We start from the raw sequence: 922746 nt of genomic DNA, 5'->3' as shown, positions 1-922746 counted from the left end.
ACTGGGCGCGGGCCGTCTTCGCCCGCGTCTTCTGGTTGTCTAATTCCCGGGCACTCAAAGCACCGGCGTCGTAAAGCGCCTGGTTTTCATTCAGGATCTGCTCCTCACGGCGCAGGTTTTCTTCATCGCGGGCGAGGTTGGCCTTATGCTGGTCGATGAGGTTGCGGTTCTGCTCGACTGTCGCCTGGAACTGGTCGACAGCGGCGCGCTGACGACGGATCTCCTCGGCGCGGCTTCCATTGACCAGATCGAGGAGCTTCGCCTCAGCCTGGCGGAGGTCGCTTTCGGCGGCGGCGAGACTGATCTGGGCCGATTGATCGTCCAGGAGGGCGATCACCTGTCCCGCTTCGACGATCTGTCCCTCGGTGACGCGCAGTTCGATGATGCGGCCTCCGATCTCCGGCTGGACGGGAACCAGGGTCCCTTCGATCGTCCCAGAATAGACCTCCCTAGCCGGCCCAAAAAACCGTCCGAAAACAACTGCATCCCCCTTCGCCGTTGCGGTGACGCTAAAGGCCAGCAGGCCGACAGCAACAGCGGCGGCAGAGACGCCGGCGATGATCTTCGCCTTTGCCTTCATGGCTGTATCCCCCTTCTCCTTCCTCTTATCCCACGCTCATATCCGGACCGCCTTACACCCCTGTTTCATTGTCGCTAGCTGGTTGCGAGGCGCCATGCAAAAAGAGGTCGATCATCGCTTCCAGTTCCTTGCGCCGGTCCTCCCCCGCGGACCGCTCGGGCATCAAAGAGGGGCTGAGCGTATAGGTAAACAGCATGCCTGCCCAGGAACGAGCCAGCGTCCAAGACCTCAGATCCTTGCGGATCTCCCCCTTCTGTTGCCGCTGTTCGATGAAGCGCAACAGGACGTCCTGGGTCTTGTAGCCCACTTCCCGAAAGAAGATTTCCCGCAGTTCGGGATGATACTGCGATTCCGTCAGGATCAGGCGGATCAGCTTTTCGTTGCTGAGGATGAACTGCTGCCGCTCCTCGCTGATCAGCAACAGCACCTCCCGCAACGGCAGCTTTTCGTTGTTCAATAGCAACTGCCGGACGGAGTTGACGCTGCTGGGAGCCATGGTGTTGCGGATCAGCGGGACAAGCAGGGCCAGGAGGATTTCTTTTTTCGTCCTAAAGTGCCGGAAGATAGTCCCTTCGGAGATACCTGCCTCCCGGGCGATCTCGCTCGTCGTGGCCGCGCTGAAGCCCTTTTCCGTGAAAACCTTGAGAGCGGCTTCCGCGATATTCCATTGCTTGTCTGTCAGCCGAGGCGGGATTTGATAGTCGTCCGATCCCCCGGGCTTCCTTGTCTGATCGTCCATGCTGTCGCCTCCAAGTTCCGAGTATTCACTTATTTTAAGCAAGTGCCTTCATGAAATAAGTGAGTGTTTACTTACATTGTTTCACTGAAGTCTTTTCACGTCAAGAGGGTTTCGCTCATTTTCCTTAACTACGTCAGATAGGGCTGCTCCCGAGCTCCGGTTCGGCTTGGGAGCTTGACTCCGGTCTCCAGTACGCTGCTCCGGTTTCCAGACACCTACCTCGGCATCGTAATGCTGGACAAGTCTCTTTCCGGCGGCTATCTTTAAGCTATCATGAAAAAGAGGTGACGCCCTGTGGACTCGCCAAGCTTGCGCGACGTGCAAGACCGTGTTGACGCCTACATCTCCCAGTTTGAGGAGGGCTATTTCGACCCGCCGACCCTCGTGGTTCGCCTCTGTGAGGAACTGGGGGAACTGGCCCGGGAGGTCTCCCACCGTTTTGGCCCCAAAAAGAAAAAGCCCGGCGAAGCCGACGGCGATATGGAGTTGGAGATCGGCGACCTGCTCTTCATCCTCGTCTGCCTCTCCAATTCACAGGGCTATGACATGGGCGACCTCTTCCGCCGCACCATGGAGAAGTACGAGACCCGCGACAAAGACCGCTGGACTCGGAAGACCCCGCTGCCATGATCCTTCTGCTTTGATGAGGATCTACCCGATCAGCCGACTGCTTTTTGCCGGATGACCTTACCGCTTTACTCTTCTACGACCCCTTGGACAGTATTTGTTTTGAACCCGTGAAGAGATCGACAGAGCGCACGTTGTTGTATTCAGGGTGGATCGACGTTTCCCGGATGATGATCGAACTGGCATCGACAGTGAAGCAGACCTGATTGCCCCGGCGGGTCAGTCCGGCCGAGATGCCATCGACGAGTTTGAGCAAACGCAGCATGGGCAGCAAGCGAAAGGGGAAGCCGGCGGGGAGTTCCTCCTCCCGGTGGTGGTGGTAGCGAATCAACGCCACCACATCGGGCGGCTGGTTGTAGTAGTGCTGGGCGAATTCGGCGCTCCGCTCGGCATGGCGGATGCTGTCCTCGAAAAATGCTTTGGGCGAGACGATATCGCCCACCTGCGCCTTCGGCTGAACCTTGCCCAGGTCATGAAAGAGGATCGCCTGGACCAGGGTGTCCTTTTCGATGCCGATCAATTCGGTAATCCCCTGCTTGTGCAGATCGGCCAGCACCTTGAGGGCGTTGATCACGTGGCGGTAAGAGCCGTCTTCGATGACGGCGGTGATCATGATCTTCCCTGTCGACGGATTGTAGACGTCCACATACTCGGGCGTCGTCTTCAGCTTGTGGGTCACCTTATAATTTGGCAGTGTCAGCGAAAAAGCCTCTTCGAGTTCCTGGTTGGCCCGGATCAGGTCTTCCTTCAGCCGGTTCCGGGAGGTGATATCCTGAATCGTCGCCATGATCCCCTGAGCGATGCCGCCTTTGATAACCGGCACAAAGTTGACGCTGAGGATCAAACCGGACAGGGTGTGCCGCTCCACGTCGAACTGGGGCTCGCCGGTTCGCAATACCGTCATCCAAGGGCTGGTCCGCAGGTATTCGTCAGCGCTGCGTGAGAAAACGGGACCGACCGCCTCCTCGATTCGCCGGTTCACCGTGCTGTCAACACTCTCCAGCTTAAGAATCCCGATGGCGGCCTCATTGATGACAAGGATCACCCGTTGCCGGTTGATCAGGATCAACCCTTCCCGCATGGAACCCATGATGACGTCAAACAAATCATCGAGGCCCAAACCTTCTTCTGAAGGATCGGCGCCTGGGAACAGGCGATCGATTCCCATGAGGCCCCTCCTTCTCACGGCAAAGTCAAGTAGCGAGGTATTCGCTAAGGGGTGTTGGATTCCTCTTTTATTTTTCCATATTGATCATATAATTCCATAGAATGATGCTTATGCCTTCCGGGCTGTCCCTTTCCCGGCACCCTGTCCGGCAAGAGGCCATGGAAGAAACTTCCCCGTTGACTTTACTCCCGATTTTGTGCTAAACTATTTCCTGCTTGGGTAACAAGCGACTGCCGGTGTAGCTCAGTTGGTAGAGCAATTGATTCGTAATCAATAGGTCGCCGGTTCGAGTCCGGCCATCGGCTCCATATGAATTCAATTGTTCCGGGGATGCCCGGGACCTTTCTATTGTTTTCGATGATAGCCCTCGCCTGCTTCGGCGAGGGTTTTTTGTTTTCCCTGCGTTGTCGAAGGATCTCGCTTATCTTTCTCGAAAAGAACAAAGAACATCTTGTACGACTTGCTTCTCATTTTATCTGGGAGATGAGAACTGGAGGTGAACTCGTTGCGTCACCGGATTGCCCTCGTCGCAGGCGCGGCGCTGGCCGCCCTGATGTGGATCAACACCGCCTGGGCCGCAACGGTGCATTGGCCCGACGGCTCCATTTTCGAGGGGGAAGTCAAGGGAGGGAAAATAGAGGGTCCCGGGACGCTGCGCTGGTCGAACGGGACCCTCTATAAGGGCAATTTCTCCAAATCGCTGCCAGACGGCTACGGGGGGCTGCTCTGGCCCAACGGCGTCTTCTATGAAGGCACTTTCAAACAGGGCGTCATTGACGGGGTTGGGAAAATCGTAGAAAGCAAGGAGAACTTCTATTTCGGCGAGTTTAAGGCCAACCAGTTTGAAGGCCTCGGTGTCCGTTTTAAAAACGGAATGGTCGAAGCGGGACTATGGGAAAAAGGTTTGCCGGACCAATCTCTTAACCGGATCGAACCGAGTATAATCCCCCATCCTTCAGAAACCGGTCATGGGATGCTGCGGCTAGGTTCCCGTCTGCTCATCCCGGTAGAACCCTTTCTAACCCAACAGGGGTGGACGGCCAAGACAGCAGACTTCCACTTCCCTGTCACCTTCGAAAAAGCGAAGAGCACTGTCCAAATGCAAGCCCATAACCCTGTCGTCCGACTGAACGGAATCCCCAAACTGCTCAATGCCGCTCCCATCCTGTATCAGGGCGCATGCTACGCTGACATCGACACACTCCTCTCTTGGACAGGCCAGATCGGGTTGGGCAGCGTCTACTACAGCGCGCTAGCAGATGACGCTCCTCCATCAACGGCGCCGCTGCACAGTCCTTCCCGCCAAATGCTCCTGTACGGCCCGAAAAAGCTGCAACCATCTGTCCTCCTTTCCGTCGGCAGTCGCTTTGGCGCACCCACCGTCGGCAAAGACGGGACGATTTATGCAGGGACAGAGGCGGGGACAGTTTACGCAGTCGCTAATGATGGAAAAATACGCTGGCAGTATGAGGCCGGCGGGGCCATCATGGCTGCTCCGGCCCTCTCCCAAGGCTACATTATCGTCGGCACTTCTACGCAAATCATCGCTCTTGACGAAAATGGCCAGTGTAAATGGACGCTCCCATTCAAAATGACGAAGGGGGGCTTGACGGCTGCGCCGGATGGAACCTTGTGGGCATCCTGCGACGAAGGCTACCTATCGCGGATTTTTGTCGCTTCTGGAAAGATTATGACCTCCGTCAAGATAAATAATCTACCTCAATTCTCTCCCCTTGTAGCCGCCGATGGGACCCTCTTTTTCAATGGTTATGAAAAGAGCCTGTACGCGTATAAACTGAAAGGTGACGAAGGGTGGTCCTTTAAATCGGGGGGAATGATATACAGCGCTCCCGGGCTCGGTTTAGAAGACATATATGTTACCGCCTTGGATCCGACAGAATCCGTTCCAAGCGCCCGTAAACTACATATTTTTGCTTTTGATGTTCTAACTGGTAAGCAGAAATGGAAAACACTGATTCTGGGTGGAAGCCATCCTTCGGGAATCGCTGTTGGTTGGGGCGGGATTTACGTGGCTACCGACTCCGAATTGCTTTCCCTGTCTACGAATGGAAAAATTCAATGGCGCACAAATTTATATAGCTATACCGGCAATAGGTTCATCGCCGGCACACCGCTAATCGGTCTTGATGGAGGAGTGTATGTAAACGTGGCTGTTTCCGGCGGCAATTCGACGGTTTTCTACGTCGACTCCAAGGGAAAGGTCCTTGCTTCCTGCCAGGTGAAAGGACCGGTTTCCGGATCGATGACCCTTGACCAAGAAGGAAACCTCATTGCTGGCGCAGCGGATCTGCTCCGAATCCGCTAATAATAACGACTGTTACAAAGGCTGCTCCCTTCGAGCAGCCTTTCTTTTTTATGGAATTTCACTAATCAAACATCTCCGGCAGGTTTCGATTTGTCTATCGCCCTGTCGTCCCCTTGGTCATGGTCCGCACATGGCTTTTGACTTCCTGCAGGTTGGCCGAGGGAACATAGTTGATATCCGGCGCGGCCACATTGTTCAGATCTTCGGCGATGATGGCCGGATCATCCATGATCGTCCCCGAATCTTCACCGAGATTGGGGAGCACGACATTTTTCTCCATGGGATCACCTCCGGGTCTAGTATGACCGGACCTCGGAAAATCATCACAACCCCCTTTCCCGGATCAAATAAAAACGCCGCTCACCAGGTTTCGGGAGCGGCGCTTTTATTCACCCTCAAGTCCTAAAATTCCTCGCTGTCATCCCACTGGGCCTGAGGATTGCTGACTGTCTTCAGGAACAAGATCCAGAGGCAGAGCAACAGGTTAATCAGCCAAATGGATTCCATTTCGGTCCCTCTTTTCCTTACTCGCGATGCATCCAAACGCCGAAAAAAAGGACTGTTTGCCCCGCCTTGGGAACGCGATTCTCCGGCTGGATTCAGTTTTCAATTTGTACAATAGCAGAAGTGTATAACCTTTGCAAGCATTCTGTATAGTATTCGTATAATTAAAAATTACGCAAAAAAAGGCGCGGATCGTCGCGCTGCAATGCAAGCGCTGTTCCGCGTCGGTATTCGATCACTTTCCCACGTTTCTCACAGGCATTATCGTCAGAAAACCATTTCCTAGGCCTCCTGGGGCGTGGGCTCCTCAGGCGCCGGAGCCTCCGGCTGCCCTTCGGCGATTTGCTTCAGCTCGCTCAAGGAGACGACGAGCCCTGCCTTTTTCGCTTCTTCGTAAGCAAATTCAATGGTCGCCTCCAACTCGTCGGCGGAAACCTGAATGCCCTTGTTTGCCAGGGCATTGCTCACCAGCAAAAGCGCCTTGGCAAACTGTTCCTTGCCCGACAGATCGCCATAACGGGACCGGGCGAAGACGACAGCCGACTGGGCCAACTTCGTCACGGTCTGCCGTTCCTGCTCCGTCGTCGATGATTTCAAAAACTCGACGAGCGCGGGACCATAGGACCGGATGGCAAAGGTGACCAAGACGACAACCCCGAAGACGAAGACGAAGAGCCCCATCATCAACAGATTAACATCCACCACGCCTCAACTCCTTTTCCTTTACTTGCCATGTGGTTCGCCGTAAAAGGGGGTTCATTATCATTAATAGAAAAAATGCCGAAAATGGTGACGGGATGGTAAAAAAACAAGACCTGCGGCATGGGCCTCAGGTCTCACAGGATCTATATTCTATTTCCATTTGTTGCTATGCGCAAGTTCTATTGCTGTTTCGGTCCGGTTTTATCAGGCGAAGCAGCAATCGCCAAAGGGCCTGCATCAGGAAATAGATCGGAGAAATTAGTAATATTTTGCTTCCCAAGGCTTCCTTTATTCTGGCCATCTCTGTTTATTGAGAAAAACGGCTGTACTATAATAAAGTGGCGACCTTTGCCGCGTTGCAAAGAAGTGAGTAAAGGGGTAACCGACATGGATACGCTCTTTTTGATCAAATTTATTTACAGCTTTATGCTTCCTCCCGGCCTGTTCATTCCCATCTTCCTGCTCGCGGCGCTGCACTTCCGGCGAAGCCAACGACATAGACCTGCCACATTCTCCGCAGTGATGGCGCTTTTGCTCTATCTATTCTCCGCGCCTGTTGTCGGCGACGCCATGATCCGCTCGCTGGAGAGCCGTTACACGCCGCCCGATGCGCCGTATGGAGATGTCATCGTCATGCTGGGCGGCGGGGCAACCTTGGACACGCCTGACCTGGACGGATTGGGCCAGATGACCGGCAGCAGCGCCAACCGGCTTTTGACGGCAGCCCGCCTGCACCGGCTCACCGGGGCGCCCGTTATCATCTCGGCGGGACAGGTATATGAAAACAGCGGCAATGAATCTCGCATCGCCCTTCGCCAGTTGGCCGGTCTCGGTGTTCCCGAGTCGAAGATCTTTGTCGAAGAGGCCAGCCGGAACACGGAGGAAAACGCTCGCTATACGAAAGAGATTCTGGAGGAACGAGGATTTCAAAAGCCCATCCTGGTGACTTCGGCTTTTCATATGGAGCGCTCTGTCCGTCACTTTTCCAAGGCCGGCCTCGCTGTCCTACCCTTTCCCACCGATTACCGGGCCAACCGGCTCGCCACGTTCAATCTCAACGACTGGACCCCCTCCGCCGGCGCCATGGGTAAAGCCAGCCTGGCGATGAAGGAATACCTCGGCCTGCTCCCGCTGTTGTTCCAATAGCTCACAAAAGAAAAAGCCTTCGACTGCGTGATGCGCCGAAGGCGGTGTTTCCCGATGAGGAATCGTTGTTAGGCAAAGAGCGAGTAGCCCGTCGTTCACCGGGTAAGCGGAGATCTCCGGGTTACCGGCGATCTTCGCCTAAGTGACGAAACCATGTTACCAGCGGTCATAATGGATGCGAGAGGGTTCAAAACGGTCGGCCGGCCCCGGCTTTTCGGCGGGATACCCGACAGGAATCAAGGCCAGGGGGATGACATGATCCGGGATCGCCAGGAGCTTGCGAAAATGCTCGACCCGTTCGACTTCCGGGTACACGCCCACCCAGACCGCGCCGAGACCGAGCGATTCGACGGCGATCAACAGGTTCTCCACCGCCGCTGAACAGTCCTGCACCCAGAATCCCTTGTACTTCTCCAGCGTCTCGTCGCCGCAGACAAGGATCGCCACAGGCGCCTGCTTGACCATGCCGGCGTAAGGATGAAAGGCAGGGATCTGATCGAGCAGGGCGCGATCACGGATGACGACGAAGTGCCAGGGTTGTTGGTTGCCTGCCGACGGCGCGCTCATGGCCGCCGCCAACAGTTCTTTCACCGTCTCTTCCGAGACGGGCTGGTCGGTGTATTTGCGCACGCTCCTCCGGGAAAGAATGGCTTGCATGAGAAATCTCCCCTCTTTTTTCGAGATTGGAAGGAGGACCCATCGATGCGTCATTACCGCAAAGAACTCTGGTTTGAGACAAAACAGCGCCGCCGGGGGATCCTTTTTCGTCTACAGTCGCATTTGCGGCGCAGTCACCCTTTGCTTACAGCAGTTTTCCTCTAGGCGAAGATATTGGCTGCCGGCGGTCGGCGACAGTGGATGGTCAGTGAAGAATCAGATGCGGATCTCCGCGCCCAGCAGGCTGACGAAGGCGCGCAGAAATTCGGGATGGGCAGGCCAGGCCGGCGCGGTGACGATATGGCCGCTCGTGCAGGCGTTGCTGGCCGTGGCGTTGACCTCCGCCCAGGTTCCTCCGGCGCAGACGATATCCGGCATACAGGCGGGATAGGCGGTGAAGGTTCCTCCGGACAGCACCCCGGCGGCGACCAGGACCTGCGGGCCATGACAGATGGCGCCGATCGGTTTTTTGGCGGCGTCGAAATTTCGGACGATTTGGATCACCCGGGGGTTCAAGCGGATGTATTCGGGCGCCCGTCCGCCCGGAATGACCAGGCCGACATAATCATCCTCCTGGACGGCGTCGAAGTCAGCCGTCAGGATGAACTGGTGGCCCGGTTTTTCCGAATAGGTCTGATCGCCTTCAAAGTCATGAACGGCCGTCTTGACCTTCTCGCCAGCCTGCTTGCCGGGGCAGACGGCGTCGACCTGATACCCGAGCATCACCAGGGCTTGAAAGGGAACCATCACTTCATAGTCTTCCACAAAGTCGCCCACAAGCATGAGGATTTTTTTCGTCTCCACAGGGTCTCCTCCTTTGTGCTGTTCCTTAGTTCTGACTTGGGGTTGTTCCTTCGCATTCCAACCTGTGATCGCCTGGTCTCTTGATTGGATACTTTGGAACTTATTTCACGATCTCTTTTCGACGAAGCAAACCAATCTCCCTCCCCACATGCAATTGCATAGACAAGAATTTTCAAACTTTTTATCGCCCTGTTTTCCTTTTAAAAAAGCAAAAACCCGGTCCAAAGGCCGGGTCTCTCTATGAATGCCCCTCTTTATCCGTTGAAAACCGTGGCCGTCGGTGACGGCCGCTGGGCCTCCGCCTCCTGTTGCCGGCTTGCCGCCAGTTCCATCGCCCGGGCAGCAGCGTTTTCCGCTTCTTTCAAGGCGACGGCCATCTGTTCGAGCAGCTCGGCCAGTTCCGTCTCCTGCCGGTTCTCTTTCAGGTAGACCGATACATCCCGGGCGTCGTGAAAGAGCCGGTGGGTGCGGCCCTTCATCTGCCGGATAAGCAACTGCAATTCATTGGAAAAGGTTCCCGGCGTGCACATAGGACCAACCTCCTTTGATGATTCCTAGGGGATCAGCAGATCCGGGGCAGCGGGTCGCCGGCCAGCATATCGAGGATGCGGTGGCCACCTAAAGGGGTTCGCAGGAAGACGCGTCCCTGCGCCAGCCCAACTCCTGTTCCTGGCCTAAAGCCATGAGCCGCTCCAGGCGCCCTTCCCGGCCCCGCATCTCGGTCAGACTCATGTCTCAACTCTGGCGCTGAAACGGTTTCCGCCTCCACGCGGCCGATGGCGGCAGCATGCTGTCCAAGAGGATGCTCCCGCAAAGCCGCCAGGACTGCCTCGGCCGCTTCGGGAGCGGCGACGATGAGCACCTTCCCCTCGTTTGCCAGGTAAAGGGGATCGAGACCGAGCAGTTCGGCGGCCCCTTGCACCTCTTCGCGGATGGGGAGCGCCGCCTCGTCGAGGATGATGTCCCGTCCTGTCGACTGGGCCACCTCATTCAACGTCGTGGCTACGCCGCCCCGGGTCGGGTCGCGCATGAACCGGACCGCCTCGGGAAAGCGCTCCAACAGCATCTCCGTCAATCCGTTCAACGCTGCGCAGTCGCTTACCACCGGTGTGTCGAACTCGATGCCTGCCCGCTTGGAAAGAATGGCCAGCCCGTGGTCGCCTACCGTCCCGTTGACGAGGACCACATCGCTGGGCGCGATACGGTGGTAGCCCAGATCCCTCCCGTTGGGAACTGCGCCGACGCCGGCTGTGTTGATGTAAATCCCGTCGCCGCAGCCCCGCTCCACCACCTTCGTGTCACCGGCGACGACAGCCACACCAGCCTCCCGGGCCGTCCGGGCCAACGAGGCGATGACCTGCTCCAGGTCAGCAAGGGGAAAGCCCTCTTCCAGGATAAAGGCGGCCGTCAGATAGAGGGGACGCGCCCCAGACACAGCTAGGTCGTTGACCGTTCCGGCGACAGCCAGTTTGCCGATGTCGCCGCCGGAAAAGAAGAGCGGGTTGACGACGAAGGTGTCGGTGGTCATCGCCAACCGTCCCTCCGGCAGGTGAAGCAGAGCGGCATCAGTCAACTCCCGCAAGGCCGGGTGGTCGAAGTGGCGCAGGAAGACCTCTTTCACCAGGCGGTGGGTCAAGGCGCCGCCATCGCCATGGGCCAACAGGATGCGTTCATCCGGCACAGCCGTCCCTCCTTTGCATAATGGCGATGATTCATCGGGTGAAACGCTCATACCGGTAATAGGTGGCGCAGGTCCCTTCATGAGAAACCATGCAAGGGCCTACAGGCCGAGCCGGTTCGCAACCTCGGGCAAAAAGGGGACATTCAAAGGGCGTCTTTTTGCCTTTCAATATCTCCCCGCAAAGACAACCTTTGGTGGAATCAGCAGGCACCGTCGTCAGCGGAAAGCGGACTTCGGCGTCCCAGGGGGCCAACTCGGGCTTCAGTTTCAAAGCACTCGCCGGAACAGCGCCCAGTCCGCGCCAGCGACCTTCGCGCAGGTCAAAACAGCGGGCCATGGCGCCAAGGGCCGACGGGTTGCCTTCTTCTTGGACCGCCCGGCCATAGGCGTTGACGACAGCGTAGCGTTCCTCCAGGAGCAGCAAAGCCAGGGCATCGACGGCACTCAGCAGTTCCATCGGTTCGAAGCCGGCAACCACTCCAGGCAGGCCCAATTCCCGGGAGAGAAAGTCCCAGTAGCCCCTGCCGGTGATCAGACTCACATGGCCGGGAAGGAGGATGCCATCGATCTTCAATTCCGGATCGGGCAACAGGGCCGCCATGGCCGGCGGGGTGAGCTTGTGGAGCGAGTAGAGAAAAAAGTTCTCGATGCCCTCGCGGACCGCCTGTTCAATAGTGACGGCCGCTGTCGGCGCTGTCGTCTCAAAGCCGACGCCGATAAAGATGACAGCCTTAGTGGGATTTTCCCGGGCTAGCGCCAGGGCGTCCAGTGAGGAGTAGACGACCCGCACATCAGCCCCGCGCGCCTTTTCCTCCTGCAAGGTCGTCCGGCTGCCGGGCACCTTGATCATGTCGCCAAAGGTGGCGATGATGGTTCCCGGCGCTCCGGCGAGGGCGATGATCCGGTCGATATCGCTGTAATCGCTGACACAGACAGGACAGCCGGGTCCGCTCATCAGGTTCACATGGGGCTTCAGCAATTCCCGCACACCGGACCGCGAGATGGCCGCCGTATGGGTGCCGCAGAACTCCATCACATTGGCTCGCCGCCCCAACCGGTGGGTCAGCCGGTCCAATCGTTCGCGCACCCGCTCCGCCATCTGCCGTCCCAGCTCGGGATCGCGAAACCGCTTCAGGATCTCCTTATGCAAAAGAAGTCGCCTCCCGGTCGTACTTACGTCCCTGCGCCCCTCCCCTAGGCCACTGGCGCTCCCTGGTCGCAGAGCGCCCTCTTGGCGGCGGCTCCTGGGCTAATGGCGCCCCTAGGCCCCGCTTTTGGTGGCCGCCAGGATCTCCTCCCAGGCTTTCAGGCTCTCGATGGCAGCTTCTACATCAAGGATCTGGACGGCAAATCCGGCGTGAACGAGCACATAATCGCCCACCTTTGCTTCGGGGACAAGGGCAAGCCCAACGGTTCTTTTGTTGCCAAAAGATTCCACTTCAGCCAAGAAGCCGCCCTCCTGGATGGTGGTAATGCGAGACGGCGCAGCCAGGCACATGGGTCATTCCTCCCTCCACAGACTGATGACGCCCTGTCCCAGGGCCAGGCCGCCGTCGTTGGCCGGAACGTCGCGGGGGATGAGCACGCGAAATCCCCTTCGGGCCAACAGACGACGAGCCAGTGTAAACAGGTAGGGATTCTGAAAAACGCCGCCGCCGAGGGCGACGCGATCGATTCTGGTTTCCTCTCGCACGGTCAAGAGGGTTGCTTCCACTATGCGGACGATGGTGTTGTGAAAGCGGCTGGCGATGATTTCGGCGGGGAGACCTAACTCCCGGTCTGTCAAGAGGGCCGCTAGGAGCGGCGCAAAGTCGATCTGGCCTGGAGTTGCATCGCATCGCTTCGGAAGGCGATCAGGGGCGCCAAACATGGGGCCTCCCCCTTTCGTCAATGCAAAAGGGTACTCCCCGTCTGCCAGAGCAGCCTCTACAAGCCTATCTATCGGATTCCCGTCGTCAGCGAAGGGCTCTTCCCGCTCCGCGACTAACTCCCCAGCGCCCCTTCCCGCTGCCTGAACAGGTCGCTCACCACAGCCGGTCAAGCCCAGCCGAAGGCGAACCCGCTCGCCCAGTTCGATAGCCGCTTGGCCGTCATAGCTGTTTTCCAGGCAAAGGTCGAGCAGCGCAGCCACTGCGTCGAACAACCGGCCAGCGCTGGAGACGATCGGCGTGTTCAGCCGTTTTTCGGCCATGCGGCGAGCGTTGTCGATCATGGCAGCCCGTTCCGAAAAAAGGGCTTTGGCTCGTGACCAGCCGGCGTCGCCGAAGGCTTCTCCCAGGAAGGCGGCGGCTGTCAGCCAGGGCCGGCGGATGGCCGCTTCCCCGCCGGGAAGAGGAACGGGACGCAGCCAGAAGTGGCGGCGATACTGGCGCAGGTCGCCCGACAGGATCTCAAAGCCGCGGATCGCGCCGTCCTCCCCGAAGCCAGTCCCATCGAGAATGACACCGATGGCCGGACCCGTCTCGCCGTTATCCGCCAGCACAGCGGCCAGGTGGGCGTGGTGGTGCTGGACTTCATCGATAGGGAGGCCATTTTTTTCTGGAACTGCGCCTTCTTCCGCCGGTAAGCCTTCTCCCTGCGTTGGGCCTTCTTCCTGCGCTCGGCTGTCCCCAGGCATTGCGTTTTTTCCAGACGATAGACCTTCGCCAGGGGCTAGACCTTTTCTCAGCGCAGGGTCGTCTCCCTGGGCGATCTCCTCGGACAGGGCGGTGATGCGGTAGTGGGGATGCCGATCCCTGACCACCCGCTGAGGAGACAGATCGAGCAGCCGCTGCAGGTTCCGGCAACTCTCCAGGTAGTTGTCACGTCCCTCACGGGTATCCACATCGCCGATATGCTGGCTGAGGTAGGCTGCGCCGCGCCCTAATAGGGCGAAGGCGTTTTTCATTTCCGCCCCGGCGGCCAGGAGAATCCGGTCGGATGCGCCTTCGGGCCAGGGAACAGGGATCCCTCTCGGCACATAACCGCGGGAGCGGCGGTAAAACTGAAGGGTATCGTCGATAAGGCGAACGACGGAGTCATCGGCACGGCTAACGATCTCCCGGTCATGGAAGAGGAAGGCGTCGGCGATGCCGCCCAACTGGCTGAGCGCCGCTTCGTTGTCCCGGACGAGGGGCAGCCCGACGGGATTTCCCGAGGTCATCACCAGCAGATCGACGGAAGCGTCGAAGAGCAGGTAATGCAGCGGCGTGTAGGGCAGCATGGCGCCCAGTGTACGCGTTCCCGGCGCCAGGTTGTTCGGCAGCGAGGCCTCCTCCCGCCGTTCCAGGATGACGATAGGCGCTTCCGCTCCGGAGAGGGCGGCTGCCTCCTTATCGCTGATCCAGCAGAACCGGCGCAAGGTCGCCAGATCCCGGCCCATCACCGCCAGCGCCTTCGCCGGTCGCCGCTTGCGCTCGCGCAGTTCGGCGATGGCGGCGCGGTTCCGGCCGTCGCAGACGAGGTGAAATCCGCCTAACCCTTTGATGGCAATGATCTTCCCCTGCCGGATCGACTCGCGGAAGGTCTCGGCCCAGTCGCCTGGAAGCTCCCTCCCATCGCGCCCGGCGAACCAGACACGGGGTCCGCAGGCGGGGCAAGCTGTCGGCTGGGCGTGGAAGCGACGGTCAAGGGGATCGTCATAGTCGCGCCGACATTCGGGGCACATGGGAAAAGAAGCCATGCTCGTCTGGGCGCGGTCGTAAGGGACCTGGCGGATGATGGTGAAACGGGGACCGCAGTGAGTGCAGTTGGTAAAGGGGTAGCGGTAATGCCGATCAAGAGGATCCTCTAGTTCCCGCCGGCATTCGGGACAGAGGGCCGCGTCAGGAGGAACGCGGGCTTGGGCCGCATCATCAAGCGACGCATCAACGGCTCCGCTCTTCCAGATGGTAAAATCGCCGAATGACTCGACAGCCGCTTCCCTGATTTGTATGCCGGCGATGCGGCTTAAGGGGGGCGCCTCTGTGCCGAGGGCCTGCAAAAATGCTTCTATCGCCCCCGGAGCGCCTTCCAGGTGGATCTCCACGCCCTTTGCCCCGTTCGACACCCAGCCGGCCAGGGCAAGACGGGTCGCCAACCGGTAGACGAAGGGCCGGAAACCGACGCCCTGGACAGTGCCAGTGACGAGGATCGTCCGGGCAATGGGGGAATGCAGCAGATCACTGCCTTGGCTTTGGCTCCTGCCTTGGCTTCGACTATCGCGATGGCCGCCGCTCCCGCCCGTCATCGCCCCCGGCGCTCCTCCACTTGAGCCAGCAGCCACTCGATCCACGGGTTCATACCTTCCCCCGTGCGAGCCGACAGGTCGAAACGAGGCAAGCCGGGATGGATCTGCCCCAAATCGGCGGCCAGTTCATCGAGGTGAAAGTCGGTGAAGGGCAGCAGATCGATCTTGTTGAGGAGCAAGGCGCCAGCCTCGCGGAACATGAGGGGATACTTAGGCACCTTATCGTTGCCTTCCGTCGTGGACAAGACAACGACTTTCATCGCCTCACCCAGATCGAACTCAGCCGGACAGACGAGGTTGCCTACGTTCTCGACGATCAACAGGTCCAGCTTATTCAGGTCAAAGGCGGGCAGCACATCGCGCACCATGGCGGCATCGAGGTGGCAGGCCCCATGGGTGTTGATCTGAACGACCGGGATGCCAAGGCGGGCAATCCGTTCGGCATCCTTCGTCGTCGCCACATCGCCCTCGATGACGGCGACGCGCAGGCGGTCCTTTACCGCAGCCAGCGTCTTTTCCAGCAGCGTCGTCTTACCAGCGCCTGGGGAACTCATCAGGTTGAGCAGAAAAATCCCCTTTTGCTCCATCTGCCGACGAATCTCGCCAGCGATGGTCCGGTTGGCGCCGAGCAGGTCTTGTCCCAGCTTGATCTGCATATCAGTCACCCTCTCAGTCACCCTCAAAGTAGTCGATTTGCAACTCCCGGCCCTGGATGATCTCGACGGTGAATCCGCCGCAACTCGGACAGAGAAAGCCAAAGTTCCCTTCCACGGCAAAGTCGGCGCCGCAGTCGCGGCAGCAGCCCCGCGTCTCCAACTCCTCAATCTCCAGCTCTGCGCCTGGGGCAAAGAGGGGTTGTTCCCGAAGGACGGCAAAGGCGAACTGAAGGGCGTCGGGCAGCGCATGGGTCAGGGCGCCGACGGTGAGTTTCACCTTCTTGATCTGGGCGATGTTGTGCCGGGGCGCTTCCCGGGCGAGCACGCCGACGAGGCTTTCCATGAGCGCCATTTCATGCACGCAGGCTTTCCCTCCTTCCGCCTTCGCCGATTAAACCGATTATTGGATGTAGCCGTTTAATCTGTTTTACCCTTTTGTCCCGATCGTGCCGATGCCACCCGCTTCGCTTTACCCCTTCGGTGTCGCCAAAACGCCCCAGCGTCCCAGAACTTCCAAGACCGCCTCGGTCACAGCAGGCAGAGTGGCCGCCACCGTCGGCGACAGCTCAGTACCCCACTCAAGGCTTTCCGGCTGCACACCGACGAGGGCCATCTCGCTGGGCAGGGTTCCTCGCAGGCTGGCGAGGGCCAGCACCTCCTGAAAGCCCATCTGGTGCTGGGACATCTTCACCCCCAAGTAGCGGGGCAGTTCTTCCCCTTCGAGGCGAATGAGGCTCCCCGGCGCCTGACCGGCGTTCACGGCGTCGATGCAGAGGAAATAACTCGCCTCTTCCAGGTGTTCGAGCAGGATCAGGCCCAGCGTCCCGCCGTCGATCAACTCGATCTCGGGCGAAAAGGCATACCCTGCCTCAATCCGGCGAATCGCATGGACGCCGAGTCCCTCGTCAGTGAAGAGCAGGTTGCCGAGGCCCATGACGATGATCTTTTTTTCCTTGTTTTGCTTATTTTCCATCGGTAACCCTTTCTGTCCAGAAGAACGGCGGGGCAACCTGAACGCCCCCTTAGCGCAGGTCACCCCAACCGTTCCAGATCACGTTATTAAAGCTATTGTAGCATTACAGGACATGGCTTGCCTACGCAAAACCGATCTGCCACGTAGACTCAGACGTGACTCAGACGCAGCCTTCGGCGGCTGCGCAAGCTTTGGCGCAAGCTTAGTTTCAGCCTTCTTGCAGCTTTTCAAAGCATGCTGCGCCAGCCGCTGCTAAGCCTTGCTGTTTTCCTGGCAGTCGAACTTGTAGCCGCTGACCATGGAAGAAAGGGTGCCGTTGCGGGCGAACATGTCGTGGCGGATGGACAGGTAGAGGTGGACGATAACAAAAGCCACGATCCCCCAGGCCATCAGCCGGTGCAGCATGTGCACGGTGAAGCTCTGCCCCAAGAGGGTGAAGACCCAGCCGAAGGCGGTGCCGATCATGCCGTCGGGATGAAGCTCGCCGTACATGGCCATTCCGGTCACCGACATGAAGATGGAGCCGACCATGATGAACCCGAAGTAAGCCAGGTTGGCCACCGGGTTGTGGCCCAGATGTTCATCGTGGTGGTGTTTCAGAAAGAGGTAACTAAGGAGCACATCAAAGAACTCTTGCCAGAACTCCTTCTGCCAGGGCCAGTGGTGGCTGCGGGCGTACTCGTTGCCGACAAAGGCCCAGTAGAGGCGGAAGTGGTAGATGGCGATAAAGACGTAGCCGGCGGCGATGTGCCACATGAAGGACTTGCCCATCCAGAAGACGGTCGTCGCCTCTCCGTTGACGACCGTCGGCTTGAGGGCCGGGTTGCCGATGTAGAGACCCGTCGCCATAAGGATGACGATGCAGAGGGCATTCACCCAGTGGTAGAACCGGACCGGCAGTTCCCAGACATAGACCGTCTGCAGGCAGCGCAGGCCGGTTTTCATATCTTGCATGGCCCTACCTCCTTACCGCAAGACGTCGATTTTGGTAATCTCCCGGTTTTCCGTATCTGTAAGGTGGGCGGCGCAGGCCAGACAGGGGTCGAAGGAGTGGATCGTCCGCAGCAGTTCCACCGGTTCCTCCGGTTTGGCCAAGGGCGTGCCAATGAGGGCGGCCTCGATGGCGCCAGGTTGGTTCTTGTGGTCTTTCGGGGAGCCGTTCCATGTCGTCGGGACGACGCACTGGTAGTTGGCGAGTTTGCCATTTTGAATATGGCACCAGTGACCGAGGGCGCCGCGGGGCGCTTCGGCGATGCCGACACCCTTGCAGTCCTTGTCCCAGGTCGAGGGCTCCCAGCGCTCCTTGTTGAAAGTCGTCTGGTCGCCGCTCTTGATGTTGGCGAGCAGCTCGTTGTAGAACTGCTTCAGCCAGGTGGCGCAGAGCTTCGTCTCGATGCCGCGGGCCGCCGTCCGGCCGAGAGTCGAGAAGAGGGCTTCGGGGCCGACGCCGAGGCCGCCGAGGACCTTGTCGACTTCGCTCTTGACGAGGTCGTGGGCCTTGCAGTCCTTCTTGGCATAGGCGACAAGCATGCGGGCCAGTGGGCCCACCTCGACGGACTTTTCGCGCCAGCGGGGCGATTTGAGCCAGGAATAGGCCTGGTTGAAGGCGCCCGACTCGTCGAGAGTCTTATAGGGTGGCTTGGGACCGGTGTAGTTGATGTTCGTCTCGCCGTCCCAAGGATGGAGGCCGCTCTTGGAGTTTTTATACCAGGAGTGATCCGTATATTCCAGGATCTGCTCGGGATCGCGGGGATCCACGTCGAGAACCTCGCCCAGGTTTTTGTTGAGGATCACGCCGCGCGGGAAGAGGAAGCCCGCCGGGTCATTGATATGGGTGGTGGGCAGGTCGCCGTAGCAGAGGAAGTTGCCCACGCCGCCGCCATAGGCCGCCGCGTCCTTGTAGAAAGAGGCGATGGCCAACAGGTCGGGGATGTATACCTGTTCGACAAACTCCATGGCCTCGTCGATCAGTCGGCCGATCATATTGAAGCGCTCGATGTTGAGGGCGTTGTCGCTGTTGATGTCGATGGCCGAGGCCATGCCGCCGACGACGTAGTTCGGATGAGGGTTCTTACCGCCGAAGATGGTGTGGATCTTGACGATCTCCTTCTGCCAGGAGAGCGCCTCCAGGTAGTGGGCCACGGCCATCAGGTTGGCTTCCGGCGGCAGCTTGTAGGCCGGATGGCCCCAGTAGGCGTTGGCGAAGATGCCGAGTTGACCGCTGTCGACAAAGGTCTTCAGCTTCGTCTGGACGTCCTTGAAGTAGCCGGCCGTCGACTTGGGCCAGCGGGAGATGCTCTGAGCCAGTTGGGCCGTGGCGGCCGGATCGGCCTTCAGTGCGTTCGGGATGTCGACCCAGTCGGGCGCATGGAGGTGGTAGAAATGGACCACATGATCATGGACATAAAGGGCGGTGAACATGATGTTGCGGATCAGTTCGGCGTTTTTGGGGATGCGGATCTTGAGGGCATCTTCCACAGACCGCACCGAGGCCAAGGCGTGGATGGTGGTGCAGACACCGCAGATGCGCTGGACCAAGGCCCAGGCGTCGCGAGGATCGCGATCACGCAGGATAATCTCGAGGCCGCGGATCATGGTGCCGGCGCTGACGGCATCGACGATCTTTCCGCCCTCCACCTTGGCTTCGACGCGGAGGTGGCCTTCAATCCGTGTGACAGGGTCGACGACGATGCGTTCTGCCATTTATGTTCAACCTCCCAGAGAATCTTTGTTGCAGCCGCCTTTGCTTTCCTTCTTCTCTTCGGCCTTTTTCGTGACGGCGGAGAAGCCGGCGTGAACGGCGGCGCCAACAGCGGCGGCCCCGACGGCGGCGATGCCGAACTGGTCGACGTTCATGCCGATATTCATGCCGGGCACCTCGGCCAGGTGGGTATAGAAGGACTGGCCGCCCGTGTTGTCCCAGAAGCCTTTTTCCGAACAGCCGATGCAGGGGTGGCCGGACTTGATGTCATAACTGACGCCGCCGTTCCACTCCATGTTGGCGCAAGAATTGTAGGTGTTAGGCCCTTTGCAGCCGACTTTGTAGAGGCACCAGCCCTGCTTGGCCCCTTCGTCGTCAAAGGATTCCACAAACATCCCCGCATCGAAATAGGCGCGGCGGTTACACTTGTCATGAATGCGGTGACCGTAGAAGGCTTTGGGCCGGCCTTCGCGGTCCAGTTCCGGCAGGCGATCGAAGGTGAGCAGGTGGGTGATCACGCCGGCCATCACCTCAGCGATGGGCGGGCAGCCGGGCACGTTGATGATGGGCTTGTCTTTGATGATCTCCTGGACCGGCACGGAACCGGAGGGGTTAGGGTTGGCGGCGGCGATGCAGCCGTTGACGGCGCAGGAGCCCCAGGCGATGATCGCCTTGGCGTTTTTGGCTTCCTCTTTGAGGATCTCGACGGAACTCCGGCCGGCTAGTACGCAGTAGATGCCGCCGTCTTTTGTGGACACAGCCCCTTCGACGGCCAGAATGTAGTTGCCCTTGTTCTCCTCCATGCTCTTACGGGCGGCCTCTTCGGCCCGCTCGCCAGCGGCGACCATCAAGGTTTCATCGTAGTCGAGGGAGATCATGTTGAGCAGGATGTCCGCAGCGATGGGATGGTGAGAGCGGATGAAGGATTCGGTGCAGCAGGTGCATTCGACCAGGTGACGCCAGATGACGGGAATCCGTTTCTTCGTCTCTAGAGCTTCGGCAATCTTCGGGACCGATCCGGCGCTCAGTCCGAGGGATGCGGCCATGACGGTGCAAAACTTGAGGAAGTCCCGCCGGCTGACGCCACGGCGCTCTAGGTGCTGGTAGTAGGTTTCCTCTTTTGCCATTAACTTTCACCCCAGATTTTCCAATTTTTCAGAAAAAACCGAAAGCGAACAGAAAACCTGGTTTTCTGTTCGCCGATGAGAAAGAGACACAAGGACTGGGAATCTACATCACTTTTTCATATCATAACCGAAGCTTAAACAGAGTGACAAGTGGCATACCCCTATTAAGAAAATGAATATATTCACTCTGTAATTATGGGAAATGGGTTAAATCGCATCCTCCATCATCTGGATCGGCATATTTCGGCGCTGTGAAGAATATATACCCTTGAGATGGAAAAAGGAGGAAATTCATGTGTGGCCTCTCCGACTGTCACCGCTCTTATTCCTCGTTCTTCTCCTCTCCCTGTCGCCTGTCGCCGAGAGCGATCTATCGGCTGCGATGCACCCCGATGTGGCGCATTCGAATGGTTTCGCCTTCGCTTCCGAAAACAAAGCAGGACTGCCTTCCCTCGTCGAGGCAGACCTTCCTCCTGGAGAGACGACGAGTGATTGGACTGATGAGCAGTTGGTCACCTTTGCCCTGCGAGCAGACAGGCAGATGGCGATCGCCCTCTTTGTGCAAAACCCCGACTGGCTGCGCAACCAGGGTCTGACACCTGTTCCCGTCTCGACAAAAGAGGACCTGTCACGCTTGTTATCTTCCTACTGGACGGCTGAGGCGATCCAACTTCTCTGGGCGGAAGGCGCTCAGGCGGCGCCTGATCTCCCCTGGGGGTTTTACACGGAAGGGCCTTATTTTCTTTTCCTGGCCAAAGACTTTCGCGTCTCCCACCCTACGGCAGACACTGCCGTCGTCTCCGGAGAAGCAGAAGCCATTGATTCTATCGATGACGCCGGTATCGGCCCCGTTGCCGGTCACGAGGTGGACGTCGAACTCTTTTTACGGCGAACGCCGGAAGGCTGGCGCGCTGATCTGCATAGATGAGGGCGCACCGAAAAAAGCGCCGCGGCTTTTTGCCGACGGCGCTTTTCGTTCCAAATGAAATTGCGTATTTCGTCAATCAGTCGAGGCCTCTGAGCCAGGTGTCCCAGGACTCGATGGAGCCGGCGATATAGGAGTCTTTCAGGTGGTCTTGGGCTTCCATGTCGTAATCGAGGCCGCGGCCGCCGATGCAGACACGCATGGGGAAGCCGCCCCGCTTGGTCATGTCGAGAAGCTGTTCATGGATCAGGAGCACTTCGGGCACCAGCAGACGGGAGCCGACGGAGAGGGCGACGACGCGCGGGCGCAGTTCGCCGACCACTTCGTAGAGGTCTTCCGTGGGCAGATCCTGACCGAGGTAGATGACGCGGAAACCGCGACGGCGCAGGTAGATGGAGAAGATCAGCAGGCCCAGGTCATGGTGCTCACCAGAGACGCAAGCCGCCAGGACGAGGGGCAGGTCGCGGTTGGCCGGCAGGGCGCAGAGCATGGCGGCCAGACGGGCCCGGAAGAAGTTGGAGGCGAAGTGTTCATGGGCGACGGACAGTTCCCGGCGCGCCCAGCGTTCGCCCAGTTCCTGCAGAATGGGCAGGATGAGTTCCACGGCGACGCGCTCCATGTTGAATAGGCTCAAGGCCTCCTCCATGGCAGCGCTCGCTTTTTGCTCATCATAGTCGTCCAGGGCAAGGACGATGCGACGATGCAGTTCACCAAGGGCATCCTTGCCGGTGTCGACAAGGGGGCTGATGGGCCGCAAGACATCCTTCTGGTGCAGCATCTTGACGGCCTGTCCGATGGTTACGCCGTTTTTTACCTGCTGAGCCAGCCACTGGATGGTCTGCACGTCCTCTTGGGAGTACACCCGGTATCCCGCCTTGTTGCGATCCGGCTGGATGACCTGATACCGGTGCTCCCACACGCGAAGGGTCCCGGCGGCAACGCCGGTCATCTTCTCAACCGCTTTGATGTTGTAAAAGCCGTGATCCTTTGTACTCATGGCGGGCACTCCTTTACACGACCTCGTTGTCTCTGTAGTCTACTTGTGAAGGTTATTGCAAGTTATTTATATTAATAAAGCTTGGCATCTACCATGATCATACTATGATTTTCTCTTTGTATCAAGCGATAATAGAGTATGGAAATAGTTTGACACAAGCGTCACTTTTTTCAAGCTCGTCCATTGACCCGCATATCCCCGAAAGGGTCTGCGAAAAATGTATCTGTCGCCTTTCGGCGAATAGATACGTCTCTTATAATTAAAATGGTACTAATGGAAGCGACGGAAGCCCTTTTTCGATATCATTGGGGTCAGCCTATTACGGATGAGGTGATGCTGTGTTCGAGGACGCTCAGAAGGTCAGTTCTGTCTTCGCCGACAGAACTCGTTTCTCTATCTATCAATATATCGTCAACCACCCTAACGCCACCTGCACGGTCAAGGAGATCGCCCAGGAGTTTTCTATCCATCCGAACGTCGCCCGCCTCCATCTCTCGAAACTGGAGGAGATCGAGCTGCTCGAATCCGGTTGGGATCACCAGTCCATGCCTGGACGGCCGGGGCGGCTTTATTCGTTGCGTAAAAAAGCGATTACACTGCATTTTCCGCCGCGCGAATACCAGTTGCTCGGCGACTTGACCCTAGACGCCCTTGATGCGGTCGGGGCAAGCGGCATTGCGGCATTGGACAAGGTGGGCTATGCCCATGGCGTCCGTTTAGCCCAAGGAGTGCGATCCGACAAGGGAGCGGCGGGGAACGGACAACTGACCGTTGGCGGGTGTTTCAAAGAGGTGATCGCTATCGAACCGCTGGCCATTTCCGCCGTCACTTGCGATGAAGGCCGCACGATCATTCGACTGCGCAACTGTCCTTTCCGGGAATCGGCGGAAGGGCGCCACCATCTCACCTGTCCCCTGCACCGCGCCATCTTGCGCGGCGTCTGGGAGACACTCTACGAACCGGCTGCCATGGAGTCCTTATCCTGCCAGGCCTTGGGGGACGACTGTTGTGAGATCGGCGTGATCCCGAACGACCGAGAGGAGGAAGTCGGCGCATAAGGCCGCCCAAGTCACTGGAAACGTTTCCACATTTACCAATGGGAGTTCTGAAAAAAGCTAAAAATGGACCAGTTCCTTACCCGGAACTGGTCCATTTTCTGTCATGAAGTGTACGTCAATCCATTCCGGAGCTATTTAGTTTTTGAGACACGCTCCGGAGCAGCGCCGCCGAGGTGCGCGCGAGGCTGCGCCCACGTTTGCGCCTGAAGGTTACATGCCGGTAACCTTGATCAGGCTCTTCACGGAATCGACAGACTTGGCGAGGAGCAGTTTTTCCTCGTCGGTCAGTTCGATCTCGTAGACCTTTTCCACACCGTTGGCGCCGAGCATGACGGGCACGCTGGTGTAGATGCCTTCATAGCCGTATTCGCCGTTCAGGTAGGCGGCGACAGGCAGGACGCGCTTCTGGTCTTTCAGGATGGCTTCGACCATCTGGATGACCGAGGCGGATGGGGCATAGTAGGCGGAACCGGTCTTCAGGTAGGCGACGATCTCGGCGCCGCCTTTGCGGGCGCGGTCGACCATTGCCTGGATCTTGTCTTCAGGCAGCAGTTGACGGATGGGGATGCCGCCGATGAAGGTGTAGCTGGGCAGGGGAACCATGTCGTCGCCGTGGCCGCCGAGGAGAATGGTGGAGACGTCCTTGACGGAGCAACCCATCTCCATGGCGATGAAGGTCTTGAAACGGGCGGCGTCCAGGATGCCAGACATGCCAAAGACGCGGTTGGTCGGGAAGCCGGAGGCTTTTTGAGCCACATAGGTCATGGCGTCGAGGGGGTTGGAGACGATGATGATGATCGAGTTGGGCGATTGTTCGGCCGCTTTCTTGGCGCAATCGGCAACGATTTTCGTGTTGGTGGCGATCAGATCGTCGCGGCTCATGCCCGGTTTGCGGGCGATGCCGGCGGTGATGACGACCACATCGGAGTTGGCCGTGTCAGCGTAGCTGTTGGTGCCGATGATGTTGCAGTCGAAACCTTCGACGGGGGAGGCTTCCATCAGGTCGAGACCTTTGCCTTGGGGGATCCCTTCCATGATGTCAAGGAGCACGATGTCCCCCAGTTCTTTGGAAGCTGCCCAGTGGGCGGCGGTGGCGCCGACGTTGCCTGCACCGATGATGGTAATCTTCTTGCGTGCCATACCTAAATGATTCCCCTTCCTGGCTGACCCAGCCATGTATGTTTTCTCGCCCTTACATCCGTTCGATGACGGCCTGGGCGAATTCTGACGTTTTGACTTCCCTGGCGCCAGTGATCTGGCGGGCCAGGTCATAGGTGACCACTTTGTCTTCGATGGCTTTTTGGAAACCTTTGATGATCAGGTCGGCCGCTTCTTGCCAGCCGAGGTGTTCGAGCATCATTACACCGGATAGGATGACCGATCCGGGGTTGACTTTATCCAGTCCGGCATACTTGGGCGCTGTGCCGTGGGTGGCTTCAAAGACGGCATAGGCGTCGGAGATGTTGCCGCCCGGCGCGATCCCCAGCCCGCCGACTTGGGCGGCCAAGGCGTCAGAGAGGTAGTCGCCGTTGAGGTTGGTCGTGGCGAGCACGTCGTACTCGTCGGGGCGGAGCAAGACCTGCTGGAACATGCTGTCGGCGATGCGGTCCTTGATGACAATCTTGCCTTCGGGGACCTTGCCATTGTATTCATCCCAGAGCGCCGCCTCGGAGATCGTCTGCTCGGCAAACTCTTCCGCCGCCAGCTCGTATCCCCAGTCCTTGAAGGCGCCTTCGGTGAACTTCATGATGTTGCCTTTGTGGACGAGGGTGACGCTCTTGCGGTTGTTGTCGATGGCGTACTGGATGGCTTTACGGATCAGGCGCTTGCTGCCGAACTCGGAGATGGGCTTTAAGCCGAGGGCGGTGCCGTCTTTGAGGATCTTGACGCCCATTTCGTTGCGGAAAAACTCGACGGCCTTCTGGGCTTCAGCCGTGCCGGCTTTCCATTCCAGACCGGCGTAGACATCTTCCGTGTTCTCCCGGAAGATGACCATGTCGACCTTTTCCGGCGTTTTGACGGGGCTCGGCACGCCGTCAAAGTAGCGCACCGGGCGCACACAGGCGTAGAGGTCCATGACCTGGCGCAGGGTGACGTTCAGCGATCGGAAGCCGCCGCCAACAGGCGTCGTCAGGGGTCCTTTGATGCCGACGCGGAACTCTTTGAAGGCCTCGACGGTCTCTTCCGGCAGCCAGGTGTCAAAGTTGTTCTTGGCTTTCTCGCCGGCGTAGACCTCCATCCAAGCGATGCGCTTTTGGCCGTTATAGGCTTTTTCCACCGCCGCGTCAAAGACGGCCTGCGAGGCGCGCCAGATATCGGGACCGGTGCCGTCGCCTTCGATGAAGGGGATAACGGGTTGATCCGGCACTTGCAGTTTTCCCTCAGCAAAGCCGATGGTCTCCCCTGTCGCCGGAACTTTTGCGTATTTGTACTCTGCCATATCGATCCGACCCTCCCTAATGGTGTTTGTCCAACAGACAAACATTCTTTCTGCTCTCTACGCATTCCTTTTTTGCTAGAAAAGATCCTGAGCCATCTCCTCGCCGGCCTGCCGGAGCGGGCGCGAGGGGAATACCTGGTGGTAGTACTCAAAGGAACGCAGTTGATCCAACTCCGGATCATGGTTGATGGGTGAAGGCTCACTGAGATAGCCGATGCGCCGGATCGATCCGATCTGTGTCTGGTGGCAGAAGATAGCGTCGCGTTTTTGTCGCAGATATTCACTAATCGGCACGGCCACGTGGATCTGTTCGCTGGGCCGGGCAAATCCCCGCCCCATCCGGGCGACAACGCCAGGGTGCAGGCAAAGGAAGTAGAGGCGGGCCGCACTGCCGCAGAGCAGGAAAGCCATGGTGGCGTAGTGGCCGACGGTGGTGTGGTCCATGTGACCGGACATGCCGTCAGGGCCGAAGGTGACGATGGCATCGGGCTGGCAGCGTTGAATCAGGCGGACCATCTTGTCGACAATCTCCCCCGGCGGGGCGATATTCGTCTCCTGGTCGCGGTAGTCGAGAAAATGCAGTTCGTCCACTTGCAGGACAGCGCAGGCCCGACGGGTCTCCCCCTCGCGCACCTCGCCGAGGCCGGCTGGCTCGCAGAGCGGCGGATCACCGCACTTGCCTGCTTCGCCGCGGGTGGCGCAGACGACGACTGTGCGGGCGCCAAGGGCATTGTATCGCGCCAGGGTTCCGCCCATGCCGAAGGATTCGTCATCGGGGTGAGCCAGGATTGCCATCAGTGTCTTCCCCGAAAAGCGTTGCCCCATGTCCAAAACAGACCCTCACTTCTGTGCGATCGCGCTGTCAGGGCCACAGCCATCACGGCTTGTGGCGCATCGAATCCAGCGTGCTGCTTCTCCATCGTAACCTATACTATTCCACATCTGGCAAAAAGTCAAAGTATACATCACCAATGGTGTCTGGTTGTCAGACCAATATTGTTCCAAAAATTACTTACGCTATTCGACAAAATTCGGCTGACTCCTGCTGATTTTATTGCCGATATAATCTTTTTATAAAACTTTTCACAAAGAAGGCGAAGGGGTCTGGGGTAACAAGGTTAATCGCCCATTTCATAGACGAGCACCCGCTGTCCTTTTCCTTTCATGATCTCCAAAGTGCCATGCATGGAACGATCATTGACGTCGTCGCTCTGGGAAGCGAGGGCGATGTCCTTGCCGACCTTGGCGACGAGGATCAGGGTGTGGTAGGGAGCGCCGTTGGCGTAGGCCAACTGGATAAAATCGCCGAGGCGCAGACGTTCAAACCAGCGGTTCCAGTCGTTGAGCATCTCTGCCGCACTCAGGGTCGTGAAACGGGCGACCCGTCCGGACCAGTGGTTACGAAAGGCGGTGGTCACTTTCCAACTGAGGGTGATCCGGCGATCGCCGTCTCTGTCGGTAGCGCCCGGCTTGCACCACCAGTACCGGGGCCAGGTAAACCGCTCGGGCGGACCGAGCACCCAGGGCATCCCGCCGGCGTAAAGGCACTGCGAGATGAAGTGGGCGCAGTTGCCGCCGCGGCCGGGACGGCTGTTGAAATCGGGGTAGTTGGGGTTGTGGTTTTTATAGTAGCGGTTGGCGTAGGCCACGGCCGCCGCGCGGTTGTAGCCGGCGACGAGGGTTTTGACTTCCGACGCGCTGGCGGGAGCGCAGCCGAGGTGCTCTTCCAAAGCGGATTTCAGCTTCGCATCCGAAAATGAGCCATTCAGCAAGGCCCGGTGCAGGTACTCGGCAAGAAGTTCCTCGATATGGGGCGGCTGCTCCCACTGGCTGGCCTGCTCCAGGATAAAGGCGATCGTCTCCGGATGACCGTCACGGAAGACCATTCCCTCCCGCTCCATGGCCATGGCGACGACCCGTTCCACCGCCTGCATGCGCAGCGATGTGTAGAGCCGTTCCCAAGCAGCAACCTTGTCAAGGCGGTATTCGATGTCGAAACGGTCATGGTTTATCCTTTCTCCCATCGCGGTCCATCCCCTTTCGATGAGTCAGGCGACGATGTTCACGCAAGATTCCCTTCCGATCGCACTCCAATGTATGCGATCGGAAGCGAAAGGCTGCTTCTGTCATCAGATTTCTTCCTGTAAGATTTCCCTTAAAACAGGTCGCGCTTCGATGAACACAGGAAAAGGCCGGCGGTCATCCATTCCCGCCGGCCTACAGTTCCATCCTATGAACAGGTTTTTCTCGTACAGGTTTTTCCCGAACGTTTTACCGTTCTTACGCCCGCTTCTCTTCCCGGTACTCAAATCCAGCGGCGAAGGCGCGCTGGTTCAGTTCCAGGAAACGGGCAGGAACGCGCGCTTCCAGCGCCGCATCCCAAGTCTCGCGGGCAATGTCCATGACCGATGCGAGCACGCCCATGAGGACCACGTTGGCGGCCTTGGGGTTGCCGATCTTCGTCGCCAGGTCGAGAGCGGGGACGATGGACAGGCGGCCGACGCGCTCGCCGATGGCCTCGATGATCCCCTCGGGGTAGGCGGCCGCGCCGATCAAAACCGGCAGGGGCTCGATCTTCTGGTCGTTGACGATCATAGCGCCGCCGGGGCGCAGCATGTGGGTCCAGCGGTAGGCCTCCAGCTTTTCAAAGCCGACGATGATATCGGCCTCGCCCGGTTCGATGATCGGCGAATAGACTCTTTCGCCGAGGCGAACTTGGGTGACGACGGAACCGCCCCGCTGGGCCATGCCGTGAATCTCGGACATCTTGACGTCCCAGCCCTGGGCCAGGGCCACATGGCTGAGGATCTTGGAGGCGAGGATGGTTCCCTGCCCGCCGACGCCGACGAGAAGGATGTTCATTCCTGTCTTCATCCCTATTCACCCGCCTTTCGCAGGGCGTTAAAGAGGCAGAGTTGGGCGCAGAGGCCGCAGCCGGTGCAGAGGGCGCTGTTGACGACGACCTGGCGGGTGGCCTTATCAAAGGAAAGGGCCGGGCAGCCGATGCGCAGGCAAGCTTTGCAGCCCTTGCAACCGACACATTCAAGCGCTTTTTCCGTGTTTTTGACGATGAGGGCGCAGGGACGGCGGGTGATGATCACCGACGGTTCGGGCGCGGCCATCTCTTCCTTGATCACCGCTTTGACACGGTCTAAGTCGAGGGGATCGACCTCGATGACACGCTTGACGCCAAGGGCCTTGGCAAGGGCGACGAAATCGACGACAGGCGCCTCTTTGCCCATCAGTGTTTGGCCCGTCGAGGGGTTGTGCTGGTGGCCGGTCATGGCGGTAGTCGAGTTGTCGAGGATGATCACCGTCGAGGTGCCGCCGTTGTAGACGATGTCCATCAGACCGGTGACGCCGGAGTGGAGGAAGGTGGAGTCGCCGATGACGGAGACGAGGCGGCGAGCCAGATCGGGATTGGCCTTTTCCATGCCCAGCGCCCCGGAGATGGAGGCGCCCATGCAGATGCAGGTGTCCATCGCCTCCAGGGGCGCCATGGTGCCCAGGGTATAACAGCCGATGTCGCCGGAGACGACGAGCCGGAGCTCACGCAGCACGTAGAAGACGCCCCGGTGTGGGCAGCCGGGACACATGACGGGGGGACGGACAGGGGCATTGAAGGGTTCATCGGCCGTTACGGCGGCTTCGTCGCAGGCACGAGCGCCGTTGTTGTCCGCGTTGTCGCTATCCGATGCAACGGCCGCATCGCCCGAGCCATCCGCGCCGGCCTCGGCGATCACACCGAGCACCGCCAGGATCTGCTTCTTGACAAGGTTGACGGACAGTTCGCCGTAGGCCGGCAGGATCGACTTGCCGATGACGTCGATGCCCATGGCCCGGATGCGATCTTCCAGGTAGGGATCGAGTTCCTCGACCACAAAGAGCACGTCGACGGCTTCGGCGAAATCGGCGATCTTTTCCTTCGGCAGCGGGTGGGTCATGCCGAGGCGGAGGACCGACGCGTCGGGGAAGGCTTCCCGGACGTACTGGTAGCTGACGCCGGAGGTGATGATGCCGAAAGAGGGATCTCTCATCTCGACGCGGTTGACTTCCACCGTCTCGGAGAAGTCGGCCAACTGCTTGTCACGCTCTTCGATGAAGAGCCGCCGCGTTCTGGCGTAGGCCGGGATCATGACGTATTTTTTCGCGTCCTTTTTATAGGGCTGGACGACGCGCTCCATTGGTTCGCCCAGTTCGACGAGGCTCTGGGAGTGGGCGATGCGGGTGGTGATGCGCAGCAGCACGGGCGTATCAAAGCGTTCCGACATGTCCAAGGCCAGTTTGACCATGTCCTTGGCTTCCTGGGAGTCAGACGGTTCGAGCATGGGGATTTTGGCGAAGGGCGCGTAGTTGCGGTTGTCCTGTTCGTTCTGGGAGGAGTGCATGCCCGGGTCGTCGGCGGAAACGAGGACGAGGCCGCCGCGCACGCCGGTGTAAGCCGCTGTAAAAAGAGGATCGGCGGCCACGTTGACGCCAACATGCTTCATAGTCACGATGGTGCGGGCGCCGGCGATGGCGGCGCCGACGCCGACCTCCATGGCCACCTTTTCATTGGGGGACCACTGGCAATAGATCTCAGGATACTTGGCGATGTTTTCGAGGATCTCCGTACTGGGCGTTCCGGGGTAGGCCGCCGCCACGGTCACGCCGTACTCGTAGGCGCCGCGGGCAATGGCTTCATTGCCGGTCAAAAGCGTCTTCAACGATAATCCCCCTTTGTCTCTAATCAGTCACTCTTTTGTCATTGCCCGGAGCTTCACCGGATTTTTTGCTAGTCCTTCGGTCGCCGGTCGAGGATGCGCTTGGCCTTGCCGGGGCTCCGTTCGAGGGAACGGGGCTCGACGAGGCGCACCTTGGCGCTGACGGAAAGGACACTCTTTAACCGCTCCCGGATGGCGGTGGTCAGCGCCTCCAGTTCGCGGTAGTTGTCGACAAACCGCTCCTCGGCCAGTTCCACCTGGACCTCCAAGGTATCTAAAAAGCCCTGGCGGTCGACGACCAGCAGGTAGTGAGGCGTCACGCCTTTGATCTCCATGAGTACGCTCTCAATCTGAGACGGAAAGACGTTGACGCCCCGGATGATCAGCATGTCGTCGGTGCGGCCGGTAACGCGGCGCATGCGCGCCAGCGTCCGTCCACAGGCGCAGGGGCTCCGGTCGATACAGCTGATGTCCTTGGTCCGGTAGCGGATGATGGGGAATCCTTCCTTGGTCAAGGTGGTGAAGACCAGTTCCCCCTCGCAGCCTTCCTCGACGGGCTCACCAGTCTCCGGATCGATGACCTCGGCCAAGTAGTGGTCCTCGAGAATATGCAATCCCGCTGTATGTAGACACTCGCCGGCAACGCCCGGCCCGCCCAGTTCGGTGAGGCCGTAGTTGTCGGTGGCGCGGATGCCCCAGGCGTTTTGTATCTCCCGGCGCATCCCCTCGGACCATGGCTCTGATCCGAAGAGACCGACGCGCAGCGGCAGGCTGGCCGGGTCGATGCCCATGGACCGGGCCTCTTCGGCCAGGTGAAGGGCGTAACTCGGTGTGCAGACGAGCACCGTCGTCTCGAAATCCTGCATGAGCATGATCTGGCGCTGCGTGTTGCCGCCTGAGGCGGGCACGATGGCGCAGCCGACTTTTTCTAATCCGTAATGAAGGCCAAAGCCCCCGGTGAAGAGCCCGTAAGTGAAGGCGATCTGAGCGGTGTCCTCGCTCGTCACGCCGGCCATGACGGCGATGCGCGCCACCTGTTCGGTCCATCGTTCTAAGTCGCCCCGGGTGTAGCCGCCGACGATCGGCTTGCCCGTCGTGCCAGAGGAGGCGTGCAGGCGGATCAGTTCTTTTTTTGGGACGGCAAAAAGCCCGAAGGGGTACTGATCGCGCAGGTCCGTTTTCGTCGTGAAGGGAAACTTGCCGATGTCCTCCAGCGTCTTCACGTCTTCCGGGCGCACCCCGGCCTCATCGAAACGCTGGCGGTAAAAGGGGACCTTCTCGTAGACGCGCTGGAGCGTCTCCTGGAGGCGTGTGAGCTGCAAACGCCGGAGCGACTGCCGGTCGATGCACTCCATCTCGCGGTTCCAGATCATGGGCTCACCTCCTGATAGGAAGCCCCATATTGAATCAAAGGGACAGCCAAAGCGCCCTCTGCCCTACGGTCAGAGAGATCCGCGCCTTGACTGTCCGCCAAAAAGTCAAACAAAAGCCCTGCTGTCCGCCCCGTTTCGCCTTCCGGCAAAAAGGCGACAGAATTCCCAAGCATGCATCCTTGCCGCATTGCCTTCCATCCTCCCGTTCTGCTGTGATCCATTTTGTTGCGATCCGATCTGCCGTGGTCCATCCGGCGGCCTGCCTGCCTTCCATACCGTCGTACAACGATAGCCGCCCTCTTCACCCGCTTTGACGTCGGGAAACTTGAATGGTATATATTCGAGAAAAATTCGAGAAATCCTCTCTCTTCGTCAGATCTGAAATGGCCGGCCTGTGGAATGAAAAAAGCGCCCCCTGACGGCAAGTCAAGGGACGCTTTGCGGGTTATGTTCGATTAGCCAGCAACGATAGCTTCTACGGGGCACTTATCGGCGCAAACGCCGCAGTCCACGCAATCACTGGTGATGGAGTACTTCTTGCCTTCGACGATGGCGCCAACGCAGCAGCCGTCCATGCAAGCGCCGCAAGCGGTGCAAGCATCGGTGATTTTGTAAGCCATTATTCTTTCACCTGCCTTCCTAAATCCCTATGGTCATCATCTAGAAACACACCACACCCAGCGAGAATAATTCTGTCTTAACCCTCGCTGATAGCGCCGGCTGGGCAAGTGTCAGCACAAGTACCGCAATCAATGCAGGAATCGGCGATCGTATAGATATCGCCCTCCATGATTGCTTCTACGGGGCACGCATCTTTGCAAGCGCCACAAGCGACGCAGGCATCGGAGATTTTGTAGGCCACCTAAGTTCACCCCCTAAAGTGTTTCGGGTTCACTTCCAACACTTTTACCATATCACGGATATAATCCGGCTTCAATCACTATTTTTTCGAATTCTTTCAGGTTTGTCCGCTATTGCTCGTCCAACCGCCGCCGCGCTTGCGCTATGGCTTCCTTTACCGCTTCCGGCGCGGGACCACCAGGGACCTTGCGGTCGGCCACACAGCGCTCCACCGAAATGGCTTCGTAGATGTCCTCGCCAAAGGCGTCGGAGCAGGCGCGGAAGTCATCAAAGCAGAGGTCGTCGAGGGCGACGCCCTTTTGGACGCAGAGGAGCACCATCTTGCCGACGATCTCATGGGCTTCACGGAAAGAGACGCCCTTTTTGGCCAGGTAGTCGGCCACGTCGGTGGCGTTGGTGAAGCCGCCCCGGGCGCCAGCTTTCATCACTTCACGGCGCACACGCATGGTAGCGATCATGGGGGTGAAGACGGTCAGGCAGCCTTTGACGGTGTCGACGGCGTCGAAGAGGCTCTCTTTGTCCTCCTGCATGTCCTTGTTGTACGCCAGCGGCAGGGACTTCATCACTGTGAGGAGGGCCATCAGATCGCCGTAGACGCGGCCCGTCTTGCCGCGGATGAGTTCGGCCACGTCGGGGTTTTTCTTCTGAGGCATCATGGAACTGCCGGTGGAGTAGGCGTCATCGAGTTCGATGAAGGCAAACTCCTGGCTGCTCCAGAGGATGATCTCCTCGCAAAAACGGGAGAGGTGCATCATGGTCAAAGAGGCGGCGGCGCAGAACTCGATGGCGAAATCGCGGTCAGACACGCCGTCGAGGCTGTTTTCGGTGATCCCGTCAAAGCCAAGTTCTCGGGCGACGGCCAAGCGATCCAAAGGGAAGGTCGTTCCGGCCAGGGCGCCGGAGCCCAAGGGGGAACGGTTGAGGCGGCGGGCACAGTCGGCCAGGCGGTCCCGATCGCGGTCAAACATCTGCACATAGGCCAACAGGTGGTGGGCCAGGGTGATCGGCTGGGCCTTTTGCAGGTGCGTGTAGCCCGGCATGATCGTGTCCACATTCGCCTCGGCCGTATCGAGCAGGGTAGCGATCAGGTTGGCCAGGAGCGACCGCGTCTCGGCGATCTCGTCGCGGAGGTAGAGGCGGATGTCGAGGGCCACCTGGTCGTTGCGACTGCGAGCGGTGTGCAACTTCTTGCCGATATCACCGACGCGCTCGGTCAGGATCTTCTCGATGTTCATGTGGATGTCTTCGGCGGCCACGTCAAATTCAATGCGGCCAGCTTCGATGTCGGTCAGGATGCCTTCCAGGCCGGCGATGATGGCCCGGGCGTCCGTCTCGTCGATGATGCCCTGCTGCCCGAGCATGCGGGCATGGGCCATCGATCCCCGGATGTCTTGCTTGTACAAACGCTGGTCAAAAGAGATGGATGAATGGAAATCTTCGACGACCTTGTCGGTTCCTTTTTGGAAACGGCCGCCCCACAGTTTTTTGGACACTTGCGCTGCCTCCTCGTCGATGGCGAGCCGAGTCTTCCCCGGCAGGATATGCCAAAAAAATAATCCCGTGAAAAGGGCTCTATAGAGCTTTGTGCTGGAACTTTTTTGCCCGCGTCGCTGTCTAATTAGTATACTTCAGAAACGAAGCGAGGTGAAGCCGATGAAATCTTGTGCGAACGAATCGAGAATGACTTCTCACGAATGGGACTTGATTTCCATGTTGATCGTGGTTCTCGTGGCAGCGGGATTAGCGGCCTTCACCCATGCATAACGGCTGACCTGCGACGATTCACAGCCTGCAAAAGGTGTAACAGTCCGCGCTACGCAGCAGACAAAGGGATCGTCTGCGAAGAATCATGGGGCATTATTTTTTCATCACAGAGATCCATCAACCCGGGTGTGTACAGCATCCGGGTTTTTTAATGTTTTTTGTATTGATTTTCGTTCAACGGGGGGTAAAATCAAGATGGAGGTGGTTCCCGTGATCACGGTGACCGAAAAGGGACGTCAGAAACTGCTCGAACTTCTAGAAGAAAGCAAAGCGAAATACATCCGGATTTTTGCCCTCAGCCGGGAACACTCGGCCTACGACCTGGGCCTTGAATTCGAAACCAAACGGGGCGATTTTGTCTTCGAGGCGGCGGGGATCTCCTTTGTGGCCGACGATGTGAGCAAAGACTATCTCCGGGGACTGCGCATCGATTATGATGACAGCGATGACGAGCCGGGGTTTCTCGCCACGTCAAGCTGCAACTCGACCTGCAGTTCCTGCACCAGCCAGTGTGATCTGTGATTTGCTCGAATGGCCGCTACGCAACAAAAGGCCCTTGACCGCTCTTGGCAAGGGCCTACTGCTATTTCGAAACTAAACTTCGTCCGGGGAATAGTTTTCCGTAAACCACTCGACCGAATCCATCAGTTGGTTCACCTGCTGAGGATGCTTCTCCACCAACTCTCGCAGCTTGCTGTGCATGGTATGGCCGATTTCGGCCAGCAACTGTTCTCCTTTCGGTGAAAGGGCGATCACCCATTCACGCTGGTCAACAGGGCTCTGAGTCCGCATGATCAACTCCCGCTTCTCCAGGTCTTTCAGCGCCGTCGAGAGCGCCCCCTGGGTCAGGTGAAACTGCTTGCGCATCTCCTTCTGAAGGGCCAAACCGCGAAAATTGATGTGGTTCATGATCTGCAACTGGGTAAAGGTCAAATCGGTCCGCTGATTGATCCGTGAGACGGTGGTCATGGCGCATTCGTAAAAGGATTGCAACGTCCGGAAGAGGTCGCGCCCCCCATGAGACGCTTCTCTCATCCCAATGGCGTCAGCTTTGCGAGGAGTCGATTGAGCATCGCTCTGCTGATGATCTGCTTGTTTACCATTACCCTTTTCCGTGCTCACCGTTTCTGCATCCATTTCTTTTCCACCCTGCTTCTTCTAATAATCCTTCCCTGACAGTTGGCGCTTATTCAGCGATCAGTTTTTGATACTCTGGCAGATGTTTGACATGGCTGAAATCCTCGTCTGTCTTTTCCCTTGCCGTCACTTTGCAGTAGGGCATGATCGCAATGGCTTTCGCCAGGTTGTCCAGACAGGCTTGTGTATTGCCCTGCGCATCGTAGATGGCTGCCTTCCCGAAGTAGGTCCAGGCGTTGTCCGCATCGTAGGCCAGGGATCGATCAAACCAGACGAGGGCATCGTCAAAACGGCCGTGATATTTGAGAGCCAAGCCCCGGTTGTAGTAGGCAAAACCGTAATCCGGCCGGATGGCGATGGCGCGATCGAGCAACCGCAGCGCTTCATCCAGATTTCCCATAAAGGCGACGGCGATGCCCTTACCCGTATAGGCCTGATAGCAGTCGGGGTCCAGGGCCAACGCTTGCTCATAAAGGGAAATGGCTTTTTTCAGCCGGTTCGGCCCAAGCTCCACATCGAAGGCATAATAGCCCTGCTCATACAACGCAACGGCCCGCTTCCGGTTTTCCTCGGAGACGGGAGAACCGGATGGGGGGCTGTTCGCAGGGGATGTTGCGGGTGTTGCAGATGCTGCAGGTGCTGCGGGTGCCGCGGGTGCTGCAGGTGCTGCAGGTGCTGCAGGTGCTCCCGATGTTCCCGCCGAAGGGGCGCTGCAACCGCTCGTTACGAGCAGGGCGATCACGCCGGCGCAAATGATTCGACGCCAAACCGACATTGGAATCGGCGCTAACGCCAACTCTGGCGAAACAAAAAATTGTCGTGCAATGGCCGTTCGCGATAATGAGCGCTTCCCTTTCAAGTTGGTCACTCCAGACGATGATTTTTACAACAGTTCCTGGTTCATTCTATTTTCATCGCCCTTTTTCCTCCGTTGTGGGCTAGCGAAGGGCGCGTATTCTGCTATCGTCATGGGTTCTGTTTTATGGTATCCTGTAAACTATTGAACAATCGAGCAATAGCAATGCCATCTGCGCTCCATGATGCCAGGCCTATGGCGCCACAACAAAGTTACATACAGGAGAGTTGACGATGCAGGAATTGAAGGACCGCATTTTGGCCGAGGGCGAAGTAATCGGCACCCATATCCTCAAGGTGGATACCTTTTTAAATCACCAGATTGACCCCGCCTTTATCCTCCGGATGGGCAAAGAACTGGCAGACCGTTTTGCCGGCGCGGGCATTACCCGAGTGCTTACGGTAGAAGCCTCCGGTATCGCCGTCGCCTCGGCGGTGGCCCTTGCCCTCAACGTGCCGGTAGTCTTCGCCAAGAAAAAGAAGGCCAGCACACAGAGTGATGTGTACGCATCGCAGATCTACTCCTTCACCCGGCAGGAGTCGGTGACCATCACCGTGTCGAAAAAGTTTCTCTTACCCGACGATGTTGTCCTGGTCGTCGATGACTTTCTCGCCCATGGCGAGGCGCTGAAAGGTCTCGTCGATATTATCGAACAGTCCGGCGCTCAGCTCGCCGGCGCCGGCATCGTCATTGAAAAACTCTTTCAGCAAGGCGGCGCCGGATTGCGGGCGAAAGGCATGCGCATAGAAACCCTGGCCGCCATTGAACGCATGGAGCCGGGATATATCGATTTTGCGTAGGTTGTCTTTCAACGTCGCCACTTATCTCACTGCGCTTTAGCGAAGCTAAACAAGCTTCGCTTTTTCATTTCTCTCTTGACCGCACAAAAAACATCCTTAGCGTCCGTTTTGAAAGCCAGACTTCAATTAGCTTAACGTACCATTTTACATTATACTACATCGGTTTGTAGAAATTCGTCGAATTTTATTCATTAGTGCTTGATAATGCCCTTTTCGATTCAAGAGCATCTCTTTTTTGGAGAAAAGGACGACGGGCTATTTTTCCCTTGCTCAAGAAAAGGACGACGGGCTATTTTTCCCTTGCTCATTGAATAAAAAGTAGGTTAAACTGAGATAACAATTGGTTTTTATTTGGAGGTTCTGCCCATGACACGCATTACCGTCGAACTTGTCCCCCGCTCCGAGCAGGAGCTTATTTCGGAATTGCAGATGCTTTCGCAAGAATTCCAACCTGTCATGGGGATCAACGTTCCTGATTTACTGCGCTTTCCTCTTCGCAGTTGGGATGCCTGCACCATCGTCAAGGATTACTATATGACGGCCATTCCTCACATCCGCGCCATCGATCTCAATCCCGATGTCCCCCTACCGATGGGCCAGCAGTTGCGAGAGGATGGGGTCACAGAGGTTTTGATCGTCACGGGCGATCCGCCCCATGACATGTCCCGCAAGGTGTATCCCACGACGTGTATCGACGTGATCCGTCGTTTCAAAGACGAAGTGCCTGGCATGAAGGTCTATGCCGCCATCGATCCCTACCGGAGCAGCCTGAAGCAAGAATTAGAGTACGCCAAACGCAAGGTTGACGCCGGCGCTGACGGATTCTTTACGCAACCCTTCTTTGATCTCCGCCTCATGGAGATCTACGGAGAAATGTTAAAAGGATTAAAAGGGAAAGAGATCTTTTGGGGCATTTCTCCGGTGACCACGGAAAAATCCGCGGACTACTGGAGAACCAAAAACAATGTAATTTTCCCGGCTGATTTTCGACCCACATTGGAATGGAACATCCACTTCGCCCGCAAAGCGATGGATTATATTGAAGCCACCAATACGAACGTTTATTTCATGCCGATCCGCACGGACATCCGCGCCTACTTGCAAGGGGTCTTCGCTAATAAAAGGAGTGCGCGCTGTGGACATCCCCTTTGAGAACCTGTCGGGCATTGTCAAAGCCATCCGCCGAATTCTACCCTGGGATGTCTCCATCGCCATTTCCGAAGATGACCGGTTTGTCTATTACTTGCCCAGTTCAACGGTTGATCTGAAGATCAAGCCCGGCGATTTGATCAAAGAGGGCAGCGTGACCATGCAGGCGCTCCACTCCGGCGGCCCCATCTCCATGTACATGGAGGAGGACCTCTACGGTGTTCCCTACTTCGCCATCAGCACCCCACTGCATGAGCTGGGGTTGGAAAAATCCTGCCTGACGGCAGTGATCCCGCCGTTTTTGGCGAACGAGATCGTCAAACTGCCCCGCCACAAGTTTCTCATCGGCAAGAACGAGGAAAAGTGGATCCCCATCCCCCTAGAGGAAATCACCTACATCGATTCCGAAAACGGACGGACCCGCATCTTCACAGAAGACGAGCAATACATCAACAAGCACACCCTCTTTGAACTGGAATGGCTGCTGCCGCGCAACCAGTACATCCGTTGCCACCGAGCCTATATCGTCAATGTGGACAAGATTGCCGAGATCCTCCCTGATTTCCATTCCACCTTCCTCCTTTCCCTCAAAATGAAACGCAAAACCCAGATCCCGGTCAGCCAGCGCTACGCCAGCCACTTCCGCCGGCTCATGGGCTTTTAAGGCCTTTTGTCCCCCTTTGGCGGTCGTTTATGCTCGTTCACCCGTCGGCGTTCTCGTCTGTCCTCTCCTATTCTCGCTTACCCTTGCTTATTCTCGCTTGACTTAAAAAGGCTGAAAAGCGCAAACTTTTTGTGATATTCTCCTTTTAGGTTATGTCTTTTTTTATAGTACATATATAGGAGGATTTTGAATGCTTTCCCAGCGCTTGCGCAATGCCGCCCTGAAAGAACGCATCGTAACTGCGGAAGAAGCGGCGTCCTGGATCGAGGACGGGATGACCCTCGGCTTTAGCGGGTTCACCGCCGCCGGCGACGTAAAAGTGATCCCCCTGGCTTTGGTCGAGCGTGTAAAAAATGAAGGAAAGCCGTTCAAAGTCAACGTCTATACCGGCGCCTCCATTAGCTCTCATATCGACGGCATCCTGGCAGAATCGGGCATCGTCCACCGTCGCCTGCCCTACCAGTCAGAAAAGCGGATGCGTGCCGCTCTCAACAACGGCGAGGTCTGCTACATAGACCAGCACCTCTCCCATACGGCGGAACTGCTCCGTTCCGGCGCCATCCCGCCCGTCGACGTGGCGCTGATCGAAGCGGTCGCCATCACAGAGGAGGGGCATATCGTCCCGAGCACCTCTGTCGGCAACTCGCATATCTTCGTCGCTCAGGCCAAAGAGGTCATCGTAGAATTGAACCTAGCCCAGCCGCTGGGCCTCGAAGGGGTCCATGACATCTACGACCCGGGCTACCAGGGGCACCGCCAGCCGATCCCCCTCACCCAAGCGGGCCAGCGCGTCGGCGCGACGGCCATTCCCGTCGACCCGGCCAAGATCCGCGGCATCATCATCACCAACCAGGCCGATGTCAACTCGGCCATCGTCCCGCCTGACGAAGAGACGGAAGTGATGGCCCAGCACCTCTTGAACTTCCTCAAGGATGAAGTGGCCGCCGGCCGCCTCGGTCCGAACCTGGCGCCGCTGCAATCGGGCGTCGGCTCCATCGCCAACGCTGTCTTCGCCGGCTTCCTCAACTCCGATTTTTCCGACCTCGAGGTCTACTCAGAGGTCCTGCAAGACTCGGTCTTTCAACTGCTGGACGCCAACAAAATCAAGATGGCCTCGGGCTGCTCCTTCACCCTCTCGCCGCAGACTCACGAGTATGTCATGGAAAACCTGGACAAGTACCGCGACAAGCTGGTCCTGCGCCCGCAGGAGATGTCTAACAACCCCGGCCTGATCCGGCGCCTCGGCCTCATTGCCATCAACACCGCCTTGGAAGTGGACATCTACGGCCATGTCAACTCGACCCATGTCATGGGCACCCAGATGATGAACGGCATCGGCGGTTCCGGCGACTTTGCCCGCAACGCCCGCCTCACCTTCTTCTGTACCAAGTCCTACGCCAAAAACGGCAAGATCTCCAGCATCGTGCCCATGTGCTCCCATGTGGACCACACGGAACACGACGTGGACATCATCGTCACCGAACAGGGCCTGGCCGACCTGCGCGGCCTCTCCCCCCGGGAGCGGGCCAAGCGGATCATCGAAAACTGCGCCCACCCCTCCTACCGCCCCCTATTGCAGGCCTACTACGAAGAGGCCGTCGCTCGCGGTGGCCACACGCCTCATGTCATCGAAAAGGCGCTCTCCTTCCATGCCCGGTACGTGCAGACGGGGTCGATGCTGGAATCGGATAACTGAATGAGAAACGAAAGGGAGTTGGACAGTCGATCCAACTCCCTTTTTTCTTCACCTGCAAAGGCGAGCCCGAACAGTTTTTTTGCGAAGGCGGTCACGCTAAACCCACAGCGCACACATCATCCACTTGTTCACATTACCCACGTTCCACACATTATCCACATTGTTCACATTACCCACGTTCCACACATTATCCACATTATCCACAAAGCCGTTGTTATCCACTTCATCCACATTGTTCACATGATTTCCTTGCTCCGGTTCAACCCGTATCTCTCGATCAACACCTTTGCCTCTTCATAGTAGCGGTCACAGTAAGCGGTGAACTCCTCGCCTGACATGTACTCCGTCGGCTGGCCGATCTTCTCCATATCTTTGAGATACTCCGGATCCGTGCAGATGATGCGGAAACTGTCACGGAGCTTTTTGACGACCGCCGGATCAGTGCCGGCCGGCACAGAGAAGCCCCGTCGGATATCGGACACAAAATCAAAGCCCCGTTCTTTGAAGGTAGGCACCGCTTTGACCATGTCGTGCCGCTTTTCTGCGGCGATGCCCAGCGGGCGCATCTTGTCGAGGCTGCGCATCATATCGTTCAGATTGCCAATGATGGCATCGACGTGACCGCCCAGGAGGGCCACATTCTGGTCGGCCGACCCCTGGAAAGGAACGGGCGTCACCGTGACGCCAAGGGCGTCCTGCATCTTGAGCAAGGCCATGTGATGGCCCGTAAAGGTGCCCACGATGCCGACAGTCATCTTCCCTTCCCGCTTCTTGGCCTCGGCGATGAAGCCGTTCACATCCTGGATGGGGCTTTCCTTGTTGACGATCAGCATCTGGGGATCATTGACCACCTGGGCAATGTGGATAAAATCATCCTTCTTAAAGGTAGCTTGCGGGCTCAGCGACTGGAGGATGATATGGGGAACATTGACGCCGCCGATGGTGTACCCGTCAGGACGCGCCTGGGAAATCTCGGTGAAGCCGACCTGCCCGCCGGCGCCGACCTTATATTCAAAGGCGAGCGGCTGGTTAAAGACCTTCTTCCAGTACTTTTCGACGATGCGCGCCTGCACGTCGCTGGAGCCGCCCGCCGTAAAAGCAATGATCAGAGACACCGGTTTGGTCGGGTATTCACCGGGAGATCCGGTGCTTGTCGGGGCGCTCCCTTTGGCACAGCCGCCCAACACCAGGAGCAAAGTCAGCAGGACGGCGACGCCAGCCGCCTTGCACGGCGTTGAAAAAAACATGGACTTCCCCTCCCCTCTGCGGTCGTTTTGGACTGTTGAGCGAAATGACAGCGATTCCGTCACCGTTGACCCCTCAACTTTCTTCAGAAATTGCCGGAGGCCCGCCGCCCATCTTCCTGTAGCGGCTATAGAGGGACAAGACGGTCAGCCCCAGGGCCAGCAACAGCAAGGCGACACTGATGGGCCTGTGCAGGAGGATGCCCAAGCCCCCCTCCCCCATGCTGAGGGTCTGTTTCAGCGACGTTTCCAACATGCCAGCGAGAACAGTCGTCAATATGAGGGGGGCGGCAGGCATTTCGAGCTTGCGCATCCACCAGCCGATGAGGCCGAACAACAAGGCGATCCAGACATCCATGAGTTTGTTGCGGACGCTGTAGGCGCCGATAAAAGAACAGACCAACACGACCGGGGCCAACAACGGGTAGGGAACGCGCACGAGCCGCGCCCAGATCCCGACCAGGGGCAGGTTGAGCACGACCAAGATGACGTTGCCGATGTACATGGAGGCGATGATCGCCCAAATCAGTTCAGCGTTCTTTTCAAAAAGGGTCGGCCCCGGCTGCAATCCGTACATCATGAACCCGCCGAGCAGCACCGCCAGGGCCGGCCCGGAGGGGATGCCGAAAGAAAACAGCGGGACAAAGCCGCCGCTGGTCGTGGCGTTGTTGGCTCCTTCCGGAGCGGCGACACCGGCTAGACTGCCCTGACCGAACTCCTCCGGCCTCTTCGCCAGGCGCTTTTCTGCATCATAGGCCACAAAAGCGGTCACGGCGGGGCTGCATCCCGGCAGGAGGCCGAGAAAAAAGCCGATGCCGGTGGAACGGAGCATGGTCGGCAAAGTTTGCCGGATATCGGCCCAGGTAGGCATCAGGCCGCTCAGCTTGGCCTTGTAGACCTGAAGGGCTGAACTTTCCACGTTGGAGAGGATTTCAGCGACAGCGAAGAGGCCGATAACGACGCTGACGAAGTCGATACCGGACATGAGATCCACCTGACCGAAGGTAAAGCGCGACACACCGGTAATGGGATCCATCCCCACCATGGCCACCAGAAAGCCGAGAAGCGCCGAGATCAGCCCCTTCACGATCGACCGTCCCGTCAGATTGACGACGACACTGAGGGCAAGGCACATGAGAGCCACATACTCCGGCGGTCCGAAGCGGAGCGCCCACGTGGCGAGGGTGGGAGCGAAAAAGGAGAGACCGAGCAAACTCAGTGTTCCGGCGAAAAATGATGAGATGGCCGCAATCACCAAGGCGGGTCCGGCCCGGCCTTGGCGCGCAAGCGCGTAGCCGTCCATGGCCGTCGGCACCGAAGAGACCTCCCCCGGGATGTTGACAAGGATGGCCGTAGTGGATCCGCCGTACATGGCGCCGTAGTAAATACCGCAGAGCATGATGATCGCCGGCGCCGGTTCGAGGATGAGCGTCAAGGGCAGCAGCATGGCGATGCCTGATGTGGGACCCAAACCTGGCAGCACCCCGACGAGCGTCCCCAACAGGCAGCCGACAAAAGCGAAGAACAGGTTGACAGGGGTCAGGGCGTCGGCAAAGCCGTGGAGCAGGGGTGTCATATATTCCAACGGCTCCGCCTCCTTAGAATCGGAAAAGACCTTTAGCGACTCCTTCGATCCAGTTACCTTGGTAATCCAATACATGGGTACAATCGATAGGATCAAAAGCCGATCCACCCGCCCGGCAGCGGCAAAGAGAGCAATTCGCGAAAGAGCACGACGGCGATCGCGCCGACGATCGCACCGTAGGATAGGCAGCACCACAGGGCATACCGACCAAACCGCCGAGTCAACAACGCCACCAGGCCTACCGTCGCGCTTCCAAAGCCCAAAAAGTCCATGGCCAGCATATAGAGCGCTACCGCCAGAAAGAGTTCCGCCACGGCAAGGAGTTCCCCTTTGGCAAAGAGAGGATCCAAAACGCTTGTTGCTGAACCAGACGAGGACGTATTCACGCTTGCCTTAGGATCGGGCAATGACTGTTGCCCCTTTGTCTTCAACCCACCATCTTGGCTAATTTGAGTCTGCCACTCGGGCGCCTCACCACGGACCGCCTCCACCACGGGACGGCTCTGCACCTGCCCCCTGCCGTGCCACCGCTCCCGCTCAGCCATAACCCATCTCAGCGAACGTACTATCTGTAAGACGGATAAGAAAGCGAGAGCCAGGCTGACCCACAGGGGCAAAACCCCCGGCCCCATGCCGGAGCCGACCACCCCCTGTGGCATTGTCATGGCCGAGATGGTGGCAACCATGGCCAACAGGAATATCGCCAGGCCTGATGCCAACTCAGCCTGCGCCATTTCTATCACCTACCAGTCCTTTCCACCTCAGGAGGTCTTGTTTGAGCCATATTTTTCAATCAATCCTTATGAGAACTCTAGCGAATTATTACGGAGAATTAGGGCAAAAAAGCTGGTTCCTTCATTAACGAAAGCCCTTCGCCGGCGCAATCGGCGAAGGGCTTTCCTCTAATTTCCACAGAAGCCAGAATTGGGACCCCGGTTCTATTCCTCTTTCTCCTTGCAGGGACTACAGTTATCTTAAATAAACATTTTGCAGGTGATGGCATGCGGATCGTATCGGTGAGCAATCTCAAGTCAGGAGATGTCCTGGCCAAAAACATATATGCCAGTGATGGACGAGTTCTGCTCAGCCAAGGGGTTGCCCTGACGAGCGGGTATATCGCCCGCATGGTGAACTTAGGGGTTTCCAAAGTCTATATTCAAGACAAACGCCTGGAAGACGTGACCATCGACGAGCCATTGACAGAGAAAACGCGAAACGCCGCCATCCAGATCATCGAAGACATCACTGACACGATCCCCGTCAAAAAGGACGGCCTGCTGACACTCAACGACGATGAACTGAACCGAATCAGCAACAAATTCAATTCAGGACGCTTTATCGGGGTGGTCAAAGATATCATCAGCGAGTTGATCGGCAAAATGGACATCATGGTCCACCTGGCCGATATGCGGGAACGATCTGACTTCCTCTTCACCCATTCCATCACCACGACCGTCCTATCGACGCTGTGCGGTCTCGGCATGGGGTTAAACCGCAAGCAATTGGACGAATTGGCGACAGGCTGCATGCTCCATGACATCGGCTTCACCGTCATCGATCCGGAACTGCTGCGCAAACCGATCAACGCCATCACCGCCGATGAAGCGGCCCTTTTTCGCAAACATAGCGCCGTCGGCCTGGCGATCATGAAAAAGCTGCCCGGCATTTCCATCCCGGCAGCCTATGTAGCAGGCCAGCACCATGAGTTGATGGACGGAACGGGTTTTCCGAACCGGCTGCGGGGCGAGCAGATTCACCTCTACTCGCGCATCCTGGCCGTATCTGATTTCTTCGACAACCTGATCACCGGCAAAGCCGGAAAAAGACTGCTCCCCCACCAAGCCTACGAGGTGGTCCTAGCCCAATCGGGCACGAAGTTCGACCACAATGTGGTCGCCTCCTTTGTCCGCCACATCGCCCTCTACCCGAACGGCAGCACCGTTTTGCTAACGACGAACGAAACGGGCATCGTCGTGGCCCAGACCGCCTCTCCCGCCCGACCGATCGTCCGCGTTTTCCGCAAACACACGGACGACAAGGTAGACTTCAAAGAGTATGACATGACAAAGGACTTGACTGTCTTTATCAAGGAGGTCATCGACTGAAGCCATGAGCAAGACAACAGCCCCATCGCCTCCTACAGGAGGGGATGGGGCTTGCTTTTTGCCGCAGATGGCTCACGGAAAATGGCGCAGCCTGTTCAATCAGCTCTGTAGCGTCGATGAGAGGGGTAACGGTTAGGGGCAGTTGCAGAAGGGGTTAGCGGCATTCACCGTCAGCACCTCTTCACGACCGACAACGATGCAGGCCTTGACGATCGCTTGCAGTTCCAAACCAACAACCAGCGCTTCCCCTACCACCGGCAACAGTTGGACCGGTTGAGAGACCACCGCTTCTAAGGCAATGTCATGCTTCTGAACAATGTCGCCCGGTTGGGCGCCAGGGCACTCGACAATTCCTTCAAAGGGGATCTCGATAAGGGGAATCGTGATCGGCAATACCACCCCGAGGATCGTGATCGTCACCGATACGGGAACGACACCCATGTTGACGACTTTTCCCGGCAGTACCGTGGTCGTCCGGATTTCCGGATTGCCCGTCGGGACGACTGTCACGTTCACGATATCGGCAAGGGCCGGCACTGTCGGCAGGGGAATTATTACGTCACCTGTTTCTTGCACACATTGCTGACAAAGCACCCGGAGCGACTTCAGGTTTTGCGGAAAAAAGGTCGCTTGTTGAATCTGGTTCACAAATGCCATTTGCGCATCCTCCTCTTGATTGTCTCTTTTCAGGATGTAGGTGAGATGTATCATCTCACCTATTTAAACGATATGGAAAAAAGCGCCAGTTCGATATTGTTTCCTCTGCTTTTTTATCTTTTTCCCAACAAAAAAAGGCCCGGCAACAGCCAAGCCCTTTTTCCTCGACACAAGGTGGTCATATTAACAAAAGGTTTCCGCCGCGTTGACCTTCAATATCCGCTCCGAAGCAACAACGAGGCAAAGATGCAACGCCACCTTCAGGATGAGGTGCAGCGTTAAGACGCCAATCCGTAAGTATCTGTACCGGATTGATGCTGAACCCTTCAATTTGCACGTCATGTTTCTGCACGATATCCCCAGGGCTGGCGCCTGGGCAATCAATCACGCCTTGAAAGGGGATCTCCAGCAGTTGAATGGCGACGATGTTGTCGACGAGCAGGCGGACCGGCACGACACCTTGGTTGATCACCTTGTTCGGCAATACAGTGACCGCCCGCAACTGCGGCGGGCCGACCCGTTCCAACCGCACCATTTGGTTGAGCTTTCCCGTCTGCACATCGAGGGTGACACCCGCCGGTGCCGGTACCATCAGATCGCCGATCTCTTGCACGAACTTTTGGCAGATCACCTTGGGCACCTTGATCCGCTGGTCAAAAAACCGGTCATCAATAAAGTCAAAGGAATGGGACACTGTGATCGGACTCCTCTCCACAGGCAATCTTCATTCTGCTTCAATATATGGGAGAGGCATCCCTGAGGTTCCTCTGCATCTGCTCTTAATCATGCCATTGGCCACAGTCCGGATCGCTTTCCTGATGAACAGGGATGGTGATGACTTCTTCTCTGGCGATGACCATCTTCACATCCAATATGGCTTTGAGGATCAAGTTCACCACATTGCCCGCTGTCCCTGTCGTCGAATTGGCCGGTACGGCAAAGACGCTCAGGGCGCTGATACAAACCTTTTCCTGAATGTCATCGTCCGGCTGGATGCCTTTGCATTCTAGAACCGTCTGAACAGGAATGCATATTTTCTTCTCAAAGCCTTTTCTCACATCAGGACATGGTGCCGGATCATTGTCCTTCACAATCAGTTTGACACAGATAATCCCTTCGTTGATGACCATATCGTTGATGATCTTCGGTTGCAGTTGAGGCTCTCCAAAGGGCTCAAGCTCGACAGATGCGGTCAATTGGCCTGTATGGGGATCCAGCCCCACACCCACTGGCGCCGGGATGGTCAGGTCGGCCACCTTTTTGACTTCTTTTTCCGCAACGACAACCATCGCCTTGATTCGCTTGCTTTTCGGCCTCGGTTGTGGTGGGCAAGGGTGGGGCGGGCAGTATTGGGACGGGTAGGACTCGGGATAATATGGATTCCCATGATGCGGGTAGGCAAGCCGGGGATGAGCCTGCTCCATCGATGGTGGCTGTCGAAGGGCATGCGAAGGGGCACAGACGCCCTTGTCCGCCGGCGACCCATCGCTGCTGACGGCGGTGCAGATTTTTTTGGGCGACTTGGCATAGTAGACGTTCTTATGCACCCATCATTCCTCCTTTCGCTTTGGACGATGATGGAAACTCCTCACTCGAGGGCTTATCTCATCGTTTTTCCACTTACAACCACTATATCGTTCCTTATCTGCGGCGGTGACTCGGTCAACAGCCCCGATTCCAGCGCATCGAGGGAGATCATGAGAAACTTCCGCTGTAATCCTCCTGTCACGGTAATGACCAATGCGGCGATGAATATTCCGCTCGAAAAAAGCATTTGCACAATGCCATTGTGCCAAGCGGTACCACGAAAATACACCTTTACCATGAGGGGCAACAGCGTTCCCATCGGCACAAGACAATCGCCATCATCGGCTCGGCCATGGAAGCAAGGCGGAGCCTGTTTGCACCGTGATCCACCAAAGGATCGAAAACTGCACCGCCTGGGAACTTAAAATCGAAATCGCCTGACCGGCGTACATGGTGAAAAAGAGGCTTTTTCCACGCTCTCGCCTTATCCACTTAGGCCTTCCTTTCCAGACAATCGACGATCACTTTGGCGCAATCGCGCGCCCCGTTTTCAGAGGCCATATGGGTTGCCAGCGCCTTTGCGCTAGCAACGACGTGATCGTTGTGGACAGAACGAATGGCCTCGGCCAGGTTGTCGGCAGTCAGCTTTTTGACGGGAATCGGCTTGGCGCCTACACCCAGATCATGGGCGCGATGGGCCCAGGCAAACTGATCGTTGGCAAAGGGAATAATGATGCTCGGCACACCGGCTTTGAATCCGGCTGCCGTTGTTCCGGCGCCGCCGTGATGACAGACGGCCGACACCCGTTCAAACAACCAGGAGTGGGGGATGCTGTCGACCGCGAATACATGGTCCGGCAGATCTGGCCATTCGCCCATGCCGCAGAGGATGCCGCGCCTGCCGCTTTTCGCGAGCGCTTCGATCACCAGCGTGGACATGGCGTCTTTCTCATCCCTATCAAAGACACTGCCGAAGCCGATATAGACCGGCTTTTCTCCGGCTTGCAAAAAACGCGTCAATGCCTCGGAAGGCTGATAGTCGGTAGGCTCCTCGACGAACCAATAGCCGCTTTGGTGAATGTGTGAATTCCAGTCGCTCGGTCGGGGGAAGACATAGTTGCTGCAGGAAATCACCGCAGGATGCCCCTTGTCGCTGTGACGCTCAAAAGGACAGCCAAATTGACGGGGCACTGCGCCAAACTGTTCTTTCCAAAAGCCTTTGACTGCGTCCTTCGAGGCCAACCACAGCATTCCTTGCAGCATCGAATAGCTGAAGGCGTTGATGATCCGGTTCGACTTCATCCGTCCATACATAACGACAGAGGTCTGCTCCCCTGTTTTGTGCATCGGGAAAGGCGAAGCGAGGACGGCAGGGATGCCTAGCTTTTCGGCGGCAAAGTACCCCATCGTCACCCCGGGGTGATAGACGATGCATTCGCTTCCCTCACAGGCGGAATAGAATTCCTGGGCCATGTAGATCCCATACTTTTTCATCTTGTTAAAGGCGAGCAGCATCTTCAGTGGATTGTCCGCCCCTTGGGCTTGCTTCAGCATCGCCTTGTCGACGTTGAGCGATTCAAAATCCGCCTGGATGGGATAAAAATCGATGCCGTAACTGCCTATGAAGCTTTCAAAACTCCGAATCCCTGTGATGCGCACGTCTTTTCCCAGTTTTTTCAGTTCCAAGGCCAGCGCAATATAGGGTTGAAAATCACCGCGAGAGCCGGAACAAAGAATTGTAATCATGTTTCCACGCTCCTCTTGTATTGACCAACAACGTGTTGTACATTGATAGTCTAGCGGCGTTGCACTGAAGCATCAACCAACAATGCCATGGCAAGTGTCGGATGTTCTGAAGACAAGAGATGAATCGACAACAAGAAGGGCTTCAAGCCATGTTCAGGAGTTGAAAAAATGAACAAACAACCGGAAGCGACGGCGCAGACCCGGCAAAACCTCATCGATGCCTTTTGGTCCCTCTACGGCGAAAAGAGAATCGAGAAGATCACCGTCAAAGAAATCACCGCGAGAGCCGGCTATAACCGGGGAACCTTTTACGAGTATTTCCAAGACGTCTATGATGTGCTGGAGCAAATTGAACAGTCGCTGATCCCGTCGATGGATGAATTGCCGCCCATCACCATGCAGCATCAACAAATGGGCATGCCCCTCGACCTGTTCCTGCATCTCTTTGAACAAAACAGCAAATACTACGCTGTTCTGCTGGGCGACAAGGGCGACCCGGCTTTTGCCAGCAAGCTGAAAAATGCGACAAAGCCTGCTATCAAGCAGGCTTTGGCTGAAACACATGATATTGACCCCATCGAACTCGACTTCATTCTGGAGTATGTACTTTCCGCCATGATCGGCATCATGAGTTACTGGTACCGGCGGGACAAAGTGCTGCCGGCAGAGGACTTGATTGCGCTCATGCATGATCTGATGGAGAACGGCGTGACGAGGCGGTTGTCAAGGTCACAATAGCATTGCCCCCTATGGTAGCGTGAAATGCTACCGTAGGGGGCGCTTTTTTTTGCTGTCGGCAAGTTGGGCAACGGGAGGACATGGAGTTCATAGGCGCTGACGGCCACGGCTTGTGGAAATTAGTGGTTACCCGTTCACTCATGAAACAGTCTTAAGAAATCTTAAGACTTTTTTAAGCGGTAGCTTAAGATTTGTATTTTATACTTTTGTACCATGATAGAAAACAGGAGGAAGTGTAAAATGGAAATTGCTAATTTTGTAAAACAATACGTTAAAAATCCGAGTACTGTAGGTGCTATAGCTCCCAGTTCTGAAAAATTAGCAAATAGTATGGTGGAGGATGTTAATTTTTTAAATGCAACCTGCATTATTGAATATGGACCAGGTACTAGGGTTTTTACAGAAAAAATATTGAACAAGAAGAAAGACAGTACTCTATTTATAGCTATAGAGTATAACAAAGATTTTTACGAAATATTAAAAGAGAAGTTTAAAAAAGAGAAAAACTTTATACTTATAAATGGTTCGGCAGAATATTTAAAAGAATATCTCAAGGAATACAGTATAAGTAAGGTTGACTATATAGTATCAGGACTTCCCTTTGCAAGCTTGCCTGATTATATGGGAAACAGTATACTAAAGGTTACAAAGGAAATTCTAATCGATGAGGGAGAATTTATTGCTTTTCAATATACACTATTTAAGACGAAGTTATTTAAATCCTATTTTAACGACATTAAGATAAGAAAAGTATTATTAAATTTACCACCAGCCTATGTTTTCAGATGCAAAAATAAGTAAAATAGGGTGATTGGTTTGAACGAGAAGATACTTATAGTAGACGACGATACTGAAATTAGAAAAGTTGTATCGATTTATTTGAAAAATGAAGGTTACGAAGTTGTAGAAGCAGAAGATGGATATATAGCTTTAGATATTATAAAAAAGGATTCTGTGGATTTAGTGCTTTTAGATATAATGATGCCTCAAATTAACGGAATAGAGCTTTGTAATGAAATAAGAAAAAGTTACATTATGCCAATTATTTTTCTATCAGCAAAAGAGGGGGAAATAGACAAAATATTAGGTCTGTCCTCAGGAGCAGAAGATTATATAACAAAGCCTTTCAGTCCAGTAGAATTAATCGCAAGGATAAAATCACAGCTTAGAAGATATAAAAGATATAATCAAACAACCTCCGATAAAAAAATCATGGAAATTGGAAACCTAAGAATAGATACGGAAAGAAGACAAGTTTTTATAGGAAAACAGGAAGTTGCACTTACTGCAAAAGAATTTGATATTTTAGAGCTTCTAATAAAAAACAAGGGTATTGTCATGAGCATACCTAAAATATATGAAACTGTATGGGGAGAGGAATTTTTTAAATCTGACAATACAGTTATGGTTCACATCACTAATATAAGACAAAAGATAGAAGATGATCCTAAAAACCCTATATATATAAAAACCGTTTGGGGAGTGGGTTATAAGATATGAGAAATTTTATTGGAGGCAAATTAAGTGTTAAGTTATTTATTACAATAGTAATTAGCTTTTTCTTAGCACTTTTTTTCGCTATAGTATTTGGAAGATACACAGTTTATAGGTATGTATTAAGTCATCAAGATAATTTAGATGTAGCCATTTATAATATTTTAGTTGGATCAATGTTTATTGTGGGAATTGTGACTTTTGTAATATCTTTTTATTTAATGATACACAAAGAGATACAATATATAAAATATATATCAAAAAAGGTTGAAGAGATATCAAAAGGAAACATAGGATATACTATAGAGGTTAAAGGTAAAGACGAAGTTGCTGAACTTTGTAAAAGTATTAATAGTATGTCTTTAGAATTAAAAGAGAAATTTGATAGAGAAAGAGAAAATGAAAAAATAAAAAATGATTTGATAACTAATATTTCTCATGATTTAAGAACTCCCCTTACATCACTTATAGGCTATATAGAAATCATAAAAAATAAACAATATAAGGATGAAAAGATCATGGAGGAATATATAAAATCATCTTACAATACATCAGTAAAAATGAAAAAATTAATTAATGAGCTTTTTGAATACACAAAGCTTTGTGATTTGGATTTTAAATTAAATAAAGAAAAAATAAATTTATCTCCAATTATTTCTCAAATAACAGGAGAATATATACCCTTATTTGAACAAAATGATTTAATATTAGAACTAAAAAACGAATATGAAGAACTTAATGTAAACATTGATGTAGATAGATTTATAAGAGTCTTGGATAATCTTTTATTTAATGCTTTGAAATATGCATATAGTCAGTCCGTTGTTTTAGTTCAAACCAAAAAGGTGGAAGGAAAAATTAAAATAACAGTCCAAAACAAGGGGGATAATATACCTAAAGAGGAGTTAGATAAAATATTTGATAAGTTCTATAAAATTGATAAATCAAGAAAAAATAGTTTAAATGGAAGTGGTATAGGACTGTCTATAGCAAAAAAGATAGTGGAACTACACGGAGGGAAGATCTGGGTTGAGTGCGAAAAAAATAATATAAGTTTTAATGTTTTAATTTGAAATATTAAACAAATTTAAAGACTTACTCAATTGTAGGTCTTATTTTTATCCCCAAAATGAAATTAAGAAAGGACCTTGCAGAGTCACATCCATCCGCGGGCTTTTGCCTGAAGTGCCACCGTGAGATACGGAGAGTCATTCGCCAATGCACGAACTGCATATTACCCTCGGAACAAGGGGATGGAAGGCCCTTTATGGACCTGATGCCTCATCGCGCAAACGTGGCTTACTATCCCCATTACATACACTTGGTGAACGTAGGCGACAATTTGATAAGCATCCTGTCAGGGTATAGGGATCATGAGCGCGACAGAATCCTAACGGCGGACTATCTTGGAGTGGGAAGACCGTCTACCGACGAAGGTCATGACCCGGTAGCAGAAGAGTATGCCGCCGAATTATTCCCAGCAACGCTCGAAGGTCTCGCAAAGGCTGGCGGTGGTAAAAGGCGTCGCTCGCCATTCCAGGTATCTGTAGCGAGAATGGGACAGGGTTGCGTCAAAGCCGTAGACGCGGACTTTCCGACTACTCTCTGTGGTGGCCCAGGCGAAACCGAGATCGACTTGAACTTGTTGGCCCATGGGCGGGTCCACGACGGCCTGGTATTGGCGCTCATGATGGCGCGGTTTCGGCAGACCGTGCTTTTGCGGCAGTTTGCTCAGAAACCGACGCAATGTCCGTTCGCTTTCCCGGTACTCGGCGTAATGTTGTTTTAGCCGGTCGTGAATCTGGGCTGCGCTGAGATCGGGGTGTTCCGTTAACCAATGAACGAGGATGTCGGTGTAGGGATCGTGCTTGTTTTTCCGCGTCGTGGCTGCTGACCGGCAGCTTGTGAAATCATCCGGGGTCATTCGCCAATACTTCCGCACGGTCTTGATATTCACGTCGAGAAAACGGGCCACCTGGGAAGGCTTCAGTCCGTGATCTTTTTGGTTGCAACCAACTGCGCACCCCTCCACCGCGCGGTAGTAAAAGTTTCGCGACAAAACAATACTTCCGCCACGGCGGAAACGGAGAGGTATTCACGCGTTTCGGTATCCAATAGAAATGGCCTCTTTCATTGATACTCAATACTCAGGGAAATATGTAGACGTAAAAATCCCTGCCCTGTTATCAGATTGCCATTTCCCATGGTTTTGAATACACCGACTTGCCGGGGTTAACTCACCTGGAGCAAAGCCCTTGGAAGATTCTTTTTTAACGACCGATGAATGTTGACATCAAGGGCTTCGGTTACAGGCTACCCATTCCCAAGGGGAATTGAATCATCGTTATCCGCGTGAATTACAGGCTTTACCGGAAGGCACTCACCGGCCGATCGGCCCGCTTTGCACATTCTTGATTGGTCACAACAATGCGCGTCTCCCCCATGCCCATGGTGCTCTTATAGCCCACGCCGCTGTATTCAGCAAAGCGCGCCAGCGCATTGAAGAGGATGGGACTGACGGGATTCATCGTGGCGAATTCAAAGACCACATCGCCAGCAAAACCGATGATCTTGTAACGATCAAACTGGTAGAGATCAGTGCGGATATTGTGCTTGCGGATTCGGATCGCCGCAAATTCATCCGCCAGGGTTTCTGGAAAGGGCAATGGACTGTATTGGTTCCAGCGGCGAAGGAGGCTGCCGAAAACCAATTCCGGAATGGGTAGTACCACCTGGGTACCCCGCTGTCGAAAACTGGTCGGCGTGAGAAAGCGAAAATGAATCGGGTTCCGACACTCCGATTCCGTGTACAACTCCTCATAGGTTTTTTTCATAATCCGGATATTGCGGATAACAAGGGGCGCGTTTCCAATCCGGACCGCCCTCCCCTCCCATTCAACCGCCGCCCGGTCGATCACCTCGCTCAGTCGTTGATCCAGTGAGCGGATGGTGAACCGCCATCGGCGGCCTTCGTTTTGTCCAGTCCCCTCTTTTGGGGAGGTCGACGGATCATCGGGAGGAGTGTTCAAGACTGGACGCTGTGCGACGCTTCGCAGCGTCGAGATGGAAAACGGTTTTCCTTCTTGAGCGTGGATCGCCGTCGCCAAGTCAGGGTTGGCGCTTTTGAGCAGTTCGAAAAACATGCCGTGAAGTTTTTCTCCGCCTTCTTCCCAGATTGTTGTTGTTGCGGCGCTTCCAGTTCGAAAATCGCGTTGAGAAGCAATTTGTCATCTCCTTTCTTTATCAGACTGTTCGGTGGTTGTGCTGCACGTTTTCGGTCAATCGTTTATGACGGTTCGGAGATTAGATCTTACACCCTACAAACAGAAACGATGCCTGCTTTCCATTCTCGACATCGTTTGTGGAATCATAACCATTTGTTTTTTCTTATTCTATCGGATGGTGGAGGACTGCCACCCTCTTCACACTTCACACACGGCGTCGGGAAAGGGAGCGTAATTTTACTTCATGTTCTCCAATAATGGCTGTAATAGACCGTTGGTCTTCCAGCACATCGTCTATCTTTTGATTAATCGTTTTGAGCGTCCCCTTTATATCATCTTCCTGGCTCCGTTCCAGGCGATCAAATCGACGACTCATTTCTTGCTTGAGTAAATTTATTTCACCGCGTATTTCGCTTTCAAGACGCTGCTGCCCATCTTTTAACTCCCGTAGTTCCTGAAGCACGAGGTTTTGGAACGCGTTATCGTTCACAGAGAGCCCCCCTAAGGCATTTAAACTGTTCGGCTGTTTCATGTATATCATGTTTAGTTAATCGAACTTACCCTTACACTGAGCCTGTTAAAAATAACATGTAACCAAATGAATAATTGTTTCCTGTCTCCGTTATGCACACCTGACGGACCCCGTCCATCCTTATTCATCTCGATTCCCTGCGGGAATTATCGTCTTCTGATACGGGCGCATCCTGGGCATTGACAAATGGGGCAGGACGTATTTATTTCAATTCCCTACGGGAATTATCGTCTTCTGATACTTCCAAGAGACAGGCTGCTCCGTGATCTTGGCGGGTAATTTCAATTCCCTACGGGAATTATCGTCTTCTGATACGTTGGCATCTACCAGCATCAGCGCCTCATCATGAAATTTCAATTCCCTACGGGAATTATCGTCTTCTGATACCGAGTGCGATACAACGGAGTGATGGGCACGGTGCGGTTCGTATTTCAATTCCCTACGGGAATTATCGTCTTCTGATACGCGAAGAAAGAGTCGCGGAAAAGCGACCTTATCGGGATTTCAATTCCCTACGGGAATTATCGTCTTCTGATACTCGACACGGCAATTGCCAACCTCCGCGCTGAGATATTTCAATTCCCTACGGGAATTATCGTCTTCTGATACGCCGGCGAACAGTGGCAAAAACGGAATCTGTGACTTTTCATTTCAATTCCCTACGGGAATTATCGTCTTCTGATACTCCGAATCCGCTTGCGCTCACTCGCACCGCCAGGATTTCAATTCCCTACGGGAATTATCGTCTTCTGATACTTGGAGGGCGCCTACGCGCCTTTTGCTGCCAACAATTTCAATTCCCTACGGGAATTATCGTCTTCTGATACCCCCGGCCATAGGGCGGGTTCATCCAGCAGGCGCCAACCCATTTCAATTCCCTACGGGAATTATCGTCTTCTGATACGGCGCGCCTTTCTAGCCCTTATCCCATAAGCCTTCCCGACCTCGTTTGCGAGCGAGTCCAATTTAAGCCCACAACTCATTGACCTTTCACCGCCTTAATCCCCGCAAACCCTTGATTTCATTGGATCGAGCGACACCAGGGTTTTCTACCGACCTGCGTCGCTCGCGAGAAGATCTCCGATCAGCCCCTATCAGGAAGACCTATCGTCGTAGCATTCCCGCTAAACATGCTCCCCTATCGATGTGACCAATTCACTCAAATTTACAGCAGTCATCCACCTGGGCCATCGCAGTGATACGCAAACCGACGAAAGAGGGAACCCCGACCGGCTTTTTATCTCTTCTACAGAATCTTCCACGATTCCTGCTTCCGCCTACGCAAAGCCGTATTGCCTGAGCCATCGAAAGAAAAACAGGCTAGAGAGCATTTGTCCCATAGCCTGTTTTTCTTGAAAAACGTTCGGATTTAGGAGCGCAAGCTCTCCAGCCTACCCCCGCAGCCCCGCCTTCTGCTCCATGATCGCACGCACCTTCAGCGGCAGTCCGAAGAGGTTGATGAAGCCTTCGGCGTCTTTCTGGTTGTAGACTTCATCGCGGCCGAAGGTGGAGAATTCCTCGTTGTAGAGGGAGTAGGGCGACTTGGCGCCGGCGGGGGTGGCGCTGCCCTTGTAGAGCTTCATGCGCACGGTGCCGGTGACGGTTTCCTGGGTCACGTTGACGAAGGCGTCGAGGGCTTCTCTGAGGGGGTGGTACCAGACGCCGTCATAGACGAGTTCGACGTAGCGGAGGGCGACCTGCTCCTTGTAGTGCATGGTGGCCCGGTCGAGGCAGAGGTACTCCAGTTCGCGGTGGGCGGCGTAGAGGACGGTGCCGACCGGGGTTTCGAAGACACCGCGGGACTTCATGCCGACGAGGCGGTTTTCCACCATGTCGCAGATGCCCACGCCATGGGCGGCGGCGATGGCGTTCAGTTTTTCGATCACCTCGACGGGGCCGAGGGCCTCGCCGTTCAGTTTGTCAGGAATGCCCTTTTCAAACTCCAGTTCGACGTACTCCGGCTTGTCCGGCGCTTGTTCGGGCGCGGTGCAGATCATGAAGAGATCGTTCTGGGGCTCGTTCCAGGGATCTTCCAGGTCGGCCCCTTCGTGGCTCAGGTGCCAGAGGTTGCGGTCCATCGAGTAGGGACGGTCTTTTTTGACGGGCACGGGGATGTTGCGGGCGTTGGAGTCGATGGCATCTTCGCGGGAGCGGATTTCGGTGAACAGGCTGTAGAGATTGGCGCGCAAATCGCCCGGCTTGACCGAACTTGGATGCGGTAAGGTTCCAGAAGGTGTTTAGGGGGCAAAGTAAAAAGGCCAGGCAACGGAAAGCCGTCCCTGGTCTTCGTACATTTCTGCCATACCTCGGGCATTCCCTTGCCGGATGTGAAGTCGGTGAGGGGGTAGGTTTTGGGGTTGGGCGATGGTTGGAAATGCAAGTTGAGTACCTCCGAGATTGCATTTTTTGTCATCGGAAATGGCTGCTATAAAGAGCCTTACCTTTTAACTTCGTGGACAGTACTCGTGCAATATCCAGATTCCATAGTTTTACCTGTAAATACAGCGACTGGAATCAACATTCTCAGCCTATAACAAATTATTCTTGATAGTTATTTGAAGACCTTCTGGATATTTGATTGCACTTCTCGATCAAAGGTTACGAGTAGCCAAATCCTATAACCGGAATGATTGCAAACGTAGTTCTTTCTAGCAATAATATACATAATTGGGTCAGTGACCAAACCGAAATACCGGACTTCAATTCATACAGCCTCATGATCAAATATTGTCATTTCGCCCGTCTGCGGACATTTGTAAATCAAACGTTTTGAAAGCCCGTGTAAAGCATGAGCGATTTTGAGGTACATCCAAATCGGGGCTTTGCCCGTAAGGATTACCTCGTTCCCTTCTCCAACCATATGCTTAGCCTTATCTATATAATCGGAAAGTTCATCCACACGGGCAATTTCGGAATAAAATAGACTTAAATCTATTGTTATACGGTCGCCATAAAATACGCGCTCGCCTATTTCTCGTAGTAAAACCTCAATTTTTGCTACTAGGTTAACTGTATCTTTGTTAACCGAACTAGCGTCTCTTGCATCAATATTCATTCCACAATGAGCAACATCATTACGAAGAGTTTGCACTTCATTCCACAATTTTGCGATTTCTTTATCAAAATTTATAAACGGTAATGGGTTTCTTTGCTCTGTTAATTCACAATGTCTTGTTTCGGCACTTTTCTTTTCGTTCTTCTGTTTATTCGCCATCCAACCCAAACATTGTTCGTAAGGGTCTCGTTCTCTTTTGTCGAACCACTTCCATTCATTTGTACTTTTTTGGGGATTACTTAACATAAGCCAACTTACTAACCACTCACGACTTTGTGTGATTGCTTGGACAATCAGTCCTTTATCGACACAAAACTTAATAATATTTAGTTGGGCGCTTAGATTGTCTTGATTCACTCAAAAATTGCAGCGGTTATCTATAAGTCAGGCCATTCCTATAATATCTAAACGACGAAAAGGAGTCCCGACTAGGTTTTTTATCCTTTCTACAGATTCTTTCACAATTCCTGCTTACGCCTAAGCAAAACCGTAATGCCAGAGCTAACGATAGAAAAACAGGCTAAGGAGCGATTTGTTCCCTAGCCTGTTTTTATTAAAAACATACGGATTTACAAAACTATCCGTTCTTTCCGTTGCTAATAACACTATTAAACGTAAGCTTTCTAGGTTACCCCCGCAACCCCGCCTTCTGCTCCATGATCGCCCGCACCTTCAGCGGCAGGCCGAAGAGGTTGATGAAGCCTTCAGCATCCTTCTGGTTGTAGACTTCGTCGCGGCCGAAGGTGGAGAATTCCTCGTTGTAGAGGGAGTAGGGCGACTTGGCGCCGGCGGGGGTGGCACTGCCCTTGTAGAGCTTCATGCGCACCGTGCCGGTGACGGTTTCCTGGGTCACGTTGACGAAGGCGTCGAGGGCTTCTCTGAGGGGATGGTACCAGACGCCGTCATAGACGAGTTCGGCGTAGCGGAGGGCGACCTGCTCCTTGTAGTGCATGGTGGCCCGGTCAAGGCAGAGGTACTCCAGTTCGCGGTGGGCGGCGTAGAGGACAGTGCCGGCCGGGGTTTCGTAGACGCCGCGGGACTTCATGCCGACGAGGCGGTTTTCCACCATGTCGCAGATGCCCACGCCATGGGCGGCGGCGATGGCGTTCAGCTTTTCGATCATCTCGACGGGGCCGAGAGCCTCGCCGTTCAGCTTGACGGGGATGCCCTTTTCAAACTCGATTTCCACGTACTCCGGCTTGTCCGGCGCTTGTTCGGGGGCGGTGCAGATCATAAAGAGGTCGTTCTGGGGCTCGTTCCAGGGATCTTCCAGGTCGGCCCCTTCGTGGCTCAGGTGCCAGAGGTTGCGGTCCATCGAATAGGGGCGGTCTTTTTTGACGGGCACGGGGATGTTGCGGGCGTTGGCGTAGTCGATGGCGTCTTCGCGGGAGCGGATGTCCCATTCGCGCCAGGGGGCGACGATCTTGAGGTCAGGGGCCAGGGCTTTGACGGTCAGCTCAAAGCGGACCTGGTCGTTGCCCTTGCCGGTGGCGCCGTGGGCGATGGCTTCGGCCCCTTCGGCGCGGGCGATCTCGACGAGGCGCTTGGCGATCAGGGGACGGGCGAAGGAGGTGCCGAGGAGGTATTTGCCTTCATAGACGGCGCCTGCTTTCAGAGTCGGCCAGATGAAGCCGGTGACGAACTCTTCTTTCACGTCTTCGATGTAGAGCTTGGTGGCGCCCGTTTTGATCGCTTTTTCGTTCAGGGGGGCCAGTTCTTCCCCTTGGCCCAGGTCGGCGGCCATGGCGATGACTTCGTAGCCGTAGTTTTCTTTCAGCCAGGGGATGATGATCGATGTATCAAGGCCGCCCGAGTAGGCCAGGACGATTTTCTTGGACATTGAAACGATCTCCTCTCATGTATCCGCGTCAGTTTCATCTTGTAGTTTCGTCATGATGGGTTGGATTTTCAAGCGTTTGGACTTTATGCGTTTGGCTCTTTAAGAGTCAGCATCGTAACGGGATGCGTCTTAAGGGCTACGTCTTTAAGGGGTTGTAATCTAAAGGGACTCTGTCGATTATTGTTTTGTCTCCAAAGGATGCCAGCGCAGCCCCTTCTCCCCTACATCACCGACGCCATGATCGCCTTCTGGGCGTGGAGGCGGTTTTCGGCCTCGTCGAAGACGGCTGACTGGGGTCCTTCGATGACCTCGTCGGTGATCTCTTCGCCCCGGTGGGCCGGCAGGCAGTGCAGGACGATGGCTTTGGGGTGGGCTACTTTCATGATTGTACCATTAATCATAAAACCTTGGAAGGCTTGGGCGCGCTTCTGGGCTTCGCCCTCCTGGCCCATGGAGGCCCAGACGTCGGTGTAGAGCACGTCGGCGTCTTTGGAGGCCGCCACGGGGTCGCTCATCAATGTGATCGAGCCGCCGTGGGCTTTGGCGTCTTCCGTGGCCAGGCGGACGATTTCCGGGTCGGGGCGGTAGGCTTCGGGGGTGCAGATGACCACGTCCATGCCGGCTTTCGCGCCGCCGAACATCAGTTCATGGGCCATGTTGTTGCCGTCGCCGATGAAAGTCATCTTCAATCCGTCGGTCTTGCCCTTGTATTCGACGACGGTCATCAGGTCGGCCAGAACCTGGCAGGGGTGCAAGAGGTCGGTGAGGCCGTTGATGACGGGGATGTCGGCGTATTGGGCCAGTTCGGTCACATCAGAGTGGGCGAAGGTGCGGATCATGATGCCGTCGACGTAGCGGGAGAGGACGCGGGCCGTGTCTTTGATCGGCTCGCCCCGGCCCAGTTGGATGTCGGCGGAGCTTAAGAACAGGGCGTTGCCGCCGAGCTGGTACATACCCACCTCAAAGGAGACGCGGGTGCGGGTGGAGCTTTTGGTGAAGATCATGCCCAGCGTCTTGCCGGCCAGGTAGTGATGGGGGACGCCGGCCTTTTGCAGGGCCTTCAGTTCCCGGGCCAGGTTGATGAAGTAGAAGATCTCGTCGCGGCTGAAGTCGTGGAGGGAGAGAAAGTCCCTGCCCTTCATGGCCGGGTCGAGTTTAGGAAGTTGTGCCGTCGTCATGGTGATTTCCTTCTTTCTTACGAGGTTCCGGTTCGATGCCGGGTCTTATTGGGGATAGGGCTTTTCGGGGATGGGGGCTTTTTTGGGGGACGGGCTTTACAAGGATTGCGTCATGTCATATGCGATGGGCCTTAGGGGGATTGCTCATGTCACACGCGATGGCCCTAGGCGAATCGCGTCATGTCACACGCATCGCTGTTTGCTTTTTGGCAGTAGCGTTTTTTTCCTATACCACCCGCAGGGCCTCCACCCGGGCGCTCCACTCGGCCGAGTTGGCCTCCTGGAAGGTGCCCATGGAGTGGAAGTTCGGCGGGTCGCCTTCGCGGATCATGCGGATCGTCTCCAGGAGCGCCCAGGCGGTGTCCAGCGAGGTGAGGCAGGGGACGCGGTATTCTGAGGCGGCGCGGCGGATCCGGAAACCGGTCCGGCCGGCCACTTTGCCTTTGGTGGGGGTGTTGATGATCAACTGGACGGCGCCGTCTTTGATCTGGTCGAGGACGGTCTGGACCGCGTAGGCGCTGGCATCGATGGAGGTGACGGCCAGACCGCTCTCGCGCAGGGCTTCGGCCGTCCCTTTCGTGGCGGCGACGCGAAAGCCCAGGTCGGCGAATTCGCGGATCAGGCCGGCGATCTCCTCTTTGTCCCGCTCAGCCACGGAGACGATCAGGTTGCCGCCGGTGGGGATTTTCATGCCTGCCGCCGTCATGGCCTTGTAGAGGGCCGAAGGCAGTTCAAAGTCGACGCCCATGACTTCGCCTGTCGATTTCATCTCCGGTCCCAAGGAGATGTCCACGTCTGTCAGCTTTTCAAAGGAGAAGACGGGCGCTTTGACGATCGTGTAGGCCGTTTCGGGCCAAAGGCCGCCGCCGTAGCCCATCTGGGCCAGGGTCTTGCCGAGCATGACCTCGACGGCCACCTTGATCATGGGGACGCCGGTCACTTTGGAAAGGATCGGCACGGTCCGGGAGGCCCGGGGGTTGACCTCCAGGACGTAGACCTTGCCCTGGCCGTCGACGACGTACTGGATGTTCAAGAGGCCGATGACGCCGAGGGCTTTGGCGATGCGCAATGTGTAGTCGACGATGGTGTCCCGCTCTTCCCTTTTCAAGGACTGGGGCGGGTAGACGGCCATGGAGTCGCCCGAGTGGACGCCGGCCCGCTCGATGTGTTCAAAGATGCCGGGGATCAGGGTGTCATTGCCGTCGCTGATGGCGTCGACCTCCACCTCGCGGCCCCGGATGTATTTGTCGACCAGGATAGGGTGTTTCGGGCTGATGCGGACTGCCGTTTCCATGTAGGATACCAGGTCTTTGACGTTTTCCACCACTTCCATGGCCCGGCCGCCGATGACGTAGCTGGGGCGGACGAGGACCGGGAAGCCCAGTTCTTCGGCGATGGCCTTCGCTTCGTCGGCGCTGGTGGCGGAGCGGCCTTCCGACTGGGGGATGGCGAGGCGCTTTAAAAGGGCCTCGAATTTTTTGCGGTCTTCGGCGGCGTCGATGCCCTCCAAGGAGGTGCCCAGGATGGGGACGCCGTGTTCGGCGAGGCCCGCCGCCAGGTTGATGGCCGTCTGGCCGCCGAACTGGACGACGACGCCGCGCGGTTTTTCCTTGTCGACGATGTTGAGGACATCCTCTAAGGCCAGGGGCTCGAAGAAGAGCTTGTCGGCTGTGTCAAAGTCGGTGGAGACCGTCTCGGGGTTGTTGTTGATGATGATCGATTCAACGCCGGCGCTGTGGAGCGCCCAGGCGGCGTGGACGGAGCAGTAGTCAAACTCGATGCCCTGGCCGATGCGGATGGGGCCGGAACCGAGGACGATCACCTTCTCCCCTGTCGTCTCACGGACCTCGTCCTCTTCCTCGTAGGTGGAGTAGTAGTAGGGCGTCAATGCCTCAAACTCGGCGGCGCAGGTATCGACCATCTTGTAAGTGGGCAGGATGCCGGCCACTTTACGGGCCTCCCGGACGGTCTGGGTGGAGATATTGGCGATTTTGGCGATCTGGTAGTCGGAAAAGCCGAGGGTCTTCGCCTCGCGCAAGGTCTCGTCGGCGACAGGCCACTGAGTGAGACGGGCTTCGAAGTCGACGAGGCTTTTGATCTTCACCAGGAACCAGGGGTCGATCTTGGAGACCTGGTGGATCTCCCTTACAGACCAGTCGCGGCGAAAGGCCTGGGCGACGGCGAAGAGGCGCTCGTCGTCGGCGCGGGCCAGTTTGTTTTCGAGGTCGATATCGGTCCACTCGCCGGCGCCGGGGTAGCGCAGGCCATAGACGCCCGTTTCGAGGGAGCGGACGGCTTTTTGCAATGCGCCTTCAAAGGTGCGGTCGATGGCCATGACCTCGCCGGTGGCTTTCATCTGCGTCGTCAGGCTGCGGTCGGCGGTGACGAACTTGTCAAAGGGCCAGCGGGGGATTTTGACGACACAGTAGTCGAGGGTCGGTTCGAAACAGGCTGTCGTCTTGCCGGTGACGGGGTTTTTGATCTCGTCGAGGGTGAGGCCGATAGCGATCTTAGCGGCCATCTTGGCAATGGGGTAGCCGGTGGCCTTGGAGGCCAGGGCCGACGAGCGGCTCACCCGGGGGTTGACTTCGATGACGATATAGTTGTCGCTCTCGGGATGGAGGGCGTACTGGACGTTGCAGCCCCCCTCCACCTTGAGGGCGCGGATGATCTTCAAGGATGCCGAGCGCAGCATCTGGTATTCCTTGTCGGTGAGGGTCTGCGAGGGGGCGACGACGATGGAGTCGCCCGTGTGGATGCCGACGGGGTCGATGTTTTCCATGTTGCAGATGGTGATGCAGTTGTCGTTGCTGTCGCGCATCACCTCGTACTCGATCTCTTTCCAGCCGGCGACGCTCTGTTCGAGGAGCACCTGGCCGATCATGGATTTTTTTAGGCCCATGTCGCAGATGGTGAGCAGTTCCGCCTCGGTGTGGGCGATGCCGCCGCCGGTGCCGCCAAGGGTGTAGGCGGGCCGGATGATCAGGGGGAAGCCGGCCTGGCGGGCGAAGGCGACGGCCTGATCGAGGTTGGAGACGATCTCGGAAAGGGGGATCGGCTCGCCGATCTCCTGCATCGTCTTTTTGAAGAGCTCCCGGTCCTCGGCTTTTTTGATGGCCTGTAAAGACGTGCCGAGGAGGCGGACGTTGTACTTGTCCAGGACGCCGGCCTGGGCCAGGGCGACGGCCAGGTTGAGGCCGGTCTGGCCGCCCAAGGTGGGCAGCAGGCCGTCGGGCTGTTCCTGGGCAATGATCTTGGTCAGCGAGGGCACGTCAAGGGGTTCGATATAGACATGATCGGCGATGTTGGCGTCGGTCATGATCGTGGCCGGGTTGGAGTTGACCAGGACGACTTCGAGGCCCTCTTCTTTCAGGGCTTTGCAGGCCTGGGTGCCCGCGTAGTCGAATTCCGCCGCCTGGCCGATGATGATGGGCCCCGAACCGATGACGAGGACTTTTTTCAACTTCTGGTCTTTCGGCAAAGGGGTGTTCCTCCTTAGGTTGGGGGCTAGGGTTGGGCCGGCGGTTGGGTGGCGCCGGCGGGTGTTGCCTGAAGGTGTTACCCGTGGGATGGGTGGGGCGCCCTCGGTGAGCCTCTTTCGTCAGGCTGTGGCCTTTTCGACGCGCTGTTGCATGTTGGCAATAAACTCGTCAAAGAGGAAGGCCGAGTCGTGCGGGCCGGGGGCGGCCTCCGGGTGGTACTGCACCGAGTAAATGGGCAGGTGCTGGTGGCGCAATCCTTCGACGGTGTCGTCGTTGCCGTTGCGGTGGCTGACGGCGAAGCCGGCCGGGAGGGCTTTTTCATCGATGGCGTAGCCGTGGTTCTGGGAGGTGATGAAGACGCGGCCGGTGCGCAGGTCTTTGACGGGGTGGTTGGCGCCCCGGTGGCCGAATTTGAGCTTGTACGTGTCGGCGCCGGCGGCCAGGGCCAGGAGCTGGTGGCCGAGGCAGATGCCGAAGAGGGGCAGCGGTTGGGTAGTCGTACCTGGACGCAGGAAGTGGCCGATCGTCTCGATGGCCGGGGCGACGTCTTTCGGGTCGCCGGGGCCATTGCTAAGGAAGAGGCCGTCGGGGTTGGTGGCGCCGATCTCTTCGGCCGTTGTGTTCGCCGGGAAGACCATCAGGTGGCAGTCGAGGGCTTTGAGCATGCGCAGGATGTTTTCTTTGATGCCGAAGTCGAGGACGGCCACGCGGAAGCCGTCGCCGGGGATGACGTAGGCTTGGGGCGTCGTGACGGAGCTCACCAGATGGGGGCCGGCCACGGGCAGGTTGCGGACGGCGGTGAGGTATTCGATCCAGCAGGTGTAGCTCTCTTCGTCCATCTGGGCGAAGATGGACTCTAAGGAGGTGCGGGCGCCGACGCGCAGGGCGGCGAGGGCGCCCCCTTCCCAGGGTGCGGCGTCGGCGCTGCTTGTGCCATAGAGGCCCTTCGCGTTGCTGAAGCCTTTGACGCTGTCGAAACCGTTCGCGCCGTTGCGGGCTTGCCCGTTGCTAACGCCGTTCGCTCCGTTGATGATGGCCCCCCGCAGGGTGCCGTGCTCGCGGATGCGCCGAGTCAGCGAGCGCGTATCGATGCCGGCCAGGCCGGGGATGCGGTGCTGGGCCAGGTAGTGGTCGAGCGTTTTTTCGGAGCGGTAGTTGGAGGGGCGGGCGCAGGTTTCGCGGACGATGTAGCCGCGCACTTGGGGCTTTGCCGATTCGGCGTCGCCTGCGTTGACGCCGTAGTTGCCGATGAGGGGGTAGGTCATGGTGACGATCTGGCCGGTGTAGGAGGGGTCGGTGAGGACCTCCTGGTAGCCGGTCATGCCGGTGTTGAAGACGACCTCGCCGGTGCTGCTCCCCCGGTAGCCGAAGGGGATCCCTTTGAACAGGGTCCCGTCTTCCAGCAGGAGGTAGGCGGCGGCCGGTTTTACTGCTGTCATTGTGGTTGACCTCCTGTGGGGACCGGGTTGGCGGTGGCCGCGGTGAAGGTGTTCGCCTTGCTGGCAGCGTCGGCGGTGCTGGGAGCGTCGGCAACGCTGCCAGCGTTGGCGGCGTCAGCAGCGGCAACACTCGCGAGGACTTCCTCAAGGACGGTGACGGCCTCGTCGACATCGGTCTTGGTGATGGTCAGTGGCGGCAGGAAGCGCAGCACGTTGCCGGCGGTGCAGTTGATGATCAAGCCCTTTTCCAGGCAGGCGGCGACGATGTCGGCGCCGGGGCGGTCCAGTTCGCAGGCAGCCATCAGGCCGAGGCCGCGCACCTCCGTGATGAAGGGGTACTTTTCCTGGAGGCGGCGCAGGTGGCCCATGAAGTAGGCGCTCACCTCGCGGCAGTTGTCCATCAGGCCGTCGTTGAGGAGGACGTCCATGACGGCGACGGCGACGGCAGCGACGAGGGGGTTGCCGCCGAAGGTGGAGGCGTGATCGCCCGGTTGGAAGGCGCTGGCCACGTCATCGGTGGCGAGAAGCGCGCCCATGGGGGCGCCGCCGGCGAGGGCTTTGGCCAGGGTCATGATGTGGGGCGTGACGCCGTAGTGTTCGTGGGCGAAGAGCTTGCCGGTCCGGCCAAGGCCGCACTGGACTTCGTCGAAGATCAGGAGCAGGTTGTTCGCTTCGGCCAGTTTGGCGAGGCCCTGCCAGAAGGACGGTTCGGCCAGGTTGACGCCGCCTTCGCCCTGGACAGGCTCGACGAGGATGGCGCAGGTGTTGGGGCTGATCGCTTTTTCCAGGGCCTTCAGGTCGCCGAAGGGGACGTAGCGGAAGCCCTGGGGCAGCGGCTCATAGTCTTTTTGGTATTTCGGCTGGGCCGTGGCGGTGACGGTGGCCAGGGTGCGGCCGTGGAAGGATTTTTCCATGGTGATGATCTCGTATTTGTCGGGGCCCCAGGTCTTTTTGGCGTATTTTCGGGCCAGCTTGATGGCCCCTTCGTTCGCTTCGGCGCCGGAGTTGCAGAAAAAGACCTTGTCAGCGAAGGAGTTTTCGACGAGCACCTGGGCAAGCTTCACCTGCGGCTCGATCCAGTAGAGGTTGGACACGTGCAGCAGCGTCGCCGCCTGTTGTTGGAGGGCGTCGACGACCTTCGGGTGGCAGTGGCCGAGCGAGTTGACGGCCAGGCCGGACAGGAAGTCGAGGTACTCCCGGCCATCAGCGTCCCACACGCGGGCGCCCTGCCCTTTTACGAGCGAGATGGGCAGCCTGCCGTAGGTGTTCATCACATATTTTTTTCCCAGTTCGACGATCTGGGCGTTGTTCATCGTCCCGGTCACCGCCGTTCCCCCCGTTCTGTTCATATTTAAAAAGACGCTAGCAAAGTGATTCTGCGGCGCAGACGTTTCGGTTTTTCGCCGCCTTTTCTGTCCTATTTAAGCACCATCGTACCGATCCCCTTGTCGGTGAAGACCTCCAAGAGGAGTGAGTGGGGCAGGCGGCCGTCGATGATGTGGGTCTGGTCGACGCCGCCCTGGAGCGCCTCGACGCAGCAGGTGACTTTGGGGATCATGCCGCCGCTGACGACGCCTGCTTCCACCAGGTCTGGCACCTCGTCGATGTGCAGTGACGAGATGAGGCTGTCCGTGTTCTTACGATCGCGCAGGATGCCCTCCACGTCGGTGAGCAGGACCAGCTTGTGGGCTTCCAAGGCCTGGGCCAGTTCGCCGGCAGCCGTGTCGGCGTTGATGTTGTAGGCCTCGCCCTTTTCACCGACGCCGATGGGGGCGATGACGGGGATGTAGCCCCGGTCGCTCAGTTCCCGCACGAGGCCCGGTTCGATTTTAACAACGTCGCCCACAAAACCGATGTCCGTAGGCACCCGCGCGCCCGCTTCGTTTTTGACGAGTTCGAAGCGTTTTTTCGCCTGGATCAGGCCGCCGTCTTTGCCGCAGAGGCCGACGGCCTTGCCGCCAAAGCGCTGGATCAGGGCGACGATCTCTTTGTTGACTTTGCCGGCCAAGATCATCTCGACGATTTCCATGGTGGCCTCGTCGGTGACGCGCAGGCCCTGGATGAAGTGGCTCTTCAGGCCGAGGCGGTCAAGCATGCCGTTGATCTCCGGGCCGCCGCCGTGGACGACGACGGGATGGATGCCGACAAGCTTCATCAAGATGACATCCATGATGACGGCTTCTTTGAGTTGGTCATTGACCATGGCGGCGCCGCCGTATTTGATGACGACGGTCTTGCCGGAGAATTTTTTGATGTAGGGCAGGGCTTCGACGAGGATGCCCGCTTTCTCTAACGCTTTCAGCAATGGTGTCTCTCCCTTTTTTGCTATCGAAATCGACTTGTCTCTCTCCAATGGGTTTTCCGCATTGTATCGGGCGACAGGCTTTACCGCTTATGGCGGGCTGCCGGCATTGCATCCTTGTATTGCGCGTGAGCGGCTTATCCCTCTATCCCTAACTCCGGTAGTCGGCGTTGATCTTCACGTAGTCATAGGTCAGGTCGCAGCCCCAGGCGGTGGCGCTGGCGTCGCCGTCGTTCAGCCGGACGGTGACGGTGACCTCCGTGGCGGCGAGGGCTTTCGAGGCCTCCTCTTCGGAAAAAGGGAGGGCCATGCCCTGGCGGGCCGTCTGGACGGGACCGAGGAAGACATCCACTTTGGCGGGGTCGAAGTTGGCGCCCGAGTAGCCGATGGCGCACATGACGCGACCCCAGTTGGCGTCGTTGCCGTAGACGGCGCACTTGAAGAGGTTCGATTTGATGATCGCCAGGGCCGCCTTGCGGGCATCTTCGACGGTGGCCGCCCCTTCGACGCGGGCCTCGATCAGTTTGGTGGCCCCTTCCCCGTCGCGGGCGATCATCTTGGCCAGGTGGATGGAAAGGGCCGTCAGGGCGGCGGTGAAGGCTTCGTAGTCAGAGCCTTCGGTCTCGATGGCCGGGGCGCCGCTCTGGCCGTTGGCGAGGATGAGGGCCATGTCGTTTGTCGAGGTGTCGCCGTCGACAGAGATCATGTTATAGGAAGCCTGTGTGGCAGCGGTGAGGGCTTTTTGCAGGAGCGCCGGCGCAATGGCCGCGTCGGTCGTGTAAAAGGCGAGCATGGTGGCCATGTTCGGGTGGATCATGCCGGAGCCTTTGGCCATGGCGCCGATGCTGACGGTCTGGCCGCCGAGGGTGATCTCCACCTTGCCGGCTTTGGGGACGAGGTCGGTCGTCATGATCGCACGGGCGGCTGCTTCCCCGCCCTCTGGCGAGAGGGCGGCGGCGAGGGTGTCGACGCCGGCGAGGAGCTTCGCCATGGGTAGGGGTTGGCCGATGACGCCGGTGGAGGCGACGGCGACTTCTTCAGCGGTGACGCCGAGCGCCTTGGCCACATGGGCGGTCGTGGCGCGGGCGTCGGCAAGGCCCTGTTCGCCCGTGCAGGCGTTGGCGTTGCCGGCGTTGACGACGACGGCCTTGAGGGGGCCGGCGGCGATATGTTCCTTCGTCACCTGCAAGGGCGCCGCCTGGACCTTGTTGGTCGTGTAGACGGCGGCGGCGGCGGCGGCGGTGTCGCTGACGATGAGGGTCATGTCGAGGACGCCCGGTTTTTTGATGCCAGCCGGTATGCCGGCGGCCTGGAAGCCCTTCGGCGAGGTCACATCGCCGGGGAGTATGGCAAACTGCTCTTGCATGGTCGTCGCTCCTGTCTGTATCGCTGGTTTTGTTTTTTTAGGGATAAATCCCCGCCGCCTCCAGGCCCGTCGTCTCGGGCAGGCCGAAGAGGATGTTCATGTTCTGGATGGCCTGGCCGGAAGCGCCTTTGACCAGGTTGTCGATGGCGGTCGTGATGATGATCCGGCCGGTCCGCGCCTCGACGGTGACGCCGATGAAGGCGTGGTTGGAGCCGTAGGACCACTTCGTTTGCGGCCAGACGCCTTCGTCCATGACGTGGATGAAGGGCTCGCCGGCGTAGAACTCCCGGTAGAGGGTGCGCACCTCTTCCGAGGTGGGCTGGACGCCTTCTTTTAAGTCGGCGTAGACGGTGGCGAGGATGCCCCGCGTCATCGGCATCAGGTGGGGCGTAAAGGTGATGGCCATGGCGTCCGGGTCGAGGCCCGCCCGCTCGGCCACCTCCTGTTCGATCTCGGGGTTGTGGCGGTGTTTGGCCACGTTGTAGGCTTTCACGTTTTCGTTGACTTCGCCGTAGATGACGGCCAGGTTGGCGTTGCGGCCGGCGCCGGAGACGCCCGACTTGGCGTCGATGATCAGCCGGTCTTCCTGGATCAGGCCCTGGCCGCAGAGGGGGGCGATGCTCAACAGGGAGGCGGTCGGGTAGCAGCCGGGGTTGGCGATGATGCGGGCCTTCTGGATCTGCTCCCGCTTCAGTTCCGGCAGGCCGTAGATGGCCTCGGCCAGCAGTTCCGGCGCCTCGTGGGTCACATGGTACCACTGTTCGTAGACAGCAGCCCGGCGCAGGCGGAAATCGGCGCCCAGGTCGACGACCTTTTTTCCTTTGCGGACGCATTCGGCCACCCAGGGGACGGACAGGCCGTGGGGCAGGGCCAGGAAGACCACGTCGGCGGCGTCGGTGACGGCGTCGATGTCCTGGGCCTGACAGGCCAGGTCCAGTTGGCCGCTCAGGTGAGGATAGACGTTGGTGTAGGGCTGGTCCGCATATTGGCGGGAGGTCAGTCCGACAAGCTCCACTTCCCGGTGACGGGTCAAGAGGCGCACCAGTTCTGCGCCTGTATACCCGGTGGCTCCCACAATCGCTGCTCGAATCATTGATCGGCCGACCTCCTTATCGTCATGCATAATACAAGAATAATTATACGGTTTCATGTATAATCATTCAATCCCGTTTTTGATGTTGCGGGCGGCTCTTTTTAGGCCGCCTTGCCGTCAGCCCCGCCGCATTCGCCAGTCTCGCCGGCTTCGTCCGGCTCCCCCGCGCCGATCGTCTCGGCCACGACGATCCCGGCCAGGACGAGGACGCCGCCGAAAGCGCCCCGCATGGTGAGCGTCTCGCCGGCGAGGGCGATGGCGAAGATGAGGGCGAAGACCGGTTCTGTGGCGAAGATGAGGGCCGTCCGGGTGGCTGTCGTGAATTTTTGAAAATACATCTGGGCCAGGAAGGCCAGCGAGGTGGCCGGGATGGCCGTCAGGGCCAGGGCTGTCCACACCTCGCTCCGGAACTGGTCGTAGGCCAGCGGCGGGTCGGAGTAATAGGAAAAAACGGTGCAGGCGATGCTGACGGCGAAGATCTGCATGATGGAAAGCAGCATCGGGTCATGGCGATTTGTCACCTGGCCGGCCAGGAAGATATGTAAGCCGAAGCAGAAGGCGCAGCCGAGGACGAGCAGGTCGCCCGGGTTGACGGTCAGGTCATCGGTCAGGGTGAGCAGGGCCAGGCCGATGACGGCCATGACGACGCCGGCAAGGACGCCGCTGCGGGGGACCTGTTTGAGGACGAGCCAGCCCACGAGGGGCACCAATACGACGGACAGGCCGGTGATAAAGCCGGCGTGGGACGATGTAGTGTATTGGAGGCCAATGGTCTGCAGTGCGTAGCCGCCGAAGAGGCAGGCGCCGAGTAGCAAGCCGTGGCGGACGGTGACACTGGTCAGTCTCTGCCAGCGCCGCCCGGCGACAAGGGCAAGGAAGAGTCCGGCGATGAAGAAGCGGATGGCCAAAAAGGTGTAGGGGGGCATGAAGGCGATGGCGTTTTTGACGGCCACAAAAGTGCCCCCCCAGACGGCCGCCACGGAGAGGAGGATCAGGTCGGCCGTCAAGGGGGAGACGCGAGAGGCGCTCTGGTGATGCATTCTTTCTGTCCTTTCTGTGTTACATGTAATGTTTTTTCATCGTATTGCTTTATCGTCTGCGCTGTTTTCAAGGTCGTTGGCGCATTGTCGCTGGCACATGGACATTTCTGAAGTCGCTGATTGACTGTTGGAGCGACTAGCGCTGTTCCTTTCTCAGATGTTACCGAGAAAGACCCTGTCGAGCCGCTGGCGGGCCAGTTCGGCCGCCCGCTCCATCGTCTCTAGCGGGGTGGGGCGCTCGGTGAAGCGGTACATGGGGTAGTAGCGGCTCAGGTGCAGGGGCGTGTCCCGGCCCAGTTCGCCAGCCACCCAGTCGAAGAGGGCCATCAGTTCCTCATCGCTGTCGTTTTTGCCCGGCACAACGAGGGTGGTGATCTCCAGGTGGCAGGCGGCTTTGTACAGCCGCGCCGAACGCAGGACCGGTTCCAGGCGTCCCTTGCAGACGCCGCTGTAGTAGTCTTCCGTGAAGCCCTTGATGTCCAGGTTGACGGCGTCGATGTAAGGCAGCAAGGCTTTGAGGGGCGCCTCCTCGATGTAGCCGTTGGTGACGAGGACGTTTTTCAGCCCCGCCGCATGGACCTTGGGGGCGGTGTCGCAGATGTATTCAAACCAGACGCTCGGTTCTGAGTAGGTGTAGGCGATGCCGATGTTGCCGTGGACCTTTGTCTCTTCGGCCAGGGCGACGGCCTCGTCAGGGGTGATCTCGCGGGATTCGGCGTCCCGCTGGGCGATATGGTAGTTTTGGCAGAAGCCGCAGTCAAAGTTGCATCCCAATGTGCCCAGGGAGAGGATCATGCTCCCGGGGTGAAAGCGACGGAGGGGTTTTTTTTCGATGGGATCGAGGCTGATGCCGGTCACTTTGCCGTAGTTGAGGCTGTACAAGGTCCCCTTTTCGTTCATCCGCACGCGGCAGACGCCCACCTTCCCCTCGGGAATGTGGCAGTGCCAGGGGCAGAGGACACAGTGGACCTTGGGCGGGTCGGCTTCATAGTACATGGCTTCCCGCAGCACAACAGGTTCCCTCCTTTTTGCATGACCGTCGAAGGGACACTCTCTCCTTATACATACCCTTTTCAACGAAAAGATGCAACTTTTTCGACAAAAAAATGACCGGCCACAGGAATAGAGCCGGTCCCGCCTCTTTATTACGCTGTCAACGGCCAACAAGTATGCGGTCGGCCGTCGATCGTCAAGCAGCGACGCGATCCGCAGGAATGCGATCAGCGGTGCCGCACCACTTCGAAGCGGGATAATTCAACGGCTTTCCCCTCAGGGATGCCGGCTTTCTGCCGGGCGATGCTCACCTGTTCCTCCACCGTGTCGACGCCGTCGAGCATGGGCAGCAGCAGCCCCTGCTGGCGGCCGGCGCGGACGATGACGCCGTAGCGCTGGGGATCGAGGTCCTCCATCGACGCCACGGGCTCCTCCGGCATGAGGATGTCGACGGAGTAGACCAGTTCGTCCAACTCGTCCTCCTCGACAGGGAAAAAGCGCGGGTCGTTCGTGCCGGCGCTGATGGCGTTCTGGCGGATCTCCTCGCCCAGGCTCTCCCGGGTCGGCGAGATGGTGCCGATGCATCCGCGCAACTGGCCCTGCATCTTTATGGAGACAAAGACGCCGGCGGGATCGGCGTCCTTCAGTTCTGCCGGGATCGGCGGCAGCGGATCCTTGCAGACATGGGCCTCCAGGGTCTGGCGGGCGAAGCGCACGTAGACCGATTCGCCGGCGCGGGACTTTTCAATCTTGGCGCGCCGCCCCTGGATGTAGCGGAAGAGGCGCGCTTCCCCCGTCACAGGGGCGCTGCCTGCCGGATCGCCAACCGCTGCTGCGCCAACCGCTGCTGTAGCGCCCGCCGCTGTACCGCCCGCTGTGGCGCCGCCTGCTGTGGCGCTCCTTGCCGGAGGGCCGCTCGCCGGAGGGCTGCCTGCCGGCGCGTCACTTACGGAAGTACCAGTAAAGGCGGGCGCAGAAACTTCTCCCCGCTCCTCCCCCGCTTCCGCCCCATCGGTGACCGAACCGACCAGGTAGCCGACGCCGAAGGGGCCTTCATAGCTGTAGACACGGCTCTTCGTCCCCGGCCGGTCAAAGGCGCCGGCCAGCATGAGCAGCGACCGGTAGCCGCACTCGCCCGCTTTTTCGCAGAGACTTTCCTCGATATTCAGCAGGTCGTCCAATTCCCAGACCCCAAAAGCCCGCTCGATGGCTTTGTCAAACTCGTGGGCCTCCGGATGGTAGCCTGCCGGCGCATCCTCCGTCAGCCGATGAGACAGGTCGCTCGACGCGATCAGGGCGACCCGACGGGTCGACTCGTTCATCGCCTCACGCAAGGCGATGCCGAAGCGGAAGAGTTCTTCCCGGGGAAGTAGGGCCATGGCGATGGGGACAACCTTGCCGCCAAAGCCGGCCTCCAGGAGGAAATAGAGCGGCACCATCGTGCCGTGATCAAGTTCTTTTTCAATAGAAAACCGTTTTGCCAGGCTCTCGTCCATCTCGGCGACGCTCACGCCAAGGCGCTTGGCCTCGGCGATGATGGCCGACACGAGAGGCAGGTCGTTTTCCACGTCAGCCTGCACCTCGGGGGCGTTGAACCGTGCCAGATCGCCCCTGAGCCGCGGGAAGGCGGTGACAGCGATGGCGTCTTGAAAAACGGGGCCATGGGGGCTGATGATGATCACCGTTTCGGGATCCTGCTCCAGGCATTCCTTGGCCCAGGCCCGCATGGCGTCGACAGTCTTCTGGACGCGGGGCAGGTTGCGGCCGCCCACGGCCGGCACGATGATCGGCGGATGGGGGGCCACCCCGCCAAAGACGACAGTCATGGGGATACCTCCTTAGAGGTTGCCCAAAAAGGGCAGCACTTTCCATGTTTATTGTACCGTTTCTATTGTACCGCAAGTCCAATCCTATGGTTCCTATGGTAGTGTTTTCTCCTGCCGCGCCTTTATTCAAAATCCGAAAAAGGGTATAAAAAACCTGCCCTCCCGATATCGGAATGGCAGGCGATTGCCTGACTGACTGGCTACTTGTTCAGATGCATAATGATGACGCCACCCTTTTCGTCCTTGATGGGCGTCACGATCATCCGAAAGCGCTCACAACTCCCGGGCCGTTGACAGTTGTACTCATGGGAAAAATGCTCCGCTTTGCCGTCAAGGACGGATAGAATCCCCTCGTAAGCAGGGCGCACATCGTCACAGCCCTGATCGATGGCGGAACGGCAGATTTTCAGGTAGTTGATGCCGACGCCGGCCAGCGACGGGTCGGCAATGTCGTTTTCAATGGAATGGCGCTCCCACTCCTGGTTGACAAATGTGATGTAGCCACTCTTATCTAAAACGACAATCAGAATCGGCAGGGAATTGAGGATCGTGATAAAGCGGTTCTCATTTTCTTGAAGCACCTGGATGAACCGTTTCAGTTGGGCTTCCCGCTGTTCGTACATCTCTACGGCGGCTTGCTGGTCCTCTACTCCCACGAAAAAGCCCCCCGTTCAATCAATAGCGATAATTATTCTCTTTTATTTTATCAAAAAACCGAACTAACTGTGAAGATTATTTTAATCAATGGTTGGTTGCTATTATTTTAACAAACCTTCTCGTACAAGGCTATACAGCATCCTTTTAGACGCAAATAGCCCTGCGCGCCGACAGGGATCGGCCGCAGGGCCTCTATGTTTCGATAAGCATGTGGCCCTTGCGTCTTCACGAATCCAACGTACCCGGTGATACAGGACGGTCCACTTCCGGAATAAACCCGCCGGGCGCATCATCAGTCGCGGCGTCCTTCGGTTCCTCAGCCGGTTCGCCGGCCAGGTAGCGGGCGATGCCGGTGGCAATGCCCTGGGCCAGCTTATTCTGGTAATCATCCTTCAGGAGAAGCGCCTCTTCCGCCGCGTTGGACAAAAAGCCCGTCTCCACCATCACGGCCGGGCACTTGGTCATGCGCAGGACGAAGTAGTCCTCCGCTTTGGCCTGCCGTTTGTCCTTGTTGCCGACCCGCTTCGTCATCTCCTTTTGAATATGCAGGGCCAGGCGCTTCCCTTCGGCTGATCCAGGCTGATAGAAGGTCTGCGGTCCTGAACAGGACGGGGACATGGGAAAGCTGTTGGCATGGACGGACACATAGATCAATGCGTTGGCTGCCTGGGCTTTTTCCACGCGTTTGGTCAATTCGCTCCGCTGGCTCCAAGGTCCGACGCTGATGTTGTCTTCAGTCTCGCGGGTGAGAATGGCTTTGCCCCCCGCCTGATTCAACTGGTCGACCACTTTCTTGGCGATCTGCAGGTTGACGACCTTCTCCTGGGTGCCTCTCGTTCCCTTGGCGCCGCCATCTTCCCCGCCATGGCCAGGATCGATGGCGACCACCTTGTCCTGAATCTCCCCGGAGAGTGACTGGACAGTCCGATCCTCCAGCAGCCGGTCGATGCCCGCGTAGATCAGGACAGCGGTCAGGGCCAGGACGGCGGTCACCCACAGCCGGGGATGCTTGCCCACGATCATATACACCGAACGCACGGTACAACCCCCTTCCTGCCAGATCTTATGCAGGCAGCGTCGGAGGCAGACCGTGGGACTGGTTTTCGGCAGACAGTTAATCTAAAAGCGCGCCAAAAAGGCTGCCGACTTTCGCCGGCAGCCTTTTTGTTACGCCTTTTCAAGCTGTCAATCTTGCGTCTATCCTCATGTCTGTCACGGTGGACACGGTGGAAGGGAAGCCCAGCCTTGCGGCGGGTCTTACATCCCCATGTCCATGCCGCCCATGCCGCCCATGCCGGGGGGCATCGCGGGGCCGTCTTTCTTCTCAGGCTTGTCGGCCACGATGGCTTCCGTCGTCAGCAGCATGGCGGCGATGGAAGCGGCGTTTTGCAGGGCCGAACGGGTCACTTTGGCGGGGTCGACGATGCCGGCGGCGATCATGTCTTCATACACTTCGGTGGCGGCGTTGAAGCCTTGGCCGACGGGCAGGGACTTGACCTTCTCGACAACGACGGAGCCTTCGTAACCGGCGTTGTTGGCGATTTGACGGAGGGGTTCTTCCAGAGCGCGGCGGATGATGGCCACACCGGTCGCTTGGTCGCCAGCAGGAACTTCCACGCTGTCGAGGGCTTTCTGAATGCTGACCAGAGCGGTGCCGCCGCCAGGGACGATGCCCTCTTCAACGGCCGCGCGGGTAGCGTTCAGGGCGTCTTCGATGCGCAGCTTCTTGTCTTTCAGTTCGGTTTCGGTCGCAGCGCCGACTTGGATAACGGCAACGCCGCCAGCCAGTTTGGCCAGACGCTCTTGCAGTTTTTCCTTGTCGAACTCGGAGGTGGACTCTTCATGTTGACGGCGGATCTGGGCGATGCGGGCTTTGATGTCGTCAGCGCTGCCGGCGCCGTCGACGATGATGGTCTCTTCTTTGTTGATGCGGACCTGACGGGCGCGGCCCAGCATGTCGATGGTGGCGCTGTCAAGCTTGATGCCCACTTCTTCGGAGATGACACGGCCGCCGGTGAGTATGGCAATGTCTTCCAGCATGGCTTTGCGGCGGTCGCCGAAGCCGGGGGCTTTGACGGCGACGCAGGTGAAGGTGCCGCGCAGTTTGTTGACGACCAGGGTGGCCAGGGCTTCGCCTTCCACGTCTTCGGCAATGATCATCAGTTGTTTGCCGCTCTGGACGACACGTTCGAGAACGGGCAGGATGTCTTTGATGGAGGAGATCTTCTTATCGGTGATCAGGATGAAGGGGTCGTTGAGGACGGCCTCCATCTTGTCGGGGTCGGTGATCATGTAGGGGGAGATGTAGCCACGGTCGAAGTTCATGCCTTCGACGACTTCCAGGTCGGTGGTGAAGCCTTTCGACTCTTCGACGGTGATGACGCCGTCTTTGCCGACTTTCTCCATGGCTTCGGCGATCAGGTTGCCGATGGTGGCGTCGCCGGCAGAGATGGCCGCGACCTGGGCGATGGCTTCTTTGCTCTCGACAGGCTTGGAGATGGCCTTGATCTCGGCGACAGCCTTTTCAACGGCGCTCTCGATGCCCCGCTTCAGCACCATGGGGTTGGCGCCGGCGGCGACGTTCTTCATGCCTTCGCGGATGATGGCTTGGGCCAGGATGGTGGCGGTGGTGGTGCCGTCACCAGCCACGTCGTTGGTCTTGGTGGCCACTTCTTTAACAAGCTGAGCGCCCATGTTTTCAATGGGGTTTTCCAGTTCGATCTCTTTGGCGATGGTGACGCCGTCGTTGGTGATCAGGGGAGAACCGAATTTCTTCTCCAGAACGACGTTGCGGCCTTTGGGGCCGAGGGTGACACGAACGGCTTCCGCCAGGGTGTTGACGCCTTTTTCCAGGGCGCGGCGGGCCTCTTCGTTGAAGACGATCATTTTGGCCATGGGTTGTCTACCTCCTTAACAGCTTCCCGCCGTTACGGCTGGATTCGCTCCAGTACGGCGGGGACAGGTGTTCCTAGCGTTGGTTGGGTTCCGATGGGTCGAATGGTTCCTATAAGTAAAGGGAACGCCTTGAAGTGTCCTTGCGATTACAGCTTGGCGAGGATGTCGCGCTCGTTGAGGATCAGGTACTCGGCGCCTTCGATCTTGATTTCCGTGCCCGAGTATTTGCTGTAGATGACCCGGTCGCCGACGGCCACTTCCAGAGCGGCCCGCTCGCCGTTGTCGAGCAGACGGCCGATGCCCACAGCCACCACTTCACCTTGCTGGGGTTTTTCTTTGGCAGTGTCCGGCACGATGATGCCAAAGGCTGTTTTTTCCTCCGCTTCGATGGGCTTCAATACGACCCGATCAGCCAAAGGTTTGATGTTCATACGAAACGGTACCCTCCTTCAGATTGCTTGCATTGTCTCAGTTTGTTAGCACTCACCAGGAGCGAGTGCTAACACTCAAGTACTATAATAGGGAGCCTCCCAAAGTGATGCAAACACCACGATCGGCCATTTGGCTGATTTAGCTCCCGAAATTAAATATTTCCCACTCCTTTTGCCAATATACACCTTCATCCTTCTTTTTTAGGTGATTTTCCATCGGGCCCTTTCGTTCTGTCGCCCTCGATTCGTGGTCGGGATTTTTTCGGACTCAGGTCCTATCATTAGCAGGGATGGGACGGGAGAAAGGAGAAGATCAACCCGATTTATCGAACCGATCCACTCTATGGAACATAAATACAATGCCAGGCATAAATCGGAGGGCTTCCTGTGAGCGATCGCCTTTTTCCTCAATATCAACAACTCCGAGACAGCGTGGCCCTCTGCAGTGTCTTTTTTGATCTTGTCGATTCCACACGGTTGAAACAGCAGTTGGGTCCGCTGGAAGGGGTCGCCCTCTCGCTTCGCCACAACGAACTCTGCGCCCATAGGGTTGATGTCTACCAGGGCCATGTGGTCAAGCACATCGGCGATGCCATTTACGCCGTCTTTCCCACCCCCTTGCCCGCCCTTCTGGCAGCCCTTGATGTCAAGTACACCATCATCAAAGAGCAGATTCCCTTTCAGACGAAGATCGGCCTCTCCTTCGGCCTCGTCACACCTGTACAAACCCCTGCTCCCGATTACCTGGGCGCCTCCATCGATATGGCCGCCCGCCTGGCTTCCCAGAGCACGCCCAACCAGGTGCTTCTCGATGAGTCCACCTTTCAGATTCTGAAGCCATTGCTTAAGAGCCTCGATACGGTCATCTTCCGTTTTCTCGGTATCCAGGAACTCAAAGGCCTTTCCTATACGCCGCTTTATGAACTGTCCCACAGCGATCTCGGTTTCGTCCAGGAAAAGGGCTCCCCTTCGCCCCAGTCGACCCGTTTCTTTTCCCGTCCGCCGACAACCGTTCCGCCGGAGACAAGCCATTCCATCTCCACCGCTTCAACCAGTTCCGGCAGTTCTGCCGTATCGAACAGTTCTGGCAGATTAAACGGTTCCGCAGCAACGGCGGCAGCGACAGCCACGGCGGTCGCCGGCCTTTCACCGCTGGTGCAGACCTATCGAGAGCCGATTCCTGTGGCTGACGAGGGCTTCCGGCTGTTTCTGCGCCGGATCAGCCTGAGCCGCGAGGATGTCGATCAGGTCTTTACGATGCTGCAGAATATGCACTATGCCCTGAAGGATCGGGCCGACTTTCCCGTGCGCCGGATCCGGCCGGGCGGCTCTTTCATGCGCGGCACCATGATCCGCCCGAAAAAGGGCCTCGATCTGCTTGTCGAGATCACCCCTGTTGACGGCAAAACGCCGAATGTGACGGAGGTCCTCGGCCACATCCGCGCGATTCTGTCCAAGGTCGGTTGGAACCGTGACGTGGAAGAGCATGACACCTGCCTCGTCCTGGGCCAGGAGGACAGCTTCCGCATCTCCCCGGTGTTGTCGCTGGTGGAGGAGGAAAAAGAGGTCTTCTACCTCCCCAACGGTCCTGATACGTGGATTCCCCGCGATCCCCAGGCGCCGGAGCGGTGGATGACAGAGGCCTTCCGGCGGAACGGACCGGGCTTTCTCGCCCTGATCCGCATCCTGCGCGCCTGGCAGCGGACGAATTGCCGGATCCTGCGGACCTTGCACATGGAGATGCTCACCGATCTGCTCCTGCGGAAGGTGCGCCTCGAACCGGGACCGGAAGGGGTATACAACTGGTTTCGCTACATCCACCAGATCTTCAGCCAGCAGAAAAAGCCCTTCTTGGCCGATCCCTCCGACCCCACCTATTTCGTCGACGGCTACCTGATGACTAACCCGGCCACCTTCAACCAGTTCGGGCGTCTGCTCTCTCATTCGCTCCAACTGGCGACAGAGGCCGTCAACCTGGCCCAGCAGAAGCAGCACCTGCTGGTTCAGAACAAGTGGCGGGCGCTGCTGGGACCTGGTTTTGGCACGTAACGCTCTGGCGGAACAAATAGAAAGGTCCGCGAAGGTTGCCAACCGATCGGTTTGGCGCTTTCGCGGACTTTTTTTGATTCGAAAAAACCTATTTTTTCATGGGTCTGTCGCCATTCGGCGATAAAATGAGGTTTCGAATTCACTTCGCAAAAAACTACACCTTATACCTCGCTGCCGCCGCTTGCAGATCCGTGGCCAGGTTGGACATGGCCTCAATGGCGCTGGCCGTCTCCTGGGCGCCGGCCGATGATTCCTCGGCGATGGCGGCTACGTTCTGCACGGCCCGGGAGGCCTGTTCCGTCGTGGCGGCCTGTTCTTCCGCCGCTGCGGCAATCTCGCCCACCTCGGTGGCCGTCTGCTTGACCTGCTCCTTGATGTGCTGGAAGGACGCGCCCGCCTGCTGGGTCAATTCGCGGCCGCTCTTGGCCGCTTCCACGGCCCGGCCGGTCACCGACTGGATCTGTTTGATCAGGCTGGCGATCTCCTTGGTGGCTGAACCGGACCGTTCGGCCAGCTTCCGCACCTCGTCGGCCACAACGGCGAACCCTTTGCCGGCGTCGCCAGCCCGGGCCGCCTCGATGGCGGCGTTGAGAGCCAATAGGTTGGTCTGGGCGGCGATGTCATCGATCATCTCGACGATTTCGCCGATCTTTTCCGAGTTCTGGCCGAGGACCATCACGTTTTCCGAGATGGCGTCCATGCCCCGGACCGTTTCGTCGATGATCTTGCCGCCCTCCATAGTGGCGTTGGTCGTCGTCTCCGAGGACATGGCCGCTTTCTGGGCTGATGTGGCCACCTGGATGGCTGCGCCGGACATGTCGTTCATCATGGAGGAGAGGTTCTGCGCCTCCTGGGCTTGGGACTGGGCGCCGCTGGCCAACTGCTCCGACGAGGCCGAGATCTGCTGGCTCGATGCAGCGACCGACTGGGCGCCTTCCTGCACCTGCTTGACGAAGCGGCGCAGGTTTTCCACCATCTGATGGATCGACCGGGACAAGGAAGAGATCTCGTCGCCGCCTTGCTTGTTTGCCACATTTTTCGTCAGATCGCCCTGGGCGATATCCTTGGCCAGTTGCTCCAACTCGCTGAGCGGTTTGGACAGGCTGCGGGAGAGCACGATGCCTGCGCCCAGGGAAAGGAGAAAGGCGACGGCGATGATGGCCACCGTCATCGTTCGCGCAGAGGCGTACATCTCGTCAGATTTCTGTTTCGCTTTTTCGGAGAGCTCTATCTCATACTGGACGACTTTCTCCAACTTTGCATCTAAATCGAGCGCCTTTGTTCGCCCTTCCGAACGTGCGATTTCCAGGGCTTTGGCTTTTTCTTCCGTCGTCGCCAAGGCGCTCGACTGGAGTATCCGCTGCGTCACTTCGTGATAGTTGCTCCAGGATGATTCAAGATCAGACAGCATCCGTTTTTCATCGGCTGTCAACCCGGTCGCGTCGTATTTTTTTAACTCCTGCTCGTACCCGTGGGCATACTCTTTCGCCTTGGCTTCCCATTCGCCCAGATCGCGTCTGTCGTCGGAAATGATGTGGTTATAGATGGCCACGCGGTATTGCTGCAGCTTGGCTTTGGCCTCTCCCAGGTATCGGACCGGCAGCAAGGAACCGTTGTACATCTCGTCAAGGCTTGCCTTCTCATCGCCGAGACTGTCTAAACCGTAGAAACCGACGGCGGCTGTGATCAGGCACGAGAACAGCATCACCAAGAGTATCCGGGCGCCCACCTTCATCTGCGAAAGCATTTTCCATTCACTTCCCTTCCGCTCGCCTTGCAATCGAGCTTCCACTTACTCCCCTATCTGCGCCACCCCAAGCGCCCGCAAAGAACCGTATAAAGTCTTATCGTCATGCTTGGGAGAGTTTCGCCACAGCCTCTTCTTCTGTCTCCACGCTCGGGAGCAGTTTATCGAGGCGAGTGATCTCCAGCACCTGACGCACCGATGGGGTGATGTTGCAGAGGATTACCTGACCTCCCTTTTCCCGGTAACGCTTGTAGAGGAAGATCAGATTGCCAATGGCTTCACTGGTGACAAAACTGACGCCCAGGTTGATGACCAGGCGCTTGTTTTCAGGCGGCAACTGGGAAAGGGAATCTTTTATCCGGTGGGCGTCGCCGACACCGATGCTGCCGTAAAACCGAATGACCGATATGTCGCCCCGTTTCTTGATCTCATACTCCAACACAGCAGTTCACCTCGTCCCTCAGTTCATCCGTTCTCCCGCTCCCCGGCGGAAGATGGCGCCGATATTCAGGATCAGGCTGACGCGCCCGTCCCCCAGGATGGTGGCGCCGGCAAAATGGTCCAGGTCCAGCCAGGGGGCCTTGATCGACTTGATCACGATCTCCTTCTTGCCGATCAGGGAATCCACCTCCAGGCCCATCCGCCGCTCGGCCAAACCCACCATGACGACAGAGCGGTACTTGCGGCGGCTTTTCTCCGGATCCAACGGGATCTGCAACAGCTCCTGCAACCGGTAGAGGGGCACGATCCGCCCCCGGACGGAAAAAACCTCTCGCCCGCCGACCGACTGCACCTCATGGTGCTGGAGTTGAAAGCTTTCCAGCACATTGTCGAGGGGAATGATCATACTCTCCCGCTCCACCCGGACTGTCAAACCCTGAATGATGGCCAGGGTGATCGGCAGTTGCAGTTGGAAGGTCGTCCCCTGCCCCGGCTCGGATTGGGTGTCGATGATGCCATGGAGGCTGCTGATCGCGCGTTTGACCACATCCATCCCGACGCCACGGCCCGAGATATCGGTCACTTTATCGGCCGTGCTGAAGCCGGGAGCGAAGATCAGGTCCAGGATCTCCTGTCGCGAAGGGGTCTGTCCCTCCGGGACAAGGCCGAGAGCGCGCCCCTTGACCAGGACCTTGTTTTCATCGATGCCGCGCCCGTCGTCGCAGATCTCGACGACGATGCGGCTGCCTTCATGGCTCGCCTTCAACCGGATGGTCCCTTCCTCCGGTTTGCCGTACTGACGGCGCAACTCCGGCGGTTCAATGCCATGATCGACGCTGTTGCGGATCAGGTGCATGATCGGATCGCCGATCAGGTCGACAACCGTTTTGTCCAACTCGGTGTCCTGACCTTCCATGATCAGGTTGACCTTCTTCCCTTGCTTACGCGCCAGATCACGGACGATGCGCGGGAAGCGGCTGAAGACGCCGCCGATGGGGACGAGGCGGGCCTTCATCAGTCCATCCTGCAGTTGTGTCGTGATCCGTGCCAGTTGGTGCGTCTCTTCGGCCATCTCGACAGCCAGAGGCGTCTGTCCGTGCCGGTCCAGGTAGTTCTCCTGGATCCGGGCAAAGCGGGCCTGGGAGATGAGCATCTCGCCGATCAGGTTCATCAGATGGTCGAGCCGTTTGGCTTCGATCTTGATGTACTCCATCCCCCGTTCCACCCCTGACGCCGCCGCACCGGCGGCTGGATGCGATGAGGCGTTATTTTCAGAAGTTGCATCGGTACGGCTGGGCGCAGCACCGTTGCAGCGATGGCTGTCACCGCTGTGGATCGTGATGCGCTGTACATCGGCGATGTTTAAGGCCCGTTCCAGTTCGGCACGGCTTCCCTGGCGCCAATCGAGCAAAAAAACAGCCTCTCGGTGGGCGTTTTCGTCGGCTTCCATCTCCGGCCAGGTCGGCACAGAGCCGATCACTTCGCCGAATTCTTTCAGGTTGTTCTGGATGAGAAAAAAACGGACAGAACGCATGAAACAGTCCGGTGTGAAGGTGATATGGATCTCCGTCACCCTGGTCGCCTGGGCCGCCTGTTGGCGCAGTTCAACCAGCCGACCGGCGCCATCTTCCGGCTCTTTCGCAGCAACCGGTTGTTCCCGGTTCTCGGCCAGTTTTTGAGTCAATTCGTCCGCCTTCGCTGGATCGACGGCTTCGGGATGAAAGAGGCAGTTTTGTATGTAATCAAGCGCCTGAAAGACGGTGTCGATATCCCTGGGGCTTAAGGCATGTTTGCCCTCTCTCACCTTTCCCAGCAGGTCTTCCACCTTATGGGTCATCTCAGTGACCGCCGGAAAGCCGGCCATGGCGCTGGAACCTTTCAAGGTATGGGCGGCACGGAACATTTCGTGGATCATTTCGTGATTGGAGCTTCCTGATTCGATCGCCAAAAGGTCCCGCGTCAGGATGTCCAGTTGTTCCTTCGCCTCCGAGTAAAAGAGATCCAAGAACTGGTCCATGAAGTTTTCGTTGCTCAAATCTGTCACCCCCTCCACACAAGCGGGTGCTTACATCGCAAAAACAGGGCTGGTGCTTTAATGCTGGATCAAGACAGGGATGTTCAATAGGGCGATCAGCCGCTCCTCCGTCTTGACCACTTTGTCGATAAATTGTTCCCCCACGCTCAATCCTTCGGGGTTGTCGGCCAGCATCTCCTCCTGGACAGAGGTGACCGCTGAGACAGCGTCGACCCACAAGCCCACAACGAGCTCGTCGAGATGTACGACGATGATGCGGTTGTATTTGTCATCGCCCCGCGGTTCTAGCATCAGGCGGCGTCGGAGATCGATCACGGGGATCACGTTCCCTCTCAGATTGATCAGGCCGAGCACATAGGGCGGTGCGTAGGGGATGAAGGTCACCGGCGAGGGCCGGATGATCTCCTGCACCTGTCCGATGGGGATGCCGTAGGCTTCATGGCCTAAGGAGAAAGTGACGATTTGAAAGGGCTCCATGGGTGTCTCCCCTTTCTTGAGACATGCTGATCATTGCGCAAATAGAGCAGTCAAACGGGCCGTTTGCGCTTGTTTGTAATTAAAACATACGCTAAATTCCAAAGACGAGCAAGTACTAATCGACATTTTTCATATTATTAACTTATGTTTTTCGAGAGCAAATCGCTTTTTCCATCTTCCATGTCTTCAAGATCCAACCGGGCTTCCATCATGCCTAAGGGAGTCTCCAGTTCTGTCAATCATATGTTGTCCTGACCGGCCAGGGCCAAGGCCGTTTCGGGAGTCATGGAGATGACGACGTGCTCAGGTGGATGAAGATGTCGCCGCCGCTCCAGGCGACGCGGACCGTCTGCAGGTCGGCCTGGGCGTCAAAAACCTGCATCCCCTCGCCGACGAGGATGTTGGGCGGCGTCAGTCTTAAGCCGGGACGTTCCGGTCCGTTGTTGATCTTCGTCACCGCAGCGCCGCAGAAGATGTAGCTTAGTTCGGAAAGGGCGTAAAAGATCATTTTGTCAAAGGCAGCCAGTTCCTCCTGGTTGAGGGCTTGTCCCAGGCGCTGGGCCGTGTCAATGGTCATCTCCATCACGACCCGGCCCTTGCGGGCGCCGACAAAACCCAGAAAGGAGACGACGGTGACCCCGGCAGTGACCGAGGGCAGCACCGGCGCCGCCTCCCGCCAGACGCTGTCGATGCCGGTCATCTTTTTCAATACGGAAGTCATGCTTTCAGCCAAACAGGTCAGATATTCCCTGCCCATGGGGGATTCCTCCTTCCGCGGATCAAGGTGAGTTGGCAGGGAACTGGTCAAGATGCGCTTAGGTGTTTCTCCACCGCCTCCAGCAGTTCAGGAGTAGAAAAGGGTTTGGTCATAAAGCCGCTCGCTCCAGCGGCGCGCGCCTCTTCCAGGATCTCGTCATCGCCCATGGCGCTCAGCATCATGATCTTGGCGCCGGGGTGGCAGGCGCTGATCTCCCGCGCCGCCTCCACGCCGTCCATGACCGGCATGGTGATGTCCATGATCAGCAGGTCCGGCTGCAGGCTGCCGTAGTTCTCGACGGCTTGCATGCCGTTGCGAAAGGCGCCGCAGATCTCGTACCCAGCCGGCTCCAGCGCCCTGCTTAAGGCTTTATGGATGAAAGGGGAGTCGTCGACAAGCATGATCCGGTGTTTTTTCTGTTCGGTCATGGTTCATCCTCCTTATATGTCGCAGATTGATGCATCCAGGTGTCTATTCGACAAACCGTTGTATAGAGCGCCATTACAGGGCATTCCGAAAGCAGGCGCTGATCAGCCGATCTGCCGCGCGCTGCCGGTGGCCATGTGGACGACTTCGACGGCGTTCATCACTAGGGCCACCCGTCCGTCGCCCATGATGGTGGCGCCGCCCATGCCTGGCAGGGAGGCCAGGTAGTCCGGCAATGCCTTGACGAGCACATCCTGCTCATCGATGAGACGGTCGACGACGACGCCCACCTTGACGTTGCCGTCGCTGAGGACGACAACGGGCGTCTGCCCTTCCGCCGGTTGTTCCGGCATGCCCAGGATGCCCGCCAGGGAGAGGACACCGAGCACGCCGCCCCGGTGCTGGAGCATCCGTCGGCCACGGCGAAAGACGAACCGATCAGCAGGCACCTTGATGATTTCGATCACATTTTCCAGAGGGAGGATCAGCAGTTGTCCCGCCGCCTCGACGAGCAGGCCTCGCGAGACGACCAGCGTCAGGGGCAATTGCATCGTCATCTTTGTCCCCTGGCCCAGGCGGCTTTGGACACCGACGGTTCCGCGCAAGGCGGCGATGTTGTTGCGGACCACGTCCATGCCGACGCCCCGGCCGGAGATCTCCGATACGGCGCGGGCGGTGCTGAAACCAGGGAGGAAGATCAGTTGGAAGGCCTGAGCGTCGCTCATCTCCTCGGCCTGGGCGGCCGTGATGAAGCCTTTCTCCACCGCTTTGGCCCTCAGTTTCTGCGGATCCATGCCGCGTCCGTCGTCTTCGATCTCAATGAAGACGTCCTTGCCGCGGCTATAGGCGCGCAGCCAGACACGCCCCTGGGGCGCCTTGCCGGCAGCTCGACGCTCCTCTTCCGGTTCGATGCCATGATCGGCGGCGTTGCGGATGAGGTGCATGAGCGGGTCGCCGATCTGTTCGATGATCGTCCGGTCGAGTTCCGTCTCTTCGCCCTCCATGATCAGTTGGATCCGTTTGCCCGTCTGCAAGGCGATGTCGCGGATGACGCGGGGGAACTTCTGAAAGACCATGCGGACCTCGGTCATGCGCATGGCCATGATGGCGTCTTCCAGTTCCGCCGAGATACGCTCCACCCACTGGCCGGCCTCTTTGACTTCCCGGGAGATGACCGGCAGGTTGTAATCCATCATCAGCTTGCGGGCGATCTGGCTGAAGGCGTTTTTCGTGACGGCCAGTTCGCCGATGGCGTTCATCAGGCGGTTCAGCTTTTCTTCGCTGACCCGGACGGAGTGCCCGTTGCCGTTTTCTTGTCCGTTCCGCTTGCCGCCGTTGCCGCCGTTTGAGTTGTTGCTCCCGTTGGCGCGGTTGCTGCTATTCGGATCATCGCCGCCGTTTCCAGCCTTTACATCTCCCGTTGAACTCTTTCCGTCGCTGGCGCCTGTGCCGGGATCGGCTTTGGGGCCGTCGTTAACCGCTTGGGGCGCTGCCAGCATCGCCGCAGGCGGAGTGGCCGCTTGCGGTTGGCGCTCCTCGCCGGACTGCGAGGCAGCAGCAGTCTGAGAGTCTGGCGCCTCTTCTCTTATCCCACTTGCCTCTGAGTCGAGGCGGAGCGCCCGATCCTCTGCGATGACAGCCGGAGCATTTGGGCCGGGTTCTTCCAGGCGGAGGCGGGCGTCATCCAACTGGGCCATTAGTGGCGGGTTGGCCGGGTCGGAATGTCCTTCACCGGAACGGACCATCTGCACGAGGCGGCGCAGCGCGTCCATGCAGGCGAAACAGAGGTCGATCACCCAAACGGTCAAGGGCAGCCGGAGGTTGCGCGCCTTTTCCAGCATATCTTCCATTTTTTGGAACACTTCCATCGTTTCTTTTATCGGTGACCAGAGCGAGTCTTCGGGAGCGTTAAAACTGAGCAGCAGACCGAGGTTGCCTTTGAGGGTGTGGACGCGCCGGAAGAGGTCGGCTAAGGCCGATGGATTGGCCGGGTCGCTGTCAAGGGTGATCAGGAGCCGGTCACAGACGATCTCGCTGTGTTCTTCCGCTTCCAGCAGGAAATTTTCCAAGGCCGCTTTGCCGGCTTTTCCTTTGATCACGACGAGGAGTTCGTCTTCTACAGGGGGAGTGGCGTCACTCGCCGTCGCCACAGGGCTTCCAACCGCGCCGGCGTTCCCGGCAACAGCGGCGCCATCAGGGGCGTCGGTCCCCTTATCCGGGCCATCTCCCTCGCCTGCCGCAACTTGAGTCGCCGCCTCAATAGCCGCCCCCTTCGGCGGCAGCGCCGCTTCCAGGCTGCTGATCAAGCCGTCCAGGTCGCGGTCCGTCTCGAAATGGACCTCCACATCACCGCCAGGCGACGCTGTCTCACAGACGGCGCGCAGTTGGCCGAGCAACTCCCCCAGGGCGTCGACACTGGTAAGCAGCAGGCCGATGCGACTGCTGTCCAGGTTGGCGCGACCACTGCGCACACTGTCGAGGAGAAATTCCGCCTCATGGCTGAGCCGGGTGATCTCAGCAAAGCCGAAAAAGGAGGCCAATCCTTTGATCGTGTGGATATGGCGAAAGATATCGTTGATCGAGCCGGGCGTTCCTTCCGCCGCTTCGAGTTGCAAGAGCTCTTCCTCGACCCGCTGCAGGTACTCGCCCGCCTCATCGGTGAAGGCCTGCAGCATCTCCAGGTCATCAGGACCAAAACGATATTGCATGGGGTTTAGGCCTCCTCTCCGCCGCTCCCTGGAAGCAGGCGACGGACCCATTGAACGAGTTTTTCCGGCTCCGTCGGCTTGACCACGTATACATTGGCGCCCAGTTCCAGTCCCCTCGCCGCGTCGACGGCATGGTCCTGGGTGGTGACGATGATGATCGGAGTCTCCCGGTGGGCCGCCATGTCGCGCACTTCGGCGATGAACCGAAAGCCGTCCATGCGCGGCATGTTGATATCGGTGATGATCAGATCGTGATCGCCTTGCAACAGTGTTTCCAGGGCCAGTATGCCATCTTCCGACTCCTCCACGGCATAGCCGAGGGAAGCCAGGATATAGGCGTGGTATTTTCTCACCATGGCAGAATCGTCAACAACTAAGATGCGTGCCACATCGTCACCTCCTATGGCTTGTAGTACACGATGTTTCCGCCGACCCGCTTCATCTTGAAGGCTTCCGTGATCCGGCTGACTGATTCGGAATGCCCGAGATAGATAAAACCGCCGCTGCGGATCGACCGATAGAAGTTCTCCAGCACCTTGAGGCGCGATTCGGGATTGAAGTAGATCAGCACATTGCGGCAAAATATGAAATCAAACCCGGACTGTTCCTGCATCCCTGGTTGGTCCATCAGGTTCAGGTGCCTGAACTGGACCATTTTTTTACATTCAGGTTGATCAGGTGTCTATCCAGCCGGCGGGTGAAATATCGTTCCAGGTACTCGGGAGGAACATCCTTGATCGAACGGGTGTTGTAGTACCCCTTGCGCGCCTCTTCGAGGACGCGTGTGTTGATGTCGGTGGCCAGAATCTCGATCTCCCAGGACTTCGGATCCGGCAGCATCTCCAGGAGAATGATGGCGAGGGTGTACGGTTCCTCTCCGGTAGCGCAGCCGGCGCTCCAGACCTTCAACCGCCGATCGCCGCTGGCCTTCTTATCTTGGACAACCTCCGGCAGGACGGCTTCGGCAAAGCCGGCCAGTTGGGGAAAATCTCGAAAAAAGTAGGTCTCGTTCACCGTGAGCCGGTTGATCAACAGCTCGATCTCGCTGTTGTCATTGGAAAACTTGATCAGGTGGTAGTACTCGCGGTAATCGATGATATCCAGTTCTTCCATCCGCTCGCTGATCCGTTTTTCCACATAGTAAAGTTTGTGTGGCTCAAACCAGATCCCGGTCCGTTTATAGATCAAGTCTACATAGCGCTGATAGAGGTCAGTCGTCAAGGCCATCCCACCGACCCCCTATCCGTTTCAGTTCCTGGCCTACCGCCTGGGCCAGTTCGTCATCTTCTAGAGCCGCCGAGCCGGAGAGTGACTCCAGCAAGGCCTCCAAATATCCCCTTCCCTGGGCGCCCATGCGGGCCATGCCGCGCACAGCAGCAAGGCGCAGGAGCGGGTCGGCCTGCTCGATGTTGTCGGTAAGCCACTCGAAGGTTTCCCGATGCCGGAAGATCTCGGGACAGGTAAGGATGTGATAGCGGTGGTTGCGGCAAGGGTCGTTCTCATAAAGATAGCGGAGCAGGCGGTAGACGCCGTCGCCGCTGCGCGCGGCCAGGCTGGCGATAGCCACGCGGCGAACCTCCTGGTCAGGGTCGTTGGCCAGCGATTCCATGACCGATAAAAAGATTTCCTCCGAGCGGATTAACCGGCTGGCGCGGGCAACACGGGAACGGACATCGCGGTCTGCCGCTGCCGCTGCGCGCAGGTAAGCGCTGTGCAGGTTGGCGCCCCCCAGGGCGGTCATCACTTCGAGCACCTCCGGCCGCGCCGTTTCGGGACAGCGGTCGAAGAGTCGTTCCAATTCAGGCTGCAGGCCTTGCGGCGACAGGATCGTCAGGGTGTCCACCGCTTGACGGCGCACACGTCCGCTGGGATGTTCCAATGCCTTGAGGAGCGCCGGCAGGGCGCCCTCGCCGCAGATCAGGCCGAGACCGGAAAGGGCCACCGCCGCCACGTCCGGTTCGGGGTGACGGGTCATCGCGTTCAAGAAAGGCTCGGCCCCGATCCCGCAACGCCAGGCGAGGGACACGGACTGCCGCACTATGGCGCTGTCTGCGCGTCCTGCCAATTCCCGCAGGATCTCCAGGGGGAGGATGACCATCGCCTGTTCCGCCCCGCTGAGGAGCAGACGGACCAACCGCTCTTCGGCGTTTTCCAGGAGCCGGGCGATGCGTTCGGGAGAAGGACCGGCTTGCAGCAAGGCCTGGAGCAGTTCCTCAATGACACTCTCGCTCTGACCGAAACGCCTGACCAGTTCTGGGAGGTGTATGTACAGCAGGGACGGGCAGCAACGGGCCGCGAGATGGGCTGCGGCGACCGCCTCCTGGGAACCGCCGTCTTCCAGATGCCGGGCGATCAGGTCATCCATTTCAGCGCCGGCCGGTCCCGGCTCAATCCCCCGGCCTTGCAGGCTGCGCAGCAACAGCAGCTGTTCCCTCGGTGTGATCAAACCCTGGCGGCACAACTCCCATGCTATAGGAAGGTAGTTTCGATCGCCCAGCCGTCCGGCGGCAAAGGCCCAGATGCCTGCCAGGGCCATCCGCTCTCGCCTTCCGCCTTGGAACGCTGTCAGGTAGGCGTCGATGGCCTGCATGGAGGCGGGGTCTCCGAGGCGGGCCAGGGCTTCCATGATGCTGAAGGCGACCCAGACGTTTTCCGTCTCCGCCAGTTTCGCCAGCAGCGGAGCGATGGCGCCCGGTTCCTTCCTGCTGCCTAAGGCCTCGGCGCAGGCAGCGGCCACATTCGGGTCGGGATCATCCAGTCCCTTTTGCAGCAATCCGTTGGCCCGCTCGCCCGGAATGGCAGCCAGGGCGTCGGCGGCCAGCTTGCGCAAGTCCCGAGAGGGGTCTCGCATCTTTTCCGCCAGCGTCGGCACGGCCACGGGACCGAGTGCGCGCATCACCTCTAGGGCGGCGTTGCGAACAGCCGCTTCTGAGGAGGTGAGCAGATCGGCGGTGATGGTGGCGGTGCGGTGGTTGCGCATCTCCCCCAAAGCCCGGATGATCTGGCGGCGCACATAGGCGGACGGTTCCCGTTCCAACTGCCTCGCCAGCAGTTCTACGCCGCTCAGCGAGGCTGTCCGGGCGAGGAGCGCCACCGCCTCACTGCGGTCTGATTCACGCTCGCTGTCAAGCAGCCCTTTCGCCTTGTTCATTCCCTGGGCCTCCTCAGGCAAAATTTCCCCGCATGCTCTCCCACCAGCGGCGCAGCTTGGCCTCCGATAGCCGGACCGCCTCGATCACCTTGTCCAGGTCGGAAAACGGTTTGAGTAGGTAGTCGTTGGCGCCCTTTTCCAGGCAGCGCACCGTCTTGTCCATCGTCGAATAGCCCGTCATCATGATCACCTGGGCGAGGGGATCGTACGCCTTGATCGCCGTCAGGAGTTCGATCCCGTCCATCTCTGGCATGACGATGTCGGCCAAGATGATGTGGTACTTGCGGGCCTTGACCATATCTAGGGCCTTCAGGGGCGATGTGGCGTACTCCGCCGCATAGCCCTCCAGTTGCAGGATCCGCTGCAAGCTGATGCAGAGTTCCTCTTCATCGTCAATGAGCAGCACTTTCGTGTCCGGATACATCTCCTGTCCTCCCTTCCGGCCGGTCCTTCCGTTCCGGCCTGCCATAGCAGAATTCTACATGGCTCCTGTAGATCGGCAGTTCTCCCGTCATGGGAGCGGCCGCCTCCAGGATGTTTAGGTGGCGTCGCCTATAGGGGCCGTCCGATAGCAATCCCAGTTGCGTTCCCTCTCTCGCCAGAGCGGAACGGGCTGCGCTGAGGCGCCGGAGATCATCCGGTTCGAGGATTTCCCTCTCGCTGATGTCAATCAGTGCCACTCCGATCGGTCCAAAACCGGCTTCCGCCACCACCGCATCAGCGCCAGTGAACAGGCGGTCGTTCACCGGCATCAACGCCACCCTTTCGACATCGCCCACATCGCAACGCTGCCGGAGCGCTTCGTCGGATTGATCCGTTGTGACGACCAGGATCAGCGGATGGTCAGGCCCTTCGCCGTGTCGGCAATCGAGGATCCGGCAGGTCTCTTTGAGACGCTCCTGCACCAAGAAGTGACGAACCTCCGGCATGGGCGCGTCGGCGGCCAGGCTGATCCGGAGGCAGAGCAGGCGGCTGCCCGACGGGCACGTAGACGCCTCCGCCGTTGCTGGTGCTGGTGTATGTTCGGCCTTCGCTTTTGCTATCGTCTTGGCGGCGCTATCTTCTATGGCTGACATTCCCGCAGCCAAGGGCTGCATCGCTTGCCCCTCTCGGAGGGATGGGTGGCTATCGCCAGATGCCTCGATAACCTGCACGTACCGCTGCTGTTCCTCCGCCCAGTCGCTGTCCAGTTCGCCAGAACGCAATCCCAGCAACCCCGCTTCCATCCGGTCCATCGCTTCAAGCAGGATGTTCACCATCGCCGTTCCCGCCGGTTTCCCCCGGCGGAAGGGATCGAGCCAGTCCTCCATGCGGTGGGCGAAGCGGGCTAGGTCGTGGAAGTCGAGGCTCTGGGCGCCGCCTTTGATGCTGTGAAAGGCCCGGAAGACCTCTGAAACGGCCTGGCCCGGTCGTCCCTTCTCTTCAGCGGCCAGCAACGCCGAGCCGGCCGCCGCCAGCATCTCCAGGGACTCATCGAAAAAAACGGCGCAAAAATCGTATTGGTTGTGCTGAGTCATGGTTATTCCTCCTCCGGCGGCATGGCAGGCAGCCGGATGGTAAAAACAGCGCCTGCTCCCGGCTCACTGGCCACGGTGACCGTACCGCCGTGTTCCGTCACGATACCCTGGACGATGGACAGACCCAAACCGGTCCCCTTGCCATCGTTGGTGTAAAAAGGTTCAAAGACATTGGGAAGTTCAGCCGGATCGATGCCACAGCCATTGTCAGAGATGCGGATGATGACCTGTCCCGTTTGCTCGCTGGCGAAGTCGGCTTCCACCCGGAGTTGGCCCTGTTTGCGCCCAGAACGCTGAATCGCTTTCAGGGCGTTATGGATCAGATTGATCAGCACCTGCTCCATCTGTTGGGCGTTGCCACGCACGAACAGATCGGCAGGGACTTGCCAGGAGTATTGGACGCGCCGGGAAAGCTCGCTGTCGCTGGAAACGAGCAGCCAGGCGTCTTCCAGGCATTTGCGCAGTTGAACGGGGCACTTCTCTCCCCGTTCCTGACGGGAGAAGTACTTGAGACCGCTCACGATGTTGGCGATGCGTTCGACGCCCCGGAAGATGGCCTGGTTGGCCCGCTTCACTTCTGTGTCAATGGACGCCATTCCCAGCGTAGAGTCGACGGGGGAAGCGGCGTTGGCAACGCCCATCGCGGCGCCATTCGCGTCAGATGAAGCAGCGGCATCCCGCTCGGCAGACGGGGCGTCACGGAACAAGTTGCCCCGCTCCATATACCGAGCCATCAACTCGGCATTCACCTTGATAAAGGTGAGGGGGTTGTTGATTTCATGGGCCACCCCTGCGACAAGACGGCCGATCGTCGCCAGGCGGTCTGCTTGTTGGAGCGCCTTTTCTTTTTCCTGGAGGCGCTGCACCAACGCCCGGTTCGCCCGCACCCGCTCCTCCAGCAAACCGGAAGGCGCTTTTTCTCCGCCTTTTTCCATCCAGATCTGCATCTCTTCCACAAGCGCTACCACGCCCTGGCTGGTCAGCATCAGTTCTTCTGTCAGGTTGCGCACCTCGCCCTGAAGCTGGTCGAACTGCTTAAGCAGCGCACCCAGGCTCTCGGCCACCTGGCGCCACCCGCTGCCAGCCCCATCCCTGTCCTGAGCCGGGGCGGGAAAGGGGCCGTTGGCGCGGATCTGCAGTTCCCACCACTGCCCGTCTGAGGAAGCGGTGATCGCATTGGGAAAACAGGCGTCAAAGACGGGATCAGATTGAGGCGGCACCGTCCCCGCCGGTAAGGCGAGACGACTGGCAATGAGAAAGCCCTCCTTGTCGCGCGTCAGGCGTCCCTGCCACTCGCCGGCCTCTTCTCCGGCGGCAGCCAACTGCCAAAGGATCAGCACGATGCCTCGCAAAAACGTCTCCGGCCTCGCGCCGGCTTCTCCCAAGAGGCGGGCAAAGGCCGGCAGCACCGCTTCCGCCCGCCCTCGGCAACGAGCCCCCAACGCCTCCTTCATGATCGGACCCGGGCCAACAGCACCGTCGCGTCGTCATCCTTTCTTCCCCATGCCTGCACCCATTGACGACACATCTCGCCCAGATTCCCTCCCTTCAGGTCAGCCGCTGCGATGGAATCCCAGTGGACAGTCACGCTCTTCGTGGCCACAACGAGCAGGGCGCCCGCCGTCATGGGCAAGCGGCGCATGATCAAGGAAGGCAGCGCCCCTCCCACCCGGCCCGGCTGGCACTCGATCTCCTTCCGTCCCCCAGACCAGAGCAAAGCCCCTTGCATCTCCCCGACAGCTACGTATTCAAGATAATTGGTTAGGTGGTCATATCTCCCCAGTAACAGGGAAGCCCCTTTTCCGCCCAAGGTCTGGCGGTGCGCCATCGTCACCATCTCCGCCAGCGGCAGTCCTTGCAGGCTGCGCAGGACACTTTCCAAGGACTTGCCGCGCGAAAGGACGCCCTGGCATGGGTGAGGGCGGGCATTATCGAAAAGGGCCAGCCACGTCGTCAGCCGATCCTGCTGGATCCAAAAACCGTCGCCACAGAGGCGATGCTCCGGGTGGGGACGGCTGTAGACGCCGAAGAGCATTTCGTTCCCGCGCCCCTGGCCGGCCCATTTGATCACCTTCACCTCCGTCCCGCCAAGGCCGGAGTGAATTGTAAACTCGTCGGACAGGCGGCGGACGGCGCCCAGACCGCCGCCGAGACTCCCTTTGGAGGAGGCCCCGTCAACCATGGCGGCGGAAACATCGCCGATCCCCGGTCCTTCGTCAAGGGCTTCGATGGTGACGCCCTTGCCGCCGGGCAGCGCCTCCACCGTCAATCTTCCGGCATTGGCATGCCGCGCCAGATTCGTGGCCAGTTCGGTGATGATGATGGCCAATTCCGCCTTCTCCCTGGAGTTGAAAGCGATCTGGCCGCAAAAGGAGAGCGCCTGCCGGCGAACATGGCCCACCTCATCATCGCGGCTTACGCTATATGCAGGCATGGCGCCGGCTCCTCCCGTAATGGGGTCAACCCTGTCAGGTCAACCACTTGATGATCCGAACGGACGTTCCTTGACCGATGCGGGAATTGATAGAAAACTCATCCATCAGGCGGCGAGCGCCGCTCAAGCCCAGACCGAGTCCGCCACCGCTTGTGTAGCCGACGGTCATGGCCAGTTCCACATCGGCAATGCCGGGTCCCTGATCGTCGAAGATGAATTCCAAGCCTTTTTCTCGGCCTTTCCCCTCGCCGGCCACCTCTCGGCATTCCATCGTTCCGCCTCCGGCATAGAGGAAGGCGTTGCGGGCCAGTTCACTGACGGCAGTGGTGATGCGGGTCTGGTCGATCAGGGAAAACCCAAGTCGGATCGCTGCCTGGCGGGCAACTTGGCGGGCAAGGACGATATCCGGTTCGGTGGTGATCTCCACCCGGCCCATCATTGGCCGTTCCCCCTTCGGGTTTTCCCGTCCCCTTTGCATTTATCCAAGGCGCCTTCCAGATTGAGGGCAGTTTGGATCTCTTCGATGACCAGACCCATCTCGACCATGGTGATCGCCACCGTCGGTCGCAAGCCGACGAGCACGGTAACTGCCCCCATAAGGCGGATCATCCGGGCCGTGTCGGAGAAGAGACGAGCCATGTAGGAATCGATCATGTCCAGTCGGGACACCTCGATGATGACACCGCGCACGCCGGGGCGCGCCACCGCTTCGAGAACACTGTGCTGCATCCGCATGGCCGACTGGTCGTTCATATCGCTGGGGAGGGTGACGAGCAGGAGGTCCTGCAGCTTGACGATCGTGGCTTTTTCCATGGCTCAACGAGCCATTTCTTCGGAACCAATCCGGCGCTGCAGCATCTCCAAGCCTAGGGCGATCCCGTCGGCCATGACGGAGCGGGTTGTGACGGAACCGAGATCGACACCCATATGGACCATCGTCTGAGCGATGACCGGGCTGATGCCGGTGATGATCAGGGTGGCGCCAAGGAGGCGAACGGCAGCCGCCGTCTTCAAGATATGGTTGGCCACCAGCGTGTCGACGGTGGGGACGCCGGTGATATCCAGTATGGTCACCCGGGAATTCGTCTCGACGATCATATTCAACAGCTTTTCCATCACCTGTTGGGCACGCTTGCTGTCCATGGTCCCGATCAGCGGCACGGCGAGAATGCCCTCCCAGATGCGGATGACGGGTGTGGACAGTTCAAGCAGATCCTGGCTCTGGTTGATGATCACCTGTTCCCGGGCTTTCAGGTAGACCTCAAAGACAAAGAGCCCCATCTTGTCCAGGACGGTCATCACCTTTTCCCGTTCGATGTGGGGCAGCAGTCCATCCAGGAAGGGGCGCAGGGAGAAGACAAAAAGCGCCGTTTCGGAGGGATTTAAGCCATGGACGATTGCCATTTCCGTGATCTCCCGCAGCGTCTTCTGTAAAAACTCGGGCAATTCTCCCGTCGTCGCGGTGACGGAAATCCCGTCGATCAACTGCTGTCCGAGCCGTTCCGTTTCCTGAAGGCTAACGGCCCCGCAGGCGACCCAGGCGCTCTTCCGGACAGTCGAAAGCCAGTCGGCATAGGCTTTTGGATTATCCTTTTCCGTCAGATGCTTTTCATTCATCGCTGTTCTTTTTCTCCCTTCATGGTTGACAACCCCTACCAGCGGTTGACGGCCTTGACGATCTCCCGGGCGATCTGGTGCGATGGCGCCACGATCTCGGCGCCGCCCCGCTCGATCGCCTCGCGGGGCATGCCGAAGACGACAGCCGTCGAGGCGTCCTCCGCGATGGTCACACCGCCGGCCTGGCGGATGGCCACCATGCCGTCGGCCCCGTCAGCGCCCATCCCGGTCAATAATACGCCGACCGTCTTTTTCCCGAACAACTCGACGACCGAGCGCATGGTCACATCTACCGATGGGATGAAGAGGGCGTCAGCCGGTTGCGAGGTCAGGCGGACGAGGACATCATCGCGGAGGGCGTTTTTTTTCAGAACCAGGTGGTATCCGCCGGGGGCGACCATGCCTTCGCCCCGTGCCAGCTTGTCGCCCGCCTTGGCTTCAGAAAAGCGCAGTTGGCAGTAGTCGTCGAGGCGCTTGGCGAAGCTGGTCGTAAAGGTGGGCGGCATGTGTTGGACGACGATGACGGCGGCGTCGAGATCAGCTGGCAGGTGAGGCAGGATCTCCATCAGCGTGCTCGGCCCGCCTGTCGATACGCCGATGACGACGACCTTGCGGAAGGCACGGTCCGGAACGAACAGCGAGCGATCGCGGTGCTCACGCAGGTTGAATCCCGTTGAGGTCTGTCCAGCGGAGATTCTCCCGCCGGCGCGCTGGGAGAGGCGGGCACCTGGGCGGCGGCGCTTTCGTTTCGCCGCCGCTTTGACTTTGGCGATCAGTTCCCGACCGACGATGTGTAGGTTGGCCGAGACGGTTCCCGATGGCTTGGCCACATAGTCGAAAGCGCCCAGTTCTATTGCTTCAAAGGTAGTGACGGCACCTTCCTGAGTCAAGGAACTGACCATCACCACCTGAATCTCCGGGAGCAGGTCGAGGAGGAGCGATAGGCAGGTGAGCCCGTCCATCACCGGCATGTTGATGTCCAGGGTGATCACGTCAGGTGTGAACTCTTGGGCCTTTTTCAAGGCGTCTTCACCGTCGCGGGCGGCAGCGACGACTTCGATCTCCAGGTCGGTTTCGAGGATCTGGCGTAGCGCCTTGCGCATCATGGCCGAATCATCAACCACCATTACTCGAATGCTCATCGGTTATCCCTCGATTTTGAGAATCCGTTCTGAGTCGAGAATCATGACCATGCGCTTGCCGCCGCTCAGCTTGGCCACACCGCTGATGTACTCCCGATCAATCGTTTCGGAGAGCAGGCGAGGTGTTTCTTCCACCAGACCGCGCTCAAAACGGAGGACCTCGGTGACGGCATCGACGATAATCCCGGTTTTGCGCTGTCCCACATCGACGATGATGATGCGGGTGGCGTCATCATGGGCCCGTTCCGCCATGCCGAAGCGGCGGCGGAGGTTGAGGGCCGGAATGATATTGCCCCGCAGGTTGACGAGCCCCTCCACGTACAGGGGCGCTCCCGGCATCTGGGTCACCTGGGTCATGCGGTTGATCTCTTGCACATCAGTGATCTGGATGGCAAACTCTTCGTTGCCGAGGCGAAAGGCGACCAGTTGCTCCTCTTCGATCGCGCCGGCGTTGCTCCGAGTTTCCCCGACAACGCGGTTCTCGCCCCCCTCGATCAGGTCGCTCACCAGGTCGGCGTCAAGCAGGTTGGCGGCGTTTAGGCACATGAAGAGCCGTTTGCCTTCATTCAGCTTGGCGACGCCGCGGATCTGCTCCAGTTCCCCATTGGTGAAGATGGGTGGCGGCGGCTCGATGACACTCTTGGGAACGCGAATGACCTCCAAGACACGGTCGACACGAAAGCCCGCCGTCATATGGCCCAGGTCGACAATGATGATCCGTGACTGGTCGGTGGCAGGCACATTTTCCATATTAAAGTAGAGGCGCATGTTGACGATGGGGAGCAACTGGTTGCGGATCGAGACGACCCCTTCCAGGTAGTGGAGCACATTGGGCACTGCGGTGATCTCAGGGACCCGGATGATCTCCTTGACATGCATGATGTCAAAAGCGTATTCCTCCTGGCCGAGCAGGAAGGTTACCAACTGGTCCTCTTCCAGCTCGGCCCGCTGGACCGTCGCTTCGCGGACCGCCGCCGCTGCGGCGCTTTGCAGGTCAAATTCTCTGCTTTCCGTCTCGACGGTGAGCGCCTGTTCCAGGTTCAAGGCCATGATCAGGCGCTTGCCCCCGTTCAGTTTTACGACGCCGTCCAGGTAGCGGACCGCTTCACTGCGGATCACCGCCGGCGGCGCTTCAATATCGGCGCCAGCCACACGGAGGACCTCGGATACGCGGTCGACGACAATCCCTGTCACCTGGCCGTTCACATCGACGACGAGGACCCGCGTGTTTTCATCGCGCTGTCCTCGGGCCATCCCAAAGCGGATGCGCCCATCGATGATCGGGAGAATGCTCCCGCGCAGGTTGCAGACACCTTCCACATAGTCTGGCGCTTGGGGGATCTTCGTCACTTCGGCGAAGCGGATGATCTCCCGCACATTCATGATGTCGGCGCCAAACTCTTCGTTGCCAAGGTGGAAGGTGACCAGTTGCCGCTCCGTCAGGCCGATGGCCTTTACAGTTTCGGCTGCTGTCATTCCTTTTGCTCCTTCCCCTCCGCTTACATCGTCTGCAGTTCGTCAGCCAATCCGGAGATCTCCTCAATGGCTTCGGCCAGTTCCTGCATCCCTTTGGCTTGTTCTTGGGCGGCGATGTTGGCTTCTGTCGCGGCTTTTTCCGCTTCCTGGGCGGCGGCGGCGATCTGGTCGACGCCTTTGCGCGCCTGTTCGAGAGCGATCAACGACTCTTCAGCGCCTTTGAGCACCTCTTTGACACCGTTTAGGATGACCAGCATAGCCTCTTCAATGTCATTCAGGTTGTGGGTGGATTTCTTCGCTTTGTCCACTTCCTGCACGGCCTTTTTCGCAGACAACTCGATGTCTTCCGTGACTTTTTGGATCTGCTTCTGGATGTTGCGGACCAGATCTTTGATCTTGTCCGCGTTCTCAGCAGACTCATTGGCCAGGGTGCGGATGTCGCCGGCGACGACGGAGAAACCTCGGCCGTATTCACCGGCGCGGGCGGCTTCGATGGAGCCGTTGACGGCGAGCATGTTCGTCTGGATGGTCACGTTCGTGATCGCATCGACGATCTTGTCGATCTTGCGCGTCGTCTCTTCAAGGATCTTGATATTGCGGGCCGAGACCATGCTGGCGTCAGAGGCGTTGGCGATGCCGATGATCAGACCGTCAACGCCTTTTTTGTTGGTGTCGAGGAGGAAGCGCAGTTCTGAGACTTTTTCTTCCGAGAGTTGAGAGAGGTTGCGCATCTGGTTGGCAGCGGCGACAAGGCGTTCTGAAAGGGCGGCGCCTTTCTGGGTCAGTCCCGCTTGGGCCTTGGCGCCTTGTGCCAATTGACCCATGGCCGTCATGATCTGGCGGGAGGCGCTGTTCGCTTCTTCCACGTTGGCCGACAGTTCTTCGGCAGCGGAGGCCAGTTCCTCCGAGGATTTTTGGGCGTCTGTGGACACCTTCAGCGTTTCGGCCAACTGGGCCAGTTCGTTGGCGGCGGTGTCCATCTCGGCAAAGGCCTTGTTCTGCTCCGCCACGGCCTGGTTGACCTCTTCCGCAGCGTTGCTCTGCTCCTCGGCGGCTGCAGCAACCTGTTCGGCAACACCAAGAAATTCAGCGGCGCCTTTGGTGGAGTCGACAGCGCACTGGGCGACTTCGGTTACGGCGTTAAGGACAGCCGTCATCTCTTTGCCGATTTTGCTCAGATCCTCGGTGATCTTCTTCGCTTTATCCACCTCGGCGTTGGCGGCGACGCCAGCCTCTTCCACATCTTTGACGACGATTTTCACGTTCTCCTGAATGTTGGTGACAAGGTTGCGGATATCGCGGGCCGACTTTTCCGATATTTCGGCCAGGTTGCGCACTTCGTCGGCGACGACAGCGAAACCGCGGCCGTGCTCGCCGGCGCGCGCGGCTTCGATGGCGGCGTTCAGGGCCAGCAGGTTGGTCTGGTCGGCGATGCGGACGACGGCCTCGACGATGTTGCCGATCTCGGCCGATTGCTTTTCCAGATCATTGACCAGTTTCGTCGATTCTATGTTCGTATCGGCCGATTCCTTGATGCCGTCGATCAGTTGCTCGATGTCCGCAGAGGTGGACAGGACCAACGGCTGGGCCATATTGACTTTCTCCAATGATTCTTTGGAGCGGTTGTTGGCCGCAAGGGAAGCCTTGTCGATCTGGGTGATCGCCGCCCGCTGTTGTTCCGCAGCGGAGGCGGCTTCATCAGCGCCGGTGGCGATCTGGGCCATCGTCGATCCCAGTTCGATCGCCGCATTGCTGGCTTGTTCGATGCCGGAGGCCAGTTGTTCCGTGGCGGTGGCGATGCGCTCAGCCAACTGCTGTTGCTTGGCCAGGGTACGGGCGCGGACCTTTTCCATGGCCTTCCGTTTGGCCAGGTCCCGCTTCTGGGCGATTTCCTCGGCAGCGCTACTCTGATCATAGCGTGAAATCCGGTGGTTTGCCTGGATCGGGCTTGCGACCGATCCAGCAACTGGTCTGGCTAATTTCTTTTCCACGCGGAAATCCTCCTTCGCATTTCAATATCCCCTAAGACTTAGGTCCTAACATTGGTTAATGCAAATTCCGTGCCAACGTGGAAGGTCCGGCGTTTTTTCTTCGGAAGTCTCGCTTTTCTATCAATCATTGACTTTCAGGCTCGCCGAAGCGAGTGTCGATCCATCCTACGTCTCCCGAGCGAGGTTTGGTGTGCATATCGGTACACCAAACGGTGCACATGGACGTTTTCACACACCTCCGTGACGATACAAAAAAAGAACCGCCACAGCAGCCCCCTTGCTACCCCTTGGCGATTCCGAATCTTATGGCGTTTATGTTCTCCGCTACCCTTCCCCTACTCCCATCCCTCGTCGGGAATACCTTTTAAACGATTCTGCATCCGTTCCAGCCGGCAGTAAAGGGAACGGCGAGAAATGCCGAGATAGCGGGCGGTTTCCGTCTTATTTCCCCGGTGCATCTGCAAGGCCTCGCTGACGATGCGATCGACATAGTCTTCCAGTTCGAAGCCTTTTTCCGGCAGGCTGAATTGATAGGGGTCAAGGCTGGTGTTTTTCGGCGCCCCCCTGTGCAGGGACTGGGGTCGCGAGGCTTGCAACAGCGTCAGGTGGGCCGGTTGCAGTTCCTCCTCATCAAACATAAAGACGACCCATTCCATGGTGTTGCGCAGTTCACGCACATTGCCTGGCCAAGGGTATTCGAGGAGGATCATCGCCGCTTCTGTGCTGATCCGCTTGAACCGTTTTTGTTTCTGTTTGGCCGCCGCGCGCAAGAACATGCCCGCCAGGGGAACGATGTCATCGGGACGCCTCCGCAACGGCGGCAGGTACAGGTGCCCGACACGGAGGCGATAGAAGAGATCCTTGCGAAAGCGGCCTTCGGCCACGTTCTTTTCCAAGTCCTGATTGGTGGCGCAGATGATCCGCACATTGGTGGCGACTTTCTTCAGACCACCGACGCGGTAGTACTCCTTTTCCTGGATAACCCGCAGGAGCTTGCCTTGCAACTCCAGGGCGAGTTCGCCCACCTCGTCGAGGAAAAGCGTCCCTCCTTGGGCCAGGTCGAGTTTGCCCCGCTGCCCTTTCGTCAGGCCGCCCGTAAAAGCGCCGGCCTCATAGCCAAAGAATTCACTCTCGAACAAGGTCGGCGTCAGAGCGGCGCAGTTGATGTCGATAAAGGGCGCTGATTCCTCGATGCTGCCGAAGTGGATCAGTTTGGCGATGACCTCTTTGCCGGTTCCTGTCTCTCCTTCGATCAGCACAGGGATGGCGCGGTCGGTGTGAAACTTGAGGGCTGACTGGACGATAGAGCGCATCGTCTCCGAAAAGATGCCGATGCCGCTCAGGGTGGCCGAGTGTATGACGACCCGAGAATGGCTGGGATCGGTGACGATGGCTTCTTGGACTTCCACCGGCGCGACGCTGCCGAGCCGGCGGGGTTTGGGTTGCCAAACCTGGCGACTGGCGATGCGCTCCGTGATAGCAGCCAGTTGATCCACGTTGATCGGTTTGAGCAGGTAGTCGCTGGCGCCTGCCCGCAAGGCCGAGACGGCAGACTCCACATCACCGTAGCCGGTAAAGAGAACGACGGCTGTATCCTGCCCGGATGGTTGTGCCATAATGGTTTGCAACAGGTCAAGGCCCGACAGGAGGGGCATGCGAATATCCGACAGCACCATCCCATAGACACCCTGGTAATAGCGATTTAAGGCTTCTCTTCCATTGTCGCATTCATCAACGCTATGCCCCAGATCGCGCAGAAAGTCGCCGATACAGGCGCGACTGTCTAAGTCGTCATCGACCAAGAGGATGTTCATCCCGGCCCCCTTTTCTGCCGGTTCGGCATAAGCAGGTAAGGTCACGCGAAAAGTGACGCCGCCATCAGGATTGGCGATGGTCTCAATCTGCCCCTGAAAAGCAGTGATGACGGAATGAACGATGGAGAGGCCGGCCGAGGCCCATCCCCTCGATCGGTTTCGTTGTAAAAAAGGGCTCAAAGATCCGTCCACGCAGTTCTTCTCCAATGCCGCAGCCGTTATCCTCCACTTCCAGGATAACCTGGTCTTCCGCCTGCCGGGTGGTGATGCGGATCCGCTTTTCCTCATGTTCCACGCCGTCAAGGGCATGCATAGCATTGACGACAAGGTTGATAAGCACCTCTTCGAGTCGGTTGCTCACCGCCAAAACTTGCGCCAGCGCCGGGTCCAGGCGGGTGATGACGACGATCCCGTGCGAAGAAAGTTGGCTGCCCAGGAGCGCCAGGGCGCCTTCAACGGCCCGGTTGATCTGGCAGGGCTGAGGAGCGACCAGTGTCTCGTTGCGCACAAAGGTGCGGATATGTTGAATGATGTCATTGATCCGGTCGGCCTGGACCGAGATGCGGCGTACATTTTCCATGATCTTGTCGATGTCGGCAGCTTTGCCTTTTTTGTGCCAGTAGAGCATGCTGTCGGCGATCACCTTCAGCGAATTCAATGGCTGGTTGATCTCATGAGCGATTCCGGCGGCAATTCTGCCTAAGGAGGCCATCCGCTCTGCCTGCTCGTCCCATTCCCAAGTCTCGCCATGTCGTTTTGCGAGCGGTTGCCCCTCTGCTGGGCCATTGGAACTATCGCGCCTGTTGACCATCGAGCTGTCCCTCTCCTCACGCTTGTTCCCATCTAGTTACACTCGCGGAATTAAACACTTTTCCCCTAGCGCTTCATCCCGAAGATCATCACAAAGAACATCAGAAAACCCCACGACTTATTTATGCTATTTCTCCGTCAGCGACGACAAACCCTCTTCATCTCTGGCGCAAAAGAGAGGTGCTATAGACGGAAGAAAAAAGCGAACCCGAACGGGTTCGCTTTTTCTGTGACAGAAATATAGAAAGGAATTAGCGTTTGGAGAACTGGGGAGCGCGGCGGGCCGCTTTGAGGCCGTACTTTTTCCGTTCCTTCGCGCGGGGGTCGCGGGTAAGGAATCCGGCGCGCTTCAGCACGGGACGCAGGCCGATGTCGGCTTTCAACAGCGCCCGGGCGATGCCGAGGCGGATGGCGCCGGCTTGTCCGGTGGTGCCGCCGCCGTGGACGTTGCACAGGACGTCGAAACGGCCTTCGCTCTTGGTCAGGTCAAGGGGCTGACGGACGATCATCTCCAGGGTTTTCTTCCCGAAGTACTCCATCAGAGAACGGTTATTGACGAGGAACTTGCCTTCGCCGGGAACGAGACGCACGCGGGCGACCGATTTCTTCCGGCGGCCGGTTCCTAAAAATTGCACTTGAGCCACAGGTCACTACCTCCTTCCCTAATCCCGAATGGTCCAGGCTTCCGGTTTTTGGGCCTGATGGGGATGCGCTTCGCCTTGGTAGACATTCAGTTTGCGATACATCTGCTCGCCCAGGCGGTTCTTGGGCAGCATGCCCTTGATCGCTTTTTCCACGGCGCGCTCCGGCTTCGTCTTCAGCAGGGTGCCGTAGTTGATCAGGGTCATCCCACCAGGGTAGCGGGAATGGTGGTAGTACATCTTCTGGGTCAGTTTCTTGCCGGTCAACGCCACTTTCTCGGCGTTGATGATGATGACATGGTCGCCGGTGTCCACATGGGGCGTGAAAATGGGTTTATGCTTTCCGCGCAGCAAGCGGGCAGCCTCGGAAGCAACCCGGCCCAGAGGCTTGTCGGCGGCGTCGATGACATACCACTTGCGTTCGATGTCTTCGGCCTTGGCCATGAAGGTGCTCATCGCGTTCCCTCCTCAAAAGTTTCGTCCTGTTTTATCCTATCGGGGCGGCCCTGCGATCCGTTTGGCCGGTCGTCGCCGCCCGCAACGCCGGGTGCCCACTCCGCCTGGCGTGTCACTGTTCAAGGAACGCCTACGGTGGTTTTTCAGTGAAGGGCCTTCTCCTGACTTCTGGGGCTAGTAGAAGTTTTGGAGAAAAACTCACTATAACATTTTATTTTACGTTGAACGGAAAGTCAAGGGGATCATGCCAGACCTCCATCAGACAAAGTCCCTGAGGAGGCGCTGTCGTCCCGGCTCGGGTGCGGTCTCGGGAGGCGATGATCGCCGGGATCTCCCTCGGGTCGATCTTGCCCTTGCCCACATCGATCAAGGTGCCCGTAATGATGCGGATCATGTTGTACAAAAAGCCGTTGCCCATCACATCCAAGACCAGCCGGTGCTCCTCCTGCTTCGTCAAGTCGCAGCGGTAAACGGTGCGGACGTAGTTCTTCACCGGGGTGCCGGTGGCGCAAAAACCACGAAAGTCATGAGTTCCGACAAAGTATTGCGCCGCCGCCGCCATGGCGTCGAACCGGAGGGGCGGAAAAACCTGATGGGAATAGCGCCGATGAAAGGGAGACGGGATGCGGTGGTTGTAGATGGTGTAGCGGTAGTGCTTGCCGAGGGCGCCGAAGCGGGAGTGAAACTCTGGGGACACCGTCTTCGCCGCTACGACGGCGACGTCGGGCGGCAAAAGGGAGTTCATCGCCAGGGGAAAGCGGTCATCAGGGATCCGGGAGGCCGTGACAAAATCGACAACCTGCCCGCGGGCATGGACGCCAGCGTCGGTCCGTCCAGCGCAGTTGATTTTGGCCTCCTCACCGGTCAGGATGTTGATGGCCCGAACCAGTTCGTCCTGAATGGTGGGAAGGGCGGGGTCTTCCTGGGTCTGAAAGCCGTGATAACAGGTCCCGTCATAGGCGACCGTCAGTTTTAGGCGTCGTTCGTTCATGGGGCGTATCTCCAAAGACACATCAAGATAAATATGCCTGCAATAGCGCCAGTGACGACATAATCCTGTCTGGTCATTACAAGTGGCCGCATGCGGGTCCGTCCTTCCCCGCCCCGGTAGCATCGGGCTTCCATGGCCATGGCAAGCTCGTCAGCACGGCGGAAGGCGGAGAGCAGCAACGGCACCATGAGGGGAACCAGGCTTTTCACCCGCGCCGCTAGGCTGCCGCTGTCAAAGTCGGCGCCCCGCGAGGACTGGGCCTTCATGATCTTTTCCGTCTCCTCGATCAGGGTCGGGATGAACCGCAAGGCGATCGACGTCATCATGGCAAACTCGTGAGCCGGCAGGCCGATTTTCTTTCCCGGGGAAAGGAGCAGTTCTAAGCCGTCGGTAAGGGCGATGGGCGATGTGGTCAGCGTCAGCAGTGATGTAGCGGCATAGAGCCAGATCAGGCGCAAACTAACCGTCGAGCCCTGAGTAAGCCCTTCCCATGTGATATCGAGCGGTCCGAGACGAAATGCTGACTCTCCAGGGGTACCCAAGAGATGGACAAGCATGGTGAAGACGATGAAAATCCAAAGCGGCTTGATCCCCCGCAGAATGTAGTGAAAGGGCAACCGGGAAGCCGTGACAGCAAGGAGGACGGGAAGACCGGCCAGGGTTACTGATAAGAGATTGGGCAGCAAAAAGAGGGCGATGCTAAACAGCAACGTTGCGACCAGCTTAGTGCGCGGGTCGAGGCGGTGGACCGGTGAAGCAAGGGGCACGTACTGACCAAGGGTGATGTCTCTCAGCATGGCTGATCCACCCCCAGCGCGCGCAAGATCTCCGCAACGGCGCCTTCCGTGTCGACAACCCGCGTGGAGACAGGCACTCCCTCCCGGCGTAAGCGGTGCAAGAGCCGCGCGGCGAAGGGGAGCTCAAGGCCGAGATCGGCGATCTTGTTCGCTTCCGCGAAGACCTCTGTCGGCGCACCTTGTAGCACCAGACGCCCCTGGTCCATGATCACCAGGCGGTCAGCCAATTGGGCAACCTCTTCCATGTGGTGGCTGACCATGAATATGGTCATACCGCGGTTGCGGTGAAGATCATCGATCAACGCCAACAGCCTGCGCCGCCCTTGCGGGTCGAGACCGGCTGTCGGTTCGTCAAGGATCAGCTTCTGGGGACCCATCGCTAATACGCCGGCCAAGGCCACCCGCCGCTTTTGCCCGCCGCTCAGTTGCAAGGGTGACCGCTTCGCCACCGCCTCTATATCCAAGCCCACCAACGCCATCGCCTCATGCACCCGGCGATCCACTTCCTCTTTATCGAGGCCGAGGTTGCGCGGTCCGAAGGCGATATCGTCGTAGACGGTTTCATCGAAAAGCTGATGCTCCGGGTACTGAAAGACGATACCGACCCGCTGGCGGAGTTGGCGAAAAGAGCCATTCCCCTCCGAACCAATGCCTCCAGCGCCGCTGACGGTGATCTCATCGACAATGACCGCGCCGGAAGTGGGCAGCAAGAGCCCATTAAGATGCTGGATCAGCGTCGACTTCCCCGAGCCGGTGCGCCCTACGATGCCCACCAGTTCGCCGTCGCGGACAGCCAGATCGACATCAAAGAGCGCCCTGACCGCCAGCGGTGTTCCCGCTTGGTAGATATGACTTAGTTGTCGGATTGCAATCGGCACAGGGCAATCACCAGCTTTTCCATCGTAATAGCTTCCAGGGGAACAGACAATCCCCTTTTTCGCAAACGACGAGCAATGTCAACGGATGGCGGCGGTTCCAAGCCGGCCTGTTCGAGCAGACCTTCCTCCAGGAAGAGCGACTCAGGGACGCCGTCAAAAATAACCCTTCCCCGTGACATGATGACCACTCGCTCCGCCTCAGCCGCCTCATCCATGTCATGGGTGATCGTGATCACCGTCATCCCCAATTCCTTATGTAAACGGTGAACCGTCTGCAACACCTCGCGGCGGCTCTGGGGGTCAAGCATCGACGTGGCCTCATCGAAGACGAGATACTCCGGTTGAAGGGCCAAAGCACCAGCGATAGCGACCCGCTGCTTCTGTCCGCCTGACAGGTCATGGGGCGGCCGCTCCCGCAGCGACTGCAAACCGACCACCGTCAAGGCGTCATCAACGCGCCGAAGGATCTCCTCGGAAGGCAGCCCCAGATTCTCCGGCCCGAAAGCCACATCCTCCTCCACCGTCGTCGCCACCAACTGGTTATCGGGATTTTGAAACACCATCCCGACCCGCCGCCGGATATCATAGCGCTGCCGGGCCTCTTTCGTATCCATCCCGTCCACCAGCACCCGCCCCTCGACAGGCGTCAGCAGCGCATTCAAATGCTTCGCCAGGGTCGACTTCCCCGACCCATTGGCTCCGAGTACAGCAACCCACTCACCAGGGTGGATCGTGAGCGACACATTCGAGAGCGCCTGGATGGCGTCACCATCAGGGTTGCGGTACTGAAAGCTAATGTTTTCTATGCTGATCAAAGACAAGTCCCCCACTCATCGAGGTCTATTGACATCAGGGATCTATGGGTCAAACTACATCGATCAATGGGTCATATACACTGGTCTATGAGTATTGAAAGGGATTCACGCGCAGGTGGTGGCGTCGGGGAGAAATAGCGGAGCTACTCGCGAGGCAACAGTCGCACAGGGGTGGAATAGCGCAGCGAGCGATTTGGGCGAAGCAGACAAGCGAGGCATCCGCAGAGCCCTTAGCGAGCGGAGCTATTCCACCCCGAGCGCCAACGCCGCGCAAACGCGCTTCCAGCGTCACTCATCCAAACGCAACTACGCTGTAACAGTCGCACAGGGGTGGAATGACGGAGCGAGCGTTTTGGGCGGAGCGGCGTAAGCGAGCGTAGGCTGCGAAGCGTCCAGGGCGCCATCGACATGCAGAAAAACCCTATAGTTTTGGCGCCCTAGCGTAGCAGACAAGTGAGTAGCCGCGTAGCCCTTAGCGAGCGGAGTCATTCCACCCCGAGCGCCAATGCTCCGCGAAAGTAGTGTTACACTGTACGGTTGGGTGGGATGGAGCAGTAAATGGCTTAGGGCAAAGTGAAGGAAGCAGAGCGCCGCCTAAAAGGAAAGCCAGGAACCCCTGATCCGCTGGATCAACGGCCCTGACCTCGTAACAGCAACTAGAAACACACACGCCAATAGCCCGCCAAAGCGGGCTACCGGATTAGACGAGTTCGACGATGCACATGGGGGCGGCGTCGCCGCGGCGGAACCCGGCCTTGAGGACACGGGTGTAACCGCCTTGCCGTGTGGCATATTTGGGGGCGATTTCCTTGAACAGTTGGGTGACGACCGACTCTTCCTGAATGAAAGCCAGCGCTTGGCGACGCGAATGGATATCGCCCTGTTTGCCCAGGGTGATCATCTTGTCGGCGATCCGGCGCAGTTCCTTGGCCTTCGGCTCGGTGGTCACAATCTTCCCGTGCTTGAGCAGGGAGGTGGTGATGTTGCGCAGCAACGCCCGGCGATGATTGGTCGGACGGCTGAATTTACGGTAGGGCACTCGATTCCCTCCTTTGCGACGGGGCTAGATTTAGTCTTCCGATTTACGCAACGACAGACCAAGGGCAGCCAGCTTGGCGTCCACTTCTTCAAGGGACTTGCGGCCAAGGTTGCGCACCTTGATCATGTCTTCTTCCGTCTTATTGGTCAGGTCTTTCACGGTGTTGATACCCGCCCGCTTGAGGCAGTTGTAGGAGCGAACAGACAGGTCCAGTTCCTCAATGGTCATTTCGAGGATCTTGTCCTGGGGCCGTTCTTCCTTCTCAACCATGATCTCCACGTTCTCCGTGTTTTCCGTCAGTCCGACGAAGAGCTTGAGATAGTCGTTCATGATCTTGGCCGACCAACTGATGGCTTCTTCGGGCGTCAGGCTGCCATTCGTCCAAACCTCGAGGATCAGACGATCATAGTTGGTGATCTGACCGACGCGGGTATCCTCGACACGGTAGTTGACCTTGCGGACTGGCGAGAAGTTAGCGTCGATGGGGATCACACCGATGATGTGCTCCGATTTGCGGTGCTTGGTGGCCGTGATGTAGCCGCGGCTCTTCTCCACGGTGATTTCCATGAAGAGACGTCCGCCCTTATCGACGGTGGCGATGACCTGTTCAGGGTTGAGGATCTCTACATCGGCATCGGTGAGGATGTCCTCTGCGGTGACGACCCCTTCCCCCTCGAACTCAACCCGGACAACCCGCGGTTCCTCGGTATGCATCTTGATGGCAAGCTGCTTGAGATTCAGGATGATATCCGTCGTGTCTTCGACAACGCCGGGTATCGTAGAGAACTCGTGAAGAACACCTTCGATCTTCACCGAAGTAACGGCGGCCCCGAACAGGGAGGTAAGGAGAATGCGACGAAGGGAGTTGCCCAGGGTCACCCCGTAACCTCGCTCCAGAGGATCGACCACAAACTTGCCGTAGGTGGCGTCGTCACTCCGGGCGACACACTCGATCTTCGGTTTTTCGATTTCCAGCATGTACTGCTGAACCCTCCCTTGGCTTGAATCGGAAAACCCCTAATACTACCGGGAGTACAATTCGACGATCAGGTGTTCTTGCAGGTTGGTGTCAATATCTTCCCGCTTGGGCAGGGCGATAACCCGGCCGGAGAGGGTGTTCACATCGAGTTCCAGCCATGCCGGCGGTGTCTTCTGACCAAGGCCGTCGACGATCTCCTTGAAGAGTGGCGTATCCTTGCTCTTCTCTTTCAGTTGGATCACATCGCCCACCCGCAGTTGAATAGAGGGGATGTTTACTTTCTTCCCGTTCAGGGTAAAGTGGTTGTGCAGTACAAATTGACGGGCTTCATTCCGGGAACGAGCAAAGCCAAGCCGGAAGACGACATTGTCCATACGGGTTTCCAGAAGGCGGAGCAGGTTTTCGCCGGTGACGCCTTGCTGGCGGTCAGCCTCAGCGAAATAGGTGCGGAATTGGCCTTCCAGAATGCCGTACACCCGGCGGGCTTTTTGTTTTTCCCGCAACTGCAGGCCGTATTCGGAGATCTTCTTGCGGCCTTGGCCGTGCTGACCAGGCGCATAGGTGCGGCGATCAACGGCGCACTTGCCTGTGTAGCAGCGATCCCCTTTGAGGTATAATTTGGCCCCCTCCCGCCGGCATAGGCGGCAGACCGGACCGGTATAACGTGCCATTCTGCGGATGCACCTCCTAGGTGTTCAGATTAGACGCGGCGACGCTTCGGCGGCCGGCATCCGTTGTGAGGAATGGGGGTAACGTCTTTGATCATGTTGACTTCCAGGCCAGCGGCTTGCAGAGAGCGTATAGCCGCTTCCCGACCGGAACCAGGGCCTTTGACCAGGCATTCGACTTCCCGCAGGCCATGCTCCATGGCTTCCTTTGCGGCCGATTCGGCGGCCATCTGGGCGGCGAAGGGCGTCGATTTTCTCGAACCCTTGAAGCCAAGGACACCGGCGGAAGCCCAGGAGAGGGTGTTGCCGTTGGGGTCGGTGATGGTGACGATGGTGTTGTTGAAAGTGGACTTGATGTGGGCCACACCACGGTCCACATGCTTGCGTTCTTTCCGCTTGGTGCGGGTTACGCGACGTGCTGCTGCCATATCCGGTGATGACCCCCTTTACTTCTTCTTCTTGCCAGCGACGGTCCGAGCGGGACCTTTGCGCGTGCGGGCGTTCGTCTTGGTGCGCTGACCACGGACGGGGAGCCCGCGGCGATGGCGAAGGCCACGGTAGCAGCCGATCTCCATGAGGCGCTTGATGTTCAGGGAGACTTCCCGGCGGAGATCCCCTTCGACTTCTACGTTCTTATCGATGTATTCCCGCAGGCGGGCCACTTCTTCATCGGTCAGATCGCGGGTCCGCGTGTCGGGGTTGATGCCGGTTTCAGCCAGGATCTTGTCGGCGGTGGGACGACCGATCCCAAAAATGTAGGTCAGCGCGATGGCAATCCGCTTGTCCCTGGGCAGGTCGATGCCGGCAATACGTGCCATAGTGGCGTATGCACCTCCCGTTAATTAACCTTGTTTTTGCTTGTGTTTCGGGTTCTCGCAAATGACCATGACTTTGCCTTTGCGTTTGATGATCTTGCATTTGTCGCAGATCGACTTCACTGAAGGCCGCACTTTCATCTTCGTTCCTCCTCGGGGGATCGACGGCTTGTATGATTCCCGTTCAAGTATACTACGACCTTACTTGAACCGGTAGGTGATCCGTCCGCGGGTGAGATCATAAGGCGACAATTCGACCGTCACCCGGTCGCCGGGCAGGATCCGGATAAAGTTCATCCGGATTTTCCCCGACACATGGGCAAGGACCTTGTGGCCGTTCTCCAACTCCACGGTGAACATAGCGTTCGGCAAGGGCTCGACTACACGGCCCTCGACTTCAATCACGTCCGTTTTGGACATAAGGAATTCCAGCCTCCTCGATATTACGAACCGGTCTCCAAGGTCTCCAGCAGTCGGCGGAGCGCACTGGCGACCTGGGCGTTGGCAGGAGTTTTGCCCTGTTGAAGCATCTCGCCGATTTCCGTTGCCACCAAGCCGGTGCACCGGAGATGTTTGATCTTCTTCTTCTTGGGGTTTTCCACTTTGCGATAGTGTCCATCCGCAATCAGAAGGTAATCAGGGTCAAGGATGGTGAGCACGATAAAGTGCTTATCCCCATCCCTCCCGGCTTGGGAACGCACCAGCTCGCCTGGTCTGACGCACCGTGCCGCCATGGTCATTTACCATGAAGGCGGGTAAGGATCTCCGGTCCATCATCAGTCACGGCGATGGTATGCTCAAAATGGGCGGACGGCTTGCGGTCTTTTGTGACCACCGTCCACTGGTCTTCCTTGGTTTCGACTTCCCAGGTTCCTGCGTTGACCATCGGTTCGATGGCCAGCGTCATGCCCGCTTGAAGCCGCGGTCCCCGTCCAGCCGGCCCAAAGTTGGGCACCTGCGGCTCCTCATGCATCTTTTTACCGATGCCATGGCCCACAAATTGGCGGACAACAGAAAACCCGTTTCCTTCAACATAGTTCTGAATGGCGTGGGATATATCAAAGAGACGGTTGCCTACTTTCGCTTGTTCGATGCCGATCTCCAAGGAACGGCGCGTCACGTCCAGCAGGCGTTGAAGCTCATCGTCAATCTCCCCGACAGGCAACGTAATCGCTGCATCGCCATGGTAATCATTGACAGATGCTCCGACGTCAATACTGATAATATCCCCCGTTTGCAAATGCTGTAAACCTGGAATGCCATGAACGACTTGTTCGTTGATGGAGGCGCAGATGGTGGCGGGGAAGCCTTGGTAGCCTTTGAAGGCGGGCTTGGCGCCCTTAGCGCGGATGTAATCCTCCGCCTTCCGGTCTAAGTCGGCTGTTGTCACCCCCGGCGCCACCGCTTTTTCCATCTCCCGCAGGGTCTCGGCCACAATCCGTCCGGCATCTCGCATGTAATCGAGTTCCCGGGCGGCTTTCAAGACGATCATCAGGCGTCTCTCCCCAGGGCTGCGCAGATGTCCGTAAACACTGCCGCCATGTCCTGTTCCCCGTTGATTCGCTTGTAGCGTCCTTTGGCCTCATAGTATTCGATGAGCGGTTGGGTCTGCTGGGTGTATACGTCAAGTCGGTTTTCCGCTGTTTCGCGGGAGTCGTCGCTGCGCTGGTACAGTTCGCCGCCGCACTTGCCGCAAGCGCCTTCTGTCGGGGGCGGGTTGAAGACGACATGGAAGGTGGCGCCGCACTGGCGGCAGATGCGACGACCGGTCAACCGCTCGATCAGCTTTTCCCGGGGCACATGGATGTCGATGACGGCATCCAGTTCCAGGCCCAATTCCTTCAGCGTTTCTTCCAGCGCATCCGCCTGGGGCACGGTCCGGGGGAAGCCGTCCAGGAGAAAGCCTTGGCGGCAATCGTCCTGGGCCAGGCGTTCCCGCACGATCCCGATGGTCACTTCATCGGGTACGAGTTGACCAGCATCCATGAAGGCTTTCGCCTTCCGACCCAGTTCCGTCCCATTTTTGATGGCGGCGCGAAACATGTCGCCGGTGGAAATGTGGGGAATGGCAAACCGGCTCACCAGCATTTCGGCTTGAGTCCCTTTGCCGGCGCCCGGCGGACCCATCAGCAATACGTTCACGGTATATCCCTCCGTAAATTCCCCGCCCAATCGGCAGGGATGGTTGCTGTGGGCAGGTCCGGAATGTGTCCTTGCCGCTCCGTAGACAGGTTTCTTCTGTCCTGGGACATGCCCACTCTCTGTATCTCTATTTCATGAATCCTTGGTAATGCCGCATCAGCATGTTGGATTCCAGTTGCTTCATCGTATCCAAAGCTACGCCGACGCAGATGAGGAGCGCCGTGCCGCCAAAGTAGATGTTGGTGATGCCCGTCAACATGATGACGAAGGTCGGCAGCAGGGAAATGACCGCCAGGAACAACGCGCCAACCAGCGTGATGCGTGACATCACCCTGGTGATGTAGTCGGCTGTCGGTTTGCCGGGACGAAGCCCCGGGATGAAGCCGCCATGCTTCTTCATGTTGTCAGCCACATCGACAGGGTTGAAGGTGATGGCGGTGTAGAAGTAGGTGAAGAAGAGGATCAGCAGCGCATAGAAGGCGCTATGCAGGAAAGAGCCGAAGTTGAAATACTGCTGAAACCACTGTCCCACCGGAGAACCGGGGAAGAAGGCTGCGATGGTCGTCGGCAGGGCCAGGATGGAGGAGGCAAAGATGACGGGGATGACTCCAGCCTGGTTGACCTTCAGAGGGATGTGGGTGCTGTGCCCGCCGTAGACGCGCCGTCCAACGACCCGTTTGGCGTAGTTGACCGGGATCCGGCGCTGCCCTTCATTGATGTAGATGATCCCCGCAATGGTGGCCGCGGCGATGATCACGAAGAGCAACACGTTCAACACGTTCGTCGTACCGACACGGACATACTCATAAAGTTGAGCGATGCCGGAAGGCAGACGGGACACGATGCCAGCGAAGATGATCAGCGAGATGCCGTTGCCGATGCCTTTCTCGGTGATCCGTTCGCCGATCCACATGAGGAAGACCGTGCCGGTCGTCAAAGTGGTGGCGACGAGCAGGTAGTTGGCTAAGCTCGGGTTGGCGACAGCGCCTTTCAGGCCATAGGAGAGACCGATGGCCTGAATAAAGGCCAAGACGATGGTGAAGTAGCGGGTGTATTCGGTGATTTTTCTCCGACCCTCTTCCCCCTCTTTGGCCAGTTGTTCCAGAGAGGGGATGACGACGGTGAGGAGCTGCATGATGATCGAGGCGTTGATGTAAGGGGTAATGCTCATGGCAAAGACGGAGAAATTTCGGAAGGAACCGCCCGAGATCACGTCAAAAAAGCCGAAGAGGGCCCCTGAGTTCAACAGTTGTTCGATCACTTCGCGGTTAATGCCTGGCACAGGGATGTGGGCGCCGATGCGGAAGACAAGGAACATCATCAGGGTGAAGACGATCTTGCTCCGCAGGTCAGGCAGCTTCCAGGCATTTTGCAGAGTGCCCACAAGAGTGGACATGTCTTACATCACCTCTACTTGGCCGCCAGCAGCTTTGATCTTCTCCGCCGCAGCCTCACTCACCCCATGGAGTTTTACCGTCAAGGCTTTTTCGATGTTGCCGTCAGCCAGCAGTTTCACGCCGTCTTTCAGCTTTTTGATCAGTTTCCGTTCCAGAAGCAGTTCCGGCGTCACCACGGTGCCAGCCTCGAAGACGTCGAGGTCGCCCACGTTGATGATGGCGAATTCCTTTTTAAAGCGGGCATTGGTGAAGCCACGCTTGGGGAGTCGGCGCTGCAGCGGCTGTTGGCCGCCTTCAAAGCCGGGACGGACGCCACCGCCGGAACGAGCTTTTTGACCTTTATGACCCCGGCCGGCCGTTTTGCCGAGTCCGGAACCTGTGCCTTGCCCTTTCCGGGTTGGTTTTTGACGCGACCCCGGAGCCGGTTTCAGTTCATGGAGTTGCAATGGGTACACCTCCTCGCGTTAGGCTTCCACTTCTTCCACGGTCACCAGGTGGTTGACCGTGCGAATCATGCCGCGGATGGCAGGGGTATCGTCGTGGAGGACCGATTGATGGAGCTTTTTCAGACCCAGGGTGGCCACGGTGAGTTTCTGGTTCTTGGCGTAACCGATGGCGCTTTTCACCCAGGTGATCTTAAGTTTGGTAGCCACGGTTGACCCTCCTAACCAGTAATCTCTTCGACCGTTTTGCCGCGCAGTTTGGCGACCTCTTCGGCACGCTTCAGGCTGCGCAGGCCTTCCATGGTGGCCCGCACCATGTTGTTGGCGTTGTTGGACCCCAGGGACTTGGTGAGAATATCGTGAATCCCAGCCAACTCAAGGACGGCGCGGACAGGGCCGCCGGCGATGACGCCGGTACCTTTGGAGGCCGGCTTGAGTAACACCCGGCCGGCGCCGAATACGCCGAGGGTGGGATGGGGGATGGTCGTGCCGACCATGGGGACGACGATCAGGTTCTTTTTCGCGTCTTCAACGCCTTTGCGGATCGCTTCAGGCACTTCGCCGGCCTTGCCGAGGCCGAAGCCTACGTGGCCTTTGCCATCGCCGACGACAACCAGGGCGCTGAAGGAGAAACGGCGACCGCCCTTGACGACTTTCGCCACGCGGTTGATGTAGACGACTTTTTCCTGAAGTTCCAGACCACTCGCGTCTATTCTTGCCATTCTTTTCCCTCCTTTATGCGGGACACTTAGAATTGAAGCCCCGCTTCCCGGGCTGCTTCGGCCAGAGCTGCGATCCGGCCATGGTAGATATAACCGCCGCGGTCAAAGACCACTTTGTCGATGCCTTTTTCCAGAGCTTTCTTGGCGACGAGTTCGCCGACCTTTTTGGCCCCTTCGATGTTCCCGCCGGATACGTTGGCTGCCTTGAAATCGCCATCGAGGCTGGAGGCGGCCACCAGGGTCCGGCCGGTGACGTCATTGACCACTTGGGCGTAGATATGATTCAGACTGCGGAAGACACACAGGCGGGGACGCTCTTCGGTGCCCTTCACCCGTTTGCGAATCCGCATGTGTTTCTTCTGACGTGCGGCATCGCGGTCAAGCTTTTTGATCACTCGGGCTCACTCCCTTCGACCTCGGGTTAGGGCTTATTTTTTGCCTTTTTTACCGCCGGTCTTACCGACTTTGCGGCGGATGACTTCGGTATCATACTTGATGCCCTTGCCCTTGTAGGGTTCGGGCTCCCGTACGGCGCGGATGTTGGCCGCCAGCGCGCCCACTTTTTCCTTGTCGATCCCTTTGACGATGACCTTCGTCGGAACAGGGACTTCCACTTCAAGGCCTTCACCAGGGTCGATTTCAACCGGGTGGCTGTAACCGACGGTGAGGACGAGCTTCTTGCCCTGCTTGGCCGCCCGGTAGCCGACGCCGACCAGTTCCAGGTTTTTGCTGAAGCCAACAGACACGCCGTCCACCATGTTGGCGACGAGGGTGCGGCTCAGGCCATGAAGGGAGCGATGGAATTTATCGTCGCTGGGGCGCGTAACCTGGACGGTGTTGCCTTCCACCGTGACGATGATGTCTTTATGGAGCTCCCGGCTGAGTTGGCCCTTCGGGCCTTTCACCGTAACGACGTTGCCTTCAATCGTCACGTTGACGCCGGCCGGGATCGCCACGGGTTTCTTGCCGATCCGTGACATGGTCACACCTCCTGCTGTGTGCGATTCGGTTCAAACGTTGGTCTGTTTACCAGATGTAGCAGAGAACTTCTCCGCCCAGGCCGGCTTTGCGAGCAGCTTTGTCGCTCATGATGCCTTGCGAGGTCGAGAGAACGGCGACTCCCAGTCCGCCGAGGACCTTGGGGATCTCTTCTTTGCGGGCGTAGACGCGCAGGCCCGGCTTGGAGATCCGCTTGACGCCGGTGATGACTTTCTCACGGTTGGGGCCGAACTTCAGATAGATGCGGAGCATGCCTTGCTTGTTGTCTTCAACGTACTCGACGTCTTTGACATAGCCTTCGCTTTTGAAGATTTCAGCGATGGCCCGCTTGACTTTGGAAGCCGGAACTTCCACTTTGTCATGGTAAACCATATTGGCATTGCGGATCCGTGTCAGGAAATCCGCGATTGGATCGGTCATGACCATTGGGCTGGTACCCCCCTCCGTGTATCTTTACCAACTGGCCTTGGTCACGCCGGGGATTTCCCCTTTGTAGGCCAGGTTGCGGAAGCAAATCCGGCACATCCCAAATTTCCGCATATAGGCGTGGGGGCGTCCGCAGATCTTGCAGCGGTTATGGGCGCGGACGCGAAATTTGGGGGAACGGCTTTGTTTCACGATCATGGATGTTTTTGCCACGAGATTCCCTCCTGTAATGCCTTATTCGGCGCGGAACGGCATTCCGATCAGCCGAAGGAGTTCACGGGCTTCTTCGTCGGTCTTGGCCGTCGTCACAAATGTGACGTCCATCCCGCGCAGACGGTCGATCTTATCGTACTCAATTTCCGGGAAAATCAGTTGTTCCTTCAGGCCGAGTGTGTAGTTGCCACGACCGTCGAAGGACTTGGGGCTGACGCCGCGGAAGTCGCGGACACGCGGCAGGGACACGCTGACAAGCTTGTCGACAAAGTCGTACATCTTGTCGCCGCGCAGGGTCACCTTACAGCCGATCTTCATGCCTTCCCGCAGTTTGAATCCGGCGATGGATTTCTTCGCCGTCGTGATGACCGGTTTCTGGCCGGTGATGCGGGTCAGGTCGCCTACCGCCGCGTCAAGACCTTTGGGGTTTTGAATCGCTTCCCCGAGGCCCATGTTGACGACGACTTTTTCCAGGCGGGGGATCTGCATGACATTCTTATATCCGAACCGCTGCATCATGGCAGCGTTGACATCGGTTTGGATCTTTTCTTTCAGACGGGCCAATCTGCTGACCTCCTCTCGGACGAGGCTTTACTTGTCTTTATCAAGCACGTCGCCGCATTTGCGGCAGATGCGAGCCTTGTCGCCGTTTTCCAGGAACTTGTGACCGCTGCGCACCGGCCGGTCGCATTTGGGGCAGAAGATCATCACGTTGGAAGCGTCGATGGGCGCCTCTTTCTCGATGATGCCGCCTTGGGGATTGGCTTTGCTAGGCTTCGAGTGCCGTTTGACGATGTTAACCTTCTCAACGACAACCCGGTTTTTGGCGGGAATCACTTCAATGATTTTGCCTTTTTTGCCAGCGTCCTTGCCGGTGATGACCTGTACCAGATCGCCTTTTCTTACATGGACTTTCGGGTTGGCCATGGTGCTTTCACCTCCACCCTACAGTACTTCGGGGGCCAACGAAATGATCTTCATGAAATCGCGGTCGCGGAGTTCGCGGGCCACGGGCCCGAAGATACGGGTCCCCTTCGGGTTTTTTTGTTCATTGATGATGACAGCGGCGTTCTCGCTGAAGCGGATGTAGGATCCGTCAGGCCGTTTGATCGGTTTCCGGGTCCGGACAACCACGGCTTTGACGACGTCTCCTTTTTTAACCACGCCGCCGGGCGTTGCCTCTTTAACAGAAGCGACGATGATGTCGCCGACAGAGGCATACCTCCGGTAGGAGCCGCCCAATACACGGATGCACAACAACTCTTTGGCTCCGGTGTTGTCACCGACCCGGAGTCGAGTTTCTTGCTGGATCACGACGGTAACCTCCTATGCCGTGGTTTATACGATGACGGCTTTCTCGACGATGCGGACTACCCGCCAGCGCTTTTCTTTGGAAAGGGGACGGGTTTCCATGATTTCAACGATATCGCCGATTTGGCAGGCGTTTTCTTCATCATGGGCCTTGAATTTTTTCGTCTGCTTGACGGTACGGCCGTACAGGGGGTGCTGGATGCGGCTTTCAACGGCGACAACAATGGTCTTTTCCATCTTGTTGCTCGTGACTTTACCGATGCGAGTCTTGCGTTCGGCACGTTCGGACACTGCTTCTTACCTCCTTACCCGCTGCACTAAGCCTTTTGGGCTTCCAGTTCTCGTTGACGGAGGACTGTTTGCGTCCGGGCGATGTTTTTACGCACGTCCCGGATCCGCATGGGGTTCTCCAACTGTTGGGTAGCAAGTTGAAAGCGGAGGCGGAAGAGCTCGTCTTTGAAGTTGGTGAGTTGTTTCTGCAGTTCTTCCGTGCTCAGGTCATGCAGTTCTTTAGCTTTCATTCGCTTCACCACCCACTTCTTCCCGTTTTACAAACTTGCACTTGATGGGCAGCTTGTGCATGGCCAGGCGCATGGCTTCCTTGGCAATATCTTCAGGAACGCCGGCCAGTTCAAACATGATCCGGCCCGGTTTGACAACGGCAACCCAGTATTCGGGGGAGCCTTTACCGGAACCCATCCGGGTTTCAGCCGGCTTGGCTGTCACAGGCTTGTCGGGGAAAATCTTGATCCAGACTTTACCGCCCCGTTTGATGTAGCGGGTCATGGCGATACGAGCGGCTTCGATCTGGCGGCTGGTGATCCAGGCGGCTTCCAGGGCTTGCAGGCCGTATTCACCAAATGCGACACTGTTGCCGCCTTTGGACTTGCCTTTCAGACGGCCCCGTTGCACCCGACGCCATTTGACGCGTTTCGGCAGCAACATGGGTTATTTCCCTCCTTCCGCGGCGGCAGGCGGCCGGCGGTCACCACGAGGGCGGCGATCGCGACGGTCGGAGCGTTCGGGACGCTCAGCGCGCTCGGCAGGTTCACGGGTTTCACCGGTGCGGTTCTTGGCGCCCGGCAGGATTTCGCCTTTGTAGATCCAGACCTTGACACCGATGATGCCATAGGTGGTGCGAGCTTCGGCGAAACCGTAGTCGATATCGGCGCGAAGGGTGTGGAGGGGAACCTTGCCTTCGTTATACCACTCGGTCCGGGCGATCTCAGCGCCGCCGAGGCGTCCGGAGACCATGATCTTGATGCCTTCGGCGCCAAGGCGCATGGTGCGACCAACAGACTGTTTCATGGCGCGACGGAAGGAGGTCCGCTTCTCCAACTGGGCAGCCACGTTCTCGGCGACGAGTTGGGCGTCCAGTTCAGGCTTCTTGACTTCGGCGATATTGATGTTGACGGCGCGACCCGTCATTTTTTCGAGCTCTTTGCGCAGGTTTTCCACTTCGGCGCCGCCGCGGCCGATGACGATGCCCGGCTTGGCGGTGTGGATGGTCACCTTAACGCGGTTGGCAGCCCGTTCGATCTCGATGCGGGGGATGCCGGCGGCGTAGAGCTTCTTCTTGACAAACTTGCGGATTTTCAGGTCTTCATGCAGCAGTTCGGCGTAGTTTTTGCCAGCGAACCACCGGGCGTCCCAGTCCTTGATGACACCAATCCGGAACCCTTTCGGATTGACTTTTTGACCCACGGCTTATCCCTCCTTCGTCCCGGCGTTGGCGTCGGCCTTCGCAGCAGCGGCTTTGGGGTCCTTCTTGGCGGCTGCGGGCTTGGCGGGCTTTTCGGCGACAATGACGGTGATGTGGCTCATGCGCTTCTTGATGACATCGGCGCGGCCTTGAGCGCGGGGGCTGATCCGTTTCATGCTGGGACCCTGGTCGACGAAGCAGGTCTTCACATAAAGATCGGCCGTGTTCATCTCATAGTTGTGCTCGGCGTTGGCGACAGCCGATTTGAGGACTTTCGCCACGTCGGCAGCGCTTTTCACGGGGGTGAACTTCAAAATGGCAAAGGCGTCGGCTACCGATTTGCCCCGAATGAGGTCAATGACTTGACGTACCTTCCGGGGAGAGGTGCGGACGTACTTGGCCACCGCTTGGGCGGTTTTGGCTTCCATTGGCCTTCCTCCTCTTCTCCCTTGGCCTAGCGCAGACGGCTGGATTTCTCCGAACCGGCATGGCCTTTGAAGGTCCGGGTCGGGGCGAATTCACCCAGTTTATGACCGACCATATCTTCGGTCACGTAGACGGGGATGTGTTTCCGTCCGTCATGGACAGCAAAGGTGTGACCGACGAATTGCGGAAAAATGGTCGAGCGCCGGGACCAGGTCTTGATGACCCGTTTCTCGTTCTTTTGATTCAGATCCTCAACCTTTTTGAAGAGGCTGGTTTCAACATAAGGTCCTTTTTTCAGAGAACGGCCCATGCACGATCCTCCCTTCTGGTGTCGGGATGCGAGTCCCGCTCAGTTCCGCCGGCAAGATTACTTGGTGCGGCGTTTGATGATCAGCTTATCCGAAGCCTTCTTGCGACGGGTCTTGCCGCCGATGGCCACTTTGCCCCAGGGGGTGACGGGCGCTTTGCGTCCGATGGGGGAACGGCCTTCACCACCGCCATGGGGGTGATCGACGGGGTTCATGACAACACCGCGTACAGTGGGACGGATACCCATCCAACGCTTCCGGCCGGCTTTGCCGATGGTCACGTTTTCATGTTCGAGGTTGCCCATCTGACCGATGGTGGCGCGGCACTCGGCCAGCACCTTGCGCATTTCGCCGGAGGGCAGGCGCAGGGTGGCATGGTCGCCTTCCTTGGCCATGAGTTGGGCCGCGGCGCCGGCGGAGCGGACAAGTTGGCCGCCTTTGCCAGGGCGCATCTCGATGCAGTGGATCAGGGTGCCGACGGGGATGTTCTTCAGGGGCAGGCAGTTGCCAGTCTTGATGTCGGCGTCAGGACCGGAGATGACGGTGTCGCCTACGTTCAGCCCGTTGGGGGCGATGATGTAGCGCTTTTCGCCGTCAGCGTAGTTGAGCAGGGCGATGCGCGAGGTCCGGTTCGGATCGTACTCGATGGAAGCGACCTTGGCGGGAATGCCGTCCTTGATCCGCTTGAAGTCGATGACCCGGTACATGCGCTTATGGCCGCCGCCCTGGTGACGAACGGTCAGTTTGCCTTGGTTGTTGCGCCCGGCCTTCTTTTTCAGGGGCTCGAGCAGCGATTTTTCCGGTTGGGACTTGGTGATTTCATCAAAGCTAGCCACCGTCATCTGGCGGATACCAGGCGAGGTCGGCTTAAACTTTTTCACAGCCACGCGGTTTCCCTCCTTTGGTCCGGCCAGACTTAGACGCCTTCGAAGATTTCGATCTTGTCGCCATCTTTTAGGGTGACGATGGCTTTCTTCTTATCCGCGGTCCGTCCGGCGTACTTGCCCATCCGCTTGGGCTTGCCTTTGACGTTCATGGTGTGAACGTCGAGGACCTTGACGTTGAAGAGCTGTTCGACAGCATGCTTGATTTCGATTTTGTTGGCTTTCGGTTCCACCACGAAGGTGTATTTGTTCTCCTGAGCCAAGTCCATCGACCGTTCAGTGATGACCGGTTTTTTCAGAACGTCATAGGGGCTGCGCATCAGGCGAACACCTCCTCAACCTTGGCCACGGCATTTTTGGTGATGACCAGTTTGTCGTGGTTCAGGATGTCATAGACGTTGATACCGACAGCTTCAACAGGGGAGACGCCGGGGATGTTGCGGGCCGACTTGAAGACGGTTTCGTCGATGTCGGCGGTTACCAACAGGGCCTTGCGTTCCACGTTGAGCTTGTTCATGATTCCGGCGATGACTTTCGTCTTCGGGGCGTCCATTTCCAGGGCGTCGACGACGATCAGGTTGCCGGAGCGAACTTTGGCCGACAGGGCCGATTTGAGGGCCAGACGGCGGGCCTTCTTCGGCATGGCGATTTTATAGCTGCGGGGCTGGGGCCCGAAGATGATTGCGCCGCCGCGCCAGAGGGGCGAACGGCTGGTGCCGGCGCGTGCGCGACCGGTGCCTTTTTGTCTCCAGGGCTTTTTGCCGCCCCCGGAGACTTCGCCACGGGACTTGACCTTGTGGGTGCCGCGCCGCCAGGCGGCCAGTTGGGTAACTACGGCCTGGTGCATCACGGCTTCGTTGGGCTCGATACCAAAGATCGCGTCGTTCAGTTCGATTTCACCGACCTGAGCGCCTTCGACGTTGTAAACGGCTACTTTCGGCATGTCGTGTCCTCCTTTCTCCGGGGGTTGATTACTTGGCCTTGACAGAGTTCTTGATCAGCAGCAGGCCGCGCTTGGGACCGGGCACTGCGCCTTTGATCAGGAGCAGGTTGCGCTCGGCGTCGACACGGACGACTTGCAGCTTCTGGACGGTGACGCGCTCGTTGCCCAGGCGACCGGGCATCTTGCGGCCTTTGAAGATACGGGCCGGACCTTTGGCGCCGGCGGAACCGGGGCGACGGTGGTACTTGGAACCGTGTTTCATCGGTCCGCGCTTGAAGTTGTGGCGCTTGATGCCGCCGGCAAAGCCTTTGCCTTTGGACGTGCCGACCACATCGACATACTCACCGGCGGAGAAGACGTCGGCTTTCAGTTCTTGGCCCACCTTGTACTCGTCCATGCTGTCCACCTTGATCTCGCGCAGCACGCGAACCAGGCGAACGCCGGCATTTTTCAGGTGACCTTTTTTCGGCTTGTTCAGCAGTTTTTCACGGACATCACCGAAACCGATTTGTACGGCTTCGTATCCGTCCTTCTCCATGGTTTTCTTTTGAACGACAACACAGGGGCCGGCCTGGACAACCGTCACGGGCACGGCGACTCCGTTATCGGCAAATACCTGCGTCATACCGATTTTTCGTCCGAGAAGACCTTTCTTAGCCACCAATGACACCTCCCATCTCTAGCAAAAGGATTACAGCTTGATTTCGATATCCACGCCCGCCGGCAGATCCAGACGCATGAGCGCATCGACAGTCTTCGGATTGGGTTCGAGGATGTCGATGAGGCGCTTGTGGGTGCGCATCTCAAACTGCTCACGGGAGTCTTTGTTGACGTGGGGAGAGCGCAAGATGGTATAGATGCTCTTCTCCGTCGGCAGCGGAATCGGTCCGGATACCGCCGCGCCGGTCCGCTTGGCCGTTTCCACGATCTTTTCGGAAGACTGATCGAGAATCCGATGATCGAAAGCCTTGAGGCGGATCCGAATTTTTTGTTTACCCATGTAGGTAAGTCCCTCCTTTTGTTCGCCCGATTGATTACGGACCTTCTCCGCGAAAATTACCCCAACAACGCTCTCGGGCGTGTCGTAAGTAAAAAAGACACAAAGAGAGCATCGCCCACCAATCCCAAGCCATTGTTGGGCAACCTTTCGCTTCATCGCAAAGCCAACCCACAATATGAAATTTTAGCACCAAGTGTTCGGAAATGCAAGCGGTTTTTGCTTTGTATTTGAAAATTTCGCGGAAAATCTGCGGAAAGCGGGCTGTTGGCGTGCGGATTCTGACCAAGTGCCTACGGTTACCGCGCGGGTCCTCTTGTGATGCCGATGAAGATTCGCGATTTAATTCTCGCTTTGATCGCGGGGGCTGGCGGCGCCCTTCGCTAAGAGCTCCGCGGCGGCTCGCTTGTCGGCTGCGCTAGGGGCGCCAAAAAATTTTGGGTAGTATGCATGTCGATGGCGCCCTTTAACGCTTCGCCTCCGCGCTCTCTCTTCGCCGCTCCGCTCAAATCGCTCAGACCGCCGCCAGCCCCCTGCTTTGCGGTGATTCGAAGGAAGTAACTGGCTGGCGATTCCGATTTATCGCCTGATTAAACCGAGTGGTGAAAAATCGAAACCAGAAGCCCTGAACCACCACTAGCGAATACTGGCCTGACGTCAATGATTATGCTGTGAAATCTCCTCATAGTGAAATCTCCTCATAACAGGTCGCACACACCAATCTGCCGAATACCCCTGGGGTAACCAACATAACGAATTAGGGCTACCGGCATTGTAGCAGATGCTTAGAACGAAACCACAAATCAAGAGGGGTGGCATTGAGAGCAATTGGATGCTGCGACAGTTTAGCCATAAAGGTGGCAAACACCTGGGAATCCACTAAGGTGTTTGTGGATAGATAGATAAGGGGTGCCGTCTAAGCGCCGTGCAACAATTTGTTTTTATGGAAATATCAAGAAATTAGACTGCGTCATCTCATATCTGTGCTATAATTATCGCGGGGGGTGACGGAATGACAGACAGGGAACTACTGTTGCAGATCTTGGATCGTCAGAATGAAATGTACCAGATTCTTCGTGCGATAGAGGCCAACCAAGCGACAGGCAGAGCAGAACTGGTGGCAGTAGCAGATCGAGTGGTACAATTAGAGCGTGGCCAGAGCCGAGCAAGACAAGTTGTAGCGGACGTAGCCGCCATATTGACCGCCGAAGCTAAGCCGGGTGCATGACACTCGGTTTTATTCATTTTAAATATGTACCGTAACCCCACCTAACTACATTCACCAAAAACCACGTTTACCTCAGCCTGCGTGCCAGTAGATCCGCCCGGCTGCACCGCTGCCGTTACAGCACTGCCAATACTATCGCCGGACAGCAGCACTTTGTAAATTAGAAACAGCCCACTCCACCGCAAACCGCCCACGTGGCACCGGGTGCGCCAGCGGGGTGAGCGGTTTGAGCGGAGCGGCGAAAAAGAAAGTGAGATGGCGGAGCGGAAAGGACGCCATTGACATGCAGAAAAAACCCGAGAGACTTTGGCGTCCGAGCGGAGCCGACGAACGAGCCGCCGCGGAGCTCTTAGCGAACCCCGCTGGCGCACCCGCGCCACCCTTCGGCATTTCAATGGACTCGGGAAACCGATTTTTGCAAGGACGACGATAGGACAACTATAGGACGGGCTATAAAAAGAAGCGACCGGATCGCCTGAATGATTCAGGGACCCGGTCGCTTTATAGCCGTGTGGCGATCGATTACTCGATGATACCGGTGACAACACCGGCGCCGACGGTCCGGCCGCCTTCGCGGATAGCGAAGCGGAGGCCTTCTTCGATGGCGATGGTTTTGCCGAGCTCGATGGTCATCTTGATGTTGTCGCCAGGCATGCACATTTCAACGCCTTCAGGCAGTTCGATGAAGCCGGTGACGTCGGTAGTCCGGAAGTAGAACTGGGGCCGATAGCCGTTGAAGAACGGGGTGTGGCGGCCGCCTTCTTCTTTGGACAGGACGTAGACTTCGGAGGTGAACTTGGTGTGGGGCTTGATGGAACCGGGCTTAGCCAGAACCTGGCCGCGCTCGATGTCTTTCCGTTCAACACCGCGCAGCAGGGCGCCGATGTTGTCGCCGGCTTGGGCGAAGTCGAGGAGCTTGCGGAACATTTCAACGCCGGTGACGACGGTCTTGCGGGTGGCTTCAGCCAGACCGACAAGCTCGATTTCTTCGCCGACTTTGATTTGACCGCGCTCGACGCGACCGGTGGCAACGGTGCCGCGACCGGTGATGGTGAAGACGTCTTCAACGGGCATCAGGAAGGGCTTGTCGGTGGCGCGCTCGGGGGTGGGGATGTACTTGTCAACTTCGTCCATGAGCGCCCAGACCTTGCCGCACCATTCGCACTCGCGCTTGCCGCAGCCGCACTCGAGGGCTTTCAGGCCGGAACCGGCAACGATGGGAATGTCGTCGCCAGGGAACTCGTAGGAGGAGAGAAGTTCGCGAACTTCCATCTCGACCAGTTCCATCAGTTCGGCGTCGTCCACCATGTCGGCTTTGTTCAGCCAGACTACGATGTAGGGAACGCCGACCTGGCGGGCCAGCAGGATGTGCTCACGGGTCTGGGGCATGGGGCCGTCAGCAGCAGAGACAACCAGGATCGCGCCGTCCATCTGGGCAGCGCCGGTGATCATGTTTTTGATGTAGTCGGCGTGACCAGGGCAGTCCACGTGGGCGTAGTGACGGTTGTCGGTTTCGTACTCGACGTGAGCGGTGTTGATGGTGATGCCACGCTCACGCTCTTCGGGAGCAGCGTCGATTTCGTCGTACTTTTTGAAGGCAGCTCCACCGACTTTGGAGAGAACCAGGGTGATGGCAGCGGTGGTGGTGGTTTTACCGTGGTCAACGTGACCGATGGTGCCGATGTTCACGTGCGGCTTGGTGCGCTCGAATTTGGCTTTTGCCATTTCGTACTCATCCTTCCTTTTCAGGCTTAAGGATTATTCGTGAGGGCAGCTTGACCACCCTCTATCCGGCGAAAATCGCCTGTGGCGATTTAGCCTTTACGTTTCGCGATGATGCCTTCAGCGATGTTGCGGGGCACTTCCTCGTTGTGGCTGTACATCATGACGTACTGGCCACGACCTTGGGTGCGTGAACGCAGGTCGGTAGCATAGCCGAACATCTCGGACAAGGGAACGAAGCCGCGCACCACTTGGGTGTTGCCGCGCGCTTCCATGCCTTCGATGCGGCCCCGGCGGGAGTTGATGTCGCCGATGACGTCGCCCATGTATTCCTCAGGAACAGTGACTTCGACTTTCATCACCGGTTCGAGGATGACAGGCTTGGCTTTTGCGGCACCTTCCTTGAACGCCATGGAGCCAGCGATCTTAAAGGCCATTTCCGAGGAGTCCACATCGTGGTAGGAACCGAAGACCAGGGTGACGCGGAAGTCAACTGTCGGATAACCGGCTAAGACGCCTGTTTCAGCGGCTTCACGGATCCCGTTATCGATAGCGGGGATGTATTCACGAGGAATGACGCCACCAACGATCTTGTTGACAAATTCGTAGCCTTCACCAGGCTCGCGCGGTTCGATCTCGATGACGGCGTGGCCGTATTGACCGCGACCGCCAGACTGACGAACGAACTTGCCTTCCGCTTTGGCTTTGCTGCGAATCGTTTCCTTGTAAGCGACCTGGGGACGTCCGACGTTGGCTTCGACCTTGAATTCGCGCATCATCCGGTCGACGATGATCTCCAGGTGGAGTTCGCCCATGCCGGAGATGATCGTCTGACCCGTTTCATGGTCAGTGGACATGCGGAAGGTCGGGTCTTCTTCGGACAGACGCTGAAGGGCGATGCCCATCTTGTCCTGGTCAGCCTTTGTCTTCGGTTCAATGGCAACGTGGATGACCGGGTCAGGAAACTGCATCGACTCGAGGATGATAGGCTGTTTCTCATCGCAGAGGGTGTCGCCCGTCGTGGTGTCCTTCAGGCCGACAGCGGCGGCGATGTCGCCGGTGTAGACCTCGGCGATCTCTTCCCGGTGGTTGGCGTGCATCTGGAGGATGCGGCCGATCCGTTCCTTTTTGCCCTTGGTCGAGTTGTACACGTAGGAACCGGAACTCAGCTTGCCCGAGTAGACACGGAAGAAGGCCAATTTGCCCACATAGGGGTCGGCCATGATCTTGAAGGCCAGTGCGGAGAAGGGCTCTTCGTCGGAAACCTCACGAACATCTTCTTCACCGGAGTCAGGATTGACGCCCTTGACGGCAGGGATGTCGATCGGCGCCGGCAGGAATTCAACGACGGCATCGAGCAGGGGCTGTACGCCTTTGTTCTTGAAGGAGGAACCGCAAAGAACAGGGATCATCTTGACGGCCAGGGTGCTCTTACGAACGCCGTTGCGGACTTCCTCTTCGGTCAGCTCTTCCCCTTCAAGGTACTTCATCATCAGTTCCTCGTCAGACTCGGCGACCGCTTCCAGCAGTTTTTCCCGGTATTCGGCGGCGATATCGACGAGGTCCTCGGGGATCTCGGTGACATCGCTCGTCTTGCCCAGGTCATCGACGTAGATCATGGCTTTCATCGTGATCAGGTCGACGATGCCTTTGAATTGGTCTTCCGAGCCGATGGGAATCTGGATGGGCACAGGGTTGGCGCCCAAACGTTCCCGGATCATGCTGACGCCGCGGAAGAAATCGGCGCCAATGCGGTCCATCTTGTTGATGTAGGCGATCCGGGGAACACCGTACTTGTCAGCTTGGCGCCATACTGTTTCCGACTGCGGTTCAACACCGCCGACGGAACAGAAGACGGCGACGGCCCCGTCCAATACCCGCAGGGAACGTTCGACTTCAACGGTAAAGTCCACGTGGCCGGGCGTATCGATGATGTTGATACGGTGGCCTCGCCATTGGCAGGTCGTAGCGGCAGAGGTGATGGTGATGCCACGCTCTTGTTCTTGAACCATCCAGTCCATGGTGGCAGCGCCATCATGGACCTCACCGATCTTGTGCACCCGGCCTGTGTAGAACAGGATGCGCTCGGTGGTGGTCGTCTTGCCGGCATCGATGTGGGCCATAATGCCGATGTTCCGTGTTTTATCTAACGGAAACTGTCTAGGCACGCTCGTTCCCCCTTTCTGTCGGATCTCAGGTCCTGGCGGGACTCTGTTTGTTTACCAGCGATAATGGGCGAAGGCCTTGTTGGCTTCGGCCATCTTATGAGTATCTTCTTTTTTCTTCACGGCGCCGCCAGTGCTGTTGGCGGCATCCATGATCTCTCCAGCCAGTTTGTCAATCATGGTCTTGCCGGAACGCTCGCGAGAGTACTTGATGAGCCAACGCAGGCCCAGCGTCTGGCGGCGTTCGGGACGAACCTCGATCGGCACCTGGTAGTTGGCGCCGCCAACGCGGCGAGCCTTGACTTCCAGGAGAGGCATCACGTTTTTCAACGCGGCTTCCAGGACTTCCATGGGGTTCTTGTTGGTCTTTTCCTTGATCACATCAAGGGCGCCATACAGAATGGCCTCGGCAGTGCTCTTTTTCCCATCCAACATAATTTGGTTTGCCAGTTTCGTGACAACCTTGGAGTTGTAAATCGGATCGGGGAGCACTTCACGCCGGGCGACAGATCCTCTTCTCGGCATCGGATTCTCCTCCCCTCATTACCTCTTGCCTTTGGCAGCGCCCTTAGCAGCCGTAGCGGCGCCTTTTTTCGGGCGTTTGGTGCCATATTTCGAACGGCCCTGGTTACGGTTCTGGGTACCGGCGGTATCCAGAGCGCCACGAACGATGTGGTAGCGCACACCGGGGAGGTCTTTCACCCGGCCTCCGCGAACCAGAACGACGGAGTGCTCTTGAAGGTTGTGCCCGATGCCGGGAATGTAGGCGGTCACTTCCACCCCATTGGTCAAACGCACCCGGGCCACTTTGCGCAGAGCCGAGTTCGGCTTCTTAGGAGTCGTCGTATAGACGCGAGTGCAAACCCCACGCTTTTGCGGACACTCTTTCAATGCCGGAGCGGTCGATTTCTCCGTGAGAACTTCGCGGCCTTTGCGGATCAACTGGCTAATCGTTGGCATGAACATCCACCTCCTTCCCGGAATTCTTCTTACAACTCACCCATGCGTATCGTCAGTGAAGAAATTATCTACTCAGCCACAATGGCCGCCGACGCCGAGCCAACCTTGATGTTGCAAGCCAGGCCAAGCGCCTCCATCGAATCCACGTTGATAACGGGAATCGCTTTTTCTTCACACAGCTTCATTAAAGGATTCACCAGATGGGGGTCGGCGTCTCCGGCAACATAGACCAGCTTGACCTGTCCCTTCTCCACCGCCTTCAGGGTCTGCTTGGTGCCAACCGTCTTCTGGCGGGCCTGTTTCAAGCGCTCCAAAGGCATAGTAAGCCTCCTTTAACGAATCACACACTTGATTATAGTACCACTTCCAAAGATGCGTGTCAACAAAAATGCTGTTAATCCCGCTGTCTCTGACGATTTTAGGAATAAGGGCCGATTTGGCAGCGCCTGAACCGGCCCTCACCCATTCTTTCGTTTTCTTCTCTTAGGCCATGTCCTCTTCGATGAACTCGTCAGGCATCTCATCGCCATCCATGAGTTGGATGTTGCGGTAGCGCGACATGCCGGTCCCCGCCGGGATCAGTTTGCCAATAATGACGTTTTCTTTGAGCCCGAGGAAGGGATCCACCTTGCCCTTGATGGCGGCTTCGGTGAGCACCCGCGTCGTCTCCTGGAAAGAAGCGGCCGAGAGGAAGGAGTCGGTGGCTAGGGAGGCTTTGGTGATGCCCAGGAGGATGGGGCGGGCCGTGGCCGGTTCGAGACCGGCTTCGATGGCCTTCAGGTTCTCGGCCTCGAAGTCGGCGATGTCGATAAGACCGCCGGGGAGCAGGTCTGTATCGCCCGGTTCTTCCACCTTCACCTTGCGCATCATCTGGCGGACCATGACCTCGATGTGCTTGTCGTTGATATCGACGCCCTGGAGACGGTAGACGCGCTGGACCTCCCGCAACAGGTAGGTTTGGACGCCCTGGATCCCCTTAACGCGCAGCATGTCGTGGGGGTTGACGGAGCCTTCCGTCAGCTCGACGCCGGCTTCCACCCGCTGGCCATCTTCCACCTTCAGTCGGGAGTTGTAGGGGATGGCGTAGTGGTGCTGTTCGCCGTCATCGGTGACGATCTCGATGTCCTTGCGCCCCTTGTTCTCGACGATCCGGATGATGCCGTCTTGCTCGGCGATGATCGCAAGGCCTTTCGGCTTGCGAGCCTCGAAAAGTTCCTCAACCCGCGGCAGACCTTGGGTGATGTCGTCGCCGGCGACGCCGCCTGTGTGGAAGGTCCGCATCGTCAACTGGGTCCCCGGTTCGCCGATGGACTGGGCGGCGATGATGCCGACCGCCTCGCCGATCTCGACGGAGCGTCCGGTGGCTAGGTTGCGGCCGTAGCAGCGGCGGCAAACGCCATAGCGGGTGCGGCAGGTCAATACGTTGCGGATATAGACGGAATTCTGTTCGAGCTTGCCCTGTTTGATCAACTGATCGATCCGTTCGGCTGCGTCGGCCTGGATCTCTTCGTTGTACTCGGCGAGCTTTTCACCTGTTTCCGGATCGATGATCTCTTCCAGGGCGTAGCGGCCGGTGAGGCGATCGGTCAGTTTTTCAATGACCTGCTTGCCGTCAACGATGGCTTCGACGGGGATGCCTTCGTGGGTGCCGCAGTCGATTTCCCGGACGATGACATCCTGGGAGACGTCTACGAGACGACGGGTCAGATAGCCCGAGTCGGCTGTCCGCAGCGCTGTATCGGCGAGGCCTTTTCGGGCGCCGTGGGTGGAGATGAAGTATTCCAATACGGTGAGGCCTTCGCGGAAGTTGGCCTTGATCGGCAGGTCGATGATGCGGCCCGACGGGTCGGCCATCAAACCGCGCATCCCGGCGAGCTGGCGGATCTGCTGGATGTTGCCGCGGGCGCCGGAGTTGGCCATCATGTAGACGGGGTTGAACTTGTTCAGCGTGGCCATCAAGGCCTGGGTGACGCCGTCTGTCGTCTTGTTCCAGATGTCGATGACCTTCTGGTAGCGTTCTTCCTCGGTGATCAGACCCCGGCGATACTGCTGCTCTACCTTTTCAACGCCGCTGTCAGCCTCGCCGATCAGGCGTCTTTTCTCTTCAGGAACCTCCACGTCGGTGATCCCGACGGTGATGCCAGCGCGGGTGGAGAAGGTGTAGCCGAGCTTCTTGATGCCGTCAAGCATGGCTGCCGTTTCACTGATCCCCAACTTGTCATAGCAACGGGCGACGATGTTACCCAGTTGCTTCTTGCCGACCACCTCGTTGACGTAGCCAACCTTTGGCGGGATGACGCTGTTGAAGATCAGACGCCCCACGGTTGTCTCGAAACGGCCTTGCTGGTAAGCAGCGCGTGTTTCCGGTTTGGCATACTCGATCGCTTCTAGCACGCGGGCCGTAGGCCGGACGCGGATGCGAGCTTGTAGGTTGACGCTCTTGGCATCATAGGCGGCGATGGCTTCATCGGGGCTGGCGAAAATCATGCCTTCACCCTTGGCGCCTTCTCGTTCGATGGTCAGGTAGTAAGCGCCGATAACCATGTCCTGGGTCGGTGTGGCGACAGGTCGGCCATCCTTCGGGTTGAGGATGTTGTGGGCCGACAGCATCAGGTTGCGCGCCTCGGCTTGGGCTTCAGCAGAGAGGGGCACGTGGACGGCCATCTGGTCGCCGTCGAAGTCAGCGTTGTAAGCCGTACAGACGAGCGGGTGAATCTGCAGCGCCCGGCCTTCAACGAGAACCGGTTCAAAAGCCTGGATGCCGAGACGGTGCAGGGTCGGCGCCCGGTTAAGCAGGACGGGGTGCTCAGCGATGACGTCCTCTAAGACATCCCAAACCTCGTTTTTGACGCGCTCCACCATCCGCTTGGCGCTCTTGATGTTGTGGGCGTGGCCGTCTTCGACGAGCTTTTTCATGACAAAGGGCTTGAACAGTTCCAGCGCCATCTCTTTGGGGAGGCCGCACTGGTGCAGTTTCAGTTCGGGACCGACGACGATGACGGAACGACCGGAGTAGTCGACCCGTTTCCCGAGCAGGTTCTGACGGAAGCGGCCCTGTTTGCCTTTGAGCATGTCAGAGAGGGATTTGAGGGGGCGGTTACCCGGTCCCGTCACGGGACGGCCGCGGCGGCCGTTGTCAATCAGTGCGTCAACAGCCTCTTGTAGCATCCGCTTTTCGTTGCGGACGATGATGTCAGGCGCGCCGAGATCGAGGAGTCGCTTGAGGCGGTTGTTCCGGTTGATCACTCGCCGGTAGAGATCGTTCAAGTCAGAGGTGGCGAAGCGTCCGCCGTCGAGTTGCACCATGGGGCGAAGTTCCGGCGGGATGACAGGGACGACGTCCATGATCATCCAATCGGGACGGTTGCCGGAATTTTTGAAGGCCTCCACAACCTCCAGGCGGCGGATGGCGCGCACCTTCCGCTGACCTGTCACCTCTTTCAATTCCTGGCGCAGTTCGCGGCAGAGTTGATCCAGATCCATCTCGACGAGCAGTTCTTTGATCGCTTCGGCGCCCATGCCGGCGCGGAAGCGGTTACCGTATTTTTCCCGGTGTTCCCGGTATTCCGTCTCCGTAAGGAGCTGCTTTTTCATCAGCGGCGTGTCGCCCTGTTCGATGACGATGTAGGCGACAAAGTACAGGACTTTCTCCAGCGAACGGGGCGACATGTCGAGCAAAAGGCCCATCCGACTTGGGATGCCCTTAAAGTACCAGATATGGGAGACAGGCGCTGCCAGTTCGATATGGCCGAGGCGTTCCCGGCGGACCTTGGAGCGGGTGACCTCGACGCCGCAGCGGTCACAGACGATGCCCTTATAGCGGACCCGTTTGTATTTGCCGCAGTGACACTCCCAGTCGCGGGTTGGGCCAAAGATCCGTTCACAGAACAAGCCATCCCGTTCCGGTTTGAGGGTCCGGTAGTTGATGGTTTCCGGCTTCTTCACTTCCCCGCTCGACCATTGCCGGATCAGATCCGGTGAAGCCAGGCCGATGCGCATGCGGTCGAAATTATTGACATCGAGCAACGGATTCTCTCCCTTCCGGGTTGTCACCTTTGGGCGGATCAGTCTTCTTCCAGTTCTTCCAAGGCATCCTGCAGGAAGCCGGCGGCGAAATCGATCTCCTCTTCATCATCCATCTCATCGGGCGATACGGGCTCGCCAGCCGTTTCCGGCTTATCTTCGCCTTGGATGTCGATGCCGAGTTCTTTGGCCGTCTCGGCCACATCTTCCTCAACTTCCTTGATCTCGATTTCCCGTTCGTCTTCTGAGAGGATTTTGACATCCAAGCCTAAGCTCTGCAGTTCTTTGATCAATACCTTGAAGGATTCGGGCACGCCCGGTTCGGGGATGTTCTCGCCCTTGACGATCGCTTCGTATGTTTTCACACGACCGACCACGTCGTCCGACTTGACGGTGAGGATCTCCTGCAGGGTGTAGGCGGCCCCATAGGCTTCGAGCGCCCAGACCTCCATCTCGCCGAAACGCTGGCCGCCAAACTGAGCCTTTCCGCCCAGGGGCTGCTGCGTGACGAGCGAGTAGGGACCAGTCGAACGAGCATGGATCTTGTCGTCAACGAGGTGGGCCAGTTTTAACATGTACATGTAGCCGACGGTGATCGGGTTATCGAAAGGCTCGCCGGTCCGTCCGTCATAGAGGATCGATTTGCCCAGGGGCACAGCCGCCATCGTCTCGCGCAGACCCTCGGTCCGGGTGTCCGTCAAGGCCACCTCGTTCGCCTTGGGCAGACCCGCCTTGGTGAGGAATTCGAAGATATCATCTTCCGTGGCGCCGTCGAAGACCGGCGTGGCCACGCGAATTCCTTTATCTCCGCTAGGTGTGCCATCAGCGAGAAAACCGCGATCCATGTGCTTGGAAGCCCAACCGAGGTGGGTCTCCAGGATCTGGCCGATGTTCATCCGCGAGGGAACGCCCAAGGGGTTGAGGACGATCTCGACAGGCGTGCCGTCAGCCAAGTAGGGCATGTCAGCTTCCGGCATGATCCGGGAGATAACGCCCTTGTTCCCGTGGCGGCCGGCCATCTTGTCGCCCTCGGAGATTTTCCGCTTCTGGGCGATATAGACGCGCACCAGTTGGTTGACGCCCGGCGCCAGTTCGTCACCGTTTTCCCGGGAAAAGACTTTGACATCGACGATCTTACCGGCTTCCCCGTGAGGAACGCGCAGGGAGGTGTCGCGCACTTCCCGCGCCTTTTCACCGAAGATGGCTCGCAGGAGCCGTTCTTCCGCCGTCAGTTCCGTCTCGCCTTTGGGGGTTACCTTGCCGACGAGAATGTCGCCGGGGCGGACCTCGGCGCCGACGCGAATGATGCCCCGATCGTCCAGGTCTTTCAAGACCTCGTCGCCCACGTTGGGGATGTCGCGGGTGATCTCTTCCGGTCCCAGCTTGGTATCTCGGGAATCGCATTCATATTCTTCAATATGAATGGAGGTGAAGTAGTCCTCTTTGACGAGCTTTTCGTTGACCAGGATGGCGTCTTCGTAGTTGTAGCCTTCCCAGGTCATGAAGGCGACGAGGACGTTGCGGCCGAGAGCCAGTTCGCCCTGATCGGTCGAGGGACCGTCGGCGATCGTCTGACCGGCCTCCACCCTTTGGCCTTTATGGCAAATCGGTTTTTGGTTGATGCAGGTTCCCTGGTTCGAACGGAGGAACTTGAGCAGTTTGTGATGTTCTGTCGTGCCGTCGTCACAACGGATGAAGATCTCGTCACCGGTGACCCGTTCCACGTAGCCAGCTTTGCGGGCGATGGCGCAGACACCTGAGTCGTAGGCAGCTTTGAACTCCATCCCTGTGCCCACATAGGGGGCGTCAGTGCGCAAGAGGGGCACAGCCTGGCGTTGCATGTTGGCGCCCATCAAGGCGCGGTTGGCGTCGTCATGCTCCAGGAAGGGGATCAAGGCAGTGGCGATGGAGACGACTTGTTTGGGCGAGACGTCCATATAATCGACCTTTTCGACGGGGACGACGAGGATGTCGTGGCCGTGGCGGGCGTTGACCCGCTTTTCTTTGAAACGCCCTTCTTCATCGAGGGGGGCGTTGGCCTGGGCCACGATATACTTGTCTTCCTCATCGGCGGTCAGGTAGTCGATCTGTTCGGTGACGACGCCGCGCTCCTTGTCGACCTTGCGGTAGGGCGTCTCAATGAAGCCAAATTCGTTGATCCGCGCGAAGGTGGACAGAGAGCCGATCAGGCCGATGTTGGGACCTTCCGGCGTCTCGATGGGACACATCCGTCCGTAGTGGGAGTGGTGAACGTCGCGGACCTCGAAACCGGCTCGTTCCCGCGAGAGACCGCCAGGACCGAGGGCGGAGAGGCGGCGCTTGTGGGTCAGCTCGGCCAGGGGGTTCGTCTGGTCCATGAACTGCGAGAGCTGGGAGGAGCCGAAGAACTCCTTGATGGCGGCCACGACAGGGCGGATGTTGATCAGCACCTGCGGCGTGATGACCTCCACGTCCTGGATCGTCATGCGCTCGCGGACAACCCGCTCCATCCGTGAGAGGCCGATGCGGAACTGGTTTTGCAACAGTTCGCCGACAGAGCGGAGGCGGCGGTTGCCCAGGTGGTCGATATCATCGGCCCGTCCCTCGCCCTGCATCAGCTTGAGCAGTTCCCGGACGGCGGCGATGATGTCCTCTTTGGTCAGGTGGCGGATCTCCCGTTCCACGCTGACGCCGAGGCGTTTATTGATTTTATAGCGCCCTACCTTGGCCAGGTCGTAGCGCTTGGGATCGAAAAAGAGGGTCTCCAGCAGGCTCCGGGCGCTGTCCACCGTCGGAGGCTCGCCGGGACGGAGGCGTTTATAAATCTCAACGAGCGCTTCTTCCGTGTTTTCCGTGTTGTCCCGTTCCAGGGTGATCCGGATCCGCTCGTCGCCGTCAAAGAGTTCATGGACCTGGGCGTTGTTGGAGTAGCCCAAGGCCCGGATGAGCACCGTAGCCGGCAGCTTGCGGGTGCGGTCGATGCGCACGAAGACGTTGTCATTGATATCGGTTTCGAATTCCAGCCAGGCGCCGCGGTTGGGGATGATGGTGGCGCCGAAGAGCTTCTTGCCGCTGGGCGGGTCGATGGCTTCATTGTAATAGACGCCAGGCGAGCGGACGAGTTGGCTGACGATGACCCGTTCAGCGCCGTTGATGATGAAGGTGCCTTTGTCCGTCATCAACGGGAAGTCTCCCATAAAGACTTCCTGTTCTTTGACCTCGCCCGTCTCTTTGTTGATCAGGCGAACTTTGACGCGCAAAGGGGCCGCAAAGGTGACATCGCGTTCCTTGCATTCTTCCACGCTGTATTTGGGGTCACCCAGGGCATAGTCAATGAACTCCAGGATCAGGTTCCCGGTGAAGTCCTGGATGGGCGAGATATCGCGGAACATCTCGCGCAAGCCCTCTTCGAGAAACCAGCGATAGGAGTTCTGCTGGATTTCTATCAGATTGGGCATGTCCATGACTTCCTGGATGCGGGCAAATGTCCATCGCTCGCGAGGCCCACATTGCACAGGATATACCATCCGATTCACCTCTTGTATCGTGATAGCAAAACAAAAGAAACACCAGTTCGAGGGTCTGTCTTCACCTACCCTCTACGACCGGGTTTCTTTTTTACGATTGCGGCAATAGACTCCCTCCCCGGCGAGTCCACCCAGGTTCCCCCTCATATCCGGGTATTCTACCCTGTCGAAACCGAAAATATTCCCGGTAGATGCGCCCACACCGGAGCTTAGGCTCCAAATACGAGCACGATCGCAAGATATAATATTAGCATAAGAGGCGCGATCTGTCAATTACAGTGGACCGTTGCCAGAAAAAAAATTGGAGTGAAAAAAAGCAGGACGGAGGGGATCCGCCCTGCTTTTTTTCGAGATGTCACTGAAGCGAAATTACTTAACTTCGACGGAAGCGCCAGCTTCTTCAAGCTTCTTCTTGATGGATTCGGCTTCTTCTTTGGCGATTTTCTCTTTGACGGCTTTAGGAGCGCCATCAACGAGGTCTTTCGCTTCTTTCAGGCCCAGACCGGTGATTTCACGGACAACTTTGATGACGTTGACTTTCTTGTCGCCAGCGGCTTTCAGGATGACATCGAATTCAGTTTGCTCTTCAGCGGGAGCAGCAGCGGCGGCGGCCACAGGCATGGCGGCCATGGCGACGGGAGCAGCAGCGCTGACGCCAAATTCTTCTTCGAAGGCTTTGACCAGTTCGGCCAGTTCGAGAACGGTCAGGCCTTTGACCGCTTCGATGATTTCATTGATCTTGCTCATGGTATTGAATTCCTCCATTTAATAATTTAATATTAGGCGCTTTCCTTCTGTTTGCGCAGGTCTTCCAGGGCGTAGCCCAGTTTGCGGATGGGACCTTGCAGAACATTGACCAGGCCGACGAGGGGCCCTTGGATGCCGGCGAGGACCTGAGCCAGCAGGACTTCGCGCGACGGCAGGTCAGCCAGAGCCTTGACGCCATCAGCGGTGATGACCTTGCCTTCGACAACGCCGGCTTTAATGGCGAAGTTCTTGTTCTTGGTCGTCTTGACGAATTCCGTCAGTACCTTGGCGGGAGCGACGGGATCCTCAATACCGAAGGCGATCGCGGTGGGACCTTCGAGGTAAGGATCCAGGCCTTGGATGCCGAGTTCATTGGCGACGATGCGGGTCAGGGTGTTTTTGCAGACCTTGAACTCCACGCCGGCCTTGCGGAACTCGTTCCGCAGGTTGGTGGCTTCCTTGACGGTCATCCCCCGGAAGTCAGCCAGTACACAGGACTTGGCTTTGCCCATGGTTTCTCTGATCTCGGAGAGTTGTACAGCTTTTTGTTCTTTATTGGCCATGCGGGTTGTTTCACCCCCTTTGCGGTGAGAAAGCGGAAAAGCCTCCGCTGCAGACAGCGGAGGCTTGGTAACAAAATGGACCCCGATGAAGGCGACACAAGGCCGCTTCACTGGTTATCTTGACCAATCACCTCGGCAGGTGTTTTCACATTAAGCCGCGTCACCGCGGCGCCTGCTGTCTACAGCGAGTCTTTTCAATTTTCATGTGTCAGGTGACTGTATCTATCCTAATCATCAGCCTTCCGGTTGTCAAGCCGGAATTTACTGTTGGACCTGAACGGCATGAGGCTTCAGCGGGTTGATGCGAACGCCAGGGCTCATCGTCGACGACAAGGTGATGCTCTTGATGTACTGGCCTTTTGCCGCCGCCGGTTTCGCCTTGATCAAGGTGTCCAGCAGGGTCTGATAGTTCTCCAGCAGCTTCTGGGCATCGAAAGAAGCCTTGCCGATGGGGGCATGAATGATCCCCGTCTTGTCAACGCGGTATTCGATCTTACCAGCTTTGATCTCTTGGATCGCCCGGGCCACGTCAAAAGTGACGGTGCCGGTCTTCGGGTTGGGCATCAAGCCCTTGGGACCGAGCAAACGGCCCAGTTTGCCGACGAGACCCATCACGTCGGGCGTGGCGACAGCCACGTCAAAGTCCAGCCAGCCGCCCTGAATCTTTTCGACAAGATCCTCGGCACCAACAGCATCAGCGCCGGCAGCTTCGGCTTCTTTGGCCTTATCGCCTTTGGCGAAGACAGCCACTTTCCGGGATTTGCCGGTGCCATGGGGCAGAACGACAGCGCCCCGGATCATCTGGTCAGCATGGCGCGGGTCGACGCCGAGCCGGAAGGCGGCTTCCACCGTCTCATCAAACTTGGCGGTAGCCATCTTCTTGACCATTTCCATCGCCTCTGGCGCGTCCAGGACTTGATCCCGGTCGACCAGTTTGGCATGTTCCAGATACTTTTTCCCGTGTTTCGGCATGTTTTATCCTCCTCGTGGTGTTGGCGGGCCTTTGCCCTCCCACTGGGTCAACGCGATTAGGCTTCGACGATCTCGATGCCCATGCTGCGGGCGGTGCCCTCGATCATGCGCATGGCCGACTCGACACTTGCCGCGTTGAGGTCTTTCATTTTCAATTCGGCGATCTCACGCACTTTCGTGCGGTTGACCTTGCCGACTTTTTTCTTGTTGGGCGTGCCAGAAGCGGTTTCAATGCCAGCTGCTTTTTTCAGCAGTACGGCGGCCGGGGGCGTCTTGGTCACGAAGGTGAAGGAACGGTCTTCATACACCGTGATTTCCACCGGGATGATCAGGCCGGCTTGGGCCGCGGTAGCTTCGTTGTACTGCTTGCAAAAGGCCATAATGTTAACCCCATGCTGGCCCAGGGCAGGACCGACCGGGGGGGCGGGGTTCGCTTTACCGGCGGGACATTGCAGTTTGACGACTGCGACGACTTTCTTAGCCATTAGATAGTGCCACCTCCTTCTCTTGGTCTAGTGGTCATGCTTATACCTTTTCTACTTGTGAAAAATCAAGCTCGACGGGCGTCTCCCTACCAAACATGGAGACGAGCACCTTCAGCTTGCCTTTTTCCGGCTGAATGTCTTCGATGGTGCCGATAAAATCCTGAAAAGGCCCGGAGATCACCCGCACGTTCTGCTTGAGCTCATAATCGTGGCGGGTCCGCGCCTCATCAAGGCCCATCGATTTCAGGATGTGAGCCGCTTCGCCAGGCTGCAAGGGAATCGGTTTTGTTCCCGGTCCCACAAAGCCAGTCACCCCAGGCGTATTGCGCACCACATACCAGGAGTCGTCGGTCATGATCATCTCAACGATGACATAACCGGGGAAGACCTTGCGCTTCGTCACCTTGCGCTTGCCGTTCTTGATCTCGACCTCGTCTTCCATGGGGACCAGGATGCGAAAGATCTTGTCCTCCATGTTCATCGATTCGACACGGCGCTCCAGGTTGGCCTTCACCTTATTCTCATAGCCGGAGTAAGTATGGATCACGTACCACTGTTTTTCCATGGTCACTTGATCAACGCTTTCAGGCCGAAGCCCAGCGCTTCGTCGACGATGAAAATCAACGTCCCTACGAAGACGACGGCCGTAAGGACGACACCGGTGTAGGTGATGACTTCCTGCCGAGTCGGCCAATGGACCTTCTTCATCTCGCTGGCTACGCCGCGGGCGAAGTTCTGGGAGCGCTCCATTGTTGAAGAACGTGTAACAGCGGGTTTTTTTGCCGGCTCCCCTTTTTTGGTTGCATCCTTCTCCAGGGTTGCTTTGGTCGTTTTTTCTGTTTTCTCGACCTTTTCAGGCTTATCCGTTTGTTTTATCTCGCCCACCGGAACTCCCTTCCTCAAACACCGATTCGCCGCAAGCCATGGCAATACCCACGTCCAGCGGATTTGGGATGTCGACAGAACTGTTCGTGAGCGAAGACTTACTTGGTCTCTTTATGGACCGTCTGTGTCTTGCACCACTTGCAGTACTTCTTCAATTCGACACGATCCGGATCGTTCTTTTTGTTCTTGTTCGTCATGTAATTCCGGCGCTTGCACTCCGTGCAGGCCAGGGTAACACCGACACGCATTGCGACACCTCCCCCGTTGCATTGACAAAACCACCCGTACCGGGTGGTCCGAATTTGCCCATTACTCACATTACTTTAGCACAAGCAAAAACGGAAGTCAACAACATTCCCGGGTGGTTCCTGCCAGCGCTGGGGCATAAAAAAGAGGGCATTCACTACAAAGTATGCCCTCGGGTTGGTGTCTTTATCCGGCTAAAATCCACCCTCCCTGGGCGGATCACTTGGGATCATCCACAATGATCTCTTTGGTCAATAAGCGGACTTCACGAGCCGGGCAACGGTCGCGCATCGCTCCGGCCAGCCGTTCTTCGTCGCGGTTTTCTAGATATTTTTCCAGCTTACGCTTGACGCGCTGCAGGGCGTTGTCGATGGACTTGACATGTCGCTTGAGGTCGACGGCGATCTCCTGGTAGGACTTGCCCTCTAGATAGGACATGAGCACCTTCCATTCGAGGGAGCTCAGGATCTCACCCATCTTTTCTTCGATATCGTCGAACTCCTCGCGGCTGATGATCAGCTCTTCTGGATCGGTAATTTTCGTGCCCGAGATCACGTCCAGCAACGTCCGATCGGAGTCCTCGTCATAGATCGGCTTGTTCAAGGAGACGTAGGAGTTCAAGGGGATATGCTTCTGACGGGTCGCCGTCTTAATGGCTGTGATGATCTGTCGGGTGATGCAGAGTTCGGCAAAGGCGCGAAAGGACGATAGCTTATCACAGCGGAAGTCGCGGATGGCTTTGTAGAGGCCGATCATCCCTTCCTGAATGATGTCCTCCCGATCCGCCCCGATCAAAAAGTAGGACCGCGCTTTGGCGCGAACGAAGTTCTTGTATTTATTGATCAGGTATTCAAGGGCTTCTTCATCGCCCTCTTTAGCCAATTCTACGACTTCTTCGTCCACGAGTTGCTCAAAGTCGTCCAACAGTTCTCTCTGGGCATTCACACTCACGCCTATCGCCCCCACTATTGAGTTTCCCTTCGAATCGCCCGATTCGTGTGAAGCCCTGTTCCGCTTGAAGGCGGGTTGTCCTTTGGGAACAACCTCATTATACCCGAAGGTCTTTTTGACCGTCAAGGACTCGCCCCCAATCATCGGCAGTTTTAGGAGGTCAGGCCGCGGCGCATCTGCTCCAGTCTCCGGCGGATCTCTTCGTCAAGGCGGCTGTCTAGGCGGTCATCCCCCACGCCTCCTTGGAGGCGTTGTTTTTTTTCCTGTGTCGACGCCTTGACCTGGGCGTGGAGTTCCCGCACGGGGAGCCGGCAGGCGCCTCGGCCAAGGGCGATGGCTTGTTCGACGGCATCGCCCGTAGCCACCCAGACGTTGCCGCGAACCTGCCGTCCCAGCAGGCGCTCGATGTAACGGTCAGCCGTCTCCTCTTCGCGGGTGTAGACGACGCGGGCGCCGGCCCGCTCCTCGACTCGCTCTTTGCCCCCCTTCACATGGTGGGCGTCGAAGACGATGATCAGACGAAGCCCCTGCATGGCGGCGTATTCGATGAGGATGTCGATCAGTTTGTCTCGGGCGTGATCGAAGCTGCGGGCGCGCAGGTCATGCAGGTCGGGCCAGGCGTTTAAGGCGTTGTACCCGTCGACAATCAGGGTGTCTTTCATTGTCCAATGCGTTATTGCGGCGCGGGCGCGACGGCCTGGACCTGGATTTGGCGGACGCGCTCATACATGAGCAGCGCGCCGGCAACAGAGGCGTTGAGGGATTCCACCTTGCCTCCCATGGGGATCGAGACGAGGTGATCACAGTGTTCCCGCAGAAGGGGGCTGATGCCTTTGCCCTCACTGCCGACGATGAGTCCCACGGGGCCGGTAAAGTCTTGGCGATAATAGGGCTGGGGCGCATCCATGGCGCTTCCGATGATCCACAGGCCCGCCTTTTTCAGTTGTTCCACCGTCTGGACGAGGTTGGTCACCCGGGCGATGGGGACGTGCTCAACGGCGCCGGCAGAGGCCTTGGCAACGGTGCTGGTGATGGCGCCGCCGCGCCGCTTGGGGATGACGACGCCATGGGCGCCGGCGCCGTCAGCGGTGCGCAGGAGGGCGCCGATGTTATGGGGATCTTCCAAGCCGTCCAGGAGCAGGACGAAGGGCGGTTCCCCTTTGGCTTTTGCTTTCTCTAAGATCTCCTCGACCTCCACATAGGCGACGGGCGCCACATGGGCGATGATGCCCTGGTGGTGGCGCGCCTCTTGGTCAAGGACGACCCGCTCCAGTTCGTTGATGGGGATGCCTTTGTCGCGGGCTATGCCGAGGATCTCCCGGATGGAGCCCTCGCGGGCGCCCTTGGCGACGATGATCTTGTTGATGGCGCGGCCGGCTTTCAGCGCCTCCATGACGGGATGGCGTCCGGCCAGTAGGTCTTCGCGCTCCTCCGGCTCGGGTCTTTCCACGGGCGCAGGACGCAGGCGCGGTTTTGCCGATTGGCGACCTTGACGGTCATCGCTTTTTGCGAAGGGTTTGCCAAATTCCCGGCGTTCTCTAAATTCTCCGGTCGTGGGACCTTTGCGGAAGTCGCGGCGGTCGCCCGGCTCTCCAGCGGCGGGACCCTTGCGGAAGTCGCGGCGGTCGCCAGGAGCGCCGACGCCCGGACCTTTGCGAAAATCACGGCGGTCGCCGGGTTCGCCGGTTCCCGGACCCTTGCGAGCCCCCCGGTTTTCCTTGGGTCCTTTCCCAAAGGGCTTTTCACGGGAAGGAAGTTGTCTGTCCCTCTTCATACTACTTCGGCTCCATTTCCTTCATGCCGGGAAGTGTGTCACTTCCGCAGCCTCTTTCATTTCCCCGCTTGTCCAGCCACAGGGCGAGTTGCTCCCGCAGGAAGGGCAAGCGCTCCGGCCGGACAAGCGACCAGTATCCCACAAGGCATTCAAAACCTGTCGACAACCGGTAGGTCGTCACATCGGTTGATTTGGGAGAACGACCTGAGTCGGCGTTGCGGCCGCGTCGCACCCATTCCCGTTCCTCCTCGTCGAGGAGTGGCTCCAGGCGGCGCAACAAGGCAACCTGCGAGGAAGCGCGGACGAGTTCGACTGCCTGCTTGTGCAACTGGGCCACCTTGACGACGCCGGCCTCGATGAGGGACCGGCGTACCCACAGTTCATAGACGGCATCGCCCAGATGAGCCAGGGCCAGGGGCGACGGCAGTTCGGCCGGGACGCTGCCGCGCCAGTCTTTCCAGCCGCCGCCCAACGGTTCTTTTTCCACGGTCAGCTCTTCTTCCAGCGGGCGCCCTGGGGTGTATCCTCGATGACGATGCCCAGTTCCTTCAGGCCGTCACGGATCCGGTCGGCGGTCGCCCAGTCTTTTTTCTTCCGGGCCTCGGCGCGGATGGTGATCAGCAGGTTCATGAGGCCGTCGACGGTGCTGTCGTCAGCTGCTGCTGCTTCTGCCGCCAGGTCGATGCCGAGGACGCCGGTCAGTTCATCGAAGGTTTCGCCCACCTGGTGCAAGAGTTGCCGATCTTCCGGCACCAGGCGGGAGCCGCCGTGCAGGAAGGTGTTCGCCTCCCGGGCAAGGTCAAAGAGCATGGACAGGGCAAGGGCGGTGTTGAAGTCGTCATCCATGGCCTCACGGAAACCGTTTTTCGCCGTCACCCGTTGTTCTTCTAGCTTTTCCCGCTGGCCGGCCGGTCGTTCCTGTCCCTCTTTGTCGCTAGCAGCGAGCGTCTCTTCGATAAGGCGGCGGCTGGTGCGCAGGCGTTGCAAGCCTTTTTGGGCCGCTTCCAGCTTGCTGTCGTCAAAGTCAAGGGGGCTGCGGTAGTGGGTGGAGAGGAGGTAGAAGCGGATGACATCGCCGGGGAATTTTTTCAGGATCTCCCGGAGGGTGAAGAAGTTGCCCAGTGACTTGGACATCTTCTCCTGGTTGACGGTGATAAAGCCGTTGTGCAGCCAGTAGCGGGCCATGGGGGCCATGCCGGTGCAGGCTTCCGACTGGGCGACTTCGTTTTCATGGTGGGGGAAGATCAGATCCTGTCCGCCGCCGTGAATGTCGAAGGAGTCGCCGAGGTATTTGCGGGACATGGCGGAGCACTCGATATGCCAGCCCGGCCGCCCCTGACCCCAGGGGCTTTCCCAGGAGGGCTCTCCGGGCTTCGCCCCTTTCCAGAGGGCGAAGTCCATGGGGTGACGCTTGCGCTCGTTCACATCGACGCGGGCGCCCGCTTGCAAATCCTCCAGGGAACGGCCCGAGAGCTTGCCGTAGTCCTTGAAGCTGGGGATGGAGAAGTAGACATCACCGTCCAGTTCGTAGGCGTGGCCCTTTTCCACCAGCCCTTCGATCATGGTGATGATCTCGGTCATGTGGGTGCTCACCTTGGGGTGGACGGTGGCCGGACGCACGTTGAGCGCTTTGGCGTCGCGGTAGTATTCTTCCACAAAGCGGGCGGCCATGGCGATGGGATCTTCGCCAATCTCATTGGCGCGGTTGATGATCTTGTCATCGATGTCGGTGAAGTTCTGGACGTAGTCAACCTCATAGCCCACATGCTCCAGGTAGCGGCGGACCGTATCGAAGACGACGAGCGGCCGGGCATTGCCTAGATGGATATAGTCATATGTTGTGGGGCCGCAGACATACATGCCGACGCGGCCAGCCTTATGCGGAACAAACGTCTCCTTTTCCCGGCTGAGGGTGTTGTAGACTCTCAGGCTCACTGTGGTTCTCCTCCAGTTGCGCGATCCGTTCTTCGAGATGGCTGATCTTGCGCTGCAGGCAGAAGATCATCTCGGCCACCGGATCGGGCAGTTTGTTGTGTTCCAGGTCGACGAGTTGGCGTTCCCGCACATTGACGCCGTCGCGGACGACGATGCGCCCAGGAACGCCGACGACGGTGCAGTTGGGCGGCACCGGTTTCAAGACGACTGAGCCGGCACCGATCTTGACATTGTCACCGATGGTGATCGAACCGAGCACCCGCGCGCCCGATGAGACGACGACGTTGTTGCCGATGGTCGGGTGGCGCTTGCCTTTTTCCTTGCCCGTCCCGCCGAGGGTGACGCCCTGGTAGATGGTCACGTTGTCGCCCACTTCGGCCGTCTCGCCGATGACGACGCCCATGCCATGGTCGATGAAGAGGCCCTCGCCGATCTTGGCGCCCGGGTGGATCTCGATGCCCGTGATGAAGCGCACCACCTGGGAGAGGAAGCGGGCCAGGACGACCCATCCTTTTTTGTAGAGCCAGTGGTTCAACCGGTGCAGCAAGATGGCGTGAAAGCCCGGGTAACAGAGGACGACCTCCCAAACCGACTTTGCAGCGGGATCCCGTTCGAAGATGACTTGGATGTCTTTGCGGATGCGAGCCAGCATTGTCAGTTTTCCCCCTCTGTCATAAAAAGTGAAGAAAATAGAAAAACCCTTCCCTCTGTCAAAGGACAGAGGCGAAGGGCGGTTCGCGGTTCCACTCTGTTTGGTCCAATGGACCATCTCAAGCCGACGCCATGGGGCGACGCGGCAGGCCGGTAACGGGGCCAAGCCGTCCAGACCTACTCCATTTCGGTCCGGCGATTCCCGGGCGCACGGCCACCGCAAAACAACCCCGGTCGCTTCCAGCCAAGGCGACCTTCTCTGGTGGGGATTTGAGGTGGAACCTCCCGTTCCTCATCGTTGTAGCCGATTCGTTTTTGCCGAATTTGCGGAGCGGCTTGATAGGTATACTCCTTCTTTATTATAGGCGGCGGCGGGACCGGGTGTCAACGCGGCGGGAGACGTCTGCGCCTGAGCGACGACGGATCAAGACGGAACGCCCCGCCGTTTACAGCGTTACCCCCGCCAGTTCCGCAGCGCGGCGCATGCGGGTGATGGCGCTTTCCCGACCAAGGGCGGCGATGAGGGCGTTGAGGTCAGGCCCGTGCTGTTGCCCCGTCAAGGCGACCCGGATGGGCATGAAGACATTGCGGCCCTTTTCTTTCGTCTCCTTGGTCACCTCTTTGAGCATAGCCTTGCTGTTGTCCGGCGTCAGGTCGCGGCCTTCTGAGAGCTTGCGCAAGAAGGCGTTGAAGACCTTGGGGACCTGTTCCTCCGTCATGATGGCTCTGGCCTCGTCGCTCTCAAAGGTGATGTCGTCGCCGTAGAAGAGGGGGATGAAATCGGCGATTTGGGCCATATAGCTGATCTTCTCCTGGATCGCCTGCACCATGTAGCGGACCTTGCGCGCCGCCGCCTCGTCAAGGGGTTCCTGGACAAGGCCGGCCTCGATCAGGTGCGGCACGGCGAGGGTGACGAGGCGATCCTGGTCGGCCTTGCGCAGGTAGACGCCGTTGATCCAGTTCAGCTTTTCAAAATCAAAAACGGCAGGGCTTTTGGCGACGCGGTCGAGGGAGAACTGGGCGATCAGGTCGTCGAGGCTGAAGATCTCTTCTTCTCCCCCTGGCGACCAGCCGAGCAGGACGAGGAAGTTGACGATCGCCTCCGGCAGATAACCTTGCCGTTGGTAGGCGACGACCGAGGTGGAGCCATGGCGCTTGCTCATCTTGGAACGGTCTTTGCCGAGGATGAGCGACACATGGGCGAACTTGGGCGGCGTCAGGCCGAGCGCCTGGTAGATGAGCAACTGGCGCGGTGTGTTGGACAGGTGCTCCTCGCCGCGGATGACGTGGGTGATCGCCATCAGGGCGTCGTCGAGGACGACGGCGAAGTTGTAGGTGGGGATGCCGTCCGATTTGACGATGATAAAATCGCCAATGCCGGCGCATTCAAAGCTGACATGGCCGCGAACGAGGTCGTCGATGGCAACGGCGCCCTCATCAGGGACACGGAAGCGGATAACCGGCTTCCGGCCTTCGGCGCGAAAGCGCGCCTCTTCCTCGGCGCTGAGGCAGCGACAGCGGCCGCCGTAACGGGGGAGCTCCCCTTTTTCGGCGAAGGCTTGACGCTCGGCCTCCAGTTCTTCTTCCGAGCAGTAGCAGCGGTAGGCCTTGCCTTCGGCCAGCAGCTTGTCGGCCGCCTCCTGGTAGGTGTGAAGGCGCTCCGTCTGCCGGTAGGGGGCGTGGGGTCCGCCGACGCGGATGCCCTCGTCCCAGGTGATGCCCAGCCACTCAAGGGCGTCGAGGATGTTGTCCTCGCTCTCTCGGCTGGAACGTTCGAGATCGGTGTCTTCGACACGGACGATGAATTGGCCGCCGAAACGGCGGGCCAGTAGGAAGTTGAAGAGGGCCGAACGGGCACCGCCGATATGCAGGGGGCCTGTCGGGCTGGGGGCGAAGCGAACGCGTATGTTTTCCATGGCGGTGGTCGGCTCCTTTGCGACGGGCGAGGCCTCGCCCGGTAAATTTATGGATAAAAAACGACACGCTATCGGCAAATCGGGGTGATAAGGCAGCGTTCGCTAAGAGCTACGCGGCGGCTCGCTCGTCGGCTGCGCTCGGGCGCCAAAATCTCTCGGGCTTTTCTGCATGTCAGATGGCGCCCTAACCGCTTCGCCTCCTCGCTCACTTTTCGCCGCTCCGCTCAAACCGCTCACGCTGCCTTATCACCCGGTTTGTTTTTGGGGATGCTTTAGCGTTTTTGTATTTTACGTATTTATGTATCCATCATTTGCGTTTTTGACGAGCTCCTCGTAGGAAAGACCGCCCCTTACCGCCGGATCGTCGCCACAGCGTACGATGCTATCCCCTCACCGGTCCCGGCGAAGCCGAGGCCTTCGGTGGTGGTGGCTTTGACGTTGATCCGATCAGGGGTGATGCCGAGGGTGTAGGCGATGTTCTCTTGCATCTTGGGGATATGGGGCGCCAGTTTGGGGCGCTGGGCCACGATGGTGGCGTCGATGTGGCCGACAGACCAGCCCTGGGCAGCGAGCTTTTCGCCGACGAGCTTTAACAGGAGCAGGCTGGAGACGCCTTTATAAGCTTGATCCGTGTCAGGAAAGTGGCGGCCGATGTCGCCCATTCCGGCGGCGCCTAGCAAGGCGTCTTTGATGGCGTGGAGCAGCACGTCAGCGTCAGAGTGGCCGAGGAGGCCTTTTTCGTAGGGGATGTCGACGCCTCCGAGGATCAAGGCTCGCCCTTCGACAAGGCGGTGGACGTCATAGCCCATGCCGGTGCGAACATCTGTCCCACTCGGGGACGCCGGGGACGCGCCGGGGGGTAACGCTTTGAGACCGCGCCGGGCCAGGACCGCCTCGGCCAGCACCAGGTCGTCGGGCGTCGTCAGCTTCAGGTTTTCATAGTCGCCTTCCACCAGGTAGACGGGGTGGCCCGCCTGTTCTATGACCATGGCGTCGTCTGTCGGCAAGGGGCCGGCCTTGCGCGCCCCGGAATCATACCAGGCGGCATAAGCTCGGGTGAGGTCGTCGTAGGCGAAGACCTGCGGGGTCTGTACGGCGTAGAGGCCGGAACGTTCGGGCGTGGCGAGCACCTTGCCGTCGGCGGCGGCCTGTTTGATCGTGTCTTTCACCGGTACGGCGGCGACGGCTGACCGGTATTGGCGGACTTTCTGGATGCATCTGGAAAGCAACGCAGGCGTGAAAAGGGGCCGTGCTCCATCGTGCACGGCCACCCATTGACAGTCTTCCGAGGCCAACGCCTGCAATCCATTCCATACGGAATCGATGCGCTCGTCGCCGCCTTCCACCAGGCGAACCCGGTCCGTCCACCGATACCGCTCCAGCAGTTCTCCCATCTCTCTGGCATCATCCCGGTGGATGACTAGGACGCAGGGGCCGAAATCCGGATGGGCGAGCAGCCCTTGCAAGGTCCAGGCGAGGACCGGCTGGCCCGCCAGGGGAAGGAGCACTTTGTTCGCTCCGGCGCCCATGCGTTTGCCCCGGCCGGCGGCGACGATAACAACGGCGCAGGTGTCCTTAGACAATGGCGTTCACCTCATTGAGTGCCGGTGTCGGCGATACTTTTTTTCCTTCGCCGGGTTTCGGTTTGGCGAAGATCATCCGCCCGGCTGATGTTTGCAGCACCGATGTGACGAGAACGGTAAGGGTCTGTCCAATAAAGCGCTTGCCACCGTCGACGACGATCATGGTGCCATCATCGAGGTAGGCGACGCCTTGCCCCAGTTCTTTGCCGTCCTTGATCACCTGAACGGTCATCTCTTCCCCGGGCAGCACGACCGGTTTGACGGCGTTGGCCAGTTCATTGATGTTGAGCACCTTGACGCCTTGCAACTCGGCCACCTTATTGAGGTTGTAGTCGTTGGTGACGATGCTGCCGCCGATCTCACGGCAGAGCCGGACGAGCTTCGAGTCGACCTCGGCCAGGTCCTCATAGTCGCGCTGATCGATCTGAACCGCCACATCGAGCTCCTTGCGGATTTTGTTCAATACGTCAAGGCCACGGCGGCCGCGGTTGCGCTTGAGCAAGTCCGAGGAATCGGCGATATGCTGCAACTCTTCCAGTACGAAGGCGGGAATGACCAGTGTGCCGTCGATAAAGCCGCTTTTGCAGATATCGGCGATGCGACCGTCGATGATGACGCTCGTGTCCAGCACCTTCAGGCAAGCGTTTTTTGCCTCAACTTTTTCTTCCGCTTTGTCTTTGGCGTGTTTTTCCTTCCAGCGGGGATAAATAAAGGTGAGGATCTCTTCCCGTTTTTTGACGCCGACACGCATGCCGACGTAGCCCATGATGGCCGAAAGCCCTACCGAAAGATACCTTCCCAACCCCGGGAGTTCCGAAATGGAGACATCTAACAAGTTGGCAATGATTAAGCCAACAATAAGACCGATCGCCCCGCCGACAAGGTCTTGAATGGGTGTTCGCTGCAACCTGTTTTCCAGCCAGCCGGTCATCACGACAACCCATCGTATCAACTGTGGGGCGATGAGAAAGCCCAACGCGCCGGGAATCAATGTGATAACAGCTAAAAATGAATGCTTAGCCGGATAGGAAGAAAGGTCAAAGACTCGGTTTGCGCCAGAGAGCAAGGACATACCGACGGAAAATCCGACAGCAGCAAAGGCGACTGCAATGGCGCTGCGCATGAAATTGCGAATCATTCAATCACCTCCTTTACTTTTATTTTAACAAAGTAACATTAACATTATACGGGAAAAACACATTTCCGGCAAGGATATGGACATTTTTTGAATGGAATTGATAATTTTCCCTAAAAAAGCAAATGGCCCCGCCGGCCGTTAAGCCAAACACCGGGCCAACATCGCTTCAATTTGTTCCGGCGGGGTGTCGTAGGCGAGCGTCAGTTCGCTGACCAGGATCTGTTTCGCATTTTCCAGCATCCGCCGCTCCCCCGTAGAAAGCCCCTTATCTTGATTGCGGTGGATCAGATTGCGGACCACCTCCGCCACAGCGTAGATATCGCCGCTCTTCATCTTGTCCAGGTTGGCTCGGTAGCGGCGGTGCCAGTTGTTGGACATGGTCGATTTTCTCGACTGCAACAAGGTCATCACTTGATCGGCCTCGATGGGTTCGATGACCTGTCGCAACCCCATATCGTCGATCTGCCCGCTGGGAACCAGGATGCGCATATCACCTAAGGACAGCCGGAGCACATAGTACTGCCGCTTTTCCCCCAGCACCTCCCGCTCCTCGACGGCTTCGATCACGCCCGCCCCGTGCATGGGATAGACCACCTTGTCACCGATGGCGAACACATCCTCCCTCCTCTCGCTGGGACCTGCCGCCTCCGCCCTTCGTTGACAATCCCTGACTGTCGCCGCTATAATAAGTGCAAACATCCGGTTGGGAAAGGACGGGAGCATTGGAGCATGAAAGACTTGGCGTGCCAGCAGTTTCAGGATACGGTCGCGGAATTTTTAATTCGCCACCAGAGCATCCTGGACATCATCTCCAAGTCTCAGGAATCCAATGCCCGGGTAAACCGGGCGGTGGTGAAGGCAGTGACCAACTGCGGCTGTGTCAAAATCAAGGCCGAGAAGTCTGCCATCCCGCCAGAAGCGACCCTCGCGGATCTGAAAAACCTGCTTGACAGCCATCTTGACGGCGAGTTGTGCCCCAACTGCCGGGAAATCATTGAGAGCGAGATGGGAAAGTCCATCTTTTATCTGACAGCGCTTTGTCACAGCCTGGGTCTCAATCTGGCCGACGTGCTCCAACGGGAGCACGAAAAAGTCTCCACGCTAAGAATATTCAACTTCACCTGATTCCATGACCTGAGGGGACCTTCGGTTCCTGTCAACGCTTTTTGGGCGGTCGCGATGCGACCGCTTTTTTATTTCTCCCATCGCATAAGTTGCGCCCGCTGGCGCACACTTTTCATTGGATACGAGGCCGTTTAGAAAGGGGAGCGACCGTGCAGGCCGATCAAAACAACAGCCATCCGCAAACCGGCATCCCCGTTCCGGCATCGGTAGTCATCTATCCTCCGACCCATTGGTCGGGACAAAGCAGCCCGCCGACGGGATTCCGCAGTGTGGCAGGACAAGGGGAACGGAATCAACAAGAACAACAAAGCGCCAGTCAACAGGGGAACGGCAACTCGCAGCCGGGACAGGGGCGAGGACAGAATCAAGGTCAGGAAAAAAAGCAAGTCCACGGTCAAAATCAGGGACAAAGGCAAGGACACAGTCAGGGACAAACCCAGAAAAAGGCCGAAGGCCAAACGGGGATTTCCGGACAGATGGAGTGCCAAAACCAGGGATCTCCGGGGGGAGGAGGGCAACAGGAACAGACGGGCCAAGGTTATCCCTTCAATATGGGGGCCTCCCCCTTTGCCGGCGGCTTCACCCCGCTAGGCGGCGGCTCGCCGATGATGGTCGGCGTTCCTTCCGGCTTTGGCGCCCAACCGGCGGCAGGATTCGCTTCTTTTGCAACACCTGCTTACAGCTACAGGGCCCCCTCGGCGCAAACCATGTTCCCCCCCCCTACGCCCATGATGTCAGCGGGGATGAACGCCCTGACCGATAAAGACCTGCTGTTGCTTGTGGAACTGATGGCCCAGGAGTTGAACGCAGCGCGCAAATGCAGGCACTTTGCCCAGACAGCCGGCGATGAGGCGGTGACGACGGCCTTGCAACGGGCAGGCCAGATGCACCAGCGTCATCTGAAGGTGATGCTGCAGCACTGCCAAGTCGGCGGTATAAGCGTATGGTCGTAAGGGAGGACAGGAAATGACCGGGGCGCTGAAGATGCGAAAAACTTCCCGCCAGTCGCCTAAGGGTCAGGACAACGGCCAGGGAAGCGGTCAAGGCAATGATCAGGGGAAGGGCCAGGTGAGCGAGGCGGGGAACCAAGCTTCGGACGGCCTGACCGCTCAAGACATGTTTTGGGACGTGGTGAGCACCGAGAAACAACTGGCTCAGTTGTGCAACCAGGCTGCCCTGGAGGCGGGCCAGCTAGGGCTCTATCAGGATCTGATGGCCATCCTGAACGAAACACAGGCCTGCCACCGGGAACTCTTTCACCTGATGTTGCAGCGCGGTTGGTACCACCTGCATCCTGCCGACCTGATGCAAACACAGCAGGTCTTCCAGGAATTTCAATCGATGGCCCAGTCCTTGCACAGCCAGAACCAGAGCGCCCCAGGCGGCCAGGGCAGCAGAGCGCAGGGCGAAGATAGCGGCAACGCCGGCGCGATAGGGGGCAATTCCTCCCAAGGCTCTGGCGGATCTACCAGCGGCGGAAAATGAATCAGCCGTCTCCGAGCATCGCCTGTTCGCGGAGGCGGCGCAAGCCTTCTTTGATCGCCCGGGCTCGGACTTCGCCGATGCCCTCGACCTCGTCCAGTTCCTCCGTGGATGCCCGGCAGATGTTCTGGAGCCCTCCAAAGGCGCCGACTAGATTTTCAACCACCGAATAGGGGAGCCGCGGGATTTTGGCGAGGACCCGGTATCCCCGGGGGGAAACGGACATGTCGAGGACGCCCAGGCCCGATCCATACCCCAAAGCGCGGGCGATGGGGAGCAGGTCGGGGATGTCGTTGGAGTGGTAGTGAATCTCCTCGCGGATCTGCGTGACGGAGCGGTTCTCCGTCGTCCGGTAGTCCTCAATGATCGACTGGCCCTGTTCCTCCACGTTGTCGACCAGTTCTGCCAACTGCATGCGCACGAGACGCCCCTCGTTGCCCAACTCGCAGATGTACTGCTGCATCTCCTGGAACATGCGCGAAAACATCTCGATACGCTGCAGGATCCGGGCCACATCGAAGACGGTGACAAGGTCCTGAAACTCCAGGTTCGTCAAGTTATTGAGCGTTTTGGTAATTACTGATTTGTACTTTTCCAGGGTTTGCAACCCTTGATTGGCCTTGGTCAGGATGGTGGGGATGTCGCGAAGGGTATAGCGGAGCGTGCCCTGGTAAAGGGTGATGATCCCCCGGCGCTGAGAGATGGAGACGACCATTTCCCCTGTCTGGCGGGCCACCCGTTCGGCTGTGCGGTGGCGAATGCCTGTCTCCCCTGAGGGAATCCCGGGATCAGGGACGAGCTGCGTATTGGCGTAGAGGATGCGGCTGGCGTCACCGTTGAGGACGATGGCCCCATCCATCTTGGCCAACTCGTACAGGGCTGCCGGCGAGTAGGGGCCGTTGATCAGAAAACCGCCTTCCACCGCATCCAGTACCTGCCGGCTGTCGCCGATGACGATAAGACCGCCCGTCTTGGCCCGCAGGATGTTCTCCAAACCCTCCCGCAAGGGTGTTCCGGGGGCGAGGACGCGCAGTGCCCGCAAAAATTTTTCATCGGGTTCTCTCATGGCCTTATCCTCCCAACAGTGCAGCGAGCGCTTCTTCCACCGTTTCCACAGCAATCAGTTCCATCCCTGTATCTTCCTTCAAGTATTTCCGGTTTTGTTTCGGGCAAACACAACGGGTGAATCCCAGCTTGAGCGCCTCATGGAGGCGTTTCTCCAAGTGACCGACGGCGCGCACCTCGCCGGTGAGTCCCACCTCGCCGATGACGACGGCCGCCGGATCAGCCTGCTGGTTTCGCCAACTAGAAGCGATGGCCGTCACAACGGCCAGGTCGGCTGCCGGTTCAGCGATTTTCAACCCGCCGGCCACATTGACATAGATGTCCTGTTGGCCCAATTGGAGCCCGATCCGTTTGTCCAAGACGGCTGCCAGCAGGACCGTCCGGTTGTAGTCGAGGCCGGTCGCCATGCGGCGGGGCTGGCCGAAGGTGGTCGCTGCCACCAGCGCCTGCACTTCCACCAGGACCGGGCGGGTTCCCTCCATACAGGGGACGACGACAGAGCCCGCCACCCCTTGGGTCCGCTCGGCCAGGAAAAAGGCCGATGGGTTAGGGACCTCGACGAGGCCTTGGCCGATCATCTCGAAGATACCTAGTTCATTGGTGGAGCCAAAACGGTTCTTGACGCCCCGCAGGACCCGGTAGGGGTAATGGCGCTCCCCTTCCAGGTAGAGCACGGCGTCCACCATATGTTCCAGCACGCGAGGGCCGGCGATGGCCCCCTCTTTCGTCACGTGGCCGACGAGGGTGATGGCCACTGACAGGTCCTTGGCTATCCGCAGCAGTTGGGCGGCGCACTCGCGCACCTGAGCCACATTGCCTGGCGCCGAGCCCAATTCATCCCAGTACATGGTCTGGATCGAGTCGATAACCACCCAGCCAGGCTTGCGCTGGCGGATCGTCTCAATGACGGCAGCGATGTCTGTCTCCGCCAGCAGGTAGAGGTCGACGCCCTCGACGCCGAGCCGGCGCGCCCGCATCTTGATCTGTTGGACCGACTCCTCTCCGGAGACGTATAAGACCGGTCCCGACGATGCCGCCATATGCTTGGCTGCCTGGATGAGCAGGGTCGATTTACCGATCCCCGGATCACCGGCCAGCAGAGTCAGGGAGCCGACGACGAGACCGCCGCCGAGCACGCGGTCCAGCTCCGCGATGCCGGTGGAGAGGCGGCTGTTGGCCTGCACCTCCGCTTCATCGATATGGATAGGGCCGCTGGCGGCTGCCGCCCCGAAACGGTTGGAGAGGGACTTCTCTGTTCCTCCCTTGGCAACCTGTTCCTCGACGAGGCTGTTCCAGGCGCCGCAACCAGGGCAGCGCCCCAGCCACTTGAGGGACTCCTGGCCGCATTCGGAACAGAAAAAGCGGCTCTTCGACTTTGCCATTTATGCCTCCCTGGTCAATCGGGTTCCCTTCTCCCCCTATTGGAGGCGTCCCCCGAGGCTTTTCTCTGTTACTCTTTCGGGAAATGAGGAGAAACCCCTGCTTGGGCAGAAAGAGAAAAAGGCCCCTCCGCGAGAAAAACGGAGGGGTCTTGTGTGCATTCCATCTGATACCAACGAGTAGTCCCGTTAGATGAGTTCGCAGTTTCGCTTTCGGGGCCGGTAGCTTGTATGGACCGGTCCGGACTTACCTATCCGGCCGCCTTTTTTTCAAAGCGGAGTTTTCCATCGGCCACATCGACGGTGATCCGATCGCCGGCTTTGAATGCTCCTTTCAACAGGGCCTCGGAGATCTCGTCTTCGACGAGACGCAGGATGGCCCGGCGCAGGGGTCGAGCGCCAAAGGTTTCGTCAAAGCCGACCTTGGCCAGGTGCTCCTGGGCCGCTTCGGTCACTTCCATCGACAGGCCTGTGTCCGCCAACCGGCGGTTCACCTCGTCGAGCATCAGGTTGACGATCCGGCGGATATCCTCGGCGGCCAGGGTATGGAAGACGATTGTCTCGTCGATGCGGTTGAGAAACTCGGGCCGGAAGCTGCGTTTCAGTTCCTCCATGACCCGTTTTTTCATCGCCTCATACTGGACCTCCCGCTCCTTGGCGCCCTGTTCGGTCGGCTTAAAGCCCATGACGCCGGAGCGCTTGATCGTCTGAGCGCCCACGTTGGAAGTCATGATGATCACCGTGTTGCGGAAATCGACGGTCCGTCCCTTGCTGTCGGTGAGCCGCCCGTCTTCAAGCACCTGGAGGAGGATGTTGAAGACTTCCGGGTTGGCTTTTTCGATCTCGTCGAGAAGGATGACACTGTAGGGGCGGCGTCGGACCGCCTCGGTCAACTGGCCGCCCTCGTCATGGCCGATGTAGCCGGGCGGCGCCCCGACAAGGCGCGAGACGGAGTGCTTCTCCATGTACTCAGACATGTCGATGCGGACCATGGCGTCTTCCTGCCCGAAAAGGGCTTCGGCCAGCGCGCGGGCCAGTTCGGTCTTGCCGACGCCCGTCGGTCCCAGGAAGATGAAGGAGCCGATGGGGCGCTTGGGATCCTTGAGGCCGGCCCGGGCGCGGCGGACGGCCCGGGAGACGGCGGCGACGGCTTCACCCTGGCCGATGACGCGGCGGTGAAGTTCTTCCTCCAGCTTCAGCAGGCGGGCGCTCTCTGTTTCGGCCAAACGGGTGACGGGGACGCCGGTCCAACTGGAGACGATATGGGCGATGTCCTCTTCACGGACGACCGTGTTGGCGCTGCCCCGAGCATGTTCCCAGTCGGATTTCTGCTTCTCCAGTTGTCCGCGCAATTGCATCTCCTGGTCACGCAACTGGGCGGCTTTTTCAAACTCCTGGGCGAGGACGGCCGCCTCCTTCTCCTTGCGCAACCCTTCGAGGCGGGCCTCCAGTTCCTTCATATCGGGCGGCGCCGTGAAGGTCTGCAAGCGCACACGCGACGCGGCCTCATCGATCAGGTCGATGGCCTTGTCGGGGAGGTAGCGGTCAGAGATGTAGCGGTCGGAGAGGCGGACGGCGGCATCGATGGCTTCGTCGGTGATCTTCACCCGGTGGTGGGCTTCATAGCGGTCACGCAAACCTTTGAGGATGGCGACAGCTTCTTCCCGCTTCGGCTCGCCGACGGTGATCGGCTGGAAACGGCGCTCCAGGGCGGGGTCGCGTTCGATGTGTTTGCGGTACTCGTCGAGGGTGGTGGCGCCGATGCACTGCAGTTCTCCCCGGGCCAGGGCCGGTTTGAGGATGTTGGCGGCGTCGATGGCGCCCTCGGCGGCGCCGGCGCCAATCAGGGTGTGCAACTCGTCGATAAAAAGGATTACGTTGCCCGCCTGGCGGATCTCGTCCATCACTTTTTTCAGCCGTTCCTCAAATTCGCCGCGATACTTGGAACCGGCGACAACAGAGGAGAGATCGAGGGTGACGACCCGCTTGCCCGTCAGGGTCTCGGGCACCTTGCCATCGACGATGCGCTGGGCCAATCCTTCGGCGACAGCTGTCTTGCCGACACCAGGCTCGCCGATGAGGACGGGGTTGTTCTTCGTGCGACGTGAGAGGATCTGGACGACCCGCTCGATCTCCGTCTCCCGTCCGATGACCGGGTCGAGTTTGCCCTCACGGGCCGACTGGGTCAGGTCGCGGCCGAACTCGTTCAAGGTTGGCGTCTTGCGGTCCCGTTCTGTCGCCGCCGCGCCAACACCGTTTCCGCCCGGGGGCGCCTGGTGCCCCCCCAGCAGGGTCATCACCTGGTGGCGCACTTTTTCGAGAGTCAGGCCCAACTCGGCCAGAACGCGGGCAGCGACACCCTCACCTTCGCGGATAAGGCCGAGCAGGATGTGCTCGGTGCCGACGTAGTTGACGCCCTGTCGACGCCCCTCTTCGTTGGCCAACTCCAGCGCCCGCTTTGCCCGCGGCGTCAGACCGATCTCAGCCGGCTCGGCCGCACCCTCACCGACGAGCTTGATCACCTGTTGGCGAACTTGTTCCAGTTCCAGGTTCATGCTGAGCAATGCCTTGGCGCCGATGCCTTCGCCTTCCCGGATCAGCCCCAGCAGCAGATGTTCCGAGCCGACGGCCGGGTGCTTGAGGGCGACTGCTTCCTCTTTTGCCAGGAGGAGCACCTTCTGTGCTCGCTCCGTAAAACGTCCCATCATGGGGAACCATTCCTCCTTTCCTTATTTACCCGTCGAGACTGAACCGCTCGCGGATCAGAGATGCCCGCTGCACATCGCGTTCAAAAGGGCTCAATTCCCTGCCGGCCAGCTTTTGCAAAAAGGCGGGACGGGTCAGGACGAGCATCTCATTGAGGACCTGCGGTGATACGCCCTTGATAATGCCCAGGTCGATGCCGAGGCGCACGTTCGATAAAAGGGTCATGGCCTCTTGCGAGTCGATGATGCGGGCGCTCGTCAATGTGCCATAGGCACGGCAGACGCGGTCCTCCAACTGGGGTTTCGTCTCTTTGAGCAAGACCTGACGGGCCATCCGCTCATGGTCAATGAGTTGAGTGGCCACGACGACCAGGTTGGAGATGATTTCCTCCTCCGACCGGCCCAAGGTGACCTGGTTGGAGATCTGAAAGAGGTTGCCTGTGGCGTCGGTACCCTCGCCGTAGAGGCCGCGAACAGTCATCCCGATCTGAGACAGAGAGGCCAGCACGCGGGAGGCCTGGTTGGTCAACACCAGCGCTGGCAGGTGCATCATCACCGAGGCCCGCAAGCCTGTTCCCACGTTGGTGGGGCAGGCGGTCAGGTAACCGAGCTTTTCGTCAAAAGCAAAATCGAGCTTCGATTCGAGCAGATCATCGATCCGGCTGGCCAGTTCCCAGGCTTCCTCGAGTTGCAAACCAGGGAAGAGGCACTGGATCCGCAGGTGGTCCTCCTCGTTGATCAGCACGGAAACGGCTTCATCGGCCCGGAGAATCAGCCCCTTCCCCGCCGCTTCTTCGGCGTGCTGGGGGCTGATCAGGTGCTTGTCAACGAGCACCAGCCGGTCAAGGGGCTCCAGTTCCTCGAGCTTGACGAAAATCAGATCACCAGAGGTTTGTTCGACTTCCGCATCTTTGATCGTCCCTTCCACCTGGCTGACAACAGCCTTGGCCTGTTCGGCAGCGGCCACATTGGGGAAGGGGATGTTGCAGAGGTTGCGGGCGAGACGCACCCGGGAACTGATGACGATCTCTGATTCTTTTCCTGTACCTTCCATCCATTTCGTTAAGGCCTGATTGACAAAACGATCACGCATCGCCATCCCCCTCTACTCTGCCATTCCTTTTTCCAACTCGCGGATCTGGTCGCGGAGCCGCGCCGCCTGTTCAAACTCCTCGTTGGAGACATGCTGTTGCAGCCTGGTCCGCAGATTCTGGATCTCCCGCTGCAAGCGGATGCTCCCGCCGCTGCGTTTTGGCACCTTGCCGGTATGGCGGTTAGAACCCTGTACACGGCGCAGCAAGGGCTCTACCTTGTCCTGGAAGCGGCCGTAGCACCGGTGGCAACCCAAGCGCCCGGTCTGACTGATCTGGTTGTAGTTGGCACCGCAGTGTTCGCATTTTCCCGGCGCATGGAGATTCAGATTAACGGAACTCGTCGCTTTTCCCGTATCAAAACCGAGCAAGCCGGCCAGGAATTTGTTGATGGGAAAGTTATCGTCGTAGGCCATGCTCCATTCCTTGTGGTGGGATCGGGCGCACTCCTCGCAGAGATTGACCTCCGATTTCTGCCCGTTGACGATCTTGGTCACATGGACGGTGGCCGGACGCTTTTTGCATTCATCACAAAACATGGCGGAACCCCCCTCTATCATTTCAGCCTTCTATTATCCGTTTAGCCCTTTTCCTTCCCCTGTGGCTCATCCTCGTCCGGCGCCTGGTAGCGCTTCAGATTGGAGAGCATCGCCTTCAGCAGTCGGGCGCGCAGCAGGTCCCGCTGGGGAAAGCCGATCTGCAATACATCGCGTTGGACGGCGGCCTGCATGATCAGCGCCTCGCGGATAGTCAGGATCTGCTCTTCCATCAGCCGTTCGATGATCCGGCGCGCCTGGTCTTCCGACAGCATGTCGCCCAACTGGTTCGCCAGGATCTCCCACAAGTCTTCCTCCAGGTCGAGCTTGACGATACGGACGAAACCGCCGCCGCCGCGCCGGCTCTCCACCACATAGCCCTGCTCGGCGGCGAAACGCGTCGTCAGGACGTAGTTGATCTGGGAAGGCACACAGCCGAAAAGGGCGGCCAACTGCTGCCGCTGGATCTCGATCATCCGTTCCCGGCTTTTCTCCAACTGTTCCTTAATGTAGCGCTCGATCTGATCGGCCAGATTGGCCATGTTCCATCACCACCATTACTTGCTGAAAAGGAGCGCCGCTTTGCGTCAGTCCGCTGGGTCAGCCCATCGCTCGCTCTCCACATACAGCTTTCCATCACGCTCTTCGACGACCAGTCGCCCCCCCTCGCCGACAGAACCGGCGATCAACGCCCGAGCGACCGGCGTCTCCACGTGCCGCTGGAGATAGCGCTTTAGGGGGCGAGCGCCGTAGACGGGGTCAAAGCCTTCCCGGGCCATGTGGGACTTGGCCGCCTCTGTCAAGGTCAGGCTGATCCGGCGCTGGGCGAGACGGGCTTGTAGGTCCCGGATCAGGATGTCGATGATCGCCGTGATCTCCTGCAAGGTGAGCGGTTTAAAGAGGACCACATCATCGACGCGGTTGAGGAATTCGGGCCGGAAGTGAGCCCGCAGGCTGCCCATCACCTGTTCGCGGGCATGGGGCCGGATCTCACCGTCCGCAGTCGCCCCCTCCAGCAGGTGCGGGGAGCCGATGTTGGAGGTCATGATGATCACCGTGTTTTTGAAATCAACGGTGCGCCCCTGGCTGTCCGTGACCCGTCCGTCATCAAGGATCTGGAGCAGGACGTTGAAGACGTCGGGGTGCGCTTTTTCGATTTCGTCAAAGAGAATGACCGAATAGGGCTTGCGCCGAACCGCCTCGGTCAACTGGCCGCCCTCCTCATAGCCCACATAGCCTGGAGGCGCGCCGATCAGACGGGAGACGGCGTGTTTTTCCATGTACTCGGTCATGTCGATGCGGATCAGGTTCTCTTCACTGTCAAAAAGCGATTGGGCCAAGGTCTTCGCCAGTTCCGTCTTGCCGACACCCGTCGGTCCCAGGAAGATGAAGGCGCCGATGGGGCGGCGAGGGTCCTTGATGCCGGAACGGGCTCTCAATACGGCGTCCGTCACCAGTTGGACAGCCTCCTCCTGGCCGATGACCCGCTCATGGAGGATCTCGTTCAACCGGAGCAGCTTTTCCCTTTCCCCCTCCACCAGGCGGGTCACTGGGATGCCGGTCCAGCGGGAGACGATGTCGGCGATCTCCTCTTCCGTCACCTCTTCGCGGAGCAGCCGGTTTTCGCCGGACTTGCGGGCCAGTTCGGCCTCTTCCTGGGCGAGCCGCTGTTCCAACTGGGGCAGGCGGCCGTATTTGAGTTCGGCCAGCCGGTTCAGGTCGTAGTTGTAGCCCCGCTCAGCGTCGTCCACCTCGCGGCGGACCTTCTCGATCTCTTCGCGCAAGGACTGGACCTTGCGGATCGCTTCTTTCTCAATGTCCCAACGCGCCCGCATCTGGTCTTCCTTTTCCCTCAGGTCAGCCAGTTCCCGGCGGAGCGCCACCAGCCGGTCCTGGCTGGCCCGGTCTTTTTCGCGGGCCAGCGCGGCCTCTTCCACTTCCAACTGCACGCGCCGTCGGCTCACTTCATCTAATTCCGTCGGCAGCGAATCGATCTCCGTGCGGATGAGGGCGCACGCCTCGTCGACAAGGTCGATGGCCTTGTCCGGCAGGAAGCGGTCGCTGATGTAGCGATTGGACAAGGTGGCCGCCGCCACCAAGGCGTTGTCATGGATCTTGACGCCGTGATGGACCTCGAACCGTTCTTTCAGGCCACGCAGGATGGAGATGGTGTCTTCCACATCAGGGGCGTCGACGATGACCGGCTGAAAGCGCCGTTCCAAAGCGGCGTCCTTTTCGATGTACTTGCGGTATTCTTCCAACGTAGTCGCGCCGATGCAGTGGAGTTCGCCCCGGGCGAGCATAGGCTTCAGCATGTTGCCGGCGTCCATGGCGCCCTCGGCCTTGCCGGCGCCGACGATGGTGTGCAGTTCGTCGATGAAGAGAAGGATGCGCCCCTCGCTCTTCTTGATCTCCTGCAACACCGCCTTCAACCGTTCTTCAAACTCGCCGCGGTACTTGGCGCCAGCCACCAAAGCGCCCAGATCGAGGGCAAAGATGGCTTTATCCTTCAACCCCTCGGGCACATCGCCGCGGACGATGCGCAAGGCCAGGCCCTCGACGATAGCCGTCTTCCCCACGCCGGGCTCGCCGATGAGGACAGGGTTGTTCTTCGTCTTGCGGGAAAGGATGCGGATCACCCGCCGGATCTCGCCGTCGCGGCCGATGACCGGATCGAGGCGACCCCGCCGGGCTTCCTGGACCAGCTCGCGGCCGTACTTCTCCAGCACCTCATAGGTGACCTCCGGGTTAGCGCTGGTCACGCGCTGGTGGCCGCGGATCGCCGTCATCGCCTTCAGGAACCCTTCCCGGGTCAGCTTGAACTCGGCCAAGATCCCTTTCAGCGGCCCTTCGAGGGGCGGATTCAAAAAGGCCAGCAACAGGTGCTCCACAGAGACGTATTCATCTTTCAGGTTGCGCGCCTCTTCCTCGGCTTTCACCAGCAGGCGCTGCAACCGAGGGGTGATGTACACCCGCCCCGGTTCGACGCCAGGGCCAGATAGGCGCGGCTTGCGCTCCATCTCCCGCCGAACCTGTTTGGCAAAGCGTTCACTGTCTATCCCCATCTTGTCCAGGAGCCGGAGAGTTAACCCTTCTTCCTGCTCCACCAGCGCCGTCAAGAGGTGCTCCAGGTCTACTTCCTGATTCCCCTGCTGGACGGCCAGCGACTGGGCTGCCGTGATCGCCTCCTGGCTTTTTTGGGTCAGCTTGTTGAAGTCCATCTTCCCCACCTCCGAAAAAACGAGAGATTTCACTCAAAACTCAATGGACAGGATTTTCCTCTGTCATTGACTAACTTTGACCTTTGTAGCTTTATTTTATCACTACCTTACTCCCTTTATTCAAGAGGCGCAGGCGGAAATTATCCCTGGCCAAGTCGATTTCACAGAGATTAGCTAGGGATATCTCCAGAAAACTCCCGTTTTTATGTTCTTTGCGCACCTGCTGTTTTTCATTGACAAAATCATCATCTGGTGTAAGATTACACTAAGAGGTGTAATTTTACACTAACACAGGAGGGAGGGATACCTATCGGCATTGAAGATACAGGCATTCTCACGCAGGATGCCTTTGACCAATTGGTTTCTGAAAAACTCCGCGAGATCCGCATGGAAGCGGATCTGACTCAGGACAAGATGGCCGAGAGCATCGGCATATCGAAAAAAACGCTTGTCGAAGTGGAAAAGGGCCGCAAAACCTTGGGCTTTACGGCGGCCGCGCTGGTGGCGCTCTTGTACCGCCGGAGTGAACCAGTGCTATCCCTCTTCGGCGACATGACAATCGATGTGATCGAGTTTGTCTCCAAGCGATCCAAATCGCGCGCCTGGTACAAAACCTTGGGCGGTCGCGTCTGGTGGAACGAAGAATGCCGTCAGGGACGATTCATCGTCCAAAAACACCTCTTTACCCCCTACTACCGGATCATTGACAGCGACCATTACCTCCATTATTACAGCTTGAACCGGGAAGAAACCTTGAAGCGCTTGACCGAACTGGAGTTCGGCGAGTTCGAAGAAGCTAGGAAAGGACGGTGAGAGGCAGTGACATCTCGACACCAGTGGCTGCGCGGCGAGATCGCCCAGTGGCATGCGGAGGGACTGATCTCTGATGATCAAAAAGAACGCCTCCTCGGGCGGTACATGCCTTCTGAATGGCGTTCATCGCAGATCATCCTCTGGCTGGCCGGCTTGCTCGTCGGGCTCGGGATCATCCTGTTGGTCGCCCACAACTGGGACGATATCCCGCGCGCTGTCCGGTTAGGTATGATTTGCGGCGTCATCATCGCCGCTTACGCTTCGGGCTATGGGCTCGCCTTTGGCAAAGGCGCTACCCCTTCCCTCGGCCGTTACCCGCGCATCGGTTCAGCCTTGTTGTTGCTCGGCTTGCTGTGCTACGGCGCCGGCATCTGGCTCGTGGGCCAGATGTACCATATTTCCTCCTATGACGCCACTGGTCTGGGCTTATGGTTTCTGGGCGCCATCGCCGTCGCTTACCTGACAGGCCATCCCCTCTTCTTCCTGTCGGCCATGGTTCTGCTCACCGCCGCCAATATCAGCGATGCCACCGACAACACCGTTTCACTCGTCACCGGCCCCTGGTTTTACGCTGTTTTTGCCGGGCTTGTCTTCCCCTTTCTGTGGCGGCGCAACCAGCCCTTCCACCGCTATGGCGCCACCGTCGCCTTCTTCTTCTGCGTCCTCTTTCAACTGTTGGAAGCGGAGCGAAGTCTGATCTGGTTCGCCCTTTTTCCGCTCCTCCACCTGATATACGAATATGCGGCGGAAAAGACGCCCCGCCTCCGGCGTCCGCTGCTCTCCACACCGCTGCTGTTGTGGGGCGCCTTCTTTGTCGAAATAGCGAACCTCATGGTCCGCCCGGCCCTTCCAAGCGAATGGACCTGGTTGATCGGCCTCTGGCTTTTGCTCGCCGGCGTCATCCTCTGGATGGGCTTGCGAAACAAAAGCCTTCTCCAATCACTGGCCATGGTCGCCCTAACATCGCCGCTTCCCTTCATCGCCAAACTGTTCGAACCGGAGCCCGGCAACTTCAATCCCATCGATTTCAGCACCCCCCTGACCAACTCGGCAGAAGTGGTCGCCCTGATCATCCTCTTTATCGGCGGGATCCTGCTGATTCAAAGCGGAAGCCGCCTGCGCGAAGAATGGCAGATCAACAGCGGGACCTTCTTCTTCCTCGTCTGTGTCCTCTACGCCTATGGCCGCTACGCCTGGGGGCTCTTCGACAAGTCCCTCTTTTTCATTGGCGGCGGACTCATCCTCTTTGCCCTCGGCTATATGCTGGAACGCAAACGGCGGCAACTGCTCGACTTTACAGACAGGGAGGGATAGGTTGATGCGTCGCAACGCCTTTATCGCCGTGGTGGCCCTGCAGGTGCTCGTCCTTCTTCTCATGGCAGGCAGCCGGGCCGTCATCGTTTCCGCCGGACAGGAAATCGTCTTGAAAGCAGCGCCAATCGATCCCCGGCACCCCTTCATGGGCGATTATGTGCGCCTGCGTTACAACATCTCCGAGATCGATACGCGCAGCGTCCCGAACGACATTTCCGAAGAGAAGGTCACATACGGCAGCAAGGTCTTCGTCATCTTGGAAGAACAACAAGGCCTCCATCAACCGGTCGGCCTCTATCGTGACGAGCCTGTCGCCGGACCAGGGCAGGTCGTGTTAAAGGGGCGCTTTGGAGGAATGCGATTCTCGGAGCCCCCAGCGGAGATCCTCGCGACGCCGGCGGAAAAAGACTTCTACCGCGACATGAAACCGGCCTTTGCATGGATCGAGTACGGCCTGGAAGAGTATTATGTGCCGGAGGGTACCGGCCTGGAACTGGAGCAAGCGCTTCGAGAACAAAAGGATGTGTACGCCCGCGTGAAGGTATGGCGCGGCGACAGTGTCCTAACTGAGGTCTCTTAAAAATATCGCTTGCGCCAGTCTTGAAACAACAAAAAAGCCTCAGACTTATCATCTGAGGCTTTTTCAGCGTAATGGCTCCTCGAGTAGGATTCGAACCTACAACCTACCGGTTAACAGCCGGTTGCTCTACCGTTGAGCTATCGAGGAACAACAGCAAGGAGTCACCACAATCCTATATGAGATGCATATAAGAATCGTTTGCCCCTTGAAAACCGCACAGACGCCGATTTGTCTGTCTCCGCTACGGATTGGTCCCAGGTTGTTAGCGGCGGTAGAGCCGCCGATGCCTGAGGTCGTAAATCCTCGCTGCGCCAGCCAATCCACCTGTTGTCCATCACCTACGCCTTTCGGCCTCGGCTTAGGTCCCGACTTACCCTGGGCGGACGAGCCTTCCCCAGGAAACCTTAGGCTTGCGGCGGGCAGGATTCTCACCTGCCTTTTCGCGTACTCATACCGGCATTCTCACTTCCTTGCGCTCCACCCAGCCTTCCAGCTGAACTTCTACGCCCAAGGAACGCTCCCCTACCCAAGACTTGCGTCTTGCCGAAGCTTCGGTGGCCTGTTTAGCCCCGTGTCATTTTCCGCGCAGAGTCACTCGACCAGTGAGCTATTACGCACTCTTTCAATGGTGGCTGCTTCTAAGCCAACATCCTGGTTGTCTGGGCAACTCCACATCGTTTTCCACTTAACAGGCACTTGGGGACCTTAGCTGTCGGTCTGGGCTGTTTCCCTCTTGACGACGGATCTTAGCACTCGCCGTCTGACTCCCGGGCATAAATGCGGGCATTCTGAGTTTGACAGGGTTCGGTAACCGGTGAAGGCCCCTAGCCCTATCAGCGCTTTACCTCCCGCATTCTATATCCCGAGGCTAGCCCTAAAGCTATTTCGGGGAGAACCAGCTATCTCCGGGTTCGATTGGAATTTCTCCCCTACCCACACCTCATCCGCCGACTTTTCAACGTCGGTCGGTTCGGGCCTCCACGAAGTTTTACCTCCGCTTCACCCTGGACATGGGTAGATCACCCGGTTTCGGGTCTGCAGCCACGAACTTGACGCCCTATTCAGACTCGCTTTCGCTTCGGCTACGGCTTTCCGCCTTAACCTTGCTCGTGACCGCAACTCGCCGGTTCATTCTACAAAAGGCACGCCATCACCCTTGCGGGCTTTGACTGCTTGTAAGCATACGGTTTCAGGTTCTATTTCACTCCCCTTCCGGGGTGCTTTTCACCTTTCCCTCACGGTACTTGTGCACTATCGGTCGCTGAGGAGTATTTAGCCTTGGAGGGTGGTCCCCCCGGATTCCCACGGGATTTCACGTGCCCCGCGGTACTTGGGATCCCTTCTTTCGTCCTGAGCCAGGATCAAACTCTCCACAAAAATATTGTGAAAAAGCTTGAGTCAAGCTCTTCCATTTATCAATCAACCGGAATTGATTGGTTTCGCACGCTTTTGATTCGCAACTGTTTGATTTTCAAGGACCAGAGGCGTCACGATTTAGGATTTTAACACAGGCGCTACACCCTGTCAAGCAAAGTTTTGCATCTTGTATTAAATTTCGCTGTTCCCGTGAAGCGATATTTAATATACCACGCCGGTGATGGTTCTTCAACCGGAAATATGGGGAATATCTGCGCATTTGTTCCCGGATAGGCCACAATTGTCCAACTAACCTTTGTTTTTCTCTGAATCGTACTCGTTCTCTCTGTTTTATGTGTAATTTGTCCACTTTCTCAGCTTTTTTCTGCTTTCAGCGCTCCGTTTTTATTGCTTCTTTATATTCGAACGCTTCTTTTTCGTTGAAAGCGTCTTTAAGTCGAAGGCGTCTTTAAAGAGAAAAGACGAAGCCCGCTGCATGCAGACTCCGTCTCGAAAATCGGTTCACCTATTTCCCGACAAGCCAAAAAGATGGGGCTTACAGATCACGCCGACAGAACCGCACCGGCAGAATCGCCCCTACAGATCGTCCCGGTGCCGCATTGTCGGGAAGAGGATAACGTCACGGATAGAAGGCGAGTCGGTGAGCAGCATCACCAGCCGGTCGATGCCGATGCCGAGACCGCCAGTCGGAGGCATGCCATATTCGAGGGCGTTGAGAAAGTCCTCATCCATCATATGGGCCTCTTCATCGCCGGCCTCGCGCAGGGCGAGTTGGCGGACGAAACGCTCGCGCTGGTCGATGGGATCGTTCAACTCTGAGAAGGCGTTGCCCAGTTCGCGACGGGTGATGAAGACCTCGAAGCGGTCCGTAAACTGCGGCTTTTCGGCATTGCGTTTGGCCAGCGGCGACACCTCGACAGGGTGGCCGACGATGAAGTGGGGCTGGACTAAGTGCTCTTCCACCTTTTCCTCGAAGACGGTGTTGATCACATCGCCGCGACTGTCTGTGGCGTTGACGGGGACGCCGATGCTCTTCGCCGCCTCCCGGGCCGCCGCGTCGTCGGTGATGTTGTGGAAGTCCACACCAGCGTACTGCCGAATGGCGTCGAGCATGTTCAAGCGCGGCCAGGGCGGTGTCAGGTCGATCTCTTCGCCCTGGTAGGTGATCTTGGTCGTGCCCAGCACCTTCTTCGCCACCGATGCGACCAGATTTTCCGTCAGGTCCATCATATCATTGAAATCGGCGTAGGCCTGGTAGATCTCGATCATGGTGAACTCGGGGTTGTGGCGCGTCGAGATCCCTTCGTTGCGGAAGATGCGGCCCAATTCATAGACGCGCTCAAAGCCGCCCACGATTAGCCGCTTCAGGTGCAGTTCCAGGGCGATGCGCATGTACAGCTTCATGTCCAAGGCGTTGTGGTGGGTGATGAAGGGACGGGCCGTGGCGCCACCGGCGATGGGATGGAGCACCGGCGTCTCCACTTCAAGGTATTCCCGCTCGTCGAGGAATTCCCGGACGGCGCGGATGATCTTGCTGCGCAGGACGAAGGTCCGCTTCACCTCAGGGTTCATGATCAGGTCCACATAGCGCTGGCGATAGCGCAACTCCACATCCTTCAAGCCGTGAAACTTCTCGGGCAGGGGACGGAGCGACTTGGTCAGCAGGACAAACTGCTTGACCCAGATGGAGATCTCGCCCTTTTGGGTCTTGAAGACATGGCCCTCGACACCGTAGATGTCGCCGATGTCCGATTTGGCGAAGAGTTCAAAAACCTCAGGTCCCACATCGTCGCGACGCACATAGATCTGGATCTGCCCGGTGATGTCCTGCAGATTGCCGAAACCAGCCTTGCCCTGGTGGCGACGGGCCATCATCCGGCCGGCGAGGCGCACCGTCTGGTTTTGCAGGGCATCGAAGCCTTCCTTGATGGCTTCGGCGTGATGGGTCATTTCAAAACGGTCGCCGAAAGGATTGATGCCTTTCTCTCTCAGGTCGTCCAGCTTTTCCAGGCGGACCTTGATCAGTTCGTTTTTTTCCATTTCCAGCATGTTTTTTTCCATAATGCTTGTCTCCTCCCGGCGCATTCAAAAGAGCCAGGTCATCCTGGCCCTTCGATTCATTCTACACCTTTTGCCGCCGCCGAATAAAGGATAAATGAGTCCGGTGAAGGTCTACCCCTTCTTGTTGATGTCCACAATCTCGTACTTGATCTTCCCCATGGGCACCTGCACCTCGACGACAGAGCCCTTGGCTTGGCCGAGCAGCGCTTTGCCGACGGGGGAAACGTTGGAGATCTTCGACTGACTGGGATCGGCTTCGGCCGAGCCGACGATGGTGTATTCGAATTCGGAGTCGTCCTCCAGGTCCTTGAGGAGGACCCGAGAGCCGATGGTCACCACATTGGTCTCGCCTTCGCCGCCTTCGATCAGCTTGGCGTTGCGGAGCATCTTTTCGAGGGTGATGATCCGGCCCTCGACAAAGGCCTGTTCGTTCTTGGCGTCTTCATATTCGGAGTTCTCGCTGATGTCGCCGTAGTCGATGGCCTGTTTGATCCGTTCGGCCACCTGCCCCCGTTTTTGCGATTTGAGAAACTCCAGTTCCTCTTCCAGTTTTTTTAGCCCTTCTGCCGTCAACATCACTTGTTTTTCGTCCATACGTTCGCTCCCCTATTCTTCAATTCAAAAATATCTCGATCACGCTGTTTCGCTGCGGAATCCATTTCGTCAAGCGGTGTCATGTACATGTAGGGTTACAGAGAGGCTACACTGAATAAGCACTGCCATACAGCCGCGAAAGCCTGCGGCCGGGCAGTGCTTGCTTACTCCACCATCTTTAGTTTCGTATTATATCCGGGTTGCAAAATATTGTCAACATTAAGTTCTTGACTTCCAGTCGCCGTTCGCGGCGGCCGGAAAAGACTTTTGCGGACCCGTTCCACGTCCAATTCGCTCAAGGGGCAGTCGAAGCTGCGCAAGCCGGCCAGGGAAAAGCCGTGTTTGCGGGCCAACCGGGTGATCTCCTCCACCTTGTCGATAAAGAGTTCCCGACCAAGGGAAAAACATTCGCGCCGCCCCTCGAGGGCCAGGATCATCGTCTCGGCCATGCAGGCGTAGGCCAACCCCGGCGGAAAGCCGAAGTTGAACCCGAAATCCACATCGCCGGGCACCTTGACGACGCCCCCTTCGATGAGCAGTACGTCAGGCCGTTCCTTGGCGACCCGGCGGGAGACGTCACGGGGCCGAGCCACATCGCAGACGAGGGCACCCGCTTTCAGGTGTTCCGGCTCGATGATCGCCTCGGCCGCGCTCGACACAGCGACGACGATGTCGGCCCGGCGCAAGGCGCTGGCGATGTCGGTCGTCACCTTGACCGAGAGGCCGGTCTCGTGGAGGATGCGGTAGGCGAGCCGATCGAGCCGGTCGTTCCGGCGCGCCACTAACGTCAGGTCGCCGGCCTCCCGGGCAAGCAGCCGGGAGCAGACGGCGCCGATAGAGCCGGTGGCTCCGACGACGACGATGGCCGCGCTGTCCAAGCTGTGTCCGAGCCGTTCGGCGGCGATGCGCGTCGCCTCCAAGGCGGTCGCCACCGTATAGGAGTTACCTGTCGTCACCGGGACGGGCAGACGACGGGCCAAAGTCAATCCCGCATCGCCGATGATGGAGGTATAGGCGCCGAGACCGATGATCTGCGCCCCCTGATCGATGGCCTTGTGGCAAGCCGCCTCGACCTTGCGCAGCACGATCTCCTCCGGCAGGGACAGCATCTGCCGCGTCGTCAGCGGGCAGGCGACAAAGAGGCCGTCCACCTGGCCGTGCCCAGACCGAATGCCGCCAAAGCGGGCCGTTTGGACCGGCGGCGCCCAGCGGAAGACTCCCTCGACGAGCCCCTCGGGCAGCCAGCGGATCCAGGGAAACTTACGGGCTATGTCCGCAACGGTAAGGGGATGAATGATGAAGGCAAAGCGTTTCATGCCGACCTCCTGCGGTCGTCTGCCGGGAAGACACCTGTTCCACGCGAGGTTGAAAACCGATCTGTGCCAACCAGTGGCTGTACTCCTCCGGGGTGAACTCCTCAGGCCTTCGCTCCGCGAGGGCGACCAGCAAACCCTCCAAGACGTTTGTTCCAAAGGATCGCCCGCTCAGTTCCGGCGTCGTCGTCACCAGCGTGTCGACACCGCGCTCCCTGAGCAACCGAACATCCTCCTCGGTGACGGTGTTGGTCAGAACGATTTTGCCCCGCATGTCCGCCGGCATATACCGGCGAATGAAATGAAAATCCCCGGCGACAACCTCCGCCTCCCGGAACACGTGAGGAAACCGGGGTTTCATCTGCTCCTGCCGATTGCCCGTCGGATAGACCCACTGAAAGGGCAATTGGCTGATCACTGGAATGATTACGCGGGAAAAATATTTTAATGCCTGCAAGCTGCGCAGCGGCAGAGGAAGTCCGCAGCCAAACATCAGATCGCCGAAGGTGACCTGACAACCTAGCCGGACAAAAGCCTCGGCAAGGCCGTAGCGATCGACGGCACAGACGAGGAGCGCCCGCTGACCAGGGCGGATCAGGCCATCGGCAGCCAATCGCTCCACCACCTGCTGCTCCCAGTGGTCCTTCAAGTTGCTCCCATCGACGACAGGGGTTTGCCGGGCCGCCTCCGCCAATCGCCGGCCGTCTCGCAAGGTGTACCGCCGGCTACCGGCGCGCAGGTAGAGATCGATGCCGCCTAAGCCAATGGCGTCGACGTGACCGTCGAGGGCGCCAATCGCTGCGATGGCCCGGCTGTAGTCGCCGTCCATGCCGCGGCGTTCGAGCAGGACTTTGTTTCCGAGGATCTCCACCTCGACCTGGTGGTCCCGCTTGGATGATCCCAAGGAGATACTGACGACACGTTTCAACAGGGACGCCTCCACCCTTTTGGAGCGGCTCAACCGCTTGACAAAGAGCATAACCAACTTGGCCCATCCCTATGTGCCATCCGCCCCCCGGACTTGCTTCCCCCATGGTTTAAATGGTATTTTATACCCGGTAAGGGCAATTTCCCGGCTGCCTATTATGGATCGGCTATCGAATCGATCGTTGTAGGGCGGATGCGGCAAGCCCATGGGTCCGCCGGAGCAATCCCCTGCCGGGGAACCGAGATTGATAATGGGAGTGATCACGTGAGCACGGTAATCTGTTACCTGAGCAAACGGGGCACCACGGAATACTGCGCGAAACGCCTGGCCGACCTGATCGACGATTCGGTCGAACTCGTCGATATCCGGAAAAACCCGATCGGCCCGGACTGGAGCGCCTGCGATACGGTCATCCTCGGGGTGCCCATCTACGGCGGCGACATCGAGCGCGAGTTCAAGCAGTTCGTCCGGGAGAACTGGCGCTATATCATGGCCAAACGGCTGGCCCTCTTCATCTGCGGCATGCAGGAAGAGAAAAGCGAAGCCGAGATCAAGACCGCATATCCCGACCAGTTGTTAAGAAGGGCGATCCTGGCGGAGAACTTCGGCGGACGCGTCTTTCAGGACAAACTAGGCTTCATCGAACGGACGGCCTTCCGCATGGTCACCAAGATCAAAGAGGACTACAGCAACCTGTCGGAGGAAAAGATCGCCGCCTTCGCTGAAAAAGTGAACGCCGCCCGGTCGGCGGCGGAGATGGAGGCGAGTGAAGCCAGCAGCGCCAGCCCGGTGGCCGATGCCAGTTCCGAAGACGAGGCTGGAACCAAGGCAGGAGCGCCGGAGCGGGAAGCGTTGTAAGCAAAGGTCGCGCAGCCGGCTCCTGAATCACATCGACGGGGAAGCCTGTCGCTATTGTAAAAAAACGCAAAAAGCCAGCGCAAAGCATCTTGCGCTGGCTTTCTTTTGTCATTGTTTCGACCCAACCCCTCACGCCTGGGCTTCCGCCCTCTTGCGCGCCCCCGCTCGAAAGAACTGGTTGACGAGGGTGGCCATGGGCTGCTGGAGCAAAGTCATAAAGACGATGGGGATGGACACGCGAAGGTCGAAGTACCCCGTGGAAAAGACGACACCCAGGGCGATATTGCGCATCCCGCAGGAATAGGTGAGTGCGATGACATCCTCCTGGGGCCGTCCCAGAAAACGCCCGGCGCCGTAGCCGAGCAGGTAGGCGATGGTATTGAGCAAAAAGAGGCTAGCCAGGATGGGAGCGGCGCTCGACCAACCGAGGATCAGGTAGTCGTGCATAAACGCCACATTGATGGCGACGACCAAAAAGAGCCCGATTTTGGAGAGGGCGCTCAAACCGGCCTGCAGGGGCCCCTGGGGGTCCCAGAAGCGGTACGGGTGCAACAGCAGGCCGAGCAAGGAGGGCAGCACCACCATCAGCAGCATGTCCTCCACCAGCCGCTCCACCGGCAGGTGACCGGAGACATGCATGATCACCTGGGCGAAGAGGGGCAGGATGAGCGGGCTGAGCAGGGTGTCCAGCACGACCAGGGCCAAGGCGAAGGAGTTATTGCCCTTGGAGATGTTTGTCCAGACAGAGGCTGTGATCGCCACAGGGATGGTGGAACCGATGACGAGCCCCGTCACCGTCTGGGCGTCACCGGGAAAAAAGAGCAGACCCAGGCCGAAGGCTGCCGCCGGGATCAGGCCATGGGCCAACAGCAAGGACGTCAAAAATAGCACCGGCTGGCGAAAAAGGACGCGAAACTGACCCCAAGAGCAGTTGAGCGCCCCCAAAAAGGTCATATAGCCGAAGAGCCAATAGACCCATGCCTTCTCATCGCGGAGGTTTGTCCAAAACATATAGCCAAAGAGCAAGGCCCCCGGGATCAAAATAAACATGGCCCGCTCCAGAAAACGATTAAAGGAGATCACCCACCGAACCGGCATCTTAGCTACCTCCATGCTGTCAGGGCATCTTCGTTGGACCCCTGCGGGACCATGGCATCTGCGCAGTCAAAGGCTCGGCGCAGTCATCAGCCTCCTGCGCAGTTCACTGTCTCCAGGCGGTCAACCGCCTCGCTGCCTCAAAGAGCGGACGCTCAACCCTTACGATGACCGGCGGGAGGTTTTTCAGCATTCTTCTCATGAACTCTCGCTTCTTCCCACTTCTCGTTCATATGGTCGACCACCTTCTGAACCAGGCGGACAGCGAAGCGTTCCGAGTGGCATTTCAGGCTCGACACGATGGCATATAACAAAACAGCGTTCATCTCGTCCTTGTTGCCGTCATCCATCAGGGCGATGGCCGCTTCAATCTCTTCCAGATAGCGTTCCCCAATTTCGTTCAGGATGTCCTGAGCCAATTTCTCCACATCGACTGATTTGCGCATTCGCCCACCTCCTGCCTCTATGTTCGACGGAGGAGGGGCAAATCCCTTGAAAAAAAATTAGACTCTTCGCAGCAAAGCCGACAAGACCTCGTCAAAGGACTGATCGCCGATCTTATCCAGCATCTTGTCAAGCGGCGTTTTTCGGAGCAACGAACCAGACAATACGATCTGGACCTGCTGGGCGCGGTCAACGAGGAGCGAATTGACAATTAAGGCATCGCTCAGGAGGCCCACAATCACGGCCGCCTTCAAGGGATTGATCGCCAGGGGCGCCTCTCTATTCTTCTTCCCCTGACGACCGTTCCCATCCCCATTGCAGTTTCCGTTGCCATTACCCTTGCCGGCGCCGCTCCCCCTTCCCTTACCTGGGCTGTATTTTTGCCGCTCCCTGAATTCCCCTCCTTTCTTCATCGTCCTCCCCCTTATTACGCGATAACCGTCGGCGTCTGCTGTGTCGGGTCGGCAAACGCCGGCAGCGCCAATAGGACAAACAAGACCGTCGCGATAATCAAAAGAATATCGTGTTTCGCTTCGTCAGACACCATCGCTCTCCCCCCATTTCTTCCCTATTAGGCTATGACGCGGGAGCGCGAACGGTACAAGTCCACCTGGATTTTAATTGGAAAAAAAGAAGGGCGATCGTGCGAGGGATTCCCTTTCGAATCAATTGTGGCTTCGCCTCGCTTCCCGGCGGGGGCGAAAGCGGACGATATTGCTCAACCTGCCTCCAAGGGTTGCCTTCGTTGCCTCTTGGAAAAAACCCTCTCTCTCCATCCCCTCGCCTGTCCCTTCCACCTGCTGTAGAAAGCGAGTCAGGGTCCGGTCAAAGTCGTCCCGCCCCGTCAGGGAGGTGGGATCAAAAGCATGGGTCACCCGCTCCAGGGAAGCCCCCGGAATGGCGTCGACGACTCGTCGCATCAACCGGATCGCGAGTTCCGATTCACCGCCGACGATGCCGAGGCAGGGGCATTGGATCTGCCGAAGTTCGCCTGTCAGATTGACGCCCCGGATCATCCAGCGTGTCTTAACAGCGTCGAGACCGCGGATCTTGGGGATTTCGCCGCGCAGTTGCCGCTGGGCAAAGGGCCAGCGGGCGTACATGTTCAAGACCATGGGCGTCAGCCACGATTTGGGCAGTAAAAAGAGAGGCGAAGCCAGCCAGGTCATCCGGATCAAGGCGGCCTCCTCGCTGTCGCGGCGGTCGAGTTCACTGAAGGTATCGACGAGGACCAGGGCGCGGCACAGGTAGGGGTGATCAATTGCGAAGCGCTGGGCGATAACGCCGCCGAAAGAGACGCCGCAGACGACAGCGCGGTCAATGCGCAAAAACCGGAGCAGCGTCACCAGATCGCGGGCATGATCGCTCAGGCGGGTGGACCAGGTCATGGGGCCGGAGCGGCCCGTCCCCCGTACATCGTAGAGGATCACCCGGTTTGTCCGAGAAAAGGTCTCCACCTGGGGCGCCCACATGCCATGGCTGACGGCGATGCCAGGGATGAAGACGATCGGATCGCCCTGCCCATGGACTTCATAATAGATCCTTGTGCCGTTTAATTGCTGGACGGGCATAACATCCCTCACTGGACCGTATTTGTCCGCGCTGATCGGACTATTATATTCTCCCTCGCCCCTCCCGGCAAATTGCCAGGAAAAAAACACCGGGCAGGTTTGCTAAAAGGTTGCCCAAGCAAAGCTACCAAAGCAGCAAAGCTCCCCAAAGGTTTGGGCAAAAGAAAAGCAGCGCCACTCCTGTAAAGAGGGACGCTGCTTTTTTGGGGACCTGTGTTTCGTAGGCTCCCTTTACTTCCCCGGTTTTGCTAATCCAACCGCTGCGTTATTTCGGATCGTTTGTAAACTGGGGCGGCAGGAAAGGTTGATCCTGGTTCTTATGGTGGTTGTTCTTGTCAGCCGGCTCGGTCAAGTGGCAGACGGTGCAATTACCGTTAGCGCCAATAGGACCGGCGAAACCCTGGTAGGTCTTCGGCTGGTAGTTGATCTCGCTGTAACCGAGGGCCTCCGAAGCCGGGTAAACGGCGTGTGGCGAGCCATGGCAGGCGGCGCACATCATATCGCCGTTATCCGCTTTTTCAAAGCGATATAGGTGCGGCTTTTCGGTGATCCACTGGTTGTAGGAGGTCGCCTTCGTGCTGGCTTTGGTATGGTCCTTCGTGTGGCAGGAGAGGCAGTCTGGCTGATTGATCCAGTTCTCCCGGGGTTTGGCCTCGGTGAAGCCTTCCGGCAGGTAGGGCTTCAACCGTTCCAGTGACTTCTGGGCCGCCGGCAACTCCTTCTGCTTCATCAATACCGAGGCAGCGTGCTCCGGCAGAGTGCCGTGGCAGTTCATGCAGTCCATGCCGAAGCCGCGGTGAACGTCGCGCTGGCAGTAGACCTGGCCTTTCGCCGACGACGGATGGCAGAGGCCGCAAGTCTCGATGGAGCCGCTCTGCATGTACTGGGCGTGCTTGCCGTGGAGGGCCGCCGACATGGACAACACGTCGGGCTTGCCCGGCGCGCCCACGTTGTTGGCGGCGTGACAGTCGAGGCAGTACTGGGGCCGGCCGGCTTCCGCCTCAGCCAGCAAATTGGTACCGACGTTCTTGTCATGGTCCGCCAGGATGTCGCGGGCGGTGGCGTCAGAGAGACCGACGCCATCTTTGTTCGGCGTGCCGCCATGGCAGATGTAACAGCCCAACTCGCCGCTGACAGGAGCGGACATCTTCGTCTCGGCCAGAAGCTTGCCGCTGGCGGCATCGGTAGCGCGCACAGTAAACATGGGGTAGGCGTCGACTTTTCCATCGTCATTATAAGGAGAAACAGGAACATCCATGGCGGTCCAAGCTTTTTTCGCCTTGTCCAGGGTAAAGTCGCCCTTGTCGGCAGGCAAACCGGATTTGCCGATATTCGGCTGAAGATCTTTTTTCAGGGTGATCTTCACGTAGTCCCAGAAGTTGATCGTCTTGGAGGGTTCATTGTGGTTCTCTGGGGCCTCGTAGGTTACCTTGATGCCATCGGTCACGATGACGGGCGGGTCGCCCCGCTTGATCACCTGGGCGAAGAAGTCATTGCCCGGGGTGTGAAAGCTGAAATACTTGTCGTTATCGCTGGTGCACTTCATCCCAATGGACTGCCAGGCCATGATCACATAGTCGCCGAGCGGCTTCACCGTCGATGCGGTCGTTGTGCCGGACGGGCCGCTAGGACTGGTTGCGCTCCCCGGAGCGCTAGCATTTTTGGCGCAACCGGTGACGACGCCGGACAACAGGGCGACGCCGGAGACGACAAGAACAGCGGCTTTCATCGTCTGGGAAAACCGCTTCCTCCAGTGAGCGGGCGGTATCTGCCGCTGCCTTTGCTGCGGTTCGAGTCCAAGCTGCGGCGCATCGTCCGACTGGGACGTCACCTGTCGCCACGCTGATGACTCGGCCTGGGGTTGCTTATCTTCCGCCAATCATGCCATCCCCCTTTTCTTCGACATGGTTACTTGTGCTGTGTTGGTTCTCGTTGACCGGAAAAGCCCCTTTCGAAACCCATACCCCCCATATGTACAGAACGAATTATATTACAGGAGGAAAGAATTTTCAATTTTTTGTGAAAATGAATTGTTTCACAGCGACACGGGACACCTTCGGCCTGTCTGAGACTCGCCTAACCCCGTTCGGACGTGACTTTTATCCTTGCAATTTGACCGAGTTCGTTTATAGTAGTCGTTAGGACCTTATACATATTTGGCGAAGAAATGCCACACCTTTGTTCCATTTTGCATCATTATTTTAAATAAAGGGGATGGGCCCATGGAACCGATCAAGTCCATCAAGCTGGCGACCCAAAGCCCGTGTCCCGCCTTCGGCGCGCTGCGCATCTTGACGAGGCTGGAAGGTTTTCTCCCCATTCTGCTGGGAAACCACGGGTGCTACTACGGACTCAATTTCCTCGCCCACTTCTATGCGGCGCGCAAATCCATCTACGCCCCGTTGCTCTATTCGCTCGACTTCACCGACAAAAACCTGAATCACAAACTGCTCGACGCGATCAAAGCGATTATTAAGGAAGAAAAACCGGAGTTCATCCCGGTGATCAACCTCTGTGTGGCCACCACCGTTGGCATCGACATCGACGAGATGGCCCGGCAGATCCCCGAGATCATCCCCTTGCGCGTGACCGGTTTCGGCACCCGCAGCCACGCCGAGGCGAAAGACGTGGCCATGGAGGGCATCTTCAAAAAGCTCCGCCAGTTGGGCGATCACAAACTGCGCGAGCCGAAGGCGGTCGCCTCCATCGGCGAGGTCTTCCCGGCCGACACGATCGCCTTGGAAAACCTCCTGGAGAAGATGGGCCTCCAATTGCGCGCCCATGTCCCCTCCAAAGACATCAATGACTTCCGCAAGGCCTTGAATGTCTCGACGATGGCTTGCCTGCACCCCTTCTACACGCGGACGATGCGGCAGTTCGGCGAGGTAGGCATCCCCCACATCACCGGCGGCCCCGTCGGCGCCGAGATGACCTACAAGTGGATCAAAGCCATCGCCGAGTCGACCGGCGCTGACATGGGCCTGGCTGAACGTATCGCCCAGGAGGAGCGCGACGCCGTCCTGAAAGTCCTCGACGGCCCGCTGAACTTAAAAGGCGTCCGCATCGCCGTCGCCGGCTATGAGGGTATCGAATTCCTCGTGGCCCGCATCCTTGCCGAAGCTGGCGCCGACATCCCCTATGTGTCCACGTCGATCGGCAAGTCGCCCCTCTGTGAAGCTGATGTGGCCTACTTCCAGGCCCGCGGCACAGAAGTGAAGTTCCGCAAGTCGGCCGCCGACGACCTGGTGGCCGTGAAAAAATACAAACCCGACATCGCCCTGGCCGCCACCGACGTGGCCGGCATGGGCAAGGAACTGGGCAGCGCCTCCGTCTACTTCACGAACCTGATCGCCGCCCGGCCCCTCTTCTTGGCCCACGGCGCTGAAAACATCCTCGGCCTGATGCACCACCTCCTGAAGGCCCGCCCCTCTATCAACCGGGTGCGCTCCTTCTTCCAGGATGTCGAGATGGAGCGTTCCATCGCTATCCCCGAGGTGAAGGAGCACCTGGGCGACGCCTTCGCCTGCGGCTGGGGCGCCCCTGTCTGGGGCAACTGCGCGTCAGCGGAAGCGGCGGTGGCGAGCGACTGCGGCGACGCCGTGGACGGCGCTATATGCCTTGGCGGCGTCACCGACGCCGGTGCGAGCAGCATGAACTGCACCCCGGGATGCGCCATCGCCGGCTGCCCTGCGACGGGCGGCCAAAGCGACATAAGGGAGGCAAAGTAACCGATGCAGATGATGCGCGACGTAGACTTGACGAACGGCTACTGGGGCGCCCTCTATGTGTTGGCGCCGATGCGTGGCAATTTCTGTGTGATCGTTGACGGCCCCATCGGCTGCCACTATGTGCCCATCGACTCGGCCCTCAACTACACTGACGCCATCCCCTACCTGCAAAACGTCTATGCCACCCACATCCTCGAAGGCGACGTGGCCCTTGACGGCACCTTGCATAAACTCCGGAAACTCTGCGGCGAACTGATCGACCGCTATGAAAATATCTTCATCCTCTCCTGCGCTGAGAGCGAGATCATCTCCAGCGAAGGCTCCATGCTGGAGGCCGAGATCGACGGCCGCCGCATCTGGTACATTCACACGCGCTCGCTGGACATCGATGACCTGACGGCCCGCGATGACATCATGCTCTACCTCTACGAGCATGTGGCCCCCAAACTGCCCCGCCTGCCGAAAAAAGCGTCGGCGAAGCCCCTCGTCAACATCCTCGGACCCACCTACGGCAACTTCAACCACTACGCCGACTTCGCCGAGGTCAAGCGCCTCATCGAAGGCATCGGCGCCGAGGTGAACGTGGCCTTCCCCTTCGACTGCGAACTGGGCGACATGACCCGCCTCGACGACGCCGACGCCAATGTCCTCCTCTACCAGGAGTACGGCCAGAAGCTCGGCAACGCCCTGGGCAAGCCCCTCTTCTTCGGCCCCATTGGCCTCCAGGCGACGACAGAGTTTCTGCTCGGCCTCGCCGACGCCCTCGGTCTGCGCGCCGAGGCGGAAGCCTTCATCGCCAAGGAAAAGCGCACGACCTTGCAAGGCTTCTGGGACGTATGGCGCTCGCCCCACCAGGACATCTTCCGGACGAACACCTTCGGCGTCTACGCCCATAAGACTTACGCCGAGGGCCTCATTAACTTTTTGCGTGACGAACTGGGCTTCGAGGCCTACGCCTGCGGCGTCAAGACAGACCGCTGGCGCTCGAAAAACGCCATGGACATCGAAGCGGCCCTCTTGGAGAACCCGCCTACGTTGTTCTTCGGCAGCATCAACGAGAAGATCTACATCACCGAACATATCCTGCCGACGCGCTTCATCGCGGCGGCGACGCCCATGCCGATCGTCTGCCGCTCCACCGGCACCCCTTTTATGGGCTACAATGGCGTCGTCTACCTGACCCAGATCGTCAGCAACGAGCTCTTCGACATCCTCTACAGCCACATCCACATCGAGTACGCGCCGGAAAAAGACAAGCGCCGCCGCGAACGGGACGCCGCCCGCAAGGAGTGGGAAGAGCAACTGAAAGGTTCCATCGTCATCCGCGAGGTCCGCTGGCCCGAAGAGACGGTGGCCCATATGGAAAAGGTCCTCAAAAAGGTGCCCTTCTTCGTCCGCGTCAGCGCCTCGAAGATGCTGCGGGTGGAGAGCGAGAAACTGGCTAAGGAGCAGTTCCGCGACTACGTGACCACCGATGACGTGGATCAGGTCTATAACCGGTTCAAACGATAGGAGGAACGCCCTTGTTCGGATTCGGCTTTCTCTCCGTCCCCACCTGGTTCGTCCACGTCGCCAGCCTCGTCGAATGGGTGATCGCCGTCGTCCTTGTCTATCAACTGGGGTGTCGACTGAACCAGGTCTGGCTGCAACGACTGCCCTGGGCGATGATCCCCTACTTACTGAGCGGCGTCTGCGCCCTCTGGTACCACCTGACCTATGACACGGCACAGTGGCTGAGCGACGCCCAGAGCTACCTGACCTTCCTCGGCAGCACCGCCTTCGGCGTCTGGGCCTTCTTCTTCCTACGATCACTGCAGACCTTTCGCATCTCGTCGCTGTCGGCGCGGGCAGCGCATACAGTTCGATCCGCCGGAACGGTTGGGCCGGTTGGGTCGTTCGAGTTGGGCGGATCGGCTGGACCAAAGGACGCGACAACCCGGGAAGGCGGGGTGAGCGACCATGTCTAGCACCGCTGAAATGCTGATGACCCTCTCCATCTTCCCCTACCTCTACTTCCTCTACGTCTTACACCGGGTGCGCAAGGAGCGCCCCGAACTGGTCCACCCCCTCACCTATAACGGCTTCGTGTCCATGCTCGGTTTCGTCTTTTTCACCGCCTGCACGGGCCTCTACGCCGTCAAAGTCCTCGGCGCCCCCACCTTGGGCCATGTGGACTACCTGCACGGCATCTCCGAAGCGGGACTGACCATCACCAACGGCTTTATCCTCTCCGGCTTGCGCCGTCACCTGAAACAGCTTGACGCCAAGGCTGCCGGCGGAGGAAAATAAAAAGGGCCGCCCCTGGCCGGGCGGCTTTTCCCGCTTGTGCGGGGATGGTTCGGTTGGTTGCAGAATAGAGCCATTCGAACCGATAAGCATGATGCGGTACACCATGATGAGAGCTTCATCGATGGGGCGGCATCATCAGCAACAGCAACGGATAAAAGCGGAGCGAATCCGTACAGTACGTTCGCACAGAACATATAGGAGCTGGTGAAATGTCGGAAAAGAATTTCTACGCGGTCTACGGAAAAGGCGGCAGCGGCAAGAGCTTCGTCATTTCCAACCTGTCCAACGCGACGGCCCGTCTGGGCAAACGGGTCCTCCAGATCGGCTGCGACCCCAAGCACGACTCGACGGTCATCCTCTTCAACGGTGTCAACCCGCCGACCCTGCTGGAATACTGGGCCGAACTGAACGAGCACTCCGATGAGGTGGAACCGACGCCCCGTGTGGAAGACATCATCTTCAAGGGCAAAGGCGTCTACGCCCTGGAGATCGGCGGCCCAGAAGTGGCCATCGGCTGCGGCGGCCGCGGCATCTCCCTCGGCTTTGAAGTCCTGGAGAAGATGGGCCTCTACAAATGGGACTTTGACTATGTCTTCCTGGACTTCCTGGGCGACGTCGTCTGCGGCGGCTTCGGCGTCCCGATCAGCAAGTCCATCGCCAAGTCGATCATCCTCGTCGCCGGCAACGACCACCAGTCCCTCTATGTGGCGAACAACATCTGCTCGGCTGTAGCTTCCTTCGCCAAACTGGGCGGCAAGTCCCGCATCCTGGGCATGATCATCAACAAAGATGACGGCAGCGGCTACGCCGAACAGTTCTGCGACACCGTCGGCATCAAGGTGCTGGCCAAGATCCCGAACAACCCGGAAGTGGCGAAGCTGAACGTGGCCTTTGAGCTGGTCAGCGACATCCCGCCCTACGACAAGCTCTTCCAAGACCTCGTGATGCGGTTGCCGGAAGAAACGGGCGTGCTGCCGAAGCCGATGGATTTTGAAGCCTTCTCGAAAATCTACCGGGATATCCCGCAGGTGCAGTTGGAGCGGGTGACGGTAGAGGAAATGTTCAAGCGGTAGTACGGGCATAATCCGCATTCGCCCCCGTTTGTTGTTTACAAAACGGGGGCGAATCTTCATTACGCTTAGTATCCACGATCATAAGCAGATTATGGCGCAGATCTTGCAAAACGCCGATAAAATCATTTCGCATCGCCCGTGTATTGCTTCCCCACGCCCCTGTTCCCGTGCTGTTGTTTAAGCTCGATACACCTACTCATCGAATAATAGAGCATCACAAGTGCCGAACTGAGTAAAGCTCCGCCAAGAATATCCGTTACCCAATGCACACCTGATAACAAGCGTCCGATTATGACAAGCCCTGCGAAAATTGCAAGTATCGTATTTATTGTAATACTTAATGTTTTTCGTTTGATCAAGCGGTGAAATTGCATTATCGCTGTCGGCATAACACACATCATCATCATGGTGGTGGAGGATGGATACGATGCTTCCAAATTGTTTTGTATAAGAACAGGTCTGTAATTTATAACATTAAGCTCAAAAAAGATATAAGCAGCAATTACAAGTAAATAGAATCCTCCAAGTACATACTGCGGATTATACCGTTTGTGATGATAAAACCATCCGTCTATTTGACTGCATCGAGCGCAGGGGCGAAATCACTCGACGATTGGTACAAAAGGACATTTTAGTAACAAAGGTAAATGTAACGGTTGAAAAACTGGAGGACTATTTTTCAACACTGATCGGCGGTGGTAGCATTGGTTAATCTGATCTTCTGTGAGCTTTTGAAATTAAAACGCTCCAAAATGATATTCATCAGTCTTTTAGGTATTTTAGCAGCACCGGCTTTAATGTTGGTGGAAGCTGTACAAAAGCATTTTGAGCATCCGGAACAAACAATAACATTGGCTCGGTTTTTTGATAACAGTTTGACCTATACGATGCTGCTCATGAACTTTATGGTGTTTGTGATTATCACGGCTTATCTGTTCAGTCGGGAATATACGGAAAGGACATTGAAAACGATTCTGCCTGTACCGATTTCGAAAGTGAACTTTGTGACGTCAAAATATTGCGTACTCTTTCTCTGGATGATGGTACTGACGGTTGCCACATGGCTGGTTGCTCTCCTTTTGGCGGCGCTTTATCATGGTGTATTCCGCATGGGGGGCTTTACTTTTACAGTGGCCGCAGGAGGACTTGGCAAGCTGCTCATGAGCGGGATATTTCTCTTTTTGACAATATCGCCCTTTGCCTTTTTTGCCGAAAAAACAAAAGGATTATTTGCACCCATGGTTGTCGCTGCTGGGGTAGTGATGGTAAACGTCGCCCTTGCCAATCAGGATGTCGGCGCTTTGTTCCCCTGGACGGCAAGCTATTTTCTGGTGAAAGGAAAACTTGTCACCACAGGCTACCCGATATGGTTGTCTATTGCCATCATCGCACTGGTGTCGCTCATTGGATTTACAGCTACTTTTGTTTATTTTCAAAAGGAGGAAATAAAATAATGGGATCCGATTTCATTGAAGATCCTGACTTTGTGCAAATGAAAAAAAGAAATTCAGTCCATTTTATTGTTGCAGGAGTTTTATTTCTTGTATTTACAATATATACCATGATGCTAATGTATGTGGATGTTAGACCAGTAGGCCCCGAAGGTTCTTTTGTTGGGCTTGCTACTGTAAACAAATGGATGCATGAAACACTTGGGGTTAATATGGTTCTGTACAATATTACCGACTGGCTTGGTGTTGTAGCAATTTTAGTCGCTTTCGGCTTTGCCGTTTTGGGGATTGTTCAGCTCATCGAAAGAAGAAGCCTGAAACAAGTGGATAACAGTATTCTTGTACTTGCTGTTAATCAAAGATTAACTATTCCATTTATATCGTAATAATCAGCATCAATCTGCTAAGAAATGATTCTTATTATTATCAAGTCTTGTCTGACTTTTTTACGGTGCACGGAGGATATGAAAAGACCCGGATCTTCACTGGCGAAGTCCGGGTATGGCAGGGATTTATTGAACCATGCGATATGCTTCATGCGTGGCACTGATGTCACTGTTTATCACTATGTAGGCGGATGTCGCCCCCTAATTGCTTGGCGATGGCTCTCGCGATGGCTAGCCCCAGACCCAGGCCATATCAACCCGAACCGCTAGCTCGCCTATTCGCCATCTTTTTTCACCCACTTCTCCAGGATCTGTAGAAGCTTTTCTCGGGAAAAGGGCTTGCCAAGAAAATCGTCCATGCCAGCCTGGAGGCACTTTTTCTGAACCCCGGTGATGACGTGGGCGGTCAGGGCGATGATGGGTGTCCGGTGCCCACTGTTTCCTTCCTGTTGACGAATGTGGGTTGTCGCTTCATAGCCGTCCATCACCGGCATTTCACAGTCCATAAAGATCAGGGAATACTTTTTCTTTAAGCAGGCTTCTACTGCGGCTTGTCCATTTTCCGCAAGATCCACCTCGAAGCCCAGTTTTTTCAGATGCAGGGTAGCAACCTTCTGATTGGTGGCATTGTCTTCGGCAACCAGTACGGAACCGTGAAACCGCACTGTTGTCCGGGCTGATTTTATCTCTCTCGGCTCGTGCAGGTGCGCTTGACCCGCGTTCGTAGAAATCATCGGGATGGAAAAGGAAAAGGTCGATCCTTGGCCCACGGTGCTGGCAACGGTGATCGTTCCACCCATAAGTTCTACCAGCCGGCGGGAGATGACAAGTCCCAAGCCGGTTCCGCCAAATCTTCTTGTTGTTGAGCGGTCTGCCTGGTGAAAGGATTGGAAGAGGGCCTGCTTGTCCCGTTCAGACAAGCCGATGCCTGTATCGGTGATGTGAAATGTGATCCACTGGGTTTCCACGGTCACCGTCAGGGTTACGCTCCCCCGCTCGGTGAACTTGATGGCATTGCTGAGCAGATTCAAGATGACCTGATTCAACCGCAAAGGGTCGCCCCACAAGTACTCCGGGATGTCGGGCGCAAAGTGATAGGATAGCTGAAGCCCTTTTTCATGGGCTGGCATCTCCATGATGGCAAGCAGCTTCAACAACAGGGATGGAAGCTGGAAGGTGATGTTTTCGACGGTTAACTTGCCTGCTTCGATCTTGGAGAAATCCAGGATGTCATTGATGACCTTCAGCAGTGTCTCAGAAGAACTTCGGGCGATCAATACGTGTTGACGTTGCTCCACCGTCAGCGCTGTCTCTGTCAGCAGTTCGAGCATGCCAACGATGCCGTTGATGGGGGTGCGAATCTCATGGCTCATCATCGCCAAAAACTCACTCTTAAACTGATTCGACGCCTCGGCCTGTTCCTTGGCCTGGTACAGCGATGCTTGCGTCGCCAGCAACTGCTGGTACGTTCGCGCGTTGGCGATGGCCAATCCGCAGACGCCGCTGATGGTTTTGGCCAGGTCGATGTACTTCGGCAGGTGCTGGGGAAAGAGAACTTCCTCAATAATAAAGAGGCCCAGCGTCTCTTGCTGGTATTGGACTTTCATCCAGAAACCCTGGCCTGATTCGGTCAGTTTGAAGAGCCATGGCGCCTCCCCTTCTATCAGCGCCGCAGGTATGTTTTCAACAGGCAGATAGTCCATCCTGTTCGGGGCAACGAGGATGCGAAAGAGCTCTTTGATCTTCTGGATGACATCACTTTCACGCATCATGGCGGTAAGGCCCTTGATCATGTCAACGGTCACGGCATAGTCGGCTAGGCGCTGATTGATCTGTCTAAAGAGCATCGTGAAATGGCGGCTTTGCTGCTCCAATTGGTGTTCACGGAGGCGCTTCGAGATTAGAAGCGAGAAATAATCGAGCCCGACGGGCAACACTTCATAGGGCAGGCCGAGATAAGCCGCCATTTCTTTCACCCGGCCCTGACTTGCGCCATCGATCCCAGTATCCAATAAAACCAAGCCGGTGGTGACTTCTTGAAAAAAGAGACGGGCCGTCTGCTGATCAAAGCCCCACTGTTCCAGGTATTCCTGCCAACGAGCCAGCCAGCCTGGCGTCAGTAGGTACTTGCCCTGCGCCAGATAGGCTTGTAGGAGTGATTCATTCAAAAAGTAGTGGAAGCAAAGGGTTCCTTGTGTCTTCTGCTGGATTTCCGGAGACAGGCTGTCTGCTATGGGCAGTAGGTCCGCCTTCCGCTGCGGGGAACAAACACCGCCAATTCGCATGGTCGGTTCTTCCTCGTTGCCTACAGAGAAGGGGTCCAGCACATCATCCCCCTGATGAACATGGTGAACACAGTTGGCACGAACGGTTTGCACCTGTACATCAGAAAAAGCGCCAGCAGCGAGAACAGCCTGTACCTCTGCTTTCAGATTTTCACATACGTGAAGAAATAAGCGAACCTTCTCTTGTCCATTCAAGCGGATAGCGCCCCCACTTTTCTGCTGCATCAACAATGGCTCCCAATGTATCTTCTGTAACTTGAAAGGGAATTTCGCCATGGCTGTCAGCGAGTATGAATCCTCCGCCCGCTCCTGCTTTTTCAATAGTGCTTTTGACGCGCTCTTCCGCCTCTCGGGCCGTCCAACGCGTCATCTCCAAGCCGTTTAAGTTTCCCAATAGCGCCACTTTGCCTTCACTGTTTGCCTTTACAACAGCCAGGTCATCGATACTGCCCACACCGATGGCATATGCGCCGAGTCCGCACAAGTCATCGATTGCCGCCAGGCACCGGCCGGAAGCCAAGTGGATGGCTACCGGGCCATTGATGCTTGCGATCACCTTCCGGGCAATGGGATAACTGAAGCGCCGATAGATGTCCCGGGGGATCATCGTCGGCGAGGCCAGGGGATCATTATAACCAATCGCTGTTGCCCCAGCGGCCAACTGGGCATTGGCCCATTCGATGCAAAAAGCGGTATTGACGTCAAGCAATCGTTCCAGAAGGGGTGACGGTTCATAGAGCATCTCTACATATCGCTCAAAGCCGACCTGAATGATCGGAGCTGAAAAGGGCGACATAACAACGCCGATAATCGGCACTTGCCCACAGGTTTGTTCGTGCATGAGCTCAATGGCGCGCAATACCCGTTGCAGACAAGGCTGTTCGCGCACCGAAGCCGGTTCCAGGTGGGCGATCTGGCGAACCGATCGGATAAAGGGTTCCCCGGCATTGGGCGGTCCGTCATCAAAAAAGAGGACTTCGCCGCCATAGGCTTCAATCTCTACAGCAGCGTAGAACAGGCTGTACATACAGTCATTGCGGTATTTCTTTTGCAGACGCAGTTGTCCTTCTGCCACGTACTCCGGACGGGAGAAATACTCCTTGAGGGTTAAGCCACATTCTTTGGCCCCATGCATGGTGAGCAACAAAAACCGGGGCACCCGATCAGGTTCTCGATGCCGCAGTGTCATCATCACCCGTTCCATAGAGGTCATCGACATGACGTCCGCGCCCCCTCTCGCCATCGGTCGATGGCTTTTCGCACCACTGTGAGCGCCTCTCCCGCATTGGCGCCCATAGCATCGGCCCCAACATGCCGCCATAGCTCCCGGTCCAAGGTGAAGGGCGCGCCACCGACGATAATCGTTGCGGGAGAACCGCTTTGCCGGTTGGCTTCCACCAGTTCTCTGACCTTGAGGGCAGAGTTCAACATCAGTGTAGAGACAAGCAAGATATCGATGCGATGCTTCTGTACTTCCTGGAGGATGTCACAGGTAGACAAGCCATTCCCCAAGTCGAACAGCGAATATCCGCTGGATCGCAAAAAGGCGGATACAATGCGTTTCCCCATCGAGTGATGATCGAGATAGGTGACGATGGCCATCGTCGGTGCATCCTTCACCGTTGCCACGGCTTCCGCTGGCAGACGCGCTTCCAAGAGGTTTTCGCAGATTCGCGATGCCATGTACACCTGGGCCAGGGATAGCGCGCCGGCTTCCCAGCTACTGCCGATCTCTTGTAGAGTGGGAACAAGCACTTGTTCAAAAAAAATCCAACCAGGACAACTGATGCAGGTGCGCTTCAAAGACCCTTTCTGTCATGGTCAGGTCAGCCAGCAACAACGCTTCCAGGAGTTGTCGCTGTGATTCACTCTTCTCCAAAAGCAACCCCTCTTTTTTACGCTTTACTCACCAGTCAATGACAAGCATCTCTGCACATCATCCCATGTACCGTCAACCCGAATAATTCCGCCACTGACCGATGTTTCCAGTTTCATTATCGCTCTGACGAACAAGGTGGACGACAGCACTACGACAAAGTCATGCAGGGCAAAGGCGACATCATTCACTGTGTGCCGAGCGATTTCCACGCAGACGGATGTCGGAATGGCAAAAAGGAAGCGTTATCGGAGCGAAAGAGTCTTCACTTGTAGGACTGCCAATCCCATATGAATTATGGCAGCTACTTCGAAAACAAGGTATCCAAAAAGATGCACAAACGTTTTAATAGGGATCATTTCATTTCTTATAATAATTATATAATAGTTGGACAAATAAATTAAGTTGTTTTCCTCGCCGTATCACACCGATGTCCCTCCGATTATCGTTATTTGCGTCGTCCCCGGGAAGACATTACGCGCCGAATGGGACAAAAAGCGCTTTTTAGGCAAATTGGCGTCCGTTTGCTGCTTTTTAGACATGTTATCGCTGACGCCATTTCCATCAGTTGGTGCGAACTAGGTGAAATACGCAACGTCGAGAACAGCTTTCTTTACGACTCCAGATTCACGGATCACTTGATCAGCGGCGACAATTCCCGGAACAAGGGGGTTGCCGCCTGTTGCAGGAGATCAAAGAAGATCGTCTCCACGTTCGTGATCGTGGCGCCCATTTCCCGCATCAGGTCAATTCCATTGACATAGTTGGCGGGGGAGCGGGAGCAGACCGCATCGGCGGCGACAAAGACGAGATGATCCGCTTGCAATAGATCCCGGACGGATTGGAAGACACAGACGTGGGTCTCCATTCCGGCGACGATGACTTTCCGCCTCCCCAGACCGGCCAGGCATTGGCGCACTTCTTCCGTCAGGGCGGAAAAGGTGACTTTCTCGAAGCGATGGGCATGACGGAGCTTATCGGCCAGGGAAGGCACGGTTTTTCCCAGGCCTTTTGGGTACATCTCGACGCCGATGATCGGGATTCCCAGGCGCTGCGCGACGGCGATCAGGATTCCCGTTTTGCCGATCACCCGCTCCCCCTCGGTCATCGCCGGAACAAGACGCTCCTGAATGTCGACCACCATCAGCACCACCTCTGCGGCATGGAGGCGGTATTTATCCATTCCGTGGCTCACTTTCTCCGCTCCTTTCCAATGGATACCAATAAAATCGATATTTTGCGCCTTGATCTTTATCCTAATTTTGCCGGCCAATGTCGGACAAGTCTCACGGTCGTTCTAACGGGTTGCCAGTTTTTATAGTAAGAAGGGATCCTCATGGGTGAACATCCAGCGACACTGGCGTTAAAAGGCACCATGCGCCGGTCAGAGGCAGTCTCGTCCATCGCGCCCGGCGACGAGGAGATACGAAAAAGCAAGGCCAGCCTTTCCGGTGGTCTTGCTTTTTTTGTAACCTACTGTTTTGATTCGTAATTGTTCTGACTCGTAACCGTTGTGTTTTTTCGTCCCTTGCGATCACTGACTGTACGCCTGCTCGCGGTGGTCAGTCAGCAAGCGGACCACGCTCTCCCTGTCCGGCGCCTGGTTGATCTCCGCCCGAAGACGCGAGGCGCCGCGGATTCCTTTTAAGTACCAACTCAGATGGCCACGCATTTCCCGGACGCCGCGGTCCTCCCCTTTGAGGGTGACGATGTGCTCCAGATGGATGAGGGCCTGGTTGATCCGCGCCTCCGGCGAGGGCGGCGCCGGCATCTCACCGGTCTCAGCCCAGTGGACCAGGCGGGAAAAGATCCAGGGGTTGCCCATACAGCCGCGGCCGATCATGACGGCGGCGCAGCCGGTTTCGTCCAGCATGCGCAAGGCGTCGTCGGGCGTCCAGACATCGCCGTTGCCGATGACCGGGATGGACACCTGACGGACTGTTTCGGCGATAATCGACCAGTCGGCCTGGCCCGAGTAAAACATCTCCCGCGTCCGCCCGTGCACCGTCAATGCCTGGACGCCCACGGCCTCCAGGCGTCGGGCCAGTTCGGGGGCGACGATGCGCCCTGTCGACCAGCCGGTCCGCATCTTCACGGTGACAGGGACCTGGACGGCCTTGACGACCGCCTCGGCGATCTCAACGGCCAGGTCCGGCGTCTTTAACAAGCAGGAGCCTTCGCCGTTGCGGACGACCTTGGGCGCCGGGCAGCCCATGTTGATGTCGATGATCGGTGCCCCGGCGTTCTCAACAATGCGGGCCGCCTCAGCCATCACGGCCGGCTCAGCGCCGAAGATCTGGACGGCGATGGGCCGGGGCTCACCGGTGATGTCCAGGAGTTCCATCGTGTTGCGGTTGGCGTAGGTAAGCGCCTTGTCAGAGATCATCTCCGTGTAGACGAGGGGGCAGCGATGATCCTTTAACACCGCTCGAAAGGGCTTGTCGGTGACGCCAGCCATCGGCGCCGCCACAAAAGGCGGGAAAACCGACCAGGGGCCGATGCGCATCGGCGCAAGGCCCTTCGTTTTTACCGCTTCCCGCACGCTCGCTGTCTGCTCGGGATGAACGGACTCAGGAGATGTCTCAATCACTGGATGGTTTGGCAAAGGCAGTTCCTCCGGTTTCGCCTGCGCGCGGCTTCAATTCCGCCCCGTTATGTTTATTTCTTCCGAGAACGTTGGTAGATGATGCGCAACCCCTCCAACGTGAGTAAGGGGTCGATCATGTCCACAGCGACCGTCTCCGGGGCGATCAGGTCCGCCATCTCGCCCGTGGCAATAACGCGGGTTTTATCGCCCAGTTCCGCCTTCATTCGACCGACGATGCCGTCCACCTGGCCGGCGAAGCCGTAGATGATGCCGGACTGCATGCCGGAGATGGTGTTCTTGGCGATCACACGGTGCGGCTTGACCAGTTCGATGCGGGGGAGTTTGGCCGCCCGGGCAAAGAGGGCCTCCGTCGAAACGGCCACCCCAGGGGCGATGGCCCCGCCCAGGTACTCCCCTTTTTCCGAGATGACGTCAAAGGTGGTCGCCGTGCCGAAGTCGACGACGATCACCGGACCGCCGTAGCGCTCAAAGGCGGCGATGGCGTTGACGACCCGGTCGGCGCCCAGTTCCTTCGGATTTTCCATGACGATGGGCAGGCCGGTGCGGATGCCTGGTCCCACGATGAGCGGCTGAAGACCGAAGTAACTGCGGCTCATCCGCTCCAGCGTCGGCATCAGGGGAGGAACAACCGAGGCGATGACGATGGCCTCGATGGCCCTAGGATCAATGCTATCGAAGCGGAAGAGGTTGCGGATCAGGATGGCGTATTCGTCGGCGGTGCGATTGCGGTCTGTCGACAACTTCCAGTGGATGCGCAGTTCCGGCTGGGGTTCCAGCGCGTAGGCGCCGAGGATGATATGGGTGTTGCCCACATCAACGGCCAAAATCATAGCCCTGTCCTCCTTCCGGTCGCAAGCTTACTTCGCCGCTGATCAGCCGCCGCAGTTCGCCGCCGCCGTCGCGCACAAGCAATGCGCCGTCGCTGTCGATGCCTTCAGCTTTGCCGACCCATTCCTGCTGGCCGGCGATGACGCGAACCGTCGTTCCCATGCCGGCCGCCCGTTCCAGCCATTCCGACCGCAAGCGTTCAAAACCGGACTGGAGCCAGTGGTCATAGTCGGCTTCAAAAAAACGGAGCAGCGCCGCCAACAGGCGCGCCCGGTCCACTTTTTCACCTGTTGTCGCATGAACGGAGGTGGCCACGGCAGCCACCTCGTCGGGGAAATCGCTGGCGCTCTGGTTCACATTGATGCCGGTGCCGACGACGAGGTAGTTGACGGCCTCCATCTCGGCGTTCAGTTCCGTCAGGGTGCCGCAAAACTTTTTCCCATTCAACAGGACATCGTTGGGCCACTTGATACGCGGTTGCACGCCGACCAGCGTTTCCAAGGCCTTGCAGACGGCTACCGAGGTCAGCAGGGTCACTTGAGGCGCCAAGCCCAGCGGGACAGCCGGCCGCAGGATCATCGTAAAATAGATGCCGAGCCCGGGTGGAGAATACCATCCGCGGCCCAGGCGTCCCCGACCCTCGGTCTGTTCCTCTGCCAGGACGACAGTCCCTTCGGGCGCGCCCTGGCGGGCCAGTTCCTTGGCAGTGCGGTTGGTCGACGGGAGGCTGGCGTAAAAGTGATAGTCACGGCCAAAGCGCTTCGTCTCCAGGAGCGGCTCCACCTCTTCCGGCAGCAGGTAGGCGCTGCGGCTGCGCAGCTTGTAGCCGAGGCGGGTATGGGCGTCGATGGCGTATCCCTCCTGCCGGAGGGCGACAATATGTTTCCAGATGGCCGAGCGGCTGATGCCGAGGCGCCGGCTCAACTCTTCGCCGGAGAGAAAGCCTTCGGACGCAGACAGGGCCTCCAGGATCGCTTTACGGGACATCGTCTCTCCCCCGCTTGATCGCTTCCACATCGAGGCTGATATCGAGCGCTTTTACACTGTGGGTCAATGCGCCCATGGAGATGAGGTGAACGCCCGTCTTGGCGATCTCCAGAAGACTCTCTTCAGAGACGCCGCCGGAGGCTTCAACGAGGGCGCGGCCGCCGATCATGCGCACCGCCTCTTTCATCATCTCCGGCGCCATGTTGTCGAGCATGATGATATCGGCGTTGGCTTCCAGCGCTTCGGCGACGCCGGCCAGGTCCTCCACCTCGACCTCGATCTTTACGGTGTGAGGAACAGCCTGGCGCGCCTGGCTGACCGCCTGGTGGATGCCGCCGGCAACACGGATGTGGTTGTCCTTGATGAGGACGCCGTCAAAGAGCCCAAAGCGGTGGTTTTTGCCGCCGCCCATGCGGACGGCGTATTTTTCTAGCATTCGGAGGCCTGGCGTCGTCTTGCGGGTATCGACGATGCGAGCCTGGTAGTAGGTCACCTGTTCGACGCAGCGGGCCGTCTTGGTGGCGATTCCTGAGAGGCGCTGCAGGAAGTTGAGGGCCAGGCGCTCACCGATCAGGATGGAGCGCGCGCTACCCCAGACTTCCGCCAGCACTGTCCCCCTGTCGACCCGCTCGCCCTCTCTCACCTTGGCCTCAAAGGTCAGGCTGGGATCGACTGTGGCGAAGACGATCCGGGCCACCGGTATGCCGGCGATGACACCCGCCTCTTTCGCATGGATGATCCCCTTGGTCTGGGCATCGGCGGGCACCAGGCTCATCGTCGTCAAGTCGCCCTGGCCGATGTCCTCCCGCAAGGCCCGGAGGACTACTTCCCGGACTTCCGGTTCAAAGAGTTCCACCGTCGCACCTCCTCAACGCTTTTAAAAATCCTCACCCTGCGCTTCTGTTTTACTAGGGATTTCTCGATTCCTTCATTTTTTCTTCGTTTTTTGTGAATGCGTAGAACACGAAAAGGAGAACATGCTGTTCTCGGGGATTCGAAAAGTGATTTATCTACACTCTCTCCATTCATGGGTAGAACCAAACCTATGGACATAGGGTACTTCGCTGCTCTGCTCCTTAACAGGACAAGAGGATGTGGCGCAGCCAGGTGTCGCACCGTTCGGGATAATCGACGCGGTAGTGGCCGCCCCGACTCTCATTGCGCAGCAAAGCCGCACGGGCGGTCAATCGGCCGAGCAGGTGCATGTTGGCCGCTTCCATGGCCCGCGTCACCGTCCCTTGAACCGCCTCCCGCTCATCGATGGTGACCAGATCAGCCAGGGCCTCCGTCAAGCTGTCGGCCGAGCGCCAGAGGCCGACCTTCTCCCACATGATCTGCTGGACCGAGTTGGCGACCCGGTCGGCGGCGCGAGGATTCTCGCCGTCCGGCAGTCGCTCAAAGAGCGCCCGATTCCCCCAGGGGCCGTGAGCGAGTTCCCGCTGGGGCCACGATTCGAGCCAGCGCAAGCCGCCCTCGATGATGCGGGCGCCGAAGACGAGCCCCTCAAGCAGCGAGTTGGAGGCGAGGCGGTTGGCGCCGTGGACGCCGTTGCAGGCGGCCTCGCCGCAGACATAGAGGCGCGGGATATCGGTCTGCCCCCAGAGGTCGGTGCGCACTCCGCCCATCAAGTAGTGGGCCGCCGGCGCGACCGGGATCGGCGCTTCGGGAACAGCGATGCCGTAACTGCGGCAGGTCCGGAAGATCCAGGGGAAGCGGCCCGAAAACTCCTCCTCGCTCATATGGGACACGTCGAGAAAGACCGAGGGGGCGCCCGTTTCGGCCATCTCTTTCCAGATGGCGAGGGCGACCACATCGCGCGGGGCCAGTTCGGCCAGTTCGTGGTAACGGGGCATGAACCGCTCGCCCCGGCTGTTGCGCAACTTTCCCCCTTCTCCGCGGACCGCTTCGGAGATCAAAAAGGGCGGCTGGCCTTCCTGGGTGAGGGCGGTGGGATGGAACTGAACGAATTCCAGGTCCATGACCGATGCGCCGGCCCGGTAGGCGGCGGCGATGCCGTCACCGGTCGTCACCTCGGGGTTCGTCGAGAGCTTGTACAACTGTCCATTGCCGCCGGTCGCCAGGACGGTGAGCTTGGCCCGGTGGATATGTAAGCCCAATTCGGCGTTCCACACCAACAATCCCGCACAGTGGCCCGCCTTGTCGCGCAGCACGTCGATCAGTTGGGTGTTTTCAAAGAGCTCGATCTGCTCATGTTGCCGACACTGTTCCCAGAGGCTGCGGCGGATTTCCTCGCCGGTGGCGTCGCCGCTGGCATGGAGGATGCGTCGGCGCGAGTGGGCCCCCTCCCGGGTCAAAGCCAGTTCCCCTTCGATCGTGTCGAACTGGGTGCCCATCCGGATCAGTTCTTCCACCCGGGTCGGTCCCTCGCTGACAAGCACCTCGACAGCCATCACGTCATTGAGGCCGGCGCCAGCCTTGAGGGTATCCTGCAGGTGCAGCGAGGGCGAATCGCCACGATCCAAGGCGGCGGCGATCCCACCCTGGGCTTGTCCCGTGTTGGAGTCCTCCACCTTGCGTTTGGTCAGCAGGGACACCCGACCATAGGCGACGGCTTGCAATGCCGTGTACAGGCCGGCGATGCCGCTGCCGACGATTAAAAAGTCCGTTTCCCGTTCTGGCAATTGGTCTGGCTCGAAAGGCACAAGGTAACGCCGGAACACTCCACAGGCCCCCTTACGATGGAAAAACAGCCGCCGGCATCGCGCCGACAGCTGCCTTTTCGCTGTCTCTTCCCTATTGCGTCAGACGATGGCCAGCATGCGCTCCAGGCTTTGCAACGCCTTTTCCCGGATGACGGGATCGACGGTGATGCGCGGCCGCATCTCTTGGAGCGACCAGACCACTTTTTCGAGGCTGGTCGATTTCATGTTGGGGCAAATCAGGGTCCGCGCCGCCAGGTGAAACTCCTTCTCGGGCGCTTGTTTGCGGAGCGGGTGCAGGACACCCTCTTCGGTGGCGATGATGAAGGATTTTCGCGGCGATTCGAGCGCATAGCGAATCAAGCCGGTCGTGGAGGCCACAAAATCAGCCTTGGCCACCACTTCGGGCTGGCATTCGGGATGGACGAGCACTTCGGCGTCCGGGTGGGCCGCCTTGGCCCGCTCGATATCGTCGACGCTAAGGCGGTCATGGGTGTTGCAATAGCCTTCCCAGAGGCTCATCGGACGACCGGTCTGCTTCGTGATCCAATTGCCGAGGTTGCGATCCGGCACGAAGAGGATCGGCCGGTCTTCAGGCAGGGCCGACACCACCTTGAGGGCGTTGGCCGAGGTGCAGCAGATATCGCATTCCGCCTTCACGGCGGCCGATGTGTTCACATAGGCGACCACCTGAACGCCGGGGATCTCCGCTTTGCGTTTGCGCAAGGCGTCGGCAGTGACCATATCGGCCATAGGGCAGCCGGCGTTCTCTTCCGGGAGCAGGACGATCTTCTCCGGCGAGAGGATGGCGGCGCTTTCGGCCATGAAGTGAACGCCGCAAAAAACGATCACGTCAGCGTCGGTCTTAGCAGCCTGTTGGGCCAGTTGCAGGGAGTCGCCGACAAAATCGGCCACGTCCTGCACCTCCGGACGCTGGTAGACGTGGGCTAGAATGACAGCATTGCGCTCTTTTTTCAGTTTCGCGACGGTGTCGGACAGCGCCGCGACCGTCTCCGGATCCATCGCGCGAGGACTCAAGGGCCTACCCCTTTCGGTTTCCGGTCTGTCAACCAGACAGGCAAAGGTATGCTTTATTCTAGCCCAGCAGACTTTTGATTGTCAACCAAGTGACATGTATACAATCGCCAACGGGCCGACAAGTCCAGTTCCTTTGGCGAGCTTTCCCCGCTTGCGACAGGCGCTTCCGGCACAGGCGAATGCATGGGAACGGTTCGATTAGGCTTCGCCTGTTGGAGCCGTCTCCCCCGCTTTTTCACGGCAAGTGTCGGCGATGATGCGGTTTTGATCGTCTAAAAAGATGACCGTCGGTCGGTGCTGGCGTGCTTCCGCGTCGTCATAGATGCCATAGGTGATCAAGATAACTTTGTCTCCTGGCTGGACGAGGCGAGCGGCGGCGCCGTTGAGGCAGATTACGCCGGAACCGCGCGGACCGGGGATCACGTAGGTCTCGAAACGGGCGCCGTTGTTATTATTCACGACCTGGATCTTTTCATTCTCCAGCACGTCGACGGCGTCCATCAGGTCCTCGTCGATGGTGATGGAGCCCACATAGTTCAGGTTGGCCTCGGTGACGGTGGCCCGGTGAATTTTTGATTTATGCATGATCCGGTTCATGGGTTACACCTCCACGACGATGTTGTCGATGAGCCGCGTCTTGCCGATGCGCACCGCCAGGGCGATGAGGCACTCGCCAGTCAATGTGTCCACCGGCTGGATAAAGCGGTTGTCCACAATGGCGACATAATCGATGGCCGCCAGCGGTTCCGCCGCGATCGTCTCCGTGATCGCCTGGCGCAGTTTCCCGGCGTCCCGCTCGCCGCTCTCGACAAGGTCCCGAACGCGCGCCAGCGAACGCGAGAGAACCAGGGCCGCTTGCCGCTCCTGTGGCGACAGGTAGACGTTGCGCGAGGACATGGCCAGGCCGTCGCTCTCGCGGACGATGGGAACGCCGACGATGGAGACGGGAAGGTTCAGGTCTTCCGTCATCCGGCGAATGATGGCCAACTGCTGGGCATCCTTCTGACCGAAACAGGCCACATCAGGCCGGACGATGTTGAAGAGCTTGCAGACGACGGTGGTGACGCCCCGGAAGTGTCCCGGCCGGGAGGCGCCGCAAAGGCCTTCCGTCAGGCGCTCCACATCGACAAAGGTATGGTAGCCCTTTGGATACATCTCCCGGGCAGAGGGAGCGAAGATCACATCGACACCGACTGATTCGGCCAAACGGCTGTCCCGGGTCAGGTCTCGCGGGTACTCTTCATAGTCTTCCCCAGCGCCGAACTGGAGGGGGTTGACGAAGATGCTGACGACGACGCGGTCACAGGCCTCTCGAGCGCGGCGCATCAGGGTGAGGTGCCCTTCATGCAGATAGCCCATGGTCGGCACGAAGGCGATCGTATGGCCTTGCCGCGCCTGCTCTTTGGACCAGGCGGTCATCTCTCGGATGCTTTCGATCAGTCGCATAAAAAAATAAGTACCTCCTCCCCGCCACGAATGCCCGTCCGGACACGGTGCGGGAAGAAGGTCCTTGTTGATCAAAACAATCTAGACCTGCTTCATTTTACCCGCCGTCTCGGTCCCCGGGGGCTCCAAGCGGTTTCAAGCGGTTTCAAGCGGTTGCCTAGCATATCGGTTAAACCATTCAACCGACGCCAGCGGCGCCGGTTTCCGGGTGGCGAAACGCCAGTCAGAGGGGTACCGCTTCCCGCAGGGGGGAATACAGTCCCTTCCGTACGACCCGGAGATGGACATATTATATTGTAACGGAGCTCTTGGGGACATGCAAGACCACATCTGCCTTGTCGGGCAAACGTTCCAAGAGTTGCCTCGTCGTCTGGCCGCCGGGATGGCGGATTTCAGGGGCGATCTCCGCCAGCGGGACGAGGACGAAGCCCCGTTCCGCCATCAACGGGTGGGGAACGGTGAGATTTTCCTCTTCGATGACCGCGTCGCCGTAGAGAAGCAGATCGAGGTCGATCAGGCGCGGCCCCCACTTGATGACCCGAACGCGCCCCATAGCCTGCTCCGTCTCCAACAGCAACGCCAGCAGTTCCTGCGGCGACAGCCAGGAGAGCAAAGCGGCGGCGCCGTTGAGGAAATCATCCTGGTCGACGACGCCGACCGGTTTCGTGGCATACCAGGAGGAGTGGTCGATGACGGCCACGCCGGGCGTCCGCTGGAGCCGGCGCAAGGCCTCGGAGAGGTTTGCCGTCCTGTCGCCCATGTTGCTCCCCAAAGCGATGTAACAGCGGATCGGCGCCGGCCGGTTGATCTCGACGGCCATGGACTGGAAAAGACCGGGCACGGGCGCCTTCGGTTTCTCAACGCAGACCTTCAAGCCCCGGACCGTGGGAAAGTCGCGGTAGACGGCAATGACGATGGCCTCGGCGACGGCCTCGATCGTCGCCCGGGGCGGTCCTTCCATGATGGCCCTCACCCGGTTGTAGACCTCGCCGTAGTGGACGGAATCCTCTACGGCGTCGCTCTTGCCAGCCTGGCGCAGGTCAACCTCCAGTTCCATGTCCACCCGAAACGTTTGCCCCAACACCTGTTCTTCCGGCAAGGCGCCATGGTAGCCGTAAAAAGACATGCCCTTTAAGAGGATGCGATCCATCGCGTTTTCACCCGCCCTTTCGATCGTTACCGGCGGACCATGGCGTCGGCCATGCGAGCCGCCCGCACATTGGGCCGAACATCATGGACCCGGATGATATCGACCCCCCTGGCGATGCCAAGGACGGTTGTGGCCAAGGTCCCCTCGACCCGGTCATGGGGGGGCAGGTCGAGGGTGCGGGCGATGAGGGACTTGCGCGATGCGCCGAGGAGGATCGGTTTGCCGAGCACCCGCAGTTCTCCGAGCCGGTTCATCACGTCGAGGTTCTGTTCGTAGGTCTTGCCGAAGCCGATGCCCGGATCGACGATGATCGCCTCCGGCGGGATCCCCGCCGCTTCCGCGATCTGGAGGCTCTCTTCCAGGAAGGCGACCATCTCGCCCATCAGGTCGCTATACTCCGTGTCGCGGCGGTTATGCATCACCACGACAGGCGCGCCGTACTCGGCAGCGACCTTGGCCATCTCCGGGTCGAATTGCAAGCCCCAGATATCGTTGATGATATGCGCCCCTGCGTCGAGCGCCTGCCTTGCAGTCGCTGCCTTGTAGGTGTCGACGGAGACGGGGACGGGGCAGTTGGCGACGATCTCCCGCAAAAAGGGCATGAGCCGCTCCATTTCCTCTTCCGCCGTCAGGGCTCGATGGCCGGGCCGTGTCGATTCGGCGCCCACATCGATGATATCGGCCCCTTCGGCCACCATCTCCTCCATCCGCCGCAAGGCATCACGGACAAAGGGGTAGGAACCGCCATCGGAAAAGCTGTCGGGCGTGAGGTTCAAAATGCCCATCACCAGAGTCCGCTCACCTAGGGCCAGTTCTCTGCCGCGGCAGTCGAGGCGATAGGACCGCCGCCCGTCGTAACGCCGAAGCGCCCCCTCGATCCGGTCGGCCAACCCCTTGAGTCCAAAGGGTTGCATGCGCAGCTTGCGGCTAAGGTCACGGTACTGCCGTTCGGTGCCCATGAGGATGCAGTCCGTCTCCTCCACAGTCAGGGTACAGGTCTGCCGTCGGACCGCGCAGTCGCCGCCCCGGGCCAGCATCTCCTGTTTCAGCAGGTTGGCTGCCTTGGCAGGCACGCCGTTGACCCGGAGGATGCGGTGTATCCCCTTGTCGGCCATGATGGCCGTACCGGCGGGATCACAGCCGATGCCATCGATCAACCGCGTAAGTTCCTCGCTGTGTTGGACTTCGATGATCTGTACCGTTTTGATCGCAATCCCTCCCCCCAGGAAGATGAAATCTCTTTTAATAAACTAGCTAATATACCAGCCGTTCCTGCTTCAGCCGCCAGCGGCACTCCGCCTTTCCACCGCAACGGCAACAGAGTCGCGAGTGGACATCCGCCAAGGCGAGGATCCGCCCCAGGAAGCTGTCGCTGCGGTTTTTCCCTTTTTTCCGGTGGTTGACGATGGCCTCGGCGATGACGGCCTTCTCGATCTCGCTGTAGCCGCATTCCTCGAGCACACCCAGGCAGAGGCGCGCCCCCACCTCGGCGTGGTCTTCGCCGTCTTCGTATTGTTTCCACTTGCCCATGTCGTGCAGGAGGGCCGCTGCATAGATGACCTCTTTGGCCGCCTGACTCCGGCCAGGGTGGCCGAGAAAACAGGCAAAGGCGTCATAGTCCTCCGGTTCTTCGAGGGCGAGGATATAAGCGATACGAGCCACATCGAGCAGATGGGTCATGTCATGACGACAGAAGCGGCGGCTCGCTTCCATCTCCTCATTGCGGGAAAGGCAATCAATGAAGCGCGGATGATCCAGGATTTTTTGCGCCCGTTCCAGCAGAGTCCCCTCCCGAACGTTTTTCCGATCGAAATGATGGGTGAGTTCGCATGAGTAAATGGTCAATGGGTGATTGATAAATAGGTGACTGGTGATTGAGTGACTGATACGTGGGTGACTGGTGGTTGGGTGACTGGTACGTAGGTGGGTACATCGATCGGTGGAAAACAAGCATCCCCGGTTCTTATCCCGGGGATGGCTGTTTGCGGTGGCTGCCTCGCTGACTTCGGCGATCAGAAGAGCCCCACGATCTTCCCGTTCTCGTCGATGTCGATAGAACAGGCGGCTGGCCCTTTCGGCAAGCCCGGCATGGTCATGATCGCGCCGGTGATGACGACGAGGAAGCCGGCCCCTGCCGAGAGGCGCACCTCCCGGACCGTGACGGTAAAGCCCTCGGGACGACCGATTTTGGTCATGTCATCCGAGAGGGAGTACTGTGTCTTGGCCATACAGACCGGCAAGGCGCCGTAACCCAGATCGGTGAAGGTCTTGATATGCTTCTCCGCTTCTGCGGTATAAGCGACGGCTTCCCCGCCGTAGACCTCGCGGACGATAGCAGCGATCTTTTCCTTGATCGGCAGATTGCTGTCATAGAGGACGCCGAAATTGGAGGGTTTCGTCTCGATGGCGGCGACGACTTTTTCGGCCAGTTCGCGACCGCCCTCGCCGCCCTTGGCCCACACCTCGGACAGGGCCACATCGATGCCCATCTGCCGACACCGTTCATAGACGTAATCGAGTTCCGCCTTGGTGTCCGTCGGGAAGGCGTTGATGGCCACGACAGCCGGCACACCAAACTTGGCTACGTTTTCAATATGTTTTTCCAGGTTGCCGAAGCCCTTTGCCAGGGCCTCCAGGTTCTCCCGGTTCAGGTCAGCTTTGGCGACACCGCCGTGGGACTTGAGCGCCCGGACGGTGGCGACGATGACGGTGCAATCCGGTTTCAGCCCGGCGAAGCGGCACTTGAGGTTGAAAAACTTTTCTGCCCCCAAGTCGGCGCCGAAACCGGCCTCAGTGACACAGTAGTCGCCCAACTTCAGGGCCAGTTGGGTCGCCGTGACAGAGTTGCAGCCATGGGCGATGTTGGCGAAAGGACCGCCGTGAACGAAGGCCGGCGTGTGCTCCAAGGTCTGGACGAGGTTCGGCTTGATGGCGTCTTTGAGCAGGACAGCCATGGAGCCCTGGGCCTCCAGGTCAGCGGCGGTGACCGGCCTGCCGTCATAGGTGTAGGCGACGACGATCTTGGCGCAGCGCGCTTTCAGGTCCATCAGATCCTTGGATAGGCAGAGGATGGCCATGATCTCCGAGGCGACAGTGATGTCAAAGCCGGACTCACGGGGAACGCCGTCGGTGCGACCGCCCAGACCGACAATCACCTTGCGCAGCGCCCGGTCGTTCAAGTCGAGCACCCGGCGGAAGACAACCTGCCGGGGGTCGATGTTCAAGGGGTTGCCCTGCTGCAAACTGTTGTCGAGCATGGCGGCCAGCAGGTTGTGGGCCGATGTGATGGCATGGAAATCACCGGTGAAGTGGAGGTTGATATCTTCCATGGGGACGATCTGGGCATAGCCGCCGCCGGCGGCGCCGCCCTTGACGCCGAAGCTGGGTCCCAGAGAGGGCTCCCGCAGGGCGATGACCACCTTTTTCCCTAGACGGTGCAAGGCGTCACCGAGGCCGACCGTCGTCGTCGTTTTCCCTTCGCCGGCCGGCGTCGGGTTGATGGCGGTAACGAGGATCAACTTCCCCTCCCGGCGCTCTTTCAGCCGGTCGAACGCTTTCAAGGAGATTTTGGCCTTGTAATTGCCGTACAGTTCCACTTCGTTCTCAGGGATGCCGAGACTGCGCGCCACATCCATAATCGGTTGCAGCGTCGCCTCCTGGGCGATTTCGATGTCTGTCTTCAAGGGAGGCCCCTCCTACACTGTTGATCGTCCCTCTTATTTCGGCGATTGGGCTGTTTTTCCTTCCAATCATCAAGGATTGGTTCTGAAACGTCGAAACGATCAGCCTTTTAATTTGGCCGCTTGCTTGGCCAGGAAACGCTCCGTCTGAATGACAAAACGGTGGTGCACGCCTTCACCGATCTTTTCGGCTTCGTCATAGGCGACGACCTTGAAGACCAGCTTCTTGCCGTCCACCTCGGTCAGTTCCGCCTCGCAGCGCGCCGTCATCCCCACAGGGGTCGCCGCCAGATGGCTCGCCGCGATGTAGGTCCCCACCGTCGCCATCCCTTCCGGAAGCAGCGGGTCGACAGCCGCCAGGGCGGCCCCTTCCATCAGTCCGATCATCGCCGGCGTAGCATAGACCGCGACGCCGCCCGACCCATACTTGATGGCCGTATTGTCGGCAGTGACCTTCTCCTCTTTAAAACCTTTGAGTCCAATTTTAATGTTTTCCATTCGTGATGCCTCCTTACTGTAGTGACTTGAGTTACCTGCCGTGACGATAATTTGCCAAGATCGCTCTTTCTACGCGCATAGCGGAGTGAACGATAAAAGCAATGTGACACTTAGGGTAACCCCGGGTGTATTAGCGGAGTGAGCGGTTTGGGCGGAGCGGCGTCGAGAGCGCAGGTTGCGGAGCGGAAAAGCGCGCCATGACAATCGCAAATACCCCAGAGGTTTGGCGCGCCCGCGCAACAACCAAGCGAACAGCCGCCCAGCCCTTAGCGAACGGAGCTAATACACCCAGGTTTACCGCAAAAGGATCGGCGAAAACTCCTCGCAAGCCTGACGCACTGAATGGGTTGCTAAGCGGCAATGCTACCGGTAAATCGCCGCCAACGCCTCTTCGACCGTCGGATAACGAAACGGATAGCCTCCCGCAATGAGCCGCTCCGGCAGGACGCGCTGGCCGTTGAGCAGCATCTCGTCGGCCATCTCGCCAAAGGCCAGCCGGAGGGCAAAAGCCGGAACGGTTGCCCACGCCCGCCCCCCCAATCGCGCCGCTAAGGCATGGGAAAATTCCGCCATTGTTACTGGGTTGGGGGTGCAGAGGTTATAGGCGCCAGACATCGATGCTACCTCCATGACCTTGTCGATGACGGCGAGCACATCGTCACGGTGAACCCAGGAGAGCCACTGGCGTCCTGATCCGACGACGCCGCCCAAGCCGAGGCGAAAGAGCTTGTCCATTCTTGCCAGCATCCCCCCGCCAGGCGCCAAAACGACGCCCAGGCGCAACCGGATCAGGCGTATCCCGAAGAGCGTCGCCGCTTCGGCCTCTGCCTCCCACTGGCGACAGACTTCCGCCAAAAAGCCGTTGCCGGGCCCATCGTCCTCTGTGAAGGTGGCCTGCTCGTCTGTTCCATAATAGCCCACAGCCGATGCGTTGATCAACAGTCTAGGGCCGCTGTCGCCCCGTTCCCGCTGTTTCTGGCAGGCAGAGACGATCTGGCTTGTCAGTTTGACTCTGCTGTCGATGATACGGGCTTTTGTCGCATCCGTCCATCGGCTGCCACCAATATTTTCCCCAGCCAGGTTGATGACTATTTCCACATCGTCCAAAGATTCCGCCGGAAAGCAACCATTCTTCATCGACCACCAGCGGACTCGCCGGTCTTTTCCTTCGCTCCGCGACAACAGCGACAGGTGATGACCCTTCTTGATCAAGTGATCGACAAGGGCGCCACCGACAAAGCCTGTCCCCCCTGTGATCAGGATATTCACTCAACCATCCTCCTTTGCCGCATCGCCGCAGCCATTACCGCCCCTACGCACATTTATGAAGGAAATGAAATAAGGAGCATCGCTTAAAGCGCGGCTCCTTATCGGTATGATAGCAAAAAATGATGTTTATCTGCCGAGTCTATTCCCGGTCAAGATGGCTGAAAAAATGAAAAAGGGGATGATGAAAACCGGCTTTCTTAGCTTTGCGTTGAAACTCTTTGAAGGCTTCGATGGCCTCCCGTTTTGCCCGCAGTCGTTCTTTGTCGCCCTTGATGTTGATCGTAAATCCGTCTTCTGTCTCTTTGATGGAGAATTCCCAGGCGCCCAGGGTTTTTTTCTGTTCACACCCGTTCAGGTTTTGCGCCTCCACCATTGTAGCGCTCACCTCCTTCACTTCTGTCGGGGATTGCATTGAGAAACTTGGGTTTACTGCCGCTGCGGTGATCGCGCGGATATATAAAATGGAATTGAACGCTTAGAAGGGACCGTAACGGTTCAGGGGCTGGCTTGAATCGCGCGGCTTCTGGCGGGAGGACCAGAGCAGGAGCGAACCGAACAAGGCGCCGATCAGTGCGGCGGCCTCCGCCTCGACAAAGAAGAGTTGTGTATAGAAGAGGGTGGCGCAGATGAGGGATGTGGAGGTTAAGATGGCGAGGACGATCCGGTTGGCCAGGCGGCTTTGGAACATGACCCCCCGCTGGATATCGCCCAGGTTGCTGACTTTCACATGCAGGTCACCAAGGTCGGCTTTTTTCAATGTACGGTGCATCAGCGTCGGCAAGCCGACCAAGGTGGCACCGTAGTTCTTCGCTCGGTTCAGCAGCAATCCAGTCAGGCCACCATCGGTGTCATCCATGAGCTTTTTGATATAGGGCGCAGCGACTTCCGCGTCCATCTCCCGGTCAAGGCCGAAGGCCACGCCGGTGACGGTAAGGACAGCCCGGCCTAAGAAGATCATATGGGCCGGGATCTGCATGGGCTGATCGTAGATGAATTCGCGGATTTCAGAGCCGAGAGGACCGAGGTTCTTGGTCCTCTCCATCTCCTTCATCTGTTCCGGTGAGTGGTGCTCCAGGAAGAACTCCATCGCCCGCCGCACCAGGTTGCGGTTTGCCGTTGGGCGTAAGAAGCCCAGGTTGCCCATGGCTTCCACCATCTTTTCGCTGTCTCGCTCGACAACGGAAAAGAGCAGGTTCTTCAGATTCTCTTTGGCCAGTGGGGTGATCTCGCCGACCATGCCGAAGTCGAGGACGACCAGGGTGCCGTCTGCCTTCACATAGAGGTTGCCCTGATGCGGGTCGGCGTGAAAAAAGCCGTCATTGACGATCATGTGCAAGAAGAGGCGGATCAGGCGCTGACCCATCTCCTTGCGTTCGATTCCGTTTGCTTCAAGAAACTCGTAATCATCCGCCTTGCGCCCGTCGATGAATTCCATGGTGAGGATGCGGCGGGTGGAGTATTTGCTGTAGATCTTCGGTATGTACACATTCTCAAAGACGGCAAGGTTTTTACGGAATCGTTCGGCATGAGACGCTTCCAGCCGGTAATCGAGTTCGTCGGAGAAGGTCTGCTGCATCTCCCGGTAAATCGCGTCCATGTCCATCTGGCTGGAGATATCCGTGAAGATTTTGGCCAGAAGCATCGTCAACTGGATGGCTTCGAAGTCAGCCTGGATGATCTCATGGATCTGGGGCCGCAACACTTTCACGGCCACCTGTTCGCCGGTGGGAAGCAGGGCCCGGTGAACCTGTCCTAGCGACGCAGCCGCCAATGGCGTCGGATCAAACTCGGTAAAGAGCGCCTCCACCGCCTGCCCCAGGTCCTCGCGGATGGTCTTTTCAATGTGCTCATAGGGCGCAGGCGGGACGGCATCCTGCAGTTGGGAGAGCTCACTGGTCACTTCGACGGGAAGTACGTCCACCCGGGTGGCGAAGAACTGGCCTGCCTTGATCAGGAGACCTCCCAGTTCAGTCGCGGTTTTGCAGAAGCGGATACCCATTCGGTGGTAGAGGCTTGACCAGCGTTGTGCCCGCTCTTCCCGGTCTAAGCGACCCTCCCGGCGCCTGAGCCACCAAAACTGGATGAAGAAGAGAACAAACATGCTGGTAATGCGCCAGATGCGATAGTATCGATTCATGAAGTCGCTCCTTGAATTATGCTTCGTTGAAACCTTTTGCGCGCGCGAAGGATGCTGTGAACGGAGCGGATTCGCGACATCGTCTGTCGTTGTGTGATAAATATCATGGTTATTTTTAAAGTATAAGGAACGAGACGGATTTGTAAAGGTTTTTCTGATACCTTAACATTCCAGATTCCGTAATCATTCGGAAATGGCGATCTGACAAGGGAGTTTTTACGAAATGTTCTTTAGCGCTACCTCAAAGCTCTCGCCCAATACAGAAACCGAGATATCTATAGTGTATTCGTCTCCAGCCAAGCCGATTCCTGCTTGTTTCATTCCCGCAAATCGAAGGGAAAGGAAATCAAAAAGAGCCGACGCGTCACGCGCCAGCTCTTTGGATAACGAAAGGATGTTTACTCCACGATCCAGCCTTGCAGGCTCCGGTCCCACTCGACCAGTTCGGCCGGGTCGAAGTAGATGGAGAGTTCCCGCTCGGCAGAAGCCGGAGAATCGGATCCATGGATAATGTTGCGGCCGATATCGACGGCATAGGCGCCGCGGATGGTTCCCGGGGCTGCCTTGGCAGGGTTGGTGGCGCCCATCATGTCCCGGGAGACGGAGACGACGTCTTTCCCCTCCCAACACATGGCCACAACAGGGCCGGAAGTGATGTACTCGACAAGACCGGTGAAGAAGGGCTTGCCCACATGCTCGGCATAGTGCTTCTCCGCCATCTCCTTGGTCAGGCGGAGGAATTTCATGCCCACCAGTTTGAAGCCTTTTTTCTCGAAGCGGCTGATGATTTCCCCGACGAGTCCGCGTTGTACGCCGTCAGGTTTGATCATGAGATAAGTGCGTTCCATTTCAGCTTGTTCCCCTTTTTCACAAGATTCTTGATCTTCCCGTCATAAATAAAACCGGGAGCTGAGGCATCGCCCCGGCCCCCGGTATACGGGCCAGGAAACCCTTTGATTAAGAGACTTTTTGCAGCAGTTCGGTGAACTCGGAGGCCTCAATGGTCTCCTTGTCCATGAGCGTCTGGGCGATCAGGTGAAGCTTGCTCATGTTCTCTTCGAGGAGCTTCTTCGCCTTTTCGTAGGATTCCTCGATGATCCGCCGCGCTTCCTTGTCGATGGAGAAGGCCACCGCTTCCGAGTAGTTGCGGTCGCGGGCGAGGTCACGGCCCAGGAAGACCGCCTCCTGCTTGTGGCCGAAGGTAAGGGGACCCAATTCATCGGACATGCCAAACTCGGTGATCATCTTGCGCACCAGGTCAGTCGCTCGCTCCAGGTCGTTCGAGGCGCCTGTGGAGATCTCTTTGAGGACCAGCGCTTCGGCGACGCGGCCAGCGAGCAGCATGGTCACCTGATCGAGCAGGTGGGACTTGGTCATGTAATGACGGTCTTCCTCCGGCAGCAGCAAGGTGTAGCCGCCTGCCCGCCCCCGCGGGATGATGGAGATCTTGTGGACGGGGTCGGTATGTTCCAACAGTCCGCCGACGAGGGCATGGCCTGCCTCATGGTAGCTGACCAGTTTTTTCTCAAAATCACTGATCACACGGGCTTTCTTCTCGGGACCGGCGATGACCCGTTCAATGGCGTCTTCCAGTTCGTGCATGCTGATCTTTTTAACGCTGCGCCGGGCAGCCAAGAGAGCCGCTTCATTGATCATGTTGGCCAAGTCGGCGCCGGTGAAGCCGGGGGTCCGGCGAGCCAGCACGTCAAGGTCGATCGTCTCGTCCAGGGGTTTGCCCTTGGCATGGACGCCAAGGATCTCTTTGCGGCCTCGGATGTCGGGCCGGTCCACCACGATCTGGCGGTCGAAACGGCCAGGGCGGAGGAGCGCCGGGTCGAGGATGTCAGGACGGTTCGTGGCGGCGATGATGATGATGCCTTCGTTGGCGGCGAAGCCGTCCATCTCAACGAGCAACTGGTTCAAGGTCTGTTCGCGTTCATCATGACCGCCGCCCAGGCCGGCGCCGCGTTGGCGACCGACTGCGTCGATCTCGTCGATGAAGACGATGCAGGGAGAGTTCTTTTTCGCTTGCTCGAAGAGATCGCGGACGCGCGATGCGCCGACACCGACGAACATCTCAACGAAATCAGAGCCCGAGATGCTGAAGAAGGGAACGCCAGCCTCGCCGGCGACAGCCCGGGCCAGCAAGGTTTTGCCTGTTCCGGGGGGGCCGAAGAGCAAGACGCCTTTGGGGATTTTGGCGCCTAACTCAACAAACTTCTTGGGGTGCTTCAGGAACTCGACGACTTCCTGGAGTTCTTCCTTGACCTCGTCGGCGCCTGCCACATCTTCGAAGGTGACCTTCTTCTTATCATCGGTGTGCAGCTTCGCCCGGCTCTTGCCGAACTGCATCACCCGCGAGCCGCCGCCCTGGGTCTGCTGCATCATGAAGAAAAAGAGGCCGACCAGCACCAGGATGGGCAACAGCGTCGAGAAGAGCCCCGTCCACCAGGGAGGTTCGGGGGCCGGTTGCTGGTTGAAGGGGATCTGTTTATCAAGGGCGATGTCGGTGACGCGTTTGATATCCACCGGTCCAACGGTGATAAACTTGTTACCGTCCGCCTTCACGCCGCTGATCTCCGTGCGGTCCCGCTCGGAAACGGCCGTCAGTTCCTTGATCTGATCCCTGACGAGCAACTGGTAAAACTGCGTATAACTGATCTGTTCCTTTGCCGGTTCCGGCGTCTTGGTCACCCGTAACACGGATATGGCCAAGAGAACGATGAGGATGTAGATTGCCAGGTTTTTGACGATCCGGCTCACGTGTAACCTCCTCCCACTGTCCCAATCCTGCTCAGGAGGCGAGGGCCTTCCGGTCTGGATCAGCCAGCGAGTTTTTGGAAAAATTCGGCCATTCCCCGCTATTGTAGCACAGGAGGAACCGCCTTATCAAATACTTTTGCCTTGCCAGCGAAGGGCGATGACAGGAGCCTTCTCTCCTGTCGCCAAGAACCGTTTGTCAGGTCGATATCCGATGATCCAGAGTACCTCCTCTCCTGCTGTCAATAAGGGGATCTTTTGTCGGATACTCCGGGGAGCCTTCTGGTCGATGAGATAGTCTTTCACTTTTTTTCGCCCCGCCCCTCCAGCGGGGTAAAACCAATCGCCCGGTCTCCGACTGCGAATGACCAAAGGACCGAGGGCCGACACGGACGGTTCGAGACAGACTTCCCTCTCTTCCGGGGTAGGGGGATCCATGTCGTCAATCCGCTCCCATTTGGCGATGCGCAGCCTGCCGCCAGCCTCCGGCACTGGCACCGACAGCCATCGTCCCGTCTCAGCCGGCCAAGGCACCTGATGGCAAAAACTGAAGTCTGCCTGCCAGGGGAGGTCCTTGTACAGGCGAAGCCATCCGGCTTCGTTAACAAGGGTGTGCCCGGCCACCTGGTCGATAGCCCCGCTTTTCCCTCGCCGCTCGGCCAAATGTCGCAGGATCGCCTCCGTCTTTTCAAAGCCGGCGGAGAGTTCGGACACGCCCGCCGGCTGTTCCTCTGCGCTTGCCTCGATGAAGCCGCGCAGGACGCGACGGCCGATGGCCTTCGGCAGCGCTTCCAAACCCTTGACGTCAAGACCCTGCCCATTTGTCAGCCTGTTGAGTTCCTGGCGGCTCATTTCGTCCAGGTAGTCAGCGTCATCAGCGCAGAGGCGGCTCATTCGTCCGATCGTCTCGGCCAGACGGGGATTGTATGCTTGCAACAACGGGATCAGTTCATGGCGGATCCGGTTGCGCGTATAGAGGGTGGAGTCATTGCTGGCGTCATGGCGCCAGTTTTGCCGCTCGGACACTAGGAAATCTTCCAACTCGCAGCGGCGAAAGGAAAGGAGCGGTCGGATGTAAGGACCGCGCCGGATTGGAATGCCCGCCATGCCTCTAAGACCGCTGCCTCGGAGGAGATGGAACAAGACGGTCTCCACCTGATCATCAGCATGATGTCCCAGGGCAATCCGATCAGCGCCAGCGGTTTTGGCGACACGCCGCAAATAATCATAGCGCAGACGCCGCGCCGCCTCCATCTTCGTCCCCGGCTCCCGGTCCCACCACCCTTGCGGTGCCCGTTCTGAGTAAAAGGGCAAGCCGAAGCGGCGAGCCAGGTCAGCCGCGAAAGCCTCGTCCCTGTCGGCATCGTCACCGCGCAAGCCGTGGTTGTAATGAGCCACCGACAGTTCCAGTCCGAGTTGCGGCGCCGTTCGATGGAACAGCAATAAGAGACTGACTGAGTCGATGCCGCCGGAAAGGGCGATGAGAACGCGTTGGGCTGGTTCGATCAGATGGTTCCGGCGGAGGGTTTCGAGAAATCGATCAAGCAATCAGGTCACCTTGCAGGCGAAGGTTTTTACCGGCTTTGTTCACCGGTTATCGCATGTGTATCTTATGTGGTTACTTTCTACATGGATTCACGTTTCCCTGCCCGCTCCGGCGAAATTCGCCTAGTCCTTAGCTTCTCCGAAAAATCGGGCAGACAAACCCCTCAGCCCTGATCCTCTCTTCCGGACAGGGCGGCGACGACGACAGTGCAGTCGTCTCTGGCCTTTCCCCCGCCCAGGCGGATCGCTTCGATGAGAATCAGGTCGGCCAACGCCTGTGGATCGACAGTAGCGTCCTGCTCCAGCCAGGTCGCCAGCCAATCTTCGCTATCACCGATCTGGCTGTCGCCGTTGATCTTACTGCCTCGACGGGCTTTCCCATTATTGTGTGTAGACCGGGCAGCTTCGACGATGCCGTCACTGACGAGGATCAACCGGTCGCCCGGCAACATGGCCAAACTGAGTGATTCCACTTCCACGTTCTTGAGTATCCCCAAGGGCAGCGACGATTGCCGGAGCACCTGCACCCGCCGTCCGCGCTTCAAGTAGCTGGCGGCGGCGCCAAGCTTGAAGACCTCTGCCTCGGCCGATGCCCGATCGACGACAGCAAGGTCGACGGTTGCAAAAGACTCCTCTTCCGTCGCCAAGGCAACGAGCGAGTTCACCGCTCGCAAGGCCTCTCCAGGATGGACGCCCATGCGGCAGAGGTGTTCAAGAAGGGATAAGGTGGCGCTGCTTTCTCGGGCCGCTCGCGCACCCACACCGGATCCGTCGCTGAGGGCGACGACCATCCTTGACGCCGGCGCTTCCCAGCGACCGACCGTGTCGCCGCTGACAGCGCTGCCGTGGCGGGCCATCTGAGCGACGCCGACCTGCATCCCATAGGGCCGGACAGGGATCAGGCTGAAGGCGCAGCGACCGGGTTTGCCGCTGCGGCAGTCCGACTTGCCGACGATAAAGGTCTGTCCGAGCACCTCGGTGGCGGCGTTGGCGGCCTGCTCCGCGCAGGGCCATGTGCCCGAGCAGCCGTTGCCCTCCACATAGATCCGCCAGTTACCGCTCTCGCCGTGCTCCTTGAGCGCTTTGAGGCGAAAGCCGCGCTCCTCCAGCGCCCTGGCCAAGCGGTCTCCTCTTTTTTCCAACGGCGATATCTGTTCCAGGTCATGGGCCAGCGAGTTCATCCACCCCGCCAAGCCCCGGAAATGGGCGCTGACCAGATGCCGCCCTTCGCTGAGCCTGCGCCGCCAGTAGCGGTCCACCTCTACCGTCTCCAGGAGGCAGCCGATGGTCGCTGACAGTTCGGCCAAACGGGCGCAACGGCGGGCCAGTTGGGGCGTCAATGATTTAGCCGTCACCTGTCCTTTTTCCTCCACCTGCTGCAGGATCTCGTTCAGGTACTGCCGCGTCCGCTCGGCGTCCCGTTCCCAACAGAGCCCGTAGCTGGGGCAGAGCTTGCAGACCCGCTCCGCGATGGTCAGCAGGATCGGCTCCCAGGGCTTGTCTCCCCTTGCAGGCGGCGGCTCGGCGATCTCATCGAAAGTGACGGCCATCTGATTGATCATGCGACCCATTTCATTGATCTTCGCGCTGACCGGAACGGCCGGTTCAGGCAAGAGAAACTCTTTTTTGCGGGCCGACAAGCGTTGCCGAAGGCGTTGCACCCAGCCGGTGGGCCAGAGGATGAGCAGCAAGCCGGCCACAGCTGCTTCCAGGAGCAGTGACTGCACATCCTGGGAATGGGCCATATATATGGAAAGCAAGAGATGGCCTGATAAAAAGCCGCCGATGACGCCCGGTTTCGCCCAGGGACGGAACAAACCGGCCAAAAGGCCTGATAAGGCAAGGTGGGCCAGCGACGAAGGAGCGCCGAAGACAGCCAGAGGCGGAAGAAGTCCGACGGCGACGCCACAGGCCGCGCCGGCGCCGGGGCCAAGGGCGTAGGCGCCGAGGAGAACGCAAAACTTGGCGAACGTCCCTGACAGGGAGAGTCCTAAGAGCGGTTCCTGCGGTACGCCCAGCAGAAGCAACAGGCCAAGGACGACAAGGCAAGCCTGCTCGTCCCGGTTCCAGGTCCGCCCTTCCGGGGCTTCCAGGGTGTTCTCGGCCGTCGCTATGATGACGACGGCAATGGCGGCAAAAAGACCTTCAAAAGCGACCAGGATGCCGCTGTAGAGGGAAGGCGTCAGCCAGACTGCCACCGCGCCTTCAACGATCCAAATCGTTGCCGCCGTCATTACAGCCAGGACGGCAGCCGAAGGAAGACGCCTCCGGGCGACAAGGGACGTAAGGGCTGCGACGGCCAGCCACGCCGTCAACTGCGCTGCTGGATGCAGGCCGAGAGGATCCTGGGGGACGAAGGCCGTCTCTGGAGAGAACCGTCCCGTGTACCATCCGGCGATTGCCGCCGTGAGACTCCACAGCAACATCCCTGGCCGGCGCGCGGCCGTCACCGCCAGCGCCGCTGGCGCCGCTGCCGCCAGGCCACCCAGCAAGGTCCCTCTCGCCATTAGAAAAACGCCGATCCACCAGAGCCAAACGCGGCTGTCTTTGCAGAAAGTCAACCCTTGACGCCATCCTTTTTCGAGGGCTGTCGACAGCGAGCCAGCGCTGTGCAATGCCCGGCCGGCCGATTGGGTCACCTTGCCGGTGACGTCCTTGACGGATGAAGAAAGGTTGGCGATCATCTTTGCGCCGGTGAAATTCCTTGGGCTGTCCGCAGCCCTCCCTTTTTCGTTCTGTGCGTCAGATGCCTTCGCAGCGACGGACGCCATACCCCAGGACGCTTGACTCGTCCCGCTTGGCCTCGCTGACGGGCCGGGCGTCCGAGGCGCCATCAGCTTGCCGAACCAGGAGAACCATCCGTTCTTTTTACCTTCGTCTCGATCACGTGATGGGACCCGTTCGCGACGAAAAGGATAAACTTTCGGCTCATCCCACAATCTTGATCCCCCGTTTCGCCTTCGCCATTTGGTATCTTTTTCCATTATACCTGCCAGCGCAAGCGAATTTTGTCGGGGGGGACAGGGGTATCGCGTAAAAGTTTCGTCTTTATCTTACAGAGAAGTCAGCGATGGTGCGAAATGGATGGTCATTGCGCCTTCGACAGGAGTTGTCACTTGAATTGCATGGGAAGAAAAAAGGCCGCGATAATTGTATCGCAGCCGCTCTGATTATTTTATACCGTATGTGCTATGCGCCGATACTCGATTGCGAAAGGGGATAAGCGGCGCCCATCAGCAGTCCCGATAAGCTGTTCCTTAGATGGTTGCCGCAACTCCAGCAGCCACATTGCGACTGTTTTTCACGAACAAGCCGCTGTCCTTCATCACCTGATCGGAGACCAGCTTCCCGCAGACGAGGACGACGGGGACGCCGCCGCCAGGGTGAACGCTGGCGCCGGAGAAGTAGAGGTTGCTCACCTTCTCTGACTTGATGCTCGGGCGGAAGAAGCCGGACTGGAAGAGGGTCGGCGCCAGGCCGAAGGAAGCCCCCCGGTAGACGTTGAAGCGCTTCTGGAAGGTCTCCGGCGTGTAGAGGCGCTCAAACTCGATATGCTGGCGCAGGTCGGTTAGTCCCCACCGTTCGAGCTTCTTGATGACCAGTTCGCGGTAGCGTCCGGTCTCTTTTTTCCAGTCGATGCCGCTGTCCAGGTTGGGCACTGGGACGAGGACATAGATGACCTCTTTCCCCGGCGGCGCCACCGTTGCATCGTATTTTGTCGGCGAATAGACGTACATGGCCGGATCCTCCGGCAGGATGCGGGCGGAGAACAACTCGTCCATGCTCTTTTTATAGTCGGGCGTAAAGTAGATGTTGTGGATGTGCAGGTCTTCGTAGCGCTTGTTGACACCCAGATAGAGCATGAAGGTGCCGACCGTGTTTTCCATGCGGGAGAGCTTTTTCGGCGTGTACTTGCCTTGGTAGGCCGGCTCGACGAGTTTCTCCATCGTGTAGGGGAAATCGGCGTTGGAGATGACCACATCGGCGGCGATTTCCTCGCCGTTGGCGAGGCGGACGCCGCGAGCCCGGCCGTTTTCGATACGGATCTGGGTCACCTCGGCATTGCAGCGGATGACGCCGCCGAATTCGCCGAGGAGACGGCCCATCGCCTTGGCGATGGCGTTCATGCCGCCCTTCGGATACCAGACACCGCTCAGGCCATGCTCCACATAGGCGATGAGCGTGTAGATCGAGGGGGCGTCAAAGGGCGAGACGCCCAGGTAGATGGCCTGGAAAGTCAGGGCGATGCGCAGCCGCTCGTCCTTGATGAACCGGGCGATGTCGTCATACATGCTGTTGAGGGTCTTCAACTGCAGCATGGCCGACAGGGTTTCTGGGTTGAAGAAGTCAGAGGGCTTGACGAATGCTTTTTCGATGAAGTGTTCGCGGGCATACATGTAGCGCCGGTGGATCTGGGCGAGAAAGCGCAGGTAGCCATCGACATCATCAGGGTTCAAGGAACGGATCTCGTCGAGAAGTTCTTTCATATCGATGGAGGGGGTCAGGCGGGTCCCGTCGGTAAAATGCAGGTGGTAGCAAGGATCGACGCGGACAAGTTCCAGGTAATCGCGAATATCACGCCCATGATCCTGGAAGAACTGTTCAAAGACATCGTTCATCATCAGGATGGTCGGCCCGATGTCGATGGTGTATCCATCCGCCTCAACGGCGCTCAAACGTCCACCGAGCGCCGGTTCTTTTTCCAACACCGTCACATCCCAGCCTTGGGCGGCCAGGCGGACAGCAGCGCTCAGGCCGCCGGCGCCGGCGCCGACTACGACGACTTTACCGTGGTTCCTTGTCTTTTGTGTCACGCCAAATTCTCCCCTATCCTGTAACAAACATTTTTTGTCGCGATTACGAAGGAGAGCTTTAAGCCGGAACGCTGACTCATTCGATCTCATCCTCGATGTCTTGGTAGATCTCCATCAATTTATCCAGCTTCTCATCGTCGGCTTCCCAGAAGCCGCGGCGGTTGGCCTCCAAAAGCCGGCGGACGATTCCGCGCAGGGCGTGGGCGTTCAGTTCCTTCAGGCGGTTGCGCATCGTCTCATCCGTGATGTAGACGTCGGTGATCTCGTCATAGACCCAGTTGTCGACGGCGTCAGTCGTAGCGCTCCAGCCGAAGGTGTTGTCGACGCGGGACTGAATCTCGCGGACGCCTTCGTAGCCGTGCTTGAGCATGCCTTCATACCACTTGGGGTTGAGGGTCTTCGTCCGCGTCTCGAAACGAACCATCTCTTCTAGGTAGCGGATCTGCACTTTCGGCGTCGTCGTATCGGCGACGAGCACGTTCGGTTTCTCTCCGCGGATGCTCTTGACGGCCGCCGAGACGCCGCCCAGGTACTCGTAGTAGTGGTCGATGTCGACGATGCCCACCTCGGAGGAGTCCACGTTCTGGAAGCTCGTGTCCACGTTGGAGAGAGCGGAGCGGTAAATCTCGTCGGCCACCTCGCCGCGGACCTGTTTTCCGTAGGCGAAGCCCTTGCGCTTGATGAAGGTGTCGGCCAGTTCGCCGGCTTCCTCCCAGGCGCTGTTTTCGACCATCTGGTTGACGTTGCCGCCGTAGCTTCCCGGTGCGTTGGAGAAGACGCGCGTCGCGGCCTGTTCGATGGGGATGTTCATTTCCTCGGCTTGGGCCAAGGCGTGCTTGCGGATATAGTTCATCTCAAGGGGCTCGTCAGCGGTGGCAGCCATCTTGACGGCCTCGTCGAGGAGTTCCATCTGGTTCTGGAAGAGGTCCCTGAAGATGCCCGAGACGGTGACGACCACGTCGATGCGGGGTCGGCCCAGTTCCTCAAGGGGAATGAGGCGCAGGCGGGTCATGCGGCCCAGATCGTCCGGCACCGGTTTGACGCCCATCAGGGCCATGGCTTGGGCGATGCCTTCACCATAGGTCTTGATGTTGTCAGTTCCCCAGAGGACGACGGCGATCGACTCGGGGTAGACGCCATTGGCGTCATAGAGTTTTTGCAGCATCATCTCGGCGACCCGCTGGCCGGCGCGGACAGCGACGGAGGTGGGGATCGCCTGGGGATCAAGGGCATGGATGTTGTGGCCCGTCGGCAGTGTCTTCGGGTTGCGCACAGGGTCGCCGCCTGGTCCTGGCTTGATGTATTCGCCGTCGAGTGCCTTCAGCAGGCCGTTGACCTCTTCAGCCAGGACGATGTCCTTGAGCACATCTTGCAGGTAGACGAAGGTGCGGGCAGCCGCTGTGATGTCCACCTCTAATCCGGTCTGCAACCGGTCGAGGAGGAATTCCTGGATGGCCTTGGCTGCGATCGTCTCCGATTTGCCGCGCAGGAAGCGGAAACGACCACGTTCGTCTTTCTGGAGAAACTCGGCGATCATCTTTTGGACGCCGTGCTGCACCGCCTGGCGCACCACTTCCAGTTTTTCAATGGCCGCCTGTTCGCCCAGTTCGGCGCGCCGTTCCAGGTCGCTGAAGGGGATGCCCATGGCCTCCGAGGCGAGACCGGCCAGGGAACGGATGCCCTTTTCCGGACGGTCGAAGTAGCTGATGGCCGAGAGGTAGTCGCCGAGCGTCTGGGCATGGGGCGCCTCGCCAAGGATGTGCAGGCCCGTCGGGATGAGGCGGTTTTCCAGGTCAGTCAGGTAGACATAAAGCTTGCCGATGAACTCCTGGCCCGGTTCCTTCGTCAGCGGCACGTCCTTGTCGAGGTGCAGGGCCAGGACTTTTTCGATGATCGTCTCTAAAATCGATTCACCGCGGGCGTTGTGGCGGTTTTCCCCCCACATGCTGATCAGGTCTTTCAAGTCCCGCAGGTCCTTGTAGAGGCCGGCGTTCTCGGCCGGCGGCGTCAAGTAGGAGACGAGGGTGGCGGCGCTCCGCCGCTTGGCGATGGTCGCCTCAGAGGGGTTGTTGACGCTGTAGAGGTAGAAGTTAGGCACCGGCCCCAACAAGCGGTCAGGCCAGCAGGACTCGGTCATGCCCACCTGGTGGCCGGGCATGAACTCCAGGGCGCCGTGGGTGCCGAAGTGGAGTAGCGCGTCAGCCTGGTAGACCTTGTCGAGCCAGCGGTAGAAGGTGGCAAAGCCGTGGTGGGGACAGGCGTTGCGGGTGAAGAGCAGCTTGATGGGGTCGCTCTCATAGCCGAAGGAGGGTTGGACGCCGATGAAGACGTTGCCGAGGCGGCGTCCGAAGACGAGCAGGTCCTGGCCGTCGGTGTTCAGTTCGCCCGGCGCCGGTCCCCAGGTCTCAGCGATCTGTTTCCAGTAGGGGTTGATCTTCTCGTATTCTTCGACGGTGACGCGGCCGCCCACATGCAGGTTGGCCGAGGGAAGCATGGACGTCTCATCGTCGACGATCATCTTGATCAGCGCTTCCGGGCTCTCGGGAAGCTCGACCGTGTACCCCTCTTCGTCAAGGCGCCGGAGCAGGTTGTAGAGGGATTTGAAGACATCGAGATAGGCCGCCGTCCCCACGTTCCCCTTATCTGGCGGGAAGCTGAAGATGACGATGCCCAGCTTTTTATCGGCCTTCGCCGTGGTGCGGAGACGGATCATGCGCCGCATCCGCTCGGTGAGCAGCTCGATCCGTTCCGGAATGGGGATGGCCTTGGAGGCGCCGTGGACGGCGTAGCCGCTGTAGACGGTGGGGGCCACGAGGCCGTCCAGTTCGGGGATGGCCACGTTCAAGGCGACCTGGACCGGGTTGAGACCCGACAGGTCAGACTTCCACTCGTCGATGGTCTGGAACTCGAGGGGGATCGCTGACAGGTAGGGCACGCTGAGCTCCGAGAGTACCTTGACGGCGCTTTCGGCGTCGTTGGAGGCAGGTCCGCCGACGAGGCTGAAGGAGGTGAGCGAGATCACCCCGTCGACCTTGCGCAGGTCGCCCTTGCCACCCATGAACATGTGCTCCACCACATGGCGGTAGTCGAGGCCCTTGGCGATGCCGGGAACGACGCCGAGCCCCTTCGCTTCGAGGGCGCGGATGACGGCGTCATAGTGGTCATGGTTGTCAGCGAGGAGGCTCGTGCGCAGGACGATCAGGCCGACGCGCAGCTCCGACGGCGCGTGGCGGCGGTACCACTCCTCATACTCGGCGCGGCTGGTGAACCAGCGGTCCGAATCGGGATGGTAGATCCCCTCTTCGGCGTACTCGACGGGCGCGTCAAAAGAAATGTCTGCTTCCGGCGCAAAGTACTGCTTGGCCAGCATGAGCACCATGTTGCCCAGGTTCTTGGGCGAACCGTTGAGCCAGTAGAGGTAACAGAGCATGTAGGAGCGCAGGTCCTGCATCTTGCCCGGTATGTACTTCAACAGTTTGGGCACGGTGCGGACGAGGGTCATCATTACGTCGGTATTGATGGGCGGACCGGATTTTTTCGTCTGCGCCTCTTCCGTGTCGGTGGTCTTCTTGAAGCGCTTGATGATGTTCATGTATTCGTTGGACTGTTCACTGCCCATCTTGAAGCCGCCCATGCGGGTCAGTTTCATCAGTTCCGGCATGGTGTTGACACACACGACCGTCGGGACTTGCTGGCCTTCCTTGCGGATCACGTCGGCGATGGTGCGGGCGATGTCGTCGACAAAGACGTGGCCGACGAAGAGCAGGTCGGCGTTCAGCACGGCCTGGCGGAACTCTTCGATCTTGGTCTTCTCTTTCAACTCGTGCACGCAGAAGGAGGTGACGCTGATCTCGATGGGTTGGGTGCGATTGCTCGCCTCGATGGCCCGGCTGAAGGCGCTGCAGATCTGCCGCTCCAGATAGACATGGACAAACCGCATGACCTTTTTCGACATTGGCTATCCCCCCTTATTTCCGCAGCGCGTGCACGCCGCTCTTGACCGTCTCGGCAAGTGTCGTCGCCGACATCTTCGGCAGGTAATAGTACTGGCCGAAGGCTGCTCCAGCGATCTTTTCGGCAAATCCGGTGGAGGTAAACTTGTTGGCCGTATCGATGACGAGCATGGAAAAACCTTGCTCCGGAATCTTGCGGCTGAGCGCTAAGATCTCTTCGTTCAGTTGCTCCCGGTTTTTGGCGCCCTCCTCAGGGTTGAGGGGGATGTTGCCGCGACCGTCGGTGATCAGGGTGATGATCACCTGACCGACATCGCTGCCGATGCTCTTGACGCCCAGTTCGAGGGCTTGGGCGATGGCGTCGGCCAGGGGAGATCCGCCGCCGACAGGGACCTGGTCAAAGCGCTTTTTCGCCAGTTCGACGCTGCGGGTGGGCGGCACGATGACCTCAGCCTTCTGGCCGCGGAAGATGATCATGCCCACCTTGTCGCGGTTGACATAGGCTTCGTTCAACAGCACCGAGACGGCGCCTTTGGCGCTGCTCATCCGGTTGAAGGCCATGCTGCCGCTGGCGTCAACGACGAAGATGATCAGGGCGCCCGACTTGCGGACGAATTGTTTGGCACGCAGGTCCGAATCGGTGACGATGACCTCGCGGTTGCCGAATTTGCCGGAGCGTCGCCGTTCCTGCTGGTAGGGCGCCGCCGCCCTCAGCGTGGCGTCGACGGCGATCCGCGAGGGCTTGCCTGGCGGCGGCAATAGGGCGCGGGCGTAGCGTCCCCGTTCCATGCTCTTCTGTTTGCCGTGGGCGCCGCCGCGAGCCTGCCGCTGGGCCTTGTTCTGCAAGGAGAGCAGTTCGTCTTCGACGGGGACTTCCTCAGCGTCGAAGAAAAACTCCTCGGGCAGGGTCATCGTCTGCTCGTCTTTCGGCGCGTCCGGCGGCGGGTCGTCCTTGTCGTCTTTGTCCGGCTCTGGCGGCGGTGGTGGCGGAGGCGGAGGGGGTGGTGGCGGTTGTTGCTCTTCCTCTTCAGGAAGGTCGACGGTCTGCCGCGGTTTGATCACAAACTCTACAGCGAGGGCGAGGTCGATGGGCTCTACGGCCGAACGGCCCTCCAGAGCCGCATGGGCTTTGGCGAGACGGACGGCGAAGAGATCGCCCCGGTGACCGGGAACGCCCCGTTTCAGGGACTGGCCGATCAGGTAGAGGATTTGGCTCTCCGATATGGTGACGGCAGGCATGCGTTTGCGCGCGCCGTCGATCTTGCGCAGCAGATCGTCCTGCTCGTCGGCGTACAGTTTTTCAAAGGCATCCGGCTCATCGACGAACAGTTCCTGGCGGCGCATGATCTCGATGCGCTGTTCCAGGTCGTTGATGACGCCGCTGCTCACATGAATGGCGATGCGGTCAGCCAGGTGGCCCCGCAAGGCGCCCTCATCCGGGTCATAGGTCCCGACGAGGACAAAGTCGGAGGGGTATTGGACGGAGATGCCCTCCCGTTCGAGACGGCAGGTCCCCGACATGGCGTCAAAAAGGGAGTTGACGAGTCCGTCGTCAAGCAGGTTCAACTGGTCCACATAGAGCACGCCGCGGTTGGCTTCGCCGATGAGGCCCGGTTGCCAGGCCCGCGCGCCGCCGACGAGGGATTGCTCCACATCGATGGCGCCGAGCAGCCGGTCTTCCGTGGCGCCGAGGGGGACCTCTATGAAGGGGGCTTCTCGGCAAACAACGGGTAAGTCGTCGCCATTGCCATACCGATCGTCTCCATTGCTGCTTACACTGTCGCCATACTGTTCGCGGCAGCGGTTGCACCAACTGGCCGGTTTGTCCGGGCGACAGTGGCAGGGACAACCCTGGATCTGTTCAATGTTCGGCAGCAGTTGCCGGAGCCCGCGGGCCAGGATGGTTTTACCCGTCCCGCGCGGCCCGGCGATGGCCACCCCTTTTAAGCCTGGATCGACGGCAACGAGGAGCAACGCCCGTTTGATGCCTTCCTGTCCGGTGATGGCCGCCAAGGGCAGGCTGTTTGTCTTCATGCTCCCGCCTTCTCAACTCCGAAAATCTGGGCCACTTTTTCCTGGACGCGACGGCCGTTGTCCATCGTCGCCAGCGGATCCTTGCGCAGGCGGTGACGCAGGCCGAGGACGGCTATGCGGGCCACATCGTCGTCACAGACCTCGGTCCGGCCTTCAAAAGCGGCGAGGGCTTTGGCTGTCCGGGCCAAGACCAGTTCGCCCCGGTGCCCGTCGATCTCCAGGTCGATGCAGAGTTGGGCGATCTTCAAGAGCACTTCGTCGCCGACGGTCACATCGCCAAGGATCTCCTTGGCCCGGCTGATCTTGGCTTGCAATTCCGCCTGGTGGGCATCGAATTTTTCGATGAAGGTCTCTGGGTCGTTATCGAAATCGCTGCGGCTGCGGATGATGGCGACGCGCTTCTGGGCGTCGCGCAAGGTGCGGATCTGGGCGTGAAGGCCGAAACGGTCGAGCAACTGGGGACGCAGTTCCCCTTCTTCCGGGTTGCCAGAGCCGACGAGGACGAAGCGGGCCGGGTGGCGGATGCTGATCCCTTCCCGTTCGACCACGTTGACGCCGGAAGCGGCGCTGTCGAGGAGGACGTCAACGAGGTGGTCGTCGAGAAGGTTGACCTCGTCCACATAGAGGAAGCCTCGGTTGGCCTGGGCTAAGAGGCCCGGTTCAAAGGCTTTGACCCCTTCGGCCAAGGCCTTTTGGATATCGATGGTGCCGCAGACACGGTCTTCCGTGGCACCCAGCGGAAGGTCAACGACGCGGGTCTTGCGGTGCGTCATGGGCAGCGATTCCCCTTCTGCCGTCCGTTCGCGGCAACTGGGGCACATCTCGCTCGTTTTTTCCGGGTGGCACCCGAAGGGACAATCGGCCACCGAAGGCACTTCCGGCAGCAGTTCAGCCAGGGCGCGGACCGTCGTCGACTTGCCCGTCCCCCGGTCGCCCATGATCATGACGCCGCCGATGCGCGGGTCGATCACGTTGAGAATGAGGGCCAGTTTCATCTCTTCCTGGCCGATGATCGCCGTAAAGGGATAGGTCGGCACTTTGATCTGCGCCGGCTGCCGTCGTTCGCTATGGTTCGATGGTTGCGCTTGTGTCATCGGTTATTTCCTCCCGTCGGCAATTACCGGTTGCCCTGATTGCCCTTGCTCTCGAAGTAGGCCTTGGCGGCGTAGATCACATCCAGCGTGACCTCGCTGTAACCGCGCTCACGGGCATAGTTCTCGGTATTGCGCTGCACTTTTCCTCGTACAAAAAAGGGCACCTGTTTCAAGGCCTTCAAGGCCTCGGCGTCCCATTGCAATTCATCGACGGTTGCAACGGCGCCCGCAGTTCCTGTCGGGGCTGTCGCGGCGCCTGTTGCCGCGGCGGCCGCCGCTTCCATCTGGCTTTCTGAAGCGGTGTCTTCTCCGAACATGTTGACCAGGTGTTCTTCCAGGCCGAGCTTGATCGTCTGGTTGATCGTGTCGAGCAGACGGGTCATCCCCCGGTAGCCGAGGACCGGCGCCGGGAAGAGGGGGAAGTTGAGAATATGGGCTGGGCTGCTGATGACGATGCAGGGCAGGTCATAACGGGCGGCGCTGTGCCGCTCCATCTGGGTACCGAAGACGATGTCCGGCTGGGTGTCCCGGATCTTCCGGCTCACGGCCTGAAAGTCGTCACAAACAAAAGCCTCATCGGTCAAAGCAGCGACGGCCTCGGTGAATTCGTCCTTCCAAGCGGTCATATAGGTGCCGGCCCAGACCACCTGTACGCCGATCTCGCGCAGCAGGTGGGTCGCCCCGACGGCATGGCTAAAATCGCCAAAGACGACAGCCCTCTTGCCAAAGAGGGACGACAGGGCGTCGACCGATTTGGTGAAGCGAGCCAGAGCGCCCGACGGCGCCAGGTGCTGGCGGATATAGGCGGTCACATCGATGCTGGCCCGTTCGCCAAGGGCGCGCAGGAAGCGGCCGGTTTGGCGGATCCCCATGGGGGTGACGGTCAGGTAATCGATGCCGAAGTGTTTGTGCAGGTATTCACAGGCTCCACGGCCGTATTCGCGGTAGAGACAGATGTTCAAGTGGGCGCCGGTCAGGCTGCGCAATGTCTCCACGGTCGCCCCGTAGGGGATGACGGCGTTGACGCCAATGCCGATCTCTTCGAGCATCGACCGGATCTCGTTCAGGTCATGGATCTGGTGAAACCCGAGGTAAGAAGGGCCGATCAGGTTGACGGTAAAGCGCTCCGTCTTCGGCTGCTCAACAGCGAATTCGGCAACCATCTGGGCCAGGAAGTCATCCATGGCGAAATGCTCCAGGTCCCGGAAGGCGTTCACTCGCGGCACGATGAGCTTCGCCTTCGTCTGACGGCCGAGGCTCCGTGCGACGGCCAGCAGGTCTTCCTGCAGCAGCGTCGACGAGCAGGTCGGGGTGATGACGATCACATCGGGCCGATGCAATGCGTCGACGCGTCGGACCGTCTCCACGAGGCGGGCTCTCGAACCTTGGGCCATCTCCCGCCGACCGATGGGCGACAGGGTGAAGGGCGGGAGCTTGTCAAAGCGCTCCAGCATGGAGAACATGACATTGATATAACCATCGCCCTGGGGGCCATGGATCACCGTATGTACTTTCGGCATGCTGCCGGCGACACGGGCGATCCCGGAGAGGGCCGTTCCTTCATACATCCAATAGGCGAGTTTCATCCGATCCACCCCGCTTCCGCCCAGCCCTGATCGAGCATAGCCTGCCGCTTCAGAAGCGGCTTGACGAAGAGTTTGATCAGATCGATGGCATTGACGAAGCCGTGGATCTGGGCAAAGGTGAATTCAATCGACCAGGCTGTCGTGTAGCCGGACGCCTCCAAGGGGTTGCAGATGCCGAGTCCGGCGACGATCAAATCGGGTCGGAAGCGGTCGATGCGCTCAACCTGGGCGGCGAAGTTCGGGCTTTCCATGACAGGCACGCCTTTTTCCCGGAGTCTGGCGATTTCCATGGCCAAATCCTTGGTATGGATATAGGGGGTGCCGGCTTCCACCACTTCCACGCCACAGGCGGTGAGGAAGCGAGCCAAGGGGATCTCCAGCAGGTTATCGCCAAGGAACATGATCCGCTTCCCGCGCAGGAGGGCCAGTTGGCTCTCCAAGCCACGCCAGGTTTGGGCCTCCCTTTCGGCGACAGGGGAGGCGTCCAGGCCGAACTCAGCGCAAATGGCTTCCAGAAAACGAGCCGTTCCATCAGGACCGATGGGCAGGAGGGTCGTGAGCACCTTGGCGCCCCGCTCGCGGCGCAGGGTGGCTAGGGTGTCGCTCAGGTAGGGTTGCAAGGGGGCGACGACGGTGTTCTCATTGATCACCGGCATGTTCTTGATGTCTCCACTCGGGAAGACGTCGACCTTTTCCAGGCCGAGTTGTTTTAGTTCCCATTGCAACTGCTGGGTCGTCGAATCGGTGACGGCGCCGACAAGGACCAGGTTGCGCTGGGGCGCCGACGGGGCGCTCGCCTTGTTCCCCTCATCCTTGCCGAAAGAAAACCAGCTACGTTTCTTCTCTTCTACAACTTCCGCCTTTGGCGCCGTCGGCGCTTCCTTGGGGACAAAGGGAAGCAGCGCGTGCAACACGGCGTCTTCCCCTTGGGTGAAGGTCCGGTCCAGGCCAGAGGTGTGCACCGGTACGACGGGGAAGCCGAAGCGGCTGCTCAACTCTTTGCTGGAGTTCTCCAAATCGAGTTTTAGGATATCGCAACTGCAGGTGCTCAGCAGGAAGAGCACTTTCGGCTCCCATTCCGCCTTGACGTCTTCGACCACCTTGGCCAGCGCTTCTGTCGGCGAAGCGGCTACCAGGTCCGATTCCTCCAGGACGGCAAAGCCGAAGCGGGAGTGAGCGTAAACCATGACATCGAGGGCCGTCTGGATGAAGTGGGCGCAGGTGTGGGTGCCTACAATCAGAAAAAAGGAGTCTTTGATCTTACGGTGCAGCCAGGCGACGCTGGCTATCGGACAGAAGGTATGGAAGCAGCCGTTTTCCCGTTGGATCCCTTCCACGGCAGGTCCTCCCCTCGAAAGAGTTCAAACATCTCCCGTGTGCCGACAGCGTTGGGCACAACGCCTTCAGGGTCACTGAGAAGATAGGCCGCCATCTTACGAAACTCACTGGTCATTTCGCCGACAGGCTCCCCCATCTCTTCCAGTTCAAAGAGGGTGTACCCCTTGACACGGGACTGGCGCACCTCTTCGTTACGGGGAACGACGCCCATCAGAGGCGCTTCGATCCGGCGGGTGAAGGTTTCGAGCAGGTCCACCTGGTCACAGCGGTTGCCAATGACGCCAGCCAGTTTCACGTCATAACCGGAGGCGTTCTTCTCCGCAATGCTCTCACAGATGCGGTTGGCCGCGAAGAGAGCGTCAAAATCGTTGGAGGAGACAATGCAAGCCAGGTCGGCGTATTGCAGGGGTGTGGCAAAGCCGCCGCAGACGACGTCGCCGAGGACATCGAAAAGGATCACGTCATACTTGCTCATGATGTCAAGCTTTTCGAGGAGCTTGACCGTCTCGCCAACGACATAGCCGCCACAACCGCTGCCGGCGGGCGGACCGCCTGTCTCGACGACACAGACGCCGCCGTACCCCTTGACGACCAGATCGTCGGGCTCGATCGATTCATAGTGATAGTTGAACTTATCGAGGATCTCCACCACCGTCGGGATCATCCGCCCGGCGATGGTGAAGGTGGAATCGCTCTTGGGGTCACAGCCGATTTGCAGCACACGTCGGCCCGTCTTGGCGATGGCCACGGCCAGGTTGGACGTGGTTGTCGACTTGCCGACGCCGCCTTTTCCGTATACGGCAATAATCATATTTTCATGCCCCTCACGGCAGTGTTGCCATCCGGCGTTGTCTCAATGGAGGGCAGATCGCGAGGCGCGCCGCAAGCCGAGATCTCCAGGTCCTTCGGCGCCCCGCAAGCGGTGACGGTGCCAAAATCCTCGTCCACCTGGACTTGCTTGGCCGCTTTGATCCGGGCCAGTTCTTCCTTGCTGACGATCTTGGACTGGTCAAAGCCGAGGTCGACTTCGGTGTGGAAGCCTTTCCGCTTGACGCGGCCAATGTCATAGAAACGCTGGGTGGCCGTCATCTTCAAGAAAGCCTTCAAACAGCCCATCATGTACTTGCGCTTGAAGGGGTCCTTGATGAAGGGGTAGTGGAGGAAGCTCTTGCGCATGTAGAAGCGGGCGTAGCTGCGCAACACGCCTTTGAGGACATCCTCGCGGTCCATCTCGTCAGGCTGCATGATCGGCGTGACGAAGTTGTACTTGGAGTAGTCGCGAACCTCGACCTTGTCGCCCAGTTCCTCAAAGAGTTCCGAGAAGGGCCAGGGGGTGTACATGTTCCAGTTGACCATGTCGGCGTCCCAGTAGAGGGCCAGTTGGAAGGTCTCTTCGATGGTTTTCGGCGATTCGTTCTCCAGGCCCATGATGAACTGCGCCTCGGCAACCATGCCATTGGCCTTGATCATGTCAATAGCCCGCTTGTTTTCTTCCATCGTCGTTTCTTTGCGGAAACGGTCGAGGTTCATCTGAGTGGCTGCCTCAGTGCCGAGGGAGATGTGAACAAGGCCGGCCTTGCGGTAAAAAGGCAGCAGGTGGGCGTCGCGCAGGATATCGGTGACGCGGGTGTTGATGCCCCAGTGCACATCGAGTTTGCGGTCGATCAGTTCCTGGCACATGGCCACAAATTTGTCACGGTTGATCGTCGGTTCCTCGTCGGCGAGGATAAAGAAGCCCACCTTATGGTCTTTGACGAGCGTTTCGATCTCGTCGACAAACTTCTTCGGATGGCGCACTCGGTAAGTCCGCCAGAACTTCCACTGGGAGCAGAAACGACAGGTGAAGGGGCAGCCACGGGCAAAGTTTGGCACGGCCACGCGGCAGTTGAGGGGGATGTAGATGTACTTGTCCCAGTCCAGGATGCTCCAATCAGGAGTAAGTCCGTCCAGGTTCTGAATCGGCGGATGGGCCGGCGTGGCGACAACCTTGCCGTCCTCCATATAGGCGATGCCCAGGATATCCTTACGATCCTTCAGATCGGAGCCGGCGGCGATGGCGTTCATCAGGTTGACGATAATCTCTTCGCCCTCGCCGCGGACGATGTAGTCGATCTCGGGGGTCTCGTTCAGGATCTGGTTGTACATAAAGGTGGGATGGATCCCACCCAGGATGGTCTTGCAGGTGGGGTTGCTCTGTTTGGCAACACGCAGAGTGTCCTGCGCTTTATAGATCATCGGCGTAATCGCACTCGCCAGGACCACATCCGGCTGGTTCTTCCGGATGATTTCAGCTAGCACGTCATCTGGTAGATCCTCGGTCATTGCATCGACGAATTTGATGTTGGTGTAACCAGCTGCCTTTAACGATCCGCCGATATACGCAGCCCAGCTCGGCGGCCAGTTTCCGGCGATTTCGGCGCCACCGCAATGGTAGTTAGGTTGGATCATCAGTATGCGCATGTCAAGCCTCCTAGTCATCGTTTCGGCTTGATCTCTAACAACATCGCATTATAGATGATGTTAGAGACCAGCTCTTGGCGAGTGGATTGGTAGCCTAGTGTATTCAAAATGGAATGGATCTCCGAAATCGGATGCAGGTAGGCGCTGGTTGTACGGGAGCTTCCCGACATCCGCTCCCCTACAGCTTTGAGGAAGCGAAACCATGCAGTTGATGGCGCAAAGGTGATGTACGCCCGTTCCCGGCTGCGGCCCAGTGTGTGTTCTAACAGCGCCGGCAAGTCGGAGAGGGGATAATGAATCAACACATCCATCGAGATAAGGATGTCGTAATTTCCTTTTTCCGAGACCAAATCGCTGACTTCAAAGGTGAGGTTGTCCCGCCCGCGGTTTCGCGCAGCGGCCATTTCAATCATTTTCGTGGAGATATCAATACCCTTGACGCTAGCGCCTTGATCGGCGAGGATCTCGGCGAGAAAACCTGCGCCGCAACCGGCATCGATGATTCGCTTACCAGCTACCGGCCCGATCCAGTCCAAAAGGCAGCGGTGGATGGCTTGACGACCTTCAATGAGCTTTCGCTGGGCAAAGTTATTGCTTTCTCCTTTGCTGATGGACGCCCATCGCTGAAAGGCATCGCCGTCAAAATAATTCCTCACCTGTTCCTGTTGCGTCCAATAGGAATTCAGTTCGTTTGCCATGGCCTCCACCCCCTAAAGCGTTATGATGGAACTGTGTTGTTGGCCCGGATCCGGCCGATTTTCCCCGTAAGCGAGATAAAACCCCTGCGCCCCTCTCAGGGCGCAGGGGGTGTGAGGAACAGATGTTTTCGGTGTGAATTACACCATGGCCAGAGCCCACATGCAGACGATGGTCATCTTGAAGAACAAGAAGGTACCGATCGCTTTGCCTTCTTTGAGGCTGAGGGCCCGGTTGTACATTTTGCCAGCGAAGCCAACGCCGACTTGCTCGTGAGCCCACTTCAGGACCATGGCGCCCTCGTCGCGGGAACCGCGATACTGGAACAGCATGGAGAAGGTGAAGGCCCAGATGAAGTGAGCGCCCAGCTGAGCCTGGATCATGTGACCGTCGTAGCGGGAGAACATGGCCGTGGTCTGCTGAATGATGTAGGAGAAGTAGCCCATGTTGGTGAGCGGGGACAGTTGATGGAGCGGGTTGAAGGAGTTGTAGGCGGCCACAGCAGCCTGATAGATTTCATTGTTGGGCTGGGCAACGGCTACAAAGGAGCCCATCCAGCAGCCATCAATGTAGAACCAGGCGGGAGCGATGACCTGGAGGGAGAAGAAGATGGCCAGGTAGAACTGGTCAACGAGGGAGATGGAGCAGGTGCCGCCGTAAGCAGGGCCAAGGCAGGGGAACTCGCCGTCGCGCTTGGCTTTCATGCCAACCTTGGTGGTCCAGGGCGAAACCTTGCTGAAGAAGACCATCCGCCACATGGGAACCATGGTGAAGTGCAGACCGCCAGCGATCGCATGGGCGGCGACGAATTCACTGATGGAGCCCTTGGAGCCGAAGATGGCGTCATGAAGCGGGGTGCCGATGTTGATGTAGGTCATGTTGGCAAAGATGCCGGTCTTGGAAGCGGCATGGATGTCAGCGATGGTGTTGTGGGTGGCAATGCCGTAGGAAACGAAGATCGGCAGGAAGGCGCCGAACATAATCAGGGCCAGGAACTTCTTCTGGAACTCGTGGTCATAGCAGCGCTTGATGAACTTGAAGTCCTTCATTTCTTCAGCCAGCTTGGGATCGTTCAGAACCCGCAGCATGAAGTGCGCACCATGGAAGACGCCGCCGATCCAGAACATGATGCCCATGACCAGGTGACCCAGGATGGCTTGCTTGACCAGCAGGCCGGGGTTGCCTTGAGCGATCATCTTCAGTTCAGGGCCAGCATACTGGGAGACGGCATATTCGCGCATGAAGCCGAAGCCGAGTTGGGGATGTTGCCAGATGATCATGGCGAAGACGACAGTGGCGAAGTGGAAAGCGAGGATCTGGCAGCTAACGGACAGAACAGCTTCCCAATCTTTTTCAAAGAAGGCGAACTTCTTGGTGTTGAAGCCAGCAAAGTGGTGGAAAATGCCGCCAAGGAAGAACACAGCACCGAAAGCGATGTGGTTACCAGCCATGGTGGCGGGGGTGATGGGGCCGAACATGTCAAAGCTCAGGCCGGTGGGCTCCAGTTTGCCGGAGGGGCCGAGGATGCCGTAGAAGGCCATGTGCAGACCCCAGAGGGTGGCGATCAGAGCGAAGAAGTGGAACTGGGCGACCAGGGACTTGCCCATGGTGACCTTTTCCAAAAACTTCTCTTCGGCAGGGGATTTGATGTGACCTACACCCCAGAGGATGATAGCGGCAAGAAGGTGCATACGGGCGACAAACAGCGCATCGGGGCTCAGCGCAGTCGCATCCATACCCAGTTGATAAAGACGAGCATAAAACATGGTAGCGGGGGCCCACAGAACACCTTGGGTCGCGGGATCCCAGCTCAGGTGATGAACGAGAACAAAAGAGACCATAGCGGCAATGTTGCCCAGGTGGTTGATGTGGGCTTTCAGAACGGCGCCCCGAGTGGCAGGCACTTTGTCTTTGAAGTATTCAAAGACCTGGGCCCGGGGGTTAAATGCCATTTCGGCTGTGGCCATCAAACAGGACCTCCTTTTCAGATTTTTTAGAATGTTGGGTGCAGGTCAGCAGACGGTTCCCCGGGCTGGCGAAGTAAAAGATTGTATTATGGCCGTATCCCCATTTGGAAACCTCCGCGGCACCCGTCCGATGGATCTCTGTCCCCTTCCCACCTCCTCATTTCCGCCAGCCACGTTCGGCAGGCTTTGTCCCCCACGACGATGATGTCAGCCGATGATGTCCCTTTATTTAAGGGTAAACGCCGCAGCCATCATGGATAGGATAAAAAAACTGTTCGCTGTGGCGTTGTACCAGGGGGCCAACCGCTTGGGGTCTGTTTTGAGTTTCGGTTGAAACGGCAACTGGGCCAGCAGCAACGCGGCGAGAACGGCGCCACCGATGTAATGTCCCAGGGCGACGATATAGAGCGCCACCATCAGTTGAGAGACCATGAGCATATTCAGGGCGATCTTAACGCCGCCTTCCACGCCATACATGACGACCATCGAGCGCAATCCGCAGGCCTTATCGCCTTCGACACTCTTAAAGTCGTTCATGGTCATGAAACCGTGGGAGCCAATGGCGTAGAGAAAGGCAACGATCGTCTGTTCTGTCGTCACGCTGTCAAAGAGGTAGTTGCCGGCGATCCAAGGCAAGGTTACGTACGTGAGCGCGCAAGCCGTATTTCCGTACCAGCCGTTTTGCTTCAACCGCAACGGCGGCGCGCTGTATATGTAGGCGATCAGCAGACCGACGAGGACGAGCAGAAAAATCTCAATCCGGAAGGCGATATAGGATACCGCCAGCGCCGCAACGGAGAGAACGGCCACGTTGGTCAAGGCGAGACGTTTGAACAACTCAGGAAAGCGAGCACAGGGGCGGTTGGGCTCGTTGATGGCGTCCACGTCAGCGTCATAGTAGTCGTTGATCGATTGGCCCATGCCCAAGACGAGAGGGCCGATGACAAACATCAACAAGAGGCTTCGCAGGAAGGTATCTACGGTCAGGTCTGCGCCGGCCGCGCCGACAACACCACATCCGACAGACCACACCGGACCGATCCATGTCAGAGGTTTCGTCAGTTGGAGGCGTACGCGCCAGATGGAGAGCGGCTCCTGCGAAGGGTTGATTGTGGACGGACTCTGGCTTTGGCGATTGATGTCGACACTCATCTCGGCACACCCACTCTTTTCTTTTTCGGGAGCCTAACGGGTCTTATCATCTGTATATGTATCGGAAATCTGATTCCAATATGTCACTGTATCAATGACAAATTCTCATTACGCACCGAATCGAATCTCATAGACGCAGGCCGAACCCCCGTTGGCGATGCACTCCGTTTCTCTAACGGTCGCTTTCGCATCGACAAGGGTTTGTATCAGTTTTTGAAATGTACCCTCGTAGAAGGCGCAAATCGGTCCGACCGCAGACATGCCTCGACAGGAGATGCAATCTGAAATCATGATCTTTGGATTTTTTTCTAAAGAAAAACGATATTCACCCGTACCGACAAAGGTCCAAGCGTTTTTCTCGATCGCAGATAAGAGCATCTTGAGACCTGACCGGGCAGGAAGAACTTTCAGGATCCACTGCACCGGAACGGGAATGCGATGTTTCAGAAGGTAGGCTGCCGTCAATTCCCCCGAACGCCTCAACAGTGGTATAAGCTCTTTATCGCCGAAGCTTGTTTGGATGGAACGGACCAGGTCGTTAAACTCCTGCTCCTCCACCATCTCTGAAGGGAGCCTTTGGGTCAAGTCACTTCGTCCGACTTTGACTAAAAACTCCCTTGTCTTGCTGTCACCGTAGCGCTCTTTTAAGGCTGCCACCGTCTGGATGATCGAATTGGGGCCGATTTTACCGTATGTATTGGATGTGATGTCGTCCACCCCTCAATAAAAGAGGAGTCGCCGAACACAGGCGTTTGTGGTTGAATTATACAGCATAATCCAACATCGATCAACCTTTTGCATTCGCAAACTCCTCAAAAATCTTATACTTAGATTCTTCAAGCATCCTTGATCAGCCTTTAGGGATTCATTATCCAGATAAAATAATTCAGCACCGCCTCGTATCCGACACGAAGAAAATAAGGAATCATGAGGATTCCTGCCCACCGGGAAAGGCGATAAAAGTAAAAGGTGGTCGCCAGAACGGCGCCTTCCAGGAGGATGATTTCGATCAAGGCGACTGCGGGGGCCTGAAGTTCAAAAAAGACCCACGACCACATGATATTCAAGACCAATTGAGCGAAAAAAAAGGCAAGGGCGTATCGCCTATTCTTCGAATCCGGTTGACGCCAGACGAGGAAGAGGGAGATGCCCATCAGGGTGTAGAGGAGTGTCCAGACAGGATAAAAGGCGTCATTGGCAGGATTGAATTCCGGCTTGGCCAAACCGGCATACCAGATAATCGATTGGATGGTGAACTTCGCCCCGATCAGGCTGGCGACCTGGCAGACAGCAATGCTTGCGACAAGCTTGAGCGCGTCCATCGCTATATTCATGGCAGTCCCCCACCGCTCCGGCCTCGTCTCCGTCCCTACCGCGCCGTTTAAATCAGGCGAGATCAGCGCTTTTTCATAGCTGCGGTTGTGTATGGAAAACCCTCCCTCGCCGATTACTCAAGCCACTTAATCTCTTTTTTGACTCGGCCCGTTTTTTTGTCATGGCGGTAAACGAACCGAAGGAAGCCGTAGCCGCCGACTGCCAGACCGAAGAAGGCGAAAAGGACCGTCCACAGGCTAGCCGGAGCGCCGACGATGCTCCGCCGGATGATCGTCAATGCCAGATCTAGAAAAAAAGTGGCGACGACAGCAAAAAACAAGAGGAAGACCAGATGTCGCCATTGCCATAGCAGCATTACTGTCTTCCTCATCGACATTACCTCCAGTTGGCATCATTTCTGCCTGTCTATCGCTGTCGTGATTGCTACGTCGTCATTGATCAATTCTTGCTTTTTTCGCCTTCGGCAGCTTTGTCTTTCGACTCGGCTTTTCCTACTTCTTCTTTCTTCTCCGCCGGATCGTAGGGGACCTGCTTGCTGCGCAAAAAAGCGACAACATTTCGGATATCGGGTGAGTCGGGATAAGGAGGCATGTTCGTACCGGGGCGTCCCGCTGTGATCGAGTGGAGGATGAATTCGTCGGAAGCGGAGTTCAGATAACCGGGGTCGAGCAAGGCGGCGCCGATGCCACCTTCACCTTTTTGACCATGGCAGGCAGCGCAAGCCGCTTTGTAGAAGACTTCACCCTTGACGGGATCGCCCGACACCTTCTCACCCGTTTCGACGGGCACCGGGATCTCAGGATGCCAAGAACGCATATTTTTGATGATCAGGTCGACCTTCTCATCAGGCAGTTTTTGGGCGTCGAAATGGGGCATGGCGTTGGTGGCCAGGCTGGGACGGCCCAAGCGGATCGACTTCAGCAGGTAGTCATCAGAGGCTACTTTCAGAAAACCTTCGTTGTTCAAGGTAGCTGCTTTGACACCCTGAACGCCTTTCCCGTCTTCACCGTGACAGGAGGCGCAATGGGTTTTATACAGTTCATGGCCCCGCACCAGTTCCCCTTGGGCTTGCCAAGATGGCGCCAGCAGAATGCCCGCCAGGAGAAGGCCCGTAGAGCCGAACATGACGAATTTACGGGTTCCCAATTTGTCTCCCCCTTGTCCTTATCGAAATGCCTGTTCCATCCGCGCTAGCCGCCGATTTGCAGGGTAGCCCCCATATAGGTCAGGATGGCGACGACGATCATCATGAATGTGAAGACAGCCACGCCGATGGGGCGCTTTGCCGGGTGGCGCTCCTTGCCCCGTTCCAGCCAAGGTACAAGGAAGAGCGCCAGGATCATCAGGCCAGGGATAACGATGCCCATCAGTTTATTGGGGACCAGTTCTAAGATGACGTAGGCCCAGAGGTAGTACCACTCCGGCTTTAAGCCGATCGGGGTGACAAGCTTGTCAGCTGGTTCAGCCATCTCTTTCGGGAGCACGCCCGAGAGGATGAACAGGACACCCACAAAAGCCATCGCCAGGGCTGCTTCTGTGGTAATGTGAACCGGCATAAAAGGAACGGTAAACCGTTTCTTCTGGTTATCCATAAGGGGCGACCTCCTTTTACATCGGATCCGAGATGCCCTGGACCCGGATCATGATAAAGTGCGCAACTAAGAAGCCGATGGTGATGGCGGGCAGAATCATGACATGAAGCACGTAGAAGCGGCTGAGCATCTCGGCCGTAACCTTGATGCCGCCTTGCATCATGATCTTCAAGGTCGGACCGATGACAGGCAGGGTATTCGCCGTTTCAGCGCCGATGACAGAAGCCCAGTAGGACAGTTGCTCATAGGGCAGCAGGTAGCCCGTGAAGGCCAAGCCAAGGCTGAGCACCAGCAGGAAGCAACCGGCGACCCAGTTGAGTTCCCGCGGCTTTTTGAAAGCGCCAGTGTAGTAGACGCGCAACATGTGCAAGAAGACGAGCAGGATCATCAACTGGCAAGACCAGTGATGCATAGAGCGGATGATAGAACCGAAGCGGACCTCGTTGGTGATCATCTGAACGCTGGCAAAGGCTGCTTCCGGTGTGGGCTTATAATAAAATGCAAGGAAAATTCCGGTGAGGCACTGGACGATAAAACAAAGCAGCGTCAGGCCGCCGAGGCAGTAAAATATGTTCAATGTATGGGAGGGGACGGGGTGTTCAGCGATGTCCTTGGCGATACGGCCGATGCCAGGCAAGCGTTCTTCCAACCAGTTCATTCGTTACGCAGCCCCCTCTTTGACAATGATATCGCCGTTTTCCTTGACTTCCACAGCGAGGCGGACAAGCGGCTTCGGCGGCGGTCCGCCTACGTTGGTGCCTTCGATGTCGAATTCCCCGCCGTGGCAGGGGCAAATCAGCTTCTTGCCTTCCAGGCTGCCTTTGGGCACGTCCACCGTACAACCGAGGTGGGTGCACTTCAGGGTGTAGGCGATGACCTGATCGTTGACCTTGATAGCCATGCAAGGGATATCGTTGTAATCGAAGCGCAGTGCCTCCATCGGCTTCAGTTCGGCCAGGGTGCCGATCTTCTTCGGCGCCGGCGGCTGCAACAGGGAGTCAGGAGGATAGACATACTGCCCGACAGCGGCCAAGGGCGCGCCGAGAGCGGCCAGCGTGGGGATGGCGATGATCCCGCCGAGGAATTTCCTCCTGGAAACGTTCGAATCCATCAGTCTTTTACCTCCTTATATCCGGTGCCGTCAAAGACGGCCACACGGAACGTGTAGAGGGCCGCCCCGAAATCGACGAACAACAGGCCTATGTAAACGGCAGCACCATTGTAATCGCCGACGGACCATTTCTTCACCATGAGAAAAAGCAGCGCAACCGCGACCAGGGCCAACACGATCAGGTTAAGCGACCCCGCTTTGTAATCCGGCGCTTTCAAAAATACCCCCCCCTTAACATTACCGGCAATTGCCGGCGGATCCTTGTGTAACCTTTTTTCGACCTTGTCCCCATAGACCGACAAAAATGACGGCTCACATCGCTCCCTCCCCTCTGAACCAGCGTTCTGCTTGTACATTACGTCGTCTCAACTGGGATCATTCCGGCGGAATGAGAGAAGTGGGACAGGGTCGACGGTTCTGGAAACGGTCGTTCCCATCAACCGGTGCTACAATTCCCGCTAAAGTATAATAACACGTTCCTCTTTCCCTGTATAGAGCATGAACAAAAGTACTACGTTTACGTGATAGACCGCACAAAAAAGAGCCCCTTGCGGAGCTCTTTACCACTATGTACTCTGTCCGGCACAAATGAAAAATAAATTATTTCCGTTCGGCCAGGAACTTGGCAACAGCCTTCTTCTCGTCGTCGGAGAGAGTCGTAGCAGCAGGCATGGTCGCTTGCAGACCTTCGCCAGCGGGGTTTACGAGGATCTTGTAGAGCTTCTCTTCGTTGTACTTGGCGCCGACCTTGTCGAGGTTGGGGCCGACTTCCAGAGCGCCTTCGGTACCCAGCTTGTGGCAGGTGATGCAGGCGCCTTTGCCGGTGTAGAGGGCTTTAGCGTCAGCAGAAGCGGGAGCCGCAGCGCTTTTAGTTGCTTCAGGAGCCTTGGCGGTTTCCGTGGCAACGGGAGCTTTCGTGGCTTCGGGAGCCTTGGCGGTGGTGCCGCCGCCGCAAGCCGTCAGGGTGAACATGCTGACACCCAGGATAGCCGCGAGGCCGATAAGCTTCAGGTTTTTCATTGTGTTTTCACCTCCTTGCTGAATGAGACCAATTTCATTGTAAAGAACCTGTTAATTATCCTCAACGCCCGAATTTAGGCGTTTTCGGCCAAAGTTCCCCGTTTTTTCAGCCTTTTTTCAGACATGCTTTGTATATCTTTTAATGAGCATTTGTTAAGAAATAATAGCCGATATTATTCCCTAGGACCGGCCTATTCCTTCCGCTAGCCGGCGGTGTTTTGCCGGACCGTCTCCACGACATGCAGGCGAGCGACGGCGTGTTTCTGGCGTTGTCCAGGCACATCGAGGCAGAAGAGGTTTTGCAGGATCTCCGAGTAGAGGTGACCCTCCGGCGTGGCGGCATAATGACGCAATTGGGTGATCGGATCATGGAGCAGTTGGTTGACGATGGAACTGGCCAGGGAGCCGACCAGTTTCTTTTCCTTGTCTGACAGGTGCTTGAGCTTGCTCAGCGCCCGGTCCAGCTCTTTTTCACGGATCTGATTGCCCTTGTGTTTCAGGGAAACGATGGTGGGGATGACGAAGAGGGAGTTGAGCCAGCGCAAGAACTGGGTGATCTCGCTCTCAATGATCTCCTCCGCCTCGACGGCCGCCTTGCGGCGCTCCTCCAGGTTTTTGTCGATGACATGCTGTAGGTCATCGATGTCATAGAGGTGTACGCCGGGCACTTGGGCGACTTCCGGATCGATGTCGCGCGGCACGGCGATGTCGATGAGGAAGACAGGCTTGCCGCCCCGCTTTTCCATGACCTCTTCCATCATGGGCCGGCGGATGACGTAATGAGTCGCCGCCGTGCAGGAGATGACGATATCCGCTTCGGCCATCCGCTCATGGACCTGGTGGAAGGGGATGGCTTCGCCGCCGCAGCTTTGCGCCAGCTCTTCCGCCTTCTCCACGGAACGGTTGGCGATGATGATCTTCTCAACACCCTGGGCGACGAGATGCTTCAAGGTGAGCACACTCATCTTGCCGGCGCCCAGCACCATGGCGGACCGGCCGGTCAGGCCGCCGAAGACCTGCTCCGCCAGTTCCACGGCAGTATAGGAGATGGACACAGGATGCTGGTCGATCCCTGTCTCCGAGCGCACCCGCTTGCCGACGGTGATGGCCTGCTGGAAGAGGGTGTTGATGATGCCGTTGCTGGCCCGCTCGTTGCAAGCCCGCTGGTAGGCTGTCCGCACCTGTCCCAGGATCTGCGTCTCGCCGAGCACCATCGAGTCGAGACCCGAAGCGACGCGGAAGAGATGCCGGATGGCGTCATACAGCGTATGTACATAAAAATAATTGGCGAATTCAGAGGGCTGCAAGTGGCCCCGCTCGATGACAAACCGTTTGACCGCAGCCAACCCTGCTTCCATGTCGGTGCATGCCCCATAGATCTCCGTCCGGTTGCAGGTAGCGAGGATGCAGCAGCCTTCGATGCCATTCATGCCTTGCAATTGGGTCAGTGCTTCAGAGATTTGTGCTTCAGTAAAGGAGAGTTTTTCACGGACTTCCACAGGCGCCGACTTGTGGTTGAGCCCGACTGCAAAAATGAACATGGCACCACCCTCTCAATCTACGGAAATGCGAGCCTTGTCCAGTGATGAAAGGAGCGCACGCCGTGACAAGCACAACGGGCGCATTATTAAATCCGTACGAATCATCCGTCCTTCCTCATTTTACTCGATCCGATCGATTTGTAAAAGCCCCGAATAAAAATTGCTTATATTTTTTCTTGGGTTTGTAATACCGTTGGGATTCTCTGTTCATGCTTAGTTATCGGTAAATCGGGGGTGGATTGGCTCCGCTCGCTAAGGGCTGCGCGGCTGTTCGCTGGCTTGCTCCGCGGGCGCGCCAAACCCTCTAGGGCTTTTCTGCATGTCATGGCGCGCTTTTCCGCTACGCAATCTGCGCTCACAACGCCGCTCCGCCCAAATCGCTCGCTCTGCCAATCCACCCCCAGATTTCACCTAAGCGATTCAGTGCACACTAAACAAACCATCTATCATCACATCTATCATACAACCGAAAAACAAAAATCTTTCTCATGTTCGAAAATTCACACCGAAAGATCAAGCAACCGGAGCTTATCAACGCGCCTGGAAAAGGCTGCGCGCAAAACAAAAACGCCTCTCCGCAAGCCGGAAAGGCGTTTCAAAAATACAGATGGTGACCCGTAGGGGATTCGAACCCCTGTAACCGCCGTGAAAGGGCGGTGTCTTAGACCGCTTGACCAACGGGCCGCTATTTTGGTAGCGGTGGTAGGATTTGAACCTACGACACTACGGGTATGAACCGTATGCTCTAGACCAACTGAGCTACACCGCCAAATTTGGTTGCGGGGGAAGGACTTGAACCTCCGACCTTCGGGTTATGAGCCCGACGAGCTACCAACTGCTCCACCCCGCGTCAATCCTGTTGACAGCTTACCGCCGCCGACCATTGCATTATGCCACAGGTGAGAGCCTTTTGTCAAGGCCCTGCATGAAATAAAAAAAACAACGTACTGTTAGGTCATGTTAATATAAAATAGTACTGTCGATAACGCTGCGAACTGACGGAGGTGCCCCCTTGTTATACTCACCGCGCATGTTGGCCGGCCTGTGGGCCGGGAAGACAGCGATCTGGCTGAACCGCCGCATCGGGCACGGCGGCACATCCTTTCCGGGTGGATTGGGCCGGCGCATCGCCCCCGGGCTGCTCTCCGCCCTGGCTGCCCAGTTGAAGCAGGGGGCCATGGTCATCACGGGAACGAACGGCAAGACGACGACGTCGAAGATGCTCGCCGAGATGATCGCCGCATCCAAACTGACGCTGACCCACAACCGCGCCGGCGCCAACCTGGTCGGCGGGATCACGGCCGCCTTCATCGAGTCGGCCAGCATCGGCGGCTCCATCGCCAGTGATCTCGGTGTCATTGAGGTCGATGAGGCCACCATCCCCCAGTTGGTCCGGGAGGTGCGCCCACGCGGCGTTGTGGTGACAAACTTTTTTCGCGACCAGCTCGACCGTTTCGGGGAACTGGACAAAACAGTCACCCTCGTCGAGGAGGCTTTGTCACTGCTCCCGCCCCAGTCGGTGGCCATCCTCAACGCCGATGACCCCCTCGTGGCCTCCATCGGAAAGCGCTTTCCCGGACGGACCCTCTACTTCGGCGTCGATGACCGGTCCTATGGCAGCCGGGAGATGACCCAGTCGGCGGAGACGCGCTTCTGCCGCCTCTGCGGCCACCCGCTCGTCTATGACTGGTTTTTCTTCGGCCAACTGGGCCACTACCGCTGTAACAACTGCGGTTTTGCGCGGCCTCAGCCGAAGATCCGCGTCTCCGGCGTCGAATTGAAGGGAGAAGAGGGCTCCGCCTTCACCGTCAACGCCCCCCGGGGAAGCTGGCGCGTGGAACTGTCGACGCCCGGCTTCTACAACATATACAACGCCCTGGCCGCCACCGCAGCGGCGCTCCGCCTGGACCTGCCTGAACCGTCGATCCGCGCCGGCTTGCAGGGCTACCGGACAAACTTCGGCCGCATGGAACGGCTGGAACTGAACGATGGCCGCCGCGCCTTTCTGGCCCTGATCAAAAATCCCACCGGCTGTGACGAGGTGCTGCGCACCCTCACCCAAAACAGGGGACCCAAGCGTCTCCTCGTGATCATCAACGACAACGCCGCCGACGGCCGGGACATCTCCTGGCTCTGGGATGCCGACTTTGAGGCCCTCGCACCGGTCCTGCCGGAATTGTCCGGCGTCTCCACCTCAGGCCTTCGCGGCGAGGACATGGCCCTGCGCCTCACCTACGCCGGCGTGCCGGCGGAAGCGATCTCCTATGAGCCGGATATCAGCCAGGCCATCGCCGCCGCCCTGGAGATGACCGCTCCCGAAGAGACCCTCTACATCCTGCCGACCTATACGGCCCTGCTGGAAGCGAAAACGGCCCTCGCCAACCTGGGCCATTCGCCCCGTTACTGGGAGGAATAGCCGATGGCACAAACAGAAACACGCGCTTTGCGCCTCGTCCATCTCTACCCGGACCTGCTCAACCTCTACGGCGACCGGGGCAACATCATCACCCTGCTCCGCCGTTGCCAGTGGCGAGGCATCCCCCTCGCCGTCGAGCGGGTTTCCCTCAATGACCGCTTTGCCTTCTCCGACGCAGACCTGGTCTTCATGGGCGGCGGTTCCGACCGGGAGCAGACGCTCCTGTTCCGCGATTTTCAACAACACAAAGGCCCCGCCCTCGTCGAAGCCGCCGAAGGCGGTCTGCCGCTTCTCTCCGTCTGCGGCGGCTACCAGCTCCTCGGACGCTACTACCGCACCCACACAGGGGAAGAGATGCCGGGTTTAGGTCTTTTCGACGCCTGGACAGAGGCAGGCTCGACGCGCCTGATCGGCAACGTCGTGGCCGAAGCGCCCTTCCTCGGCCACGGCAAAGGCCTCGTCGGTTTTGAAAACCACTCGGGCCGCACCTTCCTCGGCGATCGTGGCAGCATCCAGCCCCTGGCCCGGGTGATCGCCGGCCACGGCAACAACGGGAAAGACAAAGGAGAAGGCGCCCTCTATAAAAACGCTATCGGCACCTATCTGCATGGACCGGTGCTGCCCAAAAACCCCGCCCTGGCCGATTGGCTGCTCGCCCGCGCCCTGGAACGGCGCTACGGTGACGGCAGCCTGACGCCGCTTGCCGATCACTGGGAGCGAACCGCCCACGATTCTGTGGCCCGCCGCTTCGCCTCCCGCTGAGCATGACCGGCGGTTATTGTCTGCGCTACGAAGCTAAATGCGGCTCGGCAGGGGTCGCCAACAGTGCTACAGATTGCTGCCGGCAGCCCTGAGAGTGATTGCTGCCGGCAGCAATCTTTCACAGCCGGTTATGCGGCTCTAGTCGGCAGGCGGCCACTGACCGGCAGCGCGGCGCTGGAGGGCGCAGTGGAGCAGATCGGTCTCGCTGGCGATAAAGCCGTCACATCCCGCCGCCTCCAGCAGTGTCTCTAACGCTAACAGCCCCGCCGGGATGATGTCGGCCCGTTCCGGCTGAAGTCCCGGCGTCTGCCGGCGCGCCTCCAGATCGAGTGATCGCAACCTTGCGCCGATGGCGCGAAGCCGCTCCAACGGCAGGTAATAGCCGTGGACCTTTTCCGGCGCATAGACGGACAGTTCAAGCGCGATGGCCGCCGCCGTTGTGGCCGTGCCGCCTACGCCGACGAGAAGCGGCGCCTCGCCCATCTCGCGCAAACGCCGGATCGCCTCCGCCGCAGGCGCCCAGAGCCGGGCGACTTCCGCCTTTCCCCAACGGTTCTCCGTCAAACGGACGGCGCCTAAGGGAAAACTACGCCGCCACCAGTCGCCATGGCGAAAAACCACCTCGGCGCTGCCACCGCCGATGTCGACGACGACAGGGACTCTTCCTTCAACAAGGCGCTCCGGCAGACCGCCGACGGCGCCCTCATAACTGAGGCGCCCCTCTTGTTCTCCTGAAATCACGGCCACGACAAGACCGAGCTCTTCGAAGATACGGCGGCAGAAGGCGGCGCCGTTGCCCGCCTCCCGGACTGCGCTCGTGGCAAAAGCCGCCACCTTGTCCCTTTCGATGCCCAGTGAGGCCATCGCCGCCAGCGCCGATGCGAGCACATCGAGGGTGCGTTCCATCGCTTCCGGATGCAGATCACCGGTGTGGGCCACCGCTCGCCCCAGGCGGGTCGTATCGAGGCGTCGCCACAAGGCCTGCATATCCCCTCCGGCCACCTCGGCGGCGAGAAAACGCACCGAGTTGGAGCCGATGTCGATAGCGCCCCAGCGGTTGTTTTTCTCCATCATTCTTATACCTCCCCTATAGGAAAAAGCATTTCCGCCGCTTGAGGACGGAAATGCTTTTTTAATCGCGAATCTCTTGGGCGTGCTGAGTTTCCTTCTTGAGAGCGTTGCCGGGGCGGGTCCGCACCACCATCATCTCGCCTGGTTTCACCAAGCCCAACTGCTGCCGGGCCACCTGCTCCACATAGGCGTCTGAAGCAAGCCACTCTTTATCCTTCTCCAACTGTTGACGCTCGGCCCGCACCTGTTCCAGTTCAGCGGACAGCCTGTCCGACTCCCGGGCCAACTGGCGGTGCTGCAAAAAGGGCGAAAGGGCTGCCAAGGCAAAAGCGCCGATGACGAAGGCGACAAGGGCCCACTTTTTGCCTCTGCTGATGCCTTTGCTCCTGCGCCCCCGCGACCGTTGCTGCGGCTCCAGTTCTTGTTGTTGCGGTAGCTGTTGCCGCTGTGTTTGTTGCTGTTGTCGCTGTGTCCGCGCCGGCTGCGCCAACCGCCTCACCCCTATCGGGATACATTCTGGAATAGTGGGGCTTTCGGCGCGTCGCCTCAAAAATCCTTCCTCCCAAAGGGTAAAGAAGGAAAGTTTTCCCCCATTACGCCGCTGGCGGCGGCTTCGGCGGTCGGCGCAACAAAGCGCGCAGGCGTCCGGCCAATCGCTGCCGAAAACCGGGCTTGCTTCTCTCTGCCCTTTTTCCCAACCGGCGCCGGACGCCTGCCGTCGCGTCTCCGAAAAACTTCCGCGAACGAGCCGTCAGACGCCCCATCCAGGCGCGGAAACGGCCCATCGTTTTGCGAAAGGGCGTCCAGAGACACCGGTTCGCCCACCGTTTACCCCGCCCCCCCGTCAGGTAGAGCCAGCGAAGCGCCCGACGGACAGAGCGGTACAGGAAGACAAAGGGGAACGTCACCAGGTACCCCAAGGTCTGCAACAGGTGCAGGATCAGTTCGAGCATGCCCTCCCAAAAGGCGCGAACCTCCTCCGTCATATACCGGTAATAGAGTCCCATGCCGGCGGCCAGGCCGAGAAAAACGTACAGGCGGACCTCCCCCCAGTGACCCCAGAGCAGAAGAAGAAAGAAAAGTCCCGCGCCAACGATCCACATGAGTACATCGGCGACAGCGACCCACCACCTTCGCCGACCCACCCGCACCAGCGTCCGGTACAGGTCGAAGGCTGTTCCCAGAACGAGACCACCCACAGCGGATAAGACAAAGCCATAGACCTGCTGGGCCAGCGGCGTCACGGCCATCCCCCCTCGCAACCCTGTCGGTTACCGCAGCAGGCGCTCCAGCAGGTTCTTGCCTTTTTGCTTCAGGTTCTGGGGAGAATGTTCCTCCACGTATTGGACTGAATCGATCCGGCCATCGACGGAGAGGATCTTGTCGTCCAGGTTCAACTGGGTGATCTGCAGCCCCTCGCCGCGCAGCAACAAGGGACCGCGCACGGTCACCATGTAGATCTCCACCTCATCGAAAGCGCCGACCTGGGTGACGCCGCGGATGGTGATGCTCTTCCGGTCTATCACCGCAAAATCGTGGGTTTTATCGCCATGAACATCCATAGGAAGTTCCTCCCTTTTCAAAAAATAAATACGCCTCCCCAACATGGTTATGTGGGCAGGCGTATGTTCTAGAACGAACCTCAATATAAACATTGGTTTTGGTAATCTGAGGTTGTCAGGATAAATCGGAGCCTCAGTCGCGGGCAAGGACTTCCTCCTGGAGCACCCGGTAGAGGTCTCTCGCCTCGTCGACGCGGGCGTTCTCTTTCACGTCGACGATTTCCACCTCAATCCGTTTCTGCGGAAACTGCAGGACCAGGCGGTCGCCGGGCTGAACCTCTGTCCCGGCCTTGGCCGGACGGCCGTTGACAGTGACGCGACCGCCGTCACAGACCTCCTTGGCCAGGGTGCGCCGTTTGATGATGCGAGACACCTTCAAAAACTTGTCGATGCGCAATAGAATCCCCCCGAATGAAAATCAGGTTCCCTGCGGAAACCTGACTCCAACATCTATGATGTATCCTAGAAGAATCTTACGCTTCCACCGCGTCGCGCAACGCCTTACCCGCTTTGAAGGCTGGCGACTTCGACGCCTCTATGGTAATGGTTTCACCCGTTTGGGGGTTGCGGCCTGTCCGCGCTTTCCGTTCGCGGATCTCGAACGTCCCGAAACCAACCAATTGTACCTTGTCTCCCGCTTTCAATGCCTCTTCGACGACAGTGAAGAAGGCATTGACGGCTTTTTCGGCATCCTTCTTGGTTAGTTGGGCCTTCTCAGCGACCGCACTCACCAATTCGGTCTTGTTCACCGTTACCCCTCCTAGTATTGATTGCTGTAAGGTTATTCGCTACGTACCCATCTTTTCCTTCCGGGTTGTTAATATTTTCGACTTTTTAAGCCAAAATATTCCTCAGTGACCAATCCCGCCCGTCAACCTTGTTGATTTTCCCGCTCCCGGGCTTTCGCCTCATCCCAATAGAGGTCCAATTCCTCGATGGCAGCGCGCGCCATCTCCCGGCCGTCGCGGCGGCAGCAGTCCTCCACATAGCGGAAGCGGCGGATGAACTTGTCGACAGTCCGCTGCAAGGCCTCCTCAGGATTTATCTGGAAAAAACGGCTCACATTGACGACGGCAAAGAGCAGATCGCCCAATTCGTCTCGAAGGCGCGCCGTGTCTCGGGCGGTGTCTCGGGTTTCCGCCAGCAGTTCTTCCCACTCTTCCCGCACCTTGTCCAGCGGCCCCTGTTCATCGGGCCAGTCGAAGCCGAACTGGGCCGCCTTTTTTTGCACCTTTTCGGCACGCAGCAATGACGGCATGGCCGTCGAGATCCGGTCGATCCCCGAAGGGCTCCGTGAAGGCTTGTCCCCTTTCTCTTTGGCCTTGATCGCCTCCCAGTTCACCAGCACCTCTTCGGAATTAGCGACCTTCGTGTCGGCGAAGACATGGGGGTGGCGGCGGACCATCTTCTCGGTGATCGTCTCGACGATCTCGTTGATCCGAAAGCGGCCTTCCCCTTCGGCGATCAGGCCGTGAAAAACGACCTGCAGGAGCACATCGCCCAGCTCTTCTTTCAGTTTGCTGTCGTCATTGAGATCGATGGCCTCCAGCACCTCATAGGCCTCCTCCAGGAGATAGGGCTTGAGGCTCCGATGGGTCTGCTCGCGGTCCCAGGGACAGCCGTCGGGAGCGAGCAGGCGACCCATCACCTGGACCAGCGGATCGAGCGGGTAGTCGCCTGTCTCAACCTGCTGCTGCGTTGTCGCTGCTGATTGTTCTTGCGCCTCAGCCGGCTTCCCCGACATCTCCAGCAGGGGTGGCACATAGACGCTGGTGAGGTGGTCAACCCAGTCGATCCGATCCAGTTCGTAGAGGGGGATCTCAGCGATCCGCTCCTCGCCGGCGACGCCGGCAGCGCGGATGACGGTGATCGGATATTCGTCGCCGTAAATCTCCATCAGGGTGAGCTTCACATCGGAGGCGACCCGTTGCGAGTAGACCTGGGTGATCACCGTTCCTCGCCGACCATCCAGGTCGTCCTCGGCCAGATCCAGGCCGTCAAGCACCGTCAACCCCCTGGCTGGATCGAAACCGAGCGCCGTATAGAGAACCTCCAGGAAGCTGACGCCGGGGATCACCTCAACAGGCCAGTTGCGTTGACGGGCCTCGTCGAGCAACAGCGCCACCGCTTTTTCTCCGACCCGGGGATGACCCGGAACGGCGAAGGTGATCGGTCCGGCCTCGGCTGCCTGGATCAATCGACAAGCGATCTCCCGGTAGAGGTCATCGAAGGAATCGGCCGACTCGTAGAAGGAATCGAAGCTCTCAAAGATAAAACCGGCTTCCTTCAGGAAAGGAACGGTAGGGTGAATGGCGGTGCGCAAAAAAAGCCGATCAGCCTGGCGCAGGGCTTCCCATCCTGCCCGCGTCAGGTGGCCCGGATCGCCGGCGCCCAGGCCAACAACGGTGATCGCCGGTGGATTCAAGCCCGCCCTTTTGTCTTGCCTCACGCCTTTGTCTTGTATTACGCTGTTGTCTTGTATGCCCTTTGCATCTTGTCCCATGGTTTTTTCCTGCATCATGATTTCTTCCCGCATCTCTTTTATTTTCTTCTAAGGTCAGCGCCTTATGCCGGGAGCCCTAAGCCCCCCAAAAACGGCGGTGCCAGGCGGCCAAACGGGGACCGACGCGCGGCAGCAAAGCCAAGTCCCGCGCTTGGATGCCACCGATGGCCAGCATCGTCAGGCCGTAGATCACCCCGGCCGTCGCCACTGACAGGCCCAAGCCGGCCCAGTCGCCGGCGAGAGACATCAGAAAAGGCGCGCCAGAAATGGCATATCCCGCCATCATTGTAGCAGCGAGGGCCGGTTTCAGCAAGGCAGCGCCCCAGGGAAAGGCAAAACCGCCGCGCCAGCCGATATAGGCGAGCACGAGCAACGCCGAGAGCAAGTAAGCGCCGTTCGAGCCAACGGCCGCTCCGATGAGGCCCCAACGAGGCAGCAGAAAGAGGTTGCCGGCCACCTTCAAGGCGGCACCCAGTGCGAGGGCCAGCATGGGAAAGGCCGTCCGGCCCATCCCTTGCAATCCCGCCGACGCCACCTGGTAAAAGGCCGTCGGAATGATTGTCGGCGCCAGCCAGAGCAGCGGCTCCGTCGCGCCAGGCGCATGAAAGAGCAGGTCGCAGATCGGCCTGGCTAATGCGGCCATCCCGAAGGCCGCCGGCCAAGCGAGCATGCTGGAAAGGCGCAAGGCCGACTGATACCGCTCGTTCGCGACCTGGCCGCGGCCGTCCTTCCAGGCGCTGGCGACGGCCGGAACCAGGCTGGCGCTCACGGCGCTGGTGACGATGACGGGAAAACCGACAAGGGCCGCCGCCATGCCGGAAAACTCTCCGAAGAGCGCCGCCGCCTGGGAAGGGGAAAAGCCGGCCGACTGCAACCCTCTGGGGATCAGCGCCGCATCGACCGTTTGCATCAGGGGAATCACGAGTCCGCCGAGGGAGATGGGCAGCGACAGGACGAGAAGAGACTTCCACATGGTCAGCAGGTCCGCGCCGCCCCCGAAAGCGCGCCGAAAAGCGCCACCACGAGGGCCTGCAACACCGCCAACGGTCGCGCCGCCTCCGAAACTGCCCCTGAACCCGTCCAGGACAGCCGCCGCTTCCGCCCGCCCCGCCCCATAGGCCCCTTTATGTACCTTCCGCCGCCAGGAATAAAAAAAAAGCCACAGCACGGCTAACCCGCCCATCCCGCCGGCAACTGCGCCGGAAGTCGCTCCGGCGGCGCCCATGTCGACGCCATAGCGGACCCACAGGCCGCTCACGGCGAGAATGGCGCCCACCCGCACGATCTGTTCAACCACCTGGGAGAGGGCCGTCGGCGCCATCTGCCGGTAACCCTGAAAAAAACCGCGAAAAGCGGCCATCGAGGCAGTCAGCAATACGGCCGGCGCGATCGCCCAGAGAGAATACAGGGCCCGGCTGTCTTTCAGCACCAGTTCGGCAATCTTCTCGGCGCTAAAAAACAACAGCAGGGTGGCGCCAAAACCCAGCACGAGCAGCAGCCAGAAGGAAGCGAGGAAAAACCGGTAAGCGCCCCGGTGGTCGCCCCGGCTGGCCCGTTCCGCCACCAGCACGGAGATAGCGACAGGCAGGCCGGCCGTCGCCAGGCTCAGGGCTACCGTATAGACAGGGTAGACCATCTGGTACAGCCCGACGCCTTCGGAACCGAGGATCCGGGCCAAGGGGATGCGATAAAAGGCCCCGAGAAACTTGCTGACGATCCCGGCGCCGGTCAGCCAGAGCGCGCCGGTCAGCAAACGTTGACCGCCGGAAGTCCACCACGTCGTCATGGCGCCACCCTCCAAGCGCGACAAAGCATAACCGAACGGTTATGCTTTGGTAGTATCATTGTTCCATCTGTTTGGCGAGGAAACCGGCCGCCGTTTCCGCCAGTTTGATCTCCATGTCACCCATTTTGACATTGGGATCCTTGGAAGCCAGAATAACGGCGCCGATGGGGTCTCCCTCGGCAATGATCGGCGCTATAACTTCAGCAGAAAACTTACAATCGACATCCTCTTCCGTCGACGGGCAACCTTTGCAGTGGCTGTGCTCGCCCGGTTTCTGAATCAAAATGGCCTTCCGCTCTTCCATCACCCGTTCGACAGCGGGGCCGATGGGTTTGCCCAAAAACTCTTTCTTCGGGGCTCCTGCTACGGCGATGATGTTGTCCCGGTCAGCGATGCAGGCGATATGACCTGTGGCCTCGCTCAAGGAGTCCGCATATTCCTTTGCAAAGTCCCCTAATTCGCCGATGGGCGAATATTTTTTCAGGATGACCTCCCCTTCGCGATCCACAAAGATCTCGAGGGGATCTCCTTCCCGAATGCGCAGCGTTCTCCGGATCTCCTTGGGGATCACCACGCGTCCGAGATCATCGATTCGCCGTACGATGCCCGTTGCTTTCATCCCTTCACCATCCCTCCTTTGTGGGCCGTGACTTCGGGGTTCCGGTTCAGTGATAGTATATATCCGACGAGAAGGGGTTATTCATTTTTTTCCATCCATTGAAAAATGCAATCCCCGTACCAGCGGCGGTCCGGGGATTGCATTCCATCAACTTGAGGATTGGATCGAGGGACTATTTGCCGGGCTGGGCGGCGCCCTCCGGCGCAGCCGAGGACCCTTGCGGGGCTTGTTGCGGCGTCTGTTGCGTCGCCGGCGGTTCGGGCAGCTTCCGCTCGATTTTGGCCTGGGCCTTCACATCGGCGTACCAGGACTCAAAGCGCTCCTGTTTCCGCTCAGCGCCCAAGTCGACGCGGATCTGGTCCTTCACCTCGTCAAAGGTCTGCTGGTGGGCTTCCTTGATGTCCTCGACGCGAATCACATGATAGCCGAAGTTGCTCTTGACCGGCGTCCGCGAGTACTCGCCTTTTTTCAAGGCGAAGGCAGCGTCAGAAAACTCCTTGACCATATCTTCCGCCTGAAAATAGCCCAGGTCGCCTTTGTTCTGGGCGGAACCTTGATCAATCGACTTCTGGGCGGCCAACTGGCCGAAATCAGCGCCCTTGCCCAGTTCGGAAATAATCGTTTTCGCCTCATCCTCCGTCTTCACGAGGATATGAGAAGCTTTTACCTGCCGATTCTGTTTGAATTTATCGGGGTTGTCCCGGTAGTGTTTTTCCACGTCGGCGTCGGCGATCTGAATATCGGCGGTAACGGCGTCATAGAGACCGTTGAAGACGAGCCGGGTGCGGATGATGTCGCGCAGTTCGGCCTCGGTCAGTTGATACTGTTTGAGTGCCTCTTGAAATTCGGTGTCAGAGGGGAATTGCTTCTTCTCATTCGCCAGTTCCGTCTCGACCTGCCCGTCGGACACGTCGATGTTCCGCTTCTTCGCTTCCTGCATGAAGAGCTTTTCATCGATCATCCGCTCCAGTTCCTGCCGTTCCATACCGGCGATGATCTCATTCGCATTGGCGCCGGCGGAGCGGGTGATCTCCTCTTTGTACCGGTTGACACGCTTGTCCAGGTCCGTACGGGAGATGGTCTCGCCGTTCACTGATCCCACCACGTTGCCGCCTCCGCATCCAGCCAGCGGCAGCAACAGCGCCCCCAGGAGCGCGATGACGATCGTTTTCATGATTTTATTCAAAATGTCACGGCCTCCTATTTTCGTATACGCCGATTATACCACCGGCTCTCCTCCCCCGGCAAGCAAAGAGGGACACCGATGATTTCCAGGTCCCCATTGCCTATTTGCGCCCCATGGGAGGCAAGTTGGGGGTCGTGACGTTTGCGCCGCCGGCGATGATCGCCAGAGCGTTGTCGAGCAGGCGAAGTAGCTCCCTCGACTTGAGGCGGACCGGCTTGATCCGGATCTCAAAACCGCCGGCAGCGGAGAAGTTGACCTTGCGACCGAGGTGCTGGACGAGAGCCGATATGGCTTTGGCCTCCACCTTGGCATGGGGAAAGAAGCGGATGCGCAGTTCCTCTTTTTCCTGCTGCACCGCCGAGACGCCGGCCTGCTGGCCATAGGCCTTGATTCGGCTGAGCCGGACCAGGTTCTCCACCGGTTCGGGGAGGTCGCCGAAGCGGTCTTCCATCTCCTCTTCCAGCGCTGCCACCTGTTCGACCGTCTTCGCCGCCAACAACCGCTTATAGAACTGGACCTTGGACGACGAATCGGCCATGTAACTGTCGGGGATAAAGGCGTCGACCTGGATCTCGACAAAGGTCTCCGGCGCCTCTTCCGGCTTGGCGCCCTTCAACTCCTGGATGGCTTCCTCCAAGAGGCGGCAGTAGAGATCAAAGCCGACGGAGGCCATCTGGCCGTGCTGCTCCGGACCGAGCAGGTTGCCAACGCCGCGGATCTCCAAATCGCGCATGGCGATCTTAAAACCGGAGCCGAGTTCCGTAAACTCCCGGATGGCGTGAAGCCGCTTCTCGGCCACCTCGGTGAGCACCTTGTCCTTGCGGTAGGTGAAAAAGGCATAAGCCAGCCGGTTCGATCGGCCGACGCGGCCGCGAAGCTGGTACAACTGGGAAAGACCCATCAGATCGGCGCCGTCGACAATGAGCGTGTTGACGTTGGGGATGTCGAGGCCCGTCTCGATGATGGTCGTGCAGACGAGGATGTCGTACTCGCCTTCGAGGAAGTCGAGCATCACCTGTTCCAACTGGTCCTCGCGCATCTTGCCGTGGCCGACGACGATGCGGGCGTCAGGGACAAGCACAGCCAGATCGCGGGCGATACGATCAAGATCCTCGATCCGGTTGCGGACATAATAGACCTGGCCGCCCCGGTTCAGTTCGCGGCGAACGGCCTCGCGGATCAGTTCCGCGTTGTATTCGACCACATAGGTCTGGACAGGATAGCGGTCCTCAGGCGGCGTCTCGATGATCGACATGTCCCGCAGTCCCACGAGGGACATATGCAGGGTCCGCGGGATCGGCGTCGCCGACAGGGTGAGCACGTCCACATTTTCTTTGAGGTGCTTGATCTTCTCCTTGTGGGCGACGCCGAAGCGCTGCTCCTCGTCGATGATCAGCAAGCCCAGGTCCTTGAAGGCCACGTCATTAGAGACAAGCCGGTGGGTGCCGATGACGATGTCCATCTCGCCCGATTTGAGCCCCTCCAGGGAGGCCTTCTGTTCCTTGGGCGAGCGGAAGCGCGAGAGCACGTCGACCCGGACAGGGTAGCCGCTGAAGCGCTCCCGGAAGGTGTTGTAGTGCTGCTGGGCCAGGATGGTCGTCGGCACCAGAATGGCCACCTGTTTGCCGTCCTGGACAGCCTTGAAGGCGGCCCGGATGGCCACCTCCGTCTTGCCGTAGCCCACATCGCCGCAGAGCAGCCGGTCCATGGCTTTCGCCTTTTCCATATCCGTCTTGACCTCGGCGATGGAACGGACCTGATCGGGCGTCTCCTCGTAAGGGAAGGCTTCCTCGAACTCCTTCTGCCAGAGCGTGTCCGGCGTATAGGCGAAGCCGGGCTTGCTCTCGCGCGCGGCGTAGAGTTTGAGCAAGTCGCCAGCCAACTCGCGGACCGAGTCCTTGACCCGCTGCTTGACCTTCTGCCACTCATTGCCGCCGAGCCGGTAGAGCTTGGGCGCCACACCTTCGGCGCCGACGTACTTCTGGATCAGGTGCACCTGATCAGTCGGCACATAGAGGCGGTCCTCGCCAGCGTAGCGGATGACGAGGTAGTCCTTTTGGACGCCGCCCACGTCCAATTTTTCTACGCCCATGTAGCGGCCGATGCCGTGGTTGACATGGACCACATAATCGCCCAAAGACAGGTCGACGAAGGTGTCGATTTTCTGGCCTTCCCGGGCCGACTTGCGCGGCTTGCGGGGCCGTTTATCGCGGCCAAAGATCTCAAAATCGGTGATCACGGCCAGCCGAGCCTGCACCAGTTCGAAGCCGGCTTCCAACTGCCCCACGCCGACCGTGACTGTGCCGGGTTGCAGTTCGGCGTCGATGCCGGGAACAGCTTGCGCTTCAACGCCGTAATCGCGCAAGGCGTCGCGGATGCGATCGCGGCGAACCGCCGAGGCCGCCAGGATCAGAACGGCCGTCTTGCGCTTTTTATAGGCCTTCAACTCCTCAGCCAGCATGTCGAGCTTGCCCAGGAAGGGATGCATCTGCTTGGCGCTGAACTGGATCGTGTCCTCGACAGTCACCCGTTCGATTTTTTTGGCCAGCAAGGCCAGGTGAATGACCGTGTTGCCGGCCAATTCCCCCATCAGGTCGCTGTAGTGGACATAGACGCTGCGCTGGGCCGGCAATACGCTGCCTGCTTCGAGCAGGTGGACAAAGGTCTCCGAGATCTCCTGCTCCTTAGCCTCGGCCGACTCTTTCAGGCGCATCGGCTCATCCCAAAAAACGATCGTCTCCGGGTGCAGGTAACCGAGCAAGGTGACCTGTTCGGGATAAAAAAAGTTCTGGAACTGCTCCAGTCCTTCCACCCAGATGCCTTCGTCGAGTTGTTCCAGATAGCTGCCGATCTTCGCTTGCAAGCGGGCCGCCGCTTCCTGGCAATCGGACTTGAGCAATCGTTCCCGCGCCGTCGCCGCTTCCTTCTCCAATAACCGCCGGCCCTGTTCCAGTGTCTCCGGAGCTAACAGCATTTCCCGGGCCGGACCGGCGGCGTAGCGGTGTTGCTTTTCCTTAGAACGCTGCGTCTCCAGGTCAAAGAGGCGGATGGAGTCGATCTCGTCGTCGAAAAACTCGATCCGCGCCGGTTCGCTCTGGGTGAGGGGATAGATGTCCAGGATCCCCCCACGGAGGGAGTACTGGCCCGGCGCTTCCACCATCGGCGTCCGCTGATAGCCGAGAAAGTGGAGCCGCTCCTGGATCTGGCTCAGTTCCAACCGGCTGCCGACGGTGAACTCCAAGTCCCCCTGGGCCATCACAGCAGGGGGAACGAGCTTTTTCATCAGGGCATCGATGGTGGTCACCACCGTCACCGGCTCCTTGCGGGCCAAACGGGAGAGCACAACGAGGCGATGAGCCAGCAACTCGTGGCTGGAGGTGAGCACTTCATAGGGCATCACCTCCGTTGCCGGGAACGAGAGAACCTCCTCCTCCGGCAGCAGCGACTGCACGTCCTCGGCGATCCGGCGGGCTTGCTGGATCGAATGGGTGACGATGCACAAGGGCTGGCCCGAACGGCGGGCCAAGGTGGCCATCAGCGCCGTGCGCTGGCTGGCGGCAAGGCCAAAGACCGCCTGCTGGCGTCTTCCTCGCTTCCAGTTGGACCACAGGTGCTGAAACTCCGTTGTCTGCGCGATATATTCAAAAAGGTTGCCAACAGGCGCCTTTTCGGCCATGGTCTCTACTCCTCTCGTCTCCTCCAGGCCGCTTTTTGGGCAGAAAAAAGGCTCCACCCGCCTCCCAAGCCCGGAGGAAACGGCTGAATTCGTACTCATTATATTGTTGCCCTACTTTCCAGGTCAAGAAAAGGATGTTTCAACGAAAATGGAAATCGGTTACAATGAGATGCAGAACATGACAAGGACAGAAAAGCGACGAGGAGGTGCCCCCCATGCCCCTCGAACCGGAAACATACAAAAGTCTTCTGGCGGAGACCCACAAGCTGCTGGAAAAGCTTGACGCCCACGACCGTCCCAGCCTCCAGCACACCCAGGACGTGGCCAAGGTTGTCCGTGGTTTTTTGGCCCATCTCAACCTCACCAGGGATCAGACGCAACCGATTATCCTGGCGGCGCTGCTGCACGACATCGGCAAGCTGCGCGTCGCCTCTGACATCCTGCAAAAGCCGCACGGCATTGACCCCATCGAACAGATCCTGATCCAGGTCCACAGCGCCCACGGCGAGTCGATCGTCCGGGAGACAGGCCTCTTCCCGCCCGAGGTGGCCAAAATGATCGGCCAGCACCATGAGCACTTTGACGGCTCCGGCTACCCAGTCGGCCTCAAGGGGGAGACGATCCTCTATGGCGCCCGCATCATCGGGATCTGTGACACCTTCGCCATGGCCCAGGAGGACCGGGTCACCCAGAAGGGGCGCACCTTCGCTGAGGCGACCGATTATGTGAAAAGCCGGGAGCGGTGGTTCGACCCTGCGATTCTCAACGCTTTTATGGCCTATACTGCAGGTCTCGCAGCTACAGGTTCCGGGCCAGCAGCAGCGCGCTGAAGACCATGAACAACGCTGACAGGCGGTTGATGGCTCGCTGCAAGGCGATCCCCTTCGGCGATGCGCCGACACGGCGACCGGCCAGCATAAGAAAGAAGAACCAGATCCAGGAGATGACGATGCAGGAAAGGGTAAAAGCCATTTTTTCGGCTTGATCAACATAAGCGACCGATCCCGTTCCAATGACACCGATCGTGTCCATGATGGCATGGGGGTTGAGCAGCGACACGGACATGGCGAAGAGGACTTGGCGGCCTGGCGTCCACTGGCCGGCGTCACTCGTCCGATTGGCGTCGTTGCCTTGGTCGGCGCCGTCCCCATCGCCAGCGCTCCTGCCCGCATGGTCGGCAGTTCCAGAAGGCTCGCTCCGCCAGGTCTGCCAGGCCATGTAAATCAAAAACAGGATCCCACCCAGGATCAACACCCGTTTCAACTCCTCCGCCTCAAACAGAAGCAGCGACACGCCCCCTACGGCGAGCAGGATCATCAGCGTGTCGCAAAGGGCGGCCGTGATTACTGCGGGAAGGGCGCCAGTCAAGGTTCGGTGGTAGATCCCCTGATTAAATATGAAGACATTCTGAACGCCCAGGGGAAGGATCAAGCCCAGGGCAAGAACGAAGCCGTGAAAAAAGGCCTGTAACAAAAAAGCCCCTCCCAGAACACGCGACTTTGCCTAGGGGAGAACCGTCAAAAATGGAGATTGCCCGCCTCGCCGGACGGGATGTCATCCTCTCCGCCCGTGTCGGCGCCCACAACTACAACCTTGATGACGCTGGCTCTGACGAGGATTGGAAGCACCTCGTCCTGCCGAACTTCGACGACCTCTACAGCAAAAGCGCCTTCGCGGCGGCCGAAACATCGCCCGCCTGCGACTACACCGCGCACGACCTGCGCCGTTTTGCCGAGCTGGTCCGAAAAGGCAACCCTTATTTCTTGGAAATCCTCTTCAGCCGGCAATGGCGGTGCCATGACCGCCATGCCGCCTTCGGCCAGGCGCTCGCCGCCCGCCGCGACCGCCTGGCGGCGATGAACCGGACAGGGCTTTATCGGCATTGCCTTGGAACGGCGAAAGAAAAGATGCGCACCCTCCGCAAAGGCACCGAAACGACCTTGCCGCTGGTGCAACAGTTCGGCTATGACACGAAAGAAGCGCTGCACGCCTTCCGGCTCCTCGACCTGCTGAAGCGCTACGCCGGCTCCGGTTGGGATTTCGCCGCCGCCCTATGGTATGACGGCGAATCGCGCCAACAGATGCTGGCGATCAAAGGAGGCGGCGTCGATAACCACCGGATCGAAGCGGTGCTGGCGGAAAAATTCCGAGAAACCGAAGCGCTCGCTTCCTGCTACCATGAGGCCCCTTTAGACACCGAGGCAGCCGACTGGTTGGAACAGGCTGTCCGACGGGAAGTTCGCCTGGCCTTAGCGGAAGAACTGCGCAGCTAACAGGGAGATGGAACACCGTCCGGCCTTTGAACCGGCTGTCAATGCCGCTCTCCCCCTGAGCTGGCGATGGTGCTACCCCACCGGCGACTCGCCCTGTTTTCTGCCAGCGCCTTTCTGCCCTTTCTCACCAGCGTTGAAGCGGTTCATCACCTCGATGATGCCCTTGTTCACCCAGAGGGCGGCCGCCTCCCGTCCCTGGTCGAGCATCGCGAGGACGGTCTCGCGCTCCTCCTCGGTAAAGCTCTCCAGCACATGGGCGGCAGCGGGACGAGGGCCGGACGGACGGCCGATGCCCATCTTCAGCCGTGGAAAGTCCTCCGTTCCCAGCAGGCCGATGATCGATTTCATCCCGTTGTGGCCGCCGCTGCTGCCCTTCGCGCGGGCGCGCAGCTTGCCGAAATTCAGGTCCATGTCGTCATAGATCACCAGGATGTCCTCAGGCTGCAGTTTATAGAAGACGGCCATGGCCGCAACGGACTGGCCGCTCAAATTCATGTAGGTCTGCGGTTTGAGCAGGAGCACCTTCTCTCCGTTGACGCGAGCCTCGCTGCACAGCCCCTGAAACTTGTCCCGGAATCCGTCGGCGCCCCACGCTTCGGCCAGCCGGTCTACGACCATAAAGCCGATGTTGTGGCGCGTTCGTGCGTATTGCAGGCCGGGGTTGCCCAAACCGACAATCGCTTTCACCTGTCAATCTCCCCTTTCCCTCCTATTCTTCGCGGTTGCGGGGGAGTATCCCTTTTTCGGAAGCGATTTGCGGCCTTGCTAACCTTGATTCATACCCCTTCGCATAGAGAAGCCACCTGCTGTTGTCAGGTGGCTTCTCTTCTTTGGCCATCGCGTTTGACCGGGAAAAGACTATGCCTCGGCTTTTTCCCCATTGCCATTGCCGTTCGTCTTCCCATGTCCATTGCCATTGGCCTTGCCGTTGGCGCCCTTGTCGCCGTTCTCCTCCTGCACAGGCGCCGACTCAGCCGGTTCCAGCACAGCCCGGGGAACGATGATGGAAAGGATGACCTGATCCCCTTCGGAGATGATCTCGATCCCGTCAGGCGCGACGATGTCGGCGACGGTCATCTTGTCATGCAGTTCCAGATGGGAAATATCGAGGTCGAAGCGGGGCGGCAGCTTCGACGGCAACCCCTCCACCGCTACGGTGCGCAAGCCGTGCTGGATGATGCCGCCGGCCTTGACGCCCGCCGGGGTCCCCATGAGATGGATGGGGATCTCGGCGTGGACCGGCTTGTTCATGTCCACAAGCTGGAAGTCGACATGGTTGGGCGTCTGGGCCACCGGATCGCGCTGCATCTCCTTCAGCATCACCTTGTGCCGGTCGTCGGTCCCCTCGACCTGCAGATCGAGGATGGCGCTGGCACTTCCCATCGCCTTCAAGAGGCCGGACAGTTCCTTGGCGTTGACCGAAATGAGCATGTCTGCCTTGTCTTTTCCGTAGACGACGGCTGGCAACAATCCGCGCTTGCGCAGTTCATTGATATACCCCCGCGAACCTTTCTCCCGCCGGATCGCTCGCAATTCTCCCAATGGCATGTTTGGCCCTCCTGGTTTCTATTTCAAAATGCTTCCATCTAAAGTATGACCAGGAGACAGGCATAAAATCCACGCCAGTCATGCCCCTACCGAGACAAGCATACATTGATGCAGAGAATACTATGAAAAGGGGGCTCCCACCGCATGCTTGCCAGCAAGAGCTTATTGACCCGGCCCATCGTCAGCCTTGACGAGGGTCAAAAACTGGGAACCGTTCGCGGATTGGTCGTCGACCCCGAGGCCTTGGAAGTGGTCGCATTGCAGGTGGACCAGAAGGGCCTCTTCCGCGAACAGAAGATCATCCCCTATACGAAGGTGCATTCCATCGGCGACGACGCCATCGTCATCGACCGCTCCAGCCAAGTCCAGCGGGCCACCAACCTGCCTCACCTGTTCGAACTGATCAAATCAAAAACGGTGATCATCGGCAGCAAGGTCCTCACCACCTTCGGCCAAAAGATCGGCGCCGTCGAGGAGTACTACTTCGATCGCCGCACAGGGAAACTCTTGACCATCGAGATCCGCGGCCATTTCGGCGAAGGCTGGTTCAACAACCGGGCGCTCCTGCCGGCCACGGCCATCCGCACCATCAGCCCCGTCATGGTCCTCGTCTACGAAGACGCCCTCGACCAGTTGACCCCTGTGGAAAGCGCCTTTGAGGGGACCGTCAAAAAGGTGGGCGAGCAGACGGAACGGCTCTGGACTTCCACCGTCAGCCTGAGCAAGGAGTGGGGAAACGCCATCGGGCGGGCCATCGGCCTCGATGACCGGAAAAAGGGGCAAGTCGACGATGAACCTGAACTGAGTCCCTGGAAAGCGCCAGACTATGCCGGCCCGGCGCAGCCCGCTTCCCCGGCTTCATCCGCCCCGGTCGCTGATGCAACCGTTACGACTGATGCTCCGGCTGTTGCCTCTGCACCCGAAACTGCCGCCGCCGCAAGCTCCCCCACATCGCCAATATCCCCCGCCATGCTCGCTGCTCCAGCCGCGCTGGTCGCTACGGCGCAAGCGGAGCAAGCCTCCAAAATGGTCTCCCTTCCATCACCAGATGAGCCGGCGCCGTCCGCCTCGGCGACAGAGACTACTCATGCCGTCTTTCCGATTCATAGGGATACGCCGATTGACCTAGACCTGACTCCAACTTCCGTAGAGACCACTCCCCTTAGCCAGGCGGCTGATCGGACCGCGGCTTCCAGCATCAACCCCTCGGAGGCTCCACCGGAGCTCGCTGCTCCGGCCCATGAGCAGCCATACGATTCGCCGGCAGCCCGGGAAGCGGCCGCAGCCTCCGACTTCACCGCTCCCCCGTCACCCGCCTCGGATGCGGATCTGGCAATGTCGATTCGATCGAACGACGAGATCAAAAAGAACGGTTAACCCGTGAAAAAAGCGAGCGAGCCGGGAAGTGGCTTCGCTCGCTTTTTCTCTATGTTTCGCTTCGCTAATACCCCCAGTCATGAATCAGCCAGGGGCTATCCTTTGTCTCTTTGGCCAGAATATAGTCCCAAGCGTTTTCCTGGTTCCCTTCTTGGAAGCGCACATAGAGGCACATCGTCTGATAGGGATCTTTTCCGTAAACGTCCCGGTAGCTGCCGGGAGGCAAGTCGTTGAAGGTAAATCTGCCCGGATACTTGATAGACAGGAGTTCTGGCGTCCATTTGTCTATGTTGCCTGCATTAAACAGCCCTTTTTTGTATTTGCCAAGCGTTTCGTTGGCAGCAGTGATGTCGCCGTCCTGCCGCGCGTGAAAGAGCCGCTCAATCACCCTTTTTCCTTCCTCGATATCCTGTTGGGTGACCTTTCTCCCTGCTTCTGCCCACTTTATCCCCTCTAGCGCCTGCAGGCCTTCCGTTCCAACACAGTACAGTTTCTGCTCAACGCCGCCCTGGGGAAGGCTACTGTTCTCCACAACAATGACCTTATCACCGGAGGGGGATAGGGCAAAGGAATCAATCATGCGGAATACAGGGCTGATCGGCTTCGTTGCGCCTGTTTTCAGGTCCATCAGGGCCAGTTGGGGCAAGTAGTTTCCAGGCTCGCCCGGCTGTAAAATCCCTGAATAGATGAGTTGCTCGTCATTTTTGCCCAACCGGGGCTCCCGCTTATCGCCCTTGTCATCGACCGTTTTGAGCTGCTGCTTCACCGTGTCGACCAAATAGGCGACCGGCTCGCCGACCACATGCCTTCCACAAAGGATTCCTACACTGTCCTTCAGCCAATAGGCGTAGGAGAGGTCGTTTACCTCAAAAAACTGCGCCCCGGATCCGTCAGGCTTGATGATTCCGACACCGCCATTGCCTTCGTATTCAGCCATCCAGTAGAGGATTTTTTGATCGTCGTAAGACCACCTGGGATATACGGGCGCTTCCAGCCGCATCCCCGGCCCCCGGTTTGGCACACGCCGCCATTGGCCCCGTTCGTCTTCTGCCCATTCCTTGCGTTCCAACAGCAATCGCGGCTGCTGAAACTTCACATCCGAAACGTAGAGGCCCTCTTTTCCGATATAACAGACCTGGTCTTCGTTGTATGAGATGTCTGGTTGAGTGACCCCCTTGGGAAGGGGGATCTCCTGATGAATCGAGGGGTCCTCTGTATTGATCAGGAGTATTTTTTCTGCGGTGAATAGAGCCGTCCGTTTTTCATTGAGCCTCTTAACGCGAAGGTCATCCCTCGACGTCTTTCCTTCGAACAGGAGCCATCGTTTATTGCTGCTTAGGTCAAAGGCAAAGACCTTGACGATATCGCTGTCCGCTTCCTGGATACCAAGGGCCAGTCTCTCCTCGCTCATCCATTCGGCAAGGAAGATATAATCGGTCGACTCTCTGGCAAAATCAATCTCGACGACAGGGTGCTTTCCTTGCTCCCCCATGACCGTCGCCGGCTGCCCTTGTCGATTCCCATCAACACCCGCGCCGGAATGATCCCCCTGCGCCCCTTTGGCCGTCGAGAGTCCGCATCCGGCCAACAACAGCGAAATTCCCATCATCAGCGATAGAACAGAAAAGGCGCCCCTTCTTCTCATAAAAAACCTCCGTCGATGCACTATTTGGATGTTGCAAATTATACCATATTGTCCACCAAATCCAAGAAAAAAGGACACTGCTTGCCCAAGCGAAGCAGTGTCCTTCATCGATCTTATCTTTATCGCGAATGATTAATCTTCCGTCCCGCCTCAGTCGAAGAGCTTGCTGACCGACAGGTCCTCGTGGATGCGGATGATCGCCTCACCGAGCAGCGGCGCGACAGACAGCACCTGGATCTTGTCGATCTGCTTTTCGGGGGGAAGTGGGATCGTGTTCGTCAGGATCATCTCTTTGATGGGCGAGTTCTGGATGCGCTCGATGGCCGGTCCCGACAGGACGCCATGGGTGGCGCAGGTGTAGACCTCGCGGGCGCCCCGCTCCAAGAGGGCCTTGGCGCCGTTGACGATGGTGCCGGCGGTGTCGATGATATCGTCGGTGATGACGACAGTCTTGCCTTCGATATCGCCGATGACGTTCATGACCTCCGACACGTTCGGCTCAGGGCGGCGCTTGTCGATGATCGCCAGGGAGGCGCCGATGCGCTCGGCCAGATCGCGCGCCCGGGTGACGCCGCCCAGGTCCGGCGAAACGACGACGATGTCCTGCAACCCTTTGTTGAGGAAGTACTCGGCCAGGATCGGCACACCGGGCAGGTGGTCGACAGGGATATCGAAGAAACCCTGGATCTGACCGGCATGGAGGTCCATCGTGACGACGCGGCGGGCGCCGGCCGCCGTCAGGATATTGGCCACCAGTTTCGCTGAAATCGGCGCCCGGGCACGCACCTTCCGGTCCTGCCGGGCGTACCCATAATAAGGTAGGACGGCGGTGATCCGCCGGGCAGAGGCGCGGCGCAGCGCGTCAACCATGATCAGCAGTTCCATGATGTTTTCGTTGACGGGATAGCAGGTCGGCTGGACGACGAAGACATCAGCGCCGCGGACGCTTTCATCAATTTCCATCTGGATCTCGCCGTCACTGAAGCTCTTGACCTTGGCCGCCCCCACCTGGACGCCCAGATACTCGGCGATCTCTTCGGCCAGTGCTGGGTTAGCGTTTCCCGTGAAGATTTTTAACTTTTTATTGAAAAATGACATGTCGCACCTCCTGATGAGTTTGCCGTTCTCCGTGCAGTAAGCGTCACTGCGATGACGTATGCTTGCGGCCGTGAAAGTTCTCTTTGATCTTCATGGGGGAACGTTCCACCGCCAGCGCGCCGGCGGGCACATCCTTGGTGATGGTCGAGCCCGCCCCGATCAGCGCCTGGGCGCCGACGGTAACCGGCGCCACCAGGTTGGTGTTGGAACCGATAAAAGCCCCATCCTCAATGGTGGTGGCATGCTTATGTTTTCCGTCATAGTTGCAGGTGATCGTGCCGGCGCCGATGTTGACGCCTTCGCCGACAGTGGCGTCGCCGACGTAGCTGAGATGGGGCACCTTGGAACCCTTGCCGATAATCGACTTCTTGATCTCCACGAAGTCACCCACCTTGACCTCGTCGGCCAGGCATGTTCCCGGGCGCAAGTAGGCGAAGGGTCCAACAGCGCAGTCATCGCCGACCCGGCATTCGAGCACCACCGAGTTTTGGATCACTACATTGTTCCCGATCTGGCTGTCACATATCCGAGTCGCCGGTCCCAACCGGCAACCTTCGCCGATGACCGTCCCCCCTTCAATCATCACCTGGGGATGGATGATGGTGTCAGCTCCAATGACCGCCTTGGCGTTGAAAAAGACGGACGGGGGATCGATCAAAGTCACGCCGGCGTCCATCCACTTGCGGCGCAACCGGTCCTGTAAGACCGCCTCCGCTTCGGCAAGCTGCACCCGCGAGTTGATCCCAAGGATCTCCCTTTCATCCTGAAGGGTGTAGGCGGCCACAACACCACCCCGTTGGCGGAAGATGGCCAGCACATCGGTCAGGTAGTATTCACCCTGGGCATTGGCCGGGGTGATCGCATCAAGGGCGGCGAAGAGGGCCGCCCGGTCAAAGCAATAGGTTCCTGCGTTGATCTCCCGGATCGCTTTTTGTGTCTCGTCGGCGTCTTTTTCCTCGACGATGGCCGTCACATGTCCAGCGTCATCCCGCAGTATCCGTCCATACCCCTTGGGGTCGCTGATCCAGGCCGTGAGCACTGTACCCATGGCGCCCGCCTGTTCGTGGGCTTCCCAGAGGGCCGACAGCGTGGCGCCAGTCAGCAGCGGCGTGTCGCCGCAGAGAACCATCACCGTCTCCACCTCATCGGAAACCTCGGGCCGGGCCATCATGACGGCGTGACCGGTCCCCAACTGCTCCTGTTGCCAGGCGTAGCGCACCTGGTCCCCCAGGCGCTGCTGCACCGCCTCTCCGCCATGACCGATGACGACGACTGGCTGCGAAACACCGCAGTCAGCGAGGGCATCGAGGACATGACAAATCATCGGCTGGCCGGCAACCTCATGAAGCACTTTCGGCTGGCGGGATTTCATGCGGGTCCCTTTCCCCGCAGCCAGGACGACAGCCGTCCGCTTATGCATTGATTGCGCCTCCTGTTATGGCTTGCGTCTCTACCATTCCATGCTCTCACAAGAATATGCAAAAGCCGAAAGTCCCCGTCTACTATTCCACATCGAGGGGCCGTTTCCTCTCATGTCACTTAAAAATCTTGTCGACGAGGTGAACAACGTGGACCTGCTCGTCCTCCACCCCAACCGGTTGTCGGCACGGCGGCTGGCCGACGCGCTGGGCTGCCGGCATTCCGTCGACTGCCCTGCTCCGCCGCCAGAAGGCTTGATCCGCTTTGGCGCCGCCAAGGGGGTGGAGGGGCGCCGGTTCACCGTCAACCCGCGCGCCGCCATCATCGCGTTGCGCGAACCGGCAGCGCTCTTTCGGCTCCATCGCCTCCCCTACGGGAGCAAGAAAGGGATCGGGCGATCGCTGACCCTGCACGTCGTCGACGGCCAGGTGATCGCCCTTCAGTCCCGGGACACCTTTTCGAAGCTGGAGCGGCAAAAATGCCTAGGCATGGCGTTGCGGGCGCTCTACCTGTCGGGCGCCGACTTCGGCGCCGTCGATCTGGCCGTGCCGGTGCGCGGCCAACCGCGGGTGACCAAGGTGACGACGGCGCCGCTGCTCACGTCGGAGTTGGCCGCCACCTACGCCCGGGCGATCATGCCGTTGATCGAGCGGAAGCGAGCCAGGCCATCGTCAGAGTCGGCAGCGTCGGGGGAATGGGCGGCCCGGGTGATGGCACCCGCAACAGGCTTTTCCGGTGGAGATGATGGCAACCAGGCAAGGGGGGCTGGCCATTCCATAGAAGCGCCCGCCCCCGTCATGCTTGGCGCCGATCCCGAATTCATGTTCAAACACACCCAGTCCGGCAAGCTCGTTCCAGCCAACCGGTTTTTCCAAACCGAGGGACCGATCGGCTGTGACCGGCGCAAAGCCATCGCCGAGATCCGGCCCGATCCGAAGACCCATGCCCGCGACCTGACCCAGGCCATCGGCGCCCTCCTCGCCGGAGTGGCCAATAAGGTGCGCAAAAAGCCGGTGCGCATGCTGGCGGGGGCGATGCCCTTTTCCCAGTTCCCCATCGGCGGTCACATCCATTTCGGCGGGATTTCGCTCACCTTTCCCATCCTGCGCGCCCTGGACAATTACCTGCTGATCCCGCTCTTTCTCGTCGAACGGGGTGATGCGGCGATCCGGCGGCGCAAGTATTACGGTTATATCGGCGACGTGCGTCTCAAGGGGCCGGGCCGTTTCGAGTACCGCTCCCCTTCCAGTTGGCTCGTCTCGCCGGCGATCACCCTGGCCACACTGAGCCTCGCAAAGCTGATCGTCGAACAATCCCTACACTTGCGGCGAGACCTCTTCTCTGACCGCGCTGCCATCCGAGCCTTCTATGACGGCGACAAGGACTACTTCCGCCACCGCGTCGCCTGGCTGCGTCAGGACCTGGAATCCCTCCCGGCTTACGCTGCCGTAGCCGCCGACATCCAGCCGCTGTGGCGAATGATCGACGAAGGCCGGGAATGGGACGACGAGACGGACCTGCGTCAGGTCTGGCAGATCGAATTGTAAAGGCACAGTTTCCCATTCGATGCATCAAAAACAGAAAGGCAAGCTGCATGACCCCCATCGGCGCGGGGAATCCAGGCATGAAAAAAGAGATGCACTTGGCATCTCTTTTGCTTATGTGGCCATGCGTCTATATTCAAGCAAAAAAATTATGCAATCGCACTGGCAACGGCGTCCTGATAGGCGTTTAGCACGGCAACGGAAATCTGCTCGCGCGCTTTCGCCGAGATCGGGTGGGCAATGTCGCGGTATTCCCCTTCCGGCGTCCGCCGGCTCGGCATGGCGACGAAGAGCCCCTTTTGTCCTTCAACCACTTTTACGTCATGGACGACAAAGGCGTTGTCGAAGGTGACGGAGACAATCGCTTTCATTTTACCTTCCAAGTTCACTTTTCTGACGCGGACATCGGTGATAGTCATGCTCTCACCACCTTCCCTAGCATAACCATGGCTATTCTCATTCTATATTCGACCTCTGACAGTTAATACCTTCTGCTCATGGAAAACTTTTTTTAATATTTTGTTTCTCTTTTGTTCAATCCTTTAACAAGCGTACGTCTATCCGGTTAGACATCGCGGATGCCGAACCCCCGCTCCTCCAGTTGCGCCTTCAACTGGCCGATATGGTCCTGATCCCTCGTCTCCAGGGCGACGACCACCTCCGCTTGGCTGAGAGACAAGCCGGGACGCAAGCGGTCATGAACGACGGTGATAATGTTGGCGCCGCCGCGGGCCACCTCGGCCAGGAGGCTTTGCAACGCGCCGGGCCGGTCGGGCAGGGTGGTTCGAAACTCCCAGCGGCGACCGCTCTCCACAAGGCCGTGTTCGATGATGCGGGCGATGGCCGAGATGTCGATGTTGCCGCCGGAGAGCAGCGCCGCCCAGCGCTCCCCACGCCGGCCGACGCGCCCCTCCAGGAGGGCGGCCAGACCGACAACGCCGGAACCCTCGACGACCAGTTTCGATCGTTCCAGCATGAGGGTCACGGCCTTAGCGATGGATTCATCGTTGACGGTGACGATCTCGTCGACCAACCGTTCAATCAGGTCGAAGGTCAGGTTGCCTGGGCAGGAGACGGCGATGCCGTCGGCGATGGTGGCCTTGCAGGCGACGACGGTGTGGGAATGGCGTTCCTTCGATAAGGCCATGGCCGGCGCCGACTCGGCCTGAACGCCGACGATGCGAACCTGAGGCGCCAGGCTCTTGACGGCCAGGGCCAGGCCACCGGCGAGGCCGCCGCCACCGATGGGGAGCACGATGCCGTCAAAGCGGCCGGCCAGTTGCATCTGTTCGAGCATCTCGATCCCCAATGTCCCCTGACCGGCGATGACCTGGGGATCATCGAAGGCGTGGACGAAGACGGCGCCGGTCTGTTCCTTCAACTCTTGGGCGTGGTTATAGGCTTCATCGTAAAAATCGCCGTGGAGGATGACCTGGGCGCCGTAGTCGCGAGTGGCCTCCACCTTGGCGAGGGGCGCCCCCTTGGGCATGACAATCGTCGCCGGAACGCCGATCAGCGAGGCCCCAAGAGCTACCCCCTGCGCATGGTTACCGGCTGACGCGGCGATGACCCCGCGCACCCGTTCCGTTTCCGTCAAGCTGAGGATCTTGTTCATCGCGCCTCGGATCTTAAAAGAGCCCGTCCGCTGCAGGTTCTCACACTTCAGCCAGATATCGCGCCCGCTGAGGCGGCTGAAGGTGGCCGACCGCTCAAAGGGGGTGCGGTGCAGCTTGCCTTCCAGACGCTTGGCGGCGGTGCGGATGTCTTCCAGCGACAGTTGGCTCCACAGTCGGCCCTCTTTCGGCGAGGTCATCGTCCGTCCCCCTTTTTCTGTTCTTCACAGCGCCTATGTGACGGTGCTCTATCCTACGCTATACTTTCCAGTATTGTCCACAAGATATGCATCTCCTGCCGGCAAGGCCGACAAAAAAACAAGGCCCCCACCGCCGCTTTCCCGGCGATCGAGGCCTCGCTTTATTCTTCCGGCGGACCGGAAGGGGCTGTTGGTTTGGACAGGACGGCAAACTTGCGTTTTCCCCGCGTCAAGTCCTTGGGCACCAGATTTTTCAACTGGCCCAACAGTCGATTCTTGTGGTCCATCTCCTGCCCGGCCAGGTCATGAAACAACTCGGCCGCGTCGTCCAAGCCGTCCTTCTTCGCTTCGTCGGCAAATTTGCGGTAGTTGTAGTAGGCCGCCTGTTCGTAGACGAGGGCTTTCAGGATGTTTTCCTTCGTGCGCACCGCGACGATCGCCTCCTTGTCAGGGGAATGAGGCCACCTCCCGTTTCGAATCTGAGCCCCCTAAACGAAAAAGCAGGGTATGTTCCCTGCCCTCAGCGCCGGTCGGGGCCGGACAAAATCGGCACTGCCGTCCTTTAGCATTCTTTTTCCAGGAGATCGAGTTCCCCGACCACAATGACATCGGTGAAGCGGGTCAACTTGACGATTAGGTCGGCAAAGACGAGCACATCGGCGGGGGTGCCTTTGCGTCCGTTGATGATGCACTCGTCATTGCGGTGCAGGATGACATCGAAGCGGACGTTGCGGACGAGCACCTCAGCGTCTTCCACCTCTTCCGCCAGTTCAGCCGGCGTCAAGGACGGGCAGAACTCATGAAGCTGGATGATCTTCGTAAAGGTGCCGGGAACGACGCGGACGGCCCGGTTGCCGGAAGCGTCCTTGACCAGGAAGACCAGGTCGAATTTGAGGGTGATCGTCACGTTGCCCGTCAGGTTGACCGTCACATCTTCTTTGCGATTGAAGTCGAAGATGATGTTTTCGATGGCCACGATGGGGTCGCAGTCGATGTTTTCAAGACAGATGCGAAAGGGAATAATCCGGCTGGGATTGGCGGGATCGGTCGCGAAAAAGATCGGCTCATCGCGCTGAACATTTTTCGCCACCACGACTTGCGCAAACAGTTCGATGGTGCCGTTTTTGGAGTCCATTAAGCATCCTCCTTTTTCTTGTTCGCCTCCTGGGAGTCCTTTCCCGGCCCAAGCCGGCTCGCCACATAGTATGTTGGAGCCAGGAAATGGGTGAACCGCTGCCGCTCTTTTTTGCCGGGCATGGTGTTTTTTTCTACCCCATTGTATGAAGCAGGCGCCCTTTTGGTGAGGATGGCGGCGCCATCACCATAGAAGCGCCCAGGCCGACATCGCGCCACTCATACAGTTTGAGGCTCAAGGATCCCACGGCGAAGAGGCGGATTTCCACGTTCCCCTCCCGGCGCTGCCAGTCCTGAAGGTGGCAACGGATCTCCCCGACATGGGCCTGCCCATTCCACAAGGCCGGATCGGCCACCGCCTCCCGGTCGGCCAGCAGCTCACGCCAGGGGCGTTCCCAGCGGCAGCGGTGATGGACCGGGATAAGGGAGTAGCGGCCCCGCTTTGGCCGCAGGACGATGGAAAGAAGAATGTTCAGATCGACCCGGACCTGTTCCCGTTCGAAGGTCCAGGCGGCCCCGCGATACTCGGCTGTCACGGTTGGGATGTAGGGTTGAGATGCGTCGGTCGGCTCTTCTGGGGTTGTTTCCTCCGCCAGCGGAAGCCGGATGAGTGCCGGTTCTCTCTTTTCACCGAAAACAGAAAAAACCAGCGGCTCTTCCGGGGCGTCATACCGTCCTGACAGGACCTGCAAACGCGCCGGGATCACCCTGGTTCCCCCTTTTGCTTCCATATTCTATTCACCTGCCCTGTCCGGTTCTACCGTAATATATGAACCGGCAGGGGCGAAGGTCCCTGAGACAAATCTCCGATACGGTGAAAAATTTCTTGAAGTTAACTTGTCGCCATCTCATTGGTCGACTCGGCGAGGCGCCGCCGGACCAACTCAAGGTCGGACGGTTTGTCCACATCGATGCCGAGTTCCGGGCTGCCGGACAAGATGGCGACGCCCCGCAGGCGAAACAGTTCGGACACCCTGGCTTCCACCTGGGAAATGGTCAGGCGTCGAAGGAGAAAACGGATGACAAAAGTCCAGCCCAAAAGGCGGCTCAAGGCGAGGGGGCTCTTGCGCAGGCGGACAAAGCGGCGGGCTTGCGACAAAGCGCCGGGGATGACGGCCGGGCGGACGAGAAACAAATTCCCCCCCGTGACCCAACCCTCCTGAAGGCGCACATAGGTGCGGCGGACATCGGGGTAGCGCCGTTCACAGTCCTCACGCCGGACGACGGGATAAAAGAAATCGCCTTCGCGCATCCGGCAAGCGTCGAGAAAAGCCTCCACGACCTGGGTTGTGAGCAGCGGCAGGTCGCCGGTGACGATCAGGAGCCGGTCGGCTTCCGGTCCCCTCGCCGGAACGTCAGCGCAGGGGTATCGACAGTCAGGTTTCGGCGCTGGAGCAGTCGCCTGACCGGCTGAAACAGCAAGAGCCGTCAGCCCGCATTGCAGGCTGTCCAAGGGGTCTTTCCCGCCTGCGACGACCGTCACCCGGCAGTCCTCCTGATAGTAGCTGCGCAGTTTTGGCGGTCCGACGACAACGATGCGGTCGATCTCCCGGCAGTGGCGGAGCGCCTGGACGACATAATCGACCATGGGGCGCCGCCCGATGGGGATGAGGGCCTCCATGGACGCTGTATGGCAAGAACGGAGCCGCCCATTGTTCGGACCCGCCGCTAGGACCAAGGCATCCATGCCGCTCCCACCTCCCGGCGGTAACGATTGAAATGTAGATTACCGTTGCCCTTTCCGTTAGGGTTGCAGTTTCTGTTTGACCACGCCCATCGCTTCGAGCATGCTGTTCTCGGCGTTTTCGATGTGCTCCCAGGCCAGCGACTGGGCCAGGGTGACGTTGCGGTCGGCGATGGCCTCGACGAGCTTGCGGTGCTCCTCCCAGGCCTCGCGCATGCGACCGGGATGGCTGAGGGACGTGGTGCGGAACCGGCGCAACTGTTCGCGCAGGTTGTTGATGATCTGGACAAGCCGCTGGTTCCGGCTGGCCCGGTAGATCATGTCGTGAAAATCGATGTCCGTCTCGATGAGATCATTCAAGTTGTCCTCTTCAAAATAGGCCATCGTCTTGACGAGGAGCCGTTCCATCTGCTCCGTCTCGTCTTCGGTGATCCGCTGGGCAGCCATGCCAGCCGCTAGGGATTCCAGGGCCGCCCGCAGTTCAAAGACATCTGTTATATCTTTGACCGAAATGTTGGAAACATAAGCACCCTTGCGCGGAACCATGACGACAAAGCCTTCCAGTTCCAGTTTGCGGATGGCTTCGCGGACCGGCGTGCGGCTGACGCCCATCTCCTCGGCCAGTTGAATCTCCATCAGCCGTTCCCCCGGACGCAACACCCCCGTGATAATGGCCTCGCGCAGGTTTTCGAAGACGATATCGCGCAGGGGGCGGTAGTTGTCCAGTTTTATCGGCAGCAGTCGACGCTCCATTCGTCGGCCTCCTCTCGTTCCAGCGTCCGGGCGGTGAGCACCCGGTATTGTTGCGGTCCCCACTGTTCTTCCATCGCTGCGGCCACCGAACAGGCCGTCGCTTCCGATGCGGTAAATCCGAGGATGGTCGGTCCGCTCCCCGACATGAGCGATCGGTCACAGCCGAGACGCACCAGTTGCTCTTTGATCGCTTTCAGGACCGGATGCCACTCCAGGGTCACCTGTTCCAGGTCGTTGCCGAGGGCCTCCAACAAGTTGCCATAACTGCCGGTTTGTAAGGCCTCCATCATGCGGTAGGAGGCCGTGCCGGTTGGCGTCGTCTCCGGCGTCATCGCCTCCGGCCAGGGCAGCGGATCAGGCAGGGCCGGCGCCCCCAGGGCTTTGTACACCTGAGGTGTCGAAGCGCCGAAGGGAGGCTTGACCAGGACGACCCAAAAGGCCGGCGCCGAGGGCAACCTATGTACGACTTCACCGCGCCCTGTCGCCAGGGCGGTCCCCCCGCGCACCAGAAAGGGGATGTCCGAACCCAGGCGCGCCAAGAGGGTTTCCAACTCTCTATCACTCCACCCGAGGCGAAAGAGGCGGTTTAAGGCCTTGACCGTCGCTGCGGCGTCAGAACTGCCGCCCGCCAGGCCGGCCGCCACGGGGATCACTTTTTCCAGGTCGATGTCGACGCCGCAGGAAAGGCCCGCTGTCTCTCGGACGAGGCGGGCGGCCCGGTGCACAAGGTTGTCCACATCGGGCGGCGCCTCTTCCGTCCCGCCGGCCAGGCGGATCGCAGCGTGGCCTTCGTTGACGGCGACTGTCACCGTGTCGGCGAGGGCGATCGTCTGCATGACCATGACCACTTGATGATAGCCATCGGCACGACGGCCGAGCACATCGAGAGCTAAGTTGATTTTGGCTGGAGCCAGCAAGCGCAAGATCGGGAACCTCCCCTTTCCCAGGTCTGATTTCCCTCTTTATTCCGCAAAGGACCACGATTTCCCTTTATTTCGACAACTTCCTCGGTCGTAGACTCGACAGCATTTTCAGCGTGACCTCTCGGTTACGCCCTTATACAGCGCAACGGCAATAAGCCTCACCGCCCAGTCTCCCGTCCGGGGCGGTGAAGCTCGTGTGAACTGTGCGGCTCGCGATGGGTGATGGGGCAAGGTTGATGGAGCAAAGGGAAGTCTGCGTTTCCGCAGGGCGGTTTTCGCGCCGCATCCGCTTGGCCTTCGCAGATGAGTGAACCCGCCCCGCCCTACAAAGTTATGCAGCCTGATCATAAAGTATGAAAACATGAAAACGACGCCGCTCGGAACGGCGTCAACCTCGATCTATAAATAGAAATTGGCGATGGATGGGGGCATTGATGGGTTGCTTCCATTTATATTGTAACATGAATCACAAGCGGTGGCTATGCCCTTAGGGATGATCGCTGTCACTTTTTTGTCATTCGATTGCGCGTATAATGAGTCAAGCAACAACGGGATGACAAACGGAGGTGCGCGCCATGTCAAATCGTCCTCGTCACTCGCCAGGAGCTCTTCGCCCCCCTTATGATGTCGTTCCCTGTCGTGGCGGCGCGCCTCGCCGCAGCAACGCTTCCAACCGGGGCTGCGCTGCGAACCAAAGCGAGTGCTGCTGCCCCAACCTGATTTTGGATCCCGGCGGTCTGGCCGAGCGGGTCACAGCCATGCTTTGCCAGTCTTTCGGTTCCCGCCAGGCGCAGTCGGCCCACGACATCCTGCGCGTGGCCCTGGCCGGCTGCCCCAATAGTTGTTCCCAGCCCCAGATCCGGGACTTCGGCCTCCAGGCCCGATCACCCGTAGCGATTACGGAAAGCCCCTGCCTCTTCTGCGCCGCTTGTGTCGACGCCTGCCCGGAACGGTTTATCCAATTGACCGCCACCGGTCCGCATCTCTCTGCCGACTGCCTGGGCTGCGGCCGCTGTGTCAAGGCCTGCCCCTCCGGTACGCTGCGCTCGGGCACACCCGGCTGGACCCTGCTGGCCGGCGGCAAACTGGGACGCATCCCTCGGTTGGCCGCACCGGTCGGCCACCGGCTGGACGATAACGCTGTTGTAGAACGGATCGGCGCCATCGTCACGGCGTACCTAAGCGGGAAAGAGCAAGGAGAGCGACTTCGGAACTGGCTAGATCGGGCAAAATGGGCACCTGCCCCCCCGGTGGAAACTCCGGCGGCAGTTCTGGCGGCTGCCCCCGTGAAAGAAGGATCGGCAGTTACGACCCATGGGCAACCGGAAGGATAAAAAACAGGCGCGCCCCGTTCCCTATGCACCAAATTTTTCATATATTTCTAGCACCTAGGCAATTCATAGCTTGAAGGGGTGCGGTTTTCGATGACCTATCAGGAACCTTACGGGTACAGGTATCCCTATTCCGGCGGATACGCCTATACTCCGTCGCCCGGCTGTATGCCGGGGCACGGGACCGGCTGCGCGATGCCCGGCTACCCTGCCCCCGGACCGGGCTACACAGGCGCTCAGTTGCGGGACCAAACGCTGGCTGCCATTGAACCGGTCGTCCAGTATGGCTTGCGGGAGGCCCGGTATACATCGGTCCCTCACGCCATGCGGGAAGTGGCCGCCATCACCCATCTGATGGGCCGGGGCTATGATGCCCGAACCGCCCGCCAGATCGTGGAGTCCTGGGAGGTCGACGAGCGGTTTCCCCGGTGAGAAGCGAGGGGTAGCCATAAAAAAGAGAATGAAAACAAAAAACCCGCTGGATCGCATTGGCGACAGCGGGTTTTCTGTTTCACTTATTGATTACACTTTTGTATCGATGAGCGATCCCACGTAATCTCGTATCTTAGCCAGCGTATCCAAGAACTCTTTGGGCGGAAATGTTTTCAGCACCTTTTCGTTCCGGTCCTCCACCATCAACTGCTCGGCCTTTTCATGCCAGCGGAACCGGATATCTGTGTTGATCGACTGTAAAAAGGCATTCGTCTCTTCCATCTTCTCCGTCAAAGCATCCTTTGACATCGGGGCTGCTTGGGCCTGAGTGATGAGACCTGCTTTTTCGGCGTCGTCCTCCATAACCGGCGTCGTTGGGGACTCCGCACCGTTTTGAACAACAGGGGCCGCATATGGTGTTGTGGACGAAAAAGGCGCAGGCGCATTCGAGGTATGGATATTCATATCTCGACCCCCATCAGCAGAAAAATGGTCCCCACTACTATTTGGGGGTTTTATTCTACGTGTCCCTAAGAAATCCTGCACTAACAAAGAGCCATCCTTTTCGACCGATGACAAATGGCCGAATCGCATTCTCGGCTCGGTTATTTGAGCGCGTTGACGCTTTCCAGCCATGACCAGTAGGCCTCAAGTACGGGTTTGGACCGTTCCTGACGCTGAATCTTCCGTTCCTCCGGAGAGAGCGATTCCAACTCTCTCAAGGGAAAAGATCTGTTTGCAGTATTCAAATCCCACTGCGGCGGTGGAGCCTTCCAGGGACTCGTTCCGCGTCTTGATCCTGCCGCTCCCTTCAGGCCCGCTGATGGTGTGGTCGAGACATCCTGGTTTTTCACATACTCATGGACCGGCATATAGGCCGGCTTTTCGGCGATCAGCACCACAGGCATCTGGTAGGATAGCTTCCGCTACTTCAAAGAATACTCAAGTATTACCACCAATTTGTTCAATTCTACAACTACGGCTCTCCCAACCAATCTCCGTAACTTTTAATAACACCGCTGTATCTTACTGGATAATTTTTTTAAAATGTATCGGTATATATAAGAATACAAAACTAAGAATTAGGCTGACCAGGACATCTAAAACCATGGAAACATTTGTCATTAACCGAAGTATAGAAAACACAATTTCAACCGCACCGTTTAACACAATAGCTGTAAGCCTACTTTTCCGGGTATACCATACTTTTTCGTTGATGATTCCCAAGGAAAAAAAGAAGTTTCGGGATTACAAAAAGAAAATAATTTGACTAATTTAGTTAAAGAATACGTCAAAGATTAACCGGAATAGCCACAAGTGATAGACACAAAAAACCTACTGTTCTGTGGTAGAACTTAAACACTACCATAGGAGGGCCTTCCTTATGGCTAGTACGAAAAGCATCAAACATTTTCGTAACACAAAGACATAGCCCAGCGCCTCAATTCGACGCTTGCTCTTCAAGTGCACCGCCCCCAGCATGACTGGGTTTTTCAAGAAGCGAAACTTCATCTCAATCGTGTTCTGGTGCTTGTATTCCGTCAAGATCTCGGCGGGGCTCATCGGATTGCGGATATCGTAACTCTGGATAAAGGTAGACTCTCGCGGAATGCGGGTATTTATCGCCCTCTGCAACTCAAATGAAAAACCTGCTGTTGGACGGCAGCAGGCATGATACGAATAGATAATATGAACGATTTAATAAATCCGTCTCGCGTTCCCCCAGCGGAAACAGCCCCGCGTCTTGATCCCGCCGATCCCTTCGGGACCGCTGATGGTGTTGGCCAAGACATCCTGGAGTTCCACATACTCATGGACCGGCGTGTAGGCCAGCTTTTCGGCGATCAACACCGGATCGAGGGCATGGATCATGACGCGGTCGGGCGATGAGGCGTAGTTGGCGCCCGCTTTCAGGAGGGCTTCAAAGTTGGACTGGCAACCGCCGGCGAAGATGATCAATTCGTCTGGGTCTTCTACGATCCTGCGCGCCGCCTGGACGGCCTCGACAAAAAAAGGCGAGTTGCGGTACGCTTCCGACTCCCCCGAGTCGCTCGACCCCTTTAGCAGACTGTCGTGACCGGTGATGATCAGGATATCAGGTTTGTATCGCTCCAGGTGACGGACAACGACTTCGGGAAAGTTCCCTTCCGGGTAACAAAAGCCGCGCGCGCGGATGTTCAACTGTTTGTACGTATCCAGGCAGAGTTCCAGGTACTCCTCGTTTCCATCGATGTGCAGCACCGACCCTGGCATCTGATAGGAAAGCTTCCGCTGCTGATCCCGCGCCGGATCATCGTTAAGCGGGAGCGTAGACACCTGTCGCCGGTCCACCAGCCGGGCGACCCGCTTGTAGTTTTGCAGTAGCACCCGCTGTTTGTATCTGAATATCTCCAACAGCGGCGGTGTGTCGAGATCGCTCGCAGGCGCGTCCGCCTCAAGCCGCATATCCAATCCTAGTAACCGGGCCTCCGGCTCCTCCTCCCCCGGCCAGATCTCGGCGATGCGAAAAAAGATGTCGTTCCCATATGAATGACGGGTCACGATGGTCCCGACGCGCAAATCCTCCATTCGCTGCATCTCCCCCATTTGCGAACGCTCATACTCTACGTCAGTAATATGAGTATGAGGGTTATCGGGGAAGGTGCAGAACAATCGAATAGAGGGACTAATTGCTAGGGGCGAAATGTACTTGCCATTCCTGTCCTACTGTGGTTCCACTGATTCCAGTGTGTAACAACACCCTGCCTCCGAACTTACCCCTGGTGACATGATGGCCCCACTCTACTCCCTTGATTAACGATCTGCCGAATTCTCTGTCTAGATGTTTTTCGCCGTCATCTGACCTGTTGTATACGCCTATTCCTTGCAACATAATAAAAAATCCCGAGCCCGAGCCCAGTGACTCTTTTGTCGAATACCGATCGAGCAAGGTCACTTTCGGTATCTCTTCTAAGGGAATTCCACTCCCCTGATCACCGACCCAAAATCGCATCACTCCAGCTTCCTGCACCCATCGCAATGCAAACCGCCCGTGACCGGCATGCTTCACTGCATTCGTAAGGGCCTCCGTGCAACACAAGAGGAACATGTTGACTTTCCTATCCGACCATAGCATGGGCCTCCCTGCAACACCGGCAGAACGGTAGGAATCGGCAATGACGCCAGTCTCATCTTCGGACTCTAACTGGGCAAACATTCCTGCAAAGGTCTCACAGAGTGATCTCTTGATCATTTTCCTGGCATCTCTAACATCGGCAGGATTGCAAACCTCCCCTTCGGCCAACACGTCTCCTTCCGCCTTCAACTGGCATATCTCCGGCTCTTCCAACAACACCAGCCGTCCCTGTGTGGCAGCCAGGATCACGTCGCGATATACCTTCCGCTCATAATCATGACCGAAACGCTCTTTGCGCACCACCTCGGTAATATCCAGCGCCACCACGCCGCCCCGCCGGGGCGACAGCGGCAAAAAGTGCAAGTCATAGTAGCGCTCCTCCTGGGCGAGGAAATCCCGTTTGGCCGTTCCATCGGCAAGGGCCGCTTGCATTCCACATACCAAAAAATCTTGAGGCAGTTGTAACCGCCCTCTCCCTAGCGGCCGGAGTCCGCTCTCACCATAGGCCCAAATCTGACCCACCGACAGTTCGTCGATCAGTTGCAGTTTCTCCAACCGTTCCAGCAAGCGGCCGCGCACGACCCCCTGCACATGTTCCGGCATGTGCTGACAGATCATATCGATGAACTGCTCCGGCGCTCCGACAAGGAGCAGGTATTCTTCGTTCGACAACCGTTGTCCGGCGATGCCGTCTCGCAATACCTCTACGATATCATAACCGTGGACGCCGTCCAGTTCCCGGCCATAAATCCCCCGGACGATCACATCGAGATTGGCCGACAGCCGCACACGGTAACCCTGTTTCCAGGGCGCATCTGTACGGATGCCAAGTCCCGTCGGGCTGATGACGACCACCTCGCCGGTAAAGCGCTGATCGGCCCGGATGTCAATCAGCTCAATCGTCAGCGGCTTTTCCAGCAATCGCCGCAGGTTTCCTCCGTCGATCAAATCGAGCCAGGCATTCATCCTTATCCCTCTTTCCATAGCCCGATAGCCGTCATATCATCCCACTGAGACGCATTTTCCGGAAAGGCCCTGGCTGTTTCGAAAACCCGGTCCAGCAAAAACTTCGCCCGACCCGGGTGGGAGCGGGACAATATCTTCCCTCTCGATACCTGGTCAGGCGCTATCAGGTCGAAGCCGATCTCGCCGCAAACCGCCTCGACCACATGGAGCAACCCATCCTTCCCGAGCCTTCGTCCTTCTGCCATTCTTGTATCCACGAGACCGTCTGTAAACAACAACAGCCCCTCGCCAGGCAGAAGCGACTCCATCCACACGGGATAGCGAGGATGCTCATGAAGCCCCAGGGCAGGTCCTTTCCCGGATAAAAACTCCCCTTTGCCGCCGCGGAGCCGCAATGGCGGGTGGTGACCTGCATTCACATAGGTAAAGCGCCCGCTGGCCACATCGAGAACCAGGTAAAGGAGGGTCACAAAGGTATTGGTCTGCGCCAAATCCCGGTATAGACCGCGGTGAATCGCCTCTACCGCACCACCGGTATCCTTGTACCTTGCTGTCGCCTGCCGGACCACCTGTCGAACCATCACCATCTGCAAAGCGGCCCGGGCGCCTTTGCCCATCACATCGGCCATGACCAGCACAACCTTGCTATCGCCATGGATGGGAATGATGTCATAGTAATCGCCGCCCAGCGCCCGGGCGGCTACACTCCTTCCGGCGATCTGCCACTTTCCCGGGAGGCTCCAGTCGGCAGGACGCATAAGATGCAACAGATTTGCAGCGAGGCGGTCGTCCTTTTCACGGTTCACTGACTCCTGAGCGGCGACTTCCCGCAGTGAGGCGATGACGCCTTCATAGCCGTGCTCTCCCCGTAAGGGGGCTAATGTCACCTCAACCCAAGTCGTATTGACGGGGAGTTCCTTCAACAGGACCGTCGCGCTTGTCTTGTCGCTATGGCTTTCTACATCAAGCTCAAGCCAGGTGGCGACGGTAACCAGTCTAGATTTCCGGGTATCCCCCTCAAAATAAGCCAAAAAGCGCTCGGCCGCCTCGTTTAGCCAGGGCAAACGGGCGTCAGAAAAAAAGAGGATGATCGGATAGGGATAGCACCGGGACATGGCGTAGACGAGCGAACGCTTTTTCGGATCGTACCGGCGACGAAGAGCCATGACCGTTACTCCTCCACCACCCCGAAAACGCCGATCAGTTCCAGGGCATCCCGTATTTCCAGACTGTATCCCACCAGCCGACATGTTACGCCCTGTTGCCTTGCCAACCGGATCACCTGCATGAGCGCCCCCACACCGGTGGAATCCATAAACTCGACGTGGGTAAGGTCAAAAATAAGATCTTTGAGGCCTTGGTTTTCCAACAGAAACTGCTTATTGTCCCGGACAAAGTCTTCCGCGGATTGCATATCCAGGTCCTCATCAAGCCTGCACGTACCCGTCTCGTCTTGCCGGTAAAACGTCATTTCCATCTGTCGCCACTCTCCCCTTTTCACTCACCCGTTTTAGTTACCCTCTTTCCGGTTCTGAGTCATCAACTCGTTTACTTGCCCTTTTCATTTCCTTTTCCCTTGGCCTTTTCAACCACAACCGCCTCACGTTCGCTGTCTGCCCGGCAAAAGGCTTGCAATTCCACCCGCATGTTTTTCATGCCGTACCGGCCGACCCGCACCGACACATTCGGGTAAAGCACCCTGGCCGCAAGAAAGCCGCTATCCTTGCCATCGCCGTCCCCAACTTCCGCCCGTGTCTCCACATTGCCGGTCGAACCTAATTCTCCGCAAACCACTCTCCGTCCAGCGCTGACAAGACCGCCTCGAAAGGCGCCGTTGACCGTTACGTCCACACCGGCGCGCACCTGCGCATTCACGGCGCCTTGTCCTGTGATCTGCACGCTTCCCGCAGCCGTGATCTGACCGTTCTGTACGTTTGCGACGGTCACGTCTGCTTCCGCCGCAACAGACTTCATAATGTCCGCTTCGACTCGTTCCACTTCGTCGAGAAGAAGCGCCAACTCCTCCACCTTTTCCATCTTCAATGGCCCCAACCCGGTCAAGGCAGCCTTGAGCTTACCGGTAAGTTCCGCCATAGGCTTTATCTCAAAGGCGACCAGGGCTTCCACATACTCCGGGATATCTTTATACCGGTTATCGAGCATCAGCTTGATCAGCGGCCCATCGCCTGACAACCGCAGGTCCTTCAGCGAAAATTTGCTGTTTTGCTTCAACTCTGCAATCGCCTGGACGCATTCTTTCAATCTTCCCGCCAGCGGCGTCAAATGAACTAACAGCGCTCGTAGCGGCCCTTTGTCCTTGCCGGCCACCACCACGCCCCCGATCAGGTTCCCACGGATGATGACATGTCCTCCTGCTTCGATCCGCGCGCTATAGACAAAACCCTCCACAGACACCATGCCTGACGCCTCGACCACAAATCCGTCAAGCACGTCACCGGCAACATGGACATCACCAGGAAAGTGGACGTTCCCGCTCCGGTAATCGACTGTCCCCACATCGCAGAGGGGAAGGATCTCCAATACTTTCGTCACTGGGTCCCAATAGGGACGTCCGGGCGCAGTCGCTACATAGCGCTTCCCCATCTCCTGAATGCCTGGCCCCGAGCGTACCACTAGAGGAACGCCTACCCTCGCCGGGATCTCTTCCCGGCGAACGGTCCATCCCGGTCGCCCTTCTGTCCCCCCCGTCTTTACGGCGATCAAACTGCCCACATCAACGCCGGTTACCGCATTTCGTTCACGGAAATCAACCCGGTCGGTTTCCTTCATCTCTCGCTTCGTCGGCAGCGCCAATAAGCGCAGCATCTCATCTTCCCCGTGCACCGGCGCTTGCCCTCGGGCCACAACGAAGGTCCCATTCCGCTTTTCTTTCAGCGCCAGAGCAACCTCATTTAAATCGAGCGGCACCGTGATTCCAGCTTTTCGGACCTCCTGAACCAGTTTCCACTCCTCCACATCGGGCGGAGGGATGACTTTTTTCACTTCTGCCTTCAGTTCTAACTTTTCCTGGGGCGGCTGATCGACGAGATGGAACAGAAAGCCCGGGGAAAAGTCGAGGGTAACGGAAGCCTCCAACCCATCGTGCGATAGGTGTATCGCCATATCCGCCTTTGGTTGCGTTGAGAACAGTTTGATTCGGATTCGCGATTCCTGAAAGATTACTATTGATTCCTTAATTTCTTGTTCATCCACCCAAACTTGCATATAGTCGCCAGGAACGAGCACGGCGTAATTGCAGGCTCCAACCGGGTTTTGCACATGAACAACACCGTCAGAGACTGACGCCTTTCCATTTATGCAGATATCGTTGACAGAGACCGGTGGATCGCCTGCTAGGGCTTTACTAGCAATACTCATCCGTTCGTCACCACCGAAATACAAATATTACGACAATTATTTCGTGAAAGATGCGACTTTCCCTTTTGTTTTTCGAAAAAACCTATTCTTTCTGAAGCGCAAGAAGAACACAGCCGCTGTTGCCACAGGGCTGTGTTCTTCTTGCGAATATCGAGTTTTTCAACCAACCTTAGTGGCTGTGCACCACACTGGAGCTGGTGCTGCTGGAGTAGCTGACGCTGGAGAGGCCGCCTGCTTGGACTGCGAAGTCGGGGTAGCCTTCTTCGCCGTGTTGGGTGATATCGAGGCCGGTTTCTTCGTCTTCGACAGTGACGCGAGCCTTGAAGATGGCGTTGACGATCATGTAGATGATGAAGGTGCCGATGGCGGCGAAGGCGTAGCTGGCGCCGACGGCGATGAGCTGTTTCACCAGCAGTTCGGAGTTGCCGTAGAGGAGGCCGTCTGCGCCGGCCGAGTTGACGGTGGTGGTGGCGAAGATACCAGTGGCGATAGCGCCGAAGGTGCCGCCGACACCATGGATGCCGAAGGCATCAAGGGCGTCGTCATAGCCGAGACGGGGTTTGAGGATGACGGCAAAGTAGCAGATGACGCCGGACAGGAGACCGATGATGATGGAGGAACCGGCGGTGACGAAACCGGCGGCCGGGGTGATGGCGACCAGGCCGGCGACTGCGCCGGAGGCGGCGCCCAGGACGGTCGGCTTGCCTTGGCGGATCCATTCCGCGAAAATCCAGCTCAGGGCGGCAGCGGCAGCGGCGGTGTTGGTGGTGACGAAGGCGCTGCCAGCGAGACCGTTAGCGCCGAGGGCGCTGCCGGCGTTGAAACCGAACCATCCGAACCAGAGCAGGCCGGCGCCGAGGACGGTCAGGGGCAGTTGGTGGGGAGGCATCGGGGTGGTGCCCAGACCTCGGCGCTTGCCAAGCAGGATAGCCAGAACGAGACCGGAGACGCCAGAACTGATGTGGACAACGGTGCCGCCGGCAAAGTCAAGAGCGCCCAGGTCGCGCAGCCAGCCGCCGAGACCCCAGACCCAGTGGGCCAGCGGGAAGTAGATGACGGAGATCCAGATGGCAGTGAAGAGCAGGAAGGCGGAGAACTTCATCCGTTCGGCGAAGGCGCCGCTGATCAGGGCGGCGGTGATGATGGCGAACATCAGTTGGAACATGGAGAAGATGGAGTGGGGGATGGTGGCCGAGTAATCGGGGTTCGGGTCGGGACCGACGTTGTTGAACATGACGAAGTCGAGAGAACCGATCATGCCGTTGATGTCGGGGCCGAAGGCCAACGAGTAGCCGTAGAGGACCCAGATGACGGAGACGAGGCAGATGATGATGAAGCTGTGCATCATGGTGCTGAGCACGTTCTTCTTGCGGACCATGCCGCCGTAAAAGAGGGCAAGACCGGGGGTCATCAGCATGACCAGGGCGGCGGAGATGATGATAAAGGCGGTGTCGCCGGTGTCAGCAGTCGGGGCTTCTGTGGCAGCCGCAGCATCAGCAGCGGGGGCTTCGGCCGTCGTCGCGGCGGCCTCGGTGGAGGCAGCGGGAGCGGCGGCGGTAGGGGCCTCATCGGCGAAGGCAGGAGCTAGGCCCAGGCAGGTGACCGCAAGCAACATTAAGATGGCAAATAAGGCAATGCGCTTCATGAAAAGTCCTCCTCTTCTATACCACTCGTTTTCTTTTGGCTTGTTATTTTGTCTGGAGAAACACATAGGGCTCCCGAAGGAAGTTTCGCCTCTTCCCTCGGGAGCCCCTATGCTCCCCTAGGCAACCGTTCGGCCCCTCGGGACCGATGTGGGCGTCTCGCCCGGATATCCTTAGAGCGCCACATCTCCCGTTTCACCGGTGCGAATGCGGACGACGTTTTCAATCGGCGATACGAAAATTTTGCCGTCGCCAATCTCTCCGGAGCGGACCGAGTCGGCAATCACTTTGAGGATTTCGTCGACGAGTCCATCGGCGACGACGATTTCAATTTTCACCTTGGGGAGCAGGTCGATGGTGTACTCAGAACCGCGGTAGAAGCCTTTTTTCCCTTTCTGCAGCCCGCAACCGGCTACCTGGGTGACCGTCATGCCGCGCACCCCGATCCGGTTCAGGGCCTCTTTCACTTCATCCAGTTTGGTTGGGCGGATGATCGCTTCGATCTTTTTCATTGAACCTTCACTCTCCTTACTCTCTCTGTTTGTCGGCGCACTTTGGTGGTTTGCCGGAGGCTGCACCTCGGGACCGCTCTGCTGCTTCCGGAACCAGTGGTGCACGGTGAGGGCGGCGAAACCAAGCTTTCCGTAAACACCACTCCTTCCCGCTTAGCGATAACAAAAGGGAGGAAAACAAAAAGACAGAGACCATCCGCAAGGATACGGGACGTCTCTGTCTTGGTTATTATTGTAGCGACTCTGTGCGGAGTTGGCAATCCCCCAAATAAACTTTTTTTGCCTCCTCCGGCGCAACTTCCACATAATTGTCGTTAAAGGAGGAGCCGCCCGCCAGCAAGGTTCCCTTCCCGGCGGTAAGGTGGTTGACGTTCTTGCCGCCAGGCACGCGCGAATGCCAGCGCACCCCTTCGACGACGACGACGCCGGCTGGCACATCGTCGCTGACATCGGCCTCGAAAAAAGCCTCGCCGAGTGCGTTGAAGGCGCGCACCCTCTGGCCGTTGACGATGTTGCGGGCGGTCGCGTCCACAGCAGCAATCCGGATCCGCTGCGGTCCTTCACGGCGCTCCGTCTCGGCCGCACCGCCGAAGGTGCTGTTGAGCAGGTGATGGCCGGGATTGGCGAGCAGGCGCAAGGGATAGGGCTGCTCTGCTGCCTCTTTGACCCGGGGGCGGTATTCGGGGAGGGTCGGATAGCCCTGCGCGGCCAGGGCGGGATTCTCGAATATGAGCCGGCCGGAAGGGGTCTGGAAGCGGCCAAAGCGCAAGGGCGGGTTGTCGCCCACATTGAGCCGGACCGCTCGTCCAGCCGCCAAAGCCGCCCGGTCGATCCCTTCCAGCAGCGGCGTCGGTTGCGCCAGCAGCTCGTCGATCAGGTCGTCGGCCCTCTTTTGAAAATGGGGCTCTGTGAAGCCGAAGGCTTTGGCCAGCAGGGAGAAGACCTCCAGGTTGCTTTTGGCATCGCCGGGCGGTGGAACGACCGGACGAGCGCGCTGGATGTAGAAGTGACCGTAGGAGCGGTAGATATCGGCGTGCTCCGGGGCGGCTGTCGCCGGCAGGACGATGTCGGCGTAGCGGGCCGTGTCGGTGAGCACCTGTTCATGAACGACGGTGAACAGGTCTTCTCGGAGCAACCCACGCAGCACTTTTTCCGATTCGGGAGCCACCGCCGCCGGGTTGGCGTGATAGACATAGAGCGCCCGGATGGGCGGGTCTTGCTGTTCCAGCAGCGCCTGGCCCAGTTCGATCATGTTGATCTCCCGCGCAGGAGAGGGCTGCAAATCCTCTCTCGTGACAAGGCCCGACGGAAGCGCCTGACCGGTGTTGGAGGAGGCGTGGATGCCGCCGCCCTTTTTGGTGAAGGCGCCGACGAGGCCGGGGAGGCAGGCCAGGGTGCGATAGATCATCGCCCCGTCCCGCTGGCGGTTGGGGCCGTTGCCGATGCGGATGAAGGGCGCTTTGGCAGCGCCGTAGGCCCGGGCCAACTCGATAATCATCGAAGCGTCGATGCCAGTCATGGCCTCCACCTGTTCCGGGGCGTACTGGCGGAGCACCTTTTCTTTGAGTGATTCAAAGCCCTCTGTGTGTTCGGCGATGAAAGCGTGGTCAAGGCTGTCTTCTTGGATCAGGACATGCATCATGCCGAGGGCCAGCGCCGTGTCCGTTCCCGGCGGGATGAGGACGACGCGGTCGACGAGGGCGGAGGTGCGATTTTTGTAGCAGTCCACCTGAATCACCTGGGCGCCTTTTTTCCGAGCCTCCTTTAAAAAGGGCAGCAGGTGGATGTGGGTGGAGGCGATGTTCATGCCCCAGATGAGGATCAGGTCGGCGTCGACCATCCCTTCGATGTCGCTGCCCATCGTGTTCCCCAGAGCCATCGTCCAGCCCACATCGGCCGTGGTGGCGCAGATGGTCCGCTTGAGCCGGCTCGCCCCGAGGCGGTGGAAGAAGGCGTGACCGCTGTTGCGTTGGACGAGGCCCATCGTGCCGGCATAGGAGTAAGGCAGGATCGCCTCGGCGCCGCTTTCGTCGATGATGGCCCGGAAGCGGTCCACGATGGTCTCGACGGCCTCCTCCCAGGAGATGGGTTCGAAGGCCGCCGTCCCTTTCGGCCCGATACGGCGCAGCGGCTGGGTCAACCGTTCTGGAGAGTTGAGATGAGCCGGATAGCGGCCCATCTTGCCGCAGAGGAACCCTTGCGTAAAAGGGTGATCCGGGTCGCCCTGACAGGAGACGACCCTGTTCCCTTTGACGCCCAGCAGGAGGCCGCAGGCGTCAGGACAGTCGAGGGGGCAGACAGACGGCAGGACGAGCATAATCGTTACATCCCCTTTGTGTTTCAGCGCGTAGGATCGGTGTTATCGGCGTTTCACTATGGTTTTCTCTATCGGCGTCAATGTTCTCGGCATCCATCTTTTCTGTGGTTTTTCTCCTCGGTCTCTCCCCTGTTCTCATCGGCGCAAATTCAATTATCTTATTTACACCTCGATGGTCCTTCCTCCTGCTTGCGGCTTTATTTCATGGGCATTGCCCATCCTTCTGAAAACAAAAACCGGCGAACGCCTCTCACTGACGTCCTGCCGGTTCCAACGTGCTTCCTTCGTCCTACCCTTCCCTATACAGCACATCTGCCACCTTGGCAAACTCCTCCAGGTTCAAGGTCTCCCCTCTCCGGCCTGGATCAACACCGGCGGCGCTCAGCCTGCGCGCCATCTCTTCCTTATTATAGGCCAGTCCAAGGACGCCGAGAGCGTTTAAAAGGGTCTTGCGCCGTTGGTTGAAAGCGGCCCGGACGACGCGGAAAAAGGCGGCCTCATCGGCGACCGCCACTGGCGGCGAAGTGCGGCGGTCGAGGCGCAGGACAGCGGAACTCACCTTCGGCGGCGGGATGAAGGCGCCCGGCGGAACCTTCGTCACCAGCGTTGGCTGGCAGTGATACTGGATGGCGACAGAGAGGGCGCCATAATCGCTATGACCGGCTGGCGCGAGCATCCGGTCGGCGACCTCTTTCTGCACCATGACCACCAGCCGGGAGACGGCAAAGCGACCTTCGAGGAGGTGCATCAGGATGGGGGTGGTGATGTAATAAGGAAGGTTTGCAACGAGGACAAAGGGTTTGTCCCCTCGCCAAGGTTGGGTGACGGTGTCGTAGTCCACCTTCAAGGCGTCCTGCCAAAGGATGTCCACCTGCGAGTATTCGCAGCATAAATCGTTCAGCAGCGGGCGCAGGCTCTCATCGACTTCCACGGCGACCACCTTGCCGTCGGGGCCGACGGCCTGGGCCAGGTCACGGGTCAATGTGGCAGGACCTGGGCCGATCTCGACGACCACATCGCCGGGGGACAGTGCGGCGGCGTCGATGATGCGCCCCACATAAACGGGGTCGGACAAGAAATTCTGGCCCAGTCTCTTTTTGGCGCGAATGCCGTATCGGCTGAGGTTTTGTCGGAGTTCTCCGCCCATTATATGTCTCCTATCTCTGCGTCGCCTTTTCTGCCTTTGGTCAATTTCTGTGTCTAGTCGCTATTTCTGGTCTTTGGTCACTATTCCTTTAGTCGTCGCTATTTCTGTCTTAGATCGATCCCTGCGAGGGCTCTTTCAATCTCGTTCCGGCTGAGGCCGAAATGGTTGAGGCGCTGCAAAAACTGCTTGGCATTGGTCCGACCGATGCCGAGGCGCTCACCGAGGGCCTCTCTTCTCTGCCCCGCTCCTGGCACGCCATCGACACCCCACAGGCGCAGGTCGTCACGGTTATAGAGTTCCTGCTGTGTCCCTGGCGAGCGCACCTGGCTGAGGGCGTCGCGGATGGCTTGCGGCGAGGCGTGCTCGATACCGACCTTGCCGTCCTTCTTGGCCAGCGCAGCCGGCAAAAAGGCGTGCTTAGCGCCAGGCACAGCCTCGGTCACCCAGCGGCGGATCCGTTCGCCCGGTCCGTCGGGATCGGTGAAGACGATGACGCCGCAGCGCTCCTGGGCCCTACGGATGACCGCCATCGTTTCTGGGCTGATGCCCAGCCCCTGCGTGACGATCACCTGGGCGTCGACGGCCCGCCGCACCGCCAGCAGGTCGTCGCGGCCCTCGACGACGATGACTTCCTGAATCTTCTCCCTGAACAGCGTTTTCACCTCATTGTCGGTTTTCCCCGTTTGCAAACAAACCAAACCCGCCCCGGTTCGGGGCGGGCCAAAAAGACAGACCGTTAGCGCCTCTGGGGGCAGCGATCTCCGAGACTGAGCGGGATGGATAACCGAGCTTATCTTTATTCGAGGACGTAAACCTTTGTCGTCCGTTTCCCCCAGCGCCTCGCCTCTTCTGACGACTCCATGAAGAGGTCGATGCGATCGCCGACGATGGCAGAACCGCGGTCAGCCGCCCGAGCGAAGCCATAGCCCTCCACATAAAGGCGAGAGCCCATCGGAATGACGGTCGTGTCGACGGCCACCATCCCCACTTCGGGATAGGCGCCGGAAGCGGTGTTCCTGCCTGTGTGAGAATAGGCGGTCGCCGTCATGTATTTCGCCTCCCGGATGCGAAAGTTGAGTCCGCCCCGCGAGACATGATCAATGGTGCCCATCGCCACCACCTGGTTGACAGGGGAGCGGACGATCTGCTGGGCGATCAGGTCTTTTTTCACCGGCTGGCCGTCTTCATAGGTGACGAGCATTTTGTTTCGCTCCAGGCCGTTGCGGCCACGGGAGACGATCTTGCGCAACCCCTTTTCCAAGGTGTTGTCCGATTTCTGCTCCGTCCGGTAAGGAACAGACTGCTCCTCAATGACCTCATCCTGAGTGACGCGCACGACACGGACGGTGGAGGGCTTGTCCACCGTTGCGTCAAGGGCCGGCTCGACGCGGTCAAGGGCACCCAGTTGGATGGCCGTCTGCGCCAAAATCTCCCGGACAGAGGCCGGCGGGGTGACGAGTTCCTGATTCTTGCCATCGGCAAAGACGGTTACGGGAAAAGCACGGATGATATGTACGGTCAGATCGTCTTTCAGCAAGGTTGGGGCAGGCGGTTCCACCTTGTCCTTTTCTGCGAGGATTACGCCGGCTTCCGCCAGGGCTTCCCCGACAGTCGTTTTGAAAGTCCCGATGGCTTTTTGTTCACCGTCCACGTCGAGCACGATATCTTTTTGAAGAAAGCTGTAGATACCGAAGAGGATGAGCGCGATGCCGGCGAAGAGGCCCAGCGCTGTTCCCCACCGCCGCCAGTCGCCCGAAGGCGGTGGATCCGATAGCCGTTTGGCCCGCTTGAGCGGACCCGGGTGAAGTCGCTCGGTCAGATCAGTGGTGTCATCCAGCATGACAGATTCCCCTTTCGACCAAGTGCTTACCTGTAGTGTGTTCTCATTTTACTGAACGAAAGAGGGCTTGTCAAAGCCAAGAATGTAGAATTATAGTAACTTACCCATATTTTATTCGACGTTTTTAATCATTTTTTTACTTGCGCTTGTGAACGCACGTTGGTTATTTAAGCCTTGCCGAGGTTACTCAAGTATATGTACGGTAACTTGCCGCCTTCCCCATTGAAAACACTCCTCATTGCTGTCAAAAAAAACATCGATGAGGGAGCCACGGATGGCGCCACCCGTATCTGCCGCCTTGGCCACACCGTATCCTTCTATGTACAGCGTCGTGCCCAGGGGGATCACGCGGGGATCGACGGCGACGATGCCCACACGGGGCCAGATGCCTGTGGCCGTGCGGTTGCCTGTATGGGTATAGGCGGTCGCCACCATGCGCATGGCTCCTCTGATGCTGCCCTCATCGGCGGAAGCGCCCTCGGTCGCAGCTGTCTCCTCTCTAGCATTTCGAGAAATTGACGCGGCGCTGGGCCTGCCACCCCGCGACGCAATCAGCAAGCGGCCCGATGATCCGGCACTCCCCCGGACAACCACCTCGGGACGAGGTCTTGTCGTCACCTGCCGTTCCACTGCTTCGGCAGACACCTCGCGACCATCTTCAAAGGTGACGAGTTCACGGACGACGGCGACCCCGTCGGCGCCAGTCATGGCGACCCGCTCCACCCCCTCCGGGAGGGTGCTGTCATAGATCACCTGCTGGGTAAACGGGACAGGTTCGCTCCGCTCGCGGGTGTTCCGAGTCAAGCGGACGAGGTGCCAGCGGTCAGTTGCATCACCGCCGGCGCCGTTGCTCCGGTCGAGACGGTCTTCTTCTCCCACGGGTATGCCCAGATCGGCGATACGCTCTTTCGATAGATCGCCAATCTGGCGGAAGGTGATGATTCGGTTGTCGACGAGCAGTTCCACCCAGTGGGACTTGCGAAACTGCACCGTCATCCCCCGTTGAAGCGGCGCGTTGACATCGGGATCAACCCAGTCGCCTGGCTCATAGGCGATCCCTACACTTTTCAGCATTTCGCCAACGGTTCGGCTGTAGGCGAGAATGGATCGGGACTCGCCGTCCACTTCCAATGTGACCGGTTTCCCCCGGACGATGTCAAGCAACGAGGTAAAAAAAAGCGCGGCAGCCAGCAAAAGGGAAATCCCTACAGCGATGGCCGGACGCGCAGCGCGGCTTTTCAGCCCTTTTTCTTTTGTCTTCATGCCTCCTATTGACATCTTCCAGCCCCTCCCTCGCCGCGCAGGATTGTCTTTCGGACAAGGCGGCGATGGTCAAGAATATGAAGAGGCGGAAAAAAAAAGAACCCCCCGGGGGGGGCCAGCCAGCGGCAACGATGATGCACGATAGATTCTACTTATCCCGGAACCGGCATTCGAAAAAGGGCGCAACCGTTTCGCAGCATCTGTTCCGCCAGTTCTTCCGGGTCCTCGCCGCGCAGTTCGGCGACTTTTTGCGCCACCAGGGCCACATTGCCCGAGTGGTTGCGCGTCCCCCGCAGTGGATGGGGCGACAGATAGGGCGCATCGGTCTCGACGAGCAACCGGTCGCGCGGAACCTTTTTGGCGATGTCGAGGAGGCCCCGGGCGTTCGTATAGGTCACCGGGCCGGCCAAGGAGATGTAGAAGCCGAGATCGAGGCAGAACTGGGCCATCTCCCAACTGCCGGAAAAGCAGTGCAGGACACCGGAAAGGCCCCTGCCCTCCTGGCCCAGGATCGCCATGATGTCGCCATGGGCGTCCCGGTCATGGATGATCACCGGTTTATCAAGCCGCCGGGCCAGGGCCAGTTGGTCCACAAAGACCTCCCGCTGGCGGTCCCGGGGCGACAAGTCGCGGTAGTAGTCGAGGCCGATCTCGCCGATGGCGACCACCTTGGGGTGAGCGGCCAACTGTTCCAGCCTCAGACAGGTGTTCTCGTCGACCCCGTCCGCATCGTGGGGGTGGATGCCGACGGCGGCGTAGATGAAGGGGTAGTCATCGGCCAGCCGGACGGATCGCTCTGAGGAAGGGATGTCATAGCCCACGTTGACGATCCGCTCCACGCCCGCCGCCTGGGCCTGCTTCAGCATGGCGTCGCGGTCATCGCGGAAGGACTTGTCATCCATGTGGGCATGGGTGTCAAAGAGCCGCATCTACTTCACCCGGCTGCCGGCGGGGATGTCGGCGGTGACGGTGAGCGCTTCGAGCACGCCGTCCTTGGAGGCTGCCAGGATCATGCCCTGCGAGAGGATGCCCCGCAGTTTGGCCGGTTTCAGGTTGGCCACCAGGACGAGCTTTTTGCCGACCAGTTCCTCCGGCGCGTAGTATTGGGCGATGCCGGAGACGACGGTGCGCGTCTCGTCGCCCAGCTTGACCTCCAGTTTGAGCAGTTTGTCCGTCTTGGGCACTTTTTCCGCCGCCAATACCTCGATCACCCGCAGGTCGATCTTGGCGAAGTCTTCGATGGAGATCTCCGGCAGGAGGGGTTCCATGGCGGGGGCTTCTAGGGCGACTTCGGTCACGTTTTCCGCTGGGGTATCAGCCGTTTCGTTCAGGACAGGATTCTCAATAGTCGTCACAGAAGTCGCCTCTTTCACAGATTTTGATGTCTTTTCGGGAAGGGCTGTTCCCGCTTTTGCTGGGGCCGGCTCGGCGCTCTCCGCCAGGATCGCCGCCAAGTCGATGCGTGGGAAGATGGGGTCACCTTTTGCGACTTTTACACCGTCGGGGAAGAGGCCCCAGCGGGCGGCGTCCCAGGTCATCAGGCCGCTGTAATCGGGCAGACCAAGTTCCAATGAGTCCGGTCCTGACAGGCCCAGTTGGGCGAAGATCTTGCCAGGGACCGTGGGCATAGCGGCCTGCAAGAGGATCGCGGCGATGCGCAGGCTCTCGACCATCGTATAAAGGACGGCCTCCAGTTCGGGCCTCGCCTCCGCTTTTTTCGCCAGTGCCCAAGGCGCCCGCTCGTCGATGTATTTGTTCATGCGGCCGATCAGCTTCCAGAGGGCGCTGTGGGCGTTGGCCAGTTCAAAGCGGTCCATCAGGGCGCCGAAGTCGGCGACGGTTTTGGCGGCCAGTTCCTGGATCTCCTTCTCCAGGGGGCCCTCGGCGCCGGCCTCCGGCGCTTTCACGACACCGCCGGTGAAGCGCTCGACCATAGACAAAGAGCGGTGCAGCAGGTTGCCCAGGTCGTTGGCCAGGTCTGTGTTGATCCGGCCGATCAGGGTCTCCTCGGAGTAGACGGCGTCCTGACCGCCGATCATCTCGCGGATGAGAAAGTAGCGAAAGGCGTCGACGCCGTAGCGGTCGGCGAGCATGAAGGGGTCGACGACGTTGCCTTTCGATTTCGACATCTTCCCCGATTCGAGCAGGAACCAGCCGTGGCTGAAGACCTGCTTTGGCAGCGGTTCGCCGAGGGCCATCAGGATGATGGGCCAGATGATGGTGTGGAAGCGGACGATGTCCTTGCCGACGAGGTGGATGTCGGCCGGCCAGTAGCGGCGGTACTTTTCGTCATTGTCGCTGCCGTAGCCGAGGGCGGTGATGTAGTTGGACAGGGCGTCAAACCAGACATAGATGACATGGTTGGCGTTGATCGGCACAGGGATGCCCCACTTGAAGGTCGTCCGGGAGACGCAGAGATCCTCCAAGCCCTGTTTGATGAAACTGACCATCTCGTTGCGCCGGCTGACAGGCTGGATGAATTCGGGGTTCTCCTCGATATGTTGGAGCAGCCGGTCGGCATACTTGGACATGCGGAAGAAGTAGCTCTCTTCCTTCGTCTTTTCGACGGCACGCTCACAGTCGGGGCAGATCTTTTCGCCGTTTTCGCCGGTCTTAAGCTGCCGCTCCGGCCAGAAGGCCTCACAGGGCGTGCAGTACCAGCCCTCATACTCGGACTTGTAGATGTCGCCCTTGTCCCAGATCTTCTGAAAGATGCCCTGCACAGCTTTTTTATGGCGGTCCTCGGTGGTGCGGATGAAGTCGTCATAGGTGATCTCCAGCCGCTTCCAGAGGCTTTTGAAGGTGTCGGCCACGGGATCGAGGTAGTCGATGGGGGCCATGCCTTTGGCTTGGGCCGCCCGCTCGATCTTCTGTCCATGCTCATCCAAGCCTGTCAAAAACCAGACGTCTTCGCCGCGCATGCGCTTGTAGCGGGCCATCGTATCGGTGGCCACCGTCGTGTAGGCGTGACCGATGTGGGGGTTGCCGCTGGGGTAGTAGATAGGTGTAGTGATGTAGAACGTTGGCCGGGGCTGATTCACCATGGGGACCTCCTCGCGCAAAAAACTTTGGTTGGACTCCTTTTTTGGGCAAAAAAATCTGACTTTGAGCGAATTCTTTTTATATCCAGGAAAAAAGAAAAAATATACGATATTTGTTGATTTTTAAAAAAATTAGGGGTTGACTGTTCCTGGAATCACTGGTACCATTAGGGTGAAGATTGTTGTCGAATTTTGTTATTTAATCAGAAGGGAGGACATTTTCGATGAAATCTACGGGCATTGTACGGAAGGTTGACGAACTGGGCCGCGTCGTTATCCCCATCGAACTGCGCAGAACCCTGGGCATCGATGAGAAGGACGCGCTGGAAATCTACGTTGACTCGGAGAAGATCATTCTCAAAAAGTATGAGCCTGCCTGTGTCTTCTGTGGCAGCGCCGTTGAGGTTCAGAACTTCCGCGGCAAGATTGTCTGCCGGGAGTGCGCCGTTTCAATGGCTCAAAACGCGGCTGGCTGATTGGCTACATAATACCATTATTTCCAGCCAATCAAAAGGTCATGTTTCTCCGTTGCAGCAGGACGGGATGGGTTTACGCCCATCCCGTTTATTCGTTTTCTGGAGCGGCTTCTTCGTCTAGGCCGAGCAACCGCAGGCGGTAGGCCTCGCGCCGGGGTATGCCCAGTTCCTGCGCCGCTGTCTTGAGCGCCGCCTTGCCGTCCATGCCCTGATCTTCCAGCCAGTCGAGCCGTTGGCGGAGCAACGCTGCCCGCTCGCTCTCGCTGTCCGGCAGTGCCGGAAAACCGAATCGGCCGTCACTGCCGACCTCGTTCCAAGCGTCGGCGTGGGCGCCTATCGCTAGGGTCCTCGCGCCCCCTGCATTCAAAGCGGTTGCGCGACCGGCGATGACGACGGTGCATTCTCCGCGGACGCCTTCCCGGACCGACTCGGCCAGCTCCGCCAGGGCGCCGCGACGGACCTCTTCGAACTTTTTCGTCAGTTCCCGCACAAGGGCGGCGGGCCGGTCCGCACCGAGGTAGTCGCAGAGGCTCTCCATCGTCTCCCGCAGGCGGTGAGGCGACTCGTAGAGGATCATCGTCCGGTCTTCGACAGCAAGGCGGCGGAGACGCTCACGGAGCTCTTTTTTCGGTCGGGGCAAAAACCCCTCAAAGACGAAGCGGCCTGTGGGCAACCCGGAGAGCACCAGCGCCGTCAACGAAGCCGATGGTCCCGGCAGCACCTCCAAGGGGAGGCGGCGCTCGACGCACTCCCGGACAATGTCTTCGCCCGGGTCGGAGATGCCGGGCAAGCCGGCGTCCGAGACGAGGACCACTGTGGCGCCCTCGGCCACCCGGTCGAGGATGGTCGTGCCTTTGTGGTGGCGGTTATGCTCGTGGTAGGACGTGAGGGGGACGTGGATGTCAAAGGCGCTCAGCAGCTTGCGCGTATGGCGGGTGTCCTCGGCGGCGATCAGGTCGGCTTCCCGCAAGGCTTTGAGCGCCCGCAAGGTGATGTCGTCCAGATTGCCGATCGGGGTGGCGCAGATGAGGAGTTTTCCCGAACCTGGCGACTTTTCTGGCAGGTTTTCCCGCTTGTCCCGGGCGTCATCGTTATGGTCATTCATCAGAGCGGGCCTCATTCCTTATGGAGAAAGTTCACACAGAAGAGACAGTCATCACCCCTGCGGGGCTGGCCGAAGTTGACGTGGCAGATATGAAAGCCCTCCTGGTAGAGGCGGCTCAGGTTTTCATAGCCCTCGCCCTGCAGTTGGCGCACGTTGTCATTGATCCGGCCGACCGCTTCGGGCGTCATATTGGCCCGTTCCGCCCGCAGGCGGTCGTTCTCTTCTTCGAGGGTATAGATCTCCATCTTCAGGGCTTCGATCTCGGCCAGCATCTCCCGCAGTTGTTCTTCCAAGGCAATCACCCTGGCCGTCAGTCGTTTGTTCATCTGATCCACCTCCGCTTCAAGAGGGGCCGGCGCCTCGATGATTTACTGGGCTTCCGGCCCCGGCGCTTCCGGCGGTTTTTCCCTGCGTCTTCCCATCTCTTTGCGCTCGTAGCAGTCGTTTTCGAATTTGAGGCAGCACATCAGCCGCCCGCAGATGCCCGAGATCTTCGTCGGATTCAAGGACAGGTTCTGGTCCTTGGCCATCCGGATCGATACGGGCTCAAAGTCGCCCAGGAAGGAGGCGCAGCAGAGGACGCGGCCGCAGCAACCGATGCCGCCGATCATCTTCGCCTCGTCACGGACACCGATCTGACGCAATTCGATGCGAGTGCGGAAGACGGAGGCCAGGTCCTTGACGAGTTCCCGGAAATCGACACGTCCGTCGGCAGTGAAGTAGAAGATGATCTTCGAAGAATCGAAGGTGTATTCCACATCGACAAGCTTCATCGGCAGTTGGTGGACAGCGATCTTTTTCTGGCAGATCTCGTAGGCCGAGGTCTCTTTGGCGCGGTTTTCCTCGACCTGCTTCACATCTTCCGAGGTCGCAACGCGCAAGACCCGTTTCAAGGGGTTGACGAGGCTCTCTTCGGGAACCTCCCGAGGGGAGATGACGATCTCGCCGAACTCGATGCCACGGGCTGTCTCGACGATCACCTTTTCCTGCAGCGGGAGATTCAGGTCGCCCGGGTCAAAGTAGTATACTTTCCCGGTCTTTTTAAATCGGACTCCGACAATTTTGACCAAGGACCCTTCCTCCTCAAGGTTTTGGGCCGGCGCCTGCCGGCTTTTTGACTTCTATTCTCTATCTTCTGGCTGCAGTCGAGGGCGTCAGGGACTCGCCCCGGGCCAGATCGCGCAGCTTCAGCAGTGTATCCTCCACCAGCAGGCGCGCGCTGGCGTTCGTATCCAAGAGGCGGCGCGCCGCCATGACCATATCTAGAGCGCCCAGCAGAGTCGGCAAGGGCCATCCGCTGGCATCGCCGGCGATGTCGCCGTTGATGACAGGAACCTCTTCCCCGCCGCTGCCGGCGATCATCAGCCGGTCGCGCAGCAGGAGTGCCAGATAATCGAAAAACTCGGCGATGGCTTCCTTATCCTTGTCCCATTCCTCGGCAAGCTGAAAAATTCGGCTGTCGCCGGTTTGAATGAGCCCGTCCAGGATTTGGCGGGCCTTTTCCCGTCCCGCCGGCAATCCCTCGGCAGCCAGCCGGGCCGCCCGGTCCCAGCGACCGTCGGCCAGCAGCGTCAACAGCGGCACGTAGCCGGATGCGACGCCCTTTTCTTGCAGAAAGCGAGCGATCTCTCCGCTGGGAACCGGTTGAAAGGTGACGGGCAGGCAACGTGAGCGGATCGTCGGCAGGAGGCCGTGGCCGCGGTCAGTGATCAGAATAAAGACTGTCGGCCCCGGCGGCTCCTCAAGGATCTTCAGCAAGGCGTTGGCCGATGGCCCTTGCATCGTCTCGGCCTGCTCGATCAGAACGACCTGATGGGACGCCAGGTAGGGCCGGTAGCGGATGCGTTTTTGCAGGTTCCGGATCTGTTCGATCTTCAGGGTTGTCCCCTCCGGTGACAGGACGAAGCGATCGGGGTGGCTGCCACCTTGGACCTGCAGGCACGAGGAGCATCGCTCACAGGCATCTCCTTCTATCCGCTCCAGGCAGAGGATGGACTGGGCGAAGGCGCGAGCAGTCGTCTTCTTGCCGACGCCCTGGGGTCCGGAAAACAGGTAGGCGTGGGCCACCCGGTTTCCCGCAAGCCCGCGCGACAACTGCCGGACGGCCCGTTCCTGGCCCGCGATTTGCGATAGTCGCACTGCCATCTCCCCTAGGTAATGATATCCAACAAGAGACCACGTATTTCACCGATCTTCGTCAGGATGTCGATCGGTTCGGCCTGCTGGGATAAGAACTGGGTGGCGATCTCCTCGAGGTGGCGGTCCACCTTTTCGACGGTGATCAGCGATTTGTGGCGACTGCGGCGGTCCCAGCCGGTCTCCTCACGCAATTGGTACATGCCTCCGACGACCTGGGCCAGGAACTTTTTCACCAACTCCCGGTACTTTTTGAAGTTGCCCACGGTCTGGTTCCGGGCCAGCGCATTGGACGATTCATCGATGCGGGCCAGCATCTCCTGTAGGTCTGATCGTTCCCGTCCGGCCCGGGCCTTGTGCAGTTCGGACAAAAAGGCTTCCTTTTTGCCCTCAGCACCAGCCGTCCCTTCCCCTTCATGGACCAAGCGCGGGTCGCCAACCCCGGTGAAAAAGCCTTGAATTCTGAGCCCATCGGCCATGAATTATTCCTCCTGACAGTAGGGCAGGTTGGCGACTAGCGCGCGGGCGGCGTCGATGATCCGGCAGTGAACCTCGGCAATGGCGCCAAGGGCTGGGATGCGGCAGATGCGCCCCCCGTCGTCCTCGGCCAGTTGGAGAAAGCCCCGGCGGACACGTTCGTGAAAAGTCGCCTCTTCCAGTTCCATTCGATCGGCGCCCTGCCACTCTGTCCGTTCCGGTCGCCTTTGCCGGGCCCGGCAAAGGCCTTCTCCCGTGTCGATATCGAGCAGGATCGTCAAATCGGGCGTCAACCCCTCGGTGGCCATCCGGTTGATCGCCTCCAGGCGCTCCAGGCTCAGACCGCGACCGAAGCCCTGATAGGCCAGGGTGGAGTCGGTGAAGCGGTCACAGATCACCACAGTCCCCGAGGCGAGGGCCGGCCGGATGACCTCGCTGACCAGTTGCGCCCGGGCGGCGGCGTAGAGGAACACCTCGGCCATTGGCGCCATGCCTTTTAAGGAGGGATCAAGCAAGACCCGGCGGGCCGCCTCGCTGACAAGGGTACCGCCAGGCTCCCGCGTCTCCACAACAGGATGACCGAGCTTGCGAAACGCTTGGGCAAGCAGGGCGCTTTGCGTCGTTTTTCCGGCCCCGTCGGCCCCTTCCAGCGTGATAAAGAGTCCCGGCATAGCGCACCTGCTTCACATCGTATTGCATCAATGACATCATCATGAGAACGAAAAAACGTTGTTGTGAAAGTCCGGTTCCCGGAGACCTATTCGTCAATGATCAACAACTCGTCCAATCCCGGATCATGAGCGCCCTGCCAGTGGGCGCCAGCGCGCCGCAAGGCTTCGACCGTCTCGACAGTCTCGGCGGTAATGCGCTCCCCAGGCGCGACGAGGGGGATGCCGGGAGGGTATGGACAGATAAATTCGGCCGCCAGGCGACCTCTCGCTTCAGGCCACCTCACCCGGCGACGGGGGGCATGGAAGGCCTCCCGCGGCGACAAGACCATCTCCGGCTGCAAACGGTAGGCTTGCCGGAGCAGCGGTCCCGCCGGATCGCCGCTTGTATCGCTTCGCCCTTGACCGGCCCGTTGTTCGGCCCATTGACCTCTCCCTCGTCCAGCCGTTCGGCCCGTTTCCTGGGAGAGGTCTCGCAAGGCCCGCCGCAAGCGGTCGTCGGCGTCGGGGCGATCAAAAGGAGAGAGCAAAAAGAGTAGGTAATTCGGTCCAGCCAGTTCGGCTTCGATCCCCTTTTCCCGCCGCAGCCACTGGCGAGCCGCGTAGCCTGTCGGCATCGCATCGCGCAGGACCACGAGCAGGCGCGTCGGATCCCAGCTCTCGATGGCGGGATGCTTCATTATTTCTTCGCCCCAACAAAAAATTCCTTTGAAACGGTTGATGTCTTTGCGCAGTCTTTGCGCCCGCTCGACCGTGGCGTCCCAGAGCGCCGCTCCCTCCTCCTCCATCCGTCGGCGGGCCTCATCGAGGGAGGCCATCAGCAGGTAAGAAGGGCTGGTCGTCTGGAGCAGCGAGAGGGCGCGGGCGACGGCCTGAACGCCGGAGAGCGCCGGAGCATGGCCCAGGTGCAGCATGGCCGCCTGGGTGAGGGCCGGCAGCGTCTTGTGGCTGCCGTGAACAACCGCCTGCGCGCCGAGGCACAGGGCCGAGTCAGGCAACTTCGACGAAAAGGCGTATGCGGCGCCATGAGCCTCATCGACCCAGAGAGGCGCCCCGTGCCACTCGGCTGCCTGGCGCCAAGGCGTCAGGTCCTCTGCCGTTCCCCAGTAGCTCGGCCGCAGGGCCAGCAAGGCCGCCGCCCCCTCGGCCGCTCCATTGAGGCCGGAGGTGTCGGCAGCCAAGGGAAGTCCTGTTTCTTCTTCACAGAGCGGCGGCAGGTAACGGGGAACGGCGCCACTCAGCACCAACCCGCCAAAAACAGAGCGATGGCTGTGCCGAGGCAGCACCAGGCGCTCCCCAGGCCGCAACCCGGCCAGGCAGAGGGCATGGATGCCGACGGTCGCCCCCTGAACCAAAAAAAAAGTGGCCCCGGCCCCGAAGGCTTGGGCCGCCAGGCGCTGGGCTTCGGCGATGGCGCCTTCCGGCGCGTGGAGGTCATCGAGACCAGGTATTTCCGTCGTGTCGAGATGAATCCCCAAACCTGCCAGCGCCCGCCCCTGACCGTGGCCGGGGGTGTGAAAGCCGGCGGCGTTTTCCCCAAAAAGGGTGTGCAGCGCCTGCCACAACGGTCGCTCCCTCATCATGAACCTCCGCGCAAACATTTCCTTCTATTGTATCACGGGCGACCTCCCGAGGCCAAATGGCGCCGCCAATCGGACCGCCGCCAGAGCCGGTCCATGTTGCTTTTCAATGTCCGGTAGGCCTCGTCTTCCGTCGTCCAGGAGGACAAGTCGGCCAGACAACAGTCACAGAGAAAAACGCCGCAGATCCAGAGTCCGCCGGCGATTCCTTCCGGCGGGACCTGCTGGCAGGTGGAACAGCGAGGCAACAAGGTGGTTTCCCTCATCCCGCTCACCTCAAAAAAGTGTTTCTTTTCCTAGTATGGACAAGATTGTTCCTCCGAGAAACAGCCGGGCTTTATCGTATGTGCCGGTCGAATCCGATGTGCCGGAAGAGTTTTTCCGCAACCGTTCCATATTCTGACACGATTGCGGATGTTCCACCCTTTACAGGTTGGCTGACTCTCAGGTATATTGAAACGGGGAGGTGTAGGGCATGACAACCATCGCCGGGATTGATTCCATCCGCCAGCAGATCCAGGCACAGTGTCCCAAGGGGGAAACCTTCGCCGACTTTGCCGAAACCCTGGAGGCCACCATCAAGGCGCAAGCCCTCGGTGAAAAGATCAGCCTGCCTCCGCTGCCGGCGCTCCCGCCTTCTGCTGTCGCCAACGCGGGCATGTCGGCGGTCACATCGGCGCTGCTCAACCCGTTCGGGATGATCGGCGGCCAGCCGAACAGCCAGGCGACTCAGGCGCGCCCCCAGGCGGGACAGGCTTACTCGGCTCAGACCAGCATCACCGCCGGCAAATACGCCGACCTGATCAACCAGGCGGCCCAGAAATACAACGTCCCCGCCTCTCTGATCTGGGGCGTCATCAAAGCGGAATCGAATTTCAACCCCCGCGTCATCTCCCCAGCCGGCGCGATGGGTTTGATGCAGTTGATGCCAGGCACCGCCCGTTCCCTCGGCGTCCAAGACGCCTTTGACCCGGCCCAGAACATCGACGGCGGCGTCCGTTACCTCCGGCAGATGCTGGACCGTTTCGGCGGTCGCGTCGACCTGGCTGTCGCCGCCTACAACGCCGGTCCCGGCAGCGTGGAAAAGCACAATGGCATCCCACCCTATGCGGAAACACAAGCCTATGTGCCCCGAGTGCTCCGCTACCAGCAGGAAAGCCTGGCCTCTCTTGGCCAAGCAGCCGGTTGATCCGCCGTCGCCGCGCAATGCGACGGCTTTTTCCTTGCCCGGCCCGCGAGACATATCGACAATTCGACGCAACGGGCGTACAATGTTCTGTAAAGCATGGACAAACCATATTCATCAGCCGATATGGAAAGGGCGGGAATCGTCGATGTCCACGTCAACATTGGACAATCCGCCACACCTCTCACCAGATGGGGTTCGAGAGGAAGAGGCGGCACAAGCGACCCCCGGCGCAGCGATGCGAGAGCTTTTCCAACTCCTCTTGACGCAGGAAGAGCGGTCCAAGCGGTTAGAAGAGGAACAAGAGGCGCTCAACCGGCGGTTGCAGGAAATGGAGTCGCGAACGGAGGACCTGCAAAAACGGATGCAGGACCTGGTTCTGCGCCTTGATGAAGCGATTTCGTTGAACAATCTGTTCTTAGCCTACATTGAATCCCATGGTTTGACACAGGACTTCAAATACTTCTCCGAGCGGATGACTCCGGCCAACGGGAAGGTCAACTGATTTTATGCGGCAGCGACGATGGCGGCAGCGATAGCTGCGCCCATCTCGGAGCCGTTTTTTATTAGCCGGACGGAGACCTGTCCCGCTTTTTCTCCCAGCAATTCGGCCAGGGCACTGTCCAGGTCGCCGGCGTAACCGGGCATCTTCTCATAGAGAGAGCCGTCGACGGCGATGGTGTGCCGGGACGTCATGCCGGGATCCTCATGGCGCAACGCCCCCAGATAGGTCGCGGCCACCAGACGGGCCGAACGGCGAGCCGCCGCTGCCGCCATCTGCTGGATCAGCCGACGCTCCTCCAGGCCGGTCCTCTCGATGCCGGCCCGCGCCCGGAGCCATTCACCAACTCCGCGCCGATCGGCGGTATGATCCGATAAAAGCGCCGACAGGTCTGCGGCAGACAGCAAGTAGGGCTGTTCGATCCTGGTCGCCGCTTGTCCCCCGAAAAGACCCTTGCTTTGCATCAGGTCCAGCATCATCAAGCGCATCAGCTCGCCGAGGTAGAGGCCGGAGACCATCTTCTCGAGGCGCTGCGCCCCCGGCTGAACGCTCTGCCGGTCGAGTTGCAGATCATAGGCGGTGGCGGGCGCGCCGTCGAAGTTGCCTGATTCCATGTTGATCACCATGGGTGACGCAACAGAAGGTACGAAACGGTCCAGGTAGCAACTGTTGTGGCCGGTACCGAGGATGGAGCCGATGCGGGTGTGGGGATCACTGTAGGTGGCGGTCAGCAGCGTTCCCACCGTATCGTTGATGATGGCCGCCTGCTTCACCCGGTCCTTGAGGCCCCGGCGGGCCAAGGCGTCGTTCAGAAGTTGCCCTACGTCGTTCCCCTCGACGCCAGCGGTGTGAAACTCCTTCACCCATTGGATCAGTTCGGCATGACCGATGTTCCGTTGTCGGGCGGGAAAGGAAAAGGTGTGGCCGAGGTGAAAATGCCCCCGGTGGTTGCTGATCGTTTCCCCGATCAGGGCGGCCAGAAAATCGAAGAGTTCCTCCGCTGTCGCCGAATTGCGAGTATAGTCATAGCTTCCGTCGATAGCCCTGACCGGCCGGCTCAGGCGTTCCAGGACGCGGCACTGTCCGCCGGCAAGTTCTATCAGGGCCACGCGCACATTCGTCCCGCCGAAGTCGAGCGCCAGGAAGGTTCCACACTCCTTCCCCGTCGGACCGGCCAGATAAGAGGGCAACATTTTTAAGGAGCCGCCTTTTTTCGCCAGCCCCTGTTCCATGGCTTGCTGAAACTGGTCGGCCATGGCCTCCAACGCCGCCGCCGGCAGATGGAGACGGGATTCCAGTTCTACCGCCGCCAGCGCCCATGTATTCATCCTTCGCTTCCCCCTATTCCGATGCCCAAATCGTTCCTATTCTTTGCCATTTTCAGTGTAATACTGGGGCATGCCTCTGCACAAGCAAAAACCGGCCGTAAGGACCGGTTTTATCTTTTGCGGTTTAGGTCAACGGGATGTCGTGGTTCTCCTCATACCGTTTCAGCAAGGGATAGGCGGCGATGCTCCAGGACAGGGCCAGGATTGCCGAGATGAAGCCGAACTGCAAAAAGGCGATCCAGGACTCAACAGGGTGGTTGAGCAGGTAGATGAACAATCCGCACCAGAAACCCTGGCAGAAGGGGCAGCCAAGGAGCTTGCGAAAGAAGTAATGGACTTTTTTGAGCCGCTCTCGCACCGGCTTGAAGAGAATAAAGTCGAAGAGAAAAAAGCGTATGCTCAGAGCGGCCAGCAACTCGGCGGCCATCACTTCATCGCCTCGATATCGTCATAGCGATCGACGAGCATCTTCAACTGCTCTTTCGTCAGTGTCACCCGGCCCCCGTCATCGTCGGTGATGACGACCATCCCCTGGGAGACATGGACAGTGGGACAGCAACTGGACGAGCACAAGCGCAGTGTGATCATCGGATATCAACCCCTCCTTTTAACAACGTTAAAGCGTCTCATTTTCAGGATATGGGGAAACCGCAAAAAAGTTCAACATTCCTTAACTTGCCTGTTCTGTTCAGAACAAGGTACACTGAAAACGCCAATGTTCTTGCTTTTTGTAGGCATTTTTACATTTTTGAGGGGGAGCGTCCGATGGCAACCATGACGCCACCGTCGATGTCCCATCGCCGGGACTGGCTGGCGGACCAACTCGCCGCCTTTCACGCCGTGATCACTGATCATGCCCATTCGGTCGCTGCCGTCTTTCCGATCGATGAGCCCGAAGGCCGCGTCAGCCGCGACAACCTGCTGGCCTATCTTGCCATGCGCCGGCACGATATCGTCGACTTGCAGATCGCCCTTGCGGAATACGGTCTTTCCTCCCTGGGCCGCCTGGAGGGTTCGGTGCTCCTGGGGATCGAGCGTGTCCTGAGCCACCTCGGCGTCGAGGCGGCGCCGACGGCGCTGCAACGACCCGACTCGGAACTGGCCCGTTTTTTGACGGAGATGCGCTCCCGTCGCCTGCTCGGTCGCCCGCGAGACAAGCGCGGCACTCGGATCATGGTCACCCTCGACGCTGCCAGCATCCACCGGCAGGAACTCCTAGAAGAACTCCTAATGAACGGGATGGACCTGGCCCGCATCAATTGCGCCCATGACGGTCCCCAGGAATGGAAACAGTTGATCGCCGCCATCCGCAAGGCGGAAGACAGCCTGGAACAGCGCGGCGAAGGCGCTGGACGGCGCTGCCGCATCCTGATGGATTTGGGCGGACCCAAGATCCGGACCGGCCCGCTGGCCAAGGAGACAAGGCCCCTCAAACTGGCAGCGCCGCGCGATCCCTTCGGTTCCCCTTACCGACTTCTGGAGGGGTGCTTGGACGCTGAGGCCCCCTTCACCCGGCGCATCAGCGACCCAGAGGGACGGACGCGCTTCGTCATCGCCGTCCCTCATCAGAGCGGCCTCGACCGCCTGCGTGTCGGCAGCGAACTGCAGTTTCAGGACACGCGAGAGCGTCTGCGGACACTGCATGTGCTGGAACGGGTCAGCCCGACGCGGGTGCGCGTCGGGCTAGATCGCACCGCCTACCTGCAAGAAGGGATCATCTTGCTCGGAGAGAAGAACGCCACCTTCACCGTGGGCCCCATCCTCCCTCAACCGGTGAAGATGGAGGTGCAGCCGGGGGACACCTTGCTCCTGTACCGGGATCCGCTCCGGATGGGCCATCCCGCCTCCGCCGGCGGACCAGCCGGGATCAGTTGCACCCTTCCGGAAGCGCTTGATTTCGTCAAGCCGGACCATCGGGTTTATATCGATGACGGCAAGATCGGCACGATCGCGCGCAGGATCACCGATGAATACCTGGAACTGGAGGTCCTGTCCACGGCAGGACCGGCGGCGCGAATTAAACCGGAAAAAGGGCTCAACTTCCCCGATTCTCTCCTTGAACTGCCCGCCTTGACCGACCAAGACCGGAAAGACCTGACTTTTGTGGCCGCCCATGCCGACGCTGTCGGCCTCTCCTTCGTCCACAGCCCGAAAGACCTGCTCGATCTCCAGACATCCTTAATGGAGCTGGGGCGTTCCGATATCGGCGTCATCGCCAAGATCGAAACGAGCGAGGCCATTCACCGGTTGGCACAACTGCTGATCACCGGTCTCACCTTCCCGAGCTTCGGCGTCATGATCGCCCGGGGCGACCTGGCCGTCGAAGTCGGTTTCGAGAACCTGGCTCTCGTCCAGGAGGACATCCTCTGCATGTGCGAAGCGGCCCACACGCCGGTCATCTGGGCCACCCAGGTGTTGGAGACGCTGGCCAAGACAGGCCTGCCGGCGAGAGCGGAGATCACCGACGCCGCCATGGGCCACCGTGCCGACTGTGTCATGCTGAACAAGGGCGCCCACATCCTGGAGGCAGTGAAGACGCTGTCGAAACTGCTCTGCTCTGAGGAGCGCTGCCACCTGAAAAAGCGCCAGATCTTCCGGGAGTTCACGGTGCAGCACGGCATTTTTGATGATCCCTGAGCGCAAGGACATGCCGACCTTCCAGGCCGCCCTACGTGTTATAGGTGTTATCGAACCTCGCCCGGAGACCCGCCTTTTTCCGGCAGTTGACGCAGTCGCCATTCCCATTTACGATTAGATCCTCAGGGATTTACACACCATGGAACATAAATGCGAACAGAGGGAAGGAATCGGGATGATCCCAGTTGTTTTTGTCACCCCCCAGGGCGATGTGACCGTCGAGGCGGCGGAAGGGGCCACCCTGCTGGAGGTCGGCCACGCGAACGGCGTCGACATCGAATACAGTTGCAAGGACGGCCGTTGCGGCGTCTGCCAGGTCACCGTCCTGGAGGGAGAAGCGAATCTGAGCGAGCCGGACATCGACGAGGTGGACGAGTTGTTCGACCGCATCGATGAGGGCGTACGCCTCGCCTGCAAGGCCCGCATCCTCGGTCCCGTCAAAGTGAAAGTCCGCTAACCATCAACTTCTGGTTTCGGAAGTCCTCAAACATCCCCATTCGATCTCCCTGGAGATCACGCAAGCAAAAAGCCTTTCGACAGACCCCGAGGGATACGTCGAAAGGCTTTTTCACATTCTTGTGTAGAGAATTGCCGAATAACAGAACTCACGATCGATAGGAGGCGGTGCCGATGAGCGACCAAGGCTACTCCTTTCAGGAGAACACCCTATACTCTCCTTGGCTGCTGCTCATCGGCGCAGGTCACTCCACGCTGAGCGCTTTTTTCAGGTTCGCCAGGTTTTCCCGTTGGATGGCGATGTAATCTTTGCCTGCTTTTATGTCCTCCTCGGTAAGGCCGCCGACCGGGTTCAGGACAAGCGTCTGGGCGCCCGCCTCCTGAGCGATGGCTTCGGCCAGTTTGGGGCTGATCAGCGCTTCAAAGAAAATGTATTTGACCTTGTGCCCTTTGGCGAAGTCGCTGATGGCGGCCATCGTCTTCGGCGTCGGCTCCGCCTCTGGGTTGACGCCCATGATGCCGATCTGTTTGAGACCATAGTCGCGGGCCAGGTAGCCAAAGGCGCGGTGGGTGACGATGATCTCTTTGCCTTGCGCATTAGCCAGGGCTTCGCGAAACTCCTGATCCAAGGCATCGAGCTTCGCCAGGTAGGCCTTGGCATTGTTTTCGTAAACATCACTGTTGGCCGGATCGGCGGCGATGAGGCCCTTTTTGATATTCTCTACCTCGGCCTTGGCCTGCTTGGGTGACACCCAGAAATGGGGGTCGTACTCATGGTCGTGGTCATGGCCTGCCTGTTTTGCCTCATTACCGGTCGCCTCGTGGCCTGCCGCCTGATGGGGATCTTCCTTATGGGGATCAGACTGATGAGATTCTCCCTCGTGGGCATCTCCCTGCCCGGCAGCGCCCTCATGGGCGACAGCCGGCAGCCGTTCCAACCCTTTGCCGGCTTCCACGACCGTCACCTTTTGCAGGCTGCCGGCGCTCATCACCTTGTCAACCCAGCCTTCCATACCGCCGTTGACCACAAGCAGGTTGGCTTTGGCCATCATCTCCATATCCTTCGGCGTCGGCTCCCAGGCGTGCGGCTCTGACCCCGGCGGCACGAGGTTCACCACGTCCACCTTGTCGCCGCCGACCTGGCGGGTAAATTCGTACATCGGGTAGAAACTGGCGACAACCTTGAGCTTGTTCGAATTGGGAACGGTGTCGTTCGGCGATGTGACTGGGCCTTTCGCGGCGCAGCCTGCCAGCAGGGCTAGCGTCAACAGGCCCATCCCGAACATATGTACTTTTTTCATCCCCACGGCTCCCCTCTCTTCGTTTTCACCTTTTCACATGCAAGAATAACCCTAAATAAGATTATTCTTATTTTATCCTAGCACTTGTTTTTCCAAGATGCAACACTTCCATAATCAGTAAAAAATTTCCCCCTGAGCTGCGCAAGAAAAGTCCCTCGCGCTGCGACGAGCAACGCCGTCAGCAGAATCGCCGCCATGGTGAAAGACACAAAGCGGGGATTGATATAGACGAGCAGTTTCCCGTCCAGTACAGCTTTAACAGGTATCCGGACAATGCGAGCATCAGCAAACCGCCCACCTGCCTGCGTTGAATCACGAACAGAAGGGCCTGTTGCATGCGCTCCATGCGCTCGGAAAAAAACATCTGCACCCTTCCTCCATTTCCTCTTGCCAGGTATCGATATTCGAAAAGCTTTGGTAAATGAAAAACCGGGCAAAAAGCCCGGCTCGTCAAGTCGAGAATCAGACCATATGTTTATCCCAAACCGCCCAGGTCGAAGCCCTTGCGCGCCGCCACCAAGCGGAGCGTGTACTCTCCGGCGGGGCTCATGGGCTGCTGGACCAACGGGGCCGCGCCATCACGGGTGAAGGGGACAGCCTTGCCGGCGAGGGCCGGCGGCAGGGCATCCTTCAAGGCCACCGACGCGGTCAGGCAGACGCTGTAGTCGGCCTTGTCCACAAAGAGTTCATAGCCGCGGATGGAGCTTTCCAGTCCCGAGAAAGCGCCCGGATCCGTTCCCGCCATCTCGGCAAGGCTGCGGGCAAGCCATTTGGCGAGGCTGAACTTGGGTGTGCCTGCTTGCAGGTCATCTTCCAACATCTCGCTGTACAAGGTGGCGCCCACCGGTTCCTGACCGCCGGGGACGAGCATCTCACTGCCGCCGTCGGCCACAGTCACCCAGGCATGGACCTTCAGTTCTGTCAAGAAGGCGTTGTAGCGGTTGACCTCGGTGGCCGTTCGGACGTTGAGCATCTCATGATTGGCGGCTAGCATTTCCTTGTAGACGGACCGGAAGACACGGTGGGTGAACTCGTCGGTGCGGAAAATCTGCAGTTCCAACGCGTTTTCACCGGCCCTGCCCGTCTTGCCGTAAGGGTTGATATGTAGGACGCCCAGCTTGAGCCGGTTGACAGGGATCTCGCCGGATGCCAGCCATTCCTTCGCTGCGATCAGGCGGTGATGGTTGATCCGCTCCACCAGGTCATAGATGCCGGAGCGCATGGGGATATCGGAGTAATAATGAAAACCGTCGAAGGACTTGTCTCGATGAAAGACGATGTCAGGGTTTTTGGCGCGGAAGTCTGCCTTTAGATCCTCCGGCACGTCGACGAAGAAGTCACGGTTTGCGTCGACGATATTGATATCGCCCAACTGATAATAAGGAACAGGCTGGGTCAGACTGAACAGGTTCCATTGCGCTTCCTTCGCCCGGACAGCGTCGACAAGGGAACCGGCCGGGGCGGCCTTTGCGGCTGCTGCCTGCGGCGCTTCTGAAGCGGCGGGTTTATCGGATCCGCCAAAGAGTTTGCTAAAAAATCCTGCCATACTTATCGCCTCACCTCTGCATTCATTATACTAAAGCCAAACCAAATTTCCACTCCTGTTGATTTTCCTTTGCATCAAAAACGAAAATACTGCTGCGATGGCACACCTTGGGATGAGCATCGTATTTTGCTGGATATGAAATAAAAGTGGTTGAGCGAAGCGCCTCAACCACTTTTTGCTGCCGAAAAGCTCTATATGACTTTTGAATACGACTGTACGCCCTTGACGGTTCGATAAGAGACGACTTCTGGAAAAACCGGCCGAATTACGAGAAGAGTTCTTTGTTGACCAAGTTGGTCGGGCGTCGTCCCTCCAGAACTGCCAGGATGTTCTCCACCGCCATCAAGCCCATCCGTGTCCGTGTTTCCACGGTGGCGCTGCCGATATGGGGGGCCACGACGACGTTGGGCAATTCCAGCAACGCTTCTTCCGGAGAGACGGGCTCTTCGGAGAAGACATCCAAACCGGCGCCGCCGATCACGCCTTGCTGCAAGGCATCTGTCAACGCCTCTTGGTCGACGACGTCGCCGCGAGCCGTGTTGATCAGGATCGCCGTCGGTTTCATCATGGCCAGCTCCTTGGCGCCGATCAGGTGGCGCGTCTCCATCGTCAGTGGCGTGTGAAGGGACACAAAGTCTGACTGGCGCAGCAGTTCTTCCAGGGAACAGTACTCGATGCCCAGTTCCGCCTCGGCTCTCTCGTTGCGGCGGCGGGCGGTGTAGAGAAGGCGCATGTTGAAGCCGCGCGCCCGGCGGGCCATCGCCTCGCCGATCCGGCCAAGGCCGACGATGCCCAATGTCGAACCGTACACATCGCGGCCCAGCAAGAGTTGCGGATGCCAGGCGATCCAGAAGCCGTCGCGGGTGAAGCGGTCAGCGGCGATCAGGTTGCGGGCCGTCGCCATCAGCAAGGCAAACGCCAGGTCAGCAGTAGCTTCTGTCAACACGTCGGGCGTATTGGTGACGGGGATCCGGCGCCGGGTCGCAGCGGCGATGTCGATGTTGTCGAAACCGACGGCGTAGTTGGCGATGACGCGCAGTTTTTTGCCGGCTTCGAGCACATCCTCGTCGATGCGGTCGGTGAGCATGCAGAGCAAGGCGTCGGCGTCGGCGACCATCCGCAGGAGTTCGCTTTTTTCCGGCGGCGGAAAGGCCGGCCAGAGGTCGAGGCGGGCAAACTCTTTGATCCGGTCGAGGGCCGGCTGAGGGATCTCCCGTGTGACGAGCACTTTCGGGCGCAGTGATGGGTTCATCGGGAGGCGCTCCTTTCTGCGTTCAAAGAAGAACGAACACTATGATCATACCGCCCCGGGAGAGACTTGTCGAGCCGGATCGACCAGACATGAAAAAGCCCGCTGAACGGACGCCAAAAGGGCGCAAAGGGGTCACGGGCCGCCCTGTGATGGGCAGCCTTGGGCGTCATGATCAGATCTCGATCCGGGGCGATTTCTCCGGGTTGATGCCGAAGGTCTCCGTGGCCACGCCGGCAGCGTCATGGCTGTCTTTTATCCGCCGTGGCTGACCGGCGAGGGGGACTTCCTTATCGGCTGGCGCCTTTTTTTCAGGCAAGACTTCTCACCTCCGGCCCTAGGTTGCCCCTCCCCGCCGGTCCGCTTTCGTCACGCCGCGCCAGGCGTCGGAAGGGACTTGTTTTTTCGCCAGGATGGTCGACAGGTAGGTCAGCTTCTGGCCGCGCAGCTTCTCCAGATCGGGCTCGATCAGTTCCCCGGACATGCCGCAACGGCTGATCAAGACGGCCTGGTTCTTAAAGCCGTACTGGCCCAGGAGGTCAATGATCCGGTTCAGGTTTTTATGCACCTTCAAAAGCACCACCGATTCGGACTTGCGGAGCGCCGCTTCAATGTTGGAGGCCTCATCATCGACGGGAATGATCGTGATCGACTCCTCTTCGTCGGCCAGGGGAAAACCGGCCCGGGCGGCAGCGGCCGTAAAGGAGACGACGCCGGGCACCGTCTCGACAGGGTAGTCCCGCTCTTCCAGCCGGCGGGCGATATGGACGTATTTGCTGTAGAGCATCGGATCGCCCCGGGAGATAAAGACGGTGATCTTGCCTGAATCCAGCAGTTCAATGATGGCCTGGCAGGCGGCGTCTACCTTTTCCTCATCATAGGCGCGAGGGATGGGGAGTTCAAAGACCTCGGCGCCAGGGGACAAGCGGTCGCGAACGATAGCGAGAGCGGCGCAGCCGGTCCCTTTTTTCTTCGAATAGGGGGCGATGATCGCATCAGCGGCGCCGAGCAAGCGAACCGCCTTCAAGGTCAGCAGTTCCGGATCACCCGGCCCGACGCCGACACCGTAGAACTTCCCTTTCATCTGCCTCGTCTCCTTTCAATCAAGCCAACAATGAAATGCTGCCGAATGATCCGCCTTGTTTCGCCCATGAGTCGAATCGAGTCTTGTCGTGATGGGTTGTTTTGCTTTCTATTATACTGATTATGCTGCCAGTACGGGACTTTTCGAGAGAAACTGGTATTTTTTTCACCAGGTCGGGGGATGGGGCTGCCTGCTTCCTAGAGGGCATAATAACCCAGGAGGTGATCGCGATGACGAAAGACAAGTCGCCGAAAGATGACCAACAACCCAAACCCACGGAGCAAACCAAGTTTCAAGCGCCGGGGGAGCCGCAGGTGCGCAACCTGCCGCAGAATAAGTAACCTGCCATCCACTCCGCAAGGGGTGGATGCTTTTTTAGTCGGCCACCAAGGGGCGCAGCCGGGCGTAATTCCGGTAAACACCGTCATCGAGAACGATGGCGCTTCCTTTTTTTCCGAATTCAGTGAGCAACTTTTCATAGGCGAGCAGTTCTTCTCCTGCGGGCGGCGCCTTCACATCGGCCCCGGTCGCCTTTACGGTCTTGGCTTCCTCCACAGTCTCCGCTTCCTCCACAGTCTCCGCCTCAACCGCTGTCTCAGCGTCGGCTGACGCCACGACAGGCAGCCATCCTGCCAGATGATCGCACCGGAGCCGCTCTAACGTATCCGCCCCAAAGCGTTGCAGGTAGACCAACGCCTGAAAGACCTTTCGGGGCGAAGAGGCGAAGAGCCAGTAGATGGGCCGCTTGCGATACGCCTTGGTGTGATCGGCATAGAATTCGCTGCGGAAATAGCGCCGCAAGCGCGCCTCCGCCGTCTCGCCGTTTTTGCGGCGTAGCGCGTCGGCCAGCCAGGTCAGGTTTTCTTCAGCCTGCCCTTCTCCGAAGACATGGGCGAGAAAAGACCTCAGCCAGCCAAAGGCATCGTTGCCGCCTCCCGAGGGGTCGTCGATCGGCAGGATGCCATCCGGCACAGGTCGGAAGGTTCCATAGACCCTCTCATCATAAACGCCGCCGGCGTAAACCAGACCGGGCCGGTCAGGGGAGTAGCGCCCGAGGATACAGCCGACCGCGTAGGACAGAAAAGACCGTGCGTCCCGCTCACGGTCTGCCCTGGCGAGGGTGATATCGACCGCATCGATGTGAGGGGACAGTTCCCCCTCCAGACCGTACAGTTGGAGGAACAGAGCGTTGATGTTTTCCTCGTTGGCGAGCATCCGGCGAAATCGCCCTTCCGAAACCTCCCGCCACCGGGTATAGGCGGCGTCGAGGGTCGCAGCACCCCGCCGGTGACGCAAAAAAGGATGGCTGGCAAAGCGCCAGGAGTGCTCTCGCTCGTCCCAGTCCTCCCGGGCCAGCCGGACATTTTCCCCGGCCAATCGCTCGATCGCCTGCCGCCGTGGCTCCTTCGGCGAGCAGGCCGGGACGGGGAGCGAGGCGATGTTGCCGACCTGGAAGTTGAGGGTCGGGTTCAAGACCTTCATCAGGTAGAAGGACAGTTTGCTGCACAAGAAGGCGAGCAGGAAGAGGCGGTCGGCATCTTCTGGGAAGAGGGACGATCCGCCCACATCGAAGATGAATCCCTGCGGTGTGTAGCGGACGCCGAATTTGGAAGAACTGACGAAGGACCAGGTGATCCCTTCCCGAAAGTAATCGTCGCGGTTGCGAACCACCGACGGCCCATGCGCTCGCACCGCCTGGCCGTCGTCAGCCCAGTCGATGACATACTCCTGGTTCCCGTACCACTTACGGTAACGGCCACCCTTGTTGTAAGGGATCCAGCGACACCCTGAGGCTAGCGCCTCGGCCGCTCCCGCCAGGTCAAAGCCGATGTCAGCAAAGGAGACCTCGTGCCAGAGCCGGAGGAAGCGGTCATTGTCGGCGGTGGCCAGCCCTTGCCGCGGCTCGGCGAGGCTGCGCAAGGGCGGGTTATCGATAAACACCTGGCGCACGCTCTCCGGGATCCAATAGGCGATAGGCGCGCCGGCGATGGCGAGAAAGGCGTCGCCGCCCCGGTGGAGATAGCGCTTACCGGCAGGCGGAAACGGCCTGGGCCTGTCTCCTTCCAGGTCGGCAGGCGCCACATGGACAAAGGTCCCTGCCGACCTGTGATCTCCCTTGCGCAGCACCGTCGCTGCAGCGCCGAAGGCGATGCCCATGACCATGTTGGCCATGTGGACCATGGCCACTACGCCGTACTCCCGGAGCAGATGTCGCCGGTATTCCTCATAGGTGGTCAGGAACATCCAGGACTGCATAGTGACGGTCACATGATAGCCCCCCTCGGCGACGAGGGACTCCATCCGTTCCATGAAGGCGGCGAAGAGGTCGCCCTTTGTCCGGGGATAATGGCGGCGGACAAAATCGCGCAGTTCGGGGTTCATGTTGCGGATGCCCATATAGGGCGGGTTGGTGATCACCACATCATAGGTCTCCGTGAGCAGACGGGCCTGGCGCAACACCTTCCGCACCCGGAGCAGGTCTGCGGCAGTCAATGCGGTGGTTCCAATCGCATTCAGCCGTTCTTCCCAATCGTCAAAATCGATCTTGGCTGGACGCAACAGCGAGCCGAAGTGGCTGGCCTCTGCAAAGAGCGAAAGGAGCGAAGCCAGCCGCTCCCTGTCTGCTTCTGTTCTGGCGATGGAGCGGGCGACAGCCGGGATATCCATCCTCCTCGTTTCCTGTAGCGCATAGATCCCCATATTGGGCGGTTTGCGGAAAACCTGTTCCGTTCGCTCTCTCGCTTTCATGAGCAAGGCGAAAGCGGCCAACCGGGCGGCCCGTTCATCTACGTCAAGGCCCACCAGATTTTTCTCCAAAATGAGCGGCCCATAGATTTCCGGGGAGATGCCCCGGCTCTCATAGACGTCAGCCAGCAGATCAAAGGCGTAGACGAGGATGTGACCGGAACCGCAGGCCGGATCGAGCAGCCGGATGGCCGCAAGATCGGTGAACCCCGGCGTTCCCGCCCTCGCAGTTCCCTCTGCGGCTCCCTCCGCAGCCCCCTTTGCCGTCGTCATCGCCGATGACGGCAAAGACGCCCCTTCGTCCTCCCCAGGCAGATAATAGCGCCAACGACTTGCCGCCTCCCCGCGGGGCCAACCTTGCGCCACGATCCGCCCCAGCGAATTCTCGACCATGAACCGCACGATCCAGTGGGGCGTAAACAACTGCGTCGCTGCTGGGATATCGGCTTCAGCGATCTTCCGGACCGCCGGCTGGGTGAAGACTTGGTCTTTTTTTTCTGCCCAGTAGTACTGGTGCAGCCACCCCAGGATCTCCACATGACGAACATCTTCTTCCTGAATCTCGTCAGCGAGGCGGCGGGCAAAACCGTCCGCTTCGAAGATTTCCACCGGCAGCCACTGTTCCGTCCAGGGCGGGCATGGATCTGCAAAGAGGTCGGTAAGCGATTGCAGTTCCCGGCAGTGCTCGATCAGGCGCTGCCGGTGAATGCCTTGTCCGATCGGCGCCCCTTCCAGATACCCCTTCGCCTCCATAAAACGCAAGGCGATGAGGCGAATAAACCAGGTGTAAGCGACGGTTTCGACGACATCCCCATCGACTTCGGTTGCGCCGGAACGTAAAGCTGATTGCGCCACCAGGCGGACGAGCTCCGCCCGGGCGCGGACAGCGAAATTTTTGATGGCCCCTCTGTTCATCGTCGCCCCCACCCTATTCCCCTGCATTTTTTATCGAAAACAAGCTTGCCCCCGTGAAAAACCGAATGGTCTTTCCGGGGGCCTTTGTGCCGTTACCGTCTCTTCCTGTCCAAGGCCACCACTTTTTTCTGGGCTTCCTCGTCGCCCTGGGCAGCCGCTTTCCGATACCACGCTAACGCTTCGGCCCGGTCCTGTCGGACGCCTTGTCCTTCCTCATACATAAAAGCCAGGTTAAACTGGGCGTCCAGATGGCCCTGTTCGGCTGCCTGGCGATACCAGCGCACCGCCTCGGCGTCGTCCTTTTCCACGCCCTGGCCGAGGGCGTAGATGAGGCCCAACTCGAACTGGGCGTCGGCCTCCTCCTGGTCGGCGGCTTTGCGATACCACGCCAACGCCTGGCTGTCATCGCGTTCGACACCGCGTCCCTCAGCAAACATCCGCGCCAGGTACAGTTGAGCCTCCGCGATCCCCTGGGTCGCTGCCTTTTCATACCAGCGGGCCGCTTCCGCCTCATCGGGAGAGACGCCGGTTCCCTCCTCATAGAGGGCGCCCAGGCTGAGTTGGGCCGCTCCGTGCCCCTGCGCGGCGGCACGGGCGAACCAGGCTACGGCCTCCTTGGCGCTCTGGGGGACTCCCCGGCCTTCCTCACAGCGGAGCGCCCACTGGTACTGGGCTTCCGCGTCGCCGCCTTCGGCCAATTGGCGGAGCGCCACGAGATCGGGATCATGGAAGGAGGGTTTTTCCTTCTCCATCTTCAAGGGCGATCACCTCGGTTTCATCATGTGCTGCTTCATCTACTTCTATTTCATGCAAAAGCCGTCATTTTCCTTCAACCGACCAATCCTATCGTTCAATTAACCGCCTGATCGGAGGGGATATTTTCCTCAAAGAGAACCCTTCATTCCATTTGACTTCGGCAGTTCGGGCAACACCGCCCAGAGCGCCTCCCGGTACTCGTCAAACTCCATTCTTAGCTGCTCGATCTTCCGGTCCCCATCGTCAAAACGGCCCTCATGGCCCATTTTTTCCAGTTCAAGGCTGAGTAGCGAGAACCGCTTGGCGCCGAAGTTGGCGCCGACCGACTTTAAGCTGTGGGCGGCGATGACGAACTTCTCCTTATCCCTCCTCTGCCAGCCTTCTTCTAGATTCCGAAACAACTCGTCGATATTGTGGAAGAACATTTCAAAAAGCTGGCTCAATGCGCCAGGATCCCTCGGATCTACCCAATCGGTGCGGATCTCGTCGAGCATGACCATGTCAAGGGTCTGGGCGTCTCCTGTGCTCCTGGCGAAAGCGGCATCCCCCTGGTGGGCAGTGTCGTTCGCTGAGGCGTCCATGCGATTCCCCTCGGAAGGGATGGTCGTTCCCGCCTCTTCCGCATCTGCCCTTGCCTCTGTGACCGTCGTGGTTGGCCTTTCATCGGTGGTGGCATCTGCCGCTGCTGCAGTTTCCGCCGCCGCAACAGTTAGCGGTTCCGTCTCAAGGGGCAACCACTGGCGGAGGATCCGCCACAGGTCATCTCTTTTAAAGGGCTTGCTGATGTAGTCATCCATTCCGGCGGCAAGGCACTCCTCGCGGTCACCCAGCATGGCCCGGGCTGTCAAGGCAACGATGGGCCGATGGGCGCCGGTCTTCCGCTCCTCTTCCCGGATCGCCCGGGTGGCCTGATAACCGTCCATCACCGGCATATGGCAGTCCATCAGGATCAGCCGGTAGTCTCTTGCAGCGGCGGCTTCCACCGCTTCCAACCCGTTTTCAGCCACATCGGTCGTCACCCCAAACTTTTTCAGCAGATTGATGGCGAGTTTCTGGTTGATCGGGTTGTCCTCCACCAGGAGGACCGGTCCCTCGAATTGGACCGGGAAAACCATCTGGGCCTTATCGCCTGTGATGGCGGCATCGCTGCGACCTGCTGCCTCCCCGTTCCAATCGTCCACCACCAACGCCTCGGCGCGTTCAAGAGGAACAGCGAACCAGAAGGTGGAGCCTTTCCCCGGTTCGCTGATAAGGCCGATCTTACCGTTCATCAGTTCGACAAGGCGTTTCGAAATGGCCAAACCCAACCCCGTGCCCTCATAGCTGCGGGTGCTCGAACCGTCGGCCTGGCTGAAGGGCTGAAACAGTTTTCCTTGGTCAGCTCGTTCGATGCCGATGCCTGTATCTTTCACCTCAAAACGCAGCGTCCAGCGCTTCTCCTCTTTTCGCTCGGGAAAGACACGAAGGTGAATCTCCCCTTTGTCGGTAAACTTGATGGCATTCCCCAGCAGGTTGAAGAGGACCTGCTGGATCCGCACCGGATCGCCCCAGAAAGCGACAGGGATTTCCGGCGCCAGGGACCCCCAGAGGAGTAGGCCTTTTTCGCTGGCCCGAGGAGAAAGGGTCTTCTCCACTTGCCGGACGGCAAGGGGCAGATCAAAGGGACGGCGCTCCAACTCCAGCTTGCCGGCCTCCGCCTTGGAAAAGTCGAGGATGTCATTGATGACGTTCAAGAGCAGTTGGGCCGAGAACTGGACCGTCGCCACATAGTCGCGTTGGGTTTCGTCAAGTCGCGTGTCAAGAAGCAGTTCGGTCATGCCGATGACGCCGTTCATGGGCGTCCGGATCTCGTGGCTCATGGAAGCGAGGAATTCGCTCTTGGCCCGGTTAGCCGCCTCTGCCGCCTCCTTGGCCTGGATCAGTTCGGTCCGGGCCTGTTCCCGCTCTTTGATCTCCTCGGCAAGCTGATGATTCGTCCGGGACAGGTCATGGGCCATCCGCTTCAATTTTTCATTCGATTGGTTCAACCGAAAAAAAAGCAGATTATAGGGTTCTTTCAGGCTCGTCTCGACGATGGCTTTGTAGAGGTTGTAATAGGCGGCCAGTTTGAACAGGTGGCCGAGAAAGTTTGCGAAGGCGTACATCTCCGTATAGGAGGTGAAACAGAGTTCGGTGCCGACGGAGAGGGAGAAAAAGGCGGTGAGGTAGCGATACACCTTGGGATGAAAATCGTCGCGTTGCGTCCGCAGCAGATAGATGGAGACGACCATGATCCCTGAGATCACATATTCGCTGATCTTCTTAAAGGGCGTCAGACCCTGACCGTCGATGAAGCAGACCGGGAAGTTATTCCAGACAAAGACGGAGAGCAGGAAGAAAACAGAAAGGCCGGCATAGATCACAAAGATGCTCGCCGGTTTCGGTTTGCGGTGAAGGAAGAAGATGGAGAGCAGCATGGCTGTGCTCTCCAGGTAACGGGCGATCAGCCACATCTGGGGCGCCAGGTTGGTGCCATAGGACGGAAAGATCCCCATTCCCTGATAGGCCAGGGTATGCAGCATGTCGAAAAGTGCCGCCGAAGAACAGGCGATCCCCAGGTAGAGAAAGAAGCTGTTGGACGCGAGAGCAAAGGTGTTGATGACCAGGATCAGCACGACGGCGCTGATGCAAATCGTGACGAATTCCGCAAAGGTGTGAAAGAGCGGGTAACTGATTTTACTGAGACCATAGGCGCCGAGAAACAGGGCCATCCCGAAAAAGACGGCCAAGCCATCGCTCCATGGGCGGTTCTCGGTCATCGGCTGCATCCACTGCACAGAAGTCCCTCCCCTTTCCACGTCCCCCTGCTTCAAATGCTTGTTAATATCGATGCCTTTTTCTAGGGACTGTTTGATGCCTTTTTCGGATGAAATACCATGGTTTGTTCTTTCGGGGTGCCTTGTACTTATTGTAACGAAACCAAGGTCGCCTTCATAGAGAAAAGAGGTGAACAAGCTGAACCGGGCAGATTGAAAGGGTGATCCGGCAACAGGTTCTGTTCGAAAGATACGGAAAACAACCATGGAAAAAGCGCCCGGAAACAGCAAAGTCGCCCCTCCCTTGCAGACATGGGTGGGCGACTTATTGCATGAGTCGATTTCATTGAATCTTCCTGGGGTACCTTCTCTCACACGCCTGTTCTGTTACTTTAGCTGCAGGAGCGCCACAGCGACGATCGCCAGCAGGAGTGACCCCATCACAGCCATATCGACGGCGCCCGGCTTTTCAGAACGGTAGTAAGTCCGGCCCGGCAGGCCGAAACCGCGCGTTTCCATGGCCATGGCCATCCGTTCGGCTCGCTGAAGCGACAGGTTGACCAAGGGCAGGGCCAGCGGGAACATCGCCTTCAGCCGGGCCAGCGAACCGACGCCAAAGTGGTGGGCCCGCGCCTCCTGAGCCTCACGGATCAGGCGCACCTCTTCCAAGAAGGTGGGGATAAAGCGCAGCGAGGTGATGAACAAAAAGGCGTAGTCATAAGGGACCCTCAGGTATTCCACCAGTGCGAGCACGGTGCTGCGCATGGGTGTTGTCAAGAGGAACAGCAGAAAGCTGGTGACGATGGTGACCATGCGCAGGGCCATCGATATTCCAAAGAGCAACCCCGCGTCGGTGATCGTCAGCCAGGAGACGCCGGCGATGGGGCCGATGAGCACTTCGCCTTCGGTGAAGAAAAAGATCTGCAAGAGGATCAGGATGAGGGCCACCTTGAAGAGCCCTTTGACGGCGGCGAGCGTTTCGCGGCCAACGCCGGCGACGGCGGAGAAGCCTAGCAGGGAGAGAAAGAGCAGCGACAGGGACAAGGGATCGCGAAGCAGCAGGCTGATCGTGAGCACCGCCAGGGCGGCGGAGAGCTTGGTTAAGGCATGGAGTCGGTGCACTGGCGATGAGCTCGGGACATACTCGATCGTCACTGACATGCGGCCACCCTCCCCATCATCGTTTCCGGATCGTTCCGGCGTTCTTTCGCCAGGGCGGCCACGGCGGCGGCAAGGGCATCCACCGAGTCGACCCCGGCAGGGATGCCGAAGGGCGCCAACCGGCGAGCCAACTCCGCTGCCAGCGGCAACCGCAATCCTGCCGATTGCAAGGCCGCCTCATGGCGAAACAACTCCGCCGGCGGGGCATCCAGGGCGATCTGTCCATTGTCCAGCACGAGCACCCGGTGGGCGTACTCGTGGACCAGGTCCATGTCATGGGTGATGAAGAGCACGGCGTGGCCGCGCCGGTTCAAGTCGCGCAAGATCGCCATGATCTGGCGGGCCTCCCGGTAATCCTGCCCTCCAGTCGGTTCATCGACGATGATCACCGGCGTCTCCATGGCCAGCACAGCGGCAAGAGCTGCGCGCTTGCGCTGGCCCCGACTCAAGGAGGCCGGGTCACTGTCCCGCATCCCCTCCAAGTCGACGGCGTACAAGGCCGTCTCCACCCGGGCGTTGACATCAGCGCCGGTCAGGCCGAGGTTACGGGGGCCGAAGGCCACTTCGTCGAAGAGGGTCTCATGAAAGATCATATGATCGGGGTTTTGAAAAACATAGCCCACCGTCCGAGCCAGGTGAGCGACGGAGACCTTGCGGGTGTCCTGGCCGTCGACGAGGACCGTCCCGGTTGTCGGCTTCAGGAGGCCGTTGAAATGCTTTGTCAGCGTCGTCTTCCCGGCGCCGTTGCGCCCGATGAGGGCGAGCATCTCACCGGCGCCGATGGTCACGTCGACGCCCTGCAATGCCTCCCGACCGGAGCGATAGGCGTGGCGAAGCGACCGCGCCTCGATGAGAACCTTACCGTGGTCCTTTCCGAGGTCCTTCCCCACTGCCCCTTGATTGTGATGGGCCTTCTCGCCGCTTCCTTTGCCGCCGCGTATGAGATCCATCGGCTTTTCCTCCCCAGTCATCGCTTTCATCGTCTACACATCAGGCATCCGGTTGCTAAAACTCCGCTCAACACCATTCCTTAATAACGGCAAAAAAGACAGGCTTTTTCTTACGACTCCGATAACTCCTGGTCAAACAATTGTCGGCTCAGTTGAAAAGCCTCCTCTATCGTCAAAGGAAGAGGCGGCGCGCCGGGCGAATTGAACGGCGGAATCAGCCCCTCCCGGACGAGCGCCTGGCCTAGGCGAACGGGCGCCGGGCTCTCGATGCCCAGTTTCTCGAAGACGCTACCATGGAGCAGCGCCTCCCGGGGTGATCCTTGCAGGACGACACGCCCCCGGTCGAGGAGGATGAGCCGGTCGCAGACCTGCGCTAGCTGGCTCACCTTCTGTTCAGCAATGATCACCGTGATCCCTTGTCGACGGTTCAATTCGGCAAGGACCTTCAAGACCGCTTCCGTCCCGTCGGGGTCCAATTCTGACGTGGGCTCATCCAGGACGAGGATGGACGGGGCCAGCGCCAGGGCGGCGGCGATGGCTACCCGTTGTTTCTGCCCACCGGACAGACCGTTCGTGGGCCGATGGCGCAGTTCGGTGATGCCGCAAGCGGACAGGGCGTTGACGATGCGCCCTTCCATTTCCGCAGGAGCGACGCCGGTGTTCTCAAGGGCGAAGGCGATCTCTTCCTCAACAATAGGCGATACGATCTGCCCTTCCGGGTCGTCAAAGACGCTGCCGATCAGGCGGGCCAGGTGGGCCGGCACGATACGGGCCACTTGCAGGCGACCCTTCCCTTCCGGTTCGATGCAGACCTGCCCCTGCTGGCTGCCCGGCTGAAAGTGGGGGATGACGCCGTTGATGCAACGGAGCAGGGTGCTTTTCCCCGCCCCTGTCGCACCGGTGACGACGACAAACTCGCCCGGTTGGATCGACAGGTTCACTTCAAACAGCGACGGAGAGGCGGCCTCAGGGTATTGAAAGGATAAGTTTTCAATTTTAATGGCCGGCACTAGCGACGCCTCCCCGATGATTTACTGCTTTGCTAAACCTGGAGTCGGTAATGCTTCCGTTTCTCAGGCATGGAATGATTACAGCCGCAGGAACTTCTTCGCCGGCAGGTAGACGGCTTGGGCAATCACCGCATTGAAAGCGGTCACCGGGAGAACGACGCCGATCAGCGCCCCCTTGGCAACCTCTGCCGGAAGACCCAGGGCCATTTTATTGATCAGCACGTAGAGGGAACCGCTGACCAGGGTGCCGATGACAGTGGCGACAAGGGGCTTGATGGAAAAACGGCCGATGGTCAGGTCGGAGAGCGTAGCGACGATCATGGCGCAGGCCAGAGCGCCAGCCGGTTCCGTGATCAGGTTGATGTAAGGAATAGGTGACTTGGAAGTGACCATGCTGAGGGCGCCGCCGACGATGCCAATGGCCAGGGCTTCACCGAGTTTGGGTCGGACCAGGACAATGGACAGGCAGTACATGGCGATGACAAAGTTGGGCGTGATGCCGAAGATGGGCGGCGCAACCATGCGCAGGACGGCGCCGATGGCGATGAGCATGGCCACGACAGCCAGTTGTTTCGTCCGTCCGGCGTTGCGGCCTGTCTGGACGTATTCGGCTTCACTAGTTACGGATACGGGAAGATTGTCTCCGTTCATTTGCGTACCCCTCCTGGTTTTTGATTCATTTGATTGATGTCGTTACGGGATGACTGTTCCCTGTCGCTTTGACCGGCTTCATTGGCAGAAGGCCCGATACTACCGAGAAAACCAAGAAAGCCAGACCGAGTTCGGCCTGGCTTGAGTGGGTAATATGAATGCTCCCGATTTGATCCGCGAAATACTCCTCTTCCGAAGCGCTTCTCGGCTCAACTCAACTCGGCTCAACTCCTCTCGTATGAAATTGTGCTCTTCTCTCATCTCAACTCCGGCTCCAGGGCTCCCCTGGATCCGTATCAGCCTTCGGAAAGGTTGATTGGTTTTACTATAGCATAGGGAAGGAAAAAGTGCCATAGGGAAGTCTGAAAAAAAACAGCCTATCCTTATGAAGATTGTCGGATACAATCCTCATCAGCAGTCCCAAAGAAAGAGGCGAGCACCCTTGTCGTGACTAAGCGATGGCTCATTGTCTTTTTCATCGCACCGCTTCTCATCATTCACAATAACATAACAAAAACTTTTGATGCGAATGCTATGATATTTGCTTTTTTTGACATATAATAGCATCAGCATGCGCTCACCTAAAAGGCCCGCCGAATCAGAAAAGGAGTGATCCGTCCATGGCGGAAACTGTGGGAAAAAGACTGTCCCTCCTTGATCGCTACCTCACCCCCCTGATCTTTTTGGCGATGCTTGTTGGGGTAGCCCTGGGCAATTATGTCCCAGGCGTTGTTGACGCGATTCATCGCTATCAGGTCGGTACCACATCCATTCCCATCGCCATCGGTTTGATTCTCATGATGTACCCGCCCCTGGCAAAAGTGCGCTATGAGAAGATGGGGGAAGTCTTTCGCAATTACAAGGTGCTGGCTCTCTCCTTAGTCCAAAACTGGCTGATCGGACCGATTCTCATGTTTGCTCTGGCGCTGATCTTTCTCAAGGACTATCCGGAGTACCTGATCGGCCTCATCCTGATCGGGTTGGCCCGATGCATCGCCATGGTGATCGTCTGGAACGACCTCGCCAAGGGAGACGCCGAATATGCGGCCGGCTTAGTGGCCTTCAACTCCCTGTTCCAGGTGTTGTTTTACTCTTTCTACGCCTACGCCTTCATCACCGTCATGCCGGGCTGGTTTGGCCTGCAAGGCCTGGAGGTGACCATTACGATCGGCCAAATCGCGGAAAGTGTTTTCATTTACCTGGGAATTCCTTTCATCGCCGGCATGGCTACGCGTGCCCTATTCTTGAAAATCAAGGGACGTCAATGGTATGAAAGCCATTTCATCCCCCGAATCAGTCCGCTCACGTTGGTTTCGCTGTTGTTCACCATTATCGTCATGTTCTCCATCAAGGGAAAAGTCATCCTGCAACTGCCGCTGGACGTCCTTCACATCGCCGTTCCGCTCCTGCTCTACTTCATCATCATGTTCCTCATATCTTTTGCGATGGGGAAAAAAGCGGGCGCCGATTACCCCAAAACGACGACCCTGGCCTTTACGGCTGCCAGCAACAACTTCGAACTTGCCATCGCCGTTGCTGTCGGCGTCTTCGGCATTGAATCAGGCGCCGCCTTTGCTGCGGTGATCGGTCCGTTGATTGAAGTGCCTGTCATGATCGCCCTCGTCAACCTGGCATTGCGATTTAAAGAGAAATACTTTGAAAAAGCGAGATTGAGCGAGCCTTAACCTGCATTTGGACTATTTTAACGAAAGATCCCCCCATACGCAGCGTTATAGCATCAACTTTTTTTGATATAGTAGAGGCAGGAGTTGATCACATGGACGTTGTCAAAATCGCTAAAGCCTTCTCGGACCCGTTGCGTTGGCAGATCTTCTTGCGCATCGCCAACCGGGAAGCGACGTTCCACGAGACAAACAAACCGGGCGTCTGCGTCTGCGACTTGGTCGAAGGCATGGGGTTGCTTCAATCCAAGGTTTCTTACCACATCAAAGAACTGAGAGAGGCTGGTTTAATTTCCGAAGTCGCCCAAGGGAAGTGGAACTACTATAACGTAAACCGGGACACCTTGCAGGCCTACCTCCACACAATGAGCCAATTGTTTGATTTGTGACCTTTTTTTGCTCTATTGCATCAAAAATTCTTGATGAATCGACACGGTTAGGAGATGGAAAACCATGTTTGAATGGATTGCCGACCTCGTTGTATACCAGTGGATCGGCCTCACCAAAGGAGAGCACCTCACAAAAGCGCTGCACTTTTTCATTTATGATGTCATGAAAATCCTCTTCCTGTTGACGGTGATCATCTACGCCGTCTCGATTATCCGCAGCTTCTTCCCTCCCGAGCGGACGAAAAAGATCCTGTCCCATAAACGCGAGTTTGTGGGCAACATCGTAGCCGCCCTGCTGGGCGTGGTCACCCCTTTCTGCTCCTGCTCCGCCGTTCCCATGTTTATCGGTCTCGTCGAGTCCGGCGTGCCGCTGGGCGTCACCTTCTCCTTTCTGATCTCTTCCCCGATGGTGAACGAAGTTGCCCTGGTGATGTTGTTCGGGTTGTTCGGCTGGAAAATCGCCGCCATCTACATGGTCACCGGCTTGACCGTCGCTGTCGTCGGCGGGATGATGATCGGCCGGGCCAAGATGGAGAATCAGGTTGCCGAGTATGTCTATCAGATTAAACTGCCGGAGACAGAGATTGAATCGCTCACATGGCAACAGCGTCATGACTATGCCCTGCAATACACGAAGGACATACTCAAAAAGGTCTGGATCTATGTCATCGTCGCCATCGCCATCGGCGGCTTGATTCACGGGTACGCGCCGGAGGACTTCCTGGTTCGGTACGCCGGTCCGGACAACTTCTTCGCCGTGCCGCTGGCGGTGCTCATCGGCATTCCTTTATACTCCAACGCGGCAGGAACGATTCCGATTGTCCATGTGTTGATGGAAAAGGGCATGGCCATGGGCACGGTGCTTGCCTTCATGATGGCCGTCACCGCCCTTTCCTTACCGGAGATGATCATTTTGAAGCAGGTGCTAAAACCGAAGCTGATCGGTGTGTTCGTGGGGATCATGGCGGTAACGATTACCTTTGTGGGGTATCTCTTTAACGCCATCCTATAAAAATTAACGGGAGGAACATCTGATGGAAATCAAGGTCTTGGGCGCCGGCTGCGCCAAATGCAACCAGTTGGAAGGGCTCGTCAAGCAAACGCTCCAGGAACTGGGCAAGGAAGCGAAAGTGGAAAAGGTGACGGACTTCCCGACGATCATGTCCTTCGGCGTCATGGCGACGCCGGCCCTGGTTGTGGACGGGAAGGTGAAGGTTTCGGGGCGGATTCCTTCCGCCGCCGTAGTAAAAAGTTTTTTGGGCTGATCCCGCTGCTGCCGATACCCTGCGACTGACTTGTCCGTGCAACCGGCCGACCTTGTTCATCAATGGTCGGCCAGTTGTCGGTACAGCAGGTGCAAAAGGCACCTTGTTTTGTCTCGCTTTCCGAATCATCGTTTTAGGGGAGGATGCCATGAGCAAGACCGTCCGTTGGGCCATTCTTGGACTCGTGTTTTTTGCTGTTGCGAGTATCCTCGCCTACAAGGAGTATCAAACCGCTGACAGTGATCGTCTGCTTTCTTCGACACCTTTTTAGTCAGAAAAAACAGAGTTCGTCAATGCCAGCATCGTTATTGAAAACGCAAAAAAGGCCAAAAAGCCGGTATGGATCCTCTTCCATTCACAAACATGCCAATCTTGTGTGGAAATGGAGTAGCTCTTTCGCAAAATCGAGCCTGAACTGAATCAAAAAATCGCCTTTGTTGACGTCGATGTGAACGACCCGGCCAACAAGTACCTGCTTCGCAATTTTGAGGTTCGCATGATCCCGACAACAGTGCTGCTGGACAGACATGGTGAAAAGCATTGGGTCCGCGTCGGCGCCATCGCAGAAGCGGAACTGCGGAACCAACTGGAACGCTTGGCCGGTGCGTCATGATCGAGGGCCTGACAGCATTCATTGAGACCGTTGTAACGCAAGGACACTGGCTGGCCATGCTGTTCGTCTTTTTAGGCGGCCTATTGACAAGTATCCCCCACATCGCCCCATGGGGACCTCGGCTGGAACGCGGCGCCGGAGGACTGCTGATCTTGCTAGCTTTATTTATGCTCTGGAATGCCTTTTTCCTGTCGGTTGTGTTCACGGTTGCCGTGGCTGTCAGAAACGCTGTTCCTCTGGGGCGATTTCTTATGCAGGTGATGACGGACGTCATCACGGCAGTGGCTGCTGTTGTTCTTCGCCATGCTGATCGATTGCTCATATGGTAAGGAGTGGTCCCGTTGTTAGCGTTAATCGGTAAAACGCAAAGCTGATGAAAGTCTTGGCGGTGTTTTTTTACTGGCAGGACTCAGCGTCGGCGTGACAGCCTCGGGCGCCAGCTTCTCCCCCTGCTGAGGGTCGGGAAGGACCTTCTGGACCGCCAAAGACTGGCTCATGTTATTGACTCGCTCATGTTCTAGGCGACACGCATCAAAATCGGCGACATGCTGACCAGAGGAACCTGGGAGACGAAAGGCGCGAAAAGCAGAACGAGCAGGAAGACGGTCAACGAATGGACGAGGGCGACCACCGGCGTGGCGCCGCCGCTGCGGATGTTCGTCGCCGTACGGGCGATAGCGCCCGTGGCGGGGATACCGCCGAAGAAGGACACGACCAGGTTGGCGATCCCTTGGCTGATCAGCTCGCGGTTGCTGTCGTAGCGCTTGCCCGTCATACCATCGGCGACGACGCAGGAGAGGAGCGACTCGATGCTGCCCAAGGTTGCGATGGTCAGCGCTAGCCCCAGCATCTGCTGGGCTCTCTCCAGGTTGAGGGCATCGTTTTCACGTCTCTGTCTTCCGGAGAGACGCTCTGCTGCAGGTACTGGTGGCAAAGGCTGACGGCACGCATCACCGTCGGCTCATCCGATGCTATGTAGACGGATGTCGACCTTTGCCGGCGGCCAGGCGTCAGGATCACCTGGTCGCCTTCTTTTAAAATGTAGCCGTAATCCTTCATTTTTAACGCCGCGTTTTCCCGGCATACCAGCGAAACTTCCAATAATGGATTCGTCTCCAGCAAGCCGCTGATGTAGATCAGATGCTCAACGAAATCGGCTGAAGAGACGATTATGTTTTCCGATTCAAAGAACTCCCAGCCGCCGTATGTGACACCGCCTCGATGGGCGATTTCCTCCAGCCTGTCTATATGGTAGACTCCTAGTATAACAAGAACAGGCTCATTCGAGGAGAAAATGTCCTTGAGACCGCCGTTCCAATTTTTATTCGGGACTTGCACCGTGATGGCAAGGCCCATGCCGGGTGCACTAAAAATATCCCCCAAAAGGGGGTCCAAAACAACAGCCGGCAGAGAAACAGCCCAGCCGCATCATGGCCATCGCCAAACCAAGATGGTCCCCTCCCAAGTTCCGGAGAAATCGGGCGCCAGTTCCACCTTCCAGCAGGAGTTTGAGTCCATCCGTTTGATGTGAACAGTTCCTGTCGTCTTGGCCAGCGTTACATCCCACTTCAGCGTCCCGTCATTGTCCAGATGCTTCTTGCTGTTGCCGCCAACAGCGCCCTCTCCTTGCAGTTCAAAGTCGACATCTGTCCCGTCCGTGCCGACAGCAGGGATCGTTGCGCTGACCTTCCACTCTTTCGGCCCACCTTCTGCAATCAGATCGATCCTCGTCGTCATCAGTGCCGCATCCATACTTAACGGGGCTAGCCCCTTTTCCCTACGCAGGTCATTGAGCACATAGAGCACCGCCCGATCGATCGACAAGAGCCCGCCCCCCTAACTCCGGTGGCGCCAGGTTAGATCGATCACCGACGGTCACGTCCTCCAAGGCAGTTTTCTTCAAGATGGCTTCGATATCACCGGCGCTGAGTTTTGGATGGATCGAACGAAGCAACGCCGCCGCGGCAGCCACATGCGGTGTAGCCATACTTGTTCCTCCATGGTCGTTGACAATGACGCCATCCTTGCTCACCCCATGGACAGCCTGTTGTCCAGGCGCCGCGATCGTCACCTCATAGTTCGGGCCCGCCATATTGCTGGATTTGGCGCGGGTGCCGTCATTTCTCACATTACCCACGGTGATCATGTTCGGCAGATTCAAGCCACTCGGATAGCGCCGGCTTCCGTCAAACACTTTGCCATTGTCGCCGGCAGAGCAGACAAAGAGAACGGTAATGTTTCGCATTTACAGTTTTTTCTCATCTTCTCTTGACGATATCCAGGAGGAGCAATAGACTGTATGTAGAGTGACTCTCCAAAGGGAATACGCGATGGAGTTCGCGGTAAAGCCGTTTTGCGGATGATGACTCCTACTCGATTTTTCGGGTGGGAGTCTGTCTTTTTATGAAAGTGGCCATTCTTTTGTATGTAGGTAGCCATTCTCTATAGGAGGTTGTTCCTGTTTGACCATCCTTTTATTCGCTCTCGGTGGTTTTATTGCCGCAGCCGTATCGGGGGCGGTCGGATTCGGGGGAGCATTATTATTGCTACCCGTATTGACCCATTCAGTTGGAGCTACCGTCGCAGTCCCTGTCTTAACGATTGCTCAATTAATCGGGAATCTTTCAAGAGTATATTTCGGATACAAAGAAATTTCTTGGAAGCCTATTGGCTTTTTCATAACGGGCGCAATTCCTATGAGTTGTCTCGGAGCGTTTTCTTTTGTCACGGTTCCCAAAGAGCTTATTACAAAAGCGATTGGCTTGGCGGTTATCGGCTTTGTGATCTTACAACATTTCAAAATGATCGATATTCCAAATAATGCCCGGGTAATGGTGATCGGAGGCGGCATTGTCGGTTTGTTATCGGGCTTGGTCGGAAGCGCAGGGCCGTTGGGGGCAATGTTGTTTTTTTCACTTAATCTGCCTCCCCTATCTTATATTGCCAGTGAAGCAGTCACTGCTGTTGCGATGCATGTTACGAAGATCATCATATACCAACGATATCTTGATATTGGGCCTGCGGCTATCGCGATCGGGTTTGGCATAGGTATCTCGATGATCGCGGGAACATGGGCAGGAAGAAAGGTGATCGAGCAATTACCCAAAAGTGTATTCAAAAAGGTTGTATCGTTGCTCTTGGTTCTCGCGGGGCTACAACTTCTGTTCGCCGGTTAGTTTTTTATAAAAAGAAACGGAGGAATTAAGGATGTTACACAGTGTGATCCGGGGGTGTCCCCAACGAGGTCCAGCCCTTATTCCCCAAGAGGGCCAATGGGTTTCGCTAAAAAGGATTGAAGACATCAACGGCTTAACGCATGGTGTGGGCGCATGTGCTCCGCAACAAGGGACTTGCAAACTAACGCTTAATGTAAAAAATGGGATTATCGAGGATGCCTTGGTAGAAACAATCGGTTGCTCCGGAATGACACAGTCAGCAGCAATGGCTGCTGAGATTTTACCTGGTAAAACGGTGCTGGAAGCCCTAAATACCGACCTCGTATGTGACGCTATTAACGTGGCCATGCGGGAGTTGTTTTTGCAAATTTCCTATGGTCGCACGCAAACCGCTTTTTCAGAAGGTGGACTTCCGGAGGGTTCTGCTGCGGAAGAACTGGGAAAATTTATCCGTTCTCAAGTCGGTACCCATATCGGCTCTAAAAGCAAAGGGCCACGTTATCTGGAGATGACAGAGGGCTATGTGACTCGACTTGCCTTAGATGAAAACGACGAAATCATCGGATACGAATACGTCAATCTTGGCGCCATGATGCATTTCATCCGGAAGGGCACCGAGGCTACGGAAGCCCTGAAAAAGGCTACCGGTACATACGGACGCTATTCGGAAGGCAAGACCTTTATTGATCCTCGCGAGGAATAGGGGGAGGAAGATATATGAGGTTGTTTGAGGGATATGAACGGCGGGAATCTCGCATTCAAGCTGCATTAGCGGCCGCTTCTCTTGCCGATTTACAAGAGGCGAAAAGGGTCTGTGATGAGGCGGGTATTCATGTGGAGGCAACCGTTCGAAACATCCAACCTATTGCCTTTGATAATGCCTTGTGGGCATATACATTAGGCGTGGCGCTAGCCCTAAAAGGGTCTGTGAGGAATGCAATCGATGCCGCCATAAAAATCGGCGAGGGGTTGCAGGCCTTTACGATTCCAGGTTCCGTAGCAGATCAACGACAAGTTGGGATCGGGCATGGTCGCCTCGCCGCGATGCTGCTCAAAGAAGAAACCCGAACCTTTGCGTTTGTGGCGGGTCACGAATCCTTTGCGGCAGCGGAAGGGGCTTTGGGGGTAGTTAAATATGCAAACCGTGCAAGAAAAGCACCCCTGAAGGTCATTTTGGTTGGCTTGGGGAAAGACGCGGCCCACATCATCGCCCGAATGACGGGCTTCACCTTTGTCGAGACAGCATACGACTTCAAAACGGCTACGCTTGAAATACTCGGCGAAAAAAGATATTCAAAGCAGGAACGTGCTGCAGTTAAGGTTTATGGAACTTTTTCGGTTGATGAAGGCGTCGCAATCCTCCAACATGAATCGGTCGATGTCTCCATTACCGGCAACTCGACAAACCCGGTTCGATTCCAGCATCCCTGTGTCGGCATATACAAAAAATGGTGTTTCGAAAAGGGCAAACCGTTCTTTTCCGTGGCTTCTGGCGGCGGTACTGGGAGGACCCTTCACCCGGATAATGTGGCGGCAGGCCCAGCATCCTATGGGCTGACGGATACGATGGGCCGGATGCATTCCGATGCGCAATTTGCAGGATCGTCTTCGGTCCCGGCTCATGTTGACATGATGGGTTTTATCGGTATGGGGAATAATCCGATTGTCGGTGCAACAGTCGCGCTGGCTGTCATGGTCGATGCCGCACTGCATGGAAAGGATATAACCAGATAAGATGAGTTACCTGGCAGTCGCTTTAGGCGGTTTTGTGGGAGCCCTATTACGGTTTGAAATCGGACATTTTTTTTCGTCTTTCGTACAACAGAGTGGATTCCCCTGGGGTACGTTGATCATCAATCTTACTGGATGTTTTATGTTGTCTTTATTTTTAACACTCACATTGGATTTTGTTTCGATAAACCCGAATCTTCGATTGGGCGTATCTACGGGGTTTTTAGGTGCATATACCACTTTTTCCACCTTTGCATTGGAGAGCATTCAGCTGCTTCAACAAGGACAATACTGGAATTTTGGAATCTACATCTTCTCCAGTGTGTTGCTTGGAATCGCCATGTCTGCTTTTGGACTGTTCACCGCAAGAGCCATTGCCGAATATCGAAGGAATAAATTTGGCGAAGAGGAAGAACTCTCGGAAAACACCATAGGTCGTTAGGAGTTCATAAATGGAGATACTGATTATTGGAATTGGCGGGATTACCGGGGCGTTGAGCCGATATGCCATTGGTAAGTACCTGTCCAGGATCGCTTTCCTTTCATTTCCCACGGCAACGTTCTTGATCAATGTTACCGGATCATTTTTTCTCGGATTGTTGGCAATGAATATGGTTCAGCATCCTACAGGTGGCCTTATTGAAAAGTATGGGTTTCAAGTCGGCTTTTTAGGCGCCTATACAACCTTTTCGACATTTACCTATGAGTCGATCCGACTGATCGAAGAAGGGGAATGGATGATTTTTTTTCTATACACAGCAGGGAGTACAATCGCTGGATTGGTTGCTTGTTTGATGGGAATCAGCCTGAAATTCATTTGACGAGGAAGTGACGAAATGACGTTACCATCGGGAAAAGCGAAGATGCTGAAAATATATGTAGGCGAAACTGAGAAGTTTGGGAATAAATCTTTATATCATGCGATCCTTTTGAAACTCAAAGAAAATGGATTGGCTGGGGTGACGGTTTCTCGTGGTGTGGAAAGCTATGGAGCCGCGAACCGTATCCGAACGACTCGAATTCTAGATTTATCGGCAGATTTGCCGATGATTATTGAGGCGGTTGATACCAGCGAAACCATTGACAGGGTTTTGCCTTTCATTTCGGAAATGGTGAAGAAGGGCTTAATCATTACCTTTGATGTCGATGTCATTAAACAAGGATAGTCCAAAGCACCAGAACCTGTGCCGTGTTGAGGACCACGAACCGGTCAGGGTGATCACCGGATGATCATCCGTGAGGTCTGTATCGATGTACGTAGGGGCATGAAAAAAGGCGCGCCGTTTGCTTCTCGCCAAAGACCGCAAACCCGCACCCTGACTGGATTTTAAGTTGGTGGAGATGAGCGGGATCGAACCGCTGGCCTCCTGCATGCGAAGCAGGCGCTCTCCCAGCTGAGCTACACCCCCACGTGACAAAAGGTATTATAGCGCAAAAGGAGGCCCAATGCAAGTGGTATTGGGCCTCCTTTTTTATCCACCAACCCTACGCCTTCGGCTTTTTCTGCTCCTCCGGCTTCAGCTTCTCGACGACAATCGCACAGTCGGGGCAGACGTGCTGGCAGATGCCGCAGGCGATGCAGGCGGGGTCCTGCTGCACCTCGACGGCAGGGGTGCCGTAGACGCCCAGTTTCTTCGACCAGGTGATCGTATCGGTCGGGCACTTCTCGATGCAGAGCCCGCAGCCTTTGCAGAGGCCGGGGAACACGCTGTGGCGCCCTTTGCCGCTCTCAATCGTATAAACTTTCCATTCAGCCACGGAAGACGTACCTCCTTCTCGGTGGAGTCAAATCACACTACCCTGACGGGTAATCCCATGGGCTCACCCTGTCGGATTCACCTGCAGTGACGGTTCACGATACAACGTTCGTCGCTTCCGTCCCCTTTATGGCGGTGCAATCTTACAGTTGCCCCTCCACCAGTTGCATGCCCCGCTCCAAGGCGCGGTAGTTCAACTCGCGCAGTTTGGGGTCCTGCTCGAATTTGTAGCCCAGTTTGTCTTCCAGGGCCTGTTTGGCACGCTCTTCACTGACGACGTGGGTGGCGCGGACAACGGCGCCCATGATGATGATGTTGAATACCCGGGGGTGCAGTTCGTTCTTGGCCGTGTCGATGGCGGGGATGCCGATGACCTTCTTGGCGCCTTTCGGCAGGTCGTCTTCGACGCCTTCGATGAAGGTGTCATAGACGAAGACGGTGTTCCCGTCGACGTACTGGGCGCAGCGGCGGATGGCGCGGTCGGAGAGGGCAATGACGATGTCGGCCTTCTCAAACTTGGGCGAGCCCACCTTCTCCTTGTCCGAGATCTGGACGAAGGCGATGGAGACGCCGCCGCGCTGTTCGACGCCGAAGTTGGGGATGTAGAGGGCTTCCTTCCCTTCCTCGTTGGCCGCCTCGGTGAGGATCTCGGCGACGGACTGCACGCCCTGGCCGCCTTCGCCGGCGAGGGCGATTTTGACGACTTTGGCCATGGTTATCCCTCCTGCTTGGCGGCGGGGACTTTCAGCTCGCCGACTTTGAAGTATTTGGTCATTTCCTTCTCGACGAACTCCCAGGTCTTGGCCGCGTTCATCCGCCAGTTGGTCGGGCAGGCGGAGAGGGCCTCGACAAAGGAGAATCCGTTGCCGTCGATCTGGTTTTGCAGGGCCTTTTTCATCATCCGTGTGAGTTGCGGGATGTTGGCCATCGTCCCCCGGGCCACGTAGGCCGAGGCGGGCGTGATGGCGGCGACCATCTCGGGGCCGAGGGTCGGGTTGCCTGTGGCGTCCACATCGCGGCCGTAGGGCGACGTCTCCGTCTTCATCCCCGGCAAGGTCGTCGGCGCCATCTGGCCGCCGGTCATGCCGTACTGGGCGTTGTTGGCCAGGATGACGGTGAGTTTTTCGTTGCGGCTGGCGGCGTTGACCAGGTGCTGGGCGCCGATGGCGTAGCCGCCGCCGTCGCCCATGTAGGCGATGCAGATCAGTTCGGGACGGGCGCGCTTGATGCCGGTCATGACGGGCGTCGTGCGGCCATGGTGGGTCTGGATGGCGTCACAGTTGAAGAAGTCCCAGGACAAAAGGGAACAGCCGATGTCACAGCCGAAGACGACGCGGTCCTGGATGCCGAGCTCGTCGATGGCGGTCCCCAGGGCTTTTAAGATATCGCCGTGGCCGCAGCCGGGACAAAACTTGTGCGGTTTTGTCTCCTGCCGCCAGCACTTGGGCATTTTCGGTTCTAATACAGTCGCCGTTGTCATCGCGTCACCCTCCCCTTAGGCCATGGCCTTGATTTTCTTGACGATTTCGTCGGATGTGATGCCCTGGCCCGGCTTGAAGATGGTCTCCATCGGTGTGGTGAGGCCGTAGAGAGACGGCAGCGCCAGGCGGGCGAATTGCCCTTCCGCCGATTCGACGATGAGCAGCTTTTTCGCCTTCTGGACGACGTTGCGCAAGGGCTCCGCCGGAAAGGGGCGCAAGGTGATGGGACGGAACATGCCGGCCTTCACGCCTTCGGCCCGCAGTTCGCGGATGGCCTCGACAGCGGCCCGGGAGACGATGCCGTGGCAGAGGATGACCACATCGGCGTCATCGCATTCCATCGTCGTGTGCTCGACGATCTCGGGGGCAAATTTTTCATACGTCGCCACCAGGTCCTTGACGACTTCGTAGAGTTCTTCTTCCGTGTTGTAGGTGTTGCGCAGGTGGGCCGGGTCGCGGTCTGCGCCGGCTTTGCCAGGCAGGCCGACAAGGGGGTAGGTGTCAACCATCTTGATGCCCCGCAGTTCCGGGTCATACATGGTCAGCGACTCGCGCATCTTAGCCTGGTAGCCGTCGCCGAGGACGAAGGTGGGGAAACGGTATTTCCAGGCCGTGTTGAAGGCCTTGATCGTGTAATCGTAGAGCTCCTGGTGGTTGGCCGTCGAGTAGACGACGCGCAGGCCCTCGCCGTTGGCGCCGTAGCAGGTCATGGTCACTTCCTGCTGGGAGTAGATGACGGTCGCCGTCGACGGGCCGCCCCGCTGCTGGATGATGAAGACGGCGGGGATGCGCATCATCTCGGCCATGGACATGGGCTCTTGCATGAGCGTGTTGCCGGGGCCGGCTGTGGCCGTAAAGGCCCGCTTGCCCGAGAGGACGCCGCCGCAGGTGGTAAAGCCGGCTGAGATCTCGTCCTCGGTCTGCAAAAAACTCCGGTTGTGCTTGGGCGCCAGGCGCGTCCAGTAGTGCATGATCTCGTTTTGCGGCGTAATGGGGTAGCCGTACATGATATCCACGCCGGCCGCCAGCGCCGCGTAGGCGCAGACCTCGTTGCCGGTCATGAACATCCGCTTTTCACCTTGAATCGGCTTGTCTGCCATGGGTCAGGCACACCTCCTGAAACGTGTATGTTGGTCGTTGAACGAATGTTTCGGGCGTCGATTGGCCCGTTTGGCCCATCCTCTGAAACTGATGTTACCAGAAAGACCGGGGCATAAAGCGCTGTAAAAAACGCACTGGCTGGCCCAGCACGTCCTCCGGCTTCAGCTTCCCCCGAAACCGCTTGTCGGCGGCGGTGGCCACCACCGGGAGGCCCAGTTCCCGGGCGGCGGCGTCGACAAGGCTCGCCCCTTCCCGGATGATCGCCAGATCCGTCTCCTCCGCCAGATGGGTGTTGTTAAGCAGGCCGTGGACAGGTCCGAGGCCGCGCACATGATCGACGATCTCCTCGACAGAGGAGGTCATGGGCCGGGAGGCGTTGATGACGGCGATGATGCGCAGGTCCTGGTCTTCATGGGCGCCGTGGAGCAGGTTGAGTGTCTTAGAGCCCTCGACGCCGTAGCCGATATCCAGCACCAGATCGCCTTCGCGGCGCAGGGACCAGAGCATGTCCCCCCGGATCAGGGTCCCCGCCTCGCCGAGACCCATGGTGGCCCGCGTCTCCCAGGCGACCACCTGCAACCCCTTTTCCTCCAGTTCCTTTTTGATCGGCCGGAGGGTGTAAAAGGGTTCGACGATGTCCAGGTCGACGATCGTCACCGGCTGCCGGCCCTGCGCCAGCAGTTCCAGGGCGCGGTTGACGGCGTTTTCACTCTTTCCGCTGGCATACTCGCCCACGTAGGCCTCAACGACCCGCTGGCGTTCTGTGCCGGAAATGGTCACCACCTCCGCTAGCGTGTATTTTTCCCGACCATTGACAATTCATGCCCGTTAATCTGATGACTTTCTCTTTTCTATAGCCTTTTCGGACACGAAACAACAGGGACAAATGCCCCTTCGTTAAAAACATCGTAGGATCATGCTGGCTTTATCATCCAATTGTAGTGAAACATTGGATTCCAGTCAACGATAGATTATCAGTTTGATCTGGCCGTTGCAAGCTTAAGGATTGAATTCATAATTAACGGACGATAGCTGGGAAAAGAAAGGCCTATTCTTTTCCCACAAAGGCGACAGAAAGGGGAGAATGACCATAAACGCGCCTGTCAACGGCATCTCTAGAATCTAAGAAAAGGTCATAAGAGAAACCGCCCCTTGCCGATCCACCGTTTGGATCGTGCAAGGGGCGGTTCTTTTCACTCAGGCTGCTTCCCGGAGCACGCTCAGGGAAACCTTTTAGTACGACGCCAGTCGCTTGTACATCTCGTACCGTTCCTTAGCGTCCTGCTCCATCTTGCCGAAGAGCAGTTCCGCCTGTTCGGGATAGGAACGGCAGAGGGCGTTGAAGCGGACTTCGCTCATGATGAAGTCGCGGAAGGGCTCGGAGGGCTCCTTCGATTCGAGGAGGAAGGGGTTCTTGCCTTCTTCCTTGAGCTCGGGGTTGAAGCGGTAGAGGTGCCAGTAGCCGGACTTGACGGCGCGGGCCATCTCGATCTGGCTGTTGGCCATGCCGGACTTGAGACCGTGATTGATGCAAGAGGCATAAGCGATGATCAGGGAGGGCCCTTTATAGGCTTCCGCTTCCTTGATGGCCTTGATGGTCTGGTTCATGTCGGCGCCCATGGCGATCTGGGCAACATAGACGTAGCCGTAGGACATGGCCATCATACCGAGGTCTTTTTTCTTCGTCCGCTTGCCGGCGGCAGCGAACTTGGCGATGGCGGAGAGCGGCGTCGCTTTCGAGGACTGCCCGCCGGTATTGGAGTAGACTTCCGTATCCATGACGAGGATGTTCACGTCTTCGCCGGAGGCGAGCACATGGTCGAGGCCGCCGAAGCCGATGTCATAAGCCCAGCCGTCACCGCCGAAGATCCACTGGGACTTCTTGATCAGGTAGTCCTTGCGGTCAGCGATTTCAGCGAGCAGCGGGTTCGTCTGGCCTTCCAGCAGGGGCAGGATTTTGGCCGTCGCCTGCTTGGAGGCTTCGGCGTCGTCCATGCCGACGAGCCACTCGTTGAAGGCGGCCTTGAGAGCGGCGTCGATGTCCTGGGTCAGGGCTTCGCGGACCAGGTCGGCCAGTTTGGCGCGGATCTTGCTGACGCCCAGGTGCATGCCGTAGCCGAACTCGGCGTTGTCCTCAAAGAGGGAGTTGGCCCAGGCCGGCCCTTTGCCTTCTTTGTTGGTGCAGTAGGGCATCGAGGGCGCGCTACCACCCCAGATGGAGGAACAGCCGGTGGCGTTGGCGATGATCATGCGGTCGCCGAAGAGCTGGGTGATCAGCTTGACATAGGGCGTTTCGCCGCAACCGGCGCAGGCGCCAGAGAATTCGAGCAGGGGCTGGGCGAACTGGCTGCCCTTGATGGAGTCGAGCTTGAAGAGGTTGTCCTTGATGGTGAGGGTAGTGGCGAAGTCCCAGTTAGGCTGCTGGACGGCGACCTGGCTGTCCAGTTCCTTCATGGTCAGCGCCTTCTGCTTGGCCGGGCAGGTGTTGACGCAGACGCCGCAGCCTTGGCAGTCGAGAGGAGTGACCTGCAAGCGGTAGGTCAGGCCTTCGAACTGCTTGCCGCCGATGGCCTTGATGGTTTCGAAGGCAGCCGGCGCTTTGGCCTGTTCTTCGGCGTCGAGCAGGAAGGGACGGATGGCGGCGTGGGGGCAGACGAAGGAACACTGGTTGCACTGGATGCAGTTTTCCTTGATCCACTCAGGGACGAAAGCGGCGACGCCGCGCTTTTCGTAGCGGGACGTTTCCACGGGGAAGGTGCCGTCAGCCGCGTCGGCAAAGGCGCTGACCGGCAGCTTGTCGCCCTGGAGGGCGTTCATGGGCTGGAGGATTTTTTCGATGAAGGCCGGCACTTCTTTGGCGGCGGCGGCTTCATCGGCGGCTTCCGCCCAGGAAGCAGGCACGTCGATCTTGACGAGCGCTTCGATGCCCTGGTCGACAGCGGCGGCGTTCATGGCGACGATGGACTCGCCTTTTTTGCCGTAGGCCTTTTTGATCCCGTCTTTCAGGTACTGGACCGCTTCTTCAATGGGGATGACGTTGGCCAGCTTGAAGAAGGCCGACTGCATAACCATGTTGGTCCGGTTGCCGAGACCCAGCTTTTTGGCGATGTGGACGGCGTCGATGATGTAGAAGCGGATCTGCTTCTCCGCGATGGTCCGCTTGATGCGGGCCGGCAGCTTCTCTTCCAATTCTTCCGGCGACCAGACGGTGTTGAGCAGGAAGGCGCCGCCTTCTTTGAGGCCTGCCAGCAGGTCGTAGTTGTAGACGTAGGACTGGTTGGAGCAGGAGATGAAGTCGGCGTTATGGATCAGATAGGGCGACTTGATCGGCTTGTGGCCGAAGCGCAGGTGGGAGACGGTGACGCCGCCGGACTTCTTCGAGTCATAGGCGAAGTAGGCCTGGGCGTACATGTCGGTGTGGTCGCCGATGATCTCGACAGCCTGCTTATTCGCGCCGACGGTGCCGTCAGAGCCGAGACCCCAGAATTTGCACTGGATGGTGCCTTCGGGGGAGGCGTCGATGAAGCCGCCCGTGGGCAGGGACAGGAAGGTGACGTCGTCGACGATGCCGATGGTGAAGCCGTTTTTCGGCTCATCGGCCTTGAGGTTGTCGAAGACGGCCTTGATGTCGGCGGGGAGCACCTCTTTGGAGCCGAGGCCGTAGCGGCCGCCGACGATGACGGGCTTGCAAGCGGCGTCGTAGAAGAGGGTGCGCACGTCTTCGTAGAGGGGTTCGCCGAGGGAGCCCGGCTCCTTGCAGCGGTCGAGGACGGCGATCTTCTTGACCGTCTCAGGCAGGACGTCGAAGAAGTACTTGGCCGAGAAGGGCTTATAAAGACGGACCTTGATCAGGCCGACCTTTTCGCCCCGGGCCAGGAGATAGTCGATGGTCTCTTCAATGGTCTCGCAAGCGGAGCCCATGGCGACGATGACGCGCTCGGCATCAGGTGCGCCGTAGTAGTTGAAGGGCAGGTACTCACGACCGGTAAGTTTGCTGATCTCCTTCATATATGCGGCCACGATGTCCGCGACGCCCTCATAGTAGGGGTTGCAGGCTTCTTTCGCCTGGAAGAAGATGTCGGGGTTCTGGGCGGTGCCGCGGACGCTCGGGTGTTCCGGGTTGAGGCCGCGCTTGCGGAAGGCCCGGATGGCTTCGTAGTCGACAAGCTTGGCGAAATCGGCGTAATCGATGGTCTCGATCTTCTGCATCTCATGGGAGGTGCGGAAGCCATCGAAGAAGTGCAGGAAGGGCACGCGGGACTTAATAGCCGCCAGGTGGGCGATGCCGCCGAGGTCCATGACCTCTTGGACGCCGCCGGAGGCCAGCATAGCCCAGCCGGTCTGCCGGCAGGCCATCACATCGGAGTGGTCGCCGAAAATGCTCAGGGCGTGTCCGGCAAGGGCGCGAGCCGACACGTGCATGACGCCCGGCAGGAGCTCGCCGGAGATTTTATACATGTTGGGGATCATGAGCAGCAGACCTTGGGAGGCGGTGTATGTAGTCGTCAGCGAACCCGCCGTCAGCGCGCCGTGGACAGCACCAGCAGCGCCACCTTCGGATTGCAGTTCGGCAACCGTCACCGTCTGACCGAAGATGTTCTTTTTGCCTTGGGCGCTCCACTCGTCGACATACTCCGCCATGGTGGACGAGGGTGTGATGGGGTAGATGGCGGCGCACTCCGTGAACGCGTAGGAGACATAGGCGGCAGCCTTGTTCCCGTCCATCGTTTGCATGACCTTGGACAAGCGTAACGCTCCCCTTTCAGATTGAATATTCGAATATATCGAATATTGGAGCAATTCTAAATTGCCCGCTATTCGACTCAGGAGAGATATTTATTCGACACCCGACTTTTTCCTCCTTCTTTTTTGCGCAAAAAAAGAGAGGTTTGTTCAAATAAAATCCGGATCTATCCGACGCCCGCCGGGATTCCCAAAAAAATTATAACGAAAGGGTAGCATTATGGCAAGCGTTCACAAGATCATGAAATATTTCAACATTATCAGGAGCACCATGCCGGGAATGCCCAAGAAACCAGCGATGAGCGCACTGACCGGATTCAAAGGCAAGGCCAGGCCAAAAGACGCCCCCAGCAGGTTCGTGCCTCCCAGCATGAGCACCCCCAGCAGGGAGTTGAAGGCCAACGTAAACAGCCAGCGCATGGGCCGCCAAAAGAAGTGACCGGCTACCATGAGCAGCAGCACGCTGACGCCGATGAGGACCATCTGTTCTGTCGTCAGGTTCACCGTTTTTCATCCCCTTTCTCCCGATGTAGCGTAAACCCGCGCCGGTGTATCTACGCAGGGTTCTCCCACTACCCAATCTACGCTTGTCCCGCCATTTCAGAACAAACAGGAGAGAAAAGGAAAAACAGAAACCGGCCCCAGGCGCTCGTTCCGCCTTAGACCGGTTTCTAGGAAACTATAGCTCGCGACGGCCTTCCATCGCCCGGAGTAATGTCACCTGATCGGCGTACTCCAGGTCGCCGCCTACCGGCAGGCCGTGAGCGATGCGCGTCACCTTGACGCCCATGGGCTTGATCAAACGGGCCAGGTAAGCGGCTGTCGCTTCCCCTTCGACGGTGGGGTTGGTGGCGACAATCACTTCCTTTAATACGGGATCGGCGAGGCGCGCCATCAGTTGGCTGATCCGGAGTTGCTCCGGCCCGATGCCCTCGATGGGCGACAATGCGCCGTGGAGCACATGGTAATGACCGCGGTATTCCCGCGTCTTTTCGACGGCCACCACGTCGCGAGGCTCTTCAACGACACAGATGACGCTGCGGTCCCGGTTCGCGTCGCCGCAGACGCGACAGGGATCCCGATCGGTCAGGTTCGTGCAGACGGAGCAGTAGAGGGTCTTGTCATGGGCCTCCACGATCGCCTTGGCAAGGGCGACAGCCTCGCTCCGCGGAACATGGAGCAGGTGAAAAGCGAGCCGCTGGGCCGTTTTGGGCCCGACGCCCGGCAGTTTGGACAGTTCCTCGATCAGCCGTCCGACCGGTTCCGCGTAGTAGAGCATCGGTTAGAACATTCCAGGAATCTTCAGACCGCCTGTGACCTTGGACATTTCCTGGCTGACCATCTCTTGGGCCTTGCGCAGCGCCTCGTTGACAACCGTCAGGATCAGATCCTGGAGCATTTCCACGTCATCGGGATCGATAGCTTCCGGCGCAATGGTGATGGACAGGATCTCGTTTTTCCCGTTGGCGACCACCTTGATCGCCCCGCCGCCCCCGGTGGCATCGACGGTGCGTTCGGCCAGTTCCTCCTGGAGTTTGGCCATATCCTGTTGCATCTTTTGCACTTGTTTCATCATCTTTTGCATGTCGCCCATTTTTCCGAACATCGGCAAATCCCCCTCCCAGCGTTTGGCGTCAGTAGTTTACCACAATTCAACAGCAATATAAAGCGCCGGACCGCAAAAAATAACACTGCCGCGCAAACCGGTCCCGGTCTCGCGGCAGTGTTACCGACTGGGTACTAAAATAAATACCCCTCCCCTTGTTATCTCGGCGCAGGTTGCATCAACGCGAACAGCAGCCCCGTGATGGCAACGGCCAGGAGGACAAGGTCCGTGTTAATCCACGAGGTCATGGTACTCCCTCCCTTCCTGTGGTATTCCGGTGCTTTCGGTGGCGCGTCTCCTGGTGTCATCCGGTACTACAGGATATGCTCGCGTTAATTTTTTGTTAAGCATTTTAAGATTATGTGAAGTATAGTGGATTCATACCCCCCTGTCAATGTTTTCCCCCGAGGTTTTTTCCTCCTTTTCTTGCGTATTTTCGCCCCTTTTCGCGCACATTAGAGGGACCTGGGAAAGATGATACGAGAAGACGCTCAAATCAAGCCACTACAACCAACAACAAAGAAGATGATGGAGGTAATGATCGGATGAGCGGTCGTGAAAACGGAAAAATCACCCCGGACGATAAGAAGTTGGCGTTGGAACTGAAGGAGGGCCTCAATCCCGACGATTTCGAGGAAACGCCCGATGTGGCGCGGGGACCGGTCGTTTCCGGCTCTCCCGAGATGATCGTCGGCGAAAAAGGCGAAGAAAGAACCCCCTCCTGATGGGGCATGCTAAGCCGGGGGTGGTGTGATGCAGCGACGCCTGTTGGCTCGCTTGATTCCCATGGGGTTCCGGGGGTATATCATGTACAACTTGGCCCGCCTGGGAATCCGCTGGACCATGCGCAACCGCCGCTGGTTGCAGTTCCGGTAACTCCACTCCGTCGGGCTCCACAGAAAAAGGCCGGGGGCGATTTCGCCTCCCGGCCTTTTTCTATGAACACTAGCGTTATTCGAGCCCATCGAGGGTGTCGTCATCGACCACTTCCACGGTCAGTTCAGGGTTTTGGAAAAAATCTTTAATAAAGGTTGGATTCGCATATTCGGGGGTCGTTCCTGCTGCCTTGACCGGCGATTCCGGCAAAGGTGCCCCTTGCCGTTGCCGCGGTTCCGCTTTGGCCGTCCACTGGCCTTCCAGACAAAGCTGGATCAGCACCGTCCTGTGCAAGACCTTGGAGAACTCCTCCTTGAGGGCGTTGATCACATCGGATAGCTTGGGATCGTTCGGTTGATTGTAGAGCTTATTGTTATGAACGAGAATGATCCGGTTCTGTTCGACGCCGGCCAGACGCGTCTGTCCCCGCAAGATAGATCGCTTCAAGGGGGAGATGCGCTCCAGCGATGCCGCAAGCACATCGGGCCAGCAGGCGTTGACCTGGTCAAAATCCAGGGGCGGGCCAACTGGCCTCGCCGCTTCTCCCTTCGGTTCTTCGGCAATGCCAGGCGGGGTTCTTCTCTCCCTCGCCATTCCGAACCGTTCAGGCGGTTGAGGCTCCCCCGGCCGTCCATCGTGCCCATCCCCAGCGCCGCTTCCCCGGCTCTCGATAAACTCCCGCAGCTTCGCTTCTAGGCTCTCCACCCGCCGCCGGAGGGCGCGCATCTCCATTTCGGTCGAACCGCCAGCAGCCGGCGGCGCCGAAGAAGGCGCAGCCGCCGCACCGGCAGCCCCATTCCCCCACTCCCGGCGGGCGATGCGGACAAAGGCGACTTCCAGGAGGATGCGCGGATGGGTCGTCCACTTCATGTCATTTTCAGCTTGGCTCAATAGACCGATGCAAGCCTGCAATTCCTCGGCGCTGTAGACATGGCCCGTCTCCTTGACCCGGGCGGCGATATCCTCCGGCATGGCCGCCAGATCGGCCGCGCCGGGCACCGTCCGCAGGATCAACCGGTCCCGGTAATGCTCGATCAGATCGCGCGTCAGCGGTCGCACCTCTTTGCCCCGGTTGATCAGATCATTGAGTTGCATCAGCACATCGGAGAGCCTGTTTTCCGCCAACCCCTGAGTCATCTCATAGAGCAGTTCATCGGCGACAGCGCCCAGGATGGCCGTTACATCGCCGCTGTTGATCCCGTTGCCGGCATAGGAGACGCACTGATCAAGGATGCCCAAGGCGTCCCGCATGCCACCCTCCGCCTTGCGGGCGATAAAAGACAGCGTCTCGCGGGACGCCTCGATCCCGTGATGACGGCAGATCCGCTCCAGTCGGTCGACGATCTCATGGATGCCAAGGCGGCGAAAGTCGAAGCGCTGGCACCGGGAGAGGATGGTGGCCGGGATCTTGTGCACCTCGGTCGTGGCCAGCACAAAGATCACATTCGTCGGCGGCTCCTCCAGCGTCTTCAACAAAGCGTTGAAGGCCTCCGTCGTCAGCATGTGCACCTCGTCGATGATGTAGACCTTGTAGATCCCCTCCTGGGGCGCATACTTGACCTGTTCCCGCAGTTCCCGGATCTCGTCGACGCCCCGGTTCGACGCTGCGTCGATCTCCAGCACGTCATGGGAAGCGCCCGTGTTGATGGCACGGCAGTTGGGACATTCGTTGCAAGGTCTTACCGGCCCATCGCTGCTGCAGTTTAACGCCTTGGCCAGGATCTTGGCCGTTGTCGTCTTCCCCGTTCCCCGGGGGCCGCAGAAGAGATAGGCATGGGCGATCCGCTGGTAGGCGATGGCGTTCTGCAAGGTCCGGCTCACATGTTCCTGGCCGACCAGTTCCTGAAAACTCTGGGGTCGCCACTCCCGGTACAGCGCCAGATAGGCCATGACACCCTCCACATCTCCGCCGAAGCACCGAAGCGCACGGCTGGCATTACGCTCAAATACAGAAAAAAGATGGCTTACACCATCTTTTTTTACCGATAGGACTGTAAAATATAATTATGGCCGTGCACCCGACTTCGAACGCTGGCTTCCGGGCGTTACCCCTGTAGTTAACTCAGACCAGGCTACCCTGCGGCACCCGAAAGGGCCTACTTACCGTTGCTTCCTCCCGGACCTGGCGGGGTTCGTAGGTTTCCGTTGCGCAGGACCCAATCTTCAACGTCACTTGCAGAAGCCAGACCCCACAAGTCAGGCCCTCAAGTCGGGCATCCACCCCGCTATAGCGGATTGCGGGTGACAAGGCACCGCTAACGCCCCGTGTAGCACGACCAATCTTGACATAGAAAAGGCAACCGTGGTCACATCAGGAACCGGTCACCGGATGGTTGCTGGCGGAGAGAGAGGGATTCGAACCCTCGAGACAGGTTTTGCCCGCCTACACGATTTCCAATCGTGCGCCTTCGACCAACTCGGCCATCTCTCCGTAGGTCTACATAAAAATAGTATATCGATGGGGTAGACAAAAGTAAAGCGGAATCCGGTGGGAAGCCACCCATCTGACACCAGGTTTCAGGGACTGTCTCAACAGCCATCTTCCCCAATGCCTGCCAGAGGCCCGGGCCATGTTCACTTTAATAAGCTTTAATATAATACCCCAAAGTGCCCGCAATGTCAATCTGAAAAGTTTTCCTGCCAAGTGTCCTCTACGCCTCCTTGAGTCTAACCACCTGCCAGACACCGACGGGAACATGCACGTAACCGGAATCGAGACCCTGTTCCCCGAAAGCGGAGCACCCCCAACAGCCAGCGCCGGGATCTGCAACAGGGACTGACGGGGCATCAATCCCCCGTCCAGCTTGCCATCGCCGATGAACTGATCCTGGATATACAACGCTCCCGTAAAGAGGCAATTGAACAGCGCGAAGGCCCCCATGAAGTATTCCACGATGCCGATGACTTCCTCCCGGTTGCGGCAGTATTCTCAATTTTTTGTTACACTCTGGTCAAAATTTAGCAAAATTCAACGCTTCCCCTTTTCCTCTCCCCTTGTTCACTGCTATCATCAGTATTAATACACAATTGTGACAACAAAGGGCTGCTTCTCTTATCCTCCATGTTGGAAAGCCCCTGTCACCTGTTGTCCGGGATATCTGCCGGGAGGATAAATGCCATGGTCAAACTGGACAAGCCGGAAGAATTGAAAAAACTCATCATCGGACATGCCGCCTTCGGGATACTGATCATTGGCATCCTGATCGCCCTGGTCAGTATCCTTCCTTTTTACTTTCACTTGCAGAGCGACTCGGAGCAGCGATTGGCTGCGGCTGTCCATTCTCGAACCATGGTGGTGGAACAGTTTTTATCGCGCGGCCGCGAGATCGCTCTCCAGGTGACCAGCCGCAGTCAGATCAAAAAAAGTCTCGCCGCGTACAACCGCGGTGAGATCAGCCGCCAGGAATTGGCGACGTATACGGGAGATCGGCTGAAAGAAGCCTTAAACCCAGAGGCCGGCGTCATTGGCATCACCCGTTTCGATAAGAACGGTGAACCGGTCGTCAAGGTGGGCGTCCCATTGCCGGATGGTTACCCCTGTGTCGCGGAAAGCGACAGCAGCACTCCCGCCATCCATGGCCCTGAGCTCATCCAAGGCGCCCCTGCCTTGCTCGTCAGCGCGCCCATCATCGACACGACGGGCGAAAGGCTGGGACGCGATACAGTCATCTTCCGGTTGGGGGAGTTGAACCGGCTGATCGAAGACAGATCTGGACTCGGCGAGACAGGAGAAGTGCTGATCGCTTGCGTTCAAGAGGGACAGGGAAAGTGGATTTTTTCCTCTCACCGAGATGCGGCTCATCAGGCAGGTCTTTTCCACGGCAGCGCTGACTTGGCCGCCCCACCCTTCCCGCTCGACGTAAAGAATCCCATCGGAACATCGCTTGCGAAAGCCGCCCAAGGGCAGAGCGGCGTCTTCAATCCCCATTGGATTGGGGCGCCCCGTGAGATCATCGCCTACAGCCCTATCCCCGACACCTGTTGGACCATGCTGGTCTGCATGAGTTCCAATGAGTTTTATGGGCCGATCCGGGTGCAGATCACCCTGTTCGCAGGTATCATTTTCAGTTTGATCATCCTCGGCGTCCTGGGCGTGTCCTTCCTCCTGCGCCCCTTGGCCGGCAAGATCATCGTTCAGACGAGTGAAATGGAAACCGAGATCCGGCGCAAAACAATGGCGTTGGAAAGAGAACTAGAGGAGCGCCGGCAGATGCAGGCGGCTTTGGTCCAGGCCAAAGAGGAGGCAGACGTGGCCAACCGCGCCAAGAGCGCTTTTCTGGCCAACATGAGCCATGAGATCCGCACCCCGATGAATGCGATCATCGGCATGGCCGACCTGCTCTGGGAGACGCCGCTCAACGAGGAGCAAAAAAAGTTCGTCCACATCTTTCGCGACGCCGGCAACAACCTCTTGTCGCTGATCAACGACATCCTTGACCTTTCCAAAATCGAATCCGGCACACAGGTCCTGCAATCGGTCGAATTCTACCTCGATACACTGATCGACGATACGCTCACCCTGTTCACTGCCCCTGCCCAGGAAAAGGATCTCGCCTTGACGGTGTGTCTGGCCGATGGTGTCCCCCGCTTCCTGCTAGGCGATCCAGGCGTTCTCCGGCAGGTGCTCTTCAACCTCCTCGGCAACGCCATCAAGTTCACCGAGACAGGCGCTGTCTCCCTCTCCGTCGACGTCGATAACCCCGGCGAGAGTCAGCGAATCGGAGCAGAAGCACCTGATGTAACCCTGCGCTTTTCCGTCATCGATACCGGCATCGGCATCCCCCTGGAATTGCAGGGCGATATCTTCGAAAGCTTTACCCAAGGTGACGCTTCATTGACGCGCCGCTTCGGCGGAACCGGTCTCGGCCTCGCCATCTGCAAACGGCTCGTCGAACTGCTGGGCGGGCAGATCCGGGTCGAGAGCGAACCGGGGAAAGGCAGCGCCTTCCTCTTCACCGCTCGCTTCATCGCTCTCCCTCTCCCCCCTAAGCTGCTCCCTCAACCACACCGTGACCAGTTCCCCGCTGGTACCGGGCAAGGGGCTTATAACCAGCCGGCAGGAGGAAGTAAACCCGCCACAGTCTCGGAAGTAGCGGTAAGCATGGAAGCGGCAGTAACTCTTGCCCACGGGGATCCATGGGGCGTTCCTCACCAACTCATGACCGAGACCATCGATATCCTGCTCGTCGAGGACTCGCCGGTCAACGTCCTGCTTGTGCAACTCTATCTCAAAGGATCCCCCTACCGGCTCGATGTGGCCGAAAACGGGGAAAGGGCCGTCGCCATGTTTATCGAAAAGCCCTACCTCCTTGTGCTGATGGATATCTCCATGCCTGTGATGGACGGCTATCAAGCCACCCGGGAAATCCGCCGCGTCGAAGCGAAACGGGGAAGCCCCCCGGTCCCCATCATCGCCTTGACGGCCAGCGTGTTTCCAGAGGACCACGAACGCTGCCGCGAAGCCGGGTGCGACCTCCTGCTCGAAAAGCCGGTCAAAAAACAGCGGTTGGTAGAACTGTTGGAACAACACTGCAGCGCCTCCTGAGGGAAAATCACATCTTCTCCGATTGGATACAGGCGTACAAAGCAAAAGCAGCGGGCTGTTGGCAGGCAGCCCGCTGCTTTTGTCTGTTATGCCGTGTCGGCCGTTCGGAAGACCAGAGCGATCAGCTCATCAAAATGTTCGAGGGTGATGGCCACCAGCCGAGGATCAAACTGGGTGCCGGCGTGCCTGCGCAGTTCCTCCTGGATGAGCCCAGGCAACAACCCCTTTCGGTAGGGGCGATCGCTGGCCATGGCCTCGATAGCGTCGGCAATGGCGATCACCCGGCTGGCCAGGGGAATCTCTTCGCCCTGAAGCCCCAGGGGATAGCCCTTGCCATCGTAGCGTTCATGATGGTAATGGACGATATCGGCCACCTTCCGGAACATCCCGATCGGACGCAGCAACTCCGCCCCCAGCGCCGAGTGGCTCTTCATCTCTTCGAATTCGGCGGCGTTCAACGGGCCGGGTTTTTGCAGGATGCTTTCTCGGATGCCGATCTTGCCCACGTCATGGAGCAACCCAGCGATGCCGATCGTCTCGATGTCCCCCTCAGGAAGCCCCGCCTGTCGCGCAATCGCCCGCGCCAGCAGCATCACCTGCTCGGAATGGCCGCCCGTATAGGCATCGCGCATATCGATGGCGCGGGAAAGGGTGCGGATCATCTGCCAGAAGGCGCTGTCGAGCGACGCATAAGCATTGGCGCTGTTCAGGGATACGGAGACGGCCTGGGCCATCTCCATCAGCCGCCCCAACGTCTTGTCCGTATAAAACCCGGCTTCCCGGCTGCTGACGATAATCGCCCCTACGGCCTTCTCGCCGGCCATCAGGGGAACATACACGACAGAATGATACCCTAAGACGAGCAGTTCCTCTTCCTGCGGCGTCAAGTCCTGCCGGCTTAAATCAGCGCAGATCCGCGGCCGGCCCTCGGCCGCCACCTCGAGCAAGCGCGTCTGTTCGTGGGGAACTGAATCAGACAGGACGTCCGCTCCCTGCGACTCCCAGATATATAAATCGGCCGACTTCTTGCCCTCTTCCCAGACAGCGATCGAAACGGCATCGGCCGGCACACGGACCTGGATGTGAGAGATGATCGTCTTGATCACCTCGTCGCGGCGCGCATTTTGCGCCATCACGCTCCGAAAGATCTGGTCCAGCGCCTCCAGCGTCTCCACCTTTTCGGCCAGACTGGCCGTGGCTTTGCGGATCTCCTCCTGAAGTGACGCCTGGTGATCGGCCACCGCCGCCGCCATCTGGTTAAAGGCGACCGCCAGGGCAGCCGTTTCCTCCGTCCCTGCCTCAGGGACGCGGACCGCCCGGTCTCCGTCCGCCATGCGGCGAGCCGCCTCGCGCAGCCGCACCAGCGGGAGCGTCAGCCGCCGGCTCAGCCAGGCGGCGAAGGCCACAGCGGCAGTCGAAACCAGGCAGGCGACAGCGACTGAATAACCGAACCGTTGTTTCTGCTGTTTCCGCAGATCAGTCATCCGCACGGCAATCTCGACGGCACCCAGGTTTTTATCGAGTTCCAACACAGGAACCTGTTCGATCAACACATCGGACACATAGAAAATCTTTTCCCGCTGTGTCACGATCTGGCCGTTGGCGTCAAGGACGCGCACATACTGGATATTCGGCTGGTTCAACAACGCCCAGGCCAGGGAATTGATCCGCTCCACATCGCCCTTGACAATATCCGGACCGACGGCGCTCGCCAACAGGTTGGCGCCGGCCAGCGCCTCATTGCGCAACGCCTCTTCCAACTGCGCCTCTTCCGTCCGTGTAAAGTGCCCAGCCATCACCAGAATCCCGGCGAGGCTCAAGGTCGTCAAGGCGAGCCAGAAGCGAAAGGCCGTCCCTTTGATGCCTGCCACGGACATCTCACCTCTCCCAAGCAAATCCCCCACCAGACAGGAACCGTATGCCAACCCACGGACAACTCCTTAAAGGCTTTTTTCCTCACTCCAATGGATCAACTGCTTGGCCCGTTGGTCCCAAGCCATCCCTTTCACTTGTTCTACTTCCTCGGCAGATTTCTCCTGGCTCCAATCACTGGGGAGCCGCTTCAGGAGTTGAAGGATGTCCTCATGGGTCTCTCCTACGAAAATGATATCCTTAAAGCGCAAGGCGCTCGGCAATGCCGTCGAAAGAACCGGTTTCCCCGTAGCCATATACTCGTAAAGCTTCAAGGGATCGGACGCCAGGGAGTGCGGTTCATAATTCCTCGGCAACAACAAAATATCAAATTGATATAAAAAGTGCGGCACCCTCTCATAAGGGATAGAATCGATGAACCGGATCCGGGGATGCTGCTGCAACCGGGCCAAGGTGTCTGCTGACAGCGCCTCCTGAAAAACAGGTCCGACGAGCGCTACAGCGCCGGAACTCAGGCTGTCGGCGATCTTCAAGATGAGTTTAAAATCAATCCAACTGGTCAAAGCGCCGACGAAGCCGATGATGGGCCTTTCCAACCCCTGCAACGCTGCGATTGGCGTTGCATACTCGCTCCGATAGGCAAATCGGTCGACATCAAGGCCGTTGGGAAGCAGCCTGATCTCCTTTCGAGCATTCGTCGAATACTTCTCCACCAGATAAGGTGAGACGGCAGTGACCACAGTCGCTTTCTCCAAGAGCGCTCGAAAACAGCTTTCCAGCATCGCCTTTTCATCGGCAGCAATGCCGGGAAAACCGAGGTTGTCATCCAATATGTCAAAGGCCATCCACTTCGGCGCCAGGGCGACCATTGTTTCATAAGATTGCCGGATGCCGCCCGATGACAGGTATAAGAGGGTCTCTTGTCGCCATCCCTCTCCCAAGAGTCTCGTAATCAAGGCGGTCAACCGTTTAAGGATCCATGAACGCTTCATCTTGCCGAGACCGAAAGAGGATGGAACCTTCTCCAGCGGCGGGGTGCAGACGGTTATCCCGCCATCGTCACAACAGGACCAATCCAGATGAAGGGGCTGATTTTCACGAACAGCCCGCTGAAAGCCGACACTGGGATTGATAAAAATCACTCTTTTACCGCTGAAGGCCCTCGTCATGGACCGCATGGTGTCACTGATCGTTTTCTCATGCCACGGATAAGGATACATAGCCAATACAATGACGTTCGTAATCTCCATAACTTCTCCCTTCAGAGTTTGGCTGCGCCATTAACTCTTTACTTTTATACCTATCCGCCTCCCTTTCCTCCTTTGAATAGGAATATACCCAAAAAACAAATCAGGGAGTCGCCCCCCTGATTTGTCGATACTTATGTCATTTCTTGCCTTGATTATGGCTTTGCCGAACGGCCAAAGAGGATTAGTGCATTGGAAAACTAGTCTTTCAACACAAAGTAGAAAGGAATGTGGAGGAACAGGAAGAAAAAGGCCAGGATGTGGGCGACGTTAAAAGTCGGGCTGTACATTTCCATTAAAAGTACACCTCCTTTTTTTCCACATTTTTCCTAAACCCCGGTCAAGAGTTTCCCCCTGATCAGAGCTCGGCTATATATAGTTTAACGTATTCGACGCATTTTTGGTTATTCCTTTTTTGAAAAAAAATTAAACAAACATGGCGCTTCGCTGCAGTGAAGCGCCTTTTCTCGCATCGGCGATAGTGTTCCTGGCTCGGGCTCGGTCTTCACGGTCCATCTGCCGACAGAGGAAGAGCCCCTTTTCCAGGGCCTGTGAAGCGAATGGTCAGTTCCACCACCTCGGCGCGGCTACCCACACGCAGGGGCGGTCCCCAGGTACCGAAGCCGGATGATACGACGGCGCTCATCGCCCCCCTCGTCGAAAGGCCCCCGTCGTTCTCATAGAGTCGGCCAGTGATCAGGCTGCCGGGGAACAATTGGCCACGGTGGGTGTGGCCCGAGACCTGCACATCGACACCTTGGGCCTCGGCCTCTTCTAAACGAAAAGGCTGGTGGTCCATGAGCAACACCGGTTGGGCGCGGTTGACGCCGTCCATCAGATCGCCCAGGTCCTTGCGCGGTTCACCCACAAACCGCGCTCGCGAGAGGTCGTCGCGGCCGACGAGGGTGATGGCGTCGGCGATCCGGACCGTCTCGTCGCGGAGCACATGCACCCCTGCCTCTTCGAGACGCGCGAAAATCTCGTCCCACTGGCCGCCGATGTACTCATGGTTGCCGGGCACGGCGTAGATCCCCAGCGGCGGCTTCAACCGGCTGAAGGTCTTTTGCATCTCCTGTTCGGCAAAAGCGCCGGGATCCTCATCGATCACATCGCCTGGCATGAGCACCAGGTCCGGTTCCATCGCCTGCACCAGTTCCACCATCCGAGCAAGCCGCCCGTTGTTGACGAGCAGGCCCAGGTGCAGGTCGGAGACGACGGCCACCTTCATCTCCTTGATGTCGCCGGCGTCCTTGGCGATGGTCACCTCGTAGCGCGCCACCTGCGGATCGCGGGCGTTCCAGACGCCGTAAGCGACGATCGCCGTGATCAAGCCGACAGCGACAACGCCGACCCGAGCTGCCATCTGGGGATCGGTCAGCCAACCCTGAGGCAAAAAGGGCAGGAGGCGGTTCAAGCCGAGCACCAGTTCGATCGCTGCAAGCAAGAGGACGATATAGATCAGCGCTCCCAGCCAGTACGCCCCAAGTCGGATCATCGCTTCGGTGAGCAGCGCAGGCAGTCTCCCCTCTGTCATCCGTCCCAGTGGATAGGCGACTGCCAGAAAGAGGAAGACCCCCCAGTAGTACCATGCCTGTCCCGCAGGCACCCAATGACCGAAGGCCTGCCATCCCCGAAGACCGATCCAGTAGTGGATCAATCCATACAACAATAAGATGAAGACTAATGCTGCAAGGAACCTCATCAATGTCCCCCCATCGCGCTGCGGCGGTTATGTTCACATAACACCCTACCACGGCGCCGCCTGACGCGCAAGCTTTGCCCCAGAGCGGCAGCCACGAGAAGGCGCCAGGGAGAGTGATTGGAAGACGGGACAGGACCGGATCGCAGCTTAGCCCACTTGAACAGGAATATCCGTTGGTCCCCTTCCGGTCGACAAATCGCCTACACGACTATATCTGAAAAGGGCGTAAGCAAGATTTGGGTTCAGCCCCTGGACGGAACGGGCATCATACAGAACGCTCCAAAAATCTAGCGAGGTGAATCGATTGATAAGCCAACAGCCGCCTACGCAGAGACGGTTGCACTAGCCCTTGAAACTGCATGATATGCGATCGTCAGGGAAAGCTATCGCCAATATTGTAGATGAAGGACTGTTGCGTATGGTCACAGATGCGATGCTTCTCGAAGCTAGGCTGACTTTTAACAAACTCTCGCTGCAACACTACCTGCAAGCCGAAATCTTTTCCGCTGGCTGGTTCTTTATCATCGGTTTGCTCACCGTCTTCTACTTCACCTGGTGGAAACTGCTGGACAAACAACGGATCATGGAGATCCTGCTCTTTGGCTCCTTTATGGCCGTTACCAACGCATTGATGGACAATGTGGGCACCAGTCTGGGCTTATGGATATACTATACACGCCTTTTGCCACTCAGCCCTGGCCCCTTCCCCATCGACTACACCGTCGTCCCCATTCTCTATATGCTGGCCTATCAGTACACAAAGACGTGGAAATCCTTCCTATTCGGATCCAGCCTGGCTGGGTTGCTCTTGAACGGAGTGATCTTTCCGTTCATGGTGTTTATTAATATCAAACGCCACTACAATTTTCCGCTCTACATCTACTTTTTAATGGGCCTTGTGGCGAGCGTTTTATCCCGCTATCTCATCCAGTTGATCATCCAATACCAGTTCAAAGCAGAGGGTATTAAAAACTCCTCGCCCCTGCTCAGCCCGGCTTTGGTTCCGTCGAGAAGGCTGGTGGATGGAGATTATGATCACAACGAAGGCCGGGATAAAGCATGAGCCATCACGGCTTCTCAAAATGACCTGCTGAGAGAAGCAATGCCGCATTGCCACCGCAAGGACGAAGGGGCTTGAAGGAGCCCTTTCTGTCCTTTTTTAACTTTTGTAACCATGTCCACATCCATTGACGGATGTGCTCGCAAGGCATAAAATCAAGTTATCACAATATACAAATATTCGGATATGTAGACGTATGAAAATCTCGCCGTTTCCAAGCATCAGCTTTTAGATTCTTTGATTTTTTCACCCATGGGAGGTCCCCATGCAAAACGATTTCCGGCAGTATGCCAAACGAGCTGAACTGCTCAAAGCGCTGGCCCACCCAGTCCGCCTCTGCCTCCTGCGCGGTTTGATGCAGAAAGGCGATTGCAACGTGTCCCATATGCAACACTGCTTGGACTTACCCCAGTCGACCATCTCCATGCACCTGCAAAAGCTGCGCGCCGCTGGTGTCGTAGAGGCAGACCGAAAGGGCCAGGAAGTGAACTACCGCATCGCCAGTGACCCGATCCGCGCGTTGCTGTCCTGTCTCTTTGTCACAGAGACTGAATAAAGCAAACAAAAATCATGACGAAGGAGCGGTATGCATGAGCAGAAAAGTCGTCATCGTTGGCGGTGTCGCCGGCGGGGCGTCCACAGCGGCCCGTTTGCGCCGGCTTGACGAGCAGGCGGAGATCATCCTCTTGGAACGAGACGGCTACATTTCCTTTGCCAACTGCGGCCTGCCCTATTATATCGGCGAGACCATCGTCGAACGTTCCCAGTTGATCCTGCAAACGCCGCAGATGATGCTCGACCGGTTCAATATTGACGCACGGTTGCACAACGAGGTCGTGTCCATCGACAGTGAGCAGAAAAAAGTGACCGTCAAGAGCGCCGACCGGGGCGTCTATGAAGAGACCTATGATACGCTCGTCCTCTCGCCGGGGGCGAAGCCCTTCGTACCGCCCATCGCCGGCGTGCAGAGCGACAAGATCTTCACGGTGCGGAACATCCCCGACGCCGACCGGATCAAAGCTGTCGTCGATCAACAAGCGGTGAAGGCGGCCGTTGTCATCGGCGGCGGCTTTATCGGCGTCGAGATGGCGGAAAACCTGGTGGATCGGGGGATCGCTGTCACGCTGGTCGAGGCGGCGCCCCATATCCTGCCGCCCTTTGACATCGACATGGTCACCCTCGCCGAGAAGGAATTGGCCGATCACGGCGTGCGGGTGATCGTCGGTGACGGGGTCGAGCGCTTTGCCGAGTTCCCAGACCGAAGCGGCATCGAAGTCACCCTGAAAAGCGGCGCCCGCCTATGCGCCGGTATGGTCATCCTCGCCATCGGCGTCAAGCCCGATGTCGATTTTCTGAAAGACTCGGGACTGCGCTTCGGCCCCCGCGGCCATATCATTGTCAATGAGCGCATGCAGACCCATCTGGAAAACGTCTATGCCGTCGGCGACGCCATCCAAGTCGTCGATTTCGTCAACGGCAGCGAGACGGCCATCCCCCTGGCCGGTCCCGCCAACAAACAAGGCCGCATCGCTGCCGACAACATCTGCGGCATCGACAGCCGCTTCCGCGGCTCCCAGGGCACGTCGATCATCAAGATCTTCGGCTTGACCGGCGCGGTGACGGGAAACAACGAGGGCACCCTCCGCCGGCTCGGCGTCGATTACCGCGTCGTCCACGTCCATCCCAACTCCCACGCCTCTTACTACCCTGGCGCGTCGCCGATCGCCCTGAAGGTGATCTTCAATGAACAGGGAAAGGTGCTCGGCGCCCAGGCCTTCGGCTATGACGGCGTCGACAAGCGCATCGATGTCATCGCCACGGTCATCCGCATGGGCGGGACCATCGACGACCTGAAGGAACTGGAACTCGCCTATGCGCCGCCCTACTCGTCGGCCAAAGACCCTGTCAACATGGCGGGCTACCTCGCCGAGAACGTGCTGGCCGGCCGGGCAGACCTCTTCGCCAGCAGCGATATTGATGGTATGGACCGGGAGAAGGCCGTGCTGCTCGACGTGCGCACCGACCTGGAGTTCGAAACCGGCCACATCGACGGCGCGATTCATATCCCTCTCGACGAACTGCGGCCTCGCCTGGGCGAACTGGACCCCAGCAAGGAATACTGGATTTACTGCAAAGTGGGCTTCCGGGGATACCTGGCGGAGCGGATATTGAAGCAACGGGGTTATCGGGCGAGGAACCTGTCTGGGGGCTATCTGTCCTATGCGTTGGCTCGTTATCAGGCGGGAGGTGAACTGCCGAATTCGTTACAAGGCGGTGGCAGGTGCTGCAGCGCTGTCGCAAAATCCACCACTCAAGGTAAATAGGATCAAGGATAAGAAGCCCGGAAGGACTTTCCGCAAAGAGAAAGCACCTTCCGGGCTTTTCAACAAAGGAGTCAACGACCATGCTGCGGCCGATGACTTTTCCCACTCCGTCGGAGGAAGTACCCTTCATCACCGGAGTTGCTCTTGTTTTCAATTTTCGTCTTTCACGAAGATTTCGTGCTTTCGCAGTTTTAGTTGTGCAGCGCGTAGACACAGGCATTATGGAGCACCTTCAAGCCGGCTTTTTCCGCCGCCTCAACGGCCTCCGGGCTATCGGCCCCCGGTTGAAACCAGACATAGGCGATGCCAAGGGCTTTGCTCTCATCGACCAGCTTCCGGCTCACCTCCGGAGGCGTCACCAGGTTGATCACCTGCGGCGTCTCGGGCAGGTCTTTCAGTTCCGGGTAGGTCGGATCGCCGTCCACCTCTTTGACCGCTTTGTTGAGGGCGTAAACGGTGTATCCCTTCTGCTTCAGCTTGCGGTAAATCTTGTAGGCCCATTTTTCTTCGTTCCGGAATGAGCCGGCCACCACCCAGACTTTCTGCTCCAGCATGGACGTTATCAGGTCTTCCATCGGGCACGCCTCCTTTTCGCTGGGTACTGCTTCTTAATCATAACAGAAATAATATCTTCATTTAAAAATCTTTTACTCCCTTCACCCCCTTTTTTGCTTGCCAGATTTCACAACGGTGACGACAAATCGGCAACAAGGCGATCGCGCGCATACGCATACCGCCATTTTCAGGTTGTAGGCAGCCACCCCCTTGACGACGAACCCCCCCGGGTCTATATTAACAATGTGAATATTAACATTGAGAATATCCGAATTCTCGGGAGCATCTCTGCCAGGAAGGGAGTATTGGACCTTGAAAGGTCAAGACGTGATCCTTGGTGTTCTCCACGAATCGCCTATGTCCGGCTATGACATCAAACAATATTTTGAAAAATACCTGCCCGACATGTTTGTCGCCTCCTTCGGCACCATTTATCCCACATTAACCCGGATGGAGAAGGAAGGGTATATCGAGAAGGAGATCATCGTCCAGGATGGAAAGCCGAACAAGAATGTCTACCACCTCACCGAAAAAGGAAAAGAAGCCTTCCATGCCTACATACAGAGCCCGCTCGAACCGAAAACCATCAAATACGACTTCATGATGCGCCTGATCTTCGGCAAACAGGCGTCAAAAGAACAAGTCACTCTGTGGCTCACCCAAGAGTTGGCACAATTTAGAGAAGATCTGACAAAACTGAAAAACCTAGAACAAGAACCTTGTGTTTGCACAGGTGAATCTTATGCACTGCGAATCGGATTGGCTCTGCAACAAGCCGGTGTCGCCGAACTGGAGAACATCCTTTCTGAACTGCAAGCCACAGACGACAATAAAGCACACTCTGATGCAGAAAGGGAGACATCATGGTAAATCGTCCTATGCTCCGAACAGCCGCTCTGTTGGCATCCGTCGCGCTCATGCTCACCGGATGCGGGAAAAGCGACACGCCGGAAAGCACGATCCGCAGCGTCGAGGTCATCACAGCCGCCACGAGCAGCCAGCAACTGAACAGCGAATTTTCAGGAACCTTGCAAGGCCTCGAGGAAGCCACTTTATCTTTTGAGGTGGGCGGCCGCATCGCAGCGACGCTCGTCAAAGAAGGCGACAACATCCTCGCTGGCAGCGTCCTGGCCCAGATTGATCCCTCCGACTACGCCCTGGAACTGGACGCAGCCGCAGCGGCGGCGGCCCAGTCGGGCGCCAGCTTGCGCCAGGTCGAAAACGGCGCCACCTCCTATGAGATCAAACAGGCCCAGGCCACCATGGAAAAAGCTAAGGCGAACCTGGACCGGTCGAAGGCCGACTATGAACGCTACAAGGTGCTCTATGAGAGCGGCGCCCTGTCGAAGAAGGATTTTGAGAGCGCCCAGACCCAGTTGACCGTCGCCGAGAACGATTTTACATACGCCGAACAGGTCTACCAGAACGTCCTCCACGGCGCGCGCGAAGAGGTGCGCGACCAGACTCAGGCGGTCTATGAACAGTCCCTGTCGCGGCAGAAAAAAGCGGCCCTGACCCTGGACAAGACGCGGCTGAAAGCGCCCTTCTCCGGGACGGTCATCGCCAAACTGACCAACGCCGGTCAACTCGTCGGCGCCGGAACGGCCATCTACAAGATCGCCGCCATCGATACATTGAAAGTCGTCATCCCCGTGCCTGACCGGGAGATCCGCGACTGGCAGAAGGATGGGACCGTCACCGTCGAGCTTTACGGCCAAAAGCGAGAAGGCAAAGTCAAGTACATCTACCCCGCCGCCAGCCAGAACACGGGGACCGTCGGCGTGGAGATCTGGATCGACAACCCGAACCATGACTGGCTGGCCGGCCAGGTCGTCCGCGTCCACCATGTCAGCAAGGTGAAAGAAGGCCTCTGGGCGCCGGTCCAATCGGTCGTCCGCCGCGGCCAGGACAAACCCTATGTTTTCGTGATGCAAGAGGGCCGCGCCGTCAAGCGGTTCGTTGACATCGGCGATCTGATCAACAACTACCTGGAGATCAAGTCGGGCATCCAGCCGGGCGATCCGATCATCACCAGCAGCGTCGAGCGACTCTTCGACGGCGACGCCGTCGCCCCGCTCGCTGCCCCGGCGCCAGGTCCTGCTACCGCCTCCGCAACTCAACATGGCGCCTCTCCAGCAGCGCAAAGCGACGCCTCCATAAGCCCAGGCTCCTCCTCCACAAGCGGAGGCCAGTGACCATGATCGAATACATCGTCAAAAAACGCAAAATCACCCTGCTCTTTTTCGTCATGATCACCCTGCTCGGGCTTTTCAGCTTTTTCGGCCTGCCCAAGCAGGAACAGCCGGACATCGTCGTCCGCACCGCTTCCGTCACGACGGTCTACCCCGGCGCGATGCCCTCCAAGGTGGAGCAGGCAGTCACCCGCAAGATCGAGGAGAAGATCAAGGAGATCCATGGACTGAAATCGATCACCTCCACCTCCAGCCTGGGTGTCTCTTCGATCATCGTCGAATGCAACGATGACATCGAGCCCGAGGGCCGCTGGGAGGAGTTGCGGAAAAAGGTCAAAGACGCCGAAAAAGACCTCCCCGACGACTGCAAACAGCCGATCATCAACGATGACCTCAACCGCACCTTCATCATGACCTTCAACATCTCCGCCGACCGGCACGAAGACCTCTATTCCCTGCGCGACATGATTCAAAACTGGAAAGACCAGTTGCGGACGATCCCCCACGTCTCTAACGTGACCGTCACCGGATTGCCCGACGAGGAAGTGCGGGTGACCGTGGACAGCCAAAAACTGCGCAACTTCGGCCTCGCCTGGGGACAGGTGCTAAACGCCGTCAAGCAGTTGAACGAAAAGGCCCCCCTCGGCGATATCCAGGGTGACCAGCGCACCTACGAACTCGCCTTGCGCGAGGTCAAGGACGTGGGCGAATTCAGCCGCTCCCTGATCGCCCGGACCGCCGACGGAACGCCTATTTACCTGAAAGACATCGGTACGGTGGAACTGACGACGAAGCCCGTCGAGGTCTACGCCTACCACAACGGCCGCCCGGCCATCAGCATCAGCGTCAGCCCCGAGACGGGCAGCGACATCCCCTCGGTGCAAAAAAACATCGACAAGACCCTCGACTACCTGAAGACGAGCCTGCCCAACTGGGCGAAGCTGGACCTCGTCTATGAACAAAACGAGCGGATCGACGAGCTCTTTTCTGACCTCACCCGGGAAACGCTGATCGCCGTCGCCGCCGTCGTGCTCGTCTGCACCCTCGGCCTCAACCTGACCACGTCCTTTGTGGTGATGATGGCCCTGCCCATCTCCCTGGCCGTCGGCCTCATCCCCCTGAGCAGCTTCGGCGTCACCCTCAACCAGATCTCCGTCATCGCCTTGATCATCGTCCTCGGCATCCTCGTCGACGACGCCGTCGTCGTCAACGACAATATCGAGCGCCGCCTCACCGTCCTCGGCGAAAGCCCGACAGAAGCGGCCGTCCGGGGAAGCAAAGAGGTGTCTATCTCCATCCTGACGGCCACGCTGGCCACCATCTGCGCCTTCGCGCCGCTGGCCCTGCTCGACGGCAACGTCGGTTCCTTCATCCGACCGATCCCCATCATCATCACCCTCGCCATGGTGGCTTCCATGATCATGTCCCTCTCGGTCATCCCCATCTTCCGGGAATGGCGGGAGACGCGCCGGCAGGGCAAGGGGGTGGGTAATGGGCAAAACAGCGGCGCTGCCGAGAGCGCGTCAGCCGAAGACTTCTATCGCAAACCGGCCGGCCTGCTCGGCCCCCAGATCCAGCGGCTGACGGCCTATTACGCCGGGACGCTGATGCCAAAGATGCTGCGCAACCCGCTGCGCACCGGTCTGATCGGCGTCGGCATCGCCCTCATCGGCTACGCCCTCATCCCTTTCACACCGATCCAACTGTTCCCCACGGCCGATCGCGCCGAAATGCTCGTCAACGTGCGCACCCCCGTCGGCACCGGCATCAAGGAAACGGCGCGCACCATCAATGAGATCTGCCGCTGGATCGACGAACAGCCGGGGGTGACGATGACAGCCGGCTATGCAGGGACCTTCGCCCCCAAGATGTTCGGCGGCGACACCGGCTTAGGCACGGCCGACAACATCGGCCAGATCGTCGTGAAGGTCGATAAGGAGCAACTGCCCACGGAAAAAGCCGTCGCGCTGTGGGAAAAGGCGCTGGCCGAACGTTTCCCTCAGGCGACGATCATCCCGAAAGAACTGCAAGGCGGCCCGCCGGTGGGCAGCCCGATCGTCGTCCGTCTCTACGGCAGCGACGTGGAGAAACTGCGCGGACTCTCTCAGCAGGTGCAGGACCTCATCAAGGATATGCCGGGGACTTTTGATATCCAAGATTCCTTCGGTGTCGACAAGTACTCCCTCAACATTCAGGTGCGCAAAGACATGCTCGACGCCCTCCAGGTGAACGAAGCCGACCTCTCCCGCACCATCCGCCTCGTCAGCGAAGGCCTGTCGGTCAGCAAGTATGACACGGGACGCGACCTGATCGACATCACCTTATACAGCGAGGCCCAGGGCGTCGATCCCCTGACGGCCATCCACCGCCTGACCGTCCCCAACGCAAGGGGCGAACAGATCCCCCTCTATCAATTGGCTGATGTGCAGCCCGGCTTCTCCATCTCCTCGATCTCCCACCGCAACCTCTCCCGTGTCGTGACCGTCTCTTCGGACCTGAAAGACCGGACGGCAACGGAAGCGATCAAGGAGCTGAAGCCGAAGCTCGACGCCATGAAACTGACCGACGGCTACCGCTACGAGATCGGCGGCGAGACGTCCGACCAGACGGAGGTCTTCGTCGATATGGGCAAGCTGTCCATCGTCGTCGTCTTCCTCATCGTCATCCTGATCGCCATGCAGTTCTATTCCCTCTCGATCCCCTTCCTCGTCCTGAGCACCATCTTCCTCGCCTTCGCCGGCAGCTTGATCGGCCTGTTCATCACACGGACGCCTCTCGGCTTCATGACCATGATGGGCGTCATCTGCCTGGCCGGCATCGTTGTGCGAAACGGCATCATCCTCGTCGAGTTCATCGAAGAAGCCCGCCACGGCGGCCAGGAACTGATCGACGCCGTCATCTCCGCCGGCGAAGCGCGGTTGCGGCCCATCCTGCTCACCTCCGGCACCGCCATCGCCGGCCTGCTGCCCCTGGCCATCTCGGGCGACGTACTCTTCCAGCCTATGGCGGTGACGATCATCTCGGGGTTGTTCTTCTCGACGATGCTGACCTTGGTGATCGTGCCCTGTTTTTACACGGTGTTGGCGAGGGTGAAGGGGCGGATGGGCAAAATCACTTTGTAAAATCTTTTACCTAAAAGATGAGACCCTACTTCACATTTTACGGCGAAGTAGGGTCTCGTCTTAACTTCATGGTCTTTAACTTGGTTACCACTATGGTCTGACAGCAGACTTTTCATTACAAAGGATGTTTTTTAATCACCCAAGAGAAAAAACCCTCAGGGCTCCCGAGCGGAATGTTATTTAAAAGACCCAATGACAACATATGCCTACGGTCACAGCTGATGATGAATTCTGCCTTTCCCTCTAATCAATTATGACCGATACGACGACTTGCTTTGATTTCCTCAAAACGTACTAGTCGCAAACTCTCAGTCTCCGGATTTTAAAACGAAAAAAATCAACGTCTGAATGCGTTCAAACGTTGATTTAACAGGTTTATGTATGGCGGAGAGGGTGGGATTCGAACCCACGAGACGCTGTTAACGCCTACCCGATTTCGAGTCGGGCGCCTTCGACCAACTCAGCCACCTCTCCGTGTTTATGCGGTTTTCGTAATATCAGCAGCTTCCATCTTTGCTGTAAGTTTACGTTACTACTTCCTGCGCAGCCGCTGAAAAAAGGACTGCATCAGTGCTCTGGCCTCTTCCTCGCGCACTCCCGAGTGAACCGAAACGCGGTGGTTCGTCCAGGGGCTTTCGAGGATGTTGAAGCAGGTTCCAGCCGCTCCGCCTTTCGGGTCCATGACGGCGAAGACAACGCGGGGGATCCGGGCCAGCACGATGGCGCCAGCGCACATGGGACAAGGTTCGACGGTCACATACAAGGTTGTTCCCGCCAGCCGCCAGCCGCCGGTGCGGTTGGCCGCATCCTGGATGGCCAGGACTTCGGCATGGGCAACGGGGTTCTTGTCCGTCTCGCGGAGGTTGTGTCCCCGCCCGATGACCTCGCCATCTTTGACAATGACACAGCCGATCGGCACCTCGCCCTTGGCAAAGGCCTGCCGGCCTTCATCCAGGGCCAACCCCATGAACTTGTCGTCATCAACTGTCACTTGCGGTTCCCTGCTCTTCGGTCGATTGCATCGCTCGCTTGGATGAGCGATCGCTTCATCGCTCACGAATAAAACGCCTTTTCCACACCGTTCGGGGAAAAGGACGGTGCATTCCTGGTGCCCCCGGAGAGAATCGAACTCCCGACGACAGGGCTTAGGACGCCCTCGCTCTATCCACTGAGCTACGGAGGCATTTTCCGCCGAAAAATAAAAAAGGAATGGCGCGCCCGGGAGGATTCGAACCTCCGACCTCTTGATTCGTAGTCAATTACTCTATCCAGCTGAGCTACGGGCGCATATTTACCGGCGCTGTCTCACGCCGCAAGAGATAGTATAACAAAAGGCAGGTGATGCGTCAAGGCACAAGGGATGGTAATTTCTGTTTCTAAAAAATCAAAAACCCTGCCTATTCGCAGGGTTGATGTACAAAATGGCGCGCCCGGGAGGATTCGAACCTCCGACCTCTTGATTCGTAGTCAATTACTCTATCCAGCTGAGCTACGGGCGCATCTCTGAGGGACAAACGCTATTATAGACCTCTTTGCCCACTTTGGCAATAGGGAAACGAAACCAGTCTCCCCTTTTTTCTTGCTTTGTTCCCGCCCCTGCTTGCCACTTGGTTATTCTTGCCCCTGCCCACCTCCTTAAATGGCCCAGCTATTAAATGAGGTCCCTTCTCATTCTTGCCAACTACGCTAAAAAAGAAACAGCAACCGTCTCCCTGTGCAGTTCACTTTTCACAGGGAAACGGCTGCCCTATTCGTTACGGACGGTGTATGACCGTCCCCGTTTTGGCGTCGACGACGCCCGCATGGTGATACTCCTGGACATAGATGAGGGACGGTCGCGGCGCCCGCTGGTCAAAGTATTGCGGCCAGGTGTACCGGAGCTTCATGTTCACGGACTGGATGAAGGCAGCCTTTGCCCTTTCGGGAGAGACGACACCCTGTTTCGCCGGCAGCTTGTCAAAGTCTATCGGCCGGAGGTTCAAAGAAGATACCTTGCCGGTCGCTTTTTCGATGGATACGTTCCAGTTGAATCCCTCGACGGGGACTCCCTGATGCAACGGTACAAAGGCAAATGTGTAATGGGGGCTTTCTTGAACGTAATCGGGGAGCCTGGAGAGGTCGACCCAGTCAGGGTACTCGGGCTTCACTCGTTGATGCTCAATTACTTTCATCTCTACCGTTCGCTTTGGCAGAAACTTTTTCAACAAGGCAACGGCCTTTTGTTTTGCTTCCTCAACGGAAACCCCCTGGCTATTCCCGCTATCGGTTCCGTTCATGCTATCGGTGGTGTTCCCACCATCCGGCTTTCCCGGACTTCTGGGAACGATGACGTCTGCGCGGGCGAAGGAAAAGCCGCACACACGCCCTGTGTCTGATTCGGTTTCCAAGACAGCGGTACGGGGACGAACGGCTTCAGGATGGAGGAAGGAGAGGGGGCTGCCCATGCGCTCATGGTCGTCCCATGTCCAAAATTGGATATGGGGCGTCGTTTTCGCTTCCTGCTCCGATGGCGCTGAGAAGTTCATGCCGGTCATATCGACGCCCAGTTCTCTCTCGATCAGCTTCCGCCCTTCTTCGGCATTTTTGACGTAAAGCGCTTTGCCTTCTCCGGTAACGCGCAAGATCGTCTCAGCCGCGTTACGGGATCTGGCCGCGGCAAACTCCTTGGGCAGTTTTCCGGTGATGGCGTCCATGTGGTCCGGGTACCCTTCCGGGCTGTACACCAATCGCAGCGGCAACCGCCCGGGAAAAGGCATGACGCCGTCCGGCGAAGGGTTCAGGTATTCCTGCGGCATGTAGATGAGCTTCATTTGCAACTGCGCTTCCAGGGCTTTTTTTGCCTGTTCTAGGGGTAGCGCCTGGGACGGATCGGGAAATAGCGCCGGGTCGGGCCGGTCCTCGTCCGCCCAGCGGTTGAGTCCGGTAATCCGGCCGCCGCCGTCCACCCTTACGGTCCACATATCGGCGCCGCTCAGCAGGGGGATGCCGTTGAACTGCCGGTCAAACTGGACGCTGCGGTCTTCCCAGGTGATGGTCTTTCCGTCTTTGATTGTGCTGCCGCGCCCTTCGCCGTTGACGATGCCCGGCGCGTATTGGGCAACGTCTGCGCCGAGGAGTTCTTGCATGAACGCGGTCGCCTTGGTCAATGCGGTTTGCTCATCGGGAGCCTTCTCTCCTGCCCAGTCCATGTTCAGCCAAGTGTAGTTTTCCAAGAACCCCTGCTCATCGAACTGCATGTGCACCCGGTTAGATACCTGATCATCAGGCGTTGCGTCGCCAGGCTTTCGCTCGTCGAAGGTCAGGTTCCAGGTGACCCGCACGGATCGCTGACCGTTTCGCATGTTGATGCTCTTTCCGGCGGTTTTCATCTGCAGGTGCAGCGAGCGAAACTCGGGGGACTCGGCGCGAAGCAGGTCGACGACCCGTTGAATGCGGGCTTCCACTTCGGGCGACGGTCTTTCCGGCAATGGGCTTTCCGGCGTTACCGTTTCTGCCGGCGGCGCCGCTTCGGAAGGCGCTCCGTTCACGGGTATCCCCATACCGATATCAACGGAGACCGTCGCCGTCGCCGCCTCTACATCTGCGGGGCTTCCCGTTTCGGCTTGGGCGTACGCAGGAAAGGTCCCCGCCAGCATGCCAGTCAGGGCGATACCCGTCACCACCGCCTGCCAGGGGCGGAACATCGGCCAGGCCTGGAACATCAGCCGGGCCCGGAGCGCCTGTAAGGGTCGGCAGGATGACTTGCTTGCATCCGTCTCACATCGAAAGCGCATCGGAAAAGGGCTCTCCTCCTTAACCTTTTTAGTCTTTGATGAAGGGGATGATTTCTCCGGTTTTGGCGTCGATGACACCCTCTTTTCTCATTTCGAGGATGTAGACAAGCTCAGGCTTGGGCGCCCGTTGATCGAAATACTCAGGCCAGAAGTAAACCTGCTTGATATTCATGTTTTTCAGGAAAATCTCTTTGGCCCGTTCCGGAGAGATCAGGCCGCTCTTTGCCGGCAGTTTGTCAAAATCAATCGGATGATAGGAGAAAGACCACACCTTGCCCGTCGCTTTGTCGATGGAAACTTGACATTGGTTCCCATCCAGAGGAACGCCGTTCTGTAACGGAATAAAAATATAGTCGTAGGTGGGGCTTTCTTGGTAGTCTTTAGGGAGCTTGGAGAGATCGACCCAGTCCGGGTACTGGGGCTTGAGGTTGCCCGGTTCAATGAGGCTCATCTCAACGGTTCGCGCCGGCAGGAACTGCTGAAGGAAGCTGACGGCCTTCTTCTGCGCCTCGTCGGCGGAGATGTTGCTGTTCTCCTTCACCACCTTCGAGCGCTGGTCCTCATCGAAAAAGTAGCTGCCGACCGTAAAGCCGCACACCCGCCCCGTATCGGATTCTGTTTCCAAGGCGGCGTGACGGATGTGGACCTTGTCTGGCCGGATTTTTGCCATCAGGCTGTTCATGCGCTCCTGGTCATCCCACATGTATCGTTTGACTGAAGGAATCGGCGCGTCCTTCTCATCGGGGCGCTCGAAAAAGGACATGCCGGTCATATCGACACCGAGTTCCTTTTCGATGACCTTCCGGCCCTCCTCGGGACTCTTCGCATAGAGCGCCTTCCCCCGACCGGTGATGCGCAGGACTTTCTCCGCAGGCTGGAACATGTGCATGGCCGCTTCATACTCCGGCGGCCGTTTCCCCGTCAGCGCGTCAATATAGCCTGCGTATCCCTCTGGACGGTAGGTCAGGACCATCGGCTTTCGTCCAGGCAGCACCCTGGAGGGCGCCTCCTCTGGGCTCTGGTTCAGGTATTCTTGTGGATGGTAGGAGAGGACCATTTGCAGGCGTTCAGAAATGGCTTTTTTCGCCGCTTCCGGGGTGATGGCCTTGGCTGGATCCGGGAACAAGGCGGCATCAGGCGCTTCGTTGTTCCAGTGGTGCAACCCGATGATCCGGCCATCTCCGTCGACGTCCACGGTCCAATTGTCGCCGCCCATCAGCGGAACGCCGTTGATCAACCGGTCAAACTGGACGGTGCGATTCACCCAAACGACTTGTTTTCCGTCCTGACTGGTCGTCTCCCGTGTCCCGGTGCTGTTGGCGTTCGCCGATCTGTACTGGGCGAATTCGTCACCGAGCAGTTTTTCCATGAATTCCGTCGCCTTTTTCTCGGCCATCCCTTTGTCCGGCATGGGGGTCCCCGCCCAGTTCGGGTTTTGCCAACTGTACGATTGCAGGGCGCCAGTTTCGTCAAAATTCAGATGGATCTGATTGTATACCCGCTCTTCCGTCTCGGTCTTCTTCTCCTGCGGTTTCCGTTCGTCAAAGAAAAGGGTCCACTCGTCTCGCTCAATCCGCTTCCCGTCCTTCATCTGGACGTGTTTCCCTGGCGACTTCGTATGTAGATTCAAGGACTGGAACTCGGGGTACAAGGACCGGAACAGGTCGATCGTTTGCTGGATGCGGGCTTCCACTTGCGGCGAGGCGGTTTCGATCGGTTGCGCTTCAGGGACCGGTTCGAGAACCAGACCTTGATGGAGCGCTTCCGAAGAGGCCTTGATTGCCGCTTCTGTCGCGACGGTGGTCACCTCTTTTGTTTGCGCTGTATCGGTTCCCGCCGCCAGGGCGGCTGAAGGAAATGCGCCGGCCAGCAGGCCTGTCAACAGGACACTGGCCACGGCCGCCTGGGCGGGCCGGAACGTCCCCTTTTTGGCATCGCCGTTTTCTCGGTGTTTCAAGAGAGAACCCCCTTCTCGGTTTTTGCTCCTTCGGCGTCATGCATTGAATCACTCGACAGATCGCTGTCGTCTCTACATCAGACGCACAGGGCCTGCCATGGGTTTCCTCTTCATGTAAATATTTTCGGATACTTGGGTGCAGAAAGCAACGCTCAATTTTCTCATAGAAAAACCCCGCAGCTTTCCAAAAAAGCTTGCGGGGTTCACCTGGAATCTTTCGCCGGACCATAGGGTGACGCCGTTATTCTCGTGTTTAGACAGCCATCCTAGTGATGCTGGCAGACCTGCCGGTCGTCGATGGGCGGGATTTTCCCGGCGCAAAAGGCGTCGACGACTTTCTGCACCGTCGGTTCATTGGCCTGGTAGACCTCGATGCCGGCGTGGCGGAAGCCGGAGAGCGGTCGCGCGCCGATGCCCTGCACGACCAGGGCGTTCACCTGGTGGTCGGACAGCAGGTTCACCGGCCGCAGGCAGCCGCCTTCGTAATGGGGCGGGTTGTCGATGATGGTGTCTTTGACCAGCTTGCCGTCGTTGATTTCAACGATGGTAAAGCAGTCGCAGCGGCCGAAGTGGCCGGAACAGTCGGCGGTGAGCCCGCCGGGGCGGACGGAGGGAATGGCCAGACGCACGTTAGACATATGCAGCATCCCTTTCTGATGATTTAATTCCCGTTTTGCGGTCTCCGATTGTCGCGATTTCCTTTTGCGGTGGTATTTCGGTTCATGGGCATTCGCATGCAAGGGCGCTCGTTTTTTCGTCCTTTTCTACCAGTGGCTTTCGGCATTCGGCGCGTTGGCCGCTGCGAATTCGCCGCGCAGGAAGGCTTCCACCACCTGACGGACGGTGCCCTTGACGCCTTGGCCGATGTGGATGTCCATAGCTTGCAGGGCGGTAAAGGCTTTCGGGCCCACATACCCGGACAGCACCCATTCAGCCCCTTTTTCACCGGCAATCTCGGCCACTTTTATCCCAGACCCCTGCATGGCGTTCACCTGTGCGTGATTGTCCAGGGCTTCCAGCACCATTTTCGTGGCCGTATCGACCAGCAGCAGCCAGCGCGCGCGGCCGAAGCGTTCGTCTGCGGCGTCGTCCAGGGAAGGACCGGTGCTCGTGATCAGCACTTTCAGCGCAATCACCCCCTTAGATATGGTTTTTAGGTATTTGCTTACGACCCATCTGGAGCGTTTTCTTCGGGGCGAGACTCCGGGCGCTCACTTGGGCAACTTTGCTGTTCTTAGGCAGAGTCGCCTTTCTCCTGCACGATGATGTCGCCGCCGTCGGCCAGGGTGACTGCCAGCCGCTTTAAGCTCCAATGGTCGATTCCTCCTTAGAAACCGGCGTTTTTTCCGTTACCACGGCGTCCGTTGCCTTGGGGTCCACCGCCCTGGGAACCGCTGCCCTGAAATAGGCCGCCCCGGCGCCCCTGACCCTGGCCTTGGCCTCCGTTTCCCCGGCCTCTTCCCAGACCGCCGAAGCGGCAAACGGCGTCCGCGCAGTTGCGCAGCATCCGGCGAAGCCCGCCGCCTTGGCCCCTGCCTTGATCCGTGCCTTGGCCACTGCCTTGGCCGCCGCCTCGCCCCGCAAATGAACCTACGCCTTGGCCGCCGCCCCGACCAACACCGGCGTTATTCAAGGCGGGCGCTTCATCGAGAGGCAGAATGCAACGACCGCGTCCCTGTCCGGACATGGCACCCTTTCCGAAAGGACCTCTTCCATCCATACCAGGCATGTTGAATGACCTCCTTATTGTATTTGCGGGGATGCTCACGCTCCGTTTATCTATATGCCCTCAGTCTGTAGCTGTATCGAATCACTACGAGGGCAAGCGTTCCCCTGTTCACGCAGATGCTTGGGTATCCCGCAGGGATTGTCCTGGCAGTTCGCTTTGTCGACGACGAGTGATACCGCTGGGCTGTCCGCGTCATGCGAAACCTGCTAACTGCTACAAGTCTTCGCCACCGCTTGGGCGACGGTCTCCCAGATCCCTCGGATGGCGTCTCCGGCCGGCGAAGGCGCCTGCTCGACGATGGCGCGTCCGTCCAACTGGGCGGCCACCACCTGAGCGTCAAAGGGAATCTCGCCGAAAAAGGGGAGCGCCTCATCCTGGCAAAAGGCTTTGATGCGGGCGGTCATGGCCTGGTTTAAGTCCGCCTTGTTGATCACGACGCCGCAGGGACGGCGGAAGTGGCGGACCACCTCGACGACGCGACGCAGGTCATGGAGGCCCGATACGGTCGGTTCGGTCACCAGGACGACGAGGTCGGTTCCGGTGATCGAGGCGATGACCGGGCAGCCCGTGCCGGGACAGCCATCGATGAGGACAAAGGCCATCCCCTGCTCTTCGGCGATCGCTTGGGCGCGTTTGCGGACCTTGGTGACCAGTTGGCCGCTGGCCTCCTCGGCGACACCCAGTTGGGCGTGGACGAAGGGACCGAAGCGGGTGGCGGACACATAGAGTTCGCCCGCCTGTTTCGGCGTCAAGGTGAAGGATTCGCCGGGGCAGATATCGACACAACAGCCGCAGCCTTCACAGGCAAAGGGCGAGATGGCGATCGTCGGCCCGGACCGGTCGAAGCGGAGGGCGTCAAAGCGGCAGACACGGAGGCAACGGCCGCAGAAGATGCAGGCGTCCTTGTTCCAGGTGAGCGTCCTTCCGCTTTCAAAGGGCTCTTTCGCCTCGATCTCCGGCTGGAGGAGCAGGTGCAGGTCGGCGGCGTCGACGTCACAGTCGGCGAAGACAGACTTTCCCGCCAAAGCGGCGAAGGCGGCGACGAGAGACGTTTTGCCGGTGCCACCTTTGCCGGACAGTACGGCGATCTGCTTCATCGGCTCACCTCCTCCCGCAGCCGTTGCCAGAGACGCTGAAAGGTCTCGCCCATCGCCGGCAGTTCCCGCGCGGGCAGTTTCCCGTCGGCGTAGACCTGGGCCACTTGCCGGTCAAAAGGCAGCTCAGCCAGCACCGGAATCGCTTCTCCCTGGCAGTAGTCGCGAACACGGCTGTCGCCGAGGTCGGCGCGGTTGATGATCACGCCAAAGGGCAGGCCCATGGTGCGGGCCATTTGCACGGCCAGTTGCAGGTCATGGAGCCCGAAGGGCGTCGCCTCTGTGACGAGGACGAGGTAGTCGACGCCGTCGATGGCGCTGACGACGGGGCAGGACGTGCCGGGCGGCGCGTCGATGAGCACCGTGCGCTCAGCGGCCTTCGTCTCTTCGGCCAAGCGGCGGCGCACCTGGCGGATGAGGGGCGGGCTCTTGGCCTCGCCGATATCCAGGAGGCCGTAGACGAGACGAATCCTACCCTCGTCGCCCTGATGGATCGTCCCAGCGGGCCGCTCCACCTCGGTGATGGCCCGGGCCGGGCAATGGCGCCGGCAACCGCCGCAGGCGTGGCAGTTTTCCGCAAAGAGCATCGGTTTGCCTTTGACCATGATCAACGCCTGAAAGCGGCAGACATCGCGGCAGCGGCCGCAGCCGACGCATTTTTCCAGATTGAACTCCGGCATGAGCACGCCAAAGGGATGGACCTCTTTGTTTTCGGGATGAATGAAGAGATGACAGTTGGGCTCTTCAACGTCACAGTCGGCCAATAGGATCGGTTCTTCCGAGACAGCGGCCAGGTTCAAGGCGACGGTCGTTTTCCCGGTCCCGCCTTTTCCCGAAGCGATAGCAATGGTTGGTTTCATGGGCTCTCACCGGCCGATTCGCCACGGCAAGACCCCTGGGCCGCATCGTCGCCGGCGGCGCTATCGGCCGACTGAAGAAACGCCTCCAGATCCTTTTTTTGCTTGCGAATGCGGATCACCCAGGCTTGAAGGAAGCTTTCGCCTTCCGCCGTCAGGGAGTAGACCTTGCGCGCCGGTCCCCCTTGGCCAGGTTCCAAACGGGATTCGACCATGCCTTCCTCTTCCAAACGCCGCAGGTAGCGGTAGATGACGGCCGGGTCGGGCAAGGCCGCGACAAAGGGTAACTGCTCCAGTTTTTCCATCAGTTCATAGCCGTGTGACGGGCTCTGCCGCAGGCTGAGCAGCACGCTGGGGAAAGCGAGCGAATCGGAGCGCCCGCCGCCAAAGCCGCCTGCCCCTCCGCCCCCGCCCATCCCGCCGCAGCCGCAGCGACCGCGTCCACGACCGGGACCTGGGCCAAAACCCTGGCCTTGACCACCTTCAACCATCATGGGATACCCCCTTTTCTTCTACGAATACACTGTCAATCCACTGTGCTTTTATGCCGACTCCCCGCAGGCTTCTCGGATCCGGCGGGCGATCTCCCTTAGACCCGGCTCGACGGGCTATGGTCGTTTGTTGCAATGGGCCTCAACGTTCAGACACCTGAATCGCCTCCGACACTCGTTTCCCTACACAAGTAGTGTTTCCCTGTATCTAGTGACATAATATCACTACTGATTTAAAAAGTCAATTCCACCGATGGATGATTTTGTATCCTGCGCGTTCATCTCCTTTTCGCCTAGCTCTCCCTACGTCGCAGCCCTGACCCTTTACGCGCCCTCTTATATGAAGGAAGTCACGGATCGTAGCAAAAAAACAAGGACCGTCAGCCTCCGGTGTTTCTCCAGAAGGTAACGGTCCTTGTTTTTCGTCGTTCCGTCTAGGGACTAATGGCGTCTACGGGTTGCGTCCGCTGAGCGGCATCGTCTAGCGCAGCTTATTTTCCAGATACGCCCGGACAGCCGCCGCGTCATCCAAGGCCAGCGCCGCGTCCCGCATCGCTCGGGCCTCCCCGGCCGAAAGGCTGCGGATGACTGCCTTGACCCGGGGGATCGACGGGGCGCTCATGCTCAACTCGTCGATGCCCATGCCGACGAGCAGGGGCGCCGCTACGGGATCGCCAGCCATCTCGCCGCACATGCCCACCCAGATCCCCTTCTGGTGCGCCGCCTGGATGGTGGCGTCGATGAGCCGGAGGACGGCGGGATGAAAGTGGCTGTAAAGGGGCGCCACCTTGGGATTGCCCCGGTCCACCGCCAGGGTGTACTGGACGAGGTCGTTCGTGCCGATGCTGAAAAAGTCGCACTCCGGCGCCAACAGAGGCGCGGTGGCCGCTGCCGCCGGCGTCTCCACCATGATGCCGACGGGGACATCGGCGGCGAAGGGCCGCCCCTCCCGCGCCAGTTCCTCCGCCGCCTCGGCCAAAATGGCGCGGGCCTGGCGGATCTCGCTGGCGCTGATCACCATGGGGAGCATGATGGCCACCTTGCCGTAGCAGCCGGCCCGGAGGATGGCTTTTAGCTGGGTGCGGAACAGATCGGTCCGTTCCAGGCTGATGCGGATGGCCCGCCACCCCAGGAAGGGGTTGTCCTCCTTGGCGATGGCCAGGTGGGGCAAGGGCTTGTCGCCGCCGATGTCAAGGGTGCGGATGACGCAGATGTGGCCGCCGCAGCCTTCCGCCGCCTGGCGATAGGCGGCAAACTGCTCCTCTTCGCTCGGAAAGGTGTCCCGTCCCATAAACAAAAACTCGCTGCGGAAGAGACCGACCCCTTCGGCCCCCAGGGCGCGGGCATTCTCGACTTCGCCCGGTGCGCCGATATTGGCCGCCAACTGCACCGTCACCCCGTCTCGGGTGATGGCGGGCAGAGACGCCTCGGCCAGATCCTGCCGCCGCTGCGCCGCCTGCGCTTCGATCCGCATCAGGGCGGCCTGGCGCTCATCCTTATCGGGCGACAGGCGCACCTCGCCGGAGGCGCCGTCGACGATCGCCTCGACGCCGTCTGCGATCTGCTCCAGGGCATCGCCGAGACCGACGACGGTGACGATCCCCCGGGCTTTGGCGATGATGACGGCATGGGACGTGGTGCTCCCTTGGCCCAGGAGCAGGGCTTGGAGTCGGCCCGGCGGGTAGGCGGCCACAACGGAGGGCTCGATGTCAGGGGCGCAGAGGATGACGCCTAAAGCGCCAGCCGCATCATTCTGCGCGTCAGCAACCGCCTGCGCGTCGACAATCGCCTGCGCGTCGGCAGCATCCTGTTCGCGAGCAGCACCAACACCGCCCTGCGCCTCCGCTCCCTCGCCATCGACCCCCAGCAATAATCCGGCTACCCGCCGTCCGATGTCCCGGATGTCCGCCGCCCGCTCCCGCAGGTAGGGGTCGTCAAGGGCCGCAAACATGGCGGCGTAAACTTCACAGGCTTCCAAAACAGCGCGGGGGGCGCTGAGACCCTCCCGAATTTTTTCGTTCATGCTATCAATGAGGCCCGGGTCGTCGAGCATCATCAAATGGGCTTCCATGATGGCGGCCAGGGTGTTGTCGACGGCCGCGCCGGACCGGATCGCCTCCAACTGGCTCTTCGCGCCGGAGAGCGCCCGTTGTAGCCGGGTCGCTTCTTCATCCATGGAACCGGGAACGTAGCGGTCCAGCCAAGCCGTCAGGTCCTGGGTTGGACGCTTGATCCGCCCCAGGGCGACACCGGCCACCACACCTCTGCCAATCAAGGTCGTCACCGCCGCTCCCTACCCTTCGCCGAATTGGCTCTCAACCAGCGCTTTGAGCGCGGCCAGGCATTCGGCTTCGTCTTCTCCGTCGGCGGACACCGTAAAGGCGGCGCCGTTTTTCAGTCCCAGGGTCATGACATTCAAAATGCTCTTTGCATCGGCTGTCTTGCTGCCGGCGATGATCCGGACTTTGCTTTTGAAACGGGCGGCCGTCTGGACAAACTGGGAAGCCGGACGCGCATGCAGGCCCGTAGGATTCGTCAGGACCAGTTGAATCTCTGTCAACGGAAACACCCCCTCGGGCTTACGTAGATCGTGCTGATTCTCGACAATGCAGCTTCCAAAAGCGAGTCTAGAGAATTTTGCGCATCTCCCGGGCGCCTTCGGCTGTGGCCATCACCTGCTCCAAAGGGCTGCCGACAGACGCCTCGACGACGGCGCCGATGGCGCCTTCCAAGACCGGCGCGTCAGCGACGCGGACCCGCGCCCGGAAGGAATCGTCGAGAAGTTCTAAGGCCATGTCGGCGCTGAGAACGGCGCTGCCTAAGTCGACGAGGACGAGCACGCCGTCGTCGCTCCAGGCGGCCTGAATGGCTTCACTCACTTTGACGGCGTCGGTGCCGATGGAGCCGTCGGCCATGCCGCCGGCGGCGATGATTTTTTGATCGGCTGCGGCCATTTGCCGTGCCAGATCGCAGATGCCCTCGGCCACTTTGGCGCTATGGGAGACAATGACGATGCCGACCATGGCTTGCCTCCTTTATTGCGCCTTGCGGCAAAAATCGGTGATGGCCGCCAGCATGATCGTCGAGGACGTGGCCCCCGGATCCTGGTGGCCCAGGCTGCGCTCGCCGAGGTAGCTGGCGCGCCCTTTGGTGGCGATGATCGTCTTCGTGTACTCGACGCCCTGCCGGGCCGCCTCGGTGGCTGCTTCCAGGCATTCGACCAGCGGCTTTTGCGCCTCAAGGCCCTGGACAAAGGCCTCAAAGGCCGGCTCCAGCGCGTCGAGCATGGTCTTTTCGCCCCGGGTGGCTTTGCCCCGGTCCTTGATCCCCTGAATGGCGGCGGCCAGCATCTGCTTGATTGTCTCGCCGTCCAGTTCCGCCTTCCCCTGGGCGGGCGCGGCCGCCCGCATGAAAGCGGTGCCGTAGAGGGGGCCGGAGGCGCCGCCGACGGTGGAAATGAGGGTCATGCCGATCATCTTGAGCAGCGCGCCAATATCGGCGCCGGGCGTGGTCGCCACCTTCGCCCGCACCGCTTCAAGGCCGCGAGCCATGTTGATGCCATGGTCGGCGTCGCCGATGGCGGCGTCGAGGGAGGTCAGAAACTCTTTATTTTCGACGATGGCGGCGGCCACCGCCTCGATGGCCGCAATCGCTGGGTTGCTCAATGAGGGTCACCTCCGTGTATCGCCGGCGTTATCGCCGGCTGAGTAGGAAGGGAAAAGAGGGGCTGGCGCAAGCGGGCATACATGCAGCTTGCGCCAACTGCCGGGAAAGGTTCATGCCGGTTGCGTGAACGCGAAACGGTTAGAACTGAACGAAGGCCGGGGTATCGGCGGGGGCCAGCAGCAGTTCCTTCAGTTCAGCGTCGAGTTTCAGCAGGGTGATGGAGAAGCCGGCCATTTCGAGAGAAGTCATGTAGTTGCCCACATAGGTCTTGGCCGTCTTGATGCCCTTGGCGCTCAGGATTTCGGCCACCTTGCGGTTGACCACGTAAAGCTCCATCAAGGGAGTGGCGCCGAGGCCGTTGACCAGGACAGCCACTTCGTCACCGGCAGCGAAGGCGATGTCGGCAAGGATCTTGTCAAGCAGGTGGGCCGTCGTTTCGTCGGCGCTGCGGATGGCTTCGCGGTGGGTGCCCGGTTCGCCATGGATGCCCATGCCGATCTCCACTTCGTTTTCCGCCAGGGTGAAGCTCGGCTTGCCCGCAGCCGGCACGGTGCAGGGAGACAGGGCCATGCCCATGGAGCGCACGTTGGCGATGACCTTTTCGGCGACGGCTTTCACTTCTTCGAGGCTGGCGCCCGTTTCGGCCTTGGCGCCGGCGATCTTATGGACAAAGACGGTGCCGGCGATGCCGCGGCGGCCCGTGGTCCAGGTGCTGTTTTCCACGGCCACGTCGTCGTCGACGACGACCTTGGCGACCTGGATGTTGTCAGCCTCGGCCATCTCGGCGGCCATATCGAAGTTCATGACGTCGCCGGTGTAGTTTTTGATCACCAGCAGGACGCCTTTGCCGCTGTCGACGGCTTTGACGGCTTCATAGACCTGGTCCGGCGTGGGCGAGGTGAAAACGGCGCCGGCCACAGCCCCGTCAAGCATGCCCCGACCGACGAAGCCGCCATGGGATGGTTCATGACCGCTGCCGCCACCGCTGACCAGGGCGACCTTACCGGCCACCGGCGCGTTGGCGCGAACGATGACGTCGAAGCCTTCCACCCGCTTGACATACTGGGGATGGGCGAGGACGACGCCTTGCAGCATTTCTTCCACGACTTGTTCCGCCTTGTTGATGACCTTCTTCACTGTCATCCGCCTCCGTAAATTTTTTTGTCGCAGGGCGTGGGGGGATCGCTTGTCCCTTTGAGCAACATAGCCGCCCGATACAACTTGCTATTTGTTATTGCAAGAACGATGCCAATGACGAGGGGACCTTTGAGCAAGATTGAAAAATTGGTTGAAAAAAACGCGCGCTGGCAGCGTTGTCGAGAAAAAACAGCCTGTTGCGGGGGGGGCTCGGGGCTCTCGGGGGCCTCAGGGAGCCTCAGGGAGCCTTGGGGAGCCTTGGGCAGACGGTGGCAGGCTCCGCCTAACGCACAAGGGAATCCGAAAAGACGCCGAAAAAACTTCGAGAAGATTTCGGGAAGATTTGCCTGAATCGGCCTGCTTGGGGATTTACGCTCAATCTAACCGCTTCCATTGGGAAGAAGTATCAACCCTGCGATCAGATGTCGATACTTTTTCCCACCCCCTCTTCTTTTTCCCCAGGGCTCCTATCTCCAATCGCTTTTTCGATGCCATACTTGCGGGCTTTTGCCGCCACAGTTTTGTGGGTCAGGCCCAAGGCCTTGGCGGCGGCGTTGAAGCTGCCGTGGCGCTTCAGGGCGAGGGCGATGATCTGCATTTCGTACTCTTCCCAGGTCAACAATGGCGCGTCCTTTGGCGCCCCAACGGTATTCTCCATGACGGTATCGCCGATGATGTCCCGAACTTGCCCGCTTCCCGGTTCGTTGCGTCCTGACTCGGCCAGTCCCGTTTTGATCGGTCCCCCGCTGACGCGCTCCCGCAGATACGTCGGCAGGTCCAGGCGGGTGATCCAGGGGCCATCGCTCAGTGTGACCACCCGCTCGATCAGGTTGGCCAATTCCCGCACGTTGCCCGGCCAGCCGTAGCCCATCAACGCCTCCAGGGCGTCGCTGCGGATGCCCCGGATCGCTTTTCCCTGTTCCCGGCCGGCCTGCTGGAGAAAATGTTCTACCAACGGAGGGATGTCTTCCCGGCGTTCGCGCAGCGGCGGCAGAAGGATGGGGATGACGTTCAGCCGGTAGTAGAGGTCTTCGCGGAAACGACCTTCAGCCACCAGCTTTTCAAGATCCTGGTTGGTGGCGGCGATGATCTTCACATCGACCTTGAAGGTCTCCTCGCCGCCGACGCGGCTGACTTCTTTTTGCTGGAGCACGCGGAGCAGTTTCGCCTGCATGCCTTTGTCCATCTCGCCGATCTCATCGAGAAAGAGGGTGCCCTTGTGGGCCAGTTCGAACTTGCCCAGCTTGCGTTTGATGGCGCCGGTGAAGGCGCCCTTTTCGTGGCCGAAGAGTTCGCTCTCCAAAAGCGTTTCCGGGATGGCGGCGCAGTTGACGCGGATGTAGGATCCTTTCGCCCGCGGCCCTGACTCGTGGATGCCTTCGGCGACCAGTTCCTTTCCGGTGCCGCTCTCGCCGCGAATCAGCACCGTCGACGGCCCCTCAGCCGCTTTCTCCGCCATGGCTAGGGCGTCGCGCACCTTCCCGCTCTGGCCGATGAAGCGCGCAAAAGCCCCGCCCGGTTTTTTCGTCCGCCGCAGTTCCTGTTCCAGGTACTCGGCGCGGGCGGCCATGCGGTTCAGTTTTTCCGCCATCGTCTGCACATCGGACAGGGTCTTGACGATCGAGACGACGCCGGTCACCTCGCCGTCGACGATGATGGGATAGGCGTCGGCAACGACGGTCAGTTCGCCCTTTTTATGAGCCACATGTCCAAGAACCGGCTGGCCCGTATCCAGCGCCCGTCGCCGCGCGCCCTCCGGCGAGATCAGCCGCACTTCCTGACCGATGAGATCGTCCCGGCGGCCGTTGACGATGCGGGCGTAGGCGGGGTTGACATAGGTGACGCGGCCCTCGCGGTCGACGACACAGATGCCGTCCTGGACCGATTCGAGGACCAATTGCAACCGTTCTTTCAGCTCTTTTACCTCATGCAACTCGTGGGTCACTTTCTCCAGGATCGAGATGTCTTCGAAGACGGCGACGGCGCCTTTGACTTGGCCCTCGACGAGGATGGGCGTCCGGTTGGTGAGGATGACGGCGCCGCCGATCATCTGACGCCGCCCCAGTTCCGGCTGACCGGTGCCGGTCACAATGTGCATGCGCGAGCCGGGGATGGCGTCAGCCGCCTTCCTTCCGATCACGTCGCCGGCCCGCAAGCCCATGATCCGCTCAGCCGCCGGATTGAAGACGGTGACGATATCCTGGGCGTCAGTGACGATCAGGCCGTCGGCCATACTGGCGAAGACCTGGCCAGCTGTCAAGGCGCTGTCTTGCAGCAGGTTGTCGACCTGGCGCTGGATCTGATCATCGGAGAGGTCGAAGTCGCTTTCAAGGAAGCGGACCAGTTCGAGCACGGCGAGATCGACCGGGGCCGTATCGCTGGGGGACGCGCTCTTGCCGGTTGCGCCAGCCGAAGGCTCATTCCGCTCCGGGTCTAACGCGGGCGCCGGTTCTGACGCTGGCTCTGGCTTTGCCGCCCCCTGCGCTTTCGCCGATACATAGACCGCCTCACCGGGCTGAACGGCGAGGGCGATCAGTTGCAGCAGCGTGGTGGCCGGGATCGGCGGGCGGTCCCGGTGGCGCAAGAAAAGCGTCACCGGGTACCGCGCTTGCAGTTCGCTGGCTTTTTGCACGATCATGGCGGCCACGCGGGCGTGCAGTCCTTTTTCGTGGCGGATGATCGCTTTTGTCTCGTTGAACGCTTTTTTCTCGTGGGATGACGTGCGCCAGGATGTTGCCAAGGATGTTCATCCTCCCTTGGGCGACAGGAATTGCGTATATTATTGCTTTCTTTTTCGCCTTTTTTCTGACAAATCCTTTCTGCAATACCCTCCCACTCACCGGAACGGAAACCGTCCATGGCGCGATCGGAGGCCTTCGACCGCCGCTACGCCCCATCCAGCAAAAAAGTTACATGGACAATATTCACAATATTATAAATAAAGCCACTAGCCGTTATTTTCAAAATGGCGCAAAGGACTTCCCGCCCCCGGCGAAGAAATGGTAAAGTTAAGAAATCCTTTTACATAAACGCACAGCCGGCGCAAGCAGCCGGCAAAATGGCAGTTTTAGGAGGCAGGCACAAGTGAGACAGATCAAATACAAGATCATGGCGGCCATTATGCTCACCACCTTCTTGCTCACGGCCATCCTCGGCGGCACGATCCTGATGGGGATCTACAAGGGCGCCCAGGTGGCAGTGACCGAGAAGCGCGCTTATCTGTACGCGCAGTATGACAGCATGATCAAAAGTCAGGTCGACCAGGCCATCGGTGTGCTGAACTACGCCTATAACAAGCAACAAACGGGGGAGTTGACGGAGGCCCAGGCGAAAAAGCTCGCCACTGACCTGATCAAGGCCTTCCGCTATGGCGACAAACAGGAGGGCTACTTCTGGATCGACGCCCTCGACTTCACCCTGATCGCCCACCCCATGCTGACCAATCAGGAAGGGACCAACCGGAAATACAGCCAGGATCCCAAAGGCGTCTACATCATCCAAGAAGTCGTCGCCGCCGCCCAAGGCAAGAACAAGGGCTACTCGGAATACCTCTGGGAAAAGCCGCAGGATGTAGGCTCGGGCAAGCTGACGCCCAAGCGGGCCTATTCCAAGCTGTTCAAAGAATGGGGCTGGGTGATCAGCACCGGCAACTATGTCGACGAGATCGAAGCCGCCGTCGACATGGTCCGTCAGGAACAATGGGAAAAAACCAAGAAAGAGATCATCTTTGAAGTCTTTTTCTTGGTCCTCTCCCTGCTCATCTCCGGCGCCGTCGCCATCTTCCTCAGCCGAAAGATCACCAACCCCTTGAAGGCGATGATGGCCGGCATCGAAAAAGACGCCGAAGGCAAAATCACCATCCGCGACATCGCCGTCGAGGGCCAGGACGAGATCGGCGATCTCGGCAGGGCGCTCAACGAACTGACCGGCCAGGTCCGGCAGTTTGTGCGGCAGGTGATCGAATCGTCGGGCCGGATCACCGAAAACGCCCGCGATGTGGACCAGTCTTGCGAACAACTCGGCCGCCGGTCCATGGAGACATCGGCCATCACCCAGGAAATCAGCGCCGCCATGGAAGAGTCGGCGGCCACGATCGAAGAGATCAACGCCACCATCGAAGACGTGCGCGAGCAGACCCGCTCGATGAACGAAAACGCCGGCGAAGGCCTTACCCTCTCCCGCGACATTGACCGGCGCGCCAACAGCCTCAAAGAAGAAGCGATCATCTCCACCCAGCAGGCCCAAGCCGTGTTCACTGAGATGAAGCGCCAACTGACGGCGGCCATCGAAGGGTCGCGGGAAGTGGAAAAGATCGACGAACTGGCCAACGCCATTTTGCGCATCACCGAACAGACGAACCTGCTCGCCTTAAACGCCGCCATCGAAGCCGCCCGGGCGGGAGAAGTGGGACGGGGCTTCGCCGTCGTCGCCGGCGAGATCCGTAAACTGGCCGAGGAATCGGCTCGAACCGTCGAAGATATCCAAAGCATCGTCACAACGGCCCGCGCCTCGGTGACCCTGCTGGCCGAGACCTCCGGCAAAGCCGTCGACTTTATGGACGAGGGCGTCGCCACCAGCGCCACCAAGCTCCAAGGCGCCGCCGAACAGTACAGCGGTGACGCCAAGCGCTTTGAAACCTTCATGGAAGGGTTCAAGACCACCTGCGAACGCATGGACGAGACGATGGATTCCATCGCCAAGGCCATCCAGCAGATGACCGCTGCCGTCAATGAAAGCGCCGATAGCATCTCCCAGGTGGCCATCCAGACCTCTGACATGCAACAGCAGGTCGGGTCGATCAAGGAGAAGTCGGACGAGACGAACGAGAACGTGGAGAAGCTGAATGAACTGGTGAAAGGGTTTAATATCTAAGGTTCGTTTCCGATGGAGGATGGTTATCGCAAGGCGCGAAACCCCCGTGAACCAGCGCAGAGCCGGTTCACGGGGGTTTTTCGCTGCGGTTTTTTCGCCGCTGTTTATAGGGTTTTATTCGGATAGCCCACTCGTTGCAGGGCCATAGTAAACAACGGGTGAAGAAATGAGAGTAGCCATCATGGGGGCCGGCCTCTCCGGATTGGCCTGCGCCATTGTGCTGGAGCGTTACGGGATCGAACCGGCCATCTTCGAGGATCGCAGCCAAGTGGGCGACCGCTTTATCACCGGTGAGATCGACATGGAGATCCTCCACCGTCCTGTCATGGACACGTTACACTTCTTTTCAAAGGAACAGGGCATCTTCTTGCAGCCGGTGGCCAACTTGGCCAAGCTGGTCGTCTTTTCGGAGAACCGGCGTTGCGATTTCACAGGCCATATCGGCTTTTCCAACACCCGTGGCCGTCACCCCCATAGCTGGGACGCCCAACTGGCCCGCCAGATCCGCGCGCCCATTCAGTGTAACTCGAAGCGCACCTACCAGGATCTGCTGCAGGAGTTCACTCATGTCGTCCTGGCCACCGGCGACAGCGCCTACGCCGCAAAGCTGAAAAACTTTCGCACCGACTTTCGGGTCTCCATGAAAGGCGCCACCATCCGGGGCCGCTTCGACCCGAACATCGTCTGCGCCTGGCTCGATAACCGGATCGCCCCCAGAGGCTACGCCTACCTCATCCCCTATTCCGAGGAGGAAGCCTGCTGCGCCATCGCCTACCCCGAGCCGCCCGTGAACCCGCTGGCGGATCTGCCAATGAACCTGCCTGCTAACCGGTCAGTTGACCTGCCCGCTGACCTATCGAAAAGCCCGCCGGCAAACATAGCAACGGATCTTCCCGGAAATCTCACGACCGATTCCCCCGCAGACACAACTGCAAGCACATCCGCCCCTCGAAGCGGAGGTCCATCCCCATGGACAGACGCTTTGTGGAACCATTTCCTGGCGCGCTACGAGCGAGACATTGGACAGCCCCGTCACATCCACCGCGTCTGGGAGATCTCCGGCTACCCCATCGGCCGCTGCTACTATCCCCGCATCGGCAACACCTATTTCGTAGGCAACTGCTTCGGCTCTGTCATGCCCTTTCTCGGTTTCGGCCAGTACTACGCCCTGTTGACAGGTGTTCATGCGGCCTATGACCTGTTGGGGATGGGCGACTATGCACAAAAAACGGCCAAGTATCTGAAATGTTACGAAGAGTCGCTCGTCATCCGCCGGGCCATGGAGCGTGTCTCCAACCGTGGCTTCGATCGGTTGCTCTGGCTTCTTGACGGGTCTGTGGGGGATTGGCTGTTTGCAACCCGCTGGAATGTGTTGGGTGCGGTTGCGCGGGTGATGGGGCCGTTTATCTCGGTTCCTTAACTCTCTTATTATTTTTGACAGAAGAATTCAAGGTGAGACGAAAGAAAAGTGCTTAAATGGATCCTGTATCCGTGATCCCTCGCAAAGTAACCGGTCGAAAATGGACGAAAAACCCCGTATAATAGAGCTACGTGGAGATAATCATCATCCACTAAATTCACCTACGGGGTGATCAAAATGAAGTTTATTCTTGAGCAAAAGTCCAAAATTAATGGCCGATTTTTGACCAAAACACTTGACCGATCACAACGCTAGGAGGCGAGCCGAAGCGTTGTGATCTTCCGGTTGAAGTAGTTATTACTCCGGCTGTCTTTCAGGTATTCGATAACTCCCCGCTCAACCGCTTCCCTGTCACCCCATACGTCAGGGTATCGGTTAAAAAAGCGGGTAATATGTTCGCGATAATCAGAGATTGTCCTCGGTCTAACCTGCTCAGCTTCCTTACGAAACAGGAAGGCTTCCATCGCTTCTTGCCACGAGTCATAGATTTTTTTCTTCGCTTTCGGCTTCATCTTCACCATCGTTATCGTCGCCCCTTCTTTTGACGACGGTTTAAGGATAAATAAAAAACCGTCGCCTTCAATTTGATAGCAACGGTTTAACGCCTTAACTATTGCATTTTTAACGTGGTTTCTGCGCCCTTTTCCCGTCCTCGCGACCGTTAAAAACCGCGGACTGACGGGCTTTGAAAGCGATGGCGGAGGGAGTGGGATTCGAACCCACGGTAGAGTCACCCCTACAACGGTTTTCAAGACCGCCGCCTTCAACCGCTCGGCCATCCCTCCGCATTCAACCGGAGCGTCAAAGCTCCGGTTGAAAGACGTGAGTTATAGTACCACAGTCACCGGGAAAAAGCAATGGGGAAACCCTTTCCAGTTAAGGGGGGTAACGCCTCCGCGCAGTTTCCTCAAGCCCACGTGGCTTGACCTACAGCAAGGCTTTAACCAAGGCTTCCGCGAAGGCCCGCTTACGCCTCCACCTCAACAATGATCTCCACCTCAACCGGCGCGTTCATCGGCAGTTCCGCCACGCCGACAGCCGAACGGGCGTGTTCGCCCGCAGTGCCGAAGATCTGCTTGAAGAATTCCGAGGCGCCGTTGAGGACGGCGGGCTGGCTAGTGAAGCCGGGAGCGCCGTTGACGAAACCGGTGACTTTGACGATGCGGACGATCCGGTCGAGGCTGCCGGTGACCGATTTGACGGCGGCCAGGCAGTTTAAGGCGCAGAGGCGGGCGGCTTGGGCGGCTTCTTCCGCAGTCAGGTCGGCGCCGACCTTGCCGGTGTAGAGCAGCGCGCCTTTGGCAAAGGGCAGTTGGCCGGCCGTAAAGACGAGGTTGCCCGTCCAGACAGCTGGAACATAGGCCGCCACTGGGGGGATGACCTCCGGGAGTTCGAGGCCCATTTCCTGAAGCCTCTCTTCCACTGACGGGATAAGGGTGTCTTCTTCCTTCGGAATGACCGTCAGCATAACCGCATCACCCTTCTCTCTTTTTTGTCACTACGCCTTCCGCAGCGCAGGAGAATCGTTAGCCTGCGACGCGCTTCCCCAAACAAATTCGCTGGTGTTGCGCTTTTCCCTCGTAATCACGGCGTAATTCTCGCCGTTCTTATCCGCGAATTGTGGTTTTTTCCTCACTGCGCCTTCTCAAAGGCCGCCACCCGGTTCTTTCCGCGCCGCTTCGCCTCGTAAAGGGCCACGTCGGCGCACTGGATCAGCTTCTCCAGCGTCTTGCCGTCTTCGGGGAAAGCGGAGACGCCCATGCTGAGGGTGACGTATTGGAGTTCGTCGTCACCGATCTCGATGGGGGTCTGTTCGATCCGCTTGCGGATCCGGTCGGCAATCGTAACGCCCATCTCCTTGGTGACGCCCATGAGGATGATGGTGATCTCTTCGCCGCCGAAGCGAATGGCGATGTCTTCTTCGCGCAGGCAGTTGCGCACGTTGGCGGCCACCATCCGCAAGGCCTTGTCGCCAGCGTCGTGGCCGAAGGTATCGTTGAATTTTTTGAACTGGTCGATATCAGCCATGAGCAGGCAGAAACGCCGGTCAAGTTCGCGCGCCTGCACGACCATGTTTTCCAGGGTCTGCTCCAGGTAGCGCCGGTTGTGGAGACCTGTCAAGGGGTCGATGAAGGAGAGGCGGCGGTTGTGGTCGATGAGGCGCATGTTGCTGATCGTCGGTGCCGCCAGGGCCAGGAGGCTGCGCACGACCCGCGCCGTCTGGTCATCGAAAAAGCCGGCGGTGCTGCTGTAGAGGTGCAGCACGCCCACGACCTGGCCACCGACGCTGAGGTTGGTGCAGAAGTAGCTGCCATAGTCCACGTTGACCTCATGGCAGGGGCAGCCGTACTCGATCCGGGCGTCTTTGACGATAAGATCCACGCCAGAAGCGTAGGCCTTGCAGCGCTCGGGTTGAAATTCGCCCGTCAAGGAGAAGCGTGTGTCCGACCACTGGATCAGAGCCAGACCCTGAGCCGGCGAGGCCAGGGTGGCCAAAGTGGCTGGCGTAGCTGAGTTGACGAGTGTGACCGGGGCGGTCGAACTGGTCACGCCCCGCAGCAAGATGGCGTCGATCTTGCCGTTGGTGCGGTCGAGGCGACGCAGGTAGTGGGCCAGGATGGTGTAGACCTCTTCCTCCGTCGTCGCCCGGGCGAAGTCGATGGAGCAGGTCAGGAGCAGTTCCTCCTGGCGTTTGCTTTCCATATACTCCGTCAGGTCGTTGAAGGTGACGATCACCGATTCGACGGCGCCGTCGTCGCCGAAGGTGGGCGTCTGGGTGAGGACGCCCCAGTAGGTCTGATCGCCGCCGGTGATGATGCCGATCTCGCGGTCCTTAAAAGGCGCCTTGCGCCGCGTGCCCTCCCAGCGGGCGATCTCCTCCGTCGCGATGGACCGCCCATCCCGGTCGACAAAGGTGCAGTAGAATTCGGCCAGGGGATGGGGCAAGGGCTGGTCTTCGGTCACCTGCAAGATCTCTCGCGCCGCCGGGTTCAAGTCGATCACATCGCCGGCAGGCGACAGGAGGAGGACCGCTTCGGTCAGGTTGTGAATCAGGGTCCGGTACTTCTTTTCAGAGCGCTGGATCTCCAGTTCTTTTTGCTTGCTGGCCGTCACGTCGTAGAGGGTGACGACGATGCAGCGGCGATTGGGGATCGGCGACGCCGAGACCATCAGCCAAAGGCCCTTGCCGTCGCTGTGACCGTGCGCGTCACCGCCGTGAAAATGCAGGCGCAGGAGATGATCATGGAGCGCTTGTCCCGTCTCCACAAAGCCCCGGAGCAGGTCTTCGCTGACATTGACGGGACGTCCCGCTTCATCGGCGATCCGGACCGCCTTGCTCCACTCCTGGACGGTGAGCGCCCTGTCCGTCCGTTCGGGCAGGCGCAACAGTTCGCGGGCGCGCCGGTTCATCTCGATCAGGCGTCCCTCTTCGGTGAGCAGGAGGATCCCCTCCCGGGACGCCTGGAAGCTCATCTGCAACCTCGTCTTTTCCTCCTGCAAGGTCTCCTGGGCGACGGCCAGGTAGGTGACGTCCCGGAAGACGGCGCGGATGCAGGGCTCGCCGCGAAAATCGCGGGTCATCTCATAGGAGAGCCAGAGGTGGCGCTCGCCCGGCTTCGGCAGCGCCGTCGTGCAGATTAAGGCGTCCCTGGCGGTCCGCTGAATGAAATCCCGCTGGATCAGGTCAGCGATTTTGGCGTCCAAAAAGCCGGTAAACTCCCAGCCGAGGGCTTCCGCGCAGTTTTTCAGCCCCAGCATCTCGGCGCCGGCCGGGTTGATCCAGGTCACACGGAAGCTTTTTCCGTCCAGTTCGGCCACGCCTTCGCCGATCAGACTGAGGGCTTTGCGGCTGCGGGCGGACTCACCCTGCAAGACGTTGCGATAGTTTTTGCGCACGGCCTTGACGATGTCGGAGTGGCTGAGCATGCCGCAGATGCGCCCGTCCACGTCGCGCACCAGCAGCCGGCGGATGCGGTGCTGTTCCATGATGCGGGCCGCCTCGAAGAGGGACACGTCCTGGGAGACGGTCATCGGCGAGGGGCTCATGATCTCGGTGACGCTGCTGTCGAGGCTGCGACCGCTGCGCACAAGGCGCACCACATCCCGCTCGGTCAAGATGCCGACGGTCTTGCCCTGCCGGTCGATGAGCAGGGAGCTGAGGCATTGGGCGTTCATCATGGCGAAGGCCGCCTTCATGTCCGTCTTTGCGTCGACGCGGTGCAGCACCGTAGACATGCAGTCGGCCACGGTCAGCGGTTTTTTGAAAAACTCTTCTTCGAGCTTGCGAACCACATCGGTGTAGGTGATGATGCCTTTGGCCGAGAGGATCCCGTCGTCGTCGGCGCGGAGCTGGTGCTTACGGTATAGTTCGACGCCCGGTTCATCGGCGGCGCAGATGGCGTCGACGCTGGTGACGACCAGGTGGCGGACCTTTTCCTTTTCCATGACATAGAGAGCTTCGTCGATCAGCACGGTTTCGGGCAAATGGACAAGCTGACCGGTCATGACCGCCTCGACCGCTGTTTTCAGCGGGTCGACGCCAGTCGCAACCAGCCGGACAAGGTCTCGTTCGGTGATGATGCCGACGACGGCGGAACCACGCGTCACCAGCACGCTGCTGATGTTTTTGTCGCTCATCAGCGTGACGGCGTCGATCAGCAGCGCTTCCCTCTGCAACGTAGCCAGTTCCCTGCTCGCGAGGGACGCCAACGTATGCAATAAAGCCCCCTCCGTTTCCGTGACAACCAGAGTCCCTTTTCGCGTACTGTGTTAGGTTCTATTTCTATAAAATGATGCGCAATAAAGTACAATACGTTAAGTGGATAACTACTATTTTTTCGGCAAGAAGCGTTTAAATCCTGCTATTAAAAAAAGAAAGAGTCTCCCAGTTGAGGAGACTCTTTGAAATGGCGAGTCTGTGTATCGATGATAGTGGCAACGCATTTGCCTGTGCTGAAGGCTCGTTGGCAGAAATCTCTAGGGTAACCTCTCTCAGGCGCCGATCACATCAACGCCCATGTAGGGGCGGAGCGCCTCGGGAATGACGATGCTGCCGTCGGCCTGCTGGTAGTTCTCTAAGATGGCGGCGACGGTGCGTCCGACGGCGAGGCCGGATCCGTTCAAGGTGTGGACGAACTCGGGCTTCGCTTTCGGGCTCGGCCGGAAGCGGATGTTGGCCCGCCGCGCCTGGAAGTCCTCGAAGTTTGAGCAGGAGGAGATCTCCCGGTACGTTTCGAAGCTGGGCAGCCAGACCTCGATGTCATAGGTTTTGGCCGACGAGAAGCCCATGTCGCCGGTGCAGAGGGTGATCACCCGGTAGGGCAGGCCGAGCAATTGCAGGATGTGCTCGGCGTCGTTCGTCAGCTTCTCCAGCTCTTCGTAGGAATCTTCCGGCCGGGCGAACTTGACGAGCTCGACCTTGTTGAACTGGTGCTGGCGAATCAGGCCGCGCGTGTCCCGTCCGGCGGCGCCGGCTTCGGCCCGGAAGCAGGCCGAGTAGGCGCAGTGGTGGATGGGCAGTTTGTCGGCCTCCATGATCTCGTTCGTGTAGAGGTTGGTGACAGGCACCTCGGCCGTGGGGATGAGGTAGTACTCCGTCCCGTTGACGGCGAACATGTCTTCGGCAAACTTGGGCAGTTGACCCGTGCCGATCATGGACTGCCGGTTGACCAGGTAGGGCGGCAGCACTTCCGTGTAGCCGCGCTGGGCATGGGTATCCATCATCAGGTTGATGACGGCCCGCTCCAGGCGGGCGCCAAGGCCCTTGTAGACGGTGAAGCGGGCGCCGGAGATCTTGGCGCCGCGCTGGAAGTCGAGGATGTTTAGGTCTTCGCCGAGCTCCCAGTGGGCTTTGACGGGGAAGTCAAAGGTACGCGGTGTTCCCCAGCGGCGCATCTCCACGTTGTCCTCTTCGGACTTGCCGACCGGCACGGAGGCGTGGGGGATGTTGGGGATGTAGAGCATCCGGTTGTCCATGTCCAGTTCGATCTGGGCCAGTTCCTCGTCGAGGGCTTTGATCTGGTCACCCACCTGGCGCATCTCCACGATCATGTCGGCGGCGTCTTCTTTGGCCTTTTTCTTGCGGGCGATCTCGGCGGAAACGGCGTTGCGCTTGGCTTTTAAGTTTTCCACCTCCACCACCAGGGCACGGCGGCGGCGGTCCAGTTCGAGAAAATCGTCTAAGGAGATGTTGGCGCCCCGTTTTTGCAGGGCTTCCTGCACCACCTCAGGGTTGGCGCGTACGAATTTAGTGTCCAGCAAAGGGTATCCCCCCTATTTAACCCAGGTTGACGTACTTTACGTCGGCGACGCCGTCGATCTTGGCCAGGTCGGTCAGGACGACGTCGGGCACAGGGCCGTCGATGGTGAGAATGGCGATGGCGATACCGCCGAAGTCTTTGCGGCCCAGGTGCATGCCGGCGATGTTGACGTTATGTTCGCCGATGATGGTGCCGAGTTGGCCGATGATCCGCGGTTTGTCCGTATGGGGGACGACGAGCATGTGGCCTTCGGGGGCCATGTCCATGTCATAGCCGTCGATGCTGACGAAGCGGGGCTTGTTGCGAAGCAGCGTGCCGCTCACCTGGCGCTTGCCCTGGTCGGTCTCGACGACGACGCAGATCTGAACGGTGTAGTCCTGCACATCGGGCGTCTTCGCTTCGATGACTTGGATGCCGCGCGACTTGGCCACATGGCGGGCGTTGACATAGTTGACGGACTCTTCGAGGGCGTGCTTGAGCAGGCCTTTGAGCAGCGTCGTCGTCAGGGGCGTCACATCGTATTTGGCGACGTCGCCCTTGAAGGTGATGGCCACCTTCTCAATGCGGTTGCCGATGTTTTGGCCGAGGTAGCCGCCCATCTTCTCCACCAGGTTGAGGTAGGGCTGGAAGATGGCCATCATCTCTTGCTTGACGGCAGGGATGTTGACGGCGGCGCTGACGGCTTCGCCGCGCAGCACCCGCAGGATGTCGTAGGCCACGTCGATGGCGACGTTGACTTGGGCTTCTTTGGTGGAGGCGCCCAGGTGGGGCGTGACGGTGACCTGGTCGAGGGCGAAGAGGGGGCTGTCGGTGCAGGGCTCTTTTTCAAAGACGTCGATGCCGGCGGCGGCCACTTTGCCCGACTGGATGGCTTCGCAGAGGGCCGCTTCATCGATGATGCCGCCGCGAGCGCAGTTGACGATACGGACGCCCTCTTTCATGATGGCGAACTGGTCGGTGCTGATCATGCGGTAGGTGTCTTTCGTCTTGGGCATGTGGACGGTGATGAAGTCGGACTGACGGAAGACCGTTTCCAGGTCAGTCACGGTGACGCCGAGGCTCTTCGCCTTTTCGACGGAGGCGTAGGGGTCGTAGGCGATGACGGTCATGTCGAAGGCGCGGGCGCGCTTGGCCACTTCCGATCCAATTTTGCCCAATCCCAGGATGCCCAGTGTCTTGCCTTTTAATTCAATGCCCGTATACTTGCTGCGGTCCCACTTGCCTCCCTTTAAGGACAGGTTGGCCGAGCCCACGTTGCGGGCGATGGCGAGGATGTGGGCGACTGTCAGTTCGGCGGCGGCGATGGTGTTGCCTTCGGGGGCGTTGACGACGACGACGCCTTTCGAGGTGGCGGCTTCCACATCGATGTTGTCGACGCCGACGCCGGCCCGGCCGATGGCCTTCAGCCGGTCAGCGGCTTCGATGATCCGCTTGGTGATCTTCGTTTCGGAACGGACGACGACGGCGTCGTAGTTGGCGATGATCTCGACGATCTGGTCTTCCGTCAGTTTCAGTTTGACGTCGACGGCGACATCGCCGGCCGAGGTGAGGACGTCAATCCCTTTTTGCGAAATCGGGTCGCATACAAGCACACGCATGGTTTAGAGTAACCCCTTTCTTGACATGATCACTTTTTGTGCGGCTTTAACGCCGGTACCCAGTTCAATCGGCAGGCCCAGTTCGTGGAGGGTCATCTCCAGGGCGCCGATAGTGGCCAAGAGATCGAGGTGCTGTACATACCCGAGGTGGCCGATGCGGAAGATCTTGTTCTCCAGCTTCTTCTGGCCGCCAGCGAGGACGACATTGTACTCTTCGCGCATCTTCCGGTTGATCGCCCGGGCCTCGATGCCTTCCGGCGCCCAGACGGCGGTGACGGCGGCCGAGGCGATGGCGTCATCGGCCAGCGGTTTCAGCCCGAGAGCTTTCACGCCAGCGCGGGTAATGTCCCGCAGGTAGAGCTGCTTGGCGAAGATGGTGTCCCTGCCTTTTTCGCGGAAGTGCAGGAGCGCTTCTCTAAGGCCGGCCAGTTGAGGGATGGCGGGAGTGACAGGGGTCTGGCCTTTTTCGAGAAACCGCTTGGCGGAACCGAGGTCCCAGTAGAACTTGGGCGCCGTCGACGTTTCGTAGGCGGCCCAGGCCCGGGGGCTGACGATGACGAAGCAGACGCCCGGCGGGATCATGAAGCCTTTCTGGGCGGCCGTGACGATGACGTCAAGGCCCCATTCGTCGGTCTTCACTTCCATGACGCCGAGGGCGGAGACGGAGTCGACGAGGATCAGGGCGGGATGGTCGCCGCGGATCGCGCCGAGGCCCTTGAGGTCGTTGCAGACGCCGGTCGCCGTTTCGTTGTGGGTGATGAGGATCGCCTTGTATTCCTTATGCACATCGGCCGCTAGTTTCTCCCGGACGACGGTGAGGTCGACGGCGGTGCCCCATTCGAAGTCTACCTTGTCGACGATGCAGCCGTAGGTCTGGGCGATGGTGGCGAAGCGATCGCCGAAGGCGCCGATGGATAGGGCGAGGACTTTGTCGCCAGGGGACAGGAAGTTGACGATGGCCGCTTCCATACCGCCCGTTCCGGAGGAGGGCAGGATGAGGACGTCGTTCTTCGTCTGGTAGGCATACTTGACGCCGTCGGTTACATCGTCGATGAGGCTTTTGAAGCTCGGCCCCCGGAGGTTGTTCAGCGGCTCGGTGAGCGCTTTGACGACCCGGGGCGGAACCGGTGTCGGTCCGTGATGGGGCAGGTATTCCTTTTCATGCACGAAGAAGCCATCCCCCCTTTGGGCCGATCGGTGGTGTTCGCGTCAGACCCCTGGGTTGCCATCGGGGTGAAAATAGAAAAACCTCTCGCGCCTGACTGTCATGGTCAGGGACGAGAGGTTATACCCCGTGTTGCCACCCTGCTTGACCTTTCCCGTGAATTCCAATGGAATTCCCTACAGAAAGGCCCGCTCAACATGTGTAACGGACATGACCGGGCCGGCTCATCGCCGCCAGCTCAGGGGTGGAAATTCACCGGACGCTCGGGTTGGCTCGCATCGACCGCCAACTTTCTGGACCGCTCTTCCGATTACTGTTCCCCGTCGTCGCTTTTATCAAGGTTTGACGTTATCATGGAGTGTAGCACAGGCGTCGAGGATTGACAAGACATTTCATGTTAAAAAAGTGAATGCTCAGTTGCTCATGGCCGCCGAAAGGCTGTCGCCGTCAGCAACTGAACCTGCCGAAGCAGGCAGCGCCTGTGGCAGCACCTGCTTCAAAAAAGTCTCGATGCAGGCGTTGACCTCGTCGGGGTTGTCCAGGTTGGTGGCATGACCGGCGCCGGAGATCAGCCGGTGGCAGGCCTGGGGGATGGCCTCACAGATGAAGCGGTGCTGACGCCGCATCATCCACTCGGCGTCGCCTTCGAGGACCATCGTCGGGCAGGCGACCTTGGGGAGTTCGGCCAGCGTCTCCATGCGGCAGGCGATCTCCCAGATCTGGTTCCAGCGCTCCTTGGGATGCTGCACCGTCACACGGTAGAAGTACTCCTCCAGTTCCGGGTGAAAGAGGCTAAGCCCCTTGGCGTGCATGCTCGCGATCTTTTCCATGGTGGCAAAGCGCAGGGTGAGTCCGTAAAAGAAGAAGGAGAAGCCCTGCAGGGAGATGTCAATCAACTCGCTGAAAAACTTCTTCAGGGAGCCCTCCTGCAAGGTCATGGCCAGGCGATTTCGCCAGTTGTAGGCGCTCGTCACCGGCGTGCCCATGAGGATAAGGGCGGCCACCCGCTCGGGGTGCAAGATGGCCGTCCGCAAGGAGATGTGCCCCCCCATGGAACAGCCGACGAGGACGGCCCGCTCGACGCCAAGGTGGTCCAGCAGCGCCACCTGGTCGCGGCTGAAGTCGTCCAGGTCGGTGAGATCGCAGCAGCCGGATCGGCCGTGAAAGCGGACATCCCAGAGGATGACGCGGTACTTCTGGCGGAAGGGCTCCACTTGGGGCAGCCATTGCCGGTGATCCCAACCGGCGCCATGGGTGAAGAGCAGGGCCGGCGCTCCTTCCGGGCCGTAGACCTCATAGTTCAGGCGAACACCGTTGGCGATTGCGGTAGCCATTGCTTCTCCTTTCGATCACGGAAACCTGGGGAACCGACGCCTGTGAGGTGTTGCCTTCTCACAAAATCATGACGGCTGCGAGGGCGATCGCTCAATGGCCGGCCGCTCGCGTAGGGGTTACGCCCGCTCCGCCACCATCTTCAAGAAATAACGGTGCATCCGGCTGTCCTTCGTCAACTCCGGATGGAAGGCTGCCGCCAGGAGGTGTCCCTGGCGGGCCAGCACCGTTTTGCCCTCATGCTGGGCCAGGATCTCTACCTTCGGACCCGCTTCGGCGATGTAGGGGGCGCGGATGAAGACGGCCGGGAAAGCCGCCCCGCAGTTTCCATCGATGGCATCGAAGCCTTTGAGGTCGCTGAGGGCCGGGATGTCGAGGTTGATCTCGAAGGAGTCGACTTGGCGGCCGAAGGCGTTGCGCACGGCCGTGATGTCCATCAAGCCAAGGCGCTTCTGCTCCGACCGCTCGATCCGCTGGGCAAGCAGGATCAGGCCGGCGCAGGTGCCCCAAAGGGGCATCCCTTGGGCCGCCCGCTCCCGGATGGCCGCGTCGAGGCCGAAATCGGCCATCAGCTTGCCGATGGTGGTGCTCTCGCCGCCGGGCAGGATCAATCCGTCCAGTTCAGCGAGCTGCGCGGGCTTTCGCACCTGCACCACCGTGCAGCCCAGCGATTGCAGCATCTGTTCGTGCTCACGAAAGGCGCCCTGCATCGCCAGGACGCCGATCGCAAACGCTTTGTTTTCTGCCATGACTGTTTTTCCGTTCGTGACGTTCTCTCCGGTCATGAAAAACCGCCCCCCGGCTACCAGCCGCGCTCTTGCATGCGCTGTTGCGCCGGGATGGTCGGGATTTCGATGCCCACCATCGGTTCGCCCAGGTCTTTAGACACCTCGGCAATGACCTTCGGGTCGTTGTAGTGGGTCGTGGCGGCCACGATAGCCTTGGCCCGGCGGACGGGGTCGCCCGATTTGAAGATGCCCGACCCGACGAAGACGCCGTCGACGCCGAGTTGCATCATCAAGGCGGCGTCGGCGGGGGTGGCGATGCCGCCGGCGGCGAAGTTGACCACAGGCAGGCGGCCCGTTTCGGCGACCAGGCAGACGAGTTCGTAGGGGGCGCCGATCTCCTTGGCGAAGGACATGCGCTCTTCCTTGGGCAGGGTCGTCAGTTTGCGGATCTCACTCATGACCTGACGGGCATGGCGCACGGCTTCGACCACGTTGCCGGTGCCGGGCTCGCCTTTGGTCCGGATCATGGCTGCCCCTTCGCCGATGCGCCGCAGGGCCTCTCCCAGGTTGCGGGCGCCGCAGACGAAGGGCACCTTGAAGTCGTTTTTGTTGATATGAAACAGGTCATCGGCCGGTGTCAGTACCTCTGACTCGTCGATGTAGTCGACGCCCAGCGACTCCAGCACTTGGGCCTCGACAAAGTGGCCGATGCGGGCTTTTGCCATGACAGGGATGGTGACCGCGTCCATGATCCGCAGGACCACCGTCGGATCGGCCATGCGGGCCACCCCGCCGGCGGCGCGGATGTCAGCCGGCACGCGCTCTAGGGCCATGACGGCGCAAGCGCCAGCTTCTTCAGCAATCTTGGCCTGCTCCGGCGTGGTGACATCCATGATCACGCCGCCCTTGAGCATCTCGGCCAGGCCTTTTTTCACTGTCCAGGTTCCTTTTTCTGTCGTCATTCGTACATAACCTCCTGCGCGTATTTGGGCACCCTTTTAGCCTCCCGCGCCGGGGGTCGCCCCGAATGATTGCTTCCCAAAACGATGCAAAAAAGGTAGTCGCTCCGTGACTACCCCTTTATTTTACATGATCCATCGGGTGCGAACAAGGACTGTCGCTGGCAAATCCCCAGAACCCGATAGAATTTCTATGTTTTATTGTCTGGACGGAAAGGCTTGCAAGATCACGACGCCGAGCAGGATCAACAGGCCGCCGCCCATCTGGGAGAGGTTGAAGCGCTCGCCGAAGATCAGGTAGGACAAAAAGACGGTCCAAACCGGTTCGACGGTGCTGATGATGGAGGCTTGCGCCGGACCGACCCGCTCGATGCCGGCCATCAAGGCCAGGATAGCGACGGCCGTGCAGATGACGGCGATGCCGAGGATGGCCCCATAGGCCCCCAAGGGAAGGGCAAGATTGAGGTCACCCGAAAGCAAGCCGCGCAGGGCGAAGAGAATGGCGGCGAAGGTACAGATGTAGGCCGTCGTCACCAGAGGGGACACGCCCTGGACGATGCGGGCGCCGAGCAGCAGGTAGACGGAGTACATGACGGCGGCGCCCAGACCGAAGGCCGCGCCGACGCTGTCAAAAGCGACCGTATCCAAGGAGGCGCCGAGGACGAGGACTGTCCCCGCAGCAGCGGCGGCGAGGGCCGTCATGTTGGCCCAGTTGGCCCGTTCCCGCCCCATTATCAGCGAGAGCCCATAGACAATAACCGGGTAGGTGTAAAGCAACAGCGCCGCCAGGCCCGGCGTCAGCCGCTGCACCGCCGTAAAAAAGCAAAAGGACATGGTGCCGTAACCGACTGCGCCCAGCAGGGCCAAGCTGCCCAAGGTCGTTCGGTCGACGCGATATTTTTCCTTTCGCACAAACACGGCTGCCCAGAGCAGCGCCGCCGCTATGCAAAATCGGATCGCCAGCACGGTGGGCACCGAAACGCCGTAGTCATAGGCGATAGCGGCAAAGATGGCCATGGAGCCGAAGCCCAGTGCGGAGATGATCACGAGAAAAAGACCCATTTGGAATCCCTCCGGTTGCGAACACAATCGAACTATAGAAAAAGTTACACATGATTTCAAGTGCTGTTTCGTTGATTTAACTGAAGGCTTTTTTGTCCTCACTCCTCTTTGCGCTGCCACTTCCCTAACGGGCTGCCCTTTCCTTTCGTGCTGTTGCTCTAACGGGCTGCCCCTCCCTGCTTTGCCGCTTCTTGCAACGCCGCCGTCTCCCGACGCGCCGCTGCTTCCGCCCGCCCCGCTCCCCTGCTCGCGCCCAGCGTCCCTGTCAGTACGCCGGTGATGACCAGAACACCGCCAGCGATTTGGGGCCAGGTCACTTCTTCATGGAGAAAGAGGACGCCGAAGATGCACCCGAAGAGAGGCACGAGATTGATGAAGAGGGCGGAGGGGCCGGGACCGATGGCCTTGACGCCCTCATACCACCAGACAAAGCCGAGCACCGTCCCCAGCAGGGCCAACTGTAAAATGGCCAGCCAGCCGATCCAGGAAAAGCCGGCGGTCCTCTGGGTCAGGGCCGCCTCGATGACGGCAGCCGGCAACAGCAGCAATGTGCCGAAGAGGGTCGCATAGGCTGTCGCCACCAGCGGCGAAAACTGGCCAAGCATTTTTTTCCCAAGATCGAGTATAGGGCCCAGGAAAGGGGCGCGCCCAGCAGAATCACGTCGCCGGGGTTGAAAGAAAGGCCGCTTAGTACCTCCAGGGAACCGCGCGAGATGACCGTGATGACGCCGATGAAGGAGACGAGAAAACCAACGGCCTGAATCGGTCGGATGCGTTCTCTCAGCAAAAACGCCGAGAACAGCGCCGTGACCAGGGGGTTGATGGCGATAACGAGGGAGCCGTTGGCGGCTGTCGTCCACTTTAGGCCGGTAAAGAAAAAGGCGTTGTAAAAGAAAATCCCTGTCAGCCCCAGGCTGAACAGGCCGAGGATCTGGCGCCATCCACGGGGGCGCGGGATGGCGCCAGATCCTCCCGGCTTGTAGGCTTCCCAGGCGACGAGGGCAAAAAGGACCAGCGTCGCCACCGTAAATCGGCTGGCCGCCGAATAAAAAGGCGGCGCCTCCTGGACCGCCAGCTTGGCGGCGACGAAGGTGCCCCCCCAAAAACAGGTCGTCAAGATCAATTTCAGATAGGTCACTGTCCCATCCCCTTAGTGCGGATAATCGGACTTCACCGACCTGGCTTCGTCTAAAGTTAGATTATACACCCTTTTCCTCGGGGTGTCGCGCAGCTTCCTATTGCGAGTTGCGAGCAAAAAATAACGCCCTGGAACTATCTGTTCCGGGCGTGGCCTGTGAACAAGCCCTATGGGTTTGGGTGAGGGTAAATCAGTAAGGCTCGCCGGTGTTAGCGAACCATCACTGACGTTCGCGGAAGCTGGTTGGCTTCGCAGGGGACAAAAGGCAATAAACTTAGCTTTGGGAAGACGTCTCACCGGCTACGAGGTCCAAGATGTCGTGGCGGCGCAAGGGACGTTTCAAGACCTGGCTGAGTTGGCGAACGTTTTGCAGCAGTTGGGTCATACCCTCGCCGTCGAGGTCGAGGCCGTGATCCCGGAGGAGTTCGTCGAGGGGTTTTCGCCCGCTGTACTTGCCAAGGGCGATGCGGTGGCGGCGCCCCACGTACTCGGGCGGGTAGGCTTCGTAGTTGGAACGGTCTTTATTCAGTCCGTCCACATGGATGGACGAGGCGTGCGTGAAGGCGTCGCGGCCGACGACGGGCTTGGAAAAGGGGATGGGCCGGCGCGTCGACCAACTGACGAGCCGGCAGAGCGAGGGCAGCAGTTCCAAGTGGATGCGCGTATCGGCGGCGCAGCACTGGCGCAATGCCAAGGCCACCTCTTCCAGCGGGGCGTTGCCGGCCCGCTCGCCGAGGCCGCAGACAGTGACGCTGGCCGCCTTGGCGCCGGCCTGGATGGCGGCCACCGTGTTAGCGGTCGCCATGCCCAGGTCATTGTGGGCATGGATCTCCAGCGGAATCGAGAGGGAGGACGCGAGGCGGTCAAAGAGGGTGAAGGTGCGGATCGGGTCAAGGATGCCCAGCGTATCGGAGATGCGCAAGCGGTTCACTTTCAGGCGTTCCGCTTCCAAGCCCAGTTGAATTAAAAACTGCGGGTCCGCGCGGCTGGCGTCTTCCAGGCCGATCACCACGTAGAGCCCTTCCGCCTTGGCCCGGCGAACACACTCGCCCATCTGGTCGATAACCCATTGGCGGTTCTGGCGGAGCTTTTGGGTGATCTGCTGGTCCGACGAGGGCAGGCAGATGGAGACGCTATGGACGCCGCACTTGAGGCTCGCTTCCAGATCGGAAATGACAGCTCGGTTCCAGGTCGTCACTCGCGCCGGCAGGTTCAACTTGACGATGCGAGCGATGGCCTCTTGCTCGTCTTCTCCCATGGCGGGCACGCCCGTTTCAAGTTCATGAACGCCCACTTCGGCGAGACGCCGGGCGAGCAGTTCTTTTTCCTGTGGGGTAAACGCCACGCCCGGCGTTTGCTCGCCGTCGCGCAACGTCGTATCCATCAACCAAACCCGTTGGCGCATGATAACGCCCCCTTACCCTTATATCATTCCGATGGCGTCAGCGCGGCACTGGCGGCAGTGGGCCAGTTGGGGCAGGATGGCAGCTGCCTTTTGTTGGAGCTTTTGTATCAAGGCCGGTGTCGGCGGCGCCCAATCGGCAAAGTCGCCCTGGTTGATCAGGGGCATGAGATTGAGCAGCGCGGCACCGCGGCGCTTCACTTCCCGGGCGAGCGTTTCGACCTTGTCGTCGTTCAGGCCCGGGATGACGACCGTGTTGACTTTGACGGTTCGTCCGGCGGCGACAGCCCTTTCGATGCCGAGCAGTTGCCGCTCGATCAGCAGGGCAGCGCCCGCTTCCCCAGTCAGCCGTTGTCCCTGATAGCGCACGTGGCGGTAGATGCGCGCGCCGATGGCCGGATCGAGTGTGTTCATGGTCACCGTGATGTGGGAGACATTCAGCTTCACCAGATCGTCGAGGCGATCGGCGAGCAACAGACCGTTGGAACTGACACAGTTGATCAAGTGCCGATGATGCTCTTGAAGCAACGAGAAGGTCTTGAAGGTGTTTTCGTTGGCCAGCGGCTCGCCGGGGCCGGCGATGCCGACCACGTTGAGGTAGGGGCCGATATCGGAAGCCAGAGCCTGTTCGACGCGCCAGAGGGCCTGTTCCGGCGTGATCACCCGGCTGGTGACGCCGGGGCGGGATTCGTTGGCACAGTCAAACTTGCGCACACAGTATCCACAGCCGATGTTGCAACTCGGCGCGACCGGCAGGTGAATGCGTCCGGCTTTGCCGTGACCCTGAGGTGAAAAACAGGGGTGGCGAAGGGTCGACTCTGTTTGGTTTCCATCGCAAGATCCGAGACAGCCCATGTTTTCACACCTCCTTCTGATTCATTCTTCTATGTGGCGATTGCTAGATATTTTCATCTCTCTAGCATCGCGATCGGTTTGGCGTTCCCTTGTTTTTAGACCTCTTTCGGCGCGAAGGTGAAGCAGCGCTTGGCGCAGGTCCGGCCGCAAGCCTGGCAGCCGATGCAGCGGTCCTTGTCGGCGATGATGGCGATCATGCGCTGCATGTCGTCTTCATCCATGAAGGTGTCAAGGCCGAGAGCGCCCTGGGAGCAAACCTTGATGCAGCGGCCACAGCCCATGCATTTCATGGGGTCGATCGCTTCGACGAATTTGGGGATCCATTCTTGACCGCCGTAGGTCAATCCGGTGAAGGTAGCCATATGGTTAGTCCTCCTTCGTCATTTTTTCTTGTTGGAGCCGTTTGCGCAGCCACGGCGGCGGGGAACCGGCCAGCAGGGTTTGCAGGCGCCTCAGTTCCTCCTCAATGGCCGTGCCTTCGGGCACTTTCAGCGGGTGGATTCCGCTCTGGACCAGGCGGGCTGCTGCCGGGCCGCCGATGCTGGTGCAGTAGGCGACGGCGCAGCCGTGCAGGATCTGCATGCGGTTTTCGACTTTATCCTCTTTGTCGGCGTCTGGGGCGAACTCCTGGGGGCAGTAGACGATCCCCTTTGATGTGATCGCTTCAGGGGTGACGTCATAGAGGGCAAAGGCGGGAGCGAGCCCGAAGTGGGCGTCGATGCGGGTCTGGCTCTCGGTGGCAAAAGCGACGAGCATGATAGGCGCCTCCTTACACAGCCATGGCGTTTAGGCAGTCGATGAGGAATCGCTGGGTTCCCCGGTAGCCGATCCAGACCGTCTGGGGCGTGCCGGCCCGGTCAAAGACGGGAAGGCCGGCGCGCAGGTGGGGGATGTTTAGGGGCAGGGCCGCTTGGCGGGCGTTGGAGTTGGCGATGATCAGGTGGCTGCCGGCGGCCGTCTCTTCCAGGTGTTCTAAGTCGCCGACGGTGACGGGGATACCGGAGGGGACCGCGCTTGGGTCAGGGGCGGTGGCGGCCAGGGCGGTCTGGATGATGGCGCCGAATTCGGCGAGACAGCCCGAGAGGCTCAACAGGAGGTCTGATTCGAGGGCTAGGGCGATTTTTTTCTGGCCGATCTGGTCGTGGTAGTCGGCCAGTGTATCCAACAGGCGGCTCCGCTGCCGGAGCAGTCGCTCCGGGATGGGCCGTCCCGAGATTTGGCACAGTTTGAGGACGAAGATGTCGACGGCTTCCAACCCCGTCAAGGAGTGGACGGCCATATGGGGCACGCCGTGCATCCGCTGGAGCGCCTCGCCGACGACGGCCATGCTGTGGCCGAAGGAGAAGGCGGCGACAGCGCCGGGGATGCGGCGGATTTCCTCTAAGGTGATGCCGCCCTGTACGACTGGCGCCGGGTCGAGCTCGGAGTGGCCGTCCAGGGATGTGGAGATGTCCGGCAGAACAAGCGGTGTCAGTCCGAAGAGGCGCACCATGTCTTTCAATTCTTCTACGTCGGCCGGGGTGAGATGGACGCCGGGAAAAAGGGCGACGGTCTTTGCTTCCTGCGGCGCGGGGTCCTTGGCCAGCGTCTGTACGAGGGCCAGGGCGGTGCGTTGGTAGCCTTCTTGCAATGAACCGACGTAGTCGGGCGTCTTGGCCAGGACGACGGGCAGATCGCTCAAGTCGGGCCGCTCCTGGCGCAGGGTGGACCAAGCGCTTTCCATGTCATCGCCGAAGGTTTCCGTCAGGCCCGAACTCATGACGCCGATGATGCGTGGCTTGAACTTGTCGGCCGCTTTGGCGATGCCCTTTTTCAGGTGTTCCCAGCCGCCGAAGATGGCCGTGTCCTCCAAGAGGGCTGTTGAGTTGAGGGGCACCGGTTCTTTGAAGTGGCGCGACAACTGGAGCCGGATGAAGGTGGAGCATCCCTGGGAGCCGTGCAGGAGGGCTAAAAGCCCGTCGACGCCCATGTAGGCCAGGGTGGCGCCCAAAGCGGGGCTATTTTTCTGGGGGTTGCCGGTATAGCTTCGAGGGGCGAAGGCTGTGGCGGTCATTGCGCGTCACCTCCTGCCGGAAAGGGTTGCCGCATTTTTTCCCAGACGGGGCTGAAGACGGTGCGGGCGACGGCCTTGGCGAAGGTGATCATGCCGTCATAGCCGGCGTAGGGCAGGCTGCGTCCGTGGTTGATGTCGAGAAAGGGGGTTCGCGTCTTGTGGGCTAGGTACTTCGTTTTGCCGCCCGCCACGATCAGGTCGGGCGCTTTTTCTTTGATCAGGGTCAGGAATCCGGCGGCGCTGGTGTCTTCGATGATGTGGGCTTCCGGATCCATGAGGGCTTTCATGCGCAGGAAGTCTTCCGGTGTCGAGTTCTGGGTGCCGCCGGCGAGGACCTCGATGCCCAGTTCCTTCAAGGTGGTGACCATGGACCAGGTCTTGACGCCGCCGGTGAAGAGGACGGCCCGTTTGCCTTCGAGCCCTTGCTTATAGGGCGCGATGAGGGCCCGCGTTTCGGCCTCTTTTAGCTGGATGTGGGCTTCTGTCCGGGCGATCAGTTCGGCGTCGCCGAAGGCTTCGGCGATGGCCCGCAGGGTGTTGCTCGTGTCGTCGATGCCGTAGAAGGAGCCTTCGATGTAGGGGATGCCGTATTTTTTCTCCATCTGCTTGACCAGGTTGGTCAGGCTCTTCGAGCAGACGAGGATGTTCAGCTTGGCCCGGTGGGCGGTGCGCAGGTCGTCGAAGCGGGCGTCGCCGCTGATGCAGGATTGCAGTTTGACGCCGATGGCTTCAAGCGAAGGCTGGACGCCCCAGAGGTCGCCGGCGATGTTGTACTCGCCGATGAAGTTGATGGCGAAGGGGTGGGTCGCTTCCGGCTCGGCCGTGCCGATGACATGCTGGAAGAGGACTTCGCCGGAGACCCGGTTGCCGATGTTTTTGTCACCGAGGAAACCGGGGGCGTTGACGGGGATGACAGGAACGGGGACCTGCGCCTGGGCTTGCCGACAGGCGGCTTCCAGGTCGTCGCCGATCAGGGCGGACACGCAGGTGGCATAGACAAAGACGGCCTTCGGCCGGTGCTTCGCGGCGATTTCGATGATGGCCTGGACGAGCTTTTTCTCTCCTCCGTAGACGACATCCATCTCCATCAGGTCGGTCGTCAACCCCCGGCGGTAGAGCTGCGCCCCCGAGGAGCGAGCGCCCCGGTTATCCCAGGAGTTGCCGGCGCAGGCAATGGGCCCGTGGACGACATGGGCGGCGTCGGTGATCGGCATGAGCACGACCCGGGCGCCGTCAAAAGCGCAGGATCGCTCGGCGCCTTCCCCCGGCAGCGCTTTCATGCAGAGTTTGGGCGCGCCTTTGTCGGTCAAAGGGCATTCCTCGCGCAGGTTTAACTTGGACAGATTGACAAACACCGGCGGCACCCCCTATTCCACTTTTTCTCAGTCAAAGCAATTGCTTTTTGCCGGTTCTTATCCGTCGAAGGCTCTTTTGCGTAGGCTTCAGGTGGTAAGGCAGTATACTTTTCGCTGAATTTTCGTTGCCTTTTTCTTGGCCCCACTGCCACAGTTTTTCAGTTGTGACGTCAAGGGGAGCGCCTCCGGCGGCGGCTTCCCACCACCGGAGTTTTTCTAGCACCCATCCACTTGCGGCGTAACGTCGGATTAGCGCATCAGTTCGAAGAGACGGTCTGGGCAGGTCCGGTCGACTTGGTCCATGAAGGTGTTGGCGATCATGGTGACCAGGTTGATGGCGCCCTGGTAGCCGACGATGGGGCTGCGGTGCAGGTTGACGCGGTCCATGATCGGGAAGCCGATGCGGACCAAGGGGATGTTGGCGTCCTTGGCGTCGAACTTGCCGTGGGAGTCGCCGAGCAGCATGTCGACGGGCTCCGTCATCAGCAACGAGCGCAGGTGCCAGAGGTCGCGGCCGACGTGGACGCCGCAGTCCTTGCCGAAGGGGCTGGCATCGAGCACCGCTTGGATGTCCTTGCGGAACTGCTCGCTGCCGTTGGTACAGACGATGTGGGCCGGGATGCCGCCCATTTCGAGGAGGAAGCCGGTGAGGCCCAGGAGCAGGTCGGGGTCGCCGAACATGGCGAAACGCTTGCCATGGATGTACTGGTGGGCGTCGGTGGCCGAGTCGACGGCGCGGCCGCGCTCTTTTTCCAGTTCCGCCGGGATCGGCTTGCCGGTCATCTCCTGAAGGGCCATGAGGAACTTGTCGGTATTGTTGATACCGATGGGCATGGTGACCACTTCGGTGTTGATCTTCTGGACGTTTTTGACAAACTTGTAACTGCCGATGGTGGAGTAGCGCTGCATAAAGATGAAGCCGGAGGCGTTCAGCGCGTCCGCCAGTTCCGCCATAGGCGTGCCGCCGGGATAGATCTGATACTCGCCGGTATGGGGCGAATCCATGGCTTCCGTGGCGTCAGGCAGCATCGTCATGGGGATGCCCATGGCCGACACGAGGCGCTTGTATTCGCGCAGGTTGCCAGGGTAGGCGTCAAAGCCGGGGACGACATAGAGGCGGCCGTTGGTCCATCTGCCATGGCGCGGGTCGGCCAGGGACTGGAGCAGGGCTTTGAACATGTTGTCCCAGCCGGTGATGTGGGAGCCCACGAAGGAAGGCGTCTGGGCAAAAGCGATGGGAAAATCCTGGGGCACCGAGCCGGCGTTGCGGGCGTTGGCGATGAAGGCGTTCAGGTCGTCGCCGATAACCTCGGCCATGCAGGAGGTGAAGACGCCGATCATCTGGGGCTTATAGACCTGGTAGGCGTTTTTCAGGCCTTCGATCAGGTTGGCTTGACCGCCAAAGACGGCCGAGTCTTCTGTCATCGAGTCAGAGACGGCGGGAACAGGCTCGCGCAGGTGACGGTTCAGGGTGTTGCGGAAGTATGCGGCGCAGCCTTGCGAACCGTGGACGAAGGGAAGGCAGCCGTCGATGCCGAGGGCGCAAAGGAGGGCGCCCAGGGGCTGGCAGGCTTTGGAGGGGTTGATGGACAGGGCTTTGCGGTTGAAGTTCATCTCCCGGTATTCGGGCGAATTCAGCCATTCTGCCACTTCTTCTTTGGACTTCGTACAGGCGCAGGTGTTCTCACTCATTTGCGCACCTCCTTCGCGTCTTTTTTCCAGGGCGCCTTGGCCAGTCCCCAGGTGGGGCTGCTCAGGGCGATGTCCATGTCACGGGCGAAGATGGGGAAACCGTCATAGGCGTGGTAGGGACCGGAGTAATCCCAAGAGTGCATCTGGCGGAAGGGGTAGCCCATCTTTTCAAAGACGTACTTTTCCTTGATACCGGAGCCGATCAGGTCGGGACGCATGCGGTTGACGAACTCTTCGAATTCGTAGGCGGTCACGTCGTCATAGATGATGGTGTTGTCACCCATTATGGGGAAGGTGCGATCATAGTCGTCTTTGTGGGCGAACTCGTAACCGGTGCCGACGACTTCCATGCCAAGGTCTTCGTAGGCGCCGATGACGTGGCGGGGACGGAGGCCGCCGACGTAGAGCATGACCTTCTTGCCTTCCAGGCGCGGGCGGTACTTGTCGATGACGGCTTGCATGAGGGGGTCGTATTTGGCGATGACCGCTTCCGCTTTTTCCTGGATGGTCTCGTCGAAGAAAGCGGCGATTTTGCGGATCGATTCTTTGATCTTGGTGGGGCCGAAGAAGTTGAACTCCATCCAGGGAATCCCGTATTCCTCTTCCATGTGCTTGCAGATGTAGTTCATGCTGCGGTAGCAGTGGATGAGGTTCAGCTTCACCTGGTGGGCTGTTTGCAGCATCTCGATGGTGGAGTCGCCGGTCCAGGTGTTGCGTACTTTGAGGCCCATCTCTTCGAGGATCTTGATGGAGGCCCAGGCGTCGCCGCCGATGTTGTAGTCGCCGATAAGGGAGACGTCATAGGGTCCGGGATCGGGACGTTCTTTTTTCGCCAGCAGGTGGTCGCGCACAGCGTCGTTGGCGATGTGGTGGCCGAGGGACTGGCTGATGCCGCGGAAACCTTCGCAGCGGACCGGGACGATGGGAATGCCCAGTTCCTTGCTCATCCGCTTGGAGACGCTCTCAATGTCGTCGCCGATGAGGCCGACGGGGCACTCGGACATAACAGAGATGCCTTTGACGGTCGGGAAGAGTTCTTTGACTTCCCGGCAAAGTTGCTCCAGCTTCTTGTCGCCGCCGTAGACGATGTCGCCTTCGGTGAAGTCGGAGGTGAACTGGAAGGGGACGAAGTTATCGACGCCCAGGTTGCCTTCCGCCAGGTTCCGGCGGTTGCCCCAGGAGTAATAGCCGCAGCCAACAGGTCCGTGGGAGATGTGCACCATATCTTTCACCGGTCCGAAGACAACACCTTTGGCGCCGGCGTAGGCGCAACCGCGGGCAGTCATCAGGCCGGGGACTGTCTTGGAGTTGGAGCGAATCGAGCAGGAGGCGCAGCCCTCTTCCTTGACGGTGATGTGCTTGGCACGCATCTTCTGAGCTTTTTCGGGATAGACAGAGAGGACCTCGTCGACCATCTCTCTGCTGGCATAACCCTTCGAATCTTGCTGTTCAGCCATGAAGCTACACCTCTTTCCTTTCTAAAATTGGGTGTTATCGCTTAGCCAAGCTTGGCGGCTGCCGTTTCTTCGTCTTCCAGGATGCCGTACTGGATGAGCAGGTCTTCCAGTTCGTCCATGGTGAGTGGCGTGGGGATGACGAGTTTTTTGTTTTCGTCGATCTTCTTGGCCAGGGCGCGGTATTCGTCGGCTTGGGGATGATCGGGGGAGTACTCGATGACGGTCATCCGGCGCAGCTCGGCCCGTTGGACTTGGTTGTCACGGGGCAGGAAGTGGATCATCTGGGTGTTGAGGCGTCTGGCCAGCTCGTCGATCAGTTCGTATTCCTTGTCAACCTTCCGGCTGTTGCAGATCAGGCCGCCGAGACGGACTTTGCCGGAGGAGGCGTACTTGAGGATGCCGCGGGCGATGTTGTTGGCGGCGTACATGGCCATCATTTCGCCGGAGGTGACGATGTAGATCTCCTGGGCTTTGTTTTCGCGAATCGGCATAGCGAAGCCGCCGCAGACGACGTCGCCGAGAACGTCATAGAAGACATAGTCGAGGTCAGGGGTGTAGGCGCCGTTTTCTTCGAGGAAGTTGATGGCGGTGATGACGCCCCGGCCGGCGCAGCCGACGCCAGGTTCCGGACCGCCCGACTCGGCGCAGCGGATGTCGGCAAAGCCGGTGAGGAGCACGTCTTCCAGTTCGAGGTCTTCGACGGTGCCTTTTTCACGGGCCAGGTCCATGACGGTGGCCTGGGCTTTGGAGTGCAGGATCAGACGGGTCGAGTCCGCTTTGGGGTCGCAGCCGACGATCATGACCTTTTTGCCCATCTCCGCCAAAGCGGAAACGGTGTTTTGCGTGGTGGTGGACTTACCGATGCCACCTTTTCCGTAAATGGCGATCTGCCGCATGGGGAATTCCTCCTTCAGTCTCCATAGATGTTTTTAGATGACGGCTTCGGAACCCCGCTCTTGGGTCCGCACACGAACGACTTCTTCCAGGGGACAGACGAAGATTTTGCCGTCGCCGATGTGACCGGTCTTGTTGGCCGTGATGATGGCGTCGACTGCTGCCGACACCTGATCGTCTTGGACGATGATGGTGAGCATGCGTTTGGGGATCCACTTGATCTCCGGCTCCATACTCTGCAGGGCCGCAGAGGTGAATTTGTTCAGTTCCGGGTCGACCTCGGCGGCCCAACCGCCGATGCCTTTTTGTTTGCCCCGGCCTTCAACGCTCTGGATAGTCAGCGCCGGGAAACCGGCTTCTTCCAGGGCCGTTTTCGTTGCCGGCAGTTGGTGGCGTCGGATGAAGGCGACGATTTCCTTCATAAAATTACAACCCCCTTGCCCCCGTACGTACGGTGTAGGCTTCTTCCACTGGAGTCACAAAGATCTTGCCATCACCCATGGAACCGGTTTTGCCGGCTTCGATGATGATTTCGACGGCTTTTTCGACGCTTTCGTCTTCGACGACCATCAGGATCATCGTTTTGGGGAACTCATCATAGACGACGTCGCCGATGCGCATCCCTTTGGTTTTGCCGCGACCGAAGACGTGCATTTTCGTGAGGGAGGTCAAACCCTCCGTGGCCAGGGCTTCCGCGATGACTTCGGCTTTTTCCGGCCGAATGATGGCACGGATCATTTTCATGGAATCAACGCCTCCTCTTTCTTATTGGGGATAGTGAATGGCTTGGGGAACCCTCAGGGAAGGAAACCGAGGGCATCACCTCCTTACGTGGTCGGGAAAAAACTCTCCCGCCGGAGAAACAGAAAGAGCCCTTGGTTTTTATTGACCAAAGGCTCTCTCATCCGCTGTAAACACTCCAGCCCCGCAGAAGGGGTGGCGCCCGTTTTCCTTATGAAGTTGTGCCACCGCTGCTCTGACTCTTCTCTGGCTTTTCTCTCGCTCTGCTTTAACCGCTACGTCCGCTGGAATCGACTCGCTCGGATCATTCTCACTGTTTTCTCGAAAAAGTTGAAAAGTTCTCTTACAAGTGCATGTATCCCAATCCAACCCGGCTGTGCTCCGTCAGGGGATGGACGGAAGACTTTCCGAAGATGCCGACAGCCACCCACCGGCTATCGGAGATGACGCTGATTTTGAGGGCGAGGCTGGCGTTGTTGGCCGTTTCGAGGAAGATTCCCTTCATGGCGTCGACGGTGGCGTGCAGCACGGCGTGGACCGATTCCGGTTTCCCTTCGATAACTTTCGCGTTGATGGCAGCGGCGATGACGGAATTCGTCAGTTTGCCGGTGCTCTGCAAGGCGCTTACGGTGCCTCCCACTTCGGTGACGACGCAAGCCAGTCCCATCTCTTCCCCATAGTACTGGCGAAGACGGTATTCTTTCTCTCTCGTCTCACTCATGGCAAGCATCATGGCGGCGCGCTCTAAAGAGGGTTTGCCCTCCTGGGCAGTTGCCTTCATCTCTTAAGTCCCCCTTTTCGCGTTCTTACAAAGACAAGGATAAAATGAAAAACGCCATTTTGAAGTTCTCACTTCAAAATGGCGTCGATGCCACTGTGCTGGGGAGTCCGTTGAGTGATGATATAAACATAAACTGGTTTTCACTTTCTGTCACCCGGTGAAAACCGGGGAAAACCGTTAAATAACCTTATGTACCATTTATATCTTCCGGTATCTCCATTTTTTGAACGATTACATATAACTGTTTGATTTTGGCTGTCCCCTATCGGCAGGAGATGAAGGGGTGACCTTGTGCGCCTCAATGTATTCAGACCTGAAACCGTGAAAGCATCTGATTGAGTCCCTTGACCTGTTCTTGGGCAGAAACCGCTTCTTTATCTACCTCGACGACGTTCATCACGATATGAGAGGTCTTCTCAGCAATCAACTGCACACCTATGGCGCCTTCAGAAACAGCCTTCGTCACTTCATTGATCGCTTTGATCAATGAAGCCAACGCTTGATGAGCCTCATTGGCCATTTTTTGAAAATCATGGGCAAGCCCATCAATCGCTTCGCCATCCTGGGCGTATTGGCCAGTCATCTTCAACATGGACTGGTAATCCCGGATGATCCGGTCTTCTACGAAGTCCATCAACTCCTGTGCGCTTTCACCAAGCCGTGCAACGGCGGTAAGAACGGAGGCTGTCGTCGTTTGGATCGAAGTAACTGCACTGGTGGCGTTATCGGCCAGTTGACGAATCTCATCGGCCACAACAGCAAAACCACGCCCGGCTTCTCCTGCACGAGCCGCTTCAATCGCCGCGTTTAAGGCCAATAGGTTCGTCTGCGCCGCAATTTCCAAGATGGCGTCGGCAAAGTGCGCGATCGCTTTCGCTTCTTGAGCTTCTGCCAAGGCTTTTTGCAACGTTTCTTTTGACTGCAAGATCAATCCTTTTGTTTCTGCCTGAGCCAACAGAAAACTCTCTTGCCCGGTCGCTGCTCGCTGACGAATGGCTTCCGCCTGAAGGACGCCTGTTTGAGATTTTGATGACACCGTAATCATCATAGATTCAATCTGATGAGAGGTGGCGCTCATCTCTTGGGCAGCAGCGGCTGATTGTTGTATTGTCGCCGATATCTGCTGCACTACCGCTGATGCCTCGCTTGTCTGTGCATTCAACTGGCTCACATAGTCTTTGATTTCAGCATTGCTTTCCGCTACATGTGTCGCAGTCGTCAATGTTTGTCCAATCAATTGTCGTAGCGATGACTGCATCTGCATCAAGGACCGGGCGATCCGGCCAATTTCATCCTTTTGCTGCATCATTTTTTCGGGCAGTGACGATGTAAAATCACCGTCGGCAATTTTCTGCAGTTGGACGTCAATATCACTGATTCCCTTCGTCATCCGGCGAACAGTCGCCAAAACACCCGCCATCAACACCACAAGGGCCAACAAGGACGCGGCGATACATATGTTGCGCATCAGATGATAGGGGGCAAGGATCATCGATTCGGGGATTACGACGGAAAACGTCCAGTGTTCTTGTGCGCCGTCCAGGTGTATGGGCGCGTGAAACTCGAGCTGCCTCATCCCTGGTTGTTCAGAATCGGTCCATCCAAACCATTCCTGTCTTTCTTTGATCTTTTCCAGCGTCTCTGTTCCATTCCGTTCAGTGTCTGTGATATTTTTCATAATCCAATCAGGACGTTTCCCATGAGCGACCACGTGACCATCGTATGAGGTGATCTTCCCATATCCCCCCATCGGAGTAACCTTTTCTACGACGTCCTGAAACGCCTTTACGTCTACATCTACCGCGACAACACCGATAAAATTCCCTGAAACATCGGTAAGGGGAGAGGAGACGGTTACCATGGCGATGCGCTTGCCGTTCACTTCATAGACATAGGGATCGGTCAAGGATACTTTGCCGCTGTTTTTGGGTTTTTTATACCAATGTGCATTCGCTTGGTCATAGCCGACAATGGGCGTAATCGAGATTTTTCCATCCAGTTGCGCCACGTAGGGTATAAAACGCCCCGTCTGATCATGAAAGGTTTTGTTCACATATTGTTCATCTTTTCCATCGAATCCATTCGGCTCAAAGGCGACGGCAATTCCTATCAGCTTATTCTTCGCCTCTCAGCGCCTAGGCATCCGCCGTATGCCCTTACTAACTTGACCTTATTTTCGATTATTGTCGTCGCGTTGCCGTTTGGGTGGTTACCTGTTGCGTTGCCGCTTGGGCGACACCTGTCGCGTCTTCGCTTCGACCGTAATCGCTTGCGCTTTACTTTTCCTCTGTGCAGTTTTCAAGGAGCAAATGTATCATAGCAAACTCGCCTTTCGGCAAGATTACTGCAAATATGGTGGAGCTAAGCGGGATCGAACCGCTGACCTCTTGAATGCCATTCAAGCGCTCTCCCAGCTGAGCTATAGCCCCATTATGACCCGCTTCAGTTTCACACATCGTTTCGTCCTGAGCCAGGATCAAACTCTCCACAAAAATTTGTAGATAAGCTTGAGTCAAGCTCTTACATTTATCAATCAACCGGAATTGATTGGTTTCGCACGCTTTTGATTCGCAACTGTTCGATTTTCAAGGACCAGCGCGTCACTGTTTTGCCAGCGATAGTTATTAATATTATCACCGATTCGCCACAATTGCAAGAGGTTTTTTTTCTGCATTTTTTATCATACAATTTTCAAAACCCTGTCTTGCGGCATGGGATATATCTTATCATTCCACGGTAACAATGTCAATCGGTAAATCCAAACTTTTTTCGTCTTGCCGAACATCTCCTATGTTCGACGCATCAGCTGCAATGGAGACGAACCGGTATCGCTCTTTCGTTCCATCAGTCAAGTGTGACCAGCCTTCCCGCCTCCCGCTGGCGCTGCCAGAGGACCACGCTGCCGGCGATGCCGGCGATGCCGACAGTAAAAAGGATGAGTAGTTCCAACCCCACAGCCGACAGAGGCGCCCCCTTCATGCCGACAATGCGAAAGGCGGCGAGGTAGTGGGTCAGGGGTAGACAGTTGGCGAAAGCGACGATGGGACCAGGCATCTTACTCAGGGGCCAGGTGAAACCGGAGACGAGGAAGGAGGGGGTGGCAATCAGGAGAATAATCTGGCTGGCGCGCAGCTCATCAGGCACAAGGATGGAGATGGGCAAAGCAATCCCGATCAAGGATAAGGTAAAGGCGAGAGAGACGATGAAGAGGTCGAATCCAGAACCAAGGATGCTGATGTCGGTCAGTTGGTTGGACAAGAGGAGCATGAGAAAGGTGTTGAACAGGCAAATCGCAAAGTAGGGCACGGCCTTGCCCAGGACGACCGCTGTGACCGGCATCCGGGCGGCGACGAGGATCATGTTCGTTCCCCGCGCTTTTTCCCGGCAGAAAGCGCCCGACATGGTCATCAGCATCACCTGTTGCAAAACGGTCGCCACCAGACCGAAGATCAGAAAGACGCGGTAGTTGTAGGCAGGGTTGTAGCCGACGCGGATGGTGGCATTGATCGGCTGGAGCATCGCCTTTGCCTTCGCAGGAACGATCCCATTTGCTTCCATCATACGCAACGTCACGCCGGCTGACACAGTCTGGAGAACCGTCGTGGTCCCTTTGGTGGCCGCGTTGGAGATGAGCATGTTGGTGCCGTCGATCAGGGTGAGCACCTGGGTGGACCGCCCGTCCTTGACATCACGGTTCAGGTTTTCCGGGATGATGACGGCTACATCGCTCTCCCCATCCTGAATGCGCTGCTCCGCCTCTTCGACCGTGTCGACGAGTCCCTGGTAGCGAAAGAGTTCCGATTGGCCGTACATGTTGATGATTTCCCGGCTTAAGGGGCTGTGGTCCTCGTCGACGATGACAAGGTTCATCTCGGTGACCCGCTGGCCGTCGTAAAGATAGGCGAAAAGACTGAAGGTGACCAAGGGCGCCAGCAGGATCAGAAAGAGGGTCCGCCGGTCCCGGACGATATGGGTGAATTCCTTTGCCGCCATCAGCAGGAGCGATTGTGCCCATTGCCTCAACTGCATCGGTTGCATTCGAAGTCCTCCTTCGCTTTCCCAAGGTCGATCTGTCGGTGACAGCGGCCCACCTCGTCCCGGTTATGACTGAGAAAGGCGATGGACCGCACCGGATGGACCTGGGAGGCGCAACTCTCGGCGAGGACCTGCCAAAAGCGCGCCCGGTCATAAGAGGGCATCTCCCTCGTCGCCTCATCGAGGATGATCAGTTCCGGATCGACAGACAAAAAGGCGGCGAGCTGCAAAAACATCTTTTCCGTAAAAGAGAGAGCGGCTGCGCGCGTTCGGCGGGTTGCTTCGAGATGACAAAAAGTCAACAGATCGCCGATGCGCCCCTCGATCTCCTGATCGGAGATGGAAAATGCGCCCGCGACAAAGCGGATATTCTCCTCTACCGTCAGATCGCCGTAAAGGAAAAAACGTTCCGGCACAAAGCCGACTCGCCGGCAATGGAGGCGCACCTCACCGGAGAGCGGTCGGGTAAGTCCCGTCATAACCTGAAAGAGAGACCAGCGGACATCGCCGTCCGGAAGGTAGATGCCGGTCAAGCCGTCACCTTCAATGGTGATGGAGATGTCCTGCAACAGGAGGCGGTCAGGACGCCCGATCGCCACGTTTTTCAGTTCGAGCAATGTCGTTGCCATCGGCTGTTCCACCGCCTTCACCGGATCGAACCGGTCGTTCCCGCCGGGAGATAGACCTTGGCCGTCATCCCCTGCTTGAGCGCGCCATCGGGATTAGGCAGTTCCACCTTGATGCCGAAGGTCTTGCGTTCGAAATCGCCCATGTCATGGCTGGCTTTTTTCGTGGCAAAGTCAGCACTGGCGCTGACCCAGGTGAGCTTGCCGATCAGACGGTTTTCGATGCCCCCTACAGAGACCTCAATCTCCTGACCCAATTGTAATTGGGCTACCTGGTCTTCCGGCACGTTGGCCTTCACCCAGACCGTATCGATATCCACTACGGTGACGATGGGCAAGCCAGCGGCGACCATCTCGCCGGCCTGGACTAGCTTCGCTGTAACAGCACCCTTTTGCGGCGCCCGGATCACCGTATTGTCCACCATCGCCTGGGCGGCCTCTACGGCGGCCTGGGCCTGGTCTGTCGCCGCCGCCTTCAAGGATACCTGGCTGCGGGAAGCGATAGCCAGTTGCAGCGCCGCCGCCGCCTGATCGACCTGGGCCTTCGCGCCATCGATCTCCTCCGGCCGGGCGCCTGCCTCAATGAGGGACAGTTTTTCTTTGGCCATCTTCAACGTGGCCAAGGCGGCGTCAGCGGCCGACTGGGCGTCGTCGCGCAGTTTCGCCGATGCGGCGCCGCTGGCAAAAAGCTTCTCTGTCCGTTCGGCATTCAGCTTGGCATTGTCATAGGCGACCTGGGCTTGGTCGACGGCAGCCCGCGCCTGTTCGATCTCCTGGGGGCGGGCGCCGTTTTTCAGCGCATCCAATTTGGCCTGGGCAGCGTCCATGGTGGCCTTGGCCTGGGCCACCTGGCCGTCGACGGTGTCGGCGGTAAGGGTATGGCCGATCTGGGCCTGGGCGAGGGCCGCCTTGGCCTGATTCAACTGTTCCACCAGTTCGCGGCTCTCCAGGCGGGCGATGATCTGACCGGCCTCGACGCGATCGCCCTCCTTGACAAGGACCTCTTGTACCCGTCCGGCGACCTTAGAGGCGACGCTAAACTCGACGCCTTCCACATAGCCGGTCAAGGGTTGTCCCGCTCTAACCTTTGACCGAGACGCCCAGGGAAAGGCGGTAAAACCGATGGCCGTGAGCAGCACTGCGCCGATGGCAATGGCAGCTGTCAGCTTCTTATTCATCGACTCTCACCCCATTATGTACTGACCAGTCAGTTTAATCTTCTGATTTGATTATAGAACTTTCCTCTTCAGGGCGTCAACAGAAAAAGGACGTTCCTAGGTTGAACGAATAGGAAACAAAGAGACCGGCTGGCTTTATGTCCAGACGGTCTCTTCACTGACTAACCTATTGAGCAGATTAAAGGCTCGTTTCTTTTTCTCCACAGATCTTTGCGCCATTCAGGTACTGTTGATAGAGAAAATCCCCAAGTTGTTCACAGTCCATGGCGTCGCCGTCGAGAATGACGCGCAGGGAGATGACAGAGATGAGCCCAAAGAGCCCAGTGGCAGAGAGTTCCGCCGGCATGGGGCGCAATTGGCCTTTTTTTATCCCGGCCTGGATGATGGCGGCCAGCTGACTGTAGAACTTGTGGAGGAATTGGCGGAACTGGGCTTGCCGTTCCCGGTTGAACCAGACGCCCATCAGCAGCATTTGGCAAAAATCGCGATTCTGGTCGAAAAAGCTAACCAGTCCATGGATCGCCCGGCGCAATTGTTCTTCCGGGTCGTCACAGCCGGCGACCGCCTCATGGACGTACTTTGAGAGGCGTTCTAGCCCTTCCTCCATCAAAAAGGCGATCAGATCCTCCTTGCCGTCGAAATGATAGTACAAGGTGCCTTTGGCCACGCCGGACCGCTCGGCCACCTCATCCATCGTGGCGCGATCAAATCCTTTTTCGGCAAAGATATCCACAGCCCCCTGAAAAATCTGCTCCACCTTGCCCATGGCCTTTTCCTCCCCGGTCTGCCAGACTCTGACGCCAATCGACTTCGACGCCTAACCTGCTCATTGCATGCTAACGACCGCTTTACTCGTCATCCTCTTCCCGCATGGCCACCCGGGCGAGAGCGACCACCTTGTCGTTGGCGCTCATCCGCATAATGTTCACGCCCTGGGTGACGCGGCTGAGGACGCTGATCTCATCGACGTTTAAGCGGATGATGACGCCCTCGGCAGAGATGACCATGAGTTCGTCGCCGGGACGGACCACCTTGATGCCGGCCATCAAGCCCGTCTTGTTGGTGAGACGCATGGCCAGGATGCCCTTGCCGCCCCGGTTTTGCTTGCGGTATTCCGAGAGGGGGGTGCGTTTGCCCATGCCGAGTTCGGTGATCATCAGCAACTCATCGTCATCTTTAACCGCGTCAAGAGCGACGACAAAGTCGCCTTGAGCCAGTTCGATCCCTTTGACGCCGCGGGCCGTCCGGCCCATCTCGCGCACGTCGGTCTCATTGAAGCGAACGGCCATGCCGCTGCGGGTGGCGAGGAGGATGTCGCTCTTGCCATCGGTGAGCTTGACGCCGATCAATTCGTCGCCTTCATCGAGGGTGAGGGCGATCAACCCTTCTTTGCGCGACGTGTCGTAGTGCTGGAGGGAGGTCTTTTTGACGATGCCGCTGCGGGTCGCCGTGAAGAGGTACTGGTCGGCGGCAAACTCCTTGACAGGGATGACGGCGTTGACCTTTTCGTCGCCGGTGATCGCCAGCAGGTTGACGATGGCCGTCCCCTTGGCCGTCCGCGACGCCTCGGGGATCTCGTGGGTCTTCAATCGGTAGACCTTGCCCCGGTCGGTGAAGAAGAGCAGGGTGTGGTGGGTCGTAGTGACAAAGAGGTGTTCCACAAAGTCGTCCTCTTTGGTCCCCATCCCGGTGACCCCCCGGCCGCCCCGGCGCTGGGCCTTGTATGTATTGACCGGCAAGCGCTTGATGTAGCCGTTGTGGGTGATGGTGATGACGGCGTCTTCTTCGGCAATCAGGTCTTCCACGTCGATGTCAGCGCCACCGCCGGTGATCTCGGTGCGGCGAGGATCGGCGAATTTTTCTTTGATGTCGGTGATCTCTTTTTTGATGATGTCCAGGACCATCTTCTCCGAATTGAGGACAGCGCGATAATAGGCGATGCTCGATAGCAACTCCTGGTACTCTTTCTCGATTTTTTCCCGCTCCAAGCCGGCCAGGCGCTTGAGGCGCATGTCCAGGATGGCCTGGGCCTGCTTTTCGCTGAGTCTGAATTCCTCCATCAGGGTGGGACGGGCTTCATCCTCGTCCTGGGAGGTGCGGATGATCTCAATGATGCGGTCGATGTTGTCGATGGCGATGCGCAAGCCTTCGAGGATGTGGGCGCGGGCCTCGGTCTTCTCCAGTTCGTAGCGGGTCCGGCGGACGATGACGTCTTTCTGGTGCTCCAGGTAGTAGTGGAGCATGTCCCTTAGGTTGAGCACTTTGGGCACGCCGTCGACGAGGGCCAGCATGATGACGCCGAAGGTGTCCTGCATCTGGGTATACTTGAAGAGCTGGTTGAGGATGATCTGGGGGTTGACGTCGCGACGCAGTTCAATCACGATCTGCATGCCCCGCCGGTCCGATTCGTCGCGTAAGTCGGTGATGCCATCGACCCGCTTGTCCCGGACCAGTTCGGCGATGCGCTCCAGGAGTTTCGATTTATTCACCTGGTAGGGGATCTCATGGACGAGGATGCGCATCTTGTTGCCGTTCATCTTTTCGATGCGAGCCTTGGCGCGCATGATGATGGAGCCGCGGCCCGTCGTGTAGGCCTGGCGGATGCCGTCGCGTCCCATAATCAGGGCGCCGGTGGGGAAGTCGGGCCCTTTGACGACCTGCATCAGATCTTCCACGGTCGTCATCGGGTTTTCAATCATCATGATGACGGCATCGATGATTTCCGTCAGGTTGTGGGGCGGGATGTTGGTAGCCATGCCGACGGCGATGCCAGAAGAGCCGTTTAAGAGCAGGTTCGGCACCCGCGACGGCAGGACGATCGGCTCCTCCCGCTTGTCATCATAGCTGGGTTTGAAATCGACAGTGTTCTTGTCGATGTCGGCCAGGATGTGGCTCGTGATCTTGGCCATGCGCAATTCCGTGTACCGCATGGCCGCCGCCGGGTCGCCGTCGATGGAGCCAAAGTTGCCATGACCATCGACCAGCATGTAGCGTGTGGAAAAATCCTGGGCCAAACGGACGGTGGCGTCGTAGATGGCCGAGTCGCCGTGGGGGTGGTAACGGCCCATGACATCGCCGACGAGACCGGCCGACTTGCTGTAGGGCTTGTCCGGCGTTCGGCCCGTTTCGTAGAGGGTATAGAGAATCCGGCGGTGAACGGGCTTCAGCCCGTCCCGCACATCGGGCAGCGCCCGGGAAACGATGACGCTCATCGAGTAATCGAGGAAGGATTTTTTCATCTCATCTTCGAGTTTGATGGGGACGACTTTTCCGACCATATCCGACATCGGAGTGTTCACCTCATGTCATATTCCGTACCAAGTCCGCTTATACGGTGTTTATCTTTACTATTATAACCAATCTTGCCGCCTCTTTCAAAGGTTGCCTGCAACACCGGACTTTTGATGGAGGTCAGTCCTTTTAAATTTTTTTACGTTGCCGGAAGGAATTATTGGGACGGGGGCGAATATAGTTTTTCTGAATTTACTGATAATTCATAAAATTATGAAAAGGGGGTTGGCCATTTTCTCTATACACACAGCTTGACCCGCAAAAACAAAAAAACAGTCTGGAAAGGAAGGTCGCGTCAATGATTTCGTTGAGCAATCGCCCTGTCGCCCGCATGATCGGCGGAATGTCCATCCTGTCCCTTTTGACGGCAACGATGCTTGCTGGTTGCGGTGGGGGGAGTAGCCCAACGGCGAAAACCGGTGGCGGTTCGGCCGGCAGTAGTTCCGGCAATGTGATCAAGATCGGCGCCCTCGTCGACAAGTCGGGGAAAGGCGCCGACTGGGGAAAGAAGAATGAGATCGCCGCCAAAATCGCTGTCGACGAGATCAACGCGGCCGGTGGCATCAACGGCGCCAAGATCGAACTGGTCGTCAAAGACACTGGCGGGAAAAACGAGGAAGCGGTCAACCTGACGCGCACCCTCGCCGATGAAGGCGTGGCCGCCATCGTGGGACCCTTTTTCAGCGGCGAATGCGAGGTGGCCTTTCCCCAGGCCAATAAACTGAGTGTCCCCATCATCTCCCCCTCCTCGGCAAAAGCCGGCGTCTCCGAGAAGAACCGCCCCTGGGCTTTCCGCAACAGCATGACCGACGACAAATTGCTCCATGACGCCACGCCCCGCTTTGTCAAAGCCTATAACGTCAAGACGGTGGCCGTGATCCATGACGAGAAGGACGCCTGGTCCAAGGCAGTCGGCACGACCGATCTCCCCCGGGAGTTCAAGGCTGCTGGCGTGAACATCGTCAACGAGGGCAACTACCTGACCTACAAGACCGGTGAGACCAATTTCGCCGCCATCGTCACCCAGATCAAGACGATGAATCCCGACGCCATCGCCTTCGGCGGTCTCTACAATGAAGCAGCCAGCTTCGCCAAGGAGATGGAGCGCCAGGGCCTTAAAAAACCGCTCCTTGGCGGCGTGGGCATGTATTCGGCGGCGCTGATCCAGCAAGGCGGCAAGGCTGTCGAGGACTTTGTCGCCACCTCCTGTTTTAACGTCTATACCGATAATCCTCGGGTGAAGTCTTTCGTCGATAAGTTCAAGCCGGAGGCCGCCAAAATCACCCCTGCCGATGACCTGCCCGGCAGCTTTGAAGCCCAGTTCTATGAGACTTTCACCATGATCAGCGATGTCCTCAAAAAAGCGAACAAAAACGGCAGCACCCCTGTAGCCGATCTGCGCAACGCCATCAAAGATGGCCTGGCCAGCCTGAAAGACTTTGACGGCCTTACCGGCAAAACCAGCATCGACGACAAAGGCGACGGGATCAAGGCCAGCTACCCCATGGTCGTCAAAAACGGCAAATATGAAGTGTTGAAGTAACCGGAGGTTGACTGTTAGCTGCAAAAGGGGAACGTCGCCACCCGGCAGGGTTCGGCGTTCCCCTTTCCATTTCATGATTTGAAACGGGGGAATAGCGCGTGCTTCTGCTCCAACAGATCGTTAATGGCGTTATGCAGGGCAGCATCTATGCCCTCGTCGCTATCGGTTACTCCCTGGTCTTCGGCCTGTTGAACCTGCTCAACCTGGCCCATGGGGAGTTGTTCATGCTGTCCGGTTTTATCGGGCTCTTCCTGATGACCTACTTTGACCTTCCCTTATGGCTCTCGCTCCCCCTGACGATGCTGTCTGCCGGTGCTATCGGCATCGGTGTTGAGGCGCTTTGTTTTCGCCCCATCAAAAAAGAGTACCACCTGGCGCCCATCGTCAGCACCATCGCTTTCGGCTCGGTGATGGTCAACAGCATGGTCAACCTGGTCGGTTCAGAACCGCAGGTCTTCCCTTCCCACATTGACATCCCTGACATCGCTATCGGCGACCTGCTGATCAGCGGATCTCAAATGCTCAGTTTCGTCATCGCTGCCGCCTTGATGGTCTTCCTTTCCTACATCGTAGAAAAAACGAAACTCGGCCGGGGAATCCGGGCGATGGCAGAAAATGAAAAAGCTGCCCAGATCCTCGGTGTCGATGTGCGCAAGACGGTCATGATCACCTTCTTCATCTCCGCCGCGCTAGCCGGCATTGCCGGCATCTTGGTGGGGCTGCGCTTCGGCAAGCTGAGCCCCTTCATCGGCGCCACCATCGGCCTGAAGGCGCTGGCCGTCATGGTCATCGGCGGTCTTGGCAACATTTACGGCGCCATGCTGGCCGGCATCCTCCTGGGTGTCTTGGAAGCGGCCACTGTTGTCATCCCTGGTCTTTCTCCCTATGTGGATGCCGTCATCTGGGGATTCCTCGTCTTTATCCTGCTCTTTAAGCCGACGGGACTCTTGGGCACACGGGTCCAGACAGAAAGGGTGTGATCGGATGGAAGAATCTGTACTTATCTTTGCCGGCGTCAATGTCATTCTGGCCGTCAGCCTTTATATCACCCTTTCCACCGGTCAGATCTCCCTCGGCCATGGCGCCTTCATGGCCATCGGCGCTTACCTCGCCTCTGTCATGACCGTCAATTTTGGAGTGCACCTCTATATCGCCATGATGGGCGCCGCCATAGCCAGCGGCCTCGTTGGTATTGCCGTCGGTTTCCCTGCTCTGCGGGTGAAAGGCATCTATCTGGCCATCGGCACATTAGGCCTTTGTGAAGTCGTAGAAGTCTTTTTTCACAAGTTTGAATACACCGGCGCGGCTTCCGGTTTCAGCGGCATGAGCGGCACCACCATTCCCCTCGTCTGGGCCGTCGCGGCGCTCTGTATCCTCTTTTGCTGGCAACTCAGCCGTTCCCGCATGGGCTGGGCCTTCAAAGCTATCAAGGAAGACGAAGTGGCTGCCCAGACGATGGGTCTCAACATCACCTACCTGAAGGTGTCCGCTTTCGGCATGAGCGCCGCCATGGCTGGCCTCGGCGGCGCCCTCTATGCCCACTATATCTTTTTCATCGATCCCGCCGCCTTCGGCTACCACACCTCTCTGTTGATCCTCTTCTACGTCATCTTCGGCGGCGCTGAGACCTTTTTGGGCGCTGCGCTGGGCGCTTTAATCCTGACGGTACTCCCCACGTTCATCCGGGAACTGGAAGAATGGCGCTTTACCGTCTACGGCCTGCTGATCATGGCCATGATGGCGATCCGTCCCCAGGGCCTGATCTCTCCGGAGACAATCAATTGGTTAAAAAACGGCTTTTCCCGTTCCGACAACACCAATGGCGCTTCACTGGTCCTGTCCCAAACCGCCTCTGCCTCAGCATCCCATCCTGTGTCTTCCGAAACGTCAAAAACGGTGCCCAACAAACCCGAGGGAGGATGCGGCCATGCTGGTCATTGATGAAGTGCATAAGAGCTTTGGCGGATTGAACGTCATTCACGAAGTTACCTTTCAGGTGCCGGACGGGGTGATCTTCAGCCTCATCGGTCCCAATGGCGCTGGAAAAACAACCATGTTTAACATGATCACCGGCATCTACCCCATCGATCGCGGCCACATCGCCTACCAGGGAACGATGATCAATGAACTGAGCCCCCATGCCATCACCCGCCTGGGCATCGCCCGCACCTTTCAAAACATCCGTCTCTTTCCGCATATGACCGTTTTGGAAAATGTGCGCATCGGCCAAAGCCCCTTGATCGGGACAGGGATACGCAGCCTGCTCCCCGGCTATCAACGTGAACAAGAAAGAGCCTTGCTGACAGAAGCAGAACGGCTGCTCGAACTGCTCCATCTGGAAGACAAAAAGCACCGCTATGCCGCCGAACTCTCCTACGGCGACCAGAGGCGCTTGGAGATCGCCCGGGCGATGGCGACAGGCGCCAAATTGCTGTTACTCGATGAACCAGCAGCAGGTCTAAACCCTGAAGAAAGCCAGGAACTGAACCGGATCATCCTGAAAATCCGCGACGAGGGGCATACCATCCTGCTCATCGAACATGACATGTCTGTCGTCATGGAGATCTCCGACCTGGTCGCCGTGATCAACTTCGGCGAAAAGATCGCTGAAGGGACACCGGCAGAGGTGCAGCAAAACCCCCTTGTCCTCGAAGCCTACCTGGGAAAGGATGACGAATGATGGAGACGATCATCAAGGTGTCAAACCTGTCTGTGTCTTACGGTCCTATCCAGGCGCTGCGAGGAATCGACATAGAAGTCCGCCAGGGGGAAACGGTGACCCTGATCGGCGCCAACGGAGCGGGAAAGACGACGCTGTTGCGGTCCATATCAGGCCTTTTGAAGCCCAAGGAAGGGACGATCACCCTTTTTGGCGAGGATATTGGACGAAAAGCCCCCCATGAGCGGGTGAAGAGGGGGCTGATCCACGTCCCCGAGGGCAGGGCCATCCTGGGGCGCATGTCCATCGAAGACAACCTGCTCATGGGCGCCTACTGTCGGGAAGATGAAAAGGAAATTCATTCCGATCTGGAGAATATCTACAACCTCTTCCCGATTCTCCGAGAGCATGCCCGCTTGCCAGCCCGGACCCTTTCCGGCGGTCAGCAGCAGATGCTGGCCATCGGACGCGGCCTGATGGCCCGGCCGAAGGTGATGATGCTGGACGAACCCTCTCTAGGACTGGCGCCCATCGTCATCGGCGAGATTTTCTCGATCATCCGCTCCCTTCGTGAGCGGGGGATCACCGTACTGCTGGTGGAGCAAAATGCCAAACAGGCCCTTAAGGTTGCCGATCGCGGCTATGTGCTGGAGAATGGTCGGATCACCCACGCCGATACAGGCGCCAATCTGCTCCACAGCGAGGAAGTCCTCAAGGCTTACTTGGGTGAACGGAAACACCTGGCTTAAACGGTTCAGGGAAATCCCTTTGCAGCCGGTAAGGGAGGATGAAGGCGCTCCATCAAGGAGGGAGCAGGAACCAGAGAAGGCAAGGGAAAGAGAAAGAAAAAGGCAGAAGGGAGTCTACCGATGGAACTGTGGTCAGCCATTGAAGAAAGAAGAAGCATCCGTAAATATAAGCCGGAAGAGCCTTCTTTAGCGGTGCTGCAAAAGGTCATCGAGGCAGGGCTTTGGGCGCCGTCGAACATGAACGTTCAGCCTTGGCATTTCGTCGTCGTCCGTGGAGAAAAGCGGGCGGAACTGCTGGAGGTGATCCGCCGCTCCGGTCAGGCGATCCTGCCCAAGTTAGAACGGATCTTTGCCGATAAACCCAAGGTGATCAAGTTTACGCTGGACTTTTTTCAAGATCTGGGCAAAGCGCCGATTCTCATCTTCTGCTACGGTCCAGAAGCCTGTGCGCCGCCGTCAGGCGATCTGACCCTGTCAGAACGGCGTGTGGCCAACTTTGAGTACGCCACCAACCTGCAGAGCGTATCGGCGGCGATTCAGAACATGCTGCTTGTTGCCCATGCAGAAGGCCTGGGCACCTGCTGGATGACCGGTCCCCTCCATGTGGCCCAGGAGGTGAATGAACGCCTCGGCATATTTGGCAAGGAACTGGTCGCCGTGATCACCCTCGGTTATCCTGATCAGTCGCCGCCGAAGCCGCCACGCAAACCGGGACGGGTAGAATGGCTCGGTTTTGACGTCCGTGAACCCGAGAAAGCATAAGCTTAAGATCACAGATCAAAGCGGAAGGCTATGCGATGGTTTGCATAGCCTTCCGCTTTCTTTTTGAATTCTTCATCCCGGTAGGATAACCCCTAGAGGCTTCGTTCCAGCAGCTCCACCAGGTCGAGCGTCTGCACCCGTTCTTCCGCCTCCCGGGCTTTGCAGCCGTCTGTCAGCATGGTCAGGCAGTAGGGGCAAGCCGAGCAGATCGCATCCGCCCCTGTTTGCAGGGCTTCGTCAGTGCGGTTTTCATTGATGCGGCTACCCAGGTGTTCTTCCATCCACATGCGTCCGCCACCAGCGCCGCAGCAGAAGGACTTTTCCAGGCTGCGCGGCATCTCCGCCACCTTGATCCCGCCGATGGCGGCAAGGACGTTGCGAGGCGGCGCATAGATCTCATTGTAACGGCCCAAGTAACAGGAGTCATGGAAGGTGACTGTCATATCGACGGGCTTGGCCGGTTTCAGTTTTCCATCCCGAACCAGTTGCTCCAGCAACACCGTATGATGGATCACGTCAAAGTTTCCGCCAAATTGGGGGTATTCATTTTTGATGGTGTTGTAGCAGTGCGGGCAGGCGGTGATGATCTTGCTGACCTTCAACTCTTTCCAGGTCTCCACATTGGTCATGGCCATCTCCTGGTAGAGATACTCGTTGCCCATCCGGCGAGCCGTTTCGCCACAGCACCACTCATCGCCGCCTAAAATGGCGAAGGAAAGGCCAGCCCGTTGCAGCAGTCGGGCGAGGGACAAGGTCACTTTGCGGGCGCGATCGTCAAAAGAGCCGGCACAACCCACATAGAGGAGGTATTCCGCCTCCGGCGCTTCATCCAAGGTGGGCACTTCCAGATCCTCTGCCCATTCGCCACGTCGTCCCTTGGGTAGGCCCCAAGGGTTGCCTTGTTTTTCCATGTTGTTAAAGGTACGTTGCACATCCTCAGGAAAATCGCTCTCCGTCAGGACCATGTAGCGGCGCATCTCCACCAGTTTGGGGATATGCTCATTGCTGACCGGGCAAGCCTCCATACAGCCTCGGCAGGTGGTGCAGCTCCAAAAGAAATCTTCGCTGAAGATCTCACCGGTCACTTTTTTTTCCATAATCGCCTGTTCGTCCTCAGTGAGGACGCCCTCGGCTGCCGCTGCAACCTCTTCAGCGCCTGCCGTTCCTTGCGCAATGCCCTTGGCGGCCGACCTTTGCTTGTGAATCTTGTCCAACAAGGGGCCTTTTTCGTCGATATGATTGCGCAACGTCACATGGAGCCCCTTCGGGTTGAGCGGTTTCCCTGTCTGATAGGCAGGACACTGATCGGTGCATCGGCCGCACTGGACACAGGTGTAGGCGTCAAAAAGCTCTTTCCAAGTAAAGTCCTCCATTTTGACCGCGCCATAGGATTCAACCGACTCGTCTTCAAAGTCGACCTTGCGCAAAGCCCCTTTGGGCTCCAAGGACTTCCAGTAGGCATTCAAGGGCGCAAAAACGAGATGCAGGTGTTTGGATCGGGGAATCAGGACGGCAAAGGCGAACATGGTGATAAAGTGCAGCCACCAGAAGAACCAAAGGGCCTTTTCCGCCTGCTCCGGCCCATAGCCGGCAAAGAGTTTTGACGCCAAAGCGGCCACCGGCGCATAGGCCATCCATTCGACGCCTTCACCTGCCACAAACTGAGCGCCATGCGATAGGGCTTCACTGGTGACGATGATCAGGATAAAGGCCAGGATCAAAAATGCCTCGCCGCTGTTTTCCAATCGTTCCGGCTTAAAGACGGTTCGGCGCAGAAGGCTGCCGATGACACCGACAGCGACGAGCACAAGAAAGAGATCTTTGATCCACAGATAGGCGGGATTGTCTCCCACCCCGGGAAGGGGGTGGGAGAAAAACCCTTCGACTACCATATTGACCACGCCGAGGCCGAGGATGAGAAATCCCCACATGATCAACAGGTGCAGACCACCGGAAATCGGATCGTGCAGCACCTTTTTTTGCCCCAATACATGGGTGAACACCGCATGTAACCGCTCATTGGAACGATCCAAGCGGTCTTCCGCCTTGCCAAACTGGGTGTAGCGATAGCGGCGGCTGATCTCATAGTAGGTGTAACCGCCGACGACTGCGAGGAGGCCGCAAAAAGCCGCTGCGTTGATTCCGTTCATCCTGCCTGCTCCACGTCTCGAAGACGCTTGAACTCCGCTGTCAGCAAGGGAATCACCTCAAAGAGGTCGCCTACGATGCCATAGTCGGCCACTTTGAAGATGTTAGCCTCTGGGTCTTTGTTGATGGCGACGATCACTTTGGATCCGCTCATCCCAGCTAGGTGTTGGATCGCTCCTGAGATGCCGGCAGCGATGTAGAGCGTCGGAGAGACGGTCTTCCCTGTCTGCCCCACCTGGTCTTGATGGGGGCGCCAACCGGCGTCGACGGCGGCACGAGATGCGCCGACGGCAGCGCCCAACACATCGGCCAGTTCTTCAAGAATGCGGAAGTTTTCTCCACTCTTCATCGCCCGCCCGCCCGAGACGATAATGTCGGCTTCTGTCAGTTCAGGACGGCTGGAAACCTGACGGACCACTTCGCGAACAAGGACCCGCAAGTCATCCGAGGTGAGTGATACTTCCGCCTTCTCCACAACAGCCGTGCCCCCTGTCACTTCAGCGACCGGGAAGACATTGGGCCGCACCGTCACCATCAGCGGGTAGGCGACAGGGCTGACTTTTTGAAAAGCCTTGCCGGCATAGATGGGGCGGATGAAGTTCCCTTCTACATAGTCGATGACGTCGCTGATCTGGCCAGCGCCGACGCGCTGGGCCACGCGAGGCGCCAGATCCAAACCAGTGGCTGTGTTGCCGATCAGGACGATTTCCGGTTGTTCCCGCTGGATCCCTTCGGCCAGCACACGGGCGTACTTGGCGGCTGTATAGGTCTTCAAATCGGCCTGTTCGGCCACAATCACCTTGCTTACGCCATAGTTGCCCAGTTCCGCTGCCAAGGCTGAGACGCCATCTCCGATTAAGAAGGCTTCTACATCGCCTAACCGGCGGGCCAGGTTGATCATTTCAAGACTGATTTTTTTCAATTTTTGGTCTTGTATTTCCGGTACGACCCAGACCTTTGCCATGCCCAAGGTTCCTCCCTTATTTTTGATCTTTTTTTCTGCCTTTTGCCCTGCGGAGCGTCGTCAAATCACCTTAGCTTCTTCCCGCAAGGCGCCCACCAGAGCTTGCACAGCCGAAGCGGGATCGTCTTTGTAGATCTTGCCGGCCGCCTTGGCTTGGGGAAGGAAGGTCTCCAGAACCTTCACCTTTGCCGTCGCGCCCGCCGGCAGCAGGCTGCTGGCCGAAACCGTTTTCAGTTCTTTTTTCTTCGCTTGCATGATCCCTTTCATGTTGGGGTAACGAGGATCATTGAGTCCACGCTGGGCGGTAACCAGCGCCGGCAGGGGCGCTTCGATGACCTCGCTGCCGCCGTCGATCTCCCGCCATGCGACCGCTTTGCCGCCTTCGATTTGGAGCTTCGTCACCACATTGAGTTGCGGCAGGTTCAACTGTTCGGCTACGCGGACAGCGACCTGGGCTGAACCGTCATCGATCGCCCGCCAGCCGCCGATCACCAGATCAAAGCCCCCTTCTTGGATGACTTCCGCCAAGGCGATGGCCACGATGCCTTCATCGACAGCAAGGCCTTCCGTATCGACGCGCACTGCCCGATCGGCCCCCATGGCCAGCGCCTTGCGCAGCGCTTCCTGTACCTTTCCATCGCCAGCGGAAATGACGACCACTTCGCCCTGGCCAGCCTTTTCCTTGATCTGCAGGGCTTCTTCCACAGCCAACTCATCATAGGGGTTGATGATGTAGGTGACCCCTTCTGGAACGACAGCTCCATCTTTGACAATAATCCGGTCTTCCGTATCAAAGGTCTGTTTGAGCAAAACGGCAATTTTCACCTTTTTGACCTCCTCTATTTGCCTTGAAAATCAGCTTTGCGTTTTTGCAAGAAGGCGGCCATGCCTTCTTTTTGGTCTGCCGTGGCGAATCCTGCGGCAAACATTTCCGCCTCATAGGCGAGGGCCCGCTTCAGATCCATGTTGCTGCCTTCCCGCAAGGCCGCTTTGGAGGCGATGACGGAGAGGGGGCCAGCGGCGGCGATGCGCCTGGCGATGGCTTTCGCCTCGTCCATCAGCGCTTCGGCGGCGACCACCTTGTTGACCAAGCCAATGCGCAACGCTTCATCGCTGCCGATCATGTCGCCGCTGTACAGCAACTGAGCGGCCATACCGCGGCCGACAAGGCGAGGCAGACGCTGGGTGCCGCCAAAGCCGGCGATGACGCCAAGGGAAACCTCTGGCTGGCCGAAGCGGGCATTGGCAGCGGCGATGCGAAAATCACAGGCCATGGCCAATTCACAGCCGCCTCCCAGTGCATAGCCATTGACCGCTGCGATGACCGGCTGGGGCAGTTCCTCGATCCGGTTGAAGACCTGCTGGCCCAATCGGGAGAAGGCCCTCGCCTCAGCGACGCCATAGGCGCTCATCTCAGCGATATCGGCGCCAGCGACAAAACTTTTCTCTCCAGCGCCTGTGACGATGACGACGGCGATCTCCCGCTTTTCGGCCAGGGCGGCAAAGGCTTGGTCCAATTCCTGCAACACTGCCTTGTTCAGCGCGTTGAGCACTTTGGGTCGGTTGATCGTCACGATGGCGATAGCGCCAGAAGATTCGTAAATCAGGTTCTGAAATTCCATCAGCACCCTCCTTTTTCCGCGTATTTTATCTGCTGATCTTCTTTCAGTAGGCCTTTTGAGTGCCAAAGCATCAGCGAAGCAGGTGCCGGGCGATGACCATCTGTTGGACCTGATTGGTTCCCTCGTATATCTGGGTCACCTTGGCATCGCGCATATACCGTTCCACCGGGTATTCCCGGGTGTAGCCATATCCGCCCAGCAATTGAACACAATCAGAGGTCACCCGCATGGCCGTGTCGGTGGCAAATTTTTTGGCCATCGCTGCTTCTTTGCCATGGGGCTTGCCCATGGTCTTCAGCCAGGCCGCCCGGTAGACGAGCAGGCGGGCAGCATCGACCTCTGTTGCCAAATCGGCGACCATCCATTGGATGCCCTGGTTTGCTGCAATGGGGCGCCCAAACTGTTCACGCTGCTGAATGTAGCGAAGGGCATACTCGAGGGCCCCCTCGGCGATGCCCAGACCTTGGGCGGCAATGGCGATCCGGCCACCGTCAAGGAGTTGCATCGCCACTTTAAAGCCTTGTCCCACATCGCCGAGGACGTTCTCTTTTGGCACCAGAGCGTTATCGAAGTGGAGTTCACAGGTGACCGATCCGTTGAGCCCCATCTTCTCGACAGGTCGTGACACCGTCATGCCCGGCGTATCTCTCTCGACGATCAGGCAGGTGATTCCTTCTGCGCCGCGGCTGGCCGGATCGGTGCGCACGAAGGTGACGAAAAGGCCTGCTTCGCTGGCGTTGGTGATGAAGACTTTGCTGCCGTTCAACCGCCAATATTCGCCTTCATCAGAGGCCATCAAGGTGAGGCTGGCTGCGTCAGAGCCGGCATTCGGCTCTGTCAGCGCATAGGCGCCGATTCTCTCGCCAGCCGCCAGGGGGGCCAGGTACTTTTCCCGCTGGGCTTCGGTGCCGAAGCGGGCGATGCTGGTGCAGGCGAGGCCTGTATGGACGGCCACGACCACCGCTGTCGAGGCGCAGACTTTGGCCAGTTCTTCGATCATTAGCACATAGGACAGGTAATCGCCGCCAGAGCCGCCGTATTCTTCGGGAATGGCCAGGCCCAGCAGCCCCAGTTCACCCATCTTGTCGATCGTTTGTCGAGGAAAGCGGTGTTCCCGATCGACCCCCTCTGCGGCGACAGCCACCTCGTTGCGGGCAAACTTACGTACCATCTCCAAAAACAGTTCTTGTTCCTCATTCAGCGTAAAATCCATAAGGTCGCTCCGTCACCCTTTCTTTCTGACGTGCCGATGTTGCTACAATCGGCAACCGGATCGGCCTCGCGCCGCCTTTTCTGTGATCAGGCGTAACGGTAGAAACCGCGTCCCGATTTGCGTCCGAGCCAACCGGCTTTGACATACTGGCGTAGCAGCGGGCAAGGGCGGTACTTGGGATCGCCATAGCCCTCTTGGAGGACTTCCAAAATGGCCAGCACCGTATCAAGTCCGATCAGGTCGGCCAGCGCCAGGGGGCCCATGGGATGATTCATGCCCAGCTTCATGATCGTGTCAATGTCTTCAGTCGTGGCTACCCCTTCGTAGAGGCACCAGATGGCCTCATTGATCATCACCTGCAGCACCCGGTTGGAGATGAAGCCTGGCACATCACGGCAGGTGGCGGGCGTCTTGCCAAGATGGCGACTCAGCGCCTCGATGGTCTCGTAGGTTTCGTCCGATGTGGCTAAGCCGCGAATGATCTCCACCAGTTTCATCAGCGGCACCGGATTCATGAAGTGCATGCCGATCACCTGTTCTGGACGGCTGGTGACGGCAGCGATCTCGGTGATCGGCAGTGAAGACGTGTTGGAAGCGAGGATGGCATTGGCAGGAGCAAGGCGGTCCAGTTCCCGGAAGATGTTGGCCTTCACGTTCATGTTCTCTACGACCGCTTCGATAACGATTTGACAACCGGCCGCAACAGCCATATCGTCGCAAGGCTGCAAGCGTCCCAGCGTGGCCTCCATCTCTTCGGCAGAAAGCTTACCTTTTTCGACAAACTTGGCTAGGCTTTTTTGGATCCCTTGCAGCCCTCTTTGGACCGCTTCTTTGTTGACGTCATGGAGCATGGTGGTGAAGCCGGATTGGGCAGCCACTTGGGCAATGCCGCTGCCCATCTGTCCGGCGCCAATGACCATAATGGTTTTTATTTCCATTTACTTCATCCTTTCTGAAGTCAGAATCAGTCGACACGCACCATGAGCGCATCCCCTTGAGCAGCGCCGCTGCAGATCGCCGCAATGCCGATGCCGCCGCCTTTCCGGCGCAAGCCGTGAATGAGGGTGGCGATGATGCGGGCGCCGCTGGCGCCGATGGGGTGGCCGAAGGCGACAGCGCCGCCGTTGATATTGACTTTTTCAAGGTCAAAGCCGGCCACTTTCTGGCTGACGAGAACAACGGCGGCAAAGGCCTCATTGACCTCAAAGAGGTCCATCTGGTCCAGGCTTTTTCCCGTCTTGGCCAGCAGACGGTTGATGGCGTGACCCGGCGCGGCGGCAAGCGCTCTCGCTTCGAGGGCCACTTCTGTATGGCCGAGTAAAGAGGCCAGGGGACGAATTCCTAGTGACTCCGCTTTTTCCCGGCTCATCAAGATGAGCGCGCCGGCGCCGTCGTTGACGCTAGGCGCGTTGCCGGCTGTGACCGTCCCCTGGGGATCGAAGATGGGCGCCAATTTCGCCAATCCTTCCCGTGTGGTGGGACGAGGCTGCTCATCCTGGCTGACCACCGTCGGCGCACCTTTTTTCTGGGGTACCGTCACCGGCACGATCTCCTCTGCCATGTAGCCGCTGGCGATCGCGGCCGCCGCCCGTTCTTGGCTGCGCAAGGCCCATTCATCCTGCTCTTCGCGGCTGACGCCATACTCACGGGCCATATCAGCGCCGTGCAGGGCCATATGACGGTTGTAAAAGGGACACCAGAGCCCATCATGGACCATCAAGTCGACAGCCTCGAAGTTGAACATACGCTGTCCCCAACGTACCGCCGGGAGGAAATAGGGCGCTTGGCTCATGCTCTCCATACCGCCGGCGACTGCTGCGTCGATCTCGCCTGCGGCAATCATCCGCGCAGCCAGGGCGACAGAGATCATGCCGCTGGCGCAGACCTTATTGACTGTCAAAGAAGGCGTCTCCCAAGGAATGCCTGCCAAGCGGGCCGCCTGGCGGGATGGGATCTGACCAGCGCCACCTTGGAGCACCTGTCCCATAGTGACATACTCCACTATCTCCGATTCGACACCGCCTTGCCGCAAGGCACCCTGAATGGCAGCAGCACCCAGATCGACGGCTTTCAAGGAAGCCAGGGCGCCGCCGAACTTGCCAAAAGGCGTCCGGACTGCGCTAACAAAGACCACTTCACGCAACAAATCCACCCCTCATTCTCTACGGTCACCGACGAAGGCACCGCGCAGTTACGTAATAGCTACGCAAAAAAAAGCAAAAATCCTGCTTGATTATTCTAAAAAATCTTTTTATTTAGAAAAATTAAATTATTGTAATAATAGTAAATTGATTTTTCGATTGTACTTTGCGTTCTTTTTCTCAATATCGGTTAATTTTCTTTTTATAATTTAAGAATTTTTCTATTATTCGGATTATTCTTGCAGGAAGATGGTTCTTTGTGGAGAAAGGATATTCCTGCCCGAGTTGTAAATCTCCAATCGTCAGACAAAACAGGGGGCTTAGAGCACTCGGGCAACCATTTCGCGCAGGAGGAGGAATCTGCATTGCCCGACTCGTTCAACATGACCAACTACGAACAGACCTTTGCCGAGTTTCAGTGGGAAGTCCCCGAATCGTACAACTTTGCCCGTGATGTCATTGACCGTTGGGCCGTAGACCCGGACCGGCTCGCCCTGTGGTGGGTCGACGACCACGGGAATGAAGACAAGAAAACCTTCCGTGAATTGAGCGATGCTTCGCAACGCCTTTGCAACGTTCTCCGTGATCAAGGAATCGGCAAAGGCGATGTGGTCGTCGTTATCCTTCCACGCCTTGTCGAATGGTGGGTCATCAACATCGCTTGCCTGCGCATGGGCGCTGTGATCAGTCCGGGAACAATGCAATTGACAGCCAAAGATATCCGATTCCGCCTGCAGACGGCAGACGCTCGTTGTATCATCACCACCGACGCCATTGCCGAGCGGGTCGATGAGATTTATGGCGAGTGCCCGACCTTGAAAAGCCGCATTCTCATCGGCGGTGAACGAGCGGGCTGGCTTCGTTATCATGAAGCCACGCAAACGGCATCGGACAGCTTTCCGACAGTTGACACAGCTGCCGATGACAGCGCCATCCTCTACTTCACCTCTGGCACGACAGGCTATCCTAAGATGACCCTCCACACCCATACAAGCTACCCCATCGGCCACACGGTGACGGGCCGCTACTGGCTTGACCTGCGTTCAGAAGACTTGCACTGGAATCTGAGCGATACGGGCTGGGCAAAAGCCGCCTGGAGCAGCTTTTTTGGGCCCTGGATTTGCGGTTCTGCCATTTTTGTCCATCACAGCGACCGTTTCGATCCGAAAAAAACGCTGGAAATTCTCGATCAGTACCCTATCACCACCTTCTGCGGCGCGCCCACTATCTACCGCATGCTGGTGTTGGAAGATCTGAAACAGTATCGCTTCTCCCGCCTACGCCACTGTGTCGGCGCCGGAGAACCGCTCAATCCCGAGGTTATCGACATCTGGAAGGAGGCCACCGGCCTCACCATTCGTGACGGCTACGGCCAGACCGAATCGGTTCTCCTCGTCGGCAGCTTCCCCTGCCTGGAGCCGCGCATCGGTTCCATGGGCAAGCCAACGCCTGGCTTTGACGTGCAGGTCATCGACGATGAGGGCAACATCCTGCCGCCGAACAAAGAAGGCGACATTGCCGTCCGTGTCAAGCCCAAACGTCCCGTAGGGCTTTTCAAAGAATACTGGCGCGATCCGGAAAAGACCGCTTCCGTTTTTCGCGGCGACTGGTACCTCACAGGCGACCGGGCGTACCGCGACGATGATGGCTATTTCTGGTTTGTCGGCCGGGCTGACGACGTGATCCTCTCGGCTGGCTACCGGATCGGTCCTTTTGAGGTGGAGAGCGCCCTCTTAGAGCATGAGGCGGTCGCCGAGTCGGCAGTCGTCTCCAGCCCGGATGAGGTCCGAGGCGAGGTGGTCAAGGCCTTTGTCGTGCTCCGCCCCGGATTCATGCCTTCCGATGAGTTGGCCGATGAGTTGAAGGAGCATGTCAAAAAAGTGACGGCTCCCTACAAGTATCCTCGCCTGATTGAATTCACACCTTCCCTGCCCAAGACCGTCTCCGGCAAGATCCGCCGTGTCGAACTGCGCAACCGCGAATGGCAGGATCACCGCAAGGCCTGATCAAAAACCCCAAAAAGGACATCCCGATAAGAAGACCCCTGAGCAGTGCCACCTCATCTCAAGTGGCGTCTGCCAGGGGTCTTTCGCTTGTTCACATATTCCGCCGGTACTTGCCGCCCACCTCATAGAGGGCTGCCGTGATCTGTCCCAGGCTGGCCACCCGGACTGTTTCCATCATTTCCGCAAAGATATTGCCGCCACTGCGAACGACCTCTTTCAGGCGCGCCAGCGCCTGCGTCGCCGCTGCTTGATGTTTGCTGTGGAATTGGCGCAGGTGATCGATCTGCTGTCTTTTTTCCGCCTCTGTGGCGCGACTCAATTCAATCTCATTGGCCATCTCTGTACTTTGGGGATTGAGGAAGGTATTGACGCCAATGATCGGCAGTTCTCCCGTATGCTTGCGCATCTCGTAAAGCAGCGACTCCTCTTGGATCTTGTTCCGCTGGTACTGCGTTTCCATCGCGCCAAGAACACCACCGCGCTCATTGAGGCGAAGGAACTCGGAGAGGACTGCCTCTTCCACCAGATCGGTCAATTCCTCGATGATAAAGGCGCCTTGTAAAGGATTCTCATTTTTGGCCAGCCCAAACTCTTTGCCGATGATCAACTGGATGGCCATGGCTCGCCGTACAGACGCCTCTGTCGGCGTCGTTACCGCTTCATCATAGGCGTTGGTGTGCAAAGAGTTGCAATTATCATAAATGGCCGACAAGGCCTGCAGTGTTGTCCGTATGTCGTTGAAGTCCATCTCCTGGGCATGGAGAGACCGCCCCGATGTCTGGATGTGATACTTGAGCTTCTGGCTGCGCTCATTGCCATGATACTTTTGTCTCATCACCACCGCCCAGATGCGCCGGGCCACCCGGCCCAGCACCGAATATTCCGGATCAAGGCCATTGCTGAAGAAGAACGACAGGTTGGGGGCGAAATCATCGATCTTCATCCCCCGGCTCAGGTAGTATTCCACATAGGTGAAGCCATTGGCCAGGGTGAAGGCCAACTGGGTGATCGGGTTGGCGCCCGCTTCGGCGATGTGGTAGCCAGAGATGCTGACCGAGTAGTAGTTGCGCACCTTCTCTTGGATGAAATACTCCTGAATGTCGCCCATCATCTTGAGGGCAAAATCGGTGGAGTAGATGCAGGTGTTCTGCCCCTGATCCTCCTTAAGGATATCTGCCTGCACAGTGCCGCGCACCCGCTGCAGCGTCTCTGCCCGGATGCAAGCCCATTCCTCCGGATTCGGCTGGCGTCCCATTCGCTCGGTAAAGGCGTCGATCTGCTGATCGATGGCTGTGTTCAAAAACATGGCCAGCAGGATCGGCGCCGGGCCGTTGATCGTCATGGAAACGGATGTATTGGGCGCACATAGGTCGAAACCAGCGTAGAGGCGCTTCATGTCGTCCAGTGTGCACACATTGACGCCGCTGTTGCCGATCTTGCCGTAGATATCCGGTCGTTCCGCCGGATCCTCGCCATAGAGGGTGACACTGTCAAAAGCCGTGCTCAAGCGCACTGCCGGATCATCTTTGCAGAGATAGTGAAAACGCCGGTTCGTTCGCTCTGGTGTGCCTTCTCCAGCAAACTGGCGCCGCGGATCCTCCCCTTCCCGCTTAAAGGGAAAAACGCCTGCCGTAAAGGGGAACTGGCCCGGCACATTTTCTCTTAGCGCCCAACGCAGGATCTCCCCCCAATCTTCAAAGCGGGGTAGGGCCACCTTCGGGATGGCTGTCCCCGACAGGGTGGTCGTAAAGAGGGAGGTGACGATTTCCCGATCACGCACCTGGGTGACCCATTTTTCCTGGCGGTAGGCGTCACAGAAGCACTCCCAGTTGTCAAGGATCTGCCGGCACTCGGGATGAAGCCTTGCCTGCCAAGTCTGAATCTTTTCATCCAGCGCAGCCAGGGCAGACTCGCAGACGGCGCCATCCCCTTCGGCCGAATCATCCTGTTGTTCTGCCAGCAACTGCCGTGTGCCCTGCAACTGATAGAGCCGTCGGGCCACCTGAACCTGTTCATCCACAAAGGCGCGGTAATCGCGGGCAACATGAACGATCTCGGCCAGGTAATTGACCCGTTCAGCAGGGATGACGCTAGCGGAAGTCCGAACCCTTTTCGCCGAAGCCATCGTTGACGGCGATGCCATCGAAGGGGAAGGGCCTGGCAAAGCGCCTTGCGCCGCCACAGGCAAGGGCCAGCGCCCTGCTGTCTTCTCCTTCACCATCGCCATCAGGCGGTGAAAAAAAACTTGGATGCCCGGGTCGTCAAACTGGCTGGCCACGGTGCCGAAGACAGGCGTCTCGTCATCGGCGATCTCGAAGTTGTTGCGGCTTCGCCGCCATTGTTTGCGAACGGCCCGCAGCGCATCTTCGGCGCCTCGCCGATCATACTTGTTGATGACAACGGCGTCGGCAAAATCGATCATGTCGATCTTCTCCAACTGGGTGGCGGCGCCGAATTCGCTGGTCATCACATAGACGGAAACATCGCAAACATCGATGATCTGATGGTCCCCTTGGCCGATGCCGGAAGTTTCCACGATGACAAGGTCATAGCCAGCCGCCTTGACGACGGCGATGGCATCGTCAATGGCGCGACTCAGTTCGCTCCGCGAATTGCGCGTCGCCAATGAACGCATGAAAACACGGGGATGGTGGATCCCATTCATGCGGATGCGATCGCCCAATAAGGCGCCGCCTGTCTTCCATTTGGACGGGTCGACTGAGAGCAAGGCCAGCCGCTTGTCCTCATAGGCCTCTAAAAAGCAACGCACCATCTCATCGATCAGCGAGCTTTTACCGGCGCCGCCTGTCCCTGTCACCCCGATGATAGGCGTCTTTACGCCCCTTTGGCGCATGCCTTCAAAAAGCGATGACAAGGCAGGTCGGTTCGCCTGCACATTTCTTTCAGCCAAGGTGATCCAACGGGCTACTTGAGGCCAATCGCGTTGCTCCGTCGATAGCCGCTCCATGTCCTCGGGTTCTTCCTCAGCCGGATCAAAATCCGCCTGACGGACCAGGTAGTCGATCATGCCCTGCAAGCCCATCTGCCGCCCATCTTCAGGAGAAAAGATCTTGCAGACGCCATAAGCTTCCAGTTCTCTAATCTCTGCAGGCACAATCACCCCGCCACCGCCGCCGAAGACGCGAATATGGTCGACTCCCCGCTCGCGGAGCATGTCAATGATGTACTTGAAGAACTCCAAATGGCCGCCTTGGTAAGAGGTGACGGCGATGGCCTGGGCATCCTCTTGAATCGCCGCATCGACGATCTCCGCCACAGAACGGTTGTGACCGAGGTGGATCACCTCGACGCCGCTGGCCTGCATCAAACGCCGCATGATATTGATCGACGCGTCATGGCCGTCAAAGAGGCTCGTCGCCGTCACGATGCGCACGGCATGACGCGGCCGGTACGGTTCTGTCATGCTCTTCTCTCCGTCCCCTTCCCTTATTTCAGCAGCGCTGCAGCGATGACGGTGCGCTGAATCTCACTGGTGCCTTCGTAGATCTCGGTGATCTTGGCGTCCCGCATCATCCGCTCGACAGGATACTCCCGTGTATAACCGTATCCGCCATGGATCTGCACCGCTTTGGTCGTCACCGACATGGCCACCTCTGAGGCATAGAGCTTTGCCATCGCAGACTGCTTGCTGTAAGGCAGTCCGGCGTCTTTTAAGTAAGCCGCCTGGTAGACGAGCAGCCGAGCCGCTTCAATGGCGGTAGCCATATCGGCCAGCATCCACTGGAGTCCCTGGTTGGCGCTGATCGGTTTGCCGAACTGTTCCCGTGTCTTGCTGTAGGCAAGGGCCTGATCGAAAGCGCCCTGGGCAATCCCCAGCGCCTGGGCGGCGATGCCGATGCGGCCGCCATCCAAGGTCATCATAGCGATCTTGAACCCCTGTCCTTCTTCGCCCAACCGGTTTTCAGCAGGGATGCGGCAGTTTTCAAAGATCAATTCATAGGTGTAAGAGGCGCGGATCCCCAACTTATGTTCCTTCTTGCCGAAGCTGAAACCTGGCGTTCCTTTTTCCACGATAAAGGCCGTCGTGCCGCGGTGTTTTTTCGCCGGATCTGTAGCGGCAATCACCACATAGATATCGGCCCACTCGCCATTGGTGATGAAGATCTTGGCGCCATCGAGGATGTAGTCGTCCCCATCGCGCCGGGCTGTCGTCTTAAGCGATCCGGCATCCGAACCGGCGCCCGGTTCTGTAAGGCCAAAAGCGCCCACCGACTGGCCCTCCGCCAGAGGGGTCAGGTATTTTTGTTTCTGCTCTTCTGTGCCAAAAGCATTGATCGGCCAGGCACAGAGGGATGTGTGGGCCGAAAGGAGCACGCCGGAAGAAGCGCAGACACGGCTCAATTCCTCAACAGCAATAGCATAACTCAGGTTGTCCATCCCTGCGCCGCCATAGCTGTCCGAAAAGGGGATCCCCGTCAACCCCAATTCGGCCATGCGATCCCATAAAGAGCGGTCATAATCCTCTTTCTCATCCATTTCGGCCGCCTTCGGGGCGATCTCCGACTCGGCAAAATCACGCACCGTCTGGCGCAGCATCTCTTGTTCCTCGGAAAGACGAAAAATCATGTCGAAGCCTCCTCATTCATTTTATGGTCGAAAAGCACCTTTTTTTAGCCTGTTTCTTCAGCTTCACTGTTTTTCATACTGCTGAACGACGCCCTTGCGGCGAAGTTCGGCAATCTCTCTTTCCCCATACCCCAATTCCTGCAGCACCTCTTCGGTATGTTCCCCCAGTGAAGGCGAACCACGGCGGTGTCGGCAAGGCGTATCGGAGAACTTGAAGGGGATTCCCGTCTCGGTGAGGAGCCCTTCTGTAGGATGGGCCGAATGAAAGATCATGCCTCGGCTCCTCACCTGGGGATCGGCGATCAACTGCTCCACGTCCTGAACAGGCGTGCAACAGACATCGAGGCCTTGAAAAAAGGCCGTCCACTCGGCCTGTGTCTTTGTCTGAAAGAGCGCAGTCAATGCCACGATGCCCCTCTGGCAGTCTTCCTCGCTATCGCTCAGCTCGGCCAAATCCTTGCGATCGATGGCGGCACAAAAGCGCTGCCAAAAATGTTCCTCCAAAGCGGCCAATGCCATATAACGGCCATCGGCCGTCTCATAGACGTGATAACGTGGCAACCTTCCGGCGATCGGTTCCTTTCCCCGCTTCGGGAGTTCTCCCGTCGCCCCGAAACGGGTCACATAATGGCCCATCATGGCCACCACTGCATCCAGCATGGCCATGTCCACATACTGTCCCGTGCCGGTCCGGTTACGGTTTTCCAAGGCAGCCAGGATGGAGATGGCTGCCAACATGCCGCTGATCAGATCGGACAGGGGGACAGCCGGTATCGCCGGCGGACCTTCTTTCAGGCCGATCAGGTCCAGCATCCCGCCCAAGGCGAGGTAATTCAGATCATGACCGGCCCGGTTACGATAGGGCCCATCTTGGCCATAGCCGGAGATGGCGCAGTAGATGAGTCTCCCATTCTCCTCTTTCAGCGAAGCATAATCCAGGCCTAAGCGCTCCATGACGCCTGGGCGAAAACCTTCCAGTAGCACATCACTGCCAGCGACCAGCTTTTTCATGATCGCCCGGCCTTCTTCTGTCTTCACATTGACGACCATGCTCCGTTTGTTCCGGTTCAAACTCAGAAAAAAATCGCTCTGTTCCCGGACGGGCGGAAAGAGGGTCCGTAAATAATCGCCTGTATCTGGCGCCTCGATTTTCAGCACCTCAGCCCCAAGGTCTGCCAGTAAGAGTGAGCAAAAAGGACCTGGCGCCAACCGGGACAGATCGAGGATCTTCACCCCATGCAGCGGACCGGCGGGCATCGCCCTTTGGTTGCATTCCGAAATAGAAAACACCCCTCCTTCACAAATCACGTTGTTTTCGATCTGTTTGTTACAAGTTTTTTCCTTACGGGAAGGTTAGGTTTTTTTTCGAGGGGGAAAGGCAAAAATCCTGCTAATGTTTTTAAAAATTCTGAATATTAATAATAGATAAAAATCGGTCGACTTATCCATCGACCGATGCAGTTTCTTTTTTTCTTTTCTCGCTATGGCGATTCTTACGGTGTCCTCTTTGCGTGCGTTTAGATATCCAGATTTCGCACATCTTTCGCATGGGTCTGGATAAACTCCCGCCTCGGCTCGACCCGGTCGCCCATGAGGGTGGTAAAGATCAACTCTGCCTCAGCAGCGTCCTCCAGGGAGACTTGCAGAATAGTCCGGTTCTCTGGATCCATCGTCGTCTCCCAGAGCTGTTCCGGGTTCATCTCGCCGAGACCTTTGTAGCGCTGGATGGTGATGCCGTCGCGGCCTGTCTTCTCCAGGTGGCGGTTGAGCTCATTGTCATGGTAGAAGTAACGCACATCGCGGTTCTTTTTCACCTGGTAGAGGGGCGGTTGGGCGATGTAGACATAGCCGTTTTCGATGAGCGGCTTCATGTGGCGGTAGAAAAAGGTGAGCAGCAGTGTCCGGATGTGACTGCCGTCCACGTCGGCATCGGTCATCAGGCAGATGCGGTGGTAACGCGCCTTGCCCAGATCGAAGTCCTCGCCGATGCCCGTGCCCATGGCGGTGATCAGCGCCCGGATCTCCTCGTTGGAGAGCACCTTGTCGAGTCGGGCCTTCTCCACGTTCAGGATCTTGCCACGCAAAGGCAGGATGGCCTGAAAGCGCCGGTCCCGTCCCTGTTTGGCGCTGCCGCCGGCGGAATCGCCCTCGACAATATAGATTTCGCAAAGGGCAGGGTCCTTGAAGGAGCAGTCGGCCAGTTTGCCCGGAAGAGAGGTCGATTCGAGGGCGGTCTTGCGGCGGGTCATTTCCCGGGCCTTGCGCGCCGCTTCGCGGGCCCGCATGGCGACGATGGACTTCTCGATGATCTTCTTGGCGACGGAGGGGTGTTCCTCCAGGTAGGTGCCGACGCCTTCACTGACACAGGAATCGGTGATGCCCCGCACCTCTGAGTTGCCCAGCTTCGTCTTTGTCTGGCCTTCAAACTGGGGTTCCCGGACCTTGACGGAGATGACAGCGGTGATCCCTTCGCGGATGTCCTCGCCGGAGAGGTTGTTTTCGTTGTCTTTGAGTTGGTTCAGGCGACGGGCGTACTCGTTCATCACCCGGGTGAGGGCTGTCTTGAAGCCGGTCTCATGGGTGCCGCCCTCTTGGGTGTTGATATTGTTGGCGTAGGAAAAAACGTTCTCCGCATAGCCGTCGTTGTACTGCAAGGCCACTTCCACATGAACGCCATCTTTTTCCGTCTGGAAGTAGATGACCTCGTTGTGGACGGCGTCCTTGTTGCGGTTGAGGAATTTGACGAAATCGATGATGCCGCCGCTGTGGGCGAAGACGCTCTCCTGGCCGGAACGCTTATCGGCCAGGGTGATTTTCACGCCCCGGTTGAGGAAAGAGAGCTCCCGCAGGCGGTGGGAGAGGGTGTCGTAGCTGTATTCCAGTTCCTCAAAAATCTGCGGATCGGGCTTGAAATAGATGGTGGTGCCCGTCTCCTTCGACTGGCCGACGACGCGAAGATCAGACGTTGCAACGCCTCGTTCATAGTGTTGCTCATGGATCTTGCCGTTTCGGCGAACCGTCACCCGCAGCTTTTCTGACAAAGCGTTGACGACGGAGAGACCAACGCCGTGCAGGCCGCCGGAGACCTTATAGCCTTCGCCGCCAAATTTGCCGCCGGCGTGAAGCACCGTCAAGGCCACCTCGACGGCCGGTTTACCCATTTTGGGGTGAATGTCGACGGGGATGCCGCGGCCGTTGTCGCTGACCTCGACGCTGTTGTCCTCATGGATGATCACGTCGATGGTGTCGCAGTAGCCGGCCAGGGCCTCGTCGATCGAGTTGTCGACGATCTCATAGACCAGGTGATGCAGGCCTCGGGCACTGGTCGAACCGATGTACATCCCCGGTCGACGGCGAACGGCCTCCAGACCTTCGAGCACTTGTATCTGACTGGCGTCATAATTCGACGCACCACTGACCGTCCAGGTATCCTGTTCAGCCACCCGAAAAACCTCCATTCAGGAAATCCACCATTTCCGGGGGCTTATTTCCCCGTATTAGTGCTTCCATAAAGAACATTTTACCATATTCTATCGAATCGCACAAACCGGTTATCGCTGGTTCTCTTCCCAGGCTTTGAGCATCGCCTTAATATTGTTGCCCCGTTTCATCAAGGTCGTCGATGAGATGGGCGACAGGTAGATGTACTTGGTCGTGACGATGAAGGACTTTTCCTTCCCCTCTTCGGCGATGCGCTTGACGAAGCCCTCGTCGTGGACGGTGCTCAAAAACTCCTTCGTCGTCGCCGCCTGGCTGGACGACTCCAGATCGATGATGGCTACGATCTCCTCTTTGGGGACGATGACCTCCCCGCCAAGATGCAGGAACATGGACGCCCTCCTATTCATCGCTTCGTGAAAGCTGTCCCGCCTGAATGCGGTAGATGCCGGCCCGGCCCAACTGCTCCGGCGAAAAGGCGTGCAGATGGGTGGTGGTGATAAATACCTGGATATGTTTGCTCTCCAATTCGGTCAGCAACTGTTGCCGCCGGTCAGGATCGAGCTCGCTCATCACATCGTCAAGCAGAACCAGGGGATAGTCGCCCTTGATCTGGTGAATAAAGGCAATCTCCGCCAGTTTCAAGGACAGGGCGATCGATCGCTGCTGTCCCTGGGAGCCGTAGGTCCGGGCGTCGCGCCCGTTGAGGAAGAGTTGCAGATCGTCCCGGTGCGGCCCTGTCAGTGTCGCCTGCCGGGCGATTTCCTCGGCACGCCGTTCCCGCAAGGCGGCGCGGTAGGTCTCCAGCCACCGGGAACGGTCTTCTGACAAGGGAAAAGAGGAACGGTAGGTCAGCTCCAGTTGTTCCTTGTCGCGGCTGAGGCCGCGGTAGATCTGCCGGGCATAAGGGGCGATGCGGGCCAAGCCGTCGAGACGGCGGGCCAAAGTCTCCACGGCCAGGGGCGCCAACTGGTCATCCCACAATTCCAACTCGGCGGCTGTTGCCGTCCCCTCTCGGAGGCGCCGCAACAGGTTGTTGCGCTGCGTGACCACCCGGGCATAGCGGGACAGGAAGTCGCCATAGGCGGGCGATGCCTGGGATAATTCGCGATCCAGAAAACGCCGACGCTGGGCAGGGGAGCCCTTGACCAACGACAGGTCTTCCGGCGAAAAGACGACCGTATTCAGTGTTTCCGACAGATCGGCGATTCGGCGCAGCTTCCGGCCGTTGACTTTGGCCAGTTTTCGCCGTTCACCGCCAAAGGCGAGTTCCAGGACGACCGGCTGGTCATCAATCCGGCCGACCGCCTTGATCCGGTAGTATTCTTCCTGCCATTGGACCATCTCTGCGTCGCGGGCGTCACGATGGGACCCGCCGCCGCTCAAGAGGGCGATCGACTCAAGGAGGTTGGTTTTACCCTGACCATTGGCACCGACGAAGATGTTCACGCCAGGCGTAAAGTCAATTTGCAGCCCCCGGTAATTACGAAAATGGGCCAACTCGATCGCTTGGATTTCCATGCGTCACGCCCTGATTCATATCAAACTTCAAAGATTCAGTTCAGTCCTCACGATATCCACCCAAGACAGCGATGAAATAACTGAATACATTGCATATATCTTACAGGGAGATTATATGGTCCGGACAGGCACGATCAGGTAGAGGTAACGATCATCGCCGACCGGCCGCAAGAGGCCAGGCGCCAGCGTCCCCAAAAGGTCGAGCCGAACCTGGTCCGTGTCGATCACCTTGAGCACATCCTGAAGGTAGCGGAAGTTGAAGGCGATGGGAATCGGATCGCCGTTACTATCCACAAAGACCTCTTCATAGATATGACCCACCTCGGGCGAGTTGGACCGGATCGTCAACAGGGATCCCTCAGCTGACAATTTGATGATGTTCGAACCCTCTTTGCCGATGGAGGCCAGGGAGGCCCGGTCCACCGCTTCAGCGAGGGCTTTGACGGGGATCGTCAGACGGGTTTTATGCTCCCGCGGGATCACCTGCTGATATTTGGGGTACTGACCCTCGATGATGCGCAAAATGACGCGCAGGCGTTCTGTCTCCAAGAGCGCCTGGGAGCGGGTGAGGGTGATCTGCAAGGGCCCTTCCTCATCGGGCAGCAGGCGGGCTACATCGGAGAGGGTCTTGCCGTGGAGGATCACCTGGCGCGGCTGACTGATGCTCATATCCACAGCTTGTCCAGAGAGCATGGCCAGGCGGTGGGTGTCGGTGGCCACCCAGCGGATCTCCTCCGGCTGGATGTCCCAGAGCACGCCCGTAAACCAGGGTCGCGATTCGTCGCTAGAGGCGGCGAAGGCGACAAGGCGGGTCATCTCTTTGAACTGACCCTGATTGACGGTCACTCGATCGCCGTCGAGGATCGCCGGCAGCAGCGGAAACTCTTGGGGATTCATCGTATTTAAGGTCAATTCCGAGCCATGATAGCGGACTTTCAGGGCTGGATTATCATGATTCACAAAAAAGGTGATCGGGCCTTCCGGCAACCGGCGGGCCATTTCGTTAAAGATGCGCGCGTTGACGACAGTGCTGCCGGTCCGGATCGTGCGAACGGGGATGGTGTATTCGATGCCCAATTCCGAATCAGTCGCGACAAGACGCAACGCCTCATCATGGGCCTCCAAGTAAATGCCGCTCAAGACTGGCGTCGTCGCTTTGGAAGAAACAGCGCGCGAGACCGCGTTGACCGCTTCCAGCAGTTCCGCTCGGGAACAGGAAAACTCCATGGCTGTGGAAACCTCCTTAGGTTGGCGCCTTTTTACCCTTTTTATATACCGTAGTCTTAGTAATCAGGCGGGATATGTGGAAAAGTGGCTGATCACCACGGTTTTGCTCAAAACAGGGTGTGGATAACTCTGGGGATAAGTGGGTAAGTCAGGGGATAACTTTTAAGCTCGCTGGATTTTTTCTTTTAAAAGTTGAATCGTCATTTCCAGTTGAGGATCTTTTTCAATATCTTTGGAAATTTTTTCATGGGCATGAATGACGGTGGTGTGGTCCCGGCCGCCAAACTCCTCGCCAATCTTCGGGAGGGACACGTCGATCATCTCCCGGGAGAGGTACATGGCGATCTGCCGCGGGAAGGCCACATCGCGGGTGCGCTTTTTGGCTTTGAAATCTTCCACCTTCATGTTGTAGTGCTCAGCCACGATCTCCTGGATGAGGGCGATGGTGATCACCTTTGTCCGGTGGGAGGGGATGATGCTTTTTAAGGCTTCTTCGGCCACATCAGTCGTGAGGGATTTGCCGCTTAAGCTGGCGAAGGCGATGACCCGGTTTAGCGCGCCCTCCAACTCGCGAATGTTGGACTGAATGATGTTGGCGATGAAGACCATCACCTCGTTGGGCACATCCAGGTTCTCCAGGATCGCCTTTTTGCGCAGGATGGCGATCCGCGTCTCCAGGTCGGGCGGGTTGATGTCGGTGATCAGACCCCATTCGAAACGGCTGCGCAGGCGGTCTTCCAGGGTGGGGATTTCCTTCGGCGGCCGGTCGGAGGAGATGATGATCTGCTTGCTCGACTCATGGAGGGCGTTGAAGGTGTGGAAAAACTCTTCTTGTGTCCGTTCTTTGCCGGCCAGAAACTGAATATCATCGATCAACAGCACGTCGATGTTGCGGTAGCGGTTGCGAAAGTCCACCGTCTTGTCGTCGCGGATGGCGTTGATCAGCTCATTGGTGAATTTTTCGGATGAGACGTAGACAACCCGCGACTGGGGCCGCTGGTCAATGACGAAGTGGCCGATGGCCTGCATCAGGTGGGTTTTCCCCAAGCCGACGCCGCCATAGACGAAAAGCGGGTTGTAGGCTTTGGCCGGCGCCTCGGCGACGGCTAAAGCGGCCGCATGGGCGAAGCGGTTCGAGTTGCCCACCACAAAGGTGTCAAAGGTGTATTTCGGATTTAGAAGGGGCGGGCTGCTCTCTTCGACCGCCGTCGGGCGGCGGGACGGCTCCGAACGGCGCGAATCGGCGCCAGGTGTAAAAAAGCGGACTTCCACCGATTCGCCGAGGACGACGGAGAGGGCGTTTTTCACGAGGGTGGCATACCGGTTTTCCAGCCAGTCGCGGGCCAGATCGTTGGGAACGCCGATATGGGCCTCGCCGTTCTGCATCGTCACCAGTTGGGTATTTTTTAACCAAGTGTCAAAACTGGCCGGTTTCAGTTCTTGCTTTAATATCTCCAATGATTGTTGCCATAGACCGGCAAACTGTGAAGTCATCACAGGCTACCCCCAGTTTGAACATTTTCACAATCGAGGATACGGTTATCCCCGACTTTCGACCGGATATTCACGCATTGTGGATGAACCACTATATATGTAGAAACGCGAGCACCGCCCGCGATTGTCCACAGGTTCGCCAGATGTGGACGAGTTTTTCTGGGGAAAAAGCGGCGCAGAGCGAAAAAAAGCCTTCGCCGCCGTCGAAGGTGTTGATGAAAAGCCGCTTGTTGCACAAATTATCCACAATCTGTGGATCACTCTTGGGATAAAAGTCAAACTTTCCGAGTTATCCACCTGTGGATAATATTCATCCACAATTGTAACCTGCGTCGAAGTTATCCACAAGGGGATAACCGGAAAAAATGACCCCAGTCCCGAGTAAGTTCTTTTTCTTGACTTTCCTTGCGATGGTCCCTATAATTGTAGTTGTTTGTTCTCGCGAGCCGCCAGGATACGTGGCTTTTGACTTCGCGGATAGATTCAGCAAATCTTGGCAACTATAAGGAGGTGTAGTACATGAAGCGCACCTATCAGCCGAAAAATCGGAAACATAAACGCGTTCACGGTTTCTTGAGCCGGATGAGCACGCCGAACGGACGCAATGTCCTGAAGCGGCGTCGTGCAAAAGGAAGGAAAAAACTCAGTGCTTAAGGCCGCTTCGGGGGCCTTCTTTTGTTTTCCGGGGGGTGAACGCTGATGCTGGCGCGACACTACCGCTTGCGTCGCAATGAGGATTTTCAAAAGGTTTATAAGCGAGGAAAATCCTACGGCGGCCAGTATGTGGTGTTGTACCGGTTTCAGCCTCGCCTCCCGGAAGCTCCTTCCCGTCGGCGCTTTGGTTTTTCCGTATCGAGCAAGGTGGGCAAGGCAAATGTGCGCAACCGGGTGAAACGAATGCTGCGGGAGATCTGCCGCCGTCATGGCCTGCGGTCCGATGACGGCAGTGACATAATTTTGATTGCCCGGTCAAAAATAAAAGGAATTCCTTTTCGTCTAGTCGAACAAGATGTAATCAAACTCTTCAAACGGGCCAAACTGAGGCCGGGGGGATGATATGCGGATTGTGGATGTCTTCATCGTCCCGATTCGGTGGTATCGCCTCTACCTTTCACCGCTTAGGGGACCCACCTGCCGGTTTGCGCCCACCTGCTCCGAGTACGCCATTCTGGCACTGGAGAAGTATGGGGCGATCCGAGGGCTATGGAAAGCCGTCGGACGGTTGTTGCGCTGTCATCCTTTTCACCCCGGGGGATATGATCCCCCCTGATCGCCATTAGTCGGTACATAAGTAAGGAGGAGTGCTTGCCTTGTGGCAAATGCTAGTTGACGCATTTTCCTCGATGATCAACTTTTTCTACACCATCACTCAACAGATCGGTCTACCGAGTTACGGCCTGGCGATCATCCTGATTACGATCGTGATTAAAATGCTCCTGTATCCGCTGTCTGCCAAACAGATGAAGTCGATGAAGGCCATGGCGGAATTGGCGCCGAAACAGAAGGCGCTCCAGGAGAAATATAAAAAAGATCCCCAAAAAGCCCAGGAAGCGATGATGCAGCTCTATAAGGATCATGGTGTCAATCCGTTGAGTGGTTGCCTTCCCTTGTTGATTCAGTTTCCGATCCTGATCGCTTTTTACAACGGCTTGATGGCTTTTCCTTATCTGAACGAGGCGCATGCCACGTTTCTTTGGGTATCCAACCTGTCGATGCCGGATCCCTATGTTCTCCCCTTGTTGGCCGCCGCCACGACCTTTCTTCAGATGAAGGTGACGCCTTCCTCTTCCGGCGGCAACCCGCAAGCCGAACAGACACAGAAAATCATGATGTACTCCATGCCGTTGTTGATCGGTTGGATGGCCCATAGCTTTGCTGCCGGCTTGTCTCTCTACTGGGTGACCTTCAACACGGTCGGTATCCTTCAGCAGCTCTATATGAACCGCAGTCTGAATGTTCGGAAGGAAGGTACCGCGTAATGTCCGAACCGATAGTATTGGAAAAGACCGCGAAAACGGTGGAGGAGGCCCTCCGCGCCGCCCTTACGGAATTGAAACTGGAAGAGAAGGATGTGGAGGTCCTCGTCCTTGAGGAACCATCGAAGGGTTTCTTAGGTCTGATCGGTACCCGTCCCGCCCGCGTCCGGATCACGGTGAAGCCGGATCCGATGCGCGATGCCATCCGTTTTATTCAGGACATCTTTCGTGTCATGGGGATTCAAGCGGAAATCATGCCAGAATGGCGTGATTCCACCCTGTTTATCGGTTTTTCCGGCGACGATCTGGGCATCCTGATCGGTCGCCGCGGCGATACCCTCGATTCGCTGCAGTACTTGGTCAACTTAGCCGTCAACCGCCAGGGCCCGGAACGGGTCCGGATCCTGTTGGATGTGGAGAATTACCGGCAACGGCGGGAAGAGACGCTCGTTCGCCTGGCTAAACGACTTTCGGAAAAAGTGAAACGAACCGGCGTCAAGGTCGTCCTTGAGCCGATGAGCCCGCAGGAGCGACGGATCATCCACACGACTCTGCAAGGCGATCCCCGTGTGGTCACCTATTCCGAAGGGGAAGAGCCCTTCCGAAAAGTGGTGATCGGTCCCAAGATCGACGCCAAGCGGACCCGAACAGAGGGGGTAGGCGCTTCACGCTGGGGGGACAACCGTCGCCCCCGCGCTGTCCGGTCGGATAACCGCGACGGTCGTGAGACACGGGAAAGCGGCGCATTGAACCGAACGGAACATCGTTCCGAGCCTCGCGACCTCCGTGATGTGGCGGAACAACGGGGAGGCAAGCCACGTCCGCGCCTCTACTCGGTCGGTGACGATACCCTGAAGGATTAATTGTCCCGAAGGCATCATTATGATAGTTGTTCCGCAGATGGAATAGCTCTTGCGGGGTATGATTAGGAAAATCACAGGAGAGAATAAAAAAGCGCTTAGGCGCTTTTTTTCCTGTATTGGGAGAGGATGTTTCGATGGTCGGCGACACGATTGCGGCAGTGGCTACCCCGCCGGGTGAAGGCGGGATCGGGATAGTGCGGGTCAGCGGTTCCGGCGCCCGGGATGTGATCAAGGCGGTCTTCCGCCCTCGCTACGGTCGTGGTGTCGACGATTGGGCTACCCATACGCTGCACCTGGGCACGATTGTCCACCCCGATGATCAGCGGAAAATTGATGAAGCCCTGGTCGCTTGGATGGCGGGGCCGCGCACGTTTACAACGGAGGATGTGGCCGAGTTTCACTGTCATGGCGGATCTGTGCCGGTCAGAGAGACTTTGGGTGCTGTCCTCCGGGCGGGCGCTCGTTTAGCTGAACCAGGCGAGTTTTCGCGGCGCGCTTTTCTGGGCGGTCGGCTTGACCTGGCCCAGGCGGAGGCGATCATTGAGGTGATCCGCGCCAAGACCAGCGATGGCCTCGGTGCGGCGCTATCCCAACTGGAAGGGCAGTTGTCTCGACGGATCAGTAAGGTCCGCGATGATATACTGGCCCTTTTGGCGCATCTGGAGGCCATGATCGATTTTCCGGAAGAAGACCTGCCGGAGCTTGGCAACGAGCGGATTCGGAGTGATCTGGCACAGATTCAGAATCAGATCGGCGGCCTGTTGGAACGCTCCCGGACCGGGCGTGTTCTTCGGGAGGGCTGGCGAACGGTCATCGTTGGTCGTCCCAATGTGGGCAAATCAAGTTTGATGAACGCACTGCTCGATGAGCAACGGGCGATCGTCACTGAGATCCCGGGGACAACCCGAGATGCCATTGAGGAGTATATCGATCTGGGGGGGATTCCCCTGCGGATTGTCGATACTGCGGGCATCCGGGAGACAGAAGATGTGGTCGAGCGTATCGGCGTGGAGAAGACGCGCGAGTATCTGGAAAAGTCCGATCTAGCCCTGGTTGTCCTTGACGGATCTGATGCGCTGACCGATGAGGATGAGACATTGTTGTGCTCGCTCGCTGGTCGGCCAGCGGTGGTGCTCGTCAATAAGAACGATTTGCCTCTGCGCCGACTTGATGAGGATCGTTTACGCTCCATTGTGGGGGAGATGCCCGTCCTGTCGGTGTCGGCCAAAGAGGGATGGGGATTGAAGGAACTGTCCGATCTGATCCGTCGCATGGTTTTTGGGGAAGCAGGCGCAAATGACAGCTCCTTTTCTCCTGACGGGGGCCGATTGGCCTTGGTCACGCAGGCGCGACACCGCGAGGCCTTGGAACGATCAGACGCTCATGTGCGACAAGCCTTGGATGCAGTCGATGACGGCGCTAGTCCTGATTTTTTGACGATCGATCTGAAGGCGGCTTGGGAGGCGTTGGGAGAAATCACTGGCGATACGGTGGGCGAAGATATTCTCGATAAAATCTTTTCATCCTTTTGCATTGGCAAGTAAGTTCATTTGTGGTTTTGGTTGACGAATGGTTAGGTTTTCGATGAGTGAGGGTGGAGAGACGATGGAATATTTGGCTGGAAAATATGATGTGATTGTTATCGGCGCGGGTCATGCCGGCTGTGAGGCGGCTCTGGCGTCCGCTCGCATGGGGGTCAAAACCTTGATCCTGACAATCAGTTGGGACAATGTGGCCCTGATGCCCTGCAATCCGGCGATCGGCGGTCCGGCGAAAGGTCATCTCGTGAGGGAGATCGATGCCCTGGGTGGACAGATGGGATTGTCTATCGACGAGACCTGCATTCAGATTCGCTTGTTGAACACAGGTAAGGGGCCGGCTGTCCACGCCTTGCGGGCTCAGGCTGATAAAAAACGTTATCAGCGCGAGATGATCCGTGTTCTTGAACACCAGGAGAACCTCGATGTGCGGCAGGCGATGGTTGAGGCTGTCGTCGTGGAGGAGGGGCGCGTTCGCGGGATTCGTACCGATACGGGCGCTTTCTTTGCCGCGCCGACTGTGGTTATCACGACGGGTACATACCTGCGGGGACGGATCATCATCGGCGACCTCCACTATCCCGGCGGTCCGAATGGCTATTTTCCTTCTGTCGGTTTAGCTGCATCACTTCGTGAACTGGGTGTCCGCCTTGGTCGCTTCAAAACGGGCACGCCGGCTCGGGTTGATGGTCGCACCGTAGACTATCGTCAGATGGTGGAACAGCCAGGCGACCGGGAACCACTGAATTTTTCCTTCCTATCCCCACGGATGGAGCGAAAGCAGATCTCCTGTTGGTTGACCTATACGACGGAAGAAACCCATCAGATCATCCGCGATAATTTGCACCGTTCTCCTCTCTATGCCGGGGTGATTGAAGGCACCGGTCCGCGCTATTGTCCCTCTATTGAGGATAAGGTCGTTCGGTTCGCCGATAAGAAAGGTCATCAAGTTTTTATCGAGCCGGAAGGGGACGGCACCCATGAGATGTATGTCCAAGGGATGTCGACTAGCCTCCCCGAGGATGTCCAGGTGAAGATGCTGCGCTCTCTCGTCGGCATGAAGGATGTAAAGATCATCCGCCCTGGCTATGCCATTGAGTATGATTACGTCGATCCGACACAGTTGAAGCTTTCCTTAGAACACCAGGAGATCGGTGGATTGTTCACCGCCGGGCAGATTAACGGCACCTCCGGTTACGAGGAGGCGGCAGCCCAAGGGTTGATGGCCGGGATCAACGCCGCATGTTTGGTGAAAGGGAAAGATCCCGTCGTCTTGAAGCGGTCGGATGCCTATATCGGGGTGCTCATTGATGATCTGGTGACGAAGGGAACGAATGAGCCCTACCGGATGCTCACATCGCGCGCCGAATACCGCCTGTTGCTGCGCCAGGACAACGCAGATCAGCGGTTAACGGAGATTGGGCGCTCTATCGGCCTTGTCGACGACCGGCGTTATCGCCGTTTTTGCAATAAAATGAAGGGTCTCGAAAATGAAGTATCTCGATGGAAATCTGCCTTTGTGACGCCGGGCAATGAGCAACTGCAGGTGATCCTGGATGAGAAAGAGAGTGCTCCCCTGTCAAAAGGCGTTTCCCTCTATGACCTCTTACGCCGTCCGGAACTGTCGTATGATGATCTGATGCCGTTACTGAACGACGGCGACGAAATTTCGTCGGTCGATCCCGAAATAGCTGAACAGGTAGAGATATCAGCCAAGTTTGAAGGGTATTTGCTCAAACAGCAGGCACAGGTGGAGCGGTTTAATAAGTTGGAGAATAAGCGCCTGCCTGTAGATTTGGATTATCAGCTTGTTCATGGTCTTTCTAATGAGGGGCGGCAAAAGCTGATTGCGAGAAAACCTGTTTCCATTGGGCAGGCGTCTCGGATCTCTGGGGTGAGCCCTGCCGATATTTCCATTTTGTTGGTCTATCTGGAGCAACGGCGCCGTCTCGTGCCGGTTGATGGAGGTGCGAGCGATTGAGTGATGCCAAAGAAACGGTGAAGTATACCCAGTGGGATGCCGAACAAGTTTTTCAGTTTCGCCAACAGGTTCAAAGGGGACTGGAACTGTGGGGGATCAAAACGAGGCCCACTTTGATTGATCGCTATACGGTCTATGCGGAATTGATGTTGGCGACGAACGCCCATTTGAACCTGACAGCCATCACTGATCCTGATGGTGTGGCGGAAAAACATTTCATTGATTCGTTAAGTCCCCTGCTGCTGGATATGCCTGATGGAGATATTTCGGTGATCGATGTGGGCACCGGGGCGGGATTTCCCGGTTTGCCTCTTGCTATGGTTTGTCCGCAATGGCGCGTTGTGCTCCTAGATTCGCTGCAAAAGCGTTGCCGTTTTTTGACGGAGACGTCGCAAAAGCTAGGATTGACGAATGTGCATGTCATCCACGGCCGGGCTGAGGATAGCGCTCGACAATCTCAGTTGAGGGAAAAGCATTCGCTCGTGTTCAGTCGGGCCGTCGCTCGACTACCGGTGCTTTTGGAATTATGTTTGCCTTTTCTCGCAGTGGGGGGAAGGTTTATCGCTCTGAAAGGCCCCGACGGACCGACTGAGGTGGAAGAGGCCAAAACGGCGCTGCGAATGCTAGGTGGGGAATTTGCTGAGGTTACGTCGATCACCCTGCCGATTTCAGGTGACCGGCGCACGCTGATTGTTATTCAAAAGCAGAAGCCCACGCCGAGGGCGTATCCCCGGAAGGCTGGCATACCTAATCGAAAGCCTCTGGTTTAGTATTGTTCCACGTGAAACAAAACCATGGTTACAAGAATTGTTTCACGTGGAACAAACCATGCTTTCGAAAAGTGTTTCACGTGGAACAAAATGATGCCGTTCAGCATGCTGTGCGGGGTCATGCTCTCATCAATATGAGATGTTCCACGTGAAACACGAATAAATGTTCCCTATCTATTTTCCTTTGTAAGGCGTTGAAACGACGCAAATAAGGTGATTCCCTTTGGAGAGGGGGTGAGTGGCTTGTCACCCTCTTTTTTCTTTTCTCACAGGGTTCGATATTTTCGTGTCTGGAACCAGCTTTTATCCTCCTCGTTGTGAAGGACTTGCCGTTTCTGATGTTGAAATGAATAGAGTTGATAAGGCGAATGATAAAGGTGGTGGAACAGTTGGCTCACATTATCGCCATAGCCAATCAGAAGGGTGGCGTTGCCAAAACGACAACAGCGGTCAACCTGAGCGCTTGTTTGGCTGAGTTGGGTAAACAGGTGTTGCTCGTCGATATGGATCCGCAAGGCAATGCCACAAGCGGCGCCGGGATCGATAAATTGCGTGTCCGCCATTGTATCTATGATGTGCTGATTAACGGCGCACCTTCTGAGTCCATATTGACGAAAACCGATTGGGAACGATTTTTTGTTTTGCCGGCAACCATCCAATTGGCTGGAGCAGAAATAGAACTGGTTTCTGCGATCTCTCGTGAAGTGAAATTAAAGCGCGCCCTTGACCCGCTCCGGGATCAATTTGACTATATCATCATCGATTGTCCTCCTTCACTCGGCTTGCTCACACTTAACTCACTTACGGCTGCCGATCAACTGTTGATCCCTATTCAGTGTGAGTACTATGCATTAGAGGGACTTGGGCAACTGATGAGCACGATCAAGCTTGTGCAGAAACACCTTAACAGCGCTCTCTCCATTCTGGGAGTTTTGCTGACTATGTTTGATGCGCGTACAAACTTGGCCATTCAAGTCGTTGATGAAGTCAAAAATCATTTTCACGATAAGGTGTTCAAAACAATCATCCCGAGAAACGTTCGCCTGAGTGAGGCTCCCAGCCATGGTCAGCCGATCATCGTATATGATGCGCGTTCTCGCGGCGCCGAGGTCTATCGGGAGTTAGCGAAGGAAGTGGTAGAGCGTGGTTAAAAAAGGGATGGGAAGAGGCCTCGGTAAAGGGCTGGAAGCGTTAATCCCGGGAATTACTGCTGCAGAGACGGAAAAAGACGTACAGGGCGCGACTGAGATTGAATTAAGCCACATAGTACCGAACCAGGATCAACCGAGAAAGCACTTCGATCTTGCGTCCTTGGATGAACTGGCTCGCTCGATTGCTGAACATGGTGTCATCCAACCCCTTGTCGTTCGGCCATTGGGGAATGATCAATATCAGTTGATCGTGGGAGAACGACGCTGGCGCGCCTGCCGTCAATTGGGGTTAGCCAAGGTCCCAGTCATAATCCGCGACTGGGATGAAAAGACGGTAGCAGAAGTCGCCTTGATCGAAAACATCCAACGGGAGAATCTTAATCCCATCGAGGAAGCCCTCGCCTTCCGGACGTTAATGAATGATCATCAAATGACACAGGAACAGATGGCCAAGCGGGTTGGAAAAAGCCGTTCCTATATTGCCAATTCGCTTCGCCTGCTTGCCCTGCCTACTCCTGTACAAGAAATGGTCTCCTCGGGTCGCCTTTCAGCGGGACATGCTAAGGTGATCGCTGGCATCACAGATGAAAGAGCTCAAGAACAACTGGCTCAGAAAGTGACTGAAGAGAACTGGTCAGTGCGCAGGATGGAGGAAGAGGTTCGCTTGCGTACTCAAACCCCTGATCAGGGTTTGAATGCGATTCCTCCTCGTGAGGAGAATAATATTCTCGACAAGCCGGGCATGCGGAACACCTCGTCACCCGATGTTGAAAAGCCAAAAGTGAAAACAGTGCCTCTAACTCCGAATCCCGAAATATCCACGATGGAGGAACGTTTGCGTTCCATCCTGCAGACACAGGTTCGCATCCGTTCCAATGGTTCAACCGGTTGTATTGAACTCAGTTTCTTCAGCCCTGACGAACTGCAGCGACTTTGCGATTACTTGTTGGGTAGCGAAGAATCATAAGGTCATTTGTTTGTTTCACGTGAAACAATATGGCTGAGCCAATACGAATGTTCCACGTGAAACATAGCGATCATTTTAGCCGAATGTTCCACGTGAAACATTTTAGGGAATCATTCGAGAGAGGATGAAACTTTCTTGATCTATATGGACAATGCAGCCACCTCCTGGCCAAAGCCAGATTCGGTCTGGGAGGCGGTGTTGCGTGTCGGAAAAGCCATCGGCGCCAATCCAGGACGGGCCGGTCACCAGATGGCCATCGATGCGGGCAGAGCCATCTACAATGCGCGTGTGGCCATTGCCCGTCTGTTTCAATTGACTGACCCGTTGCGGGTCGTTTTTACCTTAAATGCAACGGACGCCCTCAACCTGGCGATCTTCGGTCTGATTCAGCCGGGGGACCATGTGCTGACAACCAAGTTAGAACATAATGCCGTCGTGCGTCCCTTATGGATCCTCCAGGGGCGCGGAGTCGAAGTGACCTACCTCGAAGGGGATGAATTCGGCCGGATCGATCCGGACACGTTGAAACAACACCGGAAGGCCAATACGAAAGCCTTGATCGTGAACCATGCCTCCAATGTGACAGGGGCGCTGCAGGATCTGGAGGCCGTCGCGAAGGCGGCGAAGGCGCTCGATCTGCTCGTCATCGTCGATGCGGCCCAGACAGCCGGCGTATTTCCGATTCACATGGAATCCTGGGGCATTGACCTGCTGGCCTTCCCTGGACACAAGGGTCTATTTGGTCCCCAAGGAACAGGCGGTCTCTGCATCACCCCCGGCGTTGACCTGATGCCACTGCGGTATGGTGGAACGGGAAGCCAAAGCGAGTCAGAGGAACAGCCTCTCCGTCTCCCTGATCGTTTTGAAAGCGGCACGCCGAATACACCAGGGATCGCCGGATTGGCTGCCGGGGTGGAGTACATCCACCAGCTCGGGCGAGAGAAGATTGAAGCCCACGAGACCCGGCTCATCAACCAGTTGATGGAGGGCTTATCTGAATTAAAAGGCGTACAGTTAATCGGTCCGCCTGCCACAGAGAAGCGGGCTGCTGTCCTGTCCTTCACCATCGATGGCATGGAAGCGACAGAAGTTGGATTTTTGCTGGATAAGGCCTTCAATATCGCTGTTCGGACAGGTCTGCACTGCGCACCTGTTGCCCACCGGAAAAGCGGCACCTTTACGACAGGCACAGTGCGCTTGAGTCCAGGGATATTTACAACAGAAGCAGAAATTAAGGAGGTATTGGCTGCAGTCACCCAACTGGTGAATGAAGCAAAAACGATATGATAGGAACAATTGTCAATACGGTAGCTGTCATCGGTGGAGCGATCATCGGCGCTGTATTTCAAAAAGCGATTTCGGAACGATTCAAAGTGACTGTCATGCAAGGAATCAGCCTGTCCGTCTGTCTGATCGGACTTCAAATGGCCTTGCAAACGAAAAATCCACTGATTGTAGTCGCTTCGCTTGTTCTCGGCGGAATCCTCGGCGAAGCGGTGGCTATCGAAGCCAAGCTGGAACGGTTTGGCCAGTGGTTGGAGACGAAGGTGGGTTCCAACCACGGCGATGTGGCAAAGGCGTTCGTCACCGCCAGCCTGATCTACTGTGTCGGCGCGATGGCCATCATGGGATCCCTGCAAGATGGCTTGACCGGCGATTCGTCGGTCCTCTTCGTCAAATCGATGTTAGACGGGATCACCTCCATCATCCTTGCTTCCACCTTGGGCATCGGCGTCGCCCTGTCGTCGTTGCCACTTTTCATCTATCAAGGCGCCATTACCTTGGCTGCGTCCTTCATCCAACCCTTTCTCCAACAAGGGATGATCGCCGAGATGACCGCCGTTGGCGGCCTTTTGATCACGGGAATCGGCACGAACATACTCGGTGTGACCCAACTGAGAGTGGGCAACCTATTGCCAGGGATTCTCTTTGCCATCATCGGAGCAGGACTGTTTCCGTCCGGTTGATGGCCTGGGAGGAACGACATGGACCGAATCACTGATGGCTGGACCCCTCAGGTAATGATCCGGCGAGAAGCATTAATCGCCAATATCGAAGGAATGGCTAAAAAATGCCAGGAAAAGGGTGTAAAACTGCGACCCCACTTCAAAGCGCACAAGTTGCTTCCTATCGCCCGACTGCAACAGGAAAAGGGTGCCGACGGGTTCACCGTAGCGAAACTCTCAGAAGCGCAGGTGCTGGTCGATGGGGGATTAAAGGATATCGTCGTCGCCTTTCCCCTTTGGGGGGAAGACAAGTGGGACGCATTTTTCAAGTTGGCGGAACGGACACCGATGGCGACCATTGTTGATACGGAAGATCTGCTGGACGCTTGGCGCAGCCAGGCGCTTCGCCGGGGACAAGAGGTTGATCTCTATGTGAAAGTGGACAGCGGCTTGCGCCGTGTCGGCTATCCGCCGGGAGATCGGTTAAAGCGATTGATCCGAACGGTCGCGGCCTGCTCTCAGGTACGCTTTCGCGGGCTCTTGACCCATGCCGGTCATGTTTACGGTGCCACATCACCGTCCCAAAGGGAAGCGATCGGCAGGGAAGAGGGCGCTTCGCTGCTGAAGGTGGCGCAAGAGATGCAACGGGAAGGGATTGACATTCCCGAGATCTCCCTCGGTTCTACGCCTTCAGTCGAATTCAACCTGGAAACGCCTGGCGTGACCGAAGTGCGACCCGGCAATTATGTATTTTATGACGCCACCCAAATCCGGCTGGGCGTTGTCACAGCGGAAGCCTGCGCCCTCCATGTGGAGGCGACAGTCGTCTCTCACCCGGAAGCCAACCGGCGGATCATCGACACCGGTGCCAAGGTGCTGGCCCTAGACCAGGGTGCCCACGGAAACACGGCCGATGTCGGCTATGGGATGCTGTCAGTTCCCGGTTGGAAGCTTACCCGCCTCTCCGAGGAGCATGGCGTGCTGGAACGTATAGACGATGACGGGCCTGAACTAACGCTAGGGACAAGGATATCGATCATTCCTAACCACGCCTGCCCGGTCGTCAACCTCGCCGACGAGGTGGCGGTTGTCGACAAAGAGGGCAACATCGAGGAGTATTGGACCGTGAACGCTCGCGGCTGCAGCCGTTAGCACCATTTGTAAGTAGTCGCTGACCGTCGTAACCGAGCGCAGGCGAGTAGAAAGAAGACCCTCCCGGAAAGCAGGGGAGGGTATGATTTTTTACGATTAAGGATGAAATCATCTCTTAGCGTAAGATTTATCGATCTTGGGAATACTTGTGCAAGCATCTCGGCAATCCAAACCTCCCATCCGTCCCATAAATGAACGCCCACACTCGTGAAATGCGGAAAAATGTCGTTCAGGTAGAGGAAATGGGGCGGAAACGTGGAAATTAACAGGACGGACAAAGGAGGGTAATTTGGAAATGCCGGGATTAATCACATGGGCGAATGACAATCTGGCCGGTTTGGTGCTTCTCTGTTTGGGACTGACGATTTCGATGCTTGTAATCGGACTGATCGCTGTGGTAAAAGCACAAAAGATCAGCCGTATGTATCAGACCTTGATGAGAGGCCAAGAGGGACAAAACCTGGAGATGCTGCTTCACGAAAACATGGCTCTATCGAGAGAACTGGTGCAGCGGATCGAAAAGATGGAGCGCTCCATCGCCCAACTGGATGCGATCAGCAAAGAGACCGTGCGCCACATGGGCATCGTCCGCTTCAACGCCTTTGAAAATGTTGGGTCTGATCAAAGTTTTGCCGTTGCCATGCTCAATGACCAGCGAAACGGCGTGGTGATCAGCAGCCTCTATGGGCGGGAACTGTCCCAAGTCTATGCCAAACCGATCCAAGATGGAAAATCGACGTACTTATTGTCCGATGAGGAAGAAGAGGCCATTGCAAAAGCCTTATCAGGAATCGAGAAATAATAATTTCCGACATTTTCCTATACTGTAGCAGGAAAAATTTGCACATCAGCCGAATTATTATAAGAGCAATCATGATGTCAAAAAGCGGGTGAATACCATCCCCAAAGAGGAATCACCGCGTCGTGCCCGTCGACAACCCTATACGATCATCTTGGCTCCTGGTTCCGGTCAAAAAACGTGGAGCATCGATCTATCACCGGAACGGGTCCGGCAGATGCTGATCGGCGGCGCTATCGCCAGTGGTTTTTTGTTCTTCATCCTTCTTCTTTCAGTGTACGCCCTGTTTCAGTTGAGCGAACTGCAGAGGTTAAAGACGATCAACCAGGAGCAGGCGCGTCAAATCGAGGAATTGAAGGACTTTTCACTTACCGTGCAAGATAAGTTGGTCAGAGTTAAAGCGTTGGACAAGCAGATCCGGCAGATGGTTGGCATCGACGGCGGCGATGGCATTGACAGTGTTGAAGGCAGCGAAGGTGACGAGGGCGGCGACGATGAACAAGCGGTTACTCCTTCCAAACTCCCGAACCAAAGTTCCGCCGCCACGGAACTGGGAAAAAGAGACCTGCAAGCGTTTCAGAACGTGCCTTCCCGTTCGGGCAACGCCGCGCCGGAACGAACTGGCATGACCGCCACGGTACGGCAAATCTTTCAAAGCGAAGGGGAGCCCCTGAGCCGCCTGTCCTTCTCCATGCGTCAACTCGATTCGGAACTGGACGATCAAGAAAAACAACTGCAGCAACTCAATAAAGAGGTAAAAGACCGGCTCGACTACCTGGCAGCTGTCCCTTCGACCTATCCGGTCAGAGGAAGCGTCACTTCCCCCTTCGGGAACCGCCGCTCCCCCTTCGGAACCAAGACAGAGTTTCACTCCGGTCTCGATCTAGCTGCCTCCTACGGAACGGCGGTGCGCGCCGCCGCCAAAGGGAAGGTTGTCTTCGCCGGGTGGAAGCCGGGTTTGGGCCGCGTTGTGGAGATCAGCCATGGTCATGGATTTCAGACCGCCTATTGCCACCTCTCTGCCATCAAGGTGAAAGTCAATCAAGAACTGGAGCGGGGTGATGTGCTGGGCAACGTGGGCAACAGCGGGCGCAGCACGGGACCGCATCTGCACTTTATGGTCTACCAGCAGGGTAAATTGCAGGATCCGGAACGCTACCTTTTGCACTGATCAAGCAAAAGGCCAGCTTAGGTTATGTAAAGTCATCAATCCTGTGCGAGGCAGGGCGAAGGAGGCGAATAGCCCATGTTCGGGCGGAAAAAGGAATCAAACCAAACCACCGTTGATCGCATAGATACGGTCATCGGCAAGGAATCCCTGATCAACGGCACATTAAAAGCCACCGGCACGGTCCGCATCGACGGACAGTTCAGTGGCGAAATCGTCGGCAAAGGCGATATTATCATCGGAGAAACCGGTCGTGTCGAAGCCACTGTGGAAGGACGCAATGTGATCATCGCCGGAACGGTGCATGGGAACATTGACGCCGCCGGACGCCTGGAAATCGCCTCCACAGGCAGGCTGTATGGAGACTTGATGGCCACCAGCCTGATCATCGATGAAGGCGCCGTCTTCCATGGCAGTTCCCGGACAGAAACGCGCACGAATCACGCCGCTGATGTCGCTGAGGAGGAAGCCCTGGAGAGCGCGCTGTAATCCAGGGCTTGTGCTTTGAGAGCCGAACGCTGGATCAAGGCCAAAGGGGCTCCACCTGCTGCGCCTCTAGCGCCGGAGCAGAGGAATTGAAAGTCAGCGAAGCCACCGGCTTGCGGCGGGCGGCCCGGTAGTAACCGTACAGCAAGCCGCGGCTGATCTGGTTGGAGAGCTTCATGACCTCCGACAGGCGCGTGTTTTGCAACACCATAAACTCCATAAAGCCGCCGACATTGACAATGCCGGTGATATGCAGATCTCCGATTTCCGGGAGATCTTTTTTTACGCCTGCGCCCGGTCGCAAACCGCCGAGAGAAAGGGTCACCTGACCCACCTGATCGACCCGTCCGAGGGAGGCGTCAATGGCGATGATCAGGGCGCCAGGATGGATGCCTTCAATCGCTTTTTTCTTCTCCACAAGGTTGGTGGCGTGAATGGGATCATCGAGGGTGCCGTAAATATGATAGTAATTCGAAGCCAAGGGCGCCAACTGAGTTCCCACCAACGGACCTAGGCAATCGCCAGTCGAACGGTCGGTGCCGATGCAGAAGACGACGCGCGGGCGACTCAAGGTGGGATCAAGGTAGAGGATGAGTTCAGCCAGGGCATCACCGAGCGTATGGGCGCATTGCCGGCTGTTCGACGAAAAATATTCTTTTTCTCCGGCCAGCAGGCGCTGCCAGTCACGTTGTTCTGCCATGTCCAAACTCCTTTGCGCACTGTTTAGTAACAGCATTCCCTTGATGAGGGAAAATAAACCATTCTACCTATGGAATGGGGGATGACTATGGGCGCTCTATGGCAGGTGCAGGTGGCATCGGTCTATATCGGCGCTGTCCTGGGCGCCGGATTTGCCTCGGGCCAGGAGATCTTTCAGTTCTTCGTCCGCTACGGCCCGGCGGGGCTGCAAGCGGTAGCGTTATCCGGCGTGCTCTTCGGCTTGTTGGGTCCGGCGATCTTTTTCGTCTGCCGGAGCCGCGGGTTCAACTCTTATCATGAACTCCTTGACGGGCTCTTCGGATCCACCATCGGCAGAGTGATGGATGGCGTCATCACCTTTTCCCTCTTCGTCGGGGTGATGGTCATGTTGTCCGGCGCCGGCGCGCTCATGTCTCAGCAGTGGGGATGGCCCTACTGGACCGGCGTGGTCGGCACGACGGCGCTGATCCTGTATTCCCTCTGGTGGGGGATCGACTCGTTGATCTGGGTGAACACCTTTCTGGTTCCCGTAAAATCGATCATCTGCCTCGCCGTCGCCTCGGCCATTGTCATTTGGTCACCGTCCATACAGGAGGCGACACCGGTAGAAACCTTGGCCGTGACGTGCCTGGCCGGGTGGTCCAACCTGCAAGCGACGGGCGCCGAGCCTAACGCCATGCTGCCCGATTCACCGGGCCTAAGCGCCTTTTTGTATGTCTCCTTCAATCTCACCATGTCCCTGGTGGTCCTTGTCGCCCTGGCGCCGCAGGTGCGACAGCGGGGCGGCTATACCGGGGCGGCAGCGGGCGGACTGTTGCTTGGCTTATTTGCCTTTTTGCTGACGACGGCCATGCTGCGCTACGTGCCAGAGATCGCCGCGTACCCTGTGCCCATGCTCTTCTTGGCGGGCGCATTGCACCCCTGGACCGGACAGATTTATGCCTTCCTGCTCTGGCTGGCCATGTTCACCGCCGCCTTGGGGAGCGCCTTCGGCGCCGCCCTTCGTCTGGCAAAAACCGATCAGGGACCGGCTTTTCGCAAGATGCTGATCAAATCGGTGCTCGTCGTCTCTCCCTTTGCCATGCTCCCTTTCGCCGATCTGGTGGCCACCTTGTATCCCTTTTTCGGTTATGTCGGTCTGCCACTCGTGCTGGCTGTGGCTTGGGTGACGCTCAGGGAGTTGCGCCGACGGTTGACCTTGTCGTAGCCATTTTTTACCATGAACCGATGATTTATCCTATGCACGTGCATGAGCGATCGTTTTGTTGATAGAAGGGCGCGCAGAAAATAGAATAATAGTCATGGGAATACGACGGCCTTCTGGCGAAGCGATGGAGGAATAGAAATGGCAACGCCCGGGCAAGTCCATGCCATCATCGGCACGGCTGGCCACATTGATCACGGAAAAACACGTCTGGTGGAAGCCCTGACTGGCGTCGACACGGACCGTCTAAAAGAAGAAAAAATGCGGGGCATCTCGATCGAATTGGGATTTGCTCCTTTACAGCTGCCAGATGGCCGTCAGGTCGGCATCGTCGACGTGCCCGGCCATGAGCGGTTTATTCGGCATATGGTGGCCGGTGTGACCGGGATGGATGTGGCCATCCTCGTCATCGCCGCCGACGAAGGGGTGATGCCGCAGACTAGGGAACACCTGGATGTGATTGAACTGCTCCAGGTTCCCCGGGGCATCACCGTGTTGACGAAGACGGACCTTGTCGATACGGAATGGCTAGAGATGATCTGCGACGATGTCGGCCAGTTTCTGGCCGGAACAAGGCTGGCCCAAGCGCCGCTCCTGCCCGTTTCGGCCGTTACGGGGACGGGGATCACCGAATTAAAAAAAGCGCTCGCTTCCCTGGTGGAGGCGGCGCCCCGCCGGCCTTTCGCCGGTCCAGCCCGTTTGCCCATCGATCGGGTCTTTACGGTGAAGGGATTTGGCGTTGTTGTCACCGGCACGCTGGCATCAGGGATGCTCCGGACCGGCGACAGCCTGCAGCTCTACCCCTCTGAACGTCCGGTCCGGATTCGAGGCATGCAGGTCCATGGCGAGAAGGTGGACACCGCCTGGGCCGGCCAAAGGGTGGCTGTCAATCTGGTTGGCCTTGAGGTCAGCCAGGCGGGGCGCGGCGAGGTCCTTGCCAGCCCAGGCGCACTCCAGTCCAGCTACCGGATCAGCGTCCGCATGCAGGCGCTCTCGCGAGAGGACAAGCCTCTCGTCGATCGGGAACGCATCCGCTTCCACGCCGGCACGAAGGAAACGCTGGGACGGCTATCCCTGCTTGAGGGGGACCGGATCGAACCAGGCGAATCCGCTCTCGCCCAGATCGTCCTGGAAGAGCCGGTCGTCGTCGCCAAAGGCGATCCCTTCGTCATCCGCACCTATTCGCCCGCCCGGACGGTGGGCGGCGGTCAGGTGATCGAAGGGTTGGCGGGAAAGCTGAAAAAAAACCGGCCTGATGTAATCGCCAACCTCGCCGTGCTAGAGCAAGGGAGCCCCGCGGAACGCCTGGCCCAGCGCCTGGCCCAAACCGGCCAGCCGGTGACGGTGGAGGAAGCGGGCAGTCTGCCGGGGTTTGACCGTAACGATATTGCAGCCATCTTGTCGTCTGCGAATGGTGCTCTTCCTGAGGCTGCGCCTGAATCCAAGGCTGCGACTGCTTCTATGGATCCTGCTGTTGCGCCCAGCCTCGTTCGTTTAATCGGCGACGGCGTCGAATACTTTGCCAACGCGAACCAGGTCGCCACCCTCGAAAAGAACCTGCGCCGCGAATTGGATGCCTATCACCGCCGCTACCCGCTGCGCCGGGGGATGCCGAAGGAGGAAGTGAAGAGCCGCCTCGTTCCCGCCTGGGCCGCGAAAGCTTACGGCGCCTTACTCCAGACTTGGGAGAGGTGGGGCGTCCTCATCGTCGACGCCAGGACGGTTGCCCTCGCTGAGCGAAAGGACAAGCCGCCGGCCGAGACGCTCCGCCTGCTGACGGCCGTGGAAGATCGTTTTCTTCAGGCTCGGTTGCAGCCGCCGCTCCCGGCGGAGGCGAGAGATTGGCTGGTCCGCCAGGGAATGAGCGCGGACAACGCGGAAGAGTGCCTAAACTACCTCCTGGACCGGGGACGACTGCAAAAGATCGGCGAAGACCTCCTCTTTCACGTACAAGCCCTCGACGATTTCCGCCGTCTGATCATGGACGCCCTGCAAGGCGGCAAGGAGCTGACCGTCGCCGAGGCACGCGATCTGGCTCAGAGTTCCCGGCGCTATATGGTGCCGCTGCTGGAGTGGCTGGATCGGGAAGGGGTCACGAAGCGCAAGGGCGATAAACGCTCCCTATGCTAAATAAATGGAAAATCCTGTAATATCACAAGGAAATGGGACATACCCTCATTGATAGAAGGAGGGTTGTCCCGTGCTTTTTTTATCGCGCCGGTCGCTCATCACCATCTTTGGACTCCTCTTCCTCATCCCCGGCCTTGTCTATGTCGGTTGGCTCAAAACGATGACCGCCCTGGCCACGGCGAAAACAGGGTCATCGCCGATTGTCCTGGCGGTGGCGGTTGAACTGTCTGGTCCCGTCGGCCCTTGGGGACAGGCAGCCTTCAAAGGGATTCAGATGGCCGTCGATGAGGCGAACCGCCAGGGGGGCATCGAAGGGCATCCTGTCCAGACCATTTCCGCGGATGCCAGCGACGCAACCGGCTTGACGGGCCTTTCTGAGCAGGCGCAAAAAAACGGTGTCGCCGCGGTCATCGGACCGGTGACGCCCTCCAAGGTGGAGGCGCTCGTCAAAGCGGGCTTGCCAGTGCCCCTGATCAGCCTGGCTACAGCCCCTTCAGTGCCCAGCCTGGGTGACAAGGTGCTCCAGGGGAGCTATGACGACCGCCAGCAAGGAGCAGCAGCGGCCCAGTACGCATCGCGCGTCTGGAGCAAACAGGCGGCCCTTGTGGTGGAGGAAAAGAGCGCCTACGCCCAGTACCTTGGCAAGGCCTTCCGGGAGACCTATGAAGCCAAAGGGGGCAAGATCGTCAAAAGCTTGACCTATCAGCGGGGACAGCAGGATTTCAGCGCCCTCTTGAACCAGTTGTCCCAGGCCGCCCCCGAGGTGATCTACCTGCCGGGCTATGCGAAGGAAGGGAAGGCCTTTTTGCAGCAGGCCCGTCAAAAAGGCCTGAAGACGCCGATCATCGGCGGCGACGGCATGGAGTCGGTGGCCAAGGAGATCGCCGGCAAAGAGAATGCTGGCAGAGAAAATGCCGACAAAGAAAAAGAAGCCCGGCAATGGCGTCTCTACTATACAACGCCCAACTTCATTCCGACCGGTGAAGCGGCGGACTTTGTCCAGGCCTACCAGAGCCGCTACGGCGAACTGCCCCAGCCGATGGCGCTCTGGGCCTATGAGGCCACGCAGGGGATCCTGAACTGCTTGCGCGCCCCCGAGGTCCGCGCCAACCCGGATGCGCTGGTCCAGCAGATGGCCGGCGCCGGATGGCCGGTCGCCGGCGGCCGGATGCAGATCAACAAAGACCGCCACGCCTTGCGGCCCATGGCGATCATGGAGACAGAACCGGAATTGCGGCTCGTCGAAGTGATCCCGGCGGGGCAGTGAAGAGACAAGGTCAATGAAGAAAAGGGCTAGAAGGAATTCGTCGAAGAAGACTCTGCGATTGAAAAAGTAAATGTTGATGTTTACCGGAGGGCGCGAACCGGCAAGACTACCTCCTGGATGGAACCATTCCATGAAGGAGGAGAACCGCTTGGCTCGAAGGCCCTTTTCTCCTGCCTTCCGGCTCCTGACCCTTTTCACCCTTCTGTTGGCATGTTGTGGCGGAGTGGCCTTCTATCTACCGCACTTGGAGGCCCGTGAAGCTTCGCCGCTGCCGCTGTTGCGCCTGCACGTGGTCGCCCCTTCAGACGACCCGGCAGACCAGGCGCTCAAACTGAAAGTCCGTGACGAGATCTTGGCCTATGTGGACCCCCTGTTAGCAGATTGCCACTCTATTGAAGAATCGCGAGAACGGGTCGAGGAACACCTGGACGAGATCCGCAGCCGCGCCGAATCGGTCATCGGGCAAGCCGGCTATGACTACTCCGTCCAACCCGCAGTAGGCCGCTTCCATTTCCCGGCGAAGGTGTACGGTCATCTGAAAGCCCCCGCCGGGGAGTATGAGGCCCTCCGGGTGGTCATCGGCAAAGGGGAAGGCGCCAACTGGTGGTGTGTCCTCTATCCGCCCCTTTGCCTGAGCGACCGCACCGGCGCTGTCGCCACAGAGAACACAGCTTCGACTGCACCGGCCTTCACTTCGCTGGAATCGCTCAACACCCAGGTTCAGACAGAAGGAGGAGAACCTGCCGTCGAAGTCCGCTCCAAACTCTGGGATATGGTCACAGGCATAGAAAAACCCTGAAGCGAACAAAATCGCTTCAGGGTTTTCTTTTGACCGTTAATCACACTTTTAATGTGATTCCGTTGGTCATCATGTGAACATTCGATTAATATGTAGACCCACCAAAGCCGTCACCGACACGTTTTCCAACCTTGCACTCGCAAGTGGGCGCCTCGCCGCCAGCGTTTGCCTTCCCGTCTCAGCGGGCTTGACAGCGACTGACATGACCAGCTCCCGTAATGTAAAACTTATCGATTGAAAACATTAATCGGCAACGCACCCAGCAGGTGTCGCCGGAACCGTTCCGGCAAATTGTATTCTACCCAAAAGGGCGACGATTGTCACTAGGATGTCGATGGAAATCTCAATATAATAAAGAATCACCGTGGAGGCGATAGGTTCGATGAATTCCTTTAATGTTGATGGTTGTTTCATTGCTTGCCTTGTTTCCGTCTTTATGATTGAGGTTATCCTCTAGGTTGAAAGGATTGTATTTCTTTTGATTTTGGGTTATGGTTAGGATGGTAAAACTCACTGGACTAGGCATTTTCCAAGGCAAAGAGGGGATATTAGTCAAGGTTGGGTAAACAAGTACAACAAGCAGTTACCCCTTTATTTTCGGGGGTGAATGGGGACTGGTGTCCTCCCTGGGCTTCAAACCCACGTGGCGCGCGGCCAACCCGGGCGCGGTAGGTTCGATTCCTACCCACTCCCGCCAATAAATTGACCTCGTTGTCATGAATGGACGCATGTGACGGAAAGCATAGTTTTGCTCGAAAGGCAAGACCATGCTTTCTTTTTTTGACGCTGCCCTGTGGATTGGAGGTCTTCTTATAGAATCGACAGTGCCGGTTCTATCGTGCTTAGGTGCGCGGTAGTAAAGTCACTCCTAGGGGGCACACTAGCGGGGGAAAGGGGGGCGTCTGGTGGGCAACAGGGGAAAGGTGAGACTAAGACGGTCTTTGGGCAAACATCCCGATGGTCAAACCACCGGTCGAGCGCCTGTACCGGACGCATTCAGCCGCTCCTATGATGACAACCTCCAGACGGTAAAACAAATTCTCGCCAACGATGACTTGATCATCTACCGCCAACTGACCTTTGGCGCGCAAGATGATCATCGCGGCTGTGTCGTCTATGTGGACGGGATGGTGGACAGCGACCTGCTCCATGAGAATGTGCTGGCGCGCTTGCAGGATTTTCGATGGCCCCAGGCGCCGGAGGATGAACTGCTGTCCCTGTTCGTGAAAAGAATCGTCAGCGCCGGCAATGTGACCACCGAGACGAAGGTGAACCCAGCCGTCCAGGCGCTGTTGTATGGCAATGTGCTTCTAATCGTCGACGGCGCAGACGCCGTCATCCTGATCGAGGCCAAGGGGTGGGAGAAGCGCGCCATCAGCGAACCCGAAACCGAACGGGTCGTTAGGGGGCCCCGGGAAGGGTTCATCGAAAACATCGTGACCAATCTGACCATGATTCGCCGCAAAGTGACCAACCCAGACTTGAAGATGGTCTACCGCGAGATCGGAAGGCGCACGAAGACGAAGATCTGCATCGTCTATCTGGAGGGTGTGAGCCGAAAGGAATTCTTGGAAGAACTCCTACGCCGCCTCGATCAGGTGCAACTGGACGGCATCTTGGAGCCGGAGTACATCATCGAGTTGATCCGTGATTCCCCGCTCTCCCCTTTTGAGACAATCGGTACCACCGAACGCCCTGACACGGCGGTGGGAAAACTGCTGGAAGGCAGAATTCTCATCGTCGTCGACGGTTCCCCCTTCGTCATCACCCTTCCCTACCTCTTTTTGGAATACTTTCAGGCGAACAAAGATTACTACGACAATTATTTTTACAGCACCGTCAACCGGTTGCTGCGCTACCTGAGCTTTTTCTTGACGACGAGCACGCCGGCCATATTTGTGGCCTTGGTCAACTTTCACCAGGAGATGATCCCGACCCGGTTGTTGTTCAGCATCTCCGCCGCCAAGGAAGGTGTGCCCTTTCCGACGGTGGTCGAGGCGCTGTTGATGATCACCGCCTTTCAGATCTTGCGGGAGGCGGGGGTCCGGTTGCCCTCGCCGATCGGACAGGCTGTCAGCATCGTCGGGGCCTTAATCCTGGGTGAGGCGGCCGTCACTGCCAAGATCATCAGCGCCCCCATGGTCATTGTCGCGGCGCTGACGGGGATCACGAGCTTTATGGTCCCCGAGATGCCTGGCGTCGCCTTTTTGCTCAGCCTGTTTTTCTTGATCGCTTCATCCATCCTGGGCTTCTTCGGTTACATCTTCGCCGTCATCGCCGTGACCATTCACCTCGCCGGCATGCGCAGTTTCGGCGTCAACTACTTGGCCAGCATCACCTCCATCCGCTTGCAAGATCTGAAAGACACGGCCATTCGCGCGCCCTGGTGGTGGATGACTTACCGCCCGCGGCTTTTGACCGGCAATGACCGGCGTCTGGCCGAGCCGGGGAGACCGAAGCCATGAGATCGTGTCTACGCATCTTTTTTCTCGGCGCTTGTTTTTTATCCATCCTGCCGCTGCCCGGGTGCTGGAACTACCGGGAGATCCGCGATCTGGCCGTCGTTGTCGGCGCCGCTTTCGATAAACAAGATGACCGCGTTCAGTTGACGGTGGAACTGATGAGCACAAAAAGCGGGGAAAAAGACGAAAGCGGCGGCAGTCTGGGGATCCGTCCGCAACGCTATGAAAGCTCGGGAAGGACCCTTTTTGAAGCGGTCAGAAATATGATCGCCATGACAGGGAAAAGACTGTATTGGAGTCATGCCAAGGCATTCATCGTCAGCGAGGAGATGGCGAGAGAGGGCATGGTCCAGATCGTCGACTGGATCAACCGCGACGCCGAGGTTCGTTCGCAGACATGGATGCTTGTCACTCAGGGTGAAAAAGCAAGCGACATATTGAAGACCAAATCAAAACTCTTTGACACGGTGTCCATGCAACTTGACGAGACCTTCCGGAGATATGGCGACTCAGGAAAGCTGTTATCCACCACCGTTGGTGATTTTGTGGAAGACATGGAATCGCCGGGAATCGGGGCGACCGTCCCTTACGTGCAAACAGAGGAGAATGCTGGTGAAAGGATTCCCGAGATCCGGGGAACGGCCTTGTTTCAGGGAGAGCGTCTGGTCGGGTACCTAGACGGTGAAGCGACGCGAAGCCTGCTCTTTATTCGAGACCGGATGCATAAGGGAAGTTTGATTGCCGTCAGTACGGAAAAACCGAAAACACAGGTCAGCCTAGAAATCTACCGGAGTCACACGAAGCGAACATTGTATAGGGAAGGCAGTCGCCCCGTGATTGAACTCGTCGTGGAACCCTTGGCTGATATCGCCGAGATTTCGACGGAAAAAGATGTGATCGACTTAGAAAAAAAAGAAGAGTTGACGGAAAGAGCGAACCAACAACTGGCTGCCCAGCTTCGAAAGACGATCCGTGAGGTTCAGGAAAAATATCAAACCGATGTTTTCGGCTTTGGACAGATGATCTATCATCAACGACCGGATCTTTGGGAAGCGATCGAGCAGATAGGGTGGGAGCATGTCTTCCCGGACCTGGAAGTCCGGACGGTCGTCAACTTCAAGATCAAAGGCAGCGCGCTCTCGTCAGAACCTACAAAAGTCGGTGAGTAAATTGCGTTTGTTTGTCCTGGCCGTCTTCCTCCTCTTGGGGGTGATGGACGGCGTGTACCTCTACCGGTCAAAACGGGGGAAGGAACTGGCTGTCTACCTGGCTTTCCTATTCCCTGGCCTTATGGTGATGGCGCTGATGGGCCTTCAGGAGTCATCGCCCAGCATCGCTGATTATCTGGAATACTGGTTTGGGCTGACACCGCTGGTGGGGTATCAATGACGGGCCGGGGTAATGGCCAGGGGAATGGACAGAGCAGGGGGAAGGGCAAGGAGCGAGTTTCGTACAAGCAAGGCATCTACCTGATCGCCCTATTCATCATCGGCAGCAGCTTGATTTTGCCGATTGGGGCGAAAGCCAAGCAGGATGTGTGGATGGCCGCCTTGCTGGCCCTCTTATTCGCCGCCCCCATGGTCGCCGTCTATGGGCGTATCTTATCGCTCAACCCTGGGATGGACCTCATCGAAATCACTACGCGCCTGTTTGGAAATATCGTCGGCAAGGCGCTCATCCTTGTTTATGCCTTCTACGCCTTTACCCTGTCCGGTCTGGTGCTCATTAATTTTGGAGAATTCATCAATGTGGTGGCGATCCCGGAGACACCAAAGCTAGCCATCATGCTCTTTATCGCCTTGCTTGCCATCTGGGCCGTCAAAGAAGGCATTGAGGTCATTGCGCGCGCCGGGGAAATCTACCTGCCTTGGATTATCATGGCTGCAATGTTTACCTTCTTTTTTCTGTCGCCGCAGTTCGAAGTTCTACGCATGTATCCCATCCTGTATAAAAATTTCGAAAAAATCCTCCAAGCGGCGATTGATCTGTTCAGCTTTCCCTTTGCGGAAATCGTGCTGTTTCTGTTGCTGATGCCGTCTACTAAGCAGTCGCCCGCCATGAGGCAGTATATGGTGGGGCTGCTGTTGGGTTTCTTCGCAGTCATTACCAGCATCACCGCCGTGATGGCCGTCATCGGGCCGGAACGGTACGCATCCTACTACTTTCCCGGTTATCTGGCGGTGCAAGAAATCAGCATCGGCGATTTCTTGCAACGGTTGGAAGTCGTGATCTTTGTGATCAATATTTTTGCCGGCTTTGTTAAAATCTCCCTATGTCTGCTGGCGGCCTGCCGAGGCCTTAGTCATGTCTTTGGGTTCACGGAATACCGGTTTTTGGTGACGCCCATCGGCTTTTTGTCGCTCCTGTTCGCGTCGAACATATACAGCAGCACGAAGCAGATGGCCCGCTGGGCCGACGAGATCTATCCTTACTACGCCTTTCCCTTCCAGGTAATTCTTCCACTCTTGATTTGGATTGTCGCCGAAATCAAGGCGCGCTCAGAGGTTAAGGGAGACGAAGCAAAAACGGGATGAGTGGAACGACTGGCGCGATCCCTTTCCTTTCGTTACAATGAGGATAGTCGGGCAAAATACGTTTTTGGATTAGTGATAGAGGAAATACAGGAAGGGAAATCGGCGGCATGAACAAGCGTTGGGCCAATGGGATCATCGCTGGGGCGATGATTGGCGTCGCAATCGTACTCGTTCCCCTGGTCCTGTCTTTGCAGGGAGAAGCAGTGCTCGGCCTGGATCAGTACGGGTGGAGTTTAATCGAGGGTACCCTTGTCTTCGGCTTGTCGGCACGGGTGGCCTATCTGGAATGGACCAACCGTCGGCAGCGTCAAGCCATCCAGGCGTTGACGCCCTTTCGGGAAGGGCCCATCGACAAACCGGCCGTCAAGTTGTTGCTGGAGGATTTGCAGCAACGCAACGACGACCTTCACGGCCTCAACCTCGATGTGGTCATGGCCAAGCGGGAATTGGCCCACTCGGCCCAAGGGATCAGCGCGGGCTTGGCCGAGCGATTGAACCGCATTTACTGTGCAGGGTAACGTCGGTATCCCGCGGGGTAAATCGGGCTTTTCGCAGGGGAAATGGGAAGTTTCGAGATACGTACCTGGTGGAAAGCCTGTCAACGCCATAGGCAGGGAATTGGGATTTCTGTGAATGTTTTGTCAATGGTTTTTACATGTTGCGCTTTGTTGGGTGAGCCGATAGACTTTGAGTAGGGATTGCCTGTTGAAAAACGTGAGGGACAGTCTGATTGAACCAGGAGTGTGGATATGAGCGAACATCAGGCGGAAGCAACAAACACCATCACCGTCTTTGTCAAACTGTTCGCCACCTTCCGGGTGAACCGCTTTCCTACACGCCATGTGGCGTTTCCCGCCGGATCGGCGGTCCGCGACGCTCTGCGCGCGCTGGCCATTCCGGAGAAAGAAGTGGCCATCTGCATGGTCAATGGTCATTCCAAAGAGATCGATCATGTCCTTTCTGACGGAGATACCCTGTCCCTCTTTCCTCCTGTCGGTGGGGGTTGACATCCGAATCACCGCCTTGCGAATAAAACGCCACAGTATCATGTAACCATGTGCTGTGGCGTTTTGCATCTTGATGCCAACAACAGAAAGGGGAGACGGATCGTGGGAGAAATGCCGGATCAGTTGCGGTTGCGGCAGGTACTCGAAGCCATCAAGGCCCTGTCTGAAGAGGATCAGCAGGTGCTTCGCGACGCCTTAGGGAACATCCGGTCCGAAACACCGGGGATCATCGTTCAGGTGGAGGAACTGGATGAGGAAGACGATCCAGAACTGTGCATGGGCGAGTTGATTCATGCCTTCATCGATCTGAACTTGTCCTTGACGGCGGGAAAGACCAAGTTCGTTACCTCGGTCTTTCACGAGGGCTACAGGCAGGATTCGACCATTCGCCTCCTTTACAACCCGAGGTTCAAGGCGTTCTTGTTTCCGCTCCACTGAAAGGACAAATGAGGCTTCATCTAAAAGACACCATACGAGGAGAGCCTGGCCGAACACGAAGTTTTTCAGGAACAGGCCTTTGATGGATTGAGCAAGAGCGCCTTCGCCGTCCAGTTTTTGTGACCAATGACGGTGATGATATCGTAAACATGCTTTTGTAAAAAAGGGTGATTAGTGACCTTTTCGAAGCTGGCGCGTCGGCTTCGTTTTTTTTACGCAAATCTGAAGTTCGGCACAAACCTTCCTGGGAGATGATCATACGCTATGGTGAGATAGAACTCATGGAAGGTGAGCATATGACCAACAAGCGGCTCTGGTTTCCGCCTGTATCATGGCCGTCCGGCTTCCGGAATGAAAAGCCACGCACCCAGGGCATGACCATGGTCTTTGACAAGGGGATCGGGCTGGTTTCCTTTCATGACCTGCTCGAAATGGCCGCCGATCATATCGATTTTATCAAGCTCGGTTTCGGGTCAGCCGCCCTCTACCGCCCGGAGATTTTAGAACAGAAGGTGAACCTGGCCCGGCGTTACGGCGTGGAGGTCTATGTGGGAGGGACGCTCGGCGAAATCGCCTACTGGCAGGGGGGCTATGACGAGTTGCTGGCCGGACTGAAGGACATCGATATCCGCTGGGTTGAGATTTCCGACGGGACCATCAACATAACCCCCCAGGAACGGCGCGCCCTGATCCGGAAATCGATGGCCATGGGCTTCCGTGTGTTGACGGAGGTCGGCAAAAAAGATCCCTGCAAAAGGCTCCCCTTGCCGGCGATCATCCGCCAAATCGGGGAGGATCTGGCCGAAGGGGCCTCTTATGTCATCGTGGAGGGGCGCGAATCGGGCAAAGGAGTCAACTTCTACGACAACAAGGGCGAGATCAAGGATGACGATCTGGAGACGATGGTGGACGCTGTGGTCAATGTGGATGCGCTGATGTGGGAAGCGCCGCTGAAGGACCAGCAGCAGGCCTTGATTGGGCGCTTCGGCGTCAATGTGAACCTGGGCAATATCCCTGTCAACGAGGTGATCGCCCTCGAGTCGCTGCGGCGCGGCCTGCGCTCTGACACGCTCTCGATCGCCATCGAGGAGCGAGTGCGGCAGGAAGTGAGTGCGGACAGCACGAGCAGTTGATATGCGGAGTGTACGGTGAGCGCCGGGCAAGGGAAGCAAAAGCGGATTGACCAGCACCTTTGGAACGGGACGGGGGAACCGGAGGGGAAGCTGCTTGTATGTCGAGGTGATCGCCACCCATCAGAACGTCACCCGTGACGACTTGGAAGGACGGTATGTTGTGGTCATTGACACCTTGCGGGCCACCTCCACCATCGTCACCGCCCTGGCCAACGGCTGCAAGCAGGTCTTCCCGGTGGCCAACGTCAATGAAGCGAGGGTGCTGTCGTCCAGTTGGGACCCCGACAAGGTGTTGCTGGGGGGAGAAGGGCAGGGGCGACCGCTCCCCGGGGTCTTCCTGGGCAACTCGCCCCGGGAATATACGACGGAGGTGGTGGCCGGAAAGTCGCTCTTTCTGGTCACTACGAACGGCACGGTGGCCCTGCAAAAAGCGCAAAAGGCCGCCCAGGTCCTTGTGGGTTCCCTGCTGAACGGCGAGACGGTGGCCAACCGGATCATCCAGGACGAACCGGATGACTTGGTCATTCTCTGTGCGGGGACGCAAGGCCACTTTGCGCTGGAAGATATCATCACGGCCGGAAAGATCGTCGGCCACATCTGGGAGAGCTGTCCGGCAGTCGTCAATGAACTGGCCATCGCCGCCTTTCAGTTGTTCCAAACGAATCAGCACCAGTTGAGGCCGCTCATGGCCCAGACCGCCCATGGCCGTCGGCTGGCCGAGATGGGTGACGAAGAGGATCTTTTCTACTGCTTACAGGAAGATCGGTTTCCTGTTCTGGCTCATCAGGCGGCAGCCCGCGTCTGCTTGCTACCGCCGCCGGAACGGGCGCAGGCTCAGGAGAACAACGGCAGTCGTGGCAGTTCATGGCATGGAACCCAAGGGAGAGCATAAGATCAGTAGCAGATTACCCGCAGGAGGAGTTGCCCTTGCGTGGCGGGACTGTGCTGCTGATCATCATATTGGCTTTGGGTGTTATCGCCCGTTCCCCCATGACCGTCATGGCCGCCGCTACCATCCTGGTGCTGAGCTATCTGGGCTGGGGCGGTCTGCTGGAATGGATTGAGCAGAACGGCGTGGACATGGGCCTCATCATGCTCACTCTGGCCATGCTGGCGCCTTTCGCCACAGGCAAAGTGGGGATGCGGGAGGTCTTCTTTTCCTTCGCCTCCTTGCCGGGGATCATCGCCCTGGTCGGCGGCGTTCTGGCCACTCACCTGAACAAACAGGGGATTCACCTCTTGTCCGGGGAGCCCCAGATTATTGTGGGCATGATCGTGGGGTCGCTGGTGGGGATTGTGCTCTTCGGCGGCGTCCCTGTGGGGCCCTTGATGGCCGGCGGATTGACGGCGCTCTTTTTGCAGATCTACTGGTGGTTGAGCAAATGACCGGGGGCGGCAACCTGGCCATGCGGGGCGACCAGGCCATGTAGCAGCCAGGCAGCACGGCGGCCGGGCAATGCGAGGGCCAGAAGTGCGGCAGCCGCTTGCGGGGTTATCCACAAGCGGCTGTCAGCGATTACTCGTCTCTTTGGTTGATCCTGTCGTCGGGCCGGAGGGCCGGGTGGGGACTAGGGGACACCGGAGAAGCGGGAGGCGACGGCGGGGCGTGGTATACGTTTAAAGGCTGGTGATGGCGGTACTTGTTCAGGTTGACAAGCTCGCGCAGGTCCTGGCGGATGGAGGTCAGGGTGAAGACAAACCAGACAAGCAAGGCGATGTGAATGAGTCCGGCGATCATCATCATGTTCATCCCAGGTCCCATCATGTATGGCAAGGCTGTTCCTCCCCTCTAGCGACGGCGGAGCCGCAAGGCGTCGCGGATATCGGTGACAGCTTCCGTCATCTGGTTGACTTGATTGATGTACCAGATGACGAGACCCAGCCATCCGGCGATCATGTAGGGCATGACTTTCATCCAGCGGCGTTGGCTGGCGGGAGTGCGGCGATAGCGGTAGTGCATGGGTGTACCTCCTCTGTTGGCGTCAAACTTGATTTGAAGGAAGGCTCTTCGCAAGCCATGGAGGCGAAGTCCTGCCGGTTAACTCGCCGTGCCTGTTGCCGCGCTTTTCGGCGTTTTCAGGAAAAACCAGGCGAGCAGCAACGTGGCTGCCCCGGCAACGGCCCAGGGGCCGTAGAGCGCCCAGGGGCCGCCTTTTTCCAGCAGGCTGAAGACTGGTGGGCCGAGGGCGACGCCGATGAAGCGGACGCCGCCGTAAAAGGCGGTGATGGCGCCCCGCTTTTCTTCGGAGGCGGATGAGGTGACGATGGTGTTCAAGCTGGGGAGCGTCAAGCCGGTGCCCAGGCCGAGCACGGCCAGGAGAGCGAGGACGGCGGGGATCGTCTTGAACAAGGCCGATAAGATCAGCGATACCGAGAAGAGCCCGAGTCCGGTCAAGAGGGTCGTCTTCAGGTACTGGGGCCGTTTTTGCAGGAAGAAGCCGGTGCCGAGGGCGGTGCTCGCCGAGGCCAGGACAGGGATGGCGAGGACAAGCCCTTTGCGGACGCCCGTCAAGCCGTAGGTGGCTTCCAGGGCGTCGGAGAGATAGGAGAGGACGCCGAAGAGGGTGAAGAGAGCGAGCATGCCGCCGAAAAAGGCGATCAGCAAGGTGGCGGCCTTTTTCTGGAACAGTTCGGAGACGCCGGAGAAGTAGGCGGAAAAGCTCTTGCCAGCCTGGTTGGCCGATACCGGTTTCTCTTTGACCAGGAAGGCGATGGCCAGGGCGACAGGAACGGCGAGGGCGGCGTAGACGAAAAAGAGGGACCACCAGATGAGCAGGACAAGCAGGGAGCCCAGAATCGGGCTGATCACCTTGCCGAGACCGTTCGTCGACTCGAGCACCCCCAGGGCCTTGTTGCGCGACTGGCTCTGGTAGAGGTCGCCGATCAGGGCCATGGCGATCGGCGCTGTTCCAGCGGCGGCAAGGCCCTGGACGATCCGTCCCGTCAGCATCACGGCGTAGGAGTTCTGAAACAGGACGGGGGAAAGGCCGGAGATGAGGCCGCCGAGGCCGTAGAGGAGCAGGGCGGGGACCATGATCTTTTTTCGCCCGATGCGGTCGGACAAGAAACCGAGGAAGGGGATGGCCAGACCGGCCGGTATGGAGAAGAAGGTGATCAAGAGGCCGACTTGAAACTGGCTGATGCCCATGGCGTCGCGGATCTGGGGAAAGGCGGGGATGAGCATGGAGTTGCCGAGCACCATGATCAGGGGGACGCCGGCGAGGGCAGCGAGGACCCAGTTGTTCGCTTTGGCCGCGCCGGTGGCAATCGTCTTCCCGTCTTTTCGCAGCACCGGAATGGCGGGATTGAGGGCGCCGGCCCACTCGCTGGCGAACTCGGTTCCGGCAAATTCGGCGATGTTCGTCTCCGAAGGCGCTGGTTGATCGATGACGCCGGCCCATTCACCGCTCTGTTTAGCCTTTTTCGTCGACACAGGTTCGAAGTGGGTCTGATGACGGTGGTTATCCATGATCAGATGGTCCTCCTGTCGCGGGACGTTCCCGTTCTTGTCTCATTGTTTCCCGACGGAGGGAGGCCGTTGAACGGGGATTGCTGGCAAAAAAAAAAATGCGCCCGCACCGGCGCGAATAGCCGAGGGACGCAAAGGGGAATGGAGCAAGGATGAGGTAATATCGGGGGGGAATCAGTCTTCCATGGTGGAAAGATCGCCCGTCGGCAGGCCCAGTTCCCAGGCCTTGAGGACGCGGCGCATGATTTTACCGGAGCGGGTCTTGGGCAGTTTGTCGCGGACCTCGATCTCGCGGGGCGCCGCGTGGGCGGCCAAGCCTTTTTTGACGAAATCGATGATCTCGGTTTTGAGTTCCTCCGTCCATTGGTAGCCTTCTCGCAGGGCGATGAAGGCCTTGATGATCTCGCCGCGCACTGGATCGGGCTTGCCGATGACGCCGGCCTCGGCGACCGCCGGGTGCTCAACCAGCTTGGACTCGACTTCGAAGGGACCGACCCGTTCGCCAGAGGTGTTGATCACGTCGTCGATGCGGCCCTGGAACCAGAAGTAGCCATCTTCGTCCATGTAGGCTGAGTCGCCCGAGAGGTACCAGCCTTCGATCTTGAAGTACTCGTTGTACTTGGCCGGGTTTTTCCAAATCTTGCGCATCATCGAAGGCCAAGGCGCCTTCACGGCCAGGTTGCCCATCTGCAAGGGCGGCAGTTCGTTGCCCTTGTCGTCGATGATAGCAGCGTGAATGCCGGGGAATGGCTTGCCCATGGAGCCGGGCTTGATCTCCATGCAGGGGTAGTTGGAGATGATCTGGCCGCCTGTTTCCGTCATCCACCAGTTGTCGTGGATGCGGCGCTCGAAGACCTTGAGGCCCCAGCGGACGACTTCGGGGTTGAGCGGTTCGCCCACGGAGAGGACGTGTCGGAGGCAGGATAGGTCGAATTGCTTGACGATGTCGTCACCGGCGCCCATAAGCATCCGGAAAGCCGTGGGAGCGCTGTACCAGACATTGACCTTGTAGTCCTGGATGGTTTTATACCAGTCGTCAGGGCGGAAGCGTCCGCCGCGGACGACGCAACTGACACCGTTCAAATAGGGCGCCCAAACGCCGTAGGAGATGCCAGTGACCCAGCCGGGGTCGGCCGTGCACCAGTAGATGTCGTCGGGACGGAGGTCCAGGATCCATTTGCCTGTCTGGTAGTGCTGGATCATGCCGTTGTGGACATGGAGCACTCCTTTGGGCTTGCCTGTCGAGCCCGACGTGTAGAGCAGCAGCATGGGGTCTTCCCGGTCGCCCCATTCGATGTCCCCTTCCGGCGACGCTTCGGCCATCTCAGCGTGCCAGTCGAGTTCGCCTTCGCCAAGCCCGCCTTCGGGGATGTCGACCATGAAGATGTACTTCAGGTGGGGCAGTTCCTCCTTAGGGATGCGCTTGCGCAAGGCTGGCGTGGTGACGATGGCGACGGCCTCGGCATCGGCCAGGCGGTCACGGACGGCGCCTTCCATGAAGGCTTCAAAGAGGGGGCCGGCGATGCCGCCCACCTTGATGATGCCCAGGAAAGACCAGTACAGTTCCGGGCTGCGGGGCATGAAGATAAAGACCCGTTCCCCTTTGCCGATGCCGTGCTTGCGCAACACGTTGGCGAAGCGGTTCGATTGCTCCATCATTTGCCGGTAGGTGACGGCTTCTTGGCGGACGGTGTCGGAGTAGTACAGCGCTACTTTTTCGCCGAGGCCTTTCTCCAGCACGTTCCGGTCGATCGCCTCATAGGCGATGTTGACTTTCCCGGTGCTGTGCCAGGAAAACTCACGCTCCACGTCTTCCCATCGAAAGGTCGCGCGGGCCTCCTCATAGGATTTCAGGTTCGGGTCGCCGGGGAAGACAGGGATACGCTCGGTGTGCATGCCATACCCTCCTATTGACTGTTAATTAGGAATTTTCAGAATTTAGATTTTTCATGGGACTTATTTTAGCAAAAGAAATCGGTGGCGTACAGTCTTTTTTTATGTAAGCCACCGATTTTTCCCGGCGTTTGTCCGGGTGCTGTTGTTGTTGTCCGGTCTGTACTCCTGTCAACAATGGGGATAGATTGGGGAGTCGGTGGATAACTCTGTGGATAAGTGGCAAAAATCCACAATAATTGTGGATAACCCCTTCGTTTGCTGTGGAAGAAGTCCTTATAAGTTGGGGATTTTTAATTGCGGGATCTTCGTTAGGAATTGCTTGCGCTGGTCGTGGCGCTCTTCTGCATCGATGACGAAGGCCCGGTAGCGGTCGATGGCGTCGGCGATGTTGCCGATGACCTGCTCTAGAGGATACTTGGAGACGAAGACCCATGTGGGCAGCAGGTTGATGTCCGACGGGGTGATGAAGTCACGCTCCATGATCTCGCCGTTTTTGGTCAGGGTGTAGAAGACCTTCTTCTTTTCGTCATAGATGAGGACGATCTCCGGATACATGTGGCCCGTTTCGGCGATGGGGAACTTGATGCCGCTCCGGTAGATTTTTTCCAGTGCCGGCAGGACGTTTTCGATGACCCGCTGCAACAGGGAGGTTTCTTGGGTTTCGAGGGTGGATTCCTCCCAGTGGATTTTGGACAATTTTTGGTCGAGGGTATCAATCTCAGCGACGATTTGCTCGTGGTTTTCGAGCAACAGTGCTTCCGGTGTGGTCACGGCGGCCCCTCCTCTGAAGGTTTTTTTGCTGAATTGACCATGCATGGATGTAGCTAGTGTATTCGATTCACAACGGGAAAACCCTGCCAGCGCAAGGGGCGGCGGCAGGAATTGGACCGCCGGATCAAGAAGGTTTGGACAATCTCTGAAAAACCGAAAAACCGGAAGCGGGGAAGCAGATCGGGTGGGACGAAATGGAGTGTACGAGAAATGACAGTGGATGAGCGAGTCGCCGCAGCGGTTGATCGCTGTGATGAGTATTGTGTCCATGCCGATCGGGTCGAGGGGCGGCGGGAGCGGTTGCTGGCGATGGACACCTATCAGGATCTGGCGCAACTGTTCAAAGCCCTCGGCGACCCGAGCCGCAGCCGCATGCTGCACGCGCTTTCCTTTGGCGAGCTCTGTGTCTGCGATCTGGCCAGCCTGCTCGATATCAGCCAGTCGGCGGTTTCTCACCAATTACGGTTGCTGCGGGGCTTGCGCCTCGTTAAGTATCGCAAAGAGGGCAAGATGGTCTACTACTCCCTCGATGACGAGCATGTAAAGGGCTTGCTCGCCCAGGGGCTGGAGCATGTGAGTCACCGGTAAGGCAGCTACATTCGTTTCTTTGGCCCGGCGGCAGACCTTTGGTCTAGCTGCCGGGCTTTTTGTGTATCCATGTAAGGACAAACTATAGGAAAGCGGGGGATGGGCATGACGGTTCTCGTCATGCGGGTGAGGCATCTGGCGGTCGGAAAGGCTTGGCTGGGGGCGGTATTGGCGGCGCTGGCGCTGATCGTGGCGGTCTCATGGCTGGCCTTCCGTTCCGAAGGCGGCGCGGTCCCTGTCCTCTTCCTGGGGATCCTGCTGGAGGCGTTGCCTTTTCTGCTGTTGGGGGTGATCGTTTCTTCCCTGGTGGAAGTCTTTGTCCCGCCCGAGGGACTGCGGCGCCTGCTGCCGTCGAAGCCCTGGGCAGCCATATTGGCGGCTTCTTTTATGGGCGTCATCTTCCCCTTTTGCGAGTGCGGCATCATCCCCGTTGTGCGGCGGCTGGTGCGCAAGGGGATGCCCCTCTATGCCGGAATGGCCTTCCTGCTCGCGGCGCCTGTCGTCAACCCGATCGTCATCGCCTCGACGGCCATGGCCTTTCGCGGCCATGAGGAGATGCTCTTCGGCCGGGTGATCGGAGTGCTGTTGGTCTCCTGGCTGACGGGGATGGCCTTGCTCTTCTGGCGCGGCGAGGGGATACGGGAAGAGGATTCCGGTAGCGGGTGTGGGTGTCACAGCCATGGGGCAGTGGGGGCCAGTTGCGGCCACAGCCATAGCCATAACCACAGCCACAGCCATGGTCATGCCCTTGGCAACTTGTTCAGCGCTGCCCGTCGACCCGGTGGCGTCTTCGGGTGGAGCCGGTGGCGGGAAGCGGCTGACCATGCGGTGGACGAGTTTTTCGATCTGGGTCCCTTCTTTTTGACAGGCGCGCTGATCGCCGCCGTCATGCAAGGGATGTTGCAGCCCGATTGGCTGACCGAGGTGGCGAGAGACAGCGGCCAGTCGACGCTGATCATGATGGCCCTCGCCTTCGGACTCTCCGTCTGTTCCAATGCGGACGCTTTTTTGGCTAGCGCCATGGCCCCGGGATTTACCGGCGGTTCGGTCCTCGCCTTCATGGTCCTCGGGCCGATGCTGGACATGAAAAACACCTGGGTGCTCTTCCGCACCTTCAAGCCTGCCCTCGTCCTCTTTCTGCTCATCTGGCTGCCGGCGCTGGTCTTTCTCTTTGCCTGGGGGGCGAATCAGGGATTTTTACCGATGTAGAGGGGGATGGACGTGGGCGTCAATGCCGTAAAGCTGATATACCTCGTCGCGCTGGCCCTTTGGACGGGCTGGATCGTCTTCTCGGGACGGGCGGAACTGTATATTCACCCGCGCTTTGTCCCCGCCCTTGCCGCGTCCGGCTGGGCGCTGGCGGCGCTGGCCCTGTTTCAGGTTAGCCGCATCGTCCGCGAACGTCAGGCCCTCTTTTCCGCGCGGGACCTCCCTTCGCGTCGCCGGCTCACCCAGCCGCTGTTCGCGGGGGTGCGCTACGGGCTGCTGACGTTGCCCTTGCTCTTCGCCCTGTTGCCGGGCGCCCAGGTGCTGGGCGGCGATTACGCCGCTCATAAGAGCTTGCGCCATGCTCCGGCGGAGGAAGCGACGGCAGCGGACAGCTTTTTCTCCAAGCTGCTGGCCTCTTTTGACAGTTCCGAGCGAAGTTGGTTTGGCGGGGCGCGGCAACGGCAGGTCGCGGAGGAGGAAATGCCGGAGAAGCTGAATGAAGCGCCGGCGTCCCGGGAGGGGAGCGCGCCGACCACGCCGGAGCCCGTCGTTTTTGATGAAAAAAATTTTCTGCCGCTCCTGTTGGAGATCAACCAGGATCCCGGCAAGTTTGTCGGTCGTCCCGTCGAGATCAGCGGCTATCTCGTCGACTCCCCCGCCGGCGGGGAGGGGTTGTATATCGGGCGCTATGTCGTCAACTGCTGTGTCGCTGACACGGTGATCATGGGACTGGCTGTGGAGAACACGGAAAGATGGATGAAGGGAGAGGGCAAAATAAAGGTGGGAGACTGGGTCAAAGGGACTGGCGCGTTGCAGAAAGCCCGCCGTCCCGGCACGCCGGGGGGTCTGACCGTCTCGCTGAAAGGGATGACCGTCGAGTCACCGCCGCGCAACCCCTATATTTATGCCGAATAAGGGGAAAAAGGAGGAAGAAAGAGGATAGACAGGCCGCCGGGGCGAAAGATTCCGGCAGAAAGGCATGGCGAAAGGAGACATAGATTTGCGAAGGTTTCATCCTTCCAATCGATCGCAGCAATCGCAGCGACGCAACCGCCCCCCGGCTCCGGCTTCGTCGGAGCGAGTCCGCGAGAAAAGGGCGGAAGATCCAGGCATGACCGTTCCTACGGGAGAACTGTTGCCTGTGGATGCCCTACCAGCGGATCTGCGCGTCTTTCGACGCACCCTGCGTCCGAAGAAACTGCCCAAGCCGCCGGCGTCTCATCCAGAGAATCCGATCTGGCGCGGCTTGAAGCTGGATGATTTTCAGGTTGAGGCGATCCGCGCCCTCGACGACGGTTTTGACTGCCTGGTGGCCGCCCATACGGGCAATGGCAAGACGCTGATCGCCGACTACCTCGTCGACAAGGCGATGCAGGAAGGGCGGCGCGTCTTTTACACGGCGCCGATCAAGGCGCTATCCAATCAGAAGTTTCGCGACTACTGCCGGCTCTATGGCGAGGGGAATGTGGGCCTCCTGACGGGCGATCACCAGATCAACCGCCATGCGCCCATCATGGTCATGACGACAGAGATCTTCCGCAACATGCTTATCGAGAAGGACATCCCCGGCGAACTGTCCCACGTCGTCTTCGACGAGATCCATTACCTGAACGATCCCGAGCGGGGCGCCGTCTGGGAGGAGTGCCTGATCCTGTTGCCGCCCCATGTGCGTCTGCTGGGGCTCTCGGCGACGGTGCCCAATATCCATGAGATCGCCGATTGGCTCAGCCATGTCCACGACCGGTCGGTCCCCATCGTGCGCTACCTGCACCGCCATGTGCCGCTGGAGCACAACTACTACCAGCGCGACACGGGCCTTTTGGAGGCCAATGAGGTCATTCGGCTCTGGGAGGCGTTTTCCGAGCCGGCGGCGGATCTGGCGGAACAGAAGGCGCGCGAAGGGCGTTCGCCTTTTAAAAATTTTTATCGGGGGTTGCCGGCGACGAGCCACCGCAGCCTCGTGGGCTGTCTCACGTCGATGGAACTGCTGCCGGCGCTCTATTTTCTCTTCAGTCGCAACGGCTGCGAGCAAGCGGCCCGGGATTGGCATGGCCACACCTTCCTCGATGAAGAAGGGCGGGAGGCTGCCGAAAATTCCCTGCGCGAGGTGGAGGAACGCCTGCCGGGGCTGACGGCGACGACGATCTGGGAAGCGATGCGGGACATGCTCAGCCGGGGCATCGCCTTTCACCATGCGGGCCTGCCGCCGGTGGTGAAACAGGCCGTTGAGGAGATGTTTGGGCGCGGCCACATCCGCCTGCTCTACGCGACGGAGACCTTTGCCGTTGGCATCAACTACCCCGTGCGCACTGTCTGCATCGACTCGACGACCAAGTTTGACGGGAAGAGCTTTCGCGTCATGACGGGGACGGAGTATCATCAGATGGCCGGGCGGGCCGGCCGCCGGGGCATGGACGAGCAGGGTCTTGTCATCGTCCGCGTCGATTACAACAACTACTCGCGGGAGCGATTCCCTCACTGGCCGGAGCGCCAGCCCGAGCCGATCCGGTCGCGCTTCACCCTCTCCTTCAATTCGGTCGTCAACCTGGCCGCCCACCACTCGAAGGAACAGGTGGACAAGATCCTGACGAACAACTTCAAGGCTTACCAGGAGTCGGCCGAGATCCGCCAGGCCCAGAAGCGGTTAGAGCGGTTGCGGACGAGCCTGGGGTCGGTCCGCTGCTACCTCGTCGGCAAGGACGCTTGCCCCGCCCAGCGGTACACCATCGACAAGGAGATGCGGGCGCTGGAGCGACGGATCAAGACCTGGAAACAGCAGAAGGTGAAGAGCGATCGGTTGAAGGCGCGCCTGGAACAGGCGACCCAGCGTCATGGCGAGTTGCGCCAGCGGCTGACGGGATTGCCCCATATGCGCTGCCACCGTCAGGACCAGGCGAGCTGCCAGAAGCGAAACAGGGAAACATCCGGTTTTTATCAGTCCTGGGAGAGCGCTGAGGCGCAGTTGGTCCGCGCTCAGGATCAGATCGACAAGATCCGCCGTGAGTATGAACGCATGGTCCGTTTCCTCAAGGACAAGCAGTACCTGACGGAAGAAGGGTCTTTGCTGCCCCGCGGCGCCGTGCTGGGCAAGCTCCATGTGGAGGAACTGCTGGTGACGGAGTGGCTCTTTGAGGGCCTCTTCCATGATATAACGGAAACGCAACTGGCGGCGCTGATCGGCGGCGTCGTCCAGGAGGAGAGCCGCTTTGAGCCCCATGTGACAGGCGCCTCCCGCAACATGGGCGGCTGGCTGGAAAAAGCGCGGGACGTTTTTTTCCGCGTTCGCGACTTGGTGCCGGCGGGACTGCCCCAGCCCCACTTCCGTTCCGAGGGCTGCTACCTGATTAAGTCGCTCATCGAGACGGCCAACTGGACGGAGTACCTGACGCTCGTCAATATGGCCGAAGGGGATGCCATCGCCTTGGCGCGCCGCACCATGGATGTGCTGCGCCAGTTGTCGCGGGCCGTCGAGGAAGACGAGGCGTTGCGCAAAAAAGTCGGACGAGCTCAGGATCTGGTGGCCCGTCCGGAGGTGGTCGCCGGGTTGTAATGGCGGCGGCAATGATCGGTAGTGCCAACAGTCCTGTCAAAGGTGTCACCGTTTAACAGTTGGATCACAGCCGTTCCCTCCTTGCTTGGATATCTTTTGCTTTCCTTATTGTAGCGCGTTGACGCCCGCCAGGTGGTATTGTTCATTCCTCGGCGGTTGACAGGGTAGACGGCCGGGGAGTACTATAACATTAGTATAACGCTAATGTTTTAGGGGGCTCCCGTGGAAATCACGCGCAAAGCCGAATATGCCATCGCCGCGCTGCTCGATCTGGCCCTGTTGCCGCCCGGCGAGTTCACCCTATCCAGGGATATTGCCAAACGGCAAGGGATTCCGACGAATTTCCTGCCTCAGATCATGGCCGCCCTCAGCCGGCACGGCTGGGTCGAATCGACGCGCGGCGCCGGCGGCGGTGTCCGCCTGGCTGTAGCGGCGGAAACGATCACCTTGCAGGCGGTGATCGAGGTCGTCGAGGGTCCCATCGCCATCAATCGCTGTCTGGTAGGGGTCGGCTCCTGCCCCAACCAGGCGGGATGCCCTCTCCATCATGTCTGGGCGAAGGCGCAGGGCGCTATGCTCGATGTGCTCGCCGGCACGACGATTGCGGACCTGGTCAGGGCGAAAGGGGCCATCGGCGAAAAGAACGGCATCGATGGGGCAGGGCCTGGCGCCGGCGGCCACGCGCCGCGCCTGGAATAAATGTTAAAATATGCATAGTAAACAGGAAAAACGAGAGGAGCGATGCTCAAATCCGAGAGCATGGCTCCTCTTTTTTCATGCGCTATGGAGCGACCATTCGGGTGCATTGTCGGCAGGCGGCGCCTCCGGATGGGGGGAGGCGATGTTCGATCCGGCTTCATAACCAACCCCGTCAGGCCAAGAAAACCCTTTGCTAGCCAGCAGCATGCGGTTTACAATGATATCGCCGGATACCATAAGGAGGAATGCGCCGGTGACCTTAGCCCGATGGATGCACCAGCTCTGGGAGAACAATGCGCTGCATTTACATAACCTGATCTACCATTCGCGCGAGGACCTGCAACTGAGCAACGACTTGGTCCAGGAACTGCTCGTTATCGAGGAGCGGGCCATGTCGGCCGGCACAGAGGGAATCCTCCCTTCCGGCCTGACGCGCCCTGTGGCCGACTCGATCGCACGGCTGAAGAAGATGGGACTGCTGGAGGTTCAATGCAAGGAGGACCGCGTCTTCCTGTCTTTTGAACCCCTTTTTGATAAGCTGTTGAAAGGCCGGCTGGGGGACATCGATGTGAGCCGGCAGTACATGTTGATCATGGAAGAGGTCCAGGAGGAGATCCGCCGCCTGGAGGATCTGCGCAACCGCCAGGTGCTGGAACGGCGGCAGATCGACGAGGAGCGCAAGGCCCTCATGGAGCGGGAGGAGCGCCTGGCCGCCCGTGACGACGACCTTCGCCGGATGCAGTTGTCGCTGATGGAGAAGGACCAGTCGCTCCATCTGTTGCAGATGCGCTTGGCCGAGGAAGAGCGGCAGCTTCAGGAGGGACGGCGCCAGTTGGATCAGGAGCGGTCCGATCTGGAGAGCATGCGCCGGGAATTGGATGACGCGATCAAACTGCATACGGAACGGCAGACCGTCTATCCGCCTAGGGCCGCCGTTGGAGCGACACAGCAAGCCCGAAGCAGCCATCTTCCCCCCTCCGCCGTTGAGGATGACGGCCCGCTCATGCATTTTCTGCAGCAACTCCGGGGAGGGGCGGCGAACCCGGAAGAGGCCCGCGACCTCCGCAAGATCCAGATGCGCCACCGCTGGTCTGATCAGTTTCTGATCGAATTCCTGGAAGCGGCGGCCCGTGGCGGCATCCGCGCCATCCAGGAATTTCGCCGCCAGGCCGAGATGGTCGCCGCCTGGGGGATCGCCGGCCGGGACAAGCTGGCCGAGTTTTTCGGCAAAAAGACCTACCTCGATGAAAAAGTTTATGAGGTGTGGCTGACACTGGGCAGCCCCAATAAAATCAATGATATCTTCCGGGATACCTATGTGAAGTGGTCCCAAAGCTGGGGCTTTTCCCACGAGGTGATCATCCGCGCCTGTCAGGAGGCCTACAAGGGAGCGTCCAACCCGAGCATCAACTACGTGGACAAGGTCCTTTCCCGCTGGCATGAGGCCGGCGTGCGTACGGTGGAAGACGGCGAGCGGGAGATCGAGCGCTTCCGGCAGCAGCGTTCGCGCGGCGCCGGGGGACGTCCAGCGGGGTTGGCGCCCCATGCCTCACCGGGATCCCAGCGGGGCCCCCAGGCCGGCGTCAATGTGGTGCCCAAAAGTGAGGAAGAAGCGAAGGCCTATGAACAGTTCCGAGACCTCTAGGAGGGGCGAAGATGATCAATCGAGACAACAAACGGCTACAAAAGCAGGCCGAGCGCGACCGGCGTATCGAAAAAGTGCATCAGGCTTATCCGGAACTGGCCTCCCTGGATCGCCGGTTGCGCCTGATGGGCATCCGCCTCGTCCAGGGGGCGATCGGGCGGCTAACGCCGGAGGCGTTGGAGAACCTCAACCGCGAGCGGCAGGAGCTATTGGAGGCCCGCAAGGATCTGCTGAAAAGATTGCCCATCGACGATTCCCTCTTTGAGATCCAATGGGATTGTCCCCGTTGTGAGGACCGGGGCTGGACCGATTTCGGCGTCAAATGTCCCTGTCTCATTCAGGAAGAGATCAATGAGGCCTTCACTCAGTCGGGGTTGTCGGGGGATATGAAAAAGCAGACCTTTGAGACCTTCTCCCTCGCCTGGTATGAGCGGCAGGAACACCAGTACCCGGGCTTAGCGAGCCGGATGCGGATCGCCCTAGAGCGCTGCCGTGATTTTTCCGACGCCATCATCGCCGGCAACGGCAAAGGCAACCTGCTGTTTTACGGCACCGTCGGAACGGGGAAGACCCACCTGTCCAGCGCCATCGCCAACCGTTTGCTGGGGGCCGGGAAGACGGTGATCTACCGCACCATCAGCCAGATCATGGGCAGCATCATGGAAGCCAAATTCGATTTTCAAAACAGCGGTCGGCAGCCAGAGGTGCTCACGGCGTTGCGCTCTGTTGATCTGGTCATCATCGACGACTTGGGGACGGAGAAACCGACCGACTTTGTCGTCACCGAGCTCTTTGAACTGGTCAACGACCGGTTGCGGATGGGCAAGCCGATGGTGGTCTCCACAAACATCGAATTGCGTGAGTTGGCCTCCTTTTACAACCATCGCCTGGCGGATCGCCTGATCATGCAATCCTACTGCATCCTCTTCGAGGGGAAGAGCATCCGTCAGTTGATGAAGGTGGCCGGTCAGTCTGCCCAGGGATAACTTACTCTTTTCTGGCTCTTCTCGCTCGGGGGATTTTCCGTAGGCGAATTGGCTTTTTTCGCGGGATGGTGGTTGCAGAGGCATTTTTGGCGTATTTCATACATAAAGGATTCTTTGCAATGCCCAATTGATGGCGAATCCCAGAGTCATAAAAACTGTGAAGTGAAACCGATCCTGCGGCGAAACAAAGGGGGAGCCCCGCCTTGAACGCCCTCGACATCCTCATCGTGAGCCTGATAGCCTTCACCTTTTTCCGGGGGTACCGCCGGGGACTGCTGGCCTCCCTTTTGGGTGTGGGCGCCTTTTTTTTCGCCTTTCTGCTGGCCTCGTCCCTCTTCAAGCCGGTGGCGCAACTGCTGGACCAGCAGTTTAGGGCCGTGGCGACCTTGCAGGACGTTTTCCTGCAGCGGTTCATGCCGGTGCTTCCGGCGGCTCAGGTGAAGCCCGATGTGGTGCCCAGCTTGAACCTGGAGCGGGTGCTCAAGGACCTGCCACTGCCCGAGTTTTACAAACAGGAGATGGCCCGCCAACTGTCCGACCTGAACATGGTCGTCCCGGACGGCGTGCGGAACCTCGCCGAGATGGTGGCCAACTATGTGGCCCACTCCGTCTGGAACAGCCTCGTTTTCGTGCTCATTTTTTTCGCGATCGCCTTCGCCGTCAAGATGGCGGCCGCCGGCTGGATCCGCTTGCGCGGCGACGGCTGGCTCGGCACGGCCGATAAGCTGCTGGGCGGGGTACTCGTCTCCCTGGCCGCCTGGATCGTGACAGCGGCTGTCCTGTCCTGGTTTTTCGGCGGTCCCGTCGCCGGCGCTTCGCCGTTGCGGGTGGAGACCCAGCCGTTGTTGGAATCGTCGCGGCTGATGCCCTACGCCTTTGATTCGAATCAGTGGATTGGCGAGCGCTTTACCGGCTACACTTTCCGGTGAATGACCATTTCTTTATCCGCCTCATGGGAAAAGAGAGGAGCGCTTACGTGATGGATCATCTTGCAGGCAACAACGGAAAGAGTTCTTTGACGCGGCAGACAGAACCGGTCTGGGACTGCTTACGTCCCGAAGAGCGTCAAACCATGATGGCCTTTGCGGAGGGCTATCGGCGCTACCTGTCGACGGCCAAGACGGAGCGGGAGTCCGTCGATTTTGTGGAACAACGGGCCCGCGCCCAGGGCTACGTGCCTTTTGCGGAAAAGGCGGCCCAAGGGATCAAGCCGGGCGATAAAATTTACTTTGTCAATCGCAACAAGGCCATCCTGCTCGTGCATGTGGGCGCTCGCCCCTTGGCCGAGGGCATCTCCCTCGTCGGCGCCCACCTTGACGCGCCACGGATCGACTTAAAGCCGAATCCCCTCTACCAGGACGAGAAGATGGCGCTCTTTAAGACCCACTACTACGGGGGCATCAAGAAATACCAGTGGCTGGCTCTCCCGCTGGCGCTGCACGGTGTCACTATCTTCCCGGACGGCAGCATCCGCCGGATCATCTTGGGCGAAGCGCCGGAAGATCCGGTCTTCACCATCACCGACCTGCTGCCTCACCTGGCCAAGGATCAGATGGAGAAAAAGCTCTCCGAGGCGATCGAGGGTGAAGGCTTGAACATCCTCGTCGGCGGACTGCCCGCCGGCAGCGACAGCAGCGCCGATGGGGCGGCCAAGAACGGTGTGACCAAGGACAAAGACGCCAACCGCTTTAAGCAGGCGGTGCTGGAGATCCTGCACAAAGAGCTCGGTATGACCGAGGAGGACTTCCTGTCCTCTGAATGGCAGGCCGTGCCGGCCGGACCGGCCCGGGACATCGGCTTTGACCGCGCCTTTATCGGCGGTTACGGCCAAGATGACCGCGTCTGCTGCTACACGGCGGCGGAGGCGCTCTTTGACCGGGCCGGCGGCGAGCGCACAGCGGCCGTCCTCCTGGTCGATAAGGAAGAGACGGGCTCTGACAGCAACACGGGGATGCGTTCGCGCTTTTTTGAATACGCCATCACGGAGTTGGTCTACGCCGCCCAGACGGCGGGGGAACAGATATCGCCGGAGGTGATCGCCCGGCGCTGCCTCTTTAACACGAAAGCCCTCTCTGCCGATGTGCTGGCGGCCATCGATCCCAACTACGGCGGCGTTCTCGACGAGCGCAACGCCGTGCGGATGGGCTTCGGCGTCGGTATTGCCCGGTACACTGGCACCAGAGGCAAGTATGGCACATCGGAGGCGAACGCCGAATTTATGGCCGAGGTGCGCCGGATCTTCCAGCAGGCAGGGATCCCGTGGCAGAGCGGCGAATTGGGCAAAGTGGACCAGGGCGGCGGCGGGACGATCGCTCAGTTTCTTGCCGTCTACGGGATGGATGTCCTCGATTGCGGCGTGCCCCTGTTGAGCATGCACGCGCCCTTTGAAGTGGCCCACAAGGCGGATATCTATATGGCCTACCGGGCTTATAAGGCCTTTCTTGAGGTTTGATCAGCATTCGAATGGTCAGACCGGAAATCGAATCGTTCCGGAGGGAAAGATCATGAGCAAAGAAACAGGCGCAGCAGCCGGGCCGGAAGTGCCGGTGATGGAAAAGGATTTAACGGGCCTGTCGACCAGCTTCGCCATGCAGGAGAGCACGGTCCTGGTGATGACGGCCGACCGTCTGGGCCGGGGGGACAACGATCTGGGAAGGGTGCTGGTCAAGTCTTTTCTGTACACCCTTTCCCAGGCGGACGTGATCCCCAAGACCATCATTTTTCTCAATAGCGGCGTCAAGCTGCCCTGTGAGGATTCGGAAACGCTGCATAGCCTGCTAGCCCTGGAGGAGCGGGGCGCCGAGATCCTCAGTTGCGGCACCTGTCTTGACTTTTTTCAACGGAAAGAGAAGCTTGTGGCCGGCAAGGTGAGCAACATGTACGCTATTGTCGACATGTTGACCCGCTCGACTCATGTCGTCACCCTGTAAGCGGCGATGAGCAAGGAGAAGGAACCTTTCTGGCGGCGCTGGCAACCCTGGCGGCGAGGGAAGACACAGGCCGCCAAAGAACCCTCCGAACAGGTGCGAGAAATGCTTGGCCAGCTCCGCCAGGGTATTGTCCCGCAGCAGGAATGGCTAAGCCAGTTGCTGCTCGCGCCCCCGGAGGAGCGCAGCCGCTGGTGGCAGGAAGCCATCCAAGCAGAGAGCGTGGCGGCTCAGGCGACCCCTGTTACGTCGAGAGGTTCGCGCCACCTCGAAAAACCTGTTGCGCGAGTTGGGGTGGCAATCGGCTCAAGCGCAAAGGCAGCCGCGCCGTCGAGCCCCCCCTGGCGGTTGGCGCGCGTCCTTCAATTGGAGGAACACTGGCGAGCCGTTATGGCAGCGCCCCAGTCGGGACCGAAGGAGCAGGTCATCGAGGCAGTAGGGCCGCTTCTCCTGCCTGAGGCGCTTCCCCTGCTGCAAGCGGCCGTCCTGGACCGGTCGCCGGCGGTCGGCCTGGCGGCGACGGCCTACCTCGCGCGAATGGCGGAGGAGCAGGTGACCGATTTTTTCTTCGACTTGCTCACCCGCCCCGAAGGCGGTCCCTGGATCGACCGGGCCGCCCGAGGACTGGCGGCGCGCCGGGCGATGGATGGACCGGCTATCTGGCGTCGCCTCCTGGCGATGACCGGCCATGATCAAGAATCGTTGCGTGTGCGCGCTTGGGAGGTGCTTGCCTCTTTCGGCCCCCCGGCAGAGGCGGAAGTGGTGGAGAGCCTGGAACCGTGCCTGCGCGCCGGGTTGCGCGACGCCGAAGCGGCGGTGCGGGCCCGTGCTGCCGAGACGGCGGGATTGCTGGCTCGAGGGAGTCTGGTGCCCGAACTGGTCGAGGCGGCCCGCGACGTCGACGCCCGGGTGCGGGCGGAAGCGGCCCGCGCCTTAGGCCGCTTAGCGGCCCTGGACCTGGTGGACCGGCCGGATGAACCGAGCCAAAGGGACGCCCGGGAAGCGGTCCGCCAGGCCCTCACCGACTGCCTGGCCGACGAGGATTACCGGGTCAGCGGCTGCGCGCGGCAGGCGCTCCATTACATAGCTGAAGCGTGAGGTGGGACATGCTGACCTGGCTGACGGAGTTTGTCAAGGAACGAGTGATCGCGATGGGGTTGGGGGAATGGGCGCAGCCCATCGCCGCCTTTGTCGCCGGAGCGGCCCATCTGCTCTTTGCGGTGGTGTTGGCCTGGCTGGCTTTTCGCTTCGGGAACAAGGCGATCGATCAGGTCTTTCGCCGGCGCCTCGGCGTCAGCATCATCGATGAAAAGCGGGGCGCCACCCTGGCGACTTTGTTGAAGAGCCTGCTCTTTTACAGCGTCTTTTTTATCGTCGCCATCGAGGTGCTCAACACCGTCTTTGGCGTCCAGACCCAGGCGCTGCTCGCTGGGGCCGGCGTCGTCGGCCTGGCCGTCGGTTTCGGCGCCCAGAGCCTCGTCCGGGATGTGTTCACGGGCTTTTTTATCATTTTTGAAAACCAGTATGCCGTAGGTGAGTTTGTCACCATCGGCAAGTACTCGGGCATCGTGGAGGAGATCGGCCTGCGGGTGACCAAGATCCGCGACCTGACGGGGGAACTGCACATCATTCCCAACGGCCAGGTCAAAGAGGTGAGCAACCGGAGCCGTGGTCCCATCCAGGCGCTCGTCGATATCGGCGTCGCTTATGAAGAGGACATCGACCGGGCGCTGGTGGTGCTGGAGGCTGCGGCGAAGGAACTGGCCGAGGAATGGGCGGACCTGATCATAGAAGGGCCGTCGGTGCTCGGCGTCACCAACCTGGGCCCCTCGGAGGTGGTCATCCGGGTCATCGCCAAAACGGTGCCCATGGAACAGTGGCGGGTTGAACGGGAGATGCGGCGGCGTTTTAAGGTGGCCTTGGACTACGCCGGCGTCGAGATCCCCTACCCGCGGCAGGTGCTCGTTCCTTATGGGCGGAGTTCTGTTGCCGAGGCGGCCTCGGCTGGCGACGTCCCACGCAAATGAGGTGAGCGATATGGCCCACTACTCCATCGGCGACAAGGTTCGCCTGCGCAAGACCCATCCCTGCGGGTCGACGGACTGGGAGATTACGCGGACCGGCATGGATTTTCGCATCCGCTGCCTCGGTTGCGACCACCAGGTGCTGATCCCTCGGGTGAAGTTTGAAAAGGCGGTCAAAGCGGTCATCGCCCGTGTGGGCGAACCGGAGCCGCCGAAAAAATAAAGGCGCATCCCCGCCGGCATGGCGCGGGATGCGCTTTTTTCCATTCTCCAGGGAATACTATCGGGTGGAGGTGATCCGCCCATGGGGATTGACCGAGGCATACGAGGGGTTGGTCGCAAAGAACTGGCTTTGCTGTTACTGGAGACGGCTGCGGAGATCCGCTGGGAGCGGGCCGAAGAGGCGGCTCGTTGCGCCGGCCGGCGCGGCGTCGGCGATGCGGTTGGCGGCGCCGCTGCGGGACCCGCCCGGCAGGAGGGCGCCATCCAAAGGAGCCGCATCGCTGTTCCTGGCGGAAGGGGTGACGGCAGCGGTGTGGCTCCCGTTATCACCGCTGGCATGGCTGGAGTCCGTCGCCCCTTCCCCGACGTTCCGGTAGTCGTCGAGCCGCCAGTGGCCATCCACGTAGATCAGGCGCACCCATAGCTCATAATCGACGCTTTTCTCCAAGCGCCGATTGTTGATCTGGTAGGAACTGAAGGTGCTCACATCGGCGACAGCTTCCACCCTGTTCTGTTCAGGCTCGATCTCCACGTCACGCACAAGAAAGACGCGAATGTCAAACTTCGGTTTTTCAAACTGTTCGTAACGGGAGAAGAAACCGTGCCAGTCGCTGATCGCCTGTTCGGCGTCATGGCGGCGGGGAGACGATTCGGTGAGGGCCTCCTCAATGAGGCGATCGTCGTTTTGGGTGATGGCTTGTCCAAGACGCTCAAAGCCGCCTTGCATATGTAGGCGCACCACCTTGTCGGCCTGCGTGTATTCGGCCAGCCGTTCCGGCGGGTAGGCTTCCGGCGGGGTCATGTAGTGGTCCCAGGCGAGGTTGATCCCCCAGACGAGGCCGACCGCCAGGGGGATCAGCAGCAGGAAGGCGAGGCCATAGGTGAACCAGCGGTTTTTGAGCATTTTCGCTGGCAGTTGGCGGACGGCGCCGGCAAAGCCAGTTGAAAGGCCTGAAAGTTTGGCGGAAAAGCTGGGCTTTTTTGCGGGAGGTTCGAGGGCGCGACTGGCCAGACCCTTCGGTGGCTCATCGGTATCGGCGCTTTTCCCATCGCCGGAACGTGCGCTTTCCGCGATGTCAGAAGTTGGCGCTGGCGTGGCGACAAGGTCACCGACGCTGCCAACGCCAGTAAGGGCCTCCAAACCATCGGAAGGCCCATCCAAGGGACTCGACATGTTCAGATGGTTGAAGCGTTCGTCGGGACTGGCAGAAAAGCTGCCGAGATCGCCGAAGGCGTCGCCTTCGCCAGCATAGTCAAGCGACCCTACTGACGGCGCTGATTCGACCGGCGCTTCTTGAAGGCGCTGCAGATCCGCTTCAAGATCCGCCAGAGAAAGGCTGTCGATATTCAAAGCGTCATCAAAAGGAGATTGCTGTTCGTCTGCCATGTATATATCTCCTTATTGAACAGAAATAGGGTCGATTTTATTTTACTATAATCGATGGGACAGAGGGTCTAAATTCTCACAAAAAAATGTTAAATACATGCCTTGTCTTCGCCCCATTGTCAGAAATCTCTCTGATCATCCTTGAAGATGGAACCGAAGATAACAGAGAGCACGACGATCCCTAGGATTAGGAAGACCTGACCCTTGTCATCTTCCAGGTACTCTTTCCAACGATCCAGCTTGCTGAACCAGTCAGAACTGTCACGCTTGGCCATGATTGCACCTCCCCGCGAAGGGTTCTCAGCACAACCTATGCCATGAGGGGGGAAGTGGCAACAGGCGCCGCCTGCCCCCATTCACTGACAGCTTGGCGCGATCGGGTTGTTCCGGCACCTTGCATTCGCCCGGGCCTTGGTCTAAACTAAACGGTGGCAAAGTGTAAATTACATCGGGAGTTGATCGTTGTGCCGGTCCAGGCGGGTATCGTCGGGTTGCCCAACGTGGGCAAATCCACCCTGTTCAATGCCATCACCAAGGCGGGCGCGGAAGCCGCCAATTATCCCTTCTGCACCATCGAACCGAACGTGGGTGTGGTGGAGGTTCCCGATCCCCGGTTGGATAAGCTGACCGAGATGGTCAAACCGAACCGGGTGGTTCCCGCCGTCGTGCGGTTTGTCGATATTGCTGGCCTTGTCCGGGGCGCTTCTAAAGGCGAAGGGCTCGGCAACAAGTTCCTGGCCCACATCCGCGAGGTGGACGCGGTGATCCATGTGGTCCGCTGCTTTGAAGACCCTGACGTGACCCATGTCGACGGTAAGGTGTCGCCCCTGCGCGACATCGACACGATTGAGCTTGAACTGATCCTCTCCGACCTGGAGACGGTCGAACGTCGCATGGATCGGGTGCAAAAGATGCTCAAATCGGGCGAGAAAAAGGCCCAGGAAGAGATGGCCGTCCTGCAGAAGCTGCGGACTGCCTTCGAGGAGGAAAAGCCGGCTCGTTCCATCGACTGGACGCCGGAAGAGGCCGAGATCGTCCGCAACCAGTTTTTGTTGACGAGCAAGCCGCTCCTCTATGTGGCGAACGTCTCGGAAGAGGACATCGGCAAGGCCGACAACCCCCTCGTCCAAGAGGTCCGCGCCCGGGCGGAGCGGGAAGGCGCCGGCGTTGTCGTCATCTGCGCCAAGATCGAAGCGGAGATCGCCGAACTGACCGATCCGGAGGAACGGGCTGTCTTTTTGGAGGATCTGGGGCTGGAGGAATCAGGCCTCGACCGGCTGATCCGGGAGACCTATACCCTGCTCGGCCTGATCACCTACTTCACCGCCGGTGTGCAGGAGGTCCGGGCCTGGACGATCACGCGCGGGACGAAGGCGCCCCAGGCGGCCGGCGTCATCCACACCGATTTTGAGCGGGGCTTCATCCGGGCCGAGGTGACGGCTTATGATGACTTGGTGGCCTGCGGCAGCCAGACGGCGGCCCGTGAAAAGGGTGTGCAGCGCCTGGAAGGCAAGGAGTATGTCATGAAGGATGGCGATGTCGTCCATTTCCGCTTTAACGTATGATCGGACTTACGTATAATCGATGATAAGAGTGGAATTTGCGGAAGCTGGTTGATCCGGCTCGAATTCCATGGTAAACTTCAAATAAATGGATGGAAAAGGAGAAATTAGCATGTTGAACCGGGTGATCCTCATCGGCCGTCTTGGCCGGGATCCGGAGCTGCGTCATACGAACAGCGGCATTCCCGTCTGCTCTTTCAGCATCGCCGTCGATCGGCCCCAGTCGTCGAACCAGCGCCAGGCCGGCGCTGAAAAGGTGACCGATTGGTTTACGATCAACGTCTGGAACCAGCAAGCGGTCACCTGTTCCCAGTACTTACATAAGGGTCGACTCGTGGCGATCGACGGCCGCCTGCAAACCCGTTCCTGGACGGATCAGCAGTCCGGGCAGAAGCGCTCTGTTGTGGAAGTCGTCGCTGAATCCGTCCGCTTCCTCGAACGCGGTGAAGGGCAGCCTGGCGCAGGCGCCAGCGCTGGAGCCGGCATGGGTGCAGGCGCCGGTTATGGCGGCGCGGCGGCTGGCGTCGGTTCGGGCTTCGGCGGTTCGTCCGGCAGCAGCTATGGCGGCGGCGCATCGGGCTTTGGCGCGCCTGCCAGCGGAGGCGGATCCTTTGGCAGCGAGATTTCCTTCCCCGATCCGCCTGGGGATGACGATCTCCCCTTCTAATCAATGGTATCGATCAAAAACCTCGCGCAGAACCTTTTTGGAAAGGCGCGGGGTTTTTTATATTTGTTCGTTTTTCAATGACACCGTTACCCAGGCGATGATAGTTAGCGCAAAGCCTTCGCTTCTTCCGAGGGCGCTCGACACGCTCCTTGACGTGCTACGTCTCAATCGGTAATTTTTTGGGTAAACCGGGGCTTCCTGTGGCAAAATACCTGTAAAATAAGCAATCAAACCAAGGGGGAGCGAGGGCTCCCCTTTTTGCGCAGGATGGGGAAGGAAATCGCGATGCCATCCCCGAATTGTCCATAGTGAGGTGAGAGAATGCCAATTCGAGGAATGATGGAAGGGGCCATGCTGGCCGCCTTGACGGCCGTTTTGGCCCTCTTGGGCGTATTCATCTTCCCCTTAGGCCTGTTGACCAACCTGATCTGGACCATCCCCATCGTCGTCGCCATCGCCCGCAACGGCTGGACCGTCGGGGTGCTGAGCCTGGCGGCGGCGAGCATCGTCATCGGCCTGGCGGCCGGGTTTCCGAAGGCGCTGATCCTGCTGATTCAGTTCGGCGGACTCGGACTCGTCTACGGCATCGCCTTTCGCTACCGTTGGTCGACAATCCGGGCCTTTCTGGCCGGTTCGCTCACGGTGGCCCTGTCCTTCGCCACTTTTGTAGCCCTGTTCTTCCTCTTGACCGGTCTGACGGTGGAGACACTGCGCCAGCAGATGGATGGGACGGTCAACGCCGTCATCGAGATGTACCGGAGCGCCGGGCTTTTTGAAAAGTATGCCGATCAGGGCATCACCGAAGAGAGCATGCGCGCCCAGTTTGCTTCGTACATCCAACTCTTTTCCATGATGTTTCCGAGCATCTTCGTCATGTACGCCATGATGACCGCCGCGTCGAACCTGCTCCTCTCCCGCTGGATGCTCCGGCGCATCGGGCAGCCCGTCACCGGCCAGCGCCCCTTTCGGGACTGGCGCCTTCCTTGGGAGGCGGTCTGGGTGGTCATCGTCGGCCTCGCCGCCACCTTGGCCGGCGATTACTGGCAGGTCCCCCTGTTAGGGAGCGCCGGGATCAATATTCTCTACATCTGCTACCCGGTGCTGCTCGTTCTCGGTTTTTCTGTCTTAGCCTACCTGCTCAACAAATACGTCATGTCGCCCTTCGTCCTCTCTATCGTGGCCGTGTTGATCTTCCTGTATCCCACGTTGGCGCTCACCTTTGTCGCTACGGTGGGTCTTTTCGATCTGGTCTTTGACTACCGAGCCAAGATGGACAAAATCCAGGGCGCCTAGGCGCCGGATGGGGGAAGAGGCGATGCTTCCCGGTATGAAAACACGGCTTTCCTTCTGGCTGCTGGCCTTGCCGACCGTTGCCGGCACCGGACTGCTTGTCGCTATCCTCGCTCCGGTGCACCGCGCGATCGCAGGGTTGGTGGCGGCGCTCCTGATCGGTGTGCTGTTTTTCGCGATCGAGGCCGCCTATCGCTGGCGCTGGCAGGCGGAAGAACGCCTGAACCGCCTGCAGGAACAACTGGAATCTTCGGGCGCCAACTTGCTGGCCCATTTGCCCCTGGGCCTCGTCTACATCGACAGCAACGGCGCCCTTTTGTGGCATAACCCCGAGTTTGCCCGCATGCTTGGACGTGAGGGGTATCGCTTCAAGGGGAAGCTGCGCAACCACCTGCCGGAATTGCACTTTAAGAAAAACTCCAGCTTTTCCGAACTGGTCGCCAGCCGTCTTGTCATCCGGGACCGGCAGATCAAGGTCTCCTTGCGTGTCGGACCGGAGGAGGGTCGTCGACTGCTCGCCTTTGACGATGTGACCGACTATGAACAGCGGGCGGCCCGCGAGGACGGCCCGGTCATCGGCCTCTGCATCATCGATAACTTTGATGAGGCGGTGGCCCCGCTGGAGGACGAGAACAAGTTCGCCCTCACCGCCGAGATCGACAAGTTGCTCAACGAGTGGGCCTTGGGCTTTGAGGGCTTTCTCCGCAAGGTCGCCGAGGATCGCTATGTGTTGCTCATGACTGGCTCGGGTTTGCGTCTCTGCCAGGCCCACAACTTCGAAGTCCTCGACCGCATCCGCTCGGTCCGGCTGGAAAACCGCCTCGCCGTCACCCTCAGCATCGGCCTGGGCGTCGGCGAGGACTCCATGGCCGACCTGGGCCGCCTAGCCCGCACCGGCGTCGACCTGGCCATGGAGCGCGGCGGCGATCAGGTGGTCGTCAAGTCGGCTGATCGGGTCTACTTCTATGGCGGCAACACGGAAGCGGTGGAAAAACGCACCCGTGTGCGCGCGCGCGTCGTCGCCAAATCGCTGCGCGCCCTGATCGTCGGTGCCGACAATGTGGTCATCCTGGGCCATGAGCACGCTGACCTGGACGCTGCCGGCGCCGCCCTCGGCCTTTCCCGCGCCGTCTCCGCCCTCGGCAAGCCCGTCTCCGTCGTCCTCGACACCCGCGGGGGCGCCCTTGACCGGCTGATGCCCTATGTGCAGGCCAATGCCGAGCTGGCGAAGACCCTTGTGCCTGTCGAAGAGTCGCCGGCTTATGTCAACGACGGGACGCTGTTGATCGTCGTGGACACCCACAAGCCGTCCTTGCTCCCGGATCGCACCCTTCTCGACCGGGCCGGAGACATCGTCATCATCGACCATCACCGGCGCGGCGAGGAGTTCATCGACAAAAACAGCCTCGTCTATCTGGAGGCGTACGCGTCATCCACCTGTGAACTGGTGGCTGAAATCCTGCAATACCTCAAAGAAGACCTGGAACTAGGCAAAATCGCCGCATCGGCCCTCCTGGCCGGCATCACCGTCGACACGAAGCACTTCGTCTTCATGACGGGGGCGCGGACCTATGAGGCCGCCTCCTACCTGCGACGATCCGGGGCCGACCCGCAGCTTGTCCAGTCGATCCTGCGGGACCCTATGGAGACGGTCGTCCGCCGGGCGGCCATCATCGGCGGCGCCGAAGTCCACTTCGACCACATCGCCATCGGCATCCAGGCGGAAGCGGCGCCGCGGGCCACGGTCATCTCGGCCCAGGCGGCCGATGAACTCCTGGAGGTGGAGGGGATCCAGGCCTCCTTTGTCCTGCGCCCCTATCCGAAGGGGACCGCCGTTTCCGCTCGCTCCCAAGGGGATGTCAACGTCCACGCCATCTTAGAACGTCTTGGCGGCGGCGGCCACCTGACCATTGCCGGCGCACAACTGGCCGGGCTCAGCCTGCCCGAGGCGAAGGAAAAGCTCCTGACCGCCATCGGCGAACACCTGGAGCAGCAAAAAGAGAAAAAAGCGCTGGCGGAGCGCGAGCGCCCTGCAGAAAGCGGCGAGGCTGGCGGCGTCGTCAGCGGGAAGCGGGAGATCAGGCGCTAAAAGTCAACGATCTATAGCCATGTTTGTGTAAATGCGATACATTTTAGGTAGGACTTTTTTTGAGGAGGAAAAAACGATGAAAGTCATCTTGCAACAAGATGTGAAAAACCTGGGCAAAAAGGGCGATATCGTTGATGTCGCCGAGGGATATGGCCGCAACTACGTGTTGCCGCGAGGGCTCGCCATTGAAGCGACGCCGACCAACCTGAAAAACCTGGAGCGGCTCAAAGCCAACGAAGCAAAGAAAAAAGAGCAGGAACTGCTCGATGCTAAGGAAGTGGGCGCCAAACTGTCCGGGATCACCGTCAAGGTCCGCACGAAAGCCGGTGACGGCGGACGCCTCTTCGGCGCCGTGACGAACAAGGAGATCGCCGAGACGGTGGAAAAACAGTTCGGCCTCAAGGTGGACAAGCGCAAGTACGAGTTGAAGCAGCCCATCAAGACGCTGGGGGTTTATCCTATCACCGTTAAAATTCACCCGGCCGTCTCGGTGGAACTCAAAGTTGAGGTCGTCAGCGAATAACTATCCTGTGGTCTCAACCCCTTTTCCCTGCGCCGTCGTCACCCTGCCTTTTGCAGCACTGGCGAACAGGGAGGTTTTTTCCGCAGGAAGGAGCAACGACATCATTCATGAAAAAAATGTTGGAGACATTGAACCGGACGCGGCTGAGCCAACTGATCAGCCGCCGTTCTGATGAGGATTTGCTGGCTCGCCAGGTGGACGCGCTCTTTGGCACCCTCTCCGACATCTACGGCGCCGACAAACTGGTCTTGCGGGCAAGCAAGCTCGAGATCCTGCCGCTGATGCGCTCAAACCAACTGGAGGAGCGCGTCTGGGCCTTGCAGCGACTCGTCCTGCACGGTCCGGCGCCGCAGAAGCCGCCGTCGTCGAAGGAGATCCCTGAAATCCTCAACGAGATCGAAGACGAGATCGCTGGCATCATCGCCCGCCGTTCCGTCGAGGACAAACTGGAAAAGCTCGTGGCTGACAAGATGCAGGAGCGCCACGAGGAGTACATGCGCGAGATCAAGATGCAGGTGCTGAAGGAGACCGGCGGGCCCGAGAACGCCCAGACGCTCAAGCGCCTGGCCCAGTTGGAGAAGATGAACAACGTCAACCTGGCCCGTTCGGCCATGGAGATGCTGCGGCCCCAGCAGTTGAACGAGGTGGTGGGCCAGGAGCGAGCCGTCCAAGCCATCCTCTCCAAGCTGGCCTCCCCCTATCCCCAGCACATCCTCTGCTATGGACCGCCCGGCGTCGGCAAGACAACGGCAGCCCGACTGGCCTTCCAGGCCGCCAAGCACCGGAGCGTCACCCCTTTCCCGGACGAGGCGCCCTTCGTCGAGGTGGACGGCACCACCCTGCGCTGGGACCCCCGCGAGGTGACCAACCCGCTCTTGGGCTCCGTCCACGACCCCATCTACCAGGGCGCCCGCCGCGACTTGGCCGACACGGGCATCCCCGAGCCGAAACTGGGCCTCGTCAGCGAAGCCCACAGCGGCGTCCTTTTCATCGACGAGATCGGCGAGATGGACCCCATGCTGCTCAACAAGTTGCTCAAGGTCCTTGAAGACAAACGTGTCAGCTTTGACTCGGCCTACTACGACCCCCTTGACCCGAACGTGCCCCAATGGATCAAAAAGATCTTTGACGAGGGCGCACCGGCCGACTTCATCCTCGTCGGTGCCACCACCCGCGGCCCCGGCGAGATCAACCCGGCCCTGCGTTCTCGTTGCGCCGAGATCTTTTTTGAACCGCTCACTCCAGCAGACATCAAAGACATCATCGAAAACGCCGGCCAGCGCCTAGACGTCGTCCTTGAAGCGGGCGTGGCCGACCTGATCGCCGAATACACCATCGAAGGCCGCAAGGCCGTCAACCTCCTGGCCGACGCCTACGGCTTGGCCCTCTTTCGCCGCGAGGAGGCGGGGAGGCCGGAAAAAAGGGGTGGCGCCAAGGCAGGCGCTGCGGAAAAATCCACGGCCGGCGCTGTGACCGGCGACGGGAAGGCTTCCATGATCGGCGTCACCTGCGACGATGTCCTCGAAGTCCTGCGCACGGCCCGCCTCAGCCCTTATGTGACCCGCAAGGGCGAGCACAAGGCAGAGATCGGCCGCGTCTTCGGCCTCGGCGTGGCCGGCTTCGTCGGCTCCGTGCTGGAGATCGAAGCCGTCGCCTTCCCTGCCAGCGGCGAGGGCAAAGGCCACATCCGCTTCAACGACACGGCCGGCAGCATGGCCAAGGACTCGGTCTTCAACGCCGCCTCCGTCTTCCGTCGCCTGGCCGGCAGGGAACTGGCCGACTTTGACCTGCATGTCAACGTCGTCGGCGGCGGCAACATCGACGGCCCCTCAGCCGGTTTGGCCATCTTTCTCTCCGTCTACTCGGCCATCCAGGAGATCCCCCTCTGGCAGGATGTCGCCGTTACCGGCGAGATCTCCCTGCGCGGCGGCGTGAAGGCCGTCGGCGGGATTTTTGAAAAGATCTACGGCGCCCGCCAGGCTGGCATCCGCCGCGTCCTCATCCCGAAGGAAAATGAAAAGGATGTCCCCTCAGGCCTGACGGGCATCGAAGTCATTCCCGTCGAGACCGTCGATGAAGCCTTGGCCCTGATCCAAGCCGGTCCTTCGGTCCTAACCGCCGGAGAAGCGTCGTAACGATAGAAAAGGCTGCAATCATAGGCAAAATGGGACGATCCGGTTCTTTGCAGAAGCTGCATGTTGACTGTTCCGGACAGCCATTGCACAATAGAAATAGTTTTTAGCCATTGCAAAACCCGGGCGGAAACGACCCGGGTTTTGCCTGCTATTTTTTTTGTCGCCTGTGCAACGTCATTTTGCCTCGCCTGCGACCATTGTTTCGTTGTCTTCACCGATCCATTCGCCCATTGTCCGCGTCTACGGAGGGAGTACATAGAAACGCCATGAGCAGCCTTTTTGACCGCCTGCCCCCTCAAAACATCGAAGCCGAACAATCAGTGCTGGGCGCCATGCTCCTCGACGCCGACGCCGTGTACAAGGCGACAGAACTGCTGAAACCGGAGGACTTCTACAAAGAAGCCCACCAGACCGTCTTCCGGACGCTGCAGACCCTCTCCCAGCGGGGGGAGGCCGTCGACCTGGTCACCTTGACGGAGGAACTCCGCCAGACCGGCAACCTGGAGCGGGTCGGCAGCATCCCCTACCTGATCGAACTGGGGAACGTGGTGCCGACGGCGGCCAACGTGGAGCATTACGCCAAAATCGTCGCCGAAAAATCGCTGCTCCGCCAGATCATCGGCGCCGCTACCAAGATCACCCAGAAGGGCTATGAAGCCGCCGAAGAAGTGGACCAACTGCTCGACGAAGCGGAGCAAGCCTTTCTCGATATCGCCCAGCGCCAGGCTCGCGACGGCATGGTCCCCTTGCGGGACGTGCTGGTGGCTACCCTCGACCACATCGAGCACCTTTACAACCGCAAGGGCGATGTGACAGGCGTGGCGACCCACTTCCGGGAACTGGACCGGATGACCTCAGGCTTGCAGCCCTCGGACCTGATCATCGTCGCCGCCCGCCCCGCCATGGGGAAAACCGCCTTCTGCCTGAACATCGCCCAGAACGCCGCCGTTCGGGACAAGGTGCCCGTGGCCGTCTTCAGCCTGGAGATGTCGCGGGAACAACTCGTCCAACGGATGCTCGCCTCGGAGGCGCTCATCGACCAGCAGCGGCTGCGCACCGGCGGGCTGACCGAACAGGACTGGGACACGCTGACCAACGCCATCACCCCCCTGTCGGACGCACCCATCTACATCGATGACACGGCCGGCATCACCGTCATGGAGATGCGGGCCAAGTGCCGGCGGCTGAAGACGGAAAAAAACCTGGGCCTCATCGTCATCGACTACCTGCAGCTGATGCAGGGCGGCGGCAGCCGGCGCTCAGAGAACCGCCAGCAGGAGATCTCCGAGATCTCCCGCTCCCTAAAAGCCCTGGCCCGCGAGTTGAACGTGCCCGTCGTGGCCCTTTCCCAGCTCTCCCGTTCGGTGGAGCAGACGACAGACAAGAAGCCGAACCTGAGCCACCTGCGCGAATCAGGCGCCCTCGAACAAGACGCCGACATGGTCATGTTCATCTACCGCGAGGAGTATTACATACCGGATACGGAGAAAAAGGGCATCGCCGAGATCATCATCGCCAAGCACCGGAACGGCCCCGTCGGTTCGGTGGAGTTGGGCTTCTTGAAGGAATTTACCAAGTTCGTCAACCGGGACTACCGGTAAGAAAAAAGGGGCCGACCTTGGCGGTTAGCCCCTTTCACTTTTGTTTTGGTATGCAATCAAAGCCAGTCAGCCGGGCAGTAGCACCACGTTTTTTCTTTATCCGGTGCCCTGTCCGGCATTCAATTATTTTTCGATCGCCTCGTAACCGTTGACGAGGATCTCGATCTCCCCCGTATGGGGGTCAAACATGAGGCCGTGAATGGGGACATCATTGGGAATCAAGGGATTGGTGCGGATGCGGGCGACCACCTCACGCACATTTTCGCAGGGATGGTGGAAACGGTCCACCCAAGACTTCAGCTCATGCTCGACCATGTAGAGCGCATCCGGTGAGATACCCCGGGCAAGCATCTTTTCTTTCAACCCGTCAGCCGTGGTGTTGGCAAGGCCGCAGTCCTTGTGGCCGATGACCATCACCTCTTCGACGCCCAGTTCGAAGATAGCCACGACAAGGCTGCGGATTGTCGCCTCAAAGGGCCCTGTCACAGAATTGCCGGCGTTCTTGATCACCTTGGCATCACCGCGACGGATGCCCATGGCAGGTTCAAGAAAATCGACAAGCCGCGTGTCCATGCAGGTGAAAATGGCCAATCCTCGGCTGGGTGTCTTCGCGACAGGAGCACAGTTAGAATGGACAAACTCTTCCGGCAGGCGGCGCATGAATTCGCTGTTGGCGGCGAGAATCTGATCGAGTAGGCTCATAGCGAAACTCCTTTCCTGTTCCGTTACCCTGGGATCGCTGTTCCGATTTAGAATATCATCCAACTTACAGCCTGTAAAAATCTTATCATTCGCCTTTTGGAGAGATAATCCTGCTCCTGTCTTGCGGAAATCGCTCGCTCCCCCCTTTCCAACGAGCGATGCCGCACGGGTGCGCCTTGACTTGCAGCGGTGAATTTTGGTAACATAGATAGGGCTAACCCCTTGCGCGCGCAAGGGGATTTTGATAAAAAACTGTGGCCTGGCCACAGTTTTTTATTGCTTGGGAATACTAGCGTCAAGGCTGCGCTGTTTGTTGCCTCATTAGGTTCCATCGAGGATTTGCTCAATCATAACAGACAAGCCATGGTTTGTTTAGTCGAAACGTACACAGGGTTTACTCGAATCGCGCTTTATAGTATGGTGTAGTGGTGTAGTCTTCCTGCGTCCAGCGCATCAGGGAGGTTCACAAAGTCCCCTATCGGGCAACCGCTCGGAGGACTTTTGATAAATCGATAAGAGATGGGGGTACCGGGTATGTCATCGGTCGTAGTCGTCGGCGCCCAGTGGGGCGACGAAGGGAAAGGCAAGATCACCGACTTTCTGGCCCAAAAAGCGGACCTTGTCGCGCGCTACCAAGGGGGTAACAACGCGGGACATACGGTGGTGGTCAAGGGGAAGGAGTTCAAGCTCCACCTGATCCCTTCGGGTATCCTCTACCCCGATAAAACCTGCATCATCGGCAACGGCGTCGTCATCGACCCCGGCGTGCTGATTGAGGAACTGAAGTACCTGGAAGGCGAGGGCATCTCCGCCGACAACCTGCGCATCTCCGGACGCGCCCATGTGATCATGCCCTACCACCGCCGCCTCGACGAGGTGGAGGAAGAGCGCCGCGGCGCCAATAAGATCGGCACGACCAAGCGGGGCATCGGTCCTTGCTACGTCGACAAAATCGCCCGAGTGGGCATCCGCATGGCCGACCTGCTCGATCCGGAGGAGTTCCGGACCAAGCTGGAACTGAATGTAGCCACCAAAAATGAGCTCTTCGAGAAGATCTATGGCGTCGAAGGTTTTGACGTCCAGGCGATCTTTGACGAATACCGGGCCTATGCCGAACGGCTGCAAGCCTACATCACCGATACATCGGTCCTGCTGGACGACGCCCGCAAAGAGGGCAAGAACATCCTCTTTGAAGGCGCCCAAGGGACCTTGCTCGACATCGACCATGGCACCTATCCCTTTGTCACGTCGTCCCATCCCATTGGTGGCGGCGCCACCGTCGGCTCCGGCGTCGGACCGACGACGATCAACAAGGTGCTCGGCGTGGTCAAAGCATATACGACCCGTGTCGGCGAAGGCCCCTTCCCGACGGAACTGAACGATGAGACGGGCGATCAGATCCGCAAGGCCGGTCACGAGTTCGGCACCACCACCGGCCGTCCCCGTCGCTGCGGTTGGTTTGACGCCGTCATCATGCGCTACTCCGTCCGTGTCAGCGGCTTGACCTGTATGGCCGTAACGAAGTTGGACGTGCTCGATCAGCTGCCGGTGATCAAAATCTGTGTCGGCTACCGCTATCAAGGCGAGGTGATCCAGCACTTCCCCGAAAGCCTGAAAAAGCTGGCCCAGTGTGAACCGGTCTATGAAGAGATGGCCGGCTGGATGAGCGATACGACCGGTTGCCGCACCTTGGAGGAGCTACCGGAGAAGGCGCGTCTCTATGTGAAGCGTTTGGAAGAGCTCTGCGGCTGCCCGGCTTCGATCCTGGCTGTCGGTCCTGATCGGGAGCAGACGATCGAACTGGAAGACGCATTTTAGGTTTTAGCGAGTCCCTTACCCCCGTTCACCAAGGAGAGGGTGAGCGGGATTTTTGAGTGAATGAGCAAGTACTCTGATTGAAAAAGAGGGCTCTCCCCACGGATGAAGGGGGGGCCTTCTTTTCTGTTGTCATCGGGCTTATTATTGTGATTGCTAGAGCGAAGCAGGTAATTCAAATCTAAAGCGCCTTTTGACGTAAAAAATCACGGTTATTTGCTGCTCTCCCTCTGTCGGAATAATCACACAAAAGAACTATTCATAACTTGCTCGCAAGGTATTGACAGGCTATATCGTCATCAGTATACTTCATACTTGGTAAGCGTCCTTTACGCAATGTCTGGTCGCCACCAAGCAGCGATTAGCGGGACGCGCCAAGGAATGGCCCGTTGGTCAAGCGGTCTAAGACACCGCCCTTTCACGGCGGTAACAGGGGTTCGAATCCCCTACGGGTCACCATTTTTTTCTTTGCAGGTGGGATCGCTTCAGGTTTGGCATGAGGCGCTTCCAGGCAGAATTGGGAGCAGTGGTGTAGAGGCCTAACATGCCAGCCTGTCACGCTGGAGATCGCGGGTTCGAATCCCGTCTGCTCCGCCATTCTCATATGCTTTCAAAGGGCTCGTTTTCAGTTTTTTACTGGGGGCGGGTTCTTTTTCTTATGTATCCTCTTCCTTGACTTTTGCCGCGAACGGGGTATCCTATAGAAGAAGATGGAAGAAAAATCTCCGTCCGATCCTTTCATCGACGGCATCACTCGTTAAGGAGGCTGTCCACTTGCCCGATCCGATCGCTTTTTATATCGGCGACCACCCGATTCGCTGGTACGGGATCCTGATCAGCAGCGCCCTCCTCATCGGTACGCTGCTGGCCCAGCGGGAAACGGTGAGGCACGGGATCGACCCCGATTTTCTCTATAACCTGATCCTGTGGGCCACGCCGCTGGCGCTGATCGGCGCCCGCGCCTATTACGTCATCTTCAACTGGAAGTTCTACGCCAACGATCCCAGCGAGGTGTTCGCCATCTGGCACGGCGGCCTCGGGATCTTTGGCGCCCTGATCGTGGCCTTCCTCTTTGCCTGGTATTACACGGGCAAACATGGCCTATCTTTTTGGCAGATGGCCGACATCGCCGCGCCGTCGCTCATCCTCGGCCAAGCCATCGGCCGTTGGGGCAACTTTTTCAACCAGGAGGCCTACGGCTACCCGACGGACGTTCCCTGGGCGATGATGATCGCTGGGGAGATGCGCCACCCCACTTTCCTCTACGAGTCGATCTGGGACATCATCGGCTTCTTTTTGTTGCTCATCCTGCGCCGCCGTCCCTCGGTGCGCCGGGGGGAGGTCTTTCTCTTCTACCTCGCCTATTACTCCTTCGGTCGCTTCTGGATCGAGGGGTTGCGCATGGATTCGGAGATGCTAGGCGACTTCCGCCTGCCCCAACTCTTGGCTCTGGCCTGGATGGCTTTTGCCGTGGGCGCCTTCTACTACCGGCGCAAAAAAGGCTATGCCGACGAGCCGGCGACGCCGGAGCGGGCGGCCCTCGATGCTCATCGGGGCTGACCAAGGGGCGAAAAAGGAAAAAAGCATCCTCCTTGGCTTGCCGGTCCTGCCGGAGGCTTTACCCTGGCGGAGGAAAGTGCTATAATACCAACGGATTTTTGGCAATGGAAGGACAAGGGGGGAATAATCGGTGAGCAAGCACATCATCACTGTGCAGAAAGGCGCGCTGCAAGCGACGGTCCAAACGGGCGGCTGCGGTGAATGCCAGACCTCCTGCCAATCGGCCTGCAAGACCTCCTGTACCGTAGGGAACCAGGTTTGCCAGAAAGGCTAAGGTCGAATCGCCATAAAAGACCGAAAAACCCTCTATTCGCGACCTGAACCGGATAGAGGGTTTTTTCTTCTTTTATGTTTTTCAAAATGGTAGATGCCGAAATGAACGACGATAATAGTAAAGGTTGATGATGAAATCATGGCAAACCAAGCCGCTTCCCCCTGGTGGTCCGACCTTGTTGGTTACAACTTCAAAGCCCACCTGTTTACCTTTGCCCACGGCGACGTGGCCTTTTGTTATGATGTAAACTCCAATTCACTGCACCGCCTCGATGGGACGGCGCTGCAGGTGATCGAAGCCCTTGTGGCGGCGCAAGGAGACGGCGCGGCAGCCCGGGAGGCGCTCGTTCGTGAAGAACATATGGACGCCTCCGCCGTCGATGAGGTGCTGGCGGAACTGGGCGAACTGAAGGCGGCAGGGATGCTCTTCACGGGCGATCCGCTAGCGGAAGGTTTTATGGGTGAGCGGGAGACGGCTGCTGCTGAAACCGTCGCTATCGCTGCGGATGCTGCGGAAGGCTCCGCTGCCGGTGCTGCAACCGCCGCCATAACGGCAATTCCCGCCGACCCCATCGTCAAAGCCCTCTGCCTGCATGTAGCCCATGACTGCAACCTGCGCTGCGGCTACTGCTTTGCCGGCACGGGCCCCTTCGGCGGCGACCGCAGCCTCATGTCCCTTGAAACGGGTAAGCAAGCCATCGACTTCCTGCTCGCTCACTCGCAGGGACGCCAGCATGTGGAGATCGACTTTTTCGGCGGCGAGCCGCTGCTCAATTTTGACGTCGTCAAGGATCTGGTGGCTTACGCCAAAGAACGGGCTGCCGAAGAGCACAAAATCCTGAAGCTCACCTTGACGACAAACGGCCTGCTCCTCGACGAAGAAACAGGCCGCTATCTGAACGAAGAGGGACTGTCGGTCGTCCTCTCCCTCGATGGCCGCCGTGACATCCATGACCGCATGCGGCCCTATGTGGACGGCTCTGGTTCCTACGACGAGGTGGCCGCCAACCTGCTGGCCTTTGTCCAATCGCGAGGCGGTGAGGACTACTATGTGCGGGGGACCTTCACTGGTTATAACCCTGACTTCGCCGCAGACGCCCTCCACATCCACGATCTCGGCTTTCGCCACATCTCGGTGGAGCCCGTCGTCGCGGCGCCGGACAGGGAGTACGCCCTGCAGGAAGCGCATATTGAGCGCCTGGACGAGCAGTACCGCATCCTGGCCGAAGAGATCGTCCGACGCGGGCAAGCGGGCCAGCCGATTAACTTTTTCCACTTCCAACTCGATCTTGCCCATGGCCCCTGCCTGGCCAAACGGCTCTCCGGCTGCGGCGCCGGCTTCGAGTACATGGCTGTCGCCCCCAACGGCGACCTCTATCCTTGCCACCAGTTTGTGGGGCGGGAAAATTACCGCCTCGGCAATGTGGCGACCGGCTTGACCGGCCAAGACATCGCCCGCTCCTTTGCCGACGCCCATGTCTATCACAAGGAAGGCTGCCCCGACTGCTGGGCGCGCTTCCTTTGCTCCGGCGGCTGCCATGCCAACAACGAGGCGGCCACAGGCAGCCTGCATATCCCGGCGGCGATGAGTTGCCACCTGGCCAAGATGCGCCTCAAGTGGGCTCTTTACGCTCAGGCGCTGACGGCTGAGACGGGAGCGTAAAGAGAGGAAGAACGGACCATGAGACGCACCGCCCTGTCTGCCTGTCCCTTAAACTGTTACGACCTTTGCGCTTTTCGCGTCCATCTGGAAGGGGACCGGATCACCCATATCACCGGAAATGCGGAACATCCCGTGACAAAGGGCTTTGTCTGCTCCCGGGCGCAAGGGCTGGTCGAACGCCATCACAGCCCCGACCGGATCCTCTCGCCCATGATGCGCCAGGGCAAGCAGTGGCGGCGGATCACCTGGGAAGAGGCGCTCGATGTGATCGCCCGGCGGCTGGCCGACGCGCTTGAAAGAGGCGGTCCTGCATCGGTCCTGCATATGGACGGCGCCGGTTCCATCGGCGCCCTCAAGGGACTGGGCCGCCGCTTTTTCAACGCCCTCGGCGGCATCACCCGGCCACAGGGGTTTACTGTTCGCGACCGGGGCCGCGCCGCCATGCGGGCCGACTTTGGCGAGGCGGCGTCGCCGGCCTGGAGCGATCTCACCCGCGCCAAGACCATCCTCCTCTGGGGGCGCAACCCGGCGGCGACGAACCTGCACCTGATTCCCTACCTGCAGGAGGCTCGGGAAAAGGGAGCCACCGTCGTAGCCATCAACCCTGTGCGCCTGGCGGTAGGGAACTTCGTAGATGAGCAAGCGACCATTCGGCCGGGCACAGATGTCTTGCTCGCCTTGAGCATGGCCCATGTCATCCTGGAAGAGCGGCGCTGGCAAGGCGACTTCGTGTCAGCCCATGTGAACGGTTTTGCCTCCTACGCGGAGGCGGTCTCTTGCTTTGCGCCGGAAAAGACGGCAGAGGAAATCGGGATCGATGCCGACACCATCCGCCACCTTGCCGGCCTCTATGCGAAGGCGAGGCCGGCGGCAATCGTCCTCGGCGCCGGGGTGTTGCGTTACCAAGAGGGATACCACGCCGTGCGCGCCATCGACGCCCTGGCCGCCATCACCGGCCAACTGGGCATCGCCGGCGGGGGCATCCACCTGGCCAGCGATCGCCATGAAATCGGCCGTTCCATCGCTGGCGAGGACCGCGCCGTTTCTATCGCCGCCGACAGCCTGGCCGAGGAGATCCTCCGGCGAAGATCGGCAAGCGGTTCTACAGAGCCACCCATCGAGGTGTCCCTCATCCACGGCGCCAACCCGATCAGCCAGGGGCCGAACACACAGCGGATGATGGAGGCCTTTCACACCATCCCCTTCAAGGTGGCCATCGATTTTCAACTGACCGACACGAGCCGGCTCGCCGACATCCTGCTCCCGGCGGCCAGCAGTTTTGAAGAGAGCGATCTCTTCGTATCGCCATTTAACGATTACATCCACTACCAACCGGCTCTTGTCGCCCCGCGCTGGCAGGTCTGGCCGGAACACCGCATCTGGAGCGAACTGGCCCGGCGGATGTGCGCCATAGCGGCGAACACATCGAAGGCGCAACAGGAAGGCCCTCTCGATGCCCCACCTCAGTATGTTCTAGCGGAGAAGCACCAGACCGCCCCCTCACCGGACTGGCGCGCCAGGCTTTGTGAAGACGCCGCTTTTTGGGTGAAGGGGCCCGAAGCATGGCTCGAAGACCTCCTGCAGCCCTTCGGCGTCACCCTCGCCGATTGGGCTGGCGGCGGGCCGCGTCCCAACCCGCGATTGCAAGTCATCCCCTTCCGGGAAGGCGCTTTTGCGACCTCTTCCGGCAAAGTGGAATTGGCGGGCGAGGTCGACTTCAAAGGGCTCCTCGACCGTTGCAAGGTGATCCCTGTTCGTCACAGCCATGAGACAGGGGAGGACGACCGCTTCCGGCTCATCTTTGTCCACCGCCCGGGTCGCCACAATTCTCAACTCTGGGAGATGGACGATAGCGACGAAGGGGCGGCCGACCTCTCGCTTCACCCGGAAGACCTAAAAGAGTTGAACCTGCGCCCGGGTGACGACGTCGTCGCCGAAACAGAGTGGGGGAGCGTGACCCTGTCCGTGCGCGCCGATGAGGCCGCGCCTCGCCGGTGCGCCCTCCTTTCAGGCGGCAAGCCCGTTGTCGACGGCGGTGGCGTCAACTTGCTGACCAACGTCTCTGGCGCAACATGTGCGCTCATGCACGCCGACATCCGAAGTGCTGTGGTCAATGAGACCTTTTGCCGCCTGCGCAAGATCGCCCTGGCCGAACGGATCCGTTAACCTGGATGAGTGAAATCCCTGATAGAATGATCGATAGGCAAATTTCAGGGTTTCCTCGACAACCTTTTCCATGTTATAATGTTGGCGGGTTTGTAAGACGGAAGATAATAGCAGCGACTGCCATACAAACCCGAGCGCCAAATCGGGATTCATCGGTTCGCCCTCCCGGCGAACCCATTAACATTTAGCCTCGGCAGCTTGTCAGGGGTGGGAAAGGGGGCGCAAATGTCCAAGAAGGATTTCTTAGTGGACAAACTCGCCTGGTTCCAAGAAAAATGGACCGAATTCCGCACCAAGTCAGTCGGCGAAGGAAAGACTCAAGGAATTGACAACAGGCTGAACGCGCTTCGTGTGAAATTAGACGAGGTGAAGCTGGAGATCCGCTCCATCGATCTCCAAAACTGGCGGCAAAGCAAAGGACTTGTCTACATCGCCCAGGGAACCGGGGTGCTCCTGCTGGTCGGCGCCATCACAGTGGCCGCTTTCAGCGGAACCTCCGCGCCGGCAACAAACCAACTCACGACTGCATCGGCCATGGTGGTCAAGGCCAACGGCATGGTCGACGCCTGCCGGATCGTGATCGATGGCAAGCCGGAAATGGTGGTCGCCAGCCGCGAACAAGCGGAACAACTGATCAAGGACACGATCAACTTCTTCTCTTACGGGCAGATCGGTGAAGGCGTCGAGTTGCTCGATGTAAAAGTGAAGCAACAGATCACATACGAAGACATAGAAGTAGCGCCCGATCAGATCATCCCGAGCGATCAAGCGAAAAAGATGCTCGCCGAAGGCAAGGGCGAGAAGATTCGATATGTCGTCCAAAAAGGCGATACCCTCTGGAGCGTCGCCACGAAGAACGGCATGAGTTGGAATGAACTGCGCAAGGCGAATGCCCAACTGGTCAACGAGAACAAGCTGAAAATCGGCCAAGAGATCAACCTCACCCGGCCGGTCCACTACCTGAACGTGGTCAGTACATACAAGGTTGTCAAAGAAGAGAATGTGCCCTACCCGACGAAAGTCGAAAAAGACGCCAACATGAAGCCGGGCGCCGTCAAGGTCAAACAGGAAGGCGAAAACGGCAAAAAAATCGCTACCTACATCGTCAGCAAAGAGAACAACTACCAGTTTGAAGAAGAACTGAAAGAAGAAAAGACGCTGAAAAACCCCGTCCAACGGGTTGAGGTCCGCGGTGACCGGATTATGGTGGCTTCTCGTGGTCGCGGCGCCGGCGGCAGCTACAGCGGCGGCGGCAGCGGCACCCTGTCCTGGCCCGTTGGCAGTCGGCGGATCACCTCTCCTTTTGGCTACCGGGGCCGCGAGTTCCACACCGGAATGGATATTGACGGCAATACGGGCGATCCCGTCTACGCTGCGGCGGACGGCGTCGTCACCTTTGCTGGCTGGGCCGGCGGCTATGGCAAGTGTCTCCTCGTCGACCACGGCGGCGTCACCACCCGCTACGCCCACCTTTCCCAACTGTACGTCGGCGAAGGCCAGACAATCAGCCGGGGCGCCAACATCGGCGCGGTTGGTTCGACGGGACGCTCCTATGGCAGCCACCTGCACTTCGAGGTTATCGATGGAGGCGTGAAAAACCCCATGGCTTACCTGAAGTAACAAAGAAGATGTACTGGAAGACCTCGCAGCGGGTCTTCTTCTTTTTTACTTTATTCTTTAGACGATGGAAACGGCGAAAAGGTTCCCTTTTTCTCAACGTTGCTGAGAGATAGCGCTGGGGGTGTGAAGGTCTGTTGCCGCTTGCGGAGTCAAGACCAGGGGGTTGCCATGACCGCCTTGCCGATCACAGGATACGAAAAAAAGCGGTGGATATTACGCTCGCTTGACACCTTCTTCACGATCGGCCTATAATAGAGTCCAAGAATATACCCCTAATGGGTATTATACGTTCGGGAGTGAGCGCAATGATCGACTTTCCGTCGGTGCAAACCATCGCCATCGTGGGCTTGTCAGACAAACCGGGCCGGGCGAGTCGCCATGTGGCCGAATACCTGAAGGAACAAGGTTACCGGATCATTCCCGTCAACCCGACGGCGACGGAGATCCTCGGGGAGAAAAGCTATCCGGATCTCGCCTCCATCCCGGCGGAGATCGAGATCGACGTGGTGGACGTCTTCCGTCGTTCCGAGGAGGTCCTGCCCATCGCCCAGGAAGCCATCGCCCGGGGGGCCAAAATCCTATGGTTGCAAGAAGGCGTCATCCATGAAGAAGCGGCGAAACTGGCGGAAAGCGCCGGCCTCACCGTCGTCATGGACCACTGCATGCTCAAAGAAGACCAGGCCTGGCGGAAAAAAGATCCGAAAGACATCTACGATGTGCTGATCATCGGCGCCGGCCCGGCCGGGCTGACGGCGGGCCTCTACGCCTCCCGGGCGGGACTGCGCACGGGCGTCTTTGAATCGGTCATGCCGGGCGGCCAGGCGGCGACGACAGAGCTGATCGAAAACTACCCCGGCTTTGACGAGCCCATCTCCGGCCCGGAACTGATGATGCGTTTCATGGCCCAGGCCCAGCGCTTCGGCGCAGAGCTCATCTCGGAGGAAGTCACCCGGACCGGCTTAAAGGGCCACCTGAAGCGCGTCGAGACAGCCAGCGGCATCCGTTACGCCCGCGCTGTCATCATCGCCACCGGCGCCCAGCCACGCCGCCTCGGCGTCAAGGGGGAAGCCGAGTTTCACGGGCGGGGCGTCTCCTACTGCGCCACCTGTGACGGCGCTTTCTTCCGGGACCGCAAGGTGATCGTCGCCGGCGGCGGCAACTCGGCCGTCGAGGAGGCCCTGTTCTTGACCAAATTCGCCACTGAGGTGATCATTGTCCACCGCCGCGACCAGTTGCGGGCGACGAAAGTCCTCCAAGACCGCGCCTTCCAGAACCCCAAGATCCGCTTCGTCTGGGATACGGTCATCGAGGAGATCGCCGGCGGCGCCGCTGTGGAAAAGGTGCTTACCCGCAACCGTAAGACAGGGGAGACGGGCGAAATCGCCTGTGACGGCGTGTTCGTCTTCGTCGGTCACTCACCGGCGGCCGAGTTCCTCCTTGAGCCGCTGGACCGGACGGAAGAGGGCTACATCGCCGTCGACGCCCACCTGGCGACGAGCATCCCCGGCGTCTTCGCCTGCGGCGATGTGCGCAACACGGTCCTTCGCCAGGTGGCCACCGCTGTCGGCGACGGCGCCGTGGCGGCCATTTCGGCGGAGCGGTACCTGTCCGGAAACCATTGAGACAAGAGAGCCCGCGAAGTCCCTTCAGGACCGGTCTCCAGTAAAACCCGGTGGCTTTTGTAAGGCTAGGGGTCCCGGTGGACCCAGTGAGGCCCCATGCCCCCCAGTCGCCGCCAGTGCCCCTGGTAAAGCCTCGGTATTTGCCCACGAGGGTTGCAGTGTCTGACAAAAAGGGGTACACGAATAGGAACATGCGAGTAGCCCCCTGGTACAAGAGGATATAGGCCCGAGAAGATATTTCGAAACAAATATCTTCTCGGGCTCTGCTTTTTGCTTGCGACATGAAAATTGGAATATTTGCCGCACTGAAAGGAGAACGAAACAAGTTGGCCTGGATCTATCTGTGCATTGCTGGTGTTTTTGAGATCGTCTGGGCGATCGGAATGAAATACTCCGATGGCTTTAGCCGGCTCTATCCATCACTGATCACTGTCGCAGCGATGATTGTCAGCTTTTATTTTCTAAATGTAGCCTCAAAAACGTTGCCTATCGGCACTGCTTATGCGGTATGGACGGGAATTGGCGCCGCCGGCGCTGTTATCCTGGGTATGGTGCTCTTTCAGGAGCCGAAGGATACGCTCCGTCTGTTTTTCCTAGCCCTGATCCTGATCGGAATTATCGGGCTAAAGGCGACCGGCTCCAACGGGTAACACTTTTTTAGTCAAAAGAAAAGAGATGAGGCAGCAATGACACAGTCACATGACAAAACAGCGCAACGAAACACGCTGACGGGCGTCTACTACGCCCTGGCGGCGTACCTGGCCTGGGGATTGCTTCCCCTCTACTGGAAGTCCCTCGAGGGGATCTCGGGAATGGAGATCCTGGCCCACCGGATCGTCTGGTCTTTTCTGTTTGTGATGATAATTATTTTTGCGACCGATCAGTGGCAGAGCATGAAAAGCGCCATCGGGAAGAAGGAAAACTGGCTGACCCTGATCACGGGATCGCTCTTGATCAGTGCCAACTGGTTCATCTACATATGGGCCGTGAACAACGGACACATGGTGGAAACCAGCCTCGGCTACTACATCAACCCCCTGTTGAATGTGGCCGTCGGCGTGTTGGTTTTGCAGGAGCGGCTCAATAAGGGGCAGATCGCAGCCATCGCTCTCGCCGCATCAGGGGTGCTTTTTCTGACCGTCCAGTTTGGGCAGGTGCCCTGGATCGCCCTGTCACTGGCGGTCAGTTTCACCCTGTACGGGCTGGCGAAGAAGAAGGTCAGCTTCGAACCGGTGATCGGGCTGGCTGTTGAAACAGCCATGGTGACGCCGTTGGCGTTCCTCTACCTGCTCTTTCTCCATGCAGGAGGCAACGACGCTTTTACCGGCGGAACGCCCCTGGCGATGGCGCTACTGATGGGGGCCGGTGTGGCCACCGCCATGCCCTTGCTCTGGTTTGCCCAGGGCGCGCGCCGGATCCCCTTGTCCACGATCGGATTCATCCAGTACCTGTCGCCGACGATGAGCCTGCTGCTGGGGATCTTCCTCTATCACGAGCCCTTCACGGCGGTCCATGCCATCAGCTTCACCCTGATCTGGTCGGCACTGATCGTCTATTCCCTGTCTCACCTGAAGGGCATGCGCGAAGCGAAACGAGAGGCGGCGGGGTAGAGAAAAAGAATCGCTTCCGAAGCAGGAATCGATTTACAAAAACTTTACTCTGCGTCACATCCCTTTTATAATACGGCTAAGCGCACCGAAACAGGATGGACATATTTTACTCCGAGTTCGCCCGAAAGAAAGGATGAGACCACTTTGGCCGCTGAATCTTCCCTGTACAACAAGCAGCGCCGGGTCTACGCCATCGTGGCCCTGCTCGTCATCGCCGGCCTGATGGGCAGCACGATCGTCTATTCCCTGACTGCGTTACGCGATTCGCCGACCCCAGCGCCTGGGCAGGATGACAGCGCCTATACGGAAAACCTGAAACAGACCTGGCAGGCCGACATTCAAGCCCTCGAAGAGAAGGCGGCGGCCGATCCGAAAAATGCCGCCCTCTGGCTTGAACTGGCCAACACCCGCTACAACCTGGCCTCCCTCTACCGGTCGACCAAAGACATGGAAGCGTCCCAAAACACCTTTCGCCGGGCTTATGAGGATTATCAAAAGTCCCTGGCCCTTCAGCCCGAAGATGTGAATGCCCGCGTCGACGCCGCCACTGCGGCCTTTTACAGCGACCAGCTCGATGAGGCGGAAAAGAACTTCAAACTGGCCGTTCAAAAAGACCCTCGCCACCTGAACGCCAACTTCAACTACGGCATCTTCCTCATCCAGGCGAGAAAAGACCCGGCCACGGCCAAGGTCTACTGGCAGAAGGCGTTGGACACCAACCCGCCGGCCCAGGAAGCCGAAACGCTCAAACAGATGATTCAGATGGCCGACGCGATGCTCCAACCAGCGCCGGCTCAAAATGGACAGACTCCCGCGCCATCCGGCAACGCGCCGGGGAACTCGGCCGCCCCCGGCGGCCTGGAAGCGCCCGATTTGAGCGGGGTTGGGAAGCAGCAACCCTAGAACTGAAGGATAACGCCACCGACGTCGCCATCCGGGCGGCGTCTTTTTCATCTCTATCCGAAAAAAAGTGGAAAGGAATATACGCTCCCCCAGCAACCTCCTACCCAAAAAACCAACTAAGGTTGGTATAATGGACGGGCTTTCCGATCTTGCAAGAACTATTGCATATATAATGGAAAGGACCGGGGGAGAAACATGGGGGAATGGAGAATCGACCCGCGCCTGTGGTGGGCTGCCGGGTTGTGCTTGTTTTTTGTGCTCGCTCTGGCCGGTCGGGCCTTCGCCGCCACCTGGCCGGTGATGAAAGCGGAGGGCTTTGGCTGGTATCGGGAGTTCAACCGGCGGGAAGCCGAAGGGGACACGCGGCAATGGCGCACCCTGGAGGGGAAAGGGGTCACCCTCCGCTACTGTGACGAAGACGCCCCGATCGCCCCGGCGGTGCTCCGGGACACAGAGCGGATCTACCCGCAGGTGACGGCGATGATCGGCTACCAGCCGTCGACAAAGCCGCTCGTCCTGCTCTATCCGGACCGGGACTCCTTCAACGGCGTCTTCGGCTGGAAGGACCAGTCGGCCATGGGCGTCTACTACGCCGGCGTCGTCCGGGTGCTGTCGCCGCGGGTGTGGAGCCATGACGGCGCCGACATGGCCGGCCCCATGGCCCATGAGTTGGCCCATATGGTCCTCGACTATCAGACGGGAGGCAACATCCCGCGCTGGTTTACGGAGGGCGTGGCCCAGGAGGCGGAACGCCGCTTGAGCGGCTTTACCCTGTCCCAGCCGAAAGGCGACTGGGCGGAGCGGCTCTATCCCTTTGGCTCGATGGACGCCGACTTCGACAACCTGGAGGACCAGCGCCTGGCCTACCGGCAGTCCCTGCTGGCGGTCGACGTGATCCAGGATGCCGGGCCGGAGGCGCTAACCAGGACGATCGACGGTTTGGCCGCCGGAAAAGCCATCGAGGCGTCGATCACCGCAGCGACGGGGTGGACATGGGAGGCCTTTGTTGAAAAGGTTCACGCCGCAGCCGAGAAGGAAAGCCGGCCGCTCTGAACAAGAGAGCCCAGTCGCAAAAAGCCATGAAAGGAAGACCCCGCCGCTCCGAGATGGGAGGGCGGGGTCTTCCTGCAGCATCAGGTGTCGCGGTAGAAGGAGAGGACCGTCTCCTCGAAATGGGGATAGCAGTCGGCGCAGACATGCCAGCAAGCCAGTTCTTTCGACGCAGAACCCCATACCTGGAAAACCATTGTGCAAATTAATTCGACCACATTGGTCCGTCGGCAGATTTGACAAAGGTCATCCTGGGAAGACACACCGATCCCCTCCTTCACGGCAAAACTATTTTACTGAATATTCAGATAATACATGATATGGTCTCTTGCGTCAATGGTTTCATGGGGGAAAGAAAAAGCCTGCCTGCGAAAGCAGCAAGCAGGAATCCGGCCTGGCTAAGAGAATAAAAAGAAGAAGCATTGGCTAATCGACCCCACACGCCGACGCCTTTGCCACAGTAGAAAGGGGAACGATGCTCGTTGGGCAAACTGTTGATTCAGGGGGGATTTCCCCTGGAAGGGCGCGTACCCATCAGCGGCGCCAAGAACGCGACACTCCCCGTCATGGCCGCCTGCTTCCTGGCCCATGGCGAGACGATTTTAGAGAATATCCCGGAGATCACCGACGTGGACGTGTTGATGGAGATCTGCCGTGAAATGGGCGGCGAAGGAGAATGGCTGGAGCGGGGCGTCATCCGCTTGAACGTTCCCGATACGATCTCCTGCAAGACATCCTATACACTGGCCAAAAAACTACGGGCATCGAACCTCCTGCTGGGGTCCCTGTTGGGGCGCTTCGGCTGGGCCGAGGTGGCCCTGCCGGGCGGCGACAACATCGGCACCCGGCCCATGGATTTACATATCAAAGGCCTCTCCGTCCTCGGCGCGGAACTGAAGATCGAACACGGCTACATTCGTGGCGGCGTGGCCGATGGTGGCAAGCGATTAAAAGGCGGCAAGATTTACCTCGACTTCCCCTCGGTGGGCGCGACGGAAAATATCATGATGGCTGCCGCTACCGCCCAGGGGCAGACGATCATCGAAAACTGCGCCAAGGAGCCGGAGATCGTCGACCTGGCCAACTTCCTCAACGCCATGGGCGCCCGCATCCGCGGCGCCGGCACCGACCTGATCCGCATCGACGGCGTGAGCGAGCTGCGGGGCACCCGCTACACCGTCATCCCCGACCGCATTGAGGCGGGCACCTACATGATCGCCGCTGCAGCCACCCGAGGCCGGGTGCTCGTGGAAAACGTGATCCCCACCCACCTGCACGCCATCACATCGAAGCTGCGCGAGGTCGGCGTTCGCGTCGAAGAGGGCGACGACCAGATCTTTATTGACGGCACCGGGCCGTTCCGGCCGGTCGATGTAAAGACACTGCCCTATCCCGGCTTTCCCACTGACATGCAATCCCAGTTAATGGCGCTCTTGTCGACGGTCAACGGCATCAGCATGATCGTCGAAAACGTATATGAAAACCGTTTGCGCGTCGTCGACGAGTTACAGCGCATGGGCGCCCAGATCAAGATCGAGGGCCGGACCGCCGTCATTGACGGTGTGGAGCGGCTGTCGAGCGCCCAGGTCAAAGCCTCAGACCTGCGGGCCGGCGCGGCGTTGATCATTGCCGGTCTTGTGGCCGACGGCGAGACGGAGGTCTCCTGCCTGCACCATGTCCTGCGCGGCTATGAGCACCTTGATGAGAAGCTGCTGGCGCTTGGGGCGCGGGTGCGGCGGATTTCGTAACGCTTCACTATCTGCTTGCCCACTAATGCTGCATATCCACTTATGCCGCTTAACCCTCTCATGCCGCGTATCCCTCGTATTCGGCTTACTTCGCTATTCCTTCTGATGCTCCTTTTCCTATTAACCCCTTTTTCACTGTCAACGACGAACAACTGTTTCGTACTGTGAATAGGACCCATAACGCGCTCCCATCGAACCACTTTTACACGCCTCCTTCAATTACACTGCCATTTCTGTACCGAATGAACCGATATTACCGATTTCGCTACACCTGCATCGCTACCTTGTTTGAACCACTGCCTGCACCCGATTCACACCACCGATCACAGAAAGAAGGAAACAGCCGTTGCAGCGGGTCACTGAACCGATCGCCGTACCGGGCGGCCCTGTGCTGAATTTTACCCGGATCGGCAACGTAGACGATCTGATCTCCGCCGCCCAGGAGGAAGATGAACTGCCCTTCTGGGCGGAACTCTGGCCATCGTCGCTCGGCCTGGCCTCCTACCTCTGGCGCCAGGTGGACATGCAGGACCGCCCGGTGCTGGAACTGGGCTGCGGCCTCGGCCTCTCGGGCATCGTGGCCGCCTTAAAAGGCGCTGAAGTGGTCCAGACGGACTTCATCCCGGCGGCCCTGGAACTGGCCGGAGAAAACGCCGCCCAGAATGGCGTGGACACGGAGCGGGTCTGGGCCGACTGGCGGCGCTTCCCCACTATGGGCGATTTTTCGCTGATCATCGGCTCCGACATCCTCTACGAGCGGACGCTGCACGGCGACCTAGAGCGCATCCTGACGAGCCACCTGGCGCTGGGCGGCGAGTTCATTGTCGCCGATCCGGGGCGCGAGTGGGCGGCCCAGTTCTTTGACCGCCTCGACGCCGACGCCTGGCGGCGCGATCTGACGACCATCCCGGTCCAACTGGACCAGAAAGAATACGCCATCCGGATCCACCGGTGGCAACGGAGGCAGCATGCGGTATACGACGATTGCTAGCGGCTCCAGCGGCAACTGCGCCTTCGTGGAAGGCAAGCAGACACGGCTGCTGGTGGACGCCGGTCTGGCGGGCAAGACGGTGGAAAAGGGATTGACAGCCGTCGGCGTCGATCCCCGGACGATCGACGCCATCGTGGTCACCCACGAGCATATCGATCACATCCGCGGCGTCGGCGTCCTGGCGCGCCGCTTCAAGCTGCCCGTCTATGCCAGCGAAGGCTGCTGGAAGGGCATGGAGAACAGCATCGGCGATGTGCCGGAGTCTCAGGTCTGCGTCATCGACCCGAACAAAAAAGTGACCCTGAAAGACTTGGAGATCGAAGCCTTCTCCACCCCTCATGACGCCCGTGAGCCCATCGGCATGACCATCGACGACGGCGACAGCCGCCTCGGCATCGCCACCGACATCGGCTACGTGACGCGGGGCATGGGCCGCCGCCTCATGGACTGCCAGGGGCTGATCTTTGAAGCCAACCATGACCCGAAGATGCTGCAAACAGGTCCCTACCCGGCCCACTTAAAGCGGCGCATCGCCTCGGACAAGGGCCACCTCTCCAACCCTGATGCCGGCGAGGCCTTGGTCAAACTCTGCGACGGCGGCGTCCGTCAGGTGTTGTTGTCCCATTTGAGCAATGAAAACAACCGCCCGGACCTGGCTGTTCACACGGTCAAGTCCATCCTGGCGGAGCATGATCATAGCGTCATCGTGGCTGGCGATTACGCCCCTCCCGCCGCCGTGGTGGGCCTGGATAGTGTCCTGGCCGTCGCGGAACAGCGCACCCTCTGTTGGCCGGGCTACGGCCCCGAAGGGGGCTCTGGCCGGGACGGGCGTAGCGACAGCAACGGCGCCGTCCTAGGCAGCGAGGCCTGCCAAGGCAGCGACGCCCGCAGTCGGGTCAGCGCCGGCGGTAGCCGGTCCGAAACGGTCCGCCTCTCGGTGGCGCCCCGGTATGAGCCCCATCCCCTGGAGGAAATCTAGCAAGAAGGCATCTCTACCAAGAAGGCATCTTTCGCCTGTTCCGCCTGCTTTTTCTTCGGGCGACGTGAGCCGATCATGTAGCGGCGCAGGAAACGGCGAGAGAAGCGAACGATAGCAGCTGCGGAGAACACCGCTTGTTAAGGTAAAAGGTTCGAAAAGGAACGGACTTTCGAAACGGAGGAACGACTGGATGAGTTACTTCGACGAAAAGGGTCCTTACCGGGAGAACCCCTCGAATCAAAGCAACAACCCCGGCAGTGCCAACCCCTACGGTCAAGGCTACTACGGCGGAGGCGGCGGCTACCCCTCCGGCCCTTATGGCAAACCGCCCAAACGCCGGCCCGGACTGCTCTCTTACTTTGTGGTGGCCTTGGCCGCCGCCGTCCTGGGCGGCTACCTGTCCCAGTATTTTGCCCCTCATCGGCAGGCGCCCGCGCCGAGCACCCCGCCCCCCTCGGGCTACGCCTTGCCGCCGCAGGTGGCCGATCCGGCCCAGGTGAGCATGGACGGCAGCCGCATCGTCCAGGTCGCCCGCGCCGTCGGTCCGGCTGTCGTCGGCATCTCCAACCGGGTGCGGGTCACCCAATTCTTCCGGGGCAATCGCGTCGAGGAGCAGGGCAGCGGCTCCGGCGTCATCTTTGACAACGCCGGCTACATCGTCACCAACCACCATGTCGTCGCCGGCGCCGCCGAACTGGTCGTCACCCTCACCGACGGCCGGACCGCGCCCGCCACGCTGGTTGGTTCAGACCCGAAGACCGACATGGCCGTCATCAAAATCAACCTGGAAAACCTGCCCGTCGCCAAGTTCGGCGACTCGTCGAAAGTGCAGGTCGGCGAAATGGCCATCGCCATCGGCAACCCCGGCGGCAAGGAGTTTGCCGGTTCGGTGACCCAGGGCGTCGTCTCGGGCCTCAACCGCCAGCTCAACACGCCGGAAGGCTACGCCTTCAACCTGATCCAGACGGACGCCGCCATCAACCCCGGCAACTCGGGCGGCGCTCTCTTGAACGCCAACGGCGAGGTCATCGGCATCAACTCGATCAAGATCGCCGTCACCGGCTTTGAAGGCATGGGCTTTGCCATCCCCTCGAACCAGGTCATGCAGATCGTCAACGAACTGCGCTCCAAAGGCAAGGTCTCCCGGGCCGCCCTCGGTGTGACCCTGATCATGGATGTCGACAAAGAGCTGGCCCAGAAGTACAATTTGATCGTGGACTACGGCGTCGTGGTGAAACCGTCCGCCGGCGGCCCGGCCGCCAAGGCGGGCATGCAGAACAACGACATCATCATCGCCATCAACGACAAGCCGGTCCGCAACCGCATGGAACTGCAGAAGGAACTGTACGGCTACAAGGTGGGCGACACGGTCAATGTGACTGTCGTCCGGGAAGACCAGAAGCCGACCCTCTCCATCACCCTGGGCGAACTGCCGCCGCAGTAAGAAGTGTAGAAGCGAAAAAGGAACTCCGGCCGGATCCCGCCCTTGCGGAAGTCCGGTCCGGAGTTCTTCTTGGAAACACAACGATGATGAAAGGTGGATGCAAGATATGGCACAGGAAAACGGCAACCGGAACACGCATGGCAATGAACAAGACCACGAACAGGGACATGGACAAGCTCCCCAGGACAATCACGGTCATGGCGCCGCTTGTCACGCTCAAGGTTACGATGCAAACGGTCATGGGGCCCATGGTCACGGCCACGCCGATAGCCATGGACAGGACGCCCACGGCCATGATGGGCATGGTCACGATGCGCATGGCCATGATTCCCACGGCCATGACGCCCATGGTCATGGTGCTGCGGCGGAAAAATCGAAACCGTCCTCCTGGGGCTGGGTGCCTTTTTCGCTGATCATCTCAGGCCTGCTCACCTTCGTCCTGACGCCGGTGGTGGCCTATCAGGGCGTTCCCGTGTCGGCCAAGCAGCAACTGCAGCCGGTCCAAGCCCAGACCGTTGCGGAACAGGAAGTCATGACCGCCGTCAAGGATGCCCTGACCAACCGGTTCAAGGCCTTCATGACCGGCGACGCCAAGTTGCTGGAAAAGTCCTTCGGCAAAGAAGGCGTGGCGGACGCCCTCCAGGACGAAAAGATGGTCTTCAATGAGGCTGTCAAGCAGTTCAAAGACGCCAAGCTCACAGGCGACATCAGTGTGGAAGTGGCCCCCTACAAGATCGATGTGGACGGCAGCAAAGCCCACGTCCTCTTCCGCTACATGGTGACGATCGGCAAGGAGCAGCCGATCATGTCCGCCCGCATCTGGGACCTGGCGAAAACGAAAGAAGGCTGGAAAGTCGTCGGCAACAGCGCCTTCATCGACAGCCCGGCCACCGGCAAAGTCGTCAAAGAGGCCAAGGCCTTCCTCACCGATCTGAAATTCAACCACACCCAAGCCCTGCGCGGCCCCTGGGATGAGGCCACCGATCCCTTGAACAAGGTCACCGCCAAGAACATTAAGGCCCTGGCCGGCAAAGGCGGCAGTTGGGAAGTCACCAACGTCACTCTCGGCGACCTGATGACCATGCAGTCTGTCGCCTTCTCGGAAGAAGCCAACTGGGCCCGCGTCATGATCCAGAACAACGAAACGCAGCAGAAGTACGTCCTGATCATGGCCAAAATCCCTGAAGGCAAGGGCGTCATGGCGTCGGATAAGTGGAAAGTGTATGGAATGGTGACGGAGAAGGAATACTTTGCGCAGTAAAGCAAGGTAAGATAGCAGTAAGGCAGATAAGCAGAAAAGAGCTAACTGGCTGACTTAACCGGATAGTCGATAAAAAACTGAAACGATAGTCGGAGCGATACATGCTGAAGCGATATACGTTGAAGCGATATACGTTGAAGCAAATGGAAGAGGGTTAGACGATGCTTCATATCCGCATTGTCGCCGTCGGGAAACTAAAAGAGAAGTACTTGAAAGAAGGCCTCCAGGAGTATACAAAACGCCTGGGGGCCTATTCCCGTTTGGAGATCATCGAAGTACCCGACGAGAAAGTGCCGGACAAGCCTTCCGATACGGAAGCAGAATTGATCAAGAGAAAAGAAGGTGACCGCCTGCTGGCGGCCGCCGGAGATAAGGACTTTATTGGTATTGCCCTCGATCCCCGCGGGGAGATGTGGTCGACAGAGGACCTGGCTGAACAGATGCGGGGATGGGAGTTGTATGGGCCGAACCTGGTGGTGTTCTTTATTGGGGGGACGTTGGGGCTTTCCAAGGAAGTACATGCCGCTTGTAAGGCGAAGTGGTCCTTGTCACGGTTGACCTTTCCCCATCAGTTGGTGCGGTTGATTTTGTTGGAGCAGGTTTATCGGGGGTTTAAGGTGAATCGGGGGGAAACGTATCATCGCTAACGGCGAAAAAATTAGTTTTTATGATGATCAACAACAATAAGAATGGAGAAAGTAAAATTATGAGTGCTTTGCCTAACTGCCCAAAATGTAAGTCCCAATACACTTACGAAGACGGAGATCTCTTGATCTGCCCGGAATGCTCCCATGAGTGGATGATAGAATCGGAAACTGAACTAATCCAAGAAAAAGTTGTCAAAGATGCGAATGGGAATGTACTGCAGGATGGTGATTCGGTTAGTGTAGTTAAAGATCTTAAAGTAAAGGGAAGTTCTTCTGCTCTGAAGATGGGCACGAAGGTTAAGAACATACGGTTAGTTGAGGGTGATCACAATATTGATTGCAACATTGATGGTTTTGGAGCTATGAAGTTAAAATCTGAATTTGTTAAGAAGATATAAAGGAGCTTTGCTGCACTTTGTCTCAAGCGAAGGGTTAACCTACCACCGCTAAGCTGCCATAGGGCCTCAACCTTAGCGTAATGCAGGGTTGAGGCTTCTTCTTTTTGCATAGTGTAGTCACATTAAACCAGGGGGATAAATCACAAAAAGTCATAATTCCAATAATGTGGTATCCGGTTGATGAGCCATTCTCGTGACTAAAACTATTCCCGCATGATAAACTGAAAATCAGGTATGCTATTCATGAAGAATAAACTAAGTACAGAATGAGGTTCATGTCATGGACAATAGAAGCGTTGCATCCTACGGTCTTGGCGAAGAAATCGTAAAAGCCTTGAAAAGCATTGGATTTGAGACCCTGACAGAAGTACAGCAACAGGCGATTCCTTTGATTCTTAACGATAAGGATATTATCGTGAAATCCCAGACAGGCAGTGGAAAGACAGCAGCGTTTGCAATTCCTCTTTGCGAAAAGATGGAGATAGAGCAAAAAAACCCCCAGGTGTTGGTTTTGACGCCCACCAGAGAATTGGCCGTTCAGATCAAGCAGGATATCGCCAATATAGGGAGATTCAAAAAGATCCGGTGCGCAGCCGTATATGGCAAGCATCCCATAGAATTTCAAAAAAGAGAGTTAAAACAGCGGGTCCACGCCATCGTAGGTACACCCGGCAGAACCTATGATCATATCGAAAGAAAAAATTTTATTCTGGATGAGATCCGGTATCTGGTGATTGATGAAGCGGATAAGATGCTGGATATGGGATTTATCGAACAAATTGAAGCCATTATAAAAATGTTGCCCCCAAATCGGGTGACTCTGTTATTCTCCGCTACAATGCCGGAAAAAATCGTTGCCATATGTGATCAATACATGCGCAACCCTGAAAAAATCGAGGTAAAATCGGACAATCCCACTACCGATAAAATCGCGCAGTATTATTATGAAGTAGACGAAGAAAACAAGGGTAGTCTTTTGAATAAGATTATCTACACCCAAAGACCGGAAAGTTGTATTGTTTTTTGTAATACCCGGGAGCAGGTAGATGCAGTACTTAGAAAAATGAAGCATGAAGGCTATCTCTGCAGTAGCCTGCATGGAGGGATGGAACAGAGAGAGCGATTGATGACCATTCAAAAGTTCAAAAGAGGCGAATTCAGATTCCTTATTGCTACCGACGTGGTGGCACGAGGTATTCACATTGACGATATTGCCCTCATCATCAATTATGATGTTCCGATGGAATGTGAAAGCTATATTCATCGTATAGGTAGGACAGGCCGGGCAGGGAATGAAGGCACCGCCCTCACTTTCGTAACGCCCCGCGAGCATAGGTTATTATCGGAGATAGAAGAATATGTACAGTATAAGATACCGAAGCGGGAACTGCCGACCATGGAAGAAGTGGAAAGCGGGAAGCGGATTTTTGAGAAAAGCAGGAATGTAAAACCAAAACGGAAACAGGATGTAAGTGAATATCTCAATAAAGAGATCACAAGAGTCCGGATCAATGCCGGAAAAAAGACGAAAATGAGACCGGGAGATATCATGGGTGCACTAACCAGTATTAGCGGTGTAGGTGCAGGGGATGTGGGGATTATCGATGTCCAGGACACTTGTTCATATGTTGAGATTCTCGGGGGGAAGGGGAAACTGGTTTTGGAAGCACTACCAACCACAAAGATGAAAGGGAAGCTGCAAAGTATCAGGGAAGTAGGTCATCCCAGTCTATAGCTCCCACCGTACAGGCGGTTCTTGTCTCTTTAGGTTATGGATTCTAGATTTTCAAATCATATTAACCCGCGAAAGACGGAGTTTGTACACTTGAATACAGTGTCTTTGACTTTGCTTCAACCTATTCAAGCTGGTTGAACTCGGTTTCAACACCCCTCCCCGGGGTGTTTTAACTTTTTTAGTGAAAATAGGATCCATTTAAAGGAGTAGATGATTTTTTGTCGAATCATCTTCCTCAAAAGGAATGTAGGGGGATGTCCGATGGATCACGTCACCACTTCGGATACCGTGGATGTGCTTTAGGTAGGAGGAATGCCGATCTTCGCGGAGTACTGTCGAGAACTCGGGATCCGCGAAATCGTTAACGATATGCTCCGGTGGGACAAAGAGCAGTGGTCCGCCACGCCAGGGGACTTGATGGTGGCCATGCTGGTCAATCTGATGGCGTCCCGGACGCCCCTGTACTTGATTCGCAAGTTTTACGAAAACACGGATTTGGATTTGATCTTCGGGCCGGGCGCGCTTTCGCTGGACGCCTTGCATGATCGGCACTTTGGTCTCTTGCTGGATCGGATGTACGAGGCGAATCCGCAGCATGTTTTTGATATGGTGTCCTCTGTCTCCGTGGTCCGCCACGGCATTGATCTGCGCCATCTCCACTCTGATACAACGTCCCAAAGCGTGTACGGGGCCTATGAGGGCGAAGGGGAATTGTCGATTACCTATGGCTACAGCAAAGATGGGCGACCCGATCTCAAGCAGTTCCTCTATGGGCTGGTCGTCGCAGAAGGAGTACCCGTGGCGGGGAAATGATGAACGGGAACCAATCCGACAAGACCTGGAACCGTGATGTGATTGACGAATTGGCCGGCCTCGTCGCGCACCATGTGAGCCAAAAGGTCATGTATATCGCCGATTCTGCGCTGGTGACCTTGGAGAACCTGAAGCGTCTGCATGATGTTCAGATGCTCTTTGTCACGCGCCTTCCGGGAACGTATCAACTGACCAAAGCCTTGAAGCATGCGGCAGAGCAGGCAAACGATTGGACGAATGTCGGCGCCATCTCCGACAAGCCCGATGCCGCCACGTATCGTTTATGGGAAACGACCGACGAACTGGATGGCCGGACCTATCGCTTCTTTGTCATCCATTCCAGTTCTCTCGCTGGCCAAAAGGCGGGCATGCTGGAGCGTCAGGCGAAGCGAGAAAAAGAAGCGCTGGCAAAAGCGGCGGCAAAGCTGCAAAAACACTTCTACGCCTGTGAAGCGGACGCGCAGGCCGCGCGGGCTGAGTTCCTGTCTGCCTATGCCGCGGCATTGCATTCGCTCTCGGCGGAGGTGGTGGCGATTCAGCAAGAAAAAACAACCCGTGGACGTGGCCGCCGTCCGGCCGGATTCGTGCCGGAATATGAGACCAAGTGGCAGGTCTGTGTCAGTGTAGGTGACATTGACAAGGCGCGACTGGACGCCGCGCAGCGAAGAGAAGAGACCTTTATCCTTATGACCAATGACACAACGGAAGATGCCGTGGAGATCCTTCGCCGGTATAAAGGGCAAATCACTGTCGAAAACCGATTCCGCTGGCTCAAAGATCCCGCCGTGGTGGATCAGATCTGGCTGAAAACACCGAATCGCATCATGGCCCTCGGCTATGTGTTTCTCATTGGCTTGTTGATCTACAGCTTACTAGAACGCAGGCTTCGCCAAAACATGGCCCGGGAGACGAAGCCGATTCGCCTACCCGGAAACCGCTTATCCAAATCACCCACAGCGGCATCGTTTATGCAGTTGTTCTCCGATGTAGTTATCCTGATCAACCAGCAAACGGATGGCACCGTTCGTCGTGTCATGCCTCGACGATTTGACACTCCGGAACTGCGACGCGCAGCCGCTCTAGCCGGGATTGAATTTGCCCGTTTTACGCTTCCGCCGGAAGCTCAACATTGCATTTCTAAACTATAGCAGCGATTGAACTTAAATTAAATTCGTTAGCGGAGCACTTTGGGGGCGTCGAAAATGGGTTACAAGTAAATTTAAACGGCCTTAGTCCAGTAGAATTTAAGAACAAGGCCGTTCAGCTATTTTTACTAATGTCTACTTGACGGGGTGCGGTACGACTAAGTGAAAGCTTGCATGACTGGTCTTTTTTTGCGTCATCTTAAACTTTTGAGAGGAATTTGACCAAAACGCTTAATTTTTAGAATAAAGTATGTTAGTATGTATACAAACATACTTTATGGGGGTGGGAGCAAGTGAAAAAGAGGCAAAAAACCGCATTTGGTGAATACTTGGTAAGCGAGATTAAGCTGGCACAAATGTCGCAGGCAGAATTCTATAATTCGGTTGGAATCAAGAAGCCTTACTTTTATGACATTCTCACTGCTGCTCCGCCTCCGCTTGATCTCCAAAACCGGATGCTTGCGGTGCTAGAGGAAAAGACAGATATTGATCCTTCCCGGCGAAGCAAACTTTATGATTTAGCAGCGCAAGGAAGAAGTGAGATTCCTGTGGACATTGGCGAATTAATTAAATCCAATCCGGACAAGTGGGACTATGTTCGTACGGTGCTAAACCAACTGCTCGCAGCGCAAAGCTAAGGAGATGTTACTATGGCCGCGATTCACGATTTGATTATGCAGATTCAGGACCCTACTCTCCGCGCCAAAATCGAGCAGGAGGTTGAGAAGCTAAGCAAGCAGAAGAAATTCGGACTAGTATTTGAGGAGCATCTGCCGGAATGTACGCCCCTTTACGATGTGCCCGTTCAAAAAGGCGGCACGGTTGCCATTAAAACCGGCAAAGTGAGCGAAACCTATATAGTGCTGAAAATCAATGGCGAAACTGCGACCTGCTTGCCGAAGGGTGACGGTGACGCAGTGGAACTCCCTGTTGCCGAGTTAGTCACAGTGGCAGAATTCGGCGAGCCGATTTATCCCTATCTTAAACCTCTAGACACGGTCTGCAATGCCCCTGACAGCGACCTGTGGCATACGCTGATTGAGGCAGACAACTACCATGCCTTGCAGTTATTGGAATATCTTTATGTCGGGAGAGTAGATTGCATTTATATAGATCCGCCTTATAACACTGGCGCGAAAGATTGGAAATACAATAACGATTATGTGGACAGCACGGATGCATACCGACATAGCAAATGGCTATCTATGATGCAAAAGCGACTAAAGATTGCGAAAAAACTACTGAATCCGCTGAATCCGAAAGAATCGGTGCTGATTGTTACGATTGACGAAAAGGAATACTTACACCTTGGATGCTTGCTTGAAGAATTATTTCCATATGCCAAAATACAAATGGTAAGTATCACCGTTAATCCTTCGGGTGCGAAGAGGGATAACCTTTTTTCTAGAGCAGATGAATATGCCTACTTCGTTTTGATTGGCGATGCGCATGTGATTCATCCGAAGGGCGTAGGTGATGAGCAAGAGGTTCGTTGGTGGTATCTAAGAAGAACGGACTTTTCTTCCAGGAGAGGAACCGTCAAAGGTGGATCTGCGCAATTTTACCCGATATACGTTGATGACACCACAAAGAAAATCGTAAAAATCGGATCGCCATTAACGCCGGAACAATCCATTAAAAGCGCTCCTTCGATAAAAGGGACGACTGCAGTTTTTCCAATTCGTGAAGATGGCGTTGAGATGAACTGGGGTTTGACTGGTGATTCACTTAAAACTTTAATTGATGATGGTGTGGTAAGAGTAACTGAGGGGAGCGAAAACCAACCATACGTCTTTCGTTATTTGAGCGCGAATTATAAAGACAAAATCCATGAGGGTCGTTGGGCTTTACGTGGATTGCGTCCAGATGGGACTAAAATTGTGGTTGAGGTGGAGGGGAAAGTTACCCGTGCCACAACTGTTTGGCAAAATAAACTTCATGATGCTGGTCAATATGGAACTGCTCTCCTTGGATCTTTCATAGGGACTGGAAAGTTTAGTTTCCCCAAATCCTTGTATGCGGTTCGGGATACACTTAGATATTTTGTCGCCAATAAAAAGGAGGCACTCATTGTTGACTTTTTTGCAGGGTCTGGGACAACACTTCATGCGGTTAATTTGCTTAACGCAGAAGATGGAGGACGAAGACGTTGTATCATGGTCACAAACAATGAGGTCTCTGCGGATGAAGCAACTACTCTTTCTGAACAAGGCTTTAAGCCCGGAGATCCGGAGTGGGACAACCTTGGAATAGCTCGCTATGTTACATGGCCACGTACAGTTTGTAGTATCAAGGGGCGTGACATAACCGGTGCACCTCTTGAGGGCGACTATGGAGTACTTATCGAAGATTATGTCTTGAACGAGGAAGACACTGTTGTATCAAAATCAACTGGAAAGCCTACTTCCAAAAAAATCTACGTTAAGAAGAAAGTGCAAAAAGTTCCGAAACTGGCTGAAATCCAAAAGGCCAGTGGTTTTAAAACAAACGCCGTTTTCTTCAAACTTGGTTTCCTGGACAAAACCTCTGTTGCCCTCGGTAGACAATTCAAGGAGATGCTACCTGCGCTATGGATGAAGGCCGGCGCACATGGCCCCTGCCCCAGCGCAGACGACGAAATCGTTCCCATCATGCTGGTGATGCCGGAAAACAAATTTGCCATCCTGACAGAGGAAGCCGCTTTCCCGGAGTTTGAAGCAGCCGTCAATGCCCGACCAGAGATCGAGACCGTTTATATCGTCACCGACTATGAGGCAGGCTACTGTGCCATGGCAAAGAATCTGCGGGCATCAAATATATACCAGCTTTATCGGGACTATCTAGATAACTTCAGAATCAACACGGGGAGGAATTGACCATGAAAGTCGAATTATTTTCGTTTCAGAAAAAGGCAGTTGCCGACCTGCGTAAGAAAGTGGCGGAGGCGCTGGGCAGTTATCATCGCACCCATACGTCACAGGTGGTCTCGCTTCAGGCACCCACCGGCGCCGGTAAGACCATCATTATGGCTGCGCTGGTGGAGGATATCTATTACGGCACGGACCAGTATGCGGAGCAGCCAGAGGCCATCTTTGTCTGGTTGTCGGACTCCCCTGCCCTGAATGACCAGTCAAAGCAGAAGTTTGATCTGAAGTCCGACAAGATTCGTTTCAACCAGTGCGTCACCATTGAGGACGAGTCCTTTGATATGGAGATGCTGGAGGATGGGCATATCTTTTTCCTAAACACACAGAAGCTCAGCGCCACAGGAAATCTTGGTAAACATTCCGATTCTCGGCAGTACACCATATGGGAAACCCTTGAGAATACAGTCCGGGAGAAATCCGACAGGCTTTATTTCATCATCGACGAAGCCCACCGTGGTATGCAGGGACGAGAAGCTGGCAAAGCGACGTCCATCATGCAGCGGTTTCTAAAGGGCAGCAAACCTCACGGCCTGTCCCCCATGCCTGTGGTCATCGGCATCAGCGCCACGGCAGCTCGGTTCAATACGCTGGTGGGGAACACAACATCGACCCTACAGAAATGCATTGTAACATCCAATGAAGTCCGCGCATCCGGTCTGTTGAAGGACAGAATCGTCATCACATACCCAGACGACCCGGAAAAGAACAGCGAAATGGCCGTACTACAGGCCGCCACAGACGAATGGAAAAAGAAATGTGATCATTGGTATCAGTATTCCTATGAGCAGCATTACGCACAGGTAAATCCGATCTTTGTGATCCAGGTTCGCGCAGGTAGTGGCAAAAAAATTTCCGATACAAACCTGGATGACGTGCTGGCAAAAATCGAAGAACGGCTCGGCACACGGCTCAAAGAGCACGAGGTGGTACATACCTTCGGCTCTACCTCTACAATTTCGGTCAACGGCCTGCTGGTGCATCATGTGGACCCATCAGAGATTACAGATGACAAGCGCATTCGAATCGTACTATTTAAGGAGAATCTTTCTACTGGCTGGGATTGTCCCCGTGCGGAGGCTATGATATCTTTCCGCCCTGCAAATGACGAGACTTATATCGCACAGCTTCTCGGCAGAATGGTGCGAACTCCGCTGCAGTGTCATATCCTTGTGGATGATTATTTGAATGATGTGCGGCTGTTTCTGCCGTACTTCAACAAGGATACCGTTGAAAAGGTCATTAAGGATTTCCGTGATGCCGAAGGCGGCGACATTCCCATCGATGTCGAGGGCGAATCCCTGGAGCAGCCAATTTATGTACCGTGGACGGTGCGTACTATCAGGAGAAGGGAGGAAACGCCAATACCTGGGCAGATGGAGATTGCCATATCGCACGAGGCAGCATCGACGGAACAACCGGCCCAGAATACAGCCGAAACAACTGCAGGACCGCAGGCTGTCTCATGGCCGATGCAGCTACAGGCAGAGCCAACGCTCTCGGTGCCAGAAAGTCCAACGGCAACGGAGCCTGTCCCGAACCCCGTTGTTCAGATTACGATTCCCGGCTTCTATTTGGACAGGGAGGCAATCACTAAATTCATCAATGAACAGGGATTGCTGACCTATCAGGTGCGCTCTGTTAAAATCAACAGCTATCTGAAATCCCTGTTAAGTCTGACCGCGCTGCTTACGCAGACCAACATCCATGCCGGAGCCAATGACGAAATCAAAAACGACGTGTCGGATATGATTCGCAACTATGTTGAACAGCTGCGCAACACGGGAAAATATGACGAGCTTGCCGAACAGGTACTTTCATTCAAATTGTCTGTCCGCATCTTCGATGTGTTCGGAGAGGCGCTGGACAACGGGATTGTACACGACTTGTTTAACGCATCTGAAGGTGACCTTGACCGGCAGCTACGGGTAGCAGATGCGAAGCTAGGCAATTATGGTTTCCCGAATATTTATGGACGGAAGTATTTTGACCCTAACGACCCTGCCGCTTTTAAGGTGGATTGCATATTGTTTGCAGCGGACGATGACTGTATCGCAACCTTGAACCGATATGCTGAAAAGAAGTTCCACAGCCTGAACGACCAGTATCGCAAATATGTAGTCAACAAGTCCGAAAAGTGCAAAAAGCAGTACAGCGATATTATTGCGGATGGCGATGTGGTCAGTAAGCACAATTTTGCCCTCCCAGAGACCATCAGTGTCCGAATGGAAAGCGGAGGCAAAGAATATGAAAACCATTTGTTTGCAGATAAAGACGGCATTGCCACAATCAAGCTGAACGGCTGGGAAGAAGGCGTCCTGGCTGAGGAAACGCAGCAAGCGGATTTTGTGTGTTGGCTACGTAACCCACCCAGAGAAAAATGGTCGTTGTGTATTCCCTACGAGATTGGTGGCGAAATCAAAGCGACCTATCCCGACTTTCTGATTGTCAGAGCAGATCCGGCATTGAATTATGTGATCGACATTCTTGAGCCCCATAATCCTGATTTCAAAGATAATCTAGGTAAGGCTAAGGGATTTGCAAAGTATGCAGAAGCGGAGCCAAGAATCGGCAGAATTCAGTTGATTCGTACCGGCAAGGATCTCACAGGCAAAACCAGATTCAAGAGACTGGATCTTTCCAAAGGGCTTGTCCGTGAAAAAGTGCTGCATGCTATCTCCAACGATGAACTGGATCAGATTTTCGATGCTTACGAATTCTTCATGTAACAAGGTCCCGACAGGTGGTATAGATCCGTCTGTCGGGACTTTGTTACTTAATTGCTAAAACTTCGCCTCTAGCTGGATATCCGCGACGTATTCTGGTGCTGTGCCCCAGTGTCAGATATGTTAAGTACAGTCGAGGAGCTATACTACGGCAACATCAATCCCAGTGATCGCAGCATTAGGAGAGGCAGTGAATACGTACAACTACTGAAGCTACTCAATCAGAACAGGGACAACCTGATTACAACACTGACAGAAGCGCAGAAAGAGACCTTCGAAAAGTTTAGAGACTGCGCATCGGAGTCGATGGCATTAATGAAATCATGGCGTTCGCACTACTTAGCCGTGTTAAAGCATTTAAGTCCCATCCCATAATAAGTTAAACTAATAACTGCGGTGGGTATAGGAAATAACAAGGAAGCGGTATTCAGAAGAGTTCAAAGAACAGGCTGTGCGAGAAGCGTAGGAATGCGGAAATATTGTTCATGGTGCCCGTCGCCATGAAATTCATGTGAACATGCTCTATCGTTGGATGCAGCAGTCAAAACATAAATCATGGCAAGAAGCCCCAAAAGATGCTAAAAGAATATCCGCCTATGTTCCTTCCCAAGAAGAATTTATTCAACTTGAGTCTGAAAACGGCCGATTAAAAAAATACTGGGCGAAAAAGTCCCGATCTTCGAGGAGTAGGCGTTTTGGCAGTGGTTTACTTTTCGCGGTTATGCTCAAGCAAAAAGCTCAAATTTGCATTGCTTAGCCATAGGTACGTATAAATTCATTGGTGAAACTTTAGGGGACTTTGAAAACGGGTATAAGGCATGCCTGCCAAATTCGTCCGAGTGCTTTTTCTCCGGGCGTACGCCCATATTCTTTCAGTCTCCTTAATAGTGAATAAAACCAATATTTAGAACTGCATCTCTGAGCGTGAATATGTTATTTTTTGCAACAAGTAATACAGTCCACATTATGTTTTCAGATAAACTATATTTATGGCTTTACCCGGCCCAATCCAAGCTAATGTCAGCAGCATCAACACGAATACCGCTCCGCAATAAGCCGCATAAGCTTGTACAAATGTATTAAGCAGATAACCGAGAAACGGCCCGGTTGCTGCGCCGAAATCAATGGCAATCGAATAAGCGGTCAGCACGAGGAGTTTCGAGGAAGTTGAGGCTGCGTCTGAAGCGATCGCATCCGTAATCGTGGTTAGTGCGGTCGCTGCCAGTTGGATACCGATGACAATCAGCAGCCACGGTATGATCGGGACATCAAGAGGGAGTAGGGCAAATATACAACTCGTTAGCAACAGTGATACGATGAGCACCATTCTTCGGCCATAACGCCCATCCGATATTTTCCCAACCCACGGAGCTAACCAGGGCTCCCAGCCCCACCGTATGGCTTGTAGAATTCCTGTGAGGGATGCAGCCCAAGGGTAAAACCAGCAATATTGATGATGGCGGAATTACGCACTTGCACCAGATAACTCAGGGTTGCCGTGAACATGCCTTGAAAGATCATGGCCACCAGCATTCCAGTGAGTAAGGCCCGAAGGATGATTCGATTTTTCCACAGCACCGATTTGTTCGTAGTCTTTTCCTCTCTGCTTGTTTGCTTTTCCGTGGAAGTGGGAACCCAGAGCAGAGCGGCCGGAATGGACAATAACGTGATCGCGCCAAAGAGTAAGGCTGTCAAGGATAAACCGAAACAGTCGGCAACAAACCCGCCAGCGAGCATGCCGACGAGACTGCCCAAGCGATATAATCCGTTGAACATCCCCATGCAATGGCCTTGGTTCGAATCCGTGGAACAATCGACAATGACTACATAGGGGCCCAATCGTAGGAAGGTCCATGCGAAGCCCCAGACGCACCGGATCAGAAGCAAAGGGAGAAAGCCTTTTACAAGCCCATAGGATAATTTCGTAGCAAACGCCAACGCAGCGGCGAGAAGCACCCCTTGTCGGGTGCTGATTTTTTTGTATAGCCAACCGACAAATGGATTCAAGGGCAATCGGCTCAAGCGATTGACGGATAAGAGAACGCCGACTTCCCATAAGGAGCTAAGCCCAGCCTCTTGCCAATGGGTCGGGAGGACAATGTATAACATGAGTTGCCGATCAGGCAAACGGCGGTCAGCAGGGCGATGACGATGATCGGTTTCATTTCGGAATCAACGAGGTGGATAGGCCATCCGCTCCTTTCCCGCCAAGCGTAATCTATCGAATCGCGCCATGTAAAACGCATAACTTCGTGATACAATATCGAAAAGTTCTATATTTGAAGGGGCAACACATGGACGCATTGGGCATCGAGGCATTCCTGGCGATTATCCGAACGCGAAGCCTGACCAAGGCAGCGGAACTGCTTCATCTGTCACAATCGACGGTAAGTTATCTTTTGTAGGGTTTAGAGCGAGAATTGAGCGCAACGCTGATCGAACGTAGGAAAGGCGTACCGACGATCAGCTTGACCCCTTTTGGAGAAAGCTTTGTTTCCTTAGCCGAACGGTGGAATCTGCTAAAAAGAGAAATTACCCTGTTACAGTCCACAGGCCCGCAGATTCGCCTTACGATCGGCGCAGCAGACAGTTTGAATGTGTATGTATTGCCACCGCTTTATCAGATCTTCAGCCAACAATGCCCCTCCATTCGTTGATTTGTACGCAACATACGATGGAATCCTACGAAAGTATGGAGCGCAAAGAAATTGATGTGGCCTTTGTAAAGATTGAGAGGGTGGCACCCGGCATCGTCGTTGAGCCCTTATATTTGGACGAGATGGTGGTCGTTCGGCTCCGAGGAGAAGAAAGAACATCGGCGGATATTGTTTCACCGCTCGAATTAAACGGCCAACAGCAGATTTATTTCGACTGGGGGCCATCCTACCAAATGTGGCACGACCGGTGGTGGGATGCCAGCAGCCCGTCTTGCATACAAGTCGATGCAGCCGCGCTGATCTTTTCGCTGATGTGGGATGCGCGCCAATGGGCGATTGTTCCCAGAACGATCGCAAACGCATGTGCTCAGAAGGATGTATTTGTCGTTCAGAGGCTTTCCGATCCGCCGCCGCCGAGGGTGTGTTATCAACTAACGCCGAAAAACCCTGATCCTGTCAAAAGCATCGGCCATAGATAGGCTAAATCGGTTTGTTCATATGATTTTCGAGGAAGCAAAATCTTGTGAATAAAAAGTTCGTCGTCCGAGTAGTGCCGTTCTTTGAGGGTTTCCTCACCAACAACACGCGGCATAGGCGTTGACGAATGGGGAGGGCGGATGGCACACTAATAAGTGTATATACACAAATATGCCAAGCCGGAAGGGCGATACTCATCATGACGCCGATTCGAAACATCTATCCTCACCCCCCGAGCCTGTGTAACTGCATGAACGTCCGCCGGGCTGCTCGGGCAGTCACCCAGTTCTATGATGAGGTTTTAAAGCCGAGCGATCTCACGGTGGCTCAGATGGCGCTTCTGCGAAATCTGGATCAACAAAAACCGGTGACCATGAGCGAACTGGCCAAAACGATGCGGATTGACCGCACCACTTTAAACCGCAATATGAAACCGTTGGCGGATGCCGGACTCATCTCCGTCAACCCCGGCAAAGACTCGCGCACCCGAGTGGTCACGCTCACCGCAACAGGGAAGGAGGCGCTCGGGAAGGCGTGGGCGCTATGGGAGGAGGCGCAAGCGTCGATCAAAGAATACATGGGGGAAGAGGAGCTTGCTACGCTGACAGAACTGCTGTCAAAGTTAGAGGCCCTTGCTCCGTGAAGAAAAAAGGAGAGGATCACCATGAAATCATTGTTTGATCCAACGACACTGGCGGGCATGCAACTGAAAAATCGCTTCATCCGGTCGGCCACGTACGATGGCGTCGCCGGCGAAAGCGGGCACATGACCGACGCGCTCCTTCAGATTTATGAAAATCTGGCGAAAGGCGGGGTCGGCGCCATGATCACGGGGCTTGCCTATGTCAGCGACCTGGAACAGCCGATGTCGGGACAAATGGGCATCTATGACGATTCATTTATCGATGACTATCAACCGCTTACGGAAACGGTCCACCGGTACGATGCGAAGATCATCCTGCAAATCGCTTGCATGGGGTCTCAGACTTTGCCTGCCCAAGGCAAGGTCATGTGGGGGCCGAGCGCTGTGGAAGATCTGTTCTATAAGACGACTCCACAGGAGATGAGCATCGAAGACATTCGACTCGCCCAAACAGCCTTTGCCGATGCGGCGCTCCGGGCAAAACAGGCGGGTTTTGACGGCGTCCAACTCCATGGCGCCCACGGCTATCTGCTCAGTAAATTCCTGACGCCCTATTACAACCGCAGGACCGACGGCTACGGCGGCGACATCGAGAACAGGGCCAGGATGCTCATTGAGACGTATCAGGCCATTCGAAAGAAGGTTGGCCCCGAGTACCCGATTCTCATCAAAATCAACTGTGACGATTTTATGGACCAAGGGATGACCTTTTCGGAATGCCGGTATGTCTGCAACAGGCTGGCCGAATTGGGGATCGACGCCATCGAAATCAGCGGAGGTCTGGGTTCATCGCGGCCGAATGAGGGGGCCGTGAGGACGATCACGGCAGAACAAGAATCATACTTTCGGCACTACGCGGCGCAAGTCGCCCAAGAAGTCGATGTTCCGGTGATTCTGGTGGGAGGCAACCGAAATGCTGCCGCGCTGACGGATCTGATCAATCAAACCGCCATCGAATACATATCCCTTTGCCGGCCGCTGATCCGGGAAAACAACCTGGTGAACCGTTGGCAGAGCGGTGATGTGACAAGCCCACAATGCATTTCTTGCAACAAATGCTTCCGTCGCGGGGGAACGGTCTGCGTGTTTCATCGGAAGAAGAAAGGCCTATCGTGACGATCTCGATAAAGCGCGAAAGCGCTTCACGCAGGGGGGATTCCCGATGGTGTTGATCACGGTCCAACCAGAAAGATGTACGAACTGTGGCATTTGCGCCAAAGAGTGTCCCACATTTGTTCTCTCTATGGGACAAACAGGCCCGGAAGCCGTGGCGCCGCAAGCGTGCATTCGTTGTGGCCACTGTGTGGCCGTCTGTCCGAACGAAGCCCTGGACCATGCGAAGACACCCCTCGCCGGCCAGATAGACGCCACCCCTTTTTCGAAGATCAGCGCAGCGGAAGCGGAGCGTTTTCTCCGGTCACGCCGTTCGATCCGCAATTATCTCCAAAAGCCGGTGCCGCGTGAAGATCTCATCAAGCTGGTCGACATCGCTCGCTTTGCGCCCACCGCCATGAACCGGCAAGGCCTATCCTATGTGATTGTCGACGATAGGGAGATCCTGCAAGAGGCGGTGGAATGCGTCGTCAAATGGTTGGAAGCCGATGCGTCGCTGCGCCAAAGAGCCGCCGGATATATCAAATCCTATCGCGAAGCAGGCATCGATGCGATCCTGCGCGGCGCGCCGGTTTTGATTCTGACGACCGCGAACAGCGATCATCCGAGGGGCCGGGAGAATTCGCTTTTTTCCCTGGCCTATCTCGAACTCTACGCGCCCACGCTCGGCTTAGGGACCTGTTGGGCCGGTGTCTTCGAGTCCTGCGCGCTCAGCGATGATTCTCCGCTGTTGGAGTTGTTCCGTATTCCGAAAGGCAAGAAGATCACCGGCGCGGTGATGGCAGGGTATCCGAAATACCGCTATCACAGGCTCGTAGACCGAGACCCCTTGGATGTTACCTTCTATACGCATGAAGGATAAGCGATCATCTGGGGTAATTCGGTAAACTTTCCTGATTGGCAGAAGCGGCGTTCAGCTTCTTATCCGCGACATCATTCATACTGTTTCGAGGTGATTGCATCATGGAGGAAAAGGTCGTCTCCCTGGAAGAGGCGCAAACCCAGGTGCGAAAAATGGCCGACATGATGGCGGCGCTCTACCTGCATATAGGCAAGGAGATTATCGCGGCGGTCGGAGAAGAGCAGGGCGAGGAGATCCTTCGCCGGGCCGTATGAATTACGGACAGGAGCGGGGCAGGCAGCACCGGGAAACAGTGTTGGCCCTCGGCGTTGCCGATGAACCGGCTAGTTACACCAAAGCGCCTGATCTGCCCGCTTTCGGCTGGGCAGTAGAAAAGTTATCGCAAACCGATCCGTCCCACATCCGGGTGAACTACTGTCCCTTCGCCGCCCATTGGAAGCGCAAGGGCGCCGAGAAGCTCGGCCGGATCTATTGTTCGGTCGATCAGGCCAAATACAGCGCCTTTCACGAGAACAGCGATTACGTCCATCTGAAAAATACGCTCGATGGCGATGACTGCTGCGAGATGATTTGCAGGACGAAAGTAAAGCCGTAAATTTCGAAGCTCCAGATACAGAAGCAGGCACAGTACCTTCCCGAAGGCCATCACCCCGGGCAAAACAATCACACCGTGATACAACTAGCACACGTGAAGCAAATGACATGTTTGTTAATTGTTCAAATTACTGCAAATTGAAGTCAAACAAGAACCCGATAAACAGGGTTTTGCGACCGCAAAAGAGAAATAGTGATGCCATAAGGCTGGTGCAGCCGGTTCATGCGCAACACGATGTAGACAGCAAGCACAGGCGCTCTGTGCGGGAGCAAGCATGAGAAAAGCAGCGGAAGCATCCGGAGTTTGGCAGCAACAACGGTCGCAATTTGGCGTATATATGATCGCACTGCTGGCGATCGTAATCGCATGCGTCCTTAGTTTGCTCATGCCTGCTTGTGCCCCGGCGGCAGCATCCCCCCCAACATTGCATCCAGAATCGCCCCATCGCTGGCAGGTCATCGCAGCCGTCATCATCGTTGCCCTGCAAACCCTGCTCTCCAACCAGATGCAGCGAAGACAGGCGGAAGCCGACATGCTCCGGATGAACGCCGAGTTGGAAGCCAGAGTGGCTGAACGGACTCGCGATCTGGAACGGGCCAATCGGGAGTTGCGCTTTGCCAAAGACGCCCAGGAGATGCTCAACGGCATTCTCCGCAAGATGAACGAAGAACTGGACCGCAATGCGCGAACCGATATGCTCACCGGCCTGGTCAACCGGCGCGATATGACCGAAAAGATGCATGTGGAACTGGACAAGTACCGCCGGACAGGCCGAGGTTTCTCCCTGATCATCGGCGACATCGACCATTTTAAGCAGATCAACGACGGATACGGCCACAACGCCGGCGACATGTTGTTGCGCGCCGTGGCCGAACAACTCCGCCACGTGGTGCGGCCCGATGACACTGTCGCCCGGTGGGGCGGCGAAGAGTTTTTGTGCCTGTTGCCCGAGACGGATCTCGCGGGTGCGATGGCGGTGGCCGAACGCATGCGCGCCGCCGTGGCGGACCATGAATTTCGCTGGAGCGGCTGTCCCGTCTCCATGAGCATTACCTTTGGCGTCTCCTTCGCTGGTCACGCTGACAGCATCGATGATGTCCTGCACAGGGCCGATCAGGCGCTGTACAGGGGGAAACAGAGCGGGCGCAACCGGGTGTTCGTTGCCGGATAAACGAAACATTCTCGGTAGTCTCTTTTTTATAGTGCTTATAAGGGCCTCAACCTTGTATTTAGGTTGAGGCTTTAGAATTATATTAAGCAATATCTTTGAAGATCATACCAATTTTGACGGAATAAAACAGAAAAAGTATTGGAGATTTGGGAGATTTGGATTGTTGTCATTAGAAAACAGATTTGCTAAAATATAAACGTAAAATATCCTATTTTAAGATGTTAGCTATTACGCTATTCTCATAAGAAACTTCTTAAGGGCGTTAAAATTACGGGAGGCATTATGTTGCATAGGCATGTCGAAGAAGAACTAGTAGACATTATTAGAGTAGTTGTTGAGGGACTTCAAGAAAAGGGTTACGACACAATATCGAATAGTATGAACCGCTGCATTAGGCAATACAAAGATAGCATAGCGGAAATGGAAAATGTAAATTCACGTGATATTAAATTGCGCTTTAATATGAAAGGTATTGGTGAGGACTTTAGTAATCCGATAAAACGGTTGGTTACTGATACGTTAGTTATATTATATTATGGTTTTGTGGAGCCATTTAAAATGGCTATTGAAGTCAGCAACTTTTTTAACCGCAATATGGGGATTTCAGAACAAAGAATAGTTTTCTCAGGACAAGAGACCTATATTGATGTGGAAGAGATGAGTTTACAGGACTTTCGAAACGCCTATTCATTCAGTGAACAGGTCAGGAAAGTACTTGAAAAAATTTATTTTATAGCTAAAGAAAATGGTTTGTTAGTAGAAGAAAGCTTGTTAAGGGGTGTAGTCAGTGATAAATGATTTGAGGAGGGAAGTTGTTAACTTACTTAATTGCATTCCGAACTCTCCGAATAGATGGTTTGCGAATGAAAGTGAGGATAATTTATACGAAGCATATATTTTTACACTTGTTGCGGATGCGCTGATCACAGATGGCTGGACAGTTACTCATAAGAATATAAGGGGGCAGGTAAACCCACCTCGGTTTGTATTTAGATGTTCTCCCGGCAAAATATGGTCAACGCATCGAGATTACAGTTATTTACTGTTTGCTTATGAAGAAAGAAAATATGAGCTTCATGTTGGAATTGAAGTCGTCGGAGTATCCGGTGTAAATCATGAAGCAGATGTAACGCTGGTTGAACAAGAAGAAGCGGAAAGAGTAAGAAGAAAGCCGCAGGGCAGTAATGTTAATTCGGCTAAAGCTCCACTCATCATAGAGTGTAAATGTTATAACAGTTTACTCGGAAAAAATATCGGCAGGCAGTTTTTGGGTCTTGTTAAGGATTTACGAAATCCCATAAAGTCAATGAGACTTATGGCTACAAACCTAGCGGATAGAGGTTCGGTTCCAACGATGATTAGGCAACATGGATTTATATTTTGCGGAAATTTATCACCCGCAGCTCGTCAAGCACGACTTCAAAATTTTAGAGGCTTTATCACTGAGTTTTCTAGTAATGTCATATAGCGTATCGGTTATCAATGGATTTTCTTTTGTATCAACGAAAGGGGGCGCCTTGTTCAGGCGGTCTCCTTTTTTATGTAGAACATGTTTTGTTGTTTTATCAAAAACGAAGTATAATAAATATACAATAAACTGGTTGTTGCGCAAGTGGCTTCGGAGGTGAGCGACGGGATTGATTTTAGAGACTTTAGATTTAGAAGCCTTCCTGGCTCCTTCTGAAATAATCGATTATAATAATGCAACTGTCCAAGAGACGGCTAAACACGTTATATCTGGGAGTCCCTTTGAAATTGAACGCATTCGTGCGCTTTATCACTTCGTCCGAGACGAGCTCGCCCACTCGGCCGACATCAGCGGACAGGTCGTTACCTGCAAGGCCTCGGAAGTGCTTGAATAACCGGCATCAAACATCTAACGGAGGCTGTGAACGTGAGTCAGATATTGACGCGAGAGATCGCCTACAAGGCGTTACATGACTTTTTTCAACAAAAAAAGCCCTTGGTGCTGTTCGGAACGGGAACGTCTTGCGCGATTCATCTTGATTTCGGTATGGGGGCGTTAAATAAGCATCTTTCCCTTGAGATCCCCAAACTGCCATTAAATGATGAACAGAAGGCGCAATGGGATGCCGTGCAGGCGCAATTAAAGGCAAATTCTGACCTGGAATCTGCGATGAACAAGATACAGGACAAACAATTACGTCGCTGGATAACCGACAGCACCGCCTGTTTTGTCGGGCGTTTGGACCGGGAGTTCGGCCCCAAGATACTCTCCGGAGAAAAAGAGTGGCCGGCTGCCCGGTTGATAAAACGCATGGTGAACGGTCTGCCGGGTGCGGATCCAGTTTTGCATGTGGCGACTACGAATTATGACTTGCTCGCGGAATGCGCCTTGACAAAAGAAGCCATCCCTTATACCGCCGGTTTTTGCGGGGGGCTCTGCCCGCAATTGGACTGGAAGCAGGCGGAGCAGTGCATGAAGTATCCGGAACGTAGAAAAATCGGTCGAAGCTACAGAACGACGTGGATGGATAAAAAGCATATCCGGCTGTACAAGGTGCATGGCTCCTTAAACACCTTCAACATCGATGATGCAATCGTCCAAAATAACGCCTGGACCTATGAGACTTCTCCGCCCTTCGATCGGGTCATGATCACGCCAGGCTCAGAAAAATACGAGGAATTGCACCAACTGCGCAATACGCTGCTCGGCGAATATGACAGGGCCGTTGAAAATCACAATGCCTTTCTCTTTATTGGGTTTGGATTTAATGACAACCAACTGACGAACGCGGAGCTCCAACGGAAGTTAAAAGCGCAACAAAGCGCCGGTGTCATCATCACGCGTGGCAGTAATGACCGGATAGAAGACCTTTTGAATGAGTGCGAAAACCTCTGGCTGGTATGCAAGCATCCTGACGAGACGAACCAAGGCGCACGCATCTCCAACCGGCGTTACGAACGGGACCTGTTGATTGATGATACACCGCTGTGGGATGCAAGCTGTTTTACGAAAGAAATTTTAGGAGGGTGATGGGACGTGTTCACCTTTGATCTGTCCCACCTGCTTGGCAGGGTTCGTGAAGTGGATACCCGCAAGGTGATCGTCCATGTCAACAATGAAGAGGACCTGCGAAAAGCCCATGTAGGCCAGTTGGCTGCCTTGCGTCTGGCAGGCGCGGCCGAGACGTGGTTGATCGGAATGATTGACAGGGTCGTAAAGTCGATTGCCCGACTGGAACCCTCCAAGGATAAGGCGACGGAGGGCGCTGGCGATTATGCTGACGAACGGGAAGAGATGGTGGAAAATACCGTCCGCGTTGTCTTGGTTGGCACTGTGAGATGGGCGCCCGAACAGGGCCGGCATACCTTCTCTCGCTCATTGACAAAAGTCCCGGAGATCGACGCCGAGTGTAATGTGCTAGCGGACAGGCAGTTAGAGAACTTTATGCGATTGCTTTCCGCAGCAGGGGAGCAGGAGCATTCATTGGCTTTTGGCAAGTATACGCTCGATGAAAGGGCAACCGCCTATGTGGATGGCAATAAGCTGTTTCAACGGCATGCTGCGCTGCTGGGAAGCACCGGTTCGGGAAAGTCCTGGAGCGCGGCCGCGCTGATGGAACAGGCGGCAAGACTACCGTCGGCTAATCTGATTGTCTTTGATCTGCACGGTGAGTATCGTGAGTTGAGTTATGCGAGTCATCTGCGGATACCTGGACCGGAGGATCTTGGCCAAGTCTCCGATGAATTGCTCTATTTGCCGTACTGGCTGCTCAATGCGGAAGAGATGCAAGCCATGTTTGTGGATCGATCGGAATTTAGCGCCCACAATCAAGTGATGGCGTTCCAAGATGCGGTGATAGACCAGAAAAAGGCTACGTTGGCTGCCCTCGATAAGCAGGAAGTGTTAGCAGCGTTTACTTTGGATAGTCCGATCCCTTTTTCCCTCGATCAGGTTGTCGCTCAACTGAGAGATGAGAATGAGAAAATGGAACAAGGCGCCCGTGGCCTGAAACAAGGAACGTTTTTTGGGCAGTTTAGCCGGTTGTTGACAAGGATTCGGAGTAAGCGAAGCGATAAGCGGTACGGCTTCTTGTTCCAGGCACCTGAATCAGAGAACGAGTACGAGGCAATGGCACGGACGATGGAAAAGTTGATGTCCCATAAACCACCGGGCTCCCCGGTGAAGGTGATCGACTTTTCCGATGTGCCTTCCGACATTTTACCGGTGATCATCGGTCTTGTCGCCCGGATCATCTATCAGGTTCAGTTCTGGACAGACTATGCGCATAGGCGTCCGTTGGCTTTGGTCTGTGATGAAGCCCATCTCTATCTCCCGAGAAAAGATGGGCAAAACCCAGTGGAACGACGGGCCATCGAGACATTCGAAAGAATCGCCAAGGAAGGCCGGAAGTACGGCGTCGCCTTGCTCATCGTCAGCCAGCGGCCTTCTGACGTGAGTCCTACCGTGTTGAGCCAGTGCAATAATGTCATTTCCTTGCGTCTTACCAATGCCGAGGACCAGATGACGGTGAAAAAACTGATGCCGGAAAGCCTGGAAAGTTTACTTGATGTCCTCCCCATTTTGGACACCGGTGAGGCTCTTGTCGTCGGAGACGCTGTGTTGTTGCCGAGCCGGATCAGAATTAACATACCGGAAGAAAAACCACGAAGCGCAACGATCGACTTCTGGACGGAGTGGCAGCAAGAGACCGATAACCTTGACTTCCTGAGAATTGTGGAGAATATCCGCCGTCAAAGGAGGCGCTAACAGGAAAGAAACATGATGGCATAAACCCAGCCCATCAAGTGTCACTTTCGCGACATTTGATGGGTTTTTGGTTTTCAGGTGATTTTGAGTTGTATAACCGAAATGGTCGTGCTAATATTTGAACGACGAATAAAAATAGACGATGTTCGAATATGTGCGAAAGGCAAATTGTTCAATTGCGAGTTCAAGGATGTGATGAACTTGACCCCCAACGAGTCAGTCACCCCAGGGCGGATGGAACGAAAAAAGGAAGAGACGAAAAAGAAGATCATCGCCGTAACCCTGCGGCTGATCAAGCAGCAGGGCTATGACGGGACGACAATGGAGCAGATCGCCCGAGAGGTCGATATCGCCAAAGGCACCCTCTATAATTACTTCCCGGTAAAGGAAGCGATCATCGACGAACACATCAAGCGGACTTTTCGCGATAAAAACGACGAGCGGGTGCAGCGCTTGCGGGAACTGCCCGACACGCGAACCCGCATGACCGTGATCTTTCATGAACTGATCGAAGGCGTGTCGGCGAACAAAGAGTTTTTCGAAAAGTACATCGTCTACCGGATGCGGAACATGGTCTCCTTCAAGCAGAACGACAGTGAGAAAAGCGGCTTTTTCCTGGTGGCTATGGAGATCATTCAATTGGGACAGCGGGAGGGCGAGATCCGGGACGACCTGCCTCTATACGTGCTCGGCGATCTCCTGGAGTTTGCCTTTGTCGAAGTCGTGAAACAGTGCTACCTGGAGCCGGAGAACTTTTCCGCCGATAAGGGCATCGCGCGGTGCGTCGATCTGTTCATCAAGGGAGTAAGAGCCTAGAAAAACGTCATCAGCCATACCGTAGTGTAACGACAACGGTGGCTGTTGGGGTAAGAAAACCTCTCACACCAACGCGTCAAAGAAGAACGAGTCCAAACAAAAGTGGAGGATCATCAGATGCCAAGCGTCCAGGCCCGCCTGTTTCGTTTTGTATTGCAGCACCGTCATCTCTTGCGGTTTCAACGCAAGCGGAGAGCTGCCTTTGACTTCAACACCTCGATCGCCCAGTTTCGCGAAGACTGCGAAAAGGGCGCCCGGTTGCTCGGAAAGCTTCCTGACGGGGTCGAGGTAACGCCTTTTGACATCAAGGGCATACCGGCAGAATGGATTCGGCCAGCCACCGGCTTGGCCACTGAATCGGCCTTCGGACTGACCAAGGGATCGGCCAAGGAAGCGGCCAAAGGCTCTGTCAACGGATCGGCTTTCGGACAGGTAATCGGACAGTGGAGTAAACCGGAAAATGTAAATGGAAATGCCACGACAAACATGGCAGATGAGAAGCTCATCCTCTACGTCCACGGCGGCGGTTACGTGTCCGGCTCTTGCAGCGATCACCGAGCCATTGTCGCCAAGGTTGCCCAGAGCAGCGGGGTGACGGCATTGCTCTATGAGTACCGGTTAGCGCCTGAACATCCCTATCCCGCTGCCATTGACGACTCGGTGGAGGTCTATCGTTGGCTGTTGGCCCAGGGATTCTCACCCTCCAACATCGTCGTCTCCGGCGAATCAGCCGGCGGCGGTTTAACCTTGGCTCTGTTGCTCGCCCTCCGCGACCTGAGGGTGCCCCTTCCCGCAGCAGCCGTGGCCATCTCTCCTTGGGCCGATTTGGCCTGCACCGGCGATTCCTACCGGACGAAAAACGAGGTTTCCTTGGCCCCGTTGAACTCGTGGACGGTCTTCAGCAAATATTATGTCGGCGACAAGGACCCGCGCCTGCCCTGGATATCGCCGCTCTATGGGGACCTGCGGGGGCTCCCGCCCCTGTTCCTCAACGCCGGGGAAGACGATGAACTGTTCGACGATGCTGTCGCCTTCGCGAAAAAGGCGGAAACGGCCGGCGTCGATGTTTCCTTGCGGGTGGGGGAGGGAATGGTCCATTGCTATCCCTTCTTGCCTTCCTTTATCCCGGAAGCGCGGCAAGCCATGGATGAGATTATTGGCTTTATCAAAAAGCATCTGCATCATTGAGGCCAGAGAATCGTCTCATGGCTAAGGCGCATAATAACGAAGGAGATGGCAAGTCAACCCGAGGCAGGGTTGAAAAATAAGATCTGGCAACGATATAATAAACAGAAAACGTACGTATAAGAAAGGATTGAACATAACCATGGCGTTGGTGAATGAGAATTATCTTAAGCTTCCCGGAAGCTATCTGTTTTCCGAAATCGGCCGGAGGGTCAATCAGTTCAAAAAGGACAACCCCGAGGCCGACATCATCCGTCTGGGCATCGGCGATGTGACGCGTCCCCTTGTGCCGGCTGTCGTCGAGGCCATGAAAAAAGCGGTTGACGAGATGGGCCGCGCCGAAACCTTCCGGGGCTACGGCCCGGAGCAGGGCTATGATTTCCTGATTCAACAGATCATCGAGAACGACTACAAACCCCGCGGCGTTAACATCGGCATGGACGAGGTTTTTGTCAGCGACGGTTCCAAGTGTGACACAGCCAACTTCCAGGAGATCCTGGGCCTCGGCAACATCATCGCCGTCACCGACCCCGTCTATCCTGTCTATGTGGACAGCAATGTCATGGCCGGCCGCTCCGGCGTCTACAACGAAAAGGGCCAGTTCGACGACATCGTCTACCTGCCCTGCACGGAAGCGAACGGCATGAAGCCCGAGCTGCCGAAGACGCGGGTGGACATGATCTACCTCTGCTTCCCCAACAACCCTACCGGCATGACCATGACGAAAGAGGAACTGAAGCAGTGGGTCGACTACGCCCGGGAAAACAAGTCGATCATCCTCTATGACGCCGCCTATGAGGCCTTCATCCAGGAAGAGAACGTCCCCCGCAGCATCTATGAGATCGAAGGCGCCCGCGAGGTGGCCGTCGAGTTCCGCAGCTTCTCCAAAACGGCCGGCTTCACCGGCAACCGCTGCGCCTTCACCGTCGTGCCCAAAGAGGTCATGGCCTATGACAGCACAGGGAAAGCGTACAGCCTCAACGGCCTCTGGCTGCGCCGGCAGTCGACCAAGTTCAATGGCGTCTCCTATCCCGTCCAGGCGGCGGCGGCGGCCGTCTATACGGAAGCCGGCAAACAGCAGGTCAAGGAGAGCATCCAGTACTACATGGAAAACGCCCGGCTCATCCGCGAAGGCCTGATCGAGGCCGGCTACAAGGTCTTCGGCGGCGTCAACGCCCCCTACATCTGGCTGAAGACCCCCGACAACATGAGTTCCTGGGACTTCTTCGACAAGCTGATCAGCGTGGCCAACGTGGTCGGCACGCCCGGCGCCGGCTTCGGCGCCAGCGGCGAAGGCTACTTCCGATTGACCGCCTTCGGCACCCGGGAAAACACCATCAAGGCGCTGGAGCGGATCCGGACGAGGATGTAAGTCAACGCCCGGATATAAACCCACGCCCGGATATAAGCCGCGCGTTTAAATGTAAACTGGTTCGGACGTTAGGGATATTCATCTGCGACAGCATGAGTCAAACAATCAACCATAGAAAAGACAGAAAGCGACAGGGGGACGCTGAGGCATCCTCTTGTCGCTTTTTCCGTTTTGAATCAATGAAGCCCACGTTGCGTCGCCACAAACCAGTCGATCAACCGCTTGGCGATGCTAAAACTCGCTGGCAGCGGCGGCAGGTCGTCGACGGAGAACCAGCCGGCCTCCATGATCTCATCCGGGTCGATGGTGATCTCACCGGAGACGTACCGCGCTGTAAAGCCGATCATGAGCGAATCGGGAAAGGGCCAGGGCTGGCTGCCGAAGTATCGGATATGGTCGACATCGACGCCGACCTCTTCTTTGACCTCCCGCCGGACACAGTCCTCCAGCGTCTCCCCCGGCTCGACGAACCCGGCGATCACCGTGTGCCAACTGACGGCGGGAATCCGCTTGGGGCGCGCCAGCAGGAGTTGATCGCCCCGGGTGACAGCGACGATGATGGCCGGCGAGATCCGGGGATAGACGAGATGACCGCAGTTCTCGCACTGCAAGGCCAGTTCATGGGCGGCCATCTGCAGGCGACGTCCGCAACAGCTGCAAAACTGATTTTTCTTCAACCACGTCGAGATATGGAGCGCCCGTATGGCCAGCCAGAAAAGCTTGTCCACAACACGCCCATAGAGCCGCCGCAGGTCGATCAAGGAAAAGCCAGCCGGCGGCTCGGCAGCGCCGAGTGTGGCTACGTAACAATCATCCCGGTTGACCAAACCGATCGGAGTGACACCAGTCAGTTTCCCCTGCATGGCGTGAATATCCGCCTGTGTAGGGAATTTGACGTTATCTTCCGCCTCTTTGATGAGAAGCGTATTGTTGCAAAAGACAAACCAGCAAGGGCGTTTCATCTTATCGCCGCCTTCGTCGAATTGATGCTATCATATGTCATAGTAACATAATCCGTAGCAAAACAGTGCATCTCCCTAGCTCGACCTGTTGGTCGATGCCCTGACAACGTCGGCCACGGTCATCTCCGACAAGGCCGCCTCTAAGGTCAAAAAGATCGTTTTCGTTACGCATGATTCGGAGAGTCTCCTGTTGTGTTGATGGGACACCCTCTTTTGTGGCTAGGGGTCCGGATCCCGAACAAGTCAGTGGTGACGTGGAAGCTGAACAATGGCGATTTTGAGTGGTTTCAGAACGAGATCACTGAACTGGAATACAACACGACTGAGATGTATCCATAAAATTGTCCTTATTCGGCAGTCAAGGATCTTGGCTACAGCAACGGTGCGCGCCCAGCAACTGCGCCCCTGTCGTCCATGAGCCGCCCGGACGCCCGGATGCTACGCCAATGGCACAGCGACGGTTCTTCCCCCGCCAGGGGATAATCGAGTTGCCGAAGGGAAGATTATCACCAGCAGCGGGCTGCCGGAAAAATTGACAGCCCCTTTCGCCGGTTTTATACTAAAAATAGCATTCACAATTTCATCAGGGAGGTTACTATGAAAAAGACCGTCATCCTCAACCTGGCGAAACTGAACTATGACCACAAGATCGACCTGTCCCCCATCGCTGCGCTGACCACCGTCACCACCTATGATAGCAGCACGCCGGCCGAGATCATCGAGCGGCTGCAAGGCCAGGACATCGCCATCACCAAAGAACTGCCCGTGGGAAGGGATCTCATTGAACAGTTCCCCCCGTCGGTCAAACTGATCTGTGAAGCTGGCACCGGTTTTAACAACATCGACCTCGCCGCCGCTCGGGAAAAGGGTATCACCGTCTGCAACGTTCCTGGCTACAGCACGGAAGGCGTCGCCCACTTGGCGATCACCTTTATCCTCAACCACAGTTCCTCCCTGTCACGCCAGCAGATCATGCTCAGCCAGAAAAATTACGTCAACTTTACGGACTACTTGACGGTCCCCCACTTCGAGGTCAATGGCAAGACCCTCGGTGTCATCGGCGGTGGCGCCATCGGCCGGGAAGCGATGAAGGTCGCCGTCGCGCTGGGGATGCATGTCCTCGTCTATGACCCCATGCCGAGGGACTGGGGGAACGCCAGCATCCAATCGGCCAGCCTGGAGGATCTGCTCCGGCAGAGCGATTTCGTTACCCTCCATTGCCCCCTGACGCCGGAAACGCGGCACTTGATCAACAAAGAGCGCCTGAACCTGATGAAGCCCACGGCCTATCTCGTCAACACCTCCCGCGGTCCCCTTGTCAAGGAGATCGACTTGGTCGAGGCCTTGCAGCAGGGCAAAATCGCCGGCGCCGCCCTGGATGTGCACGAAGTGGAACCCCTGTCCCCGGACAGCCCCTTGTTTACACTGGACAATGTGGTCCTTACACCCCACATCGGCTGGCAGCGCCTGGAGTCACGGCAACGGCTGTTCAAGCTGATGGCCGGCAATATTGAGGCGTATCTAAAAGGGGCGCCTGTGAACGTAGTAAGTTAGAAAAAGGAGCAGAAGAATGTAGGGAGCCGCCTTTGCAGTAAAAATGCAAAGGCGGCTCTCACTATTGAAGGCTCGCTCTGATGTCGTTTATACTTTAAATTCTCCAACCACATGGGCCATTTTTTCGAAACTGTCTTTCGTAGAGGAAACGATATCGACGACGGCATTGGCCTTTTCCAATACATCGGTTGCCTTTTCAGCGATATGCTGGGTTCCGCTGGCAGACTCGTTGTTGGCGCAGGAAATCTCCTCAATCGCTTTCATCATGTTTTGGATGGATTCTGCTAGGACTTCGGCGGTTGTGCTGAAATCAGAGACAAGGGCATTGACGTATTCAGCATCCTTGTAGTATTGCTCACCCGTTTCCACTAAGGATACTAAGGATGTGTAATCTTTAATCACCTGAGTCTGGATGAAGTCTAGGACCTGTTGGGAACTTAAACAGAGGTTGTTGACCGATGCGATGAGTTGATGTGCCACATCTTGAATCTGCGTTACCGAGTTTTTGGAATCATCGGCTAGCTTCCGGATCTCTTCGGCGACAACCGAAAAACCTCGACCGGCTTCACCAGCTCGGGCGGCTTCAATAGCGGCATTCAAGGCCAGCAGGTGGGTCTGCGCGGTGATCTGCAAGATGGCGTCAGACAAGACACCGATTTGCTCAATGGCCTTCGATTGGGCGATGGCCTCACGCAATCGCGACTCCACTTCGGCGTGAGTGGAATGGGCAACCTGCTGGGACTGGATCGCCGTTGCCTTTAATTGTTCGGCCCGCCTGCTGATGGCGAGTACCGTCTCCGCGCCGGTTTGCGCTTTCTGGGCAATTGATAAAGCCGCCTTTTCAATCTCGGTCGAAGTGGCGTTCAGTTCTTCTGTTGATGCAGCCGTCTCCTCCATGCTGGCAGACAATTCTTCCGTCGCTGCGGAGATATCGGCAATATCTCCGTTTAGGGAAGTCATGTGTAGCTTTGCCGAATTCACCATGGTCGTCGATGTATTCGATTCTCCCATGATACTGTTGATGATTCTTTTGACGGAGCGTTGCATCCCATCGATGGACTGCGCCAACTGTCCGAGCTCGTCGGTTCGCTTCAGAAAATCAGCAGGAACAGGCTGTGTAAAGTCGCCTTTGGCGACAATTCCTAAATGATTCACGGCTAGGTGAATCGGTTTTACCACGGTAGATATGGCAAAGAATACGAGCGCCATCCCGACGAGGAGCAGAATAGCGGAAACGAAAAAAACGATGACTTTCAGCTTATTCAATCCGTCGAAAACTTCGGCCTCCGGCGCTGTTATGGCCAGTGACCAACCTGTTGAGTTCACAGGGGCGTAGCCCATGAATTTCGACAGGCCTTGGTATTCGTATCTGCCTGTGCCTGTTTTTCCCGCGATCATTTCCTCTTCAAGGGCGACCAGGGAGGCCAGATGGGGATCCGCTTTGAAGTTCTCCAGGTCATTATCCATGGTGAGGACGAGGTCTTTATTTGGATGGGCAATCGTGACGCCTTTTCCATTGATCATAAAAGCCTGGGTTGTATCGCTGGAATGAATCGAATTTGTGATCTCGGAGAGCTTATTGCCGTCGTAAAGGGCGATGAGGACGCCGACGACACGGTTGTTGTCCTTCACCGGTACGGCAATGGGAACGACCAGGGAACGGTCTTCCTGGCTGATCAGCGGATCCGAAACGGCATTGGACCCAGCGAGGGCTTTCTTAAAGTATTCTCTTTCTCCGATATTGCTCTCTTTCCCATTGGTGGAAAGCGACTTTCCATTCGGGTCGCTGAAAGCCATCATCTTATAACCGCGCCGTCTCGTTTCTGCCTCCAGGATAGCCATTTTGCTCTCAAGAGGCGCCTGTTCATTTTTCATGGTGTCCAACGCCGCAATCGTTTCGAGAGAGATGAAATTACTCTGTATTTCCTTTTCTACAATACTGGCCGATAGGGTGGCCATATCCATCAGTGAATCAGAAGTTTCAGATGTAAGTGTTGAAGCAAAGTTATAAAATAAGATCACTGAGATGCTTAAACAAAGGACCAGCAGGATCGCCCCAACAAGACTAATGATTTTTAATTTTACACTGTGAAACAAACGCATTTTATTGACCACCCTCATTCGCGTTCACCTGGATGAAAAACATACCATATTAGTGATATATTCGACCTTGTTGTCTTCTTTTTGGTACTGATTTATTGTTTAACAGTGCCTTCTCTAATGTCCATTGACAAGCGCGGAGTTACAAATTATTCAGTTGTAAAGTTATAATTATTATTTATAGACAAATAACTGTTCTGGTCGTAACTGATTTTATGCTGGGCAGAATGTAATAGCTCGATAAAAGTAGAAACGATCGTTGGATCAAATTGTGTTTCCCTATTTTTTTGTAACTCTTGGGCAGCCGCCTCGATCGTCAAGGGTTTCCGATACAGTCTTCGGCTCGTCATCGCGGAGAAAGCGTCTGTTACTTGGATGATCCGCCCCTCGATGGGTGTCTCTTCTCCTTTGAGGCCGAAGGGATAACCACGTCCGTCCCATCGTTCATGATGGTGCTTGATCGCGTCGATCACTTCTTGATGCAGCGCTTCGCCGTCGATAATATGCACACCGTCGATCACATGACGTTTTACAATGGCATACTCGCTAATGCTCAAAGGCCCCCTCTTTCGCAAAATGTGTGAACTGATCAGGACTTTCCCAATATCATGAAGCCAACCGGCGATTCGTAATCGTTCCGGTCTTGGATACCCGACATGCATCGCCAAAAGCACCGCATAATGGCCTACGCTTCTGCTGTGAATAAAGGTATAGATGTCTCTTTCAAAGAGAACGCGCAGCAGACTTTCGTACCGTGGTGTCAGAGCATTGGCCGTATGAATTTCTTCCGGTATCTCTTGGGGCTTGCACATTTTATGCAGGTACATTTGTTTGTCGGCGCGCTGCAGTAACTCTTCCATTGTAATGCCGTCAGCTGCTGAAGATCGGAACTCTCCTATAGAGAAGTCTAATCGAATCGGTTCAAGATAAGAGTCCGCAAACAGCCGAAGCTGATACAGCCGTTTCAGGAGATCTTGTTTAAATGTTACATTGAGATCCGCTCTTTCATGGAGGATAACGACAAATTCATCACCGCCTAATCGTCCAATAAGACCGTCCCATTTTTTCACCTCATGCCGTAAAAACGTGGCTACCTGGGTGAGGAGCTTATCTCCTGTTTTATGGCCGTAAATATTGTTTACTCGCTTAAAATCATCGATATCGATGACAAAAGCAGCCAAAGCAATGTGATCTGATAATAGCGCTTGACCCAACTGTAAGATGTAGGACAACGTATAGACATCGGTAAGAGGATCGCTCATTGGAACGATTGTATCTGAAGCAGAATGAGTGTGTTGTGCCATTGAAGTCCTGAATCCGTGAAGCGATAACCAGAATAAGCTCGAAATTCGACGCAAATCCCCGTATAATAGACAAAATTGAGTTTAATCGAGATAAGATAAACTCACCAACGGGGTGAATGGCATGAAGAAGTTTATTATCGAGCAATCGAACGAAGAATTAACGCCTGTATCTGGATTAGCCCTCGTGGGCGCGTTATTGAAAAAGTCTTCCTTGAAGTTACGGTTAGATAAAACCACGGTGCCCACCTGTTTGAATCCGGAAATCAGCCATAGTACGGTCGCCCTGTCCTATCTCGGCCTCCTCTGTCAGGGAAAAAACGATTTCGACGCCATTGAACTCGTCCGCGGAGATGACTTTTTCGAATATGCAAGTGAAAGTGGGATCAGGGTGCTTCACTGGCATCTCTCCTTGTGTTCAGCCGTTAGTGATTGTGTCAAAAAAGTGTTTTAGGCATCATCCCTTATATAAACCTATTTTGTAACGGGAATACATGGAAATTACTGATCTCATTATAGGATTAAAACATTGTTTTTGCAAGATCTTTATTAACAAAAACTGCTTGTGAGAAAAATTATTACTAGTAAAAATCCAAAATATTCATTTATTACAATAATGAGACATTGCAGAGAGCTTAACGATTTTAGATTGTGCTATAAAAAATAAGGGGTAAGCGTACATATGAGACCATGTGGTCTAGGAAGCGGCTTGGATAAGCCACAGGTGTTACCGCCCGCCCAGATTGGTGGACAGGGACAGGGAATCTGCACCGCGCTCCTTACAAAAAACACCCTTTTCGGGGTGTCAACTAACGTAAAGTCTGTTACAATAATTATGCTTTTTTGTGTGGACGCCCTTGGTGCTACTTGCCGGTAGTGCCTTACAGGGGCGTCTTTTTCCTTTCGTTTATCACAAGGGCTTCGGCGATTATAATCAGCAACTCTCGCTTAGGAAATCCCAGCAGTTTTGGACATTTTAGGATGGCGGAAACAGGATTTGCGTTGCTAATACGCAAAATCTGCAACTTTACAACAATTTAAAGCTTCTTATACACCGCTTGATGATATGATTGTTTTTGCAAAATGATAGCGTGACATGTCGGGTGAGAGGATACATATGGCGCCTTTTTTTCGGCTTTTTCACAAGGGCCGAGGCTTGTCGGTCCCCCTCATTCTATCCTTCCTTCTTCTGCTCGCCGCTTGCTTGACGGGATGCTCGTCCAAACTGTCGACAGCGCCGGAACCGGCAATTTCCCCGACGGCAAGCGCCCCGCTTCTCCGTGTAGGCGCTATCCCCAAAGAAGGGCCGGAGAAAACTCGCGATCAATTCCAGCCGCTCATGAACTATCTGGAAAAGAAAGTGGACGGCAAGATTGATTTTTATGTCGCCCATAGCTATCAGGGGATCATCGACAAGATGGCCGCCGGGGAATTGGACATTGCGCTCTTTGGCCCATTCTCCTACATCCTGGCTGCGGAGAAAGCGGGCGCGCGCGCGTTGCTTGCAGAGAATAAGATTGGGACGGGGAGCGTTTACCACAGCTTGATTGTGGTCCATCCCCAGAGCAACATTACAAATCTGGACCAGTTGGTCGGCAAAAAGATGGCCTTCGTCGATCATGCGTCTACTTCCGGCTGTTTGATACCAAAGGCCGCGTTGAAGCAAAAAGGCATTGACGCCGATAAAGATTTTTCTGAGGTTGTTTTTGCGGGCTCCCACGATGCGGCCCTGTTGGCGGTCAAAAGACAGGTGGTCGACGCGGCAGCAGTGTCCAGCAGCGTTGTCCGCAGCCTCCGCGAAAAGGGGATTGTTGGTGACAAGGATATACGAATTGTGTATACGTCAGATCCCATTCCCAGTTCGCTCTGGGCCTACCGGGAGGGTGTCGCCAAACCATTGGTGGATAAGTTCAGGCAAGCAATGAGCGCAGTGGATCAAGAAGCGCCGGAGGCCCTCGGTAGTTACGGCAGAGACGAAGTGCGCAGTTTTACACCTGTGGAAGACCGTGACTATGATATCATCCGGCAGACGGCGAAGTTGCTCCGCTTGGACCTGCAGGCGTATCAGTAGATGAGATGGGCTGACCTGAGACATCAGGTCAGCCTATTGATTTTCCCGTATGAAAAGGATCAATGAATTAGGCCCCTTTTTTCTGGGAGATCGCCGAAGCCGTTTGTAAGGAAAGGAGAAGGGCATCCTCTTCCAGAGGGCGGCTGAAATAATACCCCTGGATCCGATCGCATTTGCAGGCGGTCAGGAAGTCGGCCTGTTCCATATGTTCGACTCCTTCAGCAACTGCCTGAATCCCAAGCGCATGGGCGAGCTTGACGATTGTTTTGACGATAGCGGCGTTGTTCCCGTTCAGGTCATCGATGAAGCCCTTGTCCATCTTCAGCACATTGATGGGCAGTTGCCGGAGGTAATTCAATGAGGAGTAGCCGGTGCCGAAGTCGTCCAATGCCAGGCTGACGCCAACGTCCCGCAGTTGATTCAGCTTTTGCAGGGCCTGGTCAAAGGAATGGATGAAATGGGATTCGGTGATCTCCAGTTCCAGATGGGCCGGCGAGAGTTCCCTTTCCGCGAGGATCGTCGTCACATCCTCCACGAAGCCGGGGTCCTCCAGTTGGATGGCTGACACGTTGACACTGACGCGGCAGTCGGTCCAACCGGCGTCATGGAGCCGCCGGCAGAATTGGCAGGCCTGATCGAGGACCCAGCGGCCAATGGGAACGATGAGACCGCTTTCCTCGGCGACGGGGATGAACTCAGCAGGTGGAATGAATCCCTCTTCCGGACGCTTCCAGCGCAGCAAGGCCTCGAAACACTGGGGGCGGTTGTCTGTGGTCCTGATCTGTGGTTGATAGTGAACCATCAACTCTCCCCGCTGCAACGCCTTGTTCAGCAGGCCTTCCAGCAGGATCTGCTTCACTTGCGACTCATGCATCGCTGGCTCGAAGACGGCATAGCCGGGGAATGCCGCCCTTTTGGCATAGAACATGGCCGTGTCCGCCCGGTTGATCAGCACGTCAAGGTCGTCGCCGTGGTCGGGATAGCAGACGATGCCGATGCTCACAGTCACCGGAAAGGATTCATCACGGTACGTCACGGCGTAGGCGCTGTCCCGGATCAACTGCTCGGCCAGTTCTGTCGCCGCCGTACCGCAGATCCCTGGCGCATGGATGACAAACTCATCGCCGCCCAGGCGGTACGTCGACCCTTTGGCGCCCAGGATCTCGCCGAGGCGGTTGGCGATGGCCGCCAGCACCTGATCACCTGAGGCGTGGCCATGGAGGTCGTTCACCCGTTTGAAGTTGTTCAAATCGAGGAACATGAGCGCTCCCCTGGTGCCGGGTTGCGCCAGCGAAGGCGTTACCTGTTTGTACAAAAAAGCCCGGTTGGGGATGTTCGTCAAGGCGTCGAAGTAGGCCAACTGGTGTTTCTGTTCGTCATGCAGCTTCTGTTCTGTAATGTCTGTCAGCGAGCCGACCATGCGCAGGGGCTCTCTTGTTTCGGTAAAAACGGCTTGTCCCTTCGCGGAAACCCAGCGGCAACTTCCGGAGGGGCGGCAGATCCGGTATTCGCAGGCATAGGTGGGACTCATTCCCGAGAGGTGAGCGTCGAGGGCTTGCTTCCGTTGCCCGGCGTCATCGGGATGGATCCAATCGGGAAGCACTTCATGGTCAGCGGCGGACGGTGATTGAGGATGGCCGATGAGGTCGCTGATCCGGCTGGACCAGACGCAGACGCCCGTTTCAGCGTTCCAGTCCCAGATCACATCGTTGGACGCTTGCGCAGCCAGGCGGAAGCGCGCCTCGCTGTCCTGAAGTGCCTTGCGGTGGCTTAGGATCTGAGAGACCATCTCCTGAAACTTATCGAACAACCCCTGCACCTCCCGGCTGTGGAGGCATCGTGCCGGCCACAGCGATGGAAGGGCATCGGGATTTTCACCAAATTCCTCGAAGGCCCTGGACAGGGCGCTGAAGCCGAAGACGAGCGGGCGCAGGAGGAAGTACTGGGCGGTGAGGCTGCTTCCCAAGACAGCCAAGCCTAACAGCAGTAGCTTGTCGAGCAGTTCCTGGGTGCCCTGCTTCACATCGGCCAGGTAGATGCCGGTGCCGAGGTAGCATTCGATATCCGGCAGGCCGATGATGTAGGACAGTTTTTCCTGGTCTCGTTCCGAGGGTCCCCGCGACTGGTGATAAGACAGGAAGCCGCCGCCCGATTGGGCGATACGCACCAATTCCTTGGTCACAGAGACGCCGGCGCTGTCGCGCTGCTGCATTTGGTAAGTGCCGACGGTCTCGGGGTGGGAGAGTTCGACGAGGGGATACCCTTCATAGGTGCCGAAAAAGACACAGTTGGGGCCGGCCTGATCGTAGTAGACGAAGCGTTCTAGTATTTCCGTCGCTTGCCACCGCGCCTCGCCCAGGCTGATCTCGCCGCTGCGTTTCTTCGCCAGGATGGGCTCGATCGTCTGTTGGGCGAGGGTGACGATGTTCCTCACCTCTTCCTGACGGACTTGAGTGATGTCTTTTTCAAAGGAAGTGAAGAGGAGAAAAAGGGTGAGGAGAAAACCGGCAAAAATGGCGATGATCGAAGAGCCGAAACGGATGTAACTGTTGCGTATCCACATTTTCGTCAGCTTTTGAAACATGGGGCGATACCACCTTAGGTCTCTGCGGTCACGAGTATGAACAGTATAGACGATCTATTTTGCGGCAAGCGGCGTCGTATATAAAGGAATTGTTAATTGTTCGTAAAGATGTGGCAGCTTCAAGGCCGGTACGGCTGCTATCACACCCTCAATATTGACGTTGAGCGCAAACGGTTGAAGGAATTGGAACAGTTGATTCACCAGTGGGACGTCAACGCTTTCATCACCGTCTTGGATACGCGGACCATTCGGGGCGATCATTTTCGAGCGACGCGGAAGTAACATAGACGTGAGTTCAATAGCAATCGAGATTTTTTTTCCAACATGAAATGCGATCTTGCCTTTCTTTTGAAGATATTTCTGCAAATCAAAATATGCATTTATAAGCATATTTCCAAAATATTTTAATTTTTTTCACATCGCAGGCAGGGATTTGCGTGAACTTGTCAAATTATTTGAATCAAGTGATAGGGATGTCAAGTTTATTTTCGCGCGAACGAGTGACAAGAGCCAAGTAACAAACAAGGGTAACCGACGATGAAGGCCAAGCGCCATGATTGCGGTACGGATTGCACTTACGATATAAAAGGAGGGCTTTTCATGAATGCCTACGTGGGCACGGTGCTCCGCATCAATTTGTCGGAACAGACGGTCAAGTGCGAACCTCTCAACGTCGATGTAGCCAAGAAGTTTATCGGAGGTCGTGGACTGGGAAGCTATCTGCTGTCACAAGAGATTGACCCCACGATCGACGCGCTGAGCCCCGAGAACAAGGTCTTCATCACCACGGGCCCCTTGACCGGCACGAACGCGCCGACTGGCGGGCGGTATATGGTCATCACCAAGTCGCCCCTGACCGGCACGATCGCCTGCTCCAACTCGGGCGGCTTCTGGGGACCGGAACTGAAGAATGCCGGCTATGATATCGTCGTCCTGGAAGGCAAGGCGGAAAAGCCGGTCTATATCAGCATCAACGATGACAAGGTGGAGATTCGCGACGCTGGTCACCTCTGGGGGATGAAGGTCAACGAGGCGACAGATACGCTGCTGGAAGAGGCGGGCGATCCGAAAGCCCGCGTCCTCTGCATCGGTCCGGCCGGGGAAAACCTCTCACCCATGGCGGCGGTGATGAATGATCGTTTCCGTGCCGCCGGCCGCTCCGGCGTTGGTGCTGTCGTCGGTTCCAAAAACGTGAAGGCCATCGTCGTCCGCGGCTCCGGCAAGGTGCAGTTGGCCGATGCGGAGCGGATGAAAGGCATCCTGAAGGGTGTTATGGCGAAGATCCGTGAGAACGGTGTCACTGGACAGGGCCTGCCTACCTACGGCACAGCCGTTCTCGTCAACATCATCAATGAAAGCGGTGTCTTCCCGACGCGCAACTTCCAGACGGGCGTTTTTGATGATGCGGAAGCGATCTCCGGTGAGACGCTGGCCGAAAAGTACCTGCTTAAAAAGGATCCTTGCTACCGCTGCCCCATCGCCTGTGGCCGTTACACCAAGGCCGATGAGATGGAAGGCGGCGGACCGGAGTATGAGACCATCTGGTGCTACGGCTCCGACTGCGGCATCAATGACATGAAGGCGATCATCAAGGCCAACCACCTCTGCAATGAATACGGCCTGGACACGATCTCGGCCGGCGCCACCATCGCTTGCGCCATGGAGCTCTATGAAAAGGGCTACATCAAGGCGGAGGAAGTGGATGGACCGGAACTGGCCTGGGGCAATGCAGAGGCGATCGTCGAATGGACGAAGAAGATGGGCGCTGCGGAAGGTTTCGGGGCCAAGCTGGCTATGGGCTCTTACCGCCTGGCTGACTCCTACGGCGTCCCCGAGTACTCGATGACCGTCAAGAAGCAAGAACTGCCGGCCTATGATCCGCGCGGCATTCAAGGCCATGGCGTCCAGTACGCCACATCGAACCGGGGCGGCTGCCACGTCCGCGGTTACCTGATCTCGCCGGAGATCTTGGGCTTGCCGGAGAAACTGGACCGCTTCTCTCTGGAAGGCAAGCCTCTTTGGGCGAAGATCTTCCAGGATCTGACTGCATCCATCGACGCCTCCGGTATGTGCCTCTTCACCTCCTTTGCCCTGGGCGCTGGCGACTATGCCGATCTGCTCAGCGCGGCCATGGGCGTCGAGTGGACGGCTGACGAGGTCCTGACCGCCGGCGATCGCATCTACAACCTGGAGCGTCTTTTCAACCTGCAGGCCGGCTTGACCAAGGCCGACGACACGTTGCCGAAACGACTGTTGGAAGAGCCGCTGCCGGAAGGCCCATCGAAGGGCTGGGTGCATAAGCTGGATGAACTGCTGCCCCTCTATTATGAAGTCCGTGGTTGGGACGCCGAGGGTGTGCCGACGAAGGAGAAGCTGCAAGAACTGGGGCTGGAGTAGGCGGGTTGGAAAACCGGTAAAAGAGCTGGCTGGAGGCACTTGCACCAGCGAATGCGCCAAGCCGCTGAAAACTTATTGAAATAAGGAACATGATAAAAAAACAGTAACAAACAACCCCTGTGCATGTCGAAGCGCGCAGGGGTTGTTTGCTCCTATTGCGGCTTGTGTCCCGCCTTGAGTCGGTCACATGCCGCATTCTTCGATCAGCTTCTTCGCCTCCACATACATGGCGATGCCGGCGGCTACTTTTTTCGCTTCCTTCATGGCCAGGACGACGGTGGCCGGTTCATGGACCACGTCGCCGCCGGCGAAGACGCCTCGCCGGGTCGTCATGCCGTAGGGGCGCTCCCGGGTGATCACGTAGCCGTTGGGATCGACCTCGATGCCGCCGGCGGAAGAGATGATCCGCGCCGCCGGACGCTGGCCGATGGCCAGGATGATCTTGTCTGCCGCCAGCGTTTCCTTCTCGCCGGTCGAGACGAGGTGGTTCGCATCGTCGACGGTCATCGTCTCCAGTTCGATGGCGGTCACCTTTTCCTCTCCGATAAAACGGGCCGGCGAGGACATCCAGCGGAAGGTGACGCCTTCGGCTCGGGCGTGCTCGAACTCGCTGCGCAACGCTGTAATCTCCGACTCACCGCGGCGGTGGACGACGGTCACAGCGGAAGCACCGAGCCGCAGGGCCGTTCGCGCGGCGTCCATGGCCACGTTGCCAGCGCCGACGATAAAGACTTTGTCGCCGATGGAGACAGGGATCTCGCGGGGGCTGATCTTGCCGCTGTGGGCCAGGGCGACGATGCGCAGGAAGTAGGAGGCTTGCACGACGCCAGCCAGGTCGTTGCCGGGGATCTCGAGCCGTTTGGGCATGGCGGTGCCTGTTCCGATGAAGACAGCGTCATAGCCTTCTTCAATCAGTTGGTCGACGGTGATGTCCTGGCCGACAAGCACCTGGTTGCGGAAGGTGACGCCCAGCCGTTCCATCTTGCCGATTTCCCGGCGAACAACCTCTTTGTTCAGGCGGAAGTCGGGGATGCCGTAGATGAGAACGCCGCCCGGCTCTTCTTGGGCGTCGAAGACGGTCACATCGAAGCACTGCTTGGCTAGATCGCCAGCGACCGTCAGGCCGGCGGGGCCAGCGCCGATGACAGCCACGCGGCCCTTGGGCGGGTTCTTGGCTGGGCAGGCTTCTGGCTGGCTGATCTCCATTTCCGCATCAAAGTCGGCGATGAACCGCTCCAGCTTGCCGATCTTGATGCCCTCGCCCTTTTTGGTGAGGATGCAGCGGCTCTCGCACTGCTGCTCATGAGGGCAGACACGGCCGCAGACGGCAGGGAGGTTGCTGCGGCGGGCGATGATGGCGCTGGCTTCGCCGATATTGCCGTTGGATAAGGCTTTGATGAATTGAGGAATCTCGTTTCCGACGGGACAGCCGGAACGGCACGGGGGTTTGGCGCAGTCGAGGCAACGCTTGGCCTCGGCGATCGCTTGGCGCGGCGTGAAGCCCTTGTCGATCTCCTCGAAGGAGAGTTCGATGGCGTCGAAGTCGCTCTTTTTATCGATGATCATGAAGCATCACCTGTTTGATTAGAATGGGGCGGGTTGGCTCTGCGGGGGAGAGTAATGGGATGAGAAATGGAGGTAACGGTGGGCTGATCGGTTGGAAAAACTTATTCCATGTCCATCCGCCGAATCCTGCTGTTCAGCCTTTGTAGGAGAGAAGTTTTTGCGCCGCAGCCGGGATTCATGATGGACGGCTTGCCTTTTCGTTAAAAATAGCGAAGCGCGCCTTGTCGACTCACTCGCTGGGCGCGCGTTTCCATTGCAGCAAAAGGGTTGGTTGTTATGTTTTTTTCAACTGTGTTAAGACTTTGCTTTTTCCTACGCAAAGCCTGCGGCAGAAGGTTAGCGTAGGCTATACTTGATGATAAGCAAGCATCATAGGATGGATCATAAGGGGGGATTGCGATGAGTACCACCGACTTTTCTGCCTCTCCGGCGAAGGACTGGGGAGAACTCGCGGAACGGATGCGTTTGCTGAGCGAACGCAGTCAACGATTCAGTCAACAACTCCCTCAGGTCCAGACCCATATCCGGCAAGCTCAGCAGAGCATGGCTGTCGTTCAAGGTGGTTGGGCGGAGATCTGCCGGGAGGTTAGCCAACAAGCGGGTCTTCTCTCATCGGTGCTGGTGACGCTCCATGAGGTCGGCCTCGTTGGTCCCCAGGCCCATCAGGTCCTTCCGGGCCTTGCGCCGATGGTGCAGGGGCGCGTGGTCAACGGATAAGGGCCGCCCGAATGAAAGGGACGTTACTGTAGAAAGAGACCCGATCGAGTTGTTTTTATGCGATAGCGCTTTTAGATGGATCCAGCGGCTGCCGGCGATGTCGGCGGCTTTTTTTATGAAAAGTTATTTTCAGCATGGCCTGTGACCCGACGGGTTATGGAAGTTTTATTAGGAGTTAGAAGTAAGGAGTAGTTCGTCTCGTTACTGTTTTTTGCAACGGGCTGCTTTCTTTACTCCTGACGCTGCAATTGCGTAGCTTCCTGCGCAGGTATCGCGGGCACGAGCGACTTGAGGACGTTCCAGTTGACGAGCAGCACGCCGGACAGCACCGAGAGAAGGCCGATGAAGGTGTAGGCTGTCAGGCTCTCGCCGGCCCACCAGAACCCGACGAACTGGGCGATGATCGGCGAGATGTAGGTCCAGGTGGAGGGAAAGAGGGGGTTCGTCGCCCGGACGAGCCAGTAGTAGGTGCCATGGCCGACGATGGAGCCGAAGACGGTGAGGTAGGCCCAAGCTGCCAGGATCTCGCTGTTCCAAGGCTTCCCCTGTCCGCTCTCGAAAAACGCCGAAAGCAGGAGCAACAGCAGGCCGCCAGCCATCATCTGGGCGGCGTTGAACAGGTAGGGATTGACGCCGCCGGAATGGAGGGCGCCTTTGGAACGGACGGCGCCGAAGGCGTAGGTCATCTGGGCCAGCAGGATGGCGGCGACGGAGAGCGAGGCCATGACGCCAGCGCTGCCCCCCTGGAGCGTCGGGAAGACGGCGATGCCGACACCGGCGAGGCCCAGGCAGAGGCCGGCGAACTTCAATGGGGTGAAGAGGTTGCCGATTCTGCGGGGGATGGCGATGCCGCCAGGGCTGCCAGAGCTGCCTGTGTTGGCAGTGCCAACAGCAGGATGAGCGCTGCTGGGCAAACCTCCGGGCAAACCTCCGGGTGAACCGCTGGGTGGACCGTCGGGGGAATCGCTGGGAAGGAGGGAAGCCCCGATAGGGCGGCTGCGGGAGCGGTCTTTCCGTTGAAAGTGCTCAACCAGGCTGACCTTCAAGGGGGCGGTGGCAGCCAGCAAGGCGGCCAGGCCGGAAGTGATGTGCTGTTCTCCCCAGTACAGGGAGGCGAAGAGCAATCCCGTCATGGTGACGCCCACAACGATGGCGTCCTGCCACTGCTGGCGGGTGAGCGCTCCGCCCGTCCCTCGCCAGCGGAAAAAGCCGTAGACCAGGACGCCGGCCAGGAAAAAGCGCGTCCCGGCGAAGAAAAAGGGTTGAACGCCGGCCTCCAAACCGATTTTGATGGCCAGAAAAGTGGTCCCGAAGATGGCGCACATCAACGCGTAGGCCCCGATCATGACCTCCACATCCCTTGCTGTTTTGATAACACTTCGGTAAGATAGCCCTATAAAACCACTGTTATCGTATAACAGTCAACGGATGAGTAGAACAGTTGGGGGCGTGTCTATGAAAATCGATCTGGACCGCAGCCAGGCGACGCCATTGCGAGAACAAATCTGCGCCGGCCTGGGAGAGCGCATCCGTTCGGGGCTGTTGCGCCCAGGGGAGAAGCTGCCTTCCGTCCGCCAGTTGGCCCGGGACCTGGGCGTGAGCCTGATGACGACGGTGCAGGCTTATGAACTGCTGGAAAAGCGGGGGCTGACCGATTCGATCCAGGGGAAGGGGACCTTCGTCCGGGAGCGGGCGGCGTCGGTGGATGCGCCTGGAGACCCCTTCAGTTGGCAGATGGCGATCGAGGATTACCTGCCCCGGGCGAGCTTTTGGAGTCAGAGCGCCGTGCGCCTGCCGCCGGAGATTCTTGACCTGGCGACGGCCTCCATTCACCACACCTTGCTGCCGCTGCCGTTGCTGGAGGCTTCGATACAAAGCGCGCTGAAAAAAGCGCCTCAATCGCTGGGGCGGTATGCGCCCTTTCAGGGTGATCCGGAGTTTTTGGAAGGGGTGGCCGCCTACCTGCGCAACCAGGGGCTCACCCTCTCGCCTCACCAGTTGATCATCACCAACGGCACGCAGCAGGGGATCGACCTCTTCGCGCGGACCTTCCTGGGGCCAGAGGATGTGCTCGCCATGGAGGTCCCCGCTTTTTCCGGCGCCATCGACGCCTTCCGGTTGAGCCACCCCCATATCGTCCCCGTTCCCGTCGATCACGAAGGGATCCGGGTGGAGATCCTGGAAGATCTGTCAACGCGGATGCGAATCAAAGCCATCTATGTGGTCCCGACCTATCAAAACCCCACAGGCAGCGTCATGTCCCTCAAGCGGCGCCGGGCGTTGATTGACTTCGCTGTCGAAGCGGGTGTGCTGATTCTCGAAGATGAGCCCCACCGGGAACTGACCCTGGCGGACAATGGAACGGGCAAGCTGCCGCCGCCCTTGAAAGCCCTCGATCCTGACGGTCGGGTGGTCTACCTGAAGGGATTCAGCAAGTTTCTCTTTCCCGGCCTTCGCCTCGGCGTGCTGGCCGCCGACGGCACCTTGTACCGGCGGCTCTTAGCGGCTAAGTCGATCGTCGACCTGGGATCTCCCTTATGGCTGCAAAAGGCGCTGGTGCCTTTTTTCCGGGATCCGAAACTCCCCCGGTACATCGACCAACTGAACGGCGTCCTGCTGCGGCGGAGCCGGCAGGTGGCCGATAGGCTGTCACAGCGCTTGAATCCGGCGATTCGCTGGCGGCAGCCCCAAGGGGGCATGCACTTGTGGCTGACCTTGCCCCCTTTTTTGGATGCCGACACCCTGCTTCCGGAGGCGCACCGGCGCGGGATTCACTTTTTGCCGGGGTCGATTTTTTATCCGGGAGAGCCCGAGTCGAACCACCTCCGGGTCTGCTGGACAAACCTGGCTGATGGAGAATTGCCGAGGGCGCTGGAGAGTCTTTGTGGGGTGCTCAATGAGGCGGTGCGCTAGGATGGTTTGTGACACGCTGGATGAAGGCGAGCGGGCTCGAAGTTTTCTGTCATGGATGGCCTGGAGAAGATGGTCCGAAATCGTTAACGGGTTGGATTAATGGGTAGGAGGGCTCGGCGGGGTGAAGCTCGGTTTCCCGAAAGCTTTCGGTCCGCGACTGCGGTTGCTGCCACCTGCGAAGCGACCGCCGCCCCCTCCGCCGAAGCGTTGTCTCTGGCGAGGAAAGCCGTTGCCTTGTTTATGCTTGAAAGGCTGTTTGAAGCCTTTGCGGACGCGAAGGGGCGCTTCCGGGGTGAGCCGGATCTCCACGTCCTTCGTCGTCTTCGTCAACAATTTCAGAGCGGCGGCGAGCAGTGTCACCGAATCCTCACCGGCGAGCAACTCCTCGGCGCGGCTTCTATAGGCGTCGATCTTGCCCTCCTCAACGACCCGCAGCAGTTTGTCCACGGCAATGCTCTGCAAGCCGGCGGTGGCTTCGGTGACGGTGGGGATGGCCATGCGGATCATCTTGCGTTTGGTCACCGACTCGATCGTCCGCAGGTGGTCCATCTCGCGCGGGGTGACGAAGGTGATGGCCAGGCCGGCGTTCCCGGCCCGTCCGGTGCGGTCGATGCGGTGGACATAGCCCTCCGGATCCTGGGGGATATCGAAGTTATAGACATGGGTGACGCCGCTGATATCGAGCCCGCGGGCGGCGACGCCGGTGGCGACGAGAATGTCGACGACGCCGGAGCGGAACTGGCGCAGGACGCTTTCCCGCTTGCCCTGGGTCAGGTCTCCATGGATCCCTTCGGCGGGGTAGCCGCGTTTTTTCAGGGCCTCGGTCAGTTCGTCGACGCGCCGTTTCGTGCGCCCGAAGATGATGGCCAGTTCAGGCGACTGGATGTCCAGCAGGCGGCTTAAGACATCGAACTTCTGCCTCTCATGTAGTTCGATGTAGGACTGTTCGATGAGCGGGACGGTGACTTCTTTGGCCTGGGTGCGGATGACTTGCGGGTTTTTCAGATACCGTTCGGCCAGAGATTGGATCGGCTTGGGCATGGTGGCGGAGAAGAGCAGGGTCTGCCGCGTCTCCGGCGTGTCCTTCAGGATGGTTTCGATGTCCTCCATGAATCCCATGTCGAGCATCTCATCAGCTTCGTCGAGAACGACCATGGCGATGTCGCCGAGGCGGACCGTCTTGCGGCGCATGTGATCCATCAGGCGACCCGGCGTGGCGACGATGATGGGCGGCCCTTTTTTCAAAGCCCGGATCTGGCGGACCATGTCCTGGCCGCCGTAGATGGGCAGGGCGGTGACGCCGGCTTGGTTGCCGAGCCGGTTCAGTTCCTCGGCGACCTGGATGCAGAGTTCGCGCGTCGGCGTCAAGACGACCGCCTGCAACCGTTCTGGTTCGGCTTTGACTTTTTCGATGAGGGGGATGCCGAAGGCGGCTGTCTTTCCCGTCCCCGTCTGGGCCTGTCCGATCAGGTCGGCGCCGGCCAGGGCGGGCGGGATGGTCTGTTCCTGGATCGGGGTGGGCTCCTCGAAGCCCATTTTGTCTAAGGCGGCGATGATCCCGTCGCTGATCCGCAGGCTGATGAATTTATCCAATGGTTCACCCTCCAATGATACATGCTGGGTATAGGGTGACTCCGTTGGCGATCCGCTATGACAGGGACGGAAGTTTATTAAGAATGGACGAAGGTTTTTGTGAATGGACGAAGGTTTTTGTGAATGGATGAAGGTTTCGTGATGGATGAAGGTTGTAAGGAGGGTGTCACCGTTGTTTCCGATTGTTACCGCCATGGGCAGTTTGCCTGTCGACAGTTATGAAGCGGCCAAGGCGTTGGTGGCGGCTGGGTGTCCCCAGGCGCCCCACTGCCCCCAACTTCCCCGTGTTTGTAAAGAAGACCTGCTGTTGGAACAGGGGATCGCGCCGTGGGAACGGGCCGGGTTGATCCGGCGTCTTCCCGATGGAAGGCCGATCGTCGACCGCTCCGCCGACGGGTTCGCCGAGGCGTTGGCCCGGTTTTCCCGGACTTGTGGCGTCGGGGAGTGCGGCGTCGATGAGCCCATCGAATGGTACAGCAATGATGAGTCGCTCTTCGCCCAGCGAAGCCCCAACTACCTCCGCTTTCGCCAGGAGTTGCTGGACCGGGCCTGGCCGGTGACGCCGAACTGGGTGAAGGCGCAGTTGGCCGGTCCGCTGACAACGGCGCGCTATGTGACCGATGAGCAGGGGCGTTCCCTGCTGGAGGATCCGGAACTGCGGGAACTGGTCCTCGCCTCGGCGGCGCTGCAGGCGGCATGGATGGCCAGCGACCTGCGTCGGCTTCCCTGGCCGGTGATGATCTTTGTTGACGAGCCGGGGTTGACCGGGCTGGGAAGCGCCTCTGGAATTGACCGGGGTGATGCGTCGGGCCCCAACGGGCATACCGTTGCCGCCGGGAGCGCCGATAAAGCCGGTAATACCGCTAATGCCGCTAATGCCGCTAATGCCGCTAATGCCGGTAATGCCCTCGACGAGGATCTGATCCGCCGGTTTGTCCAGACGATGGCCCAGGCCATCGGCCAGACGGGGGCGCTGGCAGGGCTGCACTGCTGTGGTGATGCGGACTGGGCACTGATCTTTGACAGCGGCGTCCATATCGTCAGCTTTGACGCTTGTAAGCATTTCGAAGCGATGGTCCGCCATGCCGGAGCGGTGGATCGCTTTTTGTCGCGCGGCGGCCTGCTGGCCTGGGGGATCGTGCCGACCGACCCGGAAGAATTGGCGGCGGCCACGGCAGAAGGACTTTTGCAAAAGCTGGCCGGGCAAATGGCCGTGATGGAAGGCTGCGGCGTCTCCGGCGAGGCAATGCGGCGGCAGTTGGTCCTCACGCCGGCCTGCGGCTATGGGTTGCGGACGGTGGCCGAAGCGGAGCAGGCCTATCACCTGCTCGGGCAACTGGCTTCCCGGGTAAAAAAAGCCGGTGGAAGGGGGATTCGCCTGTGAATGGCAGGGAGCGCAAAAACATCCGGCCAGGATGCCGGGTGAAGATCGTGCAGAAGCAGCACCAGCGGACAGGGGAACGGACAGAGGGCGTCGTCAAGGACATCCTGACCAAGAGCCCCACTCACCCCCATGGGATCAAGGTGCGATTGGAAAATGGGATCGTTGGACGGGTGCAGGAAGTGATTGAGTGATTGTTGTCTGCTGACGAGGCGGATATATAAAGAAGTTGATCGAGAAAAGAGGAAGGGATCACCGATGACTTCGCTGCCAATCGAGGCAAGCTTGCCGGCATTGAAAGAGGCGCTTCACACGCAAACGAAGGCGGTGCTGGTGGCCCCGCCCGGCGCGGGCAAGACGACAAGAGCACCGTTGGCGATGCTTGATGAACCCTGGCTGGCGGGGCGGCGGATCGTCATGCTGGAGCCCCGCCGGCTGGCCGCCCGCTCTGCGGCGCGGCATATGGCGGCCAGCCTCGGCGAAGCGGTCGGGCAGACGGTGGGCTTCCGCGTCCGGCAGGAGACACGGGTGGGCCCCCAAACGCGCATCGAGGTGATCACCGAAGGGGTGCTCACGCGGTTCTTGCAGGCGGATCCGGCTCTGGAGGATGTGGGACTGGTCATCTTTGACGAGTTTCATGAGCGGAGCCTGACAGCCGATTTGGGACTGGCGCTGTGCCTTCAGTCGCAGGCGCTCTTGCGGGAGGACCTGCGCATCCTGGTCATGTCGGCCACGCTGGACGCCGAACCGGTGGCGGCCCTTCTAGGCGATGCGCCCGTGATTGTCAGCGAAGGCCGTCCACACCCGGTGGAAACGCGCTACTTGGAGCGGCGAGCCGAAGGAGCCATCGAGGCGCTGGTGGCGCGGATGGTCCGGGAGGCGTTGGCGAGCGATGAGGGCGATATTCTAGTCTTTTTGCCGGGGGCCAAGGAAATCCGGCGGGTTGAGGCGCGGCTGGCCGAAATGGGCCTGGGATCAGAAAGGCTGCTGATCTGCCCGTTGCACGGCAGCCTGCCTCTTGAAGCCCAGGACCGGGCCATTGCGCCGAGTCCACCCGGGGTCCGCAAGGTTGTCCTGGCGACGTCAATCGCTGAGACGAGCCTTACTGTGGAAGGGGTCCGGATCGTCATCGACAGCGGTCTCATGCGTGTTTCTCGCTTTTCTCCGCGCACAGGGATGACGCGGCTGGAGACGATTCCCGTCTCACGGGCGTCGGCTGATCAACGACGGGGACGGGCAGGCCGTTTGGGGCCGGGGGTCTGCTACCGCTTATGGACCCAATCGGAGGATCTGAGACTTGTTCCACGTGGTAGGCCGGAGATTTTGGAGGCAGACCTGGCGCCCCTCGCGCTGGAACTGGCCGCCTGGGGAGTTGCGGATCCGGCGGAACTGCATTGGCTTGACGCGCCGCCGGAAGCCGCCTTTGGGCAAGCGCGGGAGCTACTGGTTCAACTCGGGGCGCTCGCGCCAGACGGCGCGCGCGGCGCCATCACCGCGCAAGGGCGGCGCATGGCCGAGGCGGGGTTGCATCCCCGGTTGGCGCACATGATCCTTCAGGCGATCCCGCTGGGATTCGGAGGAATCGCCTGTGAACTGGCGGCGATACTGAGCGAGCGGGATTTTTTGCACGCCGAGCGGACGGCGCCGGACGCCGACCTGCGCTTGCGACTGGAGGCGCTTGCCTCGCCGGGCACTGGAGATGCCGGGAGTTCTGCTTTCGGATTTACCGTCGATCGGGCGGCCCGGCGGCGCATTCTCGCTGAGGCGAGCGCCTTGAAAAGGGAGTTCGGACAGTCTGCGGCGCAGGAGAGCCGCTCTCGCGCCTATGCCCCCGACAATGTTGACGCTTGCGGGCTCCTGCTCGCCTTCGCCTATCCCGACAGGATCGGTCAACGGCGGCCTGACGGCCGCTTTCTCTTACGCAACGGACGGGGGGCCGCTTTTGCCGAGGCCCAGCCCCTAGGCAAGTCGCCTTACCTGGTGGCGGCGGAACTGGATGATCAGGGGGCCGAGAGCCGTATCTTTCTGGCGGCCCCGGTTGAATTAGGGGAGTTGGACCGTCATTTTGAAAGCCAGATCGAGAGGGAGGATCTGGTCGTCTGGGATCGTGTGGCCCAGGCTGTGCGGGTGCGCCGGCGAGATCGGTTGGGCGCGCTGGTCTTGCGCGAGTGGCCCTTTGCTGACGCCGATCCCACGGCGATCAGGTCGGCCTTGCTCTCCGGAATCCGTGAGGAAGGGCTGTCCATCCTGCCCTGGACGAAGGCCTCCCTGCAGTTGCGGGAACGGCTTCTCTTTATGGCGCGCTGGGAACCGGATTGGCCGGATGTCTCCGACACGGCGCTCTTGGCGAAGCTGGAGGAATGGCTTGGACCACACCTGTATGGCGAAAAAAGCCGGGACGATCTGCAGCGGCTCAACTTGACAGCAATACTTCAAGCGATGCTTCCTTGGGAAAAAGTTCGAGAATTAGACGAGTGCGCGCCGACACACATCCGTGTCCCTAGCGGACGATCTCTCCCCATCGATTACCGTTCGCCGGAATCACCTGTAGTTTCCGTAAAAATTCAAGAGATGTTCGGTCAGGCGACTACGCCGAGCGTCTGCCGCGGCCGGGCGCCTTTGACGATACACCTGCTCTCGCCGGCGCAGCGACCGGTGCAGGTCACCCAGGATCTGGCCAGTTTCTGGCGCGACGCTTACTTTGAGGTGAGAAAAGATTTAAAGGGACGCTATCCAAAGCATTACTGGCCGGAAGATCCGGCATCGGCGATTCCGACGAGTCGTGTGCGCCCCGATACGTAAGGCCGGCGCATTTTACCGCAGGCGATACATGAACACGCGAATGGATAAAGGGGTCTGAAGTTGACGAAACTCGAGTTTTCAGACCCCTTTCTTTTATTTATGTAGCAAAGTCACATCCACCGTCGCGCCTATACAAGCGCCTTGACGATGATTGCAGTGAAAGAGCTGGCAATAACGGAGAACAGTAAAATTTAATATTTTTTAAACAAGACCTAATGATTAATGAATTGACAAAGAGTTGGCAGGCAGGGTATATTTGCCCCAAGGTAATTTTTCCATTGTTAGTGCTATTAGGATTGGAAGCGTGCCCAAGAGGGCTAATATCTTCCATGGATCAGGAGAAGGGAAACTGTGAATATATCCCTGCGCCCTGTTCAAAAAAGCGATGAACCCTTTCTGTGCCGGTTGTTTGCCAGCAGTCGCCCTGATCTGGATTGGATAGCCGTCGCGGATGATGAGGTCAAGCGTCAAATCCTCATCCAGCAGTTTTTTGCGGAAGAGCAAGGGAATGCCGGTGCGGACCGCCGTATCGTTCTGAACGACGACAAGCCGATCGGCAGACTGTATCTCCGCGAGAAAGAGACTTTAATACATATTCTTGCGATTGCCTTGCTGCCGGAATACCGTAGTAGGGGAATTGGGAGTCAGTTGCTGGGGGCGGTGCAAAAAAGCGCCGCTGAATCGGGGAAAACGGTCCGTCTGCGCGTGATGTGGTTTAACGGCCCAGCCCGCTCACTCTATGAGCGATTCGCCTTTCGGGTGATCAACGACAGCGGGGTTTGCGTTGAAATGGAATGGGATTCCCGGTCCCCCCATAGCCGAGACGAGGAGTAGGGTGGATGAAGTTTCGAGTTGAAAGGGGGGAGAGTGTATTCCCAATCGGCAACGCCGAATGGGGACGGTCGCCTCAGTAAGCTCGCAGCGAAAAAACAGTAGAAAGGGAGAGGGTAGAAATGGATTGTTTCATCGGAACAATTCTTCCTTGAGCGGGCGTATGGGTCCCGCGGGGTTGGGCGCTTTGTGACGGGAGGCAACTTCCTATCGCGCAAAACCAAGCCTTGTTTGCGGTGCTCGGCGTTACATACGGCGGAGACGGGAAGAACTACTTCAATCTGCCGAACCTGTGCGGGCGGTTGGCCATCGGCGATGGCCAGTTGTCAACCGAACCCATCCGCTACACGCAGGGGGCCTATTCCGGGACGACAACCACCACGCTTCAGATGGGCAACCTGCCTGCCCATATACACAGCATGACCTCGACGCCGCAAAGTCCGACGATCACGGTTCAAGGTTCTGCCAGTGTGCAGATTCAGGCCTCGACAGACACGACGACTGTAGGCGCTACGACACCTCCCAGCAACGGTTTTCTTGGCCCCCTTACCGCAGGGAAAGGCTCGGGTTTGTACGCAAGCAACCTCGATACGACGAAGTCTGCCAGTTTACAAGGCGGCACAGTCAACTTTACCGCCAATCAAGTAACCGGCAGCACCGGCTCCAACACTGCGACTGCCCCCGCATCTTTTAGCAACATGCCGCCGTACCAGGTTGTCAAATACATCATCTGCCTCCAAGGCCTCTGGCCCGATCGAGATTGATGTCTTGCTGAAAGAGCGCGGCGAATTGCCCGTTTTTGTAATCGACCTAAAAAGGATCTGAACGCGGTTCAGATCCTTTTTAGGTATCGGTATTCTTCGGGACATCGCGTTTTTCATTGCGTCTTCGCGCACATCGACTGTACGCGCTTCTGAGAATTTTGCTTTTTGTTATTTCAAAACCGAAATCTCGCGTGTCGTTCATTGAAAATCGAGTGAAATAAAGTACAGATAATTGCGTTTGCCAACGGAATTCTTCTGTCTTAATATAGAGATTCAGCTTAAGGGGCTCCTGCATCAGTTGAATAAAGCGGGGGAAAGAGGGATGAAAAGTTGAACAGAGCCAGTTTGAAGAAGAAGGAGCACTTCGGGTTCACGGTGTTGCTCTCGCTACTGTTGGTATTCACACCGATGCTTTTTGTAAATTCTATTGGTTATGTGGCTCAAGCGGCCACCACAAGTTTTGGTGGGATTTTGACAAGCGCCAATACGTTTCATCGACCTGCGCTAGGTAGCGACATATGGATGTCCGATTATAACACCATTTGGAAGCCCGGCGATACAATAGACTATAATGGGTATAATTATCTTTGGACAGATCCGGTTGGTGCAGACTGGTTGATGACAGATGATTATAGTTACTTTACACGCAATTTGGTGCCCAGTGTTGACGGTGCGTACACGATCGCAGTGGATGCCGCCAACTCACATTTACCGCCATCAACTCCTACTCCGGCAAATGACACAGTCATGCTTTTATACGACACATCATTTAATCCCAATCAGCCACTTGAGAACTTGATGTGTGGCAACGATGATACGGATGGAAATCCGTGGTCGACCATTAGTGGCGTGTCTTTAACCGCAGACCGTACCTATGTCATGGTAGTTAGCAGTTTTGCAAAAACGATCACGGGAGAAGTAGCTTTTACAGTAACGGGCAACGGGTCCGTTGCTGTAAGCCCGAATGCAAACTCAGCGGACGTGTTAATAGCCAGCACGGCTGCCAAAACGCCAGAAGCCCAAGCGAACAAGGTGATGCTGACCATCAGCACGCCTGCACAGGTGAGCCACACGTTCTATTACAGGACGGTGAACTCTGCTCCGACGCCGCTGGTCGCAGGCACCGCTTTTGTCTCGTCTGGCTGGACGGCGAACACCAACGGGACGTCTGCCTTCGAGATCACCGCCACCGACGGGCAGTATGTTGAAGTGGTGGAAGTAAACGGCTCGAATAAGGTCACCCGGTGGGGCAAGACGGGTCCTGTCGATGACGGTTATACGGCGGCGCCGACCTACACCATTGACGCCATCGCAAACCAGACGCTGACGGCGCTGACGGCAGGCTACACAGGCGGGAGTCAGCAAACGAAGAGCGTGACGATCACGAGAAGCGGCACAGGCGACCTGGCGAACCTGGCGGTGGCCCTGAGCGGCTGTGACGATCACGCGAAGCGGCACAGGCGACCTGGCGAGCCTGGCGGTGGCCCTGAGCGGGGCGCAGGCTGGCAATTTTACGATCACCCAGCCGGCGGCAACGACGCTGAGCGGCGGAACCCCCTCGACAACCTTCACGGTGAAGGCGAATGACGGGCTGACGGCAGGGACCTACAGCGCGACGGTGACCGTGACGGCGACGAACATGACGCCGGTGACTTTCACCGTGACGCAGGTGGTTGACGCGGCGCCGACCTACACCATTGACGCCATCGCAAACCAGACGCTGACGGTGCTGACGGCAGGCTACACAGGCGGGAGCCAGGAAACGAAGAGCGTGACGATCACGCGAAGCGGCACAGGCGACCTGGCGAGCCTGGCGGTGGCCCTGAGCGGGGCGCAGGCTGGCAATTTTACGATCACCCAGCCGGCGGCAACGACGCTGAGCGGCGGAACCCCCACGACAACCTTCACGGTGAAGGCGAATGACGGGCTGGCGGCAGGGACCTACAGCGCGACGGTGACCGTGACGGCGACGAACATGACGCCGGTGACCTTCACCGTGACCCAGGTGGTCGGGGCCGCGCAGCCGACATTGAGTGGCTTGCTGTTAGATTCCTACTCCTACGGCCTTGGGATCGGAGAAACCCATCAGACGGTGGTAACCGCGGTGTACTCGCCCGGAAACACCCAGTATAATGTCACAAGCCTTGCCCAGTTTGCCACAACGAACACGCAGGTGGCGATGGTGAGTCCAAGTGGTCTGGTGACGGCAACAGGATCCGGTACAGCCACAATCACCGCCTCGTATGGTGGTCGACAGGCCCAGGCTACAGTAGAGGTCACTGCTGCGCCGCCAGTATTTAGTAGCTTGCTGCTGGATTCTACCTCTTATAGCCTTGCGATGGGAGAAACCCATCAGACGGTGGTAACGGCCGTGTACTCCCCCGGAAACACGCAGTACAATGTTACAAGTCTTGCTCAGTTTGCCACGTCGGACGCGCTGGCGGCGACGGTGAGCCCAGGCGGTCTGGTGACGGCAGTCGGAACTGGACCGGCAACGGCGACAATTACAGCGTCTTACGGAGGGAGGTCGGCCCAGGCGACGGTCACTGTCACACCGACCCTGAGCGGCAATGCTGACTTAAGCGGATTAATTCTGAGCAGCGGCGCTTTGTCGCCTGTTTTTAGCAACAGTGTAACCGGCTATGAGGCGACAGTAGCGAATGCTGTGTATGCAATCACGGTCACCCCGACTGCCGCTCAACAGAGCGCCACGATAAAAGTAAACGGCGTAAGTGTGGCAAGCGGTCAGCCCAGCGCATCCATCCCGCTGACCGTTGGAAACAACACCATCAGGGTCGTCGTCACGGCCCCAAACAACACCACGAAAACCTATACAGTGACGGTTGTGCGAACGGAAGACGACCCCTTGGAAGCAGTCAGAAGAGGCCTTGCAATCGGCTTTTGGCTAGGCGATGCAACCCAGGCGGCTGATGCGTGGAACAATGTTACTCGAGACATCACGTTGCCGGGAGGGACGAACGGCGTCGTGGTTACCTGGTCGTCAAGCAAGCCCGCGACTATATCTCCCAACGGAACTGTACTGCGTCCGGCCCAGGGTAGCAGCGATGTTTCCGTTACAATGACGGCTACGCTCACGCTGGGCGGGAGAACAGTCCAGAAAACATTTTTCCTCGTCGTGAAACCATTGGACCAAACGATTAGCGGGACGCCTCAGGTGCGCACGGTCGATGTCAAGGCTGGAGAGAATGGCGTCACAGCGGCAGAAGTTGCTGTTTCCCGCACGGTGGAAGGAACAAACAAGGTCGACACCGTTTTGCTCAGCGAGGAAAAAGCCGCTGAAAGTGTTCAAGAGGCGGTTCAGCAAAATCAAAGGACAGTGCACATCGATCTTGCTTCTGATGTCCAGGCACGGGAAGCCGATGTCTTCAATGTGCAGGTTGCCAGGGACGCCATCACCAGATTGGGCGCTAACCAGATGAACCTGCAAATCGCCAGTCCCGATGTCAAAGTCACGATCCCGCAGGATAGCGTTCAATCCTTGACCAATGATGGCATTGATCTGTACTTCCGTGTTGTTCCCATCAAGCGCGAGCCTGAAGTGGTCCGGCAGACAGAGGCTGCCAGGAGCAGCGCAGCTGTCATCCAGGTGATAGGTGGTTCGGGCTCACAGATTCAAGTGGTTGGCAGGCCTATGACTATTGAGACGAACCTGAACAGCCGGCGAACACTTGTCACATTCCCCCTGCACAATGCGAATCTGCCGGCGTCACCGAGTGAACGCAATGCGTATCTGGCTGCGCTGAGGGTCTGGGTGCAACACTCCGATGGAACGGAAGAAGTAAAATCGGGAACCATCCAGTATGACAACCAGAACAACCCGGTCGGCATCACCATTGAAATCGACCAGTTCAGCGTATTTACCATAGTCCGGGCTGATAGGCGTGGTCAAAGCGGAGGCGGAGGAGGTGGGGGTCCCACGCCGCCTAAACCGGCTCCGGACACCCATGTGGTTATTAAGCCCTACGTGTTCGGCTACCCCGACCGTACCTTCAAACCGGCACAACCGATCACCAGGGGAGAACTGGCAGTCATCTTTGCCCGGCAGATAAGCGGTCAAGAAGATATCAGCGCAGGGAATTTTACAGATGTTCCTCCCGACTACTGGGCCATTGAGTCAATCAGAAAGCTCAATGGGATGAAGTTGATCCAGGGATATCCCGACGGCTCGTTCCGACCCGACCAGCATGTAACGCGGGGGGAATTGGCCACACTGGTGACCAAGTGGAAAAACTTGACCGATAAAGGGCAAAAGACCTTTAGCGATGTAAAGGGGCACTGGTCGGAACATGCCGTTGCCGCTATGGTTGGAGCAAACATGATCAACGGTTATCCCGACGGGCTCTTCCGACCCGACCAAGCAGTGACACGTGCCGAGATCGTGGTGATCATGAACGAAGTGATTGGTCGGAAGCCGTTGACGGGATTAAAGAAAACCACTTGGACCGACGTGCTACCGGAATATTGGGCTGCGGGTCATATCGAAGCCGCATCGACCACATACACCGTAGAGGCGCCGGTTGTTAAGAAAGAAAAGTAATGGGCTGCAAAGGACTTTTTAAAAATCTGGTTCCTCACATGCGCTTGGGCCGGCATCGTCCGGCCTTTTTCTTTTATCCTGGATTGGCGCTGTCCCCAACTGGGCCGGCAATAACGCCTGTTTCCATTTGACTTTTGCCGATAAGCATGATAAGATGCAATCCTGTTCTGTTACGCCTGTTAAAGCAGACCATGACGCGCCCGTAGCTCAGTGGATAGAGCACTGGTCTCCGGAACCAGGTGCGCAAGTTCGATTCTTGCCGGGCGCACCATACATAGGGGAGTAGCTCAATCGGTAGAGCGGCGGTCTCCAAAACCGTAGGCTGCGGGTTCAAGTCCTGTCTCCCCTGCCAAACCTATCTTAACGATGGGCAAACCAACGTGGGAAACGGATCTTCCGGAATTTCCCCGTTGCAATATCGCCAAGTTGGTGATAAGATACTCCTTGTGTCGCGGACAGCAAGACAACGGTGTCCGCGAAAAAAAGCGATTACAATGGATTGATTAAAAAAACCGTTGACAATCGCGAAACGACATGATATTATTAAGCTCCGCTTGGGGGGACGCAGGAGGATAAGTGAACCATGCCGCTGGTCGAGCATGGCCAAGGACGGTAGCGGTGTCTTAGGCAAATCCGGGACACAATACGCGAAGGTCTGATGGGGAGCGAACTTCAGTAGCGAAGTCACTGATTCCAAACTGCCAAGAAAAGCCTCTAGGGAGATGTAACGTGCCCGTACCGCAAACCGACACAGGTAGGCGAGGAGAGAATCCTCAGGCGCGCGAGCAAACCCTCGTTAAGGAACTCGGCAAAATGACCCCGTAACTTCGGGAGAAGGGGTACTCCAGCGAGCTATTTAATCAATGGCATCGAGGGAGTCGCAGTGAAGAGGCCCAGGCGACTGTTTAGCAAAAACACAGGTCCCTGCCAGTCGACGGGTACGAATCGGTCGAGGACTTGACCTTCACTTGCTGCTTTGCAAAATTAACTCTGTGTAGTTTTGATGGAGTAAAAAGAGGTCTATCGCTTTAATTGCGATAGACCTCTTTTTGATTTTAACGTCTTTAAACCAAGGCGTTCAAGGCGAAATGCCGCTACTGCTAAGCTTCATCGGTTGCCTGTCGCGTGATTAGCGATTTTTAGGGGGACTTCATTGACGGACGAGACGAAAAATAATAGAATACTCATTGTAAGCGAATGGAAATGTGGAACGGTGGATAGAGCGTTCAGCAGATAGCATTTGAAGACATCAGAGGGATAGAACTTTTGATGTCTTTTTATTTTTTTAGCGGGGTGTTTGATGATGTCATCGAAAAAACCAAGAATAATAATTCTGGGAGCAGGCTATGGCGGGCTGATGACAGCCGTTCGGCTGCAAAAGTTACTCCGCCGGGGAGAAGCAGAGATTACACTTGTTAACAAACATCACTATCACTACCAGACAACATTGCTCCATGAAATCGCTGCCGGTAGCAGTGATGACGGTCAGATTTGCCTTCCTATTCAAGATGTCATCGATACCCGGCAAATCCGGTTGATCAAAGACACGGTGCTGGAGATCCGGGATAAAGAGCAGCAGGTGATCCTCTGCCACGGCAAACCGCTACATTACGATTTTCTCGTGGTCGCCCTCGGTTTTGAACCGGCCACCTTCGGGATTCCGGGAATCGCCGAGCACGCCTTGGCCATTCGAAGTCTCAACTCGGCGAAACAGATCCGCAAGCAGATCGAGGCACGAATTGCCGAGCACGCCACATTGGGAGTGTCGGGAGCAACACTTACGATCGTTGTCGGCGGCGCTGGCTTTACTGGCATCGAACTCATGGGTGAATTGGCGGAACAACTCCCTCGCTGGTGCGCCAAATACGGCGTTCTCCGCCAGCGCATCCGGTTGATCAGTGTAGAAGCCGGCCCCGGGTTGCTGCCAGGATTTGCTCCCGCTTTATCGACCTATGCCCGGCAGTCTCTTGAAGCGCGAGGGGTGGAGTTCCATTTCAACACACGCATCCGGTCGGTCGACGCGGAAGGTGTCTGGATTGAAGGCCCAGAGGGCGAGCAGCGGATCGAACCGGCGACGGTCCTTTGGACCGGCGGAGTCCAGGGAAACCGCCTGGTCTGTGGAACGGTCTTCGAAGCGCCGAGGGGACGGATTCCCGTGACACCGGATCTGCGTGTGGCTGGTCACGACCGGATCTTCGTCATCGGCGACTGCTCGGCCTTCACCGCTCCCGGGTCAGACCGCCCCTTTCCACCGACGGCGCAACTCGCTGTGCTGCAGGCAGTGACCTGTGCTCAGAATCTGAAAATCCTGGTGAGGGGCGGAAAAGAATTGGAAACCTTTGCGCCAAATCTGAAAGGTGCAATCGCTTCTCTCGGTTCCCACGACGGCGTCGGCCTGATCATGGGGATCCCGCTGCGCGGCAGGATGGCGGCGATGGTCAAAGCGATGGTGGATAGCCGATATCTGTTCATGCTGGGCGGATTGCGGCTGGTTTTGCGAAAAAGCAAACTGGGCGCCGGTGTCGCAGGGACGGAGTCGTGTTCAATAGCGGCGGCAAAATGGGGGAAGTAAAGCAAAAATGGATAGACTCCCTGGAACCAGCAAAATTACCCGGCCGATCATCGGCGTTCATAAATGGTTTGAGCGGCGTCCCGGAACGTTGTTTCGGGGTCTGTTGCTGTCCGAATTCGGAAAAGGCGAACTGAAGGATAACTTTCATCAGGCTAACAATCTGTCAGGCATCACCATCGCCGATCCTTTAATGGGCAGTGGGACACCTGTTTTAGAAGCGAACCGCGTGGGGTGCATAGTGAGCGGTTCTGATAATTAATCCGATGACCAGCGAAGAGAAGATATGAAAAAGTTGTTGTTGGCCACGCAGGGAAAGGTGTTTACGACGCAAACGCTGAGAAAAAAGGTAAAGCAGAAAATCACGACGGAAAACATTGTTGCAGACGGTGCGTGAATTAGTCGTTATATCGAGAGGGCCGGACTCGCCGCTGGAAGAGTCCGGCCTTTTTTCGCTATATTTATGTAAAAAAGTAATTTTTTGAATGTTAGTCTCGAAAGAACACGAAATAGTCTATAATGTTATGGGTACTGCTATCGCTTCCTATGGTATGAATCGATTAGACAAAATTAAGCAACCCCCAGCAACCCCTAACTGACCCGATTAGCCTTACCAACACGGAGGTCCTCCATGAAACTCTTTGACATCCTGCCAGACAAGTTCTTTCAATTGTTCTCCGGCAAGAACCGGCAGATCTTTGCCGAAGCGGTGTTCCTCATTTATCAACAATATCAACTCACCCGCTTCGGCATCGCCTTGGATGTGCTCCGCGACTTGATGCAGGAGTTGGTGGAGAGTCAGGAGGAGGAAGGGGTTGTCTTCGATGTGGAGGAGGAGCAGGAAGCGCCGAGCGGGCAAGCCTCCTTGGATGACGATATGTTCCGGATGAAGGCCAACGCCATCCTCCGGCGATTGGATCGGCTGGGATGGATCCAGATCGAGACGCGGGAGAATTTCCGCCAGTACGTGGTCTTGCCCTTCTATACAAGCCGTGTCCTGGCTGTGCTGAAAGACCTCTGTGAGGAGCGGGTTGTCGAGTACCAGCGCTTCACATTTCTCACCTATCAACTGCTGACCGGAGAGGAGATCAAGCTCCGACCGGGCCTGGCCGTCTTGGAAGCGGAGAAAATCACCCAGCAGTTTCAGGACGAGTTGAACATCCTCGTTAACAATATGAAACATCACATGGAGCAGGTGGCCCAGAAGTCCTCCATCAGCGATGTGTTGAATCACCACTTCGATGAGTACAAGGCCAAGATTGTGGACCGTAGTTATCACCGGTTGAAGACGTCCGATCACGTCTCCCGTTACCGGCAACGGATTTTGGAGACAGTGCAGCAATCCCTTTGGAACAAGGATTGGTTTGAGCGGGCCATCGAAGAGGGTCTGCGCAACGAGTTTTTCACGGAACGGGAAGAGGGGGAACAGCGCCTGCGGGGGGCGTTGCTCTTTATCGAGGAAGCCTATCGGGGTTTGGACGATGTCTTCTACCAGATCGATCTGCGCCACAACCAGTACCTGCGCGCCTCTTATGATCGGGCGCGGTATCTGAGCCAGCACAACCATGGGATGGATCAGCAGTTGGCCGGTCTCTTGGAGTGGCTCGGCAAAGAGGCCGATGATGCGGCGGCGGAGCCCCTTGCAGCACCACCCCTGGGAGTGGGTGCGGCGATGGTGGCTGGAGACGGACGACGCCTTGGCCGCTCGGAAGACAGCGCGGCTGGATATCGACGACCAGCCTGGATATCAGGAACTTGTGAAGGTGCTCCAAGCGCTCCCCGCAGTGGAGGATAGCATCCCCAAGCGATTGTTCAGCCAGTCCGTGCTGGGTGATTCGAAGGCTTTTGAACAGCGGATCGAAAAGCGGTTGGCGCCGCTGTTGAGGCGGTATTTGGAAGCAGAGTATAATTCCGACGAGGAATACCTGCAGGCGGTCGGGCTGCTCAAGCATCCACAGATGGTGCTGCTGGCGGGGCCGATTGTGTTGCAGTTGGCCCAGGGTCGTCAGGTGTCGGCTGACGTACCTGGGGGACTCGGGGTGAGCGGGCAGACGGTGAAGGATATCCGCGGCCTGGTCATCGATGCGCCGCGCCTCATCACTGTGGAGAACCTGACGAGCTACCATCAGTTGGTGCAGCAAGCGGAAAAGGCAGGGAAGAGGGCCGTCATCATCTATACGGGCGGTTTTCCCAATCGCGAGATTCAGCGGTTGCTGCGTTGCATCGGCGAGAAGGTCAGTGAGGGGAATTGTCGTGCTCAAGTGGAGCCAGGAAGAAACCACATAAATGAAGTGAACCGGCTCGACTGCTATCATTGGGGCGACATGGACGCCGGCGGGATCGCGATTTTCGAGTTCCTCAAGGCTCACTTCTTTCCGGCGCTCCAGCCGATGCTGATGGATGTGGAGGCGTATGCGCGGCATGTCGATAAAGGCATCCCCTTTTCAGGGGAGTACGGAGAGCGACTGCGGCGGTTGCAGCAAGAAGGGCAATACGCGCGATGGCATCCATTAACTAAAAACATGCTTGCTCATGGGAAATGGCTGGAGCAAGAAGCGATACCGGTTGTTGAAGCAGAGGGATACATCTAGGTGATTGGCTAGCCGAATTTGACGTTAGATTTCGATACTATAAATGATAAGAAGAACTGGATGCAGCGGAGGTGTTTTTCTCCCGATGAGCGATCAAGATAAACCAGTCAAATCCCTTTTCGAATCCTTCCTCGCCCAGTACCCTGCGGAAACGCTCCGCCTGTCCGAGCGACGTCATCAAGACTTCCTCCACGAATTTCCCCGATCATCCCTTGCTGACATGTCCCTGGGGCGGTACGCCTTGGGTAAGTCCAAAAAAGAATCCTTCTGCTGGTGGTTGGAGTACAATACGCTCCCCCTCGGCAGCATCCGGGGCGGAACCGCCGTCAAACTGATCATCTATTACAGCGCCAAGGAAGCGGCCTGGAAATACCCTGAGACCTTTCGCTCACCTGAAGAAGCGTGGCTCCGCCTGCGCGCCGACTTGGTCCGCCTGCTCGAAGGATATGATGGCGATGCCGCCGGGGAAATGGCAGAAGACTCCCTGCTCAACGGCCGGGACATGTTGAAGGGGAAAGTCCTTTACCTGTACCATCCCGATAAGTTCCTCCCCATTTACAAACTGGAACACCTTCACCAGTTCCTGAAGGAGATGGATGTACCTCGTGCAGAATGGCAAGGCAGGGATAGCACTTTCTGCAACCTCCGTCTGAAACAGGCTTTCGATGCATGGGCCCGAGAGGGATGGGGCGATCCCGGGGTCCGCCAGACCTGGCAGTCCGCAAGCGCCACGGCCATCTCTGTGGCGATCAAAGATTTTTTATATACCCACTTCACGTGCGAAGAGAAATACTTCAAAATCGCTCCCGGTGAAGGCGCTGCATTGTGGCCAGAGTGTCTTGCCGGCGGGTACATCTCGATCGGCTGGAACGAGATGGGCGATCTTCGTCATTACCCAGACTATGACGAATTCAAGAGCGCCTTCTTGAAACACAACTTTCACGATAATCTCTCCGCCAACACCCGCAAGGCGAATGAACTCTGGAACTTCTACAACCTGAAGCCCGGCGATTGGGTCATTGCCAACAAAGGCATGAGTCAAATCGTCGGTGTTGGAAAGGTTAACGAAAAAGGCTACGAATATCGCAGCGATCTTCCCACCTTCCGGCATGTTGTCTATGTGGACTGGGAGAAGTCCTTTGAGCCGCCGCTAAACATCCCGAAGCAGACCTACTGGGCCATGACGACGATAAAGGAAGTCAGCCGGAAAAACTATGTGGAATGGATATCCGGTGAAATCGGGCAGGCTGAGCAGAGCCCATCCTCAGAAACGTCTTGGGCGCAGCGATCGCCCCAAGAAGCGCAGCCGCAAGCGCCCATGTTCGTGGAAACCTTCACCGCTGAGGAAGAACGCTTTTTCACTCGCCTGGAATCATCGCTGGAACGAAAAGGCCAGTGCATCCTCTATGGGCCGCCGGGCACTGGTAAGACCTTCCTGGCGCGCAAGTTCATCCGCTGGAAGTACATCAAAGATAAGTTGCTCACCCGAACTGAAGAGGCTGCTACAAACGTGTGGATCATAGTGACGTCGCCGCGCTTTGATTTTCGTTGGAAGGATATCCTGACAAATGGCGCAGTGCAGGAATTTAAAGTCCGCTCCGTACAGCGCAATTACAGACGGGCTCGGCCTGGAGACAAGGTGCTCTGTTATCAAAGCGGCAAGGGAACCGGCGACACAAGTGGATTTGTGGGTATTGCCGAGGTCGCTGATTTTCTCGATGAGGCGAGAGAGATGTTGTCCATCAAAGGAGTTCGGCCTTTTGCCACTCCGATCCCTTACGACGTTGTCAAGAACACGCCAGAGTACCAGAATACGCAAGCCGGGAAAATGGGCAATCGAGGGACAATGTTCGAGTCGACGCCCGACTTTGCCGCATGGGTAAAAGACTACCTCGTTGAAAATGATGATACCGAATCGGCGCGACTGCTCGACGCGGTCACATCGAGGTGCACCCAATCCGTCCTCTGCACCTTCCATCCGTCCTTCAACTACGAGGACTTCATCGAGGGCTATAAGCCAGCGCCGGCGGAAAACGGTCAGGTGGCCTTTCGCTTGGAGAAAGGGATCTTTGTCAACTTTTGCGCTCAGGCGGAAGAAAACCAGAAGATGCCCCACTACCTGATCATCGATGAGATTAACCGGGGCAATGTGCCGAAGATCTTCGGCGAACTGATCACGCTGATCGAGAAAGACAAGCGCGGCGTTGAAGTCACCTTGCCCCAGAGCAAGGAGCGCTTTTCCATACCGGGCAACCTCTATATCATCGGCACAATGAACACCTCGGACCGGAGCATCAAGATGATGGATGCGGCCCTCAAACGTCGCTTCGCCTTTATCGAATGCATGCCCGATCTCACCTTGCTTGACTACGAGATCGACGGCCTAGGGATCCGCCTGAAGACCATTTTGGACAAGATCAACTGCCGCCTCGTCGAGTTCGGCGGCAGGGACAAACAGATCGGCCATGCCTATTTGATGCAAAAGGGAGAACCGATTCGGACCATCGAAGAACTGAAAGGGATCTATGAGTTGGAGATCATCCCGCTGGTACAGGAGTACTGTTTCGACGATTACGATCAACTGGCCGATATCGTCGGCGCTGATTTTGTCGATGCCGATGCCATGAATATCAATAGCGAAATCTTCCAGGAGAGCGATGATATCTTCATCTCGGCGCTTGTCAAGCACTTCCGGGACCGGTAGGGCCTTCGCATGATGAAAGAAGTTCATGCCACGCCGGAGTATGGCTCACTGCATATCGACGGCTACCGGTTGAGCGATGCAGAGCGAGAGTACCTGCAAGGGCTGTCCGTTGTCGAAGGAAGAAAAGGGCGGGAACGGCGCTTCGTTGTCCGGGAACTGCGGACCGGCCTGCACCTGGAGGCGACCAGTTGGGTCGGTGTGATCGAACTGGAGCGGGTCCGCATCGTCATTGAACCGAAGTTCCACCGGGGCTTCGCCTCTCTGCTGGAGATGGTCGCCTTTATTGAAGGCATTCCCTTTCATCGGAAATGGGAGACCGAAAGCGCCCACGGAAAAAGCGACCTGATGGAACTTTTCGTGCGGCTCTATCTGGACGAACTGGATGATCTGTGGAAGCGGGGCATCGTCAAGGAGTATGTGACAGAAGAGGACAGCCTCCGCCTGTTGCGAGGGCGCCCCGATTATCTCATCAACCTGCAAAAGAACCCTGCTTCGCCGGAACGGATTTATTGCCGCTATGACGAACTGGTGACCGACATCCCAGAAAACCAGGTTCTACTGACGGCCTTGGCGGTAGCAAGCCGTTACCGCCTGGTCCCGGAGACGCGGCGGCGGCTCAACCGCTATCGCTCCGAATGGGAAGTCCACTGTCAGCCCTACCAGGTGGAGCAATGGCCTGATTTTCGCTACCACCGGTTGAACAGCCATTACCAGAAGGCCCATCGCTTAGCTTGGTATCTGTTCCGGCAGTTGGCTGCCGAGAACCTCTTTCGATTCCACGAACAATCCTTTTACTCCATGTTGGTGAACATGAACGAACTCTTCGAGGCCTTCGTCCGGGAATTGCTGCGGCGCTATCTGCCGAAGGAATACCGGGTCAGCGCTCAACAGACGGTGCGCGACGCCATTGTGGCCGGCGGCCAAACGTACCGGCAGGTGATCCCCGATCTGCTGGTGACAGAACGGGAGTCGGGGACAGTGATCGTTCTGGACACGAAATATAAAAACTACGGCAAAAAACATGTAGAGACGGCCGATATATTTCAGTTGGCCTTCTATGCCCAGCGCTTTCAGAGGGGCCCCGGAAAAGGTCATCGCTCCGTCATCCTATACCCTCGTTACGCCGACCTGCCGGCCCACCCCGATAGGGAAGTCGACCTGCTCCCGGGAACCGAATATGTTGGCCGGCTGTGGGTGAGAGATGTATGCATCGAAGAACTGCTCCGGCTGGTGCGGGAAGGCGAGCAGGACGAACTGATCAGACAGGCGTTGAGGCTGATCCAAGTCGCTTGAATCCATCGGGAGGGGAGAGTAACCTTTTTTGAAAGGACCGGTTCGATCCCGGTTTTCTTTTTTTCCCAACAAGTCAAGCGATTTTCTACCAAGGGGGAGTGTTTACGCTGGCCTAAAATGCCCAAAAGTCAGCTCTTGTTGGAGAAAACCCTGTTAAGGAAACCTGTTGAGGGACCGTCTGAAGGAATTCGATCGTCCTTTCGGGGCCAAGAAGGATTTTCCCTCAGGATTGTCTAAAAGAAGACTAATACATAATCGATGTGAGTTGAATGCGGTGTTGAACGGCATCTTTTTCCTGGGCTAAGCAGGATGTGTCGGCGGCCAAAGGATCGGTGGATACATGCAAAGTGGCTTGAAGGAAGCAAATCGGCAAACGCACTGCATTCATTCAATGGAGAAGTTTCATCACAAGTTGAAACGATGTATATATCGTGGAAGGATGATCGCCCATGGCGTCCTGGTTTGCCAAGTTGCGCCTGCGGAGTAAGCTGGTCCTCGCATTTGCCCTCATCGGGATCATGCCGCTCCTCACGGTCACGGCTATCACGACAACGATGAGCCAACAGGAACTAAAGAAAAATGCCTATGACAGCAATAAGGCTCTCGCTGGCAACCTGGCCGTCAACATTGAAAATGTGCTCTCGGCTCGCATCAGTGTCTTGAACACCCTGAGCCAGACACCCGAAGTGGCGTCGATGGATCCGGCCCGCCAGTTGCCAGTTATGAAAGCGGCGGGCAGCCAGTTTGACGACATGAGCGGCCTCATCATCGTCCGGCCCGACGGTCAGCAGACGGTGCGGACAGAGGGACAACTGCAGAACATATCGGATCGCAAGTACTTTCAGGATCTCCAAAAAGGGGCGTCCCTGGTGATCAGTGATGTTTTGATCGCGAAAGGGACCGGAAAACCGTCTGTCATCGTCGGCGTTCCCTTGAAAGACGGCCAGGGCCATTTTGCTGGCGGCCTCTTGGGGGTTGTCAATCTTGAGAAACTGGCGGCCATCGTCAACGCAGTCAAGGTCGGCCACAGCGGATACGCCTTTGTCACCGACAACGGCGGCAAGCTGCTGGCCCATCCCAATCCGGATTTGATTCGTCAGCAGACCGACGTGAGCGCCCTGCCGCCAGTGCAAAAGGCGCTCCGCGGAGAGTCGGGCTCGGAAAGCTATGACTGGGAAGGCGTTCGCAAACTTGCGGGCTACGGCGTCGTCTCCCAGACAAAGTGGGCCGTCGTCACCCAGGTGCCGGAAGCAGAGGCTTTGGCGGCGGCCAAACAACAGTTGACCATTGGCGTCATCGTCGCCGCTGCCGCCATCGCCGTCGCGTTGGGCTTCGCCTTTTTCCTGGCAGCCACATTGGTCCGCCCGATCAGGTCGGTCATGGAAAGCGCCGGGGCGGTTGCTGCCGGTGACTTGACAGCCGTGATCGACGTCGACGGGGAAGACGAATTGGGCGAGTTGGCCCAGGCCTTTACCCGGATGACGGCGCAGTTGCGGGAATTGATCGGACAGGTAAAGGGAACGGCGGAGCGCCTGGCCCGATCATCGGAAGAGATGGCGGCGTCCAGCGAAGAGGTGACGGCGACGGCGAGCGATGTGGCCCAGAACGTGGACAAACTGGCCACGGACGCGGAAAAGGGCAATCAGGCCGTCGAAGAGGTCTCCCAGGTGCTGGTGGAACTTTCGTCGCTGATTCAGATCGCCAAGTGCAACGGGGAAGAGGCGACCCAATCGTCGCATGTGACTCAGAAGGCTGCCCAGGAAGGCAAAGAGACGGTCAGCCAGGCGGTGCAGCGCATGAACAATATTCGCCAACGCACCGTGGAGGCGGAACAGTCGATGGAAACACTGAGCCGTTATTCGAAGCAGATCGAGATGATCACGGACACCATCACCGCCATTGCCAGCCAGACGAACCTGCTTGCCTTAAACGCCGCCATCGAGGCGGCCCGGGCGGGCGAAGCGGGCCGTGGTTTTGCCGTCGTGGCCGATGAGGTGCGGAAGCTGGCTGAGGAATCGAACCGGGGCGCTGAAGAGGTAGCCGTGCTGGTGAAAAAGGTGGCCGAGAGCACGCAAGAGGCGATGGTCGCCACCAGCCAGAGCCGCGATGAGGTGGACAAAGGCGTTCAGGTGGCCGATCAGGCGCGCCGCGCCCTGGAAAACATCCTGATGAATGTCGATGAGACGGTGCGAAAGGTATCGGAAATCGCCAACGTCACCAATGAGGAAGTGGCCAGTTCCGAGAAAATCGTCGCCTTGATCCACGGGCTGGCGACGGTCGTGGAAAACACGGCCCGCAACGCCCAGCAGATCGCCGCGTCGACACAAGAGACGACGGCGGCCATGGAGACGATCGCCGCCGTCGCCGCCGAAAACAGCACGACGTCGGAGGAACTGAAGGAGTCGATCGCGCATTTTCGGATTTAGATGGAAAAAGACGCGACGAGGCGATAGGTAATGCCGAAGAGGGGTCAAAGGGCTCCTCTTTCCGTTTTTTACGCGGCAGCATCCTACCCAGGGCGCATTACCCGAGCAGGAGTATCAGGTCGCATGAGGAAAAAAACGTTTGGCTGAACGAGCAAAAAAGAATTTCCGTTTTTTTCTGTCTTATTCTCGCGCAGTGCGTTATTATGAATAGATACGATAGCAAGAGGAAGGAAGTATTGTAGCATGTTCTCGGTCAATCTCTGGGCCAACCTGGCGATGCTCGTCACCGTCCTTTTCTGGGGGATTTCCTTTATCAGCATCAAGATCGCCGTCGCTGAGGTGCCGCCGGTGACGATGGCGCTGATCCGTTTTGTCATCGCCTCGGCGCTCCTTTGGGGGGCGCTGCGGCTGACAGAGCCGACGGCGACGCTGAAAAAAACCGACCGCTGGCGGATGCTCCTGGCCGGGGCGCTCGGCGTCACCTTTTACTTTTATTTTGAAAACAGCGGTGTCAAGCTGACGACAGCGGCCAACGCCTCATTGATTACGTCGGTCGTTCCGGTCCTCTCGATCATACTCGACATCGCCATCTATAAGACGAAGGTGTCGCCCATTCAATGGGTGGCCATCGGCGCCTCCCTGGTCGGCACGTACCTCTCGGTCACCGCCAATGGCCAGATGGACCTGACCTCCGACACCTTCCTGGGAAACCTGCTGGTCTTAGGGGCGATGCTGTGCTGGGCCGTCTACACCCTCATGAGCAAGTCTCTCGCCCGCTATTCCGGTCTCGCCCTCACCACCTACCAGACCTTGCTGGGAACGCTGCTCCTGGCGCCGCTCTCTTTGATCGAACGGGAGCAGTGGAGCCTCTTTTCCCCGACCGCTTTTGCCCATATCCTCTTTCTTGCTGTCTGTTGCTCGGCCCTCTGTTATTTCCTGTACATGTACGCCCTCCAGCGACTTGACGTGACGGTCACCACGCTTTACCTGAACGTGGTGCCCATCGTGGGCGTCCTTTGCGGGTATCTGTTCCTGAACGAAAGCGTCCTGCCCGTCCAGATCGCTGGCGGCGCTATGGTGATTTTGGCGATCTTCTTGGTGAACTGGGAAAAGGCGAGGGGAACGGTTCGACCTGAACAAGCGGTCGAAATCAAGGAAGGCGCGTAAAAGTCGTCAGTCGCAACACCGCGATTGACCTTTGGAAAAAGGATTAGTTGAACTGGGCCACGCTCTTTGCGTTCATGTACAGGTCGACGATGTCGGGTCCCTTGATGATGATGGCCTCCGGCATCAGGTTTTCGACGTGGTTATGGTAGAGGCAGGCGGCGCAGATGTACAGTTTACCGCCCAGGGAGAGAAACTCCTCCAGCAGTTCTTTGACGGGACGGAAGGGAGCGCCGATATCGATGGAGTCAACATGACCCTGTTCGGCGACGCGAACGCCCTCGATCAGCAGCACGAGACCGGCCGTATGCCCTTTTTTCAGCGCCTCCACGGCGAAGGTAAAGGCGACGGTGACACGGTTCTCATCAGATTTGTCAAAGGACAGGGTGGCCAAAAAGGCAGGGGAATCACTCATAAACAGACGCCTCCAATCATTTTCGACAAAAATCTACCTATACCCGGAAGGGGTATATAACCCAGGATTATTATACTGCGGGATCTTCCCGTAAACAAGGGGCGTGGAGCAAGGAAAAGAAAAAATCCAGGTGTTTTATAGGGGAATTAACGCCGATGAGTTACTGATGATAGATGTCCAGTCGACGCTGGGTCTGAACGCGACCGTGAAGTAAATATAAAGACCGGCAGTCCGGACGGCTATAGGCCATCAAACTGCCGGTCTTTTGCTTTCCTAGGAGATTCGCTGCTAGCTACTGGTACGCCTTCTGATACAGTTTCAGGATTTCGGCCTCGCTGGTTTCCCTCGGGTTGCCAACTTGCGGGGAGGCGAAAAGTCTCACGATGGGATATTGGCTCGTCACTTCTCCATCCTTTTCCGTGTATTTATTATTGTTTTTTTGCAATGCTATTTTTGATAGCGTAGCAAGGAGTGGTCGCATGCAAGCGAAACGAGCCGAAGAGATACTCAACTCGCCGTCGACGATCGAGGTGCTCTACCAGCACAGCCCCGTCTGGATCGAGAAGGTCGATCCACAGAATGGCATCGCCCAGGTGAAGTTGCTGGGTCCCGGAAACCAGATCGAGGTGCCCATCGCCGATTTGCAGGAGCGCCATTAGGAACAGGAAACAGCATCGCCCTCCCATCGTCCAAAATGCAGCGGACGAGGAAGGGCGATTTTTTACGCTGACTAGCCGTACAGTATCAACGTCTGTAAGGCGATACTAAGGGCATAAACAAATACAGGCTATTGGCGGGCATGTTTTGAGTCGGCTTCCGAATTGGTTTCCGAGACGCGCCCTCCCTCCTGCGCCAGCGACGTAAAGACCGGCGCTGCCGGCGTTGAGACTTCCTCCCGCGACTTGTGCCGCAAGAGGAGGGCCAGGCCGCCGATGCCGAAAATTCCCCCGAAGACGATGCTTTTCAGGTAGGAGTAGTACTCGGCATAGTAACGGAAAATTCCGTTGTGGGGCAAAGGCGTGTCTAGGATGATCAGTGCGGAGAGGGCCAGCAGGATGACGCCCATCCGGCCGGGGCGGCGCTGCCATGTGTCCATCAGCCAGGTAAAGACTTCGATGCTGTCGTCGGCGAGGGGGATGCGGGCCTCGCGCTTTCGCCTGAGGTGGTAAGCGTCAAAAAAGCCATAACCGACGATGACCGGCAGGAGGAGTCCGAAGGAGTCAGGAAAGATATTCCATTCTGACAGCGCCATAGCGCCCCAGAAGAGGGCGAGCAGTTGCACCCCTCGGCGCATCAGGCCGAGGTACATCTGACCGACACCGGGCATCAGAGAGATGACCATGAAGCCGAAACGCTGTAAGGCAGTGCGTTTTTGCGGATGCGAGGGGTAGCTGTATCCGCCGGAATGATGGTGATGACCGGCATATCCGCCGGGGGGGAAGGCGCTGCCGGGAGGCCTTGCGCCGCCCGGCGGCATGGGGCCGCTGGAGGGTATGGCGCTGCCGGAGGGCATCGCGCCGCTAGGGGGAGGAGAGTCGCCGGGCGGCGCCGAACCGCCGGGGGGCGTCGAGCCGGTGAGGGGTGTCACGCTGCCGGAAGGCATGGCGCTGCCGGAGGGCGGCGGTGTCTTCGGTTGGCTGGCCTCGGCGGCGCATTGGGGGCAGATCCAGCCCTGCTGCACCGGCAGCAGTGGCCCGTTGTGGAAGCCGCAGAGGGCGCAGGCCGGGCGCTTAGCCTGGTCGCTGTTGTCGTTGTCGGGGGAAAACATGGCGGTCACCTCAACTCGGATTTTTGCCTGGGTAGTTCATTCGAAGTATCTGGGTTCATTTGCGATCAAGGGGAGAGAGCTAGGGCATGTGCGGCGCGGCGAGAGGCAATCGGATCAGGAAGGCGGCGCCCCCTTCCGGCGGCGACGGTTCCAGGAGAATGCTGCCGCCGTGGGCGGCGATGATCTCGCGGCTGATGGCGAGGCCGAGGCCGGTGCTGCCTTTTTTGCTGTTGCGGGCTGTGTCGGCGCGGGCGAAACGTTCGAAGAGACGCTCCCTCAGGTGGACGGGCACACCCATGCCGGTGTCGGCGATGCGCAGGAGCGCGGTGTCCCCCTGGGCGGCTAGGGTGACATGGACGCGGATGCCGGGGCTGTTATGTTCAATGGCGTTTTTTAGGACGTTTTTGACGGCCCGTTCCAGATGGGAGGTGTCGACGCTGGCATAGAGGGCGGCTTCGGGGATGTCGACGTCCAGGTGCTGCCCGGCCAGTTCGATGTCAGGGAGGATGTCGGCGGTCCAGCGGCGGATGAGTTCGGCCAGGTCGGCGGGACGGGTTTGCAGGCTAAAGTCGGGGTGGACCAGTTTGGCCGTCAAGAAGAGGTCGTCGACGATGCGGCCCATGACCAGGGCCTTGGCGTGGATGATGCGGCCGTATTTGCGAGACTGTTCCGGTTCCCGGTAGGCGATGTCGCTGAGGGCTTCGGCGTAGCCCTCGATGGAGGCCAGCGGGGTGCGCAGGTCATGGGACAAGCCGGCGAAAAGGTCGCGCTGTCTGCCGGCGATCTCTTGTTCTCGCTGTTTCAGGGCGCCGAGGGCGGTGTTCAACTGATTGAAGACGGCGAAAAGGTCGCCGAATTCGTCTTTGCGCCAGGAGTTGATGCGGAAGCTCGTATCGCCGCGGCGCATGTTTTCCAGTCCGCCGGCCAGTTTTTTCAGGGGCGCTCTCAGGAGCCAGGAGAAGGCCAGGGCGGCCACCAGGTTGACGGCGACGATCCCGGCGACGACGGTGAGGGGAACGCCGGCGAGCAGCACGGTGCGCTCCTGGAGGTCATGGTATTGGGGAGTCACAGGGGAAGGTGTTTCGTAGCGAAGGAGCAGGTAATAGGTTTCCCCGTCGACTATTATTGAGGCGGCTTCATAGCCGGTCTTTTCGACGCGCGCCGGCGGCAGCGGCGGTGTCTGTTCCGGTTCAAACAAGGATTCCAGCCCTTCGGCCCGATCCAGCGGGGGCACCCGGGCGGCTTCAATCAGTTGGGCCGGTGTGTACTGGTCCGGGTAGTGATCGTTGGCGGCGATGTCGGGGTCGTTGCGGGGGTTCCAGGTTGTCTTCGTCACGAGCACCTGCCCGGTGTCGTCGATCAGTTGCACCGAAGCTGGCGAGAGGTGCAGGTCTTGGTCAAAGGAAAGCTCGTCGATGATGCGCTGGCGGTTTGCGCTTTGATGGGCCTTGTCGCTCTGTCGGGCGCTATCGCTCAAATGGGCGCTGTTGCTCTGTTGGGCGTTTGTGCTCAGACGGATGCTGTCGTTCTGATGCAGATGATCGCCTTGACCCGCGCGCTCGCTCCGCTGGCGCAGTTCCCTGGTTTCAGAAGCGGCGAGTGACAGGGTTGTGGGACTTTTCCTTTCGGCAAGCTCCGGGTCGACGGGGGCCACCGGTTCTGTTTGGAAGCGTTCCTGCCAGCGCTCGATCTGGGCGACGGCTTGACGGCGCTCCAGGGCGCGGTACTCGGGGCGCAGCAGTTCATGGTAGAGGATCAGCGTGCCGAGCAGAGTGGAAGCGGCGGCGACCCCGGAGATTAAGAGGAAGAAAAAGAAGGCTTGTGTGCGGATTTTCATGGCAGTTCCCCTTGAGACCCGGGGAGCGTTGCCGGCACAGGTGCTGGCGACGATGTCGCCGCTGGTGACGCCGTCAAGGTTGCCGATGCTGCTGGGACTGGGGCTGTCGCCGGAGCTGGCGTCGCTGACGGCGCTTTCAGGCGGTAGCCGAGGCCGCGGATGTTTTCCAGCCAGTCGCCGGCGCCGGGGAGGGTGTCGTCGAGCTTGCGGCGCAAGCTGCGGATATGCACCATGATCGTGTTGTCGTTGCCATAGTAGGTTTCATGCCAAACCTGTTCATAGACCTGCTGCTTCGTGTAAACGCGGCCCGGTGTGGCGGCGAACAGGCGCAGCAGTTCCCACTCCTTGGCGCGCAGGTCGAGGGGGACGCCGTTTAGTCGCGCCTCGGCCTGAACGGGATCCAGGCTTAGCGGACCGATGACGATGGGCGCTTCGACCGGGGCCTGACGGTTGCGGCGGCGCAGGTGCGCGTTGACGCGAGCGACCAGTTCGCGAGGGCTGAAGGGCTTGGCCACATAGTCGATGGCGCCCAGGTTGAGGCCCAGGATGCGATCCGGCTCATCGCCCCGAGCGGAGAGGATGAAGAGGGGGCATTCCAGTTCATCGCGCAGCATCCGGCAGACGTCGAGGCCGTTCAGTTTGGGCATCATCACGTCGAGGATAACCAGGTCAGGCCGTTCCAAACGGGCCAAACGGAGCGCTTCCTCGCCATCGGCGGCGAGCAAAACGGCGTAGCCGTCATGCTCCAGGTACCCGGCGACGAGTTCGCGCAGTTCGGGGTCATCGTCGGCCAGGAGGATGCGCAGGGGCGGGCCGTTGGCGTCGCGGATGGCAGATTGTGTAGGGTCCAATCGACGATAGCTCCTTTCAGCGAGTCTAAGAAGGGAATCAGCGGCGTCGCTAAGAACAGTATAAGAGAAGTGCCTGTATTAAAAATAATACGAATCTTAATTCAGGCTTAAATGAGCAGACAAGTTTTCTGTGATGGCGGCTGAAGGGCGCCGGTCAGCGCTAAAAGCGAGATGATCGACTTTCGTTAGCGGATGGCGGACCGGACGGTGCAACAGTCGGTCTTCCCCGACGGCGTTACGGAGACGATCAACTTCGGCAGCGCGGCATATTCCCTTGACGAGAAGACCCAACAGCAGCCGATGGGCGATCAGATGATCGACGTTGCGGAAATGAAAAAAATGCCGGCAACGAGGAACCGGCGGTGACGATGAGCGAGGTGGTTGACAACATGACGACGACGGAGATGACGCTGACAATGATACCCTGCGCATTTGACGAACGGATCGACCGACGCAACACCAACTGCCTGAAATGGGACAACCTCCAGGAGGTTTTCGGTAAGGACGACCTGCTCCCCTTCTGGGTGGCCGACATGGACTTCCCCTCGCCTCCGGCGGTGATCGAGGTCCTGAAGGAAAAGGCCGCCCACCGGGTCTATGGCTACCATGTCCGCAGCGAGGCCTTCTTCCAATCGGTTGTCGAATGGTTTGGCCGTCGCCACGGCTGGCCCATTGAGCGCGACTGGGTCGCCCTGGCGCCTGGCGTGGTGCCGTCGATCAGTCTGGCGATTCAGGCATTCACGGCACCTGGCGACGGCGTGGTCATCCAGTCGCCCGTCTACCCGCCCTTTTTCCGCTGTGTCCAGGAAAACGGCCGCCGGCTGGTGGAAAACCCGCTCCGCCAGGTGGACGTCCGCTACGAGATGGACTTCGACGACCTGGAGGCAAAGTTGGACAGTGGCGTCAAGATGCTCGTCCTGTGCAGTCCCCACAACCCGGTGGGGCGCGTCTGGACCGAGGCGGAACTGTGCCGTCTTCACGAGATCTGCCGGGAGCGGGACATCATCGTCCTCTCTGACGAGATCCATTGCGACCTTATCTTCCAGGGACACTGCCACATCCCCTTTGCAGCCCTGGGGCCGGATGCGGCAGCCCGCACAGTCACCTGTGTGGCGCCCAGCAAGACTTTCAATATCGCCGGACTGAACACTTCCTTCGTGATTATCTCCGATGACCGGTTGCGAAAGCGGTTTCGGCAGCACCTGCTCGCCCTCAGCCTCGGCGAAGGGAACCTCTTCGGCGTGGCGGCGGCCGAGGCAGCCTACCGGCATGGCGACACATGGCTGGATGAACTGCTGCCCTACCTGGAGGCCAATGCGGACTTTTTGATGCGCTTTGTGGAAGAGCGGCTGCCTGAACTCAAGGTCTTTAAACCCGAGGGGACTTATCTGGGCTGGCTTGACTGCCGCGGGCTGGGGTTGCCGCCGGCCGAACTGAGACGCTTTTTCGTGGAGAAAGCGAAGGTGGGAATGAACGACGGCCTCACCTTCGGCCGGCCCGGCGCCGGGTTCGCCCGCATCAACTTCGGCTGCCCCCGAGCGCTTTTGGCGGAGGGACTCGAACGGATCGAGGCCGCCTTGCGAGACAGGGAATGACATTGCAAAAAGCGTGAAGCGCAATAAGGCTAGGCCGAACAAAGGACGACGGTAAGAGGCTAAGCAATATCCGAAAAAAGAACTGCCAAAGAGGGGCGGGCGATCCCGGTCTCTTTGGCAGTCGTCATTCTATGTGCGGACATCAATCTTGCCCGTTTCACAAACGAGCCCTGGTCGCGCTTAGCAGCAGCAGCCGCTCCGCCGGTACGCGCCATGGTGGGTGGGACCGACGTAACCGTTAAGGGGGAAGCCGAGACGGATCGCCTCGGTGATGAACTTCTTCGCCGTCTGAATGGCTTCGCGGACCGATTCGCCTTTGGCCAGGCCGGCGGCGATGGCGGCCGAGTAGGTGCAGCCGGCGCCATGGGTGTAGGTGGTGGTGAACCGCTCCGACTCAAGGATCTCGAAGGACTGACCATCATAGAGCAAGTCGATGGCCGTCTCACCGGCCAGCTTGCCGCCGCCTTTGACCAGGACATAGGCGACGCCGAGCTTGTGGATGGCTTCCGCGGCTTCCTTCATGTCATCGAGCGTCTTGATCGGGGCATGGCCGCTTAGCTGGGCCGCCTCGAAGAGGTTCGGCGTGACGACGGTGGCCCGGGGGACGAGGACATCGCGCAGGCTGACCAGGTTGTCTGGCTGCATCACCTCGTCGGTGCCTTTGCAGACCATGACCGGGTCGACGACGACGTTTTTCAGGTTATTCCGGTCGATGGCGCGGGCGGCTACTTCGACAATCTCGGGGGTGCCGAGCATCCCCGTCTTCATCGCTTCGACGCCGATGGAGAGGATTGTATCTAACTGGGCTTCCAAGGTCTCAATGGCGATGGGGAAGACCTTGTGGGACCAGTCTTTCGGATCCATGGAGACGATGGTGGTGATGGCCGTCATGCCGTAGACGCCCAACTCTTGGAAGGTCTTCAGATCGGCCTGGATGCCGGCGCCGCCGCTGCTGTCCGAACCGGCAATGGTTAGCGCCTTGGGAATCGTCATGGGTTGCTCCTCCTCGTTGTCAGCCGTTGATCGACTGTATCGTTGCTATGGTTTGTATCCCGAGTGTCGCGGAAGAAGATGCGCTTGCCGGCAGACGGAGGGTTTCTAGCGGCTGCTTCTCGCAACCCCTTGAGCCCCCTGGCTGGTTTCAGCGGTGTCGCTGGGAAGATACCCTCTTTCTGCGACAGGCGGAAAGTCTTCCTCAATTATAGCAACCCTTCCAGCGATCGCAAGCCTTCCCCATTCGTCCGCCCAAGATACGATCTGACAGGGCCGCTTTTTATTGAAAGGAAAACGGTGCTCCCTGCGTTTTCACTCTTTGGGCGCGTCTCCGGTTATGATAAACTACATTTTGTAGAAGAATAACAATTAACAAGAAAATCCATTTGACGGATTTCTTTTGAGAAAGGTGAGCGCTGTGGAAGGCAAAACACTCCCGCCGAATTTTATCAAAAGCATCATCCTTGAGGATATAGATTCGGGTCGCGTCAACGAGGTCGTCACCCGCTTCCCACCGGAACCGAATGGCTACCTGCACATCGGCCACGCCAAATCGATCTGCCTCAACTTCGAGTTGGCTGACGAGTTCAAGGGCCGCACCCACCTGCGCTTTGACGACACGAACCCGCTGAAGGAAGATACGGAGTATGTCGAGTCGATCAAAGAAGACGTGCGTTGGCTCGGCTTCGACTGGGAGAAGCTCTTTTTCGCCTCTGATTATTTTGACGAGATGTACAACCGGGCCGTTATCTTGATCAAAAAGGGCAAGGCCTATGTGGACGACCTGTCAGCCGAGGAGATTCGCCAGATGCGGGGCACCCTGACCGAGCCGGGCAAGGAGAGCCCCCATCGCGATCGGAGCGTCGAGGAGAACCTGGACCTCTTCGAGCGGATGCGCAAGGGCGAGTTCAAAGACGGCGAGAAGGTGTTGCGGGCCAAGATCGACATGGCCTCGCCCAACATCAACATGCGCGATCCCGTCCTCTACCGCATCGCCCACGCCAGCCACCACAACACGGGCGACAAATGGTGCATCTACCCCATGTACGACTTCGCCCATCCCCTCGAGGACGCCGTCGAGGGCGTGACCCACTCCATCTGCACCCTCGAGTTTGAGGACCACCGCCCCCTCTATGACTGGGTCATCGAGGAATGCGAGATGGAATGCCGCCCCCGCCAGTACGAGTTCGCCCGCCTGAACCTGACGAACACGGTCATGAGCAAGCGTTGGCTGAAAAAACTCGTCGATGAGGCCATCGTCGACGGTTGGGACGACCCGCGCATGCCCACCATCTCGGGCCTGCGCCGGCGCGGCTACACCCCCGAGGCGATCCGTGCCTTCGCCCGCGAGATCGGTGTCGCCAAGGCCAACAGCACTGTCGACTCGAAGATGCTCGAACACTTCATCCGTGAGGATTTAAAGCTCAAAGCCCCCCGGACGATGGCCGTCCTGCGCCCTCTGAAGGTGGTCATCACCAACTACCCCGAAGGCCAGGTCGAGATGCTGGAGGCGGAAAACAACGCCGAAAACCCGGAGATGGGCCTCCGCCAGATCCCCTTCTCCCGGGAGATCTACATCGAGCAGGACGACTTCATGGAGAACCCGCCGAGCAAGTACTTCCGCCTCTTCCCTGGCAACGAGGTACGGCTGAAACATGCCTACTTCATCAAGTGCCACGATATGGTCAAAGACGCCGAGGGCAGGATCGTGGAACTGCATTGCACCTACGACCCGGCCACGAAGAGCGGCTCCGGCTTCGAGGGCCGCAAGGTGAAAGGAACGATCCATTGGGTGGAGGCCACTCAGGCGCTGCCGGCCGAGTTCCGCCTCTACGAACCGCTGATTATGGACGAGACGGCGGGCGAAGACAAGCCCTTCCTGGAGCGGATCAACCCCAACTCTATCGAGGTCTTGCAAGGATGCGTGGAGCCCAACATGGCTGAGGCCAAGGGGCAAGACAAGTTCCAGTTCTTCCGCCACGGTTACTTCAACGTCGATCCGAAGCAGACGACAGGCGACAAAAAGGTCTTCAACCACATCGTCTCGCTGAAGAGTTCCTTCCAGCTTCCGAAGTAGTTGCATAAAGTGTACGCCACCACCTGAGGGATATTTTCTACAAAGGGTGGTGGTTTTTTTCTAGGTGAAGACCTGGCGCACATCAATGTATCGGGGTGGAGAGCCGTGGGAAAATATCTTTATCGAATGGCGGACAACTCTGACGTCGCCGGCCTGGTTGAACTGGAAGCATTGCTGTTAGAGGAGATCATTCAGAGAACCCATATCGCCCACTTTCAAATCGATCAGGCGGAAATCCAACGAAACATTGAACAGTTCATTGAGACGCAGAAGATGTGGTTTATTATCGCCGTTGATGACGGCGGCGATAATGGCGCCGACGACGCCCGCAACGACAGGCTGTGCGTCGGCTTCATCGGGTTGACCGAGGCCCATGCCCTCTATACCCATGGGAAATACGGGATCATCACCGAGTTTTATGTACGGAACGCTTACAGGGACAAAGGCGTCGGCAACCACCTGCTTCGGCAGGCTCTGGAGTTTGCACAAATACGGGAGTGGAAGCGGTTTGAGGTGACTACGCCACCCTTGCCGGAATTTGAAAACAGCCTGCGCTTTTATACGAAGAACGGTTTCAGTATCACTGGGGGGAGAAAGCTGAAGGTCGACATCGGCTGAATGTATGGGCGATATGGCAGATACAGGCTATGTTGCTTCCCACTTGTCAGGCTCTTGCCCTCATGTCTCGAAGGTCATGGAAAAAAGATAAACCCGATAATATCAACCGAGGTGATTCCTATGGAAAAAGCGGCTACAAAGGGAAGATACGAACTTGCCACTTTCGCTGGCGGCTGTTTCTGGTGCATGGTAACGCCCTTCGAGGAGATGGACGGGATCATCCGCGTCGTCTCCGGCTACACCGGCGGGAAGACGGAAAACCCCACCTATGAGGAGGTCTGTTCCGACCGGACCGGCCACTATGAAGCGGTTCAGATCACCTTTGACCCGGCCGTCTTTCCCTACGAAAAACTGCTGGACATCTACTGGCAGCAGGTCGACCCGACCGACCCCGGCGGGCAGTTTCACGACCGGGGGTCCTCCTACCGGACGGCCATTTTCGTCCATAGCGAGGAACAGCGAGAAAAAGCAGAGGCCTCCAAGCGAGTGCTCGAAGCGAAGGGCGTCTTCGACAAGCCCGTCGTGACGCCTATCCTCCCGGCAGGCCCCTTTTATCCGGCAGAGGAGTACCACCAGAACTATCATAAGAAAAACCCCGTTCGCTATGGCCTGTACCGGCTCGGGTCGGGACGGGACGCCTTTATCGCCCGCCATTGGAAGAAGAAAGAACAGGAAAAGACCCAATCGGCAAAAGTCCAAACTGCAAAAGGCCAACCGGCAAAAGACAAGCTGGCCAAGGACCGCTCAGACCTGCACGGACGGCTCACCCCCATGCAGTATGAGGTGACCCAGAACAACGGCACCGAGCCGCCCTTTCGCAACGAGTTCTGGGACAACAAGCGCGAGGGCATTTACGTCGATGTCGTATCCGGCGAACCCTTGTTCAGTTCCTTGGACAAGTTTGACTCTGGCTGCGGCTGGCCCAGTTTCACCCGGCCGCTCCAAGAAGAGAACATTGAGGAGAAAACAGACACCAGCCACGGCATGGTCCGCACAGAGGTGCGCAGCCGCAACGCCGACTCCCATCTCGGCCATGTCTTTGATGACGGGCCGGGGCCTGCTGGGCTTCGCTACTGCATCAACTCAGCCGCGCTGCGCTTCATCCCGAAGGAGGACTTGGAGAAAGAGGGTTACGGCGAGTACCGGCGGTTGTTTGCGGAAGGGAAATAACATAGGAAGATGAAGGCGATCCGTTATGGCTTTTCAGCCTTGCTCGCCGCTGCCGCGCTCTTTCTCATCGCCTGCCAGCCTGTCCAAGAGACCATCCCGGCCGTCTACGCCAAACGAAACGCCAACCGCGGCTTTGAAGGCGTCAGCATCACCCCCGACGGCAAGTGGATCTTCGCCGTCATCCAGAACCCGCCCATGAACCCGGACAAGGAGACCCGCAAGTCCCGCGTCTACCGGATCCTTAAGCTGGATGCGGCCACCGGCAAAGCGGTCGGCGAGTTCGCCTACCTGGCCGATCTGCGCCGGGCGACGAATGTCTTGGGGCGCTTGCTTCGGTTTTGTTGACCGTAGCCTGCCGAACAGAGTCTTGCCGAAGGTTATTCCGGCATAGTACCATGAATCTGGACAGTTGCCCTGTTCTGTGAACCCATGCACAGCAGGGACAGGCAAGTTAAGTGGGATAATCGAAGAGAACGAGGGTTGTTATGATCATCGCCAATTTTGAAGTCACCGGCATGGACCGGATAGCAAAATGGATAGAGAGAAACCGGATCAAAGCCATCGATGAACTCGCCTTGAAACAGGTGCTGAACACGCTCAATATCGCCTTCACCTTAGAGGGGATCGATCGGGTGCAGAGCACCCTGATTTGCGAATTGAAGGACTCCTATGTGCAGCAAAGCCAGCGGTACGTCGCCATGGATGCCGATGCCTACCGGCTGCCCCAACTGGACGGGGAGGACCGACGCAAGACCGAGGCGATCACCCAAAAGGCCTTCCAGCTATACGCGAAAATGTCCCAACTTAAGGATCCGAACGCCAAGGGAAGGCCGAAAGCGGAAAACTACCTCTACGGCATACCGATCGAAGACGCCCGCTACATCCTGCCCCTTTCGACGAAGACCAACGTCAGCGTCGCCATGTCGGGCGATAAGTTGATCGACCTCTTCCGGCTGCTCAGCGACAAGAAGTACGGCGCCATGTTCGATGAGATCCGCAGCGAGCTGTCGGCGCTCCTGCCGGACGGGCTGACGGACCTGCTCCCGGTTGAGTATGACAGTGACGCCGGACGAGAAGCCATTCAAGATTTTCACTTGGAAGATCTCGAAAAGATCGACACCGTAAACAACCTGGTTTTGCTGAGCCGTTTCACCGACCTGGACATGAAGGTCGGCTTCGGCGCCTTGACGAGCACCTCGAAGAACACGCCCTCCCGGGAGATCGCCCGCTTCGGCCCGGAGGCGGCAAAAAAGGCCAAGGATGTGACGGAGCGCGTTCTCGGCTACGGCCATGAGAGCATCGCCGAACAGGCCAGAACGACCTTTGGCATGATGTGCAGTCTCGTCACCTATCATCAACAACTGCGGCACCGGCTCAGTCAGAATTACCGGGAGGATCTGGCCGAGTTGATCCGCGATGCCGCCAGACCCGTCAAAGTCCCGGACACGATCCGGCATTCACCTTTTTATACGGAATTTATGGAACTCGTCGAGGAGTGCAAGCAGTGGCGCCAGGTCATCGCCCAAAAATACGGCGTAGAGAAGGCCTTTTCCTTGCTGCTCAACTGCGACCAAATCAAGCTGATCATCGCCACCAACGCCAGGATCGACATCGGGATGCTCTCAGACCGCACCTGCATGAACGCCCAGTGGGAGATCCGCGAACTAGCGATCAAAAAGCTGAAGGTGCTGCGCTCTTTATCGCCGGTGCTTTACGAACGGGCGCTCCCCTCCTGTGTACTCGGCAAGTGCAGGGAGGGGAAGCTGAGCTGCGGACGGCAGGCGGAAGTGCGGGAACGGTTTCTCGCCAACTAAAGTTGTGACCCTGAAAAGAGAGGTCTCCCGACGAAGGGGACACCTCTCTTTTTGCTTATCGACATAAGAATCAAACGACCATTCTTGTGATTGCGTATGTTTTCATCTATCATGAAAACATAGGCTAATCGGAAAAAAACAAAGGGAGATAAGCAAGAGGAAACAAACAGGCGAAACAAACAAGGAGGAAGACAAGACATGGGTCTACGCAACGAACGGCTATACTTCATCGACAACCTACGCGTGTTCATCATCTATCTGGTCATCGCCCTACATACCGCCATGGGCTATATGACGAACGCCCCGGAATGGTGGTATGTAGTCGATGTCCAGCGCAGCCTCGCCTTCAACATCTTCGTGCTGATCGTCGATGTCTTCATCATGCCGGCCATGTTTTTCTTTGCCGGCTACTTTGCCATGCCGTCACTGGTCCGGAGCGGGATCGTCGGCTTTATTGGGGACAAGCTGCGCCGGATCGTGCTGCCCTGGATCATAGGGGCGTTGTTCCTGGCGCCGCCGATCAGCTACATGATCTTATTCAGCCGGAGTCCCCAGGCCCCTGACTACATCGACTTCTGGTTCAATAAGTTCTTCGGCCCCTACTACCAGCAGGCCCACTATTGGTTCTTGGGTGTGCTGGCGCTTTTTTTCTTGCTCCTCACACTGGCGTACCGGTGGAAGCCGGAAGCTTTCGAGCCGGAGATCATGGCGAGAAAACCGGCCATCGGGCTCTTCGCCATCTTCGCCATGGCGACCACGGCGGCCTTTATCCTAGGGAACCTCTTCTATCCGGCCGACGCCTGGGTGAACGCCGGATATATCTTCATGATCCAACCGGTGCGTGTGGTGATGTACGCCCTCTATTTTCTTTTCGGCGTCTACGGCTGGAAGCAGGCTTGGTTCACGGCAGGAGGATATCAGCCAAGTCTCGTCGGTTGGGGCCTCTTCGGCGTCGCTTCCTGCCTCCTCTTCATTATCTACCGGATCAACTTCCTCGCGCCGGCGGACCTGGCTCAGAAGGCAGGTCACGGCGCTGTCCACGCCCTCTTCAGCATGGCGGCGCTCTTCGCCCTGATCGCCTTGTTCCAACGCTTCGTCGACAGCGGCGCCTGGCTCTGGCGCCGTCTTGCCAATCACTCCTACGGCATCTACTATTTGCACCAACTCGTGCTGCTGCCCCTGGCCTACCTGCTGAAGGGCGTTGTTATCTCGCCGTGGCTGAAGTTCAGCATCGTCTCCGTAAGCACGATGACGATCTGCTTTTTCGTTCTTGAAATCGCGAAAAAGGTTGGAGGCCGGAGGAACCGGCGGGGCGCTGTGCAGTGGCGCGAAGAGACGGAACGGGCGTTGATCCGGTAAAATGTTCAGCGTGACGTTCCGGTGATGGGAAGCCCATAGAAGCCACAATAAACCGCACTACCCATAGGCGCTCCTTTCGATGTAAAGCACAAAGTCACAGGAGGTGGTCATCTTATGTTCAACAAGATCGTCCTCGGCGGCCAGGCGATCGTCACCGGCCGGGGCTCCATCGGCTATCTCGGGACCTTGCTGGCGAAGAAGGCCTTCATCGTCACCGGGGGCCGGTCCATGTTTGCCAACGGAACCATCGAGAAGATCGAAACGATGCTCCGTGAAAAAGGATGCGAGACCCTTGTCCACGGCGGCGTCGGCGCGAACCCGGACACGGCGGCGGTGGAAGCGGGGGTGCGGCAGATGCGGGACTTCGGCCCTGACCTGCTCGTCGCGGTCGGCGGCGGCTCTCCCCTCGACGCGGCCAAGGCGATGGCCCTTTTCTACGAATACCCGGAACTCAACTTTGCCAACGTCCTAAGCAGGGAACTGCCGGAGCGGCGGCAGAAGATCACCTTCGTGGCCGCGCCGTCCACGTCGGGGACGGGCAGCGAGGTGACCAAGGCGGCCGTCATCACCTTCCGGGAGCAGAACCTGAAGATCGGCCTCAAGACGACGGCCATGATCCCCGATGTGGCTATCCTCGATGCTGACCTGACGATGACCATGCCGCCGAACATCGTCGCCGAAACAGGCATGGACGCGTTGACCCATGCTGTCGAGTGCTACATCAACCAGCGTATGGACGCCTTCATGGAACCCTTGGCGCGCGGCGCCGTCGAAGGGATTTTCGCCAACCTGCCGGCGTCTTACCTCGAAAGCTCGCCCGAGAGCCGCGAGAAGATGCACATCTACCAGTGCATGGCCGGCCTGGCATTCAGCCATGTGGGGCTCGGCATGGCCCACGGCATCGCCCATGCCGTCGGCGGGCAGTTCGGCCTCGGCCACGGGTTGATCAACGCCATTGTACTTCCCCAGGCGCTCCGCTTCAACCGCCGCGACGGCGAGGTCAACCACCGGTTGCAGCGGCTGGCCCGCAGCATCGGCGAGACGGACTTTGTCGACGCCGTAGAACGGCTGAACCGTTTGCTCCACATCCCTGCCTCTTTTCAGGAAGCCGGGATGGCAGAGAAGGATTTTGAGACGGGATTTGACGAACTTGTCGACAACGCGATGAAAGGATCGACGCGGGTCAACCCTGTGGCGGTCACCAAAGCGGAGATGGCAGCATTGTTGCGCCGACTCTTCGCCGGTAAAGAATAGCAACAGACCGGCACAGCCCATAGAGGAAATCGCTCGAACGAAGACATATAGTAGGGAAAGGGCTGGGACGAACCGCAACAAAGAACCCAACAAGGAACGGCAACAAGGGACGAGCAACGAGGGACGACGGAGCGTAGAGGGGAGTAATCAGCGGATCGCGGAAGGGTGGAGGGCGGGTATGCGAAAGAGGATAGGCGCTGCCGTCGAAAAGATCACGAGCGCGCCGGCATGGGAGTACCTGATGGGCCTGCTGGCCCTGGTCGCGTCAGCCGCCCTCATCCTCCAGCACTCCGAATTGGGGAGGGATCACGCGGCGGCGCTGCAATGGGTGGATGACACCGTCCTTGTCATCTTTACCGTTGACTATTTTTCCCGCTTCTATGTGGCCGAGAACAAGTGGTCTTTTTTCAAGTCGAACATCATCGAATTGATCGCCATCATCCCTTTTTCATCCTTCTTTCAGTCATTGCGGATCCTTCGCTTGGTCCGGCTGTTTGTGCTCTTTCAGTATGTGGCCCGCCGCTTTGATCGGCACCGGGTGGAAAACGGCGTCACCTACGGCCTGCTCATCTTCATCGCGCTGGTCTGCTCCGGCGCCGGCGGCGTGCTGATGTTTGAAAAAGGGCATAACCCCAACATCAACGACTTCGGGGACGCGCTCTGGTGGTCCCTCGTGACGATCACCACGGTGGGATACGGTGACATCTCACCGGTGACGACGGAAGGGCGCATGCTGGCAGGCTTGCTGATGATCACCGGCATCGGCGTCATTGGCACGGTCACGGCGTCATTATCGGCGCTATTCATCCGGCGGCCGAAAGAACGGGAGGAATCCTTCAGCGATGAAACGCTTCAACTGATCAGCGATCAGTTGAAGCAGTTAGAATCGCTCGATGAGCAGGACTTCGAGAACCTGCAATCGATGCTGCGCAGGGCCTGGAGGAAAAAGCGTGACAAGGCGTTGGGCGCTTGCTATCAAGCGGAGGTCGGCGCATCATCAGCCCTTTCGCAGGAACGGGAACGGGTTGACGAAGGGATGAATGATAAGCGGGGCAAGAACCTGGCAGAATAGAGCAAGCGGGCTTTGAGATAACCAGGCCTAAATAGGTCCAAAAAAGGAAACCCCCAAAATGGAGCCCCCCAAAAAAAAACCCTCACGTTAAACCCCGCAAGCAGCGCACCCGCAGCAGGCGTTGGGGAAAACGCTTCAGCGGGTTGGAAGGAAGGTGCTGAACCCATGGATAACGAGAGCCGGAGGCAGAAAGGTGCTGGAAAGCCTGGAGATTGAGGCGGTGGAACGTCAAAATATGCGGGCCGTCAACGAGTTGTTGCAAGTTTTGGAGGATCACTGGAAGGAAAAGCTGCAGCCCTACGGTGAAAAGGGATATAACGACTAACTTGATCAGCAATAGAACAACGAGACCGCCGTCTTTCCAACCCGTTGGGAAGCGGCGGTTTGCTTTTCTGCTCATCGAGCAGCCCATTTTCACAGAAAGGCAATGAAATAATCTTGTGAAAAGTGATATAATTCACGTGTGCAGAATATTCTATACCCTTTTGTGTTCAAACCGGAACGGAAAGGAGCGCGAGCCGATGATCCGATCACCGATGGATCAAGGGGATGACCGATTCCGCGAAAAGATGCGATTATTGGATGAGGTCGTCGACCGGTACAAAGACAGCCCCGGCCAATTGATCCGCCTTTTGCAGCAAGCGCAGGAGATCTTCGGGTACCTTCCGGAAGCGGTGCAGTGTCATGTGGCCGAACGAATGCAGCTGCCTGTCAGCGAAGTGGCTGGCGTTGTCAGCTTTTACAGCCTCTTTAACCGGCAACAGAAAGGAAAGCACACGGTCAGCGTCTGCATGGGCACGGCTTGTTACGTCAAGGGCGCGCCGGAGGTGCTGGCTGCCATCAAAAAAGAACTGGGCATTGACCTGAAACAGACGACGGCAGACGGGATGTTTACCCTGACCGATACGCGCTGTGTCGGCGCCTGCGGCCTGGCGCCGGCCATCGTCATCGACGGTGAGGTCCATGGCCGCATGAAGGCCGCCGATGTGCCGGCCCTCCTCGCCAGCTACCGGAACCGCGGAGACAAGCAAGATATACATAGTACGGTCGATAGGGAAGGGACGGGAAAGGGCTGCCTATGCGGGAATCATGGAACTTCCTCGGAACCGTCTTCAACACCGGCAAAACCTCCCGTCGTCGCTTCCCCCATTCGCTCCATCGACGACCTAACAGCGGCCCGCCGACGCCATGCCGCCCCTTTCCTCCAACGGCTCTCCAAAGAGCAACTTGTCGAGCTCCCCGAATCCGCTTCTACCGCTGCGCCGTCGACTGCCCCATCGACGACCCCATCGCCAACCCGCCAGTTCCTCGTCTGCGCCGGTACGGGCTGCACCTCCTCACGCAGCGCCGAACTCCGCCAGGCCTTAACAAGCGAACTCTCCCGCTGCGGCCTCGATGGGGAGGCCACTGTCGTCCCCACCGGCTGTTTCGGCTTTTGCGAACTCGGTCCCGTCGTCGTCATCCACCCGGAGCGGGTCTTTTACTGCCAGGTGGCCCCTGATGACGCCCGGGAGATCGTTGAGCGCCACATCGCCAAGGGCGAGATCATCGAGCGCCTGCTCTACAAGCACCCGCCGGAAGGCGCCACCCGCAACACCATCGATGAGAACGAGTTTTTCCATCCCCAGCACCGCGTCGCCTTGCGCAACTGCGGCGTCATCAACCCCGAGGATATCGACGACTACCTGGCCAGCGGCGGCTATGCCGGATTGGCCAAGGCCTTGACGGCGATGACGCCGGCCCGGGTCGTCGACGAGGTGACGAAGTCCGGCTTGCGCGGCCGCGGCGGCGCGGGCTTTTTGACGGGCCGCAAATGGGCCTTCACGGCGGCTGCACCGGAGACGCCCAAGTATGTCGTCTGCAACGCCGACGAGGGTGACCCGGGCGCCTTCATGGACCGCTCCATCCTGGAAGGCGATCCCCACGCCGTCCTGGAAGCAATGGCCATCGCCGGTTACGCCATCGGCGCCCGCCAAGGCTATGTCTACGTCCGCGCCGAGTACCCCATCGCCGTTCACCGCCTCGAGGTGGCTATCGAACAGGCCCGGCAGGCGGGGCTGCTCGGCGATGACATCCTGGGCACGGGTTTTTCCTTTGACATCGACCTGCGCCTCGGCGCCGGCGCTTTCGTCTGCGGTGAGGAGACGGCCCTTTTAAACTCGGTCAGCGGCAAACGGGGCGAACCGCGCTCCCGGCCCCCCTACCCAGCCCTGAGCGGCCTCTGGGGCAAGCCGACGTTGCTCAACAACGTGGAGACTTACGCCAACATCCCCCAGATCATTGTCAACGGCGCCGTTTGGTACGCGGCCATGGGCACTGAGCGCAGCAAGGGGACGAAGATCTTCTCCCTGGCCGGCAAGATCAACAACACGGGCCTCATCGAGGTGCCCATGGGCACGACGTTGCGGACGATCATCTATGACATCGGCGGCGGCATCCCCGGCGGCAAGGCCTTCAAGGCCGTCCAGACCGGCGGCCCCTCTGGGGGCTGCCTGCCGGCCCAGTACCTGGACACCCCCATCGACTATGACAGCCTCATCGCTGTCGGCTCCATGATGGGCTCCGGCGGCCTCATCGTCATGGATGAGTCGGACTGCATGGTCGACATCGCCCGTTTTTACCTGGAGTTCACCCAGGACGAGTCCTGCGGCAAGTGCACCCCCTGCCGCATCGGCACGCGCCGCCTCCTGGAGATCATCACCCGCATCACCGAGGGCAAGGGCGAGCCGGAGGACCTGGAGCGGCTCGAAGAACTGGGCCGCGACATCCGCGAGGCATCCCTCTGCGGCCTCGGTCAGACAGCCCCCAATCCCGTCCTCAGCACCCTGCGCTACTTCCGCCACGAATTTGAGGCCCACATCAACGAAAAACGCTGTCACGCCGGCGTCTGCGCCGCTCTGAAGCCCAAGGGCAAGTACCGCGTCGACGGTGAAAAATGCCGCCGCTGCGGCCTCTGTGTCCGCGCCTGTCCTGTCGAGGCGATCACCGGCGAGGTCCGCAAGACGCCCTTTGTGATTGACGCCGAAATCTGCATCGCCTGCGGCGCCTGCGCCCAGAAGTGCCCGGCCAAATGCATCGCGCGGGAGGGAGAATGATGAAACGCCATCTCGAAGAAGCCCTGCTCCCCCACATGCTGGGCTGGGACCCTGCGGAGGAGCACCCGGAGGAGCATACGAAACCGTCAGCCTTTTTCGGCCCCAAAAAGGTTCGCCTGGAGATTGACGGCCAGACCGTCGAGGCCGAGGTGGGCACGACCGTCCTCGACGCCGCCCGCGAGGCCGGTATCCACATCCCCAGCCTCTGCTACCTGCGGGAGATCAACGAGATCGGCGCCTGCCGCGTCTGCCTCGTCGAGGTGGAGGGCCAGCGGGCGCTGCAAGCCTCCTGCGTCTACCCCGTCGCCGAAGGACTGAAGGTGCGCACCCACAGCCCCCGTGTGCGCAAAGCCCGCCGCCGGGTGGTGGAATTGATCCTCTCGGATCACCAGCGCGAGTGCACCACCTGCATCCGCAACTTGAACTGTGAACTGCAGAACATCGCCGAGGATCTGGGTATCCGCCGCATCGAGACCCAAGGGGAAGCCCGCCAGCAGTCAGTGCAGGACAACAACCCCTCCATCCGGCACGATCCGAACAAGTGTGTCCACTGCCGCCGCTGCGAGAGCATCTGCGCCAAGGTGCAGGAGAACCATGTCATCGCCGCCCAGGAGCGTGGCTTTGACACGATCATCGCCCCGGCCTTCAACGCCGATATGGGCGATGTGGCCTGCATCATGTGCGGCCAGTGCGTCCTCTCCTGCCCCGTCGGCGCTTTGACGGAAAAAGAGGCCATCGACGACGTCTGGAAAGCCCTGGCCGACCCGACCGTCCATGTGGTCGTCCAGGCGGCGCCGTCGATCCAGGTCACCCTCGGCGAGGCCTTCGGCCTGCCCGTCGGGACGAAGGTGACGGGCAAGCTGGTGGCCGCCCTGCGCCGCCTCGGCTTCAACCAGGTCCTGGCGACGGACTTCGCCGCCGACTTGACCATCGTCGAGGAGGCCTATGAGTTCCTGGGCCGATACGAAGAAGGGCGGACGCCCTTTTTCACCTCCTGCTGCCCCGCCTGGATCAAGCTTGTCGAACACTACTTCCCCAAGTACATCCCCAACCTCTCCACCTGCAAGTCGCCCATGGCCATGTTCGGCGCGCTGACGCGGGCTCACTACCATAAGGAACGCAACCTGCCGCCGGAAAAGGTCATCTCGGTCGCCGTCATGCCCTGCACGGCCAAGAAGTACGAAGCCGCCCGGCCCGAGCACGGCGACGGCCAGCGGCCTGATGTGGACTACGTGCTGACGACGCGCGAACTGGTGCGCATGATCCGTGAGGCAGGCATCGACTTTACGCGCCTGCCCGACGAGTCCTTCGATTCTGCCTTCGGCGAGGCCACCGGCGCCGGCGCCATCTTCGGCGCCACCGGCGGGGTGATGGAGGCGACCTTGCGGACGACCAGTTGGGTCCTTTCCCGCGCCGCCGACCCGCGCGGCTTCGACGCAGCGCCGCCGCCCGTCGAGTTCCGGGAGATCCGCGGCGAGACGGGATTGAAGCTGCACCAGGTGAAGCTCGGCGACCACGACATCCATGTGGCCGTCGCCCACGGCACCGGCAACGCCCGCCGCGTCATCGAGGCCTTGGAGGCGGGCGAGAAGATCGACTTCATCGAGGTCATGGCCTGCCCCGGCGGTTGTGTCGGCGGCGGCGGCCAGCCGATCTTAGGCGGCCGGGACCACAAAAAGATCTCCCTCGACTACCGCCATGACCGGGCCGACGCCCTCTATGACATCGACAGCCACAAGAGCCTGCGCTACAGCCACGAGAACCCGACGGTGCGCCGCCTCTACCGGGAGATCCTCGGCCAGCCGGGGAGCGAACTGGCGAAGAAGCTCTTGCACACCCACGGGTACCAGGTGCGCAGAAAGTAGGTAATGCAACAGAAATACTAATCGGCTATACTCAACCAAAACTGGTTTTTAAGAAGGTTTACGGCATACACGTATCGAAAAAGTGTATGCCGTTTTTTATTGATTAAATTATCAACCCATACACGGGAGTGTAGAAGTAGATGAGGACTAGTTTTGCACAATCAGCCGGAAGACATTTGGTTGACTCGCGAATCCTATTCCAAGCGCATCGCTGGGACAACGCAGTATACCATGCTGGTTATGTTGCGGAATGTGCCTTGAAGGTTCTTGTGCAATATTATTTCCGAAGCGAAGATGCAGCAAGAAGATATAGTCATCGTCTTTCTGATTTGCAAGCTCTCGGTTTCGAGCAACTACGAATTATGTTTCCTGAAGTTGAGTTGCTGTTGCCGAATTCTCGCACGCAAGGCACAGTGTTGGAACAAAATCATCCCGAACGGCGTTACGCCTGCTCCGAGCTTTGGAATCAGGACGAAGCGAAGGATGCCGTGGAACGTGCCGCTATGATTTATGAAGAGATAGTGCCAGGCTTAATATTGGATGGCAGGATACCGATTGAGGAGTTGTGACAATGAACATTACATTTGGCCAGACTCTTAATTTGGCGAAAAATTGCATTGCTACTCAGCAAACGCTAGTTACGCTGTTAGAATCGGCGACATTAATTCGTGACGTACATGGAAAAATTAGCGTTTTTTTAGAACCTAAAAATAATGGATTTGTAAATCAGGATGAGTATAATCCTCGAAAAGGTCAGATTCCACAGGAGGAAATAGACACCTTAAATAAAGAACTTAAAGCACTAGTAGGTGGTTATTTCTCAGGTAATATTTGGCTGCCGACAGGAAAGGCAGAGGGTCATGCCGCTCTTGTCAAATTGATTCGGAGAGAACGGGTACAGCTTCTATCGACGGAAGAGGTTGAAGCGGATACCGGTAATGATGAAGATTTAACTGGGGCTATTTTAGACACGCAGAGGGGGGAAGCTACTCCTTTCTGGTACTTGCTTGAGCGACATATAGCAAAAAAGATGTGGATGAGCGGGGGAGAAGGCAATCTTCCATGGAATATAGATTACTCTGAAGGAAGTAATTCTAAGCCGCCTGTTATCGCTTTTTATTCCTTTAAAGGTGGTGTAGGTCGGACGACTGCGTTGGCAGCAGTTGCGTTGACGCTTGCTCGTAATGGTCATAAGGTAGCTATGGTGGATATGGACATTGAGGCCCCCGGACTTACTACCCTGTTTTTTCCTGATGAAGCAGGGCGTATGGGCGTACTGGATGATTTAATTGAAAGAGCAATAAGACCTAATTGGAAGATTCGCGAACATATCCTACGAATTAACGACCCCGATCTCCTTGGAGAGAGTGGAGGAAGTTTACAGCTAATTCCTGCTGGAACTGTTGATGAAAACTATTTGGAAAAATTAGCCCGAATTGACTCTCAACATTTGATCGAAACAGAGTTGGATAAACGGATTAATAAAATGCTTGTGGAACTATATGGCGATGCTCGCCCTGACTTTATTCTCCTTGACGCTAGGGCCGGGTTTCATGATATTGGCGGGTTGACTGTAGCTAGTCTGTCGCATGGGGCAGTATTATTTGGAACCCATTCGAGGCAGACTTGGGCTGGGTTGACCCAAGTTATCCGAAGATTAGCAAGACCATTGTTGAAACAGGAGGATGCCCAACTTCCTGTGGTATTGGTTCATGCGATGGCGCCGAAGGGCATAACAGATAAGGAACAAGAAGAAATCCAGGAATTTAGGGAAGTAGCCTACGATGTTTTTACAAAAAATTATTATTCGAGCACACAAACAGTGCCGAATCCATCGCAGAGAGAACCGGATACGGAATTACCCTCTGATCCTGCCAGGATCCCGTGGAACCAAGATTTGCTAGGAGATATAGTCCTTTACCCCAGGAAGGATACGCAGGCTGAGAAGGAACGTATTAAAGTTTTGGTTAAGCTAATGACAGCAGAACCGTATCATGAATTAGCTGAGCGCATATGTCGCCTGTTTGGAAAAAAGCTTAAGCGGGATCGGGGGTGATGGGTTGGAAAGCACTGAAAAAAGGCGCCTATTAGAATCAATGATACAAATAGGTGGTATTGGAGAACTAGAAAACGGCGACGAGGTTCACATGATGAAAGGCTTTTTACCGTTGCCGAATCATCGAAAAGTTTTGGATCCAGACATATTGCTAGTTTTGGGTGGACGGGGGACAGGCAAAACCGAATTGTCTAAAATATTAGCCCTTGAATACGGTCCCGTCGCATTGGCAGAATCAACGGATAGTAGGGTGCTCACGGATATTCGAAATTCGATCTGGGTTACTGGTTTTCGTAGCCCGCAAACAGGAGACAAACAGTCTCCGCTTCCAGACAGTCTTTCAATTAATGCAGAGCCTAGTGATTGGCGTGCCTTTTGGTTGGGGTTGATGCTAAGCGCTATTCTACGCCGCCAGAAAGAACAACCCTCTAGTGCCAAAATGCTCGGTTCATGGGATGATAAAGTTCCGGAGCAGATTAGAGAACTATTAACATATAGAATTTCACGTGTCTCCGTCTGGTTACCGATCGTTAGGGAGGAATTTGAGTTCCTTCATGAGATGTTGGATCAACTAGATGAGTATTTAAACAATGCAGAAAAGTGGTTGTTCATCACCTATGATGAATTAGATCGCATTGCATCAAGTTATGCGGGGCTTGCTGCGCCGATTCGGGTCTTATTGTCCTTTTGGTTGGATCGTTGGCGACGGTGGCTGCGGATTCGTCCTAAAATTTTTTTGCGAACAGATCTATTTCGCGAAGATTTTCTGAACTTTCCTGATGCCTCAAAACTAAAATCTTATCAGACACAGTTAGAGTGGACAACGCTGTCGCTATACCGCCTTTTTGTTAAACGTTTGGTTAACTGGTCGACAGATACTAACCAAGCAAAAATAATATTAAAAAAGTATCTGGAAAACATACCGGAACTGTTTGAAAAGGAGCATGTTCGATACTTCGGAAAGTTTCCTGTAACAGATGAACAACCATACCAAGAACTGATGAAAAAAATGATCGGTGAGTACATGGGCAATGATCCGAGGAGAGGATACACTTTTCGCTGGGTTCCCAATCACTTGCAAGACGCGGACGGACGCATTTCCCCGAGATCTTTTCTAAATCTTTTCTCCTTTGCAGCGGAACGTAGGCATGAAATTTTGGAAAACGCGGACGTTGAATGTCTGCCGGATTCTAGATTGTTGCATCCTTCTGATTTGCAAGGTGCAATCATGAAGGTATCTGAACGACGAATCGATGAGTTGTACGAGGGTTACCCATGGTTGAGCCATTTAAGAAGAAGTTTGAGAGGTTTACGGGTTCCTATTGATAAAGAGGGTTTTATCTCTAGATTAGAAAAAACAAAATGGGGAAATAAGAACATTAAGCCACCGGTAAATGAACCTGAACAAATCTTGGAGTATCTCATGCGGATTGGGATCATAGAAAAACGGACAGACGGAAGAATTAATGTTCCAGAAATATATCTGCATGGCTTTGGTCTCAAGCGTCACGGAGGTATTAAGAGACCAAAATAATATAAGTTACCGAAAAATACTAAAAAGGGATAACCCCAATAGTATTTGAATACGACCCCCAATAGTACCCAGGCTGGGTGCGCCAATACGAAATAAAAAGTGATATGCCTTGGTGGCTTTTTCTGCTATACTAATCTTACCCATTTCGTGACAATGAAGTCCTTTGCGGCTCCTTTCGGGGCCGCGAGGGGCTTTTTTTGTAACGACATCCACCTGACGGCCAACGAGGTCATCGCCGTCCACGTTCAAGAAGATTGAAGAGGGCACAGCTTCTATGCTATCCTCGTGGTAATATGGGCTTGAAAGCGGTGTAATCCGATGGGTGATTCATTCGGCAACAAAAAACGGCTGCGGACGCTGCTCTTTTTCATCGGGCTGGTGCTCCTCACGGTCTATATCGCCGGTTGCAGCGGTCCGGCCGGCCAGCGGGGCGCGGCTGTGAACGGTTCCAACCCAAGCGGCGTCGGCGCTGCGCAAAGCGCGCCAACGGGCGCCACACAGGACGTAGCTTCTAGCGCTGTCCCCGGTTCTTCGACGGGCGCGCCAACGTCGTCAGGCGGGAACCACACTGGCGGCCAAGGGGCTGCGGCGGGAGCGTCAGACCGGCTTCATCAGGCCGGCGAGCCGATCGTCATCCTCATGTATCACCACTTCACCGAACGGGGCCTCTGGCGAAACAATGACGCCGTCGTCTACATCGATGATTTTGAGGCCCAGATGGAGCATCTGCACCGGGAAGGCTACCATGTCGTTCCCTTGCAGCGCATCTGGGATTACATCCAGAAGGGAACGCCGCTGCCCAACCGGCCGGTGGCGATCACCTTTGACGACGGCTATGAATCGAACTACACCCTCGCCTACCCCATCTTGAAAAAATACGGCTACCCCTTCACCCTCTTTCCGGTGGCCGGGTGGCTGCTGGAGGAAAATCCGCCGCACAGTTTTGACCCGGCCAAGGGAGACCTGCTCGACTGGCGCCAGATCGACGAGATGGTCGCCAGCGGGCTCTGTGACGTGCAATCGCACACCTTCGACCTCCATGACAAGGTGGACGGCCGCTCTTTGCTGGTAGCGCCGCGGGTGAAGGCGGATACAGGACAGATGGAGACGCCGGAAGAGACGCGCAACCGCATCAAGGAAGACCTGCAGATGGCCAAGGCGACGATCGAAAACCGCTACGGCCGCCCTGTTTACGCGCTGGCCTACCCCTACGGCGAGTACGATGGACAGGTGATGGAGATCATGGACGAACTGGGCCACGGCTTGGGCCTCTGTATGGGGCGTGCGCAGCACAAGGACAACCTGAAAGCCGTCATCCGCCTGGGCGTCATTCAGCGAGACGGTTTGGAAGGCTTTGCTCGGAACCTGAACCGGTGGTCCTGGACGCCGCCGAAGGGGAACCGATAGTAGCAGATTGAATAGAAGCAGATTGTTGAATAGCGGCGATAAGGAGGGTGAGAAAAGTCGCCTGCCGGGCAATCGCCTCTGCCGCGCGAAAGAAAGAAAATGGGGCTAACCGCAGCAGCGGTCAGCCCCATTGGCTATAGTCGAGGGTGTCCTTTTGGAACCAGGCGACAGACAGGCTCGGCCGTCCCGTGTGGTCGGCCGGGTTTCGGGTGAGCAGGTGATCGGGAAATGGCCGTTCGCCGAGGAAGAGCTTCGTCTTGAGCGGGTCGGCGCAGTAGAAGGTGATGCCCCGCAGATCGTCGAGAACCGGCTTGAAGACGCCGAGATGGGGGTCTTCGACGCCATCGATCACGATCGAGGCGCCTTCACTGTCTTTGTGGACGCTGAAGCGGAGGAAGTTGTTGACCTGGTTGTAGCGCAGCAGCCGGGACGTGCGCGCCACCAGGACGACACCGTCGTGGTGAAGCTGGGCGATGCGGCGGAGCGGCGCCAGCGATTCATCGGGGAAGGCGTTGTAGAGGTCGGCAGGGCCGCCTAGGTGTTGGGCGACGGAACAGAAGCCCCCTTCGTCGACAAGGGCGCGCAGATGCTCTTCCGTCAACTGCCGATTTAGATTGTAGGGACTCCAAAGATACTCCGGGGTGGCCCGGAAGAGGCGGCGAGCACAGGAAAAGCGGTGAAAACCCCAGACGCGCTGCCCGTCACCCAGGGTGATCGGGTAGAGCAGGTCAGGGCGGCTGAAGACATATTCCCGGGACGACGAGGCGGAATGCCAGACAAAGCGGATCCCATAGGGGATCAGTACGTCCGTATGGTAATAGGGGGATGCAGGGTCGTCGCCCCCCTCATAGGTTCGCTTGATGCCATCAGACAGGTTTTGCACGTTGGCGCTGTTGCCGTGGTTGATCCAGACGGTAAACTTGAAGCCTTGATCATTCCATTTGCGGACGCTGGCTAAGGCGACCTGGCGCGTAAAAGTGGTCACGTTCGTGTTCTGACGGTTAAAATCACCGTAGGTGTGCACACTGTCGATCCAACCGCAGCGAACATACTTGGCGATCCAATCGGCAGCGTATTCCTGCTGCACGTTCATCTGGCGCCAATAACTCATCTGATCAGGGATCTTGTTGCCGAAGCGGTCGATAACGCCCTCCCAGTCAGAGTCGACAACCATCCAGCAGGAGTCGGCAATATCGAGGGCGAGGGCTTGTCCCGTCTCCGTCTCCAGATCCGAGTTCAGAAACTGGTGGATCCGGTTGAATTCCTTCGGCGACGTGCCGTCAATGTCCGAGGTGATGGAGAGGCTGGCCCGGTAGGGATAGGGATGGCGGCGGAGGATGATATCGGTCGCGACTTCGACGGAACGCGGCGTCCAGGGCAAAGCAGGCCGCTGGGAGGAAAAGAGGCCCTCATCTCCCCGGCTTTTCCAGAGGGCCAGGCCGGCCAATCCCGCCGCCCCGGCGGCGCCAGCGGCCAGGAAGGCCCGTCGATTCATGTTTTTGTGCCAATTCAACATCCTTGTCCCCTTGATGAAGTCGTCCGATCCGTTTCATACTGTACCGGGATCCCGCACTAAAGCACGCGAAATCCGTCTTTCTTATGTAAGGGTAACGAAGGACGAACCGACTGTCAAGGGATGGAGATGCCGGCCGGAAACGATGGCGGGAACGATACCGAAAACGAAGCCAGAACGAGCCAGGAACAAAGTCCAATCATGAAGGCAGAGGACCCAGTGAAGGTCAATAACGAAGTCCAGGGTTTTTTCAGGAGGAGGAAAATCAGTGCTTCCGTTACCCCCACCTTTTATTAACCGCATGACAGATCTTCTCCCGGCGTCGGAAGGGAACGCCTTTTTTGAAAGCTATGAGCGTGGACCGGCCCAGGGCCTTCGACTCAATCCGCTCAAGCTCAGCCGGGAGGAATTTTTGGCGATCATGCCTTTTCGTCTCGACCCTGTCGCCTGGTGTCCCACCGGGTTTTATGTGGACGGGGAAGAGCGGCCCGGCAAACATCCCTTTCACGCCGCCGGGCTTTACTACATCCAGGAGCCGAGCGCCATGGCGGTCGTCGAAGCCCTCGACCCGCAGCCGGGAGAGCGGGTGCTTGATCTCTGCGCCGCGCCGGGCGGCAAGGCGACCCAGATCGCCGGGCGCCTGGCCGGGCGTGGGCTGCTCGTGGCCAACGAGATCCATCCCAAGCGGGTGAAAGCGCTGTCCGAGAACCTGGAACGCTGGGGCGCCCGCAACATCCTCGTCACCCAGGAGAGCCCCGAAGGGCTGGCAGGGCGGTTCATCGCCGATTTTGACCGGATCGTCGTGGACGCCCCCTGCTCCGGCGAGGGGATGTTTCGCAAGCTGCCCGAGGCGATGGACGACTGGTCCGAGGATAAGGTGCTCCGGTGCGCTGCCATGCAACGGGAGATCCTCCCGCTGGCCGCCCGGATGCTCCGGCCGGGCGGGGTACTCGTCTATTCCACCTGCACCTTTGCGCCAGAGGAGAATGAGCGGCAGATCGAGGCTTTTTTGCGCGACCACCGGGATTTCGAACGGGAGTCGTTCCCGGCGATGGAGCATTTTACGACAGGGTATCTGGAAAAAACGGCTCGCCTCTGGCCCCACCGCTTGCGCGGCGAGGGTCATTTCATCGCCCGCTTGCGCAAAAGGGGCGGAAGCGTCGGCGAGAGGGTGAAGGTCGGAGCGGAGGTTAGCACGGATGAAAGGGCTGTCGAGGGGGTTACGGAATATCGACGACAACATGCGGCATCAAGGACGCAAGGAAACCGCAATGAAGGGCGCCACAGTGAAGGATACCGCAAAGAAGCTCGCCGGGGCGAAAGGCAGCGCGGCAGGGGAACGCACATCGACAAGACGGCCGTTCCCGATGCGGCCCGCGCTCTCTTTGAACGTTTTTGCGCCGAGTCGCTTCGATTCGTCCCCGAGGGGCGTCTGGCCCTTTTCGGCGACGCCTTATACGTCCAGGCGGAGGGCCTTCCTTCGCTCGACGGCATCAAAGTAGCCCGGGCGGGCTGGCATTTGGGCACGGTCAAAGCGGGGCGCTTCGAGCCGTCCCATGCCCTCGCGCTGGCCCTTCGCCAAGACGAGTGGCGCCGCAGCATCGAACTCGATCCCGATGGCGGCGATGTCCTCCGCTACCTGCGCGGTGAAAGCCTGAGCGCCGGCGGCGGCGAGGCAGGCTGGACTGTGGTGACTGCCGGCGGTTTTCCCCTTGGCTGGGCAAAGACCTCCGGCGGCCAGTGCAAAAACCACTACCCGAAAGGGTTGCGCTGGCTCGGCTGACGAAGATCATATTCACAAGAAAAAAATATCACTTATCACTGCGCCGGAGGTACAATAAGGGGAGAAACAGCCAGGGAAACGACGCATCAGACACTGGAGGTAGCTATGATTTTTGACACCCACGTGCACACCCGGTTTTCAACAGACTCGCTCATGGACCTTGACCAAGCGATAGAGCAGGCGCGCCAGATGGATATCGGCCTGATCATCACCGATCATATGGATCTGGAATACCCGAAGCCGGACAGCTTCACCTTCGATGTGGACGCCTTTTTCCGCGCCTACGAACCGCGCCGGAGCGAGCGGTTGCGGCTGGGGGTGGAGATGGGCATGCGCAGCGAACTGGTGGAACACAACCGGACGCTGGCCTCGGCCTACCCCTTCGATTACATCATCGGCTCGGTCCATGTGGTCGACGGCGTGGAGGTCGTCGGGGAGCGCTTTTTCGGCGGCCGCTCCAAACAGGCGGCCTATGACCGCTACTTTGACACGATGCTGGCCTGCGTAAAGGCCTATGACTTCATCGACAGCCTGGGGCATATCGACTATATCGCCCGTTACGCCCTGGTGGAGGATCCCGAGATCCACTACAGCGAATTCCGGGAGCGGATCGACCCGGTTCTGGCTGTGCTGGCGGAGCGTCAGCAGGCCATCGAGATCAACGCCCGGCGGCTCGACAGCCCGGCTGTGGTGGAGGCGCTGCTCCCCATTTACCGGCGCTTCGCCGAACTGGGCGGGCGGCAGATCACCGTCGGCTCTGACGCCCATACCCCCCGTGACATTGGGCGGAACCTGAAGGGGGCCTTGGAACTGGCAGAACGTTGCCGGTTGCAGCCGGTCTGGCACAAACAGCGGATGGCCCAGCCAGTCACATCATGAGGAGGAGCCCAGGATGGCGGACATGGTTCATGCCTATTACCCGTCGGCGCTCGGCCTGATCGAAATTCAAGGGACCGACGAGGGAATTGCGGCCGTTTCCTTCGTCGAGGAAGCGCAGAACGGCCCCAACGGCGGCGAAACCACTCCCTTGCCGACTTGCCTGCAAGACTGCGTCCGGCAGTTGGACGAGTACTTTCAAGGCGCCCGCCAGACCTTTTCCCTGACACTGGTGCCCCGGGGAACCGATTTTCAGCGGCGCGTCTGGGAGGCCCTGGCCGCCATCCCTTATGGGCAGACCTGTTCCTACCGGGAGATCGCCGAAGCCGTCGGCAACCCGAAGGCTGTCCGGGCTGTCGGCGGCGCCAACCACAACAACCCCATCGGCATCATCATCCCCTGCCACCGCGTCATCGGCAGCAACGGGAGCCTGACCGGCTATGGCGGCGGCCTGTGGCGAAAAGAGTGGCTGCTCAACCACGAGAAGAGGTTGGACAAAGAAGCATTGCTGATTCCATAAACGGCGTAAGGAACTCCTGGCGCGAGGTCCCGAGTGATTCGATGGGTAAGGCGGAGTCCCGCCCCTTGACGGCTGACGTCTCGCCACTTAGCCCCCAGTTGACGGCTTTGTCACCCATTCCATTCCCGCAGCAATGTTTCCAGCGCCCCTGCGAACCGCCGATCCTCCTCGGCGGTTCTTTTTTTCGGCCCCTTCGTCCGGCCGCCGCCGCGGCGGAAGCGGGCCTTCAACTCCCGCTCCTCCAGCAGCAGGTCGATCCGTTCCGGGTCGTAGAGGCGGCCCGAGGGGCCGAGACAGCGGACCCCCTTGCCGATCAGCATGGCTGCCAGGCCGAAGTCCTGGGTGACGGCCACATCGCCCGGCTCGGCGAGGTTCATCACCTTGATGTCCGTCTCCTGAGCGGCGCCGCCGACGACGACATGGTGATCCGACTCAATCACATGGTTGAAGCTGGCCACCGTCCAGACGGGAACCTGGAAGCGGCGCCCTAGTTCGAGGCTGGTCCGGAGGACCTCGCGGGGACAGGCGTCAGCGTCGATGAGCAGTTTCATGAGAAAACCCCATTCCTTTTTTACATTTTTCTAGCATTAGACCTAGACAAGACGACAGCGATCATGGCGCCGGAGACCCAGGCCGAAGAATAAACAAATTTTTAAAATAAACCCAGCACCCTGTCCGGTTTCCTGATGCTGCATCAAAAACGAGGAAAAGCTTGCTTTTTACCGAAAAGTATACAATATTCTTTTAGGGTTTTCGCCGAATATGGGGCTAATTTACAGCATCGGATCTCCAAAAGCGCGACATTTGTTGCTATAATATTATGACAGAAAAATACCGCCCTCTGGCGGACAAACAGGCAGTAGGCAAGCCTTTCCGGTATCGTGAAGCGTGTCCTGCTGGGAGTCCCGGTTTCAGAGGGGCCTTTTTATGCCCCTTCGCCGGGTGAATTTGTTGTCAGCAATCGAGTGAGTGCAAAAGGAGAGAAAGAGATTGCAAGAAAAGAAATGGATCGGCTTGCCTCCCAAGCAGGGTCTCTATGACCCGCAGTTTGAGCATGATGCCTGTGGCATCGGATTCATCGCCAACATCAAAGGGAACAAATCCAATGCGATGGTCCGCCAGGCCCTGTCCATCCTGATCAACCTCGATCACCGGGGCGCCAAGGGCGCAGAAGTGAACAGCGGCGACGGCGCCGGCATCCTCATGCAAATCCCCCACACCTTCTTGACCAAAGAATGCGCCGCCCTCAACATCGCCCTACCGCCCTCCGGCGAGTACGGCGTGGGCATGCTGTTCCTCTGCCCGGACGCCGATCAGCGCGCCGCCTGCGAGGCTGACTTCGAGCGCATCGTCAAGGAAGAAGGCCAAGCCCTCATCGGCTGGCGCACCGTTCCCACCGACAACAGCAGCCTGGGTGACGAAGCCAAGTCCACGGAACCCTTCGTGCGGCAGGTCTTCATCGGCGCCTCTGACGCCGTCAAGGCCCAACTGGCCGGCGATCCCCAGGCCTTTGAGCGCAAGCTCTATATCATCCGCAAACGGGCGGAAAAAGAGATCCGCCACGGCGGCAAACCCGGCTGCCAGTACTTCTACTTCGCCAGCCTGTCGTCGCGCACCATCGTCTACAAAGGCATGCTGACGCCCGACCAGGTGGACAAGTACTACGTCGAACTGAAAGACCCCGCCCTGGACACCGCCCTGGCGCTGGTCCACTCCCGCTTCAGCACGAACACCTTCCCGAGCTGGGAGCGGGCCCACCCGAACCGCTACCTGATCCACAACGGCGAGATCAACACGGTCCGCGGCAACGTCAACTGGATGCACGCCCGCCAGGCCATGTGCCAGTCCGACCTCTTCGGCGACGACCTCGCCAAGGTGATGCCCGTCATCGACACCAATGGCAGCGACTCGGCCATGTTTGACAACTGCCTCGAATTCCTGCACATGAGCGGCCGCTCCCTGCCCCACGCCGCCATGATGATGATTCCCGAACCCTGGGCCAACCATGAGTCCATGAGCGACGCCAAAAAGGCCTTCTATGAGTACCATAGCTGCATGATGGAGCCCTGGGACGGCCCGGCCGCCATCGTCTTCTCCGACGGCCGCATGATCGGCGCCGTCCTCGACCGCAACGGCCTGCGCCCGGCCCGCTACTACGTCACCAAGGACGACATGATCATCATGGCCTCCGAAGTGGGCGTCCTGGAAGTGGCCCCCGAAAACGTCCTCGTCAAGGAGCGCCTGCACCCGGGCCGCATGCTCCTCGTCGATACGGAGCAGGGCCGCATCATCACCGACGAAGAACTGAAAGAGGGCATGGCCGCCGCCCAACCCTACCGCCAGTGGCTTGACGAGCACCTGACCAATTTAGAAGATCTCCCCGAAGCCCCCGAAACGCCGGAAGCCGACCATGAGACAGTCGTCCAGCGCCAGCAGGCCTTCGGCTACACTTATGAAGACCTCACCAAGACCCTTGAACCGATGGGCAAAAACGGCGTCGATCCTGTTGGCGCCATGGGCCATGACATGCCCCTGGCCGTCCTCTCGGAAAAGCCGCAGCTCCTCTATCACTACTTCAAGCAGCTCTTCGCCCAGGTCACCAACCCGCCTATCGACGCCATCCGGGAAGAACTGATCACCGGCACCGGCACCACCTTGGGACCGGAGAAGAACCTCCTACAGCCCGAGCCCGATTCCTGCCGCCAGATCCGCCTGAAGGCGCCCGTCCTCAGCAACGAGGAATTGGCCAAGCTGCGCTGCATCGACCGGGAAGGCTTCAAGACGATCACCCTGCCCATCCTCTTCAACGTCAAAGAAAACGGCGCCGGCCTCGAAAAGGCCCTGGTCGAACTCTGCCAAGCGGCCGATAAGGCCATCGCCGACGGCTATACACTGCTCATCCTCTCCGACCGCGGCGTCGACGCCGAGAAGGCCCCCATCCCGGCCCTGCTCGCCGTCGCCTGCCTGCACCACCACCTGATCCGTGAAGGCACCCGCCTCAAAGTCGGCATGCTCCTCGAATCGGGCGAGCCCCGGGAAGTCCATCACTTCGCCTTGCTCCTCGGCTACGGCGTCGGGGCCATCAACCCCTACATGGCCTTTGAAAGCCTCGACGATATGATCCGCCAGGGCATGCTGCCTGGCCTGACCCATAAAGACGCCGTCAAAAACTACATCAAGAGCGCCACGAAAGGCGTCGTCAAGGTCCTCTCCAAGATGGGCATCTCGACAATCCAGAGCTATCGCGGCGCCCAGATCTTCGAGTGCGTCGGCATCGCCACCGACGTGATCGACAAGTACTTCACCGGCACGCCCTCCCGCATCGGCGGCATCGGCCTCGCCGAGATCGCCAAGGAAGCCGAGATGCGCCACTGGCGGGCCTTCAACGACCAGCCCGGCCGCGACACCACCCTGGACACGGGCTCCTCTCACCAGTGGCGCACCGACGGGGAAGAGCATATGTTCAACCCCGAGACGATCACCACCCTCCAGGAAGCCTGCCGCAAGGGCGACTACCAGCTCTTCAAGCGCTACTCGGCTGCCCTCAACGTAGAGACCCAGAAGGCGCGCACCCTGCGGGGCCTGCTCAAGTTCAAGAAGAAAAACCCCATTCCCCTCGATGAGGTGGAATCGGTCGACTCCATCTGCCGCCGCTTCAAGACGGGCGCCATGTCCTTCGGCTCCATCAGCCAGGAGGCCCATGAAGCGATGGCCATCGCCATGAACCGCATCGGCGGCAAGAGCAACACCGGCGAAGGCGGCGAAGATCCAGCCCGCTTCGTCAAGATGCCCAACGGCGACTCCAAGCGCAGCGCCATCAAGCAGGTCGCTTCCGGACGCTTCGGCGTCTCCAGCCACTACCTGGTCAACGCCGACGAGATCCAGATCAAGATGGCCCAAGGCGCCAAGCCGGGCGAAGGCGGCCAGCTCCCCGGCGGCAAGGTCTATCCCTGGGTCGCCAAGTGCCGCGGCACCACCGCCGGCGTCGGCCTCATCTCGCCGCCGCCCCACCATGACATCTACTCCATCGAAGACCTGGCCGAACTGATCCATGACCTGAAAAACGCCAACCCCCGGGCGCGCATCAACGTCAAGCTCGTCTCCGAAGTGGGCGTCGGCACCATCGCCGCCGGCGTCGCCAAGGGCCGCGCCGACGTGGTGCTCATCTCCGGCTATGACGGCGGCACCGGTGCTTCGCCTCGGACCTCCATCCGTCACGCCGGCCTGCCCTGGGAGCTGGGCCTTGCCGAAACCCACCAGACGCTGGTCTTGAATAAGCTGCGTGACCGCATCGTCGTCGAGACGGACGGCAAGCTGATGACCGGCCGCGACGTGGTTATGGCCGCCCTGCTCGGCGCCGAAGAATACGGCTTCGCCACAGCCCCCCTCGTCGTCCTCGGCTGCGTCATGATGCGCGTCTGCAACCTGGACACCTGCCCCGTCGGCGTCGCCACCCAGAACCCCGAACTGCGGAAAAAGTTTACCGGCGACCCGGCCCATCTGGTCAACTTCATGCGCTTCATCGCCGAGGAAATGCGCGAAGTCATGGCCGAACTCGGCTTCCGCACCATCGACGAGATGGTCGGACGCACTGATGTCCTCGAAGCGGGCGACGCCGTCGACCACTGGAAAGCCAGCGGCCTCGACCTCTCCGCCCTGCTCTACCAGCCTGACATGCCCGAAGAAGTGGGCCGCTACTGCCGCATGGCCCAGGATCACGGCCTGGACCGCTCCCTCGACATGCGCGAACTCGTTCCCCTGTGCCGCCGCGCCGTCGAACGGGCGGAAGCCGTGGAGGCCTCCTTCAAGATCCAGAACACGGACCGTGTCGTCGGCACCATCCTTGGCAGCGAGGTCACCCGCCGCTACGGCGCCGAAGGGCTGCCGGAAGACACGATCACCTTGCGCTTCACCGGCTCCGCCGGCCAGAGCTTCGGCGCCTTTGTGCCGAAGGGCATGACGATGATCCTCGAAGGCGACGCCAACGACTACTTCGGCAAAGGCCTCTCGGGCGGCAAACTCGTCGTCTTCCCGCCGGCCGTCTCCTCCTTCGTCCCCGAAGAAAACATCATCACCGGCAACGTCAACCTCTACGGCGCCACCGGCGGTGAGGCCTACATCCGCGGCGTCGCCGGCGAACGCTTCTGTGTCCGTAACTCCGGCGCCACCGCCGTTGTGGAAGGCGTGGGCGATCATGGCTGCGAATACATGACCGGCGGGCGCGTCGTCGTCCTCGGCAAGACGGGCCGCAACTTCGGCGCCGGCATGTCGGGCGGCATCGCCTACATCCTCGACGAAGAGGGGATCTTCCCGGCCCAGTGCAACATGGAAATGGTGCTGCTGGAAAAACTGGAGAACCCCGCCGAGATCGAAGAGGTCAAGGGCATGATCGAGCGTCACGTCCAGTACACGAACAGCGCCCTCGGCCAAAAGGTCCTCGCCAACTGGGAAGCCACCCTGCCCAAGTTCGTCCGGGTCATCCCGAAAGACTACAAGCGGATGCTGGCCGCCATCGAGCGGGCCTCCCAGGCGGGACTCAGCGGGGAAGAAGCCATCATGGCCGCCTTTGAAGAGAACAAGCAAGACAAGTCTCGCGTCGGCGGGAACTAAGGGAGTCGCGGCGTAAGCGTCGGGGGCATGGGTTGGTTTTCGTTTCGGATTAACATCCGAAGTGATATCCGGTATACGACAACCGGTGCGACATCCGGTATGACATCCGGATTCAACTCGGTCCGGAGCAACAACCGTACCAACCTCCGCCCGACGCTGAGCCGGCGTCGACAACGAGAACAGGACAAAGAAAGAGAAGTAGGAGGAAAGGCCATGGGCAAACCGACAGGCTTTTTAGAATATCAGCGCCAGCTTCCCGCCGACCGGGAACCCCTCGAGCGCGTCAAAGACTGGGGCGAGTTCCACTATCACATGAGCGAGGAGGACCTGCGCACCCAGGCCGCCCGCTGCATGGACTGCGGCGTCCCCTTCTGCCACACCGGCATGATGATCGCCGGCATGGTGTCCGGATGTCCCCTGCACAACCTGACCCCTGAATGGAACGACCTTGTCTACCGGGGCCTCTGGAAGGAAGCCTGGCTGCGCCTGAAAAAGACGAGCAACTTCCCCGAGTTCACCGGCCGCGTCTGCCCCTCCCCTTGTGAGGGCGCCTGCACCGCCGGCCTCGCCACATCCCCGGTGACGATCAAAAACATCGAGTGCCACATCATCGACAAGGCCTTCGAAGAAGGCTGGGAAGTTCCGACGGAACCGGCCAAGCGGACCGGCAAAAAAGTGGCCGTCATCGGCGGCGGCCCATCGGGCCTCGCCGCTGCCGACCAACTGAACAAAGCCGGCCACAGCGTCACCGTCTTCGAACGGGCGGACCGCATCGGCGGCTTGCTCATGTACGGCATCCCCAACATGAAGCTCGACAAGTCCGTCGTCCAGCGCCGCGTCGACCTGATGGCCGCTTCGGGCATCACCTTCGTCACCAACTGCGAAGTCGGCAAGGACTACCCCGCCGACAAGCTGAAAGAAGAGTTTGACGCCGTCGTCCTCTGCGGCGGTTCCACCAAGCCCCGCGACCTGCCCGTCGAAGGCCGCAACTTAAAGGGCGTCCACTTCGCCATGGAGTTCCTGGCGGCCAACACGAAGAGCCTCCTCGACTCCAACCTGACCGACGGCAACTTCATCTCCGCCGAAGGCAAGGACGTCATTGTCATCGGCGGCGGCGACACCGGCACCGACTGCGTCGGAACCTCCCTCCGCCACAAGTGCAACTCCGTCTACCAGATGGAGATCATGCCTCAGCCCCCCGTCGAGCGGGCCGCCAACAACCCCTGGCCCCAGTTCCCCCGGGTGCTGAAGATCGACTACGGCCAGGAAGAGGCCGCCGCCATCGCCGGCGCCGATCCCCGCCACTACCTCATCTCGACGAAGAAAATCGTCGGCGATGAAAACGGCCACGTCAAAGAAGTCCACACCGTCCAGATCGAATGGGTCAAAGACGAACAGGGCCGCATGATCCCGAAAGAGATCGCCGGCACCGAAAAAGTATGGCCGGCCCAACTGGTCCTGCTGGCCATGGGCTTCCTCGGTCCCGAGGATCAACTGCTCACCCAACTGGGCGTCGAGCGCGACCCCCGCTCCAACGTCAAAGCCGACTACGGCAAGTTCGCCACCAACGTTCCCGGCATCTTCTCCGCTGGCGACATGCGCCGCGGCCAGTCCCTCGTCGTCTGGGCCATCAGCGAAGGCCGCCAAGCAGCGCGGGAAGTGGATAAGTACCTGATGGGGACGACGAATTTGCCGTAACAATTGGGCCATGATATGGGCGTGAAGACCGAAGATGTGAAAAAGCGCATCTTCGGTTTTTCTATGGCAAATATTTAGTTGGTATGAAAAATGAGGAATGCACATAGCAGCCTTTTGTTATGCTTGAGACATAGGCATGCGTCACTTGGTAAAAGCACAGGCCAGATCTGTTGGCAGTCGCCAAGCGGAGGAATGCAATAATTCTACAGTATGCGAAAAGAGGCAGGGGTAGATGATGGGGATGAACCGGAGACAATTCCTCACTATCGCTGGCGTTGCGCTGACCAGCGGGATGGTCAGCGGCTGTACATCCCAGGCACTGCGCCCGGAAGTTGCGCCGAGAGAGGCGTTAGGCGAGGGCAACAATGGCGCAGTTGCTCATGGGAGCGACAAAGACGCTGTGGCGAAGGGGCAGCCGGTGGCCTGGGAAACACTGATCTTCAACGGGATAGTCGTAGACGGGACCGGGGCCGCCGCTTATACCGGCGCGGTGGCTTTGCAGAAAGACCGGATCGCGGCGGTGTTGCCGGCCGGCAGCGGGCAGCACTGGGAACAGGGCCGTTTTTTCTGCGCCGGGAAAAGCTACCTGCCTCCGGCCAACTGCCAGATCATCGACGCCCAGGGCGCTTGCGTCACCCCTGGCTTTGTCGACGTCCACACCCATAACGAGGTCTACCTGGGCACCAATCCCCAGGCGGAGGTGCGCCTCTTGCAGGGTGTCACCTCCCAGGTGGGCGGCAACTGCGGCGATTCCGTCAACGGCATCGGCGAGTTCCGCCGTCGCCTCGGTTCCCTGGGCGTCAACTACGCCCAACTGGTCGGCTACCGGAATCTCCGCCGCCAGGCTTTGGGCGGCGACGCCACCCGGCGGGCGACAGCGGCTGAAATCGAACGGATGATCGCGCTGCTGGAAAAGGGCCTCGACGAGGGGGCGCCGGGCTTGTCCATTGCCTTGGAGTATGAGCCCCAGTCGGCGGTCACCCCCGACGAACTGGACCAGTACGCGCAGGTTTTGGCCCGGCACGGCAAGCTGCTGACGGTCCACCTGCGCAGCGAAGGGGACCGGGTGTTGGAAGCGCTCGATGAGGTGCTGGGTGTCGCCCGCCGCACGGGGGTCGCTCTCCAGTACGGCCATGTGAAAGCCCTTTTCCAGCCCAACTGGTCCAAGTACCCCCGCATTCTGGCCGCTCTGGACGCCGCTGTCGCCGAGGGGATCGATATCTGGGGCGACATGTATGTCTATGACTTTTCCTCCTGGGACTTCGGCACCAACCGGGTGTCCATCTCTGAGGAGAACATCATCCGGGGACTTGCCCACCCACGGCTGTTCATCACCAGCGACAGCGGCCTCTACGAAAACGGACGCGCCAACCACCCCCGTGCCTATGGCAACGCTTCGCGGGTGCTGGCGCGCTATGTGCGGGAGAAGCAGTCGCTCTCCTTAGAGACGGCGGTGGCCAAGATGAGCGACCTGCCGGCGCGGCGCTTTGGTTATACGGACCGGGGACGTTTGGCCGCCGGGAAGAAGGCCGACCTGCTCGTCTTTTCCCTGGAAAAGGTGCAAGACCGCGCCACACGCCAGCAACCGGCGATCAAGGCCGAGGGGATGCGCTACGTCTTTGTCAACGGCGTCAAGGCCGTCGATGAGGGAACGCCGACGGGCGCCAGGGCGGGGGAGTGGCTCTGAAGGAAAAGGTGCTCCTCCACCATGGCCGCCAGGTTGTGGAGCGATCGGATCTGCACCTCCGGCGAGTAGCGCGGCTGTTCATCCATACAGGCTTCGGTGGTGATGGAGGAAGGCCGTTGCGCCAGAATGTGCCGGAGGATCGTCCGGGCGTAGCGGTTGCGCTCGATCTCCCGGTGGGCGGCATTGCGGCCGTTGACAAGGGTGCGGTAGCTGCCGGTGAAATGGTAGCGGTCGGTCGCCAGCAGGGCCAGTTGCCGGCGGAAGCGGTGATCGGCGGAAGGCGCGAAGACCAGGCGTCCATCGCGAATGAAAGCGCCGTAGCGTTCCAGGCAGGTTTTTTCGGCGGCATCAGCCGGGGTCAGACAAGCGGTCGTCTGAGCGGGACACTGCCGGAGCCCCCACAGGGACTGGTAGAGGTGCTCCACGTCGATGAGCACACGGCAACCAAAGGCATCGGCCAGGGCGGAAAGATCCCGGTGAAAGACGCCGACACAGGTGATCGGGAAAATCCGGCCCGTGGGGATGCCTTTTTTCTTTTCGAGGCGCACCCAGGGCAGGGTCTCCAGGTAGAGGTTGCAGGCCCCTTTATGACTGCCGTTATCGCTGGTGTTATGGTCGTGGGCAGGGGAGAGGAGCGTAAGTTTCCGCTGGCAGTCATCAATGATGCGAAGGTAATCGCTGGCGCCGAGGGACGGGTTGCCGTCAAAGGCGTAATCACCGGCGTGGAGGACGCAGTAGAGCGGGCTTTTTCCAGCCAGCCAGTCGTTCAACAGGACCACCTGCTCATCGTTCAGGTTATGCAAACTGGGCAGGTGTAAGGAAAAGGGAAGGCCCATCTCCGCAGTGATGGCAATCAGACGGTCGGCGCCAGCCAATACCCCTTCTACGTCGGAGAGCGGGTTGTAGTTGATGTTGATTTCGATGCCAAAGGGAAGACGAGGAAAGGTGTCACGAACTGTCTGGAAGGAAGCAAGGAGGCGGTCTACCTCTTCGGCGAAAGAGTACCGCATCGACAGCAGCAAGTGGGGTCGTTCCGGCCTCTGGTTATTGGTCATGGGCAAACCTCGTTTCTGTAGCGGAATTATCTCTGTGTATGTTATGGAATTTCCTGTGCAAATTCGATGATGAAGGCTTTCTCAATAAAGGGGTAGAAGGTGTAGAGCCCTCCTATAGGTTGGAGCGACGTTTACTCCGCATTTTTATTATAGCAATATAAGATAGTAAGGCAGTGAGACGGATGACTATATTTTGCCATAACAGGCTAAAATATTAGCCAGGAGGTAAAATATATGTCTTCAGAAACGAAAAAGCGAATCGAAGTAGCTCTTGCTGAGATGGGCAAGTCGAAAGGTTGGTTGGCTGAACAGGCAGGAATAAGACAGGGGAGTTTGTCAAAAATTCTTGCCGGAAGAGTAAAGCCTAAGTTGGAGACTGCAAAGCGAATTGCCAAGGCGTTAAATAAAAGAGTAGAAGATTTATTTCCGGACAGCTAAAGAAGCTGTCTGTTTTTCCATGAATTAGAATTTACCCTATGGGAAATATTTTTATCCTACAGGAATAAACAATAACAAAGGCTCCAAGGTTGCCGTCACTCAGGAAGGAGGTTAACGCTCGATTGTGAAAATTGCGGTTCACATCTGTACACTCATCTTAATCGAAATTTTGTTCCATTAACATCACCCATATAATATCGGGAAAACCCTTATTGCGCGCTGGGACTGGAAATCTCAGTGCGCATTTTCACATGTAGTTTCCAGTTGGTCCGATGAGCTTGAAATCAAGAGAAATCATTTAATCCACCGTACAGGGGATGATTCTGGAGCGGATTTCCAAGCGTTTGGTTACTGGAAATGCAGGAATTCCGGAAGAGGGCGTCGAAATGTGGTGGGCACTGCATTTGTGATTGTAATAACTAACGATATGATCTGTAATGACTGAATTTTTTATCTACGAAGGGGTGGAACTGGATGTGTCGGTGTCAGCATATTCATCCGGCACAGCCGTTCCAGCGGGGGCCGCGTGTAACCCGCATTGGGACGGTTACCCTGCTCACCCTTTTCCTTATGGCAGCGCAGTTGTTTGCGGCCCTGATCCAGCCGGCTCAAGCCAATCATACCGTATCATCGCCCCGCAAGCACGTCTTGATCCTCAATTCCTACCACAAAGGATTCGTCTGGACGGAAGATGTGGTCCGGGGGATCGAGTCGGTGCTCAAACCGCTGGAACTGAAGCTAAACCTCGAATTATATACGGAATACATGGACACGAAGCGGTACAACGCCAACGATTACGAGGAGCGCATGTACCGTTATTTGCAGGAAAAGTATCGGCAGGATCATTTCGACCTGATCATCGCCTCGGATGATGACGCCATGAATTTTTTGCAGAAGTACCAGCACCGCCTCTTCTCCAACGTGCCCGTCGTCTTTTGCGGCGTCAACTACTACCGGGGAGAGAAGTTCAACCGCCAACGGGTCACTGGCGTGGTGGAGGTCAATGACATCGGGCGCAACGTGGAGATCGCTCGCAAGCTCCAGCCGGGTTTGAAAAAGATCCTCTTTCTCAATGATCAGACCTTTACCGGCCGGTCGCAGGTGAAGGTGCTCCAGGAAGCGCTGGCGCCTTTCGGCGATTCGATCCAGTACGAGGTCTTCGATGACTGGGACCTGGCCGAACTGCGCGCCAAGCTGGAGAGCCTCGATCAAGACACGATGGTCTTTCTGCTGATCGCCTATTACCGGGACAAGTCCGGAGCGACCTATACGAACGACCAGTACATCCGCGTCGTCAAGGAGTATTGCAAACAGCCGGTCTACGGGATCTGGGATTTTTATCTCGGCAACGGCATTGTCGGCGGCATGCTGACGAGCGCCTTCACCCAAGGGGAGGCGGCAGCCCAGTTGGCCTTGCGGGTCCTGCAAGGGGAAAAGCCTGCCGATATTCCCGTCGTCATGGAAGGCCCCAACCGGCTCGTCTTCGATGACCAGCAACTGCGGGAACTGCATCTGAATGAAACCGACCTCCCCGAGGGGAGCGCTGTCGTCAACAAGCCCCAGAGCTTTTATGAGACCAACAAGGACATCGTTTGGAAGACGCTGCTGCTTTTCGCTGGATTGCTGCTGGTGATCGCCGCCCTCGCCGTCAACATCGTGCGCCGCACGTCGAAGCGGAACTCATGGAGATGTATGAACAACTGGAACGGCGGGTCGAGGAGCGCACCCGCCAGTTGGAAGTGGCCAACGTGGACTTAAAGGGCGCGATGGAAGAGTTGGAGCAGGCCCAGGAGCAGTTGATCGAGTCGGCCAAGATGGCGGCCCTCGGCAAGTTGGTAGCCGGTGTGGCCCACGAGATCAACACGCCTGTCGGCATCGGTGTGACGGCCGCTTCGCACCTGCACAAAAAGACAGCAGAACTGGCCGCGCAATTTCGTGAAAACCAGTTGAAAAAATCAGAGCTCGACAAGTATCTCGCCCTCAGTGACGAAGCCTCCGAGATTATCCTCAAGAACCTGGAGCGGGCATCGTCACTCATTCAGGGGTTCAAACAGGTGGCCGTCGACCAGTCGAGAGAGAACCGGCGCCTGTTCAACCTGAAAGAGTATATCGGGGAAATCTTGATGAGCTTGCAGCCGAAGCTGAAGAACAAGGCCTATCGGATCGAACTGGACTGCCCGGACGATCTGGAGGTAGACAGCTACCCTGGCGATTTCTCTCAGGTGTTGACCAACCTGATCATGAATTCGTTGATCCACGGCTTTGGCGAATGCGGCCATGGGACGATCCGCATCGATGTCCGTCCGGAGGGAAACCGGGTGCGCCTCGTCTATGCCGATGACGGCCGGGGAATCCCGGTAGAGCATCGGGAGCGCATCTTTGAACCCTTTTTTACGACCAACCGCGCTCAGGGCGGGACGGGACTTGGCTTGAATATCGTGTACAATCTGGTGACGCAGCGCCTACGGGGGAAAATCCGCTGCGAGAGCGCCACCGGAAGAGGCTTAGACGCTGGAGCGGGAGCTGGCTCAAAGTGGAACCCAGACGCATCAAACTCAAACTCAAGCTCACGCTCAAACCAAAGCTCACGTTGGAACGCTGGCTCAGGAACACGCTTCATTATTGACTTTCCCCAGAAATGAGGTGACAGAACATGCGCGATTCGATCCATCCGAATGACGACGATTTGTTATTCTTCGCCACAGAGGAGGATGATGGCCAGGGTCGGGGAGAGAGCGGCGCTTGGAAGGTGCTGGTCGTCGACGACGACCCCGAGGTCCACAAAGTGACCCGCGTTGTCCTGGCGGGGATGCGCTTTGACGAAAGGCTGCTGGAGTTTTTCAACGCTTACTCGGCGGCGGAAGCCAAGCGGATGCTGCGCGACCATCCGGATGTGGCCGTCATCCTGCTCGATGTGGTCATGGAATCCGATGACGCCGGATTGCATCTCGTTCGGCACATCCGGGAAGAAGTAAGAAACAGCATCGTCCGCATCGTGCTGCGCACAGGCCAGCCGGGCTACGCCCCGGAAGAACGGGTGATCGTTGATTATGATATCAACTGCTATGTGTCAAAGACGGAATTGACGGCCCAGAAGCTCTTTTCGACGGTCTATGTGGCCCTGCGGGCCTACCGGGACATCCGGACCATCGACCTTAACCGACGGGGCCTCGAACAGATCATTCAATCGTCGGCCAACATCTTTCGGATGCAGTCGATGCGCATGTTCGCCACCGGCGTGCTCACCCAGTTGACGTCGCTCCTGCGGCTGAACCGGAACGCCATCTACTGCCAGATGTCCGGCTTTGCCGCCACCAAAAACGAGCGGGACTTTTACATCCTGGCAGCCACCGGCGACTACTCGCCCCTCGTCGACCATTCCATCCGCACCGCCGTCAGCCCCGCCGTCCGGGAGGACCTGGAGCGGGCGATGCGGGCCGGCCAGAGCCTGTCGCTGGGCAACCGGTATGTAGGTTATTTTCGCAGCCAGAACGGTTCGGAGAACCTGGTCTACCTGGAAGGCTTCAACGGCTGGAGCGACTGGGACCGCAACTGGGTGGAGCTCTTCTGCTCCAACGTGGGCATCGCCTTCGACAACATCAGCCTCAACGACGAAATCGAATCGACCCAGCGGGAGATCATCTTCACCCTCGGCGGCGTCGTCGAGGCGCGCTCAAAGGAGACGGGCTATCATGTGAAGCGCGTGTCAGAGTACTCGCGGCTCCTGGGCAAGCTCTACGGCCTCAGCCGGGAGGAGACGGAACTGCTGCGCCTGGCCTCGCCCATGCATGATGTGGGCAAGATCGCCATTGAGGACGCCATCTTGAACAAACCGGGCCGGCTGACGCCGGGCGAGTATGAGCAGATGAAAAAGCACACCCTCGCCGGCCACGAGATGCTGCAGCACTCCAACCGGCGCATCCTGCGCACAGCCGCCCAAATCGCCCTCGAACACCATGAGAAGTTTAATGGGAGCGGCTACCCCTTCGGCCTGCGTGGCGAGAAGATCCACATCTACTCGCGGATCACGGCGGTGGCCGATGTCTTTGACGCCCTCAACAACAACCGCATCTACCGCGCCGCCTGGCCGATCGAGGATATCCTGGACCTCTTTAAGCAGGAGCGGGGGCAGCACTTCGACCCCCATCTGGTCGACCTGATGGTGGAAAATCTCGATGAGTTTTTGAAGATTCATCAGGCGTTTCCGGACGACTGACCGTTAACCCCAGTTGTAAAGACACAAGCCGCAATGATAGATTAAATTGAGCACGAAAAAAACCGAACCGCCCTCTATTTCGGAGGAGCGGTTCGGTCAATTCATTCCAGTTTTCGCCAGCAAAGGATCAGCCGGCAGCGTTTTGGGCCATGGAAACGGCGCATTCTTTGCAGACGATCTTGTTGCGGAAATTCTGCACATCGATGGCGCTTCCGCAGAAGATGCAGGCCGGTTCATACTTTTTCAGGATGATTTTTTCGGCATCCACGTAGATTTCCAGGGGATCCTTCTCGTCGATGCCCATCGTCCGGCGCAGTTCGATCGGAATCACAACACGGCCCAGTTCGTCTACTTTGCGTACAATCCCAGTTGACTTCATGTCACTTGACTCCTCTGTTCGACTTTATTCGACAACGTTCTACACCCTGATTGTACCAACCGTGCCAAGTAACGTCAAGATACATTTTTAAACGAAATGAGGAAAGATGTCATGGGAAACAAGGTCTCCCAATTTTACCGTATCGAAAAAAATTGGGTCGAAAGCGCGGCCACGCTTGTGGGGATGTAACTTTTGGCAGTTCTCAAGGCGGCACATATTTTTTTGCCAGCAATCCTATTCTACCTGTGGAAAGGCAATGACTTTTTCTCAGGAGGAATAGAGCATGACCGTATCACAGCAACTCAAACAGACTGTCGCCGGCCTGAAAAGCGCCGTCGGCAGCCTCGAACAGTTCGCCATTCAAACGCAGGACCAGAATGCCAAGAACCTCTATACGAATGCCGCCCAGCAGGCGCAGCAGATCGTCAGTTCCCTCGAACCGAGGGTGCAGGAAATTGAAAAGGAAGAACCTCAGTACAAGGGTTTTTAGCCCGAGCGGTTCTTCTGTTCTTGAAGAACTGAAAATGAGCGTTCGGGCCGGATCGTTGATCCGGTCTTCCTTATATGGAGGTGGATTCCGTGACGGTAAGCGGGCAGGTCAAGACGACGCTGGCCAGCTTAAAAGGGGCTCGTTCCACCCTGGAAAGCTTCGCCGCCGTCGAGGAGAACCTGGAGGCCAAAGAGGCCTACAGGCAGAACCTGCAGCGTCTGGACCGAGTGATCGACGGGATGGAAAAGCGGTTGCAGGTGCTGGAGTTTGAGGAGCCCCAGTATAAGGGGTTTTGAATAAGGAGTTTAGCCCATGCCTGAATGGTTGATCGCCTTTATCCGCGCCGCTGCCGTCTTCCTGCTGATTTTAGCAGGCGCAAGGCTGCTCGGCAAGCGGCAGCTATCCCAGTTAACGCTCTTCGACCTGGTGACGATCGTCGCCATCGGCGTTGTCGCCGGGGCGGTATCGCTGAACCTGGCCGGTGATTTGACGAGCGTGCTCATGTCGCTCGTCGTCTGGATCGGCTTTCCCCTCGCCCTCTTCTACCTGTCCATCAAGTTCAAGACGGTGCGCGACCTGGTACAGGGTAAAGAGACGATCCTGATCAACCACGGAAAGGTCCTCGACGCCAAGTTGATGGAGGTGCGCATGAGCGCCGAAGACCTCCTGAGCCAGCTCCGGCGGAAAAACGTCTTTAACTTCGCCGATGTGGAGTTTGCCATGCTTGAACCGGACGGGGAATTGAGCGTCTTTCTCAAGAAGGACAAGCGACCTGTCACGGCGTCGACGTTGGAGATGAAGGTGGGCCATGAGAGCGTCCCCCAGACGGTGATCATGGACGGGATCATGATGGACGAGCCGCTCACCGCCATGGGGCTCAACCGGCGCTGGCTCCATGAGGAGTTGGAAAAGATCGGCCTGGCGCCGGAGAATGTCTTCCTGGCCCAGGTCGATTCGGTGGGCCAACTGTATGTGGACCTCTTCGATGACGCCATCCATCTGCCCCAGCCGAAGACGAAGGAACTGCTCTTCGTGAACCTGAAAAAGGCCCAGGCCGACTGTGAACTCTACGCGTTAGCCACGAGGGATCGGGCGGCCAAGCAGATGTATGCGGAAGCGGCCGGCCTGATGGCGGAGATGGTCGACGATTTGGAGCCGCTGCTGAAGCGCTGAAATTGATGCCTAAAGTGGAAGCGCTGAAGTTAAAGCGCTGAAGCGGAACGCTGAAGCTGAACGCTGAGGGGAACACCTTTGCGGAGGGGGAACGACCCTTGTCGAACAAAAAGAAGAAGAACTTGACGCCGGTCCAGCAGGAGTACCATGACTTTTCCAAGCTCCGGGAGCCGAAACGGCCGGTGGTGAAGAACTGCCTCTGGGCTTTTTTCGTCGGCGGCGCCATCTGCCTGCTCGGTCAGGTCATTCAGAACTTCTTTCTCTGGCACTTCAATTTCAATGAAAAGACGGCCGGCAACCCGACGGTGGCGGTCATGATCCTGCTTGCCGTCCTGCTCACATCCTTCGGCGTCTACGACCACATCGCCCAGCGCGCCGGCGCGGGGACCGCGGTGCCGGTGACCGGTTTTGCCAACTCCATGGCCTCGGCCGCCATTGAACACCGGACAGAGGGCTATGTCCTCGGCGTCGGGGGCAAGATGTTCAAGCTGGCCGGGCCGGTCATCGTCTTCGGTGTCGTGGCGGCCTTCGTGGTGGCCTTGATCAAGACGCTTCTCGGCATGGCGGGGGTTGGCTAGTATGCAGCAAGGACATCAGAGCTGGCGCTTTGCCAATCAGCCGGTCATTCTGGCCACCGCTGCGGTCGGGGGACCCTTTGAAGCCCAGGGGCCGCTGTCCAAGGACTTTGACCTGCTCCATGGCGACCTCTGGCTGGGACAGGCCAGTTTCGAAAAGGCCGAACGCAAACTCCTGGAAGAGGCGTGCGAGGTGGCCATCCGCAAGGCGGGGCTGCAGAAAAAAGACATCGAGTTTTTCCTCTGCGGCGACCTGATGAACCAGATCACGGCCAGCAGTTTCGCCGCCCGGACGATGGCGGTGCCCTATTTGGGGCTCTTCGGCGCCTGTTCCACCTCCATGGAGGGGTTGGCCCTGGCTTCGCTGCTCGTTGACAGTCGCGCCGGGCGGTATGTTCTCTGTGGCACGTCGAGCCACAACGCGACGGCGGAGAAGCAGTTTCGCTACCCCACCGAATACGGCGGCCAGAAGCCGCCGACAGCTCAGTGGACCGTCACCGGCGCCGGTGTGGCGGTCATCGCGCCGGAAGGGGAGGGGCCTCGCGTGACGGGGGCGACCATCGGCCGCATTGTCGACATGGGCATCACGGACCCCTTCAACATGGGCGCGGCCATGGCGCCGGCGGCGGTGGACACGATCACCGCCCACTTCCGGGACTTCGGCATCTTCCATGGGGAGTACGACCTGATCGCCACAGGTGACCTGGGCAAGGTGGGCCACCACATCGCCAAAGACCTCTTTGCCAAACACGGCATGGCCATTCCCGAGGAGAAGTTTGTCGACTGCGGCCTTCTCATCTATGGCCCGGACCAGCAGTCGGAGGTGATCGCCGGCGGGAGCGGCTGCGGCTGTTCGGCCACCGTCACCTACGGGCACATCCTCAACCGGATGAAGCAAGGTGAACTTCGCAAAATCCTGATCGTCGCCACCGGGGCCTTGCTGTCGCCGATCACCTACCAGCAGAACGATTCCATCCCCTGTATCGCCCATGCCGTGGCGATTGAGCGGGGATAGTCGCTGCGAGGGGGCGCGGGGCAGGGCAGTCGAGACAGAATGATTGGAAAAGGGAAAGGTGATTCGGTTTATACGGGAGGGAAGCATGATTTATGGAGACCTACTTTTGGGCTTTTGTCGTGGGCGGGCTGATTTGCGTCATCGGGCAACTACTGTTCGATGTGGCGAAACTCACCCCGGCCCATACGATGACCCTCCTCGTCGTCTCCGGCGCCGTCCTGGATGGGCTGGGACTCTATGAACCGCTGATCGATCTGGCCGGCGCCGGGGCGACCGTCCCCATCACCAGTTTCGGCAACGCCCTGGTGCACGGAGCGATGGCGGAAGCCAAGTCGACAGGACTTGTCGGCATCCTGACAGGGATCTTCAAAGTGACCAGCGCCGGCATCTCGGCAGCGATCATCTTCAGTTTTATCGCCTCCTTGGTCGCCAAGTCGAAGGGGTAGAGGGCAACAGTCGCGATGATGGGGTGATGGCTATTCAGTGTGACCATGATATCCACTGCGCTTGTGCGGTCGCCGAGAGCGCGAAGAAGGGTTGAAGTTGATGCAGTTTGATCACAAAGGGCGGTCGCCTGTCCGTCGAGTGTTATCGTTTATGCACCGGCGGCTGTATCTCCCACAAAGGCAATCCGGCGTAAGCGCTCCTGCTTTGGCGGTCCTCTTTTTGGCCTTTGCCGTCTTCTTTAGCGGCTGCGCCGCCGGCAAGTCTACGGCGAAAAATAGTGACCTCAAAGAGCCGCCTTCCCGGATGGATCCGATGCTTGCCCAGGACATCAAAGGCGTGGCCAAGTCGGTGCAAGGCGTCGACGATGCGACGGCCTTCGTCATTGGCAGTGACATCGCTGTCGGGGCCAAGGTGAGCGGCTTTGACCGCCTGCGCCTGAAGAGCATCCGCGGGGCGATCGACAAGAAGATCCGCGAGTCCTATAAGAACTACCGGATCCATGTCACCACCGATAAAAAACTGTTCAAGCAGATCCAGCAGATAGAGGATCAAGAAAAATCTCCGGGGGACGCGCCGCCGGAGATTGAGAAGAACTTCCGCAAGATTTTGTTGGATAACGATGCGCCGTAAATTAAGAAAAAACACCTCAGGCCAAGCCTGAGGTGTTCGTATGTTTTAACTGAATTACCAGCTATTGCGGCGGCTGTTGAAGCACTCGCGGCAGTAGACGGGCTTGTCGCCGCGGGGCTGGAAGGGAACCATGGTCTCGACGCCGCAGGAGGCGCAGACGGCGGGGAACATTTGACGATCTTGACGGGGTTCGGGGGAACCGCCGCCACGTTGGGCTTTGCGGGCAGCCCGGCAGCTAGCGCAACGGCCAGGCTCGTTGGTGAAGCCTTTTTCGGCGTAGAATTCCTGCTCAGAAGCGGAGAACAGGAACTCGCTGCCGCACTCTTTACAAGTGAGGTACTTGTCTTGGTACATGAGAAATCCTCCTCGATATTCTTTGCCCGTGCTAAGGAGGTACCGCATCCCATCACTTCCCTTAGCCGGTGGCAATCGAGAAGGGTGTCGTCCATCCGTAAGCAATGCGAGCTTATGCTCAGTATAACCGATGGATTGCTGGTTGGTAAAGAAAAAAACGGCGAGTAACATAAGATCTTCCACCGATCGGCCTTCGGAATCATTGTCCGTGGACGGCGAGAGGACGGTCAAATTGAAGCTGAAATATCAGCGGAATATTAGCCGGAATAACGGCGGACAACGATGATAGAGCAGAAGGATGTGGATAGGGTAAAAGGGTATTGGGAGATCGGAAAGCCTATCGAGGTCTGAAAAAATCAAAGGGCTTCCCGGCGAACAGGCGTGTCATCCAGGATGCGTTTTTGCCGTTCGGGTTGGCAGGGGCCGGGACGGACCGGTCGAGGATATCATAAATCTCGCCCATTCGTTCCTTGGCATGTTCATACCCGCGCTCAATACAGAGTTCCGCCTTGTCGAAATCGAACATGCCGATGCCGCCCACCTGGGGGCGCAGCACGAGGTCGGCGCTTTGGGCGGTCCGCTTGGATTGGCTGGCCACGTTGATGGTGGTCACCCGGTGGACGATCGACATGAAGGTGTCAAAAGGCTCGTCGACGGGATCGGCAAAAACCAGGTCGACAGCGATGACGATGTCGGCGCCGAGGGCGCGGGCGGCGGAAGCGGGGCAGTTTTCCAGGATGCCGCCGTCGACGAAGAGGTGATTTTGGTACTCGACAGGTTGAAAGAGCAAGGGGATGGCGCAGCTCGCCTGGACGGCCCGGGCGACAGAGATGTCGGTAAAGACATCGGCGTCAGGAACGGGATGGGCCAGCGGTTGGGAGGTGAAGAGCGCTTGCCTCCCTTGTCTCAGGTCGGCCGATAAGATGGCCACGGGGCTTTTCAGATCGGCCATCCGGGCGTCTCCTGTTTTCTCGGCGATCAGTTCGAAAAGCTTTTTGCCTCGCACAAGGCCACGCGTCTGAACGTCGTTTCGGAACAGTTTGCGCAGAAACTGGCCGTAGTCGTAATCGAGGTAACGCCGGTCGATGGAAGGGACGAAATCGATCAGTTCCTGGGCGCTGTAGCCGAAGCCGTAGAGGGCGGCCACGATGGAGCCGGAGCTGGTTCCTGTCAGGCAGTGGATGGGGATGCGCGCTTCTTCGAGGGCTTGCAGGATTCCCAGGTGGGCGCAGCCGACGATGCCGCCGCCGCCCTGGGCAATGCCGATTTTGTTCAATGTTGCCGGCCTCACTCTATCCAGTCTGGTTTTGCCGTTGCGGGGACCTTTTCAGTTTTCGCCGGAATATCCGGGTTATGCGAGCAAGCCACTGGCTTGCTCTTTATTGTTACCATTTTTTAACCGAATCGCAACGCAACGATAAGACGGGGCTGGTACAGTTTTTTTAATTTGTAGGGGTCGTAGCATCTATCGGAAAAAAGAGTGCTGTCCGGGCAACTGTTTTGAGAGGAACGGCTTATCCGATCAATCGCTTTCAGAGAAATCTCTTCTGGCGGAATCGGTGGAATGGGATGGTATCGAAAGGGGTGTAAGCCATGAATCTGACGGCGGTTCCCGCCTCTCTGCCGGTAACGCTTCAGGTGAAGCTGGCGGAAAAGGCCGACGAGATCGAACAGGCCTTGCGCTTGCGCTACCAGGTCTTCGCTAAAGAGATGGGCAATGCCAATCTCTTTAATGCATCGGGCATGGAGCGCGATGCCTACGATGCCGATTGTGATCACTTGATCGTGGCGGATAGGGACACCGGTTCTGTTGTGGGGACCTACCGTTTGCTCCCAGGGGAGCGGGCGATGGGGCAGTGCGGCTTTTATTCGGAAACGGAGTTTGACTTGTCCGCCATCGAGGACTTAAAGCCGCTGACGCTGGAACTGGGCCGCAGTTGTGTCGCTGCCGAGCACCGGAACGGCAAAGTGATTCAACTGCTCTGGGAGGGCATCGCCGGTTATCTGCAGCAACACCGCTATCGATACCTGGTCGGCTGTGTCAGCCTGCCCATGCAACCCCTGGAGGCTGTAAATGAGTTGTACACGATGTTGTGGAAAAAGGGCGTTCTCACTGAGCGTTTTGGGATCCGTCCGCTGGCGTCGCACCGGATCGACGGTCTGCAACTGGTGGACATCACCTTCAATGAAAGAGAGATGAACCGGCGGTTGCCGCCCTTGATGAAAGGCTATCAGTGGCTCGGGGCGGAGATCGCCGGTGAGCCGGCCTTTGATCCGGTCTTTCAGACGATTGACTTTTTCGTTGTCCTGGAGACCAGGAATGTAGCGAGGCGGTATCAGCGGCATTTTCTGCGCTAATCGAGTGTTGCGATAGCGAGTGTTTGAGGGGATTGAACGTATGTACGAATGGATCGCGAAAATCACGGCCGACGAAAGGCGCTTCGACGCCATCGGCCGCTGGGCCGCTCGCCTGCCGCGCCCTGTAGCGCTGGCCGCCTGCCGGTTGCTGGGAAGGGTGCTCCACGACCGCGCCGGCGGCGTGCGGGAGCAGGTGAAGGCCAATATGGCCGAACTGCTGGGAGAAAGGCAGGAGGATCGCTTAGATGCCTACTGCCAGGCCTACTTTCTCCATGGGGCGCTCACGCTCTATGAGGTGCTGGTGGCGAGCGATGGTCCGAAAAAGCGCCAAGAACGGTGTTGCACCATCGAGGGGGAAGAGCACCTGGAGACGGCGCTGGCGTCGGGACGGGGGGCCATTCTGTTTACACCCCACCTGGGGAATTTCTTTTACTACTACTGGGTGCTCTCCCAACGCTATAACTGCCTGACGGTGGGGACTGCCGGCAGTCCGGAGATCCGCCCTTTCTACGAGCGCTTTAACCAGATGGGTTGTCCGGGACTCGATTATGACGCAGCATCGCCCTTGGAGTTGGTTCGGACATTGCGCCGGCACCTGCAAAAAAGGGGCTTGCTCTTTTTGCTCTGCGATTTCTGGCGTCCCAACTTTCCGCCCGCCCAGTTTTTTGGGCGTCCGACGCGCAGTCCCGGCGGAACGGCCCTGCTGGCGCTGGACTTGGAGGTCCCCGTTGTGCCTTTTTATGGGCACCGGATCCGGGGGTTTGAGCACCGTCTCGTTTTTTGCCCGCCCATTTACCTGCACAAAGAGTTTCAACGCCATGAACGGACAGAGGCGACAAACCGGTTGAACCGGCTGCTGGCGGAGATGGTGGCCTGGGTGCCGGAGCAGTGGTTTTACTGGTTTAATGTGCATGAGCGATGGGAGAAAGGGACCGGGTCGGTTGCCGGGGCGTGAAAAGGGAAAAGGAACGACGCCTCACCGGTAGGGGCGTCGTTGTCTTTTTGTCGTGCTGTCCTGTGTTGCCGCCGCATAAGAATAGTTCGATATGCGAATCAAGGCGAAGCGAAGGTTAGGACTGGCCGGGGAGGGGGCGCCCATGCGCAGGGAGGACTTCGAGCGGTTGTGCCGGAACTGGCCCTTTGCCAAGGGCCATGCCTTAGCGGGGGCGCTCTTGCCCCTGGTCCGGAGCCACCTGGCAGGGCGCGACGGCGGCAAGCTGCCCGTCATCTGGATCGAGACTTGTGACAGCGGCGACAACAACATCTCCTTCATGAACACCGCCTCCCCCTATGTGGACCAGGTGTTTTCCGGGATGATCGACCTGATCTACAGCAATACCTTCATGGCGGCGCAGGGGCCGGACGCTCTTGCGCTGTTGCAGGACGCCCTTGGACGGGGCGGGCGTCGCTACACCCTGGTGGTCGAGGGCGCCATCCCTCTCGGCGGGCGGGGGCGTTATGCGGTGATCGCCTGGACGCCTTCCGGTCCCTTGACGGCCTATGAAGCGGTGCGCCGGTTGGGGAGGGAGGCCGAATACGTGGTGGCCTTGGGGACCTGCGCCGCCTTCGGCGGACCGTCGGCGGCCCGGCCCAACCCGACAGGGAGTGTCGGCGTCGGCGATGTGCTCGACCGGACTGTCATCAATGTGAGCGGCTGCCCCGTCAATGCGGACTGGTTCGTGGGGACGCTGGCCCACCTGCTTCTTTACGGGATGCCGGAGCTGGATGAGCGGGGGCGGCCGGTGTTGTTTTACGGCAGCACCGTCCACCGCCATTGCCAGCGGCGGTCCTACTTCGATCAGAAGGTTTTTGCCCAGCGTCTCGGCGATCAAGAGTGCATGTTTTCCCTGGGCTGCGCAGGGCCGAAAACCTACGCTGACTGTCCCTACCGTCTCTGGGTCGATCATGTGAGTTGGCCGGTGAAGGCGAACACGCCCTGCATCGGCTGCACCAACCCGGACTTTCCTGACGGGTCGACACCCTTTTTTGCGCCCTTGCCGGAAAAAGGGGGAAGTATGGAGAGGTCGTGAAGGGGGGGGATCGCCATGGGTCCCCAGCGGGTGCTCTTTAGTCCGGTCACGCGTCTCAGCGGCCTCTTATCGGCCCAGGTCGTCCTTGACGGGGGGCGTGTCGCCGACGCCTATGTGTCCAGCCCCCTCTTCCGGGGATTCGAGTCGATCATGAGGGGGCATGCGGTGACGGACGCTGTCTACTTGACCCAGCGGGTTTGCGGGATCTGTTCGCTGGCTCACGGCGCGATGGCCAGCTATCTGCTTGATGAGCTCTACGATAACGAGATCGCGGAAAACGCTCAGTTCTTACGCAATATCATGTACGGCGCCGACTTTTTACAAAATCATATCCGGCACTTTTACCTCTTCAGCCTGCCTGATTTTGTTCAGATGCCGGAGCGACCGCCCTTTCTCCGGCAGAACCTCACAGACGCCCGCTTCGACGCGCCTACGAGTGAGCGCCTGGTCTCTCATTATGTCGAAGCGATCCGGGCCGCCCAGAAGAGCCACCAGATCCTGGCCCTCTTCGGCGGCAAGGCGCCCCACCAGCACAGCTTTGTCCACGGCGGCGTCAGCGTGGCCCCGACGGCGGATAAGGTGGTCCAGGCGAGCGCCTTGCTGCAAGAGATCGAGGCTTTTATCCAGAGGTGCCTGCTGCCGGATACGGAACTGATCGCCCGGACTTATGGCGATTACTTTTTTATCGGTCAGACGCCCCTGCGGCTGCTCTCCTTCGGGCTCTTCCGGTTCGGCCTGAAGAACGAGCGCTTCTTGTGGAAGGGCGGGGTGGTGACTGAACAAGGGACGACGGAACCGCGCGTCGATCGGATCCGGGAGGAGACAGCTCATAGCTGGTTTCAGACGGTCGATGGGGAACTGGTGCCGGATCCCGATAAACCCGGCGGCTACAGTTTTGTCAAGACGGTCCGCTACGACGGCGCGCCCTTCGAGGTGGGACCGCTGGCGCGGATGCGGATCAACGGCTTTTACAACGGGGGGACGTCGACGATGGACCGGATTTACGCGAGATCGCTGGAGACGGCGCTGATCGCCGGCCTGATGCGGGAGTGGCTGGGACGACTGGTCCCCGGCGAACCGCCGATCGCGCAAAAAACGACACCGGTCAAAGGGCAGGTGACAGCCGTCACCGACGCCATGCGGGGGGCGCTCCTGCACAGCGCCACAGTGGAACAGGATCAGGTGGTCCGCTATGACATCATCACGCCGACGGTGTGGAACTTCTCGCCCAAAGACGCGCAAGGCCGGCGGGGACCCGTCGAATCGGCCCTTGCCGGGACGGAGATCGCCCGTCCCGAGCGGTTGTTCACCATCCTGGGGCGGATCATCCGCGCCTATGACCCCTGCCTGTCCTGCGCGACCCATATTGTTGACCTGAAAAGAGACGCTGCCGCTTTTCGTTCTTTTGAATTGACGATACAATAGAGTCAGGAGCTTTGCGAGGAGGTGAATCCCCGGGTTTTCGGGGAGATACAATGCGACTGCTGACTCGATCGGATTTTGATGGTTTGGCTTGCGCAGCGCTGCTGATTGAACTCGGTCTTGTCGATTCCTTTAAATTTGTTCATCCCAAGGACATGCAGGACGGGCTGATCGAGGTCAATGAGAACGACATTATCGCCAACGTCCCCTATGTGCCCGGCTGCGGCCTCTGGTTTGACCACCACTCTTCCGAGGAGGAGCGGGGCAGCTTGAAGGCGCAGTACCAGGGGATGTCCCGGCCAGCGCCCTCCTGCGCCCGCGTCATCTATGACTACTACGGCGGACGGGAGAAGTTCGGCTCCGACTTCGACGCCCTCATGGCGGGCGTGGACAAGGCCGATTCGGCCCAGTTCACCATCGATGAGGTGCTCCATCCCACGGGCTGGGTGCTGCTCTCCTTCGTGATGGATCCCCGCACCGGCCTCGGCCGGTTCCGCAACTTCACCATCAGCAACTACCAGTTGATGGAGAAGCTGGCCATTGATATCCGCCACAAGCCCATCGAGGCGATCATGGAAGATACCGATGTGAAGGAGCGGGTGGAACTCTACTTTGAACAGGCTGAACGGTTCAAAGAGATGGTGAAGGCCCACTCGAAGGTCGACCAGAATGTGCTGATCACGGACCTGCGCGGCGTCGAGCCCATCTACTCGGGCAACCGCTTCATCCCCTACGCCCTCTTCCCGGAGGTCAACATCAGCATCTGGACCGTCCAGGGCAAGCTGAACAACTGCGTCTTCACCTGCGGTAAGTCGATCTTCGACAAGTCCTCGGCGGTGAACATCGGCTCGATCATGCTCAAGTATGGCGGCGGCGGCCATTTCAATGTGGGCACCTGCCAGGTGGTTCATGACGAGGCGGAAAGGACCTTGCAGGCGCTGGTGGCGGCCTTCCGGAGCCGGTAACTTGTTGGAGCTTTCGTTTACGCTGTCATGTAAGCCGCAATAAAAACTGTATATGACGAAAATCAAACACCCGACCCAAGCGAAGGTCGGGTGTTTTGCATGTGCCGGTTGTTTTGCGCTTTTTATGCTCCGCGTTTCGTAGGGGGGAGCGCCTGTCGCAATTGTGATTGCCGAAGATAAGGCCGGGAGACGGAGCTTTCCAGCCTACGACCGGCTTTGCCAGCGCCAGGCCGTCTCGATGATGACCGACAGGTCGGCATAACGGGGGTGCCAGCCGAGTTCGGCGATGGCTCGCCCGTTGGAGGCGACGAGGACAGCCGGGTCGCCGGGACGGCGCGCTTCCATGCGCACCGGGATGGGATGTCCGGTCACTCGGCGAGCCCATTCAACGACCTGCAAGACGGAAAAGCCCTGGCCGTTGCCGAGGTTGCAGACGCCGGAAGGGTGTCCATTGGCGAGCGCCTTCAGGGCGAGCACATGGGCGTCGGCCAGATCGCTCACATGGATGTAGTCGCGGATGCAGGTGCCGTCCGGAGTCGGGTAGTCGTCACCGAAAAGGGAGAGGAATTCCCGCTTCCCTTGGGCCACCTTAAGCACGTTGGGGATGAGGTGGGTCTCCGGGTCGTGCTGCTCGCCGCTGCGGCCTTCCGGGTCGGCGCCGGCCACGTTAAAGTAGCGGAGGGCCATCCACTGGAGTCCGTGGACGCGCTCAAACCAGGGGAGCATCGCCTCAATCAGGTGTTTCGACAACCCGTAGGGGTTTGTCGGGCGGACAGAGTGGTCTTCCGGGATGGGAACCTGTTCCGGCTCGCCATAGACGGCAGCCGTCGAGGAGAGGACGAAGCGTTTGACGCCGGCTTCCGCCATCGCTTGGAGCAGCGCCATCGTCTGGCCCGTGTTGGCGAGAAAATAGCCTCCGGGATCTTGCATCGATTCGCCGACGAGGCTTTTGGCGGCGAAATGGAGGACGCCGTCGATGCGGTGGGCGGCGAAGATCTCCTTGACCCGTCGAGCGTCGCCCACATCGCCCCGGTAGAAGGGGACGCCCTTCGGGGCCAGGGCTTGATGGCCGGTGGTGAGGTTGTCGAGGATCACCACCTCCGCCCCTGTAGCCAACAAGGCCAGGGCGGCATGGCTGCCGATATAACCGGCGCCGCCGGTGACGAGGTATCTCATAAAGTCCGACCTCCTCCGTTGCATCGTTTTTTCTGATGTCAAACATCTTCAACAGTAATTTTACAATCGCCTTGTCGAGGCAGTACGATATTGCCTGATAAGGAGGGTTAACCATGCCATATCGATGGACTGCCGGCGGGATATTGTTGACGGCGCTGCTGGCCCTGGCGGCCCAACAGTTGGTCCGCTTTTCTCCCTTCACTATCCTTGGCGCGATGGTTTCCGCCATCCTGCTGGGGATGGCCCTGCGCGCGGCGGCCGGTGAACGGTTGGTTCCACTGAAACCGGGCTTCGCCTTCGCGGCGAGGTTGTTGCTCCGCCTTGGCATCATCCTCATGGGGGTGCGGCTCAACTTCGCCGACATCGCCGCCGCCGGCTGGCGGATACTTGCGCTCGATGTGGCTGTGATCGTCTTTGCCGTGACCGTCATTCATGTTATCGGGAAAAGACTTCACGTGGAAGACCGGCTGACATCGCTGATCGCCATCGGGACAGGCGTATGCGGCGCGGCCGCGATCGGCGCCGCCGCCCAGGCGGTGAAGGCAAAAGATGAAGAGGTGGCTCTTTCGGTCACGCTGATCTCCCTGCTCGGTACCCTGTTCACGGTGATGTACACCGTCTCCCTGCCGCTGCTCGCCCTTTCGGCGCAGCAATACGGCACCTTTGTCGGCGCGACGCTCCATGAGATCGCCCATGTCGTGGCGGCGGCAGCGCCGGCCGGCGCCATCGGGAGCGATCAGGCGATTTTGGTCAAATTGGGCCGGGTGATCCTCCTGGTTCCCGTCGTCATGGCGATGGAATGGATGTACCAAGGCAAGGCGCGGAGTACGCGCCAGTTGCCGATCCCTTGGTTCGTCCTGGGCTTCCTGGCCATGGCTCTGCTCAACACGAACCATTATTTCTCTCCGCTAATCACGGCAGCTCTGGTCAATACCAGCCTCTTTCTGATGGCCATGGCGATGGCGGCCATGGGGCTGAACGTGTATATCGGCGATTTCAAAAAAGTGGGCCTGACGCCGGTGTTGATGGGCCTGACCGGTTCAATCCTGCTCAGCCTGTTCGGGTACTTTGCTATGACCCTCCTCGGCCTGTAAACCTGATTCAGGCAACTCCGGCGAGCCGAGTTGGTTGCAGATAAAGTCCAGAAAGTGATTGACCGCCAGGGTCGTGAACTTTTCACGGTGGTAAAAGAGGGTAAAAGATCGGTCGATGGCCCCCTCCGCCAGGGGGATGATGGTCAGAGCCGCTTTGGCGACGTCGTCTAACAGAGCCAACCGGGACAAGACGGAAAAGCCGAGTCCCCCTTTTACAGCTTCCTTGATCGCCTGGGTGCTGCCCAGTTCCATCACCACGTGCAGATCGGCGGGCCGGCCGCCATGGGATTCAAGAAACTGCTCAAAAACCGGCGCGTGCCGGACATCGGTTCACGCAGCACCCAACGCTGCCGAAAGAGTTCTGCCAGGGAAAGGGGAGCCTTGTCTCTCCAGTCTGGCGGGGCGATGACGACGAGTTGATCGCCGCCGCAGGGCAGGCGGATGAGCACACCGGGGAGTTCGTCAGGGCTTTCGATGAAGCCCAAGTCCAGTTGTCCCTTCGTGACCATGGCCGTGATCTGTTCTGAGTTGTACACATCCATGGCGATGCATACCTTGGGATGGGTCTGCCGGAAGAGGACGAGGAGCTTCGGGAGCAGGTACTCGCCGATGGTGAGGCTGGCGCCGATGCGCAGGTGGCCGCTCACATCCTGTGTCAATCCCTGCATCGCCTGCTGCGCCCGTCCATAGAGTTGCTCCAGTTCGACGGCATAGGGATAAAGCGTCTTGCCGGCGGTGGTGATCAAGAGACGCCGGTGCAGGCGGTCAAAGAGCTTGACGGCGAAGTGAGCCTCCAGGTTCTGGATCTGCTGGCTGACGGCCGACTGGGTCAGATGCAGTTCCTGCGCCGCCAGGGAGATGCTGCCTTTGTCGACGACAGTCTTGAAAATGGACAGTTGGGTGTCAAGCATGGGAACGTCTTCTCCTTGCAGAGATGTCGGAATCAGCGCGAACGCTGGAATCAACATCGAAATCGGCATCTGTTCATTTCCGATTTTTTCACCGGATTTCAGATTATTGGGAAGGAAATCGCTTTTTTTTCTCGAAAAGACGATAAAAATGGGAGATAAAGGACCGCTGTACGATGAACGTCAGGCTGAACCATTTTTGGTGAAGGCCTGTTTTCCTTATTTAGGCCTGAAGGGGGGCCCCTTCCATGCAGCAGTTCCAATGGAAGCCACGGATGTCTCTGTAGAAACCGGAGGGGTTGCTCGTTGACGATTCGAGACCGGTGCCGCGCGCGGTTTCTCTTCTGGCGGCAAAAACTGCTCCCGCAGCAGATCACCAAACGCTTTTACCTGGCCATGGTGCTGCTCGTCCTGATCCATACGTTCCTGTTGAGCGGGATCGTCCATTTGGGGTTTTTGAAGAAAGAGCGGTTTGAGCGGGCGAGCGATATCGTAGCGGCCACTGTGGAAATGAAAAAGCGAGCTTCAGCGGCAGGGCTGGAAGAGGTCGCCGAAGGGGTTTCACGGAGGTATCCCGGCCTGACGATTGGGTACTACTCGGCTGAGGAAAAGCGATTCCTCGCCTTGAATCGTTACGAAGATTATCGCATCCGCATCCTCGATTATATCTTTCCCTTGCAAGGTCTATCCTTCCCGACGTTTCCTGAACCGGATCGGGAGCGGGCATTTCTAGAAGCCTATGTTCCCTCGCCGCCACCGGCACTGGGTGAGCCAGGCGAACTAGTGTTCATGGGATGGTGGAACAGCCCCGTGCTGGTTCAAATTCAACCGCTCCCCGACAAGGAATCGGTCTATTCCATGGTTTTTGTCCGGTTCAGGGACTTTCATCTTCCTGTGTTGTTGCGGACGGTAGAAGTCATCTCGATCGAAACGGTCCTGGCGGGACTGCTGATCGCGTGCGCCGGGAGTATTTTCAGCCGTTTTCGCGCGGAGATCGAGGGCTTTGGCTTGGCCGCCATGGTCGACGGTGACGTTGATATGTCGCCCAATGTGCTCCCTGAACTGAATCCGCTCGTCGATAAGGTTCGCGCCAACTCCCGCCATATCCGGCGGGTAAAGCGCAACCTGGCCCGGGAAGTGACCAAGCGGATGCTGGCCGTCAATGCCTTGACCACATCAGAAGCGAGATTTGTCAAAGCCTTTCACGCCAATCCCCACCCCATGTGCATCACCTCGGTGGAGGACGGGCGCTTTATCGAAGTCAATGCCAGCTTTTTAAAGGCCACTGGCTATGAACGGGCTGAGGTGATCGGGCGTCAGTTGCCGGAACTGGGCCTCACCGGGGAAGAGGAAGCAGACAAAGCGACAACATCAACGGCAGCAACAGGATCAGTGGCAACAACAGAATCAGCGGAAGCGACAGGCTCAGCGGAAGCAGTCCGGGCAAGAGGCGCTTTTCGCAACATGGAGCGTGAAATCACCCCCAAACAGGGGGAACGGCGGATCTGGCTTGTCTCAGCAGAGGGGATCGAACTGGAAGGGCGCGCCTGCTACCTCTACTCGGTGAACGACATCACAGAGATCCGCAAGCTAGAGGGAGAATTCGCCCGTCTGGACCGGTTGAACCTGGTGGCTCAGATGGCCGCCGGCATCGGCCACGAGATCCGCAACCCCATGACGACGGTGCGCGGCTTCCTTCAGATTTTAGGGGCAAAAAAGGAACTGGCGCCTCACAAGGAGCATTTTGACTTGATGCTCGAAGAACTCGACCGAGCCAACTCGATCATCGCGGAGTTTTTATCGCTGGCCAAACACAAGGTAGAAGATCTCAAGCTGCAGGATTTGAATGGGATCATCCGCACACTCTATCCCCTTCTGGAGGCAGACGCCTCTCTCGGCAAAAAAGCCATCCGTCTGGAACTGGGCGAGATTCCGGAGACCTACCTCGGGGAAAAAGAGATCCGCCAACTCGTGCTCAACCTGGTTCGCAATGGTCTGGAGGCGATGGGCGATGGCGGCGAATTGACGATCCGCAGCTATGGTGAAGACGATGCGGTGGTGCTGGCCGTGCGCGATCAGGGGAGCGGGATTAGCCCTGAGGTGCTGAAAAAACTGGGAACGCCTTTTTTTACGACGAAGGAACAGGGAACGGGGCTCGGGATGGCCGTCTGTCAAAACATTGTCGTCCGCCATCACGCCCATTTGTCAGTGGAAACAAGTCCCCAGGGAACTACTTTTTTTGTACGCTTTCCCTGTAACGTTGATTTTTCTCAATCATCTCTTTGCGGCGAGAACATCTTCCATTATACTGGGTTGTGAGGGAAAAACGAATGTCTGAGTGAGCCGCCACAAGCTGTAGAAGAAGCAGCAGATATACTGGCACAACCTACGATAATGATGAATACGGAGCGTGGTTGCCATGGCGCGCATATTGATCGGTGAAGACAATATCGCCAACTGCGAGTTGTTGAAAAAGATCCTAAGCCCCCAGGGTCATCGGGTCTTTATCGCTCATAACGGTCGGGATGTGGTCGAGATGGCCAAGCGGCTCCAGCCCCCTCCGCAACTGCTGCTGCTTGACATCATGATGCCCATCATGGACGGCTTTCAGGCCATCGCCGAACTGCAGCGGGATTGGCGGACAAAGCCGATCCCGATCATGATGATCACCGCCAGCGCCAATACGGTCGATGTGTTGCGTTCCAGGTCGGTCGGTGTGGTCGGATATATCCTGAAGCCGTTTCAGCCGAAGGTGCTCCTGGAGCGGATCGACCAGATCGTGGGCAAGGAGACGCCGGAAAAGGCGCAACCGCTCAGCAAAACCTTTTCGGCCAGCGACCTCCTGGAATCTGAGGAGTAAGGCAAAACCGCCCTTTCCGGCGTACACTGCGGAAGGGCGGTTTTTGTTTGGTTGGTGGCTCATTGCTTGGTTGGCAGCTCAGATGAAGCGACGCACTTGCAAGGAAAGGCGGATCTGCCTACAGGGCTTCGCTGACGATGACAGACCAGTCTTTGCCCTTGTAGGCGTTATAGCCGCGCGTCCGGGCGTAGCCGAAGATCTGCAGCTTGCCGTTGCCGTCCTGTTCGATGGTGAAACCGTAGGTGTCTCCGGCCATCGCTTTTTGCGCGGCTTGCAGGTGGCTCAGGTTTTTTTGCAGGATTCCGGAGCGGTTGCGCGTGCCAATGACGACGCCGTCTTTGTTGATCACGTAGATGTCCCCGGTGCTGCCAGTGCGCGCCGAATCGATGATATCGTAGATGAAGTTCCAGTTGAAACGGGTAGAAAAGACGCCGAGCACATTGCCCTCTTCATCGCGGACAGGGCAGGAATAGGCGACGGTGTGGCCTTTGACCGCCTCTGAGTAGTACATGTCGGTCACGTATACGTCGTTGCGGCGCATTGTTTCGGCGAACCAATCCCGGCTGGACATGTCGAGGCCGATGACAGACTTGTCCACGCCGGAGGCGACGACGCGTCCCGCCCGGTTGACGAGATAGAGGTCATAATAGACCTCGTAGATGTCGACGATTTTTTTCATTAGCGCCGTTGCTGCTTCGACACGATCTGGCGTCTCTTCACGGAGACAGGCTTTGATCTTGTCGAAGGTGGCCCAGGCCTGGACATCGCAGTTGCGCTCAAAAAGGTTGCGGTCGATCTTGTCGATCGTATCGTAGGCCACATCAGCCGTGCGTACGGCAATGACGTCATTGGCCTTGTTCTGGATGTTGCCGATCAGGTCGGTGCTTTCCTTCGTGGCGGCAAAGCTGCGATCTGCCAGTTTCTTGATCTCCGCTGCGACGACGCTGAATCCCCGGCCCGCTTCTCCGGCGCGGGCGGCCTCGATGGCCGAGTTTAAGGCCAGGAGGTTCGTTTGTTTGGTGATGTGGTCAATGGTCTTGACCACTTTGCCCATCTCGTTGTTCGCTTCTTTGAGTTGATGAAGCAGTTGCGACACATCCATGATGTTCGCTGTCTCGTTCGCCATCGCGGCTTTCCCTCTCTTCCACTTGAAGAAGTTAAACAAACAGTCTACTTCGATTATGCCATATCCGTCTGCTTCGGAATAGGTCGATTAAAGGTTTTCACAAAAAAGGTTTACTTGTCGAAGAAATTACATATGCGTTGATTCTTGACACTATCCCGGCATCAAGCGGATAATCAACGTACTGAGAGAAACAACAGAAACGACGAACCGAAAAAAATAAATGCGTGGGGAGAAGAGCATGGAGATTAAATCGATTAAAAAGCTGAAGCTCTACGGTTTTAACAACCTGACGAAGACGCTGAGCTTCAACATGTATGATATCTGCTACGCCAAAACACCGGAACACCGCAAGGCCTACATCGAGTATATCGATGAGGAGTACAACTCAGAGCGCCTGACCAATATCCTGATCGAAGTGGCCAATATCATCGGCGCCAACATCCTCAATATCGCCAAGCAGGATTACGACCCCCAGGGCGCCAGTGTGACCATGCTGATCTCGGAGGGCAAGATTGAGCCGGACGCAGAGCATGGGAACGGGACCGGTGGAGACTGTGACGATGACGATTGTCCGACGCCCATTCCCAATGCCGTCGCGGCTCACCTGGACAAGAGCCATATCACCGTGCACACCTACCCGGAAAGCCATCCCGACAAGGGGATCAGCACCTTTCGCGCCGATATCGACGTGTCCACCTGCGGCATGATCTCGCCCTTGAAAGCGCTGAACTACCTGATCAACAGCTTCAGTTCCGACATTGTCATCGCCGACTACCGGGTGCGCGGCTTCACGCGCGATGTGAGCGGGAAGAAATACTTCATCGATCACAAGATCAACTCGATCCAGAACTACATTGCCAAAGAAACGCGCGAACTTTACCAGATGATCGATGTGAATGTCTACCAGGACAATATCTTTCACACCAAGATGCTGCTGAAAGAATTTGATCTGGACAACTATTTATTCGGAACAGCGAAGAAAGAATTACTGCCTGGCGAGAAGAAAAAGATCAAACAACGGGTGAAAAAAGAGATGTATGAGATCTTCTCCGGCCGGAACATCCCTAAAGTCTAAGGAGGTTTTAGTGACAGCGGCTCATGGGGTAAAGCGGGGTGTATTGGCTCCGCTCGCTAAGGGCTGCGCGGCTGTTCGCTGCGCGGGCGCGCCAAACGTCCAGGGCTTTTCTGCATGTCGTGGCGCGCTTTTTCCGCTACGCGACCGGCGCTCACGACGCCGCTCCGCCCAAACCGCTCGCTGCGCCAATACACCCAGGCTTTACTTGTGATGATGCTGTCTGTACAAAAACCTCTAAACGAAATCGGTTAGAAATAGGTAACCGCCACTGAGACGCAAACGTAAAGGGGGCGATGAGAATCATAGACTGGGAAGCCCTCAAGGCCATCGACGCGCTGGCCTCCTTGCCGGAAGAGGTATTGCGGGAGTTGGCCGGTCGGGTGGGGGAGCGGGTGTTGAAAAAACGCCAGCCTCTTTTGCAGGAGGGGGAGCCGGCTGACGCGGTGTACTTCCTCCATGAGGGGAAGGTGCGTCTGGCCAAGATGAACCCGGACGGGCAGGAGAAGGTCGTGTCGATCGTCGACCCAGGCGACATCTTCGGCGAGATTGCCGCCTTTGATCCGGGACCAAGCCCTTACACGGCGGAGACGATGGAACCGGTCCGGGTGAGCCGGTTGCCCCTGGAGGAGTTCCGGCAACTCGTCTCGGACTACCCGCCGCTGGCGGCGGCTTGTCTGCAGGTGGAGGCGCGGCGGCTTCGGCAAGCCTATCGCCATATGAAGAACCTCGCCCTCCTCGACACCTACGGCCGGGTGGCGGCGCGCCTCTTCAAGCTGGCCCATGATTACGGCGTCCCCGACAGCCGGGGGACGCGCATTGACTTCAATATGACCCGGCAGGAACTGGCCCAGATCGTGGGCACCTCTCGGGAGACGGTTTCTCGCATCCTGGCCGAGTATGAGCGCCTGAAGATCCTGGAAGTGGAGCGCCAGCAAATCGTTATCTGTGACATGGAGGAGTTGAAGCTGCGGGCTACGGGCGGACGCTGAATAAAAAAGGGACAAGCGCGCCCCTGTACGATCCTAAGATCACAAATTCTCGGGAAAAATGGTGGCAGGCGGGAGGAAACCGCCGTCTGTCACCGAATTGTTAAGGCAATTTTATAGGAAAGAGGGCGTTCACGATGAAGAAGGACGTGCTGGTATCGGTCCTGGGAACCCAAAAGAACGACATTGGGGAAACAGACACCATCCATCTCGTCACGGAAGGCAAGATGTTCATCAAGCCCAACTCCTATTACATCGTCTATAACGAATCTGAAATTTCTGGAATGGAAGGCACCACGACCTCCCTGAAGATCGAAACGAACCGGGTGACTCTAAACCGCATGGGCCGGTCGGAACTGAAACAAACCTTCGAAGAAGGCGTCCTCAACGAGTCGGTCTACGTCACCCCCTATGGCAGCATGCACATGGGTGTCATCCCCTCCAAGGTGCAGGTGGACATAGGCGACAAAGGCGGCTCGATCAATCTGGAATATGAATTGCAGTTCGATCAGCGCAAGCTGAGCGACAACTCCCTCTTGATTACTGTGAAGGAGGAACATAGATTCAGTGAACTTCGTTGAAGATATTCGCCGCCGCATCTCCGCCGCCGTCGCCCAGGCGCTGGAAGGCGCCCGTAACGCCGGAGAAGTGAACTTTACGCAGATTCCGGCGTTTGTGCTGGAAGTGCCCCGGGAAAAACAGCATGGTGATTTTGCCACCAACGTGGCCATGCTGATGGCCCGGGAGGCCCGCATGAACCCCCGCCAACTGGCGGAAAAGATCGTCGCCCGCATCGACCGCGGCGATTGGCTGAAGGACATCCAGGTGGCCGGTCCGGGCTTCATTAATTTCACCTTGAACCATGCCTGGCTCTACCCTGTCCTCCCGGCAGTCCAGCAGGCGGACGCCGCCTACGGCGCCTCCGACGCCGGCGCCGGACGGCGGGTGCAGGTGGAATTTGTCAGCGCCAACCCGACAGGCCTCTTGCACATGGGCAACGCCCGCGGCGCCGCCCTCGGCGACACCCTGGCCAACCTGCTCTCCCTGGCCGGTTTTGAAGTGCAAAAAGAGTTTTACATCAACGACGCCGGCAACCAGATCGAAAACTTCGCCAAGTCCTTGGAAGCCCGCTACCTGCAGCTACTCGGCCAAGAAGTGCCCTTCCCCGAGGAAGGCTACCATGGCGAGGACATCGTCGAGACGATGCGCGGCCTCATCGCCAAAGAGGGCGATAAATACGTCAACATGGAGTCCTCCCTGCGCCGGGAGATGCTCGTCAAGTACGCCCTGCGGGAAAAGCTCGACGCCATCCGCCAGACCCTGGAGCGCTTCGGCGTCGTCTATGATGTCTGGTTCTCCGAGCAGTCCCTCCATGACTCCGGCGCCATCCAGCAGACCCTGGAAAGATTGCGCGCCAACGGCTACATCTATGAAAACGAAGGCGCCCTCTGGTTCAAGGCGACGGCCCTCGGCGAGGAGAAGGACGAGGTGCTCGTCCGCTCCAACGGCATCCCCACCTATTTCGCCGCCGACATCGCCTACCACAAAAATAAGTTTGACCGCGGCTTCGACTGGGTGATCAACATCTGGGGCGCCGACCACCATGGTCACGTCTCGCGGATGAAAAACGCCGTCAAGGCCGTCGGCTACGACCCGCAGAAGCTCGACGTCATCCTGATGCAACTGGTGCGCCTCTACAAGGGCGGCGAGATCGTCCGCATGTCCAAGCGGACCGGCCAGTACATCACCCTCGACGAACTGGTCGAGGAAGTCGGCAAGGACGCCGCCCGCTTCTTCTTCGTCATGCGCGGCGCCGACTCCCACCTCGACTTCGACCTGGACCTGGCCAAGAGCCAGTCCTCGGAAAACCCCGTCTTCTACGTCCAGTACGCCCACGCCCGCATCTGCTCCATCCTGCGCACCGCCCAGGAAGCCGGCTACGCCGTGCCCCAGGGCCAGCAGAAGGAGGCCGGCCTCGACCTGGCCGTCCTCGACCACCCCGCCGAGATCGCCCTGATCCGCAAGATCGCCGACCTGCCCGACGAGGTGGCCCGGGCGGCGACCCAGATGGAGCCCCACCGCATGGCCCGCTACGCCCAGGACCTGGCCGCCCTCTTCCACAGCTTCTACACCCACTGCCGCGTCCTCACCGACGAGAAGCCCCTTCGCGACGCCCGCCTCCTCCTCGTCGACGACTCGCGCATCGTCCTCCGCAACGTCCTCCACTGCATGGGTTTGACAGCACCGGAGCGTATGTAGTATAGTCAGGTGTAAAATACTAGAAAGACCCGTAAAAAGGTCTCGCTCGTCCAGGAGCCCGATGATGAGTTGCGGCCTTGGGCGGGTAAAGGTTTCCTTCGTCCAGGGGCACGATATTGAATTGTGGCCAGGGGCGGGTAAAGGATCCTTCGCCCAGAAGCCCGATGATGAATCGTGGCCTGGGGCGGCTTGGGTCGTGAGCGGTTTGCGCGGAGCGGCGAGTGCGAGCGAAGGCGAAGAAGCGGAAAAGGGCGCCATGACTTGCAGAAAAGCCCGTGAGTTTTGGCGCCCCCGCTTCGCAGCCAAGCGAGCCGCCGCGGAGCGCTTAGCGAACGACCCAAGCCGCCCCAGCCGCTAACCCACCGCGCAAAGAGCGTCGACGATATCGAGGGAGTGCTGCACAGTGTCCGAACCCATCACCACCGTGAACACCGGCCGCCGGGTCTCCGAAATGGATGTCCTCTTTCAACTGCTGAAAGAGAAAGGGGAAAACACCCACTTCCGCGACCTGATCGTGCAGGCCCTGGCCCGCATCGGCTATGAAGACCCCGAGGATCCCAAATCGATTGCCGCCATCTACACCCAGATGAACCTGGATATGCGCTTCATCAGCTTCGGCAATGGCCTCTGGGGCTTGCGCAACTGGGCGCCGGCCAAAACGGGGCGGCGCATCCCCACCATCTCCCTGCTCAACAAGACCGTTGAATACGAAGATGGCGAGGGCGGCGACGAAGAAGATTATGATGACCGCGACCACGACTACGGTCGGGGACGAGACGACGACTGGGAGCGAGCTGAATAAGCTCGCTTTTTGTTGATCCTTTGACACTCTTTGGGTAGAATAGATGGAGTGTAAAACCCGAACCGGAGTGAACGGTCGAAGAGAAAGCAGGCATGGAAATGCAAACGAAGTTCATTTTTGTCACCGGCGGCGTCGTGTCTTCCCTGGGCAAAGGGATCACCGCCGCTTCCCTCGGCCGCCTGCTCAAAAGCCGCGGCCTCAAAGTGGCCATCCAGAAGTTTGACCCCTACATCAACATCGACCCGGGCACCATGAGCCCCTACCAGCATGGCGAGGTCTTTGTCACCGACGACGGGGCGGAAACAGACCTGGATCTGGGCCATTATGAGCGCTTTGTCGATATCAGCCTGACCAAGGCCTCCAACGTGACGACCGGCAAGATCTACTGGTCGGTCATCACGAAAGAACGGAAAGGCGAGTTTCTCGGCGGGACGGTCCAGGTCATTCCCCACATCACCAACGAGATCAAAGGGCGGGTCCTGCGCGTCGCTCGCGAGAGCAACCCCGACGTGGTGATCACCGAGATCGGCGGCACCGTCGGCGACATCGAGTCGCTGCCCTTCCTGGAAGCGATCCGCCAGATGAAGTCAGACATCGGCAAAGAGCGTGTGGCCTACATCCACGTGACGCTGATGCCCTTCATCGCCAGCGCCGGCGAACTGAAGACGAAACCGACGCAGCACTCCGTCAAGGAGCTGCGCAGCATCGGCATCCAGCCCGATGTGATCGTCTGCCGCACAGAAAAAGCCTTCCCGAAGGAACTGGAAGAAAAGATCGCCCTCTTCTGTGACATCGAGCCGCAAGCGGTCATCCAGAACGTCGACTGCGAGACCATCTACGAAGTGCCCCTTTTGCTGAAAAAAGAGGGCCTCGACGACATCATCATCGAAAAGCTGAACCTGCAGTGCGGTGAGCCCGATCTGAAGGACTGGGAGGCGCTGGTGCAGAAGATCAAGAATCCTCAGCGCCAAGTCACCATCGGCCTCGTCGGCAAGTATGTCGCCCTGCCAGACGCCTACATGAGCGTCGCCGAGTCGCTTCGCCACGCCGGGCTCTTCCATGACGCCGCCGTCAAGATCAAGTGGATCTACTCGGCTGACCTGGAAGGGGCCGATCCGGAAGAATTCTTGGGTGATGTGGACGGCATCCTCGTGCCCGGCGGCTTCGGCGACCGGGGCATCGAAGGCAAGATCACAGCCCTGCGCTACGCCCGGGAGAAGGGCATCCCCATGCTCGGCATCTGCTTAGGGATGCAACTGGCCGTCGTCGAGTTCAGCCGCCATGTGCTGGGCTGGCAAGACGCCCACTCCAGCGAGTTTGCCGAAACCACGGAACACCCGGTCATCGACCTCTTGCCGGAGCAGAAGGATGTAGAGGAGAAGGGCGGCACCATGCGCCTGGGCATTTGGGCCTGCCGTCTGAACCGCAACACCAAGGCCTGGGACGCCTATCAAGAAGAGGTCATCTACGAGCGGCACCGCCACCGCTACGAATTCAACAACAACTTCCGAGCCGCCCTGGAGAAAGCCGGCATGACCATCTCCGGCACCTCGCCGGACGGCCGGCTCGTAGAAGTCGTCGAACTGAAAGACCACCCCTGGTTCGTGGCCTCCCAGTTCCACCCCGAATTCAAATCCCGGCCCAACCGTCCCCACCCCCTGTTCCGGGATTTTGTCAACGCCGCATTGGACAAGCACGAGCAGCACCAGTAATCGAACAGCATCAGCAAAAGACGGAGGCCTTTTCGCAGTCCTTTTACGGGTTCGGAAAGGTCTCCTCGGTTATGAGCGGGAAAATAGGCCAGGCGGTGATGGGTAAGCGCGGGCGAGTCCATTTTTGGGGAACATCGTTCTTTGGAAGACAGAAAGGGGAATATCCAACTTGAACGTTCGCGAACTGGATATCCAGGACAAGGAGCGTTTCAACCGGTTTATGGCAGAGCACCCGAAAGGCCATGTGCTCCAGTCCTGGGAGTGGGGCGATGTGAAGTCCCGCACCGGCTGGCAGCCGCACCGGCTGATGGTGGAGGAAGCGGGGACGCCGCTGGCGGCCGTCTCCATCCTGAAGCGGCGCATCCCGGCCGTGGGCAAGCACATCTTTTACGCGCCCCGGGGACCGGTCATCGACCCGGCCCGCCCCGATGTGGCCGACACGCTGTTGGCGGGGATCGAGGAGCTCGCCCGGCGGGAGAACGCCGTTTTTCTCAAAATTGATCCCGATGTCATCGACCCGGCGCCGGCCTGGACCGACTACCTCCGTTCGCGCGGCTTTCGCCTCGTCGACAAGGGCGAGGGCTTTGAGGGCGTCCAGCCGCGCTTTGTCTTCCGCCTCGACATATCCGACGACTTAGACCAGGTCTTCGCCCGTTTTCACCAGAAAACGCGCTATAACATACGGTTGGCTGAAAAAAAGGGCGTCGTGATTGACGAGAACTGCGGCAAGGAGGAACTCCCCGTTTTTTATCAGGTCCTCAAGGAGACCTGCGCCCGGGACAACTTCCTCGTGCGGGCCTACTCCTACTTTGAAGACATGTGGGACAACCTGGTCCCTTCGGGGATGGCGAAGCTCTTCATCGCCCGCTATCAGGGGGAAGTGATCGCTGGGACACTGGCCTTCATTCTCGGCGACAAGGCCTGGTACATCTACGGCGCCTCGTCGAACCGTCACCGCAACGTCATGCCCAACTACCTGATCCAGTGGAAGATGATCTGCTGGGCCAAGGCCAACGGCTGCACCCTCTATGACTTCCGCGGCGTGCCCGGCCATGTCGGAGAGGATCATCCCCTCTACGGACTGGTCCGCTTCAAGCGCGGTTTCAGCGGCGACTATGTGGGCTTTATCGGCGAATATGATCGGGTATACCAGCCCTTTTTCTATCACTTCTGGAACGTAGCCGAGCCCATGTACCAGAATCTTGTCCGCAAGCTCCTCGCCCGTCGCAAGGGATCCTAAGCCAAGGAGGCGGAAGACCGATGAGCGTGATTCGACCACAGGGCATCGAAGGGATCGGCGCCGAGGAACGGCAACGGGATTCAGCCGCCCAGGGGCTGGGCTGCTGGGTCGAGGTTGACATGGATGCCCTGGCCCATAACGCGCGATCGATCCGGCAGGTTCTCGGCGATGAAAAGATCTTTTACGGTGTCGTCAAAGCCAACGCCTACGGCTGCGGCATCGTCGAGTGCGCTCGCTGCCTCGTCGAAAACGGCGTCGACCGGCTGGCTGTCACCCATGTGAGCGAAGGCGTCCAACTGCGCCGGAGCGGCATTGACGCGCCCATCCTGGTCATGGCCCCCTTTGTGGCGGAAGAAGCGGCCGATCTGGTCCGCTTCGGCCTGACGGCCAGTGTGAGCGCCGTTGACACGGCGCTGCTGATCGCCCGGGAAGCCCGGCGCCAGGGCCGGCGGGGTTTGCCTGTCCAGATCAAAGTGGAAACCGGCCTGGGCCGCACCGGGGTGGACGCCGCTGAGGCGCCCCTGTTGGTGGCGGCCATTTTGGGTCAAGATGAGTTGTACCTGGAAGGCGCCTTTACCCACCTGGCCACGGCGGCCACGGGCGATGTGCGCCATGTCCACCGCCAGGTGGCCCGATTCCGGGAGACGGTGGCCGCCATGGAGGCGTATGCCGGCTTTCCCATCCCCGTCAAGCACGTGGCCAACTCGGCGGCGGCCATGGCCTTTCCCCAGTACCACTTTGACGGGGTGCGCATCGGCACCCTCCTCTACGGCCAGCCGGCCGGACCTGTCGCCGCCGGCTTGGCCCTGCGCGACGTCTGGCGCCTGAAGGCGCGCGTGGCCCATGTGGCCACCCTGCCGCCGGGGCACGGCGTCGGCTACGGGCGCGCCTTTGTCACCCGGCGCGAGACCCAGGTGGCCGTTCTGCCTGTCGGCTATGTGGACGGCTACCAACTGGAACCGGTCAGTATGCCGGTGAGCCTCTGGGACCTGGCGAAGGTGCTGCTGAAAACATCCGCCGCCTACTTCGGTATTGGCCCCATGGCCCGGACAGTGCGCATCGGCGATCGCCGCGCGCCGGTGCTGGGGAAAGTCGCCATGCAGATGACGATGATCGATGTGACCGGCATCCCCGATGTGCAAGCCGGGACGGTCGTCGTGATCCCGGCGCGGCGGACGGTGGTGGGATTGAGCGTGCCGCGCGTCCATGTGAGCGCCGAGTCGGCGGTCTTGCGAAGGCTCGGAAGCGCAGGGGCGGAAGAACGGGCCGTTGGGCTGGAATAAAGTTGCCGTCTTGAGTTGGGGCGAACGGTTAGAATAAGGACGAGTCAAGCTAGAGGAGGCGGGTCATTTTGGCAAAAAGGAAACAGTGGGTGGTGGGCGCGGTCCTGGCGGTGGTGGCCCTTTCGGTGCTGCTCATCCTCTTCCGGCCGGGCGCGCACCGCGCTGACGGACCTTCGGCGGGCAACACCGTCGCCGTCGTGCGGCTCGAAGGGATGATCGCCGACGCAGGCGCCGGTGGCGGGCTGCTGGGCGGCGAGTCCGGTTCCGGTTCGGTGATCGAGACGCTGCGCCAGTTACAGAAGGACAAGCAGATCAAAGCGGTAGTGCTGCGGATCAACTCGCCTGGCGGCACGTCGGCGGCGTCCCAGGAGATCGGCCGCGAGGTGGACCGCCTTCGCGAGAGCGGCAAGATCGTCGTGGCCTCCATGGGCGATGTGGCGGCCTCCGGCGGCTACTGGGTGGCGGCGCGGGCCGACAAGATCGTCGCCAATCCGGCCACCACGACGGGCTCGATCGGCGTGATCCTTGATCTGGCCAACCTGACGGAACTCTACCAGAAGATCGGCTACCGGGCCAACGTGATCAAGAGCGGGCCTTACAAGGACATCGCCTCTTCGGCGCGGGACATGACGCCGGAAGAGCGGGAGATCCTGCAGACCATGGTCAACGACATCTACCAGCAGTTCATCGATGTGGTGGCGGAAGGCCGCAAAATGCCCCAAGACAAGGTGCGCGCCCTCGCTGACGGGCGAGTGTACACGGGACGACAGGCGAAAGATCTGGGCTTGGTCGATGAACTGGGCAACTTCTATGACGCAGTCGCCCTGGCCGCGTCGATGGCTGGGATGGAAGGCGAACCGGAGATCCGGGAGTATGGCAGAGAATCGGCGCTTGACCGGCTTCTCTCCGGCGTCAGCAGCCGCTGGAGCGGCGCAGGCCTTTCCCCGCAACGCCTGTCGCCTGAGCAAATGGCGCAACTCTTGGACTTGTTGAAGCAAAAAAGCTCCCTGCCTTGATCGCCGGGATGGGAAAGATAGTGCGGAGGGTTGGTTATGGAACAGGAGAGACGGGAAAACGAGGAAGGGAAACGGCTCCTCCCGCCGGAATCAGGCGGGAATCCCCAACCTGGAGGAGATGCCCAACCTGGAGGAGATCAGGAACGTATCGAATCTCCTGGAACAAAAGCGGCTGGACCCCTGTGCGCCATAGCGACAGAACACCAGGGAGAGGCGCCTTCCCTTCGCAACGACGCTGCTCCTCAAAATAGCGGATGGCAGTTGCCCCCCGGATGGGAGCCACAGCGACAGGAGCGACGGGATGACGCCTCTGCGGAGTGGAGCCTTTGGGACTACCTGTACCAGGTGATCGTCAACCCCGGTTTAGCCTTTTCCGTCGCCGCGCGGGAGAAACCGCTCGCTTTGGCCGTGGCTGTCGTCTTGACGACTTCGATCATCAACCTGATCGTCGATTTCAGCCTCGGTGACGGAGGAACCATGGACGCCCCCTTGCCGCCGGAACTATCTGGCCCTGTCTTTGAACGACTGATCGCCGGCGCCAGCATCTTCGGTGTACTCTTCGGCATCTTTATCTGGTTTTTCATGGCCGGTTTTTACAACCTCGTCGGCGAACTGCTTGGCGGCCAGGGCAATGGCAAGGGGTTGTTGACCGCCCTCGGTTTGGCCTACTCCCCCCTGATTCTCGTCGCCCCCTTGAGCGTGATCGGCGCTTACGCGCCGGGGGGAGAGGCGATCCAAGGGCTGGGCATCGTTGCGGTGACCATCTGGGGCATTGTCCTGCAAGCGCTAGCGATCAAAAGGTCGCTCCGACTTTCGACGGCACGGGCGGTCTTCGTCCTCCTGCTGCCCCTGTTGCTGCTCCTGCTTTGCGCGATCCTGTTGGTGCTGGTCATCCTATCGATGCTCCCCTCCTTGGGAACGCTGCCGCTGTCAGTTCGTTGAGGCGTAGCCGCGAGAATGGGAACAAGTCCCGATTGCATTGAAAACTGGTGATAAAAAATCCTGCCTGCTTCGCTAACAGGCAGGATTTTCATTTCCTGTCACGAAAGATCCACGTGATAGGAGATCTGGCGCTGAAGGGCAGAGGTCTTTCGGGAGGGCCTCGAACAGGATGCACTTGCGATTCTCCTTGAAAATCGCAACGGTTGCTTTTGCTTCAAATATAGGGATGGGGATTGGCGGGAGAGGTGGAACGACAGAATGGGAGACTCCCAATGCGTGTTGGTTGTTGATGATCAAAAAGGCGTCCGCCGCCTCTTGCAAGAAGCTCTTCGCATGGCCGGCATCGTCGTCGAAGCGGCGTCCAGCGGGCTCGAGGCGCTGGGAAAGCTGGAGACCCGTGATTACACCTTGATGCTCCTCGACGTGAAGATGCCAGGCATGACCGGGATTGAGACGCTGGCAGAAGCGCGCCGGCGAGGCCACCGGTTGCCGGTCGTATTGATGTCGGCCTATGAGGAACTTTCCTTGATCAGGGAAGCCAGGGATCTTGACATTGCAGATCACCTCATCAAACCCTTTGATGTGATGGAACTGACAGAGCAGATTTCCCGCTGGCGATCATCTCCTTCGGAATATCAGGGTTGACAAAAAAGGATTTTGACCTGTTGCGTTGAATACTGGGGGTAGAAAGGAGGGTACTCCACATGATCTTGTCCACCTTAACAGTCGTGGCTCTTCGTTGTCCCGCCTGTGGCCGCATGGACTTTCACGCCTTGTCCTTGTTTGCCTTTGCGGGGCGAAAAGTGCATAAGCTGCATTGTTCCTGCGGAGCCGGTCTGATGACGGTGGGGAGCAAAGACCGCAAGCGTTTTTGGCTGCAGTCGCAGTGCATCATGTGTGAAACCCAACACCTCCACTGGTTCCCGAGGGAACAACTGTGGTCTCAGCAACTGACCGAACTTCGTTGCGCCGAGACGATGGTCGAAGTCGGCTTTATCGGTCCCCGGGAGAAGGTCAAGACGGCCATCCTGAACCAGGACAAATCCCTGCAGGAGATGGCCGAGAACCTGGGGCTCACCGATTATTTTGAAAACCCCGAAGTCATGTACGCTGTCCTCGAACGGTTGCATAAGCTTGCCGAAGAGGGCGCCCTTTCTTGCTCCTGCGGCAGTTTCCAGATCAATGTGGAGGTCTATCCGGAACGGGTGGAACTTCGCTGCGAGGCATGTGACAACACCTATGTATGCTACGCCGAGTCGGACAACGACCTGCAGGTGATGAAGCGTTGCGCTGAACTGCAGATCCAAGGCGCAGCCCCAGGAAGTCGGGAGAGCGGGCGAGGCCGGCGCCGGCGGAAAAAGTCTCCCTGAACCTACCATAATGAAGATAATGAAGATAATGAAGATAATGAAGATAGTGACAGACACCGCGGACTCAACTTCATGATGTTCCGCGGTCTTTTCCTGTTTACCCGCTCGATGGGCATACTAGCGTGAAGGGAATATCGCCTAGTTTGGCGAAAGGATTCCAAGGATAACAATGTAGGAGGAGATGTCTCGATGCCATTGGTTCCAGTCTCCCAACTTCTCGCCGCAGCGGAAGAAGGCAAGTACGCCGTCGGCGCCTTTAACTGCAACAACATGGAAATTGTCCAGGCCATCGTTGCCGCGGCAGAAGCGGAGCGAGCCCCTGTCATCATCCAGGCTTCCCAGGGGGCGATCAAGTACGCCGGACTCGACTATATCGTCGCCCTGGCCCGTTTGGCCGGCGAAAACGCTTCTGTTCCTGTGGCGCTGCATCTGGACCACGGCACGAGCTTTGCCCAGTGCATCCAGTGCATCCGCAGCGGCTTTACCTCCGTCATGATTGACGGTTCCAAGTACCCCTTGGAGGAGAACATCGCCCTGACCAACCGTGTCCTCGAAGTGGCCCGCGCTGTCGGCGTCTCCGTCGAGGCGGAATTGGGCAAGATCGGCGGAACCGAGGACGACATCCATGTCGACGAGCGCGACGCCTTTTTCACCGATCCGGCCGAAGCGAAGCAGTTTGTGGACGCTACGAAGGTCGACGCCCTGGCGGTGGCCATCGGAACGGCTCACGGGCAGTACAAGGGTCGCCCGGAACTCGACTTTGACCGTCTCGCCAAGATCCGCCAACTGGTCAACATCCCCATCGTCCTCCACGGCTCCTCGGGCGTTCCGGAAGAAGACATTCAAAAGGCGATCACCCTCGGCGTCCGCAAGGTGAACATCGACACCAACCTGCGGGAAGCCTTTGTCGACGGCGTCAAAGAGGCCATCGAGAAAAACCCGCGGGAGATCGACCCCCGCAAGATCCTCGGTCCGGCCAAGGTCAAGATGAGTGAGATCATTCGGGAAAAGATCCGTATCTTTGGATCCAACGGCAAAGCCTAGGAGGGGGATACGATGCGCTTTTTTCTGGACAGCGCCAACATCGACGAGATCCGGGAAGCCAATCGTCTCGGGGTGATCAACGGCGTCACGACGAACCCGTCGCTGATCGCCAAAGAGGGGCGCAACTTTCGTGAAGTGGTGCAGGAGATTGCCGCCATCGTCGATGGACCGATTTCCGCCGAGGTGATCAGCACTGATGCTGAGGGGATGGTCGTTGAAGCGAGAGAACTGGCCCAGATCCACCCCAACATCGTCATCAAGATCCCTATGTGCGCCGCCGGTTTGTCGGCGACGGCGCGGCTGGCCCAGGAAGGCATCCGCACCAATGTGACGCTCATCTTTTCGGCCAACCAGGGCTTGTTAGCGGCCAATGCCGGCGCCACCTATGTAAGCCCCTTCGTCGGTCGCCTCGACGATATCGGCCATGATGGCATGGACGTGCTCCGGGAAATGGTGGAGATCTTTGACATCCATGGCATCGCCACGGAGATCATCGCCGCCAGCATCCGTCATCCCGTCCATGTGAGCGCTGCGGCCCGCGCCGGCGCCCCTATCGCCACGGTGCCCTTCAAAGTCCTCACGCAGATGATCAAGCACCCCTTGACAGATCTGGGGATCGAGCGCTTCTTGAAAGACTGGGAATCGGTGAAAGATAAATAACCTCCGCTGGCATCGCGGCGGCGGACCAGCGTTGCGGCGCGGGCCGGCGGAAGTGGCCGGCCCGCTTTTTCCCATTGATTCGCTTCTTGATGAACAAAAAATCATTGCTCCGCAGCGCGGAGCGGCATCCTGCTGACGATTCCGGTCGGATCGATCAGCGGGCGGCGCGCGCATCGCCCCTTCATCGTCGGCTTCTGGGGAAGTTGAGTCATGCTGACGCTGAGAACAGGGCGGCGCTGCGCCAGAAGGGGAGGAGAAACAGGATGTACAGGGAACTGGCTCTTGAGTTTGCCCGCGTCACTGAGGCAGCCGCCTTGGCTTCGGCTCGCTGGATGGGACGGGGGGACAAGCATGCCGCTGATGACGCGGCCACCGAAGCGATGCGCGCCATGTTCGACACGGTCAGCATCAACGGGTTTGTCGTGATCGGCGAAGGGGAGATGGACGAAGCGCCGATGCTGTACATCGGCGAGAAGGTCGGCGCCGGCGGTGAGGCCGATTTGGATATCGCTGTCGATCCCCTCGAAGGCACCAACATCGTCGCCAAAGGCTTGAACGGCGCCATCTCCGTTCTGGCGGCGGCTCACCGAGGATGCCTGCTCCATGCCCCTGACATGTACATGAACAAGATCGCTGTCGGGCCGGCGGCGGTAGGCCGCATCCATCTCGATGCGCCTGTTGAGGATAACTTAAAGAATGTCGCCGACGCCCTCGGCAAAAAGATCGATGAACTGAGCGTGGTCATCCTTGACCGTCCTCGCCATGCCGAAATGATTGCCCGTTGCCGGAAAGCGGGCGCCCGGATTCATCTGATCCTGGATGGGGATGTGGCGCCTGCTGTTGCGACGGCCTTCCCCGATTCTGGCGTGGATATCATGATGGGCATCGGAGGCGCTCCCGAAGGGGTGATCGCCGCCGCCGCCATCCGCTGCCTCGGCGGCGAGATGCAAGGACGCCTTTGCCCGGAAACACCGGAGGAAGAAGCGCGCTGCGTTTCCATGGGTCTCGAGGATCCCCGCAAAATCCTCCTCCTCGATGACATGGTCCGCGGTGATGGCGTGATCTTCGCCGCCACCGGGATCACCGACGGCAGCCTGCTCAAGGGCGTCAAGTACACCGCCCAGGGCGCGCTCACCCATACGGTCGTCATCCGCGGGCGCACAGGCACGGTTCGATTCATCAATGCGCTCCATAGGCTGGATCGGAAGCCCCATTTCGGCTGGGGCCGCAACGAAGCGCAAGGATAGGGAGCGGCTCCTGAAACCGGGAAAGGCAGAGGGGCCTGTTCACTGGGAGGTCTTTTGGGAGATTCCCCGGTCGCATCGTCTTCATGAAAGTGGGAGGTATTCCGTTGACAACAGGGATGCAGGTTAAGCGATTTTTCCGCTTTCATTATCTGCGGCTGCGGCGGCTCAAAGACCAGCCAGAACCGCTGGCCCGGGGCGTCGCCCTCGGATTCGCTTCCGGTTTTGGCCCCTTCTTCGGACTGGGACTGGTTGCCGCCTGGGCCTTCGCCGCGCTTTTTCGCGGCAACCGGGCGGCAGCGGTAATCACGGCGGTCCTGTTCAAATGGGCGATCCCCTTGTTCATCACGGCTAACTTGGCTGTCGGATCACTCGTTTGGGGACAGCCGATGCACCATGCTGGCGGCGGCAGCCTCTGGCATGGACACTTTTGGCGCGAAATGGGCCTCTTATTTATCACCGGCAGCGCCATCAACATGGTCCTCTCCTATGTGGTCGCCTACTTCCCTGTCCTGCACTGGGCAAACCAGCGCCGGCTCGCCAAGCGGGCGCTCCAGACGAACCTCGAATAGTGGAGGCGGTTTCCGGTTAGAATACCAGATGGACCGCTGACCATTCTGAGGTGATTCAATTTCATGACCCCGATACAAAGAGACGGCGGGCGCCCTGGGGGGGTCTTCCGTCTCTTCCTTTTCTCGCTCAGCCTGTCTTTCCTTCTCCTGCCCGGTCCCGGTTTTGCTGCGGAAATGGACCTGTGGCGGTTCCTGAAAGGGGACCTGACACTGGAAGGGACCACGCAGACGGGCGGACGTCTTTATGGGCAGGATCCGCTTGCATCAGACAGCCGCGTTCACCATCTTACCGACAGCCTTTCGGAGGGAAGTAACGAAAGGTGGCCCTTGCACCGCGTCGCCTCCGGCGAGACGCTCTACGGCATCGCCCGCATCTATGACATCACCGTCAGCCAGTTGAAGGAACTGAATGGATTGAAAACGGGTCTGCTGCAACCGGGTCAACCGTTGCGCCTTCCGGCCGGCACTCTCGCCGTCCGGGACAGCCGTGCTACCGATTCCGGCGCGCGGCCGTCCCTGCCATCGAGAGGCGCCCTTCTCTCGTCGATGGTGACGCCCCTTGACGGCGCCGTCACGTCTCCTTTCGGCCCGCGCAGGGGTTCTTTCCATCACGGGATCGACATCGCCGGCGACCGGGGGGAGACGATCCGGGCCGCCCAGCGGGGCCGGGTCGTCTTCAGTGGCTGGAAGCCCATCTACGGGCGGACGGTCATCATCGAACATCCCTATGGGGTGGTCACCTTGTACGCCCATGGCAGTAAGCTCCTCGTCCAGGAAGGCGATGAGGTCGAGCGGGGAGAGCCGGTCGCCCAAGTCGGCGCCACCGGCGTGGCCACTGGCCCTCACCTGCACTTCGAGGTTCGCCTCGACCGCCGGGCCGTCAACCCGGCAGCCTATCTGCGCGGCAGCGCCGCGAGCGTCTAATGGATCATTCTTCTTGCGCCCTGGTACGGGCTATGGTATAATCTCCTTTGTTACTGAGAGCCATAGTCTGACCGGGCCCGCGTTCCGGTCTTGGAGAAAGAGGTGAGCCCTGTGAAGGAAGGCATCCATCCGCAAGTGCACCGGGCCAAAGTGCATTGCGCCTGCGGCGAGTCCTTTGAGACGACTTCGACCCGCAAAGAAATTAAAGTGGACGTTTGCTCCAAATGCCATCCTTTTTTCACCGGTAAAAGCCGTACAGTGGAAGTCGGCGGCCGGGTGGATCGGTTCAAGAAAAAGTACGGTCTATAAACTGCGTAGCAGAGCCTGCACAAGCTCTGCTCTTTTTCTATCGGGGGAGAAGTGAATGGGGAAATTTCAGTATGGCGGCCAGGCCGTCATTGAAGGTGTCATGATGCGTGGGCCCGATGACATGGCCATCGCCGTCCGGTGCCCCAATGACGAGATCGTCATCGAGAAGCAGCCGGTGGCATCGTGGATGAACGGCGCCCTCATGAAAACCCCGGTCCTCCGTGGCACGGGGGCGCTTTTGGACGCGCTGATCCTGGGAGTGAAGGCGCTCTCCTTCTCCGCCAGCAAGGCGACCGAGGAGGAGGAAGAGGAACTCACCCCCTGGGAGATCGCCGTCACCATCGGCGTGGCCATGATCATGGGCGCCGGTCTATTCATCTTTTTGCCGACGGCGGCGGCCCACCTGACCCGTCAGGTAGTGCCGAGCCTCTTTCTGCAAAACGTGATCGAAGGGTTTGTCCGGATCGCTCTCTTTTTCGGTTATATCGCCGCTATTTCCCGGATGCCCGACATCCAGCGGGTCTTTCAATACCATGGCGCCGAACACAAGGTGATCCACGCCCATGAGGCGGGCGAAGAGCTGACGGTGGCCAACGCCCAGCGCCAGACGACGCTGCACCCGCGCTGCGGCACCAGTTTCTTGTTGTTCGTCATGGTCATCAAGATTTTCGCCTTTTCGCTGCTTCCCGACGCGACGCTCTTTTGGAAGGTGACCTACCGGTTGGGGCTCGTGCCCTTTGTCGCTGGGATCAGCTATGAGATCATCAAGCTCTCCGGGCGCTATCCCCGCTTCTGGTTGATGCGCCTCTTCATCCAGCCCGGCCTCTGGCTGCAGCGGATGACGACGCGGGAGCCCGACGACAAGCAGGTCGAGGTGGCCATCCGGGCGCTTCAGGCAGTGCTTCCTCAGACAGCGGCGTCCCAGTCCCGAGAGGCTGTCGTCAGAGACGGGTTGGCCCAGGGTCAGCAAGGGCCGCGGAAAGAGGAACCGGCAGCCGTTTGCAGTCTGCCAGGCGGCGCCGGCTAAGACAAAAGAAATGTGACAGGTGAACACCGATGATCGATAAATTGGAAATTATCGAACAAAAATACGAAGAGTTGACCCAGTTGCTCAGCGACCCTGAGATCATCAACGACCAGACGCGCTGGCAGCGCCATGCCAAGCAGCAGGCTGGGATGACGGAGATCGTCGAGGCCTTCCGGGAGTATAAGGGTGTCCTGCAGGGCATCGACGACGCTCGGGCGATGCTCGATGAGTCCGATCCGGAGTTGCAGGAGATGGCCTCCCTGGAACTGGACGAACTCTCGGCCCGCAAAGAGGAACTGGAACAGCGGTTGAAGATCCTGCTGCTGCCGAAGGATCCCAATGATGAGAAAAACGTCATCATCGAGATTCGCGCCGGCACCGGCGGCGAGGAAGCGGCCCTCTTTGCCGGCGACCTCTATCGCATGTACAGCCGGTTCGCCGACCGGCAGGGCTGGCGGACAGAACTGCTCTCGGCGAACTACACCGACATTGGCGGTTTCAAAGAAGTCATCGTCCTCGTCGAAGGCCAGGGCGCCTTCTCGAAGATGAAGTTTGAATCGGGCGTCCACCGCGTGCAGCGTGTGCCGGCGACAGAGTCGAGCGGACGGATCCACACCTCGGCGGCGACGGTGGCCGTGCTGCCTGAGGCGGAAGAGGTGGAGATCGAGGTCAACCCGAACGAACTGCGCATCGATGTCTTCTGTTCCTCCGGCGCCGGCGGCCAGCACGTCAACAAGACCGAGTCTGCCGTGCGGATCACCCACCTGCCCACGGGCATCGTCGTCTCCTGCCAGGATGAGAAGTCGCAGCTCAAAAACCGCGAGAAGGCGATGCGGGTCCTGCGGGCGCGCTTGCTCGAAAAGGCTCAGGAGGAGCAGCACGGGGAACTGGCCAGCGTACGCAAGTCCATGGTCGGCTCCGGCGACCGCTCCGAGCGGATCCGCACCTATAACTTCCCGCAAGGCCGGGTGACCGACCACCGCATCGGCCTGACGCTGCACCGCCTCGAGACGATCCTGGACGGCGATCTGGACGAAGTGCTCGACGCCTTGATCACGACCGATCAGGCGGAAAAGATGAAGACGATGGAGTAAAGAGAGAGATGAATCGATTCGAATGGAAGCCGGCGACTGTTGGGGAAGCTCTGCAGGCGACGGTTTCTTTTTTTACGCATGAGGGTATTGGATCACCTCGCCTGGAGGCGGAGGTGCTGCTCGCCTACGGACTCGGCATCGGCCGGGCGGGCCTGCTGGCCGCGCTGCGTGATCGCCTTTCCGAGGAACAGGCGGAAGCGTTGCGGGAACTGGTGGAGAGACGTCTGACCGGCTGTCCTTTGCAATACATCACGGGACGGCAGGAGTTTTGGGGTTTCGATTTTACGGTCACACCGGCGGTGCTCATCCCCCGTCCGGAAACAGAGCTGCTCGTTGAGGCGGCGCTGTCGCTGCTGGGTCGGCCCGACAGGACGGTGACGACATGGGTGGCTGATGTGGGCGTCGGCTCGGGGGCGATCGCCGTGGCGATGGCCCGGGAGAATCCCCAGTTGCAGGTGGTGGCGACAGACCTCTCGGAGGCGGCCCTGGCCGTCGCCCGTCAAAATGCGGAACGGCACGGCGTGGCCGAGCGGATTCGTTTTGCCCAGGGGGACCTGCTGGGACCGGTCATCGGCGCCGGCATCCGCCTGAAGGCGGTCCTCTCCAATCCCCCGTACATTCCGTCGGGGGACATCCCGTCGCTGCAGCGAGAGGTGGCCGCTTTTGAGCCGTCACTGGCCCTCGACGGCGGGGAAGACGGCCTCGACCTCTATCGGCGGCTTGCGTCCCAGGCCGGACTTGTCCTGGAGCCGGGTGGGTTTATCGCTTTGGAGATCGGCTACAACCAAGGACAGGATGTCGCTGGATTGCTGGAAGCGCACGGCTTTGATGAGGTGCGGGTCATTCATGACGGGCAGGGCCATGATCGAGTGGTGACCGGGGTATACCGGGCAGCGAGCAAGCCTTGAATCCCCCTTCGCAAACGTCAAGGTATAGGGGCGAAATTGTGACGGGCAGGATATCCTAATACGAAACCGTTTTTTATCTGTAACGAAGGGATCGCAGTAACATGGCAGCAGAATCGAAGGATACGAAAATCTGGCGCGTTGATCCCGCAACGGTGTCGCCGGGAGCGCTTCGCGAGGCGGCCGCCTGCTTGCGAGAGGGCGGCTTGGTTGCCTTTCCGACGGAGACGGTGTACGGCCTGGGCGCTGACGCGCTCAACGGGGCGGCTGTGGCGGGGATCTTTGCCGCCAAGGGGCGGCCTTCCGACAATCCCCTGATCGTACATATCGCCGGCATGGACGAGGTTGCGGCGCTGACCGTCGATTTCCCCGACCTGGCGCGACATCTGGCCGAACACTTCTGGCCGGGACCGCTCACCTTAGTGCTGCCGGCCTCACCGCAGGTTCCTCCTGTGGTGACGGCCGGTTTGGCGACGGTGGCTGTCCGGATGCCCTCCCATCCGGTCGCCCGGGCGCTGATCCGGGAGGCAGGGACGCCGGTGGCTGCCCCGTCGGCCAACCGTTCCGGCCGGCCGAGCCCGACGATGGCGGAGCATGTTTGCGAGGACCTCTCGGGGCGCATCGACGGCATCGTCGATGGGGGGGCCTGTGACTTTGGGTTGGAGTCGACGGTCGTCGACGCCACGGGCAATGCGGCGGTGATCCTGCGCCCAGGCGGCGTCACACGGGAGATGATCGAGGCGCTCGGCATCCCTGTGCAAACCGCCCTTTCGCTGGAGCCCCTCGCTCCGAACGCCGCTGCTGTGGACGGCCTTGTCCCTCCCTCCCCGGGCATGAAGTATGTTCACTATGCGCCGAGAGCCCCCCTCTACCTGCTGCAAGGGAGTTGGGAAGAACAGGTTGATTCGCTTTGCCGGCGGCTCTCCGAGCCGATCAAGGGCGATGGCAGTGACGATGTGCCTGCCCCTGCGCTCAAAGATGGCGACGGTCCGATGGGACTGCTGATCTCGGAAGAGACCTTCCGCAGGATCAAGCCGCTCCTTTCGGAGACCCGCCACGGAGAAGCAGGGGAGAAATGGGTGGTTCGTCTGACCGGATCTCGGGAAGACTTGACTACGGTGAGCCGGCAACTCTTTGGGGCGATCCGCTCGTTTGATCAGACAACTGTCGTCTCGATTATCGCCGAGACCTATCCGAGCGCAGGCATCGGCTGGGCGCTGATGAACCGGTTGGAAAAAGCGGCCGGCGGGCGCTGCTGGCCGGCATAAAAAAGCGATAGAAAAAGCGGTTCTTCTCGTCCCCTTTTCCAAGGCATATAACTAAACATGGCTTGGCTTCCCATGGCCCCGGGCAATTTCCGGCGAAGTGGAGGTTGGGGAATGGAGTACTGGACCTTGGGTGTGCTCGCTGTGGGATTGGGGGCCGACGCCTTTTCCATGGCCCTCGGCATCGGCATGGAAGGGGTGCGTCGCCGTGACGCCTTCATCCTCGGACTCGTTGTGGCGCTCTTTCACATCTTTATGCCCTGGTTCGGCATCTTGGCCGGGAACGCCCTCGGCCTGATCGTGGGGCGTCTGGCCAGTTTTATCGGCGCAGCGGTACTCTTTTTTCTGGGCGGACGGATGATCTACCACGCCTGGAAGGAGAGGCAGGGGGGGCCTGCCTCTCTGCCGAGCGGGGCGCCGCGCCACGGCGGCGCCCTGGGCGTGAGAGGGGGCGGAGCGACCATCGGCGCCGGTGCCATCGCCGGGGGACGGTCCTTTGCGCCGACCCTCTGGGGATTGGTCGTCATTGGCGCTGCCGTCAGCATGGACGCCTTGAGTGTCGGCTTTTCCCTGGGCACGGTGGGGACCCAGTTGATTCCGACGGTCATGACCTTTGGCGTCGTCGCCGGGATGATGACCGTGGCCGGGTGCCTGATCGGACAGCAGGTAAGCCGGTTGCTCGGCGCGACGGCCCAACTGGCGGGAGGCTTGATTTTGTTGGGCATTGGGATTAAGCTTTTGCTTGGGGGTGCGACTCCCGGCTGAAGTACCGGAGGGATACCATGTTCAATCTGTTGTTCCTGTGCACCGGCAACACCTGCCGCAGTCCCATGGCCCAGGTGATGGCCGAAGCGTTGCTTGCCGAGATGGGCCAAGGAGGGCGGGTCCGCGTATCTTCTGCCGGCACATCGGCATGGCCCGGCGCGCCTGCGTCCAACCAGGCCCGCAAAGTGATGGCCGAGCGCGGTTTGAACCTGGAAACCCATGGTTCTACACCCTTGAATGAAAAGTTGATCCAAGAAGCGGATCTGGTGCTGACCATGACAGGCAGTCACCGCGACCGCGTCCTTCAGATGGCGCCGGAAGCGGCGGCCAAGGTATTCACCTTGAAGGAGTATGCCGGCGGGAGCGGGGATGTTGCCGATCCCTTTGGCTTGGATGAGCATGCCTATGCGCGGAATGCCCGAGAGATTGAAAGCGCCTTGCGCAAGGCCCTGGAACGGATCGTGGACACCCTCGATAAAAAGGGGGAGCGGGACATCGTTTGACAGCGGTCAGCGATGTTTTTTTATCGTGTTTTGACGTAATGAAAAGGGATAAGCGATTCCATGTCGAAATATGACTGCTTTAGGAGTTACCCTCATCGATTCGAAGGATTTACCACAGAGAGAAAAAGACGCGGTTGGAGTGAGTAGGATGAAAATCGCCATCGGCTGCGACCACGGCGGGTTCCGGCTGAAAGAGGAGATCCGGACCTTTCTGGCGGAGGAGTTGGAACTGCCCGGCGCCAAGCCGGAGGTCATCGATATGGGAACCTTTTCCGAGGAGTCTGTCGACTATCCCGACTACGGCCTGAAGGTGGCCAAGAAGGTCATCCTCGGCGAAGCCGACTTCGGCATCGTCATCTGCGGCACCGGGATCGGCATCTCCATCGCCGCCAACAAGGTGCCCGGCGTCCGCGCCGCCTTGTGCGGAGACACATTTTCGGCCCGCATGGCCCGGGAGCACAATGACGCCAATGTGCTCGCCTTAGGGGCCAGAGTGGTCGGCCCCGGCCTGGCTCGGGACATCGTGGCGGCCTTTTTTTCGGCGAGCTTTGCCGGCGGCAGGCACGCCCGGCGGGTGGACAAGCTGCGGGCCATCGAGGGGCAGGGGACGGTGGAATGACCGCCATCGGGGCCCAGGTGACCGCCGCCGCCACTGAACTGGCGCAGGTGGCGAACCTGCAACCGGAGCAGATCCTGGTCGTCGGTTGCAGCACCTCCGAGGTGATCGGCGCTGCCATCGGCACAAAGGGGTCGGAAGCGGTCGCTGAGGCGATCGTGACCGCCCTCCATTCAGTGACCGCCTCCAGGGGCGTCCACCTGGCCATCCAGTGCTGTGAGCATCTGAACCGCGCCCTCGTCGTTGAAGAGGAGATCCTGAGGTTGTACCGGGAACTGGAGCAAGTTTCCGTCCGGCCTGTGGCCAAAGCCGGCGGATCCCTGGCGGCCCAGGCGATGGAACACTTTCACCGGCCTGTTGTTGTCGAGGCGATCCGCGCCCACGCCGGCATGGACATCGGCGAGACGCTGATCGGCATGCACCTGAGAGCCGTCGCTGTGCCTGTCCGCCTGTCGATCCGCCAGATCGGCCAAGCGCGACTGACAGCAGCCCGGACCCGGCCGAAACTGATCGGCGGGGAACGGGCCTGTTACCTGTGAACGCGGCTCGAAGGCGTCTCCCACGGGTTTCATGAGAATCGGCGCAACCACCGGAAAAAGCATAGCCTGAAGAAAAAATAATGTATGGGAGGCACCATGATCGTGAGTGAATGGAAACATCTGCACCAGGTCGACCCGGAAGTGGCGGCTGCGATGGACCGGGAAAAGAACCGCCAGCGGAACAACATCGAGCTGATCGCCTCGGAGAACTTCGTCAGCGAAGCCGTCATGGAGGCGGCCGGCAGCGTGCTGACGAACAAGTATGCCGAAGGGTATCCGGGAAAACGCTACTACGGCGGCTGTGAATTCGTCGACCAGGTGGAAACGCTGGCCATCGAACGGGCCAAGGCGCTCTTCGGCGCCGAGCACGCCAATGTGCAGCCCCACTCGGGGGCCAACGCCAACATGGGCGTCTATTTCGCCTGCCTGGAACCGGGCGACACCGTCCTGGGCATGAACCTCGCCCATGGCGGACACCTCACCCATGGCTCTCCCGTCAACATATCGGGAAAATACTTCCGTTTCGTCGCCTACGGTGTCGATGAACATACGGGCCGGATCGACTATGACGAGGTGGCGCGCATCGCCCGGGAAACAAAGCCGAAGCTGATTGTCGCCGGCGCCAGCGCCTATCCCCGCGAGCTCGATTTTGTCCGTTTCCGGGCCATCGCCGATGAGGTGGGCGCCATGCTGATGGTCGACATGGCCCACATCGCCGGTCTCGTGGCGGCAGGACTGCACCCCTCGCCCGTTCCCTATGCCGAGTTTGTCACCACGACGACCCACAAGACGCTGCGGGGCCCTCGCGGCGGTCTGATCCTCTGCAAAAAGGAGTGGGCCGCTAAGATCGACAAGGCCATCTTCCCCGGTTTGCAGGGCGGTCCGCTCATGCACATCATCGCCGCCAAAGCAGTCGCCTTCAAAGAAGCCATGGCGCCGGAGTTTATGGCGTACCAGAAGCAGATCGTCGCCAACGCCGCCGCTCTTGCCAAAGGGCTGACCGAGCGCGGATTCCAACTCGTCTCGGGCGGCACCGACAACCATCTGATGCTCATCGACCTGCGCAACAAGCAGTTGACCGGCAAGGAAGCGGAAAAACGGCTTGACGAGGCCCGCATCACCGTCAACAAGAACGCCATCCCCTTCGATCCCCAGAGCCCCTTCGTCACCAGCGGCATCCGCGTCGGCACACCGGCCGCCACGAGCCGGGGCATGGACGAAGCAGCGATGGAGCAGGTAGCGGAAGCGATCCATCAATGCCTCTCTGACGGCAGCGAAGCGGCCATGCAAAAAGCCGTTGCCATCGTGGAGTCGCTCTGCGCCCGTTTCCCGCTGTACGCCTGATCCCCGCCGCCACCGCACCATGAAACGCTCGATCAAATGAACACCGGGGGGAACTGACATGGCCAGGGTAGTGATCATGGATCATCCGTTGATCCAGCATAAGTTGAGTTTCATCCGTTCGAAAAACACAGGGTCCAAAGAGTTCCGGGAACTGGTCGAAGAGGTAGCCATGCTGATGGCCTACGAAGTCACCCGCGACCTGCCCCTGGCAGAGGCCGAGGTGGAGACCCCCGTCGCCGTGACGAAAACGAAGGTCCTCGCCGGCAAAAAACTGGGCGTCGTGGCCATCCTGCGGGCCGGCCTGGGCATGATCAACGGCTTTGTGAAGCTGATCCCGGCGGCCAAGGTGGGCCATGTGGGCCTCTACCGCGACCCGGAGACGCTGGAGCCGGTCGAGTACTACTGCAAACTCCCTCCCGATGTGGCCGAGCGGGACATGATCGTCATCGACCCGATGCTCGCCACAGGCGGCTCGGCGTCGGCGGCGCTCACCCTGCTCAAACAGAAGGGCGCCCGCCACATCAAACTCGTCGTCCTCATCGCCGCCCCCGAAGGGGTGTCGCGCGTCGAACAGGACCACCCTGATGTAGACATCTTCGCCGCCGCCCTCGACCCCTGCCTGAACGACCACGCCTACATCGTCCCCGGCCTCGGCGACGCTGGCGACCGCCTCTTCGGAACGAAATAACCCAAGTAATCAAAAGAACCTTTGCCTGGAATGATTTTTCCAGGCAAAGGTCTTTTTTGGAAAGCACCGTTGCGATGCATGAAAAAGCCCGCTATCATTAAGAGTGGGCTTATTTGCAGAAGATTTTTAGTCGTTTTTGGGCGATTCTTGATGCATATCATGTAGGACCTATAGCAAACACATGGTAAAGCTGGGCCTATTGGCGCAGCGAGCGGTTTGGGCGGAGCGGCGTCGCGAGCGCAGGCTGCGCAGCGGAAAAGCGCGCCATGGTTCACATGCAGAAAAGCCCAGAGGTTTGGCGCGCCCGCGGAGCAACCGAGCGAGCAGCCGCGCAGCCCTTAGCGAGCGGAGCCAATAGGACCCGATTTACGCAAATGTTTCGCAGGTCTTTTTCGAGAAAGCCGCAAAAGATAGGGGATTTCCATGCGCAAAGACTGGGACAGCTATTTCATCGACATCGCCTTCGCCGTCTCCACCCGCAGCACCTGTCCTCGGCGGAGCGTCGGCGCTGTCATCGTGAAAGACAAGCGGATCAAAGGGACAGGCTATAACGGCAGCCCTGCCCATCTGCCCCACTGCGCCGATGAGGGATGTCTGATGCGGAACAACCACTGCGTTCGGACGATCCATGCCGAGGTGAACGCGATCATGGAGTGTTCGCCAGAGGAACGGAAAGACGCGACGATTTACGTGACTGACCGGCCCTGCGCCGAGTGTTCGAAGGTGATCATCTCTTCAGGTATAACCAGGGTCGTCTTTGCCCGAGACTATCCTACGGATCACGATTGGTTTCACAGGGCGCCCTGGATCGAGGTCGTCCATATCCCACGGCAACCTGAGGCAGAGGAAGCGCCAACGACATAACAGGCCATCGATGAGGGGGAGGCGCCATGACCGATCTGGTCAAAGAGTTGGAGAAGGTTTTTCCCCGGCTGGAGCTCTCGCCGACCATTGAGAGCACCATGATCAAGCTGGTGGAAGAAGCCGGGGAATTGGCCGAGATCTGCGGGAAGGTACGTCGCCTGAACGGCGAGGAGCAGCAGAAGGTGATGAATAAGCTGCGCGCCCGGGAAGTGGCCCGCCAAGTGGAGGGCTTGCTGCAACGGGGACAGGGATTCGACGGTGAAGGTCCGGCGGCGAAGGAAGTGGCGGCGCTGCTTGCCTCCTTCCGGACGGAAGGCGTCGAGGCGCAACTGGCCCCGAAGGAGATCGACAAGTTGATCGCCCGGGAATTGCTCGATGTGATGCAAACCTGCGCCACCTTCATGTACCAGCTTGAGGTCGATCTCGACAGCCTCATCGCCGAACACCAAGAAAAATTGATCCAACGGGGATACATAAGCGGCGAAAGTAAAAATCTCGAAAGGCAGTGAAGCCGTTGCCTGCACCGATCAAGGTTTTGTCCATCTTTGGAACCCGTCCGGAAGCGATCAAAATGGCCCCGGTCGTCAAAGCGCTGGAAAAGCAACCGGATCAGATCGTCTCCAAAGTGGCCGTGACGGCCCAGCACCGGGAGATGCTCGATCAGGTGCTGGAACTCTTTCAGATCACGCCCGACCATGACCTGAACATCATGGCGCCCGAACAGACCCTCTATGACGTGACCTCCCGGGCGCTGCTCGGCCTCAAGCCGGTACTGGAGCAGGAGAAGCCCGATCTGGTCCTCGTCCACGGTGATACGACGACCACCTTCGTGGCCTCCCTGGCCGCTTTTTATCAGCAGATCCCGGTGGGTCATGTGGAGGCGGGTTTGCGGACCCACAACAAATACTCGCCTTTTCCGGAGGAACTCAACCGTCGACTGACCGGCGCCATCGCCGACCTGCACTTCTCCCCGACAGCCACCTCTCGGCAGAACCTACTGCAGGAAGGCATCAAGGAAGAGACCATCTATGTGACGGGCAACACCGTCATCGACGCCCTGCTGGCGACGGTAAAGCCCGATTACCGGTTCCACGATCCCGCCCTCGAAGGGATCGACTTCGCAGGCCGCGAGATCCTGCTGGTGACGACACACCGCCGGGAGAACCTGGGCGAGCCGATGCGCCAGGTCTACCGGGCGCTTTTCGAGGTGCTGGAGGCCCGCCCCCAGGCGGCGGTCGTCTTCCCGGTCCACAAAAACCCGGCTGTCCGGCGGGTCGTCGCCGAGGTGCTCGGCGATCATCGCCGAGTGCATCTGGTCGAGCCGATGGACTATGAGCCCTTCGTCAACCTGATGGCCCGTTCGACGCTCGTGCTCACCGACTCGGGCGGCATGCAGGAAGAGGCGCCCTCACTGGGCAAGCCCGTCCTGGTGCTGCGCGACACGACGGAACGGCCAGAGGCGGTCACAGCCGGCACGGTCAAACTGGTAGGGACCGACCCAGCCGCCATCACGAAAGAGGCCCTCACCCTGCTCGGCGACCGGCAGTCCTACGAGGCCATGGCCAACGCCGTCAACCCTTACGGGGACGGCAAAGCGTCGCAGCGAACGGTCCAGGCCATCTTGCATCACTTCCAACGGTCACCGGAGCGGCCGGAACCTTTTTCGCCGCAAATGGATTGAAGCAAGGATATCAATTGAATTAAAGATATTGAATCAGGAGTATCGGATCAGGAAATATCGGGTCAGGAATACGGATGGTATAGCGAATATTGTATTCTTTTGCGTTAATGCTGTTCTTTTTGGCACATGAGAGGATTTTGGCCTGTCGTCGCGAATACTAAATGTCGGCTAAAATGTGTATGAGCTTTGCTGAAACACTGTTGAAGAAGCGACAGAGGGAAGTAGGGAATGAGGTCGAACCATCCAGGGCATCCTAGTTTTGCCTGTATGCAGCAGGAGGGAGAGGATTGGCCGATCTGAATCTGCCTTCTCGTCGGGTTCTGAAAGCGTTTGCGTTGGCTTCTACCATCGGCGCCGAGTTCGCGGCCTCGGTTTTCATCGGGTTTACGGCAGGCCGCTACGCGGATAAGGCTTGGGGGACGGACCCGTGGTTGATGCTCGCTGGTGTATTGCTGGGCGTCGCCGGCGGGTTTTTCGGTGTCTATTACCTGGTAACTACCTTTTTCAAGGAAGAGAAAGACAAACCAGAAAAAAAGCCAGCCCCCTGACACTCCGCGATACGCCCGGCAAGGTGGTAACGAGAGAGGACAAGCTCGATGGAATTGCAGCGCCTTTTGTCCAAGGTATGGCGGGCAGGCCTCCTAGGGGTGGGAATCAGCCTGTCGTTCATACCCTTTGTTGATAGACCGGAGGTTCCTGCCGGGTTCGCCCTCGGCTGGTTTTCCGGGATCCTCGCTTCCTGGCTACTTTCGATGCGGCTTCGCCGCCTGGAGAATCAATCCCCCGAGAAGGCTGCCCGCAGCATCCAAATCAGCGCACTGGCGCGATTCAGCCTGGGACTGCTGGCTTTGCTGCTCGCGTTCAAAACCCCCGGGGCCTTTGATCTCCTCTCGACCGGTCTCGGCCTGCTGATGACGCCTGTCACCTCGACGGCGTTCGGCTGGCTGGAGAGCCGGAAACCCTACTACTGGGAAAACACGAAGTGAAAGGGGTGAATCAGAAAACACATGGAAGAACACGTGCGTCCGGAGTGGCACTTCATGGGAATGACCTTTTGGGCCGACACACTGCTTTTCACCTGGCTGGTCATGGTCATTCTTATCATTTTTGGCTACATAGCGGGCAGACGGGCGACCAGCGGCATCCCTGACCGGATCGTCGCCGTTTGGGAGTACGTCATCGACTTTGTCGCCAAGATTGTCGCCGACAACACCGATTACAAGAAAATGGCCGGGCTGTTGGCCTACCTGGTGACGCTCATCATGTTCATCTTCGTCTCCAACATGATCGGCCTGTTCCCGAACTTCACCTTCGGCCTCGGTCACCTGCACACCGCCGGCAACCTGATGTCGCCGACGGCTGACTTGAACCTGACGCTGGCGCTGGCCACGATGACCATCATCCTGGCCCAGTACTACGGGATCAAGTACAACGGCACCCACTATTTCGGGCACTTTTTCGCACCGCACTGGCTCTTCTTCCCGATCCACGCCATCGAACTGCTGACCAAGCCCGTCACCTTGGCCTTCCGTCTTTACGGGAACATCTTCGCCGGTGAAGTGCTGATCAAGGTGCTCCTCACGTTTATCCCCTTCGGACTGGTCTATGTCTTGGGCGGGTTCATACCCCACGTGATCTGGCTGGCTTTCTCCGTCTTTGTCGGCGCCATCCAGTCTTTCGTCTTCACGGTCTTGACGATCGTGTACATCTCGCAAGCCATCGGCGCTGCCGATAGCCATTAAAAAACAAAAAAATCAAGGGACCAAGAGTCCCGCCCAGCCACAACGGCTGAACATTTGAAAGGAGCGATCTCTTGTGGATGTCAAAGCTTTTGCTCTCTTAGGTGCCGGTCTCGCCGTCGGTCTCGCCGCTTTCGGCGCCTCCATCGGTAACGGTATGGTCACCTCCAAAACGGTGGAAGGCATCGCCCGCCAGCCCCAAGCCCGCGGCGCCCTGCAAACGACCATGTTCATCTCCGTCGGTCTGATCGAAGCTCTCCCCATCATCACCGTCGTTATCGCCTTCCTGCTCTACGGCGTCGGCAGCAAGTAAGACTTGCCTCGCCTTCGCGAATCGGTTCCACCAAAAAGAAATACAGCGTAGCGTTTGCTCCGTTTAAGGAGGTTAAGCGGTGCTAGAATCGGTCCTTCACGCGCTCAATCTGAACGAGACCTTTCTGGCCATGCTGATCAGCTTCCTGATCCTTGTCTTCATCCTCCAGCAAGTGGCTTTCAAGCCCATCTTGAAGGCCCTCGACGAACGGCGTCAAAAAGTCGAAGAATCGATCAACCGCGCCGAAAACGACCTGGAAGAAGCCAACCGGATGCGGGCCGAGAATGCCGCCGAACTGGCCAAGGCCCGCCAGGAAGCCCATGACCTGATCGCACGCGCCACCAAGGTCAGCGAAGAAAAAGCGCAGGAAATCGTCGCCGCCGCTCAGGCAGAGGCCAACCGCCTCAAAGAAAAGGCTGTCGCCGACATCACCCGGGAAAAAGAAAAAGCCCTGGAAGAACTGCGCAGCCATGTCGTCAGCCTGTCCATTCTGGCCGCGGAAAAGGTGATCCGCAAAAACCTCGATGACGCGACCCAGCGCCAACTGGTGAACGAGGTCATTGACGAAGTGGGGAAACTGCCATGCTAACAGGCGCAGTCGCTCGCCGGTACGCGCAGGCTCTCCTGGAGATCGGAACCCAAGCCAAGACCCTGGATGCGCTGGAAGCGGAATTGGGCCGCTTCGTTGAAATGGTCGACCATCATCCGGAACTGCAGCAAGTCCTCTTTCATCCTTCCGTCGTTGTCGCCGAGAAAAAAGACCTGGTGGGCAAACTGCTGGCCACGGGCGCTTTCTCTGAAACGGCGCGGGCCTTCATCCTCCTTGTCATCGATCGCCGGCGGGAGAACTACTTCGCCGACATTTTCCGGGAGTTTGTCCGCCTGGCCAACAAGGTGCGCAACATTGAGGAAGCACGGGTGACGAGCGCTGTCGAGCTGGCGCCGGAGCAGGTGGAACGCCTGCGGTCACAACTGGCCGCCACCACCGGCAAAGAGATCGTCCTGCGCATGCAGGTCGATCCCAGCTTGATCGGCGGTCTGGTCGTCGCCTTCGGCGACCGGATCATCGACGGTTCAGTAGCCGGAAAGATCCGGGACCTGAGAGAGAGCCTCCTGCGGGCTCCCCTGCCGTCCCTCTCGTAACTCGACACGCTCACAAGAGAATAGGGGTGAAGAACCGTCCATGAGTTTACGTCCTGAAGAGATTAGCGCCATCATCAAGCAACAGATCGAGCGGTATGAAAAGCCCCTGGAGGCTGCCGATTCCGGCACCGTCATCCAGGTCGGCGACGGCATCGCCCGCATCTACGGCTTGGAAAAAGCCATGGCCGGCGAACTGTTGGAGTTCCCCGGTCAGGTCTATGGCATGGTGCTCAACCTCGAAGAAGACAATATCGGTTGCGTTATTCTCGGCCCCTACACGGGGATCAAAGAAGGCGACACAGTCAAGCGGACGGGCCGCATCGTGGAAGTTCCCGTCGGTCCCGAACTGATCGGCCGCGTCGTCAACCCCCTCGGCCAGCCCCTGGACGGCAAGGGTCCCATCAACGCCAAGCAGTTCCGTCCCATCGAGTCGGCTGCTCCTGGCGTCATCAAGCGGAAATCGGTTCACGAGCCCCTGCAAACGGGTCTCAAGGCCATCGACGCCATGGTGCCCATCGGCCGCGGCCAGCGGGAACTGATCATCGGCGACCGTCAGACCGGTAAAACGGCTGTCGCCGTCGACACGATCATCAACCAAAAAGGCCAGAACGTCATCTGTATCTACGTGGCCATCGGCCAGAAGGCTTCCACCGTCGCCGGCGTCGTCAAGACGCTGGAAGAGCACGGCGCCATGGATTACACCATCGTCGTCTCAGCGACCGCCTCTGAGCCGGCGCCGCTACTCTACATCGCCCCCTACGCCGGCTGCGCCATGGGCGAGTACTTCCTCTACAACGGCCAGCACGCTCTCTGCATCTATGACGACCTGTCCAAACAGGCCGTCGCCTACCGGGAGCTCTCCCTGTTGCTCCGCCGCCCGCCGGGCCGCGAAGCCTACCCTGGCGACGTCTTCTATCTCCACTCCCGTCTGCTGGAACGGGCCGCCAAACTCTCGGACGAGCATGGCGCCGGCTCGCTGACGGCCCTGCCGATCATCGAAACCCAGGCTGGCGACGTGTCGGCCTACATCCCGACAAACGTCATCTCCATCACCGACGGCCAGATCTTCCTGGAGTCGGACCTGTTCTTCTCCGGCATCCGCCCGGCCATCAACGCCGGCATCTCTGTTTCCCGCGTCGGCGGCGCCGCTCAGATCAAGGCGATGAAACAGGTCGCCGGCCGCCTCCGCTTGGAACTGGCCCAGTACCGGGAACTGGCCGCCTTCGCCCAGTTCGGCTCCGACCTGGACAAGGCCACCCAGGCCCGACTGAACCGCGGTCAGCGCCTCGTGGAAATCCTCAAGCAAGACCAGTACAAGCCGATGGTCGTCGAAGAGCAGGTGGCCGTCATCTTCGCCGCCGTCAACGGCTATCTCGATGACATCCCGGTGGCTGACGTGCTCAAGTTTGAGGAAGGCTTCCTCAAGTACCTGCGTACGGAAAAGGCCGATATCCTCACCGATATCCGGGAAAAGAAAGCCCTCAGCGACGATCTCACCGCGCGGCTCAAAGAGGCCATCGGAGCTTTCAAGAAGGGCTTCGTGGCCTAAGACTGGGAGTCTGCCGGACTAGACTCTCGGCAATAGCGAGGTGAAAATAGAATGCCCGGAATGCGCGATATCAAACGCCGCATCCGTTCCATCAAAAGCACCCAGCAGATCACCAAGGCGATGAAGATGGTAGCGGCGGCGAAGCTGCGCAAGGCCCAAGAGAGGGTCATTCAGGCCCGCCCTTACGCCAAGCGCATCCAGGGGGTTCTCTCGCGCTTGGTGGCTGCCGCCACCGACGTGAACCATCCCCTCCTGGAAACGCGGGAGGTCAAAAGGGTCGCTTACGTGGTCGTCACGGCGGACCGTGGCCTCTGCGGCGGGTACAACGCCAACATCATCCGTAAGGTGAACAACGAGATCAAGGGACGCGACGATGTCTCCCTGGTCTGCGTCGGCCGCAAAAGCCGCGATTTCTTCAAACGGATGGGGAACAGGATCGAAGCGGAGTACGTCGGTCTGGGCGAGGACATCTCCTTCGGCATGGCCAAGGAGATCGCCGCCAAGGTCATGGAACTCTACGAACAGGGGACCGTCGACCAGGTGCAACTCGTCTTCACCGAGTTCTACTCCGCCTTGACCCAAAAGCCTGTGCAGATGCAACTGCTGCCCGTCCCGGCCCAGTCTGGCGAAGGCGCAGGCGCTGACGACAGCAAGGATCCCCAGCCGCTCTATGAGTTCGAACCGAGCCCTGAGGCCGTCTTGGACGAGCTGCTTCCCAGGTACGTGGAGAACCAGATCTACCGGGCTCTCTTGGAGTCGAAAGCCTCCGAACAGGGCGCCCGCATGACAGCCATGGGATCGGCGACGGACAACGCCAAGGAAATGATCAACAAGCTTACCCTGTCCTTCAACCGGGCCCGCCAGGCGGCCATCACCAAGGAGATCTCCGAGGTGGTCGGCGGCGCGGCAGCTCTCGGCTAATCGAAGGCAGGCAGTCACTCCGACCGGAGGAGGTTTACGCATTCGATGAACTTTGGAAATGTAATCCAGGTCATCGGGCCGGTTGTGGACATCCAGTTCCCGCCCGGCCAACTGCCTGAGATTTATAACGCCATCAAGATCCGTTCTGCCGACCAAGAGAACTACCAGGGCAGCTTCGAGATCGACATCACCCTGGAAGCCGCTCAGCACCTGGGCAATAACGCTGTCCGCTGCGTCGCCATGTCCTCCACGGACGGTTTGATGCGTGGCATGAAAGCCCAAGACACGGGCGCTCCCATCTCGGTGCCTGTCGGCGCCGAGATCCTGGGCCGCATGTTCAACGTCCTCGGCGACCCCATCGACGAGGCTGGCGAAGTCGTCGCCAAGGAAGCCTGGCCGATCCACCGCAACGCGCCGACCTTTGAAAACCTGGAGCCCTCCACGGAGGTTCTCGAAACAGGCATCAAGGTCATCGACCTGCTGGCTCCTTACGCCAAGGGCGGCAAGGTCGGTCTCTTCGGCGGCGCCGGCGTCGGCAAGACCGTTCTGATCCAGGAACTGATCAACAACATCGCCATGGAATACTCCGGTTACTCCGTCTTCGCCGGCGTCGGCGAGCGGACCCGTGAGGGCAACGACCTGTACCACGAATTCAAAGATTCGGGCATCCTGAAGAACGTCGCCATGGTCTTCGGCCAGATGAACGAGCCCCCCGGGGCCCGGATGCGCGTGGCCCTCTCGGGCCTCGTCATGGCCGAGTACTTCCGCGACGTCCAGAACCAGGACGTGCTGCTCTTCATCGACAACATCTTCCGCTTCACCCAGGCCGGTTCGGAAGTGTCGGCTCTCCTCGGCCGGATGCCCTCTGCCGTCGGTTACCAGCCCACGCTGTCCACCGAAATGGGCCAGCTCCAGGAGCGGATCACCTCGACGAAGAACGGTTCCATCACCTCCGTCCAGGCGATTTACGTCCCTGCTGACGACTTGACGGACCCGGCGCCGGCGACAGCCTTCGCCCACCTGGACGCCACCACCGTTCTGTCGCGGGCCATCTCCGAACTGGGGATCTACCCCGCCGTCGACCCCCTCGACTCCACCTCCCGGATCCTGGACCCCCACGTCGTCGGCGACGAGCACTACAGCGTCGCCCGGGGTGTGCAGAAGATCCTGCAGCGCTACAAAGAACTGCAGGACATCATCGCCATCCTCGGCATGGACGAGCTCTCGGAAGACGACAAGATCGTCGTCGCCCGGGCGCGGAAGATCCAGCGATTCCTCTCGCAGCCTTTCCACGTGGCCGAAGCCTTCACCGGCACCCCCGGCAAGTTCGTCCCCCTCAAGGAGTCCATCCGGGGCTTCAAAGAGATCCTCGAAGGCAAACACGACGACCTTCCCGAAAACGCCTTCTACATGGTCGGCACCATCGAAGAAGCGGTGGCCAAAGCCAAAGATATGGCGTAAAGAGGGGAGTGACCTGTCATGGCCGAAAAGACCTACCTACTCGAGGTGGTTACTCCCGAGCGGGTGGTCGTCAATGAGGAAGTGGAGTTCACCTCCGCTCCCGGTATCGAGGGCAGCCTCGGTATCCTGGCCGACCACGCTCCCATGCTGACCGCTTTGACCATTGGCTTGCTGGAGTACACCAAAGGGAGCCAAACCCGGAAACTGACCCTCACCGGCGGTTTCCTGGAAGTGGCCGATAATAAAGTGACCGTCCTGGCGAACGCGGCGGAACAGCTTGTGGAGATCGACCTCTCCCGGGCCGAAGCCGCCCGCCGGCGGGCGCAAGAGCGGATCGAAAAAGCCCAAGGCGGCAACGCCGATGTGGACCTGATGCGGGCCGAGATGGCCCTCAAGCGGGCGCTCCTGCGCCTGGAAGCCGCAAAAAAAGAATAATCGATGCGGATTGTGTCGGCGCCGTCCCCTTATGTATAATGAGGGGAGGCGCCCTTTTCTTTTTTTGGGAAATTGAAAAGTGCGCGGTGACTTCCTGCAAAAGCTTGGAATGCATAAAGGATGTTTTTCCGGGCATTTTGGAAAGATGGCAAATACGTTCGCACGAGGTTGTATGGATGAAAGACTTTCCCATTGTGCTCATCGGTCTCTACAACTCCAAGGCGCTGGGGGTGCGCGCCCTGTCGTCGGTTTTAAAGGCGAAGGGCTACCCTGTCAGCCTGCTCTTCTTCAAAGACTTTAACAGCTTGAACGCGCGCAGCCCCTCCGAGGAGGAGTACCGGCTGCTCATTGACAAGCTGATGGAACTGAACCCCCGCATGATCGGTCTCAGCGTCATGTCCACCTTCTACCTCTCGGCCGCCCATGAGATGTCGCGCCGCATCAAAGCGGCCTTCCCATCGACGACCCTCGTCTGGGGCGGCGTCTACCCCACCATGTTTCCCGAGGAGGCCCTGGAACACTGCGACTATGTCATGCGCGGCGAATGCGACGAAGCGGTCATCGATCTCGTTGAAGCGCTTTCCGGCAAGAAAGACATCACCCAGGCGCCCAACCTCACTTACCGGCGTGGCGACGAGGTGGTCCACAACCCCCTCAACCACCTGCGGGCGCAGTTGGACGAGTTGCCCTTCCCCGACATGGGCGGCGGCGACAAGTACCACATCAGCGACGGCAAGATCGCCTGCTGCGATCCCCAGGTGGCCAGCGTCTCCTATGAGATGAGCGCCTCCCGCGGCTGTCCCTATGTCTGCTCCTACTGCAGCAGCCTAAACCTGAAACGGATCTACAAAGGCAAAGGCCCTTTTGTGCGCCTGCGTTCTGTCGACAGCACCTTATCGGAGCTGCGCTGGGCGCAGGATCTCGTCAAGAATATGCGCATGGTCTGGTTCTGGGATGAGATCTTCGCCGATGACGAAGCCTGGGTCCGCGAGTTTGTCAGCCGCTACAAAAAAGAGATCGGCCTGCCCTTCAACATCTGGGGCCACCCGCACAAGATCAAGCCGGAGACGATGGCCATGCTTGTCGACGCCGGTTTGCATCAGGTCGTCGTCGGCATCCAGCATGGATCGCCGCGCATCCGCAAGGAGATCTACTTCCGCCCCGAGACAGACGAAGAGTTGATCGAGATGAGCCGCATCCTGGCCGAAGCCAAGGTGCCCGAGGTCATCTATGACCTGATCCTGGACAGCCCCTTCGAGACGGTGGAAGACCTGGAGAAGACCTACCACCTCTGCATGAAGCTGCACAAGCCCTTCACCTTGAACCTGCACGGCCTCAGCTTCCTGCCGGGCACCGATATCGAGAAGCTGGCTGTCGACAAAGGCCTGCTGACTTGGGAAGAGCTGAAGCAGCAGCAGTCGCGCCCCATCGAAGAGATGTATCATTCCTTCAGTTGGTGGACCCACACCGGATCGAAAGAGGACCGGGAACGGGCCTACTGGAAAAACATGATCCACCTGACTCAGTTTGGCTGGGCGTCCCTGCTCCTTCCCCTCTTCGAGGCGAACTTCTTCCGTCAAAAACCGGAGATGATGAACCCCCTGCGGACCACCGCGAACGGCTGGAACCTGATGCGGCGGGCCACCCGCAAGCTCCGTTTAAAGCTCGGTCTGACCTGAAGTTTAACGGTCACCCTCTTGGGCAAGACTGGAAACAGACCATTGCCTTTGAGGGTGTTTTTTGTGCTCAAGTTCTTTTTTTCGCTGTTCATCCAAGTTGGCCTGTTCCTGCTCCTCAGCTTTTTCCTGCTCTTTCGCAACGGCGGCGAAGGTGCCCAGTGGGTGATCCAGCAGATGCCTGCCTTCGAAGCGACGGTCACAAGCTATGTACAGACGTACACGCCATCCCTGATGGAGATGTGGACAACCCTGGTGCCGCCTTTTACGGACAGGCTTGACAAAAAGGGCTTCCCAGAACCGTCCGAGACGCCGGCGTTGCGCCGCGGACTCGGTCCGGAGACGTCCTCTGACGAAAAAGGCGCAGCAGAGCGAACAGGGGACAGGGCCGGCGGCGCCGAACAAGCGGTCGGTGAATCGGCGGGCAAGCCGGTCGACTGGGCGGTCATCGAAAACCTGGCCTCCGCGATGGAGGCGTCGGGGATTTCCCCCCAAGAGGCCGCCATCACCCTTTCCATGCCCATCGATCCTTCCGTCACGAAGGACGTGGCGGAGAGGGAGCGACAGTCCACTGCCGAGACGCTGTTGCAAAAGCATTTTCGAGAGATCACCGGCCAGGAGGCCGCCGAAAAAGCCGTCATCCGCAGCGATGGGCAACGGCTATTTGGGCTTCTGCGCGGCGAGGACGGAAAAGGCGGCCGCCTGGACCTGATGCTGCAGATCGAGGCGGAGCGGGCGCATCTGACCGCCATTCTCCGCTCGTCCCTGCCGTTGTTGAAAGAGAGTGACCGCCTGACGCGGTTGTACGCTCTGGCCGACGGGCAGCAGCATTGCGAATTCAGCTTCACCGTGCAAGGGACGCGGCCCGGTTTATTAGCGCCGGAAGAACAGGAACAGGCGATCCGCCACTGTCTGGAGCGCCTGCAGGCGCAGACGTTGCGCGTTTCCACGAAAGACGCCCTTATCGTCAGCGCCTACTGCCCCGCGTTGCCGGGAGGGATCCCCATGGGCAACGAACAGCTGAACCTCCAGGCGATGGCCCGCTACTACGGCGTCGACCAGAACACCCATTTTGCCTTCGGGTACCCGATTCTGCTCCAGGAGATGTAGGGGCGATGGCCTGTACCGACGTTTCTCCAGCTGACCCATCCAGGAGATGGCTGATTATGCGAAAAAGGTTCCGGAGATAGTATTTTAGGCAGGAAAGCGTTGTGACCTGTCGAAACTAAACTGGGTTGTTAAATGGCTTTGGACTTCCTACATACCCAGCGCTTTGCGGAATACCCAAAAAAAGGGGGGCGGCCGGTTCCCGGAGAACGGTGAAAACGGCAGACGGAATTGATGGACACAAAAATCGTTGTGCGCGGGGGCAATCCCCTGATTGGACATATCCGAGTCAGCAACGCCAAGAATGCGGTGCTGCCGATCCTGATTGCGTCACTCCTGGCAGAGGGCGAATCGACCATCGCCGATGTTCCCCAGTTGGCCGATGTGGACACCACCTGCGCCTTGCTACAGCACATGGGCTGCGAGGTCGCCCGGCAAAAGGGGAACATCATCGTCCGCACCGGTTCCCTTTCCGGTGAAGAGGCGCCTTATGAGTTCGTGCGCATGATGCGGGCCTCCTTCCTTGTGCTGGGGCCCCTGTTGGCGCGGCTCGGCCGGGCCGTCATCTCGCTGCCGGGCGGCTGCGCCATCGGCTCCCGGCCGATCAACCTGCACCTGAAAGGCCTGGAGGCCATGGGCGCCAAGGTTCGCCTCGATCACGGCCATGTGGAGGCCCACTGCCGCCAGTTGCAAGGCGCCCAGATCTACCTCGACTTCCCCTCTGTCGGCGCCACAGAGAACCTGATGATGGCCGCATCCCTTGCCAAGGGGCAGACAGTGATCGAAAACGCCGCCGAGGAGCCGGAGATCGTCGACCTGGCCAACTACCTGAACCGGATGGGGGCGCGGATCAAGGGCGCCGGCACGCCGGTCATCAAGATCGAAGGCGTCGAGCGGCTGCAAGGCGGCGCCTACACGCCGATCCCCGACCGGATCGAAGCCGGTTCCTACATGGTGGCAGCCGCCGCCACCGGCGGCGACCTGACGGTGGACAATATCATCATCGATCATGTCAAACCAGTCATCGCCAAACTGAAGGAGATGGGCGCCACCATCCAGGAGATGGAGACGAGCCTGCGCGTCACTATCGATCAGCCCTTGCGCGCCGTCGACATCAAGACCTTGCCCTATCCCGGTTTCCCGACAGACATGCAGGCCCAGATGATGGCCCTGCTGACCGTCTCCGCAGGCACCGGCGTGGTGACGGAAACGGTCTTTGAGAACCGCTTCATGCACGTCGATGAGTTGAAGCGGATGGGCGCCCAGATCAAGGTGGAAAGCCGGACGGCAGTCGTCCAGGGCATCCCCAAGCTCTACGGCGCGCCTGTCAAAGCGACAGACCTGCGGGCTGGCGCGGCGCTGATCGTGGCGGCTTTAGCCGCCGACGACAAGACGGAGATCGGCTGTGTCCACCACATCGATCGCGGCTATGACGATATCGTCGGTAAACTGCGTCAGGTGGGCGCCCACATCGAGCGCGCTTACGCCGACGGCTAGAAGCGGTTGCCGCAGCGGTTAAAAGAGCGGTCCCATCAGCTGTTAAATCAGCAACGTTTCATCAGCGGCAGTTTCATTAGCCGCAGGACCACCATCGACAAGCTATTCAGCGTATCGGCCATCATGTTTCCCCCTCGCCGCGCATATACATAGATGCGCAAAAGCGGTGACGAAGGGGGAGGCTCCGGTGACGAGACGGTGGCGGTGGAAGTTTTGGTCGGCCATGACCTTGACGGTCGCTCTGCTGATCGTCCTGGCGATCCCCTGGCTGTCCGTCTATGGCCCTTACCTGCGCTTGCGCCTTTCGCCGGCTGCCGGGCCGGAAGTGACGGTGCGGACAGAGCAGGAGCAATTGCTCCGTATGCCCATGGAGGAATACCTGGTCGGCGTGTTAGCTGGGGAGATGATGCCCCAAGATCCACCGGAGGCCTTGAAGGCCATGGCCGTCGCCGCTCGGAGCTTCGCCTGGCTGCGCGTCGAACGGGGCGAGACGCTCTGCGCCACCGTGCACTGCCAGGTCTGGCTGTCGCCGGAGGAACGGGTGCAGCGCTGGGGGGCGCTCCAGACGCCGCGCTTTACAGAGCGATTGCTGAGCGCCGTCGAGGCGACGCGCGGGCAGATGCTCCTCTACGGGAACAAGGTGATCGACGCCACCTATCACGCCTCCTGTGGAGGGAGGACCGAGTCAGCCGCCGCCGTCTGGGGCCGGGAGATCCCCTACCTGCAGAGTGTCTCCTGCCCGGAAAAGCCTGACCTCCGGGAAGCGCGGTTTACACTGGGGGAACTGGACGCCCGGTTGGGAACGACGTTGGCCACGATGGGCGCCAAACAGCGCCGCAACGCGGTCGAGGTCGTCGACAAGACCGAAACAGGGCGGGTGAAACGAGTCCGCGTGGCCGGTGAAGAGATCGAGGGGACCCGTTTTCGCAGCGCCCTGGGCCTGGCTTCGACAGACCTGCGCCTGAACTGGGACGGCAGCGGCCTGCGCGTTGAGACGCGGGGCCACGGACATGCCGTCGGACTTTGCCAGGCTGGCGCTGTCGCCATGGCGGAAAAAGGTGACGGTTATGAGGGGATCCTCAGCCATTACTATCCCGGGGCCAAGCTGGAGAAGCTGTATTAACAGCGCCATACAGGCCGGAGAGGCTTTATTAAGATGCGATACAAAGGAAAACTCAATGTTACAATAAAGTGAGCACTTGAATGACTGGCAGAGCCTGGTCGTTCTTTTTTTTGCCCTCCTTCATATAATCTACTGACTTTTCGGGAGAGGGAGGGCCGGGCATGCAGGAGTATATCCGCAAAAGAGTGATGGAGGTATCCCAGTACATCTTGGATACGTCCGCCACAGTGCGACAAACGGCCACCGTTTTTGGTGTCAGCAAGAGCACCATCCACAAAGACGTGACCGAGCGCCTTCCCTCAGTCAATGCCGAATTGGCCGAAGAGGTGAAAAACATCCTGGACCACAACAAGTCGGAACGCCATATCCGCGGCGGTGAGGCGACCCGGCGTAAATACCAGGAAGCGCTGTAGTACACAAATTTCGTGCCCTTTCCCCTTGGCTGCATGGATTCGACAGGGTATACTGTATTTGACATAGTATCGAATCAGGAAAAGCAGGCTAGGAGGACAGGGCATTGTTAGGTTTAAACGTCGATATCGGAATTGATCTGGGAACAGCCAGCGTGCTGGTTTTTGTTAAAGGCAAAGGCATCGTCTTGATGGAGCCCTCTGTCGTCGCGATCAACAAGGACACCGGCTCGATCATCGCCGTCGGCGAAGAGGCGCGGCGCATGCTCGGACGGACGCCGGGCAATATCGTGGCGATCCGGCCCTTGCGCGACGGTGTCATCGCCGACTATGACGTGACGGAACGGATGCTCCGCTACTTCATCACCAAAGCCTGCGGCAAGTCCTTCTTCTTCAAACCGCGGGTCATGGTCTGCATCCCCTCCGGCGTCACCGGCGTGGAAGAACGGGCGGTGCGCCAGGCGGCGCTCCAAGCTGGCGCGCGGCAGGCCTATCTCATCGAAGAACCCTTGGCGGCCGCCCTCGGGGCCGGACTGGAGATCTCCGAGGCTTCCGGCTCCATGGTCGTCGACATCGGCGGCGGCACGACAGACATCGCCGTCCTCTCCCTCGGCGGCATCGTCTGTTCCAAGTCGCTCCGCGTCGGCGGCGACAAGTTCGACGAGTCCATCGTCCGCTACATCCGCAAAGAACACTCCCTCATGATCGGCGAGCGGACGGCGGAGGAGTTGAAGATCCGCATCGGCACCGCCTACCCGACGGGGCGCAAAGGGGAGGAGTTCGCCGAGATCCGCGGCCGCGACCTGGTCACCGGGTTGCCGAAGACGATCCGCGTCTCGGCCATGGAGACCTTCCGGGCCATGCAGGAAAACATCGAAGCCGTCGTCAGCGGCGTCAAGGAAGTGCTGGAGCGGACGCCGCCCGAATTGGCCGCCGATATCATGAACAAAGGCATCGTCATGACCGGCGGCGGCTCGCTGCTCAGCGGCCTCGATACGCTGATCGCCAAAGAGACGAAGCTCCCCGTCCATGTGGCGGAAGAGGCCATCTCCTGTGTCGCCCTGGGGACAGGACTGGCCCTGGGGATGCTCAATTACCTGCAAAAAAATACGCTCCTGTCTAAGAAAGTGATGTAAAGGGGAAAAAACCGACACATACTGAGGGCAAAGGTCCTGTAGCTAGAGCCTTTGCGCCCCTCGATAAACCTCCTTTCATTATCGCAGGAAAGTGGGAACGACGACGTGCACAAGAAGGTTCGCAAAGCGATCATCCCTGCCGCCGGCTTGGGGACGCGCTTCCTGCCGGCCACGAAAGCCCAACCGAAAGAGATGCTGCCCATCATCGACAAGCCGACGATCCAGTTCATCATCGAAGAAGCCATCGCCGCCGGCATTGAGGATATCCTGATCGTCACCGGCCGGAACAAACGGGCCATCGAAGACCATTTCGACCGCTCGGTGGAACTGGAAGTCTTTTTGGAAGAGCGGGAAAAATGGGAACTGCTTGACACGGTGAGACAGATCGGCAGCCTGGCCGACATCCACTATGTCCGCCAGAAGGAACCGCTCGGGCTCGGCCATGCCATCTACTGCGCCCGTTCCTTCATCGGCAATGAGCCTTTTGCCGTCCTCTTGGGCGATGACGTGATCCATGCCAATCAGCCTTGCATCGGGCAACTGATCGAGGCCTATCACCAGGTTCGGGGCACCGTTGTGGGCGTGCAGCCCATCCCCCGGGAGCACAGTCGCCGTTACGGCATCGTTTCCCTTGCCGCTGAGTCGGGCATGAACCTATGGAAACTGAACGCCATCGTGGAAAAGCCGGAACCGGAGAAGGCGCCTTCTGACCTGGCCGTCATGGGACGGTATGTGATCGAACCGGAAGTCTTCTCCATCCTGGAAAACCAGGCGCCAGGCAAGGGCGGAGAGATCCAGTTGACCGACGCCCTGCACGCCCTCCACGCCGAATGCGGCAAAGGGCTCTACGCCTATGTCTTTGAAGGAACCCGCTATGACGTGGGCGACCGGATCGGCTACTTAAAGGCGACCGTCGATTACGCCTTGCGGCGGGACGACCTTTCGGAGGAGTTCACCGCCTATCTGCAGGAAGTCTTGCAGCGCCGGGGATAGCAACCCCCGGCGTTTTCTGCTGACAGGATCGTCGCTTTCTGATGCCAGGAACGTTGTTATTTTGGTGCTTAGCATATTGCTTATTGGTTCCGGGAACGCAGCTTTTTGCTACCAGAGGCGTTGTGATCCGGCTTTCCCAATAACAGAAAAAAGGCGCTAAAGTTGTGAGTCCCTGGGTTCGATAAAGAAAGGGATGACCTTTGTTTTCGTCCCGATATTCATATACATTACACAATCGCGAGGTGAAAGTCCCCATGATTCGTGGCCTCTACACAGCAGCCTCCGGAATGCTGGTGCAACAGACAAACCAAGATGTGACAGCGAACAACCTGTCCAACGTCAATACGGTGTCCTTCAAAAAAGACCGCGCTGTCTTGCGGGCCTTTCCCGAGATGCTCATCCGCCGCATGCACGATTTCAGCCCTGCCGAACCGGGACAGGGAGAAAAAAATCCAGTCATCGGCAGGGTGGGCACCGGTGCGGTCATCGATACCATCTGGACCGATCACACGAACGCCGGCGTGCGGGTAACCCAGAACCCGACCGATCTGGCCATCATGGGCCAGGGCTTTTTCGTCGTCAACACGCCCGAAGGGGAGCGCTACACCCGCAACGGCCAGTTCACCTTGCGGCCTGACGGCACGCTGGTCACGGCAGAAGGGTTTGCCGTGCAAGGACAAGGCGGAGATATCGTCATCCCTGGCGGTGGCGCTATCCGAGTGGATAGCGACGGACGCCTCTTCAGCGGTGACATGGAAGTGGCCCAACTGCGCATCGTCGGCTACAACGAGACGGCAGACCAGGAACCGCCGGTCATCAAGATGGGGGACAGCCTCTATCGCCTGAACGAAGAGGGCGCCGGTGGCGGGGTGCGAGACCTTGCGCAAGGGGAGTACCGGATCCAATCAGGTGCAGTGGAACTGGCGAATGTGAACGTGGTTCAAGAAATGGTGCAGATGATCAGCGCCTCCCGGGCCTATGAGGCCAACCAGAAAGCGATTCAAGGACAGGATGGAACCTTGGAAAAAGCTTGCGGAGAACTGGGGAGAGTGTAACCGCAGCACGGACAACGAACAGCACCGTATGAAGGATAGCAAGAAGAGGTGAACCGCCATGATGCGCGGCCTATACTCGGCAGCGACGGGCATGATCGCCCAACAACTGAATATGGACACCATCGCCAACAACATGGCCAACGTCAACACCTATGGATACAAAAAGAACCGGGCTGAGTTTCAGGACCTGCTGTACAGCACGATTCGCACCGCCACCGCCCAGGTTCCCACAGGGATCCAAGTCGGCTCTGGCGTCCGGCCCAGTTCCATCACGTCCATCATGACAGTCGGCAACCTCTTGCAGACGGACAACCCTTACGATATGGCCATCGCGGGCGAGGGCTACTTCCGCCTGACCAACCCGAACAACGACGCCGTCCCCTACTATACCCGTGACGGCAGCTTCAAAATCGACAGCGAAGGTTATCTGGTCAACGCCGACGGCCTCCGCCTGGACGAGATCGATCCCCTGCCGGAAGGCGCCACGGACTTTGACGTCAACGCTGAGGGGATGATTTCCTATCGGGACATCAATGGCGAGCGGGTCGACACAGGCCAGCGGATCCAACTGTACACCTTCCCCAACCCGGCAGGCCTGAAGCGGGAGGGGCGTAACCTGCTCACCCAGTCGGATGCCTCCGGTGAGGCTGTCGGCGGCGACGCCGGCGTCGACGGGCGGGGGACCATCGCCCAGCGCTACCTGGAATCGTCGAACGTGCAGGTCGTCGATGAGATGGTCGCCATGATCACGGCCCAGCGGGCCTATGAGGTGAACACCAAGGCGATTCAGACGGCCGATGAGATGTTGGGGCAGGCGAATAATCTGAAGCGATAACTTCGATAAGGACAAACACATTTGATCCCCACACCGGTTTTGCAACGGAATTACAGCCAGACACCCTCTAGATATCACCTAGAGGGTGTTTGGCTATAGTTTGGCTATAAAGGGGGAAGCAGGGTTGAGCGCGTTAAGAACACAACAAAAGCGAATCGCTTCACTATTGACGATCTTCCTGTTTTTCATACAACTATTCAGCGTGCCCGGACAATGGCTGCAAAAAGCAGAGGCAGCCTCTTTCGCGATACAAAGCATCGACTATAGCTACGGCGACGGATTGACCCGGCAATTGATCATCCGAACGAATCAGTCCTTGGAAGGCGCCACCATCGACATTGGTGGCGGACAGTTTACATTCCCCAAGATCACCAGTGCGAGCAGCACAGTCACCTTAGATCTGCCAACCGGATTACTCTCGGGACAGAAATACGACTTGACGGTCAGCAAAGGCACAACAGACTTCGTGACGGTGAAGAATGCGATCGATATGGATCCGCCGTTTAGCATCACAAACCTGATTGGCTCCTATAACATCGATGTCAGCAACCCCGGCCAGCGAGAGATTGTGGGGAACAACTTCAAAAGTGATGCAGGAACAACATATATCATCAACGCCGGAGACTCGCCGCCAAAGAATGCGACAGTGGTCGATAATACGAAGATCAAATTTGAATCACCGGTTACCACGACCTTTGGCACCTTCAATGCCTACCTACGTGAAGAAAATAAGATCAGCAAGGGAAGCGCCGAACTGACGGGCCAAACGGATGCAGTGGAAATCAACCGGTCCTACCAGAAAGTATTTGGCCCCTTTAACTTTTGGCCGGGCGGGACGCCCAATCTGCCAACCATCCACTCTGTAGAGAACCTTTTTCCCTATGCGCCAACAGATGGTTCAGCACCGCAGAAACAGTGGGGTTCAGCCGATCCGGATGACTTGTATGACCAGAAGGGGCAAAAAGGCTACCTCATCAAGATTAGCGGCCTCAACTTCAAGACGTCGAGCGGGACACAGAACATGGAAGCTTACATCAATGGAATCAAGTACCCTATTGAAAGCGCAGATACGACCAATTCTCCGCAATCGATTCAGGTTCGCCTCACCGGCTTGAATCTGGTCGGCCAAGACGGATTTACGCCTGTGTCCGTTGGCCTGCGCAATACAGATGGATTCCTCACGGTCGAGCAACAAGCCTTTTGGCTGGTTAAGAATCCGTACCGCCTACGGATCGAAGGCACTGACCGGCAAGCCTTTATGGACGGCAAAGATAGTAATGGGAATGTCAAGGAAATCACCATCTACGATGACGGACAGAAATTTGACCAAGACAAATTCGACGGCTCCACGCGCAACGTCCCAGACTTGCCCAGCTACCCGCAAGTTCGCTTTGGGCCTTCGAGCACATCAAACAGTTCCGACGACGTCACAATTGATGGCAACGGCAAGCTGAAGGTCAAAGTCCCCCCTGGTCCGGTGGGGTCATGGGAAATAAAAGTGATCACTCGATATGGCACCAGTACATATAAATCCTTCACCTATCTGCCGTACCAGAGCCAGCCTACCCTTCTCGGTTTTGTCACCGATCCGAACAGCACAGACCCCCCAGCTACGACAGCCAAGACGAAGCGGGACAGTCCCTATAAAACCTACATAAAGGGAACCGAGTTTTACAGCAATGCGAACGGAGCGCCGCCTCAGGTTTTTGTCGGTGATCGGGCATTGCCGGCAAACAGCGTAAAGTATATCAACCCTCAGACATTGGAGGTCACCTTTCCCACATGGTCGGAGCCTGGAACCTATCGAATCAAGGTGCTTAACCCCGATGGCGGTGAGACAACAGAAACGAATGTCCAATTCACCTACCTGAGCCTTCCGAAAATCACCAAGCCGGAACCGTCAAAAGTTGGGACAAAAGGCGGCAACATCGTACGACTCTACGGTCAAGACTTCATGAAAGGGCTCCATATCCTGATCAACGATAAGGCCGGCGTCAACAACTACGCTGTCCCCGATACCGTTGTGGACAACGTCTACAGCATCCAGTGGAACTCCTCGACAGAACTATTTTTCCGTCTGCCTGACAGCCTTCCGATGGGAACGCTGACCCCGACAGAAGATGGCTTTATCACGATCACCAACCCGGATGGCGAGAGCTACACCTACAAAGACGGATTCTTCATCCGCGATCCCCAACGCTCCCCCCAGATCGATTCCGTCGTTCCATCGAAATCACCCAGAGGCGGCAACATTGAAGTGATCATCACCGGCAACGATTTTGACGAGGACGCCGTCGTCTATTTTGCCAATACCCCTGTATCCGGACCGGGGAAGGTCACACGAGTCAGCGACAAAGAACTGCATGTCATTGTTCCGCCTGTCAAAGAGATTTACCCCTTTCTCGACGATAACACCAACATCGGCATCCCCATCCCTATCCGTGTCATGAACATATGGGACGCCAGTGCTTCCCCGCCCTACATGGGCTTCCAGTACAAAAACACATCGAGCACCCCCAAAGCAGACTCGCTCCAACCTGCTGTCGGCAGCGTCACCGGAGGGACCTATGTCGTCATCTTAGGGAGCGGTTTCATCCCGGGCACCGGCAACGATGGACGCGTTGGCAGCGACGGGAACACAGTCGATAACACGATCGTCTATTTCGGATCGCAAGAAGTGAAAGCGCACCGGGTGACCGCCAACCTCATTGAAGTATTCGCCCCGCCGTCACCGAATGGACAGCCGGGCACCGTCGATGTCCGCGTCATGAACCCCGACGGCGCGACGGCACTGCTGAAAAGCGCCTATACCTATAAGATGGTCGACAGCTACCCCCGGATCGACAGCGTCACCCCCCGTTACGGACCGACGACGGGCGGCACGGAGATCACCGTCAAAGTGAGCGATTACCGCGATGGGGGCAAGATCTTCATCGGTGGAAAAGAGGCGCCCCTGATTCAGGTGTTGCCGACTTCCGACGATCCCGACCCCAGCAACGGCGCCGCCTACAAGAACGTCTATGTGCGCACGCCGGCCCATACGGCGGGATGGAAACGGGTTGTCGTCTCCAACCCCGATGGCGGTTCCGGATTCACCGAAGCGGATGGGTACCTCTATGTCGCGCCGGGAAGCACACCGTCGATTACATCAGTGAGCCCGAACAATGGCACTACGACGGGCGGCATCACCGTTGTGATCAAAGGCAGCGATTTTCGTGACACAATTCGCAACAACACCGCTGCGCCGATCACCTTCCAGACCATCGAAGGCGCCAAAACACTGTCTCCAGGCTCGACAATCACCGTCTTGCCGCAAGTGACCTTCGGCGGCGTCCCGGCCACGTCAGTCAAAAAGCTGAATGATCAAACCATTGAAGCCGTCGTCCCTGTCAACAGCAGCGGCGCCAAAGATGTGACCGTCACCAACTGGGACTTTGGCACGGACACATTGAAAAACGGCTTTATCTACACAGGGACGAACCCCGCCATCACCTCCATTTCCCCGTGCGGTGCAGATGTGGATGATCCAACCCGCCCTGTCATCTATATTGACGCCAAGGACCTCGTGTATGACGGAACAGGCTTCATCGTCCGCTTCGGCGAAAGCAACCGGACTCCCGGAGCCGGCCCCCATGACGTGACCAAGACGCGCATCGGCGAAGACGCCGGCGGCAACGCGGTCAGCGGGACAGGGATTGAAGTGGTCACGTACGACGCAACGACCCGACGCGGTGTCTACCGTGTTACAGTTCCCCTGTTGAGTAAACTCTTCAACTATTACAATGAGAATGACCCGAACCACTGGATTCCCATTCACATCTATAACCCGGATGGGCAGCGGGCAACCTGGAGCGGGAAATTCCGCCTGTTCAATGATGAACAGGGACCGGTCATCAACTCAATTGAACCGACAAGCGGTTCGGCCATCGGCGGCATGCCTGTGCGCATCAAGATGACGAACCTGCTCATCGATTGGAACAAGAAAGAGCAGTGGCCCTACTTCGTCTTTGGCGGCATCCGGGTCATGCCCAACAATGCCAACACAGCGATCAACTACCCGGCTGACCCGACCAAGGATCTGAGCAATGAACCGGTGCGCCTCATCACCCCGGGAGAAAACGCTACCGATGAATGGGAGTGGGAGGTTGTCCTGCCTGCCTATCCATGGCCAACCGACCCGGAATGGTGGGATAAGGAAGAACTGCCTGTTCAAGTCATGGCCGTCAACCGCCTCGACTGCACGAGCGGCGTCGCCACAGATCCCTTTATCTACACCAAGCCAAAAGGCGGACTGGATCTCGTCAGCATCACGCCCGACCGCGCCCCCACCGACGGCAACCTGCCGGCGGTGATCACTGCAGCGATTAACGCCAACTCAAAAGGATTTACCGATGAAGGCGGGTTGCCGCGGGTACTCTTTGGCAATGTGGAAGCCACAGTCACCAACGTCACCCCGAAAGAGCTATCCATCCTGATCCCGCCCCATGATGTGGGCAAGGTGGACATCACCGTCATCAATCCGGACGGCTCGGAAGGGCATCTCTACCAGAAGTTCACCTACACCAAGATGCCGTTGATCGAATCAATCAAGCCGAATGCCGGTCCTGTCTCAGGCAGCACCGAAGTGGTCATCAATGGGAGAGGCTTTGTCACTGGCGCAAAAGTGACCTTCGGTTCGACCGCAGCAACGGTCCTCTCCACAGAAGACAGCGTTATTCGTGTCAAGACGCCGCAAGGCCCGGCTATCTCGGGAGACAACACCAAAGCCGTTGTTGAAGTAACCGTCACCAACCCAGACGGCAGTTCCCACACCTTGACGGACGGATTCACCTACTATAAAGATGAGGGGCTTCCTGAAGAAGCGCCGGTCATCATCGCCAAAGCCGTCAGCAAAGACACCATCCGCGTCTCCTGGCCGACCGTCAACATGGCCAAGGCCTATGAAGTGGAAGTGTCGGAAGGGGAGCGGGGGAACTACCGCCTCTACGAAAATATCTCTAGCGATCACAAGCAAGGCGATCAACTGTACTCGCTCGTGAAGGGGCTGCTCCCGGAAACCAAGTACTGGTTCCGCGTGCGCGCCATCTCTTCGGTCGGCGTTGGACCCTATTCGGAAGAGGTGTCCGCCACCACGACCGACGAAGGCGGCTTTGACGGTTTCGGGCAACCGGATAGCGAGATCGTCACCACGCCGCAAGGCGCCAAACTAATCCTGCGCAAGAAGGTTGAAAAATACTACGACCTGCGGACCGGCGCCATGGGGGCAGCCAAGACAAAAGCCGTCTCCTTTACGCCCGACGCACAGGGGTATGCCAACCCAGTGCTCCTCGACAGCGGCGAGTGGAAGGTGCTGATACCGCCCCTGGCCATCCGCTACAACGCCGGCAACTTAACCGATAGCCAAGGTACCCTCCAAGTCGGGCCGGCCCCTGCCGAGCAGGCAGAACGCGCCTTATTGAGCAACCACTTCCGCAGGCCCATCTCCAAAGTCTTCGAAGTCCAACTGATCTATGAAAAAGACAAAGAAGCCTTTGCGCCAGCCGTCTTTACACAAGCGCTCACATTGACACTGAACTACCAGACGCCGCCGCCAGGCAAGAGAGCGAACCTGTACTACTACGATGGAATGAGCCGCACATGGATCCGCGTAGAAGCCTTTGCCGATCCCGTCGCGCTGTCGGCTGCCGTAAACCGAGCTGGATATTACGCCGTCTTTGCCGATTAACGGGTGCGATAAAGAACAAACAAGGCGCGATGAATAAGAGGTGTCATATTCGATGACGAGAGAATCCCATAAAATTCATGCCCTGTATCTGAGCGCCGCCTTGATACTGACGCCGTTGACGGCAACGCTGCTGTTGGCAGCGCCGTCAGCGGCGGCGGCGCAGGCTGTGCTGCCTAATCAAATCGCCGGAGTTTCCTACGCCCCAAACCTGATCCAGGGGGCAACGTTCACCGATACGGCAGGACATTGGGCGGAGGAGTCCCTCTTCATGGCCGGGCTGCATGGACTCATTGTGGCTGACAGCCAGGGCAAAGCCAATCCCGACGCCCCGCTCTCCAAACGGGACGCCTTGCTGGGCATCGCCCAACTAGCAGGGTGGATGCCCGAATTGCAGACACCGGGAAAGCGAACCTTCTCGGGTGACACATGGTCTGTCTGGGGACGGCGGATCATCGACATCGCCCAAGCGAAAGGGCTCTTGGGCAACCCGGCAAGGCCGCTGACGGGGACCTGGGATGACCCGGTGACCCGGGAAGAACTGGCTTTGTGGACCGTTAAAGGCTTGCAACTTCCGCCCGTCAAAGAGGGACCCGTCAATACCTACACCTACACAGACTGGAACCTTTTGAACGCCGACTCCGTCCCGTACATAGAGACTTCCTTGCGGGAAGGTCTAATCAATGGACGCATGCAAAAGGGCCAGATGGTATTCCTGCCGAAGCAATCCGTCACCAGGGCGGAAGGCGCTTTTGTCCTGGTCAACGGTTTGAAAAAAGCCTTGCCGGCACAGAATCGCCTTATCATCCCCGTCAGTGTCAATGATATCGACGACACCGACCCGGCGCCGGGCGGCGTTAGCACCCGCCGGATCCATCTCGTCGGCCCGGGAGGGGAGAAGACCGCCCTGGCGATCAACGGTTCCACGGCAGCCAGCCCTTGGGGCGAAGGCATCGCTGTCTGGAAAGAGGGCGCGAAAGACGGATACGCCCTGGCGCCTGGCGACCAAGGCGAATTGTATACGTTGCCAGCCATCAACGGACAGATCAGCGGCGCCTACCTGTTAAAAGTCCTGCCTGGCAGCCGAACCTTTGAAGGCAACCTCATGAACTATGACCCCCAGACTGGCCAGATCGTCATCCTCGATCCCTGGGGCAGGCTCCAGCGAGGGCAACTCAGTCCGGGAGCGCACATCTGGATCAGCGGTGAGGAACGGAAGATAGCGGATATCCCCGGCGGCACCTACTTGCGTGTCGAGGCTGCCGGCGATCGGATCACCGCGATCACGGCCGACCTGCCTGTGGCCGATCCTGGCGCAATTCCTAACGAAAGCAAGATTCGTCAGGGCCGGCTGTCCTCCGTCGAGGCCAATGGGGTGCGGATTATCGATGAGCAAGGACGAGACGCCTACTATCCCTATGCGCCCGGCGTGGTCGTTCGTCAAGGACAGGAATACGCCACCCTCGACGACCTCACCATCGGCGATCCGGTCACCTTGCGCTTATCCGACTATCGTGGCAGCGAGATCGCTGTCATCGAGATCCCGGTGCGCAATCGAAAAGTCGAGGCCGTATACCAAGGAACGATCACCCACATCAACCCCGTCACCCATCTGATCACTTTGCGCGACGTGAGCAAGTTTGTCGGCGGAACCTGGACGAGTGAAGCCGGCCAGATCCAAAGCCGCATCGGCCAAGCGGGCGCCGTCAGCATCAACGGACAGCCGGTTGCCAAAGAAGCCTTCCTGCGCTACGGCAAAGGACAGAAAGTCATCTTCAGCGCCAGCGACGGCTTTGATGGAAAGGCGATCACCCGTCTGGCCGTTTTGAACGGAACGATGGAGACCTTCAATGATCGCGTGAGCAAACTTGACGTACCGGGAGGCAATCTGCGCCTCAATATCGACGGCAACTACCTGTCCGTCGACAATTCGACCATCATCCTGCGCAATGGCCGTCTCGTCGATCCGAAGCAACTGCAAAATGGCGATCCCATCTTAGCTTTTGCCGATGCGACGCGCAGCGGCTATCGAGCCGCCTTGATCACCGTCGACAAGGATCAGATTCAAACAACCAAGGTCGAGGATGGGCTGGTGCAGGGGTCCATCCGCTCCATGGACAAAGACGGGAAAATTGTGTTGCACCTCTACAGCCGCTATCGGGACAACAGTTGGCCCCGCTTCTCCGGAACCGATGGGGTCAACTCGATCAAACCCACCTACAACACCGTCGTCTATGACTTCCGCGGCGCGACACCGTCGCGAATCCCAATCAGCGACTTCCTGGACCAAGGGCCATCGGGTCAGTTTGATGATACCTATTTGTACGCCTTCGTCCAAAACGGAAGTGTCCTGGCCATCGCGCTACAAGCCGATGGGCCGAGCACAGAACAGCCGCCGCAGGATCGGACGACCTTGGCGCGTATCAAGAGCATTAACAGCACCGACCAGAGCGTCGTCCTGGAGCAAGTCCGCGATTGGTCGGACGCCAGCGGTCGTTGGCTGCCCAACAACACGACCCCCACGGTCAGCCTAAAGGGCGCTGTCGTCATCGACAAGCGGGATCTGATCAACAGTAGCGATCTTCGCGTCAAAGACACCTGCCTCTTTATCCGTGATCCCCAAAGCGGGCGAGCTCGCTTCATATTCCGACAATAAGGAGGCGACTTCCGCCAATGGGCAAACTATCCCGCTGCATTGGAAGCGCAATGATCCTCCTGGGATTCACCGCCTCGATCCTCGTTAGCCCATCGACAGCGAGAGCGGAGTCGAGCAACCTGACGATCGAGGGTGGTGTCTCCAACGAGTATGACTACTCGGAATACGTCTTCGTCACCGGTGAACCCATCCTGATGAAGGGAACCTTCAAAGTCACCGTCAGCCCAGGAAGGGGTGACACGACGACGACGAAAATCACCTACACCCTGGCTGACGATACCGGAAAAAACAAGCTGACCCGTTCCACCACCTTTGTCGAGATGAGCGCCAATCGGGAAGACCAAAGCCAGGTGGTGCGCACATCCCAGGTGGATAAGTTCAGCGAAAACATCCAGATCGAAGGCGTCAAGTACAAGCTGGAAGACTACCGGCTGAACAAATCGACGATCATGGACAAACACCCTGTTGTCGACTACTACAGCGGCAATTGGGAAGGCCGGAAGATCTACAGCGTAAACAAGACCGCCGGACGCATTACGGTGGACATCTCGGGGAACACCGTCGGCTATGACCATAACTGGGGCCGTTCTGAGACGCAGCGCATGACGCAAATCTTTCAATACTCCCCTGGGAGCAGCAGTACCTCTGCTGCTGCTTCCGGACCGGATTTGACCCAATCGTGGGATGGGCAAGTCGACTATACCATCAACTTGTCCACAGACCGGGAGCTCTCTTACCAATACAACGATCCTGTCAACATCAGCTTCAACGGCGGCTATCTCATCCACGAACAGGGGAGTTCGGCCATCATCGCCAAGTATGACCTTCCCTACCAGTGGAACAACAGCGACCGTGACCATGGGGAGAAGGAGTGGTTCTGGCAGACAACCCCCAAAGTGCACCGCATGTTTGTGCCCAACTACGAAGACATCCGCAACCACTGGGCAGAGGGGGACATTCAACGCCTGTCGGGTGTTAAGGCATGGGGCACGCAGCAGGGGTACTTTGGGCCGTCCCAGCCGATCACACGGCTCGACTTCGCAAGAGCTTTCGTCCAGACCCTGGGCGTACTCTCTCCCGATGGACCACAAGGCATGATCGCCTACACAGCCGGTTATCCAAACTTGCCACCGCCGGGTGAAAAAGCCACTGCGAAAAAACCAACGGCAAGTACGAACACCGGCGCCTATAACGGCGCCACAGGGACGCCGCGCAGCCGAACCAAGACAGCGCCGCAACCATCCCCCTTTGCCGACATTACGCCGGCCGTCTCCGGCTATGATGAGGTAAAGCTGGCTGAGGAAAAGGGCATCCTGACGGGTGTCAGTTCTACCCGTTTTGAGCCCCATGGCTTGTTAACGCGGGAACAGGCAGCCACAGCCATCGTCCGCGGCCTGGGCTTAGCAACGATGGCCCCCTCCGGCGTTTCGCCCCTGCCCTTTTATGATGATACAGAGATCAGCCCCTGGGCGAGAGATTCCATTTATGTGGCGCAAGAGTTAGGTATCGTCAGCGGCGACGCCTACGGCTATTTTCGCCCCGGCGAAACGATCACCCGCGCCGAAGCGGCGGCGATGCTGGTCCGCGCCGTTGACTTTCTCCAGCACGCGATGAAGCAGGACTATCGTGACCGCCTGTTAAACATGAACTGAGAAAGCAGGTGAATTCGTGGTCTACCGTAAATCTATTTCCATCCTGTTCATCACGCTGTTCTGCTTTGTCCTATCGGCGCTGTTGCCACCGTCTCTGCCGCAGAAGCAAGACAGCGCTCTGGCGCGGATCGATATGCTGACCGTCGCCGAAGCCGCCTACGACGCGCCGCCGCAACCGACGTTGTCGATCGTGGGCACCAATCGTGTCCAGGTGGCATGGACCTACACGGCTACCGCCCCGTCAAACAGCAAGTTTAAGATCATCGACCTGCAATATGATTCCAATGGCACTGAACTGGATACAATGACCTACTACTCGACGCAGAAACAGTATTCGAAGAGTGTCAGACTCGATGACGGTCTGCACAAGCTTGCCGTTGTACTCATTACGCCGGCGGGCGAGCGCTCCGTTTCGACATATCAAACCATTGATGTACAAGAACTGGCCGCGCCGAGCAATCTGACCGGCGCGAAACAGGGAAGCCGGGAGATCCTCTGGTCCTGGACGGACAACTCTTACGGCGAGACCGGCTTCAAAATCTACGACGAGAACGATGATCTCGTTGGAAGAGTGGATGCGAACAAGACATCTTTCAGGGAATCAGGCTTGACGCCGGACACACGGTATACGCGGTATGTGAAAGCTTATAAAGCATCCTCTGGCACAGATTCAGCCCGGGAAAGCAACGCATCGAACGAGGCGAGCGAACGGACTGATGAATGGGACAGCAGCACCGGCAGTTCGGGCCGGTCAAAAGACCGCAGCCATATCGCTGATGCCTTGGAAGGCGCACTGGACTTTACCGTTTCTCCATCTGACATCGTTCTGATTAACCCCGGGGACATCGAGGATAGCGATGAATCGGTGAAGACGGAAAAAAACCGCTTCGTGGCCTTTGCGGGAGGCGCCTTCAAAGGGTATTCAGACGGCAGCGTACGCATCAGCACCCCTGACGTGGAGTTAAAGATCCCATCAAAATACCTTGACCGCGCGGAGGACTCTGGCGGTTCGGCCGTAGGTCTGCAAGAATACGTCGACAACGCCGCATCGGCGCCGCTGGGAAGGGTGCGTGTCGGCTCAGCCTACGAATTCTCCCTGATCAAATACTCCAACTACAGCGACAACGGCTATTCCGACGATGATTTCAATGACGATCCCGTTTACCTCTCCTTCTTCTATGATTACTGGCGGGTCAGCAATCCGGCTTCCCTGAAAATCTATCGGCTGAACGGCAGTACATGGACCGAAGTGGCCAGTTCGGTCAATACGGCGGACCGTTCGGTGAACGGGCGGATCGAAGAGTTTGGCCGGTACGCCTTGTTTGAGACACCGACGGCCACAAGCGGGATCTACCCTGGCACAAGCCAGACCTACGGACCGGGCAGTTACGGATATCCGGGTTTCAACCCGAACCAGCAGACACCGGCCGGTTACCCGCCGGGTTTTGGACCGGGATACGGCCCAGGCTACAGCATGAACACGCCTGGTTATGATCCGAGCCAGTATGGCGCTGCAAACAACTATGGCGCCTATCCCGGCGGTTACGGAACCTATTATGGAGCGCAGGGCTATGGAAGCACAGGAGCAAACCCCTACGGCAGCGCGGCGCAAGCCCCCTTTATCGACCTGGTGGGCCATTGGGCGCGCCCTCAGGTGGAAGCGCTGGCCGGGCGCGGCCTGATCAACGGCACGGCAGCAAGAGTCTTTGATCCGGATAAGCCGATGACCCGGGCTGAGTTTCTCACCCTGCTGATGCGTGTCATTGGAAAGAGCACTCCCATGGCAGGGCCTGTGCCCTTTGATGATGTTCGAGCTGACGCCTGGTTCGCCGGCGCACTGCGTCAGGCGACCCAACAAGGGATCATCACGGAAGGCGGCATCTTCTCACCGAACAACCCGATCACCCGTCAAGACATGGCGGCCTGGCTCGGGAGAGCGCTCAACGGCAAGATGATCTTGAGCAATGGGGGCACGCCGGAGAACCTCTCCGACTGGTATGAAACATCGGAGAACCTGCGCGACAGCATTGCCCGGACGGTGCGCGCCGGCTTGATCAGCGGACGTCCTGACGGAACCTTCGACCCCTGGGGGGCGACCACGCGCGCAGAAGCAGCGACCGTGATCACTACCTTTCTGAACCAGGTCCGCTGAGGATGGGAGCGGAAGGGATCAGGTTGTGCAGGTTGGCAACTGGAGACCAGTCGTGTTAAAATACGGCTAGATCGGGACTCTAGTGCCGGGAGAAGGGAAATACGTGGCGAACATTGTACTTTCCGGTTATTTTGGATATGACAATGCAGGCGATGAGGCGCTGCTCAAAGCCATGATTGAGACACTGAAACGGTTGCGTCCTGACGTGCGCATTGTCGTCTTATCCGGAAAGCCGGCTTTCACCCGACGACTGCACCAAGTGGAAGCGATTCATCGCTATAACCCTTTTTCCGTTATTTTGGCTTTGTCGCGAGCAGACCTGGTGATCAGCGGAGGCGGCAGTCTCCTGCAAGATGTGACCGGAATCCTTACGATTCCCTACTATCTGCTTGTCATTATTCTGGCTCGCCTGCTTGGAAAAAAAGTCATGTTCTATGCCCAGGGAATTGGTCCAGTGCGCAGAACCTTCGGGAAAACCTTGATCCGCATGGTGGCGAACAAAGTCCATCTGATCACCCTGCGTGATTTTCCGTCGCACCAGCGGTTGCGTCAGTGGGGGGTGGAAGCGCCCCCCATCGTCGTAACCGCCGATCCTGTTTTTTCGTTATACAGACAGCAAGAGCATCCCATCTCCCGAACAACAGGACCGAAACTGGCTATTTTCTGCTTACGCCGTTGGCCGGACTTTACCGAACTGGAATCGTCCGTCTTGACGGTTGCGGAATACCTCCTGTTGCAGGGGTGGCGTGTCTCCTTTCTACCGATGCATCGCACAGAAGATACCCAGTACAGCATCGAATTGGCTTCTCACTTGAAGCACCCTGCCGTTCAAGTGCTCCAACACCACGCCGATTTTCACGGAGCGATAACCTCGATCGGGGAAGCAGACCTAGTGATCGCCGTTCGATTGCATGCCTTGATCTTTGCGACCATGCAAGGCGTTCCTGTTGTGGGCATCGCTTATGATCCGAAGGTAAGAGACATGATGAATGAAATGGGCCGACCTGCCTTTGGAGATGGAGCGCCTCTCCATCCAGAAGCACTTATGGTGGAAGTGCGGCGAATTTTAGATGACTACGATGCGGAGCGGGAAAAAGCCCGGCGCTGGGCAGAACAGATGCGCGAGCGTTCCGAAAAAACGGCCAGCATGGCCTTAGGACTGCTTGACGATAGAGACGTAATCCATCACGTGGAGGCCGCTGAGCCATGGGGCAAGTAAATGCGACAGAACGGTTCCAAATCATCGACACGGTGAATATTCTCGGAACACCCGTGCACAGGTTGAGCATGGCAGACGCTGTCATTGAAATCGAGAGGCGGATTGAAGCGGGCGGTCGCCATCAGATCGTTACGGCGAACCCCGAGATCCTCTACCACGCATACAAAGATTTGTCTATACAACAACTTCTTACAGAGGCGTCGCTGGTTACCGCCGACGGGATCGGTGTCGTCTGGGCAGCGTCGATATTGGGCAAACCGGTGCCAGAGAGAGTCACTGGCATCGACCTGATGGCGGCCCTCTTAAACAGAGCGGCCGAAAAGAAATGGACCTGCTTTTTTTACGGAGGTCGGCCCGGTCGCAATGAAGAATCGAAAGAGGAAGATCTCACCGTTGCAGAGGAAGCCGCTCGGCGTCTATGCGAGCGATGTCCCGGTTTGCCGATCGCCGGGACAGCCCATGGCTATCTATCAGCTTCAGAACAGGCGGCGCTACACCTGCAGATCGAAGCAGCGAAGCCCCGCCTGCTTTTTGTCGGTTTGGGCGCACCAAGACAAGAACAGTGGATCCGAGACTATCTTCGAAGGACCTCATTGGCGGATATCATCGCCATCGGCATCGGCGGCAGCCTCGATGTCTTCTCCGGTCGGGTTCAACGGGCGCCGCAGTGGTGCCAAAAATGGCACGTAGAATGGCTCTACCGGCTGGTCAAAGAACCGGCGCGATGGAAGCGGCAATTGAACCTGCCGCGTTTTGCTTGGGCAGTGCTGCGACAAGAGAAGGAATAAGCCCATTTGGGGAGATGAGACCGATGGAACGAGTTGGCTCCCTGCGAAGGTCAATTGCGATGGGCCTGGTCCTTGCGCTTCCTTGGGGCGGGCTGCCCTTTGGGAAAACAGCCGTTGCGGCGGAAACGCCCATAGGGACGCTGACGACAACACAGGCCAAGCCCGAGCTCTTAAACGACCGGACCCGAGATATCATCGGCGCATCGCTTGTCGCTGTGCCGGAGCTCATCCACAAAAAGGGTTTTCAAGGGCAAGGGGAAGTCATCGCCATCGCCGATAGCGGGCTGGACAGCGGCGATATGAATAACCTGCATCCAGACTTCAAGAACCCATCGGGAAGCCTGCCCAAGGTGTTGAACATCAAGTCCTGGGCGGGAGGACCGACAGCCGATACCAGCGGCCATGGCACCCACATGGCGGGAATCGCCGCCGGCACCGGGGCGGCTTCCCAAGGAAAATACCGAGGCATGGCCCCCCAGGCGAGCCTCTATATCCAGGGAATCATCGACAAAGCCGGCCAGGTGACGCCGCCGGAAGATATAAGCAAACTGTATGAGCCCGCTTATAAAGCGAACGCCCACATCCATGTGGACGGATGGGGAACGCCGGGAAATACATATAATAAAACAGCCTTAGAGACAGACCGGTTCGCCTTTCTGCATAGAGACTTTCTCGCCATATTCGGCGCGGGAAACAAGGGACCTGCTCCCAACAGCCTCACCTGTGAGGGTACCAGCAAAAATGCCCTGGTCGTCGGTGCGTCAGCCAGCGCCCGGCCAAACGGTTCCTCGGGCAGCGGCGATGTTCAAAGGATGGCCGAACTCACTAGTCGCGGCCCGACGCCCGATGGACGAATCAAGCCGGACCTGCTTGCGCCGGGCATGGCGATCATTTCGACTGTTCCTCGACTTGTGGGAGTTCCCGAAGACGAAGCTCACTTATACCGGCGGATGCAAGGGACAAGCATGGCTGCCGCGGCGACAGGCGGCGCCGCGGCGCTGTTGCGCCAGTACTACCGTGAGGTCGAGGATAGGGAACCCTCAGCGGCATTATTGAAAGCCGCCTTGATCAACGGCGCCCGGAGCCACGTGGAAAATAAGTCCAGTTCCGAGAACACCTTCGGACTTCTCGATGTAGGCCGTTCCATTCTATCCCTCTATGAACAGAGTTTTGCCTCCATCGATGATGAAGAGGGCGTAGCCGCTGAGGGAAAGAAAAGCTATGAAGTAAAAACCTGGACAGAGAAAGCGCCGTTGAAAGTCACCCTCGCTTGGACCGATCCGATCGACCGAGAGGGACGTCTCGTCAATGACCTGGATGTCACGGTCACCGCTCCTGATGGAACGACCTATACGGGCAATGCGCACATGGGTGTGGTCGGACGCGACCAGAAGAATAACGTCGAACAGATCATTATCGCAAAGCCACAGCCTGGAACATACCGCATCACCGTTTCCGGTGTGACGATCGCCCATGACCGGCAGCCCTTTGCGGTGGTGATGGGGCAGCCGTTGGCGGAAGCTGAATCGTCCAGCGGTGTATCCCTGCAGGATGTCGCCCGGAACCAGACGATGACGTTGCGCTGGGTCTTCAACGACCAGGTAAGAAAAGAGCCCGAAGCGACCTTCCCCAAGGGAACGCAATGCTATCTAAGCCCCCGGCGAATTTATGCCGTTGCGCGCGCAGTACGCTTGCGTGGTGTGGATGTGGCAGTCATCGGCGGGAAAAACTACATCCTTCCCATTGAACCGGAACTGGCGGATCAAGCGTATGTTCTGGATACGCAAGCGGCGCTTACGATCAATGGCCAGGCAACGCCGCTTTGGCCGTCGGAGGCGAAAGGGGCCGCAGCCCTCGTCTGGGTGCACCCAGGCAATCAAAAGGCCGTACAAGTCGATGCCGTTTATCGAAAAGTGGAGGGCAGGCTGGAGCAGTGGTCAGTCGATAAAAAAGAACTGAAGCTGTTTCAAGACAGTAAATTCTATCGCGCGCCACCGGACATATCGATTCAAACCGTCACAAAGCCGGAAGGGGAGGCGTTCGTACCGGGACCGATCATCGCCAATCGTCCAGCCGATTCGGTTTTGCCGGGGAGTCAGGTGCGACTTACCATCGATCCCCAGCGTCAGGAAGTCACCCAGATCGAAGTAGTGCGCTCTGTCGTGCAAGGCCTGCTGACAAAATCTCCGGACAAAGAAGAAGTAGAGCTGGAAGGGTATGGCTCGCTTCCTGTTTTGGGTGGCGCAACGATTTTGCGCAACGGTGAGAAGGTCGACCTAGGGGAACTGCGCAGCGGCGACTATGTCCAGGCTAATCTCATCGGCCTGGAAAAGAAAGCCTATGGTGTGGCGGCCACAAGCCAATCCCTCTGGGGGAAGATCGTCTTCGCCTCTGCCAAAGACAGGATGATCTACTTTACCGATCAGTTTCAACGGCTGCACCGCTGTGAGTTAAAAGCCGATGTCTTGCTGCAACGCTGGGATATGCCCGTCGATCTCACGACGATTCCCATTGGCGCTTGGGGATGGGTCACGCTGGGCAGTGACGACAAAATTCAAGCGCTTCGCATTGTCGAAAGCGAAGCGCCCCGTATGGCGTTGGTGCAGCAGTTTGATAAACGGAAAAAAGAGATCCTAACCACTAAAAATGAGCGGATCCCGCTATTCTCCCTGGCAGCCGTAACCAAGCAAGGCCTTCCTGTACCGCCAGAACTGATCACCGCCGGGGCTACGATTCAATGGTCGCCAATCGCCGAATTATCAACCGCAGGCGGAAAATACGCCGGGGCTGTGACCATAGCGGGAACAGGGAAGCCTGCCAACGAACCAACGCTCACCATGAACGTATCGCTCATACCCGTCGATCGGCAGTTGTTCGTTCTTGGCAAGACCAACGGAACCGATATTTGGATCTATCCCAGTGTAGGGAACGAGAAAATCCATGTGCCTGTGCTCGCGAATGGAGAGTACGCATGGTGGACAGAACCAACCCCAGGAGAAAGCGGCTACCAGATTGTAGCCACCTCTGCCGGTGGACAAGTGGTCGGACGGTACATGACCATACCCCGGTGGAACGGGGGAGAACTGAAAGACTTATCGGGGCACTGGGCGGAGAAAGCGTTGGTCCACCTCTGGAAACGGGGGATCATCCGCGGCTATCCGGACCGGACATTCCGCCCCGATGAGGCCATCGATCGGCAGGATTTGCGGTTGCTTTATGGACGCCTCTTCGGCGGAGACGACAGCCCTACAAGCAGCGGTTTCTGGGCTCAACGGGGTGTCGTCACAGAAAAGCAACTGTTGCAGTTTGTCCAGGAGAAGCGAGCTCGCATGGGAATCCCGATAGAAGGTCTGTCGGACTGGCCCCAAATCGCAAAAAGTGAATCGGTTAAACTGGAGAAACCGGCGACGCGAGCACGGGCCGCTGTCCTACTGGATGAGTTGATTCAATCGATTGAGAAGTACAAAAAAACAGAAAGTGGACAGTGAGATCACTGTCCACTTTCTGTTTCCATCATCAGAACCACCGTTTGCGTCGCCGATTCTTGCTCTAAGGAGGCGATTTGCCGTTCCAACGATTGAATCTTATTCGACAAGGCAGGTTGTTGCGCAGCAGGCGTAGTGGCTAGCTGACCTCTTAAAAAATCAACCTGTGTCACCATATCTTGATAGGTATTGGTAACATCCTGGTTATCACTCTTGTTTTCCACGAGCACGCCCAAGGGAAGCAATTGGATGAACGATTGCAGCCGATCCGGCGGCAACTTTACAACCAGATTCTGAATCGTACGTCCTTCCGATTGCTGCAAGCTGACATGTCCAAGCTGACCACTCACCTGAGTGACGGCTTTTTTCACTGCTTCGATGCTGGCGTCAAGCGAGACGACACGATAGCGAAGGAGTGTCCGTTGAATGACCATGGGTTTGCTCAACAGATAGGTCTTCTCGGCTGCCGCAGGATTTTTTGCAGGCTCAGGAGTAGGGGGAACTGGAGTAACGGAAGGGTGTCTTTGTTCAGGTGAGGTTGGGGGCGCTTGAACGGAAGCATCCGGACCGGTAGACGTGGGGGGCTCGATGGGGCGGATGCCTTGACTTGGAGAATGCCCGTCTGTAACTGTTGATTTGCTGATATCGCTATCGACTTGCCTTGGCGAAGGAACGGAATGCTGCACAACTTGCACAGGAACTGACCCGGATGGCGCAGATCCTTGCATTGCTACATAGACTCCGCTTCCTGTTCCTAAGGCTAAAAGAAACACAGCTGCGGAAGCCATCCAGCGGCGAAGTTCAACTGAACGACCAGAAGAAGACGGTGCAGGAAGCGGGGTTATCTGCTCCCGATCGATGCGTTCCATCACTTGTGCGGCAAAATGTTCAGGAGGCTGCATCTCCAATGGAAGCTGCCGTAACGCCAGTTCAGCCTGCCACCACAGTTCAAACTCATGCATTTGTGAGGTGCCGTTACGAATGGGCTTCATGATGCTCACCTCCTTTGTGTCGTTTCCCCAGGCAGAAGGAATCCGAACTGCCCGGCTATCGAAGTCAAGACGCTGCGCATCTGCGACTTAGCCCGGTTGATCCGAGACTTCACCGTGCCGAGAGAAGTCTCGGTTGCGGTCGCGATCTCTTCGTAGGAATAGTCATAAATCTCACGCAGAACCAAGACAGTCCGGTGTTCTTCCGACAGATGTCGAAGCGCCTGTTGGACCATCGCCTTGAATTCCGCCGATTCAAAAGCCTCGAGGGGGTCACCTGTTGTGGCAGCCACCTCTCGATTGGCCTTAGAGCTGTCATTCCAGTCTTCATCTAAAGACTCAATGACCACATTCCGGCCCTTACGCTTCATATTGATCCATGTGTTCACCGTAATCCGGTGCAGCCAAGTGCCAAAATCAGACTCTAACCGGAAGCTCCCAATATACCGATAGGCGCGGATCAATGCTTCTTGCGCCAAATCGTAAGCATCCTCCTGGTTGCCGGTCAAATGAACGGCCAAACCGTAGACACGCTTCTGGTATACCTCCACGAGTTGTGAAAAAGCATGGCTGTCGCCGGATTGGGCGGCGAGGATGAGATCTTTATGATCGGACAGATTTCCTCTCCCCCATCAAACACCGTAAGGAATCGGTATCATTACATTAGACAAGAGGAATGAGTGGAAAGTTCCACTCATTCCTTGCTTTTTGCGTTTTTTGCATAAACGATAGTTGCCGCACGGTCAAAATCGTTCCAGGCGACATTGGCGCCAAAAGCCTCTGCGACCCAGCGTATGGGGAGGTAGATGCGATCATTTGTCACTTCTGGATAGACATCAATTAACGTGGCCTGACCATTTACAAGCATGACGCGTTTGTCTGTATATAACTTGACCGTTATATCACCACGGCTCAGGACCACTTCGTGGTCATCCTCGTTCCATTGAATGTCTTTATCTGCGATCCCAAATGCTTTGGCCAGATAGCGAATCGGCACATAGAGACGGCCGTTCTTATAATAGGGGTATGTATCCATTTGCCATTCGTCTCCGTTGAGCAGGTAGGTGTCTTTGCCTAAGGTGAAAGTAAGCGTAATCGTGTCATTAATCGGTTTCGTTGTTTTTTGCGGAGCAGTGTCGTTATCCTTTAAGAGAACGAGGCCTAAATCGGTTCCGGCAATGACTTGTTGGCTTGGTAAAACAACAAGGCTGTTCAAGGTCTGACCGTCAGGGAGTCGCACATTGACTGTGCTCCAGGAAGCGGCTTGATCTTTAGACTTAAAGAGTCGGCCTTCCTTGTCAGCTACATATATAGTCTGGTCTTGTGCGTAATTGGGAGAAAAGGCCATTGCGCTGAAAAAGGTATGCTCGTCAATGCCATCCATTGAGTCGACCCAAGTGTCGCCACGACTGGTCGATTTATAGATTCGTCCATGACTGCTTAACGCGAAAACGGTCTGATCTAACTGGTAGTTTGGTGATACATAAACCTGTTCAAACGTGTCGATACCCTGAATCGTTCGCCATGTAGCGCCATAATCTTTGCTGCGCTTATTGCTCGTCTCCAGCGCTTCCCGTGTAAAAACGATACCATCCGGCGTTGTCGCGAAACGGTAGCCGCCATTTTCTGATTTTGGAACCCAGTTGGGTTGGTCCGGCGGGGTATAGGCGAGTTTCCAGACGGTTGTGCCGTAATTGGTGATTCCGTAAATAATTGCGCCATTGGAAGCGACGGCAAAACGTTCTGTATTGGGTGGGGCGTTACAGACCTTTGACCACTGCTGAAAGGCATTGTCCCATTTTTCAATGCGCAGTGATTGTTTATCCGTTCCTACTAAAGTAAAAAGTGTGCCATCGTCTTTTACATAGACCTGCCAAACTTTATCCGTGCTGATCAAGGTCAAAGATTGATCGCTGCCGACACGGTAGAGCTTGCCGTCCATCAACTGCCAGTACTGCCCGGGCGAAAGGTCCTTCGCAGCGTTGATCACCTCCACAGGCGTTCGCTGCCCCGCAGGTTGCCACGCTGGTGATGCGAAAGCAGCAGGGACGATGGACAGAAAGAAGATAGCCGTTGCGAATAACTGAATCAGAGAACGTGAAGCCATGAAACCCCCTCCTTTTGATTTGCAGTACCTTTATTATATCGGTTCTGCGAAAGAGAACACAACTACCTGCCTGCGCAAACAGAAACAACCACGGAATAAAATGGATGAATTACAACGGACAAAAAGGCATCGGAAGGCTCGAATTTTTATATCAGACAGCAGAACAAAGCGCCAATAAAACCTGATGCTGATTCCTTGAGGGGGGATGCTGCCGCGATAAGGCCGACAGCAAGAGGCAAGATTCCGCATGAAAAAAGAATGCAATCACTAAGACATGGGAGGAACTTTTGTGAACAAGTTGAAGAAAACAGTCGCCTCGATATCGACAGCGCTGCTCATGACAACGATGCTTACTCCGGCAGCACTGGCGATGACCAACAATTCCATTGACATTGTCAAGAGCATTGCCGATGATTCGACCAGTGTCAAACTGGGTAAGTTGACCCTAAAGGAAGACAGCGATACCCCGAATGATGTGCAAGGGGGCTCCTCTTTCACCTACACGTTGCCTTCGGGAATCAAGTTTGCTTCTAGCGCAGTCTACGATATGGTGTATTACAACGATCCCGTCGATGGCGTCAAACCCCTCTCCAACAGCGGCACCCACTATGGATTCACCGTCACCAAGAGCGGTGACTACACCCTGACGATTCAAACGCCTTCCGGCCTTCAGGACAATGATATTCAAGACATGATCGCCATTCAGCCCCTCGTTAAGGTGGACGGCTTTGAAGGTGGCGACATCGAAGTGACCGTCAACCCCCTTGACTCCGGTGTAACCGGCGGCAAGTATGTTATCGGCCGTGTGGCTACGGGTCAGAAAACCGCCGCTTCCGTCATCAAAGTGGAGACTATCGGTGAGCAAGACGCCCGCGGCGGCATCATTCGCATCGAAGAAAACTATGCCGGTTCGCTGAACAAAGTGAACGCCAATAACCCGGCGCTAGACCCACTGTTTACCGTCAAACTGCCCAACAACTACAAATGGATCGACAGCGCTCTGGATGCCAATGACACCCTGGTCAACGGCCTGGCAGGCTTCAGCGGCGTCACCTTTACGACCGTAGTTGATAGCGACCGGACCCTGAAGGTATACGGCGATCTCAGCGCCACCGGCTTAGACCGTGGCATCATCGAAATCACCCCTGGCATCAATGTCGGTTCTGACGCCGCTTATGGCGATATTGTCGCCTCGGTCGAGGGTAAGGTAGCTGACGTATCCGATGCCGACGTCACTGTCGCCACCTATGCTGACTACGGTACGGCCGTCGCCGCCAAAGGCGAACTGAAAACCGCTCTGGCTGGCAAGTATGACAACGAACTGACCAAACTCAGCATTAAAGAAAACATCGCCGGTTCCATGTTCAAAGGACGTAAAATCCGCGTGGATCTTCCGTCCTGGGTCAAAGTGACCAACATCAAGAAGTGGGATGTCAAAACCGGCGCCAGCGACGCCTTCGTTGAGCCGACGGTTGACGGCAAAGACAGCTACATCGAGTTCACTTACACCGGCAACGGCTTGGGCTCCAGCAAAGCCGAACTGGAAGTGACGCTTGAAGTCTCCGTCAAAGGCAACGCCCAAGGGGATATCAAAGCTGTCGTATCGGGCCGGGCTGGCGCTGAAGGCGAAGCCATTCTGGGTAAAGCCGTGCAAGCGGTCACTGCCACTGCCGACGCTCGTGAGCTTCGCGTCGGCGTAAAAGGTCAAGCGCTGAGCGACATCGTTATTGCCGAGACCGACAAAGACCGGATCATGAGCGACAAAATCGACGGCGCCTACCGGAACATCGTCGTAGAACTGTCTGACGGCGTCGAGTGGTCCTCCGCCCCGACCGTCCAAGTCGTCGAAGGCAACCTGGAATTGGATACCGACAACATCTCCAAGAGTGGTTCCTTCCTGACGATTCCTGTAAAGTCCGGCAGCACTCAAGTCAGCAAGATCAAAATCTCTGATATCAAAGCCGACCTGAACCGGACCATTCCCGAAGGCAACGTAACCGCAAAGATCAAAGGCAGCGCTGTGGTGGAAAACAACAAAGACGCCGCCAAGTACTATGACAACACCGGTTCCGAACAATCCGGCAATGCCGGCGTCATCGACCCCGGTGAATTCGACCAAAGCACCGCTGTGGAAGTGACCGTAGCCAAAGTCATCACCCCGGCCCCCGGTGAACAAAAACGGACCGCTATCTTCCAAATCGGCAGCAGCAAACTGAACATCGGCGGTGTGGAATCGACCATGGATGTCGCCCCCTACATCAAGAATGACCGCACCCACCTGCCCGTCCGCTTCGTAGCCCAAGCCGTCGGCGTCTCCGACAGCAACATGATCTACAATGGAAACGACCAGAGTGTCGTCCTCATCAAAGGCGACCGCGTCGTGAAAATGACCATCGGCAGCAACATCATGATGGTCAACGGTGTCTCGATTCAGATGGATACGGCTCCCGAGATCGTCGCCCCCGGCCGCGTGATGCTGCCTGTGGGCTGGGTCGCCCAAGCCCTGGGCATTTCCGCTCAGTGGGATGGCGCCACGCAGACCGTGACGATTAACTAAGTCCGATTCCGACGAATCAGAAGCCGGATGTCTCCGGCTTCTGATTCCCCTATGTATTCACGTAAGCACATACTTACCCAGAACCAGCGTCGCGACATACGAAGCGAAAAATAACAATAGAACAAGGGACGAAAAAGTTTTTCGATTTTTTTTCGACGTTAAGGGAACCTTTCTCTCCTCCAGGTTGTCTAAGAAGTCGTAAGGATTTCAGTGAAAAGGAAGATTTTCTTCCTAACTGAAGTTCATACGAAACAACTTTAAGAGGAGGAACATTAGGTGAGCTACACGAAAAAGTTCGTTGCCACTCTGGCAGCGGCAGGCTTGCTGACCGGTGTAGTTGTTCCCAGCGCGTTTGCTGCGACGAACAACTCGGTGAGCAAAGTCAAGTCCATTTCCGATTCCACCCCCACTGATCCTGGTTATGAAACTCTGGGCGCCATTACCCTGAAAGAAGACGACGATGCTTCTGAAGATCTGCAAGACTCCGCTTCCTTTATTTACACCCTGCCCAGCGGTATCAAGTTTGTAGCGTCCACTGTGTCCGATGTGTACAAAATGGTTCAGTTCTACAACGGCACCGAATGGTATACACTGGACAACGTTCAAGGCACTGGTTCTGGCAAAGATAACGGCATCGCGGTGACCAAGAGCGGTGACTACACCCTCACCATTAAGCTTCCTAACCTGAGTGATAAGACCGAAGGTATCCGTATCACCCCGAAAGTCAAAGTCGACGGCTTTGACGGCGGCGACATCGAAGCCAACGTAACCGCTCTCGATTCCGGCGTAACCGGCGGCAAGTATGTCATCGGTCGCGTTGCCACCGGCGACAAGACTTCCGCTACCTGCGTCAAAGTTGAGACCATCGGCGACAACGCTTCTTCGCCTGCTGGCATCATCCGCATCGAAGAGAACTACGCCGGCGCGCTGGGCGATTTTGATGCTGACGACCGGATCTTCACGGTGAAACTGCCCTCGAACTTCGAGTGGAAAACCGGTTATCAAGTGGTTGGTCTGGCTGGCTATGCCGGCATCACCTTCAAGGCCAACGTAGCCAGCGGTGACGCTCGCACCCTGGAAGTTAAAGTTCCCGCTGGCGGTTTAACCAAAACCACTCGCGATCGTGGTATCATCGAGATCACACCTGTGATCAGCGCTGATTCCGATGCCAAATTCGGCGAAGTGACTGCTTCGATCGAAGGCGACGTTGCTGATGTCGATGATGCTGATGTCGTCATCGCCAACTACCAAGACTTCGGCACCGGCGTCAAAATCGTTGGCGATGTGGAAACCGTTGTCGCTGGTAAGTATGACAACAAGATTGCCAAGATCAACATCAAAGAAAATATCGCCGGTTCTTTGACGGGTTCCCGCAAAGTCCGCATCGACTTCCCCTCCTGGGTCAAGGTGACCAACATCAAGGACTGGAGCGTCAAATCCGGTAACTGGCCTGCGAAATCTGCTGTAGACGTCAGTGGCGAAGACAGCTACGTCGAAATCGATTACGGCCCTGCCAGCACCACCAGCAAAGCCGAACTGGAAGCTCAGTTTGAACTGTCTGTCAAAGGTAACGCTGAAGGCGACATCAAAGCTGTTGTTTCTGGACGCGCTGGTGCTGAAGGTGAAGTCGTGCTCGGCAAAGCCGTGCTGCCTGTAACCGCCACCTCCGATGTCAAAGAAGTTCGCGTCGGTATCAAGGATCAGGCTGTAGGCGACATCATCATCGCTGAAACCGAAAAAGGCCGCATCATGGACGACAAAATTGATAGCAAGAACCGTTCGATCATCGTCGAACTGACTGACGGCGCTGAATGGAGCGGTACGCCGGATGTGGAAGTTGTCGAAGGCGACCTCGACCTGGATGAAGACGAAGTCTCCACCAGTGACGAGTTCCTGACCATTCCCATCAAGTCGGGTAGCACCAAAACCAGCAAGATCAAGATTTCCAACATCAAGCTGGACCTCGACCGGACCGTTCCTGAAGGCACGATTGAAGCCAAGATCAAAGGCGAAGCTGTTGTGGAAAACCACAAAACTGCTAGCCAGTACTACCTGAACGGCGTTGAAACCGAAACGGACGACGACTCTATCAACCCCGGCGAGTTCGACCAAAGCTGGGCGGTTAAGGTTGATGTAGCCAAAGTCATCACCCCTGCCGACGAAAAACAAAAGCGTACCGCTACCTTCAAAATCGGTGAAAGCAAAATGAGCATCGGCGGCGTCGAAACCGCTATGGACGTTGCGCCGTACATCAAAAACGACCGCACCTACGTTCCCCTTCGCTTTGTTGCGAAAGCCGTCGGTGTAGACGACAACAACATCTCCTACAACGCCGCTGACCAATCGGTCATCCTGATCAAAGGCGACCGTGTTGTCAAGCTGCAACTGGGTAGCACTGAGCTGACAATCAATGGCGTTGCCATGACCATGGATGTCGCTCCCGAAATCGCTGATCCCGGCCGCATCATGCTCCCCGTTAAGTGGGTTGCTCAAGCGCTGGGCATCACCGCGAGCTGGGATGCCGCTACTGAAACCGTCACCGTTAACTAAGGATTGTAAACATACAATCAAAGAAGAGCCGGGTTCATCTCGAACCCGGCTCTTTCTGCTCAGTTAGAAAAATTAGGCGTAAAATATTGAGGTGACTTTCTATGCGTAAATTTACTGTCTGCGTCTCAGCCTTCCTACTCTCCCTCGGCATGACACTGCCGGCAATGGCCGAGACGACTGCGACCGTCGTAACGGCAACGCAAAGTCATCCGCAGTTCACCTTTCAGCAGGCCGTCGAACAGGCGAAGAAAAGCAGCAAGTCGATTCAGACGGCAAAATTAGATGTAGATCGCAGTTTTGAAGTGCGGAATTACCTAGGTGATTCGGTCAAGGACACCTACCAGACCACCGCGCCTATTGAGTATACGTTGGATCAGCAGTGGTATGGGGCTTTTATGGGATTAAATCAAGCTGATGTAAACTGGCGAATGACGAAAAGAAGCTTGGAAGCCCAAGAGGATGCCGTTGTGATGCAGACGTATCAACTCTACAATGGCTTGCTTCAAGCGCAAGACAAAGTAAAGAACTGCAAAACTCGATTGACGAATGCGCAGATCCAATACAATAACGCGTTCACCGCTATTCAAGTGGGAACGATTGATAATCCTACCTTTGTTCAAGCGAAAGCGGCACGAACCGGAGCGGAAGCGGCCCTCGCAACAGCAGAAAGCGCGTTGGAAGACGCCTATCAAAAGTTCAATAATTTGATGGGTCTACAGGCAGAGGAGCGCCCCGTATTAGTCGACAATCCAAGCTTTGAAAAATTGAATGTTGATGATGTTGATTATATGATCAATAAAGCAGTCAATGACAGCCCTACCGTGTGGTTGGCTGAGAAAAAGGTAGATCTTGCCGAGGCTGCTTACACTGCCCATTCCTATTCCTTATCCGGGCGTTCGGAACCGAGTAAAGCCAAATCGATTGATATCAACAAAGCCGCCCTATCTGCGATGGGCACAAAAGAGCAAATGGATAAATTAGTTCGCACCATCTACCATACGGTGCAACAATTAGAAGAGCAATACGAAAGCGCTAAAGAACAAGTAGCAGTGGCAGAGGAAAACCTTCGTGTCATCAAAGTTAAATTTGATGTCGGAATGGCGACGAAGGCAGATGTAGCGTCCGCTGAGTCAAAGCTGGTCGACGTGAAAGAAAGTCTGCTCGATATTGTTATCAAACACCAAAATATGGTATACGCTTTTTCGAAACCTTGGGCTTACGCCTCCTCCTCTTCTTGAGTCATCTAAAGTAGCCTTCGATATGAAGAGACGTATTGAGCCGCATCGGAATGTATCTGGTGCGGCTTTTGTTTTAAAATAATTTTTAAATCCAGGAAGCTTCCAATGTTCAACTGATCATTTTTATCCAGAAGGAATCTTAATCGAGCATGTCGAAAAGTAAAACGAAGGAGATGTCCCTATAAACTCCAATATCTTAAAAATGAGGGTTGATAATGAAGATAGAAGAGAAGTCAGTTAAAATTAGCGCTAATTTTTTTGCTGTCGCTGTGACCTTGCTCATCGGATTTGCTCCCTTTTTTCGGGGACTTTTTTTTGAAACGGAAATGGGGATCCACATCTATGGAACCGCCCTATTTGCCTTATGCGCGGCACTGTTGCTTTTCTTCTTGAGTTCCTCCTTGCCTGATGCCAGCAAGCGATTGTTGAATCGACTCTGGCGGTCTCCCTACTTTATCGCAATAGGGCTATTGACGCTGTGTTACGGACTCTCATTTTTTACGTCAATCAACCCTCGGTCGGCTTTGTACGCTTGGCTCCGACAGGTAGATTATCTCATCGTTTTTATTTTTGCCTTTACCGCTACGATGTTCGCTTACGAAGAGGAGAAACGCTCGGAAGGAAACTTTTTGCTTTGGATCCTTCTCTCGATCACCGTTACGGGAACAGTTGTTGCTGCTATCGCCATTGCTGCGGCACAGGGTTTTGTGACGATGAACGGCGCCTTGCTTGAAAATCGTCTATGCTCGACCCTTCAATATCCGAACACATTGGCGGCCTATTTGACTGTCCCTTTTTTGACAGGGATACATATTGCTTCACATCATCGAAACCGATATCTGACAGCGGTTTCGGCAAGCATGGCTTTTCTACTGCTCTTGGCGATATTGGGTACACAGAGCCGTGGCGCCTGGATGTTGATTCCATTGTTTCTCTTCCTCTATTGGATTGGCCAAAAAGAGAAAAAAATCGATCTGGCGCTTTTGACACTGTTATTTGCCGTCGCTGTCGCTATCAGTTCGATTACCGTTGGACCGGATGCGCAACTTTACAGGCCAAACGGGATGGCGTTGTTGGTGACATTGTCGACGATGGCCGGAGTCGGTGGGCTTTGGTTCATCGGACATCCCATGCTGTTAAAATGGGAAAAATGGAATACGTCGAAAGGTGACAACGATAAACAGAAGCAAAGCAGACAATGGTTTTCGCAATGGACCGTCATGAGTATTGGGGTATCGTTAGCGCTTGTTATTTGGGTTATATATATGCTGTCCGGAAGCGACAACCCTGTCATCCAGCGAATTACCTCAATCAGTATGGCTGATGCAAACTTCCGGGAACGCATTCTCTTTTATACCGATGCCTTTCGAATGGGTTTAGAGCGCCCTGTTCTTGGATGGGGTGGCGGCGGTTGGAAAGCAGGTTACCGTGCCTTTCAGTCGCTTTTATACAATACGACGGAAGTTCATAATCACTTTCTCCAGGTTTGGGTAGAGACAGGCGTGCTTGGTTTTATCTCCTTTCTAACGGTATTTCTTATGATACCTTTCGGTCTATATTCGTTCTACAGAAAAAAAATCGAGGCGTCTTATCAAGTGCCTGTATCGTCCGTATGGACAATTGGCATCAGCGCGATGGCCTTGGCCATGCATTCCGTCTTCGATTTCAACCTATCGCTTAGTGCGGTAGCCCTGCTATTGTGGACACTACTCGGTGTATATGGGGCTTGCGAGGCTATCGTGGGCAAGGGCGCATCGGCTTTAAGCGTTCCGGAAGGAGGTAATGCCGCTTTTCTGCCCGGCAAGGGGAAGAAAAGTAATCCTCCGTCCCTTTCGCTTTTGATTAGCTTGCTCATTTTGATGATGCTGCCCCTATTCTTTTTCACCTTTACTATACGTAGCGCAGAATCGCAGATGGAGGCTTATACAGAGGAGTTAAACCAAAAAAATTTCCAAGGCGCTGTGAATGCGCTCCAACAAGCGATGGAAATGGATCGTTGGAAATCAGACTATCCGCTCGCAGGCGCGCAGTTGCTTTTGGCAAATATTGAACGGGCCGCTGACTTGAAAATGAAAGAACGGATGCTGGAAGAGAGCGAGCGGTTGGCCCGAAAGGCCGTAGAACTTGACCCGTATAACGCCAGCCCCCACATGTTGCTGGCGCAGGTATTAATAGCTCGAGGCAACTACGGTGAGGCGCTTTCAGAAGCTGAACTTGGCAAAACTCTTTCGCCGTGGTTAGTTACCGCGTATATGGATACTGCAAAAGTGAACAGCGATGTAGCAATCCGACAGCGGCTTGCGCTCATACAGGGGCAAGGACAGCCATCTTGGAAATCACAGTCTGAAGAAGCGTTGCACCGAGTCATCGATGTAGCGATGGAAGCGAATGAAAAAAAGCAAAGCTTGCCGCCAACATTGCTTAGTCTCTGGAGACATCAACCTGATTTGACGCTTACGCCTGAACTGGCTTTTATGGCGGGTAAAGCGGCCCTTCTGCTCGGAGATGCTGAGAAGGCTGAAAGTCTGTTAGCAAGCGTTACAGCGCGTGATGATGTGACTAAATCGTTGGTGGAACTTTGGAGAGGGGCAGCTCTAAAAAAACGAGGCAATGACAAAGGAAATGAGATGATGGAAGCTGCGCGCTCAACATCTGTGATCGCGTCCAAAGAATACGCTATTCTGAAACAACTCGGCCTGTAATGACCGGATACCCAATCTAGTCAGCGCTTCCGTACGGGGGGGAGCCCCCTTGTAGGGCTTACACAGCGCATTGTCTGTATGTTGCGTGAGTTTATCTCATCTTTTCGAAAAGAGTGGGCTATAGTTGTTCTCATTGTGATAAGATATTCACCAAGAGTCATTCTTTTTTGGAGGTATTGGAAAGTTGTTTAAGAAAGCCATTGCTTTCGGCCTGGCCATTTCACTGTCCCTTGCATTGACAGGATGTGGTTTTTTCAAAACTGACACGGTTGATCAGCCATCCGGGCAATCGCCAACCGCCGCCGGAGGGCAGGCAAACCCCGCTGGTCAAGAAACGGCAGAAAAGGCGCCGGTGAACGTGGAAGAATTGCGAAATGAAGCGCAAAAAGGCGACACCGCAGCGCAATACAAGTTGGGTACGGTCTTGATAAGCGGAGACGGCGCGGCCAAAAATACCGATGAGGGGTTGAAATGGCTCCTACAAGCAGCGGAACAAGGCGATGCAAAAGCGCAAAATAACCTGGGTGTCCTCTACTTTACCGGGAATGGCCTGCCGCCGAACGGTCAAGAAGCAGTCAAGTGGTTTCGGAAAGCGGCGGAACAAGGCTATGATAAGGGGCAATACCATCTCGGGTATGCCTATCTTAATGGTGTCGGTGTTCCCCAAGACGCCAAAGAAGCGTTTAAGTGGATGCAACTGGCTGCCGAGAAGGGAAATAAAGACGGGCAGATCGCGCTGGCGCTGATGTATGAAAATGGCGTTGGCACGGAGAAAAAACTTGATCAGGCGCGGGCATGGTACGAGAAAGCAGCAGCTCAAGGGGATAAAGGTGCTCAGCAGAAGGTAGAGCAACTGAATTAAGTAGGTAAACCATTGGACGAACGGTTGGGCGATTGTGGACTTTTTTTCGGAAGCAGTTTTTGAAAGCAGGTTTTTTTCTGTTGAAGATTAAATATGATTATTGATAATAACGGGATTGGAGGGCTTGATTTGAAGGGCATTCAGGGGAAAAGCAGGGTTATGTTGCTGGGGCTCACAGCAGCGATCGTCATGTCTTCGTGGTTAGCGCCTGTCACCGCCGATGCAGCCGTACATACGATCGGGAAAAATGGGGCGGTTTGCAAAGAAGAGGCGCTTGACCTGCGTTTTGAGCTGTCAGCGAATACTTTCAAAGCCAGTGGAAAGGTCGACCTTGAGCCTGTCGATGTGAGCAAACTCGTGCCAGATGAACGCTATTATGTGACACGGGTGGTGAAAGCCAGCTTCAGCAGTTCTGGTGGAAATTATGTGCCCTCCTTGGATAAGCCGATGCGTGTCATTTTTCACATCAGCGACGTCGATCACAAGCGAGCGAGTCAGATGCAGACGCAATTGCCTGTGAACCGCTTTAGTGTCGGTTTTTGGAACGAAGCGGATAAAGCGTGGGAACTGCTCCCGTCTCGCGTTTTTTGGGATGGTCGCTATGGGGCGATTGAAGCCGAGACAGGCCATGCCTCCGGCGTATATGCACTGCTGTGGTTACAGCGTGGGGATGCCCTGAGCACGTTGGCAGGTGACTCCATTCGCATTGCTGTCGATTATGAACTGCTGAATGCCAATCCGGCGCCGTACGTCAAAGAGGGGCGTACCATGGTGCCGTTGCGGCTTGTGGCAGAGCGGTTGAAGGCCGATTTGAACTGGACCGGCAGTGAACAGCGCATCGATCTGGTCCGGGGCTTGGATACTGTCCAACTCTGGGTTGGAAAAACGGACGTGATGAAAAATAAGAAGCCGCTCATTGTCTCGGATCAAAGCGCTATCGTCGCGCCAGAGATCGTCAATGGCACGACCTATGTTCCGTTGCGTTTAATCTCGGAAGCATTTGGCGTGAAGGTGGCATGGGATGGCGTGACTAAGACGGTGTATATACAGAATTACTGATAGCGAAGAAGAACTTTGAGAACCCCTTGGTGTTGCTGTTGGAGGACGGGCCTTCTCGACGCAAAGCTAAGGGGTTTTCTATTATTGGGCGTGGAATCAATCGAGCAGGTTGAAAAGGTAAAGACCTGACGGATTTGTGAGTCGCCGGTAATTCTCCCAGCAAAACTTGAACGAGAAAGCAGGAAAAGCAGCCCGTCCTACAGAATTTTTCCTTGTTAGATATAAACCGACAGGTGGATTAAAAGATGTGGTCGATCCTTCAGCCTCGGAAAAGCGCATTCCTGCTTATCCTCGTTGACCTGGTTACCACGTGCTTGCTGCTTTGGATGGCGGCGGAATTGATGTTTCCCGAATCGCTGAGGCCGGAAAACTTTGAAGCGATCATGGGAACCTTTCCATGGATTTGTATCGCCGTTGTTTCTTCCGCCTTGTTGATGGATCTCTATCATACGGAGGGTAGTTTCTCACGATATAATATCTTCCTTTCCGCCGTGATCGCGGCAGGGCTGACGGTTGTCATCAGCGGTGGCGCCAGCTTTTTTCTTCGCTTCTTTGCCTTTCCCCGCAGCGTCATGCTGTTGTTTGGATTCCTGCTCATCATCTACTTCTACCTCTCCCGGTGGGCCTATCACCGTCTGGACCGGGGAAAACCGGGCGTTTGCTTTGTATCCCAGGATGAGTATGCAGAGGGAAAATTGGATGAGATGAATGTCGGCATCGACACGATCGTTATTCAGGATTTCATGGACATGAACTTGCGCAAGCAGGCGATCATCGAGTCTGTCAAGCACTGCAGAACCCTGCGGGTTGAAGTGACGCCTACGGACATCCTGTTGCATGGCGGGAATCTGATTTCCCGAGATGGCCGCATCTACAGTGAAGTGACCCCAGGCGTCGGCCAGACGCAGTTTACCGATGTGGTCAAACGGCTCTTCGACCTAGTGATTGCCCTTGTGGCGTTGCCGATTTGTCTTCCCTTGATGGCGCTGATCGCGGCGGCCGTATGGCTCGATTCCGGTGCCCCTGTCTTCTATACACAGGAAAGGGTGACGATGCGGGGGCGCCTCTTTCGCATCTATAAGTTCCGCACGATGATCCCCGATGCGGAGCGGCACACCGGGCCGGCATTGGCCACGGAAAACGATCCTCGACTCACTCGGGTGGGGGCTTATCTGCGGTACTGGCGACTGGATGAACTCCCACAGATCTTCAATGTGATTTTGGGGGATATGAGCCTTGTTGGGCCACGGCCGGAGCGCCCCCATTTTGTGCAAGAATTTGGGAGGGAAATACCCGAATACCATCTTCGGCACCTGATTCCCCCCGGTATCACGGGGATGGCCCAGATTTATGGAAGATACTCATCTAATGCAGAGGAAAAGCTGATTTATGATTTGTTTTATTCCAAAAGAAGAGGGCCGGTCAGCGATATCATCCTGCTGATTAAAACGATTAAAGTAGTTATGCAACGGGATAAGGCCATGTAACCGATTCACTAGACTACGCAGTAAGGCAGTGAATTTTTGTGATAAATGGCAACGTCTTCGGCATTTCAAATCAGCAAAAACAAGATAAACGAAGAATCCTTCAATTGATAACACTTTCCGAAACCGGTGGCGCCCAGAAGGTTGTCTTCGAGTTGGTTCGAGGTTTGTCCACAAATTGTCAGACCAACGGTGCCACCGAAAGAGAATATGAAGTGATTCTCGCGTGTGGAGCCGGGGGAGCTTTGATCGATTGGGTTAGAAAAAGCTGCCCTAAAGTGAAGATTATCCCCATGAAGCATATGCAGCGAGAGATTCATCCCGTAAAAGACGTATTGGCCTTATGGGAACTGTGGCAATTGATTCGAAATGTTCGCCCTCATATCATTCACTGCCATAGTTCAAAGGCAGGCTTTCTAGGACGAGTCGTCGCCTTCATTGCCGGTGTGCCTCTGAAGGTTTTTACCGTCCACGGTTGGAGTTATTATGGTGTTACAGGGATAAAGAAGCGCTGTTTCATCGCGATCGAGAAGTGGTTGGCGCGGATTACGGACGCCATTGTCTGTGTTTCGAAACGGGACTTCCAACAGGGGATTGCCGACAATATTTTCTCGGCGTCGAAGTCTGTCAAAACGCTTCAGGAACCTAAAGTTGAAGTTATTTACAATGGGCTCCCTTTGGTAGATGAAGGCAAAAATGAAGTCTCAAACAGCATTATGCGATTATTGGAAGAAAAGGAATTTTGCGTTGTTACGGTCGGTCGCGTAGCGGAACAAAAAGATCCGTGGTTGTTTTTAGATGTCGTGGAAAGATGCGCAATTGAAAGCGCCCATGTAGAGTATCGTTCGGTTCGTTTTTTTTGGGTGGGCGCGGGCCCTTTGTATGAAGAAATGGAAAAGGAAATCAGGGTAAGAAACTTAACGGAGTGGGTCACTCTGCTGGGGGAACAAAAAGACATTATACCCATTCTTAGACAAGCAACAGTATTCTTATTGACCTCGCGCTGGGAGGGTTTACCTATCGTAGTCCTAGAAGCGATGAAAGCAGGATTGCCGGTTCTCTCCGTGGACGTCGGCGGAATCGGTGAACAGATCCTCCCGTGGGAGACTGGCGTTGTCTCTGAGACTAGGGATCCAGACGCGCTGTGGCTTGTATTGCGGGAATTGCTCTACAATCCCGAAAGAAGGCGCAGGTACAGTGTCGCTTCTCGCGCGCGCTTTGAAGAGCTTTTTTCTGTTGAAAAGATGATCAGTGATCACGTGAATTTTTATTGCAGTCTCTTCGACGCACCCCAGGTTCCAAAGTTTGCCGGAAGAATTGTGAACCAATAGCTTTTGCTTAAAATAGGCATATGGGACATTATTGACGGATAGGCTGAACGAAGGTATACTTTTTAATGAGTAAAAAAATTACACGTCCATATGGAGTGTTATCATGCTAGATAGCCTCATCACCTCAAAAACAAGACTCCAACTGTTATTGCGCTTTTTTACCAATCCAAGCCATGTTGCCCACTTACGTCAACTCGCCAGTGACTTTGGCGAGTCTACCAACGCGGTTAGAGTGGAATTGAAACGAATGATGGATGCGCGTTTGCTCACCCAGGAAAAGCAAGGGCGTAAGATTCTGTATCGAGCGAATACGAATCATCCCCTCTTTCCCGATATTTCGAATATCGTTCGCAAATCGCTCGGCATTGACAAACTGGTGGAAACGGTGTTGGATCGCCTGGGCAATGTTCAATTGGCGCTGCTCATTGGCGATTACGCCAAGGGACAGGATACAGGTATCATTGATATCATCATTGTGGGAGACGTGGACCAAGTGTTTTTACGTCAACTCATTGTATTGACGGAAAGGACGGAAAGCCGAATTCATCGCCGGATTCGACCGCTAGTCTTGTCGGTAGGTGAATACCAGCAGTTAAGCAAGACGTGGGAGCAAGAGGATCGGCTTGTGCTCTGGGAAGCAGAGTAGGGAGATTGGACATCCATTTCATTTTTCTTGCTTTTATCGCCGATAAAAAAAGAGGGATGTGAAAACATAGGATGGATAAAACGACGGTACTGGTCACAGGAGGAGCCGGCTATATCGGCTCCCATGTCTGCAAGCGTCTTTCGGCGTCTGGAATTTTGCCTGTTACGGTGGATAATCTTGTTTACGGGCATAAATGGGCTGTAAAATGGGGGCCCCTCGAAGAGACGGATATCTGCGATAGTGAAGCGATGTCGGTGATCTTCGAGAAGTATCGGCCGCAAGCGGTATTGCATTTTGCCGCCTTCGCTTATGTTGGCGAATCTGTACAGGCGCCGGCAAAGTACTATCAAAATAATGTGGTGAAGACGGCTGCCCTTCTCGATGTATTGTTGCGCCATGACGTAAAAAGGTTGATCTTCTCGTCTACCTGCGCCACTTACGGAACGCCGAAGGTAGTGCCTATCGCGGAGAGCCATCAACAGGAACCGGTGAACCCCTACGGTTGGAGTAAACGAATGGTCGAACAGATGCTGCAGGATTATGGACGGGCCTATGGCCTACGCTCTGTCGCGTTACGGTATTTCAATGCGGCCGGCGCTGACCCGGATGGAGAACTGGGGGAGATGCATGATCCGGAAACCCATCTCATCCCCTTGGTGCTCGACGCAGCCATGGGGAAACGACCCCACATCACCGTATTCGGCACAGACTACGATACGTCCGATGGGACGTGTATTCGCGACTATATCCATGTGTCGGATTTGGCCGACGCTCATGTATTGGCGTTAGAACAGATGGATAATTTGTCTTTAGGTTTTAATGCCTTTAACCTCGGCAATGGACAGGGCTATTCCGTAAAAGAAGTAATTCAAGCGGCAGAGCGTGTGACAGGGCTCGAGATCCCTGTTCGAGAAGGAGAACGGCGCGCCGGCGATCCTGCCCAGTTGGTTGGCGATGCGTCATTGGCTCAATCGGTGTTGGGCTGGTCTCCGAAGCATCCGGAAATAGAGGTGATTGTTCGGGATGCATGGAACTTTCTCCGGAGTGTTCACCGTTGATGCATATGGCAAGTCATTCTGCGGCAGTCACCGTCTCGGTGATCACCGCGCATAAGAACCATAGTCTTTTTATTCAAGACACCTATCAATCATTAGTAGACCAGAGTTATCGCCAGTGGGAATGGATCATCATCGATGACGGTTCGGACCCAGAACACCTGGAAGTGATTGAAAAACTATGCAAAGTGGATTCCAGGGTTCAATGCGTTCGTTTCCCTGTTTCTAAAGGACCGGCCGCTGCCCGCAACGGCGGGATTCATGAGGCGCGAGGCGACTTCATTGTCACCTTGGACGCCGATGATTTGATTGAACCTACTTTTTTAGAAAAAGCGCTTTTGGTCTTGCGTGTTCATCCGGAAATATCATTTGTCAATTCATGGGTGATCCATTTTGGACAAAAGAATTATTTCTCTCAAGGCGCATTCCATAGAGAATGGATGTTCGTTTTTCACAATCCCATCGTGTGCACAGCCATGTTTCGGAAGGAGGCGCTCTTACAGTGTGGGGGGTACCCCGAAGCAGGCACGGTCATTCATGAGGATTGGGAACTGTGGTTGACGCTGTTGCGGGAGGGGTACAAGGGATATACCATTCCTGAATATCTCATCCGGTATCGCAGGCGCGACAAGAGCCGCGTTAACCGTATTACCCTATGGCAGCGCATCAGATATCATTGTAAAGTTTTATTAAAATACCCCGTAAAGTGGCGCCAGATTCGCGACTGGCTGCAAAAGGAATTTGGTTGGCATTTGATACGACAAGACGCTTATGTATCAATAAAGGAAATAAATCCAAGCAAAGAAATGGAGTATCGCAAAGCGCACGACGGTGAAAAGAGAAACCTTCTTTATCTGCTTCCGTGGTGCAGTATGGGCGGAGCAGACAAGTTCAATCTTGACCTGCTGTCAGGGCTAACTCGTCGGTATGGATACCGAGTCACGTTAGTGACAACGCTTCCGTCAAATCACGGCTGGCTGTCCGAGTTTACGCGAATTTCTTCCGATATCTTTCACCTCCCTCATTTGACGGAGCATGTACACAATTATCCCCAGTTCATCCAGTATATTATCGAATCCCGAAACATCGAAAAAGTGATCATTTCAAATAGTTATCTGGGTTATCAAATGGCGCCATGGATTAAGTTGCGCTACCCTGAGATTGATATTTATTCTTATACGCACATGGAAGAGGAATATTGGCGCAGCGGCGGTCATCCGCGCATGGCAGCGGCTATCGATGAATGCCTGGAAAGAAATGTTGTATCAAGTGAACACTTGAAACAGTGGATGATCGACAGAGAGGCGGAGCCTGAACGGATCGAAGTCGTTTACACCAATATCGATCCAGCGCAGTGGAATGAAGACGGAGAGCAACGGAGAAAGATTCGCGATGCCATGGGAGTCACTGACGAGCAAGTCATGATTTTTATGGCAGGAAGAATCGTGGAACAGAAACGGCCTGACCTGGCGATCCGGATCATTCACGAATTAAAAAAGAGAACAACCCGGCCCTTTCTATTTGTGTTAGCCGGTGACGGACCGTTATTGCCCTCTGTTAAGAGATATGCCAAAAAGAACGAATTGGAAAGCTGCTGTCGCTTTCTCGGGGAAGTGTCCGTCGCTGCCATACGGGACTACTATATGGCGGCTGATGTTTTCCTATTGCCATCTCATATGGAAGGCATCTCGTTGGCGCTTTTTGAGGCAATGGCGACACGCACCGTTCCAGTCGCCGCCGCAGTAGGTGGACAAGCGGAGTTGGTTACACCCGAATGTGGGTTTTTGTTTGCCCATGCGGAAAATGAAATTGAACAGTATGCGGCGGCACTGGTCTCATTAATTGAGAATCGGGATGAATTAGACAGGCGAAAGGATGCCTGCCGTTCCCGAATTGAGAGATATTTTCGACTCGAAGAGATGATCGAGCGTATGCACGCGATACTTCAAGTAACCGGTCGCGGAAAAACCTCCCGGTTGGCGCCCGAGTTTTTGCGAATTGCGCTGCAAACAGAAGATGTTGGGGGCAGATTCGCGTTCCTATTAACAAAAATATACAATAGGCTCAGTTAGGCGATTCATTTGTTGAGCCAATTTACGGACAGAAGGGAAGAGCTATCGTTGAATCGTGATTTGACGCTCATTGCAGGCCCCTGTGTAATTGGCGACACTGAACTCGATGAGGTAGTTAAGAAAACATTTGAATTAGCCAAGGGATTTGGCTTTTCGTTCATTTTCAAAGCATCTTATGATAAAGCCAATCGTTCCAGCATCGCTAGTTTCCGGGGTCCGGGTCTGCAGGAGGGCTTGAGGGAACTTTTGCGTCTCAAAAAAACCTATGGGGTCTCGATTACGACAGACGTTCATGAGGTCGATCAGGTGGAGCCTGTCGCAGAAGTGGCCGATGTGATTCAAATCCCTGCGCTACTGTGTCGCCAGACAGACCTGCTTGTTGAGGCGGGTAGGACAAAGCGAATTGTCAATATCAAAAAAGGACAGTATTTGGCGCCTTGGGATATGGAACATGCTCTACAAAAGGCAAGACAAGCCGGAGCAAGAGAAGTATGGGCAACGGAACGAGGCAGCACCTTTGGTTATAACAATCTGGTCGTTGACTTCCGTTCTCTCTCGATAATGAAGGAATGGGCAGATCGCGTGATTTTTGACGCCACCCACAGCGTCCAATTGCCCGGGGGACGGGGCAACGCGTCGGCGGGGCAGAAGGAGTTTGTGTTACCTCTGATACGGGCTGCCGTCGCTTGGGGGATAGACGGCTTGTTTATGGAGGTGCACCCCTGCCCGGAAAAGGCGCTTTGTGACGGAGACAATATGTTGCCGCTGGATCAACTGGAAAGTGTCCTGCACAGGGTGGTAAAAATAAGAGGAGCTATCAATGACCATTAAATCTAGCTGGCCATCGCAAGATAGTCGCGAACTGATCCGTTTGTTTTTCATAGAAGAAGGTAGACACCTGCTCGACTGCGCTGAACGATTCAGCGGTCCCATTGAGGATGTCATATCTACGATGCTTCATTGCCGGGGCCGCGTCATCTTGATGGGTATCGGCAAAACGGGGCTTATCGCTAGGAAAATCGCCGCAACGATGGCCAGCACGGGAACGCCTAGTTTTTTCGTTCATCCCAGTGAGGCTGGGCATGGCGATTTAGGCATGATCACCGCCGATGATGTGGTTCTGATTATTTCGGAAAGCGGCGAATCGGATGAAATCGTGTCTGTGATGCCGGCTCTTCGACGTTTAAACGTTCCGACGATACTCTTCACCTGTAGAGAGCGGTCTCGGACAAGCGAGTGGGTGGATCATCCGATTGTATTGCCCGTCCCGAATGCTATCATTGAAAATCTTGCCATGGTTCCTACCTCGTCCGTATCAGCGTTGATGGTCATGGGTGATGCCGTCGCTCTGGCTTGCGCCAGGGCGAGGAACTTCAAATCGGCTGACTTTGCGAGACTTCATCCTTCAGGCGCCATCGGCAGGCGATTGCTCTGCACCGTAAGCGACCTGATGAGAAAGGGAGACGATATCCCGATTATCGGGGTGAATGACACAGTCGGGCAGGCGTTGCTTGTCATGTCGGCTAAAGGACAGGGCGCCGTTGTTGTTGTAAAGGCTGGCGAGCAAAGAAAGCCAACCGTAACTGGGGTTATGACCGATGGAGATGTTCGCCGCTTGACCGTTCGGTTTCGAGATATTTGGGACTTGCGCGTGGGGGATGTTATGAACAGCAATCCTCATCAGATCGCCCCGAACGAACTGGCCATTGAGGCGATTAAGATTATGGAGGAAAAGAAGATCACCTTTTTGCCGGTTACTGAGGATGGGGTCTTATTCGGATGCATTCATATGCATCGGCTGGTTGAAGCGGGGATTACGACATGAGTAAACAGGTGATGGCGATCATACCTGTTCGATTGCAATCGAACAGGTTAGCGCGAAAGGCGCTTGCCGATATCGGCGGGAAGAGTATGATCCAGCGTGTCTGGGAGCGGGTTCAACAGTCTCGGATTCCTGAGGTCCTGATCGCAACAGATTCCGAGGAGATCAAGGAACACTGTCTCGCCTTCGGCGCGCAGGTGGAAACGACATCCTCCCATCACCCTTCTGGTACAGACCGTTGCGCCGAAGTAGCCGACAAATACCCCGTTGACTACTACATTAACATCCAGGGGGACGAACCTTTTATCTCGATTAAACTGCTTGATCAGGTGCTAGAGTGGATTCATGGTGTAAGATACGACTATCCTGTCGGTACTGTCGCATCGCGAAAATGTGATAAAAGAACTTGGCTTGACCCGGACGTTGTCAAAGTTGTCCTATCACAATCAGGTCGCGCATTGTACTTTTCCCGAAGCCCGATTCCTTTTTCGCGAGACGGGTATAAAGAGAATACGATCCAAAAGCATCTTGGTCTTTATATCTATAGCCGGACTGCGCTCAATCGTTTTTCGTCGCTTCAGCGGGGAAGCGTGGAACGACTCGAATCTTTGGAACAACTGCGCTGGTTGGAAAATGATATTCCGATTCAAGTGTTGACGACAGAAGAAGACAGTTTCGGCGTCGATACGCCAGCCGATTTGGCGGAGGCCAGGAAACGGGCGATTACACAAAAAGTGATTTCAGAAGGAAGTGTAAAATGACTCAGGATGGGATTGTTAATAAATGTCCTTTTGTAAAATTGCTTGCTATCGATGTAGACGGCACATTGACGGATGGAAAAATACTTATCTCTGAAAAGGAAACGGAATATAAACGGTTTGATATCAAAGACGGCATGGGGATTCGGTTAGCGAGTATTGCGGGGATTGAGGTCCTATGGATGTCGGGACGCGAATCGAAAGCCAGTCAGGCACGAGCAGATGAACTATTGGTAAAACTCTACCAACCGGTTGCGGATAAATGGTCGTTTCTCAGACAATTTGCGGCAGACCGAGGGTATACTCATGAAGAAATCGCCTTTATCGGCGATGATGTGAATGACATCGGTGTATGCCGCCATGTGGGGTTATCCTTTGCCGTAGCTGACGCCCACGACGATTTAAAATCAGTTGTCTCCTATGTTTTATCACGTAACGGTGGTTGTGGCGCTGTGCGGGAAGCGATAGATTTGATACTGGAAGTGAAGAAAAGGTGAGTCGAGGAAGGGATAGCCAGTGGAGCATGGTCATGCTATTTCAAGGAATTCTTAAGCACCGGGAATTGCTGAGCCAATTTATCCGAAGAGAGGTTCTAGATAAGTATAAGGGTTCTTATCTAGGTGTCGTCTGGTTTGCCGTAACGCCATTGATCATGCTATCCATCTATACGTTTGTCTTTGGCAGTGTATTTAAAGCGAAATGGGACTATGCAATTACTGCGAGCACTCAGGAATTCGCGATTACCTTGTTTTGTGGGATGTTGGTTTTCGGAGTATTTAGCGAAAGTGTGACAAGGGCGCCATCCATCATTGTAAATAATCCCAACTACGTAAAAAAGGTCGTTTTCCCGTTAGAGATTTTACCCGTCAGTTTGCTTGGCGGTTCATTGATTTCCTTTTTCATCGGAATAATGATACTTTTGGGTGGGGAACTCCTGCTGCTCAATCAGTTGCCTATTACGGTGCTATTGTTGCCGATCATTATACTTCCACTCCTGTTTGTTTCCTTAGGTCTCTCGTATTTTCTAGCTTCTCTCGGTGTGTACTTGCGAGACATTGGACACTCCATTGCATTGGTCGTTCAAGCATTGTATTTTTTGACCCCTATTTTTTATCCGATATCTGCTGTACCGGAAAATATTCGTTTTATGCTCTACGCCAATCCACTGACTGCCCTGGTAGAAAATGCTCGGAGGGTTGTGGTGTGGGGGCTTGAGCCGGATTGGGGAATATGGGGAATTCATTTAGGGATTTCTTTGATTCTTTTGCAGTTCGGCTACTGGTGGTTCATGAAAACGAGAAAGGGTTTTAACGATGTCATCTGAAGCCGTTATCAGTGTGAAGAATGTGAGCAAATGCTATCAAATATACGAACAACCGCAAGACCGTTTAAAACAGATGCTCTGGAGAGGCAAAAAAGCGTTCTACCAGGAGTTTTGGGCATTGCGGGATGTATCCTTCCGGGTAAATAAGGGGGAATCTTTGGGCATCATCGGGCGCAACGGTTCTGGAAAAAGCACTCTCCTGCAGATCATTGCCGGTACCTTAGCCCCGACGAGGGGGGAGGTTTATGTAAATGGGCGAGTGGCAGCCTTATTGGAACTGGGCAGCGGGTTTAATCCAGAGTATACCGGGCGGGAAAACATTTTTCTCAATGGCAGTATTCTTGGTATCTCCCGAAAAGAGATGGAAAACCGCTTTGATGAGATTGCTTCCTTTGCCGACATCGGTCAATTCATCAATCAACCGGTCAAAACATACTCGAGCGGGATGGTCGTGCGACTAGCTTTTGCGGTACAAGCCTGTATCGACCCGGACGTTTTGATCATTGATGAGGCCCTTGCCGTTGGGGACTTGTTGTTTCAAAAACGCTGTTTTTCTCGCATGAAAACACTGGTAGAACGAGGCACAACGCTTCTTTTTGTGACTCACGATATTGAGTTGGTGCGTACTTTGACGTCTAGAGCAATCCTGATCGACGGCGGGGAAATGGCGATGGAGGGGGGGTCGGCGGCGGTTACATTGGAGTACCGTCGCCGTATGCATCGGGAAGAATCGGCGTACTTTCAGCGGTTATTGGGTGCCCCAGCGACAGCGGAAAGCCATAGGGAAACGACTTTGCCTTCGGATACAGGTGCAGCAGAGAACTCGAAGGAAGGTGCAGGAGTTTCGAAGAAAAACCAGGACTTTGGAGATCAAGACGCCTATATTACGGATGTCTGGGTACTGGACAGCAGCGGGAAACCCTGCAAACTTTTTTTTCCTGGCGATGAAGTCCGTATTCAGGTTGCCTGCAGGACCCGAATTCCCATGAAAAACTTGAACATCGGTCTTCGAATACGCAATAAACAAGGTCTCAAAATCTATTCGTGGGGAACCTTAAATCAGGATATTTCTATCTGGAGTGGTCGGACGGGTGGAAAGACATTCTGGGAAGAGGAGATACCAGGAAGCGCGTATCTGCTGACAGAGTTTAGATTTGATTGTAAACTTGGTGTAGATCTTTATGAGATCCAAGCGTGCGTTACCCAAGAGAATGATCGTTTTTACCGGGAACAGCGGATGTTGCATTGGATCGATGAAGCCGCCTTTTTTCAGGTTAGTCAACATCAGCAGGAATACTTTTTTGGCGGAGTATGTGACATTTCCATGAAAGCAACAGTACTCGATCAGACGAATGATAAGACCTTGAAAAAAGCGTTTGTGTTATAAGGAGGGCTCAGTTTGAAAGAGGTACAGCGGTATGATTATGGGCCCCTTTATGATGAACACTGGAGAACAATAAACATGAAAGTGGAATTAGAATCGAAAGCTGCGGAAAACCAGGCAACGACGATTATAAAATTGTGTGGAACGGGCAACGTCCTTGATGTTGGTTGTGGGAAGGGGTTACTGGTACGGGAGTTGTTGCATCGTGGCATTGACGCGCTGGGAATTGACGTATCCAGCCAGGTGATAGAGTTCAATCGCACGATGATTCCCGAGCGGTTTCAGGTTGGTTCGCTTTTAAAAATCCCTTTTGCTGCTGAAAGCATTTCGACGATTTCGGTCATCAATGTGCTGGAACACCTGCATGCTGAAGATATGGCAGAGGCGCTGGCGGAACTCTACCGGGTTTGCCAGCGGTACGTCTTCTGCATCGTTTCCATTACCAAGGACGATAATATTTTTGGACAGTTGACACTGGCAAATCGGGGATGGTGGGAACGGCAGTTCTTCTGCGCTGGATTTCGAAAACACCCCATGTTGTTAAAGCAAATTGGCTATGAACCGTTGGAGTCGGAGAGCCAAGACATACTGTTGGTATTTGAAAAGATTCCACTGATAACAAAACGGGAATTTCCTTTGGATTGGTTGGTGCGCGAGCGGGATTTGCACATGGATATGCTCCGGGAAACGGGTCGCCGTTCAGATGCGCATATCCAAAGGTATGTCATGGCATCCCGGTATGTCCGGGCGCACGACACTGTTTTAGACGTCGCCTGTGGTATGGGATACGGCGCAGCGATCCTATGGGATGCCTCGCAAGCGAAAGCAGTCATCGGCATAGATAACTCGAAATCAGCGATTGATTACGCCGTCGCCAATTATGCTTCCTCACGCCCAGGGGTATCTTTTCAATTGGGTGATGCGCAGGCGCTGGATCTGATCGAATCATCGACGTTGGATGTTGTTGTATCGATGGAAACGGTCGAGCATCTCCAAAATCCGGAGAAGTTCCTCCAACGGGCTCAGAGTCTTCTGCGCCCCGGTGGGCGTATCATCCTATCGGTCCCGAATCAGTGGATGGATGAAAATGGCGATGATCCGAACCCACACCACCTTCATGTCTTTGATTATCCGAAAATAAGAAACCTGGTCGAGAAATTTTTTTTCATAGAACAAGTTTTTGGACAAATCGCTGGTGGAGGAATGAAGCTCACAACTGAGCCGAGAAGATGGTTTGAGGTCGTGGGGGATAAGCCCACGGAAGAAGCCGAATGGTGGATTATAGTCGCCATGAAGAACCCTGTTGTCAAAACACCACATTATCGAGAGTCTGTACTTTGGAATAAAGACGAATATTCGGGGAACCATCCCCATCATTACGGAACAGCCTATGAATACCCGTGGATCCAACACGCTTTCGTTACCCCGGGCCTGCGGGCTAATTCGATACAATTGATTGAGAATTTGGCCAGAAAAATAGAGGCTAAGGTCAGTCCGGGAAGTGCAGATGAAGGGGCGTTGCTGTGTGTCGTAGGTTACCGTTTTTTGGATAAAAAATACTTCGACCGAAATGAAATCATCCATTGGCTCGAACGACTTGAGGCATATGTAGCAAAGATTCCCGATAGTCCGATGAAAGCTCGCTGGAACATTTCTTGCGCTTATCTGCTGGGGTTGCTCTACCTTAAACTAGGAAAGCAGAATAAAGCTATTGAAACCTTTCAGCTATGTTTAGAGAAGGACTTTTTACGTTTTTCCCCTCCTCTCGCTACGAAATCGGCTGGAGCTGCATTGTATATCGGCAATCTACTGCTCGTTTCTGGAAAGAAGATAGAGGCGAGAGATTGGTGGAAACGATCTATCCAGGAGGCCACGCGAGCATTTAGTGTTCCATGGGAGAATTGGTGGGGCGACATTGATGAACCACTCACCTTCGGACTCAAAGAAGCGAGTCAGGTATTGGACATTGCCAGTCAGGCAGCGTATGCTCTCTCGCTCACGGCGAATAACAAGCTTGTTCGGGATAGCGCATTGGAGAATATATACTCGTTTTCGGAACAGTATCAAAAAAAGTGGCTTAAAAGTCAGTTGGTTGAACTCAACAAATATTGTTCTAACCTAAATAAGGGAAACAAGTGGTTGGAACAGCGTGCCGAAATGTGGGAAAAAAAGACAGGAGAAATGGAAAATCAAGTAAACGAACTAAAAAAATGGATTGACAGTTTGGAGTCGGGGAAAAAGTGGCTTGAGAAAAAGTATGACGAACTTGTTGGGCTGTTACAAGAAAAAGAAAAGGTTATTGAAGAGATAAACCTTTGGAACCAACAGCTACATTCAGGAAAGGAATGGCTCGAAAAAAAATTACAAGAGTCAAATCGAGAAATTGCCAAGCGGGAAGAAGTCATATCTGAATTGAGAGAATGGAACGAGCAGCTTTTAACGGGGAAAAAGTGGCTTGAGCAAAAACTTGTTGAAAACGGAATACGGTATACTGAAGAATAACGTTGATATGAATCTTGTTATGTTGGGGGTTCCAAAATGGATTTTGATTTTTTGTCTCCACCCAATAAGCGTTGTGTAAAAATATTTAGGATGAAACAGAAGGTAAAACCAAGGGTTACGGTGATTACTCCTTTCTACAATGCCCACGAATTCATAGATCAAACCGCCCAAACGTTGTTTGCGCAAACATTGCGGGACTTTGAATGGCTAATCATTGATGACGGTTCGACCTTAACGGAGTCTAAGGAATGCTTGCAACAGTTGGCTCTACAAGACGAGAGAATTCGCGTCATCCGCAAGGAGAACGGCGGTCTTTCCAGTGCGAGAAACAGAGGCTTTTTAGAAGCTAATACGAATTATGTTGTTCCTCTCGATGCAGATGACCTTATTGAACCTACGTATTTAGAAGAATGTTGGCGGGCCTTACAAGTTTACCCTGAAGCCGCTTGGGCCTATACGGACTCTGTAGGATTTGGTGACCATGAATACATCTGGCGCAAGCCATTCCTGCTACAGAATCTCAAAGAGGAGAACTTTCTCGTGGCTACGGCTATGATAAAAAGGGATGTATGGTCTGAAGTGGGTGGTTATGACGAGTCTCTAAAGCATGGCTATGAGGACTGGCATTTTTGGCTAACTTTAGCAAAGCACAGAAAATACCCTGTCCATATTAGGAGTTACGGTTTTTGGTATCGTCGCCGTCAGAGTTCTATGCTAAGATCGCTTGAAAAAGACAGAGAAAGAAAGAAAGTGGCGTTTGATAAGGTGCAGGAGTTGGCTGCGGATATTCGAGACAGCGGCTTTCAAGCTATCGAAATGGAATCATATAAATTCTTGGGATCTAAAACACCGTTAAAACTCGAGTATGATATAAGACCATACAATTTTGATAAAAGAATTACCATATTGTTTGTATTTCCTTGGTTAAGCATGGGTGGTGCAGATAAGTTTAATCTTGACTTGCTAGAACGTATCGATAAGAACAGATATCGCTGTTTGATATGCACCACCATCCCCTCAGAAAATCTATGGCATTCCAGGTTCCAAAGCCATGCGGAAGGGATTTTTCATTTACCGAATTTCTTGCCTGTTGAGCATTGGCCGGATTTCATCTCCACTAAACTTGTCGAGGAAAAGGTCGATGTACTTTTTATCTCGAATAGTGAATTTGGCTACTACTGTTTACCTTGGTTAAAAGAAAACACGCCACGAACTTTTGTTGCTATTGATTTTATTCACATGGAAGAAAAGTATTGGAAGAACGGAGGCTATCCCAGGCTATCGTCTAACGTGAAAAACTTTCTTGATAAAACCTATGTATCGAGCCAGAGCCTAAAAAGCACAATGATTAATGAATACGGCCGTCAGCCAGAACAGGTAGATGTTGTATATACGAACATTGATGCGATGAATTTTTTAACCCTGACGTATTTGAATATGGCGAAATCCGGAATAAACTTGGCGTTGGAATGGAGACACCAGTAATTTTGTTCCCTTGTCGCCTACATCAGCAAAAACGGCCGTTTTTAATGATCGATATTGCAAAACAGTTACAAGAAAGGAATAAAGGTTTTTCCTTATGGGTAATCGGTGACGGCCCAGAGGAAGAGCGGATGCGTGTTAAGGTAAAAGATTTAGGATTAGATAAGCACCTGGTTTTCTGTGGAGCAGTCACCGACGTCCGTCCTTATTATCGAGATGCTGACTTGACTTTAATCTGCTCGATTAAGGAAGGGTTGGCGTTGACAACGTATGAATCCATGGCGATGAAAACACCGGTGATTACTGCTGACGTTGGTGGACAAAAGGAACTTGTTGTTACCGAAACAGGTTACGTGATTCCACTGATGGCTGATGAAAAGAATGACTTTGGGCAAGATGTGTTTTCAAAAAAAGAGATTGCTGCCTATACTGACCTCCTTGTTTCAATGATTGAAGATAGAGGGCGAATTGAGGAGATGGGGAACCGGGCAAGGGAAAGAATTTTGGACAACTTTCAAATCGAAAAAATGGTAGGGTACTTCGAAGAGCAATTCGTCACGTTGAAAGACAAGTCGAATTCAAGAGTCGAAACTGCGGGATTAGGAGAACCATTGGTCTCGTTATACATGCAGCTTTTATATACGGAGAAAGTATCCGATCAAATCTGGCATGCAAGATGTTACTTTGAAAATCTGGTAAAACAAAAAGGAACGTCTTCGAAGAAACGGGATATAAGTGAGTCTATTCTAACAATAGCAAGGAAACTAAAACGAATCCTTACAACAGTATAGGTCGAATATAGTATAAAGAATAGTTGGCAGTATATAAAAGGAGGATTCAACTCTTGAATATCTGTGTTGTTGGAACAGGTTATGTAGGTTTAGTAACAGGGACATGTTTTGCAGAAATGGGTCATTGTGTCGCATGCATTGATATTGATGAAAAAAAGGTTGGGATGTTAAAAGGAGGAACCGTTCCTATCTATGAACCTGGTTTAGAGGAAATGGTTAAGCGGAATCAAGATGAAGGGCGATTATCTTTTTCAACGGATTTGTCTGCCGCAGTACAGTCCAGCCTGATTATATTTATTGCAGTAGGGACTCCGCCAGGAGAAGACGGCTCTGCAGATGTTACGCAAGTTCTTAATGTAGCGAAAAACATTGCGGCACACATGAATGGATATAAAATCATCGTGAATAAATCAACGGTGCCGGTGGGAACGGCCTACAAGGTAAAAGATACCATTCAAACAGTGCTTTTCAATAGAGGTAATACCGAGAAAGATGTCGAATTTGATGTAGTATCAAACCCTGAATTCTTAAAAGAAGGTTCTGCTATCAATGACTTCATGAAACCGGACCGAATTGTTGTGGGAACCGACAATGTTCGAACTGCTGAATTAATGAAGGAACTCTATAGTCCTTTTCTAAGAAACGGACACCCTGTACTTTTCATGGATATTCCATCTGCGGAATTGACCAAATATGCGGCGAATAGTATGTTAGCCAACCGAATTAGTTTTATGAATGAGATTGCGAAGGTTTGTGAGGCAACTGGTGCCGATATCGAACAGGTCCGGTTAGGAATTGGCAGTGATTCGAGGATTGGAATGTCCTTTCTATACGCCGGAATCGGGTACGGCGGTTCCTGCTTTCCGAAAGATGTCCAAGCGTTGATCCGAACCGCCAATGAACACGGGATTACACCCTACATTTTGGAGGCAGTAGAAACCGTCAATCGTAGACAAAAGAGACGATTAGTGGATATGGTTGTCACTAAATATGGAGAAGATCTCACCAAGTATACCTTTGGTATCTGGGGATTATCTTTCAAGCCTCAAACGGATGATATGCGTGAAGCTCCCTCACTCGACATAATTTCCGAACTCAGAAGACGAGGCGCTAAGATTTTCGCCCATGATCCGGTGGCGGTACCCGACGCGAAAAAAATTTTGGGTGAAGAAGGCATTACGTATGTCCAAAATTACTATGATGCAGTAATTGATGTCGATGCGTTGTTGCTGGTTACTGAATGGAATAGTTATCGAAGACCGGATTTTGAACGTATGGCCAGGCTGATGAAGACCCCAGTAATATACGATGGACGTAACCAGTATGATTCAAAGATACTCCGAAAAATCGGATTTGAGTACTACGGTATTGGAAGGAATTAATAAAAATGCATACTAAAAAACGTATTTTGGTCACCGGTGGCGCAGGTTTTTTGGGATCCCATCTTTGCGAAAGACTGCTTCTAGAAGGCCATGAAGTATTATGTTTGGACAACTTTTACACAGGCTCAAAAGACAACATTTCCCATTTACTAAAGAACACTCGGCTTGAACTTATACGACATGACATAATAAACCCTATTAATGTTGAGGTTGATGAAATTTATAATTTGGCATGTCCTGCTTCGCCTGTTCATTATCAAAATAACCCAATAAAAACGTTAAAGACCAGTGTGCTTGGCGCTTATAATATGTTGGGTTTAGCAAAACGCATAAATGCTAAAATACTACAAGCTTCGACGAGTGAGGTATACGGCGACCCAGTGGTTCATCCGCAAACAGAAAGCTATCGGGGGAATGTCAACCCCGTTGGCCCGAGGGCCTGTTATGACGAAGGAAAGCGAGCCGCCGAAACCTTGTTCTTTGATTATCATCGCCAACACAATGTGGCGATTAAAGTGGTTCGTATATTTAATACTTATGGTCCACGAATGCATCCCAATGATGGCAGGGTAGTCAGCAACTTTATCGTGCAGGCGTTGCAGAATAAAAACCTGACCGTTTATGGGGATGGTATGCAAACCAGATCATTTTGTTATGTCGATGATCTCATAGAAGGTATGATCCGAATGATGAATTCCGCTGATGATTTTACGGGACCTGTTAATATTGGAAATCCAGAAGAGTTCACTATTAAAGATCTTGCTCAGAAAATTATTAGTATGGTTAATAAAGAACTTCATATACAGTACAAACCACTTCCCATAGACGATCCGCTGCAGCGGAAACCGGATATTCAGATAGCTGTGAATGCGCTTGATTGGTACCCTAAGACTTCTTTAAATGAGGGTTTGAAAAGGACTATAGAATACTTTCGCGATGCTCTTGAACTTTATTAAGTAAATAATTATTAGTTTGCAGAATAGGGGTGTAATAAAAAAATGAACAACAAAAGCAATACAGACATGTTTACATTGGAAATAAAAACACCTAAATTGAATTATCGCCTTCAGGTGTTTACACTCGGCTAGGTTCTGGGGAAGAAAAAACCCGGTAGCCTGAGCCACCGGGGTGCATAGAAACCCGCGATTCTTCCAACACTTGGTTTGTCCAAAAAACAACCGAAGGAAGAAGGGTTTTGTATGCAACCACAGTCTGCCCAGATTAAGCTGGTTTTAAGCGCCTGCCAAAAGGTAATCCACAAGCAATGGACTGTCACGGAAGCAGCTCGGTATTTGGGATGTTCTCGACCGACCTTTTATAAAAAGTTGAATGGCTACCGCAAGCATGGAATTCAGGGACTTTTCGATAAAGCCCAGTCACGCCCACCGCGAATCGAAAAGTCGATAGAGGCGATGATCATGGTCTATGCATTTAATCACCCGTCCTGGGGTTGCCAACGGCTCGCTCATGAATTGAGGCTCCAAGGCATATCGGTGAGCCATAGCGCTGTGCAAGATTGCTTTCATCGAAATGGAATTCCCAAAATAAGAAAACGGCAGGCGTGGGTTGAAAAGAGCCATGCCATTGGTCAATATACCCAAGAACCTACGGATAAGGAACTGAGCAAAACACGCCATGTCCAGGCCGACCATCCCGGCTCTGTCATCGGAACGGATACGAAAACCATCGGCCGGATTCAGGGAGTTGGCCGCGTGATATCTACCGTGTTCATCGATATTGCATCCTCCTATGGATGGTGCCGGTTGAGCCTGGAGAAGGACTCCTGCGCAACCACAGAGGCGTTGGAACAGGTACTGGCTTCTCCCATCATGCAACGGCTTCGGATAGAGCGAGTGTTGAGCGATAACGGGACGGAGTTCCAGGGGTTGTTCCGTGACGCATTGCGAACCCATGGGATCAAGCCGGCGTACACGAAGGTGAAGCATCCTTGGACCAACGGATCGGCGGAACGGTTCAACCGGACATTGATGGAGGATTTCTTTCAACCGTTGCTCTCGAAAAAAGAAGCCATGGAAGTGGGAAATGCAACACAAGTGGCCCGCCGACATGGGATCGATCCGAAACGACTGTATTACTGGATTCGAGAATCGCAACATAAGGGCTTCCAAGAAGCACCGGCGGATGCAAAGCAAATTGCTCCGTATGTGCCATCCGCACAAGAATTTAAGCAATTGGAATCGGAAAACATCGCGCTCAAAAAGTTACTTGGGGAAAAGGCTTTAGAAATTCAAATATTGCAGGACTTGATAAAAAAGAAGAACCCGGGCTATCGGAAAAACTAGAAGTTGCCGATGAATGGATAGTCCGGGAAGAAGCCAGCACCGCCTTTGTTTTGCGTGTCATCGGCATTCACGAAGCCACCTACTACGCTCGGCGCCAACGTCTACAGAGAGAACCGAAAGAGCGCACATACAATGGCGGACGGCCGCAACCAGGGTATTCATGGACACAAGACGGAAAGCGAATCAGCGATGAACAAATTAAGGAATACCTAATGGAACTCATCGCTGGCGAAGAAAGCGTCTACGGATATCGAAAGCTGGGAATCTGCCTCCAGAAACAGCATCAGTTGGTCATCAATCACAAAAAAACCTATCGGCTATGCAAAGAGTTGGATATCCTATCGCCACAACGGCGGGCCAAGGCCAAACATCCGCGCCGGCTGGCGCGCAACCGAACCATTACCGCCTCCAACGAACTCTGGGAGATGGACATCAAATACGGCTACATCGCCGGTGAAGATCGCTTCTTCTATCTCATGTCGCTCATCGATGTCTATGATCGCTCGATTGTAGATTACCACATTGGGTTAAATTGCGAAGGTGCTGACGCAGCCAATACGCTGAAACGGGCGTTGTGGAAACGAAACTGCTTTGAAAAAGAAACGAAGCCAATTGTGCGAACCGACAATGGACCGCAGTTTATCAGCCGTGTGTTTGAGGAAACGTGCGAACAATACCAGGTGGAACACGAACGGATTCCCCCTAAGACGCCGAACAAAAACGCCCATATCGAATCGTTTCATGCAAACCTGGAACGTGAGTGCTACATCAAGCATGCCTTTGAATCCTACCAAGACGCCTACCAGGTGGTCGGAGAATACATTGACTTTTACAACCAGAGGCGAATCCATGGCAGCCTCTACGATATGTCTCCTGCGGAGTTTTGTCGACAGCTGGCGGATGGGAACGTACCCGCCTTTGTCGTCACACTGTAGTATGGGTACCGCACCGTGGACCAGGCAGGCCAAAGCGCAAAGCCCGACGTCGACCGCCTAATTGACGTTCCCTATACAGGCCGACGTCTGTCAAGGGACGCCGAAGGCGTGGCGAAGCCCTTGCCCTTGATAGACGTTGGTCTGTATAGGACCCTGCAAGAGGTGGTGACGGCGGTCCCGAAAACAGCGCAATCTCTAATTTTGTGAGACTCTACGAAAAACAGCGAATAAGGGGTCTACGCTCTAGAATTAGGGGTTTGAACCGCGAATTGGGTTGGATTCCGAGAGAATCTTTTGAGACGGGGTTAAGGAAGACAGTACGCTGGTACATGAAAAACAATGAATGGACCCAGAAAGTACTTTCTGGGGAATACATGCATTGGGTACAGTCAAATTATTTAATGCGTGATATCCACTGCTCGTAGGAGGAATGAGATGATTCGCAAAGGTATTATTCTCGCAGGGGGGACTGGGACCCGTTTGTACCCGCTAACCCAAGTCGTCAGTAAACAACTCATGCCTGTTTATGACAAGCCTATGATCTATTATCCTCTGACAACACTAATGCTCTCCGGAATCACCGATATTTTAGTAATCACAACCCCCAGGGATAGTCATTCTGGTCGCGCTATTAATAGTATAGGTCAGTACCCAGTCCATGTTAGCTATCATTGGATTGATGCAAAAAGCGGTTCCATAGCCGTATTTGATGGGGAAAGAACTCCCTTGGTTGAGGAGTTACAAAATAATACAGTAAAAAGTGTACCCGTCTCTGTGATTAGTCCTAATCAATCAGGAAACAGCAGAAAATATTCTAAAAGTAGTAGTGTGAAGTTTGTGAAAAAGCATGAGCATAAATAAACGCATACTTATATATACAAGAATACAATTATATGTTGCGGGAAAATGAGGGGACTATGACTTACTCAAGCTTATCTCTGCTCGAATCGGAAAGTATCGAGATCATCCGTGAAGCCATTTCTGGCGCCCGCAAACCCGTTATGCTTTACTCGATTGGTAAAGACTCTTCGGTCATGCTTCACTTGGCCCGAAAAGCGTTTTACCCTACTCGCCCCCCGTTCCCCCTCCTGCACGTAGATACCACTTGGAAATTCAAGGATATGTATACGCATCGGACACGGATGATTGAAGAATCAGGGATGAAATTGATTGTTCACGTAAACCAGGAGGGTCTGAATGAGGGAGTCAACCCGTTTGTTCATGGTTCCAGTTACTATACGGATATTATGAAGACTCGAGCCTTACGCCAGGTCCTGGATGCGCACGACTACGATGTGGTCTTCGGCGGCGCGCGTCGTGACGAGGAAAAATCGCGTGCGAAAGAGCGGATCTTTTCCTTCCGGTCCGCTGGTCATCGTTGGAATCCAAAGGCGCAGCGTCCAGAGCTTTGGAATCTCTACAATACACACACGCGACCCGGTGAAACAATTCGCGTCTTTCCTCTTTCTAATTGGACTGAAATTGACATCTGGCAGTACATTTACCAGGAAAACATCCCGATAGTGCCGCTGTACTTCTCGAAGGAACGTCCTGTTGTTCGCCGAGAAGGGGCCTGGTTTATGGTCGATGATGATCGTTTTCCTCTGGAACCGGGAGAGAGACCGGAGATGCGCAGTGTTCGCTTTCGTACACTCGGGTGTTATCCGCTCACTGCAGCGATTGAAAGCACAGCGGAGACGTTAGAAGAGATTATTGCAGAAATATTGAACGCGCGCTCTTCTGAACGCCAGGGACGTTTGATTGACAACGATCAGCCGGGTTCCATGGAGAAGAAGAAGCAGGAGGGTTATTTTTAATGGGCGCCCGTCAAGCAGAAGATATAACCACCTTTTTGGAGGAGCAGCGGCGAAAGGATACGTTGCGCTTTATTACATGTGGCAGTGTCGATGACGGAAAATCAACATTGATTGGTCGGCTTTTGTATGAATCCAAAGGCATCTTCGATGATCAACTCAGGGCTTTAGAAAGCGAGTCGAAGGTATATGGCACCCAAGGGGCGCAGATGGACTTTGCCTTGCTCGTTGACGGCTTGCAGGCCGAGCGTGAGCAAGGCATCACGATCGATGTAGCCTATCGTTTTTTTGCCACGGATCGGCGGCGTTACATTGTTGCCGATACACCGGGTCACGAACAATATACCCGCAATATGGCCACCGGGGCGTCAACGGCTCAACTCGCAATTATTTTGATAGATGCGCGTAAAGGAGTACTTACGCAAACTCGCCGTCATAGCCGTATTACTGCGATGATGGGCATTCATCATGTTGTTGTCGCAGTCAACAAAATGGATCTGGTGGGATTCGATGAACAAATCTTTCGGTCCATCGAGAAAGATTACGGAAACTTTGCCGTTCCGTTGGCCTTTGCAACGATTCAGGCGATTCCGGTGTCTGCTTTGGAAGGTGACAACATTGTTCATAACAGCAGCCGTACGCGCTGGTATGATGGCCCGTCCTTATTGAGTTATCTTGATACAGGCTCTTTTTCGTCAGATTTCGTCAGGCAGGAATTTCGCATGCCTGTGCAATGGGTCAACCGGCCAAATTTGGATTTTCGCGGCTATTGTGGTCGCATTGCAGAAGGGGTTGTAAAACCGTGCGATAAGGTTCGAATTCTGCCTTCCGGCGTGATGAGCCAAGTAAAGGAGATCCACTTCTGGGAACGGCCTCTTGAACAGGCACAGAAGGGAGAATCGGTAACACTGACTCTTACCGATGAGGTTGATATCAGCCGGGGTGATGTGATTGTTGGAGCAGACGACCCCTTAGAAGTGGCCGACCAGTTCGAGGCGAAGCTTTTGTGGATGGCCGAGTCTCCTTTGATTCCCGGCCGCCCCTATCAATTAAAGATCCATTCCAAAGAAGTGACCGCCACTATCACCCGGATCAAGCATCGAGAAGATATCAACACAGGAGCGCAGCTAGCAGCCAAGCTCTTAAAAATGAACGAGATTGGCCTGGTTCATCTTTCCACTCATCAGCCAGTAGCCTTTGAACCCTATCGGCTCAACCGGAACTTAGGAGGTTTTATTTTAATAGATAAACTCAGCTTCGAGACCGTCGCCGCCGGTATGATCCAATTTCCCCTGCGCCGCGCTGCGAATATTCATTGGCAGGCGTTGGAAATAAACAAACAGGCGCGGGCTGACTTGAAACACCAGAAGCCCTGCTGCTTCTGGTTTACAGGGCTTTCGGGAACAGGCAAATCAACAATTGCCAATTTGTTTGAGAAGCGCCTTCATGGAGAAGGCAAACATACCTATATCCTTGATGGTGATAATGTGCGCCACGGTCTGAACAGGGATTTAGGCTTTTCAGAAGAGGATCGGGTAGAGAACATCCGCCGTGTCGCTGAGGTCGCAAAACTGATGGTGGATGCGGGATTGATCGTGTTGGTTTCTATTTAGCCCCGTTAAAGTATTTGAGTCTTATCCCCTAATAAGTTAAACTAATAACTATGGAGGGGATAGGAAATGGAAAGGAAACAGTATCCAAAAGAGTTCAAAGAACAGGTTGTTCGAGAAGCGCGGGAATGCGGAAATATTGCTCAAGTTGCCCGTCGCCATGAAATTCACGTGAACATGCTCTATCGTTGGATGCAGCAGTCAAAGCATAAATCATGGCAAGAGGCGCCGGAAGATGCCAAAAGAGTATCCGCCTATGTTCCTTCCCCACAAGAATTTGTTCAACTTGAGTCTGAAAACGGCCGATTAAAACAAATACTGGGCGAAAAAGACCTTGAGATCTCCATTTTGAGGGATTTGCTAAAAAAGAAAAACCCGGGCTGTCTGACAAAATTGAAGTAGCTGACGAATGGATTGCCCGGGGTTATCCGGCAGCGCTAGTGCTGCGAATTGTCGGCGTCAAGGAAGCCACATACTACTACCGAAAGCAACGCAGCGCAAACCCCATTGAGCGGAAACAAAACGGAGGCCGTCCGATTCGGGGATACTCGCGAACGGAAGACGGTAAACGTGTGAGTGACGAACAAATCAAGGAACATTTACTCGAGTTCATCTCAGGTGAAGAAAACGCCTACGGGTACCGAAAACTGACCCTCTGCTTACAACGTCAGCACCATCTTGTGATTAACAAGAAAAAGGTCTACCGATTGTGTAGAGAACTGGATATCCTTTCAGCGCAACGTAAGATTCGATTCAAGTATCCAAGGCGACTGGCCAATAACCGGCGAATTACAGAATCCAATCAGCTTTGGGAAATCGATGTAAAGTATGGGTATATCGCAGGAGAAGATCGGTTTTTCTATATGATGTGCCTCTTTGATGTGTACGATCGAATGGTGATCGATTACCACATTGGCCTTAGCTGTGAAGCTCGCCACGCCGTTGAACTGATCCAACGTGGACTTTGGAAGCGTCATCAGTTTGAGAAATCAGCAAAACCCGTGGTTCGCACCGATAATGGGCCACAGTTTATTAGCCATGCCTTTGAAAAGGCCTGCATGGAAATTGGAATTGAACATGAACGAATTCCGCCAAAAACGCCTAATAAAAACGCGCATATTGAATCTTTTCATGCCATTTTAGAACGAGAATGCCTAAATCGCCAAGAGTTCACAAAATATCAAGAAGCCTACCAGGCTGTCGTTGATTACATTTTGTTTTATAACCACCGACGCATTCACGGCAGCCTTTATGACCTGTCTCCCGTGGAATTCCGTAAGCGATTATCGCTGGGGGCAATTAAGCCGATCGAGGTCTGTGTGTAGCGAAGGGGACGTAGTTCCCCAAACGCAGGTCCCCCCTGTAACCGGATGCCGGAGCCTGAGCTCGTCCCTTTTCCCAGCCTGGTCATGTAACGCCATGTCAGACATAGACGGCAACCGCCAGCGGCGCGAAGCGGCCTTGACCGCTGTGGTAGGCTGGGTAATCCACGGGCGATGACAAGCCATAACCGTCTACCGTCACCCTCGCCCGTCCCGATACAAAAAACCACAGCGAGTCAAGGCTTGACGGCTAGGTCGGGAATCAAACGCGAATTACAAAATTGCCCATCTAATTGCCAAAAAATGAAATCGTGCGTATTCGTTAGGATTAGGGTGATTGACTCAAAAATAATGGGGTTAAACCGGTTTCTTTTATCTCACCCTACCGAGCGGAACGCCGTATGGCGAGGGAACTCTTTGCTGAAGGCGAATTTATTGAGGTCTTTGTGGATACGCCTCTCGCGGAGTGTGAAAAACGAGATCCGAAAAAGCTGTATAATAAGGCGCGGCGTGGGGAGATCAAGAACTTTACGGGTATCGATAGTGTCTACGAAAGACCGGAGTTGCCGGAAGTGCATTTGAAAACAATCGACTCCGAGCCGGAATCGCTTGTCGATGTGCTGATGCGATGGATACAATAAGGTTGGTTGACTTTACCTGCGGCGCATGTCTACGGGTAACGTGAATGACAACTTAATTACTACCTAGAAAGTCGTGATTGTTTCATATTCTAAAATCGCGCCTTGTGCGTTGTTACTACCATGTCTTATTTTCCATGTGAATTATGATGATCAAGAGCTGGCGCGTATATCGGAGATGGATGCATGAAGTCGAGGGCGAAAAAAGTGGCAGCAACGTTTGTGGGCTTGACGATGCTGTTGCTGGGTTGCAGTCAACCGGCGGGCAAAGACAAGGCCAGCGCCGAAATCACGCTCGCAGCGTATACGGTTCCCAAAGAAGTCTATCGTAAGGAGATCATCCCGGCCTTTCAAAAACGATGGAAGGAGAAAACGGGGCAGACAGTGACCTTTAGAGAGTCTTATGTCGGTTCAGGCGCTCAAGCCCGGGCGATTGTCAATGGCTTGGACGCCGATGTAGCGGCGCTGTCGCTGGAAGGAGACATGGAGCGGATTTGTAAGGCCGGATTGATCACCCACAACTGGAAAGAGCGGCGTTATGGAGGCATGGTCACTCGCTCGGTAGTCGCCCTAGGGGTCAGACGGGGCAATCCTTTAGGCATTCGCGATTGGCAGGATTTGGCCCGCCCGGGGAACGCTGTGCTTTATCCGAGCCCGCGAACATCCGGCGGCGCCATGTGGGATATCAATGCCATCTACGGCGCGGGGGTGAAAATGGCGGAGAAAGGTAAGGGAATAAAGGATCCTGAGGCTGGAAAAGACCTGTTGATCTCAATTCAAAAGAATGTGAAAGTCATGGACAACAGCGGGCGTGAATCGATGACCACCTTTGAAAAAGGGATCGGTGATGCGATCGTTACCTATGAAAACGAACTCTTACTCCGGAATGCGGATGAACCACTCTATGAACTTGTTTATCCCAAAGCAACGATCCTGATCGAAAATCCTGTGGCTGTGATTGACAAAAACGTGGACAAGCATGGCAACCGCGCCGTAGTGGAGGCTTTTGTCGACTATCTGCAATCAGAAGAGGGGCAACGCAGCTTTGTAAAATACGGCTTTCGGCCAGTCGATCCCGCTGTGGCCGTTGAGACACAGGAGAAATTCCCATCGCCGGAATTGCTTTTTGACATCTCTTACCTCGGGGGCTGGAGCCAGGTGTATGAACAACTCTACGGTCCGCAAGGCCTCTGGACGGAGTTGGTAGAAGGAAATAAGAAACCATGATTTCGACAGTAAAAACAGTGAAAGAGACAAGCGGTGAGAGGACGGAGCGAGATGTGACGTCACTGGCGCTGCGGGGTGCGGTAATCGGTTATATCTTGCTGATCGTGGCGCTCCCGTTCGGTGACTTAGTCGCGCAAGCCTTTGCCGGCGGTATGGTGGGCTTTTTTGACACGATCCGGAAGCCTGCTGCGGGGTATGCCTTGAAATTGACTATGTCTCTGGCGTTTTTAACGGCAATCATCAATTGTGCCTCCGGAATCGTCATTGCCTTTGGATTGGCGCGTTTCAATGTGCCGGGAAAGAAATTTTTGAATACCCTTATCGACCTGCCATTGGCCATTCCAACGACGGTTACCGGAATGATGCTGTTAGGGTTATATGGTCCGAAAGGGCTCTTCGGCAGTTGGTTGGCGGAGCAGGGTATTTTTATTGTCTATTCGTATCCCTTGATGATGATAGCGATGCTGATCGTTACCTTACCCTTTTCCATTCGAACGGTGCAACCGCTCTTGGAGGCAGGGTCCCGGTCGATGGAAGAAGCGGCCGCGACGCTGGGCGCCAACCGCTGGCAAATCTTTTGGCACGTGCTTTTACCGAATGTTCTTCCCGGGTTGATATCCGGCTTTACGCTCACCTTTGCCCGAGCCACCGCTGAGTTCGGCGTAATGGTGTTGGTTTCCGGGAACATACCGCTAAAAACGCAGGTCGCTTCTGTTTATCTCTACGGTCTGGTCGAAAGCGCCGATACGGCAGGGGCAGCGTCAATATCCCTGTGCCTGCTTGCGGTTTCATTGGCCTTGTTCTTCGCGCAGAACCGGTGGGGCCGGAAGAAGGGAGGAGCTGCCGGATGATACGGGCCGCTGTTATCGGATTTATTTATTGCTGGGTTGGCTTTCTTTTGCTCGCTCCGCTGGGGGCTTTGCTGGGGGAGGCCTTCGGCATTGGATTTACGGCCTTTGCGAAGGAAATTCTTCGTCCGGAAGCGCTGTACGCCCTGAAAGTCAGTGTGGCTGTCACCGGAACAGTTGTTCTGCTCAATGGTGTCTTCGGTGTCGCGATTGCCCTGGTGTTGACACGTCAAAACTTTGCCGGGCGGGCTTTGTTAAGCAGTGTTGTTGATCTGCCCTTTGCGTTGTCACCCGTTATCGCCGGATTGATGCTGGTGTTGCTGTATGGTCCCAAGGGATTGCTTGGCCTTTTTTTTGATTTATGGGGTGTACAAGTGATCTTTGCTTTCCCTGGCATGGTATTGGCGACAATGTTTGTTACTTTGCCATTTATGACCCGAGAATTGGTCCCGTTGTTGGAATCGCTTGGGACAGTTCAAGAGGAAGCCGCCTATACCCTGGGGGCCAGTCGTTGGCAGACTTTTTGGCATGTCACTCTGCCGGCGATTCGTTGGAGTCTCGCTTATGGCGCTACGATGACGGCGGCTCGCGCCTTGGGTGAGTTTGGCGCTGCGATTGTTGTTTCAGGGAATTTGCTCAACGAAACGCAGTCGGCTACGCTGTATGTCTATCAGGCTGCCGCCGATTTTAACCTGCGCGGGGCCTATGCGGTATCGCTTGTATTGGCTGCGCTGGCTATCACCGCTGTGGTATTGCTCGAGTGGTTCAAAGGGCGCCGGGAGGAGACGCCCTCGTTGTAGAGATAGGAGAGATTGTTTTTTTCAATTGGAAAGAAACGGGGGTAGCCGCGATGAAGGTATCAAAAAAAACAGATTATGCTTTGCGGGCTTTGTGCTCCCTGGCTGAGTCCTACGGCGCTGAGCCGATCCCGTTACGGGTATTGGCGGAAAAAAGAGGTATTCCCAAACGCTTTTTGGAACAGATCATGCTTGACTTAAAGGCCAAGAAATGGGTGCTCAGCGTGCCCGGTAAATACGGGGGGTACACATTGGCCTGTCCGCCCGAACAGATCACTTTAGGTCAAGTTGTGCGTCATTTTGATGGAATTCTCGCTCCGATCGGCTGTGTTTCGGTGACGCAGTACCAGCCTTGCACAGAGGAAAACAGTTGCAAGTTTCGTGGACTGATGGCGGAAATTCGTGATTTCGTGGCGCGTCAGATGGATTCGACGACGCTTCGAGCCGTGATTGAGGGAAGGCCCATCCTGACGGGTCGGGCGGTTGATTTTCTTAAGGAAGTGCAACATGAATAGGTTGTTGCGCTGAGGGGGGAACTTTGTGACGGTGGAAGTGAGGCGCTTGAGAAAGTGTTTTGCTGGCGGGGAGCAGGCTGCGGTTAACGATGTCAGCTTCCGACTATCTGACGGTGGTGTTACAGCACTGCTTGGGCCGAGCGGCGGCGGAAAAACGACGCTGCTGCGCTTAATCGCCGGCTTAGAGACTCCGACGGCGGGAGAAGTCTATCTGGAAGGACAGCGTGTCGATACGTTGCCTCCGCAAAAGCGGGAAATCGGTTTTGTTTTTCAGAACTACGCGCTGTTTACTCATCTGACGGTCTTTGAAAACATTGCTTTTGGTCTAAAGATGAAAAAATGGAAAAAGAGCGCTGTTCGGGACCGGGTTGAGGAGTTGATGTAAGTCACAGGCATTACCGGTTTGGAATCGCGCTATCCGAGCCAATTATCGGGAGGGCAGCAGCAGCGTGTCGCTTTTGCGCGCGCGCTAGCGCCGAAACCTCGATTGTTGCTATTGGATGAACCGTTCGCGGCTGTAGATGCGCAAATCCGAAAAGAACTGAGAGCGTGGCTTCGTAAATTGCACAATGATATCCCCGTGACGAGTATTTTGGTCACCCATGACCAGCAGGAAGCAATTGAATTGGCAGATCAGGTGGCCATCATTCGGCAGGGCAAATTGGAACAGTTAGGGAAGCCTCGAGAAGTTTATGAACAGCCAACGACGCCCTTTGTCGCCCGGTTCATGGGGGATGCAAATTGGATTGCGACCAAAGTGTGCCAAGGCACAGTGACCCTGGAAAAATGGAGTTTTCCGGCGGCCAACTGGAATGATGGTGAAGCAGTAGATGTAATGATTCGTCCAGAGGATATTGTTGTAGTACAAAATAATAGAGGGAACGTTGGACGCTGGGATGCTATGAATAAAAGTCTACCTTTTTGTCTTGGAGAACTGCAATCGCTACTGTTTACAGGTGAGAGCTTCCGTGTTGCTGTTCGTTTGAACGATGACCTTATCCTAACGGCGGTGCTTGCAAAGGATAATGGGGCGGCGCTTCATGTGGGGCAGAGGGTTTTGGTAGGGGTACAAAAATGTCTGATTTTCTCTCGAATATAAGAATAAGTACTCAAGCGCCTGGTGAATGTGATTAACGTTGGCAAAAACGATATAACTGGTGATAAAATGAAGGCGCAACGAGCCCCTACTGTCTTGGTAAGCGGGACAGGTGAAAGAAGTCGTTTAGAAGAGGTGCATTTATGAGCGTGATCACAGAAACCGTCTCTCGGAATGCCTTTAAGGCTTATGACATTCGTGGAAAAGTGCCGCTCGAACTGAACAGCACAATTGCCTATCGCCTCGGCCGTGCCTATACAGAGCTTTTTCAAGCAAAAAAAGTAGCCGTGGGCCGGGATGTTCGCCATTCCAGTCCAGAGTTGGCGCGAGCGCTGACAGAAGGTTTGGTGGATGGCGGATGTGATGTCATTGACATTGGATTGTGCGGAACAGAGCAGATTTATTTTGCCACCTTTCACTGGCAACTGGACGGCGGCATCATGATTACCGCCAGTCATAATCCGCAAGGCTATAATGGAATGAAATTGGTTCGCGCCGGCGCTCGCCCGATCAGTGGGGACACGGGGTTACGGGAGCTCGAAGAGAAGGTGGTTACCGGCGCCTTTGCGGAGCCTGTCGGAGATGAGCGGGGTAATGTGCAGGCGCGGGACGTGATGGCGGACTATGTCCACCATCTGCTTTCTTACGTCGATGTCGCTGCTTTGCGACCCTTGAAGGTCGTTGTCAATGCGGGAAACGGCTGCGCAGGACCGGTGATCGATGCCCTGGAACGTCACTTGCCCTTCCAGTTCATCAAAATCCATCATCAACCCGATGGGGATTTTCCCAATGGCATTCCGAATCCCCTATTGCCGGAGAACCGGGACGCCACGATCGAAGCGGTGCGTAAACACCGCGCGGATGTCGGCATCGCCTGGGATGGCGATTTTGATCGCTGTTTCTTGTTTGACGAGAAAGGTGATTTTATTGAGGGGTATTATCTGGTCGGTTTTCTGGCGCAAGCCTTTCTCAGTCGATTTCCTGGGGACAAGATCGTCCATGACCCTCGGCTAACCTTAAACACGATCGAAATCACCGAAAAATTCGGCGGTGTGCCGGTGCAAAGCAAGACAGGCCATGCCTTTATTAAAGAAAGAATGCGTCTGGAAGACGCCATTTACGGGGGCGAGATGTCCGCCCATCATTACTTCCGCGATTTTGCCTATTGCGATAGCGGGATGATCCCCTGGCTGTTGGTGCTCGGCATCATGAGTCGGGAAGGGAAATCGCTCTCTGAACTGGTGCAAGAGCGGATTGACCGCTATCCTTGCAGCGGGGAAATCAACCGTCGCGTCGATCATCCTCAGGCCGTCTTGGAAGCGGTGGAAAAGCGGTACGCCCCGGGGGGACAAATCGACCGAACGGACGGAATAAGTGTGGACTATGAAAACTGGCGGTTCAATCTTCGCTTGTCCAATACAGAACCTTTGATTCGCTTGAACGTGGAAACCCGCGGTGACCGCGAACTGTTGGCAAGCAAGACAGAGGAGCTCTTGACCTTTATTGACGCCTGCAGTAAGTAATACGGCAGCGAACGCTTGAAAAATGCCCTTCTTCCTTGAACGCTCCCTCGACACACTGATCTCGGAAGCCTTTGGCGTGAAATCGATTGGGATGGCGTGACGAAGACGGTCTATATCAACAACTTTTAAGTCGCGCCGGTTTTTCGGGTATTCTTGTAAAAAGACTGCAGGAAGGCAGCGGGTCTTCTTGCAGTCTTTTTCGTGGTGAGAGCCAACGATGTATGAGTGGGTAGTATCGAATGATGATACAATAAAAATATCGAAAGAACCTAGAGCAAAGCGATGGGGGATACACGCTTGAGTGACTGGTTGCCTGGAAAGTACTTGGTCATTATCCCTGCCTACAACGAAGCGGAAAATATCGAGGGTGTTCTAGATGAACTGAAGAGAGTCATCCCCTGGGCCGATGTGGTGGTGATTGACGACGGCTCCCGCGATAGGACGTTCGAGCTTGCCGCCCTGCATGGAGCCGCTGTTCTTCGCCACCCCTTCAACCTGCGCTACGGGGCGGCGCTGCAAACGGGATTTAAATACGCCGTAAGGTATGATTACGACTACGTCATCCAGTTTGACGGCGATGGCCAGCATGATCCGGCCAATATCGTGGATATGGCGCGAGCGATGAAAGATACCGGCGCCGATATTGTGATTGGATCGCGTTTTGTTGACAATAAGAAACACACTAACTGGATACGCGGCCTCGGCATCAAGATTTTTTCACTCTTAATCAAGCTCCTGACGCGGCAGGTTGTGGCCGATCCGACGTCAGGCCTGCAACTGTTAAACCGGCGTGTTTTCCACTTCTATTCTCGGCCGAATCAGTTCCCTGTCGATTTTCCCGATGCAAATGTGCTTGTCTTGATGATCCTGGCTGGGTTTCGCGTGACAGAGCGTCCGGCCTCGATTCGCGAGCGATTGCATGGGGAGAGTATGCATAAGGGCTTCCAAGTGGTTAAGTACCTTGCTACGATGATGTACAGTATCTTCATTGCCATCATCAAGGGACGAGCCTACCGGAAGGTCCTGGCTGTCGACGCGGAAGGAGGCCGTTCCCGTTGAGTGTGAAGCTGATCTGGTTTGTTCGATTGGTTGCTTTTGCCTTCGCCGTCTATGTCATTCGGAAAGTCAAGCAGAACCGCCTTAGTGAGAAGGAATCCATGTATTGGATGGCAGGGACGCTAGCGATCCTCTTTTTGGCGCTTTGGCCGGAACTGGTGGACTTTGCGGCCGCCTATCTGGGGGTGGCCTATCAACCGGCGTTGATCTTTTTCTTAGGCATCCTGTTCATTTTGGTCATACTCTACCGGCAGGCCAGCCATATCTCGCAATTAAAGGAGTCGAATAAGGAATTGGCCCAGATGGTGGCTATGCTTGATGCGGAAGTGCACATTCTAAGGAATGGGATGGCGGAGCCAATGATTCATCGTGATGTCCCTTCGAAGGAATGAGACCCAGACTGGGCCTTGTATGCTTGTTTTACCTTTCTAACCTCGTTATAATGGGTAGTGACTTCTGGCAATGGGGGAGAGTCCATGTCCGGGCCAATCCGGGTTTTACACATCATAGGCGGTGGAGAAATCGGCGGCGCCGAGATCCATATCTTGGACTTAGCCAGACATTTTTCTCCGCAAGAAGTGGATCTGCGCCTCTGTTGCCTCTTTCCAGCGCCGCTTGTGCAGCGCGCCCAAAAACAAGGAATTTTTGCCACGGCAGTGCCGATGCGTAGCAAAATAGATATTGGCGGCTTTTGGAAAGTTCTAAGGGTGATTCGTCAGATGCAACCGTCGATTGTCCATACCCACGGTGTGAGAGCCAACTTGATCGGACGCCTGGCGGCAAAAATTGCCGGTGTCCGTTGCACCGTGACAACGGTGCATAGTGTCTTGGAGAATGATTATCCCGACCGGGTGGCCCGTTGGATTAATTATTGGTCGGAGAAGCTGACGGCCGCTTTGACGGAGCGCTATATCGTTGTGGCCGACTTTCTGAAGAAAAAACTTTGTGAGCAGGGGATTTTGTCAGCTAAAATCACCGTCATCCATAACGGTGTTGATGTTGAAAAATATACCGTTGTTCAGCGAAAACTGGATCTGCGCACCGAGTTTGCGATCGCGAACGATGCGCCTTTGGTGGGGATGGTGGGACGCTTCCACCCTGTAAAAGGTCATAAGTACCTTATTGAAGCGGCGAAGGAAATCATTAAAATCAATAGCAGCGTCCGGTTCTTGCTCGTTGGCGACGGCTTTTATCGGGAAGTGATTGAGAACGTCATTCGTGAAGAAGGACTGGAGTCATATTTCTTATTTACCGGGTTTCGCGAAGACATTGCTGATATTTATCGCACCCTGGATGTGTTAGCGTTGCCTTCGCTTTCGGAAGGACTTAGCCTAACATTGATGGAAAGCATGCTATGTGAATGCCCGGCCGTTGTAACGGCTGTGGGAGGCAATCCTGAGATCGTGGTGAATGAGAAAAATGGTCTCGTTGTCCCACCGGGAGACGCCTTGGCTTTGGCTGCCGCCTTGGTTCGGTTGATCGAGAATCGAGAAGAAGCCCGTAAGTTTGGCGAGGCCGCCCGCAAGACGATTGAGGAGCGTTTTTCAGCCAAGCGCATGGCGGAAAGGACGCAGAATCTCTACCGAGAATTGTTGGAAAACCATCATTGAGTTTTTTGCATAAAATTGATGTTTGCGCCAAAAGACCGGAGGATGAACCCCCCGGTCTTTTGCATGATTTCATTTGATTAGCGCTGTTGCTTGATGAAGTAGGATGGATGTAGTACAATGCGAATGAATAGGGATTATATGGAAAACCATGGACCGTCTGATACGGACCTACTCGTGGTAAAGGTAGATAAAGTTTGCACAAGAACGGGAGGGATGAGATGATGGAAAATAAGGATGTCCGTTGGGTGCAACGGTTTAATAACTACAAAAAAGCGTTAATGCAGCTTAAGGTAGCTGTGGACTTGATGAGAACGAGAGAGCTTAGCAATCTTGAAAAACTGGGAATGATTCAGGCTTTTGAATTTACCTATGAATTGTCCTGGATATTGCTGAAGGATTTTCTTAAAGACAGAGGAAATGCCCAGATATACGGCGCCAGAGACGCAATTAAAGAAGCATTTTATCTTGGGCTTGTCGAAGACGGCGAACTCTGGATGAAAATGATTCAGAGCAGGAATCTGACAAGCCATGTTTATGATGAGAGAACGGCTGAGTCCATGATCCAGTTGATCAACGATTTCTATTTTCAAGCTTTTAAAAGATTACAGGAAAAAATGGATAATATCTACAGTAAAGAGGTTCAAGATCAATGCAATATGGATTAGCTCAGCACACGTTCAAACAAATAATTGGTATCTTTGCCAAAATGCCGAAGGTTGAGGAAGTTATCCTTTTCGGATCGCGAGCGATAGGCAATTATCGGGAAGGGTCGGACATCGATTTGGCCATCAAAGGTTCAGGACTGGAAGTCATGGACTTGCTTTCAATCAAGGCGGACCTGGATGAACTGGATTTCCCTTATTATTTTGATTTGTTGGTGTTTGAAAAAGTTCAAAACCGCGACCTGCTTGATCATATCCGCGGGGTCGGAAAAAGCATTTACAGGCGAAGCCAGAAATGCCCTTTTTAACGCTTCTGTCGGTAGTTACTGCCTCACCGGCAGTGCTACCAGATAGACGCCGAAGACGATGACGGCAACGCCAACCCAGCGGGTCCAGGGGATGGTTTCTTGAAAAACCAGCCACCCGAGGAAGACGCCGAAGACAAAGGCGAGGCTCTGCAGCGGATAGGCCAGGCTGAAATCCATACGGGAGAGAATGAGGAACCAGACGCCGGTGGCGATGACATAAAGCGCTAATCCTGCTAGGATCCAGGGGGAGAAGGCCGCAGACGAAAGATTGGTGAGATTAAATCCGCCGATCTTTTGCAGTCCGATTTTCCATAGGGTCTGTCCGGTCAAGAGGAGTGTTATGTTGGTCAAGATCAGGAGCAGCGAGTCCAAGGCGAGTATTGGCTTTGGCATGCGGGGTACCTCCCAGGTTGATAAAAATCACCGAGGGTGCTTTTTGTTAGGATATTGATAAAGAGGGAAGCCACTCCGTCAGAGGAGTGGCTTTTTTATGTCTCGCAATCCCCACAACAGGGCGGCGCACAACCAAAAGGAGGCTACCATCAGCGGCACTTCAAAGACGTTTTCCACGGCGTTGTGCAGCACGACGCCGAAGAGCCCGCAGGCGACGCCGATGGCTAAGGCGCGACGGGACGGCGGGGAGTGAATCGCTGTTCCAAGGGATGTGCGAAGGACGGACACCATGAGGGCGATGAAGGCAAAGAGGCCTAACAGTCCTGTTTCGGCGGCTGTTTTCATGTAGTAGTTGTCCGTATAGAGTGTCCGGTGGGAGAGATACTCCTTATTGTTCTCGGCGGCGGCGCCGCCGTAGCGTCCCAGTCCGATGCCGGTGAGGGGGCTCTGCTCCACCTTCTCCAAGGCGAGATCCCAACGCTCCAGACGGCCGTCTTGGGCGGACTTTTTGAAGTATTCCGGACTTAGCAGGTAACTGACGCGGTCGGCCACAGCGGGGGAGGCGATGGGAAGGAGGATGGCGCCGATGATCAAAAGGGCGATCAGCCGGCGGTCCTGCAAGAGGCCGAACAGGATGATGGCCGCTGCGATGGCCAGCCAGGCGCCACGCGAAAAGCTGAACAGCATGGAGGCGCCCATCAACCCGGCGCAGGTGAGATAGAAAAGGCGTTGAACCGTATTGCCGCGATAGGCCAGGCCGAGCGCGATCGGTGTCATGAGGACGAGGAGGCTGCCCAGGATGTTGGGGCTGCCGACGATGGAGAAGGCGCGGGTGGCGATGCTGCCCAACTCGGCTTGGTCGACCCAGTTCTCCGGCATGGGCGCTTTGACGATAAACTGGTAGACGCCGAAGGCGGCGATGGCTGTTCCGACCAACGTAAACAGGATCAGCAGCAAGGCGGCTTGTCTGGGGGTTCTGATCAGTTGGACGGCCATATAGAACCAGAGCATGTGCTGGATGATGACGCGCAGGCCATCGAGGGGCACCGAGAGCCGCGGGTAGGTGGAATCGATGAGGAAGAGGAAAAGCATGAGCGCGATGAAGGCGGTAAGGGCGAAGAAGGTGGGGTGGATGCGCCAGCGGAAGTCCCGCTTCGTCCCCCACTGGCCGATCAGGGCGGCAGCCAGCCCAGCCAGCAGGAGGTCGTCCCAGACGCTTGTCAGCGGATTCGGCTTCATTCGCATCAACCAATCGACGACCGAATAGCCGATCAGCCCCAACAGCCCCAATTCTGGCCGCAGGAAGAGCAAGGCTGGCGCCAGCAGGACGGCCGGCAGCGCCAGGACCAGCAGGTTTTGCATTTTTATCGAAAGGACGGCCAGGACAGCGCCGACGACGAAGAGCAACAGGTACATCACGGCAGCGCTGGCGCCTTCTAAGGGCGGCGCCACTGGGTAGCGGTCATCTCTCGGAACCAGTTCTTCCGGCAAAAGGGAGCGAAACAGGCGCCCCGGGAGGGAGTCGGCCCAGACCTCGGCGATGGTGACGGGGGAGCGGGACAGGAAGAAGAGGAGCACAATCGACAGGGTCAACAGGAGACCAACCGTCAGGGAGAGGGCGCCGAGGGACGCGAAGACGAGAAAGATCCCTGACAAAAAAGCCAGGCCGGCCCGGCTGAGTCCTTCCAGTTGCCATCCTTCGGGGCAGGCGAAGTGGCGCAGGATATCGGCAGCGATGCTGCCAGTGGCGATCGTTTGGGTGCGGTCAATGAAGGAGAGGCGCGCCTGTTCGATTTTTCTGCCCGGAGCTGTCAGCAATGCCAGGATGCCTGATGAAGCTAGGCGCGAATCCAGCCTCGCCTCGGGATCGCCGCCAAAAAAGCGGGCCACAACGCCTGTTGCCGCTGTGCGGATGAAGCCTTCCAGCAGGTCGTGAAAGCGGCTTGTCAGCCAGAGGGGTTCCCATTTTCGCAGTGTTTCGAACAGAAACAAGGCCAATCGACCGGCCAGACTGTTGACAATTATCTGTTGAACCGTTTGAATGGTATTCAGGGGATTCACCTCACCCATTATCATTGGAGCAAAGGATGACCTGCGTGGACATTGTCTGTATCGGCGCCGCCGAATGGCGCGGGATCTGGGCGCGGGCCCAGCAGTTGATGGTCCGGTTGGCCCAACGGGGGCACCGGATCCTCTATGTCGATCCCCCCATCACTTATCTGGCGCCGTTGAAGAACCGGGACTTGTTGCAGACGCGCTGGCAAAGCGCCGGACGTCTGGAGGAGGTCGAAGCGGGCCGGATCTGGCGGCTGGAACCGCCGATTTTTCTGCCTTTTCATGGGATGCGGCGGTCGCTCAATGGCATGAACCAGCGCCGGCTCGGCCGAGCGTTGTGCCGCCTCTTGGGACGACTCGGTTGGGAACGACCGGTCCTGTGGACCTATCTCCCCGGTTCCTGCGATCTCCTGTCGGCCGGCATCGACTGGAACTATGTCGTCTATGATTGTGTCGACGATCATGCCGCCTTTACCGGGCTGATCGATCCGGCGGTCATGGCCGGTATGGAAACCGACCTGGCTCGTCGCGCTGACGCCGTATTCGCCTCGGCGCGGGCTTTACAAGAAAAGATGCAGCGTCTTCGTCCGGATGTGTTGCTGGCGCCCAATGCCGCCGATGTGGAGCATTTCGCTCGGGCGGCCAGGACGGTTGAGGACGCAGCAGAAGCTGCAGCAGACCGAGAAGCCGCTAAAGACCAGAAAGAGTCTGAAGCCTCTGGCGACACTAGCTACGATGGAGACACCGGAAACGCCGGGAACACCGGAAATACAGTGGACACCGAGTGTCAAAGAGCTAGCGATAAAAAACCAGCCGATCTCCCGTCCGGCTACCGCCACATCATCGGTTTCATCGGCGGCATCGGCGACTGGATTGACACGGATCTCATCGCTGCTGCGGCGCGCGCTCACAAGGACTGGGCGCTGGCGCTCATCGGTCCGGTGGAAACCGATGTGACGGCGTTGCAGGCGCTGCCGAACGTCTTTTTCCTGGGACGCAAGCCCTATGCCGCTTTGCCTGATTATGTGCGCCGCTTCGATGTCTGCCTGTCACCTTTCCGGTTGAATGAATTGACGATGAGCGTCAATCCGGTCAAGGTCTATGAGTATCTGGCCGCCGGGAAGCCGGTCATCTCGACGGCGCTGCCGGAGGTGCTGCCCTTTTCCCCGATCGTCACGGTCTGTGAGGGGGTTGAGGCTTTCGTCGGTTCCATCGAGACCGCCCTCGCGAAAGACAGTCCGGAAAAACAGGCGGAGCGGATGGCTTTAGCCCGGCAGCACTCCTGGGATGCCCGTCTGACGGCTATGCTCGACAAGATCGGGGAAGGATCGGGATGTGTCTGAGCGCTCGGTTCCCGCGATACGAACGCGTAAGATGGAGCAGTTGCTGAGCATCGGAATAATCGGGCGAACGGAATCAAAGGGAATTTTCCTTTATTTCAGCACGGTGACCTTCGTGACGGTGCCGATCAGTTGCGTCTTCTGGGTCTTGTAGTAGTATTCCTTGCCCGCTTTGATCTCCTGACTGCCGACGCGCAGGTCAGCCGTGGCCGAGCGGGATACGCCGCGGATGACGAGGTGGACGTCTTTTAGATAGGGATCATCGGTGAGGATCAGTTGCCCCTGGTCATTTGTCTGGGACTGGCGGCAGGGGACCACCTGGAGGGATTCGACCCGGACATCCTGTGGATCGAATATGGCCCCGCTGCCCACGAGCGCTTCCTTCGGGTCCAAGTTGGCGGCCACTTCGGGCAGCACCCGCTTCAGGACAACCTCGAATTGGACCGGTGTCTCGGTCGTCTGCACGATGGTTTTTGTCTTCGTCGCCAGACCCGCAATAAGGGCGATGACCGCCAGCAGGATCAGCAGGTCCAGGGGATTGATCAGACCAAAGAGCCGACCTTTTTCGTTGACCAGTTTCATCAGGGTAGGATGCCTCCTCCATCGTTTTGCTTTTTGGCTTCGCTAGAACATCCATTCTTTCGACACGTAGCGTGTTGATCCTCTTTCGTGAAGGGATAAATGCCCTTTACCGGTGGACAGGGGAACGACTTCCCAGGAGTTCTTCTGCACGGGACGAACCTGGAATAGGATGATGAAAGGAAGATTTGTGACAATGAGGGAAAAAGTGAATTTATCAGTCCAGGACATTCAGGGGATTCTACCCCATAGGCCGCCTTTTCTGCTGGTCGACCGGATCATCGAGCTTGAGGTGGGCAAAGCGGCCGTCGGTTTGAAAAATGTGACGATGAATGAGCCTTTTTTCCAAGGCCATTTTCCTGGACACCCGGTCATGCCCGGCGTGCTGATCGTCGAGGCGCTGGCCCAGACGGGCGCCGTCGCCCTGTTGAAGATGCCTGAGTATGCCGGGAAGATCGCCTTGTTCGCCAAGATCGACTGCGTCCGGTTCCGCCGGCCCGTCGTTCCTGGCGACACGCTGCGGTTGGAGGCGGAGATGACGGCGCTGCGCAAGTCGATCGGCAAAGCGATGGGCCGGGCCTATGTGGAGGACCAACTTGTCTGTGAAGCGGAAATGACCTTCGCCATTGAGCAGTAGGTTGCCCTGCATTAAGTCATTGTAAAAGAAGGGGGCGGTATAGGACGTCCCATTGTATTCCCCTTCCCCTTGGAGTAAAATAGCCATGGAAGTGTCTTGCAGATAGCAATGTCTGCTAGAACGCGGAAAAAATACATAGCTTGGTATGAATCTGAGTAAGGAGGCGACCCGGGTGTCGATGGCACTGGCAGCCTGCGCTGCCTTCCTGTTTGCCCTCATGTTGACGCCTATCGTGCGCCGGTTGGCTTTCCTCATCGGCGCTGTGGATGCTCCCGGCGGCCGCAAGGTGCACCAGCAGGTCATGCCTCGTCTCGGCGGATTGGCGATTTTCGCCAGTTTTTTGCTGACTGTCTTGGCGATGGGGATCTTTGACAGCGACTATCAGCGATCCGAAATCATCGGCATGCTCGTCGGCGGCGCCATCATCGTCGTCGTCGGCATCCTCGACGACACGCGCGACCTGCCGGCCAAGGTCAAACTGCTCGGGCAGGTGTTGGCGGCCTTGGCTGTGTTGCCCTTCGGGTTGTCTGTGGACTTCCTGACCAACCCCTTTTTCCCTCCTTTCTTCGGTCCTGATGTGGTGGAACTCGGTTGGCTGCGCGGCCCGATCACGGTGATCTGGATCATCGGCGTGACGAATGCGGTGAACCTGATCGACGGTCTCGACGGATTGGCCTCCGGCATCGCCGCGATCGCCTCGGTGACCATGGCGGTCGTCGCCTGGACTCAGGGGCAAATCCTGGTGGCCTCGTTGGCGCTCGTATTGGCCGCTTCGTCAGTGGGCTTTCTCAAGCATAACTTTCATCCGGCCCGCATCTTTATGGGCGATACGGGGGCCATGTTTCTCGGCTTCACCCTGGCTTGCCTGTCGATCATGGGCTTGGCCAAGGTGGCTACGGTCATTTCCGTATTTATTCCCATTCTCATCGTTGGCATTCCCATCCTGGACACAGGATTTGCCATTTTTCGCCGCGTGCAAAAGGGACAACCTATTTTTCAGGCGGACAAGGACCACCTCCATCACCGGTTGCTCGCGTTAGGCTTTAGCCATCCCCAGACGGTGATGATCATTTACGCCATCAACACGGTGCTCGGCGTGACGGCTGTCGTTTTGACGTCGGTGTCGACGGCGCAGAGCGTTTTCATCCTGATCCTGCTCTCCAGCTTGATCCTCGTGGCGGCCGATCGCGTCGGCATCCTGGGCCGCTCCGTGAGCGCGCCGGAGATCGCCGCTAGCCGTGTCGGGATCGATGTGGAAGATGAATCAAACTGATCCGTTGGTTGGGCCGAGGTTGATAGGCCATTGGTGAAAGCCAGTGGCTCTTCTTATTCCTGTGGGATAGGGGGTATATCGCTTGAAAGATAAAGGGCTACAGGTTCGCCTTGTTGCTCGCGGAATCGCCCTCATGGTATCGGGATTTATTCTGGGACAGGTCGTGTTGGCGACTGCGGCGCCGGGAACGGCCGATGACCCGCTGGTGTCAAAGAGCTACTTGGAAAAGCTGCTCTGGGGAAACCGGGCGGAGATGCATAATCAGATCGTGGCGTTGAATCAGCGGATCGAGGCGCTGGAGCAAGCCCTTGAAAAAACGGGGCAAAAAGTGGAACTGCCACCCATGCCGCCAGGTTTTGAGAATAGCCCCTGGAACCCGGGGGATGCCGGAAACGCCGGCTATAGCGTCAACGTCGTCAACGGTTCCCATCCCGCGCCCGCCATTGCGGAGCCTGCGGTGGATAACGTTGACGTGACAAACACCTCGTCACCGGCGACGACGGCCGTCACGTCGGGTTACCGGGAAGGCGCCGTCACATCGCCCTCAGGCGTCAATGTCCGTTTTGGGCCGGGGAAGGACTACACGGTGCTCACCATTTTGCCTGAAGGCGCCCGGGTTACCATCCTGGCGTCCATCGACGGAGTTTCGGAGGCGGAAAAATGGTATAAGGTTAAAATCCCTGATGGCCGCGAAGGTTTCATTCGTCAGGACCTTCTCTCCCTCAGATAAGCGAATCTCAAAAAGTGAAAGATAACAAAGCGATATGAAGTAGCGCATTTGCCTGCTTGCAGTTTTTTCTACGGAAAGGGCGGTAATGATCGTTGAAGTTGGTGATCACCGGAGGCGCCGGTTTCATCGGATCCCATGTGGTCGAACGGTGCATCGCCCGGGGTGACGAGGTTCTGGTCATCGATAATCTCTCCACGGGAAAGGCAGAGAATATACCGAAAAAAGCCCGGTTTCTCCATTTCGATATCGGCGATGATCGGATCAAAGAGGTCATCGCTGGTGAGGTTCCTGACGCGATCATTCACTTGGCTGCCCAGATCGATGTGCAGGTTTCTCTGCGCGATCCCCTGCAGGACGCCAAGACGAATATTATCGGGACATTGAACCTGTTGGAAGCCTGTCGGCAATCGGGGATACAGCGGATGATCGTCGCTTCATCGGCAGCCGTGTACGGCGATCCGGTGCGGCTTCCCGTCGATGAAGACCATCCGCTGGCGCCGGCGAATCCCTACGGTGTCAGCAAGCATACGCCCGAGCATTATCTCCAACTCTATCGCGATCTATACGGGATCATCGGTGTCGCTTTGCGCTTTGCCAATGTCTACGGCCCTCGCCAGGATGCTCACGGAGAGGGCGGCGTGGTGGCCATTTTCACGGAGCGTCTCCTAAGGGGCGTTGCCCCCGTGATCTTCGGCGACGGGGAACAGACACGGGATTTTGTTTTTGTGGATGATGTGGTGGACGCAGTTCTCAAGATCCTGGAGGCGGATGCAGAACAGTTGGCTCATCCCGTGTACAATGTCAGCACAGGGCAGCCGACCAGCGTCAAATCACTCTTTGACCAGATCCGGGAACTGACCGGAGCGGATCAGGCGCCTCATCTGGCGCCTGCCCGGGCGGGAGACATTTTGCATAGCTACCTCGACAGCAGTCGGCTGGAAGCCGCCGTCGGATGGCGGGCGAAAACGGCGTTGCGGCAGGGACTGGCCCAGACGGTTGCCGCTTGGGCGACTTAACTTGATAGGATTTCGGCGGAACAGCCGGTGACAGCGTGGAGTTTGGCAGGTAAGGCCTCTTCAGGATGTCGCTGGCTGTTTTTTTGGCTGATTACGCGGCAGAGGGAGGTGGTTCGTCGGTCGACAAGATCAGACAAAAAGGCGGCGTGAACGGCGGTAATCTTCGACTTATTTTTAGGGACAGGCTTTTTCCGGTCATGCTATGCTTACTCCGCCAGCCAGTAAAGCAACTGGCGAATAGCGAAACATCGATCGGAGGGGTTGTAGCAATGGAATTGACGTTCCTGACCAAACAAGGTGAACTGTCTATTCCGAGTGATGTTCGGGAAGCCTTTCCACAGGGGGGCTTGGTCCGTTTCCATATCGACCAGGAGGGCCGCCTGGTGATTCGACCGATCACACATCTTTATTGTATCGAACAGGAGGAAGCGGTTTCGACGGAAAAAGCCGGATAAGAGAGGCGCTTTCCTCTGACAAAGCTGGATGAAAGGGTGTCGATGAATGGCGATAAAGTTTGGTACCGATGGCTGGCGAGCCATCATGGCAGAAGAGTTCACCTTTGGCAATGTGGAAATCGTCGTCCAGGCGATCGCTGATTATGTTCAAGGCGCAGGTATGGCCGACCGCGGTGTCGTTATCGGCTATGACAATCGCTTTCTCTCCGATAAGTTTGCCCTGCGGGCCGCTGAGGTGCTCACCGGCAACGGGATTCCGGTTCTGATTCCACCGGCCTCCTTGCCGACGCCGGTCACCGCCTTTGCCATCACTTATCACCAGGCTGCCGGCGCGATCATGCTGACAGCCAGCCACAACCCGCCTGAGTACAACGGCATCAAGTTCATCCCCGAGTATGCCGGGCCGGCGCTGCCCGATATCACTGACCGCATCGAGGGCCGGGTGCGCGAGTTGGTGGCAGCGGCGAGACCGGAAGAGATCAAGAAAATCCGCCTGGAGCAAGCGAGAGGAAAAGGGCTTGTCCGGGAGATTGCGCCGATGATGCCCTACCTGGATCAACTGGCGGCGATTGTCGATCTTCCGGCGATCACGGCGGCCGGTTTGCGGATCGTCGTTGATCCCATGTGGGGAGCGGGAATCGGTTATCTGGAAGCGGTCTTGGAGCGTTGCGGCCTTGCCTATGAGGTGATCCATAACACACGGGATCCCCTGTTCGGCGGCAGCCTGCCGGAGCCTTCAGCGGCGGTGCTGACGGAACTGCGGCGCAGCGTCGTCGAGTCAGGCGCCCACTTGGGTTTGGCCTTAGACGGCGACGCCGACCGTTTCGGCGTCATCGACGCCGATGGGACCTTCATCTCGGCCAATCAGGTGCTCGTGCTTCTTTACCACCACCTCCTGACACACCGCAAGCTGACCGGTCCGGTGGCCCGGACGGTGGCCACCACACATATGCTCGATCGCATCGCCGCCCGCCATGGTTTTACCGTCGAGGAGACGCCGGTCGGGTTTAAGTACATCGGCCAGTCGCTGCGGGAACGGGAAACCCTGCTCGGCGGCGAGGAGTCGGGCGGCTTGTCGGTGCGCGGACATATGCCCGAAAAAGACGGTGTCCTGGCTTGCGCCTTGATGGCGGAGGTGCGCGCCGTCGCCGGCCGCCCGCTGGTGGAGGTGCTGGCGGAGATCGACCGTGAATATGGACGTCTCGTCTCGCAGCGGCTTGACCTGCATACCCACGCTGAGGCCAAAGCCGGGATACTGGCGCGCTTGAATGAATATGCGCCGGCCGCTTTGGCAGGTGTGAATGTGGCCAAACGGGTGACCATCGATGGGGTGAAGCTGCAGTTGGCCGACGGCGCCTATGCCCTGGTGCGGGCCTCCGGAACGGAACCGCTTTTCCGCCTGTATGTGGAGGCGAACAGTGAGACCCAGTTGAAGGAAATTCAGGAACAGGTGAAGAGGGACCTTTCTCTGTAATCGCATCGATGGCGCTCCTTAGGAGAACTCCTTGGGAGAACTCCTTGGGAGAACTCCTTGGGGGGCTCCTTGGGGGCGCTTAGGGTGACCTTGAAGAGTCGACGGCAGCCGTTATGCCGGTGACGAGGACAAGCGTTTTTTTCACAAGAGGGTTTTTTAGAGGAAGGAGTCTGTGTATGCAGGCTCCTTCCTGCCTTTGGTCAAAAACGCAGGCAGGAGAAAAGGTGGAAACTGTCGAACCCAATCACCGACAGATCATTTCGATAGAGGCGGTCGGCCGTCGATGGCGCCCCCACGACCGTTTCCGATGGGTTTGAAAGAAGGATGGGAGGGGCGGCCGTGCCTGACGCCAGTGCTTTAGATAAAATCATCCGTCAGACGATCGATTCGATAGAAGACGCCAAGGAACAGATCTTTGCCATCGCTGAGGACGCCCGGACGGAGTGCGGGCGTGTGCAGAAAGACCTGCAGGAAGTCCGGGAAAGGGCGCATGGGGTCATCTCCCAGGTGGACCTGTTGAACCTGAAGGAGCGGCAGGCGCGTCTTCGCCTCGTCGAGGTGAGCCGTGAACTGAAACGGTACACGGAAGAAGACATCCGGCTGGCCTATGAACAGGCCCGTGACATCCAGGTCAACCTGGCTGTGCTGCGGGAAAGGGAAGGTCAGTTGCGGGTCAAGCGCGACGAACTGGAGCGACGGTTGCGGCACCTGGAAGGCATGGTGCAGCGGGCCGAGCAGTTGATGAATCAGGTGGGCGTTGTGCTGGACTTTATCGGCGGGAACCTGAGGGATCTCCATGTGAAGATGGACGAGGCCCAGGTTCGTCAGCAGGCAGCCTTGCGCATCATCATGGCGCAGGACCGGGAACGCCTTCGCCTGGCCCGGGAGATCCATGACGGGCCTGCCCAGGGGATGAACAGTCTCGTCATCCAGGTTGAACTCTGTGAACGGCTGCTGCAAACCGATACGGAGCGGGTGCGACGGGAATTGCAGGAACTGAAGGGGATGCTGCGCGACAGCCTGAAAGAGCTCCGCAAGATTCTCTATGACCTGCGCCCCCACGGTTTGGACGACCAGGGGCTGATCGAAGCGGTCCGGCGGTACGCCTCAGATTTTTCTGAGCGGACAGGGTTGGCTGTGGAGACGCGTTTCTTCGGCAAAGCCCGCCGGCTTGAGCGGGCTTATGAGGTAGCGATTTTCCGCATGATCCAGGAGGCTCTGCAGAACGTCTGGAAACATGCCGGCGCGAAGCGGGCGCAGGTGGCCTTTGAGATCGCGCCGCAGGCAGTGTCGGCCATCGTCCGCGATGATGGCGTCGGTTTCGACGCAGTGGATATCTTAGCCCGTCCTGGCGATCGCTTCGGCCTTTGCGGCATGCGGGAAAGAGCGGAATTATTGGATGGTGAGTGGGAGGTTCTCAGCCGCCCGGGACAGGGAACACAGATCAAGTTTCGGATACCGCTGCAGTCGGAAAATGACGGGAGTGAGTCCTGATATGGAGCCGATCCGGTTGATCTTGGCCGATGATCACACCTTGCTTCGGCAAGGTTTGCGCAAAATACTGGAACTGGATCCGCAATTTCAAGTGTTGGATGAAGCCGGCGACGGGCAAGGGGCGATTAATCTCGCCCGGTGTCTGAATCCGGATGTGGTCCTCATGGATATTCACATGCCCGGTGTCGATGGTGTGGAAGCGACAGGGGTGATCAAGCGGGAACGACCCCAAACGGGGGTCATCATCCTGACGGCCCATGAAGAAGAAGACCAAATCATCAAGCTGATCGAAGCCGGCGTAGACGGCTACCTGCTCAAGGATGTCAGCCCGGAAACGCTCTACGGCGCCATCGTCACCGTGGCTCGCGGCGGTTCCGTTCTCAATCCGGCCATCGTCCAGAAGGTGCTGGCCAAGGGGCGTTTTAACACGACGGCCGGACATCCGGGGGACGAATTGACGGAAAGAGAAAAAGAGGTACTGGGGCTGATCGCGCAGGGGGCGAGCAATGCGGCCATCGCCAGCGATCTCTTTATCAGCGAGAAGACGGTCAAGAACCACATTACGAATATTTTTCGCAAGCTCCAGGTGAAGGATCGCACGCAGGCTGCCCTTTACGCCATCAAGAACCGGCTAGTCAAGCTGTAGCGGTTTTTTCCTGTCAGTATTGTCGACTGTGTTCATTCTCACAGAATATCGACGGTGTTCAATTTACTGAGTTTCGCCTGTGTTCAGTCTACAATTATTTCGCCTGTGTTCATTCTACAAAAAAGTCTGCCTATCTCCAAGACGCGGTAGCGTCCTCTTTTGCCTTCCGTCGCTCTTCGCGCCGGAAGGTTTTCTTTTCGCGAAAAAAGGAGGAATCCCGGCAGTGAGAACGAATTGAATTTTTAGAAATCATTGGATTGCTCGGAGGACTCGCTATGGTTTGCTTGAAGGGATATGTCTATCTGGCCCGGGGACGGGAGCAAAGCTGGCTCGGTTTTACCCATGATCCGGCCCTTGATTTGACCATGTTGGCGCCGGAAGGCATGGAGGCGCTCATCTCGCTCACGCCGAGCCTGCCCATCGGTGTTGCCCTCTTCATCCTTCAGGAATTGGGCGAGACCCTGTCCGCCGATGCGCCTGCTGGCCGCGCGCTCGTTTCACAGGCTTTCGCCGATCTGTTCAGCGGGTTCAGCCGCCGGCTTGGCTGGGGATTGCTGTCGGCTCCAGCAGCAGAGACGGAAAAAGGGGCGGCAGTAGCGGGGGAGGCAAAAGATGGGCGAGCGGCTGCCAAAACCGTTGCAGGCGAGACCTCTTGGGGGCGTTGGTGGCCCTGGCGCCGCCGTGCCGAGCGGAAAGGTCTGCAGCCGTCGATGGCGGCCGATCGGGAGCTTTCCCGTCTTTCAGGTCGAGTCGTCGATTTGTTGAAGCCTTTCGGCTACTCGCCCTTGGTGGCTTCCGGATTCCCTCTCCATGTCTTTCGCCCGGCCGAGGGGGAAGGCCTCCGTTACCGCTTGGATGATATCCGCCATGTGGCCGATTGCTTGGAAGGGCGATTGTTGTTTACTGCTGAGCTGGAAAAGGCGATTCTCGAAAGGGATATAGGATCCAACCGCACCTTTCCCCTCGAACAGTTGGAGGACATCCTGCAGATCTTGGCGCTGGCCGGCGTCGTGGAGATCTACCCATCAGTCTTTCTGAATGGACCGGATGAGGCCTGCTGTGTCCGTTGCGGCCAGAACAAGCGCATTTCGGCGAGCCCCTGTGTTCGTTGCGGCAGGGAGCGATGTTATTCCTGTGAGGAATGCCTGTCCATGGGGGAAGCGAGGCTCTGCCGCCCCCTCTATGGGCTGTCGGGAGACGAAGGTTGGCTCCGGCGCTGGGAGCGCGACGTGTTGCCTTGGCTGACTGGCGCCGTTGGCCATGATCAGGGGCGGGGTGAAAAGGAGCTCCTTCGCTGGGCGGCGAATGGGGCCAAATCGCCGATTCGTTTGAAGCAAGACGATGAGGGCGAAGGCGTGTCTCCCTCGGGTCCCCGATTGAAATTTCCGCTGAACCGGATGCAGGAGCAGGCGAGCCGGCGTCTAGTGGAATGGTTGAACGGCGGCGCTTTATCCTGCGCACCGGGCGGGTCTTCTGCGCCTGGCGGGTCTTCTGCGCCTGGCGGGTCTTCTGCGCCTGGCCGAACAGCAGCCCCCGGCTTTTCTTCAACTCCCGAACGCAGCGCCCTCGTCTGGGCTGCCTGCGGGGCCGGGAAGACTGAGGTCTCTTTTGCCGCCATTGGGCAGGTGCTGCGGCAGGGAGGCCGGGTCCTTTTCGCCGTCCCGCGCAAGGATGTGGTTCTTGAACTGGCGCCGAGGATCGAACAGGCGTTTCCTGGCATGCCGGTGCTCAGCCTCTATGGCGGCAGTGCGAGCAAGTTCGGCGACAAGGCGGACCGCAGTCGCCTGGTGGTGGCTACGACCCATCAGGCGATCCGTTTTTACCGCGCCTTTGACCTCGTTGTGCTGGATGAAGCCGACGCCTTTCCCTACCAAGGCAGCGCAATGCTCTATCATGCCGTCAGCCGTTCGCGCAAGCGCGATGGCCGGATCATCTTTATGACGGCCACGCCGGATCGGGAGATGAGACAGGCTGTCCAGAAGAAAAAGCTCTCCCTGGTGACGATTCCTGCGCGTCATCACGGCTATCCCTTGCCGGCGCCGACGATCGTCCTGGAAAAGGAGTGGCGCTGGGAGCGGGAGCGGATGATTTTTCCCGAGGGGCTCTTGCGGTTTTTGCACCGCTCGGTCGAGGGGGAGTTCGCCCAGGTCTTTCTCTTCGTGCCTTCTGTCTTCCTGGCCCAGCGGGTGGGCGAATCGTTGAAAGCGGCGACGCGCGTGCCGCCCTTCAACGACTTTAAGGGAACCTGGGTGGAATACAGCCATTCCCGCGACCCGGAACGGGAGGCGAAGCGGCAGCGCTTCAGTCATCAGCTTTTTCCTCTGTTCGTCACCACCTCGATCATGGAGCGCGGCATCACTGTTCCCCGGGCCAATGTGGTTGTCTTGTTCGCTGAAAACGAGCGGGTCTATGACGAGCGGACACTGGTGCAGATGGCCGGGCGGGCAGGCCGTTCGACGGAACGCCCCTATGGTGAGGTCTGGTTCATGGCGACGCGGGTCACGGCGGCCATGCAGGAAGCCGTCGATAGGATCCACTGGTTGAATGAACAGGCGCGGCGGGAGGGGTTTTTGCGTTCTGACGGTGAGGCCCGGGAGGCGAACTGAGCGATGGAGGTGACGATGGGATGGGCCTCAAAGCTTTGTTTTGTCTGGATTCGCTTTTTCCACACGCTTCCGAATGCCCCTTATGTCAGCAATCGCAGGATTTGTATGGACGCGCGCCAGGGCGTTCCGGCCTCTGCCGCCGTTGTTACGATGCGATCGAAGCGCTGACTGGCGACAAAATCCAGTGCTCACGCTGCGGCAAGTATATGGAGGCGCATAGCGACAGCCGTCAACAGGATGGCAGGGACAGCCAGAGCGGCAAGGACAGCCCCCTCTGCCAAAACTGTCGCCGTGAAGCGCCTGTCTTTCTCCAGGCGTGGAACATCGGCCCCTACGAAGGCATCCTCCGCCAGAGCATCCATGACCTTAAGTATGGCGGTCGCCGGTCGATCGCCACCGCCCTCGGCAGATTGATGGCCCGCCGACTCTGGACGGGTGTCTCCGGCAGCTGGCGGAACAATTGGGGCAGTCTGCACGGCGCTTGGCTCGTGCCCATCCCCCTGCACCCGGACAAGCTCTACCGGCGCAACTTCAACCAGGCCGAGTGCCTCGCCGAAGCGATCGCCGGCGAAACCGGGTTTCCCCTAGTCCCCTTGCTGGCCCGGCGGGCCGATCGGACGACCCAAGCCCAGTTGGGGCGACAGGCGCGCTTCGCCAATCTACGGGGGCAGTTTTACCTGGCGTCGTCTGCCGCGCCAGCAGTTACTCCTTTGCCAGCGGTTACTCCCGTGCCAGCAGCCACTCCCGTGCCGACGACTTTTCCCTCATCAGCGGCCTCGCCCTTGGCCGCCCCCCTCCCCTTGCCGACACCGGAAGGCAAGCCCGGCCCCTGTGCCATTATCATCGATGACGTCTACACCACCGGCGCCACCGTGACCGAAGCGGCGCGCACATTGATGGCGGCAGGCTTCGGCCGCATCTATGCGCTTACGGTCGCAGCAGGCGTAGGCGAATAAACCTATTGTCCCTTCGCTGCACGATTCGTATAATAAAAGATAGAACGTAAAAAACGCAACAGATGGTGGATACTTCGAAGGGAACGATCGTTAGAAGCAAAAGGGGTGAATCCCCCCGACAGGGGCGAGCGAAGTTCCGCCGAGCTGCAGGTCGATGAAAGAGGAATTTCTGCGTGGAGATAAAAAGCCATGAAGAAAGGAACAGACAATCATGAATGTAAAAAACTGCCCTCGCTGCAACCGGATCTTCATCCCCCAAGGCAGCCGCAAGATCTGCCCCGTCTGTATCAAAGAAGAAGAAGCGCAATACGATAAAGTGCGCGAATACCTGCGCGACAATCCCGGCGCGCCCCTGTTGCTGGTGATCCAAGAGACTGGTGTTGATGAAGACACGATCCTGCACTTTATCAAAGAAGGCCGCATTGAAGTGAGCCAGATGAGCGGCGCCTCCCTTCAATGCGACAGCTGCGGTGCGCCCATCACCAGCGGCCGCTACTGTGGCAAATGCCAGGATAACCTCGCCAGGGACCTGCAGCGGCTCACTGGTGGCGCCAAAGAGAAGACGCCTACACGGGAAGTGAAAAACCGGCCGAAGGATAAGATGTTTACGGCCGATTTGAAGGAGTAACGGGGGCATTACTGCCCAATCAGAGAGCGCCATAGCCGAAAGCATGATACAGAGCATGGGAGCAAGGGCTCCTGTGCTTTTTTCATGGAGACACTAAAGATTTTTTTTCGTGCTGACGATAAAGAAAACAGCAACAACTCTTTCGTCGGGGAAACGCTGGAACTTCAGGAGGGGTCCAAGATGATCCATTCGTCTAAATCGATTCATCATATACACAAGGCCTATGGCATCGAACCGGTTGCTAAGAAAAGCGACGGCAACAGCGAAGTCAAAGGGCCGGAACGGCCCAAGCAAAGCCAAGACTTGCTGTCCCTCTCCGAGGAAGCTCGGCAATTGCAAGGTTTCTTAAAGGCGATCCAAGAAGCGCCGGACCTGCGCGCAGATAAGATCGAGCCCTTGCAAACAGCGGTGCAGACCGGGACCTACCATGTGAGCGGCTTGCAGATTGCCGAGCAGATGCTTCGCCGGTCCTGATGGGCTGAGTCCTGCCAGATATTACGTAAGAAAACGGGTGATCTGGGATGAAGACGAGCGAACAGGTCCCCTCGGGTTATCCCGCCGATGGAAAACCCCGGGGGGGCCTTTTTCAGCGTCTCGATGAACTGCTTTCTGCGCAACAGAAGATGATGCAGGGGCTGCTACGCCTGGCGCAGAGGCAGGAAGAAGCCATTAAAAAGTCAGACATCCAAGAGATTCAGAAAAACACAGAGATGCAGCAAGTGCTCATCTTTCAATCGGGACAGCTGGAACAACAGCGACTGAAGCTCTGTGAGGAAATGATCGCTCATCTTGGCATCGCAGGCACGAGCGCCAGTGAAACCGCGCCGGGTCAAGCCTATCGACAGGCCATACAAAAACCGGCGCCGCCAGCCTCGATGACAATGACCGAACTGCTTCCCCATCTGCCGGGAGAATGGCAAGCAAAACTGCAAGCTGCTCTGACGGAAATGCAGGGGGTGGTGGAACGTTTGAAACAACAAAATGCCCGCAATGAAGAGATGCTCCGCCTTTCCCTTGTCTTCATCGGCCAGCTCTATGACATGCTCACCCAAGCCGTCCATGACGTTACACCGAGCTACGGCCCGGACGGGGAGAGAGAAGCGGATCGGCAATCTCTGTTCAACAGGCGGGCCTGATGAGGGAGGCATAGCATGGTTTCGACCTTCTTCGGTTTGGAAATCGCCAAGCGTGGCATTAATGCCAACCGCATCGGATTAGACGTGACCGGACACAACATCACCAACGTCAACACGGAAGGCTACTCCCGGCAGACCATCGCTTCAGTGACGACAGCGTCCCTTTTTGAACCGTCCATGCACGGCGTCTATGGCGCCGGTCAGATCGGGACAGGCGTCGATGTCAGCGAGATCCGCCGCTACCGCGACGAGTTTCTCGACCTCAATTACCGCAAAGAGATCCGCACCTTAGGTGCGTGGTCGGTCAAGTCTGATACGCTGCAACGACTGCAGTCTTTTCTGGCCGAAAGTGACAACAAAGGCTTAGCCAGTGTGATGGATCAGTTCTGGGAGGCTTGGGAGGATGTCACCCCCAACACGGACAGCCCGCCGGCGGCGCGCGCCGTCGTCATTGAGCGCGGCAAAGCCCTCGTCGAGACGCTCAAACACATCAGCCGGCAACTTGACCAGATAGAATCGTCTCTCAACGACCGGCTGGCCCAGACAGTATATGACATCAACAGCTATGGCCGCCAAATTGCGTCCATCAACAGCCAGATTCAGCGGATCGAGAGCGGCAACCCGGACAAGAGCATCCTTGGCGGACGTCGGCAGAATGCCAATGACCTGCGCGATCAGCGGGATATCCTCCTGGACAAACTGGCCAAACTGGTTGACATCTCTGTCTCGGAAGATGCCAGCGGCATGGTCAGTGTATCGGCGGGCAATGGAACCCTTGTCGATGGCGTCAGTTTCCGCACGCTTACCTATTATGATGCGCCTGATGCGAACAACAAGGCCCTCTATGAGATCAAGTGGGACACCGGTCAGAGCGCCTATTTCAATGCCGGGGAATTGCAGGGGATCTTGGAGTCGCGAGGCTCCCTAGTGCCTCCCGGAAAAGAGACAACCCTTTTCGGGAGCGACAAGTTCGACTGGCAGATCAGCGCCAATGCGGGCTCGATGAATATTGAAAAGCTGTCATCGATGCATCTTACCAGCGCTGCCCCGGCAGGGAACTACCGCTTCACCATCGGCAGCGAATGGAAGCCTGTGTCGGCCACCTTGTTCCTGCCCGCGAAAGGCTTTCCCCTTGCCACAGCCAGCACCATCGCCATGGGCTACGGCGGCAAATCCTTCAACATCTTCCTGAACAAGAATGATGACATAGGCTCTTTTATCAACAAAGTCAATGCCTTCACAAGAGAGAGCGGCATTCAGGCCATGCTGGACAAGACCGCCTCAGCGGGCGGCCTGCAGGTTATCTTCAACACGGTGAAGGACGTGAGCGCATCGGGAGTTTTCACCCTCGGGCCCTTCCCCTCGCCGCCTGTTGTATCCGCTGCCTGGACGCCGGCGGCAAGCATCAATGTGTCGAACGGGCAGAATGCCGTCATCTCCGTGGCATCCAGTTCGGTCTTGGGAACCATGACGACGACAGTCGTCGGATCGCGGGTGACGGTGATGCAAGACGGCAAAGAACGGATGAGCTTCGATGCGGCGGCTATGGCGCCTTTCTCGCCCAAATGGGAAGGCGCGCTGGCAGGCACCTATGAATTCCAGATCACCAAGCGGGAAGGGTTGATTCAGGATGCCCGCCGCCAACTGAATGAACTGGCCTTGGTTGTCGTGCGCTCTGTCAATGAAGTCCACATGGCCGGCGTCTCCGAAGCAGATCTGCGCAAAGATCCGACCATGGCGCGCAGCGACCGGAGGTTTTTCGTCGACGACGCCGACAAAATCTCTGATCCCAAGCGCATTGATTCCATCGAGATCAACCCGGAACTGACAGCGTCTACCTTGGCCTGCTCACAGCCGTCTCGCACCTCGTCCGACAAAGGCACCACCGTTGTCGGCGATAACCGCAACGCTTTGGCCCTGGCCAACATGAAGTATGAGAAAATCCGCGACTTCTTGAATCCCATGACCTATGACGACTTCTATCGCAACGTTGTCGGCGACCTTGGCGTGGCGGGGCAGGAAGCGAAACGCATGAATGACAACCAGACGGTGTTGACCGACACGATCGATAAGCAGCGGCAATCCATATCGTCCGTCTCTCTTGACGAAGAGATGACCAACATGATCCGCTACCAGCAGGCCTATAACGCATCGGCCCGCATGGTCAACGTCATGGACGAGATGCTGGACACGATCATTCACCGCCTGGGGATCGTCGGGCGGTAAGCCTTGACGATTGGGCAACCCTATCTATGATGAGGTGAGCGCGATGCGAGTAACCCAAGCGATGATGTCAAGAAACTTTTTGACAGGCCTCTATGATGTTACCGGGAAGATGGACAAAACCCAATTCCAGTTGTCCACGGGCCGGCAATACCGGCTACCGGAAGATGCCCCCATGGAAAACGTGCAGATCATGACCCACCGCACCACCTTGGTGCAAGTGAACAAATACATGAAAAACACGAGCGAGATCCAGACGTGGCTGGAAAACTCCGACTCGGCCTTATCGGAAGTGAACAACGTGCTGCAACGGGTGCGCGAACTGCTCCTGCAGGCGGACAACGGCACGACGACAACTGAGGCCAAAAAGGCCATCGCCGATGAGATCAGCGAATTGAATGACCACCTGAAAAACGTCTCCAATACCACCCTTGCCGGCCGCTACATCTTTGCCGGGACAAATACCGATACGCCGCCCTGCGCCAAAGACACCAACGGCTACTGGAAGTGGAACGGGAACAACGGCGACATCAACGTGGAGATCGATGCCAAGGCTGTTGTGGCAATGAACTCGAAAGGAACGAATGTCTTCGTCCGCAACGACTTCAACTGGTCAGGCTCACCTGTGCCGGAACCGGAGAAAAACCTTTTCAACGTCTTGGATTCTTTGACGAAAACGCTGAAGGATGCCAATACGACAGAAGACCTGGATACTTACCTGGACATTACCGATAAGTTTCTGAACGGCGTCAATGAAGAGCGGGCCTCCGTCGGCGCCCGGGCCAACCGCATCGACTTCACCAAGTCCCGCTTGGAAGAGTTCCAATTGAACATCACCGAAGCCCTGTCCGACCGGGAAGACGCCGACATGGCTCAGGTGTACACGAACATGCGCATGCAGGAAAACGTCTTCCGGGCCGCCCTTTCGGCAGGCTCCCGCATCATCCAGCCGTCGCTGGTGGACTTCTTGCGCTGATTGTTCCCTGTACGATGAGCCAATCAAGCGCAACGTAATGAGTCCCTATCATTTTTGTTGAGTCCGGCTGGAGCGCTCTGGCCGGAGCAGCCCGGTCTGACTGAGCTTCTGGGTTGAGCAGCCCGGTCTAAGCTTCTGGGTTGAGCAGCCCGGTCTAAGCTTCTGGGTTGAGCAGTTCGGTCTGAGCTTCTGGTTTTGAGTAGGAGCGCGCTTCGGCGCGAGGAAGGGAGGTCTTGAACCTATGGCGGTCATGATTCCCAGCGGCATGTCTGGTTTTGCCGGCGGCTTTGAACCGCGCATCCGCCAGCCGCGAGGCATCCTCACCATCGATAACACCCCCGTGAGAGCCTCCATCGGTTTTAAAGACCCCTCCGTCGTCGCCCGCGAGCGGGCAGACCAGGGCCGTCAAACCATGCTCGCCTTCATCGGCCGCATCGCCGCAGAAGGTGACCGCATGGCCCGGATCGAGAACAAATCAGACCCTGCCGTTGAGGCGGGATTGAGCGCTTTTGATTTCCGGAACAATTTCGAGATCCGATTGTCCCGCCTCGATCCGCCCGGTATCCGTTATGAGAAGCAGGCGCCTGCCATCGACTGGGTGATGACCTCGGCTGGTTCCTTGACAGGCCGGATCGTCAATCAATTGGTATGACTGCTGACCGGGCTCAATCTGTGACTCGCGAGGAGGAATAGAATGCGCATTCAGACGGAACGCTTTGGCGCCTTGGATGTGCCTGATGAAGCGGTGATTCGCTTTCCCCAAGGCATACCGGGCTTTCCCCAGGAGAAGGCCTTCGTCATGCTGCCCTGCGCCGAAATGGAGTCTTTCGCCTTTTTACAGTCCATCATGACACCGCCGTTAACGTTTCTGCTTGTTACCCCCTTTGCCTTTTTTCCAGACTATAATGCACCTATTCATATTGAACAGGTGCGCCATATCGGCATTGATGAAAACAACCTTGGCGAGATCTGGACAATCGTCACGGTGCCCGATAACTACCACGACATGACGACAAACCTCCTGGCTCCTCTTGTTATCAACCGGAAAAAGGGTGAGGCGGCGCAGGTTGTCTTGGAAAAAACGAATTACACAACAAAACACCGGCTCTATCCCGCTTCAGCAAGCACAGAAGCCACCGGTAAAGGGGGCGAGTAAGTGCTCGTTTTGACGCGGCGCAACGGCGAAAGCATCGTCATCGGGGAGAACATTACCATCTCCATTTTGGAAGTGCGGGGCGACCAGATCCGCATCGGCATTGAAGCGCCACGGCATGTGACAGTGCATCGCGGGGAGGTTTTTGAAGCGATTCAACGGGCCAACCGCGACGCCGTACAGTCTGTTGCAGACAAGGGCGGCCTCACGGCATTCTTACAGAAAGACAAAGGGTCAGATCATAAAAAAGAAAAAAGTGCAAAATAGGACTAAAGAAATGAGTCGCCATTACGATATAATGGATGTAAGGCTGGCGCGTATCTTCGATATGCTGAGCCAAGCCTCCGTTCCCGGGAACGGATACACAGTGATGGGGCAAGGATGCACCCATTAACTATTCAAGGAGGAATCAGCCATGATTATCAACCACAACATGCAGGCCATCAACACCCATCGTTCCATGAGCGTGACCACCGGTTTTCAGGCTAAGTCGATTGAGAAGCTCTCCTCTGGCCTTCGCATCAACCGTGCGGGTGACGACGCAGCTGGTCTGGCCATTTCGGAAAAAATGCGCGGCCAGATCCGCGGCTTGAACCAAGCCAGCCGGAACGCTCAAGACGGCATCTCTCTCATCCAGACGGCGGAAGGCGCCCTGACGGAAACCCACAACATCCTCCAGCGGATGCGTGAACTGGCTGTTCAGGCGACGAACGACACCAACACCGATGCCGACCGTCGCGAACTGCAGAACGAAGTGAAGCAGCTCAAGCTGGAAATTGACCGCATCGGCAACACCACCGAATTCAACACCAAGAAGCTCCTGGAAGGTAGTGCGGCGGGTCCGCGGATGGAAGTATCGGGCACTTTGGCAATCAACAATAACGCCTCTTTTACGGTTAGCGGCTTAAAGGCAGCGCAAGACGCAATTTCTAGTGATGCAAAGATTAACGGCGCTGTAATCCTTGTGAAGGTTGCTTCAGGGACATTTTCTTCCGATAAGGCAACCATGTTTAAAATCTACGATAATGATGGAAATGAATTAGCTGGTGATAATACAGATTTCCTTGACTTGAGTGCTGTCGATACCATTGATTTGGGAACCAATATTACTGATGGAACGGCATCTTTAAAACTGAAAAACGGGGATCTTAGTGGCATGAAAGTTGGCGAAACGCTAACTTTTGTGGTGGGTAAGTATCAGGAAGCTAAGGATGTCCTATCTGGCACCATGATGTTCCAAATCGGCGCGAATACTGGTCAAACGACGTTTGCTGCCATTAACGACATGCGTGTAAATGCGCTTGACCTTAGCGGCGTAGATATTAGCAGTAAGTGGGGCGCTGCCGTAGCTATTGAACGTATACAAAAAGCGATTGAAACTGTATCGGCCCAGCGGAGCTTGCTCGGCGCCCTCCAGAACCGACTGGAATACACCATCCGCAACGTTGACACGGCGGCAGAAAACATCCAGGCTTCCGAGTCCCGGATCCGCGACGTCGACATGGCGAAGGAAATGATGAACTTCACCCGTCTCAACATCCTCCAACAGGCCTCCAACTCCATGCTGGCGCAAGCCAACCAAGCGCCCCAAAACGTGCTCAGCCTGCTCCGTTAATTTTATACGTAGGGAACCTCAAAAAGAGAAAGGTCCAGCTGATGCTGGGCCTTTTTTGATTTCTGCTGACAGCGCCTTCGACAAATGGCTGCCCTTAAGTTTTCCTTTGAGTGTTCGATAATAAGAGAAAGAGCGATTGGCGCATCAAGAAGACGAATGGATGTTGCGATAGTCGATTTCTTCGAGTGAGGAGGGTATTGCCCATGACCATGCGGATCGGCGGATTGGCCAGCGGGATGGATATCGATGCGATGGTGAAAGAGATGATGAAAGGCTATGGTGTTCGTAGGGATCAGATTTACCAAAAGAAGGTGCAAACGGAATGGAGACAGACCGAGATCATTGACATCAACAGTCAGTTGCGCGACTTTCGCGATGCTATATTTAAACTGAAGTTGTCGAATTCGACAAGCCCCAAGAGCGTTACCTCCGGAAATAGCAACGCGGTGACGGCGACAGCTACGGCCGATGCGGCTAACACGTCCCATACGGTCAAAGTGAAGTCTCTGGCTCAAGGTGTCACCAAGGGGAGTGAATCGGCGATCAGCGCCACAGCGAATGCCAACAAGAACGCATTAAAAACCCATTTGGGGCTGACGTCGACCGATGCCTTCACGATGAAGCTGAATGGCAAGGAGATCAGCGTTGATCCGAACAAAAGCATCTACGAATGGGTGAACAATATAAATAAAGCCGGGGCAGGCGTCAAAGCCAATTACGATGTCAATCTTGATCGATTCTTTTTATATACGACAGACCAAGGGCCGACGACAAAGATTGACTTTACCGGAACCACAGACGCAAAGGCCCAAGAATTGATAGGGAAACTCAAGCTCGGCGCCGCACCGACAGACAACTGGTCTTTGGATATCAACGGTGATGGAACGCCTGATAATGTGGGTTACAAATGGGTAGGGACGGCGGCGGAAGTGGAGATCGATGGCATCACCTATAGCGATCTTTCTAAAAACACCTTGACGGTGGCGGGTGTCGTCTATTCCTTTACGCAGAAGACGGAAGGCACGGCAGAACCGGTAGTGACCCTTCAAGTGAGTCCTGATATGGAAGGAACAGTAAAGACGGTGAAGGATTTTATCGATAAATACAATGAAATGCTGAATAAGCTTAACGGGGAATTGAATGAGAAGACCTATCGTGACTTTCTTCCGTTGACGGATGAGCAAAAGAGCGCTATGAAGGAAAATGAGATCAAGCTCTGGGAGGAAAAAGCCAAGAGCGGCCTGCTGCGCAATGAGTCTTCCCTGCGCAACATGGTATCGCAGATGCGATATGCTGTATCGGATGCGATCGGCGGATTGACAGGAAAATATAAGTCCTTGTCTTCCATCGGCATCACAACAGGATTGTACAGCGAAGGCGGCAAATTGTATCTCAACGAAGACGATCTTCGCAAAGCGCTTACGGAGAATCCCGACGTGGTCAGTGAGCTATTTGGGACAACAGTGACCAAGGCAGACCCGTCCGATCCGGAGAATACGATCAATGACTTGAGCCGAAGCGGTGTGGCTGTCCGCCTCTACGACCGTCTGAAGGAAGCGATGGATAAGATGAAAGTCCGGGCCGGTATACTGCCTGGTGCTGATGACATGAGCGATCTGGGGAAACAGTTGCGCCGGTATAACAAGCAGTTGGATGATATGGAAGAGCGTTTGTATCGCCTTGAAAACCAATACTATCGACAGTTTTCGGCGATGGAGACGGCGTTGCAGCGGGCGAATGCCCAGAGCGCTTGGCTGTCGCAGCAGTTTGGCGCGAAAGGCTAAGGGATGGATAAGGATTCCTTCGTTGTGAACGATGAACAGAGGCTGAAGGGATGCCCTGACGATGAAGGGCGCTGTGATGCAAGCAGTCTCTGGAGGGATTATCTTTTTCTTACGACACAAATGTTGGCGGCGTTGCGAAGAAGCGACGGGGAGATGTTCAACGAGATGCTGGATCAGCGGCAACAACTGCAAACGCGCATCGACGCCTGCGTCCGGCATCAAGAGGCATTGCAGGAACCTGTTCAATCGGAGCAAGAAGCGCAATGGATGGAGATAGTTCGCCTCAATCGTGACATCAAAGAGGAACTGCTCCGACAGATGCATGATGTGAAGCGGCAGATGGATACTGTTGGCGCTTATGACAGGATGGAAACGAATCACCTGGAAAGCCGGTTTGATCAGCGAAGATAAATGAAGAGGAAAAAGGAGACGCCTGCATGAATCCGTGGAATTCAGCACAAGCCTATGCAGCGCAAAAAGCCTACAGCGCAGCGAAAAATGGTGGAAAGGCGCCATCGGCAGGGACAATGGCACCGGCGCAAACGGTGCCGCCAAGCCTGACGAGTGGTTCTACAAACAATACGATTAGTAATGGTGTTAGTTATCCCTCTGCTGCGCCGCAAACAACAGCAACGATGACAACGGGGAATCTCTATCGCCAACCAGGCGGGAACCAATCGAGCAATGCTGATGCCTATATGACGCAAAAGATCATGACCAGCCCGCCGGAAGAGTTGACGACACTGCTCTACGATGGCGCGCTGCGATTCATCAAGAAAGGCATCATGGCCATTGACGAAAAGAATGTGCTCGAAGCCCATCAACTGATCATCCGTGCTCAGGATATTGTGATTGAACTCATGGAAACACTGGATATGTCCCAGGAGATCTCCTCTCAGTTGATGGCCTTATATGACTTTGTGTTGTACTGCCTGGTGGAAGGAAACGTAAAAAAAGACAAGACTCACTTGAATCATGCCCAAGAACTTTTGCAAGACATGAGAGATACCTGGGTGGAGGCGATCAAGCAATCGCGGATCCAAAAGACATCCCCGGCTACCGTCAACGCATGAGACAGCAGAGACATCACCGCAAGATGCCTGCTGCCAATCGGCGAGGTTCGACGAGTATAGGAATAGGCGGCTGAAATCATGGCACTTATTGATCGCAATATCCGATTCTTTCAGGAATACTGCCCGGTGATCCTTGAACAACTTCAGGGATGGACGCCCCATAACCAGGTGGAGGTTGTGGCCTCGCGGGTTTCCGGCGCGCCAACTGCCCAGTTTCGTACGTCCCAAGGTGGGGTGTATTTGCACAGCCGCTACAACCCTGTCCAAGAAGCGGAAGTATGGGCGAGCCAGCAAGACCTGAAAGGTATCCGCCATGTCGTTGTTTTTGGGTTGGCCTTTGGCTATCACTTGGAAGCCCTGGTAAGAATCAATCCCAAGGTCCAATTGCATATTTACGAACCCGATGGGACTGTTTTTTTAGCGTCCTTACATGAAAGGGACTGGACGAATTTCCCCTGGTAGCAAGTGAAACACTTGGCCTTTGACGGGAATCGTCCGAAGCAGGAATGGTTCCTCCAAGAGATTATCCAGCAGATGAAGGCGGACTGGACGATACTCACCATCCCGTCGGTGCAACGTTGCTTTTCTGATACCTACCGTTCCTTTCAAGAACGGATGAAAGCGTTGCGAACGAGCTATGTGGACAGTCTGGAGACGAATATCCCTTTCCAAAAAGAATGGGCTACCAATGCGCTAAAAAACCTGCCGCATGTCTTGCGAACAGATTCGGTGTTCAAGCACAAAGATTTTTTTGCGGGACAAACGGCGGTGATGACAGCATCGGGTCCATCCCTTGCCGAAGCCATCCCTTATCTGAGAAGGTTGAAAAAAGAAAAGAAGACGATCATCGTCGCTGCCGGGACGAGTGTCAATGCTTTGGTTCATCATGGAATCGCGCCGCACATGTTTGTTTCTTATGATCCCTTTGTTTATAACCATAGGGTCTTACAAGCGAATCTTGACAAAGGCATTCCATTGGTCTTTGGTAGCACTATTTATAGCGACATTATCAGTGACCATGTAGGTCCTCAAACACACTTTATTCTCAACCAGGATAATATCTACGAGGAGATTGTAGGCGGACTCAACCCAGATGAGGTGATACTTGACGGGCCTTCCATCACTGTGGTGACTATTCAACTTCTTTACAAGTTGGGGATTTCTCGGGTTGTTTTGGCAGGTCAGGATTTAGCCTTTATTGATGATCACATATATGCGTCAGGTGTCAATGAGATGGCCTTTAAGAATGGGCAAGCGGGCGATGAAGAACGAAAAAAATATACTCCTATTGAAGCCAATGACGGCTCTATAGTCTATACAAAAGACAGCTTTCAAATTATGCGTCAAAGTATAGAGCTTTTGATTCGCCAGATTCCCGGTGGTATCGCATTTGTGAATACAGCGCGGCGAGGAGCGAAAATTGCCGGTGTTGATTATGTAGATTGGGACGCGCTTATGCCGAGCCTTTTGGAAGGGAACTCTGTCGGTAAGCCGCCCTTCGCATTCCCGCGCATCCGCACCAGGAGCCTCAAACCGCTGGCCAAACGGGTGGAAAAGATCCTCGATGATACGGCGTTGGAGATCCAGAAGATTTTTGAGCAGCTAAAACAATTTTCGGAGCGTTGCCAGAATAATGAACAGGAGCGTGCTCAGGCGAGTTATCAAAAGCTGATCCAGGGCTTGTGGCTTCTCTTCAATCAGCGTGGCTTTAACAGTCTGGTCCTGTACCTAGTCCGCAACGAGACACACATCATGAAGAAATACCTGCCTGATGCGTTAGAATTTGATCTAGAAGAGAAAAAACGCTTTGCTTTTCGAGAAGTCCCTTTGTTTTTACGTGGTGTGGAAGCGGCCTTGTGGCAGTTGCGCAACGGGTTGGCCGAATGGGATTGAAGAGCCAGTGCAAGGGAAGATTGGCTATTAAGCAGGCTACTTTTTTTACGATAATAAGTAAGATAGGCATGATGTTCTCTTAATATGGAGGAGTGAAGGCCATGGAATTGGCAGGCGTAAAAGCTATGGATGGCAACTATGTGGCGCCAAGCCTTGAACGGGTTTCTGGAGCCGAGGTGGGGATGTCTCGGACTTCATCGGCAGCGGTTATACCGGAATCGAAGTCGGAGCCTGCTTCAAGTTCTCCCAAGGCCTCAGTGAGCAATGAAAAAGAAACACTGATCGATCTTGTGGCCCGGGAATCTTCCTTTCGCTTTTCAAAAGATGCGGTCATTCGCATGATGCAAGAAACGAATGCCTTTTTATTGGCGATCAACACGGACATTCGCTTACAGTGGCACGAAAAGATGGAACAGTTTTCGGTTCAAGTCTATGACCAGCGCAATAACCGGGTCCTTCGAGAGTTTCCGCCTCAAGAGTTTTTGGATACAATGGCAAAGCTCAAAGAATATGTCGGGATCCTTTTAGACAAGAAGGTATAAATGATTGGAAACAGGTGGAAAGAGAGACAAGGGCTGTTTGTCTCTCTTTCTGCACATATCGCCGAAGGAGAAACAATGTCATGAAGCTATGGTTGGATGAGGAATATATCGGAGAGGCGTCAGAAGCGTATCAGATTGAGGCCTTGCTGAACGAATGGCTCAAAAGGCATCCGGAACGGGTGATTGCCCGCTTTCAGTATGGTGAACAGAACTTCGACTATGGGGAAGAGTGGGAACTGTTGATTCGAGAAGAAAGCAATGTTACGCCCGACAAGGAGGTGCGTCTCATCACTCAATCCAGGGAGGCGGCGCTGTTGGAACTGGCGGAGTCGGTAAAGGAATATGTACAGCGACTTGTTCGTGGTGTGCCTGACCTGGCCGATCGATTTTACCGTGGCGAGGACGCCGATGCTTGGGATGAGATGAAAGATCTTACAGAAGGGCTAAGTTTTCTCGATACTTCAGCCATTCTATTGGCGGTAGAAAGTTATGACCAAGGACGGTTTGTCGAATTGTTAAGTGAATTGGAACAAGCCATGTTAGCGCGGGACACGGTCTTTATCGGTGACTTGTTAAAATATGAATTGACCCCCTGGCTGGAAGGGATTCAGAAGAGCTTTGTCGAAAATTAACGACAACCAGAAAAATACCTTTAAAATTGAAGCGAGATGACGAGAATGTCCGATGTCTATTCATCGATACAATCGTTAGATGGGGAAGAACCACATCAACCGGCATTACGGATGGGGTACGTGGAATACCTGCGCGGAAAAGTGGTGCTGATTACCGGCGCCACCGGTTCGCTGGGCAGAACCCTTCTGCCTAAAATCCTTGCCTGCCAACCGAAAACGGTGCGCCTCTTCAGCCGTGATGAAGCGAAGCAGTATGAACTCCAGCAGGAGTATGCCCAACAGGCAGAGCTTCGCTACCTGCTGGGTGACGTCCGTGACAAGGAACGGTTGAAGCGAGCTATGGAAGGCGTACAGGTGGTCTTCCACCTGGCCAGTTTGAAGCATGTGCCGCTCTGTGAATACAACCCGTACGAAGCGGTGCAGACCAACGTGGTGGGCACGCAAAACGTCATTGACGCTGCTTTGTACAATGAAGTGGAACGGGTTGTTTATACCAGTTCTGACAAGGCTGTAAACCCGACGAACACCATGGGTGCTACAAAACTTTTGGCTGAACGATTGATCTCTGCGGCCCAGCAGTGGCGGGGCACACAGCGGACCATCTTTTCATCGGTGCGCTTTGGCAATGTGATGAACAGCCGCGGCAGTGTTATCGAAGTATTCAAACGTCAGATCGAAAAAGGCGGACCGGTCACTGTCACCGACCCAGAGATGACGCGGTTTATGATGACATTGTCCCAGGCTGCTGACCTGACCCTTGCCGCAGGCGCCTTGGCCAAAGGTGGAGAGGTTTTCGTGCTGAAGATGCCGGTGGTATGTTTAGCGGACTTAGCGCAAGTGCTGATTGAAGAATATTCTCCAACTGTAGGATTGTGTCATCAAGATATTAGTATATTGGAAATAGGCTTGCGACCTGGTGAAAAACGATACGAAGAGCTCTTGACGCTGGATGAACAACAGCAAGCTTTTGAGACCGAGTTTATGTTTGTTTTGCCCACCATGATGAATTCTGTAACCGCGGTGTCTATAGAAACAAACAATAATGAAAAGAAGTGTTGTTCGGCATCAATTCAATCGCTGTCTCGTGAAGAGTTACGTCTTTTGTTGCGCCAAGAGAAAATTATTTAGTCTTTTTGACAGAAACAATGCATCTTTGATAAAAAAAGACTGCCAAGCCCTTATCTGAAGCGCTTTTGGAGAATTGTCATGAAAAAAGAAATGACAATTCTTACAGACAAATGGATATAAATTGAAAAAAATCCGAAAAATTTAAAGGATTCCCAATCCCTTTGTCGAAGTGAGTTGTTGCAACGCAAAACACTGCACAAAGGAGGAATCCTCAATGCAAAGTGTAGCACAGCCACCCACAAAACCACAAGTAATCCTCTGTAGAACACCTGGTGGAAAAAAGCGGGCCGACAAGTTCAACTTTTTACGCAGTACGCCTCAAAGGTACATGGCTTTTCGCAGATGGTTCGTCAAGCAAAGGATGGTCGCAAATAACCCCGTATCAAAGCCCCAGCCATTTTTACCGTCGCTTTTTTTGGCGCCTTTTTCAGTATGGAGCAGATGGACCGTTGACGGAAAACTGTCGCGATCAATGCGATGATCGGATTTCAAGTGCTAGCTTTTAATCTTAAGCGATTGTTTTTCTTTCACCATTTCCCTACCTCTCGTCATCGAGATATGCCGCTTCGATATATTATTGATGAAATGCGTGAAGCGACGAGGTGGATATCCTTACACCTAAATCGTTGGGTCTGGGAGTGGGGGATATCTACTGCCTAGCTGACAAGGGGTGAGAGGGTGGGAGTGCCTATCGAAGCAACGGTATAAACAAGGTGTATTTTCCACAAACGTGCGCGGGATGAATGTGACTATTGTCTGGATAATTTGAACATTTAAAGAGCGGATTGGTATCATTCTTGATGCAGTTGCCCCTAATGGATCGTGAATTTACTTGGTGTTATTTGGATTGCAAAGGTTCTGGGAGTTTGGCTTTCTAAACGGGATCTCTTAGTATATTACAACGAATATTGGCCCCACGGAGGGTTTCGTACGCGTGGATGAACACCACATTCTGTGATAGAAAAATACTTCAATCAGCTAGAGACGGAAGTTGGGTAAAAGAACGTATCCCAACGGTCCAGTGTTCAATCTCCCTCTAACCCCGCAGGTGATACGTACTGCAAATCAAGAATTCATTTCGGAAAACAGGGTAAGCTATCCATTATTCTTTCCTATCGTGGAGAATAGGGCAATGCTGATGAGCAACCTGATCGTTCGATAGGATTTGACCAAAGATAGCTGGGGTTACCGGTCCGGTGCCCCTGCTTCCCGTTTTAGGCTTTCTTTGCTATTTTTGGGGAGAATACAATTTGTTCATCGCTGATTCGCTTTCCTTCTTGTGTCCATGAATACCTGGTTGCGGACGTCCGCCATTGTATGTGCGCTCTTAGGGTTCTTGTTGACGGTGGCGCCGAGCGTAGTAGGTGGCTTCGTGAATTCCGATGACACGCAAGACAAAGGCAGTGCTGGCTTCTTTCCGGACTATCCATTTATCGGTAACTTCTAGTCTTTTCGAAAGCCCGGGTTCCTCTTTTTTATCAAATCCAGCAATATTTAAATTTCTAATGTCTTCTTGCCAAGTAATTTTTGAGCACCATGTTTTCCAATTCCAATTGTTTAAATTCTTGTGCGGATGGCACATACGGAGCAATTTGCTTTGCAGCCGTCGGTGCCTCTTGGAAAGCCTTATATTGCGATTCTCGAATCCAGTAATACAGTCGTTTCAGATCAATCCCATTTCGGCGAGCTACTTGTGTTGTATTTCCCACTTCCATGGCTTCCTGGCACAACTGCTCTTTCAGTTCTTTTGGGTATCGATTTCGTCTCGTGTTCTTGTCCCCCTCCATGTGTTCTCCATTCTAGCCCACTGTAGGGTCTATACTCAAATACATAGGGGGCTTTATAGCGATTCTTCAAGAAGGACATTCGCTAGAAATCGTCAGCGACCTCTCAAAACGAACAAGGGATAAGCGTTTCCTATTTGATAAAAAACGGAAATTCAAGATGGTTACGTACTGAGCGTACGCGTACTTAGTCCCTAAGATTGCCACTAGAGCTTATTCTACAACACAGTAAACTCCAGGCGGGCGACGAAGTTAGGGGGGGCCTTTTAAAAGTTTTTTTGCAGTGGAATCATCCAGGGAATTAAATGACTTTTTTCGGAGGTCTAATATGAGTAATTTGCTAAAACACAATTTATTGCATCGTCTTAAATCCAAAAATGCTGTAGTCGCTATAATTGGATTGGGTTATGTGGGCTTGCCATTAAGCATTGCGTTTGCTGAATGTGGCTTTAATGTAATTGGATTTGACACCGATAATAATAAAATACAATTATTAAATTCAGGAAGAACGTATATTAAGCATATTGAAGATGAACGAATTCAGGGGGTTTCTGATTTTTTCTCAGTGACTAACGAGTTTCAACGCATTAGAGAGGTTGACGTTATAATTCTTTGTCTACCAACTCCATTAAACACTTACCGAGAACCAGATTTAAGCTTTATCGTTAATACAATTAATTCAATACAACCTTATCTTAAAAAAGGGCAATTAATAAGTTTAGAAAGTACTACTTATCCGGGAACTACTGAAGAAGAACTATATCCACGAATTAAAGCATTAGGATTAACGATTGGCAAAGATTTTTTTCTCACTTACTCTCCTGAAAGAGAAGACCCTGGAAATAACCTATTTACTACTCAGAAGATTCCTAAAGTAGTTGGTGGATATACGGCAGATTGTTTGGAAATAGGAATATGTCTATATAGTCAAGTAATAGAAAAAATAGTACCAGTTAGTTCTTTAAAGGCTGCCGAACTAACAAAGTTGCTAGAAAATATATATAGGTCAGTAAATATTGGACTAGTGAACGAAATGAAAATTGTTGCTGATAAAATGGGGATAAATATTTGGGAAGTAATTAATGCAGCAGCTACAAAGCCTTTTGGTTTTACTCCATTTTACCCTGGACCCGGATGGGGAGGGCATTGTATACCCATAGACCCGTTTTATTTAACATGGAAAGCAAGGCAATTCGGAGTTAATACTCGGTTTATTGAATTAGCTGGACAAATCAATACTTTTATGCCTGAGTGGATATTGGGAAAAATAATAGATTGCCTAAACGAAAGGTATTTAAGTATTAAGGGTTCAAAAATATTAGTTATTGGGATAGCTTACAAAAAGAATATTGATGACATTCGGGAGTCTCCTGCAGTAAAACTTATGGAATTACTTAGAGCAAAAGGCGCATGTTTGTACTACACTGACCCATATATTTCTGTATTTCCGAAAATGCGGGAACATAATTTTGATCTTAAATCAACCCCATTAACGAAGGATCAATTAAATCGAATGGACTGTGTAGTAATATTGACAGATCACGATGTGTTCGATTATGACTTTATTCAAAGGAATTCTTCTATAATCATTGATACTCGTGGGCGTTATAACCAAGGATACGCAAATGTTATTCAAGCATAATTCCCGGCATTCCCATTTAATGGATACTGCGAAGAAAAAATAGAATAGAGAGAGTCAAGAAAATGAGACGAAATCGATACCCAAAAGAACGGAAAAGCAGTTGATTCAGGAAGCCATGGAAGTGGGAAATGCAACACAAGTGGCCCGCCGACATGGGCTCGATCCGACAACGATTGTATTATTGGATTCGAGAATCATAAAACAAGGGCTTCCAAGAAGCGCCGGCGGATGCAAAGCAAATTGCTCCGTATGTGCCATCCGCGCAAGAATTTTAACAATTGGAATTGGAAAACATGGCGCTCAAGAAGTTACTTGGCGGAAGGCTTTAGAAATTCAAATATTGCAGAATTTGATAAAAAAGAAGACCCCGGGCTATCGGAAAAACTAGAAGTTGCCGATGAATGGATAGTCCGGGAAGAAGCCAGTACCGCCTTTGTCTTGCGTGTCATCGGCATTCACGAAGCCACCTACTACGCTCGGCGCCAACGTTTACAGAGAGAACCGAAAAAGCGCATATACAATGGCGGACGGCCGCAACCAGGGTATTAGATGGAAAGTGAATCAGCAATGAACAAATCAAGGAATACCTGATGGAACTCATTGCTGGTGAAGAAAGCGTCTACGGATATCGAAAGCTGGGGAACTGCCTTCATAAACAGCATCAGTTGATCATCAATCGTAAAAAAACCTATCGGCTATGCAAAGAGTTGGACATCCTATCGCCACAATGTCAGATCAAGGCCAAGCATCTGCGCCGGCTGGCGCGCAACCGAACCATTACCGCCTCCAATGAACTCTGGGAGATGGACATCAAATACGGCTACATAGACGGTGAAGATCGTTTCTTCTATTTCATGTCGCTCATCGATGTCTATGATCGCCCTATCGTAGACTACCACGTTGGATTAAATTGTGTAGGTGCTGACGCCGCCAATACGCTGAAACGGTCGTTGTGGAAACGAAACTGCTTTGAAAAAGAAATGAAGCCAATTGTGCGAACCGATAATGGACCGCAGTTTATCAGCCGTGTGTTTGAGTAAACGTGCGAACAAACCAGGTGGAACATGAACGGATTCCCCCGAAGATGCCGAACAAGAACGCCCATATTGAATCGTGTCATGCAAACCTGGAACGCGAGTGCTACATCAAGCATGCCTTTGAATCCTTCCAAGACGCCTACCAGGTTGTCGGAGAATACATTGACTTTTACAACCAACCAGAGGCGAATCCGCGGCAGCCTCTACGATATGTCTCCTGCGGAATTTTGTCGACAGTTCGCAGATGGGAACGTACCTGCCTTTACTGTCAAGTTGTAGTATGGATAGCGAACGGAGGATCAGGACTGCCAAGGTGCAAAGCCCGACGTCGACGCCTAATTGATGTATCCCTATACACTATACAGGCCGACGTCTGTCAAGGGATGCCGAAGTAGTGTCGATCCCTTGCCATTGATAGACGTCGGCTCCGAAAACAGCGCAATTTCTAATCTTGTGAGACTCTACGAAAAACAACGAATAAGGGGTCTACGTTCTAGAATTAGGGGTTTGAACCGAATGTTCTCGCTTTATATAGAAAGTTAAATGTGTCTTGGGTCGCTCTTAGATCTACCCCTTGTTTTTTGTAACGATTTTATCGTGAGGAGTTATGTCTATGACCGATTCCGTTGGCGCGCCGAGCCTCTTCGCCATTGAGACCGTCTTGGGCTGTGACCTGCGCTGCCCTGAGTGCGCCCTGGGGGGGGACCGGATCGAACGAGCGCGAGGGATGATGTCCGTAGAGGACTTTCGCCTCATCGCTGATAAAATACGCCCCTACGCGCGTTACGTCTTTCTTCATCTCTGGGGCGAGCCCTTATTGAACCCGGAAATCTTTTCGATGATCGCCTATGCGGGCCAATTCGCCAAAACGAACATCAGCACAAACGGAAACCGGATGACGGGCGAGATGGCGGAGAAGCTGATCGCCTCCGGTGTCGACGACATCATCCTATCCATAGACGGCGTAACCCAGGAGACCTACGGCCATTACCGGGTCGGCGGCAGGGCAGAGCGAGCGCTGGCGGCTATGGAGATGCTGCAGGAAGCGAACCGACGGCTGGGAAGAAAGGCGAACATCATCCCCCAGTTTATTGTCTTCGACCATAATCACCATGAAATGGATGCCTTCCGGGATGTTTGCGCCAGTCTTGGACTGAAGCCCAGCTTTAAAGCGCCTTATATCCGCTCCGGGTTGAGGGTGCGCCCTTCCACGCTCCCCCAGTTTTGCCGGCCCCGTTACCCGGACCTGGAAGCATTGAAAAAAGCGATGGCGGGGTGCAGCAATCCGCGGGAGGTCTTCAACATCCTGCTGGACGGGACGGTTACCCTTTGCTGCCACGACTACAACGGAATCACCCGCTTCGGAAACATCTTCGAACAGGATGTCCTGGAGATCTGGCGCAGCGAATCATACAATGAAATCCGTCAGGCCATCGGCAACGGCAACCCGCCTGATTTTTGCATCGACTATTGTCAGAGTTATTATCTCGACGACCCATCGCCCGTAATGAAGGAAGAAAGATAACGACGAGGTGAATGCAGTGAGCGACTGGTCAAAGTTGTCCCTTGAGGTGAGTGCGCAAGCGCTCAGGGACATCGAAAAGATGGACCACCGGCTGTTCAATATTGATGATGAGGAAATCGGCGGGAAAAATGAGCAGCAGATCCGGGAGATGATCGTCGGCGAATACTTTGCCCGTCTGGCCAGCTATGCCGGCAAGGTGGCCTCCAGCTTTCTATTCCGTTCGCAGTGGAGTCATGAGCCGGCTGAATGGTTCGATCACCGGCATCACTTTCTTTATCCGGAAAAATTCATGACTGACTATACGATCCTGTCGCTGTCCAATGTGCTCGAGAAGCTGCCTTTAAACGGGACGATCCTTGACTTGTGTTCGGGCGATGGTTGGGCTGATTATCACTTCTACCGCAAGCGAGCGAGCCGGGTGACTTGTGTGGAACTGAATGAGGCTGGGTATAAGACGGCTTTGCGGCTCCATGGGGCGGACAACATCGAGTACCGCCATGGCGATGTGCTGACCTTCCAACCGGAGCAGGAAGCCTATGACGTGGTCCTGATTCGAGGCGCCATCGAGCATTTTTCGAGAGAAGACCAGCAACTGTTGTTCAAAAAGGCCTGCGGCGCCCTGAAACCGGGCGGATGGTTCTGCGGCGATACGCCGGCGGCGAACCAATCGGGCGAAAAACACCTGGATTACCATATCAACGAATGGCGTGATGAAGCGGAGATGCGCAGCGAACTGTCTCAGGTCTTCCCCATCGTGGAGACGAAAAGCCTGACGTCGCAGAGTCTTACGACCTTGTACTGGCAGTGCGGAAAATGAAGCCAAGCTGTGTAGGAGGATGACGATGAGCGTTGGCCTGAAGGAACTGCGTACAGAACTGAAAAAAGTCAACCTTTGCAGCGGACCCGTGAAGATCAAAGGCTATTTGAACGTCGATATCAACCCGGCTTCCGACCTGGTCCTCGACCTGGACTACCAGAACATACCCTTGGCCGACGAGAGTGTCGACGTGGTCGCCTGTATCTCGGCGATCAATTACTTTACCAGGGACCGGGCGCAGGAGATCATCCGGGAGGTCTATCGCATCCTGAAACCGGGTGGGATTGCTCGTTTCGGCACCCAGGACCTGAGGCGCCTCGCAGAGATGTATATTCATGAGGACCGGGACTTTTTCTGCCAGAAGCTGAGCGATGGACGGGACCGTTTCCCGGGGGCGACGATGGCCGATAAGTTGAACAACTTTTTTTACGGCTTCCCTGCCTTCGGCAAAACCTGCAAGTATGTCTACGACTTTGCGTCCCTGCGCGTGCTCTTCGAAAAGGCCGGTTTCATCGAGATCGAGCAGAAGCAGTACCGGGAAAGCCGCATCCCTGAGGTGGATCTGCTGGACAACCGACCGGAGCAGATGTTCTTCCTGGAAGCGGTGAAACCGGATGACCTCGATCGGTTGCGCAGCCGCTATGACCAAGATGACCGGGAGGCGGCCAAGGCGCTCTGGAAGTCTGGCCGGCGGGAAGAGGCATGGCAACTCATCCTGGGGGCGCTCGATAAAGACCCTTTTGACAAAGAGACAGTGTTCAGCGCCCTGCTATTGTTGCAGGAAATGAAGCGTTATGATGACGCCGTCAAACTGCTTCAAGCCTATGCAAAAGGCCGGCCTGACGACCGGGAGATGGCGATGGAGTTGGCGCAGTTTTCGCGCCAAGCGGCCGTCTCGCGGTTGAGCGGAACCTATGTGGCGGAACGCAAGGCAGAACTGGACAGGCTCGATGAACGGAAGAACAGGATCGCTTCCGATGAGGAACACCTTTCCGGTTGCATGACCTGGTTGCGCCGGGCCCAGATGGTGACGAACAACGGCGGCGTCTCCGCCATTTACCACATGGTGCGTCCCGTATGGGATGTGTCCTATCCGGAAACCACGGGTTACATCATCCCGACCTTTTTGGCCTATTCCCGGTTGACCGGCGATGCCTCTTTTCGTCAGAACGCCATCGAGATGGGTGACTGGGAGATCGCCATTCAGTCGCCGGAGGGTGGCGCCGGAGAACCTGCCGGCGTTTTCGGGCTCCGACCCCGCGTTTTCAACACGGCCCAGGTCCTCTTAGGCTGGATGGCCTTGTGGCGGGAGACAGAGGACGAAAAATACCTGAGGAGCGCCCGGAAAGCGGCTGACTGGATTGTCGCCAGCCAGGAAGAGGATGGCCGTTGGGTGCGCAACACTTACAGCGGCGACATGAAGGCGTACAAGAGCCGGGTGGCCTGGCCGCTGTTGGAGATGTATGCCCTCACCGGGGAAGAGCGATACCGCCGTTCCGCCGAAAAGGCGCTGTGCTGGATCCTTGACCAGGCCCAGCCGAACGGATGGTTCCGCAACAGCAGCTTGAGCGATCCCGGCAAACCCTGGACCCATCTGATCGGCTACACGCTGGGCGCTTTGCTTGAAATCTACCGGCTCAGAAACGCCGATGTGGACTATAACCTGATCATGGCGCTGCTGCGCCGCGCGGCATCGGCGATGACATCCTACATGGCCCAAAAGTCCCCTGGCGATCAAGAGCGGTTCCCCGGACTGCCTGGCGCCTTCGATCATCAGTGGCAAAGCGATGACCGCTGGAGTTGTGTGACTGGGAATGCGCAATTGGAGTATTTCCTGCGGCGCTTGTCGGCCTTTACGGAAGACGAAGGGTATGGAGGGGCCGCCGATCAACTGCTCGACGATTTGAAAGGGATTCAGTTCCTCGATGGCGTGGAGGACCGGAACCTCTTCGGCGGCTTGCCGGGGAGCGTCCCTGTCGGCGGCCCTTACGTCGCCTACGGGATTCCCAACTGGGGGGTCAAGTTTTTCGCCGACTCGCTGCTTCAGCGGATGGTGGGAAGGGATCACGCCTGTTACCTCGGATAAGACATTCCAGTTGTCCCAAGTTCGCAATGGGGAGATGATTCGCCTGTGGAGCGGTCGCCTTTCGGGAAACGGCAAAAACAGAGGTATCCCAACCTCGAACTGACGGCGGGAGTAAAAGTGGCGCGGGAACTTTTCGAGCGCGGAGAGTTCCTCGCCGCCTTTGATCTCTATGAACAACTGGTCGCGGAGAATCAGCGCAGGACCTTTGACCTGCTCTCCGAGGTCTATGACAGGTATCAGGAGTTGCCGCAGAGGGACCGCTATCACCTCTACCAGCGCCGTCATTTTGACTTCGGCATCCGTGACGGCGACAAGGTGCTCGACATCGGCAGCGGTCACCTGCCCTTCCCGCTGGCCACCCACCTCGCTGAGTTTGCCATCGATGATGATCAGTATGGACGGGCCGGGCAAGCCTTCCAACGGGTCGACGGGAAACCGGTCTTCGAGTGCTCTGTCGAGGCGATGCCTTTCGCCGACAAGAGCTTTGACTTCGTCTACTGCTCCCATGTGCTCGAACATGCCGACGACCCGGCGAAGGCCTGCCGGGAGTTGATGCGTGTCGGCAAGCGGGGCTATATCGAATCGCCGAACCGGGGCAAGGACCTGTGGCTCCATTCTGCGAGGATCAGCAATCACCGCTGGGCGGTGGAATGCTTTAATGACACCTTGATTTTTTCCGAATACAGCGCCGATGATCTATCGGGGTTTGACTGCGACATCCTTTTACAGATGCACTGCGCGCCCCAGACAAAAAGGGAAAAGGCCTTCGCCGCTTTGATCTACCTGAAAGCCACCCAGGTGAACGCCATGCTCCTCTGGGAGGACAGCTTTGCCTTCGAGGTGCGCCGGCTCAGCGATCGCCGCGAATAACCGGCGAGGAAAACGGTAGGGGAGGGGTGAACCTTGGCTCAATTGAAATTCATGCAGATCCATTCCTTTTACGACCGGGCCTTGTCCAAACTGTACATTCCCGATCCGGGCCTGAAAGAAAGACCCTTTGCGGAACAGATGGACCTGATCTTCCAAGACGGTTTCAGCGCCGTCCACATGTTTGCCCCCTATATGGAACGGCTGGGCTACGCATCGAAGCTCGTCATCGGGAACTGCCTGTCAGCGCAGACGAAGTGGTGGCGCGAAGCGAAGGGAACCGCCATCCCTGACGATTGGGTCTATGAGATCGCCTTGCAGCAGGTGGAGGCCTTCCGTCCGGACATCCTGCACCTCAGTCACCCCACCACTTATGACAGCCGGTTTGTCCGCGCCCTCTCTTATCGACCGAAGCTCGTCATGGGCTGGCGTTCGGCCACGATCCCCGAGGGAACGGACTGGTCCGGTTTTGACTTGATCCTTTCCTTTCACGAACTGGTGCTCCGGCGCGCCCTGGAGATGGGTGTGCAAGGGGCAGAATGGTTTGCGCCGGCCTTTCCCCGGTGGATCTTTGAGCAGGTCCAAGGGGTCGCGCCGACGGCCGATGTGACCTTCTCAGGGAGCTGGCTTGACGTCCACCGGCGCCGGAACGATTATCTGCAAGCCATCGCCAGGGAGGCCCGGCAGAAGGAGGGTTTCTCTGTCAACCTCTACATCGACCGCCCCAACGAGGAGTTGCCCAGGGAGATCGCCCTGCTGAATAGGGGCGGTTGTTTCGGCATGGATATGTACCGCGCGTTACGGTCCGGCCGGATGGTCTTCAACGGAGGCGGCGATGTCTACGCCGGTCAGGGTGGTCAAGACCTCTCCAAAGGGGATTCGGTCAACATGCGCCTTTTCGAAGCCACGGGATGCGGCGTCATGCTCCTGGCAGAACACCACCCCCATCTGGAGCGGTATTTCCGCGTCGGCGACGAGATCGAGACGTTCCGCGATGAGGCCGAATTGCTGGAGAAGATCCGCTTCTATCAGCGGCATCCGGCGGCCGTAGAGCGCATCGCCCGCGCAGGCCAGCAACGATGTTTGCAAGATCATTCCATGGACCGGCGAATTGTGGAGTTGGATGGGATCATCAAGAAATATCTTTCCTGAACAGGGGGTGGCGAGATGAAGAAATGTCTCATTTACGGGGCCAATGTGTCGGGATGGATCGCCCTGCAGATGCTCGGCGATGATCGACAGGTCATCGGTTTTATCGATCAGGCCGGAACGAGCGAGGCGCCGGGCATCAAGGGCAGGTTTCCGATTTATCAGAGTGATGACGATGCGCCGCCTTCAGTGATGCAGGAAGCGCAAGGGATACTCGTTGCCGTAGGCAACCGGACTGTCGCCGATGAGATCAGAGACCGGCTCCGGGACAAGCGTCCGGAAATGGTTGTCGAATCGGTCTATGACGAGCAGTACGCTTCCGCCTTCCTTAAGGCCCGCTATCTGCTCTTGCAGGAACAACGGAGTTTCCAGATGCCCGTCGAGCTTTACTGCGCCGTAAGAGACTATACGATGGTCAGTGAAGAGCGGTTGGACAACGTCTACCGCCTCGCCAAGGAGGCCGAGCGATCCCGCCTTCCGGGCGCTTTTGTGGAATGCGGCGTCTGGCGGGGAGGATGCGCCGCCGTCATGGCGGCCGTTGCCAAAGAGGCCGGCAACGGCCGTGTCATCCATCTCTTTGATTCTTTCGAGGGTCTTCCTGAGCCGACCGATTTGGATGGCGATCAGGCGAAAGACTACTCGGGCGGACGGAAGACAGGACGATTGGAGACCATCGGCAAGTGTGTCGGTCCCCTTGACGATGTGCGGGAATTGTTCTTCGATAGACTGGCAATCGACGAGACGAAGGTGCGCGTCCACAGAGGCTGGTTCCAGGAGACATTGCCCGATCTGGGCGATGAGATGGAGCCGATCGCAATCCTGCGCCTCGACGGCGACTGGTATGAATCGACGATGATCTGCCTGGAGCACCTCTTTCCCAGGGTCGTTCCGGGGGGATATGTGATCATCGACGATTACGGCTACTGGGAGGGCTGCCGTCTTGCCGTCCATGAGTATCTGGAGCGTCAGGGCCTGCAGGCCGATCTGATCCCCATCGATGATTGCGGTGTCTACTTCGTCAAAGGGAAGTCCTGAGGGGCGGGGAGAGATTTTGAGTAAGGACGATTTGCGCCGGTGGAGCTATCACGCCCATGGGGCCCATTACCGGGAATACGCTATCGGCGAGATGCGCGAACACGCCCAAAGCTGGCTGGACTTCGATACGGTCGGTTCCTGGTACGACTGGCGCATGTACCGCCATCTCGATCCCTTGTTGCAGGCTGGCCGGCAGGCCTGCTGGCTGACTGTCGGAGACGGCCGGTACGGCCTTGATGCCCACTATATCGTCAAGCGCGGCGGCAAGGCTGTTGCCAGCGACATCTCAGGCGACCTGCTGGAGCAAGGCAGGCAGATGGGCCTGATCACCGACTATGTGGCGCAAAACGCTGAAAATATGACCTTTGCCGATGACAGCTTCGATTATGTTTTCTGCAAAGAATCTTATCATCATTTCCCCAGGCCGATGCTGGCGCTCTATGAGATGCTCCGGGTGGCGCGAAAAGCGGTCGTCCTGATCGAACCGCTCGATCCCGCCATCCCAGGCGAGCCCCTTTTGTCTTCCAGCCGGATGGACAGAGAGGACCGCCGGTTCCCGAAACTGTCTGCCCGGGCGAGACGGATCCAGCAGCAGGAACGGAGCCAAAGAAACAGCTTCGAGACGATGGGGAATTACGTCTACACCCTGTCGGCGCGCGAGATCGAGAAAGTCGCCATCGGGATGGGACTCCCGGCGGTTGCGATAAAGCCCTTTCACAACTGCTATCTGCGGGGGATCGAATACGAAAAAAAATCGCCCGCTTCCACGCTCCTTCGCCGGTTGCGAGGGAAGAACCTGCTCCGGAACATCATAAGCCGCTTCGGCCTGTTGCCATACCCGATGGCGTCGATGATCCTCTTCAAGGAAGCGCCTCGCGTGGAGACCTTGAGGGAATTGCGGGAGAAGGGCTATCAAGTGACCCCGATGCCGGAGAGTCCGCTCCTCGGCATCATCAAAGCCTTGCCCCGGCTGCAAGGGAAGCGGGTCGTCATCTTCGGGGCCGGTTCCTTCGGGCAGCAGATGCTTGGCATATTGAAGCTGTTCCAGGTCGATGCGCAGGCCTTTATCGATAACGACCCGGCTAAGCGGGGCGGAAGCGTCATGGGAATTCCCATCGAAGAACCGGCTTCCCTCGGTCGGGGCGATTATGTGTTTATCGCTTCCACGTGGGGAGAGGCGATTCGAGGACAACTGACCGGCTTGGGTTTTACGGAAGAGGACGTCACGCTGTGCCGGTTGTGGGATTAAGAAAGTTAGGGGAAGGTCTTCATGGATAAAATCGCGTTGATCACAGGCATCACCGGACAAGACGGGGCCTATCTCGCCGAGTTCTTGCTGAACAAGGGCTATATTGTTCATGGGATCAAGCGCCGCTCGTCACTGATCAACACTGACCGGATCGATCATCTCTACCGCGATCCTCATGAGCCCGATGGGCGGTTTTTCATGCATTACGGCGATCTGACTGATTCGACCAACCTGATCCGGATCATTCAGAGCATCCAGCCTGATGAGATCTACAACCTGGCTGCCCAGAGCCATGTGCAGGTCTCCTTCGAGACGCCCGAGTACACGGCGAACGCCGACGCCATCGGCACATTGCGCCTGCTGGAGGCGATCCGGCTGCTGGGCTTGACGAAAAAAACCCGCTTCTACCAGGCGTCGACGAGCGAACTCTATGGAAAGGTGCAGGAGATCCCGCAACGGGAGACGACGCCTTTTTACCCGCGCAGCCCCTATGCCGCGGCAAAGCTCTACGCCTACTGGATCACGGTCAATTACCGGGAAGCCTACGATATGTTCGCCTGCAACGGGATCCTTTTCAACCACGAGTCGCCTATCCGCGGGGAGACCTTCGTCACCCGGAAGATCACCCGTGCGGTGGCGCGGATCAAATTGGGGATGCAGCACAAGTTGTATCTGGGCAATCTCGACGCGAAGCGGGACTGGGGATTTGCCGGCGATTATGTGCAGGCCATGTGGATGATGCTGCAGCAGGAAAAGCCCGATGACTTCGTCATCGCCACCGGTGAAGCCCACAGTGTCCGTGAGTTCGTGGAAAAGGCCATGGCCCATGCGGGGATCGAGATCGAGTGGCGGGGCAACGGCGTCGAGGAGGTCGGCGTTGACCGCGCCGATGGTCGAGTGCTGGTGGAGATTGACCGCCGGTATTTCCGGCCGACAGAGGTGGAATTTCTCTTGGGCGATCCGGCGAAGGCGAGGGAGAAGCTCGGCTGGGCGCCGAAGGTGTCTTTTCCCGAACTGGTGCGGATGATGGTGGAGGAAGATGTGAAGCTGGCGGAACAGGAACTGCTCTGCCGGAATCACGGGTATAACGTGCAAGTCAGTCATGACTGAGACGGAGGGACAGGAATGGCCGGTTTTTTCGACAAACGGCGGGTAGTGGTGACTGGCGGCGCCGGTTTTCTGGGGAGTTTCGTCGTCGATAAGCTGCGGGAACGGGGCTGCCGGGAGATCATCACGCCTCGCAGCAAGGATTATGACCTGACACGGGGAGAGGCGGTGCGCGCCCTCTACGAGGACTGCCGGCCCCATGTCGTCATCCATCTGGCGGCGATCGTCGGCGGGATCGGCGCCAACCGGTTGAACCCAGGCAAGTACTTTTACGACAACCTGATGATGGGTGTGCAGATGATGGAGGAGGGACGCCAGCGAGGACTGGAGAAGTTTGTGGCCATCGGCACGATTTGCTCCTACCCGAAGCACTGCCCCGTCCCTTTTCGAGAAGAGGACCTGTGGAACGGCTATCCGGAGGAGACGAACGCCCCTTACGGGTTGGCCAAGAAAATGATGCTCGTCCAGAGCCAGGCCTACCGTAAACAATACGGCTTCAACGCCATCTTTTTGCTGCCTGTCAACCTGTACGGCCCCAGGGATAACTTTGACCTGGAGACCTCCCATGTGATCCCGGCCTTGATCCGCAAGTTTATGGAAGCCAAGGCGAAGGGCCAATCGAGCGTGGAGGTTTGGGGAGACGGATCGCCGTCGCGGGAGTTTCTCTATGTGGAAGACGCGGCCGAAGGGATACTGCTCGCGACGGAACACTACGACGAATCGGAGCCGGTCAACCTCGGCACGGGACAGGAGATTCGGATCCGCGATCTGGTCAACATGGTTGCGGCCATGACCGGTTTTTCCGGGGAGATCATCTGGGACACAAGCAAACCGAACGGCCAACCGCGCCGCATGCTCGATACGCAAAGGGCGAGAGAGCGCTTCGGCTTTGTGGCGGCGACGCCTTTTGAGGTGGGGCTGAAACGCACCATCGACTGGTATCAGCAGTCGATACAAGGTTCCGGGACAAGGGTTTGATATGAATGTGGAGGGGAGACCTTGAAAAAGCGCCTTTCGATCATACATATCAATACCCATGACCTGGAGGGCGGCGCGGCCAAAGTCGCCTGGCGGCTGGCTGAGGGCCAGTCTGCGTCCGGCCATGACGCTGTTATGCTGGTGGGCCATAAAAACAGCAGTTCCGACTTGGCGACGCCTTTTCCGATCGATATCGACCACAGCCTCCGGGATCGGCGCCGGCAGGAGGGGCTGCTCGACTATGAGTTGCGTGGCAGCCACCGTCTGGTCGACAACCCGGTCTTCCGGCGGGCCGATGTGATCCACCTGCACAACCTGCACGGCGGCTACTTCAATCCCTTTTCCTTGCCATTGGTCAGCCAAGAGAAACCGGTCCTCTGGTCGCTCCACGATCTGCAGGCCTTTACGGGCCATTGCGCCTTTTCCTATGAATGTGAACGCTGGCGGACCGGCTGCGGAGACTGCCGCGATTTAAATAGCTACCCGAGGGTGGAGAAGGACGCCACCGCCCGGCTCTGGGCGGACAAGCGGGAAATCTATGCCCGAAGCGATATGACCCTGGTGGCATTATGCCAGTGGCAGAAAAGCCTGATGGAAGCGAGCATCCTCGGCGACAAGCCGATTGAATTGATTTATAACGGCATTGATACACAGGTCTTCCGGCCTTTTGATAAAGGGGCGGTCCGTCGACGCTACGGCATCCCCCAGGACCGGCTGGTCATCGGCTGTGTCGCCAAGGGCGGCTCTTTTGGCGACCCCCGCAAGGGCGGCCCTTATGTGGAAGCGGCCATCAAAGCGCTCCGTTCTTACCTGCCGAACCTCTTTTTCGTCAATATCGGCGGTGACGCGACGTCGAAGGAGACCGACCTGAACACCGGCCATATCGGTGATGAAGGGGAGATGGCCAGGCTCTTGTCGGCCATGGATATGTACATCTTTACCTCCCTGGCCGAGATATGCCCGCTCGTGATCATCGAAGCGATGGCTTGCGGCGTCCCGGTTGTCTCCTTTGCCACCGGCGGCATCCCTGAACAGGTGCGCGACGGGGTGGACGGCTTCATCGTCAAGTACAAGGATCTCGACGGGCTGGTCATGCGCATGAAGGAACTGGCGGAAAGACCGGATTTGCGCCGGTCCTTCGCCCGGAGCAGCCGGGAGCGCGCCGTCGCCGCTTTTGATCATAAAATCGCTGAATCCCGCTATGAACAACTCTACTACCGCTCACTGGAGGCTTTTCAAGCGAAACGAACAAAGGTCGCTTCCGAGGGAAAAGGATGGGGGCCCGAGGCGCCCTCGGTTCTCCTCTTATATAGAAGCGGCGAAAACGCGCCTGAGGCGTCGCCGACGCTGGAGAGCCTGCGGAAACAGAGCTACCCGAACAAGACCGTCATCGTTGCCGGTGACGGGGATGTCGATGTCAGCCGCTTTGACACCGATCTGGTCTGTGTGGTCGAAGAGGGGTATCTGGCAGACCGGTATTGGCTCGAAATGATGGTGGACGGGTACGACGGAGAAGACGCCCTCTTTTGCGGGCTTCGTCCCTTGAAACAAGAGGGGACTCGGTTTTACGCCGACATGTATCCCATACAAGCCTGTGACGGCCGGCTGATCGTCTATGAGTGGATGCCCGCCTGCGTGATCGTGAAAAAGGAGCATGCATCGTTCCTGGTCCAAGGGCCGGCGGGAATGACGGGACAGCGGGGATGGAAGACAAGGTGCGTCGGCGCCGGGCTGCTGGCGCTGCCCCTGGACCGGTACATGGCCGCGCTCCTTGATAAGCATCAGGGAAAGGAACTGTGGGTCTACGGTGCCGGCGTCCACACGGTTCACCTCTTCGCCCAGGTGAGACGCTTGGAGGAACAGGTGACGGCGCTGATCGACAGGGATCCGGCCAACCAGGGCAAGCGGATGGGCAAGGCGTCGGTCATGGGACCGGAGGCGTTGCCCCTTCTGGCGGAAAAAGACGCCACTGTCCTTCTCTCTTCGGCATCCTATGAAAGTGAGATTTATGACCGTCTGATGGAAATGGGATTGCCTCCCCGGCAGGTTCAACGCATCTATTATCCGTTGGGCGCTTCCTGCCGCTGAGGCGTCAGGGAGAGCAGACCCAAAAGGAGGGGAAAGGCATTGCGGATTCTCGCTATCGGCAACTTCAGCAGAGAGTATATGGCGATCCCCTGGGGGGAGCCGCTACGCCGGCATCGGCGCTTTGACAGCGTCGTCGTGGACGCCGTGCCGCTGCTGGCGGCGGGCGGCAACGACCGCTCCTACTGCCTGCAGTATATCTATTCCCTGATTCGCAACGACAGCTTTGATTATGTCCTTTTCCTCACCGAACCGTTGCTGCATCATGAGTTTCCTGACGAGTTTTTTCAGGCCCTGCGCAAGGCGGCGATCCCCCTCGTCGCCGTTCATACCGACGATGAACCGGAGTTCTGGTATGAGCGCAATCGTCCTTTCGATCATCGCTTCGACATCATCGCCAGCCATTCGAAAGCGGCGACAGAGCGGAGGCAGCAGGCCGGCTGGGGGGAGCGGGCTCTTTTTGCGCCATGGTGCTATAACCCGGAGCATATCTTCCGGATGGAGAACCGGCAGAAAAAATATGACCTGGTCTTCATCGGCAAGTACAAAAAGCTGGGCGTGACGAGCATCCTCGAAGAAGACGGCCTGATCCGGGAGCAGTCGCTCGTCCGCCTCTATCATTTTTGTCAGGAACAGGGGTTCCGTTTTCGAGTATTCGGCTACGGCTGGGACAAGCATCCCTTACTGAAGGAAGTCTACGGCGGGATGGTTACGCTGCCGGAGATGGTGGAGGTCTACAACCAGGCCAAGGTCGTCTTCAATCCCAGTTGGGCGGCAGACGGCGACTTCTCCATTCCCCAGAACAAGCTCCGCCTCTATGAGGCCGCCGGCTGCGGCGCCTTTCAACTGACCAATTACAGCCAGGCGCTCCTGGAATCGTTCCGGGAGGACGAGGAGATCGCCTTTTTCCGCAGTGACGATGAACTGCTCCATAAAGTGCTCTACTTCCTCGACCATGGGGAGGAGCGGGAAGCCATCGCCGAGGCGGGATACCGCCGCGCCCTGCGGGACCATTCGACATGGCGCCGCCTGGACAGCCTGGTCGATGCCCTGGTGAAACTCGCCCCGCCGAAGCGAAACGGGACGATCGCCCGCAAGCGCATCGCCACGGTACTGGCGGGAGCGGGGGCGGTAGGGGCCGCGAAGGCGGCAAAGGTCAACAAGGTTGCAGAGGCGGCAAAGATTTTTGAGGCAACCCCGGTGGATGACTGGTTCTCCTTTGAACGCATCGAGGAGATCAGCGTGAAGGACCGGGCGGCCTTGAAAAGCTATGATTATGTCCATGTCATCGCCGGCGATTTCAGGCGCGTTGATGTGGATGTCGATTATGAATGCCTGCAAACCAGCCTGACCGGGGATGGCGAGGCCAAGGCGCTGACGGTGCGCTCTATCGTCCAGGCGCCTGGTAGCGATCCGAACTTCGTGCAGGTGGAGAACTACAATTTCAACGGCTTTATTCTCAAGGCTGATCGTCCGAAACAGGGCCATGAATTGGAAGCAGAGGCGCAGCTTCACAAATGCCTGCCGGCCCTTGATTGGGGCGGTGAACGGCTGTTCCCGGCCAGCCTGATCGTCGCCGGCGAGTTCCTCGACCGCTGGATCGACGGTTTGCAAGGCAAGCGGCCCTTGGCGACGGGTGATTTGCCGTTGACCCACACCTACCGGATCGTCAACCGGTTTTTCATCAAGCAGGGAATGGAGTCTCTCCTGTCCCGCCAGTTTATCCTCTTTGAGCGGCTCTTCTCCAGCCTGGCGCGGCAAAAAAAGACGGTCCTGCTCTATGGCGCCCGCGGCGATCTGATTGCGCCGGTCATGGCCTATATGGGCAAGCATGGGATCCGGCTGCTCGGTTTTATCGATAAAGCGCTTGCCGGCCAAAGCGTCCAGGGTGTCCCCGTTTACGGCCGGGAAGACCTGGAGCGGTTGAATCCGGACCTGATCCTAATAACGGCCATCCATTCGGGACCGGAGATCCGCAAGAGTTTGTGTGAATATGAAAGCCGCTACGGCGTCCTTCCTCTCTACGACCTGGACGATCCGGCCTGGGAAGCCGGATTTTAAGCTCTTCTCCGGCAGCGGGTAAAGGTTTGCACGAAAGATGACGAAAACAAAACCAGAGCATAGTTTTCGCCAGCTTGATTTGGCGACGCCGCAAAGGAAGTGATCCCTTGCGCATCTTGATGGTGGGCATGCTGTCCAGCCTCTATATCAAAGACTGCTGGATCAGACCGATGAAAGCGCTCTATCGCCCTACCTTTGTCGATATCACGCCCATTCAGGCCGCCTGCCGGCGAGGGGTCCTGGAGGCATACCTCCATGAATTGCTGCGGCGGACGAGGTTTGACTGCTTCTTTTTCTACTCCGACGGCATTCAGCAGGAGCTTTCCGATGAATTTTTCGAGGCCGTCCGCCAGAGCGGGCTGCCGATTATTGCCTTTCATGCCGATGATGAACCGGAGGTATGGTACCGGAAAAACGAGCCCGTCGATCACCGCTACGATCTGATCGCCACTCACTCCCGGCGGGGGTTGCAGCGTCGTTTGGAGAAGGGGTGGGGGGAACGAACCCTATACCTGCCCTGGGGGTTCAATCCTCAGGTCTTCCGGCCCATCCCGAACAGCCCGAAGCGGTATGACGTCGTCTACATCGGTAAGAACCTGTTCAGCAACAACATCTTTTCGTCAGACCATGAGAGCTATTCGCGGCAGGAGATCCTCGTCGAACTCTATCGGCACTGCCGCGAGGCGGGATTGAACTTCCGGGTCTTCGGTTCAGGCTGGGATAAACATCCGGTGCTGCGAGACTGCAACGGAGGCGTCCTCTCGACGGAGGAGATGGTGGAGACCTATAACCAGTCGCGCATCGTCTTCAATGTCGGCTTTTCCGCTGACGGCGATCCCCGGGGCTATCAGACGAAACTGCGGCATTTCGAGGTGGCCGGCTGCGGCGCTTTTCAGATCACGAACCGCAATCCCGAACTGGCGGAATTGTTCCGGGAAGGCGAAGAGATCCTCTTCTTCGATGACCTGCAGGACCTGAAAGAGAAAGTCCGTTACTATCTGCAACATGCCGGCGAGCGGGAGGCGATCGCGGCGCGCATGGGCGAGAGCGCCCACCGCGCCCATACGACGACCCACCGCCTCCAAGCGCTCTTCGGCCGGGCGTCTCAACTCTGCCCGGAGAGCAGCGTCATAACGCAGCGGGTTAGGCTGGGCGGCGGGCCGACGACGGAAGCGGCGAGAAAGGTGAACGATGCGGGGGTGGAAGCAGCAGCAGGGACAACAGCGCCAGCGGTAACGGTCGCCCCCACTTCTCCTGATGCCCCCGGCTGCGACGGGATGGTGCGCCAGGTCTTTTTCACTGACCGCGATGAGGCGAGCCGCCTGCTGGCGGCCTGGCGGGAAGAGCCAGGCGATGACAGCCGCTATGTCCACTTTCTCGCTGGCCCTTTTGCCATCGAAAACGTGGAGTACAGCCTGGTTCGCTCCTCCCTGGAGGCTGGCCTGGCGCCGGTGATCGCTGTCCGGACCTTCCTGGAAACGCGCAAGCTCGATGACAACAAGGTGCAGCGCTGGAAGGAGAACATCTGCGGTGTCGTCGTGCCGGAGTTGCTGCCGTCGCAGGCGCTCCGACAGGAACTGAAGGAACTCGTGGGCCGGCGACTCCCCGGCTTTGTCTCCGATGAGGGGTTGCGGCCGCTGGTCAACTACCTGATCCACCCTTCCCTGGCGAAGGAGTGGCTGGCTGCCTTTCTGGCTGACGACGCCTCCCTTTTCCGCCGCTGGAAGGCGGACCATACGGGCATGATCGTCAATGACCTGCGCGTCGATGCCGTTGCAGATGGTGTCATCTGTGAACGTCCCTTTATCGAAAAGCTCCGACCGCTGCTGCGCCGTTGGCAGGAGAACGGTCAGTCGGTGATGTTCTACGGCGCTCAGGGTTTGATGGCGGCCAATGTGGCCGAGATACTGCCCGATTACCCCGGCTTGCGGTTGTTGGGCTTTGTGGACCGTCGCCTGGCCGGAAAGCAGGTCTACGGTTATCCCGTCTACGGTTATGACGATCTGGCGCGACTGCGCCCGGATCTGTTGATCATCGCGGCGGAGCAATCCGGTCCCGCCATCTACCGGAGTGTCTGCCATCTGCGCAGCCAGATGGCGATCGTGCCGCTCTATGACCTGGATGCGCCTGTTTGGGATGTCCTTTCGGTCTGACGGCCAATCGCGGAAAGGAAGTTGACGATTGCGCATTTTATTGGCGAATCTCCCCTGGCACAAGCTGCCCGAAGGGGAACAACCGGGTTGGCGCGGGATCCGCGCCGGCTCTCGCTGGCCGCACACCTTCCCTTATTACGGCGGAGACCTGATCGGCGGCTATATGCCCTTTCCCTTTTACCTGGCCACCGCCAGTTCCCTCCTGAAAGCGGCTGGGTTCGAGGTGGCTCTTCGCGATTCCATCGCCCTAGGGGAGAGCTATGACGCCTTTTACGCCTTTGCGCGGTCATTCCGGCCCGACCTGGTCGTTGTGGAGACATCGACGCCGAGCGTCAACCACGACCTGGCGGAAGCGGGGAAGCTGAAAGAGATGCTGCCGGGATTGCGCGCCATCTTCTGCGGGATCCACGCCGAATTGGAAGAGGAACGCTATTTCGCCGGGAGGCCCGAGATCGACTTTGTCCTGTACGGGGAGTATGAACGGCCGCTGCTGTCCATAGCGGAGGCGCTCCGCAGCGGCGCCGACCTGTCCCTTGTGAACAACCTCCTCTACCGGCAAGCGGGGGAGGTGCGCAAGACCGCCTGCGGGCCGCTCCCCGATTTGAAGGAGTTCCCCTGGCCGGAGCGGGATGAACGGCTGGCAGGCAGGTACGTGGATGTGGGGATTGGCCTGGAACAGCCGCAGTTGCAGATGCATGCCTCGCGGGGCTGTCCCTTCGGGTGCATCTTCTGCGTCTGGCCCCAGGTCGTCTATCGGAGCCGGCGCTACCGCAAACGGGACCCCGAGGATGTGGTCGCCGAAATCGAAGCCAATCTGAAGCAGTTCCCCTACCGGAGCATCTACTTTGACGATGACACCTTCAATGTCGACATTGCCCATGTCCTGGCGATTGCCCGGTTGATGAAGGCGAGGGGACTGCACCGCATCCCCTGGGGGGCCATGGGGCGGGCGGACCTGATGACCCGGGAGGCGCTGATCGAACTGAAAGAGGCCGGTTTGCACAGCATCAAGTACGGCGTCGAGTCGAGCGACCCCAAGGTGCTCGATGAGATCGGCAAGCGGATGCAACTGGAGAAGGTGATCGAGATGGTCGCTTTTACCCGAGAGATCGGGATCAAGGCCCACCTGACCTTCACCATCGGTCTGCCGAGCGATACGGCGAAAAGCATCGAGGGAACCATCGATCTGGCCTGCCGCCTGGATGCGGAGTCGCTGCAGTTCTCCATCGCCACGCCCTTCCCAGGGACGAAGATGTACGAGATCTATGAGCGCAAGGGCTGGCTGATCACGAAAAATTGGGCCGATTATGACGGCGCCGTAAAAGCCGTTTCCCGGACAGAACGATTCTCCGGCGAAGAGTTGGAGAACTACGTCAAGCTCGCCTACAGCCGGTGGGCCGAAGCCAAGATCCGGCGCGCCTTCGGCGCCCCGGCCTTTCAAGCGGCCTTGGCAGCGCAACTGGCGGAACGGCTCGCCCCGGGCGATCGGCTGGTCGTCTTGCAGTCGGCCAACATCAACCTCACCCTGGCTGTCGTTGCGGCGCTGAAAAAGAGCCCTTACGAGATCCATGTGCTCAGCCATGAGCGTTTTGCCCCTGCTTTTGTTCCCTTGCTCGACGAGAGCCGCCTGCATCTGTTCCGGAATACGGGTGACTTTCGCATCGATGCCCTTAAGGACCGGGCTCTTGCGTTGCGGGCGGCCCATGATTTCAAAGGCGCCGTGGTGCCCTACACCAACCCGGATGGCGCCAATTATGAAGAGGTGGAGCAGGTGGCCTTGACGGTGGCGCCGATCATCGCTGCCGGTGTCAACATGGAAGGCAGATTAATCAGGTAAAGTAGGAACATTGATGAAAAAGATTTTGCTGACCGGTTTTTCCGGCTATGTTGGCGGCATCATCGGCCGTTTTCTAGAGGGAACGGCGGAACTGCACACCCTGAGCGCCCGCTGTGCTCCGGGGGAACGGATCTGGCGCTGCGACCTTGCTGATCGAGAACAGGTGGAAGCTGTGGCGAGCGCCTTGTCGCCCGATCTGATCATCCATGCGGCAGGGTTGAAAGACATCGCTCTTTGCGAAAGGGAGCCGGCCCTCGCCCACGCCGCCAACGCGCAATCGATGCTCAACCTGCTGGAGGCTTTTCCCCGAGCTTCCCGGGTGATCTATATATCGACGGATTACGTTTTTGACGGTCATCAGGGCAATTACAGCGAGACATCCCCGACGTACCCGGCAACGGTGTACGGACAGAGCAAGCTGGCCGCCGAAAAGATCGGCATCGATTCGTCCGATCGATTCTATGTGCTGCGGCTGGCGGCGCTCTACGACAGCCGGTCCACCTTTATCCGCTTTCTGCGCGGCGCCTTGAGCCGCGGACAGTCGGTGGACTGTTACAGCGATGTCTGCTACGGCCCGACCTATTACAAGGATTTCTTGGCCATGCTCCATGGGATGATCACGAGAGAGCGGTTAGAGCGGCGGATCTATCATGTCGTCGGAGAGCCGGTCAGCCGCTACGGCTTCGCCAGGGCATATGCCGAGATTGCCCGTTTTGATCCCGACCTCGTCCGTCCATCGAAGCGGCCTGCTGACGGGTGCTTTCTCTTCCCCGAACTGTGGCTCACCGATACACTGTCCCGGAGGGAACTGGACGTTCCGAGGCTGTCCCACGGCGAGGCCTTGCGGCAGATCCACGAAGAGGAAATTCCAGCAACCTTCTAGCTTTCGTAAATACGTTGAAAAAGCAGGTGGAGGAACGGATGAGACAGGAACGCCCAGACCAACTGACCGCCACCGTCAATTTGTGGCAGCACTGCAATTTCAACTGTTCTTTTTGTCATGGCGCCGGTTCGCCTGTCCCTCGGGACTGGACCCCCTATAATGAAAAGATGGCGCGCCTGGAAGCGTTTTTTGACCGCACCGGATCGTGGCGGATCAATTTCCTCGGCGGCGAGCCGCTGATCAACCCCGCCTTCGCCGAGATGGTCTGCCGCCTCTCCGCGCGGCACAGCATTTCCATGACGACGAACGCGTCGGTGGCCTTTGACAAGCTCTTTCCCGACGAGGTGATCCGCCGTTTCGCCGATATGCGCTTCTCCTACCATCCGATCCATGAAAACCATCGCCATTATGACGAACTCTTTGAACACAACCTTGCTGTCCTCGCCAGGAATCAGGTGGATTGCGTCGTCATCTATGTGTTGCTTCCCGAACGGATCCGCAACTATGAGGCGCTCGTCAAGCGCTTTCAGAAGTACGGCGTCCGGATGGGGCCCAACCGCCTCATCGGCGAACATAAGGGCAAGTTGTACCCACAGGCGTATACAGAGGAAGAAAAAGCCTGGCTGGAAAACTGTTTTCACGATGTCCACAGCCGCTACATGAGCGAGCACGGCTTCCATCATCCCACCATGCGCCCTTGCCGCGCCGGTTTTACCCGGTTTAATATGTTTCTGGACAGCGGCCGCATAACGCCCTGCGAACATCAGAATTTCCGGGAGGTCTTCAATTTTCTCCGCGACGAGCCGGAGACCTTCGCCGGCAAAAGACTGACACAGCCGCAACGCTGTCCCATGCGGACATGTTACTGCGGTTTCCACATGGACCAGGAGGAATTCCTCGCCACACAGGACAAGTTTGATCTGAACAACTACCCCGGCTGGCTCCAGGTGTGCAGCCTGTCGCCGGAGGGAGAGGCTTACTGGGCCGAACAGGAGCAGACCTTTGTCCATCGCCTGCAGGAAGCCTTGCAGGGGAGACAGGTGTACATCTGGGGCGCCGGCGTGCATACGCAAAAACTGTTGGCCATCCTGGAACGAAAAGGCTTCCCCCTGGAGGCCATCAACGGTGTCGTCGATTCCAATCCGCGCAAAGACGGAACGAGCCTGAACGGACACCCCGTTTTCTTTAAGGAGCGCTTTTTGGCGGAATTGGCGGATCGGTGCACCGATATCATCATCTCCTCGGCCACCTTCGAAGATGAGATCTATGCGCAGCTCCATCCACTCTTGGGGGAGCGGGTGAACCTCATCCGCCTCTACAACGGAGATCTGGGCTGCATGGCGCCGATCTGATAGGTGATGGAAAAGGCAATCCAGCGAAAGGGAGGCCTTCTGGAGGTGAAGCAGTGGAACTGGTTTCAGTCGTCATTCTCAATTGGAACCGCCGGGACGACCTGCGCGAGGGGCTGACCCGGCTCCGGGAGCAGCCCTACCGGCCCATCGAGGTCATCGTCGTGGACAACGGCTCCTCCGATGACAGTGTGGCCATGGTGCAGGCCGATTTCCCGGAGGTCAAGATCATCGAGATCGGCGCCAACATCGGCGTTGAGGCCTATAACCACGGTTTTTGCCAGGCCCGCGGCGACTATGTGGTCATCCTGGACGACGATTCTTTTCCCGCCCATGACGCGATCGCCCGCATGGTGGAGCGCTTTCGGGAGGATCCCCGCCTCGGCGTGGTCGCTTTCGATGTGCGCAGCTATGTTCAGTTTGAGGAGTGGCTTCGCCGCCGCGAAATGACCGGAGAGGACAAGGTGGCGAAGCTAGAACAGGCAATAGGGCGAGAAAAGGCGGCGGGGCAGGCTGCTTGCGACGATGAACCGGAGTATTACATGAGCTTCAACGGCGCTGGCGCCGGTGTGCGCCGGTCGGTCATGGAAAAAGCCGGCTATTATCCCGGCGAATTTTTTCTTTACATGAATGAGATGGATATGGCCTTCCGGATCTGGGACGCCGGATACCGGATCCAGTATTTTTCTGATATCGTCTCTTACCATAAGGCGTCGCCGACCAACCGCCAGTCCTGGCGGGCGCCCTTTTTCTACACGCGGAATCTCTTCTGGCTCGTCTGGAAAAACCAGCCGCTTGTTTCCGCCTGGTTGTTGACGTTGCGCCTGTTCTATTACTGTGTCTACTTCTCCCTGGAACAGCAGACAGGCATCTATCTCAAGGCGGCTTGGGCGGCGATTGCTCAGATGCCGATGATCCTGCGCCTGCGCAAGCCGGTTCGAGATGAGGTGGCCAGGAAGCTGAGGGTGCCCTACCGCGTCAATTTCACTTTTTACCGGTAAAGGGCGCCCCAGGGGCTATCCGACCGTATATGCCTTTGAAGCGCGCTCTTTCCAGGCTTGCCAAAGTCAACTTTTATCGATGTACTGGCGGAGAGATCCGGAAAGAAGGGGGGCGTTATTGATGAAAGTCGTCGTATTGGCCGGCGGCGGGGGGACGCGCCTTTTTCCCTTGTCCCGGCAGGACTACCCAAAGCAGTTTCTGACCATCGGCGGGGAGATGTCCCTGCTCGCCCAGACGATTCACCGGTTCCTACGCGTCGTTGAGCCCAGGGACATCATCGTCGTCACCAACCAGGCTTACTATCACCATGTACAGATGGAACTGCGCAAATGGGGCGTCGAGCAGGCCCATGTCATCTTGGAGCCGGAAGCACGCAACACGGCGCCGGCTATCGCCTTAAGCGCCCGCTATTGCCTTGACCTTCTGGGCTGCGCGCCGGATGAGGTGGTGTTTGTGGCTCCCTCAGACCATCTCGTGAGGCCGGTAGAGGCTTACGCCGAGAAGATCCGGGAGGCGGTCCAGGTTGCCCGGGAAGAACGGATCGTCACCTTCGGCATCGAACCGACGAAGGCGGAAACCGGCTACGGCTATATCCAGGCGGGAGAGGCGCGGGAGAAGGGCTTCGTTGTCCGGCGCTTTACGGAAAAACCGGACCGGGCACTCGCGGAGGCCTTTCTGGCAGAAGGCGGCTATTACTGGAATTCAGGGATGTTTGCCTTCACCATTGGTTGTCTCGTCGAGGAGATCGAAGTGCACCAGCCCGACCTGGCCTCCCTCCTTCGCTTGCCTTTTGAGGAGATGCTGAGGCGGTTCGCCGAATCGCCGTCGGTTTCCATCGACAAGGCCGTGGCGGAAAAATCGAATCGCGTGGTGGTGCTTCCCTTTTCGTTGTATTGGAATGACATCGGGTGCTGGGACGCGATTTTTGAAGCCTTGCCGAAAGACGCCGAAGGCAACGTTTTGGCTGGCGACTGCATCCCCTTCCAATGCCGCGAGACATTGCTCATGAGCAATGGACGTCTGGTCGCCGGCATCGGTCTGGAAGACACACTGGTGGTGGAGACGCCTGATGTGATCGTCGTCGCCCGCCGCGGCGAGTCCCAGAAGATCAAGGATGTCGTCGACCAGTTGAAACAACGCAAACGGCGGGAAGTAGTGGAGCATCCCACCCAGTACCGGCCCTGGGGGAGCTATACGATCCTCGTCGACGCTGAGGGCCATAAGGTTAAACGCATCGTCGTTCAACCAGGGCAGCAGTTGAGTCTGCAACTGCACTACCACCGGTCAGAACACTGGGTCGTGTTGGAGGGGACGGCGCGGGTGACCATCGGCGACGAGGTGCGGATGATCCATGAGAATGAGAGCATTTTCGTGCCCAAGTCGACCCGCCACCGTCTCGAGAATCCGGGGAAGATCCCACTGGTGATCATCGAGGTGCAAAACGGCATCTACCTTGAGGAAGACGACATTGTCCGTTTCAATGATGAATACGGCAGGAACTAAGGTCAGCCAACGTCATGATCGACGCCGTAAAAAAGCGACAGCCTTGACGGGCAAGGACAAGACGGAGGGTGAGCGTTCGGTGGGAGGAAACCCATTTAAGGCCTATGACATCCGCGGCCGCGTCCCTGATGAATTGAATGAAGACCTGGCCTACCGGATCGGCCGGGCTTATGTTCGACTCTTTCCGGCAAAGCAGGTGGCCGTAGGCTGCGATGTGCGGCCCTCCAGCGCAGGGCTGGCGAAGGCGCTGGCCGATGGGCTGACGGACGGCGGCTGTGATGTCATCCATATCGGCTGTTGCGGAACAGAGCAGGTATACTTCGCCACCTTTCACTGGAAGCTGGACGGCGGGATCATGGTCACGGCCAGCCATAACCCGGCCGATTACAACGGCATGAAGCTGGTCCGCGCCGAGGCGCGCCCCATCAGCGGCGATAGCGGCTTGCGCGAATTGGAGGCGCTCGCCCTGGGGGAAGGGATGCCCACGGAAACGCATGGAGAGACCCCCAGTGAGACGCTCAGGGAGACATCGCAGGGGGATGGCGACGGCGTGAAGCCGAAAAAGGGGCGGATCCTTCACCGCGACGATCTGATGCAACCCTATGTGGCGCACCTGCTCTCCTATGTCGATCCGGCGGCCCTCGGGCCGTTGAAGGTTGTCGTCAACGGCGGCAACGGTTGCGCCGGACCGATCATCGACGCCCTGGAGGCGCATCTGCCCTTTCAATTTGTCAAAGTCCATCATGAGCCGGACGGCGCCTTCCCCAACGGCATCCCCAATCCGCTGCTGCCGGAAAACCGGCTCTCGACGGCGCAGGCGGTCCGGGAGGCCGGCGCTGACCTGGGCGTCGCCTGGGACGGCGACTTTGATCGCTGCTTTCTCTTTGACGAGCAGGGGCGCTTCATCGAAGGCTACTACCTGGTGGGATTGCTTGGGCAATCCTTCGCCCGGCGCAACCCGGGCGCCCGGATCATCCATGATCCCCGCCTGACCTGGAACACCCAAGAGATGGTGACCGAGGCCGGTGGGATACCGGTGCAGTCGAAAACAGGGCACGCTTTTATTAAAGAGCGCATGCGCCTTGAGGACGCCCTCTACGGCGGCGAGATGTCGGCCCATCACTACTTCCGCGACTTCGCCTACTGTGACAGCGGGATGATCCCCTGGCTGCTGATCGTGGAGACCATGTGTCGGGAAGGGAAGCGGCTGTCGGCCCTGGTGGAGGAACGGGTGGGCCGCTTTCCCTGCAGCGGCGAGATCAACCGCCGGGTGGCGCGACCTGATGAGGTGCTGGCGAGCGTCGAACGGACCTTTTCCTCCGGAGGGGTCCTCGACCGCACCGACGGGCTCAGCATCGAATTCACCGACTGGCGCTTCAACCTGCGGACCTCCAATACGGAACCGCTGATCCGTCTCAATGTGGAGACGCGGGCAGACGAAATGCTGCTCCGCCAAAAAACGGAGGAGATCCTGGCAGTGGTCGACGGGAAAGGACGTCAAGGATGAGCGAAAAGACGGAGAAATGGTGTCTCCTAATCCGTTCCGTGCCTTTTCAGCAGATGGACAAGATCGTGCCTGTCCTGGTCAGCCAGTATCCCGGGATGAAGCTGGCCGTCCTGACCCATGCCCACGGCAAGGAGATGGCAGCCAGTTACCCTGAGGTGAACGAGGTGCTGATCTACCCCGAGGTGGGGAGCTTTGACGTGGCGAAGGTCCCTGACGCGGTTCGGTCCCGCCAGTGGGATACGGTGATCGCTCCGGTGGCCAACGTCTCTGGTTCCGGTTTTTACAACGTACTGCGTTTCAGCCTGGCCATCCCGGCTCGGCAGCATGCGCAGGTCAACCTGCCCGGCCAATTCTCCCGGCTCACTTCGGCCGGCTTGGCCTGGAGAGGGTTGCGCAACGGCGCCTTCGCCCTGGTGGCCGCCCTGGCGGCGGCGCTGCTCTGGCTGCCCTGGTGGCTCCTCTTTTCGTTGCTGTCGATCTTCACGCCGCTCAAACGGGAGAACCCAGGACCGGGCTGATCACAGTCGATTTCAGAACCGAGGAGTTGAGGGAGAAGGGATGTTTGATTACCTGATTGTCGGCGCCGGACTGGCGGGATGCACCCTGGCTGAGCGGCTGGCCAACGGGCGGGGTGCCCGGGGGGGACTGCTGGTGGAAAAGTGATCCTACATCGCCGGGAACGCCTATGACGGCTACGATGACAGCGGCTTGCTTGTTCATCGCGACGGCGCGAACGGCCTCTATGGCGCTGTGGCGGCAGTGGCTGCGGTTGCCCTGTGGCTTCCCTGGGCGGTGTTTTTTTCCCTCTATGCTTTACAGGGGAAAGGGAAACCATCTGGACCCCTTGGTCCAGATAGGCAAGGATGAGGGCGATGTTTGATTATCTGATTGTCGGCGCTGGTTTAGCCGGTGTGACGCTGGCCGAGCGCCTGGCTTCGCAAAGGGACGCCACCGTGCTTGTCGTCGAGAGGCGCTCCCATGTGGCTGGAAATGCCTATGACGGTTATGACGACCAGGGGATCCTGGTGCACCGCTATGGCGCGCACCTCTTTCATACGAATGACCGGGAGGTCTATCAGTATCTGTCCCAGTTCACGGCCTGGCACCATTACTGTCACCGTGTGCTCACCTGGGTGGACGGGCAACTGCTGCCTTTTCCCATCAATCTGGATACGCTCAACCAGTTGTACGGCTTGTCCTTGACGGCGGAGACGATGGCGGATTTTCTCCGCCGTCACGCTGAAGAGCGGGAGGTTCGCAATTCGGAGGATGTGATCATCCGCCAGGTTGGACAAGAACTGTATGGCAAGTTTTTTGCCAATTATACACAGAAGCAATGGGGCCTTCCAGCGGCGGCGCTGGCGCCGGAGGTCTGTGCCCGCATCCCCATTCGTTATAACCGTGATGGCCGTTATTTTGCCGACATCTATCAGGGGATGCCCAAGCAGGGCTATACGGCCATGGTGGAACGGATGCTCGCTCATCGCAATATCAAGTTGATGTTGAATACGGACTATCGAGAGGTTGCGCAATGGATTCCGCACAGAAGGTTGATCTACACGGGGCCAATTGATGCGTTCTTTCAGTTTAAGTACGGGCCGCTGCCCTATCGTTCGTTGCGCTTTGAATTTGAGACGATCGCTCAGGAATACTTTCAGCCGGCTTGTGTGGTCAATTACCCCAATGACTTTGACTTTACGCGCATCTTGGAGATGAAGCATGCCACGGGGCAAAAGTGCGCCTTGACGACGATTGTGCGCGAATACCCGGTGGCGGAGGGGGATCCTTATTATCCCATTCCAGCGGCGCAAAACCGCCAGTTGTATCAACTGTATGCCGATGAGGCGGCCAAGTTGAAGCAGGTACATTTTGTGGGACGCTTGGCCCAGTATCGCTATCTGAATATGGATCAAGTGGTGCGGGAAGCGTTGGATTTGTTCGCACGCCTCTAGGGGCTGGGCGAGAACGAGGTGGGTCGCGATGAACTCTTTTACCATTGCAGGGCATGTGATCGGCCCCGACGGTCCGCCCTTGATCGTGGCGGAAATGTCGGGAAACCATAACCAGTCCTTGGCGCGGGCGCTGGAGATCGTTGAGGCGGCCGCCGCCGCCGGGGCGCATGCGCTCAAGTTGCAGACTTATACAGCCCAGACGATGACCTTGGATGTGGAGCGGGAAGGCTTTCGCATCGATGACAGCCAGAGTCTGTGGCATGGCAAATCACTGTATCAACTTTATGAGGAAGCGGCAACGCCCTGGGAGTGGCATGAGCCGATTTTTGCGCGCTGCCGGGAACTGGGGATGCTGGGGTTTAGCACGCCTTTTGATCTGTCAGCTGTCGACTTTCTCGAGTCCCTACAGGTGCCGCTCTATAAAATCGCTTCCTTTGAGTTGACCCACCTGCCGCTGATTCGCCGCGTTGCGGCGACGGGGAAGCCCATACTGATGTCGACAGGGATGGCCACGGTGGCGGAGATCGATGAGGCGGTCCGGACGGCCCGTGCTTCTGGTTGCCGCCAGTTGGTTTTGCTTAAGTGCACGAGCAGTTATCCCGCTTCACCGGCGGCAAGTCACCTGCGGACGATTCCGCAACTGCTTCAGTTGTTTGGCAGAGGGCAGGGGGGACCTGGTGAACCGGCATCGGCTGCGACAGGGACAAGGGGTTGGCCGGGAGCAGGAAGCGAGGGACAGGAGGCTGGCGGCGCGATGGCGGTGCAGGTGGGCTTGTCCGACCACACCTTGGGGATTGGGGTGGCTGTGGCGGCCGTGGCGCTGGGCGCTTCGGTCATTGAAAAGCATGTCACCCTTTGCCGGGCCGATGGTGGTGTTGATGCCGCTTTTTCGCTGGAACCGCATGAGTTGGCCATGCTGGTGGCAGAAACGGAACGAGCTTGGCAGGCGCTGGGACAGGTTCACTTTGGGCCGCTGCCTGGCGAAAGCACGTCGCTGACTCATCGCCGGTCTCTCTATGTGGCCGAGGATATGGCGGCGGGGGAGCTTTTTACAGCGCAAAACCTGCGCGTCATCCGACCGGGCCATGGGTTGCCGCCAAAGTATTATGAGACGCTGCTGGGACGAGCGGTGAGTCGGCCTGTTGCGAAGGGAACGCCGGTGACGTGGGACGTGTTGCTTTCCCGGAAGAATTCTGGCGATGAATAGAAGGGGGTCTTGCAGGTGGAACGGGATGGGATCGTTGCGTTGATCATGGATGTTCTCGCTGATGTGGTTGAAGGCGAGGCTTTGCCGGAGGGCTTTCCGTCCAAAGCGGATTGGAATGAGCAGATTAAGATTTTTGGCCGTGACGGCCTCCTCGATTCGGTCGGCCTTGTCACGTTGATCGTTGATGTGGAGCAGCAGGTGGAAGAGCAGACGGGCCGGTCGATCGTGCTTGCTGATGAACGGGCCATGTCACAGAAACAGAGCCCCTTTCGGACCATTGGAACGCTGGCGGATTATGTGATGACGCTCCTTTAGCCTGAGGGCGTGGTGGGAGGCGGATGGCGATGGAACAGGCAATAGTGGCGGCAACGGAACCGGCGGCAGTGAAGGCTCCTGCGGCGCCTAATCCCGCGGTGATGGTGATTACGGGGGCGCGCAAAGGGATTGGCCGCCATCTGGCCGAGTATTATTTGGACAAGGGGTTGCAGGTGATCGGCTGCAGCCGTGGCGAAAGCGATCTGGTCCATGAACGCTACAGCCATATGCAGGTGGATGTGACGGCGGAGCCGCAGGTGATCCAAATGATCGCCGCCATTCGCAAGCGTTGGGGCCGCTTGGATATGTTGATCAATAATGCCGGCGTGGCTTCCATGAATCACTCGATGCTGATGCCGGGGAAATCGGCGGCTCGGATCGTCGACACCAACCTGATGGGCACCTTCTTTTGCTGCCGCGAGGCGGCCAAGGTGATGATGAAAAGGCGGTGGGGGCGGATCGTCAATCTGTCGACGGTGGCGGTGCCGCTGGGCTTAGAAGGCGAGGCGGTCTATGCGGCGTCGAAGAGCGCTGTGGAGACATTCACCCGCGTGCTGGCCAAGGAGGTCGCTGCCTTTGGCATTACTTGCAACGCTCTGGGGCCGACGCCGATGGATACGGATCTGATCCGCGGTGTGCCGCAAGAGAAGATCGACCAGATCCTGCGGCAGATGGCCATACAGCGGTTGGGGACTTTTGATGATGTGGCCAATGGGGTTGACTTTTTCATCAGTGAACGGAGCAGTTATATTACGGGGCAGGTGCTCTATTTGGGAGGCGTATAGACCTTGTTCTTGGGTTGGATGTTGGAGACGATGGCAAGCCAGGCGGAACAGGAGGCGCTCGTATGGAATGGGTGCTCCTACACCTATCGGTGGTTGCTTGCGCGCATCGGCCAGTGGCAGGAGCGGCTTGACTGGGCGGCGTCGCCGCAGCGGGAAGCTAAAGCGCCGGTGACGGCCGGTATGGTTGTTGCTGTTGAAGGCGATTATTCGCCCAATGTCTGCGCCTTGCTGTTGGCATTGGTCGATCGCGGGGCGATCGTTGTCCCGTTGACCCGGTCGGTGCGACATCTTCGGGAGGAATTTTTGGCCATTGCCGAGGTGCAGTTGGTCATTTCTTTTTCTGATACAGATGAGGCCGCTTTTGCCTGGAAGCTGGGCGGCCACTGGGTCGGCGAAGGGGGGGGCGCCACTGGCTGTCGACGAGGCTCTTGTGCTGCCAGCCGATAGCGCTCTTGCGACGCCAACGAATCCGTTGCTGTTGGAATTGATCCGCCGCGGCCATCCGGGGCTGGTGTTGTTTTCATCGGGCTCGACAGGTAAGAGCAAGGCGGCCTTGCATGATTTGACGCTGCTCTTGAAGAAGTTTCAGGTGCGGCGACAGGGCAAGCGGATGCTGACCTTTTTGCTGCTTGACCATATTGGCGGCATCAATACGCTGCTCTATGTCTTGTCCAATGCCGGGACGATTGTGACGGTGCCGGGCCGCTCTCCTGAGGCGGTCTGCGCTAATATTGCGCGCTATCGTGTAGAGGTATTGCCCACATCGCCCACTTTTTTGAACCTGCTGCTCCTCTCGGAAGCCTATAAGCAGGCCGATCTGTCGTCGCTGGAGCTGATCACCTATGGCACGGAGGTGATGCCGGAGAGCACCTTGTTGCGTCTTCGGGAGGCATTGCCTCATGTGCGGCTGCAACAGACCTATGGCTTGTCGGAGTTGGGCATTCTGCGGTCTAAGTCGAAGGCGTCCGATTCGCTGTTTGTGAAGATCGGCGGGGAGGGGTTCGAGACGAAGGTCGTTGACGGGGTTTTGTGGATCCGGGCGGAGTCGGCCATGATGGGCTATCTGAATGCGCCCAGTCCTTTCGATGAGGAGGGGTGGTTCAATACCCACGATGAGGTCATTGTCGACGGGGAGTATCTGCGCATTCTTGGACGCCGTTCAGAGATTATCAATGTGGGCGGTGAGAAGGTCTTTCCTGCTGAGGTGGAAAGTGTGCTCATGGAGATGGACAACATTGCCGATGTGGCCGTCTCAGGCGAAAGGAGTCCGCTGACCGGGCAGATGGTTGTGGCCCATGTGGTGTTGAAGCGGCCAGAGGAGGCCGCTGTGGTGAAAAAGCGCCTCCGCCAGTTTTGCCGTTCCCGTCTCGCTCCTTATAAGGTGCCGGTGAAGGTGACTGTTGTGGAGGGGCGTTTTTTCAGTGAACGGTTTAAGAAGATGCGCAAGGATTTGCCGGGATGAGCGATGTGGCTGTGACTGTGGATGTGATTTATGGGCGGCGGGTGCGGCTGCGCGTGGTGGAAGCGGAAGACTTGGAGAGGGTCCGTTGTTGGCGCAACAGTCCAGAGGTGTATTATCCGATGTACAATTGGGATCCCATCACACCGGAGATGCAACGTCACTGGTATGAGACGCGGGTGCGGAAGCGGGAGTGCCATCATTATTTTTTGGTGGAGCGCTTTGTGCCGGGAGAGTCCAATTACCGCCCTGTAGGGCTGATCTCGCTGACCGATGTGGATGGAAGGCATCGACGGGGAGATGTCGGTTTTTATATTGCCAATGCCGAGGACCGTCTGCCTGGTGTGGCCTTGGAGGCGGAGTATATGCTTTTGTCCTTCGCTTTCGACCAGTTGGGGCTGCACAAGGTCTGCCTGGAGGTGATTCAGGGCAACGACAAGGTGGCGCAGATGCATCGCCATTACGGCTTTGAGTTGGAGGGACGGCTTCGCGGCCATGTCTGGCATGATGGCGTTTTTAAAGATGTTTTGGCGATGGGGCTGCTTGCCAGTGATTTTGCTGCTCGCCGGGAGAAGATAGAGGCGCTGCTGGAACGGCTGGCTTGAGGCTTTTGCGGCCAGTGATGGCGAAACGATAGGGAGGGGAATGGGAATGAACATTCTGGTCACTGGCGGCGCTGGTTTTATCGGGCGCTGGGTGGTGCTGCAGTTGCTGCGTGCCGGTCATCATGTCTGGGTGGTCGATGATCTGAGCAATGGCCGCGCCGACAATCTGGCCTATGGCGACGAGGCGTTGGTGGGGGCGGACAGTCTGGCTGACCCTTGTTGCACAGGGATTGTGATGGGAACGTTGACCTTTGAAGTGGGCGATATCTGTGACAGGGAGCGGTTGCGCCGCTGGTTTGAAGAGCAGCGCTTCAATCTTTGTTATCATTTGGCTGCGGAGATCAATGTGCAAAAAAGCATCGATTTTCCGGCTGATACGTTCCGCCGTGATGTGGAAGGCACCTTTGGCTTGTTGGAGTTGTGCCGGGAGTTCGGTACGCGCTTTGTCTTTATGAGCACCTGTATGGTCTATGCGCCCTTTGAGAAAGCTGCTGCTGACAGGGCGAGCAGGAGCGGACTGGAACTGGCTGATGGCCAAGGCATGGATGGGGATGGCTGTGGCTACGGCGATGGCGGGGCGCCGGCAGGGATCGATGAGCGTCATCCTGTCTTGCCGGCGTCTCCTTATGCTGGGGCGAAGCTCTCTGGGGAGCACTTGGCCCTGTCTTACTACCATGCCTATGGCCTGCCGGTGACGGTGATTCGGCCCTTCAACACCTATGGCCCCTATCAGAAGACGAATGGGGAAGGCGGTGTGGTGGCGATCTTTGTGGAGCGGGCCTTACGTGAGGAGCCCTTGCATATCTTCGGTGACGGCACGCAGACGCGCGATTTGCTCTATGTGGAGGATTGCGCTCGCTTTGTCATTCAGGCTGGGATGGATAGGCAGGCGATCGGCAAGACGCTTAACGCGGGTTCCGGCCGGGATGTGTCGATCAATGAATTGGCGCGGCTGGTTGGCGAGGTGGTTCAGGCCGGTCCCGGTTTTTCTGTTTGTCATGTTGCCCATCCTCATCCGCAGAGTGAGATTCGGCGACTGCTCTGCGACTTTGGTGAAGCGAAGCGGTTGCTGGGTTGGGAACCGCAGGTGTCTCTGGAGGAGGGGATCGCCCGGACGGCGGCCTGGATTCAAGGGAAACAATAGCGAAAAGGAGAAAACGGCAAAAGCCCCCGGTCAGGCTCGTTATGAGCGACCGGGGGCTTTTGGTTTGCTGTTGGTTTGTCTTATGGAGGATGTCCTTGTCTGGCCTTATTTCAGCAGTTGCAGGATGCCCTGAGGAAGCTGGTTCGCTTGGGCCAACATGGCCGTCGCCGACTGGCTGATGATGTTTTGCTTCGTAAACTGGGTCATTTCCATCGCCATGTCAGTGTCGCGGATGCGTGATTCGGCGGCGGTCAGGCTTTCGTTGGCCACTTTCAGGTTGTTGATGGTGTATTCAAGGCGGTTCTGGAAGGCGCCCAGTTTGGAGCGTTCTTTGGAGATTTTGGCAATGGCTTCGTCGAAGACTTTAATGGCGATGTTGGCTGATTGTTGTGTATCGATCTTTATGTTGTATTCAGCACCTGAATAGCTCTTCAAACCAAGAGCGGATGCTGTTACGTCACCAATCTCCAGGCCGAGGTGCTGGTTGGTATTGGGGCCGATTTGCAAGGTAGCATCTCCAGGAGGGCGTTTCACCATTGCTTGTTTGGTTTCGTGGAAAGCAGACAATGCGTCCGTTGCGGGTGTTTTCATAATGCCCTGGGCATCACGGAAGGTAAAGACGATTCCGTAAACGGCACCAGCATAGCCAGATGTGTCTGCTGTAAAGTGAATCGCATTTGTAATCGTTCCACTGTGTGAAAAGTCGATAAAGTCATTTGCAGTTAAAGCACCTTTGTTAAGTGTCGAAGAGAGAACCGTTTCCAGGGTAGTCGAGCTCGTTATCCGAATACCACTTGTTTCCATAAGCTTCCCATTGACTACAAAACTTAAGGTTACTGTATCACCGGAAACGATACCATATTTGTTCCCAGCGCGATCAGAGAGGTTGATCAGGTTAATTGAGCTTGTGGATGTAATGGCAGCGCCGTTATTTGTCACAAGTGTATTGCTTTGAATGTTGGCAATTGCGCCGGAAACTTCCCTTCCCATGTTGCCGTTTAAAAGTTTCCGGGTGTTAAATTCCGTGTGTCCAGCAACCCGGTCGATCTCTTTGATCAATTCATCGACCTCATCTTGCAGCGCACTGCGATCCTGCTCGGTGTAAATCCCGTTGGCCGATTGCACAGCCAGTTCACGCATCCGCTGGAGCATCTGGTGCACTGAATCGAGGGCGGCTTCGGCTGTTTGAATCAGTGATACACCGTCGAGACCATTTCGTTCCGCTACAGTGAGGCCGCGGATCTGGGAGCGCATCCGTTCGGAGATGGCCAGACCGGCGGCGTCGTCAGAGGCGCGGTTGATGCGCAAGCCCGACGAGAGCTTTTCCATATGTTTCGATACGATGCCCTGGTTGTTGTTCAGTTGTCGGTAGGCATTTAACGCTTGAATATTATGGTTAATGCGCATGGTCATCTCTCCTTGAAGAATATTGGATGGCAGAAAGGCCAGTGATTATGTGAACGACGTCTATTCGCGACGGTCGACGAAATCATTATGGATGGTTTCCGCATCATCATAGGCCAGGTTCCGTTCATAAGCGGATGTATGCAAGCGAATCTGTTCAGCGCGGGATGTCGGTTTTTCTTTCAGCATTTGTTCCCATGCTTCCGCTACAGGGGTGAGCGTACGGATAAGTTCTTCGATGATGGTGATATCTTTTTTCCAGTTGGCTTCGTAAAGGCGTTCCGCCACATAGTTATAGAGCGCATCCAATTGTTCCGCCATGGCGCCCGCTTCATAATTAATGCCGGCACCGAGTCGTTCGACGATGGCATTGGCTTTTTGCAGTTGTATGTTGGCTTCGCTAAACTTCTTTTCCCGGATGGCTGTGATCGAAAGCTGTAGGCGTTCAGTCAAGTTTTGATATAAGAGCAATGTAATTTCTTGTGAGGACATCTGAAAAATTTCCTGCTCTGTGGGAATTCGATCCAAGTATTGGTCACCCCCTGCAGCGTGGTTCTGGTTTTTTTCTGTAAAGCGAAGGTGTGCTTGGTTGTTTGTCATTCCAAGTCTTTTTTATTATCGGTTTTTATCAGGGAAAGGTTTAGTTTATTTTTTGGGAGATGACGAATATTCAGGGGGGAGCGTTGGAGGCATGGGGGCGGGTTCAGGTATACATGTCGACGAGCAGCCCCTTGATCTCGCCGATGAGACCCAGGATCTTCAGGCTGTTGGCTTGTTTTTTCAGGACATGGTCGGTCAGTTCAAGGAGTTTTTCATCTACTTTGGTGATGAGTTTGTAGATCTTCGCCCGGCCTCTGCGGTTGAAGCCGCGGCGTTCTTCCAGTTGGAGGCCGTTTTTGACGACTTCGTCCATAAATTGCTTGACCAGTTCTTTGTACTTTTTGAGGTCCTCTACGGTTCGCGATTCGGCCAGGATCTTGCCCTGGTCTTCGATCTTTTCCGCCATTTTGACGAACTTGTCGATGCTTCGCTGTTCTCGTTGTTGAACCATGATCTCGGCGAAGGAGATTTTATCGGCCGGGATGTCGGTGGTGTTTTTTTTGCTTGTGGGAGTTGCTTTGCCGATTTTGTTGACTTCCATGTTCGATCACTGCCTTATGATTTGTTCTGGGTGCCTTCCATCTCTTCTATCATTAAGAGGATTTCGGCGATGACGAGGTAGAGTTGCGGCGGGATGTTGTCGCCAAGGTCCATGTCGATGAGGTTCTCCACCAGCAAGGGATCTTCCTGGATGGGGATGTTTTTTTCTTTGGCCATTTCGATGATTTTTCGGGCCAGGTGGCCTTTGCCCTGGGCGATGACGACAGGAGCGTCGCTGTTGGGGTCATAGCGAAGGGCGGCCACGGAAGGGCCGCCGATTTCTTTTTTTTGCTTTTGGTTGAAGAAGCGGTAGTTCATGGGGCGTCCTCATTTCTTTAGCGCAGGTGGAACATTCGTGCAGTTGAAAAGGTGGGGGCCTGCCGTTAGATCTTGAAGCTGAATCCTCCTGGATGGATGGTGCCAGGTACTTTGACGCCAGGGGTGATCGGGAGTTGTGAGAGGGTTTCTGGCGGAGCCGGTTCGCTTTTTTCTTCGTTCAGTCGGGTGAATTGAACGGAGGAGATGGTATAGCCGATTCTTTTCATGCTTTCTTTGCACTTTTCGACAAGGGGTGACATGTTCTCTTTGAAATGGTCGGTATTGTTTTTGAGGGTGATCGACAGGTTGCGGTCGGCGGCGGAGACGACGATGCCGGTGTCGCCGTACTTGGGGGTGTCAATGAGGAAATAGAGGTTGCAGTTCTCCCAGTCGATCTTCTGCCGTTCGTTTCGGCCGTTGACCCAGATCTTCAGGTTTTCGACCTGGTTGCCGAGCAGCATGGGGAGGCTGAAGAAGAGGGATTGCATGGTCGTGCCTACGTCGGCTTTGCTGAGCAGTTGCTGTCCGGTGAGGTTGTTGAGGGCTTGCTCGGCCAGTGATTGCAGGCCCGGCGGGAGGGGGCTGTCGCTTTTGGCCAATTGGAGCAGGGTGGATTTGAGGTTGCTGTGGCCTTGGTCGGGCCGGGCCTCGGGCTGTTGTTGCGAACTGGGGTTGCCCTTGTCGCCATCTGTTCCAGGTTGACGGGAGGGTTGAAGGGAGGCAGGTTCGGAGGGCGGCGTTTTTTGGTTGTGGTTGGCCATTGTCTGGGCGATTTCGCTGTCATGGTTGAGTCCGAGTGTGCGAAGGAGGTTGTAGATGTCGCGGGCCGACGGCTCTGTTGCAGATGCGAGATTGGCTGGGTTCTGCGGGAGGGAGGCGGTGTTGGGGTTGTATGGACTTTGGCTTGGCGCTGGCGCTGTCAGCACGTGGTTCATCTGCCGGCCCAGTGGGGTGGCAGGATCTTTGTCGAAGTGGAAGAGGCCGCTGTCGTTGAGGATGCGCCGGACTTTGATGTCAGCAGGGCGCCAGTTCATTTGTTCCAGTTGGTCTCTCACTTCGGTGAGGACTTCATGGGCTTTTTGATTGTGTCCTTGCTGCAGCAGTGTTCGGGCTTCAGCCAGGCGGCTGCTGGCGACCATCAGTTTCTTTTCGGTGGTCATGTCGGTGAAGAGGTTGATGTCGCTTTTCAGGATGGCATTGTCCAAGAGGTCGATCGTCGATTCGAGCAGGGGTTTGACCAGGGGCAGGATGTTGTTGCGATGATTCTGTGCGATCTGGCGGATGTTGTCGATGTTGCGGGTGATTTCGCGCTTGAGGTCCCGAAAGTCTTGGGCGGCTTGGTTGAGTTGGCGGGTGATCTCGGTGACCATGTAGTTTTTGGCAGGCAATGCGATGCCGCCCATTGCGAGGGCGTCGTTATAGGCTTTATTAACGATGGCGGTGCTATCGTTTTCTTCGGTTAATGGTGCAGGAGGGAGCGGGGCTTCTGGGGGATTGAAGGTGCTCCCTGTGGGTGGAGTTGACAGGGTCAGGGGTGTGTCGGCCATGAGGGAGGGGGCAAAGGAGGCGGTGCTGGATGGAGTGGAGGCAAGTCGCAGCAGGGCATGGAGTGTTTGGGTCAGTCCTTGGGTAAGCCGCTCTTTGCCTTTTTGTTCTTGGCCGATAGTGGCGAGGATTTGTGCTTCTGAAAGGGCGCGGTTTAAGGAGGAGGCGAGGGCACCTTCTTCCGGGGTTCCGGTTGAGAGTTGACGCGAGAGGGTCTGCGTTGCTGAGAACGCTTCGTTGATCGGGCTGTGGGGAGAAAGCTTGGAGAGGATTTGGGCGATCTGTTCTGTTGGCGCTGCTGTGGCGACTGTTGGTGTGGTGGTGGATGGAAGGCTTTGGCCGATGGTCGACTGAAGGGTGGGGAGCGGTGTCGGCGGCTGTTGTGTCGGTGGCAGTTGTGTCGGCGGCTGTTGTGTCGGCGGCTGTTGTGTTGGTGGCTGTTGTGTTGGCGATATGGGTTGGGACTGGGTTGTTGGGGCGGCAAAGGTTGCGGTGGAAGTGGTTGGGGTTGCTGGTGTCGGCGCACTTTGCGGCGGTTGCATGGCCTGGGTTTGCAATGTTTGGGCTTGCCCGGCCGCAGAAGGCGCAGGGGCCGGGGCAGCGGTGCGGTCAGGCAGCTGCCGGGCCAGTTGTTCCAGTGAACGGGCGAGGTTTTCGCGGGCCAAGCTGTCGTAGCCTTGTTGTTGCAGTTGGCGGGCGCTGTTCAGTTGCTGCTGCACTTTGCTCGCGAGAGCTGTTGCGATGTCTCTGTTGGCGGCGACGGTCGACTGGAGTTGCCGGATCGCTTTGGCTAGGTCGGGTTCTTGGCGGACGGTGGCGGCGGCATCGGTGAGGATGCGCTGGGGGAGCGACGGAGGGGTTGAGCCTGTTTGGGCGGGGGTGGCGGGAGTGGTGGAAGTAGTGGAAGTAGTGGAAGTGACGGTAGTGGCGGGAGTCGGGGGAGTGGTGGTGGCAGGGACGGTCGGGGCAATGGCTTTCGCTGTCGTAGCGAGCGCCTGTTGCAGCCGCTCCAAGCCGGCCGGCTGGCGGCCCATGGAGGCGTAGATGCGTGCTTCCGAGAGGGCGCGATCAAGGGTGGTGATCACAGGGCGGGGAATTTTATCATCGGCAGCCCATTGGCGGGAGAGTTCCTGAACAGTCTCGATCGCTTTGTTGATCGGGCTGTGGGGAGAAAGCTTGGAGAGGATTTGGGCGATCTGTTCTGTTGGCTCTGCTGTGGCGACTGTTGGTGTGGTGGTGGATGGAAGGCTTTGGCCGATGGTCGACTGTAGGGTGGGGAGCGGTGTCGGCGGCTGTTGTGTCGGCGGCTGTTGTGTTGGCGTCTGTTGTGTCGGCGGCTGTTGTGTTGGCGATGTGGGTTGGGGCTGGGTTGTTGGGGCGGCAAAGGCTGCGGTGGAAGTGGTTGGGGTCGCAGGAGCTGATGCTACAGGCGCTGATGTTAAAGAAGTCGATGCGACAGGCGCTGTTGGCTGAACAGGTAGGTTTTGCTGTTGTGGCTGTATCGCTGGTAGCGGCTGGCTCGATGGCGGGGTTTGAAGGGGTTGAGCGCGTTCTGTCGGCTGGTTTGGGGCGGTGCGGTCAGGCAGTTGCCATGTTGGATCCAGTTGTTTGGCCAGGTCGGTGAGCACCTGGCCGATGGGGCGGCCGTATAAGGCTTCATGGACGGCTTTCAGCTGGGGTCCTGTGATCTCCAGGTTTTTGCGGAGCAGTGCCTGGATCGTGTCTAGCTTGTCCGCCGCGGGGCCCGGTGTTTTTTCAAAAAATGCTTTCAGTTCGTGCACTGTTTCCTGGGTCAAGGGGCGTCCGCGCTCGATGATCTGCCGGGCGGCTTGAGAGAGTTCTTCAGAAGGCGATACGCCGAAGATCCGCAGGAGATGTCCGATGTTGCCTTCGCTGTGACGAGTGGCGGCAGCGCCAGATGGCAGTTCCTCAATGACCTTGATCCGGGCTACGTCACCATCGACGGCTGTAATTTGCAGAGTAAAACGGTCGCTTTTTGGCAAGGCACCTTCGAAGCGGACACGTTGCTCCTGGCCGCGGATCTGGACAATGCCCTCTTGGGAAGCGGTGATTTTTTTTACTGTTCCCGTATATACGTCTCCCTGTTGGAGTTCAAAGGGTTGTTCCATATCCGAGCGTGTTGTCCCCGTAGGGGGTGACTGGATGCGCATTCCGAATCCATCCCTTCCGATGGCGTAGATATCGATGTTTTCATTATCGTGATCTGAAGAGGGCCCCTTGAGGATGGGTAAAGATATGGATTGTCGATGCCATGAGAAAATACTACCATAGAGGAGACTGGAGGGGGAGTTGGAGACGGGGTGAAACAGGTGATGATGGGGAGCATGGCGAATTACAGGGCGAATTAAAGGTCAGTACAAAGACGAGAATCGATAGGAACATGACAGCCCCTTGAAGCCGGATGGACAAGAGGGGCTTGAACGAATCGATAAAATACAGGAGGTGTCCCGATGATGTCGACGGCCATTATCGTGCAAGCACGCATGGGTTCGGCCCGCCTGCCCGGCAAGGTGTTGGCGCCGCTGGCCGGTCAGCCGGCCTTGTGGCATACGCTGGAACGGTTGAAACGGGTGCGGGAGGCCCAGGTACTGGCCGTTGCCACCAGTGATGGGACGGCTGATGATCCTATCGCCGATGCAGCGCGCCAATGGGGTGTTTCTGTTTTTCGCGGCAGTGAGAGCGATGTCCTTTCCCGCTATGTGGGCTGTGCCCAAAGGGTGGATGCAGCGGTGATTGTCCGCATCACAGCCGATTGCCCCCTGATCGACCCCGAACTGGTGGGAGCGGCGATCGGTGAATTCCACAACCGCTCGCTCGACTACCTGTCTGTGGAAGGCGGGCCGCGCGGTCTCGATACGGAGGTCTTTACGCGGGAGGCTTTGGAAAGGGCCCATCGCCAGGGCCGCTATCCGGCGGCACGGGAACATGTGACCTTCCATCTTTATCACTCCGGCCTTTTTCGCACCGGTTCATGGCAGGTCCCTGGACCATACCGGCGAAGCCAGTACCGGCTCTGTGTAGATGAGCCCCTGGACTATCAACTCTTGGCCGAAATCTACGAGCGCTTTTACCGTCCCGGCCGGATCATCGCTGTGCCGGAGGTGCTTGCCTGGCTGGATGAGCATCCCCAGTGGGCGCTGTTGAATCAGTCCGTCCAGCAGAAAGGTGTCAGTGACGAGGAATTGCTTCCACAAGGGGAGGGTGACTGATGGAAGGAGCAACATCTCCGATGAGCAATGTCAAGGACGTCGATGGCCTGATCCCCTATGCCCGTCAATGGATCGATGACGATGATGTGGCCGCCGTCGCTGCTGTGCTGCGCGGCGATTATTTGACGACTGGTCCGGTTGTGGATGCCTTTGAGTCTCATCTGGCTCAGCAGGTGCAGGCGCCCTATGGCGTCGCCTTTTCGTCGGGAACGGCGGCCTTGCATGGCGCCTATGCGGCGGCAGGCATCGGCCCTGGCGATGAGGTGATCGTGCCGGCCAACACCTTTGCGGCGACGGCCAATGCTGCCCTCTACCTCGGGGCGAAGCCGGTTTTTGCCGATGTGGAGCTTGACACGGGGAATCTCGATGGGAATGGGCTGGAGAGCCGCATCTCTCGCCGCACCAAGGCCATTGTGGCGGTTCACTTCGCTGGTTTGCCGGCCCCGATGGAGACCATTCATCAGGTGGCCGCCCGCTGGGGCCTTGTCGTCATCGAAGATGGCGCCCATGCTCTGGGGGCGGAGTACCAAGGAAAGCCGATTGGCGCCCTTTCTCCCCTGACCTGTTTTTCTTTTCATCCGGTCAAACATATCGCCACCGGTGAAGGGGGGATGGTGGTGACAGCCGATCAGGAATTGGCGCGGCGGTTGCGCCGGTTCCGTTCCCACGGCATCACCCGCCTGCGCGATGAGATGGAGGGCGATGACGGCGGATGGTATTATGAGATGCAGGAGCTCGGATACAACTATCGCTTGACCGATATCCAGGCAGCGCTGGGGATGAGTCAACTGGCCAAGCTGGATCGCTTTCTCCAGCGCCGGCGGGAGATTGCCGCCCGCTATGACGAGGCGCTGGCGGATCTGCAGGGAAAAATCCGGTTGCCTGGCCGCCGCGATGATTGTCTTTCGGCCTGGCATCTCTATGTGATCGGCTTGCGCGACGATGGTGACGGCTTCCAGCGAAAACAACTTTTCGACCATATGCGGGCACAAGGGATCGCTGTGAACGTGCACTACCTGCCGGTCTACCGCCATCCTTACTATCAGCGCCTCGGTTACCGTCCGGGTCTATGTCCCGTGGCGGAGCAGCATTACCGCCAAGCCCTTTCGCTGCCCCTCTATTTTGGCCTGACCGATGGGCAGCAGGAGCGGGTGATCGCTGTCTTGCGGGAGGGGATCGAGAAGATCTGTCGCTGAGCTTTTCGGCTTGCCGAAGAGAGGGGAGGGACGGCTTTTTGCCAGTCGCCTTTTATTTTGATGCTGGCCATGGCGTTGGGCTTGGCCATGCCATGCGCAGTGCCGCTTTGGCTGAGGCTTTTGCCGAGCGGGGCTATCCGGTGCTCGCTGTTGGCCAGCGGGATGAGGCCGTCGAAGCGCTGACAAAAGGCCTTTTTCTCTGGCGGCAGCCGCAAGGGATGGACTCTCTCGACGCGGCGCCGGAACGCTGGGCCCCTTGGCTCTTGGCGCAGGGGGCGGCCATCGTGGTCGTCGATTCCTACCGGATCCTGCCGCAGACGCTGAGGGCGCTTCGTTCAGGTGGCCTTTTTGTGGTCTATCTTGATGACAAGAACAGTTTTCCGATGGACTGTCAATTGGTGATCAATGGGGGCTTGGCGTCGGCTGGAGAGCGCTACTGCTTTCTCCGACCGGGGAGAGCGCTTCTGGGCCCTGCCTATACGCTGCTTCGCCGTGCTGTGACGGCTGTTGGCCGGCTGCGGGAGCAGGAAAGGCGCCAAGGCGCGATAGGGCAGATCGTCGTCACCTTAGGCGGCGGCGATCCCTTGGGCCATCTGCCGCGAACGCTGCAGGCGCTGGAACGGGTGGCTGCGACAGGGCGCCTTTTTGAGGCCCATGTCGTCATCGGCCCCTACATGGATTTTCCCGAGGCCTATGGCCGCGCCCCTTGGTTCCAGACCCATCGCCCGCCTGCCGACATGGCCGCTCTCCTTCCGGCGGCTGATCTTGCCGTTACGGCTGCGGGAGTAACCCTGCAGGAGCTGCTGGCTGCCGGCGTTCCCGCTGCTGTGGTCGTACAGGCCGACAATCAGGTTCCGGCGGCCTTGGCCGTCTGCCGCCAGCAGGCAGCAGTGCCGCTCTTTGCTGTCGATCGCCTTGACGAAAGGTCGGAAAAGACGGGAGTTGGCGCTGGCAAGACGTTGCTGCCGGCGCCGCTGCCTGTTGATGTGGTGGCGCGGCAGTTGGCGGACCTCTTGGACGATCCGGACAGGGCGCAAGCTGCTGCGGAACGAGGCAAGCGGCTGGTTGACGGGCAGGGAGCTCGGCGCTGTTGTGATGAGATCCTCCACGACGCCTGCAAACAGGGTGCCTGTGGTGGCAAACTACGCGACTGAAGGCGTGAAGGCGAGGGATGGAAGAATCTATTATTGTTCTTTTATTCATCAAGCTGTATAATTATCGCAAATGTGAAGCTTATTTGAGCAGAGGAGGACTTTCCCAATGAAAAAATGGGTAAAAACCGGGCTGATGGGTATGCTGGCCCTGGGGATGCTGATCACGGCGGCAGGTTGTGGCGGCGGTGAGAAGGCGGCCCAAGCGCCGGCTGGCGACAAAGCGGCTGCGAAGAAGACGATTAAGGTGGCCACCGACGCCGCCTACGCCCCCTTTGAATGGAAGAATGAAAAAGGGGAGATCGTCGGCTTTGACATCGACCTGATCAAGGCCGTCGGCAAGGAGATGAACGCCGAGATCGAGTTAGTCGATACGCCCTTTGATGGCATCATTGCCGCCTTGACGAACAAGAACGTGGACATGCTGATCTCGGCCATGACGATCACGGAAAAGCGCAAGGAGTCCATCGACTTCTCCAAGCCCTATTTCGTTGCGGTACAGGCCATTGCAGTCAAGGAAGGCTCGCCGGTCAAGAAGTTTGACGACATCAAGGGACTGAAAGTGGGCGTTCAGAACTCTACGACCGGTCAGTATGTGGTGGAAAAGCTCCTCGGTGAGAAAAGCGACAAGATCTTCCGCTACGACACGACGCCCATGGCCATGAACATGATGAGCAACGGCGACGTCGATGTTGTTGTGGCGGACAAGCCGGTTGTACAGCACTTCCTCAAGAACAACCCTAACGCGAAGATGACCTTGATCGATGACGCAAGCTTCGAGAAGGAAGAATACGGAATTGCTGTTCGCAAAGGGGAGACAGAGCTGCTGAAGCAGGTCAACGATGCCCTGGATAAGCTTGAAAAGAGCGGGAAGATCAAAGAGATCTCCGAAAAGTACCTGACAGCGAAGTAATCGAGGGAATCCCGTCGAAAGGATAACTTTACGATAGAAATGAGTTGGCTGAACCGGTCAGGTAGTGTATAGTATAGGCGTATCAGGAGGAACAGCCTGCTACGCCTTTTCTTTTTGCCTGTAGAGGCAACAACGACGTGAGCGAGAGCTGTTCGAAAACAGGTAAATTATACTGGAGGAGCCGGTCAGAAAAATGGACTTTAAATGGAAGATTGTTCAGGACTATGCCGACTTGTTCCTGATCGGTGGGTGGACGACCGTCAAGGTGACGGCCATTTCCGTCATGATCGGTACGGTGATCGGCCTCTTTATCGCTTTGTCTCGTCTTTCTCACTTGAAGCCTTTGCGATGGTTGGCGGCCATCTATACCGATGTCATCCGCGGCACGCCGCTGTTGGTGCAGATCTTTATCGTTCACCTGGGCGCGCCCAAGTTGATTGGACAATCTCTGCCGGCCATGACATCAGGCCTGATCGCCCTGAGTGTCAACTCAGGCGCTTATGTAGCGGAGATCTTTCGCGCCGGGATCCAGTCCATCGACAAAGGGCAGATGGAAGCCTCTCGGTCACTGGGGATGAGCTATGCCCAGGCGATGCGCTTTGTCATCCTGCCGCAGGCGTTTCGCCGTGTCATTCCCCCCTTGGGCAATGAGTTTATCGCCATGTTGAAGGATTCCTCTCTCGTCTCGGTCATCTCGCTGCCGGAACTGACCATGGCGGGCCGGACGGTCCTTGGCTCTACGGCGAGGGTCTGGGAAGCATGGCTGCCGGTAGCGGCCATCTACCTGACTTTGACGCTGCTTTTCAGCCGCCTTGTCGCCTGGTATGAGCAGAAGTTGTCTGTAAAGTCTCACCGCTAAGTTGCTGATTTTTTCCATGGCGCAACGGGCGCCGATGGTTGGGGGCTTTTGAAGGGTGTACCTGTCTTCGATAAAACGTATGGGCAAGGGGAATGCTGATGGCGGCGATGATTGAGATCAAAGGTTTGCATAAGAAGTTTGGCTCCCTCCATGTCTTGCGCGGTGTAGACATGGAAGTGCAGGAACAGGAAGTCGTCTGCATTATCGGGCCTTCGGGCTCGGGGAAGAGCACCCTCCTGCGCTGTATCAACCACCTGGAGGAACCGACAGAGGGACATATCACCGTTGATGAGATTCCACTGACCCACAAGGAGACCGATATCAACCGGGTGCGTGCCGAAGTGGGCATGGTCTTCCAACGCTTTAACCTGTTTCCCCATATGACGGTGTTGCAGAACATCACCTTGGCGCCGGTGCAGGTGCGCAAGATGGCAAAAGGCGAAGCGGAGAGCTTGGCGCGGGAACTGTTGGCCAAGGTGGGCCTGTCCGAGAAGGAGCAGGCCTATCCGGAACAGTTGTCTGGCGGTCAGCAGCAGCGGGTGGCCATTGCGCGGGCGCTGGCCATGCGGCCGAAGATTATGCTCTTCGATGAGCCCACCTCTGCCCTCGATCCGGAAATGGTCGGCGAGGTGCTCAATGTCATGAAGGATCTTGCCCGTGAGGGGATGACGATGGTCGTGGTGACCCATGAGATGGGATTCGCCCGCGAGGTCGGCGACCGGGTTATTTTCATGGATGAGGGCGTCATCGTCGAGGAGGGCACGCCGGAACAGTTGTTTGGCCAAGCCCAGCAGGAGCGAACGCGCGCTTTCTTAAGCAAGGTCCTGTAATCGAGGAGGGGTTGGAAGCATTGCAACGGCGCCTGCCACCCTATGTGCAGTACCTGTCTGATGAGATCTTTGCCGGGAATATGCGGGCCTTGGCGACGGTGCAACCGCCTTTGGCGGAACGGATGGCCCGGTATAAGCCGCCCTATAACCAGCCCTTTCAGGTGGAACCGGCGCAAAGTGGCGACCTGACGCTGTTGATCGACACCGGTCAGGAGCGCCTTTTTTTGCTTTCCCAGACGGATCCGCACAAACAAGCCCGGGAATGGGTCGCTGAGGTGGCGGGAGCGCCTTCCAGCCTGCTTGTCGTTTTCGGTTTTGGCCTGGGCTATACGATCGAAGTGCTCCGGCAGATCATCCCCAGCCAAGGAAAAATGGTGGTCTTCGAGCGATCGATCGACCTCTTCTGGCTGGCCCTGTGGACGGTGGACCTGCGTTCTGTCCTTGCAGACGGCCGCATCCGTTTTGCCATCGATGTGGACGCTGCCTCCGTCGGCCCCATCATGCACCGGTTGAACCTCTCGGCCAGTGATGCCCTGACGGCGCAACTCTATGAGTTTCACTATCTGACAGCCCTTTTTGACGGCTACTACGACCAGGTGAAAGGTGCGCTGCAGGAGTACTTCCAGACCCAGCAGATCGCTGTGGCGACAGAGAACCACTTCAGCCTGACCTGGACGCTGAACTTCTTGCAGAACCTGCCTGCGGTGCTCTCTGCATGTCCCGTCCAGCACCTCGATGGGCGCTTTCCCGCCCTGCCGGCCGTCGTCATCGCTGCCGGGCCATCGCTGGAGAAGAACCTGGAAGGCCTCCGCGAATTCGCCCGTTACGGCCTCTTGATCGCCACGGCGCCTACATTGCGCATCTTGCAGCAGAAGGGCATCCGCCCCCATTTCGTCTTGTCCATCGATGGTGGAGCGCCCAACTACAGCCATTTTCAAGGCCTCGCCGTTGATGACGTGCCGCTCATCTTTGACGCAACCCTCTATCCTCCCATTTTGGAGGCCTACGGGGGCGGAGGAAAGCGGTTTGCCCTTTTCGCTTATGACAAGGCGGAACTCTACGGCATCCTCGACGGCGCGGTAGACGTGGCCGCCGCTTCTGTCAACGTCGGGGCTTCTGTGGCCAATCTGGGCCTCGTCTTGGCCTATCGCCTTGGCTGTGATCCCATCGTTTTCGTCGGCCAGGATCTGGCTTTTACGGGAAATCATTCTCATACCGCTGGTTCCGCTTTTGACAGCGCTGTGGACGAAGCCTACAGGGGCCGCTACATCGAGATGGACGACATTTATGGTCAGAAGACCTACACGCAGGAGACCTGGCTTGCCTTTCGCGAGTGGTTTCGCTGGTTCATTGAGGGGCATCCTGACCGGCGCTATATCAATGCCACAGAAGGCGGTATCGGCATCCCCGGCACAGAGGTGGCAACGCTGGCCGCGGTGATGGGGCAACTGAAGGAGACGAAAGTCAGACAGGAAAGGAATGCCTTGGATCAAGCTATTGCGGCCGTTTTTCTCAATGGGGGCCAAGCGGCCTCGCAGGGGACGGCGCAGAGGGACGCCCAGATTGTAAAAAAACTGAAACATTTGCATCGCCACCTGCAGCGGATCCTAGAGGGATGCGAAAAAGGGCAGGAACTGATGGCGAAATATCGGCGCTTTGTGACGAGCAGGGTGGACATTGACAAGCCCTTTGCCCAATATTATCGCAAGCTCGATAGAATCCGCCAGCAGATCGAAGGGGATCGTGAGGCGATGGGCTTTTTGCGGCTTGCCTTCCGGCCCATTGTCAACCAGTTGGAACAATCGGCGATCCTGGCTGATGTGACGGACAAAAGGGAGGCCTTCGGCCACGATCTGATGCGAGGGCAGATCTTTTTTTCGGAAGTGGGCCGCCGTTCCGGCGAGATCCTGGCCCAAGTGGAGCGAACCATAGCAGCGCTGCAGTCTTCCGACAGCGGCGGTTGATCATGCAAAAGAAAATACAAACAATCTTCCGGTTTTTCCTCTTATAGGGGCAGGAATTTCGGTGTTCTCCGGGGAATAGTACTGGTGAGAGCCGGCCACAACGAGAAGGAGATGATGTTGAATGAACATCCAAGTTCGTGGCAAAAACATCGAGGTCACCAACGCCCTGAAGGAGTATGTGGTCAAACGTCTGTCGAAATTGGAGAAATACTTCCACAACATTGGCGGCGCCCGGACGACGCTGGCTGTTGAGGGGGACATGGCCAAGGTGGAAGTGACTGTCCCCGCGGGCGACCTGATCTTGCGGGCCGAAGAATCCCATCCCGATATGTATGCCGCCATCGATCTGGTCTTTGAAAAACTGGAAAAACAGGTTGACGCCTATAAAACGAAACTGTCCCGGCGCCTGAAAGGGCAAGGGTTCAAAGAATTTGCTACCGTGGAGAAGAACGGCGCTACAGAGCCCCGAGTGGTCCGTTCCAAGCGATTCGCCTTGAAGCCGATGCCCGTCGACGAGGCGATCATGCAGATGAACCTGATCGGCCACAGCTTCTTCGTCTTCTCCAATGCGGAGACGGAGCAGGTCAATGTGGTCTATCTGCGCAAGGACGGCAACTATGGGCTGATCGAGCCCGAATTCGACTGACCCTCTGAAGGGTCCAAACCACCATGAAAAAGGGTGCCTGTAAGGCGCCCTTTTTCTATGGGCATATTTGCCTTCCATTGCATCTCCGGACCTCCGAATGATACAATAGTACTGTTTACGAGTGAATCGGAAACCGCCCGGCGGGGATCGCTGCCGGGTTAAGATGCCTGAAAGGGGTCATATTCTTGTTTGGGTTTTTGAAAAACCTTCTGGACGACAACGCCCGGGATGTTCGCCGCATGCAGAAGACCGTCGACCGGATCAACAGCATGGAACCGGAATGGCAGCGGCTCAGCGACGCAGATCTTCAGCACAAGACGGTCGAATTCCGTCAACGGTTGGAAAACGGGGAAAGTCTGGACGACCTGCTCCCGGAGGCGTTCGCCACCGTTCGCGAAGCCTCCCGGAGGGTGCTGGGCATGCGCCACTTCGACGTGCAGTTGATCGGCGGGATGGTCCTGCACAACGGGCGCATCGCCGAGATGCGGACCGGTGAAGGGAAGACGCTGGTGGCTACGCTGCCGTCCTACCTGAACGCCTTGACGGGCCGTGGCGTCCATGTGGTCACCGTCAACGACTATCTGGCCAAACGGGACGCCGAATGGATGGGGCAGATCCACCGCTTCCTCGGCCTCAAGGTGGGGCTCATCATCCATGGTCTCGATTTCGCCGAGCGTCGCGAATCCTATGCCGCCGATATCACCTATGGCACGAACAATGAGTTCGGCTTCGATTACCTGCGCGACAATATGGTCATCCAGCCCCAGCACATGGTGCAGCGGGAATTGAACTACGCCATCGTCGACGAAGTGGACTCCATCCTCATTGACGAGGCCCGGACTCCGCTGATCATCTCCGGTCCGGCGGACAAGCCGACGGAAAAATACTATGCCGTTTCCCGTATCGTGCCGCGGTTGACCAATGAGGTCGATTACAAGGTGGACGAGAAGGCCCACTCGGTCGTGCTGACCGATGAAGGCGTCAACCGGGTGGAAAAGATGCTCGGCATTGACAACCTGGCTGATTCGCTGGAATGGGCGCACCATGTCAATCAGGGTCTCAAGGCCCATGCCCTAATGAAGCGGGACCGGGACTATGTCGTCAAGGACGGCGAGGTCATCATCGTCGACGAGTTCACGGGACGCCTCATGTTCGGCCGCCGCTACTCGGAAGGGTTGCATCAGGCCATCGAAGCGAAGGAAGGCCTGGTGATTCAGAACGAGTCCCAGACGCTGGCCACGGTCACCTTGCAAAACTACTTCCGCATGTATAACAAGCTCTCTGGCATGACCGGCACGGCCAAGACGGAAGAGCCCGAGTTCATGCAGATCTATAAGATGGATGTCGTCCAGATCCCTACGAACAAGACAACACAGCGCCAGGACCAGCCGGATGTGGTCTACCGCACCGAAGAGGGCAAATTCAACGCCGTCGTTGAGGAAATCGTCGATTGTTTCCGACGCGGCCAGCCGGTTCTCGTCGGTACTGTATCGATCGAAAAGTCGGAGCAACTCTCTGACAAGCTGAAGCGGCGCGGCATCCCCCACCAGGTGTTGAACGCCAAGCACCATGAGAAGGAAGCGGAAATTGTCAAAAACGCCGGACAGCGGGGCATGGTCACCATCGCCACCAACATGGCAGGGCGTGGGACGGACATCCTCCTCGGCGAAGGCGTCGGCGAACTGGGCGGCCTCTATGTCATCGGCACCGAGCGCCATGAGGCGCGCCGCATCGACAACCAGCTCCGCGGCCGTTCCGGCCGTCAGGGCGACCCCGGCAAAACGCGCTTCTACGTATCCCTGGAAGACGACCTGATGCGCCTCTTCGGCGCCGAAAATATCCAGGGCTTGATGGACCGCCTGGGGATGGACGATTCGATGCCTATCGAATCAGGCATGATCACGAAGGCCATCGAAAACGCCCAGCGCCGCGTTGAGGCGCGCAACTTCGACATCCGCAAACACGTCCTCCAGTACGACGACGTGATGAACCAGCAGCGGGAGGTCATCTACGACCAGCGCAAGAAGGTGCTCAACGGGGAAAACCTGCGCGACACTGTCTCCGATTTCATCGACACCCTCGTCGAGACCATGGTCAACCGCTTCGCCGGCGAAGAGAAGTATGTGGAAAACTGGGACCTGCCGGCCATGATCGCCTATGCCGAGGAGACCTTCCAGATCGCCGGCGCTGTTACAGCGGAGGACCTCCATGAGATGGAGAAGGAAGAGGTCATCGGCTTCTTCCAGGAAAAGGCCCAGGAGCGCTACAGCCAGCGCGAGCAGGAGTTGGGCGTGGAGACGATCCGCGAGTTGGAGCGGATCATCCTCCTGCGCGTCGTCGACTCCCACTGGATGGATCACCTGGACGCCATGGACCACCTGCGCCATGGCATCGGCTTGCGCGCCTACGGACAGAAAGACCCCCTCGTGGAGTACAAATACGAGGCCTACAGCATGTTCCAGGAGATGATCGCCAGCGTCCAGGAGGAGTTCCTGCGCTACATGTTCCGGGTGAACGTCATGGTGGCCCAGGCGGAGCCGGAGAAGCAGGAAGTGCAAGAGGAAAGGGTGCTCCAAAAGGCTGTTGAAAACCGTTCCGACGACTCCCTTCCCAAAGAGCCGGTTAAAGCGGAACCGCAGATCGGCCGCAACGATCCCTGCCCCTGCGGCAGCGGCAAGAAGTACAAGAAGTGCTGCGGCGCCAAGGGCGCGTAAGCGAAAGGAACGATCACCTTTGTTTAGTGAAGTGAAACGAGAGTTGGGCCTTCTGGAGACCCGGCTGGATGAACTGAGGGATTCACTTTGACCTGACGGTCAAAGAGGAACGCATCGCCGAATTGGAACAGATGATTTTGGAACCAGGCTTCTGGGACGACACGGAACGGGCCCAGAAGACGATGCAGGAACTGACAGGCATGAAGGACAAGGTGAAAGCCTACCAGGACCTGCGCAGCCAATGGGAAGACCTCTGCGTCCTGCGCGAACTGGGCGCTGAGGAGGAAGACGCCGACGCCCTCACTGAGATCGAGGCGGGGATCAAGGAGATCACGGCGGAACTGGACCGCTGGCATCTGGAACTGCTGCTCAACGGCCCCTATGACCGCAACAACGCCCTGCTCACCCTCCATGCCGGCGCTGGCGGCACAGAAGCGATGGACTGGAACGAGATGCTCCTGCGCATGTACATCCGCTGGGGCGAGAAGCGGGGCTATAAGGTGGACCTCCTCGACTCCCTCCCCGGCGACGAGGCGGGGATGAAGTCGGCCACCATCTCGGTGGCCGGGGAGAACGCCTACGGCTACTTAAAAGGCGAGATGGGCGTCCACCGCCTGGTGCGCATTTCTCCCTTCGATTCCTCGGGCCGCCGCCATACCTCCTTCGCCTCCCTGGAGGTGTTGCCTGAGGTCAGCGAAAACGACGGGGAGATCCAGATCCGGCCGGAAGATCTGAAGGTGGACACCTACCGCGCCAGCGGGGCTGGCGGCCAGCACGTCAACAAGACCGAATCAGCCGTCCGCATCACCCATATCCCCACAGGGATTGTGGTGGCCTGCCAGAGCGAGCGCTCTCAGATCCAGAACCGGGCCACGGCCATGCGCATGCTGCAAGCGAAGCTCTTCGAGCGGCAGCGACAGGAGCAGGAGGCCGAGTTCAACCGGCTGAAGGGCGACCAGCAGGACATCGCCTTCGGCAGCCAGATCCGCTCCTACGTCTTTCACCCTTACAATCTGGTCAAAGACCACCGGACGAACACCGAGGTGGGCAACGTCTACGCCGTCATGGACGGCGAACTGGACGATTTCATCTCGGCCTATCTGGTCTGGTCGACGAAGCAAGGGTAACAGGCTGTAGGGCAAATTAGCCCAGGCGCAGGTCCTGCTATGTCTGATAGATGCCGTGAACCTATAAGATAGGGACCACAGATGGTCACCATCAATTCTCACCGCATGATGCTCAAAGCCCTGTCTCCGGATCGGAGGCGGGGTTTTCTCTATTTTTGTGTAAAGTTTCCGGCTTTTTCGTTTTTCCGTGCCAAAGGACGCAGGATTTGGCTCAAATGGTGCAGAATATTGTCGAGATTGCTTGCAGTAGCGATTGCTTGTCAGGATTGCTTGTCAGAAGGGAGTATCGCAGATGAGTGAAGCCATAACTCAGCGCCTGGAGGCGACGGCCCGGCAGATCCGCCGCCACATCATCGCCATGACCCATGGGGCCAGCAGCGGCCACCCCGGCGGGTCTCTCTCGGCGGCCGACATGGTCACGGCGCTGTTTTTCAAAGAGATGCGCATCGATCCCCAAAACCCCCGGTGGCCGGAACGGGATCGCTTTGTCCTGAGCAAAGGCCATGCCGCCCCTGTCCTCTACGCCGCCCTGGCGGAGCGCGGCTTTTTCCCTGCGGAAGAGTTGAAGGGCTTGCGCCAGACCGGCCATTTCCTGCAAGGGCACCCCGATATGAAAAAAGTGCCCGGCGTCGACATGTCGACAGGGTCCCTCGGTCAGGGCTTGTCGGCCGCCGTCGGCATGGCCTTGGGTTTACGACTCGGCCATAAAGATGCCCGCGTCTGGGCGCTTCTTGGCGACGGGGAACTGCAGGAGGGCCAGGTCTGGGAGGCGGCTATGGCGGCCGCCCACTACAAGCTGGACAAGCTAGCCATTTTCATCGACGACAACGGCCTGCAGATCGACGGCCCTGTCAAAGAGGTCATGTCCAGCTACCCCATCATGGACAAGTTCCAGGCCTTCGGCTGGAATGTCCTCGAGATCGACGGCCATTCCATGCCGGCCATCCTCGACGCCATCGAAAGTGCCAAGGCGACGACAGGCCGTCCCACCTGCATCATCGCCCACACGGTCAAGGGCAAGGGCGTTTCCTTCATGGAAAACCAGGTCGGCTGGCACGGCACGGCGCCCAATGCCGAACAGGCCGCCATCGCCTTGAAGGAACTGCAGTGAGGGAGGAAGCCTGATGAAAAAGATCGCCACCCGTGACGCCTACGGGCGCGCCCTGGCCCGCCTGGGCGGAGAGAAGGCCGACGTGGTCGTCCTCGACGCCGATCTGGCCAAATCGACGAAGACCATCGACTTTGCCAAAGTCTATCCCGAACGGTTTTTCGACATGGGCATCGCCGAGCAGAACCTGATGGGAACCGCCGCCGGTTTAGCTGCCGCCGGCAAGATCCCCTTTGCCAGCACCTTCGCCATGTTCGCCACCGGCCGGGCTTTTGAACAGATCCGCAACTCTATCGCCTACCCAAAGCTGAATGTGAAGATCGCCGCCACCCACGCCGGCATCACCGTCGGCGAAGACGGCGCCTCCCACCAGACGGTGGAGGATATCGCCCTCATGCGGGTATTGCCCAACCTGACCGTCATCGTGCCGGCCGACGGCCCCGAGACGGAAGGGGCGATTCGCTGGGCCGCTGAGCACAATGGCCCTGTCTACATCCGCCTGGGCCGGCTTGGCGTGCCGGTCATCAACGATGAAGAGACTTATCAGTTCACCCCCGGCAAGGCGGTCACCCTGCGCCAGGGGAAGGATGTGGCCCTCATCGCCACCGGCCTCATGGTCAGCGTCGCCCTGGAGGCGGCGGAAGCGCTGGCTGCCGAGGGGATCGAGGCGATGGTGCTGAACATCCACACGATCAAGCCCATCGACGCCGAAACGATTGTGGCAGCGGCGGCGCAGACTGGCTGTGTCGTCACGGCGGAGGAGCACTCCGTCATCGGCGGCCTCGGCTCGGCCGTGGCTGAGGTGCTCGGCGAAAGGCGGCCCGTTCCGCTGGAGCGGGTTGGTCTGCAAGACACCTTCGGCGAATCGGGCAAGCCAGATGAACTGCTGAAGAAGTATGGCCTGACGGCGGAAACCGTCGCCGACGCCGCCCGGCGGGCGATGGCGCGGAAAGGATAGGCGAATAGGAGTGGGAATTTATCCCTTTTTGGGCGAAAAGCGTAACCCGAAAGAGGATATGACGCTTTTTTGTCGAACAACCTCCCGATGGGGGTTGTTATTTTTATGATACAGATGTTTAACGTCTCAAAGACCTATGCCAACGGGGTACAGGCGCTTGTGGACGTAAACGTTCGCATACAGAAGGGGAGCTTCGTTTTTCTTGTCGGCCCTTCCGGAGCGGGAAAATCGACCTTTACCAAGCTGATTTTCCGGGAAGAGGCGCCGACGCGGGGCCAGATCCTCTTTGACGGCCGTTCGCTCGTGCGCATGCGTGACGCGGAGATTCCTTACCTGCGCCGCCAGATCGGCGTCGTTTTCCAGGATTTTCGCCTCCTCCCCAACAGGAGCGTCTATGACAACGTGGCTTTTGCCATGGAGATTGTTGAAGCTTCGTCGAAGCGCATCCGCCAGCGGGTGCCCCAGGTGCTGGAGATGGTGGGCCTCGGCAAAAAATCCGACCTGTTGCCGAACCAGCTCTCCGGTGGCGAGCAGCAGCGCGTCTCTATCGCCCGGGCCATCGTCAACGATCCCATGCTGATCATCGCCGATGAGCCGACAGGCAACTTGGATCCGGAAACGGCTCAGGAGATCATGAACCTCCTCTTGGAGATCAATCGGCGCGGCACCACCATCATCATGGCCACCCATGCCAAAGACATCGTCGACAGCATGCGCAAACGGGTCATCGCCATCGAGGGCGGCCGCATTGTTCGCGACGAGGAGCGGGGCGCCTATGAGCAGGAGCGGGGGTTGATCCGATGAAAGTGCAGACCTTCGGCTATTTTTTTCGGGAAGCCTTCCGGTCCATGTGGCAAAACGGCTGGATGAGCGTCGCCTCGATCTCGACGGTGACCATCTCCCTGCTGATCCTAGGCATCTCCTTGCTCTTGGTGATGAACACCAACTACGCCGCCGCCACCATCGAGTCGGATCTGGAGATCGTCTTGTCCCTGAAAAACGATATCGACGCCAAGCAGACCCAGGTCGTGGCCGACAAGCTGCGCGGAAACAGCCGCGTGGCTGAGGTGGTCTTTGTCTCGAAACAGGAAGCCATGGTCGCCATGCGCAAGCAGGTGAGGCCCGAGCTTTTGCGCGCCCTCGGTGAAGACAACCCTTTCCCGGATCAGTTTAAGGTGAAGACGAAGGATCCCAACGATGTGGTTTCCCTTGCCGAGGAGTTCGGCAAGATACCTGGCGTTGAATTCGTGAAATACGGCCAAGGTGTCGTGGAGCGGTTGCTCCAACTGACCCAGTGGGTCCGCGTCGTCGGCTTGTCGGTGATGGGCCTGATCGGCCTGGCTGCCATCTTCCTGATCTCAACGACGATCCGCTTAACGGTCTTCGCCCGCCGCCGTGAGATCAACATTATGAAATTCGTCGGCGCCACCAACTGGTTCATCCGCTGGCCTTTTTTGCTGGAAGGCACTTTTCTGGGACTGATCGGTTCTTTGTTGGCGGTCGTTCTGGTCTACGCCCTGTATACGCCCGTAGCTGAATATGTGCGCACATCGCTGCCCTTCGTCCCCCTGCGGGTCGACAGCGGCTTTTTGCTGACCATCAGCCAGATCATCCTGGCCTCGGGCGTTTTCATCGGCGCCCTGGGCAGCAGCATCTCTTTGCGCAAGTTTTTGAAGGTGTAAACCGGAACGGAGCGACCCGAGCCGAAGGGAGTAAAAAAACCGAACCGAGCAAGCAAAAAAGCGAATGACGAGAATCGCCTGTCATAGAGATTGTCCGAGTGAAGGGAAAGGAGAGGACCGATGGGACAGCGCCTGATCCGCAGCTTTGCCGCCGGCCTGGCGGTGACTGTCTTGCTGGGCATCGCCATGCCCGGTGTCCGCCTGTTACCGGACGGTGTCGCCGCCGCCGACGAACTGCAGAGCAAGCAACAGGAATTGGACGAAGTGCGTGGCATGATCGAAAATACCCGGCGCGAGCTGCGAGCCAAAGAGCAGGAGCGCAAGGGTGTGCTGAGCAAGCTGACGGCCGTCAAAAATGAGATGAACCGTACCGAGGTGGCCCTCAACGACCTGAACCGCAAGGTAAAGGATGTGGAAGGGCGCATCACGACGGCCGAAAAAGAGATTGCCGCCGCCCAGAAGCGTCAGGCGACCCAGACGGACGCCTTAAAGGCGCGCCTCAAAGATATGTACATCAACGGCAGCGTCTCCTACCTCGACGTGATCCTGCAAGCGAACAGCTTCACGGACTTTTTGACCCGCATGGATCTGTTGGAGAAGATCGTCGAAAGCGACGCCCGCCTGATCGCCGCGATCGAGGCGGAAGAGAAGGCCATCGCCGAGCGCAAGGCCGACCTGGAGGCGCGGCGCAGCGAACTGGCTCAACTTCGGGAACAGACGGCGGCGCAGAAGGTGGTCCTGGCTCAGCAGACCCAGGAGACCCAGCAGGTGCTCGCCCAGGTGGTCAACGAAAAAGAATCTATCGAACGCATGCTCGATGAAGAGGAGGCCGCCTCTCGCCGACTGGAGTCGGTCATCCGGGCCATGCAGAGCAAGTCAAACCGGCCCAAGATGGGCAGCGGGCCCATGACCCACCCCGTTCCCAACAACACCAACGTCTCCTCCCCCTACGGGCCGCGCATCCATCCCGTCTTGAAGCAGTCTCGCTTCCACACGGGTGTCGACTTCCCGGCGCCGACGGGCACGGCGATCCATGCTGCCCAAACGGGCGTCATCTCCATGGCCGGGTACTACGGCGCCTACGGCAACACGGTGATCATCGACCATGGCGGCGGGACGGTGACGCTCTACGGCCATATGTCGGTGATCGGCGTCAGCGAAGGCCAGACGGTGCAGAAGGGCGACGTGATCGGGCAGGTCGGTTCGACCGGCTGGAGCACGGGGCCGCACCTGCACTTTGAGGTGCGCGTTAACGGCAACCATACGAACCCCATGCCCTATATCGGCGGCTGATTCTCGCATAAAGGGCCGTCCATGCGAATAGAGTTAAGAGAAGCGCAAAAACATGTAAGGTGGTTGAACGCATTGGCCGGTCGTTCGAGAGGCCTTGTCCTCACTATCGTCGTTGTCCTCCTCCTGAGCATCCTCATGACCGGTTCCCTTGCGGTGTATACGCTCGGTGACGCCCAGAACGTGGTCAACCTGATCAAGGTCGTCCGCCTGGTGACGACAGAGTATCTTGAACCGGTGTCGATCAACGACCTGGTCAACGGGGCCATGAAAGGCATGGTGGCCTCATTAAAGGACCCCTACTCGGTCTTTATGGAGCCGCAGGAATACAAGCATCTGACCGAACAGATCGAAGGCGCTTTCACGGGGATCGGCGTCTACATCAGCAAAAAAGAGACGAACCAGATGGTCGTCGTGTCGCCCATCAAGGGCGGACCGGCCGAGCGGGCCGGCCTCAAGTCGGGCGACGTGATCGTCAAGGTCAACGGCGAAGATGTGGCCGACATGGATGTCGATGTGGCCGTCTCCAAGATCAAGGGGCCGGAAGGAACTGAGGTCAACTTGACCATTTTCCGGGAAACGACGAAGAGCTTCCTCGACTTCAAGATCAACCGGGAAAAGGTCAGCATCCCCGTCGTCACGGCGGAGACGGCCAAGAGTGACAACCGCGTCGGCGTCCTCCGCATCACCCAGTTCAACATGACCGCCTCCGGCGAGGTCGACCGGGCCATCCAGAGCTTCAAGGAGAAAAAGATCAAAGGGATCATCATGGACCTGCGCGACAACCCCGGCGGCGAACTGGGCGCAGCCGTCAACATCGCCTCCCACTTCGTCCCGCAGGGGCTGGTCGTCTCGGTGGTCGATCGAAACGGCGGCAGCGAGACCTATCAGACGACACGGGATTACATCAACATCCCCGTTGTGGTGCTGATCAATGGCGGCTCGGCGAGCGCCTCCGAGATCGTGGCCGGCGCCATCAAAGACAGCGGCACCGGCGCCCTGGTGGGCACGAAGACCTTCGGCAAGGGCGTCGTCCAGTCCCTCATCCCCCTCACCGGCGGCTCCGGCGTCAAGCTGACCATCGCCAAGTACCTGACGCCGAAAGGCAACGACATCCACAAGATCGGCATCGAGCCCGATGTGAAGGTGGAACCGGACAAGAACAGCGCCTCCGCCCATAACAATGGGGAGGAAGGCGATCCCCAGTTCGATAAAGCCCTGGAAACCCTGCACACCATGATGAAATAAAGGCGGATAATGGCCAATTAAAACGCATAAAGGCGGGCGGTTTCTGAGATGGAACCTTGGGATCTGCTCCGGCTCGTCCTGGAGGCAATGGAAATCCTCCTCTTGCAACCGCAGGAATACCCATCCTTTTGGGTATTCCTTTTCATCATTGCCCTCCTGTACCGGCGACAGAGCCGGATGAAGGCGGAGATGTTTCAACTGGAGCCAGAAGGCTGGTGGCGGCCGCTGCTCTTTTCGGCCGTCTATGGTGTGATCGCCGGCTTCATCGGCTCCCTGCTGATGCTTGCCTTCGGGATCACCATCGTCGCCGAAGGCTTCATCTATCTCCTGCCGCTGGCCTTGCTGCTGGCGGTGATCAACACGCGCTACATGTGCTACGCCTATGCGGGCGGTCTGATCTCCCTGGCGGCCATCGTCATGGGCTGGCGCGAGGTCAGCGCTGCCCAGATCATGGGTCTCGTCGCCATCTTGCACTTGGTGGAGGCTTTGCTGATCTACCTTTCCGGCCACTTGAGCCGTCTCCCCGTCTTCATCGCCCATCGGCGGGGAATGACGGTGGGCGCTTACAATCTGCAGAGCTTCTGGCCCATCCCGCTGCTGGTGCTGACGCTGCTGCCGATCCCGCTGGACAGCGGCCTTCCCTGGCAGGAGATCGCCACACCGGACTGGTGGCCCCTGATCCAGCAGCCTCCGATCGACTATGACGCGGCCAAAGAGGTCGCCGTCCTCTTCCCGTTGCCCATCGTGGCCCTCCTCGGCTATGGCGACCTGGCCGTCACCCGCCAGCCGGAGGCGCACGCCCGCCGTTCGGCAAAGCTGCTGGCCCTTTACAGCGCCATCCTGCTGGTCCTCGCCGTCGTCGCCTCCAACTTTCCCACCCTGGCGATCCTTCCGGCCCTCTTCGGCCCCCTCGGCCATGAGGCCTTGATCCTCTGGAGCCAGCGGCGCGAGATGAGCGGCCCGCCGTTGTTCATCCCTTCGCTGCAAGGGATGCGGGTCCTCGACACCGGTGTCGGCACGCCGGCGGAAAAGCTGGGCCTGCGCGCCGGCGATGTGGTGGGGCGGATCAACGGCATGACCGTCCAGTCGAAGCGGGATATGGCCATCGCATTGTCCTGGTCGCCCATCGATGTGGACGTGGACTACCTGCCCGGCGGAAAAGGGCCGGCCTGGCGGCGCGGGAGTGTCACCAAGGGGTGGAACGAGCCGCTCGGCCTCATCGCCGCGCCCGATCCGGAGGAACCTCCGCTGGTGACGTTGCAGACGAGCGGGGGGATTTTGACACGTCCGCTGGCGAGGTTGGTGGAGGCGTGGAGGCGGAGGAAGAAGTGAAGAGAGATCTGTAGCCCCCCCATGGCAGGGTCCCCTCTACAATGGGTTGCAGCAAAAAAGCTGACACCGTCTACCGATGTCAGCTCTCTTAAAATTTCCTACTATCCACGTTACCCCCGCATTCCCAGGTTGAAACTGAGCACTTCCAGGTTTACCGTCAGGTCGATATTGCGGACCTCCACCTCGGGCGGTACGTTGAGGACTGTCGGGGCGAAGTTGATGATGGCGGTGATGCCCGCTGCGATCAGCGCTTCGGCCACCTGCTGGGCCGAGGCGGAGGGGACGGTGATAATGCCGATGCGAATATCCTTTTCTTGCACGACTTCGGCCAGCTTGTCCATGGGCAGGACGGACAGGCCGTTGGGCAACTCGCCCTGATTTGCCGGGTTGGCGTCAAAGAGGGCGATCACGTCAAAGCCGCGATCCTGGAGGCCTCTGTAGCCGGACATGGCGAGGCCCAGGTGGCCGGCGCCGATGATCACGACAGGCCAGACCTGATTGACGCAGAGCAGTTTATCCACTTGGGAGCACAATTCTTTGACACGGTAGCCGACACCGCGGATGCCGAACTCGCCAAAGTAGGAGAGGTCCTTGCGGACCTGAGCCGAGGGGATGCCGACGGCGGCGCCGATCTCATCGGAAGATATTATGTCAATGCCTTTGCTGCTAGCCTGATTCAGAAAACGAGAGTACAGTGAGAGCCGGACAACGGTCGGTTCAGGGATCTTTAACATTTTCATCTGGGAAACCTCCGGTTGCGTTTGTACTTTTAGGTCTAGCATTATATCTTTAGTATAATACAAATAAAATGCCGAGCATAGCGTAACTCATCGCAATTACCTCAAAAAACATTTCAATATCCTTACACAGGCAGATTTTCGTTGATGCATCCATTGGTTCAAAACCGACAAGGGGAGGCTCCATGTTTCCGATTCTTTGGAGAAAGGATGGCGACTCGGTGCGCTTTCTTCCAAAGAGTAAGACGCTTGCAGGAATCGAAGCGATCATCTCGAAATGGGTATGAGTAGACGGAGCGGTTCGGCCAGAAGCGCTTTTTCGCCAGCAGTGCCTCGATAAAAGCGCTGTTTGGATGGCACACGCGATGAGTAGAAAACGCCCGTCTCAAGTGAAGGGTATCATTCTTCCTTGTTGCAATGAATCCCCTTATTTTTACTGGTTGCTTTCAAAAGTCGTACAGGGAGGTTCACCTATGTTTTGGCGCAAATCGACTGATGAATCGGAACTCCGCCTCTACACGGGACCGAAACCGACGATCTCGCTGCAAGACCCCTCCTTTCAACTGTCCGTCCGTTTCATCAAGCTAACGCCCGAGCAACTGGAACTGCTGCAGGAGATTCGCCCCATCCTGGAAAAGAACGCCGACGCAGCGGTAGAGGCCTTCTACGGCCACCTCGGCACGATGCCCGAGATGCGCGAGTTTATCGAGCGCAACACCACTGTCGACCGGTTGAAGAAGACCATGCGCAACTACATCCTCAGCCTGGCGCCGATGAAGGTCGATGACAACTATGTCGTCGAGCGCTATAAGATCGGCAAGGTTCATGACCGCATCTCCCTGCCGCCTTACTGGTTTACATCGGCCTACCAGTTGCATCATAACTTCCTCATCCCCAAAATCATGGACGCCTACAAGGACAAGGAGCGGGCAAAAAAGGCCGTCACCGCCCTGTTGACGATCACCAACCTGGACCAGCAGCTTGCCATGAGCAGTTACATCGAGAGCTATACCTCGGGCCTGTCCAAAAAAGAAGAGTTGGAAAAGATCCTGAACAACCTCACGTCGCTGCAGCAGCAGGTCAACGACTCCAGCCAGAGCCTGGCGGCGACGGCCGAGGAAACGGCCGCGTCGGCGGCCCACATGTCCACCTCGGCCGAACGGATCACCCGCAATGTGAGTGAGGCGGCCAAGCACTCCGCTGAGGTCGTCACCCTGGCCAGGGGCGGCGAGGGCCAGTTGAAGGAAGCCGTCCAGGCGATCCAGGAACTGTCTCAACTGATGCTGGACATGAAGCAGAAGATCGCCGCCCTCGATGTGAGCTCTGAGAAGATCTCCTCCATCGCCGAGGTGATCCAGGGCATCGCCTCCCAGACCAACCTGCTGGCCCTGAACGCCGCCATCGAATCGGCCCGTGCCGGCGAACACGGACGCGGCTTCAACGTCGTCGCCCAGGAAGTGAAGAAGCTCGCCGGCAGCTCAGAACAGTCGGTGAAAGAGATTGCCGAGATGATCCAGGTGTCGCGCAACCACACGGCCGATGTGAGCGGCTCCATGGAGCAAAACGCCAAATCGATGGAGCGCGTCAACGAACTGGTGGACAAGGTGGTCCAGGGCTTCGCCCGCATCCTCGAATCGATCGCCCTCAACCAGGAGCAGATGCGCCAGATCTCCGATGAGGTGGTCACGCTCAGCACGACGGCCCATGAGATCGAAAACGCCTCTGAGTCGGTCGCTCATTCGGCGGAAGATCTAGCGATGATGGCCCAGGAGATAAAATAGCCCAGAGCCGGTATGATAAAAAAGCCCCGGAGACGCCCCGACTTTTGGTCAGGTGTCATCCGGGGCTTTTTTCATCTCAATCTCAAGGCGTTGCCGCAAACGCCGCTGTCTCAGGCCGTGCAAGGCGGCGCCCAGCAGACAGAGGAGCGCGATAAGCCAGAAACCGATCTGTCCGGAAAGAAAAAGGAGGCTGTCGACGATCAAGGAAAGGGTGAAGGAGACCAGTTCTTGTAAGAGGAAGAAGTAGAAGCGCCAGAGTTCTGCGTTCTGGAACATGGCTGACCATCTCCCCGGGCGTACCTTTCTTCCGAACCGCTGAGGCGATTGGTGACGCTATTGTCCCTCTGGCCGATTTGCCTTAATCGCCGCAAGTGGTGGGAAAAAACGGCGCTTGCCCCGGACGGCGCGTCTCTGACTGCCTCAGCGCGCGAGCAAAGCCGCGGCAAGCGCGCCAGCGAGAAGCCTCGTGGACCTTGTGGTGCACGAAAGGATAGCAGAGAGATAAATCAGGCAAAAGGAGGTCGCTTAGAGGGATCGTTTCAACAGGGCCAGTTCAGCCCGGATCCGCTCCGCCGCCGCCACGTCAAAATCGACGTCGAGCGCTGCCAGCAGGCTGGCGTAGTGGTCAGCGACGGCCTGCTGCGCTCGCTGGCGTCCTTGTTCCAGCGTCTTCGCCAACAAGGGCGCGTAGGTGTCCTTGACAACGACCGAGGCGTCAGCCAGATAGGCTTGCACAGGAGAGCGGAGGGTTTCTTCCAGTTGGGACCGGAGACGGTTGCGGCCCGATCCTTCGAAGAATTCTCGCGGGTTGCTGATGCCGTTGGGGAGAATGCGCAGCCCATCGGTGCGGGAGAGGGAGAGCCGCTCCGGTATCTCCAGCGCAGGCAAGGCGGCCGGCTCATAGTCCGGCAGGGCGCAGCGGGAGTCGATGGCCCCGACCGACTGGGCCAGCTTGTTCCGGTACTGACCGGCGCGCTTGTGGATGAACTGTTCCAGGCGCAGCGAAGTCGCCCGGATCTCCTGGGCCAGCTCTTTTTCCAGGGTTTGTAGCAACTCCTCCAGGCAGTGTTGCATGCCCTTTTTCGTAATGTTGCCGCGGGAATCCTGAAGCACCGAGGGGTTGAAATAGCGATCGAAGAGATCGCCAAAGCGGTAGAAGACCCGCTGGTTGACATAGTAGATCAGTTCATCGGCTTCCTTGTCCAGCAGGTCCCGGTCGGCGTCGACGCTGACGGCGCTGACGGCCCGTTCCGCATCGAGGCGGGTGGTCTCGCAGGCGGCCCGTTTTCTCCGGCGAGCCGATACGTCCAGGTGGGCCGCTTCGATCACATCATCGAGACTGGCCAAGCAGCGAGCCATGTCACCTTCGGCGGCAGAGACGGCGATCTGGGTCAATTCATGGAGGGTGAAGCCGTAAAAATCGGCTTCAAAGCGGTCATAGCCGGAGAGAGAAAACCCTGCCGACCAGGGGAGTAAATCGTCGCTGCCAGTGTACCTCTCATCGATGCCGACGTTCTGGCTAACGCTGCCGGTTTGACCTTCGTTGCCGAGCGGGTCGACGCTGCCGGAGCTGCCCGCGCCGCCTACGTTGACCACGCCGCCGGACTCCCTTCCGTCGCGGTTCCCTTCCCTGACCCTAGCGAGCGACTCGGTCCGCTGCCGGTAGGTCTTTTCCTGGGAGACTGTCAAGAGGCCGAGCGCCCCCAGGCGGGCGAGCAACGCCGTCTGGCTGGAGACGGTGTAGAGGCGGGGGTTGCGGATGCCGCAGGCGGCGATCCGCTCGGTCACATGGCGTTGGACCTCGGTCAGTTCGCTGGCGCTGCGGGCCAGGTCGGCGGCGTTGATCAGGAAGAACATCTTGTCCAGGCCGAAGCTGTCCTTCACCCGACCCAATTGGAAAAGGAAGTCCCGGTCGGCATGGGAGAAGGCGCTGTTGAAGTAGGTGACGAAGAGGATGGCGTCGGCGTTTTTGATGTAGTCGAAGGCGACGCCTGTATGGCGGGCGTTGATCGAGTCGGCGCCGGGCGTGTCGACGAGCATGACGCCGCGGGCGGTCAGAGGGCACTGGTAGTAGAGTTCGATCCACTCGACGAAACAGGCTTTTTCCTCGCTGGCCACATAGTCGTGGAAGGCGTCCAGGTCGATGACCAGCTCCTCGCCGAGGCGGCCCTCGACGGCGCCGATGCCGCGGGCAACAGCCCGGAGGAAAGAGTAGTGGGGCTTCGCCGTCGGGTGGATGTCGCCAGGGGCGATTTCATGGAGCCGCCGCAGCGCCTCGGCCATGTTCGAAGCGGCTAAATCGCAGGCGCTGAGGGAGTGAAGGACATCACTCTCGATGTCGGCGGCTGTTTTCAGGCGGACCCGCACCGTGCCATGGGGGTTCTGCTCGTTCGGGGGGAGGATCTTGTTGATGGCCGCTGTCGTCGGGTTGGGCGAAACGGGCAGCACGGGGCGGCCGAGCAGGGCGTTGGCCACCGATGACTTGCCGGCGCTGAAGGCACCGAAGAGGGCGACCGTGAAGATGTTTTTCTCTAGCCGTTCCGCCCGCGCGGTGAGTCCTTCGGCGATATGAGCGAAACCGGGCAGGGGCGTGACGGCGCTGGCGCAGCGGCGCAAACGTTGGGCCGTTTGCGGAAGAAGTGGCGGGGCGCCGTCGGCGGGGTCCGATGCGTTGGTGAGGTCAGGCGATGAGTCGGAAGCCATCGCGCCGAAGGCCGGATCAAGAGCGGAAGCATCACTGGGGTCGCTGGCACGCGCTGGCGCTGACTGTTCCCGCAATGCCTGACCTAGACCGGCCAGGGGATCGGGTCGGTTCTCGCAGGCCTCTGCCGTTTTTTCCGTTTTCTGAGAGAGATCGTTCACCCCGATGGTAATGTCGACAGATTCCGGCGAAGGGGAGAGCAGAGCTTCCACCGGAGTGATTTCCGGCAGGCCGCGTTGCAACGATGCCAGCAGTTCTTCCCGGATTTTGCGCTCCTCCTGATCCAGGCGGTCGAGTGTCTTGACGGCGTCGGCCAGGGACTGCAAGGGCTCGAGCTGGCGCAATAAGTGGTCACGCTGCTCGGCAGTGGCTTTTTCGGCCAGTTGGACGGCCTCTTCAGCCAGGGCGAGGGCTTCCCGGCGGTAGAGGGATTTTACCTCAGCGGCGATGTCGCGGGTGTAGTTGTGGATGTACTCGTTGCCGGCTACGGCGCCTTCGCGGACCACCCGGGCGAGCAAGTCCGCCCCCCAGTGGACGGTGAGGCTGTTGGCGCGCTGCAGGTAATCGCTGCTCGTCACGCCGTGGCTTTCGGCGACGCGGGAGAGAACGTCACGCAGGTGCCATTCCAGTTGTGTGGAGACATGCTGGCGAAAATCGGCATGGACCGCCTCCAGTCGGGCGGCGATCTCTTTTTTTGTCTTTTCCCCGGAGAAGAGGAAGCCCACTTTGAAGCCGGGGCTGCGGCTTTCCAGGTAGCGGCGGGCCAGTTCCGATGTGGTGTGCGGGGTGATGCGGGCATTTTCCACGACTCGGCGGATCTCCTGATCCAGTTCCTCCTGCAGGCGCTGGGGCGCCCGCTCCAGTTCATCGATCTGGCGGCTCACCTGCCCGTAGGTTCGCAGGGCCTCTTCCAGGTCTTCCGTCTGATCAAGGAGGTCTTGCAGGCGCTGGCGGTCGTCCTTGTGGGCGTCGGCAAGGCGCCGATTGTGGTCGTCGACCAATTGCCGGGCTGCCGGCAGGACGGAGGCGATGAGCAGTTCCTCTTCATGGCGGAAGAGATCCTGGATGCGCGCCTTCAGGCGGGAAAGTTCGTTCTCTGGGTGGTCTGCGTCGGCGAGGCTGGTGAAGAAGAGGCCCTCCGGTCGGATGTCCCAGGCGGCAAAGCCTGCCGCTGAGCTGCGCCGGAAGTAGTCAAAGTCGAGTTCGAAGTCACAGTGTTTGTCGATCTGGTTGACGACGAGAAAGACCGGTTTGCCCCGTTCTTTGAGCCGCTTGGTGAAGGAGAAGTTGATCTCTGACTGGACATGGTTGTAATCCATGACGTAAAAGATGACGTCGGCGGCGACGATGGCCGGATCCTCGGCCAAGCGGCGGGCGGCTTCGGCCGAATCGACGCCCGGCGTGTCCAAGAGGTCGACTGAGGCGCCGAAGAGGTCGATGGGCAGGGCGATATCGACGGAGTGGGTGTCAGCGCCGTCGAGGCAGTGTTCTTGCACCCCCGAGAGGTTGGCGAAGAGGTCCAGTTCGACCGTCTCGCCGCTTTTGAGCCGCGCCCGGGCGGCAGCCGGTCCCGAACTGACGGTGACGATGTTGGCGCTCGAAGGGATGGGGCTCGTCGGCAGGATTTCCTCGCCGATCAAGGCGTTGATCAGGGCCGATTTTCCGCCGGATACATGGCCGCAAAAGGCGATGCGCAACTGCCGCCGGCGCAGTTTCCCGATCAGGGTCTCGGCGGCGTAGGCGGCGTGCTCGTCGCGGTCCTGGCGAAAGCGGACGGCCAGGTTCTCCAGCCGTTCGATCAGCACCGGGATGACCGCCGATGCCGCTTGAGGAGTATGGGTCAACTTCACGCACCTACTTGACAAAATAATATCGAAAAAACGATGGTTCGTAGACGATCCGATTCTATCATTTTATCGGAGATCAACGGAATCCCTGGAAGTCAGATTTTTCTGCCGATAGAAAAACAAAGGCTGCCGTCTGAACTTCAGAGGCAGCCTTTGTTTCAAATAAAGTTACTTGTTTGGCAGGGTCACTTCAAAAGCCTTGTATCCAGGGAGGTAGTAGATGGAGACGTTCTGACCTTGCGTAATATCATCGAAGTTTTTGCGCGAGCCGTTTTGGAGGACATAGGTGCTCTGCGTAATCAGGTAGCCCACTTTTGTGCCAATATAGATTTCCTTAGTCGAACGGTTGATCCCGTCGACGACGCCGGTCACTTTCTTTGCCACGTAAGCGCGGAAGATCGCATCTTTTTCGTCAAGTGTGGCCTGGATCCGGTCACCGACACTGAGGGTGCTGATGCTGGTGGAGGTGCTGCCGCCTTTGTCGACTTCGAAATCGCTGCTGATTTCATAAGATTTCGTGCTACCGTCATACCGGCGGATTGTCACTTTTTCACGGCTCCGATCCACCTCAGTGATTTCACCTGCGACAGGTATTTGCAGGGTTACCTCGTAGGGGTCGTCACCCCAATAGGAAATCTGAACCCACTGACCCACAGTGAGGTCGGACACTTTCGGTTTCGTGATACCAGGTATGATGAGTTTCAAATCACTGTCGATATCGTAGCTGTCCTCGTCGCCCTCTGTATCTTCCACTTCAATACGGTCACTAGAACGGCTGATTTCTGTCACTTCACCATTGGTGATGGTATGGACCTTGATCTCAGTGACTTCGTCATTTTCTACCTTGATCCTGATGCGGTCATCTTCTTCAACATCCTCCAAATCTTCACTGGAACGGTCGTGAATCTCGATATCTGCATCTTTATCGACGGTGTACACCTTGTCCGTTCCCGTTTCATCACGCAAAGTTAACAGGTAACGGTCTGCGTCATTGCGGATGACGGTCCCTTCCAGGGTGTCGTTCTTTTTGATGTAGGTGATTTTTTCATCCCGATCGAGTTCGAATTCGATAATGTCGTCAATGTTTAGGTCGTTCAGTTCGGGGTTATCTTCGTCTTCGATGTCCAGGACGACAGGATCTTTGATCTCGTAAGATTCCAGCCGATCCTGTTGGTCTTTTACGATCATCAAACGACGACTCGTATCAATGGAGGCGATTTTTCCCCAGATACCCCGTGCCGTTCCGGAGCGCTCGATGACCAGTTTGGCGATTTTGCCGTCTGTTAGGTATACGGACACGGGATCCTGCAAGAAGAGGTCGTCAAAACGGGCTGCGGCGCCACTGGCCAGTTGGACAGAAGCGGAATCGGGGAGTTCATAGGCGTAGAACTGACCATCATCGCCTTTGACGGTGAAGAGACGGCTGTCCTTGTCAATGAGGCTGACGGACCCTTTGACGGTAATGTTGTTTTGAGCTTGGAGGACATTGATCTTCTTGACGACATAACTGCCGTCCACTTCGACACTGACCAGATCGCCTTTTTTCAGGTCTTCCAAGGCGGTGAAACGGCGCCCCTTGTATTCGACGGCAACGCTGGAATCGAGGTAATACGTCGAAAAGCGGCTTGTACTGTCCGAAAGGACGAGGATGTTATTCGTCTGATTCAGTTCAACGATAGTACCTTGGAGGCTCTGTTGAGCTGTACTCTCCAGCAGGGCTTCCGCGATCTTGCCTTCGTTGTTTAAGCGCAGTTGGACTTTACCGCCGGGGCTGAGGCTGCTGGCGGACAACTGCTGGCCTGCCAAGGTCAGCACCTTCACGCCTGAGGCGACAGGATATGTATGGGGTATGCCGGATTCATCTTTGATGGTGACGAGTCCCTGCTCTGGAAGGCTGTTGATGATTTCGCCCCGGATCACATCGGCGGCGAGGCCGCTGTCTTGGCTCACTTCGAGGTAGGCCACTTTATCGCCGCTTTTGATGTAGCGGATCTTCGCTTGCGGGCTCAAATCAGACGCTGTAACCAGCCGGTCCTTGCTGAAGAGGCGGGCGCCCGTATCCAAAGTCAAAGCGGTGAGCAGGTTTCCCTCCCCCAGCACGGATAGGGTCGAGTCCTGGGCGCTGATGAAGGAGGCCTCGTAGATCCCCGGCGGCAGGCGGTCCATCTTGCCTTCCACCCGGTCCAGGAAAATGGCCATTTCGCCCCGGGTGACGACCGTGTTCGGGTCAAAGTAGCCGCCATCCCTGCCGCGGATCAATCCCAAGTCGGTGGCGACGCTGATATGGCCGCGCGCCCAAGGGGGGATCTGGGCGGCGTCGGTGAAGGTAAGGCTGCTGCTCATCCGGCCCTGAGCTTCCAGTTCCTTGCCGAGGAGGCGCACCAACAGCCGGGACACCCAGGCACGGGAGGCGCCTTGGTTCCAAGGGAAGAACTCGTTGGCGTCAAGTAGGCCTTGGTTGACGGCGGTCACCAGGTACCCTTTTCCCCAGGCGGGCACATTTCCGCCGAATTTCTTCTCCATGTCCGGCGACAGTTGGGAAGCTGCGGCGGTTGCCGTCGCCTCCATCCCAAAAAAGCGTTGGACCATGACGAGCGCTTCCAGTTGTTTCACGGGGTCGGAAGGGCCGAAGTTGCCGTCGCCTCTTCCCTTGATAGTGCCCTGGGCGGAAAGTTTCATGATCGGCCGGTACTCGGGCATGACGGTGTTCACATCTCCGAACTGCGTCACAGCAGCCAGTCCGGCAGCCGGTGACAGCACGATGGAGAGGGCCAAGCAAGCACAGGCAAGTCGTTTGCGCAAAAGATACCCTCCTTAAAGCGGTTTTGCTTCATGGTTTTTCGACATAGAAAGAAGAAAATCCTGTGTCCAATGGCAACCGCCTTTCAAAATGCAATATATTGACGAATCAAAGGCGCAAAAAGTTGCATTTTCCCGAATGAAGCATATGGCTGCTCGCTTTCCTGCCATAAAACAGACGACCCGAAGATTGCTCTTTCGGGCCGTCTGTTCGATGGTGATATCGGTGTTGTGATTCAAGCGTTGTTAACAGCGGGCACCTTTTCCGGCGCTTTGCCGAAGAAGCCGAAGCGGTCAGCCATCTTGCCGTACCAGGCAGCCGCCTGAACCTGGAGGATGAAGGCGAGGGTGACGACGAGGGCGGCCTGAGGGCCGAAGGCGGTGATGGCGAGGCCGAGAGCGATGGAGAGGTTGCGCATGACCGTTCCGTAGATCAAGGCGACGCCGTCGGTGCGGTTGAGGAAGAGGCGGGCGATGACGGTGCTCAAGGTGAAGTTGATCAGGTAAAAAATGACCAGGGCGAGCAGGATGCCGCCGAGCAGGTCGGGGCGGGACAGCACCATTTTCGACTTCATGGAGATGGAGGCGAAGATGATGGCCAGCATGGCCCAGAAGCTGACGGCCGGCAGGTAGGGCTTGATCACCTTCTGGAAGTGTTCCTGGCCGTATTTCTTTTTCAGTTGAAGGAATGTTATGTGACCCAATAGGAGGGGCAGGAAGACGACAGTGGCGATGGTGATGAAGGTTTTCATCAGGTCGATGGGCACGTATTTGCCGACCATGATCAGAAGGTAGAAGGGAGCCAGGATGGATCCGGTGATCAGGCTAAGGGCGGTCATCTTGATGGCGGCCGGTACATTGCCTTTGAACATCATCGTCCAGGAGATGGTCATGCCGCTCGTCGGCAACAGGCCGGCGATGGCCAAACCGGCCATCATGGCCGGGTCGCCGGAGAGGAAGGATGTGCCCAGTCCCCAGGCGAGCAGCGGGATGAGCAGAAAGTTGATGACCAGGGAGATGCCGACGACCTTAGCGTGGCTGAAGTCGAAGGCCTCTTTCAGTTTGACGCCGATCATGGTGGGATAGATCATCAAAAAGGTGCAGATGAGAATAAAGTTGCCGAGACTACTGGTGTCAACAAAGAGACCGGCCGTAAACCCGAGCGCCAATGTGATCGGTATGCTGAGCAGCGGGTTCTTAGAAGGCCAGAATAGCGCGGTTTTTCCCATGGGAATCCTCCATCCCCCTATATGGTATTTAGATACTATGATTATAGGCTGATCGTTTTTCGCTCGCATCGTATAGACGATCACTTTATTTTTTGGATCGGCGAAAGGGCAAGGCCAGGTGGACGTGGGTGAGCGCTGAGCTGGTCAGAAAAATCGCCTCGCTCAGGGGAGGTTGGGCATAGAATAAAATATCCAAAAAATACCAACAAACAAAGGAGGAAGGGCGCGACATGATCTTGCGACCGGTATGTTATCGCACCGTATCGCCTCATTGCGGGAAGCCGGCCCAGATGCGTCTTCGCTGTGGAAAAGTGCTTCACGGGCGGATCCAGCGGGTCACTCCTCAGGGCGTCTGGTTTCATTCCAGCAACCCGGGGTTGTTCTACTATCCCTTTTTCGCTATCTCCGTCCTGGCGTTGACGCTTCCCTTTTGGGGAGGCTTTGGAGCCGGGTTCGGCGCCGGTTATGTCCGAGGCTATCGCAGAGGAGCTTGGTAAAGGCAAAAAGAGCCGGAGCGTCTGTCAGGCCCCGGCTCTTTTTGCGTTCATTGGTGGATCATGTCAGCAAATCGTCGTCACTTTGCCGGTGCAACTCCTTTTGCAAGGCAAAGTCGCCCCAGGACTGCATCTCCCCACCGCCGCTCACCTGGGTGATCTGGCCCTCCTCGTCGGGGGGCAGCGCCTGGCGTGCTCCTTCCCGGTCGGTTTGAGCGAACCGCAGAGGATGGTTTGGCGACGGAAAGCCTTCCGTCACATCGCTGTGAGACATGGGCTCAACTCCTTTGCAGGAGTTAGTATGCGCGAAAGGCTGCGCTCATTTGCCTTTTCTTCATTGGCAGTTCTTATTCGTCGTTGAGGAGGCCCTCTTTCAATTGATCCGGCGTCTTGCCCTGCTCGGCGGCGAGATCCTTCAGTTTCTTTTTCGGATCGCTCTCCGGGGGCAAACCGAGGCGGCGGATCACCTCCGGCGCCGGCAAGGACAAGGTTTCGCCGATCTGTTCGATCGTCATCCAGCCCTTGATCTCTTCGGTCGAGGTGACCGTTCCCGTTGGGGGAAGCGACTGCTTGGTGACCCACAGGTTGGTGACCATGGCGCCACCGATGATGGCCCAGAAGAGGCCCAGCACCAGCAGTCCGTATTGGAGCGGCTTGATCCGCATGGTGTATTCCTCCTATGAAAAAGCGGTTGAAAAAGCGGTTGCCCGCAGAAATCGCGATTACCGGGGGACGGCCGGGGGAAGAGCAGGCGCCGGCGGGGTCTTGCCGGCTTCCAGCACGAGAGCGTCCGGTTTCGGACAGGACTCCATGCATTGCAGGCACTTGATGCAGCGCCCGTCGGGGATGGTCCCGCAGTGCTGCACATCGATGCCCACCGGGCAGTTGCGGGTACAGATGCCGCAGTCGATACAGGCGGAGGGTTGCCGTTTCAGCTTGAAGAGGCTCAAGGGACTGACCAGGCTGTAGACGGCGGAGAGGGGGCAGAGGTAGCGGCACCAGAAGCGGTCGATGGGGAGGGAGAGGGCGATGAAGAGCGCCAGAAGGACGATGGACGTCGTCGTTTCAAAATTAAAATGAAAGATCACCTTGAAGGGGTCGTAGGGTTCAAACCAGAGGGTATTGTCGAAAACGGTTTTGTAGAGGATGAGAGCGAGAAAGAGGAAGCGAAGGGCGCGCAACGGCCGGTCGATCGCAGCCGGGACGGTCAGGGTCTTGCCGAAGAGTTTTTTGCCGATCCCGGCCAGCCACTCCTGAATGGCGCCGAGGGGACAGATCCAGCCGCAAAATCCAGCGCCGGCGACAAGGATCAGGACGAGGGCGGCGGCGAGGAGGACCAGGTTGGCCATGTTCGTCTTGGCGAGAAATTTGCCTGTCGTGACGTAGGCGTACAAGGTCTCAATGCCGCCAAAGACACAGAAGGTGTCCAGGGGCGCCGCCCCTTGCGGTCCCCCGCCGACGATCTGGTGGCGCAAGCCGATATAGGATGTGAGACCGACAAAGAAGAGCAGCGAGAGCCAGCGGACCAAGGTCACCCGGCGCGACGGGTGCAGGAGCGATTTACGGGTCATCGAAAAAACCTCCTTTGGGCTGTCTTTGTCTCTTTGTTTATGCAAAAAACGTGCCAACGAAAAAAACCGCCATTGAGGCGGGCAGAATGACTTTTTGTGGTTGCAAGCGAGGTGTAGGTAGCGGAATAGGGGAATTTTTTGCCGCAGGGGGGAGAAAAAAATGCCCCTTCGCGCTATCCGTCATCGGAATGGATGCGGTACTCCTTCAACTTGTTGCGGAGGGTGCGGACGCTGATGCCCAATTGTTGAGCCGTTTTCTGGCGGTTGTCTCCGTTAGCGGCGAGGACACGGAGGATCGTGTCCCGCTCCTGCTGTTTCAGGATACCCTCTTCGGTCGATGAGGGTTCCGCTTCTGCTCGCTCTGTAGACGTTTCCCTTTCCAGGCCCAGGAGTCCCAGATGGCGCGGTTCGATGGGTCGGCCGACGCAGAGGATGAGGGATCGTTCGATGGCGTTGGCCAACTCGCGCACATTTCCCGGCCAAGGGTATTCTTGTAAAAGGACCTCGGCCTCCGCCGTCAACTGTGGGAGGTCGCGCCCGGTTTTACCGGCGAAATGGGTCAGAAAGTGGCGGGCCAGCGGCAAGATGTCGGCGGGACGCTGGCGGAGGGGCGGGATCTCGATGGGGAAGACGGCCAATCGGTAGTACAGATCGGCCCGGAATTGACGCTCGGCGATGGCGGCGGTCAAATCGCGATTGGTCGCCGCGATGATGCGGCAGTCGGCGACAATCGAACGGGTTCCGCCGATCCGCTCAAAACGCTTTTCCTGAAGCACTCGCAGCAGCTTGGCTTGCAGCGACCCGTCCAGTTCTCCGATTTCATCGAGGAACAGCGTTCCGCCGGCGGCCTGTTCAAAGCGGCCGATCTTCAGCGCGCTGGCGCCAGTGAAGGCGCCACGCTCATGGCCGAAGAGTTCGCTCTCGATCAATGCCGCCGGCAGGGCCGCGCAGTTGACGGCCACAAAGGGGCCTGCACGGCGGGCGCTCTGGCGGTGGATGGCGCTGGCAAAGACCTCCTTGCCTACGCCGCTCTCCCCCAGGAGCAGCACCGTCGTGTCTGTTTCGGCGACGAGGCGCGCCTGCTCCAGGGCGGCGCAGGTAGAGGGATCGCTGGCGATCAGATCTTCGCTGGAAAGGGATGTTACTGGCCGAAGGAGGGGTGAAGCGCCGGGGCTCGCCGCCTTTGCTTCGTTTCGCACTGGTGGAGCGGGAGTTTCGATTTGGCTAAGGACTCGGCTGACGACCTCTCTCAGGTGGCCGGGGCTGGGAAGGGGCTTGACCAAAAAATCAGCAGCGCCGAGCTTCATCGCTTCCACCGCCGTGGCGATGGAGCCATGGGCCGTTAGGATGATGACGGGCAGGCGGGGCCACTGCTGGCGGATGTGGCTCAAGAGGTCCATGCCGGAGAGACGGGGCATCTGCAGATCGATGAGCGCCAGGGCATAGGGCGCTTTTTTCTGCTCAGCTTCCCCGATCTTCTCTAATGCCGATTGGCCGTCATCTGCCACTTCCACTTGGTGACCGGCCCGCTCTAAGGCAGCCGAAAGAAAGAGGCGCATCGCCTCTTCATCATCGACGACAAGCAGCTTTGCCGTTTTTATCATCAAGGCTCCCCCTTTTCCGGCAGGTAGATCATGAAACGGGCGCCGCCTCCCGGCGCGTCTTCCGCGTGAATGGCGCCGCCATGACGGCTGACGATATCGCGGCAGAGCGCCAGTCCCAAACCGCTGCCTTTTTCGCGTGTCGTAAAGAAGGGTTCAAAAAGGCGTTCCTTGTCACCAGGGGGCAGGCCGATTCCTTCATCCTCCACCAGGATGGACAGACCTGCCTCGGCCGGGCTGGAAAGGGCGCGCACATGGATATCCCCGCCTAACGGCATGGCCGCCAGGGAATTTTGGAACAGGTTGAGGAAGAGGCGATGCATCTGGTCCCGGTCTGCCCGGATGGTCAGGTCAGGTGGTTCGATCTGGGTCACGATGGCGGCGTCGAGCCCTTTCAGTTCCGGTTCCAGCAGCGCGGCGATTTCCTGAATGAACGGGGCCAGGGGCCACTCCGTCATCGTCGGTTGGGGCAAACGGCTGTAGGCAAGGAGGTCGCCGACAAAGCGTTCCAACCGTTCTGATTCCCTGACGGCTGTTTCACAGTAACGCTTTGTCTGTGCCCCCGCCTCTCGATCTGCTAGAGTTTCTTGGACCAGTTGCAACAGCCCTTTGATCGCGCCCAGGGGATTGCGCACCTCATGGGCCACCCAGGCGGCCACCTGGCCGAGGGAAGCCATCCGGGCCTGTTCGCGGGCTTGCGCCTCCAGGGCGAAGTAGCGGCGCAGTGTTTGCATCAGATAGGCAGTGACGATCAGTGTGCCCAGTAGGACGAGGCTGATCAGAAAAAGCTGCCGTAAGGCGGCGCCGGTCACATCGCCAGCAGCGCTTTCCAGCAGTTGCACCCGCAGCACTTTGAACCGGGGTTGGTAATCGCCCGGCATGCGCGGCCCTTCCCCGTCAAAGCCTCCCAAATGGAGGGGCAGAAAAGCCTCGAAGCGGGGCGGAATCGGCGCAGACCCTTCCAGTTCCGGTGAGGCGGAAACTGCTCCCGTGGGAACGATTGCGGACAGCGCCGGTTGCTCCTTCATGTAGCGAAAGCGCAGGCCTTGTTCCTCCAACACCTGTTGAATAAGGGGCAGTGATGGGGCATCTCCCGCTTTGCCTAACTGCGCCGGATCGCGGTGGGCGATGATGACGCCGCCGCGATCAAAGACAGTCAGTTCGATGAGATGGGGGTCTTCGGGCCAGGCGGCGATGATCGATTGCAATTCCTCCGGGGTGCGGCTCGGGCTCTTGCGCGCCACCGCCTCCAGGGTTTGGGCAATGCTGCTCGCCTTGTTTTGCAGCAGCACCGTTTTGATGTCAAGAGAACGCTGGTAGTTGGAATAAGATGCGGCCAAGAGGATGGCGGCTGTCACCGCCAGAAGGGAGAGGAGCAAGCGCACGGGAAGCGGAAGAGGCGTGGTCATGGCGTGCCTCCTATGGCAACAAGGTGTAAATGATGGTGCATGAGCGGACAAAGAGCGGTTTGTTCTCTTGACAATAGGGGTTACACGGAGGAAGGATAAAATCCTGCTACAATCTGGGAATCACCTTGACATTTAATGAAAGTGAATGCAAACTGGAATCAGTAATCGCTTTTTAATTAAACAAAAGGAGTGCTGCCCATGAAAAGATGGATTCTCCACGGCATCCTCGGCCTCAGCCTTCTCTGTTCACCAACCGTCGCTATGGCCGATGACGCCGGAGCAGCGATGGCAGAAGCGACTTCTCTCGCCGTCGAAACCACCAGCCCGGCCATGGAGGTCTTCAAGAAAGCGACAGAGGCCTCGGCCAACCTGTCGAGCTACCTCCTTTCCGGTGACGTGAAGGCCAGTATGAACATCCCCGATATGCCGGCGCCCTTGACGATGAAGATGAAGATGATGGGGGCTGCTGCGAACGACCCTACCCGGTTTTCCCTGAAGATGACGATGGGGATGCCGGAAATGGTTGGACAACCGGTGCTCCCGGATGCCCCCGGTTCCTTTGACTTCCGGTTATATTTCGATGGGAAGCAGATGTATATGCAACTCCCCTTCCTTGACAGTCCCGCCCCGGACCAATGGGTCAAGCAAGAACTTCTGCTTCCGCCTGGGTATGAGGACCTGCTCACCCAAAGCCAAAACCCGGCAAAAACGCTGGAAATGATGGAAAAGATGGGCCTCATGCCGACCGAGATGGAAGAGCAGTGGCTCGATGGCAAGCGATACTATGTGGTGACCGTCCAGGTCGATAATGCGCGGATGAAGACGTACATGGAGGAAGTGATGGTTCATTCGGCGCCTGATGGGGGGATCGACGCTGCTGAACTTCAGGAAGTGCTGAAGAACATCGACGTGGACTTCCGCTATATCTACTATATCAATGCCGATACATACAGGACGGACAGGACGGATTTCAAAGGCTACGAAAAGATCAACGCTGAGGGAAAGACCCTATCGATCGACTTTGAGGGGACGATCTGGATGCATGATATCAACATGCCGGTGAAGTTCCCCGACGTGTCCAACGCCATTGATATCAAGGAACTGGATAAGCAGGCCGGAAGCGCGGAAAAAGGCGCGAAAACAGCCAAATAAACCGTAACTTGTCTGTAGGAGACATTGCCGAACAGCGGTTAAACAGAGCGGTCAAAAGAAAGAGGCAGGAAGTATACGCTTCCTGCCTTTACCTTTACCGTCCCCGGCGCTTCGCTTTGGCCTTTAACCTAGCTAGTTCCCGTTTGCGTTCCTTGTAGGCTTCCCGCTGCTGCCGGCTTACGAGTTGCCGTTCCTTCTTCCGGGCTTCCAGGCTGGCTTGTAAGGCTTCCTGGGCCTTGGTGGACACGCCCCAAGTCGCCGTTTCTCGGGCGACCTGGCGGGCCAGCCGTTTCGGATTGATGGAGCGCTCCGTCAGCGGTTCCACCTCCACCTCCTGTGCCGTAGCTTGCAAGAAGGCGGTCAGCCGGCGCAGGACGAAGGCTTGCACCTCTCCCTCTTTCGGCTCGGCACCGAAGATATGGCGGAACGCCTTCAGCCGGCAGTTGTCATCGACAGCCTCGATAACGCCGACCCAAAAGGGATCATCGAAGAAAACGGTAAGTTTCATGTTTTCCCCCTCCAATGTGTTTCACCGGGAACGATGGACACCCCGAGGGGGGGAGGTTACTGACGCCCTGAGGCGCATCCGGACTACCAACCGGATTGTGTTTTTACGTTCCCTATCATCAGTATATCATTCCCGGATGCTGACTCTGAACGGCGGAATGGTTCACTTTTTCTTCTTCATCAGCGAGCGGACAAAGAGAAAGAGGGATGTGGACAGGAAAAAGCCGGCGGCGTAGAGACCGAGCGGGACCTCTTGGGGACCGCCCCCTTGGACCATGCGACCCACTATGTAGGATACTGCTGTGCCGAAGGCGATGGCTGCCAGTTTGACGCCAGGCGATTTGAGCAGTTCCTCGTTCGGGTTGTCAGGCCCGTACTTCTTGGTTGTTTCCGGTGCTTGGTTGATTGCTGCAGTTTCTCCTTTTGCGGCGGCTTTGCTGTTCGGTTTGCCTTTGCTCACGAAAATCCTCCCTTGATGGAAGTGATAAATGGTGCGAATCGAATCTGCTGTCTATCGCAGTCTTCCCGTTTCTTATTCCACTTTTCTTTATTCAAATCCTGCATATTCCATGGACATGTTCAAAAGCAGGGTCTATCCTGCTGTAGCGATGCTTGTCTGGGAAGAAGGCGAGGCGGAAGTTTCTTTGGCAGGATAAGGCTGAGCATAGAAGGTTTGTGTCTGTTATAATGAATCATTGGGAATCGTTTTGATAGCGACTTTTTTCGGCGACGCTTCTAATTCGACAAGGCCTGTTTTTTGCGACGGGAGGTGGGTCGTCCATGGAACAACGGTTGTTTCAACTAAAGAGTGAATTTGCGCCGAAAGGCGACCAGCCCCAGGCCATCGCCCGCCTGGTCGAAGGCATTGAAAAAGGGATGAAACACCAGACGCTGCTGGGGGCGACGGGGACGGGTAAGACCTTCACCATGGCCTCGGTCATCGAGAAGATGCAGCGGCCCACGCTGGTGCTGGCCCACAACAAGACCTTGGCCGCTCAACTCTGCGCTGAGTTCAAGGAGTTCTTCCCCGATAACGCCGTCGAGTACTTCGTCAGCTACTACGACTACTACCAGCCGGAGGCCTATGTGCCTCATTCCGATACGTATATCGAAAAGGACGCCTCGATCAACGACGAGATCGACAAGCTGCGCCACGCCGCCACAGCCGCCTTGATCGAGCGGCGCGATGTGATCATCGTGGCTTCCGTCTCCTGCATCTATGGCCTCGGTTCGCCTGAGGAGTACCTTGATCAGATGATCTCCCTGCGCAAGGGTCAGATCTACGACCGGGACGCCATTCTGCGCCGCCTCGTCGACATCCAGTACAGCCGCAACAACATCAACTTTACTCGGGGCACCTTCCGGGTGCGCGGCGACGTTGTCGAGGTCTTTCCCGCCTCCTACTCCGACCGGGCCGTGCGGCTGGAGTTCTTCGGCGACGAGTTGGAGCGGATCAGCGAGATCGACACCCTCACCGGCGAAATCTACGGCGAGCGCTACCATATCTCCATCTTTCCGAATACCCACTATGTGACCAACCGGGACAAACTGGAGTTGTCCATCGCCAACATCGAAACTGAACTGGAGGAACGCCTCGCCTGGTTTAAGGAGCGGGACAAGCTGGTAGAGGCGCAGCGCCTGGCCCAAAGAACCCGCTATGATATCGAGATGCTGCGGGAGATGGGCTTTTGCACCGGCATCGAGAACTACTCGCGCCACCTCACGTTCCGCCCGCCCGGCGAACCCCCCTATACGCTCATGCACTTTTTCCCCAAGGACTTTCTGCTCATGGTCGACGAGTCCCATGTGACTATCCCCCAGGTGGGTGCCATGTACCAGGGGGACCGCTCCCGCAAGACGACCCTTGTCGAACACGGCTTCCGCCTGCCCTCGGCGGCCGACAACCGGCCCCTCAAGTTCCATGAGTTCGAGCAGATGCTTAACCAGGTCGTCTTCGTGTCCGCCACGCCGGCCGATTACGAACTGCAACGGAGCGAACAGGTGGTCGAGCAGATCATCCGACCGACCGGCCTCATCGACCCGGTCATTGACGTGCGGCCCGTTAAGGGGCAGATCGACGACCTCCTCGACGAGATCCGCGAGCGCGTCAAGAAAGACCAGCGCGTCCTGGTGACGACGCTGACGAAGAAGATGGCCGAGGACCTGACCTCCTACCTGCGCAACGTGGGTGTCCGCGTCCGCTGGATGCACTCCGATGTGGATGCCATCGAGCGCATGCAGATCATCCGCGATCTCCGCCTCGGCGAGTTCGATGTCCTCGTCGGCATCAACCTGCTGCGGGAGGGCCTCGACCTGCCTGAGGTGGGGCTGGTGGCCATTCTCGATGCCGACAAGGAGGGCTTTCTCCGGTCCGATCGCTCTCTGATCCAGACGATCGGCCGGGCGGCCCGCAACGTGGAGGGCACAGTGATCATGTACGGCGATAGGATCACCCGGTCGATGCAGAAAGCCATCGATGAGACGAACCGTCGCCGCGCCATCCAGATCGCCCACAACGAGCAGCATGGGATCACGCCCCAGACCGTCAAAAAAGCCGTCCGCAACGTCATCGAGATGACCATCTCCGGCGGCGACCGCAAAGAAGGCTCCAGCGTCGCTGAGCCAGGCGGCGGCGTCCTGGCTCGGGCGGCCGCCTTTCTGAAAAAGCGGACAGGCAAAAAAGGCGCGGAAAGCTCCGTCGATGCCTGGACAACGCAATCGGCAGCGCCTGGCGAGGGCGCTTACAGCACAGGCCATGCGGGAGATGACGGCGAAAGGGTCGTTCGCGAAGGTGGCGATGGCGGCGGCGCAGGAACTTATGAGGTCTCTCCTGAGCGATTAGCCGATCGAGTGGCCGAGAGTCTGCCGCCAGAGGAGGGCTATGAGGCTGCTGCGCCTGAAAGGGTGGCTTCACCGGAGGCGATGGCGCCGGAACAACTGGCCGCGTTGATCGCCGATCTCGAAGGGGAGATGCGTCAGGCGGCCAAGGAACTGGAGTTCGAACGGGCCGCCCTCCTGCGGGATGTGATCATCGAACTGAGGGGCGCTGCGCCGGCGAAGAGCAAGACGGGAGGCGGCGCGGCTCTAGGAGCGGCGAAAGCCGCACGGGGCGGACGCAAGGCCAGCGCCAACGGCGGCAACAGCGCCGCTGGTGCGAAAGGGCGTAGCCGGGGAAAAAGCCAACCGCCGCAGGAGGATCCGGGATTGGCCGTTTTCACCTCTTCAGCCGGGCCTTCCCGCCCGCGGGGGCGGAAAAAGGGATAATCGCTCGGCTATCATAAAAGGAATCCCTAATGGGAACATGGAAAGCCCAGCCGCTGGCCGGGCTTTTTACCTTTTTTCTCATTGCAAAAGGAATCACAATCACCTTGTCGAAATATGTAGATAACTTGATTTGGGAAGGTGGTAATAGATGATTTCACGAGGTGAAGTGGCGAGAAAACAGGCCGAGGTGAACTGGAGCCTGGGCAAGCGGGAAAAGATGCTCCTGACCTGGAAGAAAGAACTGGAGGAGCAAATTGACACACTTCGGGAACGCCGGACGGAACTGCTCAACCAAAGGGACTACCTGGCCATGAAAGCGGAATGCTTCGATAACTGGAACCTGGAGAACTGTCTCATGTTGAAAAATGAATATATCAAACAGTACTACGACCTGGACGCCCAGATCTTCACCATCGAAGCGGAAGTCCTCTTCCATGAAGAAATCTTAGAAAAGGTGACAGCCGAAAGCCGTCGCGCCTGAACAATCGCTGAAAGGTCTTACGCAATTATTGTGTTGTTTTTACTTCCCCCATTGAATGCCACGTTACTGCTGCATCATACCACCTTTTGCCTTGTTCGGCTGAATGCCTTGTCTTTCCCGACAGCATGGCGATGACAGAGAAAAAGATGCCCCATCCCTCCCTGATCAAGGGACGGATGGGGCTTTTTGTGTCAGGCCGTTGACGCGTCACCGTTTGCTTGTGGTGCAGGTTTTGCCCTCATAGCGGTGTACATGACCGTCGTCACAGGTGGTGGTTCCCTCCATGCAGTGGTAGTGGCCGCAGCCGGGTCGGTAGATGGCGGGACCGGTGCACCCACAGTAGTAGTGGACATGGTTGTCATTGAAGGAAGTGACCCCGGCGTATCGGTGGGCGTGGTCCCGCTTGTTGACAGAGGGTTCCGTCTGACCGCTCAGCATGTGCCGGTGGCCTTCACTCAGGCACGACTCGAAGTGGTAATCATGGGTGTGGAAACCGCAGTCCCAATCGTCATAAGGCGGCTTGGGCTTACAGCGCATGCCCGCTCTCCCCTTTTTCACGTTTACTTATACATATTCAGGGAGAAAATGGAAGGTAACGATGAGGGAAAAAAATAGGACCGCCGGGGACATCCCGCGCCAGCCGGGCGGATCCGAAAAGTGTCAGGGAGGGGCAGGGGAGATCCATCGGCAAGGTCGTCCCTTTGTGTTATAATCAGAAACAGTGAAAAAGAGCGGGCCGACGCCCGCTATCGCACTTTTTGACGGAGACTAAGGGGGAAGCCGGAAGTACTATGATGGATCAAATCCGGGTCCGCGGGGCCCGCGCCCATAACCTGAAAAACATTGATGTGGACATCCCACGGGACCGGTTGGTCGTCGTCACTGGCCTCTCCGGCTCGGGGAAGTCCTCTCTTGCCTTTGACACGATCTATGCTGAGGGGCAGCGCCGCTATGTAGAGTCTCTCTCGGCTTATGCCCGCCAGTTTCTCGGCCAGATGGACAAGCCGGATGTGGACTACATCGAAGGGTTGTCGCCGGCCATCTCCATCGACCAGAAGACGACCTCGAAGAACCCCCGTTCCACCGTCGGCACGGTGACAGAGATCTACGACTACCTGCGCCTGCTCTTCGCCCGGGTAGGCCGCCCCCACTGCCCCAAGTGCGGTCGGCCGATCCGCCAGCAGACGGTGGAGCAGATGGTCGACCAGATCCTGGCCCATCCGGAAGGGACGCGGTTACAGATCTTGGCGCCGCTGGTGCGCGGCAAAAAGGGCGAACACGTCAAGGTGATCGAAGATATTCGCAAAAACGGCTATGTGCGCATGCGCGTCAACGGCCAGGTGATGGACGCCACCGAAGAGGTGAAGCTGGAAAAGAACAAGAAGCACACCATCGAGGTGGTCGTCGACCGCATCATCCTCAAGGCCGATATCGCCACGCGCCTGGCCGATTCGCTGGAGACAGCGCTCAACCTCTCCGAGGGGCTGGCTGTCGTCGACTTCATGGGCGAGAAGGAGTTCACCTTCTCCCAGAACTTTGCCTGCGCCGACTGCGGCATCTCCGTCGGCGAGATCGAGCCGCGCATCTTCTCCTTCAACGCCCCTTATGGCGCCTGCCCGAACTGCACCGGCCTGGGCGTGCAGATGGAAGTCGACCCGGATCTGGTCGTGCCCGATCCGTCGAAGAGTATCGACGAAGGGGCGCTCGTTCCCTGGGCGCGCATGAACTCGGCCTACATCCCCCAGATGCTGAAGGCCCTGGCTGATCTGCACGGCTTTTCCACCGAGACGCCTTTCAAGGATCTCCCGCCGGAGATCCAGAAGCTGGTCCTCTACGGCGGGGGCAAGGAGAAGATCCGCGTCCAGTTCACCAACTATGACGGCGAGCGGCGCAGTTTTGAGACGACCTATGAAGGCGTCGTCACCAACCTGGAGCGGCGCTACAAGGAGACTCAATCCGACTGGTCCCGCGAAGAGATCGAAGAGTACATGGGCCAGAAGCCTTGCCCGGCCTGCAAGGGCGCCCGCCTGAAGCCGGAGAGCCTGGCTGTGCTCGTCGGCGGCAAGAACATTCACCAGGTGACGGAGATGTCTGTGGCGGCGGCGCTGCGCTTCTTCACTGATTTGGACTTGAGCGAGCGGGAGATGATCATCGCCCGCCAGATCTTAAAAGAGATTCGCGAACGCCTCGGCTTCCTCGTCAACGTGGGACTGACCTATCTGACGCTGGCCCGCTCGGCCGGCAGCCTCTCCGGCGGCGAAGCCCAGCGCATCCGCCTGGCCACCCAGATTGGCTCAGGCTTGATGGGCGTCCTCTACATCCTGGACGAGCCCTCCATCGGCCTGCACCAGCGCGACAACGAACGCCTGCTGGCTACCTTGCAGCGGCTTCGCGATCTGGGCAACACGCTCATTGTCGTCGAGCATGACGAGGACACTATGTTGGCGGCCGACCACATCATCGACATCGGCCCCGGCGCCGGCGCCCATGGCGGCCAGATCATCGCTGAAGGACCGCTGCCGGTGATCATGGAGGAGCCCCTCTCCCTGACTGGTCAGTACCTGTCGGGCCGCAAGTTCATCCCGGTGCCGGAAAAGCGCCGCGAGCCGAACGGCAAGTGGGTTGAGGTGCTCGGCGCCTGTGAGAACAACCTGAAGGAGATTGATGTCCGCTTCCCCCTCGGCGTTTTCACCTGTGTAACTGGCGTGTCCGGCTCTGGCAAGTCGACTCTCGTCAACGAGATCTTGCACAAGGCTTTGGCTTCGGAACTGAACGGCGCCCGGAGCAAGCCGGGGGCGCACCGGGCGATCCGGGGCTTGGACCACCTAGACAAGGTGATCGACATTGACCAATCGCCCATCGGGCGGACGCCTCGTTCCAACGCGGCCACCTACACGGGCGTCTTCGATGCCATTCGGGACCTCTTCTCCCAGACGTCGGAGTCGAAGATGCGCGGCTACCGCCCGGGTCGATTCTCCTTCAACGTGCGCGGCGGACGCTGCGAGGCTTGCAAGGGCGACGGCATCATCAAGATCGAGATGCACTTTTTGCCCGACGTCTACGTCCCCTGCGAGGTCTGCAAGGGCAAGCGCTACAACCGGGAGACGCTGGAGGTCCGCTACAAGGGCCGCTCCATCGCCGACGTCCTCGACATGACTGTCGACGAGTCCCTCGAGTTTTTCCGGAACATTCCCAAGATCGCCCGCAAGTTGCAGACCCTCCAGGACGTGGGGCTCGGCTATATCCGCCTCGGCCAGCCGGCGACAACCCTCTCCGGCGGCGAGGCCCAACGGGTCAAGCTGGCGACGGAGCTGTCCCGCCGCTCCAACGGCAAGACTTTCTACATCCTCGACGAGCCGACGACGGGCCTCCACATCGCCGACATTGACCGCCTGCTCGGCGTCTTGCAACGCCTCGTCGACGCCGGCGACACGGTGCTCGTCATTGAGCACAACCTAGATGTGATCAAGACGGCCGACTACATCGTCGACTTAGGTCCCGAGGGCGGCGACGGCGGCGGCACGATCGTGGCTGTCGGTACGCCTGAAGAGATCGCCCAGTCGGCGGCCTCCCATACGGGGCGGTTTTTGGAAAAGGTCTTGCAGCGTAAGCCGGGGATGCCCGTTTGCGATCTATAAATCACGCGTTATTGCTCACACCGACAAATCGCGCCCGTTAGACAAAGCGAAAGCGGCTTACCACCGCTTTCGCTTTTACGCTTATTCATCCATGCGATTGCCATCGAAGGGGTCTTTGCTGGAGCCTAGATAAGATGTTTTAGACCCATCTGTCGGGGAGGTCTTTCGACTCGGCGCGTACTTGCGTTTTGCCCAGAGGTAGCCGATGACCATGCCGCTGATGAAGTAGGCGGTGATGGCGAGGTAAAAGAACTCCGCCGATGTTAGTTCAACATTCAACGATTCAAAGCGGATTTTGTCCTCCAGCGGTTCCGTAAAGGCAGAGCGGAGGGCTAGAAAGATCTCTGTCAACCGATCCATGAGGACTCACCTCGCTCCGGAGCGATTCCTCCTACCTATTATCTTTTATTATAAGGCAGTCGCTCGGAACTTGGTAGATAATTCTTTCACAAATATCACAGGCTCGTGATCACTGGCCGAAGGCCCATGCGACAAGAAAGCCAAGGACGGCGCCGACCAGCACCTCTGGCGGCGAATGGCCAAGTCGCTCTTTCAAGGGGACCTCTTCGCCACGCCGGATCCGCAAAAAGACGAGGATCCAGTTGAGCGTTCTCGCGTGCTCGCCGGCGGAGCGGCGGATGCCCATGGCATCGAAGATCACGACGGCGCCGATGGCGGCGGTGGCGGCGAAGAGATCCGATTCGATCCCTTGCCGCAAGGCCACGCTGGTGAAGAGGGAGACGACGAGGGCTGTATGGGAACTGGGCATGCCGCCTGGTTCGAAAAAGCGGGACGGGAGGAAATGGCGGTGCTGGAGGGACTCGCGCACGAATTTGATGGCCTGGGCCAGGAGTACAGCGAAGAGCGTAGAGTAGATGAGCGGTGTTGACATGGCTATCCCCCGTCTAAGCGTGGTGTGTGTGGGCGCTTTACTGGGGCAACCGCGCCTCCAGGGCCGATTTTTCCTTTTCAAAGCCGGGTTTGCCGAGCAGGGCGAACATGTTGCGTTTGTAGGACTCGACGCCCGGCTGGTCAAAGGGGTTGACGCCGAGCAGGTAGCCACTGACGCCGCAGGCTTTTTCAAAGAAGTAGAAGAGTTGTCCCAGGTGGTAAGCGTTCTGTTCCGGGACGGAGATGATCATGTTGGGGACCTGGCCGTCCACATGGGCGAGCAGGGTGCCGGCGAAGGCCTTCTGGTTGACGAAATCGACCGTCTTGCCGGCAAGGAAGTTGAGGCCGTCGCTGTCGTCAGCCGCCAGGGGGATCGCTAGTTCCCGCCTCGGTTTGTCGAAGCGGACGACTGTCTCCATTAGCATGCGCAGGCCCTCTTGAATGTATTGCCCCATCGAATGCAGGTCCGTGGAAAAGAGGACCGATGCCGGGAAGATGCCCTTGCCTTCCTTGCCCTCGCTCTCGCCGTAGAGCTGTTTCCACCACTCGGCCAGGTGCTGGAGCGACGGCTCATAGGCGACGAAGAGTTCCACCTGTTTTCCTTGCCGGTAGAGGAGGTTGCGGGCGGCGGCGTAGCGGTAGCAGGCGTTGGCTGCCAGGGAGGGGTGGGCGTACTCGGCCATGGCGTCGCGGGCACCCGACATCAAAGCGTTGATGTCGACACCGGCGGCGGCGATGGGCAGCAGGCCCACAGCGGTGAGGACAGAGAAGCGTCCCCCCACATCGTCGGGAACGACGAAGGTCTCATAGCCCTGTTCATCGGCAAGGCGCTTGAGAGCGCCTTTGGCTCGGTCGGTGGTGGCGAAGATGCGCCGGCGAACTTCGTCGGGACTGTACTTATTCTCCATCCACTGGCGGACCAGGCGAAAGGCGATGGCCGGCTCGGTCGTTGTGCCCGACTTGGAGATGACGTTGACGGAGACATCTTTGCCTTCCAGCATGTCGAAGAGGTCGCTCAGGTAGGCGGAGCTGATGTTGTGACCAGCGAAGAGGATGGCGCAGCCGGGTCGTCGGGAACGGGGAAGCTGGTTGTGGAAGCTGTGGCTGAGCATGTCGATGGCTGCCCGGGCGCCCAGGTAGGAACCGCCGATGCCGATGACGAGCAGCACATCGGAGGTGGTGCGGATGCGCTCGGCGGCGGCGACGATGCGGTTAAACTCGGTCCGGTCGTAAGTCTCGGGCAGTTGCAGCCAGCCGGCGAATTCGCTGCCGGCGCCGGTCCTGTTATGCAGTAGGTCATGGGCCTGGCGGATCGGACCCTCCAGGGCGCCGATGGCCGATTCCACGGTGGAGTAGGCGAGGTCCAGTCGGAGAGAAGACAAGGAAAAACCCCCTTCGTTTGGTGGATGATAGAAGTATTTACCATGTTCGTGAACACGATGTTGAGATCCTTCTCACATTTGCTTTTTTAACGAGACAATAATTTGCAAAAGACACAATTATTTTATACGACGAAGTATGACAAAATACGACAAATCACCCTTGTGTTCAAGATGCACAATTGTTATCCTCAATGCAACAAGTTTTTGCATTGAGGATGAGCGTATGAATGGATACGAATTGGTAGCGTTGGTTGTCGCTTGCGTTTTTCTGGCGCTTTTTTGTTATATCGCCTGGTTATTGGATAAGAGATAGGTATGACGATAAGTTGTACTTCTGTTGGCTTGTGCTATCATAAGCATGAGGTGAATGCTACTTGCACATCGCTTTGCAGGAAAAGCTGAAGAGCCTGCCCGAGAAGCCCGGCGTCTACTTGTATAAGGACGAGGCCGGCCAGGTGATCTATGTGGGCAAGGCGATCAACCTGAAAAACCGGGTGCGCTCCTACTTCCAGTCGTCCCGCAACCTGTCGGCGAAGACTCAGGCGCTGGTGGCCCGCATCCGCGACCTGGAGACGATCGTCACCGATTCGGAGTTGGAAGCGCTGATCCTGGAGTGCAACCTGATCAAGGAACATAAACCGCGCTACAACATTATGCTGCGCGATGACAAAACCTACCCTTATCTGAAGGTGACCTTGCAGGAGACTTACCCCCGGCTCCTGATCACGCGGCGTCTCGAGAAGGACGGCGCCAAGTACTTCGGCCCCTACACCTCGGCAGGGGCCGTCCGGGAGACGGTGGAACTGCTGCGCACCCTTTTTCCCTTGCGGACCTGTTCGCGCCGCGAACTGGACCGGCGCCAGCGGCCGTGCCTCAACCACCACATCGGCCGCTGCCTGGCCCCTTGCGCCGGGCGCGTTCCAAGGCAGCAGTACATGGCTCATATCGGCAGCATCGTCGCTTTTCTCGAAGGGAAGGAGGACGAACTGCGCAACCGCCTCCAGGCGGAGATGGAGGAAGCCGCCGAGAACCTCGAGTTCGAGCGGGCGGCGACGCTCCGCAACCGCATCCGGGCGTTAGAGCAGGTGATGGAGAAGCAGAAGGTCGTCTCCACTGATCTGGCCGATCAGGATGTGATCGCCATGGCCCGCGGCTTCAACCAGGTCTGTGTCCAGATCTTCTTCATCCGCGGCGGCAAACTGCTCGGCCGGGAACACTACATCCTCGAAGGCACCGACGAGATGGACCGCTCCGAGGTGATCACCGCCTTCGTCAAACAGTACTACAGCCGCAGCGATTTCGTGCCTCGGGAGATCCTGCTCCAGGAACCGATCGAATCGGCCGAGGAGGAGGAACTGGTCACCCGCTTTTTGCGGGAAAAACGGCAGGGCCGCGTGGAGATCCGCGTACCCAAGCGCGGCGACAAGCTGAAACTGGTCGAGATGGTCGCCAAAAACGCCCTGCTCACCTTGGAGCAACTGCAAAATGAGCAGCAACGAAAGAAGTCGATGACCGAAGAGGCTGTCCTCGACCTGCAGCGTTACCTCGGACTCGATGAGCCGCCCTGGCGGATCGAGTGCTTCGATATCTCCAACACGATGGGGAAGGAATCGGTGGCCTCCATGGTCGTCTTTGAGGGCGGCGCGCCGAAAAAGAGCGATTACCGGCGCTTCCGCATCAAGACGGTGGAAGGGCCCAATGATGTTGCCTCCATGGCTGAGGTGCTCACGCGGCGCTTCAACCGGGCTCGCGAGGAGGCCCAGGAGGTGGACGCCGGTCATCTCGACCCGATGAGCGCCAAGTTTGCCACCCTGCCTGACTTGGTCATCGTCGACGGCGGCAAGGGGCAGCTCAGTTCGGCCCGGGAGGCCATGGCCGACACCGGTTATGACTATATCGCCACCTACGGCCTGGCCAAGGAAAATGAGTGGCTCTTCCATGAAAACAACCCTGATCCGATCATCCTCCCGAGGGGAGCGCGATCGCTCTACCTGATCCAGCGCATCCGCGACGAGGCGCACCGCTTCGCCATTACCTACCACCGGCAACTCCGCGCCCAGGCGCAGACAGCCTCCGCCCTGGACGGCATCGCCGGGATCGGTCCGAAACGCCGGACGGCGCTCCTGCGGCACTTCGGCTCGGTGAAGGCGATCGCTGCCGCTACGGTGGCCCAACTGGCCGCTGTGGAGGGGATGACGGAGGAACTGGCCGAACGGGTGCTGTCAGCGCTGAAGCGGCAAACGGGAACCGGGCAAGCCGGGAATGTCGAAGGAAATGTCGGATCATAGCGCCGGTATCACAGCCGGCGCTCTAGTCGAGTATGGAGGTAAACGATGAATTCCCTGATCTTGCGGTGGCTCTTAAATACACTGGCCTTGGCCCTGGCGGCGCTGTTCATCCCGGGGATCAAGATCGCCGGGATCGTCCCCGCTTTGTTTGCCGCGTTGCTTCTCGGGGTTGTCAACGCCGTCATCCGTCCGGTCATCTTTGTGCTGACCCTGCCGATCAGCCTGCTCACGCTGGGGCTCTTCACGTTGGTCATCAACGGGCTCATGCTCTGGATGGTTAGCGGGCTTGTCCGAGGCTTCGAGGTGTCCGGTTTTGGCGCCGCCTTTTTCGGCGCGTTGCTCCTTTCCCTGTTCAGCACCCTCCTGAGCTGGTTTATCCGGGAAGAAGGCTGATTTGCTAGACACATGATTGCTGGAAAACGGGGTTATCCTTGCGGGAGACGCCCGTTTTCTTTTTCTCCCGGCCGAACCGATTCATGGGATTGGGAAGGATATTACTGGAATCAGGTCGAAGATAACAGACAAGGAGTGTGATCCCATGGGAAGGCCCCAATGGTTCACATCTGCCATCATCTATCAGATCTACCCGAGGGTCTATGGGATGACGGACCGGCGATTCGGCACGCTGCGTGACATTCAACGGGACTTGCCGCGGATCAAATCACTCGGCGTCAACACCTTGTACCTGCTGCCCATTCACCCGATCACGCAAAAATACCGCAAAGGACTTTCGGGATCTCCCTATGCGATCCGCGATTACCTGGCTGTCGCGCCGGAACTGGCGGAATGGGAAGGAAATGGCTGTGATGGGAGCAGGGATGGATCAATGGGAGCAGCCTCCGACCGGAGCGAAGCTGCTTTGGCAGAAGCCGCTCAGCAACAATTCCGGGAACTGGTGGGGGAAGCCCATGCCAACGGCTTGCGGGTGCTTCTCGATTTCGTGGGCAACCACTGCGCCCCTGACAATGTCCTTCTCGATCCCGGCAACCCGTCGAAAAAGGGCGGCTATCATCCCGAGTGGTTTTTGTGGGATGACGGTTCGCGCCCCATTGCGCCGTCAAAGGACTGGTGGGATACGGCCGATCTGAACTACGGGATCCCTGTCGAGGGAAAACCGAACGCCCACCGGCTCGTCTATGACAATGACGAGAACCGCCGGGCCATGTGGGAGTTCATGGCCGGCGTCCTGGAGCACTGGGTCCGCGAGTTCGACATCGACGGCTACCGCTGCGATTTTGCCCACTGGGTGCCTCTCGATTTCTGGCGCGAGGCGATCCCGCGCGTCAAAGCGATAAAGGCGGACACGGTCTTTATCGCTGAGGCCTATGAACGAATGGCTGAGCTGTTGGCCGCCGGATTCGACGGCATCTATGCCTTCGAACTCTACAATCAGTTGAAAAGCTTGCATGAAGATGTTCGGCACAACGACCCTTATTATGAGGTGCAATATATTCGCAACAAGATCGAGTGGGAGAACAGTCGTTACCTGCCGGGACACCGGATGGTGCGCTACACGGAAAACCATGACGAGCCGCGCACCGTCGTCACCTATGGCGGGATCGAGCGTTCCAAACCGCCTGTGCTCCTGGCCCTGACCCTGCCGGGCGTGCCCATGCTCTACGCCGGGCAGGAGAACGGCGCTCACATCCGGCCGCCCCTCTTTGAAGGCAACTTTGAAGCGACCTTTTCGCCTATTGATTTTTCGGCCAAGGCGCCCCTCGAGTCCTGGTACCGCCATGTCTTGGCCATCTGTAGCGCTAAACGCTTCCTTCATGGCGATGCGATCCGCTTCCTCTCCGTCAGCAGTCGGAAGGTGACGGCCTTCCTCAGGCGGGAGGGGGAGGCGATGGCCATCGTGATCATCAACTTTAACGCCGAGCCGCCGGGGGAATGGGTGGAATGGGAATTGCCGCCGGAGGTCTTGCAGGCTTGCGCCGCTAGCGGCGGCGAACTGGTCGACCTCCTTGAGGGGGGGCCGCCGATCCCGATAGAACCCTATCCGGCGAAAGACCGGAAGCGGGCGCTCTTTTTGCGCCCCTTGCAATCGTCGATCTTGGAAGTGAGGGAAGAAAGGTGAGCAAGCTTTTTCCCCGACGTTCCAGCGGGGTGCTCCTGCACCCGACGTCGTTGCCCGGCCGCCACGGCTTGGGCACACTCGGCCTGGAGGCGCGTCGCTTCGTCGATTTCCTGGAGGCATCAGGCCAGTCGCTCTGGCAGGTGTTGCCGCTGGGACCGACCGGTTTCGGCCATTCCCCCTATTCCGCCCTTTCCGCCTTCGCCGGCAATCCCCTCCTGATCAGCCCGGAGTTGCTCTTTGAAGAAGGGCTGCTTGAAAAGGACGACCTTCCGCCGGAACCGCCGTCATCGCCGCAGAAAGCTGATTTTGAACGGGCCGAAGGGGAGAGCGAGCAGTTCCTGCGCAAGGCCTATGAACGATTTCTCCGGCTTGCCTACGACCAATCGGAGTTTCGCCAGTTCTGCCAAGATCAGGGGGAGTGGCTCGAAGAGTACGCCTGCTACCGGGCGCTGAAGCGGTATTTCGGCGAACGGTCCTGGCTCGACTGGCCATTCGAATACGCCCGCCCCGAGGCCCAGGCGCTCGCCCTCTTCGACCGAGAGCAGGCGAAGGAGATCGATTTTCACCGCTTTGTCCAGTACCTCTTCTTCCGGCAGTGGCGCCAGATCCGCCAGTACGCCAACAGCAGGGGCATCCGCATCATCGGCGATCTGCCCATCTATGTGGCCATGGACAGCGCCGACACGTGGGGGCAGCGGGACATCTTCGAACTCGATGAGCGTTCCCATCCCCGGGAAGTGGGCGGTGTTCCGCCCGATTACTTCAATGAGAATGGCCAACTCTGGGGCAATCCCGTCTACGACTGGGAGCGGTGCGAACAGACAGGCTACGCCTGGTGGATCCGTCGCCTCCGCCACGCCTTCAGCCTCGTCGATATTGTGCGCATCGATCATTTCCGCGGTTTTGAGGCTTATTACGCCATCCCTTACGGGGAAGAGACGGCAAAAAATGGGCGCTGGCGCAAAGGGCCGGGCGCCAACCTCTTCACGGCCATGGAAGCGGCTCTCGGCGACCTCCCCATCATCGTCGAGGACCTGGGCCTGATCACCCCCGAGGTGGTCGAACTGCGGGAGCAGTTCGGTTTTCCAGGGATCAAGCTGTTGCAGTTCGCCTTTGATTCGGGCGATGAAAATGGGAACGCCTTCATTCCCTTTCGCTACCGTCAGAACTGTGTCGTTTTTACGGGCACCCATGACAATGACACGACCTTGGGCTGGTTTCAATCGGCCTCGCCGGAGGATCGGAAAAAGGCGTTGGAGTACATGAACGCCGACGGCAACGACATTGTCTGGGACTTTATCCGCCTTGGCCTGGCCTCGGTGGCGGACGCTTTCATCGTCCCCATGCAGGACGTGCTGGGACTTGGGACGGAGCACCGGATGAATTATCCCGGCAGCCTGGAAGGCAACTGGCTCTGGCGCTTCCAGTGGGATCAACTGCCGGAATCGACCGTCTCCAAACTGGCCTATTTGACGAAACTGTATGGGAGATGAACAGAAGGAGCACCCACCGGCCGCCTTTTTGCTCAAAAGAGCGGTGAACCGTGCACGATAACATATGATACAATAGCCTGTAGCAATCAAAATCCACAGCGCCAGATCCGCGCGAAATGTAGGGGGTCGCCATGGAGAAGGGATTCGAAAAGCCCGCCATTCAGATGGTCATCATCACCGGTCTCTCCGGCGCCGGCAAGTCACAGGCCATCCGCGCCCTGGAGGATCTTGGCTTTTTTTGCGTAGACAACCTGCCTCCCAACCTGTTGCCCAAGTTCGGCGAACTGATTGTTCACTCGAAGGGCAGGATCAACAAAATCGCCCTGGTCATCGACATCCGGGGCGGCGAGTTTTTCGATTCCTTGAGCGATGGCCTGCACCAACTCGGCGCCCAGGGGATCCGGTGCGAGATCCTCTTTCTCGAAGCTTCTGATGAGACGCTCATCCGGCGTTACAAGGAATCACGGCGCCGTCATCCCCTCTCTGGTGACGCCCGCATCTTCGACAGCATCAAGCTGGAGCGGCAGATGTTGGCCGACCTGCGGGGACGGGCCGACAAGGTGATCGACACGTCCGACCTCTCGGCCCAGCAGTTGAAAAATCAGGTCTTCGAACTCTTCGGCAAGGATGCCCGCCATTCGCAGTTGCGGATCACCATCGTCTCCTTCGGATACAAGTACGGCACGCCCCGTGATGCCGATCTGCTGATGGATGTGCGCTTTTTGCCGAATCCTTTCTATGAGCCGACGCTACGCAACCTGACCGGCAACGATGAACCGGTTCAGGAGTACGTGCTTTCGTCGCCGACAACCAAGGTCTTTATGCGCAAGTACTATTCGCTGCTGCGCTTTCTGCTGCCTCATTACACCAAGGAGGGCAAAAGCCACCTGGTCGTCGGTATCGGGTGCACCGGCGGAAAACACCGCTCGGTCACCCTGGCCAACCGTCTGGCGGCGGCGCTGGTCGATGAGAACTACGCCATCACCGTCAAACACAGGGATATCGACAAAGACCGAGGAGGCGGCGAGAGCACGTGAAATGGCTCATGTGGTTCTACCCCGGTTTAAAAGTGAAACGCTGGATGGCGCTCTCCTTTCTCGGGCTGATCTTGACGGGGACGAGCATCTCGCTGTTTTTTGACGGTGAATTTTTCGGATACCTGGAAAACAGCCTGCGCCAGTTGTCTCGCGCCTATGATCACGGGGCGATGGCCAGCCTGGGGGCCTTGATTTTCGTGATCGGGCTTTTCCTGCACATCTACGGCTTTATGGCCATGGTCCGCTCCATCTTCGAGGTGCTGGCGCCGGAGATGGACGCCCGGCTGGTGGAGGTGCTTTACCGTCGGCGCTCTTTAGAGCGGGGGCCGAAGATCGTCGTCATCGGCGGCGGGACAGGGCTCTCGGTGTTGTTGCGCGGCTTGAAAGAGTACACATCGAACCTGACGGCCATTGTCACCGTTTCCGACGACGGCGGCAGTTCGGGACGGTTGCGCGATGAACTGGGTATGGTCGCTCCCGGCGACATCCGCAACTGCCTCGTCGCCCTGGCCGATACGGAATCCGATATGGACCGCGTGCTCAACTACCGCTTCGCCCAGGGGGACGGGTTGACCGGACACAACCTGGGCAACCTGTTACTCGCTGGAGCGGCCCAGACGGCTGGCGGCTTTGAGAAGGCCGTTGATCTGATGAGCCGCATCCTGGCTATCCGCGGCCGGGTCTTGCCGTCGACGCTGCACAACGTCACCCTTTGTGCCGAAAGGCTTGACGGCGCCCACCTGCGGGGGGAAACGGCCATTACGGCTGATGGACAGGGGATTCGCCGCGTTTACCTGGATCCTCTCGATTGTGAACCGCTGCCGCAGACACTGCAGGCGATCGATGAGGCTGACGTGATCATCCTCGGCCCGGGCAGCCTTTTTACCAGTGTAATTCCCAACCTGCTTGTGGATGGCATTGTCCAGGCGTTGCGCAAGACAGGGGCCCCGAAGATCTATGTATGCAATGTGATGACCCAGCCGGGGGAGACAGACGGCTACACCGCCTCCCGTCATGTGGCGGCCATCCATCGCCATTGTGGCGGAAAACTGGTCGATGCCATCATCGTCAACACCGAGCCGATTCCGAAGGCACTCGTTCGCAAGTACGAAGAAAAAGGCCAAAAGCCCGTCATCATTGACAGCAAGTATCTGGAAAAGCAGGGCTGCAAGGTCATTCGCGCCCGTCTCATCAATAAGGAGAACTTTGTCCGCCATGACCCGACACGGCTGGCTCTGGCGATCATGAACGTGGTGTTCCGAGAGAAGGAACGGCAGAGCCGGGTGGGGATTGTGGATCGCTTACTTTACCGACGCAAGCTGGCCCGGTCGCCCTTGCATCAGTCGTGGCAAAACCGTGTGGAAGGCTAGCGCAGGAGTGGAAGCAACATGTCTTTTTCCGTAGAAACGAAGGAAGAACTGGCCCGGATCCAACCACGCCGCCACTGCTGCCAACTGGCGGAACTGGCGGCGCTTTTTCGTATGGACGGCTCTTTGCAGATCAGCGGCGAACAGGGCGTTTCCCTGACGGTCTCCACCGAGAGCGCCAGCTCGGCTCGCAAGATCTTCCGCCTGATCAAAGCGGTCTTTGGTTTGCAGACGCAGATCCTTGTCCGCCGGAAGCGGCGGCTGAAAAAGAGCAATGTCTATGTCATCTCCCTGCCGGCCCGCATCGGCGGCAGGGATGTCCTTCAGGAACTGGGCATCACCGACAGTCAGGGCGGTTTTTCCTTTGAACCCCCATCGGAACTGCTCAAACGGCAGTGTTGCCGGCGCGCCTACCTGCGCGGGGCCTTCCTCGGCGGCGGTTCTGTCAACAGCCCCGAGGGGACCTACCACCTGGAGATCATCACCAATGACGAGACCCATGCCCGGATCCTCTCGGATTTGTTACACCGGTTCGGCCTAACGGCCAAGGTGAGCCAGCGCAAAGGATGGTTCATCGTCTATCTGAAGGAAAGCGAACAGATCGTAGAGATGCTGAGCATCATCGGCGCCCACTCGGCGCTGCTCAACTTCGAAAACGTGCGCATCGTCAAAGGGATGCGCAACCAGGTCAACCGACTTGTCAACTGTGAAACAGCCAACCTGAACAAGACCGTCGACGCCGCGCTGCGGCAGACGGAGATGATCCAGTTTGTGCGAAACCGCGTCGGACTGGACAACTTGCCGACCCAACTGCGGGAGATCGCCGAACTGCGCCTGCAGTACCCAGACGCCAGCTTGAAGGAACTGGGCCAGATGCTCAACCCGCCCGTGGGCAAATCAGGCGTTAACCACCGCCTGCGCAGGCTGGAGAGCCTGGCCGAGGAGTTTTCCCGGCAAGGCGGCGTGATGACGGAGGATTGAGCGTATGGCCCGTCGCACTGTCGCCTATCCTGTGCAAGGAAAGAACTCCCTCCGCCATGTCTACGGTCATATCCCCTTCTGGCGGGTCTTTCGCAATGTGTTGATCATCCTGCTGGCCCGCTATGTCCCTTTTTTGGAGTGGAAGAACCGTCTCTACCGCCTGCTGGGCATGCGCGTGGGCAAGGACGCCTCGGTGGCTTTCATGGTGATGATGGATATCCTCCACCCTGAGTTGATCACCATCGGCAACGACTGTGTGATCGGCTATAACACGACCATTCTGGCCCATGAGTACCTGCTGCGGGAGTACCGCCTGGGCGAGGTGCGCATCGGCGACGGGGTGGTCATCGGCGCCAACAGCACCATCCTCCCGGGCGTGTCCATCGGCGACTACGCCATCGTGGCCGCTGGCGCCGTCGTGACGTCCGACGTGCCGCCCAACACCTTTGTGGCCGGCGTTCCCGCCCGGGTGATCCGCCAGCCTGCCTACCCGACCGTCCCGGAGTGAGGGCAAGGCAACAGGCACAGACAGCACTAGGGGGTGATGGCCGATGCAAGTTGGATTGGGACAACAGATCGAACAGTCGCAAAAGTTAGTCATGACGCCTGAACTGCGCCAAGCGATCGCCATCCTGCAGATGAACACCCTGGAATTATCCCTCTTTATAGAAAGGGAACTGGTTCAAAACCCCTTGCTGGAGTCCCTCGATCCCCCCCCAGAGCGGGAGACGACCGAGCGGAGGGAGCCTCCCTTCGTGCGGGAGACACAAGTGGAAGGGCCGACCTTGCAGAAACACCTGGAATTTCAACTGGGTCTGGCCTTGTCCGACGGCTTGCGCCGTTGCGTCGGCCAGTACATCATCGGCAATATCGACGACAAGGGCTACCTGCGCATCGACCCCGCTGAGATTGCGGCTGCGACAGGCGTCGGCGAGGAGATCATCGGCGAGGTGTTGGCGACGATTCAGTCTTTCGACCCGCCGGGGGTGGGCGCCCGCGATCTGGCGGAATGTTTGCGCATCCAGCTTTGCCAGCAGGGGAAGTTGACGCCCCAACTGGAGCGGATCTTGGAGGACCACTTGCCGGATGTGGCCGTCGGCCGACTTCACCGCATCGCCCAGCGGTTGAAGGTGACCGTCGGCGAGGTCCAGGCCATGGTTGACCGGATCAAAGAGCTAGATCCCAAACCCGGCATTACCTTTGGCGGGGAAGGGGACAACCGACCGATTCTGCCCGACCTGTTCATCGAACAGGTCGACGGAGAGTATCTGGTCCTTGTCAATGACGGCCTCCTCCCCCGGCTGACCGTCAACCGGACCTACCGCCACATCCTCAACGAGGAAGGCGCATCGGGGGAGGCAAAAGTGTATGTGGAAGAGCGGCTGCATTCCGCCCTTTCGCTGATCCGCGCCATCGAACAGCGCCGGTTGACCTTACATAAGGTCGTCAGCGCCGTCGTCGAGCTGCAGCGCCCCTTTTTGGAACAGGGACTCGCGGGCTTAAAACCGATGACCTTACGCGATGTGGCCCAGAAGACAGGCGTCCACGAGTCGACGGTGAGCCGCTCTGTGGCGGGAAAATACGCCCAGACGCCGAGGGGCATCTTTGAACTGAAGTTTTTCTTCGGCAGCGGTGTTCGCACCACCACCGGCGAGGAGAAAGCGACGGCCGGCGCGATCAAGCCCCTGATCCGGCAATTGGTCGATGGGGAGGATAAATACCATCCCCTGAGTGACCAGCAGATCGCCGAGGCACTACACGAACAGGGCATTCCCTTATCGCGGCGGACGGTCGCCAAATACCGGGATGAGTTAGGCATCCCGTCGACGGCGCAGCGCAGGCGGTATCGGTAAAAGGGGGCCTTGACAAAGGGTGCGGAAAAAGGGCATTACACGAAGGTTAAAGTTGACAGTTGTCGGATTGTGCTGGAAGGAATTAAGTAGCGAATGTGGAATAGACTAAAACGGTAGTACAACCTGAGAACTTTGGTTTGGAATAAGGAGGATTTATTGAATGGCAGTCCGTATCGGCATCAACGGCTTTGGTCGCATCGGCCGGCTAGCGGCGCGCGTGGCCATCGCCAACCCGGAAGTGGAGATTGTCGCCATCAATGACTTGACGGATGCGAAGACAAACGCCCACCTCTTTAAGTATGATTCCGTTCACGGCACCTTCCAGGGACAGGTCGCAGTGGGCAGTGACAGCATAGAGATCGACGGAAAAGCGATCAAGGTCTTTGCGCAAAAGGATCCGGCTCTTATTCCCTGGGGGGACGCGGGCGTCGATATCGTCATTGAATCGACGGGCTTCTTCGTCGATGGCGAAAAAGCATCGGCCCACCTGCGCGGCGGCGCGAAAAAGGTGATTATCTCCGCTCCCGCCAAGAACGAAGACGTCACCGTCGTCATGGGCGTCAACGAGGACACCTATGATCCGGCAGCTCACCGGATCATCTCCAACGCCTCCTGCACGACCAACTGTCTGGCGCCGGTAGCCAAGGTGCTCAACGACCAGTTTGGCATCGTCAAGGGCTTGATGACGACCGTCCATGCCTATACGAACGACCAGAAGATCCTCGACCAGACCCACAAAGACCTGCGCCGCGCCCGTGCCGCCGCCATGTCCATTGTGCCCACATCGACCGGCGCCGCCAAGGCGATCGGCAAGGTGATCCCTGAACTGGCGGGCAAACTGAACGGTTTCGCCATGCGCGTGCCGACGCCGAACGTCTCTGTCGTCGACTTGGTTGTCGACGTGCGGAAAAAAACGACGGCGGAAGAGGTCAACGCCGCCTTGATGACGGCTTCCGAAGGGGCGATGAAGGGCTTCCTGGGCTTCTCTGAGCTGCCCCTCGTCTCCCGTGATTTCAACGGCACCACCTTTTCCTCCATCGTTGACGCCTTGTCCACGATGGTCATCGACGGCGACATGGTCAAGATCGTCGCCTGGTATGACAATGAGTACGGCTACTCCTGCCGCCTGATCGACCTGGCTGCTTACGTGGCCGGCAAAGGGCTCTAATCGCTTCGAAGCGGCCACGATTCCGCCTAGCGATAGGCGGTTTTCTACGGGCAAAGAACGCGATGAGCGCTCCTCTGGCGCCGCTCATATAGAGAAGCACCGCAAATCGATCGAACCGGCGGGGTTCTGCCCCCGCCGGGAAATTGACGTTGGAGGTTTGGGCGTTGAATAAACAGACTGTGCGCGATATCGATGTGCGGGGAAAAGGCGTCCTCGTGCGCGTCGATTTCAATGTTCCCGTCGACGAGGCCGGTGTGATCACCGATGACACCCGCATCCGAGCCGCCCTTCCGACCATTCAATATCTGATTCAAGAAGGGGCCAAGGTGATCTTGGCCTCCCATTTTGGCCGTCCCAAGGGGAATGTCAACGACAAGTACCGCCTGACAGCCGTCGGGGATCGGTTGGCGGGACTGCTCGGACGTCCCGTGAAGAAACTCGATGACTGCATCGGCGCCGAGACGGAGGCTGCCGTCCGGGCGATGCAGGCCGGCGACGTGGTCTTGCTGGAGAATGTCCGCTTCTACCCGGAAGAGGAGAAGAACGACTCTGAGTTCGCCCGCAAGCTGGCCGCGCTGGCGGATGTCTATGTGAATGACGCCTTCGGCACGGCCCACCGCGCCCACGCCTCTACGGCCGGCGTCGCCGCCTTCCTGCCTGCCGTCGCTGGCTTCCTGATGGACAAGGAGATCTCCATCATGGGCAAAGCTCTGGCAGCGCCGGAGCGCCCTTTTGTGGCCGTCATGGGCGGCGCCAAGGTAGCGGACAAGATCGCTGTCATCGACAACCTTCTCGCCAAGGTGGACACACTGATCATCGGCGGCGGGATGGCCAACACCTTCTTCTACGCCCTCGGTCGGGAAGTGGGCAAATCGCTCTGTGAAAAAGACAAGGCCGACACAGCCCGGGAGTTGTTGGACAAGGCGAAGGCCTCCGGCGTTCGTTTCCTGCTGCCCGTCGATGTGGTCGTCGCCGAGACGCTCGCTGCCGGCGTACCCACGGCCGTCGTCTCTGTCGACGCCATTCCGGCTGACAAGGCGGCCCTCGACATCGGCCCTGAGAGCATCGCCCTCTTCGAACAAGCCCTGGCGGAAGCCCGGACGGTCGTCTGGAACGGACCCATGGGCGCCTTTGAGACAGAGCCTTTTGACCGGGGCACCCTGGGTGTAGCCAAGGCGATGGCCAAGGTACAGGGCGTGTCGATCATCGGTGGCGGCGATTCGGTGGCTGCCGTGGAAAAAGCCGGTTTGGCCGATCAGATGACCCATGTGTCCACGGGGGGCGGCGCATCGCTCGAGTTCCTCGAAGGGCGCGAACTTCCCGGCGTGGCGGCACTGGCCGACAAAGCCTGAAAGTATGTCGACGGGTTTTCTAGGGGTAAAGGGAAGATAGAATCCAGATGAGGGTGTGAACGTATGCGGACACCTGTATTGGCAGGGAACTGGAAGATGTACCTGACACCGGCCGAGGGCCGGCAGATGATCGAGGCGCTGCGTCCCCTGGTCGAAGGAGTCGTGGACAGGGAGATCGTCCTCTGCCCGCCCTTCACCGCCCTGGCGGCGGCGGCGGAGGCCGCTGAAGGATCAAATATTTTCACCGGCGGCCAGAACATGCACCCGGCGCGGGAAGGGGCCTTCACCGGTGAAATCGCGCCACCCATGTTGAAAGCCCTGGGTTGCCGCTATGTCATCATCGGCCACTCCGAACGGCGCCAATACTTCGGAGAGACGGACGCCACGGTGGCGGAAAAAGTCCGAGCCGCTCTGGCGGAGGGCCTTACCCCCATTGTCTGTGTCGGCGAGACGCTGGAACAGCGGGAAAAGGGCGTCACTAATCCTGTCGTGGAGATCCAGGTCCGCCAGAGTCTGGATGGGCTGTCACCGGAGGAACTGGCGGGCGTCATCATCGCTTACGAGCCGATCTGGGCCATCGGGACGGGGCGCACCGCTTCGCCGGATGATGCCCAGCAGGTCTGTGCGTTTATCCGTTCTGTCATGACCGGGCTGGCTGGTGAGGAGGCGCAAAAAACGCGCATCCTCTACGGCGGCAGCGTCAAACCGGACAACATCAAGGAACTGATGAACCAGCCCGATATCGACGGCGCCCTCGTCGGCGGCGCTAGCCTCAAAGCGGAATCTTTTGCCCGCATCGTACGCTTTGAGGAACAGTAAGCAAACAGCAGGATAGGGCAAGCAAGTAACGGCAATGTTTCAACGGACAACGCAAGGAAGTGACAACGCTTGTTATCATCGACGCAACAGATGCCGGTCATGCTTATCGTCCTTGACGGTTGGGGCCTGCGGGAAGATGTGGAAGGAAACACGCTGAAGGTCGCTAGCCTCCCCAACTATCAGCGCCTGCTGGAGACCTACCCACATACGTCTATCCAGGCCTCTGGCGAGTATGTGGGCCTACCGAAAGGACAGATCGGCAACTCTGAAGTGGGTCATCTGAATATCGGCGCCGGTCGCGTCGTCTACCAGGAATTAACCCGCATCTCCAAGGCAGTGGAGACGGGGGAACTGGAAAAAAACCAGGCCATCGCGGCTGCCATGGACCGGGTAAAAGGAACCGATAATGCGCTCCACCTGATGGGACTGCTTTCTGACGGCGGCGTGCACAGCCATATTGACCACCTCTTTGCCCTCCTCGATATGGCCACGGCGCGCGGCGTCGAGCGGATCTTCGTTCACGCCTTTTTGGACGGCCGCGATGTGCCGCCGGCTAACGCCCAGGAGTACATCGATTCCCTGGAAAAGAAGCTGGAGCAGCTTGGCCGGGGACAATTGGCCACAGTCAGCGGTCGCTACTACGCCATGGACCGCGATCAGCGCTGGGAACGCGTTGAAAAAGCCTGGGACGCCATGGTCTACGGGCGCGGTGAAAAGGCGACGCTCGGCCTTTCCGCTGTTGAAGCCGCCTACCATGCCCGCGTCACCGATGAGTTTGTGCCGCCGACGGTGATCGTCGACGGCAAAGGCGAGCCGAAGGGAACCATCAGTGACGGCGACTCGGTGCTCTTTTTCAACTTCCGGGCCGACCGGGCACGTCAGCTGACACGGGCCTTTGTGGACGCCGACTTTTCCGGCTTTGACCGCGGACCGCTGCCGCCGCAGGTGCATTTCTGCTGCCTGACCCAGTATGACGCCACCATTGAGGCGCCAGTGGCCTTCATGCCCCAGAACTTGGAGAACACCTTCGGCGAGGTGATCGCCAAGGCCGGTTTGCGGCAATTGCGCATCGCCGAGACGGAAAAATATGCTCATGTGACGTTCTTCTTTAACGGCGGCGTGGAAGAACCGAATCGCGGCGAGGACCGCATCCTCGTACCGTCGCCGAAAGTGGCCACCTATAACCTTCAGCCGGAGATGAGCGCCGGCGAGGTGACGGAAAAGGTGCTGGCCGAGATCGCGGCCGATAAGTACGATGTCATCATCCTAAACTTCGCCAACCCCGATATGGTCGGTCACACAGGCATGCTGCCGGCAGCCATCCAGGCCGTCGAGGCTGTGGACAAGTGTCTGGGCCGTGTCGCATCGGCGGTACTGGCAAAAGGCGGCGCCTTGGTGATCACAGCGGACCACGGCAACGTAGAGATGATGATCGACCCCAATGATGGCGGCCCCCATACGGCCCATACGACCGACCTGGTGCCCGTCATCCTTGTCAGCGACCGCCATAAGGACCGCACGCTGCGCCCGGAGGGCGCCTTGGAGGACATCGCTCCGACGCTGCTGGAACTGCTTGGCCTGGAACCGCCGCCGGAGATGACGGGAAAGTCGCTGGTACAGTAGGTGTTGGGTCACCTTGGCCTGAACGCTAAGAGTTCCGCGGCTACTCGCTTGTCTGCTCCGCTCAAACCGCTCACAGGCCAATATACCCCAACTGGACAATATCCCATCATTGTTAGACCTAAAATGTTTACAATAACCCTAAGAATCAAATCGTGTGGGAGGAATTGGTTCAATGTCTGTGATCGCTGAAATCTATGCTCGTGAGATTCTGGACTCGCGGGGGAATCCGACCGTTGAGGTCGATGTGGTGCTGGAAGACGGGACGCTGGGCCGGGCGGCGGTGCCGTCGGGGGCGTCCACCGGCGCCTATGAGGCGGTGGAACTGCGCGACGGCGACAAGGAGCGCTACCTGGGTAAGGGCGTCCAGAATGCCGTCGACAATGTAAACCTGGAGATCGCGCCGGAACTGATCGGCTGGGATGTGACCCGGCAGATGGATATCGACCAGCGGATGATCGAACTGGACGGCACGCCCAACAAAGGTCGCCTCGGCGCGAATGCCATCCTGGGCGTTTCCATGGCCTGCGCCAAGGCGGCGGCCCAGTATGTCGGCCTGCCCCTCTACCAGTATCTGGGTGGCGTCTTTGCCCGGGAACTGCCCGTCCCCATGATGAACATCCTCAACGGCGGTAAGCATGCCGACAACAACGTGGACATCCAGGAGTTCATGGTCATGCCTGTCGGCGCGGCCAGCTTCTCCGAGGGCCTGCGCATGGGCGTTGAGGTCTTCCATGCCCTGAAAAAGGTGCTCAAAGGTAAAGGCATGAATACGGCTGTCGGCGATGAAGGCGGCTTCGCCCCCAACCTGTCTTCCAACGAGGAAGCCCTCCAGGTGATCATCGAGGCGATCAAGGCGGCTGGCTACAACCCGGGGACCGATATCCTGCTCGCCGTCGACGCCGCCGCTTCGGAGATGTACAAAGACGGCAAGTATCATCTCGAAGGGGAGGGCAAAGTCAAGACCTCCGCCGAGATGGTCGACTACTGGGAAGACCTCGTCAACCGCTACCCCATTGTTTCCATTGAAGACGGCCTGAACGAAGATGACTGGGACGGTTGGAAGCTGCTTACCGACCGCCTCGGCAAGCGGGTGCAACTCGTCGGCGACGACCTTTTCGTCACCAACACGGAGAAGTTGGAAAAAGGCATTGAGATGGGTGTCGGCAACTCCATCCTGATCAAGGTCAACCAGATCGGCTCGATCACGGAAACGCTGGCCGCCATCGAAATGGCGCGCCGCGCCGGCTATACGGCTGTCATCTCCCATCGCTCCGGCGAGACGGAAGACGCCACCATCGCCGACCTGGCCGTCGCGGTCAACGCCGGTCAGATCAAGACAGGCGCGCCTTCCCGGACGGACCGCGTCGCCAAGTACAACCAACTGCTGCGGATCGAAGAGGAACTGGACGAACGATCCCTCTATCGCGCTAAGAAGACCTTCTTCAACCTGGAACGGCGGTAGGCGAGGCACCTCGGCATCGCGGCATTTCGGCACCTCCCCACCCCCTCAATCCCCCAACTTGCCAAAGAATGGTCTGCAACTTCCCAGAACTGCCCATAGAACACCCGGGGGTTGAGGCCTGGCCGGATGGCCCGGATGCTTCCACAAATGGTATGCATTGCATGGATTCGGGATAAAATATGTCTACGGGATCCGGGTGTCCGACCCGGATCCTCTTGTCTTTTTCCAAAAATAAAGCTGAGGTTTATCTCGTTTGATTGGGAAGGGGCTCACGATTAGCGCCGCTGACTTGTCTTTATTTGGTGGGCATGCTAAAATTCATATGTCAAAATGTCAGGATTACGGTAGGGGGAGGTGTAACGTTGACCACATTTGTCATCATTATTCACGTCATCGCCAGCATTGGCTTGATGGCCTCTGTCGTTATGCAATCGGGAAAAAGCGCCGGCCTGTCTGGAGCGATTGCCGGCGGGGCCGAAAGCTTTTTTGGCAAGAAAAAAGGGCTCGACGACTTGCTCAGCAAGCTGACGATGGTCTTTGCCGCGCTGTTCTTGCTCAGCGCTTTGGGGCTTTCCATGGTAGGCTAATGGTTGAAGTGGGAAAAATGAATAGGGTATCTTAGAACTGCGGGAATGAACATGAGGAGCGTGAACACTCCGTGAATTACCCGTTGATCGCGGCGGTGGCCGGCGTTGTCGGCCTCCTATTTGCCGCCTATCTGGCCGTGAGCGTCTTAAAAGAGGACCAAGGGACCCAACGCATGAAAGAGATCTCTCAAGCGATTTTTGAAGGGGCCATGGCCTTTTTGAACCGCCAGTACAAAACCCTCATCCCCTTCGCGTTGGTCATCTTCGTCGCCTTGCTGGCCGGCAACTGGGGCAACCAGAAGCTGGCCTGGGGGCAAGCCATCTCCTTCCTGGTCGGAGCCGGCTTCTCCGCCGTTGCCGGTTATGTGGGCATGACCATCGCCACCAAGTCCAACGCCCGGACGACGGCTGCGGCGATGCGCGGCCTCAATGAAGCCCTGTCGGTCGCCTTCCGCGGCGGCGCGGTCATGGGCATGGCTGTCGCCGGACTCGGCCTGCTCGGCGTCTCTGTCCTCTACATCGTCTTCGAGGATGCTGTCATCATCAACTCCTTCGCCTTCGGCGCCTCCGTCATCGCCCTTTTCGCCCGTGTCGGCGGCGGCATCTACACCAAGGCAGCCGACGTCGGCGCTGACCTGGTCGGCAAGGTCGAGGCCGGCATCCCGGAAGACGACCCGCGCAACCCGGCCGTCATCGCGGACAACGTGGGCGACAACGTGGGCGACACGGCCGGCATGGGCGCTGACCTCTACGAGTCTTATGCAGCCACCACCATCGCCGCCATGCTGATCGGTGTCACCGTCTTCCCAGGCCGCCTGGAAGGCCTCTTCTACCCGCTGCTTATCGGCGCTGCTGGGCTTATTGCCGCCATCATGGCCTCCTTCCTGGTCCGTACCACCGAAGACGGCGATCCGCAGATGGCCCTGAACAAAGGCCTCTGGGGCACCAACCTCCTGACGGCGATCGCCACCTACTTCATCGCCGCCTCTCTCTTCGAGGGCATCACGGCCGATCCAAAGGTCTTCCCGTCGGGTGTGCCCATCGGTTTGACGATCTCTGTCGTCGCTGGCCTGCTCGTCAACGTGGCTATCGGCTGGGTCACCGAATACTATACCTCCTACAACTATAAACCGGCCCAACATATCGCCTCGTCCTCGCTGACCGGCCCGGCGACGAACATCATCGCTGGCATCGGCGTGGGCCTCAAATCAACAGCCTTACCCATCATTGTGATTGTCATTGCGATTGCTGTCTCTTACCAGTTCGCCGGGATCTACGGCATTGCCATGGCCGCCATGGGCATGCTCTGCACGGCCGGCATGGTTGTCGCCATCGACTCCTTCGGTCCTGTCGCCGACAACGCCGGCGGCATCGCCGAGATGGCCGAACTGGGGCCGGAAGTCCGGAAAAAGACGGACAAACTGGACGCCGTCGGCAATACCACCGCTGCCGTGGCCAAAGGCTTCGCCATCGGTTCGGCGGCACTCACCGCCTTAGCGCTGTTTACCGCTTTTGCCGAAGAAGTCATCAAGTCGCCCGGCGTCGCCAATGCCTTGGCTGGCGGCCACTTCGTCCTCAACCTGCTCGAACCGAAGATCATCATCGGCCTCTTCATCGGCGGCACTGTGCCCTTCCTCTTCTGTGCCTTTGCCATGGAGGCCGTCGGCAAAGCCGCCTTTGAGATGATCGGTGAGGTCCGCCGCCAGTTCCGGGAGATCCCCGGCCTGATGGAAGGCAAGGCCAAGCCCGATTATGCTCGTTGTGTCGACATCTCCACCCAGGCGGCCATTCGCCAGATGATCGCCCCCGGGCTCTTGGCCGTCATCACACCGCTCATCGTTGGCTTCGGTTTTGGCGCCCAGGCATTGGGCGGCATGCTCGCCGGTGTCACCGTTGCAGGCGTCCTCTTGGCCATCTTCATGGCCAACGCCGGCGGTGCCTGGGACAATGCCAAGAAGTACATCGAGAGCGGCAAACACGGCGGGAAACGGACGGAAGCCCACGCCGCCGCCGTCATCGGCGACACTGTCGGCGATCCCTTCAAAGACACCGCCGGCCCCTCCTTGAACGCCTTGATCAAGGTGACCGGCACCATCTCCCTGATCATTGCCCCCTTCTTGAACCTGTAAGACCTCTGCGCAGGCGAAGCGCGTCTTCACTGCTCGATTCGGCCGTGGGCGAAGTTGTCGTAACACCTCACCTTGACGATACCTGACGAAATCTAAACAACCAAGTGTGACACCGGGACCGTTGATGGTCCCGGTGTCTTTCAATATTCCGGGCAAATTGTGGTATAATGGGCCTATCCTGACCTGGAAAGGAGCCCTTTCCGTGTTTAACATCGGCTTTCCCGAACTCGTCTTGATTTTCGTCGTCGCCCTCATCGTCCTAGGTCCTGGCCAGCTGCCTGAAGTGGGGCGCAGTGTTGGAAAAGCGCTCGGGGAATTTCGGCGAGCCACTGACGGCCTTAAATCGCATTTGAACGAAGCGATGGCCCCTGTCAAAGAAGTGAAGTCTGCCGTCGATGAAGCGGCTGCGCCTGTACAGGAAGTCCGTACCGTGGTGACCGACCCGAAAGGGTATGTGGCCGATAAGGCGAAGATTGAACAAAAGGATGGCGTGGACCGATGACGATCAACCTGACCGATGACGGCATGTGTTTTTGTTGCGGCCAAAACAACCCTATCGGCTTGAAGCTGGCCTTCACCTGGGAAGGAGACGACTATGCAACCTACTTCACCCACGGGACGGAGTACCAGAGCTACGCCGGCATCACCCACGGCGGCATCGTCTCAACAGTGCTCGACGAGGTGATGGGCCGGATCATGTCGTCGAGGGGTATCCCTGCCGTCACCGCCCGCATGGAGGTTCGTTTTCGCCACGCTGTTCCGACGGGCGAACGGGTTCGCTTTGCTGCTCGCATCGTCCGAGAACGGGGAAAGGTGATCGACGCGTCAGCGACGGCTACCCTCGCTGACGGCCGCATCGCTGCGGAAGCGACAGGGCGCTTTTTGGTGCAGGAAGGCGCCCCCGCAGAACCAGCCTCTTCGAAAGAGACCGTAGTGTAGATCAATCGCCATCGCCTCTTATGGATAAGGCTTTGTACCTGAAAAGATGATGAGAAAGGAACCGATGTGTCCATGGATTCCCCATCCAATCTGCCGTCGCGAGAAGCGGCGCTGGAACTCCTCGCCCAGTACAACAGCAACCGCAACCTCTTTAACCATATGCTCGCTTGCGAAGCCGTCATGGGCGCCCTCGCCCAACGGTTTGGCGTCGATGGGGCCAGGTGGCGCCTGGCGGGTCTGCTTCACGACATCGATTACGACCAGACAAAAGAGGATCCCTTGCGGCACAGCCAGGTGGGCGCGGACATCCTGGCGGAGGCCGGATACCCTGACGATGTCGTCTACGCCGTCCGCGTCCACAACGACGCCCATGGCTTGCCTCGCCTGAGCCTGATGGACAAAGCCCTTTACGCCGTCGATCCCTTGACCGGCCTGATCGTCGCCGGCGCTTTGATCAAAAAGGAAAAAGACGTGCGCCTTATCGACACCGAGTTTTTGCTCAAACGGTTCAAAGAAAAAAGCTTCGCCCGGGGCGCCCGGCGCGATCAGATCGAGGCTTGCAGCGAGATCGACCTCAGCCTCGACGAGTTTATCGGCATCGGCCTCGAGGCCATGCAAGCGATTGCCCCAGAACTCGGGATCGCAGGCAAATAACAGGTAGCCCTTGACCGATGGTACTCGTTGTTCATTCCATTCACACGTAAAGAATGTTGAGGCTAACGGTAATGACGGTACAGTACGGAAGGAGGGGCCCGGATGGGTGAAGGCCATAAAGTCCTCTGCGAGAACCGGCGCGCCCGCCACGATTACCATATCGATGAGACCTATGAGGCGGGTATGGCGCTTAAGGGGACAGAGATCAAGTCGCTCCGCCAAGGCAAGGGCAATCTGAAGGATGCCTTCGCCCGTGTCGAAAACGGGGAAGTCCTGCTCTACAACAT

Annotated in this window: 835 protein-coding genes, 17 tRNA genes, 2 other RNA genes, 12 pseudogenes, 1 CRISPR repeat array, 1 riboswitch and 4 other annotated features (2 of these 872 cut by a window edge); of the genes and pseudogenes, 445 read left to right on the top strand and 421 right to left on the bottom strand. The window is 57.5% G+C overall.

The window, feature by feature from the left end; all coding sequences use genetic code 11:
- Together AC0CW1_RS13940 and AC0CW1_RS13935 are read right to left on the bottom strand one after the other, a co-directional pair.
- Nucleotides 1–580 carry the 5' portion of an HlyD family secretion protein gene (locus tag AC0CW1_RS13940; RefSeq protein ID WP_488183611.1) on the bottom strand. It extends 569 nt beyond the left edge of the window, so only the first 580 of its 1149 coding nucleotides appear in the window; it begins with the start codon at nt 578–580; the stop codon falls past the left edge of the window.
- Between the two features lie 52 nt (nt 581–632).
- The gene (locus AC0CW1_RS13935; RefSeq protein WP_488183610.1) at nt 633–1319 is read right to left on the bottom strand and encodes a TetR/AcrR family transcriptional regulator; all 687 of its coding nucleotides are present in this window, start codon (nt 1317–1319) and stop codon (nt 633–635) included.
- Nucleotides 1320–1613: 294 nt separating this feature from the next.
- On the opposite strand from AC0CW1_RS13935, the gene AC0CW1_RS13930 reads away from it, so the two are divergent.
- On the top strand, nt 1614–1949 hold the full coding sequence (locus AC0CW1_RS13930; protein ID WP_488183609.1) for a nucleotide pyrophosphohydrolase: 336 nt from the start codon (nt 1614–1616) through the stop codon (nt 1947–1949).
- A gap of 73 nt (nt 1950–2022) precedes the next feature.
- On the opposite strand, the gene AC0CW1_RS13925 is transcribed toward AC0CW1_RS13930, so the two are convergent.
- Nucleotides 2023–3114 carry an HD domain-containing protein gene (locus tag AC0CW1_RS13925; RefSeq protein ID WP_488183608.1) on the bottom strand — a complete coding sequence of 364 codons (1092 nt, stop codon included), beginning with the start codon at nt 3112–3114 and terminating at the stop codon, nt 2023–2025.
- Between the two features lie 232 nt (nt 3115–3346).
- Between AC0CW1_RS13925 and AC0CW1_RS13920 the strand changes: the two genes are divergently transcribed.
- Together AC0CW1_RS13920 and AC0CW1_RS13915 are read left to right on the top strand one after the other, a co-directional pair.
- Nucleotides 3347–3422: transfer RNA gene (locus AC0CW1_RS13920), tRNA-Thr, on the top strand.
- A gap of 197 nt (nt 3423–3619) precedes the next feature.
- Nucleotides 3620–5440 (top strand): outer membrane protein assembly factor BamB family protein, encoded by a 1821-nt coding sequence (locus tag AC0CW1_RS13915; RefSeq protein WP_488183607.1) that lies wholly within the window; start codon nt 3620–3622, stop codon nt 5438–5440.
- Nucleotides 5441–5534: 94 nt separating this feature from the next.
- On the opposite strand, the gene AC0CW1_RS13910 is transcribed toward AC0CW1_RS13915, so the two are convergent.
- Both AC0CW1_RS13910 and AC0CW1_RS13905 read right to left on the bottom strand, forming a co-directional pair.
- The gene (locus AC0CW1_RS13910) at nt 5535–5720 is read right to left on the bottom strand and encodes a hypothetical protein (RefSeq protein ID WP_488183606.1); all 186 of its coding nucleotides are present in this window, start codon (nt 5718–5720) and stop codon (nt 5535–5537) included.
- A 506-nt stretch (nt 5721–6226) separates the two neighbouring features.
- A complete protein-coding gene (locus tag AC0CW1_RS13905; RefSeq protein WP_488183605.1) occupies nt 6227–6646 on the bottom strand; it encodes a phage holin, LLH family in 420 nt (139 codons plus the stop codon).
- A gap of 387 nt (nt 6647–7033) precedes the next feature.
- Between AC0CW1_RS13905 and AC0CW1_RS13900 the strand changes: the two genes are divergently transcribed.
- Entirely contained in the window at nt 7034–7792 is a 759-nt protein-coding gene (locus AC0CW1_RS13900; protein WP_488183604.1) for a YdcF family protein, read from the top strand.
- A gap of 156 nt (nt 7793–7948) precedes the next feature.
- On the opposite strand, the gene AC0CW1_RS13895 is transcribed toward AC0CW1_RS13900, so the two are convergent.
- From AC0CW1_RS13895 to AC0CW1_RS13835, 13 genes are all read right to left on the bottom strand, one after another.
- A complete protein-coding gene (locus tag AC0CW1_RS13895) occupies nt 7949–8449 on the bottom strand; it encodes a nitroreductase family protein (RefSeq protein ID WP_488183603.1) in 501 nt (166 codons plus the stop codon).
- 216 nt (nt 8450–8665) lie between these two features.
- A complete protein-coding gene (locus tag AC0CW1_RS13890) occupies nt 8666–9253 on the bottom strand; it encodes a DJ-1/PfpI family protein (RefSeq protein ID WP_488183602.1) in 588 nt (195 codons plus the stop codon).
- A 254-nt stretch (nt 9254–9507) separates the two neighbouring features.
- Nucleotides 9508–9783 (bottom strand): hypothetical protein, encoded by a 276-nt coding sequence (locus tag AC0CW1_RS13885; protein ID WP_488183601.1) that lies wholly within the window; start codon nt 9781–9783, stop codon nt 9508–9510.
- A 32-nt stretch (nt 9784–9815) separates the two neighbouring features.
- Nucleotides 9816–10985, bottom strand: coding sequence for a hydrogenase expression/formation protein HypE (gene hypE / locus AC0CW1_RS13880; protein ID WP_488184163.1), 1170 nt, complete (start codon nt 10983–10985; stop codon nt 9816–9818).
- Nucleotides 10966–12084, bottom strand: coding sequence for a hydrogenase formation protein HypD (gene hypD / locus AC0CW1_RS13875; RefSeq protein WP_488183600.1), 1119 nt, complete (start codon nt 12082–12084; stop codon nt 10966–10968). The genes hypE and hypD overlap by 20 nt, the downstream gene beginning before the upstream one ends.
- A gap of 111 nt (nt 12085–12195) precedes the next feature.
- The gene (locus tag AC0CW1_RS13870) at nt 12196–12432 is read right to left on the bottom strand and encodes a HypC/HybG/HupF family hydrogenase formation chaperone (RefSeq protein WP_488183599.1); all 237 of its coding nucleotides are present in this window, start codon (nt 12430–12432) and stop codon (nt 12196–12198) included.
- A gap of 3 nt (nt 12433–12435) precedes the next feature.
- On the bottom strand, nt 12436–15186 hold the full coding sequence (hypF, locus tag AC0CW1_RS13865; RefSeq protein WP_488183598.1) for a carbamoyltransferase HypF: 2751 nt from the start codon (nt 15184–15186) through the stop codon (nt 12436–12438).
- Entirely contained in the window at nt 15138–15797 is a 660-nt protein-coding gene (gene hypB, locus AC0CW1_RS13860) for a hydrogenase nickel incorporation protein HypB (protein ID WP_488184162.1), read from the bottom strand. Before hypB ends, hypF begins: the two co-directional genes overlap by 49 nt.
- Before the next feature lie 13 nt (nt 15798–15810).
- Complete coding sequence (locus AC0CW1_RS13855) at nt 15811–16149, bottom strand: hydrogenase maturation nickel metallochaperone HypA/HybF (RefSeq protein ID WP_488184161.1); 339 nt, start codon at nt 16147–16149, stop codon at nt 15811–15813.
- Between the two features lie 117 nt (nt 16150–16266).
- Nucleotides 16267–16770 carry a HyaD/HybD family hydrogenase maturation endopeptidase gene (locus tag AC0CW1_RS13850; RefSeq protein WP_488183597.1) on the bottom strand — a complete coding sequence of 168 codons (504 nt, stop codon included), beginning with the start codon at nt 16768–16770 and terminating at the stop codon, nt 16267–16269.
- 252 nt (nt 16771–17022) lie between these two features.
- Nucleotides 17023–17724 (bottom strand): Ni/Fe-hydrogenase, b-type cytochrome subunit, encoded by a 702-nt coding sequence (gene cybH, locus AC0CW1_RS13845; protein ID WP_488183596.1) that lies wholly within the window; start codon nt 17722–17724, stop codon nt 17023–17025.
- Nucleotides 17725–17736: 12 nt separating this feature from the next.
- A complete protein-coding gene (locus AC0CW1_RS13840) occupies nt 17737–19473 on the bottom strand; it encodes a nickel-dependent hydrogenase large subunit (RefSeq protein ID WP_488183595.1) in 1737 nt (578 codons plus the stop codon).
- Between the two features lie 6 nt (nt 19474–19479).
- On the bottom strand, nt 19480–20598 hold the full coding sequence (locus tag AC0CW1_RS13835; RefSeq protein ID WP_488183594.1) for a hydrogenase small subunit: 1119 nt from the start codon (nt 20596–20598) through the stop codon (nt 19480–19482).
- Nucleotides 20599–20893: 295 nt separating this feature from the next.
- On the opposite strand from AC0CW1_RS13835, the gene AC0CW1_RS13830 reads away from it, so the two are divergent.
- Nucleotides 20894–21526 (top strand): hypothetical protein, encoded by a 633-nt coding sequence (locus AC0CW1_RS13830; protein WP_488183593.1) that lies wholly within the window; start codon nt 20894–20896, stop codon nt 21524–21526.
- Between the two features lie 76 nt (nt 21527–21602).
- Here the strand turns inward: AC0CW1_RS13830 and AC0CW1_RS13825 are convergent, their stop codons facing one another.
- Entirely contained in the window at nt 21603–22520 is a 918-nt protein-coding gene (locus tag AC0CW1_RS13825) for a MerR family transcriptional regulator (protein ID WP_488183592.1), read from the bottom strand.
- Nucleotides 22521–22858: 338 nt separating this feature from the next.
- Between AC0CW1_RS13825 and AC0CW1_RS13820 the strand changes: the two genes are divergently transcribed.
- On the top strand, nt 22859–23578 hold the full coding sequence (locus AC0CW1_RS13820; RefSeq protein ID WP_488183591.1) for a helix-turn-helix transcriptional regulator: 720 nt from the start codon (nt 22859–22861) through the stop codon (nt 23576–23578).
- Nucleotides 23579–23788: 210 nt separating this feature from the next.
- On the opposite strand, the gene mdh is transcribed toward AC0CW1_RS13820, so the two are convergent.
- The 10 genes from mdh to argH all read right to left on the bottom strand — a co-directional run bounded on the left by mdh (nt 23789) and on the right by argH (nt 34448).
- The gene (gene mdh, locus AC0CW1_RS13815; protein WP_488183590.1) at nt 23789–24718 is read right to left on the bottom strand and encodes a malate dehydrogenase; all 930 of its coding nucleotides are present in this window, start codon (nt 24716–24718) and stop codon (nt 23789–23791) included.
- Between the two features lie 52 nt (nt 24719–24770).
- Nucleotides 24771–26018: an isocitrate dehydrogenase (NADP(+)) gene (gene icd / locus AC0CW1_RS13810; RefSeq protein ID WP_488183589.1), complete on the bottom strand. Its 1248-nt coding sequence runs from the start codon at nt 26016–26018 to the stop codon at nt 24771–24773.
- A 75-nt stretch (nt 26019–26093) separates the two neighbouring features.
- Entirely contained in the window at nt 26094–26813 is a 720-nt protein-coding gene (locus AC0CW1_RS13805; protein WP_488183588.1) for a PIG-L deacetylase family protein, read from the bottom strand.
- Between the two features lie 323 nt (nt 26814–27136).
- The gene (locus AC0CW1_RS13800; RefSeq protein ID WP_488183587.1) at nt 27137–28042 is read right to left on the bottom strand and encodes an amidase domain-containing protein; all 906 of its coding nucleotides are present in this window, start codon (nt 28040–28042) and stop codon (nt 27137–27139) included.
- Between the two features lie 256 nt (nt 28043–28298).
- A complete protein-coding gene (locus tag AC0CW1_RS13795) occupies nt 28299–28892 on the bottom strand; it encodes an indolepyruvate oxidoreductase subunit beta (protein ID WP_488183586.1) in 594 nt (197 codons plus the stop codon).
- 2 nt (nt 28893–28894) lie between these two features.
- Nucleotides 28895–30724 (bottom strand): indolepyruvate ferredoxin oxidoreductase subunit alpha, encoded by a 1830-nt coding sequence (gene iorA, locus AC0CW1_RS13790; protein ID WP_488183585.1) that lies wholly within the window; start codon nt 30722–30724, stop codon nt 28895–28897.
- Nucleotides 30725–30792: 68 nt separating this feature from the next.
- The gene (locus AC0CW1_RS13785; RefSeq protein WP_488183584.1) at nt 30793–32094 is read right to left on the bottom strand and encodes a phenylacetate--CoA ligase family protein; all 1302 of its coding nucleotides are present in this window, start codon (nt 32092–32094) and stop codon (nt 30793–30795) included.
- 455 nt (nt 32095–32549) lie between these two features.
- Nucleotides 32550–32714, bottom strand: coding sequence for a DUF362 domain-containing protein (locus AC0CW1_RS13780; RefSeq protein ID WP_488183583.1), 165 nt, complete (start codon nt 32712–32714; stop codon nt 32550–32552).
- A 77-nt stretch (nt 32715–32791) separates the two neighbouring features.
- Nucleotides 32792–32956 (bottom strand): DUF362 domain-containing protein, encoded by a 165-nt coding sequence (locus AC0CW1_RS13775; protein WP_488183582.1) that lies wholly within the window; start codon nt 32954–32956, stop codon nt 32792–32794.
- A 109-nt stretch (nt 32957–33065) separates the two neighbouring features.
- Nucleotides 33066–34448: an argininosuccinate lyase gene (gene argH / locus AC0CW1_RS13770; RefSeq protein ID WP_488183581.1), complete on the bottom strand. Its 1383-nt coding sequence runs from the start codon at nt 34446–34448 to the stop codon at nt 33066–33068.
- Nucleotides 34449–34914: 466 nt separating this feature from the next.
- Here argH and AC0CW1_RS13765 point away from each other — a divergent pair, with 466 nt between their 5' ends.
- Nucleotides 34915–35241 carry a HesB/IscA family protein gene (locus AC0CW1_RS13765; protein WP_488183580.1) on the top strand — a complete coding sequence of 109 codons (327 nt, stop codon included), beginning with the start codon at nt 34915–34917 and terminating at the stop codon, nt 35239–35241.
- Nucleotides 35242–35313: 72 nt separating this feature from the next.
- Here the strand turns inward: AC0CW1_RS13765 and AC0CW1_RS13760 are convergent, their stop codons facing one another.
- Together AC0CW1_RS13760 and AC0CW1_RS13755 are read right to left on the bottom strand one after the other, a co-directional pair.
- Nucleotides 35314–35856, bottom strand: coding sequence for a MarR family winged helix-turn-helix transcriptional regulator (locus AC0CW1_RS13760; RefSeq protein ID WP_488183579.1), 543 nt, complete (start codon nt 35854–35856; stop codon nt 35314–35316).
- Nucleotides 35857–35905: 49 nt separating this feature from the next.
- Nucleotides 35906–36400 (bottom strand): tetratricopeptide repeat protein, encoded by a 495-nt coding sequence (locus AC0CW1_RS13755; protein ID WP_488183578.1) that lies wholly within the window; start codon nt 36398–36400, stop codon nt 35906–35908.
- Nucleotides 36401–36477: 77 nt separating this feature from the next.
- On the opposite strand from AC0CW1_RS13755, the gene AC0CW1_RS13750 reads away from it, so the two are divergent.
- From AC0CW1_RS13750 to scpC, 5 genes are all read left to right on the top strand, one after another.
- Complete coding sequence (locus AC0CW1_RS13750) at nt 36478–36612, top strand: hypothetical protein (protein ID WP_488183577.1); 135 nt, start codon at nt 36478–36480, stop codon at nt 36610–36612.
- 333 nt (nt 36613–36945) lie between these two features.
- A complete protein-coding gene (locus AC0CW1_RS13745) occupies nt 36946–37512 on the top strand; it encodes a xanthine phosphoribosyltransferase (protein WP_488183576.1) in 567 nt (188 codons plus the stop codon).
- A gap of 366 nt (nt 37513–37878) precedes the next feature.
- Nucleotides 37879–38664: a methylenetetrahydrofolate reductase gene (locus AC0CW1_RS13740; RefSeq protein WP_488183575.1), complete on the top strand. Its 786-nt coding sequence runs from the start codon at nt 37879–37881 to the stop codon at nt 38662–38664.
- Nucleotides 38648–39325: a LytTR family DNA-binding domain-containing protein gene (locus tag AC0CW1_RS13735; protein ID WP_488183574.1), complete on the top strand. Its 678-nt coding sequence runs from the start codon at nt 38648–38650 to the stop codon at nt 39323–39325. The genes AC0CW1_RS13740 and AC0CW1_RS13735 overlap by 17 nt, the downstream gene beginning before the upstream one ends.
- Before the next feature lie 190 nt (nt 39326–39515).
- Nucleotides 39516–41021: a succinyl-CoA:acetate CoA-transferase ScpC gene (scpC, locus tag AC0CW1_RS13730; protein ID WP_488183573.1), complete on the top strand. Its 1506-nt coding sequence runs from the start codon at nt 39516–39518 to the stop codon at nt 41019–41021.
- A 236-nt stretch (nt 41022–41257) separates the two neighbouring features.
- Here scpC and AC0CW1_RS13725 read toward each other — a convergent pair whose 3' ends face one another.
- The 3 genes from AC0CW1_RS13725 to AC0CW1_RS13715 form a co-directional block, all read right to left on the bottom strand.
- On the bottom strand, nt 41258–42268 hold the full coding sequence (locus AC0CW1_RS13725) for a tripartite tricarboxylate transporter substrate binding protein (protein ID WP_488183572.1): 1011 nt from the start codon (nt 42266–42268) through the stop codon (nt 41258–41260).
- A 73-nt stretch (nt 42269–42341) separates the two neighbouring features.
- Nucleotides 42342–43841, bottom strand: a complete 1500-nt coding sequence (locus AC0CW1_RS13720) for a tripartite tricarboxylate transporter permease (RefSeq protein WP_488184160.1) — start codon at nt 43839–43841, stop codon at nt 42342–42344.
- Nucleotides 43842–43942: 101 nt separating this feature from the next.
- The gene (locus tag AC0CW1_RS13715; RefSeq protein ID WP_488184159.1) at nt 43943–44584 is read right to left on the bottom strand and encodes a tripartite tricarboxylate transporter TctB family protein; all 642 of its coding nucleotides are present in this window, start codon (nt 44582–44584) and stop codon (nt 43943–43945) included.
- 267 nt (nt 44585–44851) lie between these two features.
- On the opposite strand from AC0CW1_RS13715, the gene AC0CW1_RS13710 reads away from it, so the two are divergent.
- Nucleotides 44852–45955 carry an HD-GYP domain-containing protein gene (locus AC0CW1_RS13710; protein ID WP_488183571.1) on the top strand — a complete coding sequence of 368 codons (1104 nt, stop codon included), beginning with the start codon at nt 44852–44854 and terminating at the stop codon, nt 45953–45955.
- A gap of 132 nt (nt 45956–46087) precedes the next feature.
- Here the strand turns inward: AC0CW1_RS13710 and AC0CW1_RS13705 are convergent, their stop codons facing one another.
- The 4 genes from AC0CW1_RS13705 to AC0CW1_RS13690 form a co-directional block, all read right to left on the bottom strand.
- Complete coding sequence (locus tag AC0CW1_RS13705) at nt 46088–46612, bottom strand: hypothetical protein (RefSeq protein WP_012281200.1); 525 nt, start codon at nt 46610–46612, stop codon at nt 46088–46090.
- A 178-nt stretch (nt 46613–46790) separates the two neighbouring features.
- Complete coding sequence (locus AC0CW1_RS13700) at nt 46791–47306, bottom strand: DUF3794 domain-containing protein (RefSeq protein WP_488183570.1); 516 nt, start codon at nt 47304–47306, stop codon at nt 46791–46793.
- An 85-nt stretch (nt 47307–47391) separates the two neighbouring features.
- Nucleotides 47392–48159 (bottom strand): hypothetical protein, encoded by a 768-nt coding sequence (locus AC0CW1_RS13695; RefSeq protein WP_488183569.1) that lies wholly within the window; start codon nt 48157–48159, stop codon nt 47392–47394.
- 472 nt (nt 48160–48631) lie between these two features.
- Nucleotides 48632–49885 (bottom strand): glycosyltransferase, encoded by a 1254-nt coding sequence (locus tag AC0CW1_RS13690; RefSeq protein WP_488183568.1) that lies wholly within the window; start codon nt 49883–49885, stop codon nt 48632–48634.
- Nucleotides 49886–50053: 168 nt separating this feature from the next.
- On the opposite strand from AC0CW1_RS13690, the gene AC0CW1_RS13685 reads away from it, so the two are divergent.
- The 4 genes from AC0CW1_RS13685 to AC0CW1_RS13670 all read left to right on the top strand — a co-directional run bounded on the left by AC0CW1_RS13685 (nt 50054) and on the right by AC0CW1_RS13670 (nt 53190).
- On the top strand, nt 50054–50623 hold the full coding sequence (locus AC0CW1_RS13685; protein ID WP_488183567.1) for a TetR/AcrR family transcriptional regulator: 570 nt from the start codon (nt 50054–50056) through the stop codon (nt 50621–50623).
- Nucleotides 50624–50863: 240 nt separating this feature from the next.
- Entirely contained in the window at nt 50864–51424 is a 561-nt protein-coding gene (locus AC0CW1_RS13680; protein WP_488183566.1) for a class I SAM-dependent methyltransferase, read from the top strand.
- Nucleotides 51425–51439: 15 nt separating this feature from the next.
- The gene (locus AC0CW1_RS13675) at nt 51440–52123 is read left to right on the top strand and encodes a response regulator transcription factor (RefSeq protein WP_488183565.1); all 684 of its coding nucleotides are present in this window, start codon (nt 51440–51442) and stop codon (nt 52121–52123) included.
- Nucleotides 52120–53190, top strand: coding sequence for a sensor histidine kinase (locus tag AC0CW1_RS13670; RefSeq protein ID WP_488183564.1), 1071 nt, complete (start codon nt 52120–52122; stop codon nt 53188–53190). Before AC0CW1_RS13675 ends, AC0CW1_RS13670 begins: the two co-directional genes overlap by 4 nt.
- 398 nt (nt 53191–53588) lie before the next feature.
- On the opposite strand, the gene AC0CW1_RS13665 is transcribed toward AC0CW1_RS13670, so the two are convergent.
- The 20 genes and pseudogenes from AC0CW1_RS13665 to groES form a co-directional block, all read right to left on the bottom strand.
- Nucleotides 53589–54176 (bottom strand): hypothetical protein, encoded by a 588-nt coding sequence (locus AC0CW1_RS13665; RefSeq protein ID WP_488183563.1) that lies wholly within the window; start codon nt 54174–54176, stop codon nt 53589–53591.
- Between the two features lie 307 nt (nt 54177–54483).
- Nucleotides 54484–55260: a CRISPR-associated endoribonuclease Cas6 gene (cas6, locus tag AC0CW1_RS13660; RefSeq protein ID WP_488183562.1), complete on the bottom strand. Its 777-nt coding sequence runs from the start codon at nt 55258–55260 to the stop codon at nt 54484–54486.
- A gap of 286 nt (nt 55261–55546) precedes the next feature.
- Nucleotides 55547–55831, bottom strand: a complete 285-nt coding sequence (locus tag AC0CW1_RS13655; protein ID WP_488183561.1) for a hypothetical protein — start codon at nt 55829–55831, stop codon at nt 55547–55549.
- Nucleotides 55832–55999: 168 nt separating this feature from the next.
- A CRISPR array of direct repeats spans nt 56000–56777; the repeat unit is 37 nt; unit sequence ATTTCAATTCCCTACGGGAATTATCGTCTTCTGATAC.
- Between the two features lie 487 nt (nt 56778–57264).
- Nucleotides 57265–58032: pseudogene (locus tag AC0CW1_RS13650) on the bottom strand (argininosuccinate synthase); the annotation flags it as partial.
- A 545-nt stretch (nt 58033–58577) separates the two neighbouring features.
- Nucleotides 58578–59285, bottom strand: a complete 708-nt coding sequence (locus AC0CW1_RS13645; RefSeq protein ID WP_488183560.1) for a hypothetical protein — start codon at nt 59283–59285, stop codon at nt 58578–58580.
- Between the two features lie 271 nt (nt 59286–59556).
- Nucleotides 59557–60768, bottom strand: a complete 1212-nt coding sequence (locus AC0CW1_RS13640) for an argininosuccinate synthase (RefSeq protein ID WP_488183559.1) — start codon at nt 60766–60768, stop codon at nt 59557–59559.
- Between the two features lie 221 nt (nt 60769–60989).
- On the bottom strand, nt 60990–61946 hold the full coding sequence (gene argF / locus AC0CW1_RS13635; RefSeq protein ID WP_488183558.1) for an ornithine carbamoyltransferase: 957 nt from the start codon (nt 61944–61946) through the stop codon (nt 60990–60992).
- A 226-nt stretch (nt 61947–62172) separates the two neighbouring features.
- Entirely contained in the window at nt 62173–65427 is a 3255-nt protein-coding gene (gene carB, locus AC0CW1_RS13630; protein WP_488183557.1) for a carbamoyl-phosphate synthase large subunit, read from the bottom strand.
- Nucleotides 65428–65547: 120 nt separating this feature from the next.
- Entirely contained in the window at nt 65548–66867 is a 1320-nt protein-coding gene (locus AC0CW1_RS13625; protein WP_488183556.1) for a carbamoyl phosphate synthase small subunit, read from the bottom strand.
- Entirely contained in the window at nt 66864–68180 is a 1317-nt protein-coding gene (locus tag AC0CW1_RS13620; RefSeq protein ID WP_488184158.1) for an acetylornithine/succinylornithine family transaminase, read from the bottom strand. The genes AC0CW1_RS13625 and AC0CW1_RS13620 overlap by 4 nt, the downstream gene beginning before the upstream one ends.
- 104 nt (nt 68181–68284) lie before the next feature.
- Complete coding sequence (gene argB / locus AC0CW1_RS13615; protein ID WP_488183555.1) at nt 68285–69172, bottom strand: acetylglutamate kinase; 888 nt, start codon at nt 69170–69172, stop codon at nt 68285–68287.
- A gap of 148 nt (nt 69173–69320) precedes the next feature.
- Entirely contained in the window at nt 69321–70535 is a 1215-nt protein-coding gene (argJ, locus tag AC0CW1_RS13610; RefSeq protein ID WP_488183554.1) for a bifunctional glutamate N-acetyltransferase/amino-acid acetyltransferase ArgJ, read from the bottom strand.
- Between the two features lie 37 nt (nt 70536–70572).
- On the bottom strand, nt 70573–71628 hold the full coding sequence (gene argC, locus AC0CW1_RS13605) for an N-acetyl-gamma-glutamyl-phosphate reductase (protein WP_488183553.1): 1056 nt from the start codon (nt 71626–71628) through the stop codon (nt 70573–70575).
- 101 nt (nt 71629–71729) lie between these two features.
- Nucleotides 71730–72668 carry a DMT family transporter gene (locus tag AC0CW1_RS13600; protein ID WP_488183552.1) on the bottom strand — a complete coding sequence of 313 codons (939 nt, stop codon included), beginning with the start codon at nt 72666–72668 and terminating at the stop codon, nt 71730–71732.
- Nucleotides 72669–72821: 153 nt separating this feature from the next.
- Nucleotides 72822–73679 carry an AmmeMemoRadiSam system radical SAM enzyme gene (gene amrS / locus AC0CW1_RS13595; RefSeq protein WP_488183551.1) on the bottom strand — a complete coding sequence of 286 codons (858 nt, stop codon included), beginning with the start codon at nt 73677–73679 and terminating at the stop codon, nt 72822–72824.
- A gap of 209 nt (nt 73680–73888) precedes the next feature.
- Complete coding sequence (gene amrA, locus AC0CW1_RS13590; protein WP_488183550.1) at nt 73889–75487, bottom strand: AmmeMemoRadiSam system protein A; 1599 nt, start codon at nt 75485–75487, stop codon at nt 73889–73891.
- Between the two features lie 200 nt (nt 75488–75687).
- On the bottom strand, nt 75688–76143 hold the full coding sequence (locus tag AC0CW1_RS13585) for a PAS domain-containing protein (RefSeq protein WP_488183549.1): 456 nt from the start codon (nt 76141–76143) through the stop codon (nt 75688–75690).
- A gap of 226 nt (nt 76144–76369) precedes the next feature.
- Nucleotides 76370–77182: an N-acetylmuramoyl-L-alanine amidase family protein gene (locus tag AC0CW1_RS13580; protein ID WP_488183548.1), complete on the bottom strand. Its 813-nt coding sequence runs from the start codon at nt 77180–77182 to the stop codon at nt 76370–76372.
- 219 nt (nt 77183–77401) lie between these two features.
- Nucleotides 77402–79039 (bottom strand): chaperonin GroEL, encoded by a 1638-nt coding sequence (groL, locus tag AC0CW1_RS13575; protein WP_488183547.1) that lies wholly within the window; start codon nt 79037–79039, stop codon nt 77402–77404.
- 146 nt (nt 79040–79185) lie between these two features.
- Nucleotides 79186–79470 carry a co-chaperone GroES gene (gene groES, locus AC0CW1_RS13570; protein ID WP_488183546.1) on the bottom strand — a complete coding sequence of 95 codons (285 nt, stop codon included), beginning with the start codon at nt 79468–79470 and terminating at the stop codon, nt 79186–79188.
- 387 nt (nt 79471–79857) lie between these two features.
- Between groES and AC0CW1_RS13565 the strand changes: the two genes are divergently transcribed.
- Nucleotides 79858–81519, top strand: a complete 1662-nt coding sequence (locus AC0CW1_RS13565; RefSeq protein WP_488183545.1) for an SMODS domain-containing nucleotidyltransferase — start codon at nt 79858–79860, stop codon at nt 81517–81519.
- A gap of 154 nt (nt 81520–81673) precedes the next feature.
- Here AC0CW1_RS13565 and AC0CW1_RS13560 read toward each other — a convergent pair whose 3' ends face one another.
- From AC0CW1_RS13560 to AC0CW1_RS13145, 84 genes and pseudogenes are all read right to left on the bottom strand, one after another.
- Nucleotides 81674–83266 carry a methyl-accepting chemotaxis protein gene (locus AC0CW1_RS13560; RefSeq protein WP_488183544.1) on the bottom strand — a complete coding sequence of 531 codons (1593 nt, stop codon included), beginning with the start codon at nt 83264–83266 and terminating at the stop codon, nt 81674–81676.
- A gap of 103 nt (nt 83267–83369) precedes the next feature.
- On the bottom strand, nt 83370–83708 hold the full coding sequence (locus tag AC0CW1_RS13555; protein WP_488183543.1) for an STAS domain-containing protein: 339 nt from the start codon (nt 83706–83708) through the stop codon (nt 83370–83372).
- An 18-nt stretch (nt 83709–83726) separates the two neighbouring features.
- Nucleotides 83727–85742: a chemotaxis protein CheA gene (locus AC0CW1_RS13550; RefSeq protein WP_488183542.1), complete on the bottom strand. Its 2016-nt coding sequence runs from the start codon at nt 85740–85742 to the stop codon at nt 83727–83729.
- A 57-nt stretch (nt 85743–85799) separates the two neighbouring features.
- Nucleotides 85800–86219: a chemotaxis protein CheW gene (locus tag AC0CW1_RS13545; protein WP_488183541.1), complete on the bottom strand. Its 420-nt coding sequence runs from the start codon at nt 86217–86219 to the stop codon at nt 85800–85802.
- A 283-nt stretch (nt 86220–86502) separates the two neighbouring features.
- A complete protein-coding gene (locus AC0CW1_RS13540; protein WP_488183540.1) occupies nt 86503–86976 on the bottom strand; it encodes a chemotaxis protein CheX in 474 nt (157 codons plus the stop codon).
- A 47-nt stretch (nt 86977–87023) separates the two neighbouring features.
- On the bottom strand, nt 87024–87404 hold the full coding sequence (locus AC0CW1_RS13535) for a response regulator (protein WP_488183539.1): 381 nt from the start codon (nt 87402–87404) through the stop codon (nt 87024–87026).
- Between the two features lie 102 nt (nt 87405–87506).
- Nucleotides 87507–90110, bottom strand: coding sequence for a chemotaxis protein CheA (locus AC0CW1_RS13530; RefSeq protein ID WP_488183538.1), 2604 nt, complete (start codon nt 90108–90110; stop codon nt 87507–87509).
- A gap of 5 nt (nt 90111–90115) precedes the next feature.
- Nucleotides 90116–90499, bottom strand: coding sequence for a response regulator (locus AC0CW1_RS13525; protein ID WP_488183537.1), 384 nt, complete (start codon nt 90497–90499; stop codon nt 90116–90118).
- An 11-nt stretch (nt 90500–90510) separates the two neighbouring features.
- Nucleotides 90511–91337, bottom strand: a pseudogene (locus AC0CW1_RS13520) (CheR family methyltransferase).
- Nucleotides 91321–93261, bottom strand: a complete 1941-nt coding sequence (locus AC0CW1_RS13515) for a HEAT repeat domain-containing protein (protein ID WP_488183536.1) — start codon at nt 93259–93261, stop codon at nt 91321–91323. Before AC0CW1_RS13515 ends, AC0CW1_RS13520 begins: the two are co-directional and overlap by 17 nt.
- Before the next feature lie 13 nt (nt 93262–93274).
- A complete protein-coding gene (locus AC0CW1_RS13510) occupies nt 93275–93685 on the bottom strand; it encodes a response regulator (RefSeq protein ID WP_488183535.1) in 411 nt (136 codons plus the stop codon).
- Nucleotides 93654–94778, bottom strand: coding sequence for an Hpt domain-containing protein (locus AC0CW1_RS13505; RefSeq protein ID WP_488183534.1), 1125 nt, complete (start codon nt 94776–94778; stop codon nt 93654–93656). Before AC0CW1_RS13505 ends, AC0CW1_RS13510 begins: the two co-directional genes overlap by 32 nt.
- Before the next feature lie 2 nt (nt 94779–94780).
- Nucleotides 94781–96220, bottom strand: a complete 1440-nt coding sequence (locus AC0CW1_RS13500) for a sensor histidine kinase (RefSeq protein ID WP_488183533.1) — start codon at nt 96218–96220, stop codon at nt 94781–94783.
- Between the two features lie 8 nt (nt 96221–96228).
- Nucleotides 96229–97212, bottom strand: a complete 984-nt coding sequence (locus AC0CW1_RS13495; RefSeq protein ID WP_488183532.1) for an ATP-binding protein — start codon at nt 97210–97212, stop codon at nt 96229–96231.
- 34 nt (nt 97213–97246) lie between these two features.
- Complete coding sequence (locus AC0CW1_RS13490) at nt 97247–97651, bottom strand: anti-sigma regulatory factor (protein WP_488183531.1); 405 nt, start codon at nt 97649–97651, stop codon at nt 97247–97249.
- The gene (locus AC0CW1_RS13485; protein WP_488183530.1) at nt 97648–98025 is read right to left on the bottom strand and encodes an STAS domain-containing protein; all 378 of its coding nucleotides are present in this window, start codon (nt 98023–98025) and stop codon (nt 97648–97650) included. The genes AC0CW1_RS13490 and AC0CW1_RS13485 overlap by 4 nt, the downstream gene beginning before the upstream one ends.
- 3 nt (nt 98026–98028) lie before the next feature.
- The gene (locus AC0CW1_RS13480) at nt 98029–98829 is read right to left on the bottom strand and encodes an STAS domain-containing protein (RefSeq protein ID WP_488183529.1); all 801 of its coding nucleotides are present in this window, start codon (nt 98827–98829) and stop codon (nt 98029–98031) included.
- A 35-nt stretch (nt 98830–98864) separates the two neighbouring features.
- Entirely contained in the window at nt 98865–99971 is a 1107-nt protein-coding gene (locus AC0CW1_RS13475) for a protein-glutamate methylesterase/protein-glutamine glutaminase (RefSeq protein WP_488183528.1), read from the bottom strand.
- A gap of 3 nt (nt 99972–99974) precedes the next feature.
- Nucleotides 99975–101447, bottom strand: coding sequence for a chemotaxis protein CheW (locus AC0CW1_RS13470; RefSeq protein WP_488183527.1), 1473 nt, complete (start codon nt 101445–101447; stop codon nt 99975–99977).
- Nucleotides 101448–101470: 23 nt separating this feature from the next.
- A complete protein-coding gene (locus AC0CW1_RS13465) occupies nt 101471–103438 on the bottom strand; it encodes a methyl-accepting chemotaxis protein (RefSeq protein WP_488183526.1) in 1968 nt (655 codons plus the stop codon).
- Between the two features lie 335 nt (nt 103439–103773).
- Entirely contained in the window at nt 103774–105444 is a 1671-nt protein-coding gene (locus AC0CW1_RS13460; RefSeq protein WP_488183525.1) for a sigma-54-dependent transcriptional regulator, read from the bottom strand.
- Nucleotides 105335–106063, bottom strand: a complete 729-nt coding sequence (locus AC0CW1_RS13455) for a sensor histidine kinase (protein WP_488183524.1) — start codon at nt 106061–106063, stop codon at nt 105335–105337. The genes AC0CW1_RS13460 and AC0CW1_RS13455 overlap by 110 nt, the downstream gene beginning before the upstream one ends.
- A 250-nt stretch (nt 106064–106313) precedes the next feature.
- A complete protein-coding gene (rpsI, locus tag AC0CW1_RS13450; protein WP_161258810.1) occupies nt 106314–106706 on the bottom strand; it encodes a 30S ribosomal protein S9 in 393 nt (130 codons plus the stop codon).
- 18 nt (nt 106707–106724) lie between these two features.
- Nucleotides 106725–107159 carry a 50S ribosomal protein L13 gene (gene rplM, locus AC0CW1_RS13445; RefSeq protein ID WP_488183523.1) on the bottom strand — a complete coding sequence of 145 codons (435 nt, stop codon included), beginning with the start codon at nt 107157–107159 and terminating at the stop codon, nt 106725–106727.
- A gap of 211 nt (nt 107160–107370) precedes the next feature.
- Nucleotides 107371–108150 carry a tRNA pseudouridine(38-40) synthase TruA gene (gene truA, locus AC0CW1_RS13440; RefSeq protein WP_488183522.1) on the bottom strand — a complete coding sequence of 260 codons (780 nt, stop codon included), beginning with the start codon at nt 108148–108150 and terminating at the stop codon, nt 107371–107373.
- Nucleotides 108147–108947 carry an energy-coupling factor transporter transmembrane component T family protein gene (locus tag AC0CW1_RS13435; RefSeq protein ID WP_488183521.1) on the bottom strand — a complete coding sequence of 267 codons (801 nt, stop codon included), beginning with the start codon at nt 108945–108947 and terminating at the stop codon, nt 108147–108149. The genes truA and AC0CW1_RS13435 overlap by 4 nt, the downstream gene beginning before the upstream one ends.
- Complete coding sequence (locus AC0CW1_RS13430; RefSeq protein ID WP_488183520.1) at nt 108941–109825, bottom strand: energy-coupling factor transporter ATPase; 885 nt, start codon at nt 109823–109825, stop codon at nt 108941–108943. The genes AC0CW1_RS13435 and AC0CW1_RS13430 overlap by 7 nt, the downstream gene beginning before the upstream one ends.
- Nucleotides 109801–110640 (bottom strand): energy-coupling factor transporter ATPase, encoded by an 840-nt coding sequence (locus AC0CW1_RS13425; protein WP_488183519.1) that lies wholly within the window; start codon nt 110638–110640, stop codon nt 109801–109803. The genes AC0CW1_RS13430 and AC0CW1_RS13425 overlap by 25 nt, the downstream gene beginning before the upstream one ends.
- A 700-nt stretch (nt 110641–111340) precedes the next feature.
- The gene (rplQ, locus tag AC0CW1_RS13420) at nt 111341–111679 is read right to left on the bottom strand and encodes a 50S ribosomal protein L17 (RefSeq protein WP_161258804.1); all 339 of its coding nucleotides are present in this window, start codon (nt 111677–111679) and stop codon (nt 111341–111343) included.
- A 30-nt stretch (nt 111680–111709) separates the two neighbouring features.
- Nucleotides 111710–112657: a DNA-directed RNA polymerase subunit alpha gene (locus AC0CW1_RS13415; protein WP_488183518.1), complete on the bottom strand. Its 948-nt coding sequence runs from the start codon at nt 112655–112657 to the stop codon at nt 111710–111712.
- A 45-nt stretch (nt 112658–112702) separates the two neighbouring features.
- Nucleotides 112703–113329: a 30S ribosomal protein S4 gene (gene rpsD / locus AC0CW1_RS13410; RefSeq protein WP_488183517.1), complete on the bottom strand. Its 627-nt coding sequence runs from the start codon at nt 113327–113329 to the stop codon at nt 112703–112705.
- 29 nt (nt 113330–113358) lie between these two features.
- On the bottom strand, nt 113359–113754 hold the full coding sequence (rpsK, locus tag AC0CW1_RS13405; RefSeq protein ID WP_161258801.1) for a 30S ribosomal protein S11: 396 nt from the start codon (nt 113752–113754) through the stop codon (nt 113359–113361).
- An 18-nt stretch (nt 113755–113772) separates the two neighbouring features.
- Nucleotides 113773–114144, bottom strand: coding sequence for a 30S ribosomal protein S13 (rpsM, locus tag AC0CW1_RS13400; RefSeq protein ID WP_161258800.1), 372 nt, complete (start codon nt 114142–114144; stop codon nt 113773–113775).
- A gap of 24 nt (nt 114145–114168) precedes the next feature.
- A complete protein-coding gene (rpmJ, locus tag AC0CW1_RS13395; protein WP_488183516.1) occupies nt 114169–114282 on the bottom strand; it encodes a 50S ribosomal protein L36 in 114 nt (37 codons plus the stop codon).
- Between the two features lie 60 nt (nt 114283–114342).
- Entirely contained in the window at nt 114343–114561 is a 219-nt protein-coding gene (gene infA / locus AC0CW1_RS13390) for a translation initiation factor IF-1 (protein ID WP_012282495.1), read from the bottom strand.
- A gap of 23 nt (nt 114562–114584) precedes the next feature.
- On the bottom strand, nt 114585–114842 hold the full coding sequence (locus AC0CW1_RS13385) for an RNA-binding protein (RefSeq protein ID WP_488183515.1): 258 nt from the start codon (nt 114840–114842) through the stop codon (nt 114585–114587).
- A gap of 35 nt (nt 114843–114877) precedes the next feature.
- Nucleotides 114878–115633 carry a type I methionyl aminopeptidase gene (map, locus tag AC0CW1_RS13380; protein ID WP_488183514.1) on the bottom strand — a complete coding sequence of 252 codons (756 nt, stop codon included), beginning with the start codon at nt 115631–115633 and terminating at the stop codon, nt 114878–114880.
- A complete protein-coding gene (locus AC0CW1_RS13375) occupies nt 115633–116283 on the bottom strand; it encodes an adenylate kinase (RefSeq protein WP_488183513.1) in 651 nt (216 codons plus the stop codon). The genes map and AC0CW1_RS13375 overlap by 1 nt, the downstream gene beginning before the upstream one ends.
- Before the next feature lie 127 nt (nt 116284–116410).
- Complete coding sequence (gene secY, locus AC0CW1_RS13370; RefSeq protein ID WP_488183512.1) at nt 116411–117679, bottom strand: preprotein translocase subunit SecY; 1269 nt, start codon at nt 117677–117679, stop codon at nt 116411–116413.
- Nucleotides 117680–117682: 3 nt separating this feature from the next.
- Nucleotides 117683–118126 (bottom strand): 50S ribosomal protein L15, encoded by a 444-nt coding sequence (gene rplO, locus AC0CW1_RS13365; protein WP_488183511.1) that lies wholly within the window; start codon nt 118124–118126, stop codon nt 117683–117685.
- Nucleotides 118127–118144: 18 nt separating this feature from the next.
- A complete protein-coding gene (gene rpmD, locus AC0CW1_RS13360; protein WP_012282489.1) occupies nt 118145–118333 on the bottom strand; it encodes a 50S ribosomal protein L30 in 189 nt (62 codons plus the stop codon).
- An 11-nt stretch (nt 118334–118344) separates the two neighbouring features.
- Nucleotides 118345–118845: a 30S ribosomal protein S5 gene (gene rpsE / locus AC0CW1_RS13355; protein ID WP_161258794.1), complete on the bottom strand. Its 501-nt coding sequence runs from the start codon at nt 118843–118845 to the stop codon at nt 118345–118347.
- A 26-nt stretch (nt 118846–118871) separates the two neighbouring features.
- Nucleotides 118872–119240, bottom strand: coding sequence for a 50S ribosomal protein L18 (gene rplR, locus AC0CW1_RS13350; RefSeq protein ID WP_488183510.1), 369 nt, complete (start codon nt 119238–119240; stop codon nt 118872–118874).
- A 33-nt stretch (nt 119241–119273) separates the two neighbouring features.
- Nucleotides 119274–119825, bottom strand: coding sequence for a 50S ribosomal protein L6 (gene rplF / locus AC0CW1_RS13345; protein ID WP_488183509.1), 552 nt, complete (start codon nt 119823–119825; stop codon nt 119274–119276).
- 46 nt (nt 119826–119871) lie between these two features.
- A complete protein-coding gene (gene rpsH / locus AC0CW1_RS13340; protein WP_488183508.1) occupies nt 119872–120270 on the bottom strand; it encodes a 30S ribosomal protein S8 in 399 nt (132 codons plus the stop codon).
- 27 nt (nt 120271–120297) lie between these two features.
- Nucleotides 120298–120483, bottom strand: a complete 186-nt coding sequence (locus AC0CW1_RS13335) for a type Z 30S ribosomal protein S14 (protein ID WP_161258791.1) — start codon at nt 120481–120483, stop codon at nt 120298–120300.
- Between the two features lie 21 nt (nt 120484–120504).
- Nucleotides 120505–121047, bottom strand: a complete 543-nt coding sequence (gene rplE / locus AC0CW1_RS13330; RefSeq protein ID WP_488183507.1) for a 50S ribosomal protein L5 — start codon at nt 121045–121047, stop codon at nt 120505–120507.
- A gap of 27 nt (nt 121048–121074) precedes the next feature.
- The gene (gene rplX / locus AC0CW1_RS13325; protein ID WP_488183506.1) at nt 121075–121410 is read right to left on the bottom strand and encodes a 50S ribosomal protein L24; all 336 of its coding nucleotides are present in this window, start codon (nt 121408–121410) and stop codon (nt 121075–121077) included.
- 18 nt (nt 121411–121428) lie between these two features.
- The gene (gene rplN, locus AC0CW1_RS13320) at nt 121429–121797 is read right to left on the bottom strand and encodes a 50S ribosomal protein L14 (protein ID WP_012282481.1); all 369 of its coding nucleotides are present in this window, start codon (nt 121795–121797) and stop codon (nt 121429–121431) included.
- Nucleotides 121798–121821: 24 nt separating this feature from the next.
- On the bottom strand, nt 121822–122085 hold the full coding sequence (rpsQ, locus tag AC0CW1_RS13315) for a 30S ribosomal protein S17 (protein ID WP_488183505.1): 264 nt from the start codon (nt 122083–122085) through the stop codon (nt 121822–121824).
- Nucleotides 122086–122111: 26 nt separating this feature from the next.
- On the bottom strand, nt 122112–122315 hold the full coding sequence (rpmC, locus tag AC0CW1_RS13310) for a 50S ribosomal protein L29 (RefSeq protein ID WP_161258786.1): 204 nt from the start codon (nt 122313–122315) through the stop codon (nt 122112–122114).
- On the bottom strand, nt 122305–122739 hold the full coding sequence (gene rplP / locus AC0CW1_RS13305) for a 50S ribosomal protein L16 (RefSeq protein ID WP_161258785.1): 435 nt from the start codon (nt 122737–122739) through the stop codon (nt 122305–122307). The genes rpmC and rplP overlap by 11 nt, the downstream gene beginning before the upstream one ends.
- Nucleotides 122740–122742: 3 nt before the next feature.
- Nucleotides 122743–123498, bottom strand: a complete 756-nt coding sequence (gene rpsC, locus AC0CW1_RS13300) for a 30S ribosomal protein S3 (RefSeq protein ID WP_488183504.1) — start codon at nt 123496–123498, stop codon at nt 122743–122745.
- An 87-nt stretch (nt 123499–123585) separates the two neighbouring features.
- Nucleotides 123586–123924 (bottom strand): annotated as a pseudogene (rplV, locus tag AC0CW1_RS13295) (50S ribosomal protein L22); the annotation flags it as partial.
- 26 nt (nt 123925–123950) lie between these two features.
- On the bottom strand, nt 123951–124232 hold the full coding sequence (gene rpsS, locus AC0CW1_RS13290; protein WP_488183503.1) for a 30S ribosomal protein S19: 282 nt from the start codon (nt 124230–124232) through the stop codon (nt 123951–123953).
- A 57-nt stretch (nt 124233–124289) separates the two neighbouring features.
- Complete coding sequence (gene rplB / locus AC0CW1_RS13285) at nt 124290–125117, bottom strand: 50S ribosomal protein L2 (protein WP_488183502.1); 828 nt, start codon at nt 125115–125117, stop codon at nt 124290–124292.
- 29 nt (nt 125118–125146) lie between these two features.
- On the bottom strand, nt 125147–125434 hold the full coding sequence (rplW, locus tag AC0CW1_RS13280) for a 50S ribosomal protein L23 (protein WP_161260701.1): 288 nt from the start codon (nt 125432–125434) through the stop codon (nt 125147–125149).
- Complete coding sequence (rplD, locus tag AC0CW1_RS13275) at nt 125434–126057, bottom strand: 50S ribosomal protein L4 (protein WP_488183501.1); 624 nt, start codon at nt 126055–126057, stop codon at nt 125434–125436. The genes rplW and rplD overlap by 1 nt, the downstream gene beginning before the upstream one ends.
- Before the next feature lie 28 nt (nt 126058–126085).
- Nucleotides 126086–126718, bottom strand: coding sequence for a 50S ribosomal protein L3 (gene rplC, locus AC0CW1_RS13270; RefSeq protein ID WP_488183500.1), 633 nt, complete (start codon nt 126716–126718; stop codon nt 126086–126088).
- A gap of 30 nt (nt 126719–126748) precedes the next feature.
- Nucleotides 126749–127057: a 30S ribosomal protein S10 gene (gene rpsJ, locus AC0CW1_RS13265; RefSeq protein WP_012282470.1), complete on the bottom strand. Its 309-nt coding sequence runs from the start codon at nt 127055–127057 to the stop codon at nt 126749–126751.
- Nucleotides 127058–128804: 1747 nt separating this feature from the next.
- Nucleotides 128805–130007, bottom strand: coding sequence for an elongation factor Tu (gene tuf / locus AC0CW1_RS13260; RefSeq protein WP_488183499.1), 1203 nt, complete (start codon nt 130005–130007; stop codon nt 128805–128807).
- Between the two features lie 89 nt (nt 130008–130096).
- The gene (fusA, locus tag AC0CW1_RS13255; RefSeq protein ID WP_488183497.1) at nt 130097–132172 is read right to left on the bottom strand and encodes an elongation factor G; all 2076 of its coding nucleotides are present in this window, start codon (nt 132170–132172) and stop codon (nt 130097–130099) included.
- A gap of 51 nt (nt 132173–132223) precedes the next feature.
- The gene (rpsG, locus tag AC0CW1_RS13250; RefSeq protein ID WP_161258775.1) at nt 132224–132694 is read right to left on the bottom strand and encodes a 30S ribosomal protein S7; all 471 of its coding nucleotides are present in this window, start codon (nt 132692–132694) and stop codon (nt 132224–132226) included.
- Nucleotides 132695–132712: 18 nt separating this feature from the next.
- Nucleotides 132713–133129, bottom strand: a complete 417-nt coding sequence (gene rpsL, locus AC0CW1_RS13245) for a 30S ribosomal protein S12 (RefSeq protein ID WP_488183496.1) — start codon at nt 133127–133129, stop codon at nt 132713–132715.
- Nucleotides 133130–133197: 68 nt separating this feature from the next.
- Nucleotides 133198–133449: a ribosomal L7Ae/L30e/S12e/Gadd45 family protein gene (locus tag AC0CW1_RS13240; RefSeq protein ID WP_488183495.1), complete on the bottom strand. Its 252-nt coding sequence runs from the start codon at nt 133447–133449 to the stop codon at nt 133198–133200.
- A gap of 163 nt (nt 133450–133612) precedes the next feature.
- The gene (rpoC, locus tag AC0CW1_RS13235) at nt 133613–137155 is read right to left on the bottom strand and encodes a DNA-directed RNA polymerase subunit beta' (protein WP_488183494.1); all 3543 of its coding nucleotides are present in this window, start codon (nt 137153–137155) and stop codon (nt 133613–133615) included.
- A gap of 38 nt (nt 137156–137193) precedes the next feature.
- On the bottom strand, nt 137194–140658 hold the full coding sequence (gene rpoB, locus AC0CW1_RS13230; RefSeq protein WP_488183493.1) for a DNA-directed RNA polymerase subunit beta: 3465 nt from the start codon (nt 140656–140658) through the stop codon (nt 137194–137196).
- 369 nt (nt 140659–141027) lie between these two features.
- Nucleotides 141028–141405 (bottom strand): 50S ribosomal protein L7/L12, encoded by a 378-nt coding sequence (gene rplL / locus AC0CW1_RS13225; RefSeq protein ID WP_488183492.1) that lies wholly within the window; start codon nt 141403–141405, stop codon nt 141028–141030.
- 32 nt (nt 141406–141437) lie between these two features.
- Nucleotides 141438–141968 carry a 50S ribosomal protein L10 gene (gene rplJ, locus AC0CW1_RS13220; RefSeq protein ID WP_488183491.1) on the bottom strand — a complete coding sequence of 177 codons (531 nt, stop codon included), beginning with the start codon at nt 141966–141968 and terminating at the stop codon, nt 141438–141440.
- 25 nt (nt 141969–141993) lie between these two features.
- Nucleotides 141994–142171: a sequence feature (ribosomal protein L10 leader region), on the bottom strand.
- Between the two features lie 58 nt (nt 142172–142229).
- The gene (rplA, locus tag AC0CW1_RS13215; RefSeq protein ID WP_488183490.1) at nt 142230–142940 is read right to left on the bottom strand and encodes a 50S ribosomal protein L1; all 711 of its coding nucleotides are present in this window, start codon (nt 142938–142940) and stop codon (nt 142230–142232) included.
- A gap of 56 nt (nt 142941–142996) precedes the next feature.
- Nucleotides 142997–143425: a 50S ribosomal protein L11 gene (gene rplK / locus AC0CW1_RS13210; protein ID WP_488183489.1), complete on the bottom strand. Its 429-nt coding sequence runs from the start codon at nt 143423–143425 to the stop codon at nt 142997–142999.
- Between the two features lie 40 nt (nt 143426–143465).
- Nucleotides 143466–143990, bottom strand: a complete 525-nt coding sequence (nusG, locus tag AC0CW1_RS13205; RefSeq protein ID WP_161258845.1) for a transcription termination/antitermination protein NusG — start codon at nt 143988–143990, stop codon at nt 143466–143468.
- A 2-nt stretch (nt 143991–143992) separates the two neighbouring features.
- Complete coding sequence (gene secE / locus AC0CW1_RS13200) at nt 143993–144310, bottom strand: preprotein translocase subunit SecE (protein ID WP_488183488.1); 318 nt, start codon at nt 144308–144310, stop codon at nt 143993–143995.
- A gap of 98 nt (nt 144311–144408) precedes the next feature.
- On the bottom strand, nt 144409–144558 hold the full coding sequence (gene rpmG / locus AC0CW1_RS13195) for a 50S ribosomal protein L33 (RefSeq protein ID WP_161260715.1): 150 nt from the start codon (nt 144556–144558) through the stop codon (nt 144409–144411).
- A gap of 217 nt (nt 144559–144775) precedes the next feature.
- Nucleotides 144776–145507, bottom strand: a complete 732-nt coding sequence (gene sigH / locus AC0CW1_RS13190; protein WP_488183487.1) for an RNA polymerase sporulation sigma factor SigH — start codon at nt 145505–145507, stop codon at nt 144776–144778.
- Nucleotides 145508–145659: 152 nt separating this feature from the next.
- Entirely contained in the window at nt 145660–146169 is a 510-nt protein-coding gene (locus tag AC0CW1_RS13185; RefSeq protein WP_488183486.1) for an NYN domain-containing protein, read from the bottom strand.
- 11 nt (nt 146170–146180) lie between these two features.
- A complete protein-coding gene (gene rlmB / locus AC0CW1_RS13180) occupies nt 146181–147281 on the bottom strand; it encodes a 23S rRNA (guanosine(2251)-2'-O)-methyltransferase RlmB (RefSeq protein ID WP_488183485.1) in 1101 nt (366 codons plus the stop codon).
- 1 nt (nt 147282) lies between these two features.
- Complete coding sequence (locus AC0CW1_RS13175) at nt 147283–147768, bottom strand: Mini-ribonuclease 3 (RefSeq protein ID WP_488183484.1); 486 nt, start codon at nt 147766–147768, stop codon at nt 147283–147285.
- A 2-nt stretch (nt 147769–147770) separates the two neighbouring features.
- Complete coding sequence (gene cysS / locus AC0CW1_RS13170; RefSeq protein WP_488184157.1) at nt 147771–149210, bottom strand: cysteine--tRNA ligase; 1440 nt, start codon at nt 149208–149210, stop codon at nt 147771–147773.
- Complete coding sequence (gene cysE / locus AC0CW1_RS13165; protein ID WP_488183483.1) at nt 149158–149868, bottom strand: serine O-acetyltransferase; 711 nt, start codon at nt 149866–149868, stop codon at nt 149158–149160. The genes cysS and cysE overlap by 53 nt, the downstream gene beginning before the upstream one ends.
- A 445-nt stretch (nt 149869–150313) precedes the next feature.
- On the bottom strand, nt 150314–151783 hold the full coding sequence (gltX, locus tag AC0CW1_RS13160; RefSeq protein ID WP_488183482.1) for a glutamate--tRNA ligase: 1470 nt from the start codon (nt 151781–151783) through the stop codon (nt 150314–150316).
- 350 nt (nt 151784–152133) lie between these two features.
- Nucleotides 152134–153366 carry a 2-C-methyl-D-erythritol 4-phosphate cytidylyltransferase gene (gene ispD, locus AC0CW1_RS13155; RefSeq protein WP_488183481.1) on the bottom strand — a complete coding sequence of 411 codons (1233 nt, stop codon included), beginning with the start codon at nt 153364–153366 and terminating at the stop codon, nt 152134–152136.
- Nucleotides 153359–154504 carry a PIN/TRAM domain-containing protein gene (locus AC0CW1_RS13150; RefSeq protein ID WP_488183480.1) on the bottom strand — a complete coding sequence of 382 codons (1146 nt, stop codon included), beginning with the start codon at nt 154502–154504 and terminating at the stop codon, nt 153359–153361. Before AC0CW1_RS13150 ends, ispD begins: the two co-directional genes overlap by 8 nt.
- A gap of 138 nt (nt 154505–154642) precedes the next feature.
- Complete coding sequence (locus AC0CW1_RS13145; protein WP_488183479.1) at nt 154643–155119, bottom strand: CarD family transcriptional regulator; 477 nt, start codon at nt 155117–155119, stop codon at nt 154643–154645.
- Between the two features lie 114 nt (nt 155120–155233).
- Between AC0CW1_RS13145 and AC0CW1_RS13140 the strand changes: the two genes are divergently transcribed.
- From AC0CW1_RS13140 to AC0CW1_RS13130, 3 genes are all read left to right on the top strand, one after another.
- Nucleotides 155234–155629: a nucleoside triphosphate pyrophosphohydrolase family protein gene (locus AC0CW1_RS13140; protein WP_488183478.1), complete on the top strand. Its 396-nt coding sequence runs from the start codon at nt 155234–155236 to the stop codon at nt 155627–155629.
- Nucleotides 155630–155778: 149 nt separating this feature from the next.
- Entirely contained in the window at nt 155779–156582 is an 804-nt protein-coding gene (locus AC0CW1_RS13135; protein WP_488183477.1) for a ferritin-like domain-containing protein, read from the top strand.
- 13 nt (nt 156583–156595) lie between these two features.
- Entirely contained in the window at nt 156596–157114 is a 519-nt protein-coding gene (locus tag AC0CW1_RS13130; protein ID WP_488183476.1) for a spore coat protein, read from the top strand.
- Between the two features lies 1 nt (nt 157115).
- On the opposite strand, the gene disA is transcribed toward AC0CW1_RS13130, so the two are convergent.
- The 7 genes from disA to clpB form a co-directional block, all read right to left on the bottom strand.
- Nucleotides 157116–158177, bottom strand: a complete 1062-nt coding sequence (disA, locus tag AC0CW1_RS13125; RefSeq protein ID WP_488183475.1) for a DNA integrity scanning diadenylate cyclase DisA — start codon at nt 158175–158177, stop codon at nt 157116–157118.
- A 4-nt stretch (nt 158178–158181) separates the two neighbouring features.
- Nucleotides 158182–159558 (bottom strand): DNA repair protein RadA, encoded by a 1377-nt coding sequence (gene radA / locus AC0CW1_RS13120; protein WP_488183474.1) that lies wholly within the window; start codon nt 159556–159558, stop codon nt 158182–158184.
- Between the two features lie 248 nt (nt 159559–159806).
- Nucleotides 159807–162263, bottom strand: a complete 2457-nt coding sequence (locus tag AC0CW1_RS13115; RefSeq protein WP_488183473.1) for an ATP-dependent Clp protease ATP-binding subunit — start codon at nt 162261–162263, stop codon at nt 159807–159809.
- Between the two features lie 25 nt (nt 162264–162288).
- On the bottom strand, nt 162289–163353 hold the full coding sequence (locus AC0CW1_RS13110; protein WP_488183472.1) for a protein arginine kinase: 1065 nt from the start codon (nt 163351–163353) through the stop codon (nt 162289–162291).
- Nucleotides 163354–163365: 12 nt separating this feature from the next.
- On the bottom strand, nt 163366–163890 hold the full coding sequence (locus AC0CW1_RS13105; RefSeq protein ID WP_488183471.1) for a UvrB/UvrC motif-containing protein: 525 nt from the start codon (nt 163888–163890) through the stop codon (nt 163366–163368).
- Between the two features lie 41 nt (nt 163891–163931).
- On the bottom strand, nt 163932–164429 hold the full coding sequence (locus AC0CW1_RS13100; RefSeq protein WP_488183470.1) for a CtsR family transcriptional regulator: 498 nt from the start codon (nt 164427–164429) through the stop codon (nt 163932–163934).
- A gap of 45 nt (nt 164430–164474) precedes the next feature.
- Nucleotides 164475–167108 (bottom strand): ATP-dependent chaperone ClpB, encoded by a 2634-nt coding sequence (gene clpB, locus AC0CW1_RS13095; protein ID WP_488183469.1) that lies wholly within the window; start codon nt 167106–167108, stop codon nt 164475–164477.
- Between the two features lie 357 nt (nt 167109–167465).
- On the opposite strand from clpB, the gene AC0CW1_RS13090 reads away from it, so the two are divergent.
- From AC0CW1_RS13090 to AC0CW1_RS13080, 3 genes are read left to right on the top strand one after another with little or no spacing between them, the layout of a single operon-like run.
- Entirely contained in the window at nt 167466–167921 is a 456-nt protein-coding gene (locus AC0CW1_RS13090) for a helix-turn-helix transcriptional regulator (protein ID WP_488183468.1), read from the top strand.
- Between the two features lie 6 nt (nt 167922–167927).
- Nucleotides 167928–169235 (top strand): DUF2157 domain-containing protein, encoded by a 1308-nt coding sequence (locus AC0CW1_RS13085; protein WP_488183467.1) that lies wholly within the window; start codon nt 167928–167930, stop codon nt 169233–169235.
- 4 nt (nt 169236–169239) lie between these two features.
- A complete protein-coding gene (locus tag AC0CW1_RS13080; RefSeq protein WP_488184156.1) occupies nt 169240–169815 on the top strand; it encodes a GDYXXLXY domain-containing protein in 576 nt (191 codons plus the stop codon).
- A 142-nt stretch (nt 169816–169957) separates the two neighbouring features.
- Nucleotides 169958–171380: a sequence feature (23S ribosomal RNA rRNA prediction is too short), on the bottom strand.
- A gap of 388 nt (nt 171381–171768) precedes the next feature.
- On the opposite strand, the gene lysS is transcribed toward AC0CW1_RS13080, so the two are convergent.
- The 4 genes from lysS to AC0CW1_RS13060 form a co-directional block, all read right to left on the bottom strand.
- Nucleotides 171769–173253, bottom strand: a complete 1485-nt coding sequence (lysS, locus tag AC0CW1_RS13075) for a lysine--tRNA ligase (protein ID WP_488183466.1) — start codon at nt 173251–173253, stop codon at nt 171769–171771.
- A 111-nt stretch (nt 173254–173364) separates the two neighbouring features.
- Nucleotides 173365–173847, bottom strand: a complete 483-nt coding sequence (greA, locus tag AC0CW1_RS13070; RefSeq protein ID WP_488183465.1) for a transcription elongation factor GreA — start codon at nt 173845–173847, stop codon at nt 173365–173367.
- 164 nt (nt 173848–174011) lie between these two features.
- Nucleotides 174012–175163, bottom strand: a complete 1152-nt coding sequence (locus AC0CW1_RS13065; protein ID WP_488183464.1) for a shikimate dehydrogenase — start codon at nt 175161–175163, stop codon at nt 174012–174014.
- Complete coding sequence (locus AC0CW1_RS13060; RefSeq protein WP_488184155.1) at nt 175108–176139, bottom strand: quinate 5-dehydrogenase; 1032 nt, start codon at nt 176137–176139, stop codon at nt 175108–175110. The genes AC0CW1_RS13065 and AC0CW1_RS13060 overlap by 56 nt, the downstream gene beginning before the upstream one ends.
- Nucleotides 176140–176352: 213 nt before the next feature.
- Between AC0CW1_RS13060 and AC0CW1_RS13055 the strand changes: the two genes are divergently transcribed.
- Entirely contained in the window at nt 176353–176946 is a 594-nt protein-coding gene (locus AC0CW1_RS13055; protein ID WP_488183463.1) for a flavodoxin domain-containing protein, read from the top strand.
- A gap of 129 nt (nt 176947–177075) precedes the next feature.
- Here AC0CW1_RS13055 and AC0CW1_RS13050 read toward each other — a convergent pair whose 3' ends face one another.
- The 5 genes from AC0CW1_RS13050 to AC0CW1_RS13030 form a co-directional block, all read right to left on the bottom strand.
- Nucleotides 177076–178044, bottom strand: coding sequence for a bile acid:sodium symporter family protein (locus AC0CW1_RS13050; protein ID WP_488183462.1), 969 nt, complete (start codon nt 178042–178044; stop codon nt 177076–177078).
- A gap of 152 nt (nt 178045–178196) precedes the next feature.
- Nucleotides 178197–178487, bottom strand: a complete 291-nt coding sequence (locus tag AC0CW1_RS13045) for a hypothetical protein (RefSeq protein ID WP_488183461.1) — start codon at nt 178485–178487, stop codon at nt 178197–178199.
- A gap of 57 nt (nt 178488–178544) precedes the next feature.
- Nucleotides 178545–178898: a hypothetical protein gene (locus tag AC0CW1_RS13040; RefSeq protein ID WP_488183460.1), complete on the bottom strand. Its 354-nt coding sequence runs from the start codon at nt 178896–178898 to the stop codon at nt 178545–178547.
- A 252-nt stretch (nt 178899–179150) separates the two neighbouring features.
- On the bottom strand, nt 179151–180056 hold the full coding sequence (locus AC0CW1_RS13035; RefSeq protein ID WP_488183459.1) for an alpha/beta fold hydrolase: 906 nt from the start codon (nt 180054–180056) through the stop codon (nt 179151–179153).
- 265 nt (nt 180057–180321) lie between these two features.
- Nucleotides 180322–181935 carry a hypothetical protein gene (locus AC0CW1_RS13030; protein WP_488183458.1) on the bottom strand — a complete coding sequence of 538 codons (1614 nt, stop codon included), beginning with the start codon at nt 181933–181935 and terminating at the stop codon, nt 180322–180324.
- A 343-nt stretch (nt 181936–182278) separates the two neighbouring features.
- On the opposite strand from AC0CW1_RS13030, the gene AC0CW1_RS13025 reads away from it, so the two are divergent.
- The 5 genes from AC0CW1_RS13025 to AC0CW1_RS13005 all read left to right on the top strand — a co-directional run bounded on the left by AC0CW1_RS13025 (nt 182279) and on the right by AC0CW1_RS13005 (nt 187146).
- Nucleotides 182279–183784, top strand: coding sequence for a nitrogenase component 1 (locus AC0CW1_RS13025; RefSeq protein WP_488183457.1), 1506 nt, complete (start codon nt 182279–182281; stop codon nt 183782–183784).
- A gap of 3 nt (nt 183785–183787) precedes the next feature.
- Complete coding sequence (locus AC0CW1_RS13020; RefSeq protein WP_488183456.1) at nt 183788–185296, top strand: nitrogenase component 1; 1509 nt, start codon at nt 183788–183790, stop codon at nt 185294–185296.
- 11 nt (nt 185297–185307) lie between these two features.
- Nucleotides 185308–185751 carry a DUF2499 domain-containing protein gene (locus AC0CW1_RS13015; protein WP_488183455.1) on the top strand — a complete coding sequence of 148 codons (444 nt, stop codon included), beginning with the start codon at nt 185308–185310 and terminating at the stop codon, nt 185749–185751.
- Complete coding sequence (locus tag AC0CW1_RS13010; protein ID WP_488183454.1) at nt 185744–186073, top strand: DUF3593 domain-containing protein; 330 nt, start codon at nt 185744–185746, stop codon at nt 186071–186073. The genes AC0CW1_RS13015 and AC0CW1_RS13010 overlap by 8 nt, the downstream gene beginning before the upstream one ends.
- A 209-nt stretch (nt 186074–186282) precedes the next feature.
- Nucleotides 186283–187146, top strand: a complete 864-nt coding sequence (locus AC0CW1_RS13005) for a chlorophyllide a reductase iron protein subunit X (RefSeq protein ID WP_488183453.1) — start codon at nt 186283–186285, stop codon at nt 187144–187146.
- 122 nt (nt 187147–187268) lie between these two features.
- Here the strand turns inward: AC0CW1_RS13005 and AC0CW1_RS13000 are convergent, their stop codons facing one another.
- Nucleotides 187269–187637, bottom strand: a complete 369-nt coding sequence (locus AC0CW1_RS13000; RefSeq protein ID WP_488184154.1) for a phosphatase PAP2 family protein — start codon at nt 187635–187637, stop codon at nt 187269–187271.
- Between the two features lie 213 nt (nt 187638–187850).
- On the opposite strand from AC0CW1_RS13000, the gene AC0CW1_RS12995 reads away from it, so the two are divergent.
- Both AC0CW1_RS12995 and AC0CW1_RS12990 read left to right on the top strand, forming a co-directional pair.
- The gene (locus AC0CW1_RS12995) at nt 187851–188600 is read left to right on the top strand and encodes an ABC transporter permease (protein WP_488183452.1); all 750 of its coding nucleotides are present in this window, start codon (nt 187851–187853) and stop codon (nt 188598–188600) included.
- A complete protein-coding gene (locus AC0CW1_RS12990) occupies nt 188600–188983 on the top strand; it encodes a hypothetical protein (protein WP_488183451.1) in 384 nt (127 codons plus the stop codon). The genes AC0CW1_RS12995 and AC0CW1_RS12990 overlap by 1 nt, the downstream gene beginning before the upstream one ends.
- Nucleotides 188984–189258: 275 nt before the next feature.
- Here the strand turns inward: AC0CW1_RS12990 and AC0CW1_RS12985 are convergent, their stop codons facing one another.
- The 4 genes from AC0CW1_RS12985 to AC0CW1_RS12970 form a co-directional block, all read right to left on the bottom strand.
- A complete protein-coding gene (locus tag AC0CW1_RS12985; RefSeq protein WP_488183450.1) occupies nt 189259–191493 on the bottom strand; it encodes a hybrid sensor histidine kinase/response regulator in 2235 nt (744 codons plus the stop codon).
- The gene (locus AC0CW1_RS12980; protein ID WP_488183449.1) at nt 191420–192487 is read right to left on the bottom strand and encodes a uroporphyrinogen decarboxylase family protein; all 1068 of its coding nucleotides are present in this window, start codon (nt 192485–192487) and stop codon (nt 191420–191422) included. Before AC0CW1_RS12980 ends, AC0CW1_RS12985 begins: the two co-directional genes overlap by 74 nt.
- Nucleotides 192478–193023 carry a cobalamin B12-binding domain-containing protein gene (locus tag AC0CW1_RS12975; protein WP_488183448.1) on the bottom strand — a complete coding sequence of 182 codons (546 nt, stop codon included), beginning with the start codon at nt 193021–193023 and terminating at the stop codon, nt 192478–192480. The genes AC0CW1_RS12980 and AC0CW1_RS12975 overlap by 10 nt, the downstream gene beginning before the upstream one ends.
- Before the next feature lie 755 nt (nt 193024–193778).
- A complete protein-coding gene (locus tag AC0CW1_RS12970) occupies nt 193779–194327 on the bottom strand; it encodes an isochorismatase family protein (RefSeq protein ID WP_488184153.1) in 549 nt (182 codons plus the stop codon).
- 153 nt (nt 194328–194480) lie between these two features.
- Here AC0CW1_RS12970 and AC0CW1_RS12965 point away from each other — a divergent pair, with 153 nt between their 5' ends.
- The gene (locus tag AC0CW1_RS12965; RefSeq protein WP_488183447.1) at nt 194481–194636 is read left to right on the top strand and encodes a hypothetical protein; all 156 of its coding nucleotides are present in this window, start codon (nt 194481–194483) and stop codon (nt 194634–194636) included.
- A gap of 42 nt (nt 194637–194678) precedes the next feature.
- On the opposite strand, the gene dusB is transcribed toward AC0CW1_RS12965, so the two are convergent.
- The 44 genes from dusB to AC0CW1_RS12745 form a co-directional block, all read right to left on the bottom strand.
- The gene (gene dusB, locus AC0CW1_RS12960; protein ID WP_488183446.1) at nt 194679–195749 is read right to left on the bottom strand and encodes a tRNA dihydrouridine synthase DusB; all 1071 of its coding nucleotides are present in this window, start codon (nt 195747–195749) and stop codon (nt 194679–194681) included.
- 53 nt (nt 195750–195802) lie between these two features.
- Nucleotides 195803–196582 carry a type III pantothenate kinase gene (locus tag AC0CW1_RS12955; protein ID WP_488183445.1) on the bottom strand — a complete coding sequence of 260 codons (780 nt, stop codon included), beginning with the start codon at nt 196580–196582 and terminating at the stop codon, nt 195803–195805.
- On the bottom strand, nt 196566–197567 hold the full coding sequence (locus AC0CW1_RS12950; protein WP_488183444.1) for a biotin--[acetyl-CoA-carboxylase] ligase: 1002 nt from the start codon (nt 197565–197567) through the stop codon (nt 196566–196568). Before AC0CW1_RS12950 ends, AC0CW1_RS12955 begins: the two co-directional genes overlap by 17 nt.
- On the bottom strand, nt 197557–198423 hold the full coding sequence (nadC, locus tag AC0CW1_RS12945; protein ID WP_488183443.1) for a carboxylating nicotinate-nucleotide diphosphorylase: 867 nt from the start codon (nt 198421–198423) through the stop codon (nt 197557–197559). Before nadC ends, AC0CW1_RS12950 begins: the two co-directional genes overlap by 11 nt.
- 220 nt (nt 198424–198643) lie before the next feature.
- On the bottom strand, nt 198644–200248 hold the full coding sequence (gene nadB, locus AC0CW1_RS12940) for an L-aspartate oxidase (protein WP_488183442.1): 1605 nt from the start codon (nt 200246–200248) through the stop codon (nt 198644–198646).
- Nucleotides 200249–200329: 81 nt separating this feature from the next.
- The gene (gene nadA, locus AC0CW1_RS12935; RefSeq protein WP_488184152.1) at nt 200330–201250 is read right to left on the bottom strand and encodes a quinolinate synthase NadA; all 921 of its coding nucleotides are present in this window, start codon (nt 201248–201250) and stop codon (nt 200330–200332) included.
- Between the two features lie 213 nt (nt 201251–201463).
- Complete coding sequence (gene panD, locus AC0CW1_RS12930) at nt 201464–201862, bottom strand: aspartate 1-decarboxylase (RefSeq protein WP_488183441.1); 399 nt, start codon at nt 201860–201862, stop codon at nt 201464–201466.
- Nucleotides 201863–201865: 3 nt separating this feature from the next.
- Nucleotides 201866–202711: a pantoate--beta-alanine ligase gene (gene panC, locus AC0CW1_RS12925; RefSeq protein WP_488183440.1), complete on the bottom strand. Its 846-nt coding sequence runs from the start codon at nt 202709–202711 to the stop codon at nt 201866–201868.
- Between the two features lie 289 nt (nt 202712–203000).
- A complete protein-coding gene (gene folK, locus AC0CW1_RS12920) occupies nt 203001–203861 on the bottom strand; it encodes a 2-amino-4-hydroxy-6-hydroxymethyldihydropteridine diphosphokinase (RefSeq protein ID WP_488183439.1) in 861 nt (286 codons plus the stop codon).
- Between the two features lie 26 nt (nt 203862–203887).
- Nucleotides 203888–205018 carry a dihydropteroate synthase gene (folP, locus tag AC0CW1_RS12915; RefSeq protein WP_488183438.1) on the bottom strand — a complete coding sequence of 377 codons (1131 nt, stop codon included), beginning with the start codon at nt 205016–205018 and terminating at the stop codon, nt 203888–203890.
- 97 nt (nt 205019–205115) lie between these two features.
- The gene (locus tag AC0CW1_RS12910) at nt 205116–205574 is read right to left on the bottom strand and encodes an HD domain-containing protein (protein ID WP_488183437.1); all 459 of its coding nucleotides are present in this window, start codon (nt 205572–205574) and stop codon (nt 205116–205118) included.
- Nucleotides 205575–205873: 299 nt separating this feature from the next.
- A complete protein-coding gene (locus tag AC0CW1_RS12905) occupies nt 205874–207544 on the bottom strand; it encodes a formate--tetrahydrofolate ligase (RefSeq protein ID WP_488183436.1) in 1671 nt (556 codons plus the stop codon).
- A 99-nt stretch (nt 207545–207643) separates the two neighbouring features.
- Entirely contained in the window at nt 207644–208039 is a 396-nt protein-coding gene (locus AC0CW1_RS12900; RefSeq protein ID WP_488183435.1) for a thioesterase family protein, read from the bottom strand.
- A 363-nt stretch (nt 208040–208402) separates the two neighbouring features.
- A complete protein-coding gene (locus AC0CW1_RS12895) occupies nt 208403–209308 on the bottom strand; it encodes a TIGR01777 family oxidoreductase (RefSeq protein WP_488183434.1) in 906 nt (301 codons plus the stop codon).
- A 139-nt stretch (nt 209309–209447) separates the two neighbouring features.
- Nucleotides 209448–209681, bottom strand: a complete 234-nt coding sequence (locus AC0CW1_RS12890) for a hypothetical protein (RefSeq protein ID WP_488183433.1) — start codon at nt 209679–209681, stop codon at nt 209448–209450.
- A 102-nt stretch (nt 209682–209783) separates the two neighbouring features.
- Nucleotides 209784–211445: an ABC1 kinase family protein gene (locus tag AC0CW1_RS12885; RefSeq protein WP_488183432.1), complete on the bottom strand. Its 1662-nt coding sequence runs from the start codon at nt 211443–211445 to the stop codon at nt 209784–209786.
- Nucleotides 211446–211843: 398 nt separating this feature from the next.
- Nucleotides 211844–212293, bottom strand: a complete 450-nt coding sequence (ndk, locus tag AC0CW1_RS12880; protein WP_488183431.1) for a nucleoside-diphosphate kinase — start codon at nt 212291–212293, stop codon at nt 211844–211846.
- 109 nt (nt 212294–212402) lie between these two features.
- Nucleotides 212403–214208 carry an ATP-dependent zinc metalloprotease FtsH gene (gene ftsH, locus AC0CW1_RS12875; RefSeq protein ID WP_488183430.1) on the bottom strand — a complete coding sequence of 602 codons (1806 nt, stop codon included), beginning with the start codon at nt 214206–214208 and terminating at the stop codon, nt 212403–212405.
- Between the two features lie 126 nt (nt 214209–214334).
- Nucleotides 214335–215753, bottom strand: a complete 1419-nt coding sequence (gene tilS, locus AC0CW1_RS12870; protein ID WP_488183429.1) for a tRNA lysidine(34) synthetase TilS — start codon at nt 215751–215753, stop codon at nt 214335–214337.
- A gap of 161 nt (nt 215754–215914) precedes the next feature.
- Nucleotides 215915–218521 (bottom strand): SpoIIE family protein phosphatase, encoded by a 2607-nt coding sequence (locus AC0CW1_RS12865; RefSeq protein WP_488183428.1) that lies wholly within the window; start codon nt 218519–218521, stop codon nt 215915–215917.
- A gap of 486 nt (nt 218522–219007) precedes the next feature.
- The gene (locus tag AC0CW1_RS12860) at nt 219008–220564 is read right to left on the bottom strand and encodes a phytoene desaturase family protein (protein WP_488183427.1); all 1557 of its coding nucleotides are present in this window, start codon (nt 220562–220564) and stop codon (nt 219008–219010) included.
- A 76-nt stretch (nt 220565–220640) separates the two neighbouring features.
- Nucleotides 220641–224519 (bottom strand): magnesium chelatase subunit H, encoded by a 3879-nt coding sequence (bchH, locus tag AC0CW1_RS12855; protein ID WP_488183426.1) that lies wholly within the window; start codon nt 224517–224519, stop codon nt 220641–220643.
- Nucleotides 224520–224532: 13 nt separating this feature from the next.
- Nucleotides 224533–226551 (bottom strand): magnesium chelatase ATPase subunit D, encoded by a 2019-nt coding sequence (bchD, locus tag AC0CW1_RS12850; protein ID WP_488183425.1) that lies wholly within the window; start codon nt 226549–226551, stop codon nt 224533–224535.
- The gene (gene bchI / locus AC0CW1_RS12845) at nt 226548–227645 is read right to left on the bottom strand and encodes a magnesium chelatase ATPase subunit I (protein WP_488183424.1); all 1098 of its coding nucleotides are present in this window, start codon (nt 227643–227645) and stop codon (nt 226548–226550) included. Before bchI ends, bchD begins: the two co-directional genes overlap by 4 nt.
- Nucleotides 227646–227668: 23 nt before the next feature.
- Nucleotides 227669–229231 (bottom strand): ferredoxin:protochlorophyllide reductase (ATP-dependent) subunit B, encoded by a 1563-nt coding sequence (gene bchB, locus AC0CW1_RS12840; protein WP_488184151.1) that lies wholly within the window; start codon nt 229229–229231, stop codon nt 227669–227671.
- On the bottom strand, nt 229228–230568 hold the full coding sequence (gene bchN, locus AC0CW1_RS12835; protein WP_488183423.1) for a ferredoxin:protochlorophyllide reductase (ATP-dependent) subunit N: 1341 nt from the start codon (nt 230566–230568) through the stop codon (nt 229228–229230). Before bchN ends, bchB begins: the two co-directional genes overlap by 4 nt.
- Complete coding sequence (gene bchL, locus AC0CW1_RS12830; RefSeq protein WP_488183422.1) at nt 230517–231380, bottom strand: ferredoxin:protochlorophyllide reductase (ATP-dependent) iron-sulfur ATP-binding protein; 864 nt, start codon at nt 231378–231380, stop codon at nt 230517–230519. The genes bchN and bchL overlap by 52 nt, the downstream gene beginning before the upstream one ends.
- A complete protein-coding gene (bchE, locus tag AC0CW1_RS12825; protein WP_488183421.1) occupies nt 231377–233029 on the bottom strand; it encodes a magnesium-protoporphyrin IX monomethyl ester anaerobic oxidative cyclase in 1653 nt (550 codons plus the stop codon). The genes bchL and bchE overlap by 4 nt, the downstream gene beginning before the upstream one ends.
- Nucleotides 233030–233043: 14 nt before the next feature.
- Nucleotides 233044–233727, bottom strand: coding sequence for a magnesium protoporphyrin IX methyltransferase (gene bchM / locus AC0CW1_RS12820; RefSeq protein ID WP_488183420.1), 684 nt, complete (start codon nt 233725–233727; stop codon nt 233044–233046).
- A 138-nt stretch (nt 233728–233865) separates the two neighbouring features.
- Nucleotides 233866–235692, bottom strand: a complete 1827-nt coding sequence (locus tag AC0CW1_RS12815; RefSeq protein WP_488183419.1) for a hypothetical protein — start codon at nt 235690–235692, stop codon at nt 233866–233868.
- A 225-nt stretch (nt 235693–235917) separates the two neighbouring features.
- Nucleotides 235918–236844: a (bacterio)chlorophyll synthase gene (gene bchG / locus AC0CW1_RS12810; protein WP_488183418.1), complete on the bottom strand. Its 927-nt coding sequence runs from the start codon at nt 236842–236844 to the stop codon at nt 235918–235920.
- A 108-nt stretch (nt 236845–236952) separates the two neighbouring features.
- On the bottom strand, nt 236953–237561 hold the full coding sequence (gene bchJ, locus AC0CW1_RS12805; RefSeq protein ID WP_488183417.1) for a bacteriochlorophyll 4-vinyl reductase: 609 nt from the start codon (nt 237559–237561) through the stop codon (nt 236953–236955).
- Between the two features lie 140 nt (nt 237562–237701).
- Nucleotides 237702–238178 carry a TspO/MBR family protein gene (locus tag AC0CW1_RS12800; RefSeq protein ID WP_488183416.1) on the bottom strand — a complete coding sequence of 159 codons (477 nt, stop codon included), beginning with the start codon at nt 238176–238178 and terminating at the stop codon, nt 237702–237704.
- A gap of 113 nt (nt 238179–238291) precedes the next feature.
- The gene (locus AC0CW1_RS12795) at nt 238292–238549 is read right to left on the bottom strand and encodes a hypothetical protein (protein ID WP_488183415.1); all 258 of its coding nucleotides are present in this window, start codon (nt 238547–238549) and stop codon (nt 238292–238294) included.
- Nucleotides 238550–238617: 68 nt separating this feature from the next.
- Entirely contained in the window at nt 238618–239325 is a 708-nt protein-coding gene (locus tag AC0CW1_RS12790; protein ID WP_488183414.1) for a c-type cytochrome, read from the bottom strand.
- A gap of 44 nt (nt 239326–239369) precedes the next feature.
- Nucleotides 239370–239771 (bottom strand): cytochrome b family protein, encoded by a 402-nt coding sequence (locus AC0CW1_RS12785; RefSeq protein ID WP_488183413.1) that lies wholly within the window; start codon nt 239769–239771, stop codon nt 239370–239372.
- Between the two features lie 16 nt (nt 239772–239787).
- Nucleotides 239788–240429, bottom strand: coding sequence for a selenite/tellurite reduction operon b-type cytochrome ExtP (gene extP, locus AC0CW1_RS12780; RefSeq protein ID WP_488183412.1), 642 nt, complete (start codon nt 240427–240429; stop codon nt 239788–239790).
- A 3-nt stretch (nt 240430–240432) separates the two neighbouring features.
- Entirely contained in the window at nt 240433–240882 is a 450-nt protein-coding gene (locus AC0CW1_RS12775) for a QcrA and Rieske domain-containing protein (protein ID WP_488183411.1), read from the bottom strand.
- Nucleotides 240882–241100 (bottom strand): hypothetical protein, encoded by a 219-nt coding sequence (locus AC0CW1_RS12770; RefSeq protein WP_488183410.1) that lies wholly within the window; start codon nt 241098–241100, stop codon nt 240882–240884. Before AC0CW1_RS12770 ends, AC0CW1_RS12775 begins: the two co-directional genes overlap by 1 nt.
- 382 nt (nt 241101–241482) lie before the next feature.
- Nucleotides 241483–241902 carry a c-type cytochrome gene (locus tag AC0CW1_RS12765; protein ID WP_488183409.1) on the bottom strand — a complete coding sequence of 140 codons (420 nt, stop codon included), beginning with the start codon at nt 241900–241902 and terminating at the stop codon, nt 241483–241485.
- A gap of 203 nt (nt 241903–242105) precedes the next feature.
- Nucleotides 242106–243443, bottom strand: a complete 1338-nt coding sequence (gene hemA / locus AC0CW1_RS12760; protein WP_488183408.1) for a glutamyl-tRNA reductase — start codon at nt 243441–243443, stop codon at nt 242106–242108.
- 608 nt (nt 243444–244051) lie between these two features.
- A tRNA-Glu gene (locus tag AC0CW1_RS12755) sits at nt 244052–244127 on the bottom strand.
- A gap of 7 nt (nt 244128–244134) precedes the next feature.
- Nucleotides 244135–244212: transfer RNA gene (locus tag AC0CW1_RS12750), tRNA-Met, on the bottom strand.
- A gap of 5 nt (nt 244213–244217) precedes the next feature.
- A tRNA-Met gene (locus AC0CW1_RS12745) sits at nt 244218–244293 on the bottom strand.
- 162 nt (nt 244294–244455) lie between these two features.
- Between AC0CW1_RS12745 and AC0CW1_RS12740 the strand changes: the two genes are divergently transcribed.
- Nucleotides 244456–245859 carry a MurT ligase domain-containing protein gene (locus AC0CW1_RS12740; RefSeq protein WP_488183407.1) on the top strand — a complete coding sequence of 468 codons (1404 nt, stop codon included), beginning with the start codon at nt 244456–244458 and terminating at the stop codon, nt 245857–245859.
- Nucleotides 245860–245862: 3 nt separating this feature from the next.
- The gene (locus AC0CW1_RS12735; protein ID WP_488183406.1) at nt 245863–246621 is read left to right on the top strand and encodes a type 1 glutamine amidotransferase; all 759 of its coding nucleotides are present in this window, start codon (nt 245863–245865) and stop codon (nt 246619–246621) included.
- A 138-nt stretch (nt 246622–246759) separates the two neighbouring features.
- On the opposite strand, the gene AC0CW1_RS12730 is transcribed toward AC0CW1_RS12735, so the two are convergent.
- The 11 genes from AC0CW1_RS12730 to mfd all read right to left on the bottom strand — a co-directional run bounded on the left by AC0CW1_RS12730 (nt 246760) and on the right by mfd (nt 259024).
- Nucleotides 246760–247695 (bottom strand): Ppx/GppA phosphatase family protein, encoded by a 936-nt coding sequence (locus AC0CW1_RS12730; RefSeq protein WP_488183405.1) that lies wholly within the window; start codon nt 247693–247695, stop codon nt 246760–246762.
- Nucleotides 247696–247753: 58 nt separating this feature from the next.
- Nucleotides 247754–248182, bottom strand: coding sequence for an FtsB family cell division protein (locus tag AC0CW1_RS12725; RefSeq protein WP_488183404.1), 429 nt, complete (start codon nt 248180–248182; stop codon nt 247754–247756).
- 103 nt (nt 248183–248285) lie between these two features.
- Nucleotides 248286–248942: a spore cortex biosynthesis protein YabQ gene (gene yabQ / locus AC0CW1_RS12720; RefSeq protein WP_488183403.1), complete on the bottom strand. Its 657-nt coding sequence runs from the start codon at nt 248940–248942 to the stop codon at nt 248286–248288.
- A gap of 21 nt (nt 248943–248963) precedes the next feature.
- The gene (locus tag AC0CW1_RS12715; RefSeq protein WP_488183402.1) at nt 248964–249254 is read right to left on the bottom strand and encodes a YabP/YqfC family sporulation protein; all 291 of its coding nucleotides are present in this window, start codon (nt 249252–249254) and stop codon (nt 248964–248966) included.
- Between the two features lie 133 nt (nt 249255–249387).
- Nucleotides 249388–249651 (bottom strand): RNA-binding S4 domain-containing protein, encoded by a 264-nt coding sequence (locus tag AC0CW1_RS12710; RefSeq protein WP_488183401.1) that lies wholly within the window; start codon nt 249649–249651, stop codon nt 249388–249390.
- 76 nt (nt 249652–249727) lie between these two features.
- On the bottom strand, nt 249728–250003 hold the full coding sequence (locus AC0CW1_RS12705; protein ID WP_488183400.1) for an HU family DNA-binding protein: 276 nt from the start codon (nt 250001–250003) through the stop codon (nt 249728–249730).
- 122 nt (nt 250004–250125) lie between these two features.
- Nucleotides 250126–251772 carry a bifunctional methyltransferase/pyrophosphohydrolase YabN gene (gene yabN, locus AC0CW1_RS12700; RefSeq protein WP_488183399.1) on the bottom strand — a complete coding sequence of 549 codons (1647 nt, stop codon included), beginning with the start codon at nt 251770–251772 and terminating at the stop codon, nt 250126–250128.
- A 61-nt stretch (nt 251773–251833) separates the two neighbouring features.
- The gene (locus AC0CW1_RS12695) at nt 251834–253543 is read right to left on the bottom strand and encodes a putative polysaccharide biosynthesis protein (RefSeq protein ID WP_488183398.1); all 1710 of its coding nucleotides are present in this window, start codon (nt 253541–253543) and stop codon (nt 251834–251836) included.
- A 55-nt stretch (nt 253544–253598) separates the two neighbouring features.
- Complete coding sequence (gene spoVT / locus AC0CW1_RS12690) at nt 253599–254162, bottom strand: stage V sporulation protein T (protein ID WP_012282355.1); 564 nt, start codon at nt 254160–254162, stop codon at nt 253599–253601.
- Nucleotides 254163–254334: 172 nt separating this feature from the next.
- On the bottom strand, nt 254335–255348 hold the full coding sequence (locus AC0CW1_RS12685) for a peptidyl-prolyl cis-trans isomerase (protein ID WP_488183397.1): 1014 nt from the start codon (nt 255346–255348) through the stop codon (nt 254335–254337).
- A 100-nt stretch (nt 255349–255448) separates the two neighbouring features.
- Nucleotides 255449–259024, bottom strand: coding sequence for a transcription-repair coupling factor (gene mfd, locus AC0CW1_RS12680; protein WP_488183396.1), 3576 nt, complete (start codon nt 259022–259024; stop codon nt 255449–255451).
- A 215-nt stretch (nt 259025–259239) separates the two neighbouring features.
- On the opposite strand from mfd, the gene AC0CW1_RS12675 reads away from it, so the two are divergent.
- Nucleotides 259240–259854 (top strand): HD-GYP domain-containing protein, encoded by a 615-nt coding sequence (locus AC0CW1_RS12675; protein ID WP_488183395.1) that lies wholly within the window; start codon nt 259240–259242, stop codon nt 259852–259854.
- Here AC0CW1_RS12675 and AC0CW1_RS12670 read toward each other — a convergent pair.
- On the bottom strand, nt 259823–260497 hold the full coding sequence (locus AC0CW1_RS12670; RefSeq protein ID WP_488183394.1) for a LysE/ArgO family amino acid transporter: 675 nt from the start codon (nt 260495–260497) through the stop codon (nt 259823–259825). The two genes, AC0CW1_RS12675 and AC0CW1_RS12670, sit on opposite strands and share 32 nt — an antisense overlap.
- 50 nt (nt 260498–260547) lie before the next feature.
- On the opposite strand from AC0CW1_RS12670, the gene AC0CW1_RS12665 reads away from it, so the two are divergent.
- Nucleotides 260548–261297 (top strand): DNA polymerase beta superfamily protein, encoded by a 750-nt coding sequence (locus AC0CW1_RS12665; protein WP_488183393.1) that lies wholly within the window; start codon nt 260548–260550, stop codon nt 261295–261297.
- A gap of 72 nt (nt 261298–261369) precedes the next feature.
- On the opposite strand, the gene pth is transcribed toward AC0CW1_RS12665, so the two are convergent.
- Entirely contained in the window at nt 261370–261984 is a 615-nt protein-coding gene (gene pth, locus AC0CW1_RS12660; protein ID WP_488183392.1) for an aminoacyl-tRNA hydrolase, read from the bottom strand.
- Between the two features lie 171 nt (nt 261985–262155).
- On the bottom strand, nt 262156–262845 hold the full coding sequence (locus AC0CW1_RS12655) for a 50S ribosomal protein L25 (RefSeq protein WP_488183391.1): 690 nt from the start codon (nt 262843–262845) through the stop codon (nt 262156–262158).
- Between the two features lie 144 nt (nt 262846–262989).
- Between AC0CW1_RS12655 and AC0CW1_RS12650 the strand changes: the two genes are divergently transcribed.
- A complete protein-coding gene (locus AC0CW1_RS12650) occupies nt 262990–264222 on the top strand; it encodes a PRC-barrel domain-containing protein (RefSeq protein WP_488183390.1) in 1233 nt (410 codons plus the stop codon).
- Nucleotides 264223–264286: 64 nt separating this feature from the next.
- Here AC0CW1_RS12650 and AC0CW1_RS12645 read toward each other — a convergent pair whose 3' ends face one another.
- The 3 genes from AC0CW1_RS12645 to glmU form a co-directional block, all read right to left on the bottom strand.
- Entirely contained in the window at nt 264287–265867 is a 1581-nt protein-coding gene (locus AC0CW1_RS12645) for a hypothetical protein (RefSeq protein WP_488183389.1), read from the bottom strand.
- Between the two features lie 150 nt (nt 265868–266017).
- Nucleotides 266018–266965, bottom strand: a complete 948-nt coding sequence (locus AC0CW1_RS12640) for a ribose-phosphate diphosphokinase (RefSeq protein WP_488183388.1) — start codon at nt 266963–266965, stop codon at nt 266018–266020.
- A 43-nt stretch (nt 266966–267008) separates the two neighbouring features.
- Nucleotides 267009–268385 (bottom strand): bifunctional UDP-N-acetylglucosamine diphosphorylase/glucosamine-1-phosphate N-acetyltransferase GlmU, encoded by a 1377-nt coding sequence (gene glmU / locus AC0CW1_RS12635; protein ID WP_488183387.1) that lies wholly within the window; start codon nt 268383–268385, stop codon nt 267009–267011.
- A gap of 112 nt (nt 268386–268497) precedes the next feature.
- Here glmU and AC0CW1_RS12630 point away from each other — a divergent pair, with 112 nt between their 5' ends.
- Nucleotides 268498–269931 carry a putative amidoligase domain-containing protein gene (locus tag AC0CW1_RS12630; RefSeq protein WP_488183386.1) on the top strand — a complete coding sequence of 478 codons (1434 nt, stop codon included), beginning with the start codon at nt 268498–268500 and terminating at the stop codon, nt 269929–269931.
- A 146-nt stretch (nt 269932–270077) separates the two neighbouring features.
- On the opposite strand, the gene spoVG is transcribed toward AC0CW1_RS12630, so the two are convergent.
- The 8 genes from spoVG to ispE all read right to left on the bottom strand — a co-directional run bounded on the left by spoVG (nt 270078) and on the right by ispE (nt 276235).
- Nucleotides 270078–270347 carry a septation regulator SpoVG gene (spoVG, locus tag AC0CW1_RS12625; protein ID WP_161256415.1) on the bottom strand — a complete coding sequence of 90 codons (270 nt, stop codon included), beginning with the start codon at nt 270345–270347 and terminating at the stop codon, nt 270078–270080.
- 146 nt (nt 270348–270493) lie between these two features.
- On the bottom strand, nt 270494–271741 hold the full coding sequence (ilvA, locus tag AC0CW1_RS12620; protein ID WP_488183385.1) for a threonine ammonia-lyase: 1248 nt from the start codon (nt 271739–271741) through the stop codon (nt 270494–270496).
- A gap of 161 nt (nt 271742–271902) precedes the next feature.
- Entirely contained in the window at nt 271903–272169 is a 267-nt protein-coding gene (locus AC0CW1_RS12615; protein WP_488183384.1) for a ferritin family protein, read from the bottom strand.
- 134 nt (nt 272170–272303) lie between these two features.
- Complete coding sequence (locus tag AC0CW1_RS12610; protein ID WP_161256406.1) at nt 272304–272876, bottom strand: hypothetical protein; 573 nt, start codon at nt 272874–272876, stop codon at nt 272304–272306.
- Nucleotides 272877–273009: 133 nt separating this feature from the next.
- Complete coding sequence (locus AC0CW1_RS12605) at nt 273010–273582, bottom strand: hypothetical protein (RefSeq protein ID WP_488183383.1); 573 nt, start codon at nt 273580–273582, stop codon at nt 273010–273012.
- Between the two features lie 125 nt (nt 273583–273707).
- The gene (locus AC0CW1_RS12600; protein WP_488183382.1) at nt 273708–274562 is read right to left on the bottom strand and encodes a nucleotidyltransferase family protein; all 855 of its coding nucleotides are present in this window, start codon (nt 274560–274562) and stop codon (nt 273708–273710) included.
- A gap of 57 nt (nt 274563–274619) precedes the next feature.
- Nucleotides 274620–275312: a GntR family transcriptional regulator gene (locus AC0CW1_RS12595; protein WP_488183381.1), complete on the bottom strand. Its 693-nt coding sequence runs from the start codon at nt 275310–275312 to the stop codon at nt 274620–274622.
- Entirely contained in the window at nt 275288–276235 is a 948-nt protein-coding gene (gene ispE, locus AC0CW1_RS12590) for a 4-(cytidine 5'-diphospho)-2-C-methyl-D-erythritol kinase (RefSeq protein ID WP_488183380.1), read from the bottom strand. Before ispE ends, AC0CW1_RS12595 begins: the two co-directional genes overlap by 25 nt.
- A gap of 575 nt (nt 276236–276810) precedes the next feature.
- Here ispE and AC0CW1_RS12585 point away from each other — a divergent pair.
- Together AC0CW1_RS12585 and AC0CW1_RS12580 are read left to right on the top strand one after the other, a co-directional pair.
- Nucleotides 276811–277569 (top strand): 4Fe-4S dicluster domain-containing protein, encoded by a 759-nt coding sequence (locus AC0CW1_RS12585; RefSeq protein WP_488183379.1) that lies wholly within the window; start codon nt 276811–276813, stop codon nt 277567–277569.
- Between the two features lie 90 nt (nt 277570–277659).
- A complete protein-coding gene (locus AC0CW1_RS12580; RefSeq protein ID WP_488183378.1) occupies nt 277660–277998 on the top strand; it encodes a hypothetical protein in 339 nt (112 codons plus the stop codon).
- Nucleotides 277999–278088: 90 nt separating this feature from the next.
- On the opposite strand, the gene AC0CW1_RS12575 is transcribed toward AC0CW1_RS12580, so the two are convergent.
- The 17 genes from AC0CW1_RS12575 to metG form a co-directional block, all read right to left on the bottom strand.
- Nucleotides 278089–278577, bottom strand: a complete 489-nt coding sequence (locus AC0CW1_RS12575) for a flagellar protein FlaG (protein WP_488183377.1) — start codon at nt 278575–278577, stop codon at nt 278089–278091.
- The gene (locus tag AC0CW1_RS12570; RefSeq protein ID WP_488183376.1) at nt 278519–278650 is read right to left on the bottom strand and encodes an IS66 family transposase; all 132 of its coding nucleotides are present in this window, start codon (nt 278648–278650) and stop codon (nt 278519–278521) included. The genes AC0CW1_RS12575 and AC0CW1_RS12570 overlap by 59 nt, the downstream gene beginning before the upstream one ends.
- A complete protein-coding gene (locus tag AC0CW1_RS12565; protein ID WP_488184187.1) occupies nt 278604–278906 on the bottom strand; it encodes a hypothetical protein in 303 nt (100 codons plus the stop codon). The genes AC0CW1_RS12570 and AC0CW1_RS12565 overlap by 47 nt, the downstream gene beginning before the upstream one ends.
- A 790-nt stretch (nt 278907–279696) precedes the next feature.
- Nucleotides 279697–280566, bottom strand: a complete 870-nt coding sequence (gene yabG, locus AC0CW1_RS12560) for a sporulation peptidase YabG (RefSeq protein WP_488183375.1) — start codon at nt 280564–280566, stop codon at nt 279697–279699.
- Nucleotides 280567–280663: 97 nt separating this feature from the next.
- Nucleotides 280664–282079: an ATP-binding protein gene (locus AC0CW1_RS12555; protein ID WP_488183374.1), complete on the bottom strand. Its 1416-nt coding sequence runs from the start codon at nt 282077–282079 to the stop codon at nt 280664–280666.
- A 2-nt stretch (nt 282080–282081) separates the two neighbouring features.
- Complete coding sequence (locus tag AC0CW1_RS12550; protein ID WP_488183373.1) at nt 282082–283245, bottom strand: PP2C family protein-serine/threonine phosphatase; 1164 nt, start codon at nt 283243–283245, stop codon at nt 282082–282084.
- A gap of 5 nt (nt 283246–283250) precedes the next feature.
- Nucleotides 283251–283556, bottom strand: a complete 306-nt coding sequence (locus AC0CW1_RS12545; RefSeq protein ID WP_488183372.1) for an STAS domain-containing protein — start codon at nt 283554–283556, stop codon at nt 283251–283253.
- A 71-nt stretch (nt 283557–283627) separates the two neighbouring features.
- Entirely contained in the window at nt 283628–285202 is a 1575-nt protein-coding gene (locus tag AC0CW1_RS12540; protein WP_488183371.1) for a flagellar assembly protein A, read from the bottom strand.
- Between the two features lie 424 nt (nt 285203–285626).
- On the bottom strand, nt 285627–287102 hold the full coding sequence (locus tag AC0CW1_RS12535; RefSeq protein ID WP_488183370.1) for an ammonium transporter: 1476 nt from the start codon (nt 287100–287102) through the stop codon (nt 285627–285629).
- Between the two features lie 171 nt (nt 287103–287273).
- Entirely contained in the window at nt 287274–287612 is a 339-nt protein-coding gene (locus AC0CW1_RS12530) for a P-II family nitrogen regulator (RefSeq protein ID WP_488183369.1), read from the bottom strand.
- Nucleotides 287613–287841: 229 nt separating this feature from the next.
- Nucleotides 287842–289929, bottom strand: coding sequence for a molybdopterin-dependent oxidoreductase (locus tag AC0CW1_RS12525; protein WP_488183368.1), 2088 nt, complete (start codon nt 289927–289929; stop codon nt 287842–287844).
- Nucleotides 289930–290218: 289 nt separating this feature from the next.
- Nucleotides 290219–291076, bottom strand: coding sequence for a 16S rRNA (adenine(1518)-N(6)/adenine(1519)-N(6))-dimethyltransferase RsmA (gene rsmA / locus AC0CW1_RS12520; protein WP_488183367.1), 858 nt, complete (start codon nt 291074–291076; stop codon nt 290219–290221).
- A gap of 98 nt (nt 291077–291174) precedes the next feature.
- Nucleotides 291175–291765 carry a ribonuclease M5 gene (gene rnmV / locus AC0CW1_RS12515; protein WP_488183366.1) on the bottom strand — a complete coding sequence of 197 codons (591 nt, stop codon included), beginning with the start codon at nt 291763–291765 and terminating at the stop codon, nt 291175–291177.
- Nucleotides 291766–291872: 107 nt separating this feature from the next.
- A complete protein-coding gene (locus AC0CW1_RS12510) occupies nt 291873–292916 on the bottom strand; it encodes a resuscitation-promoting factor (protein ID WP_488183365.1) in 1044 nt (347 codons plus the stop codon).
- A gap of 183 nt (nt 292917–293099) precedes the next feature.
- On the bottom strand, nt 293100–294179 hold the full coding sequence (locus tag AC0CW1_RS12505) for a resuscitation-promoting factor (RefSeq protein WP_488183364.1): 1080 nt from the start codon (nt 294177–294179) through the stop codon (nt 293100–293102).
- Nucleotides 294180–294331: 152 nt separating this feature from the next.
- Nucleotides 294332–295108: a TatD family hydrolase gene (locus AC0CW1_RS12500; protein WP_488183362.1), complete on the bottom strand. Its 777-nt coding sequence runs from the start codon at nt 295106–295108 to the stop codon at nt 294332–294334.
- On the bottom strand, nt 295109–297223 hold the full coding sequence (gene metG / locus AC0CW1_RS12495) for a methionine--tRNA ligase (RefSeq protein ID WP_488183361.1): 2115 nt from the start codon (nt 297221–297223) through the stop codon (nt 295109–295111).
- 221 nt (nt 297224–297444) lie between these two features.
- On the opposite strand from metG, the gene AC0CW1_RS12490 reads away from it, so the two are divergent.
- The gene (locus AC0CW1_RS12490) at nt 297445–297696 is read left to right on the top strand and encodes an AbrB/MazE/SpoVT family DNA-binding domain-containing protein (protein ID WP_488183360.1); all 252 of its coding nucleotides are present in this window, start codon (nt 297445–297447) and stop codon (nt 297694–297696) included.
- A gap of 88 nt (nt 297697–297784) precedes the next feature.
- Here AC0CW1_RS12490 and rsmI read toward each other — a convergent pair whose 3' ends face one another.
- The 8 genes from rsmI to AC0CW1_RS12450 all read right to left on the bottom strand — a co-directional run bounded on the left by rsmI (nt 297785) and on the right by AC0CW1_RS12450 (nt 303928).
- Entirely contained in the window at nt 297785–298801 is a 1017-nt protein-coding gene (gene rsmI, locus AC0CW1_RS12485; protein ID WP_488183359.1) for a 16S rRNA (cytidine(1402)-2'-O)-methyltransferase, read from the bottom strand.
- Between the two features lie 11 nt (nt 298802–298812).
- Nucleotides 298813–299127, bottom strand: a complete 315-nt coding sequence (locus AC0CW1_RS12480; RefSeq protein WP_488183358.1) for an initiation-control protein YabA — start codon at nt 299125–299127, stop codon at nt 298813–298815.
- Between the two features lie 42 nt (nt 299128–299169).
- Nucleotides 299170–299871: a PSP1 domain-containing protein gene (locus AC0CW1_RS12475; protein WP_488183357.1), complete on the bottom strand. Its 702-nt coding sequence runs from the start codon at nt 299869–299871 to the stop codon at nt 299170–299172.
- A gap of 58 nt (nt 299872–299929) precedes the next feature.
- Nucleotides 299930–300940 (bottom strand): DNA polymerase III subunit delta', encoded by a 1011-nt coding sequence (gene holB / locus AC0CW1_RS12470; RefSeq protein ID WP_488183356.1) that lies wholly within the window; start codon nt 300938–300940, stop codon nt 299930–299932.
- An 11-nt stretch (nt 300941–300951) separates the two neighbouring features.
- Nucleotides 300952–301416, bottom strand: a complete 465-nt coding sequence (locus AC0CW1_RS12465) for a YaaR family protein (protein WP_488183355.1) — start codon at nt 301414–301416, stop codon at nt 300952–300954.
- A 3-nt stretch (nt 301417–301419) separates the two neighbouring features.
- A complete protein-coding gene (gene tmk, locus AC0CW1_RS12460) occupies nt 301420–302085 on the bottom strand; it encodes a dTMP kinase (protein ID WP_488183354.1) in 666 nt (221 codons plus the stop codon).
- Between the two features lie 86 nt (nt 302086–302171).
- A complete protein-coding gene (locus AC0CW1_RS12455) occupies nt 302172–303662 on the bottom strand; it encodes an aminotransferase class I/II-fold pyridoxal phosphate-dependent enzyme (RefSeq protein WP_488183353.1) in 1491 nt (496 codons plus the stop codon).
- 35 nt (nt 303663–303697) lie between these two features.
- Nucleotides 303698–303928 (bottom strand): sigma factor G inhibitor Gin, encoded by a 231-nt coding sequence (locus AC0CW1_RS12450; RefSeq protein ID WP_488183352.1) that lies wholly within the window; start codon nt 303926–303928, stop codon nt 303698–303700.
- A 209-nt stretch (nt 303929–304137) separates the two neighbouring features.
- Here AC0CW1_RS12450 and AC0CW1_RS12445 point away from each other — a divergent pair, with 209 nt between their 5' ends.
- Both AC0CW1_RS12445 and AC0CW1_RS12440 read left to right on the top strand, forming a co-directional pair.
- Nucleotides 304138–304851, top strand: coding sequence for a lytic transglycosylase domain-containing protein (locus tag AC0CW1_RS12445; protein ID WP_488183351.1), 714 nt, complete (start codon nt 304138–304140; stop codon nt 304849–304851).
- Between the two features lie 145 nt (nt 304852–304996).
- Nucleotides 304997–305353: a hypothetical protein gene (locus AC0CW1_RS12440; protein ID WP_488183350.1), complete on the top strand. Its 357-nt coding sequence runs from the start codon at nt 304997–304999 to the stop codon at nt 305351–305353.
- A 2-nt stretch (nt 305354–305355) separates the two neighbouring features.
- On the opposite strand, the gene AC0CW1_RS12435 is transcribed toward AC0CW1_RS12440, so the two are convergent.
- The 3 genes from AC0CW1_RS12435 to AC0CW1_RS12425 all read right to left on the bottom strand — a co-directional run bounded on the left by AC0CW1_RS12435 (nt 305356) and on the right by AC0CW1_RS12425 (nt 307266).
- Nucleotides 305356–306678, bottom strand: coding sequence for a hexokinase family protein (locus AC0CW1_RS12435; protein ID WP_488183349.1), 1323 nt, complete (start codon nt 306676–306678; stop codon nt 305356–305358).
- A gap of 124 nt (nt 306679–306802) precedes the next feature.
- Nucleotides 306803–307105 (bottom strand): DUF1360 domain-containing protein, encoded by a 303-nt coding sequence (locus AC0CW1_RS12430; RefSeq protein WP_488183348.1) that lies wholly within the window; start codon nt 307103–307105, stop codon nt 306803–306805.
- Nucleotides 307105–307266: a hypothetical protein gene (locus AC0CW1_RS12425; RefSeq protein WP_488183347.1), complete on the bottom strand. Its 162-nt coding sequence runs from the start codon at nt 307264–307266 to the stop codon at nt 307105–307107. The genes AC0CW1_RS12430 and AC0CW1_RS12425 overlap by 1 nt, the downstream gene beginning before the upstream one ends.
- 177 nt (nt 307267–307443) lie before the next feature.
- Between AC0CW1_RS12425 and AC0CW1_RS12420 the strand changes: the two genes are divergently transcribed.
- Nucleotides 307444–309315 (top strand): pyruvate kinase, encoded by a 1872-nt coding sequence (locus AC0CW1_RS12420; protein WP_488183346.1) that lies wholly within the window; start codon nt 307444–307446, stop codon nt 309313–309315.
- Nucleotides 309316–309490: 175 nt separating this feature from the next.
- The gene (locus AC0CW1_RS12415; protein WP_488183345.1) at nt 309491–309772 is read left to right on the top strand and encodes a 2Fe-2S iron-sulfur cluster-binding protein; all 282 of its coding nucleotides are present in this window, start codon (nt 309491–309493) and stop codon (nt 309770–309772) included.
- 244 nt (nt 309773–310016) lie between these two features.
- On the opposite strand, the gene AC0CW1_RS12410 is transcribed toward AC0CW1_RS12415, so the two are convergent.
- The 12 genes from AC0CW1_RS12410 to AC0CW1_RS12355 form a co-directional block, all read right to left on the bottom strand.
- On the bottom strand, nt 310017–311072 hold the full coding sequence (locus AC0CW1_RS12410) for a metal ABC transporter substrate-binding protein (RefSeq protein ID WP_488183344.1): 1056 nt from the start codon (nt 311070–311072) through the stop codon (nt 310017–310019).
- A 475-nt stretch (nt 311073–311547) separates the two neighbouring features.
- Entirely contained in the window at nt 311548–312618 is a 1071-nt protein-coding gene (locus AC0CW1_RS12405) for a hypothetical protein (RefSeq protein WP_488183343.1), read from the bottom strand.
- A gap of 265 nt (nt 312619–312883) precedes the next feature.
- Complete coding sequence (locus tag AC0CW1_RS12400; protein WP_488183342.1) at nt 312884–313870, bottom strand: 2-hydroxyacid dehydrogenase; 987 nt, start codon at nt 313868–313870, stop codon at nt 312884–312886.
- A gap of 172 nt (nt 313871–314042) precedes the next feature.
- Nucleotides 314043–314186 carry a hypothetical protein gene (locus AC0CW1_RS12395; protein ID WP_488183341.1) on the bottom strand — a complete coding sequence of 48 codons (144 nt, stop codon included), beginning with the start codon at nt 314184–314186 and terminating at the stop codon, nt 314043–314045.
- 18 nt (nt 314187–314204) lie between these two features.
- The gene (cobI, locus tag AC0CW1_RS12390; protein WP_488183340.1) at nt 314205–314951 is read right to left on the bottom strand and encodes a precorrin-2 C(20)-methyltransferase; all 747 of its coding nucleotides are present in this window, start codon (nt 314949–314951) and stop codon (nt 314205–314207) included.
- A gap of 375 nt (nt 314952–315326) precedes the next feature.
- Complete coding sequence (gene pglX, locus AC0CW1_RS12385; protein WP_488183339.1) at nt 315327–318611, bottom strand: BREX-1 system adenine-specific DNA-methyltransferase PglX; 3285 nt, start codon at nt 318609–318611, stop codon at nt 315327–315329.
- Nucleotides 318612–318703: 92 nt separating this feature from the next.
- The gene (locus tag AC0CW1_RS12380; RefSeq protein ID WP_488183338.1) at nt 318704–319363 is read right to left on the bottom strand and encodes a tetratricopeptide repeat protein; all 660 of its coding nucleotides are present in this window, start codon (nt 319361–319363) and stop codon (nt 318704–318706) included.
- 132 nt (nt 319364–319495) lie between these two features.
- Nucleotides 319496–322174 (bottom strand): MASE3 domain-containing protein, encoded by a 2679-nt coding sequence (locus AC0CW1_RS12375; RefSeq protein WP_488184150.1) that lies wholly within the window; start codon nt 322172–322174, stop codon nt 319496–319498.
- 375 nt (nt 322175–322549) lie between these two features.
- Nucleotides 322550–323323, bottom strand: coding sequence for an energy-coupling factor transporter transmembrane component T family protein (locus AC0CW1_RS12370; protein ID WP_488183337.1), 774 nt, complete (start codon nt 323321–323323; stop codon nt 322550–322552).
- Nucleotides 323314–324273 (bottom strand): energy-coupling factor ABC transporter ATP-binding protein, encoded by a 960-nt coding sequence (locus AC0CW1_RS12365; protein ID WP_488183336.1) that lies wholly within the window; start codon nt 324271–324273, stop codon nt 323314–323316. Before AC0CW1_RS12365 ends, AC0CW1_RS12370 begins: the two co-directional genes overlap by 10 nt.
- 110 nt (nt 324274–324383) lie before the next feature.
- Nucleotides 324384–325283 (bottom strand): energy-coupling factor ABC transporter ATP-binding protein, encoded by a 900-nt coding sequence (locus AC0CW1_RS12360; protein ID WP_488183335.1) that lies wholly within the window; start codon nt 325281–325283, stop codon nt 324384–324386.
- 78 nt (nt 325284–325361) lie between these two features.
- Complete coding sequence (locus AC0CW1_RS12355; protein ID WP_488183334.1) at nt 325362–325934, bottom strand: tryptophan transporter; 573 nt, start codon at nt 325932–325934, stop codon at nt 325362–325364.
- A gap of 620 nt (nt 325935–326554) precedes the next feature.
- Here AC0CW1_RS12355 and arsB point away from each other — a divergent pair.
- From arsB to AC0CW1_RS12320, 7 genes are all read left to right on the top strand, one after another.
- Nucleotides 326555–327619 (top strand): ACR3 family arsenite efflux transporter, encoded by a 1065-nt coding sequence (arsB, locus tag AC0CW1_RS12350; protein WP_488183333.1) that lies wholly within the window; start codon nt 326555–326557, stop codon nt 327617–327619.
- A 92-nt stretch (nt 327620–327711) separates the two neighbouring features.
- Nucleotides 327712–328005, top strand: coding sequence for an ArsR/SmtB family transcription factor (locus tag AC0CW1_RS12345; protein ID WP_488183332.1), 294 nt, complete (start codon nt 327712–327714; stop codon nt 328003–328005).
- A gap of 64 nt (nt 328006–328069) precedes the next feature.
- Nucleotides 328070–329017 carry a permease gene (locus tag AC0CW1_RS12340; protein WP_488183331.1) on the top strand — a complete coding sequence of 316 codons (948 nt, stop codon included), beginning with the start codon at nt 328070–328072 and terminating at the stop codon, nt 329015–329017.
- Between the two features lie 22 nt (nt 329018–329039).
- Entirely contained in the window at nt 329040–329270 is a 231-nt protein-coding gene (locus AC0CW1_RS12335; RefSeq protein WP_488183330.1) for a thioredoxin family protein, read from the top strand.
- A gap of 148 nt (nt 329271–329418) precedes the next feature.
- Nucleotides 329419–329541, top strand: a complete 123-nt coding sequence (locus tag AC0CW1_RS12330) for a hypothetical protein (RefSeq protein WP_488183329.1) — start codon at nt 329419–329421, stop codon at nt 329539–329541.
- Between the two features lie 177 nt (nt 329542–329718).
- A complete protein-coding gene (locus tag AC0CW1_RS12325) occupies nt 329719–329883 on the top strand; it encodes a TlpA family protein disulfide reductase (protein ID WP_488183328.1) in 165 nt (54 codons plus the stop codon).
- Nucleotides 329880–330212 (top strand): hypothetical protein, encoded by a 333-nt coding sequence (locus AC0CW1_RS12320; protein WP_488183327.1) that lies wholly within the window; start codon nt 329880–329882, stop codon nt 330210–330212. The genes AC0CW1_RS12325 and AC0CW1_RS12320 overlap by 4 nt, the downstream gene beginning before the upstream one ends.
- Before the next feature lie 188 nt (nt 330213–330400).
- On the opposite strand, the gene AC0CW1_RS12315 is transcribed toward AC0CW1_RS12320, so the two are convergent.
- The 4 genes from AC0CW1_RS12315 to AC0CW1_RS12300 all read right to left on the bottom strand — a co-directional run bounded on the left by AC0CW1_RS12315 (nt 330401) and on the right by AC0CW1_RS12300 (nt 332128).
- On the bottom strand, nt 330401–330733 hold the full coding sequence (locus AC0CW1_RS12315) for a SulP family inorganic anion transporter (protein ID WP_488183326.1): 333 nt from the start codon (nt 330731–330733) through the stop codon (nt 330401–330403).
- On the bottom strand, nt 330721–331239 hold the full coding sequence (locus tag AC0CW1_RS12310; RefSeq protein ID WP_488183325.1) for a hypothetical protein: 519 nt from the start codon (nt 331237–331239) through the stop codon (nt 330721–330723). Before AC0CW1_RS12310 ends, AC0CW1_RS12315 begins: the two co-directional genes overlap by 13 nt.
- 72 nt (nt 331240–331311) lie before the next feature.
- Nucleotides 331312–331707, bottom strand: a complete 396-nt coding sequence (locus tag AC0CW1_RS12305; protein WP_488183324.1) for a hypothetical protein — start codon at nt 331705–331707, stop codon at nt 331312–331314.
- A complete protein-coding gene (locus tag AC0CW1_RS12300; RefSeq protein ID WP_488183323.1) occupies nt 331670–332128 on the bottom strand; it encodes a S8 family serine peptidase in 459 nt (152 codons plus the stop codon). Before AC0CW1_RS12300 ends, AC0CW1_RS12305 begins: the two co-directional genes overlap by 38 nt.
- Nucleotides 332129–332200: 72 nt before the next feature.
- Nucleotides 332201–332262: riboswitch (Fluoride riboswitch) on the top strand.
- Between the two features lie 83 nt (nt 332263–332345).
- On the opposite strand from AC0CW1_RS12300, the gene AC0CW1_RS12295 reads away from it, so the two are divergent.
- Genes AC0CW1_RS12295 through AC0CW1_RS12270 form a run of 6 tightly spaced genes read left to right on the top strand, consistent with a single transcriptional unit; the run spans nt 332346 to nt 335956 of the window.
- Entirely contained in the window at nt 332346–333059 is a 714-nt protein-coding gene (locus AC0CW1_RS12295; RefSeq protein WP_488183322.1) for a sulfite exporter TauE/SafE family protein, read from the top strand.
- A gap of 31 nt (nt 333060–333090) precedes the next feature.
- Nucleotides 333091–333762 carry an iron-sulfur cluster assembly scaffold protein gene (locus AC0CW1_RS12290; RefSeq protein WP_488183321.1) on the top strand — a complete coding sequence of 224 codons (672 nt, stop codon included), beginning with the start codon at nt 333091–333093 and terminating at the stop codon, nt 333760–333762.
- 14 nt (nt 333763–333776) lie between these two features.
- On the top strand, nt 333777–334793 hold the full coding sequence (locus AC0CW1_RS12285) for a GGGtGRT protein (RefSeq protein WP_488183320.1): 1017 nt from the start codon (nt 333777–333779) through the stop codon (nt 334791–334793).
- A 1-nt stretch (nt 334794) separates the two neighbouring features.
- Entirely contained in the window at nt 334795–335232 is a 438-nt protein-coding gene (gene crcB / locus AC0CW1_RS12280; protein ID WP_488183319.1) for a fluoride efflux transporter CrcB, read from the top strand.
- 10 nt (nt 335233–335242) lie between these two features.
- Nucleotides 335243–335611, top strand: coding sequence for a fluoride efflux transporter CrcB (crcB, locus tag AC0CW1_RS12275; RefSeq protein ID WP_488183318.1), 369 nt, complete (start codon nt 335243–335245; stop codon nt 335609–335611).
- A 15-nt stretch (nt 335612–335626) separates the two neighbouring features.
- Nucleotides 335627–335956, top strand: a complete 330-nt coding sequence (locus tag AC0CW1_RS12270) for a DUF190 domain-containing protein (RefSeq protein WP_012282281.1) — start codon at nt 335627–335629, stop codon at nt 335954–335956.
- 167 nt (nt 335957–336123) lie between these two features.
- On the opposite strand, the gene AC0CW1_RS12265 is transcribed toward AC0CW1_RS12270, so the two are convergent.
- The 10 genes from AC0CW1_RS12265 to AC0CW1_RS12220 all read right to left on the bottom strand — a co-directional run bounded on the left by AC0CW1_RS12265 (nt 336124) and on the right by AC0CW1_RS12220 (nt 345478).
- Nucleotides 336124–336199, bottom strand: a tRNA-Ala gene (locus AC0CW1_RS12265).
- Between the two features lie 76 nt (nt 336200–336275).
- On the bottom strand, nt 336276–336548 hold the full coding sequence (locus tag AC0CW1_RS12260; protein WP_161256222.1) for a 4Fe-4S dicluster domain-containing protein: 273 nt from the start codon (nt 336546–336548) through the stop codon (nt 336276–336278).
- Between the two features lie 142 nt (nt 336549–336690).
- A complete protein-coding gene (locus AC0CW1_RS12255; RefSeq protein ID WP_161256218.1) occupies nt 336691–337260 on the bottom strand; it encodes a 2-oxoacid:ferredoxin oxidoreductase subunit gamma family protein in 570 nt (189 codons plus the stop codon).
- Nucleotides 337261–337262: 2 nt separating this feature from the next.
- Nucleotides 337263–338027, bottom strand: a complete 765-nt coding sequence (locus tag AC0CW1_RS12250; RefSeq protein WP_161256215.1) for a thiamine pyrophosphate-dependent enzyme — start codon at nt 338025–338027, stop codon at nt 337263–337265.
- A gap of 15 nt (nt 338028–338042) precedes the next feature.
- On the bottom strand, nt 338043–339128 hold the full coding sequence (locus tag AC0CW1_RS12245) for a transketolase C-terminal domain-containing protein (RefSeq protein WP_488183317.1): 1086 nt from the start codon (nt 339126–339128) through the stop codon (nt 338043–338045).
- Nucleotides 339129–339222: 94 nt separating this feature from the next.
- On the bottom strand, nt 339223–339909 hold the full coding sequence (locus AC0CW1_RS12240; protein ID WP_488183316.1) for a hypothetical protein: 687 nt from the start codon (nt 339907–339909) through the stop codon (nt 339223–339225).
- Between the two features lie 453 nt (nt 339910–340362).
- Nucleotides 340363–343863 (bottom strand): pyruvate:ferredoxin (flavodoxin) oxidoreductase, encoded by a 3501-nt coding sequence (gene nifJ, locus AC0CW1_RS12235; RefSeq protein ID WP_488184149.1) that lies wholly within the window; start codon nt 343861–343863, stop codon nt 340363–340365.
- A gap of 240 nt (nt 343864–344103) precedes the next feature.
- The gene (locus AC0CW1_RS12230; protein WP_488183315.1) at nt 344104–344376 is read right to left on the bottom strand and encodes a pro-sigmaK processing inhibitor BofA family protein; all 273 of its coding nucleotides are present in this window, start codon (nt 344374–344376) and stop codon (nt 344104–344106) included.
- A 175-nt stretch (nt 344377–344551) separates the two neighbouring features.
- Nucleotides 344552–345151, bottom strand: coding sequence for a recombination mediator RecR (gene recR / locus AC0CW1_RS12225; RefSeq protein ID WP_488183314.1), 600 nt, complete (start codon nt 345149–345151; stop codon nt 344552–344554).
- A 3-nt stretch (nt 345152–345154) separates the two neighbouring features.
- The gene (locus AC0CW1_RS12220; protein ID WP_488183313.1) at nt 345155–345478 is read right to left on the bottom strand and encodes a YbaB/EbfC family nucleoid-associated protein; all 324 of its coding nucleotides are present in this window, start codon (nt 345476–345478) and stop codon (nt 345155–345157) included.
- 545 nt (nt 345479–346023) lie between these two features.
- On the opposite strand from AC0CW1_RS12220, the gene AC0CW1_RS12215 reads away from it, so the two are divergent.
- Nucleotides 346024–346203: a hypothetical protein gene (locus AC0CW1_RS12215; protein ID WP_488183312.1), complete on the top strand. Its 180-nt coding sequence runs from the start codon at nt 346024–346026 to the stop codon at nt 346201–346203.
- A gap of 28 nt (nt 346204–346231) precedes the next feature.
- On the top strand, nt 346232–346354 hold the full coding sequence (locus AC0CW1_RS12210) for a hypothetical protein (RefSeq protein ID WP_012282267.1): 123 nt from the start codon (nt 346232–346234) through the stop codon (nt 346352–346354).
- A 75-nt stretch (nt 346355–346429) separates the two neighbouring features.
- Here AC0CW1_RS12210 and dnaX read toward each other — a convergent pair whose 3' ends face one another.
- The 3 genes from dnaX to AC0CW1_RS12195 all read right to left on the bottom strand — a co-directional run bounded on the left by dnaX (nt 346430) and on the right by AC0CW1_RS12195 (nt 348785).
- Entirely contained in the window at nt 346430–348244 is a 1815-nt protein-coding gene (dnaX, locus tag AC0CW1_RS12205) for a DNA polymerase III subunit gamma/tau (RefSeq protein WP_488183311.1), read from the bottom strand.
- Between the two features lie 120 nt (nt 348245–348364).
- An RNA gene (gene ffs / locus AC0CW1_RS12200) (signal recognition particle sRNA large type) lies at nt 348365–348630 on the bottom strand.
- A gap of 61 nt (nt 348631–348691) precedes the next feature.
- Nucleotides 348692–348785: transfer RNA gene (locus AC0CW1_RS12195), tRNA-Ser, on the bottom strand.
- Between the two features lie 687 nt (nt 348786–349472).
- On the opposite strand from AC0CW1_RS12195, the gene AC0CW1_RS12190 reads away from it, so the two are divergent.
- Nucleotides 349473–351899, top strand: coding sequence for a hybrid sensor histidine kinase/response regulator (locus AC0CW1_RS12190; RefSeq protein WP_488183310.1), 2427 nt, complete (start codon nt 349473–349475; stop codon nt 351897–351899).
- An 86-nt stretch (nt 351900–351985) separates the two neighbouring features.
- Here AC0CW1_RS12190 and AC0CW1_RS12185 read toward each other — a convergent pair whose 3' ends face one another.
- The 3 genes from AC0CW1_RS12185 to AC0CW1_RS12175 all read right to left on the bottom strand — a co-directional run bounded on the left by AC0CW1_RS12185 (nt 351986) and on the right by AC0CW1_RS12175 (nt 356720).
- The gene (locus tag AC0CW1_RS12185) at nt 351986–353770 is read right to left on the bottom strand and encodes an HD domain-containing phosphohydrolase (protein ID WP_488183309.1); all 1785 of its coding nucleotides are present in this window, start codon (nt 353768–353770) and stop codon (nt 351986–351988) included.
- Between the two features lie 69 nt (nt 353771–353839).
- On the bottom strand, nt 353840–355021 hold the full coding sequence (locus tag AC0CW1_RS12180) for a glycosyltransferase (RefSeq protein ID WP_488183308.1): 1182 nt from the start codon (nt 355019–355021) through the stop codon (nt 353840–353842).
- Between the two features lie 502 nt (nt 355022–355523).
- Nucleotides 355524–356720: a metallophosphoesterase gene (locus AC0CW1_RS12175; RefSeq protein WP_488183307.1), complete on the bottom strand. Its 1197-nt coding sequence runs from the start codon at nt 356718–356720 to the stop codon at nt 355524–355526.
- Nucleotides 356721–357069: 349 nt separating this feature from the next.
- Between AC0CW1_RS12175 and AC0CW1_RS12170 the strand changes: the two genes are divergently transcribed.
- From AC0CW1_RS12170 to AC0CW1_RS12160, 3 genes and pseudogenes are all read left to right on the top strand, one after another.
- Nucleotides 357070–357783, top strand: coding sequence for a CBO0543 family protein (locus AC0CW1_RS12170; RefSeq protein ID WP_488183306.1), 714 nt, complete (start codon nt 357070–357072; stop codon nt 357781–357783).
- Between the two features lie 262 nt (nt 357784–358045).
- Entirely contained in the window at nt 358046–358336 is a 291-nt protein-coding gene (locus AC0CW1_RS12165; protein WP_488183305.1) for an ArsR/SmtB family transcription factor, read from the top strand.
- Between the two features lie 34 nt (nt 358337–358370).
- Nucleotides 358371–360017, top strand: a pseudogene (locus AC0CW1_RS12160) (FAD-dependent oxidoreductase); the annotation flags it as partial.
- 278 nt (nt 360018–360295) lie between these two features.
- Here AC0CW1_RS12160 and AC0CW1_RS12155 read toward each other — a convergent pair.
- Nucleotides 360296–360679 (bottom strand): CoA-binding protein, encoded by a 384-nt coding sequence (locus AC0CW1_RS12155; protein ID WP_488183304.1) that lies wholly within the window; start codon nt 360677–360679, stop codon nt 360296–360298.
- 292 nt (nt 360680–360971) lie between these two features.
- Here AC0CW1_RS12155 and AC0CW1_RS12150 point away from each other — a divergent pair, with 292 nt between their 5' ends.
- The 3 genes from AC0CW1_RS12150 to AC0CW1_RS12140 are packed head-to-tail and all read left to right on the top strand — an operon-like array spanning nt 360972 to nt 365973.
- The gene (locus AC0CW1_RS12150; RefSeq protein WP_488183303.1) at nt 360972–361529 is read left to right on the top strand and encodes a PadR family transcriptional regulator; all 558 of its coding nucleotides are present in this window, start codon (nt 360972–360974) and stop codon (nt 361527–361529) included.
- Nucleotides 361523–362854, top strand: coding sequence for an efflux RND transporter periplasmic adaptor subunit (locus AC0CW1_RS12145; RefSeq protein ID WP_488183302.1), 1332 nt, complete (start codon nt 361523–361525; stop codon nt 362852–362854). Before AC0CW1_RS12150 ends, AC0CW1_RS12145 begins: the two co-directional genes overlap by 7 nt.
- 2 nt (nt 362855–362856) lie before the next feature.
- Nucleotides 362857–365973 (top strand): efflux RND transporter permease subunit, encoded by a 3117-nt coding sequence (locus AC0CW1_RS12140; protein ID WP_488183301.1) that lies wholly within the window; start codon nt 362857–362859, stop codon nt 365971–365973.
- 382 nt (nt 365974–366355) lie between these two features.
- On the opposite strand, the gene AC0CW1_RS12135 is transcribed toward AC0CW1_RS12140, so the two are convergent.
- The 19 genes from AC0CW1_RS12135 to AC0CW1_RS12045 all read right to left on the bottom strand — a co-directional run bounded on the left by AC0CW1_RS12135 (nt 366356) and on the right by AC0CW1_RS12045 (nt 383417).
- Nucleotides 366356–366447: transfer RNA gene (locus AC0CW1_RS12135), tRNA-Ser, on the bottom strand.
- 58 nt (nt 366448–366505) lie between these two features.
- Nucleotides 366506–366964 (bottom strand): nucleoside deaminase, encoded by a 459-nt coding sequence (locus AC0CW1_RS12130; RefSeq protein WP_488183300.1) that lies wholly within the window; start codon nt 366962–366964, stop codon nt 366506–366508.
- Nucleotides 366965–367079: 115 nt separating this feature from the next.
- Nucleotides 367080–367156 (bottom strand) — tRNA-Arg (locus AC0CW1_RS12125).
- A gap of 27 nt (nt 367157–367183) precedes the next feature.
- Nucleotides 367184–367260, bottom strand: a tRNA-Arg gene (locus tag AC0CW1_RS12120).
- A 135-nt stretch (nt 367261–367395) separates the two neighbouring features.
- Nucleotides 367396–367472, bottom strand: a tRNA-Arg gene (locus AC0CW1_RS12115).
- Between the two features lie 255 nt (nt 367473–367727).
- On the bottom strand, nt 367728–369746 hold the full coding sequence (locus tag AC0CW1_RS12110; protein ID WP_488183299.1) for a hypothetical protein: 2019 nt from the start codon (nt 369744–369746) through the stop codon (nt 367728–367730).
- 28 nt (nt 369747–369774) lie between these two features.
- Nucleotides 369775–371703, bottom strand: a complete 1929-nt coding sequence (locus tag AC0CW1_RS12105; RefSeq protein WP_488183298.1) for a PepSY domain-containing protein — start codon at nt 371701–371703, stop codon at nt 369775–369777.
- A 266-nt stretch (nt 371704–371969) separates the two neighbouring features.
- Nucleotides 371970–372341, bottom strand: a complete 372-nt coding sequence (locus tag AC0CW1_RS12100; protein ID WP_488183297.1) for a NifB/NifX family molybdenum-iron cluster-binding protein — start codon at nt 372339–372341, stop codon at nt 371970–371972.
- 126 nt (nt 372342–372467) lie between these two features.
- Entirely contained in the window at nt 372468–372824 is a 357-nt protein-coding gene (locus AC0CW1_RS12095; protein ID WP_488183296.1) for a NifB/NifX family molybdenum-iron cluster-binding protein, read from the bottom strand.
- A 206-nt stretch (nt 372825–373030) separates the two neighbouring features.
- A complete protein-coding gene (locus AC0CW1_RS12090) occupies nt 373031–373432 on the bottom strand; it encodes a DUF5320 domain-containing protein (protein WP_488183295.1) in 402 nt (133 codons plus the stop codon).
- Nucleotides 373433–373638: 206 nt separating this feature from the next.
- On the bottom strand, nt 373639–374529 hold the full coding sequence (locus AC0CW1_RS12085; protein ID WP_488183294.1) for an ATP-binding protein: 891 nt from the start codon (nt 374527–374529) through the stop codon (nt 373639–373641).
- Nucleotides 374526–375386 carry an ATP-binding protein gene (locus tag AC0CW1_RS12080; RefSeq protein ID WP_488183293.1) on the bottom strand — a complete coding sequence of 287 codons (861 nt, stop codon included), beginning with the start codon at nt 375384–375386 and terminating at the stop codon, nt 374526–374528. The genes AC0CW1_RS12085 and AC0CW1_RS12080 overlap by 4 nt, the downstream gene beginning before the upstream one ends.
- Nucleotides 375383–375877, bottom strand: a complete 495-nt coding sequence (locus AC0CW1_RS12075; protein WP_488183292.1) for a PadR family transcriptional regulator — start codon at nt 375875–375877, stop codon at nt 375383–375385. Before AC0CW1_RS12075 ends, AC0CW1_RS12080 begins: the two co-directional genes overlap by 4 nt.
- A 478-nt stretch (nt 375878–376355) precedes the next feature.
- A complete protein-coding gene (gene ptsP / locus AC0CW1_RS12070) occupies nt 376356–378158 on the bottom strand; it encodes a phosphoenolpyruvate--protein phosphotransferase (protein ID WP_488183291.1) in 1803 nt (600 codons plus the stop codon).
- 9 nt (nt 378159–378167) lie between these two features.
- On the bottom strand, nt 378168–378443 hold the full coding sequence (locus tag AC0CW1_RS12065) for an HPr family phosphocarrier protein (protein ID WP_488183290.1): 276 nt from the start codon (nt 378441–378443) through the stop codon (nt 378168–378170).
- Between the two features lie 58 nt (nt 378444–378501).
- Complete coding sequence (gene dhaM, locus AC0CW1_RS12060; RefSeq protein ID WP_488183289.1) at nt 378502–378897, bottom strand: dihydroxyacetone kinase phosphoryl donor subunit DhaM; 396 nt, start codon at nt 378895–378897, stop codon at nt 378502–378504.
- 12 nt (nt 378898–378909) lie between these two features.
- Nucleotides 378910–379539, bottom strand: a complete 630-nt coding sequence (gene dhaL / locus AC0CW1_RS12055; protein ID WP_488183288.1) for a dihydroxyacetone kinase subunit DhaL — start codon at nt 379537–379539, stop codon at nt 378910–378912.
- Between the two features lie 139 nt (nt 379540–379678).
- Nucleotides 379679–380677: a dihydroxyacetone kinase subunit DhaK gene (dhaK, locus tag AC0CW1_RS12050; RefSeq protein WP_488183287.1), complete on the bottom strand. Its 999-nt coding sequence runs from the start codon at nt 380675–380677 to the stop codon at nt 379679–379681.
- A 418-nt stretch (nt 380678–381095) separates the two neighbouring features.
- The gene (locus AC0CW1_RS12045) at nt 381096–383417 is read right to left on the bottom strand and encodes a sigma 54-interacting transcriptional regulator (RefSeq protein ID WP_488183286.1); all 2322 of its coding nucleotides are present in this window, start codon (nt 383415–383417) and stop codon (nt 381096–381098) included.
- 2 nt (nt 383418–383419) lie between these two features.
- On the opposite strand from AC0CW1_RS12045, the gene AC0CW1_RS12040 reads away from it, so the two are divergent.
- From AC0CW1_RS12040 to AC0CW1_RS12030, 3 genes are all read left to right on the top strand, one after another.
- The gene (locus AC0CW1_RS12040; RefSeq protein ID WP_488183285.1) at nt 383420–383683 is read left to right on the top strand and encodes a hypothetical protein; all 264 of its coding nucleotides are present in this window, start codon (nt 383420–383422) and stop codon (nt 383681–383683) included.
- 78 nt (nt 383684–383761) lie between these two features.
- The gene (locus tag AC0CW1_RS12035) at nt 383762–385549 is read left to right on the top strand and encodes a methyl-accepting chemotaxis protein (protein ID WP_488183284.1); all 1788 of its coding nucleotides are present in this window, start codon (nt 383762–383764) and stop codon (nt 385547–385549) included.
- A gap of 166 nt (nt 385550–385715) precedes the next feature.
- Nucleotides 385716–386969: an NAD(P)/FAD-dependent oxidoreductase gene (locus AC0CW1_RS12030; RefSeq protein ID WP_488183283.1), complete on the top strand. Its 1254-nt coding sequence runs from the start codon at nt 385716–385718 to the stop codon at nt 386967–386969.
- Nucleotides 386970–387220: 251 nt separating this feature from the next.
- Here AC0CW1_RS12030 and AC0CW1_RS12025 read toward each other — a convergent pair whose 3' ends face one another.
- From AC0CW1_RS12025 to gyrA, 32 genes are all read right to left on the bottom strand, one after another.
- A complete protein-coding gene (locus AC0CW1_RS12025) occupies nt 387221–387490 on the bottom strand; it encodes a hypothetical protein (RefSeq protein WP_488183282.1) in 270 nt (89 codons plus the stop codon).
- A 174-nt stretch (nt 387491–387664) separates the two neighbouring features.
- Nucleotides 387665–387754 (bottom strand) — tRNA-Ser (locus AC0CW1_RS12020).
- A 182-nt stretch (nt 387755–387936) separates the two neighbouring features.
- Nucleotides 387937–388437 carry a RidA family protein gene (locus AC0CW1_RS12015; RefSeq protein WP_488183281.1) on the bottom strand — a complete coding sequence of 167 codons (501 nt, stop codon included), beginning with the start codon at nt 388435–388437 and terminating at the stop codon, nt 387937–387939.
- Nucleotides 388438–388601: 164 nt separating this feature from the next.
- Nucleotides 388602–391679: a diguanylate cyclase gene (locus AC0CW1_RS12010; protein WP_488183280.1), complete on the bottom strand. Its 3078-nt coding sequence runs from the start codon at nt 391677–391679 to the stop codon at nt 388602–388604.
- Nucleotides 391680–391961: 282 nt separating this feature from the next.
- The gene (gene serS / locus AC0CW1_RS12005) at nt 391962–393230 is read right to left on the bottom strand and encodes a serine--tRNA ligase (RefSeq protein WP_488183279.1); all 1269 of its coding nucleotides are present in this window, start codon (nt 393228–393230) and stop codon (nt 391962–391964) included.
- A 16-nt stretch (nt 393231–393246) separates the two neighbouring features.
- The gene (serA, locus tag AC0CW1_RS12000; protein ID WP_488183278.1) at nt 393247–394827 is read right to left on the bottom strand and encodes a phosphoglycerate dehydrogenase; all 1581 of its coding nucleotides are present in this window, start codon (nt 394825–394827) and stop codon (nt 393247–393249) included.
- 3 nt (nt 394828–394830) lie between these two features.
- Nucleotides 394831–395994: a pyridoxal-phosphate-dependent aminotransferase family protein gene (locus AC0CW1_RS11995; RefSeq protein ID WP_488183277.1), complete on the bottom strand. Its 1164-nt coding sequence runs from the start codon at nt 395992–395994 to the stop codon at nt 394831–394833.
- Between the two features lie 103 nt (nt 395995–396097).
- Nucleotides 396098–396328, bottom strand: a binding site (T-box leader).
- Nucleotides 396329–396405: 77 nt separating this feature from the next.
- Nucleotides 396406–397326 carry an alpha/beta fold hydrolase gene (locus AC0CW1_RS11990; RefSeq protein WP_488183276.1) on the bottom strand — a complete coding sequence of 307 codons (921 nt, stop codon included), beginning with the start codon at nt 397324–397326 and terminating at the stop codon, nt 396406–396408.
- Nucleotides 397327–397443: 117 nt separating this feature from the next.
- Complete coding sequence (pdxT, locus tag AC0CW1_RS11985) at nt 397444–398109, bottom strand: pyridoxal 5'-phosphate synthase glutaminase subunit PdxT (protein WP_488183275.1); 666 nt, start codon at nt 398107–398109, stop codon at nt 397444–397446.
- Nucleotides 398110–398126: 17 nt separating this feature from the next.
- Nucleotides 398127–399014, bottom strand: a complete 888-nt coding sequence (pdxS, locus tag AC0CW1_RS11980; RefSeq protein ID WP_488183274.1) for a pyridoxal 5'-phosphate synthase lyase subunit PdxS — start codon at nt 399012–399014, stop codon at nt 398127–398129.
- 195 nt (nt 399015–399209) lie between these two features.
- On the bottom strand, nt 399210–400073 hold the full coding sequence (locus tag AC0CW1_RS11975) for an EamA family transporter (RefSeq protein ID WP_488183273.1): 864 nt from the start codon (nt 400071–400073) through the stop codon (nt 399210–399212).
- Between the two features lie 158 nt (nt 400074–400231).
- A complete protein-coding gene (locus tag AC0CW1_RS11970; RefSeq protein WP_488183272.1) occupies nt 400232–400654 on the bottom strand; it encodes a DMT family transporter in 423 nt (140 codons plus the stop codon).
- A complete protein-coding gene (locus AC0CW1_RS11965; protein WP_488183271.1) occupies nt 400582–401211 on the bottom strand; it encodes a DMT family transporter in 630 nt (209 codons plus the stop codon). The genes AC0CW1_RS11970 and AC0CW1_RS11965 overlap by 73 nt, the downstream gene beginning before the upstream one ends.
- Nucleotides 401212–401485: 274 nt before the next feature.
- Nucleotides 401486–402616, bottom strand: a complete 1131-nt coding sequence (nifV, locus tag AC0CW1_RS11960; RefSeq protein ID WP_488183270.1) for a homocitrate synthase — start codon at nt 402614–402616, stop codon at nt 401486–401488.
- Between the two features lie 18 nt (nt 402617–402634).
- A complete protein-coding gene (locus tag AC0CW1_RS11955) occupies nt 402635–403468 on the bottom strand; it encodes a radical SAM protein (protein ID WP_488183269.1) in 834 nt (277 codons plus the stop codon).
- A 95-nt stretch (nt 403469–403563) separates the two neighbouring features.
- On the bottom strand, nt 403564–403830 hold the full coding sequence (gene fdxB, locus AC0CW1_RS11950; protein ID WP_488183268.1) for a ferredoxin III, nif-specific: 267 nt from the start codon (nt 403828–403830) through the stop codon (nt 403564–403566).
- A gap of 4 nt (nt 403831–403834) precedes the next feature.
- Nucleotides 403835–404224 (bottom strand): nitrogen fixation protein NifX, encoded by a 390-nt coding sequence (gene nifX / locus AC0CW1_RS11945; protein WP_488183267.1) that lies wholly within the window; start codon nt 404222–404224, stop codon nt 403835–403837.
- A 13-nt stretch (nt 404225–404237) separates the two neighbouring features.
- Entirely contained in the window at nt 404238–405521 is a 1284-nt protein-coding gene (nifN, locus tag AC0CW1_RS11940; RefSeq protein WP_488183266.1) for a nitrogenase iron-molybdenum cofactor biosynthesis protein NifN, read from the bottom strand.
- The gene (nifE, locus tag AC0CW1_RS11935; RefSeq protein ID WP_488183265.1) at nt 405518–406876 is read right to left on the bottom strand and encodes a nitrogenase iron-molybdenum cofactor biosynthesis protein NifE; all 1359 of its coding nucleotides are present in this window, start codon (nt 406874–406876) and stop codon (nt 405518–405520) included. The genes nifN and nifE overlap by 4 nt, the downstream gene beginning before the upstream one ends.
- 249 nt (nt 406877–407125) lie before the next feature.
- The gene (gene nifK / locus AC0CW1_RS11930) at nt 407126–408568 is read right to left on the bottom strand and encodes a nitrogenase molybdenum-iron protein subunit beta (protein WP_488183264.1); all 1443 of its coding nucleotides are present in this window, start codon (nt 408566–408568) and stop codon (nt 407126–407128) included.
- A complete protein-coding gene (nifD, locus tag AC0CW1_RS11925; RefSeq protein WP_488183263.1) occupies nt 408565–410025 on the bottom strand; it encodes a nitrogenase molybdenum-iron protein alpha chain in 1461 nt (486 codons plus the stop codon). The genes nifK and nifD overlap by 4 nt, the downstream gene beginning before the upstream one ends.
- A gap of 41 nt (nt 410026–410066) precedes the next feature.
- Entirely contained in the window at nt 410067–410921 is an 855-nt protein-coding gene (gene nifH, locus AC0CW1_RS11920) for a nitrogenase iron protein (protein WP_488183262.1), read from the bottom strand.
- Nucleotides 410922–410954: 33 nt separating this feature from the next.
- Nucleotides 410955–411341 carry a P-II family nitrogen regulator gene (locus AC0CW1_RS11915; RefSeq protein ID WP_488183261.1) on the bottom strand — a complete coding sequence of 129 codons (387 nt, stop codon included), beginning with the start codon at nt 411339–411341 and terminating at the stop codon, nt 410955–410957.
- 4 nt (nt 411342–411345) lie between these two features.
- On the bottom strand, nt 411346–411663 hold the full coding sequence (locus AC0CW1_RS11910; RefSeq protein ID WP_488183260.1) for a P-II family nitrogen regulator: 318 nt from the start codon (nt 411661–411663) through the stop codon (nt 411346–411348).
- Between the two features lie 340 nt (nt 411664–412003).
- Nucleotides 412004–412441 carry a HutP family protein gene (locus AC0CW1_RS11905; protein WP_488183259.1) on the bottom strand — a complete coding sequence of 146 codons (438 nt, stop codon included), beginning with the start codon at nt 412439–412441 and terminating at the stop codon, nt 412004–412006.
- A gap of 307 nt (nt 412442–412748) precedes the next feature.
- Nucleotides 412749–414551: a methyl-accepting chemotaxis protein gene (locus tag AC0CW1_RS11900; RefSeq protein WP_488184148.1), complete on the bottom strand. Its 1803-nt coding sequence runs from the start codon at nt 414549–414551 to the stop codon at nt 412749–412751.
- A 243-nt stretch (nt 414552–414794) separates the two neighbouring features.
- Nucleotides 414795–414870: transfer RNA gene (locus AC0CW1_RS11895), tRNA-Ala, on the bottom strand.
- Nucleotides 414871–415285: 415 nt separating this feature from the next.
- On the bottom strand, nt 415286–416479 hold the full coding sequence (locus tag AC0CW1_RS11890; RefSeq protein ID WP_488183258.1) for an ABC transporter permease: 1194 nt from the start codon (nt 416477–416479) through the stop codon (nt 415286–415288).
- Nucleotides 416461–417105: an ATP-binding cassette domain-containing protein gene (locus AC0CW1_RS11885; protein ID WP_488183257.1), complete on the bottom strand. Its 645-nt coding sequence runs from the start codon at nt 417103–417105 to the stop codon at nt 416461–416463. The genes AC0CW1_RS11890 and AC0CW1_RS11885 overlap by 19 nt, the downstream gene beginning before the upstream one ends.
- 17 nt (nt 417106–417122) lie before the next feature.
- Nucleotides 417123–418280, bottom strand: a complete 1158-nt coding sequence (locus AC0CW1_RS11880) for an HlyD family secretion protein (RefSeq protein WP_488183256.1) — start codon at nt 418278–418280, stop codon at nt 417123–417125.
- A gap of 178 nt (nt 418281–418458) precedes the next feature.
- Complete coding sequence (locus tag AC0CW1_RS11875; protein WP_488183255.1) at nt 418459–419046, bottom strand: TetR/AcrR family transcriptional regulator; 588 nt, start codon at nt 419044–419046, stop codon at nt 418459–418461.
- A gap of 82 nt (nt 419047–419128) precedes the next feature.
- Nucleotides 419129–421567, bottom strand: a complete 2439-nt coding sequence (gyrA, locus tag AC0CW1_RS11870) for a DNA gyrase subunit A (RefSeq protein ID WP_488183254.1) — start codon at nt 421565–421567, stop codon at nt 419129–419131.
- A 302-nt stretch (nt 421568–421869) separates the two neighbouring features.
- Between gyrA and AC0CW1_RS11865 the strand changes: the two genes are divergently transcribed.
- The 6 genes from AC0CW1_RS11865 to AC0CW1_RS11840 all read left to right on the top strand — a co-directional run bounded on the left by AC0CW1_RS11865 (nt 421870) and on the right by AC0CW1_RS11840 (nt 427284).
- On the top strand, nt 421870–423114 hold the full coding sequence (locus tag AC0CW1_RS11865) for an ABC transporter substrate-binding protein (RefSeq protein ID WP_488183253.1): 1245 nt from the start codon (nt 421870–421872) through the stop codon (nt 423112–423114).
- 98 nt (nt 423115–423212) lie between these two features.
- On the top strand, nt 423213–424094 hold the full coding sequence (locus tag AC0CW1_RS11860) for a branched-chain amino acid ABC transporter permease (protein ID WP_488183252.1): 882 nt from the start codon (nt 423213–423215) through the stop codon (nt 424092–424094).
- A gap of 4 nt (nt 424095–424098) precedes the next feature.
- Nucleotides 424099–425055 (top strand): branched-chain amino acid ABC transporter permease, encoded by a 957-nt coding sequence (locus AC0CW1_RS11855; RefSeq protein WP_488183251.1) that lies wholly within the window; start codon nt 424099–424101, stop codon nt 425053–425055.
- Nucleotides 425042–425794, top strand: a complete 753-nt coding sequence (locus tag AC0CW1_RS11850; RefSeq protein ID WP_488183250.1) for an ABC transporter ATP-binding protein — start codon at nt 425042–425044, stop codon at nt 425792–425794. The genes AC0CW1_RS11855 and AC0CW1_RS11850 overlap by 14 nt, the downstream gene beginning before the upstream one ends.
- Before the next feature lie 8 nt (nt 425795–425802).
- On the top strand, nt 425803–426522 hold the full coding sequence (locus AC0CW1_RS11845; protein WP_488184147.1) for an ABC transporter ATP-binding protein: 720 nt from the start codon (nt 425803–425805) through the stop codon (nt 426520–426522).
- Between the two features lie 120 nt (nt 426523–426642).
- The gene (locus AC0CW1_RS11840; protein ID WP_488183249.1) at nt 426643–427284 is read left to right on the top strand and encodes a nitroreductase family protein; all 642 of its coding nucleotides are present in this window, start codon (nt 426643–426645) and stop codon (nt 427282–427284) included.
- 92 nt (nt 427285–427376) lie between these two features.
- On the opposite strand, the gene AC0CW1_RS11835 is transcribed toward AC0CW1_RS11840, so the two are convergent.
- The 7 genes from AC0CW1_RS11835 to AC0CW1_RS11805 all read right to left on the bottom strand — a co-directional run bounded on the left by AC0CW1_RS11835 (nt 427377) and on the right by AC0CW1_RS11805 (nt 435374).
- Complete coding sequence (locus tag AC0CW1_RS11835) at nt 427377–429434, bottom strand: (Fe-S)-binding protein (RefSeq protein WP_488183248.1); 2058 nt, start codon at nt 429432–429434, stop codon at nt 427377–427379.
- Complete coding sequence (locus tag AC0CW1_RS11830; protein WP_488183247.1) at nt 429431–430396, bottom strand: electron transfer flavoprotein subunit alpha/FixB family protein; 966 nt, start codon at nt 430394–430396, stop codon at nt 429431–429433. The genes AC0CW1_RS11835 and AC0CW1_RS11830 overlap by 4 nt, the downstream gene beginning before the upstream one ends.
- Before the next feature lie 60 nt (nt 430397–430456).
- A complete protein-coding gene (locus AC0CW1_RS11825; RefSeq protein ID WP_488183246.1) occupies nt 430457–431221 on the bottom strand; it encodes an electron transfer flavoprotein subunit beta/FixA family protein in 765 nt (254 codons plus the stop codon).
- 14 nt (nt 431222–431235) lie between these two features.
- Complete coding sequence (locus tag AC0CW1_RS11820) at nt 431236–432018, bottom strand: enoyl-CoA hydratase-related protein (protein WP_488183245.1); 783 nt, start codon at nt 432016–432018, stop codon at nt 431236–431238.
- 70 nt (nt 432019–432088) lie between these two features.
- Nucleotides 432089–433231, bottom strand: a complete 1143-nt coding sequence (locus AC0CW1_RS11815; protein WP_488183244.1) for an acyl-CoA dehydrogenase — start codon at nt 433229–433231, stop codon at nt 432089–432091.
- Between the two features lie 86 nt (nt 433232–433317).
- Nucleotides 433318–434169, bottom strand: a complete 852-nt coding sequence (locus AC0CW1_RS11810; protein WP_488183243.1) for a 3-hydroxybutyryl-CoA dehydrogenase — start codon at nt 434167–434169, stop codon at nt 433318–433320.
- A gap of 26 nt (nt 434170–434195) precedes the next feature.
- Nucleotides 434196–435374 (bottom strand): acetyl-CoA C-acetyltransferase, encoded by a 1179-nt coding sequence (locus AC0CW1_RS11805; RefSeq protein ID WP_488183242.1) that lies wholly within the window; start codon nt 435372–435374, stop codon nt 434196–434198.
- Between the two features lie 381 nt (nt 435375–435755).
- Here AC0CW1_RS11805 and AC0CW1_RS11800 point away from each other — a divergent pair, with 381 nt between their 5' ends.
- Entirely contained in the window at nt 435756–437378 is a 1623-nt protein-coding gene (locus AC0CW1_RS11800) for an AMP-binding protein (protein ID WP_488184146.1), read from the top strand.
- Between the two features lie 91 nt (nt 437379–437469).
- Here AC0CW1_RS11800 and icmF read toward each other — a convergent pair whose 3' ends face one another.
- The 8 genes from icmF to dnaA all read right to left on the bottom strand — a co-directional run bounded on the left by icmF (nt 437470) and on the right by dnaA (nt 449645).
- A complete protein-coding gene (gene icmF / locus AC0CW1_RS11795; protein WP_488183241.1) occupies nt 437470–440802 on the bottom strand; it encodes a fused isobutyryl-CoA mutase/GTPase IcmF in 3333 nt (1110 codons plus the stop codon).
- A gap of 23 nt (nt 440803–440825) precedes the next feature.
- The gene (locus tag AC0CW1_RS11790; protein WP_488183240.1) at nt 440826–441965 is read right to left on the bottom strand and encodes an acyl-CoA dehydrogenase; all 1140 of its coding nucleotides are present in this window, start codon (nt 441963–441965) and stop codon (nt 440826–440828) included.
- A gap of 63 nt (nt 441966–442028) precedes the next feature.
- Nucleotides 442029–443255 (bottom strand): CaiB/BaiF CoA transferase family protein, encoded by a 1227-nt coding sequence (locus tag AC0CW1_RS11785; RefSeq protein ID WP_488183239.1) that lies wholly within the window; start codon nt 443253–443255, stop codon nt 442029–442031.
- A 227-nt stretch (nt 443256–443482) separates the two neighbouring features.
- On the bottom strand, nt 443483–445423 hold the full coding sequence (gyrB, locus tag AC0CW1_RS11780; RefSeq protein WP_488183238.1) for a DNA topoisomerase (ATP-hydrolyzing) subunit B: 1941 nt from the start codon (nt 445421–445423) through the stop codon (nt 443483–443485).
- Between the two features lie 93 nt (nt 445424–445516).
- Nucleotides 445517–445795 carry an extracellular matrix regulator RemB gene (remB, locus tag AC0CW1_RS11775; protein WP_488183237.1) on the bottom strand — a complete coding sequence of 93 codons (279 nt, stop codon included), beginning with the start codon at nt 445793–445795 and terminating at the stop codon, nt 445517–445519.
- Nucleotides 445796–445805: 10 nt separating this feature from the next.
- On the bottom strand, nt 445806–446924 hold the full coding sequence (gene recF, locus AC0CW1_RS11770; protein WP_488183236.1) for a DNA replication/repair protein RecF: 1119 nt from the start codon (nt 446922–446924) through the stop codon (nt 445806–445808).
- 111 nt (nt 446925–447035) lie between these two features.
- Nucleotides 447036–448151 (bottom strand): DNA polymerase III subunit beta, encoded by a 1116-nt coding sequence (gene dnaN, locus AC0CW1_RS11765; protein WP_488183235.1) that lies wholly within the window; start codon nt 448149–448151, stop codon nt 447036–447038.
- A 162-nt stretch (nt 448152–448313) separates the two neighbouring features.
- Entirely contained in the window at nt 448314–449645 is a 1332-nt protein-coding gene (dnaA, locus tag AC0CW1_RS11760) for a chromosomal replication initiator protein DnaA (protein ID WP_488183234.1), read from the bottom strand.
- Between the two features lie 145 nt (nt 449646–449790).
- Between dnaA and AC0CW1_RS11755 the strand changes: the two genes are divergently transcribed.
- From AC0CW1_RS11755 to AC0CW1_RS11675, 17 genes and pseudogenes are all read left to right on the top strand, one after another.
- The gene (locus tag AC0CW1_RS11755) at nt 449791–449952 is read left to right on the top strand and encodes a hypothetical protein (RefSeq protein ID WP_488183233.1); all 162 of its coding nucleotides are present in this window, start codon (nt 449791–449793) and stop codon (nt 449950–449952) included.
- 212 nt (nt 449953–450164) lie between these two features.
- Complete coding sequence (gene rpmH, locus AC0CW1_RS11750) at nt 450165–450299, top strand: 50S ribosomal protein L34 (protein WP_012282181.1); 135 nt, start codon at nt 450165–450167, stop codon at nt 450297–450299.
- Between the two features lie 45 nt (nt 450300–450344).
- Nucleotides 450345–450701, top strand: coding sequence for a ribonuclease P protein component (gene rnpA, locus AC0CW1_RS11745; protein ID WP_488183232.1), 357 nt, complete (start codon nt 450345–450347; stop codon nt 450699–450701).
- A gap of 1 nt (nt 450702) precedes the next feature.
- Nucleotides 450703–450915, top strand: a complete 213-nt coding sequence (gene yidD, locus AC0CW1_RS11740) for a membrane protein insertion efficiency factor YidD (RefSeq protein ID WP_488183231.1) — start codon at nt 450703–450705, stop codon at nt 450913–450915.
- A 49-nt stretch (nt 450916–450964) separates the two neighbouring features.
- A complete protein-coding gene (locus tag AC0CW1_RS11735; RefSeq protein ID WP_488184145.1) occupies nt 450965–451624 on the top strand; it encodes a YidC/Oxa1 family membrane protein insertase in 660 nt (219 codons plus the stop codon).
- A pseudogene (gene jag, locus AC0CW1_RS11730) lies at nt 451624–452247 on the top strand (RNA-binding cell elongation regulator Jag/EloR); the annotation flags it as partial. The gene AC0CW1_RS11735 and the pseudogene jag, both read left to right, overlap by 1 nt.
- Nucleotides 452248–452618: 371 nt before the next feature.
- Nucleotides 452619–454028 carry a tRNA uridine-5-carboxymethylaminomethyl(34) synthesis GTPase MnmE gene (mnmE, locus tag AC0CW1_RS11725; RefSeq protein ID WP_488183230.1) on the top strand — a complete coding sequence of 470 codons (1410 nt, stop codon included), beginning with the start codon at nt 452619–452621 and terminating at the stop codon, nt 454026–454028.
- Nucleotides 454029–454089: 61 nt separating this feature from the next.
- Nucleotides 454090–456003: a tRNA uridine-5-carboxymethylaminomethyl(34) synthesis enzyme MnmG gene (mnmG, locus tag AC0CW1_RS11720; protein WP_488183229.1), complete on the top strand. Its 1914-nt coding sequence runs from the start codon at nt 454090–454092 to the stop codon at nt 456001–456003.
- Nucleotides 456000–456773, top strand: coding sequence for a 16S rRNA (guanine(527)-N(7))-methyltransferase RsmG (gene rsmG, locus AC0CW1_RS11715; protein WP_488183228.1), 774 nt, complete (start codon nt 456000–456002; stop codon nt 456771–456773). The genes mnmG and rsmG overlap by 4 nt, the downstream gene beginning before the upstream one ends.
- A 389-nt stretch (nt 456774–457162) precedes the next feature.
- A complete protein-coding gene (locus tag AC0CW1_RS11710) occupies nt 457163–457924 on the top strand; it encodes a ParA family protein (RefSeq protein ID WP_488183227.1) in 762 nt (253 codons plus the stop codon).
- Entirely contained in the window at nt 457917–458891 is a 975-nt protein-coding gene (locus tag AC0CW1_RS11705) for a ParB/RepB/Spo0J family partition protein (protein WP_488183226.1), read from the top strand. The genes AC0CW1_RS11710 and AC0CW1_RS11705 overlap by 8 nt, the downstream gene beginning before the upstream one ends.
- A 135-nt stretch (nt 458892–459026) precedes the next feature.
- Nucleotides 459027–460178, top strand: a complete 1152-nt coding sequence (locus AC0CW1_RS11700; RefSeq protein WP_488183225.1) for an aminotransferase class V-fold PLP-dependent enzyme — start codon at nt 459027–459029, stop codon at nt 460176–460178.
- Nucleotides 460175–460858 (top strand): DUF554 domain-containing protein, encoded by a 684-nt coding sequence (locus tag AC0CW1_RS11695; protein ID WP_488183224.1) that lies wholly within the window; start codon nt 460175–460177, stop codon nt 460856–460858. Before AC0CW1_RS11700 ends, AC0CW1_RS11695 begins: the two co-directional genes overlap by 4 nt.
- Nucleotides 460859–460876: 18 nt before the next feature.
- The gene (locus AC0CW1_RS11690; RefSeq protein WP_488183223.1) at nt 460877–461989 is read left to right on the top strand and encodes an alanine racemase; all 1113 of its coding nucleotides are present in this window, start codon (nt 460877–460879) and stop codon (nt 461987–461989) included.
- Between the two features lie 295 nt (nt 461990–462284).
- A complete protein-coding gene (locus AC0CW1_RS11685) occupies nt 462285–462791 on the top strand; it encodes a DUF4446 family protein (protein WP_488183222.1) in 507 nt (168 codons plus the stop codon).
- Between the two features lie 88 nt (nt 462792–462879).
- Nucleotides 462880–463959 (top strand): M23 family metallopeptidase, encoded by a 1080-nt coding sequence (locus AC0CW1_RS11680; protein WP_488183221.1) that lies wholly within the window; start codon nt 462880–462882, stop codon nt 463957–463959.
- Between the two features lie 75 nt (nt 463960–464034).
- Complete coding sequence (locus AC0CW1_RS11675; RefSeq protein WP_488183220.1) at nt 464035–464445, top strand: bactofilin family protein; 411 nt, start codon at nt 464035–464037, stop codon at nt 464443–464445.
- 34 nt (nt 464446–464479) lie between these two features.
- Here the strand turns inward: AC0CW1_RS11675 and yyaC are convergent, their stop codons facing one another.
- Complete coding sequence (gene yyaC, locus AC0CW1_RS11670) at nt 464480–465142, bottom strand: spore protease YyaC (RefSeq protein ID WP_488183219.1); 663 nt, start codon at nt 465140–465142, stop codon at nt 464480–464482.
- A gap of 87 nt (nt 465143–465229) precedes the next feature.
- Between yyaC and AC0CW1_RS11665 the strand changes: the two genes are divergently transcribed.
- The 4 genes from AC0CW1_RS11665 (at nt 465230) to spoIIR (ending at nt 470541) form a co-directional block, all read left to right on the top strand.
- A complete protein-coding gene (locus AC0CW1_RS11665; protein ID WP_488183218.1) occupies nt 465230–466348 on the top strand; it encodes a YkvI family membrane protein in 1119 nt (372 codons plus the stop codon).
- A 138-nt stretch (nt 466349–466486) separates the two neighbouring features.
- A complete protein-coding gene (gene selB / locus AC0CW1_RS11660) occupies nt 466487–468475 on the top strand; it encodes a selenocysteine-specific translation elongation factor (RefSeq protein ID WP_488183217.1) in 1989 nt (662 codons plus the stop codon).
- Nucleotides 468476–468545: 70 nt separating this feature from the next.
- The gene (locus AC0CW1_RS11655) at nt 468546–469742 is read left to right on the top strand and encodes an ABC transporter substrate-binding protein (RefSeq protein ID WP_488183216.1); all 1197 of its coding nucleotides are present in this window, start codon (nt 468546–468548) and stop codon (nt 469740–469742) included.
- 148 nt (nt 469743–469890) lie between these two features.
- Nucleotides 469891–470541 carry a stage II sporulation protein R gene (spoIIR, locus tag AC0CW1_RS11650; RefSeq protein WP_488183215.1) on the top strand — a complete coding sequence of 217 codons (651 nt, stop codon included), beginning with the start codon at nt 469891–469893 and terminating at the stop codon, nt 470539–470541.
- Between the two features lie 91 nt (nt 470542–470632).
- Here the strand turns inward: spoIIR and ssrS are convergent.
- Nucleotides 470633–470813, bottom strand: a non-coding RNA gene (gene ssrS / locus AC0CW1_RS11645) — 6S RNA.
- Nucleotides 470814–471140: 327 nt separating this feature from the next.
- Here ssrS and AC0CW1_RS11640 point away from each other — a divergent pair.
- The 11 genes from AC0CW1_RS11640 (at nt 471141) to AC0CW1_RS11590 (ending at nt 479501) form a co-directional block, all read left to right on the top strand.
- Nucleotides 471141–471238 (top strand) — tRNA-Sec (locus AC0CW1_RS11640).
- Between the two features lie 208 nt (nt 471239–471446).
- Nucleotides 471447–473006 (top strand): spore germination protein, encoded by a 1560-nt coding sequence (locus AC0CW1_RS11635; RefSeq protein WP_488183214.1) that lies wholly within the window; start codon nt 471447–471449, stop codon nt 473004–473006.
- Complete coding sequence (locus AC0CW1_RS11630) at nt 473003–474172, top strand: Ger(x)C family spore germination protein (RefSeq protein WP_488183213.1); 1170 nt, start codon at nt 473003–473005, stop codon at nt 474170–474172. Before AC0CW1_RS11635 ends, AC0CW1_RS11630 begins: the two co-directional genes overlap by 4 nt.
- A gap of 1 nt (nt 474173) precedes the next feature.
- Nucleotides 474174–474392, top strand: a complete 219-nt coding sequence (locus AC0CW1_RS11625) for a hypothetical protein (protein ID WP_488183212.1) — start codon at nt 474174–474176, stop codon at nt 474390–474392.
- Nucleotides 474389–475537 (top strand): GerAB/ArcD/ProY family transporter, encoded by a 1149-nt coding sequence (locus AC0CW1_RS11620; protein ID WP_488183211.1) that lies wholly within the window; start codon nt 474389–474391, stop codon nt 475535–475537. Before AC0CW1_RS11625 ends, AC0CW1_RS11620 begins: the two co-directional genes overlap by 4 nt.
- A 107-nt stretch (nt 475538–475644) precedes the next feature.
- Nucleotides 475645–476055 (top strand): hypothetical protein, encoded by a 411-nt coding sequence (locus AC0CW1_RS11615; protein WP_488183210.1) that lies wholly within the window; start codon nt 475645–475647, stop codon nt 476053–476055.
- Nucleotides 476056–476286: 231 nt separating this feature from the next.
- On the top strand, nt 476287–476544 hold the full coding sequence (locus tag AC0CW1_RS11610) for a MoaD/ThiS family protein (protein ID WP_488183209.1): 258 nt from the start codon (nt 476287–476289) through the stop codon (nt 476542–476544).
- Between the two features lie 102 nt (nt 476545–476646).
- Nucleotides 476647–476982: a hypothetical protein gene (locus AC0CW1_RS11605; RefSeq protein ID WP_488183208.1), complete on the top strand. Its 336-nt coding sequence runs from the start codon at nt 476647–476649 to the stop codon at nt 476980–476982.
- A gap of 296 nt (nt 476983–477278) precedes the next feature.
- Nucleotides 477279–478115, top strand: a complete 837-nt coding sequence (gene comA, locus AC0CW1_RS11600) for a phosphosulfolactate synthase (RefSeq protein ID WP_488183207.1) — start codon at nt 477279–477281, stop codon at nt 478113–478115.
- Between the two features lie 46 nt (nt 478116–478161).
- The gene (locus AC0CW1_RS11595; protein WP_488183205.1) at nt 478162–479007 is read left to right on the top strand and encodes a 2-phosphosulfolactate phosphatase; all 846 of its coding nucleotides are present in this window, start codon (nt 478162–478164) and stop codon (nt 479005–479007) included.
- Nucleotides 479008–479042: 35 nt separating this feature from the next.
- Entirely contained in the window at nt 479043–479501 is a 459-nt protein-coding gene (locus AC0CW1_RS11590; protein ID WP_488183204.1) for a DUF441 domain-containing protein, read from the top strand.
- Between the two features lie 130 nt (nt 479502–479631).
- Here AC0CW1_RS11590 and AC0CW1_RS11585 read toward each other — a convergent pair whose 3' ends face one another.
- The 5 genes from AC0CW1_RS11585 to AC0CW1_RS11565 all read right to left on the bottom strand — a co-directional run bounded on the left by AC0CW1_RS11585 (nt 479632) and on the right by AC0CW1_RS11565 (nt 484251).
- Nucleotides 479632–479889 carry a hypothetical protein gene (locus AC0CW1_RS11585; RefSeq protein WP_488183203.1) on the bottom strand — a complete coding sequence of 86 codons (258 nt, stop codon included), beginning with the start codon at nt 479887–479889 and terminating at the stop codon, nt 479632–479634.
- Between the two features lie 15 nt (nt 479890–479904).
- Nucleotides 479905–480075, bottom strand: a complete 171-nt coding sequence (locus AC0CW1_RS11580) for a hypothetical protein (protein ID WP_488183202.1) — start codon at nt 480073–480075, stop codon at nt 479905–479907.
- Nucleotides 480076–480153: 78 nt separating this feature from the next.
- Nucleotides 480154–481584 carry an MFS transporter gene (locus tag AC0CW1_RS11575; RefSeq protein ID WP_488183201.1) on the bottom strand — a complete coding sequence of 477 codons (1431 nt, stop codon included), beginning with the start codon at nt 481582–481584 and terminating at the stop codon, nt 480154–480156.
- 174 nt (nt 481585–481758) lie between these two features.
- Entirely contained in the window at nt 481759–483480 is a 1722-nt protein-coding gene (gene acsA, locus AC0CW1_RS11570) for an acetate--CoA ligase (protein ID WP_488183200.1), read from the bottom strand.
- Between the two features lie 273 nt (nt 483481–483753).
- Nucleotides 483754–484251, bottom strand: coding sequence for a hypothetical protein (locus AC0CW1_RS11565; protein WP_488183199.1), 498 nt, complete (start codon nt 484249–484251; stop codon nt 483754–483756).
- A 210-nt stretch (nt 484252–484461) separates the two neighbouring features.
- Here AC0CW1_RS11565 and AC0CW1_RS11560 point away from each other — a divergent pair, with 210 nt between their 5' ends.
- The 13 genes from AC0CW1_RS11560 to AC0CW1_RS11500 all read left to right on the top strand — a co-directional run bounded on the left by AC0CW1_RS11560 (nt 484462) and on the right by AC0CW1_RS11500 (nt 498102).
- Nucleotides 484462–484839, top strand: a complete 378-nt coding sequence (locus AC0CW1_RS11560) for an ArsR/SmtB family transcription factor (protein WP_488183198.1) — start codon at nt 484462–484464, stop codon at nt 484837–484839.
- Nucleotides 484840–484938: 99 nt separating this feature from the next.
- Nucleotides 484939–486048 (top strand): permease, encoded by a 1110-nt coding sequence (locus AC0CW1_RS11555; protein ID WP_488183197.1) that lies wholly within the window; start codon nt 484939–484941, stop codon nt 486046–486048.
- Nucleotides 486049–486060: 12 nt separating this feature from the next.
- Entirely contained in the window at nt 486061–486963 is a 903-nt protein-coding gene (locus AC0CW1_RS11550) for a TIGR03943 family putative permease subunit (protein WP_488183196.1), read from the top strand.
- 196 nt (nt 486964–487159) lie between these two features.
- Complete coding sequence (locus AC0CW1_RS11545) at nt 487160–489598, top strand: DEAD/DEAH box helicase (RefSeq protein ID WP_488183195.1); 2439 nt, start codon at nt 487160–487162, stop codon at nt 489596–489598.
- Between the two features lie 222 nt (nt 489599–489820).
- Nucleotides 489821–490297, top strand: a complete 477-nt coding sequence (locus AC0CW1_RS11540) for an RrF2 family transcriptional regulator (RefSeq protein WP_488183194.1) — start codon at nt 489821–489823, stop codon at nt 490295–490297.
- Nucleotides 490298–490550: 253 nt separating this feature from the next.
- Entirely contained in the window at nt 490551–491942 is a 1392-nt protein-coding gene (locus AC0CW1_RS11535) for a DnaD domain-containing protein (protein WP_488183193.1), read from the top strand.
- A gap of 11 nt (nt 491943–491953) precedes the next feature.
- On the top strand, nt 491954–492928 hold the full coding sequence (locus AC0CW1_RS11530) for an ATP-binding protein (protein WP_488183192.1): 975 nt from the start codon (nt 491954–491956) through the stop codon (nt 492926–492928).
- 203 nt (nt 492929–493131) lie between these two features.
- Nucleotides 493132–493857, top strand: a complete 726-nt coding sequence (locus AC0CW1_RS11525) for a CvpA family protein (RefSeq protein WP_488183191.1) — start codon at nt 493132–493134, stop codon at nt 493855–493857.
- A gap of 50 nt (nt 493858–493907) precedes the next feature.
- A complete protein-coding gene (locus AC0CW1_RS11520) occupies nt 493908–495380 on the top strand; it encodes an aminopeptidase (protein ID WP_488183190.1) in 1473 nt (490 codons plus the stop codon).
- 52 nt (nt 495381–495432) lie between these two features.
- Nucleotides 495433–495858: a sulfurtransferase-like selenium metabolism protein YedF gene (gene yedF, locus AC0CW1_RS11515; RefSeq protein ID WP_488183189.1), complete on the top strand. Its 426-nt coding sequence runs from the start codon at nt 495433–495435 to the stop codon at nt 495856–495858.
- A 6-nt stretch (nt 495859–495864) separates the two neighbouring features.
- Entirely contained in the window at nt 495865–496953 is a 1089-nt protein-coding gene (locus AC0CW1_RS11510) for a HEAT repeat domain-containing protein (RefSeq protein ID WP_488183188.1), read from the top strand.
- 8 nt (nt 496954–496961) lie between these two features.
- A complete protein-coding gene (locus AC0CW1_RS11505; RefSeq protein ID WP_488183186.1) occupies nt 496962–497882 on the top strand; it encodes a mechanosensitive ion channel family protein in 921 nt (306 codons plus the stop codon).
- A 10-nt stretch (nt 497883–497892) separates the two neighbouring features.
- Nucleotides 497893–498102 (top strand): DUF951 domain-containing protein, encoded by a 210-nt coding sequence (locus AC0CW1_RS11500; RefSeq protein ID WP_161257385.1) that lies wholly within the window; start codon nt 497893–497895, stop codon nt 498100–498102.
- Between the two features lie 135 nt (nt 498103–498237).
- Here the strand turns inward: AC0CW1_RS11500 and AC0CW1_RS11495 are convergent, their stop codons facing one another.
- Nucleotides 498238–499488 (bottom strand): hypothetical protein, encoded by a 1251-nt coding sequence (locus AC0CW1_RS11495; protein ID WP_488183185.1) that lies wholly within the window; start codon nt 499486–499488, stop codon nt 498238–498240.
- A gap of 119 nt (nt 499489–499607) precedes the next feature.
- On the bottom strand, nt 499608–499763 hold the full coding sequence (locus tag AC0CW1_RS11490; protein WP_488183184.1) for a hypothetical protein: 156 nt from the start codon (nt 499761–499763) through the stop codon (nt 499608–499610).
- A gap of 189 nt (nt 499764–499952) precedes the next feature.
- On the opposite strand from AC0CW1_RS11490, the gene ychF reads away from it, so the two are divergent.
- The 7 genes from ychF to dnaB all read left to right on the top strand — a co-directional run bounded on the left by ychF (nt 499953) and on the right by dnaB (nt 509355).
- Nucleotides 499953–501053 carry a redox-regulated ATPase YchF gene (gene ychF, locus AC0CW1_RS11485; protein ID WP_488183183.1) on the top strand — a complete coding sequence of 367 codons (1101 nt, stop codon included), beginning with the start codon at nt 499953–499955 and terminating at the stop codon, nt 501051–501053.
- Between the two features lie 109 nt (nt 501054–501162).
- Nucleotides 501163–501717 carry a single-stranded DNA-binding protein gene (locus AC0CW1_RS11480; RefSeq protein ID WP_488183182.1) on the top strand — a complete coding sequence of 185 codons (555 nt, stop codon included), beginning with the start codon at nt 501163–501165 and terminating at the stop codon, nt 501715–501717.
- A gap of 321 nt (nt 501718–502038) precedes the next feature.
- Nucleotides 502039–503010, top strand: a complete 972-nt coding sequence (locus AC0CW1_RS11475) for a YybS family protein (protein WP_488183181.1) — start codon at nt 502039–502041, stop codon at nt 503008–503010.
- Between the two features lie 22 nt (nt 503011–503032).
- The gene (locus tag AC0CW1_RS11470; protein WP_488183180.1) at nt 503033–505096 is read left to right on the top strand and encodes a DHH family phosphoesterase; all 2064 of its coding nucleotides are present in this window, start codon (nt 503033–503035) and stop codon (nt 505094–505096) included.
- Between the two features lie 76 nt (nt 505097–505172).
- Nucleotides 505173–505619, top strand: coding sequence for a 50S ribosomal protein L9 (gene rplI, locus AC0CW1_RS11465; RefSeq protein WP_488183179.1), 447 nt, complete (start codon nt 505173–505175; stop codon nt 505617–505619).
- Between the two features lie 107 nt (nt 505620–505726).
- A complete protein-coding gene (gene lonC / locus AC0CW1_RS11460; protein ID WP_488183178.1) occupies nt 505727–507754 on the top strand; it encodes a Lon family ATP-dependent protease in 2028 nt (675 codons plus the stop codon).
- A 266-nt stretch (nt 507755–508020) separates the two neighbouring features.
- Entirely contained in the window at nt 508021–509355 is a 1335-nt protein-coding gene (gene dnaB / locus AC0CW1_RS11455; RefSeq protein WP_488183177.1) for a replicative DNA helicase, read from the top strand.
- Nucleotides 509356–509478: 123 nt separating this feature from the next.
- On the opposite strand, the gene AC0CW1_RS11450 is transcribed toward dnaB, so the two are convergent.
- Nucleotides 509479–510057: a beta-class carbonic anhydrase gene (locus AC0CW1_RS11450; RefSeq protein WP_488183176.1), complete on the bottom strand. Its 579-nt coding sequence runs from the start codon at nt 510055–510057 to the stop codon at nt 509479–509481.
- A gap of 534 nt (nt 510058–510591) precedes the next feature.
- Between AC0CW1_RS11450 and AC0CW1_RS11445 the strand changes: the two genes are divergently transcribed.
- From AC0CW1_RS11445 to AC0CW1_RS11385, 13 genes are all read left to right on the top strand, one after another.
- Nucleotides 510592–511875 (top strand): adenylosuccinate synthase, encoded by a 1284-nt coding sequence (locus AC0CW1_RS11445; protein WP_488183175.1) that lies wholly within the window; start codon nt 510592–510594, stop codon nt 511873–511875.
- Between the two features lie 380 nt (nt 511876–512255).
- Nucleotides 512256–512331: transfer RNA gene (locus tag AC0CW1_RS11440), tRNA-Glu, on the top strand.
- 61 nt (nt 512332–512392) lie between these two features.
- A tRNA-Asp gene (locus tag AC0CW1_RS11435) sits at nt 512393–512469 on the top strand.
- A gap of 177 nt (nt 512470–512646) precedes the next feature.
- Complete coding sequence (gene lgt / locus AC0CW1_RS11430; protein WP_488183174.1) at nt 512647–513432, top strand: prolipoprotein diacylglyceryl transferase; 786 nt, start codon at nt 512647–512649, stop codon at nt 513430–513432.
- Between the two features lie 130 nt (nt 513433–513562).
- Entirely contained in the window at nt 513563–513706 is a 144-nt protein-coding gene (scfA, locus tag AC0CW1_RS11425) for a six-cysteine ranthipeptide SCIFF (RefSeq protein WP_488183173.1), read from the top strand.
- 138 nt (nt 513707–513844) lie between these two features.
- Nucleotides 513845–515368, top strand: coding sequence for a thioether cross-link-forming SCIFF peptide maturase (scfB, locus tag AC0CW1_RS11420; protein WP_488183172.1), 1524 nt, complete (start codon nt 513845–513847; stop codon nt 515366–515368).
- Between the two features lie 18 nt (nt 515369–515386).
- On the top strand, nt 515387–517534 hold the full coding sequence (locus tag AC0CW1_RS11415) for a molybdopterin-containing oxidoreductase family protein (protein ID WP_488183171.1): 2148 nt from the start codon (nt 515387–515389) through the stop codon (nt 517532–517534).
- Nucleotides 517535–517759: 225 nt separating this feature from the next.
- A complete protein-coding gene (locus AC0CW1_RS11410; protein ID WP_488183170.1) occupies nt 517760–519154 on the top strand; it encodes a peptidoglycan DD-metalloendopeptidase family protein in 1395 nt (464 codons plus the stop codon).
- Nucleotides 519155–519459: 305 nt separating this feature from the next.
- On the top strand, nt 519460–520776 hold the full coding sequence (gene trxB, locus AC0CW1_RS11405; protein WP_488183168.1) for a thioredoxin-disulfide reductase: 1317 nt from the start codon (nt 519460–519462) through the stop codon (nt 520774–520776).
- Nucleotides 520777–521102: 326 nt separating this feature from the next.
- The gene (sugE, locus tag AC0CW1_RS11400; RefSeq protein ID WP_488183167.1) at nt 521103–521426 is read left to right on the top strand and encodes a quaternary ammonium compound efflux SMR transporter SugE; all 324 of its coding nucleotides are present in this window, start codon (nt 521103–521105) and stop codon (nt 521424–521426) included.
- Between the two features lie 36 nt (nt 521427–521462).
- Entirely contained in the window at nt 521463–522386 is a 924-nt protein-coding gene (gene rarD, locus AC0CW1_RS11395) for an EamA family transporter RarD (protein ID WP_488183166.1), read from the top strand.
- 144 nt (nt 522387–522530) lie between these two features.
- Nucleotides 522531–523289, top strand: a complete 759-nt coding sequence (locus AC0CW1_RS11390) for a tetratricopeptide repeat protein (RefSeq protein ID WP_488183165.1) — start codon at nt 522531–522533, stop codon at nt 523287–523289.
- Nucleotides 523290–523484: 195 nt separating this feature from the next.
- Nucleotides 523485–524342, top strand: a complete 858-nt coding sequence (locus AC0CW1_RS11385) for a gluzincin family metallopeptidase (RefSeq protein ID WP_488183164.1) — start codon at nt 523485–523487, stop codon at nt 524340–524342.
- An 80-nt stretch (nt 524343–524422) separates the two neighbouring features.
- Here the strand turns inward: AC0CW1_RS11385 and AC0CW1_RS11380 are convergent, their stop codons facing one another.
- Nucleotides 524423–524602, bottom strand: coding sequence for a hypothetical protein (locus tag AC0CW1_RS11380; protein WP_488183163.1), 180 nt, complete (start codon nt 524600–524602; stop codon nt 524423–524425).
- 219 nt (nt 524603–524821) lie between these two features.
- On the opposite strand from AC0CW1_RS11380, the gene murA (AC0CW1_RS11375) reads away from it, so the two are divergent.
- The 15 genes from murA (AC0CW1_RS11375) (at nt 524822) to AC0CW1_RS11305 (ending at nt 541886) form a co-directional block, all read left to right on the top strand.
- A complete protein-coding gene (murA, locus tag AC0CW1_RS11375; RefSeq protein ID WP_488183162.1) occupies nt 524822–526087 on the top strand; it encodes a UDP-N-acetylglucosamine 1-carboxyvinyltransferase in 1266 nt (421 codons plus the stop codon).
- A 346-nt stretch (nt 526088–526433) separates the two neighbouring features.
- Nucleotides 526434–527078 (top strand): class I SAM-dependent methyltransferase, encoded by a 645-nt coding sequence (locus AC0CW1_RS11370; protein ID WP_488183161.1) that lies wholly within the window; start codon nt 526434–526436, stop codon nt 527076–527078.
- Nucleotides 527056–528057 carry an MBL fold metallo-hydrolase gene (locus tag AC0CW1_RS11365; protein ID WP_488183160.1) on the top strand — a complete coding sequence of 334 codons (1002 nt, stop codon included), beginning with the start codon at nt 527056–527058 and terminating at the stop codon, nt 528055–528057. The genes AC0CW1_RS11370 and AC0CW1_RS11365 overlap by 23 nt, the downstream gene beginning before the upstream one ends.
- A gap of 190 nt (nt 528058–528247) precedes the next feature.
- On the top strand, nt 528248–529501 hold the full coding sequence (locus tag AC0CW1_RS11360) for a S1C family serine protease (RefSeq protein WP_488183159.1): 1254 nt from the start codon (nt 528248–528250) through the stop codon (nt 529499–529501).
- Between the two features lie 106 nt (nt 529502–529607).
- Nucleotides 529608–530762 carry a hypothetical protein gene (locus AC0CW1_RS11355; protein ID WP_488183158.1) on the top strand — a complete coding sequence of 385 codons (1155 nt, stop codon included), beginning with the start codon at nt 529608–529610 and terminating at the stop codon, nt 530760–530762.
- Nucleotides 530763–530923: 161 nt separating this feature from the next.
- A complete protein-coding gene (gene rlmH, locus AC0CW1_RS11350) occupies nt 530924–531409 on the top strand; it encodes a 23S rRNA (pseudouridine(1915)-N(3))-methyltransferase RlmH (RefSeq protein WP_488183157.1) in 486 nt (161 codons plus the stop codon).
- A 59-nt stretch (nt 531410–531468) separates the two neighbouring features.
- Entirely contained in the window at nt 531469–531807 is a 339-nt protein-coding gene (locus tag AC0CW1_RS11345; RefSeq protein WP_488183156.1) for a zinc ribbon domain-containing protein YjdM, read from the top strand.
- Nucleotides 531808–532087: 280 nt separating this feature from the next.
- Complete coding sequence (locus AC0CW1_RS11340; protein ID WP_488183155.1) at nt 532088–533542, top strand: DEAD/DEAH box helicase; 1455 nt, start codon at nt 532088–532090, stop codon at nt 533540–533542.
- 312 nt (nt 533543–533854) lie between these two features.
- The gene (locus AC0CW1_RS11335; protein ID WP_488183154.1) at nt 533855–534355 is read left to right on the top strand and encodes a DUF4277 domain-containing protein; all 501 of its coding nucleotides are present in this window, start codon (nt 533855–533857) and stop codon (nt 534353–534355) included.
- Complete coding sequence (locus AC0CW1_RS11330) at nt 534355–535503, top strand: IS1634 family transposase (protein WP_488183153.1); 1149 nt, start codon at nt 534355–534357, stop codon at nt 535501–535503. The genes AC0CW1_RS11335 and AC0CW1_RS11330 overlap by 1 nt, the downstream gene beginning before the upstream one ends.
- A 290-nt stretch (nt 535504–535793) precedes the next feature.
- Nucleotides 535794–536138, top strand: coding sequence for a hypothetical protein (locus tag AC0CW1_RS11325; RefSeq protein WP_488183152.1), 345 nt, complete (start codon nt 535794–535796; stop codon nt 536136–536138).
- Nucleotides 536139–536150: 12 nt separating this feature from the next.
- Nucleotides 536151–538355: a site-specific DNA-methyltransferase gene (locus tag AC0CW1_RS11320; RefSeq protein WP_488183151.1), complete on the top strand. Its 2205-nt coding sequence runs from the start codon at nt 536151–536153 to the stop codon at nt 538353–538355.
- A 2-nt stretch (nt 538356–538357) separates the two neighbouring features.
- The gene (locus AC0CW1_RS11315) at nt 538358–541132 is read left to right on the top strand and encodes a DEAD/DEAH box helicase (protein WP_488183150.1); all 2775 of its coding nucleotides are present in this window, start codon (nt 538358–538360) and stop codon (nt 541130–541132) included.
- Nucleotides 541133–541249: 117 nt separating this feature from the next.
- A complete protein-coding gene (locus AC0CW1_RS11310; protein WP_488184144.1) occupies nt 541250–541504 on the top strand; it encodes a DUF6809 family protein in 255 nt (84 codons plus the stop codon).
- A 103-nt stretch (nt 541505–541607) separates the two neighbouring features.
- The gene (locus AC0CW1_RS11305; RefSeq protein ID WP_488184143.1) at nt 541608–541886 is read left to right on the top strand and encodes a transposase; all 279 of its coding nucleotides are present in this window, start codon (nt 541608–541610) and stop codon (nt 541884–541886) included.
- A gap of 207 nt (nt 541887–542093) precedes the next feature.
- Here AC0CW1_RS11305 and AC0CW1_RS11300 read toward each other — a convergent pair whose 3' ends face one another.
- Nucleotides 542094–542456, bottom strand: a complete 363-nt coding sequence (locus AC0CW1_RS11300; protein WP_488183149.1) for a hypothetical protein — start codon at nt 542454–542456, stop codon at nt 542094–542096.
- A 44-nt stretch (nt 542457–542500) separates the two neighbouring features.
- Nucleotides 542501–543238, bottom strand: coding sequence for an MFS transporter (locus AC0CW1_RS11295; protein WP_488183148.1), 738 nt, complete (start codon nt 543236–543238; stop codon nt 542501–542503).
- A gap of 185 nt (nt 543239–543423) precedes the next feature.
- Between AC0CW1_RS11295 and AC0CW1_RS11290 the strand changes: the two genes are divergently transcribed.
- The 15 genes from AC0CW1_RS11290 to AC0CW1_RS11220 all read left to right on the top strand — a co-directional run bounded on the left by AC0CW1_RS11290 (nt 543424) and on the right by AC0CW1_RS11220 (nt 556755).
- Entirely contained in the window at nt 543424–543534 is a 111-nt protein-coding gene (locus tag AC0CW1_RS11290; protein WP_488183147.1) for a helix-turn-helix domain-containing protein, read from the top strand.
- A 233-nt stretch (nt 543535–543767) separates the two neighbouring features.
- A complete protein-coding gene (locus tag AC0CW1_RS11285; protein ID WP_488183146.1) occupies nt 543768–544265 on the top strand; it encodes a LysR substrate-binding domain-containing protein in 498 nt (165 codons plus the stop codon).
- Between the two features lie 197 nt (nt 544266–544462).
- Complete coding sequence (locus tag AC0CW1_RS11280) at nt 544463–544906, top strand: MarR family winged helix-turn-helix transcriptional regulator (protein WP_488183145.1); 444 nt, start codon at nt 544463–544465, stop codon at nt 544904–544906.
- 21 nt (nt 544907–544927) lie between these two features.
- On the top strand, nt 544928–546022 hold the full coding sequence (locus AC0CW1_RS11275; RefSeq protein ID WP_488183144.1) for an NADH:flavin oxidoreductase: 1095 nt from the start codon (nt 544928–544930) through the stop codon (nt 546020–546022).
- Nucleotides 546023–546068: 46 nt separating this feature from the next.
- Nucleotides 546069–546881, top strand: coding sequence for a nitroreductase family protein (locus tag AC0CW1_RS11270; RefSeq protein WP_488183143.1), 813 nt, complete (start codon nt 546069–546071; stop codon nt 546879–546881).
- A gap of 101 nt (nt 546882–546982) precedes the next feature.
- Entirely contained in the window at nt 546983–547135 is a 153-nt protein-coding gene (locus tag AC0CW1_RS11265) for a hypothetical protein (protein WP_488183142.1), read from the top strand.
- Entirely contained in the window at nt 547132–547476 is a 345-nt protein-coding gene (locus tag AC0CW1_RS11260) for an L-2-amino-thiazoline-4-carboxylic acid hydrolase (protein WP_488183141.1), read from the top strand. Before AC0CW1_RS11265 ends, AC0CW1_RS11260 begins: the two co-directional genes overlap by 4 nt.
- A gap of 424 nt (nt 547477–547900) precedes the next feature.
- Nucleotides 547901–548647, top strand: a complete 747-nt coding sequence (locus AC0CW1_RS11255) for a GGDEF domain-containing protein (RefSeq protein ID WP_488183140.1) — start codon at nt 547901–547903, stop codon at nt 548645–548647.
- Between the two features lie 285 nt (nt 548648–548932).
- Nucleotides 548933–549445 (top strand): hypothetical protein, encoded by a 513-nt coding sequence (locus AC0CW1_RS11250; protein WP_488183139.1) that lies wholly within the window; start codon nt 548933–548935, stop codon nt 549443–549445.
- A complete protein-coding gene (locus AC0CW1_RS11245) occupies nt 549435–550115 on the top strand; it encodes a hypothetical protein (RefSeq protein ID WP_488183138.1) in 681 nt (226 codons plus the stop codon). The genes AC0CW1_RS11250 and AC0CW1_RS11245 overlap by 11 nt, the downstream gene beginning before the upstream one ends.
- A 426-nt stretch (nt 550116–550541) precedes the next feature.
- A complete protein-coding gene (locus AC0CW1_RS11240; RefSeq protein ID WP_488183137.1) occupies nt 550542–551645 on the top strand; it encodes an SIR2 family protein in 1104 nt (367 codons plus the stop codon).
- A gap of 6 nt (nt 551646–551651) precedes the next feature.
- The gene (locus AC0CW1_RS11235) at nt 551652–553382 is read left to right on the top strand and encodes an ATP-binding protein (RefSeq protein ID WP_488183136.1); all 1731 of its coding nucleotides are present in this window, start codon (nt 551652–551654) and stop codon (nt 553380–553382) included.
- Between the two features lie 201 nt (nt 553383–553583).
- Nucleotides 553584–554198 (top strand): TetR/AcrR family transcriptional regulator, encoded by a 615-nt coding sequence (locus tag AC0CW1_RS11230; protein WP_488183135.1) that lies wholly within the window; start codon nt 553584–553586, stop codon nt 554196–554198.
- Nucleotides 554199–554315: 117 nt separating this feature from the next.
- Nucleotides 554316–555386: an alpha/beta hydrolase gene (locus AC0CW1_RS11225; protein ID WP_488183134.1), complete on the top strand. Its 1071-nt coding sequence runs from the start codon at nt 554316–554318 to the stop codon at nt 555384–555386.
- Between the two features lie 139 nt (nt 555387–555525).
- On the top strand, nt 555526–556755 hold the full coding sequence (locus tag AC0CW1_RS11220; RefSeq protein WP_488183133.1) for an LL-diaminopimelate aminotransferase: 1230 nt from the start codon (nt 555526–555528) through the stop codon (nt 556753–556755).
- Nucleotides 556756–556931: 176 nt separating this feature from the next.
- On the opposite strand, the gene nudC is transcribed toward AC0CW1_RS11220, so the two are convergent.
- Entirely contained in the window at nt 556932–557717 is a 786-nt protein-coding gene (nudC, locus tag AC0CW1_RS11215) for an NAD(+) diphosphatase (protein ID WP_488183132.1), read from the bottom strand.
- 198 nt (nt 557718–557915) lie between these two features.
- Here nudC and AC0CW1_RS11210 point away from each other — a divergent pair, with 198 nt between their 5' ends.
- Both AC0CW1_RS11210 and AC0CW1_RS11205 read left to right on the top strand, forming a co-directional pair.
- Nucleotides 557916–558056: a DUF6920 family protein gene (locus tag AC0CW1_RS11210; RefSeq protein ID WP_488184142.1), complete on the top strand. Its 141-nt coding sequence runs from the start codon at nt 557916–557918 to the stop codon at nt 558054–558056.
- Between the two features lie 258 nt (nt 558057–558314).
- A complete protein-coding gene (locus tag AC0CW1_RS11205) occupies nt 558315–559271 on the top strand; it encodes an NAD(P)-dependent oxidoreductase (RefSeq protein WP_488183131.1) in 957 nt (318 codons plus the stop codon).
- An 87-nt stretch (nt 559272–559358) separates the two neighbouring features.
- Here AC0CW1_RS11205 and AC0CW1_RS11200 read toward each other — a convergent pair whose 3' ends face one another.
- Together AC0CW1_RS11200 and AC0CW1_RS11195 are read right to left on the bottom strand one after the other, a co-directional pair.
- Complete coding sequence (locus tag AC0CW1_RS11200) at nt 559359–561392, bottom strand: methyl-accepting chemotaxis protein (protein ID WP_488183130.1); 2034 nt, start codon at nt 561390–561392, stop codon at nt 559359–559361.
- A gap of 128 nt (nt 561393–561520) precedes the next feature.
- Nucleotides 561521–562675 carry an HD-GYP domain-containing protein gene (locus AC0CW1_RS11195; RefSeq protein ID WP_488183128.1) on the bottom strand — a complete coding sequence of 385 codons (1155 nt, stop codon included), beginning with the start codon at nt 562673–562675 and terminating at the stop codon, nt 561521–561523.
- A gap of 121 nt (nt 562676–562796) precedes the next feature.
- Here AC0CW1_RS11195 and AC0CW1_RS11190 point away from each other — a divergent pair.
- A pseudogene (locus AC0CW1_RS11190) lies at nt 562797–563045 on the top strand (IS1380 family transposase); the annotation flags it as partial.
- Between the two features lie 744 nt (nt 563046–563789).
- A complete protein-coding gene (locus tag AC0CW1_RS11185; protein ID WP_488183127.1) occupies nt 563790–564743 on the top strand; it encodes a phosphate/phosphite/phosphonate ABC transporter substrate-binding protein in 954 nt (317 codons plus the stop codon).
- 67 nt (nt 564744–564810) lie between these two features.
- Here AC0CW1_RS11185 and AC0CW1_RS11180 read toward each other — a convergent pair whose 3' ends face one another.
- Nucleotides 564811–567327 (bottom strand): EAL domain-containing protein, encoded by a 2517-nt coding sequence (locus AC0CW1_RS11180; protein ID WP_488183126.1) that lies wholly within the window; start codon nt 567325–567327, stop codon nt 564811–564813.
- A gap of 96 nt (nt 567328–567423) precedes the next feature.
- Between AC0CW1_RS11180 and AC0CW1_RS11175 the strand changes: the two genes are divergently transcribed.
- Together AC0CW1_RS11175 and AC0CW1_RS11170 are read left to right on the top strand one after the other, a co-directional pair.
- Nucleotides 567424–567609 (top strand): DUF2179 domain-containing protein, encoded by a 186-nt coding sequence (locus AC0CW1_RS11175; protein WP_488183125.1) that lies wholly within the window; start codon nt 567424–567426, stop codon nt 567607–567609.
- A gap of 318 nt (nt 567610–567927) precedes the next feature.
- The gene (locus AC0CW1_RS11170) at nt 567928–569724 is read left to right on the top strand and encodes an aldehyde ferredoxin oxidoreductase family protein (protein WP_488183124.1); all 1797 of its coding nucleotides are present in this window, start codon (nt 567928–567930) and stop codon (nt 569722–569724) included.
- A 183-nt stretch (nt 569725–569907) separates the two neighbouring features.
- Here AC0CW1_RS11170 and AC0CW1_RS11165 read toward each other — a convergent pair whose 3' ends face one another.
- Nucleotides 569908–571290 carry an FAD-dependent oxidoreductase gene (locus tag AC0CW1_RS11165; protein ID WP_488183123.1) on the bottom strand — a complete coding sequence of 461 codons (1383 nt, stop codon included), beginning with the start codon at nt 571288–571290 and terminating at the stop codon, nt 569908–569910.
- A gap of 399 nt (nt 571291–571689) precedes the next feature.
- Between AC0CW1_RS11165 and AC0CW1_RS11160 the strand changes: the two genes are divergently transcribed.
- On the top strand, nt 571690–572007 hold the full coding sequence (locus AC0CW1_RS11160) for a hypothetical protein (protein WP_488183122.1): 318 nt from the start codon (nt 571690–571692) through the stop codon (nt 572005–572007).
- A 230-nt stretch (nt 572008–572237) separates the two neighbouring features.
- Here the strand turns inward: AC0CW1_RS11160 and AC0CW1_RS11155 are convergent, their stop codons facing one another.
- Nucleotides 572238–573353: an EamA family transporter gene (locus tag AC0CW1_RS11155; protein WP_488183121.1), complete on the bottom strand. Its 1116-nt coding sequence runs from the start codon at nt 573351–573353 to the stop codon at nt 572238–572240.
- 109 nt (nt 573354–573462) lie between these two features.
- Here AC0CW1_RS11155 and AC0CW1_RS11150 point away from each other — a divergent pair, with 109 nt between their 5' ends.
- Complete coding sequence (locus AC0CW1_RS11150; protein WP_488183120.1) at nt 573463–574920, top strand: aminotransferase-like domain-containing protein; 1458 nt, start codon at nt 573463–573465, stop codon at nt 574918–574920.
- 96 nt (nt 574921–575016) lie between these two features.
- Here AC0CW1_RS11150 and cshA read toward each other — a convergent pair whose 3' ends face one another.
- The gene (gene cshA / locus AC0CW1_RS11145; RefSeq protein WP_488183119.1) at nt 575017–576513 is read right to left on the bottom strand and encodes a degradosome RNA helicase CshA; all 1497 of its coding nucleotides are present in this window, start codon (nt 576511–576513) and stop codon (nt 575017–575019) included.
- Between the two features lie 172 nt (nt 576514–576685).
- Between cshA and AC0CW1_RS11140 the strand changes: the two genes are divergently transcribed.
- From AC0CW1_RS11140 to AC0CW1_RS11060, 17 genes and pseudogenes are all read left to right on the top strand, one after another.
- Nucleotides 576686–577897: a uroporphyrinogen decarboxylase/cobalamine-independent methonine synthase family protein gene (locus AC0CW1_RS11140; protein ID WP_488183118.1), complete on the top strand. Its 1212-nt coding sequence runs from the start codon at nt 576686–576688 to the stop codon at nt 577895–577897.
- The gene (locus AC0CW1_RS11135; RefSeq protein WP_488183117.1) at nt 577894–578088 is read left to right on the top strand and encodes a YwbE family protein; all 195 of its coding nucleotides are present in this window, start codon (nt 577894–577896) and stop codon (nt 578086–578088) included. Before AC0CW1_RS11140 ends, AC0CW1_RS11135 begins: the two co-directional genes overlap by 4 nt.
- A 64-nt stretch (nt 578089–578152) precedes the next feature.
- Nucleotides 578153–580696 (top strand): ATP-dependent helicase HrpB, encoded by a 2544-nt coding sequence (gene hrpB, locus AC0CW1_RS11130; RefSeq protein ID WP_488183116.1) that lies wholly within the window; start codon nt 578153–578155, stop codon nt 580694–580696.
- A 351-nt stretch (nt 580697–581047) separates the two neighbouring features.
- Nucleotides 581048–581530, top strand: a complete 483-nt coding sequence (locus tag AC0CW1_RS11125; protein WP_488183115.1) for a GNAT family N-acetyltransferase — start codon at nt 581048–581050, stop codon at nt 581528–581530.
- 167 nt (nt 581531–581697) lie between these two features.
- A pseudogene (locus tag AC0CW1_RS11120) lies at nt 581698–582291 on the top strand (phage tail protein); the annotation flags it as partial.
- A gap of 330 nt (nt 582292–582621) precedes the next feature.
- The gene (locus tag AC0CW1_RS11115; RefSeq protein ID WP_488183114.1) at nt 582622–583878 is read left to right on the top strand and encodes a hypothetical protein; all 1257 of its coding nucleotides are present in this window, start codon (nt 582622–582624) and stop codon (nt 583876–583878) included.
- Between the two features lie 52 nt (nt 583879–583930).
- Nucleotides 583931–586849, top strand: coding sequence for an S-layer homology domain-containing protein (locus AC0CW1_RS11110; protein ID WP_488184141.1), 2919 nt, complete (start codon nt 583931–583933; stop codon nt 586847–586849).
- Nucleotides 586850–587045: 196 nt separating this feature from the next.
- A tRNA-Arg gene (locus tag AC0CW1_RS11105) sits at nt 587046–587120 on the top strand.
- 5 nt (nt 587121–587125) lie between these two features.
- Nucleotides 587126–587201, top strand: a tRNA-Trp gene (locus AC0CW1_RS11100).
- Nucleotides 587202–587263: 62 nt separating this feature from the next.
- Nucleotides 587264–587860 (top strand) — a sequence feature (23S ribosomal RNA rRNA prediction is too short).
- 289 nt (nt 587861–588149) lie between these two features.
- Complete coding sequence (locus AC0CW1_RS11095) at nt 588150–589421, top strand: NAD(P)/FAD-dependent oxidoreductase (protein WP_488183113.1); 1272 nt, start codon at nt 588150–588152, stop codon at nt 589419–589421.
- Nucleotides 589422–589428: 7 nt separating this feature from the next.
- Nucleotides 589429–589680, top strand: a complete 252-nt coding sequence (locus AC0CW1_RS11090) for a hypothetical protein (RefSeq protein ID WP_488183112.1) — start codon at nt 589429–589431, stop codon at nt 589678–589680.
- A 369-nt stretch (nt 589681–590049) separates the two neighbouring features.
- A complete protein-coding gene (locus tag AC0CW1_RS11085; protein WP_488183111.1) occupies nt 590050–591213 on the top strand; it encodes a Wadjet anti-phage system protein JetA family protein in 1164 nt (387 codons plus the stop codon).
- A complete protein-coding gene (locus AC0CW1_RS11080; RefSeq protein WP_488183110.1) occupies nt 591182–592009 on the top strand; it encodes a Wadjet anti-phage system protein JetD domain-containing protein in 828 nt (275 codons plus the stop codon). Before AC0CW1_RS11085 ends, AC0CW1_RS11080 begins: the two co-directional genes overlap by 32 nt.
- A gap of 85 nt (nt 592010–592094) precedes the next feature.
- A complete protein-coding gene (locus AC0CW1_RS11075; protein ID WP_488183109.1) occupies nt 592095–594713 on the top strand; it encodes an AAA family ATPase in 2619 nt (872 codons plus the stop codon).
- A 12-nt stretch (nt 594714–594725) separates the two neighbouring features.
- A complete protein-coding gene (locus AC0CW1_RS11070; RefSeq protein ID WP_488183108.1) occupies nt 594726–596006 on the top strand; it encodes an McrC family protein in 1281 nt (426 codons plus the stop codon).
- A 449-nt stretch (nt 596007–596455) separates the two neighbouring features.
- The gene (locus AC0CW1_RS11065) at nt 596456–598432 is read left to right on the top strand and encodes a methyl-accepting chemotaxis protein (protein ID WP_488183107.1); all 1977 of its coding nucleotides are present in this window, start codon (nt 596456–596458) and stop codon (nt 598430–598432) included.
- A gap of 243 nt (nt 598433–598675) precedes the next feature.
- Nucleotides 598676–599599, top strand: a complete 924-nt coding sequence (locus AC0CW1_RS11060; RefSeq protein ID WP_488183106.1) for a DMT family transporter — start codon at nt 598676–598678, stop codon at nt 599597–599599.
- Nucleotides 599600–599642: 43 nt separating this feature from the next.
- Here the strand turns inward: AC0CW1_RS11060 and AC0CW1_RS11055 are convergent, their stop codons facing one another.
- A complete protein-coding gene (locus tag AC0CW1_RS11055; RefSeq protein ID WP_488183105.1) occupies nt 599643–600011 on the bottom strand; it encodes a DsrE family protein in 369 nt (122 codons plus the stop codon).
- 479 nt (nt 600012–600490) lie between these two features.
- On the opposite strand from AC0CW1_RS11055, the gene AC0CW1_RS11050 reads away from it, so the two are divergent.
- A complete protein-coding gene (locus tag AC0CW1_RS11050; RefSeq protein ID WP_488183104.1) occupies nt 600491–600670 on the top strand; it encodes an H-type small acid-soluble spore protein in 180 nt (59 codons plus the stop codon).
- Between the two features lie 128 nt (nt 600671–600798).
- On the opposite strand, the gene AC0CW1_RS11045 is transcribed toward AC0CW1_RS11050, so the two are convergent.
- The 3 genes from AC0CW1_RS11045 to AC0CW1_RS11035 form a co-directional block, all read right to left on the bottom strand.
- A complete protein-coding gene (locus AC0CW1_RS11045; RefSeq protein ID WP_488183103.1) occupies nt 600799–601779 on the bottom strand; it encodes a hypothetical protein in 981 nt (326 codons plus the stop codon).
- A gap of 79 nt (nt 601780–601858) precedes the next feature.
- A complete protein-coding gene (locus tag AC0CW1_RS11040) occupies nt 601859–603616 on the bottom strand; it encodes a sensor histidine kinase (RefSeq protein ID WP_488183102.1) in 1758 nt (585 codons plus the stop codon).
- Nucleotides 603613–604467 (bottom strand): response regulator transcription factor, encoded by an 855-nt coding sequence (locus AC0CW1_RS11035; RefSeq protein ID WP_488183101.1) that lies wholly within the window; start codon nt 604465–604467, stop codon nt 603613–603615. Before AC0CW1_RS11035 ends, AC0CW1_RS11040 begins: the two co-directional genes overlap by 4 nt.
- 207 nt (nt 604468–604674) lie before the next feature.
- Between AC0CW1_RS11035 and AC0CW1_RS11030 the strand changes: the two genes are divergently transcribed.
- Together AC0CW1_RS11030 and AC0CW1_RS11025 are read left to right on the top strand one after the other, a co-directional pair.
- On the top strand, nt 604675–604833 hold the full coding sequence (locus AC0CW1_RS11030; protein WP_488183100.1) for a hypothetical protein: 159 nt from the start codon (nt 604675–604677) through the stop codon (nt 604831–604833).
- A gap of 2 nt (nt 604834–604835) precedes the next feature.
- The gene (locus AC0CW1_RS11025) at nt 604836–606062 is read left to right on the top strand and encodes a MalY/PatB family protein (protein ID WP_488184140.1); all 1227 of its coding nucleotides are present in this window, start codon (nt 604836–604838) and stop codon (nt 606060–606062) included.
- Between the two features lie 180 nt (nt 606063–606242).
- Here the strand turns inward: AC0CW1_RS11025 and pdxK are convergent, their stop codons facing one another.
- Entirely contained in the window at nt 606243–607055 is an 813-nt protein-coding gene (pdxK, locus tag AC0CW1_RS11020) for a pyridoxine/pyridoxal/pyridoxamine kinase (protein ID WP_488183099.1), read from the bottom strand.
- 409 nt (nt 607056–607464) lie between these two features.
- Here pdxK and AC0CW1_RS11015 point away from each other — a divergent pair, with 409 nt between their 5' ends.
- The 16 genes and pseudogenes from AC0CW1_RS11015 (at nt 607465) to AC0CW1_RS10940 (ending at nt 626376) form a co-directional block, all read left to right on the top strand.
- On the top strand, nt 607465–609132 hold the full coding sequence (locus tag AC0CW1_RS11015) for a glutamine--tRNA ligase/YqeY domain fusion protein (protein WP_488184139.1): 1668 nt from the start codon (nt 607465–607467) through the stop codon (nt 609130–609132).
- Nucleotides 609133–609237: 105 nt separating this feature from the next.
- Nucleotides 609238–609750, top strand: coding sequence for a GNAT family N-acetyltransferase (locus tag AC0CW1_RS11010; RefSeq protein WP_488183098.1), 513 nt, complete (start codon nt 609238–609240; stop codon nt 609748–609750).
- 120 nt (nt 609751–609870) lie between these two features.
- The gene (msrB, locus tag AC0CW1_RS11005; RefSeq protein ID WP_488183097.1) at nt 609871–610920 is read left to right on the top strand and encodes a peptide-methionine (R)-S-oxide reductase MsrB; all 1050 of its coding nucleotides are present in this window, start codon (nt 609871–609873) and stop codon (nt 610918–610920) included.
- Between the two features lie 9 nt (nt 610921–610929).
- Nucleotides 610930–611265, top strand: a complete 336-nt coding sequence (locus tag AC0CW1_RS11000) for an esterase-like activity of phytase family protein (RefSeq protein ID WP_488183096.1) — start codon at nt 610930–610932, stop codon at nt 611263–611265.
- 140 nt (nt 611266–611405) lie between these two features.
- Nucleotides 611406–612734, top strand: coding sequence for an FAD-dependent thymidylate synthase (locus tag AC0CW1_RS10995; RefSeq protein WP_488183095.1), 1329 nt, complete (start codon nt 611406–611408; stop codon nt 612732–612734).
- 198 nt (nt 612735–612932) lie between these two features.
- Nucleotides 612933–614093: an acyltransferase family protein gene (locus AC0CW1_RS10990; protein ID WP_488183094.1), complete on the top strand. Its 1161-nt coding sequence runs from the start codon at nt 612933–612935 to the stop codon at nt 614091–614093.
- Nucleotides 614094–614207: 114 nt separating this feature from the next.
- A complete protein-coding gene (locus tag AC0CW1_RS10985) occupies nt 614208–615347 on the top strand; it encodes an iron-containing alcohol dehydrogenase (RefSeq protein ID WP_488183093.1) in 1140 nt (379 codons plus the stop codon).
- A 178-nt stretch (nt 615348–615525) separates the two neighbouring features.
- Nucleotides 615526–616419 carry an ion transporter gene (locus tag AC0CW1_RS10980; RefSeq protein WP_488183092.1) on the top strand — a complete coding sequence of 298 codons (894 nt, stop codon included), beginning with the start codon at nt 615526–615528 and terminating at the stop codon, nt 616417–616419.
- Between the two features lie 193 nt (nt 616420–616612).
- Entirely contained in the window at nt 616613–616744 is a 132-nt protein-coding gene (locus AC0CW1_RS10975; RefSeq protein WP_488183091.1) for a hypothetical protein, read from the top strand.
- 196 nt (nt 616745–616940) lie between these two features.
- Nucleotides 616941–617417 (top strand): annotated as a pseudogene (locus AC0CW1_RS10970) (NADH-quinone oxidoreductase subunit NuoE family protein); the annotation flags it as partial.
- 159 nt (nt 617418–617576) lie between these two features.
- Nucleotides 617577–619514: an NADH-quinone oxidoreductase subunit NuoF gene (gene nuoF, locus AC0CW1_RS10965; RefSeq protein WP_488184138.1), complete on the top strand. Its 1938-nt coding sequence runs from the start codon at nt 617577–617579 to the stop codon at nt 619512–619514.
- On the top strand, nt 619511–621379 hold the full coding sequence (locus tag AC0CW1_RS10960) for an NADH-dependent [FeFe] hydrogenase, group A6 (protein WP_488183090.1): 1869 nt from the start codon (nt 619511–619513) through the stop codon (nt 621377–621379). The genes nuoF and AC0CW1_RS10960 overlap by 4 nt, the downstream gene beginning before the upstream one ends.
- Before the next feature lie 140 nt (nt 621380–621519).
- Entirely contained in the window at nt 621520–621948 is a 429-nt protein-coding gene (locus tag AC0CW1_RS10955; RefSeq protein ID WP_488183089.1) for a HEPN domain-containing protein, read from the top strand.
- A gap of 2 nt (nt 621949–621950) precedes the next feature.
- Nucleotides 621951–623435, top strand: a complete 1485-nt coding sequence (locus tag AC0CW1_RS10950; protein ID WP_488183088.1) for a KGGVGR-motif variant AAA ATPase — start codon at nt 621951–621953, stop codon at nt 623433–623435.
- A gap of 4 nt (nt 623436–623439) precedes the next feature.
- Nucleotides 623440–624969, top strand: a complete 1530-nt coding sequence (locus AC0CW1_RS10945) for a P-loop ATPase, Sll1717 family (protein WP_488183087.1) — start codon at nt 623440–623442, stop codon at nt 624967–624969.
- Between the two features lie 318 nt (nt 624970–625287).
- On the top strand, nt 625288–626376 hold the full coding sequence (locus AC0CW1_RS10940) for a polysaccharide deacetylase family protein (protein WP_488183086.1): 1089 nt from the start codon (nt 625288–625290) through the stop codon (nt 626374–626376).
- Between the two features lie 121 nt (nt 626377–626497).
- Here the strand turns inward: AC0CW1_RS10940 and AC0CW1_RS10935 are convergent, their stop codons facing one another.
- Nucleotides 626498–627889: a hypothetical protein gene (locus tag AC0CW1_RS10935; protein ID WP_488183085.1), complete on the bottom strand. Its 1392-nt coding sequence runs from the start codon at nt 627887–627889 to the stop codon at nt 626498–626500.
- A 268-nt stretch (nt 627890–628157) separates the two neighbouring features.
- On the opposite strand from AC0CW1_RS10935, the gene AC0CW1_RS10930 reads away from it, so the two are divergent.
- The 3 genes from AC0CW1_RS10930 to AC0CW1_RS10920 all read left to right on the top strand — a co-directional run bounded on the left by AC0CW1_RS10930 (nt 628158) and on the right by AC0CW1_RS10920 (nt 631068).
- On the top strand, nt 628158–629672 hold the full coding sequence (locus AC0CW1_RS10930) for an RsmB/NOP family class I SAM-dependent RNA methyltransferase (protein ID WP_488183084.1): 1515 nt from the start codon (nt 628158–628160) through the stop codon (nt 629670–629672).
- 105 nt (nt 629673–629777) lie between these two features.
- On the top strand, nt 629778–630551 hold the full coding sequence (locus tag AC0CW1_RS10925) for a histidinol phosphate phosphatase (protein WP_488183083.1): 774 nt from the start codon (nt 629778–629780) through the stop codon (nt 630549–630551).
- 13 nt (nt 630552–630564) lie between these two features.
- On the top strand, nt 630565–631068 hold the full coding sequence (locus AC0CW1_RS10920) for a methylated-DNA--[protein]-cysteine S-methyltransferase (RefSeq protein ID WP_488183082.1): 504 nt from the start codon (nt 630565–630567) through the stop codon (nt 631066–631068).
- Nucleotides 631069–631178: 110 nt separating this feature from the next.
- Here the strand turns inward: AC0CW1_RS10920 and AC0CW1_RS10915 are convergent, their stop codons facing one another.
- Nucleotides 631179–631619: a YaiI/YqxD family protein gene (locus AC0CW1_RS10915; protein WP_488183081.1), complete on the bottom strand. Its 441-nt coding sequence runs from the start codon at nt 631617–631619 to the stop codon at nt 631179–631181.
- Between the two features lie 439 nt (nt 631620–632058).
- Here AC0CW1_RS10915 and gltB point away from each other — a divergent pair, with 439 nt between their 5' ends.
- The 3 genes from gltB (at nt 632059) to AC0CW1_RS10900 (ending at nt 640063) form a co-directional block, all read left to right on the top strand.
- The gene (gltB, locus tag AC0CW1_RS10910; RefSeq protein ID WP_488183080.1) at nt 632059–636678 is read left to right on the top strand and encodes a glutamate synthase large subunit; all 4620 of its coding nucleotides are present in this window, start codon (nt 632059–632061) and stop codon (nt 636676–636678) included.
- 213 nt (nt 636679–636891) lie between these two features.
- Nucleotides 636892–638376: a glutamate synthase subunit beta gene (locus tag AC0CW1_RS10905; RefSeq protein ID WP_488183079.1), complete on the top strand. Its 1485-nt coding sequence runs from the start codon at nt 636892–636894 to the stop codon at nt 638374–638376.
- Nucleotides 638377–638617: 241 nt separating this feature from the next.
- The gene (locus AC0CW1_RS10900) at nt 638618–640063 is read left to right on the top strand and encodes an N-acyl-D-amino-acid deacylase family protein (RefSeq protein WP_488183078.1); all 1446 of its coding nucleotides are present in this window, start codon (nt 638618–638620) and stop codon (nt 640061–640063) included.
- On the opposite strand, the gene AC0CW1_RS10895 is transcribed toward AC0CW1_RS10900, so the two are convergent.
- The gene (locus tag AC0CW1_RS10895) at nt 639988–641118 is read right to left on the bottom strand and encodes a hypothetical protein (RefSeq protein ID WP_488183077.1); all 1131 of its coding nucleotides are present in this window, start codon (nt 641116–641118) and stop codon (nt 639988–639990) included. The genes AC0CW1_RS10900 and AC0CW1_RS10895 overlap by 76 nt on opposite strands.
- A gap of 234 nt (nt 641119–641352) precedes the next feature.
- Between AC0CW1_RS10895 and AC0CW1_RS10890 the strand changes: the two genes are divergently transcribed.
- The 4 genes from AC0CW1_RS10890 (at nt 641353) to AC0CW1_RS10875 (ending at nt 645772) form a co-directional block, all read left to right on the top strand.
- Entirely contained in the window at nt 641353–641556 is a 204-nt protein-coding gene (locus AC0CW1_RS10890; RefSeq protein ID WP_488183076.1) for a helix-turn-helix transcriptional regulator, read from the top strand.
- 474 nt (nt 641557–642030) lie between these two features.
- On the top strand, nt 642031–643314 hold the full coding sequence (locus tag AC0CW1_RS10885; RefSeq protein WP_488183075.1) for an ABC transporter substrate-binding protein: 1284 nt from the start codon (nt 642031–642033) through the stop codon (nt 643312–643314).
- Nucleotides 643239–644198, top strand: coding sequence for a sensor histidine kinase (locus tag AC0CW1_RS10880; protein ID WP_488183074.1), 960 nt, complete (start codon nt 643239–643241; stop codon nt 644196–644198). The genes AC0CW1_RS10885 and AC0CW1_RS10880 overlap by 76 nt, the downstream gene beginning before the upstream one ends.
- Nucleotides 644199–644209: 11 nt before the next feature.
- On the top strand, nt 644210–645772 hold the full coding sequence (locus tag AC0CW1_RS10875; protein WP_488183073.1) for a DUF3369 domain-containing protein: 1563 nt from the start codon (nt 644210–644212) through the stop codon (nt 645770–645772).
- A 127-nt stretch (nt 645773–645899) separates the two neighbouring features.
- Here AC0CW1_RS10875 and AC0CW1_RS10870 read toward each other — a convergent pair whose 3' ends face one another.
- Nucleotides 645900–646151 carry an AbrB/MazE/SpoVT family DNA-binding domain-containing protein gene (locus AC0CW1_RS10870; protein WP_012282061.1) on the bottom strand — a complete coding sequence of 84 codons (252 nt, stop codon included), beginning with the start codon at nt 646149–646151 and terminating at the stop codon, nt 645900–645902.
- 283 nt (nt 646152–646434) lie between these two features.
- Here AC0CW1_RS10870 and AC0CW1_RS10865 point away from each other — a divergent pair, with 283 nt between their 5' ends.
- The 7 genes from AC0CW1_RS10865 to AC0CW1_RS10835 all read left to right on the top strand — a co-directional run bounded on the left by AC0CW1_RS10865 (nt 646435) and on the right by AC0CW1_RS10835 (nt 650481).
- Nucleotides 646435–646641 carry a DUF1657 domain-containing protein gene (locus AC0CW1_RS10865; RefSeq protein WP_488183072.1) on the top strand — a complete coding sequence of 69 codons (207 nt, stop codon included), beginning with the start codon at nt 646435–646437 and terminating at the stop codon, nt 646639–646641.
- 89 nt (nt 646642–646730) lie between these two features.
- Complete coding sequence (locus tag AC0CW1_RS10860) at nt 646731–646937, top strand: DUF1657 domain-containing protein (RefSeq protein WP_488183071.1); 207 nt, start codon at nt 646731–646733, stop codon at nt 646935–646937.
- 16 nt (nt 646938–646953) lie between these two features.
- Entirely contained in the window at nt 646954–647814 is an 861-nt protein-coding gene (locus tag AC0CW1_RS10855; protein ID WP_488183070.1) for a DUF421 domain-containing protein, read from the top strand.
- A gap of 98 nt (nt 647815–647912) precedes the next feature.
- Nucleotides 647913–648392 carry a stage V sporulation protein AC gene (spoVAC, locus tag AC0CW1_RS10850; protein WP_488183069.1) on the top strand — a complete coding sequence of 160 codons (480 nt, stop codon included), beginning with the start codon at nt 647913–647915 and terminating at the stop codon, nt 648390–648392.
- Between the two features lies 1 nt (nt 648393).
- Entirely contained in the window at nt 648394–649404 is a 1011-nt protein-coding gene (spoVAD, locus tag AC0CW1_RS10845) for a stage V sporulation protein AD (RefSeq protein ID WP_488183068.1), read from the top strand.
- 92 nt (nt 649405–649496) lie between these two features.
- Nucleotides 649497–649850, top strand: a complete 354-nt coding sequence (gene spoVAE, locus AC0CW1_RS10840; RefSeq protein WP_488183067.1) for a stage V sporulation protein AE — start codon at nt 649497–649499, stop codon at nt 649848–649850.
- A 100-nt stretch (nt 649851–649950) separates the two neighbouring features.
- Entirely contained in the window at nt 649951–650481 is a 531-nt protein-coding gene (locus tag AC0CW1_RS10835) for a YhcN/YlaJ family sporulation lipoprotein (RefSeq protein ID WP_488184137.1), read from the top strand.
- Nucleotides 650482–650535: 54 nt separating this feature from the next.
- On the opposite strand, the gene AC0CW1_RS10830 is transcribed toward AC0CW1_RS10835, so the two are convergent.
- Both AC0CW1_RS10830 and AC0CW1_RS10825 read right to left on the bottom strand, forming a co-directional pair.
- Nucleotides 650536–650835 (bottom strand): zinc-ribbon domain containing protein, encoded by a 300-nt coding sequence (locus AC0CW1_RS10830; protein ID WP_488183066.1) that lies wholly within the window; start codon nt 650833–650835, stop codon nt 650536–650538.
- 337 nt (nt 650836–651172) lie between these two features.
- Entirely contained in the window at nt 651173–652111 is a 939-nt protein-coding gene (locus AC0CW1_RS10825) for a patatin-like phospholipase family protein (RefSeq protein WP_488183065.1), read from the bottom strand.
- A 317-nt stretch (nt 652112–652428) separates the two neighbouring features.
- Between AC0CW1_RS10825 and AC0CW1_RS10820 the strand changes: the two genes are divergently transcribed.
- From AC0CW1_RS10820 to AC0CW1_RS10800, 5 genes are all read left to right on the top strand, one after another.
- Complete coding sequence (locus AC0CW1_RS10820; protein WP_488183064.1) at nt 652429–653193, top strand: GNAT family N-acetyltransferase; 765 nt, start codon at nt 652429–652431, stop codon at nt 653191–653193.
- Nucleotides 653194–653233: 40 nt separating this feature from the next.
- Complete coding sequence (locus AC0CW1_RS10815; RefSeq protein WP_488183063.1) at nt 653234–654148, top strand: lysophospholipid acyltransferase family protein; 915 nt, start codon at nt 653234–653236, stop codon at nt 654146–654148.
- Nucleotides 654149–654290: 142 nt separating this feature from the next.
- The gene (locus AC0CW1_RS10810) at nt 654291–655223 is read left to right on the top strand and encodes a hydrogenase small subunit (RefSeq protein ID WP_488183062.1); all 933 of its coding nucleotides are present in this window, start codon (nt 654291–654293) and stop codon (nt 655221–655223) included.
- 15 nt (nt 655224–655238) lie between these two features.
- Nucleotides 655239–656648, top strand: coding sequence for a nickel-dependent hydrogenase large subunit (locus AC0CW1_RS10805; RefSeq protein ID WP_488183061.1), 1410 nt, complete (start codon nt 655239–655241; stop codon nt 656646–656648).
- A gap of 50 nt (nt 656649–656698) precedes the next feature.
- The gene (locus AC0CW1_RS10800) at nt 656699–657610 is read left to right on the top strand and encodes an exopolyphosphatase (protein WP_488183060.1); all 912 of its coding nucleotides are present in this window, start codon (nt 656699–656701) and stop codon (nt 657608–657610) included.
- Nucleotides 657611–657814: 204 nt separating this feature from the next.
- Here AC0CW1_RS10800 and galE (AC0CW1_RS10795) read toward each other — a convergent pair whose 3' ends face one another.
- Nucleotides 657815–658786, bottom strand: a complete 972-nt coding sequence (gene galE / locus AC0CW1_RS10795) for a UDP-glucose 4-epimerase GalE (RefSeq protein WP_488183059.1) — start codon at nt 658784–658786, stop codon at nt 657815–657817.
- Between the two features lie 113 nt (nt 658787–658899).
- On the opposite strand from galE (AC0CW1_RS10795), the gene AC0CW1_RS10790 reads away from it, so the two are divergent.
- Nucleotides 658900–659880 carry a YeiH family protein gene (locus tag AC0CW1_RS10790; protein ID WP_488183058.1) on the top strand — a complete coding sequence of 327 codons (981 nt, stop codon included), beginning with the start codon at nt 658900–658902 and terminating at the stop codon, nt 659878–659880.
- Here the strand turns inward: AC0CW1_RS10790 and AC0CW1_RS10785 are convergent.
- A pseudogene (locus AC0CW1_RS10785) lies at nt 659827–660791 on the bottom strand (LysR family transcriptional regulator). The gene AC0CW1_RS10790 and the pseudogene AC0CW1_RS10785 sit on opposite strands and share 54 nt — an antisense overlap.
- On the opposite strand from AC0CW1_RS10785, the gene AC0CW1_RS10780 reads away from it, so the two are divergent.
- The 3 genes from AC0CW1_RS10780 (at nt 660790) to AC0CW1_RS10770 (ending at nt 663648) form a co-directional block, all read left to right on the top strand.
- A complete protein-coding gene (locus AC0CW1_RS10780; protein ID WP_488183057.1) occupies nt 660790–661098 on the top strand; it encodes a hypothetical protein in 309 nt (102 codons plus the stop codon). The pseudogene AC0CW1_RS10785 and the gene AC0CW1_RS10780 overlap by 2 nt on opposite strands.
- Nucleotides 661095–663107: an ATP-binding protein gene (locus tag AC0CW1_RS10775; protein WP_488183056.1), complete on the top strand. Its 2013-nt coding sequence runs from the start codon at nt 661095–661097 to the stop codon at nt 663105–663107. Before AC0CW1_RS10780 ends, AC0CW1_RS10775 begins: the two co-directional genes overlap by 4 nt.
- A gap of 100 nt (nt 663108–663207) precedes the next feature.
- Nucleotides 663208–663648: a response regulator gene (locus AC0CW1_RS10770; RefSeq protein WP_488183055.1), complete on the top strand. Its 441-nt coding sequence runs from the start codon at nt 663208–663210 to the stop codon at nt 663646–663648.
- Nucleotides 663649–663766: 118 nt separating this feature from the next.
- Here AC0CW1_RS10770 and AC0CW1_RS10765 read toward each other — a convergent pair whose 3' ends face one another.
- Nucleotides 663767–664774 (bottom strand): methyl-accepting chemotaxis protein, encoded by a 1008-nt coding sequence (locus AC0CW1_RS10765; RefSeq protein WP_488183054.1) that lies wholly within the window; start codon nt 664772–664774, stop codon nt 663767–663769.
- 238 nt (nt 664775–665012) lie between these two features.
- Between AC0CW1_RS10765 and speD the strand changes: the two genes are divergently transcribed.
- From speD to AC0CW1_RS10475, 58 genes are all read left to right on the top strand, one after another.
- On the top strand, nt 665013–665849 hold the full coding sequence (gene speD, locus AC0CW1_RS10760) for an adenosylmethionine decarboxylase (RefSeq protein ID WP_488183053.1): 837 nt from the start codon (nt 665013–665015) through the stop codon (nt 665847–665849).
- 293 nt (nt 665850–666142) lie between these two features.
- The gene (locus tag AC0CW1_RS10755) at nt 666143–666838 is read left to right on the top strand and encodes a Crp/Fnr family transcriptional regulator (RefSeq protein ID WP_488183052.1); all 696 of its coding nucleotides are present in this window, start codon (nt 666143–666145) and stop codon (nt 666836–666838) included.
- Nucleotides 666839–666972: 134 nt separating this feature from the next.
- Complete coding sequence (locus AC0CW1_RS10750) at nt 666973–667416, top strand: YwiB family protein (protein ID WP_488183051.1); 444 nt, start codon at nt 666973–666975, stop codon at nt 667414–667416.
- Nucleotides 667403–669094 carry an arginine--tRNA ligase gene (gene argS, locus AC0CW1_RS10745; RefSeq protein ID WP_488183050.1) on the top strand — a complete coding sequence of 564 codons (1692 nt, stop codon included), beginning with the start codon at nt 667403–667405 and terminating at the stop codon, nt 669092–669094. Before AC0CW1_RS10750 ends, argS begins: the two co-directional genes overlap by 14 nt.
- Nucleotides 669095–669158: 64 nt before the next feature.
- The gene (locus tag AC0CW1_RS10740) at nt 669159–669452 is read left to right on the top strand and encodes a hypothetical protein (protein WP_488183049.1); all 294 of its coding nucleotides are present in this window, start codon (nt 669159–669161) and stop codon (nt 669450–669452) included.
- A gap of 45 nt (nt 669453–669497) precedes the next feature.
- Nucleotides 669498–669896 (top strand): DNA-directed RNA polymerase subunit delta, encoded by a 399-nt coding sequence (rpoE, locus tag AC0CW1_RS10735; protein ID WP_488183048.1) that lies wholly within the window; start codon nt 669498–669500, stop codon nt 669894–669896.
- A 98-nt stretch (nt 669897–669994) separates the two neighbouring features.
- Nucleotides 669995–671608: a CTP synthase gene (gene pyrG / locus AC0CW1_RS10730; protein WP_488183047.1), complete on the top strand. Its 1614-nt coding sequence runs from the start codon at nt 669995–669997 to the stop codon at nt 671606–671608.
- Nucleotides 671609–671777: 169 nt separating this feature from the next.
- Nucleotides 671778–672848 carry a lipid II:glycine glycyltransferase FemX gene (locus tag AC0CW1_RS10725; protein ID WP_488183046.1) on the top strand — a complete coding sequence of 357 codons (1071 nt, stop codon included), beginning with the start codon at nt 671778–671780 and terminating at the stop codon, nt 672846–672848.
- A 20-nt stretch (nt 672849–672868) separates the two neighbouring features.
- Nucleotides 672869–674131 carry an alanine racemase gene (gene alr / locus AC0CW1_RS10720; RefSeq protein WP_488183045.1) on the top strand — a complete coding sequence of 421 codons (1263 nt, stop codon included), beginning with the start codon at nt 672869–672871 and terminating at the stop codon, nt 674129–674131.
- Nucleotides 674132–674199: 68 nt separating this feature from the next.
- A complete protein-coding gene (sppA, locus tag AC0CW1_RS10715) occupies nt 674200–675147 on the top strand; it encodes a signal peptide peptidase SppA (protein ID WP_488183044.1) in 948 nt (315 codons plus the stop codon).
- A gap of 36 nt (nt 675148–675183) precedes the next feature.
- Nucleotides 675184–676089, top strand: coding sequence for a Yip1 family protein (locus AC0CW1_RS10710; protein ID WP_488183043.1), 906 nt, complete (start codon nt 675184–675186; stop codon nt 676087–676089).
- Nucleotides 676090–676347: 258 nt separating this feature from the next.
- Nucleotides 676348–676734 carry a response regulator gene (locus AC0CW1_RS10705; RefSeq protein ID WP_488183042.1) on the top strand — a complete coding sequence of 129 codons (387 nt, stop codon included), beginning with the start codon at nt 676348–676350 and terminating at the stop codon, nt 676732–676734.
- A gap of 59 nt (nt 676735–676793) precedes the next feature.
- Entirely contained in the window at nt 676794–677459 is a 666-nt protein-coding gene (locus AC0CW1_RS10700) for a hypothetical protein (RefSeq protein WP_488183041.1), read from the top strand.
- A 189-nt stretch (nt 677460–677648) separates the two neighbouring features.
- Nucleotides 677649–678503: a class II fructose-1,6-bisphosphate aldolase gene (locus AC0CW1_RS10695; protein WP_488183040.1), complete on the top strand. Its 855-nt coding sequence runs from the start codon at nt 677649–677651 to the stop codon at nt 678501–678503.
- A gap of 12 nt (nt 678504–678515) precedes the next feature.
- Nucleotides 678516–679163, top strand: a complete 648-nt coding sequence (fsa, locus tag AC0CW1_RS10690) for a fructose-6-phosphate aldolase (RefSeq protein WP_488183039.1) — start codon at nt 678516–678518, stop codon at nt 679161–679163.
- 263 nt (nt 679164–679426) lie between these two features.
- Nucleotides 679427–680410 (top strand): class II fructose-bisphosphatase, encoded by a 984-nt coding sequence (glpX, locus tag AC0CW1_RS10685; RefSeq protein WP_488183038.1) that lies wholly within the window; start codon nt 679427–679429, stop codon nt 680408–680410.
- A 104-nt stretch (nt 680411–680514) separates the two neighbouring features.
- Nucleotides 680515–680979: a DUF2062 domain-containing protein gene (locus AC0CW1_RS10680; protein WP_488183037.1), complete on the top strand. Its 465-nt coding sequence runs from the start codon at nt 680515–680517 to the stop codon at nt 680977–680979.
- 63 nt (nt 680980–681042) lie between these two features.
- Entirely contained in the window at nt 681043–681903 is an 861-nt protein-coding gene (locus AC0CW1_RS10675; RefSeq protein ID WP_488183036.1) for a peptidoglycan DD-metalloendopeptidase family protein, read from the top strand.
- Nucleotides 681904–682014: 111 nt separating this feature from the next.
- Nucleotides 682015–682212 carry a 50S ribosomal protein L31 gene (gene rpmE / locus AC0CW1_RS10670; RefSeq protein ID WP_012282022.1) on the top strand — a complete coding sequence of 66 codons (198 nt, stop codon included), beginning with the start codon at nt 682015–682017 and terminating at the stop codon, nt 682210–682212.
- A 55-nt stretch (nt 682213–682267) separates the two neighbouring features.
- Entirely contained in the window at nt 682268–683239 is a 972-nt protein-coding gene (locus AC0CW1_RS10665) for a DUF1385 domain-containing protein (RefSeq protein WP_488183035.1), read from the top strand.
- Nucleotides 683240–683268: 29 nt separating this feature from the next.
- Nucleotides 683269–684333, top strand: a complete 1065-nt coding sequence (gene prfA / locus AC0CW1_RS10660) for a peptide chain release factor 1 (RefSeq protein ID WP_488183034.1) — start codon at nt 683269–683271, stop codon at nt 684331–684333.
- Nucleotides 684334–684341: 8 nt separating this feature from the next.
- Nucleotides 684342–685241: a peptide chain release factor N(5)-glutamine methyltransferase gene (prmC, locus tag AC0CW1_RS10655; RefSeq protein ID WP_488183033.1), complete on the top strand. Its 900-nt coding sequence runs from the start codon at nt 684342–684344 to the stop codon at nt 685239–685241.
- A gap of 101 nt (nt 685242–685342) precedes the next feature.
- Entirely contained in the window at nt 685343–686506 is a 1164-nt protein-coding gene (locus AC0CW1_RS10650) for an L-threonylcarbamoyladenylate synthase (protein WP_488183032.1), read from the top strand.
- 111 nt (nt 686507–686617) lie between these two features.
- The gene (locus AC0CW1_RS10645; RefSeq protein ID WP_488183031.1) at nt 686618–687268 is read left to right on the top strand and encodes a manganese efflux pump MntP; all 651 of its coding nucleotides are present in this window, start codon (nt 686618–686620) and stop codon (nt 687266–687268) included.
- A gap of 17 nt (nt 687269–687285) precedes the next feature.
- Entirely contained in the window at nt 687286–687771 is a 486-nt protein-coding gene (locus AC0CW1_RS10640) for a low molecular weight protein arginine phosphatase (RefSeq protein ID WP_488183030.1), read from the top strand.
- Nucleotides 687772–687919: 148 nt separating this feature from the next.
- Nucleotides 687920–688390, top strand: a complete 471-nt coding sequence (gene rpiB / locus AC0CW1_RS10635) for a ribose 5-phosphate isomerase B (RefSeq protein ID WP_488183029.1) — start codon at nt 687920–687922, stop codon at nt 688388–688390.
- Nucleotides 688387–688926, top strand: a complete 540-nt coding sequence (locus AC0CW1_RS10630) for a TIGR01440 family protein (protein ID WP_488183028.1) — start codon at nt 688387–688389, stop codon at nt 688924–688926. Before rpiB ends, AC0CW1_RS10630 begins: the two co-directional genes overlap by 4 nt.
- Nucleotides 688927–689022: 96 nt before the next feature.
- The gene (locus tag AC0CW1_RS10625; protein ID WP_488183027.1) at nt 689023–690270 is read left to right on the top strand and encodes a serine hydroxymethyltransferase; all 1248 of its coding nucleotides are present in this window, start codon (nt 689023–689025) and stop codon (nt 690268–690270) included.
- A 58-nt stretch (nt 690271–690328) separates the two neighbouring features.
- Nucleotides 690329–690958, top strand: a complete 630-nt coding sequence (gene upp / locus AC0CW1_RS10620; RefSeq protein ID WP_488183026.1) for a uracil phosphoribosyltransferase — start codon at nt 690329–690331, stop codon at nt 690956–690958.
- 423 nt (nt 690959–691381) lie between these two features.
- The gene (locus AC0CW1_RS10615) at nt 691382–691822 is read left to right on the top strand and encodes a deoxycytidylate deaminase (protein ID WP_488183025.1); all 441 of its coding nucleotides are present in this window, start codon (nt 691382–691384) and stop codon (nt 691820–691822) included.
- A gap of 26 nt (nt 691823–691848) precedes the next feature.
- The gene (locus AC0CW1_RS10610; protein ID WP_488183024.1) at nt 691849–692331 is read left to right on the top strand and encodes a hypothetical protein; all 483 of its coding nucleotides are present in this window, start codon (nt 691849–691851) and stop codon (nt 692329–692331) included.
- 5 nt (nt 692332–692336) lie between these two features.
- Entirely contained in the window at nt 692337–693503 is a 1167-nt protein-coding gene (gene wecB / locus AC0CW1_RS10605) for a non-hydrolyzing UDP-N-acetylglucosamine 2-epimerase (RefSeq protein WP_488183023.1), read from the top strand.
- A gap of 287 nt (nt 693504–693790) precedes the next feature.
- Nucleotides 693791–694051 carry an AtpZ/AtpI family protein gene (locus AC0CW1_RS10600; RefSeq protein ID WP_488183022.1) on the top strand — a complete coding sequence of 87 codons (261 nt, stop codon included), beginning with the start codon at nt 693791–693793 and terminating at the stop codon, nt 694049–694051.
- 48 nt (nt 694052–694099) lie between these two features.
- Entirely contained in the window at nt 694100–694489 is a 390-nt protein-coding gene (locus AC0CW1_RS10595) for an ATP synthase subunit I (protein WP_488183021.1), read from the top strand.
- Between the two features lie 21 nt (nt 694490–694510).
- Entirely contained in the window at nt 694511–695245 is a 735-nt protein-coding gene (gene atpB, locus AC0CW1_RS10590) for a F0F1 ATP synthase subunit A (RefSeq protein ID WP_488183020.1), read from the top strand.
- Nucleotides 695246–695318: 73 nt separating this feature from the next.
- Nucleotides 695319–695555 (top strand): F0F1 ATP synthase subunit C, encoded by a 237-nt coding sequence (gene atpE, locus AC0CW1_RS10585; RefSeq protein WP_012282004.1) that lies wholly within the window; start codon nt 695319–695321, stop codon nt 695553–695555.
- A 79-nt stretch (nt 695556–695634) separates the two neighbouring features.
- Complete coding sequence (gene atpF, locus AC0CW1_RS10580) at nt 695635–696144, top strand: F0F1 ATP synthase subunit B (protein ID WP_488183019.1); 510 nt, start codon at nt 695635–695637, stop codon at nt 696142–696144.
- Complete coding sequence (gene atpH, locus AC0CW1_RS10575; RefSeq protein WP_488183018.1) at nt 696138–696698, top strand: ATP synthase F1 subunit delta; 561 nt, start codon at nt 696138–696140, stop codon at nt 696696–696698. The genes atpF and atpH overlap by 7 nt, the downstream gene beginning before the upstream one ends.
- 40 nt (nt 696699–696738) lie before the next feature.
- Nucleotides 696739–698247: a F0F1 ATP synthase subunit alpha gene (atpA, locus tag AC0CW1_RS10570; protein WP_488183017.1), complete on the top strand. Its 1509-nt coding sequence runs from the start codon at nt 696739–696741 to the stop codon at nt 698245–698247.
- A gap of 51 nt (nt 698248–698298) precedes the next feature.
- On the top strand, nt 698299–699168 hold the full coding sequence (gene atpG / locus AC0CW1_RS10565) for an ATP synthase F1 subunit gamma (RefSeq protein ID WP_488183016.1): 870 nt from the start codon (nt 698299–698301) through the stop codon (nt 699166–699168).
- Nucleotides 699169–699213: 45 nt separating this feature from the next.
- Nucleotides 699214–700629 (top strand): F0F1 ATP synthase subunit beta, encoded by a 1416-nt coding sequence (gene atpD / locus AC0CW1_RS10560; RefSeq protein ID WP_488183015.1) that lies wholly within the window; start codon nt 699214–699216, stop codon nt 700627–700629.
- Nucleotides 700630–700647: 18 nt separating this feature from the next.
- Nucleotides 700648–701064: a F0F1 ATP synthase subunit epsilon gene (locus tag AC0CW1_RS10555; protein WP_488183014.1), complete on the top strand. Its 417-nt coding sequence runs from the start codon at nt 700648–700650 to the stop codon at nt 701062–701064.
- Nucleotides 701065–701240: 176 nt separating this feature from the next.
- Nucleotides 701241–702743, top strand: coding sequence for a B12-binding domain-containing radical SAM protein (locus AC0CW1_RS10550; protein WP_488183013.1), 1503 nt, complete (start codon nt 701241–701243; stop codon nt 702741–702743).
- Between the two features lie 63 nt (nt 702744–702806).
- The gene (locus AC0CW1_RS10545) at nt 702807–703850 is read left to right on the top strand and encodes a YwmB family TATA-box binding protein (RefSeq protein ID WP_488183012.1); all 1044 of its coding nucleotides are present in this window, start codon (nt 702807–702809) and stop codon (nt 703848–703850) included.
- Between the two features lie 231 nt (nt 703851–704081).
- On the top strand, nt 704082–705344 hold the full coding sequence (gene murA / locus AC0CW1_RS10540; RefSeq protein ID WP_488183011.1) for a UDP-N-acetylglucosamine 1-carboxyvinyltransferase: 1263 nt from the start codon (nt 704082–704084) through the stop codon (nt 705342–705344).
- 187 nt (nt 705345–705531) lie between these two features.
- On the top strand, nt 705532–706467 hold the full coding sequence (gene spoIID / locus AC0CW1_RS10535) for a stage II sporulation protein D (protein WP_488183010.1): 936 nt from the start codon (nt 705532–705534) through the stop codon (nt 706465–706467).
- A 161-nt stretch (nt 706468–706628) separates the two neighbouring features.
- Nucleotides 706629–706880 (top strand): sporulation transcriptional regulator SpoIIID, encoded by a 252-nt coding sequence (gene spoIIID, locus AC0CW1_RS10530; protein WP_488183009.1) that lies wholly within the window; start codon nt 706629–706631, stop codon nt 706878–706880.
- A 104-nt stretch (nt 706881–706984) separates the two neighbouring features.
- Nucleotides 706985–708013, top strand: a complete 1029-nt coding sequence (gene mreB / locus AC0CW1_RS10525; protein ID WP_488183008.1) for a rod shape-determining protein MreB — start codon at nt 706985–706987, stop codon at nt 708011–708013.
- Nucleotides 708014–708118: 105 nt separating this feature from the next.
- On the top strand, nt 708119–709006 hold the full coding sequence (galU, locus tag AC0CW1_RS10520) for a UTP--glucose-1-phosphate uridylyltransferase GalU (RefSeq protein WP_488183007.1): 888 nt from the start codon (nt 708119–708121) through the stop codon (nt 709004–709006).
- Nucleotides 709007–709260: 254 nt separating this feature from the next.
- Nucleotides 709261–710061, top strand: coding sequence for a flagellar hook-basal body protein (locus tag AC0CW1_RS10515; RefSeq protein WP_488183006.1), 801 nt, complete (start codon nt 709261–709263; stop codon nt 710059–710061).
- 58 nt (nt 710062–710119) lie between these two features.
- Nucleotides 710120–710896, top strand: coding sequence for a flagellar basal-body rod protein FlgG (gene flgG / locus AC0CW1_RS10510; protein WP_488183005.1), 777 nt, complete (start codon nt 710120–710122; stop codon nt 710894–710896).
- Between the two features lie 124 nt (nt 710897–711020).
- Complete coding sequence (locus AC0CW1_RS10505) at nt 711021–716621, top strand: IPT/TIG domain-containing protein (RefSeq protein WP_488183004.1); 5601 nt, start codon at nt 711021–711023, stop codon at nt 716619–716621.
- Nucleotides 716622–716673: 52 nt separating this feature from the next.
- Nucleotides 716674–719274, top strand: coding sequence for a hypothetical protein (locus AC0CW1_RS10500; protein ID WP_488183003.1), 2601 nt, complete (start codon nt 716674–716676; stop codon nt 719272–719274).
- A gap of 17 nt (nt 719275–719291) precedes the next feature.
- Nucleotides 719292–720926: an S-layer homology domain-containing protein gene (locus tag AC0CW1_RS10495; protein ID WP_488183002.1), complete on the top strand. Its 1635-nt coding sequence runs from the start codon at nt 719292–719294 to the stop codon at nt 720924–720926.
- 16 nt (nt 720927–720942) lie between these two features.
- Nucleotides 720943–723078, top strand: coding sequence for an S-layer homology domain-containing protein (locus AC0CW1_RS10490; RefSeq protein ID WP_488183001.1), 2136 nt, complete (start codon nt 720943–720945; stop codon nt 723076–723078).
- A 103-nt stretch (nt 723079–723181) separates the two neighbouring features.
- Entirely contained in the window at nt 723182–724297 is a 1116-nt protein-coding gene (gene csaB, locus AC0CW1_RS10485; protein ID WP_488183000.1) for a polysaccharide pyruvyl transferase CsaB, read from the top strand.
- Complete coding sequence (locus tag AC0CW1_RS10480; protein ID WP_488182999.1) at nt 724285–725085, top strand: WecB/TagA/CpsF family glycosyltransferase; 801 nt, start codon at nt 724285–724287, stop codon at nt 725083–725085. The genes csaB and AC0CW1_RS10480 overlap by 13 nt, the downstream gene beginning before the upstream one ends.
- A 23-nt stretch (nt 725086–725108) precedes the next feature.
- Entirely contained in the window at nt 725109–728573 is a 3465-nt protein-coding gene (locus AC0CW1_RS10475) for a S8 family serine peptidase (protein ID WP_488182998.1), read from the top strand.
- 2 nt (nt 728574–728575) lie between these two features.
- Here the strand turns inward: AC0CW1_RS10475 and AC0CW1_RS10470 are convergent, their stop codons facing one another.
- The 3 genes from AC0CW1_RS10470 to AC0CW1_RS10460 form a co-directional block, all read right to left on the bottom strand.
- Nucleotides 728576–729562: a DUF4349 domain-containing protein gene (locus AC0CW1_RS10470; RefSeq protein ID WP_488182997.1), complete on the bottom strand. Its 987-nt coding sequence runs from the start codon at nt 729560–729562 to the stop codon at nt 728576–728578.
- A gap of 5 nt (nt 729563–729567) precedes the next feature.
- Complete coding sequence (locus AC0CW1_RS10465; protein WP_488184136.1) at nt 729568–730155, bottom strand: sigma-70 family RNA polymerase sigma factor; 588 nt, start codon at nt 730153–730155, stop codon at nt 729568–729570.
- 98 nt (nt 730156–730253) lie between these two features.
- Complete coding sequence (locus AC0CW1_RS10460) at nt 730254–731666, bottom strand: stalk domain-containing protein (RefSeq protein WP_488182996.1); 1413 nt, start codon at nt 731664–731666, stop codon at nt 730254–730256.
- Between the two features lie 289 nt (nt 731667–731955).
- Here AC0CW1_RS10460 and AC0CW1_RS10455 point away from each other — a divergent pair, with 289 nt between their 5' ends.
- The 41 genes and pseudogenes from AC0CW1_RS10455 to AC0CW1_RS10255 all read left to right on the top strand — a co-directional run bounded on the left by AC0CW1_RS10455 (nt 731956) and on the right by AC0CW1_RS10255 (nt 778931).
- The gene (locus AC0CW1_RS10455) at nt 731956–734223 is read left to right on the top strand and encodes a copper amine oxidase N-terminal domain-containing protein (RefSeq protein WP_488182995.1); all 2268 of its coding nucleotides are present in this window, start codon (nt 731956–731958) and stop codon (nt 734221–734223) included.
- 276 nt (nt 734224–734499) lie between these two features.
- Nucleotides 734500–736773, top strand: a complete 2274-nt coding sequence (locus AC0CW1_RS10450) for a copper amine oxidase N-terminal domain-containing protein (protein WP_488182994.1) — start codon at nt 734500–734502, stop codon at nt 736771–736773.
- A gap of 101 nt (nt 736774–736874) precedes the next feature.
- On the top strand, nt 736875–738011 hold the full coding sequence (locus tag AC0CW1_RS10445; protein WP_488182993.1) for a TolC family protein: 1137 nt from the start codon (nt 736875–736877) through the stop codon (nt 738009–738011).
- A 215-nt stretch (nt 738012–738226) separates the two neighbouring features.
- Nucleotides 738227–740713, top strand: coding sequence for an O-antigen ligase family protein (locus AC0CW1_RS10440; protein ID WP_488182992.1), 2487 nt, complete (start codon nt 738227–738229; stop codon nt 740711–740713).
- Between the two features lie 184 nt (nt 740714–740897).
- Nucleotides 740898–741575: a tetratricopeptide repeat protein gene (locus AC0CW1_RS10435; RefSeq protein WP_488182991.1), complete on the top strand. Its 678-nt coding sequence runs from the start codon at nt 740898–740900 to the stop codon at nt 741573–741575.
- Nucleotides 741576–741704: 129 nt separating this feature from the next.
- Nucleotides 741705–742634 (top strand): stalk domain-containing protein, encoded by a 930-nt coding sequence (locus tag AC0CW1_RS10430; protein ID WP_488182990.1) that lies wholly within the window; start codon nt 741705–741707, stop codon nt 742632–742634.
- A gap of 245 nt (nt 742635–742879) precedes the next feature.
- Nucleotides 742880–744121 carry a sugar transferase gene (locus AC0CW1_RS10425; protein ID WP_488182989.1) on the top strand — a complete coding sequence of 414 codons (1242 nt, stop codon included), beginning with the start codon at nt 742880–742882 and terminating at the stop codon, nt 744119–744121.
- Nucleotides 744122–744159: 38 nt separating this feature from the next.
- The gene (locus AC0CW1_RS10420) at nt 744160–745449 is read left to right on the top strand and encodes a glycosyltransferase family 4 protein (RefSeq protein ID WP_488182988.1); all 1290 of its coding nucleotides are present in this window, start codon (nt 744160–744162) and stop codon (nt 745447–745449) included.
- 103 nt (nt 745450–745552) lie between these two features.
- The gene (locus AC0CW1_RS10415; RefSeq protein ID WP_488182987.1) at nt 745553–746095 is read left to right on the top strand and encodes a winged helix-turn-helix domain-containing protein; all 543 of its coding nucleotides are present in this window, start codon (nt 745553–745555) and stop codon (nt 746093–746095) included.
- 71 nt (nt 746096–746166) lie between these two features.
- Nucleotides 746167–747153, top strand: coding sequence for a UDP-glucose 4-epimerase GalE (galE, locus tag AC0CW1_RS10410; RefSeq protein WP_488182986.1), 987 nt, complete (start codon nt 746167–746169; stop codon nt 747151–747153).
- Nucleotides 747153–749222, top strand: a complete 2070-nt coding sequence (locus tag AC0CW1_RS10405) for a glycosyltransferase (RefSeq protein WP_488184135.1) — start codon at nt 747153–747155, stop codon at nt 749220–749222. The genes galE (AC0CW1_RS10410) and AC0CW1_RS10405 overlap by 1 nt, the downstream gene beginning before the upstream one ends.
- 48 nt (nt 749223–749270) lie before the next feature.
- Nucleotides 749271–750053 carry a 3-deoxy-8-phosphooctulonate synthase gene (kdsA, locus tag AC0CW1_RS10400; protein ID WP_488182985.1) on the top strand — a complete coding sequence of 261 codons (783 nt, stop codon included), beginning with the start codon at nt 749271–749273 and terminating at the stop codon, nt 750051–750053.
- Nucleotides 750043–751047, top strand: a complete 1005-nt coding sequence (locus AC0CW1_RS10395; protein WP_488182984.1) for a KpsF/GutQ family sugar-phosphate isomerase — start codon at nt 750043–750045, stop codon at nt 751045–751047. Before kdsA ends, AC0CW1_RS10395 begins: the two co-directional genes overlap by 11 nt.
- Complete coding sequence (gene kdsB / locus AC0CW1_RS10390) at nt 751044–751805, top strand: 3-deoxy-manno-octulosonate cytidylyltransferase (RefSeq protein WP_488182983.1); 762 nt, start codon at nt 751044–751046, stop codon at nt 751803–751805. The genes AC0CW1_RS10395 and kdsB overlap by 4 nt, the downstream gene beginning before the upstream one ends.
- Nucleotides 751802–752299, top strand: coding sequence for a KdsC family phosphatase (locus AC0CW1_RS10385; protein WP_488182982.1), 498 nt, complete (start codon nt 751802–751804; stop codon nt 752297–752299). Before kdsB ends, AC0CW1_RS10385 begins: the two co-directional genes overlap by 4 nt.
- Nucleotides 752300–752325: 26 nt before the next feature.
- The gene (locus AC0CW1_RS10380; RefSeq protein ID WP_488182981.1) at nt 752326–753126 is read left to right on the top strand and encodes an ABC transporter permease; all 801 of its coding nucleotides are present in this window, start codon (nt 752326–752328) and stop codon (nt 753124–753126) included.
- Nucleotides 753116–754513 (top strand): ABC transporter ATP-binding protein, encoded by a 1398-nt coding sequence (locus AC0CW1_RS10375; RefSeq protein WP_488182980.1) that lies wholly within the window; start codon nt 753116–753118, stop codon nt 754511–754513. The genes AC0CW1_RS10380 and AC0CW1_RS10375 overlap by 11 nt, the downstream gene beginning before the upstream one ends.
- 12 nt (nt 754514–754525) lie before the next feature.
- Nucleotides 754526–757012, top strand: coding sequence for a class I SAM-dependent methyltransferase (locus tag AC0CW1_RS10370; RefSeq protein ID WP_488182979.1), 2487 nt, complete (start codon nt 754526–754528; stop codon nt 757010–757012).
- Between the two features lie 36 nt (nt 757013–757048).
- Nucleotides 757049–758497, top strand: a complete 1449-nt coding sequence (locus tag AC0CW1_RS10365; protein ID WP_488182978.1) for a glycosyltransferase — start codon at nt 757049–757051, stop codon at nt 758495–758497.
- Nucleotides 758482–759285, top strand: coding sequence for a glycosyltransferase (locus tag AC0CW1_RS10360; RefSeq protein WP_488182977.1), 804 nt, complete (start codon nt 758482–758484; stop codon nt 759283–759285). Before AC0CW1_RS10365 ends, AC0CW1_RS10360 begins: the two co-directional genes overlap by 16 nt.
- Before the next feature lie 53 nt (nt 759286–759338).
- A complete protein-coding gene (locus AC0CW1_RS10355; RefSeq protein ID WP_488182976.1) occupies nt 759339–760667 on the top strand; it encodes a UDP-glucose dehydrogenase family protein in 1329 nt (442 codons plus the stop codon).
- Between the two features lie 5 nt (nt 760668–760672).
- Entirely contained in the window at nt 760673–761623 is a 951-nt protein-coding gene (locus AC0CW1_RS10350; protein ID WP_488182975.1) for a UDP-glucuronic acid decarboxylase family protein, read from the top strand.
- Nucleotides 761624–761866: 243 nt separating this feature from the next.
- Complete coding sequence (locus AC0CW1_RS10345) at nt 761867–762970, top strand: helix-turn-helix domain-containing protein (protein ID WP_488182974.1); 1104 nt, start codon at nt 761867–761869, stop codon at nt 762968–762970.
- On the top strand, nt 762859–763905 hold the full coding sequence (locus AC0CW1_RS10340; RefSeq protein WP_488184134.1) for an IS3 family transposase: 1047 nt from the start codon (nt 762859–762861) through the stop codon (nt 763903–763905). Before AC0CW1_RS10345 ends, AC0CW1_RS10340 begins: the two co-directional genes overlap by 112 nt.
- A 435-nt stretch (nt 763906–764340) precedes the next feature.
- A pseudogene (locus AC0CW1_RS10335) lies at nt 764341–764517 on the top strand (sugar phosphate nucleotidyltransferase); the annotation flags it as partial.
- Nucleotides 764518–764822: 305 nt separating this feature from the next.
- Nucleotides 764823–765722, top strand: coding sequence for a sulfate adenylyltransferase subunit CysD (gene cysD / locus AC0CW1_RS10330; protein ID WP_488182973.1), 900 nt, complete (start codon nt 764823–764825; stop codon nt 765720–765722).
- The gene (cysN, locus tag AC0CW1_RS10325) at nt 765722–767332 is read left to right on the top strand and encodes a sulfate adenylyltransferase subunit CysN (RefSeq protein ID WP_488182972.1); all 1611 of its coding nucleotides are present in this window, start codon (nt 765722–765724) and stop codon (nt 767330–767332) included. Before cysD ends, cysN begins: the two co-directional genes overlap by 1 nt.
- Nucleotides 767333–767398: 66 nt before the next feature.
- The gene (locus tag AC0CW1_RS10320) at nt 767399–767731 is read left to right on the top strand and encodes a transposase (protein WP_488182970.1); all 333 of its coding nucleotides are present in this window, start codon (nt 767399–767401) and stop codon (nt 767729–767731) included.
- On the top strand, nt 767710–768654 hold the full coding sequence (locus AC0CW1_RS10315) for an IS3 family transposase (protein ID WP_488184133.1): 945 nt from the start codon (nt 767710–767712) through the stop codon (nt 768652–768654). Before AC0CW1_RS10320 ends, AC0CW1_RS10315 begins: the two co-directional genes overlap by 22 nt.
- Before the next feature lie 362 nt (nt 768655–769016).
- Nucleotides 769017–769292: pseudogene (locus AC0CW1_RS10310) on the top strand (adenylyl-sulfate kinase); the annotation flags it as partial.
- 183 nt (nt 769293–769475) lie between these two features.
- Nucleotides 769476–770516, top strand: a complete 1041-nt coding sequence (locus AC0CW1_RS10305; RefSeq protein ID WP_488182969.1) for a sulfate ABC transporter substrate-binding protein — start codon at nt 769476–769478, stop codon at nt 770514–770516.
- Nucleotides 770513–771367, top strand: a complete 855-nt coding sequence (locus AC0CW1_RS10300) for an ABC transporter permease (RefSeq protein ID WP_488182968.1) — start codon at nt 770513–770515, stop codon at nt 771365–771367. The genes AC0CW1_RS10305 and AC0CW1_RS10300 overlap by 4 nt, the downstream gene beginning before the upstream one ends.
- Nucleotides 771364–772164 (top strand): sulfate ABC transporter permease, encoded by an 801-nt coding sequence (locus tag AC0CW1_RS10295; RefSeq protein WP_488182967.1) that lies wholly within the window; start codon nt 771364–771366, stop codon nt 772162–772164. Before AC0CW1_RS10300 ends, AC0CW1_RS10295 begins: the two co-directional genes overlap by 4 nt.
- Nucleotides 772165–772214: 50 nt before the next feature.
- A complete protein-coding gene (locus AC0CW1_RS10290; protein ID WP_488182966.1) occupies nt 772215–772676 on the top strand; it encodes an RrF2 family transcriptional regulator in 462 nt (153 codons plus the stop codon).
- A 25-nt stretch (nt 772677–772701) separates the two neighbouring features.
- Nucleotides 772702–773775 (top strand): annotated as a pseudogene (locus tag AC0CW1_RS10285) (ABC transporter ATP-binding protein).
- A gap of 140 nt (nt 773776–773915) precedes the next feature.
- Nucleotides 773916–775295 (top strand): phosphohexomutase domain-containing protein, encoded by a 1380-nt coding sequence (locus AC0CW1_RS10280; protein ID WP_488182965.1) that lies wholly within the window; start codon nt 773916–773918, stop codon nt 775293–775295.
- A gap of 297 nt (nt 775296–775592) precedes the next feature.
- On the top strand, nt 775593–776354 hold the full coding sequence (locus AC0CW1_RS10275) for a glycosyltransferase family 2 protein (RefSeq protein WP_488182964.1): 762 nt from the start codon (nt 775593–775595) through the stop codon (nt 776352–776354).
- 2 nt (nt 776355–776356) lie between these two features.
- Nucleotides 776357–776743 (top strand): DUF2304 domain-containing protein, encoded by a 387-nt coding sequence (locus AC0CW1_RS10270; protein WP_488184132.1) that lies wholly within the window; start codon nt 776357–776359, stop codon nt 776741–776743.
- An 84-nt stretch (nt 776744–776827) separates the two neighbouring features.
- Nucleotides 776828–777961, top strand: a complete 1134-nt coding sequence (locus tag AC0CW1_RS10265) for a glycosyltransferase (protein ID WP_488182963.1) — start codon at nt 776828–776830, stop codon at nt 777959–777961.
- Between the two features lie 221 nt (nt 777962–778182).
- On the top strand, nt 778183–778626 hold the full coding sequence (locus AC0CW1_RS10260) for a nucleotidyltransferase substrate binding protein (RefSeq protein WP_488182962.1): 444 nt from the start codon (nt 778183–778185) through the stop codon (nt 778624–778626).
- A complete protein-coding gene (locus AC0CW1_RS10255; protein ID WP_488182961.1) occupies nt 778611–778931 on the top strand; it encodes a nucleotidyltransferase domain-containing protein in 321 nt (106 codons plus the stop codon). Before AC0CW1_RS10260 ends, AC0CW1_RS10255 begins: the two co-directional genes overlap by 16 nt.
- 15 nt (nt 778932–778946) lie before the next feature.
- Here AC0CW1_RS10255 and AC0CW1_RS10250 read toward each other — a convergent pair whose 3' ends face one another.
- Together AC0CW1_RS10250 and AC0CW1_RS10245 are read right to left on the bottom strand one after the other, a co-directional pair.
- Entirely contained in the window at nt 778947–779324 is a 378-nt protein-coding gene (locus AC0CW1_RS10250; RefSeq protein ID WP_488182960.1) for an EamA family transporter, read from the bottom strand.
- Nucleotides 779325–779402: 78 nt separating this feature from the next.
- Entirely contained in the window at nt 779403–781385 is a 1983-nt protein-coding gene (locus AC0CW1_RS10245) for an O-antigen ligase family protein (RefSeq protein ID WP_488182959.1), read from the bottom strand.
- Nucleotides 781386–781420: 35 nt separating this feature from the next.
- Here AC0CW1_RS10245 and AC0CW1_RS10240 point away from each other — a divergent pair, with 35 nt between their 5' ends.
- Nucleotides 781421–782722, top strand: a complete 1302-nt coding sequence (locus AC0CW1_RS10240; protein WP_488182958.1) for a glycosyltransferase — start codon at nt 781421–781423, stop codon at nt 782720–782722.
- A 90-nt stretch (nt 782723–782812) separates the two neighbouring features.
- Here AC0CW1_RS10240 and AC0CW1_RS10235 read toward each other — a convergent pair whose 3' ends face one another.
- Nucleotides 782813–783301 carry a DUF4330 domain-containing protein gene (locus AC0CW1_RS10235; RefSeq protein ID WP_488182957.1) on the bottom strand — a complete coding sequence of 163 codons (489 nt, stop codon included), beginning with the start codon at nt 783299–783301 and terminating at the stop codon, nt 782813–782815.
- 205 nt (nt 783302–783506) lie between these two features.
- Between AC0CW1_RS10235 and fabZ the strand changes: the two genes are divergently transcribed.
- The 27 genes from fabZ (at nt 783507) to AC0CW1_RS10100 (ending at nt 809368) form a co-directional block, all read left to right on the top strand.
- Complete coding sequence (fabZ, locus tag AC0CW1_RS10230) at nt 783507–783935, top strand: 3-hydroxyacyl-ACP dehydratase FabZ (protein WP_488182956.1); 429 nt, start codon at nt 783507–783509, stop codon at nt 783933–783935.
- A gap of 178 nt (nt 783936–784113) precedes the next feature.
- Entirely contained in the window at nt 784114–785208 is a 1095-nt protein-coding gene (locus AC0CW1_RS10225; protein WP_488184131.1) for an MraY family glycosyltransferase, read from the top strand.
- Nucleotides 785209–785290: 82 nt separating this feature from the next.
- A complete protein-coding gene (locus AC0CW1_RS10220; protein ID WP_488182955.1) occupies nt 785291–785938 on the top strand; it encodes an SH3 domain-containing protein in 648 nt (215 codons plus the stop codon).
- A 101-nt stretch (nt 785939–786039) separates the two neighbouring features.
- The gene (locus AC0CW1_RS10215; RefSeq protein ID WP_488184130.1) at nt 786040–786954 is read left to right on the top strand and encodes an NAD-dependent epimerase/dehydratase family protein; all 915 of its coding nucleotides are present in this window, start codon (nt 786040–786042) and stop codon (nt 786952–786954) included.
- 65 nt (nt 786955–787019) lie between these two features.
- The gene (locus AC0CW1_RS10210) at nt 787020–787409 is read left to right on the top strand and encodes a hypothetical protein (protein WP_488182954.1); all 390 of its coding nucleotides are present in this window, start codon (nt 787020–787022) and stop codon (nt 787407–787409) included.
- 46 nt (nt 787410–787455) lie between these two features.
- Entirely contained in the window at nt 787456–788883 is a 1428-nt protein-coding gene (locus tag AC0CW1_RS10205) for a phosphoglucomutase/phosphomannomutase family protein (protein WP_488182953.1), read from the top strand.
- A 339-nt stretch (nt 788884–789222) separates the two neighbouring features.
- Nucleotides 789223–790377, top strand: a complete 1155-nt coding sequence (locus tag AC0CW1_RS10200) for a sensor histidine kinase (RefSeq protein ID WP_488182952.1) — start codon at nt 789223–789225, stop codon at nt 790375–790377.
- Between the two features lies 1 nt (nt 790378).
- The gene (locus tag AC0CW1_RS10195) at nt 790379–791023 is read left to right on the top strand and encodes a response regulator (protein ID WP_488182950.1); all 645 of its coding nucleotides are present in this window, start codon (nt 790379–790381) and stop codon (nt 791021–791023) included.
- 275 nt (nt 791024–791298) lie between these two features.
- The gene (locus AC0CW1_RS10190) at nt 791299–793629 is read left to right on the top strand and encodes a DEAD/DEAH box helicase family protein (protein WP_488182949.1); all 2331 of its coding nucleotides are present in this window, start codon (nt 791299–791301) and stop codon (nt 793627–793629) included.
- 101 nt (nt 793630–793730) lie between these two features.
- Nucleotides 793731–794585 carry a ComF family protein gene (locus AC0CW1_RS10185; RefSeq protein ID WP_488182948.1) on the top strand — a complete coding sequence of 285 codons (855 nt, stop codon included), beginning with the start codon at nt 793731–793733 and terminating at the stop codon, nt 794583–794585.
- A 211-nt stretch (nt 794586–794796) separates the two neighbouring features.
- Complete coding sequence (locus tag AC0CW1_RS10180) at nt 794797–795213, top strand: TIGR03826 family flagellar region protein (protein ID WP_488182947.1); 417 nt, start codon at nt 794797–794799, stop codon at nt 795211–795213.
- 180 nt (nt 795214–795393) lie between these two features.
- The gene (flgM, locus tag AC0CW1_RS10175; RefSeq protein WP_488182946.1) at nt 795394–795687 is read left to right on the top strand and encodes a flagellar biosynthesis anti-sigma factor FlgM; all 294 of its coding nucleotides are present in this window, start codon (nt 795394–795396) and stop codon (nt 795685–795687) included.
- Between the two features lie 47 nt (nt 795688–795734).
- Complete coding sequence (locus tag AC0CW1_RS10170) at nt 795735–796349, top strand: flagellar protein FlgN (protein ID WP_488182945.1); 615 nt, start codon at nt 795735–795737, stop codon at nt 796347–796349.
- Nucleotides 796350–796364: 15 nt separating this feature from the next.
- Nucleotides 796365–798575: a flagellar hook-associated protein FlgK gene (flgK, locus tag AC0CW1_RS10165; RefSeq protein WP_488182944.1), complete on the top strand. Its 2211-nt coding sequence runs from the start codon at nt 796365–796367 to the stop codon at nt 798573–798575.
- 43 nt (nt 798576–798618) lie between these two features.
- Nucleotides 798619–799548 (top strand): flagellar hook-associated protein FlgL, encoded by a 930-nt coding sequence (gene flgL / locus AC0CW1_RS10160; protein WP_488182943.1) that lies wholly within the window; start codon nt 798619–798621, stop codon nt 799546–799548.
- Between the two features lie 241 nt (nt 799549–799789).
- Entirely contained in the window at nt 799790–800200 is a 411-nt protein-coding gene (locus AC0CW1_RS10155; protein WP_488182942.1) for a DUF6470 family protein, read from the top strand.
- A gap of 42 nt (nt 800201–800242) precedes the next feature.
- A complete protein-coding gene (fliW, locus tag AC0CW1_RS10150) occupies nt 800243–800704 on the top strand; it encodes a flagellar assembly protein FliW (protein WP_488182941.1) in 462 nt (153 codons plus the stop codon).
- Nucleotides 800705–800968 carry a carbon storage regulator CsrA gene (gene csrA, locus AC0CW1_RS10145; protein WP_488182940.1) on the top strand — a complete coding sequence of 88 codons (264 nt, stop codon included), beginning with the start codon at nt 800705–800707 and terminating at the stop codon, nt 800966–800968. It abuts the gene before it with no gap.
- 148 nt (nt 800969–801116) lie between these two features.
- Nucleotides 801117–802316, top strand: coding sequence for a flagellin N-terminal helical domain-containing protein (locus tag AC0CW1_RS10140; RefSeq protein ID WP_488182939.1), 1200 nt, complete (start codon nt 801117–801119; stop codon nt 802314–802316).
- Between the two features lie 203 nt (nt 802317–802519).
- Complete coding sequence (gene fliD, locus AC0CW1_RS10135) at nt 802520–804100, top strand: flagellar filament capping protein FliD (protein WP_488182938.1); 1581 nt, start codon at nt 802520–802522, stop codon at nt 804098–804100.
- Nucleotides 804101–804124: 24 nt separating this feature from the next.
- On the top strand, nt 804125–804511 hold the full coding sequence (gene fliT, locus AC0CW1_RS10130) for a flagellar protein FliT (RefSeq protein ID WP_488182937.1): 387 nt from the start codon (nt 804125–804127) through the stop codon (nt 804509–804511).
- 26 nt (nt 804512–804537) lie between these two features.
- The gene (gene fliS, locus AC0CW1_RS10125) at nt 804538–805173 is read left to right on the top strand and encodes a flagellar export chaperone FliS (RefSeq protein ID WP_488182936.1); all 636 of its coding nucleotides are present in this window, start codon (nt 804538–804540) and stop codon (nt 805171–805173) included.
- Between the two features lie 78 nt (nt 805174–805251).
- Complete coding sequence (locus tag AC0CW1_RS10120; RefSeq protein ID WP_488182935.1) at nt 805252–805635, top strand: hypothetical protein; 384 nt, start codon at nt 805252–805254, stop codon at nt 805633–805635.
- A 12-nt stretch (nt 805636–805647) separates the two neighbouring features.
- Nucleotides 805648–807066 (top strand): motility associated factor glycosyltransferase family protein, encoded by a 1419-nt coding sequence (locus AC0CW1_RS10115; RefSeq protein WP_488182934.1) that lies wholly within the window; start codon nt 805648–805650, stop codon nt 807064–807066.
- Nucleotides 807067–807167: 101 nt separating this feature from the next.
- A complete protein-coding gene (locus AC0CW1_RS10110) occupies nt 807168–807608 on the top strand; it encodes a flagellar protein FlaG (RefSeq protein ID WP_488182933.1) in 441 nt (146 codons plus the stop codon).
- An 80-nt stretch (nt 807609–807688) separates the two neighbouring features.
- Nucleotides 807689–808240 (top strand): DUF8042 domain-containing protein, encoded by a 552-nt coding sequence (locus AC0CW1_RS10105; RefSeq protein WP_488182932.1) that lies wholly within the window; start codon nt 807689–807691, stop codon nt 808238–808240.
- A gap of 111 nt (nt 808241–808351) precedes the next feature.
- A complete protein-coding gene (locus AC0CW1_RS10100; protein ID WP_488184129.1) occupies nt 808352–809368 on the top strand; it encodes a UDP-N-acetylglucosamine 4,6-dehydratase family protein in 1017 nt (338 codons plus the stop codon).
- 1502 nt (nt 809369–810870) lie between these two features.
- On the opposite strand, the gene AC0CW1_RS10095 is transcribed toward AC0CW1_RS10100, so the two are convergent.
- The gene (locus AC0CW1_RS10095; protein ID WP_488182931.1) at nt 810871–811155 is read right to left on the bottom strand and encodes a transposase; all 285 of its coding nucleotides are present in this window, start codon (nt 811153–811155) and stop codon (nt 810871–810873) included.
- Nucleotides 811156–811480: 325 nt separating this feature from the next.
- Between AC0CW1_RS10095 and AC0CW1_RS10090 the strand changes: the two genes are divergently transcribed.
- The 31 genes from AC0CW1_RS10090 (at nt 811481) to AC0CW1_RS09940 (ending at nt 846491) form a co-directional block, all read left to right on the top strand.
- Nucleotides 811481–812794: a nucleotide sugar dehydrogenase gene (locus AC0CW1_RS10090; RefSeq protein ID WP_488182930.1), complete on the top strand. Its 1314-nt coding sequence runs from the start codon at nt 811481–811483 to the stop codon at nt 812792–812794.
- A 228-nt stretch (nt 812795–813022) separates the two neighbouring features.
- Nucleotides 813023–813343, top strand: coding sequence for a hypothetical protein (locus AC0CW1_RS10085; protein WP_488182929.1), 321 nt, complete (start codon nt 813023–813025; stop codon nt 813341–813343).
- 11 nt (nt 813344–813354) lie between these two features.
- On the top strand, nt 813355–813834 hold the full coding sequence (locus AC0CW1_RS10080) for a transposase (protein ID WP_488184128.1): 480 nt from the start codon (nt 813355–813357) through the stop codon (nt 813832–813834).
- A 2-nt stretch (nt 813835–813836) separates the two neighbouring features.
- Complete coding sequence (locus tag AC0CW1_RS10075) at nt 813837–814226, top strand: integrase core domain-containing protein (protein WP_488182928.1); 390 nt, start codon at nt 813837–813839, stop codon at nt 814224–814226.
- 218 nt (nt 814227–814444) lie between these two features.
- On the top strand, nt 814445–815356 hold the full coding sequence (locus AC0CW1_RS10070) for a radical SAM protein (RefSeq protein ID WP_488182927.1): 912 nt from the start codon (nt 814445–814447) through the stop codon (nt 815354–815356).
- A gap of 16 nt (nt 815357–815372) precedes the next feature.
- Nucleotides 815373–816173 carry a class I SAM-dependent methyltransferase gene (locus AC0CW1_RS10065; protein WP_488182926.1) on the top strand — a complete coding sequence of 267 codons (801 nt, stop codon included), beginning with the start codon at nt 815373–815375 and terminating at the stop codon, nt 816171–816173.
- Nucleotides 816174–816198: 25 nt separating this feature from the next.
- Nucleotides 816199–818259, top strand: a complete 2061-nt coding sequence (locus tag AC0CW1_RS10060) for a methyltransferase domain-containing protein (protein WP_488182925.1) — start codon at nt 816199–816201, stop codon at nt 818257–818259.
- Nucleotides 818260–818304: 45 nt separating this feature from the next.
- Entirely contained in the window at nt 818305–819129 is an 825-nt protein-coding gene (locus AC0CW1_RS10055) for a class I SAM-dependent methyltransferase (RefSeq protein ID WP_488182924.1), read from the top strand.
- Between the two features lie 33 nt (nt 819130–819162).
- Complete coding sequence (locus AC0CW1_RS10050) at nt 819163–820278, top strand: glycosyltransferase family protein (protein ID WP_488182923.1); 1116 nt, start codon at nt 819163–819165, stop codon at nt 820276–820278.
- A 15-nt stretch (nt 820279–820293) separates the two neighbouring features.
- On the top strand, nt 820294–821310 hold the full coding sequence (locus AC0CW1_RS10045; protein WP_488182922.1) for a TylF/MycF/NovP-related O-methyltransferase: 1017 nt from the start codon (nt 820294–820296) through the stop codon (nt 821308–821310).
- 16 nt (nt 821311–821326) lie between these two features.
- Entirely contained in the window at nt 821327–822559 is a 1233-nt protein-coding gene (locus tag AC0CW1_RS10040; protein ID WP_488182921.1) for a class I SAM-dependent methyltransferase, read from the top strand.
- A gap of 21 nt (nt 822560–822580) precedes the next feature.
- Nucleotides 822581–823669 carry a GDP-mannose 4,6-dehydratase gene (gene gmd, locus AC0CW1_RS10035; RefSeq protein WP_488182920.1) on the top strand — a complete coding sequence of 363 codons (1089 nt, stop codon included), beginning with the start codon at nt 822581–822583 and terminating at the stop codon, nt 823667–823669.
- A 15-nt stretch (nt 823670–823684) separates the two neighbouring features.
- Nucleotides 823685–824644 carry a GDP-L-fucose synthase family protein gene (locus tag AC0CW1_RS10030; protein WP_488182919.1) on the top strand — a complete coding sequence of 320 codons (960 nt, stop codon included), beginning with the start codon at nt 823685–823687 and terminating at the stop codon, nt 824642–824644.
- Nucleotides 824645–824665: 21 nt separating this feature from the next.
- Nucleotides 824666–826732, top strand: coding sequence for a glycosyltransferase family 4 protein (locus AC0CW1_RS10025; RefSeq protein WP_488182918.1), 2067 nt, complete (start codon nt 824666–824668; stop codon nt 826730–826732).
- Between the two features lie 39 nt (nt 826733–826771).
- On the top strand, nt 826772–828790 hold the full coding sequence (locus AC0CW1_RS10020) for a glycosyltransferase (RefSeq protein ID WP_161256914.1): 2019 nt from the start codon (nt 826772–826774) through the stop codon (nt 828788–828790).
- Nucleotides 828791–828897: 107 nt separating this feature from the next.
- Nucleotides 828898–830943 (top strand): glycosyltransferase family protein, encoded by a 2046-nt coding sequence (locus tag AC0CW1_RS10015; protein WP_488182917.1) that lies wholly within the window; start codon nt 828898–828900, stop codon nt 830941–830943.
- 28 nt (nt 830944–830971) lie between these two features.
- Nucleotides 830972–832780, top strand: coding sequence for a B12-binding domain-containing radical SAM protein (locus tag AC0CW1_RS10010; RefSeq protein WP_488182916.1), 1809 nt, complete (start codon nt 830972–830974; stop codon nt 832778–832780).
- Between the two features lie 13 nt (nt 832781–832793).
- On the top strand, nt 832794–833663 hold the full coding sequence (locus AC0CW1_RS10005) for an SDR family oxidoreductase (protein ID WP_488182915.1): 870 nt from the start codon (nt 832794–832796) through the stop codon (nt 833661–833663).
- Between the two features lie 38 nt (nt 833664–833701).
- Nucleotides 833702–835015: a radical SAM protein gene (locus AC0CW1_RS10000; protein ID WP_488182913.1), complete on the top strand. Its 1314-nt coding sequence runs from the start codon at nt 833702–833704 to the stop codon at nt 835013–835015.
- 53 nt (nt 835016–835068) lie between these two features.
- Nucleotides 835069–836013, top strand: coding sequence for a glycosyltransferase family 2 protein (locus tag AC0CW1_RS09995; protein WP_488182912.1), 945 nt, complete (start codon nt 835069–835071; stop codon nt 836011–836013).
- A gap of 121 nt (nt 836014–836134) precedes the next feature.
- Entirely contained in the window at nt 836135–837517 is a 1383-nt protein-coding gene (locus tag AC0CW1_RS09990; RefSeq protein ID WP_488182911.1) for a mannose-1-phosphate guanylyltransferase/mannose-6-phosphate isomerase, read from the top strand.
- Nucleotides 837483–839024, top strand: a complete 1542-nt coding sequence (locus AC0CW1_RS09985; RefSeq protein ID WP_488182910.1) for a phosphohexomutase domain-containing protein — start codon at nt 837483–837485, stop codon at nt 839022–839024. The genes AC0CW1_RS09990 and AC0CW1_RS09985 overlap by 35 nt, the downstream gene beginning before the upstream one ends.
- Nucleotides 839021–839542 (top strand): hypothetical protein, encoded by a 522-nt coding sequence (locus tag AC0CW1_RS09980; RefSeq protein ID WP_488182909.1) that lies wholly within the window; start codon nt 839021–839023, stop codon nt 839540–839542. The genes AC0CW1_RS09985 and AC0CW1_RS09980 overlap by 4 nt, the downstream gene beginning before the upstream one ends.
- Before the next feature lie 354 nt (nt 839543–839896).
- The gene (gene glf / locus AC0CW1_RS09975) at nt 839897–840976 is read left to right on the top strand and encodes a UDP-galactopyranose mutase (RefSeq protein ID WP_488182908.1); all 1080 of its coding nucleotides are present in this window, start codon (nt 839897–839899) and stop codon (nt 840974–840976) included.
- 28 nt (nt 840977–841004) lie between these two features.
- Nucleotides 841005–842183, top strand: a complete 1179-nt coding sequence (locus AC0CW1_RS09970; protein ID WP_488182907.1) for an N-acetylneuraminate synthase family protein — start codon at nt 841005–841007, stop codon at nt 842181–842183.
- 15 nt (nt 842184–842198) lie between these two features.
- Complete coding sequence (locus AC0CW1_RS09965; RefSeq protein WP_488182906.1) at nt 842199–842498, top strand: hypothetical protein; 300 nt, start codon at nt 842199–842201, stop codon at nt 842496–842498.
- A gap of 29 nt (nt 842499–842527) precedes the next feature.
- The gene (locus tag AC0CW1_RS09960; protein WP_488182905.1) at nt 842528–843283 is read left to right on the top strand and encodes an SDR family NAD(P)-dependent oxidoreductase; all 756 of its coding nucleotides are present in this window, start codon (nt 842528–842530) and stop codon (nt 843281–843283) included.
- Between the two features lie 3 nt (nt 843284–843286).
- On the top strand, nt 843287–843730 hold the full coding sequence (locus tag AC0CW1_RS09955; protein WP_488182904.1) for a hypothetical protein: 444 nt from the start codon (nt 843287–843289) through the stop codon (nt 843728–843730).
- A complete protein-coding gene (locus tag AC0CW1_RS09950) occupies nt 843645–844745 on the top strand; it encodes an ANL family adenylate-forming protein (protein WP_488182903.1) in 1101 nt (366 codons plus the stop codon). The genes AC0CW1_RS09955 and AC0CW1_RS09950 overlap by 86 nt, the downstream gene beginning before the upstream one ends.
- A complete protein-coding gene (gene pseH / locus AC0CW1_RS09945; protein WP_488182902.1) occupies nt 844742–845347 on the top strand; it encodes a UDP-4-amino-4,6-dideoxy-N-acetyl-beta-L-altrosamine N-acetyltransferase in 606 nt (201 codons plus the stop codon). Before AC0CW1_RS09950 ends, pseH begins: the two co-directional genes overlap by 4 nt.
- A 46-nt stretch (nt 845348–845393) precedes the next feature.
- Nucleotides 845394–846491: a dTDP-glucose 4,6-dehydratase gene (locus tag AC0CW1_RS09940; protein WP_488182901.1), complete on the top strand. Its 1098-nt coding sequence runs from the start codon at nt 845394–845396 to the stop codon at nt 846489–846491.
- A 105-nt stretch (nt 846492–846596) separates the two neighbouring features.
- Here AC0CW1_RS09940 and AC0CW1_RS09935 read toward each other — a convergent pair whose 3' ends face one another.
- The 5 genes from AC0CW1_RS09935 to AC0CW1_RS09915 form a co-directional block, all read right to left on the bottom strand.
- Nucleotides 846597–847898 carry a flagellin N-terminal helical domain-containing protein gene (locus AC0CW1_RS09935; RefSeq protein ID WP_488182900.1) on the bottom strand — a complete coding sequence of 434 codons (1302 nt, stop codon included), beginning with the start codon at nt 847896–847898 and terminating at the stop codon, nt 846597–846599.
- A 60-nt stretch (nt 847899–847958) separates the two neighbouring features.
- Nucleotides 847959–848423, bottom strand: a complete 465-nt coding sequence (locus tag AC0CW1_RS09930; RefSeq protein WP_488182899.1) for a flagellar export chaperone FliS — start codon at nt 848421–848423, stop codon at nt 847959–847961.
- Between the two features lie 175 nt (nt 848424–848598).
- Nucleotides 848599–849036 (bottom strand): YaaR family protein, encoded by a 438-nt coding sequence (locus AC0CW1_RS09925; RefSeq protein ID WP_488182898.1) that lies wholly within the window; start codon nt 849034–849036, stop codon nt 848599–848601.
- Nucleotides 849037–849050: 14 nt separating this feature from the next.
- A complete protein-coding gene (locus AC0CW1_RS09920; RefSeq protein WP_488182897.1) occupies nt 849051–849353 on the bottom strand; it encodes an EscU/YscU/HrcU family type III secretion system export apparatus switch protein in 303 nt (100 codons plus the stop codon).
- A 65-nt stretch (nt 849354–849418) separates the two neighbouring features.
- Nucleotides 849419–853069, bottom strand: coding sequence for a hypothetical protein (locus AC0CW1_RS09915; protein WP_488182896.1), 3651 nt, complete (start codon nt 853067–853069; stop codon nt 849419–849421).
- A gap of 303 nt (nt 853070–853372) precedes the next feature.
- Here AC0CW1_RS09915 and AC0CW1_RS09910 point away from each other — a divergent pair, with 303 nt between their 5' ends.
- The 17 genes from AC0CW1_RS09910 to AC0CW1_RS09830 all read left to right on the top strand — a co-directional run bounded on the left by AC0CW1_RS09910 (nt 853373) and on the right by AC0CW1_RS09830 (nt 873146).
- The gene (locus AC0CW1_RS09910) at nt 853373–854128 is read left to right on the top strand and encodes a cytidylyltransferase domain-containing protein (protein WP_488182895.1); all 756 of its coding nucleotides are present in this window, start codon (nt 853373–853375) and stop codon (nt 854126–854128) included.
- The gene (gene pseC, locus AC0CW1_RS09905) at nt 854128–855324 is read left to right on the top strand and encodes a UDP-4-amino-4,6-dideoxy-N-acetyl-beta-L-altrosamine transaminase (protein ID WP_488182894.1); all 1197 of its coding nucleotides are present in this window, start codon (nt 854128–854130) and stop codon (nt 855322–855324) included. The genes AC0CW1_RS09910 and pseC overlap by 1 nt, the downstream gene beginning before the upstream one ends.
- 38 nt (nt 855325–855362) lie before the next feature.
- Nucleotides 855363–856478 (top strand): PseG/SpsG family protein, encoded by a 1116-nt coding sequence (locus AC0CW1_RS09900; RefSeq protein WP_488182893.1) that lies wholly within the window; start codon nt 855363–855365, stop codon nt 856476–856478.
- Between the two features lie 106 nt (nt 856479–856584).
- Nucleotides 856585–857388, top strand: a complete 804-nt coding sequence (locus tag AC0CW1_RS09895) for a basic amino acid ABC transporter substrate-binding protein (RefSeq protein ID WP_488182892.1) — start codon at nt 856585–856587, stop codon at nt 857386–857388.
- Between the two features lie 193 nt (nt 857389–857581).
- Nucleotides 857582–858247: an amino acid ABC transporter permease gene (locus AC0CW1_RS09890; RefSeq protein ID WP_488182891.1), complete on the top strand. Its 666-nt coding sequence runs from the start codon at nt 857582–857584 to the stop codon at nt 858245–858247.
- A gap of 107 nt (nt 858248–858354) precedes the next feature.
- Nucleotides 858355–859077, top strand: coding sequence for an amino acid ABC transporter ATP-binding protein (locus AC0CW1_RS09885; protein ID WP_488184127.1), 723 nt, complete (start codon nt 858355–858357; stop codon nt 859075–859077).
- Between the two features lie 11 nt (nt 859078–859088).
- Nucleotides 859089–861041, top strand: a complete 1953-nt coding sequence (locus AC0CW1_RS09880; protein ID WP_488182890.1) for a motility associated factor glycosyltransferase family protein — start codon at nt 859089–859091, stop codon at nt 861039–861041.
- Nucleotides 861042–861162: 121 nt separating this feature from the next.
- On the top strand, nt 861163–861687 hold the full coding sequence (gene hpf, locus AC0CW1_RS09875) for a ribosome hibernation-promoting factor, HPF/YfiA family (RefSeq protein WP_488182889.1): 525 nt from the start codon (nt 861163–861165) through the stop codon (nt 861685–861687).
- 239 nt (nt 861688–861926) lie between these two features.
- Nucleotides 861927–864401, top strand: a complete 2475-nt coding sequence (gene secA / locus AC0CW1_RS09870; RefSeq protein WP_488184126.1) for a preprotein translocase subunit SecA — start codon at nt 861927–861929, stop codon at nt 864399–864401.
- Nucleotides 864402–864420: 19 nt separating this feature from the next.
- Nucleotides 864421–865528, top strand: a protein-coding gene (gene prfB, locus AC0CW1_RS09865; protein ID WP_488182888.1) for a peptide chain release factor 2 whose coding sequence is annotated in 2 segments (ribosomal slippage) — nt 864421–864489 and nt 864491–865528 — 1107 coding nt in all. Because the reading frame shifts where the segments join, the coding sequence is not laid out codon by codon here.
- Nucleotides 865529–865820: 292 nt separating this feature from the next.
- Nucleotides 865821–866639, top strand: a complete 819-nt coding sequence (locus AC0CW1_RS09860; RefSeq protein ID WP_488182887.1) for a transketolase — start codon at nt 865821–865823, stop codon at nt 866637–866639.
- A gap of 10 nt (nt 866640–866649) precedes the next feature.
- Complete coding sequence (locus tag AC0CW1_RS09855; RefSeq protein ID WP_488184125.1) at nt 866650–867594, top strand: transketolase family protein; 945 nt, start codon at nt 866650–866652, stop codon at nt 867592–867594.
- Between the two features lie 105 nt (nt 867595–867699).
- Nucleotides 867700–868398: a cell division ATP-binding protein FtsE gene (gene ftsE, locus AC0CW1_RS09850; RefSeq protein ID WP_488182886.1), complete on the top strand. Its 699-nt coding sequence runs from the start codon at nt 867700–867702 to the stop codon at nt 868396–868398.
- Complete coding sequence (gene ftsX, locus AC0CW1_RS09845; protein ID WP_488182885.1) at nt 868395–869276, top strand: permease-like cell division protein FtsX; 882 nt, start codon at nt 868395–868397, stop codon at nt 869274–869276. The genes ftsE and ftsX overlap by 4 nt, the downstream gene beginning before the upstream one ends.
- Nucleotides 869277–869396: 120 nt before the next feature.
- Entirely contained in the window at nt 869397–870569 is a 1173-nt protein-coding gene (locus tag AC0CW1_RS09840; RefSeq protein ID WP_488182884.1) for a murein hydrolase activator EnvC family protein, read from the top strand.
- Nucleotides 870570–870641: 72 nt separating this feature from the next.
- Nucleotides 870642–871814, top strand: a complete 1173-nt coding sequence (locus AC0CW1_RS09835; protein ID WP_488182883.1) for a S41 family peptidase — start codon at nt 870642–870644, stop codon at nt 871812–871814.
- A 48-nt stretch (nt 871815–871862) separates the two neighbouring features.
- Complete coding sequence (locus AC0CW1_RS09830; protein WP_488182882.1) at nt 871863–873146, top strand: PDZ domain-containing protein; 1284 nt, start codon at nt 871863–871865, stop codon at nt 873144–873146.
- A 110-nt stretch (nt 873147–873256) separates the two neighbouring features.
- Here AC0CW1_RS09830 and AC0CW1_RS09825 read toward each other — a convergent pair whose 3' ends face one another.
- Nucleotides 873257–873886, bottom strand: coding sequence for a redox-sensing transcriptional repressor Rex (locus tag AC0CW1_RS09825; RefSeq protein ID WP_488182881.1), 630 nt, complete (start codon nt 873884–873886; stop codon nt 873257–873259).
- Between the two features lie 470 nt (nt 873887–874356).
- Between AC0CW1_RS09825 and AC0CW1_RS09820 the strand changes: the two genes are divergently transcribed.
- The gene (locus AC0CW1_RS09820) at nt 874357–875664 is read left to right on the top strand and encodes a protoglobin domain-containing protein (protein WP_488182880.1); all 1308 of its coding nucleotides are present in this window, start codon (nt 874357–874359) and stop codon (nt 875662–875664) included.
- 48 nt (nt 875665–875712) lie between these two features.
- Here AC0CW1_RS09820 and AC0CW1_RS09815 read toward each other — a convergent pair whose 3' ends face one another.
- From AC0CW1_RS09815 to AC0CW1_RS09800, 4 genes are all read right to left on the bottom strand, one after another.
- Nucleotides 875713–875940 carry a hypothetical protein gene (locus AC0CW1_RS09815; protein WP_488182879.1) on the bottom strand — a complete coding sequence of 76 codons (228 nt, stop codon included), beginning with the start codon at nt 875938–875940 and terminating at the stop codon, nt 875713–875715.
- Nucleotides 875941–876189: 249 nt separating this feature from the next.
- The gene (locus tag AC0CW1_RS09810) at nt 876190–880209 is read right to left on the bottom strand and encodes a dynamin family protein (protein WP_488182878.1); all 4020 of its coding nucleotides are present in this window, start codon (nt 880207–880209) and stop codon (nt 876190–876192) included.
- 171 nt (nt 880210–880380) lie between these two features.
- Nucleotides 880381–883014 (bottom strand): S-layer homology domain-containing protein, encoded by a 2634-nt coding sequence (locus tag AC0CW1_RS09805; RefSeq protein WP_488182877.1) that lies wholly within the window; start codon nt 883012–883014, stop codon nt 880381–880383.
- Between the two features lie 233 nt (nt 883015–883247).
- Complete coding sequence (locus AC0CW1_RS09800; protein ID WP_488182876.1) at nt 883248–884240, bottom strand: arsenic resistance protein; 993 nt, start codon at nt 884238–884240, stop codon at nt 883248–883250.
- Between the two features lie 230 nt (nt 884241–884470).
- Here AC0CW1_RS09800 and AC0CW1_RS09795 point away from each other — a divergent pair, with 230 nt between their 5' ends.
- Nucleotides 884471–884737, top strand: coding sequence for a hypothetical protein (locus tag AC0CW1_RS09795; protein ID WP_488182875.1), 267 nt, complete (start codon nt 884471–884473; stop codon nt 884735–884737).
- Nucleotides 884738–884795: 58 nt separating this feature from the next.
- Here the strand turns inward: AC0CW1_RS09795 and AC0CW1_RS09790 are convergent, their stop codons facing one another.
- From AC0CW1_RS09790 to AC0CW1_RS09770, 5 genes are all read right to left on the bottom strand, one after another.
- The gene (locus AC0CW1_RS09790) at nt 884796–885008 is read right to left on the bottom strand and encodes a hypothetical protein (RefSeq protein ID WP_488182874.1); all 213 of its coding nucleotides are present in this window, start codon (nt 885006–885008) and stop codon (nt 884796–884798) included.
- Between the two features lie 73 nt (nt 885009–885081).
- A complete protein-coding gene (locus tag AC0CW1_RS09785) occupies nt 885082–885399 on the bottom strand; it encodes a hypothetical protein (protein ID WP_488182873.1) in 318 nt (105 codons plus the stop codon).
- 57 nt (nt 885400–885456) lie between these two features.
- Entirely contained in the window at nt 885457–886305 is an 849-nt protein-coding gene (locus AC0CW1_RS09780) for a 4Fe-4S binding protein (protein WP_488182872.1), read from the bottom strand.
- 173 nt (nt 886306–886478) lie between these two features.
- Nucleotides 886479–887909: a sigma-54-dependent transcriptional regulator gene (locus AC0CW1_RS09775; protein ID WP_488182871.1), complete on the bottom strand. Its 1431-nt coding sequence runs from the start codon at nt 887907–887909 to the stop codon at nt 886479–886481.
- Nucleotides 887909–889315: a sensor histidine kinase gene (locus tag AC0CW1_RS09770; RefSeq protein WP_488182870.1), complete on the bottom strand. Its 1407-nt coding sequence runs from the start codon at nt 889313–889315 to the stop codon at nt 887909–887911. Before AC0CW1_RS09770 ends, AC0CW1_RS09775 begins: the two co-directional genes overlap by 1 nt.
- A gap of 198 nt (nt 889316–889513) precedes the next feature.
- Here AC0CW1_RS09770 and AC0CW1_RS09765 point away from each other — a divergent pair, with 198 nt between their 5' ends.
- A complete protein-coding gene (locus AC0CW1_RS09765; RefSeq protein ID WP_488182869.1) occupies nt 889514–890467 on the top strand; it encodes a DUF6612 family protein in 954 nt (317 codons plus the stop codon).
- A 94-nt stretch (nt 890468–890561) separates the two neighbouring features.
- On the opposite strand, the gene AC0CW1_RS09760 is transcribed toward AC0CW1_RS09765, so the two are convergent.
- Both AC0CW1_RS09760 and AC0CW1_RS09755 read right to left on the bottom strand, forming a co-directional pair.
- On the bottom strand, nt 890562–890975 hold the full coding sequence (locus tag AC0CW1_RS09760) for a YjdF family protein (RefSeq protein WP_488182868.1): 414 nt from the start codon (nt 890973–890975) through the stop codon (nt 890562–890564).
- A gap of 162 nt (nt 890976–891137) precedes the next feature.
- Complete coding sequence (locus tag AC0CW1_RS09755) at nt 891138–891434, bottom strand: hypothetical protein (RefSeq protein ID WP_488182867.1); 297 nt, start codon at nt 891432–891434, stop codon at nt 891138–891140.
- 28 nt (nt 891435–891462) lie between these two features.
- Here AC0CW1_RS09755 and AC0CW1_RS09750 point away from each other — a divergent pair, with 28 nt between their 5' ends.
- The 3 genes from AC0CW1_RS09750 to AC0CW1_RS09740 all read left to right on the top strand — a co-directional run bounded on the left by AC0CW1_RS09750 (nt 891463) and on the right by AC0CW1_RS09740 (nt 894719).
- Nucleotides 891463–891630, top strand: coding sequence for a hypothetical protein (locus AC0CW1_RS09750; RefSeq protein ID WP_488182866.1), 168 nt, complete (start codon nt 891463–891465; stop codon nt 891628–891630).
- A gap of 124 nt (nt 891631–891754) precedes the next feature.
- Nucleotides 891755–894238, top strand: a complete 2484-nt coding sequence (gene uvrB, locus AC0CW1_RS09745; protein ID WP_488182865.1) for an excinuclease ABC subunit UvrB — start codon at nt 891755–891757, stop codon at nt 894236–894238.
- 148 nt (nt 894239–894386) lie between these two features.
- Nucleotides 894387–894719, top strand: coding sequence for a hypothetical protein (locus tag AC0CW1_RS09740; protein WP_488182864.1), 333 nt, complete (start codon nt 894387–894389; stop codon nt 894717–894719).
- Nucleotides 894720–894926: 207 nt separating this feature from the next.
- Here AC0CW1_RS09740 and AC0CW1_RS09735 read toward each other — a convergent pair whose 3' ends face one another.
- Nucleotides 894927–895256: a YmaF family protein gene (locus AC0CW1_RS09735; protein ID WP_488182863.1), complete on the bottom strand. Its 330-nt coding sequence runs from the start codon at nt 895254–895256 to the stop codon at nt 894927–894929.
- A 254-nt stretch (nt 895257–895510) separates the two neighbouring features.
- Between AC0CW1_RS09735 and uvrA the strand changes: the two genes are divergently transcribed.
- Nucleotides 895511–898357 carry an excinuclease ABC subunit UvrA gene (gene uvrA / locus AC0CW1_RS09730; RefSeq protein ID WP_488182862.1) on the top strand — a complete coding sequence of 949 codons (2847 nt, stop codon included), beginning with the start codon at nt 895511–895513 and terminating at the stop codon, nt 898355–898357.
- Nucleotides 898358–898438: 81 nt separating this feature from the next.
- On the opposite strand, the gene AC0CW1_RS09725 is transcribed toward uvrA, so the two are convergent.
- From AC0CW1_RS09725 to AC0CW1_RS09715, 3 genes are all read right to left on the bottom strand, one after another.
- The gene (locus tag AC0CW1_RS09725; protein WP_488182861.1) at nt 898439–898717 is read right to left on the bottom strand and encodes a hypothetical protein; all 279 of its coding nucleotides are present in this window, start codon (nt 898715–898717) and stop codon (nt 898439–898441) included.
- Between the two features lie 109 nt (nt 898718–898826).
- Nucleotides 898827–899249, bottom strand: a complete 423-nt coding sequence (locus AC0CW1_RS09720) for a divergent PAP2 family protein (RefSeq protein WP_488182860.1) — start codon at nt 899247–899249, stop codon at nt 898827–898829.
- 37 nt (nt 899250–899286) lie between these two features.
- Nucleotides 899287–900630 (bottom strand): glucose-6-phosphate isomerase, encoded by a 1344-nt coding sequence (locus tag AC0CW1_RS09715; RefSeq protein WP_488182859.1) that lies wholly within the window; start codon nt 900628–900630, stop codon nt 899287–899289.
- Between the two features lie 374 nt (nt 900631–901004).
- Between AC0CW1_RS09715 and uvrC the strand changes: the two genes are divergently transcribed.
- The 20 genes from uvrC to smpB form a co-directional block, all read left to right on the top strand.
- Nucleotides 901005–902918 (top strand): excinuclease ABC subunit UvrC, encoded by a 1914-nt coding sequence (gene uvrC, locus AC0CW1_RS09710; RefSeq protein WP_488182858.1) that lies wholly within the window; start codon nt 901005–901007, stop codon nt 902916–902918.
- A gap of 45 nt (nt 902919–902963) precedes the next feature.
- Nucleotides 902964–903311, top strand: coding sequence for a phage holin family protein (locus tag AC0CW1_RS09705; RefSeq protein ID WP_488182857.1), 348 nt, complete (start codon nt 902964–902966; stop codon nt 903309–903311).
- A 145-nt stretch (nt 903312–903456) separates the two neighbouring features.
- Complete coding sequence (locus AC0CW1_RS09700; protein ID WP_488182856.1) at nt 903457–904995, top strand: alpha-amylase family glycosyl hydrolase; 1539 nt, start codon at nt 903457–903459, stop codon at nt 904993–904995.
- A complete protein-coding gene (malQ, locus tag AC0CW1_RS09695; protein WP_488182855.1) occupies nt 904992–906488 on the top strand; it encodes a 4-alpha-glucanotransferase in 1497 nt (498 codons plus the stop codon). Before AC0CW1_RS09700 ends, malQ begins: the two co-directional genes overlap by 4 nt.
- Before the next feature lie 131 nt (nt 906489–906619).
- Nucleotides 906620–907525 (top strand): RNase adapter RapZ, encoded by a 906-nt coding sequence (gene rapZ / locus AC0CW1_RS09690; protein WP_488182853.1) that lies wholly within the window; start codon nt 906620–906622, stop codon nt 907523–907525.
- Nucleotides 907522–908895, top strand: a complete 1374-nt coding sequence (locus tag AC0CW1_RS09685; RefSeq protein WP_488182852.1) for a gluconeogenesis factor YvcK family protein — start codon at nt 907522–907524, stop codon at nt 908893–908895. Before rapZ ends, AC0CW1_RS09685 begins: the two co-directional genes overlap by 4 nt.
- Before the next feature lie 18 nt (nt 908896–908913).
- On the top strand, nt 908914–909873 hold the full coding sequence (gene whiA / locus AC0CW1_RS09680; RefSeq protein WP_488182851.1) for a DNA-binding protein WhiA: 960 nt from the start codon (nt 908914–908916) through the stop codon (nt 909871–909873).
- Between the two features lie 4 nt (nt 909874–909877).
- Nucleotides 909878–910381, top strand: coding sequence for an acyltransferase (locus AC0CW1_RS09675; protein WP_488182850.1), 504 nt, complete (start codon nt 909878–909880; stop codon nt 910379–910381).
- Between the two features lie 43 nt (nt 910382–910424).
- Complete coding sequence (rpoN, locus tag AC0CW1_RS09670) at nt 910425–911726, top strand: RNA polymerase factor sigma-54 (protein ID WP_488182849.1); 1302 nt, start codon at nt 910425–910427, stop codon at nt 911724–911726.
- Between the two features lie 160 nt (nt 911727–911886).
- On the top strand, nt 911887–912894 hold the full coding sequence (gene gap / locus AC0CW1_RS09665; RefSeq protein ID WP_488182848.1) for a type I glyceraldehyde-3-phosphate dehydrogenase: 1008 nt from the start codon (nt 911887–911889) through the stop codon (nt 912892–912894).
- Nucleotides 912895–913058: 164 nt separating this feature from the next.
- A complete protein-coding gene (locus AC0CW1_RS09660) occupies nt 913059–914246 on the top strand; it encodes a phosphoglycerate kinase (RefSeq protein ID WP_488182847.1) in 1188 nt (395 codons plus the stop codon).
- 63 nt (nt 914247–914309) lie between these two features.
- Nucleotides 914310–915065 carry a triose-phosphate isomerase gene (gene tpiA / locus AC0CW1_RS09655; protein ID WP_488182846.1) on the top strand — a complete coding sequence of 252 codons (756 nt, stop codon included), beginning with the start codon at nt 914310–914312 and terminating at the stop codon, nt 915063–915065.
- 90 nt (nt 915066–915155) lie between these two features.
- The gene (gpmI, locus tag AC0CW1_RS09650) at nt 915156–916688 is read left to right on the top strand and encodes a 2,3-bisphosphoglycerate-independent phosphoglycerate mutase (protein ID WP_488184124.1); all 1533 of its coding nucleotides are present in this window, start codon (nt 915156–915158) and stop codon (nt 916686–916688) included.
- A 172-nt stretch (nt 916689–916860) separates the two neighbouring features.
- Nucleotides 916861–918150, top strand: coding sequence for a phosphopyruvate hydratase (gene eno / locus AC0CW1_RS09645; protein ID WP_488182845.1), 1290 nt, complete (start codon nt 916861–916863; stop codon nt 918148–918150).
- Nucleotides 918151–918512: 362 nt separating this feature from the next.
- A complete protein-coding gene (gene secG, locus AC0CW1_RS09640; RefSeq protein WP_488182844.1) occupies nt 918513–918737 on the top strand; it encodes a preprotein translocase subunit SecG in 225 nt (74 codons plus the stop codon).
- A 71-nt stretch (nt 918738–918808) separates the two neighbouring features.
- Nucleotides 918809–920866 (top strand): sodium-translocating pyrophosphatase, encoded by a 2058-nt coding sequence (locus AC0CW1_RS09635; protein ID WP_488182843.1) that lies wholly within the window; start codon nt 918809–918811, stop codon nt 920864–920866.
- 202 nt (nt 920867–921068) lie between these two features.
- Nucleotides 921069–921368, top strand: a complete 300-nt coding sequence (gene tatB, locus AC0CW1_RS09630; RefSeq protein WP_488182842.1) for a Sec-independent protein translocase protein TatB — start codon at nt 921069–921071, stop codon at nt 921366–921368.
- A complete protein-coding gene (locus AC0CW1_RS09625; RefSeq protein ID WP_488182841.1) occupies nt 921365–921805 on the top strand; it encodes a PaaI family thioesterase in 441 nt (146 codons plus the stop codon). The genes tatB and AC0CW1_RS09625 overlap by 4 nt, the downstream gene beginning before the upstream one ends.
- 72 nt (nt 921806–921877) lie before the next feature.
- Nucleotides 921878–922459 carry an HDIG domain-containing metalloprotein gene (locus tag AC0CW1_RS09620; RefSeq protein WP_488182840.1) on the top strand — a complete coding sequence of 194 codons (582 nt, stop codon included), beginning with the start codon at nt 921878–921880 and terminating at the stop codon, nt 922457–922459.
- A 102-nt stretch (nt 922460–922561) separates the two neighbouring features.
- On the top strand, nt 922562–922746 hold the 5' end (the start) of the coding sequence (smpB, locus tag AC0CW1_RS09615) for an SsrA-binding protein SmpB (RefSeq protein ID WP_488182839.1). Its footprint extends 283 nt past the window's final position; only the first 185 of its 468 coding nucleotides appear in the window; its start codon is at nt 922562–922564; its stop codon lies beyond the right edge, outside the window.

It is taken from the genome of Heliomicrobium sulfidophilum, assembly GCF_057715735.1.
This window is presented reverse-complemented; position numbering and strand designations above follow the sequence as displayed.

What these genes read in the sequence shown, in the direction of transcription:
- AC0CW1_RS13935 (WP_488183610.1), bottom strand. Translation starts at nt 1,319, where the DNA reads ATGGACGATCAGACAAGGAAGCCCGGGGGATCGGACGACTATCAAATC.
- AC0CW1_RS13925 (WP_488183608.1), bottom strand. Translation starts at nt 3,114, where the DNA reads ATGGGAATCGATCGCCTGTTCCCAGGCGCCGATCCTTCAGAAGAAGGT.
- AC0CW1_RS13910 (WP_488183606.1), bottom strand. Translation starts at nt 5,720, where the DNA reads ATGGAGAAAAATGTCGTGCTCCCCAATCTCGGTGAAGATTCGGGGACG.
- AC0CW1_RS13900 (WP_488183604.1), top strand. Translation starts at nt 7,034, where the DNA reads ATGGATACGCTCTTTTTGATCAAATTTATTTACAGCTTTATGCTTCCT.
- AC0CW1_RS13895 (WP_488183603.1), bottom strand. Translation starts at nt 8,449, where the DNA reads ATGCAAGCCATTCTTTCCCGGAGGAGCGTGCGCAAATACACCGACCAG.
- AC0CW1_RS13885 (WP_488183601.1), bottom strand. Translation starts at nt 9,783, where the DNA reads ATGTGCACGCCGGGAACCTTTTCCAATGAATTGCAGTTGCTTATCCGG.
- hypE (WP_488184163.1), bottom strand. Translation starts at nt 10,985, where the DNA reads ATGAGCGTTTCACCCGATGAATCATCGCCATTATGCAAAGGAGGGACG.
- AC0CW1_RS13870 (WP_488183599.1), bottom strand. Translation starts at nt 12,432, where the DNA reads ATGTGCCTGGCTGCGCCGTCTCGCATTACCACCATCCAGGAGGGCGGC.
- hypB (WP_488184162.1), bottom strand. Translation starts at nt 15,797, where the DNA reads ATGCAGATCAAGCTGGGACAAGACCTGCTCGGCGCCAACCGGACCATC.
- AC0CW1_RS13855 (WP_488184161.1), bottom strand. Translation starts at nt 16,149, where the DNA reads ATGGCGCTCATGGAAAGCCTCGTCGGCGTGCTCGCCCGGGAAGCGCCC.
- AC0CW1_RS13850 (WP_488183597.1), bottom strand. Translation starts at nt 16,770, where the DNA reads ATGGAAAATAAGCAAAACAAGGAAAAAAAGATCATCGTCATGGGCCTC.
- cybH (WP_488183596.1), bottom strand. Translation starts at nt 17,724, where the DNA reads ATGCAAGATATGAAAACCGGCCTGCGCTGCCTGCAGACGGTCTATGTC.
- AC0CW1_RS13840 (WP_488183595.1), bottom strand. Translation starts at nt 19,473, where the DNA reads ATGGCAGAACGCATCGTCGTCGACCCTGTCACACGGATTGAAGGCCAC.
- AC0CW1_RS13835 (WP_488183594.1), bottom strand. Translation starts at nt 20,598, where the DNA reads ATGGCAAAAGAGGAAACCTACTACCAGCACCTAGAGCGCCGTGGCGTC.
- AC0CW1_RS13825 (WP_488183592.1), bottom strand. Translation starts at nt 22,520, where the DNA reads ATGAGTACAAAGGATCACGGCTTTTACAACATCAAAGCGGTTGAGAAG.
- mdh (WP_488183590.1), bottom strand. Translation starts at nt 24,718, where the DNA reads ATGGCACGCAAGAAGATTACCATCATCGGTGCAGGCAACGTCGGCGCC.
- icd (WP_488183589.1), bottom strand. Translation starts at nt 26,018, where the DNA reads ATGGCAGAGTACAAATACGCAAAAGTTCCGGCGACAGGGGAGACCATC.
- AC0CW1_RS13805 (WP_488183588.1), bottom strand. Translation starts at nt 26,813, where the DNA reads ATGGCAATCCTGGCTCACCCCGATGACGAATCCTTCGGCATGGGCGGA.
- AC0CW1_RS13800 (WP_488183587.1), bottom strand. Translation starts at nt 28,042, where the DNA reads ATGGGAGAAAGGATAAACCATGACCGTTTCGACATCGAATACCGCCTT.
- AC0CW1_RS13795 (WP_488183586.1), bottom strand. Translation starts at nt 28,892, where the DNA reads ATGAAGACAGGAATGAACATCCTTCTCGTCGGCGTCGGCGGGCAGGGA.
- AC0CW1_RS13785 (WP_488183584.1), bottom strand. Translation starts at nt 32,094, where the DNA reads ATGATCTGGAACCGCGAGATGGAGTGCATCGACCGGCAGTCGCTCCGG.
- AC0CW1_RS13780 (WP_488183583.1), bottom strand. Translation starts at nt 32,714, where the DNA reads ATGGCTTACAAAATCACCGATGCTTGCACCGCTTGCGGCGCTTGCATG.
- AC0CW1_RS13765 (WP_488183580.1), top strand. Translation starts at nt 34,915, where the DNA reads ATGGAGGTGGTTCCCGTGATCACGGTGACCGAAAAGGGACGTCAGAAA.
- AC0CW1_RS13760 (WP_488183579.1), bottom strand. Translation starts at nt 35,856, where the DNA reads ATGGATGCAGAAACGGTGAGCACGGAAAAGGGTAATGGTAAACAAGCA.
- AC0CW1_RS13745 (WP_488183576.1), top strand. Translation starts at nt 36,946, where the DNA reads ATGCAGGAATTGAAGGACCGCATTTTGGCCGAGGGCGAAGTAATCGGC.
- AC0CW1_RS13740 (WP_488183575.1), top strand. Translation starts at nt 37,879, where the DNA reads ATGACACGCATTACCGTCGAACTTGTCCCCCGCTCCGAGCAGGAGCTT.
- scpC (WP_488183573.1), top strand. Translation starts at nt 39,516, where the DNA reads ATGCTTTCCCAGCGCTTGCGCAATGCCGCCCTGAAAGAACGCATCGTA.
- AC0CW1_RS13725 (WP_488183572.1), bottom strand. Translation starts at nt 42,268, where the DNA reads ATGTTTTTTTCAACGCCGTGCAAGGCGGCTGGCGTCGCCGTCCTGCTG.
- AC0CW1_RS13720 (WP_488184160.1), bottom strand. Translation starts at nt 43,841, where the DNA reads ATGACACCCCTGCTCCACGGCTTTGCCGACGCCCTGACCCCTGTCAAC.
- AC0CW1_RS13715 (WP_488184159.1), bottom strand. Translation starts at nt 44,584, where the DNA reads ATGGCGCAGGCTGAGTTGGCATCAGGCCTGGCGATATTCCTGTTGGCC.
- AC0CW1_RS13710 (WP_488183571.1), top strand. Translation starts at nt 44,852, where the DNA reads ATGCGGATCGTATCGGTGAGCAATCTCAAGTCAGGAGATGTCCTGGCC.
- AC0CW1_RS13705 (WP_012281200.1), bottom strand. Translation starts at nt 46,612, where the DNA reads ATGGCATTTGTGAACCAGATTCAACAAGCGACCTTTTTTCCGCAAAAC.
- AC0CW1_RS13690 (WP_488183568.1), bottom strand. Translation starts at nt 49,885, where the DNA reads ATGATTACAATTCTTTGTTCCGGCTCTCGCGGTGATTTTCAACCCTAT.
- AC0CW1_RS13685 (WP_488183567.1), top strand. Translation starts at nt 50,054, where the DNA reads ATGAACAAACAACCGGAAGCGACGGCGCAGACCCGGCAAAACCTCATC.
- AC0CW1_RS13680 (WP_488183566.1), top strand. Translation starts at nt 50,864, where the DNA reads ATGGAAATTGCTAATTTTGTAAAACAATACGTTAAAAATCCGAGTACT.
- AC0CW1_RS13670 (WP_488183564.1), top strand. Translation starts at nt 52,120, where the DNA reads ATGAGAAATTTTATTGGAGGCAAATTAAGTGTTAAGTTATTTATTACA.
- cas6 (WP_488183562.1), bottom strand. Translation starts at nt 55,260, where the DNA reads ATGTTTTTCGAACTGCTCAAAAGCGCCAACCCTGACTTGGCGACGGCG.
- AC0CW1_RS13640 (WP_488183559.1), bottom strand. Translation starts at nt 60,768, where the DNA reads ATGTCCAAGAAAATCGTCCTGGCCTACTCGGGCGGCCTTGATACATCG.
- argF (WP_488183558.1), bottom strand. Translation starts at nt 61,946, where the DNA reads ATGACGACGGCACAACTTCCTAAACTCGACCCGGCCATGAAGGGCAGG.
- AC0CW1_RS13625 (WP_488183556.1), bottom strand. Translation starts at nt 66,867, where the DNA reads ATGACAGCAGTAAAACCGGCCGCCGCCTACCTCCTGCTGGAAGACGGG.
- AC0CW1_RS13620 (WP_488184158.1), bottom strand. Translation starts at nt 68,180, where the DNA reads ATGAACAACGCCCAGATCGTCGAACTGGGAAAAAAATATGTGATGAAC.
- argJ (WP_488183554.1), bottom strand. Translation starts at nt 70,535, where the DNA reads ATGCAAGAGCAGTTTGCCATACTCCCCGGCGATGTGACCTCGCCGAAG.
- argC (WP_488183553.1), bottom strand. Translation starts at nt 71,628, where the DNA reads ATGATTCGAGCAGCGATTGTGGGAGCCACCGGGTATACAGGCGCAGAA.
- AC0CW1_RS13600 (WP_488183552.1), bottom strand. Translation starts at nt 72,668, where the DNA reads ATGCATCACCAGAGCGCCTCTCGCGTCTCCCCCTTGACGGCCGACCTG.
- amrA (WP_488183550.1), bottom strand. Translation starts at nt 75,487, where the DNA reads ATGACTGTCGTCTTTGGCGGGGTGGCCCCCCATCCGCCGATCATCGTG.
- groL (WP_488183547.1), bottom strand. Translation starts at nt 79,039, where the DNA reads ATGGCCAAAATGATCGTCTTCAACGAAGAGGCCCGCCGCGCCCTGGAA.
- groES (WP_488183546.1), bottom strand. Translation starts at nt 79,470, where the DNA reads ATGAACATCAAACCTTTGGCTGATCGGGTCGTATTGAAGCCCATCGAA.
- AC0CW1_RS13560 (WP_488183544.1), bottom strand. Translation starts at nt 83,266, where the DNA reads ATGCTTTCGCAGATGAAGGTGGGCGCCCGGATACTCTTGGTGATGCTG.
- AC0CW1_RS13545 (WP_488183541.1), bottom strand. Translation starts at nt 86,219, where the DNA reads ATGGAGCCCTTTCAAATCGTCACTTTCTCCTTAGGCCATGAAGCCTAC.
- AC0CW1_RS13540 (WP_488183540.1), bottom strand. Translation starts at nt 86,976, where the DNA reads ATGGGCAGGGAATATCTGACCTGTTTGGCTGAAAGCATGACTTCCGTA.
- AC0CW1_RS13535 (WP_488183539.1), bottom strand. Translation starts at nt 87,404, where the DNA reads ATGACCGAACAGAAAAAACACCGGATCATGCTTGTCGACGACTCCCCT.
- AC0CW1_RS13530 (WP_488183538.1), bottom strand. Translation starts at nt 90,110, where the DNA reads ATGCAATATCGTTTTGGTCCTGATGACCTGGAGATGCTGCAGGCCTTC.
- AC0CW1_RS13515 (WP_488183536.1), bottom strand. Translation starts at nt 93,261, where the DNA reads ATGAACAAGGCGAAAGGGCTGCTTGACAGCGAGCGTGAATCAGACCGC.
- AC0CW1_RS13510 (WP_488183535.1), bottom strand. Translation starts at nt 93,685, where the DNA reads ATGTATCCGGACACGAAAGTGCTGCTCATTGACGATGAAGAGGAACTC.
- AC0CW1_RS13505 (WP_488183534.1), bottom strand. Translation starts at nt 94,778, where the DNA reads ATGACTCAGCACAACCAATACGATTTTTGCGCCGTTTTTTTCGATGAG.
- AC0CW1_RS13495 (WP_488183532.1), bottom strand. Translation starts at nt 97,212, where the DNA reads ATGCCTGCATATAGCGTAAGCCGCGATGATGAGGTGGGCCATGTTCGC.
- AC0CW1_RS13490 (WP_488183531.1), bottom strand. Translation starts at nt 97,651, where the DNA reads ATGATGGGCCGGGTGGAGATCACCACCGAACCGGATATCGTCCTTGCC.
- AC0CW1_RS13485 (WP_488183530.1), bottom strand. Translation starts at nt 98,025, where the DNA reads ATGGAAAAAGCCACGATCGTCAAGCTGCAGGACCTCCTGCTCGTCACC.
- AC0CW1_RS13480 (WP_488183529.1), bottom strand. Translation starts at nt 98,829, where the DNA reads ATGAATGAAAAGCATCTGACGGAAAAGGATAATCCAAAAGCCTATGCC.
- AC0CW1_RS13475 (WP_488183528.1), bottom strand. Translation starts at nt 99,971, where the DNA reads ATGAGCATTCGAGTAATGGTGGTTGATGATTCGGCCATGATGCGCAAG.
- AC0CW1_RS13470 (WP_488183527.1), bottom strand. Translation starts at nt 101,447, where the DNA reads ATGACAGCAGCCGAAACTGTAAAGGCCATCGGCCTGACGGAGCGGCAA.
- AC0CW1_RS13455 (WP_488183524.1), bottom strand. Translation starts at nt 106,063, where the DNA reads ATGGTCAACAGGCGCGATAGTTCCAATGGCCCAGCAGAGGGGCAACCG.
- rplM (WP_488183523.1), bottom strand. Translation starts at nt 107,159, where the DNA reads ATGAGCACCTTCATGGCCAAGGCCGAAGACATCGAACGCAAGTGGTAT.
- truA (WP_488183522.1), bottom strand. Translation starts at nt 108,150, where the DNA reads ATGAACGAACGACGCCTAAAACTGACGGTCGCCTATGACGGGACCTGT.
- AC0CW1_RS13435 (WP_488183521.1), bottom strand. Translation starts at nt 108,947, where the DNA reads ATGCTGAGAGACATCACCCTTGGTCAGTACGTGCCCCTTGCTTCACCG.
- AC0CW1_RS13415 (WP_488183518.1), bottom strand. Translation starts at nt 112,657, where the DNA reads ATGCTGGAAATCGAAAAACCGAAGATCGAGTGTGTCGCCCGGAGTGAC.
- rpsD (WP_488183517.1), bottom strand. Translation starts at nt 113,329, where the DNA reads ATGGCACGTTATACCGGTCCGGTCTGCCGCCTATGCCGGCGGGAGGGG.
- rpsK (WP_161258801.1), bottom strand. Translation starts at nt 113,754, where the DNA reads ATGGCAGCAGCACGTCGCGTAACCCGCACCAAGCGGAAAGAACGCAAG.
- rpsM (WP_161258800.1), bottom strand. Translation starts at nt 114,144, where the DNA reads ATGGCACGTATTGCCGGCATCGACCTGCCCAGGGACAAGCGGATTGCC.
- rpmJ (WP_488183516.1), bottom strand. Translation starts at nt 114,282, where the DNA reads ATGAAAGTGCGGCCTTCAGTGAAGTCGATCTGCGACAAATGCAAGATC.
- infA (WP_012282495.1), bottom strand. Translation starts at nt 114,561, where the DNA reads ATGTCCAAAACGGACGTGATTGAAGTCGAGGGCCGTGTAGTCGAGCCC.
- map (WP_488183514.1), bottom strand. Translation starts at nt 115,633, where the DNA reads ATGATCGTCTTGAAAGCCGCCCGGGAACTCGATTACATGCGAGATGCC.
- secY (WP_488183512.1), bottom strand. Translation starts at nt 117,679, where the DNA reads ATGTCCACTCTTGTGGGCACTCTGCAAAATGCCTGGAAGCTGCCTGAC.
- rpsE (WP_161258794.1), bottom strand. Translation starts at nt 118,845, where the DNA reads ATGGCAAGAATAGACGCGAGTGGTCTGGAACTTCAGGAAAAAGTCGTC.
- rplF (WP_488183509.1), bottom strand. Translation starts at nt 119,825, where the DNA reads ATGTCACGGATCGGCAAGAAACCCGTGGCGATCCCGGCCGGCGTCAAC.
- rpsH (WP_488183508.1), bottom strand. Translation starts at nt 120,270, where the DNA reads ATGGTCATGACCGATCCAATCGCGGATTTCCTGACACGGATCCGCAAT.
- rplX (WP_488183506.1), bottom strand. Translation starts at nt 121,410, where the DNA reads ATGGCCAACCCGAAAGTCCATGTAAGAAAAGGCGATCTGGTACAGGTC.
- rpmC (WP_161258786.1), bottom strand. Translation starts at nt 122,315, where the DNA reads ATGAAAGCTAAAGAACTGCATGACCTGAGCACGGAAGAACTGCAGAAA.
- rplP (WP_161258785.1), bottom strand. Translation starts at nt 122,739, where the DNA reads ATGTTGCTGCCGAAACGCGTCAAATGGCGTCGGGTGCAACGGGGCCGT.
- rpsS (WP_488183503.1), bottom strand. Translation starts at nt 124,232, where the DNA reads ATGGGCCGTTCTCTGAAAAAAGGACCTTATGTTGAAACCAGCCTCTTC.
- rplW (WP_161260701.1), bottom strand. Translation starts at nt 125,434, where the DNA reads ATGCGCAGCCCCTATGACGTTCTGAAAAAACCGGTCATCACTGAACGG.
- rplD (WP_488183501.1), bottom strand. Translation starts at nt 126,057, where the DNA reads ATGCCGAAAGTAGCCGTTTACAACGTCGAAGGCGCTCAGGTCGGTGAA.
- rpsJ (WP_012282470.1), bottom strand. Translation starts at nt 127,057, where the DNA reads ATGGGTAAACAAAAAATTCGGATCCGCCTCAAGGCTTTCGATCATCGG.
- tuf (WP_488183499.1), bottom strand. Translation starts at nt 130,007, where the DNA reads ATGGCAAAAGCCAAATTCGAGCGCACCAAGCCGCACGTGAACATCGGC.
- rpsG (WP_161258775.1), bottom strand. Translation starts at nt 132,694, where the DNA reads ATGCCGAGAAGAGGATCTGTCGCCCGGCGTGAAGTGCTCCCCGATCCG.
- rpsL (WP_488183496.1), bottom strand. Translation starts at nt 133,129, where the DNA reads ATGCCAACGATTAGCCAGTTGATCCGCAAAGGCCGCGAAGTTCTCACG.
- AC0CW1_RS13240 (WP_488183495.1), bottom strand. Translation starts at nt 133,449, where the DNA reads ATGCCTTTGGAGCGCTTGAAACAGGCCCGCCAGAAGACGGTTGGCACC.
- rpoB (WP_488183493.1), bottom strand. Translation starts at nt 140,658, where the DNA reads ATGGTATATCCTGTGCAATGTGGGCCTCGCGAGCGATGGACATTTGCC.
- rplL (WP_488183492.1), bottom strand. Translation starts at nt 141,405, where the DNA reads ATGAGCAAGATCAATGAAATCATCGAAGCGGTCAAAGGCCTGACCGTT.
- rplJ (WP_488183491.1), bottom strand. Translation starts at nt 141,968, where the DNA reads ATGGCCAATAAAGAACAAAAAGCTGTACAACTCTCCGAGATCAGAGAA.
- rplA (WP_488183490.1), bottom strand. Translation starts at nt 142,940, where the DNA reads ATGCCGAAACACGGGAAAAAGTATCTGGAACATGCCAAACTGGTCGAC.
- rplK (WP_488183489.1), bottom strand. Translation starts at nt 143,425, where the DNA reads ATGGCTAAGAAAGTCGTCGCAGTCGTCAAACTGCAATGTCCCGCCGGT.
- nusG (WP_161258845.1), bottom strand. Translation starts at nt 143,990, where the DNA reads ATGGAAAAACAGTGGTACGTGATCCATACTTACTCCGGCTATGAGAAT.
- rpmG (WP_161260715.1), bottom strand. Translation starts at nt 144,558, where the DNA reads ATGCGTGTCGGTGTTACCCTGGCCTGCACGGAGTGCAAGCGCCGGAAT.
- AC0CW1_RS13185 (WP_488183486.1), bottom strand. Translation starts at nt 146,169, where the DNA reads ATGAAAGACACCCTGATTGTCGACGGGTACAACGCCTTAAACGCCTGG.
- rlmB (WP_488183485.1), bottom strand. Translation starts at nt 147,281, where the DNA reads ATGAAGAGGGACAGACAACTTCCTTCCCGTGAAAAGCCCTTTGGGAAA.
- cysE (WP_488183483.1), bottom strand. Translation starts at nt 149,868, where the DNA reads ATGCTGGCTCGCATCCGCAAAGACATCCAAGTCATCTTCGAACGGGAT.
- gltX (WP_488183482.1), bottom strand. Translation starts at nt 151,783, where the DNA reads ATGGAAAACATACGCGTTCGCTTCGCCCCCAGCCCGACAGGCCCCCTG.
- AC0CW1_RS13150 (WP_488183480.1), bottom strand. Translation starts at nt 154,504, where the DNA reads ATGATTCGCAATTTCATGCGCAGCGCCATTGCAGTCGCCTTTGCTGCT.
- AC0CW1_RS13140 (WP_488183478.1), top strand. Translation starts at nt 155,234, where the DNA reads ATGAAAGACTTGGCGTGCCAGCAGTTTCAGGATACGGTCGCGGAATTT.
- AC0CW1_RS13130 (WP_488183476.1), top strand. Translation starts at nt 156,596, where the DNA reads ATGACCGGGGCGCTGAAGATGCGAAAAACTTCCCGCCAGTCGCCTAAG.
- disA (WP_488183475.1), bottom strand. Translation starts at nt 158,177, where the DNA reads ATGAGAGAACCCGATGAAAAATTTTTGCGGGCACTGCGCGTCCTCGCC.
- radA (WP_488183474.1), bottom strand. Translation starts at nt 159,558, where the DNA reads ATGGCAAAGTCGAAGAGCCGCTTTTTCTGTTCCGAATGCGGCCAGGAG.
- AC0CW1_RS13115 (WP_488183473.1), bottom strand. Translation starts at nt 162,263, where the DNA reads ATGATGGGACGTTTTACGGAGCGAGCACAGAAGGTGCTCCTCCTGGCA.
- AC0CW1_RS13110 (WP_488183472.1), bottom strand. Translation starts at nt 163,353, where the DNA reads ATGCGTGATCGTTTTGTCAATCAGGCCTTAACGAAATGGATGGAAGGT.
- AC0CW1_RS13105 (WP_488183471.1), bottom strand. Translation starts at nt 163,890, where the DNA reads ATGTTTTGTGATGAATGCAAAAAGCGTCCGGCCACCGTCCATGTGACC.
- AC0CW1_RS13100 (WP_488183470.1), bottom strand. Translation starts at nt 164,429, where the DNA reads ATGGCCAATCTGGCCGATCAGATCGAGCGCTACATTAAGGAACAGTTG.
- clpB (WP_488183469.1), bottom strand. Translation starts at nt 167,108, where the DNA reads ATGGACTTCAACAAGCTGACCCAAAAAAGCCAGGAGGCGATCACGGCA.
- AC0CW1_RS13080 (WP_488184156.1), top strand. Translation starts at nt 169,240, where the DNA reads ATGCGTCGCAACGCCTTTATCGCCGTGGTGGCCCTGCAGGTGCTCGTC.
- lysS (WP_488183466.1), bottom strand. Translation starts at nt 173,253, where the DNA reads ATGGAAAAAAACATGCTGGAAATGGAAAAAAACGAACTGATCAAGGTC.
- greA (WP_488183465.1), bottom strand. Translation starts at nt 173,847, where the DNA reads ATGGACGAAAAACAAGTGATGTTGACGGCAGAAGGGCTAAAAAAACTG.
- AC0CW1_RS13065 (WP_488183464.1), bottom strand. Translation starts at nt 175,163, where the DNA reads ATGAAACGCTTTGCCTTCATCATTCATCCCCTTACCGTTGCGGACATA.
- AC0CW1_RS13060 (WP_488184155.1), bottom strand. Translation starts at nt 176,139, where the DNA reads ATGCTCTTTGTCAAGCGGTTGAGCCGCTCCAAAAGGGTGGAGGCGTCC.
- AC0CW1_RS13050 (WP_488183462.1), bottom strand. Translation starts at nt 178,044, where the DNA reads ATGCCGGTTCGGTGGGTGATCTCCTTTAATCGTTTTCTGGAGCGGGCC.
- AC0CW1_RS13045 (WP_488183461.1), bottom strand. Translation starts at nt 178,487, where the DNA reads ATGCGCAAATCAGTCGATGTGGAGAAATTGGCTCAGGACATCCTGAAC.
- AC0CW1_RS13040 (WP_488183460.1), bottom strand. Translation starts at nt 178,898, where the DNA reads ATGAAGAAAGGAGGGGAATTCAGGGAGCGGCAAAAATACAGCCCAGGT.
- AC0CW1_RS13035 (WP_488183459.1), bottom strand. Translation starts at nt 180,056, where the DNA reads ATGCCCGTCCAGCAATTAAACGGCACAAGGATCTATTATGAAGTCCAT.
- AC0CW1_RS13025 (WP_488183457.1), top strand. Translation starts at nt 182,279, where the DNA reads ATGGAACCGATCAAGTCCATCAAGCTGGCGACCCAAAGCCCGTGTCCC.
- AC0CW1_RS13020 (WP_488183456.1), top strand. Translation starts at nt 183,788, where the DNA reads ATGCAGATGATGCGCGACGTAGACTTGACGAACGGCTACTGGGGCGCC.
- AC0CW1_RS13010 (WP_488183454.1), top strand. Translation starts at nt 185,744, where the DNA reads ATGTCTAGCACCGCTGAAATGCTGATGACCCTCTCCATCTTCCCCTAC.
- AC0CW1_RS13005 (WP_488183453.1), top strand. Translation starts at nt 186,283, where the DNA reads ATGTCGGAAAAGAATTTCTACGCGGTCTACGGAAAAGGCGGCAGCGGC.
- AC0CW1_RS12990 (WP_488183451.1), top strand. Translation starts at nt 188,600, where the DNA reads ATGGGATCCGATTTCATTGAAGATCCTGACTTTGTGCAAATGAAAAAA.
- AC0CW1_RS12985 (WP_488183450.1), bottom strand. Translation starts at nt 191,493, where the DNA reads ATGCAGCAGAAAAGTGGGGGCGCTATCCGCTTGAATGGACAAGAGAAG.
- AC0CW1_RS12980 (WP_488183449.1), bottom strand. Translation starts at nt 192,487, where the DNA reads ATGTCGATGACCTCTATGGAACGGGTGATGATGACACTGCGGCATCGA.
- AC0CW1_RS12970 (WP_488184153.1), bottom strand. Translation starts at nt 194,327, where the DNA reads ATGGATAAATACCGCCTCCATGCCGCAGAGGTGGTGCTGATGGTGGTC.
- AC0CW1_RS12965 (WP_488183447.1), top strand. Translation starts at nt 194,481, where the DNA reads ATGGGTGAACATCCAGCGACACTGGCGTTAAAAGGCACCATGCGCCGG.
- AC0CW1_RS12955 (WP_488183445.1), bottom strand. Translation starts at nt 196,582, where the DNA reads ATGATTTTGGCCGTTGATGTGGGCAACACCCATATCATCCTCGGCGCC.
- AC0CW1_RS12950 (WP_488183444.1), bottom strand. Translation starts at nt 197,567, where the DNA reads ATGTCCCGTAAAGCGATCCTGGAGGCCCTGTCTGCGTCCGAAGGCTTT.
- nadA (WP_488184152.1), bottom strand. Translation starts at nt 201,250, where the DNA reads ATGGATCCGGAGACGGTCGCGGCGCTGTCCGACACCGTCGCGAAACTG.
- panD (WP_488183441.1), bottom strand. Translation starts at nt 201,862, where the DNA reads ATGAACCGGATCATGCATAAATCAAAAATTCACCGGGCCACCGTCACC.
- panC (WP_488183440.1), bottom strand. Translation starts at nt 202,711, where the DNA reads ATGCGACTGATCGAAAGCATCCGAGAGATGACCGCCTGGTCCAAAGAG.
- folK (WP_488183439.1), bottom strand. Translation starts at nt 203,861, where the DNA reads ATGGATCGCATCCTCTTAAAGGGCATGTCTTTTTACGGCTACCATGGC.
- AC0CW1_RS12910 (WP_488183437.1), bottom strand. Translation starts at nt 205,574, where the DNA reads ATGGAAGCGAGCCGCCGCTTCTGTCGTCATGACATGACCCATCTGCTC.
- AC0CW1_RS12900 (WP_488183435.1), bottom strand. Translation starts at nt 208,039, where the DNA reads ATGGAAAACATTAAAATTGGACTCAAAGGTTTTAAAGAGGAGAAGGTC.
- AC0CW1_RS12890 (WP_488183433.1), bottom strand. Translation starts at nt 209,681, where the DNA reads ATGGTGGAGGCGCAAAACCTGAACGGGTGTGAACAGAAAAAAACCCTG.
- AC0CW1_RS12885 (WP_488183432.1), bottom strand. Translation starts at nt 211,445, where the DNA reads ATGAATCGATACTATCGCATCTGGCGCATTACCAGCATGTTTGTTCTC.
- ndk (WP_488183431.1), bottom strand. Translation starts at nt 212,293, where the DNA reads ATGGAACGCACTTATCTCATGATCAAACCTGACGGCGTACAACGCGGA.
- AC0CW1_RS12865 (WP_488183428.1), bottom strand. Translation starts at nt 218,521, where the DNA reads ATGGCGTCCGTCGCTGCGAAGGCATCTGACGCACAGAACGAAAAAGGG.
- bchH (WP_488183426.1), bottom strand. Translation starts at nt 224,519, where the DNA reads ATGTCGAAAAAGGTCATGCGGTTTGTCCATGTCTATCTGGAGCGGCAG.
- bchD (WP_488183425.1), bottom strand. Translation starts at nt 226,551, where the DNA reads ATGAAGACAAACAGCCTGCCCTTGGCGGCCATCACCGGACAGGAAGGC.
- bchI (WP_488183424.1), bottom strand. Translation starts at nt 227,645, where the DNA reads ATGACACAAGCGCAACCATCGAACCATAGCGAACGACGGCAGCCGGCG.
- bchB (WP_488184151.1), bottom strand. Translation starts at nt 229,231, where the DNA reads ATGAAACTCGCCTATTGGATGTATGAAGGAACGGCCCTCTCCGGGATC.
- bchL (WP_488183422.1), bottom strand. Translation starts at nt 231,380, where the DNA reads ATGATTATTGCCGTATACGGAAAAGGCGGCGTCGGCAAGTCGACAACC.
- bchE (WP_488183421.1), bottom strand. Translation starts at nt 233,029, where the DNA reads ATGCGCATACTGATGATCCAACCTAACTACCATTGCGGTGGCGCCGAA.
- bchM (WP_488183420.1), bottom strand. Translation starts at nt 233,727, where the DNA reads ATGGCAAACGAACTGAATTCCTATTGGACGCAACAGGAACAGGTGAGG.
- AC0CW1_RS12815 (WP_488183419.1), bottom strand. Translation starts at nt 235,692, where the DNA reads ATGGCCACAGCCGAAATGGCATTTAACCCCCGGGCCCAGGTCTTTGAA.
- bchG (WP_488183418.1), bottom strand. Translation starts at nt 236,844, where the DNA reads ATGAGTGTCGACATCAATCGCCAAAGCCAGAGTCCGTCCACAATCAAC.
- AC0CW1_RS12800 (WP_488183416.1), bottom strand. Translation starts at nt 238,178, where the DNA reads ATGAATATAGCGATGGACGCGCTCAAGCTTGTCGCAAGCATTGCTGTC.
- AC0CW1_RS12795 (WP_488183415.1), bottom strand. Translation starts at nt 238,549, where the DNA reads ATGAGGAAGACAGTAATGCTGCTATGGCAATGGCGACATCTGGTCTTC.
- AC0CW1_RS12785 (WP_488183413.1), bottom strand. Translation starts at nt 239,771, where the DNA reads ATGGATAACCAGAAGAAACGGTTTACCGTTCCTTTTATGCCGGTTCAC.
- extP (WP_488183412.1), bottom strand. Translation starts at nt 240,429, where the DNA reads ATGAACTGGTTGGAAGAACGCTTGCCTGGCATCGGCCGTATCGCCAAG.
- AC0CW1_RS12775 (WP_488183411.1), bottom strand. Translation starts at nt 240,882, where the DNA reads ATGGATTCGAACGTTTCCAGGAGGAAATTCCTCGGCGGGATCATCGCC.
- AC0CW1_RS12765 (WP_488183409.1), bottom strand. Translation starts at nt 241,902, where the DNA reads ATGAAAAACCTGAAGCTTATCGGCCTCGCGGCTATCCTGGGTGTCAGC.
- hemA (WP_488183408.1), bottom strand. Translation starts at nt 243,443, where the DNA reads ATGTTCATTTTTGCAGTCGGGCTCAACCACAAGTCGGCGCCTGTGGAA.
- AC0CW1_RS12735 (WP_488183406.1), top strand. Translation starts at nt 245,863, where the DNA reads ATGGCACAAACAGAAACACGCGCTTTGCGCCTCGTCCATCTCTACCCG.
- AC0CW1_RS12730 (WP_488183405.1), bottom strand. Translation starts at nt 247,695, where the DNA reads ATGATGGAGAAAAACAACCGCTGGGGCGCTATCGACATCGGCTCCAAC.
- yabQ (WP_488183403.1), bottom strand. Translation starts at nt 248,942, where the DNA reads ATGGCCGTGACGCCGCTGGCCCAGCAGGTCTATGGCTTTGTCTTATCC.
- AC0CW1_RS12715 (WP_488183402.1), bottom strand. Translation starts at nt 249,254, where the DNA reads ATGGATGTTCATGGCGATAAAACCCACGATTTTGCGGTGATAGACCGG.
- yabN (WP_488183399.1), bottom strand. Translation starts at nt 251,772, where the DNA reads ATGCAGGAAAAAACCATGGGACAAGATGCAAAGGGCATACAAGACAAC.
- AC0CW1_RS12695 (WP_488183398.1), bottom strand. Translation starts at nt 253,543, where the DNA reads ATGACGACGTGGTGGACTTCCGGCGGTCAACGTTTGCTGACCGGCGCG.
- spoVT (WP_012282355.1), bottom strand. Translation starts at nt 254,162, where the DNA reads ATGAAAGCAACGGGCATCGTACGGCGAATCGATGATCTCGGACGCGTG.
- mfd (WP_488183396.1), bottom strand. Translation starts at nt 259,024, where the DNA reads ATGGCCGAAAAGGCGCCTGTTGGCAACCTTTTTGAATATATCGCGCAG.
- AC0CW1_RS12675 (WP_488183395.1), top strand. Translation starts at nt 259,240, where the DNA reads ATGCCCCTCGAACCGGAAACATACAAAAGTCTTCTGGCGGAGACCCAC.
- AC0CW1_RS12665 (WP_488183393.1), top strand. Translation starts at nt 260,548, where the DNA reads ATGGAGATTGCCCGCCTCGCCGGACGGGATGTCATCCTCTCCGCCCGT.
- AC0CW1_RS12655 (WP_488183391.1), bottom strand. Translation starts at nt 262,845, where the DNA reads ATGCCATTGGGAGAATTGCGAGCGATCCGGCGGGAGAAAGGTTCGCGG.
- AC0CW1_RS12650 (WP_488183390.1), top strand. Translation starts at nt 262,990, where the DNA reads ATGCTTGCCAGCAAGAGCTTATTGACCCGGCCCATCGTCAGCCTTGAC.
- AC0CW1_RS12645 (WP_488183389.1), bottom strand. Translation starts at nt 265,867, where the DNA reads ATGAGAAGAAGGGGCGCCTTTTCTGTTCTATCGCTGATGATGGGAATT.
- AC0CW1_RS12640 (WP_488183388.1), bottom strand. Translation starts at nt 266,965, where the DNA reads ATGTCATTTTTCAATAAAAAGTTAAAAATCTTCACGGGAAACGCTAAC.
- glmU (WP_488183387.1), bottom strand. Translation starts at nt 268,385, where the DNA reads ATGCATAAGCGGACGGCTGTCGTCCTGGCTGCGGGGAAAGGGACCCGC.
- AC0CW1_RS12630 (WP_488183386.1), top strand. Translation starts at nt 268,498, where the DNA reads ATGTCACTTAAAAATCTTGTCGACGAGGTGAACAACGTGGACCTGCTC.
- spoVG (WP_161256415.1), bottom strand. Translation starts at nt 270,347, where the DNA reads ATGACTATCACCGATGTCCGCGTCAGAAAAGTGAACTTGGAAGGTAAA.
- ilvA (WP_488183385.1), bottom strand. Translation starts at nt 271,741, where the DNA reads ATGACCTCGCCGAAAGAGGGCCGACTGTGGAGCCAACTGTCGCTGGAA.
- AC0CW1_RS12610 (WP_161256406.1), bottom strand. Translation starts at nt 272,876, where the DNA reads ATGGACTCCAAAAACGGCACCATCGAACTGTTTGCGCAAGTCGTGGTG.
- AC0CW1_RS12600 (WP_488183382.1), bottom strand. Translation starts at nt 274,562, where the DNA reads ATGGATGCCTTGGTCCTAGCGGCGGGTCCGAACAATGGGCGGCTCCGT.
- AC0CW1_RS12595 (WP_488183381.1), bottom strand. Translation starts at nt 275,312, where the DNA reads ATGGAGCGTCGACTGCTGCCGATAAAACTGGACAACTACCGCCCCCTG.
- AC0CW1_RS12585 (WP_488183379.1), top strand. Translation starts at nt 276,811, where the DNA reads ATGTCAAATCGTCCTCGTCACTCGCCAGGAGCTCTTCGCCCCCCTTAT.
- AC0CW1_RS12580 (WP_488183378.1), top strand. Translation starts at nt 277,660, where the DNA reads ATGACCTATCAGGAACCTTACGGGTACAGGTATCCCTATTCCGGCGGA.
- AC0CW1_RS12565 (WP_488184187.1), bottom strand. Translation starts at nt 278,906, where the DNA reads ATGCCTGTGGTGCTGATCGCCGAAAAGCCGGCCTATATGCCGGTCCAT.
- yabG (WP_488183375.1), bottom strand. Translation starts at nt 280,566, where the DNA reads ATGGAGGATTTGCGCGTCGGGACCATCGTGACCCGTCATTCATATGGG.
- AC0CW1_RS12555 (WP_488183374.1), bottom strand. Translation starts at nt 282,079, where the DNA reads ATGAATGCCTGGCTCGATTTGATCGACGGAGGAAACCTGCGGCGATTG.
- AC0CW1_RS12550 (WP_488183373.1), bottom strand. Translation starts at nt 283,245, where the DNA reads ATGGCTCTTCGTCGCCGGTACGATCCGAAAAAGCGTTCGCTCGTCTAC.
- AC0CW1_RS12545 (WP_488183372.1), bottom strand. Translation starts at nt 283,556, where the DNA reads ATGGAAATGACGTTTTACCGGCAAGACGAGACGGGTACGTGCAGGCTT.
- AC0CW1_RS12540 (WP_488183371.1), bottom strand. Translation starts at nt 285,202, where the DNA reads ATGGCGATACACCTATCGCACGATGGGTTGGAGGCTTCCGTTACCCTC.
- AC0CW1_RS12535 (WP_488183370.1), bottom strand. Translation starts at nt 287,102, where the DNA reads ATGAAGCGCATTGCCTTATTTGCCATCTTAATGTTGCTTGCGGTCACC.
- AC0CW1_RS12530 (WP_488183369.1), bottom strand. Translation starts at nt 287,612, where the DNA reads ATGAAAAAGATCGAAGCGATCATCCGCCCAACCAAACTGGATGAAGTG.
- AC0CW1_RS12525 (WP_488183368.1), bottom strand. Translation starts at nt 289,929, where the DNA reads ATGCTCGTCCTGCCGTCTGTCTGCCCCCTCGACTGTCCTGACGCCTGC.
- rsmA (WP_488183367.1), bottom strand. Translation starts at nt 291,076, where the DNA reads ATGGGCGGAGAACTCCGACAAAACCTCAGCCGATACGGCATTCGCGCC.
- AC0CW1_RS12510 (WP_488183365.1), bottom strand. Translation starts at nt 292,916, where the DNA reads ATGCTGGATGACACCACTGATCTGACCGAGCGACTTCACCCGGGTCCG.
- AC0CW1_RS12505 (WP_488183364.1), bottom strand. Translation starts at nt 294,179, where the DNA reads ATGAAGACAAAAGAAAAAGGGCTGAAAAGCCGCGCTGCGCGTCCGGCC.
- AC0CW1_RS12500 (WP_488183362.1), bottom strand. Translation starts at nt 295,108, where the DNA reads ATGCGGCTCTTTGACACCCATGCCCACATGGATGACAAGTCCTTCCGC.
- metG (WP_488183361.1), bottom strand. Translation starts at nt 297,223, where the DNA reads ATGGTGAATCAGCCCCGGCCAACGTTCTACATCACTACACCTATCTAC.
- AC0CW1_RS12490 (WP_488183360.1), top strand. Translation starts at nt 297,445, where the DNA reads ATGAAATCTACGGGCATTGTACGGAAGGTTGACGAACTGGGCCGCGTC.
- rsmI (WP_488183359.1), bottom strand. Translation starts at nt 298,801, where the DNA reads ATGAATGACCATAACGATGACGCCCGGGACAAGCGGGAAAACCTGCCA.
- AC0CW1_RS12480 (WP_488183358.1), bottom strand. Translation starts at nt 299,127, where the DNA reads ATGAACAAACGACTGACGGCCAGGGTGATTGCCTTGGAAGAACAACTG.
- AC0CW1_RS12465 (WP_488183355.1), bottom strand. Translation starts at nt 301,416, where the DNA reads ATGGCCGATGGGCTCAGAATTCAAGGCTTTTTCACCGGGGTTGGCGAC.
- tmk (WP_488183354.1), bottom strand. Translation starts at nt 302,085, where the DNA reads ATGCCGGGACTCTTTATCACGCTGGAAGGGGCCGACGGGGCCGGAAAA.
- AC0CW1_RS12455 (WP_488183353.1), bottom strand. Translation starts at nt 303,662, where the DNA reads ATGAGGGAGCGACCGTTGTGGCAGGCGCTGCACACCCTTTTTGGGGAA.
- AC0CW1_RS12450 (WP_488183352.1), bottom strand. Translation starts at nt 303,928, where the DNA reads ATGAGGGAAACCACCTTGTTGCCTCGCTGTTCCACCTGCCAGCAGGTC.
- AC0CW1_RS12445 (WP_488183351.1), top strand. Translation starts at nt 304,138, where the DNA reads ATGACAACCATCGCCGGGATTGATTCCATCCGCCAGCAGATCCAGGCA.
- AC0CW1_RS12440 (WP_488183350.1), top strand. Translation starts at nt 304,997, where the DNA reads ATGTCCACGTCAACATTGGACAATCCGCCACACCTCTCACCAGATGGG.
- AC0CW1_RS12435 (WP_488183349.1), bottom strand. Translation starts at nt 306,678, where the DNA reads ATGAATACATGGGCGCTGGCGGCGGTAGAACTGGAATCCCGTCTCCAT.
- AC0CW1_RS12430 (WP_488183348.1), bottom strand. Translation starts at nt 307,105, where the DNA reads ATGGCCGCCGAGTTGCTGGCCGCTCTGAGCATACGCTTTTTTCTCTTC.
- AC0CW1_RS12425 (WP_488183347.1), bottom strand. Translation starts at nt 307,266, where the DNA reads ATGATCACACTGCGCTTGTGCTCGTCCAGTTGCTGTCCCACTGTCCAT.
- AC0CW1_RS12420 (WP_488183346.1), top strand. Translation starts at nt 307,444, where the DNA reads ATGGCAACCATGACGCCACCGTCGATGTCCCATCGCCGGGACTGGCTG.
- AC0CW1_RS12415 (WP_488183345.1), top strand. Translation starts at nt 309,491, where the DNA reads ATGATCCCAGTTGTTTTTGTCACCCCCCAGGGCGATGTGACCGTCGAG.
- AC0CW1_RS12410 (WP_488183344.1), bottom strand. Translation starts at nt 311,072, where the DNA reads ATGAAAAAAGTACATATGTTCGGGATGGGCCTGTTGACGCTAGCCCTG.
- AC0CW1_RS12405 (WP_488183343.1), bottom strand. Translation starts at nt 312,618, where the DNA reads ATGGCAGGATTTTTTAGCAAACTCTTTGGCGGATCCGATAAACCCGCC.
- AC0CW1_RS12400 (WP_488183342.1), bottom strand. Translation starts at nt 313,870, where the DNA reads ATGAACCCATCACTGCGCCCGAAAGTGCTCGTCACACGGGAGATCCCT.
- cobI (WP_488183340.1), bottom strand. Translation starts at nt 314,951, where the DNA reads ATGAAAGGGAAGTTCTACGGTGTCGGCGTCGGGCCGGGTGATCCGGAA.
- pglX (WP_488183339.1), bottom strand. Translation starts at nt 318,611, where the DNA reads ATGAACAGAGGGGCCATCAAAAATTTCGCTGTCCGCGCCCGGGCGGAG.
- AC0CW1_RS12380 (WP_488183338.1), bottom strand. Translation starts at nt 319,363, where the DNA reads ATGGAGAAGGAAAAACCCTCCTTCCATGATCCCGATCTCGTGGCGCTC.
- AC0CW1_RS12375 (WP_488184150.1), bottom strand. Translation starts at nt 322,174, where the DNA reads ATGCAGCCGATGACCGAGAACCGCCCATGGAGCGATGGCTTGGCCGTC.
- AC0CW1_RS12370 (WP_488183337.1), bottom strand. Translation starts at nt 323,323, where the DNA reads ATGTCAGTGACGATCGAGTATGTCCCGAGCTCATCGCCAGTGCACCGA.
- AC0CW1_RS12365 (WP_488183336.1), bottom strand. Translation starts at nt 324,273, where the DNA reads ATGGATCTCATACGCGGCGGCAAAGGAAGCGGCGAGAAGGCCCATCAC.
- AC0CW1_RS12355 (WP_488183334.1), bottom strand. Translation starts at nt 325,934, where the DNA reads ATGAACGGAGACAATCTTCCCGTATCCGTAACTAGTGAAGCCGAATAC.
- arsB (WP_488183333.1), top strand. Translation starts at nt 326,555, where the DNA reads ATGGCGGAAACTGTGGGAAAAAGACTGTCCCTCCTTGATCGCTACCTC.
- AC0CW1_RS12345 (WP_488183332.1), top strand. Translation starts at nt 327,712, where the DNA reads ATGGACGTTGTCAAAATCGCTAAAGCCTTCTCGGACCCGTTGCGTTGG.
- AC0CW1_RS12340 (WP_488183331.1), top strand. Translation starts at nt 328,070, where the DNA reads ATGTTTGAATGGATTGCCGACCTCGTTGTATACCAGTGGATCGGCCTC.
- AC0CW1_RS12335 (WP_488183330.1), top strand. Translation starts at nt 329,040, where the DNA reads ATGGAAATCAAGGTCTTGGGCGCCGGCTGCGCCAAATGCAACCAGTTG.
- AC0CW1_RS12330 (WP_488183329.1), top strand. Translation starts at nt 329,419, where the DNA reads ATGAGCAAGACCGTCCGTTGGGCCATTCTTGGACTCGTGTTTTTTGCT.
- AC0CW1_RS12320 (WP_488183327.1), top strand. Translation starts at nt 329,880, where the DNA reads ATGATCGAGGGCCTGACAGCATTCATTGAGACCGTTGTAACGCAAGGA.
- AC0CW1_RS12315 (WP_488183326.1), bottom strand. Translation starts at nt 330,733, where the DNA reads ATGCTGGGGCTAGCGCTGACCATCGCAACCTTGGGCAGCATCGAGTCG.
- AC0CW1_RS12310 (WP_488183325.1), bottom strand. Translation starts at nt 331,239, where the DNA reads ATGGGCCTTGCCATCACGGTGCAAGTCCCGAATAAAAATTGGAACGGC.
- AC0CW1_RS12300 (WP_488183323.1), bottom strand. Translation starts at nt 332,128, where the DNA reads ATGCGAAACATTACCGTTCTCTTTGTCTGCTCTGCCGGCGACAATGGC.
- AC0CW1_RS12290 (WP_488183321.1), top strand. Translation starts at nt 333,091, where the DNA reads ATGTTACACAGTGTGATCCGGGGGTGTCCCCAACGAGGTCCAGCCCTT.
- AC0CW1_RS12285 (WP_488183320.1), top strand. Translation starts at nt 333,777, where the DNA reads ATGAGGTTGTTTGAGGGATATGAACGGCGGGAATCTCGCATTCAAGCT.
- crcB (WP_488183319.1), top strand. Translation starts at nt 334,795, where the DNA reads ATGAGTTACCTGGCAGTCGCTTTAGGCGGTTTTGTGGGAGCCCTATTA.
- crcB (WP_488183318.1), top strand. Translation starts at nt 335,243, where the DNA reads ATGGAGATACTGATTATTGGAATTGGCGGGATTACCGGGGCGTTGAGC.
- AC0CW1_RS12270 (WP_012282281.1), top strand. Translation starts at nt 335,627, where the DNA reads ATGACGTTACCATCGGGAAAAGCGAAGATGCTGAAAATATATGTAGGC.
- AC0CW1_RS12255 (WP_161256218.1), bottom strand. Translation starts at nt 337,260, where the DNA reads ATGGCCAAAGTCGTCAAAATCGCCCTCGCCGGCGAAGGCGGCCAGGGC.
- AC0CW1_RS12250 (WP_161256215.1), bottom strand. Translation starts at nt 338,027, where the DNA reads ATGACAACGGCGACTGTATTAGAACCGAAAATGCCCAAGTGCTGGCGG.
- AC0CW1_RS12245 (WP_488183317.1), bottom strand. Translation starts at nt 339,128, where the DNA reads ATGGCAGACAAGCCGATTCAAGGTGAAAAGCGGATGTTCATGACCGGC.
- nifJ (WP_488184149.1), bottom strand. Translation starts at nt 343,863, where the DNA reads ATGCAAACGATGGACGGGAACAAGGCTGCCGCCTATGTCTCCTACGCG.
- recR (WP_488183314.1), bottom strand. Translation starts at nt 345,151, where the DNA reads ATGCTCTACTACGCGGAACCGGTCGGACGGCTGATCGAGGAACTGTCC.
- AC0CW1_RS12220 (WP_488183313.1), bottom strand. Translation starts at nt 345,478, where the DNA reads ATGTTCGGAAAAATGGGCGACATGCAAAAGATGATGAAACAAGTGCAA.
- AC0CW1_RS12215 (WP_488183312.1), top strand. Translation starts at nt 346,024, where the DNA reads ATGAGCGGTCGTGAAAACGGAAAAATCACCCCGGACGATAAGAAGTTG.
- AC0CW1_RS12210 (WP_012282267.1), top strand. Translation starts at nt 346,232, where the DNA reads ATGCAGCGACGCCTGTTGGCTCGCTTGATTCCCATGGGGTTCCGGGGG.
- dnaX (WP_488183311.1), bottom strand. Translation starts at nt 348,244, where the DNA reads ATGGCCTATCTGGCGCTGTACCGGGAGTGGCGACCCCAGAGTTTTCAG.
- AC0CW1_RS12190 (WP_488183310.1), top strand. Translation starts at nt 349,473, where the DNA reads ATGGTCAAACTGGACAAGCCGGAAGAATTGAAAAAACTCATCATCGGA.
- AC0CW1_RS12180 (WP_488183308.1), bottom strand. Translation starts at nt 355,021, where the DNA reads ATGGAGATTACGAACGTCATTGTATTGGCTATGTATCCTTATCCGTGG.
- AC0CW1_RS12175 (WP_488183307.1), bottom strand. Translation starts at nt 356,720, where the DNA reads ATGAGGTTCCTTGCAGCATTAGTCTTCATCTTATTGTTGTATGGATTG.
- AC0CW1_RS12165 (WP_488183305.1), top strand. Translation starts at nt 358,046, where the DNA reads ATGCAAAACGATTTCCGGCAGTATGCCAAACGAGCTGAACTGCTCAAA.
- AC0CW1_RS12155 (WP_488183304.1), bottom strand. Translation starts at nt 360,679, where the DNA reads ATGGAAGACCTGATAACGTCCATGCTGGAGCAGAAAGTCTGGGTGGTG.
- AC0CW1_RS12145 (WP_488183302.1), top strand. Translation starts at nt 361,523, where the DNA reads ATGGTAAATCGTCCTATGCTCCGAACAGCCGCTCTGTTGGCATCCGTC.
- AC0CW1_RS12140 (WP_488183301.1), top strand. Translation starts at nt 362,857, where the DNA reads ATGATCGAATACATCGTCAAAAAACGCAAAATCACCCTGCTCTTTTTC.
- AC0CW1_RS12110 (WP_488183299.1), bottom strand. Translation starts at nt 369,746, where the DNA reads ATGCGCTTTCGATGTGAGACGGATGCAAGCAAGTCATCCTGCCGACCC.
- AC0CW1_RS12100 (WP_488183297.1), bottom strand. Translation starts at nt 372,341, where the DNA reads ATGTCTAACGTGCGTCTGGCCATTCCCTCCGTCCGCCCCGGCGGGCTC.
- AC0CW1_RS12090 (WP_488183295.1), bottom strand. Translation starts at nt 373,432, where the DNA reads ATGCCTGGTATGGATGGAAGAGGTCCTTTCGGAAAGGGTGCCATGTCC.
- AC0CW1_RS12085 (WP_488183294.1), bottom strand. Translation starts at nt 374,529, where the DNA reads ATGAAGCAGATCGCCGTACTGTCCGGCAAAGGTGGCACCGGCAAAACG.
- AC0CW1_RS12080 (WP_488183293.1), bottom strand. Translation starts at nt 375,386, where the DNA reads ATGAAACCAACCATTGCTATCGCTTCGGGAAAAGGCGGGACCGGGAAA.
- AC0CW1_RS12075 (WP_488183292.1), bottom strand. Translation starts at nt 375,877, where the DNA reads ATGATGGTTGAAGGTGGTCAAGGCCAGGGTTTTGGCCCAGGTCCCGGT.
- dhaM (WP_488183289.1), bottom strand. Translation starts at nt 378,897, where the DNA reads ATGGTCGGCATCGTCATTGTCTCCCATAGCGCCAAAGTGGCCGAGGGC.
- AC0CW1_RS12040 (WP_488183285.1), top strand. Translation starts at nt 383,420, where the DNA reads ATGTTCATCCTCCCTTGGGCGACAGGAATTGCGTATATTATTGCTTTC.
- AC0CW1_RS12030 (WP_488183283.1), top strand. Translation starts at nt 385,716, where the DNA reads ATGAGAGTAGCCATCATGGGGGCCGGCCTCTCCGGATTGGCCTGCGCC.
- AC0CW1_RS12025 (WP_488183282.1), bottom strand. Translation starts at nt 387,490, where the DNA reads ATGGTGAAGATGAAGCCGAAAGCGAAGAAAAAAATCTATGACTCGTGG.
- AC0CW1_RS12015 (WP_488183281.1), bottom strand. Translation starts at nt 388,437, where the DNA reads ATGCTGACGGTCATTCCGAAGGAAGAAGACACCCTTATCCCGTCAGTG.
- serA (WP_488183278.1), bottom strand. Translation starts at nt 394,827, where the DNA reads ATGCGTGTGCTTGTATGCGACCCGATTTCGCAAAAAGGGATTGACGTC.
- AC0CW1_RS11990 (WP_488183276.1), bottom strand. Translation starts at nt 397,326, where the DNA reads ATGGCTACCGCAATCGCCAACGGTGTTCGCCTGAACTATGAGGTCTAC.
- pdxT (WP_488183275.1), bottom strand. Translation starts at nt 398,109, where the DNA reads ATGACCGGAGAGAACGTCACGAACGGAAAAACAGTCATGGCAGAAAAC.
- pdxS (WP_488183274.1), bottom strand. Translation starts at nt 399,014, where the DNA reads ATGACGACAGAAAAAGGAACCTGGACAGTGAAAAAAGGCCTGGCCGAG.
- AC0CW1_RS11975 (WP_488183273.1), bottom strand. Translation starts at nt 400,073, where the DNA reads ATGGGTCTTTTTCTCGTGATCATCTCCGCACTGGGCTTCGGCTCCATG.
- nifV (WP_488183270.1), bottom strand. Translation starts at nt 402,616, where the DNA reads ATGCGCCAACGGGTTTGGTTGATGGATACGACGTTGCGCGACGGCGAG.
- AC0CW1_RS11955 (WP_488183269.1), bottom strand. Translation starts at nt 403,468, where the DNA reads ATGGGCTGTCTCGGATCTTGCGATGGAAACCAAACAGAGTCGACCCTT.
- fdxB (WP_488183268.1), bottom strand. Translation starts at nt 403,830, where the DNA reads ATGGCTACCTTCACCGGATTGACCTACGGCGGTCAAGAATGGATCCCC.
- nifX (WP_488183267.1), bottom strand. Translation starts at nt 404,224, where the DNA reads ATGCTCGTCGCTTTTGCCACCGAGAGCCAGACCCGCATCGACGCCCAC.
- nifN (WP_488183266.1), bottom strand. Translation starts at nt 405,521, where the DNA reads ATGACCGCCACAGCCTTCGCCCCTCGAAGCTATACCGGCAACCCCCAG.
- nifK (WP_488183264.1), bottom strand. Translation starts at nt 408,568, where the DNA reads ATGAGTGAGAACACCTGCGCCTGTACGAAGTCCAAAGAAGAAGTGGCA.
- nifD (WP_488183263.1), bottom strand. Translation starts at nt 410,025, where the DNA reads ATGGCTGAACAGCAAGATTCGAAGGGTTATGCCAGCAGAGAGATGGTC.
- nifH (WP_488183262.1), bottom strand. Translation starts at nt 410,921, where the DNA reads ATGCGGCAGATCGCCATTTACGGAAAAGGTGGCATCGGTAAGTCCACC.
- AC0CW1_RS11915 (WP_488183261.1), bottom strand. Translation starts at nt 411,341, where the DNA reads ATGAAGGAAATCGTCGCCTTCATCCGACGCCACCAACTGCCGGCAACG.
- AC0CW1_RS11910 (WP_488183260.1), bottom strand. Translation starts at nt 411,663, where the DNA reads ATGAAAATGATCCGTGCCATCATTCGGCCGGAAAAAGCCGAAGTCATC.
- AC0CW1_RS11905 (WP_488183259.1), bottom strand. Translation starts at nt 412,441, where the DNA reads ATGAAGGCAACTGCCCAGGAGGGCAAACCCTCTTTAGAGCGCGCCGCC.
- AC0CW1_RS11890 (WP_488183258.1), bottom strand. Translation starts at nt 416,479, where the DNA reads ATGCAACCGATGCAGTTGAGGCAATGGGCACAATCGCTCCTGCTGATG.
- AC0CW1_RS11885 (WP_488183257.1), bottom strand. Translation starts at nt 417,105, where the DNA reads ATGGCAACGACATTGCTCGAACTGAAAAACGTGGCGATCGGGCGTCCT.
- AC0CW1_RS11880 (WP_488183256.1), bottom strand. Translation starts at nt 418,280, where the DNA reads ATGAATAAGAAGCTGACAGCTGCCATTGCCATCGGCGCAGTGCTGCTC.
- AC0CW1_RS11875 (WP_488183255.1), bottom strand. Translation starts at nt 419,046, where the DNA reads ATGGGCAAGGTGGAGCAGATTTTTCAGGGGGCTGTGGATATCTTTGCC.
- gyrA (WP_488183254.1), bottom strand. Translation starts at nt 421,567, where the DNA reads ATGTCGGATATGGTCGGAAAAGTCGTCCCCATCAAACTCGAAGATGAG.
- AC0CW1_RS11865 (WP_488183253.1), top strand. Translation starts at nt 421,870, where the DNA reads ATGATTTCGTTGAGCAATCGCCCTGTCGCCCGCATGATCGGCGGAATG.
- AC0CW1_RS11855 (WP_488183251.1), top strand. Translation starts at nt 424,099, where the DNA reads ATGGAAGAATCTGTACTTATCTTTGCCGGCGTCAATGTCATTCTGGCC.
- AC0CW1_RS11850 (WP_488183250.1), top strand. Translation starts at nt 425,042, where the DNA reads ATGCTGGTCATTGATGAAGTGCATAAGAGCTTTGGCGGATTGAACGTC.
- AC0CW1_RS11840 (WP_488183249.1), top strand. Translation starts at nt 426,643, where the DNA reads ATGGAACTGTGGTCAGCCATTGAAGAAAGAAGAAGCATCCGTAAATAT.
- AC0CW1_RS11835 (WP_488183248.1), bottom strand. Translation starts at nt 429,434, where the DNA reads ATGAACGGAATCAACGCAGCGGCTTTTTGCGGCCTCCTCGCAGTCGTC.
- AC0CW1_RS11830 (WP_488183247.1), bottom strand. Translation starts at nt 430,396, where the DNA reads ATGGCAAAGGTCTGGGTCGTACCGGAAATACAAGACCAAAAATTGAAA.
- AC0CW1_RS11820 (WP_488183245.1), bottom strand. Translation starts at nt 432,018, where the DNA reads ATGGAATTTCAGAACCTGATTTACGAATCTTCTGGCGCTATCGCCATC.
- AC0CW1_RS11815 (WP_488183244.1), bottom strand. Translation starts at nt 433,231, where the DNA reads ATGGATTTTACGCTGAATGAGGAACAAGAACTGTTTTTGGAGATGGTA.
- AC0CW1_RS11810 (WP_488183243.1), bottom strand. Translation starts at nt 434,169, where the DNA reads ATGGAAATAAAAACCATTATGGTCATTGGCGCCGGACAGATGGGCAGC.
- AC0CW1_RS11800 (WP_488184146.1), top strand. Translation starts at nt 435,756, where the DNA reads ATGACCAACTACGAACAGACCTTTGCCGAGTTTCAGTGGGAAGTCCCC.
- icmF (WP_488183241.1), bottom strand. Translation starts at nt 440,802, where the DNA reads ATGACAGAACCGTACCGGCCGCGTCATGCCGTGCGCATCGTGACGGCG.
- AC0CW1_RS11790 (WP_488183240.1), bottom strand. Translation starts at nt 441,965, where the DNA reads ATGATTTTTCGTCTTTCCGAGGAACAAGAGATGCTGCGCCAGACGGTG.
- gyrB (WP_488183238.1), bottom strand. Translation starts at nt 445,423, where the DNA reads ATGGAGGTTTTTCGGGTGGCTGAACAGGATACCTGGACGGTCAGTGGT.
- remB (WP_488183237.1), bottom strand. Translation starts at nt 445,795, where the DNA reads ATGTTCCTGCATCTTGGCGGGGAGGTCATCGTCCCCAAAGAGGAGATC.
- recF (WP_488183236.1), bottom strand. Translation starts at nt 446,924, where the DNA reads ATGGAAATCCAAGCGATCGAGTTGGCCCATTTTCGTAATTACCGGGGG.
- dnaN (WP_488183235.1), bottom strand. Translation starts at nt 448,151, where the DNA reads ATGGAGTTTTCCTGTTCCCGAGCGGAACTGCTGGAAGCGGTCAACGCG.
- dnaA (WP_488183234.1), bottom strand. Translation starts at nt 449,645, where the DNA reads ATGACTTCACAGTTTGCCGGTCTATGGCAACAATCATTGGAGATATTA.
- rpmH (WP_012282181.1), top strand. Translation starts at nt 450,165, where the DNA reads ATGAAGCGCACCTATCAGCCGAAAAATCGGAAACATAAACGCGTTCAC.
- rnpA (WP_488183232.1), top strand. Translation starts at nt 450,345, where the DNA reads ATGCTGGCGCGACACTACCGCTTGCGTCGCAATGAGGATTTTCAAAAG.
- yidD (WP_488183231.1), top strand. Translation starts at nt 450,703, where the DNA reads ATGCGGATTGTGGATGTCTTCATCGTCCCGATTCGGTGGTATCGCCTC.
- AC0CW1_RS11735 (WP_488184145.1), top strand. Translation starts at nt 450,965, where the DNA reads ATGCTAGTTGACGCATTTTCCTCGATGATCAACTTTTTCTACACCATC.
- mnmE (WP_488183230.1), top strand. Translation starts at nt 452,619, where the DNA reads ATGGTCGGCGACACGATTGCGGCAGTGGCTACCCCGCCGGGTGAAGGC.
- mnmG (WP_488183229.1), top strand. Translation starts at nt 454,090, where the DNA reads ATGGAATATTTGGCTGGAAAATATGATGTGATTGTTATCGGCGCGGGT.
- AC0CW1_RS11695 (WP_488183224.1), top strand. Translation starts at nt 460,175, where the DNA reads ATGATAGGAACAATTGTCAATACGGTAGCTGTCATCGGTGGAGCGATC.
- AC0CW1_RS11690 (WP_488183223.1), top strand. Translation starts at nt 460,877, where the DNA reads ATGGACCGAATCACTGATGGCTGGACCCCTCAGGTAATGATCCGGCGA.
- AC0CW1_RS11685 (WP_488183222.1), top strand. Translation starts at nt 462,285, where the DNA reads ATGCCGGGATTAATCACATGGGCGAATGACAATCTGGCCGGTTTGGTG.
- AC0CW1_RS11675 (WP_488183220.1), top strand. Translation starts at nt 464,035, where the DNA reads ATGTTCGGGCGGAAAAAGGAATCAAACCAAACCACCGTTGATCGCATA.
- yyaC (WP_488183219.1), bottom strand. Translation starts at nt 465,142, where the DNA reads ATGGCAGAACAACGTGACTGGCAGCGCCTGCTGGCCGGAGAAAAAGAA.
- AC0CW1_RS11665 (WP_488183218.1), top strand. Translation starts at nt 465,230, where the DNA reads ATGGGCGCTCTATGGCAGGTGCAGGTGGCATCGGTCTATATCGGCGCT.
- selB (WP_488183217.1), top strand. Translation starts at nt 466,487, where the DNA reads ATGGCAACGCCCGGGCAAGTCCATGCCATCATCGGCACGGCTGGCCAC.
- AC0CW1_RS11630 (WP_488183213.1), top strand. Translation starts at nt 473,003, where the DNA reads ATGAGATCGTGTCTACGCATCTTTTTTCTCGGCGCTTGTTTTTTATCC.
- AC0CW1_RS11620 (WP_488183211.1), top strand. Translation starts at nt 474,389, where the DNA reads ATGACGGGCCGGGGTAATGGCCAGGGGAATGGACAGAGCAGGGGGAAG.
- AC0CW1_RS11615 (WP_488183210.1), top strand. Translation starts at nt 475,645, where the DNA reads ATGAACAAGCGTTGGGCCAATGGGATCATCGCTGGGGCGATGATTGGC.
- AC0CW1_RS11610 (WP_488183209.1), top strand. Translation starts at nt 476,287, where the DNA reads ATGAGCGAACATCAGGCGGAAGCAACAAACACCATCACCGTCTTTGTC.
- comA (WP_488183207.1), top strand. Translation starts at nt 477,279, where the DNA reads ATGACCAACAAGCGGCTCTGGTTTCCGCCTGTATCATGGCCGTCCGGC.
- AC0CW1_RS11580 (WP_488183202.1), bottom strand. Translation starts at nt 480,075, where the DNA reads ATGCACTACCGCTATCGCCGCACTCCCGCCAGCCAACGCCGCTGGATG.
- AC0CW1_RS11575 (WP_488183201.1), bottom strand. Translation starts at nt 481,584, where the DNA reads ATGGATAACCACCGTCATCAGACCCACTTCGAACCTGTGTCGACGAAA.
- acsA (WP_488183200.1), bottom strand. Translation starts at nt 483,480, where the DNA reads ATGCACACCGAGCGTATCCCTGTCTTCCCCGGCGACCCGAACCTGAAA.
- AC0CW1_RS11560 (WP_488183198.1), top strand. Translation starts at nt 484,462, where the DNA reads ATGACAGTGGATGAGCGAGTCGCCGCAGCGGTTGATCGCTGTGATGAG.
- AC0CW1_RS11555 (WP_488183197.1), top strand. Translation starts at nt 484,939, where the DNA reads ATGGGCATGACGGTTCTCGTCATGCGGGTGAGGCATCTGGCGGTCGGA.
- AC0CW1_RS11545 (WP_488183195.1), top strand. Translation starts at nt 487,160, where the DNA reads ATGACCGTTCCTACGGGAGAACTGTTGCCTGTGGATGCCCTACCAGCG.
- AC0CW1_RS11530 (WP_488183192.1), top strand. Translation starts at nt 491,954, where the DNA reads ATGATCAATCGAGACAACAAACGGCTACAAAAGCAGGCCGAGCGCGAC.
- AC0CW1_RS11520 (WP_488183190.1), top strand. Translation starts at nt 493,908, where the DNA reads ATGGATCATCTTGCAGGCAACAACGGAAAGAGTTCTTTGACGCGGCAG.
- yedF (WP_488183189.1), top strand. Translation starts at nt 495,433, where the DNA reads ATGAGCAAAGAAACAGGCGCAGCAGCCGGGCCGGAAGTGCCGGTGATG.
- AC0CW1_RS11510 (WP_488183188.1), top strand. Translation starts at nt 495,865, where the DNA reads ATGAGCAAGGAGAAGGAACCTTTCTGGCGGCGCTGGCAACCCTGGCGG.
- AC0CW1_RS11505 (WP_488183186.1), top strand. Translation starts at nt 496,962, where the DNA reads ATGCTGACCTGGCTGACGGAGTTTGTCAAGGAACGAGTGATCGCGATG.
- AC0CW1_RS11500 (WP_161257385.1), top strand. Translation starts at nt 497,893, where the DNA reads ATGGCCCACTACTCCATCGGCGACAAGGTTCGCCTGCGCAAGACCCAT.
- AC0CW1_RS11495 (WP_488183185.1), bottom strand. Translation starts at nt 499,488, where the DNA reads ATGGCAGACGAACAGCAATCTCCTTTTGATGACGCTTTGAATATCGAC.
- AC0CW1_RS11490 (WP_488183184.1), bottom strand. Translation starts at nt 499,763, where the DNA reads ATGGCCAAGCGTGACAGTTCTGACTGGTTCAGCAAGCTGGATCGTTGG.
- AC0CW1_RS11480 (WP_488183182.1), top strand. Translation starts at nt 501,163, where the DNA reads ATGTTGAACCGGGTGATCCTCATCGGCCGTCTTGGCCGGGATCCGGAG.
- AC0CW1_RS11475 (WP_488183181.1), top strand. Translation starts at nt 502,039, where the DNA reads ATGCCAATTCGAGGAATGATGGAAGGGGCCATGCTGGCCGCCTTGACG.
- AC0CW1_RS11470 (WP_488183180.1), top strand. Translation starts at nt 503,033, where the DNA reads ATGCTTCCCGGTATGAAAACACGGCTTTCCTTCTGGCTGCTGGCCTTG.
- rplI (WP_488183179.1), top strand. Translation starts at nt 505,173, where the DNA reads ATGAAAGTCATCTTGCAACAAGATGTGAAAAACCTGGGCAAAAAGGGC.
- lonC (WP_488183178.1), top strand. Translation starts at nt 505,727, where the DNA reads ATGAAAAAAATGTTGGAGACATTGAACCGGACGCGGCTGAGCCAACTG.
- dnaB (WP_488183177.1), top strand. Translation starts at nt 508,021, where the DNA reads ATGAGCAGCCTTTTTGACCGCCTGCCCCCTCAAAACATCGAAGCCGAA.
- AC0CW1_RS11450 (WP_488183176.1), bottom strand. Translation starts at nt 510,057, where the DNA reads ATGAGCCTACTCGATCAGATTCTCGCCGCCAACAGCGAATTCATGCGC.
- AC0CW1_RS11445 (WP_488183175.1), top strand. Translation starts at nt 510,592, where the DNA reads ATGTCATCGGTCGTAGTCGTCGGCGCCCAGTGGGGCGACGAAGGGAAA.
- scfB (WP_488183172.1), top strand. Translation starts at nt 513,845, where the DNA reads ATGGCAAACCAAGCCGCTTCCCCCTGGTGGTCCGACCTTGTTGGTTAC.
- AC0CW1_RS11415 (WP_488183171.1), top strand. Translation starts at nt 515,387, where the DNA reads ATGAGACGCACCGCCCTGTCTGCCTGTCCCTTAAACTGTTACGACCTT.
- AC0CW1_RS11410 (WP_488183170.1), top strand. Translation starts at nt 517,760, where the DNA reads ATGTCCAAGAAGGATTTCTTAGTGGACAAACTCGCCTGGTTCCAAGAA.
- trxB (WP_488183168.1), top strand. Translation starts at nt 519,460, where the DNA reads ATGATCGACTTTCCGTCGGTGCAAACCATCGCCATCGTGGGCTTGTCA.
- rarD (WP_488183166.1), top strand. Translation starts at nt 521,463, where the DNA reads ATGACACAGTCACATGACAAAACAGCGCAACGAAACACGCTGACGGGC.
- AC0CW1_RS11385 (WP_488183164.1), top strand. Translation starts at nt 523,485, where the DNA reads ATGGGGGAATGGAGAATCGACCCGCGCCTGTGGTGGGCTGCCGGGTTG.
- AC0CW1_RS11365 (WP_488183160.1), top strand. Translation starts at nt 527,056, where the DNA reads ATGCGGTATACGACGATTGCTAGCGGCTCCAGCGGCAACTGCGCCTTC.
- AC0CW1_RS11360 (WP_488183159.1), top strand. Translation starts at nt 528,248, where the DNA reads ATGAGTTACTTCGACGAAAAGGGTCCTTACCGGGAGAACCCCTCGAAT.
- AC0CW1_RS11355 (WP_488183158.1), top strand. Translation starts at nt 529,608, where the DNA reads ATGGCACAGGAAAACGGCAACCGGAACACGCATGGCAATGAACAAGAC.
- rlmH (WP_488183157.1), top strand. Translation starts at nt 530,924, where the DNA reads ATGCTTCATATCCGCATTGTCGCCGTCGGGAAACTAAAAGAGAAGTAC.
- AC0CW1_RS11345 (WP_488183156.1), top strand. Translation starts at nt 531,469, where the DNA reads ATGAGTGCTTTGCCTAACTGCCCAAAATGTAAGTCCCAATACACTTAC.
- AC0CW1_RS11340 (WP_488183155.1), top strand. Translation starts at nt 532,088, where the DNA reads ATGGACAATAGAAGCGTTGCATCCTACGGTCTTGGCGAAGAAATCGTA.
- AC0CW1_RS11335 (WP_488183154.1), top strand. Translation starts at nt 533,855, where the DNA reads ATGCCGATCTTCGCGGAGTACTGTCGAGAACTCGGGATCCGCGAAATC.
- AC0CW1_RS11330 (WP_488183153.1), top strand. Translation starts at nt 534,355, where the DNA reads ATGAACGGGAACCAATCCGACAAGACCTGGAACCGTGATGTGATTGAC.
- AC0CW1_RS11320 (WP_488183151.1), top strand. Translation starts at nt 536,151, where the DNA reads ATGGCCGCGATTCACGATTTGATTATGCAGATTCAGGACCCTACTCTC.
- AC0CW1_RS11315 (WP_488183150.1), top strand. Translation starts at nt 538,358, where the DNA reads ATGAAAGTCGAATTATTTTCGTTTCAGAAAAAGGCAGTTGCCGACCTG.
- AC0CW1_RS11310 (WP_488184144.1), top strand. Translation starts at nt 541,250, where the DNA reads ATGTTAAGTACAGTCGAGGAGCTATACTACGGCAACATCAATCCCAGT.
- AC0CW1_RS11300 (WP_488183149.1), bottom strand. Translation starts at nt 542,456, where the DNA reads ATGGTGCTCATCGTATCACTGTTGCTAACGAGTTGTATATTTGCCCTA.
- AC0CW1_RS11295 (WP_488183148.1), bottom strand. Translation starts at nt 543,238, where the DNA reads ATGTTATACATTGTCCTCCCGACCCATTGGCAAGAGGCTGGGCTTAGC.
- AC0CW1_RS11290 (WP_488183147.1), top strand. Translation starts at nt 543,424, where the DNA reads ATGGACGCATTGGGCATCGAGGCATTCCTGGCGATTATCCGAACGCGA.
- AC0CW1_RS11285 (WP_488183146.1), top strand. Translation starts at nt 543,768, where the DNA reads ATGCCCCTCCATTCGTTGATTTGTACGCAACATACGATGGAATCCTAC.
- AC0CW1_RS11280 (WP_488183145.1), top strand. Translation starts at nt 544,463, where the DNA reads ATGACGCCGATTCGAAACATCTATCCTCACCCCCCGAGCCTGTGTAAC.
- AC0CW1_RS11275 (WP_488183144.1), top strand. Translation starts at nt 544,928, where the DNA reads ATGAAATCATTGTTTGATCCAACGACACTGGCGGGCATGCAACTGAAA.
- AC0CW1_RS11270 (WP_488183143.1), top strand. Translation starts at nt 546,069, where the DNA reads ATGGTGTTGATCACGGTCCAACCAGAAAGATGTACGAACTGTGGCATT.
- AC0CW1_RS11265 (WP_488183142.1), top strand. Translation starts at nt 546,983, where the DNA reads ATGGAGGAAAAGGTCGTCTCCCTGGAAGAGGCGCAAACCCAGGTGCGA.
- AC0CW1_RS11260 (WP_488183141.1), top strand. Translation starts at nt 547,132, where the DNA reads ATGAATTACGGACAGGAGCGGGGCAGGCAGCACCGGGAAACAGTGTTG.
- AC0CW1_RS11225 (WP_488183134.1), top strand. Translation starts at nt 554,316, where the DNA reads ATGCCAAGCGTCCAGGCCCGCCTGTTTCGTTTTGTATTGCAGCACCGT.
- AC0CW1_RS11220 (WP_488183133.1), top strand. Translation starts at nt 555,526, where the DNA reads ATGGCGTTGGTGAATGAGAATTATCTTAAGCTTCCCGGAAGCTATCTG.
- nudC (WP_488183132.1), bottom strand. Translation starts at nt 557,717, where the DNA reads ATGAAACGCCCTTGCTGGTTTGTCTTTTGCAACAATACGCTTCTCATC.
- AC0CW1_RS11210 (WP_488184142.1), top strand. Translation starts at nt 557,916, where the DNA reads ATGGGACACCCTCTTTTGTGGCTAGGGGTCCGGATCCCGAACAAGTCA.
- AC0CW1_RS11205 (WP_488183131.1), top strand. Translation starts at nt 558,315, where the DNA reads ATGAAAAAGACCGTCATCCTCAACCTGGCGAAACTGAACTATGACCAC.
- AC0CW1_RS11200 (WP_488183130.1), bottom strand. Translation starts at nt 561,392, where the DNA reads ATGAGGGTGGTCAATAAAATGCGTTTGTTTCACAGTGTAAAATTAAAA.
- AC0CW1_RS11195 (WP_488183128.1), bottom strand. Translation starts at nt 562,675, where the DNA reads ATGGCACAACACACTCATTCTGCTTCAGATACAATCGTTCCAATGAGC.
- AC0CW1_RS11185 (WP_488183127.1), top strand. Translation starts at nt 563,790, where the DNA reads ATGGCGCCTTTTTTTCGGCTTTTTCACAAGGGCCGAGGCTTGTCGGTC.
- AC0CW1_RS11180 (WP_488183126.1), bottom strand. Translation starts at nt 567,327, where the DNA reads ATGTTTCAAAAGCTGACGAAAATGTGGATACGCAACAGTTACATCCGT.
- AC0CW1_RS11170 (WP_488183124.1), top strand. Translation starts at nt 567,928, where the DNA reads ATGAATGCCTACGTGGGCACGGTGCTCCGCATCAATTTGTCGGAACAG.
- AC0CW1_RS11165 (WP_488183123.1), bottom strand. Translation starts at nt 571,290, where the DNA reads ATGATCATCGATAAAAAGAGCGACTTCGACGCCATCGAACTCTCCTTC.
- AC0CW1_RS11160 (WP_488183122.1), top strand. Translation starts at nt 571,690, where the DNA reads ATGAGTACCACCGACTTTTCTGCCTCTCCGGCGAAGGACTGGGGAGAA.
- AC0CW1_RS11155 (WP_488183121.1), bottom strand. Translation starts at nt 573,353, where the DNA reads ATGATCGGGGCCTACGCGTTGATGTGCGCCATCTTCGGGACCACTTTT.
- AC0CW1_RS11150 (WP_488183120.1), top strand. Translation starts at nt 573,463, where the DNA reads ATGAAAATCGATCTGGACCGCAGCCAGGCGACGCCATTGCGAGAACAA.
- hrpB (WP_488183116.1), top strand. Translation starts at nt 578,153, where the DNA reads ATGACTTCGCTGCCAATCGAGGCAAGCTTGCCGGCATTGAAAGAGGCG.
- AC0CW1_RS11110 (WP_488184141.1), top strand. Translation starts at nt 583,931, where the DNA reads ATGACGCCGGTGACTTTCACCGTGACGCAGGTGGTTGACGCGGCGCCG.
- AC0CW1_RS11095 (WP_488183113.1), top strand. Translation starts at nt 588,150, where the DNA reads ATGATGTCATCGAAAAAACCAAGAATAATAATTCTGGGAGCAGGCTAT.
- AC0CW1_RS11090 (WP_488183112.1), top strand. Translation starts at nt 589,429, where the DNA reads ATGGATAGACTCCCTGGAACCAGCAAAATTACCCGGCCGATCATCGGC.
- AC0CW1_RS11085 (WP_488183111.1), top strand. Translation starts at nt 590,050, where the DNA reads ATGAAACTCTTTGACATCCTGCCAGACAAGTTCTTTCAATTGTTCTCC.
- AC0CW1_RS11075 (WP_488183109.1), top strand. Translation starts at nt 592,095, where the DNA reads ATGAGCGATCAAGATAAACCAGTCAAATCCCTTTTCGAATCCTTCCTC.
- AC0CW1_RS11070 (WP_488183108.1), top strand. Translation starts at nt 594,726, where the DNA reads ATGAAAGAAGTTCATGCCACGCCGGAGTATGGCTCACTGCATATCGAC.
- AC0CW1_RS11065 (WP_488183107.1), top strand. Translation starts at nt 596,456, where the DNA reads ATGGCGTCCTGGTTTGCCAAGTTGCGCCTGCGGAGTAAGCTGGTCCTC.
- AC0CW1_RS11060 (WP_488183106.1), top strand. Translation starts at nt 598,676, where the DNA reads ATGTTCTCGGTCAATCTCTGGGCCAACCTGGCGATGCTCGTCACCGTC.
- AC0CW1_RS11055 (WP_488183105.1), bottom strand. Translation starts at nt 600,011, where the DNA reads ATGAGTGATTCCCCTGCCTTTTTGGCCACCCTGTCCTTTGACAAATCT.
- AC0CW1_RS11050 (WP_488183104.1), top strand. Translation starts at nt 600,491, where the DNA reads ATGCAAGCGAAACGAGCCGAAGAGATACTCAACTCGCCGTCGACGATC.
- AC0CW1_RS11045 (WP_488183103.1), bottom strand. Translation starts at nt 601,779, where the DNA reads ATGTTTTCCCCCGACAACGACAACAGCGACCAGGCTAAGCGCCCGGCC.
- AC0CW1_RS11040 (WP_488183102.1), bottom strand. Translation starts at nt 603,616, where the DNA reads ATGAAAATCCGCACACAAGCCTTCTTTTTCTTCCTCTTAATCTCCGGG.
- AC0CW1_RS11025 (WP_488184140.1), top strand. Translation starts at nt 604,836, where the DNA reads ATGAGCGAGGTGGTTGACAACATGACGACGACGGAGATGACGCTGACA.
- pdxK (WP_488183099.1), bottom strand. Translation starts at nt 607,055, where the DNA reads ATGACGATTCCCAAGGCGCTAACCATTGCCGGTTCGGACAGCAGCGGC.
- msrB (WP_488183097.1), top strand. Translation starts at nt 609,871, where the DNA reads ATGGAAAAAGCGGCTACAAAGGGAAGATACGAACTTGCCACTTTCGCT.
- AC0CW1_RS11000 (WP_488183096.1), top strand. Translation starts at nt 610,930, where the DNA reads ATGAAGGCGATCCGTTATGGCTTTTCAGCCTTGCTCGCCGCTGCCGCG.
- AC0CW1_RS10995 (WP_488183095.1), top strand. Translation starts at nt 611,406, where the DNA reads ATGATCATCGCCAATTTTGAAGTCACCGGCATGGACCGGATAGCAAAA.
- AC0CW1_RS10990 (WP_488183094.1), top strand. Translation starts at nt 612,933, where the DNA reads ATGGGTCTACGCAACGAACGGCTATACTTCATCGACAACCTACGCGTG.
- AC0CW1_RS10985 (WP_488183093.1), top strand. Translation starts at nt 614,208, where the DNA reads ATGTTCAACAAGATCGTCCTCGGCGGCCAGGCGATCGTCACCGGCCGG.
- AC0CW1_RS10980 (WP_488183092.1), top strand. Translation starts at nt 615,526, where the DNA reads ATGCGAAAGAGGATAGGCGCTGCCGTCGAAAAGATCACGAGCGCGCCG.
- AC0CW1_RS10960 (WP_488183090.1), top strand. Translation starts at nt 619,511, where the DNA reads ATGATGAAACGCCATCTCGAAGAAGCCCTGCTCCCCCACATGCTGGGC.
- AC0CW1_RS10955 (WP_488183089.1), top strand. Translation starts at nt 621,520, where the DNA reads ATGAGGACTAGTTTTGCACAATCAGCCGGAAGACATTTGGTTGACTCG.
- AC0CW1_RS10950 (WP_488183088.1), top strand. Translation starts at nt 621,951, where the DNA reads ATGAACATTACATTTGGCCAGACTCTTAATTTGGCGAAAAATTGCATT.
- AC0CW1_RS10940 (WP_488183086.1), top strand. Translation starts at nt 625,288, where the DNA reads ATGGGTGATTCATTCGGCAACAAAAAACGGCTGCGGACGCTGCTCTTT.
- AC0CW1_RS10925 (WP_488183083.1), top strand. Translation starts at nt 629,778, where the DNA reads ATGATTTTTGACACCCACGTGCACACCCGGTTTTCAACAGACTCGCTC.
- AC0CW1_RS10920 (WP_488183082.1), top strand. Translation starts at nt 630,565, where the DNA reads ATGGCGGACATGGTTCATGCCTATTACCCGTCGGCGCTCGGCCTGATC.
- AC0CW1_RS10915 (WP_488183081.1), bottom strand. Translation starts at nt 631,619, where the DNA reads ATGAAACTGCTCATCGACGCTGACGCCTGTCCCCGCGAGGTCCTCCGG.
- AC0CW1_RS10905 (WP_488183079.1), top strand. Translation starts at nt 636,892, where the DNA reads ATGGGCAAACCGACAGGCTTTTTAGAATATCAGCGCCAGCTTCCCGCC.
- AC0CW1_RS10900 (WP_488183078.1), top strand. Translation starts at nt 638,618, where the DNA reads ATGAACCGGAGACAATTCCTCACTATCGCTGGCGTTGCGCTGACCAGC.
- AC0CW1_RS10895 (WP_488183077.1), bottom strand. Translation starts at nt 641,118, where the DNA reads ATGACCAATAACCAGAGGCCGGAACGACCCCACTTGCTGCTGTCGATG.
- AC0CW1_RS10890 (WP_488183076.1), top strand. Translation starts at nt 641,353, where the DNA reads ATGTCTTCAGAAACGAAAAAGCGAATCGAAGTAGCTCTTGCTGAGATG.
- AC0CW1_RS10885 (WP_488183075.1), top strand. Translation starts at nt 642,031, where the DNA reads ATGTGTCGGTGTCAGCATATTCATCCGGCACAGCCGTTCCAGCGGGGG.
- AC0CW1_RS10880 (WP_488183074.1), top strand. Translation starts at nt 643,239, where the DNA reads ATGGAGATGTATGAACAACTGGAACGGCGGGTCGAGGAGCGCACCCGC.
- AC0CW1_RS10875 (WP_488183073.1), top strand. Translation starts at nt 644,210, where the DNA reads ATGCGCGATTCGATCCATCCGAATGACGACGATTTGTTATTCTTCGCC.
- AC0CW1_RS10870 (WP_012282061.1), bottom strand. Translation starts at nt 646,151, where the DNA reads ATGAAGTCAACTGGGATTGTACGCAAAGTAGACGAACTGGGCCGTGTT.
- AC0CW1_RS10865 (WP_488183072.1), top strand. Translation starts at nt 646,435, where the DNA reads ATGACCGTATCACAGCAACTCAAACAGACTGTCGCCGGCCTGAAAAGC.
- AC0CW1_RS10855 (WP_488183070.1), top strand. Translation starts at nt 646,954, where the DNA reads ATGCCTGAATGGTTGATCGCCTTTATCCGCGCCGCTGCCGTCTTCCTG.
- spoVAD (WP_488183068.1), top strand. Translation starts at nt 648,394, where the DNA reads ATGCAGCAAGGACATCAGAGCTGGCGCTTTGCCAATCAGCCGGTCATT.
- spoVAE (WP_488183067.1), top strand. Translation starts at nt 649,497, where the DNA reads ATGGAGACCTACTTTTGGGCTTTTGTCGTGGGCGGGCTGATTTGCGTC.
- AC0CW1_RS10835 (WP_488184137.1), top strand. Translation starts at nt 649,951, where the DNA reads ATGCAGTTTGATCACAAAGGGCGGTCGCCTGTCCGTCGAGTGTTATCG.
- AC0CW1_RS10830 (WP_488183066.1), bottom strand. Translation starts at nt 650,835, where the DNA reads ATGTACCAAGACAAGTACCTCACTTGTAAAGAGTGCGGCAGCGAGTTC.
- AC0CW1_RS10820 (WP_488183064.1), top strand. Translation starts at nt 652,429, where the DNA reads ATGAATCTGACGGCGGTTCCCGCCTCTCTGCCGGTAACGCTTCAGGTG.
- AC0CW1_RS10815 (WP_488183063.1), top strand. Translation starts at nt 653,234, where the DNA reads ATGTACGAATGGATCGCGAAAATCACGGCCGACGAAAGGCGCTTCGAC.
- AC0CW1_RS10810 (WP_488183062.1), top strand. Translation starts at nt 654,291, where the DNA reads ATGCGCAGGGAGGACTTCGAGCGGTTGTGCCGGAACTGGCCCTTTGCC.
- AC0CW1_RS10805 (WP_488183061.1), top strand. Translation starts at nt 655,239, where the DNA reads ATGGGTCCCCAGCGGGTGCTCTTTAGTCCGGTCACGCGTCTCAGCGGC.
- AC0CW1_RS10800 (WP_488183060.1), top strand. Translation starts at nt 656,699, where the DNA reads ATGCGACTGCTGACTCGATCGGATTTTGATGGTTTGGCTTGCGCAGCG.
- galE (WP_488183059.1), bottom strand. Translation starts at nt 658,786, where the DNA reads ATGAGATACCTCGTCACCGGCGGCGCCGGTTATATCGGCAGCCATGCC.
- AC0CW1_RS10790 (WP_488183058.1), top strand. Translation starts at nt 658,900, where the DNA reads ATGCCATATCGATGGACTGCCGGCGGGATATTGTTGACGGCGCTGCTG.
- AC0CW1_RS10780 (WP_488183057.1), top strand. Translation starts at nt 660,790, where the DNA reads ATGGGAACGTCTTCTCCTTGCAGAGATGTCGGAATCAGCGCGAACGCT.
- AC0CW1_RS10770 (WP_488183055.1), top strand. Translation starts at nt 663,208, where the DNA reads ATGGCGCGCATATTGATCGGTGAAGACAATATCGCCAACTGCGAGTTG.
- AC0CW1_RS10765 (WP_488183054.1), bottom strand. Translation starts at nt 664,774, where the DNA reads ATGGCGAACGAGACAGCGAACATCATGGATGTGTCGCAACTGCTTCAT.
- speD (WP_488183053.1), top strand. Translation starts at nt 665,013, where the DNA reads ATGGAGATTAAATCGATTAAAAAGCTGAAGCTCTACGGTTTTAACAAC.
- AC0CW1_RS10755 (WP_488183052.1), top strand. Translation starts at nt 666,143, where the DNA reads ATGAGAATCATAGACTGGGAAGCCCTCAAGGCCATCGACGCGCTGGCC.
- AC0CW1_RS10750 (WP_488183051.1), top strand. Translation starts at nt 666,973, where the DNA reads ATGAAGAAGGACGTGCTGGTATCGGTCCTGGGAACCCAAAAGAACGAC.
- AC0CW1_RS10740 (WP_488183049.1), top strand. Translation starts at nt 669,159, where the DNA reads ATGAGTTGCGGCCTTGGGCGGGTAAAGGTTTCCTTCGTCCAGGGGCAC.
- pyrG (WP_488183047.1), top strand. Translation starts at nt 669,995, where the DNA reads ATGCAAACGAAGTTCATTTTTGTCACCGGCGGCGTCGTGTCTTCCCTG.
- alr (WP_488183045.1), top strand. Translation starts at nt 672,869, where the DNA reads ATGAGCGTGATTCGACCACAGGGCATCGAAGGGATCGGCGCCGAGGAA.
- AC0CW1_RS10710 (WP_488183043.1), top strand. Translation starts at nt 675,184, where the DNA reads ATGGAACAGGAGAGACGGGAAAACGAGGAAGGGAAACGGCTCCTCCCG.
- AC0CW1_RS10705 (WP_488183042.1), top strand. Translation starts at nt 676,348, where the DNA reads ATGGGAGACTCCCAATGCGTGTTGGTTGTTGATGATCAAAAAGGCGTC.
- AC0CW1_RS10700 (WP_488183041.1), top strand. Translation starts at nt 676,794, where the DNA reads ATGATCTTGTCCACCTTAACAGTCGTGGCTCTTCGTTGTCCCGCCTGT.
- AC0CW1_RS10695 (WP_488183040.1), top strand. Translation starts at nt 677,649, where the DNA reads ATGCCATTGGTTCCAGTCTCCCAACTTCTCGCCGCAGCGGAAGAAGGC.
- fsa (WP_488183039.1), top strand. Translation starts at nt 678,516, where the DNA reads ATGCGCTTTTTTCTGGACAGCGCCAACATCGACGAGATCCGGGAAGCC.
- glpX (WP_488183038.1), top strand. Translation starts at nt 679,427, where the DNA reads ATGTACAGGGAACTGGCTCTTGAGTTTGCCCGCGTCACTGAGGCAGCC.
- AC0CW1_RS10675 (WP_488183036.1), top strand. Translation starts at nt 681,043, where the DNA reads ATGACCCCGATACAAAGAGACGGCGGGCGCCCTGGGGGGGTCTTCCGT.
- AC0CW1_RS10665 (WP_488183035.1), top strand. Translation starts at nt 682,268, where the DNA reads ATGGGGAAATTTCAGTATGGCGGCCAGGCCGTCATTGAAGGTGTCATG.
- prfA (WP_488183034.1), top strand. Translation starts at nt 683,269, where the DNA reads ATGATCGATAAATTGGAAATTATCGAACAAAAATACGAAGAGTTGACC.
- prmC (WP_488183033.1), top strand. Translation starts at nt 684,342, where the DNA reads ATGAATCGATTCGAATGGAAGCCGGCGACTGTTGGGGAAGCTCTGCAG.
- AC0CW1_RS10650 (WP_488183032.1), top strand. Translation starts at nt 685,343, where the DNA reads ATGGCAGCAGAATCGAAGGATACGAAAATCTGGCGCGTTGATCCCGCA.
- AC0CW1_RS10645 (WP_488183031.1), top strand. Translation starts at nt 686,618, where the DNA reads ATGGAGTACTGGACCTTGGGTGTGCTCGCTGTGGGATTGGGGGCCGAC.
- AC0CW1_RS10640 (WP_488183030.1), top strand. Translation starts at nt 687,286, where the DNA reads ATGTTCAATCTGTTGTTCCTGTGCACCGGCAACACCTGCCGCAGTCCC.
- rpiB (WP_488183029.1), top strand. Translation starts at nt 687,920, where the DNA reads ATGAAAATCGCCATCGGCTGCGACCACGGCGGGTTCCGGCTGAAAGAG.
- AC0CW1_RS10630 (WP_488183028.1), top strand. Translation starts at nt 688,387, where the DNA reads ATGACCGCCATCGGGGCCCAGGTGACCGCCGCCGCCACTGAACTGGCG.
- AC0CW1_RS10625 (WP_488183027.1), top strand. Translation starts at nt 689,023, where the DNA reads ATGATCGTGAGTGAATGGAAACATCTGCACCAGGTCGACCCGGAAGTG.
- upp (WP_488183026.1), top strand. Translation starts at nt 690,329, where the DNA reads ATGGCCAGGGTAGTGATCATGGATCATCCGTTGATCCAGCATAAGTTG.
- AC0CW1_RS10615 (WP_488183025.1), top strand. Translation starts at nt 691,382, where the DNA reads ATGCGCAAAGACTGGGACAGCTATTTCATCGACATCGCCTTCGCCGTC.
- AC0CW1_RS10610 (WP_488183024.1), top strand. Translation starts at nt 691,849, where the DNA reads ATGACCGATCTGGTCAAAGAGTTGGAGAAGGTTTTTCCCCGGCTGGAG.
- AC0CW1_RS10595 (WP_488183021.1), top strand. Translation starts at nt 694,100, where the DNA reads ATGGAATTGCAGCGCCTTTTGTCCAAGGTATGGCGGGCAGGCCTCCTA.
- atpB (WP_488183020.1), top strand. Translation starts at nt 694,511, where the DNA reads ATGGAAGAACACGTGCGTCCGGAGTGGCACTTCATGGGAATGACCTTT.
- atpH (WP_488183018.1), top strand. Translation starts at nt 696,138, where the DNA reads ATGCTAACAGGCGCAGTCGCTCGCCGGTACGCGCAGGCTCTCCTGGAG.
- atpA (WP_488183017.1), top strand. Translation starts at nt 696,739, where the DNA reads ATGAGTTTACGTCCTGAAGAGATTAGCGCCATCATCAAGCAACAGATC.
- atpG (WP_488183016.1), top strand. Translation starts at nt 698,299, where the DNA reads ATGCCCGGAATGCGCGATATCAAACGCCGCATCCGTTCCATCAAAAGC.
- atpD (WP_488183015.1), top strand. Translation starts at nt 699,214, where the DNA reads ATGAACTTTGGAAATGTAATCCAGGTCATCGGGCCGGTTGTGGACATC.
- AC0CW1_RS10555 (WP_488183014.1), top strand. Translation starts at nt 700,648, where the DNA reads ATGGCCGAAAAGACCTACCTACTCGAGGTGGTTACTCCCGAGCGGGTG.
- AC0CW1_RS10550 (WP_488183013.1), top strand. Translation starts at nt 701,241, where the DNA reads ATGAAAGACTTTCCCATTGTGCTCATCGGTCTCTACAACTCCAAGGCG.
- murA (WP_488183011.1), top strand. Translation starts at nt 704,082, where the DNA reads ATGGACACAAAAATCGTTGTGCGCGGGGGCAATCCCCTGATTGGACAT.
- spoIIID (WP_488183009.1), top strand. Translation starts at nt 706,629, where the DNA reads ATGCAGGAGTATATCCGCAAAAGAGTGATGGAGGTATCCCAGTACATC.
- AC0CW1_RS10515 (WP_488183006.1), top strand. Translation starts at nt 709,261, where the DNA reads ATGATTCGTGGCCTCTACACAGCAGCCTCCGGAATGCTGGTGCAACAG.
- flgG (WP_488183005.1), top strand. Translation starts at nt 710,120, where the DNA reads ATGATGCGCGGCCTATACTCGGCAGCGACGGGCATGATCGCCCAACAA.
- AC0CW1_RS10500 (WP_488183003.1), top strand. Translation starts at nt 716,674, where the DNA reads ATGACGAGAGAATCCCATAAAATTCATGCCCTGTATCTGAGCGCCGCC.
- AC0CW1_RS10495 (WP_488183002.1), top strand. Translation starts at nt 719,292, where the DNA reads ATGGGCAAACTATCCCGCTGCATTGGAAGCGCAATGATCCTCCTGGGA.
- AC0CW1_RS10480 (WP_488182999.1), top strand. Translation starts at nt 724,285, where the DNA reads ATGGGGCAAGTAAATGCGACAGAACGGTTCCAAATCATCGACACGGTG.
- AC0CW1_RS10475 (WP_488182998.1), top strand. Translation starts at nt 725,109, where the DNA reads ATGGAACGAGTTGGCTCCCTGCGAAGGTCAATTGCGATGGGCCTGGTC.
- AC0CW1_RS10470 (WP_488182997.1), bottom strand. Translation starts at nt 729,562, where the DNA reads ATGAAGCCCATTCGTAACGGCACCTCACAAATGCATGAGTTTGAACTG.
- AC0CW1_RS10460 (WP_488182996.1), bottom strand. Translation starts at nt 731,666, where the DNA reads ATGGCTTCACGTTCTCTGATTCAGTTATTCGCAACGGCTATCTTCTTT.
- AC0CW1_RS10445 (WP_488182993.1), top strand. Translation starts at nt 736,875, where the DNA reads ATGCGTAAATTTACTGTCTGCGTCTCAGCCTTCCTACTCTCCCTCGGC.
- AC0CW1_RS10440 (WP_488182992.1), top strand. Translation starts at nt 738,227, where the DNA reads ATGAAGATAGAAGAGAAGTCAGTTAAAATTAGCGCTAATTTTTTTGCT.
- AC0CW1_RS10425 (WP_488182989.1), top strand. Translation starts at nt 742,880, where the DNA reads ATGTGGTCGATCCTTCAGCCTCGGAAAAGCGCATTCCTGCTTATCCTC.
- AC0CW1_RS10415 (WP_488182987.1), top strand. Translation starts at nt 745,553, where the DNA reads ATGCTAGATAGCCTCATCACCTCAAAAACAAGACTCCAACTGTTATTG.
- galE (WP_488182986.1), top strand. Translation starts at nt 746,167, where the DNA reads ATGGATAAAACGACGGTACTGGTCACAGGAGGAGCCGGCTATATCGGC.
- AC0CW1_RS10405 (WP_488184135.1), top strand. Translation starts at nt 747,153, where the DNA reads ATGCATATGGCAAGTCATTCTGCGGCAGTCACCGTCTCGGTGATCACC.
- AC0CW1_RS10395 (WP_488182984.1), top strand. Translation starts at nt 750,043, where the DNA reads ATGACCATTAAATCTAGCTGGCCATCGCAAGATAGTCGCGAACTGATC.
- kdsB (WP_488182983.1), top strand. Translation starts at nt 751,044, where the DNA reads ATGAGTAAACAGGTGATGGCGATCATACCTGTTCGATTGCAATCGAAC.
- AC0CW1_RS10385 (WP_488182982.1), top strand. Translation starts at nt 751,802, where the DNA reads ATGACTCAGGATGGGATTGTTAATAAATGTCCTTTTGTAAAATTGCTT.
- AC0CW1_RS10380 (WP_488182981.1), top strand. Translation starts at nt 752,326, where the DNA reads ATGGTCATGCTATTTCAAGGAATTCTTAAGCACCGGGAATTGCTGAGC.
- AC0CW1_RS10375 (WP_488182980.1), top strand. Translation starts at nt 753,116, where the DNA reads ATGTCATCTGAAGCCGTTATCAGTGTGAAGAATGTGAGCAAATGCTAT.
- AC0CW1_RS10365 (WP_488182978.1), top strand. Translation starts at nt 757,049, where the DNA reads ATGGATTTTGATTTTTTGTCTCCACCCAATAAGCGTTGTGTAAAAATA.
- AC0CW1_RS10360 (WP_488182977.1), top strand. Translation starts at nt 758,482, where the DNA reads ATGGAGACACCAGTAATTTTGTTCCCTTGTCGCCTACATCAGCAAAAA.
- AC0CW1_RS10350 (WP_488182975.1), top strand. Translation starts at nt 760,673, where the DNA reads ATGCATACTAAAAAACGTATTTTGGTCACCGGTGGCGCAGGTTTTTTG.
- AC0CW1_RS10345 (WP_488182974.1), top strand. Translation starts at nt 761,867, where the DNA reads ATGCAACCACAGTCTGCCCAGATTAAGCTGGTTTTAAGCGCCTGCCAA.
- cysD (WP_488182973.1), top strand. Translation starts at nt 764,823, where the DNA reads ATGACTTACTCAAGCTTATCTCTGCTCGAATCGGAAAGTATCGAGATC.
- cysN (WP_488182972.1), top strand. Translation starts at nt 765,722, where the DNA reads ATGGGCGCCCGTCAAGCAGAAGATATAACCACCTTTTTGGAGGAGCAG.
- AC0CW1_RS10320 (WP_488182970.1), top strand. Translation starts at nt 767,399, where the DNA reads ATGGAAAGGAAACAGTATCCAAAAGAGTTCAAAGAACAGGTTGTTCGA.
- AC0CW1_RS10305 (WP_488182969.1), top strand. Translation starts at nt 769,476, where the DNA reads ATGAAGTCGAGGGCGAAAAAAGTGGCAGCAACGTTTGTGGGCTTGACG.
- AC0CW1_RS10300 (WP_488182968.1), top strand. Translation starts at nt 770,513, where the DNA reads ATGATTTCGACAGTAAAAACAGTGAAAGAGACAAGCGGTGAGAGGACG.
- AC0CW1_RS10295 (WP_488182967.1), top strand. Translation starts at nt 771,364, where the DNA reads ATGATACGGGCCGCTGTTATCGGATTTATTTATTGCTGGGTTGGCTTT.
- AC0CW1_RS10290 (WP_488182966.1), top strand. Translation starts at nt 772,215, where the DNA reads ATGAAGGTATCAAAAAAAACAGATTATGCTTTGCGGGCTTTGTGCTCC.
- AC0CW1_RS10280 (WP_488182965.1), top strand. Translation starts at nt 773,916, where the DNA reads ATGAGCGTGATCACAGAAACCGTCTCTCGGAATGCCTTTAAGGCTTAT.
- AC0CW1_RS10265 (WP_488182963.1), top strand. Translation starts at nt 776,828, where the DNA reads ATGTCCGGGCCAATCCGGGTTTTACACATCATAGGCGGTGGAGAAATC.
- AC0CW1_RS10260 (WP_488182962.1), top strand. Translation starts at nt 778,183, where the DNA reads ATGGAAAATAAGGATGTCCGTTGGGTGCAACGGTTTAATAACTACAAA.
- AC0CW1_RS10255 (WP_488182961.1), top strand. Translation starts at nt 778,611, where the DNA reads ATGCAATATGGATTAGCTCAGCACACGTTCAAACAAATAATTGGTATC.
- AC0CW1_RS10250 (WP_488182960.1), bottom strand. Translation starts at nt 779,324, where the DNA reads ATGCCAAAGCCAATACTCGCCTTGGACTCGCTGCTCCTGATCTTGACC.
- AC0CW1_RS10235 (WP_488182957.1), bottom strand. Translation starts at nt 783,301, where the DNA reads ATGAAACTGGTCAACGAAAAAGGTCGGCTCTTTGGTCTGATCAATCCC.
- AC0CW1_RS10225 (WP_488184131.1), top strand. Translation starts at nt 784,114, where the DNA reads ATGGCACTGGCAGCCTGCGCTGCCTTCCTGTTTGCCCTCATGTTGACG.
- AC0CW1_RS10210 (WP_488182954.1), top strand. Translation starts at nt 787,020, where the DNA reads ATGTCGCTGGCTGTTTTTTTGGCTGATTACGCGGCAGAGGGAGGTGGT.
- AC0CW1_RS10205 (WP_488182953.1), top strand. Translation starts at nt 787,456, where the DNA reads ATGGCGATAAAGTTTGGTACCGATGGCTGGCGAGCCATCATGGCAGAA.
- AC0CW1_RS10195 (WP_488182950.1), top strand. Translation starts at nt 790,379, where the DNA reads ATGGAGCCGATCCGGTTGATCTTGGCCGATGATCACACCTTGCTTCGG.
- AC0CW1_RS10190 (WP_488182949.1), top strand. Translation starts at nt 791,299, where the DNA reads ATGGTTTGCTTGAAGGGATATGTCTATCTGGCCCGGGGACGGGAGCAA.
- AC0CW1_RS10180 (WP_488182947.1), top strand. Translation starts at nt 794,797, where the DNA reads ATGAATGTAAAAAACTGCCCTCGCTGCAACCGGATCTTCATCCCCCAA.
- flgM (WP_488182946.1), top strand. Translation starts at nt 795,394, where the DNA reads ATGATCCATTCGTCTAAATCGATTCATCATATACACAAGGCCTATGGC.
- AC0CW1_RS10170 (WP_488182945.1), top strand. Translation starts at nt 795,735, where the DNA reads ATGAAGACGAGCGAACAGGTCCCCTCGGGTTATCCCGCCGATGGAAAA.
- flgK (WP_488182944.1), top strand. Translation starts at nt 796,365, where the DNA reads ATGGTTTCGACCTTCTTCGGTTTGGAAATCGCCAAGCGTGGCATTAAT.
- flgL (WP_488182943.1), top strand. Translation starts at nt 798,619, where the DNA reads ATGCGAGTAACCCAAGCGATGATGTCAAGAAACTTTTTGACAGGCCTC.
- AC0CW1_RS10155 (WP_488182942.1), top strand. Translation starts at nt 799,790, where the DNA reads ATGGCGGTCATGATTCCCAGCGGCATGTCTGGTTTTGCCGGCGGCTTT.
- fliW (WP_488182941.1), top strand. Translation starts at nt 800,243, where the DNA reads ATGCGCATTCAGACGGAACGCTTTGGCGCCTTGGATGTGCCTGATGAA.
- AC0CW1_RS10140 (WP_488182939.1), top strand. Translation starts at nt 801,117, where the DNA reads ATGATTATCAACCACAACATGCAGGCCATCAACACCCATCGTTCCATG.
- fliD (WP_488182938.1), top strand. Translation starts at nt 802,520, where the DNA reads ATGACCATGCGGATCGGCGGATTGGCCAGCGGGATGGATATCGATGCG.
- fliS (WP_488182936.1), top strand. Translation starts at nt 804,538, where the DNA reads ATGAATCCGTGGAATTCAGCACAAGCCTATGCAGCGCAAAAAGCCTAC.
- AC0CW1_RS10120 (WP_488182935.1), top strand. Translation starts at nt 805,252, where the DNA reads ATGGCACTTATTGATCGCAATATCCGATTCTTTCAGGAATACTGCCCG.
- AC0CW1_RS10110 (WP_488182933.1), top strand. Translation starts at nt 807,168, where the DNA reads ATGGAATTGGCAGGCGTAAAAGCTATGGATGGCAACTATGTGGCGCCA.
- AC0CW1_RS10105 (WP_488182932.1), top strand. Translation starts at nt 807,689, where the DNA reads ATGAAGCTATGGTTGGATGAGGAATATATCGGAGAGGCGTCAGAAGCG.
- AC0CW1_RS10100 (WP_488184129.1), top strand. Translation starts at nt 808,352, where the DNA reads ATGGGGTACGTGGAATACCTGCGCGGAAAAGTGGTGCTGATTACCGGC.
- AC0CW1_RS10095 (WP_488182931.1), bottom strand. Translation starts at nt 811,155, where the DNA reads ATGGAGGGGGACAAGAACACGAGACGAAATCGATACCCAAAAGAACTG.
- AC0CW1_RS10090 (WP_488182930.1), top strand. Translation starts at nt 811,481, where the DNA reads ATGAGTAATTTGCTAAAACACAATTTATTGCATCGTCTTAAATCCAAA.
- AC0CW1_RS10085 (WP_488182929.1), top strand. Translation starts at nt 813,023, where the DNA reads ATGCAAAGCAAATTGCTCCGTATGTGCCATCCGCGCAAGAATTTTAAC.
- AC0CW1_RS10070 (WP_488182927.1), top strand. Translation starts at nt 814,445, where the DNA reads ATGACCGATTCCGTTGGCGCGCCGAGCCTCTTCGCCATTGAGACCGTC.
- AC0CW1_RS10060 (WP_488182925.1), top strand. Translation starts at nt 816,199, where the DNA reads ATGAGCGTTGGCCTGAAGGAACTGCGTACAGAACTGAAAAAAGTCAAC.
- AC0CW1_RS10045 (WP_488182922.1), top strand. Translation starts at nt 820,294, where the DNA reads ATGAAGAAATGTCTCATTTACGGGGCCAATGTGTCGGGATGGATCGCC.
- gmd (WP_488182920.1), top strand. Translation starts at nt 822,581, where the DNA reads ATGGATAAAATCGCGTTGATCACAGGCATCACCGGACAAGACGGGGCC.
- AC0CW1_RS10030 (WP_488182919.1), top strand. Translation starts at nt 823,685, where the DNA reads ATGGCCGGTTTTTTCGACAAACGGCGGGTAGTGGTGACTGGCGGCGCC.
- AC0CW1_RS10005 (WP_488182915.1), top strand. Translation starts at nt 832,794, where the DNA reads ATGAAAAAGATTTTGCTGACCGGTTTTTCCGGCTATGTTGGCGGCATC.
- AC0CW1_RS10000 (WP_488182913.1), top strand. Translation starts at nt 833,702, where the DNA reads ATGAGACAGGAACGCCCAGACCAACTGACCGCCACCGTCAATTTGTGG.
- AC0CW1_RS09990 (WP_488182911.1), top strand. Translation starts at nt 836,135, where the DNA reads ATGAAAGTCGTCGTATTGGCCGGCGGCGGGGGGACGCGCCTTTTTCCC.
- AC0CW1_RS09980 (WP_488182909.1), top strand. Translation starts at nt 839,021, where the DNA reads ATGAGCGAAAAGACGGAGAAATGGTGTCTCCTAATCCGTTCCGTGCCT.
- glf (WP_488182908.1), top strand. Translation starts at nt 839,897, where the DNA reads ATGTTTGATTATCTGATTGTCGGCGCTGGTTTAGCCGGTGTGACGCTG.
- AC0CW1_RS09970 (WP_488182907.1), top strand. Translation starts at nt 841,005, where the DNA reads ATGAACTCTTTTACCATTGCAGGGCATGTGATCGGCCCCGACGGTCCG.
- AC0CW1_RS09960 (WP_488182905.1), top strand. Translation starts at nt 842,528, where the DNA reads ATGGAACAGGCAATAGTGGCGGCAACGGAACCGGCGGCAGTGAAGGCT.
- pseH (WP_488182902.1), top strand. Translation starts at nt 844,742, where the DNA reads ATGAGCGATGTGGCTGTGACTGTGGATGTGATTTATGGGCGGCGGGTG.
- AC0CW1_RS09940 (WP_488182901.1), top strand. Translation starts at nt 845,394, where the DNA reads ATGAACATTCTGGTCACTGGCGGCGCTGGTTTTATCGGGCGCTGGGTG.
- AC0CW1_RS09935 (WP_488182900.1), bottom strand. Translation starts at nt 847,898, where the DNA reads ATGCGCATTAACCATAATATTCAAGCGTTAAATGCCTACCGACAACTG.
- AC0CW1_RS09925 (WP_488182898.1), bottom strand. Translation starts at nt 849,036, where the DNA reads ATGGAAGTCAACAAAATCGGCAAAGCAACTCCCACAAGCAAAAAAAAC.
- AC0CW1_RS09920 (WP_488182897.1), bottom strand. Translation starts at nt 849,353, where the DNA reads ATGAACTACCGCTTCTTCAACCAAAAGCAAAAAAAAGAAATCGGCGGC.
- AC0CW1_RS09915 (WP_488182896.1), bottom strand. Translation starts at nt 853,069, where the DNA reads ATGCGCATCCAGTCACCCCCTACGGGGACAACACGCTCGGATATGGAA.
- AC0CW1_RS09910 (WP_488182895.1), top strand. Translation starts at nt 853,373, where the DNA reads ATGTCGACGGCCATTATCGTGCAAGCACGCATGGGTTCGGCCCGCCTG.
- pseC (WP_488182894.1), top strand. Translation starts at nt 854,128, where the DNA reads ATGGAAGGAGCAACATCTCCGATGAGCAATGTCAAGGACGTCGATGGC.
- AC0CW1_RS09895 (WP_488182892.1), top strand. Translation starts at nt 856,585, where the DNA reads ATGAAAAAATGGGTAAAAACCGGGCTGATGGGTATGCTGGCCCTGGGG.
- AC0CW1_RS09890 (WP_488182891.1), top strand. Translation starts at nt 857,582, where the DNA reads ATGGACTTTAAATGGAAGATTGTTCAGGACTATGCCGACTTGTTCCTG.
- AC0CW1_RS09885 (WP_488184127.1), top strand. Translation starts at nt 858,355, where the DNA reads ATGATTGAGATCAAAGGTTTGCATAAGAAGTTTGGCTCCCTCCATGTC.
- hpf (WP_488182889.1), top strand. Translation starts at nt 861,163, where the DNA reads ATGAACATCCAAGTTCGTGGCAAAAACATCGAGGTCACCAACGCCCTG.
- secA (WP_488184126.1), top strand. Translation starts at nt 861,927, where the DNA reads ATGCAGAAGACCGTCGACCGGATCAACAGCATGGAACCGGAATGGCAG.
- AC0CW1_RS09860 (WP_488182887.1), top strand. Translation starts at nt 865,821, where the DNA reads ATGAGTGAAGCCATAACTCAGCGCCTGGAGGCGACGGCCCGGCAGATC.
- ftsE (WP_488182886.1), top strand. Translation starts at nt 867,700, where the DNA reads ATGATACAGATGTTTAACGTCTCAAAGACCTATGCCAACGGGGTACAG.
- ftsX (WP_488182885.1), top strand. Translation starts at nt 868,395, where the DNA reads ATGAAAGTGCAGACCTTCGGCTATTTTTTTCGGGAAGCCTTCCGGTCC.
- AC0CW1_RS09840 (WP_488182884.1), top strand. Translation starts at nt 869,397, where the DNA reads ATGGGACAGCGCCTGATCCGCAGCTTTGCCGCCGGCCTGGCGGTGACT.
- AC0CW1_RS09830 (WP_488182882.1), top strand. Translation starts at nt 871,863, where the DNA reads ATGGAACCTTGGGATCTGCTCCGGCTCGTCCTGGAGGCAATGGAAATC.
- AC0CW1_RS09825 (WP_488182881.1), bottom strand. Translation starts at nt 873,886, where the DNA reads ATGAAAATGTTAAAGATCCCTGAACCGACCGTTGTCCGGCTCTCACTG.
- AC0CW1_RS09820 (WP_488182880.1), top strand. Translation starts at nt 874,357, where the DNA reads ATGTTTTGGCGCAAATCGACTGATGAATCGGAACTCCGCCTCTACACG.
- AC0CW1_RS09815 (WP_488182879.1), bottom strand. Translation starts at nt 875,940, where the DNA reads ATGTTCCAGAACGCAGAACTCTGGCGCTTCTACTTCTTCCTCTTACAA.
- AC0CW1_RS09800 (WP_488182876.1), bottom strand. Translation starts at nt 884,240, where the DNA reads ATGGGAAAAACCGCGCTATTCTGGCCTTCTAAGAACCCGCTGCTCAGC.
- AC0CW1_RS09795 (WP_488182875.1), top strand. Translation starts at nt 884,471, where the DNA reads ATGATCTTGCGACCGGTATGTTATCGCACCGTATCGCCTCATTGCGGG.
- AC0CW1_RS09790 (WP_488182874.1), bottom strand. Translation starts at nt 885,008, where the DNA reads ATGTCTCACAGCGATGTGACGGAAGGCTTTCCGTCGCCAAACCATCCT.
- AC0CW1_RS09785 (WP_488182873.1), bottom strand. Translation starts at nt 885,399, where the DNA reads ATGCGGATCAAGCCGCTCCAATACGGACTGCTGGTGCTGGGCCTCTTC.
- AC0CW1_RS09780 (WP_488182872.1), bottom strand. Translation starts at nt 886,305, where the DNA reads ATGACCCGTAAATCGCTCCTGCACCCGTCGCGCCGGGTGACCTTGGTC.
- AC0CW1_RS09775 (WP_488182871.1), bottom strand. Translation starts at nt 887,909, where the DNA reads ATGATAAAAACGGCAAAGCTGCTTGTCGTCGATGATGAAGAGGCGATG.
- AC0CW1_RS09770 (WP_488182870.1), bottom strand. Translation starts at nt 889,315, where the DNA reads ATGACCACGCCTCTTCCGCTTCCCGTGCGCTTGCTCCTCTCCCTTCTG.
- AC0CW1_RS09765 (WP_488182869.1), top strand. Translation starts at nt 889,514, where the DNA reads ATGAAAAGATGGATTCTCCACGGCATCCTCGGCCTCAGCCTTCTCTGT.
- AC0CW1_RS09760 (WP_488182868.1), bottom strand. Translation starts at nt 890,975, where the DNA reads ATGAAACTTACCGTTTTCTTCGATGATCCCTTTTGGGTCGGCGTTATC.
- AC0CW1_RS09750 (WP_488182866.1), top strand. Translation starts at nt 891,463, where the DNA reads ATGGTGCGAATCGAATCTGCTGTCTATCGCAGTCTTCCCGTTTCTTAT.
- uvrB (WP_488182865.1), top strand. Translation starts at nt 891,755, where the DNA reads ATGGAACAACGGTTGTTTCAACTAAAGAGTGAATTTGCGCCGAAAGGC.
- AC0CW1_RS09740 (WP_488182864.1), top strand. Translation starts at nt 894,387, where the DNA reads ATGATTTCACGAGGTGAAGTGGCGAGAAAACAGGCCGAGGTGAACTGG.
- AC0CW1_RS09735 (WP_488182863.1), bottom strand. Translation starts at nt 895,256, where the DNA reads ATGCGCTGTAAGCCCAAGCCGCCTTATGACGATTGGGACTGCGGTTTC.
- uvrA (WP_488182862.1), top strand. Translation starts at nt 895,511, where the DNA reads ATGATGGATCAAATCCGGGTCCGCGGGGCCCGCGCCCATAACCTGAAA.
- AC0CW1_RS09725 (WP_488182861.1), bottom strand. Translation starts at nt 898,717, where the DNA reads ATGGATCGGTTGACAGAGATCTTTCTAGCCCTCCGCTCTGCCTTTACG.
- AC0CW1_RS09720 (WP_488182860.1), bottom strand. Translation starts at nt 899,249, where the DNA reads ATGTCAACACCGCTCATCTACTCTACGCTCTTCGCTGTACTCCTGGCC.
- AC0CW1_RS09705 (WP_488182857.1), top strand. Translation starts at nt 902,964, where the DNA reads ATGAATTCCCTGATCTTGCGGTGGCTCTTAAATACACTGGCCTTGGCC.
- AC0CW1_RS09700 (WP_488182856.1), top strand. Translation starts at nt 903,457, where the DNA reads ATGGGAAGGCCCCAATGGTTCACATCTGCCATCATCTATCAGATCTAC.
- rapZ (WP_488182853.1), top strand. Translation starts at nt 906,620, where the DNA reads ATGGAGAAGGGATTCGAAAAGCCCGCCATTCAGATGGTCATCATCACC.
- whiA (WP_488182851.1), top strand. Translation starts at nt 908,914, where the DNA reads ATGTCTTTTTCCGTAGAAACGAAGGAAGAACTGGCCCGGATCCAACCA.
- AC0CW1_RS09675 (WP_488182850.1), top strand. Translation starts at nt 909,878, where the DNA reads ATGGCCCGTCGCACTGTCGCCTATCCTGTGCAAGGAAAGAACTCCCTC.
- rpoN (WP_488182849.1), top strand. Translation starts at nt 910,425, where the DNA reads ATGCAAGTTGGATTGGGACAACAGATCGAACAGTCGCAAAAGTTAGTC.
- gap (WP_488182848.1), top strand. Translation starts at nt 911,887, where the DNA reads ATGGCAGTCCGTATCGGCATCAACGGCTTTGGTCGCATCGGCCGGCTA.
- tpiA (WP_488182846.1), top strand. Translation starts at nt 914,310, where the DNA reads ATGCGGACACCTGTATTGGCAGGGAACTGGAAGATGTACCTGACACCG.
- gpmI (WP_488184124.1), top strand. Translation starts at nt 915,156, where the DNA reads ATGCCGGTCATGCTTATCGTCCTTGACGGTTGGGGCCTGCGGGAAGAT.
- eno (WP_488182845.1), top strand. Translation starts at nt 916,861, where the DNA reads ATGTCTGTGATCGCTGAAATCTATGCTCGTGAGATTCTGGACTCGCGG.
- AC0CW1_RS09625 (WP_488182841.1), top strand. Translation starts at nt 921,365, where the DNA reads ATGACGATCAACCTGACCGATGACGGCATGTGTTTTTGTTGCGGCCAA.
- AC0CW1_RS09620 (WP_488182840.1), top strand. Translation starts at nt 921,878, where the DNA reads ATGGATTCCCCATCCAATCTGCCGTCGCGAGAAGCGGCGCTGGAACTC.